This is a genomic window from Rhodococcus sp. ACT016, from assembly GCF_050477185.1.
In the GTDB taxonomy this organism is placed as follows: domain Bacteria; phylum Actinomycetota; class Actinomycetes; order Mycobacteriales; family Mycobacteriaceae; genus Prescottella.
On record NZ_JBEAET010000001.1, the window covers coordinates 4,271,540 to 5,194,285 of the forward strand.

At 68.2% G+C, this 922,746-nt stretch carries 812 protein-coding genes, 2 tRNA genes and 8 pseudogenes (2 of these 822 only partly in view); 360 read left to right on the plus strand and 462 right to left on the minus strand.

The features are described from left to right. Positions 1-12,657 carry the 5' portion of an amino acid adenylation domain-containing protein gene (locus ACQ5DX_RS19680; RefSeq protein WP_430334165.1) on the minus strand. 6,333 nt of this gene lie to the left of the window's left edge, so 12,657 of the gene's 18,990 nt are visible here — the first part of the coding sequence; the start codon lies at positions 12,655-12,657; its stop codon lies beyond the left edge, outside the window. 86 nt (positions 12,658-12,743) lie between these two features. Here ACQ5DX_RS19680 and ACQ5DX_RS19685 point away from each other — a divergent pair, with 86 nt between their 5' ends. The 3 genes from ACQ5DX_RS19685 to ACQ5DX_RS19695 all read left to right on the plus strand — a co-directional run bounded on the left by ACQ5DX_RS19685 (position 12,744) and on the right by ACQ5DX_RS19695 (position 16,836). Further along, positions 12,744-14,477 (plus strand): DUF4012 domain-containing protein, encoded by a 1,734-nt coding sequence (locus ACQ5DX_RS19685; protein ID WP_430334166.1) that lies wholly within the window; start codon positions 12,744-12,746, stop codon positions 14,475-14,477. Positions 14,478-14,904: 427 nt separating this feature from the next. Continuing rightward, complete coding sequence (locus tag ACQ5DX_RS19690) at positions 14,905-15,930, plus strand: O-antigen ligase family protein (RefSeq protein ID WP_430334167.1); 1,026 nt, start codon at positions 14,905-14,907, stop codon at positions 15,928-15,930. 27 nt (positions 15,931-15,957) lie between these two features. Then, on the plus strand, positions 15,958-16,836 hold the full coding sequence (locus ACQ5DX_RS19695) for a glycosyltransferase family 2 protein (protein WP_430334168.1): 879 nt from the start codon (positions 15,958-15,960) through the stop codon (positions 16,834-16,836). A gap of 12 nt (positions 16,837-16,848) precedes the next feature. Here the strand turns inward: ACQ5DX_RS19695 and ACQ5DX_RS19700 are convergent, their stop codons facing one another. From ACQ5DX_RS19700 to dcd, 8 genes are all read right to left on the minus strand, one after another. Continuing rightward, entirely contained in the window at positions 16,849-18,363 is a 1,515-nt protein-coding gene (locus tag ACQ5DX_RS19700; protein WP_430334169.1) for a lipopolysaccharide biosynthesis protein, read from the minus strand. Next, positions 18,360-19,136 carry a hypothetical protein gene (locus ACQ5DX_RS19705; RefSeq protein WP_430334170.1) on the minus strand — a complete coding sequence of 259 codons (777 nt, stop codon included), beginning with the start codon at positions 19,134-19,136 and terminating at the stop codon, positions 18,360-18,362. Before ACQ5DX_RS19705 ends, ACQ5DX_RS19700 begins: the two co-directional genes overlap by 4 nt. Before the next feature lie 311 nt (positions 19,137-19,447). Continuing rightward, positions 19,448-20,533 (minus strand): polysaccharide pyruvyl transferase family protein, encoded by a 1,086-nt coding sequence (locus ACQ5DX_RS19710; RefSeq protein ID WP_430334171.1) that lies wholly within the window; start codon positions 20,531-20,533, stop codon positions 19,448-19,450. Beyond that, complete coding sequence (locus ACQ5DX_RS19715; RefSeq protein WP_430335751.1) at positions 20,530-21,396, minus strand: glycosyltransferase family 4 protein; 867 nt, start codon at positions 21,394-21,396, stop codon at positions 20,530-20,532. Before ACQ5DX_RS19715 ends, ACQ5DX_RS19710 begins: the two co-directional genes overlap by 4 nt. 161 nt (positions 21,397-21,557) lie before the next feature. After that, positions 21,558-22,625 (minus strand): glycosyltransferase family 4 protein, encoded by a 1,068-nt coding sequence (locus tag ACQ5DX_RS19720; RefSeq protein ID WP_430335752.1) that lies wholly within the window; start codon positions 22,623-22,625, stop codon positions 21,558-21,560. A 76-nt stretch (positions 22,626-22,701) separates the two neighbouring features. After that, positions 22,702-24,030 carry a UDP-glucose dehydrogenase family protein gene (locus ACQ5DX_RS19725; protein ID WP_430334172.1) on the minus strand — a complete coding sequence of 443 codons (1,329 nt, stop codon included), beginning with the start codon at positions 24,028-24,030 and terminating at the stop codon, positions 22,702-22,704. A 107-nt stretch (positions 24,031-24,137) separates the two neighbouring features. Then, positions 24,138-25,691: a sugar transferase gene (locus ACQ5DX_RS19730; protein WP_430334173.1), complete on the minus strand. Its 1,554-nt coding sequence runs from the start codon at positions 25,689-25,691 to the stop codon at positions 24,138-24,140. Between the two features lie 732 nt (positions 25,692-26,423). After that, on the minus strand, positions 26,424-27,011 hold the full coding sequence (dcd, locus tag ACQ5DX_RS19735) for a dCTP deaminase (protein ID WP_430334174.1): 588 nt from the start codon (positions 27,009-27,011) through the stop codon (positions 26,424-26,426). Positions 27,012-27,149: 138 nt separating this feature from the next. On the opposite strand from dcd, the gene ACQ5DX_RS19740 reads away from it, so the two are divergent. Next, positions 27,150-27,223 (plus strand) — tRNA-Gly (locus ACQ5DX_RS19740). 235 nt (positions 27,224-27,458) lie between these two features. Here the strand turns inward: ACQ5DX_RS19740 and ACQ5DX_RS19745 are convergent. The 5 genes from ACQ5DX_RS19745 to ACQ5DX_RS19765 all read right to left on the minus strand — a co-directional run bounded on the left by ACQ5DX_RS19745 (position 27,459) and on the right by ACQ5DX_RS19765 (position 34,228). Beyond that, the gene (locus ACQ5DX_RS19745; RefSeq protein WP_430334175.1) at positions 27,459-27,836 is read right to left on the minus strand and encodes a hypothetical protein; all 378 of its coding nucleotides are present in this window, start codon (positions 27,834-27,836) and stop codon (positions 27,459-27,461) included. Between the two features lie 630 nt (positions 27,837-28,466). Further along, the gene (locus ACQ5DX_RS19750; protein ID WP_430334176.1) at positions 28,467-29,618 is read right to left on the minus strand and encodes an MFS transporter; all 1,152 of its coding nucleotides are present in this window, start codon (positions 29,616-29,618) and stop codon (positions 28,467-28,469) included. 37 nt (positions 29,619-29,655) lie between these two features. Continuing rightward, positions 29,656-31,278, minus strand: a complete 1,623-nt coding sequence (locus ACQ5DX_RS19755) for a long-chain fatty acid--CoA ligase (RefSeq protein ID WP_430334177.1) — start codon at positions 31,276-31,278, stop codon at positions 29,656-29,658. A 106-nt stretch (positions 31,279-31,384) separates the two neighbouring features. After that, positions 31,385-32,791 carry an MFS transporter gene (locus ACQ5DX_RS19760; RefSeq protein ID WP_430334178.1) on the minus strand — a complete coding sequence of 469 codons (1,407 nt, stop codon included), beginning with the start codon at positions 32,789-32,791 and terminating at the stop codon, positions 31,385-31,387. A gap of 27 nt (positions 32,792-32,818) precedes the next feature. Beyond that, a complete protein-coding gene (locus ACQ5DX_RS19765) occupies positions 32,819-34,228 on the minus strand; it encodes an amidase (RefSeq protein WP_430334179.1) in 1,410 nt (469 codons plus the stop codon). 47 nt (positions 34,229-34,275) lie between these two features. On the opposite strand from ACQ5DX_RS19765, the gene ACQ5DX_RS19770 reads away from it, so the two are divergent. From ACQ5DX_RS19770 to ACQ5DX_RS19800, 7 genes are all read left to right on the plus strand, one after another. Next, positions 34,276-34,914, plus strand: coding sequence for a TetR/AcrR family transcriptional regulator (locus ACQ5DX_RS19770; RefSeq protein ID WP_430334180.1), 639 nt, complete (start codon positions 34,276-34,278; stop codon positions 34,912-34,914). Beyond that, positions 34,911-35,780 carry an alpha/beta fold hydrolase gene (locus tag ACQ5DX_RS19775; RefSeq protein ID WP_430334181.1) on the plus strand — a complete coding sequence of 290 codons (870 nt, stop codon included), beginning with the start codon at positions 34,911-34,913 and terminating at the stop codon, positions 35,778-35,780. The genes ACQ5DX_RS19770 and ACQ5DX_RS19775 overlap by 4 nt, the downstream gene beginning before the upstream one ends. Continuing rightward, positions 35,777-37,129, plus strand: a complete 1,353-nt coding sequence (locus tag ACQ5DX_RS19780) for an L-serine ammonia-lyase (protein WP_430334182.1) — start codon at positions 35,777-35,779, stop codon at positions 37,127-37,129. Before ACQ5DX_RS19775 ends, ACQ5DX_RS19780 begins: the two co-directional genes overlap by 4 nt. Before the next feature lie 1,127 nt (positions 37,130-38,256). Then, a complete protein-coding gene (locus ACQ5DX_RS19785; protein WP_430334183.1) occupies positions 38,257-38,508 on the plus strand; it encodes a hypothetical protein in 252 nt (83 codons plus the stop codon). Further along, the gene (locus ACQ5DX_RS19790) at positions 38,505-39,347 is read left to right on the plus strand and encodes an alpha/beta fold hydrolase (protein ID WP_430334184.1); all 843 of its coding nucleotides are present in this window, start codon (positions 38,505-38,507) and stop codon (positions 39,345-39,347) included. Before ACQ5DX_RS19785 ends, ACQ5DX_RS19790 begins: the two co-directional genes overlap by 4 nt. 410 nt (positions 39,348-39,757) lie before the next feature. Continuing rightward, entirely contained in the window at positions 39,758-40,561 is an 804-nt protein-coding gene (locus ACQ5DX_RS19795) for a CPBP family intramembrane glutamic endopeptidase (protein ID WP_430334185.1), read from the plus strand. A gap of 58 nt (positions 40,562-40,619) precedes the next feature. After that, positions 40,620-41,672, plus strand: a complete 1,053-nt coding sequence (locus tag ACQ5DX_RS19800) for an iron-siderophore ABC transporter substrate-binding protein (RefSeq protein WP_430334186.1) — start codon at positions 40,620-40,622, stop codon at positions 41,670-41,672. An 18-nt stretch (positions 41,673-41,690) separates the two neighbouring features. On the opposite strand, the gene ACQ5DX_RS19805 is transcribed toward ACQ5DX_RS19800, so the two are convergent. Both ACQ5DX_RS19805 and ACQ5DX_RS19810 read right to left on the minus strand, forming a co-directional pair. Further along, on the minus strand, positions 41,691-43,253 hold the full coding sequence (locus tag ACQ5DX_RS19805) for a LuxR C-terminal-related transcriptional regulator (protein ID WP_430334187.1): 1,563 nt from the start codon (positions 43,251-43,253) through the stop codon (positions 41,691-41,693). Positions 43,254-43,340: 87 nt separating this feature from the next. Further along, positions 43,341-44,828: a LuxR C-terminal-related transcriptional regulator gene (locus tag ACQ5DX_RS19810; protein WP_430334188.1), complete on the minus strand. Its 1,488-nt coding sequence runs from the start codon at positions 44,826-44,828 to the stop codon at positions 43,341-43,343. Positions 44,829-45,100: 272 nt separating this feature from the next. Here ACQ5DX_RS19810 and ACQ5DX_RS19815 point away from each other — a divergent pair, with 272 nt between their 5' ends. After that, positions 45,101-47,878, plus strand: coding sequence for a LuxR C-terminal-related transcriptional regulator (locus tag ACQ5DX_RS19815; protein ID WP_430334189.1), 2,778 nt, complete (start codon positions 45,101-45,103; stop codon positions 47,876-47,878). A 132-nt stretch (positions 47,879-48,010) separates the two neighbouring features. Here ACQ5DX_RS19815 and ACQ5DX_RS19820 read toward each other — a convergent pair whose 3' ends face one another. Next, the gene (locus tag ACQ5DX_RS19820) at positions 48,011-48,457 is read right to left on the minus strand and encodes a MarR family winged helix-turn-helix transcriptional regulator (RefSeq protein ID WP_430334190.1); all 447 of its coding nucleotides are present in this window, start codon (positions 48,455-48,457) and stop codon (positions 48,011-48,013) included. A gap of 107 nt (positions 48,458-48,564) precedes the next feature. Here ACQ5DX_RS19820 and ACQ5DX_RS19825 point away from each other — a divergent pair, with 107 nt between their 5' ends. From ACQ5DX_RS19825 to ACQ5DX_RS19840, 4 genes are all read left to right on the plus strand, one after another. Then, entirely contained in the window at positions 48,565-49,638 is a 1,074-nt protein-coding gene (locus tag ACQ5DX_RS19825; RefSeq protein WP_430334191.1) for a substrate-binding domain-containing protein, read from the plus strand. Positions 49,639-49,721: 83 nt separating this feature from the next. Continuing rightward, positions 49,722-50,357 (plus strand): AmiS/UreI family transporter, encoded by a 636-nt coding sequence (locus ACQ5DX_RS19830; RefSeq protein ID WP_430334192.1) that lies wholly within the window; start codon positions 49,722-49,724, stop codon positions 50,355-50,357. Between the two features lie 39 nt (positions 50,358-50,396). Continuing rightward, positions 50,397-51,434 (plus strand): aliphatic amidase, encoded by a 1,038-nt coding sequence (locus tag ACQ5DX_RS19835; protein ID WP_430334193.1) that lies wholly within the window; start codon positions 50,397-50,399, stop codon positions 51,432-51,434. 14 nt (positions 51,435-51,448) lie between these two features. Further along, positions 51,449-52,501 carry an AAA family ATPase gene (locus ACQ5DX_RS19840; protein WP_430334194.1) on the plus strand — a complete coding sequence of 351 codons (1,053 nt, stop codon included), beginning with the start codon at positions 51,449-51,451 and terminating at the stop codon, positions 52,499-52,501. Positions 52,502-52,653: 152 nt separating this feature from the next. Here ACQ5DX_RS19840 and ACQ5DX_RS19845 read toward each other — a convergent pair whose 3' ends face one another. Continuing rightward, entirely contained in the window at positions 52,654-53,319 is a 666-nt protein-coding gene (locus ACQ5DX_RS19845) for a hypothetical protein (protein WP_430334195.1), read from the minus strand. A 259-nt stretch (positions 53,320-53,578) separates the two neighbouring features. On the opposite strand from ACQ5DX_RS19845, the gene ACQ5DX_RS19850 reads away from it, so the two are divergent. After that, on the plus strand, positions 53,579-53,956 hold the full coding sequence (locus ACQ5DX_RS19850) for a hypothetical protein (protein ID WP_430334196.1): 378 nt from the start codon (positions 53,579-53,581) through the stop codon (positions 53,954-53,956). 237 nt (positions 53,957-54,193) lie between these two features. Here the strand turns inward: ACQ5DX_RS19850 and ACQ5DX_RS19855 are convergent, their stop codons facing one another. Then, the gene (locus ACQ5DX_RS19855) at positions 54,194-54,556 is read right to left on the minus strand and encodes a hypothetical protein (protein ID WP_430334197.1); all 363 of its coding nucleotides are present in this window, start codon (positions 54,554-54,556) and stop codon (positions 54,194-54,196) included. 40 nt (positions 54,557-54,596) lie between these two features. On the opposite strand from ACQ5DX_RS19855, the gene ACQ5DX_RS19860 reads away from it, so the two are divergent. Beyond that, positions 54,597-56,768 carry a hypothetical protein gene (locus ACQ5DX_RS19860; RefSeq protein WP_430334198.1) on the plus strand — a complete coding sequence of 724 codons (2,172 nt, stop codon included), beginning with the start codon at positions 54,597-54,599 and terminating at the stop codon, positions 56,766-56,768. Between the two features lie 504 nt (positions 56,769-57,272). Beyond that, positions 57,273-58,925: an AMP-binding protein gene (locus ACQ5DX_RS19865; protein WP_430334199.1), complete on the plus strand. Its 1,653-nt coding sequence runs from the start codon at positions 57,273-57,275 to the stop codon at positions 58,923-58,925. Between the two features lie 28 nt (positions 58,926-58,953). On the opposite strand, the gene ACQ5DX_RS19870 is transcribed toward ACQ5DX_RS19865, so the two are convergent. Both ACQ5DX_RS19870 and ACQ5DX_RS19875 read right to left on the minus strand, forming a co-directional pair. Then, positions 58,954-59,574: a DUF1772 domain-containing protein gene (locus ACQ5DX_RS19870; RefSeq protein ID WP_430334200.1), complete on the minus strand. Its 621-nt coding sequence runs from the start codon at positions 59,572-59,574 to the stop codon at positions 58,954-58,956. A 5-nt stretch (positions 59,575-59,579) separates the two neighbouring features. Then, positions 59,580-60,419, minus strand: a complete 840-nt coding sequence (locus ACQ5DX_RS19875) for an NmrA family transcriptional regulator (RefSeq protein ID WP_430334201.1) — start codon at positions 60,417-60,419, stop codon at positions 59,580-59,582. Between the two features lie 120 nt (positions 60,420-60,539). Here ACQ5DX_RS19875 and ACQ5DX_RS19880 point away from each other — a divergent pair, with 120 nt between their 5' ends. Next, on the plus strand, positions 60,540-61,451 hold the full coding sequence (locus ACQ5DX_RS19880; RefSeq protein ID WP_430334202.1) for a LysR family transcriptional regulator: 912 nt from the start codon (positions 60,540-60,542) through the stop codon (positions 61,449-61,451). Positions 61,452-61,462: 11 nt separating this feature from the next. Here ACQ5DX_RS19880 and ACQ5DX_RS19885 read toward each other — a convergent pair whose 3' ends face one another. The 3 genes and pseudogenes from ACQ5DX_RS19885 to ACQ5DX_RS19895 form a co-directional block, all read right to left on the minus strand. Next, positions 61,463-61,783: a hypothetical protein gene (locus ACQ5DX_RS19885; RefSeq protein WP_430334203.1), complete on the minus strand. Its 321-nt coding sequence runs from the start codon at positions 61,781-61,783 to the stop codon at positions 61,463-61,465. 145 nt (positions 61,784-61,928) lie between these two features. Then, positions 61,929-62,774, minus strand: a complete 846-nt coding sequence (locus ACQ5DX_RS19890) for a hypothetical protein (RefSeq protein WP_430334204.1) — start codon at positions 62,772-62,774, stop codon at positions 61,929-61,931. A 138-nt stretch (positions 62,775-62,912) separates the two neighbouring features. Further along, positions 62,913-63,421 (minus strand): annotated as a pseudogene (locus tag ACQ5DX_RS19895) (uracil-DNA glycosylase family protein). A 291-nt stretch (positions 63,422-63,712) separates the two neighbouring features. On the opposite strand from ACQ5DX_RS19895, the gene ACQ5DX_RS19900 reads away from it, so the two are divergent. Then, positions 63,713-64,180 carry an SRPBCC domain-containing protein gene (locus tag ACQ5DX_RS19900; protein ID WP_430334205.1) on the plus strand — a complete coding sequence of 156 codons (468 nt, stop codon included), beginning with the start codon at positions 63,713-63,715 and terminating at the stop codon, positions 64,178-64,180. 171 nt (positions 64,181-64,351) lie between these two features. Beyond that, positions 64,352-66,682 carry an arylsulfatase gene (locus tag ACQ5DX_RS19905; protein ID WP_430334206.1) on the plus strand — a complete coding sequence of 777 codons (2,331 nt, stop codon included), beginning with the start codon at positions 64,352-64,354 and terminating at the stop codon, positions 66,680-66,682. A 455-nt stretch (positions 66,683-67,137) separates the two neighbouring features. Here ACQ5DX_RS19905 and ACQ5DX_RS19910 read toward each other — a convergent pair whose 3' ends face one another. Next, a complete protein-coding gene (locus ACQ5DX_RS19910) occupies positions 67,138-67,530 on the minus strand; it encodes a DUF1801 domain-containing protein (RefSeq protein WP_430334207.1) in 393 nt (130 codons plus the stop codon). Between the two features lie 134 nt (positions 67,531-67,664). Continuing rightward, positions 67,665-68,933 carry a S1 family peptidase gene (locus ACQ5DX_RS19915; RefSeq protein WP_430334208.1) on the minus strand — a complete coding sequence of 423 codons (1,269 nt, stop codon included), beginning with the start codon at positions 68,931-68,933 and terminating at the stop codon, positions 67,665-67,667. A 335-nt stretch (positions 68,934-69,268) separates the two neighbouring features. On the opposite strand from ACQ5DX_RS19915, the gene ACQ5DX_RS19920 reads away from it, so the two are divergent. From ACQ5DX_RS19920 to ACQ5DX_RS19930, 3 genes are all read left to right on the plus strand, one after another. Next, positions 69,269-69,574, plus strand: a complete 306-nt coding sequence (locus ACQ5DX_RS19920) for a hypothetical protein (RefSeq protein WP_430334209.1) — start codon at positions 69,269-69,271, stop codon at positions 69,572-69,574. A 56-nt stretch (positions 69,575-69,630) separates the two neighbouring features. After that, complete coding sequence (locus ACQ5DX_RS19925; protein WP_430334211.1) at positions 69,631-69,798, plus strand: hypothetical protein; 168 nt, start codon at positions 69,631-69,633, stop codon at positions 69,796-69,798. Between the two features lie 374 nt (positions 69,799-70,172). Next, entirely contained in the window at positions 70,173-71,582 is a 1,410-nt protein-coding gene (locus tag ACQ5DX_RS19930) for a WS/DGAT/MGAT family O-acyltransferase (protein ID WP_430334212.1), read from the plus strand. Between the two features lie 15 nt (positions 71,583-71,597). Here ACQ5DX_RS19930 and ACQ5DX_RS19935 read toward each other — a convergent pair whose 3' ends face one another. Continuing rightward, positions 71,598-71,822, minus strand: a complete 225-nt coding sequence (locus tag ACQ5DX_RS19935; RefSeq protein WP_430334213.1) for a hypothetical protein — start codon at positions 71,820-71,822, stop codon at positions 71,598-71,600. Between the two features lie 35 nt (positions 71,823-71,857). Continuing rightward, positions 71,858-72,610, minus strand: a complete 753-nt coding sequence (locus tag ACQ5DX_RS19940; RefSeq protein ID WP_430334214.1) for an HNH endonuclease family protein — start codon at positions 72,608-72,610, stop codon at positions 71,858-71,860. A 168-nt stretch (positions 72,611-72,778) separates the two neighbouring features. Between ACQ5DX_RS19940 and ACQ5DX_RS19945 the strand changes: the two genes are divergently transcribed. Next, complete coding sequence (locus tag ACQ5DX_RS19945; protein ID WP_430334215.1) at positions 72,779-73,723, plus strand: aldo/keto reductase; 945 nt, start codon at positions 72,779-72,781, stop codon at positions 73,721-73,723. Positions 73,724-73,792: 69 nt separating this feature from the next. Here ACQ5DX_RS19945 and ACQ5DX_RS19950 read toward each other — a convergent pair whose 3' ends face one another. Then, positions 73,793-74,809, minus strand: coding sequence for a beta-ketoacyl-ACP synthase III (locus tag ACQ5DX_RS19950; RefSeq protein WP_430334216.1), 1,017 nt, complete (start codon positions 74,807-74,809; stop codon positions 73,793-73,795). 345 nt (positions 74,810-75,154) lie between these two features. Between ACQ5DX_RS19950 and ACQ5DX_RS19955 the strand changes: the two genes are divergently transcribed. The 4 genes from ACQ5DX_RS19955 (at position 75,155) to ACQ5DX_RS19970 (ending at position 79,483) form a co-directional block, all read left to right on the plus strand. Then, positions 75,155-76,285, plus strand: coding sequence for a DUF4185 domain-containing protein (locus ACQ5DX_RS19955; protein WP_430334217.1), 1,131 nt, complete (start codon positions 75,155-75,157; stop codon positions 76,283-76,285). A gap of 134 nt (positions 76,286-76,419) precedes the next feature. Beyond that, complete coding sequence (locus tag ACQ5DX_RS19960) at positions 76,420-76,854, plus strand: nuclear transport factor 2 family protein (RefSeq protein WP_430334218.1); 435 nt, start codon at positions 76,420-76,422, stop codon at positions 76,852-76,854. Positions 76,855-76,924: 70 nt separating this feature from the next. Continuing rightward, positions 76,925-77,542: a class I SAM-dependent methyltransferase gene (locus ACQ5DX_RS19965; RefSeq protein WP_430334219.1), complete on the plus strand. Its 618-nt coding sequence runs from the start codon at positions 76,925-76,927 to the stop codon at positions 77,540-77,542. A gap of 105 nt (positions 77,543-77,647) precedes the next feature. Further along, positions 77,648-79,483 carry an acyl-CoA dehydrogenase gene (locus tag ACQ5DX_RS19970; RefSeq protein WP_430334220.1) on the plus strand — a complete coding sequence of 612 codons (1,836 nt, stop codon included), beginning with the start codon at positions 77,648-77,650 and terminating at the stop codon, positions 79,481-79,483. Positions 79,484-79,508: 25 nt separating this feature from the next. Here the strand turns inward: ACQ5DX_RS19970 and ACQ5DX_RS19975 are convergent, their stop codons facing one another. Next, positions 79,509-80,972: a PLP-dependent aminotransferase family protein gene (locus tag ACQ5DX_RS19975; protein ID WP_430334221.1), complete on the minus strand. Its 1,464-nt coding sequence runs from the start codon at positions 80,970-80,972 to the stop codon at positions 79,509-79,511. 80 nt (positions 80,973-81,052) lie between these two features. On the opposite strand from ACQ5DX_RS19975, the gene ACQ5DX_RS19980 reads away from it, so the two are divergent. From ACQ5DX_RS19980 to ACQ5DX_RS19990, 3 genes are all read left to right on the plus strand, one after another. Next, complete coding sequence (locus ACQ5DX_RS19980) at positions 81,053-81,682, plus strand: pyridoxamine 5'-phosphate oxidase family protein (RefSeq protein WP_430334222.1); 630 nt, start codon at positions 81,053-81,055, stop codon at positions 81,680-81,682. A gap of 104 nt (positions 81,683-81,786) precedes the next feature. Continuing rightward, positions 81,787-82,506, plus strand: coding sequence for a hypothetical protein (locus ACQ5DX_RS19985; protein WP_430334223.1), 720 nt, complete (start codon positions 81,787-81,789; stop codon positions 82,504-82,506). A 2-nt stretch (positions 82,507-82,508) separates the two neighbouring features. Next, positions 82,509-84,401 (plus strand): YhgE/Pip family protein, encoded by a 1,893-nt coding sequence (locus ACQ5DX_RS19990; protein WP_430334224.1) that lies wholly within the window; start codon positions 82,509-82,511, stop codon positions 84,399-84,401. Between the two features lie 19 nt (positions 84,402-84,420). On the opposite strand, the gene ACQ5DX_RS19995 is transcribed toward ACQ5DX_RS19990, so the two are convergent. The 14 genes from ACQ5DX_RS19995 to ACQ5DX_RS20060 all read right to left on the minus strand — a co-directional run bounded on the left by ACQ5DX_RS19995 (position 84,421) and on the right by ACQ5DX_RS20060 (position 100,709). Beyond that, on the minus strand, positions 84,421-85,581 hold the full coding sequence (locus ACQ5DX_RS19995; RefSeq protein WP_430334225.1) for an MBL fold metallo-hydrolase: 1,161 nt from the start codon (positions 85,579-85,581) through the stop codon (positions 84,421-84,423). 62 nt (positions 85,582-85,643) lie between these two features. Continuing rightward, the gene (locus tag ACQ5DX_RS20000; protein WP_430334226.1) at positions 85,644-86,489 is read right to left on the minus strand and encodes a fumarylacetoacetate hydrolase family protein; all 846 of its coding nucleotides are present in this window, start codon (positions 86,487-86,489) and stop codon (positions 85,644-85,646) included. A gap of 68 nt (positions 86,490-86,557) precedes the next feature. Beyond that, positions 86,558-87,751 (minus strand): acyl-CoA dehydrogenase, encoded by a 1,194-nt coding sequence (locus ACQ5DX_RS20005; protein WP_430334227.1) that lies wholly within the window; start codon positions 87,749-87,751, stop codon positions 86,558-86,560. Between the two features lie 50 nt (positions 87,752-87,801). Further along, positions 87,802-88,362: a flavin reductase family protein gene (locus ACQ5DX_RS20010; protein WP_430334228.1), complete on the minus strand. Its 561-nt coding sequence runs from the start codon at positions 88,360-88,362 to the stop codon at positions 87,802-87,804. Between the two features lie 55 nt (positions 88,363-88,417). Further along, positions 88,418-89,872, minus strand: a complete 1,455-nt coding sequence (locus ACQ5DX_RS20015) for a purine-cytosine permease family protein (protein WP_430334229.1) — start codon at positions 89,870-89,872, stop codon at positions 88,418-88,420. Between the two features lie 65 nt (positions 89,873-89,937). Next, positions 89,938-90,339 (minus strand): RidA family protein, encoded by a 402-nt coding sequence (locus tag ACQ5DX_RS20020; RefSeq protein ID WP_430334230.1) that lies wholly within the window; start codon positions 90,337-90,339, stop codon positions 89,938-89,940. Between the two features lie 11 nt (positions 90,340-90,350). Then, positions 90,351-91,904, minus strand: a complete 1,554-nt coding sequence (locus ACQ5DX_RS20025) for an aldehyde dehydrogenase family protein (protein ID WP_430334231.1) — start codon at positions 91,902-91,904, stop codon at positions 90,351-90,353. A 36-nt stretch (positions 91,905-91,940) separates the two neighbouring features. Continuing rightward, a complete protein-coding gene (locus ACQ5DX_RS20030) occupies positions 91,941-92,363 on the minus strand; it encodes a cupin domain-containing protein (protein ID WP_430334232.1) in 423 nt (140 codons plus the stop codon). Positions 92,364-92,368: 5 nt separating this feature from the next. Further along, the gene (locus tag ACQ5DX_RS20035; RefSeq protein WP_430334233.1) at positions 92,369-93,109 is read right to left on the minus strand and encodes a hypothetical protein; all 741 of its coding nucleotides are present in this window, start codon (positions 93,107-93,109) and stop codon (positions 92,369-92,371) included. Then, positions 93,106-94,041 (minus strand): VOC family protein, encoded by a 936-nt coding sequence (locus tag ACQ5DX_RS20040; RefSeq protein ID WP_430334234.1) that lies wholly within the window; start codon positions 94,039-94,041, stop codon positions 93,106-93,108. The genes ACQ5DX_RS20035 and ACQ5DX_RS20040 overlap by 4 nt, the downstream gene beginning before the upstream one ends. Before the next feature lie 36 nt (positions 94,042-94,077). Next, complete coding sequence (locus ACQ5DX_RS20045; protein ID WP_430334235.1) at positions 94,078-95,640, minus strand: 4-hydroxyphenylacetate 3-hydroxylase N-terminal domain-containing protein; 1,563 nt, start codon at positions 95,638-95,640, stop codon at positions 94,078-94,080. Between the two features lie 447 nt (positions 95,641-96,087). Continuing rightward, positions 96,088-96,993 (minus strand): LysR family transcriptional regulator, encoded by a 906-nt coding sequence (locus ACQ5DX_RS20050; RefSeq protein WP_430334236.1) that lies wholly within the window; start codon positions 96,991-96,993, stop codon positions 96,088-96,090. Between the two features lie 105 nt (positions 96,994-97,098). Next, positions 97,099-99,093, minus strand: a complete 1,995-nt coding sequence (locus ACQ5DX_RS20055; RefSeq protein WP_430334237.1) for a VanW family protein — start codon at positions 99,091-99,093, stop codon at positions 97,099-97,101. A 278-nt stretch (positions 99,094-99,371) separates the two neighbouring features. Beyond that, positions 99,372-100,709 carry an acetyl-CoA C-acetyltransferase gene (locus tag ACQ5DX_RS20060; protein WP_430334238.1) on the minus strand — a complete coding sequence of 446 codons (1,338 nt, stop codon included), beginning with the start codon at positions 100,707-100,709 and terminating at the stop codon, positions 99,372-99,374. A 170-nt stretch (positions 100,710-100,879) separates the two neighbouring features. Between ACQ5DX_RS20060 and ACQ5DX_RS20065 the strand changes: the two genes are divergently transcribed. Both ACQ5DX_RS20065 and ACQ5DX_RS20070 read left to right on the plus strand, forming a co-directional pair. Further along, positions 100,880-102,226: a 3-oxoacyl-ACP reductase gene (locus tag ACQ5DX_RS20065; protein WP_430334239.1), complete on the plus strand. Its 1,347-nt coding sequence runs from the start codon at positions 100,880-100,882 to the stop codon at positions 102,224-102,226. Beyond that, a complete protein-coding gene (locus ACQ5DX_RS20070; protein ID WP_430334240.1) occupies positions 102,226-103,098 on the plus strand; it encodes a MaoC/PaaZ C-terminal domain-containing protein in 873 nt (290 codons plus the stop codon). The genes ACQ5DX_RS20065 and ACQ5DX_RS20070 overlap by 1 nt, the downstream gene beginning before the upstream one ends. Before the next feature lie 46 nt (positions 103,099-103,144). Here ACQ5DX_RS20070 and ACQ5DX_RS20075 read toward each other — a convergent pair whose 3' ends face one another. Together ACQ5DX_RS20075 and ACQ5DX_RS20080 are read right to left on the minus strand one after the other, a co-directional pair. Beyond that, complete coding sequence (locus tag ACQ5DX_RS20075) at positions 103,145-103,459, minus strand: MerR family transcriptional regulator (RefSeq protein ID WP_430334241.1); 315 nt, start codon at positions 103,457-103,459, stop codon at positions 103,145-103,147. A 191-nt stretch (positions 103,460-103,650) separates the two neighbouring features. Then, the gene (locus ACQ5DX_RS20080; protein ID WP_430335753.1) at positions 103,651-104,025 is read right to left on the minus strand and encodes a hypothetical protein; all 375 of its coding nucleotides are present in this window, start codon (positions 104,023-104,025) and stop codon (positions 103,651-103,653) included. A 410-nt stretch (positions 104,026-104,435) separates the two neighbouring features. On the opposite strand from ACQ5DX_RS20080, the gene ACQ5DX_RS20085 reads away from it, so the two are divergent. Both ACQ5DX_RS20085 and ACQ5DX_RS20090 read left to right on the plus strand, forming a co-directional pair. Further along, the gene (locus tag ACQ5DX_RS20085; RefSeq protein ID WP_430334242.1) at positions 104,436-104,579 is read left to right on the plus strand and encodes a hypothetical protein; all 144 of its coding nucleotides are present in this window, start codon (positions 104,436-104,438) and stop codon (positions 104,577-104,579) included. Between the two features lie 72 nt (positions 104,580-104,651). Further along, complete coding sequence (locus ACQ5DX_RS20090) at positions 104,652-104,948, plus strand: WhiB family transcriptional regulator (RefSeq protein WP_430334243.1); 297 nt, start codon at positions 104,652-104,654, stop codon at positions 104,946-104,948. A gap of 65 nt (positions 104,949-105,013) precedes the next feature. On the opposite strand, the gene ACQ5DX_RS20095 is transcribed toward ACQ5DX_RS20090, so the two are convergent. Together ACQ5DX_RS20095 and ACQ5DX_RS20100 are read right to left on the minus strand one after the other, a co-directional pair. Further along, the gene (locus tag ACQ5DX_RS20095) at positions 105,014-105,610 is read right to left on the minus strand and encodes a TetR/AcrR family transcriptional regulator (RefSeq protein WP_430334244.1); all 597 of its coding nucleotides are present in this window, start codon (positions 105,608-105,610) and stop codon (positions 105,014-105,016) included. Positions 105,611-105,696: 86 nt separating this feature from the next. Beyond that, complete coding sequence (locus ACQ5DX_RS20100; protein ID WP_430334245.1) at positions 105,697-106,878, minus strand: glycoside hydrolase family 3 N-terminal domain-containing protein; 1,182 nt, start codon at positions 106,876-106,878, stop codon at positions 105,697-105,699. A gap of 131 nt (positions 106,879-107,009) precedes the next feature. On the opposite strand from ACQ5DX_RS20100, the gene ACQ5DX_RS20105 reads away from it, so the two are divergent. The 4 genes from ACQ5DX_RS20105 (at position 107,010) to ACQ5DX_RS20120 (ending at position 113,233) form a co-directional block, all read left to right on the plus strand. Beyond that, entirely contained in the window at positions 107,010-107,477 is a 468-nt protein-coding gene (locus ACQ5DX_RS20105; protein ID WP_430334246.1) for a universal stress protein, read from the plus strand. Positions 107,478-107,533: 56 nt separating this feature from the next. Next, positions 107,534-108,673 carry an isochorismate synthase gene (locus ACQ5DX_RS20110; RefSeq protein ID WP_430334247.1) on the plus strand — a complete coding sequence of 380 codons (1,140 nt, stop codon included), beginning with the start codon at positions 107,534-107,536 and terminating at the stop codon, positions 108,671-108,673. Positions 108,674-108,711: 38 nt separating this feature from the next. Next, complete coding sequence (locus ACQ5DX_RS20115) at positions 108,712-108,885, plus strand: DUF2613 domain-containing protein (protein WP_430334248.1); 174 nt, start codon at positions 108,712-108,714, stop codon at positions 108,883-108,885. An 88-nt stretch (positions 108,886-108,973) separates the two neighbouring features. Beyond that, positions 108,974-113,233, plus strand: coding sequence for an alpha-(1->3)-arabinofuranosyltransferase (locus tag ACQ5DX_RS20120; protein ID WP_430335754.1), 4,260 nt, complete (start codon positions 108,974-108,976; stop codon positions 113,231-113,233). Between the two features lie 68 nt (positions 113,234-113,301). Here ACQ5DX_RS20120 and ACQ5DX_RS20125 read toward each other — a convergent pair. Further along, positions 113,302-114,303, minus strand: a pseudogene (locus ACQ5DX_RS20125) (acyltransferase family protein); the annotation flags it as partial. A 205-nt stretch (positions 114,304-114,508) separates the two neighbouring features. On the opposite strand from ACQ5DX_RS20125, the gene ACQ5DX_RS20130 reads away from it, so the two are divergent. Both ACQ5DX_RS20130 and ACQ5DX_RS20135 read left to right on the plus strand, forming a co-directional pair. After that, positions 114,509-115,657, plus strand: coding sequence for a DUF3068 domain-containing protein (locus tag ACQ5DX_RS20130; RefSeq protein WP_430334249.1), 1,149 nt, complete (start codon positions 114,509-114,511; stop codon positions 115,655-115,657). Between the two features lie 107 nt (positions 115,658-115,764). Beyond that, the gene (locus tag ACQ5DX_RS20135) at positions 115,765-116,256 is read left to right on the plus strand and encodes a hypothetical protein (RefSeq protein WP_430334250.1); all 492 of its coding nucleotides are present in this window, start codon (positions 115,765-115,767) and stop codon (positions 116,254-116,256) included. Here ACQ5DX_RS20135 and ACQ5DX_RS20140 read toward each other — a convergent pair. After that, the gene (locus ACQ5DX_RS20140) at positions 116,253-117,464 is read right to left on the minus strand and encodes a polysaccharide biosynthesis protein (RefSeq protein WP_430334251.1); all 1,212 of its coding nucleotides are present in this window, start codon (positions 117,462-117,464) and stop codon (positions 116,253-116,255) included. The two genes, ACQ5DX_RS20135 and ACQ5DX_RS20140, sit on opposite strands and share 4 nt — an antisense overlap. Positions 117,465-117,496: 32 nt before the next feature. On the opposite strand from ACQ5DX_RS20140, the gene ACQ5DX_RS20145 reads away from it, so the two are divergent. Then, entirely contained in the window at positions 117,497-119,248 is a 1,752-nt protein-coding gene (locus tag ACQ5DX_RS20145; protein ID WP_430334252.1) for a hypothetical protein, read from the plus strand. A 60-nt stretch (positions 119,249-119,308) separates the two neighbouring features. Here ACQ5DX_RS20145 and ACQ5DX_RS20150 read toward each other — a convergent pair whose 3' ends face one another. The 7 genes from ACQ5DX_RS20150 to ACQ5DX_RS20180 form a co-directional block, all read right to left on the minus strand. After that, positions 119,309-120,793, minus strand: a complete 1,485-nt coding sequence (locus ACQ5DX_RS20150; protein WP_430334253.1) for a carotenoid oxygenase family protein — start codon at positions 120,791-120,793, stop codon at positions 119,309-119,311. Between the two features lie 50 nt (positions 120,794-120,843). Then, positions 120,844-121,305, minus strand: coding sequence for a PaaI family thioesterase (locus ACQ5DX_RS20155; protein ID WP_430334254.1), 462 nt, complete (start codon positions 121,303-121,305; stop codon positions 120,844-120,846). Positions 121,306-121,308: 3 nt separating this feature from the next. Further along, the gene (locus tag ACQ5DX_RS20160) at positions 121,309-123,048 is read right to left on the minus strand and encodes a class I adenylate-forming enzyme family protein (protein WP_430334255.1); all 1,740 of its coding nucleotides are present in this window, start codon (positions 123,046-123,048) and stop codon (positions 121,309-121,311) included. Positions 123,049-123,091: 43 nt separating this feature from the next. Beyond that, positions 123,092-124,288: a thiolase family protein gene (locus ACQ5DX_RS20165; protein WP_430334256.1), complete on the minus strand. Its 1,197-nt coding sequence runs from the start codon at positions 124,286-124,288 to the stop codon at positions 123,092-123,094. A 5-nt stretch (positions 124,289-124,293) separates the two neighbouring features. Continuing rightward, positions 124,294-125,952 (minus strand): aldehyde dehydrogenase family protein, encoded by a 1,659-nt coding sequence (locus ACQ5DX_RS20170; protein WP_430334257.1) that lies wholly within the window; start codon positions 125,950-125,952, stop codon positions 124,294-124,296. A 205-nt stretch (positions 125,953-126,157) separates the two neighbouring features. After that, positions 126,158-127,072: a winged helix-turn-helix transcriptional regulator gene (locus ACQ5DX_RS20175; RefSeq protein ID WP_430334258.1), complete on the minus strand. Its 915-nt coding sequence runs from the start codon at positions 127,070-127,072 to the stop codon at positions 126,158-126,160. Positions 127,073-127,126: 54 nt separating this feature from the next. Further along, positions 127,127-128,320 carry a thiolase family protein gene (locus ACQ5DX_RS20180; protein WP_430334259.1) on the minus strand — a complete coding sequence of 398 codons (1,194 nt, stop codon included), beginning with the start codon at positions 128,318-128,320 and terminating at the stop codon, positions 127,127-127,129. Positions 128,321-128,415: 95 nt separating this feature from the next. Between ACQ5DX_RS20180 and ACQ5DX_RS20185 the strand changes: the two genes are divergently transcribed. Together ACQ5DX_RS20185 and ACQ5DX_RS20190 are read left to right on the plus strand one after the other, a co-directional pair. After that, positions 128,416-129,966, plus strand: a complete 1,551-nt coding sequence (locus ACQ5DX_RS20185; RefSeq protein WP_430334260.1) for a class I adenylate-forming enzyme family protein — start codon at positions 128,416-128,418, stop codon at positions 129,964-129,966. Positions 129,967-130,000: 34 nt separating this feature from the next. Then, on the plus strand, positions 130,001-130,975 hold the full coding sequence (locus ACQ5DX_RS20190; protein ID WP_430334261.1) for an NAD(P)H-dependent flavin oxidoreductase: 975 nt from the start codon (positions 130,001-130,003) through the stop codon (positions 130,973-130,975). A gap of 10 nt (positions 130,976-130,985) precedes the next feature. On the opposite strand, the gene ACQ5DX_RS20195 is transcribed toward ACQ5DX_RS20190, so the two are convergent. After that, positions 130,986-132,224, minus strand: coding sequence for a glycosyltransferase family 4 protein (locus tag ACQ5DX_RS20195; protein ID WP_430334262.1), 1,239 nt, complete (start codon positions 132,222-132,224; stop codon positions 130,986-130,988). Positions 132,225-132,409: 185 nt separating this feature from the next. On the opposite strand from ACQ5DX_RS20195, the gene ACQ5DX_RS20200 reads away from it, so the two are divergent. After that, positions 132,410-133,165, plus strand: a complete 756-nt coding sequence (locus ACQ5DX_RS20200; protein ID WP_430335755.1) for a class I SAM-dependent methyltransferase — start codon at positions 132,410-132,412, stop codon at positions 133,163-133,165. 19 nt (positions 133,166-133,184) lie between these two features. Here ACQ5DX_RS20200 and ACQ5DX_RS20205 read toward each other — a convergent pair whose 3' ends face one another. Next, complete coding sequence (locus ACQ5DX_RS20205) at positions 133,185-134,123, minus strand: GlxA family transcriptional regulator (protein ID WP_430334263.1); 939 nt, start codon at positions 134,121-134,123, stop codon at positions 133,185-133,187. Between the two features lie 286 nt (positions 134,124-134,409). On the opposite strand from ACQ5DX_RS20205, the gene ACQ5DX_RS20210 reads away from it, so the two are divergent. From ACQ5DX_RS20210 to ACQ5DX_RS20235, 6 genes are all read left to right on the plus strand, one after another. Further along, positions 134,410-134,904 carry a hypothetical protein gene (locus tag ACQ5DX_RS20210; protein ID WP_430334264.1) on the plus strand — a complete coding sequence of 165 codons (495 nt, stop codon included), beginning with the start codon at positions 134,410-134,412 and terminating at the stop codon, positions 134,902-134,904. A gap of 2 nt (positions 134,905-134,906) precedes the next feature. Further along, entirely contained in the window at positions 134,907-135,173 is a 267-nt protein-coding gene (locus ACQ5DX_RS20215; RefSeq protein ID WP_430334265.1) for a hypothetical protein, read from the plus strand. Between the two features lie 54 nt (positions 135,174-135,227). Then, positions 135,228-136,115 carry an ROK family protein gene (locus tag ACQ5DX_RS20220; RefSeq protein WP_430334266.1) on the plus strand — a complete coding sequence of 296 codons (888 nt, stop codon included), beginning with the start codon at positions 135,228-135,230 and terminating at the stop codon, positions 136,113-136,115. 86 nt (positions 136,116-136,201) lie between these two features. Further along, a complete protein-coding gene (locus ACQ5DX_RS20225) occupies positions 136,202-137,650 on the plus strand; it encodes an aldehyde dehydrogenase (RefSeq protein WP_430334267.1) in 1,449 nt (482 codons plus the stop codon). A gap of 98 nt (positions 137,651-137,748) precedes the next feature. After that, a complete protein-coding gene (locus tag ACQ5DX_RS20230) occupies positions 137,749-138,708 on the plus strand; it encodes a cation diffusion facilitator family transporter (RefSeq protein WP_430334268.1) in 960 nt (319 codons plus the stop codon). A 118-nt stretch (positions 138,709-138,826) separates the two neighbouring features. Further along, the gene (locus ACQ5DX_RS20235; RefSeq protein WP_430334269.1) at positions 138,827-140,836 is read left to right on the plus strand and encodes an APC family permease; all 2,010 of its coding nucleotides are present in this window, start codon (positions 138,827-138,829) and stop codon (positions 140,834-140,836) included. Here the strand turns inward: ACQ5DX_RS20235 and ACQ5DX_RS20240 are convergent. The 7 genes from ACQ5DX_RS20240 to ACQ5DX_RS20270 form a co-directional block, all read right to left on the minus strand. Further along, positions 140,797-141,651 carry an SDR family oxidoreductase gene (locus ACQ5DX_RS20240; protein ID WP_430334270.1) on the minus strand — a complete coding sequence of 285 codons (855 nt, stop codon included), beginning with the start codon at positions 141,649-141,651 and terminating at the stop codon, positions 140,797-140,799. The genes ACQ5DX_RS20235 and ACQ5DX_RS20240 overlap by 40 nt on opposite strands. A gap of 163 nt (positions 141,652-141,814) precedes the next feature. Further along, positions 141,815-142,393: a serine O-acetyltransferase EpsC gene (gene epsC / locus ACQ5DX_RS20245; protein ID WP_430334271.1), complete on the minus strand. Its 579-nt coding sequence runs from the start codon at positions 142,391-142,393 to the stop codon at positions 141,815-141,817. 5 nt (positions 142,394-142,398) lie between these two features. After that, positions 142,399-143,331 (minus strand): cysteine synthase A, encoded by a 933-nt coding sequence (gene cysK / locus ACQ5DX_RS20250; RefSeq protein ID WP_430334272.1) that lies wholly within the window; start codon positions 143,329-143,331, stop codon positions 142,399-142,401. A gap of 226 nt (positions 143,332-143,557) precedes the next feature. Continuing rightward, on the minus strand, positions 143,558-145,387 hold the full coding sequence (locus ACQ5DX_RS20255) for a phosphoenolpyruvate carboxykinase (GTP) (RefSeq protein WP_430334273.1): 1,830 nt from the start codon (positions 145,385-145,387) through the stop codon (positions 143,558-143,560). 294 nt (positions 145,388-145,681) lie between these two features. Beyond that, positions 145,682-145,987: a DUF6802 family protein gene (locus ACQ5DX_RS20260; protein ID WP_430334274.1), complete on the minus strand. Its 306-nt coding sequence runs from the start codon at positions 145,985-145,987 to the stop codon at positions 145,682-145,684. A 32-nt stretch (positions 145,988-146,019) separates the two neighbouring features. Continuing rightward, on the minus strand, positions 146,020-147,444 hold the full coding sequence (locus tag ACQ5DX_RS20265) for a hypothetical protein (protein ID WP_430334275.1): 1,425 nt from the start codon (positions 147,442-147,444) through the stop codon (positions 146,020-146,022). Then, on the minus strand, positions 147,441-148,154 hold the full coding sequence (locus tag ACQ5DX_RS20270) for a hypothetical protein (RefSeq protein WP_430334276.1): 714 nt from the start codon (positions 148,152-148,154) through the stop codon (positions 147,441-147,443). Before ACQ5DX_RS20270 ends, ACQ5DX_RS20265 begins: the two co-directional genes overlap by 4 nt. A gap of 210 nt (positions 148,155-148,364) precedes the next feature. Between ACQ5DX_RS20270 and trmB the strand changes: the two genes are divergently transcribed. The 3 genes from trmB to ACQ5DX_RS20285 are packed head-to-tail and all read left to right on the plus strand — an operon-like array spanning position 148,365 to position 152,619. Next, positions 148,365-149,150 carry a tRNA (guanosine(46)-N7)-methyltransferase TrmB gene (gene trmB, locus ACQ5DX_RS20275; protein ID WP_430335756.1) on the plus strand — a complete coding sequence of 262 codons (786 nt, stop codon included), beginning with the start codon at positions 148,365-148,367 and terminating at the stop codon, positions 149,148-149,150. After that, the gene (locus ACQ5DX_RS20280) at positions 149,147-149,839 is read left to right on the plus strand and encodes an NYN domain-containing protein (protein WP_430334277.1); all 693 of its coding nucleotides are present in this window, start codon (positions 149,147-149,149) and stop codon (positions 149,837-149,839) included. The genes trmB and ACQ5DX_RS20280 overlap by 4 nt, the downstream gene beginning before the upstream one ends. Positions 149,840-149,850: 11 nt before the next feature. Continuing rightward, positions 149,851-152,619 (plus strand): MMPL family transporter, encoded by a 2,769-nt coding sequence (locus ACQ5DX_RS20285; RefSeq protein WP_430334278.1) that lies wholly within the window; start codon positions 149,851-149,853, stop codon positions 152,617-152,619. Between the two features lie 3 nt (positions 152,620-152,622). Here the strand turns inward: ACQ5DX_RS20285 and ACQ5DX_RS20290 are convergent, their stop codons facing one another. Together ACQ5DX_RS20290 and ACQ5DX_RS20295 are read right to left on the minus strand one after the other, a co-directional pair. Beyond that, positions 152,623-153,324: a DUF1707 SHOCT-like domain-containing protein gene (locus ACQ5DX_RS20290; protein ID WP_430334279.1), complete on the minus strand. Its 702-nt coding sequence runs from the start codon at positions 153,322-153,324 to the stop codon at positions 152,623-152,625. 15 nt (positions 153,325-153,339) lie between these two features. Next, complete coding sequence (locus ACQ5DX_RS20295; protein ID WP_430335757.1) at positions 153,340-154,482, minus strand: AI-2E family transporter; 1,143 nt, start codon at positions 154,480-154,482, stop codon at positions 153,340-153,342. Positions 154,483-154,745: 263 nt separating this feature from the next. Here ACQ5DX_RS20295 and ACQ5DX_RS20300 point away from each other — a divergent pair, with 263 nt between their 5' ends. Next, the gene (locus ACQ5DX_RS20300; protein ID WP_430335758.1) at positions 154,746-156,203 is read left to right on the plus strand and encodes an adenylate/guanylate cyclase domain-containing protein; all 1,458 of its coding nucleotides are present in this window, start codon (positions 154,746-154,748) and stop codon (positions 156,201-156,203) included. Between the two features lie 28 nt (positions 156,204-156,231). After that, positions 156,232-157,410, plus strand: coding sequence for a lysylphosphatidylglycerol synthase transmembrane domain-containing protein (locus tag ACQ5DX_RS20305; protein ID WP_430334280.1), 1,179 nt, complete (start codon positions 156,232-156,234; stop codon positions 157,408-157,410). Positions 157,411-157,422: 12 nt separating this feature from the next. Here ACQ5DX_RS20305 and ACQ5DX_RS20310 read toward each other — a convergent pair whose 3' ends face one another. After that, on the minus strand, positions 157,423-158,106 hold the full coding sequence (locus ACQ5DX_RS20310) for a FadR/GntR family transcriptional regulator (protein ID WP_430334281.1): 684 nt from the start codon (positions 158,104-158,106) through the stop codon (positions 157,423-157,425). A 166-nt stretch (positions 158,107-158,272) separates the two neighbouring features. Between ACQ5DX_RS20310 and ACQ5DX_RS20315 the strand changes: the two genes are divergently transcribed. Next, the gene (locus tag ACQ5DX_RS20315; protein ID WP_430334282.1) at positions 158,273-159,979 is read left to right on the plus strand and encodes a 2-isopropylmalate synthase; all 1,707 of its coding nucleotides are present in this window, start codon (positions 158,273-158,275) and stop codon (positions 159,977-159,979) included. A gap of 61 nt (positions 159,980-160,040) precedes the next feature. On the opposite strand, the gene ACQ5DX_RS20320 is transcribed toward ACQ5DX_RS20315, so the two are convergent. Continuing rightward, the gene (locus tag ACQ5DX_RS20320; RefSeq protein WP_430334283.1) at positions 160,041-160,652 is read right to left on the minus strand and encodes a hypothetical protein; all 612 of its coding nucleotides are present in this window, start codon (positions 160,650-160,652) and stop codon (positions 160,041-160,043) included. Between the two features lie 307 nt (positions 160,653-160,959). Here ACQ5DX_RS20320 and ACQ5DX_RS20325 point away from each other — a divergent pair, with 307 nt between their 5' ends. Beyond that, entirely contained in the window at positions 160,960-161,514 is a 555-nt protein-coding gene (locus ACQ5DX_RS20325) for a YceI family protein (RefSeq protein WP_430334284.1), read from the plus strand. Between the two features lie 63 nt (positions 161,515-161,577). Here ACQ5DX_RS20325 and ACQ5DX_RS20330 read toward each other — a convergent pair whose 3' ends face one another. Beyond that, entirely contained in the window at positions 161,578-163,752 is a 2,175-nt protein-coding gene (locus tag ACQ5DX_RS20330) for a phosphocholine-specific phospholipase C (protein ID WP_430334285.1), read from the minus strand. 170 nt (positions 163,753-163,922) lie between these two features. Here ACQ5DX_RS20330 and ACQ5DX_RS20335 point away from each other — a divergent pair, with 170 nt between their 5' ends. The 3 genes from ACQ5DX_RS20335 to ACQ5DX_RS20345 all read left to right on the plus strand — a co-directional run bounded on the left by ACQ5DX_RS20335 (position 163,923) and on the right by ACQ5DX_RS20345 (position 166,405). Beyond that, positions 163,923-164,354, plus strand: a complete 432-nt coding sequence (locus ACQ5DX_RS20335) for a DoxX family protein (RefSeq protein ID WP_430334286.1) — start codon at positions 163,923-163,925, stop codon at positions 164,352-164,354. A gap of 122 nt (positions 164,355-164,476) precedes the next feature. After that, positions 164,477-164,854, plus strand: a complete 378-nt coding sequence (locus ACQ5DX_RS20340; RefSeq protein WP_430334287.1) for a DUF3054 domain-containing protein — start codon at positions 164,477-164,479, stop codon at positions 164,852-164,854. A 78-nt stretch (positions 164,855-164,932) separates the two neighbouring features. Further along, the gene (locus tag ACQ5DX_RS20345) at positions 164,933-166,405 is read left to right on the plus strand and encodes a peptide MFS transporter (RefSeq protein ID WP_430334288.1); all 1,473 of its coding nucleotides are present in this window, start codon (positions 164,933-164,935) and stop codon (positions 166,403-166,405) included. 2 nt (positions 166,406-166,407) lie between these two features. Here ACQ5DX_RS20345 and ACQ5DX_RS20350 read toward each other — a convergent pair whose 3' ends face one another. After that, positions 166,408-166,977 (minus strand): TetR/AcrR family transcriptional regulator, encoded by a 570-nt coding sequence (locus ACQ5DX_RS20350; protein ID WP_430334289.1) that lies wholly within the window; start codon positions 166,975-166,977, stop codon positions 166,408-166,410. Positions 166,978-167,071: 94 nt separating this feature from the next. Between ACQ5DX_RS20350 and ACQ5DX_RS20355 the strand changes: the two genes are divergently transcribed. Next, a complete protein-coding gene (locus ACQ5DX_RS20355; protein ID WP_430334290.1) occupies positions 167,072-168,286 on the plus strand; it encodes an MFS transporter in 1,215 nt (404 codons plus the stop codon). Here ACQ5DX_RS20355 and ACQ5DX_RS20360 read toward each other — a convergent pair. From ACQ5DX_RS20360 to ACQ5DX_RS20375, 4 genes are all read right to left on the minus strand, one after another. Then, positions 168,239-168,838 carry a histidine phosphatase family protein gene (locus tag ACQ5DX_RS20360; RefSeq protein ID WP_430334291.1) on the minus strand — a complete coding sequence of 200 codons (600 nt, stop codon included), beginning with the start codon at positions 168,836-168,838 and terminating at the stop codon, positions 168,239-168,241. The two genes, ACQ5DX_RS20355 and ACQ5DX_RS20360, sit on opposite strands and share 48 nt — an antisense overlap. Before the next feature lie 128 nt (positions 168,839-168,966). Beyond that, positions 168,967-169,704, minus strand: a complete 738-nt coding sequence (locus ACQ5DX_RS20365; protein WP_430334292.1) for an SDR family NAD(P)-dependent oxidoreductase — start codon at positions 169,702-169,704, stop codon at positions 168,967-168,969. Next, complete coding sequence (locus ACQ5DX_RS20370; RefSeq protein WP_430334293.1) at positions 169,701-170,732, minus strand: phosphotransferase family protein; 1,032 nt, start codon at positions 170,730-170,732, stop codon at positions 169,701-169,703. Before ACQ5DX_RS20370 ends, ACQ5DX_RS20365 begins: the two co-directional genes overlap by 4 nt. Beyond that, positions 170,729-171,943: an acyl-CoA dehydrogenase family protein gene (locus tag ACQ5DX_RS20375; protein ID WP_430334294.1), complete on the minus strand. Its 1,215-nt coding sequence runs from the start codon at positions 171,941-171,943 to the stop codon at positions 170,729-170,731. Before ACQ5DX_RS20375 ends, ACQ5DX_RS20370 begins: the two co-directional genes overlap by 4 nt. Before the next feature lie 209 nt (positions 171,944-172,152). Here ACQ5DX_RS20375 and ACQ5DX_RS20380 point away from each other — a divergent pair, with 209 nt between their 5' ends. Then, positions 172,153-173,211: a M48 family metallopeptidase gene (locus ACQ5DX_RS20380; protein ID WP_430334295.1), complete on the plus strand. Its 1,059-nt coding sequence runs from the start codon at positions 172,153-172,155 to the stop codon at positions 173,209-173,211. A 12-nt stretch (positions 173,212-173,223) separates the two neighbouring features. On the opposite strand, the gene ACQ5DX_RS20385 is transcribed toward ACQ5DX_RS20380, so the two are convergent. Beyond that, positions 173,224-173,835 (minus strand): TetR/AcrR family transcriptional regulator, encoded by a 612-nt coding sequence (locus ACQ5DX_RS20385; protein WP_430334296.1) that lies wholly within the window; start codon positions 173,833-173,835, stop codon positions 173,224-173,226. A gap of 145 nt (positions 173,836-173,980) precedes the next feature. On the opposite strand from ACQ5DX_RS20385, the gene ACQ5DX_RS20390 reads away from it, so the two are divergent. After that, complete coding sequence (locus ACQ5DX_RS20390) at positions 173,981-174,907, plus strand: VOC family protein (protein WP_430334297.1); 927 nt, start codon at positions 173,981-173,983, stop codon at positions 174,905-174,907. A gap of 16 nt (positions 174,908-174,923) precedes the next feature. On the opposite strand, the gene ACQ5DX_RS20395 is transcribed toward ACQ5DX_RS20390, so the two are convergent. The 4 genes from ACQ5DX_RS20395 to ACQ5DX_RS20410 all read right to left on the minus strand — a co-directional run bounded on the left by ACQ5DX_RS20395 (position 174,924) and on the right by ACQ5DX_RS20410 (position 180,090). After that, a complete protein-coding gene (locus ACQ5DX_RS20395; RefSeq protein WP_430334298.1) occupies positions 174,924-175,388 on the minus strand; it encodes a MarR family winged helix-turn-helix transcriptional regulator in 465 nt (154 codons plus the stop codon). Between the two features lie 48 nt (positions 175,389-175,436). Further along, positions 175,437-177,119: an NTF2-like N-terminal transpeptidase domain-containing protein gene (locus ACQ5DX_RS20400; protein WP_430334299.1), complete on the minus strand. Its 1,683-nt coding sequence runs from the start codon at positions 177,117-177,119 to the stop codon at positions 175,437-175,439. A gap of 133 nt (positions 177,120-177,252) precedes the next feature. Next, entirely contained in the window at positions 177,253-179,001 is a 1,749-nt protein-coding gene (locus ACQ5DX_RS20405) for a penicillin-binding transpeptidase domain-containing protein (protein ID WP_430334300.1), read from the minus strand. 60 nt (positions 179,002-179,061) lie between these two features. Next, positions 179,062-180,090 carry a beta-ketoacyl-ACP synthase III gene (locus ACQ5DX_RS20410; RefSeq protein ID WP_430334301.1) on the minus strand — a complete coding sequence of 343 codons (1,029 nt, stop codon included), beginning with the start codon at positions 180,088-180,090 and terminating at the stop codon, positions 179,062-179,064. Positions 180,091-180,177: 87 nt separating this feature from the next. Here ACQ5DX_RS20410 and ACQ5DX_RS20415 point away from each other — a divergent pair, with 87 nt between their 5' ends. Then, on the plus strand, positions 180,178-180,759 hold the full coding sequence (locus ACQ5DX_RS20415) for a TetR/AcrR family transcriptional regulator (protein WP_430334302.1): 582 nt from the start codon (positions 180,178-180,180) through the stop codon (positions 180,757-180,759). A 128-nt stretch (positions 180,760-180,887) separates the two neighbouring features. Beyond that, entirely contained in the window at positions 180,888-181,442 is a 555-nt protein-coding gene (locus ACQ5DX_RS20420; RefSeq protein ID WP_430334303.1) for a hypothetical protein, read from the plus strand. A 51-nt stretch (positions 181,443-181,493) separates the two neighbouring features. On the opposite strand, the gene ACQ5DX_RS20425 is transcribed toward ACQ5DX_RS20420, so the two are convergent. Beyond that, positions 181,494-181,988, minus strand: coding sequence for a beta-class carbonic anhydrase (locus ACQ5DX_RS20425; RefSeq protein WP_430334304.1), 495 nt, complete (start codon positions 181,986-181,988; stop codon positions 181,494-181,496). 260 nt (positions 181,989-182,248) lie between these two features. Between ACQ5DX_RS20425 and ACQ5DX_RS20430 the strand changes: the two genes are divergently transcribed. The 6 genes from ACQ5DX_RS20430 (at position 182,249) to ACQ5DX_RS20455 (ending at position 187,059) form a co-directional block, all read left to right on the plus strand. Then, complete coding sequence (locus ACQ5DX_RS20430; RefSeq protein WP_430334305.1) at positions 182,249-183,859, plus strand: ABC-F family ATP-binding cassette domain-containing protein; 1,611 nt, start codon at positions 182,249-182,251, stop codon at positions 183,857-183,859. A 261-nt stretch (positions 183,860-184,120) separates the two neighbouring features. Continuing rightward, a complete protein-coding gene (locus tag ACQ5DX_RS20435; RefSeq protein WP_430334306.1) occupies positions 184,121-184,363 on the plus strand; it encodes a hypothetical protein in 243 nt (80 codons plus the stop codon). Between the two features lie 136 nt (positions 184,364-184,499). Further along, positions 184,500-185,186 carry an energy-coupling factor ABC transporter permease gene (locus tag ACQ5DX_RS20440; protein ID WP_430335759.1) on the plus strand — a complete coding sequence of 229 codons (687 nt, stop codon included), beginning with the start codon at positions 184,500-184,502 and terminating at the stop codon, positions 185,184-185,186. After that, positions 185,183-185,527, plus strand: coding sequence for a PDGLE domain-containing protein (locus ACQ5DX_RS20445; protein ID WP_430334307.1), 345 nt, complete (start codon positions 185,183-185,185; stop codon positions 185,525-185,527). Before ACQ5DX_RS20440 ends, ACQ5DX_RS20445 begins: the two co-directional genes overlap by 4 nt. 1 nt (position 185,528) lies before the next feature. After that, positions 185,529-186,287 carry a cobalt ECF transporter T component CbiQ gene (gene cbiQ, locus ACQ5DX_RS20450; protein ID WP_430334308.1) on the plus strand — a complete coding sequence of 253 codons (759 nt, stop codon included), beginning with the start codon at positions 185,529-185,531 and terminating at the stop codon, positions 186,285-186,287. A gap of 1 nt (position 186,288) precedes the next feature. After that, on the plus strand, positions 186,289-187,059 hold the full coding sequence (locus tag ACQ5DX_RS20455) for an energy-coupling factor ABC transporter ATP-binding protein (protein WP_430334309.1): 771 nt from the start codon (positions 186,289-186,291) through the stop codon (positions 187,057-187,059). On the opposite strand, the gene ACQ5DX_RS20460 is transcribed toward ACQ5DX_RS20455, so the two are convergent. The 19 genes from ACQ5DX_RS20460 to ACQ5DX_RS20550 all read right to left on the minus strand — a co-directional run bounded on the left by ACQ5DX_RS20460 (position 187,010) and on the right by ACQ5DX_RS20550 (position 203,420). After that, entirely contained in the window at positions 187,010-187,810 is an 801-nt protein-coding gene (locus tag ACQ5DX_RS20460) for a DUF6390 family protein (protein ID WP_430334310.1), read from the minus strand. The genes ACQ5DX_RS20455 and ACQ5DX_RS20460 overlap by 50 nt on opposite strands. After that, entirely contained in the window at positions 187,807-188,937 is a 1,131-nt protein-coding gene (gene hypD, locus ACQ5DX_RS20465) for a hydrogenase formation protein HypD (protein ID WP_430334311.1), read from the minus strand. The genes ACQ5DX_RS20460 and hypD overlap by 4 nt, the downstream gene beginning before the upstream one ends. Positions 188,938-188,962: 25 nt before the next feature. Further along, positions 188,963-189,235 (minus strand): HypC/HybG/HupF family hydrogenase formation chaperone, encoded by a 273-nt coding sequence (locus tag ACQ5DX_RS20470; protein ID WP_430334312.1) that lies wholly within the window; start codon positions 189,233-189,235, stop codon positions 188,963-188,965. A 23-nt stretch (positions 189,236-189,258) separates the two neighbouring features. Further along, a complete protein-coding gene (gene hypE, locus ACQ5DX_RS20475) occupies positions 189,259-190,350 on the minus strand; it encodes a hydrogenase expression/formation protein HypE (protein ID WP_430334313.1) in 1,092 nt (363 codons plus the stop codon). 3 nt (positions 190,351-190,353) lie between these two features. Next, entirely contained in the window at positions 190,354-191,049 is a 696-nt protein-coding gene (locus ACQ5DX_RS20480) for a D-sedoheptulose-7-phosphate isomerase (protein WP_430334314.1), read from the minus strand. Next, positions 191,046-191,798, minus strand: coding sequence for a HypC/HybG/HupF family hydrogenase formation chaperone (locus tag ACQ5DX_RS20485; RefSeq protein ID WP_430334315.1), 753 nt, complete (start codon positions 191,796-191,798; stop codon positions 191,046-191,048). The genes ACQ5DX_RS20480 and ACQ5DX_RS20485 overlap by 4 nt, the downstream gene beginning before the upstream one ends. Next, positions 191,795-194,161 (minus strand): carbamoyltransferase HypF, encoded by a 2,367-nt coding sequence (gene hypF, locus ACQ5DX_RS20490; protein ID WP_430334316.1) that lies wholly within the window; start codon positions 194,159-194,161, stop codon positions 191,795-191,797. Before hypF ends, ACQ5DX_RS20485 begins: the two co-directional genes overlap by 4 nt. Next, positions 194,158-194,424 carry a HypC/HybG/HupF family hydrogenase formation chaperone gene (locus tag ACQ5DX_RS20495; protein WP_430334317.1) on the minus strand — a complete coding sequence of 89 codons (267 nt, stop codon included), beginning with the start codon at positions 194,422-194,424 and terminating at the stop codon, positions 194,158-194,160. Before ACQ5DX_RS20495 ends, hypF begins: the two co-directional genes overlap by 4 nt. Before the next feature lie 3 nt (positions 194,425-194,427). Then, positions 194,428-194,955 (minus strand): hydrogenase maturation protease, encoded by a 528-nt coding sequence (locus tag ACQ5DX_RS20500; RefSeq protein WP_430334318.1) that lies wholly within the window; start codon positions 194,953-194,955, stop codon positions 194,428-194,430. A gap of 4 nt (positions 194,956-194,959) precedes the next feature. After that, positions 194,960-195,079, minus strand: coding sequence for a DUF6893 family small protein (locus ACQ5DX_RS20505; RefSeq protein ID WP_430334319.1), 120 nt, complete (start codon positions 195,077-195,079; stop codon positions 194,960-194,962). Then, positions 195,076-196,509: a hypothetical protein gene (locus tag ACQ5DX_RS20510; RefSeq protein WP_430334320.1), complete on the minus strand. Its 1,434-nt coding sequence runs from the start codon at positions 196,507-196,509 to the stop codon at positions 195,076-195,078. Before ACQ5DX_RS20510 ends, ACQ5DX_RS20505 begins: the two co-directional genes overlap by 4 nt. After that, entirely contained in the window at positions 196,506-197,156 is a 651-nt protein-coding gene (locus ACQ5DX_RS20515) for a DUF6084 family protein (RefSeq protein ID WP_430334321.1), read from the minus strand. Before ACQ5DX_RS20515 ends, ACQ5DX_RS20510 begins: the two co-directional genes overlap by 4 nt. Continuing rightward, positions 197,153-197,830: a DUF5947 family protein gene (locus tag ACQ5DX_RS20520; RefSeq protein ID WP_430334323.1), complete on the minus strand. Its 678-nt coding sequence runs from the start codon at positions 197,828-197,830 to the stop codon at positions 197,153-197,155. Before ACQ5DX_RS20520 ends, ACQ5DX_RS20515 begins: the two co-directional genes overlap by 4 nt. After that, complete coding sequence (locus tag ACQ5DX_RS20525) at positions 197,827-198,765, minus strand: NifU family protein (RefSeq protein ID WP_430334324.1); 939 nt, start codon at positions 198,763-198,765, stop codon at positions 197,827-197,829. Before ACQ5DX_RS20525 ends, ACQ5DX_RS20520 begins: the two co-directional genes overlap by 4 nt. Positions 198,766-198,773: 8 nt before the next feature. Continuing rightward, positions 198,774-200,567, minus strand: coding sequence for a nickel-dependent hydrogenase large subunit (locus ACQ5DX_RS20530; protein WP_430334325.1), 1,794 nt, complete (start codon positions 200,565-200,567; stop codon positions 198,774-198,776). Positions 200,568-200,613: 46 nt separating this feature from the next. Continuing rightward, complete coding sequence (locus ACQ5DX_RS20535; RefSeq protein WP_430334326.1) at positions 200,614-201,699, minus strand: hydrogenase expression protein HypE; 1,086 nt, start codon at positions 201,697-201,699, stop codon at positions 200,614-200,616. A 119-nt stretch (positions 201,700-201,818) separates the two neighbouring features. Then, the gene (gene hypB, locus ACQ5DX_RS20540) at positions 201,819-202,643 is read right to left on the minus strand and encodes a hydrogenase nickel incorporation protein HypB (protein ID WP_430334327.1); all 825 of its coding nucleotides are present in this window, start codon (positions 202,641-202,643) and stop codon (positions 201,819-201,821) included. A 2-nt stretch (positions 202,644-202,645) separates the two neighbouring features. Beyond that, on the minus strand, positions 202,646-202,975 hold the full coding sequence (gene hypA, locus ACQ5DX_RS20545) for a hydrogenase maturation nickel metallochaperone HypA (protein ID WP_430335760.1): 330 nt from the start codon (positions 202,973-202,975) through the stop codon (positions 202,646-202,648). A gap of 85 nt (positions 202,976-203,060) precedes the next feature. Then, the gene (locus tag ACQ5DX_RS20550; protein ID WP_430334328.1) at positions 203,061-203,420 is read right to left on the minus strand and encodes an ArsR/SmtB family transcription factor; all 360 of its coding nucleotides are present in this window, start codon (positions 203,418-203,420) and stop codon (positions 203,061-203,063) included. An 81-nt stretch (positions 203,421-203,501) separates the two neighbouring features. Here ACQ5DX_RS20550 and ACQ5DX_RS20555 point away from each other — a divergent pair, with 81 nt between their 5' ends. Next, entirely contained in the window at positions 203,502-204,290 is a 789-nt protein-coding gene (locus tag ACQ5DX_RS20555) for an alpha/beta fold hydrolase (RefSeq protein ID WP_430334329.1), read from the plus strand. Positions 204,291-204,353: 63 nt separating this feature from the next. Here ACQ5DX_RS20555 and hutC read toward each other — a convergent pair whose 3' ends face one another. Further along, positions 204,354-205,109: a histidine utilization repressor gene (gene hutC / locus ACQ5DX_RS20560; RefSeq protein WP_430334330.1), complete on the minus strand. Its 756-nt coding sequence runs from the start codon at positions 205,107-205,109 to the stop codon at positions 204,354-204,356. A gap of 60 nt (positions 205,110-205,169) precedes the next feature. Beyond that, entirely contained in the window at positions 205,170-205,280 is a 111-nt protein-coding gene (locus ACQ5DX_RS20565) for a hypothetical protein (protein ID WP_430335761.1), read from the minus strand. Between ACQ5DX_RS20565 and ACQ5DX_RS20570 the strand changes: the two genes are divergently transcribed. The 9 genes from ACQ5DX_RS20570 to ACQ5DX_RS20610 all read left to right on the plus strand — a co-directional run bounded on the left by ACQ5DX_RS20570 (position 205,230) and on the right by ACQ5DX_RS20610 (position 216,187). Further along, positions 205,230-205,568, plus strand: coding sequence for a hypothetical protein (locus ACQ5DX_RS20570; RefSeq protein WP_430335819.1), 339 nt, complete (start codon positions 205,230-205,232; stop codon positions 205,566-205,568). The genes ACQ5DX_RS20565 and ACQ5DX_RS20570 overlap by 51 nt on opposite strands. A gap of 850 nt (positions 205,569-206,418) precedes the next feature. Next, complete coding sequence (locus ACQ5DX_RS20575) at positions 206,419-206,640, plus strand: hypothetical protein (protein WP_430334331.1); 222 nt, start codon at positions 206,419-206,421, stop codon at positions 206,638-206,640. A 355-nt stretch (positions 206,641-206,995) separates the two neighbouring features. Then, positions 206,996-208,441 (plus strand): aromatic amino acid ammonia-lyase, encoded by a 1,446-nt coding sequence (locus ACQ5DX_RS20580; protein WP_430334332.1) that lies wholly within the window; start codon positions 206,996-206,998, stop codon positions 208,439-208,441. Further along, on the plus strand, positions 208,441-209,769 hold the full coding sequence (locus ACQ5DX_RS20585; protein ID WP_430334333.1) for an MFS transporter: 1,329 nt from the start codon (positions 208,441-208,443) through the stop codon (positions 209,767-209,769). The genes ACQ5DX_RS20580 and ACQ5DX_RS20585 overlap by 1 nt, the downstream gene beginning before the upstream one ends. Beyond that, positions 209,733-210,347 (plus strand): LysR family transcriptional regulator, encoded by a 615-nt coding sequence (locus tag ACQ5DX_RS20590; RefSeq protein ID WP_430334334.1) that lies wholly within the window; start codon positions 209,733-209,735, stop codon positions 210,345-210,347. Before ACQ5DX_RS20585 ends, ACQ5DX_RS20590 begins: the two co-directional genes overlap by 37 nt. An 876-nt stretch (positions 210,348-211,223) precedes the next feature. Then, positions 211,224-212,141 carry a HalD/BesD family halogenase gene (locus ACQ5DX_RS20595; RefSeq protein WP_430334335.1) on the plus strand — a complete coding sequence of 306 codons (918 nt, stop codon included), beginning with the start codon at positions 211,224-211,226 and terminating at the stop codon, positions 212,139-212,141. A 162-nt stretch (positions 212,142-212,303) separates the two neighbouring features. After that, positions 212,304-213,749, plus strand: coding sequence for an aromatic amino acid ammonia-lyase (locus tag ACQ5DX_RS20600; RefSeq protein WP_430334336.1), 1,446 nt, complete (start codon positions 212,304-212,306; stop codon positions 213,747-213,749). Position 213,750: 1 nt separating this feature from the next. After that, positions 213,751-215,079 carry an MFS transporter gene (locus ACQ5DX_RS20605; protein ID WP_430334337.1) on the plus strand — a complete coding sequence of 443 codons (1,329 nt, stop codon included), beginning with the start codon at positions 213,751-213,753 and terminating at the stop codon, positions 215,077-215,079. A gap of 184 nt (positions 215,080-215,263) precedes the next feature. Then, on the plus strand, positions 215,264-216,187 hold the full coding sequence (locus ACQ5DX_RS20610) for a LysR family transcriptional regulator (RefSeq protein WP_430334338.1): 924 nt from the start codon (positions 215,264-215,266) through the stop codon (positions 216,185-216,187). Positions 216,188-216,202: 15 nt separating this feature from the next. On the opposite strand, the gene ACQ5DX_RS20615 is transcribed toward ACQ5DX_RS20610, so the two are convergent. From ACQ5DX_RS20615 to ACQ5DX_RS20630, 4 genes and pseudogenes are all read right to left on the minus strand, one after another. Further along, positions 216,203-216,832 (minus strand): MBL fold metallo-hydrolase, encoded by a 630-nt coding sequence (locus ACQ5DX_RS20615; RefSeq protein WP_430334339.1) that lies wholly within the window; start codon positions 216,830-216,832, stop codon positions 216,203-216,205. Positions 216,833-217,054: 222 nt separating this feature from the next. Further along, complete coding sequence (locus tag ACQ5DX_RS20620) at positions 217,055-217,231, minus strand: hypothetical protein (protein WP_430335820.1); 177 nt, start codon at positions 217,229-217,231, stop codon at positions 217,055-217,057. A 24-nt stretch (positions 217,232-217,255) separates the two neighbouring features. Then, positions 217,256-217,951: pseudogene (locus ACQ5DX_RS20625) on the minus strand (HpcH/HpaI aldolase/citrate lyase family protein); the annotation flags it as partial. A 71-nt stretch (positions 217,952-218,022) separates the two neighbouring features. Then, positions 218,023-221,430 (minus strand): NAD-glutamate dehydrogenase domain-containing protein, encoded by a 3,408-nt coding sequence (locus ACQ5DX_RS20630; protein WP_430334340.1) that lies wholly within the window; start codon positions 221,428-221,430, stop codon positions 218,023-218,025. A 262-nt stretch (positions 221,431-221,692) separates the two neighbouring features. On the opposite strand from ACQ5DX_RS20630, the gene hutU reads away from it, so the two are divergent. The 11 genes from hutU to hutG all read left to right on the plus strand — a co-directional run bounded on the left by hutU (position 221,693) and on the right by hutG (position 235,712). Continuing rightward, positions 221,693-223,369, plus strand: coding sequence for a urocanate hydratase (gene hutU / locus ACQ5DX_RS20635; RefSeq protein WP_430334341.1), 1,677 nt, complete (start codon positions 221,693-221,695; stop codon positions 223,367-223,369). 267 nt (positions 223,370-223,636) lie between these two features. Beyond that, positions 223,637-224,800, plus strand: coding sequence for an acyl-CoA dehydrogenase family protein (locus tag ACQ5DX_RS20640; protein ID WP_430334342.1), 1,164 nt, complete (start codon positions 223,637-223,639; stop codon positions 224,798-224,800). Positions 224,801-224,814: 14 nt separating this feature from the next. Beyond that, positions 224,815-225,969 (plus strand): CaiB/BaiF CoA transferase family protein, encoded by a 1,155-nt coding sequence (locus ACQ5DX_RS20645; protein WP_430334343.1) that lies wholly within the window; start codon positions 224,815-224,817, stop codon positions 225,967-225,969. Between the two features lie 50 nt (positions 225,970-226,019). Beyond that, on the plus strand, positions 226,020-226,685 hold the full coding sequence (locus ACQ5DX_RS20650) for an IclR family transcriptional regulator (RefSeq protein WP_430334344.1): 666 nt from the start codon (positions 226,020-226,022) through the stop codon (positions 226,683-226,685). A gap of 208 nt (positions 226,686-226,893) precedes the next feature. Continuing rightward, positions 226,894-227,682, plus strand: a complete 789-nt coding sequence (locus ACQ5DX_RS20655; protein ID WP_430334345.1) for an IclR family transcriptional regulator — start codon at positions 226,894-226,896, stop codon at positions 227,680-227,682. 149 nt (positions 227,683-227,831) lie between these two features. Continuing rightward, positions 227,832-229,391 (plus strand): histidine ammonia-lyase, encoded by a 1,560-nt coding sequence (gene hutH, locus ACQ5DX_RS20660; protein WP_430334346.1) that lies wholly within the window; start codon positions 227,832-227,834, stop codon positions 229,389-229,391. Further along, positions 229,388-230,455, plus strand: coding sequence for a histidinol-phosphate transaminase (locus ACQ5DX_RS20665; protein ID WP_430334347.1), 1,068 nt, complete (start codon positions 229,388-229,390; stop codon positions 230,453-230,455). Before hutH ends, ACQ5DX_RS20665 begins: the two co-directional genes overlap by 4 nt. A 38-nt stretch (positions 230,456-230,493) precedes the next feature. Next, positions 230,494-231,858: an FAD-binding oxidoreductase gene (locus ACQ5DX_RS20670; protein WP_430334348.1), complete on the plus strand. Its 1,365-nt coding sequence runs from the start codon at positions 230,494-230,496 to the stop codon at positions 231,856-231,858. Positions 231,859-232,040: 182 nt separating this feature from the next. Beyond that, positions 232,041-233,480, plus strand: a complete 1,440-nt coding sequence (locus ACQ5DX_RS20675; protein ID WP_430334349.1) for a purine-cytosine permease family protein — start codon at positions 232,041-232,043, stop codon at positions 233,478-233,480. 50 nt (positions 233,481-233,530) lie between these two features. After that, positions 233,531-234,724: an imidazolonepropionase gene (hutI, locus tag ACQ5DX_RS20680; RefSeq protein ID WP_430334350.1), complete on the plus strand. Its 1,194-nt coding sequence runs from the start codon at positions 233,531-233,533 to the stop codon at positions 234,722-234,724. A gap of 22 nt (positions 234,725-234,746) precedes the next feature. After that, the gene (hutG, locus tag ACQ5DX_RS20685) at positions 234,747-235,712 is read left to right on the plus strand and encodes a formimidoylglutamase (RefSeq protein ID WP_430334351.1); all 966 of its coding nucleotides are present in this window, start codon (positions 234,747-234,749) and stop codon (positions 235,710-235,712) included. Positions 235,713-235,721: 9 nt separating this feature from the next. Here the strand turns inward: hutG and ACQ5DX_RS20690 are convergent, their stop codons facing one another. Next, complete coding sequence (locus tag ACQ5DX_RS20690; RefSeq protein WP_430334352.1) at positions 235,722-237,269, minus strand: FAD-dependent monooxygenase; 1,548 nt, start codon at positions 237,267-237,269, stop codon at positions 235,722-235,724. Positions 237,270-237,361: 92 nt separating this feature from the next. On the opposite strand from ACQ5DX_RS20690, the gene ACQ5DX_RS20695 reads away from it, so the two are divergent. Further along, positions 237,362-237,928 carry a CGNR zinc finger domain-containing protein gene (locus ACQ5DX_RS20695; RefSeq protein ID WP_430334353.1) on the plus strand — a complete coding sequence of 189 codons (567 nt, stop codon included), beginning with the start codon at positions 237,362-237,364 and terminating at the stop codon, positions 237,926-237,928. A gap of 30 nt (positions 237,929-237,958) precedes the next feature. On the opposite strand, the gene ACQ5DX_RS20700 is transcribed toward ACQ5DX_RS20695, so the two are convergent. Genes ACQ5DX_RS20700 through ACQ5DX_RS20710 form a run of 3 tightly spaced genes read right to left on the minus strand, consistent with a single transcriptional unit; the run spans position 237,959 to position 240,581 of the window. Further along, complete coding sequence (locus ACQ5DX_RS20700; protein ID WP_430334354.1) at positions 237,959-238,675, minus strand: maleylpyruvate isomerase family mycothiol-dependent enzyme; 717 nt, start codon at positions 238,673-238,675, stop codon at positions 237,959-237,961. 8 nt (positions 238,676-238,683) lie between these two features. Next, positions 238,684-239,505, minus strand: a complete 822-nt coding sequence (locus ACQ5DX_RS20705) for a fumarylacetoacetate hydrolase family protein (RefSeq protein WP_430334355.1) — start codon at positions 239,503-239,505, stop codon at positions 238,684-238,686. A 5-nt stretch (positions 239,506-239,510) separates the two neighbouring features. Further along, positions 239,511-240,581 carry a cupin domain-containing protein gene (locus tag ACQ5DX_RS20710; RefSeq protein WP_430334356.1) on the minus strand — a complete coding sequence of 357 codons (1,071 nt, stop codon included), beginning with the start codon at positions 240,579-240,581 and terminating at the stop codon, positions 239,511-239,513. Between the two features lie 235 nt (positions 240,582-240,816). Between ACQ5DX_RS20710 and ACQ5DX_RS20715 the strand changes: the two genes are divergently transcribed. Genes ACQ5DX_RS20715 through ACQ5DX_RS20725 form a run of 3 tightly spaced genes read left to right on the plus strand, consistent with a single transcriptional unit; the run spans position 240,817 to position 244,022 of the window. Next, positions 240,817-241,950 carry an LLM class flavin-dependent oxidoreductase gene (locus ACQ5DX_RS20715; RefSeq protein WP_430334357.1) on the plus strand — a complete coding sequence of 378 codons (1,134 nt, stop codon included), beginning with the start codon at positions 240,817-240,819 and terminating at the stop codon, positions 241,948-241,950. 18 nt (positions 241,951-241,968) lie between these two features. Then, positions 241,969-242,565: an NADPH-dependent FMN reductase gene (locus tag ACQ5DX_RS20720; RefSeq protein ID WP_430334358.1), complete on the plus strand. Its 597-nt coding sequence runs from the start codon at positions 241,969-241,971 to the stop codon at positions 242,563-242,565. Continuing rightward, a complete protein-coding gene (locus ACQ5DX_RS20725; protein WP_430334359.1) occupies positions 242,562-244,022 on the plus strand; it encodes an aldehyde dehydrogenase family protein in 1,461 nt (486 codons plus the stop codon). Before ACQ5DX_RS20720 ends, ACQ5DX_RS20725 begins: the two co-directional genes overlap by 4 nt. 100 nt (positions 244,023-244,122) lie before the next feature. Here ACQ5DX_RS20725 and ACQ5DX_RS20730 read toward each other — a convergent pair whose 3' ends face one another. The 4 genes and pseudogenes from ACQ5DX_RS20730 to ACQ5DX_RS20745 all read right to left on the minus strand — a co-directional run bounded on the left by ACQ5DX_RS20730 (position 244,123) and on the right by ACQ5DX_RS20745 (position 247,039). Then, entirely contained in the window at positions 244,123-245,124 is a 1,002-nt protein-coding gene (locus ACQ5DX_RS20730) for an AraC family transcriptional regulator (protein ID WP_430334360.1), read from the minus strand. Between the two features lie 187 nt (positions 245,125-245,311). Next, positions 245,312-245,581, minus strand: a pseudogene (locus tag ACQ5DX_RS20735) (RNA polymerase subunit sigma-24); the annotation flags it as partial. Between the two features lie 35 nt (positions 245,582-245,616). Then, positions 245,617-246,024 (minus strand): YciI family protein, encoded by a 408-nt coding sequence (locus tag ACQ5DX_RS20740; RefSeq protein ID WP_430334361.1) that lies wholly within the window; start codon positions 246,022-246,024, stop codon positions 245,617-245,619. A gap of 175 nt (positions 246,025-246,199) precedes the next feature. Further along, positions 246,200-247,039, minus strand: coding sequence for an IclR family transcriptional regulator (locus ACQ5DX_RS20745; RefSeq protein WP_430334362.1), 840 nt, complete (start codon positions 247,037-247,039; stop codon positions 246,200-246,202). Positions 247,040-247,156: 117 nt separating this feature from the next. Here ACQ5DX_RS20745 and ACQ5DX_RS20750 point away from each other — a divergent pair, with 117 nt between their 5' ends. Further along, the gene (locus tag ACQ5DX_RS20750) at positions 247,157-248,368 is read left to right on the plus strand and encodes an FAD-dependent monooxygenase (protein WP_430334363.1); all 1,212 of its coding nucleotides are present in this window, start codon (positions 247,157-247,159) and stop codon (positions 248,366-248,368) included. Here the strand turns inward: ACQ5DX_RS20750 and ACQ5DX_RS20755 are convergent. Beyond that, positions 248,329-249,714, minus strand: coding sequence for an FAD-dependent oxidoreductase (locus tag ACQ5DX_RS20755; protein ID WP_430334364.1), 1,386 nt, complete (start codon positions 249,712-249,714; stop codon positions 248,329-248,331). The genes ACQ5DX_RS20750 and ACQ5DX_RS20755 overlap by 40 nt on opposite strands. Before the next feature lie 30 nt (positions 249,715-249,744). Then, positions 249,745-250,068, minus strand: a complete 324-nt coding sequence (gene fdxA, locus ACQ5DX_RS20760) for a ferredoxin (RefSeq protein ID WP_430334365.1) — start codon at positions 250,066-250,068, stop codon at positions 249,745-249,747. 286 nt (positions 250,069-250,354) lie between these two features. On the opposite strand from fdxA, the gene ACQ5DX_RS20765 reads away from it, so the two are divergent. Continuing rightward, positions 250,355-251,755 (plus strand): FAD-binding oxidoreductase, encoded by a 1,401-nt coding sequence (locus ACQ5DX_RS20765; protein WP_430334366.1) that lies wholly within the window; start codon positions 250,355-250,357, stop codon positions 251,753-251,755. Positions 251,756-251,840: 85 nt separating this feature from the next. Here ACQ5DX_RS20765 and ACQ5DX_RS20770 read toward each other — a convergent pair whose 3' ends face one another. From ACQ5DX_RS20770 to ACQ5DX_RS20780, 3 genes are read right to left on the minus strand one after another with little or no spacing between them, the layout of a single operon-like run. Then, positions 251,841-252,680 (minus strand): alpha/beta fold hydrolase, encoded by an 840-nt coding sequence (locus ACQ5DX_RS20770; RefSeq protein ID WP_430334367.1) that lies wholly within the window; start codon positions 252,678-252,680, stop codon positions 251,841-251,843. 40 nt (positions 252,681-252,720) lie between these two features. Further along, on the minus strand, positions 252,721-253,620 hold the full coding sequence (locus tag ACQ5DX_RS20775; RefSeq protein WP_430334368.1) for a VOC family protein: 900 nt from the start codon (positions 253,618-253,620) through the stop codon (positions 252,721-252,723). 22 nt (positions 253,621-253,642) lie between these two features. After that, positions 253,643-255,187, minus strand: coding sequence for a bifunctional 3-(3-hydroxy-phenyl)propionate/3-hydroxycinnamic acid hydroxylase (locus tag ACQ5DX_RS20780; protein WP_430334369.1), 1,545 nt, complete (start codon positions 255,185-255,187; stop codon positions 253,643-253,645). 220 nt (positions 255,188-255,407) lie between these two features. On the opposite strand from ACQ5DX_RS20780, the gene ACQ5DX_RS20785 reads away from it, so the two are divergent. Beyond that, on the plus strand, positions 255,408-256,091 hold the full coding sequence (locus ACQ5DX_RS20785; protein ID WP_430334370.1) for a TetR/AcrR family transcriptional regulator: 684 nt from the start codon (positions 255,408-255,410) through the stop codon (positions 256,089-256,091). Between the two features lie 4 nt (positions 256,092-256,095). Here the strand turns inward: ACQ5DX_RS20785 and ACQ5DX_RS20790 are convergent, their stop codons facing one another. Beyond that, positions 256,096-257,130, minus strand: a complete 1,035-nt coding sequence (locus tag ACQ5DX_RS20790) for an Lrp/AsnC family transcriptional regulator (RefSeq protein WP_430334371.1) — start codon at positions 257,128-257,130, stop codon at positions 256,096-256,098. A 98-nt stretch (positions 257,131-257,228) separates the two neighbouring features. Here ACQ5DX_RS20790 and ACQ5DX_RS20795 point away from each other — a divergent pair, with 98 nt between their 5' ends. Then, positions 257,229-258,440 carry a M20 metallopeptidase family protein gene (locus ACQ5DX_RS20795; RefSeq protein ID WP_430334372.1) on the plus strand — a complete coding sequence of 404 codons (1,212 nt, stop codon included), beginning with the start codon at positions 257,229-257,231 and terminating at the stop codon, positions 258,438-258,440. Positions 258,441-258,522: 82 nt separating this feature from the next. Here ACQ5DX_RS20795 and ACQ5DX_RS20800 read toward each other — a convergent pair whose 3' ends face one another. The 3 genes from ACQ5DX_RS20800 to ACQ5DX_RS20810 all read right to left on the minus strand — a co-directional run bounded on the left by ACQ5DX_RS20800 (position 258,523) and on the right by ACQ5DX_RS20810 (position 261,205). Further along, positions 258,523-259,203, minus strand: a complete 681-nt coding sequence (locus ACQ5DX_RS20800; protein WP_430334373.1) for a TetR/AcrR family transcriptional regulator — start codon at positions 259,201-259,203, stop codon at positions 258,523-258,525. 119 nt (positions 259,204-259,322) lie between these two features. Then, positions 259,323-260,423 (minus strand): CaiB/BaiF CoA transferase family protein, encoded by a 1,101-nt coding sequence (locus ACQ5DX_RS20805; protein WP_430334374.1) that lies wholly within the window; start codon positions 260,421-260,423, stop codon positions 259,323-259,325. Next, positions 260,420-261,205 carry an enoyl-CoA hydratase gene (locus ACQ5DX_RS20810; RefSeq protein ID WP_430334375.1) on the minus strand — a complete coding sequence of 262 codons (786 nt, stop codon included), beginning with the start codon at positions 261,203-261,205 and terminating at the stop codon, positions 260,420-260,422. The genes ACQ5DX_RS20805 and ACQ5DX_RS20810 overlap by 4 nt, the downstream gene beginning before the upstream one ends. A 228-nt stretch (positions 261,206-261,433) precedes the next feature. Between ACQ5DX_RS20810 and ACQ5DX_RS20815 the strand changes: the two genes are divergently transcribed. The 5 genes from ACQ5DX_RS20815 (at position 261,434) to ACQ5DX_RS20835 (ending at position 267,143) form a co-directional block, all read left to right on the plus strand. After that, complete coding sequence (locus ACQ5DX_RS20815; RefSeq protein ID WP_430334376.1) at positions 261,434-262,234, plus strand: crotonase/enoyl-CoA hydratase family protein; 801 nt, start codon at positions 261,434-261,436, stop codon at positions 262,232-262,234. Positions 262,235-262,295: 61 nt separating this feature from the next. After that, positions 262,296-263,489 (plus strand): thiolase family protein, encoded by a 1,194-nt coding sequence (locus ACQ5DX_RS20820; RefSeq protein ID WP_430334377.1) that lies wholly within the window; start codon positions 262,296-262,298, stop codon positions 263,487-263,489. Positions 263,490-263,517: 28 nt separating this feature from the next. Further along, positions 263,518-264,279, plus strand: coding sequence for a 3-hydroxyacyl-CoA dehydrogenase (locus ACQ5DX_RS20825; protein ID WP_430334378.1), 762 nt, complete (start codon positions 263,518-263,520; stop codon positions 264,277-264,279). Between the two features lie 113 nt (positions 264,280-264,392). After that, positions 264,393-265,550, plus strand: coding sequence for an acyl-CoA dehydrogenase family protein (locus ACQ5DX_RS20830; RefSeq protein WP_430334379.1), 1,158 nt, complete (start codon positions 264,393-264,395; stop codon positions 265,548-265,550). Positions 265,551-265,622: 72 nt separating this feature from the next. Next, positions 265,623-267,143, plus strand: a complete 1,521-nt coding sequence (locus tag ACQ5DX_RS20835; RefSeq protein WP_430334380.1) for an acyl-CoA synthetase — start codon at positions 265,623-265,625, stop codon at positions 267,141-267,143. Between the two features lie 59 nt (positions 267,144-267,202). On the opposite strand, the gene ACQ5DX_RS20840 is transcribed toward ACQ5DX_RS20835, so the two are convergent. From ACQ5DX_RS20840 to ACQ5DX_RS20855, 4 genes are all read right to left on the minus strand, one after another. Continuing rightward, positions 267,203-267,877, minus strand: coding sequence for a TetR/AcrR family transcriptional regulator (locus tag ACQ5DX_RS20840; RefSeq protein ID WP_430334381.1), 675 nt, complete (start codon positions 267,875-267,877; stop codon positions 267,203-267,205). A gap of 111 nt (positions 267,878-267,988) precedes the next feature. After that, the gene (locus ACQ5DX_RS20845; RefSeq protein ID WP_430334382.1) at positions 267,989-269,371 is read right to left on the minus strand and encodes a phosphotransferase family protein; all 1,383 of its coding nucleotides are present in this window, start codon (positions 269,369-269,371) and stop codon (positions 267,989-267,991) included. Beyond that, positions 269,362-270,546, minus strand: a complete 1,185-nt coding sequence (locus ACQ5DX_RS20850) for an acyl-CoA dehydrogenase family protein (RefSeq protein WP_430334383.1) — start codon at positions 270,544-270,546, stop codon at positions 269,362-269,364. Before ACQ5DX_RS20850 ends, ACQ5DX_RS20845 begins: the two co-directional genes overlap by 10 nt. Continuing rightward, positions 270,543-270,932 carry a nuclear transport factor 2 family protein gene (locus ACQ5DX_RS20855; protein ID WP_430334384.1) on the minus strand — a complete coding sequence of 130 codons (390 nt, stop codon included), beginning with the start codon at positions 270,930-270,932 and terminating at the stop codon, positions 270,543-270,545. The genes ACQ5DX_RS20850 and ACQ5DX_RS20855 overlap by 4 nt, the downstream gene beginning before the upstream one ends. 189 nt (positions 270,933-271,121) lie before the next feature. Between ACQ5DX_RS20855 and ACQ5DX_RS20860 the strand changes: the two genes are divergently transcribed. Genes ACQ5DX_RS20860 through ACQ5DX_RS20870 form a run of 3 tightly spaced genes read left to right on the plus strand, consistent with a single transcriptional unit; the run spans position 271,122 to position 272,704 of the window. Then, entirely contained in the window at positions 271,122-271,688 is a 567-nt protein-coding gene (locus ACQ5DX_RS20860; RefSeq protein WP_430334385.1) for a VOC family protein, read from the plus strand. A gap of 20 nt (positions 271,689-271,708) precedes the next feature. Further along, positions 271,709-272,347, plus strand: a complete 639-nt coding sequence (locus ACQ5DX_RS20865; protein WP_430334386.1) for a carboxymuconolactone decarboxylase family protein — start codon at positions 271,709-271,711, stop codon at positions 272,345-272,347. 60 nt (positions 272,348-272,407) lie between these two features. Continuing rightward, positions 272,408-272,704: a putative quinol monooxygenase gene (locus ACQ5DX_RS20870; RefSeq protein WP_430334387.1), complete on the plus strand. Its 297-nt coding sequence runs from the start codon at positions 272,408-272,410 to the stop codon at positions 272,702-272,704. Between the two features lie 120 nt (positions 272,705-272,824). On the opposite strand, the gene ACQ5DX_RS20875 is transcribed toward ACQ5DX_RS20870, so the two are convergent. From ACQ5DX_RS20875 to ACQ5DX_RS20905, 7 genes are all read right to left on the minus strand, one after another. After that, positions 272,825-273,889, minus strand: coding sequence for a branched-chain amino acid ABC transporter permease (locus ACQ5DX_RS20875; RefSeq protein ID WP_430334388.1), 1,065 nt, complete (start codon positions 273,887-273,889; stop codon positions 272,825-272,827). Next, positions 273,886-274,770, minus strand: a complete 885-nt coding sequence (locus tag ACQ5DX_RS20880; protein WP_430334389.1) for a branched-chain amino acid ABC transporter permease — start codon at positions 274,768-274,770, stop codon at positions 273,886-273,888. Before ACQ5DX_RS20880 ends, ACQ5DX_RS20875 begins: the two co-directional genes overlap by 4 nt. Positions 274,771-274,787: 17 nt before the next feature. After that, positions 274,788-275,495 carry an ABC transporter ATP-binding protein gene (locus ACQ5DX_RS20885; protein ID WP_430334390.1) on the minus strand — a complete coding sequence of 236 codons (708 nt, stop codon included), beginning with the start codon at positions 275,493-275,495 and terminating at the stop codon, positions 274,788-274,790. Further along, positions 275,492-276,268, minus strand: coding sequence for an ABC transporter ATP-binding protein (locus ACQ5DX_RS20890; protein WP_430334391.1), 777 nt, complete (start codon positions 276,266-276,268; stop codon positions 275,492-275,494). Before ACQ5DX_RS20890 ends, ACQ5DX_RS20885 begins: the two co-directional genes overlap by 4 nt. Positions 276,269-276,273: 5 nt before the next feature. Then, on the minus strand, positions 276,274-277,509 hold the full coding sequence (locus ACQ5DX_RS20895) for an ABC transporter substrate-binding protein (RefSeq protein ID WP_430334392.1): 1,236 nt from the start codon (positions 277,507-277,509) through the stop codon (positions 276,274-276,276). An 87-nt stretch (positions 277,510-277,596) separates the two neighbouring features. After that, positions 277,597-277,767 (minus strand): hypothetical protein, encoded by a 171-nt coding sequence (locus ACQ5DX_RS20900; RefSeq protein ID WP_430334393.1) that lies wholly within the window; start codon positions 277,765-277,767, stop codon positions 277,597-277,599. Between the two features lie 379 nt (positions 277,768-278,146). After that, on the minus strand, positions 278,147-279,361 hold the full coding sequence (locus ACQ5DX_RS20905) for a CaiB/BaiF CoA transferase family protein (protein WP_430334394.1): 1,215 nt from the start codon (positions 279,359-279,361) through the stop codon (positions 278,147-278,149). Positions 279,362-279,492: 131 nt separating this feature from the next. Between ACQ5DX_RS20905 and ACQ5DX_RS20910 the strand changes: the two genes are divergently transcribed. Then, positions 279,493-280,266, plus strand: coding sequence for a GntR family transcriptional regulator (locus ACQ5DX_RS20910; RefSeq protein WP_430334395.1), 774 nt, complete (start codon positions 279,493-279,495; stop codon positions 280,264-280,266). On the opposite strand, the gene ACQ5DX_RS20915 is transcribed toward ACQ5DX_RS20910, so the two are convergent. Further along, positions 280,192-281,076 (minus strand): hydroxymethylglutaryl-CoA lyase, encoded by an 885-nt coding sequence (locus tag ACQ5DX_RS20915; protein WP_430334396.1) that lies wholly within the window; start codon positions 281,074-281,076, stop codon positions 280,192-280,194. The genes ACQ5DX_RS20910 and ACQ5DX_RS20915 overlap by 75 nt on opposite strands. Before the next feature lie 574 nt (positions 281,077-281,650). Here ACQ5DX_RS20915 and ACQ5DX_RS20920 point away from each other — a divergent pair. Beyond that, on the plus strand, positions 281,651-283,186 hold the full coding sequence (locus ACQ5DX_RS20920; protein ID WP_430334397.1) for a class I adenylate-forming enzyme family protein: 1,536 nt from the start codon (positions 281,651-281,653) through the stop codon (positions 283,184-283,186). Between the two features lie 37 nt (positions 283,187-283,223). After that, entirely contained in the window at positions 283,224-284,162 is a 939-nt protein-coding gene (locus ACQ5DX_RS20925; RefSeq protein WP_430334398.1) for an SMP-30/gluconolactonase/LRE family protein, read from the plus strand. A 643-nt stretch (positions 284,163-284,805) separates the two neighbouring features. On the opposite strand, the gene ACQ5DX_RS20930 is transcribed toward ACQ5DX_RS20925, so the two are convergent. After that, positions 284,806-286,050 (minus strand): acyl-CoA dehydrogenase family protein, encoded by a 1,245-nt coding sequence (locus tag ACQ5DX_RS20930; protein WP_430334399.1) that lies wholly within the window; start codon positions 286,048-286,050, stop codon positions 284,806-284,808. A 168-nt stretch (positions 286,051-286,218) separates the two neighbouring features. Between ACQ5DX_RS20930 and ACQ5DX_RS20935 the strand changes: the two genes are divergently transcribed. Both ACQ5DX_RS20935 and ACQ5DX_RS20940 read left to right on the plus strand, forming a co-directional pair. After that, a complete protein-coding gene (locus tag ACQ5DX_RS20935) occupies positions 286,219-286,704 on the plus strand; it encodes a MarR family winged helix-turn-helix transcriptional regulator (RefSeq protein WP_430334400.1) in 486 nt (161 codons plus the stop codon). A 34-nt stretch (positions 286,705-286,738) separates the two neighbouring features. Beyond that, positions 286,739-287,134: a DUF5313 family protein gene (locus ACQ5DX_RS20940; RefSeq protein WP_430334401.1), complete on the plus strand. Its 396-nt coding sequence runs from the start codon at positions 286,739-286,741 to the stop codon at positions 287,132-287,134. Positions 287,135-287,144: 10 nt separating this feature from the next. Here the strand turns inward: ACQ5DX_RS20940 and ACQ5DX_RS20945 are convergent, their stop codons facing one another. Then, the gene (locus ACQ5DX_RS20945; protein WP_430334402.1) at positions 287,145-288,380 is read right to left on the minus strand and encodes a PucR family transcriptional regulator; all 1,236 of its coding nucleotides are present in this window, start codon (positions 288,378-288,380) and stop codon (positions 287,145-287,147) included. Positions 288,381-289,258: 878 nt separating this feature from the next. Between ACQ5DX_RS20945 and ACQ5DX_RS20950 the strand changes: the two genes are divergently transcribed. Genes ACQ5DX_RS20950 through ACQ5DX_RS20960 form a run of 3 tightly spaced genes read left to right on the plus strand, consistent with a single transcriptional unit; the run spans position 289,259 to position 291,488 of the window. Continuing rightward, the gene (locus tag ACQ5DX_RS20950; protein WP_430334403.1) at positions 289,259-289,441 is read left to right on the plus strand and encodes a CopG family transcriptional regulator; all 183 of its coding nucleotides are present in this window, start codon (positions 289,259-289,261) and stop codon (positions 289,439-289,441) included. Then, positions 289,441-289,794 carry a VOC family protein gene (locus ACQ5DX_RS20955; RefSeq protein ID WP_430334404.1) on the plus strand — a complete coding sequence of 118 codons (354 nt, stop codon included), beginning with the start codon at positions 289,441-289,443 and terminating at the stop codon, positions 289,792-289,794. Before ACQ5DX_RS20950 ends, ACQ5DX_RS20955 begins: the two co-directional genes overlap by 1 nt. Before the next feature lie 29 nt (positions 289,795-289,823). Further along, positions 289,824-291,488, plus strand: coding sequence for an MFS transporter (locus ACQ5DX_RS20960; RefSeq protein ID WP_430334405.1), 1,665 nt, complete (start codon positions 289,824-289,826; stop codon positions 291,486-291,488). 248 nt (positions 291,489-291,736) lie between these two features. Here ACQ5DX_RS20960 and ACQ5DX_RS20965 read toward each other — a convergent pair whose 3' ends face one another. The 4 genes from ACQ5DX_RS20965 to ACQ5DX_RS20980 all read right to left on the minus strand — a co-directional run bounded on the left by ACQ5DX_RS20965 (position 291,737) and on the right by ACQ5DX_RS20980 (position 295,287). Continuing rightward, positions 291,737-292,999 carry an RNA polymerase sigma factor gene (locus ACQ5DX_RS20965; RefSeq protein WP_430334406.1) on the minus strand — a complete coding sequence of 421 codons (1,263 nt, stop codon included), beginning with the start codon at positions 292,997-292,999 and terminating at the stop codon, positions 291,737-291,739. A 6-nt stretch (positions 293,000-293,005) separates the two neighbouring features. Then, positions 293,006-293,350: a YciI family protein gene (locus ACQ5DX_RS20970; RefSeq protein ID WP_430334407.1), complete on the minus strand. Its 345-nt coding sequence runs from the start codon at positions 293,348-293,350 to the stop codon at positions 293,006-293,008. 108 nt (positions 293,351-293,458) lie between these two features. After that, positions 293,459-294,436: an alpha/beta fold hydrolase gene (locus ACQ5DX_RS20975; RefSeq protein ID WP_430334408.1), complete on the minus strand. Its 978-nt coding sequence runs from the start codon at positions 294,434-294,436 to the stop codon at positions 293,459-293,461. A gap of 14 nt (positions 294,437-294,450) precedes the next feature. Continuing rightward, a complete protein-coding gene (locus tag ACQ5DX_RS20980; protein ID WP_430334409.1) occupies positions 294,451-295,287 on the minus strand; it encodes a lysophospholipase in 837 nt (278 codons plus the stop codon). Positions 295,288-295,381: 94 nt separating this feature from the next. Between ACQ5DX_RS20980 and ACQ5DX_RS20985 the strand changes: the two genes are divergently transcribed. Next, on the plus strand, positions 295,382-296,002 hold the full coding sequence (locus ACQ5DX_RS20985) for an FHA domain-containing protein (protein ID WP_430334410.1): 621 nt from the start codon (positions 295,382-295,384) through the stop codon (positions 296,000-296,002). Between the two features lie 4 nt (positions 296,003-296,006). Here ACQ5DX_RS20985 and shbA read toward each other — a convergent pair whose 3' ends face one another. Next, a complete protein-coding gene (gene shbA, locus ACQ5DX_RS20990; protein WP_430335762.1) occupies positions 296,007-296,624 on the minus strand; it encodes an RNA polymerase sigma factor ShbA in 618 nt (205 codons plus the stop codon). A gap of 151 nt (positions 296,625-296,775) precedes the next feature. Here shbA and ACQ5DX_RS20995 point away from each other — a divergent pair, with 151 nt between their 5' ends. Then, positions 296,776-297,765, plus strand: a complete 990-nt coding sequence (locus tag ACQ5DX_RS20995; protein ID WP_430334411.1) for a sigma-70 family RNA polymerase sigma factor — start codon at positions 296,776-296,778, stop codon at positions 297,763-297,765. 12 nt (positions 297,766-297,777) lie between these two features. Here the strand turns inward: ACQ5DX_RS20995 and ACQ5DX_RS21000 are convergent, their stop codons facing one another. Together ACQ5DX_RS21000 and ACQ5DX_RS21005 are read right to left on the minus strand one after the other, a co-directional pair. Continuing rightward, positions 297,778-298,182 (minus strand): VOC family protein, encoded by a 405-nt coding sequence (locus ACQ5DX_RS21000; RefSeq protein WP_430334412.1) that lies wholly within the window; start codon positions 298,180-298,182, stop codon positions 297,778-297,780. A 91-nt stretch (positions 298,183-298,273) separates the two neighbouring features. Further along, complete coding sequence (locus ACQ5DX_RS21005) at positions 298,274-298,996, minus strand: SDR family NAD(P)-dependent oxidoreductase (RefSeq protein WP_430334413.1); 723 nt, start codon at positions 298,994-298,996, stop codon at positions 298,274-298,276. Between the two features lie 126 nt (positions 298,997-299,122). On the opposite strand from ACQ5DX_RS21005, the gene ACQ5DX_RS21010 reads away from it, so the two are divergent. Then, positions 299,123-299,368 carry a hypothetical protein gene (locus tag ACQ5DX_RS21010; RefSeq protein ID WP_430334414.1) on the plus strand — a complete coding sequence of 82 codons (246 nt, stop codon included), beginning with the start codon at positions 299,123-299,125 and terminating at the stop codon, positions 299,366-299,368. Between the two features lie 21 nt (positions 299,369-299,389). Here ACQ5DX_RS21010 and ACQ5DX_RS21015 read toward each other — a convergent pair whose 3' ends face one another. Then, positions 299,390-299,677, minus strand: a complete 288-nt coding sequence (locus ACQ5DX_RS21015) for a hypothetical protein (protein WP_430334415.1) — start codon at positions 299,675-299,677, stop codon at positions 299,390-299,392. A 279-nt stretch (positions 299,678-299,956) separates the two neighbouring features. Between ACQ5DX_RS21015 and ACQ5DX_RS21020 the strand changes: the two genes are divergently transcribed. After that, on the plus strand, positions 299,957-300,835 hold the full coding sequence (locus ACQ5DX_RS21020) for an alpha/beta fold hydrolase (protein ID WP_430334416.1): 879 nt from the start codon (positions 299,957-299,959) through the stop codon (positions 300,833-300,835). 25 nt (positions 300,836-300,860) lie between these two features. Here ACQ5DX_RS21020 and ACQ5DX_RS21025 read toward each other — a convergent pair whose 3' ends face one another. Next, entirely contained in the window at positions 300,861-302,516 is a 1,656-nt protein-coding gene (locus ACQ5DX_RS21025) for a class I adenylate-forming enzyme family protein (RefSeq protein WP_430334417.1), read from the minus strand. A 151-nt stretch (positions 302,517-302,667) separates the two neighbouring features. On the opposite strand from ACQ5DX_RS21025, the gene ACQ5DX_RS21030 reads away from it, so the two are divergent. Then, entirely contained in the window at positions 302,668-303,486 is an 819-nt protein-coding gene (locus tag ACQ5DX_RS21030) for a FadR/GntR family transcriptional regulator (protein WP_430334418.1), read from the plus strand. Between the two features lie 46 nt (positions 303,487-303,532). Here ACQ5DX_RS21030 and ACQ5DX_RS21035 read toward each other — a convergent pair whose 3' ends face one another. The 6 genes from ACQ5DX_RS21035 to ACQ5DX_RS21060 all read right to left on the minus strand — a co-directional run bounded on the left by ACQ5DX_RS21035 (position 303,533) and on the right by ACQ5DX_RS21060 (position 308,901). Then, positions 303,533-304,783: an amidohydrolase family protein gene (locus ACQ5DX_RS21035; RefSeq protein WP_430334419.1), complete on the minus strand. Its 1,251-nt coding sequence runs from the start codon at positions 304,781-304,783 to the stop codon at positions 303,533-303,535. Positions 304,784-304,865: 82 nt separating this feature from the next. After that, entirely contained in the window at positions 304,866-305,609 is a 744-nt protein-coding gene (locus ACQ5DX_RS21040; RefSeq protein WP_430335763.1) for a class II aldolase/adducin family protein, read from the minus strand. Positions 305,610-305,851: 242 nt separating this feature from the next. After that, a complete protein-coding gene (locus ACQ5DX_RS21045; RefSeq protein ID WP_430334420.1) occupies positions 305,852-306,439 on the minus strand; it encodes an HD domain-containing protein in 588 nt (195 codons plus the stop codon). Positions 306,440-306,560: 121 nt separating this feature from the next. Then, positions 306,561-307,520, minus strand: coding sequence for an LLM class flavin-dependent oxidoreductase (locus tag ACQ5DX_RS21050; RefSeq protein WP_430334421.1), 960 nt, complete (start codon positions 307,518-307,520; stop codon positions 306,561-306,563). Between the two features lie 61 nt (positions 307,521-307,581). Further along, entirely contained in the window at positions 307,582-308,295 is a 714-nt protein-coding gene (locus ACQ5DX_RS21055; RefSeq protein WP_430334422.1) for a TetR/AcrR family transcriptional regulator, read from the minus strand. 9 nt (positions 308,296-308,304) lie between these two features. Next, positions 308,305-308,901: an HD domain-containing protein gene (locus tag ACQ5DX_RS21060; RefSeq protein ID WP_430334423.1), complete on the minus strand. Its 597-nt coding sequence runs from the start codon at positions 308,899-308,901 to the stop codon at positions 308,305-308,307. A 238-nt stretch (positions 308,902-309,139) separates the two neighbouring features. Here ACQ5DX_RS21060 and ACQ5DX_RS21065 point away from each other — a divergent pair, with 238 nt between their 5' ends. From ACQ5DX_RS21065 to ACQ5DX_RS21100, 8 genes are all read left to right on the plus strand, one after another. Then, on the plus strand, positions 309,140-310,531 hold the full coding sequence (locus tag ACQ5DX_RS21065; RefSeq protein ID WP_430334424.1) for an MFS transporter: 1,392 nt from the start codon (positions 309,140-309,142) through the stop codon (positions 310,529-310,531). Positions 310,532-310,743: 212 nt separating this feature from the next. Next, a complete protein-coding gene (locus tag ACQ5DX_RS21070; RefSeq protein WP_430334425.1) occupies positions 310,744-313,236 on the plus strand; it encodes a LuxR C-terminal-related transcriptional regulator in 2,493 nt (830 codons plus the stop codon). A 102-nt stretch (positions 313,237-313,338) separates the two neighbouring features. Then, positions 313,339-314,304 carry a pirin family protein gene (locus tag ACQ5DX_RS21075; protein ID WP_430334426.1) on the plus strand — a complete coding sequence of 322 codons (966 nt, stop codon included), beginning with the start codon at positions 313,339-313,341 and terminating at the stop codon, positions 314,302-314,304. A gap of 214 nt (positions 314,305-314,518) precedes the next feature. Then, positions 314,519-315,283 (plus strand): pirin family protein, encoded by a 765-nt coding sequence (locus ACQ5DX_RS21080; RefSeq protein WP_430334427.1) that lies wholly within the window; start codon positions 314,519-314,521, stop codon positions 315,281-315,283. A gap of 45 nt (positions 315,284-315,328) precedes the next feature. Further along, on the plus strand, positions 315,329-316,264 hold the full coding sequence (locus ACQ5DX_RS21085; RefSeq protein ID WP_430334428.1) for a hotdog domain-containing protein: 936 nt from the start codon (positions 315,329-315,331) through the stop codon (positions 316,262-316,264). A 15-nt stretch (positions 316,265-316,279) separates the two neighbouring features. Continuing rightward, the gene (locus tag ACQ5DX_RS21090) at positions 316,280-317,212 is read left to right on the plus strand and encodes a PaaI family thioesterase (RefSeq protein WP_430334429.1); all 933 of its coding nucleotides are present in this window, start codon (positions 316,280-316,282) and stop codon (positions 317,210-317,212) included. 102 nt (positions 317,213-317,314) lie between these two features. Continuing rightward, entirely contained in the window at positions 317,315-318,331 is a 1,017-nt protein-coding gene (locus ACQ5DX_RS21095) for a protocatechuate dioxygenase (RefSeq protein ID WP_430334430.1), read from the plus strand. A gap of 117 nt (positions 318,332-318,448) precedes the next feature. Beyond that, positions 318,449-320,407, plus strand: coding sequence for a M13 family metallopeptidase (locus tag ACQ5DX_RS21100; RefSeq protein ID WP_430334431.1), 1,959 nt, complete (start codon positions 318,449-318,451; stop codon positions 320,405-320,407). Positions 320,408-320,443: 36 nt separating this feature from the next. Here ACQ5DX_RS21100 and ACQ5DX_RS21105 read toward each other — a convergent pair whose 3' ends face one another. The 16 genes from ACQ5DX_RS21105 to ACQ5DX_RS21180 all read right to left on the minus strand — a co-directional run bounded on the left by ACQ5DX_RS21105 (position 320,444) and on the right by ACQ5DX_RS21180 (position 336,546). Beyond that, complete coding sequence (locus ACQ5DX_RS21105) at positions 320,444-321,478, minus strand: type IV toxin-antitoxin system AbiEi family antitoxin domain-containing protein (protein ID WP_430334432.1); 1,035 nt, start codon at positions 321,476-321,478, stop codon at positions 320,444-320,446. A gap of 119 nt (positions 321,479-321,597) precedes the next feature. Next, positions 321,598-321,924 (minus strand): YnfA family protein, encoded by a 327-nt coding sequence (locus ACQ5DX_RS21110; RefSeq protein WP_430334433.1) that lies wholly within the window; start codon positions 321,922-321,924, stop codon positions 321,598-321,600. Between the two features lie 22 nt (positions 321,925-321,946). After that, complete coding sequence (locus ACQ5DX_RS21115) at positions 321,947-323,041, minus strand: ABC transporter ATP-binding protein (RefSeq protein WP_430334434.1); 1,095 nt, start codon at positions 323,039-323,041, stop codon at positions 321,947-321,949. A gap of 21 nt (positions 323,042-323,062) precedes the next feature. Further along, positions 323,063-324,394: an ABC transporter substrate-binding protein gene (locus tag ACQ5DX_RS21120; RefSeq protein ID WP_430334435.1), complete on the minus strand. Its 1,332-nt coding sequence runs from the start codon at positions 324,392-324,394 to the stop codon at positions 323,063-323,065. A gap of 34 nt (positions 324,395-324,428) precedes the next feature. Beyond that, positions 324,429-325,283 (minus strand): carbohydrate ABC transporter permease, encoded by an 855-nt coding sequence (locus tag ACQ5DX_RS21125; protein WP_430335764.1) that lies wholly within the window; start codon positions 325,281-325,283, stop codon positions 324,429-324,431. A gap of 44 nt (positions 325,284-325,327) precedes the next feature. Continuing rightward, a complete protein-coding gene (locus ACQ5DX_RS21130; RefSeq protein WP_430334436.1) occupies positions 325,328-326,260 on the minus strand; it encodes a carbohydrate ABC transporter permease in 933 nt (310 codons plus the stop codon). A gap of 141 nt (positions 326,261-326,401) precedes the next feature. Continuing rightward, a complete protein-coding gene (locus tag ACQ5DX_RS21135; protein WP_430334437.1) occupies positions 326,402-327,406 on the minus strand; it encodes a L,D-transpeptidase in 1,005 nt (334 codons plus the stop codon). 111 nt (positions 327,407-327,517) lie between these two features. Then, positions 327,518-329,203 carry an FAD-dependent oxidoreductase gene (locus tag ACQ5DX_RS21140; RefSeq protein WP_430334438.1) on the minus strand — a complete coding sequence of 562 codons (1,686 nt, stop codon included), beginning with the start codon at positions 329,201-329,203 and terminating at the stop codon, positions 327,518-327,520. Between the two features lie 126 nt (positions 329,204-329,329). Then, complete coding sequence (locus ACQ5DX_RS21145; protein ID WP_430334439.1) at positions 329,330-329,536, minus strand: dodecin; 207 nt, start codon at positions 329,534-329,536, stop codon at positions 329,330-329,332. Between the two features lie 13 nt (positions 329,537-329,549). Next, a complete protein-coding gene (locus ACQ5DX_RS21150; protein ID WP_430334440.1) occupies positions 329,550-330,791 on the minus strand; it encodes a serine hydrolase domain-containing protein in 1,242 nt (413 codons plus the stop codon). Between the two features lie 128 nt (positions 330,792-330,919). Further along, on the minus strand, positions 330,920-331,966 hold the full coding sequence (gene ligD / locus ACQ5DX_RS21155) for a non-homologous end-joining DNA ligase (RefSeq protein ID WP_430334441.1): 1,047 nt from the start codon (positions 331,964-331,966) through the stop codon (positions 330,920-330,922). A 3-nt stretch (positions 331,967-331,969) separates the two neighbouring features. Beyond that, positions 331,970-333,043: an ATP-dependent DNA ligase gene (locus ACQ5DX_RS21160; RefSeq protein WP_430334442.1), complete on the minus strand. Its 1,074-nt coding sequence runs from the start codon at positions 333,041-333,043 to the stop codon at positions 331,970-331,972. A gap of 83 nt (positions 333,044-333,126) precedes the next feature. Then, entirely contained in the window at positions 333,127-333,654 is a 528-nt protein-coding gene (locus ACQ5DX_RS21165) for an OsmC family protein (RefSeq protein ID WP_430334443.1), read from the minus strand. Between the two features lie 223 nt (positions 333,655-333,877). Further along, positions 333,878-335,026: a magnesium and cobalt transport protein CorA gene (locus ACQ5DX_RS21170; RefSeq protein WP_430334444.1), complete on the minus strand. Its 1,149-nt coding sequence runs from the start codon at positions 335,024-335,026 to the stop codon at positions 333,878-333,880. A 240-nt stretch (positions 335,027-335,266) separates the two neighbouring features. Beyond that, entirely contained in the window at positions 335,267-335,794 is a 528-nt protein-coding gene (locus ACQ5DX_RS21175) for a gamma carbonic anhydrase family protein (RefSeq protein ID WP_430334445.1), read from the minus strand. Positions 335,795-335,838: 44 nt separating this feature from the next. Further along, positions 335,839-336,546, minus strand: coding sequence for a FadR/GntR family transcriptional regulator (locus tag ACQ5DX_RS21180; RefSeq protein WP_430334446.1), 708 nt, complete (start codon positions 336,544-336,546; stop codon positions 335,839-335,841). 75 nt (positions 336,547-336,621) lie between these two features. Between ACQ5DX_RS21180 and ACQ5DX_RS21185 the strand changes: the two genes are divergently transcribed. After that, positions 336,622-337,893 carry an MFS transporter gene (locus ACQ5DX_RS21185; RefSeq protein ID WP_430334447.1) on the plus strand — a complete coding sequence of 424 codons (1,272 nt, stop codon included), beginning with the start codon at positions 336,622-336,624 and terminating at the stop codon, positions 337,891-337,893. Here ACQ5DX_RS21185 and ACQ5DX_RS21190 read toward each other — a convergent pair. After that, positions 337,883-338,734 carry a response regulator transcription factor gene (locus tag ACQ5DX_RS21190; protein ID WP_430334448.1) on the minus strand — a complete coding sequence of 284 codons (852 nt, stop codon included), beginning with the start codon at positions 338,732-338,734 and terminating at the stop codon, positions 337,883-337,885. The two genes, ACQ5DX_RS21185 and ACQ5DX_RS21190, sit on opposite strands and share 11 nt — an antisense overlap. A 154-nt stretch (positions 338,735-338,888) precedes the next feature. On the opposite strand from ACQ5DX_RS21190, the gene ACQ5DX_RS21195 reads away from it, so the two are divergent. Beyond that, a complete protein-coding gene (locus ACQ5DX_RS21195) occupies positions 338,889-340,499 on the plus strand; it encodes an AMP-binding protein (RefSeq protein ID WP_430334449.1) in 1,611 nt (536 codons plus the stop codon). On the opposite strand, the gene ACQ5DX_RS21200 is transcribed toward ACQ5DX_RS21195, so the two are convergent. From ACQ5DX_RS21200 to ACQ5DX_RS21210, 3 genes are all read right to left on the minus strand, one after another. After that, positions 340,482-341,378, minus strand: a complete 897-nt coding sequence (locus ACQ5DX_RS21200; protein ID WP_430334450.1) for an MBL fold metallo-hydrolase — start codon at positions 341,376-341,378, stop codon at positions 340,482-340,484. The two genes, ACQ5DX_RS21195 and ACQ5DX_RS21200, sit on opposite strands and share 18 nt — an antisense overlap. Positions 341,379-341,465: 87 nt before the next feature. Beyond that, complete coding sequence (locus ACQ5DX_RS21205) at positions 341,466-341,942, minus strand: hypothetical protein (RefSeq protein ID WP_430334451.1); 477 nt, start codon at positions 341,940-341,942, stop codon at positions 341,466-341,468. Positions 341,943-342,001: 59 nt separating this feature from the next. Further along, positions 342,002-366,484: a non-ribosomal peptide synthase/polyketide synthase gene (locus ACQ5DX_RS21210; RefSeq protein ID WP_430334452.1), complete on the minus strand. Its 24,483-nt coding sequence runs from the start codon at positions 366,482-366,484 to the stop codon at positions 342,002-342,004. Positions 366,485-366,709: 225 nt separating this feature from the next. Here ACQ5DX_RS21210 and ACQ5DX_RS21215 point away from each other — a divergent pair, with 225 nt between their 5' ends. From ACQ5DX_RS21215 to ACQ5DX_RS21230, 4 genes are all read left to right on the plus strand, one after another. Then, a complete protein-coding gene (locus ACQ5DX_RS21215) occupies positions 366,710-367,432 on the plus strand; it encodes a TetR family transcriptional regulator (RefSeq protein WP_430334453.1) in 723 nt (240 codons plus the stop codon). 238 nt (positions 367,433-367,670) lie between these two features. Then, positions 367,671-368,828 (plus strand): acyl-CoA dehydrogenase, encoded by a 1,158-nt coding sequence (locus ACQ5DX_RS21220; protein WP_430334454.1) that lies wholly within the window; start codon positions 367,671-367,673, stop codon positions 368,826-368,828. A 167-nt stretch (positions 368,829-368,995) separates the two neighbouring features. After that, a complete protein-coding gene (locus tag ACQ5DX_RS21225) occupies positions 368,996-369,166 on the plus strand; it encodes a hypothetical protein (RefSeq protein ID WP_430334455.1) in 171 nt (56 codons plus the stop codon). 149 nt (positions 369,167-369,315) lie between these two features. Further along, complete coding sequence (locus tag ACQ5DX_RS21230) at positions 369,316-370,164, plus strand: 3-hydroxybutyryl-CoA dehydrogenase (protein WP_430334456.1); 849 nt, start codon at positions 369,316-369,318, stop codon at positions 370,162-370,164. Positions 370,165-370,314: 150 nt separating this feature from the next. On the opposite strand, the gene ACQ5DX_RS21235 is transcribed toward ACQ5DX_RS21230, so the two are convergent. From ACQ5DX_RS21235 to ACQ5DX_RS21260, 6 genes are all read right to left on the minus strand, one after another. Further along, positions 370,315-370,452 carry a hypothetical protein gene (locus ACQ5DX_RS21235; RefSeq protein WP_430334457.1) on the minus strand — a complete coding sequence of 46 codons (138 nt, stop codon included), beginning with the start codon at positions 370,450-370,452 and terminating at the stop codon, positions 370,315-370,317. A gap of 217 nt (positions 370,453-370,669) precedes the next feature. Then, positions 370,670-371,344 (minus strand): hypothetical protein, encoded by a 675-nt coding sequence (locus ACQ5DX_RS21240; protein ID WP_430334458.1) that lies wholly within the window; start codon positions 371,342-371,344, stop codon positions 370,670-370,672. A gap of 146 nt (positions 371,345-371,490) precedes the next feature. After that, positions 371,491-371,712 carry a hypothetical protein gene (locus ACQ5DX_RS21245; RefSeq protein WP_430334459.1) on the minus strand — a complete coding sequence of 74 codons (222 nt, stop codon included), beginning with the start codon at positions 371,710-371,712 and terminating at the stop codon, positions 371,491-371,493. 2 nt (positions 371,713-371,714) lie between these two features. Continuing rightward, on the minus strand, positions 371,715-372,863 hold the full coding sequence (locus ACQ5DX_RS21250; RefSeq protein WP_430334460.1) for a Rieske 2Fe-2S domain-containing protein: 1,149 nt from the start codon (positions 372,861-372,863) through the stop codon (positions 371,715-371,717). Between the two features lie 130 nt (positions 372,864-372,993). Next, positions 372,994-373,818 (minus strand): RsiV family protein, encoded by an 825-nt coding sequence (locus tag ACQ5DX_RS21255; RefSeq protein WP_430334461.1) that lies wholly within the window; start codon positions 373,816-373,818, stop codon positions 372,994-372,996. A 66-nt stretch (positions 373,819-373,884) separates the two neighbouring features. Then, a complete protein-coding gene (locus tag ACQ5DX_RS21260; protein ID WP_430335765.1) occupies positions 373,885-374,388 on the minus strand; it encodes a hypothetical protein in 504 nt (167 codons plus the stop codon). Between the two features lie 160 nt (positions 374,389-374,548). Here ACQ5DX_RS21260 and ACQ5DX_RS21265 point away from each other — a divergent pair, with 160 nt between their 5' ends. Then, positions 374,549-376,012: an MFS transporter gene (locus tag ACQ5DX_RS21265; protein WP_430334462.1), complete on the plus strand. Its 1,464-nt coding sequence runs from the start codon at positions 374,549-374,551 to the stop codon at positions 376,010-376,012. 7 nt (positions 376,013-376,019) lie between these two features. Here ACQ5DX_RS21265 and ACQ5DX_RS21270 read toward each other — a convergent pair whose 3' ends face one another. From ACQ5DX_RS21270 to ACQ5DX_RS21305, 8 genes are all read right to left on the minus strand, one after another. Then, positions 376,020-377,444: an amidase gene (locus tag ACQ5DX_RS21270; RefSeq protein WP_430334463.1), complete on the minus strand. Its 1,425-nt coding sequence runs from the start codon at positions 377,442-377,444 to the stop codon at positions 376,020-376,022. 94 nt (positions 377,445-377,538) lie between these two features. Next, the gene (locus ACQ5DX_RS21275) at positions 377,539-378,528 is read right to left on the minus strand and encodes an ABC transporter ATP-binding protein (protein ID WP_430334464.1); all 990 of its coding nucleotides are present in this window, start codon (positions 378,526-378,528) and stop codon (positions 377,539-377,541) included. Then, positions 378,528-379,595 carry an ABC transporter ATP-binding protein gene (locus ACQ5DX_RS21280; RefSeq protein ID WP_430330764.1) on the minus strand — a complete coding sequence of 356 codons (1,068 nt, stop codon included), beginning with the start codon at positions 379,593-379,595 and terminating at the stop codon, positions 378,528-378,530. The genes ACQ5DX_RS21275 and ACQ5DX_RS21280 overlap by 1 nt, the downstream gene beginning before the upstream one ends. Next, a complete protein-coding gene (locus ACQ5DX_RS21285) occupies positions 379,592-380,698 on the minus strand; it encodes an ABC transporter permease (protein WP_430330765.1) in 1,107 nt (368 codons plus the stop codon). The genes ACQ5DX_RS21280 and ACQ5DX_RS21285 overlap by 4 nt, the downstream gene beginning before the upstream one ends. Further along, complete coding sequence (locus ACQ5DX_RS21290; RefSeq protein ID WP_430330766.1) at positions 380,691-381,644, minus strand: ABC transporter permease; 954 nt, start codon at positions 381,642-381,644, stop codon at positions 380,691-380,693. Before ACQ5DX_RS21290 ends, ACQ5DX_RS21285 begins: the two co-directional genes overlap by 8 nt. A gap of 65 nt (positions 381,645-381,709) precedes the next feature. After that, positions 381,710-383,320: an ABC transporter substrate-binding protein gene (locus ACQ5DX_RS21295; protein ID WP_430334465.1), complete on the minus strand. Its 1,611-nt coding sequence runs from the start codon at positions 383,318-383,320 to the stop codon at positions 381,710-381,712. Then, positions 383,317-385,020, minus strand: a complete 1,704-nt coding sequence (locus ACQ5DX_RS21300) for an amidohydrolase (protein ID WP_430334466.1) — start codon at positions 385,018-385,020, stop codon at positions 383,317-383,319. Before ACQ5DX_RS21300 ends, ACQ5DX_RS21295 begins: the two co-directional genes overlap by 4 nt. Positions 385,021-385,162: 142 nt before the next feature. Beyond that, a complete protein-coding gene (locus ACQ5DX_RS21305; protein WP_430334467.1) occupies positions 385,163-385,873 on the minus strand; it encodes a GntR family transcriptional regulator in 711 nt (236 codons plus the stop codon). A gap of 532 nt (positions 385,874-386,405) precedes the next feature. Between ACQ5DX_RS21305 and ACQ5DX_RS21310 the strand changes: the two genes are divergently transcribed. Beyond that, entirely contained in the window at positions 386,406-388,010 is a 1,605-nt protein-coding gene (locus ACQ5DX_RS21310; protein WP_430334468.1) for an ABC transporter substrate-binding protein, read from the plus strand. A 72-nt stretch (positions 388,011-388,082) separates the two neighbouring features. Here the strand turns inward: ACQ5DX_RS21310 and ACQ5DX_RS21315 are convergent, their stop codons facing one another. The 3 genes from ACQ5DX_RS21315 to ACQ5DX_RS21325 all read right to left on the minus strand — a co-directional run bounded on the left by ACQ5DX_RS21315 (position 388,083) and on the right by ACQ5DX_RS21325 (position 391,532). Continuing rightward, positions 388,083-389,810 (minus strand): N-acyl-D-amino-acid deacylase family protein, encoded by a 1,728-nt coding sequence (locus tag ACQ5DX_RS21315; RefSeq protein WP_430334469.1) that lies wholly within the window; start codon positions 389,808-389,810, stop codon positions 388,083-388,085. After that, positions 389,803-390,783 (minus strand): alpha/beta hydrolase, encoded by a 981-nt coding sequence (locus ACQ5DX_RS21320; protein ID WP_430334470.1) that lies wholly within the window; start codon positions 390,781-390,783, stop codon positions 389,803-389,805. The genes ACQ5DX_RS21315 and ACQ5DX_RS21320 overlap by 8 nt, the downstream gene beginning before the upstream one ends. A gap of 122 nt (positions 390,784-390,905) precedes the next feature. Next, a complete protein-coding gene (locus ACQ5DX_RS21325; protein WP_430334471.1) occupies positions 390,906-391,532 on the minus strand; it encodes a TetR/AcrR family transcriptional regulator in 627 nt (208 codons plus the stop codon). Positions 391,533-391,627: 95 nt separating this feature from the next. On the opposite strand from ACQ5DX_RS21325, the gene ACQ5DX_RS21330 reads away from it, so the two are divergent. After that, a complete protein-coding gene (locus ACQ5DX_RS21330) occupies positions 391,628-393,262 on the plus strand; it encodes a flavin-containing monooxygenase (RefSeq protein WP_430334472.1) in 1,635 nt (544 codons plus the stop codon). A gap of 118 nt (positions 393,263-393,380) precedes the next feature. After that, positions 393,381-395,087: a dihydroxy-acid dehydratase gene (gene ilvD / locus ACQ5DX_RS21335; protein ID WP_430334473.1), complete on the plus strand. Its 1,707-nt coding sequence runs from the start codon at positions 393,381-393,383 to the stop codon at positions 395,085-395,087. A 28-nt stretch (positions 395,088-395,115) separates the two neighbouring features. Here the strand turns inward: ilvD and ACQ5DX_RS21340 are convergent, their stop codons facing one another. Together ACQ5DX_RS21340 and ACQ5DX_RS21345 are read right to left on the minus strand one after the other, a co-directional pair. Beyond that, positions 395,116-395,772 (minus strand): serine protease, encoded by a 657-nt coding sequence (locus ACQ5DX_RS21340; RefSeq protein WP_430334474.1) that lies wholly within the window; start codon positions 395,770-395,772, stop codon positions 395,116-395,118. 184 nt (positions 395,773-395,956) lie between these two features. Beyond that, positions 395,957-396,730: a DUF6319 family protein gene (locus ACQ5DX_RS21345; protein ID WP_430334475.1), complete on the minus strand. Its 774-nt coding sequence runs from the start codon at positions 396,728-396,730 to the stop codon at positions 395,957-395,959. A 160-nt stretch (positions 396,731-396,890) separates the two neighbouring features. On the opposite strand from ACQ5DX_RS21345, the gene ACQ5DX_RS21350 reads away from it, so the two are divergent. Beyond that, a complete protein-coding gene (locus tag ACQ5DX_RS21350; RefSeq protein ID WP_430334476.1) occupies positions 396,891-397,958 on the plus strand; it encodes an adenylate/guanylate cyclase domain-containing protein in 1,068 nt (355 codons plus the stop codon). A gap of 148 nt (positions 397,959-398,106) precedes the next feature. On the opposite strand, the gene ACQ5DX_RS21355 is transcribed toward ACQ5DX_RS21350, so the two are convergent. Next, positions 398,107-398,829, minus strand: coding sequence for a TetR/AcrR family transcriptional regulator (locus ACQ5DX_RS21355; protein ID WP_430334477.1), 723 nt, complete (start codon positions 398,827-398,829; stop codon positions 398,107-398,109). Positions 398,830-398,902: 73 nt separating this feature from the next. Between ACQ5DX_RS21355 and ACQ5DX_RS21360 the strand changes: the two genes are divergently transcribed. Continuing rightward, on the plus strand, positions 398,903-400,468 hold the full coding sequence (locus ACQ5DX_RS21360) for an MFS transporter (protein WP_430334478.1): 1,566 nt from the start codon (positions 398,903-398,905) through the stop codon (positions 400,466-400,468). 54 nt (positions 400,469-400,522) lie between these two features. Here ACQ5DX_RS21360 and ACQ5DX_RS21365 read toward each other — a convergent pair whose 3' ends face one another. Continuing rightward, entirely contained in the window at positions 400,523-401,857 is a 1,335-nt protein-coding gene (locus tag ACQ5DX_RS21365; protein WP_430334479.1) for an MFS transporter, read from the minus strand. A gap of 71 nt (positions 401,858-401,928) precedes the next feature. Between ACQ5DX_RS21365 and ACQ5DX_RS21370 the strand changes: the two genes are divergently transcribed. Beyond that, positions 401,929-402,903, plus strand: coding sequence for a GlxA family transcriptional regulator (locus ACQ5DX_RS21370; protein ID WP_430334480.1), 975 nt, complete (start codon positions 401,929-401,931; stop codon positions 402,901-402,903). Here ACQ5DX_RS21370 and ACQ5DX_RS21375 read toward each other — a convergent pair. The 14 genes from ACQ5DX_RS21375 to ACQ5DX_RS21440 all read right to left on the minus strand — a co-directional run bounded on the left by ACQ5DX_RS21375 (position 402,831) and on the right by ACQ5DX_RS21440 (position 417,681). Continuing rightward, entirely contained in the window at positions 402,831-403,769 is a 939-nt protein-coding gene (locus ACQ5DX_RS21375) for an ATP-binding cassette domain-containing protein (protein ID WP_430334481.1), read from the minus strand. The genes ACQ5DX_RS21370 and ACQ5DX_RS21375 overlap by 73 nt on opposite strands. After that, on the minus strand, positions 403,766-404,821 hold the full coding sequence (locus tag ACQ5DX_RS21380) for an ABC transporter ATP-binding protein (RefSeq protein ID WP_430334482.1): 1,056 nt from the start codon (positions 404,819-404,821) through the stop codon (positions 403,766-403,768). Before ACQ5DX_RS21380 ends, ACQ5DX_RS21375 begins: the two co-directional genes overlap by 4 nt. Further along, on the minus strand, positions 404,808-405,695 hold the full coding sequence (locus tag ACQ5DX_RS21385) for an ABC transporter permease (protein WP_430334483.1): 888 nt from the start codon (positions 405,693-405,695) through the stop codon (positions 404,808-404,810). Before ACQ5DX_RS21385 ends, ACQ5DX_RS21380 begins: the two co-directional genes overlap by 14 nt. Further along, positions 405,692-406,633: an ABC transporter permease gene (locus ACQ5DX_RS21390; protein WP_430334484.1), complete on the minus strand. Its 942-nt coding sequence runs from the start codon at positions 406,631-406,633 to the stop codon at positions 405,692-405,694. The genes ACQ5DX_RS21385 and ACQ5DX_RS21390 overlap by 4 nt, the downstream gene beginning before the upstream one ends. Positions 406,634-406,677: 44 nt before the next feature. Further along, the gene (locus ACQ5DX_RS21395; RefSeq protein ID WP_430334485.1) at positions 406,678-408,249 is read right to left on the minus strand and encodes an ABC transporter substrate-binding protein; all 1,572 of its coding nucleotides are present in this window, start codon (positions 408,247-408,249) and stop codon (positions 406,678-406,680) included. Positions 408,250-408,608: 359 nt separating this feature from the next. Further along, positions 408,609-410,255: a class I adenylate-forming enzyme family protein gene (locus ACQ5DX_RS21400; RefSeq protein WP_430334486.1), complete on the minus strand. Its 1,647-nt coding sequence runs from the start codon at positions 410,253-410,255 to the stop codon at positions 408,609-408,611. A 52-nt stretch (positions 410,256-410,307) separates the two neighbouring features. Then, positions 410,308-411,132 (minus strand): SDR family NAD(P)-dependent oxidoreductase, encoded by an 825-nt coding sequence (locus tag ACQ5DX_RS21405; protein ID WP_430334487.1) that lies wholly within the window; start codon positions 411,130-411,132, stop codon positions 410,308-410,310. Then, a complete protein-coding gene (locus ACQ5DX_RS21410; protein ID WP_430334488.1) occupies positions 411,132-412,280 on the minus strand; it encodes a steroid 3-ketoacyl-CoA thiolase in 1,149 nt (382 codons plus the stop codon). Before ACQ5DX_RS21410 ends, ACQ5DX_RS21405 begins: the two co-directional genes overlap by 1 nt. Positions 412,281-412,362: 82 nt before the next feature. After that, on the minus strand, positions 412,363-413,583 hold the full coding sequence (locus ACQ5DX_RS21415) for an alpha-hydroxy acid oxidase (RefSeq protein ID WP_430334489.1): 1,221 nt from the start codon (positions 413,581-413,583) through the stop codon (positions 412,363-412,365). Continuing rightward, a complete protein-coding gene (locus ACQ5DX_RS21420) occupies positions 413,580-414,488 on the minus strand; it encodes an NAD(P)-dependent oxidoreductase (protein WP_430334490.1) in 909 nt (302 codons plus the stop codon). The genes ACQ5DX_RS21415 and ACQ5DX_RS21420 overlap by 4 nt, the downstream gene beginning before the upstream one ends. Continuing rightward, positions 414,485-414,796: a galactose-1-phosphate uridylyltransferase gene (locus ACQ5DX_RS21425; protein ID WP_430334491.1), complete on the minus strand. Its 312-nt coding sequence runs from the start codon at positions 414,794-414,796 to the stop codon at positions 414,485-414,487. The genes ACQ5DX_RS21420 and ACQ5DX_RS21425 overlap by 4 nt, the downstream gene beginning before the upstream one ends. Then, the gene (locus ACQ5DX_RS21430) at positions 414,793-415,548 is read right to left on the minus strand and encodes a class II aldolase/adducin family protein (protein ID WP_430334492.1); all 756 of its coding nucleotides are present in this window, start codon (positions 415,546-415,548) and stop codon (positions 414,793-414,795) included. The genes ACQ5DX_RS21425 and ACQ5DX_RS21430 overlap by 4 nt, the downstream gene beginning before the upstream one ends. Positions 415,549-415,593: 45 nt before the next feature. After that, a complete protein-coding gene (locus ACQ5DX_RS21435) occupies positions 415,594-416,466 on the minus strand; it encodes an alpha/beta fold hydrolase (RefSeq protein ID WP_430334493.1) in 873 nt (290 codons plus the stop codon). A gap of 9 nt (positions 416,467-416,475) precedes the next feature. Then, positions 416,476-417,681, minus strand: a complete 1,206-nt coding sequence (locus tag ACQ5DX_RS21440; protein WP_430334494.1) for an amidohydrolase family protein — start codon at positions 417,679-417,681, stop codon at positions 416,476-416,478. Positions 417,682-417,786: 105 nt separating this feature from the next. On the opposite strand from ACQ5DX_RS21440, the gene ACQ5DX_RS21445 reads away from it, so the two are divergent. The 7 genes from ACQ5DX_RS21445 to ACQ5DX_RS21475 all read left to right on the plus strand — a co-directional run bounded on the left by ACQ5DX_RS21445 (position 417,787) and on the right by ACQ5DX_RS21475 (position 426,882). Beyond that, positions 417,787-418,521 (plus strand): IclR family transcriptional regulator, encoded by a 735-nt coding sequence (locus tag ACQ5DX_RS21445; RefSeq protein ID WP_430334495.1) that lies wholly within the window; start codon positions 417,787-417,789, stop codon positions 418,519-418,521. A 131-nt stretch (positions 418,522-418,652) separates the two neighbouring features. After that, positions 418,653-419,570 (plus strand): AurF N-oxygenase family protein, encoded by a 918-nt coding sequence (locus tag ACQ5DX_RS21450; protein WP_430334496.1) that lies wholly within the window; start codon positions 418,653-418,655, stop codon positions 419,568-419,570. A gap of 487 nt (positions 419,571-420,057) precedes the next feature. Next, positions 420,058-420,849: an enoyl-CoA hydratase/isomerase family protein gene (locus ACQ5DX_RS21455; RefSeq protein WP_430334497.1), complete on the plus strand. Its 792-nt coding sequence runs from the start codon at positions 420,058-420,060 to the stop codon at positions 420,847-420,849. A gap of 41 nt (positions 420,850-420,890) precedes the next feature. Then, positions 420,891-421,871, plus strand: a complete 981-nt coding sequence (locus ACQ5DX_RS21460) for an ABC transporter substrate-binding protein (RefSeq protein WP_430334498.1) — start codon at positions 420,891-420,893, stop codon at positions 421,869-421,871. A 124-nt stretch (positions 421,872-421,995) separates the two neighbouring features. After that, entirely contained in the window at positions 421,996-424,329 is a 2,334-nt protein-coding gene (locus ACQ5DX_RS21465; protein WP_430334499.1) for a CoA transferase, read from the plus strand. A gap of 65 nt (positions 424,330-424,394) precedes the next feature. Beyond that, positions 424,395-425,342: a quinone oxidoreductase family protein gene (locus ACQ5DX_RS21470; RefSeq protein ID WP_430334500.1), complete on the plus strand. Its 948-nt coding sequence runs from the start codon at positions 424,395-424,397 to the stop codon at positions 425,340-425,342. A 34-nt stretch (positions 425,343-425,376) separates the two neighbouring features. After that, positions 425,377-426,882 carry an AMP-binding protein gene (locus ACQ5DX_RS21475; protein ID WP_430335766.1) on the plus strand — a complete coding sequence of 502 codons (1,506 nt, stop codon included), beginning with the start codon at positions 425,377-425,379 and terminating at the stop codon, positions 426,880-426,882. A 41-nt stretch (positions 426,883-426,923) separates the two neighbouring features. Here ACQ5DX_RS21475 and ACQ5DX_RS21480 read toward each other — a convergent pair whose 3' ends face one another. The 16 genes from ACQ5DX_RS21480 to ACQ5DX_RS21555 all read right to left on the minus strand — a co-directional run bounded on the left by ACQ5DX_RS21480 (position 426,924) and on the right by ACQ5DX_RS21555 (position 441,429). Continuing rightward, positions 426,924-427,589: a DUF6891 domain-containing protein gene (locus tag ACQ5DX_RS21480; RefSeq protein ID WP_430334501.1), complete on the minus strand. Its 666-nt coding sequence runs from the start codon at positions 427,587-427,589 to the stop codon at positions 426,924-426,926. A gap of 146 nt (positions 427,590-427,735) precedes the next feature. Next, positions 427,736-428,626 (minus strand): IclR family transcriptional regulator, encoded by an 891-nt coding sequence (locus tag ACQ5DX_RS21485; RefSeq protein WP_430334502.1) that lies wholly within the window; start codon positions 428,624-428,626, stop codon positions 427,736-427,738. 140 nt (positions 428,627-428,766) lie between these two features. Then, the gene (locus ACQ5DX_RS21490) at positions 428,767-429,618 is read right to left on the minus strand and encodes an alpha/beta fold hydrolase (protein ID WP_430334503.1); all 852 of its coding nucleotides are present in this window, start codon (positions 429,616-429,618) and stop codon (positions 428,767-428,769) included. Continuing rightward, the gene (locus ACQ5DX_RS21495; RefSeq protein WP_430334504.1) at positions 429,618-429,938 is read right to left on the minus strand and encodes a DUF362 domain-containing protein; all 321 of its coding nucleotides are present in this window, start codon (positions 429,936-429,938) and stop codon (positions 429,618-429,620) included. The genes ACQ5DX_RS21490 and ACQ5DX_RS21495 overlap by 1 nt, the downstream gene beginning before the upstream one ends. A 3-nt stretch (positions 429,939-429,941) precedes the next feature. Continuing rightward, a complete protein-coding gene (locus ACQ5DX_RS21500) occupies positions 429,942-430,946 on the minus strand; it encodes an NAD(P)/FAD-dependent oxidoreductase (protein ID WP_430334505.1) in 1,005 nt (334 codons plus the stop codon). 161 nt (positions 430,947-431,107) lie between these two features. After that, complete coding sequence (locus ACQ5DX_RS21505; RefSeq protein ID WP_430334506.1) at positions 431,108-431,890, minus strand: class II aldolase/adducin family protein; 783 nt, start codon at positions 431,888-431,890, stop codon at positions 431,108-431,110. A 36-nt stretch (positions 431,891-431,926) separates the two neighbouring features. Beyond that, a complete protein-coding gene (locus tag ACQ5DX_RS21510; protein WP_430334507.1) occupies positions 431,927-432,760 on the minus strand; it encodes an ABC transporter permease in 834 nt (277 codons plus the stop codon). Beyond that, positions 432,757-433,563: an ABC transporter ATP-binding protein gene (locus ACQ5DX_RS21515; RefSeq protein WP_430334508.1), complete on the minus strand. Its 807-nt coding sequence runs from the start codon at positions 433,561-433,563 to the stop codon at positions 432,757-432,759. Before ACQ5DX_RS21515 ends, ACQ5DX_RS21510 begins: the two co-directional genes overlap by 4 nt. Then, a complete protein-coding gene (locus ACQ5DX_RS21520) occupies positions 433,560-434,540 on the minus strand; it encodes an ABC transporter substrate-binding protein (protein ID WP_430334509.1) in 981 nt (326 codons plus the stop codon). Before ACQ5DX_RS21520 ends, ACQ5DX_RS21515 begins: the two co-directional genes overlap by 4 nt. Positions 434,541-434,766: 226 nt before the next feature. Next, positions 434,767-435,714: a 2-hydroxyacid dehydrogenase gene (locus ACQ5DX_RS21525; protein WP_430334510.1), complete on the minus strand. Its 948-nt coding sequence runs from the start codon at positions 435,712-435,714 to the stop codon at positions 434,767-434,769. A gap of 81 nt (positions 435,715-435,795) precedes the next feature. Next, positions 435,796-436,668, minus strand: a complete 873-nt coding sequence (locus ACQ5DX_RS21530) for an alpha/beta fold hydrolase (RefSeq protein ID WP_430334511.1) — start codon at positions 436,666-436,668, stop codon at positions 435,796-435,798. Between the two features lie 35 nt (positions 436,669-436,703). Then, entirely contained in the window at positions 436,704-437,657 is a 954-nt protein-coding gene (locus tag ACQ5DX_RS21535) for a catechol 1,2-dioxygenase (RefSeq protein ID WP_430334512.1), read from the minus strand. Beyond that, the gene (locus ACQ5DX_RS21540; RefSeq protein ID WP_430334513.1) at positions 437,657-439,027 is read right to left on the minus strand and encodes a M20 family metallopeptidase; all 1,371 of its coding nucleotides are present in this window, start codon (positions 439,025-439,027) and stop codon (positions 437,657-437,659) included. Before ACQ5DX_RS21540 ends, ACQ5DX_RS21535 begins: the two co-directional genes overlap by 1 nt. A gap of 124 nt (positions 439,028-439,151) precedes the next feature. Next, a complete protein-coding gene (locus tag ACQ5DX_RS21545) occupies positions 439,152-440,447 on the minus strand; it encodes an aromatic ring-hydroxylating oxygenase subunit alpha (RefSeq protein WP_430334514.1) in 1,296 nt (431 codons plus the stop codon). 80 nt (positions 440,448-440,527) lie between these two features. Beyond that, entirely contained in the window at positions 440,528-440,947 is a 420-nt protein-coding gene (locus tag ACQ5DX_RS21550) for an acyl dehydratase (protein WP_430334515.1), read from the minus strand. Continuing rightward, on the minus strand, positions 440,944-441,429 hold the full coding sequence (locus ACQ5DX_RS21555; protein WP_430334516.1) for a hypothetical protein: 486 nt from the start codon (positions 441,427-441,429) through the stop codon (positions 440,944-440,946). The genes ACQ5DX_RS21550 and ACQ5DX_RS21555 overlap by 4 nt, the downstream gene beginning before the upstream one ends. Before the next feature lie 102 nt (positions 441,430-441,531). Between ACQ5DX_RS21555 and ACQ5DX_RS21560 the strand changes: the two genes are divergently transcribed. Both ACQ5DX_RS21560 and ACQ5DX_RS21565 read left to right on the plus strand, forming a co-directional pair. After that, positions 441,532-442,383, plus strand: coding sequence for an alpha/beta fold hydrolase (locus ACQ5DX_RS21560; RefSeq protein WP_430334517.1), 852 nt, complete (start codon positions 441,532-441,534; stop codon positions 442,381-442,383). Continuing rightward, positions 442,380-443,636 (plus strand): multidrug effflux MFS transporter, encoded by a 1,257-nt coding sequence (locus ACQ5DX_RS21565; protein WP_430334518.1) that lies wholly within the window; start codon positions 442,380-442,382, stop codon positions 443,634-443,636. The genes ACQ5DX_RS21560 and ACQ5DX_RS21565 overlap by 4 nt, the downstream gene beginning before the upstream one ends. Here ACQ5DX_RS21565 and ACQ5DX_RS21570 read toward each other — a convergent pair. The 3 genes from ACQ5DX_RS21570 to ACQ5DX_RS21580 all read right to left on the minus strand — a co-directional run bounded on the left by ACQ5DX_RS21570 (position 443,599) and on the right by ACQ5DX_RS21580 (position 446,191). After that, positions 443,599-444,345 (minus strand): IclR family transcriptional regulator, encoded by a 747-nt coding sequence (locus ACQ5DX_RS21570; RefSeq protein ID WP_430334519.1) that lies wholly within the window; start codon positions 444,343-444,345, stop codon positions 443,599-443,601. The genes ACQ5DX_RS21565 and ACQ5DX_RS21570 overlap by 38 nt on opposite strands. Before the next feature lie 113 nt (positions 444,346-444,458). Further along, on the minus strand, positions 444,459-445,418 hold the full coding sequence (locus ACQ5DX_RS21575) for a 2-hydroxyacid dehydrogenase (protein ID WP_430334520.1): 960 nt from the start codon (positions 445,416-445,418) through the stop codon (positions 444,459-444,461). Between the two features lie 11 nt (positions 445,419-445,429). Beyond that, complete coding sequence (locus ACQ5DX_RS21580) at positions 445,430-446,191, minus strand: SDR family NAD(P)-dependent oxidoreductase (protein WP_430334521.1); 762 nt, start codon at positions 446,189-446,191, stop codon at positions 445,430-445,432. A gap of 181 nt (positions 446,192-446,372) precedes the next feature. Here ACQ5DX_RS21580 and ACQ5DX_RS21585 point away from each other — a divergent pair, with 181 nt between their 5' ends. Beyond that, positions 446,373-447,149, plus strand: a complete 777-nt coding sequence (locus ACQ5DX_RS21585; RefSeq protein ID WP_430334522.1) for an SDR family oxidoreductase — start codon at positions 446,373-446,375, stop codon at positions 447,147-447,149. 123 nt (positions 447,150-447,272) lie between these two features. Here ACQ5DX_RS21585 and ACQ5DX_RS21590 read toward each other — a convergent pair whose 3' ends face one another. From ACQ5DX_RS21590 to ACQ5DX_RS21625, 8 genes are all read right to left on the minus strand, one after another. Then, positions 447,273-448,088, minus strand: a complete 816-nt coding sequence (locus ACQ5DX_RS21590) for a MaoC/PaaZ C-terminal domain-containing protein (protein WP_430334523.1) — start codon at positions 448,086-448,088, stop codon at positions 447,273-447,275. A 41-nt stretch (positions 448,089-448,129) separates the two neighbouring features. Continuing rightward, a complete protein-coding gene (locus ACQ5DX_RS21595; protein ID WP_430334524.1) occupies positions 448,130-449,308 on the minus strand; it encodes a lipid-transfer protein in 1,179 nt (392 codons plus the stop codon). Beyond that, entirely contained in the window at positions 449,308-449,754 is a 447-nt protein-coding gene (locus ACQ5DX_RS21600; protein WP_430334525.1) for a MaoC family dehydratase, read from the minus strand. The genes ACQ5DX_RS21595 and ACQ5DX_RS21600 overlap by 1 nt, the downstream gene beginning before the upstream one ends. Next, the gene (locus ACQ5DX_RS21605; protein WP_430334526.1) at positions 449,751-450,863 is read right to left on the minus strand and encodes an acyl-CoA dehydrogenase family protein; all 1,113 of its coding nucleotides are present in this window, start codon (positions 450,861-450,863) and stop codon (positions 449,751-449,753) included. Before ACQ5DX_RS21605 ends, ACQ5DX_RS21600 begins: the two co-directional genes overlap by 4 nt. Continuing rightward, positions 450,863-451,870 (minus strand): bifunctional MaoC family dehydratase N-terminal/OB-fold nucleic acid binding domain-containing protein, encoded by a 1,008-nt coding sequence (locus ACQ5DX_RS21610; protein ID WP_430334527.1) that lies wholly within the window; start codon positions 451,868-451,870, stop codon positions 450,863-450,865. Before ACQ5DX_RS21610 ends, ACQ5DX_RS21605 begins: the two co-directional genes overlap by 1 nt. Continuing rightward, positions 451,867-453,033, minus strand: a complete 1,167-nt coding sequence (locus ACQ5DX_RS21615) for an acyl-CoA dehydrogenase family protein (protein ID WP_430334528.1) — start codon at positions 453,031-453,033, stop codon at positions 451,867-451,869. The genes ACQ5DX_RS21610 and ACQ5DX_RS21615 overlap by 4 nt, the downstream gene beginning before the upstream one ends. A 231-nt stretch (positions 453,034-453,264) precedes the next feature. Then, a complete protein-coding gene (locus ACQ5DX_RS21620; protein ID WP_430334529.1) occupies positions 453,265-454,110 on the minus strand; it encodes an SDR family NAD(P)-dependent oxidoreductase in 846 nt (281 codons plus the stop codon). Between the two features lies 1 nt (position 454,111). Continuing rightward, positions 454,112-455,752 carry an AMP-binding protein gene (locus ACQ5DX_RS21625; protein ID WP_430335767.1) on the minus strand — a complete coding sequence of 547 codons (1,641 nt, stop codon included), beginning with the start codon at positions 455,750-455,752 and terminating at the stop codon, positions 454,112-454,114. Between the two features lie 366 nt (positions 455,753-456,118). Between ACQ5DX_RS21625 and ACQ5DX_RS21630 the strand changes: the two genes are divergently transcribed. From ACQ5DX_RS21630 to ACQ5DX_RS21650, 5 genes are all read left to right on the plus strand, one after another. After that, positions 456,119-457,783 carry a class I adenylate-forming enzyme family protein gene (locus ACQ5DX_RS21630; protein WP_430334530.1) on the plus strand — a complete coding sequence of 555 codons (1,665 nt, stop codon included), beginning with the start codon at positions 456,119-456,121 and terminating at the stop codon, positions 457,781-457,783. Beyond that, positions 457,783-458,265: a nuclear transport factor 2 family protein gene (locus ACQ5DX_RS21635; RefSeq protein ID WP_430334531.1), complete on the plus strand. Its 483-nt coding sequence runs from the start codon at positions 457,783-457,785 to the stop codon at positions 458,263-458,265. Before ACQ5DX_RS21630 ends, ACQ5DX_RS21635 begins: the two co-directional genes overlap by 1 nt. A gap of 175 nt (positions 458,266-458,440) precedes the next feature. Beyond that, complete coding sequence (locus tag ACQ5DX_RS21640; protein ID WP_430334532.1) at positions 458,441-459,364, plus strand: TIGR03619 family F420-dependent LLM class oxidoreductase; 924 nt, start codon at positions 458,441-458,443, stop codon at positions 459,362-459,364. A 5-nt stretch (positions 459,365-459,369) separates the two neighbouring features. Then, positions 459,370-459,885 carry a nuclear transport factor 2 family protein gene (locus ACQ5DX_RS21645; protein ID WP_430334533.1) on the plus strand — a complete coding sequence of 172 codons (516 nt, stop codon included), beginning with the start codon at positions 459,370-459,372 and terminating at the stop codon, positions 459,883-459,885. A 31-nt stretch (positions 459,886-459,916) separates the two neighbouring features. Next, positions 459,917-460,645 carry a helix-turn-helix domain-containing protein gene (locus tag ACQ5DX_RS21650; protein WP_430334534.1) on the plus strand — a complete coding sequence of 243 codons (729 nt, stop codon included), beginning with the start codon at positions 459,917-459,919 and terminating at the stop codon, positions 460,643-460,645. On the opposite strand, the gene ACQ5DX_RS21655 is transcribed toward ACQ5DX_RS21650, so the two are convergent. Beyond that, positions 460,582-460,971 (minus strand): VOC family protein, encoded by a 390-nt coding sequence (locus tag ACQ5DX_RS21655; protein ID WP_430334535.1) that lies wholly within the window; start codon positions 460,969-460,971, stop codon positions 460,582-460,584. The two genes, ACQ5DX_RS21650 and ACQ5DX_RS21655, sit on opposite strands and share 64 nt — an antisense overlap. Before the next feature lie 251 nt (positions 460,972-461,222). On the opposite strand from ACQ5DX_RS21655, the gene ACQ5DX_RS21660 reads away from it, so the two are divergent. Further along, positions 461,223-462,059: a hypothetical protein gene (locus ACQ5DX_RS21660; protein ID WP_430334536.1), complete on the plus strand. Its 837-nt coding sequence runs from the start codon at positions 461,223-461,225 to the stop codon at positions 462,057-462,059. A gap of 118 nt (positions 462,060-462,177) precedes the next feature. Continuing rightward, positions 462,178-462,567, plus strand: a complete 390-nt coding sequence (locus ACQ5DX_RS21665) for a hypothetical protein (protein WP_430334537.1) — start codon at positions 462,178-462,180, stop codon at positions 462,565-462,567. A 30-nt stretch (positions 462,568-462,597) separates the two neighbouring features. Here ACQ5DX_RS21665 and ACQ5DX_RS21670 read toward each other — a convergent pair whose 3' ends face one another. From ACQ5DX_RS21670 to ACQ5DX_RS21700, 7 genes are all read right to left on the minus strand, one after another. Then, entirely contained in the window at positions 462,598-463,386 is a 789-nt protein-coding gene (locus tag ACQ5DX_RS21670; protein ID WP_430334538.1) for an SDR family NAD(P)-dependent oxidoreductase, read from the minus strand. A gap of 82 nt (positions 463,387-463,468) precedes the next feature. Next, a complete protein-coding gene (locus ACQ5DX_RS21675; protein ID WP_430334539.1) occupies positions 463,469-464,119 on the minus strand; it encodes a PaaI family thioesterase in 651 nt (216 codons plus the stop codon). Continuing rightward, on the minus strand, positions 464,116-464,988 hold the full coding sequence (locus ACQ5DX_RS21680) for a MaoC/PaaZ C-terminal domain-containing protein (RefSeq protein WP_430334540.1): 873 nt from the start codon (positions 464,986-464,988) through the stop codon (positions 464,116-464,118). Before ACQ5DX_RS21680 ends, ACQ5DX_RS21675 begins: the two co-directional genes overlap by 4 nt. Continuing rightward, the gene (locus ACQ5DX_RS21685; RefSeq protein ID WP_430334541.1) at positions 464,988-466,196 is read right to left on the minus strand and encodes a lipid-transfer protein; all 1,209 of its coding nucleotides are present in this window, start codon (positions 466,194-466,196) and stop codon (positions 464,988-464,990) included. Before ACQ5DX_RS21685 ends, ACQ5DX_RS21680 begins: the two co-directional genes overlap by 1 nt. An 11-nt stretch (positions 466,197-466,207) precedes the next feature. Next, on the minus strand, positions 466,208-468,394 hold the full coding sequence (locus ACQ5DX_RS21690; protein ID WP_430334542.1) for an acyl-CoA dehydrogenase: 2,187 nt from the start codon (positions 468,392-468,394) through the stop codon (positions 466,208-466,210). Positions 468,395-468,496: 102 nt separating this feature from the next. Next, on the minus strand, positions 468,497-469,660 hold the full coding sequence (locus tag ACQ5DX_RS21695; RefSeq protein ID WP_430334543.1) for a steroid 3-ketoacyl-CoA thiolase: 1,164 nt from the start codon (positions 469,658-469,660) through the stop codon (positions 468,497-468,499). A gap of 297 nt (positions 469,661-469,957) precedes the next feature. Then, positions 469,958-470,593, minus strand: a complete 636-nt coding sequence (locus tag ACQ5DX_RS21700; protein WP_430334544.1) for a TetR family transcriptional regulator — start codon at positions 470,591-470,593, stop codon at positions 469,958-469,960. Positions 470,594-470,782: 189 nt separating this feature from the next. Here ACQ5DX_RS21700 and ACQ5DX_RS21705 point away from each other — a divergent pair, with 189 nt between their 5' ends. Beyond that, on the plus strand, positions 470,783-472,327 hold the full coding sequence (locus tag ACQ5DX_RS21705; RefSeq protein WP_430334545.1) for an FAD-dependent oxidoreductase: 1,545 nt from the start codon (positions 470,783-470,785) through the stop codon (positions 472,325-472,327). 26 nt (positions 472,328-472,353) lie between these two features. On the opposite strand, the gene hsaA is transcribed toward ACQ5DX_RS21705, so the two are convergent. Beyond that, on the minus strand, positions 472,354-473,520 hold the full coding sequence (gene hsaA, locus ACQ5DX_RS21710) for a 3-hydroxy-9,10-secoandrosta-1,3,5(10)-triene-9,17-dione monooxygenase oxygenase subunit (RefSeq protein WP_430334546.1): 1,167 nt from the start codon (positions 473,518-473,520) through the stop codon (positions 472,354-472,356). A 304-nt stretch (positions 473,521-473,824) separates the two neighbouring features. On the opposite strand from hsaA, the gene ACQ5DX_RS21715 reads away from it, so the two are divergent. The 5 genes from ACQ5DX_RS21715 (at position 473,825) to ACQ5DX_RS21735 (ending at position 477,810) form a co-directional block, all read left to right on the plus strand. Further along, positions 473,825-474,982, plus strand: a complete 1,158-nt coding sequence (locus ACQ5DX_RS21715; protein ID WP_430334547.1) for a Rieske 2Fe-2S domain-containing protein — start codon at positions 473,825-473,827, stop codon at positions 474,980-474,982. Next, on the plus strand, positions 474,963-475,226 hold the full coding sequence (locus ACQ5DX_RS21720; protein WP_430335768.1) for a hypothetical protein: 264 nt from the start codon (positions 474,963-474,965) through the stop codon (positions 475,224-475,226). Before ACQ5DX_RS21715 ends, ACQ5DX_RS21720 begins: the two co-directional genes overlap by 20 nt. 28 nt (positions 475,227-475,254) lie before the next feature. After that, entirely contained in the window at positions 475,255-476,043 is a 789-nt protein-coding gene (locus tag ACQ5DX_RS21725; RefSeq protein ID WP_430334548.1) for an SDR family NAD(P)-dependent oxidoreductase, read from the plus strand. An 83-nt stretch (positions 476,044-476,126) separates the two neighbouring features. Continuing rightward, on the plus strand, positions 476,127-477,032 hold the full coding sequence (locus ACQ5DX_RS21730; RefSeq protein WP_430334549.1) for a nuclear transport factor 2 family protein: 906 nt from the start codon (positions 476,127-476,129) through the stop codon (positions 477,030-477,032). Positions 477,033-477,231: 199 nt separating this feature from the next. Then, positions 477,232-477,810 carry a TetR/AcrR family transcriptional regulator gene (locus ACQ5DX_RS21735; RefSeq protein WP_430334550.1) on the plus strand — a complete coding sequence of 193 codons (579 nt, stop codon included), beginning with the start codon at positions 477,232-477,234 and terminating at the stop codon, positions 477,808-477,810. A 66-nt stretch (positions 477,811-477,876) separates the two neighbouring features. Here ACQ5DX_RS21735 and ACQ5DX_RS21740 read toward each other — a convergent pair whose 3' ends face one another. The 11 genes from ACQ5DX_RS21740 to ACQ5DX_RS21790 form a co-directional block, all read right to left on the minus strand. Then, on the minus strand, positions 477,877-479,721 hold the full coding sequence (locus tag ACQ5DX_RS21740) for a sigma-54-dependent Fis family transcriptional regulator (RefSeq protein ID WP_430334551.1): 1,845 nt from the start codon (positions 479,719-479,721) through the stop codon (positions 477,877-477,879). Between the two features lie 460 nt (positions 479,722-480,181). Continuing rightward, on the minus strand, positions 480,182-481,882 hold the full coding sequence (locus tag ACQ5DX_RS21745; protein ID WP_430334552.1) for a class I adenylate-forming enzyme family protein: 1,701 nt from the start codon (positions 481,880-481,882) through the stop codon (positions 480,182-480,184). A gap of 138 nt (positions 481,883-482,020) precedes the next feature. Further along, complete coding sequence (locus tag ACQ5DX_RS21750; RefSeq protein ID WP_430334553.1) at positions 482,021-482,470, minus strand: Zn-ribbon domain-containing OB-fold protein; 450 nt, start codon at positions 482,468-482,470, stop codon at positions 482,021-482,023. Positions 482,471-482,481: 11 nt separating this feature from the next. Beyond that, entirely contained in the window at positions 482,482-483,660 is a 1,179-nt protein-coding gene (locus tag ACQ5DX_RS21755; RefSeq protein WP_430334554.1) for a thiolase C-terminal domain-containing protein, read from the minus strand. Between the two features lie 71 nt (positions 483,661-483,731). Further along, on the minus strand, positions 483,732-484,229 hold the full coding sequence (locus ACQ5DX_RS21760; protein WP_430334555.1) for a MaoC/PaaZ C-terminal domain-containing protein: 498 nt from the start codon (positions 484,227-484,229) through the stop codon (positions 483,732-483,734). A gap of 73 nt (positions 484,230-484,302) precedes the next feature. Next, a complete protein-coding gene (locus ACQ5DX_RS21765) occupies positions 484,303-485,463 on the minus strand; it encodes an acyl-CoA dehydrogenase family protein (RefSeq protein ID WP_430334556.1) in 1,161 nt (386 codons plus the stop codon). Between the two features lie 110 nt (positions 485,464-485,573). Continuing rightward, entirely contained in the window at positions 485,574-487,160 is a 1,587-nt protein-coding gene (locus tag ACQ5DX_RS21770) for a solute symporter family protein (RefSeq protein ID WP_430334557.1), read from the minus strand. Continuing rightward, positions 487,153-487,443, minus strand: a complete 291-nt coding sequence (locus ACQ5DX_RS21775; protein WP_430334558.1) for a DUF485 domain-containing protein — start codon at positions 487,441-487,443, stop codon at positions 487,153-487,155. Before ACQ5DX_RS21775 ends, ACQ5DX_RS21770 begins: the two co-directional genes overlap by 8 nt. Positions 487,444-488,016: 573 nt before the next feature. Further along, positions 488,017-489,645, minus strand: a complete 1,629-nt coding sequence (locus ACQ5DX_RS21780; RefSeq protein WP_430334559.1) for a flavin-containing monooxygenase — start codon at positions 489,643-489,645, stop codon at positions 488,017-488,019. A 51-nt stretch (positions 489,646-489,696) separates the two neighbouring features. Next, the gene (locus ACQ5DX_RS21785) at positions 489,697-490,593 is read right to left on the minus strand and encodes an alpha/beta hydrolase (protein ID WP_430334560.1); all 897 of its coding nucleotides are present in this window, start codon (positions 490,591-490,593) and stop codon (positions 489,697-489,699) included. A gap of 209 nt (positions 490,594-490,802) precedes the next feature. Further along, a complete protein-coding gene (locus ACQ5DX_RS21790) occupies positions 490,803-492,176 on the minus strand; it encodes an NAD-dependent succinate-semialdehyde dehydrogenase (protein WP_430334561.1) in 1,374 nt (457 codons plus the stop codon). 244 nt (positions 492,177-492,420) lie between these two features. Here ACQ5DX_RS21790 and ACQ5DX_RS21795 point away from each other — a divergent pair, with 244 nt between their 5' ends. Beyond that, positions 492,421-493,488: an alcohol dehydrogenase gene (locus ACQ5DX_RS21795; protein ID WP_430334562.1), complete on the plus strand. Its 1,068-nt coding sequence runs from the start codon at positions 492,421-492,423 to the stop codon at positions 493,486-493,488. Positions 493,489-493,569: 81 nt separating this feature from the next. On the opposite strand, the gene ACQ5DX_RS21800 is transcribed toward ACQ5DX_RS21795, so the two are convergent. Then, positions 493,570-494,472 (minus strand): LysR family transcriptional regulator, encoded by a 903-nt coding sequence (locus ACQ5DX_RS21800; protein ID WP_430334563.1) that lies wholly within the window; start codon positions 494,470-494,472, stop codon positions 493,570-493,572. Positions 494,473-494,561: 89 nt separating this feature from the next. Here ACQ5DX_RS21800 and ACQ5DX_RS21805 point away from each other — a divergent pair, with 89 nt between their 5' ends. The 5 genes from ACQ5DX_RS21805 to ACQ5DX_RS21825 are packed head-to-tail and all read left to right on the plus strand — an operon-like array spanning position 494,562 to position 499,451. After that, positions 494,562-495,737 (plus strand): acyl-CoA dehydrogenase family protein, encoded by a 1,176-nt coding sequence (locus tag ACQ5DX_RS21805; protein WP_430334564.1) that lies wholly within the window; start codon positions 494,562-494,564, stop codon positions 495,735-495,737. Beyond that, on the plus strand, positions 495,734-496,948 hold the full coding sequence (locus ACQ5DX_RS21810; RefSeq protein ID WP_430334565.1) for a CaiB/BaiF CoA transferase family protein: 1,215 nt from the start codon (positions 495,734-495,736) through the stop codon (positions 496,946-496,948). The genes ACQ5DX_RS21805 and ACQ5DX_RS21810 overlap by 4 nt, the downstream gene beginning before the upstream one ends. A 29-nt stretch (positions 496,949-496,977) precedes the next feature. Beyond that, positions 496,978-497,706 (plus strand): 3-oxoacyl-ACP reductase FabG, encoded by a 729-nt coding sequence (fabG, locus tag ACQ5DX_RS21815; RefSeq protein ID WP_430334566.1) that lies wholly within the window; start codon positions 496,978-496,980, stop codon positions 497,704-497,706. 26 nt (positions 497,707-497,732) lie between these two features. After that, positions 497,733-498,191 carry a MaoC family dehydratase gene (locus tag ACQ5DX_RS21820; RefSeq protein WP_430334567.1) on the plus strand — a complete coding sequence of 153 codons (459 nt, stop codon included), beginning with the start codon at positions 497,733-497,735 and terminating at the stop codon, positions 498,189-498,191. A 48-nt stretch (positions 498,192-498,239) separates the two neighbouring features. Continuing rightward, the gene (locus ACQ5DX_RS21825) at positions 498,240-499,451 is read left to right on the plus strand and encodes an acetyl-CoA C-acetyltransferase (RefSeq protein WP_430334568.1); all 1,212 of its coding nucleotides are present in this window, start codon (positions 498,240-498,242) and stop codon (positions 499,449-499,451) included. Positions 499,452-499,461: 10 nt separating this feature from the next. Here the strand turns inward: ACQ5DX_RS21825 and ACQ5DX_RS21830 are convergent, their stop codons facing one another. Next, positions 499,462-500,277, minus strand: coding sequence for a DUF72 domain-containing protein (locus ACQ5DX_RS21830; protein WP_430334569.1), 816 nt, complete (start codon positions 500,275-500,277; stop codon positions 499,462-499,464). Positions 500,278-500,391: 114 nt separating this feature from the next. Between ACQ5DX_RS21830 and ACQ5DX_RS21835 the strand changes: the two genes are divergently transcribed. Beyond that, on the plus strand, positions 500,392-501,603 hold the full coding sequence (locus ACQ5DX_RS21835) for an alpha/beta hydrolase (protein WP_430334570.1): 1,212 nt from the start codon (positions 500,392-500,394) through the stop codon (positions 501,601-501,603). Positions 501,604-501,693: 90 nt separating this feature from the next. Here the strand turns inward: ACQ5DX_RS21835 and bphC are convergent, their stop codons facing one another. The 4 genes from bphC to ACQ5DX_RS21855 form a co-directional block, all read right to left on the minus strand. Then, complete coding sequence (gene bphC, locus ACQ5DX_RS21840; RefSeq protein WP_430334571.1) at positions 501,694-502,599, minus strand: biphenyl-2,3-diol 1,2-dioxygenase; 906 nt, start codon at positions 502,597-502,599, stop codon at positions 501,694-501,696. Between the two features lie 40 nt (positions 502,600-502,639). Beyond that, positions 502,640-503,812, minus strand: a complete 1,173-nt coding sequence (locus ACQ5DX_RS21845; RefSeq protein ID WP_430334572.1) for a hydroxylase — start codon at positions 503,810-503,812, stop codon at positions 502,640-502,642. A gap of 443 nt (positions 503,813-504,255) precedes the next feature. Continuing rightward, positions 504,256-505,944 carry an FAD-binding protein gene (locus ACQ5DX_RS21850; RefSeq protein ID WP_430334573.1) on the minus strand — a complete coding sequence of 563 codons (1,689 nt, stop codon included), beginning with the start codon at positions 505,942-505,944 and terminating at the stop codon, positions 504,256-504,258. Between the two features lie 11 nt (positions 505,945-505,955). Continuing rightward, complete coding sequence (locus ACQ5DX_RS21855; protein ID WP_430334574.1) at positions 505,956-506,822, minus strand: alpha/beta fold hydrolase; 867 nt, start codon at positions 506,820-506,822, stop codon at positions 505,956-505,958. 285 nt (positions 506,823-507,107) lie between these two features. Here ACQ5DX_RS21855 and ACQ5DX_RS21860 point away from each other — a divergent pair, with 285 nt between their 5' ends. Next, entirely contained in the window at positions 507,108-507,635 is a 528-nt protein-coding gene (locus ACQ5DX_RS21860; RefSeq protein ID WP_430334575.1) for a flavin reductase family protein, read from the plus strand. Positions 507,636-507,720: 85 nt separating this feature from the next. On the opposite strand, the gene ACQ5DX_RS21865 is transcribed toward ACQ5DX_RS21860, so the two are convergent. After that, positions 507,721-508,614 (minus strand): IclR family transcriptional regulator, encoded by an 894-nt coding sequence (locus ACQ5DX_RS21865; RefSeq protein WP_430334576.1) that lies wholly within the window; start codon positions 508,612-508,614, stop codon positions 507,721-507,723. Positions 508,615-508,900: 286 nt separating this feature from the next. Here ACQ5DX_RS21865 and ACQ5DX_RS21870 point away from each other — a divergent pair, with 286 nt between their 5' ends. Together ACQ5DX_RS21870 and ACQ5DX_RS21875 are read left to right on the plus strand one after the other, a co-directional pair. After that, positions 508,901-509,782, plus strand: coding sequence for a TIGR03619 family F420-dependent LLM class oxidoreductase (locus tag ACQ5DX_RS21870; RefSeq protein WP_430334577.1), 882 nt, complete (start codon positions 508,901-508,903; stop codon positions 509,780-509,782). A gap of 52 nt (positions 509,783-509,834) precedes the next feature. Next, the gene (locus ACQ5DX_RS21875) at positions 509,835-510,332 is read left to right on the plus strand and encodes a nuclear transport factor 2 family protein (RefSeq protein WP_430334578.1); all 498 of its coding nucleotides are present in this window, start codon (positions 509,835-509,837) and stop codon (positions 510,330-510,332) included. A 69-nt stretch (positions 510,333-510,401) separates the two neighbouring features. On the opposite strand, the gene ACQ5DX_RS21880 is transcribed toward ACQ5DX_RS21875, so the two are convergent. Further along, positions 510,402-512,015: an acyl-CoA synthetase gene (locus ACQ5DX_RS21880; protein WP_430334579.1), complete on the minus strand. Its 1,614-nt coding sequence runs from the start codon at positions 512,013-512,015 to the stop codon at positions 510,402-510,404. Between the two features lie 282 nt (positions 512,016-512,297). Between ACQ5DX_RS21880 and ACQ5DX_RS21885 the strand changes: the two genes are divergently transcribed. From ACQ5DX_RS21885 to ACQ5DX_RS21900, 4 genes are all read left to right on the plus strand, one after another. Continuing rightward, complete coding sequence (locus ACQ5DX_RS21885; protein WP_430334580.1) at positions 512,298-513,239, plus strand: 3-oxoacyl-ACP reductase; 942 nt, start codon at positions 512,298-512,300, stop codon at positions 513,237-513,239. A gap of 17 nt (positions 513,240-513,256) precedes the next feature. Then, the gene (locus tag ACQ5DX_RS21890; protein WP_430334581.1) at positions 513,257-514,009 is read left to right on the plus strand and encodes an SDR family NAD(P)-dependent oxidoreductase; all 753 of its coding nucleotides are present in this window, start codon (positions 513,257-513,259) and stop codon (positions 514,007-514,009) included. A 134-nt stretch (positions 514,010-514,143) separates the two neighbouring features. Beyond that, positions 514,144-515,799, plus strand: coding sequence for a GMC family oxidoreductase N-terminal domain-containing protein (locus tag ACQ5DX_RS21895; RefSeq protein ID WP_430334582.1), 1,656 nt, complete (start codon positions 514,144-514,146; stop codon positions 515,797-515,799). A 107-nt stretch (positions 515,800-515,906) separates the two neighbouring features. Next, positions 515,907-516,686, plus strand: a complete 780-nt coding sequence (locus ACQ5DX_RS21900; RefSeq protein ID WP_430334583.1) for a VOC family protein — start codon at positions 515,907-515,909, stop codon at positions 516,684-516,686. 18 nt (positions 516,687-516,704) lie between these two features. Here the strand turns inward: ACQ5DX_RS21900 and ACQ5DX_RS21905 are convergent, their stop codons facing one another. Next, complete coding sequence (locus tag ACQ5DX_RS21905) at positions 516,705-517,571, minus strand: amidohydrolase family protein (protein ID WP_430335769.1); 867 nt, start codon at positions 517,569-517,571, stop codon at positions 516,705-516,707. Positions 517,572-517,784: 213 nt separating this feature from the next. On the opposite strand from ACQ5DX_RS21905, the gene ACQ5DX_RS21910 reads away from it, so the two are divergent. Then, on the plus strand, positions 517,785-518,924 hold the full coding sequence (locus ACQ5DX_RS21910; protein WP_430334584.1) for a 12-oxophytodienoate reductase: 1,140 nt from the start codon (positions 517,785-517,787) through the stop codon (positions 518,922-518,924). Between the two features lie 131 nt (positions 518,925-519,055). Beyond that, complete coding sequence (locus tag ACQ5DX_RS21915) at positions 519,056-519,496, plus strand: hypothetical protein (protein WP_430334585.1); 441 nt, start codon at positions 519,056-519,058, stop codon at positions 519,494-519,496. A gap of 4 nt (positions 519,497-519,500) precedes the next feature. Here ACQ5DX_RS21915 and ACQ5DX_RS21920 read toward each other — a convergent pair whose 3' ends face one another. Then, positions 519,501-520,052 carry a ribonuclease H family protein gene (locus ACQ5DX_RS21920; protein WP_430334586.1) on the minus strand — a complete coding sequence of 184 codons (552 nt, stop codon included), beginning with the start codon at positions 520,050-520,052 and terminating at the stop codon, positions 519,501-519,503. 73 nt (positions 520,053-520,125) lie between these two features. Here ACQ5DX_RS21920 and ACQ5DX_RS21925 point away from each other — a divergent pair, with 73 nt between their 5' ends. Next, on the plus strand, positions 520,126-521,058 hold the full coding sequence (locus ACQ5DX_RS21925; RefSeq protein ID WP_430334587.1) for a DNA-3-methyladenine glycosylase family protein: 933 nt from the start codon (positions 520,126-520,128) through the stop codon (positions 521,056-521,058). Between the two features lie 83 nt (positions 521,059-521,141). On the opposite strand, the gene ACQ5DX_RS21930 is transcribed toward ACQ5DX_RS21925, so the two are convergent. The 3 genes from ACQ5DX_RS21930 to ACQ5DX_RS21940 are packed head-to-tail and all read right to left on the minus strand — an operon-like array spanning position 521,142 to position 524,135. Continuing rightward, positions 521,142-521,939, minus strand: coding sequence for an SDR family NAD(P)-dependent oxidoreductase (locus ACQ5DX_RS21930; protein ID WP_430334588.1), 798 nt, complete (start codon positions 521,937-521,939; stop codon positions 521,142-521,144). Next, positions 521,932-522,972 carry a 2,3-butanediol dehydrogenase gene (locus ACQ5DX_RS21935; RefSeq protein ID WP_430334589.1) on the minus strand — a complete coding sequence of 347 codons (1,041 nt, stop codon included), beginning with the start codon at positions 522,970-522,972 and terminating at the stop codon, positions 521,932-521,934. Before ACQ5DX_RS21935 ends, ACQ5DX_RS21930 begins: the two co-directional genes overlap by 8 nt. Beyond that, positions 522,969-524,135, minus strand: a complete 1,167-nt coding sequence (locus ACQ5DX_RS21940; RefSeq protein ID WP_430334590.1) for an LLM class flavin-dependent oxidoreductase — start codon at positions 524,133-524,135, stop codon at positions 522,969-522,971. The genes ACQ5DX_RS21935 and ACQ5DX_RS21940 overlap by 4 nt, the downstream gene beginning before the upstream one ends. Positions 524,136-524,279: 144 nt before the next feature. Here ACQ5DX_RS21940 and ACQ5DX_RS21945 point away from each other — a divergent pair, with 144 nt between their 5' ends. Beyond that, positions 524,280-525,047, plus strand: a complete 768-nt coding sequence (locus ACQ5DX_RS21945; protein ID WP_430334591.1) for a response regulator transcription factor — start codon at positions 524,280-524,282, stop codon at positions 525,045-525,047. Here the strand turns inward: ACQ5DX_RS21945 and ACQ5DX_RS21950 are convergent. Further along, entirely contained in the window at positions 525,020-525,781 is a 762-nt protein-coding gene (locus ACQ5DX_RS21950) for an SDR family oxidoreductase (RefSeq protein ID WP_430334592.1), read from the minus strand. The two genes, ACQ5DX_RS21945 and ACQ5DX_RS21950, sit on opposite strands and share 28 nt — an antisense overlap. Positions 525,782-525,837: 56 nt before the next feature. Next, positions 525,838-526,287, minus strand: coding sequence for a hypothetical protein (locus tag ACQ5DX_RS21955; RefSeq protein ID WP_430334593.1), 450 nt, complete (start codon positions 526,285-526,287; stop codon positions 525,838-525,840). Positions 526,288-526,536: 249 nt separating this feature from the next. On the opposite strand from ACQ5DX_RS21955, the gene ACQ5DX_RS21960 reads away from it, so the two are divergent. The 6 genes and pseudogenes from ACQ5DX_RS21960 to ACQ5DX_RS21985 all read left to right on the plus strand — a co-directional run bounded on the left by ACQ5DX_RS21960 (position 526,537) and on the right by ACQ5DX_RS21985 (position 531,819). After that, positions 526,537-527,973: a coniferyl aldehyde dehydrogenase gene (locus ACQ5DX_RS21960; RefSeq protein WP_430334594.1), complete on the plus strand. Its 1,437-nt coding sequence runs from the start codon at positions 526,537-526,539 to the stop codon at positions 527,971-527,973. 67 nt (positions 527,974-528,040) lie between these two features. Then, on the plus strand, positions 528,041-528,493 hold the full coding sequence (locus ACQ5DX_RS21965; protein ID WP_430334595.1) for a nuclear transport factor 2 family protein: 453 nt from the start codon (positions 528,041-528,043) through the stop codon (positions 528,491-528,493). Positions 528,494-528,689: 196 nt separating this feature from the next. Then, positions 528,690-529,439, plus strand: coding sequence for an SDR family NAD(P)-dependent oxidoreductase (locus ACQ5DX_RS21970; RefSeq protein WP_430334596.1), 750 nt, complete (start codon positions 528,690-528,692; stop codon positions 529,437-529,439). A gap of 119 nt (positions 529,440-529,558) precedes the next feature. Beyond that, positions 529,559-530,054: pseudogene (locus tag ACQ5DX_RS21975) on the plus strand (nuclear transport factor 2 family protein). Positions 530,055-530,149: 95 nt separating this feature from the next. Beyond that, the gene (locus ACQ5DX_RS21980; RefSeq protein WP_430334597.1) at positions 530,150-530,674 is read left to right on the plus strand and encodes a nuclear transport factor 2 family protein; all 525 of its coding nucleotides are present in this window, start codon (positions 530,150-530,152) and stop codon (positions 530,672-530,674) included. A 17-nt stretch (positions 530,675-530,691) separates the two neighbouring features. Then, positions 530,692-531,819 carry a 12-oxophytodienoate reductase gene (locus ACQ5DX_RS21985; RefSeq protein ID WP_430335770.1) on the plus strand — a complete coding sequence of 376 codons (1,128 nt, stop codon included), beginning with the start codon at positions 530,692-530,694 and terminating at the stop codon, positions 531,817-531,819. 78 nt (positions 531,820-531,897) lie between these two features. Here the strand turns inward: ACQ5DX_RS21985 and ACQ5DX_RS21990 are convergent, their stop codons facing one another. The 5 genes from ACQ5DX_RS21990 to ACQ5DX_RS22010 all read right to left on the minus strand — a co-directional run bounded on the left by ACQ5DX_RS21990 (position 531,898) and on the right by ACQ5DX_RS22010 (position 536,805). Next, on the minus strand, positions 531,898-532,695 hold the full coding sequence (locus tag ACQ5DX_RS21990; protein ID WP_430334598.1) for an IclR family transcriptional regulator: 798 nt from the start codon (positions 532,693-532,695) through the stop codon (positions 531,898-531,900). A 114-nt stretch (positions 532,696-532,809) separates the two neighbouring features. Beyond that, on the minus strand, positions 532,810-533,847 hold the full coding sequence (locus ACQ5DX_RS21995; RefSeq protein ID WP_430334599.1) for an NAD(P)-dependent alcohol dehydrogenase: 1,038 nt from the start codon (positions 533,845-533,847) through the stop codon (positions 532,810-532,812). Beyond that, entirely contained in the window at positions 533,825-534,766 is a 942-nt protein-coding gene (locus tag ACQ5DX_RS22000) for an alpha/beta hydrolase (protein WP_430335771.1), read from the minus strand. The genes ACQ5DX_RS21995 and ACQ5DX_RS22000 overlap by 23 nt, the downstream gene beginning before the upstream one ends. A gap of 11 nt (positions 534,767-534,777) precedes the next feature. Beyond that, on the minus strand, positions 534,778-535,416 hold the full coding sequence (locus ACQ5DX_RS22005; RefSeq protein WP_430334600.1) for a TetR/AcrR family transcriptional regulator: 639 nt from the start codon (positions 535,414-535,416) through the stop codon (positions 534,778-534,780). A 39-nt stretch (positions 535,417-535,455) separates the two neighbouring features. Next, positions 535,456-536,805 (minus strand): flavin-containing monooxygenase, encoded by a 1,350-nt coding sequence (locus ACQ5DX_RS22010; RefSeq protein ID WP_430335772.1) that lies wholly within the window; start codon positions 536,803-536,805, stop codon positions 535,456-535,458. 276 nt (positions 536,806-537,081) lie between these two features. On the opposite strand from ACQ5DX_RS22010, the gene ACQ5DX_RS22015 reads away from it, so the two are divergent. Continuing rightward, entirely contained in the window at positions 537,082-537,909 is an 828-nt protein-coding gene (locus ACQ5DX_RS22015) for an SDR family oxidoreductase (RefSeq protein WP_430334601.1), read from the plus strand. A 16-nt stretch (positions 537,910-537,925) separates the two neighbouring features. Then, a complete protein-coding gene (locus ACQ5DX_RS22020) occupies positions 537,926-539,296 on the plus strand; it encodes an aldehyde dehydrogenase family protein (RefSeq protein WP_430334602.1) in 1,371 nt (456 codons plus the stop codon). A 62-nt stretch (positions 539,297-539,358) separates the two neighbouring features. Here the strand turns inward: ACQ5DX_RS22020 and ACQ5DX_RS22025 are convergent, their stop codons facing one another. The 5 genes from ACQ5DX_RS22025 to ACQ5DX_RS22045 form a co-directional block, all read right to left on the minus strand. Beyond that, the gene (locus tag ACQ5DX_RS22025) at positions 539,359-540,459 is read right to left on the minus strand and encodes a DUF7064 domain-containing protein (protein ID WP_430334603.1); all 1,101 of its coding nucleotides are present in this window, start codon (positions 540,457-540,459) and stop codon (positions 539,359-539,361) included. A 4-nt stretch (positions 540,460-540,463) separates the two neighbouring features. After that, on the minus strand, positions 540,464-541,609 hold the full coding sequence (locus ACQ5DX_RS22030; protein WP_430334604.1) for a phosphotransferase family protein: 1,146 nt from the start codon (positions 541,607-541,609) through the stop codon (positions 540,464-540,466). Between the two features lie 329 nt (positions 541,610-541,938). Next, a complete protein-coding gene (locus ACQ5DX_RS22035; protein ID WP_430335773.1) occupies positions 541,939-542,385 on the minus strand; it encodes a pyridoxamine 5'-phosphate oxidase family protein in 447 nt (148 codons plus the stop codon). 80 nt (positions 542,386-542,465) lie between these two features. Then, positions 542,466-543,215: an enoyl-CoA hydratase-related protein gene (locus ACQ5DX_RS22040; protein WP_430334605.1), complete on the minus strand. Its 750-nt coding sequence runs from the start codon at positions 543,213-543,215 to the stop codon at positions 542,466-542,468. A gap of 22 nt (positions 543,216-543,237) precedes the next feature. Continuing rightward, positions 543,238-544,404 carry a hypothetical protein gene (locus ACQ5DX_RS22045; RefSeq protein ID WP_430334606.1) on the minus strand — a complete coding sequence of 389 codons (1,167 nt, stop codon included), beginning with the start codon at positions 544,402-544,404 and terminating at the stop codon, positions 543,238-543,240. Positions 544,405-544,794: 390 nt separating this feature from the next. Here ACQ5DX_RS22045 and ACQ5DX_RS22050 point away from each other — a divergent pair, with 390 nt between their 5' ends. Beyond that, a complete protein-coding gene (locus ACQ5DX_RS22050; protein WP_430334607.1) occupies positions 544,795-545,406 on the plus strand; it encodes a TetR/AcrR family transcriptional regulator in 612 nt (203 codons plus the stop codon). Positions 545,407-545,514: 108 nt separating this feature from the next. Then, a complete protein-coding gene (locus tag ACQ5DX_RS22055) occupies positions 545,515-546,186 on the plus strand; it encodes a TetR/AcrR family transcriptional regulator (RefSeq protein ID WP_430334608.1) in 672 nt (223 codons plus the stop codon). Here the strand turns inward: ACQ5DX_RS22055 and ACQ5DX_RS22060 are convergent. The 6 genes from ACQ5DX_RS22060 to ACQ5DX_RS22085 all read right to left on the minus strand — a co-directional run bounded on the left by ACQ5DX_RS22060 (position 546,183) and on the right by ACQ5DX_RS22085 (position 551,764). Then, complete coding sequence (locus ACQ5DX_RS22060; protein ID WP_430334609.1) at positions 546,183-546,833, minus strand: CoA transferase subunit B; 651 nt, start codon at positions 546,831-546,833, stop codon at positions 546,183-546,185. The two genes, ACQ5DX_RS22055 and ACQ5DX_RS22060, sit on opposite strands and share 4 nt — an antisense overlap. After that, on the minus strand, positions 546,830-547,576 hold the full coding sequence (locus ACQ5DX_RS22065; RefSeq protein ID WP_430334610.1) for a CoA transferase subunit A: 747 nt from the start codon (positions 547,574-547,576) through the stop codon (positions 546,830-546,832). Before ACQ5DX_RS22065 ends, ACQ5DX_RS22060 begins: the two co-directional genes overlap by 4 nt. Beyond that, positions 547,573-548,757 carry a fumarylacetoacetase gene (gene fahA, locus ACQ5DX_RS22070; RefSeq protein ID WP_430334611.1) on the minus strand — a complete coding sequence of 395 codons (1,185 nt, stop codon included), beginning with the start codon at positions 548,755-548,757 and terminating at the stop codon, positions 547,573-547,575. Before fahA ends, ACQ5DX_RS22065 begins: the two co-directional genes overlap by 4 nt. Beyond that, positions 548,754-549,677 carry a hypothetical protein gene (locus ACQ5DX_RS22075; RefSeq protein WP_430334612.1) on the minus strand — a complete coding sequence of 308 codons (924 nt, stop codon included), beginning with the start codon at positions 549,675-549,677 and terminating at the stop codon, positions 548,754-548,756. The genes fahA and ACQ5DX_RS22075 overlap by 4 nt, the downstream gene beginning before the upstream one ends. Beyond that, the gene (locus ACQ5DX_RS22080; protein WP_430334613.1) at positions 549,674-550,873 is read right to left on the minus strand and encodes a homogentisate 1,2-dioxygenase; all 1,200 of its coding nucleotides are present in this window, start codon (positions 550,871-550,873) and stop codon (positions 549,674-549,676) included. Before ACQ5DX_RS22080 ends, ACQ5DX_RS22075 begins: the two co-directional genes overlap by 4 nt. Positions 550,874-551,200: 327 nt before the next feature. Then, the gene (locus ACQ5DX_RS22085) at positions 551,201-551,764 is read right to left on the minus strand and encodes a MarR family winged helix-turn-helix transcriptional regulator (protein ID WP_430334614.1); all 564 of its coding nucleotides are present in this window, start codon (positions 551,762-551,764) and stop codon (positions 551,201-551,203) included. Positions 551,765-551,996: 232 nt separating this feature from the next. Between ACQ5DX_RS22085 and ACQ5DX_RS22090 the strand changes: the two genes are divergently transcribed. The 4 genes from ACQ5DX_RS22090 (at position 551,997) to ACQ5DX_RS22105 (ending at position 557,452) form a co-directional block, all read left to right on the plus strand. Further along, the gene (locus ACQ5DX_RS22090) at positions 551,997-552,680 is read left to right on the plus strand and encodes an IclR family transcriptional regulator (protein WP_430334615.1); all 684 of its coding nucleotides are present in this window, start codon (positions 551,997-551,999) and stop codon (positions 552,678-552,680) included. Between the two features lie 238 nt (positions 552,681-552,918). Then, entirely contained in the window at positions 552,919-555,225 is a 2,307-nt protein-coding gene (locus tag ACQ5DX_RS22095; protein WP_430334616.1) for a cytochrome P450/oxidoreductase, read from the plus strand. 44 nt (positions 555,226-555,269) lie between these two features. Next, positions 555,270-556,619: an MFS transporter gene (locus tag ACQ5DX_RS22100; RefSeq protein WP_430334617.1), complete on the plus strand. Its 1,350-nt coding sequence runs from the start codon at positions 555,270-555,272 to the stop codon at positions 556,617-556,619. 71 nt (positions 556,620-556,690) lie between these two features. Then, positions 556,691-557,452: an alpha/beta fold hydrolase gene (locus ACQ5DX_RS22105; RefSeq protein WP_430334618.1), complete on the plus strand. Its 762-nt coding sequence runs from the start codon at positions 556,691-556,693 to the stop codon at positions 557,450-557,452. Between the two features lie 88 nt (positions 557,453-557,540). On the opposite strand, the gene ACQ5DX_RS22110 is transcribed toward ACQ5DX_RS22105, so the two are convergent. The 8 genes from ACQ5DX_RS22110 to ACQ5DX_RS22145 form a co-directional block, all read right to left on the minus strand. Next, positions 557,541-559,109 (minus strand): flotillin family protein, encoded by a 1,569-nt coding sequence (locus ACQ5DX_RS22110; protein WP_430334619.1) that lies wholly within the window; start codon positions 559,107-559,109, stop codon positions 557,541-557,543. A 9-nt stretch (positions 559,110-559,118) separates the two neighbouring features. After that, a complete protein-coding gene (locus tag ACQ5DX_RS22115; RefSeq protein ID WP_430334620.1) occupies positions 559,119-559,661 on the minus strand; it encodes an NfeD family protein in 543 nt (180 codons plus the stop codon). Positions 559,662-559,818: 157 nt separating this feature from the next. Further along, complete coding sequence (locus ACQ5DX_RS22120; RefSeq protein WP_430334621.1) at positions 559,819-560,307, minus strand: nuclear transport factor 2 family protein; 489 nt, start codon at positions 560,305-560,307, stop codon at positions 559,819-559,821. A gap of 66 nt (positions 560,308-560,373) precedes the next feature. Then, entirely contained in the window at positions 560,374-561,663 is a 1,290-nt protein-coding gene (locus ACQ5DX_RS22125; RefSeq protein WP_430334622.1) for an MFS transporter, read from the minus strand. 108 nt (positions 561,664-561,771) lie between these two features. Next, a complete protein-coding gene (locus tag ACQ5DX_RS22130) occupies positions 561,772-563,241 on the minus strand; it encodes an FAD-dependent oxidoreductase (protein ID WP_430334623.1) in 1,470 nt (489 codons plus the stop codon). Beyond that, positions 563,238-564,023 (minus strand): SDR family NAD(P)-dependent oxidoreductase, encoded by a 786-nt coding sequence (locus ACQ5DX_RS22135; protein ID WP_430334624.1) that lies wholly within the window; start codon positions 564,021-564,023, stop codon positions 563,238-563,240. The genes ACQ5DX_RS22130 and ACQ5DX_RS22135 overlap by 4 nt, the downstream gene beginning before the upstream one ends. Then, the gene (locus ACQ5DX_RS22140) at positions 564,016-564,852 is read right to left on the minus strand and encodes an SDR family NAD(P)-dependent oxidoreductase (protein WP_430334625.1); all 837 of its coding nucleotides are present in this window, start codon (positions 564,850-564,852) and stop codon (positions 564,016-564,018) included. The genes ACQ5DX_RS22135 and ACQ5DX_RS22140 overlap by 8 nt, the downstream gene beginning before the upstream one ends. Positions 564,853-564,934: 82 nt before the next feature. Beyond that, complete coding sequence (locus ACQ5DX_RS22145; protein WP_430334626.1) at positions 564,935-565,390, minus strand: nuclear transport factor 2 family protein; 456 nt, start codon at positions 565,388-565,390, stop codon at positions 564,935-564,937. Positions 565,391-565,527: 137 nt separating this feature from the next. Between ACQ5DX_RS22145 and ACQ5DX_RS22150 the strand changes: the two genes are divergently transcribed. Next, positions 565,528-566,268, plus strand: coding sequence for an IclR family transcriptional regulator (locus ACQ5DX_RS22150; RefSeq protein ID WP_430334627.1), 741 nt, complete (start codon positions 565,528-565,530; stop codon positions 566,266-566,268). 63 nt (positions 566,269-566,331) lie between these two features. Here ACQ5DX_RS22150 and ACQ5DX_RS22155 read toward each other — a convergent pair whose 3' ends face one another. The 6 genes from ACQ5DX_RS22155 to ACQ5DX_RS22180 all read right to left on the minus strand — a co-directional run bounded on the left by ACQ5DX_RS22155 (position 566,332) and on the right by ACQ5DX_RS22180 (position 573,029). Further along, a complete protein-coding gene (locus ACQ5DX_RS22155; RefSeq protein ID WP_258558112.1) occupies positions 566,332-566,460 on the minus strand; it encodes a hypothetical protein in 129 nt (42 codons plus the stop codon). A gap of 253 nt (positions 566,461-566,713) precedes the next feature. Further along, positions 566,714-567,160, minus strand: coding sequence for a molybdopterin-dependent oxidoreductase (locus ACQ5DX_RS22160; RefSeq protein WP_430334628.1), 447 nt, complete (start codon positions 567,158-567,160; stop codon positions 566,714-566,716). 211 nt (positions 567,161-567,371) lie between these two features. Continuing rightward, the gene (locus ACQ5DX_RS22165) at positions 567,372-568,604 is read right to left on the minus strand and encodes a CynX/NimT family MFS transporter (RefSeq protein ID WP_430334629.1); all 1,233 of its coding nucleotides are present in this window, start codon (positions 568,602-568,604) and stop codon (positions 567,372-567,374) included. Beyond that, complete coding sequence (locus tag ACQ5DX_RS22170) at positions 568,597-570,513, minus strand: FAD-dependent monooxygenase (protein ID WP_430334630.1); 1,917 nt, start codon at positions 570,511-570,513, stop codon at positions 568,597-568,599. Before ACQ5DX_RS22170 ends, ACQ5DX_RS22165 begins: the two co-directional genes overlap by 8 nt. Positions 570,514-570,515: 2 nt before the next feature. Continuing rightward, on the minus strand, positions 570,516-571,841 hold the full coding sequence (locus ACQ5DX_RS22175; protein WP_430334631.1) for an MFS transporter: 1,326 nt from the start codon (positions 571,839-571,841) through the stop codon (positions 570,516-570,518). Positions 571,842-572,102: 261 nt separating this feature from the next. Beyond that, positions 572,103-573,029 carry a LysR substrate-binding domain-containing protein gene (locus ACQ5DX_RS22180; protein WP_430334632.1) on the minus strand — a complete coding sequence of 309 codons (927 nt, stop codon included), beginning with the start codon at positions 573,027-573,029 and terminating at the stop codon, positions 572,103-572,105. 87 nt (positions 573,030-573,116) lie between these two features. On the opposite strand from ACQ5DX_RS22180, the gene ACQ5DX_RS22185 reads away from it, so the two are divergent. Further along, positions 573,117-574,655 carry a bifunctional 3'-5' exonuclease/DNA polymerase gene (locus tag ACQ5DX_RS22185; protein ID WP_430334633.1) on the plus strand — a complete coding sequence of 513 codons (1,539 nt, stop codon included), beginning with the start codon at positions 573,117-573,119 and terminating at the stop codon, positions 574,653-574,655. Between the two features lie 16 nt (positions 574,656-574,671). On the opposite strand, the gene ACQ5DX_RS22190 is transcribed toward ACQ5DX_RS22185, so the two are convergent. After that, positions 574,672-575,928 carry a hemolysin family protein gene (locus ACQ5DX_RS22190; protein WP_430335774.1) on the minus strand — a complete coding sequence of 419 codons (1,257 nt, stop codon included), beginning with the start codon at positions 575,926-575,928 and terminating at the stop codon, positions 574,672-574,674. Positions 575,929-576,181: 253 nt separating this feature from the next. Here ACQ5DX_RS22190 and ligD (ACQ5DX_RS22195) point away from each other — a divergent pair, with 253 nt between their 5' ends. Both ligD (ACQ5DX_RS22195) and ACQ5DX_RS22200 read left to right on the plus strand, forming a co-directional pair. After that, entirely contained in the window at positions 576,182-577,168 is a 987-nt protein-coding gene (gene ligD / locus ACQ5DX_RS22195) for a non-homologous end-joining DNA ligase (protein WP_430334634.1), read from the plus strand. 80 nt (positions 577,169-577,248) lie between these two features. Beyond that, positions 577,249-579,477: an MMPL family transporter gene (locus tag ACQ5DX_RS22200; protein ID WP_430334635.1), complete on the plus strand. Its 2,229-nt coding sequence runs from the start codon at positions 577,249-577,251 to the stop codon at positions 579,475-579,477. 4 nt (positions 579,478-579,481) lie between these two features. Here the strand turns inward: ACQ5DX_RS22200 and ACQ5DX_RS22205 are convergent, their stop codons facing one another. Beyond that, positions 579,482-580,003, minus strand: coding sequence for a MaoC/PaaZ C-terminal domain-containing protein (locus ACQ5DX_RS22205; protein WP_430334636.1), 522 nt, complete (start codon positions 580,001-580,003; stop codon positions 579,482-579,484). 276 nt (positions 580,004-580,279) lie between these two features. On the opposite strand from ACQ5DX_RS22205, the gene ACQ5DX_RS22210 reads away from it, so the two are divergent. From ACQ5DX_RS22210 to ACQ5DX_RS22225, 4 genes are all read left to right on the plus strand, one after another. Next, positions 580,280-581,731, plus strand: a complete 1,452-nt coding sequence (locus ACQ5DX_RS22210; protein ID WP_430334637.1) for a catalase — start codon at positions 580,280-580,282, stop codon at positions 581,729-581,731. Positions 581,732-581,862: 131 nt separating this feature from the next. After that, the gene (locus ACQ5DX_RS22215) at positions 581,863-582,162 is read left to right on the plus strand and encodes a hypothetical protein (RefSeq protein WP_430334638.1); all 300 of its coding nucleotides are present in this window, start codon (positions 581,863-581,865) and stop codon (positions 582,160-582,162) included. Between the two features lie 58 nt (positions 582,163-582,220). Beyond that, positions 582,221-583,255: a hypothetical protein gene (locus ACQ5DX_RS22220; RefSeq protein ID WP_430334639.1), complete on the plus strand. Its 1,035-nt coding sequence runs from the start codon at positions 582,221-582,223 to the stop codon at positions 583,253-583,255. Continuing rightward, positions 583,252-584,649: a PQQ-binding-like beta-propeller repeat protein gene (locus ACQ5DX_RS22225; protein WP_430334640.1), complete on the plus strand. Its 1,398-nt coding sequence runs from the start codon at positions 583,252-583,254 to the stop codon at positions 584,647-584,649. Before ACQ5DX_RS22220 ends, ACQ5DX_RS22225 begins: the two co-directional genes overlap by 4 nt. A 19-nt stretch (positions 584,650-584,668) precedes the next feature. Here ACQ5DX_RS22225 and ACQ5DX_RS22230 read toward each other — a convergent pair whose 3' ends face one another. The 15 genes and pseudogenes from ACQ5DX_RS22230 to ACQ5DX_RS22300 form a co-directional block, all read right to left on the minus strand. Next, a complete protein-coding gene (locus tag ACQ5DX_RS22230; protein ID WP_430334641.1) occupies positions 584,669-585,535 on the minus strand; it encodes a DNA-3-methyladenine glycosylase family protein in 867 nt (288 codons plus the stop codon). 37 nt (positions 585,536-585,572) lie between these two features. Beyond that, the gene (locus tag ACQ5DX_RS22235; RefSeq protein ID WP_430334642.1) at positions 585,573-585,959 is read right to left on the minus strand and encodes a HicB family toxin-antitoxin system; all 387 of its coding nucleotides are present in this window, start codon (positions 585,957-585,959) and stop codon (positions 585,573-585,575) included. Then, positions 585,956-586,102, minus strand: a pseudogene (locus tag ACQ5DX_RS22240) (type II toxin-antitoxin system HicA family toxin); the annotation flags it as partial. The pseudogene ACQ5DX_RS22240 and the gene ACQ5DX_RS22235, both read right to left, overlap by 4 nt. A 49-nt stretch (positions 586,103-586,151) precedes the next feature. Then, on the minus strand, positions 586,152-586,817 hold the full coding sequence (locus ACQ5DX_RS22245; RefSeq protein ID WP_430334643.1) for an alpha-ketoglutarate-dependent dioxygenase AlkB family protein: 666 nt from the start codon (positions 586,815-586,817) through the stop codon (positions 586,152-586,154). Beyond that, a complete protein-coding gene (locus ACQ5DX_RS22250) occupies positions 586,818-587,081 on the minus strand; it encodes a metal-binding protein (RefSeq protein WP_430334644.1) in 264 nt (87 codons plus the stop codon). It abuts the gene before it with no gap. Between the two features lie 7 nt (positions 587,082-587,088). Then, complete coding sequence (locus ACQ5DX_RS22255; protein WP_430334645.1) at positions 587,089-587,802, minus strand: 2OG-Fe(II) oxygenase; 714 nt, start codon at positions 587,800-587,802, stop codon at positions 587,089-587,091. Then, positions 587,799-588,386, minus strand: a complete 588-nt coding sequence (locus ACQ5DX_RS22260; RefSeq protein WP_430334646.1) for a methylated-DNA--[protein]-cysteine S-methyltransferase — start codon at positions 588,384-588,386, stop codon at positions 587,799-587,801. The genes ACQ5DX_RS22255 and ACQ5DX_RS22260 overlap by 4 nt, the downstream gene beginning before the upstream one ends. After that, a complete protein-coding gene (locus ACQ5DX_RS22265; protein WP_430334647.1) occupies positions 588,383-588,889 on the minus strand; it encodes an RNA polymerase sigma factor in 507 nt (168 codons plus the stop codon). The genes ACQ5DX_RS22260 and ACQ5DX_RS22265 overlap by 4 nt, the downstream gene beginning before the upstream one ends. Positions 588,890-588,935: 46 nt before the next feature. After that, a complete protein-coding gene (locus ACQ5DX_RS22270) occupies positions 588,936-589,439 on the minus strand; it encodes a methylated-DNA--[protein]-cysteine S-methyltransferase (RefSeq protein WP_430334648.1) in 504 nt (167 codons plus the stop codon). Positions 589,440-589,513: 74 nt separating this feature from the next. Further along, positions 589,514-590,305, minus strand: coding sequence for a polysaccharide deacetylase family protein (locus ACQ5DX_RS22275; RefSeq protein ID WP_430334649.1), 792 nt, complete (start codon positions 590,303-590,305; stop codon positions 589,514-589,516). A gap of 38 nt (positions 590,306-590,343) precedes the next feature. After that, positions 590,344-590,859 (minus strand): Lrp/AsnC family transcriptional regulator, encoded by a 516-nt coding sequence (locus ACQ5DX_RS22280; protein WP_430334650.1) that lies wholly within the window; start codon positions 590,857-590,859, stop codon positions 590,344-590,346. Positions 590,860-590,872: 13 nt separating this feature from the next. After that, a complete protein-coding gene (locus ACQ5DX_RS22285; RefSeq protein WP_430334651.1) occupies positions 590,873-591,724 on the minus strand; it encodes a universal stress protein in 852 nt (283 codons plus the stop codon). Positions 591,725-591,838: 114 nt separating this feature from the next. Further along, entirely contained in the window at positions 591,839-593,299 is a 1,461-nt protein-coding gene (locus ACQ5DX_RS22290; protein WP_430334652.1) for a wax ester/triacylglycerol synthase domain-containing protein, read from the minus strand. An 891-nt stretch (positions 593,300-594,190) separates the two neighbouring features. Then, positions 594,191-594,322 carry a hypothetical protein gene (locus tag ACQ5DX_RS22295; RefSeq protein ID WP_430334653.1) on the minus strand — a complete coding sequence of 44 codons (132 nt, stop codon included), beginning with the start codon at positions 594,320-594,322 and terminating at the stop codon, positions 594,191-594,193. 1,013 nt (positions 594,323-595,335) lie between these two features. Further along, positions 595,336-595,806: a hypothetical protein gene (locus tag ACQ5DX_RS22300; RefSeq protein WP_430334654.1), complete on the minus strand. Its 471-nt coding sequence runs from the start codon at positions 595,804-595,806 to the stop codon at positions 595,336-595,338. Between the two features lie 761 nt (positions 595,807-596,567). Between ACQ5DX_RS22300 and hppD the strand changes: the two genes are divergently transcribed. Further along, positions 596,568-597,743, plus strand: coding sequence for a 4-hydroxyphenylpyruvate dioxygenase (gene hppD, locus ACQ5DX_RS22305; protein ID WP_430334655.1), 1,176 nt, complete (start codon positions 596,568-596,570; stop codon positions 597,741-597,743). Between the two features lie 68 nt (positions 597,744-597,811). Here hppD and ACQ5DX_RS22310 read toward each other — a convergent pair whose 3' ends face one another. Continuing rightward, on the minus strand, positions 597,812-598,624 hold the full coding sequence (locus ACQ5DX_RS22310; RefSeq protein ID WP_430334656.1) for a mycofactocin-coupled SDR family oxidoreductase: 813 nt from the start codon (positions 598,622-598,624) through the stop codon (positions 597,812-597,814). Positions 598,625-598,788: 164 nt separating this feature from the next. Here ACQ5DX_RS22310 and ACQ5DX_RS22315 point away from each other — a divergent pair. From ACQ5DX_RS22315 to ACQ5DX_RS22330, 4 genes are all read left to right on the plus strand, one after another. Continuing rightward, positions 598,789-598,862 (plus strand) — tRNA-Met (locus ACQ5DX_RS22315). 176 nt (positions 598,863-599,038) lie between these two features. Continuing rightward, entirely contained in the window at positions 599,039-599,512 is a 474-nt protein-coding gene (locus ACQ5DX_RS22320; protein WP_430334657.1) for a DUF309 domain-containing protein, read from the plus strand. Positions 599,513-599,529: 17 nt separating this feature from the next. Beyond that, positions 599,530-600,174, plus strand: coding sequence for an LON peptidase substrate-binding domain-containing protein (locus ACQ5DX_RS22325; protein WP_430334658.1), 645 nt, complete (start codon positions 599,530-599,532; stop codon positions 600,172-600,174). A gap of 63 nt (positions 600,175-600,237) precedes the next feature. After that, entirely contained in the window at positions 600,238-600,684 is a 447-nt protein-coding gene (locus tag ACQ5DX_RS22330) for an SRPBCC family protein (RefSeq protein WP_430334659.1), read from the plus strand. Positions 600,685-600,690: 6 nt separating this feature from the next. Here the strand turns inward: ACQ5DX_RS22330 and ACQ5DX_RS22335 are convergent, their stop codons facing one another. Together ACQ5DX_RS22335 and ACQ5DX_RS22340 are read right to left on the minus strand one after the other, a co-directional pair. Next, positions 600,691-601,665, minus strand: a complete 975-nt coding sequence (locus ACQ5DX_RS22335; protein ID WP_430334660.1) for an alpha/beta hydrolase — start codon at positions 601,663-601,665, stop codon at positions 600,691-600,693. A gap of 92 nt (positions 601,666-601,757) precedes the next feature. Next, the gene (locus tag ACQ5DX_RS22340) at positions 601,758-602,396 is read right to left on the minus strand and encodes a TetR/AcrR family transcriptional regulator (RefSeq protein WP_430334661.1); all 639 of its coding nucleotides are present in this window, start codon (positions 602,394-602,396) and stop codon (positions 601,758-601,760) included. Between the two features lie 349 nt (positions 602,397-602,745). Here ACQ5DX_RS22340 and ACQ5DX_RS22345 point away from each other — a divergent pair, with 349 nt between their 5' ends. Next, on the plus strand, positions 602,746-603,741 hold the full coding sequence (locus ACQ5DX_RS22345; protein WP_430334662.1) for a tyrosine-protein phosphatase: 996 nt from the start codon (positions 602,746-602,748) through the stop codon (positions 603,739-603,741). 61 nt (positions 603,742-603,802) lie between these two features. Here ACQ5DX_RS22345 and ACQ5DX_RS22350 read toward each other — a convergent pair whose 3' ends face one another. Continuing rightward, a complete protein-coding gene (locus ACQ5DX_RS22350) occupies positions 603,803-604,948 on the minus strand; it encodes an alkaline phosphatase family protein (RefSeq protein WP_430334663.1) in 1,146 nt (381 codons plus the stop codon). 118 nt (positions 604,949-605,066) lie between these two features. Between ACQ5DX_RS22350 and ACQ5DX_RS22355 the strand changes: the two genes are divergently transcribed. The 8 genes from ACQ5DX_RS22355 to ACQ5DX_RS22390 all read left to right on the plus strand — a co-directional run bounded on the left by ACQ5DX_RS22355 (position 605,067) and on the right by ACQ5DX_RS22390 (position 612,771). Then, positions 605,067-606,074 (plus strand): NAD(P)H-dependent glycerol-3-phosphate dehydrogenase, encoded by a 1,008-nt coding sequence (locus ACQ5DX_RS22355; protein ID WP_430334664.1) that lies wholly within the window; start codon positions 605,067-605,069, stop codon positions 606,072-606,074. A 98-nt stretch (positions 606,075-606,172) separates the two neighbouring features. Further along, complete coding sequence (locus ACQ5DX_RS22360) at positions 606,173-607,642, plus strand: flavin-containing monooxygenase (RefSeq protein ID WP_430334665.1); 1,470 nt, start codon at positions 606,173-606,175, stop codon at positions 607,640-607,642. Positions 607,643-607,704: 62 nt separating this feature from the next. Then, positions 607,705-608,946 carry a zinc metallochaperone AztD gene (gene aztD / locus ACQ5DX_RS22365; protein WP_430334666.1) on the plus strand — a complete coding sequence of 414 codons (1,242 nt, stop codon included), beginning with the start codon at positions 607,705-607,707 and terminating at the stop codon, positions 608,944-608,946. 163 nt (positions 608,947-609,109) lie between these two features. Further along, entirely contained in the window at positions 609,110-609,589 is a 480-nt protein-coding gene (locus tag ACQ5DX_RS22370) for an alpha-isopropylmalate synthase regulatory domain-containing protein (RefSeq protein WP_430334667.1), read from the plus strand. Between the two features lie 126 nt (positions 609,590-609,715). Next, the gene (locus tag ACQ5DX_RS22375) at positions 609,716-610,108 is read left to right on the plus strand and encodes a hypothetical protein (RefSeq protein ID WP_430334668.1); all 393 of its coding nucleotides are present in this window, start codon (positions 609,716-609,718) and stop codon (positions 610,106-610,108) included. Between the two features lie 73 nt (positions 610,109-610,181). Beyond that, positions 610,182-610,574, plus strand: a complete 393-nt coding sequence (locus ACQ5DX_RS22380; RefSeq protein ID WP_430334669.1) for a hypothetical protein — start codon at positions 610,182-610,184, stop codon at positions 610,572-610,574. A gap of 254 nt (positions 610,575-610,828) precedes the next feature. Next, on the plus strand, positions 610,829-612,019 hold the full coding sequence (locus ACQ5DX_RS22385) for a glycosyltransferase 87 family protein (RefSeq protein WP_430334670.1): 1,191 nt from the start codon (positions 610,829-610,831) through the stop codon (positions 612,017-612,019). 137 nt (positions 612,020-612,156) lie between these two features. After that, complete coding sequence (locus ACQ5DX_RS22390) at positions 612,157-612,771, plus strand: lipocalin family protein (protein WP_430334671.1); 615 nt, start codon at positions 612,157-612,159, stop codon at positions 612,769-612,771. Between the two features lie 46 nt (positions 612,772-612,817). On the opposite strand, the gene ACQ5DX_RS22395 is transcribed toward ACQ5DX_RS22390, so the two are convergent. Next, a complete protein-coding gene (locus ACQ5DX_RS22395; protein ID WP_430334672.1) occupies positions 612,818-613,453 on the minus strand; it encodes a TetR/AcrR family transcriptional regulator in 636 nt (211 codons plus the stop codon). Positions 613,454-613,797: 344 nt separating this feature from the next. Here ACQ5DX_RS22395 and ACQ5DX_RS22400 point away from each other — a divergent pair, with 344 nt between their 5' ends. From ACQ5DX_RS22400 to ACQ5DX_RS22410, 3 genes are all read left to right on the plus strand, one after another. Further along, on the plus strand, positions 613,798-614,991 hold the full coding sequence (locus ACQ5DX_RS22400) for an LLM class flavin-dependent oxidoreductase (RefSeq protein ID WP_430334673.1): 1,194 nt from the start codon (positions 613,798-613,800) through the stop codon (positions 614,989-614,991). Then, the gene (locus ACQ5DX_RS22405) at positions 614,988-616,067 is read left to right on the plus strand and encodes an alcohol dehydrogenase catalytic domain-containing protein (RefSeq protein ID WP_430334674.1); all 1,080 of its coding nucleotides are present in this window, start codon (positions 614,988-614,990) and stop codon (positions 616,065-616,067) included. The genes ACQ5DX_RS22400 and ACQ5DX_RS22405 overlap by 4 nt, the downstream gene beginning before the upstream one ends. 72 nt (positions 616,068-616,139) lie before the next feature. After that, positions 616,140-617,765 (plus strand): purple acid phosphatase family protein, encoded by a 1,626-nt coding sequence (locus ACQ5DX_RS22410; protein WP_430334675.1) that lies wholly within the window; start codon positions 616,140-616,142, stop codon positions 617,763-617,765. A 17-nt stretch (positions 617,766-617,782) separates the two neighbouring features. On the opposite strand, the gene ACQ5DX_RS22415 is transcribed toward ACQ5DX_RS22410, so the two are convergent. Next, complete coding sequence (locus tag ACQ5DX_RS22415) at positions 617,783-619,264, minus strand: SDR family oxidoreductase (protein ID WP_430334676.1); 1,482 nt, start codon at positions 619,262-619,264, stop codon at positions 617,783-617,785. Between the two features lie 24 nt (positions 619,265-619,288). Between ACQ5DX_RS22415 and ACQ5DX_RS22420 the strand changes: the two genes are divergently transcribed. Then, positions 619,289-619,942 carry an alpha/beta hydrolase family protein gene (locus ACQ5DX_RS22420; protein ID WP_430334677.1) on the plus strand — a complete coding sequence of 218 codons (654 nt, stop codon included), beginning with the start codon at positions 619,289-619,291 and terminating at the stop codon, positions 619,940-619,942. Here ACQ5DX_RS22420 and ACQ5DX_RS22425 read toward each other — a convergent pair. Next, positions 619,932-621,398: a DUF4185 domain-containing protein gene (locus tag ACQ5DX_RS22425; protein WP_430334678.1), complete on the minus strand. Its 1,467-nt coding sequence runs from the start codon at positions 621,396-621,398 to the stop codon at positions 619,932-619,934. The genes ACQ5DX_RS22420 and ACQ5DX_RS22425 overlap by 11 nt on opposite strands. 113 nt (positions 621,399-621,511) lie before the next feature. Further along, positions 621,512-622,345, minus strand: coding sequence for a mycofactocin-coupled SDR family oxidoreductase (locus ACQ5DX_RS22430; protein ID WP_430334679.1), 834 nt, complete (start codon positions 622,343-622,345; stop codon positions 621,512-621,514). 185 nt (positions 622,346-622,530) lie between these two features. Between ACQ5DX_RS22430 and ACQ5DX_RS22435 the strand changes: the two genes are divergently transcribed. After that, a complete protein-coding gene (locus ACQ5DX_RS22435) occupies positions 622,531-623,649 on the plus strand; it encodes a hypothetical protein (RefSeq protein ID WP_430334680.1) in 1,119 nt (372 codons plus the stop codon). A 13-nt stretch (positions 623,650-623,662) separates the two neighbouring features. On the opposite strand, the gene ACQ5DX_RS22440 is transcribed toward ACQ5DX_RS22435, so the two are convergent. Continuing rightward, positions 623,663-624,412 carry a Clp protease N-terminal domain-containing protein gene (locus ACQ5DX_RS22440; protein ID WP_430334681.1) on the minus strand — a complete coding sequence of 250 codons (750 nt, stop codon included), beginning with the start codon at positions 624,410-624,412 and terminating at the stop codon, positions 623,663-623,665. A 123-nt stretch (positions 624,413-624,535) separates the two neighbouring features. Between ACQ5DX_RS22440 and ACQ5DX_RS22445 the strand changes: the two genes are divergently transcribed. Further along, entirely contained in the window at positions 624,536-625,390 is an 855-nt protein-coding gene (locus ACQ5DX_RS22445) for an LLM class flavin-dependent oxidoreductase (protein WP_430334682.1), read from the plus strand. A gap of 31 nt (positions 625,391-625,421) precedes the next feature. On the opposite strand, the gene ACQ5DX_RS22450 is transcribed toward ACQ5DX_RS22445, so the two are convergent. The 6 genes from ACQ5DX_RS22450 to ACQ5DX_RS22475 form a co-directional block, all read right to left on the minus strand. Then, entirely contained in the window at positions 625,422-626,408 is a 987-nt protein-coding gene (locus ACQ5DX_RS22450; protein ID WP_430334683.1) for a glycine betaine ABC transporter substrate-binding protein, read from the minus strand. A 1-nt stretch (position 626,409) separates the two neighbouring features. Continuing rightward, a complete protein-coding gene (locus ACQ5DX_RS22455; protein ID WP_430334684.1) occupies positions 626,410-627,171 on the minus strand; it encodes an ABC transporter permease in 762 nt (253 codons plus the stop codon). After that, on the minus strand, positions 627,168-628,394 hold the full coding sequence (locus ACQ5DX_RS22460; RefSeq protein ID WP_430334685.1) for an ABC transporter ATP-binding protein: 1,227 nt from the start codon (positions 628,392-628,394) through the stop codon (positions 627,168-627,170). Before ACQ5DX_RS22460 ends, ACQ5DX_RS22455 begins: the two co-directional genes overlap by 4 nt. After that, entirely contained in the window at positions 628,387-629,043 is a 657-nt protein-coding gene (locus ACQ5DX_RS22465; RefSeq protein WP_430334686.1) for an ABC transporter permease, read from the minus strand. The genes ACQ5DX_RS22460 and ACQ5DX_RS22465 overlap by 8 nt, the downstream gene beginning before the upstream one ends. Before the next feature lie 180 nt (positions 629,044-629,223). Continuing rightward, positions 629,224-629,616: an RNHCP domain-containing protein gene (locus ACQ5DX_RS22470; RefSeq protein ID WP_430334687.1), complete on the minus strand. Its 393-nt coding sequence runs from the start codon at positions 629,614-629,616 to the stop codon at positions 629,224-629,226. Between the two features lie 19 nt (positions 629,617-629,635). After that, the gene (locus ACQ5DX_RS22475) at positions 629,636-629,971 is read right to left on the minus strand and encodes an RNHCP domain-containing protein (protein WP_430334688.1); all 336 of its coding nucleotides are present in this window, start codon (positions 629,969-629,971) and stop codon (positions 629,636-629,638) included. Between the two features lie 422 nt (positions 629,972-630,393). Between ACQ5DX_RS22475 and ACQ5DX_RS22480 the strand changes: the two genes are divergently transcribed. The 3 genes from ACQ5DX_RS22480 to ACQ5DX_RS22490 are packed head-to-tail and all read left to right on the plus strand — an operon-like array spanning position 630,394 to position 631,656. Continuing rightward, positions 630,394-630,858 (plus strand): SRPBCC family protein, encoded by a 465-nt coding sequence (locus tag ACQ5DX_RS22480; protein ID WP_430334689.1) that lies wholly within the window; start codon positions 630,394-630,396, stop codon positions 630,856-630,858. After that, entirely contained in the window at positions 630,855-631,193 is a 339-nt protein-coding gene (locus ACQ5DX_RS22485) for an ArsR/SmtB family transcription factor (protein ID WP_430334690.1), read from the plus strand. Before ACQ5DX_RS22480 ends, ACQ5DX_RS22485 begins: the two co-directional genes overlap by 4 nt. A 19-nt stretch (positions 631,194-631,212) precedes the next feature. Then, a complete protein-coding gene (locus tag ACQ5DX_RS22490) occupies positions 631,213-631,656 on the plus strand; it encodes an SRPBCC family protein (RefSeq protein ID WP_430334691.1) in 444 nt (147 codons plus the stop codon). Here the strand turns inward: ACQ5DX_RS22490 and ACQ5DX_RS22495 are convergent. After that, the gene (locus tag ACQ5DX_RS22495) at positions 631,653-632,243 is read right to left on the minus strand and encodes a TetR/AcrR family transcriptional regulator (RefSeq protein ID WP_430334692.1); all 591 of its coding nucleotides are present in this window, start codon (positions 632,241-632,243) and stop codon (positions 631,653-631,655) included. The genes ACQ5DX_RS22490 and ACQ5DX_RS22495 overlap by 4 nt on opposite strands. A 115-nt stretch (positions 632,244-632,358) precedes the next feature. Here ACQ5DX_RS22495 and ACQ5DX_RS22500 point away from each other — a divergent pair, with 115 nt between their 5' ends. From ACQ5DX_RS22500 to ACQ5DX_RS22520, 5 genes are all read left to right on the plus strand, one after another. Further along, on the plus strand, positions 632,359-633,162 hold the full coding sequence (locus ACQ5DX_RS22500) for an enoyl-CoA hydratase/isomerase family protein (RefSeq protein ID WP_430334693.1): 804 nt from the start codon (positions 632,359-632,361) through the stop codon (positions 633,160-633,162). A gap of 33 nt (positions 633,163-633,195) precedes the next feature. Further along, positions 633,196-633,966: an SDR family NAD(P)-dependent oxidoreductase gene (locus ACQ5DX_RS22505; protein ID WP_430334694.1), complete on the plus strand. Its 771-nt coding sequence runs from the start codon at positions 633,196-633,198 to the stop codon at positions 633,964-633,966. 113 nt (positions 633,967-634,079) lie between these two features. After that, positions 634,080-634,868 (plus strand): SDR family NAD(P)-dependent oxidoreductase, encoded by a 789-nt coding sequence (locus ACQ5DX_RS22510; RefSeq protein WP_430334695.1) that lies wholly within the window; start codon positions 634,080-634,082, stop codon positions 634,866-634,868. 46 nt (positions 634,869-634,914) lie between these two features. Continuing rightward, on the plus strand, positions 634,915-636,228 hold the full coding sequence (locus ACQ5DX_RS22515) for an MFS transporter (protein WP_430334696.1): 1,314 nt from the start codon (positions 634,915-634,917) through the stop codon (positions 636,226-636,228). Between the two features lie 63 nt (positions 636,229-636,291). After that, complete coding sequence (locus tag ACQ5DX_RS22520; protein WP_430334697.1) at positions 636,292-637,581, plus strand: LCP family protein; 1,290 nt, start codon at positions 636,292-636,294, stop codon at positions 637,579-637,581. A gap of 9 nt (positions 637,582-637,590) precedes the next feature. Here the strand turns inward: ACQ5DX_RS22520 and ACQ5DX_RS22525 are convergent, their stop codons facing one another. From ACQ5DX_RS22525 to ACQ5DX_RS22535, 3 genes are read right to left on the minus strand one after another with little or no spacing between them, the layout of a single operon-like run. Beyond that, positions 637,591-638,334, minus strand: a complete 744-nt coding sequence (locus ACQ5DX_RS22525) for an MgtC/SapB family protein (RefSeq protein WP_430334698.1) — start codon at positions 638,332-638,334, stop codon at positions 637,591-637,593. Between the two features lie 55 nt (positions 638,335-638,389). Then, positions 638,390-639,319: an NADP-dependent oxidoreductase gene (locus tag ACQ5DX_RS22530; protein WP_430334699.1), complete on the minus strand. Its 930-nt coding sequence runs from the start codon at positions 639,317-639,319 to the stop codon at positions 638,390-638,392. 53 nt (positions 639,320-639,372) lie between these two features. Continuing rightward, entirely contained in the window at positions 639,373-640,524 is a 1,152-nt protein-coding gene (locus ACQ5DX_RS22535) for a Rieske 2Fe-2S domain-containing protein (RefSeq protein ID WP_430334700.1), read from the minus strand. Positions 640,525-640,801: 277 nt separating this feature from the next. Here ACQ5DX_RS22535 and ACQ5DX_RS22540 point away from each other — a divergent pair, with 277 nt between their 5' ends. After that, the gene (locus tag ACQ5DX_RS22540; protein ID WP_430334701.1) at positions 640,802-641,614 is read left to right on the plus strand and encodes an alpha/beta fold hydrolase; all 813 of its coding nucleotides are present in this window, start codon (positions 640,802-640,804) and stop codon (positions 641,612-641,614) included. Between the two features lie 166 nt (positions 641,615-641,780). After that, complete coding sequence (locus ACQ5DX_RS22545) at positions 641,781-642,152, plus strand: hypothetical protein (protein ID WP_430334702.1); 372 nt, start codon at positions 641,781-641,783, stop codon at positions 642,150-642,152. A gap of 31 nt (positions 642,153-642,183) precedes the next feature. On the opposite strand, the gene ACQ5DX_RS22550 is transcribed toward ACQ5DX_RS22545, so the two are convergent. Continuing rightward, a complete protein-coding gene (locus ACQ5DX_RS22550) occupies positions 642,184-643,086 on the minus strand; it encodes a D-alanyl-D-alanine carboxypeptidase family protein (RefSeq protein WP_430334703.1) in 903 nt (300 codons plus the stop codon). Between the two features lie 111 nt (positions 643,087-643,197). On the opposite strand from ACQ5DX_RS22550, the gene ACQ5DX_RS22555 reads away from it, so the two are divergent. From ACQ5DX_RS22555 to ACQ5DX_RS22565, 3 genes are read left to right on the plus strand one after another with little or no spacing between them, the layout of a single operon-like run. Beyond that, positions 643,198-643,884, plus strand: a complete 687-nt coding sequence (locus tag ACQ5DX_RS22555) for a response regulator (protein WP_430334704.1) — start codon at positions 643,198-643,200, stop codon at positions 643,882-643,884. After that, positions 643,881-645,293, plus strand: a complete 1,413-nt coding sequence (locus ACQ5DX_RS22560; protein ID WP_430334705.1) for a sensor histidine kinase — start codon at positions 643,881-643,883, stop codon at positions 645,291-645,293. The genes ACQ5DX_RS22555 and ACQ5DX_RS22560 overlap by 4 nt, the downstream gene beginning before the upstream one ends. Next, complete coding sequence (locus ACQ5DX_RS22565; RefSeq protein WP_430334706.1) at positions 645,290-645,481, plus strand: hypothetical protein; 192 nt, start codon at positions 645,290-645,292, stop codon at positions 645,479-645,481. The genes ACQ5DX_RS22560 and ACQ5DX_RS22565 overlap by 4 nt, the downstream gene beginning before the upstream one ends. A gap of 227 nt (positions 645,482-645,708) precedes the next feature. On the opposite strand, the gene ACQ5DX_RS22570 is transcribed toward ACQ5DX_RS22565, so the two are convergent. Next, a complete protein-coding gene (locus ACQ5DX_RS22570; protein ID WP_430334707.1) occupies positions 645,709-646,674 on the minus strand; it encodes a DUF2889 domain-containing protein in 966 nt (321 codons plus the stop codon). Positions 646,675-646,865: 191 nt separating this feature from the next. Between ACQ5DX_RS22570 and ACQ5DX_RS22575 the strand changes: the two genes are divergently transcribed. Together ACQ5DX_RS22575 and ACQ5DX_RS22580 are read left to right on the plus strand one after the other, a co-directional pair. Then, positions 646,866-649,463: a LuxR C-terminal-related transcriptional regulator gene (locus ACQ5DX_RS22575; protein ID WP_430334708.1), complete on the plus strand. Its 2,598-nt coding sequence runs from the start codon at positions 646,866-646,868 to the stop codon at positions 649,461-649,463. Between the two features lie 44 nt (positions 649,464-649,507). Continuing rightward, complete coding sequence (locus ACQ5DX_RS22580; protein ID WP_430334709.1) at positions 649,508-651,133, plus strand: MFS transporter; 1,626 nt, start codon at positions 649,508-649,510, stop codon at positions 651,131-651,133. A gap of 3 nt (positions 651,134-651,136) precedes the next feature. On the opposite strand, the gene ACQ5DX_RS22585 is transcribed toward ACQ5DX_RS22580, so the two are convergent. From ACQ5DX_RS22585 to ACQ5DX_RS22610, 6 genes and pseudogenes are all read right to left on the minus strand, one after another. Further along, positions 651,137-652,060 (minus strand): urease accessory protein UreD, encoded by a 924-nt coding sequence (locus ACQ5DX_RS22585; RefSeq protein ID WP_430334710.1) that lies wholly within the window; start codon positions 652,058-652,060, stop codon positions 651,137-651,139. Beyond that, positions 652,057-652,671, minus strand: coding sequence for an urease accessory protein UreG (gene ureG / locus ACQ5DX_RS22590; protein WP_430334711.1), 615 nt, complete (start codon positions 652,669-652,671; stop codon positions 652,057-652,059). Before ureG ends, ACQ5DX_RS22585 begins: the two co-directional genes overlap by 4 nt. Before the next feature lie 20 nt (positions 652,672-652,691). After that, on the minus strand, positions 652,692-653,381 hold the full coding sequence (locus tag ACQ5DX_RS22595) for an urease accessory protein UreF (protein ID WP_430334712.1): 690 nt from the start codon (positions 653,379-653,381) through the stop codon (positions 652,692-652,694). A gap of 7 nt (positions 653,382-653,388) precedes the next feature. Further along, a pseudogene (gene ureC / locus ACQ5DX_RS22600) lies at positions 653,389-655,561 on the minus strand (urease subunit alpha). A 103-nt stretch (positions 655,562-655,664) separates the two neighbouring features. Continuing rightward, positions 655,665-656,429, minus strand: coding sequence for a sirohydrochlorin chelatase (locus ACQ5DX_RS22605; protein WP_430334713.1), 765 nt, complete (start codon positions 656,427-656,429; stop codon positions 655,665-655,667). A 3-nt stretch (positions 656,430-656,432) separates the two neighbouring features. Further along, positions 656,433-656,738, minus strand: a complete 306-nt coding sequence (locus ACQ5DX_RS22610; protein WP_430334714.1) for an urease subunit gamma — start codon at positions 656,736-656,738, stop codon at positions 656,433-656,435. 343 nt (positions 656,739-657,081) lie between these two features. On the opposite strand from ACQ5DX_RS22610, the gene ACQ5DX_RS22615 reads away from it, so the two are divergent. The 5 genes from ACQ5DX_RS22615 (at position 657,082) to ACQ5DX_RS22635 (ending at position 662,155) form a co-directional block, all read left to right on the plus strand. After that, positions 657,082-658,686: an ABC transporter substrate-binding protein gene (locus tag ACQ5DX_RS22615; protein ID WP_430334715.1), complete on the plus strand. Its 1,605-nt coding sequence runs from the start codon at positions 657,082-657,084 to the stop codon at positions 658,684-658,686. 80 nt (positions 658,687-658,766) lie between these two features. Next, positions 658,767-659,720: an ABC transporter permease gene (locus tag ACQ5DX_RS22620; RefSeq protein WP_430334716.1), complete on the plus strand. Its 954-nt coding sequence runs from the start codon at positions 658,767-658,769 to the stop codon at positions 659,718-659,720. After that, entirely contained in the window at positions 659,713-660,549 is an 837-nt protein-coding gene (locus tag ACQ5DX_RS22625) for an ABC transporter permease (protein WP_430334717.1), read from the plus strand. Before ACQ5DX_RS22620 ends, ACQ5DX_RS22625 begins: the two co-directional genes overlap by 8 nt. Beyond that, on the plus strand, positions 660,546-661,472 hold the full coding sequence (locus tag ACQ5DX_RS22630; RefSeq protein ID WP_430334718.1) for an ABC transporter ATP-binding protein: 927 nt from the start codon (positions 660,546-660,548) through the stop codon (positions 661,470-661,472). The genes ACQ5DX_RS22625 and ACQ5DX_RS22630 overlap by 4 nt, the downstream gene beginning before the upstream one ends. Then, a complete protein-coding gene (locus ACQ5DX_RS22635; protein ID WP_430334719.1) occupies positions 661,469-662,155 on the plus strand; it encodes an ABC transporter ATP-binding protein in 687 nt (228 codons plus the stop codon). The genes ACQ5DX_RS22630 and ACQ5DX_RS22635 overlap by 4 nt, the downstream gene beginning before the upstream one ends. Here ACQ5DX_RS22635 and ACQ5DX_RS22640 read toward each other — a convergent pair. The 3 genes from ACQ5DX_RS22640 to ACQ5DX_RS22650 form a co-directional block, all read right to left on the minus strand. After that, positions 662,116-663,651 carry an acetyl-CoA hydrolase/transferase family protein gene (locus tag ACQ5DX_RS22640; protein WP_430335775.1) on the minus strand — a complete coding sequence of 512 codons (1,536 nt, stop codon included), beginning with the start codon at positions 663,649-663,651 and terminating at the stop codon, positions 662,116-662,118. The genes ACQ5DX_RS22635 and ACQ5DX_RS22640 overlap by 40 nt on opposite strands. 194 nt (positions 663,652-663,845) lie before the next feature. Further along, positions 663,846-664,172, minus strand: coding sequence for a branched-chain amino acid transporter permease (locus tag ACQ5DX_RS22645; RefSeq protein WP_430334720.1), 327 nt, complete (start codon positions 664,170-664,172; stop codon positions 663,846-663,848). Then, the gene (locus tag ACQ5DX_RS22650; RefSeq protein WP_430334721.1) at positions 664,165-664,902 is read right to left on the minus strand and encodes an AzlC family ABC transporter permease; all 738 of its coding nucleotides are present in this window, start codon (positions 664,900-664,902) and stop codon (positions 664,165-664,167) included. The genes ACQ5DX_RS22645 and ACQ5DX_RS22650 overlap by 8 nt, the downstream gene beginning before the upstream one ends. Positions 664,903-664,981: 79 nt before the next feature. Here ACQ5DX_RS22650 and ACQ5DX_RS22655 point away from each other — a divergent pair, with 79 nt between their 5' ends. From ACQ5DX_RS22655 to ACQ5DX_RS22665, 3 genes are all read left to right on the plus strand, one after another. Further along, positions 664,982-665,416: an Lrp/AsnC family transcriptional regulator gene (locus tag ACQ5DX_RS22655; RefSeq protein WP_430334722.1), complete on the plus strand. Its 435-nt coding sequence runs from the start codon at positions 664,982-664,984 to the stop codon at positions 665,414-665,416. 165 nt (positions 665,417-665,581) lie between these two features. Further along, complete coding sequence (locus tag ACQ5DX_RS22660; protein ID WP_430334723.1) at positions 665,582-668,335, plus strand: helix-turn-helix transcriptional regulator; 2,754 nt, start codon at positions 665,582-665,584, stop codon at positions 668,333-668,335. Positions 668,336-668,553: 218 nt separating this feature from the next. Next, positions 668,554-669,471 carry an AraC family transcriptional regulator gene (locus ACQ5DX_RS22665; RefSeq protein ID WP_430334724.1) on the plus strand — a complete coding sequence of 306 codons (918 nt, stop codon included), beginning with the start codon at positions 668,554-668,556 and terminating at the stop codon, positions 669,469-669,471. 478 nt (positions 669,472-669,949) lie between these two features. Here ACQ5DX_RS22665 and ACQ5DX_RS22670 read toward each other — a convergent pair whose 3' ends face one another. Further along, entirely contained in the window at positions 669,950-673,726 is a 3,777-nt protein-coding gene (locus ACQ5DX_RS22670; RefSeq protein WP_430334725.1) for a DUF7507 domain-containing protein, read from the minus strand. A gap of 487 nt (positions 673,727-674,213) precedes the next feature. On the opposite strand from ACQ5DX_RS22670, the gene ACQ5DX_RS22675 reads away from it, so the two are divergent. From ACQ5DX_RS22675 to ACQ5DX_RS22685, 3 genes are all read left to right on the plus strand, one after another. Further along, the gene (locus ACQ5DX_RS22675; protein WP_430334726.1) at positions 674,214-674,870 is read left to right on the plus strand and encodes a class F sortase; all 657 of its coding nucleotides are present in this window, start codon (positions 674,214-674,216) and stop codon (positions 674,868-674,870) included. 499 nt (positions 674,871-675,369) lie between these two features. Further along, entirely contained in the window at positions 675,370-677,616 is a 2,247-nt protein-coding gene (locus ACQ5DX_RS22680) for a LuxR C-terminal-related transcriptional regulator (RefSeq protein ID WP_430334727.1), read from the plus strand. A gap of 390 nt (positions 677,617-678,006) precedes the next feature. Further along, a complete protein-coding gene (locus tag ACQ5DX_RS22685) occupies positions 678,007-678,828 on the plus strand; it encodes a M23 family metallopeptidase (protein ID WP_430334728.1) in 822 nt (273 codons plus the stop codon). On the opposite strand, the gene ACQ5DX_RS22690 is transcribed toward ACQ5DX_RS22685, so the two are convergent. The 4 genes from ACQ5DX_RS22690 to ACQ5DX_RS22705 form a co-directional block, all read right to left on the minus strand. Further along, positions 678,818-680,371, minus strand: coding sequence for an acyl-CoA synthetase (locus ACQ5DX_RS22690; RefSeq protein ID WP_430334729.1), 1,554 nt, complete (start codon positions 680,369-680,371; stop codon positions 678,818-678,820). The genes ACQ5DX_RS22685 and ACQ5DX_RS22690 overlap by 11 nt on opposite strands. 79 nt (positions 680,372-680,450) lie before the next feature. After that, positions 680,451-680,822: a limonene-1,2-epoxide hydrolase family protein gene (locus ACQ5DX_RS22695; RefSeq protein ID WP_430334730.1), complete on the minus strand. Its 372-nt coding sequence runs from the start codon at positions 680,820-680,822 to the stop codon at positions 680,451-680,453. Then, entirely contained in the window at positions 680,819-681,736 is a 918-nt protein-coding gene (locus ACQ5DX_RS22700) for a helix-turn-helix domain-containing protein (protein WP_430334731.1), read from the minus strand. The genes ACQ5DX_RS22695 and ACQ5DX_RS22700 overlap by 4 nt, the downstream gene beginning before the upstream one ends. Next, positions 681,733-682,329, minus strand: coding sequence for a TetR/AcrR family transcriptional regulator (locus tag ACQ5DX_RS22705; protein WP_430334732.1), 597 nt, complete (start codon positions 682,327-682,329; stop codon positions 681,733-681,735). The genes ACQ5DX_RS22700 and ACQ5DX_RS22705 overlap by 4 nt, the downstream gene beginning before the upstream one ends. Positions 682,330-682,526: 197 nt before the next feature. Between ACQ5DX_RS22705 and ACQ5DX_RS22710 the strand changes: the two genes are divergently transcribed. From ACQ5DX_RS22710 to ACQ5DX_RS22745, 8 genes are all read left to right on the plus strand, one after another. Further along, positions 682,527-683,714: a phosphotransferase family protein gene (locus ACQ5DX_RS22710; protein WP_430334733.1), complete on the plus strand. Its 1,188-nt coding sequence runs from the start codon at positions 682,527-682,529 to the stop codon at positions 683,712-683,714. Next, positions 683,714-684,874 carry a hypothetical protein gene (locus ACQ5DX_RS22715; RefSeq protein WP_430335776.1) on the plus strand — a complete coding sequence of 387 codons (1,161 nt, stop codon included), beginning with the start codon at positions 683,714-683,716 and terminating at the stop codon, positions 684,872-684,874. The genes ACQ5DX_RS22710 and ACQ5DX_RS22715 overlap by 1 nt, the downstream gene beginning before the upstream one ends. Before the next feature lie 28 nt (positions 684,875-684,902). Then, a complete protein-coding gene (locus tag ACQ5DX_RS22720) occupies positions 684,903-685,856 on the plus strand; it encodes a tyrosine-protein phosphatase (RefSeq protein WP_430334734.1) in 954 nt (317 codons plus the stop codon). Between the two features lie 116 nt (positions 685,857-685,972). Beyond that, on the plus strand, positions 685,973-686,605 hold the full coding sequence (locus ACQ5DX_RS22725) for a TetR/AcrR family transcriptional regulator (RefSeq protein WP_430334735.1): 633 nt from the start codon (positions 685,973-685,975) through the stop codon (positions 686,603-686,605). Continuing rightward, positions 686,602-687,846, plus strand: coding sequence for a DUF418 domain-containing protein (locus ACQ5DX_RS22730; protein ID WP_430334736.1), 1,245 nt, complete (start codon positions 686,602-686,604; stop codon positions 687,844-687,846). The genes ACQ5DX_RS22725 and ACQ5DX_RS22730 overlap by 4 nt, the downstream gene beginning before the upstream one ends. A gap of 48 nt (positions 687,847-687,894) precedes the next feature. Then, positions 687,895-688,293, plus strand: coding sequence for a VOC family protein (locus tag ACQ5DX_RS22735; protein WP_430334737.1), 399 nt, complete (start codon positions 687,895-687,897; stop codon positions 688,291-688,293). 125 nt (positions 688,294-688,418) lie between these two features. Continuing rightward, a complete protein-coding gene (locus ACQ5DX_RS22740; RefSeq protein ID WP_430334738.1) occupies positions 688,419-689,153 on the plus strand; it encodes a polyprenol monophosphomannose synthase in 735 nt (244 codons plus the stop codon). A gap of 73 nt (positions 689,154-689,226) precedes the next feature. Then, positions 689,227-690,432: an enhanced intracellular survival protein Eis gene (locus ACQ5DX_RS22745; RefSeq protein ID WP_430334739.1), complete on the plus strand. Its 1,206-nt coding sequence runs from the start codon at positions 689,227-689,229 to the stop codon at positions 690,430-690,432. Positions 690,433-690,486: 54 nt separating this feature from the next. Here the strand turns inward: ACQ5DX_RS22745 and ACQ5DX_RS22750 are convergent, their stop codons facing one another. The 3 genes from ACQ5DX_RS22750 to ACQ5DX_RS22760 all read right to left on the minus strand — a co-directional run bounded on the left by ACQ5DX_RS22750 (position 690,487) and on the right by ACQ5DX_RS22760 (position 693,081). Beyond that, positions 690,487-691,995, minus strand: coding sequence for a solute symporter family protein (locus tag ACQ5DX_RS22750; protein ID WP_430334740.1), 1,509 nt, complete (start codon positions 691,993-691,995; stop codon positions 690,487-690,489). 2 nt (positions 691,996-691,997) lie between these two features. After that, positions 691,998-692,387, minus strand: coding sequence for a DUF485 domain-containing protein (locus ACQ5DX_RS22755; protein ID WP_430334741.1), 390 nt, complete (start codon positions 692,385-692,387; stop codon positions 691,998-692,000). A gap of 127 nt (positions 692,388-692,514) precedes the next feature. Continuing rightward, on the minus strand, positions 692,515-693,081 hold the full coding sequence (locus tag ACQ5DX_RS22760; protein ID WP_430334742.1) for a MarR family winged helix-turn-helix transcriptional regulator: 567 nt from the start codon (positions 693,079-693,081) through the stop codon (positions 692,515-692,517). 128 nt (positions 693,082-693,209) lie between these two features. Here ACQ5DX_RS22760 and ACQ5DX_RS22765 point away from each other — a divergent pair, with 128 nt between their 5' ends. Both ACQ5DX_RS22765 and ACQ5DX_RS22770 read left to right on the plus strand, forming a co-directional pair. Further along, positions 693,210-694,172 carry an MBL fold metallo-hydrolase gene (locus tag ACQ5DX_RS22765; protein ID WP_430334743.1) on the plus strand — a complete coding sequence of 321 codons (963 nt, stop codon included), beginning with the start codon at positions 693,210-693,212 and terminating at the stop codon, positions 694,170-694,172. Between the two features lie 27 nt (positions 694,173-694,199). Beyond that, the gene (locus ACQ5DX_RS22770) at positions 694,200-695,831 is read left to right on the plus strand and encodes an FAD-dependent monooxygenase (protein WP_430334744.1); all 1,632 of its coding nucleotides are present in this window, start codon (positions 694,200-694,202) and stop codon (positions 695,829-695,831) included. Position 695,832: 1 nt separating this feature from the next. On the opposite strand, the gene ACQ5DX_RS22775 is transcribed toward ACQ5DX_RS22770, so the two are convergent. Continuing rightward, a complete protein-coding gene (locus tag ACQ5DX_RS22775; RefSeq protein WP_430334745.1) occupies positions 695,833-696,690 on the minus strand; it encodes a LysR family transcriptional regulator in 858 nt (285 codons plus the stop codon). 84 nt (positions 696,691-696,774) lie between these two features. Between ACQ5DX_RS22775 and ACQ5DX_RS22780 the strand changes: the two genes are divergently transcribed. Beyond that, positions 696,775-697,944 carry a YbfB/YjiJ family MFS transporter gene (locus ACQ5DX_RS22780; protein WP_430334746.1) on the plus strand — a complete coding sequence of 390 codons (1,170 nt, stop codon included), beginning with the start codon at positions 696,775-696,777 and terminating at the stop codon, positions 697,942-697,944. Positions 697,945-697,964: 20 nt separating this feature from the next. On the opposite strand, the gene ACQ5DX_RS22785 is transcribed toward ACQ5DX_RS22780, so the two are convergent. Then, complete coding sequence (locus ACQ5DX_RS22785) at positions 697,965-698,837, minus strand: alpha/beta fold hydrolase (protein WP_430334747.1); 873 nt, start codon at positions 698,835-698,837, stop codon at positions 697,965-697,967. 149 nt (positions 698,838-698,986) lie between these two features. Further along, positions 698,987-699,577 (minus strand): TetR/AcrR family transcriptional regulator C-terminal ligand-binding domain-containing protein, encoded by a 591-nt coding sequence (locus ACQ5DX_RS22790; RefSeq protein WP_430334748.1) that lies wholly within the window; start codon positions 699,575-699,577, stop codon positions 698,987-698,989. A gap of 64 nt (positions 699,578-699,641) precedes the next feature. Between ACQ5DX_RS22790 and ACQ5DX_RS22795 the strand changes: the two genes are divergently transcribed. After that, entirely contained in the window at positions 699,642-700,244 is a 603-nt protein-coding gene (locus ACQ5DX_RS22795) for a TIGR00730 family Rossman fold protein (RefSeq protein ID WP_430334749.1), read from the plus strand. After that, positions 700,241-700,687 (plus strand): nucleotide triphosphate diphosphatase NUDT15, encoded by a 447-nt coding sequence (locus ACQ5DX_RS22800; RefSeq protein WP_430334750.1) that lies wholly within the window; start codon positions 700,241-700,243, stop codon positions 700,685-700,687. Before ACQ5DX_RS22795 ends, ACQ5DX_RS22800 begins: the two co-directional genes overlap by 4 nt. On the opposite strand, the gene ACQ5DX_RS22805 is transcribed toward ACQ5DX_RS22800, so the two are convergent. Both ACQ5DX_RS22805 and ACQ5DX_RS22810 read right to left on the minus strand, forming a co-directional pair. Further along, positions 700,674-702,296 carry a long-chain fatty acid--CoA ligase gene (locus ACQ5DX_RS22805; RefSeq protein ID WP_430334751.1) on the minus strand — a complete coding sequence of 541 codons (1,623 nt, stop codon included), beginning with the start codon at positions 702,294-702,296 and terminating at the stop codon, positions 700,674-700,676. The genes ACQ5DX_RS22800 and ACQ5DX_RS22805 overlap by 14 nt on opposite strands. Positions 702,297-702,403: 107 nt before the next feature. Further along, on the minus strand, positions 702,404-703,456 hold the full coding sequence (locus tag ACQ5DX_RS22810; protein ID WP_430334752.1) for an alpha/beta fold hydrolase: 1,053 nt from the start codon (positions 703,454-703,456) through the stop codon (positions 702,404-702,406). A gap of 102 nt (positions 703,457-703,558) precedes the next feature. On the opposite strand from ACQ5DX_RS22810, the gene ACQ5DX_RS22815 reads away from it, so the two are divergent. Next, entirely contained in the window at positions 703,559-704,155 is a 597-nt protein-coding gene (locus ACQ5DX_RS22815; protein ID WP_430334753.1) for a TetR/AcrR family transcriptional regulator, read from the plus strand. A gap of 8 nt (positions 704,156-704,163) precedes the next feature. Here the strand turns inward: ACQ5DX_RS22815 and ACQ5DX_RS22820 are convergent, their stop codons facing one another. Then, on the minus strand, positions 704,164-705,339 hold the full coding sequence (locus tag ACQ5DX_RS22820; RefSeq protein ID WP_430334754.1) for an amidohydrolase family protein: 1,176 nt from the start codon (positions 705,337-705,339) through the stop codon (positions 704,164-704,166). 45 nt (positions 705,340-705,384) lie between these two features. Between ACQ5DX_RS22820 and ACQ5DX_RS22825 the strand changes: the two genes are divergently transcribed. From ACQ5DX_RS22825 to ACQ5DX_RS22840, 4 genes are all read left to right on the plus strand, one after another. Beyond that, complete coding sequence (locus ACQ5DX_RS22825) at positions 705,385-706,758, plus strand: glutamine synthetase family protein (RefSeq protein ID WP_430334755.1); 1,374 nt, start codon at positions 705,385-705,387, stop codon at positions 706,756-706,758. Positions 706,759-707,000: 242 nt separating this feature from the next. Further along, positions 707,001-708,296, plus strand: a complete 1,296-nt coding sequence (gene aspS, locus ACQ5DX_RS22830) for an aspartate--tRNA(Asn) ligase (RefSeq protein ID WP_430334756.1) — start codon at positions 707,001-707,003, stop codon at positions 708,294-708,296. Between the two features lie 63 nt (positions 708,297-708,359). Then, positions 708,360-709,175, plus strand: coding sequence for a MerR family transcriptional regulator (locus ACQ5DX_RS22835; protein WP_430334757.1), 816 nt, complete (start codon positions 708,360-708,362; stop codon positions 709,173-709,175). Then, complete coding sequence (locus tag ACQ5DX_RS22840; protein WP_430334758.1) at positions 709,172-709,723, plus strand: hypothetical protein; 552 nt, start codon at positions 709,172-709,174, stop codon at positions 709,721-709,723. The genes ACQ5DX_RS22835 and ACQ5DX_RS22840 overlap by 4 nt, the downstream gene beginning before the upstream one ends. 21 nt (positions 709,724-709,744) lie before the next feature. Here the strand turns inward: ACQ5DX_RS22840 and ACQ5DX_RS22845 are convergent, their stop codons facing one another. Together ACQ5DX_RS22845 and ACQ5DX_RS22850 are read right to left on the minus strand one after the other, a co-directional pair. Continuing rightward, the gene (locus ACQ5DX_RS22845; protein ID WP_430334759.1) at positions 709,745-710,341 is read right to left on the minus strand and encodes a CHAP domain-containing protein; all 597 of its coding nucleotides are present in this window, start codon (positions 710,339-710,341) and stop codon (positions 709,745-709,747) included. A 70-nt stretch (positions 710,342-710,411) separates the two neighbouring features. Beyond that, positions 710,412-710,828, minus strand: a complete 417-nt coding sequence (locus ACQ5DX_RS22850; RefSeq protein ID WP_430334760.1) for a RidA family protein — start codon at positions 710,826-710,828, stop codon at positions 710,412-710,414. Positions 710,829-711,030: 202 nt separating this feature from the next. Here ACQ5DX_RS22850 and ACQ5DX_RS22855 point away from each other — a divergent pair, with 202 nt between their 5' ends. Then, positions 711,031-712,524, plus strand: coding sequence for a PucR family transcriptional regulator (locus ACQ5DX_RS22855; protein ID WP_430334761.1), 1,494 nt, complete (start codon positions 711,031-711,033; stop codon positions 712,522-712,524). A gap of 143 nt (positions 712,525-712,667) precedes the next feature. On the opposite strand, the gene ACQ5DX_RS22860 is transcribed toward ACQ5DX_RS22855, so the two are convergent. Continuing rightward, positions 712,668-713,282, minus strand: coding sequence for an AMIN-like domain-containing (lipo)protein (locus tag ACQ5DX_RS22860; RefSeq protein ID WP_430334762.1), 615 nt, complete (start codon positions 713,280-713,282; stop codon positions 712,668-712,670). 85 nt (positions 713,283-713,367) lie between these two features. Here ACQ5DX_RS22860 and ACQ5DX_RS22865 point away from each other — a divergent pair, with 85 nt between their 5' ends. Beyond that, a complete protein-coding gene (locus tag ACQ5DX_RS22865; RefSeq protein WP_430334763.1) occupies positions 713,368-713,988 on the plus strand; it encodes a class I SAM-dependent methyltransferase in 621 nt (206 codons plus the stop codon). 10 nt (positions 713,989-713,998) lie between these two features. Here ACQ5DX_RS22865 and helR read toward each other — a convergent pair whose 3' ends face one another. After that, complete coding sequence (gene helR, locus ACQ5DX_RS22870; RefSeq protein ID WP_430334764.1) at positions 713,999-716,188, minus strand: RNA polymerase recycling motor ATPase HelR; 2,190 nt, start codon at positions 716,186-716,188, stop codon at positions 713,999-714,001. 403 nt (positions 716,189-716,591) lie between these two features. Between helR and ACQ5DX_RS22875 the strand changes: the two genes are divergently transcribed. The 3 genes from ACQ5DX_RS22875 to ACQ5DX_RS22885 are packed head-to-tail and all read left to right on the plus strand — an operon-like array spanning position 716,592 to position 718,806. Further along, positions 716,592-717,095 carry a fluoride efflux transporter FluC gene (locus ACQ5DX_RS22875; protein WP_430334765.1) on the plus strand — a complete coding sequence of 168 codons (504 nt, stop codon included), beginning with the start codon at positions 716,592-716,594 and terminating at the stop codon, positions 717,093-717,095. Beyond that, on the plus strand, positions 717,092-717,454 hold the full coding sequence (crcB, locus tag ACQ5DX_RS22880) for a fluoride efflux transporter CrcB (protein WP_430334766.1): 363 nt from the start codon (positions 717,092-717,094) through the stop codon (positions 717,452-717,454). The genes ACQ5DX_RS22875 and crcB overlap by 4 nt, the downstream gene beginning before the upstream one ends. A 50-nt stretch (positions 717,455-717,504) precedes the next feature. Next, complete coding sequence (locus tag ACQ5DX_RS22885) at positions 717,505-718,806, plus strand: DUF222 domain-containing protein (RefSeq protein WP_430334767.1); 1,302 nt, start codon at positions 717,505-717,507, stop codon at positions 718,804-718,806. Between the two features lie 188 nt (positions 718,807-718,994). On the opposite strand, the gene ACQ5DX_RS22890 is transcribed toward ACQ5DX_RS22885, so the two are convergent. After that, positions 718,995-720,983 carry an FAD-dependent oxidoreductase gene (locus ACQ5DX_RS22890; RefSeq protein WP_430334768.1) on the minus strand — a complete coding sequence of 663 codons (1,989 nt, stop codon included), beginning with the start codon at positions 720,981-720,983 and terminating at the stop codon, positions 718,995-718,997. A 339-nt stretch (positions 720,984-721,322) separates the two neighbouring features. Between ACQ5DX_RS22890 and ACQ5DX_RS22895 the strand changes: the two genes are divergently transcribed. The 3 genes from ACQ5DX_RS22895 to ACQ5DX_RS22905 are packed head-to-tail and all read left to right on the plus strand — an operon-like array spanning position 721,323 to position 725,040. After that, complete coding sequence (locus tag ACQ5DX_RS22895) at positions 721,323-722,699, plus strand: MFS transporter (protein ID WP_430334769.1); 1,377 nt, start codon at positions 721,323-721,325, stop codon at positions 722,697-722,699. Positions 722,700-722,752: 53 nt separating this feature from the next. After that, positions 722,753-724,213 (plus strand): NAD-dependent succinate-semialdehyde dehydrogenase, encoded by a 1,461-nt coding sequence (locus tag ACQ5DX_RS22900; protein WP_430334770.1) that lies wholly within the window; start codon positions 722,753-722,755, stop codon positions 724,211-724,213. Then, positions 724,210-725,040: an HpcH/HpaI aldolase/citrate lyase family protein gene (locus ACQ5DX_RS22905; RefSeq protein WP_430334771.1), complete on the plus strand. Its 831-nt coding sequence runs from the start codon at positions 724,210-724,212 to the stop codon at positions 725,038-725,040. Before ACQ5DX_RS22900 ends, ACQ5DX_RS22905 begins: the two co-directional genes overlap by 4 nt. 19 nt (positions 725,041-725,059) lie before the next feature. Here the strand turns inward: ACQ5DX_RS22905 and ACQ5DX_RS22910 are convergent, their stop codons facing one another. The 3 genes from ACQ5DX_RS22910 to ACQ5DX_RS22920 all read right to left on the minus strand — a co-directional run bounded on the left by ACQ5DX_RS22910 (position 725,060) and on the right by ACQ5DX_RS22920 (position 728,077). Beyond that, the gene (locus tag ACQ5DX_RS22910) at positions 725,060-726,745 is read right to left on the minus strand and encodes an alkaline phosphatase D family protein (protein WP_430334772.1); all 1,686 of its coding nucleotides are present in this window, start codon (positions 726,743-726,745) and stop codon (positions 725,060-725,062) included. Positions 726,746-726,866: 121 nt separating this feature from the next. Continuing rightward, the gene (locus tag ACQ5DX_RS22915; RefSeq protein ID WP_430334773.1) at positions 726,867-727,628 is read right to left on the minus strand and encodes an ABC transporter permease; all 762 of its coding nucleotides are present in this window, start codon (positions 727,626-727,628) and stop codon (positions 726,867-726,869) included. Continuing rightward, positions 727,625-728,077: a MerR family transcriptional regulator gene (locus tag ACQ5DX_RS22920; protein ID WP_430334774.1), complete on the minus strand. Its 453-nt coding sequence runs from the start codon at positions 728,075-728,077 to the stop codon at positions 727,625-727,627. The genes ACQ5DX_RS22915 and ACQ5DX_RS22920 overlap by 4 nt, the downstream gene beginning before the upstream one ends. A gap of 75 nt (positions 728,078-728,152) precedes the next feature. Between ACQ5DX_RS22920 and ACQ5DX_RS22925 the strand changes: the two genes are divergently transcribed. Continuing rightward, the gene (locus ACQ5DX_RS22925) at positions 728,153-729,373 is read left to right on the plus strand and encodes an MFS transporter (protein ID WP_430334775.1); all 1,221 of its coding nucleotides are present in this window, start codon (positions 728,153-728,155) and stop codon (positions 729,371-729,373) included. On the opposite strand, the gene ACQ5DX_RS22930 is transcribed toward ACQ5DX_RS22925, so the two are convergent. Next, entirely contained in the window at positions 729,365-729,787 is a 423-nt protein-coding gene (locus ACQ5DX_RS22930; protein WP_430334776.1) for a hypothetical protein, read from the minus strand. The two genes, ACQ5DX_RS22925 and ACQ5DX_RS22930, sit on opposite strands and share 9 nt — an antisense overlap. 103 nt (positions 729,788-729,890) lie before the next feature. Here ACQ5DX_RS22930 and ACQ5DX_RS22935 point away from each other — a divergent pair, with 103 nt between their 5' ends. Next, positions 729,891-730,298: a DNA-binding protein gene (locus ACQ5DX_RS22935; protein ID WP_430334777.1), complete on the plus strand. Its 408-nt coding sequence runs from the start codon at positions 729,891-729,893 to the stop codon at positions 730,296-730,298. Positions 730,299-730,650: 352 nt separating this feature from the next. On the opposite strand, the gene pepN is transcribed toward ACQ5DX_RS22935, so the two are convergent. Then, entirely contained in the window at positions 730,651-733,137 is a 2,487-nt protein-coding gene (gene pepN / locus ACQ5DX_RS22940) for an aminopeptidase N (protein WP_430334778.1), read from the minus strand. A 69-nt stretch (positions 733,138-733,206) separates the two neighbouring features. Here pepN and ACQ5DX_RS22945 point away from each other — a divergent pair, with 69 nt between their 5' ends. The 3 genes from ACQ5DX_RS22945 (at position 733,207) to mihF (ending at position 734,958) form a co-directional block, all read left to right on the plus strand. After that, positions 733,207-733,650 (plus strand): SRPBCC family protein, encoded by a 444-nt coding sequence (locus ACQ5DX_RS22945; protein ID WP_430334779.1) that lies wholly within the window; start codon positions 733,207-733,209, stop codon positions 733,648-733,650. A gap of 83 nt (positions 733,651-733,733) precedes the next feature. Further along, complete coding sequence (locus ACQ5DX_RS22950) at positions 733,734-734,513, plus strand: enoyl-CoA hydratase (RefSeq protein ID WP_430334780.1); 780 nt, start codon at positions 733,734-733,736, stop codon at positions 734,511-734,513. A 130-nt stretch (positions 734,514-734,643) separates the two neighbouring features. Further along, positions 734,644-734,958 carry an integration host factor, actinobacterial type gene (gene mihF / locus ACQ5DX_RS22955; RefSeq protein ID WP_005516808.1) on the plus strand — a complete coding sequence of 105 codons (315 nt, stop codon included), beginning with the start codon at positions 734,644-734,646 and terminating at the stop codon, positions 734,956-734,958. A 162-nt stretch (positions 734,959-735,120) separates the two neighbouring features. Here mihF and ACQ5DX_RS22960 read toward each other — a convergent pair whose 3' ends face one another. After that, positions 735,121-736,002 carry an aminoglycoside phosphotransferase family protein gene (locus ACQ5DX_RS22960; RefSeq protein ID WP_430334781.1) on the minus strand — a complete coding sequence of 294 codons (882 nt, stop codon included), beginning with the start codon at positions 736,000-736,002 and terminating at the stop codon, positions 735,121-735,123. Between the two features lie 36 nt (positions 736,003-736,038). Further along, entirely contained in the window at positions 736,039-736,386 is a 348-nt protein-coding gene (locus ACQ5DX_RS22965) for a UBP-type zinc finger domain-containing protein (RefSeq protein ID WP_430334782.1), read from the minus strand. Between the two features lie 156 nt (positions 736,387-736,542). Here ACQ5DX_RS22965 and ACQ5DX_RS22970 point away from each other — a divergent pair, with 156 nt between their 5' ends. Then, entirely contained in the window at positions 736,543-738,087 is a 1,545-nt protein-coding gene (locus ACQ5DX_RS22970) for a flavin-containing monooxygenase (RefSeq protein WP_430334783.1), read from the plus strand. 10 nt (positions 738,088-738,097) lie between these two features. Here ACQ5DX_RS22970 and ACQ5DX_RS22975 read toward each other — a convergent pair whose 3' ends face one another. The 3 genes from ACQ5DX_RS22975 to ACQ5DX_RS22985 are packed head-to-tail and all read right to left on the minus strand — an operon-like array spanning position 738,098 to position 740,689. Next, positions 738,098-738,790 (minus strand): TIGR00266 family protein, encoded by a 693-nt coding sequence (locus tag ACQ5DX_RS22975; protein WP_430334784.1) that lies wholly within the window; start codon positions 738,788-738,790, stop codon positions 738,098-738,100. Between the two features lie 43 nt (positions 738,791-738,833). Beyond that, entirely contained in the window at positions 738,834-740,018 is a 1,185-nt protein-coding gene (locus ACQ5DX_RS22980; protein ID WP_430334785.1) for a PrsW family intramembrane metalloprotease, read from the minus strand. Then, positions 740,018-740,689, minus strand: coding sequence for a hypothetical protein (locus ACQ5DX_RS22985; RefSeq protein WP_430334786.1), 672 nt, complete (start codon positions 740,687-740,689; stop codon positions 740,018-740,020). The genes ACQ5DX_RS22980 and ACQ5DX_RS22985 overlap by 1 nt, the downstream gene beginning before the upstream one ends. Positions 740,690-740,856: 167 nt before the next feature. Between ACQ5DX_RS22985 and ACQ5DX_RS22990 the strand changes: the two genes are divergently transcribed. From ACQ5DX_RS22990 to ACQ5DX_RS23000, 3 genes and pseudogenes are all read left to right on the plus strand, one after another. Beyond that, a complete protein-coding gene (locus ACQ5DX_RS22990) occupies positions 740,857-743,205 on the plus strand; it encodes a heavy metal translocating P-type ATPase (protein WP_430334787.1) in 2,349 nt (782 codons plus the stop codon). Between the two features lie 571 nt (positions 743,206-743,776). Next, a pseudogene (locus tag ACQ5DX_RS22995) lies at positions 743,777-743,947 on the plus strand (SDR family NAD(P)-dependent oxidoreductase); the annotation flags it as partial. Between the two features lie 38 nt (positions 743,948-743,985). Beyond that, the gene (locus ACQ5DX_RS23000) at positions 743,986-744,231 is read left to right on the plus strand and encodes a hypothetical protein (protein WP_430334788.1); all 246 of its coding nucleotides are present in this window, start codon (positions 743,986-743,988) and stop codon (positions 744,229-744,231) included. Positions 744,232-744,258: 27 nt separating this feature from the next. On the opposite strand, the gene ACQ5DX_RS23005 is transcribed toward ACQ5DX_RS23000, so the two are convergent. Continuing rightward, positions 744,259-746,004: a cutinase family protein gene (locus ACQ5DX_RS23005; protein WP_430334789.1), complete on the minus strand. Its 1,746-nt coding sequence runs from the start codon at positions 746,002-746,004 to the stop codon at positions 744,259-744,261. Between the two features lie 155 nt (positions 746,005-746,159). Between ACQ5DX_RS23005 and car the strand changes: the two genes are divergently transcribed. Next, the gene (gene car / locus ACQ5DX_RS23010) at positions 746,160-749,669 is read left to right on the plus strand and encodes a carboxylic acid reductase (RefSeq protein ID WP_430334790.1); all 3,510 of its coding nucleotides are present in this window, start codon (positions 746,160-746,162) and stop codon (positions 749,667-749,669) included. Between the two features lie 27 nt (positions 749,670-749,696). On the opposite strand, the gene ACQ5DX_RS23015 is transcribed toward car, so the two are convergent. The 3 genes from ACQ5DX_RS23015 to ACQ5DX_RS23025 form a co-directional block, all read right to left on the minus strand. After that, positions 749,697-750,986 carry an RNA polymerase sigma factor gene (locus ACQ5DX_RS23015; RefSeq protein WP_430334791.1) on the minus strand — a complete coding sequence of 430 codons (1,290 nt, stop codon included), beginning with the start codon at positions 750,984-750,986 and terminating at the stop codon, positions 749,697-749,699. 4 nt (positions 750,987-750,990) lie between these two features. Next, a complete protein-coding gene (locus ACQ5DX_RS23020) occupies positions 750,991-751,413 on the minus strand; it encodes a YciI family protein (protein ID WP_430334792.1) in 423 nt (140 codons plus the stop codon). Between the two features lie 86 nt (positions 751,414-751,499). After that, positions 751,500-751,805, minus strand: a complete 306-nt coding sequence (locus tag ACQ5DX_RS23025; RefSeq protein ID WP_430334793.1) for a hypothetical protein — start codon at positions 751,803-751,805, stop codon at positions 751,500-751,502. A gap of 67 nt (positions 751,806-751,872) precedes the next feature. Between ACQ5DX_RS23025 and ACQ5DX_RS23030 the strand changes: the two genes are divergently transcribed. After that, complete coding sequence (locus ACQ5DX_RS23030; RefSeq protein WP_430334794.1) at positions 751,873-752,223, plus strand: TraR/DksA family transcriptional regulator; 351 nt, start codon at positions 751,873-751,875, stop codon at positions 752,221-752,223. Positions 752,224-752,575: 352 nt separating this feature from the next. Here ACQ5DX_RS23030 and ACQ5DX_RS23035 read toward each other — a convergent pair whose 3' ends face one another. Together ACQ5DX_RS23035 and ACQ5DX_RS23040 are read right to left on the minus strand one after the other, a co-directional pair. Beyond that, positions 752,576-755,188 carry a hypothetical protein gene (locus ACQ5DX_RS23035; protein WP_430334795.1) on the minus strand — a complete coding sequence of 871 codons (2,613 nt, stop codon included), beginning with the start codon at positions 755,186-755,188 and terminating at the stop codon, positions 752,576-752,578. Between the two features lie 146 nt (positions 755,189-755,334). Next, positions 755,335-755,661, minus strand: a complete 327-nt coding sequence (locus tag ACQ5DX_RS23040; protein ID WP_430334796.1) for a UBP-type zinc finger domain-containing protein — start codon at positions 755,659-755,661, stop codon at positions 755,335-755,337. Between the two features lie 66 nt (positions 755,662-755,727). Between ACQ5DX_RS23040 and ACQ5DX_RS23045 the strand changes: the two genes are divergently transcribed. The 3 genes from ACQ5DX_RS23045 (at position 755,728) to ACQ5DX_RS23055 (ending at position 759,820) form a co-directional block, all read left to right on the plus strand. After that, the gene (locus tag ACQ5DX_RS23045; protein WP_430334797.1) at positions 755,728-757,326 is read left to right on the plus strand and encodes a Na+/H+ antiporter; all 1,599 of its coding nucleotides are present in this window, start codon (positions 755,728-755,730) and stop codon (positions 757,324-757,326) included. A gap of 45 nt (positions 757,327-757,371) precedes the next feature. Then, complete coding sequence (locus tag ACQ5DX_RS23050; protein ID WP_430334798.1) at positions 757,372-758,289, plus strand: alpha/beta hydrolase; 918 nt, start codon at positions 757,372-757,374, stop codon at positions 758,287-758,289. A 373-nt stretch (positions 758,290-758,662) separates the two neighbouring features. Next, a complete protein-coding gene (locus tag ACQ5DX_RS23055) occupies positions 758,663-759,820 on the plus strand; it encodes an AbrB family transcriptional regulator (protein WP_430334799.1) in 1,158 nt (385 codons plus the stop codon). 50 nt (positions 759,821-759,870) lie between these two features. Here ACQ5DX_RS23055 and ACQ5DX_RS23060 read toward each other — a convergent pair whose 3' ends face one another. Together ACQ5DX_RS23060 and ACQ5DX_RS23065 are read right to left on the minus strand one after the other, a co-directional pair. Beyond that, entirely contained in the window at positions 759,871-760,587 is a 717-nt protein-coding gene (locus ACQ5DX_RS23060; protein WP_430334800.1) for a response regulator, read from the minus strand. Next, entirely contained in the window at positions 760,584-761,909 is a 1,326-nt protein-coding gene (locus ACQ5DX_RS23065; protein ID WP_430334801.1) for a histidine kinase, read from the minus strand. The genes ACQ5DX_RS23060 and ACQ5DX_RS23065 overlap by 4 nt, the downstream gene beginning before the upstream one ends. Positions 761,910-761,996: 87 nt before the next feature. Between ACQ5DX_RS23065 and ACQ5DX_RS23070 the strand changes: the two genes are divergently transcribed. The 6 genes from ACQ5DX_RS23070 to ACQ5DX_RS23095 all read left to right on the plus strand — a co-directional run bounded on the left by ACQ5DX_RS23070 (position 761,997) and on the right by ACQ5DX_RS23095 (position 766,356). Further along, a complete protein-coding gene (locus ACQ5DX_RS23070) occupies positions 761,997-763,190 on the plus strand; it encodes a serine hydrolase domain-containing protein (RefSeq protein WP_430334802.1) in 1,194 nt (397 codons plus the stop codon). Positions 763,191-763,268: 78 nt separating this feature from the next. Then, entirely contained in the window at positions 763,269-763,973 is a 705-nt protein-coding gene (locus ACQ5DX_RS23075; RefSeq protein ID WP_430334803.1) for an SMI1/KNR4 family protein, read from the plus strand. Positions 763,974-764,113: 140 nt separating this feature from the next. Next, on the plus strand, positions 764,114-764,335 hold the full coding sequence (locus tag ACQ5DX_RS23080; protein ID WP_430334804.1) for a TetR family transcriptional regulator: 222 nt from the start codon (positions 764,114-764,116) through the stop codon (positions 764,333-764,335). Between the two features lie 33 nt (positions 764,336-764,368). Continuing rightward, entirely contained in the window at positions 764,369-764,938 is a 570-nt protein-coding gene (locus ACQ5DX_RS23085; protein WP_430334805.1) for a DUF4274 domain-containing protein, read from the plus strand. 10 nt (positions 764,939-764,948) lie between these two features. Then, positions 764,949-765,503 (plus strand): hypothetical protein, encoded by a 555-nt coding sequence (locus tag ACQ5DX_RS23090; RefSeq protein ID WP_430334806.1) that lies wholly within the window; start codon positions 764,949-764,951, stop codon positions 765,501-765,503. Beyond that, the gene (locus ACQ5DX_RS23095) at positions 765,496-766,356 is read left to right on the plus strand and encodes a hypothetical protein (protein ID WP_430334807.1); all 861 of its coding nucleotides are present in this window, start codon (positions 765,496-765,498) and stop codon (positions 766,354-766,356) included. The genes ACQ5DX_RS23090 and ACQ5DX_RS23095 overlap by 8 nt, the downstream gene beginning before the upstream one ends. 153 nt (positions 766,357-766,509) lie before the next feature. Here the strand turns inward: ACQ5DX_RS23095 and ACQ5DX_RS23100 are convergent, their stop codons facing one another. The 3 genes from ACQ5DX_RS23100 to ACQ5DX_RS23110 are packed head-to-tail and all read right to left on the minus strand — an operon-like array spanning position 766,510 to position 770,826. Then, the gene (locus tag ACQ5DX_RS23100; protein WP_430334808.1) at positions 766,510-768,447 is read right to left on the minus strand and encodes a hypothetical protein; all 1,938 of its coding nucleotides are present in this window, start codon (positions 768,445-768,447) and stop codon (positions 766,510-766,512) included. Further along, positions 768,444-770,294, minus strand: coding sequence for an HSP90 family protein (locus ACQ5DX_RS23105; protein WP_430334809.1), 1,851 nt, complete (start codon positions 770,292-770,294; stop codon positions 768,444-768,446). Before ACQ5DX_RS23105 ends, ACQ5DX_RS23100 begins: the two co-directional genes overlap by 4 nt. 46 nt (positions 770,295-770,340) lie before the next feature. Beyond that, positions 770,341-770,826: a YbjN domain-containing protein gene (locus tag ACQ5DX_RS23110; RefSeq protein WP_430334810.1), complete on the minus strand. Its 486-nt coding sequence runs from the start codon at positions 770,824-770,826 to the stop codon at positions 770,341-770,343. Positions 770,827-771,118: 292 nt separating this feature from the next. On the opposite strand from ACQ5DX_RS23110, the gene ACQ5DX_RS23115 reads away from it, so the two are divergent. The 3 genes from ACQ5DX_RS23115 to ACQ5DX_RS23125 all read left to right on the plus strand — a co-directional run bounded on the left by ACQ5DX_RS23115 (position 771,119) and on the right by ACQ5DX_RS23125 (position 773,915). Next, complete coding sequence (locus ACQ5DX_RS23115) at positions 771,119-771,616, plus strand: DinB family protein (RefSeq protein ID WP_430334811.1); 498 nt, start codon at positions 771,119-771,121, stop codon at positions 771,614-771,616. A gap of 353 nt (positions 771,617-771,969) precedes the next feature. Beyond that, complete coding sequence (locus ACQ5DX_RS23120) at positions 771,970-772,881, plus strand: esterase/lipase family protein (protein WP_430334812.1); 912 nt, start codon at positions 771,970-771,972, stop codon at positions 772,879-772,881. 704 nt (positions 772,882-773,585) lie between these two features. Continuing rightward, complete coding sequence (locus ACQ5DX_RS23125; protein WP_430334813.1) at positions 773,586-773,915, plus strand: hypothetical protein; 330 nt, start codon at positions 773,586-773,588, stop codon at positions 773,913-773,915. 241 nt (positions 773,916-774,156) lie between these two features. Here the strand turns inward: ACQ5DX_RS23125 and ACQ5DX_RS23130 are convergent, their stop codons facing one another. After that, a complete protein-coding gene (locus ACQ5DX_RS23130) occupies positions 774,157-774,717 on the minus strand; it encodes a hypothetical protein (RefSeq protein WP_430334814.1) in 561 nt (186 codons plus the stop codon). 768 nt (positions 774,718-775,485) lie between these two features. Here ACQ5DX_RS23130 and ACQ5DX_RS23135 point away from each other — a divergent pair. From ACQ5DX_RS23135 to ACQ5DX_RS23145, 3 genes are all read left to right on the plus strand, one after another. Beyond that, on the plus strand, positions 775,486-775,869 hold the full coding sequence (locus ACQ5DX_RS23135; RefSeq protein ID WP_430335821.1) for a hypothetical protein: 384 nt from the start codon (positions 775,486-775,488) through the stop codon (positions 775,867-775,869). A gap of 426 nt (positions 775,870-776,295) precedes the next feature. Continuing rightward, entirely contained in the window at positions 776,296-776,472 is a 177-nt protein-coding gene (locus tag ACQ5DX_RS23140) for a hypothetical protein (RefSeq protein ID WP_430334815.1), read from the plus strand. A 651-nt stretch (positions 776,473-777,123) separates the two neighbouring features. Beyond that, a complete protein-coding gene (locus ACQ5DX_RS23145; protein WP_430334816.1) occupies positions 777,124-777,597 on the plus strand; it encodes a putative Ig domain-containing protein in 474 nt (157 codons plus the stop codon). A 591-nt stretch (positions 777,598-778,188) separates the two neighbouring features. On the opposite strand, the gene dnaB is transcribed toward ACQ5DX_RS23145, so the two are convergent. From dnaB to rpsF, 5 genes are all read right to left on the minus strand, one after another. Continuing rightward, on the minus strand, positions 778,189-779,577 hold the full coding sequence (gene dnaB / locus ACQ5DX_RS23150) for a replicative DNA helicase (protein WP_430335777.1): 1,389 nt from the start codon (positions 779,575-779,577) through the stop codon (positions 778,189-778,191). A gap of 520 nt (positions 779,578-780,097) precedes the next feature. Beyond that, positions 780,098-780,553, minus strand: coding sequence for a 50S ribosomal protein L9 (gene rplI, locus ACQ5DX_RS23155; RefSeq protein ID WP_430334817.1), 456 nt, complete (start codon positions 780,551-780,553; stop codon positions 780,098-780,100). Between the two features lie 17 nt (positions 780,554-780,570). Then, complete coding sequence (gene rpsR, locus ACQ5DX_RS23160) at positions 780,571-780,813, minus strand: 30S ribosomal protein S18 (RefSeq protein ID WP_127917760.1); 243 nt, start codon at positions 780,811-780,813, stop codon at positions 780,571-780,573. A gap of 39 nt (positions 780,814-780,852) precedes the next feature. Continuing rightward, positions 780,853-781,383 (minus strand): single-stranded DNA-binding protein, encoded by a 531-nt coding sequence (locus tag ACQ5DX_RS23165; RefSeq protein WP_430334818.1) that lies wholly within the window; start codon positions 781,381-781,383, stop codon positions 780,853-780,855. Between the two features lie 92 nt (positions 781,384-781,475). Then, a complete protein-coding gene (rpsF, locus tag ACQ5DX_RS23170; protein ID WP_348603230.1) occupies positions 781,476-781,763 on the minus strand; it encodes a 30S ribosomal protein S6 in 288 nt (95 codons plus the stop codon). Between the two features lie 196 nt (positions 781,764-781,959). On the opposite strand from rpsF, the gene ACQ5DX_RS23175 reads away from it, so the two are divergent. Next, entirely contained in the window at positions 781,960-783,306 is a 1,347-nt protein-coding gene (locus ACQ5DX_RS23175) for a glycosyltransferase 87 family protein (RefSeq protein ID WP_430334819.1), read from the plus strand. Here the strand turns inward: ACQ5DX_RS23175 and ACQ5DX_RS23180 are convergent. Continuing rightward, on the minus strand, positions 783,265-784,887 hold the full coding sequence (locus ACQ5DX_RS23180) for a glycosyltransferase family 87 protein (protein ID WP_430334820.1): 1,623 nt from the start codon (positions 784,885-784,887) through the stop codon (positions 783,265-783,267). The two genes, ACQ5DX_RS23175 and ACQ5DX_RS23180, sit on opposite strands and share 42 nt — an antisense overlap. A 22-nt stretch (positions 784,888-784,909) precedes the next feature. Further along, positions 784,910-787,012 carry a transglycosylase domain-containing protein gene (locus ACQ5DX_RS23185; RefSeq protein ID WP_430334821.1) on the minus strand — a complete coding sequence of 701 codons (2,103 nt, stop codon included), beginning with the start codon at positions 787,010-787,012 and terminating at the stop codon, positions 784,910-784,912. Between ACQ5DX_RS23185 and ACQ5DX_RS23190 the strand changes: the two genes are divergently transcribed. Beyond that, on the plus strand, positions 787,011-787,208 hold the full coding sequence (locus ACQ5DX_RS23190; protein ID WP_430334822.1) for a hypothetical protein: 198 nt from the start codon (positions 787,011-787,013) through the stop codon (positions 787,206-787,208). The two genes, ACQ5DX_RS23185 and ACQ5DX_RS23190, sit on opposite strands and share 2 nt — an antisense overlap. A 392-nt stretch (positions 787,209-787,600) precedes the next feature. Here ACQ5DX_RS23190 and ACQ5DX_RS23195 read toward each other — a convergent pair whose 3' ends face one another. Beyond that, a complete protein-coding gene (locus tag ACQ5DX_RS23195; RefSeq protein ID WP_280763017.1) occupies positions 787,601-788,029 on the minus strand; it encodes a DUF5318 domain-containing protein in 429 nt (142 codons plus the stop codon). 147 nt (positions 788,030-788,176) lie between these two features. Here ACQ5DX_RS23195 and ACQ5DX_RS23200 point away from each other — a divergent pair, with 147 nt between their 5' ends. The 7 genes from ACQ5DX_RS23200 to abc-f all read left to right on the plus strand — a co-directional run bounded on the left by ACQ5DX_RS23200 (position 788,177) and on the right by abc-f (position 795,042). Further along, entirely contained in the window at positions 788,177-789,043 is an 867-nt protein-coding gene (locus ACQ5DX_RS23200; protein WP_430334823.1) for a DUF1707 SHOCT-like domain-containing protein, read from the plus strand. After that, positions 789,043-789,639, plus strand: a complete 597-nt coding sequence (locus ACQ5DX_RS23205; RefSeq protein ID WP_430334824.1) for a DUF1707 SHOCT-like domain-containing protein — start codon at positions 789,043-789,045, stop codon at positions 789,637-789,639. Before ACQ5DX_RS23200 ends, ACQ5DX_RS23205 begins: the two co-directional genes overlap by 1 nt. A 59-nt stretch (positions 789,640-789,698) precedes the next feature. Next, positions 789,699-790,547 carry a DUF1707 SHOCT-like domain-containing protein gene (locus ACQ5DX_RS23210; RefSeq protein ID WP_430334825.1) on the plus strand — a complete coding sequence of 283 codons (849 nt, stop codon included), beginning with the start codon at positions 789,699-789,701 and terminating at the stop codon, positions 790,545-790,547. Between the two features lie 41 nt (positions 790,548-790,588). Continuing rightward, positions 790,589-791,368 (plus strand): DUF1707 SHOCT-like domain-containing protein, encoded by a 780-nt coding sequence (locus ACQ5DX_RS23215; RefSeq protein ID WP_430334826.1) that lies wholly within the window; start codon positions 790,589-790,591, stop codon positions 791,366-791,368. Between the two features lie 106 nt (positions 791,369-791,474). After that, positions 791,475-792,038 carry a PadR family transcriptional regulator gene (locus ACQ5DX_RS23220; RefSeq protein WP_430334827.1) on the plus strand — a complete coding sequence of 188 codons (564 nt, stop codon included), beginning with the start codon at positions 791,475-791,477 and terminating at the stop codon, positions 792,036-792,038. Further along, positions 792,031-793,125 (plus strand): inositol-3-phosphate synthase, encoded by a 1,095-nt coding sequence (locus tag ACQ5DX_RS23225; protein ID WP_430334828.1) that lies wholly within the window; start codon positions 792,031-792,033, stop codon positions 793,123-793,125. Before ACQ5DX_RS23220 ends, ACQ5DX_RS23225 begins: the two co-directional genes overlap by 8 nt. 282 nt (positions 793,126-793,407) lie before the next feature. Beyond that, on the plus strand, positions 793,408-795,042 hold the full coding sequence (gene abc-f, locus ACQ5DX_RS23230) for a ribosomal protection-like ABC-F family protein (protein WP_430334829.1): 1,635 nt from the start codon (positions 793,408-793,410) through the stop codon (positions 795,040-795,042). Positions 795,043-795,061: 19 nt separating this feature from the next. Here abc-f and ACQ5DX_RS23235 read toward each other — a convergent pair whose 3' ends face one another. The 3 genes from ACQ5DX_RS23235 to ACQ5DX_RS23245 form a co-directional block, all read right to left on the minus strand. Then, positions 795,062-795,664 (minus strand): M23 family metallopeptidase, encoded by a 603-nt coding sequence (locus tag ACQ5DX_RS23235; RefSeq protein ID WP_430334830.1) that lies wholly within the window; start codon positions 795,662-795,664, stop codon positions 795,062-795,064. 266 nt (positions 795,665-795,930) lie between these two features. After that, entirely contained in the window at positions 795,931-796,782 is an 852-nt protein-coding gene (locus ACQ5DX_RS23240; RefSeq protein ID WP_430335778.1) for a crotonase/enoyl-CoA hydratase family protein, read from the minus strand. Between the two features lie 217 nt (positions 796,783-796,999). Then, a complete protein-coding gene (locus tag ACQ5DX_RS23245) occupies positions 797,000-797,893 on the minus strand; it encodes a LysR family transcriptional regulator (protein ID WP_430334831.1) in 894 nt (297 codons plus the stop codon). 119 nt (positions 797,894-798,012) lie between these two features. Between ACQ5DX_RS23245 and ACQ5DX_RS23250 the strand changes: the two genes are divergently transcribed. Next, the gene (locus ACQ5DX_RS23250) at positions 798,013-798,921 is read left to right on the plus strand and encodes a LysR family transcriptional regulator (protein ID WP_430334832.1); all 909 of its coding nucleotides are present in this window, start codon (positions 798,013-798,015) and stop codon (positions 798,919-798,921) included. A 119-nt stretch (positions 798,922-799,040) separates the two neighbouring features. Here the strand turns inward: ACQ5DX_RS23250 and ACQ5DX_RS23255 are convergent, their stop codons facing one another. From ACQ5DX_RS23255 to ACQ5DX_RS23310, 12 genes are all read right to left on the minus strand, one after another. Then, entirely contained in the window at positions 799,041-801,098 is a 2,058-nt protein-coding gene (locus ACQ5DX_RS23255; protein WP_430334833.1) for a 3-hydroxyacyl-CoA dehydrogenase NAD-binding domain-containing protein, read from the minus strand. 50 nt (positions 801,099-801,148) lie between these two features. Next, positions 801,149-802,474, minus strand: coding sequence for an MFS transporter (locus ACQ5DX_RS23260; protein ID WP_430334834.1), 1,326 nt, complete (start codon positions 802,472-802,474; stop codon positions 801,149-801,151). Between the two features lie 339 nt (positions 802,475-802,813). Further along, positions 802,814-805,114 carry an acyl-CoA dehydrogenase gene (locus tag ACQ5DX_RS23265; RefSeq protein WP_430334835.1) on the minus strand — a complete coding sequence of 767 codons (2,301 nt, stop codon included), beginning with the start codon at positions 805,112-805,114 and terminating at the stop codon, positions 802,814-802,816. Positions 805,115-805,191: 77 nt separating this feature from the next. After that, positions 805,192-805,851 carry an enoyl-CoA hydratase/isomerase family protein gene (locus ACQ5DX_RS23270; protein ID WP_430334836.1) on the minus strand — a complete coding sequence of 220 codons (660 nt, stop codon included), beginning with the start codon at positions 805,849-805,851 and terminating at the stop codon, positions 805,192-805,194. Positions 805,852-806,127: 276 nt separating this feature from the next. After that, positions 806,128-807,126 carry an NAD(P)H-dependent flavin oxidoreductase gene (locus ACQ5DX_RS23275; protein WP_430334837.1) on the minus strand — a complete coding sequence of 333 codons (999 nt, stop codon included), beginning with the start codon at positions 807,124-807,126 and terminating at the stop codon, positions 806,128-806,130. Positions 807,127-807,140: 14 nt separating this feature from the next. Next, on the minus strand, positions 807,141-808,286 hold the full coding sequence (locus tag ACQ5DX_RS23280) for an acyl-CoA dehydrogenase family protein (RefSeq protein WP_430334838.1): 1,146 nt from the start codon (positions 808,284-808,286) through the stop codon (positions 807,141-807,143). Between the two features lie 28 nt (positions 808,287-808,314). Further along, positions 808,315-809,448 (minus strand): thiolase family protein, encoded by a 1,134-nt coding sequence (locus ACQ5DX_RS23285; protein WP_430334839.1) that lies wholly within the window; start codon positions 809,446-809,448, stop codon positions 808,315-808,317. A gap of 211 nt (positions 809,449-809,659) precedes the next feature. After that, positions 809,660-810,850 (minus strand): CaiB/BaiF CoA transferase family protein, encoded by a 1,191-nt coding sequence (locus tag ACQ5DX_RS23290; protein WP_430334840.1) that lies wholly within the window; start codon positions 810,848-810,850, stop codon positions 809,660-809,662. 163 nt (positions 810,851-811,013) lie between these two features. Further along, a complete protein-coding gene (locus tag ACQ5DX_RS23295) occupies positions 811,014-811,916 on the minus strand; it encodes a LysR family transcriptional regulator (RefSeq protein ID WP_430334841.1) in 903 nt (300 codons plus the stop codon). A 45-nt stretch (positions 811,917-811,961) separates the two neighbouring features. After that, on the minus strand, positions 811,962-812,723 hold the full coding sequence (locus tag ACQ5DX_RS23300) for an SDR family oxidoreductase (protein ID WP_430334842.1): 762 nt from the start codon (positions 812,721-812,723) through the stop codon (positions 811,962-811,964). Beyond that, complete coding sequence (locus tag ACQ5DX_RS23305; RefSeq protein ID WP_430334843.1) at positions 812,720-813,805, minus strand: phosphotransferase family protein; 1,086 nt, start codon at positions 813,803-813,805, stop codon at positions 812,720-812,722. Before ACQ5DX_RS23305 ends, ACQ5DX_RS23300 begins: the two co-directional genes overlap by 4 nt. Then, positions 813,802-815,034: an acyl-CoA dehydrogenase family protein gene (locus tag ACQ5DX_RS23310; protein ID WP_430334844.1), complete on the minus strand. Its 1,233-nt coding sequence runs from the start codon at positions 815,032-815,034 to the stop codon at positions 813,802-813,804. The genes ACQ5DX_RS23305 and ACQ5DX_RS23310 overlap by 4 nt, the downstream gene beginning before the upstream one ends. A 95-nt stretch (positions 815,035-815,129) precedes the next feature. Here ACQ5DX_RS23310 and ACQ5DX_RS23315 point away from each other — a divergent pair, with 95 nt between their 5' ends. Beyond that, entirely contained in the window at positions 815,130-815,726 is a 597-nt protein-coding gene (locus ACQ5DX_RS23315) for a TetR/AcrR family transcriptional regulator (protein WP_430334845.1), read from the plus strand. Here ACQ5DX_RS23315 and ACQ5DX_RS23320 read toward each other — a convergent pair. From ACQ5DX_RS23320 to ACQ5DX_RS23330, 3 genes are all read right to left on the minus strand, one after another. Further along, positions 815,723-817,315 carry a hypothetical protein gene (locus ACQ5DX_RS23320; protein ID WP_430335779.1) on the minus strand — a complete coding sequence of 531 codons (1,593 nt, stop codon included), beginning with the start codon at positions 817,313-817,315 and terminating at the stop codon, positions 815,723-815,725. The two genes, ACQ5DX_RS23315 and ACQ5DX_RS23320, sit on opposite strands and share 4 nt — an antisense overlap. Positions 817,316-817,459: 144 nt before the next feature. Continuing rightward, the gene (locus ACQ5DX_RS23325; protein ID WP_430334846.1) at positions 817,460-819,091 is read right to left on the minus strand and encodes a hypothetical protein; all 1,632 of its coding nucleotides are present in this window, start codon (positions 819,089-819,091) and stop codon (positions 817,460-817,462) included. A gap of 130 nt (positions 819,092-819,221) precedes the next feature. Beyond that, positions 819,222-821,387, minus strand: coding sequence for a transglycosylase domain-containing protein (locus tag ACQ5DX_RS23330; RefSeq protein WP_430334847.1), 2,166 nt, complete (start codon positions 821,385-821,387; stop codon positions 819,222-819,224). Between the two features lie 174 nt (positions 821,388-821,561). Here ACQ5DX_RS23330 and ACQ5DX_RS23335 point away from each other — a divergent pair, with 174 nt between their 5' ends. The 3 genes from ACQ5DX_RS23335 to ACQ5DX_RS23345 are packed head-to-tail and all read left to right on the plus strand — an operon-like array spanning position 821,562 to position 823,887. Then, positions 821,562-821,963, plus strand: coding sequence for a GntR family transcriptional regulator (locus tag ACQ5DX_RS23335; protein ID WP_430334848.1), 402 nt, complete (start codon positions 821,562-821,564; stop codon positions 821,961-821,963). Beyond that, positions 821,960-822,820 carry an ABC transporter ATP-binding protein gene (locus tag ACQ5DX_RS23340; RefSeq protein ID WP_430334849.1) on the plus strand — a complete coding sequence of 287 codons (861 nt, stop codon included), beginning with the start codon at positions 821,960-821,962 and terminating at the stop codon, positions 822,818-822,820. Before ACQ5DX_RS23335 ends, ACQ5DX_RS23340 begins: the two co-directional genes overlap by 4 nt. Further along, on the plus strand, positions 822,817-823,887 hold the full coding sequence (locus ACQ5DX_RS23345) for an ABC transporter permease (protein WP_430334850.1): 1,071 nt from the start codon (positions 822,817-822,819) through the stop codon (positions 823,885-823,887). Before ACQ5DX_RS23340 ends, ACQ5DX_RS23345 begins: the two co-directional genes overlap by 4 nt. 91 nt (positions 823,888-823,978) lie before the next feature. Here ACQ5DX_RS23345 and ACQ5DX_RS23350 read toward each other — a convergent pair whose 3' ends face one another. Next, entirely contained in the window at positions 823,979-826,396 is a 2,418-nt protein-coding gene (locus ACQ5DX_RS23350) for a response regulator transcription factor (RefSeq protein WP_430334851.1), read from the minus strand. 602 nt (positions 826,397-826,998) lie between these two features. Between ACQ5DX_RS23350 and ACQ5DX_RS23355 the strand changes: the two genes are divergently transcribed. From ACQ5DX_RS23355 to ACQ5DX_RS23365, 3 genes are all read left to right on the plus strand, one after another. Next, positions 826,999-827,886, plus strand: a complete 888-nt coding sequence (locus ACQ5DX_RS23355) for a carboxypeptidase-like regulatory domain-containing protein (protein ID WP_430334852.1) — start codon at positions 826,999-827,001, stop codon at positions 827,884-827,886. A gap of 4 nt (positions 827,887-827,890) precedes the next feature. After that, entirely contained in the window at positions 827,891-828,715 is an 825-nt protein-coding gene (locus tag ACQ5DX_RS23360; protein WP_430334853.1) for a hypothetical protein, read from the plus strand. Positions 828,716-829,182: 467 nt separating this feature from the next. Beyond that, positions 829,183-830,685, plus strand: a complete 1,503-nt coding sequence (locus ACQ5DX_RS23365; RefSeq protein ID WP_430335780.1) for an MFS transporter — start codon at positions 829,183-829,185, stop codon at positions 830,683-830,685. A 41-nt stretch (positions 830,686-830,726) separates the two neighbouring features. Here ACQ5DX_RS23365 and ACQ5DX_RS23370 read toward each other — a convergent pair whose 3' ends face one another. The 7 genes from ACQ5DX_RS23370 to ACQ5DX_RS23400 all read right to left on the minus strand — a co-directional run bounded on the left by ACQ5DX_RS23370 (position 830,727) and on the right by ACQ5DX_RS23400 (position 838,752). Then, the gene (locus ACQ5DX_RS23370; protein WP_430334854.1) at positions 830,727-833,030 is read right to left on the minus strand and encodes a transglycosylase domain-containing protein; all 2,304 of its coding nucleotides are present in this window, start codon (positions 833,028-833,030) and stop codon (positions 830,727-830,729) included. A 331-nt stretch (positions 833,031-833,361) separates the two neighbouring features. After that, a complete protein-coding gene (locus ACQ5DX_RS23375) occupies positions 833,362-833,559 on the minus strand; it encodes a hypothetical protein (protein WP_430334855.1) in 198 nt (65 codons plus the stop codon). 1 nt (position 833,560) lies between these two features. Further along, complete coding sequence (locus ACQ5DX_RS23380; RefSeq protein WP_430334856.1) at positions 833,561-834,526, minus strand: carbohydrate ABC transporter permease; 966 nt, start codon at positions 834,524-834,526, stop codon at positions 833,561-833,563. Further along, complete coding sequence (locus ACQ5DX_RS23385; RefSeq protein ID WP_430334857.1) at positions 834,526-835,617, minus strand: carbohydrate ABC transporter permease; 1,092 nt, start codon at positions 835,615-835,617, stop codon at positions 834,526-834,528. The genes ACQ5DX_RS23380 and ACQ5DX_RS23385 overlap by 1 nt, the downstream gene beginning before the upstream one ends. 36 nt (positions 835,618-835,653) lie before the next feature. Continuing rightward, positions 835,654-836,940, minus strand: coding sequence for an ABC transporter substrate-binding protein (locus ACQ5DX_RS23390; RefSeq protein ID WP_430334858.1), 1,287 nt, complete (start codon positions 836,938-836,940; stop codon positions 835,654-835,656). Between the two features lie 134 nt (positions 836,941-837,074). After that, positions 837,075-838,157 (minus strand): ABC transporter ATP-binding protein, encoded by a 1,083-nt coding sequence (locus tag ACQ5DX_RS23395; protein ID WP_430334859.1) that lies wholly within the window; start codon positions 838,155-838,157, stop codon positions 837,075-837,077. A gap of 100 nt (positions 838,158-838,257) precedes the next feature. Continuing rightward, positions 838,258-838,752 (minus strand): nitroreductase family deazaflavin-dependent oxidoreductase, encoded by a 495-nt coding sequence (locus ACQ5DX_RS23400; RefSeq protein WP_430334860.1) that lies wholly within the window; start codon positions 838,750-838,752, stop codon positions 838,258-838,260. Positions 838,753-838,838: 86 nt separating this feature from the next. On the opposite strand from ACQ5DX_RS23400, the gene ACQ5DX_RS23405 reads away from it, so the two are divergent. The 4 genes from ACQ5DX_RS23405 (at position 838,839) to ACQ5DX_RS23420 (ending at position 843,391) form a co-directional block, all read left to right on the plus strand. Continuing rightward, complete coding sequence (locus tag ACQ5DX_RS23405) at positions 838,839-839,633, plus strand: LLM class F420-dependent oxidoreductase (RefSeq protein ID WP_430334861.1); 795 nt, start codon at positions 838,839-838,841, stop codon at positions 839,631-839,633. Positions 839,634-839,648: 15 nt separating this feature from the next. Next, a complete protein-coding gene (locus tag ACQ5DX_RS23410) occupies positions 839,649-841,451 on the plus strand; it encodes an ABC transporter substrate-binding protein/permease (RefSeq protein WP_430334862.1) in 1,803 nt (600 codons plus the stop codon). A gap of 3 nt (positions 841,452-841,454) precedes the next feature. Then, positions 841,455-842,186 carry an amino acid ABC transporter ATP-binding protein gene (locus ACQ5DX_RS23415; protein ID WP_430334863.1) on the plus strand — a complete coding sequence of 244 codons (732 nt, stop codon included), beginning with the start codon at positions 841,455-841,457 and terminating at the stop codon, positions 842,184-842,186. A gap of 119 nt (positions 842,187-842,305) precedes the next feature. Further along, positions 842,306-843,391: a beta-mannosidase gene (locus tag ACQ5DX_RS23420; protein WP_430334864.1), complete on the plus strand. Its 1,086-nt coding sequence runs from the start codon at positions 842,306-842,308 to the stop codon at positions 843,389-843,391. Positions 843,392-843,462: 71 nt separating this feature from the next. Here ACQ5DX_RS23420 and ACQ5DX_RS23425 read toward each other — a convergent pair whose 3' ends face one another. After that, a complete protein-coding gene (locus ACQ5DX_RS23425) occupies positions 843,463-844,797 on the minus strand; it encodes a PLP-dependent aminotransferase family protein (RefSeq protein WP_430334865.1) in 1,335 nt (444 codons plus the stop codon). 178 nt (positions 844,798-844,975) lie between these two features. Here ACQ5DX_RS23425 and ACQ5DX_RS23430 point away from each other — a divergent pair, with 178 nt between their 5' ends. Continuing rightward, positions 844,976-845,374, plus strand: a complete 399-nt coding sequence (locus tag ACQ5DX_RS23430; protein ID WP_430335781.1) for a PaaI family thioesterase — start codon at positions 844,976-844,978, stop codon at positions 845,372-845,374. Positions 845,375-845,385: 11 nt separating this feature from the next. Here the strand turns inward: ACQ5DX_RS23430 and ACQ5DX_RS23435 are convergent, their stop codons facing one another. Beyond that, complete coding sequence (locus tag ACQ5DX_RS23435; RefSeq protein WP_430334866.1) at positions 845,386-846,858, minus strand: glycosyltransferase; 1,473 nt, start codon at positions 846,856-846,858, stop codon at positions 845,386-845,388. Next, complete coding sequence (locus ACQ5DX_RS23440) at positions 846,855-848,423, minus strand: hypothetical protein (RefSeq protein WP_430334867.1); 1,569 nt, start codon at positions 848,421-848,423, stop codon at positions 846,855-846,857. Before ACQ5DX_RS23440 ends, ACQ5DX_RS23435 begins: the two co-directional genes overlap by 4 nt. A gap of 391 nt (positions 848,424-848,814) precedes the next feature. Here ACQ5DX_RS23440 and ACQ5DX_RS23445 point away from each other — a divergent pair, with 391 nt between their 5' ends. Both ACQ5DX_RS23445 and ACQ5DX_RS23450 read left to right on the plus strand, forming a co-directional pair. Continuing rightward, on the plus strand, positions 848,815-850,779 hold the full coding sequence (locus ACQ5DX_RS23445; protein ID WP_430334868.1) for a hypothetical protein: 1,965 nt from the start codon (positions 848,815-848,817) through the stop codon (positions 850,777-850,779). Further along, positions 850,776-852,521: an ABC transporter gene (locus ACQ5DX_RS23450; protein ID WP_430334869.1), complete on the plus strand. Its 1,746-nt coding sequence runs from the start codon at positions 850,776-850,778 to the stop codon at positions 852,519-852,521. The genes ACQ5DX_RS23445 and ACQ5DX_RS23450 overlap by 4 nt, the downstream gene beginning before the upstream one ends. Before the next feature lie 46 nt (positions 852,522-852,567). Here the strand turns inward: ACQ5DX_RS23450 and ACQ5DX_RS23455 are convergent, their stop codons facing one another. From ACQ5DX_RS23455 to ACQ5DX_RS23470, 4 genes are all read right to left on the minus strand, one after another. Then, a complete protein-coding gene (locus tag ACQ5DX_RS23455; protein ID WP_430334870.1) occupies positions 852,568-853,359 on the minus strand; it encodes an SDR family NAD(P)-dependent oxidoreductase in 792 nt (263 codons plus the stop codon). A 17-nt stretch (positions 853,360-853,376) separates the two neighbouring features. Beyond that, positions 853,377-854,111 (minus strand): glycoside hydrolase family 25 protein, encoded by a 735-nt coding sequence (locus ACQ5DX_RS23460; protein WP_430334871.1) that lies wholly within the window; start codon positions 854,109-854,111, stop codon positions 853,377-853,379. Positions 854,112-854,194: 83 nt separating this feature from the next. Next, the gene (gene ggh, locus ACQ5DX_RS23465) at positions 854,195-855,532 is read right to left on the minus strand and encodes a glucosylglycerate hydrolase (RefSeq protein WP_430334872.1); all 1,338 of its coding nucleotides are present in this window, start codon (positions 855,530-855,532) and stop codon (positions 854,195-854,197) included. Positions 855,533-855,548: 16 nt separating this feature from the next. Further along, a complete protein-coding gene (locus ACQ5DX_RS23470) occupies positions 855,549-856,565 on the minus strand; it encodes a PHP domain-containing protein (protein ID WP_430334873.1) in 1,017 nt (338 codons plus the stop codon). 79 nt (positions 856,566-856,644) lie between these two features. Here ACQ5DX_RS23470 and ACQ5DX_RS23475 point away from each other — a divergent pair, with 79 nt between their 5' ends. Beyond that, the gene (locus ACQ5DX_RS23475; protein WP_430334874.1) at positions 856,645-857,328 is read left to right on the plus strand and encodes an SDR family oxidoreductase; all 684 of its coding nucleotides are present in this window, start codon (positions 856,645-856,647) and stop codon (positions 857,326-857,328) included. Between the two features lie 36 nt (positions 857,329-857,364). Here ACQ5DX_RS23475 and ACQ5DX_RS23480 read toward each other — a convergent pair whose 3' ends face one another. From ACQ5DX_RS23480 to ACQ5DX_RS23500, 5 genes are all read right to left on the minus strand, one after another. After that, on the minus strand, positions 857,365-857,922 hold the full coding sequence (locus ACQ5DX_RS23480) for a HutD family protein (RefSeq protein ID WP_430334875.1): 558 nt from the start codon (positions 857,920-857,922) through the stop codon (positions 857,365-857,367). Between the two features lie 98 nt (positions 857,923-858,020). Further along, complete coding sequence (locus tag ACQ5DX_RS23485; protein WP_430334876.1) at positions 858,021-859,622, minus strand: long-chain fatty acid--CoA ligase; 1,602 nt, start codon at positions 859,620-859,622, stop codon at positions 858,021-858,023. Between the two features lie 141 nt (positions 859,623-859,763). Beyond that, positions 859,764-860,819, minus strand: coding sequence for a 3-keto-5-aminohexanoate cleavage protein (locus tag ACQ5DX_RS23490; protein WP_430334877.1), 1,056 nt, complete (start codon positions 860,817-860,819; stop codon positions 859,764-859,766). 56 nt (positions 860,820-860,875) lie between these two features. Further along, complete coding sequence (locus ACQ5DX_RS23495; RefSeq protein WP_430334878.1) at positions 860,876-861,700, minus strand: SDR family NAD(P)-dependent oxidoreductase; 825 nt, start codon at positions 861,698-861,700, stop codon at positions 860,876-860,878. Between the two features lie 70 nt (positions 861,701-861,770). Next, positions 861,771-863,153: an MFS transporter gene (locus tag ACQ5DX_RS23500; protein ID WP_430334879.1), complete on the minus strand. Its 1,383-nt coding sequence runs from the start codon at positions 863,151-863,153 to the stop codon at positions 861,771-861,773. Positions 863,154-863,451: 298 nt separating this feature from the next. On the opposite strand from ACQ5DX_RS23500, the gene ACQ5DX_RS23505 reads away from it, so the two are divergent. Beyond that, on the plus strand, positions 863,452-864,474 hold the full coding sequence (locus ACQ5DX_RS23505; RefSeq protein ID WP_430335782.1) for an AraC family transcriptional regulator: 1,023 nt from the start codon (positions 863,452-863,454) through the stop codon (positions 864,472-864,474). Positions 864,475-864,558: 84 nt separating this feature from the next. Here the strand turns inward: ACQ5DX_RS23505 and ACQ5DX_RS23510 are convergent, their stop codons facing one another. Further along, positions 864,559-864,930 (minus strand): nuclear transport factor 2 family protein, encoded by a 372-nt coding sequence (locus ACQ5DX_RS23510; RefSeq protein ID WP_005516693.1) that lies wholly within the window; start codon positions 864,928-864,930, stop codon positions 864,559-864,561. 151 nt (positions 864,931-865,081) lie between these two features. On the opposite strand from ACQ5DX_RS23510, the gene ACQ5DX_RS23515 reads away from it, so the two are divergent. After that, positions 865,082-866,629, plus strand: a complete 1,548-nt coding sequence (locus ACQ5DX_RS23515) for a lipase family protein (protein ID WP_430334880.1) — start codon at positions 865,082-865,084, stop codon at positions 866,627-866,629. Between the two features lie 79 nt (positions 866,630-866,708). Here the strand turns inward: ACQ5DX_RS23515 and leuS are convergent, their stop codons facing one another. Continuing rightward, positions 866,709-869,549, minus strand: a complete 2,841-nt coding sequence (gene leuS / locus ACQ5DX_RS23520) for a leucine--tRNA ligase (RefSeq protein ID WP_430334881.1) — start codon at positions 869,547-869,549, stop codon at positions 866,709-866,711. 114 nt (positions 869,550-869,663) lie between these two features. On the opposite strand from leuS, the gene ACQ5DX_RS23525 reads away from it, so the two are divergent. Further along, complete coding sequence (locus tag ACQ5DX_RS23525) at positions 869,664-870,059, plus strand: SdpI family protein (RefSeq protein ID WP_430334882.1); 396 nt, start codon at positions 869,664-869,666, stop codon at positions 870,057-870,059. Positions 870,060-870,076: 17 nt separating this feature from the next. Beyond that, the gene (locus tag ACQ5DX_RS23530) at positions 870,077-871,054 is read left to right on the plus strand and encodes a DUF1648 domain-containing protein (protein ID WP_430334883.1); all 978 of its coding nucleotides are present in this window, start codon (positions 870,077-870,079) and stop codon (positions 871,052-871,054) included. A 4-nt stretch (positions 871,055-871,058) separates the two neighbouring features. Here ACQ5DX_RS23530 and ACQ5DX_RS23535 read toward each other — a convergent pair whose 3' ends face one another. Then, positions 871,059-871,901 (minus strand): LysR family transcriptional regulator, encoded by an 843-nt coding sequence (locus ACQ5DX_RS23535; protein WP_430334884.1) that lies wholly within the window; start codon positions 871,899-871,901, stop codon positions 871,059-871,061. Positions 871,902-871,985: 84 nt separating this feature from the next. Here ACQ5DX_RS23535 and ACQ5DX_RS23540 point away from each other — a divergent pair, with 84 nt between their 5' ends. From ACQ5DX_RS23540 to ACQ5DX_RS23550, 3 genes are all read left to right on the plus strand, one after another. Continuing rightward, positions 871,986-872,972, plus strand: coding sequence for a bile acid:sodium symporter family protein (locus ACQ5DX_RS23540; protein ID WP_430334885.1), 987 nt, complete (start codon positions 871,986-871,988; stop codon positions 872,970-872,972). Between the two features lie 148 nt (positions 872,973-873,120). Beyond that, positions 873,121-874,470, plus strand: a complete 1,350-nt coding sequence (locus ACQ5DX_RS23545) for a glutamate decarboxylase (RefSeq protein WP_430334886.1) — start codon at positions 873,121-873,123, stop codon at positions 874,468-874,470. A 100-nt stretch (positions 874,471-874,570) separates the two neighbouring features. After that, complete coding sequence (locus ACQ5DX_RS23550) at positions 874,571-875,545, plus strand: alpha/beta hydrolase (RefSeq protein WP_430334887.1); 975 nt, start codon at positions 874,571-874,573, stop codon at positions 875,543-875,545. 64 nt (positions 875,546-875,609) lie between these two features. On the opposite strand, the gene ACQ5DX_RS23555 is transcribed toward ACQ5DX_RS23550, so the two are convergent. The 4 genes from ACQ5DX_RS23555 to ACQ5DX_RS23570 form a co-directional block, all read right to left on the minus strand. After that, on the minus strand, positions 875,610-876,215 hold the full coding sequence (locus ACQ5DX_RS23555; RefSeq protein ID WP_430334888.1) for a YqgE/AlgH family protein: 606 nt from the start codon (positions 876,213-876,215) through the stop codon (positions 875,610-875,612). 77 nt (positions 876,216-876,292) lie between these two features. Then, positions 876,293-876,553, minus strand: coding sequence for a YgaP family membrane protein (locus ACQ5DX_RS23560; protein ID WP_430334889.1), 261 nt, complete (start codon positions 876,551-876,553; stop codon positions 876,293-876,295). 26 nt (positions 876,554-876,579) lie between these two features. Beyond that, the gene (locus tag ACQ5DX_RS23565; protein WP_430334890.1) at positions 876,580-876,915 is read right to left on the minus strand and encodes a rhodanese-like domain-containing protein; all 336 of its coding nucleotides are present in this window, start codon (positions 876,913-876,915) and stop codon (positions 876,580-876,582) included. Positions 876,916-877,014: 99 nt separating this feature from the next. After that, the gene (locus ACQ5DX_RS23570; RefSeq protein WP_430334891.1) at positions 877,015-877,707 is read right to left on the minus strand and encodes a TetR/AcrR family transcriptional regulator; all 693 of its coding nucleotides are present in this window, start codon (positions 877,705-877,707) and stop codon (positions 877,015-877,017) included. Positions 877,708-877,847: 140 nt separating this feature from the next. Here ACQ5DX_RS23570 and ACQ5DX_RS23575 point away from each other — a divergent pair, with 140 nt between their 5' ends. Beyond that, positions 877,848-878,795, plus strand: a complete 948-nt coding sequence (locus ACQ5DX_RS23575) for an NAD-dependent epimerase/dehydratase family protein (protein WP_430334892.1) — start codon at positions 877,848-877,850, stop codon at positions 878,793-878,795. 9 nt (positions 878,796-878,804) lie between these two features. Further along, complete coding sequence (locus ACQ5DX_RS23580; protein WP_430334893.1) at positions 878,805-880,109, plus strand: MFS transporter; 1,305 nt, start codon at positions 878,805-878,807, stop codon at positions 880,107-880,109. A 4-nt stretch (positions 880,110-880,113) separates the two neighbouring features. On the opposite strand, the gene ACQ5DX_RS23585 is transcribed toward ACQ5DX_RS23580, so the two are convergent. From ACQ5DX_RS23585 to ACQ5DX_RS23625, 9 genes are all read right to left on the minus strand, one after another. Beyond that, the gene (locus ACQ5DX_RS23585) at positions 880,114-880,635 is read right to left on the minus strand and encodes a hypothetical protein (RefSeq protein ID WP_430334894.1); all 522 of its coding nucleotides are present in this window, start codon (positions 880,633-880,635) and stop codon (positions 880,114-880,116) included. Positions 880,636-880,687: 52 nt separating this feature from the next. Beyond that, a complete protein-coding gene (locus ACQ5DX_RS23590; protein WP_430334895.1) occupies positions 880,688-882,445 on the minus strand; it encodes an alpha/beta hydrolase in 1,758 nt (585 codons plus the stop codon). After that, positions 882,442-882,726, minus strand: coding sequence for a hypothetical protein (locus tag ACQ5DX_RS23595; RefSeq protein WP_430334896.1), 285 nt, complete (start codon positions 882,724-882,726; stop codon positions 882,442-882,444). The genes ACQ5DX_RS23590 and ACQ5DX_RS23595 overlap by 4 nt, the downstream gene beginning before the upstream one ends. Positions 882,727-883,163: 437 nt before the next feature. After that, positions 883,164-884,258 (minus strand): sulfate/molybdate ABC transporter ATP-binding protein, encoded by a 1,095-nt coding sequence (locus ACQ5DX_RS23600; RefSeq protein WP_430334897.1) that lies wholly within the window; start codon positions 884,256-884,258, stop codon positions 883,164-883,166. After that, positions 884,255-885,061, minus strand: coding sequence for an ABC transporter permease (locus ACQ5DX_RS23605; protein WP_430334898.1), 807 nt, complete (start codon positions 885,059-885,061; stop codon positions 884,255-884,257). The genes ACQ5DX_RS23600 and ACQ5DX_RS23605 overlap by 4 nt, the downstream gene beginning before the upstream one ends. Then, the gene (gene modA, locus ACQ5DX_RS23610) at positions 885,058-885,837 is read right to left on the minus strand and encodes a molybdate ABC transporter substrate-binding protein (protein WP_430335783.1); all 780 of its coding nucleotides are present in this window, start codon (positions 885,835-885,837) and stop codon (positions 885,058-885,060) included. The genes ACQ5DX_RS23605 and modA overlap by 4 nt, the downstream gene beginning before the upstream one ends. Positions 885,838-885,842: 5 nt before the next feature. Then, positions 885,843-886,250, minus strand: a complete 408-nt coding sequence (locus tag ACQ5DX_RS23615; RefSeq protein ID WP_430334899.1) for a TOBE domain-containing protein — start codon at positions 886,248-886,250, stop codon at positions 885,843-885,845. 88 nt (positions 886,251-886,338) lie between these two features. Beyond that, a complete protein-coding gene (locus ACQ5DX_RS23620; RefSeq protein WP_430334900.1) occupies positions 886,339-887,310 on the minus strand; it encodes a cytochrome c oxidase assembly protein in 972 nt (323 codons plus the stop codon). 40 nt (positions 887,311-887,350) lie between these two features. Beyond that, complete coding sequence (locus tag ACQ5DX_RS23625; RefSeq protein ID WP_430334901.1) at positions 887,351-888,805, minus strand: CCA tRNA nucleotidyltransferase; 1,455 nt, start codon at positions 888,803-888,805, stop codon at positions 887,351-887,353. 113 nt (positions 888,806-888,918) lie between these two features. Here ACQ5DX_RS23625 and ACQ5DX_RS23630 point away from each other — a divergent pair, with 113 nt between their 5' ends. Beyond that, a complete protein-coding gene (locus tag ACQ5DX_RS23630) occupies positions 888,919-889,473 on the plus strand; it encodes an NUDIX hydrolase (protein ID WP_430334902.1) in 555 nt (184 codons plus the stop codon). Next, positions 889,470-891,944, plus strand: a complete 2,475-nt coding sequence (locus ACQ5DX_RS23635; protein ID WP_430334903.1) for a glycoprotein — start codon at positions 889,470-889,472, stop codon at positions 891,942-891,944. Before ACQ5DX_RS23630 ends, ACQ5DX_RS23635 begins: the two co-directional genes overlap by 4 nt. Before the next feature lie 22 nt (positions 891,945-891,966). Here ACQ5DX_RS23635 and ACQ5DX_RS23640 read toward each other — a convergent pair whose 3' ends face one another. Continuing rightward, the gene (locus tag ACQ5DX_RS23640) at positions 891,967-892,299 is read right to left on the minus strand and encodes a hypothetical protein (RefSeq protein WP_430335822.1); all 333 of its coding nucleotides are present in this window, start codon (positions 892,297-892,299) and stop codon (positions 891,967-891,969) included. Positions 892,300-892,321: 22 nt separating this feature from the next. On the opposite strand from ACQ5DX_RS23640, the gene ACQ5DX_RS23645 reads away from it, so the two are divergent. From ACQ5DX_RS23645 to ACQ5DX_RS23655, 3 genes are all read left to right on the plus strand, one after another. Beyond that, entirely contained in the window at positions 892,322-896,071 is a 3,750-nt protein-coding gene (locus ACQ5DX_RS23645) for a murein biosynthesis integral membrane protein MurJ (protein ID WP_430335784.1), read from the plus strand. Positions 896,072-896,129: 58 nt separating this feature from the next. Then, positions 896,130-896,711, plus strand: coding sequence for an RNA polymerase sigma factor SigM (sigM, locus tag ACQ5DX_RS23650; protein WP_430334904.1), 582 nt, complete (start codon positions 896,130-896,132; stop codon positions 896,709-896,711). Between the two features lie 64 nt (positions 896,712-896,775). Further along, on the plus strand, positions 896,776-897,528 hold the full coding sequence (locus ACQ5DX_RS23655) for a hypothetical protein (RefSeq protein WP_430334905.1): 753 nt from the start codon (positions 896,776-896,778) through the stop codon (positions 897,526-897,528). 6 nt (positions 897,529-897,534) lie between these two features. Here the strand turns inward: ACQ5DX_RS23655 and ACQ5DX_RS23660 are convergent, their stop codons facing one another. Further along, positions 897,535-898,164 (minus strand): helix-turn-helix domain-containing protein, encoded by a 630-nt coding sequence (locus ACQ5DX_RS23660; protein ID WP_430334906.1) that lies wholly within the window; start codon positions 898,162-898,164, stop codon positions 897,535-897,537. A gap of 89 nt (positions 898,165-898,253) precedes the next feature. On the opposite strand from ACQ5DX_RS23660, the gene ACQ5DX_RS23665 reads away from it, so the two are divergent. The 8 genes from ACQ5DX_RS23665 (at position 898,254) to ACQ5DX_RS23700 (ending at position 906,059) form a co-directional block, all read left to right on the plus strand. Continuing rightward, entirely contained in the window at positions 898,254-899,261 is a 1,008-nt protein-coding gene (locus ACQ5DX_RS23665) for an NAD-dependent epimerase/dehydratase family protein (RefSeq protein WP_430334907.1), read from the plus strand. Next, complete coding sequence (locus ACQ5DX_RS23670; RefSeq protein WP_430334908.1) at positions 899,258-900,481, plus strand: NADH:flavin oxidoreductase; 1,224 nt, start codon at positions 899,258-899,260, stop codon at positions 900,479-900,481. The genes ACQ5DX_RS23665 and ACQ5DX_RS23670 overlap by 4 nt, the downstream gene beginning before the upstream one ends. Positions 900,482-900,617: 136 nt before the next feature. Continuing rightward, positions 900,618-901,745 (plus strand): ABC transporter permease, encoded by a 1,128-nt coding sequence (locus ACQ5DX_RS23675; protein ID WP_430334909.1) that lies wholly within the window; start codon positions 900,618-900,620, stop codon positions 901,743-901,745. Next, positions 901,742-902,488, plus strand: coding sequence for an ABC transporter ATP-binding protein (locus tag ACQ5DX_RS23680; RefSeq protein ID WP_430334910.1), 747 nt, complete (start codon positions 901,742-901,744; stop codon positions 902,486-902,488). Before ACQ5DX_RS23675 ends, ACQ5DX_RS23680 begins: the two co-directional genes overlap by 4 nt. A gap of 32 nt (positions 902,489-902,520) precedes the next feature. After that, the gene (locus ACQ5DX_RS23685; protein ID WP_430334911.1) at positions 902,521-903,114 is read left to right on the plus strand and encodes a TetR/AcrR family transcriptional regulator; all 594 of its coding nucleotides are present in this window, start codon (positions 902,521-902,523) and stop codon (positions 903,112-903,114) included. Between the two features lie 224 nt (positions 903,115-903,338). Next, positions 903,339-904,328, plus strand: coding sequence for a thioredoxin-disulfide reductase (trxB, locus tag ACQ5DX_RS23690; RefSeq protein ID WP_430334912.1), 990 nt, complete (start codon positions 903,339-903,341; stop codon positions 904,326-904,328). 52 nt (positions 904,329-904,380) lie between these two features. Next, positions 904,381-904,704, plus strand: a complete 324-nt coding sequence (gene trxA / locus ACQ5DX_RS23695) for a thioredoxin (RefSeq protein WP_430334913.1) — start codon at positions 904,381-904,383, stop codon at positions 904,702-904,704. A gap of 152 nt (positions 904,705-904,856) precedes the next feature. Further along, positions 904,857-906,059 carry an N-acetylmuramoyl-L-alanine amidase gene (locus ACQ5DX_RS23700; protein ID WP_430334914.1) on the plus strand — a complete coding sequence of 401 codons (1,203 nt, stop codon included), beginning with the start codon at positions 904,857-904,859 and terminating at the stop codon, positions 906,057-906,059. A 49-nt stretch (positions 906,060-906,108) separates the two neighbouring features. On the opposite strand, the gene ACQ5DX_RS23705 is transcribed toward ACQ5DX_RS23700, so the two are convergent. From ACQ5DX_RS23705 to rsmG (ACQ5DX_RS23720), 4 genes are all read right to left on the minus strand, one after another. Next, positions 906,109-906,807: a GNAT family N-acetyltransferase gene (locus ACQ5DX_RS23705; protein WP_430334915.1), complete on the minus strand. Its 699-nt coding sequence runs from the start codon at positions 906,805-906,807 to the stop codon at positions 906,109-906,111. A 246-nt stretch (positions 906,808-907,053) separates the two neighbouring features. Continuing rightward, positions 907,054-908,202: a ParB/RepB/Spo0J family partition protein gene (locus tag ACQ5DX_RS23710; protein WP_430334916.1), complete on the minus strand. Its 1,149-nt coding sequence runs from the start codon at positions 908,200-908,202 to the stop codon at positions 907,054-907,056. 3 nt (positions 908,203-908,205) lie between these two features. Further along, entirely contained in the window at positions 908,206-909,231 is a 1,026-nt protein-coding gene (locus tag ACQ5DX_RS23715; RefSeq protein ID WP_430334917.1) for a ParA family protein, read from the minus strand. A 70-nt stretch (positions 909,232-909,301) separates the two neighbouring features. Further along, a complete protein-coding gene (gene rsmG, locus ACQ5DX_RS23720; protein ID WP_430334918.1) occupies positions 909,302-909,982 on the minus strand; it encodes a 16S rRNA (guanine(527)-N(7))-methyltransferase RsmG in 681 nt (226 codons plus the stop codon). A 623-nt stretch (positions 909,983-910,605) separates the two neighbouring features. Between rsmG (ACQ5DX_RS23720) and ACQ5DX_RS23725 the strand changes: the two genes are divergently transcribed. Further along, the gene (locus ACQ5DX_RS23725) at positions 910,606-911,559 is read left to right on the plus strand and encodes an esterase/lipase family protein (RefSeq protein WP_430334919.1); all 954 of its coding nucleotides are present in this window, start codon (positions 910,606-910,608) and stop codon (positions 911,557-911,559) included. 58 nt (positions 911,560-911,617) lie between these two features. Here the strand turns inward: ACQ5DX_RS23725 and rsmG (ACQ5DX_RS23730) are convergent, their stop codons facing one another. The 6 genes from rsmG (ACQ5DX_RS23730) to rpmH form a co-directional block, all read right to left on the minus strand. Beyond that, positions 911,618-912,301 (minus strand): 16S rRNA (guanine(527)-N(7))-methyltransferase RsmG, encoded by a 684-nt coding sequence (rsmG, locus tag ACQ5DX_RS23730; protein ID WP_430334920.1) that lies wholly within the window; start codon positions 912,299-912,301, stop codon positions 911,618-911,620. Positions 912,302-912,399: 98 nt separating this feature from the next. Beyond that, positions 912,400-912,963, minus strand: coding sequence for a protein jag (locus ACQ5DX_RS23735; RefSeq protein WP_430334921.1), 564 nt, complete (start codon positions 912,961-912,963; stop codon positions 912,400-912,402). A gap of 21 nt (positions 912,964-912,984) precedes the next feature. Continuing rightward, the gene (gene yidC, locus ACQ5DX_RS23740) at positions 912,985-914,067 is read right to left on the minus strand and encodes a membrane protein insertase YidC (protein WP_430334922.1); all 1,083 of its coding nucleotides are present in this window, start codon (positions 914,065-914,067) and stop codon (positions 912,985-912,987) included. A 75-nt stretch (positions 914,068-914,142) separates the two neighbouring features. Then, positions 914,143-914,481 carry a membrane protein insertion efficiency factor YidD gene (gene yidD, locus ACQ5DX_RS23745; RefSeq protein ID WP_430334923.1) on the minus strand — a complete coding sequence of 113 codons (339 nt, stop codon included), beginning with the start codon at positions 914,479-914,481 and terminating at the stop codon, positions 914,143-914,145. Further along, positions 914,478-914,855, minus strand: a complete 378-nt coding sequence (rnpA, locus tag ACQ5DX_RS23750) for a ribonuclease P protein component (protein ID WP_430334924.1) — start codon at positions 914,853-914,855, stop codon at positions 914,478-914,480. The genes yidD and rnpA overlap by 4 nt, the downstream gene beginning before the upstream one ends. 27 nt (positions 914,856-914,882) lie before the next feature. Then, the gene (gene rpmH, locus ACQ5DX_RS23755; protein WP_005516618.1) at positions 914,883-915,026 is read right to left on the minus strand and encodes a 50S ribosomal protein L34; all 144 of its coding nucleotides are present in this window, start codon (positions 915,024-915,026) and stop codon (positions 914,883-914,885) included. Between the two features lie 685 nt (positions 915,027-915,711). Here rpmH and dnaA point away from each other — a divergent pair. The 6 genes from dnaA to ACQ5DX_RS23785 form a co-directional block, all read left to right on the plus strand. After that, complete coding sequence (gene dnaA / locus ACQ5DX_RS23760) at positions 915,712-917,274, plus strand: chromosomal replication initiator protein DnaA (protein WP_430334925.1); 1,563 nt, start codon at positions 915,712-915,714, stop codon at positions 917,272-917,274. A 547-nt stretch (positions 917,275-917,821) separates the two neighbouring features. Then, the gene (gene dnaN, locus ACQ5DX_RS23765; protein WP_430334926.1) at positions 917,822-919,006 is read left to right on the plus strand and encodes a DNA polymerase III subunit beta; all 1,185 of its coding nucleotides are present in this window, start codon (positions 917,822-917,824) and stop codon (positions 919,004-919,006) included. Between the two features lie 74 nt (positions 919,007-919,080). After that, positions 919,081-919,977 carry a phosphogluconate dehydrogenase (NAD(+)-dependent, decarboxylating) gene (gene gnd / locus ACQ5DX_RS23770; RefSeq protein ID WP_430334927.1) on the plus strand — a complete coding sequence of 299 codons (897 nt, stop codon included), beginning with the start codon at positions 919,081-919,083 and terminating at the stop codon, positions 919,975-919,977. Further along, entirely contained in the window at positions 919,977-921,203 is a 1,227-nt protein-coding gene (recF, locus tag ACQ5DX_RS23775; RefSeq protein WP_430334928.1) for a DNA replication/repair protein RecF, read from the plus strand. Before gnd ends, recF begins: the two co-directional genes overlap by 1 nt. Next, positions 921,200-921,745, plus strand: a complete 546-nt coding sequence (locus ACQ5DX_RS23780; protein WP_430334929.1) for a DUF721 family protein — start codon at positions 921,200-921,202, stop codon at positions 921,743-921,745. The genes recF and ACQ5DX_RS23780 overlap by 4 nt, the downstream gene beginning before the upstream one ends. Positions 921,746-921,859: 114 nt before the next feature. Continuing rightward, positions 921,860-922,746: the 5' portion of a metal-dependent hydrolase gene (locus ACQ5DX_RS23785; RefSeq protein ID WP_430334930.1), read on the plus strand. The gene runs 37 nt beyond the window's last position; the window shows 887 of its 924 coding nt (coding positions 1-887); its start codon is at positions 921,860-921,862; its stop codon lies off the right edge, out of view.

Consider the following 922,746-nt stretch of genomic DNA (forward strand, 5'->3'; position numbering starts at 1 on the left):
GGCGTCCAGCGCGGCCACGTCGAGCGGCCCGCGGAGGATCACCCGGGCGGGCACCTGGTACTCGTCCCCGTGACCGATGCGGCGCTGCGCCCACATCCGGCTCTGCGCGCGGGTCAACGGAATCCGTCCCTCGCGCGCTGTCGCAACAGGACCAACGTCGACGTCCGCCAGCTCACCGGCGTCCAGGATCGCAGCGAGGCGGGCGGCAGTCGGCTCCTCGAACAACAGTCGTAGCGGCACGTCCGACCCGGTGCGTGCCCGCAGTCGCGCGACGACCGTGGTCGCGAGCAGCGAATCTCCGCCCGCGGCGAAGAAGTCGTCCGTGCGGCCGACGGGCACACCCAGCGCCGCAGAGAACACGCCGGCGACGAGTTTCTCCGTCCCGGTGACAGGCTCCGGGCTCGATTCGAGGGAGGGCGCGGGCAGTCGCTCGGCGTCGACCTTTCCGTTGGGAGTCATCGGGATCTGCTCGAGACCGACGATCGACGTCGGGACCATGTAGTTCGGCAGCGCCGCCGCCAGACCCCGACGAAGCTCAGTCGAATCGAGCCCGGCGGGCGTGACGTACGAGACGAGCACGGCTGCACCGGTCGAAACTCGGTGCACGACGGTGGTCGAGTGCGCTACCCCGGCGAGTCCCGCAAGCACAGCGTCGATCTCGGCCGGCTCGATCCGGATGCCACGGATCTTGACTTGGTCGTCGTTGCGTCCTTGGAAGTCAAGGACCTGTCCGGTCGGGCTCTCGACCCACCGCGCCAGGTCTCCGGTGCGGTACCAGCGCCGCCCAGACTCTCCGGCAACGAATCTCGTCGCGGTGAGCACGGGCGCGCCCGCGTAGCCCGCAGCGATCCGATCTCCGGCCAGGTACAACTCCCCCGTGACCCCGGGTGGGACCGGCCGTAGCCGCTCGTCGAGCACCACCACATCAATCCCTCGGGCGGGCTTGCCGATGACGCCGCGGCAAGTGGGTTCGAGTGGGCCGGCGAACGTGGCGAACACCGTCGACTCGGCGGGGCCGTAGCCGTTGAACAGGCGGCACCGCCCACCCCACCGCCGCACCAACTCCGGCGGAACGCGTTCGCCACCGAGCATCAGCACCTCGAGGTGTGGAAGATCGCGTGGTCCCACGGTTGCAAGCACTGACGGCGTCACGCAGGCGTGGGTGATGGCCTGTCGATCGATCAGACCGGCGAGTTCCTCGCCGCCGTACGCGTCGGCCGGCGCAATCACCAATCGAGCGCCCACGGCACCGGCCGTCAGCACCTCCAGCAGTGCCGCATCGAATCCGGGTGAGGCCACGTGGAGGATCCGCGACGTGGGGCCCGCCGCGAATACCTCACTCAGGTCCGAGGCCAGCGGACCGAGTCCCCGAGGGGTCAGGACGACCGCTTTGGGTCGTCCGGTCGTACCCGATGTGAACACGACGTAGGCAGGCTGATCGACACCCACCTCAGGTTGCGGAACGTGGCCGTTGCCGGAGGACGTCGCATCGATCCAGCGGGTCGCGGCCGGTAGTTCCCCAGATCGATCGGCGGCGGTGACGCCTATCTGCGCCCCGGACGCATCGAGCATCGCGGTCACCCGGGCGCCCGGATGCGACGGGTCGATCATCACGGGAGCGGCACCTGTCCGGGCGATGGCCCACACCGCGACGACCGACTCGATCGACCTCGGCAGCACACACGCCACCGGCACACCGGGTCCGGCTCCGTGAACGTGCAACTCCCGTGCCAATCCCTCGGCGCGGACGAGCAACTCGGGATACGTCACGACGTGGTCGCCCGCCACGAGCGCGGGGCCGTCACCGGCGATCCGGGCTCCAGCCGAGAGCAACGACCACAGGGTCGCCGGCCCAGTGGCGCCTCCCGACGCCGGGACGAGCCCCGATCGCTCGCTGCCCGACAGCAGGTCGACGTCCCCGACCAACGCGCCGGGATCGCCTGCCACGGCACCCACGAACGCGACGAAGCGCGCCGCGAACGCCTCGACCGTCGCGTGATCGTAGAGGTCACTGCGGTAGGCGAACTCGAGTTCGAGGTCGGACGGCGTCTCGGTGACCGTAAGTTGCATATCGAACTGGAGGGCGTCCACGGCTGCGGGCTCCGCGGTGACCGCGAGGCCAGGAAGATCGATTCGCATCTCGTTGGGGTGCCGCATCGACAGCGCCACCTGGAACAACGGATGATGCGACGAATCCCGCACCGGAGCGAGCTTCTCGACGATGCTCTCGAACGGGCTGTCCGCGTGAGCGAAGGCCGCGACGTCCCGGGCCCGCACCCGTTCTAGGAAGCCCGCAAAGGACTGGCCGGGATCGACTTCCGTCCGGAGCACCAGCGTGGATGCGAACATTCCGACCACGTCGTCGAAGTCCGGGTTTCCGCGTCCGGCCACCGCCGTGCCGATCACGATGTCCTGCAAACCGTTGTGGCGGTGCAGAACTGAGGCAAGCGCGGCATGCATCACCATGAAGCTCGTCGCCCGATGCCCACGGGCCGTCTCCGCGACTCGCTCCGCGCATTCCGCGCCCAACGACATTCGGACTGCGGCCGCGTGTGTGGAGAGCGAACCGCTGCGTGGACGATCGACCGGAAGGGAGCACTGCTCCGGGATGCCGGCGAGCGTCGTCACCCAGTACGAGAGGTCCGAATCCGGCACCTCCTGCTGCCAGGCCGCATAGTCGATGTACTCGACAGCTGCGGCACCCAACCGTGGTTGTGCCCCTTCGACTCTGGCTCGGTAGGCCTGTTCCAGGTCGCGGAGCATCGGGGCCAGCGACCATTCGTCGGACGCGATGTGGTGGATGACGACGGCGAGGGTGTGGTTCACGGCACCGGTCCGGAAGAGCCTCACCCGAATCGGCGGCGCCGACTCCAGGTCGAAGGGCAGTGCCGCGAACGCCTCGACATGCCCGGAGAGGGAACCGGAAGGCACGACGACCGGGTCGAGATCGATTTCGGGGGCGTCGACAACTCGCTGGACGGGACCATCGATCCCGTTGATGTACACCGTCCTGAGCACCTGATGCCGCTCGAAGACATCACGCAGTGCGCGCCGAAGAGCCGTCTCTGACAGCTCGCCCCGGAGGTGCAGCACGAACGGCAGGTTGTAGGCACCGAACTCAGGGGTGAGGTGCTGGAGGAACCACATGCGACGCTGTGCCGGGGACAGCGGACCCTCGACCCGTGCAGGGGTCGAGGGCCGGGGACCGCTCCGGAGCGTGCCAACGCCCAGCCGCTCCTCCGCGATGCGCGCGAGCTCGGCCACGCCGGCGGCCTCGAACACGTCCCGAACCCCGATGTCCGCTCCGGTGATCGCCGCGAGACGGCCCGCCAGCCTTGCTGCCTGCAAGGAGTTCCCGCCGAGATCGAAGAAGTCGTCGTCACGCCCCACCTGGTGGTCGGCGCCGAGCAGTTCGCGGTACACCTCGGCAACCAGATCCTCGAACGGCCGACCAGGCACGGCAATCTGGTCGGTGCGCCCCTCGAACTCCGATTCCGCGGGAAGCGCTGTGTGGTCGAGTTTGCCGTTGGCGGACATCGGCAGTGCCCCTACCGGGACCACTGCGGCGGGCACCATGTAGTCGGGCAGGGAACGGCGAATCGCGCGCATTACGGCTCGTGGTTCGGGCGGCGTCTCGGCTCCGACGACGAAAGCGACGATCCGGTCGTCCCGGACGACCACCGCGGAGTCTGCAATTCCCGGAATCCGGCCGAGTGCCGCGCGAACCTCACCAGGTTCGAGCCGGTGACCTCGGATCTGGAGCTGCGAATCCGACCTGCCGTGGAACTCGAGGGTCCCGTCGTTACGCAGACGCGCAAGATCGCCTGTGCGATAACGTACCCCGCCGCCCTGCGCAGCAACGAATCGTCCTGCAGTCAATCCCCGTTGCCTGCGGTAGCCACGGGCGACCTGCGTGCCGGCGATGTAGATCTCCCCGACCACACCCCGCGGCACCGGACGGAGCGCGCGGTCGAGCAACTCGACCCGCAGACCGGGCAGCGGAACTCCGATCACGCTGCGACCGTCGGGCGCGGAGTCTACTTCGGCCCACGTGGCGTGGACGGTGGTCTCGGTGATGCCGAACATGTTGATCGCCCGGATGTCGGGGTGCCTGCGCAGCCAGCCCCGGACCCCGTCGACTTCCAGAGCCTCGCCGCCGAAGATCAACAGGCGCAGCGCCAGTTCAGCGGGATCGTCCTCGACCTCCACGAGCTGGCCGAACGCTGTCGGTGTCTGGTTGAGGACAGTCACCCGTTCGCGAACGAGGAGCGCACGGAACTCGCGCGGGCTACGGGCCACGAGATGGTCCACCACGACGATGCGGCCACCGGTGGTGAGGGGTCCCCACATCTCCCATACCGAGAAGTCGAAGGCGGGAGAGTGGAACATCGTCCAGACGTCCGTCGGGCCGAAGCCGAATCCGGCGTACGAATTCGCCAGTAGGGCCAGTACGTTCGCATGCGAAACCGCCACGCCCTTGGGGCTTCCGGTCGAGCCGCTGGTGTAGATCACGTACGCGGTCTGGTCCGCGCGAATCGGTATGCTTGTCGTCTCGCATGGTTCGAGCTCTCCCCCGGCCGATTCGACCGTCATCGAGCGCACCGGGCTCTCGAATCCCGGTTCGCACAGAACCAGCTCCGCCCGCGCGTCGAGAATCAGGCGGCTCAGGCGATCGCCTGGCTGCATGAGATCGAGCGGCAGATACGCCGCCCCCGCCCGAACCACCGCCAACATCGCCACGATCAGATCCGACGAGCGGGGCAGTGCCACCGCGACAACGTCCTCCGCGCCCACTCGCGCGGCGACGAGCTTACGGGCGAGCTGGGCCGACCGGGCGTCGAGATCGGCGTAGGTGAGATGCTCGTCGCCGGCGACGACGGCCACGGCCTCGGGAAACTCGGCGGCTCGTTGGGCGAACAGCTCCCCCAGTGAGTTCGCGGCGATCGTGACCCCTGACGGGGCAACCATCCCGGCCTCGCGGAGCTCTGCACGGGAACCTGCGGGCGCGGCCGGCGACAGGTCGATCGCACCCGCATCGACTGTCGGATCGTCGGCTACTACCTCGAGAACTCGGAGCAACCACGACGCCCAGCGGACCACCGTCTCGTGATCGAACAGGTCACGAGCGTAGGTGACGGCTCCGTCGAGGCCGCCCGCTTCGGCCAGGCCCGACGCGCGTTCCCGAAGCGTCACTTCTATATCGAAACGCGACCGCCCACTGTGTAGTTCACGAGGTCGGACCTGCAGGCCCGGCAGTGACAGCACATCGGGAACGAAGCTCTCGTACGCAAGCATCACCTGGAAGAGCGGATGATGCGCGGTCGTGCGCCGAGGCATCAGGTCGGCGACGACGTCGTCGAACGGAAGCTCCGCGTGGGCGAAGGCTTCGAGATCGACGCGGCGGGTGTGGGCGAGCAGATCCACGAAGGACCGCCCCGGAGCTACCTCGGTACGAAGGACGACGGTGCCGACGAACATTCCGACCAGATCGTCGAGACAAGGGTCGGTGCGGCCGGATACCGGTGTCCCGATGCTCACGTCGTCGGAGCCCGCAAGCCTGCTCAACAGCGCGGACAGTGCCGCGTGGAGCACCATGAACAGCGTCGAATCGTATTCTCGGGCAATCTTCCGCAGCGCGGCATGCAGATCTGCCGGGATCGCGAAGCGCACGACCCCGGCCTCCGCGGAGACGCTGTCGGCATGTCGCCGTCGATCGGTCGGCAGTTCCAGCGGCGGCGTCCGTGCGTCGAGCGTCGCTCGCCAGTGCGAGAGATCGCGGTGTGCGCGGCTACCGGGACTCGTGGGGTCGCCGAGCATCGACCGGTGCCACCGCGCGTAATCGGTGAACTCCACCTCCAATGGCGTCCACTGCGGCGCTCGACCCGCGCGACGGGCCTCGAAGGCCTGCGCGAGGTCCCGGGAGAGCGGCCCGATGGAGAGCCCGTCCACGGCGATGTGATGGGCCACCACCGCCAGCGTATGACGGTCCGGCGCGGTGCGGTACAGCCGCAGACGCACCGGCACCTCGGCTGCGAGATCGAAGCCGCCCGAAGCCAGGGACTCCAACTCGGATTCGCACCCGTCAGGGCTCTCGACATACTCCGCGACCTTCACGGACGGCTGCACGACCTGTACGGCACCATCGCCGTTGTCCGGGAACACCGTACGCAGCGTTGCGTGCCGTTCCTGGACGTCGCGAAGAGCCTCGAACAGGGCACCGGTATCCAGGTCTCCCTCGATATCGAGCGCGAACGCAATGTTGTCGCTCCCCGAGCGATCCGTTCGATTCAACAGCCACATTCGCTGCTGGGCAGGTGACAGTGGAACCGGTTCGACCGGATTCGCCGCTTTCAGCTCCGGTCGCGCCCCTTCCTCGCGATCGGACAGCGCCGCCGCGAGGCGCGCGACCGTCGAGTGCTCGAAGACGTCTCGAACATCGACTCGCACGCCGAGAGCCACGCCGATCCTCGAGGAGAACCTGCTCGCCGAGAGCGAATCTCCACCGTTTGCGAAGAAATCGGTCTCACGGCTCACGCCCTCGACCGTGAGGACCTCTCTCATCACGCCACCGACGATCTCTTCGAGCGCGCCTCTGAACACCGATTCCGACGACGGGGCACCGGGGTGCGGCAACGCCGACCGATCGACCTTTCCGGCCGCGGTCAGCGGGACACTGCCGAGGACGTGAACGGGGCCCGGCACCATGTGGCGGGGCAGGCGGTCCATCGCGTACCGACGCAGCCGCTCGGTGTCGATGGGCGCGGAGCCGTGAACGTACGCGACGACGACTCCCTCGTGTACGACGACGACCGCCGTGTCGACGTGGTGGTGGGATGTCAGCACCGCTTCGATCTCGCCGAGTTCGACACGCATCCCACGAATCTGGATCTGGCGGTCGGCACGCCCGACGAACTCGAGTTGCCCGTCGCGGCGACGACGGACGAGGTCGCCGGTTCGGTACATCCGGCCCGGCCCGAACACCGAGGCGACGAAGCGTCCCGCAGTCTGCCCGGGCCGTCCGAGATAGCCACGGGCAAGCGCAGGACCGGCGAGGTACAACTCGCCGACCACACCCACCGCGACAGGGCGCAGTCTGCTGTCCAGCACCGCCGTTGTCATGCCGTCGATCGGACGCCCGATCGACACGACTCCACGGTCGTCGAGTGGACCAGCGATGGTCGCGACGACGGTGGCCTCGGTGGGACCGTACAGATTGAGCAGGGTGCGGCCCGGCGCCCAACGCGCAGCCAACTCCGACGTCCACGCTTCACCACCGAGTCCGAGCACGCGTAGACGGTCGAGCCCCTCCGGTACCACGCGGGTCGCGATCGCCGGAGTAGTGAACCAATGAGTGATCCGTTGCGCAGCGAGAATCTCGGCCAGTTCGTCGATACCGGAGGCGTCCGCCGGTGCCACGACCATTGTCGCCCCAGTGCCCAGCACCAGCAGGTACTCGAGGACCGAGGCGTCGAATATCGTTGACGCGCTGTGCAGAATCCGTGATTCCGTGGTCACACCGAACGCGCGCCCGAGGGCGGAGGCGAGCGGCAACAACCCCCGGTGCGTGACGACCACGCCCTTGGGCTCGCCGGTGGACCCGGACGTGTAGATCACGTACGCCGGATGGTCCGGACTCGGGAGCACGAACCGTGACGTGCCGTTCGCCGCCCGGTGGGCCGTGCGCGCGCTGGGATCGATCCTGATGATTCCCGGCGGCAGCGTGGCGGTTGGACCGGCCACGACGAAACGGGCGCCGACGTCGGTCAGGATCGCGGCAACCCGTTGCGAGGGCTGAGTCGGGTCCACCGGGACGAAGGCCGCACCGGTCTTTGCCACCGCCAGTACCGTGGTGAGCGAATCGGCCGACCGCGGCAGGAGGATTCCGACGAAGTCCTCCGGCCCGACGCCGAGATCACCGAGATATCCGGCCAGGCCGTCGGCCGCCTCGTGCACGTCGACGGGATCGCCGGCCGCGTCGCAGATTCGCGTTGGTTCGCGAATGATCTCCGGCAGGGTCGCGACGCCGGGGTGCTCCGGTCCACTGTCGATCGATCCGGAGGGGAGCAGATCGGCGATCCTGGCGGACGGGTCGACGACCACCGAATCGATTACGGCACGTAGCAACTCGGACCAGCCCAGAACCGTCTCACGATCCAGAGTGCTCGAGTCGTAGGTGAAGCGCAGATCCATTCCGGTGTCGGATGCGTCGCAGATTGCGATCTCGAGATCGAATCGTGCGTCCGTTCCGGTGAGTTCACGACCGTGGAAGGTCAGATTCGGCAGTACGACAACTGGGGCATCGAAGTTCTCGTGAGTGAGCACCGCTTGGAAAGGAATGCTCGCACCGAGGTGGTCCTGCACCACGTCGAACGGAGTTCCGCTGTGGACGAGCGCCTCGATGTCGTCCGCACGAACGGCATCGAGCAGTCTGTCGAAGGGTTCCCGCGGATCCACCCGTGCACGCAGCACGACAGTGCCGACGAACATTCCGACCAACGCATCCAGGGTGGGATCGTTGCGCCCCGAGTCGACCGTTGCGACGACCGTGTCGCAGGAGCCTGTAACGGCGGACAGGAACACCGCCACCGCTGCGTGCACGATCATGAAGATCGTGGCGTCGTGCTCCCGCGCGATCCGGTGGAGCGCGTTGCGCGCATCGGGTCCGAGAGCGAGAGTCACGCGTTCGGCGGAACCTGTATGCAGGCGGTGGGTCCGATCCAGGGGAAGCGCCGGAACATCCTCGGCACCGTCCAGTACCGAGGTCCAATAGGCAAGATCCTCGTCCTGGACCCCGGAGTCGAGCACCGCGTAGTGCCACTGTGCGTAGTCGTCGTACTCGACCCGCAGCGGGGACCACCGTGGAGCTTCGTCAGCCGACCGCGCCCGGTACGCGGACACGAGATCGTCCACGAGTGGGACGAATGACAGACCGTCGAGTGCGACGTGATGAGCCACGGCCACCAGGACATGGTGATCGTCGTCGAACCGCTGGAGTCTGAATCGGATCGGCGCATCCGACGACAGCGAGAACGCGAGGGAGGCGAATTCCACAGCATCACTGTTCGACTCGTCGACCGAACTGACGTCGATGACGGCCGGCGGAGTGAATGCATCGTCGATCGGCAAGACGATCCGCTGCGGTCCGTCGACACCGTCGCGGATCACAGTCCGCAGCGGGGAATGCCGGACCATTACGTCCCGCAGGGCCGAGACCAGCGCGCCCGCCGACAGTGTTCCGCGAAGTTCCACCGTGAACGGCAGGTGATAGGCGGTACTCCCGGGCCGAGTGTGGGAGTACAGCCACAGCCGCTTCTGTGCCGGTGCAACCTCGACAGACGACACTCCCCGACGAACGAGCGCAGGACGCTCGGCCACGCCGAGTAGCATTCCCGCCAACCCCGCCACGGTCCGCTGTTCGAACACGTCCTTGACCGTGATGCGACGCGCGGTGGCGGCCGAGATACGCGCAGCGAGCTGGGACGCGCCGAGCGAGTTCCCTCCGGCCTCGAAGAAGTCCGCAGTCGCCGCCCGCAGGACGATGCCGAGCACCTCGCCCATGGCATCGGCGATAATCGCCTCGAGCGGGCCGTGAACCGCACGCTGGCCGGCGTCGTCGAGGGGCGGCACGATCCCGGCCAGCACTGCCCGGTCGATCTTGCCGCTAGACGTCAGTGGCAGGGATTCGAGGATCACGATCCGTTCGGGGACGAGGTATCGAGGAAGCCGCTCGGCCAGCCACTCCCTCAGCTGCCTCGGGGACGGATACCCGCCGCACACGTACGACACCAATCGGCCGTCGACGAAGATCGTCGCGACGCCGTCCACGTCGGGGTGTTCCGCGAGCGCGGCCTCCACCTCTCCCGGCTCGACGCGGATGCCGCGGATCTGGATCTGATCGTCGGCCCGTCCCACGAACTCGAGCTGTGTGTCCGCGCCCCACCGGACCAGATCTCCTGTGCGGTACATCCTCCCGCTTCCGAATACGGAAGCGACGAACCGTTCGGCAGTCTGTCCCGGTCGGCCGCCGTAACCGCGCGCGAGCGACGGGCCGATGACGTAGAGCTCGCCCACGATTCCCGGCGGCACCACCCGCAGTCGGTCGTCCAGGACCACGAGTGCGGTGCCGTCGACAGGGTGCCCGATGGGGACCGACCTCGCCTCCGCGAGTCGTTCGGTATCCAGCGGCGTGCTCACAGCGGCCAACACAGTGGTCTCGGTGGGACCATAGGCGTTGACCATCGTCCGCTCCGCCGCCCACCGGCGCGCTACGGGAACCGGAAGTGCCTCACCACCGGCGTCGAGCATACGCAACTCCGGCAGACTCTCCGAGGAGGTAGCGGCGAGGACCGCGGGTGAGGAGACCACATGGGTAACAGACTCCGAGTACAGGAGCCTCGCGAGTGGCTCGCCTGCAAAGGTATTCGCGTCCGCCACAACCAGCACCGCACCCGAGTCCGCTGCCAGGAGAACCTCCTGGATAGCTGCGTCGAAGACCGGTGACGACATGTGGAGGACGCGAGAATCCGCTGTGGACCCGTATTGCCGCCGCAGCGTCGAGACCAGTCCGGCGATGCCCCGATGGGACACTACGACGGGCTTCGGTCGACCAGTCGACCCCGACGTGTGCACGATCCACGCCGGATTGTCCGGGCGCAACGGCCGCGTCCGATCGGCGTCCGTGACCGGAGCTGTGTCCCAACCTTCCGCATGGAGATCGATCCAGAATACGTTGTGCGGCAGCGAGAATCTCCCGTCGGCCACGGCGACTGCCACACCCTCGAGATGTTCCGCAAGTCGTAGCGGCGGCAGATCCGGGTCGATCGGTACGTAGGCGGCCCCGGTCTTCGCGACCGCCCACAGGGCGACGACGGAATCGAGGGATCGGGGAAGCACGACGGCCACCGCGGACTCGGGGCCGCATCCGAGGGAGATGAGCCGGCGGGCGAGGGCGGACGATCGGCTGTCGAGTTCTCGGTAAGTGAGTTCGGTAGTCCGGTGGCGCACCGCGACACCGTCACCACGGGCGTGGCGAGCCAGGACGTCCGGCAGTAGAGAGACATCGGCGTCGATCCGAGAGCCGTGAGCCGGAGCGACCTCCCTGTCCTCTCCGGGAAGTCCGATCGGCAGGTCGCTGACCCGACGGTGCGGCGAGGAATGGAAGGTCTCCAGGAAGGCGAGGAACCGCCGGTGGTGCAACCGCAGCGAGTCCTCCGTGTAGCGCGACGGATTGGCTTCGAGGTCGATGCGCGTTCCGCGAGCCACGGCCCCCGAGTACACCGTCAGAGACAGGTCGTCGACGGGACCGGTGGAGAGAATGTGCAGTTCCCCGACCACATCACCGAACGTCAGTTGCTGCGGGAACTGCATGATGTTGACGACCGGGCCGAAGACCCCGCCGACCCCCGTCCGAGCCTCCCGGTCGGGCATCGCCGCGAGCATCTCGTCGTACCGGAAGCGTTGGTGCCGCAGCGCTCCGGTCATCTCCAACTGCACACGGTGCACCAAGTCGGCAGCAGTGTCGTCGGATTCGATTTTCACCCGCAACGGAACCACGTTCGACATCGATCCCGCCGAGCGCCGCAGGACCGCCGTCGTACGTGCCGACACCGGAAGACTGAGTACGACGTCGTCCGTACTCGTCGCCCTGGCAATGTATGCGGCGAAGGCCGCCACGATGGCCGGCACCTCGGGCAGCGGCCCGGACCGCTGTTCGACGCGCGCGTTTACAAGGGCCTCCGGAAGCATCCCCAGCGACCGCCGTGCCGGCGTCGCGAGCGGGCCGACGCGGTCCGCGAGCGACACCGCCGCCGGTAGCGAGTCGAGCCGTGCACGCCAGTATTCACGGTCGACTTCCTCACGCCGACTACCCGAATAGGCTTCGACCACTCTCCACAGCTCTTCCACAGGGGCGCAATTGCTTTGCGGAGGTTCCACTCCGCTTACCGTCGCGGTGTAGAGCTCGGAGATGCGCTTCGTCAACACCTGTGCCGCCGAACCGTCCATCACAATGTGATGGGCGAAGCAATGCAGATAGTGCCGATCGTCATCGAGCCGGATCAGGGTCATCTCCGCAAGCCGGTCGACGAACGGGTCGATCGGTCGCGTAGTCCGTTCGGTCATCCACGCGATTGCCGCGCTGTGCGGGTCCTCGGCACCGCTGAGGTCGAGGAATCTGGGCGCATCATCCATGTCGAGGATTGGTGCCTGATGCGGCCGACCATCGACATCGACGAGAACGACCGCGCCGGACTCGATGTCGCGGGCCGCGCGATCACACGCCGCGAGAAACGCCTCCGGGTCGATCCGACCACGTAGATCCAGATACTGCGCGACCGTCAGCGCTGTATCAGGAGCAAGCTGTTGAGCGAACAGGAGCGCACTCTGTGACGGCGCGAGCGGAAACAAACGCAAGCGCGCAACACCCCCTTGTCCTCGACAGGTATCCCGACAGCCCCACCGGATGCGAATCTCGCACCTCGACAGAACCCACCCAACCCAACCTGCCTGAATCAGGTAGGAATAACTTACTGTGCGACTGCACCATTCACCACTTGAACACGTGATCAATTGCGAGTTCGGGTTAGCCTGCCCGAGGCACACCGACGAAGGGGGTCCATCGCGTGGAGCAGACCGAATCCGAAAACACACCCGCGACACCCGAAACCGAGTCGAACACCCCGGTTCGGACGCGACGGCGCAGAACCTCTCAACCTGCGGCAACGCGACGGAAGCGGCGCCGCCGCATGGCAATCGGCAGCGCCTGCGCGGCCGTGGCCGTAGGGGCTTTCGGGTGCTATCTCGCGTACGAGGCGTCCCAGGTGAAGTTGAACCTTGAACGAGCCGCGGACTTCGCAGCCATCACGAAAGATGCCCTACTGGTGGGTAACTCGGACGCTGCGACCCGGTCTGCCGCCGATGCGGACAGGTACGCGGGCCTGGCTCAGGACGCCACCCACTCGATCGGCTGGCGCGTGGCCGGCGCGATTCCGGGATTGGGCAACCCTTTCGCCACGACGCGGCAGATTTCCGACGTGGTTCGCGGTCTCACATCCGACGTTCTCCCGTCGGCTGTGCAGACCGGATCGGCGATGGCGCCCAATCAGTTGATCCTCGACGGTGCACGGATCAATCTTCAGGCTCTGCGTGAGGCCGCTCCGACCCTCTCGGACACAGCGATCACCGCGTCCGCATTGGCGGCGGACGCCATGAACATCGGCGGTACCTACCTCGGCCCGGTCGACGACGCCCGCCTGAAACTCCAGGAGCAGACGGCCGAACTGTCCACGCTCCTCACCAACGTCTCGACCGCAGCGGAGATCGCCCCGGCCATGCTCGGTGCCGACGGACCGCGCAGCTACTTCGTCGGCTTCCAGACCAACGCGGAGGCCCGCGGAACCGGCGGGTTGCTGGGCGGATTCGCCGAGATGCACGCGGCTGACGGAACTGTTCGGGTCGACGAGCTCGCCAGCAACCGAGAACTGTCGGTCCAGGGAAAGCAACCCCTCGACCTGGGCGCCGACTTCGAGCGGCAGTACGGGCACAGCCGCCCCACACAGGACTTCCGCAACAGCAATGTGAGTTCCCACTTCCCCTACGCCGCCCAGATCTGGCGCTCGCTGTGGGCCCAGGAATCCGGCGTGCAGGTCGACGGCGTGATCGGGACCGATCCCGTTGCGCTGAGTTACATACTCGATGCGATCGGACCGGTGACCATGCCCGACGGCGAGAAGGTCACGGCTCAAAATGTCGTGGAGCTGACGGAATCGACTGCATACTCGCGTTTCGCGGACAACAACACCGCCCGGAAGCGCTATCTCCAGACGGTGGCCTCCAAGGTGGTCGAACGTATGACAGGCAAGATCGCCAAACCTCAGGCTCTGCTGGAAGTACTCGGAAAGGCTGCGAACGAGGGGCGGATTGCGGTCTGGAGTTCCGTCCCTGCCGAGCAGGCGGTGCTCGCTCGAACAGCTCTCGGGCATACCGTCCCGGACGACGACGCGCCCTACGCCGGCGTAGTCGTGAACAACCTGGGCGGCAACAAACTCGACTACTACCTCGAACGCGGTATCGACTACACGGCCGACAGCTGTGCAGGCGACACCCGACAGTCCAGGGTCACCGTCCGTCTCACCAACAGCCTTCCGAACGGTGACTACACCCAGTACGTCGCAGGGATGTTCGACAACCCGATGGGAGCACCGGTCGGCACGAATCTCACCAACCTGTCCCTCGTCGCGACGCACGGCAGCAAGCTCGACAAGGTGACGGTCGACGGCAAACCCGCCTTCGCGTTCACAGGAGCGGAACTCGGACACCCGGTTTTCGACGTTCAAGTTCCCGTACATCAAGGGAAGAAAGTCGAAGTCGTGTTCGAGCTGACCGAGCCCTCCAGCTCCGGGGCGCCGCGGGTGCCCGTGCAGCCGCTGGTCGACGATGCCGTCGTCACAATGGACGTCCCAACATGCCACGCTCCCTGATGACTTCCGGAGCGGATCATCGAACCTCGACTCACAGGGACAGCGGACGTCGGCAGACCTACCAAACAGGCTGCGACCCTTCGCATAATCGGAGCATCGACGTCGTCTCCCGCCATGTGGCATTCGTCCGGGAGCGATACGATGCTCGAACGACGCGGCGTCGTCCGCGCTGCTCGAATCTGTCGGGGGATCCATGACAACAGCGACCGCAGACACCGTCACGCGCACTCGCGGCAAGACAACACCCGGTACGGCCCTTGGAGGTGCATTGTGGATCGCGATCATCGCGATCGTTCCGATCCACCGACTCCTGATGGTCTACGGAAGCGCCCAGCTGCCGTACCTGATTCTCACGGTGATCGTCGCGTGCGCCTTGCTCGGTCGAATGCGGATTCCGCCGGCCGCAGGCGTGTGGATCTTCGCACTCGTGTCGATCCCGCTGGCCTCTGTCATCGCCGGAAGTTCGTCGAGCGTTCTGTCGAGCACCTACGTAGGAATCAAACTCGGACTCCTGGTAGGCCTGACCCCGTTCATCATCCGTTACTATGCCGTTGAGCGTGAATCCTTCATGCGAAGCTCGATCGTCGGCTTCCTCACGGTTCAATCGATCTCCGCGGCGGTCGGCATCGTGCAGCTCACCGGCGCGTCCGTGGCAGGCCTTCGCGCCAACTCCGGCCGAGCAAACGGACTGGCCATCCATCCCAACGTGCTGGGTATCATGGCGGCCATCGCGATCCTTGTCGCCTTCGATCTCGTCCACAAGACCACGGGCAGAAACCGCACGCTCGCCTGGGCGGTGATCGTGCTCAACGTGGCCGCACTGATCGGCAGCGGCAGCCTGAGTTCGATGCTGTCCCTGGCTGCGGGCGCCGTCGTCCTCCTCGTTGCAACGCGTGCCACGACGAAGACCGTCCTCCGGGTATGCGCCGCCGTCGTGATGTGCAGCGCTCTGGCTCTTGCACTCGGCTACGACCCGAGCGTCGCGATCGATCCGGTCGAGGGCAGAGTGAACACCGTCCTCGGAGTGTCGAACGACGGTGTCGCATCCCTGTCGATTCGCGAGAGCACTTACAATTTCGCGATCGACCACATCCGGGCAGATCCCCTGATCGGTGTGGGCATGGATTCCATGCACGAAGGCACCTTCAATGGCCTGACTGTCGTGCACAACTACCTTCTACGATCGTGGTACCAGGGCGGAATCCTTCTCTTTGCCACGTTCGTGATCATCTCGGTCGCCATGCTCGGACTTGTAGGCCGGTCCCTCGCCACGTCTCGCAACGGACTTCAATCCGCCGTCATCGCCGCCGTCATCGCATTCGGCCTCACATCGGCCTTCTACGACCAGCAGCAGTATTGGCTTCCGCTGCTGTTCGCGGTCGCCGTCACGAACCTTCCCGCGGCGAGAACCGCTACATCAGAGAGCAATACAAGTCTCGCAACCTCCGAATAAATGGAACTCCAAGGAAGAAATCCGATCATGAGCGATATCCGCCCGCCGTCAGACCTCACTGTCATCATCCCGGCCTTCCGCGCCGAAAGCACGATCGAGCGGGCGGTCGGATCGGCACTCGCAGCCGGGGCCGGAACGGTGATCGTCGTCGACGACGGTTCCGACGACGACACGGGGGCCCGTGCCGAGTCCGCCGGTGCCGTCTGCATCCGCCAGGAGAACTCCGGGGCCGCGAAAGCACGCGCGAACGGTGCCGAGCATGCCACGAGCAAGTACTTGATCTTCCTCGACTCGGACGACGAGCTCATCTCCACTGCGGTGCAGCACTCGGTCCAGATCCTCGAGGAGAACCCCTCGCTCGCGGTTTCCGCCGGCACCGTAATCGGAGTGACCGACGGCGGAACGGAACGACCGTTCCCCGTCCGGTACAGTCCGGTGGACACGGAGTCGTTGCTGGTCAACGGATTCGGACCCTGGCCTCCGTGTGCTGCCGTGGTGCGACGCGAATCCTACGTCCAGTCGAAGTCCGCCCCGCCCGCCGCACTCACCCCGCGATTCGCGGAAGATTACGAACTCCTCATCCGACTGTCCCTCGTGGGTGGTATCGCCGTGCGAGACGAGGCGTCGTGCCGCTACAGCCTCGCCGGAGGGAAGTCCGTGCGGTCGGCAACTTCCGCCATCGAGGCGAAGGAGCAGATTCGGGATCACTATGCCCGTCACCTGGGCATCGAGATCGACCGCATGTCCGACCGACGGATCAGAATGGCCGCCTCCGCGCGGCGGGCGCGCGCAGAATGGGCGTCCGGGAACAGGGTGGCCACGGCAGCGCGGTTGGGTGAGTGGTTTCTCGCCGACCCGGTCTACGCAAGCCGAAAGCTGCTGTCCAAGCCCTGGTCTCGGAACTGATACGCCACGCGACTAGCGCGCCGGAACCGTCCGCTTGACGAGAACCTTCTGCACCGCTCCGGCGCCGGTGCGGAAGGTCTCGCGCGCAAACCCCGACGAAAGCCAGAGAAGCGCGAAGTAGACACCCATCAGGGCCAATCCGATTCCGATTGCGGCCACCGGGCTCGGAACCACCAGGACCGCAGCCTGTCCGATCAATCCGACCGGGACCGCGAACAGTACGATTCCCTTCAGGCCGGCGCGGAACAGCCCACCCATCTCTGTTCCCGTCGCGCGTCCGCACCACCAGTACGAGATCATCCAGTTGATGCCGTACCCCACCGAGTGACCGACGGCCACTCCGAGCGCACCCCACGGCAGTCCGGCCAGCATCGACACGATGATCAGCGGTTGGGAAACCAGATAGAACCGGAACTGCGCACCGGTGGCCCCTTTCGCCAGGAAGACCCAGAAGGTCACTTGGTTGAGGGCCCGGAAGATGCCGCCGACCGTCAGGGCCTGGAATATCGGCACCATCGGTCCCCAGGCATCACCGAACACGATATTCACGATGGGTTCCGCCAGGCCGAACAGGATGCCGTATCCGACCCCGAGCACCACTCCGCCCATCAACTGGCCGGTCTTCAGAAAGGAATTGAACCTCTCCCGCTGATCCGCGACCCGCGTGAGGATCGGAACCGCAACCCGGGTGAGCGGTGCCGATATCTGGTTGATGGGTACCATCAACAGTTGGTACGCGCGACTGTACATTCCGAGTTCGGCCGGCCCCCAGAAGTATCCGAGGGAGAGATTGTCCACATTCCGTGTGAAGTAGGCGATTCCTTGAGTGCCGAACAGCCCGATCCCGAAGGACAACAGGCTTCGAACCGATCCATTTCTATTCGGCAGCCCGGGTATCCATCTCGCCGCGGCCATCGCCAGGATCAGACCCGACGCCGCAGTTACCAACTGCTGGCAGACGAGTGCCCAGTAGTCGGCGTTCACGCAGAGTACGTAGCCGACGGCCGACGCCAGGCCCACTATCACCGGAAGCGTATCCACGAGTGCGAGCATCTTGAAGTCGAGACGACGGTTCAACTCGGCACGAAACTGCGTAGCCGCACCGTTGAGTAGGAAGACCGCCGATGTCCACCTGACGATGTCGGTGAGGGCATCATCCGAGAACACGGACGAAACTAGCGGCGCAACAGCGTACGTGATCAACGCCAGTAGAAGACCGAGCGCTGTGTTGATCCAGAACAGGTTCGACTGCTGGGCCTTCGAGAGGTCCTTCTCGCGCGCGGCGGCCGTCGACAGACCGAAGTCCCGCGCCAGTTCGCCGAAAGCGACCAGAGACGCGACGATGGCGACGAGCCCGAAGTCCTCCGGGCTCAACATTCGCGCGAGCACGACTGTGCCCGAGAACATTACGATGATCCGCACCAGCTGCCCGGCGATCGTGTACGACGCGCCTCGGGCAGCGGCGGACGCCAGCGGAGCAGACTCGTCCGGGCGGTCGTCGACTGCGTCCTTCGGTCCCGCCGTCATCTCGCGCAGCCGACCATCTCTCGGCCGACCGAGTCCAGCCGTATGCGTGCACTATCCACCGCTTCGATCAGACTGTGGCGCATGGAGTCCATGTCAGCGCCAGTCAATGCGTCGTAATCCTTCGGAGGACGTCCTTCTCCTCCCCCAGGCCATCCCAGGCCCACGGTATCGAAGTGAAGCCGAACCTTTCCCTTCGATGTCTCGACCCAGCCGAGCGGCAGTGCGCCCTCGGTGGCCCCGACGATGAGTCCGTGGAGCCTGTCGCCAACCACCAGTGCACTCTCGGCGTAGATTCTCCGCACCTCGGTCTCGCGCGCCCAATGATCGCCGTCGACCCAAGCGGACACCGAACCGCCGATCTCGCCGGCCAACCAGTCAGCCATCGCCGCGTCGCGACGCACCTGGACCACGACGATCGGTGCAAGACCGTGCAGGTCGGCGGTCGCCTTGATCCATGAGATCCATTCGGCGGAAGGACGTTCGCGATCCCCGCGGATCACGACGGCCAGCAACGAACGATCGCCCCTCGGCTTCCACTCGCTGGTTGCGGTGCCGAGCGCAAATGCCCAATCGGGTGCCACGCCGCCGGCAGCGGCGACAACGGATCGAGATTCGCTGTCCCTGAACCGCACGTACTCGCAGAGACTCGCGACCAGTACGTACGGCCACGCCAAGAGCTTCCGTCCGCCCTGCCGCGGCACACCCGCCCCGACCCAGACTCCCTTGCCACCGCGGATTCGGGTCCACAGGATGAGCACCGCGAGCGTGAGCATTCGCAGTGCCCCCTTCCGGGACACCGGGACCTCCCCAGCGTTCACTGCCACCACGGTCGGCCTGGTCAGGCCCGAGCGCAGCGCAGCCGAATACCATTCGGCGTAACTCCGAAATGTTCGCTCCGACGCCGACAGTCCCAAGCCGGCGAGAAACTCGCCGCTTGCTCGTCCCGTCCACGGGTGCACATCGCCGTACTCCCGCAGGCTCGCGATGTACGCACGCCGTAGTAGGGAGTCTCCGATGTTCTCGTCTTGACCGGTGGCCCAGACGAATACACTCGGGCGCGAGATCCCCGACTCGTGTCCCCCGCTCATCCCAGCGCCGTCATCTCGAAGCCGTCGGGCCGCGCGCCACTCCTCGCCAGTTCGCGAATATCGTTCACGAGCGCGTCGCGCCCCACGCTGGCGGATTCCAGCGCGCGCTGCTGCCGCTGACGGTAGTCGTCCCGTACCTCCGGATCCGAGATCAATTCGTCGATCTGTCTGAGGATCCGCTCGGGCTCGAACATATTGACGTTGTGGACATAGTCCGAGATCCCCAGGTCCTCGAACGCCCCGAAACCCTTGCGCTCGTATGCCAGGTGAATCACGAAATGACCTGCACGCAGGGCCATCAGGGCAGCGTGCAGGCGTACGGCGACAACGACGCGGGTCTCGGAACCGGGGGCCATCAGCTCGCTGCGAGTGAGGATCCGCGTCGCGCCGATCGAGTTCATGGCGGCGCGATCGTCGTTGCCGCCCGTCTCGCTCTGAACGTAACCCTCGAAGGTGCCGATCTGTCGGCAGAGATCGAGGACGAGTGGAGGCACGACACCACGCACCGGCCGCGCGCTCACGACCGGAACGGGCGCCGGCGGCGAATCTCCGAGTTCGGCATCGGCACCGAGGATCGCGAGATCGGAAGCGCGTACCGCGCCGTACGGACCGTACTCGGCGAGGCTTCGGTCGTCGCGTACGTAGAACCGCCGGACCTTGCTGACGCCCTGTCCGATCATCTTGTACGTGAACGACTTCGCCGGTCCCACGCTCTGGGGAAGGTAGACGGTCGGTGTCGACGTTCGCGCGGCTGCCAGAAGCTGCGGGCCGTGGACCAGCGCCATCTTGGCGGCCTCTTCCAGGTATCCCGCGCGTAGGTAGCCGCCGCCGACGCCGACGACCAGGTCGAGATCGTCGAGCCCGCGCAACAGGTTGAGGTAGGCGCGGTCGTAGCCGCGCTTTCCAGGCGCCGAGTTGACGGTGGTGATTCCGAGGTACTCGAACGTCTCCGGATGCGACGCCGCAAGGACGAACTCGACGTCGCTTCCCAACGCCTCACGGACGATCTCGAGTGATTCCTCGACCAGCAGTCCGTCTCCGGCATTCGATGCGCTGTAGCCGTGAAGCAGAGCAACCTTCACTTGTCCACCACCGATCTGTAGACCTCGACATGTGCTTCGACGCTCTTGTCCCACGAGAAGGTCGCGGCCCACGTTCGCCCACGATCTGGGGCGCTCGTCTGCCACTCGTCGTCAGCTAGTGCATCCCGAACCGCGGCAGCGATCGAATCGCGATCGATGTCCGCGGTGACCATCGCCGGTCCCGCAACCTCACGGAGGGCTCCGCGCTGCGAGGTGACGACCGGAGCTCCCGCCGCCATTGCTTCGAGCACTGGGAACCCGAACCCCTCGTATTTACTCGGGAACACGAAGGCGGTGCAGGCCTGCATCAAAGCGATCTTGTCGTCCTCCGAGATGAAGCCGAGGTAGCGAACGGTGCGGCTGGCATTGATCGCCGCCATCGATTCTTCCGCGTCCCAGGCTGGCTTTCCTGCGATCAGCAACGGAAGTCCCGCGTCCGCCAGCGGCCCGCACGACATGGCCTCGACCAGTTCCACCAGGTTCTTGCGTGGTTCGATGTTGCCCACGTAGAGGAGGAATTCGGAGGGCACCTTCCCGCGAATCTCCTCCGACAGCGTCCGCGGCCGTGCGAACTTCGCACAGTCGATTCCGTGAAGGATCACCGAGATCGACTCCCGGTCCACACCGAAGACATCGGCGATGTCGTCGGCGCTGGACTCCGAGACCGTGATGACCCGGTCCGTTCGGCTGATCGCCGCACCAACCCGTGCGCGCCAAACCCGTTCGGCGTTGGGCTTGCGTACACCCTCGACCCACTTGCTTGCCACGCCGTGAACCGTCACGACCGAAGGAGAACGGGTCGAGATCAGAGGCCCCGTGTCCGCCACGTAGTGGAGAACCTGGTCGCGGACCGGGCGCGCCAATGCTTGAGCCGTCTCGAGAGCAAGCGTCCCGACGGGATTGTCCACATATCGCATCGACGAGACTTCGATACCTCGGTCACGTAGCCCCGAAGCCAGTGTGCGTGCGTACGTGGTATTTCCACCGACATGCCGCTCGAGTATGCGGCCGGGCATGAGAACCTTCATGCTGCCTCCTCCGGAGAGACTAGGTACAAGTGCGTGAGAGCCCGACCCTGGACACTCGACGAATGGATGTCGAGTGACCGCGCCGCGGTCCGCTGGACCGACGCTCGATAGTCCGCATCGTGCGCGAAACGCAGGACACTTCTCGCTGCGTCCTCGGCACCGCAGCCCGCGGACGCGAATCCAAGCCCGTCGAGTGTTGCGATCTTCCGGGTGAGCACAGGAGTTCCGAGCGAAACTGCCTCGAGCAGCGTCATCGGTGCGCCTTCCCAACGAGCAGGATGAAAGTAGAGATCCGCCTCTGCCATTCGCGCGAGCGCCTCGCCGTTCGACAGCCACCCGGTAACCGATACGCCGGCATCGATCAATTCCTGCTTGAGAGACGCTTCACCATCGCCGATCCACGTCCACTCGACCGACGGATCTTCGACACGCTCGACGACGCGTGCAAGGAAAGACGGGTCCTTCTGCGCCGAAATCCGCCCGACTGTCACCACGCGCGTCCGTGCCGACTTCTGCTTCTCGCAGGTCGGAACGGACAGCGACGTTTCACCGGCAACGTTCGGCAGGTACGTCACGGCAGCGCGACCTGAGACCAGACGGGCCGCGGTAGCGGCTTCGTGTGGGCTGATGGCGGCAATCGTGTGCGGACCGCGACTGAGGAGGTATTCCGTGCCGAGATAGCCCGCACGGACGAGCGGACTGATGTCGCCTCGAAGAAATGAATAGGAATGCGGCGTGTACACCACCTTCACTCCGGGAAAGCTGAATACCCGAAGAGCCCCTGCAAAGCTCGAATGCAGGTGCACCACCTTCGGCTGCTTCTCTCGGATCACTCGCCGTGCCGAGGAGATGAACTTCGCCATCGATCCCTCGAGTCGAGTGATCTCGACGTCCGGGAGCTCGCCGACGTCATGTGCCTGCCGCATTCGCACGACCAGTTCGTGACGAAATCCTGGCGAGTTCTCGATATACCGGCTGATGGCGGTCTGGACGCCACCGCCATAGGCCTCTGACACGTGCAGTACATCCGGTCGGCTCTGTGTGCGCTGACGTTCGATCTGCATGGTGGTCACTTCCCTCGGTCCGGCTCGGGCCACACCTCGGCACCAGCGGACCCGGAGTCGAGCTGCCGATGCGACGTCAGCATCGACCCATACCCCGGTAGGCCCACCCGGCGTCGCGCCACTCGTCCGGCCGCATGCAGTTTCGGCCGTCGATGATGCTCTGCTGGCGTACCCGCGCAGCCAACTTCGCCGGCCGCATCTCACGGAACTCCTCCCACTCCGTGAGGACGAGCACGACGTCTGCCCCTTCGACCGCCTCGGCCACGCTGGTCGCGTATCCGAGGGTCGGGAAGAGCCGACGGGAGTTATCCATCGCCTTGGGGTCGTACACAGTCACGGTCGCGCCCTGAAGCTGGATCTGCCCGGCGACGTTGAGGGCCGGCGAGTCACGCACGTCGTCCGATTCGGGCTTGAAGGCCGCACCCAAGACCGCGACCCGCGTACCGAGAAGCGTTCCCCCACAGGCTTCCCGAGCCATCTCGACCATGCGGGCGCGGCGGCGCATGTTGATGGCGTCCACCTCGCGCAGGAACGTCAGCGCCTGATCCGCGCCGAGTTCACCGGCCCGGGCCATGAAGGCACGGATGTCCTTCGGCAGGCAACCGCCCCCGAATCCCACACCCGCGTTCAGAAACCGACGACCGATCCGGGCGTCGTGACCGATCGCGTCCGCCAGCGTCGTGACGTCTGCGCCCGCCGCCTCGCAGACCTCGGCCATCGCGTTGATGAACGAGATCTTCGTGGCCAGAAAGGCATTCGCAGAGGTCTTCACCAGCTCCGCGGTCGCGAGATCGGTGACCAGGAAGGGGATCTCCTCTTCCAGGAGACGCGCGTAGACCTCACGGGCCACCTCCTCGGCACGCCCAGGCCGATCGCGATCCACACCGAGCACGAGGCGATCCGGATGCAAGGTGTCTTGGACCGCGAAGCCCTCCCTCAGGAACTCCGGGTTCCAGGCGACTTCGAGGTCGTCACTGGCCGGCGCGAGTGCCCGCGCCCGCGCCCCCAGGCGCTCGGCGGTACCCACCGGAACGGTCGACTTGCCGAAGATCACTGCCGGCCGGGTGAGAAGCGGTGCGAGCCGCTCGATCACCGCGTCGACGTACGTCAGGTCCGCGGCGAACTCGCCCTTCTTCTGGGGAGTGCCGACGCCGATGAAATGGATGTCCGCGAACTCCGCGGCCTCCTCGTAGGACGACGTGAAGCGAAGCCGGCCCGCGGCGATGTTGCGCTGCAGGACCTCATCGAGGCCGGGTTCGTAGAACGGAACCTCACCGGCAGCAAGCTTGGCGAGCTTCGACTCATCGACGTCCACGCCCAGAACCTGGTGGCCGAGCTCCGCCATGCACGCGGCGTGTGTCGCGCCCAGGTATCCGGTACCGAATACCGCAATGGATGAACTCATTGATCTGCCTCATCTTCGAAACTCGGGGTCGCCGAACTCCCGCACCGACGGGTGCAGGTTGTCATGCGTCGTATGGATCAGGTGGTCGACGTCGCGGTGCGCGACGGTCAGTAGGCTCCGCTGCCGGCGGTGACGGCGCGGACGGTCTTGCCGACGATGAGGATGTCCTGCATCATCGACCAGTTCTCGACGTACGAAAGGTCAAGTCGCACAGTCTCGTCCCACGAGAGGTCGCTGCGACCACTGACCTGCCAGAGGCCGGTGAGACCGGGCTTGACCAGCATGCGTCGCCGGACGGTGCCGTCGTACGCCTCGACCTCGCGTCGCAGCGGCGGACGCGGGCCGACCACGCTCATCTCACGCCGCAGGACGTTCACGAACTGCGGCAACTCGTCGAGGCTGTACTTGCGCAGGAACTTCCCGACCGGAGTGATGCGGGGGTCGTCCTTCATCTTGAACAGGACGCCCGCGCCTTCGTTCTGACCGAGCAGCGCGGCGACCTGCTTGTCGGCGCCGTCGACCATGGTGCGGAACTTGAGCATCGGGAACGGCTTGCCGTTGATACCGATTCGCTCGGACTTGTAGAGGACCGAGCCCTTGCTGGTCGCCTTGACCGCGATCGCGGCCACGAGCATCACCGGCGACACCGCGATGAGGGCGGCGAGCGCGAAGCACGTGTCGAAGGCCGTCTTCCCGAAGCGCTTCGCACCGTGGTAGCGCGGCTTCTCGACATGGATGAGGGGGAATCCGGCCACCGGGCGCATCACCAGACGCGGGCCGGCGACGTCCACGACACCCGGCGCGACGACGAGATCGACGTTGTGGGGTTCGAGATCCCAGACGAGGCCGCGAATTCCGTCGTGTCCCAGCTGCTCCGTCGCGGTCACGACCACCGTGTCTGCGCCGCAGGCGCCGAGGGCGCCGATCACGTCGTACTCGTTTCCGAGGACCGGGATCTCGCGTCCGTCGACCACGACGTGCTCGTCCTCGCGGTAGCCGTATCCCGGCAGGCAGACACCGACGACGCGGTAGCCGGACGCCGAGTCGCGCTCGAAGTTGCGGGTCATCGTCAGCACCGACTGACGGTTTCCCACCACGAGCACCGAGGTGTGGCAGTCGCCCTTGGCGCGTCGGTACGTGACGACCTTGCGCATCACCCACCGACCGGCGAGCAGTCCGACGAGGCCGAGCGGGAAGGCGATTGCGAGATAGCCGCGGGCGATCTCCGCACGGAGGAGCAGGCCGAGGATCGCAATGAGCCCGAACAGCTGGAACGTCGCGGTGACGATCCGGCGGTACTCCTCTGCGCCGGCACCGATCACACGCGTCGAACGAGTCCGGTGGATCGCGAGCATGGCGAGCCACAGGCCCCCCAGGGCGACCGACATCATCGTGTAGCTGAATCCGGAGATGCCGGCACTGACAGCCTCCGGCGTGGTGCCGAACCGGGCTATCTGAGCGGCAGCCACGGCACCCGCCACCACCACGGAATCGATGATCCGCAGTCGGCTCACATAGCAGTGCTGCCAAAGGCTACGCGAATTGTTTTGCAGAGAAGCTTCATTCACCACCCGAAGCGGAGGGACACCCTCTCCCTCGTCCGCTTCCGCACCTGTTTCCAGGTAACGCGAAGCCGTCACGCCTTCACCTCCATCGACCATTCACATGACATGACCCCCGACGGGTCGATCTGTGTCTAGCGCGAACTGCGGTACTCGAGACCGAATACCGCCGTCCGTGTCACCTGCCTCAGTCCCCTCGGCCCGGCGCACGAAGGCGACGACACCGGCTCGCGTTCGCGATTACGTTCTGCGGGATCCTCCATCCCGCAGAAGCTTTCGCTCACCCCCGAGTCAGATGCGCTTCGGGCCTCGAACCTCGATGCCCTCCGCTGTACGAAATCGTTCTAGCACGAGGCAATGCTCGCCAAAAGTTGAAACGGGACTCCGAAAGAGTTGGGCGTTCGTCCGATTCACCCACTCCGGGATTTGAACGAGCGTCCACGACGACGGCCCGACGGGGCCAAAGGCCCAACCCGAAAATAGCGGGGAGAACACCCTTTTAACGGTCATCGGTACTCCCGTACTACTCTCGGGTAACCGAGTGGACCTGCGGAGACCATGAACGGCGGACGGTCGATTCCTCCGGTTTTTCACCCCGGATCGACGCCGCGAGACACGTCCGCGCCCTACCGCCCCACCCCGGAGGGGTCAACGGCACGTACTGAATCGATGCACACAGGCAGCGCAAACCGGAAGTCGCGACGATTGTCAATGTGATGCAAAACACACGTGAGAGCTGTCGGGGTACCACCGGCATGGGCCGCGAGCTGGCCTTATATGAATCTTCAACTAGCCCGTCATCGAGAATTGACGAGGGCCGTCACACGCCGGTCAGCGCGCCCGAGAGCTGGGATGCGTCGCGAAGTTCAGGTACGCCCGCGACGGCGTCGGCCCGCGCTGCCCCTGGTACTTCGAGCCGACGGCCGTGCTGCCGTAGGGGTTCTCGGCCGCGCTGGTGAGCCGCAGCAGACACAGCTGGCCGATCTTCATCCCCGGCCACAGCGTGATGGGAAGGTTGGCAACGTTCGAGAGTTCGAGCGTGATGTGGCCGCTGAATCCCGGATCGATGAATCCGGCAGTGGAGTGAGTCAGGAGCCCGAGACGTCCGAGGCTCGACTTGCCTTCGAGTCGGCCGGCGAGGTCGTCGGGCAGGCTGCACACCTCGAGCGTCGACCCGAGGACGAACTCACCGGGATGGAGTACGAACGGCTCGCCGGCCACTGGCTCGACCAGCGACGTCAGCTCATCCTGGCGGAGCGCCGGGTCGATATGGGTGTACTTGGTGTTGTCGAAGACGCGAAACAGACTGTCGAGTCGAACGTCCACGCTGGAGGGCTGCACCGTCTCCGGATCGAACGGGTCGATACCCAGGCGTCCGGAGGAAATCTCGGCACGGATGTCACGATCTGAGAGCAGCACAGCAAGAGGCTACCGGTGAGGACATTGTGACCGGCGCGGACCTCGACGAAAGCGCTACGCGACACGGTCTCGGGCGCCCTCGGACACACGATCGATGCCTTCTGCTACAGTTGCCGCTTGCAGGCATTAGCCCTGCTTGCCGATGTAGTTCAATGGTAGAACATCAGCTTCCCAAGCTGAATACGCGGGTTCGATTCCCGTCATCGGCTCCACAGGGTGTTCACCCATTCATGCCCGTTGTATTCACCTATTGGGACGGCAACGCGGTCTCTGCAGTGCCATCGGTGATTGCCGGCCTATATCTCGTCTCACGCGTCAGGTTCGGCCGCTCTCGGCCTGACAATTGTGGTGGTATCCGAGCCGATGACGCCCTTCTTCTGCCGTGTTTCGTGGAGTGGACGAGGGAGGCTCGGCGAGATCCGTGGATTTCGCTGGCGGGGCGGGCGGCTATCTGCCACGCATCACATCGACCGTTGCGGCGGGGGCGACGCGACACACACGCACTGACCGGCGAGGTGTGCGGGCGGTGCGGGCTGGTTCGGGTTCGCCGAGGTACCGGCCCCACGGATCCGGATGTCCGCGTTTGCTGTGCCAGTCGTGGAGGATGAGCAGGTTCAGTGCCGCGAGCGTGAATCCGGTGAGAAGTGTGTACCGGCGGATACCGAAGCCTCGAAAGTACCCCCGATGCACGGCGATCCGGTTGGCTTTCAGTTCGGCGAACAGGCTCTCGATGCCGACCCGGCGGAAGTACGAGGCTTCCCATGCAAGGCTGCCGTGTTGGAACGGCATGCGCCGATCCGGAAAGTCCTCGTCGGTCAGAGTCACCGTGGTGCCGCATCCACACGGATCGCCACGCCTGCATGAGGTGGTCGGCTTCGTGTGGGAGGCGCGCATCGAGATGGGGTTGTTGACGCATCGAACACGCACCGGAGGAACCGCGGGGCCTCGGTAGCGACGTGTCCCGTCGGGTTGCCGAGCTTCGTGAGGGACGAACGCGTAGGCCTGACGCGCGTTGTGGCGGCGATCGACCCGGGCACGCTCTGCAGGGTTCATGTCGTGGGAGATCGTGTCAATCCGAGCAGGGGTGACAAGTTCAGCCTCACGCTATAGCGGGCCCGTCGGCCTCGGCAGCTCCCGTGGCGCCAGTCGACCTATCGCGGCGGCGGCTCGTTGTCGTGCCCGCCCGCCTCGCTCGCGCGCTCTCCGCTTCTCTGGTCTCGGTCTGTGGTCTAGCAGACCTTCTCGTCCACCGACCGTCCCCCAACCCTGCCGCGACCGCGTATCACCCAAACCCGGCTCGAACGACGCTGCCGGGTGCAACGCGCTGCTGCTCGGGCAACGACCTTCGTGCACACACGACACTGCTCCCCGGAAATCGGAACTGAGTTCTTCAGTCCACCTTCCGGGGAGCAGTTCAATGAAGGAGCCCGGCGGCTGCCCCGGGTTGAGGATCGGTCAGTGCATCCCGACTGCGCCCTCGGCGGGCAGGTCGCCCTTCTTGGCGCGGACCAGGACCATCACCAGCGGGCTGATAGCCAGGACGAGAGCACCCGCCCAGCCGAACGCGTGCACGTAGCCCGATACCTCGGTGCCGAATACCCAGTCCATGACCTTGTCGGCGAAGTCCTGGGCGGGCTGCGGCATCGCGGCGATCTGCTCGGGCGTCAGCGGCGTAGCGTTCGATAGGTCCGACGGGATGGCGTCGGCCGGGAAGCCGGGCGGCGGCGTGGGTGCCGGGTTGTCGGCCTGGAACGAGTCCTTGGCCGACGCGTACACCGTGGTGAACAGCGCGGTGCCGAGCGCTCCGCCGACCTGCATCGCCGCGTTCGCCAGGGCGCTGGCGGCGCCGGCGTCGTGGTTAGGGACGCGCAGCAGTGCCAGATTCTGCATCGGCACCATCAGCAGGCCTAGTCCGAAGCCGAACGTCGCCAAGCCCGGGAACACGTGCGTCCAGTAGGAGGTGTCCACCCCGATCTGGGTCAGGAGGAACAGGCCGGTGGCCGCGAAAATCGGGCCGACGACCATCAGCGGCTTAGGTCCGATCCGGGTGCTGAGCTGTGCCGCGATGCCCGATGCCACCACGACGAAGCACGCCATCGGCAAGGCTCCGACGCCCGACATGACCGGGCTCAGACCCATCACGATCTGCAGATAGAAGGTGAGATACAGGGAGCCTCCGAGCAGCGCCGCACCCACCAGTGCCGATCCGATGAACGCGGCGCCCCGGTCGCGATGCCACGGAATACTGAGCGGCAGAAGAGGATTGGTGGTGCGCTTCTCCACGAGGACGAACGCAGCCAGGGAGAGCAGGCCGATGCCGATGAAGAGCAGCGTCTGCGTTTCGAGCCACCCGTGCTCGGCCTTGGTGAAGCCGTACACCAGCGACCCCAGCCCGATTGCGGCCAGGACGGTGCCGGGCAGGTCGTAGCTGGTGTCGTCGTGTGCCTTGGTCTCCTTGACGATCGGCAGCGTCACCGCGATCGCGAAGATTGCGACGGGGACGTTCACCAGCAGGCACCAGCGTGGCGAGCCCGACCAAGTATGCCGATCGCCCGCGCCCAAGGAACCGTTCGCCAGTTTCCCGCAGCGGGCATAGCTTGTTGGCATCACCGAGCATCGTTCCTGTGTCGCAAGGCTCTTCGCGTCACAACCGGGTGATGTCGAGGTTCCCGTCGTGGAAGTCGGCGCGTAGCCGCTTCTTGTCGAACTTGCCGACGCTGGTCTTGGGGACCTCCCCGATCACCGCCCAGTTCTCCGGCAGCTGCCACTTGGCGACCTTGTCGGCCAAGAAGTCCCGCACCTGATCGAGGGTGGTGTCGCTGCCCTCCCGCAGCACCACCGCGACCAGCGGACGCTCGTCCCACTTCTCGTCCGGGATACCGATCACCGCGGCCTCCGCGACCGCCGGATGCCCCATCACCGCATTCTCGAGATCCACCGACGAGATCCACTCGCCACCCGACTTGATGATGTCCTTCGTCCGATCCGACAGACTCAGGTAACCGTCCGGCGTGATCGACCCGACGTCACCGGTGCGCAGCCAACCGTCACGGAACTTGTCCGGCGCCTCGACCCCGTAATACGACGACGTGATCCACGGCCCGCGGACCTCGAGCTCACCGATACTGACGCCGTCGTGCGGCACCCGGTTACCGTCGTCGTCGATCAACCGCGCCTCCACCGACGCCGGGAACCGGCCCTGCATGTACCGGTAACGCCACCGGTCCTCTCCGGTGGAATCGGCCGGCGGACGCCCCACCGACCCGACCGGGGACGTCTCGGTCATGCCCCACGCGTGCAGGACGGAGACCTGGTGCTCGTTCTCGAACGCGTGCATCAGGGCCGGCGGGACCGCCGCGCCACCGATGAGGACCTCGCGCATCGACGAGATGTCCTGCGGATGCTGCTCGAGATGCAGGTGCAGACCCTGCCAGATCGTCGGCACCGCCGCCGCGAACGTCGGACGCTCCGACGCGATCAACTCCGCCAACGGCGCCGGCTGCAGGAACCGGTCCGGCATGATCAACGACGCACCGATCATGAACGCCGCATACGGCAGACCCCACGACATCGCATGGAACTGCGGCACCACCGCCAACGCCCGATCACCCTGCGCCAGGTTCGGGCCATCACTCATGCACACCTGCATCGAGTGCAGGTAGATCGAACGATGCGAGTACACAACACCTTTCGGATCACCCGTGGTGCCCGACGTGTAACACATCGCCGCCGCGGAGCGCTCGTCGAGTTCGGGCCAGTCGAACTCGGTCGGCAGATCCGCGATCAGACCCTCATAGCTGTGCACCTGCACGCCCTCGGGCGCCTCGAGCCCCGCCGTCGAGTCGCCGGTGACGATCACATGCTCGACGGTCTTCATCTGCGCCAACTGCGGGGCCAGCAGCGGGATCAGCGTCGCATCGACGATGACCACCCGATCCTCGGCATGGTTGGCCACGTGGATCAGCTGCTCGGGGAACAGGCGGATGTTCAGGGTGTGCAGCACCGCGCCCATCGACGGCACCGCCAGATACGCCTCGAGGTGTTCGGCGTTGTTCCACATGAACGTCGCGACCCGGTCGTCACCGGTGACACCGAGACCACGCAGCGCGTGTGCCAACTGCGCACACCGGCGACCGACCTCCGCATACGTACGACGCCGCGGACCGGACTCGGTCCAGGTGACCACCTCGGCGTCCGCATGGACGGTACTCCCGTGCCGCAGCAACTGCGCAATCGACAGCGACAGGTCATTCATCGTGCTCAACATTGATACTCCTGATCGGGTTGGGGGTCGGACGGGCTCCGGCTGGACGTCGATCCGTGTCACAGCGGCGACTCCTAGAATTCGAGGGCCAGTTCGAGTCGACTCGAGTTCAGTGGGACTCCCCGCGAGGCATGAGGGCTGTCACGACCAGTCCCACCACCGCCACGGCAGCTGCAATCGCGAAGGCGTAGGAAAACGCCGCGTGCTCCGGATAGCCCTGAATCTGTTCGGTTCCGGCCAGAATTCCGGCCGCAATCTGAGTGCCGACAGCCGCACCGAGCGAGCGCGCGATGGTTGCTATCGCCGTCGTCACTCCTACGCGCTCCTCCGCGGCGCTGTTCGCGGCGACGACGAATACTGCCGTCGACGCGGCGGCTATTCCGACGCCGGCGAGGATCAGCGCGAGGACGATCTGCCACAACTGTGTCGACACTGCTCCCAGCGCGGCGCTGGCACCCAACATCCCGACACCGACGGCAGCCACCGGGGTGGTTCCCCGCGACTTCGTGAGAATCCCCGAGATCACCGACGCAGCTATCGCTGCCCCGTATCCGACGCACAGGAGAAGTCCGATGGTGGTCGTTGAGGCTCCTAATCCGAATCCGCTCTCAGCCGGCGCGGCGAGTTGCTGGGGAATCAGGTACACCACTGCGCCGTAGGTGAATCCGAAGACCACACCCACCGCCACTGCGGTCCACATGGGCCGAAGTGTCATCATGGACAGATCGACCATCGGATCGGTGGTGCGGCGCTGATACCGGGCCCACAGCATGAGCACGGCCAGAGTGATTAGTGCGAGCGCGAGGGCGGGTGGGGCCATCCACCCCTTGCTCGAGGCACTCGAGAGCCAAGCGGTCATGGTCAGGAGCCCGGCTGCCAATCCCAGCGCGCCCAACCAATCGACGCGTCCTCCTGCGGCCTGTGTCACGCTCTTCGGCGTCACGACGGAGAAGGCGAGGGTTCCGAGCAGCACCAGTCCGGTGGGTACCGCGTACATCGCCGAGCGTGAGAGCTTGTCTGCCATCGGTCCGGCCAGCACCACACCGAGTGCTCCTCCGCCCACCACGACAGCGCCGAGAAACCCGGTCGCGGTTTTGACTCGATCGGGGGTCAGCGTAGTGCGGAGCACGACAAAACTGACCGGTAAGAGTCCGAGTCCGAATCCTTGTAGGAACTGTCCGGCGACGAAGAGCGGAAACACGTTGGCGAGGGCCGACAGTGAACCGCCGAATACCACGACTACGGTGAGCCAGATCAATGTGGGGCGGGCTCCGTAGATGTCTGCGATGCGCCCGGCGATGGGGGTGATCAGTACCGTGCTCAATGTCAGGGCGACAGAGGCGAGCGCACCCACATCCGCATCGACACCGAACTCCCTCTGCACCAGAGGAAGTGCAGGAACGATAATGCTCTCCAATGCGGCAACTGCGGCAATGAGAAGGGTGAGGCTTGCGATCCGCGCTGAGGAATGCGCTTCGGCGGCGGTTGCGGCAGCCTGGTTGGTGGCAGTGGACACGGGCGGACTCTTTCGTCGTAGGGGAAGTCAGCGAAACGTGTAGCGCGACACCCACGGCATGGCGGATTCGAGCTGGGCAGAGATGGCGAGAAGGGCTGCATCGCAACCCCATCGGGCCGAGATCATGACCCCGATCGGGATGCCCTCTGGAGTCCATCCGAGCGGCAGACTGATCGAGGGAAACCCCGTCGCGTTCGCAATGATGGTGTTGCCGGTGAAGGTGGTCATCGCGGCGAGTTCTGCAGCAGGATCCTCGTCGTTGCGGAGTGCACCGATCCGCACAGGCGGCGTGGTGACGGTCGATGTCACCACAAAGTCGGCGTCGGCGTAGGCCATTGCCCAGTGGCGGGCTCGCGCCTGTACGACGCCTACCTTCGCTGCGAACTCACCAGCGTCGGTATCGCGGGCGAGTCCACGAAGGTGGCGCACAATCGGCCGGAGTCGATCCTCCGCACCGTCCGACACGGGCTTCGTGCCGGCGAGCGCGGAGAACATGGCGGTGAATGCGCCGGTGAGCTCCAGATCGACGGCTTGCGCTCGTTCGAAAACACGGTGCCCCAGAGTTTCCAAGACAGTGCCGACCTCCAGGATCGCCGCAACGACCTCCGGGTGCACCTCTCCACCGGAGACTGAGCCCGGGGCCACTGCGATGCGCTGCGGCGGCAGCGAGTCCGCTTGCAGGACAGCTGTCTCGAAACCCTCCGTCCGGGACGGGTGTACCGTACCCGCCCCGACGTTCGAGGCCATGACATCGAGCAGAGCCGCAGTGTCTCGCACCGTTCGCGCCATCGGCCCCTTGCTGGTCAGTCCCATTCCGTCGTTCGCGGTGGGTCCCACAGTGATCAGTCCGCGACTCGGCTTGAGGCCGACCACGCCGCAGGCCGCCGCCGGGGAGCGAAGCGAACCTGCGGTGTCGCTTCCCTGAGCGAGGGGTACCAGCGCCGCGCCCACCGATGCACCTGCGCCGCCGCTGCTTCCGGCTGCGCTGAGGGTTGGGTCGAACGGGCTGCGTGCCGGCGGGGCCACCTCCGGCTCGGTGTAGCAGGCTGCGCCGAACTCGGGCACCGTCGTCTTGCCGATATCGATCAGTCCGGCACCGCGGATGACCTGGACGATCTCGTCGTCGCGGTCGGGGATCCAGTCCCGATACAGCACGGAACCGTAGGTGGTGCGGATTCCGCGGGTGGCTTCGAGGTCTTTGATCGACACCGGGACACCGAAGAGGCGCGGCAGATCTCGAACGTCCGACATGAGCACTTCCTGAGCGAGGCGTGCTCGGTCCAGGGCTTGGTCGGGCGCCACCGTGGTGAAGGCGCCGACATCGTCGTGGAGTTGCGCGCGATCGAGAAAGTGCTGCGCGACTTCGGGTATGGGTGCTTCGCGCCGACGGATCGTTTCGGCGAGTTCGACGGCGGACAGTTCGTGCAGTTGGGTCACGGGAGGACACCTTGTCATTTCGTTACGCGTATCGATATAGTTGGGGAATGGTAGTCGAATCGGGTCACAATGCAAGAGCGGGACGACCGAAGGCGGCGAGCGCGGCGCAGATTCTCGAGGCCGCCGCACAGATCGCGGACGACGACGGACTCGAGGCAGTGTCGTTGCGCGCCATCGCCGATCGGCTGGGGACCTCGCCGATGTCGGTGCATAGAACCACCGGCGGCATCGATGCGCTGCGCCGCGAATTGGTCGCAGCGCTGGTAGGCGAGGCCATCGACGCCATCGACTGGCCAACGGGCTGGAGCGAGATGTGCTGGACCTTCGCTCGCGCGTTGCGCGACCTGCTGATGCGTCATCCACTGGTACTCGAAGCCCACCGTCAGTCCGCTCTCGAGGCTCCGGGCGCGGACGACATCGCGCACCGGATGGTCCGGGCGTTACGGGATGCGGGGCTCTGCGAGGAAGAGGCCGTGTACGCGTACGCCACGCTGCACGACTTCGTCACCGGCCACGTCTCGATCAGACTCGGGCGCGGTGACTTCGAGTCGACTACGACGCCCGCCGAGCGACGTGCCGCCTCGGTATTCGTCGACCATCACGACTACGACCGGCGCTTCGAGACAGGAATCTCGTTGCTGATGAGCGGAATTGGCGCAGCACTCGCCCAGCAGGTTCACTCATGACGATACTTCCCGAGACACATGTGATCGTCGATGCCACCGGCCGTCGTATCGCCTGGTGCGAGTACGGCGACCCGAACGGGCGGATCGCGATCGCCGCCCACGGGACGCCCGGCAGCCGCTACCAGGGAATCCCCTTGCACGAGTCCGCCGCCGCATCCGGTTGGCGGCTGATATTTCCCGATCGGCCCGGATACGGGCAGACGTCACCTCTGGCCGGGGCAACGACGCCTGACCCGGGATTTCACGCATGGGACAATGACGCGCTGGCCATCCTCGACCATCTGGGTGTCGGCAAGGCCGCGCTCGTCGGCTTCTCCGGAGGCGGCGGTTACGCACTCGCCCTGGCTGCACGGTGTCCCGCACGCGTCGATCGACTGGTGCTCGCCTGCGCGATGGTCCCTGGAACGCCCCGACAGAGCCTGCGCCAAAGGATCCGCCTGGTCTCGGTGCTCTATGCGGCGGCACGGTGGGCACCCCGGATCGCGGGTGCGATGCTGGCTGGAACCTGCATATTCGCTCACACCCGAAGCAACTCGGTCTCGGCGTGGCCGGCGGCCGACCAGGCTGTCATGAACGATCCAGTCGCAAAGGCCAACGCCGAACTCGACGGCGGCGAGGCCAAGGCTCAGGGCACTGCCGCCGCCGTGGCCGACCTACGTCGCTACGACCACGACCTGCCGGAGCCCCTCGAGTCGATCACTGTACCCACGGTGTTCCTACACGGCAGCGCCGACGGGAACGTACCGATCGACGTCGCACAGCGCGCACACCGCAGGATCCCCGGTTCCGCACTCGAGGTGATCCCCGGCGCCGGGCACCTATTCCTCGTCCACGATCCGGAACCATTGATGCGAGCACTCCAATGACGCGGATCGGTGTGTTCGATCTCTTCACCGTCGGTATCGGACCGTCCAGTTCGCACACCGTCGGGCCGATGCGGGCGGCGCGCGACTTCGCGCTGGCAGTCTCGGCGTGCCGCGCCGACCGCGCGATCACCTCGCTCCACGTGGATGTCTATGGCTCGCTCGCCGCGACCGGACAGGGGCACAACACGTTCGGTGCGATTCTGCTCGGACTGGAGGGAAACGATCCTGAGCGCATCGAACCCGACTATGCGCGCCGACGGGTCCAGGAGATCGAGGCGGGCGCTGCCATGCGCCTGGCGGGCACAGCCCTGAACTTCACGTCGCGGGACTTGCAGTTGCATCCGCTGCTTGTCCGCGGTGCGCACGCCAACGAACTCAGATTTCGGGTGTCCTTCGACAGTGGCGCCGGAGTCGACGAGACGTATTACTCGGTCGGCGGCGGGTTCATCGAGAAGAGTGGTTCGCCAGCACTTCCGGGTAGTCACGCAGAGGAACCGTTCCCATTCGACTCCGCCGCCGAGTTGTTGGCCCACTGCACGGAATCGGGGCTCTCCATCGCGGAGATCATGCTCGCGAACGAGAAGAGTCAGCGGTCCACAGCCGAGGTGCGGTCCGGAGTCCTCGGTCTCTGGACCACGATGCGCGAGTGCATCGACGCCGGATTCCGCGCCACCGGGTTTCTTCCGGGCGGATTGCAGGTGCCGCGCCGGGCGGCCGGGATCGTTACCGGTCTGCGTGATTCCGGCCAGACCAGTGAGTTGGAATGGGCGACCGCGGCGGCGATGGCCGTGAACGAGGAGAACGCTGCCGGTGGTCGCGTTGTCACCGCGCCCACCAACGGTGCCGCGGGAATCATTCCCGCTGTGCTGTTCTCGGCGCTGCGCGCCAATCATGGTCGCGGCGATGACGCCAGTGCGGTCATCGAGTTTCTTCTCACCGCCACGGCAATCGGGACGTTGTACAAGAAGCGTGCCTCGATCTCGGGCGCGGATCTGGGCTGTCAGGGCGAGGTCGGCTCGGCTTGTTCGATGGCCGCCGCCGGATATGCGGCGCTGTCCGGGGGCACGCCTGAGCAGATCGAAAATGCCGCGGAAATCGGAATGGAGCACAATTTGGGGCTTACCTGCGACCCCGTTGGTGGACTGGTGCAGATTCCGTGCATCGAGCGCAACGGGATGGGCGCCGTTACCGCGATTCATGCCGCGCGGGTGGCACTGCACGGCAATGGAAGCCATCACGTCTCACTCGACGCCGTGATCGAGACGATGCGGATTACCGGTGCGGACATGGACGCCAAGTATCGGGAGACCTCGCGCGGCGGTTTGGCGGTGACAGTGGCGCAGTGCTGAGCCGGGCACTGCGAACGCAGGGATCATCCGGTAAACGGACGGCGGTTGTCTTTCACACCGGCCACACCGCCACCGCCCGAGAACTCGCCGAACACGTCCGCGCCCGCCACCGCCGACCACAGGCAAGACGCTCGATCCCGATCAGCTGCGCGCGTTGACGATGCGGGCACGTTGGTCTCAAACGTCGGAGTGGGTGTGGTCTACCGATGTCATCGCTGGAAAGGTTGGGCGCGGAATCACGTGCCACACTGGCGCGATGAACAGGATCGCATTCGCAGCGATATCCGTGCTCGAACAGCCCAAAGTAAAACTCACACCAGGCCTGTCCGACAGCGAAATCCACTCGGTACGTGATTGATTCGGTTTCGAGTTCGCCCAGGACCACCTCGATCTACTGGCCGCAACGATGCCGGTGGGCGATCGATGGCCCGACTGGCGCGACGGCGACGATTCTGAACTGCAACGGATGCTCAACTGGCCGATCGATGGCTTCGTATGGGACGCCCTCAATCAGGAGCCGCCCTTCTGGCCGCCGTCTTGGGGTACGCGACCGAAGAATGCTCAGGAGGTTGAGCGCACCGTGCGAACCAATCTCGCTGAGCGGCCGGTGCCGATTTACGGGCACCGGTATAAGCCTGCTGCCCCAGCCCCGCTGGGGCAGCAGTGTTCTCGGCGTACCAGACACCGACGGCATCTACTACGGCCCCGATCTGGTCGAGTACCTCAGGGACGAACTCGGTATCGGGGCTGCACCGAGGGACACCTGGTCGATTCGGAGTAAGGTGCCGTTCTGGTCGCGATTCGTTGAGTCAGCGAACCACGCTGAGTCCATCTGACCGACCGATGTCGTGGACTCACCAGCCGCGGCCCATCCGCAGCAACTGGAACTCATCCAGATTTGTGTGATCTGGAGCCATCGCTAAGTGTGATCACCGACTGGTCAACCTATCCATCCCGTTGCAGCCCACCACGCTCCGCCATGAGTGAACGCCCCTCATCCATCCCCTCCCGCGCGCATCCACAACCACATCCGACGTGCCGTCTCGCGCGTAGTGCCATCGAGCCGCATCCGCCGCACGCTTCCGCGTCAGCGATGAATTTCGGCGGCGGATCGGGTCTGCCTTGGCATGACTCCAATTGTTGCCGACATCTCGGTCTCTCTCGACGGCTTTGTCACCGGGCCCGACCCCAGCCCGGACAACGGTCTGGGCACCGGTGATGAGGCCATGCACACGTGGGCACTTTCCGGCTACCCCGACGACCGCCGGGTCCTGCGAGAGGGGACCAACCGCTCGGGCGCCGTCGTCCTCGGCCGCGACCTCCAGCTCGACATCGACCGCGACGCACCTGACCTACAACGTCTTCGGGTGATCCGATGACCACTTTCGACGCCAAAGGGATCGTCTTGGGCATCGAGTCGTTCGGCGACGACGACGCGCCACTCGTTCTGCTCGCGGGCGGAACGACGATGCTCTCCTGGCCAGATGCTCTGTGCGAGCGCCTCGCCGCCGGCGGGCGCCGTGTGGTGCGCTACGACCTGCGCGATAGCGGCGAGTCGACGACGACGGATCCGGAGGCGCCCGCTTACACCCTCCGCGGCCTCGCCGCCGACGCGGCGGCCCTTGCTGACGCGCTGGGCGGCGGGCCTGTACACCTCGCGGGAATCGGCGTCGGCGGGATGGTCGCCCAGGTGGCCGTGCTCGACCATCCGGGCGTCTTCTCGGCGCTCACCCTGGTCGGCACCCGCCCGGTTGCCCCTGGCCCGCCCGACGATGACCTCCCCGACCATGACCCGGTGACGATGAGCCGACTGTTCGCCCGCGCGATGCCCGACTGGACCGACCGCGAGGCGGTCGCGGAGTTCGCCGCCGCCGGCGCGGCGATCTTCGGCGACAACCCCGCCGCCGCGCGCGCAATCGCTGCGCGCATCTGGGACCGCACGCCCGGCACCGCACCCCCGGTCCAAATGGCCAACCAGATTGGCATGGTGTTTTCCAGGCTCGACTGCCAACCCCGCTGGCGCGAGCGCCTGCCCGAGATCGAGGTCCCCACGCTCGTCGTCCACGGCCGCCACAACCGGTTCTTCCCCATCGGCAACGGCCAGGCGATCGCGCGCGAGATCCCCAGGGCACGGTTGCTCGTCCTCGAGGACGCCGCCACTGCGATCCCCGATGCGGCGATCCGCGAGGTCACCGAGGCGATGCTCACGCTCGGATAGAGGACGGCGGGTGCCGCGCGGGCCCGACCCCCACGCACCAGTGGACGTCGGAGACTCGATCCGGCCGCGGCCCGCGATCGGCACGATTCCAACACGAGGCTATCTCGGATGCTTCGCTCGGTCCATATCCCGCAACCTCGGCTCTGCAGCCAGGAGCCGTGGCCGGTCATACCAATCTCTCCCCGACACTCGTGTCTCCCTCCCCCGATGCTCGTGCTTCTCAGCGTGTCCTCGCCATAGGAAAGGCGCGCGACAGCGACGACTGCAGCGCGCCGGTCCGCGCGAGATGAGTCGCGGAAGCCGACGCGGTTGCGCCGGCGGACTCGGTGCGGCATACCCCCTGGGTACGAGGAACGGTTGATACCGCGGGTTGATGTGTGTCCGGGGGGCGCCACGCGAGCCTCTTCTGTATGACCTCCCGACCGCCCCGGATGTGGGCGAAGACAACGGTGTACGTGCTCGTAGCCTTCCTTGCCGGGGGCATCCTCGTCGCCACGCAGTCCGCGACAGGCCCCGATCCGGACCTACTCGAATTGGTGCAGTTCGCACCCACGGTCGCGGTCGCGGTGGTCCTGCTGGCTTGGCGGGGCCGCTGGGTTGCACCGCTCGAGGCGAGTCTGAGGCGGCCCGACGCGACGCTGGCAGCCACCGCCGCCGGATCGGTGCTGGTGGTCTTGGCCTTGCCCGCTGTGGTGTTGGTTGCTCTCGGCGGCAGCGTCAGCGTCTCCGCGGTGCACGCCGGTTCGGCGCCAATCGGACTGCTCGTCCTCGCACAGTGTGTCGGCGCCTGCGGTGAAGAGATTGGATGGCGCGGATTCCTGCAGCCCTACCTGCGGAGCAAGTACTCCGTACTGGTCACCGGCGTCATGGTCGGGACCGTCTGGGGAGTGTGGCACGTACAGATCTTCGCGGCCGGGGTCGCGTATGCGGTCGGCTTCCTACTGTCGACGATCGCCATGTCGGTGCTCCTGGCGGTCCTCCTGGACCCTTTCCGCAGCGGGAACCTGCTCATCGCCACCATGTTTCATGCCGCAGTCAATCTGGGGCTGATGGCGTTCGGTGATACCGGCGGCCGAGAGCCGTTGCTCTGGACGTTGATGGCGGTCGGCGCGGCGTGCTGCGCAGCGGCGATCGCGGCGGTCAGGAAGGTTCGAGGTCCCGCAGGTTCAGCGGCGCGTCGACTACCTGCGGAGCCCGAGCGCGCTGGTTCCTGAAACCCACCACGCCCGCCGCGTCGGCAGCACGAGCTGCGGACCGCGCACGGTACTGTGTATGCCGCGCTCAGCACGTGCACTCGGGACTGGCGGCGCAATGAGAGACAAAGGGTTTCAGGTGATGTGCGTGTCCACTCAGCGCCGATTCGCGCGGCTGGTATCGGCGTTCGCGTGTGCGGGGGTGCTGATCTCTGCTGTAGCGTGTGGCACCGCTTCCGGCCCCACGGTGATCGCCGATCGCTCTCCCGTCGTCATCGAGCACGGCATGGGGTCGACGGTGTTCGGTGATGTTCCCAAACGCATCGTCGCGCTATCGGGATCATGGGCGGATAGTCTGCTCGCGCTGGGTATCCAACCGGTGGGTGTCGGCACGTTGACCGGATTTGGTCCCGCAGATGGGAAGCTCTCGTGGCAAGGTGACTACGACGCGCAGGTTGTAGCGTTGTCGCTCGTTGGTGCTCCTGATTACGAGGCGATCGCCGCGCTGGATCCAGATCTGATTCTCGCGGACTATTCGGCGAATACCCCCGCGGTCTACCAGAAGCTGAGTGAGATCGCTCCCACCGTCGCCCAGTTGAAGGCTGGAGATTTCGTCTCGCCGTGGCGCGATCAGGTCCGGGTCCTCGGCCGTGTCGTCGGGCTGGAGCACCGTGCCGAGTCACTGGTTGCTGAGACCGAGGCCGACATCGCGGCCGTGCGTGAGACCTTCCCGGCGGCGGCTGGAAAAACGTTCGCGATCGCAACGGTCGGGGGTCCCTCTGTCGGTGTTGTCGGAAGTGAATCAGATGCCGCAGCAACGCTGTTGGGTGAGCTCGGCCTGCGGTTGGACCCTGCAGTGATCGAGTTGGGAAAGGGCAGGAGCCGGCTGACCGTCTCGTACGAGCAGGCACGGCCGGCGCTGTCGGCGGATGTGTTGCTGGTTCGATCGAGCCGTGGAGAGGAGTCGCTCGAGGCGATGATCCCGGGTTGGGACGGCCTGCCCGCGGTCCGTTCAGGTACCGCGGTCATGGTGGACCGCCCGTTGTCGGGCGCGATCAGTGACCCGAGCGTCCTCAACATCGACCTTCTGCTCGACTCGATTCGTCCTGCCTTGGAGAAGCTCGCTGCCTGATCTACAACTATCGACGCTCTACAGCAGTCGCAGTGCCATCGCAGCTCGCACCGCGTCGGTCTTGTTGTGCACAGCGAGTTTTCGGAACAGCGACTGAACCTGCGTTTTCACGGTGTTCTGGGAGACGAACAGCTTCGCGGCCGTCTCCGCCCCGCTCAGGCCCTCGGCGAGTGCGGACAGCACCACCAGTTCCCGATCGCTGAGCGCGACGACCGGCACCGTGTCGGGTAGTACCTGGGTTGCATGAGCGTATTCGTTCCAGCGATGGGGCAATGTCGCGCCGGCTTCGGTGAGCACGTTCAGAGCACCAGGCGGCACCATCGCGAGCGGTCGTACCGTGCCGACGGATTCGGCCAACGCCGTTGCGCGGCGCCAGGTGGCTATTGCGTCATCCGGTCGCCCCACTTGCAGGCAGGCCACCGCCGCGATCAACAGGCCGTCGACGCGTGCACGCAGGTCGAGGCTGCCGCCTGTGCTGACCCGCGTTGCCTCGGCAAGGGCCGTCTCCGGGTCCCCGGTCAGCAAGGCGAGACGTGCCCGCGCAACGGATAGCAGTGGATGCTCGCCGGAATGCCGACGCAGCACCATCTGTGCGACATTGCCTCGGCCGAGTGCGCACAGCAGGTCCACCTCGACGGAGGTGAGCAGCGATCCCGCCTCCGAATCAGGTGTGCGCCATCGGTTGAAGGTCGGCGCGAAGCGGTCGATCAGGTCGATTCCGCGCTGGGGTTCGCCCGACAGCAGGAAACACTGACAGCGTGCGAAGAGGATGTACGCCCACATCTCGTCCCGGTCCCGCAGTTCATCGATCAGCACGTCCAAGTCCGCGGCCGCGCTGTCCACGTCAAGGTTCTCGAGCGATATCAGCGCCTTGGCCACGAGTCCTGTTACCCGGATCATCTTCTCCAGGCGGCCTTCCGACGGCTGCGTCGCCTCCCATTTCCCGATCCACTCGCGGGCATCGCCGAGTTGACCGGCAAGCGCACAGTTGAGCGCAAGACTTCCCGCCGAGTTCCGCGCTACGAAACCGAGACCGACCGCTTCGGCGCCCGAGTAAGCGCGCTGGAATACGGTGTTCGCCCCTCGTCGGCGCCCGGCCAGTTGGCAGGTGATGGCCCACTGCAGTCGTAACACCGGTAGCGCGGCAGCTACGACGTCGGGCTGGACCGAGCCGGCGACCAGAGCGGCCTGTTCGAGTCGCTCGGCGAAGTCGGCCCCACTGGCCATGTCTCCCGCGAACCGCAGTAGCGACGCCTGTACTGTCCCGATAGCGAGTGTCTCGATGACATCGGGACGCCTGGCCATTTCAGCCAGGTCGTTCGGATCTGTCGAAAGTCCGCTGGTGAACCGTCCGCTGGTGCCGTGTCCGATGAACATCTCCCGAGCGGCGCGTAGGAGCGGGTCAGCCTCCACGACCGACATGGGAAATGCGAGAAGAACACTCCGGAAGTCTTCGAGGTGCGACGCGACCATCTCCGTCCAGTTGAGCCGGAGAATCGACGTCGCCTCATCCCAGGCCTCGTTGTCGATTGCCGAACGCACCGCGACCAGATACCGCTCCGAACTCTTGTCAGCCGTCATCCCGAGATCCCTTCCTGGTGCATACCCGATCCGTATTCATCCAGTCGCACATCAAGATCAGCGGCAGTTCGGATGCACGACCCGACCTCACAGCAACTTCAATTCCGTTGCAGCCCTGATCGCTTCATCGCGAGAATGGACGCCGAGTTTGCGGAACAACGAGTTGATCTGCGCCTTCACGGTGTGCGGAGACACACCCAGCTTGGCTGCGATTTCGAACCTGGTGAGATCATCGGTCAACTCGGCCAACACGACCCGTTCGCGCTCTGTCAACTTCACAACGTTCACCCTGTCAGGCAAGACGGGCGACATCGATCGACTGCGCCCCCAGCTCTTCGGAAGAGCGGCACCGATGTCGGCCAACAAGTCCACATACCCTTGCGGCAGTAGCGCAAACGGCCGGACCATACCGGTGGTGTCGGCGAAGGTGGTGGCCCGCCGCCACGAGGCGATCGCGTCATCGGCCCGATCGATCTGCGCGTACGCCGCCGCTTCCATCACCAACGCCTCCAACTGGATACGTGGCGTACTGGTGTTGTGGAAGGTAGCGCGCGCACATCCAAGGAGCGTTGCCGCCGGATCTCCGCTGAGCAGGGCAACGCGGGCGCGTACAACCGTCAGCAGTGGATGGCTATCCGGATGGAGGCTCAATGCGGTCAGCGCGGCGTCTCCTCGGCCGAGAGCGCATTGTAAATCAGCAGTGGCACATGCCAGTAACGTGTCCGCAGCGGAGCTCGGAGTTTGCCTGCGCTCCCAACGCGCGCCGGATCGATCGAGGTAGCTGAGTCCTCGCGCCGGGCTTCCAGAGAGCACTGCGTACTGGATGTGGGCGAACGACGCGTACGCCCACAGCTCTTCGTTGTCATGCAGCTCCCCCAGCTCGTCGAGGACCTGTGCGGCCGATGCAAGGTCGAGCTCTTCCAGAGCGATCAATGCTCGGGCTACGAGGGCGGATGCACGGATCGTCTGTTCGAACGGTTCAGCCCCCGGTGGCGTCCGATCCCGCTTCACGAGCCATTCTCGGGCTGTGCTGAGTTCGCCGGCGAAGGCATAGTTCAGAGCAAGACTCCCTGCACAGTTCCGCACGACGACGTCCAGTCCCAGAGCTTCGGCACCGTAGCAAGAGCGCCGGAAGATGGTGTTCGATATGGCGGTTCTGTAGGCGAGCTGGCAGCTGATGGCCCACTGCAATCGCAGTGGCGGCAGCATGGTCGCGACGGCATCGGGCTGGTACCGCAGCGCGTCCATTGCGACTTGTTCGAGCTGGGCGGCGATGTCCGCGGCCTCGCGCGTTCGTCCTGCAAGCCGCAGCCGCGCGCACTCCACTGTGCTGATGGAAAGTCGATCGGCGACGTCGGGTGCCCGCCCCCACTCTGCGCGCCCGTCTGCATCAGTGGGGATGGTGTCCACCAGTTGGGCCGCTGCGGTGCCGCGAACGATGAGGGGCTCCGCAACCGGGCCAGGCGACGCGTGTCGGAGAACTTCTCTCGCGCCGTCCCAGTCACGGCGGTCAATCGCGGAACGCAGCGCCTGCACGCCCGGCACAACCGGTCGTTCGGGGTGGCGGCTCGTCAACGCACTTCTCTCCATGAAAACCGGTCCCGCACTGCGCTGCGCGACACACACGCGCCCGCATCCGCAAGAGCGTCACCGCTATTTCACCCCCAAAATTAACCCATGACAGGTAGCGGCCGCACGGTGGATAACTTGGCCCCGCAAGTCGGGAAGCTGAGGAGTGCGTGTTGGTCGTCGGGGCTGATGAGCGCGCCCATCGTAGGGCGCAGGTGTTCCACGAGATCGAACGGGGCATCGAGGAGGCGTGCGCAGGGTCCGGTTCGCCTGTTCTGATGACGGGACCGACGCCGTCCGGGGGATTCCGCGGCCGGGCGGCGGAGCCGATCTCCACCCTTCGCCAGGTTCAGGATGCGTTCGAGGCGGCCGAGCTCGGTCTGGGGTCCGCGTTGGTGGTGACCGGGCCTGCCGGGTCGGGGCGTACGCGTCTGCTGGGTGAGTTGGTCGTCACTTCGTCGTTCGAGACGGTCTCGATCGGCGGTGCGTCGAACGTGTCCGAGTACGTCGATTACAGCTTGATGGCGATGCTGGGCCGGTCGGGTCGGTTGCGCGACGGCGGCGGGCGGGCGGCGGGGTTCGAGATCGGCGAGTCCACGGTGGCGGCCCGGGCCGAGCAGTTGCTCGATGTGATCGCGCGGCACGCGGACCATCAGGGGCCGTTGGCGATCCTGGTCGACGATGCCGACCGGATGGCGCAGGGTTGCCAACAGCTGCTCGCGTATGTGGGGCGGCGGCTGGCGAATCATCGGGTCGTGCTGTTGCTGGTCAGTGGTGTCGAGCCGCCGGAGCCGTTCCTGTCGTTGCCGCAGGTTGCGGTGCCCCCGTTGGGGTATGCCGCCGCGTCGGCGCTGATGGCCGAGGCGCTCGGGACGGTTCCGGCGCCGGCGCTGGTCGACGAGTTGCACCGCATCTCGCGCGGCAAACCGGGGGTGTTGCTGGAGCTGTGTGAGACGGTCACCGACGGGCAGATCGCGGGGATCGAGTCGATCCGCTATCCGATCGTGGTCGGTGGCTCGCGTGCGTCGCGGTGGACCGAGATCGACGACCGGTCGACCGAGAGTCAGCGGACGCTGCTGGCGCTGCTGGCGGTGGCGAAGTCGGTACCGGTGCCGGATCTGCTCGAGGTGGCGACGAACGCGGACAGCGCCGACCCCGGGCGCGAGCTGGACGGGTTGCTGTCGTTGCGGCAGGTGGAGCGGGTCGGGGACCGGGTTCGGATCGGCAACCTGCTGGACCGGTGGGCCGTGTACGGGGCCGCCACTTCTGCGCGCCGGTCGCTCGCGCACACCCTGGTCGACGAGCGCGGGTATCAGCGCGAGCTCGGGGGCGGACGTGGCGGCGACGCGGACGCTTCGGTGCTGCGGCCGATCGACCCGGGCCTCGGGGTGGAGCAGGTCCTGGCGACCGCCGAGGCGTTGGTCCGTGAGTCGTCGTGCGCGCTGGCGCTGTCGGTTCTGCGTGAGGCGATCGCGGTGTCGGCGGGCGCGAGTGCGAGCACGCTGCGGTTGGCTGCTGCGAGGCTTGCGCTGGACATGGGATTCCGGAGCGATGCGGAGAGTCTCGCGGACGAGGTGGTGTGGTCGGATGCGTGCGTGCGCGACCGTGCCGCAGCCGAACTCGTCAAGGTCGAGGCGCGTTATCTCGCCGATCGACCCATCAACGTCGAGTCGGTCGTCGAGTCCGTGCGTGAGCTGGCCGAGGTGGACCCGGACGGCGCCGTCGAATTGGCAGGACGCGCGATCCTCTATCAGCTCGAGCAGGACCAGTTCTACGGCGTGCGCGAGCTGTACGGGTTGGCAGAGCGCGCCCAAGCCCGCCACTCCGGCTGTTCCCGTGGGGCGTTCACGCTGGCACGGATCAACTTGGCGTTGGTACAAGACGACGTGGGTGAGGCGCAGGCCCTGCACGATCAGGCGGATGGCGTTGACCCGTTCTCGCGGCGCAGTTTCAGGGAGGTCGTCGCCTCGGCGATGGTCCTCACCCGGCTGGGGCGGGTCGAGGAGGCCCGTGGGCGGATCGAACGCGCCTCTGCCAAAACACATCCGGCGCCATCACCGCTCGATCGGGTATACCTACTCACGGCACAGGTCGACTGCGAGATTGTGGCGGGGAACCCGGTCGGGGCAGGGCGTCTCTGGGAACAGGCCGACGCGATCTTCTCGTCTCACACTCACCTGCGAATGCTGCGGCTCGCTCAGCGCGTGGAGATCCTAGGGCCACAGGGACGGTTCGACGAGGCCGAACAGATTGCGGCACAAGTATTCTGCGATCGTTCTTCCGGAACGGTCGACAGCCTCCAGGCGAGACTTCGCGGCGCTCTCGGCGAAATGGCGCTGATGCAAGGGGATGCTGAGCGGGCGATCGCCCTGCTCGAGCAGAGCATCGACCACGTCGACCGCCATGCCTGCATCTGGAAGACGAAACGGTACGTCGACCTCATCGAGGCGCTCGTGCTTGCCGGCGATCTGCGGGCCGCCACCCGCATGCTGGACGTGACGACCGGGCGGTTGCAGCAGCGCACCCGCACGACTCTGACGTCGGCGATCCTGGCACGGGGACGGCTGCTGGTCGCCGAAATCACCGACGCCCGTGAGTTGGTCGAGCTGGCGCTGGGTTCCCGGGAAGACAAGGTTCCCGCGCTCGAGCGGGCTCGTTCCCTGGCGATCTATGCCGACCGGCTGCGGGAGAACGGCAAGGTGGCCCAGAGCCGTCAGCGGGCGCGGACGGCCTTCGCGCTGTTCGAACGCATCGGCGCCGACGGATGGATCCGGGGCGGTCGTTGGTCCACCCGCACGAGCATGCAGGCCGCGGCGCCCCCGATGTCCGGTGATCCTCGACTCTGGGCGCTGACCGACATCGAGCGGCGGGTGGTCCAACTCGTGGTGCAGGGCATGCGCAACCGTGAGATCGCCGCGCAACTGTACGTCTCGCTGCGCACGGTGGAAAAGCACCTCACCAGCACCTACCGCAAACTCGACATCCGTTCGCGCGCCGAACTCTTCGCGTTGATCAAGAGCGAGCAGCCGGCGATTGCCGCGAGCATCCCTGCGTGAGGTTCGAATCCCCGATGGGGATTGCGCCGGGCCGGAGCTACGTGGGCTACGCGCAGATGTCCAGCGTGGCGTGGAGAGCCTTCTACCTGTTGTCTGCCGGTCAGGTCGGCGGCAAGGTGGCGTCGATGCCCGTCAGGTGTCGAGTCGACCCGCGAGCAAGGTCGCCAGGTTGCCGACCAGGTCGGCGGATCCGGAGCCGGGAAGATCACCGAGCCATACCCGCTCGGCGTCGCGGACGGTCGCCGCCAGGCGCGCGTGCAACTGCCGGCCCCGCGCACTGGGATGCACGCGCACCTTGCGCCGGTCGTCGGCGTCGACCTCGCGGTAGACGGCGGCGATCGACACCAGGCGGTCGACGACTCGGGTCAGCGTCGGGGCCGGTATCCGCGTGCGATCGCGCAGGTCCGCCATGGTCGCGCCCGGGCACTCGGCGAGCGTGTCGAGCACCAGGTAGTGGTCGACGTTGAGGTTGTCCGCGGCGAGCGCGTCGTCCGCCGCCTGCGCCGCGACCCTCGCCGTTCGGAGGAGCGCGACGGTCACCGAGACGTCGTCCACCGCGAAGGCACTGTTGTCCGACACGACCCACTCCCGAGCTGTTGCGCAGTTCACACTCCACCAGCAATACTTTCAAATGAAATGATAGCCCACGCGCAGCACACCGCCTGCGACGCCGCGGAGATGTCGACGTGAGCGTCGCGCTCGACCGCGCCCGCGCCGCGCAGTGGCGGGTCGCGATGGTGGTACCGCTCCAGGGGCCCGCGGGCCTGTTCGGACCGTCGTGCGAGGCGATCGGCGAACTGGCGGCGCGCGACATCAACAGCGCGGGCGGCGTCCTCGGGCGGGAGGCGGCCATCCACGTCGTGGACGGCGGTACGCACCCGGACGTGATCGCCGCCGAGGTGAACCGACTGGTGTCGACGGGCGCGATCGACGCGGTCAGCGGATGGCACATCTCGTCGGTGCGCCATGCGCTCGCGCCGGTCGTGACCGGCCGCGTCCCGTACTCCTACACCTCGCTGTACGAGGGCGGCGAGACGCGCAGCGGCATCTTCTGCTGCGGGGAGACGCCGCGTCAGCAGATCGCTCCGGCGTTGAAGTGGTTGCGCGACAACGTCGGCGCCCGACGATGGTTCGTCGTCGGCGACGACTACGTATGGCCGCACGGATCCCTCGGCGCGGTTCGCGCGTATGCCCACGAGCTCGATCTGCGGATCGTGGGCGAGTCGTTCGTCGACCTCGGCCGCGGCAACATGAGCCGTGTCGTCGACTCCGTCGCGGCGTCGGAGTGCGACGGAGTCCTGATGCTCCTGGTGGGGCAGGACGCCGTCGACTTCAACCGGGCCTTCGCGCGCCGAGGACTGGACGAGCGCATCCTCCGGTTCAGCCCGCTGATGGAGGAGAACATGCTGCTCGCCAGCGGCCCGCGCGCGACGCGGAACCTCTTCGTGGCGGCCGCGTACTTCCGCTCGCTCGTCGACGCCGACTCGATGGATCTCGTCGGCCGCTACGTGGCCCTGCACGGGGCGGCGGCGCCGCCGCTCAACAACGCCGCGGAGTCCTGCTACGAGGGCATCCAGACGCTCGCGAACCTCATTCATCGCGCGGGAACCACTTCACCGGACGCACTCGACGTCGTCGTCGACGGCACCGCCTACGACGGCCCGCGCGGAACCGTCGAGTTCCGAAACCGGGTGGCGCGACAGCGCATTCACCTCGCCGTCGCGAACGGGTTCGACTTCGACGTCGTCACCACACTCTGATCACTCCCCCCTCTTGACACTGTGGCGCACGCCACTTACTTTCATTTGAAATTATTCCATTTGAAAGTGATTCGAGGTGTCCGATGGGCAGTGTCGGTCTGCTCTACGTGGGTGCGGTCCTGTTCGTGAACGGGTTGATGCTCCTCGGTGCGGTGCCACCGAAGTCGGCGGCGATCCTGAACCTGTTCGTCGGCGCACTCCAGTGCGCGATTCCGACGGCGATGCTGATCCAGGCCGACGGGGACGCCGGGACGATCCTGGCCGCGTCCGGCCTGTACCTGTTCGGTTTCACGTACCTGTACGTCGGGATCGGGAACCTGGCGGGACTCGACCCGCGCGGCGTCGGCTGGTTCTCGGCCTTCGTCGCCGCCGCCGCGGTCGTCTACAGCCTCGTGTCGTTCACCGTCGTCGACGACCCCGTGTTCGGCGTCATCTGGCTCGCCTGGGCCGGGCTGTGGACCCTGTTCTTCCTGGTCCTCGGCACCGGCCGGGAGGACCTCACCCGCTTCACCGGCTGGACGGCACTGCTGCTCAGCCAACCCACCTGCACCCTGCCCGCCTTCCTGGCGCTCACCGGCAACCTCCCGACCTCCCCCGGAGCCGCCGCACTCTGGGCAGCCGGCCTGACAGTGCTCGTCGCGATCGCCGCGGCCCTGGGCCTGCCGGCGGCCAGGCGTCGGGTGTCCTTCGATACCGAACTCAGCTCCGCTTCCCACTAGCCCTGCCCCACAACGAAATCAACGAGAGGAACGAAGAACATGCGACACGGAGACATTTCCTCGAGCAACGACACCGTCGGAGTCGCGGTGGTCAACTACAAGATGCCCCGCCTGCACGACAAGGCGGGCGTCCTCGAAAACGCGCGGCGGATCGCCGACATGATGATCGGCATGAAGTCGGGTCTGCCCGGACTCGATCTGGTCGTGTTCCCCGAGTACTCCACGCAGGGGATCATGTACGACGAACAGGAGATGTACGACACGGCCGCAACGATTCCCGGCGACGAGACCGCCATCTTCTCGGCCGCGTGCCGCGAGGCCGACACGTGGGGCGTCTTCTCGATCACCGGCGAACAGCACGAGGACCATCCGAACAAGCCGCCGTACAACACCCTGATCCTCGTCGACAACAGGGGCGAGATCGTGCAGAAGTACCGGAAGATCCTGCCGTGGTGCCCGATCGAGGGCTGGTACCCGGGCGACACGACGCACGTCACCGAAGGTCCGAAGGGTCTGAAGATCTCGCTCATCGTGTGCGACGACGGCAACTACCCCGAGATCTGGCGGGACTGCGCAATGAAGGGCGCCGAGCTGATCGTCCGCTGCCAGGGGTACATGTACCCGGCGAAGGACCAGCAGGTCCTCATGTCCAAGGCAATGGCATGGGCGAACAACTGCTACGTCGCGGTGGCGAACGCCGCCGGATTCGACGGCGTCTACTCGTATTTCGGGCACTCGGCGATCATCGGATTCGACGGACGCACCCTCGGCGAGACCGGTGAGGAGGAGTACGGCATCCAGTACGCCCAGCTGTCGGTCTCCGCCATCCGCGACGCCCGTGAGAACGACCAGTCGCAGAACCATCTGTTCAAACTGCTGCACCGCGGCTACTCGGGAATCCACGCCGCCGGCGACGGCGACAAAGGCGTGGCCGACTGCCCCTTCGAGTTCTACAAGCTCTGGGTCACCGACGCCGAGAAGGCCCGGGAACGGGTCGAGTCGATCACGAGAGACACTGTGGGTGTGGCGGATTGCCGGGTCGGCGCCCTTCCCGTCGAGCAGACCTCCGAGGCCTGACGAGGAGGTTCACCGTGCCCTATCTGACGGACATGTTCCACGAGCAGAACCGGGTGCCCACGGAACTCGGCGGACCGCCGGCACCACGTCCCGCCGGCGCGTTCGATCCCACCGCACTCACCGACCGGCTGAATGCGCGGATCATGGGACAGCGCAACGCTGTCGACGCGGTCGTGCGTGCAGTGTCGGTGGCCTCGGTGGGCGCGAACGAGCCCTCGCGCCCGCTCGCGAACATCCTGCTCGCCGGGCCTACCGGTGTCGGCAAGACCGAACTGGTGCGACAAGTCGCCGCCGAGTTACGGTCCGGACCGGACAACATGTGCCGTATCGACATGAACGCGCTCGCGCAGGAGCACTATGCGGCATCCTTCTCCGGCGCTCCCCCGGGCTACGCGGGTAGCAAGGAATCGTTCACACTGTTCGACCGCGGTGCCGTCGAAGGCGACCCCTACACACCCGGCATCGTCCTGTTCGACGAGGTGGAGAAGGCCGACACGACCGTCCTGCGGGCACTGCTGCAGATCCTCGACCACGGGGAGCTGCGACTGGCCAACGGGCAACAGACGATCTCGTTCCGCAACAGCTATGTGTTCCTGACGTCGAATCTCGGTTCGGCCGAACTGGCGGCACGACTCCGGACTCCGTGGGCGCGGCTGGCCCACCGGTCCGGGTGGGCCGAGCGACGATGGGACGGCGAGACTGTCGTGCGGCGCGCAATCGAGCGGTTCTTCGATCCCGAGTTCTTCAATCGTCTCGACGAAACCGTCGTGATGAACGGGTTCGACGATCGGACCGCCCGGGAGGTGACCGGGCTCGAGATCGACGTCGTCACCCGCCGGCTGGCTCGTCGGTCCGTCAGCGTCGACGTCGGCCCGGACGTCGTCGCGCTGCTCTGCACACAGGGTTTCGACCCGGCCTACGGGGCCCGCGGGCTCCGGCGCACAGTTCGCACGGTACTGACCGATCCGGTCGCTGCAGCGGTACTCGAGCACCGCCCGGTGGGGACGGAACCCCTCGCACTGTCCACGCGAGTGGTCGACGGCCGAGTTCGGGTCACCTGCGCGTGATGGATCGCCTGCTGCGGTATCGGTGAACCTCGCGATCGGCAACGGGCGTCGGCCCGGTCCCATCCGCTGAACCGGATGGGACCGGGTCTCGGGACGGGTTGACCCTCGGCGGCTCGTACGACGAAAGCGACTGCGGTGGCCGCGCACAAGAATCAGGTGTCAGCACCCCCGCCCGCTCCCCAGAGATGTTCTGCGTAGGGCGGGCATGTCTCTTCGTCGTCGAGGTTGTCGATCACGTGTGCGAGTTCCGGGTGGCCGTTGAGCGCGGAGAGGGTCATGAGCAGGTAGCGGACATCGCGCTCGTCCCGATGTGGAATCGCGGCGATCTCGGCGGCGATCCTTCGCGCCTCGACGAGCGCCTCAGCATAGTGCTCGAGGCCGGCGTCCTCGGACGAAACGGCGGCGACTGTCGCCTGCCACATGTCGGGGGTGGAATCACTCACGATGAGCCCGAGCACGGTGACGTGTTCGAGTCGCTTGTCGGCGCTCACGCGCCGCGCGATGCTGACGAGATACGGAAAGGCAGCGACAGCGGCCGGCCAGGTGGTGCCTTCCGAAACGAGTGCGGGCCACTGCTCTGTGAAGAGTTCGACGTCCAGAGGATCCTCATGCAGTGCGCGCAACCAGTCGGGCACCCACGCAGCATCGCCGTCTCTGGTCGACAGTTCCTTCCAACGCGGATCGTCCAGGGGAAACACCCCTGTCGCGGAGACATCGGGACGCCAGAGAGATTCGCTACTTGGCTGCATCACAAATCCATTGTGAGGCAAAGACAGTGTGGCCGTCTCGTCACTCTGGCTCGATGCATCGGGAGACACGCCCTAGCGCCGACAAGAAGATCCAGATCCTCACCTGCGCAGCAGGATCCGTGCGTGCCGAGGCCTGCGTAATGAAAACAGCACATCGTGCGATGCTGGGAGTATGAGAACTTCACATCGATTTGCTTCGGCCGCGGCTGCAGGACTCATGGGCGCTGCAATGGCCGTTGCGGCGCCGGGCGTGGCCAGCGCCGCTGATCCTTGTCAGCTCGGGTGGTCGAATGTCGGACCACGAACGTGCGCTACGACAGACGTCGGCATGGCCCCGGTGTGGACGCTGGGCAATGGCATCTGCGCCGGCATGCTGACCGCCTCCGGGAACGCGTTCGACGGGCCGCTGTGGGAGTACTCCGCCGCCCGGGGTGCTGTCCACTCCGTCGAACTGCGAATCTCGCAAGGCTTCTCACCACTGGGCGAGTGGGCGTCGACCGCCCTGGCCTGTGACGTCACTGCGATCATCGATTGGCAGAACCTCGACACCGGCCAGAGCGGCACCGAGAGTCGGTACATCCCGGCGAGCAACACGAGCACCCAGCCGATGTACGTGTATGTGGGTACGGGCCCGGGTCGGGTTCGGCTCACCATGCGCACCGACCACCCGAGCATTCCCGTTTCGACGGAAGTGGTCGTCCCCTGACGTCACGGCGCCCGCGGTGGGGGCCGCACTCTCGACGGCCGTTCGGCGGTCATCGGACGTGAGGCTGCTGCACGATCGGGTGACCGAACGTGTCACCTGATCGGGCAGCAGCCCCGAGGGATCCAGATTTGTGTGTTCAGGAGTCCCCCGCGCTCACCTGAAGTGTCCGTCGGGATTCACCCATCGACACCCGTCGACACCACGAACGATCGCATCACCCGCACAGCTGATGGCGGGTTAGGTGTCATAGTCTCCGTCGTCCCATGGGGCATAGAAGGCCATGTAGTCACCCGGTTCGACCGTGACATTCCAGTACCACTCGTGGTCGTCCTCCGAATCCGGTCCGTTAAGGATCAATCCGAACTCACACCCGTGCGCGGTGACGGAGAACGGGGCGACGGTGATGTCGCGGAACGAGACGGGTTGGATCTCCAAAAGCAGACGCACGCACTTCCTCACGGAGACAAGCGTGTTCCTCGATGCACGGGACACGCTTCTGCTCAGTTCCTCGACGGCAACGCCGGAAAGTACGGTCGGTGCAACCCGCCCGTCCGCCCGCCCACCTGCCCGGACGGTGATGGCAGACTCCTTGGCGACCACCGACCCCTCACACAGCTGCCAGGCACTGGAGGAGACCCCCATGGACAGCGTGCACTGGCACACCCACATCGCCGAGGTCGATTGGCCGGCGCTGGAGCATGCATACGGCGATGCGAGCAATGTTCCCGGCTGGATCGAGGGGCTGGCCGGCGCGGCGACAGTCGAGGAGTCGCTGCACGAACTGTGGGCGGCGGTGTTGCATCAGGGAACCCTCTACGACTCGACCGCGCCGGCGATGGCGTCGATCGCGTCACTACTCGGCGCACGACAAACCGCCGATGCGGAGAACACGGCGTGGTTGCTGCTGATGTTCGCCGACGCAGTGCGCGGCTATGAACAGGTCGAGCTGGACGACGCCGAGACGGCCGGCCTCGTCCGGTCGGCCCGAGACTCGTTGACCGGGATCGCTGCGCTCGTACGACCACTGATCGCCGACGAAGGCCCGGAGGCCGCGGCCGCAGCACTGCTGCAGGCCGAGGCGCGGCCGGCCGATTCCGCTGCCCTCGATACGCTCGCGGCGCGGGCGAGCGCCCGCCCGGCGGGGCAGGTCGAGCAGGCGTGTGTCGCCGCGCTCACGACGCTCGGTGTCGATGTTTCGGCGGCGCTTGCCGACGGGGATCCCGACCTGGTGATGGCCGCGACGCTCGCGCGGATCGCGGCCGGGGGCACTGACACCGCCGACCTCGACGCGCTGGTGGCGGGCTGGGAAGGCGCCGTCGAGGTGGCGCCGCGCATCGCGTTCGGTGTCGCAAACCTCCCGGAGTGGTTGAGCGAGGTCAACCCCGAGGCGTCGGCTCACGTACTGGCCGCGCTGCCGACGCCGGACGAGACGACGATCTCAGGGCTGGTCGATGTCGTCGTCGGTTCCCGGAGCAACGCTCCGGCCGCGATCCGCCGACTGCTTGCACTTGCGGCGCTGCCTGAAGCCATGCCGGAGGCGATGATCGCGGCGCTCCGGCAGTGCCCGCCGACGCCCGAGGTCTGCGATTCGCTCGTCGCCCTCGCCGAACGGGTCACTGCCGGTGGCACATCCGCCATCGGGTCGAGCACCTTCGACACGGATGCTCGCGCGGATTCCGCCTTCGCGCTGCTGCGGGCCGGCGACGGACGGTGGGCTCGCCCCATGGCCCAGGTCCTCCTCACTAACCCCGCCGCACGCGGTCTCATGGTTGCCACGTCCGCGTCGGGGCGTTCCGCGCTCGGCTACGCGCTCGTGCGCGAGCACGCCCCGTCCGCCACCATGCTCATCGCCGGTCTCCGGCAGGCGCTGCGGCAGCAGCCTCCGGCCGATCCGTCCCGTGACGGCGCCGGACACCTCGTCGACCTGCTCGCCACCTGGCCTGCCGAGGTCGCCGCTGACGCGTTGCCCGAGGTTCGGGAGCTGCTCGCGGTCGCGCCGAGGCAGGCCGCCGCCGCGCTCGCGGCGTGGGACGACACCGCCAGCATCGACCGCATCCGCGAGGTCAGCGTCACCGGTGACGCGACCGTGCTGCTCGCTCTCGCACGGTTGACGAAGGACCCGGACGACTTCCATCGCGTGCTCGACGCCGACCTCGAGTACCAGGAGTCGGAGGTGCTCGCGCACTGGGCCGACCGCACCTACCCGCGCTTCCTCGACTGGTGCCGCAGCCTCGTCGGTAAGAAGCCCGCAACAAGCGACTACCAGCGAAGTGACCAGATCACCGCGCTACGCATCCTCGCGGCGGTCGACTCGGGCGAGGCTGCAACCGGCTGGCCTGTGCTGCGCAGCATCATCGACGCCGGTCGCGGCCCGATCGAGGAGGCCCTCGGACTCGCACTCGATTGGCGCGCTCGGCAGTTGCTCCCGCCCGCGACGCGCACCGACTTCGAAGCGCTGCTCGCCGACCTCGTCGTCACCGACCGCAAGGACTACAACGGCCCGATCGTCAAGACCAGCGCCGCCGCCGCGATCGCCCTCCTCGACGCCGGGCTGCCGCTGCCCGACGCTGCCGCACGAATCGTCAAGGTCGTCGCGGGTGCCTCGACCGACCGGTGGGCGCGCGACCTCGGCTTCCGGCTCGCCGAACGGCTTGCGGCAGCACCGGCAACGGTTCGTCACGCGGTCGCGACGAAACTCCACTCTCTCGTCGACCGCGACGAGCGCTTCGACTCCACCGGCGACATCGCTGTCGAGGACGAACACGCCCTTGCCCACCTGCGCCGGATCCTGCACGACCTGGAGGCCGCATGAGTCCCCGGTGCTCGACCGCCAGCTGTTAACGCACACAGGGATTCACGCTCGTTCGTCGGCTCTGACGAACCGTCGCACCTCCATCGGCCGAGTCGTTCTTCGACCGGAGCTGTGTGACACCGTGGTCCCGGCGAGACGCTGTTCGAGCATGTCCCAGGTGCGATCGGGGTCGATGACGGGCACGGGGGTGCCTCCTGCCTTCGGAAGGAGTTGGGTCGAATCACATGGTGGCGCAAGGCACATCCCGTCTCATCCGACGCACGTCGACCGTTTGTGTCGGTTCTGCCGCCGCACGTCGGATGCTCAGGACCCCGGTCCCGACCCGGGGGTGGTGACGCCGCCGTGCTGCGATGGACGTACCGGCCGATCGCCGGGATACGTTCGTCGGGCGCCGGGCAGGGAAGTTTCGACATGCGTCGGGTGTGTCACATCGCCTTCCTGGAGCAGGATTCGACAACTGCGAACCCCGCTCGACCAGCATGCCCACCCACGGAGGTGCCTCTGATGACCGGAATGTCGACGCTCGACTCATCGACCAGCTACACGTCGGGAACGTGGGATGCGCCGATGCTGGGCGACACGATCGGTGACAACTTCGATCGGACGGTCGCCGCGCACGGCGACCGGGATGCGTTGATCGATCGGGGCTCGGGACGCCGGTGGACCTACCGCGAGCTGGCCGCCGACGTGGACGCGGTCGCGGCCGGACTGCTCGGCATCGGGATCGGGAAGGGCGATCGGGTCGGGATCTGGGCACCGAACTGCGCGGAGTGGACGATGGTGCAGTACGCGACGGCGAAGATCGGCGCGATCCTGGTCAACATCAACCCCGCCTACCGGTCCCACGAGCTGCAGTACGTGTTGAACCAGGCCGGCATCCGGATGCTGATCGCGGCACCGTCGTTCAAGACGTCCGACTACGGCGCCATGATCGAGCAGGTGCGGCCGGAGTGCGCCGCGCTCGAGCACGTCGTGCTGCTCGGCGACGCGGAGTGGGACGAGCTCTTCGAGAACGGGCGCCGGGCCCTCGGCGACGGCCGTGACGTGCTTGCCCGAGCGCAGGCCACGCTCTCCGCCGACGACCCGATCAACATCCAGTACACCTCGGGGACAACGGGATTCCCGAAGGGTGCGACGCTCAGTCACCACAACATCCTCAACAACGGCTATTTCGTCGGCGAGTTGTGCGGGTACACCGAGCAGGACCGGGTGTGTATCCCGGTGCCGTTCTACCACTGCTTCGGGATGGTGATGGGCAACCTCGCCTGCACCAGCCACGGGGCCGCGATGGTGATTCCAGGTCTATCGTTCGACCCTTCCGCGACGTTGGCGGCGGTGCAGGCCGAACGCTGCACGTCGCTGTACGGGGTGCCGACGATGTTCATCGCCGAACTCGCCGACCCGAACTTCGACACCTACGACCTGTCGAGCCTGCGGACCGGGATCATGGCCGGCTCGCCGTGCCCGGTGGAGGTGATGAAACAGGTCATCGAGCGGATGGGCATGGCCGAGGTGTCCATCTGTTACGGCATGACCGAGACCTCGCCGGTGTCGCTGCAGACCCGCCGCGACGACACCATCGACCAACGCGTGTCCACGGTGGGCCGCGTCGGCCCGCATCTCGAGGTGAAGATCGTCGACCCCGCGACCGGGTTGACGGTGCCGCGCGGCGAACCCGGTGAGTTGTGCACCCGCGGGTACTCGGTGATGCTCGGCTACTGGGACAACCCGGACAAGACCGCCGAGGCGATCGACTCCGCGCGGTGGATGCACACCGGCGACATCGGGGTGATGGACACCGACGGCTACGTCGCGATCACCGGCCGGATCAAGGACATGGTGATCCGCGGTGGTGAGAACGTCTACCCACGCGAGATCGAGGAATTCCTCTACACCCACCCCGACGTCCTCGACGCCCAGGTGATCGGCGTCCCCGACCCGAAGTACGGGGAGGAACTGATGGTGTGGATCCGGATGCGCGAGGGCGCAGCGCCCCTCGACGCCGCGTCGTTGCGCGCGTTCTGCACCGGAAAGCTGGCCCACTACAAGATCCCCCGCTACGTCCACCTCGTGGACGAGTTCCCCATGACCGTCACCGGCAAGATCCGCAAGATCGAGATGCGGGAGCAGTCGATCGAACTGATCGAACAGAGCTAGAGAGAATCCTGCCCCCGTGAGGGCACGCCTACCGGCGAGGCACGCCCCAGCTCTGTCCCCCGGAATAGATCGGGTCCCAGTTCTGCTGCGCCCCAACGCCTTGGACGGCGCGGGCACTCTCGGAGTGGCCGCTGTCCAAGGGCGGTGTCGACGTCGCGGCCGCGCGTCCGTGCAACACGAGCGCGTAGGCGAGAGCGGCGAAGGCCACCGTGGTGACAACCGCGCGCACGATGTTCCAGGTCACCCACCGGGATTCGAAGTGCGCGCGCACGACAGCGGGATCCGTGAGGTGTTCGCCGGCCCGGGCGAGCTCGTCGTTGAGGGGCACGTTGACGGTGCCGGTGATCACGAACATGGCCAGGTAGAGCACGAGTGCGGCGATGATCCAGGGCAGTATGCCGTTCCCGGATCGCAGGTGCAGTAGCAGTGCCGCCACGGTGAGCAGGAGCCCACCGACGAAGCAGAACATGAACCAGCCGTTGAGGATCGCCACGTTGATCTTCTGCATCGCCTCGACGAAGGTGTGGTCGTCGGAGCGGCCGAGCCCCGGCATGACCGCGTAGGCGAAGCCCGCGAACAGTCCGGCCACGAGCCCACTGGTGAGGCACGCGCCGAACAGCGAAATCGACTGGAGAAGTTTGATGTTCATGCCGGTCACCCCACGTTCCAGATGCCGGTGCCGGCGGTGCGGACGGCGAAGTTGGTGAAGTCGACCGGAGATCGGCCCAGTGCACGCTGGACGCCGTCGCCCGGCGTCGCGTTGCGACCGTCGAGGACCGTGGTGAACAGGTACATCAGCAACTCGACCACGTCGCCCGGAACCTGCTCGGCAGCCAGTGCGGCCGCGTAGTCCGCGGCGGGCACCTGGACGTAGTCGATCTCGCGTCCTGCGGCGTCGCCGATGGCGGCGACCGCCTCGGAGAAGGTGAGCGCCCGGGGGCCGGTCAGTTCGTAGACCTCGCCGACGTGTCCCGGCTGAGTGAGTGCCGCGACCGCGACGTCGGCGATGTCGTCCGCGTCGACGAACGGCTCGGGAACGTCGCCGGCCGGCAGCAACACCCGGCCACCGAGAATCGGGTCCAAAAGGTAGCTCTCGCTGAAGTTCTGACTGAACCAACTCGAGCGCAGAATCGTCGCATCTGCGCCCGAATCCGTCAGCGCCTTCTCACAGGTGCGGGCCTCGATCTCGCCTCGACCGGAGAGCAGCACCAGACGTCGCGCGCCGCGATCCACCGCCAGTTCGGCGAAGGAGGCGATCGCCGCGGCCGCGCCGGGCGCGGCAAGGTCCGGGTAGTACGAGACGTAAACAGCTTTCATGCCGTCGAGCGCGGGCTCCCAGGTCTGTGGATCGTCCCAATCGAACGGAACCCCGCCCGCGCGAGTTCCGATACGTACGGGCAGGTCCAGCGCGGTCAGTCGTTGTGCGACGCGGCGACCCGTCTTGCCGGTGCCGCCGAGGACGAGTGTCGGTGAAGTCCGGTTGTGTGCGGTCATGTCGTGCTCCCTGTTGCTCGAAATTTGTCGTCCCATCCACGATCGGCCGGGGCCACCGAGCGAACAATGGCTGTTCACGCAAGGATCGTTAACCTGTGGGTGGACGAACGGAGGCTCTGCATGGAGCGGCGTGACATCGAGATATTCCTGACGCTGGCCGAGGAGTTGCATTTCGGCCGCACCGCCGAGCGCTTGCACGTGTCCACGGCGCGGGTCAGTCAGACCGTCAAGACGCTCGAGCGCCGCATCGGGACCTCGCTGTTCGAACGGACCAGCCGACGGGTGGTGCTGACTCCTGTCGGTCGACGGCTCGAGGAGGATCTGCGGCCGGCGTACCGGCAGATCCTCGAGGGAATCGCCAGGGCGATCGCGGCCGGGCGAGGACTCGACGGCGTGCTGCGGGTGGGCTTCGTCGGCACCGCGATCGGCCAGCTCGTACTCGAGATCGCGAACGTCTTCCACGCACGCCACCCCGGCTGCCGCGTGCAGATCCGGGAGAGCCGCTACAGCGACGGCGTGGGGCTGCTGGCGGCCGACGAGGTCGACGTCCTCGTCGCCGCAGCCGACACCACGAACGTCCGTGACCTGGACCAGAGCCCCGTGCTGCTGCGCGAGCCGTCCGTCCTCGCGGTCTCCGCTCGGCACCCGCTCGCGCGTCGCGAATCAGTAGCCCTCGACGACCTTGCTCAGGCAAAGGTGTTGCGCCCCCGCGGCTTCCCCGACGAGGTGGACGAGGCTGCGGTACCGCGGACGACGCCGGGCGGCGCGATGATCGAGCGCGGCCCCGACTTCGGCACGGTGCAGGAGATGCTGGCCCTCGTCGGCGCCGGCCAGGGCGTGTTCCCGGTGCCCACCCACGCAGCCCGGTACGACTCGCGACCGGACGTGGTCTACCTGCCCATCCGGGACGGCCTTCCCTTCGAATGGCGGTTGATCTGGCGAACCGCCGCCACCACGAACCGGATCCGAGCCTTCTCCGAGGCCGCCCAGCAGTACCTGACCGCCGGACGTAACCCACTGCTGGAGAAGTGATCCGGGTTCAGTCACCCATCACTGCGTCCGGTCCTCTTGCTTGCCGCCACAATTCGCGCTTCCGCGAACCGGGCCATGACTCGCTCGGTCATCTCCGGCCATGGAGGTCGCCGTAGGACGGCAAGGCTGCCGATCACCGCCGCCGCGAAACCCGTACATACGCCGATCAACGCGTGCCGGCCGGTGTCGACCACCGGCGTCCACGTTGTTCCGTCAGCTCTGATTGTGTAGATGCCGACCGGGTGCTCGGGCCGACGCCCCCATCCATTCCGTGACACGGTGACGATCGTGATGTCGTCACTTACCTGGTAGGGCTCACCGAATACCAACAATCGCACCCTCCTCGTCGGAGGTGATCAGTCTAGTGTTCGGGCCGAGCGCTCGTGTCGAAACAAGCTTGCCACCGTCGAGCACCGGGTCACATCTCGCAGTGGTCGTCGCGAAAATTTCTGGTGCGCAGATAGTCTCGCGCTACCCTCAGCCCGCGACCAGTTCCGAGATGATGAAGAAGAGTAGCGTCCCGCAAATAAGCCAGTTGGAGGTGGCGTGCGCCGCAGCCGCCGTCGATACCGCGGGCGCCCGGAGCGCGGCTCGCTGCGCGCGGGAGCGGCGGGTCTCCTCGTCGGTGCCCTCCTCCCAGTCCAGGCGACGTTGCATGTTGCGTGCTCGAACCTCGGCCCGGACCATCTGGACGCGGTCCCATTCACTCGGGTCGTAGGGTGCGCCGACCGGTAGCGGAGGACAGGCCTCCTCGGCGGGAGGCGGCACGTCCCGCAGCGCATCGATCTCCGAACGGTGACGTCGCACCGCACGCAGGTACACCCATTCGAAGTAGAACCCGCTGATCACGAGAGCAATCCCCGCCGCCACCGGAATACCCATCGTCAGATGAATCAGCCCGAAGGTGACCTGCTTCCGGATCCGACGACCAGCGGTCCACCCTTCGGCACCGGCCCGGAAGATTCGCTCCTCGTCATGAGCGAGTAGCGGTACCAGAAGCGCCAAGCCGAGTGGGACGGCGACCGCCAGCAGCGTCCAGCCGATACCGTCCTTGCCCGTCTGCCCCAGCGAGATGTTGCCGGTTCCGCCGAGGGCAACCCACCAGCCGAACCTCGTGAACGGCGCGACGACGGTCAGTGCCCAGAAGGTGGTGGCCACCAGTGTGAGCTGAACGATCGCCGCCGGCACCATCCACCAGCGGATCGCTCGCACGGTGGCCAGATATTCGGCGCGGCGCACGGTGCTGCGGGTCAACTGCCGCACCGACAACACCATCGATGTGACGACCGCCAACAGAACGATCGCGGAAACGATGTCCCCCACGTGCGCCTCGTACCTCCCACATGTGCGCTGAAATCCCCGACGATCGGACTCTGCCGTTCCGTCGGGGGACGACCGTCGCACACGGCACCGACAAACCGGTCTGGGCGAGGGAAGGAAGCAAGATCCGGTGGGGCGCCCCTACCCGGCGTCGTGCACAGCGCCGGCCGCCGTCCGGAGATCTGCGACCAGCGCCGCGAATGCGTCGTGGCGGTCCTCCTCGGGACCTCGCAGTACCGCCGACGGATGGATCGTTGCGTACACCGCCGGGTTCAGTCCGGACGCGACGTCGTCGTCGAATCGCAACGCCTCCCCGCGATGCGCGGTGACGCGGAAGGAAGGGCCGAGCAGCGACTGCGCGGCCGTGGCACCGAGACAGAGCACCACAGTGGGGCGAACCGCCTCGATCTCGGCGATCAGCCACGGACGGCAGGCCACCACCTCGGTACGGCCGGGCTTCTGGTGGATCCGCCGCTTCCCTCGTTCCGCCCTGACGAACTTGAAGTGCTTGACCGCGTTCGTGACGTATATACGTCGGCGGACGCGGAGCCTGCCCCGAACACGGTCTTCGTCGCGGCGCGGTACAGGCCACACCCGTGGCAATCGCCGGCCGCTTCACGTAACTGCTGGACACTGGTCGACGCCGGCACGAACCTTTGTGCACCGGTCGCGTCACGGGCGGTCTTCCGGTCCGCCGGGACCCCACCGGTGCCGCGTCCGTGCGGGTCCGTGCCGCTACGTTCTGTACTCACCGTCGAAGAGTTCCCGGGCACTGCCGCCGAGAAACCGCTCTCGCCGAGAAATCGATGCAACGGCGGTGCACGCAGCCGGGAATACGCGCGGCCGAGGCTGTCCCACCTGAAAGCTACCCTTTCGGACAAACAACCCTCGCCCCGCGTCGACGTGATCACAGCGGGCGGGGCCGATCGCTGGGGGCAGTCATGGGCTACGCATCGTTCACCAACTGGCGACGCCTGGAGGGGGACCCGAACCTCATCTGGCACGCCTTCACCCACCCGTCCGAGACTGCGCAGTACGAGGAACACAAGACGGAGACCGTGCTCGGGCCGGACTTTGCGATGGCCGCCGGAGACTGCTGGGACAGCAAGCACGGCGAGGAATGCGACTTGGACGTCGTCCGGTGGACCATCACCCGGCACGTGCCGAACGAAGTGTTCGAGTTCACCGGCAAGCAGCGGGGGATCCGACAGAACGTGATGCTCACGATGGAACCCGCGGACTGCGGCCACATCGTGACCGAGACCATTCACTTCCGCCCGGCGTTCGACGGCAAGTTGGGTACACAACTACTGTCCTGGCTACTGCTGGCCACCGGGCTGCTGGCCAAACTCGGCGACGACCGCGGCGAGAATCTCGATCTGCTCGAAGCGCATATTGCGGCCACGTAGCTACCCACGGGCTACGCGCCTGGCCCGCGGTGGGCGCCGACATGTCGAATTCACCCGTGGCGGGTGAACTCGACAGTATCCCCTTCATCCATCGAACCTGCCGGAGTATCTTCGCGTTGGACTAGACGCGAGATCCCTTGAGAGACAGGGATCGCCGACAGAGGGAGCGGGATGACCACCAACCAATTCGGCGCCGAGCAGATTCCAGGTGGCGAGACGCTCCCGTTCCCACCGACACCGTCGGGGAGCATAGCGGGCCGCACCATGCAGGAGTCGGTGTACAACCCGCGCCCGAAGGCCCGGCACCTTCCGGAAGATGCACCGAACATCCTCGTCGTCCTCATCGACGATGCAGGTCCCGGCCTGCCGAGCGCATTCGGCGGCGAGGTGAACACCCCGACGCTCGAACGGACGCTCGGCGAGGGCGTCAGCTACAACCGCTTCCACACCACCGCGATGTGCTCGCCGACCCGCGCTTCGCTGCTGACCGGGCGCAACCATCACCGCGTCGGCAACGGGCAGATCGCCGAACTCGCCAACGACTGGGACGGCTACTCCGGCCACATCCCCAAGTCGAGCGCTACCGGCGCCGAGGTCCTGCGCCAGTACGGCTACACCACCGCCGCGTTCGGCAAGTGGCACAACACCCCGGCCGAGGAGACCACCGCCGCCGGCCCGTACGACAACTGGCCCACCGGTGTCGGTTTCGACTACTTCTACGGCTTCCTCGCCGGCGAGGCCTCCCAGTACGAGCCGAACCTGGTCCGCAACACCACCGTCGTGCTGCCGCCGAAGACGCCCGAGGAGGGCTACCACCTCAGCGAGGACCTCGCCGACGACGCGATCGGCTGGCTGCGCCGGCACAAGGCGCTCGACGCCGATCGACCGTTCTTCATGTACTGGGCCAGCGGCTGCATGCACGGACCGCACCACATCATGAAGGAGTGGGCGGACCGCTACGCCGGCAAGTTCGACGACGGCTGGGACGCCTACCGCGAGCGGGTCTTCGAGCGGGCCAAGGACAAGGGGTGGATCCCGCAGGACGCCGAACTGACCGACCGCGACCCCACGATGCCGGCGTGGGACGACATCCCGGACGACGAGAAGCCGTTCCAGCGGCGTCTGATGGAGGTCGCCGCCGGGTTCGCCGAACACTGCGACGTCCAGGTCGGGCGGCTGATCGACGAGCTCGACGATCTCGGCTACCGGGACAACACCCTCGTCCTCTACATCTGGGGCGACAACGGCTCGTCGGGTGAGGGCCAGGAGGGCACCATCAGTGAGCTCCTCGCCCAGAACGGCATTCCCACCACCACCGCGCAGCACATCGCTGCACTCGAGGAACTCGGCGGGCTCGACGTGCTCGGCTCCCCGAAGACCGACAACATGTACCACGCCGGGTGGGCGTGGGCGGGCAGCACGCCGTACAAGGGCATGAAGCTGCTCGCCTCCCACCTCGGCGGCACCCGCAACCCGATGGTCGCCCGGTGGCCCGAGAAGATCACCCCGGATCCGACGCCGCGCACCCAGTTCCTGCACTGCAACGACCTGGTGCCGACCTTCTACGACATCGTCGGCATCACCCCGCCGCGGACCGTGAACGGGATCCCGCAGGACCCGATCGACGGCGCCAGCTTCGCCCCCACCCTGGTCGACCGGGATGCGAAGGCCGGCAAGCTGACCCAGTACTTCGAGATCATGGGTAGCCGTTCGATCTACCACGATGGCTGGATGGCGTCGGCGTTCGGCCCGCGCGCACCGTGGTTGAAGGGCGTACCCGGCGGCATCCGCGACTGGAGCCCCGACGACGACACCTGGGAGCTCTACAACCTCGACGAGGACTGGACCCAGAACCGCGACCTCGCCGAGCAGCATCCCGAGAAACTCGCCCAGCTGCGCGAACTGTTCGCGATCGAGGCCGCCAAGAACAAGGTCCTGCCCGTTGGCGGTGGGCTCTGGGTGGTCGCAATTCATCCCGAACAGCGCATCACCACCCCCTACACCAGTTGGGAATTCACCAGCGACGTCGTCCGGATGCCCGAGTTCTGTGCGCCCGCACTGGGCAACAAGAACAACTGGGTCACCATCGAGCTGACGGTTCCCGACGCGGCGAGCGGAGTGCTCTATGCCCTCGGCGGCAACGGCGGCGGTCTGACGTGCTTCATCGACGACGGCTACCTGTGCTACGAGTACAACCTGTTCATCCTGATGCGGACCAAGATGCGCTCTACCGCACCGGTATCCCCCGGCAAGCACACCATCGAGGTGCTCACCGAATATGCCGAGGCGCGTCCCGGCGGCCCGCTGAACGTGACCATGAGCGTCGACGGGCAGGTGGTGGCCAAGACGGCCGTGCCGGTCAGCGCGCCGCTGCTGTTCACCGCCAACGACTGCCTCGATATCGGAACCTGCCTCGGCTCCCCCGTCTCCCTCGACTACTACGACCGAGCACCGTTCCCGTTCAACGGGTCCATCGACAAGGTGACAGTCGAGTACACCTGAGTGCCGCGGTTGGCGTGAGGCGCCGGCTCACCCACAGTCACGGCACGTCATCGACCACACCGAACAGCGCAACATCCCGGACCTGTGTCGAGTTCGCCCGACTCGGGTCCGGGATGTTGTCCGATACGGCTCGGCGTCAGCCGAACGCGGCTACTGCGCCGATCAGGCCCAGAATCGCACCGACGCCACCGATGATGGTTCCGACGCCGCTGACGATCGGCTGAATCTTCTTCAGCATTGCAAGATCTGCTTCAGACGAGCCCATGTTCTCTCCCCGACTTCATTGGACACCCACCGGCGTTTGCGGCGGCTCAAAGTGCCGCCCGACCTTCCGTCGAGGCGGCAAAAAGTGACACTAATCCACTCTGTGCCTTCTGTCGCATCGAAATTCGGGCACGCCACGCACCGGGTCCACCGACGACGCGACCCGCGGTCGCGGGCGGGGACGCACGGGACTAGGACATATTCAGCGCCACGGCGGCGCGAACGAGGGCCATGAACGCCTCTTCGTCGATCTCGTCGCCCTCGTGGAAGTCGATGGCGCGCCTGGTGTTGCCTTCGAGGCTCGAATTGAAGAGACCCGCGGGATCGTCCAACGAGGCACCCTTGGCGAAGGTGACCTTCACGACCTTCTTGTACGTCTCACCGGTGCAGATCATTCCGGCGCGATACCAGACCGGAACCCCTCGCCACTTCCACTCCTCGGTCACGTCGGGCTCGGCCTGCTGGACGAGACCCCGTATCCGGGACAGCATCTCGCCTCGCCAGTCCCCCAACTCCCGGATCCTCTCGTCGATCAGCCGAGAGGGGGATTCCGCGTCATTCGAGCCACTGTTCTTGTTCGTCATGTGTGTCGGTCGCTCTCTCGAGGGTTGTCGGCGCTCGCCCGTGATTCGAGTATCTCCGCCGACCACCTCGATTTCATCGCAATTCCAAGCGTGTCGGGAGCGTCCGGCTCATGCTCAGCGTGCGTTTCCGGCGACTACGACCCAGTCGAGCCGAGGCTGCCGAGCGGGCTCGTGCCGCCGACCATCGACTCGGGTGTCTCGCACAACCCGGCCGGATGCGAGGCGGTGCGCAGGCCGACACCCGGACCCGCCGGACACGACGACCCGTTCACGTGGGAGAGGATGGCGCGCACCGGGATGCCGAAGCTCATCGTCCCGCCCGGGGCGGCAGCCGCACGCGCACAGTCCGCGGCGTCGGCGACGTTGGATCCGCTGGTGATGCCCAGAGCGAGCGTGCCGGTGACGATCGCGCCGCCGCTGTCGCCGGCGAGGGTGCACGCGCTGTCCGTGAACCCGCGCACGCTCCAACTCTCGCCGCCGTCCCCGAACAGATCCGTGGTGAAGTCGGAGTCGAGCACCTTCCCGCACGTGTAGCCGGACGTTTGACCCGACTTGCACACGGGCGCACCGACGACGGGCACCGCCGTACCGGTCACAGTGAGAACGCCGGTGGGTCCGCCGCGCACCTCGGGCCGGCCGAGACCGGCGGCAGCGGCCTCCGGCGTCAGCCTGATCACCGAGTAGTCGAGTCCCCCGCCCGAGGGGCCGATGCCGGACGCACCGAAGTCGCCGACCCGGGGACTGGTGCGGATACTGGTGGGAGTCGGCGCGTACACCGATGCCGCGTTCGCCGTTCCCGTCGTCGCCCTGCTCGGATCGCAATGACCGGCGCTGAGCACCAGTGGCGTCCCAGCTCTGTCCGCCGCGGTGAACCCGAACGAGCACACCAGAAGGGGCTGCGCCGTGGCCAGCGGACCGGTGGCGGCGATGTATGCATCCCCACCGATGGGGTCGGTACCGGATGCCACATGGAACTGCGGCGTCGTCGGCGGCGCATCCGACAGCCGCTTCTGTTGGGCCAGTGCACCTTCCATGCCGTCGAGCGGGGTCGACACGACCTCGGCGCGATAGCCGGCCGCGGCGACGCGGGCGGCGGCAGCCGGTGACCCGACCGCAACGATGGGGGTGCCGTCGTCGCCGAGCCACGCGCCGCCGAAACCGCCGGGGTCGACGCGGCGCATGTCGCTTGCATACCCCGCCACCTGCTGCGCCGCATCGGCGCGGGCGAGATACTCCTCCGGAGTCAGGTGCAGGTCGCGCTCGATGGCCGCGACCAGGTCCGCGGGGAGTCGGTCTGCCGGTGACGGAGCCGGTTGCGCCTGCACGACGCCGGTCGCCGACAACGCCGCGAGCGCAACACTGGTACCGATGATTGCGGCGCAGCGCGCCAGCCGAATACGCATATCGCCCCTCTGCCGGTTGCCGTCCGGTTCGTCACCGCACCTACGGTGCGCGACACCCGTAACCGTGCGGGTAGAAGAAAAGATACGGCAAACGAACTGGTCCGTACCTCGGTTCCGGCTACTCGACGCCCTCTCGATGCGGCCGCCGGACTGTCAACGCGACGGTTCGCGCTCCGGAACACTTGACCGGTGCAGTGCCGCCTGAGCGAGCGCTCAGCGACTCGGCGCTCTACCATTCCGAGAGCCTCGCGATCGGCGAGGTCGTCGTCGGGCGAGCATCCAAACGGTGCTCGAACGGGTACTTGTACCGCCAAAAGTCGCGAACAGGGAGTCTCATGAACCACGAACTCGGAGATCAGGCGACCGTCACGGCCATCACGGGCGATGTCGTGTTCATCGGCAGTTCCACCGCCCTGGACGAGGCCGGCGAGCTGGCGCGGGCGTTCGGCCACGGCCGAAGCGATGTCGTGCGGGGAGATCTCGCCTACGCGGTGGTCGACGACGACGTCCTCGACGGCATCTGCACCGCCGCCGAGGCAGGACTGTTGGTTCAGGTCCGTGCCCTCGAGGTGACCGTTCTGACCGTCAACGACGCACGCACCCTCTTCCGCGTCGCCCCGGAGCCCATCTCGCTGGCGTGATCCGACTTCAGCCCAACCTTGGCCTATTCACAGGGTGCGGTGCTAAAAAAGTAGACATGTCATGGTTGTGGATCGCACTGGGGGCGTGGATCGTCGTCGCCCTCGGCGCTGCGCTGCTGATCGGACGCGTTATTCGTCGCGCCGACAGCGAGGAGCTCGGATCCACACTCGACTGGGATCCGGCCGCTCTCGAGACCGAGGACTCCCCGCACCCGCGCGACTGACGCCGACGTGGAGGCTCACGCACCCGATCGGTAGCCCGTGCCCAGGCACCCACATTGCGTGCCGCAGTGCCGCAAATCAGAAGGCGGACAATCCGTTCCCGCCGCGTCGATACCCCCTTCCGGAATGACGCCGAATCCGGCCACCCCCACGACGCCGACTCTCGACGAGCCCTGGCACGGGCCTGGTTCGGCGCGGGCGCTCCGACAACCGGACGAATCGTCCGACACTTCCGGCAAACACCCAAAAAGGCACATTTACCTGGACATTTGACAAGTGGCGCCGTCGGCGTCGATCACGTACAACTGACAGCATTCCGTGATCGACCCCACATTCCGTGCCCGTTCCGGGCGCGACAAACCGAAGGGCGACCCGTATGCCGCTCCCCATGTCACCGGCCGATTCCGTCTTCCTCCACGGTGAGTCCCGGGAGCATCCCATGCATGTCGGCGGATTAGTCCTGCTTCAGCCACCGGACGGTGCCGATGCGCACGACGTCCGCGAGATGCTCGACCAGGCGATCGCGCGCAATCAGGTCACGCCCCTGCTCGGCAAGCGCCCTCGCCGGTCGGTTTCCTCACTCGGACAGTGGAGTTGGGAACCGGACGCCCAATTCGACATCGGCCACCACATCCGGCACGATGCCCTCGCCCAGCCCGGCGGGATGCGCGAGTTGTCCGCGCTGGTGTCACGACTGCACAGCACGCTGCTCGACCGCAACCGCCCCCTCTGGGAGATCCACCTCATCGAGGGACTCGCCAACGGCCACTACGCGGTCTACACCAAGATCCACCACAGCGTCGCCGACGGCGTCAGCGCCATGCGTCTGCTGCGCCGCTCGCTGAGCATCGACTCCGACAAGCGGGACATGCCGGCGCCGTGGGAACCTCGGGGCCACACCGAACGGCCGACCGCCGCGGACGGCGGACTGCTCGATCTCCCCCTGTCCGCCGTGCGCACCGCCGTGGACGTGGTGGGCGAAGCCACCGGACTGGTCCCCGCGGTGGCCGACACAGTGCTGCGTGCCTTCCGCAACCAGGGCGGGCCGGTCTCGTTCGCTGCGCCGCACTCCGTCCTGAACGTGCCGATCACCGGGGCACGCCAATTCGCCGCCCGCAGTTGGTCACTCGACCGATTGCGGCTGGTCGCGAAGTACGCGGACGCCACGATCAACGACGTCGTGCTGGCGATGTGCTCCGGCGCGCTGCGCAGGTACCTCGAGCGCGACGGCGCCCTACCGGACCGGTCGCTGGTCGCGATGGTGCCCGTGTCGCTGCGCGGGGAACGCGAGCAGCCACAGCCGATCAGCGCACCGAACGAGCAGAGCGGCAACCGAATCGGCACCCTCATGTGCAACCTCGGGACCGACCTGACCGACCCGGCCGCGCGACTCGAACGGATCCGCACGTCCATGGTGGAGGGCAAGGCCGCGCTGCGCGGGATGAGCACCGCCCAGATCCTCGCGATGAGCGCACTCGGCTCGGCACCGCTGGCCCTGGACATGCTGCTGGGGCACCACGGGCCGGTGCGCCCGCCCTACAACCTCGTCATCTCCAACGTCCCCGGCCCGAACTCCCCGCTGTACTGGAACGGGGCACGGCTCGAGGCGCTGTATCCGCTGTCGCTCCCGCTCGACGGCCAGGCCCTCAACATCACCTGCACCAGCACCGACAACTCGATCGCGTTCGGCCTCACCGGTTGTCGTCGGGCGGTGCCGCAGCTGGCCCCGATCCTCGACGGTCTCGACGCCGAACTGGACGCACTCGAAACGGCCGTCGGCATCTGAGCACGGCCGGCGCCGTCACGCCTCGAAGGGGATCACGTTGCCGGCCGGGTCCCGGGCCCCGCTGTCCGCCTCGATCGCGTCGGCGAGCTCGGCGACGGTCGCCCACACACGGGGCGGTTCGTCGTCGAGGTTGCCGATGGTCAACCAGGCTTCGGTGCCGCGGTAGCGCACCAGGCCCCGGTAGTCGTCGTCGAGGGTGACATCGAGCGCCCCGGACACCGTCCCTTCCTCTGCGGTCATGACGGCGGCCTGAACGGGGATCGCGACGATGTCGTTTATCCGGAGCCTCCTTGAAGGACACAGGTGTCGACGGCGGTCCGCAGAGCGGCCTGCTCGGCGGGGTCGACGGACAGTCCGTACTTTACCTTCACCTGGAGGTATCGGTCGACGTACGTGCACCGGAACTTCCCGGGCGGCAGGTAATTCGCGGCGTCCTGATCGCCCTTGGACCGGTTGGCCGACGGATCCGCCGCAACGAGGTTGACGGCGTCGTTGGCGATGCGACGGCGCGTGTCCTCGTCCATCGCCGCCGCGCCCGAGCGCCATGCCTCCGCGAGCGCGACGATGTGCTCCGCATCCACCGCCGACGACTCCGTCATCCACTTGTACGGCTTCAGTTCACCGGTCTTGCGGTCGAGGAACCCGTACTCGTCCTGCCATCCCCCGCCCGAACCGACCGTGAGTGCACAGGTTTTCGGGTCCAGCCGTACCGAGCCGACCGCGTCGCGCAGCATCATCACGTCACGCGTGGTGCACCGCCCGTACTGCGCGAAGTCCGCACCGAAGCCGTGTTCGGGCTTGTTCAGGTCCCAGTGCGGGAACTGTTCTCGGCTGTAGCCGGTCATCGGCAGTTCGGGTGCGACGGTGACCTGCGCGAGCAGCCCCGACAACTCCCCCGCCGGGATCGTCCGCGGCGTGGATCCGGGACCCCCGTCATCCGTACCCAACCACTCGTCGACCAGGACGTAGCCAACCGCCATGATCACTGCCAGACACACCGACCCCAACACCGCCAGAAACCGACGCACCGAACCCTCTTCTCTCGCACATACGTTCGCAGCGACGAATCCTATCGGGTCCGAAAAACGCGTCTTACCACACACCGGAACTCGGCCTCGCGGCCGTCACCGTCGCGGGCGTACAGTCCGAAATCGGGCAGATCGTCCGCCCGCTCGAGTGTCAGCGTCAGGAGTTCGATGTCCCCCACCATGCAGTACGCCACGCTTCCCGGAACCGATCTCGTCGTCTCGAAGGTCTCCCTGGGCTGCAACAACTTCGGCTCACGGATCGACGCCGCCGAGTCGCACGCGGTCGTCGACGCCGCGTTCGAGCACGGGATCACGTTCTTCGACACGGCCGACGTCTACTCCACCGGCGAGTCCGAGAAGATCCTGGGCGCCGCACTCGCCGGTCGCCGCGACCAGGCCGTCATCGCAACGAAGTTCGGCGCACCGATGAGTGAGACCGATCGCGGCTCGGCCCCCGACTATGTCCGACGCGCGTGTGACGCCAGCCTGCGACGGCTCGGCGTCGACCACATCGACCTCTACTACCAGCACATGACCGACCCCGACGTCCCGATCGAGGACACCCTGGGCGCGCTCGACGGGCTGGTGCAGGCCGGCAAGGTGCGGCACATCGCGTGCTCGAACAGCTCCGCCCAGCAGATCGCGCACGCGGTCGACACGGCGCGCGAGCGCACGCTGCCGCAGTTCGTGGCCGCACAGATCGAGTGGAACTTGCTCGAGCGCAAGGTCGAGGCCGAGATCGTGCCGACCTGCGCGGAGCGCGGGCTGGCGGTGATTCCGTACTACCCGCTCGCGGCCGGCCTGCTGACCGGGAAGTACCGCAAGGGCAGCGCGTTCCCCGCCGGATCACGCTTCGACAAGTCCGAGTACTTCGCCGCCACCGCGACCGACGACGCCCTGTCCCGAGTCGAGGAGCTGCTGCCCCTGGCGGCCAAGCTCGACCGGCAGCTCTCGGAACTGGCACTCGCCTGGCTCGACGCCCGGCCGCAGATCGCGTCGGTGCTCATCGGCTCGGCGTCCCCCGCCCAGGTGGCCCGCAACGTCAATCATCTGCGCCGTCCGCTCGACGAGGACGAACTGGCGCTGATCGACGCCTTCCTGACCGACAACTGACCGAACGAACGATGACGGGCCCGCTCGCAGCGCGAGCGGGCCCGTCAGTCGACCTAGGTCGGTTCTGCGTCAGTCCTGGGCGAGCGGCGGCAGGGTCACGACCTGGCCGGCGTACGACAGGCCGGCGCCGAAGCCGACCAGCAGCGCCAGCTCGCCCGGCTTCGCCTTGCCGGTGCGGATCACTTCCTCCATCGCCAGCGGAATCGATGCCGCCGACGTGTTGCCCGTCTCGGCGATGTCGTCCGACACCGGAACCGACTCGGGCAGCTTGATCTGGCGCGCGATGACCTCGTTGATGCGGCCGTTCGCCTGGTGCGGAATGAACGCACCCAGATCCTCGAGCGTGACACCGGCCCGCTCGGCGGCCTTCAGCGCGATCTTGCCGACCTCGAAGGCGGCCCAGCGGAAGACGGTCGTGCCCTCCATCTTGATCCACGGACGCTGCGACGGATCCTTCGCGAACGACAGCCAGTCCGGCTCCTGGCGGATCGCATTGGCCTGCGAGCCGTCCGAGCCCCACACGACCGGGCCGATGCCCGGCGTCTCGCTCGGCCCGACCACGACCGCGCCGGCACCGTCACCGAAGATGAACCGCACCGTGCGGTCGGTGGGCTCGGTGCTGTCGGTCATCCGCTCGACGCCGACCACGAGCACGTAGTCCTCCGTGCCGAGCCGGACCATGTCGGACGCGACGGACAGTGCGTAGCAGAAGCCCGCGCAGCCGGCCGTCACGTCGAACGCGGCCGAACCGCCGGTGCCGAGCGCGTCGGCGACCACGGCCGCACAGTGCGGCGTCTGCAACGGGTAGGTGGACGTCGCGATGATGACGGCGCCGATCTGCTCGCCCTTGATGCCGCTGGCCTCGAGCGCCTTGCGACCGGACGCGATGGCCATCGCGAGCACGGACTCGTCGTCGTTGGCGAATCGGCGGTTCTTGATGCCCGAGCGCGTCTGGATCCACTCGTCGGTGGAGTCGATCGTCTGGCAGATCTCGTCGTTGCTCACGACCCGCTCCGGGCGGTAAACCCCCAACCCGAGGATGGCGGACTGCCTGACCTCGGTGGAGTTCGAGATCTGCGCAACCATGTTCGGTCTCCTCTTCAGCAATATCTCGGGGCTCACGCGGCCCCGCCCATCACGACACGGTACTTCGCGAACCGGACCTGCACTATCACTCGGGTATCCCGATCTCACGCCGCGCGCGACACGTCGGCCCGGCCGGATCGGGCGGACACCCGCGACATTTCACCCTCGCCACCGCTCCCGCTTCCAATTCGGGCAATTCCATGAATGGCGACGCCGCAGTTACGTCAATTCCCGGATCCCGGGCTTCGAATTCAATTCCCCTGCTAGCCTGTAACGCGCTCGCACGAATGATCAGACGGTCGAGATCTGGGCATAACACCAGGTAGATCCCGCTATCCACCACAGATGGGGACATCCGTGAGGCTGAACCGAGTGCACTCCGCAGTCGCATCCCTGATATGCGCATCCGCGTCCGTGCTGGCTTTCTCCGCCCCCGCCGGCGCCGACCCGAATTCGGTCAATCCGATTCCCGTTCTCAATGGCACGAACGGATTACCGGCCCTGCACGGTCGAAGTCAGGCCGTGGCGCAGGCGACGGGACTGCTCAGCGCCAACCGCACGCAGGACTACAACGTGCTCGGCACCGACCTCGGCATCATGTGGGACAACGGCAACGGACAGGTCCTGACCGCGTTCGGCGACACGGCCGGGCTCGGCATCCCGAATCTGTTGGTCGGCAGCCTGTGGTCGTGGCGCAGCAACGTCCTCTTCCGCAGCTCCGACCACGACCTCGCCGACGGCATGACCTTCGACAGCACACCCCGCGACATCGTCGGCCAGTCGAAGGAGCTCATACCCAGCCCTAAGATCCCGTTCGTCGAGATCAGCCGCATCCCCACCGCGGGCGTCGCGGCCGACGGCGTGCAGTACATGAGCATGATGTCGGTCAAGGACTGGGGCGACCCCGGCAAGTGGGAGACGAACTACTCGAGCCTGGCGTTCTCCACCGACGACGGCGAGAACTGGACCGAGGCCACCGAGACCCGACGTCCCCCCGTCGCCGGCAACCGCAACTTCCAGATGGGAGCGTTTCTCAAGGCCGACGGCTTCGTCTACCAGTACGGCACCCCGCCCGGCCGCGGCGGACTCGTCTACGTCGCGCGCGTGCCGGAGCAGAAGATCCGCGACCTCGGCGCCTACGAGTACTGGGACGGCGGCAAATGGGTGCCGAAGAACCCCGACGTCGCGGCGCCGATCGTCTTCGGTGGCGTCGGCGAGATCTCGGTGCAGTACAACGACTTCCTGGGCCAGTACCTCATGCTCACGACCGACGACCACAACTCCGTCGTCATGCGCCGCGCGCCCACGCCCACCGGGCCGTGGGGCGCACCCGAGGTCCTCATCGACAGCGGCGAACTCCCCACGATGTACGGCGCGTACATGCACCCGTGGTCGTCGGGCCCCGACCTCTACTTCCTCACCACAGTCCACTCCAACTACAACGTCCTGCTGATGCACACGACGCTGCAGCGCTGACCGCCGGCGGCACACACCCGCTACCGACGTCGCACCCGGTCGTGCACCGAAACGGTGTGCGATCGACGCGAAACGCGTGTGCGACTGCTACCGTCGACCCAAGCAAACGATTGGTTCGGGCGAGTGGAGGCGACGTGGAGCAGCAGAAGAGCACCGACCCGCGCGGCGAGATCCAGGATCTACTGGCCCGGATCGCGCAGCTCGCCGACGACGGCACCGTCGAGGAGTACCTCGAGCACTTCACCGCCGACGCGATCTGGGAGTCGCAGCCCAACCCTGTGACCGGCATGGCCGCCCAGATGCGCCAGGGCGTTGCCGTGATCGAGGAGGGCGTGCGGGAGCGCCGTGCCGGCGGCGTCCAGGGCCCGGGCACGTCGAGCCGACACGTCATCACGACCGTCGCGGTGTCGCTGGACTCGGAGACCGAGGCGTCGTCGACGGCGTACTGGCTGTTCTTCCGGGACACAACCACCGAGCCGCGGCTGGCAGGCGTCGGACGCTACGACGACACGCACCGTTACGAGGACGGACGCTGGAAGCTGGCGCACCGCCGTATCACCGTCGGCTGACGCCCCGCGGGGGATGAACGGTCGCGAGGGCGCCGGGCACGGGACGTGACCCGGCTATACCGTCGTTTCCATGGATGCACAGGACTGGGACGACCGGTATTCGCAGACCGACATGGTGTGGGGGGCGCCGCCGAATCCGGTGGTGGTCGAGTTCGCGACCTCACTACCCGCCGGTCGGGCGCTGGACCTCGCGTGCGGCGAGGGCCGGCACGCACTGTGGCTCGCGACGCGCGGGTGGCAGACGACCGGTGTCGACTTCTCGCCGGTCGCGATCGACAAGGCCCGGCGGGTGGCGGCGCAGGCGCCGCGGTCGGTGCGCGAGCGTCTGACGTACGTCGTGGACGACGTCACGACGGCCGCCGCGCTGGACGATCCGTCCGGCTATGACCTGATTCTCCTGATCTTCGTCCACCTCGATCCGGCACAGCGTCGCACGCTTGTGAGCCGCATCATCGATGCGCTGAAACCCGAGGGAATCCTCATGATCCTCGGGCACGACGCGACCAATCCCACTGAAGGCGTCGGCGGCCCTCAGGACCCCGAAATCCTTTACACGCCCGAGGATTTGAAGGACGATCTGAACGGACGCCTCGACGTGACGGTGGCCGAACGGCGCCATCGGGACGTCGAAGGCGGCACCGCGATCGACGCGCTTCTGGTCGCCCGCAGGCCCGCCCTTGGCAGCTAACTTAATCGCGAGTAACATCGGCTAAGTTACCGGCGAGTAGCTACTTGGGCGGTACTCGACGGAAAGAAAGACCGCACCAACGCAGTGCCACTTCAGGGAGAGAACATGGGCCACTACAAGAGCAACGTCCGCGACCTCGAGTTCAACCTCTTCGAGGTTCTGGGTCTGGACAAGCCGCTGAGCGAGGGCGTGTGGGGGGACCTCGACGCCGACACCGTCAAGGACATGCTGTCCGAGGTCGCGCGCCTGGCCGAGGGCCCGCTCGGTGAGGCCTTCGCCGACGCCGACCGCAACCCGCCGGTGTTCGACCCCGAGACGCACGAGGCGACCCTGCCCGAGTCCTTCAAGAACTCGTTCAAGGCGATGTGGGACGCCGAGTGGTACCGCATGGGCCTGAGCGAGGAGATCGGCGGCGTTCCGGTTCCCCGCGCGGTGGTGTGGGCAATCGCCGAGATGCTGCTGGGCGCGCAGCCGGCCGCGTTCATGTACGCCGCCGGCCCGTCCTTCGCGAACGTGCTCTTCAACAACGGCACCGACGAGCAGAAGCAGTGGGCCGCCACGCTCGTCGAGCGCGGCTGGGGCGCCACGATGGTGCTGACCGAGCCGGATGCCGGCTCCGACGTCGGCGCCGGTCGCACCAAGGCCATCAAGCAGGACGACGGCACGTGGCACATCGAGGGCGTCAAGCGCTTCATCACGTCCGCCACCTCGGACGACCTGTTCGAGAACATCTTCCACCTGGTCCTCGCGCGCCCCGAGGGCGCCGGCCCGGGCACCAAGGGCCTGTCGCTGTTCTTCGTCCCGAAGTTCCACTTCGACTTCGAGAAGAACGAACTCGGCGAGCGCAACGGCGCCTTCGTCACCAACGTCGAGCACAAGATGGGCCTCAAGGCGTCCGCGACGTGTGAGCTCACCTTCGGTGGCCACGGCACCCCGGCCGTCGGCTGGCTGGTCGGCGAGGTCCACAACGGCATCGCGCAGATGTTCGACGTCATCGAGCACGCCCGCATGATGGTCGGCACCAAGGCCATCTCGACCCTGTCGACCGGCTACCTCAACGCGCTCGACTACGCCAAGCAGCGCGTCCAGGGCTCCGACCTCACGCAGATGACGGACAAGACCGCCCCGCGCGTCACCATCACCCACCACCCGGACGTGCGCCGCAGCCTGGCGACGCAGAAGGCGTACGCCGAGGGCATGCGCGCGGTGTACCTGTACACGGCCGCCCACCAGGACGTGGAGATGGCGCAGCTCGTGTCGGGCGCCGACGCGCAGCTCGCACACCGCGTCAACGACCTGCTGCTGCCGATCGTCAAGGGTGTCGGCTCCGAGCGGGCGTACCAGTACCTGACCGAGAGCCTGCAGACGCTCGGCGGCTCGGGCTTCCTGCAGGACTACCCGATCGAGCAGTACATCCGCGACTCGAAGATCGACTCGCTGTACGAGGGCACCACCGCCATCCAGGCGCAGGACTTCTTCTTCCGCAAGATCGCTCGTGACCGCGGTGTCGCGCTGGCCCATGTCGCCGGCGAGATCAAGAAGTTCATCGACAGCGAGGCCGGCAACGGCCGACTCAAGGCCGAGCGCGCCCTGCTCTCGACGGCCCTCGAGGACGTCCAGGCAATGGCCGCGGTTCTCACCGGCCACCTCATGGGCGCCCAGGAGCAGCCCACCGAGCTGTACAAGGTGGGACTGGGTTCGGTCCGCTTCCTGATGTCGGTCGGCGACCTGCTCATCGGCTGGCAGCTGCTGCGCCAGTCGGAGATCGCGCTGAAGGCGCTCGACGAGGGTGCCTCCGGCAAAGACAAGCCCTTCTACGAGGGCAAGGTCGCGACGGCGTCGTTCTTCGCGAAGAACGTCCTGCCCGAGATGACCGCGACCCGCAACATCCTGTCGCACCTCGACAACGACATCATGGAGATGGACGAAGCGGCGTTCTGATTCGCCGTTCGAGCAGTCCGCGAAGCTACTGAAGCGCCCGGCCGGGATGGTTCCCCGGCCGGGCGTTTCGGTGCACGACGTCGGCAACGACGGCCGCGACCTCGTCCGCACGGGTCTCCGGCAGGCGCGCATATCCGCACACCAGCCCGCGCGGGCCGTCGGTATCGGCCAGGAACGAGGACAGCGGCGGCACGGTGACGCCTCGGCCGCGCAACGCGGCGGCGATCGCGGTGTCGTCGCTTCCGTCCGGAAGCCGGAGCACCACGTGCAACCCCGCGTCGACGCCGACCAGCCCGACACCGGCGCAGTGCCGCCGGAGCGCGCCGACCAGAGCCGCTCGCCGGGCCGCGTACGTGCGTGACGCCCTCGCGAGATGCCGAGTGAGGGAGCCCGATTCGATGAACCGGGCCAACGCGAGCCCGCTGACCGTGCAGGCGCTCTCCCCGCTGAGCGCGAGCGCCTCGGTGACCCGATCCCGGAGCGCTCGCGGCGGCAGCAACCAGGCCAGTCGCAGCGCGGGTGTGAGAACCTTCGACGCCGTGCCGACGTAGGCCACGCAGTCGCGCCCGCCGTCCACACTGTGCAGCGCGGGCAGGGCGGACACGTCGTACCGGAACTCGCCGTCGTAGTCGTCCTCGATGAGCAGTGCACCGGATTCGGCGGCCCACGCGACGAGGTCGGCGCGACGGAACACGGGAAGGCGCGCACCGAGCGGATACTGGTGCGCCGGAGTGCAATACACGGCCGCATCGGAGGCGCGCAGCGACGCGGGGTCGAGCCCGTCCGCGTCCACCCCGACGGAACGTGTTCGGGCACCGGACATCTGGAGCGCCCGCCGCGCCTCGACGTAGCCCGGCTCCTCGAACGCGACATCACGCCCCGCGAGCCCGGCGGCCGCGGCAACCGCTCGCAGGGCGGACGCCACGCCCGGCACGACGATCAGGTCGTCCGGATCGGCGACGATCCCACGCGTGCGGCGCAGGTGCCCGGCCAGGGCGAGCCGCAGCTCGGCATGCCCACCCGGCCCCGCCGCGGTGAGCGGAACGGGTGCCGCGGCAGCCACCCGCCAGGCGCGACGCCAGTCGGTGGTCGAGATCAGGTCGGTGTCGGGATGCCCCGGGGTAAGGTCCCACGTCGGAGGTGTCGGCCGCGACGGGCGCGGCGGCACCGCGGGCGACGCCCCGGGAGCGACGTGCGGGGCGGCGCCCGCGGTGGCGGCGGTGTCCGCGCCCGCCGCGATCCGGGTGCCGGACCCCGCCCGCGCGTCGACGTAGCCGGCCGCGCCGAGTTCGTCGTACGCGTCGACCACCGAGGCTCTTGCCACACCGAGTTCCGCCGCCAGGACGCGCGTCGCCGGGAGCACGTCACCCGGCCCCAGCCGGCCCAGCCGGATCTGCTCGACGATCGCCTCCGCGATGCGGTGCCGTAGCGGCGAATCGGTGGCCGGCAGTTGCAGGGTCACGTGGCGGTCGGGAGTGTGGCGGGACACGACGGCCACCATAGTGGTCTACCCATTCGATGCATTTCTGGACCTATTGAACAGTCCGCAAAGCAGGAACCATTCGGCGCATGGATCGAATCAGGAGATATCCCGACCTCGCCGGCGACCAGCGGGCCGACCTCGACGCCGTGCTCGACGCCGCTGCGGTGGGCACACTGGCGACCGTGGTCGACGGACTGCCGTGGGTCGTACCCATGCTCTACGCCCGCGACGGTGACCGAATCGTGCTGCACGGATCCACCGGTGCCGGTGCGCTGCGGCACGTCGCGGCCGGCGCTCCGGCGGCGTTCGCCGTCACGATGCTCGACGGGATCGTGGTGGCAGACACGCTCTTCGACTCGACGGCCAACTATCGATCGGCGGTCGTGCGCGGGAATCTGCGCCAGTTCGGCGGGGACGAGGCGGTGCACGCGCTCGACCTGATGTCCGATTCGCTCGTTCCCGGTCGCAGTGCGGAGGTGCGCACCCACACGAAGAAGGAGCTCGCCGCGACCCTCGCGATGGTCCTGCCCATCGAGCCGGGGTGCTGGACGGTCAAGGTGCGCGACGCACCGCCGCCGGCGCCGACCACGGACTCCGCCGCGTGGGCGGGCGTGGTGCCGCTGCACACCTCGGCCCGCGAGCCGATTCCGGCGCCGTGGGTGGCCGCGGGCACGCCGCCGCCCGAGTCGGTGCGCCGACTCGTCGACGGGCGGTGACAGGCGCACCGCGCGATTCCGTCGTGCACCCGGCACGGAACCGCGCGGTGTGTTTGGCTGGTAGCAGTCGATCCCTGCCACCGAATCTAGGTTGGTGAGCCGCTGTGACCAGCACGGACGAACGCACCGGGTTCCCCGGACACTCCGGACCCGCACTCGCGGTGCGCGCGGAAGGACTGACCCGCACCGGACCCCTCGGCCCGGTGTTCGGCCCGGTGGATCTGCGCATCCCCTTCGGGGGCCTGGCGGTGATCCAGGGGTTAGCCGGGTCCGGCCGCACATCGCTGCTGTTGACCCTGGGCGGCCGGATGAGACCGTCGACGGGACGGCTGAGCGTGCTCGGGCGGACCAAACCGGCGGCGATCCGCGCGGTGTCCGCGATCGCCGGGTTCGCGGGCATCGACAACATCTCGGAGTCGGTGACGGTGCGCGATCTCATCACCGAGCAGATCCGTTGGGATGCAACGTGGTACCTGCTCATCCGCAGGGCCGGGCAGCGTGAGCTCGAGCAGGTGTGCGCCCCCGTGTTCGGGGACCGACCGCTGCCGAAACTGACCGAGTACGTCAGCGACCTCGGGGAACTCGACAACCTTCTGCTGCGTATCGCCGTCGCCAACACGCAAGTTCCCCCGCTGCTGCTGATCGACGACCTGGAACAGGTGCGGGAGGAACACGATCGGGCGCTGCTCGTCCAGCACCTGGCCGCGCTCGGAGCCCGGCAGACGGTGATCGCGTCCGCGGTCAATCCGCTGCCACCGCACTCGCCCGCCCACGAGTTCCATCCGATACCCGCCGGGACGCCGACCGGGGAAGTCGAGGAGTAGCCATGCTCGCAGGGATGTCGCTCGGCACCGAACTCAAGCGGTTCTCCCGCGGACTGATGCCGCGGGTCGCGCTGGTCACCATCGTGCTGATGCCGCTGCTGTACGGCGCGCTGTACCTGTGGGCGTTCTGGGATCCGTTCGCCGCCACGGGCAAGATCCCCGTCGCCCTCGTCAACAGCGACCAGGGCACCGTCGTCGACGGCAAACCACTGAACGCCGGCGCCCAGGTGGCGCAGGGGATGAAGGATTCCGGGGACCTCGACTTCCACGAGGTGACCGCGTACGAGGCGTCGACGGGCGTCGCGTCCGGGCGGTACTACTTCTCGGTGACCCTGCCCGGCGACTTCAGCCAGTCCGTCGCCTCCCCCACCGGACCTGACCCACAGAAGGCACGAATCGTCTTCACCTACAACGACGCCAACAACTACCTCGGCACCATCATCGGGCAGAACGCCGCCCAGCAGATCCTCAACATCGTCGGCGCACAGATCGGCGAGCAGTCGGTGGACCAGGCGCTGGTCGGACTGGGCGCCGCCGGGGACGGGCTACGCAGGGCCGCCGACGGCGCCGGACAACTCTCGACCGGCGCCCAGGCCGTCGACGCCGGCGCACAGCAACTCGCCGGCGGCTCCCGCACCCTCTCCGACGGCCTGTCCACCGCGTACAGCGGGTCGACGGCCCTCGCCGACGGAACGGCCCAGCTGTCCGCGGGCATCGACACCGCGTCCGGCGGAGCGTCCGCGCTCGCCGGTGGGATGGACCAACTCTCGGGTGCGACGGTCGCACTCGGCGACGGTGCCGGACAGCTCAGTGCCGGGGTGAACCAACTCGTCGACCGGGTGGTCGGAACCCTCGGACCCGCGCTCGACGCCGCCACCCTGGCCCAGCTCGGCCAGTTGCGGGACGGCGCACAGCAACTCGCGTTCCAGCTCGGCGACCCGTCGAGCCCCTACCGGTCGGGGATGGCGCAGGCCGTCGCCGGGTCCGGGCAGTTGCGCGACGGGCTGACCCAGCTGCAGTCCGGCGGGCAGCAGGCCGCGTCCGGCGCCCGCGCCCTCGACGACGGCCTGGCCCAGCTCTCCGGTGGCGGCGAGACCCTGGCACAGGGGGCAGGTCAGCTGGCCGCCGGCACCACCCAGTTGAAGGACGGCTCCGGGGAACTCGCGTCGCAGCTGAAGGAGGGCAGCCAGCAAGTGCCGCAGTGGGATCCGCAGCAGCGCGCCGTCGTCGCGCAGACGCTGTCGGCGCCGGTCGCGCTGGACCAGCACCACGACAACCGCGCCAAGACGTTCGGCACGGGATTCGCTCCGTTCTTCCTGCCGCTGGCGCTGTTCGTCGGCGGCATCATCACGTGGATGCTGTTGCGGCCCATCCAGAACAGGCCGATCTCGACGGGCCTCGGCGCGATGCGGGTGGTACTGGCGTCGTACTGGCCGGCGGCGTTGATCGCGATCGCGCAGGTGCTGGTGATGTACGTCGTGGTGCACTTCGGCGTCGGGCTGGTACCGGTCTACGTGTTCGGCACCATCGCGTTCCTGGTTCTGGTCGCCCTCACCTACATGGCACTGATCCAGGCCTTCAACGCGATCTTCGGGCCGGCCGTCGGGCGCGTCGTCACCCTCGCGTTCCTGATGCTGCAGCTGGTGTCCGCGGGCGGGATCTACCCTGTCGAGACCACCGCGAAGCCGTTCCAGGTGCTGCACCCGTTCGACCCGATGACCTATGCCGTCAACGGGTTACGACAGCTCACCGTCGGTGGTATCGATTCCCGGTTGTGGGTGTCGATCGCGGTCCTGCTCGGCCTGCTGCTGGCGTCGCTGGCGGCGAGCGCGCTCTCGGTGCGGCGCGACCGAACGTGGACGCTGATGCGGCTGCACCCGCCGATCGAGGTGTGAGCGGGTGCAGCCGGAGTGGTCAAGCGAGCGCGATACGCTGCAGGTCGTCTCCGACGACCACCTCACCGTCGTAGCCCGCCTGAGCCCACTTCTTCCACTTGTCGGCATCGAGCGGGTTGCCCGCGAGATCGGAGATGTGCGTGAGCACCAGCTTCGAGACGCCCGCCCGCTGCGCGATGGGGCCCACCTTCTGGACCTCGACGTGCGACTGCAGCAGATGGTCCAGGAAGACGGCGGGCGCATCGAAGCCCTCGACACTGATCGCCTCGTGGACGAGCACGTCCGAGCCCTTCGCCAACTCGACGATGTTGTCGGAGTATGTCGTGTCCCCGGAGAAGGTGACCGATCCGTGCCGGGTGTCGAACCGGAACGCGAACGCAGGGAACACCGGGCCGTGCGGGACCAGGATCGCGGTGACCTTCACCCGTTCGTCCTCCATGACGACGAACGGCTTCATCGCCGGTGCGGTGTTGTCGAACGACGCACCGACGTCCGGGATCGCAATCTCGTGGACGTCGGTGAGCGTCCGGATATCGCGGATACCCATGTCGCGCAGGAAGACATTGGTGCTGTAGGCGTAAGCGTCGTGGCACTGGGCGGTGAGCGCCGCAATGCCGGGAGTGGGATCGGCGGGATTGACCGTCGCGGCATCCCCGCCGCCGAACTTCGGGGGTAGGCCGCCGGCCGGGCCGGGGCCGTACACAGGGACAGGGCCGGGCAGCGCGTCTCCTTCCTGGTTCGGCACGCTGCCGCCCAGCAGGAAGAAGTTGTAGTAGTCGGCTATGTGGTCGGCGTGTAGGTGGGTGATGAAGATGCCGGCGAGCGAGCCCAGCGTGAGTCCCGAGCGCACGTACTGGGTGGCGGCCGAGCGGCCGCAGTCGATCACGTACGTGGACCCGTCCACGACCAGCGCGGTCGAGATACCCACCCGCAGCGGGTCGACCGGAGGACCGGCCTTGGTCCCCAGCAACACCAGTTCCAGGGGCGCTCGGTCGCCGGGGGCGACACCTGTCGCGGGTTGCGCTGCCACCTGTGTCGACGAGTCCGACGCGGTTGCGGCGCCGGCACAACCGGCCGTGCCGAGGAGTGCTGCGGCGCCGCCGATCGCCGCCAACATCGATCGGCGGCTGAAACGATGGCCGTCGGCGACGGCTTCATCGGGACCACAGAGCGTGCACATTGGTTCTCCGTAAGTGTGAGGTCGGAAAGGGGTTCGGTGAACGAGAGGACCGGCGGTGGAGCTCAGCTCCGGGAGGCACCGCCGTCGGGTGTGACGATCGCGTTCGACACCACACCGATTCCGTCGATCGCCACCTCGACGACGTCCCCGGCCTTCAGATAGACCTCGGGCGTGCGCGCACGCCCGACACCGCCAGGAGTTCCCGTCAGGATCAGGTCTCCGGGACGCAGGGGAAGCATGGTCGACAGGTAGGAGACCAGGTGCGCCGGCTCGAACAGAAGGTCACTCAGACCGTGCTTCTGCATCGTCTCGCCGTTGACCGTCGTGTGCAGCGTCGCGTTACGCGGATCGAATTCGTCCGGAGTCACCATGACGGGCCCGACCGGCGTCGACCGCGCCCAGATCTTGCCCTGCAGCCACTCGGTGCTCCGATACTGCCACCCGCGCATCGAGATGTCGTCGGCCACGGTGTATCCCGCGATACAGTCGGCGGCCCCGGCCTCGTCGACCTGATACGCGGTGCGGCCGACGACCACCACCAGCTCACCTTCCCAGTCCATCTGGGCGTCGTCGCCGACGTAGTCGACCGAGTCGCCGGGACCGGTAAGGGTGTCGGCGAACTTCGCGAAGACAGTGGGGTACTCGGGCAGTTCGCGACCCATCTCCTCGATATGGCTCCGGAAGTTCAACCCGACACACAGCACCTTGGACGGATCCGGCACCACGGCAGCCAATTCCGCCTCGGACGCCGGCACCTGGGGTCCCTCAGCGGCGGCGGCGATGTCGCGCCAATTCTCCTCGGCGAGAAGGGCGCCCAGGTCCGAGTAGGCACCGATCTCGGTGTACGTATCGCCATCCAGACGGGCGGCCACAGTGGCCCCGCTCCGACGCAGCGTTGCAAGCTTCATATCTGCCCCGTTCTCTTTCAATTCTGAAGGGTGCTGCCAGGTGATCAGCACTTCGGTGGTCGCGGCGGTCAAGCCGCGGGCGACGCCTCGGGGACGACCAGATCGAAGAAGCCCCAGTGCGCCCCCTCCGGCAGCGTCCCCGACAGCATCCGGCCGCACTGCTGGGTCACGATGTGCGCGGAACCACGGTGTTGGGTGCCGGCATGGCTGTCGCGGAAGAACCTCTGCAGCACGCCGTTTCGCATCACCTGTCCGCCGGCGAACCGGTGCACGAGCTGACTGATCTCAAGCGACGTCCGGGTCGCCAGGCCGGCCGCAAGACGGGAAATGGTCTCCTGCTCGTCGTTCAGCTCCACCCCCTGTGCGAGGGTGGCCTCGTTGTCCCGCCACGTCTCCCGCAGCAGCGCCAGCGTGCCCCGGGTGTGAGAGAAGTGACGTGCGTACTCGGCGAAGAACTCACCGCTGGTGACCGGCGCCCCGTCGGCGGGATCCTTGCGCTGGGTCAGGGCCCGCAGCTCGTCGAGCATCCGGCGGGCGACGCCCTGCGCCCACGCTGCCTGCCCCAGGCCGGCGATCAGTGCCGGGCTGAGCCGGTTTACGACGCCGCCGCGCCGCATGTTCTCCCGCCCGACCCGCAGCGCGAACCGGTGCGGCACAAAGACGTCCTCGGCCGAGTAGTCGAGGCTCGCCGTGGCACGCAGGCCCAGCATGTCCCAGTTGTCGTTGACGCGCAGCGCCCACCGCGGCACGAGGCACACCAGCCGCTCGCCGGCCTCCGTCGTAACCGCGAGGTTCACGTGCGTCGCCATCGACAATCCCGGAGCGAACTGCCAGGAACCGGCGATCCGGTAGCCGCCGTCCGCCTCGATCGCCTGTCCGGTGAACGCGGTGCACTGCCCAGCCACCAACGGAAGTGCGCCGTCCGCGAACAGCTCCGCGATGCCATTGTCGCCGAGATACACACCCGCATTGGCGGTTTCGACGGCGAGCGCACGCACCAGCCAGCCGAGCGAGGCGTCGGCGTGCGACAGCCGCTCGATCACGTCGATGATCTCGAGCGTGGTCGCCTCGATTCCGCCCAGTTCGGCGGGCAGCAGGATCCGGAAGACCCCGCTCTCGTGCAGTGCCTGCTGGACAGCAGGTGTGGGGCGCCGCAGGCGCTCACCGTCCTCGGCCTCGTCCTGCAAGAGCGGGTAGATCTCGTCGATGCTCGCCAGTACGGTCGCGATGTCCGCGACCTCGGTGGCGCGTGTGTCGGCCATGCCGTTCATTCCTCTCACTGCAGCAACTACACTCACCCCCATCGCCCCCTTCACCGACCGGCGTCGTCTGCCGCGAGCGAGGTCCACTGGCCGCGGTGGAAGAGCAGCGGCCGCGCCTCCTCCTGCTGCCCGTAGGACAGGACACGCCCGAGGACCAGCACGTGGTCACCGCCGTCGTAGCTCGCCCACGGGGTGCACTGGAAGTAGGCAGCCGAGCCGTTGATCCGCGGGGCCCCGTCGTCGGTGACCCACTCGATCAGGTCCTCCTTCGGCTGACCCGCGAAGTGCAGCGCCGTGTCCAGCTGGGCGTCGGACATGATGTTGATGGCGAAAGGCCGCTCGAGCAGGTAGGTCAGCGCCCGCGACGTACGCTTCATCGACACCAGGACCAGCGACGGATCCAACGACACGGAGGTGAACGAGTTCACCGTCACGCCGTGGTAGGCATCGCCGGACTCGTAGGTCACGACGATGACGCCGGTAGCAAAGCTACCCAGAGCATTTCGCAGCTGACGCGGGTCGCCCAGCGCGGGGGTGGCCTGGTCGGACTCGAGAGTCCGTGCGTCGACGGCGTTCTCGTAGATATCGGCATTCCACATGATATCGGTCATGAAAGCTTACCTTCGGTTTCGATAGTTCTGCGCCGCAGCGGATTCCGATGGACGGCTACCGAGCCTCGTCGAGCACCTCGGCCGTGGCCGCGTATCCGGTTCCCGTTCCCTCGGGAATCACCTTGCGCACCAATGGGTATCCGATCAATGCGGTCGCAAAGCTCACCAGGAATCCGAGCGAATACGTGTCGGTCGCGATGAGGATCGCACCAAGGGCCGCGGTGAGCACGAGCGTGAGGACACCGGCCCAGTTCCACATCTCCACTCGCTGGCCGGGTTCGAACCGCCGGCGCCGCACCAAGTAGAAGTCGGCGATCATGATGCCGCACATCGCCAGCGTCATGCAGCCCAGGTAGGCGAGGTACTCGGTGAACTTGCCGAGAATCCCGCCGCCGATCATCAGCAGCGCGATGATATTGCCGACCACCACCATCACGGCGCGGCCGGGCTTGCGGCCTGTGAGGGCGTCGACCAGGTTCACCAGCGAGAGCGAGCCCGAGTACGCGTTGATCGCCTGGGCCTTCGCCTGCGCGGCGTAGATGGTGAAGAAGCCGAGCCACCCCGCGAAGATGACGAAGAAGGCTCCGGTGTTGCCCATGACGAAGGCACTACCGGCCGCGGCGGCCTCGTCCGGGCTCATGCCTGCGTTGCGGTCCAGCAGGTACTGCACCACCGTCGGCATGCCGCCGATCACGATGAGCGAGCCCAGCACGGTCATGATGATGTTCTGCGTGATCGGTCCCGCCAGCGCCAGGACGGTCACATCACGCTTGGTGCGGCAGTATCGGGCGAAGTCGGTGCTGACCAGTGCGATGGTGCCGGCGGTGGCGCCCATGACGCCGATCGCGGCCTCGAGTTTGGTTCCGAACCCGCCGGGGACGACACCATCGAAGGAGAACACGGCCATCGCAGAGGCGCCGTCCACCACATAGATCTTGAAGACCATGTAGAGCGCGACGAGGATGGTGACGATGGTGAGTATGCCGGTGGCGCGCAGCGCCAGTCGGAGCCCGAAGATTGCCATCCCGATCCATGCAAGGGTGAGCACACCGTAGACGAGGATGCGGACCGGCCACGCGTCCGGCCAGCCGAACATCAGCAGCGTGCCCTCGTACAGGAGCGCGGACTCCATCGCGAGGAACCCGAGAATCATGATCGTGAAGATCGTCGATCCGATCGCCGATCCCCGCAATCCGAAACCGAAGAAGCGCGACGTGATCGTGCTGGACAGGCCGGTCGTCAAAGCCATGTTGCCCAACGCTTTTCCGAGCGCGACGCCCAGGACGGCGACGAGGACGCCGGCGACCAGGCCGGCGCCGAATCCGGCCAGCACGACCGTGAATCCGCCGATCGAGAAGATGACGAGTGCCGTCGCGACACTGATCGTGCTGAGGGACAGGTGAAGACCGCTCTTCCGGTCCTCCGGAGGCACGCTCACCAGAGCGTGGTCCTCGGCGGCCCGGGCGAGCGAGGAATCGATGGACTGGGTGGGGGTGTTCGGTACGGACATGGGTACCTCGAAGGGACGGGCCGCGGGCGGGCGCCGGGTGCAGCGCCCGCCCGCAGACGTGAATGTCAGTCGGTGCTGCAGCCTGCGACCGCGATCGCCTCGATCTCCAGAAGGATCTCGGGCTTGGCGAGGGACGAGACCTCGACCAACGTGCAGGCTGGGAAGTCGCCGGTGAAGAACTCCTTGCGGGCCTCCCACACGGCGGTGTTGTTCGCGATCCGGGTGACGTAGATCGTCATCTTGACGACGTCGTCCATCACGGCGCCCGCCGCCTCGACCAGGTCCTTGATTTTCTGGAAGACCACCTTCGCCTGCTCGTACTCGTCGGCCCCGAGAACCGACTCGCCGTCCTGACCACGAGCAGTCATCCCGGAGATCATCACGAGATCACCGACCCGCAGGCAGTTCGACCACAGGCCCTCGGCGGGCTCGCGAACGGCGTCGGAGTAGAAACGCTGCTTCTTCATCGATGTGCTCCTCAGAGGTCGATCCGGTTGTCCCAGGCGGAGGTTCCGCCCCAGTTGATGCACACGCTCTGGCGGCGCATGAACCCCTTCCAGGCGTCCGAACCGGCGGTGCGACCACCACCGGTCTCCTTCTCGCCGCCGAAGGCCGCGCCCACGTCGGCGCCGGTCGTGCCCATGTTCACGCGCACGATTCCGCAGTCGCTGCCGCGGGCCGACAGGAAGGTCTCGATGTTGGTGAGGTTGGTGCTGTGAATACCCGATGCCAGACCCTGCGCCACCCCGTTGTGGATCTCGATCGCCTCGTCGAGCGTCTCGTACGTCAACACCGAGACGATCGGCACGAACGTCTCCTCCTGCGCGATCTCGAACTCCGGGTGCACCCCGGTGACGATGGCGGGCTCGACGTACAGGCCCGGACGGTCCATCACGTTGCCGCCGTATACGACCTGCGCACCGGCCTCCTGCGCACCGACCAGGACCCGCTTGTAGTCCTCGACGGCCGCCTGGTCGATCAGCGGGCCGACCACGGTGTCCGGGTCGCGTGGATCGCCGACGGCGATCTGGTCGAAGGCCTTCTTCATCAGCTCGACCAACTTGTCGGCGATGCTCGCGTGGGCGATCACGCGCCGAGTACTGGTGCAGCGCTGCCCGGTGGTGCCGACGACACCGAACGTCAATGCCTTCGCGGCCAATTCGAGGTCGGCCGTCTCGTCCACGATGCACCCGTTGTTGCCCGAGCACTCGAGCTGGTAACGGCGGCCCAGGGTGGAGCCGACGATGTTCGCCACTCGCTTGCCGACGCCCGTCGACCCGGTGAACGAGACCATCGCGACACGGGTGTCGGAGACCAGCTTCTCGGCCAGCTCGTTGTCTTCCGGAATGAACAGCGAGAACACGCCTTCGCAGCCCATCTCCCGCGCGGCCTGGTTGACCACGGTCTGGATCGCGATCGCGGTCAGCGGCACCTTGGGGCTCGGCTTCCAGACGACGGTGTTGCCACCGATGACCGACAGGAAACCGTTCTGGGCCCACACCGCGGCCGGGAAGTTGTAGGCGCTGATGACGCCGACCACACCGAGAGGCAGCCACTGGTCGTACATTCGGTGCTCGACGCGCTGCGACTGCTGGGTGGCGCCGTACATCATGCGGGCCTGACCGGCCGCCAGTGTCGCCATGTCGATGCACTCGCGCAGCTCGCCCTTGGCCTCCATCGTCGACTTGCCGGTATCCAGGCAGACGATGCCGGCCAACGCGTCGAGGTTCTCCTCGATCAGCTGGCCGATACGGCGGACGAACTCGCCTCGACGCGGCGGCGGGACCATGCGCCACTTCTTCTGAGTCTCGACCGCGGCGGCCAGTACGTTCTCGAAATCCTTTGCGTTCGAAGCAGCTACGCGTCCGACGATCTCACCGTCCGCCGGACACTGGGCCTCGATGACGGGACGGCCCTCGACCGCACCCCAGCCGGTGGCGTCGGTGTAGGTGCCCGAGTGCACGTCGTCGAGCCCGAAGGCGGCCAAGACCTCCGCGGTGTCGAACAGGGTCTTCTTCGCTTCTGTCATCATTTCTCCAAAATCTCTTCTCGCGCAGTAGCCGAAGCGTCAGTCCTTGGCGAGGAAGTCGCCGATGGTGTCATCGGTGTGGTACTCGGGCTTCTCGTAGTAGTGCGGACCGTCGTAGATCTCGATCAGCACACTGCGTTCGTGCGCCAGCGTGGGACCGTGCGGATGATCCTTCGGGTTCATGTAGAACGACCCGGGGCGCAGTCGCAGACCGGTGTCGGTGTACTCGTAGTCCCCCTCGAGGCAGTACATGAACTGGTTCGACGCGTGGGTGTGCTTGGTCGGGATGGTGCCGCCCTTCTCGTACTCGAGCAGCGCGATACTCGCTCCGGTGTCCGGATTCTTGAAGAGGAAGTACTGGCGGAACCCGTAGTCCGGGTAGTCGATCCAGTCCTCGTCCTTCAGATCCGCCGCGTGCAGGAGAATCTCCAGCGTCTTCATAGTCTCGGGATTGACGTTCATGTGTCTCACTCCAGGTCCGGGCGGACCGCTGCCACCCATTCGTCGTATTCGGCTCGGCTGTCCGGGGTTGCCGGGAAGAGGCCGAAGATGGAGCGGCCGCGGGCGATGTGCAGCGCCGCGAACTCCTCGTACTGCACGGCGTCGAGCGCCTCGTCGGCCACTTCGTCCACCAGATGCCGCGGGATCACGACGACGCCGTCGCGGTCGCCGACCAGGACATCGCCCGGGTAGACCGCGACACCGGCGCAGCCGACCGGTCCGTCGAGCGCCACCGGGTGCAACGCGATCGGCGTCGCCGGCGGCGCGCTACGTCGCTGGTAGCACGGCAGACCCGTGTCGCTGATCGCCGCCGAGTCGCGGTAGCCGCCATCGGTCACGACGCCCGACACCCCGCGGTGGCGCAGTCGCGCCGCCATCATGTCGCCCATCGACGACGCCTCGACCGAACCGAAGGCGTCGATGACCAGGACCGCACCCGGAGGGCACTCCTCGATCGCCCGCCGGTGCATGTTGTCGTCACGACCGTAGTTGGCCATGCTGTCGATGTCCTCGCGAGCGGGGATGAATCGCAGCGTGTATGCCGGCCCCACCAGCTGCTCCTGACCGTCGGTCAACGGTCCGAGCCCGAGCATCATCACGTTCCGGAACCCGTGCCGCAGCAGGACATTGGCCACATTGGCCGAACCCACTCGCAGCAGCTTGGCACGGACGTCGGCGTCCAGCGGCTGAGCCGCGGTGGCCGTCACTGGAAGAACTCCAGCGGAGGCCGGTTGCCCCACTGCGTGGTGTCGCTCGCGGTGCCGTTGAACTTACTCGGACAATGGGTGGCGTCCACCACGTCGCCGTCCGTGTAGTGCTCGATCCGGAACCCGAACGGGTCCTTCCAGTAGTCGAAGATCTGGCTGCCGAGCAGGTGCCGGCCGACGCCCACGTCGAGCTGATAGCCCTGCGCGAGCAGGTAGTCGTGCGAGGACATCACCGCGTCGAGGTCGGTGACCTCGAACGAACTGTGGTGCACCCCTACCCAGTCGGACTGCAGGACCAGCATGAAGTGGTGGTCGACCAACTGGTCACCGAGATCGAGGCGGATGAAGGTGCCCACGATCGGCCCGTCCTGCCCGGGAGGCAGGAAGTAGTCCGAGTGCAGGAAATTGAACCGCTCCTCCAACCACGCCATCGACTCGTCGTGGTTGGTCACGTGCAGGACGAAATGCCCCAAACGCGCGATCGTGCACGGCGCCACCTGCTGCCGGACTGCGGAGCCGACGCGGTTCTTGTCGCGGATGTTGTTGAACTCGAACGGTTCCCGGTCCGCGATCGGCTCGGCCTTCGCGCGCCCCCAGATCGCTCGGATCTCGAAGCCGTCCGGCATGTGCATGACGACCTCGTAGCCGCCGCCCGGCTCCGTGGACGCCCGCACCGGCGACGAGCCCGGCTTGCCGGCCAGCTCGTCGAGATCCGCGCGCGTGGCGACCTCGATCGAGGCGCCGACGAACCGCTGCCTGTCGGCCCTGCGGGTGACGTGGATGTGGTGCTGCGTGCCGGTCCCGCGCATGTAGAGAGTCGTGTCGTCGCTACCGTCGACCCTCGTCATCCCGAAGGCCGTCAGGAACTTCTCCATGACGCCGAGATCGGGCACCTCGTAGGTGACCTGCGCTGCGTCGATTGCTGTGGCCACTGAACCTCCTGTGGCAGTTTCGGATTCGATCGCCCGTCAGGGCTTCAGGATGCTGACGTCGTCGGGACCGACCAGGTCCGGTACGGTCCAACCGTCGAGGTCGTACTCGTCCATTGCCGACTGTGCGAAGTCCTTGCAGTAGCCGAGCAGCCCGCTGCCCATCGCACCGAACAGGTTGGTCTGGCGGGTCACGTCGTTACTGCCGATGTAGTTGATCTCGTACAGCTCGTGGCGCGCACCGAATTCCGTGCCGATCGAATCCCACAGCATCTTCATGACCTTCACGCGCTCCTCGGCGTCGATGCCACCTGTGCCCCGGACGTAGGTGTCGAGGTAGCCGCGAATCTCGGGGGTCTTGAAGTCCTTCGCGTGCGAGTTCAGGTAGATCAGACCGGAGGCCACGACCTGCTCGATGATGTTCTTGATCTTGGGCATCGCCAGCTGGTTCATCACGCGGTACGCGCCCGCGAACTGCTGGTCGGGCTGGATCATCCCGTTCTTCCACGGCACCGCGCTCTTGGCCATAGCGTCGGAGAGCGCCCAGAACGTGTTGCGCCACGCGATCACCTCGCCCAGCTGGGACTTGACGCCGTGGAACTCTCCGGCGCCCGTGACGTCCAGTGCACGGGACAGCATCCCGACGAGGAAGTCCATCTTCACGGCGAAGCGGGTGCAACCGTGCAGCGACGCACGCTCGAGGTAGCCGGAGTGGATGTTGTACTTGTTCGCCTGTTCGAGGTCGTTGTAGATGAACGTGTTCTCCCACGGCACGAAGACGTTGTCCAGCACCAGGATCGCGTCGTTCTCGTCGAGACGGCTCGACAGCGGGTAGTCGAACGGACTACCCAGCGCGGCGGCGCGGTACTCATTGGACGTCCGGCAGATCAGCTTCACGCCGGGCGCGTTCGTGGGGGTGATGAACACCGGGGAGAACGCCGGATCCTGAACCGCGACCTGACCGACGTGACCGACGAACGTGTAGTGGGTCAGCGCCGAACCCGTGGCCACGACCTTCGCGCCGGTGACGTAGAACCCGGCATCGGTTTCCTTGGTGACGCGAATGAAGACGTCCTTGCCGGCGTCGGGGCCCATTCCGCGGTCGACCGGCGGATTCATGATCGCGTGATTGACGTACCAGGTCTTCTCCTGCGCCTTGCGGTACCAGTTCCGCGCGTTGTCCTCGAAACCGCGGTAGAACTCGGCATTCGCGCCGAGCGTGCCGAGGAAGCAGCCCTTGTAGTCGGGCGACCGGCCCATCCAGCCCCACGCGATCTTCTGCCACTCGGCGATCGCGTCCCGCGAGGCCACCTGCTCCTCGACGCTCGACGGCGCCCGGTAGAAGCGGTGCGTGAAGCCGCCCCACTCGGTGGGCGTGGTGAGGACGTCCTTGCGCGCGGGGTCGTGCAGCGCGTCGTACATGCGCGCGATCATCCGAGCGGAGTTGCGGAAGGCGGGATGTTCGGCGACGTTCTCCACTTTCTCGCCGTAGATCCACACCTCGCGCCCGTCGTTCAGGCTCTCCAGGTATTCCTGACCCGTGAATGGGATGTACTCGTTCCCGGCGGCACCGGTCGGCGAAGTCGTGCTCGTATCGGTCATTCTCGGATCCCTTTCTCCTGACAGCGAAGACGGTCACGCCGCCTCTGCGGCGACGGACGCGAAGGATCGAAATACGCCCAGCAGTAAGGGATTTCGAAAGAGATCCACGAAGTCGAACTCGGCTGGGGTTCGATCGCGGACAAGATTGGCACGGGCGCGCCGATCACGGAAGAGCCATGACGAGATCGGATCCGGGATCCGCTGCGCGCGGCGTCACCAGAGCCCCCGCGGCGCCGCCTCACAGTGGCGCGGATCACTCGGCGGCCATGCATCCTGATCAGCAGGTTTAACGGCCACGAAACGCCGTGCGACACCAATGACGTCGATCACAGCGAGTGATGCACATCACACGCAATGGTGCTCACATGATGGGATTCGACTTGATTTTCGACTCACCGGTCTATACACGCCGCCGATGACGGGTACATAGCTTTGCATATAGCTCGCTCAGGAACGGCCGCTCTCGAGGCGAGCACCCACTACTCGGGTTGCCTCGATCCAGCGCTCCATCAGTGGTGTGATTTCGGCTCCTCGCCGCCACAGGAGTGTCGCCTGCATCGGCTCGAGCCACAGCGGAGCATCCTGAAGCGCCACGGCGGCATGGTTTTCCGCCATCCTCTGCGTCGCCGGCGTGACACCGAGTCCCGCAGCGACGAACGGCAACGCGGTCTGCGGAGTGGAGACCTCGAGAATCTCGAAGGTCGGGTCGTTCGACAATGCCGTCTCGACGGTCTCCGGCATCCCGGAGAAGGCGGGCATGCGGCGCGGCAGGATCCACCGACCCCAGCCTCGTCCACCCGAGTGTCGTTCGTCGGCCCGATCTTCCGGAACGGCGAGTTTCAGGTCGATCTTCACGACCGGCTGCCACTCGCAGATGTCCGTCACGAAGTCCGCGAACTGCTCCGGTCCGAAAGGAACACAGCCCATGTCCAGGTCACCATCGCGAAGACCGTGCAGGATCGCCTCGGGTGCGATGTCGATCAGAGTGACTCGCACGCCCGGTGCCTCCTCGAGGAACTCGGCCAGGACGTCGGCAACGATCTCGTTGATCACCATGGGTTCGACCCCGATCCGGAGATCACCGACCACTCCGTCGCCCATCCGAATCAACGTCTCAGCGACCCGGTCCCGCTCGGCCACCAGACGCACTCCATTGGCGAGCAGATAGAGTCCGGCGCTGGTCGGATGGACCCCCTTCGCCGTGCGTTCGAGCAGGCGGACGCCTAGTTCGCGTTCCAGCTTCGCGATCGCCAGGCTCAACGGCGGCTGAGTCATGTTGAGCTTCTTCGCGGCCCGAGACACCGAACCCGCCTCCACGACGGCTTCGAAGTACTCGAGTTGACGGAAATCCATGTCAGCAGTCCTTCGGCGCAGTGGACCCTCAGAGGGTGCTGTCGCACTCTACGTGGCGCCGGACGGACCTCCGCTGGTCGTGTCGCCCGGGCGAGCGGGGGCCCGCTACCGGCCGGGCGACGGTGCCGCGGCGCCGTTCGACGGCGCCGGCTCGTTCGACACGCACTTCACAACCGGCACCGGGTCGTACTTGACCGTCCGGGTGTGGCGCGAGATCTCGCCACCGGAGTCCGCGTCGGTGATGATCCGGGTGTCGCTGACGGTGAATCCCGGTGCGCCGCCGGATGCCACGCAGTGCGGGCCGGCGGGCAGCGTGATCGTGTCCGGCGACGTCTGGTTGGACCGGTTGCCCGTCACCGACTGGACGTCGACGGTCTTGGTGCCCCAGATGCGGACCGTGATGTTCGAACTGGTGCCGATGGTCTGGATCATCACGCCGGTCTTCGCCGGATTCCGGAACTTCAGGTCGATCGCACCCTCGAACACCGTGGCCTCGCGGGCCGCCGGGTAGCGCGAGATGTAGTAGCTGTGCTCGGTGTGGTCGACGTCCTCCATGCCCGCGAAGTACGTGGCGTTGTAGAGGGTGGTCGCCAGCTGGCTGATGCCGCCGCCGACGGCCTTGTCGGGGCGTCCGTTGTTGATGATGCCCGAGTCGACATAGCCCTGCGCCGAGCCGCGCGGACCGGTCTGGGCATCGAACGAGAACGTTTCTCCCGGCTTGACGATGGCGCCGTCGATGGCACTCGCCGCGAGCCGGATGTTGACGCCGGAGGCGTACTCGAAACCACCGGTGGTGAATTCGCCGATCACCTCACGGATGCCGAGCGCCTTGGCACCCTCGGTGGTCAGCGCAGGCTCGGCGGGCTCGTAGACCGCCGGGGTGGTGCGCGCGCCCGGTGCGGCCAGCAGCGCCGGCAGCGGTTCGAGCGTCTTGGGCCACTGCACCATCTCGCCCGTCACCGACGGGACCACCTGCGGCGAGCCGCTCGTGAGGGTGATCTGCGCGTCCTTGGGCTTGATCTCGGTGCTCACCAACTGCGGGGCCAGGATCGCGGTGGCGGCCTCGACATTGTACTGCGGCGACAGCCCGCCGCCGCCGTCCGGCGCGAACGTCAGCACCTTGCCGATCTGGTCGCGCGGCAGCGTCGCGACCGCACCGTCCTTGCCGGTCACCACGACATCGGTCGCGACCGCCGGCGTCGCGACGTCGCGCACCGCGGCGTCGACACCGGCCTGCGTGACCGTGACGTCGACGGTGTCGACCGGCAGGTCCACGGTGGTGCCGAATGCCCACTGGTCGACGAACGTGTCCTCGGCGGCCTCCACGTCGAGGCGCTGCCCCGGCAGCGGCGCGACCGGAACCACCCGGGTGCCCTCGAACACGACGTTGCCCTCCCGCGGGGCACGGTCGGTCGCCTGCTGGACACCACCCATCGCCGACGCCAGAGCCGCGTCGTCGACCGTGGACACCACACCGATCTCGTGGTCGGTGAACAGCGACGCCAGTCGGGTGAAGGGGTTGATCGGCTGCTCGCCCGCCTGCTCGACGGTGGCCGCCCAGTCGATGCCGACACCGGCCTGGGCCGGCACGATCTCGCTGTCGGTGTTGCCGGCACGCACCGGCACCGGACGGTCCACCCGCGAACCGAGCGCGGCCCGCAACGTCTCCTCGGCGGTCGCCGTGCTCTGGCCGCCGATGTCCACCCCGGCGACCGTGACGCCGCGCGGCACCCGATCGGCCGAGACCACCCAGTCCACCGCGTACGCGATCACCCCGACCGCGACGACGCCACCGGCGACGGCGGCGTACTTCACCCACCGACGGTTCGGAGCCGCGTCGGTGGGCGCGGGCTGCGGATCGGGCGCCGGTGCGGCCTCGGGCTCCGGCAGCTGCTGGGGCTCCGGCTGGGGCTCGGACTCGGGCACCGGATCCGGCGTTGTCGCGAACACCTCGGTGGGCGCATCGGATACGGCGTCCTCCTGGGAAGGAACCGGAGGAATATCCGGAACCACCGGCATGATCTCGGTCGGATTCTCATCCGGCACCGGACCGTCCGTGTGGTTTTCCGGGTTCTTGGCGCCGTCGCGCTCGTCGCTCATGAAGTGGGGCTCCTGCCGAATCGACACCGTGCGGGGCCGTTGCGTTGCGTGTTCGTTCCCGTTCAGGGTAGTAGGGCGCTCCGAAACGACCACTCGGGATTCCCGCCCGCGGCACCGCGCACCGCCACGAACGGGCCGGCGAAGTAGAACGGCCCCGTGCCGTTGCCAGGTCGGGGGTCAGGCAACAACACGGGGCCGACTGGGATATCGCCCCTACGCGAGCGGCGTTACATCCACGACTTGCGGACTACCGGGATCGGGGGGTTCCTACCCTCCGATCAGACCTCGACGATCGCGGTGACACCCTGGCCGCCGGCCGCGCAGATCGAGATCAGGCCGCGGCCCGAACCCTTCTCTGCCAGCATCTTCGCGAGCGACGCCACGATCCGACCGCCGGTGGCGGCGAAGGGGTGGCCGGCGGCGAGCGACGAGCCGTTGACGTTGAGCTTGGACCGGTCGATCGCGCCCAGCGCCCCATCCAAGCCCAGGCGCTCCTTGCAGTACTCGTCGGACTCGAACGCCTGCAGCGTCGCGAGGACGACCGACGCGAACGCCTCGTGGAATTCGTAGAAGTCGAAGTCCTGCAGGGTGAGACCGTTGCGCTCCAGCAGGCGCGGGATCGCATACGTCGGGGCCATCAGCAGGCCGTCGCCGCCGTGGATGTAGTCGACGGCCGCGGTCTCGGAGTCCACCAGGTGCGCGAGGACGGGCAGGTTGCGCTCGGCCGCCCACTCATCGGTGGACAGCAGCACCGCGGAGGCACCGTCGGTGAGGGGAGTCGAGTTGCCGGCGGTCATGGTCGCGTCGCCCAGCTTGGTGCCGAACACCGGCTTGAGCTTGGCGAGCTTGTCGACGTCGGAATCGGGACGCAGGTTGTCGTCGCGGGTCAGGCCCAGGAACGGAGTGACCAGGTCGTCGAAGAAGCCGCGGTCGTAGGCGGCCGCCATGTTGCGGTGGCTCGCGGCCGCAAGTTCGTCCTGGTCCTCGCGGCGGACGCCGAATTCCTTGGCGGTGATCGCCGCGTGGTCGCCCATCGACAGTCCGGTGCGGGGCTCGCCGTTGCGCGGGATCTCGATGCCGAGCATCGACGGGCGCACCTGGCCGAGCAGCTTGACGCGGTCCGCGGTGGAGCGGGCCCGGTTCATCGACAGCAGGAACTCGCGCAGTTCGTTGTTCACGCCGATCGGCGCGTCCGACGTGGTGTCCACGCCGCCGCCGACGCCGGCGTCGATGCGGCCGGAGGCGATGGCGTCGCCGACCGCGACGATCGACTGCAGACCCGTGCCGCACGCCTGCTGCAGGTCGTACGCCGGGGTGTAGGGGCTCAGGGCACTGCCGAGCACGCACTCGCGCATGAGGTTGAAGTCGCGGCTGTGCTTGAGCACCGCGCCGCCGACCACCATGCCCAGCCGCTCCCCCTGCAGGCCGAAGCGGCTGACCAGCCCGTCGAGCGTCGCGGTGAACATGTCCTGGTTGGACGCGTGCGCGTACGCCCGGTCCGAACGCGCGAACGGAATGCGGTTACCGCCGACGATGGCGACGGGGCGAAGCTGCCGACCGCCGGACTGCGGTGCGGATGCCGGCTTCTGGTTGCGGTTTCTGGCTCTGCTGGTCACGTCGGTCTCCATGAGAGGTCGCGGGTGTGCATTCGGCTACGGGCACTCGACATTGAACTTACTCCAGAGTAAGTTCAATGTCGATACCGCACCTGGTGTAGCGGGTGCCCCGATCCGGGACATCGCAGACATCCCACGACGATTCGAAACCAGTACAAGGAAGGTGGACCGTGGCAGCCAGCAAGGGCGCTCCCGACCTCTACTCCCAGTTCCTCTCGTCCGCGCCGGGCGCATTCATCGCCAAGCAGGCCGGGCTGCCACAGCCGGAGAAGCTGCGCCGCTACAAGGCCGGTGAGCCCGCCCTCGCCGGCCCGATCCTCGTCGGCGGCAAGGGCCGGTTGGCCGAGCCGATCCGCGCGCTGCTGTCGGACTACCCGGCCGCACAGCCGCACGACGACCGTTACGGCGCGCTGGTGTTCGACGCGACCGGCATCGGCCAGGTCGACGAACTGGTGCAGCTGTTCGAGTTCTTCCAGCCGGTCATCCGCAACCTCGCCTCGTGCGCCCGTGTCGTCGTGCTCGGCACCACCCCGGAACTGACGTCGAGCGTCGACGAGCAGATCGCCCAGCGCGCACTCGAGGGCTTCACGCGCAGCGTCGGCAAGGAGATCAAGCGCGGCTCGACCGCCCAGTTGGTCTACGTCTCCCCCGACGCCGCGACGGGCCTGTCCGGCCTCGAATCGACGCTGCGCTTCCTGCTGTCCGCCAAGTCCGCATTCGTCGACGGTCAGGTCATCCGCGTCGGCGCCGAGGACTCGGTCGCCCCCGCCAGCTGGGACCGCCCGCTCGAGGGCAAGGTCGCGGTCGTCACCGGCGCCGCCCGCGGCATCGGCGCCACCATCGCCGAGGTGCTTTCCCGCGACGGCGCGCACGTCGTGTGCGCCGACATCCCGGCCGCCGGCCAGGCGCTGTCCGAGACCGCCAACAAGGTGGGTGGCACGTCGCTGGCCCTCGACGTCACCGCCCCCGACGCGGCCGACAAGCTGGCCGAGCATCTCACCGAGCGCCACGGCGGCGTCGACATCATCGTGCACAACGCCGGCATCACCCGCGACAAGACGCTCGCGAACATGGATGAGGCCCGCTGGAACAGCGTCCTCGGCGTCAACCTCCTTGCCCCGCAGAAGATCACCGAGGCACTCGTCGCCCAGGGTCTGCTGCGCGAGGGCGGCCGCGTCATCGACGTGTCGTCCATCGCGGGTATCGCCGGCAACCGCGGCCAGACCAACTACGGCACCTCGAAGGCCGGTGTCATCGGCCTGGTCCAGGCCACCGCGCCGGTGCTGGGCGAGAAGAAGATCACCATCAATGCTGTCGCGCCCGGCTTCATCGAGACCGCGATGACCGCCGCCATCCCGTTCGCGACCCGCGAGGTCGGACGCCGAGGGAGCTCGCTGCTGCAGGGTGGTCAGACCGTCGACGTCGCCGAGCTCGTGTCGTACTTCGCGAGCCCCGCGTCCAACGCCGTCACCGGCCAGATCGTCCGGGTGTGCGGCCAGTCCCTGCTGGGCGCGTGATGGCAAGCGGCAAGAGCACTCTCGTGCAGCTGCGCGAGCAGCCCGGAACCCTCGACAACTACGCGCGCGCAGCCCTCGGCGCACTGCCGTTCGTCAAGCCGTCGGGCAAGCGCAGCCTCCCGAAGGAGACGCTGGCGCTGTCCGGTCTGCGCGTGGACCCGGACAACCTGGCGGCGTACGCGAAGGTGTGCGGGCTGCGGTTCGGCGACACACTGCCGGTCACGTACCCGTTCACGCTGGTGTTCCCGACCGTGATGCGGCTGCTCACCTCGCGCGAGTTCCCGTTCCCGGCAATCGGTTCCGTGCACACCGACAACGTGATCGAGCAGCTGCGCCCGATCTCGGTGAGCGAGCCGTTGGACCTGAAGGTCCGCGCCGAGAACCTGCGCGCACACACCAAGGGCACACAGGTGGACCTTGTCAGCGAGATCTCGGTGGGCCGCGAACTCGTGTGGCGTCAGGTCAGCACGTTCCTCAAGATGCACCCGACGGGCGCCCCGAAGGAACCCAAGGCCGAGCACAAGGAGGAGGTGCCTCCGCCGCCCACCCGCACCCTGCGGGCCGACCAGAAGATCATCGGTCGGTACGCGGCGGTGTCGGGCGACCGCAACCCGATCCACGTCTCGTCGCTCGGCGCCAAGGCATTCGGGTTCCCCGGCACCATCGCGCACGGCATGTGGAGCGCCGCGGCCGTGCTGGCGCCGCTCGAGGGTCGCCTATCGGGCGCGGTCACCTACAGCGTGCGGTTCGGCAAGCCGATCGTCCTGCCGGCGACGGTGAACCTGTACGCCGACCGGACCCCGGACGGGTGGGATCTGGCACTGAAGAATCCGAAGAAGGGCTACCCGCACCTCACCGCGACGGTGCGGTAGGACGGGGCCGGGGCGTGGCGGGCGATCCGTCCGCCGCTCCCCGGCGTCAGCTCCCGCGGACCGTCAATTCCTGTCGCAGCCGGACGTTCTCGGCTTCCAGTTCCGACTTGGCGGCCTCGAGTTCGAGGATCTGCCGAATCCCGGTGAGGTTGACACCGGCCTCGACCAACTCGGACACGCGCGCCAACCGGTAGAGGTCGTCCTCGCTGTAGCGTCGCGTGCCGCCGCCGGTGCGCGACGGCGTGATCAGCCCACGACGCTCGTAGAGCCGCAGAGTCTGCGGACCGATCCCAGTCAGCTCGGAGGTGACCGAGATTCCGTAGACTCCGCGGGTGGAGCGGGGCGGAGACTGTTGCGTCATCGTGGCCTTCATATCGCGTCAAGTTCGGTCGCGTGGGGATACGCGCAGAAGACTCGCCCCCACCCGCCGCCCTTGCGGGCGGCCTATCGCGAGCATCTGCCGATGCCTCACGGTATCACCGACACCACATCGAATGTGTGGCGGCAGACGAAGATTCCCTGAATGCCCACCGGTCTGCCGACAACCGCCCGTCAGAAGTCGCCGGGCGAGCTCAGTTCTCCCAGCTTCAGATCGGCGTCGATCCAGTTCCCGGTCCGGCCGAGTTCGGCCATCGCACGGTCGAACGCGTCGACGAGCCACTCGTGCTCGGCCGTGACGAGCAACTCGGCGTCCGTGTCGGCGGAGTCCTGATAGAAGCGCACCACCCAGTGCGAGGCTGCCGTCGTGTCTCCGCTGAGACCTTCGACAGCGTGATCCGTCGCCAGTAGATAGCGGTTGTACTCGAAATCGACGCGGATCGCGTAGCCGCCGCCGGTGTTCACCACGTTCGCAGGGCGGTGGGTCGCTGCAGCGAGCACCGTGAGGGCGTCCGCGTAGCGGTCGGCGTATTCGCGGGTACGGGGCACGTGCAGCTCATCTCTGTCCGGCTCACCCACCGCAGGGTTGCGGCGGCGGGAAGACGACACTACGACTCCGAACAGGAGGACGCCATCGCGTTCCTACCGCAAACGTTACGCGGCAAACACCCCGTCGCCGACCGATCGGGCATTCCTCATCAGTACGGCTCACCAGGGAAGACGCTCAGATAAGCCCGGTAAGCAAATTTATCTGCTTCAACCGACATAGATTTTGTTGTACGGTGCAGTGGTCAAAACTTCCAGATGCAAGCGAAGAAGAGTGAGACGGAGAAGTCAGGCCCGCCGCGTGGCGAGGGTCCGGCCCACTCCACCCCACCGGTCTTCCGAGCTCGAGCGGTGAACCGAGAGGTCTCGCCGACTGCGGGTGGGCCGTATCAGAGAAGAGAGGATGACCACACGTGAGTGCGCATCTTGCGACCGACACCGTCCGTGACGCGGCGACCTGGTCTCTCAGCACCGAGGAACTCAAGCACCGACTCGACAGAATGTTCTCCGGCGTATCGGATCCACGATCCACCGGGCCCGACACCGGCGCCGTCTGACACGTCGACGTGTGCGCCCCGGAGGGCGCCCCGACGCATTCGGCAGCCACGGACATTCACGAGGAGCATTCGATGACCGAAACCCGACCAACCCTCGCACCCCTGGCCAACACCTGGGAATGGCAGCAGCACGGCAACTGCCAGGGCATGAACGAATCCATCTTCTTCCCGCCGACCGGCGAACGCGGCAAGGCCCGGCAGATGCGCGAACGGCGCGCCCAGGCCATCTGCGCGTCGTGCCCGGTGAAGACCACCTGCCTCGAGCACTCGCTCGCCGTGCCGGAACCGTTCGGCGTGTGGGGCGGCATCGGTGAATCCGAGCGCGCGAACATGCTGCGCGGCCGTCGCGGCCGACACCGGGCAGCCTGACCGAGCACGAAAGCGCGGAGGGCCCGGACGTCTCCCGTCCGGGCCCTCCGCGCTCGTCTGTCCGTCTACTTCTTCTTGCCACCCGCCAGGCCGCGCCACGCGAGCTTGTCGAGCAACTCGACGGCCGCATCGACGTCGATCTCGCCGCCGGCCACCCGGTCGGCGACGGCCTCACCGGCCCCCACCAGGGCCACCGCCATGATCGAGAAGTCCGTGCCCGACTCCGGCTCCTTCGTGCTGGATTCGAGCAGCTTGGCCGTCAGTTCGATCAGCCGGTCGCGGCTGCCGCCGACCTGCGACGCGAACGCCTGCTGACCGATCGCCTGCCGGTACAGCACCATCCACGAACTGCGGTTCTGGTCGACGAAGCCCAGGAACCCGGTGAGCGCGGCACGCAGCTGTTCACGCGGCGGCAGAGTGGGATCGCCCGCGGGCGAGATCGCCTCCACGAAGCGCAGCCCCTCGCGGTGGATGCACGCCGCGAACAATTCGTCCTTGGAGCCGTAGTACAGGTACAGCATCGGCTTGGAGATCTTGGCCCTCGCCGCGATCGAGTCCATCGACGCGTCGTGGAACCCGTTGTCGGAGAAAACCTCGACGGCGGCGTCGAGCATCTGCTGCTCGCGCACGGCCCTGGGCAGCCGCTTGGTGCCACCAGCCATAATTCCTCCAACCAGGGGTAAGACTCGCAATCTTACTCGATGGTAAGAAGATCAGCGTTCGACCACCATTGTGACCCAGCCCCGTCTCAGCAGGTCACAGCCCCCTTCGCGCGCGCCATGGTGAGTACCGACTGGTCGACCTGCGACGCGGGCAGCTTGCCCGACTTCACCGCCTGCTCCAGGTGGTCGAGGACCCGCGGGACGTCGTCGGTGGTCAGCCAGAGCGCCGTGGTCACCCCGGACGCCAGCGCCTGCTCCACGGCCTGCGCGATGTCGTACCGGTCGGTGATCGCCTTCATCCCGCTCAGGTCGTCGGTGAAGATCGGACCCGTGAACGGCGGCGCACCGTAACCCGTGCCCTGCCGCAACAACGACACCGCGTCCGGGCTCAGGCTCGCCGGGAGGTTGTCCTTCGTCAGGCCGGGGACGCTCAGGTGTCCGAGCATCACTCCGACCCCGGTGTCGACCAACTCCCGGTACGGCACCAGGTCCTTGGTCTGCAACTGATCCAGCGGCGGCGTGGTCACCGCCCCAGTGTGCGAGTCGCCCGACGCCGAGCCGTGGCCCGGGAAGTGCTTGAGCACCGGCAGGATTCCGGCGTCACGCAGGCCGCGGGCGTATGCGTCCGCGTACGTCGTCACCACCTGCGGGTCGTCGGAGAAGGACCGGTCGCCGATCACCGCGTCGGCCGGCTGGCTGCTCACGTCGACGTCGGGCGCGAAGTTGGCGGTGATCCCGAGGCGATACAGCTGACGTCCCCGCTCGAGGGCCATCTGATAGGTCTGCTCCGGCGTCATGGTCCGCGCGACCTCGCGAGCCGACGGATCCGGCCCGTACAGGTCGTCGATGCGCGAGACCCGGCCGCCCTCCTCGTCGATCGTCACCATCAGCGGCACCGAACTGGCCTCCGCGACCTGGGCGACCCCGCCGCCGGTGAGCATCGAGTCGTCGGTCCAGCTGCCGATGAAGATGCCACCGATCTGCTCCGACTCGACGACGTGCAGCGCGTCCGCGGTGCCGGTGACACCGACGGTGAGCAGCTGCGCCAGCTTCTGCCGCTCGGTGAGCGAGTTCAGGAAAGCGGGCCCGCACACCGCCGAGCCGAACGGGGACGGCGCCTTCGGCGCACTCGACGTCTGCGACACCGGCTGCGACGTCGAGGACGGCGACGGGGACTCGGACGTGGCGGTACCGGTGTCGTTCCCGGACGTACAGCCGACGGCCAGCCCCGCGCACAACGCGACGGCCAACGCATGTCGAATTCGCATATATCCGACGGTAGTCGACATCCGTTCCGGCGATTTCCCGAGCCGAGCGGCACAGGTAATGGCAAGGTAATCTCAAGTACGGAAAGCCGAAGACCACCACAGTCGGTCGACCCGGATTTCAGGAGGTCACAGTGCCTGCAGATCTCATGCTCATCGCCTACGACGGCTCCGACAACGCCAAACGTGCAATCGAATACGCCGGCCGCTTCCTCGCCGCGAATCGCGCCGTGGTGGCCACCGCGTGGGAGCCGATGGTGCGACAGGCCGCCCGCATGTCGGGGCTGTCCGGTGTGATGCAGCCCGAGTGGGTTCCCGACGAGGCATCCGAGGACATCGCGCTGACCGACGCGAAGACGACCAACGACGAGGGCGTGGACATCGCACTGGCCGCGGGACTTAACGCCGAGGGCCGGTGCTGCGAGTCCTCGACCGCGATCTGGGCGACCATCGTCGAGTGCGCCGACGAGTTGAACGCCGACATCATCGTCACCGGCACACGCGGCACCACCGGGCTGCGGTCGCTGTTGCAGTCCAGCGTCGCCGACCACGTCCTGCGGCACAGTCACCGCCCGGTCCTGATCGTTCCGCCGGGCAAGTAGCGGGGTCCAACCTCGAGGCAGCCGCCACCGGTGCCCCGACTATCGTCGGCAGCACCATGGACGGCTTCCTGCTCTCGCGCCCCGATCGCACTCTTCGCACCACCGGGACACGGGATCGATTCGACAATGCGGCCGCGGCGGCGGACGCGCTCGCCGCCGGACGGACCGAACTGATCGTCGGCGCGCTGCCGTTCGACCCGGCCGCTGCGGCCGCGCTCACCGCACCCGAGACCATGTCGTGGACGCCCGGCCCGTGGCGGCCCGTCGCCCCGGCGCCGCTGCCGGCCGTTCGGATCGAGCGGGAGATACCGAGCGCCGCAGAACATGTCCTACGCGTACGCGGGCTCGTCGAGCGCCTCGGGCGCGGCAACCTCGACAAGGTGGTCGCGGCACGGGCGGTGCGACTGGTCGCCGACGCCCCGATCAGCCCCGAGGCGTTGGCCGCGCGCATGATCGTCCGACACGAGGCCGCCAACGGATTCGCGGTCGATCTGACCGCGGCCGGCGACGGCTACATCGGGCACACCCTCGTCGGCGCCAGCCCCGAGATCCTGCTGAGCCGACGCGGCACCACCGTCACGTGCCGGCCGCTCGCCGGATCCGCGCCCCGGCACACCGACGCGGAGGCCGACCGCGCCGAGGGTGAGCGCCTGCTCGCGTCGTCGAAGAACCTCGCCGAACACGCCTTCGTCGTCGACTGGATCCGCGACATCCTGGCGCCGCTGTGCACCGACCTGGAGGTGCCGTCGTCGCCGCAGCTGACCCGCACCGGCGAGTTGTGGCACCTGGCCAGCCCCATCCGCGGCGAACTGCGCAACGCGTCTCTCGGTTCGCTCGAGTTGGCGACCCGACTGCACCCGACACCGGCCGTGTGCGGCACCCCCACCGACCGCGCGCTGGTCACCATCCGCGAGATCGAGGGCGACCGCCGCTTCTACGGCGGCGCCGTCGGCTGGTGCGACGCCGCCGGCGACGGCGACTGGGTGGTCGCGATCCGGTGCGCCGAGATCGACGCCGACGGCACCGCCGCGCTGGCGTGGGCGGGCGGCGGGATCGTGGCCGCGTCCGACCCCGCGGCGGAACTGGACGAGACGACCACGAAACTCGGCACCCTGCTCGGCGCACTCGGCGTGGACTCGCCCGCCGACCACCCGGTAGGTGATACCTTGGCCCCGATATTGCGTACGCACGAGTAGGACGGCGTACCGGCGCCTCAGACCATGGGAGACCCGAGATGGCGAAGTTCCTTGTCCCCGGCATTGCCAGCGCTGTGATCGGTGCAGTCGTCGGTGCCGGTGCCGTGCTCGGAGTCACCGCCGCCGCGCAGGACAACAAGCTTCCCGACATCGACCGCTCCGGCAACGCCAACTCCTCGATCCTGAACCAGGTTGAGTACGGCAGCCGCTGAGCCCGCTCGTATCGCGCGTTCTCGCACCTCCCCCTCGTCCGGTGGTCCCGCCGGAGAGGGGCCTTCCGTCGAACCCTCGACAGAACCACTGACCCGGCGCTGGCTGATCGGCGCCGGGCTCGTTGCGTTGGTCCTGTGCCTGCTGCAGTCGCCCGGCAAGATCGTCGCCGACACCAAATACGACCTCACCGAGAACCCGATCGGGTTCCTCGCCCGCGCCGCCCACCAGTGGAGCAGCGTGGCGCCGCTGGGCCAGGTGCAGAACCAGGCCTACGGCTACTTCTTCCCGCACGGCGCGTTCTTCGCGTTCGGACAGTTGCTGCACGTCCCGCCGTGGATCACCCAACGGCTGTGGTGGGCGCTGCTGATCGTCGCCGGGTTCTGGGGCGTCGTTCGCGTCGCCGAGGCGCTCGGCATCGGCAGCCGCTCGTCCCGCATCATCGCGGCCGTCGCGTTCGCGCTGTCGCCGCGGGTGCTCACCACGATCGGCTCGATCTCGTCCGAGTCGCTGCCCATGATGCTGGCGCCGTGGGTGCTGCTGCCGGTGATCCTGGCGACCTCCCCGAAGTGGCGCGGCGACCGTAGTCTCGGCCGGCTCGCGGCGCAGTCGGCGCTGGCCGTCGCGCTCATGGGCGCGGTCAACGCGGTCGCCACCGCTGCTGCTTGTCTTTTGCCGGTCGCATGGTGGATCGCGCACCGGCCCAACCGGCGCTGGTGGGTGTTCACCGCGTGGTGGATCCCGTGCTTGCTGCTGGCGACGGTGTGGTGGATCGTGCCGCTGCTGCTGCTCGGCCGGGTGAGCCCGCCGTTCCTCGACTACATCGAGTCGTCCGGCGTCACGACGCAGTGGACATCGCTGACCGAGGTGCTGCGCGGCACCGACAGCTGGACACCGTTCGTCTCCCCCGAGCGCGTCGCCGGCACCGTGCTGGTCACGCAGCCCGTCGCGGTCGTCGCGACCGGCCTGATCGCCGCCGCCGGGCTGGCCGGGCTGTGCATGCGGAAGATGCCCGCGAGGGGGCGGCTGACGCTGATCCTGCTGGTCGGCATCGCCGGGCTCGGCGCGGGCTACGTCGGCGAACTGGGGTCCCCGATCGCCGAGCAGGTGCGCGCCTTCCTCGACGGCACCGGCGCCCCGCTGCGCAACGTCCACAAGCTCGAGCCGCTGGTCCGGCTGCCGCTGGTCCTCGGCCTGGCGCACCTGCTCGCGAAGGTGCCGCTGCCCGGATCGGTGCCGCTGCGCCGCTGGCGCGGCGCGTTCGCCCACCCCGAGCGCGAACCGCTGGTCGCGGTCACCACGCTGCTGCTGGTCGCGCTCACCCTCACCACCTCCCTCGCATGGTCCGGCCGGCTCGCCCCGCGCGGCGCCTACGACGAGGTCCCGTCGTACTGGCACGAGACGGCGCAGTGGCTCGCGGACAACGCCGCCGGGTCCGGCACCGGCGCGGACGCCGAACGCGCGCTGGTGGTGCCGGGCGCCCCGTTCGGAGCCCAGGTGTGGGGCCTGACGCGGGACGAGCCGCTGCAGGCCCTCGCCTCCACTCCGTGGGCGGTGCGCGACGCCGTCCCCCTCGTCCCGCCCGGCGCGATCCGCGCGCTCGACTCGGTGCAGCGGCTCATCTCCGACGGCCGCCCCTCCGCCGGTCTCGCCGACACCCTGCTCGGGCAGGGCATCCGCTACGTCGTGGTCCGCAACGACCTCGATCCGGACACGTCCCGGTCGGCGCGCCCGATCCTGGTGCACCAGGCCGTCTCGGGGTCGCCCGGATTCGAGAAGGTGGCGCAGTTCGGCGAGGACATCGCACCCACCAGCGCCGAGAACGTGGTGGTCGACGGCGACCTGCGTCCCGCCTACCCGGCGATCGAGATCTACCGGGTCACCGCCCCGAACGGGGCGACGCCGCCAGCCGGGCCGTACGCGGTGGACCTGGACGCGGTGCCCGTCGTCCAGGGCGGCCCCGAGTCGCTGCAGCGCCTGGCCGAGAACGGCACCGTCACCGGTCCCGCGTTGCTCGCGGCCGACGCGGCCCGTGCCGGCATCGACGCCGGGTCGGTGACCGTCACCGACACCCCCACCGACCGGGAGACCGACTTCGGCCAGGTCGACAACCACAGCTCCGCGCTGCGCAGCCCCGACGACCCCCGCCGCACCTACAACGCCGTCCCCGACTATCCGGTGCCGGACGCACCGCTGGTCGAGGGTGAGTGGTCGGGCGCGACGATCACCGTGTCCAGCTCGGCGTCCGATGCCACCCAGCTCGGCGGCACCGCGCCCGGCAGCGGCCCGGCCGCGACCGTCGACGGCGACCCCGCGACCGCGTGGCTCAGCAACGGGCTCGAGACCGCCCGCGGGCAGTGGCTGCGCGTGGAGCTGGACACCCCGATCACCCGCGGGATGCTGCACCTGACGACCAGCCCGGCCGCGTTCGGGCCGCCCGTGAAGTGGATCCGCATCGAGACGCCCAACGGCTCGACGTCGGTGCGGGTCGACAAGCCCGGCGAGCCCGTCGACGTGTCGCTGCCGTCGGGCACGACACCGTGGATGCGGATCCTCGCGACCCACACCGAGGACGGCTCCCCCGGATTCCAGTTCGGGATCAGCGAGCTGTCGATCGACGACTACTCGTCCGGCACCGCGGTACCGGTGCCGATCGTGCACCGCACCGTCCTGCCACCCACACCAGAGGGTGCCCGGGTGCGCGGCTGGGATCTCGGCCAGGAGCTGCCCGGACGATCGGGCTGCGCCGACGGCCCGGACCGCGTGCACTGCAGCAGCGCGCTCATCCTGCCGCCCGAGGAGCCCGGAACCTTCACCCGCACCCTGTCGGTGCCGGACGCCACCGCCGTCACCCCGCAGCTGACGCTGCGGCCACGCCCCGGCGCGGCCCTCGACGCCCTCGTCACCGACCCCGCGGCCGTCACCGCCCAGGGCGGATCGGACGGCGTCGAACTGCGCGGCACCGCGAGCGCCGCCATCGACGGTGACGTCACGACGTCGTGGACGGCGTCCGCGGAGACCGCCCAGGGCAAGGGCGGACTGCCCACCCTGACCATCAAGCTCCCGCAACCCACGCTGGTCACCGGCCTGCGGTTGACCCCGAGCCCCGGCGCCCTGCCCGCCGCACCGTCGCGGGTGGCGGTCAATCTCGGCAACGGCCCGCAGACCCGCGATCTCGACGACTCGAACGCCGCGGCCCACGCCCCGCAGACCGTCTCGCTCGAACCGCAGGTCACCGACACGATCGTGCTGTCGCTCGTGAAGTGGACCGACGTCCTCGACCGGACCGGGCTCGGCTTCCTGCAACTGCAGCCGGCGGGCCTGTCGGAGGTCGTCGCGCTCGGGACGGACGGACGACCCGTGCCCGGCACCACGACCGAGCCGTCGCGACGCACCGTGACGGTGGGGTGCGACGCCGGCCCCACGGTCGTGATCGGCGGGACGACGGTCCGCATGTCGATCACCGCGACCGCGGAGCAGCTGGCCGCCGGCCGGCCGGTCACCGCGACCCCGTGCACCCCGGACGGTGTCCCGCTGCCGGCGGGCCGTCAGGACGTCGTCGTCGCGCCCGGGGCGGCGTTCACCGTCGACGGCCTACAGCTGAACGCGACCCCGCCGCCCCCGGCGGCCCCCGTCGTCTCCCCCGGCATCGGACGCTGGACCGAGAACCTGCGCGAACTCGACGTGGCCGCGTCCGACACCGACCGGCTGCTGGTGGTGCCCGAGAGCACCAACGTCGGCTGGGTCGCGACCGCGCCGGACGGCACCGAACTGCGGCCTGTCGTGGTCGGCGGGTGGCAGCAGGGGTGGATCGTGCCCGCCGGGACGAGCGGGACGGTGACCCTCGAGTTCCCGTCTGATCGCTGGTACCGCGCCGGGCTCGCGTTCGGGCTGCTGCTGTTGCTCCCGCTCACGCTGCTGGCGCTGGTGCCGCGGCGGCGCACCCCGGACCTCGGGCCGGCGCCCCGCCCGTGGCGGAGCCTCGTGGCCGCGGCCGTCGGGCTCCTGGCCGTCGCGACCGTCGTCGCCGGTCCGGTCGGCGCGCTGGTCACGGTGCTCGTCGCGGCCGGCGCGCTGGGCCTGTCACGCTGGCGCGGCGGCGCGTTCGCGGCCCGGTTCCTGGTCGGCACGGCCGGGGTGTCGGTCGTGATCGCGTCCGTCCTGCTGTCGACCGGTCCGTGGCGGGCCGCCGGCGGCTACGTGGGGCACTCGTTCCTGATTCAGCTGTTCGCGCTGATCGGCGTCGTCTGCGTCGGCGTCGCGGCGCTGCCGCTGTCGCGCTCGCCGATGTGGCGGCGCTTCTCCCAGCGATGGACGGCGCGGCGGGCGGGCTCCTCGACGAGCGCGTAGCTGGCCGACGCCACCGCGATGCTCAGCACCGAGGTGACGGCCAGGACGAACCAGAAGTTGCCGTTGAACGGGACGATGCCGAACATCGGGAACACGATCGTCAGCACCGCGAGATGCCAGATGAACAGGCCGTACGACCACCGTCCCACCGCCAGCGCGACGGGGCTCGCGAGGATGCGGTGCCGATGTCCGGCCAGCACCAGCGGCGCGAGCAGCGCGAAACTCATCACCGCACCGAGGGCGATCTTGGTGGCGTACTGCCACGGCGCGGCCCGCACCAGGCCCTCCGGGCCGGCCAGCCACGTCGTCGACAACCCGAACGCGACCACCGCGATCACCGCCATCCACACCCGCTGCTGGGCCAGGCGGTGCACCCACGTCCCGCCGACCATCGCGAGTTCGGCCAGCAGCATGCCCGCCGCAAACCACGGGATGTAACCGGGCAGCCAGTTGTCGTGGTGGATGCCGTCGGGCGCGGGCACCGGCAGGAACCCCCACACCAGGCTCACCAGTGCGAGACCGAGCAGCGTCGGCACCCGGAACCGGGCCGCCGACCCGCGCATCCGGACCAGCACGAGCGCGATGATCGGCAGCACCAGATAGAACGCCACCTCCACCGACAGCGACCACATCTGTGTGAGCCCCTCGGTGAGCGTGAGCGGCACGAAGACCTGGACCAACGCCAGGTTCGCGGCCCACACCTTCCAACCGCCGCCCGCCGCGGGCAGGAAGGCCAGCACCAGGACCACCAGCACCCAGTACGCGGGCAGGATGCGGGCCGCCCTGTTGAACCAGTACTTGGCGATGGTCGGCGCGCTGCCGAATCCGCGGGCGGCCGCGGCATGCGGGCGCCACAGCAGGAAGCCGGACAGCGCGAAGAAGACGGCCACCGCCAGGTCGAACCGACCCCAGATCCGGCCGATCACCGGATCGCCGGTGGCGCCGGTCTGGAAGGCCACGTGCGTCACCAGGACGCCGAACGCCGCGAACCCGCGCATCCCCTCGAGGGCCGGTACGAACGCCCGGGGATTGCCGACGGGGGCCGGCGTGGCGAGGTGCGAGGTGTTCATCGCCGTCAAGTGTGCCCGGGTCGTTGCAGAACCGAAAGAGCGACGTGAACCATCCCTGACGCACGTGCTGACGCAAACAGGACACCGTGACTGTTAGTGTCTGGGCTCACGTGGTGTCGCAGAAGCTGGGCACCGTGCGACCCGTGCAGCGGTCACGCTGCCGGTGGGGGTATCTCAATTCAAGAGTATTGAGTAAGGAGAGAGCATGGCCGAGCGCTCAGGCCGGAGCCGGATATTTGCGTGCATTCTGGTAGGCCTCGGGACCTTCCTGCTGGCCGTCGCGATCCTCATTCCCGCGTACACCGTCGACAAGCTGAAGAAGACCCCCCTCGATCTCGAGGTCACCACGGTCGCACCCGGCACCGGCGACGTTCTGGACTCCAAGGCGCTGCTCGCGGGCAAGGCCGAGGTCAACACGAACGTGCCGATCGTCGCCCAGCGCTACGTCATCACCGAGCAGCCGTCCGATGCCCAGGTCGTCTCCATCCAGGCCGGCCAGACGGTCCGGCGCACCGACAAGCAGGGCGACACCGGCCTGCTGACGGCGACAGTGGACCGCGTGACCGCGGACCGCGTCAGTTCGATGCCGGTGGAGCCGCCGGTCGGCACCATCCAGACGTCGTCCACGGCGCCCGCCGAGGAGGTCTCGCACACCGGCCTGCAGTACAAGTGGCCGTTCGATGCGGAGAAGAAGAGCTACCCGTACTTCGACCTGAACGTCCGCAAGAGCCAGGACATCAATTTCGTTGAGGAAACCGAGATCAACGGAATGAAGGTCTACCACTACAACCAGGTCATCGAGCCGACCGATCTGTCGAAGGTCGTGGCCGACCCGACCAACAAGCTGACCCTGCCCGCCAAGACGTGGGGTGTGCCCGGCGACGACCAGCCGATCACCATGACCCGCTGGTACACCAACGAGCGTGACGTGTGGGTCGACCCGGTCACCGGCGTCGTCGTCAAGGGCCAGGAGAAGCTGTACCAGTACTACGCCCGTGACAAGGCCAAGCCGGAGGTCACGGTCCTCAAGGTCACGCTGCCGTTCGACGAGAACACCATCGAGTACCAGATCGGCCAGGCCAAGGACGGCCAGGACAAGCTGTCGCTGTTCGGCCGCACCCTGCCGATCGTCGCCGGCATCCTCGGCGTGATCGCGCTGATCGCCGGCATCGTCCTCGGCATCCGCGGCGGTCGCGGCAAGAAGGGCGCCCCCGAGGGCGGCCCGGAGAACCCGCCCAACGGGTCGGGTCAGGCCGAGGACCACGACTGGACGTCGGACAAGACCGAGGAGTTCCCCACGGTCAACCTGAACCAGGACCAGGGCGGGTTCACCGAACCGCCGCGCCAGCAGTAGTCGGCGCTCCCTGACGAACGAGAACCCCCGCACGGATCACCGTGCGGGGGTTCTGTCGTTCGGGCGGGTTGTCCCGGTCCTCGGTGCTTCCGTGCGAGGCTGGGCGCATGCGGCACACGCGCAGTGTCCGGCGGTGGACGTACGGGGTGGCGGCGGCCCCGCTGTTCCTGTTCGCCGTCACGCTCGTCATCGAGGAGATGTCAGGGAATTCTCGCCACCTTCTCCACGACGTCGCCGCCAACTGGATGTTGGCCCTGGCATTCGGATCTGTCGTCTTAGTGCCGGCGATGCTGCTTGCCGGGTACGGCGGATACCTCGTTGCTCAGACCCCACACCGGCCACGATTCGGACGCGTCGTCGCGACTATCGGGCTCGTCGTACTGGCGGCCCCCGGACTACTCGGCGCCGCCGACTTCGTGATCGCTCTGCTCGCCGGTCGCCCGGAGTATCCCGATGACGGCACCTCGTGGGCGCCTCGGCTTGCGACCGCCGGAGAGATCCTCTTCGGCGCGCCCTTCTTGCTGATCAGTGCGGCGAGTGTGTTTGCGCTCCGGGTGGTCTGGTCGGCGAGACCGACGACGGTGACCGTGTCGTCCTAGCTCGCCGCGACGTCGGCGGAGCGGGCGCTGCGCACCGCGAGCAGCGAGGCGGTCGCGGCGGTCACGGTCGCCACGCAGGCCGCGACGGTGATGAACTGACGGACGGTGTCGGCGACGGTGAAGAACAGCGCCGCCTCGACCGCCAGGCCCACCCACGCGACGATCGCGAGGTAGGTGCGCTCGCCGGCGATCGCCGACAGCAGCGCGCCCTGCAGGACCGCGAGCGCGGCACCGTTCCAGGCGAACATCCACAGGATGCCCTGGACGGGCGAGTAGTCGTCGCCGAACAGGATCGGGGCCAGTGGGGCGGCGACGGCGGCGCCCACGACGAGGATCGCGCCGAGCCCCACCAACACACCGAGCGCGGACCGGACCGCCGCCGCGGACTGCTCGGGATTCGCCATCTTGGGATACAGCACGACGCCGATGGCCTGCGGCAGCCAGAACGCGGCCTTGGTGGCGACGGCACCGGCGGCGTACAGGCCGGCGTCGTGCGAGTCGAGCACCGCGCGGGCGATCACCAGGTCCATCGAGGTCAGCGCGATCAGCGCGAGTTGCACCTGCGACGCCCGCAGGACCGTGGCGACACCGATGGTCGTCGCGCCGCCCTCACCGTCGGCGTCGGATGCGCGTCGGCCCGCCATCAGGCGCGCGAGCAACGCCATGGCACCCGTGCCCGCGGCACCCGCGAGCAGCGTCGGGCCGGGCCCGCCGCCCACCGCGAGCACCGCGACGGCGGGCGCCACCTTCGCGATCCCGGCCCCGGCCAGCACGACGCTCAGTTCCGCGAACCGGCCCGCCCCCTGCAGGAGGCCCTGTTCGGTGCCGAGCAGCACCAGCAACGGTGCCGCGACCAGCGCCGCCGCGGTCGCGCCGAGGCTCGTGTCGAGCGCCCACGACATGATCGGGACGAGCACCACGGCGACCACGCCGACGATCGCCGCGCACCGGTACCCGAGCGCCCGCAGCGCCGCCGTCGGCTTGCCGTGGACCACCTCGCGCGCCACGACGGTCTGCAGAGCCAACGCCGGCACCGCGAGCACCAACTGGGCGGCGAGCAGGCTCGCGAACTCGCCGTACCCGGCCGGTCCGAGCCAGCGCAGCGCGGGCAGCGCCAGCAGGTACGCCGCGATGTTCGCTGTCATCGATCCGACGGTCACCATCGTCATCCCGGCGACGGTGGAGCCGGACAGCGATTGGCGTGGCATCCGCCCATGATCGCACCAGTACAGTGCGCGTCATGACGGGACGGCGCACGACACTCACGCGAGCGGTGCCGATCCTGTACAGCCTGGCGTTGACGGTGGCGGTTCTCGGACCGCTGCCGGCCCCCGGCTATCTCTTGATCCGCGACGCCGTGTCCACGCCGCGGTCGTACCTCACCGACTCGGCACTGGGGCTGACGGACGCCGCGGCCCGCGCGGTGCCGCAGGACTGGCTGGTCGCGGTGCTCAGTTCCGTCGTCGACGGCGGGCTGGTGGTGAAGACGATCCTGTTCGCGGCGCTGTGGCTGGCCGGATGGGGTGCGGCCCGCATGATCGCGGTGCTGCTGCCGGGCGCGGGGCTCGGGCCGCAGCTGGTGGCGTCGACGGTGATGCTGTGGAACCCGTACGTGGCCGAGCGGCTGCTGCAGGGGCACTGGAGCCTGCTCACCGGCTACGCGGCGCTGCCGTGGATCGTGTGCGCGGGGACGGCGATCCGGCGCGGGCGCCCGGGCGGCTGGTGGGCGCTGACGCTGTGCCTGGCGGCCGCGGGTCTGACACCGACGGGGGCGCTGCTCGCCGTCGTCGTCGCGGTGGCCGTCCTCGCCGCACCGGGCGGGCGCGGCCCGGTCGTCCCGCGGGTGCTGTGGACAGCGCTGCTGTTCGTGGCGGTGTCGGCGCCGTGGCTCGTCGCGACGCTGGGCTCAGGCGGCGGGACGTCGGATCCGGCGGGGGTCGCCGCGTTCGCTTCCCGCGCCGAGCCGGGGCTCGGGACTGTGGGCAGCGTCGCCGGGCTGGGCGGAATCTGGAACGCCACCGCCGTCCCCGGATCGCGAACGTCGCTGTGGGCGCTGGCCGGAACGCTCCTCCTGCTCGCCGTCGTCGCGTGCGGGCTGCCCGCGCTGTGGCGCCGACGGCGCAACCCGGTGATCGTCGCGCTGGCCGTGCTGGCCCTGGCGGCGGTGCTGCTGCCCGCGCTCGGTGCCACTGGTTGGGGGCTGGCGGTCGGCGAGTGGGCCGTCGCGCACGTGCCGGGTACCGGGCTGCTGCGCGACACCCAGAAGTGGGCGGCGCTCGCGGCGCCGCTGTACGCGCTGGCCGCCGCGGCCGGGGTGCGGTCACTGAGCGCGCCGATCGCGTTGCCCGGCGCGGCCCCGGTCGCGGCGATCGTCGCGGTCGTGCTGGCGCTGCCGGACCTGGTGTGGGGCGTCGGCGGGGCGCTGCGGCCGGTGCAGTACCCGGGGTCGTGGCAGCAGGTGGTCGAGAAGCTCGAAGCGTCACCGGAGTCGGGCGACCTGGCCGTGCTGCCCGCCGGGATGTTCCGCAAGTTCCCCTACAGCGGCGACGTCCCGGTCCTGGACCCGGCGCCACGCATGCTGCCGGTGGACGTGTTGCAGACCGGACAGCTGGTGGTGGGTCAGGCGTCGGCCGTCGGCGGTGAGGGCGCCCGCGCCACCCGCGTCGAACGGCTGCTGCTCGCCGGTGCCGGCCCGCAGGAACTCGCCGACGAGCACGTGCGGTGGGTGCTCGTCGAGCGCACCACCCCCGGGCCGTCGGGTGACTCGCAGCGGACCCTCGACCAGCTCGAGCCGGTGTTCGCGGACGACGAGCTGGCACTGTACCGGGTACCCGGCACCATCCCACCGGACCTCGGCGACGGCCGCGCGCCGGCGCTCGCCGCCCATATTCTCTGGGCCGCGCTGCTGGTCGGCGGCGCGGCCGGGTGGGCGGTCCGGGCCCGCCGGTCCACGACGAAGACCGCCGCCGGCGAGGACCACCCGGTGGGGTGAGACCGGGCACGGGGCCCCACCCCACCGGACGGCCTGCGCGACAACGCGTTCGGGCCGGTGTCAGTCCGCCTGCGACTGGGCGAGTTGATCGCTGCGCACCCAACACGCATGGAATCCCGACGGGACGCGCTGCGGCAGCAGTACCCGCGCGATCGGTCCCGCCGCCACCGCCTCGGCGTCGAAGATCGCGATCTCGCCGCGGTCCTCCACCTCGTCGTTGACGAAGCAGACGAGGTAGCCGTCGGTCTCCCCGGTCGAACCGTCGCGCGGGGCGAACGGCGCCTCGGCACCCCACCGTCCGGCACCGAACTTGTGTTCCTCCTTGGTCCCGGTCAGGGAGTCGAACCGCACCAGCCCGTCGAACAGCAGCGTCGGCTCGTTGCCGAGGCTCATGTTGTACGAGTACCGGTGCGACTGGCCCATGATCCGCGAATCGACGCTGGGGAATTCGATGTTGGCGTCGTCGAGCTCGGTCTCGGTGGTGGTTCCGGTGCGCAGGTTGAACCGGTACCGGTACAGCTGCGCATCGAGCCGCATGTAGGCGAGCATGTTCGACAGCGGCGACGCGAACGTCGTCTGGTGCTGGGGATTCTTCACCCGGCACACGTCCATGACGATCTCGTCGCCCTGCTCCCACGAGTTCACGACGTGGTAGATGTAGCAGGGTTTCGCGTCGAACCACCGCACGTCGGCGCTGTTGCCGTGACGCGGGATCACCGCGAACCGTGCGGGAAGCTCACGGTCGTAGTAGATCCGGTACTTGCCCGCCCGGCGGGCGTCGTGGTCCTGGACCAGCGGCAGGTCCATCAGGACCGAGTAGTTCTCGGTGATGGCGATGTCGTGCGGAAGCCGCGGACCGGGCAGGTCGATCCGGGTGAGGTGCGTCTGCCGGCCGTCCGGGCCGATGATGCCGTAACGGAGGAAGTCCTGATCGGGCCCGTAGTCGAACCAGATCAGCTCACCGGTGGCCTCGTCGACCTTGGGGTGCGCCATCATGTCGCCCGAGAAGGTACCCAGAAAATCCTGCGCACCAATTGTTTCCAGCGAAAGCGGGTCGACCGAGTACGGAGTTCCGCACAGATACCACGTGGCCAGGACCTGGCCTCGATGGAAGATCACATCGGTGTTGGCGGAGTCCTTGATCCCCAGCCCGTGCCCGTTGCCCCACGGATTGTCCTTCGGGTTCTCCATCAGCCCCGTCCACAGGGACCGACCCGCCTCGGACTCCTCGTGGAACGCGCGGGTGCGGACGTACCGATTGCGGTACCGGACCTTGCCGTTCTCGAAGTGCGCTGCGTGGATCATCCCGTCGCCGTCGAACATGTGGTAGCGACCGGGTGCGTCGAACTGACGGTTCGGGCCGTTGCGGAGGTAGACGCCGTTGAGGTCCTTGGGGATCTCGCCGATCACCGGCAGATCGTCGAGCGTCAGTTCGTCCCGAACCGGGGCGAACACGCCGAGGAGGTACGGATTCTCGTCGCCCCCGTCGGCCGCGCGAGCGACGGCGATCGGTTCGCCGTTCGCGGATGACTGTGTGCGGCTCATCGTGGATTCCTTTCGTCGACAATGAGATCGAAGAGTGTGCGCCGACAGGCTCAGGGGTAGAGCACCATCTGCGTGCAGCGGAAGAGCGCAATCGTGCGCGCCTGGTCGTCTCGCACGGTCGCGTCCCAGAGCTGTGTGCGTCGGCCCGAATGGATCCGCGTGGCCGTCGCCGTGACCACGCCCGACCGTGCGGTGCCCAGGTAGTTGGTCTTCAACTCGACCGTGGTGAATCCCGACGCGTCGGCGGGCAGCGCCAGTCGCGCGCCGACGCCGCTGACCGTGTCGGCGAGCGCGACGACGGTTGCTGCATGCAGATATCCGTTGGGCGCGAGCAACTCCTCCCGGACAGTCAGGTCCCCGACCACCTCGTCGGCGGACGCGGCCAGGATCCGCATGCCGAGCAGCCCCGGTAGTCGGCCGTCGAGCATGGCGGTCAGCTCCTCGGCGAGGGGTCGACCGGTTCCGCTGGGCGTCGCGCGCGGGACGCCGACCGGTGTCGTATCGGCTGCCATGCTTCAGCCGATCTTCTCGATCTCGACGCGCAGGTCGCGGCGCAGCAATTTGCCGACGGGATTGCGCGGGAGGTCACCGACAGTCACGAGCCGCTCCGGCAGCTTGAAGGACGCGACGTCCTTGGCCCGGAGGAACTCCACGAGATCGGCAAGTTCGAGGTCCTCCCCCGCCACGGGTACGACGACGGCACAGCACTTCTCGCCGAGGATCTCGTCGTCGTAGCCGATGACGGCGACGTCGGCGACGGCGGGATGGTCGACGAGGATCCCCTCGATCTCGGCCGGCGCGATGTTCATTCCGCCGCGGATGATGATTTCCTTGCTCCGGTCGACGAACTTGAGGTATTCGCCGTTCTCTCCGCACAATTCGAAGATGTCGCCGCTGCAGAGATAGCCGTCCTCGTCGAACGGGCTCGATGCCGCGGTCCCGGGCAGGTACCCTGCGAACACCGTCGGCCCCTTCAACCGGAGTTCGCCCCGGTCACCGATACGAGTGACCGGACGACCGGTCGCCAGATCGACGAGGCGCACCGAGGTCCGTTCGGCCACCGACGTGGCCCAGGACTTCCCCTCCGCTCCGTAGTTCGGCAGATACTCCGCGCGGATCAGGGGATCCGGGGTGTCCGACGGCGCACCGAGCAGGCACACGCCCTCGTTCGACCCGAAGAAGTTGAGGACCTCGACGCCCAGCAGGTACTGCCAGTCACGGACCACGCCCGGCGGCAGCGGCGCCCCACCCGACCCGACCCGCCACAGCGACGAAAGGTCGTGCGCCGCACGCAGTCCCTCGTTCTGCAGCAGCATCCCGAGAATCGCGGGCGGCATGCTCGTGTGAGTGACCCGATGGCGCTGGATCTGGTCGAGGTACACCGCCAGGTCGAGCGGGTGATGGTGCACGAGGTGCCCGCCGCCGATCAGCCACGGCAGCAGCGACGTCGCGAACCCTGCCATGTTGACCATCGGGAAGGGGTTCATCATGACCGAGTCGGTGTCGGTCTCGAGTCCGTCCTGGACGGCGTAACCGATCGCGAGCCAGTCGGCGTGACAACGGGGTACACCCTTCGGTGCCGCCTCGGTGCCACTGGTCCAGCAGATGGTGATGCAATCGTTGACGGACCGGGGCAATGCGGCGCAGTGGCTCCGAACCGCCGCCACCGCCTCGACCGAGGCCGCATCCCCGTCGAGCGGAATCGTTCCGGGCGTGCTGGGTGGTCCGAACGTGAACACCGAACGTAGCGAGGGAAGTTCGGTGGCGAGGGTCAGCGCCTCCTGGGACGGCGTCCGGTCGTGGAGGCTGTTGACGGTGATCACCGCGACCGCCTCCGCCGACTCGACGATCCGGCCGAGCTCGTGTCGACGGTACGACGCCGGCATCGGCGCCGCGATCGCGCCGATCCGCCACAGCGCGAGGTAGGTGGCGGTCAGTGCGGCGGAGTTGGGCATGAGCACCGCGACCACGTCTCCGGGCGCGACACCCGCGCCGTGCAACTTGGCGGCGATGTCGTCGATCCGGGCGTCGAGTTCACGCCAGCTCAGTTCTTCCGGCTCGATTCCGGCCAGCGCCGACAGGTTGGTCGGATCGGTCAGCGCGACGGCGTCGCCCCGAGCGATCACGTTGTCGTCGAAGAGTTCCAGCACGGTCTCGGGACGCCACCACCCACGCTCGAGGTAGTCGCGAACACGGTGGTCGGGGTGGCACGAACGTAACGGCTCGGCGGCGAGCCGTCCCGGGGAGGCAGTCATGGTGTCCTTTCGTCGGACAGGCAGGAGGGGTGCGGAGGGGGAATCAGCGGAGTCGCCGGACGACGACGGCGGCACCGAGGCCGAGTGCCGCGGGAATGGTCACCAGCGCGTACTCGCCGTCGATCCGGGTGAGCTGGTCCAGCGCGTTGGTGAGCAGCACACCGCCGCCCGCGCCGAGCGGGTGTCCGGTGGCGATCGCTCCCCCGACCGGGTTGACCCGGGCCGGGTCCAGCCCGAGTTCGCGGATCATCACCAGCGCGGAGGCGGCGAACGATTCGTTCGCCTCGACCACGTCGAGCTGCTCGATGCCGATGCCCGCCTTGTCGAGTGCACGACGGGCCGCCACGACCGAGGCCGTCAGCAGTGGCGAGCGGACGGCCGTCTGAGCGACGCCGACCACCTCCGCGAACGGCTCGCGGCCGAGTTGTCCTGCCGCCGCGGCGGAACCGAGGACGGCCACGGCAGCGCCGTCGGCCAGCTGTGGCGCGGTGGCGGCGGTGTGCAGGCCACCGTCGGGCCGGACCGCCGCGGGAAGGCGATCCGCCACCCGGCCCCACGACGGGTCGTCACCGAACAGCGGCGACAGCTCGCCGAGCGCGTCCAGCGTGATGTCGGCTCGCGGCCCCTCGTCCGATTCGAGGATCACGGCCGCACCCGACCGGACGGGCACCACCGAGAACGATGTCGGTGCCGCGGCGGCGCGACGGTGGGAGGTGACGGCGTACTCGTCGAGATCGCTTCGGGAGAAACCGTACTCGGCCGCGGTGAGGTCGGCCGAGACCCCGATCGTCACGTAACCCGTCCGATCCCCCAGTTCGTCGTCGACGACGAAGCCCGGCTTGTCGGAGAGCATCGGCACGCGGGACATCGACTCGACGCCGCCGGCCACGACGACATCGGCGATGCCGGAAGCCACCTTGGCGGCTGCGGTTTCGATCGCGTCGAGTCCCGAGCAGCACAGCCGCGACACGACGCCGGCGCCGACATCGTCCGGCCACCCGGCCCACAGCGCGGCCGCGCGGGCGACATTGCCGCCCTGGTCGCCGACGGCGGTGCTGGTGCCGATGACGATGTCGTCGACGGCCCCGGCCGGGAGGCCGCGGTCGCTCAGCGCCGACAGCAGCTGGGCGACCAGGTCGTAGGCCGGTACGTCGGCGAGGGTGCCGCCCTGCCGTCGGACGCGGGCCTTCGGGGTGCGGACCGCGTCGTAGACGAACACACGGGATGCAAACTGCGACATGGCGTTCACGCCTCGACCTGGCGGCGGTCCTGAACCATGCGGAATCGGCCGGCGACGAACGACTCGTCGGTCAGGGTGGCGTTGCCCGCGGGGTTCAGCCCCGTGACGTGGTAGTCGCTGTAGGCGGCGGCGTACTGCATCGGCATCGACGACACCAGGTTCACCGACAGCGACGCCCCGGCGTCCGCATAGGCGTCGGCCACCGCGTCCACTGCGGCGTCGTCGGTGCTGTACAGGTAGGAGCTGATCGCGCCGTGGCTGCGGATGGTCGCGGTCGCGTGTTCCACCGCGGACTCGCGGTCGGCGCAATCGATGACGAAGGCCACCGGGCCGAACTGCTCGCCGGCCGGGAGCGCGTCGCCCCGGCGCGGATCCACCCGGATCAGCAGCGGCGTCACGACCCGTGCCTGGGGATGGTCCGGATGCTCGTACGGCGCTGCCCGGCGGATGAGCGTCCCGTCGGCCTCGGCCCGGTCCGCGAGCGCGTCGATCGACTGCAGCGTCGCGTCGGACTGCAGGGCACCGCACACGGCCGCGGCGCGACGAGGCGCCGTGGCGATGTCCTCGATCGCCGACGTCAGGGCGGCCACGACCTCGTCGCGCGAGACCACTCCGGCGTCCGTCCGCACCCCGCCGTCCGGGATGTAGATGTTCTGCGGTGTCGTGCACATCTGCCCGCTGAACAGCGACAGACCACCTGCCAGTGTGCGCATCGTGGCCGACAGATCGCCGACCGAGTCGAGGATGACCGTGTTGACACCGGCCGTCTCGGTGAACACCAGGGCGTCCTGGACGTTGCGTTCGAGCCACGTCCCGAAGGTGGGGCTCCCGGTGAAGTCGACGATGCGCACCGCCGGATCCGTGGCGAGCCGCGCCGCGACCGGGTCGTCGGTCGTGTCGACGACGAGCTGGACGGAGTCGGCCGGCAGACCCGCCTCGGTCAGCACCTCCCGGATCACGCCCACGGCCAGCGCGGTCGCCAGCACCGAACGCGGGTGCGGCTTTACGAGCACCGGATTTCCGGTCGCGAGGTTCGCGAGGATCGCCGGGTATGCGTTCCACGCGGGGAAGGACGCACACGCGACGACGAGTGCGGTGCCGAGCGGGCGCGGACGGAAACGCTTGCGCAGCTTCACCTCGGACCTGCCGAACGTCTGCTGCCACTCGACCGACTCGGGCACCCGGTTCATGGCCGCCCACGCCATCGCGACGGCCTCGAGCCCCCGGTCCAGCGCGTTGGTGCCGCTTCCGCTGCAGGCCATGCCGAGGCTCTGCCCCGTGGTGTGGGACGTGGCTGCCGCGAATTCGTCCCCGCGCCGGTGGATTCGGTGCAACGCCTCTAGGCACACGCCCACCCGGCTCTCGATTCCGGCGTCACGCAGAGCGGCCGCCGCACCGGCGGCGCCGGCCAGCGCCTCGTCCGCGGACGGGGCACTGTAGCCGACGTCGAGGGCCTTGCCGGTGTACGGCGACACCTCGTCGGCCGTGATCACCGTCCGGGTGGACGACGAAAGCTGCAGGGTCGCACCGTCGTAGGCGCCGACGAAAGCGTCGGCCTGCTCCACATCGGGAGGGGTGATGGGCGCGTACCCGGTCCACGCGGCGCGGGTGCGGTTGGCTTCGGCCGCAGCCTTCAGCAGGTCGAGGTGTGCATCGAAGAACATCGGGTGCTCGTTCCTGTCAACGGTGGAAATTGCGAATCACGTATGACGGAGGCCGATCTCCGGGCGGCTGGATCGTCCGAGACGTTCACTCCAAATCACTACGGTTATTGAAGTGAACCAAGCCACACAGGGATTGTCAACGGGCACCCGATAAGGCGAGACCGGACGGGAGGGTGATCGAGCGTGGGATCGCGACAGGAGGCGGCTACGCCTCGAAGAGCACCGAGGTTCGCTCCAGAACGGCGTCGCAGCCGCGGCATCGCAGCGACGGCTCCAGCCAGGACCCGCAGTCCACGTGGCGGAGCTTCGGTCCCAGCTCGGGAACCTCGGGATGAGCGAGATGCGTCCACTTCAGCAGGAACGCGAAGATCGAGAACAGGCCCCGGCCGCGCGGGGTGAGCACGTACTCGCGGCCGCTTCCGGACTCGCTGCGGGTGAGGATCTGTGCCGCGGTCAGCCTCGCGAGCCGCTCGGTGAGTGTCGTCGGCGAGATCTTCAGAATCGTCTGGAACTCGCTGAAGCGCCGGACCCCCGACAACGCCAGCCCGGTGACCAGGGCGCTCCAGCGATCGCCGATCGCCTCCATGACCTCGGTGAACTGCAGGTCGGCTCGGCTCATCGGGGGTGAGTTCCGCTTCGACCGCCGGCGCCCGCTGCGCGCCGCGAGCACGAGCGACTCGGGGTCCATCTCGAGCCGGGCGTCACGCGGGCCGACGATGCGGTCGCAGTTCCCACACACCAGCGCGGGCGGGCCCCGGTGCCCGCAGTCGACGTGCACCATCTCCGGCTGCAGCGCCCCGTGCGGCGACCACTCGCGCTGCCAGGACCACACGCTGACCAGGAAATCCCACGTCGCCAACCCGAGATCGGTCAGCAGGTAGTCGTGGCGGTCGCCGCCGTGGGTCTGCGGGTGCCGCTCCATCAGACCCGCGTCGACCAGCGCGTTCAGGCGCGCGGTGAGGATGGCGGGCGGTGCACCGGTGCGGTCGATCCACTGACTGAATCGCCGCACATGGTCGACGAAAGCCTCCCGCAACACGGCCACGGTGAGGCGATCACCGAGCAGGTCGATCGTCTGCGCCACCGGACTGGGAGACTCCTCGGCCGAGGCATCGACCACGTCATCCACCTCCCAGGAATCGTCGACGGCAGCTACCGCCGGCGAATCGCCACGTCAGGCCTCCAACACAATAGCGATGCCCTGCCCCACCCCGATGCATGCGGCCGCGATACCGATCCCTCCGCCGAGCCTGCGCAGGTGGCGCAGGCAATCGACCACGATCCGGGCGGCGGACGCGCCCAGCGGGTGCCCCATCGCGATGGCGCCGCCGAAGGGGTTGACCCGCTCGACGGGAAGGCCCGGAAGCTCGCGCAGGCACGACAGGACCATCGCCGCGAAGGCTTCGTTCAGTTCGAGGACGCGGACGTCGGCGAGGCTGCGACCGGCGCGGTCGAGCGCCTTGCCGATCGCCGCGACCGGGGCCAGCGCGAACTTGTCCGGCTCGACGCCGACCACCGCCGACGAGAGCACCCGCCCGAGCGGTTCGACGCCCAGCTCGTCTGCGACCGCGCCGGTCGCCACCAGGGCCGCCACCGCGCCGTCGCTGATCGGCGAGGAGTTCCCCGCGGTCACACTGCCGCCGTCCGAGAACGCGGGCCGCAGCGCGGCCAGGGACTCCGGCGTCGCCACCCGGATCGGTTCGTCCCGGTCCAGGTTCGCCAGCGGGGCAACGAATCCCGTGTGGACACCGTCGTCCCAGGCCCGAACGGCGAGCGTATGGGATCGCAGCGCCCACTCGTCCTGCTCGCGGCGACCGATCCCCATCGACTCCGCGACCAGTTCGGCGGACCTGCCGAGCGTCTCGACCCACGGTGCCGGGAAGCGCGGATTGGTCATGCGCCACCCGACGGTGGTGGACATCAGCTCGAGCGACCGGGGGAACGCGGTGTCCACCGGCGGCAGCACGTAGGGCGCCCGGCTCATGCTCTCGGATCCGCCCGCGATCGCGACATCCGCGTCACCTGCGGCGATACGTCGCACGGCGGACAGCATCGCCTCCGCGCCGGAACCGCACAGGCGGTTCACCGTGACCCCGGGGATCGTGTGCGGAAGCCCCGCGAGCAGCACCGCCATCCGCGCGACGTTCCGGTTGTCCTCCCCCGCACCGTTCGCGTTTCCCCACACGACGTCGTCGATCCGTGCCGGATCGAGTTCGGGGTGCCGCGCGACCAGGTCCGCGATCGGCAGCGCGGCCAGGTCGTCGGCGCGGATCCCGGAGAGGGCGCCGCGCGACGCCCCGAACGGTGTGCGGACGGCGTCGATCACCCACGGCGTCCGTCGATCCGCCTCGGAAGTGCCTCGTCCCATCGCGTCCTCCGTCTCTCGCGCGCCGACGCCGCCTGTTGCGGAAACCCGGCCCGCCGTTGTCTACTTCAATAACTGTAGCGAATCGAAGGAGCGTTATGTCTATCGCTGACGTGGTGCGCGCGGTCGCCGATCGATACGGGCCCCGGATCGCACTCGAGGACGGCTCGGGATCGCGCACGTTCGCCGATCTCGCCGACCGGGTGCACCGCCTCGCCGCCGGCCTGGCCGACCGCGGCCTCCCCCCGGGCGCGACCGTGCTGGTACTGCTCCCGAACTCCGTCGAGGCCGTCGAGGTCGATCTGGCGCTCGCGGTCGGCGGATTCGTCCGCGTGGCACTCAATCCCCGGGTCGGGCACAGGGATTGGGACCGGATCGTGCACGACGCCCGCCCCTCGGCCGTGATCTTCGACAGCCACGTCGACGGCGCGACGGAGTTCGTCGGTCGGCTGCCCGGACTGCTCGCCTTCGAGGTCGCGGGGGCGGGCGCGCCGTCCCTGGACGAGATCGCCGCACACGCCCCTGCCGCCGACCTGCCTGCTCCGGACCCGGAATCGCTGTGCGCGCTGCACTACTCGTCGGGGACCACCGGTGTGCCGAAGGGGGCCCGCCGCACGCACGCGAACCGGCTGGCCTCACTGCGCGCGATGCGGGAACACGTGCTCGACGGCACCCTCGACGGCGACGAACCCGCGGTCTTCCTGCACGCCGGACCGATCATCCACACCAGCGGCCTGTTCGTGCTGCCGTTCCTCGAGGCCGGCGGGCGGCAGGTGCTGCTCGACCATCCCCGTCCGGATGACCTGCTCGACGCCGTCGCGACCCACTCCGCGACGCACACCGCGCTGGTGCCCACCGTCGTCGCCCGACTGCTGGACTTCGACGACGCCCGCCTCTCGGTGATGCGGCGGCTGCGGGTGCTCGCCTACGCGGGCGCGCCGATGCCCGTCGAGCACATCCGGCAGGCCTACCACCGCATCACGCCGAATCTGTTGCAGTACTACGGAATGGTCGAGGCCATACCGCCTCTCACGGTGCTGAACGCCGCGGATCATCGCCGAGGGGTGGTCGAGAACGCCGACGTCCTCGGCTCGGTGGGGCGGGCCTGCCCACAGGTGCGCGTCGAGTTCCGCCGAGACGGCACCGTCGTCGCCGACGGCGAGGTCGGCGAACTGGTCGTCGCCGGCCCCGCCGTGAGCCCCGGGTACCACAATGCCGACGCGCGAACGGATCTCGGCAAGAGCCACGCCGACGGACACCTCTACTCGGGGGACCTCGGCTACCGGGCACCCGACGGCTACATCCACCTGACCGGACGCTCCAAGGACATGATCATCACCGGCGGATACAACGTGTACCCGAGGGAGGTCGAGGAGGCCCTCGCCGGTATCCCCGGCGTCGCCGACGTCGTCGTCGCCGGGCTGCCCGATCCGCTGTGGGGCCAACGGATCGTGGCCGGGTACACGACGTCGCCCGGCTCGTCCGTCGACGACCACGACGTGCTGGCCGAGGGCCGACTGCGCCTGCCGGACTTCAAGCGCCCCAAGGTGGTACACCGAATGGATGCACTTCCCCTGACCCCGCTGGGCAAGGTCGACCGCGCGGCCGCCGCGCGACTGCTCGACGCTCTTGCCGTCGACTTTCCGTGACCGATCACCACCCCACTTCCGAACCGAGGACACCATGACCGATTTCCTGAATGCCCTCCGCCTGCCCGTCGTCGCGGCACCGATGTTCCTGGTCTCCGGGCCGGAACTCGTGTCCGCGGCCTGCACCGCCGGCGTCGTCGGCTCGTTCCCCACCCAGAACTGCCGCACCGTCGAGGATCTCGATACCTGGATGGGTTCGATCACCGATACCCTCCGCGCGGCCGAGGGCGCGGCCGTGCCCGTGGCACCCTGGGCCGCGAACCTCGTGACGCACTCCAGCAACGCCCGCCTCGCCGACGACCTGCGACTGATCGAGGAGTACAAGCCGCAGATCGTCATCACCGCGCTGGGGTCGCCCAAGCCGGTGATGGAGGTCGTCAAGGGCTACGGCGGCACCGTCATCGCCGACGTCGTCAACATGCGTCTCGCGCACAAGGCCGCCGAGGCCGGGGTCGACGGGATGGCCTGTGTGTCCGCCGGCGCGGGTGGACACACCGGTCAGCTGTCGCCGTTCGCGTTCATCTCGGCGGTCCGCGAGTTCTTCGACGGGAAGATCATCGTGGGTGGCGGGATCTCCGACGGCCACGGTGTCGCCGGCGCCGTCACCGCGGGCGCGGACCTCGTCTACATGGGCACCCGGTTCCTGGCGGCCGAGGAGAGCATGGCCCCGACCGCCTACAAGCAGATGATCGTCGACCACGGGCCCGACGATCTCGTGGTCAGCTCGGCCATCACCGGTACGCCCGCGTCGTGGCTCAAGCCCAGCCTGGTGGCCTGCGGGTTCGATCCCGACAACCTGGAGCCGACCGCGGGCGAGAAGAACTACACCGCCGGCGCCACCTCGATGAAGCGCTGGAAGGACGTCTGGGCCGCCGGTCAGGGACTCCAGACCATCCGCGCGATCGAACCGGTCGCCGAGATCGTCGACCGCATCGAGAGCGAATACGTTGCGGCGCTCCGCCGTTCGAGCGCAAAGATGCCGTCCGCGACGGCGGCGCCCACCCGCTGACGAGGACGGGTCAGGCGTCCTGGAGCCCCGCCGACGCAGTCGGCGTGGCTCCGCTGCCGGCGATGAGCCCCGACACGTGCCGTCCCGCGGCCGACGACGCGAGCACCGCGTACACCCCGTCCGCGGTCTGCTCCCACGAGAACTCCAGGGCCCGCAGCCGCGCCTTGCGGCCGAGGTCGGCGCGTAGCTCGGCGTCGAGCAGCAGCGTTTCGACGGCCGTGGCCAACGCGGGGACGGCGCCGCCCCGGTCCGGGGTGGCGTCGTCCGAGGGCCCGCCGACGAGCAGGCCGGTGACGCCGTCGATGATCGAGTCCGTGAGGCCCTTGGAGCTGCGGTAGCCGACGGTCGGCACCCCGTGCTGGGCGGCCTCGATCACCGCGAGTCCCCAACCCTCCTTGCGCGACGGCATGACATGCACCCACGACCGCGCCAGCAGTTCGTGCTTGCGTTCCTCGGAAACGTGCCGGTGGAAGGTGACGGCGTCGGCGATGCCGAGTGCGTGGGCGCGCTCGCGCAGGTTCTGTTCCCACCAGCCGCCGCCGATGACGTCGAGATGCAGCTCCGGGATGGTCGCGCGCAGTTGCGCGACGACCGCCAGGGCGTCCTCGATCTGCTTGTGCGGCACCAGCCGCGACAGCACACACACGCTCGGGTGCGCGGTGCGGGTGTGGTCGCCGCCGGGCGCGACGCCGGCGGGGATCGCGTCGGCGCCGTTGCGGACCACCGCGATTCGTTCCCGCTGGACGCCCAGGTCGGTGAGCTCGTCGGCGGACGGCAGCGACACCGTCAGGTACTGGCTCTCGCGGTGCACGCGCGGGGAGAGCCACGACTCGATCCACCAGCCGACCCGGCCCATGAGCCGACCCGCGACCGGCCACTGCTCGCGGTGACAGTGGTGGACCAGGACGGTCACCGGCGCACCGGCGACGAGCCGGGAGAAGAAGGGGATGCCATTCTGGGTGTCGACGACGGCGTCGGGCCGCAGTCCGGCGAGCGGGCCGAGCCCGAACCGTCCGGCGAGGATCGCGCCGAGCGCGCGCGGGTACACCGTCAGCCGGCCACCGCCGCGACTGATCCGGACGCCGTCGATCGTCTCCTCGCTCGGCGCACCGGGGTAGCCGGCCGTGCGGAGGGTGACCTTGATGCCGCGGCGGGCCAATCCGGCGCCGACCTCCTCGAGGTACCGCTCGCTGCCACCGCCCTGGGGATGCCCGGTGTCGCGCCAGCACAGCAGGAGAACCTCTCGCACTTACGTGCCCCCTCACTGGCTCGGCTCGGACGGTCGCCTGCGACACACCTTATCGGCTGGACGCGGGCTGCCCTACCGTCAAGTAGCGGAAACCGGCGAACGGGATCGCCTTATGTCCGATCGCTAAGGTTCGTCCCGTGACTCGCGCCCGACGACCCCGCGTCATTCCCACCCGACCGGCCCATGTGGCCCGGTACTTCGCCCGCCGCGCGACGCTGAAACGCTCGTTCGGGCTGCTCAGCGACTTCCGGTACGAGCAGACCGACCCGGACCTGTTCTACGGCGCCCTCGCCCGGGACTCGGTGGAACTGATCGGAGACCTCCACCGCGGGCTCACCGACACCGACCTGACCGGCACGACGGTGCTCGACGTCGGCGGCGGACCCGGCTACTTCGCCGACGCGTTCGGGAAGGCGGGCGCCCGGTACGTCCCCGTCGAGCCGGACCCGTCGGAGATGCACGCGGCCGGGCTGAGTGCCGGCGACTCGATCCGTGGTTCCGGGCTGGCGCTGCCGATCCGCACCGACGCGGTCGACGTGTGCTTCTCGTCCAACGTCGCCGAGCACGTCGCGCAGCCGTGGGTGATGGCCGAGGAGATGCTGCGGGTGACCAAGCCCGGCGGGCTGATGGTGCTCTCGTACACGCTGTGGTGGGGACCGTTCGGCGGGCACGAGACCGGGCCGTGGCACTACCTCGGCGGCGAGTACGCCGCCCGGCGCTACAGGCGCAAGCAGGGCAAGGAACCCAAGAACCGGTTCGGCGTCTCGCTGTTCGACATCGGCGCGAAGGACGGCCTGCAGTGGGCGAAGACGCAGACCAGCGGCGACGTGCTGGCGGCCTTCCCCCGCTACCACCCGCGCTGGGCGTGGTGGATGGTGAAGATCCCGGTGCTGCGCGAGCTGCTGGTCAGCAACCTGGTGCTGGTCGTTCGCAAGCGTTGAGGGGCCGCGTGCCGACGGCTCACGCGAACGAGCGACGGTACATCTGGGGGCTCACACCGACCGTCTTCTTGAACCGGTCCCGGAACGTCGTCGCCGAGCCGAAGCCGACCTGGGCCCCGATCCGCTCGACGGAGTGATCGGTCGACTCCAGCAGGTGCTGGGCCTGGCGGACGCGGGCTCGATGGAGCCACTGCATCGGCGTCACCCCGGTCTGCTCCCGGAACCGGCGGATCAGCGTCCGCTTGCTGGTCCGGGCGTGCGCGGCGATGTCGTCGAGGGTGAGGTTGCGTCCCAGATTCTCCTGCAGCCAGCCGAGCAGCGGCTCGAACGTGGCGCCGCGCGGTGCGGGGGTGTGGTCGTGGACGATGAACTGCGCCTGCCCGCCCTCCCGCTCGAGCGGCATCACCGACAACCGGGCGGTGTCGGCCGCGACGGCCGATCCGTAGTCGCGGCGGATCATGTGCAGGCACAGGTCCAGGCCCGCGGCCGCGCCGGCCGACGTGAGGAACTGGCCGTTGTCGACGTACAGCACGTCCGGGTCGACGGTGAGCGACGGATGGGCGGCCGCCAGCTGCGCGGCCGCGATCCAGTGCGTCGTCACGCGCAGCCCGTCGAGCAGTCCGGTGGCGGCGAACGGAAAGGCGCCCGTACAGATCGACGCGATCCGGGTGCCCTGCTCGGCGGCCGCGATCAGCGCCTTCCGGACGTCGTCCTCGAGCGCCGCCGTCGGATCCGCGGCTCCGGGCAGCACGATCGTGTCGGCGTCCGCGAGGGCGTCGAGCCCCCACTCGGCGCGGAGCGTGAAGTGTCCGGCGTCGACCTCGTGGCGGGGGACACATACCCGGACCTGGTAGCCGGGGCGTCCGTCGGGCAGACGAGTTCGCCCGAACGCGTCGAGCGGCGTGGACAGATCGAACGGAATCACCCCGTCCAGCGCCAGGACAGCGACAGTGAGCATGGCGTGAAGATACCCATCCGCGCTCTCCGTGCCGCCGCCGATCCCGCCGCAAGTACCGCCGCCCACCTGTGGTGGATCGCCCAACGAGCGCGATGGCACTAATCCGTTGAAAGGTGGCACTCGCGCCACTGGGACGGCCGTTCGATCCTGCATACCGTCGAACCGGCCGGGAACGCCTCCGGCCGTCCGTTCGGCTGCGAAGGAATCTCGTGCACCCCCATTCCCCGTCCCCCCACCCCGATCGACTCTGCGCGGCCACGTCCGTCGCGAACGTGGAGTCGATCCGGTGACGAAGCTCTTCCTCTCCCTCCACGTGCTCGCGGTCATCGTCGCGATCGGTCCGGTGACCGTCGCCGCCAGCATGTTCGCGCCCGCCCTGCGCCGCGCCCAGGCCGATCCGTCCAGCGAGCGCGACCTTGCGAATGTCGCTCTGCTGCACCGCATCTGCCGTGTCTACGCCGGCGTGGGAATCGCTGTCCCGATGTTCGGGTTCGCGACCGCCGGCAGCCTGGGGGTGCTCGGCAGCGGGTGGCTCGTCGCATCGATCGTGCTGACCGGTGCGGCCGCCGCGGTTCTGGTGCTGCTGGTCCTGCCGGCGCAGGACCGGGCGCTCTCCGACCTCACGGCTGCGGCCGGCGTTTCGGACGCCGGCGCCACCGCACCGGGAATCGCCACGCGGGCGGCGGGCCGCCTTGCCATGCACACCGGAATCTTCAACCTGCTGTGGGCGACGGTCACCGTCCTGATGATCGTCCGGCCCGGATCCACGACGGGAGCCTGACGGTGGATCTGCGATACCTGCGCATCGCCGCGCACGTCGAGCTGGCGTCGCTGATCGTCATGCTGGTCAACCTCGCCACGCTGCACCTGAAGCCGATCTCGTCCCTCCTCGGCCCCACCCACGGCGTCGCCTATCTCGCCGTGTTCGTCCTGGTCTGGCGGTGCGGACGGGCGACGGCCGGAATCAGGTGCGCCGCACTCGTTCCCGGCGTGGGCGGCCTCGTCGCACTGCGACTTCTCGAGCGTCGCGCCGGCCCGGTGTCGGCATAGCGGACACACCGCCGAGCCGGTTCCGGCGCCCGTCCCGGCAACTAATCTCGAACCATGACCGCACTCGCGCTCGACGTCGGCGGCACCAAGTTGGCGGCGGCGCTCGTCGGCGCGGACGGGCGGCCGCAGGATCCGGTGACAATGCCGACGCCCCCGGCCGACGTGTGGCACGCGTGCGCATCGCTGCTGCGGAAGGCCGCCGGCGACGCGACGGTGACGGCGGTCGGGATCGCGTCGGCCGGGCCGGTGGACACCCCCGCGGGCGCGGTCGCGCCGGTCAACATCCGTGAGTGGCGTGGCGGCTTCCCGATCGTCGACGCGGTGCGCGGCCTGTTCCCGGCGGCGGGGATCCGGCTGGCGCTGGACGGCGCGGCCGCCGCGTACGCCGAGCACCGGCTGGGTGTGGGCCGCGGCACCCCCGATTTCCTGGGTGTCGTGGTGTCGACCGGAGTGGGCGGCGGGGTGATCCGCGGCGGCATCATCGCCGGTGGGCGGACCGGCAACGCCGGACACATCGGGCACATGGTGGTCCCGGGTGGCGACGAGCGCTGCGGGTGCGGCGCCGTCGGATGCCTCGAGACCGTCGCCAGCGGACCGGCGGCGCTGCGCTGGGCCCGGGCCAACGGGTGGATCGGCGCCACGGGTGCCGACCTGGCCGTCGACGCCGGGCTCGGCGAGCCCACCGCCGCCGCGGCGCTCGCCCGGGCCGGAACCGCACTCGGGCGGGCGTTCGCCTCGGCGGCGGCGCTGCTCGACGTCGACCTCGTCGTGGTAGGCGGCGGTTTCGCGCAGGCCGGGCCCGCGCTGTGGGATCCGATGACCGCGGCGGCGGCGAACAGCGCCCGGCTGCCGTTCCTGCGCGAACTGCGGCTCGCCCCCGCCGAACTCGGCGTCCTGGGCACGCTCACCGGTGCCGGACTCCTCACGATCGACGGCCTCTGACCGACCGATCGGACCTCGCCTATTCCAACTAGCTGTAACGTGTTCTAGTGTGACCCAGGGCACTCCACAAGAGCGAGGATGAACTGATGACCGACTACGACAAACTCTTCATCGGCGGCCGATGGGTCGCGCCGGCGACCGACCAGCGGCTGGAGGTGTTCTCCCCCGCAACCGAGGAGCGCGTCGGCAGTGTTCCCGTCGCGGCACCGGCCGACATCGACGCCGCCGTCGCCGCGGCGCGCGCCGCCCTCGACTCCGGCGCCTGGGCCGAGACCACGCCCGCGCAGCGCGGCGAGATCCTCGCCAAGGTCGCGAAGCTGATCGAGGAGCGCAGCGCCGAGCTGGTCTCCATGCTCTCCGCCGAGATGGGCGCACCGGCGTCCGGCGTCGAGACCATGCAGAAGATCATGTCGCTGGCGACGCTGAACTACTACGCCGGCCTCGCAAACGAGTTCGCGTGGGAGGAGACCCGCACCGGCGCGTTCGGCCAGACCAACGTCTACCGCGAGCCGGTCGGTGTCGTCGGCGCCGTCATCGCGTGGAACGTCCCGCTGTTCCTCGCCGTGAACAAGCTGGCCCCGGCCCTGCTCGCGGGCTGCACCGTGGTGCTCAAGCCGGCACCGGAGACCCCGATCAACGCGAACATGCTCGCCGAGATCTTCACCGAGGCCGGCCTGCCCGAGGGCGTGCTGTCGATCGTGCCGGGCGGCGCCGAGACCGGCGAGTACCTCGTCTCGCACCCCGACATCGACAAGGTCACCTTCACCGGCAGCACCGCCGTCGGCCGCAAGATCGGCGCCATCGCGGCCGAGCAGCTCAAGCGCTGCTCGCTCGAGCTGGGCGGCAAGTCGGCCGCGATCCTGCTCGAGGACATGGACGTCCCGTCCACCATGCCGATGCTGGTCATGTCGGGCCTGATGAACTCCGGCCAGGCGTGTGTCGGCCAGACCCGCATCCTCGCGCCGCGTTCGCGCTACGACGAGATCCTCGAGGCCATGGTGCAGTTCGCCGGGTTCATGCCAGTCGGCATGCCGGACGACCCGGCCGCGCAGCTCGGCCCGCTCATCACCGAGAAGCAGCGCGACAAGGTCCTCGGCTACATCGAGAAGGGCAAGGCCGAAGGCGCCCGCGTCGTCCTCGGCGGCGGCACCCCGGCCGGCCTCGAGAAGGGCTGGTTCGTCGAGCCGACCATCTTCGCCGACGTCGACAACTCGATGACGATCGCCCGCGAGGAGATCTTCGGCCCCGTCCTGTCGGTGATCCCCTACGACACCGTCGACGAGGCCATCAAGATCGCCAACGACTCGGACTACGGCCTGGCCGGTTCGGTGTACACCACCGACATCGATAAGGGCATCGAGATCGCCAAGCAGATCCGCACCGGCACGTACGCCATCAACTGGTACGCATTCGATCCGGGCGCGCCGTTCGGCGGCTACAAGAACTCCGGCATCGGCCGCGAGAGCGGCCCGGAGGGTCTCGAGGCGTACCTCGAGCTCAAGTCCGTCCTGATGCCGCCCGGCTACACCGGCTAGACATCACCGAACCCCGTCAGGCGCGGCCCCGATCGTTTCGGGGCCGCGCCTGACGCGTTCGTCCGGCATACCGGCCCCTGCCCGCCTAGCCTGAATCGATGGCGACCTCTCCGACCACCCGTGCGGAGTCCGGCGGCGAGAGCACCCTCACGGTCGTGGTGGCGTTCGCCGCGAATGCCCTGATCGCGCTTGCGAAATCGGTGGCGGCCGTGCTCACCGGGTCGGCGTCGATGGTCGCCGAGGCCACCCACTCCTGGGCCGATACCGGCAACGAGATCCTGTTGCTGGTCGCCGACCGCCGGGCCCGCAAGTCGCCCGATCGCGCCCACCCGCTCGGGTTCGGGCGCGAGGCGTACATCTGGTCGCTGTTCGCGGCGCTCGGCCTGTTCGCGGTCGGTGCCGGGGTGTCCGTCACACACGGCATCCAGGAACTCGCGCATCCGCAGCCCGCGAGTGACTTCGGTGTCGCCTATGTGGTCCTCGCCATCGCGTTCGTCCTCGAGGCGATCTCGTTCCGGCAGGCGTTCAAGCAGCTGCGCGGCGAGGCGAGCGCCGCGCACCGCGACGTCCTCGAGCATGCGCTGCTGACGTCCGATCCGACCGTCCGGGCCGTGTTCGCCGAGGACGCGGCAGCGCTGATCGGCCTGGTCATCGCGTTCGCCGGTGTCCTGGCGCACCAGCTCACCGGGTCGCCGGTCCCCGACGCGATCGGGTCCATCGCGGTCGGCATCCTGCTCGGCGTCATCGCGCTCGTCCTGCTGGACCGCAACCGCCGCTTCCTCGTCGGCGAACCCGGCACCCCGGAGCTGCAATCGCAGACGATCGCGAAACTCCTGTCCTACGACGAGATCGAGCGGGTCACGTACCTGCGCATGGAGTTCCTCGGCCCGCACCAGGTGTACCTGGTGGCCAGCGTCGATCTGGTCGGCGACTACGCCGAGTCCCGCACGGCGCACACGCTTCGAGCCCTCGAGGACCGGATCACCGGCGAGACGGCCGCGGTCCGGAAGACGGTGCTGACTCTGTCGACGGCGGACGAACCGAGCCTGACGAACTGATTCGGCTGCCGGTCCCGGCAACGACGAGTAGAACTGGAGGGAGCGTCCGCCGACCCGCTCTGGAGCATCTGTGGACCCTCACACCAGTTCTGCTTCCCGGGATGTCGCGAGCCGCGACGTGTTCGAGGCTCCCCTGCCCGAGAGGCTCGGCTACCGGATCAAGTGCCGGCTCCTCGGGCCGCCGCTCACGACCGCGCGCCTGCACCAGGAACGGCTGTCGAAGACGACCGCGCTGGGCGTGCTGTCGCCCGACTGCATCTCGTCGTCCGCGTACGGCCCCGAGCAGGTGCTGATCGAGCTTCTCCCGTACGCCGCGCTCGCGGCGTTCACCCTGTTGCTGCCGATCACCGGCGTCATCCTCGTCATCCTGCTGCTGCTGACGCTGTCGTACCGGCAGGTCGTGATGCTCTACACCCGCGCGGGCGGCTCGTACGTCGTCGCGCGGGACAACTTCGGTCCCAAGATCGCGCAGATCGCCGCCGTCGCGCTGCTGATCGACTACGTGGTGACCGTCGCGGTGCAGTCGGCCGCCGGCACGGTGGCGGTGGTGTCGGCGATCCCGGCGCTGGGCCCGTACAGCCTCGAGATCACCGTCGGGGCGGTGCTGCTGCTCGCGTACGGCAACCTGCGGGGGCTGAAGGAGGCGGGGCGCGCGTTCGCGTTCCCGATGTACTTCTTCGCCGGATCGATCGGCGTCGTGATCGTCGTCGGGGTGGTCAAGGCGCTGCTCGGCAGCCTCGACCGGATCGACCCGGCCACCCTCGACGGCACCGTCCCGATCGCGCACGGAGACGGCCTGGTGATGGGTGCGACGGTCCTGGTGATCCTGCGCGCGTTCGCCAACGGCGGCACCTCACTGACCGGGCTCGAGGCGATCAGCAACGGCGTCAGCGCGTTCAAGAAACCCGAGGGCCCCAACGCCCGACGGGCGCTGGTGATCATGGCGTCCATCCTGGCGTTCCTCGTCAGCGGCGTCTCCCTGCTCGCCCACCTGACCCACGCGACGCCGTACGCGGCCGGCTACCCGTCGGTGATCAGCCAGGAGGCCCGGATCGTCTTCGGCTCGGGCACCGTCGGCGACGTCCTGTTCGTCGTCGTGCAGACCGCGACGGCGCTGATCCTGTTCACCGGCGCCAACACCAGCTTCAACGGCTTCCCGTTCCTCGCAAGCTTCGTCGCCGACGACGCCTTCCTGCCCCGCCAGCTCCGCCGCCGCGGACATCGGTTGGTGTTCTCCAACGCGATCATCGTGCTCACCGCGGTCGCGATCGTCCTGCTCGTCGCCACCGACGCCAGGGTCAACTCGCTGGTGCCGTTCTACGCGATCGGGGTCTTCACCGGATTCACGATGGCCGGCCTCGGGATGGCCCGGCATCACCAGAAGGCGCGCGGTCGGCACTGGCGCCGCAACATGGCCCTCAACCTGGCGGCCGGGACGACGTCGGCGATCGTGGTGGCGATCTTCGCGATCGCGAAGTTCACCGAGGGCGCCTGGGTTGTCGTGCTCGTCTTCCCGACGCTCGTCGTAGTGCTGATCCGGCTCAACCGCGAATACCGCGACGAAGCCGCCGAACTGCGCGAACTCGGCGACGCCGAAGCCGATTCGGAGGCCGTGTACTCGAACCACATCGTCATCGTCATGGTCGACGCGTACGACCTCGCCACGATCGAGGCCCTCCGGTACGGCCGCAGCCTGCGCCCCAGCGAGTTACGGGCCGTGCACTTCGTCCTCGACAACGCCCGCGCCGCGATTCTCAAACGCCAATGGGAGGCCAGCGATCTCGAGGTGCCCTTGGAGTTGATCGAGTGCCCGGACCGCCGGATCGGGCACTCGACGCTGGAACTGATCGCCCGCGCCGCCGCCCCGCGGACCGAGATCAGCGTCCTGCTCCCCCGCCGCATCTACGGGTCGATCCTCGGCCGACTCCTGCACGACCGCACCGCCGACCGCATCGCCAAGACCATCAGCCACGTCCCGCACGCCGTCGCGATCATCATCCCCTTCGACGCCTCCACTCGCCGGGGCGTACTGGAGGGGCCGGTCCCGCCGCCCGCTCGCGGACGCGGCGGACGGGCACCGTCAGCCGGTCACCGGTTGCCGGGATACCGCAGGAACCGCCAGGCGTAGGGCACGAGTCGGGAGATCGGCACCGGCCGCGGCCAGACATCGGGACGGAAGTACGCGTCCGATCCGCCGTCGACGAAAACGACGCTCCCGCAGAGGAAGTCCGCCGAATCGGAGAGCATGAACACGACCCAGTCGCCGAGCTGACCCGCGTCACCGAAGCCGCCGACCGGAACCGGGAAGCGTCGCACCGTCTTGGCCTCGAGCGGTGTCGCGAGCTGCTTCTCGAGCAGCGGCGTCATGATGGCACCCGGGGCGAGGACGTTCAGCCGGATTCCGGCACCGGCCCACTCCGGCGTGGTGGCGTGGCGGCGGACCCAACGGGTCACGGCGAGCTTCGATCCCGCGTACATGATCGGTGCGGCCCCCTTCCCGAACAGCCTCACCGACCGCACCGCCTTGTCCACGTCGCCGGACAGGAAGGCCTTGATCGTGCGCGTCGGTACCGCAGGTGTCGTCGTCGTCGAATTACTACCGAACACAACCACTTTGGCCTTGCCCGACGTCGCGAGCGCCGCACGCCATCCGTCGAGCAGCTCGACAACGCCCAGGTAGTTCACCGCACCGATCAGGGGCAGCCGCTCCGCGCCGGGCGTAGGGCCCACACCCGCGGCGAGCACCGCACCGTCGAGCGCGCCGCCGGCCTGCGACAGCACCTCCCGCACGGCGTGTCGACGCCCGTCCGCCGTGGACAGGTCCGCGACCACCTCCGCGCCCTGGAGATCGACACCGATGACGGTGTGCCCCGCCGCCGTCAGCTTCTCCACGACCGCCCGGCCCATGCCCGACGCCGAACCCGTGACCGCATAGACACCCATGAACACCCTCCCCATCGGCGGCCGACCGGCACCGAGGACCATCCTCGCCAGACCCGCCAAATCCGACACACTACGCCGGGGCACCGGCCAACGCCTACGAAAGCTGAAGGGTCCCTTCGCACGCCGTCAGCGTGTGAAGGGACCCTTCAGCCGAAGAATCGACTCAGATGTACATCGCCGGATCGATGTACGACGTCGGATCAACCAGTTGCTCGTGCTGCTTCCGTGGCCGCACCGACGCCGGGATGCCGGTCGCGATGTGGTCGGCCGGGACGTCGCGGGTGACCACGGCGTTGGCGCCGATCGCGACGTCGTCGCCGATCACGAGCGGTCCGAGGACCTTCGCGCCGGCGCCGATCGTGACACCGTTGCCGATCGTCGGGTGCCGCTTGGCCTTCGCGAGCGAGCGGCCACCGAGCGTGACGCCGTGGTAGATCATCACGTCGTCGCCGATCTCGGCGGTCTCCCCGATCACGACACCCATGCCGTGGTCGATGAAGAAGCGCCGACCGATCGTGGCGCCGGGGTGGATCTCGACGCCGGTGAGAAACCGGGTGAACTGTGCCAGCACTCGGGCCGGCCCGCGCAGCGCCGGCTTGGCCCACATCCGGTGCGCGATCCGGTGCGACCAGATGGCGTGCAGGCCCGAGTACACAACGGCATTCTCGACGTTGCTGCGCGCGGCCGGATCCTGGCCTCTTGCTGCCTGGAGATCCTCCCGGATCGTGCGCAGGACACTCACAACGCTCAGCCTCGAATGTGCTCGAAGAGCGGGGTCGAGATGTAGCGCTCACCGAAGTCGGGGACGACGACGACGATCGTCTTGCCGGCGTTCTCGGGACGCTTGGCCAGCTCGAGTGCGCCCCACACGTTCGCGCCGGCCGAGATGCCGCCGAGGATGCCCTCGTCGGTGCCGAGGCTGCGGGCGACGCGGATGGCGTCCTCGAACTCGACGTCGATGATCTCGTCGTAGATCTCGCGATCGAGGACCTCGGGCACGAAGTTCGCGCCGATGCCCTGGATCTTGTGCGGTCCGGGCTGGCCGCCGTTGAGGATCGGCGAATCGGCCGGCTCGACGCCGACGATCGTGACCTCGGGCTTGTACTTGCGTAGCGTGCGGCCGGTGCCGGTCAGCGTGCCGCCGGTGCCGATGCCGGCGACGAAGATGTCGACGTTGCCGTCGGTGTCGGCCCAGATCTCCTCGCCGGTGGTGCGCGCGTGGATCTCCGGGTTGGCGGCGTTCGCGAACTGGCGCGCCAGGACCGCGTTCTCGGTCTGCGCGACGAGCTCCTCGGCCTTCTTCACCGCACCGGCCATGCCCTCGGCGCCCGGGGTCAGGACGATCTCGGCGCCGAAGGCGCGCAGCATGACGCGACGCTCGGTGGACATCGTCTCCGGCATCGTGAGGATGACCTTGTAGCCGCGAGCGGCGCCGACCATGGCGAGCGCGATGCCGGTGTTGCCCGACGTGCCCTCGACGATGGTGCCGCCCGGCTTCAGCTCACCGGACAGCTCGGCGGCGTCGATGATCGCGACACCGATGCGGTCCTTGACGCTGTTGGCCGGGTTGTAGAACTCGAGCTTCGCCACCACCTGGGCGCCGAGGCCCTCGGTCAGCCGGTTCAGGCGCACCAGCGGGGTGCGTCCGACCAGTTCGGTGACGTTGTTGTAGATCCCCATGCCGGATCCTCCTCGTGGCCACGTCGGGCAGCCAGGTCGATGTCAGGTTGGTGCTATTGCACCATCCCGTCGTGAACAGCACAGAGCCGGGTCCACAGACGTACGAACGTATACGCACGTCGACGCAATTGTGGCTGCATCGTCCTCCACGATCACCCCTGAAACGACAAATGTCACATCGGTTCAGTCCAACTGAACCGATGTGACATTCGGCCGAAAGCGGGGATCAGCCCAGGCGCTGCTTCAGAGCCTCGAACTCGTCGCGGACACCCGAGGGCACCTTCTCGCCGAGGAACTCGAGCCACTCCTCGATCAGCGGGATCTCGGCCTTCCACTCCTCGACATCGACGGTCAGCGCCTCGTCGACGTCGGCCTGCTCGACATCGAGACCGTCGAGCGTGAGGTCAGCGGCGGTCGGGACGTAGCCGATCGGGGTGCTGACGGCGTCGGCCTTGTGCTCGATGCGGTCGACGATCCACTTGAGCACGCGGGAGTTCTCGCCGAAGCCGGGCCACAGGAAGCGGCCGTCCTCGCCACGGCGGAACCAGTTCACGTAGAAGATCTTGGGGAGCTTCTCCGAGTCGGCGTTCTTGCCGAGGTTGATCCAGTGGTTCAGGTAGTCGCCGGCGTTGTAGCCGAGGAACGGCAGCATCGCCATCGGGTCGCGGCGGACGGCGCCGACCTTGCCCTCGGCAGCGGCGGTCTGCTCGGACGACAGCGTCGCACCGAGGAAGGTGCCGTGCTGCCAGTCGAAGGACTCGCTGACCAGCGGAACCGTGGTCTTGCGGCGGCCACCGAACAGGATCGCCGAGATCGGCACACCCTGCGGGTCGTCCCACTCGGGGGCCAGGATCGGGCACTGCGACATCGGGGTGCAGTACCGCGAGTTCGGATGGGCGGCGTTGGTGCCGGACTCGGGGGTCCAGTCGTTGCCCTTCCAGTCGATCAGATGAGCCGGGGTGTCCTCGAGACCCTCCCACCACACGTCACCGTCGTCGGTCAGGCCGACGTTGGTGTACAGGGTGTTGCCCGCCTCGACCGTCTTCATGGCGTTCGGGTTGGAGCCGTGGTTGGTGCCCGGCGCGACGCCGAAGAAACCGAACTCCGGGTTGACCGCGTACAGGCGGCCGTCCTCACCGAAACGCATCCACGCGATGTCGTCGCCGAGGGTCTCGGCGCGCCAGCCGGGAATGGTCGGCTGGATCATCGCGAGGTTGGTCTTGCCACACGCCGACGGGAACGCGGCCGCGACGTAGTAGTTCTTGTTCTCCGGCGAGATCAGCTTGAGGATGAGCATGTGCTCGGCCAGCCAGCCCTCGTCGTGGGCCATCGCCGACGCGATGCGCAGCGAGTAGCACTTCTTGCCGAGCAGGGCATTTCCGCCGTAGCCGGAGCCGTAGCTCCAGATCTCACGGGTCTCGGGGAAGTGGGTGATGTACTTGGTGTCGTTGCACGGCCACGGGACGTCGGCCTGGCCCTCGGCGAGCGGCGCGCCCACGGAGTGCAGGGCCTTCACGAACGGGCGGTCGGTGCCCAGCTTCTCGAGCGCGGCCTTGCCCATGCGGGTCATGATGCGCATGGAGACGACGACGTACTCGGAGTCGGTGATCTCGACGCCCAGCTTCGGGTCGTCGGCGCCGAGGGGGCCCATGCAGAACGGCACCACGTACATGGTGCGACCGCGCATGCTGCCGCGGTACAGGTCGGTCATGAGGGCCCGCATCTCGGCCGGGGCCATCCAGTTGTTGGTCGGGCCGGCATCGATCTGCTTCTCGGAGCAGATGTAGGTACGGGACTCGACGCGCGCGACGTCCGACGGATCCGAGTTGCCGAGGAACGAGTTCGGCTTCTTCTCCTCGTTCAGGCGGGTGAACGTCCCGGCCTCGACGAGCTGATCGGTCAGGCGCTCCCACTCCTCGTCGGAGCCGTCGGCGAAGACGACCCGGTCGGGCTGGGTCAGCTCGGCAACCTCGCGAACCCAGGCGAGCAGCTCGGAGTGCTCAGTGGGGGGCGTGCCGTCAGTTCCGTTCAGACCGGGAATGGTCGCTGAGGTCATCAAACTCTCCTGGGGTGGGGCCGGGAACCGAAACGACCAGTTCAGCCCCGCAAGCGACGCGGGGCTGACAGGTTGATCCGATTTCCCCCTCTCGGCGGGGTGCAGCCCGCCCACTCCGTCTGCCGCCCGCGTACGTCACCGCAGACAACGAACGAAGGACACGGGGTGCCGGGTGTCCTAGCTATAGAGGTTAACGCCGCGGGTCGTTCCGGGGGGAACCGGGTGCAGTCGGTTAGGTCACAGGAACGATTCAGACCGCCCTGATCGTCGGCCGTGCGGACGGACCTCGGATTTCTACCGATCCAGACCGCCCTCGTCGACGCGTTCCCACCGTTCCCGGCCGTCGGCGTCGCGGTGGAACTCCCAGGCCGAATACTCGCCGTCCGCGTCGACGATCGTCAGGTGGTCGGCGTCCCCGTCACCGTCGGTGTCGGTCGCGACGATCAACGCGTCGTCCACCTCGAACGACTGGGTGTCGAGAAGTCCGTCGCCGTCGATGTCGAACGTGGCGCTCGTCAGGCTCAGTGCTCCCGATTCCGCGCCGAACCTGTCGGGATCGATGTCCGGCCGGTCGGCCGTCAACTCTTCGGTGGTGATCATGGCGTCTCCCGCCGGTAGCCGTGCAACTGTCGTCAGGGAGTTGGACGCGCGGCCGCGCCGCCCGGTTCCATCGAGTTGTCGAGGTCGTCGAGCACCATGGCCAGCACCGCCCGGTCCCGCTCGCACGACGCGACGCGGCCGCTGCGTTCGGACGCGAGCCGACGCGCCTCGGCGTCGATGCCGGCCAGTTCCTCGTCCACCGTGAGAGCGGCGGCCCGGCTGTCCGCGATGACGGCGGCGCTCACCTCGGCCTCGGTCTCGAGGACGCGCCCCAGGACCCGCTGCTCGAGCTGCGACCGCAGGTGGGCGGTGGCGTCCGACGCCCACTGCCGCAGGTGTGCGCGTTCGGCGACGAGGCGCCGCGCCCCCGCGAGCCACCACGCCGCCGCCCCGCCGAGCGTCAGCGCGATCGGGATGGTGGCGATGTCGAGCGCCGGCACCATCGCGATCGGAGCGACCGCGAGCCGACCGAGGCCCACTCCCGCCGACGCGCCCACGATCACCATCATCCGGTCCTCGACGCCGCGGTGGCGCGGCTCGGGACCCGGCAGCGGATCACGCGGGGCGGGGCCCGCCGACCCATGATCGGACACCCCGGCCCGGTCGACGAGGTCCGCAAGCCGCCGAGCGACCACCCCGTCCAGGTCGGTCGCCGCACGGTCCGCCAGCTCATCCATCCGGCCGGGCAGCGCGGGCAGGTCCCGGCGTCCGGCCCGGTCGATGTCGGCGCGCACGGCAGCGGAGACGGAGCGGACGAGGGTGCCCGCCGTGTGCAGCAGGTCGACGCGGGCCCGCTGGACGTCGCCGCGCAGCTGGGCCAGCCGTTCCGCCCGCCCGCCGTCCCGCATCGCCACGAGGCGGGCCTTGCGTGCCCGCAACTCGGCAGTGGCGGCGTCGCTGCCCTCTCGCGTCGCGCGGGCGGTCTCGCCGATCCGGAGGCAGGTCCGTTCCACCAGGGAGTGCGCCGCGCGGCGGGCGTTGTGATCCGCGACCGTGTCGGGATGCGCGGCGAGCGCCGCGCGCACCGCCACCGACAGGTCCTCGGGCTCGAGGACGACGCGGGCGTCGGCGAAGCGCGCCGAGTGTGCTCGTAGGAGCACCTCGTCCCGCCTGCGCACCGCGTCCCGGTCGACGTGCGCACCGACCGCGGCGAGCGCGAACACCACGCGCTCGACGGCCGCCGTGGCCGCATCCAGCGCGGCCAGTTCGTCGCGTCCGAGCACCGAGGCGCCGTCGAGCACCATCACCACGACGGCCGCCCCGCCGGGTGCATCGGTCAGCGGATCGAGCGGCGCCAGGGCGTCGAGCACGGACGTCGCGTCGATTCCGCGCACCGCCACGACATGCGCGCCTGCCACCGCGGGTGGTCGGGTCCGCCACGCGCGCAGGCCCTCCGGGTCCCACCGTTCGACGATCCGTTGCGCGTCCGGCGGAAACTCCGGCAGGTCGGGAGTCACCGCGCGTCCACGGGCACGTCCGGAAGGCTGCGGAGATGCAGCCGTCGACGGGCCAGATCGCCCCGCCGCCGATCGGCGACACCGTCGCCGCGGGCCTCGGCCGCGAGCGCCGCGAGTCGTACCGCCTCGTCGCTGCGCAGATAACTCTCGAGAACGTCCCGATCGGTCCCGCGCGCCGCGGCCTCCGCCACCGTCGCCAGCACGGTCCGGGCACGCCGGGCTCGAGCGATCCGGACGCGGGCCGCGACGGCCGCGGTCGCGGCGCTCACCCCGTCCGGGGTCCCGCGCCCGGGTGCCCGGGCCACGAGCGGCAGGGTCGGCACTGCCGTCTCCGTCTCGCATTCGGTGGCGATCCGCAGCGCCACCGCCCACGACGTCAGCAGGTCTGCCTTGTTGAGCAGTGCGACCGTCCCGCCGTGCGACGTCCGCCGCAGCGCGGCGACGTCGGGGGTGCGCGGCGCCCCGGACAGCACGTAGACGACGACGTCCCCGTCGAGTACCGGATCGGCGGCGCCCGGTGCGTCCACCGGCGTCGTCTCGATCACGTCGCCGAACCCCGCGCGTTCGAGGACCTCGACGACTGTGGTGCGTCCGACGCCTGCGCGGCCGGCGACCTGGATCCGGATCGGCGCGGTCGCCTCGCCCAGCGCCTCCCGGGCCGCACCACCGATGTCTGCGGCGATGCTGCCGAGCAGCTCGTATCCGCTCACGACTGTGTTCCCCCTGCGTTCCCCCTGCCGACCGGCGACGCCGATTCTGTCAGTGCGCCGAACAGGAGATCAAGAGCACGTCGAGACCCCGGAGCGGGCCCGCGGGCCGCCACGACCAGGTAGAACACCGGAAACTGGACAGTCGGAAACCCGAAATCCGACCAAAGCGTCCATACTATCCGCCGACCGAGTCGGCCTGCACTCGCGGACATACGTGACAATGGTGCGGTGAACCACGCCGATCAGGACGCACCCGAGACCCCGCGCGAGCCCTCGCCCGCCGACACCGAGGCAGAGCAGCCGACCGGCGCCGAGAAGGGTTCGCGCCTGTATCCGCGGGTGACCAGTTTCCGTTCCCGCCGCGGTTCCCTCACCGAACCGCAGCAAGGCGCGTGGGACCGGATGTGGCCGAAGATCGGCCAGGACGTCGGCGACGACCTGATCGACACCACTGCGTGGTTCGAGCGCGACGCCCCGCTGATCATCGAGATCGGCTCCGGCACCGGCACCGCGACGGCCGCGATGGCGAAGGCCGAACCGCATGTGAACCTCATCGCGGTCGAGGTCTACCGCCCCGGTCTGGCGCAGCTGTTGCAGCTCGTCGAGCGAAACGAACTCACGAACGTGCGCGTGCTGCGCGGCGACGCTGTCGAGGTGCTCGAGCACATGGTGGCTCCCGAGTCCCTGACCGGTGTCCGCGTGTTCTTCCCGGATCCGTGGCCGAAGGCCCGACACCACAAGCGTCGGCTGCTGCAGGGGCCGACGTTCGCACTGATCGCGAGCCGGCTGAAGCCGGGCGGCGTCCTGCACGTCGCCACCGATCACGCCGAGTACGCCGAGGCGATCCGCGAGGCCGGCGACGCCGAGCCGCTGCTCACCGAGCTGGACTGGGAGTCGCCGATGACGCACGAGCGACCCGTGACGAAGTTCGAGGACAAGGCGCACAAGGTCGGAAGCAGCATCACAGAACTCATCTGGGGGAAGATCAAGTCATGAGTCTCAGCGAAGACACGCCCAAGACCGGGCTTGCGGACGGTTCCCTCGCCGACAACGGGCGGGACGTCCCTCGGCACAAGCGGGTACTGCTGGTCTGGGATGCACCGAACCTCGACATGGGGCTCGGCGCCATCCTGGGCGGGCGGCCGACGGCCGCGTACCGGCCGCGGTTCGATGCGCTGGGCCGCTGGCTGCTCGCGCGCACCGCGGAGCTTTCCGCGACCGAGACCGCGACACTCGAGCCCGAGGCGACGGTGTTCACCAACATCGCCCCCGGTAGCGCCGACGTCGTCCGCCCGTGGGTGGAGGCCCTCCGCAACGTGGGCTTCGCGGTGTTCGCCAAGCCCAAGGTGGAGGAGGACAGCGACGTCGATTCCGACATGCTCCACCACATCGAGCTTCGGCGTGGTGAGGGTCTGGCCGGCGTCATGGTCGCCTCGGCCGACGGGCAGGCGTTCCGTGAGCCGCTGGAGGCCATCGCGGCAGCCGGCGTGCCGGTGCAGGTTCTCGGGTTCCGCGAGCACGCCAGCTGGGCGGTCTCGTCCGACATCCTGGAGTTCGTCGACCTCGAGGACATCCCCGGCGTCTTCCGTGAGCCGCTGCCACGGGTGAGCCTCGAGTCCCTGCCCGACGAGGGTGCCTGGTTGCAGCCGTTCCGCCCACTGTCCGCCCTGCTCGTCGGGCGCTGAGGAGTCGATACGTGTTCGCTCGCTGGGGAGATCTCGTCTATCGGGCCCGCTTCACCGTCATCGCGGTGATGGTGGCCGGACTGTTGGCGCTGGGCGCCTACGGTTCCGGCCTCGGGCCACACCTCAGTCAGAGCGGTTGGGACGACCCTGGTTCGGAGTCGGTGGCGGCGGCCAAGCTCGCCGACGGCACGTTCGGCCGCGACACCCAGGGCGACGTCGTCGCGATGTACACCGCGCCCGAGGGCAAGACCGTCGACGACCCGGCGTTCGGCGCGAAGGTGTCCGACAGCCTGCAACGGCTGTTGGCCGAGCACCCCGACCAGGTCGCGAAGGTCAACGGCAGCTACTTCTCGCTGCCGAACGCCCCGCGGGTGGCCTCGCTGGCGAGTAAGGACAAGACCCACGCGATCGCGAGCATCGCGCTCCAGGGCGACAACGACACCGCGATCACGAACAACTTCCGGGAGATCCGGGACGCGTTCGCCATCGACGGAGTCGAGGTGCAGCTCGCCGGCATGCAGCCGGTGGCCAGCGCGATCAACGACACGATGGCCGACGACCTGCATCGCATGGAGCTCATCGCGATCCCGGCGGTCGGCGTGCTGCTGTTCTTCGTCTTCGGCGGCGTCATCGCCGCGGCGCTGCCACTGATCGTCGGCGGCCTGACGATCCTCGGCGCCAACGGCATCGTGCGCATCTTCACGCACTTCACCGACGTCAACTCGTTCGTCGCCTCGGTAGTCTCGCTGATCGGTTTGGGTCTGGCGATCGACTACGGCCTGTTCATCGTGAGCCGCTTCCGCGAGGAACTCGGCGACGGCTACGACACCCGCGCCGCGGTGCGCCGCAGCATCATGACCGCCGGCCGCACGGTGCTGTTCTCCTCGACCATGATCGCGGTCAGCCTCGGCGGCCTGATCCTGTTCCCCCAGGGCTTCCTCAAGTCCGTCGCCTACGGCGCGATCGCGACGGTGCTGCTCGCGGCGTTCACCTCGGTGACGGTGCTGCCGGCCATCCTCAGCATCCTGGGCCGACGCATCGACAAGTTCGGACTCAAACGGTTCGGCCAGATCAAGTCGACCGAGGAGATCGAATCGAGCATCTGGGGCCGCCTCACCCGCTGGGTGATGCGCAACCCACTCAAGGTCACGATCCCCATCGTCGTCGGCCTGCTGCTGCTCATCCTCCCGATCACCGGCATCAAGTTCGGCGGCATCAACGAGGACTACCTCCCGCCGGACAACCCGACCCGCGTCGCGCAGGAACAGTTCGACGAACTGTTCCCCGGTAACCGCACCGAGCCGGTCAAGCTGGTCGTCAGCGGCGCCGAGGGCGCCCAGGTGGGCCAGATCATCAAGACCGCGAACGAGGCCCCCGGCCTGGTCGAGAAGTTCACGATCACCGGCCCCGCGAAGGACGGCGTCCAGGTCGTCAAGGCCGGCCTGGTCGATCGCAACGACTCCGCCGCGACCATCGACTACCTGCGCGCGATGGACGTCCCCGACGGCGTCCAGGTCCTCGTCGGCGGCACCCCCGCGATCGAACAGGACAGCATCAGCGCCCTGCTCGACAACCTGCCGCTCATGATCGTCTCGGTCCTGGCGGTGACGACGCTGCTGATGTTCCTGGCATTCGGCTCGATCGTGCTACCGATCAAGGCCGTGCTGATGAGCGCGCTCGGCCTGGGCGCGACGCTCGGCATCCTCACGTGGATCTTCATCGACGGACACGGCTCGAGCCTGCTGAACTTCACCCCGGGACCGATCACGTCACCGGTGCTGGTGTTGATCGTCGCCATCATCTACGGCCTGTCGATCGACTACGAGGTGTTCCTGCTCTCCCGCATGGTCGAGGCCCGCTCGCAGGGCGCCAGCACCACCGAGGCCATCCGGATCGGCACCGCCCACACCGGACGGATCATCACCGCGGCCGCTCTGATCCTGATCGTCGTCACCGGCGCGTTCGGATTCTCCGAACTGGTGATGATGAAGTACATCGCCTACGGCATGATCGCGGCCCTGATCATCGACGCGACGCTGATCCGCATGTTCCTCGTGCCCGCGGTCATGAAGCTCCTCGGCGACGACTGCTGGTGGGCACCGGCATGGATGAAGCGCATCCAGCAGAAGGTCGGACTCGGCGAGCCGATCCTCGACGACGAACTGCGGGCCGCGGAGGTGCCTGTGCTGGCGGCCGTGACCGGTGTCGCCGCATCGCCGACGGCGCCGCCCCCGGCGATGCCGATGCCTGCTCGCCCGTCGGAGCCGCTGACGCAGCCGATCCCTCGGATCTCGACGGCGCCTCGCGCCCGCTCGGCCGCGCCGGCCGCGCCTGCACCTGCACCCGCACCCGCACCCGCACCCGCACCCGAGCCGACGCACACCGCGCCGACGGTCGAGGCACCCAGGAACGCAGCGCCCAGAAACGACGCGCCGAGGAACCCGGCACCCAGACCGAACCCGGCACCGGCACCGGCGACCGAACCGTGGCCCCGCCCGCAGCTGTCCGGCTCGGACGAGGAAGAAGTGGCGTGGCTTGCGGCGCTGCGCGCGCCGAACACCGGCGCGATCCCGACCCTTCGGCCTGCACCGGAACCGGAGGCCGAACCGGCACCGGAGCCGCTCGAGCCCGAGAGCCCTGCCGGACACGGCACCGCGACGGAGACGTCCGATACGGACACCGGTCGGCACCACCGGGTCGACGGTGTCGCTGTGAGCGTCAGCGAACTCCTCGCCCGGCACAAGCGCGGCGGGCAGGCCGACGCCCGGGTCGAGGACTGATCGTCAGCTGCCGAGCATCCGGCGCAGGGTCGTCCCGAACGGGTACCGGGCGGTGATCGACCCGAAGCGCACGCGGCCGCGGACGACGAGGTGCAGCGGGCCGTAGGGCGGACCGGTGCGCACCTTGTTCGATACGGAGCCGCCGACGGAGTCCACGTCGTTGAGGTCCGCCGTCGCTTCCGGCGGGAGCACGAGCGTCACCGATCCGCAGTAGTCGTCGATGGTCAGGTGGACCACCTGGCTCTGCATGACGGCCTCGGTGAAGTCGAGCGTCGAGCTGCCCACGCGGGTGTCGAGGATCAGCGCCGGCGGGACGTGCCAGCGCCCCTTGCGGGTGATCGTCGACATGCGCCCACGGATGACGAGGGGCTGCTGCGTCGGGTGACCACCGGCGGCGGGCACCCCGACCGGGGGCGTCGCGACCGTCGGCGTCCCGACGACGGCACCGGGCGGAGAGGGCACGCCACTGGGCGGGGCGGGCACGACGCTCGGGTGCGCGACGTTCGTGTAGGCGGGATCCATCTGCATGCCCGGCAGATCCACGAGGACGGCGTTTAGTTCACCTCGAGTCTTCGCGGCGAGCGCGGTGTCCATTCGTTCGGTGAACTCGCCGAGCGAGAGCATCCCCTGCCCCACCGCTCGCTGGAGCAGTCGCCCCACGTGTTCGCGTTCGGCATCGGACACCCGCAGATCTCTCGCCTCCATGCGGGCAAGGATAAGTCAGTCGCGGTGCGAAGCGTTTCCGGCACCGTCGGGCTCGTCGGGCTCGTCGGGCGTGGAGGGGAACATCGGGACGGACGGGTCGACGTTGGAGAGGGACTCGTACACCTCTTCCTGATCCTGCGCGCACAGCGACCGGACGGCGGTGTTGAGGAACGCGACGATGGGCACCGCCAGCAGTCCACCGACGATGCCGGCGAGCACGATGCCGGTGGTGATCGCGAGCACCACCGCGAGCGGGTGCAGGCGGACCGCGCGGCCCAGCAGCAGCGGCTGCAGCACGTGGCCTTCCAGCTGCATGATGCCGATGATGATGCCGAGCACGATGAGCGCGGTCAGCAGGCCCTTCGTCACGAGTGCGACGAGGACCGCGAGGAACCCCGTCACGAAGGCACCGACGATGGGGATGAACGCGCCGATGAAGACGAGCGACGCGAGCGGCAGGGCCAGCGGGACGCCGAGGATCGCGAGGCCGGCGCCGATGCCGATCGCGTCGGCCGCGGCCACCGCGACGGTGGCGCGGGTGTAGCCGACGAGCGAACTGAAGCCCTGCCGGCCGGCCAGCCGGACCCGGGCCCGCGACTGCTTCGGGACGATGCGCGTCACGAATTCCCAGACCTGGTCCCCGCCGTACAGGAAGAAGACGAGGGTGAACAGCGTCAGGAAGGCTCCGGCGAAGATCTCGCCGACGACGGTGGCCGTGGTCAGTGCCCCGCTGGTCAGCGCCTCCTGGTTGGACTGCAGGGCCTTGACGACGTTGTCCCCGGCGTGCCGGATCTGGTCTTCGCTGAAGTGCAGTGGTCCTTCGGTGAGCCAGTTCTGTGCCGTGTTGACGCTGGCGGTGAACTGATCGGTGAGCCCGGGGATGCCCTTGACGAACTGTTCCACGACGAACGAGAGGACTGCGCCGACGATCCCGATCGTGCCGACGACAGCGATGATCACCGCGGCCGATCGCGGCACTCCGCGCCGGTGCATCCAGTTGACGCTGGGCATGAGGAACGCAGCGAGCAGCAGTGCCAGCGCGACGGGGATGACGACGGTGTCGAGCTTCGCGACGATGTATCCGAGCGCGAGCAGTCCAGCGAAGAGGACGAGCAGGCGCCACGTCCAGGCGGCGCCGACGCGCACCAGCGCGTGCACCGACGCCGATGCGGGCCGCTCGGGCGTGCTTCCCGAGACCGCCGACTTCTGCGTTTCCGCCGGTGCGGGAGCGTCCCCCGGTTCGTTGTCGCCCACCGCGCGAGCCTAACGGCGCGGGGACTATCCGCGGCGGAGAAACGGCCGCCCGGCGCGGCAAGAGTGTGCGCTGCCGAGCTGCGAAGCATGTCCCGCTAAATTATGAGGTCGTGTGGGCATCCTACCGAGCAGTGGCGCTGACGATTCGCAGTCGTTGGCCCCTCTATATGCTCTCGATGCTCGGGGCGAACCTGCTCGGCGCCGTGCTGGTGTTCGCCTTCGTCCGCTACGGCATCCCGATTCCGGAGTCGGCGGCCATCATCAACGACCACGTTCGCAACTTCGCCGTCTTCAGCGTGTATCTCATCTTCGCCGGTGTCGTCAGCCTCACCGCGGCGGCGATGATGCTGCGGTCGGTGATCCGCTGGCAGTTGCGGGGCGGTCCACCGACCCGCGCCGAGCAGATGGCCGCGCTGCACGCGCCGTTGCGGCAGGCCATCGTGCATCTGGTCCTGTGGTTCCTCGGCGGCGTGATCTTCGTACTGCTCACGGTCGAGGAGATGCCGGAACTCTCCATCGCCGTCGTCGTCACCGTCGGCATGGCGGCCACCACGACGTTCGGGTTCACCTACATGCTCGGCGAGCGGATCCTGCGTCCGGTGGCGGCGCAGGCCCTCAGTGAGGGCCAGTTCGACCGGACGATGGCGCCCGGCGTCGGCACCCGGATGGCGATGACGTGGGGCCTGGGCACGCTGATGCCGGTCATCGGCATCATCCTGTTGTGCGTCACGCAGTTGACCACCGACCTCGAGTTCTCGCCCAGCGCGCTGGCGTGGGCGATCCTGCTGCTGTCGATCATGGCGATCGGGCAGGCGTTCGCGCTGTCGATGCTGACCGCGAGCCAGATCTCGGATCCGATCCGGCAGCTGCGACGCGCGATCGAGCGGGCGCAGCGCGGCGAGACGGACGTGCGCGTCGAGGTGTTCGACGGCTCGGAGATCGGTCGCCTGCAGGTCGGCTTCAACCGGATGATGCGCGAATCCGACGAGCGCAAGCTGCTGCGCGAGCTGTTCGGTCAGCATGTCGGCGAGGACGTCGCCCGACGGGCCCTGCAGTTCGGCACCGAGCTCGGCGGTGAGACCCGATTCGTCGCGGTCCTGTTCGTCGACATGGTCGGCTCGACGGGCGCGGCGGCGGAGCGCCCGCCGGGTGAGGTCGTCGAGTTGCTCAACGAGTTCTTCCGGGTGGTCGTCGACGTCGTCGACCGCCATCACGGCTTCGTCAACAAGTTCATGGGCGACGCGGCGCTCGCGATCTTCGGTGCGCCCCTGGACCGCCCGGACGCGCCGACGGCCGCGCTGGCCGCGGCGCGGGAGCTGCGTTTCGCGCTCAACGAGATCACCGGCCTCGACATCGGCATCGGCGTGTCGGCGGGTCTCGCGGTGGCGGGCAACATCGGCGCGGCCGAGCGCTTCGAGTACACCGTCATCGGCGACCCGGTGAACGAGGCGTCGCGTCTGACCGAGCTCGCGAAGCTGCGCCCGAGCCGGGTGCTGGCGTCGACGAGCGCGTTGTACTTCGCCGACGACGAGGAACAGGCGCACTGGGAGTTGGGTGAGCAGGTGCAGTTGCGGGGCCGGCGGCGCAACACTCACCTCGCGTGGCCCGTGTTGTATCCGGAGTGACGTGAACAATCTTGGTTACCCTGGGCTCGTGGCACAGCCGGAGCCCGACCCGCGAGGCGGCTACCCAGATCGCCCACGCGGTCGCTTCTGGTGGCTCAAGTGGGTCGCTGGTGCGCTGCTGGTCACGCTGCTGGTGGGCGAGGGCGTCTACCTGTGGCCTCGCCTGCACGAGTCGTGGCTGGCGCTGACGGAGATCCATTGGGGCTGGTTGGCGCTGTGCATCGTCGCGCAGGCGATGTCGTTGAGCGGCTACAGCCGGGTCCAGAAGCAGTTGCTGCACGCGGGTGGCGTGGACGTGAGTCAGCGCAAGTCGCTGTCGGTGATCTACGGGTCGACGGCCATGGCGCTGACGTTGCCGGCCGGTCAGGTGTTCTCGACGGCCTTCACCTATCGGGAGACGCGCCGCTGGGGCGCGACGCCGGTGGTGGCGTCGTGGCAGCTCGCGATCTCGGGGGTGATCGCCGCCGCGGGACTGGCCGTGATCGGCATGACCGGGGCGCTGCTGGTGGGCGGATCGGTGAGCCCGTTCACGCTGCTGTTCTCGGTGGCCGGGTTGGTCGCCCTGATGTATGCCGGGCGCTACGTGTCGGCGCATCCGGAGTCGATCGAGGGTGCCGCGCGCTGGGTGCTGACCCGCGTGAATCGGATGCTGCGCAAGCCGCCGGAGACCGGGATGAACGCGGTGCGCACCACGATCGAGCAGCTCGACTCGGTCCAGCTGGGCAAGCGCGACGCCGCGCTGTCGCTGTGGTGGTCGGCGGTGCACCGGGTCGCGGACGTGGTCTGTCTGGGCGCGGCGTGCTTCGCGGTCGGGGCCGATCCGGTGCTCGCGGGCGTGCTCATCGCGTTCGCGGCGGGCAAGGCGGTCGCGACGATCCCGGGCGCGCCGGGCGGGCTGGTGTACGTGGACGCGACGTTGATCGCGGCGCTCACGACGGCCGCGAGCATCAGTGCGTCGCAGGCGGTGGCGGCCGCGTTCGTCTACCGCGGGGTGAGCTTCATCCTGGTCGCGATCGTCGGCTGGATCGTCTTCGCGTTCCTCTTCCGAGGTCGACAGCACGTCGACCTCGAGTACGACGTCGAGCTCGAGCGGCGCGAGACGACGGCCCTGCAGGAGCGCCGCACCGTCGCCGACGCGGTCGACGTCCGGCTCGAGGTCGAACCGCTCGAGGTCGAACCGCAGCAGCGGCCACCGTCGCCGGAGTGATCGCAGCGGCCGTCACGCCAGGTCGGCGGCCATCGCCTCGAGGTGCGCGCGGCTGATGCGGGCCGCCAGCTCGATGTCGCCGGCGGCGATCGCATCCACCAGCGCGGCGTGTTCGTCCGAGTTCGGTTCGGTGTCGCGGTCCCGCAGCCCGAGCAGGCCGATCATCTCGACCATCGCGTCGGCGACACGGGGGACGAACGTCTCGAACAGCTCGGACAGGACGGGGTTGTGGGCGGCCGCGACGATCGACCGGTGGACCGCCGCGTCGGCCTCGACGAACGCCCGGTCGGATGCGGCGGCTGCGGCTGCACGCAGATCGAGGGCACGACGCATCGCGGCGACGTCGGCGTCGGTGGCTCGTTGGGCGGCGAGCCGCGCGGCCTCGATCTCGATCGCGGCGCGGACCTCGACGACGGCGGCGATGGCCTCGCGCTGCAGCACGGCCTCCCAGCCGTCGGTTTCCGGTTCGGTGCGTTCGACGAACACCCCGGCGCCCTGCCGCGCGCGCAGCATTCCCTGCCCCGCGAGCATCCGCAGCGCCTCGCGGACCGTCGACCGTCCGATGCCCAGTTCGGCGGCGAGGGTCGTCTCTCCCGGGAGTTTGGCCCCGACTTCCCACTCCCCCGCCGCGAGCCGCCGTCGTAGCTGGTCGGCGGCCTGATCGGCCAGCAGGTTCCGGCTGAGCGCGGCAGTCAATCGATCTCCTCAGGTTGTCAGACAAGTTGTTTTCCTCTAGCTTAGCCACCATGACGTTCCGCGGACTGCTTCTCGGTCGCCGCGGCGGGGCCTGACCGGACCGGCACCCCGCCGCGGGGTTCCGCCGCGCCGGTCGACCGTTTCGATCCGCACAGGAGCCTTCCTCATGATCTGGAATCGTCAGCGTCCGTCGTCCATGCCCAGCCACCGCTACCGCCCGCACTTCGACCGGGTCGAGGTCCCACCGACCGAGCGCATCTGGCCCACCGCTCACACCACCACCGCCCCACTGTGGGTGCCGGTGGATCTGCGCGACGGCAACCAGGCCCTCGCCGAGCCGATGGATCCCGCACGCAAGCGCAGGTTCTTCGAACTGATGATCGGCATGGGCTACAAGGAGATCGAGGTCGGCTACCCGTCGGCCAGCCAGACGGACTTCGACTTCGTCCGCGACCTCGCCGAGCACGACCTCGTGCCCGACGACGTCACCATCGTCGTGTTCACGGCGGCCCGAACCGATCTCATCGAGCGCACGTTCGAGTCGGTCCGCGGCCTGCCGAACGTCGTGCTGCACATGTACACCGCGACGGCACCGACGTGGCGCAACGTCGTGCTGGGCCACGACCGGGATGCGCTGCACCGCTTGATCTTCGACGCTGCCCAGGACGTCGCCCGTGGCGGCGACGCCCAGCCCGGGGTGCGCTTCGAGTTCTCCCCCGAGGTGTTCAACCTGACCGAGCCGGACTACGTGCTGCAGGTGTGCGACAGCCTCACCGAGCTGTGGGACGCCTCGCCGGATCGCCCGGTGATCCACAATCTGCCTGCGACGGTGGAGATCTCGACGCCCAACGTGTACGCGGACCAGATCGAGTACATGCACCGCCACCTGGCGCGCCGCGAATCGGTGATCCTGTCGGTGCATCCGCACAACGATCGCGGCACGGGCGTCGCGTGCGCCGAACTGGCGGTGCTGGCCGGCGCGCAGCGCGTTGAGGGCTGCCTGTTCGGCAACGGCGAGCGCACCGGCAACGTCGACCTGGTGACGCTCGGACTCAACCTGCACGCGCAGGGCGTGGACCCGATGATCGACTTCTCGGACATCGACGAGGTCAAGCGAACGGTGGAGTACTGCAACAGGATCGACGTGCACGACCGGCACCCGTACGGCGGCGACCTGGTGTACACCGCCTTCTCGGGGACGCACCAGGACGCGATCAAGAAGGGCTTCGCCCACCACTACGCGCGGGCCGAGGCCGCGGGAGTCGATCCCGGCCAGGCGCCGTGGGACGTGCCGTACCTGCCGATCGACCCCCGTGACGTCGGACGCGACTACGAGGCGGTCATCCGCGTGAACAGCCAGTCCGGCAAGGGCGGCATCGCATACCTGCTGCAGGAGGGATACGGCCTCGACCTGCCGCGGCCGCTGCAGATCGACTTCGCCCGGCGGGTTCAGCGCGCCACCGACGACAGCGGTGCCGAGATCACCGGCGAGCAGCTGTGGGAACTGCTCATGTCGCAGTACGGGTTCGAGGGCAAGCTGGGACAGTGGTCGGTCGAACACCTCGACGACGGCGACCACCTGCGCGTGCAGGCCGACATCGGCGGCGGCGCGATCGCCGGTGCGGCAACGGGCAGCGGGCCGGTCGAGGCGCTCACCAAGGTCCTGGCCGACCACGGCCATTCGGTCGAGGTCCTCAGCCTCGTGCAGCAGTCCGTGGGGGCGGGTAGCGCCGGGCGGGCCGCGACGTTCGCGCTGTGCCGCAGCGGTGGCGTCGAGCGTTGGGGCGTCGGGCACGACCAGTCGGTGACGGCGTCGGCGCTGCGGGCGGTGCTGGCGGCGGCCGCCGGGACGGCGGCGTCACAGCCGGAGTGATCGATCGGGCGCCGACCGAAATGCGGCTCACGCGAGCACGTTTCGGTCGGCGCCACGCGGATCAGCTGATGGCTGCGGACAGCATGCTGCTGCCGGCACCGCTCTTCAGCAGGTCGGCGATGATGGTGCTACCGCCCTCCATGCCGATCGTGGTGCTGCCGAGATCCAGGGCCTGGCCGAGGCTGCCGACACCACCGGGGAAGAAGACGACCTGGTAGCTGTAGGACAGGACCTGGTCCTGGGCCGCGGCGTCGAAGCACGCGCCGACGACGGCGTACGCGCCGGGCGTGATCGGCTTGAGCAGACCGGGGTTGAAGCCGTCGACGGTGGCGGTGGTGCTGTCCGCCGTCGGCGACGCGGCCGACGTCGCGTTTCCGATGTAGTAGACCTTGTTCACGAGGTCACCGAAACCGGGCCACTGGTCCGTCGGCGTCACCGCGAGGGGCAGCGCATCGGTCGCACCGAGAACGATGGGCAGGCAGAGCACACCCTCACCGGCGCCCTGCGTCACCGTCATGTCGATGGCGTCGCCGTCGACATGGGCAGAGATCTTCGGGGCGGGCACTGCGGCGGCGGGTTCAGCGGACGCGACGCCCGGCAGCACCAGGGCGAGGGTTCCGGTCACAGCGGCAGCGGCGGTGGCGCAACGGGCAATGGTGATCTTCTTCGACAACGGCTTCTCCTACCTCTAAATGGCACGGCTCACCACAACTCCGCCCGACCCGAGATCCGTGCCGGCAGAAGCGAACATGCGGCAGCTCGTAAGCGCACATGACGGACAAAACAACCGAACAGCGCGAACGTACCACGGCAACTTACCGAACAGTAGGAACCTTTCCCGCTGGCCGGACCGACGGCGGGATCGATGCGGAAAGGCTGGAGTGTGATCGGCATCACGTCCGCTTGCGGAATGCCTCACCCGGTGCCACCGTTGAAGCTACAGTCTTTGAAGTTTCAACTACTTACTCCGAGGAGTGCTCATGACCACCGCCACCACCGCCCTTCCGAACCTGACCGCCGGCACCTGGGCCATCGACCCCACCCACTCGACGGTCGGCTTCGTCGTCCGGCACCTCGTGGTGAGCAAGGTCCGCGGCACGTTCAACGATTTCACCGGCGCGATCACGGTCGCCGAGGACGGCACCCCGTCCGTGCGGGCCGAGATCCAGGTCTCGTCCATCGACACCAACAACGAGCAGCGTGACGGCCACATCAAGTCGGCCGACTTCTTCGACGTCGAGCAGTTCCCGACGGCCAAGTTCGTCTCCACGGCGACGCGTCCGGCCGGCTCGAACTACGTGATCGAGGGCGAGTTCACGCTGCACGGCGTGACCAAGCCGGTCGAGCTCGCGCTCGAGTTCCTGGGCGTCAACCCGGGCATGGGCAACGGCCCGGTCGCCGGCTTCGAGGCCACCACCACCATCAACCGCAAGGACTTCGGCATCAGCATCGAGATGCCGCTCGAGGGTGGCGGCGCCGTCGTCGGCGACAAGATCACCATCAACCTGGAGATCGAGGCCGGCCTCCAGGCCTGATCCACCCCCACCGACAACGCACCCGCTGCGGCTACCTCCCCCGCCCGCAGCGGGTGCGTTCGTTCATGACCCGAGACTTCCCGTCGGCAGCGACAGCGATCCGATCCCGGATGGCTGCGGCGGCTGGGGCAGTAGCGTCAGGTCCCCCGTAGCGGCCACCTCGACCGACCGCTGGCTCACGCTCTCGGCACCGTTCTCGATGTGCCCCATCCACCGGCGCCGGAACGTCGGATCCTCGCCGAGCGTGAGCATCGCGTCGTACCAACCCTGCTGCGACGACACCGTCCACGTTCGCTCGGCGCCGGCCGCGAGCGACGCGGAGTCGCCGGACAACTCGACCGTGACCGCACCGGCGCCGCGGTTGGACACCCGCACCCGCACCGTCCTACCGGCCGCGTCGACCGTCGTGCCCACCTGAACCGCAGCTCCGGGACCGGTCGCCGATCCCGCGAACTCCCGCCGGAAACCGTTGGGGCCGAGCATCGTCATGTCGTAGCGCTCCCCCGGCACCGGGACCGTGTCGGCCTGATCGCCGCGCACGTCGTAGTGCCGCGGCAGCTCGAACTCCCCCGCGTACGGGTACAGCGCCAGGTGGGCGCTCTCGGCGCCCGCATTGCGCATCCGCACCGACAGCTTCCGAGCGGTGGCGTCGAAGTCGACGTCGGCGTCGGGCTGATACGGCAGCGCCCGCGCGGGACGGGTTCCGCTCTCCTGCATCGGCATCCGCTGCTGGTCCGGCGGCGCCGGCTTCCACCGCGGGGTGAGTGGCGGCGCCGGCGGCGGCGCGGTGAGCGACGGCCGCGAGCGCGGATTCGCGAAGTCGAACACCGACGTCAGATCGCCCGCGACGGTACGACGCCACCCGCTGATCTCCGGCTGGGTGAAGCCGAACCGCTCCTCCAGGAACTGGGTGACCGACGTGTGGTCGAACACCTGCGAGCACACGTACCCACCGACGGTCCACGGCGAGACCACCGTCATCGGCACCCGCGGGCCGAGGCCGAGTGGCTTGTCACCGACGTACTCGTCGACGACGCCCCGCGGCGGCAGCGGCGGCGGCACGTGGTCGAAGTAGCCGTCGTTCTCGTCGAAGTTGAGGAAAATCGCTGTCTTCGACCAGGTTTCGGGATCGGAGGCGACAACGTCCAGGATCTTGTAGACCAGCGTCGCGCTCGCCGCCGGCGACGACACCATCGGGTGCTCGGAGTCGGCCCCGGACGGGACGATGTACGAGACCTGCGGCAGCGTCCGTGCTTCGACGTCGGCGCGGAACGCGTCGGCGAGCGTGCCGGGCCGCTCACGGCGCAGCGCCCGGTCGTACAGCCGCCGATCGGCGGCGTCGAGTCGCGCGACGCCCTCGTCGAGGCACCGCAGGATCGTGTCCTGGATGCCGGTGGGCAGCAACGGTAGCGCCGCATACAGCGCGGCGAGCGTGGGGAACTGGTACGGCACCAGCACCGGGTGTCCGAGCAGCGCGTGCACGATCTGCTTGAACCGGACGAAGTATTCGAGGTTGTTGTCGGTGAAGTTGTCCCACTCCTGGTAGGCCCGCCAGCTCACACCGGCCGTCTCGAGCCGCTCGGGCACCGTGGTCCACGTGTACCCGCCGTGCCACGGCATGTACGCGTCGTTGGTGACCGCGCGCGAGCCGTCCGCCTCGAACCCGGTGTAGCCGGTGAACCAGTAGTTACGGTTGGGGGACGTCGAAGTGGGCACCGAGCAGTGGTAGGCGTCGCACACCGTGAACGACTCGGCGAGCTCGAACTGGAACGGGATGTCCTGCCGGTCGTAGTGCGCCATCGTCGCGGCCGTCTTGGCCGGGATCCAGCCGTCGTGCCAGCCGCCCGCGACCGCGGCCTGCCCGCCGACCCACTCGTGATCGAGCGCATCGACGTTCTGGGTGTCCATCCGTTGCGCGCTCGCCGCGTCCCGGATCGGGTACGGCACGACGACCGATTCCCGGTCCGGCTGCTCGTAGACGGTGCGGCCGGTGCGGAGCCGCAACGCGTTCGGATCGCCGAAGCCGCGCACCCCGCGCAGCGTGCCGAAGTAGTGGTCGAACGCCCGGTTCTCCTGCATCAGCAGCACCACGTGCTCGATCGAGTCCAGGCCGCCGGGCGGCACCGGGGCGGCGAGGGCGGCCTGCAGCGACGGTGGCAGCAGCGAGCCGACGGCGGCGGCGCCGACGGCGCCCGCACCCAACGCCATGAACCGGCGGCGAGACATCTCGAACGTCACTGGACCTCCCGGGCACGCGAATCGGACGCAGTCGCCGGAGGCTATCGAAGAGACGCGCTGTTCGGAGGCGAATTCGCCTGATCGACGATGAGTTTCGAGCGGCGGGCCGGTCTGTACCGCAAAAGGCTCCGCGCATCGGGCGGGGAGCGGCCAGAGGAACGGAGCGCGCCATGGCCACCGCAGTCCCCCACACCCACACCAGCCCGACTACCGCCACCGTGTCGTCGCGGGCCCGACTCGTCGGGCTCGTCGTCACCGGCTTGGTGGTGGCGTTCCTGATGTTCGACGCCGGCATCCACCTCGCGAACATCCAACCGGTCCGCGATTCGATGGCCGAGTACGGCTTCCCCGACTACGCGCCCTACATCATGGGTGTGGTGATGCTCGTGTGCCTGGCGCTGTACCTGGTGCCGGTCACGTCGATTCTCGGCGCGGTGCTGCTCACCGGGTACCTGGGCGGGGCGGTCGCGTGCAACATCCTCACCGAGCAGCCGCTGCTGTCGACGATCCTGTCCCCCGTGTACGCGGGAATCTTCGTGTGGGGCGGGCTGTACCTGCGCGACGCCCGGGTCCGCGCGATCATGCCGCTCGTGCGCGACTGACCCGGCGGACCGACCGCCCCTCGCCGCCCCGGTCGTCCGGGGCGGCGGGGGCGGCGGGGGCGTCGACGTGCCACGGACCGGCCCAGGCAGCGGGCGACAGCGTGCGGCATAGGCTGGTCGTCGTGAAGAAGTACCTGCTCGCCGCCGTCGTCGACATCCTCCTGATCCTTGCGTTCGCCGCGGCGGGCAGGAGCAGCCACGAGGAGGCCGCCAGCATCGGAGGTCTGCTGACCACGGCGTGGCCGTTCCTCACCGGTCTCGCGGCCGGTTGGCTCATCACGTTCGGGCTCTACCGCGACAAGTTCGACCCGCTGCGGGCCGTCCCGACAGGTGTCGTCGTGTGGGTCTCGGCGCTGGTGTTCGGAATGCTGATCCGGGTGCTCGTCGGCCAGGGCACCGCGTTCTCCTTTATCCTGGTCGCGGCGTCGTTCCTCGCCCTGTTCCTCATCGGATGGCGGGCGTTGTATCAGACCCTGCGGTCGCGTCGGCCTCTCGCCTGACGTTCCCACTTCCTATCGCTACACCTGCGGCGGGCTGCTGCCCGCCGTCTGCTCGACACGACAGTCCCCGGAGTACCCATGAGTTCGCGAGTCGAACAACTGCCCTCTGCCCCCTCTTCCGACCGAGGCTTCCTCGGGCAGCCGTTCGCGCTGGCGAACCTGTTCGGCGTGGAGATGTGGGAACGCTTCTCGTTCTACGGCATGCAGGGCATCCTGCTGTACTACCTGTATTACACGGTGGCCGACGGCGGATTGGGGCTCGACAAGGCCTCGGCCGCCAGCATCGTCGGCGCGTACGGCGGCACCGTCTACCTGTCGACCATCGTCGGCGCGTGGGTCGCGGACCGACTGCTCGGTTCCGAGCGCACCCTCTTCTACAGCGCCTGCCTGATCATGCTGGGGCACATCAGCCTCGCGCTGATGCCCGGTCTGGCCGGGGTGGGCATCGGTCTGATCATGATCGCGTTCGGCAGCGGCGGGTTGAAGGCGAACGCCACCTCGCTGGTCGGTGACCTGTACGCACCGGACGACGAGCGGCGCGACGCGGGCTTCTCGATCTTCTACATGGGCATCAACCTGGGCGGCCTGCTCGGCCCCCTGCTCACCGGGTGGGCGCAGAAGAACTGGGGCTTCCACGTGGGCTTCGGCCTGGCCGCGGTCGGTATGGCGCTGGGCCTGATCCAGTACACCCTGGGTCGCGGCCGCCTCAACGGGGTCGGCTCGCGCGTGCCCAACCCGCTGCCCGCCGCCGACCGACCTCGGATGATGGTGTCGGCTGCCGTCGCCGTCGTCGTGGTCGCCGCACTGGCACTGACCGGGGTGATCACCGCCGACCATCTGTCCACGATCGTCGTCACGCTCACGGTCGTCGCCGCGATCGCGTATTTCGCGGTCATCCTCACCAGCCGCCGGATCACCGCGCAGGAGCGCAGCCGGGTGTTCGCGTTCATCCCGATGTTCATCGCGAGCGCCGTCTTCTGGTCGTTGTTCCAGCAGCAGTTCACCACCGTCGCGATCTACGCCGACGAGCGCCTCGACCGCAACCTTTTCGGGTGGGACTTCCCGCCGACGTGGGTGCAGTCGATCGAGCCGGTGTTCGTCATCATCTTCGCCGGCGTGTTCGCGGCCGTGTGGACCAAGCTCGGCCCGCGGCAGCCGTCGTCACCGATGAAGTTCGCGCTCGGCACTGGCATCATGGGCCTCGCGTTCCTGTGCTTCATCCCGATGTCCGGCGGCGGCGCCAACAGCGCCCCGCTGCTCGGCCTCGCCGGGATCCTGCTGATGTTCACGTTCGCCGAGCTGCTGCTGTCGCCGGTGGGTCTGTCACTGTCGACCAAGCTGGCGCCGGCCGCCTTCCACACCCAGATGGTCGCGCTGTTCTTCCTGTCGATCGCGCTCGGGTCCAGCCTTGCGGGCACGCTGTCGGGCCACTACAGCCCGGACCACGAGGTGCCGTACTTCGCGACCGTCGGCCTGGCCTCGATCGGCGTCGGCGTCGTGCTCGCGGTGGTGTCGCCGTGGATCCGCAAGCTCATGCGCGGGGTGAACTGACCTCACGCGGTGTCGGCCAACGCCTGGGCGACGAGCACGTCGATGTGCCGGACGACCCGGTCGAGGTGGTCCACGCGACCACGCAGCCCGTCGTGGACCACCGCGCCTTCGAGGAGTAGGAAGGCGATCTCGGTCAGTTGATCCGGGTCGTCGACCCCCGACTCGGCGAGATCGGCCCGGAGCAGTTCCGTCACCTCGTCCTTGCGGGCGAGGATGCTCGTGTAGAGCTCCGGGCGACCGTGCAACTCCGCGGCGGCGTTCAGTAGGCCACACCCCCGAAAGTCGGCGCCGATGGCCTCGACGTGATCGAGGTACGAACGAGGGACGCTCGCGGCGATGTCCGCGGGCGTTTCCGCGGCGGCGCGGCGCGCATCGTAGAGCCCCCGCCACGTGTCGAAGCGGTGCTGGAGGTACTCGGCGATCACGTCGTCCTTGGACGCGAAGTTCTTGTACAGCGACATCCGAGCCACGCCCGCCTCGTCGGTCAGCGTGTTGATGCCGGTCGCGCCTATGCCGTCGCGGTAGAAGCGCTTCTGCGCGACGGCCAAGATCCGGTCGTGTGCGATCCCCACTGGAGAACTCCCTGCTCTCGGCACGATCTGGTGAATAGGTAGACTAGTCTACCTATTCATTCGCGCCAGGGTCTCGACCCGAGGGAGGATCCTCGTGATTCCTGCTGCCGCCGCTCACCACGACACGGCCCCCATCTCGCCGCTCCGGGCGATCACGACACTGGGCGGCGGACTCGTCTTCGTCCTGATGGGGAGCACGCTGACGACGCCGATCTTCGAGCTGTATCGGCAGCAGTTCTCACTGACCGGCGTGTGGATCACCACCATCTTCGCGGCGTACGTCGTCGGGGTGCTCGCCACCCTCATCGTGGCCGGACGACTCTCGAGGCACCTGACAGGCAGAGCGACGGCAGTCGCCGCGGCGATGCTGTCCATCGCGGCGACCGTCGTCTTCGCCACCGCCGGCGGTGTGACGACGATCGGCGTCGCGCGGGTACTGAGTGGCGTGAGCGTCGGCCTGTGCACCGGAACATTGACCGCGATGCTGAAGGACACCCTCCCCTCCCGGCAGGCCGCGGTGGTCTCGTCGGTGAGTATCGCCACCGGCCTCGCGTCCGGACCACTGCTCGCCCAGGCCGCGATCGCGTGGCTACCGGACCCGGCCCACACCGCCTACTGGCTCTACCTTCCGCTTCCGATCGCCGCGTCGTTGTTGTTCGCAACCCATCCGGGGCCCACTCGGGTCCGCACCGCGCCGCCCTCGAAGCCGTCCACGGAACCTCTTGCACGCCAACGGGTCGCGCTGTCGACCGCGACACTGTGCTGTGCCTACGCTCTCAACGGGTACTACCTCGCACTCGTTCCGACCCTGATGCAGCGCAACCTCGCGTCCGGCACCCTGGTCGCGTCGCTCGCGGTGTCGATCCTGCTGGCAACCTCTGCCGTCGGGCAGACCCTCACACGCAGTCGGCCGCACGCCACGATGGAGCGCGCAGGGCTGGCCTGTCTCGCGACAGGCGCGCTCGCCGCCACCGCGGCCGTCGTCGGCGCATCCGCCCTCGGATTCCTCGGCGCGACAGTCGCTCTCGGCGTCGGGCACGGACTGACCACGTCGAGCAGCCTGACGGCACTGCACGCCGCCGTGCCACCGAACCGGTCAGCGGAGATCATCGCGGGATACTTCGCGTGCGGCTACCTCGCCAGCGCCGTGCCCATCCTCGGCGTCGGCTGGCTCGGCGACCGATTCGGGCTCACGTCCGCGGCCGGTGCGTTCTTCGGCATCGTCACGCTTCTTGCCGTCGGATGCCGGATCGCGCTCCGATCAGCGGACCGTCAGGTCGCGGACGTGCCCGGTCTCGTTGACGGATGAAACACGACGAACACCATTGCGCGAGACGAGAACCCGGGTGACCGAGACGTACTCCAGCGGAAACGTCAACGGGCGCGGCAGTTCGAGGATCTGCTGCAGGACGATGTTCACGACGCCGCCGTGGGCGACGACCACGACGGTGTCCTCGTGCCGCGCCTGCGCCACCACGTCCTCGAACGCGCCGAGGACCCTGCTCCGAAAGCTGTTCTCGTCGACGAAGTCCGGCAGGAAGCCGGCGCGGATGCGCGCGAAGGTCTCCGGCATCCGCTCCTTGGCCTCGTGGATCGGGATGTAACTGCCCTCGTGCCGGTCGTACTCAGCGAACCCTTCGTTCACCTCGAGTGCGATTCCCGTCGATTCGACGAGCGGCCCGGCCGTCTCGACGGCTCTGCGCATGGGACTCGTGACCACGCGGGCGACACGGACGTCGGCGAGGGCTCCCGGAAGGCGCCGAGCCTGGCGATGCCCGAACTCGGTGAGTCCGGGATCAGCCGAGCCCTCCGTCACCGAGACGCTCTCCGGCAGTGCGTGTCGAACAAGGATCAACTGCACGATCGATCACCCGGCGCACTGGCGCGCCTACACCTTTCACTACGCACGACGGTTGGGGTATGAGCGTACGGCCGAATGTCACATGCGTTCAGTTGGACTGAACGTATGTGACATTCGGCCACAGCACGTCAGGCCACGTAGCCCGACACACCCGCCCGGCTGAGGACGAGCTTGGACAGCACCGCCCGGTTCGACAACCGCATCACCACGTCGACGAGTTCGACGATGTCGTTCACGGTCAGCATCGACTCGGCGGGGATGGAGTCCTTGGTCCAGTCGGACATGTCGGTGTCGACATAGGCCGGGGCGATGGCCGTCGCGGCGATCCCGTTGCCGGACTGCTCGGCATTGAAGGTCTCCACGAGGGAGATCAGCGCGGCCTTCGTGGCGCCGTACACCGCGAGGTTCGCCTCCGCGTACACCCCGGTGATCGACGACACCGCAACCACTTTCGCGCCGTTGTCCGGGTTGTCCGCGGCACCCTTGCGCAGCAGCGGCAGCGACGCCTGCAGCAGCGCGAAGGGCGCGGTCAGGTTCACCGCCACGGTCTTGTCGAACCGCCGCATCGGGTACTCCCCCACCGCGCCCGCGGAACCGACGCCGGCGTTGAGGACGAGCGCGCGCATGGATCCGAACCGGTCCGCGTGTGCGGCGGCGATCGTCTCGGCGGTGTCGGGGGCGGCCATGTCGGCGGAGACCGCGACCACGTCGGGTGCGCCGGCGCGACGCAGGTCCGCGGCGACGCCCTCGAGCCGCGACGCGTCCCGTGCGGTCACGGTGAGGGCGTAGCCCTGCGCCGCGAGCCGGTGCGCGATGCCCAGGCCGATGCCGCGGGACGCGCCCGTGATCAGTGCACTGTTCGTCATCGTGTTCCCTCTCCCATTGCGGCCAGACCGGCGGCGACGAGCGGCGGTACCGCCTCGTACGCCTGCGCGAATCCGTCTCCCGTGGTGGCACCCTCGCGGTGGCGGTGCGTGATGCCCTCGGCGATCACGGCGAGCTTGAAGTTCGCCAGGCCCAGGTAGAAGCCCCAGTGATCGAGGCTCCGGCCGGTCACGGTGGCGTACCGCTGCGCCATCTCGTCGGGCGACGGCAGCCGGGTGCTCGTCCAGGCCGCGGGCTCGCCGAGGATGACGTCCAGCGCGGGATGCCGGTAGACGCACATCTGTGCCAGGTCGGTGAGCGGGTCGCCGAGCGTCGACATCTCCCAGTCGACCACCGCGACGACCCGGCCGGGGTCGTCGGAGGCGACGAGGGTGTTGTCGATCCGGTAGTCGCCGTGCACGATCGCCGCGTGCGAGGTGGCCGGGATCGACTCCGCGAGCAGGGCGTGCAGGCGCTCGAGGTCGCGCAGTTCACGGGTCTTGACGCGCTCCCACTGGCGCGCCCACAGCGACACCTGGCGGGACACGTACCCGTCGGGTCGGCCGAACGCCTCGAGCCCCACCTCGCGGTGGTCGACGGCGTGCAGCGCGGCCAGGACGCGCACCAACTCGTCCACGCACGAGTCGATCTCGACGTCCGTGAGCCGGTCGAGGTCGTCGACGGTGCGGATCACCCGGCCGTCCACGAACCCGGTGACCGCGAACGGCGCGCCCATCACGGACTCGTCGTCGCACAGCGCGACTGTGGGCGCCACCGGGACCGGCGAGTCCTGCAGCGCGGCACACACCCGGAACTCGCGGGCGACGTCGTGCGCCGACGGCGTCAGACCGGCGGTCGGAGGTCGGCGCAGCACCCACTGCGAGGCGTCGTCGAACACCTTGAAGGTGAGGTTGGACTTGCCGCCGGAGATCAGTTCGGCCCGCAGCTCTCCCCGGGTGGGGACTCCGGCACCATCGAAGAAGCGTTGCAGCGCAGCCAGGTCCAGCCCGTCGAGGCGTGCGGTCGTCACGACTTGCCCTCCTCGCGTGCCGCGCGCTTGGCCTTGCCGACGACGCGCTTGGCCAGCGCCCAGCGGTGCACCTCGGACGGACCGTCGTACACCCGGAAGGGGCGCACCTCGCGGGACAGGCGTGCGAGCGGCAGGTCACCGGAAACGCCCATGCCGCCGCACATCTGGATCGACCGGTCGACGATCCGGAAGATCGCCTCGGAACCGAACGCCTTCGCGATGGACGTCGAGTCCGATCCGCTCTCGCCCTGGTCCAGTTCCCAGCACGCGCGGGTCAGCAGCGCGCGGGTGGCCGCGATGTCGATCTCGTTGTCGGCGACCATCTTCTGCACCATGCCCAGGTCACCGAGCCGCGACCCGAAACCGTCGCGTCGGGCGACGTACTCGACCGCGACGTCGTGGCCGCGGCAAGCCGCACCGAGCCACCGCATCACGTGCGTCATGCGGGCGGGCCCCAGCCGGACCTGCGCATACGCGAAACCCTCGTCGACTGCGCCGAGCACCGCGTCGTCGGGCACGAACAGGTCCTCGAAGAACACCTCGCAGTGGCCGCCGATCATGGCCCGGTCGAGGGTCTCGATGTGCCTGCCCACCCGGATGCCGGGTGCCGACGCCGGCGCGAGGAACATCGTCGCCCCGCCGCGGTCGCCCGGCGCACCGGACGTGCGGGCCATGATGATGAAGAACCCGGCACCGTCGGCTCCGGTGATGAACCACTTGTGGCCGTTGATCTTCCAGCCACCGGGCGCCTTCTCGGCGCGGGTCGTGAGCGCGGAGGGATCCGATCCTGCGCCCGGCGCGGGCTCGGTCATCGCGAACGCGGAACGTACCTCGCCGCGCGCGAGCGGGGCCAGGAACTGTTCCTTCTGGGCCGGGCTCGCGACGTGCGCGAGCAAGTGCACGTTGCCTTCGTCCGGTGCCGCGATGTTCAGCGCGGTCGGGCCGAACAGCGAGTAGCCAGCGGCCTCGAACACCGGGGAGCGATCGCTCATGTCCAGGCCGAGGCCCCCGAACTCGACGGGCGCGTGCGGCGCCAGCAGTCCCCTGCTCGCAGCCTCCGCCTGGAGTTCCTTGCGCACCCCGTCGCCGCCGGCCGCCGTGATGTCACCGGCGTGCTCGTCCTCGATCGGCAGGACTACGTCCCGCACGAACTCCCGGGTGCGCTCGACGAGGTTCTCCACCTCGGGCGAGTACGACAGATTCACGGCCACGTCATACCTCCACGTCTCCCGACCGAACGATCGCTCGGTCGCAGGTACCGTCGCACAGTCGAGGCGATAGGTCAAGGCCCGGACGCCCGCACGAGGCCGCGAGCCGGCCGAGATTCAGACATTGGAAACCAATCGGTCGCTATCATTGTTTGGGGCGGGCCCTCCACACACCCGTCGCCGACGAACACTGTCTTCGACAAGGAGCCGACGTGACCACCAGTCCCGATCGCACGCGGGTCGAGTTCCCCGGGATCAGCTCTCGCGCATGGGAACACCCCGCCGACCGGGCTGCACTGGTGACCCTGCGGTCGCTCAAGGGGTTCGACACCATCCTGCGGACCCTGTCGGGGCTGCTGCGGGAGCGCCAGCACCGGCTGATGTACCTGGCCACTTCGATCCGCGTCGACGAACGCCAGTTCCCGGATCTCGACGAACTCCGTCGAGACTGCGTCCGGATCCTCGGCGCCGACGAGACACCCGAGCTGTTCGTCCTGCAGTCGCCCGCGGTCAACTCGTTCACGATCGGGATGGACAAGCCGTTCATCGTCGTGACGACCGGGTTGCTGGACATCATGAACTACGAGGAGCAGCGCTTCATCGTCGGCCACGAACTCGGCCACGCCCTGTCCGGGCACGCGGTGTACCGCACGATCCTGCTGCACCTGATGCGGCTGGCCGGAACCATCGGCTGGGTGCCGGTCGGCGGGTGGGCACTTCGCGGGATCATCGCGGGGCTGATGGAGTGGCAGCGCAAGTCCGAGCTGTCCGCCGACCGCGCGGGATTGCTGTGCGGCCAGGACGTCCACACCGCACTTCGCGTGCAGATGAAGCTTGCCGGAGGTTCACGGGTCAGCGAGATCGACCCGGACGCGTTCCTCGCGCAGGCCGCCGAGTACGACGCGAGCGGCGACCTGCGCGACGGCGTGCTCAAGCTCCTCAACGTCGAACTCATGTCGCATCCGTTCTCGGTGTTGCGGGCGGCGGAGTTGAAGCGCTGGGTCGACGGCGGCGAGTACGCGCGCGTGCTGCGCGGCGAGTACCCGCATCGCGCGACCGACGACGAGGCCAGCATTCGCGACGAGTTCCGCAACGCGGCAAAGACTTACAAGGACAATTTCGACCAGTCGGACGATCCGCTGATCCGCACACTGCGCGACGTCGGAGGCGGACTCGGTGACGCCGTCGGCGCAGTCGGCCAGGGCGTGGGCGACGTCGCGGCCGACATCAAGGACCGTTTCACCCACTGGCGCAGAAGCTCCCAGAACTGACGGCTCGCGCGCTCAGCCCGCGCCGACGGATCCTCGGGCGACCTCGAGGTAGCGCTCCACCAACTCGTCGGGTGTCAGCGGCCCATCGGGGCGGTACCACGTTGCCACCGCGACACACATCGTGGTGACGGCGCGGCTCGCGTCGCCCGGATACGGTGTGCGGAAGGATCCGTCGTCCACTCCGGACTCCACGATCGCGTCGAGGATCCGCTGCTGCTCGTCACGCATGCCGACGTACTCCGCACGGATCTCCGGCTCCATGCTGCGCATCTCGGTCGAGGCGACGAACGCCTGCTCGCGCCGGAACATGTGGAACCGCAGCAGCGATTCGACGACGGCGTCGAACTGTTCGCGCGGCGACGGCCCGGCCTCGGCGAGCGCGCGTCGGCTGCGGTCGAGCAGGTCGGCCATGATGACCCGAGTGATCCCCACCAGCAGCGCTTGCTTCGACGGGTAGTGGTGGTAGAGCCCGGGCACCGACAGTCCGGCCCGCGCGGCGATCTCTCGAATCGACGCGCCCTCGTACCCGCGCTCGGCGAACAGTTCGAGCGCCGCCGTGAGCGGACCCGGCAGCGCCGCCGCCTCGTAATGCCGCCACGAGCCAGGTACAGAGTCCGATGTCATACCCACACCGTATTCACGTGGTCGCACGAACACGCCGAGCCACCCTCACCACCTCACGAAATAAATAGTAGGTCTTGCCAATGATTGGCATACGTGTGTAATTTCTCGAACCATCACTTCGCTACAGCGCACGGGGAGGCCGACGATGATCCAGGAACTGTCGTACATCGGAATCGCATCACCGAGATTCGAGGACTGGCGGGCCTACGGCCCCACCCAACTGGGCGCGATGCCGGCCGACGACGGACCCGACGGCGCAGTCCGTCTCGCGGTCGACGACGTCGACTACCGCATCGCCATCCATCCCGGCGATCACGACGAGTTCCGCTACGCGGGTTGGGGATTGGCGAACGAGACGGACCTGCGCCAGTATGCCGCGCACCTCCGGGCCAACGGCGTCGACGTCCACGAGGGCGACGACGCGCTCGTGGCCGAGCGTCAGGTGGCCGAACTGGTGTGGTTCGAGGACCCGTGGGGCATCCGGCACGAGCTGAGCTGGGGCAAACTCGCCACGCCGCTCTCCTTCGTCCCCGGTCGCCCGATGCGCGGCGGCTTCGTCACCGGCGACCAGGGGCTCGGGCACGTCGTGTTCCAGGTCCCGGATCTCGACGAGGCCAACCGCTTCTACGTCGACATCCTCGGATTCCGGCTGTCGGACCGGATCTCGACCGACCGCTACACCGTGCGCTTCTACCACGTCAACGGACGCCACCACTCGCTCGCGCTCAGCGAACTGCCCGGATTCGTCGGCTTCAATCACCTGATGCTCGAGGTCGCACACATGGACGATCTCGGAACCGCGATGGACCTCGTCCACGAGACCGGCACCGAGGTCATGCAGACGCTGGGCCGGCACACCAACGACCTCATGACGTCGATCTACATCGACACCCCGTCGGGAATGCAGATCGAGTACGGCCACGGCGGACTGGTGGTCGACGACCTCAGCTGGGTGGCGCGCACCTACGACCGGCCGAGCTACTGGGGGCATCGCCGGCCGGCCCGGACCCGGTCACGCGTTCCCGGCATCGTCCGACCGGTGGGGTCGACGCCGGCGCCCGCCGGCGTCTGACACGCGTCGCCAGGCGTCAGTCGCCACAGCCCGCCGGCGAGTCGAGGGCGGAGATCGCAGCGGTGGCCTCCGCCAGCAGGGCCCGACGCTCCCGCGGCATCGCCCCGAAGACGGCGGACTCGACGTCGTCCAGCGCACGGTCGGCCGCGACCAGGAGTTCGCGTCCCTCGTCGGTGATCGACACGATCTGCCGGCGACGATCCTCCGGGTCGCGGTTCCGTTCGACGTAACGAGCCTTCTGCAGCGCGTCGAGGTAGGCGACGATGTCCCCCGGATCGAGCACCACCCGCGCCGCGAGGGCCTTCTGGTGGCACGGACCGAGTTCGTTCAAGGTGCTGAGAATCGCGTGTTGGTTGGGGAGCAACCCCACCTCGGAGAGCTTCTCGGCGTAGAACTGCCGAACCTTCCACGCGGCCTTGACGAACACGTACCCGAGCCTGTCGCCGAGCGGCGGGGTGTCGGAGTCGTGAGCGGAAGGCATGGAGCGAGTATAGGGAGGACGGCTCGCTCACCTGCCGCGGCGATCCGCTCACCGCTCGACCGGCTTGGCCATCTCCCTCATCAGCAGGTCGGTCATCTTGAGCGCCCGGTCGCCGCCGTCCGCGTCGGCCACGAACACCGCGAACGCGAGGTCACCGCGGGCGCCGAAGAACCAGCGATCGGTGTCGTTGCCCGACGCGATCCCCATGAGATCGGGGTACTGCTTGAGGAACGACGCCGGCCCCTTCTGGACGTTGTCGCGCATCGCGGTTCGCAGCTGGTCGGTGACGTTCGCCGGGAGCGCGTCCTCGACGTCCTTCGCCGTGGCCTGCTGGCCCTCGACGATCATCGGCATCGGGGCACTCCCGCGGGCCACGGACGCCGCCACCATAGCGAGCCCGAACGGGCTCACCTGCGACTCGGTGCCGTTCTTCGACTTCATCACCTGGTCCACCCCGGACTGCGACGACGTCAGCACCGCGGTCTCCGGATCGAGTCCCGGCATCTCGTAGTGCAGTCCGAGACCGAGCTGCCGTCCGGCGCGCTCGAGTTGGTCGTCGCTGACCTTGCCCGGTTCGACGCCCGCCTGCGTCGCCGCGGCCTGGCGCACCAGATCGAGGGAGTTGCCGGCCGGATACAACCCGGTGAAAGCCACCGGCCCCTGTTCGATCGACTGATTGTTCTGGGCCGCAACCACAACCGCTCCGGTCGACGGCCGGATCGCGACGATCGCGGCCGGGGTGCCGACACTGACGACGGCGTTCTCGGCGGCCAACTGCAGATTCGAGTCGAGAGTGGCCTTGATGTCCGGTCCGGGCGGACCCTGGTAGCCCACCTGCTGCTGCATCCCGCCGTCCGGTTCGACGACGTTGACGGCCCAGCCGGAGGTGGCATCTCGGTTCATCTGCCACACGGTGCGCAGCGGATCGAGCAGGGGCGTGACGATCCGCCGGTCGGTCGTGATGAGCTTGGGCTGCTTGTCGACCACGACGCCGGGGATGCCGGTCAGGTTCTTCTCCAGGTATTGGTAGTCCTGGTCACGCAGCAGGACCGCGACCACCTTCTCCCCCGGCTTCGCGGCGAGCTCCTGCCGCATCGAGTCGCCGGTCACGAGAGGGGCAACGGGCTCGAGGGCCTTCGCGAGGCGGTCGGTGCTGGCGACCGGATCGGGCATCGACGCCGGGTCGAGGGTCACGGCGTTGATCGTCTGCTCCGCCATCAGGGGGTTACCCGCGCCGTCGATCACCCGAGGCGGAGCCGCATCGGTACGGTCGTACCGAACCGTCCGACCGTGGCCGAGCTCCGGCGCCAGGAGGGTGGGGTCCCAGGACACGCGCCAGCCCACCGACAGCTTCTTGACGCCGCCGTCGACGTAGTAGCTCCAGTCCTTCCCCTCGCCGAAGTTCCATGCGGCGTCGACGGTGAAGAACCCGGAATCGCCGTTCAGTTCCACGAACTGGGCGAGGGTCCACTGAGAATCCTTGGCGTCGAGCCCATCGAACATCTGCTGGATGGATTCCTGGGCCGCATTGGGATACGACGTGAGGGCGGCGGCAGCCTCGGCGTCCCGATCGTTGAGGGCTTCGACGAACCCGTTGACGACCGATTGTGCACTCGCATCAGACTTTTGACCCACACAGGACACGAGCGCGGCCGCCAGCACCGCCACGAGGACGAGCGGCAGGGCAATCGCACAGCTACGCCGGACGCGGGGCGACGCTCGGAAACCCATGGCCACAATCCTCCCGTTTGTCACATGCGTAACAAGCACGGATCGCCTACGAAGAAGTCACGATTGCGCCACCGGCGCGCGTTTTCGATACCTCCCCGTTACCACGCGAGCCCGACTCGGGGGTTGCGCGGACCTACCGCAGGAAACGACCGGCAGCGTCCAGCGCGGGTCCCGAACTGTCCGCTCCCGCAACGAAAACCGCGAAAGCAAGATCCCCGTCGATGCCCACGAACCATCCGTGTGAGTCTGTGCCATCACCGTACTCCGCGGTGCCCGTCTTGCCCGCAAGGTTCGGCAGATCGGCGAGAATCTTCGCGGTCCCGTCCGTTACCGTTTCGCGCATCATCGCGCGCAGGTCGTCGTCCACGTCCCGAGGCGCCGGGGCGACGGTGCGGTCCGCGGTGCCGGGTCGGCCGACGACCATCGTCGGCGCCGGCGTGGCACCGTTGGCGATGGACGCCGCGACGAGCGCCATCCCGAACGGCGAGGCAGTCACCGCGCCCTGGCCGATCGCCGACTCGACCCGGGCCGCGGGTGTCTCTGCGGGAGGGACTGCTCCGGTGACCGTCGTCAGCCCCGGCGTCACGTAGTCCAGGCCGAGACCGAATTGAGCGGCGGCCTGCGGCAGCGCGTCGGCGGGCAGCGAGACGGCGAGGCGGGCCATCGTCGTGTTGCACGAGTGCGCGAACGCGGTGTGCAGGGGCACCGGCCCGAGGTCGAAGTTGTCGTCGTTGGGGATCTGCCGACCTTCGACGTTCTCGGTGCCCGGGCACGGCAGCACGGTGTCGGGTGTGACGTTCCCGGCCTGCAGCGCCGCCGACGTCGTCACCGTCTTGAACGTCGATCCGGGCGGATACAGGCCGGTGAGCGCGATCGCGCCCTGAGCGTCGGCGGGGGCGTTCTGGGCGACGGCGAGGACCGCGCCGGTCGACGGGCGCAGCGCCACGATCGCCGCCGGCTGCGGGATGCCCGCGAGCGCGTTCTCGGCCGCCGTCTGCAGCTTCGGGTCGAGCGTGGTGTCGATGTTCGGGGCGGGGGTCCCGTCCTGTCCGGCGAGTCGGCGCACGCTTCCGTCCGACCCCACCATCTGCACCGCCCACCCGGCCGACGCGTCCTGTCCCTCCTGCCAGAGATTCGCGAGGTCGGCGAACACCGGCGACGACAACGCCTTGTCCACGGTGAGCAGCCGGGTCTGGTCCACCAGTTCCACGCCCGGGATCGCCGCCAGCTGCCCGCGGATGGGCGCAATGTCGGATTCGCGCAATGCGATTGCCGTGACGGGCTTGCCGTCGGCCTTCGCGAGGTCGCCGCGAAGCGAGTCGACGGTGATCGTCGGGACGATCGGCGTCAGCAGCGGCGCCACCGCGTTCGCGTCCGCCGAGGGCTGCAGGTTCACCAGCGTGACCACCTGCTGCGTCATGATCGGCTGACCGTCGCTCGCCCGCACCTGCGGCGGCTTCCCCGTCGTCGGGGTGAACCGCACCGTCGAGTCCGCGTCGAGCCCCGGTACCAGCAATGCGGGATCCCACGAAAGCCGTTGCTCACCCGAGACGTTCACCACCTTGCCTTCGGTGGAGTAGTGCCATTCCTTCCCGTCGCCGAGGTCCCAGTCCGCGTCGAGGGTGAACGAATCGCCGCCCTGCGCGACGGTGAAACTGCGCCCCTGCGCGGCGAGACCGTCGAACATCGCGGTGATCGCGGCCGACGCGGCGGCCGGGTCCGTCGTCAGGTCCGCGGCCGCCTGGGCGTCGCCGTTCGCGAGGGCGTCGGCGAACCGCTGCTCGGGCGACGGGTCGTCGCCTCCACATCCGGCCAGCACCAGAGCGGACGCGGTGACCAGGGCGATCAGATTCGTACGGGACACGAGACGCGGCGCAGCCATGCCGTCGATGATGCCCCAGAAACCGACGTCGGGGGTGGCAGCGCTACCGCGCCCGGCGGCTCAGCTGATCGCCGGTAGCCGGACAACCTGGCCGGCGTAGGCCAATCCGGCACCGAAGCCGAGCAGCAGCGCGGTGTCACCGGGCTTCGCACCGCCCGACCTGAGGAGTTGTTCCATCGCCATCGGGATCGACGCCGCGCTGGTGTTGCCCGTCTCGACGATGTCGCGGGCCACCGCGACGGTGTCGGGCAGCCCGAGGGTCCGGATCAGGGCGTCGGTGATGCGGCTGTTGGCCTGGTGCGGCACGAAGGCGTCCAGGTCGTCGGCCGTGATTCCGGATTTGTCGAGAGCATCACGGCACGCCTTCTCCAGGAACGTCACCGCCCAACGGAACACGGCCTGACCGTTCATCCGGATGTACGGTCGTTCCGCTTCCGCGCCCTTCTCCTGCACCTCGGCGAAGTACTGCTGGAAGTCCTTGTCCTGCTTGATCGCCGCGGTCTGGCTGCCGTCCGATCCCCAGGCGACGGGACCGATGCCCTCTTCCTCGGCGGGACCCACCACGACCGCGCCGGCACCGTCGGCGAAGATGAATGCGCAGGTCCGGTCGGTCTGATCGAGGAGATCGGACAGTCGTTCCACACCGATCACCAGGACGTGCCGCGCCTGCCCGGCGCGGACGAGGCTCGCGGCGTTGCCCAGCGCGTAGCAGAAGCCGGCGCAGCCGGCGGAAATGTCGTACGCGGGGGTGTCCTGCATGCCGAGTTCGGTGGCCACCACCGCCCCCGCCGACGGCCCCAGCACCATCTGCGAGGACGTGGCCAGCACGACGGCGTCGATCTGGTCTGCCGCGAGACCCGCGGCGGCGAGCGCGTCGCGGGAGGCCGCGACGCTCATCCCGACGATGGTCTCGTCCGGTTCGGCCCAGCGACGGGCGGTGATACCCGAACGGGTCCGGATCCACTCGTCGGACGACTCGATCCGGTCGACGATCTCGGCGTTGGGCACGACGCGGCGGGGCCGGTACGCCCCGAGACCCAGGAGGGCTGCGTGGGCGATGGGACTGGCGGTGGCGATGGGGGCGGGCACGGCATCCTCTCCATGTGAACCGATCGGTTCACATGGACTAGATCTAACCTGAACCGATCGGTCCACACAAGCCCGGAAGGAACCCGCATGACCTCCCCACGACCGCGAGCTCGACTACTCACGAGCACGATCGCCGTGGTGCAGGAATACGGAGTGCATGCCGCCGGCCTGACCGAGCTGCTCAAACGCAGCAATACGTCGCGCAACTCCCTGTATCAACACTTCCCGGCCGGCAAGGGCCAACTCGTCGAAACCGCGGCCCGGATCGTGTCGCGCGTGGTGCATTCGCACCTGGCCGTCATGGCGGACAAGCTCGCGAGCGCGCCATCGGTGGCGCAGTGGCTGGACGAGCTCTTCGCGTTCTGGCTCGAACCGCTGGAGTCCAGCGAGTATCGCCTGGGTTCGTTCATGATGGCGGCGGCACTGGACGAATCGGACCCGGCGGTGCAGGCCGCCGCCGGCCAGGCGTTCGACGACTGGACCACCCGGCTCGCGACCGGCATGGAGGCGGCCGGAATCGAGGGATCCACCGCCCGCTCCACGGCGGGGGTGCTGCTGTCCGTGATCGAGGGCGCCATCGTGCAGAGCCGTGCAGTCGAGTCGAGCCGGCCGTTCGCCGACGCGCACGCCCAACTCGGTCTCCTGCTGGAGCATCACCTCGCCCGCTGACGCGTCCCCGAGCCGCGCGGCGCCCATCTCGGAAGGTCGTGGAAACAGACCCGTTCGCCGGTGGCGCTCGTCCGCGAACGGAGTAATCATGTAATCAGTGCAAGCAGATCGACCCGAGGAGGACGATCATGAGAAGAGCACACGGATTCGGACGACCCGGCGGCTGGCAGCAGGCCGATGTTCCCGACGCCTCGGATGCCGCGGACTGGTTCGCGGGCAGACTTCCCGACGATTGGTTCACCGGTCCCGCCACCGTCGAGGTGGACCGCGAGGAGATCGTCGTGACGGGCGAACTACCACCGGTCGAGGTCGGCGAGGGCGAGGACTCCGAGGCGGCAGCCGCGGGGCGCGTCGCGAGGTTCCGAGAATCCACCAGACCCGAACGCATGCAGATCGCCGACGAGGCCGAGGACCGCTACGGGCGAAAGGTCGCGTGGAGCGTCACGATCGGTGACCGGCGAATCCTGTTCACCCACCTCGCCGTTCCGGTGATGACGAGGCTGCGTCAGCCCGAACGCAAGGTTCTCGACACCCTCGTCGACGCGGGTGTGGCACGCTCCCGCTCCGACGCGTTGAAGTGGACCGTGAAGCTGGCCGGTCAGCACACCGAGGAATGGCTCGCGGAACTACGCGAGGCGATGCGCAAGGTCGACGACCTCAGAACGGAGGGACCACAGATCTAGCGGGGCCCCGGATCTAGCGGACCCCGGATCCTCGACCGGACCCGACCGAGGTCACTCCAGCGTGACCTCGGTCAGCCGACCGGTGGCGACGTCGAACACGAAGCCGCGCAACGACTCCGTGAGTGTGACGAACGGGCTCGCGGCGACGCGGCGCAGCGACTGCCGGACGTCCTCTTCGACGTTCGGGAACGACTCGGCGGACCACGCGGGCTTGATGCCGGTCTCGTCCTGGATGGCGCGTTTGAACTCGTCGTCGGTGAATGTCAGCATGCCGCAGTCGGTGTGGTGGATGAGGATGATCTCGCGCGTGCCCAGCAACCGCTGGCTGATCGCGAGGGATCGGATCTCGTCGTCGGTGACGACACCGCCCGCGTTGCGGATCACGTGCGCCTCGCCCGGGCCGAGCCCAAGAATGCGATAGACATCCAGCCGCGCGTCCATGCACGCGACGACGGCGACGTGCCTGCTCGGCGGCAGCGGCAGCGGGCCTGAGAAGCTCTCGGCGTAGCGCTTGTTGTTCTCGAGGTATTCGTCGGTGACCGTCATCGGTGTCTCCCGGTTCCGTCGGGCCCGGCGCCCGTACCCTGTTCCATGATCGTCGCGGCGACGGGAGCGCGGAACCCTTCCGCGCCCCTCGAGCGGAATAAACGGGTTGCGTACCGGTTGAACCGGTCATACCGTGGTCGACGTCAGTGTTTCCGATCGATAGGACAGAGCCCTTGCTCCTGTAGAGGTGATCCCGCGCCAGAGCGCGGCGTGTGCAGTGGCACGCGTCTGCGCACCGCACGCAACCTCTCGGAGCATCCATGGCACATTCCTCCACCTCTGTCTCCCTGTCCGATCTCACCTATTCGTGGCCCGACGGGACCCCGGTCGTCGACGGTCTCGACGCCGTGATCTGCTCGGGCCGAACCGGTCTGGTGGGCCTCAACGGCGCAGGCAAGTCGACGCTGCTGAAGCTGATCGCCGGCCACCTGCCGCCGTCCCGCGGTTCCGTCACCACTCACGGCACCGTCGCGTACCTGCCGCAGGACCTGACTCTCGACCCGAACGTCCGGGTCGACACGGTTCTGGGGATCGCCGACATTCGACAAGCATTGGCGCGCATCGAGTCCGGCACGGCCGCCGACACCGACTTCGACACGGTCGGCTCGGCGTGGGACATCGAGGAGCGGGCGGTGTCGACGCTGCACCGGCTGGGTCTGCGACACATCGTCCCCGACGCTTCCGGTTTGGACCGCACGGTGGGCGAATTGTCCGGCGGTGAAACGACATTGCTCGGTCTCACCGCACAGCTACTCGCCGAGCCCGACGTTCTGCTGCTCGACGAGCCGACCAACAACCTGGACCGCGACAGTCGAACGCTGCTCAGCGACGCGGTCCGACAGTTCCCGGGCACCGTCCTCGTCGTGAGCCACGACCGGGACCTGCTCGACACGATGGAGTCGATCGCCGAACTTCGCGACGGGCGCCTGCGCATGTTCGGCGGCAACTTCGGTGAGTACCAGCGCGCGGTCGAGGCCGAGCAGGAAACGGCGCGGGCCGCGGTGCGGGACGCCCGCAGCGACGTCCGCAAGCAGAGCCGCGAGCTCGTCGAGGCGCAGACCAAGATCGATCGACGAGAGCGCTACGGGCGCAAGATGTACGAGAACAAGCGTGAACCCAAGATCGTGATGGGGCTGCGCAAGCGCGCCGCCCAGGAGTCGGCAGGCAAGCTGCGCGGCAACCACATCGAGAAGCTCGGGGATGCGAAGCGCGCGCTGTCCGAGGCCCAGGATCTGGTACGTGACGACCGCGAGATCCGCATCGACCTGCCCGACACCGCGGTGTTCCCCGGCCAGCAGGTGATCGTCCTGCCGGAAACGCGCCTGCGCAGCGGTCAGACGCTCGAGCTCACCGTCACCGGCCCCGAGCGCATCGCGCTCAGCGGACGCAACGGGATCGGCAAGACGACACTGCTGCACGAGATCGCCCGACACGGCGCGAAAGTGCCGTTCGCGCTGCTCCCCCAGCGGCTCGACATCTTCGACGACGCCAAGTCGGTGGCGGAGAACGTCGCGGCGGCCGCGCCGCACGCCTCGGCGGAGACGATCCGCGCGGGACTGGCGCGGTTCCTGTTCCGCGGGGCGGACGCCGACGCCGCGGTATCGACGCTGTCCGGTGGCGAGCGCCTGCGAGCCGCACTGGCGATGCTCCTGGCCGCGGACCCGCCACCGCGCCTGCTCATGCTCGACGAGCCGACCAACAACCTCGATCTCCCGAGCCTCGCGCACCTGGTCCAGGCACTGAACGGTTTTCGCGGCGCGCTGATCGTGGTCAGCCACGACCAGCAGTTCCTGCGCGACATCGGCATCACGCGGGAACTGTCGGTCGACGAGTCGGGGCTCACCGAATCGTCGGTGGAACCCGCCGAGTGACGGCGCGACGGTATGAGCTTCGTCTCTTTCGGCGGGCCGATTCGCGGCCGCTCTGCATACGTGTGGCCCGCGGCTCCAGAGCAGAAGGTCCCGGGTCGGTGTCACAGCAACCCCACGCGACACATCCGGACACCACTTGCGATTCATGAGCTTCGGCAACGAATTCGGCTGCGTCACAGGGTGTTGCAGAAGCCGTTACGGTGGTTGCCGAGCAAGGCGAATGCCGCGCTCGGCAACCACTTCGACCCTCGAAAGTCGCTCATGATCGACACGAAGAACCACGACTCCTCGGAACTCGGTGACGTGGTGGTCCAGCCGGCCGAACCTGCACTCCCCAGCGAACACGCCAAACGCGCGGCCCTGATCGTGTGCGCGGTACTGATGGCCGTCGGTCCGGCGGCCCTCGCACTGTGGCTGGGCGTACGGATGGTCGAGACCGGTCGGGTACTGCTGCTGACCGTGGCGGCCCTCGCGGCCGCGTGCCTCCTGCTGCGCCCCCGCTGATAGGAGCGGGAACGGCTGTCGAACCGGATCATTCCGGAAAGCCTGTTCAGCTGTTCAGATGTCCCGATAGACTTGGCGACTACCATTCCCCGGCTCTCGGGAGGCCAGCGTGGCAGTCGAAACCGATGTCGTCGCAATGCACATGAGCGACGGGATCATCAGCGCCCCCGCCTCGGTCCTGTTCTGGGCCGTCGCGGTCGTCGGCATCGGCATCGCAATCTGGCGCGCCGGAACCGAACTCGACGAGCGGACCGCGCCCATGGCCGGTCTGGTCGCCGCGTTCGTGTTCGCGGTGCAGATGATCAACTTTCCGATCCTGCCGGGCGTCAGCGGACATCTCCTCGGTGGCGCCCTCGCCGCGATCCTCGTCGGCCCGTACACGGGCGCGCTGTGCATCGCGATCGTGCTGACCGTCCAGTCCCTGTTGTTCGCCGACGGCGGCCTCACCGCGCTGGGCGCGAACATCACCAACATGGCGCTGGTCGGGACCGCAGCCGGGTACGCCGTCGCTGTCGCGCTGCGCCCGCTGCTCGCCCACCGCGGGGACGGCGGGATCGGCGTGCTGGCGTTCGTGTCCGCCTGGTGCGCAACCGTTCTCGCCGCGTCGATGTTCGTCGTGGAGTACGCGATCGGCGGATCCGCGGTCACCTCGCTGCACACGGTCGCGGCCTACATGCTCGGCACCCACGCCCTCATCGGCGTCGGGGAGGGCATCATCACCGCGTTCACGGTCGTCGCGGTCGCGCGGGCCCGGCCCGACCTGGTGTACCTGCTGCGCTCGCAACCGGCGCGGTCGAAACGCGAGGGAGTGGCGTCGATATGAGCACCTCCTCGCGCAGACGATCGTGGTTCCTCGTCGGATTCGCGGTCGCGGCCCTGCTGATCGCCGGTGTCCTGTCGTACTTCGCCAGTTCCAGCCCGGACGGCCTCGACTCCACGACGCTGCGCGGATGCGAGGTCGTGAAAACCGAAACCGGCGAACAGCTCGACGGCAGTTGCATAGCCCAGGGCGCCACCGACCACCACCTGTCGTCGTCGCCGTTCGCCGGCTACTCGATCCACGGCGACGGGGCACTCACCGGCGTCGCGGGGATCCTCGGCGTGATCGCGGTCTTCGTGGTGGCCGGCCTGCTGTTCCGCCTGATCGCGCGTCGGAGGCCGTGAGGTGTCGGGGTCGCACACGCACCCGCTGTACCTCGAAGGCGCATCGCCCGTGCACAACCTGCCCACCGAGGTGAAGATCGTCGCCGCCTTCGTCGGGGTCTTCGCGATCGTCGCGACGTCACGAGAAGCCTTCTGGGCGTTCGTGACATACCTCGCGATCCTGGTGGTGGTGTGGCGGATCGCCGGGATCTCGGTGCGGTGGCTCGCGCCGCGCATGCTGATCGAGGCGCCCTTCGTCGTGCTCGCCGTGCTGCTGCCGTTCGCGGAGGGCGGCGACCGGGTGACGGTCCTGGGCCTGTCGCTGTCCGTTCCGGGTCTGCTCGCGGCGTGGAACATCCTGGTCAAGGGCACCCTGGGTGTCCTGGTCTCGTTGACGCTCGCGGCCACCACCCCGATGCGGGCCCTGCCGGCGGGGCTGTCCCGCCTGCACCTGCCCGGTGTGGTCGTCACGGTCGCGACGCTCATGGTCCGCTACGTGAATCTCCTTGCCGGAGAGATCGACCGGATGCGTATCGCCCGTATCTCCCGCGGCGACGACCCGCGTGCCCTGCACCAGGTCGGCGCCGCCGCCCGTGGGGTGGGCGGGACGTTCCTGCGCGCGTACGAGCGCGGCGAACGCGTGCACCTGGCGATGCTCTCGCGGGGGTTCACCGGGACGGTCCCGCTGTCCACGGCGCCCGCTCGAGGTCGCGACTGGTCGATGGCGCTGGCGCCCGCCGTGTGCGCGGTGGCGGTCGCGACTACGGCATGGGTGGTGTGAGATGAGTTCTCCCGCGATCGAGACCACCGGGCTCGTCTTCGAATATCCCGACGGCCGAAGAGCACTCGACGGCATCGACCTCGCGATCGCACCCGGCGAACGCGTCGCGGTCCTGGGCCCCAACGGCGCCGGCAAGACCACCCTGATCCTCCAGCTCAACGCCGTACTCACCGCGACCGCGGGGTCGGTCCGGATAAGCGGCCTCGCGGTCGACCGGAGGAACCTGCGCGAGATCCGCCGCAGGGTGGGCGTGGTGTTCCAGGACCCCGACGACCAGTTGTTCATGCCCACCGTCGCCGAGGATGTCGCGTTCGGGCCCGCCAACTTCGGGGTCCGCGGTGCGGAACTCGAACGACGCGTGACCGACGCGCTCGAGCAGGTCGGGATGGCCGAGCACGCCCACCGCAGCGCCGGTCACCTCTCGGGTGGCCAGCGCCGACGCGTCGCACTCGCGACGGTCCTGGCGTGCCGGCCCGACGTGCTCGTGCTCGACGAGCCGTCGACCAATCTGGACCCCGTCGCCCGTCGCGAACTCGCGGAGGTGCTCACCCGCCTGGAGACCACCCTGATCCTGGTCACGCACGACCTGCCGTACGCCGCGCAGCTCTGCCGGCGCGCGGTGATCCTCGACGAGGGCCGATTGGTGGCGGACGACCGGATCGACCGGGTCCTGACCGACGCCGACCTGTTGGCCACGCACCGGCTCGAACTGCCGTGGGGGTTCACGCTTCCCGGAGTGGATCGGCTGTCGGATCCGTCACGGGACCGGTGAACTCGGCGGCGAGTCGCGGATTGGTCTGCCTCAGTTGCCAATCGGTCCAGTACTCGAGGCTGCCCGCCTGGTCCGCGTCGAGCCGTTCGCACACCAGGTCCCAGTGCACGGCCACCCGATCGCCCACCCGCAGCTCCGGCACGAACGGACCGGTGGCCGTGCGCCGGCGGGCGGGTCGGTCCTCGAGCGGCCCCAACGTCAGCTTCGCACCGTCGAACTGCAGCCCCCGCGAGCGCACCACCGCGGCATCCGGCCGCAACTCCACGACGACGCCGTTGCGGATGCGGCACGAGTCCAGGACGTGCAGTGGTTGCGGCATCCCCGAGCCGAGCAGTCGCGTCCACGGATAGACGCCGAACACGTGGAACGCGTGGGTGGGTGCGACCTCGGACAGCAGGTCGTCGGTGAGGTACTTCCAGTAGTGGCCCGCGCGTGCGCCCAGGCGGCCGAGCAGTTCCCGGCCGAACCGTTCGCGGTCCACCGCCGCCGTCAACTCGTTGCCGGTCCAGTAACCACGCACGACGCGCTCGTCGAGGACGTCGTCCACCCCGGACAACTCGGCCAGCAACTCCTGGTACGGCCACGCGCCACTGAACTGCCGTGCGGCAGAATCCACCCCACCGACGTCCGCCCCCTCGCCCCCGCAGGCAACCTTCTCGAGGACCGCAGCCCCGACCGGACCGCAGTACCCGAGCGCGTTGGGCGCGTACGCGTACCGCGCGAACAGGCTGCGGCCGGACCGGCCACTCACTCGGGTCTCCGCCCGACCAGCAGCGCGGTCTCGCGGTGCAACCGTCCGAAGTTGTAGTAGGCGGCGCACGCGCCCTCCGGTGAGACCATGCACGTGCCGATCGGGGTCTCGGGCGTGCAGGCGGTGCCGAACACCTTGCACTCCCACGGCTTGATCACCCCCTTGAGTACCTCACCGCACTGGCACGCCTTGGGGTCGGCCACCCGCACGCCGGGCATCGAGAAGCGCTCCTCGGCGTCGAACTCGACGTAGTCCGGGTGGATCCTCAATGCGCTCTGCGAGATGAAACCGAGCCCGCGCCATTCGAAATGCGGCCGAAGCGCGAAGGTTTCGCTCATCAGCTTCAGCGCCTGCATGTTGCCCTCCGGTCGCACCACCCGGATGTACTGGTTCTCCACCTCACAGCGTCCCTCGCGGATCTGCTGCAACAGCATGTGCACCGACGCGAGGATGTCGAGCGGTTCGAACCCCGCCACCACCATCGGCTTCCCGTACACCTCGGGGACGAACCGGTACGGCCGCAACCCCACCACGGTGGACACGTGGCCGGGCCCGAGGAACCCGTCGAGTCGCAGGTCCGGGGACTCGAGGATCGCCTTGATCGGCGGCACGATCGTCACGTGGTTGCAGAAGATGCTGAAGTTCGTCACGCCCATCTGCCGCGCGCGGACCAGCGTCACCGCGGTCGACGGGGCGGTGGTCTCGAAGCCGACCGCGAAGAACACCACCTGCTTGTCCGGGTTGTCCAGGGCGATCTTGAGCGCGTCGAGCGGCGAATACACGAATCGCACATCCGCGCCACGGGCTTTCGCCTCGATGAGGTTGCCGTGGGATCCGGGCACGCGCATCATGTCGCCGAACGTCGTGAAGACGACGTCGGGCTGTTCGGCGAGGTACATCGCGTCGTCGACACGGCCCATCGGGATCACGCACACCGGGCAGCCCGGTCCGTGCACGAGTTCCACGGACGGCGGCAGCAGGTGTTCGATGCCGTGCCGGTAGATGGTGTGGGTGTGCCCGCCGCACACCTCCATGAATTTGAACTCGTCGTCGCCGGCGAGTTCGGTGATCGACCGGACCAGCGCCCGGGCCGCCGCCGGGTCACGGAATTCGTCCACGAATTTCATGCTGCAACCTCCTTGTGCCGCCGCCTCAGTTGATGCGCGAGGAATGGAACGCGTCGATCTCGTTCTCGTAGTCGGCGCCCATCTTCTGAACCTGGTCGAGCGTGAGCGCGGCCTCGGCCTCGTCGATCTTCGCCATCGCGAAGCCCACGTGGACCAGGACCCAGTCGCCCACCACGAGACCGTCGTCGGCGAGCAGACGCACGCTGATGGTCCGTTGGACGCCGTTGACGTCCACCTTGGCCAGATGCTGCTCGGCGTCGACCATCCGCACCACCTGACCGGGAATGCCCAGACACATGACCTCTCCTCCTCTCGCGCTCGTCAACAGATGCGTGGCAGCGGGTCTCCCACCAGCATGTCCACGATCCGACTACCGCCGAACGCGGTGCGCAGCGCCACGACGCCCTCCGGTTCGGCCAGCACCTCCCCCACGACCGCCGCGCGCTCGCCGCCCGGGCTACCGCGCAGCGCCGCGAGCGCGGCGTCGGCCTCGTCGGCGGCCACCACCGCGACGAACTTGCCCTCGTTCGCGACGTACAGCGGGTCGATGCCCAGTAGGTCGCACGCGCCGGCGACCTGCGGCAGCACCGGCAGCGACTCCTCGTCGAGGACGACGGCACACCCGGCCGATTGGGCCAGTTCGTTGCATACCGTGCCGACCCCGCCCCTGGTCGCGTCACGCATCCAGCGGGTCGACGGTGCCGCGTCCAGCAGCGCATGCACGAGTCCGTTGATCGGCGCGGTGTCGGAACGGATGTCCGCCTCTATCGCCAGTTCGCCGCGCGCGAGCATCACGGCCATGCCGTGCTCGCCGATCGTCCCGGACAGGAGCACGCGGTCGCCGGGCCGGACGTACTCCGGCCCGAGTCGCGTGGTGACCGGCAGCGCCCCCACGCCCGCGGTGCAGATGTACACGCCGTCCGCGGCGCCCTTGCCGACCACCTTGGTGTCGCCGGTCACCACGTGCACGCCGGCCTGCGCGGCGGAATCCGCGATGTCCTGGACGATCTCGCGCAGCAGCGCGATCTCGAACCCCTCCTCGATGACGAAGGCGGCCGATAGCCACAGCGGCCGCGCACCCGTGACCGCGAGATCGTTGACGGTGCCGTGCACCGCGAGGTTCCCGATCGACCCGCCGGGGAATTGCAGGGGCTGGACCACGAACGAGTCGGTCGAGAAGGCGATCTGCTCGCCCGCCGGCAGGGTGAGCGCGGCCGCGTCCCCGAGCTGCTCGAGCTGCGGATTGCGCAGCGCCTCCACGAACACCGAATCGACCAGCGCCGCCGACGATTTCCCACCCGCCCCGTGGGCGAGCGTGACGACCTCCTCGAGGAGCCGGGGCCTGCGCTTGCGGAACGACGCGATGCGGTCGAGGACGCGGTCCTCCCGTTCGGCGGCCGTCGTGGGTTCCATGGGCTAGCCCTCCTGCCTCGGTGCCGGGGTCGTGCCCGGCCGGTTCATGTGCTCCTGGGCGGCACTCCAGAGTCGGTAACCGACCAGTGCGTGGCTCTCCTGGATACGGTGGATGCTCTGCGACCGGATCGTGAAGCAGTAGTCCAGGTCGTCGCTCACCGCCATCCGGCCGCCCTCGTGCCCGGCGAAGCCGATCGTGAGCAGCCCGCGTCGCCGTGCTTCCGTGAGCGCGATCATCAGGTCGTCGGAGTTCCCGGACGTCGACAGCGCGATCGCGATGTCGTGCGGGCCCGCGTGGGCGATGATCTGCCGCGAGAAGATCAGGTCGAAGCCGACGTCGTTGCCGAGCGCCGTCACCACGGCCTGGTCGGCGGCGAGCGACCACGCCGCGACGGGCCGCCCGCGGGCGGGACGGCTGAACAGCGACGCGAGGGTGGCGGCGTCGGTGGAACTGCCGCCGTTGCCGAACGTGTACAGCCGCCCGCCCTGCGCGAACCGCTCCGCCATCCGTCGACCGGCCTCCTCGATCCCGGGGCCCCACTCGGCCGTCGAGTCCCGCTGCAGCCGAGCACTTTCGGCCGCCTTGCCGCGTGCCGAGTCGGCGAGGTCGTCGAGCAGAGCCTCGGCACCCTCCTCGTGGGCGTCGATGAACGGGTACAGGAAGTCCGTTCCCTCGGGGACGGGAGTCGCGTCGGTCATCGCGGTACCTCCTCGCGCGGATCGATTCGGGTGATCGCGGCACCACCGTGGACGAGCAGCAGGTCGCCGGCTTCGACGTCACCGACGATCGTGATGTCGACCCGTTCCTCGCCCGTCGCCGTACGGACGAGCACACCGTCGATCGGATTCGACGACACCAGAACCACTTCCGCCAGTCGTCCCTCGTCGCTGCACGTGACGCACGCGTCGTCGGCGCAGTCGGCGCCCGCCTCGGCGGGTGCCTGCAGCAGCCCGGGGTGCTCGAAGCAGACGTGCGTGAGTTCCCACAGCAGGTGATACATCAGCACGAACCGTCCGGTCGCCGGAATCATCGGATCGTCCGAGTCCACCCACAGGATGTGGGTCGCCGCACCGGGTCCGGGCCGCGGGCCCGAGCCGATCCAGATCGTGTCCGCGCCCCACGCCGGCGCGCGCCGCATGATGTCCCGCACCTGCGGCTGGTCGGCCGACGCCACCGCCAGGACCACGTCGCCCGGCCGGGTCGCGACGCGGCACTGCGCCACCGGGTCCGGTTCGACGAGCGAGACCGACGGTAGGGCCCGCTTCCCCATGATCACCGGGTGGACGAACTCGACCGCCACGTGGTGCGCGTGCGGTTCCCACTGGGGCGAAACCACCCACAGGGTGGCGCCGGCTTGGAATCGCCGAGCCAGGGCCAACGCCGCGGCCGCCAGGTCCGCGGACAACTCCCGGTCGATCAGTTCGACCGTCGCATCACTCGTCGTCATGGTTGCACCTCGTCGATCGCATCGGTCCGTGCGCGACGCGCCAGCGTCGCCAGTCCCAGTGCCGCCTGGCCCAACGACAGCCCGCCGTCGTTGGCCGGCACCGCGTGATGGGTGAGCACCCGCAGGCCCTCGGTCTCGAGACGAACGCGGACGAGCGCGGTCAGCAGGCGGTTCTGGAACACCCCACCGGTCAGACCCACCGCCTCGACTCCCGTGCGCCGCGTGATATCGACCGCCAGGCTCGCCGTGGCCGCCGCGAGCGCACAGTGGAATCCGAAGGCCAACTCCGGCGCCGGGACTCCCGCGCGAACACCCGCTACGAGCCCTCCCAGCAGCTCCGCGAGCCTCAGCTCGCCGCCCTCGCTCTGCATCTCCACCGCCGCGGGCGTGCGGGCGGTGCGGGCCAGGGCCTCGAGTTCCACCGCGGCCTGCGCCTCGTAACTGATCCTGTGTCGCACGCCGAGCATCGACGCGACACCGTCGAAGAGCCGGCCGACGCTCGTCGTCCGGACGCAGCCCAGTCCGGAGTCGAGTTGCGCCGCAACCAGTGCGCGTTCGTTCGATGCCATCGCCTGCAGGCACGGCAGTTCCTCGGCGGCAGGGGTGTCCAGGCCCACCTCGTGCAACAGCGCCAACGCCACGCGAGCCGGGTTCCGCACCGCGACGTCGCCGCCGGGCAGCAGGAACGGCTGCAGGTGTCCCACCCGCTCGGCGTCGAGGAGATCCGGCCCGACCAGCAACATCTCCCCGCCCCACACGGTGCGGTCGCAGCCGTAGCCGGTGCCGTCGTACGCGATGCCCAGCAGCGGTGTGCCGTTGATGCGATGCTCGGCCATCAGCGCCGCGACGTGGGCGTGGTGGTGCTGGACGGTGCTCAGATCGACGCCCTCACGCGCACTGAACTCTTCCGCCCAGTTCCGGGTCGAGTACCCCGGATGTTCGTCCGCAACAATCAGTTCCGGCCGCACGTCGTGCAGGGCCGACAGCTGGGCGACGGAGGTGTCGAACGCGCGTCGGCTCTCGAGGCTGCCCATGTCGCCGAGGTGGCCGGAGCAGAAGGCGAAGTCCTGCCGCGTGAGGCAGAACGTGTTCTTCACCTCGGCGCCCACCGCGAGCACCGTCGGGCCGGGGCCGTCCAGCATCACGGGCACCGGCACGTACCCGCGCGAGCGTCGGATCGGCGACGGAGCACCGTCGACCACCGTGAGAACCGAGTCCTCGCACGGCACGGCGATGTCGCGGTCGTGCATCAGGAACACGTCCGCGATACCGGACAGGCGTTCGCGCGCATCGTCGTTGTCGAAGCACAGCGGCTCACCGGCCAGGTTGCCCGACGTCATCACCAGCACCCGCGGCGGCCGGACGGCGCTGCCCGGCACCGGCGCGAACAGCAGGTGGTGGAGCGGCGAGTAGGGCAGCATGATCCCGAGTTCGTCGAGTCCCGGCGCGACCTCGACCACCACGTCCGACCGGGTCTTGCTGCGCAGCAGCACGATCGGGCGCGCCGCACTGCCCAGCACGTCGGCCTCCGCCGCCCCGACGTCGCACACCCGGCGCGCGGTGTCCAGGTCCGCGGCCATCACCGCGAAGGGTTTCGCCGGACGCTGCTTGCGCGCCCGCAGCCGCCGGACCGCCTCGGGATCGGTTGCATCGCACGCCAGATGAAATCCGCCGATGCCCTTGACTGCGACGATGCCGCCCGACGCGATCTCGCGCTGCACCCGTTCGAGAACGGCGTCGTCGCCGTCGATCCGGCGACCGGCCTCCGCGAAGATCCGGGGCCCGCAGTCGGGGCAGCAGATCGGCTGCGCGTGGTAGCGCCGGTCGGTGGGGTCGGTGTACTCGCGTGCGCACCGCTCGCACATCGGGAACCGCGCCATCGTGGTGGCCGGCCGGTCGTACGGCAGGTCGGTGACGACCGTGAACCGGGGTCCGCAGTTGGTGCAGTTCACGAACGGGTGCCGGTAGCGGCGGTCGGCGGGATCGGCCATCTCCCGCGCACAGTCGGCGCAGATCCCGACGTCGGGCGGGACGAGGGTCCGCGCACCCGGGGTGTGCAGGCTCGGCGCGATCCGGAACGCGACGTCGCCGCGGGGCTCCGACGGTTCGACGGTCACGTCCACCACCACCGCGAGCGGCGGCGCGTCGCGGCGCAGCGCGATCGCGAACTCCGCCAGCGCATCCGGCCGACCCTCGACCTCGATGAACACGCACACCTCGTCGTTGCCGCAGTGCCCGGTCAGTCCCAGCCTCTCGGCCAGTCGGGCGACGAACGGCCGGTAGCCGACGCCCTGCACCACGCCGCGGACGGTCAACCGGTGCCGCTCGGTTGCGGCCCGGTCGGTGAACGCCTCGGTCGTCACGGCGCCCCGTCTCCGCCGTCGCGCGGCTCACGCGGGCGGCCCATCAACTCCAGGCCGGCCATCGCCCGTTCGGCGCCTTCCCGGTCGACGCGCTCCACCGCGAAACCCATGTGGATCACCACCCAGTCGCCCGGACCGAGCGCGATGTCCTCGAGCATCCCGACGTTGACCTTGCGTTCCCGCCCCTCGACGTCGACGAGTGCGAGTTGACCGCCGTAGCCGTCGAGCATGCGGACCACCTGCCCCGGGATTCCCAGACACATCGCTCAGTCCTCCATTCCGTCGACCCGACCACCCACCACGGCCGACGAACCGAACTCGGACACCACCGCCCGCACCTCGCCGACGGCGACGTCCACCGCGGCGGCCACCGGTGCGGACAGCCCGATCCCCTCGTCGACGCACCCCGCCTGACAGCCGACGACGACGGTCCGCGGCAAGCGCCCGCCGAGCGCGGCCAGGCTCGCGAACACCGCACCCGGATCCATGCCGTGCGCGTCGAGTTGCGGAAGCGCTCCGGGACGGTGCCCGTCGACCTCGAACACGCGGATCCGGCCCGGGTGACCGCGGTCCGGGACCGCGTCGACCAGGATCAACACGTCCCAGCCGTCGAGCAGGTCGTAGGCCAGGTGCATGCCGCCGATGCCGTAGTCGACCGCGCGGACGCCGTCGGGCAGCGGCCTGGATGCCAACGCGCGCAGTACCTCCGGGCCGAAGCCGTCGTCGCCGAGGAAGATGTTCCCGATTCCGGCGACCAGGATCCTCGGCGACGGCTCGGGCGCCGCGGGCGGCATCGCGTCACATCCGGCGCATGCGTAGGTAGCGCTGCATGTCCGGGATCGACCGCACCCCGATCCATACACCCGCCGCGGCGACCGCCGCGAACACCACCGTGGACACCATTCCGATTGCCCTCATGACCGATTCTCCTCTCGCTCGTTCGCCGGATCGGACTGCGAATCGAGTGGTTCCACTTCGTCGGGCGCGAAGTACAGGTAGCGGCCGTACCAGTCGTGCAGTTCGGCGGCGGGATCGTCGAGGACGACGACGCCCACGTGTGTGCGGCCGTCGACGTCGGCGTGCACGGTGGCGACGCGTGCGACCTTCCCGGCGAGGAACAGGTCCTGTGCGTCCGCGCGCCGAGACGGCCGCAGGCGCACCAGGCTGCCCTTCGCGATCCGTACGCCGTCGACGAGAACGCCGTCGGCCTCCGGCCGAACGCTGGTGTCGGCGGCCGGATCCCACCAGGGCACGTCGTCGGGCAGCTCGGGAACGAGCCCGCCGGGGGTGGTGAACGTCGGGGGTACGGGCATTCCGGTCTCGACGGCGCGCGGGTCGCGGAGCGCACCGTGCAACCGCTGCATGTCCGCCGGCGACATGGTGTCGCAGCGGTCGATGATCTGCGCCGCCAACGGATCGGTGGCACGGGCCTGCGCCTTCTCCTCGTCCGTCAGCGTCATCACCCGCAGGGTGAGGATCTCGTCGATCTCGGTGGCGTCGAACAGGTCTCCGCCGCTCTCCTCGGCGGTGCGGGGATGGTCGTAGAGGATGATCGGCGACGCCAGCACGACGTCGCTCGTGCCCGCCGCACCCTGGTCCCCGGCCAGGACCGGGTAGCAGCGATGCTGCCGGCACCCGGCCGCGGCCGCCGCGAACCGGTCGGGTGGCTCGAGCAGCGACACGAAGCGCGCGTCGCGCGCCCCGAGCAGCAGGTGTGCGCCGATGAGCGAGTGGCGAATCGCCGTGTCCTTCGGCGGTGTTCCCGGCGACGCGACACCGTCGAGGTCGGTCTCGTTGCGCACGTCGACGCGCAGCCGCACGGCGTCGTCCACCCGGGAGGCGCTCAGTTCGACCCTGCCGCGCAACGGGAATCGTGTCCGCACCAGACGACCGGACGGCCCGAGATCCTCGACGTCCACGCCGCCCGGCACCCGGACGTCGCGGCCGACCGTGTCGAGCAGTTCGGTCACTCCGAACGCGCCGAGCGGGACCTCCACCGCCACGGCCTCGTCCCAGCTCACCCACGTCCGTCCGGCGGCGGCCAGCTCCGGCACCGCCTCGTAGCCGCGACCGTCGGTGCGGGCCGCCTCGGCGGTCCGCACCTGCAACTGCAGGAACCGCAGCACCGGCTCGACCACGCCCTCGTCGCGGTCGAGCAGGCACTCGACTCGCATCGCCGGATCCTCCCCTACGTCCCGGTCGGCGGCACCGTCCGGCCCGAGAACTCCGAACTGCCAGCGCGAGTGGTTCTTCCGCGAGGTGGAGCGGTACGGGTACAGCAGATAGCCCTCGTAGAGGACGGCGTCGGCCACCGCCCGCAGCCGGGCCAGATCGTCGAGTCCGGTCACGTCGTCACCTCCCCCGCCGCGTCGAGCAGCTCGGTCACGGCCTGGTCGATGCCCGGCAGCCCGCGGGCGGCCTTGAAGCGCATCAGGGCGGCGATGGTGTCGTGGTCCAGGCGCAGCCATCCGGTCGACGGAAAGTTCTGCCGCACCGTCTCGCGCCACACGTCGACGGGCAGGTCGAACTGTGCCTCGCGGTCCCACGGCACCTGCTCGACGCCGAAGCCCTTGGTCCCCTTCGTGAACACCGTCCCGCTGAACAGGAAGCTGAGCGGCACCGTGCCGTCCGCGCCGGCCTCCAACGCGTGCAGGTACTTCGACGCCGTCACCTCGAAGTCGTACGTGCACGGCATCACCAGTTCGGTCACGCACTCGCCGGTGAACCCCGGCACCGTCGCCGTGGCATGCAGCCACGGGAACGTGGAAAGGGTCGACGCCCACCGCTCGCGGGGTCCGAACAGGTCCAGCAGTCCCGCCTCCTCGGCGTCCGAGTAGCGGCGGCGGCGCGGTTCGATCCGGATCTGGCACCGCAGGGCGAGCGCATGCACGGCGGCGCCCGTCGACTCGGCGATCCGGATGCGCGCAATCAGGTTGGGGGTGACAGCGAACGGTTCGGGGCCGACGGAGAGCACGGAGAAGTCGAGTGCCGTCACGACGCACCTCCGGACGGTTCGTGTACCGGCACGCTGCGCTGCTCGACGCGTTCGAAGAAGGCGTCGAGTTCGCGGCGCGCGTCCTGCCCGCCGTCGAACCCGCGCCAGCAGCGCCGCAGTCGACCCACCAGTTCGTAGCAGGCGTCGATCGGCAGGAGGTGGCATTCGGCGCCGGCGGGACCGGTCTTCGGCACCCGGATCAGCAGCGCCTCGACGTCCGCGACGACGGTGTCGAGCGCCGGGTTGGAGTCGACCACCGATTTCCACGCCTCGATGGACAGTTCGGACTCGGTCGCGCCGGCGGGTCCGGGATAGAAGGCGACCGTGCGGCCCTGCTGGGAGTTCTGGAAGAAGAAGGCGAGCCCCACCGGAATCTCGAGCCCGTCCCACTGCCCGAGCCCCAGTCGGAAGTCCGGGAACGACAGGTACCGATCCGGGACCGCGCGGTACTTCAGTTCCGCACCGGGTTCGGCGAACAGCAGGTAGCACGGTCGGCACACGCACATCAGTTGCCGCCCGGCGAGGTTCACCACGTGCGGATGCTCGTCGGCGATCGGCACGGCACACATCTCGCACCGCTCCCCGGTCATCGGCTGCGGGCGGTCGGCCGCGATACGCCGAAGCACCCCCAGCGCGGGACCGGTGGGGGTGCCTCGCTCCGCGGGCCCCGTCACCCGGTCACCGCCGTGGGTACCGCCACCGAGAGGACGCCGTCACGCACCAGCACCGGCAGCGGGTCGAGATGCTCCCCCGACGTCTCCACCCCGGCCCCGGCCCGGCGGACGTCGTAGTGGGCGCGGCAGGTGGGGCAGCGCACGACCGCGTCGCCGACCGCGCCGCCGGCCCGACGTTGCATCACCGTCCCGGCCATGGAGTTCCCGCACGCGGGGCACCGGTCACGGTAGGCGAACACCTCGTCGCCGAGCCGGCACACCAGCATCGTGAGGCCGCCGAGCGTGAACCCGCCCACCTCGTCCGGCGCCAGATCCGCGAATTCGGGTGCGGCCATCCATGTTCCGGGATGCTGCTCCGGGTCGCGCACGTGCGACATCAGCGAATCCACGCTGAACACGCCCGGTGTGGCCGCGGCAGGCTCGCCGGGATCGGTCTCCACCTCGATCGCGGTGGTCTCGGGTGCCGCGGCCTGCACGGCGCCCTCCACCGCGAGTTGCAGCGTCACCGAGGACGACGGGCACCCGTGGCAGCTGCCGAGCAACCGCAGCCGCACGACACCGTCGTCCGACACCTCGACCAGTTCGACGTCGCCGCCGTGCGACCCCAGGTAGGGGCGGACGTCGTCGAGGGCCTTCCGCACCCGGGTCTCGACGTCGTGCGGGTGCAGCCCGCTCACCAGCAGCACGCTCGACACCAGTTCGTCGCGCGCGAGTTCATCGACCAGGCCCGGCGTGCGCGCGGCGGCAGCCAGAATCCGCTCGAGGGCCTCACCGTAGAGATCGACCACCTCGCGGACCAGTTGCTCGGCCCGCTCCCGGGCCACCGGTCCCCCGGCCGAGGCGGAGTCGAGTAGCGCCTCGATCCGATCGCCGGCTCCCCGCCAGCGATCGGATTCGTGCGTCTCGTGTCGCGTCTCGTCGTGTATCGACGCCATCTGCCACCTCACTCCCCGGTCATGGACTGTGTGGGCGAGTGGAGCTTCTCGATCGTCTTGCCGTCTCCGAGGTACATGTGGACGCCGCACGGCAGGCAGGGATCGAAACTGCGGACCGTGCGCATGATGTCGATGCCCTTGAAGTCGTCGCGGTCGTTCTCCTCGTAGATGTGCAGATCCGTCACCGCATCCTCGTACGGACCCGGAACCCCTTCGGCATCACGGGGACTCGCGTTCCACGGCGTCGGCGGGTACGGGTGGTAGTTCGCGATCTTGCCGTCCCGGATCACCATGTGGTGCGAGAGCACGCCCCGCACCGCCTCGGTGAAGCCGCACCCGATGCCCTCGTCCGGGACCTCGAACGGCTCCCACGTCTTGGTCCGTCCCGCATTGATCTCGACGAGCGCCTTGCGCGCGAAGTGCAGCGCCATCGCCGCCGCGTACGCCTGGAAGTACGTGCGCGCACGGTTGCGCTCGATCGTGTTGCTCCACGGCGGGATCTTCCACTCGAGACTGGCGGGCCCTTTGAGCGCCGTCTTCGGGAAGTCGATCTTGACGCTGTGGCCGGTCGCCTTCACCTCGTCGGTCTCGACGAGGCCGGCGAGCGCGGTCGACCACATGCGGGCCAGCGCCCCGCCACCGGTGTCGAGGGCCAGATTGTCCTTGCCGTCGAACCACCGCGGCGACATCACCCAGCTGTACTTGTCCTCGAGGTCGCGTTTCTGCGGTTTCGGGTTGGTGTGCTGGTTCCACGGGTGACGCCGGTCCACCGGGTTGCCCAGCGGGTCGGTGGTCACGAACATCTCCTGATCGGACCAGTCGTCGTAGTACGACGAGCCGAGCATGATCCGGATGCCGAGGTTGATGTCCACCAGGTCCGTCGTCACCAGCTTGTTGTCGACGACGACGCCGGGCGTGACGAACATCTTCCGGCCCCAGTCCGTCATGTCCTTGTACTGGAAGTTGCACGCTTCCGGGTCCTGGAACGTGCCCCAGCAGCCCAGCATCACTCGCCGCTCGCCGACGTGCTCGTAGCCGGGCAACGCCTCGTAGAAGAAGTCGAAGAGGTCGTCGTGCATGGGGACGACCTTCTTCATGAACTCGATGTAGCGCATCAACCGCGTCGTGTAGTCGGTGATCAGCTCAACCGTCGCGACGGTGCCGACACCACCCGGGTAGAGCGTCGACGGGTGGACGTGCCGCCCCTCCATGAGGCAGAACATCTCGCGGGTGAGGCGACTGACCTGCAGTGCCTCGCGGTAGAAGTCGCCGGTGAACGGGTTGAGCGCCCGCATGATGTCGGCAATCGTCTTGTATCCGTGAGCGTCCGCGTGCGGTGCCGCGGACTTCTCCGCCTGGGCGAGGACGCCCGGATTGGTCTCCGAGACCATCTTCTCGCAGTAGTCGACGGCGACCAGGTTCTCCTGGAAGATGTTGTGGTCGAACATGTATTCGGCGGCCTCGCCGAGGTTCATGAGCCACTCACCCAGGTGCGGCGGCTTGACCCCGTAGGCCATGTTCTGCGTGTAACACGAGCACGTCGCGTGGTTGTCTCCGCAGATGCCGCAGATGCGACTGGTGATGAAGTGGGCGTCGCGCGGATCCTTGCCCCTCATGAAGAGCGAGTAGCCACGGAAGATCGACGACGTGCTGTGGCATTCTGCGACCGTCTTGTTCTTGAAGTCGACCTTGGTATAGATCCCGAGGCTGCCGACGATGCGGGTGATGGGGTCCCAGGACATCTCGACGAGGCCCTTGTCGTCGGCTGCCCCCCGTTTCGGCTCGGGCACTGTGGAAGTCATCGAGAAGCCTCTCTACTCTCGGCAATCGCCTGTCGTCGTTCTCGCGCTACCAGGTACGCACGGCGCCCGTCCTCAGTAGGCGCCCGGGCACACGCCAGCTGGGTTCCTTGTCGAGCGTCCGGCCCGTGATTCCGCGCAGTGTGCGGATCATCGTTCCGTACACCTCGACCGCTGTGCTCGAAAGTTTGCCGCCGGGGGGTTCGTCCATGAACGGCATGAACTTGTCGGGGAATCCGGGCATGGTGCAGCCGATACAGATGCCGCCGACATTGGGGCATCCACCGAGCCCGCTCATCCAGCCCCGTTTGGGCACATTGCATTTCACGACGGGACCCCAGCAACCGAGTTTGACGATGCACTTGGGTGAGCCGTACTCGGTAGCGAAGTCGGCCTGCTCGTAGTAGCCCGCGCGGTCGCAGCCCTCGTGCACGGTCTGCCCGAACAGCCACTGCGGTCGGAGCATTTCGTCGAGTGGGATCATCGGCGCCTGCTCGGTCACCTGGTAGAGCAGATATGTCAGGGTCTCCGAGAGATTGTCCGGCTGGATCGGACAGCCGGGCACGCACACGATCGGCAGGCCGGCCTTGGACTTCCAGTCCCACCCGAGATAATCGGGCACGCCCATCGCGCCGGTCGGATTGCCGGCCATCGCGTGAATGCCGCCGTACGTTGCGCACGTGCCGGCCGCGACAACAGCAATTGCCTTGGGCGCCAACCGATCCAACCATTCACTCGTCGTGACGGGCTGTCCGGTCTCCGGATTGCTACCGAACCCACACCAGTAGCCCTCGTCGTGCAGCTTCTCGTTCGGGATCGATCCCTCGACCACCAGAACGAAAGGCTCGAGCTCGCCCCGGTCGGCTTTCCAGAACCACTCGAGGAAGTCGTCGGCGCCGCCCGCGGGACCACACTCGAAGTCGATCAACGGCCAGTGCACCGCAACCTTCGGCAGTCCCGGAAGAGCGCCCAGCGCGATCTCCTCCACACTCGGCTGAGTCGCCGCGGTCAACGAAACCGAATCGCCGTCGCAACTGAGTCCCGCGTTGATCCACAGGACGTGAATGACACCTTCGTCGGTCTCGTCAGATTTGGCGTGTTCCGCCTTCTTCGCAGCTTTCGTCGGTGTCGACATAGCAGCCACTCCCCGGGGCTCCAACGCCCCTGCGTCACCGGAGTCGACCCTCGGCCCACTTGCGTGACGCCCACTCACAATTAAGGCGCGACAGCGGTGGGTCTGTCAACGCTCGACGATCACCCCGCGGGCCGCTCATCGAGCCACCGATACCATTCCTCGAGCCCTTCCCCGCTGGTCGCGGACAGATTGATCACGCGCACACCAGGATTCACCGATCGCGCGTTGCGTTCACACGCTTCGGTCTCGAAGTCCACATACGGGAGGAGATCGGTCTTGTTGACGACGACGAGATCGGCCACCGCGAAGATGTGCGGGTACTTGAGCGGCTTGTCGTCCCCTTCGGTCACCGATATAAGGACAACCTTACCTTGCTCGCCGAGGTCGAACAGCGCCGGGCACACCAGGTTTCCGACGTTCTCCACAAACACGAGCGAGTCGTCCATAGGGCTCAGCGCATCGAGCGCACCACGCATCATCTCGGCGTCGAGATGGCATCCTGAACCCGTATTCACCTGCACCACAGAACATCCCGTCGCCTTGATCCGATCGGCGTCGAGCAGCGTCTCCTGGTCTCCCTCGATCACCGACACCGGACTCGACGCCTGCAGCTCCCGCACGGTCCGCTCGAGCAGCGTCGTCTTGCCCGATCCGGGCGAACTCATCAGGTTGAACGCCCGGACCCCGCGCGCAGCCAGCCACGACCGGTTCTCCGCCGCCAACCTGTCGTTCTTGTCCAGAATCCGCTGTTCGAGCGTCACGGTCTCGGTCGACACGGGCGCGTGGTCATGCGTGTGACCGTGGCCGTGGCCGTGGCCGTGCGCGTGATCATGACCGTGACTGTGTTCGTGTTCGTGTTCGTGCTGCTGCGGCGCGTCCGCCGGCACACTGATCCGAGTTCCGGCCGGCTCGTCGACCTTGCCGCATCCACACGTCGCGCACATGCTCAACCCACTTCCATCGACATGATCCGTAGTTCACGGCCCGAGACGACCTCGACGTCGGCGCTGCCGCACGGGCACAGCAACACCAGGTCGTACAGGGGAAAGTCCTCGCCACAGCTGCGACAGTGCGCTTGTCCGGGTGGCTCCTCGATATCGAGACGGGCGCCCTCCGCGACCGTCCCCTCGGTCACCAACTCGAAACAGAACTGCATCGCGTCGGGAACCACCGCGCACAGCCGGCCCACCTGCAGTCGAATGCTGTGCACACTGCGTCCGGCGGCGTGTTCGCAGACCGCGTCGACGACGCTCTGAGTGATCGCCATTTCGTGCATCACGTGTCTCCGTTCGGACGAAGACCTCCGGATCACACGATAGGACGCACCCGCAACGGGAAACAGGGGATTGCGCGAAGTGCCGTCAGCTCACGTCGTGCTCGTGGAAATGGGTCGCGCCGATCGTGTGCAACAGTTCGTGCACCGTGTCGTCGACCAATCGGTAGCGCACGGTACGCCCCGTCCGTTCGGCCGCCACCCAACCCTGCTGCCTCAGCAGCCGCAGCGCGTGCGACACCGCGGTCCCGGTCATGCCCAGCGCCGCCGCCAGATCTGTGACGCAGATGTCGGGTGCGTGGTGCAGGCACAGCAGCAGCCGCAGGCGATTCGGGTCCGACAGCAGTTCGAAACGATTCGCCCACCCGGCGATGTCCGGCGCGACGAGCGCCTGTGCGGCTCGCCGGACGTGGTCCGGATCGATGGCCGGGGTCGGGGTCTGGGACACGGCACCAGTCTAGGTCCGCAGTCGAGGCGAACCCGCCGAATCGGTACCCGCCCCGGAGCGTCCTACCGTGTAGGGGTGGTCATGCAGCAGGCAATCAACCCCGTCGACGGTGTCGGCATCGCGTATCGGGTGATCGGCGACGGGCCGCCGCTGGTGCTGGCGCACGGAACCGCGCTGTCGAGCGCGATCTGGCGCGCGTTCGGCTACGTCAAGGCGCTGCGCGACGAATTCCAGTTGATCCTGCCCGACATGCGCGGTCACGGCCGCAGCGACACCCCGCACGATCCGGCGTCGTACGCGATGGATCTCGTGGTCGGCGACATCCTGGCGGTGCTCGACACCCTGGGCCACGAACGCGCTCACTACCTGGGCTACTCGTTCGGCGGCCGGGTCGGGCTCTCGCTGGCGGTGGCCGCGCCCGAGCGCCTACGAACCCTCACCGTCGGCGGCGGCAGCAGCCGTCCGCAGGCGGGTTCGTTCGACAAATTGTTCTTTCCGGGATGCATCGACGTCCTCGACCACCAGGGCATGACGGCATTCCTGGACCAGTGGAACGCTCACCGGCCGTGGCCGCTCGATCCGGCGACGCGGGCCGCGTTCGATGCGAACGACACCCGTGCGCTGGTCGCCTACCTGCGCCGGTCCGAGGCCGAGCCCGGCGTGCCCGACGCGGAACTCGAGGCCCTCGACGTTCCGACGATGCTGTTCGTGGGGTCGGAGGACCGCCCACGCTTCTCGGACACGCAGAAGCTCGCGACGCTCATCCCCGGATCCCGGCTCGCGCTCATCCCCGGCTCCGACCACGCCACCACCGTCGCGGCATCACCCGAGGTGCTCGCGGTGGTGCGGCCGTTCCTCGAGGAGCACTGAGCGTTCCGAAGGATCCCTCCCGGGCTGCGGGAGGGATCCTTCGGGACTCACTCGACTGAGCGCTCAGCGGCTGAAGGCACCCTCGAGCCGGTTGCGCGAACCCGGGTGGATCAGGCGCGCTGCGCTCACCAGTCCGCGCTCGGACCAGGTTCGACGCCGGATCAGCAGGCACGGTTCGCCGCGGTCGATCCGGAGCAGGCGGCACTCCTCCGGGCTCGCGAGGACGGCCTCGACGACGTGTTCACCACGCACGAGCGGTGCGACACGGGTGAGGTAGTCGTTGGGCGTGATCGTGGTGAAGTCCTGGTCGAGGTAATCGGGCGCCTCGGACGGGTTCACCAGACGATCCTCCACCTGGATCGGCTTGTCGTCCTCGTAGTGCACGAGGACGGAGTGAAACACCCTGGCACCGACCGCATCCCGGAGGAAAGCCTGCGAATGGTCGGTGTCCTCCTCGCGAACGAAGATCACCTCGGTGCGATGCCGGTGGCCCCGCTCCTGGATCTCGTCGGCGATGTTCTTGACCTCGAACAGCGGCGATGCCGTCTTGGTGCTGGCGACGAACGTGCCCACGCCCATCATCCGGACGATCAGCCCGTCGCTCGTCAACTCACGCAAGGCGCGATTGATCGTCATCCGCGACAAGCCCAGGGCGTTGACGAACTGGTTCTCGGAGGGCAACTGGTCACCTTCCGACCAACGGCCCGAACGAATCTGCTCCGCCACCAGCTTCTTGACCCGTTCGTAGGCGGGCACGGACTCGCCGCCGGCCTCGCCGAACAGCGCGGCGAGTTCCGCGTCGACGTCTACAACTGCCATCCGCTGCCCCTGCTCCTCGAAAAGTCCTGCCGGCCCGTTCGTCGACTCGGCCCACGAAGTCTACCGACCAGTGACCTCCGCCCCTACGGCGAGCGGTTGCGAATCGAAATTGAGGCAGACATGCCGGTGACCGAACACCCCGACAAGGCGAATGTACTTGCTGCACAACATTCCGTCACCGAGGACGTCGCCGCACATGTCACCGATGCCGACCGTCCGCACTACCTGCCGGCCGGTCCCCGCGAATCGCTTGGCGCGACCGACCCCGGGTCTTCGACGATCGAGGGCCTCGACACGATGCCATCCGCGCCGCGTCCGCCCAGCGCCTGCGCCGACGGCGACGGCGACGGCGACGCCGCGGACAGAAACAATAGTCGCCGTAACCAATGCGGCCTTGCGGCGGATGATGCGCCTCTCGGCATGGATCACGCATCATCCGTGCGAAAGGGAAATGAATAACATCAGAGCTCGCGGCAATCGCCTTCTATGCGGTTGCAATTACACTCCCGGAAACTCAACTGGGATCCGCTGACCGATTTCATCACACGGCGCTGGAAATGCCCAGTTTCTACCGTTACGACGACGCGCTGAGCACGTGCGCCGTGGTCCTGCTCGAGAGAGGTTACGAACTAGGCCGGCATTTCGAACAACGTAACCGCGCGACAGCATGGAAGGGCCCGGAGGCAAACGGGCGCAACCATGCCTCCGACTCCTCCGCGCCTCATCCAGATGGACGAAAAAGCGTGTCCATTTCCCGCGCTGATACCCCGAAAATATTGTGGCGCAACAACCTTCCCCGAATACTTCGCGCAGGGAGGTGCGCTCGACTCCGCCGTCGGCAGACGGGCTGCGGGCGGCGCGCAGGCGCTCGGCGGTATCGTGCACAGCGACCGCGGATCGCGATCGCCACCTGCGCCGAACGCGCCTACCAGCGACGTCCGACCGGGCCCGGCAAGTTGACCCCGTCGAATACGAGACCAGCATGACCACACCAGCCGCTCAGGCTGCGCAACCGAACCTGCAACCCGATCGTGCAACCGGTCCGTTCAGCTCGGCACCGCGATCGGATATCGAACGACATCCGGCTCGTAGTCGGATCCACGCGGAACGTGGGCCCGCCTGCGCCGAAGGTCGGCCAGGAGACGCCCCCCTTGACATCCGCTTGTATAGACCGGAATATACAAGCCGCAGTCAGGGGACGTGAGCCGCCGCACACCAGCTACGGACACCGGATGCGGACGGCAACGGAGGCGCTCGACAGTCGCGTACCGCAAGAGCGCCCTCACCGCCCGATCACTAGGAGCACCCGATGGACATCACCGCACCAGGCAACGAGGCCCGCCCGATCAGCGCCCCGGCGAGCGTGGTGCGTGCGAACTCCGACCTCGTGTGCGACGGCGCCAACTGGGAGCAGTTCCGCGAGCCCGAGGCCAAGCGCCGGATGCTCCGCCCCGCCGGTAGGGGATGCGGGCGCTTCCAGATACTCCGACCCCGGAATCGGGGAACCACGAGGCTGTGGCAAAGCGGCTGAACGAGTCGCGCTCCGATGTGATCACCCGGCACGACGAACCGGGCACCCTCAGTTTCTGCCGTGGCCGGTACCCCGTGCATCACGCCACTCCGGCGGCAGGCGGGAAGACACGGGCAGTGCAGTTCTCGCCTATTCCGAAAAGCCGGACGACAAGCTGAACAGCATCATCCAGAACCTGTTCTACGGACGCACAACGTAATTGCGCGACCGCGCAAGGCGCCGGAGCATGCGCGCGAGTCGGGCAACCACGCCTCCGCCCCCTTCGTTTCTCAACGACATGATCGCGCCAGAGTCTGCAGTGCTTCTGAATTGATCAAGTCGACATGGCGAACACAGACGAAAAAGGGAATCTCCAGTGCACGACATCAAAGTAGGCCAAAATCTGACCGGCAAAGATCTGACAGCTCTCGCGGCAAGTTCCATGAGCCCATTCGAGGTGGACGCGGTCTCCCTGGATCTCATGGAACGCTCGTGGAAGACGGCGACGAGCGCAGCCGCACGACGGCAAGTCTACGGTCGGACGACTGGCGTCGGAGCCAACCGCGAGGTGCAGATCGACCAGGCACTCGAGCAGGATCTCCGGCTGCTGCGCAGCCATGCGACGGGTGCCGGTCCCTATCTCTCCCATGACTCCGTCCGCGCCGCGATGATCGTGAGATTGAATCAGTTGTCGGCCGGCGGCTCGGGCATGCACCCGGACATCGCCGAGGCGATGTCGAAGTCGCTCAGCCACGACGACCTGCCACGGGTCCACGCCTCGAGCGCTATCGGAACCGCGGATCTCAGCCAGTTCGCCGAGATCGCGCTGGGCCTCATGGGCGAGGCGGACCTCGAGAGCGGGCGACGGGACGCGCTCTGGCGCCCCCATCCGGGCGATGCTCTGGCGCTCATCTCGACGAATGCCATGGGCGTCGCCCGCGGTATCGCCGCGTCCCAGGCGATGGAGCGCTACATCGTGCACTACTCGGCTGTCGCCGCGTTGTCACTGATAGCGACTGGTGGCGCGACCGAGGCGTTCGACGAGTTCGTCCATGCATCGCGCCCGCAACCACACCAAGCATCGACCGCCGCGAGGATCCGGGCTCTCGTCGGGGACCATCAGTGGACCCCGCGGCGGGTACAGGATTCGTACGGGTTCCGGGCTCTACCGCAGGTTCTCGGCCCCGCGCAGCATGCCCTCGAATCCTATTCGGCAGCACTGGATATCGAACTGAACTCGGCAGCCGAGAATCCGCTGGTGAGTGTCGATCGGAACGACGTCTTCCACAATGCGAACTTCCATGCGCAAGCTCTCGCACTCGCGTGCGACCACAGCAAACTCGCCCTCTTCGGCGTCGCGAATCTCTCGACTCGCCGGCTGGCGAACCTCACCGAGCCTGCGTTCACGGGCCTGGATCCGTTTCTCTCGGTCGGCCCGGCCGGTAGCAGCGGGGTCATGTTGCTCGAGTACATCGCGGCAGCATCCCTGGCGAGGTCGCGGAACTCGGCGGCCCCGGCGACGCTCGGAACAGTCACGATCTCACGCGGTACCGAGGACCACGCGAGCTTCCATTCGCAAGCTGTCGAACAGATGCAGGACTGCATTCATGCGGCAAACGAGATCCTCGGGTGCGAACTCATCGCCGCGGTGAGGGCACTTCGTATCCTCGACGTTTCACTCGATCCCGAGACTCCGCTCGGTACTTACCTCCAGAGCGTGTCGAGCGTTCTCGATCCGAACAGCCTCGACCGCCCACTCACCCAAGACCTCGAGAGCGCTATCGACTTCCTCACGCAGTCTCATGGACTGAAAGGCATTTGATGTCCGAAAACTCAGTGATCACCGAACCCAGCGACAAGGCCACCAAACCAGTCGCGCTCGACCAGATTCCGTTCAGCCGATTTCACGCCAAGATCACCGCGATGACATTCGGCGCCAACTTCTCCGACGGATACACGCTCGGAATCATCGGCGCGATCCTGCCCACGATCAGCACCCAGCTCGGACTCTCCTCGTTCTGGGAAGGGATGGTCGCGAGCTCCGCACTGATCGGCCTGTTCCTCGGAAGCATGATCCTGGGCAGAGTCGGAGACATCATCGGGCGGCAACGCCTCTACGTCCTCAACTTCGTGCTGATCGCGGCGGTGTCGTTGATGCAGCTGTGGACGCCGAACGTGCTGGTGCTGTTCATCATGCGCGTTCTCATCGGTTTCGGACTGGGTGCCGACTACGCCGTCGGGCCCACCCTGATGTCAGAGTTCGCGCCGCGCAAGCACCGCGGGGCCATGCTCGCCTCGCTCACCGTCGCGTGGACCGTCGGCTACGTCGCCGCCAATGTGATCGCGACGTATCTCAACACCGGCGACGACTCGTGGCGCTGGCTCCTGGCGAGCGGCGCGATCCCCGCGCTGATCGTCCTGGTCGTCCGAATCGGCACACCCGAGTCGCCCGGATGGCTGATCAGCAAGGGTCGGGTCGAGGAAGCAAAAGCGATCGTCCGCCGCTGCTTCGGGGTGGAATTGGACACCAGCACGGTCGCGCCGGAAGAGGAACACACCGCGTACAAGGCACTCTTCAGCCCGGCCATCCGGACGCGCACCTGGTTCGCAGTTCTCTTCTACAGCGCGCTCGTGCTCCCCTATTTCGCGATCTACACGTTCGTTCCCACGATCCTGTCCGGGCTCAATTTCGAGGATGCGGACCTCCAGTCCCTGATTCTCAACATCTTCCTCCTCATCGGAGGAATCGCCGGAATCTGGTTCGTCGCGAAGATGCCGCGGCGCTCGTTCACCATCGTGTCCTTCGGTGTCCTCGCCGTCTCCCTCGTGGCATTGGGTGCGCTGAGCAACATGTCGGCCATGGCGATGATGATTCCCTTCGTCATCTACACATTCGTGATGTCGGCCGCGTCGAACATCACGCAGGTGTATCCCGCCGAACTCTTCCCCACGAGCCTCCGGGCCTCCGGCGTCGGATTGGCCAACGGGCTCAGCCGAATCGCCTCGGCCATCGGCACCTTCATCCTTCCTGTCAGCCTGACGAACTGGGGAATCTCCGCCACGATGTACTGGCTCGCCGGGGTACTGCTGCTCGGCATGCTGATCTCGATCCGATGGGCGCCCGAAACCGGATCCAAGCACCTGGTTTGATCGATTGGACGCTTGAATACAGGTGCCGCACTCCGCGATCCGCACGGAGTGCGGCACCTGTTGCTGATGGGAAGCGGTCCGGTCCAGTCTCGCTGAGACGCCGGTCGGTTGCTTTCGCCTCGGCCGAGGCGGGTTGGACGGGTTCGTTCACGGCCGCTGCCACCGCACTCGGGTACACCCAATCCGCGATCAGTCAGCAGATAAAGAAGCTCGAGTCCGTGGTGGGGCGACGTCTGGTCGATCGCCCCACCACCACCCTCCAGACGGTCACATTGACCGATGAGGGAAAGATCCTGTTGGAACACGCGAAAGCGATCCAGGCACGGCTCGACACAGCGTGGGCCGACGTCCACGCGTTGTCCGAGGGAGCCGTCGGAACGCTCCGCGTCGGCAGTTACGAGAGCGTCGGCGCCAAGATCCTCCCGCACGCCCTCGAGCTGTTCAAGGAAATATGGCCACGGATAGACGTCGTGCTCGAGGAGTACGACGTCTATCCGTCTTCAGGGGACAGATGGCGGATAGCTGGATCCGACCTTCATGGTCTTCCCTCGGAGGCCAGGTCCCTTCGAATCCGCTGAACTGCTTGTCGATCCGTATGTTCTGGTAGTTCCTGAAGGTGCCCGATCGCATACAGAAGGCTCCGCGGGATCCATGACATGGCCGTGCACAACGCCGGTCGGCAACGAGCAGAAGCCACAATCGGCGAGCTGATCATCGCCCCGATTTCAAGCACTCCGCTCGACGAATCGATCTGCAAGCGAATGCGATGCGTGGCCAAGTGCGACGCAGCCACCGCCTCCGGAGTGGACACGCGTGCCGAACGGAAGCCCCGCAGGGCTTCGCCAACCAAGGTGGGGACACTACCAGGCTGGTAAGAGCGGACAGTGCGGATACCTGCTTCCCCTGGGCCGAGGAAAACGAGGGCGGGGTGCGGGTGCGGGATCCATGCTGTCCGGTGTCAGCACGGGTACCGGTGCAATGCCAACGCGAGCCGGCCAGCGGACTGCCGAAACAGCCTGGCGTTCCTAGTCATCGACTCATCGACTCCCAGCTCCTCCGAAGTTGTCAGTACAGTATTTCCGGGCATGGTCCAGGATCACCTCGGCCGCACGCAGACGCGGAAGATAGCTTCCGTCAATACAATCGGTGCGGTTGACGAGCAGTTCCCAGGCACGCCGCGCTTCTTCCACGCTGGGCGCGCAAACTCGATGTTGATCCTTCGAATGTGTTCCGGCTTCGCACAGAGCATGCTGCCTCCCCCATTTGCCACGGATGTGCCTGCCGCACAACGTCCCGTCACCGAAGACGACGCCGCGGGGTCACCGGCCACTCGATCACCGGCGGCCTCGTCACGGTGCCACCCGCGCCGAGATTCGACTTCACCTCCTCGACGTCGAGGAAAGCACCATTCGGAGTAATCGTCGAGACATTCGGCATCTGCATAAGCAGAAATAATGACCTCCATCATTAATGCGAGCTTGCCGCAGGTGATGCGCGTCACCCAGCATGGATCGGGCATGATCCGTACGAAAGGCAGATTAATGACTTCAGAGCTGTCGTCGGTCGCATTTGATGCGACTGCAATTGCAGAGATTATCGACCTGGATCGCTACCCGATCCATCGCCTGGATTCCGAGGAAGGTCGCCGACTGGTCGAGCGTTGCCAAGACGATCTGCGGAGTCGCGGCGCATGCCAGCTTCACGGATTCATTCGACCGGATGCCGTCGAATCTCTGGTCGCCGAGGCCCTTGCCAAGGCAGGAGATGCGTACCGTACCGACGACACGCACAATGTGTACTTCGAGGAGATTCCCGCGGATGCAGCGGCGGACGACCCGCGAGGAATGCTTCAGCATTCCTCGAAGCTCACGATCGCGTGGGACGAGATCGCCGAGAACTCGGCGCTGCGAACGGTCTACAACTGGAATCAGCTGACCGACTTCATCGGACAGGCGTTGGAAATGCCCAGCTTCTACCGATACGACGACTCGCTGGGTGCATGCTCCGTGGCCCTGTTCGAGAAGGGCGACGAATTGGGCTGGCACTTCGATCGATCCCACTTCGCGGTGACCCTGATGCTTCAGCCCACCGACGAGGGCGGGGAGTACGAGTACTTCCATATGCTCCGATCCCCGGAATCGGAGAACTACGAGGGGGTGGCGGAGCGACTGAACGGGTCTCGATCCGGCGTGATCACCCTGCAGAACGAACCGGGCACGCTCAGCTTCTTCCGCGGCCGGTACTCCATGCATCGCGTCACCCCGGTGGCGGGCGAGAAGACACGAGTCAATGCAGTTCTCGCCTATTCGGAAAAGTCGGACGACAAGCTGAACAGCATCACCCAGAAGCTCTTCTACGGACGCACAACGTAATTGTTCGGCAGCGCAAGGGGGCCCGGGGGCGAGCTCGATTTGATCGAGCAAAATGCCTCCGGCCCCCTTCGTTTCTCATCGACATGATCGCGCCGGAGCCTGCAGTTCCTTGGAATTGATCGAGTCGGCACGACGAACACGGACGAGAACAAGGAATCTCCAGTGCACGACATCAACGTAGGTCAAAATCTGGCCGGAAGAGATCTGGCAGCTCTCACGGCCAACTTTACGAATCCATTCGAATTGGATGCGGTCTCCGTCGATCTCATGGAACGATCGTGGAAGACGGCGACGAGTGCATCCAGACGTCGACAGGTATACGGCCGGACGACCGGAGTCGGAGCCAACCGCGAGGTACAGATCGACCACGCACCCGACCAGGATCTCCGGCTTCTGCGCAGCCATGCAACGGGTGCCGGTCCCTATCTCTCCCATGACTCCGTCCGCGCCGCGATGATCGTGAGATTGAATCAGTTGTCGGCCGGCGGCTCGGGCATGCACCCGGACATCGTCGAGGCGATGTCGAAGTCGCTCAGCCACGACGACCTGCCACGGGTCCACGCCTCGAGTGCTATCGGAACCGGGGATCTCAGTCAGTTCGCCGAGATCGCGCTGGGGCTCATGGGTGAGGCCGACCTCGAGAGCGGTCGCCGGGACCCGCTCTGGCGACCCCGTCCCGGCGACGCACTGCCGTTCATCTCGACAAATGCCATGGGCATTGCCCGCGGCATGGCGGCATGCAGCGCGATGGAGCGCTACATCGGCCATTACGAGGCCGTCGCCTCGCTGTCGCTGATCGCGACCCACGGCTCGACCGAGCCGTTCGACGAGTTCGTCCATGCAGCGCGCCCGCAGCCACATCAAGCGTCGACCGCAGCAAGGATCCGGACTCTCGTGGCGGAGCACCAGTGGACCCCCCGGCGGGTACAGGATTCGTACGGGTTCCGAGCCATTCCGCAAGTCCTCGGCCCCGCCAAGCACGCCCTCGAATCCTATTCGGCATCACTGGATATCGAATCGAAATCGGCGGCGGAGAACCCGGTGGTGAGTGTCGATCGGGACGACGTCTTCCACAACGCGAACTTTCATGCGCAAGCTCTCGCACTCGCATGCGACCACAGCAAACTCGCACTGTTCGGCGTCGCGAACCTGTCGATTCGTCGACTGGCGAACCTCACCGAGCCTGCGTTCACGGGCCTGGATCCGTTTCTGTCGGTCGGGCCGGCCGGGAGCAGCGGGGTGATGCTGCTCGAGTACGTCGCGGCAGCATCCCTGGCGAGGTCTCGGAACTCGGCGAGCCCGGCGACGCTCGGAACGGTCACGATCTCGCGCGGAACCGAGGATCACGCGAGTTTCCATTCGCAAGCTGTCGAACAGTTGCAGGACTGCATTCAGTCTGCACACGAGATGCTCGCGTGCGAACTCATCGCCGCGGTGCGGGCACTTCGAATCCTCGATGTTTCACTCGACTCGGACACTCCGCTCGGCGCCTACCTCCAGAGAGCTTCGAGCGTTCTCGATCCGAACAGCCTCGATCGGCCGCTCAGCTCGGACCACACGAATGCGGTCGCCTTCCTCAACCAGTCTCATGGACCGAAAGGCCTTTGACATGTCCGAGAACTCCGTGATCACCGAATCCGGTGACAAGCCCGTTGAACCAACCGCGCTCGACCAACTGCCTTTCAGTCGATTTCACGCCAAGATCACGGCGATGACGCTCGGCGCCAACTTCTCCGACGGCTACGCCCTGGGAATCATCGGCGCAATCCTGCCCACCATCAGCGTGCAACTCGGCCTCTCCTCGTTCTGGGAAGGGATGATCGCCAGTTCGGCGCTGATCGGTCTCTTCTTCGGGAGCCTGATCCTGGGAAGAGTCGGAGACATAATCGGCCGGCAGCGCGTCTACGTGCTCAACTTCGCGCTCATCGCAGCGGTGTCGTTGATGCAGCTGTGGACTCCGAACGTGATGGCGCTGTTCGTTCTTCGCGTTCTCATCGGTTTCGGCCTGGGAGCCGACTATGCAGTCGGCCCCACGCTGATGTCGGAGTTCGCGCCACGTAGGCAGCGCGGGGCCATGCTCGCGTCGCTCACTGTGGCGTGGACCGTCGGATACGTTGCCGCCAATGTGATCGCGACCTATGCCAATACCGGTGACGACTCGTGGCGCTGGCTCCTGGCGAGCGGTGCGATCCCCGCAGTGATCGTGCTGGTCGTTCGAATCGGTACGCCGGAATCGCCGGGATGGCTGATCAGCAAGGGGCGGGTGGACGAAGCACGCGCAATCGTGCGCCGCTGCTTCGGAGTGGAGTTGGATACGAGTGCGTATATGCAGGAAGGGGAATCGGTCGGGTACAAGGAACTCTTCAGCCGGGGAAACCGGGTGCGCACCTGGTTCGGCATCCTCTTCTTCAGCGCGCTCGTTCTCCCCTACTTCGCGATCTACACGTTCGTTCCCACGATCCTGTCCAACCTCAATGTCGAGAATGCCGATCTCCAGTACCTGATTCTCAATCTCTTCCTCCTCATCGGAGGAATCGCCGGAATCTGGTTCGTCGCGAAGATGCCGCGGCGCTCGTTCACCATCGTGTCCTTCGGCGTGCTCGCTGTTTCACTCGCAGCATTGGGCGCGCTCAGCAACATGTCGGTCGCGGCGATGATGATTCCGTTCGTCATCTACACGTTCGTGATGTCGGCCGCGTCGAACATCACGCAGGTCTACCCTCCCGAGCTCTTCCCCACGAGCCTCCGGGCCTCCGGCGTCGGATTGCTCAACGGGCTGAGCCGAATCGCCTCGGCTGCCGGCACCTTCGCTCTCCCTCTCAGCCTGACGAACTGGGGAATCTCCACCACGATGTACTGGCTTGCAGGGGTGCTGCTGCTCGGCATGCTGATCTCGATCCGATGGGCGCCCGAGACCAGATCACAGAACCTGGTCTGAGCGGTTCACCGGCCCAGGCGTAGTTCGAGACGAAGAAGCTGGATACAGTTGTCGCACTCCGCGATCCGCGCAGAGTGCGGCACCTGTTGCTGATGTGACGTCAGTTCAGTGCAGCCTCGCCGAAGCGCCGGGCGGTTGCCATTACCCGGAGGGCCCCGCGGTTCGAGTCGAATAGGATCAATTCATGAGTAGGCCACCGTGGACGTCGATCGAGTTTCGACACTTCCTCGCCTTGGCCGAGGTGGGTCGGACGGGTTCGTTCACGGCCGCTGCCACCGCACTCGGGTACACCCAATCCGCGATCAGTCAGCAGATAAAGAAGCTCGAGTCCGTGGTGGGGCGACGTCTGGTCGATCGCCCCACCACCACCCTCCAGACGGTCACATTGACCGATGAGGGAAAGATCCTGTTGGAACACGCGAAAGCGATCCAGGCACGGCTCGACACAGCGTGGGCCGACGTCCACGCGTTGTCCGAGGGAGCCGTCGGAACGCTCCGCGTCGGCAGTTACGAGAGCGTCGGCGCCAAGATCCTCCCGCACGCCCTCAAGCTGTTCAAGGAAATATGGCCACGGATAGACGTCGTGCTCGAGGAGTACGACGACGACGAGATCCTTCTCCAGGAGGTCGAGGGCGGAGAGCTGGATCTGACCTTCATGGTCTTCCCCCTGACGCCGGGCCCATTCGAATCCGCTGAACTGCTTGTCGATCCGTACGTTCTCGTGGTTCCCGAAAACTCGTCGATCGGGACCGGGGACGCCCCGATGCAACTCGACCGGATATCCGACCTCCCCCTGATCGCATACGGACAGCTACGTGGCATCCATGACATCGCCGCGCGACTCGGCCGGCCCAGCCTGAATGATCAAGTGGTCTTTCGCAGCAACGACAACGGCACGATCATGGGAATGGTTGCCGAGGGGTTGGGCGCTGCAGTCATGCCGAGACTGTCGGTCGACCTCAACCAGTCCGGATTCCGGATCGTCGACTTGATCCGGGTGAGTCCCAGGATCATCGGGATCGCCTGGCATCGAGGTCGCCGGATCACGCCGGTCATGCAGTCGTTCATCTCGGCGGCAAAGAGCAGCGCGGGTCTGCTCGCAACCTAGGGACGCTCGTCGACCTCACGCACTGCGCTCGACGAATCGATCTGCCGGCGAATGCAATACGTGGCCGAGCGCGAAGCGGCCACCGTGCCCGGGGTGGACACGCGTGCCGAACGGAAGGCCCCGCAGGGCCTCGTCGACCGGCGTGAGGACTCGACGGCGACTTCTCCCGTCGTCCGGCCGGCGCTGCTCGAGGGCATCACCGGTGAGCAAGGCGCCCGGACGCGGGACGTACAGGGAGACCGCCCCAGCCGTCGGGGCAGGAGTGTGCAACACCTGGATCTCTTCGCCGGCCACCGCAATTCGCTGTCCGTCGTCGAGCCGCCAGTAACGGTGGTCGCCGTGGAACCTCTTCCACAGGCCATGGTCGGCCGGATGCAGCAGAACCGGGGCGTACAAGCCGTATGCCACATCGACGGCCGCGGCGAAGTGGGAAGGGCTCCCGTGTGTGCAGATCACCGCGACTACCACTCGGTCGCCCACGGCGGCAGCGATCCTCTCCGGCCCTCCGGCCGCATCGACGACGACCACCTCCGTGTCGTCACCGACCAACCAGCAATTCGTTGCGGCCGGCTTCACGGGAGTGATTCGGCACCGCTCCGAAGACCCGGTGACGACGACCTGCTCGACTCGAAATGTACCGCTCATCGAACCTCATGCGTAGTGTCCGCCAACTCGTCTCGAGGACGAACGTTCACGTGCGTCGCTCACTACGAGGCTAGTCAGGAGCGGGCGGCGTGGGGACTGGTCGAGCGGAGAGGCGAACCTGGCCAAACGGGCAGGAGATCAGGCGGGGGCGCGAATGCAGTTCGTCCCCGTCCCAGACCTGGAACGGGGACGAACATGGTTGTGTGCCTTGTTATCGGCTCCCTACACCCCGGCTCCTTCGAGGATGCCGATGTGGTATTTCCGGGCGCGATCGAGGATCGCCTCTGCCGCGCGCAGACGCGGAAGATAGCTTCCGTCGATGCTGTCGGTGCGGTTGGCGAGGAGATCTCTGGCCTGCTGCACTTCCTCCGCGCTGGGCGCGAACTCGGTGTTGATCATCCGAATGTGGTGCGGCTTCACACAGAGCATGCCGCCCATCCCAGTCGCCACGGAACGGCGGCAGTAGTTGCGAAGTCCGTCCGTGTCGGATGCGAGGGACGGTCCGTCGATCGGAGCGGGGAGCCCGGCCGATCGGCTGGCCAGGACGAGGTGAGCACGCGCGCCCATGACCGTTGCGGAGTCGTCCGTCGCCGCCGTGTCGTGACGGAAGTCGCCACTGCCGAACGCCAAGCGGGTCAACGAGTTCGCACGCGCGATCGATACGGCGTTCAGAACCCCGGTCGCAGACTCGATCAGAGCGATGAGACCTCCGTGGAAGTCGCCGAGCCCTGCCGAGGTCGCATCGATCTCGGCAGGGTCCTCGGCCTTCGCCAGTACGACCCCGAGAATCCCCGGGCATCGGGCCGCGAAGTCGACGTCGACTTGCCAATCCGCGGTGGTAGCCGGATTTACACGGATCCAGGCCTCCCCACCCCTCGACGCCCAGCTGTGAATCTCGTCGCGCGCACGTGGCCTGTCCTGGCTGGCTACACCGTCTTCGAGATCGAAAACGAGAGCGTCAGGGCCGTCCCCCGGAACCCTGGCTTCGAATTCGTGCGTGCGGGTTCCGGGCACCAGCAGCCACGAACGCGCGTCACGTGGAGCAACCCCTCCGGCGGACCCGATGGTATTGCGGGAATTCACGGTAGTGATGACCTTTCCATTGTGGATGGGGGACATGTCAGCTCGATCTGGGTGTCGATTGCATCGGTGGACGAACCGCCGGGGAGACGTGGCAGTGGTCGATCAGCTCATCCGACCATCCGTCGCAGTTGGCGGGACGCGACGGACAGCGCCGCCAGGTCCTGTCGGCCGGACGCGGCGATCTCCGCGAGCGCCTCGCGGGCCCTGCGCAGACGGGACTCGTTGCGCTCCTGCCAATCCGCGATCATCCGTTCGGTGTCGTCACCGGGCACCGCCTGCGCGAGGACGTCCAGAGTGAGGGCGCGGACGCTGTCGTACAGCTCGTCGCGGAGCGCCAGGCGCGCGAGCGCATCCCAGCGACCCTCCTTGGGCAGCTCGGAGACCCCGTTGAGCAGCGGGACGAGCCCCACCCGCTCGCACAGACTGAAGTAGAGCTCACCGGCGACGTCCGTGTCGCACTCGGCCAACTCCGCGATCTCGACGACGTCGAGCAGACCGAACCGATCGAGCGCCAGTTCGACGTCCTGAACGAGGTCCTCGGGTGCGCCCCGCTCCGCGACCGCGCGGGTGCGGTCCCGGAGGTTGGTGCGGTCGGCGCCCACCAGCCACTCTTCGAGGTGCGCGGACGCGTCCTCGATCCGGTCCCGGAACCGCGCGATCTCCGCTCCCACCGCGAGCGGCTGCGGCCGACGGTGCAGCATCCACCGCGACGCCCGGTCGAGCAACCGCCGCGTCACCGAGACCAGTTCGTCGGCGACGGCGCTCGGAACATCGGCTGCCGCGATCTTCGACCACAGGTCGGGGAGCCCGAACACCTCGCTGACCACACTGAACGCCCGGACGGCGTCATCGGGAGTGGCACCCGCCTCCTCTGCGAGACGGAAGACGTAGCTGATGCTGCCACGGTCGACGACTCCGTTGGTCAACGCCGTCGCGACGATCTCGCGGCGCAGCGGATGCCGGTCGATGGCGTCGACGTGATCGCGCTGCAGGGGCTGCGGGAAGTACTCGCGCAGGATCGGCAGGAACACGTCGTGGTCGACCAGGTCGCCGGCCAGCAGAGCGCCCTTGAGCTCGAGCTTCACGTGCGCCATCAGCGTCGCCAGTTCCGGCGCCGACAGCCCCGCCCCGGACCGGCCCAGCGCCGCGATCGCCTTGCGATCGGGCAGCACCTCGAGCCGGCGATCCAGCGCACCGGCCGCCTCGAGCGCCGCGATCTGGCGTCCGTGTACCTCCAGCATCGAGGGTGCGGCGGCGATCGCCGTACCGATCAATTCGTTCTGGGAGACGTTGTCCGCCAACACCAGTGCGGCGACCTCGTCGGTCATTTCGGCGAGGAGCTGTGGCCGCTCCTGTGCGTCGAGGGCACCCGCGCCGACCAGGTCGTCGACCAGGATCTTGATGTTGACCTCGTGGTCGGAGCAGTCCACGCCCGCCGAGTTGTCGAGCGCGTCGGTACCCACGCGTCCTCCCGCACGAGCGAACTCGATGCGCGCCGCCTGCGTGAAGCCGAGGTTGCCGCCCTCGCCGACGACACGTGCACGTAGATCGCACCCATCCACGCGCACAACGTCGTTCGTCTTGTCTCCGGCGTCGGCGTGCGATTCGGTCGAGGCCTTGACGTAGGTGCCGATGCCGCCGTTCCACAGCAGATCCACCGGTGCGCTGAGGATCGCCCGGATCAGTTCGGGCGGCGTCATTTCCGTGACGTCCGCGTCGAGCCCGAGGACGCGGCGGACCGAATCGCTGATCGGGACGGACTTGGCACCGCGCTCCCACACGCCGCCGCCGGGTCCGATGAGCGACCGGTCGTAGTCGGCCCACGAGGATCGCGGCAGCGCGAACAGTCGCTCCCGCTCCGCGTAGGACCGTGCGGGATCGGGATCCGGATCGAGGAAGACGTGCCGGTGGTCGAATGCCGCGACCAGTCGAATGTGCTTGCTGCACAGCATTCCGTTGCCGAAGACGTCGCCGCTCATGTCGCCGATGCCGACCGCCGTGAAGTCCTCTCGCTGGCAGTCGACCCCCAGCTCGCGGAAGCGGCGCTTCACGCTCTCCCACGCGCCGCGCGCGGTGATGCCCATCGCCTTGTGGTCGTATCCCACCGAACCGCCGGACGCGAAGGCGTCACCCAGCCAGAAGTCGTACTCGGCCGCGACCGCGTTCGCGATGTCGGAGAACGAGGCGGTGCCCTTGTCGGCGGCCACCACGAGGTAGGTGTCGTCGCCGTCGTGGCGGACGATGCCCGGCGCCGGGACGACCGTCCCTGTGCCCCGGTCGATGTTGTCCGTCAGGTCGAGCAGGCCGCTGATGAACGTGCGGTAGCCGGCGACACCGGCGTCCCGCAGGGCCGCGCGGTCGGACTCGGCATCTCCCGTCGGCACGGGCGGACGGCGAAGCACGAAGCCGCCCTTGGCGCCGACCGGCACGATCACCGCGTTCTTGACCGCCTGGGCCTTGACCAGGCCCAGCACCTCGGTGCGGAAGTCCTCGCGACGGTCCGACCAGCGCAGGCCGCCGCGCGCGACGGACCCGAACCGCATGTGCACGCCCGCGACCTCGGGCGAGTACACGAAGATCTCGTGCCGGGGTCGCGGCTCGGGCAGCTCATCGATGCTGCGCGAATCGAGTTTCAGCGCAAGCGAATCGCGCACAGGGGTGACGAAATGGTTCGTGCGCACGGTGTTGCGGACGGCACCGAGGAGAGCACGGAAGATTCGGTCCTCGTCGAGCCCGGACACCTGCTCGATCGACGCCGACACCGCTGCGGCAGCCGTCTCACCGCCGTCACCCGGCGCCACGGACGGGTCGAATCGCGCCGTGAAGCACGCGACGAGGCCGGCTGCGATCGCCGGGTAGCGGCACATCACGTCGGCGACATACGCACTGCTGTAAGGCAATCCACCCTGCCGCAGGAACTCGGAGTACGCGCGCAACACCGAGACGTCGCGCCACTGCAGCCCCGCCCGGGCCACCAACTCGTTGAGTCGGTCCGCCTCGGCGGCACCCGCCCACAGCGCCTCGACCGCCGCGCCGAAGCGGCGCGCGAAGTCGTCGAACCCGCCTTCCGGGGCGATGGGGTACCGGACCGTGAATTCGTACACCCAGCACGGCAGGTCCGTCGGCGTGGCCAGCGCGTAGGGCCGCTCGTCGAGCACCTCGACGCCGAGGCTCTGCAGCAGTGGCATGAGGTCGCCGAGCGACGCCGGTCGCCCGCCGACGTACAGGGACAGCCGGTGGGTCCCGCGCGCCGTCGCGTCGGGGACGATCCGGACCCCGACGCCGCCGTCGGCGAGCCCCGCGAGGATGTCGAGGTCGATGCGCGCCCGGACGGGGCTGATGTCCTGCTTGTACCCGGAGGGGAGGCCGGAGACGAATCGCGCGAGATGCTCACGCGTTCCGGGGTCCGCATCGGCGAGCACACGCTCGTCCCAACTGCGGAAGACTCGGGCGAGAGCGTCGTCGATCTCGCGGGGGTTCGGCATCGGATCGGTCTGGGTGGGGACGGTGTTCATCTGGGAACCTTCCGCCGGGTGCCACGCTGCACTCGGCTGGTCGTCGTGTCCGTTTCAACTGGTCGGATTTCTCGTGACGAGGGGCGGTTCTGCCGGATGCCCCTTGACACGAGCTTGTATAGACAGGAATATACAAGTCATAGTTGCAGAACGTGAGCCAGCGCACAACACCTACGACAGACCGGATTCGGACGACAACGGAGTCGCTCGACAGCCGCAAATCGCAGCAGCGCCCTCACCGCCCGATCGCTAGGAGTACCCGATGGACATCACCTCACCCGGCCACGAGGCCCGCCCGGTCAGCGCACCCCGCGGCTCCGAGCTGAACACCCTCGGGTGGCAGCAGGAGGGCGCGCTGCGCATGCTCATGAACAACCTCGACCCCGAGGTTGCCGAGCACCCCGACAACCTGGTCGTCTACGGCGGCACCGGCCGCGCAGCCCGCAGCTGGGCCGCGTTCGACGCCATGGTCGCCACCCTCAAGACCCTGAAGAACGACGAGACCATGCTGGTGCAGTCCGGCAAGCCGGTCGGCGTCTTCCGCACCAACGAGTGGGCGCCGCGCGTGCTGCTCGCGAACTCCAACCTCGTCGGCGACTGGGCCAACTGGGAGCAGTTCCGCAAGCTCGAGGCCGAGGGCCTCATGATGTACGGCCAGATGACGGCCGGTTCCTGGATCTACATCGGCACGCAGGGCATCCTGCAGGGCACCTACGAGACCTTCGGCGCGATCGCCCGTAAGCGCTTCGACGGCACCCTCGCCGGCACCATCACCCTCACCGCCGGCATGGGCGGCATGGGTGGCGCGCAGCCGCTGGCCGTCACCATGAACGACGGTGTCGCGATCTGCGTCGACTGCGACGTCACCCGCATCGACCGCCGCATCGCCCACAAGTACCTCGACACCAAGGCCGACAGCATCGAGCACGCGCTGCAGCTGGCCACCGAGGCCCGCGACGCCCGCAAGCCGCTGTCGATCGGCCTGGTCGGCAACGCCGCCGAGATCTTCCCGGCCCTGCTGGAGATGGACGCCCCCATCGACATCGTCACCGACCAGACGTCGGCGCACGATCCGCTGTCCTACCTGCCGCTCGGCGTCGACTTCGCCGACATGAAGGCGCTGGCCGAGAAGGATCCGGCCCAGTTCACCGAGGACTCCCGCAAGTCGATGGCCGCGCACGTCGAGGCGATGGTCGGCTTCATGGACAAGGGCGCCGAGGTCTTCGACTACGGCAACTCCATCCGCGACGAGGCCCGCAAGGCCGGCTACGACCGCGCGTTCGCGTTCCCCGGCTTCGTCCCGGCCTACATCCGCCCGCTGTTCGAGGAGGGCCTCGGCCCGTTCCGCTGGGCCGCGCTGTCCGGCGACCCCAAGGACATCGCCGCGACCGACAAGGCGATCCTCGAGCTCTTCCCCGAGAACGAGCACCTCAAGCGCTGGATCGAGATGGCCGGCGAGAAGGTCGCCTTCGAGGGCCTGCCCGCCCGCATCTGCTGGCTCGGCTACGGCGAGCGCCACAAGGCCGGCCTGAAGTTCAACGAGATGGTCGCCAACGGCGAGCTCTCCGCCCCGATCGCCATCGGCCGTGACCACCTCGACTCAGGCTCCGTCGCCTCGCCGTACCGCGAGACCGAGGCGATGAAGGACGGCTCGGACATGATCGCCGACTGGCCGCTGCTCAACGCCCTCGTCAACACCGCGTCCGGCGCCTCCTGGGTGTCGATCCACCACGGTGGCGGCGTCGGCATGGGCCGCTCGATCCACGCCGGCCAGGTGTGCATCGCCGACGGCACCGAGCTGGCCGCGAAGAAGATCGAGGCCGTGCTCACCAACGACCCGGGCATGGGCGTCATCCGCCACGCCGACGCGGGCTACGAGCACGCCATCGAGACCGCGCGTGAGCGCGGCGTGCGCATCCCGATGTCCGAGAACGACTGATCTCTACACCTGAACACGGCTCACGACGACCAGCGTGAGCCCGAACCGACGACACTGACGTCGGCTCCTTCACGAGCGGCAACGCGCAGGACGATCCCCCCTGCGCGTTGCCGCTCGTCGTCGTTTCCGGGTCCGGGAACGACGCACGAACCGCCCCTGGACAAATGACGCGGTCTGATGCGATAGTCATCGCATGCCACTAGATGGCAATCGACTTCCACTAGATGAAATCTAGCGATTCCCCCTCTCGTTCCCCAGGAGTTACCCGTGACCGCTCAGACCCTCGACGACGCCATCGACCTGTCCGAATTCCGCAGCACCGTGCGCGCTTTCGCAAACGCGGAGATCCTTCCCGGTGCAGCGGAGCGCGACGAGTCCAAGGAGTTCCCCGCGAAGCTGATGCGCCGCCTCGCCGAGCAGGACCTGATGGGCATCTCCGTCCCGGAGGAGTTCGGCGGTCTCGGCCTGTCGACGCGCGCCCAGCTCGTCGCCATCGAGGAGGTCGCGCGCGCCGACGCCGCCCTCGCGTCGATCTACACCGCCCACTACCTGGGCCTCGAGCCGATCCTCGTCGGCGGCACCGAGGAGCAGAAAAAGCGCTGGCTGCCCGGACTGGCCTCCGGTGAGGTCCTCGCCGGCTTCGCACTCACCGAGCCCGACGCAGGCTCGGACATCGCCTCGATGCGCACGGTGGCGCGCCGCGAGGACGACGGCTGGCACCTGTCCGGCTCCAAGACCTTCATCTCCAACGCCCGCGAGGCCGACCTGGTCGTGCTGTTCGCCAAGACCGACCCGTCCGCCGGCTTCCGCGGCATCACCGCCTTCGCGGTCCCGAAGGGCACGCCCGGCATCAGCTACTCCGAGCCGCAGGACAAGATGGGCATCCGCTCGGCGCCCACCTACACCGTCTACCTCGACGACGTGGTGCTCCCGCACGACGCCGTGATCGGCACCGAGGGCCGCGGCGGCAACATCGCGCTCACCGCCCTCAACCGCGCGCGCATCGACGTCGCCGCGATGGCCAACGGAATCGCGCTGCGCGCTTGGGAACTCGGACGCGAGTACGCCTCCGAGCGCAAGCAGTTCGGCCACCCGATCGCCGAGTTCCAGGCCATCCAGCTGCTGCTGGGTGAGTGCGACGCCAAGCTGGTGTCGTCGCGGGTGACCGCCGACTGGGCCTCGGACGTCAAGGACGCCGGACAGGACCTGCGTCGCGCCGCGTCGATCTCGAAGTTCGTCGCGACCGAGGCCTGCTTCTCGATCGTCGACAATGTCGTCCAGATCCACGGCGGCGCCGGCTTCATGCGCGAGTCCGAGATCGAGCGTCTCTACCGCGACTGCCGGATCCTGCGGATCTTCGAGGGCACGTCGCAGATCCAGCTGCTCACCATCGCGGGCAACGCCCCGTCGATCCGCTCCACCGAGTACTGAGAGGCGAGGCACCGATGACCACCCCCACACTCCCCCCGCTCGACGGAATCCGCGTCGTCGACCTGTCCCGCGTCCTCGCGGGACCGTTCTGCACCGCCCTGCTCGCCGACGCCGGCGCCGACGTCGTGAAGGTCGAGTCGAAGGCCGGTGAGGATTCTCGCCACCTCGGCCCGTTCCGCGACGGCGAGAGCATCTACTTCAACGTCCTCAACCGCGGCAAGCGCTCGATCGCGCTCGACCTGAAGGATCCCGAGGACCGAGAGTCGTTGCTGCAGTTGATCGCCGACGCGGACGTCGTCGTCGAGAACTTCCGCCCCGGCGTCACCACTCGGCTGGGCATCGACTACGAGGCGGCCCGGGCCCGCAACCCGAAGATCGTCTACGCGTCGATCTCCGGCTTCGGCCAGAAGGGCCCGATGGCGGGCGCCGCGGCCTACGACCTGGTGGTGCAGGCCCTGTCCGGCGTCATGAGCATCACCGGCACCGAGGAGTCCGGCCCGACCCGACTGGGCGAGTCGTTCGGCGACACCGTCGCCGGCCTGTTCGCGGCGTGGGGCATCAGCACCGCGCTGCTGGCCGCCCGCACCACCGGTCAGGGCCAGCACCTGGACGTCGCGATGTTCGACAGCATGCTCGCGATGCTGCCCACCGCGCACAGCCAGCTCCAGGCGTCCGGCGAGACCCCCAAGCGCGTGGGCAACCGGCACCCCGTGTCGACGCCGTTCGACACCTACCGCGCCGACGACGGCCTGTTCGTGCTCGCCATCGCCAGCGAGAAGGGCTTCCAGACGCTGGCCCGCACCATGGATCGGGAAGAACTGCTCGCCGATCCCCGGTTCGCGGACGACACCCTGCGGACCGAGAACGAGCCCGCCCTGCGCAAGGAGATCGAGGCGTGGGCCGCCGGCCGCACCGTCGCGCAGGTCCTCGACCTGCTGGACGCGGCGGGACTGGCCGGCTCGGAGGTGTGGAACGTCGAGCAGGCGCTCGGTTCGGAGCAGGCCGGATACCGCGGCGTCGTCGAGTCGTTCGAGCACCCGGCGGCCGGTACCGTGTCGTACGTCCGCCAGCCCGTCGTCTTCGGCGACAGCGCGCGTCCGGCGGTGCGGCGCAGCCCGCTGCTCGACGAGCATCACGACGAGATTCTCGGCGAGGCGCGCTCGCGATAGATTCAGCACGCTCGGCCGATCGGTCGACACCCTCGGCATGGGAGAGAAGCATGGCCCCCGGTGACGTGACACGCAGTGTCAGTCGCACCTTCGAACTGCTCGGCGCGATCATCGAGCACGGCGGGCTGACTCTCGCCGATGCCGCGAAGACCACCGATCTGGCGACGAGCACGGCGCTGCGGCTGATCCGCAGCCTCGAGCAGACCGAGTTCGTCCTCCGCGGCGAGGACAACGTCTACCGCGTCGGTCCACGCCTGTTGCAGATCGGCGCGAAGGCCATCGCGGACAACCAGCTGCTCCTCCGCGCGCAGCCGGCCATGACCGAGATCGCCGAGATCACCCGGGAGTCGACATACCTGTCGGCTCCCGGGCCTCGGGGAACGGCCTTGTACATGGGGCAGATCGAGGGCACCCACGCCATCCGGCACATGGGATGGGTCGGGCAGACGGTGCCACTGCACGGAACCGCGGTGGGCGCGGCCCTGCTCGGCGAGGTGAGCGAACACGGCTACGCCATCGCGCACGACACGATCGAGGACCATTCCACCGGGGTAGCGGCTCCGATCTACGACGCGATCGGCCGGATCGTCGGCGCGCTGAGCGTCGTCGGGCCCACCTTCCGACTCGACGACGACACCTGCGCCCAGCACGGGCAGGTCCTCGTCGAGCGCTGCACGCGGCTGTCGGCCGAACTGGGGCGCACCGTCCCGTCGTAGCGCGCCGCCCGCCGGCCACCGGCCGCGGACCGAATGTGACATCGGTTCAGTTGGACTGACCGAATGTCACATTCGGCCTCTCAGGGCAGTGCCGGAACTGAGAAAGTTTGGTGCCGCGGTCTCGTATCCGAGACAATGACGCGGCACGCCGGTCGGGACAATGACGCGGCACTCCGGCCGGGTGGCCGGGATCGGAAAGGGACGTGGGATGTCGACGAGCCGGGTCAAGTCCGCGGAGCGGGTGCTCGACGTGCTCGACCTGCTCGCCCGCCGGGGCGTGCCCATGGCCGCGACGGAGATCTCGAGTGCGCTGGACCTGCCCAAGAGCACCACGCACCACCTGCTCAACGTGATGCGGGACCGCCGATTCGTCTCCTACTGGCCCGACCAGCGCGCGTGGACGCTCGGCGTGTCCGCGTTCGAGGTGGGGGCGTCGTACATGCGGTCGGGACCCCTGCACCGCGAAGGGCAACGCCACATGGTCGCCCTCACGCAGGCCGCGGACGAGACGTCACACCTGGCGGTCCTGCAGGGGACCGACGTCATCTACCTGGACAAGCGCGAGCCGCTCAAGCCCGGCGTCCGACTGGTGACCGAGGTCGGCACCCGGCTGCCGGCCCACCTGACGGCCGTCGGACGCACGATCCTGGCGCGCCTGGATCCCGAGCAGCTCAGCGCGCTGTACGCCGGCTACACCTGGCCCACGCGTACCGGCGAGGGCCCGGCATCGCTGGACGACCTGCGCGCCCTCCTGCGGGCCGATCGCGAGCTGGGGTACGCGGTGGAACGGGACTCGACCACCAACGGCGTCACGTGCATCGCCGGCCCCGTCGTCACCCGGGACGGCCGCCCGGTCGCCGCGCTGGGCGTCGCCTACCTGACCGGCGCCCGGACCGACGCCGAGACCTCGGAGCTGGCCCAGCTGGTCACCGAGGCCGCCACCCACTTCTCCGACAGCCTCAGCGACCGCATGGTCGAGGCGTCGATGGAGTCCTGAACCGCCCACCCACCGAGCCCCGCCACGGCAATCCCCACCACCCTCTTGTCTTACATACGAGACTATGGTCTCGTATACGAGACCATTTCGCTTTCGCGGCCGCCGCTCCCCCTCCGACGGCCGAACCGTTCACCCCTCCCGGAGCCCCCATGACCCTCACCGCCCAGTCCACCGACGTCGTCGCAGTCGGGCTCGGACCCGTCTCCATCCAGGACGTCGTCGACGTCGCGCGCCACGGCCACGGAGTGCGCCTCACCGACGACGCCCTCGCCGAGATCGCCCGCTCCCGCAGCCGGATCGAGGACCTCGCCGCCGACCCCCGCCCGGTCTACGGCGTCTCCACCGGCTTCGGCGCGCTCGCCACCCGCCACATTCCGCAGGAGATGCGGACCCAGCTGCAACGCAGCCTGGTCCGCTCGCACGCGGCCGGGTCCGGCCCCGAGGTCGAGCGCGAGGTCGTGCGGGCGTTGATGCTGCTGCGCCTGTCCACGCTCGCGACCGGACGCACCGGCGTGCGCCCCGCGGTGGCGAAGGCCTACGCCGACCTGCTCACCGCCGGGATCACGCCGGTGGTCCACGAGTACGGCAGCCTCGGCTGCTCCGGCGACCTCGCCCCGCTCGCCCACGTCGCCCTCGCGGTGACCGGAGAGGGCACCGTCCGCACCGCCGACGGCCGCCTGCTCGACGCCGCCGACGCGCTGGCCGAGCACGGCCTGACACCCGTCGTCCTCGCCGAGAAGGAGGGCCTGGCCCTCATCAACGGCACCGACGGAATGCTCGGCCAGCTCGCGCTCGCCGTCACCGACCTCGACCATCTGCTCAAGCTGGCCGACATCGCGGCCGCCATGAGCGTCGAGGGCTTGCTGGGAACCGACCGTGTGTTCGCCGCCGACCTGCAGGCGCTGCGCCCGCACCCCGGCCAGGCCTCGGCCGCCGCCAACATGTCCCGGATCCTCGCCGGGTCCCCGATCGTCGCGAGCCACGCCGGCCCCGAGGACACCCGCGTCCAGGACGCCTACTCGCTGCGGTGTGCACCGCAGGTGGCCGGTGGCGCGCGCGACACCGTCGAGCACGCCCGCACGGTGGCGCTGCGCGAACTCGCGTCGGCGGTCGACAACCCGGTAGTCACGCACGACGGCCGGGTGGAGTCCAACGGCAACTTCCACGGCGCCCCCGTGGCCTACGTCCTGGACTTCCTCGCGATCGTCGCGGCCGACGTCGCGAGCATCAGCGAGCGCCGCACCGACCGCTTCCTCGACGTCTCCCGCAACCACGGGCTGCCCCCGTTCCTCGCCGACGACCCCGGCGTGGACAGCGGACACATGATCGCCCAGTACACCCAGGCCGCGATCGTTTCCGAACTCAAGCGTCTCGCGGTGCCGTCGAGCGTCGACTCCATTCCGTCCTCGGCGATGCAGGAGGACCACGTCTCGATGGGCTGGTCCGGCGCGCGCAAGCTGCGCCGCGCGGTCGACGGCCTCACCCGGGTTCTCGCCATCGAGATCCTCACCGCGGCGCGGGGAATCGACCTGCGTGCACCACTGCAGCCCGCGCCCGGAACCGGTGCGGTGGTCCGCGCCGTCCGGGAGCGCGTGGCCGGACCGGGCACCGACCGCTTCCTCTCGCCGGAGATCGAGCAGGTGGTCGCGCTGGCGGCGTCGGGCGCGCTTGTGGCCGCCGTCGAGGACGAGATCGGAGCCCTGCAGTGACCCGGCCGATCGCCCTGCCCCGGGCCCGGCCCGAGATCGATGCGCTGCCCACGTATTCGAGGGCGTCGGGCGCGGCGACAGTCCGCTGGCGCGCGTCGAGCAACGAATCCACCATCGCCCCTTCGCCCGCCGTCGTCGAGGCGATCACCCGCGTCGGCGCGCACGGGCACCTGTACCCGACGCTGTTCGCCGACGACCTGGTGGCGGCGCTGGCCGAGCGGCTGTCCGTACCGGCCGACGCGGTGCTCACGGGCGCCGGTTCGCTGGCACTGCTGCAGCAGGTCCTCACAGCGTTCACCGGACCTGGCACCGAGGTGGTGCACGCGTGGCGCAGCTACGAGGCGTACCCGATCCTCATCGGAATCGCCGGTGCCACAGCCGTTCCGGTGCCGCTCGACACGCAGCACCGCCACGACGTCGACGCGATGATCGCGGCGGTGACGCCGCACACCCGCGCCGTCCTCGTGTGCAACCCGAACAATCCGACGGGCACCGAACTCACCGAGCCCGAGGTGCGACGACTACTGGACGGCGTGCCTTCCGACGTCCTGGTGATCCTCGACGAGGCCTATCGCGAGTTCGCCGACGAACGCGTCGACGGCGTGGAGTTGCTGCGCGAGTACCCGAACGTCGTGGTGCTGCGGACGTTCTCGAAGGCGTACGGTCTGGCCGGCCTGCGCGTGGGGTATGCGGTTGCCGACTCGGCCGTCGCCGCTCCGCTGCACGCCGCCGCGCCCCCGTTCGGACTGAGCTCGGTTGCCGAGGCCGCGGCGTGCGCCGCGCTCGCCGACTCCGGGCACACCGACCGGATCGTGGAGTCGGTGCGGGCCGGACGCCGGCACCTGCAATCGGGACTCGCCGCTCGGGGCATCGAAACACCGCCCAGCGGAGGCAACTTCGTGTGGATCCCGGAGAGCGAGCGGGCGACGGCACTCGACGCGGCCTGCGTGGCGCACGGCGTGTCCGTCCGCACGTTCGCCGGCGAAGGCGTGCGGGTGAGCGTCGGCGACCGGGACGCCGAGGACGCGGTGCTCGCCGCCGTCGACGACCTCACCGCCCGCTGATCCACCACGGCTGCCCGACACCACGAAGGAACACCGACATGTCCCTCACCGCACTCGCCGACGCGCTCGGCTCGAGCCGACTCGTCACCGACCCCGACGTCATGGACGCCTACACCCGGGACGAGGCCCATCTGGCGATACCCGGCCGACCCCTCGCCGTGTTGATCGCGGACTCCACCGACGACGTCGCGGCGGCCATGAAATGGGCTACCGCCCATCGTGTTCCGGTGGTTCCCCGCGGCGCCGGCAGCGGACTGGCCGGCGGCGCCACCGCCATCGACGGCTGCCTCGTGGTGTCGACCGCGGCCATGCGCTCGATCGTCGAACTGAACGCCGCGGACCAGCTCGCGGTGGTGCAGGCCGGTGTGGTGAACGCCGACCTCGACCGGGCGGCCGCCGAGCACGGGCTGATGTACGCCCCCGATCCGAGCAGCTATCAGATCTCGACGATCGGCGGGAACATCGCGACCAACGCGGGCGGCCTGCGCTGCGTCAAGTACGGCGTCACCCGGGATTCGGTGCTGGGGCTGGAGGTGGTGCTGGCCGACGGCCGGATCCTGCGGACCGGGCACCGCACCGTCAAGGGCGTCGCCGGGTACGACCTGACCGGCCTGCTGGTCGGTTCCGAGGGCACCCTCGGCATCGTCACCGGCGCGACGGTGCGCCTGCGTCCGCGCCCGCCCCGCGAGCCGGCGACGATCGTCGGCAGCTTCGCGTCGCTGCGCGCGGCCGCCGACGCCGTCGCCGCCGTGGTGCGCGCGGGCATCGGACCGAGCCTGCTCGAACTGATCGACCGCGCCACCCTGGTGGCCATCGACGAGTGGAAGCGCATCGGCCTCGAGTCCGGGACCGCGGCCATGCTCATCGCGCAGGCGGACGGGCCAGACGCCGACGAGGCGGCCGCGGCGATCGAGCGACACTTCATGGACGCCGGGGCCGACTTCGTCGCCCTGTCGCAGGACCCCGCCGAATCGGCCCAGTTGCTCGAGATTCGCCGGCTGGCGTACCCGGCGGCCGAACGCCTCGGACAGTGCCTGGTCGAGGACGTCGGCGTGCCACGGTCGCGGTTGCCCGAGATGGTGGAGTCGATCGAGGAGATCTCGCGCCGTCACGGGGTGACCGTGATGACGGTCGCGCACGCCGGGGACGGCAATGTGCACCCGACGTTCGTGTTCGACCGGCTCGCGGACGGGTCGGTCCCGGACGCCGTCTGGGCGGCCGCGGACGAGGTGTTCCGGCGCGCTCTCGAGCTGGATGGCACCCTTACAGGTGAGCACGGCGTCGGAGTGTTGAAGCGACGCTGGATGGCGCTCGAAGTTGGAGAGGCTGGTTTGGACATCCATCGCGCGGTGAAGGCCGCGTTCGATCCGCTCGGTCTGATGAATCCCGGGAAGGGCTTCTGACCGGCGACCAGGAAAAACAATCCGGACACAAACCCGGATGTTGACAACTTGTATATACAGGCCTATACATTTTCCTCTGACAGCTACGGCGTGACCCAGCGCACAAGCACGAAGAAGGTGGGCATCACCCCCGGAAGTCGGACCGACCACACGGTGCGGTCACCGCAGAAAGAGCAGGCCCCATGACACACGACGGCAGCACATCCGAGGTGCTCCTCGCCCCGGAACGACGCACCATCGACGTCGTCCCCGACGACGAGCGCCACGGCACCCCCCGTAGCCAGTTCACGCTGTGGTTCGGCGCGAACATGCAGATCACAGCCGTCGTCGACGGCGCCCTGGCCGTCGTATTCGGCGCCGACGCACTGTGGGCAATCCTGGGTCTGCTGATCGGCAACGTCTTCGGCGGCGCCGTGATGGCGCTCCACTCGGCACAGGGCCCCCGGATGGGCCTGCCGCAGATGATCTCGAGCCGCGCCCAGTTCGGCGTCAAGGGCGCGGTCATCCCGCTCGTGCTCGTGATCCTGATGTACCTCGGCTTCGCCGCCACCGGCACCGTCCTGGCCGGACAGGCTGTGAACAAGGTGCTCGGTATCGACAACGCCAAGGTCGGCATCGTGATCTTCGGATTGCTCACGGCGTTCGTGGCGGTCACCGGCTACAAGCTGATCCACATCGTCGGCCGCATCGCGACCGTCGTCGGCATCATCGGCTTCACGTACCTGGCCATCCGCCTGTTCCTCGAGTACGACGTCGCGAACTACGTCGGGACCGTCGACTTCGACTTCGTGACCTTCCTGCTGGCCATCTCCCTCGGCGCAGGCTGGCAGCTCACGTTCGGTCCGTACGTGGCCGACTACTCCCGGTACCTGCCCCGCGAGACCAGCGAGCGCACCACGTTCTGGTCCACTTTCCTCGGCAGCGTCGTCGGGTCGCAGTGGTCGATGACCTTCGGCGCCCTCGTCGCCGCTGTCGCGGGTGACGCGTTCCTCGGCAACCAGGTCGGCTTCATGGGCGATCTCGCCGGCCCGGCGATCATCGCGTTCCTGATCTACCTGGTGATCGTGGTCGGCAAGCTGACCGTCAACGTCCTCAACGCGTACGGCGGATTCATGTCGATCCTCACCACCGTCACCGCGTTCGACGGCCGGACGCAGATCTCCACGAAGGCCCGCACGTTCTACATCCTCGGCTTCACCGTCGTCTCGATGTTCATCGCGATCGCGGCCAGCGCGGACTTCCTGGACAACTTCAAGAACTTCGTCCTGGTGCTGCTCATGGTGTTCACGCCGTGGAGTGCGATCAACCTGATCGACTACTACCTGATCTCGAAGGAACGCATCGACATCCCGGCGCTGTACGACCCGAAGGGGCGCTACGGAGCCTGGAACGTCCCGGCCCTGGCCGTCTACGCCGTCGGCGTGCTCGCCCAGATCCCGTTCCTGGCGCAGAAGATGTACACCGGCCCGATCACCGACATGCTCGGCGGCGCGGACATCTCCTGGCTCGTCGGCATCGTGCTCACCGGATTGATCTACTACCCGGTCGCCAAGCGGACGAGCAAGGCCCCCGCCGAAATGATCTACCCCGCCCACACCTCGATGGTCGACAGCCGGGTCTGAGCCCGGTCACAGACCACCGAACCCTCACGACAGTCACCTAGGAGCCACACGTGACCACGACCGGTCCCCGGACCACCGCACTGACGAACATCGGAACCCTCGTCACCAACGACCCCACTCTGGGCGAGGGGGCGCTGGGTGTCCGACACGACGCAGCGGTCGTCTTCGAGGACGGCGTAGTCGCGTGGGTCGGTGACTCCGCGGACGCCCCGGCCGCCGACGCCGGGCACGATCTCGGCGGCCGGGCCGTGCTGCCCGGCTTCGTCGAGAGCCACTCCCACTTGGTGTTCTCCGGCGAGCGGGCCGAGGAGTTCGCGGCCCGCATGTCCGGCGAGAAGTACGCCGCCGGCGGCATCCGCACCACCATCGAGGCCACCCGCGCCGCGACCGACGAGCAGCTCGCCGCCAACGTGCAGCGCCTGCTCGACGAGTCGCTGCGCTCGGGCAGCACCACCGTCGAGATCAAGTCCGGCTACGGCCAGAGCACCCGCGACGAGCTGCGCAGCGTACAGATCGCGAGCCGGTTCACCGACGAGGTCACGCTGCTGGCCGCGCACGTCCCGCCGCCGGAGTACGCCGGCCGCGGCGACGAGTACGTGGCGATGGCGGTCGACGAGATGATCCCGGCGTGCGCCCCGCACGCCAAGTGGATCGACGTGTTCTGCGAGCGCGGCGCGTTCACCCTCGAGCAGTCGCGCGCCGTCCTCACCGCCGGTGTCGCGCACGGCCTGATCCCCCGCGTGCACGGCAACCAACTCGGCGAGGGCCCGGGCGTGCAGCTGGCCGTCGAGATGGGCGCGGCCTCGGTGGACCACGTCACCTACGTCACCGGCGCCGACATCGACGCGCTCGCCGGCAGCGACACCGTCGCGACCTTGCTCCCCGGCGCGGACTTCTCCACCCGCAACCAGTACCCCGGCGCCCGCACGCTGATCGACGCCGGCGTCACTGTGGCGCTCGGCGCCGACTGCAACCCCGGCACCTGCTACACCACCAGCCTGCCGTTCTGCATCGCCATCGCGGTGCGGGACATGCACATGACCCCCGCCGAGGCGGTGTGGGCTGCCACCGCCGGCGGCGCGAAGGCGCTGCGCCGCGACGACGTCGGCAGCCTGCGGATCGGTGCCCGCGCCGATGCGATCGCGCTCGACGCCCCGTCGTACCTGCACCTCGCGTACCGCCCCGGTGTGCCGCTCGTCCGCGAGGTGTTCAAGAACGGCGTTCTCGCGACGTCCACGAACTGATCGACCGAAACAGGGATCTGACATGACCGACCACATCAACGTCGACATCGCACCCCGCCCGTGGTCCGGCCGGACCGACGGCACCGGACCGGAGCACCTCCGCTGGCACCAGGCCGTCACCCCCTACCGCCCGGGCGCCGGGACCGGCACGGTCCTGATCGGGTTCGCGAGCGACGAGGGCGTGCGCCGCAACAAGGGACGCCAGGGCGCGTCCGCCGGCCCCGACGCGCTGCGCAAGGCTCTGTCCTCGATGGCGTTGGAGAACGAGACGACGCTGTCCGACGCGGGCACCGTCGCCGTGACGGGCGACGGGCTCGAGGCCGGCCAGGAGGCGCTCGGCGCCGCCGTGACGACCGCCCTCGACTCGGGACGGCTGCCGGTCGTCCTCGGCGGCGGTCACGAGGTCGCCTACGGCACCTACCTGGGTGTCGCCGGATCGCAACTGCGACAGCAGCATCCGCGTCTCGGCATCCTCAACCTCGATGCGCACTTCGACCTGCGCTCCGACGTGGTGCCGAGCTCGGGCACGCCGTTCCGGCAGATCGCCGAGGCCGAGGAGTCTGCGGGCACGAGCCACCGCTACGACGTGATCGGCATCAGCCAGCCGAGCAACACCAACACGTTGTTCGAGACCGCGCACCGGCTCGGCGTGCGGTACCTGCTCGACGAGCACTGCGGCGTGGCCGATCGGGACCGCGTCGACGAGTTCGTCACCGATTTCCTCGACGACGTCGACATCGTCTACCTGACGATCGACCTCGACGTCCTGCCGGCCGCCGTCGCTCCCGGTGTCAGCGCACCCGCGGCCTACGGCGTGCCGCTGGAGATCATCCAGCGGGTGTGCGATCAGGTCAGCGTGAGCGGCAAGCTGGCCGTCGTCGACGTCGCCGAGCTCAACCCGTCCATCGACGTGGACAACCGGACGGCCCGGACCGCCGCGCGGCTGATCCACCGCATCGTCTCCGGGCACGTGTCGCCGACGCGCTGATCACCGGGCTCACCCGAGCAGCGACGCCAGTGCCGCCGCCAGGGCGGCGCCGGAGCCGGAGTCCTCGGCGCGCCAGGCGATGTGCCCGTCGGGTCGCACCAGCACGGCGCCGGTATCCGCGAGCCCGCACAGGCGCCGGAGCCGGTCCCACGTCTCGCCGGACGCGGCCTGCCCCGTCAGAACGGACGCGGTGATCGGAAGGCCCTGTCGGGCAGCATCGTCGACACGGTCGCGCCACTGCTCGCCTGCCGTGGGGCCGTGGAGCAGAGTGAACCCGGTGCCGATCAGGTCGAGGGTCGAGCGCGAACCGGTCATCCGCACGTGCGGAAGTCGATGCCCCGGCAGGCCCGACGGGGTGTAGCCGCCGGTGTCGATCGACGATCCTGCGTGTTCGGCGGCGTCGACGACGGCCTCCGACCGGTACCGCGCGGTCAGGAGCAGTTCGTCGTCGATGCGGTACCCGCCGCGGGCGCAGGCATTGCCGAGTGCGACGTCGATGACCTGCCGGGCGATGGGCCTGCGCTCGGCCTCGTAGGTGTCGAGCAGCCCGTCACCGGCGTGCCCGGACAGGACGGCGGCAAGTTTCCACGCCAGGTTGTCGGCGTCGCCGATACCGACGTTCATCCCGTGCCCACCGGTCGGCGGAACGGCATGGGCCGCGTCACCGGCCAGGAACACGCGCCGGTGCCGGTACGCGGCGGCCAGTGCGGCGTCCATCCGCCACACCGATGTGTCGACGACCGATACGTCGAGGTCATCGACACCGGCGGCGGCACGGACGATCTCGCCCCACCGGGACTCCTCGAACACCGTCGGATCCTCGGTCTCGGGATCGTAGGGGTACTGATAGATCCAGTGGGTGTCGTTGTCGATCGCCATGAACCCGCCCCGGCCGGGCGGGGTGAGGAAGTAGGAGGCGCTGACCCGGTCGGCGACGAGTGCACCCAACGGTGCGCGGAACCGGACGCTGACGTAGTGCCCCAGCCCCGTGTCGCCGTCCATCCGGATCCCGCACTGCGCCCGGACGGTACTCCTGGATCCGTCGCAGCCGACGAGGTAGTCGGCCTCGATGCTCGACCGCGCGCCGGTACTCGAGTCGCGCAGGTCGGCCGACACACCGGCCCGATCCTCGGTGAACGAGGCGACCTCGGAACCGAATCGAATTGCGCCCCCGGCGAGTTCGCTCGCCTCCTCGAACAGGATCGCCTCGAGGACGTCCTGCGAGCAGATCACCCCGGGCGCGGGAGTGACCTCCCGGCCGTCGGCACCCGGATCGACGGTGGCGCGCACGAAATCGGGTGCGGTCAGAGTCGTTCCGCAGTACATCGACACGTGTTCGGGAGGCAATCCGGCCGACCGCACCCGATCCTCGAGCCCCACCCGGCGTAGCACTTCCATCGACCGGGCCGAGATCCCACGGGCCTTCGGGTGCACCGACGTGCGCGGACGCTTCTCCACCAACGTATTCTCGATCCCGTTGCGGGAGAGCATAATCGACAGCACGAGCCCGACCGGCCCACCTCCGACGATGACGACCCCACTCGTTCGATGTCGCATTCACACCCTCCCTCCGCCAGGTCCACACGAACCCGGAACACTCCGACCCTGTAACGCTAACTCGCTCGAATTTACGTTACAGTGACCGGTAGTTGTCTACCCGTTTTCCGGAGGAGCTGATGGTGGATCTGCGCGGCGACAATCCTCGCGGCCTGCGGTTCGTCGTCGACGTCGCGAACGCGTACCGCAACGACTCGACGCTCCCGATCGACGCCTTCCAGGAGCTCGTCGACCGACATACCGCACCCGGCACCGCCCTACCGAGCCGCGGCGATGCCGCCGAACTCCATGCTGCGATCGACGACATCGTCGGGATTCTCGCCGCCCAGGAACCCGATGCGGCAGCACGGCGGATCAATGCCACGTTGAACCGGTATCCGGCCCACCCGCACCTCGTCCAACTCCCCGGGCGCCCCTGGTCGATGCACCTGCGCTCCGACACGACGAACCGCGCGCAGTGGTTTGCGTCGACTGCCGCGTTCGCGCTCGGGCTGTGGCTGAGCGAGAAGGGCTCGTGCGCGTGGGGCACGTGCGAGGCGCCCGGGTGCGACGACTTCTTCATCGACTCCGGGCGCCGGGCTCCGCAGCGCTACTGCACACCTCGGTGCGCGACCCGAGCCCGCGTCGCGAACCATCGCCTCAAACACTCGGCCGGCTGACCGCGCTGCCGGGGCGGCAGGAACGGCCGGTCACAGCCAGCGCGGCGGTTCCAGGTCCGAGCCCGCGCTCAACCCGATCGCCCCGCGGCCCGACGCCCATCGGACGACGGACGCGAGTGGGCCCACGACGGTGTCCGTGGGCGGCGCATCCTCCTGCACCACGACCAACCGTCGCTCGTCCACCTCGAGGGCCAACCCCGCACCCTCGCCCTTGCGGCGCCACACGCCGACGATGTCGTCGAGCAGGGAGTCGAGCACCACCTCCGGGATGTCCTCGAACCGGCCACCGTTGCCTAGGTCCACGGCGTGGATCCACACCTCACGGCTGCGCATCCACGCCGTCTCCGACGCCGGCACCATCCGCCCCTGCGCGGTCCGGACCTGTGCCGTCCAGGCCGGGTCCGGGAGGATGCGCCACTTCTCGTCGAGCTGGGCCGCCGTGTGGGTGAACAGGTTTCGCAACGATCCAGGGCTGAGGGTCGCGCCTTCGTCGATCTCCCGGGCCCGCTGCTCCATGGACTCGTACATCGGCGTCTCGATGCCGGTCGCCGCCCAGTCCAGGATCCGGCACAACGCGGCGGCGTTGTAGCCGACGTGCGCAATCAGCTTCCGCCTGGCCCACCCCGCGAGCAGGCTCGGGCCGTCGAAATCCGCGTCCGACAGCACCGCCAGCCGCTGCGCGAAGTACGCGGTTCCTTCGCGCGCGATGTCCAGGCGCTCGCCCAGATCCAGATCGTTGAAGGCCACGAGCACTCCTACTCGACGATGGTCTTGTTGCGCACCGAGCCGAGTCCCTCGATGCTCACCTCGACGGTATCCCCGTCACCGATGTAGCGCGCGGGCTTGCGCGCATGTCCGACGCCGCCGGTGGTGCCGGTGATGATGACGTCACCGGGCTGGAGCGTGACGATGTGGGAGATGTAGTCCACCAGCTTGGCGGGCGTGAACACCAGGTCGTCGGTGGTGGCCGACTGCATGACCTCGCCCTCGAGCCGGGTCTCGATGCGGGTACCGAGCTTGTAATCGGTGTCGAGGACCGGGCCGAAGCCGCTGGTCTTCTCGAACGTCTTGCCCTGATCCCACTGCAGGGTGCGGTACTGGTAGTCGCGCATCGTGTAGTCGTTGATCACCGAGTAGCCGGCGATGTAGGCGTCCGCGTCGGCCTCGGACACCCGGTACGCCTGCTCGCCGATGACGACGGCCAGCTCTGCTTCCCAGTCGAGCTGCGACGCCGCGTAGGCGGGCACGATCACGTCGTCGTACGGACCCGTGAGCGCTTCCTTGAACTTCGAGAACAGCGTCGGGTACTCGGGGAGTTCGCGGCCCATCTCCTTGATGTGGGTGCCGTAGTTCAGGCCCACGCACACGATCTTCCCGGGGTTCGGCACCACCGGCGCGTAGTCGGCGTACGCGAGGTCGACGACCGCTCCCGACGCCTTCTCGGCGACGGTCCTCCAGTCCGGGTCGTTCAGCAGTGCCGACAGGTCCGCGTACCCGTCGATGGCGGTGGCGGAGGTGTCGGAATCGACGCGGACGGCCGCGGTTCCGTCGCCGCGACGAAGAGTGGCGAGACGCATGAGGGTCAGACTCCTTCGGAGATATGAGTGCGATGAAACTGCAGACGCTCCACGATCGGCGCGTCCGAGAAGGCGAAAAGATCTATACCGCCGTCGGTTTCGAGGGACCACGGCACCCACGACGGGACGACGATCATGTCGCCCTTCGCGACGACGTGAGCCTGATCGCCGAGCAGGAAGCGGCCCTCGCCCTCGAACACCTGGAACACCGTCGAGCCGACGTCCCGGCGGGTGCGGGTCGACGCGCCGGGACGCAGGCGGTGGAACTCGGCCCGGATCGTCGGCATCACGTCCCCACCCGTGGTCGGGTTGGTGTACCGAACGGCGGCATGCCCGGGTTCGGAGGTTGCCGGGTAGCCCTCCGCCTCGAGCGCGAGCTGTTCCCTCAGTGCGGCGTCGGTGTGCTCCCACCGGTAGCACGCGATCGGGGAACTCGTCTGTGCGCCGACCCCGACCAGTGGCCGCAGACCCGGGTGCGCCCAGAGCCGTTCCGAGCGTGAAACATCCGGTGTCGACGTATCGGTCACGCCGTCGGATCCGAACTCGAAGAACCCGGTGTCGGTGTAGTTCACGAACGGGATGTCCAACCCGTCGATCCACGCCATCGGGTGATCGGTCTCGTTGTGGTGACCGTGGAAGGCCCAGCCGGGTGTCAGCAGGAAGTCGCCGCGACGCATCGCGACCGGGTCGCCGTTGACGACGGTCCACACGCCCTCACCCTCGACGACGAACCGGAAGGCGTTCTGCGAGTGGCGGTGCTCCGGTGCGGTCTCGCGCGGGCCCAGGTACTGGATCGCCGCCCACAAGGTGGGCGTCACGTACGGCACCCCGCCGAGACCCGGATTCGCCAGCGCGATGGCGCGACGCTCGCCGCCGCGCCCGACCGGGACCAGATCGCCGGCGCGCTGAGCCAACGGGTACAGCGTGGACCACTTCCACACGAATGGAACGGCTTTCGACTTCGGTGCCATCGGCATGAGGTCGCCCAGCTGCGTCCACAGCGGGTTGAGGTTCTCGGTGGCGAAATCGGCGTACAGCTGATCCAGCTCGGGTTCGTGGGCTTCGGCGGCAGTCATGGACTCTCCTCGTGAGCACTCGCGTGCGACGTCCGCCCCAACGTACGTAGGCGCACCGGCGCAGGCCCACGCAATTCTGCTGTGCGGAACTTGCGCCGGTTTCTGCGCAAACCGGCCTGCGTGGCTGCGCTTCGCGCATAGTTCCGGCGCGATTCGCCTGCCTACCGTGCCTGCACACCGACGCCGACCGACCCGGAGAACGGCCGGTGCCCCGCCCCTTGCAGAGGAGAACGACATGTCCACCCCGACGATGAGCTACGACGAACTGCTAGAGGCCCGCCGCGCGAGCGGTGTCGCGATGTTCAACGACAACCGGATGAAGCTCGGCATCTTCGGCTCGAACGTCAGCCACGGGCTGATGGCCACGCACGCGGAGACCACCTACGAACTGACGTGGGACCACGGCAAGAAGATCGCCCAGCTCGCCGACCGTCTCGGCTTCGAGGCGATGCTCCCCGTCGCCCGCTACCGGGGCATGGGTGGCGAGACGAACTTCAACGGCTCCAATTACGAGACCCACGCGTGGGCGGCCGGTATCGCCGAGGCCACCGAGAACATCATGGTGTTCACCACGATTCACGTCCCCACCAAACACCCGATCGTGGCCGCCAAGGAGTCGGTGACCGTCGACCACATCTCCGGTGGACGGCACGGACTGAACATGACCATGGGCTGGTACAAGGCCGAGATGGAGATGTTCGGCGGCACCCAGCGCGAGCACGACGTCCGCTACCGCTACGGCTCGGAGTGGATCGAGGTCGTCAAGCGCATGTGGACCGAGGGTGAGGGCGTGAACTTCACCGGCGAGTTCTTCGAGATCAAGGACGCGTTCTCCTCGCCCAAGCCGATCCAGCAGCCGTACCCGGTGCTGGTGAACGCCGGCAACTCGCCCGCCGGACTCGAATTCTGCGCTCGGGAATGCGATTTCAACTTCATCGCGTTCTCCGACCCCGCGGAGGCGAAGGACACCGCGTCGCGGGTGCGCGGCATCGCCCAGGAGCAGGGCAGCGACCTGGGAATCCTCAGCTACGGCAACATCATCTGCCGCGACACCGAGAAGGAGACCAAGCAGCTTCTCGACCACATCCTCGAACAGGGCGACTGGGACGTCGCCCGCCAGGTGTCCGGCGGACTGGGCTCCGAGAGCGGCTCCTTCGACAAGATCAAGGCCATGCAGGAGCGGTTCATCCTCGGCTACGGCGGCTACCCGCTCATCGGAACCCCGGAGCAGATCGTCGACCAGCTCCTCGAGCTGGAGCAGGCCGGCGTCGGCGGCATGATGGTCGGCTTCCTCGACTACGTCCAGGAACTCGAGTACTTCGGGGAGCGCGTGCTGCCGCTCATGCGCGAAGCCGGCCTGCGCCAGTGACGCGGAAGTGGTTGTGACATGAAACTTCTCACTGTCTACGGGAGTCCGACACCACCGGGCAAGCTCACTCGCGCACTCGGCCTGATCGAGGACGACGTGCGGGGGCGGCATCCGGGTTGGATCGTCGACCGGTTGATCCCTGAACCCACCGCGGATCCCGTCGTCGCGCTCTGGGGCGACGACGCCGTCGACCGCGTGTGTGCCGCGGACGCGGTGGTGCTCGCCTCCCCGGTGTTCCGCGGGTCGTTCACCGGCACGCTGAAACTGCTCGTCGACGCCCTGCCCAACGAGGCCCTGCGCAACAAACCCGTCGGGATCCTCACCGTGGCGGCCGCCCCGCACCACTTCCTCTCCGCGGAGCGGCACCTGCGCGACGTCCTGGCCTGGTTCGGTGCCCTCACCGCCCCCAACGGCGCGTTCTTCGTCGACCGCACGTTCGCCTCCGACGACGTTCCGGCCGACGCCCGTGCGGACCTGCGCGAGTTCGTCGAACAGGTCACCGTGCTGGCCGAGCGCCTCCCCGGGCACCACTTCGGGCCCGACCCCCTCCACGTGCGATTCACCCGGTCGAGCGCGTCCAGCGCAGCGACCCCGGCGACAAGGAAGACGACATGACCACCATCGAGTCGGCGCTGCGAGCCGATACGGCCCGAAACTACATCGGCGGACGCTGGGTGCCGTCGAGCACCACCGGAACGTCGTACTCGCCGGCGACCGGTGAACCCCTCGGCACCTACTACGAGGCCGACGGCGAGCAGGTGCGCGAGGCCATCCGGATCGCCAAGGACACCTTCGCCACGCACGCGTGGCGACGCGACCGGCACCTGCGCGCCAAGGTGCTCGAGGAAATGGCCGACCGGATCGAGGCGGCGTCCGGCGAACTCGCGATGCTCCTGGCCCGCGAGAACGGAAAGATCCTGCCGGAGGCCGACTTCGAGCTCAGCCTCACGCCGTCGAAGCTGCGGTACTACGCCGCGCAGGCCCTCACCGATTCGGGTCGGGGTGGCCGGGTGCGCGACGGCGTGTACTCGATGCTGCTGTCCGAACCGATCGGTGTCGCGGGCGTGATCGTGCCGTGGAACTCGCCGGTCGTGCTGTCGGTTCGGTCGTTCGCGCCCGCTCTCGCCGCCGGCTGCACCGTCGTGATGAAGATGGCGGCGCAGACGGCGCTCGTGAACGCCCGCCTGGCCGAACTACTGGCCGACTGCCCGTCCCTGCCCCAAGGCGTGCTCAACATCTTCACCGAGTCCGGCAGCGACGGCGCGAAACTGCTCGTGTCGTCGCCGGACGTGAACGCCGTGAGCTACACCGGCAGCACGGCGGTGGGCCGACAGATCATGGCGGCCGGCGGCGCCACCCTCAAGCGACTGTCCCTCGAACTCGGCGGCAAGACACCGATGATCGTGTTCGACGACGCGGACGTGGATGCGGCGGTCGGGACCATCGTCGCCGGTGTCACCACGTTCACCGGACAGTTCTGCATGACGGGCAGTCGGATCCTGGTGCAGCGGTCCATCGCCGACCGGGTCCGGGAGGCGCTCGTCCAAGCCTTCGGTCGCGTGAACGTGGGCCCGGGCGACCTGGACACCTCCCACATGGGGCCGATGATCGACGTCGCCTCCCGAAACCGCCTCGAAGCACTGCTCGCCGAGCACGTCGGCGACGCGGAGGTCCTCGTGCGCGGCGGGCGTCCCGACGATCCGGCGCTCGCGCAGGGCGCCTACTTCCGCCCCGCACTGCTGGCGGTCGACGACGTGAATTCGCCGCTCGTGCAACGCGAACTGTTCGGCCCGGTCGCGACGTTCGAGGTCTTCGACACCGAGGACGACGCCGTCCGGATGGCCAACGCCACCGAGTACGGACTCGCGGCATCGGTGTGGACCCGCGACGGCGCACGCGGGCTGCGCATGGCCGACGCGCTGGACGCGGGCACCGTCTGGACCAACGGATGGGCCGTCGTGGTCGACCAGTTCGAGGAGGGCGGCTACAAGCAGAGCGGTCTCGGGCGCCTCAACGGCCACCGCGCCCTCGAGGAGTTCCAGGAGTACAAGCACGTGGTTCAGGTGATCTGAGCCGGCACGGGTGGGGGCGTCGACACACCGGACGACGCCCCCACCGCCGCCGTCTCACGAGCGGCACCGCCGCAGTCTCACGAGCGGCACCGCCGCAGTCTCACGAGCGGCACCGCCGCAGTGTCTCCGACGGGGACTCCCCGTACACCTCCCGATACAGCGACGAGAACCGGCCGAGGTTGTAGAACCCCCACGCCGCGGCCACGTCGGTGACCGTGACCTCGCCGGACGACGGGTGCAGCAGATCGTCCCGGACACCGCGCAGGCGAACGTCCCGGATGTACTGGATCGGCGTGCGATCGAGGTGCCGCACGAACTGGTTCTGGAGCGTGCGGGCGCTGATGCCCGCCACGGCCGTCAGATCCGCCAGCGTCGGCAACGCCCGGGCGTGGTCGTGCACATGATCGAGGGCGCGCTGCAACGCGTCGGGAACGGTCTGCCGGGACGGCTGGTCGAGGAGTTCGCGGTGCGGTCCACCCGCGGCCATGACGAGATTCGTCAGCGTCAACGATTCCAGGTGCCGCCGAGAATTGTCGTATCGGGTGAGAATGCCCTCTTCGTCCCATTCCGAACGCATGAATTCGACACATCGAAGCAAACCCCTGCCCGCATTCGAATTCAGATCGACGACGAGGTCGAAATCGACGGGTGCAGCGATTCGGGTCTGCGTCAGATTCTCCAGATGACTCTCCAGATCCGGCCGCGGCACCCGCAGTGCGAATTGCGCGGTGTCCGAATCCCACTCGATCTTCTGCACGTGATGCGGCACCAGAATCGCCGCGCCCGCCATCGCGGTGGTCTCACCACGCACCGAATCGCCGCGCGAGACGCGACTTCCACCGAAGAGGGTGATGTTCACGTGATACCAGTGCTCACTGGGTGGAAGCGTAATGAGCGCTCCCACACCATAAGTCAGATAACCTAGGGTGAGGGCACCGTTCTGCACGGCGTTCAGGCGCGCATCGAGACGACTCGCTCCCCGAGGTTCGAGAACGTGTGGTTCGTATACCTCCGAAACGACTGCCTGGGCGAGGTCGACGTCGTCCGTGTGTAATCGCCCGTGCTGACGCAGTGGCTCGAATGCCGAGGGTGGCAGGGGCATTCCGACCTCCACGAGAAGGGTTCCGAATCAGGGATTCCCGACAATCCCCGGCATTGTCGTCGATAGTAGCCACGAGACCCGCTCAGATCGACCCCCTCGACATTCGCACGCACCGATACCGCCCCGATTTCCCGGCGTTTCCGCGGCGGTCGAACGCGGATGTCCCACACGGATTCCGGCCGACCGGTCAGCGACGCCCGCGGGAGTTGAGCCGGGCGGCCTGGCGCGTCAGGTGGTCGCGCTCGGCGATGTTGGTCGCCTGTCGGGCGGCGTCGGCGTACAGCCGGGCCGCCGTGTCCAGGTCGTCGGCGCGCTCGTGCAGATGCGCGGCCACCGCGGCGTGACGCGGCAGCGAGTCGTCCAACTCGGCGAGCGCCGCCAGGCCCGCGTGCGGCCCGTCGGCCTCGCCGACGGCCACCGCGCGATTGAGCCGGACGATCGGGGTGTCGGTCAGGCGCGGGCTCCGGAGCAGGGCGTCGTCCATCGACGAGGTCACTCCGTGACGGTGGGCGGCGCGGTCAGGAACGGGCACAACTCGAGCCACTCGTGGATCGGCCTCCCACCCGCGCCCGGAGCGGCCGACAGTTCCCCGGCAAGTTCGAGGGCGCGCTCGTGGCTGTCGACGTCGATCACCATCCAGCCGGCGATGAGGTCCTTGGTCTCGGCGAACGGTCCGTCCGTGACCGGCGGGCGGCCCTCGCCGTCGTACCGGACCCACATCCCCTCGGGGTCGAGCGCCTGCGCGTCGACGAACTCACCGGTTCCCTCGAGTCGGTCCGCGAAGTCCTGCATGTACTTCACGTGGGCCGAGATCTCCTCCGGCGTCCACTGGTCCATGGGCACGTCATTGGCCGGAACCGGGGCGCCGCGGTAGTGCTCGAGCAACAGGTACTTGGCCATCGTTGTTCTCCTCGGTGCTGGTGCGACCCATTCTGGTCGCATTCACTGCAGGGAGGGAGCCGGTGATCGATTCTCGACATGGCCCACGAGAATTTCTCGAATCTCGTGCAGCCGGGTGCGTCGACCCGGGCCGATGCGCGGCGACCGGGATTCCTCTACGCAGAAACTCGGCACCTCAGCCGACGTGTGCGATCTCGACCTGGACGTCGCGGACGGTGGCGCGTAGTTGCGCGATCAGGCGGCCGTCGAGGTGCTGGCGATAGCGCGTGGTGGGCACCGCCGCAGTCAGTGCCGCGATCGCTTCCCGCCGGCCGTTGCGCAGTGCGACACCGAACGCGGCGACACCGGCCTCGGTCTGCTCGACGTTCACGGCGAAACCGACCGCGCGCGCCGCCTCGAGTTCGGCGTGGAAGGCGTCGAACTCGTCCGGCGCCAGTCGGCGATCCACGTCGAAGTCGGGCGACGACGGCCGGTCGGGGTGCGGCTCGTCGGCGGGGCGGAGGTATAGCTGTTCGAGGGTCTGCCGCGGCAACTCCGCCAGCAGAATCCTGCCCCCGGCCGTGCGTTCCGCCGGCAACACCTGGCCTTGCCGGTCGCCTACCCGCAGCATCGATTCCGATTCGGCGGAGTACAGGAAGCGAACCTGAGAGCCGACGCGGATCACCACGTTGATCGTCTCACCCGTCGACGTCGCCAGGGCATCCACGTGGGGCCGGCAGATGTCGGCGAGTTCGCGAGTCCACCCCTGCTGGGCCGGACCGACGCCCATGGCCGGGCCCGGGTGGTAGCGGCGCTTCTCGTCCTGGACCGCGAACCCGCGATACACCAGCATGGCGAGCAGGCGGTGCGCGGTGGACGGCGCCGTACCGAGTTCCTCGGCGGCATCTTTGAGACGGAGCGCACCGACGTCGCGCAGCATCTGGAGCAGGCGCAGAGCGTTGTCGACCGAGTCGAGCGCGTACGAGGGCCGGGTGATCGTCTTCGCCGCCTTCTTCCCCGGCGAGTTGTTCCGCATGACAGAACTCTATTGCCTGCACATCGTCGCGCACACGAGGGTCTGACTCAGAGGCCGCGAACAGCCACCAGTCCGGTCGCGGTGCATTTCGAACCGATCTCGATCTCAAGGAGTGTCATGTCCGCGTTGAAGGACACGCACGTCATCATCGCCGGCGGCGGCATCGGCGGCGCTGCGAATGCCCTCGCCCTCGCCCGCCGCGGCGCACAGGTCACGCTCTTCGAGCGGGCGTCCGAGTTCGGCGAGGTCGGCGCGGGCCTCCAGATTGGACCGCACGGTTCGCGAATTCTGAAGGAGTGGGGCATCTTCGACGAGGTGGTGGCCAAGGGCGTGCTGCCGAAGAATCTCGTCTTCCGGGACGCCGTGACCGCCGAGGTGCTCACCAAGGTCGACCTCGGCCGCGAATACCAGCAGCACTACGGGGGCGTCTACTTCGTGGTGCACCGCTCGGACCTGCACACCATCCTCGTTTCCGCCGCTCGGCGGGCAGGCGCGAACCTGATCACCGATGCCGACGTCGTCGACGCCGTCACCGAGGGCGACCACGTCCACGTCACGCTCGCCGACGGCACCGTCCATACCGGTGACGCGCTGCTGGGCATGGACGGTCTGCACTCGACGCTGCGCCGAAAGATCCACGACGACAAGCCGGTCGGCTCGGGATACGTCGCGTTCCGCGGCACCGTGCCGATGGAGGAGGTGCCGTTCGCGGACGAGATCGAGGACGTCGTCGGCTACATCGGCCCGCGCTGCCACTTCATCCAGTACCCGCTGCGCGGTGGTTCCATGCTGAACCAGGTGGCAGTGTTCCAGTCCCCCGCCTTCCTCCGCGGCGAGGAGATGTGGGGCAGCCCCGAGGAACTCGCGCGCGCCTACGACCACTGCCACGAATCCGTGCGCAAGGCTCTCGGCTACCTGTGGACCGACAAGTGGTGGCCCATGTTCGACCGCGAACCGGTCGAGAACTGGGTCGACGGGCGCATGATCCTCCTCGGTGACGCGGCGCATCCACCGCTGCAGTACCTCGCCTCCGGCGCCGTCATGGCACTCGAGGACGCCAAGTGCCTGTCCGACTACGCGGCCGACGACCTGCGGGGCGACGACGCGCATTGGCCGACGATCCTGCGTGATGTCAACGCCGAGCGGGCACCTCGATGCAACCGCATCCTCACCGTCGGACGGATGTGGGGCGATCTGTGGCATCTCGACGGCGCCGGACGCGAGGCCCGCAACGAGCTGTTCCGAATCCGCGACACGTCCAGCTACAAGTACACCGACTGGCTGTGGGGCTACGACTCGAACCGCAACCGCGTCGGCGCTCCGGCGTAGGACCGGTCGGCGATGGCGGTCAGTTCGTCTCGCCCGACGATCTTGACGCGTTCTCGACCCTGTGCGTCGCCGAGCTCCCTTTCGGCGGAATCGATCCGGAGCCAGCCGGCCCAGCCCGTCGGCCGAACGCCCCTGTCCTGCAGCAGCCTGTCGGCGGCCCGCCTTCCCGTGCGTGCGCGAGAGCCCGCGACGGTCCGCTCGAGCAGGGTCTCGACGGTCTGTCGTGCATCGGATTTCGTCGATCCGATCAACCCCACAGGGCCCCGCTTGATCCACCCCGTGGTGTAGAGCCCGGGAACGTGGTTGCCGTCGCCGTCGACCACGGCCCCCTCGATGTGCGGGACGGTTCTGGTCCCGTGATCGAACGGGACGCCGGCCAAGGGTGTGCTCGCGTACCCGATCGCGCGATAGACCGCCTGCACTTCGTGCTCGACGAACACGCCCGACCCGGATACGTGTCCGTACCCGTCCGGGACCATGATCTCGGTGCGCAGCCCGTCGACGGAATCGGCGCCGACGACAGCCGCCGGGGCCTGGTGGAAGTGCAGGTGTACCCGCCGCGACGCCGTGCGCCGGCTCGTGGGGACGCGCGCCCACTCCCGCATGGTTTCCACGACATGGCGAACCGGAGTGAACTGCCGTGTCATCCGGTCGAGATGTGGATCGGGTTCGAGATCAGCGGGATTCACGACTATGTCGACGTCGTACTGGTTGCCGAGTTCGCGCAGTTCGATCGGCGAGAAGCGGACGTCGGCGGGGCCGCGGCGGGAGAACAGATGCACGTCACGGATCGGGTTGGCCGCGAGTCCCTCGTACACGTTGTCGGAAACGTCGGTGTCCGACAACGTGTGCGCGTGTTTGACAAGCATGCGGGTCACGTCCAGGGCCACGTTGCCTGCACCGACGACCGCCACCGACTCGGCGTGCAGTGGCCACGCGGTCGACGCGTCGGGATGACCGTCGTACCAGGAGACGAAGTCCGCGGCGCCGAACGATCCCGGCAGGTGAATGCCGGGAATATCCAGCGGTGCGTCCCGCAACGCGCCGGTGGCGATGACGACGGCGTCGTACGAGTCGCGCAGTTCGGCGACGGTGATGTCGGCACCCACTTCGACGTTGCAGAGCACTCGGATGGTGCTGCCGTCGAGCACGACGTGAAGAGAGTCGATGATCTTCTTGATCTTCGGATGATCGGGCGAAACGCCGTACCTGACCAGCCCGTAGGGAACGGGTAGCCGCTCGAACAGGTCGATCTGTGTTCCCGGCGCAAGCTGGGAGAGGATGTCGCACGTGTGAATTCCGGCCGGTCCGGCTCCGACGACGGCGACCTGCAATGGCAACGTCATAGCGTCGATCTCCTGGATGTTCGGGGGCGCTCATTCGGTCGCCTGCGGCCGGACCGCCGCTACGACGGGGTGGTCGCGGCCGATCGGACCGGTCCGGGACCCACCTCCCGGCGAGCCGAGTTCATCGAAGAACTCGACGTTCGCGGTGTAGTAGGCGGCGAAATCACGTGGTAGATCGTCTTCGTAGTAGATCGCCTCGACCGGGCAGACCGGTTCGCACGCACCGCAATCCACGCATTCGTCGGGATGGATGTAGAGCATCCGATCGCCTTCGTAGATGCAGTCGACAGGGCACTCCTCGATACACGCCTTGTCCTTGATGTCCACACACGGCAGCGCGATCACATACGTCATGCGCACGAGGCTAAAACCTCAACTGGGGTTGAGCTCAAATCGGCGCCGAGTCGGCAGGCGACATCGACGGCAGCATCGATTCGACGTGAACACGAAAACCCCTGCTAAGCCGTGCAATACATGGAGCTCGAGCGCCGAGCACGGCACACCTGTGACCGAGAGCCAGCGGCGCCACCGACCGGACACACCCCTCGCTCCCGCACCCGCGCAGAGCGGTCGCCTATCCCAGTGACATACGACACATGTGCTCGAAAATTCCACTGCCCCTCGGGATATCGTGGCCGGCATGCTTGACAGCGAAACTCTGAACTCACTCGCACAACGACTCTCACCCGGCGCCGTCCTCACCGATCCCGACCTGCTCGAGTCCTACCGCCAGGATTGGAGTTTCGACCCGGACGCCGGGACGCCGGCCGCGGTCGTACGTGCCGCCGACACGGCGGACGTCCAGGAAGTACTCAGGTTCGCCGTCGAGAACGGCGTTCCGGTCGTTCCCCGAGGCGCAGGCACCAGCGTGGTCGGCGGATCCACCGCCATCGACGGGGCCATCACCCTCAGCCTGGAGCGGATGAGCGCGATCACCGTCGACCGTGCATCACGGACGGCGGTCGTCGGGCCGGGAGCCGTCACCGTCGACGTCAAGTCGGCCGCCGCAGCAGCCGGGTTGTTCTACCCACCGGACCCGTCGTCGTTCGAGATCTGTTCGATCGGCGGCAATGTGGCGACCAACGCAGGCGGTCCCTGTTGCACGAAATACGGCGTGACGAGCGACTACGTCCTGGGCATGACGGTTGTTCTCGCCGACGGTTCGGCCGTCGAACTCGGCGGGACCCGCGTGAAAGACTCCCCTGGATTGGCGTTGGCGAAGCTCTTCGTAGGGAGCGAAGGAACGCTCGGAGTGATCACCAGCATCACCCTTCGGCTCGTTCCCCAGCCGGCCGCACCTCACACACTGGTGGCGTACTTCCCGCACATGTCCGATGCAGCTGCCGCGTCGCAGGACATCACGGCTGCTCTCAGACCGTCTCAGCTCGAGATCATGGACAACGCCGCCGTCAATGTGGCCGAGGATTTCCTCAGAATGGATCTCGATCGGACGGCAGGCGCGCTGCTGATTGCTCGCTCCGACGCCGGCGCCGCCGCCGAGAGCGAGTTGAGCGCGATGCAGCGGATGTGCGAAAGCAGGGGTGCCACAGCTGTTTTTGCAACCGACGACCGGTTCGAGGGCGAACTGTTCGACCGCCCGCGTCACGCGATCTACGAGGCATTGGAGAAGGTCGGTGCGCTGATCAGCGACGACGTGGCGGTGCCGGTTCAGCGCCTCTCGGAGCTGACGGACGGCCTGGCAGCGATCGCGGAGCGGCACCGGACGACCATCGTCAGCTGCACACATGCCGCAGACGAGCTGACCCACCCTGTCCTGAGCTACCCGCATGGCGACGAGTCGGCCGCCACCGCCGCAGCAGCGGCGCGAGGGGAGATTCATGAACTCGTCGCTGCACTCGGCGGCACTGTTCCCACCGAGTACGGCGTCGGACGTCGGAAGCGAGCCGTTCTGGCCGCCGGCCTGTCCCCGGAACTCCTCGCCCTGAACCGTCGTATCAAGCAGGCGGTCGACCCGACCAACATCCTCAACCCGAAAGTCCTGATTTCTTCACTGGACGAACCTCCCCAGCGCGTCGGTTGAACCGTTGCGGCGCCGCACGGCCGAGCGGATCGACCTGCGCGGCGCCGCCGGCGGTTGAGCGGAATGAGCGCGGATACGCTCGGTGTCAGTTGTTCGCGATGAAGTCCGTTACCAGGCGGTTGAATTCGTCGGGATGCTCGATCATCGCCCAGTGGCCACAGTGGTTGAGGATCACGAGGCGGGAGTCGGGGATGAGCGCGAGCAGCACAAGCGAGTGCTCGTAGGAGACGACCCGGTCGTCACGACCGTGGATCAGCAGGGTCGGCACGTCGACCTTCGGCAGGTCCTCGAGTCGCACCCACTTGGGGATCGGGGCCCCCTTCGGCAGGCCCGCCAGGTAGTTCTCGAGGTGCTCGGGGCGCGCCAGCGCGGCGTCCGAGCGGGCGGCCAACAGTTCCGGCGTCGCGAACTGCTTGTCGTAGACCATGATCTCGATCAGCTTGCCCATGGCCTCCGGCGTCGGATTGCGGTACGCCTCGATCAGCACCTTGAGACCTTCGCTCGGCCCGTCGCCGGGGGCGAACAGCTTGGGACCGGGCGTGGGCGGCCCCATGGTGACGAGGTGCGAGATCCGGTCCGGGTGTTCGGTGGCGAACCGCATCGACGTCGCACCGCCCATCGAGTTCCCCACGAAGGCAGCCTTCTCGATGCCGAGCGCGTCCATGAACTGCAGGGCCGTATCGACGTGATCGAGGCGATCGACGGTGGCGGCGTCCGACTGGCCCCAGCCGGGCATGTCCACCGCGTACACGTGGAAGTGTCGGGCGAGCGCCTCGATGTTCCCGGAGAAGTTGCTCCATCCGGTAGCGCCGGGACCGCTGCCGTGCAGCAGGATCACCGGATGGCCGCTGCCGGCCTCCTCGTAGTGCAGCTTCCAATCGCGGGTGCGGACCGTGCGGCTGGTATCGGACTGGGTGAGTGACATCGTTGTGTTCCTTTGCGTACGAGTGTGTCTCGAAGAGACGTCAGGACTGCAGGAGATCGGCGACGACCTGCGGCGCGCGGTGGCCCCAGGTGTCGAGCTTGTCCAGATGCTTGATCTCCCAGGTGGCGTCGTCGATGATCAGTCCGCCCCAGCCATATTCGATGTTGAATCCCGACGGCGTGCGGACGTAGAAGCTGAACATCTCGTCGTTGGGGTGCATGCCCAGCGTCATCTCGAACGGCTGCTTCGCATCCATGCAGCGGTCGTAGGCCAGGCCCACGTCGTTGATGTCCCCGACCTCGATCATGAAGTGGTGCATGCGCTTGGGGAACGGCATGTCCGCCCACGCCACCGAGTGGTGCCGGCCGTTGCAGTGCGTGAACACGGCGTCCGCATACACGCCCGGCGCCACCTGCTCCTTGATGAAGTCGGTGATCTTGAAGCCGAGGATGCCGTACCAGTCGAGGATCGTCTCCCGATCGCCTCGTTCCATGAGGAACTCGTGCCCGGCACCGCCGTCACCGGTGACGAAGCGCGAGAACAGCTTTTCGGATCGGAACGGGGTGTCGGCGTCGGCCAGACCCACGATCAGCTCCACGCGGTTGCCGACCGGGTCGGTCGTGACGACGATCCGATCGACCTTGCGGGCCGCGGCGAGATCCGCACCGCCCTCGACGACCTCGGTCCCGGCCGCGCGCAGCCCGCCGACGATCTCGTCCAGATCCGTCTCGGTCGCGCACGCGAATCCGGTGAACGCCAGGTCGTCCGCGTCGCCACGGACGATGATCCACCGGTGTGCCTTGGAGTCCATACGGAGGAAGAGGGCGTCGTCGGATCGGTCGGCCAGTTGCATGCCCATCAGATCGACGCCGAAGCGCTCCCAGGCGTCGAGATCGCTGGCCTCGACACCGATGTAGGCGAGTTCGGTCACGCTGGTCATCAGTGGTTCTCCTTCGTTGGGATCAGGCGGGGACGCCGAGTCCGCTGACGTCGGCGGCGGCGACGAACTTGTCGGGGCGGACGGCGACGGCGCGGGCACCGAACCTGCGCAGCCAGGGGCCGAGGACCTCGTCGAGGTCGACCAATTCGTCGGGGCCCTGAGTGTGCTTGTCCTGCGGGCGGACTGCGATGTAGCGCGCACCGAGCGCGTCCCATGCGGCCTTCTCCTGCGGACTCAGCAGCGACGCCGGGTCGACGTCGTCACCCAGGAGCACGAAGCCATCACCGAGCAGGTCGTCCAGACGAGCGATCACTCCTCGGGTGTCGCCGACCTCGGGCTGCGGCACCATCCGGCCGACGATGCTCGACTCGTCGATCGGACCGCGCAACCACCCCGCGACCAGGAAGGGCGGCGCGATCAGCGGCGGCTCCGGCGGGTTCTCGGGGCCCTCGGGCGGGGTCGCGAGGTCGGCCTGCTCCTCTTCCGACAGCTCCTGCTTGATGATTCGGCCCAGCTCGACCGCCAGATTCGTGTACATCGCGGCGTTGGGGCGGCGCTCCGCCTCGTACGTGTCGAGGAAGCTCTCGTCGAGCTCCCCCTTGATGACGCCCGCCAACTTCCAGCCGATGTCGTAGGCGTCGCGCATCCCGGTCTGCATCCCGGCCCCGGCCCACGGCGGCATGAGATGCGCCGCGTCGCCGACCAGGAAGGTTCGACCCACACGCCAGGTGTCGGCCATGCGGGTGTGATGCCGGTAGAAGGCGTGCTGGTGGATCTCGACGTCGTCCTCGGTGACACCGAGCGCGTTGAGCAGCGGCCACACCTGCTCGTTCGTGGCGAAAGCCGCCTCGCTCTCCCCTGGCTGAAGGGGCAGTTCCCACCGGTGGTTGCCCTGCGAGAGCGAGATGTCGACCACGGGACGCTTCTTGTCCGACCAGAACGTGAGCAGGTTGCGGTCGGGCCACCACCGCTTGACGCGGCAGTCGATGACGATCCACATCACGTCGATCGTGTCGCCGAGCAGTTCGACACCCAGCTGACCCCGGGTGGGGCTGCTGCCGCCGTCGCACCCCAGCACGTAACGCACACGCGTGGAGGAGGTTTCGCCGGTCGCGGTGTCCTTCGCGGTCACCGTGACGCCGGCGTCGTCCTGCTCGAGAGCGACCATCTCCGACCCGTACCGGACGTCGAGGAGTCGGTCGTACCTGGCCGCGCACTCGCGCAGCTTCGCTTCCATGGTCGGCTGGTAGATGTTGAAGAACCGCGGCTTGATGCCCAGCGTCGACGGCGGATGGTCGATGCGGAGCAGTTCGACACCGTCGTAGGTCTGCCAGCGCAGCGCACGTTGCGGGTCCATGTCCTTCTTGACGGCCTCGTCCACGCCGAGGTTCTGGAAGATGCGCATCGTCCAGTCGTTGACAGTGACGGCCCGCGCGCGCTGGTAGATGTCGCGGTCGCGCTCGAACGCGACGGCGGAGATGCCGTGCTTGGCCAGCGTGAGCGCCGCGATGACGCCGCTCGGGCCGTAGCCGACGATCGCGACGTCGGCGTCGTACTTCTCGTTCATGAGCAGGGCTTTCGTGTGTTCGACCGCAGCGCGTGCGGTGCGGATTCGGATGTGAGTTCCCGGGACCGAGCGGTCCGTGCCGCCCTCCCGCAAGCCATGTTTTGGAACGATCGTTCCGTCCAATAGTGAGCAGCGTAACAGCGCCGCGAGAGCTGTCAAGAAGCAATTCGGGAGCCCGGCGCCCGGCGGGGAGAAACGCGGCGCGACCTACACTGGCGGGATGGAGAACGCCGCACCGAGTGGAAACCGACGAGGTCGGCGCTCACGCCAGGAGATCCTCGACGTCGCCGCCCGGGTCATGTCCGCGCGCGGATACGCGGGGACATCGATGTCGGTTCTGGTCAAGGAGACAGGCCTGCCCCGCAGCGCCTTCTACTACCACTTCGAGTCGAAGGCCGGCCTGCTGTCCGAGGTGATGGCCCGGGGCGCCCGGGCATTCTTCGACGCGATGCGCGCAGCGCACCGGAACCCACCGACGGGCGGCTCACCGCGCGAGCGCCTGGGCTGGTACCTGCAGCAGACGGGTGAGGTCTCCGTTCACCACGAGGAGTTCCTGCGCCTGATGCTCGTCCTGGTGATGAGCAACGAGGCGGCCGAAGCCGCCGAGGCGATGCGGACCGTCATCGACGTACGGACCGAGGGCCGCGAACTGATGCGGGACATGATCCACTCGGCGTTCGCGGTCGAGGGGGACGACATCGCGACCGCCGTTGCCGACGAACTCGCACACTTCGGCATGGCCGGCTTCGACGGCGCCTTTGTCTCCCGGCAGACGAAGGACGGAAAATCGATGGCCGAGTTCATGAGTCAACTCACCGATGCGCTCGCTGCCATCGGCGAGGCGCGGGTCGTCACACTTCGGGCGCAGGCGGGCACCGGAAGTACGCCGGCTCCCGCCGTCTGAGCGGCTACCCCTCCCCCGCGACCGGATCCGACCAGATGTCCATCGGCACACTCGCGATACTGCGACCGCGCTCGTCGAGGATGCGGCCCATGCGTTTGAAGTACCGCAGCGCCACGGTGCGGTCGAGGATCGTGAGGGTCGGCACGATCTGCCGCATGTGCTGCTCGGTGCGGTGGACGTCCTCGAGGGAGCGGACCCAGACGGAGAAGTAGAAGTTGGCGGGCGCCCCGGTGAGCACGAGACACGCACGCGTCTCCGGCAACGCGACGAGTCGACGGGCGACGTCGTCGCACTCGTCGACCGGGACGTGCGCCCACATCGACACCGACACCGGCCACCCGGACAGCGGCTGCGCGACGTCGCAGCGCAGCAGCACCGCGCTCCGGTCCAGCAATGCGTTCAGTCGGCGCCGGGCGGTGCTGACGCTGCAGTCGAGTTCGGCGGCGATCTCGGTGAGGGAGGCGCGACCGTCACGGAAGAGCGCGGCGATCATCCTGCGGTCGGTGGCGTCGAGCGGCCGCGACGACGACCGGCGCCGGCCGGGTGCCCCCAGGTGGCCGCGCTGGTCCGCATCGAGCGCGCGTAGTTGCCAGTCACCGCCCAGCGCGTACGGTCGGATCACGAGATGCGGTCTGGTCGAGCGGATTCCGGGCAGCTTCTCGATGCGCAGCACCATCCGCGACAGTGCCCCCAGGTCGGACACACTCACCGTCAGCAGGAGGTCACGCGAGCCGCTCGTGTGCTCGACGGTGAGCACGTGCGGTCGGCGGGACAGGGTCTCGGCGGTCGCCTGCGTCTCCCCGGCCACGCACTCTATCTCGACCAGCGCCGCGGTCTGCGGCCCCGCCGGGTGCGCCGTCACCCAGGCCGAGCCCGCTTCCGCCAGCCGATTCCACCGCCGCGACGCGGTCACCGGATCCACGCCGAGCGCGCCGCCCACCTTCGACCACGAGGCGCGAGGGTCGAACTGGAGCACGTTGATCAGACTCAGGTCGATCTCGTCGAGACCGTCAAATTCCTGAACATCAAGTTCGTTCACGACAAGATCCTGCAATTCGGCCGGGTGTGATGCACGTCGTGTGCATCATGCCTGAACCCGCTGCACACTGGGCACCGCCGAACCGAGAGGAGACTTTGGTGTCGCTCACCGAGGACGCACGCGAACTGCACGACTATCTGGTCCGGCTCCGCCGCGAGCTCCACACCGAACCCGAAGTGGGCCTGCACCTTCCGCGGACCCAGGAGCGGGTTCTCGCGGCGCTGGACGGGTTGCCGCTCGAGATCACCACGGGCTCCGCACTCACCTCCGTCACGGCGGTCCTCAGGGGATCCCGGCCCGGCCCGACGGTGCTGCTCCGCGGCGACATGGATGCCCTCCCCGTCGGCGAACGCGCGAGCATCGACTACGCCTCACGGATCCCCGGGCAGATGCACGCGTGCGGGCACGACCTCCACACGTCGATGCTGGCCGGCGCCGCCCACCTGCTGTCCGCACGACGCGAGCACCTCGCCGGCGACGTCGTGTTCATGTTCCAACCCGGCGAGGAGGGATACGACGGCGCCGGCCTGATGCTGCAGGAAGGCGTGCTCGAGGCGTCGGGGTCCCGCCCGGTTGCCGCGTACGGTCTGCACGTGAGTGCGTCCGGGGCGCCCGGCGGCGTGTTCGTCACCCGGAAGGGCCCGCTGATGGCCGCGAGTGACGTTGCGACGGTGCGGGTGCTGGGCCGGGGCGGCCACGGGTCGTCACCCCACGCGGCCCTCGACCCTATTCCCGCGGCGTGCGAGATGGTGACGGCCCTGCAGACGTTCGCGACCCGCACGTTCGCCCCGTTCGACCCGGTCGTGCTCACGGTGGGCGCGTTCCACTCAGGCACCGCGGCGAATGTCATTCCCGACGACGCCCGCTTCGACATCACGGTGCGTACCTTCTCCCCCGAGAGCCAGGCGAAGGTCCGGGCCGGCATCACCCGGGTGTGCCGGGGAATCGCTGCCGCGCACGGGCTCGAGGTGGACGTCGACTACGACGAGCAGTACCCGGTGACCGTCAACGACGACACCGAGACGGAGTTCGTGGCCGACGTCGTCGCCGAGGTCCACGGTCCGGAGCGGTTCGCGTGGCAGCCGCAGCCGGCGGCCGCGTCCGAGGACTTCTCGCGGGTGCTGAACGAGATTCCGGGCGCGTTCGTGTTCCTCGGCGCGTGCCCCGCGGACCGCGATCCGGCGGCGGCCGCGTTCAATCACTCGCCGCTCGCAGAGTTCGACGACTCCGTCCTCGGCGACGGCGCCGCGCTCTACAGCGAACTCACGCTCCGCCGCCTCGCCCGGACCCGAGCGGACGAGGCAGCCTGATCACCGACCAGGGACGCGTATCAGGTCTCGACGAGGACGTCGCCGAGTCCCAGCGTTCGGCGGTGAAGGGTCGGCACGCCGCCTAGTAGGCGCGCCGTGCCGACCCCGAGCTCCGGGGCATGTCCGGTACCCGGGTCGCACCGACCATCTTCAGGGCGATGTTGACATACTTCTGGGCAACCACCTCCGGGCTGTGCATGCCCTCGGCGTGATACCAGCGCGGAATCACTTGGCACATACCGAGAACCGCGCGGGTGGTCTCGGCGGGATCCTCCACGTCGAACTCCTCGGCCGAGTTTCCGTCACGCACGATGTCGAGGACCAAGCCCTCGACGCCCTTCCGCACCGCGCGGTACCGCTCCCAGTTCTCCGGGCCGAGGTACCGCGCCTCGCCCTCGAGGGCTGCCAGCCGCGCTCGGTTCGTCATCTGCAGCACGATCGTGAAGATCACGTTCGCCAACCGCTGCACCGGATCACCGTCACCGGCGGCGTTCGCAGCTAGTGCCCGCGACCGCAGGTCACTGATGGACAGTTCGAGGAGCGCGATGAGCAGCCCCTCCTTGCTCTGATGGTGGTAGTACAGCGAGGGGACGGTGACCCCTACCCGACGGGCGATCTCCCGTACGGAGGCTCCGTGAAAGCCCGACTCGTAGAACGCGTCCAGCGCCGCCGACAGGATCGGGGTCAGTTCCAACCGCTCGACACTGCGCCAGTCGGTCGGACCATCGGCCCCTTCGCCCACGCCTGTCGACAACTTCGTCACCTGACCCCACACCTATCGTTCACGTTTGCTGACGGTCCGAGACTACTCGGACTCGAATCGGCCTCCCGCCGACTCGTGTCCGAGAGGACAGCGCTCCAGCCACATGCCGTAGCGGATCATCACTGCCCCAACCATTCCCGCAACACCTCGGCGCTATCCGCGCCAACCGGACGTGGCGGGGTCGGCAGCTCGGGCACACTCCGCGAGAACCTCGGTGCCGGCGCCGCCTGCGTGACGCCGTCCACTTCGAGGAGGGTTCCCCTCTCGCGCAGGTAGGAGTCCCCGGCGACCTCGTCGAACGACTGCACCGGCGTCACGCACGCATCCGTGCCGTCGAACACCGCCGCCCAGTGATCTCGGTCCTCGGAGCCGAACACTTCGGTGAACCGTTCCCTGAGCGCCGGCCACCCCGAGCGGTCGTTCTGATCCGGTAGGTCCTCGTCGGTCAGTCCAAGTCCGTCGAGCAACGCGGCGTAGAACGGCGGCTCGATCGCACCGACCGCGACGGCCCTCCCGTCTGCACAGGCATACGTGTCGTAGAACGGCGCACCGCCGTCGAGCAGATTCGCCCCGGCACTCGACGACCATTGACCGAAACCTCGCATGGCCCACATCATCTGGGACAGCACACTCACGCCGTCGAGCATGTTCGCGTCGATCACCTGGCCGAGACCCGATCGCTGCCGCTCGAACAGCGCCGACAGGATGCCCACCAACAGGAACATCGATCCGCCACCGAAATCGCCCACGAGATTCAACGGCGGCACGGGCCGCTCGCCCGGCCGGCCGATCGCATTGAGCGCGCCGGTCAACGAGATGTAGTTGATGTCGTGACCCGCCCGCGCAGCCATGGGCCCGCTCTGTCCCCACCCCGTCATCCGGGCGTAGACCAGTCCCGGATTGACCGCGGCGCAGTCGTCGGGCCCGAGCCCGAGGCGCTCGGCCACCCCGGGTCGGTAGCCCTCGATGAGCACGTCGGCTTTCGCGATCAGACGCAGCACCATGTCACGGTCGGCACCGTCCTTCAGATTGGCGGCCACCGAACGCCGGTTGCGCAGCATGTGATCCGGGTTTCCGTTCAGTACGTCGACGGCGGTCGAACCAGGCCGCTCGATTCGAACGACGTCGGCGCCGAGGTCGCCGAGGATCATCGCGGCATGCGGCCCTGGACCGATACCGGCGAGTTCGATCACCTTCAGTCCGTCGAGAGGCCCGGTCACGCGAAGCTCCCGAACCGCGCGGCGCGCTTGCCCTGGAACGCGTCGACGCCCTCCGCGAAGTCGGGTGTGGCGAGCAACGCGAGTTGCCCGGCCCGCTCCCGCGCGAAGGCCGAATCGAGCTGACCGAGCGTCGCGTCGTTGATCGCGTCCTTCGTCCTTCGGAAGGCGTCAGCGGGACCGACCGCGAGGCTCCGTGCGAGGGATTCGACCTCCATGTCGAAATCGTTGTCTGCGTAGACCTTCGCGATGAGTCCTTCCCGGAGAGCCTCGACGGCCCCGAGGCGCTCCGCCAACAGCGCCATCGTCATTGCACGAGCCCGTCCCACCGATGCCGCAACCAGCGCCGTGGCACCGCCGTCCGGCATGAGGCCGATCCTGGTGAAGGCCAACAGGAAGTAACTTGATTCGGAAGCAACGGTCAGGTCGCAGGCGAGCGCCAGCGATACTCCGACTCCCACGGCGGGGCCCTGGACGGCTCCGATCACCGGCCGCGGAAAACCGCGGATCTTCTCGACCACCCGATTGGCCGCATCGATCGTTTCGGCCGACGGCGCCGCAGACAGATCCAGTCCCGCGAGGTCGGCCCCGGTGCAGAACGCGCGTCCGGCGCCCGACAGCACGGCGACCCGCACATCCGGATCGACGGAATGATCCTCGAACGCGTCCGCAATCGCGTCCAGCGTCTCGACCCGGACCGCGTTCAAGCTCGCAGGGCGGTCGATGGTGACGCGCAGGACACCGTTCTCGACGGTGCTGACGACACCCCGTTCGGTCGTTGTCACAGTGAGTTCCTTCGGTTGCTCGGTTGCGGAATCAAGGCCACTTCGGAGGTAGCGGCACGAGCCGCGATCGGTCGCACCGGCGTGCCGCGGGCGACGCCGGTGGAGCCTCACCATGCTTACCAGGTCGACTTAACGTGCGCTAGATAGCGCATGCCATTGACCTGCACTGCCTGCGGTGGTAGCAATTTAGCGATCGTTAAATAAGTATGACTTTCCCCAAGGAGCCCCATGGCCGACGAGCCGATCACCGCCGAGCCCGCCGCGCTCTACGAGCGTCGAGGCGCCGTCGCGATCATCACCCTCAACCGCCCGCGCGCACTGAACGCGGTGAACGCTGCGCTCTCGACCGCGGTCGGCAGCCTGCTCGAGCGGGCCGACGCAGACGACGAGGTGTGGGTCATCGTCCTCACCGGCGCCGGGCGTGCCTTCTGCGCCGGCGCAGACCTCAAGGCCCTCGGCAGCGGCGCATCCCTCGATGCCGACGACCATCCGGAGTGGGGGTTCGCCGGTTACGCGCAGCATTGGGTGAGCAAGCCGACGATCGCCGCGGTCAATGGATTTGCCCTCGGCGGCGGCACGGAACTGGTCCTCGCCTCCGACCTGGCCGTCGTCGACGAGCAGGCACAGCTGGGTCTACCCGAGGTCAAGCGCGGACTGTTCGCCGCTGCAGGCGGCGTGATCCGCCTGCAGCAGCAGATCCCCCGCAAGGTCGCTCTCGAACTCGCGCTCACCGGCGAACCCATCACAGCCGTCGACGGCCTGAAGCTCGGCCTGGTCAACCGTGTCGCGCCCGCGGGGACTTCCCTCGAGGTGGCCCTCGAACTCGCCGAGAGCATCGCTGCGAATGCGCCGCTGGCCGTTCGTGAGTCGAAGTCGATGATCCACCGCACGGCCTCCACTTCGGACTGGGACCAGCACGCGTGGGACCAGAACGCCAAAGTCATGGAGATCGTCTTCACCAGCCAGGACGCGCAGGAGGGCCCGGCGGCGTTCGCCGAGAAGCGCCCACCGGTCTGGCAAGGCCGCTGACCCCACGACATCGCCGTCGGCGGCACCAACCACCCGCGACCACCACCCGAAAGGTATTCCCATGACGAACGCTGTCATCATCGACGCCGTCCGCCTCGCATCCGGCAGGGGCAAACCGGGCGGCGCACTCTCCGGCACTCATCCGGTCGAAATGCTTGCCAAGGTTCTCCGCGCGCTCGTCGAGCGCAACGATCTCGATCCCGCCATGGTCGACGACGTCATCGGCGGCTGCGTCCAGCAGGTCGGCGAGCAGGCGCTCAACATCTCCCGGACCGCGCTGCTCTCGGCCGGTTTCCCCGACTCCGTGCCGGCCACCACCCTCGACCGGCAGTGTGGATCGAGCCAGCAGGCAGCCCACTTCGCTGCGCAGGGCGTCATGGCCGGCGCCTACGACATCGTCATCGCATGCGGCGTCGAATCGATGAGCCGGATCCCCATGGGCACCTCCTCCATCGGACAGGACACGGCGGGACCGGGCATCGCCGCCCGGTACCCGGAAGGCCTTATTCACCAGGGCATTTCGGCTGAGCTGATTGCCGCGAAGTGGAATCTCGACCGTGAGGCTCTCGACGCGTACTCTGCCGAGTCGCACCGGCGCGCCGCCGCCGCGATGGAATCCGGGTTCTTCGACGCCGAGATCGTGCCGATCACCGTCACCACCGGAACCGGCGACGTGATCGAGCACACCACAGACGAGACCGTCCGCGCCGCCACGACGGCCGAGGGCCTGGCCGGACTGAAGCCGTCGTTCCGCACCGACGCATTCGCGCAGCGATTCCCCGAAGCCCAATGGCATGTAACACCCGGCAATTCGTCGCCGCTGACCGACGGCGCCTCCGCCGTGCTGATCATGAGCGAAGCCACCGCGAACAAGGTGGGCCTGACCCCGCGGGCGCGCTTCCACTCGTTCGCGGTGACCGGTGACGACCCGATGTACATGCTCACTGCGCCGATCCCGGCCACTCACAAGGTTCTCGCCAAGGCAGGACTCGGCATCGACGACATCGACGCCTACGAGGTCAACGAGGCCTTCGCCCCCGTTCCGTTGATGTGGGCGCACGAGTTCGGTGCCGACCCCGTCAAGCTCAACCCCCGTGGCGGCGCGATCGCTCTCGGTCACGCCCTCGGATCGTCCGGCACCCGCCTGCTCACGACACTCGTGAACCACCTCGAAGCCACCGGCGGACGCTACGGCCTCCAGACCATGTGCGAGGGCGCCGGCATGGCGAACGCCACCATCATCGAACGACTTTGAAACACAAGCACATCCGGAAGGAATCCGCATGAACGTCAACGACAGCGTCGCACTCGTCACCGGCGGCGCCTCGGGCCTCGGCCTGGCCACCGTCAAGGCCCTCCACGAGCAGGGCGCCAGCGTGGTCATCCTCGACCTGCCGTCGTCGAACGGCGAGGCCATCGCCAAGGACCTCGGCGACCGCGCCCGCTTCGCCGCCGGCGACGTGACCGACGAGGCCTCGGTCACCGCAGCCCTCGACCTGGCCGAGTCCCTCGGCCCGCTGCGCGTCGCCGTCAACTGCGCCGGCATCGGCAACGCCATCAAAACCGTCGGCCGCAGCGGCGCGTTCCCGCTCGCCGACTTCACGAAGATCATCAACGTCAACCTCGTCGGCACGTTCAACGTGATCCGCCTGGCGGCCGAGCGGATCGCGAAGACCGACCCGATCGACGGCGAACGCGGCGTCATCGTCAACACCGCCTCCGTGGCCGCATTCGACGGCCAGATCGGCCAGGCCGCCTACTCCGCCTCCAAGGGCGGCGTCGTCGGCATGACGCTCCCGATCGCCCGCGACCTCGCGTCGCTGCTGATCCGTGTCGTCACCATTGCTCCGGGCCTGTTCAAGACTCCGCTCCTCGGCTCACTGCCCGAGGCCGCACAGGCGTCCCTCGGCCAGCAGGTTCCGCACCCGTCGCGCCTGGGCGACCCCGCCGAGTACGGCGCGCTGGCCGCGCACATCGTCTCCAACCCCATGCTCAACGGCGAGGTCATCCGCCTCGACGGCGCCATCCGCATGGCACCGCGCTGATCATCCCGCAGTGAGAGCGGGTACGAACCGCTGGACCGCCGTCGCCCCTGCGCGGGTCGGGTGCCCGATCGCACCCGACCCGCGTGACCGTCGAGCCTGAAACAGAGAAACCGATGCAACGTAAGCACTTCGAAGCCGACCACGAGGACTACCGCGCAACCGTCCGGGAGTTCCTCGCCCGTGAGATCGAACCCCACTACCCCACGTGGGAGGAGGATCGGCTCATCGATCGATCCGCGTGGCTCGCAGCCGGCCACCACGGCATCGTCGGGCTCAGCGTGCCCGAGGAGTGGGGTGGCGCCGGTGTGAACGACTATCGGTTCCGGCAGGTCGTCTTCGACGAGATCGCCAGGACGGGTACGACTTCGTTCGGCGCCGGCCTGAGCGTGCACGACGACATCGTGATCCCCTACATCGTGCATCTCGGCACCGACGAGCAGAAGGCCCGCTGGCTGCCGCGCATGGCCGACGGTCATCGGATCGGCGCGATCGCGATGACCGAACCCGGCGCCGGATCGGACCTCCAAGGCGTTCGGACCACCGCTGTGCGGGATGGTGACGAGTGGGTGATCAACGGTCAGAAAACCTTCATCACCAATGGAATCCACGCCGATCTCGTGATCGTCGTGTGCCGAACCGACCTCGAGGCAGGATCGAAGGGCTACTCCCTGATCGTCGTCGAGCGGGACGCTCCCGGATTCAGCCGTGGTCGCAAGCTCCACAAGGTCGGGTTGGCCGCTCAGGACACCGCCGAGTTGGTCTTCGAAGATGTGCGAGTTCCGGCCGACAACCTGCTCGGCACGGAGGGAAGGGGATTCGTTCACCTGATGGAGAACCTTCCGCTCGAGCGGATCTCCATCGCGGTGTCAGCGATTGCCGCGGCCCGCGCCGCCTACGAGTGGACCAAGACCTACGCGTTCGAGCGAAAGGCGTTCGGAAAGCCGATCGGGGATCTCCAGAACACCCGATTCGCTCTCGCCGAAATGCGTACGGAGATCGAGGTCACCGAATCACACATCGACCGAGCCATTCTCGCGCTGAACGCCGGTGAGCTCACTGCCGTAGACGCTTCTATGAGCAAGTGGTGGGCGACCGAGCTCCAGAAACGGGTGGTCGACCGCTGTGTGCAGTTGCACGGCGGCTACGGATACATGATGGAGTACCCGATCGGCCGCGCCTACGTCGACAGCAGGATCCAGACCATCTACGGCGGCACCACCGAGATCATGAAGGAAATCATCGGTCGGGACATCGCCTCCGAGTTCCGGTGACACGAACAACCCGATCACATCGACGGGCCGCATCAAGGCCTCGGACGTCGACCTACCAGGAAAGTGACTGTGATGTTCCCTGGGATACATAGTGCCGTCACCCCGGACAAAGCGGCGGTGATTGTCGCCTCCACCGGAGCCGAAATCACCTACGCCGAGTTGGAGGTGCGGTCCGCACGTTTCGCGAGATGGATGTTCGACGCCGGACTGCGACGTGGCGACCACATTGCAGTCCTGACCGACAACGATCCGACGATCTTCGAACTGTACTGGGGTGCATTGCGTTCCGGACTCTACATAACGGTCGTAAACCATCACGGAACCGTCGATGACCTCGCCTACGTGATCACTGACTCGGGAGCCAGGGTGCTGGTCGCATCGGCCGCGTTGGCCGGGCTCGCCGAAGATCTGGCCGGGCGCGTGCCGCCCACCTGTCGACGCTTGGCATTCGGCGGGCCCGTCGCCGGCTACGAATTGTACGAAGACACAATGAGTGGTGTGTCTTCGCAGCCGCTGGCCGAGCAGCCCCGTGGATCCGACATGGCGTACTCGTCCGGGACGACTGGTCGACCGAAAGGCATCAAGTCGCCGCTGCCGGACCGTCAGATTCACGAGGCACCGGCCGATGCGCTCGCCGTGCTCGTCGAGGCACAATTCGGGTTCGGACCCGACACCGTCTATCTTTCTCCGGCCCCGATCTACCATGCGGCACCACTGCGGTACAGCGCGGCAACCCAGGCTCTCGGCGGCACCGTCGTACTGATGGACCGGTTCGAGGCCGAGAAGGCGCTCGCAACGATCGATCGTTACGCGGTTACCCACTCGCAATGGGTTCCCACGCACTTCATCCGAATGCTCAAGCTGCCGGAGCAAACTCGCGAACGATACGATCTGAGCTCGCTGCATGTGGCGTTGCACGCGGCCGCGCCGTGCCCGATCGAAGTCAAGCAGGCAATGCTCGACTGGTGGGGCGATGTGCTGTACGAGTACTACAGCTGTTCGGAAAACAACGGGTCCACCCTGATCAACAGCGAGGAATGGCGTCGTAAGCCAGGCAGCGTCGGTCGCGACGGCTTGCAGGGCATCGCTCACATCTGTGGCGACGACGGCCGGGAACTCGGACCACACGAGGTTGGACTGATCTACTTCCAACGCGACGACTGGTACTTCGAGTACCACGGAGACCCGGAGAAGACCGCCGACGCCCGACATCCTGACCATCCGACGTGGACCACGGTCGGCGATGTCGGATACCTCGACGAGGACCGCTATCTGTACCTCACCGACCGCGCGACGTTCATGATCATCTCCGGCGGGGTCAACATCTACCCCCAGCAGGTCGAGAATTGCCTCAGCATGCATCCCGCGATCTTGGATGTCGCGGTGATCGGAGTGCCGGATCCCGAGATGGGACAGGCCGTGCGGGCCGTCGTGCAGCTGATGCCTGGCATGTCGCCGTCGGACGACCTGGCGCACAACATCATCGACTTCGCCCGTGACCGGTTGGCCCACTACACGTGTCCACGTTCCGTGCAGTTCGTCGACAACCTGCCGCGGACCGAGACCGGAAAGCTCGCGAAACACCGGCTGTAGAAGTCGGCGGCTCCGGTAGTCCACCAGGGCTGCCGGAGCCTTCGGTTCTGCAGTAGAAGTCAGTCTGACGAATCGGATTTCCGACGGATGGGCTCAACATCTCCGAGGTCGAACCCGAGGGCGCCGATGCACATCTGATCCAGCGTCTCGAGGAGACTCTCCTCATTCGCCTCGTCGCCTTGGACAAGCCACAGATACAGCGTGTGGTCGACCATCGCGGCCATGGCGCGCGCGGCCATCACAGGATCGAGGGACTCTCGGACCTGCCCCTGTTCCTGCCAACGAGCGATAGCACGGGCCGATCGATCGATCAGCTTTCGTCGATGCTCGTGGCGTAGCGCGCGGAATTCGTCGTTGAAGGTCGCGACCTGCTCCACGATGGCCATCAACTTCGCATTGCGCCGATATGCCTGGTAATACGAGCGATTGGAGGCGATCAACCGCTCCGCCGGCGACAGGTCGGGATCGAGCGGTTCACGGCGGTGCACATCTTCGAACAGTCGCGTGCTCAACTCCTCGAACACGTCTTCCTTCGACTCGAAATACCGGTAGAAGGTCCCGTACGAGACACCGGCTTCCTGCGCGATCTGCTCGACGCGGGTATCGAGAAAACCGACCTCCTCGAAGACCTTCCGCGCCGCATCCAGCAGTCCGTCCCGGGTCTTTCTGCCACGCGCCGTCAGTGCGTCGACGGACGGCGGCGAGGATGGCGTGTTGGCCGATGACTTGCTCACTCGAACGAGTGTCGCAACAACCTGACATGACTGTCAAGTCATGTCAGGTTGTCGGGCCGAACAGCAATGATGACACGAACGCGACCCCGGTTGCAGCGATCCGATCCGGAGTCAGTTCCGTGACGGGTCGAGCAGGTGACGGGGGTTGGCGACGCTCAGCCGGGCGACGACCGCGCTCGACATCGTCCGACGGACGGTTGCGTCCGCATACGACAACGTCCCCGCGCGAATCCGACCGGCGAGATCGGCCTCGGACACGCAACCCAGGCCGGCGAGCAGATCCTGCAGCCGGCCGGTGTGGTCTTCGGCGGCGAGCTCCCGTCCCGCCATGCCCAGCAGGTTGACGCAGATGCGCAGCAGGTATCGCTCCCGCTCGTTGGCGTCGGCCAGCGCGGGGGCCACCTCGTCACGGAGGGTGCCGGTGACCAATGCCAAGATTTCCGAGATGCTGGGCCGATCGTGCAGGGACGGCGCCGGCGGCACCGTGTCCTGCTTCGGATAGACATCGTCGAGCAGGCCGAGAATCAGCAGCAGGTCGTACTCCGACTCGCAGACTCGGCGTCCGATGGCAGCCAATTCGATCGAGTGTTCGGCGCCGCCGAGGTGCCGTTGCGCCTGGAACCGGCTCAGCACCAACCACCTCAACGTTCCGAAAACTTCCCACCAGTGCAGTTCGGTATCGGACGGCCTGCTGCCCGTCGCCCGCTCGTAACCGTCGAGCAAATGATCACGGGTGCCGATCCCAGCGACGGGCAACTGCGCGCCGAACCGCCACGCGCGCACGCAGAGCCAACCGAGGTCCTCGATCGGATCGCCGAGGTGCGCGAGTTCCCAGTCCAGGACGCCGCGGATCCCGGTGCCGTCGACCAGGACGTTGCCGAGCCGGAAGTCACCGTGCACCAGCGCGTCCGGACGCTTGGGGGGCGTGTGCTCACGGAGCCACCGGAGCCCGGCCTCGACCGCGGGGCGGGGATCGTCCAGGTCCCGGTACACGGCCTCGATCGCGTCCAATGGGTCGCGCGCGTCGAGCATCCCCAGAGTGCCGATGTCCGCCTTGTGGATCTGCCCGAGGACGAATCCCATGTCCGCGGCCAGATGCGTGCGCACCTCACTGAACTCTCTGTCCCGCTGCAACTTACGCGGAATCGACTCGCCGTCGACCTTGTCCATCAGCAGATACGGCGCCTCGATGCCCGGCGCGGTGTCCCCGGAGGCCAGCACGGCCGGTACCGGCACCCCCGCCGCGGAGGCGGCCCGCAAGCAGGCCGCTTCCGCACGCATCCGGTCGGCGTCGCCGTGCCCGGGTGGGTCACGGCGCAGCACGACCTCCAGCGTCCGTCCGTCCGGGTCGCGAGCGTCGGCCGCCCACACCTGACGGCTCGCCCCGCCGGTCAACTGCCGCGGCTCCCCGACGCTCATTTCACTACCCCACGCGTCGCTCAGAACGCCGCGGATCCCGTCACCGAGCGGACCGGGGGTGTCAATCACAGCCATGGTGCGGCACCGGGATCGCGCAGCAATCGACGTGCGGTCGACATGCGATGCACCTCGTCGGGACCGTCGTAGATCCGGGCATAGCGGGCCTGGCGGTACATCCGCTCGAGCGGGGTGTCGGCGGTCAGCCCGAGCGCGCCGTGCACCTGGATGGCCCGGTCGACGACGTCGTGCAGCATCCGGGCACCCCAGAACTTCACCAGACCGATCCGGACGCGGGCGTCCTCGCCGGCGTCCATCGCGCGGGCCGCGTCCAGGGTCATCAGACGCGCCGCATGGATCTGCGCCGCGGATTCCGCAATGTACCGGTGGATTTCGCCCTTCTCCGCGAGCAGCGACCCGTGCACGTAGCGGGTGTTCGCACGCTCGCACATCAGCTCGTACGCGCGCTGCGCCTGACCGAGCCAGCGCATGCAGTGGAAGATCCGGCCGGGTCCGAGCCGGTCCTGGGCAACGACGAATCCCTTGCCGCGTTCGCCGAGCAGGTTGGCCGACGGCACGCGGACGTCGGTGAGGCGAACCTCGTAGTGATCACTCGGATCGTGTCCCATCGTCGGGATCGAACGGACGATCTCGAATCCAGGAGCGTCGGTCGGCACGATGATCGCGCTGATCCGGGAGTGCCGCGGCGTGGAGTCGGGCTCGGTGCGCGCGAATACGGAGCAGTACCCGGCGTCCGCGACACCCGTGGTGAACCACTTGAGCCCGTTGATGACCCAGGTGTCGCCGTCGAGTTCCGCGCGGGTCTCGATCAGCGTGGGGTCGGAGCCCGCTGTCTCGGGCTCGGTGAGACCGACCGACGGCAGGAACTCCCCCGCGACGATCGGCGGGATCCAACGCCGCTTCTGCTCCTCGGTCCCGTGCTTGTAGAGCATCAGCGTGTCCTGCATGGACACCGAACCGACGGCCAACTGACCGAACTCGGATCGGCCGATGACCTCGTTGAGGTAGACGAAGTCGAGGAACGGAACTCCCCCACCGCCCACGTCCGCGGGATGCCCGAGTGCCCACAGGCCGAGTTCCTTTGCCCGCGAACGCAGTTGTTCGAGGGTCTTGCGGGCGGTCTCGTCCTCTTTCGCGAGGACAGGTTCGGACGGAATCACCTCGTCGTCGATGAACGCACGCATCCGCGCACACAGATCGGCGATGCGGCCTTCGGGATGGTTCACAGTCATGGGTGCCTCCTAGCGGCAGCGGCAACCTCGCGCAGGGGTCGGGTGGCCGCAGAGTCGACGTATTCGTCGATGCGACAGATCCGGCCGTCGACGACACGGACGAACAAGCTGGCCGGCACCTCCAGCGGACCGTATCCGGCGAGCGTGCCGCGCACGACGTGCTGTTGCGCAAATCCGTCGGGCAGAGCGTGGCGACGGATGTCTTCGTAGCGGAAGTTCTCGAGAGTCCTGGAGAGCCAGCGCAGTACGCGGAGATTCTCCGCGACCGTCTGCTCCTCCCCGTCGTCGTTGTGCCAGATGCGCGCGTCCGGCGAATACAGTTCGGCGAGTGTCACCGCGTCGCCGCTGCTGACGGCGGCGAAGAAGCGGTCTGCGAGGTCGTTCATACGAAAATGCCTCTCCTCACGGCAATTGCACGGGAGCAGCGTCCGGGTCGAGACGGCTCCTCTGCCGACCGACGCGGAGTGCACTGTTGACAGATGACTTGCCCACGGAGAAACTATCCAAGAAGGTGACATGACTGTCAAGTCAGATTTCTGCCTCATTCTCACGCCATCGCTCACGAAAGGACCGCCGTGAACGCCACCAACCCGAAGTTCGAATTCCGCGGGATCAACCACCTCGCACTAGTCTGCGCGGACATGAAGCGCACCATCGACTTCTACTCGGGCACCCTGGGTATGCCGCTCGTCAAGACCCTCGAACTGCCCGGCAATCTCGGACAGCACTTCTTCTTCGATTGCGGGGGCGGCAACACGATCGCGTTCTTCTGGCTGGCGGACTCCCCGGACGCGGCACCCGGAATCGCTGCCCCGAAGGGCCTGCCCGACCAGGGTGAACTCGCCAGCGCCGTCGGCTCGATGAATCACGTTGCATTCGCCGTGCCGCCGGAGAAGTTCGACGACTACCGCGCGCGACTCGAAGCCGACGGCGTCGCGCTCAGCCGTGTCCTCAACCACGACGACAGCCCGGCCGGCGTGTCGCGAGAGGTTCATCCCGGCACCTTCGTTCGGTCGTTCTACTTCCAGGACCCCGACGGAGTGCTACTCGAGTTCGCCTGTTGGACACGCGACTTCACCGAAGCCGACGTTTGTCACGAACCCAAGACGGCCGCCGACCGTCGTGTACCCAGCACCTCCTGACAGCCTGAAAGGAACCATCCATGCCCCGACTTCGTGAGGTCCCCCGCGCCGAGGTGACCGACGAGAAGATCCTGTTCTTCTACGACCGACTCTTCGGCCCCGACAAGGACCCCGCCGTCGACCACGGCACCATCCACGCCACCCCGGGCGACTGGTGGACGGTCTTCGCGCAGTCCCCCGACGTGTTCCGCCACGCGGTGCGCGGATTCGCCCTCTACCGCAACGCCGCCCTCGCCCCCCTGCTCCGCGAACTCGGCCAGGCCCGCGCCGGATACGCCCGCGGCAGCCAGTTCGTCTTCTCACAGCACTGCAAGCAGATGCGCTCGCTCGGCATGGCCGAGGAGAAGATCGCAGCGCTTCCGCACTGGCAGATCAGCGACCAGTTCTCCGAACTCGAACGCGCCGTCCTGGCCTACACCGACGCCCTCGTCCTCGACGGTGGCCGTGTCGCCGACGAGGTGTTCGACGCTCTCAAAGCGCACCTGCCCGACCAGCAGATCATGGAACTGACCTACATCACCTGCATGTACGACATGCACGCCACGATCTGCCGAGCGCTACGCCTCGAGTTCGACGACCGCCCCGAACCCGTCGAGGAAGTCCGAGTGCCCGAAGGAGTCGTCGTCGCCGACCTGTCCGCCGACCTGTCCGGGGAGTGACGGGCTCCCGTCTATCGAACACGCGGACAGCATCTTTCGCCCTGTTATCGAGGAGTGGACATGGAAGTAGTCGCAGTCCTGGAACTGAGCTTCAAGCCGGAATCATTGGACACCGCGCGTGAGGTCATGCGTCGGGTACTCGAGGAAACACGGGCATTCCCTGGCTGCCTGCGGGTGACCTCGGTCGTCGACTCCGAGGACCCGACCCTCTGGCGCTTCGTGGAGACCTGGCAATCGGCCGAGCACGATGCCGAATATCGCAGGTACCGCGCCGGCGAGGGCGCCATCGCGGATCTCGGTCCGCTACTTTCCGGGGCACCGTCGCTCGCGAGAGGCACCGTCGACCCGCGGCTGTGATCGAACCGGGACCGTACGTCCGAGCTGAGTAGGGCTGAACGAAGAAGGTCTCCTGTCGTGAAGTGGAGTTACTGAATGTCCACGACACGACAGGAGACCTTTTGCAGTTCCGCGACCCGGTCAGGGGGTGGTGAGCAACTCCCGGGGATCCTGCTGAACTGCGCTCGTCGTCCGGGCGTCCCTGCGCCGACCCGGGATTCGGGACACCACCGGCCCCAGTATCCATCGGACGACGCTGATCAGCCCGTACGGAAGCACGAAGATGAACAGGATCAACGCGCCTCCGTAGGTCATGCCCGCGGCGGACTGGTTGATCTCGGCGGTCCACTGCGGGACGTACACGACGAAGAACGCACCGAACACGACGCCGGGCACAGTGCCGAGTCCGCCGATCACGATCATCGTGATGAACGCGATCGCGAGCGGCAACCCGAATGCCTCCGGGCCGACGTACTGGACCACCCAGCTGTAGAGCACGCCGCCGACACCGGCAAGTGCGGCACTGAGCGCGAACACCGTCGTCTTGGTCCGAGTGGCGGGCACACCGAGAGTGGTTGCGACCGCCTCGTAGTCACGGATCGCGATCAACGAGCGGCCGATCCGTCCGGTGGAGAGCCTGCGCACCACCAGATACGCGACGAGGGCCACCACCAGGCACAGGTAGTACACCCACTGGTCCCGCTCGAGCCCCGTGGAAGCCGGCGCGTCGGCTTCGGAGATGTTTATGCCCGCCTGACCGTCGGTGACGTGTTCGAAGCGCTTGATCACCGCGGGCGTCACCAGCGCGAGTCCCAATGTGGCGAGCGCCAACTGGAGTCCATGGAGCCGCAGAGCCGGCAACCCGAAGAGGTATCCGACGACATAACAAACGACGAACGAGAGCGGAATCAGGACCGGATACGGAACACCGTGGTTCTGGATCAGGACCGCGCTCAGATACGCGCCGACAGCGAAGAAGAATCCGTGACCGAGCGAGATCTGGCCGGTGTTGCCGGTCAATAGGTTCAGCCCCAGCCCGACCACGACGTACACCATCACCATCGAGCGATCGAAATTCACGTACGGCGCCGATACCAGCGGTGCCACTGCGGCAATCACAACCACGGCTACGACCGTGACGCGCGACAGCCACAACGGCGCATCGAGTTCGGCCCGCGGCCGGCGAAGCAGTTCGAGAATTCTCATACCCGCGCCACCTTCCTGGCGCCGAACAGTCCCTCGGGCTTGAACAGCAGCACCCCGAGAATCAGAACCAAGGCGACAGCCTGCTTGAAGTCGTGGCCGATCCACGAAATGTAAGTACCGGCAAGATTTTCCGCAACGCCGACACACAGACCTCCGACCAGCGCGCCGACGGGACTGTCCAATCCGCCGAGCACCGCGGCTGCGAAGGCGTAGATCAGCGACGCGACGAGCATGTTCGGCTGGAGGAACAGCTGCGGCGCGGCCAGTGACGCAGCGAGCGCCCCGATCGCCGCGGCCAGTCCCCAGCCGATCATCAACATCCGGCCGACCGGCACACCGATCAACTGCGCGGAGTCCGGGTTACCGGCAGCAGCACGCATCGCCAGACCGACCTTCGTTCGCTGGAAGAGGACGAACAGCAGGGCCGCGACCACGACGACCGCACCGACGATCACCAGCGACTGACGCGAGATCGCGACCGGACCGAGGGTGATCACCGGACCGGACACCATCGACGGGAACTCCTTGCTCTGCACACCCCAGATCCAGCCGGCCGCACTGTTGAGCACCAGCATCAGCCCGAGCGTGATGATGACGAGCGGCATGTGATTCGGCGATGAAGCGAGCGGCCGGATCAGCACCCGTTCGGTTGCCGCACCGCCGAGGAACGCGACCACCATCGCACCGAGGATCGCAAGGTACAGCGGGGCGCCCCACTGGTGGAACTGCCACGCGAAGAAGGCCGAGAACATGGCCATCTCGCCCTGGGCGAAGTTCACGATCCCGGAAGCCCGGTAGACCAGGACGATGCTCAACGCGAAGGCGCCGTATAGCGCGCCCCACGTCAGACCGTCGACCAACTGTTGAAGAAACACCTGCATGACCAAAACTCCTGTGCTCAGTAGCCGAGGTACGCGCGCCGTACCGACTCGTCGTCCGCGAGGTCGGCGGCGGGGCGCTGGGCGACGACCCGACCGGCGTCGACGAGCACCGCGGACGATCCGATCTCGAGGGCCAAATGCGCGTTCTGCTCGACGACGAGAATCGTTGTCCCCGTTTCCTGGTTGATCCTGCCCAGGGCTCGAAACACCTCCTGGGTGATTCGCGGTGCCAGGCCGAGGGACGGCTCGTCGAGGAGCAGCAGGCGCGGGCCGGCGACGAGGGCGCGGGCGATCGCCAGCATCTGCTGTTCACCGCCGCTGAGCCCGGCCGCCAGTTGCCGGCGCCGCTCCTGCAACCGCGGGAAGAAGTCGTACCACTGCTCGATCGCCCGCTCGGTGGCCGCGGACGACGTGGTGTATCCACCGATCCGCAGGTTCTCCTCCACCGTCAGGTCCCCGAACGTGCCGCGCCCCTGGGGGACGTGGGCCACGCCCAGCCGCGCGATCCGGTCGGTGCGGCGGCCGGTGATGTCGCGGCCGTCGAAGGTGATGCGGCCGCTGGTGCGCACCAACCCGCAGATCGACCGCAGAATCGTCGTCTTGCCGGCACCGTTCGCCCCGAGCACCACCGTCACCTCGCCGTCCGGCACCTCGAAGTCGATGCCGTGCAGCACTTCCGCACTCCCGTACCGGGCATGCAGCCCTTCGACACTCAGCAGGGTCATGCCGCACCTCCCAGGTAGGCCTCGACGACTTCTGGATGGGCGGCGACTTCGGCCGGTGCCCCCTCGGTGACCTTCTGCCCGAAGTTCAGCACGACGACCCGGTCCGAGATCGACATCACCATCGCCATGTGGTGCTCGACCAGCAGAACCGAGAACCCCCGCTCGTCGCGGAGTGTCCGGACGGTGTCGGCGAGCTCGAGGACCTCCTCGTGGATCAGGCCGTTCGCCGGTTCGTCGAGCATCAGAAGTTGCGGGCGTTGCATCAACGCCCGCGCCAGTTCGATTCGCTTCAACGTGCCGTACGGCAGATTGCCGGCGGGTTCGCGCCCGACGTGCGCGAGATTCATCGACTCGAGCAGGGTCCACGCCTCCTCCCGTTCCCGCCGCTCCTCGCGCCGGGTGAGCGGCAGTCCCAGCGCCGTTTCCAGAAATCCGGACCGGGTACGCGAGTACGCGCCGGTGAGCACGTTCTCCACCACCGACATCGTCGGAAACAACCCGATGTTCTGGAACGTCCTGGCGATACCGACGTCGGCGACGGCGTCCGCCGAGAGCGACAGCAGATCGTTGTCCCCGAACGTGATCCGGCCCGAATCCGGCTGGTACAGCCGGCTGATGCAGTTGAAAAGAGTGGTCTTCCCCGCACCGTTCGGCCCGATCAGACCGACGATCCGACCGGGCTCGATAGTGAACGACGGCCCGTCCAGCGCGACGACGCCACCGAACCGGAGTCGGACGTCCTCCACCCGCAGCGCGGGCACGTCGGACGACACCGCCGTCACCCCTCGGCGCTGCGCGTGACCACAGCGTCGTAATGCCAGGCGCCGCCACGGAAGGTCATCGGGGCCATCGACGTGATCGCGTAGGGGTAGTCCGGAGTGGTGTCGAAGGTGACACCCTCGATGGACAGGTCCGTGGTCACGCCCCGCAGATTCTGGACGGCGTCGAGCAGATCGGCGCGAGTACATCCCTTCATCTGCTCGAGCGAGGTGACCAGCAACTGGGCGGTGTTGTATCCGGTCGCCGCGATGGTGTCGGTGCTCTTGATCTTGCCCGAGTTCCGTTCGGCGAAGGCACGCCACTTCTGCACACCCGGCTTGGCGTCGTGATCCTTGCTGCTGACGTCGTAGATCCAATAGAAAGAGTGGACGCCCTCTGCCGCGTCGAGCCCGGCCGGAGCGAGCACGAAGTTCGTGTCGGTGGCGCCCGAGTAGATGTAAGTGTCCGGCTTCCAGCTCAATTCGTGTGCCTTCTTGAGGGACTGCGTCACGAAGCTGGCCGTCGCGAAGTTGACGAACACGTCCGCACCGGAGTTTGCGAGGTTGACCACCTGCGAGTCCACCGACGGCGTCGTCTGCTCGTACGACTGCTGGGCCACGATCTGCACTCCGCTGCCCGTCAGCGCGGACTTCAGTGCATCGAGGCTGCCGTTGCCGAGGCTGTCGTTCGGGTACAGGACCGCGATCTTCGCCTGCGGATGATCCCGGATGATCTGCTTCGCACGCTCCGACACCTCCCACCCGGTCTGCGGATTCACCGCACCGGCGACGACGGGCCGCTGGTCGATCTTGGCAAGCAGCTCGTCGGTGCCGGTCATCGGGAACACGAGCGGGACGTTCTTCTGCGTCAGATAGTCCACGACAGCGAGCGTCGAGGCAGTACCGATCAGATTCTGGATCGCGAACACCTGCTGTTGTTCGACGAGCGTCCGGACGTTGCCGACCGTACGCGCCGGGTCGTATCCGTCGTCCATCGCGGTGTACACGATCTTGCGGGTCTTGCCGTCACCCATCGCAACTCCGCCGGCCGCATTGATCTCGTCGAACAACGCGGATGCCGCCGTCGCCTGCGGTCCGGCGACCGACTGCATGAGGCTGGTGCCGAACCGGATCTCGGTGTCGGTGATGCCCGGGTCGCAGTCGCCCGCGGCGGCGGTCGTCTCGCGGCCGGAACAGGCGGTGAGGGCGGCGGTAGCGCACAGGGCGGTCAGGCCCACGGCTAGGGTACGTTTCATGGTCGCTCCGTTGGTTGGGATGTGATATCGGCCAGAAATAGTTGGCGGCCAACCGTTTCCGGTATGGCGAAGCAGCGGCGACTGCCGTCACCGCCGCCTGGCGCGCAGCGTCAGACGCGCGACGAAGAGATCCGAGCGCTCAGGTTCTTGCGCGAGCAGTGATCGGCGATGTAGCTGACCGGCATTCAGGTACTCCTTCGACCAGTGGGTATGAGCTGGAACGTGATTGACCGCCAGCGCGCTGGACTGCTGGGGCATGCGACTCCGCAGGCGCGCAATGGCAACGGAGAAGAAGCAGTGGAGGTAAAGGGATCGTGACGTGATAGTCATGTCATTTTCAGCAAATTGTGATCGCCGACACCGGGACTGTCAACCCCCGGCGGACGAACCCGCCCTCTACGACTCCGCACGAAGTAGCGCCAGGACGACGCTGGACTATCCGATTACGTTGGCGTTCAACGTCAAAGCAAAGAATGACAACGACAGGACCCGATCTCCCACCCCCGAGGTGGAGCCCCCCGGACAGACCAGTGGGCCCCACATAATCGTGTGGGGCCCACTGGAGGTCCAGTACCGCTTCGCAGCCTGTGCTCGAATGCGCTGAGGCGGTGGCGACACCGCCGATCGGAACTGGACGTCAGCGAGCCTCCTGAACAGCGACGCCCGTCGACTGCAGGTCTGCCCAACGGCTGTCGTCGATTCCCGCGAGCGTGGCGAGAACTTCGCGGGTGTGCTCACCGAGGCCGGGCCCGGGAACAGGTTCCGCCGGCCGGGACCGCGAGAACTTGGGCACGACGCCGGTAGCGGGCACCTCCACACCGAACTGGTTGACGAGGCGCACCACCATGTCCCGCGCGGCGTAGTGCGGGTCGGTGAGCATGTCTGGGGCGGTGTAGATTCGGCCGGCAGGAACGCCGCCGGCCTCCATGGTCTTCAACAGTGCGTCGGCACTCATCGTCCCCGTCCAAGCACTGATGATGGCGTCGATCTCGGCCATGTTCTCTCCTCGCGGCCCGTGCTCGGCGAACCTTGGGTCATCGGCCAGTTCCGGTCTACCCATCGCGGCACAGAGCCGGCGGAAGACGGTGTCGGCGTTTGCCGCAATGATCACCTCCGCGCCGTCGGACGTGGGATACACATTCGACGGGGCCACTCGGGGCAGCACGGATCCGGTACGCCCACGGGTGACTCCACCGATCTCGTGGTCGGCCATCGTCGATTCCATCAGGGCGGCCACCGCCTCGTAAATCGCAACGTCCACTTCCTGACCCCGGCCGCTGGCCGACCGCTCGTGGACCGCCGCGAGTGTCCCGATCACGGCGAACAGGGCCGCCAGGGAGTCACCGAGGCTGATGCCGGTGCGAGTGGGGGGCAGTTCGGGATTACCCGTCGTGTGCCGGATGCCGCCCATCGCCTCGCCGACGCTGCCGAAACCGGCGTCCGTCGAGCGTGGCCCGTTCTGACCAAACCCCGAGACGTGAACGAGAATGATTCGCGGGTTGATCGCGGAGAGGGCCGCGTAGTCGAGGCCCCACTTCGCGAGCGTGCCGGGCCTGAAGTTCTCGAGGACGATGTCAGCTTCAGCGACCAGCTTGCGAATCAGCTCCCGGCCATCAGGCTGACGCAAGTCGATCGCGACCGACTTCTTGTTCCGCGCGATGGAAGGCCACCACAGGCTCTCACCGTCGACCGTGACTCCCCACCGCCGCATCGAGTCGCCGGAGCCGGGCGCCTCGATCTTGAGCACCTCGGCCCCGTAATCGCCCAACAACTGCCCCGCGAAGGGGCCGGCGATGAAACTTCCCAGTTCGAGCACACGCAAGCCGCTGAGCGGACCAAGAGATGTAGCCATAGCGAAATTGTACACAATCATGCCCTGTTTGGGATGGAATCCCGGACAATTCCCTGGTTCTGCATACAACTATCGAGGATCATGCGGGATAGGCTTGCCGGGAATCGACCCCACACACGACAAGAGGCAGAGTGTCAACCACACCGCAGGCACCAGGGCAGGTCGCCTATTCGCAGATTCGTCAGGCAATCGTCGAGGGTCGGTACCGCCCCGGTCAGCGTCTGATCGAACAACGGATCGCCGAGGAGTTCTCGCTCTCGCGCACCCCCGTGCGAGAGGCTCTGCGACGACTCGAGGCCGAAGGGCTCGTGCTCAGCGAACCGAACCGGGGTGCAGTGGTACGAACCCTGTCGATGGCCGATGTGTCGGACCTGTATGGCCTTCGAGCCCGACTGGAGGCGTACGCCGCCGAGCTTGCGGCAGAACGCATCGACCCCACCACGCGGGAACTACTCGATGCAGGGATCGAGGCATTCGCCCGTGCCTTGACCCTCACACCCGAGGACGCCGTCGAACGTGTCCGAGCCGTGGACACGGCAAACAGTCAGATCCACCGCGCAATCGTGGCCGCCGCCAAGCACGAGCGTCTGAGCCGCCTGCTCGAGCGAACCACCGACGTCCCGTTGGTCTTCCAGGCCTTCCGTCAGTACGACCGCGCCCAGACCGAGCGCTCCCATCTGTTCCACCAGCTGATCCGCGACGCGATCGTCACTGGTGATGGCCGCCGGGCGTCCGCGCTGATGCACGAGCACGTTCTTCAGGGCCGCGACGTGCTTCTCGCCCACCTCGAAGCAACCAGCAGCGACGAGGTGGACGAGCTGTTCGGCGTGTCAGCCCGGGAAACCCCCGGCACGGGCGAGCTGACCGGGAACCGGAACACCGAGCACCCCGCCGAGCCAGTCTGACGCCTCGATCAGCTCGGGCAGCCGGGCACCCGACTCGATGCCGCTCCGGTCGAGGAGATAGACCAGATCCTCGGTCGCGATGTTGCCGGTGGCATCCGGGGCGAAGGGGCAGCCTCCGATCCCACCGATCGAGGAATCCAGCACGGTCACCCCCGCGTCGACTGCGGCAACCGCGTTCGCGTAACCGGTATTGCGAGTGTTGTGGAAGTGACAACGCAGCCGAACGCCGGGCGCGGCGGCAGCGGTCCCCGCGACGAGGCGAGCAACCTGGGCCGGCACGCCCACTCCGATGGTGTCGGCCAGCGCGATCTCGTCGACACCGAACTCGGCCACCGTTCCGGCCAGCGCAATTACCGCAGACTCGGAAACCTCCCCCTCGAACGGACAGCCGAATGCAGTGGCGATAGTGACCGACACCCCGACGCCGGCAGCGCGGGCGTCGTCGACAAGATCGCGCACAGTTCCCACCGAGTCCGCGACCGACATGCGCTGGTTGCGCAGACTGAAGGTCTCGGACGCCACGACGACACAGTTGACCTCATTCACGCCCGCTGCCACGGCGCGGTCGAAGCCGCGCCGATTGAGCACGAGGCCGCTGTAGGACACATCGGCGCGGCGTGGCACCCCGGCCATGACGGCCTCGGCGTCAGCCATCTGCGGCACCGCACGAGGGTGCACGAAGCTGGTCGCCTCGATGCGCCGCAGCCCGGACGCGATCGCGCGCTCGATCAGTGCAATCTTGTGTGCCGTCGAAACGTGCACCGCCTCGTTCTGGAGCCCGTCACGGGGGCTCACCTCGACGATCTCCACAGCCTCGTTCCTTCCTCTACGACGAGGTCGCAGCGAACTACGACACGATCGACATCATTGTATACAAACTGAGCGTCCTAGATTGCCGGCGAAACGCACTGCGCGAAGACTGCCGACCCCGCATCGAGCCTTCCCCTCCTGGAGCGAGATCGCCATCCGGCACGGTGATCACACCCCGCAATCGGTCGGGCAACTTCACGACATCGCACCGCGACGGAGGCCCTCGACCTCCGACGGGCGGGCACTCTCCAGGCGGAGAGGTATGTCAAGTAACATGCAGTGCTGCAATACTATTGACGCAAACGATGTAGGTGCGCCAAGCCGCATCCGCGACCCGACGACCACCTCGCCGCGGCGGCGTCCGGCAACTTCTCGTCCCCGGGCACGGATCTTCACGCAGCGCGGACCGGCCACCCCGCCGCGAGGCGCAGCGGGCCCGCAATTCCATACAATCGTTCAACCATTAACCCGGTTCACTCAACCAGTTTCCGGCGGGCACTTGTGATCTGCGGCACTTCCCCGCTAGATTGTGTGCAATCCAAGCCGGTCGGCCTCGTACTCACTGGAGCCATACATGCTTTTCAGCGACCTTCTGCGGCGTAACGCCGCTCGTTTCCCCCACCGGACCGCACTCGCAATGGCCGACGGATCCGACGCCCGGACGTACACCGAGCTCTACCAACGCTCCCTGCGCCTGGCGAACGGCTTGAGCGGTCTCGCGGATCCCGGCGACCGAGTGGCCCTGCTGTCCGAGAACAACCTGGAATACGTCGAGGCCTACTACGGCGTCCCCGCCGCCGGGATGGTTCTGACTCTGCTCAACTATCGGCTGCACCCCAAGGAATGGGTCTGGATCCTCAACGACTCGGGGGCCCGTGTGCTGATCGTGGACTCGAAGTACCTCGAGGCCATCGCCGACTATCGCTCCGAACTTACAAGCGTCGAACACATCATCGTGATCGGTGGGGAGGCTACGGCCTTCACGGCCTACGAGCACCTCCTCCAGCCCGCATCGACGATTGCTCCTCGACTGGCGATCAGCGACGACGACGACGCCTGGCTCCTGTACACCAGCGGAACGACGGGCAAGCCCAAGGGAGCTCGGCTGACCCACCGCAACCTCAACACTGCGCTGATCCAGTCTGCAATCGCGTACGACCCGAGGCCGGACACCTGCTTCCTCAACGCAATGCCCCTCTGCCATATCGCCGGCTACCTGACCCCGCTGCACCAGTTTCAGGGCGGATCGGTGTTGATGATGTCGGGCTGGGACCCCGAGCATTGGATGCGGTTGGTTCAGGAACACCGCGTGACCAGCGGCGGGTTCGCTCCGACCATGATGCAGATGCTGCTGACGCACCCGAAGATCGACGACTACGACCTCACCAGCCTGGAGTGGATGGGCTACGGAGCGTCGAAGATTCCCGCAGATGTTCTGCGCCACACCATCGATCGATTCGGTCCGGTCGTATACGCGGGGATGGGCATGACCGAGCTCGGGGGCAACATGCTCACGCTCGACAAGGCCGCGCACGTCCGTGCCGCGCGAGGCGAGGAGCATCTCCTCGACGCCGTTGGTAAGCCGATGTCCCTGGTCGATGTACGTGTCGTCGATCCGTTCGGAAACGACTGTGCGATAGGTGAGGTCGGCGAGATCGTCGTTCAGGGTGATCAGGTGACGAAGGGTTACTTCGGCAACGCCGAGGCGAACGCGCAGGCATTCGACGGTGGCTGGTTCCACACCGGGGACTTGGCGCATCGAGACGAGGAGGGCTTCCTCTACATCGTCGATCGCGCCAAGGACATGATCATTTCCGGTGGGGAGAACGTGTACTCCAGCGAGGTCGAGAACGCGATCTACACCAACCCCGATGTTCTCGAAGCCGCCGTCATCGGAACTCCCGACGAAAAGTGGGGCGAGCTCGTCACTGCCGTCGTCGTCCGCAAGCCCGGCACCGAGCTGACCGCCGACGACGTCGTCACCAGTTGCCGGTCGCAACTCGCCGCCTTCAAGCAGCCCCGCAAGGTCATCTTCGTCGATGAAATGCCCCAAACCGTCAGCGGCAAGATCCGCAAGAACGTCCTGCGAGATCAGTTCGCATCCAACTGACAACACATTCCATGGCGCACCAACCGAGGAGAACCCGATGTCTTTCAACGTAGTTACCACCGGACTGAAGTTTCCTGAGGGACCGGTAGCTCTGCCCAACGGAGACGTGCTGGTCGTCGAATTGCACCGCGGCACGCTCACGCGGGTGTCCCCCGACGGCACCAACACGGTGGTCGCGGAACTCGGCGGCGGCCCCAACGGTGCCGCGATCGGTCCCGACGGCCGCGCGTACGTCGCCAACTGCGGTGGTATGCACGCGTTCGAGGTCAATGGCTACGTTTTCGCCGGCGGCACCCCCGAGGACTACACGGGAGGCAGCATCCAAGCCGTCGACCTCGAGACCGGCGAGGTCGAGACGCTCTACACCGAGTGCGACGGCGTCCAGCTCCGCGGCCCCAACGACATCGTTTTCGACGCACACGGCGGCTTCTACTTCACCGACCACGGCAAGAGCAACGGCCTGACCAGCGATCGCGGCCGCGTCTACTACGGCGCGATCGACGGTTCCGCCATCCAGCTGGTCGCTGCAGACATGAACAACCCCAACGGAATCGGACTCTCGCCCGACGGCACTCGGCTCTACGTCAGTGAGACCTATTCGGCGCGCGTCTGGTGGTGGGAGGTCGTCGGACCGGGTGAGATCAGCGGCGGCCGTGATCTCGCCGGCTCCGGCGGTGGCAACTTCCTCTACGGATCACCCGACTTCCGCTACTTCGACTCGCTGGGCGTCGAGGCCGACGGCAACATCTGTGTCGCATCGCTTTCCACACCGGGCATCTGCGTGATCAGCCCGAACGGTGAGCTGGTCGAGGTCGTCGACATCGACGCCGACGGCGACCCGGGCATCACGAATATCTGCTGGGGCGGGCCGAACATGCGAACGGCGTACGTGACCGCGTCGAGCACGGGCAAGGTTCTCCGATTCGATTGGCCCCGAGCCGGTCTGGTGCTCAACCATCAATCAGCCATGGTGTGACGGGACCATAGCCGGAAATACTCCGCCACCGATCTCGCGATCCACGCTCTACAACTACTTCGACAACAAGAGAGAGATCCTCGAAGTACTACTGCAGGACTTCATGGAACGCGTGCTCGGGGATACGGACGATTCTGCGCCCCTCTCCGAGTACTCCGAGGAGACGTTGCGATCGGCTGTGGGAGTGTTCTGGCGTACCTATACCGACTTCCTACCCGAACTGGTCGGCGTCACGCACGCAGCCACGGTGGACCCGGAATTCGTCGAGGTATGGATGCGGATGCGCGAGGTGGGTGTCCGCAACATCTCCAAGCTGGCCATGGCGATGCAAGCGCAAAATCGTCTGGACCCCGAGCTCGATCCGTATGTCGTCGCATCCGCACTGTCGTCGATGCTCGAACACAGTTGCTACTTGTGGCTGAGCACGAACGCACAGGGCGCGGGGCGGCCGGCATCCGACGAGCAGGCGATCGACACCATCAGCCACCTGTGGTCACGGTCCCTCGGGATCACCGACCAACCGCCCACGCGACCGGCCCGAGTAGTCCCTCCGTCCGCATCGACGAGAGCCGCAGCAGCGGGCGGCGGGCGGACACGAGCCGCGCTCCGGTCCGCGCGCCACGCACGCGGACCGGAGCGGGGATCACTTGGCCAGCAGACCCTTCGCGATGTGGGTCACCTGGATCTCGTTGGAGCCGGCGTAGATCATGAGCGACTTGGCGTCACGCGCGAGCTGCTCCACCTTGTACTCGGCCATGTAGCCGTTGCCACCGAACAGCTGGACGGCCTCCATCGCGACCTCGGTCGCGGCGCGCGACGAGTACAGCTTCATCGCCGACGCCTCGGCGAGCGTCACCTTGTTACCCGCCGCGGTGCGCTCGATCGCGTTGAACACCATGTTCTGCACGTTCAGGCGCGCGACCTCCATCTCGGCCAGCTTGAGCTGGATGAGCTGGAACTGCGCGATCTCCTTGCCCCACAGCTTGCGGTTCTTCGCGTAGTCGATGCACAGCCGCTGGCACTCGTTGATGATGCCCAGCGCGAGCGACGCGATGCCGATGCGCTCGGCCGCGAACGACTCCTTGGCGCTCTCCTTGCCGTCACCCTTGGCCGGGTTCTCGGTCTCGCCGAGTAGACGGTCCTTGGTGATCCGGACGTTGTCGAAGAACAGTTCGCCGGTGGGCGAGGAGTTCATGCCCATCTTCTTGAACGGCGCGCTCTGAGTGAAGCCCTCCATGCCCTTGTCGAGCACGAAGCCGAGCACCTTGCGGTCGCGACGGTCGACCGATGCGTCGCCCTCGTCGAGCTTGGCGTAGACGATCGTGACGTCGGCGTACGGGCCGTTCGTGATGAACGTCTTCTGCCCGTTGAGGATGTAGTCCTCACCGTCGCGGCGGACGTACGACTTCATGCCGCCGAACGCGTCCGAACCGGAGTCGGGCTCGGTGATCGCCCACGCGCCCACCTTCTCCATGGTCACGAGCTCGGGCAGCCAGCGCTTCTTCTGCGCCAGGCTGCCGCGGCTGCGCAGCGTGCCGACGGTGAGGCCGAGGCTCACGCCCATCGACGCGACCAGACCCAGGCTCACGCCCGCGAGTTCGCTGTTGAGGATCACGCCCATGCTGCCGGCGCCGCTGAAGCCGCCGCCCTTCTCGCCCGACACGGGGACGGTCTCGCCGCGCTCCTTCGCCTCCTCCTTCGCGAAGGCCTTCTCGAGGGCCTCGCGGGCCATCTCGTCCATGCCGAAGGTGGCGTACATCTTGCGGATGATCTCGAACGGCGGCAGCTCACCACTCTCGAGCTTGTCGACGTGGGGCTTGACCTCCTTGTCGATGAAACCGCGAAGGGCATCCCGGAACATCAGGTCGGTGTCGGACCACTCGTACATGTCGTGAACTCCAGTCGGTGCGCTCGAAGTGGGCGGCCAGCGGAACAGGCCGGGCCGCCGCGTGGCGACCATCACATCCAGACATATAGAACGCGTTCTCATTTGTCCACCCGGACGTCTCGATCACATTTAGTTAGTGCACGACTTAATCGTGTATGATTCATTCCCATGACCAGCACCACCGCAGAACAGGACATCGACTGGGGCGACGTCGACCCCCTGGCACTCGACCGCCAGGTGTGCTTCGCGCTCGCGGTGGCCAACCGGGCGGTACTCGCGGTCTACCGCCCACTCCTCGAGCCCATGGGACTGACACACCCCCAGTACCTCGTGATGCTCGCCCTTTGGGGGGACGCACCGATGTCGGTCAAGGAGATCGGGCAGGCCCTCCAACTCGACTCACCCACCCTCTCGCCGCTCCTCAAGCGGCTCGAGTCGAGCGGGCTGATCACCCGCACCCGCAGCAGCTCCGACGAACGCCAGTTGATCGTTGAGCTGACCGACGCCGGGAAGGCCCTGCGCACCCAGGCCGAACGCATCCCCGGCGCCGTCGTGCAACGCCTCGGCGTGAGCCTCGACGAGCTCGAAGAACTCCACTCCGTCCTCACCCGCGTCAACGCCGCCGCCCTGCGCGCCGGCGCCCTGCACGAGTGAACCGCCCCTCCAGACAGGAACAGGTACACAGGACATGACCAGCACCAAGAAGGTCCTCCGCCGCCCCAATCCCCTGCAGTGGATCAGGTACGCCTGCGGCGCCAAGCTCCCCGATTCGATGCAGGAATGGGTCCGTAACGACCTCATCGGCGACTGGGCGGTGCCCCGGCACATGATCCGCAGCATGGTGCCGTTCATCCCGATCTTCGCGGCGTTCTTCCTGTTCCCCGGCCCGGTGTGGCTGCGCGGCTCGATGGTCCTCCTGGGGCTGTTCCTCGCGCTGTTCTATTCGGCCGCCTACATGGAGCAGAACCGCAGTCGCCGGCTCGAGAAGCACGGACTGCCACCGGACCTCGAGAACCCGAAGAAGATCGCCCGCTACAACGCCGAAAAGGCCGCGTACGAGAAGGCACATCCGCACACGATCTAGACCGGTCGGATCACCGGGCCCGGCCCGGATCCCAGCCGCCGGCCCGACGGGCGTCGAGTGCCGAACCGAGCGCCATGATGCCCTCGTAGCAGCTCGGATCGATGCCCGCCAGATCCCGGATCCGGCCCAGTCGGTTGTTCACCGTGTTCGGGTGGACGTCGAGGGCCCGCGCCGTCCGCCCACGGTCGAGGTCGTGGTGCAGGTACGCGTCGAGGGTCTCGACGAGTTCCGGGAACGGGTCGAGCGGCAGCAGCCAGTCCGCCAGGTACTGCTGCCCCTCGGTCGGCCGGGACAACTGGAACGGCAACGCCAGGTCCTTGAGCTGGTACACCGCGGGGTCACGGCCGAGCCGCCGCGCCAACGTCAGCAACTCACCCGCGAGCCGCGCCGAATCGGACAACCGAGCGCGGACAACCGGTTCGGTCACGGTCGCGGTCACCGGACCGTCGACCACAGCCGAAATCCACTCGACGAGGACGACCGCGCGGCGGTACCAGTCGACGTCGCCGCCGACCTTGTGTGGCACCAGCAACGTGCCGCCGTCCGGGTCGAGGATGCCGAGAATCGGCGGCGGACCGTGCCGCTCGAGCACTCGATCCATCCGCGTGTCCGCCGTCCACCGTGTGGCCGGATCACGTTGCTCATCAACGCGATACAACGCGACTACCGAGTACTCCTCGGCCAGCTCGATCCCGCACCAGCGGGCGGTCGGATCGGCATCTTGCCCGGCCAGCAGCAGCCGCGCCAGCAGTTCCTTCGACGGCTTCTCCTCGCCGTCCAACGCCACTCGCTCGCCCTCGTACGATTCGACCACCGCGGACGTGACAGCCTCCTGCAGACGCAGAATGGCCGCGGCGATCTCCACCAGCCCAGCCGCTCGCTCGCCCGCCGCGGTCGCGCGGCACTCGTCGAGAAGCACCCGGCCGAATCGGTGCCAGTTGCGCAGCACTGCAACCAACGGCGCCCCGTCCATCGCCGCCTGGACGGCACCCTCGCGGATCGGACGCAGCTCGTCCGCAGTGAATGTCCGGTTCTCCCGGATCGCTCGTGCAGCGATCTCGAAGAACCGACGAGTGCTGTGCCGCAACAATTCCGGATGCGGAGTGGCGGGCACACCCCGCGCGCCCGCGCGCACCCGGACATTCCGGCCGTGAGCCAACGAGTCGAACTCGGCGTCGAGTCGATCCAGGATTGCGATGACCGCGGCGCTGGCTTCCGGACTGTGCCGGTCGTCTTCCGACGGCATGAGCCGAACGATACGCCGTCGGGTCGTCGACCCACGACCGATTGCGGCGCCCGGTGGTCCCACCCTTCCGCTGGATTCGAGGATTCTGCGAAGAACATCGCAATTGTGTTCAGTTTGTGCGGGTGACGTCACTGAGCAATCGAGCTCGAGCGCTGCTGATCGCGGTCGCGCTCTCGACGGAAAACACGACGGCAGCAACGTCGGCGCACGCCGCGGCGCCGCCGGAATGCGGCGGCTGGCAGGTCGAGACCCTAGCGCAGGGGCTGGAGCAGCTCGAGAACTCGAACCCGACGGCAACGGTGGGTTCGATCTATCCGGAGATTCGAAGGTCTACCAGGTCGACGCCACAGGGCAGATCCAAACGGTGCTCGACGATTTGGCCGCCCCGGGTGGCCTGCAGCTCTCGGATTCGACCCTGTTCTTCCTCACGCGGCAGGACGGGAAACTGTGGCAGTTGGACACGGCAACGGGCCAGCTGACGTCGTCGACTTTCCTCGCCGGCAATGGACTACTGCGCCTGCCCGACGGTGACCTGCTGACAACGTGTGTGGGGACGGAGGGAGGACCGTCGAAGGGGTTGTCCCGCTACTTCCACGATCATCGCCTCGGGCCTCCCGGGCGGGTGGACCGGGCCGAGTTCGGTGCGTATCGGCCCGAACGGCGAAGGATCGGCCCTCTACGTCACCGCCTTCGACGGAGCCCTGCGCCGCCTGGTACCTCCTGTCGGCGTGGAGCTTTCCCCGGTACGGAGCAACTGACACAGAACTGTCTTCTCGTGGACAGGAGGAGTCGACGACCGGTGCACACACAGCCATATACCGGGGCGCAATGTGCGAACTTGACTCCCGGCTAGGTTGTTAGTTTGCTAGCATGCTTGCATGGCTGTCGGTGAGGTGAAGCAGTTCAACGTGTATCTCCCGGTCGAGTTGATCAGGAGGGTCAAGCACCGTGCCGTCGAGGCGGAGTTGTCGTTGTCGGCGCTGGTGGCGGAGGCGCTGACCAGCTATCTCGGGGCGGCCGAGTTCAGCGCAGTGGACGAACCATCGAATCAGGAGAAGTAATGGCTACCAATGGGATCGAAGCGGTGTTCGTGGCGACTCACAATTGGGGCAGGACGGCGAAGTTCTTCCTCTCCCTCGGGTTCGAATTGTCCTCGGAGGGTGACGGGTCCGGGGTGTTTCGCAACGGTGACGGCGCGTACGTAGTCGTCGCCGAGGTCCCCGAGGGCAGCGAAACCGGAATTCAGATCGCCTTGTCAGTGCCTGATGCACACGGTTTCGAGCCGGCTTCTCCGGTAGAGGTGGTCTCCGGCTTCGAGAACACCCACTACGGGACCGCCGAGATGACGATTCGGGACCCGGATGGTCGTCTGTGGAGCCTGCAGGCGCCTCCCCTCGACGCACGCGATCACTGACCCGCTCGCACGCAAGGGAGTAGCCCACAATGCCTCGGCTGCAAGGCAACCCGTGGCTCGTGCTGGTCACTCTCAGCCTCGGATTCTTCATGACCTTGTTGGACATCACCGTGGTCAACGTCGCACTTCCGAGCATGAGTGACGACCTCGAGGCGTCGCTCGACGAGATGCTGTGGGTGATCAACCTATACATCTTGGTGCTGGCCTCGTTGTTGATCGTGTCAGGCCGTCTCGGCGATGTCCTGGGGTTTCGCACCATGTTTGTCGGTGGCATCATCGTCTTCACCGCGGCATCGGTGGCGTGTGCACTGGCGCAGGACCCGACACAGCTCATCGTCGCTCGCGGTGCGCAAGGCCTCGGGGCTGCTGCCTTGGTGCCCCAGACCATGACGTTGATCATGGCCACGTTCCCGCCGGACAGGCGCGGTTCGGCATTGGGAGTGTGGGGTGCGGTGGCTGGTTTGGCGACCATCGCCGGCCCCACTCTCGGTGGACTGCTGATCGACGCGGCGGGGTGGCGTTCGATCTTTATCCTCAATGTTCCGATCGGCACGGTCGTGATCATGCTGGCCGTGTGGCTGATACCGCCCGACGCTCGCCGCAGTACATCGCGCGGCCTGGATCTGCCTGGTGTCGGTCTCGCCGCGGTGACACTGTTCTGTTTCGCATTCGCCCTCACCGAGGGGCAGCGACTTCAATGGAACGGCGCCGTCGTCGGCCTTCTCGCCGCATCCGTGTTCTTGTCGCTGATGTTTCTGCTTCATCAGCGCCGCCGACAACTCCGAGATCCCTTGGTGCCGTTCGCCTTGTTCCGGGACCGTAGTTTCGCCGTCTCGAGCTTCGTGTCCGCGTCGGTACAGGTCGGCATGCTCGGATTGTTCCTACCGGTGATGATCTTTCTCCAGTCGGCACTTGCGTTCAGTCCACTCGTAGCGGGATTGACGATGGCACCGGCGATGGTCGCCTCGGCGGTGCTCTCACCGTTCGCCGGCGGATGGTCGGACCGCATCGGCGGCAGATGGATCATCACGTCCGGGCTTGCGCTCTTCGCATGGGGCCTGGTGTGGTTGGCGGTGGTGCTCGACGTCGACCGCAGTTGGGCTGATCTGCAGCCACCCCTGATCACCATGGGGCTGGGGATCGGGTGCGTCATGGGTCCGATGATGTCCGAAGCGATGCGCAACGTCCCGCCCGAAATGGCCGGAGCCGCATCGGGCGTCCTCAACACGATTCGCCAGATCGGCACAATCGTCGGCAGCGCGGCGGTGGGGGCGCTGATGCAGAATCGGCTGGCCCGGTCGCTACACGAGAACGCCACCCAGCAGGCCGTCGACCTTCCCTCGAACATCCGGGAGGAGTTCGTCACGCGTCTCGACGGGCACGCCCCGACCGCGTCGGCTGGCACCGCGAGCGAGGGTTCGATCGCTCTGCCCCTGCCGCCGGGAGCGCCGAACACTATCGTCGAGCGATTCGAAGCCGCGGCCGCACATGCGCTCGACCTCGCGTATGTCCAGGCGGTCGGCCCTACCCTCGTACTCCCCGCCGCGGTCGTCGCGGCCGCCGCGGTCGCCTGCCTGCTGATCCCGCGCCGCGAGGAAGCGTCGAATTCGACACGGCCGCAATTGAACGCCGGGACCTCGCCAGAAAGTCCGACGCCCGAGATGCAGACTGACTCGAACACCAGTTCAGGCTGAGCTCGTGTCATGAATCTGGGAGGGACTCAGTAACTGCGGTGTCGCAGCGACTGCGCTGCGCCCTGATGGCGTGCACACTCCGCGTCGCAGCCTTGGCCGAAATCAGTGAGCGCGCAGTCCCGTTCGATATCCTCGGGTTCCGCGGTGTCAAACGCTGGCTGGCGCCGAACACCCTGCTGGAGTCGGTAGACCCGCACCGGAAACCCATCGCATCGCACAACCGCGCCGGACCACGCGCGGCGTAGCCCCTACCCCTGCGTCTCGCCGAGCCTGCGCCGCAGGTATTCGCGCTCGGGTTCGGTGCCGGCCAGATCGAGCGCGCGTCGGTACGCCTCCGCAGCCTCCGGTAGTCGCCCGAGGCGGATCAGCAGTTCCGCGCGCGCCGCCGCATAGGGGTGATGCGAGCGCAGGCGTGGCTCGTCGGCCAAGTCGTCGAGCAAGGCGAGTCCCGCCTCGGGGCCGTCACGCATCGCGACCGCAACCGCGCGATTGAGCATCACGACCGGTGACGGCACGATCCCCAGCAGGACGTCGTACAGGGCCACGATCTGCGGCCAATCGGTGCTCGCGACGTCGTCGGCCTCGTCGTGCAGCGCGGCGATCGCCCCCTGGACGCCATAGGGTCCGGGCGGGCCGCCCGTGAGCGCGACCACCACCAGGGCGCTGCCCTCCTCGATCATGGCGTGGTCCCAGCGGGTGCGGTCCTGCTCCTCGAGCAACACCAGGTCGCCACCCGGCCCGGTGCGGGTATCGCGGCGGGCGTGGACGAGCAGCATCAACGCCAACAGGCCCGCCACCTCACGCTGGTCCGGCAGCAGTCGGTACAGGACGCGCGTCAACCGGATCGCCTCGTCCGCGACGTCGATGCGCTGCAGGCGCGGTCCCCCGCTGGCGGCGTAGCCCTCGGTGAAGATCGAGTACAGCACCTGCAGCACGCCCGGCAGGCGCTGCGGGAGTTCGTCCCGTCCGGGCACCCGGAACGGTATCCGGTTCGACCGAATTCGATTCTTGGCCCGAACTATTCGCTTCGCCATCGTCGCCGGCGGCACCAGGAAGGCCCGTGCCACCTCGGGTGTCGTGAGGCCGGCGAGGCAGCGCAACGTCAGCGCGGTGCGATCCTCGGCGGGCAGCGCCGGGTGCGCACAGGTGAAGAACAACTGCAGTCGCTCGTCGGGCAACTCGTCACCCACGTCCGCCGGTGGGACGGGATCGGCGCGATCCGCCTCCACCTGCAGCACCGCGATTCTCGCCGCGAGCGCCTGATCCCGACGCAACCGGTCGACGGCCCGACGCCGGGCCGTGGTCAACAGCCAGGCGCCGGGCTTGGACGGCACACCGTCCACCGGCCAGTGCCGGAGCGCCGACTCGATCGCCTCCGACGTGACCTCCTCGGCCAGGTCCAGATCGCCGAAGCGGCTCACCAGGGCGGCGAGCAGGCGGCCGCGTTCCTCCCGGAAGACCGCCTCGACGGAGGCCTCCGCGCCGGTCCCGCGACCGCTCGCCCGGCCCATCGGTCGTCAGTTGCCGAAGTCGGCGATGGGGCGGACCACGATCCGGCCCGGGCCGCGCGATCCGGGACACCTGGTTGCCCAATCGAGCGCGACGTCGAGATCGGGGACGTCGATGACGTAGAACCCGCCGAGGACCTCACGGGTCTCGGCGAACGGCCCGTCGGTGGTGATAGCGCGATCGCCGCCCGGCCCCACCTGCACACTGGTGGCGCTGGTCAGGTCGGCCAACGACTCACCCGAGACGTAGATCCCGGCATCCTTGACCTGCTTGTCGTAGACCATCCAGTCCTCGGGGGTGCACCCGTTGTCCGGGTTGACGGAGTCTGCGTTGATGAGCAGCAGATACTTCATGATCGGTTCCTCCTCGGGAGGTTCTCGTTGTTGCGGTACACCATGACGACGAACGAGGAGGCCGCGGATGGACAGGCCCGCCGAGATTCCTTCCCGCGGGCCGTGCCGTCAGTCGAGTCCGCGCAGGAACTCGAGCATCGCGGCGTTGACCTGCTCGGCCGCCTCCATCTGAACGAAATGCCCGACGTCCGGGATCACGTGGGTGGAGCGCAGTCCGGGCACCATCGAGGCCATCGTCTCGAACGGGTTCTCGCCCATCATCTCGAGCACCGGATCCTTCGAACCGGCGATGAACGTCGTGGGCACCGTGATCGGACGGTTGTGGAGTTCCTCGTTCTGCTCCCACACGTAGTCGTCGGCGCGGTACCAGTTCAGCCCACCCGTGAACCCGGTGCGCGTGAACTCGTCCACGTAGTAGTCGAACTCGTCCCGGCTCAGCCACGGCCACGGCAGCGCCGGCGGCTCCGGCAACACGTCGAGGTAGCCGTTGCCCCCGGACGGGAAGTCCCAGCAGTCGAGGTACCGGTTGGCGCCGCTGAGGGCGTGGAAGATCTTGGCCAGGAACTCCCGCGGATGCTCGCCCAGTTCCCGGTCGGCGGGGCCGTACTCCTGGAAGTAGTGCAGATGCACGAAATGCTGCGACGCGAGGTACCGGAAGCCGATCGTCGGCTGGATCGGCTGACGCGGCATCCGCGGGACGCTCAGCTGCATCAGCGCACGCACCCGGCCCGGCGCCCAGTTCGGCAGATCCCACACCAGCTGCGCACCGAAGTCGTGGCCCGCGAACACCGCCTGTTCGATGCCGAGCGCGTCGAGAAGGCCCACCATGTCGTCGACGGTGTGCCGGCGGTCGTACTCCCGTGGATCCGACGGCACGTCGGTGCGGCCGTATCCGCGCATGTCGGGAGCGATCACCCGGTAGCCGGCGGCGGACAGCGCCGACAGCTGGTGTCGCCAGCTGTACCAGAGCCCGGGGAAACCGTGGCACAACACGATCGGGTCGCCGGCGCCGCGCTCGGCGATGTGCATGTCGATGTCGCCGACGTGCACGGTCCGGTGGGTGAGTGTGGTTGCAGGATCGGTCATTCCGGGAGATTACGTCACCCGAGACGTGGACGGAGCCAATCCACGAGGTCGTCGAGGACCTTCTCCTGTTCGGGTTCGTTGAACACCTCATGGAACAGCCCGTCGTACGTCTTCAACGTCAGATCCTTCGACCCGGCCCGCTCGGCGATCATCCGGCTGCCGGACACGTCGGCCAGGTGGTCGTCGGTGCCGTGCAGAACCAGGAGAGGCATGGTAAGCGACGGCAGTCGGGCCGGGAAGCTCTCGGCCGCGGTGATCATCCCGCGCGCGATGCCCGCCTTGACCTTTCCGTGATAGACCAGCGGGTCGGACTCGTACGCGGCGACCACCGCGGGATCCCGGGACACCGCCTTCGCGTCGAGGGTCTCCACGGGGACACCGGGCGCGAACCGGCCGATGATCTTGCCGATCTCGATCACGATCCGGGGCTTGTTGGTGGCGACGTCGACCGCCGGCGCCGACACGATCAGGCCTGCGAGCTCGTCCGGGTGGTCCAGGGCGTAGGACAGCGCGATCGCGCCGCCCATGCTGTGCCCGAGGAGGAACCGCTCCAGCCCCGGGTTCTCGCCGATCGCGATTTCCGACAGGTGGTGCAGGTCGTCGAGGAATTCGGACCAGTCGCGCAGTTCGATGCGCTCGCCGCCCGAGCGACCGTGCCCGCGATGATCCGGCGCGTACACCACCAGTCCGAGCCCGACGAGGCGCTCGACGACGTGGTCGTACCGACGGGCGTGCTCACCCAAGCCGTGCGCGAGCAGCAGGATGCCGGTCGGCGCGCCGTCCGGTCGCCACACGTCGTAGACGATGCGGGTGCCGTGCACCCCGGTGAATTGCGACTCTGTGTGCTGCACGAACGCGAGTCTAGGTCGATCGACGCCGACGTGTGGGCGCTTGTCAGCACGATTAGCCGGCGGCACGATGAAAGTGTCCCTGACAGGAGCCGCGATGAGTACCACGGATGCCCCCTTCCTGCGGTACACCGACCAGACGGGGTGCCCACGAGAGCTGACGCTGACCGTCGACACGCCGCGGGTGACCGTGGGCCGCTCGCCGGACGCCGATGTCGCGCTCGTGTCGGACCCGGAGGTCTCCCGACTGCACGCCACGATCGAGTGGATCGGCACCTACTGGACCATCGTCGACGACGGCCTCTCCCGTAACGGCACCTTCGTCAACGGCGAACGGATCGCGGGCCGACGGCGCTTACACAACGGCGACAGCATTCGGATCGGCAGTTCCGCGTTCGTGTTCCGCGATCTGTCCGGCCAGGGCGGCGAGCCCACGCGGATCGCGGCCGACCTGCCGACGGTGCGTTCGCTGACGCCCACGCAACGCTCGATCCTCGTCGCCCTGTGCCGGCCCTACAAACACAATGCGACGTTCGCGAACCCCGCGTCGAACCAGCAGATCGCCGACGAGGTGTTCCTCAGCGTCGACGCGGTCAAGACGCATCTGCGGACGCTGTTCGCGAAGTTCGGCGTCGAGAAGCTCCCCCAAAACCAGAAGCGACTGCGCCTGGTCGAGAAGGCGCTGCACAGCGGGGTGATCACCGAACACGACCTGTGAGCACTCAGGCCGCGGGTGCCGACTCCGATCGCAGCCGCGTCCGAAGTCGGCCGAGCGCGCGATGCTGCGCGATCCGGATGGCACCGGGTGTGGTGCCGAGCGCCTGCGCGGTCTCCGCCGCGGACATCCCCCACACCAGCCGCATCACCACGATCTCGCGGTACCGCGGGGGCAGGGTCGCGACGAGTTCCTTGGCCAGTTCCTCGGACTCGACCTCGATCGCCCGCTCCTCGGGGCCCGCGTCCGGGCAGGCCAGCTCACCGGCGTCCTCGAGCGGTGCGCACGTCCGGGCGGCAGCGCGGCGAGCGTCAGCCACCTTGTGCGCGGCGATCGCGTACACATAGGTCAGGAACGACGAACCGTGGTCGCTGAAGCGCGGAAGCGCGGTCATCAGCGCCACGCACACCTCGTGGGCGACGTCCTCGGCCACCGACTGCAGCGCGCAACGCCCCAGCCGGGCGAAGCAGTAGCGTCGCACCAGCGGATAGAGCACGGCGACGACCCGTTCACGAGCCTCGCGGTCGCCGGCGACGGCGCGTGGCACCCACTCGCCCAGCACCTCCCTGGCGCGGGCGGCCGACAGCTCGCCGATTCGTGTTGCCGTGCAGACATTCCCGTACATGTCGGTCTCCTCACCGGGGGGCGCGGTCGGCCGTCCCACGTCTTCGATCCTCGGCTGGAACCGGACACCCCGACAGGCACCCTCGGGTGGGAGTCGCCCACCCCACTCGGGCTCCCTGCGCTTGTCGGGGGGCGCCGCTAGTGTGCGGGACATGACCGTAGGCCAGAGCCTGGACGACGAATTCCTCACGGCGGCAGATCCTTACCGTCGCGAACTACTTGCGCACTGCTACCGGATGACCGGATCGATCCACGACGCCGAGGACCTGCTGCAGGAGACCATGGTGCGCGCGTGGCGCGGTTACCGGAAGTTCGACGGCCGCGCGTCGGTCCGCACATGGTTGCACCGGATCGCGACCAACACGTGCCTGACCGCGCTCGAGAGCCGCGCCCGCCGGCCGCTGCCGACCGGCCTGGGTGCGCCGAGCTCCGATCCGTCCGACGAGCTGGTCGAACGCCGCGAGGTGCCGTGGCTCGAGCCGATCCCGGATTCGATGGTGTGGGGCGATTCCGGCTGGGGTGCGGACGATCCCGCAACCGTCGTCGGAGCCCGCGAATCGGTGCGCCTCGCGTTCGTCGCGGCCCTGCAGCACCTGTCGGCACGGCAGCGTGCCGTTCTGGTCCTGCGCGACGTGCTGCAGTGGAAGGCCGCCGAGGTCGCCGAGGCGCTCGGCACCACGACCGCCGCGGTCAACAGCCTGCTCCAGCGTGCCCGGGCCCAACTTGCCGAGGCGACACCGAACCCGGACGCGCTCGTCGAACCCGAGTCGAGCGACGCCCGCGAGCTGCTGCAGCGGTATGTCGACGGGTTCGAGAAGTACGACATCGACGGGCTCGTCGAGTTGTTCACGCAGGACGCGATCTGGGAGATGCCGCCGTTCGTCGGCTGGTACGTCGGCGGCGCCGACATCGCCCGTCTCGTCAAGGAGAAGTGCCCGTCGGACGGCCCGGACGACATGCGCCTGCTGCCGGCGTCGGCGAACGGCCAGCCCGCACTCGGCCTGTACATGCGTGGCGAGGACGGCGTCCACCGCCCGTTCCAACTGCACGTACTCGACATCACCGAGCGCGGGGTCGCGCACGTCACGTGCTTCTTCGACACCGACCTGTTCGCCAGGTTCGGCCTGCCCGAGCGCCTCTGACCGGCGCGGCGGTCACTGCCCGGCGGCAGCCGGGTCCATCCACATGACCTCCCACACGTGGTTGTCGAGGTCACGGAACGAGCGGCCGTACATGAAGCCGTGGTCCTGCGGGTCCATCCACTTGGTGCCGCCAGCCGCGATCGCGGCGTCGACCAACGAGTCGACGCCCTCGCGGCTGTCGGCGGAGATGCAGTTGAGCACCTCGCGGCTGGCGGTGGTGTCGCAGATGTCGTCCTTGATGAAGTCCCGGAACCGGTCCTTCTCGAGCAGCATGATCCATGCCGAGTCGTTGATTGCCATGCAGGCGGTGTTCTCGTCGCAGAACTGATCGTTGAACTCGAAGCCGAGGCCGGCGAAGAACGCACGGGTCACGGCGACGTTCTCGACCGGCATGTTGACGAAGAGCAGACGGGACATGAGTTCTCCTGATTCGAGGTGACGGTGGCTGCGTGGACCGGGATCTCCGGAACCTCGCACCGATACAGACCACCGCCGTCGCGAAAACTCATCACACGCGTTGCGCTGCCCCGACCTCGACGCGATCCTTGCCCGCGAACAGGCCCTCGAGCCCCTGCTGCGCCACGTCCTCGGGGTCGGCCTTCGGCCCACGGGCGATCTTCGTGTTCTCCATGCCGGCGCGATCGAAGAAGTCGGTGTCGGTGATGCCGGGCATCAGCGTCGTTATCGAGACCCCGGTGTCGGCGAGTTCGTCGCGGATCGTCGCCGCGAACGAGTGCACGAATGCCTCGGACGCCGCGTAGGTGGCGAACAGCGTCCCGGGCAGGGCGGCCGTCGAGGACGACGTGAACAGAACCCGTCCGTGGCCGCGATCGACCATCGGTGGCAGGACGTATTTCGCGAGCCGGACCGTCGCGGTGACGTTGAGGGCGATCACGCGCAGGTCGGCGTCGATCGGGATCCGGTCGAAGCGTCCGTACGCCCCGACGCCGGCGTTGAGTGCGGCGACCTCGATGGGGCGCTCCAACGCGTCGAGGGACCGGCGCACCTCGGCCAGCCCGACATTGGTCGCCAGGTCCGCCTCGATCGCGTGGGCGGTGATCCCCTGGGGAGCGAACTCGGCGGCCACGGGACGGACCGCATCGTCGTCGGCCACCAGCACGAGGTCGTAGCGGCGGGCCGCGAGCCCGCGGGCCAACTCGTACCCGATACCGGTCGAGGCACCGGTCACCAGTGCCAGCCCTCGCGTCCCGTTCGTTTCGCTGTCGTTCATCCGACGCCTCCTCCGATCCGACTACCGCCCCGAGTTCCCCGCGCGGCGGGCCGCGAAACCAGACTGGTGCGCGGCCTCGTGCCGAACGGGGTAGGCACGCGGACCGTCCGGTGGTGTCATGGATTCATGAGTGAGGACAAGCGACACTTCGTGGCGAGCCGACTCGACGGAATCATCCACACGCTCGAACTGAATGCACCGACAGCGGACGAGTCGTCGCCGGTGCCCACCTCGGAAGGGTTCACCGGTTCACTCGCCGAAGCGCAGCGGCACCGCGCCGAACTCGAGTCCGCGACACCCGCGCGCATCGACGAGATCGCGGCGGGCTACCCGGAGATCGAACACGACTGGGCGCAGCGGCAGCCGACGTGACCGACCGGCCCGCCCGGGCCGTCAGTGACCGAACGGGTACAGCACGCCTGCGGCATCGAGTCGCTTGACCCGACGGTGCTCGTGGAGCACCAGCATGGTTCCCAGCGCGAGGCTCAGCGTGCAGATGGACCCTGCGATCCACGCCCAGCCCACGAAGCCGTAGCCCGCCGCGACCAGGGTCATGCCGAGGGTCACGATCGCGACCGCGATCAGGCCGTAGCCGGGCCAGTTGCGGGTGTCCTCGATGGCCTCGCCCGGGTGCTCCCGCGCGACGGTGGCCGGTTCGCGTGCATCGTCGAAGTAGTTCACAAAAGCCTCCCGGTGCCAGTTCCGTTTGTGCTCTCGTCGTACTGCGGTCGACGCGTCACCGGCGCAAGAACCGGCGGCGGCCTCTCCGGCGATTGTCCTCCCGCTGTACCCGATCGCGCACGGATGCCGGCAAACGCGTCCAGCCACCCGAGGTGGTGAAACCGTCACCCTCGGGGATTCGCGGTCACTCCCGGGGGCGCTGGCCGCCGGACCCGGCCGAGACGAGATTGATGTGTGCGGGTCAACCGCAGATCCTCGGCTCGACCTCGGGAGGGCGCCATGAACACCACTCTCCGCGCCGATCCGCACGGCCGTCGGCGGATGGTCGACACCGACGACGGCGTCACGCTGGCCGTCCGCGAGTTCGGCGACACCGATGCTCCGCTGACCGCCGTGTTCGTGCACGGGCACTGCCTGCACACCCATTCGTGGGCGCGGGTGCGTTCCCATCTGGCCCGGGAGTGGGGCGCGGGCGTCCGGATGGTGTTCTACGACCACCGCGGCCACGGCGAATCCGGCAGCGCGCCGGCCCACACGTACACGATCGACCAGTTGGGCCACGACCTGGACGCCGTGATCCGCGCGGTGGCGCCGACCGGGCCCGTCGTCCTGGTCGGCCACTCGATGGGCGGCATGGCCGCACTGGCCTACGTCCGGCAGCATCCGGACGACGTCGGGTCGCGCATCGTCGGCGTCGGATTGCTGGCGACGGCCGTCAGCGACATCACCCGATCGGGTCTGTGCCGAATCCTGCGGCACCCACTGGTCTCGGCGCTCGGGTTGGGCGTCGAGCGGATGCCCCGGCTGGCCCAGCACCTGGCTTCGATGGCACTGGACAACCGGACGTCGGTCGTCACGATGTACGGGTTCCTGCGCTCGCTCGCCGGGGTCGACGAATCCCGCTCGCTCTCCGCGCTCGGCAACATCCCGTCGCTCGTGCTCGGCGGCACCGCCGATCTGCTGACGCCGTTCGAGCACTCCGTCGCGATCGCGGCCACCCTCCCGACGGCCGAACTGGTGCGGCTGCACGACGCCGGCCACTCGGTGATTCTCGACCAGGCCGCGGAGGTAGCGCACGCGGTGGTCCGGCTCGTCACCCGAGCCGAACTCCACTACGCGGCCGGCTCCTCCGCCATGTCCCTCCCGATGGCCGGGTGAATGCCGGGCGCGGTCTCGACGGGCGTCACGACGCACCGGCCCGGGCCGTCGCATCGACAACCGATTCGATTGCAAGAGCGCGTATGTCACCCTTCGCGAGCTTGCCGCCGGAGGAGCGCGGCAGCTCGTCGACGACCACCAGGTGCTCGGGGTACAGCTCCTTCGAGACGCCGCGTGCGGCCAGGTGTCCGGTGAGCTCCTCGAGCGTGACGCACTGCCCCGGTCGAAGGCTGACCACCGCGCAGACGCGCTCGCCGAACACCGGATCCGGCACCGCCACCACACCGGCCAGGTCCACCGCCGGATGGGTCTCGACCTCCTGCTCCACCTGCGGCGCCGAGATGTTCTTGCCGCCGCGGATGATGATGTCGGATGTGCGCCCCACCGGGGTCAGATAGTCGTCCTCGATCGTCACCAGATCGCCCATCAGCATCCACCCGTCCTGCGTGTACAACTCGGCGTTGGCGGCGTCGTCGTCGTAGTACCCCGCACAGGTCAGCGGGCCCCGACCGCCCGGCTGGCCGGGACCTCCGGTCTCGGTCACGTCCCGGCCCTCGCTGTCGAACAGCCGCACCTGCATCGCCGGGATGAGCCGGCCGGATGTCCCGAGGCGCCGCGCACTCGGGTCGCCGACACGGGTGACGCTGAACGCGCCACTCTCGTTCGATCCGAAGAACTGCAGAACGGAAGCACCCGTGCGGGATTCGAACTCGGCGGCCCGATCGGCAGGTACTGCCTCACCGCCGGTGAACATCACCCGCAGCGACGACAGGTCCAACTCCTCCGCGAGCGGCGAGTTGAGCAGCATCCGGAACTGCGTGCTGACACAGCACAAGACCGTCACCTTCTCCCGCTCGATCATCCGAATCATTCTCTCCACATCGAACTTCGGCAGTACCACGGTGGGTGCACCGAGCATCGCGGGCGCATAGTGCGACGTCCACAGACCGAAACCGAACGGCGCCGGCACCGCCCCGAAGAACACCTCGTTGTCACCCAGCTCACCCGCACCGATGGCCAGGCGACTGAATGCCATCCATCGATTGTCGAACTGCGTCACGCACTTCGGGAGTCCGGTCGTTCCCGACGTCGAGTTGAGCATGCACAGATCGTTCGGACCGAGACTGCGGGACGTCACATCGACCAGTCCGGCGCGGCCCGGATCGATCGAAACAGACTCATTGCCACGCACATCGGCGATCCGGTCCACACCGCCGCCGGAGACCACCACGTGGAAGTCCAACGGGGCGCCGCGCTCGCGCAGCTCCTGCACCAGCACGGTCGATGAGCGACCGCCCAGTTCGTCCACGGTGATCAGCGTCCGCGCGCCCGTCTTCCGGACCAGGTGGGCGATCTCCCGGTCACCGGCCCGCGCTCCGATGCCCACCGCGACGACGCCCGCCCGGGCCGCCGCGATCAACGCGGCATGGACGAGAAACGTGTCGGGCAGCTGGACGGCCACACGGTCGCCCTCGGGAACGCCCAGCGCGACCAGCGCGGCCGCGATGTCATCCGCAACGGAATCATATGCAGCCCAGGACGTTCGGACAGTCGGAGTGATGAAGGCGTCACCGGCCGGGTTCGTCCGGGCCTGTCTGCGCAGCAGCTCGTGCAACGGCTCGGTTCCCCACCACCCGGAATCCACGTACTGCCGGGTGGTCGCGGCGTCGATCAGGCTCATCTGTGTTTCTCCTTCTGCGAGCACTTCCGCCGTACGAGGCCGAGGCCACACTCGACGGGCACGTGCCCCCTCTACCAACTTCGCTAAAATTCAAAACTTGACGTGACGGATCCGAAGCGGAGACCGTCGGCAACCGGAAGGATGTGACGCGGTGTCCGAGCAGGGAGCGGACCGGAAGCCCCGAGCGGCCGAACCGAGCGGTGTCCGCCCGCGCCGCCTGGCCGAGATGGTCGCGGACCAGATCCGCGAGCGCATCCTCCGTGGCGACCTCGCCGAGGGCGACCTGTTGCCGAAGGAAGCCGAACTGCGCGAGCAGTACCCCGTCAACGTCCAGTCGCTCCGTGAGGCGATGCGCATCCTCGAGGCCGAGGGGCTGGTGCAGGTGCGGCGCGGCAACCGGGGCGGAGCAGTGGTGCACCGCCCCACCCCGGGCAACGTCGCCTACAGCCTCTCGATGGTCCTCGCCATGTCCGGCACCGACATCGACGACGTGGGCCGCGCGCTCGACGAGGTGGAGCCCATGTGCGCCGCTCTGTGCGCCGAGCGCAAGGACCGCGCCACCGAGGTGGTCCCGGTTCTGCGCGCCCTCCACGAAGAGTCGCTGCGCAAGGTCGACGACTTGGTGGCGGCGACCACGTTGTCGCGACGCTTCCACGAGGCCGTGGTCCAACTGTGCGGCAACCGGTCGCTGATCGTGCTCGCCGGCGCCCTCGAGTCCCTGTGGTCGAGCCACGTCACGGACTGGGCCAACGAGCGGGCCGATCCCGAGGCGATCCCCCAGACCGAGCGGAGGCAGGCCCTGGCCGTCCACGGCCAGATCCTGCAGTGCATCGAGGACGGCGACGCCGCCTCCGCCCGGGTGATCGCGGCGCGTCACCTCCGGGACGTGCAGACGTACCCGCACGACCCCGCACGACCCCACGTCCCCCTCGACCCGGCCGTCGCCCGGGATCGCCTCTTCTTCGGCTGACCGCCGACCGGGCCCGCACCGACAGCCGGGCCCGGACGGGCATCGGTCAGAAGCTGTTCGGATCGTCGATCACGCTCTGCGGCACCGGATGTCGGTACAACTTGGAGGCGTTCTCCCACGTGATCTTGCGCAGCTCGTCGGCAGAGAGCCCCTTCATGGACTCGTTGACGACCTCCATGGTGCGCGGCCACAGGCTGTCGCTGTGCGGGTAGTCCTCCTCGAGCAGGATGTGGTCGATGCCGATCCGGTCGCGCAGCGCCATCGTCGACGGATCCTCGACCGCGCAGAACCAGAAGTTCCGCTTGAGCACGTCCGCCGGCGAGATGTCGATGCCGTCCCATGTGCCGTACATCGACGAGTACGTCGTCATGTGATCCAGACGGTCGAGCAGCGCAGGCACCCAACCGATTCCGCCCTCGGACATCACGATCTTGATATTCGGGAACCGTACCGGGATCTTCGAGAACAGCCAGTCGACGGTCGCGAACATCGCGTAACCGAAGAACAGCGTGCCGGCAACGTCCGGCGGCGCGTCCTCGGACGTGCTCGGCGACGTGCTCGACGACCCGATGTGCAGGTTGATGACCGTCCCGGTCTCCTCGCACGCCCGCATGATCGGGTCCCAGTGCCCCGAGTGCACCGACGGCAGACCCAGCGCGTGCGGGCCCTCCGAGAACGTCACCGCCTTGAAGCCGCGCTCGGCGTTGCGGTAGATTTCCTGCGCGCCGATCTCCGGGTCCAGGAAGTACGGAATCTGGCAGGGGATGATGCGATCCGGGTACGGGCCGGCCCACTCCTCGAGGTGCCAGTCGTTGTAGGCGCGCGTCGCGGCGAGCGCCAACTCCTGGTCGTTCGTGCTCAGCTGCAGACGCTGGCCGGCGAAGCCGGGCAGGAACGACGGAAAGTTCAGGGACGCATACACACCCGATAGGTTCATGTCCTTGATGCGATGGTGGATGTCCCACGATCCGCGGCGCATGTCCTCGAAACGCTGCGGGTCGAAGCCCCACTCGTCGACCGGACGACCGACAACGGCGTTGAAGCCGACGTTGGGGATCTCCTTGCCGTCGTACACCCAGATGTCCGCGCCGTCGCGATGGATCACCTTGGGAGCCCGGTCGGCGAACTTCGCGGGCAGACGGCCCTCGAAGGTGTCCTTGGGTTCGACGATGTGGTCGTCGACCGAGATGAACGGGAAGGGCCGGTGCGCCTTCTCCGGTTCGGGCAGGAACGTGACCTTGCCCTTGACATTGGTCGTGAAGTCGGTGTTGTGGATCAGCTCGTCGAGATTGGCCATCTCGCACACTCCTCGGGTGCTCGGTTGACTGCGGATCCGGTTGCACTGCAGGCGAAGCCGGAACGCAATGGGGTGGATGTACTCAGTTCAGGACGTCGGGCTCGGTGCGCAGGAGCTTCCGAACGGCTCCGGCCCAGTAGACGCCGGCAGCGCGCTCGACGAGCGCCTTCTGCATCGCTACGCGGATGCTCTTCTCGATCGGCAAGGGGTCCCTGCCGAGCAGGAGGATGTCGTAGGCCAGTCGACAGAACCGATCGATCGACGCCGCGCGGTAGACCGCGAGTTCGATCGTGTCGGCGGTCGTGATGATGCCGTGGCTGGCGAGGATGACGTTGTTGCGGTCACCGATCTTGTCGGCGAGGTCCCTGCCCAGGTCGGCGTCGCTGACCTCGCCGCTGTACTCGTGGACGAGCGACAGGTCGTCGTCGTAGAGGCTGCCGGTCTGGTGCGCGATCATCGGCAGCACGCCCACCGCGGCCAACAGCGTCACGTAGTACGGGTGATTGTGGATGACCACGCGCGCGTCCGGGCGGCGTCGGTGCAGTTCGGTGTGGATGTGATAGGCGGGAGTGACGTCCCATTTGCCCTCGATCACCTTGCCGTCGGCGTCGACCCGGCACACATCGGAGGCCGAGACCTCCTCCCACCACAGCCCCCACGGGTTGATCAGAAGGCTGTCGTCGTCACGATCGGCCCACGTGATGTGGCCGGCCATGTTCTCGCTGAAACCGTCGTGCGCCAGGGTCCGGAAGGCACACGCGAGCTTCTGCTCGTTGGTGAGCTCGACGCCGATCGGCGGGGTGACACTCGGTTGCCAGACGTCCATCGAGTCCGATTCTCGTTCTTCGGATTTCGTGGACCCTTCGATTGCGGTCACGGCGCCTCCTTGCGTCGAGAGTGAGCCACATCGGGAACTGTTCAGACTCTAACTTACAAAAGATAGCAATGTAAGCCCCGTCTCACTGAGAGGTACCGATTCGCCGAATCGACCCCGAAACGACGAAGCGCTCGCCCCCGAACGGGTGGCGAGCGCTTGTGCCGAAACGCTTTTCGCGGTCGACGACCGGCTCAGTCGGTACCGAATCCACTGGCCGGACGCGTGAACACCTCCCGCACCAGCGGAACGAAGGTGTCGATCGGCAGGGTGTCGTAGTTCGGATCGAAGGACACCTGGTCCCATTCCGCGCAGAAGTGTGCGCACGTGTCGAAGTACGGGCTGTTCTGGTAACGATCGCGCGCATTGACGTCCAGGCCCAGGCGATCCCAGTAGTGGTAGCCCTGGAACACGCCGTGGTGCTTGACCACCCAGGTCGCCTCGGCGTCCAGGTACGGGGCGACGATCGCGGCGGCCAGTTCGGAATGGTTGGCCGGCGCGATGGCGTCCCCCACGTCGTGCATCAGGGCGGCGACCACGAGATCCGTTCGCGCGCCTTCCCGCAACGCGCGGGTGGCGGTCTGCAGGGAGTGCTCGTATCGGTCGACCTGATAGCCCAGCGTGGGACCCTTCAAGGCCTCGAGCATCTCGATCATCGTCTCCGGCAGTCGATCATTGAGAAAGAGTTTCGACTCCGCGACGATCAACGCTATGTCCTCGACCGTCGATTCGTCCATCCGTGTGAAGCCGACCTGTCGCCCGCTCGACGCATCGATAGTCATCACTCACGTCCCTTCCGTTGCGATCCCTCCGAGGCGGACCAGACCCGCCCTGAACCTCAAATCTTTATATAAAAAGGGCGGGTTGCGGGCAAGGGCTCGTCCCGGTGGGCAAAACACCGGGCTACCCGCGCAGGAGCGGGGCCACCTTCGTGAACAGCAGCTCCAGGTGCCGATCGACGAGCCGATCGGGCATCCCACCCAGACTCGCCCACAGATAGACGTGCTCGACGGGCATCCCCTCCGTACGGCGGCGGATCTCGGCAGCGGCATCGTCCGCGGTCAGCACCGTGAGCCCGGGAACCGATCCGGTCCGGTCGAGAGTCGAACGCAGCTCCTCCTCGGCGTCGGCAGCGCTCGTGGTCCCGCCGCGTTCGCGCTGGTAGCTCGCGACCTGGTGAGCCAGGTACGGCAGGAGTTCGCGTGTCGTGCGGTCCGGGTCGTCCGCGACGACGATGTCCATGACACCACCCGTCCGCGCGCCCGCGGCGTCGTGACCGCCCTCCTCGAGCCCCGCGAAGTACGGCGCCATCAGGGCCCGGTCCAGTGTGAGCAGCCCGGCCCCGAGCCGTCCCGCCCGCGCGGCACCGCGCGGGCCCTGGTAGCCGAGCCACATCGGCAGCGGCCGCTGCACCGGCCCCGGAGTGACCCCGCCGTCCGTCAACAACGCCCGTACCTTGGCGAACACCGAGTCCGTCACCGCGTACCGTCGGGCATGATCCGAGCCGAAAGCGTCGAACTCCCGTGCGGCCCAACCGGCTCCCATGCCGAGTTCGAGGCGGCCGTTCGACACCAGGTCCACGATCGCGGCCTCCTCGGCGATGTGCACCCGGTGCCGGTGCGGCGCGACGAGCACCGCGGTACCGATCCGTATCCGCTCGGTTCGCGCCGCGATCGCGGCAGCGAGGGTCAGGGGCTGCGGAAGGTATCCGTCGTCGAAGAAGTGATGCTCGGTCATCCACACCGAATCGGCGCCCAGCGACTCGGCCCACACGACTCGGTCCAGCATCTGCCGATAATGATCGGCCCACGGCCTGCGCCACGGCGCCGGGTTGCGCATGTCGAGGAACATTCCGAGTTTCATGTGCGGGAAGGCCTTTCACGTGGGCGAACATCGGGCCGGGAGACGTGTCGACGGGGAATGATCACACGGACGCCCGTCTCAGCTCGTCCACCTCGCCGCGCAGCGCCAGGATCTCGACGCGCAGATGTTCGAGTTCGACAGCGGCCACCGGGCCGCCGCCGGTCGGCGCCGGAGCGGGCACGGGCGACGCGCCCGGACGAGCCGTGATGCCGTCGACCAGCAGTGCGACGAGAATCCGGGCGGTGACCGCGTGATCCGTATCGACAGTGTCGCGATGCCGGCGCGCGGCCGTCCACACGATCTCCCGAAGCAGTTGCCGGAGCCGTTCGGGCGGGAGATCCGCACGGAATCCCCCGTCGGCGACTCCGCGGTCGATGATCCGCGCCCAGACGTCCTCGACCTCACGCGTGCGCGCGTCGATCTGCGCGAATCCGGGCTGAGAAGACAGGTTCGCGAACTCCCTGGTGTGGATCTCCGATGCGTGCGGGTGCCGGACCGCGACCCGCAGCGACACGTGGACCAGATCGTCGAGTTGATCGTGACCGTCTGCCTGCCAGCGAATTTCGCTCGAATAGCTGTTCATCAGGTCGTCCAGGAAGGCGACGAGGATCTCGGCGACCAGCTCGTCCTTGGAACCGAAGTGGTGGTACAGGCTCCCCGAGTGGAGACCGACCGCGTCCGCGATGTCGCGGACCGTGGTGCCGCCGACACCACGAGTCGAGAAGAGGAGGGCGGCGTGCGACAGGATCTCGTCCCGCCGGCCGGCCGAGCGCATACGACCCCCTTACCCGTGTTCGGCGAGGTTCGGATCTCCCCACACCTTCGGTGGTCTCGCGAACACCTCCTCGAGCATCGGCATGAAGAACTCGAGGGGCTCGGATTCGTAGTCCGGGTCGAACGACTCCTGGTCCCACGCCGCGCAGAAGTGCGCGCAGGTCTCGAAATACGGTGAGTCGCGGTACCGCTCGCGGCTGTCACTCGGGATGCCGAGCTTGTCGCCGTAGTGGTGGGTCTGGAACACGCCGTGGTGCTTGACGACCCAGACGGCCTCGTCGTCGAGCACCGGCCGGAGGATCGCCGCCGCCACCTCACTGTGGTTGTCCGGGCACAGGTCGTCGCCGATGTCGTGAAGCAGTGCCGCCACCACGAGATCGACCCGCGCCCCCTCCCGCTGGGCACGCGTGGCCGACTGCAACGAGTGCTCGTAGCGGTCGACCCGATAGCCGAACGTGTAGCCCTTCATCGATTCCAACAGCCGCACAACGGTTTCGAGCCAGTGGTCTCGCCGGTGGGCGGCCGCCTCGTCGCGGATCAGTTCCATCTCGGCAACGGTCGCGTCGTCCATCCTCGTGAAATCGACGGTCCTCGGCGCATCGGCCATGTCAGCTCCCAAGATCCATGCAATGTGTCGCAGGTAACAGTACGTCGCCCGAGGCCAATACTCAATCGGTCGATTGGGAATTCCCAATCGACCGATTGACACCCGCGCATCGGTGCCCGAATATGTCTGCACATCACGCTCGAGTTCCCGGGAGCACGCCGGCAGCACAGACCCGGCCGCTCGCCCCGCACATCTTCGAATCAGCTCCTCCCCGCACGCAGCATCAGAAGGAGAGTTCATGACATCGTCAGCGCCGTCGGCCGGCACCTCCGACACACCGGACGCCCCGGGCCCGCTGTCCACCACCCGATCCGTCCGCGGCAAGGCCCGAATGATCCTGGCGGTCAACATGGGCAACGCGTTGGAGTGGTTCGACTGGACCGTGTTCGCGATCTTCGCGGTCTACTTCTCGAACAAGTTCTTCCACTCGGCGAACGAGGTGTCGAACCTCCTGTCCACCATGGCCGTGTTCGCAGTCGGGTTCGTGATGCGCCCGCTCGGCGGCCTGTTCTTCGGTCTCGTTGCGGATCGCCGCGGCCGAAAGTTCGTGATGGTGCTGACGATGACGCTGGTCGCGGCGTCGAGCGTCCTCATCGCGATCGCACCGACGTACGAGCAGATCGGCGCGTTCGCATCGCTGTGGCTGCTGCTCGTGCGGTGCCTGCAGGGCGTCGCGCACGGCGGTGAGCAGGGCGGCTCCTACACCTACATCGCCGAGGTCGCGCGTCCGGACAACCGTGCGCTGTGGGGTAGCACGGTGATCATGTCGACGGTCGGCGGTACGGTGCTCGCCACGCTGCTCGGCGCCGTGATGCGCAGCGCCGTCGACTCTTCGACGATGTCGGACTGGGGATGGCGCGTCCCCTTCCTGATCGGCGGACTGCTCGGATTCTTCGCCCTGTACCTGCGTCGCGGACTCGAGGAGTCCACCGCCTTCTCCGAAAACTCCACGGCGACCGCCGAAACCGCCACCGAGTCGTCGGCGCGCGTCGCCCTGCGCGACATCTGGGCACAGCGCAAGTCCATCCTCCGCGTCGTGATCCTCGTCGGCGGCACCTCGGTGTTCTCCTACACCTGGTCGGTCAACGCCCCCGCCTACGCCATCAGCTTCCACGACGTCGACGACCGGCTGGCGATGTGGGCCGGCGTGTTCGCGAACATCGTCTTCATAGTCGCGCTGCCACTCGCCGCACTACTCGCCGACCGCATCGGCCGGCGCATCAACAACATCGTGTGGGGAATCGGGGTCGCGCTGTTGGCCTTCCCGCTCTCGGGCATGCTCGACAGCTCGGCCGTCACCCTCGCGACCGCGATGTCGCTCGCACTGATCCTGCAATCGTTCGCCGCGAGCACCCAGGTGGCCTGGTTCGCAGAACTGTTCGCCACCAAGTCCCGCGCCGCCGGCACCGGCATCGCCGTGTCGCTCGCCGCCGCGATCTTCGGCGGCACGGCGCCATACCTGAACTCGTGGCTGACTTCTCGCGGAACGCCCGATTTGTTCACGTGGTACGTCATCGCCCTCGGCCTGTCCGTCGCGGTCGCCGCCTTCTTCACCCGGGAGACCAAGGGCGCCGCCCTCACCGGCGGGACCGCCGATACGGCCCAGCAGGCGGTGCCGGGCCGCCCGTAGCGGGGTCCGCGAATCGTCCTCCACGACCTGCGCGTTGTGACACACTGTGCTGTCCGTGCGCGTGGCCCTCCCGGGCCGCGTGCACGGTCAGGGTTTCGCGGGGGTGTACCGCGGTGCACCGACGGTGTCGGTGGGTCTGGGGAGTGTGGTTTTTGGAGCCTGAATCGGGGACTGGAAGGCGTGAGCGCCGGAGTGCTCACGCCCACCGGACGTTGCTCGACCGGCCGAGGCTGTTCGCACTGCTGTCGGAGCTGCCCGCACTGACGGTGGTCCGCGGGCCGGCCGACGCCGGCAAGACGAGCCTCGTGACGACGTGGATCACGTCACCGCAGGCGCCGCCCGGACCGGTCGTGACGATGGGCTCGCCCACATCGTCCACGACCCCGGACGACTACTGGGCCGAGGTCTCGCGACGAATCGACGCCGCCCTCGGGTCGTCCGAGACAACATCCGACCCGGTGACCCTCGTCCTCGACGACGTCGATCGGCTCGACGACCCGACGACGGAGGCCCGCATCCTCGAACTCCTGGACGGTCACGGGCGCCTGCACGCGGTGGTGACCACCCGCAGCACCCGCGTCTTCGGCGATGCCGACCTACTCGACGTCGATCACGTCACGATCTCCCCCACCGACCTGCTGATGACACCCGACGAATCCCGCGCGGTGCTCCTCGAGCGCGGCGTCGCGCTGCCCCAGCGGCTGATGGGGACGGTGCAGGCTGCAACGGGCGGTTTCCCGCCGTTGGTGCAGACCGCGGTGGCCGTCGCGCGATCCTTCGCCTCCGACTACGCGCAGAACCGGGAACTGGCCCGACACGCACTCGAGCGGGCGATCGATCGCTACGTCGAACGGGAGATCCTGCGCGATCCGGCCCTCGCCGATCTCCGGGACTTCATGCTCACGATCGCAGCCGCGCGGACCGTCACCACCCCCGTGGCCGAGATGCTGACCGACGAGCGGGCACCGCAACGCCTCCGGGAACTCGAGGCGGCGGGCGTGCTGGTCCGGTCGCCGTGGCCCAAGGACGACGAGTGGCGGTACCCCGCGCCGATCCGCGACTCATTGATGCGCATCGTGCGCCACGCGGCTCCGGACGGACCTCTTCAGGCCTCGAGCGACCTGGCCCGGTGGTTCCTCGACCGCGGTGACCCGGCCGCTGCACTGGCACATGCGGTCGACGCGCGCGACTGGGACCTGGCGGTCGTGATCATCAAGGCCGACTGGGTGCAGCTGATGTCCCGGCACTTCCACCTCGTCCGCGAGACCCTGATCACGCTGCCCGAGGAAGCGGCCGCGGGCGACATGTCGATCAGGGCCGGACGAGAACTGTTCCTGCGGTTCGGATCCGACGCCACCCATATCGCCGACCCGGTGCCGCTCGAGACCGCCGGCGACAATCCCCCGAGCACCGCGGAGCTGGCCGACGCCCTGGCGGTCGGCAGTGTTCAATCACTGATCCTGAGGGTCTCGGGTAACTTCGCACAGGCATCCCGGATGAGCGTCCGAATGTCGGAGCTCGGCGAGCGCGCTCTCCACACGGCGCCGACCGAGGTCGGACCCTTTCTGCCGCTGCTGCGCCTGCAATGGGGTATCACGCACCAGCTGCGCGGCGACATCGCGCGGGCATCGACCGAATTCCGGCGCGCGTACAACAGCAGTCGGCCGATCGGAATCGACTTCGTCGCCCGCAGTGCGGCCGGTGGGCTGGCGCTGAACTACGCCCTCACCGGCGAACTGACGCACGCCGAGTCCTGGCTCGACCGGGAACGCCGGCAGGAGGACGCCGCCTGGGGCACTCCGACGATCCGCGTCAGTGGACTGGTCGCGTCCGCCTTGGTCGCGATCGACCGCATGGAACCGGCCCGCGCCGAACAGGCCCTCACGGAGCTGGGCAATCTCCCCGACGACGAGGAGCTGTGGGCGTTCGCCCTGTATGCCCACTGCCAGTTGGCCCTCGTCAGCCGGCACGCCGAGATGGGCCTCGACCGGATGCACCGCGCGGTCGCGGTCTACGACCGTTGGTTCACCCCCGAGTCCGTCGCCGCGCAGTTGCTCGCGGCGACCGAGGCCGATCTGCACTTGGCCCTGGGCCGGGGCAACGAGACGTGGACGGCGCTCGAGAAGGCGCGCGGACGCGGCCCCTGGACGACGATCGCCCACGCGCGGATGGAGCTGGCGAGCGGCCAACCCGCCGCGGCGCTCGCGGACTGTGCGCAGCCGGCGATCGCGGACTGCCCGTACCCACGCATCCGCCTCGAATCCGCGCTGATCCAAGCGGCCGCAAACGTGGATCTGACACACCACGCCCGGGCACAGACGATGCTGCGACGCGCCATCGCGCTGTTCGAGCAGACCGGGACGGTCCGCCCCTTCGCATCGATGCCCGCCGCACAGATCGCCCAGCTGTCGGAGCTGGGGATCGCGCTGCCCGACGCCTGGCTGGCCGCGGCACCGGGTGCCGACGACGCGGTGTTCCCGGACCGGGTCCAACTGGTCGACATCAGCGACCGCGAGTCGGCGGTGCTGGTCGCCCTCATGTCGACGCCCTCGATCGCGGAGATCGCGGGCCGGCTGTTCGTGTCGCAGAACACCGTCAAGTCCCAGCTCCGCAGCCTGTACCGCAAGCTCGGCGTCCATTCCCGCGCCGAGGCGCTCCTGACCGCGGCGCGCCTGGGTCTGATCGGTTCGGGGCCCGAGTCCTAGCGTCCGTCGACGTCCGGCCGGGGCGGGAATAGTTCCGTCCGCGATGCGTTGAGCTACGGTGAACTAGTTGAATCCTCAACTAAGAGATCTCAGGAGTTCCCCATGCCTGCCGTGACCGTCGACAACATCCTCGCGCTGCCGCGCCTCGAGGCCGCGGACCCGTCCGCGGTGGACAGGCCGGTGCTCGGGGTGGTCACCGCCCCCGTCGGCTACGAGGGCGAGGGATTCCCCGTCCGTCGCGCCTTCGCCGGCATCGATCTCGCCCACCTCGACCCGTTCATCCACATGGACCAGATGGGCGAGGTGAACTACGCGCCCGGTGAGCCGAAGGGCACCCCGTGGCACCCGCACCGCGGCTTCGAGACCGTGACCTACATGATCGACGGGATCATGGAGCACCAGGACTCCAACGGCGGCGGCGGCATCATCGGCGGCGGCGACACCCAGTGGATGACCGCCGGCGGCGGCATCCTGCACATCGAAGCCCCGCCGGAGCACCTCGTGATGAGCGGCGGCCTCTTCCACGGCGTCCAGCTGTGGGTCAACCTGCCCAAGAGCAACAAGATGGCCGCGCCGCGCTACCAGGACATCACCGGCAGCAAGGTCGCGCTGGTGTCGAGCCCGGACGGCGGCGCGCTGGTCCGCGTGATCGCCGGCGAGATCGGCGGCCACCAGGGGCCCGGGTCGACCTACACCCCGATCGCGCTGTCGCACACGACCGTCGCACCGGGTGCGAGCGTGACGCTGCCGTGGAACCGCGACTTCAACGCGCTGGTCTACGTGCTCGCCGGTGACGGTTTCGTCGGCGCGGATCGTCGACCGATCTCGTCCGGCCAGACGGCGGTGTTCGGCCGGGGCGACTCGATCACGATCACGGCCGCCGACGTCCAGGACTCGCGCACCGAGTCGCTCGAGGTGTTCGTCCTCGGCGGACAGCCGATCCGCGAGCCCGTCGCGATGGCCGGCCCGTTCGTCATGAACACCAAGGCCGAGGTCCTGCAGGCGTTCGAGGACTACGAGGCCGGGCGCCTGGGCTCGATCCCCGCCGCCCACGAGTCCCTCGACTGACACCAATCCCGTTGCTGGACAATCGATCACCTGGGTCGGTCGACCGACCGCCAGGTGATCGCGTCCGACACTCGTCCGTGAACACTCCGAGACCGAACCGACACCACTGATTCGGCGCCGACGGGTCCCACTTCGTACGCTGTGACTCGACAGCGCGAAATGCGTCGAATGCACTTGGGAAGCCCCACGCGCGACTGTCACCGAGGAGGACCGCATGCCAGCTCTCACCACGCCCCACATCGACGTCCACCGTGCGGGTGACCGTATGAAGACCCGCATCCCGTGGCTGGACTCGAAGCACTCGTTCTCGTTCGGTCACCACTACGACCCGGACAACACCCATCACGGGTTGCTGCTGGTCAACAACGACGACATCGTCGAGCCCGGACAGGGCTTCGACACCCATCCCCACAAGGACATGGAGATCGTGACCTGGGTGATGCGGGGGTCACTGGTGCACCAGGACTCCATCGGCCACTCCGGAATCATCTATCCGGGTCTCGCCCAGCGGATGAGCGCGGGCACCGGCATCCTGCACTCGGAGAAGAACGACTCGTGGCGGTTGCAGGGCGACGAGCACACCGATCCCGTCCACTTCATCCAGATGTGGGTGGTCCCGGACGAGGCCGGCATCACCCCCGGCTACGAGCAGCTCGAGATCGACGCCGAACTGCTGACCGGCGGGCTGGTTCCCGTCGCGTCCGGCATGCCGCAACACCGGGACCACGCCGCGATCCGCATCAAGAACAAGTACGCGTCGCTGCACGCCGCCCGCCTGCAGCCGGGCCAACCGGTGCGCATCCCCGAGGCTCCGTTCGTGCACGTCTTCGTCGCACAGGGCACCGCGGAGATGGAGGGCGTCGGGACGCTGTACGAGGGCGATGCGGTCCGTATCAGCGCGTCGGGCGGCCAGACCGTCACCACCGAGACCGGTGCCGAGATCCTGGTGTGGGAGATGCACGCGCGTCTCGGCGGATGAGATCCGAGCCGCAGCGACCGCGTTCCGCCTGCTAGCCAGGAGGGCATGAATTCCGTAACGGTCGCACCGCGCGGCATCGACCCGCTGAACACCGTGATGGGTGTCCGCACCCTCTGGATGAATGCGGCGGGCGCCAGCTTCGAGCAGTCCGTCGGCCCACGGTTCCACGACCACCGCGGGCTGACGACGCTCGGGTCGGTGGGTGTGGTGGCCGACGACGCCGTCGCCGGCGCGTTCTACGTGTCCGCACCGGAGGGCAGTCGCACGGTGGTCTCCCAACTCGTCGTGACCGCGGCGGCGCCGTTGCCGACGGCCGGCACCGTCACCGCGGCGGCATCGACAGCTCATCTCGACCTCGCGACCGGCACCGGCGTCACGCACGGCGAGATCCGCGACGCGCAGGCCCGGGTCGCGGCGGTGCTTCACGCCCGCAGCTTCATCGTCTCGCGGCCGACCCGAACCGAACTGCACTACGGCCCGGCCGCGGAACTGGTGGTCCCGGAGCCGGAGGAAGTCACACCCGTCGACGAGCTCGCGGCGATGCCCGGCCTGGCGATCGTCGAGGGCATCGCGTCGGGCCGGGTGCACCGCGGTCCGCTGGCCGGGCTGACCGAACTCACCGTCGCGACCGTGGCCCGCGGCACGATCAGCGGCCTGATGACGCCGCGCACCTGGATGAGCAACGCCGTCGGCACCGTGCAGGGCGGCGTACTGCTGTCGGTGGCCGACCTCGCGGCCGGGCTCGTCGCGCAGACGCTCACCGAGCCGGGCACCACGTTCCGGACGCTCGACGCCCACCTCGACCTCGTCCGGTCCCCCGCCGTCGACGGCCCGCCCATCCTGGTGGAGGCGGACGTCGTCCGCGCCGGACGACGTCTCGCGCTGATCGAGACGCGGCTGTCGACGCCGGACGGGCACCTGCTGGTTTCCGCGCGCGCGAGCGCTCAGCTGGGACAGCCGTCCGGCCACCCCGGACGCTAGTGGTACACAAGACCGATGACCACGACAGCCCCGGACGTCCCGGACCTGAGCACCGCACCCGAAAGCCGCGACCGGCTCAACCTGTTCATGGGCGTCGAGGCGCGCGAGGTGCGGCCCGGGCACCTCGTGCTCGCGCAGCCGGTCGGTCCCCGCTTCCACGACCACCGCGGCCAGACGATCCTCGGTTCGGTCGGCGTGCTCGCCGACGCGTGCCCCGGCGGCGCGCTGGGCAATTCGATACCGTCCGGCGCCGGCATGGTGCTGTCGCAGATCTCGGCGACGCTGGCGGCGCCGCTGCCGGCCCATGGACTGGTCGCCTCGACCGGTGACGTCGTCACGCTCGACGTCGACTCCGGCATCGGTCTCGCGGCCGGCGCGATGCACGACGGCGACGGAAACACGGTGGCGGTCCTGCAGTCCCGCGGTGTCTTCGTCACGCGGCCTCGCGCGAACGCGGACGCGGTCTTCAGCGGCGAACGCCTCCCCGTGCCCGCCCCCGAACCGTGCGCGGCACCGGACGAACTGGCGGGACGCACCGGCCTGGACGTCGTCGACGCCATCGCGTCCGAGCAGATCGCGCGCGGCCCCCTCGCCGGGCTGCTCGACATTCGCCTCACCGACATCGAGCGGGGCAGTCTCACGGCGACGTTCGCGCCGCGGGACTGGATGAGCAACTACCTGGGGTCGATCCAGGGCGGCGTCCTGATCACCGCGGCCGACCTCGTCAACGGCCTTGTCGCACAGACTCTCACCGCGGCCGACCAGCAGTACCGGATCCTGGACCTGCGCATCGACTTCGTCCGATCCCCCGCTACCGACGGCCCCGACATCCGGGCGGAGGCGGAGGTCGTCCGCGCCGGACGCCGGCTCGCGCTCATCGAGTCGCGGCTGCTCGACGGGTCCGGACAGGTGCTGATCCGCGCGGCCGCGAGCGCACAGCTGTTCTGATCCGGTTGCCTCACAGGCGATTCACAGCCGACGTCCAGGATCGCACAAGCCGGTGTACGCACGATGGTTCTACGAATCACTCGCTGCACGGAAGGATGTCGCGTGAACAAGGACGTGGAACTGAGCCGGCTGCGGATCAGCCGACGACGGGCACTCGCACTGGGCGGAACGGTCGGGCTGAGCGGGCTGATCGCGGCGTGCAGCAACGGCGGTGGCGGCAGCTCCGCGACCACGACGACGGCCGCCGCCGGCACCACGACGGCCGCCGCCACCGGAACCGTCGACGAGCAGCTGCTGGCGTTGCTCGACCAGGCACCGCGGTGTGTCATGGCGGTCGAGGAGACGCAGGGGCCGTACTGGTTCGACGTCGACTCCATCCGCAGCGACATCCGTGAGGACCGGCCCGGGCTCGAGTTGGACCTCGCGATGCGCGTGCAGGACCTGACGAACTGCTCCGCCGACGGCAGCGCAACCGGTGTCGCCAACGCGGTCGTCGAGATCTGGCACTGCGACGCGGGCGGCGTGTACTCGGGCTTCGAGTCCGGTTCCGTGGCCGCCAACCAGGGCGGCGGCATGGGCGGGCCCGACGGCAGCATGGGCGGCCCCGGTGGCGCCATGGGCCAACCGCCGCAGGGCGGACCCCCGGGCGGACCGGGTGGTCAGCCCCCGCAGGGAGGCCCCGGTGGCGAGCCCCCGCAGGGTGGCCCCGGCGGTATGGGCGCCATGAGCGGTTCGGGTGAGACGTCGAACGGTTCGTACAGCGTCGGCGACCAGGAGGCCGCGACCACCGACGACGGCACCTACCTGCGCGGTGCGCAGACCACCGACGCGAACGGCATCGTGCGGTTCACGACGATCTTCCCCGGCTGGTACACGGGCCGCACCGTGCACATCCACCTCAAGGTCCACGTCGACAAGAAGACCGTGCTCACCACACAGTTGTTCTTCGACGACGCCCTCAACGACGAGATCTTCTCGACCATCTCGCCGTACACCGACCACACAGGTCGCGACACCCGCAACGACACCGACGGCATCTTCGACAAGGCCGGCCTGATGGTCACGTCGCGGCAGTCGGACCGCATGCTGGCCGCGATCAATCTCGGCGTCGACGTCTGACCCCTGCCTCCGGCCGAATGTCACATACGTCTACTTGGAGTGAACGTATGTGACATTCGGCCATCGGGGTTCGGCTGGACCGGGCAGCGGCGGCGGAGTCGGTGTAAAGATGGAGCGATGACGACTGCGCAGCATTCCGGCATCGACCTCACCTATCTCGACGCGGGCACGCGCCCGCAGGACGACCTGTTCGTGCACGTCAACGGCAAGTGGCTCGACGAGTACGAGATCCCGGCCGACCGCGCGGTGGACGGCGCGTTCCGCACGCTCTACGACAAGGCCGAAGAGGACGTCAAGACGCTCATCCAGGAGGCGTCCGAGTCCGGCGCGGCACACGGCACGGACGCGCAGAAGATCGGCGATCTGTACTCGAGCTTCATGGACGCCGACGCGGTCGAGGCGGCCGGGCTCGCCCCCATCGCCGAGGAACTGTCGTCGGTCGCGAACGCGTCGGATCTCAACGAGCTGGCCGGGATCATGGGACGCCTGCAGCGCACCGGCGTCGGCGACGCCGTCGGCCAGTACGTCGACACCGACGCCAAGAACTCGGCGCGCTACCTGGTGCACTTCACGCAGTCCGGCATCGGCCTGCCCGACGAGTCGTACTACCGCGAGGACAACTACGCGGAGGTTCGCGAGGCCTATGTCGCGCACATCCGGAAGATGTTCGAGCTGGCCGGGATCGGGTACGACGCGCAGCGCGTGTTCGACCTCGAGACCGCGATCGCCGCAGGCCACTGGGACGTCGTCAAGCGCCGCGACGCGGAGCTGAGCTACAACCTGGTGACGCTGGACGACCTGCAGTCGCGGCACGGCGGATTCGACTGGGCCGCCTGGATTTCCGGCCTCCAGGCCACCTCCGAGCAGCTCGCCGAGATCGTGGTGCGCCAGCCGAGCTTCGTCGAGTCGTTCACCGAGCTGTGGACCTCGCGCCCGATCGAGGACTGGAAGGCGTGGGCCACGTGGCGGATCCTGCACTCGCGGGCGCCGTACCTGACCGAGGCGATCGTCGCCGAGGACTTCGCGTTCTACGGCAAGACCCTCAGCGGCACCGAGGAGAACCGCGAGCGCTGGAAGCGCGGTGTCTCGCTCGTGCAGGACCTCCTGGGCGAGGCGGTCGGCAAGCTGTACGTCGACCGGCATTTCCCGCCGGAGTCCAAGGCCCGCATGCAGGTTCTGGTCGCGAATCTGCAGGAGGCGTACCGCCGCAACATCTCCGACCTCGAGTGGATGAGCCCCGAGACCCGGCAGGCGGCGCTGGCGAAGCTCGAGAAGTTCACGCCGAAGATCGGCTACCCGGACAAGTGGCGGGACTACTCGGCCGTCGAGATCGACCCGGCCGACCTGGTGGCCAACTACCGCAGCGGGTACGCCGCCGAGCACGACCGCGACATCGCCAAGCTCGGCGGCCCGGTGGACCGCGACGAGTGGTTCATGACCCCGCAGACCGTCAACGCCTACTACAACCCGGGCATGAACGAGATCGTCTTCCCAGCAGCGATTCTGCAGCCGCCGTTCTTCGACGCCGAGGCCGACGACGCCGCCAACTACGGCGGCATCGGCGCGGTGATCGGCCACGAGATCGGCCACGGCTTCGACGACCAGGGCGCCAAGTACGACGGCGACGGCAACATGATCGACTGGTGGACCGACGACGACCGCACCGAGTTCGGCAAGCGCACCAAGGCACTGATCGAGCAATACAACGACTTCGAGCCCAAGGACCTGCCGGGACATCACGTCAACGGCGAGTTCACGATCGGCGAGAACATCGGCGACCTGGGCGGCCTGTCGATCGCGTTGGAGGCGTACCGCATCGCGATCGAGGGCGCCGACGCTCCGGTGCTCGACGAACTTACCGGTCTGCAGCGGGTGTTCTTCGGCTGGGCTCAGGTGTGGCGCACGAAGGCGCGCAAGGAAGAAGCGATCCGACGCCTCGCCGTCGATCCGCACTCGCCGCCGGAGTTCCGTTGCAACGGCGTGATCCGCAACCTCGACAGCTTCCACGAGGCGTTCGGGGTCGAACCGGGTGACGCCCTGTACCTGGAGCCGGAGAAGCGCGTCAAGATCTGGTAGGCGCTTCGCGCCCGTGCGCCTTTTCGGTAGCGACTCCTACCGAAAAGGCACACAGGCGCGACAGCGCCCCGCGCTGTCGCGCCTCCAGCCTTCGCGGGTGAGGACGGACTCGACCTCGCGGGCAACGACGCACGGCATGCCGCCGACCTCGTCCATCCCGTACACCAGTCGCGGGCGACCGGCGAGTTCGGCGGCGTTGTCGCGTCGCCGGTCCCGGAACTGAACCTCCCGCATCGAGTGCGCCCAGCGGCCGTCGAGCCGAACGATCAGCGGCACACCGCACTCGGAATAGTCGACGTCCTCGTAAAGTGTGCGCCCGTCCACGATCACCGGGCCCTGACGGTGCGCCGGCGGTAATCCGTGCGCCTGTTCGACGTCGACTGCGTAGTGGTACTCGAGCACCGATTGCACACCATCAGCGAGGAGCGTCACCGCACTGTCGAGTGCACGACGGTAGCGGCGAGGGCGCCGCTCAATCATCCGTTGCTGAATGTCCGCCAACCGGATTCGGGCGTTGGTGACGGTCGAAATCAGCGAAACGTAGGCCAGTCGTGCAGTCGGCTCAGCGATCGCGACGTCCAGGGCAGTGTCAGCCTTCGACGTCCTCGGGTGCGCCGTCTCGACGCCGATGTGCCGGTGCGCGCGGGACCGATGCACGACGACTCCTGGGTGTAGGAGCGAGCCTGGCCGAACGACGGGGTGTGCGGACGCTCGTGCGGGCAGTGTCTTCGTCGCCGTCTGCGGCCGGGACGACTTGCCGTACGGCACCGTCACGTGCACCGCTGCGGTCTCGTCGACCCGGAACATCCCCCACTCCTCGGCAGCGGTCCGATGGCTGAGCATCGCATGGTCACCGCCGTAGAGGAGCGCCGCGGAGAGCGTCATCTCGCGGGTCAGCGGCCCGTTCGTCACGGCATAGACGCCTCGGAGGACGCGCCGCCAGCGTCCCGTGTCCAGTAAGTGCCGGACATGCCCACGGCCGTAGCCCAGGACTGCGACTTGAGGCTGCGTAACCATCCCGCACTGGTCGTCCACGAGTTGCTGGAGGTCGGATCGCTCGGATGCTGTCATGACCGGAGCGTGCGCGGTGATCACGACAAGATCCGCCCCCGGTCGAGAAGTTGTCCACAGGCCCGTGCGCCTTTTCGGTAGGACCCGCTACCAAAAAGACGCACGGGCGGCGAAGCCGCCTACCGCGCGTACATGATCACGCCCACGCCGCACAGGCAGATCAGCGCGCCGATGATGTCGTAGCGGTCGGGCCGGAAGCCGTCCATCACGACCGCCCACAGCAGCGAACCCGCCACGAACACACCGCCGTACGCGGCCAGGATGCGCCCGAAGTTGGCGTCCGGTTGCATCGTCGCGACCAGGCCGTAGATCCCGAGCGCGATCATCCCGGCACCGACCCACAGCCACCCGCGTTGTTCGCGCACGCCCTGCCACACGAGCCAGGCTCCGCCGATCTCGAACAGCGCGGCCAGGACGAACAGCAGGATCGAGCGAGTCACCGTCATGGCACGGATTATGCGCGAGGGGTCACCGCAGCCGCGTGTCCGAGTACGCCGAGAAGAACCGGACCTCGTCGAGCTTGGGCAGCAGGTGCAGACGCTCCCCGGGACGCACCGACACCTTCCGGTCGACACGAATGACCACCCGGCCACCCCGGCTGGTCCACGTGTCGTCCGAGGGATCGGCCTTGACCGCGTGGACGAACGACTCGGCACCGAGTTCTTCGAACAGTTCGGCGACGACCGTGAGCGCACCCTTCCGCCACTCCCCCACGACAGTCCACGACTCCGGGCGCACCCCGACCACGACGCGTTCCTCCCGGCGCGCCGACGCCGGCAGGGGTACCCGTAGCGCGCCCAGCACCGCGGTCGCCCCCTCCACGCGCGCTTCGAGCAGGCTCATCCCGGGTGAACCGATGAAGCCCGCGACGAAGGTGTTGACCGGATCGTCGTACAGCTCGCGCGGGCGGGCGATCTGCTGCAGCCGGCCGTCGCGCATCACCGCGACCCGATCGCCCATGGTCATCGCTTCCACCTGGTCGTGCGTGACGTAGACGGTGGTGGTGCCCAATCGCCGTTGCAGCCCGGAAATCTGGGCGCGCGTGCTCACCCGGAGCTTCGCATCCAGATTCGACAGCGGCTCGTCCATACAGAACACCGCCGGATGGCGGACGATCGCCCGCCCCATCGCGACACGCTGCCGCTGCCCGCCGGACAGCTTGGCGGGCTTGCGGCCCAGCAGCGGTTCGAGCTCGAGCATCCGAGCCGCCTCGAGGACCCGCGCGGTGCGTTCGGTCTTGTTCACACCGGCGTTGCGCAACGCGAATCCCATGTTCTCGGCCACCGTCATGTTCGGGTACAGCGCATAGCTCTGGAAGACCATGGCCACGTCGCGCGCCTTCGGCGGCAGCCCCGTGACGTCCGCGCCGCCGATGCGGATGTGACCCGTCTCGACGGATTCGAGTCCGGCGAGCATCCGTAGGCTCGTCGACTTCCCACACCCGGACGGTCCGACGAGGACGACGAATTCGCCGTCGGCGATATCGAGGTCGAGCCGGTCGACGGCCGGTCGCTCACCGCCCGGGTAGCGGTGGGTGACCGACGAGAACTGCACGTGTGTCATGGTTTTCCTTCTCCGGTGCTACTACTGCGGCAGCTTCGGGGCGATCTGCCGGTCGATCGTCTGCTGCAACTGGCTCGCGACGGACGCGAACGTGGACTTCACGTCCGCGTTCTGCAGCGCGATCTGCTCGAGTCCGGTGCCGATCACCTGGTCGCCACCGGGCACGAACACGCGTGCATAGTCCTGCGACCGGGTGTGCGCCAACTGTTCGACGGCGGTGCGCGAGTTCGGATTCGCGTCCAGGAACGCCTTCATCGACGGCTCGTCGACCGACGACTTGCGCACCGGCATGTAGCCGACGTTCTGCGAGAAGTAGGCCGTGTTCTCGGTGTTGGTGATGAAGTCGATGAACTTCAGCGCGTTCTTCTTCCGGTCGTCGGAGATACGCGCCGGGATCGCGAGTCCGGCGCCACCGGTGGGGCAGCCGGGCCGGCCGTCGGACGCGGGTAGGAAGGCCGTGCCGAAGTCGAACGTCGCGGTCTTCTTGATCCCCGACAGGTCGCCGGTGGACGCGATCGTCGACGCCAGGATGCCGGCCGCGAACTCGTTCGCGATGTCGCTCGACACCGCTGCATACTTCTTGGTGAAGACCATGTCGCGCAGGAAGTTTCCGGCCTCGATCGTCCGTGGATCGTCGAACTTCAGCGTCCACTGGTCGGAGTACGCGCCACCGAAGGTCCAGATCGGGCCCTCGTAGGTCCAGCCCAGGTAGTTCTTGGCGTCACCCCAGCCGTGCGCGAGCTTGCCGCTGCCGACCACGCGCTGCAGTTCCGGGCCCCACTGGTCGAATTCCTGCCACGTCGCCGGTCCCCGGTCGGGCAGGCCGGCCTGCGACCAGATCTGCTTGTTGTAGTAGAAGATCGGCGTCGAGCGGGCGTACGGGAGGGCGTAGTGCTTGCCCTGGAACAGGTAGTCGGCGAGCAGCGAGTCGACGTAGTCGGACGCGTTCACCCCCACCTCGCCGAACATCGGGTCGAGGGGCTCGATGGCGCCGGTCAGCGCGTAGTTGAACCACCAGACATCGGACAGCACAACCACATCCGGCAGCGCACCGCCCGAGAGGGCGGCGTTGAACTTCTGCGACACCTCCTCGTAGTTCTTGCCGCCGTCGACCAGGTCGACCTTCAGGTCCGGGTACTTCGCCTCGAAACGCTTGATCAGTTCCCGCTCGACGTCCTGGGACTTGCCGGGGTGGTTGGACCAGAACGTGATCGTGTTCGATCCGCCCGAACTCGATGTACTCGACCCCGAGGAACCGGAACCAGATCCCGAGCCCGCGCACGCGGTGAGCGCGGCCCCGGCCGCGAGCGCCCCGGTGAGACCGAGGAAACCACGACGGTTGATGTGTGCCATTTCTACAGTGCCTTTCGCATGGTCCGTGATGTCGTCAGCCCTTGACCGCACCGGAGGTGAGGCCCTTGATCATGTGTCGTTGCAGCAGAAGGAAGATCACGAGAATCGGCAGCATGGCCAGCACCGTGGCGGCCATGACCGGGCCCCAGTTGGTGAGCCCGTCGTTGTTCTGGAGTTGGGTCAGCCCGATCGGCAGTGGCGCCACCGAGGCGTCGTCCGACATGAGGAACGGCCAGAGGTACTCGTTCCACTCGTTGACGACCGTGATGATCGCGAAGGCCACCATCGTCGGCCCCGAGACCGGCAGCACCACCCGCCACAGCAGCCGGAAGTGCCCCGCACCGTCCATCCGCGCCGCCTCGATGATCTCGGACGGGATGGACAGGAAGTGGTTGCGCATCAGGAACGTCCCGAAGGCGACACCGGCGAGGGGAACGATGATGCCCTGGAAGGTGTTCCGCCACCCCCACTCGGCGACCAGCGCGTAGTTCGAGATCACCGTGATCTGGTTGGGCACCATGAGCGCCGCGATGATGGTCAGGAACACCACGTTCTTGCCCGGGAACCGGAGGAACACCAGCCCGTACGCGCTGAGGACACCGAGCACGAACTTGATCGCGGCCAGCGCGGTCGTGATGATCACCGAGTTGCGCAGGAACGTCGTGAACGGCACCGACATGAGCGCCTCGTGGTAGTTCTCCGGGTGGAAGGTACTGGGCCACCACGTGGCCGGCTGGGTGTAGATGTCGGGCCGTTCCTTGAACGAGGTCATCACGATCCAGAACAGCGGTAGCGCGACCACTACGAGGGCCGTCGCCATGGCCGCATACCCGAGCACGGTCAGTGCGCGTTCGCGGCGACGTCGTGCGCGGGCTTCCGGCGCGAGGATCTCCGTCGGCAGCGACGGTGCGAACGTCTGCTCCTCGACCGCGGTCACGACTGCTCCCCCCGATCCATAACGCGCACCTGGTAGACGGTGACGGCGAGCAGGACCAGGAACATGATCGTCGCGACCGTCGCGCCGTAGCCGGCCCGGAAGTTGCGGAACGACTCGTTGTAGACCTGGTAGACCATCGTGGTCGTCCCGGTACCCAGCGGGCCGCCACGTGTCATCACGTTGATGATGTCGAACACCTGGAGCGAATTGAGCATCACCGTGATCGACAGGAAGAAAGTGGTGGGCCGCAACTGCGGCAACAGGACTCGACGGAACCGCGTCCATCGGCTGGCGCCGTCGATCTCGGCGGCCTCGGACAGCTCCGGGCGCAGCCCCTGCAACGCGGCCAGGTAGATGACGAACGTGTAGCCGAGGTTCTTCCACATGTACGTGGCCGTCACCATGAACAGCGCCCAGCGTGGATCCTGGTAGAAGTCGGGCACCGACGTGATGCCGACACGGTGCAGGAGGTCCTGGACGAGGCCGAACTTGGGATCGAAGACGAACTGGAAGGCGACCCCGATCGCGGCACCCGAGATCACGAAGGGCGCGAAGATCGCCGAGCGAACGAGATTGCGCCCCAAGAGCTTGCGATCGAGCAGCAGCGCGAGCGCCAACCCGAGCACCATGGAGCCGACGACGGTCGCCAGGGTGAAGACGACTGTGTTGGTGACGATCTGCCAGGTGTCGTCGCGGCTCCACCATTCCCGGTAGTTCTCGAACCCGATGTAGGTGGCGACCGGATCCGCGATGTTCCAGTCGAAGAACGAGAGCCGGATGTTGTCCACGAGCGGTCGGTACGTGAACACGGCGAGCAGCACCAGGTTGGGCCCCACCAACAGGGCGAAGAGCGCGTAGTCGCGCCACGGGCGGCCGAGCAGTCCGCCGCCGGACGGCTGCGGGAGTGTTCTCTCCGGACTCGATGTCACCGCAGCAGTCTCACCGGCGACGGCGAATATCGGGTGAATGCACGCGGCACTCGACCTGAACGTCTCTGGTCGATGTTCCCGGATACGAAAAAGGCTCTGCACAAGCCGTTCTCGTGCAGAGCCTTCGTCGTCAGACCACGGTCAGCGGTTCCAGTCCCCCAGCCCGTCTGCGCCGCTGAGGATTCCGCCGGAAGTGTTCTGGACGATCACCGGGTCACCCTTCGTGGCGTTCTCGTAGAACCACTTGCCGTCCTCGGTGCTGACGTTGAGGCAGCCGTGGCTGACGTTGGTGTGGCCCTGGTCCGCGACCGACCACGGGGCGGCGTGGACGAAGATGCCGCTGTACGAGATGCGCGTCGCGTACTCGACGTACGTCCGGTAGCCCTCGGGGTCGTCGATCGGCACGCCGTACGTCGACGAGTCCATGTACATGTCGCGGTACTTCTCGCCCACGATGTACGTCCCGTTGGGGGTCTCGTGGTCCGGCTTGCCGAGCGACGTCGGCATCGTCTTGACCACCTCGCCGTTGCGGAAGACGGTGATCTGCTTGGTGCTGTCGTCGGCGTACGTCACGAGCGCGTCGCCGATCGAGAACGTCGAGTGCGAGTCACCGGCGTCGACCGTCACCTGGGTGTGCGCCGGCCAGAACTCGTCGGGCTTCCACCGGACCTGCTGGTCGTTGATCCAGTAGAAGCTCCCCGTAACGGGCGGGTCGGTGGTGACGCGGATGGCGCGCTCGGCGACGGCACGATCCCCGATCGGCTCGTTGAAGCCGACGATGATCGGCTGTGCGACGCCCACCACCTCGCCCGGCGCCGGGTTCAGCGAGGGGGCCGTGAAGTTGGCCGGACCGATCGGTGCGAGTGCGGGCGCCACCGATCCGGCCGGCAGCGCGGCCTGGAGCTGCGGCGGCAACTCGAATCCCGGCGGGAGCTGCACCGGCGGCGGCGTCGGCAACTGGAAGCCGGCCGGAAGCTGCAACTGCGGCGTCGGCACCTGGATATCCGCGCTGCCCGGAAACAGCGGCGCGGCCTGCGCCGGGGCGGTGAGGACCGCACCGGCGGCGGTGGCGCCGGCCACCAGCGCTGCGGTGCGGGTGAACCACCGGCGGACCCGGGTGGTGGTGGCGGTCGATGTGTCGGTCAAGTGCGTACCCCTTCCTACGCGGGTGCCCACCAGTCGTGGGCGAGCTGCCCCCTTTGTCCCATTAGACAGACTGGGCAGCCGACCGACAACCTCGAACCGCTGTGACGTGCGTCAGCCCGCTTCGCCGCGCGCCGCCTCGAGCATCGCCGCGATATCGACGATCTTGGTGCGCAGACGCCCGTCCTCCGCGCCGAGCACGCGCTCCTTCTTGTCGATGCGCTGCCAGCCCTGGAAGTCGATGGTGTCGGGCTGACGCTCACCGATCAGCTGCGCGAGATGCTCGCCGTCGTGGCCGGGCTGCGTGAGCAGGCCGTTCGCGAAGTCGGACAGCAGCAGGTCCACAGTGGCCGCGGAGCAGTGCTTGTTGGTGCCGATGACACCGCTCGGTCCGCGCTTGATCCAGCCGGCGACGTAGACGCCCGGGATCGGGGAACCGGTCTCGGGGTCGAAGACGCGGCCGTTCTCGTTCGGGATGACGCCGCGGCGGTCGTCGAACGGCAGATCGGCGACGGGCACGCCCTTGTAGCCGATCGAACGCAGCACCAGACCGGTCTCGAGGGTCTCGGTCCGATCGGTCGGGCGGGCGCTCAGCTTGCCCGCATCGTCGGCGACGAGTTCGTTACGGACCAGTCGGATCCCCTCGACACGATCGTCACCGAGGACCTCCTCGGGCGATGCGAGGTAGCGCAGCACGATCCGCTTGCGACCGTCGGCGGCCGTCCGCTTCGCGAACTCTTCGACCTGACGGACCTTGAGCTTCTCGGACGGCTCGGAGTCCGGACCGTCGATCCACGCGCGGCTGGCCGAGTCGAGGATCACCTCGTCGGGGTCGACGACGATGTCGACGTCGGCCATCTGGCCGAGCGCGATCAGCTCGGGGTTGGTGTACGCGGCCTGCGCAGGCCCACGACGTCCGACGATCACGACCTCGCGGATGTTGCTGTGGCGCAGCGCCTCGACAGCGTGCTGGGCGATGTCGGTCTTGGCGAGCTCGTCGGGGTCGGTGACGAGGATGCGGGCGACGTCGAGCGCGACGTTGCCGTTGCCGACGATGACGGCGCGCTCACCCGAGAGGTCGAACGTGCGCTCCGCATAGTCGGGGTGGCCGTTGTACCAGGCCACGAACTCGGTGGCGGCGTGCGAGCCGGGCAGGTCCTCGCCGGGGACACCGAGGTGCCGGTCGCTGGCGGCGCCGACCGCGTAGATGACCGCGTGGTGGTGCTGGAGCAACTCGTCGTGGCTGACGTGCCGGCCGACCTCGACGTTGAAGTGGCACTGCACGGAGCGCTTGCTCAGCGCCGAGCGGAAGACGTCGGCCACGCCCTTGGTGCCGGGGTGGTCGGGCGCGACGCCGGCACGGACCAGTCCGTACGGCGTGGGGAGGCGGTCGAACATGTCGACCTCGACGCGCGGACGCGACGTGAGTTCGATCGCGGCGTAGCACGCGGCGGGCCCGGATCCGACGATCGCGACGCGCAGCGTGCCGAGGTCGGCGCTGAGCGAACGCGGCTCGGCCAACTCGGGCCAGTCGGGGCCGATCGGGTGCTTGTCGAAGTAGGCGGCGTTGATCTCGGAGTAGACCGCGTGGGCCTCGCTCAGTTCGTTGTCGCCGAAGATCGCGTCGACCGGGCACTCGTCCACGCACGCGCCGCAGTCGATGCACGTCTGCGGATCGATGTAGAGCATCTCCGTGGTTGCAAACTCCGGCTCGTCCGGCGTCGGATGAATGCAGTTGACGGGACAAACGTCCACGCACGAGGCATCATTGCAGCACGCCTGCGTAATCACATAAGCCACAGTTCTTCCCTACCTGTGAGTACCCGACCGAGACTGTCGTTCTCGGACAGACTATAACGTGTTCCAGTTTTGGTCGAGGTTCCGTGCACAAGGGGACTTTCGGCCCATGCTGTCCGCGGCACCGACCTAGTCGAGCCGGAACCCGACCTCGAGCGTCACCTGGGTGTGCGCGACAGTTCCATTCTCGATGTGGCCGCGGGTCTCGACCACCTCGAACCAGTCGAGATTGCGCATCGTCTCGCTCGCTCGACTGATCGCGTTGGCGATCGCGGCGTCGACACCCTCGGTCGACGACCCGACGACCTTGATCACCCGGTAGACGTGGTTGCTCATCGGAAGACCTCCCTCACGAATGCACGATCTCCTGTGCCTCGGCACCGAGCCGAGCCAGCCTCAGGTCACCGAGTGCGGTGACGGCATTGCCGAGTCGGTTGGTCACGAACGCGAGCGCGAGGCCGGTCTCCGGATCGGCGTACGCGCCGGATCCCCCCACCCCGTAGTGGCCGAGCCCGCGGGCGGGCTGGACGCGGCTGGCCAGGATCGGCGGGTGGTAGCCGAGACGCCACCCGAGCTTGATGCCCAGCACGTAGTCGCGGTCGCGGGTCTGCACCGCGCCCATCTGCTCGAGGGTCTCCGGCTGCAGGAACCGGGTGCCGTCGATGACGCCGCCGTTCGCGATCGCGGCGTACATGCGCGCCAGGGACCGGGCGCTGAACACGCCGTTCCACCCGGGCATCACCGCGTCGTGGACCGCGGGATTGCGGACGAGTTCGTCGAACCCGTCGGGCATCGCGGCCTCCGCGAGCCCACGTAGCGGCCCCATGTGGGCGAGCATCGCGGAAGTGAACCGCCAGTCGAGTCCGCCGGGGTTGATGTGCGGGAACAGCTTCGCGATCCGCGACTTCTGGTCGGCCGGCACCTGGTACCAGAACTCGTCCGCGCCGAGCGGCTCGGCGATCTCCTCGCGAACGATCTGCGTGAACGGCTTGCCGGTGGCGCGCGACATCGTCTCGGCGACCAGCCAGCCGTACGTGACGGCGTGGTAGCCGGGGCCGCGCCGCCGGCGCGGATCGGGCGCCGCCGCCGCGAGGGCTTCGATCACGGTGTCGTAGTCGAGGAGCCCGAGCCGGCCCGGCACGAGACCGCGAACCTTGTGCAGACCGGTGCGATGGGTCAGCATGTCGCGGATCGTGATCGATTCCTTGCCGGCGGCCGCGAACTCGGGCCAATACGTGGCGACCGGGGCGTCGTAGTCGACGATGCCGCGCTCGGCCAGGCGGTGCGTGACGGTGCTCGCCACCCCCTTGCCGGTCGAGAACGACAGCGCGACCGTGTCGCCGTTCCAGCGGCGCTCGCGGTCCGCGTACCCGGCCCAGATGTCGAGGACCTTCTCGCCGTGCACGTACGCGACCAGCGCGCCGCCGCCGTTGTGCGGATACCGGTACATGGAGAAGAACCGGTCCGCGAGCCTAAGGAACCGCGGATCGACCAGCATCTCCGTGCGCGCCGCCGGAACCGCCGGCGCGCACGGCACCCGTTCCGGGGCGGCAACCTGCGACGCACTTCCATGATCGACCTGAATGGTCATGGCGGCCTCCGATCCCGCTCCCCACACCATTGTGATTGGCGCAGCCTAAGGCCGGAAGGGGCTGCCGCGGAGCGAAACAGACATACGCGATGAGTCAGACCTGAATCCGACCTGGTCAAGCGACCGACTCAGGTCTCCTTCCGGTCGCGGTCGCGACTCGGCTGCACGCGTTTCGGCTCGCCGGGCATCTTCGGGTAGTTCGGTGGATACGGCAGATCACCCAGGCCGGCGGCAAGATCCCGCTCGGCCATCTCGAGCAGGCCGTCGAGCGAGTGGGCGACGTCGTCGAGGGCCGCCATCGGGTCACCGCGACCCACGAGCAGGGCCGGGACCGTCGCGATCGTGAAGTCGTCCGGCTCGACGGACTCGAGTTCCGCCCAGGTCACCGGCGTCGAGACGGTCGCGATCGGGGTCCGCCGGGCCGAGTAGGCCGACGCGATGGTCTTGTCGCGCGCATTCTGGTTGAAGTCGAGGAAGATGCGCTTGCCGCGTTCCTCCTTCCACCACTTGGTCGTGGCCCGGTCGCCGCTGCGCCGCTCGACCTCGCGGCACAGTGCGATCCCGGCGCGACGCACCTCGACGAAGTCCCACCGCTGCTCGATCCGGATGTAGACGTGCAGGCCGCGTCCGCCCGACGTCTTCGGGAAACCGATCAGCCCCAGTTCGTCGAGCAGCGGATGCAGGACGTCGAGCGCGACGCGGCGGGCGTCGTCGAAGTCGGTGCCGGGCTGCGGGTCGAGGTCGATCCGCAGTTCGTCGGGGTGGTCGACGTCGGGGCACCGGACGGCCCACGGGTGGAAGGTGACTGTGCCCAGGTTCGCGGCCCACACGATGTCGGCGGCGCTGCGCACCCGCAGCACGTCGGCGGTGCGGCCCGAAGGGAACGTGACCTCGCACGCCCCGACATGCTCGGGCCGTTTGGCCGGCACCCGCTTCTGGTAGATCTCCTCGCCCTCGACGCCCTCGGGGAACCGCTGGATGTGTGTCGGGCGGTCGCGCAGCGCCCGCAGCAGCTGCCCGCCGGTGGCGACCTTGCGGTAGTACTCCACGAGATCGCGCTTGGTGCCACCCTCGGCACCGAGCCGCGGGTAATAGATCTTGTCCGGGTTGGACAGCCGCACGGCGACACCGTCGACGTCGAGTTCCTCTGCCGGAGAACGCTTGGTGGCCGCCATGATTCAGTGCTCTCCCGTCAGGACGTCGGCAAGGTCGTAGCGCAGGGGGACCTCGAGCTGGTCGAAGGTGCACGACTCCGGGACCCGGTCGGGTCGCCACCGCAGGAACCGCGCGGCGTGCCGGAACCGGACGCCCGCCTGGCTGCCGCGCTCGCCGAGCCCGCCCTCCATCTGGTCGTACGCCACCTCGAGTACGCGTTCGGGCCGCAGCGGGACCCAGGTGCGGTCGGCGCTCGCCCGCCACCGCGTGGGCTCCCCCTCGGCGACCACGTCGTCGCCCACGCGCAGCGGTTCGAGCTCGGCCAGCAGTTCGACACGGCGTTTCGCAGTGAACGCCGACGCTCCCCCGACCATGTGCAGTTCGCCGTCGTCGTACAGCCCCAACAGGATCGAGCCGATGCCCGGCTGGCTCTTGTGCGGGCGGTACCCGATCGCGACGACGTCGGCGGTGCGGGAGTGCTTGACCTTCACCATCTCCCGCTTGTTCGGCAGGTAGTGGCCGTCGAGCCGTTTGGCGACGACTCCGTCGAGGCCGGCGCCCTCGAACGTCTCGAACCAGCGTTCGGCGACCTCGGCTTCGAGCGTGGCGGCGGTGACGTGACAGGAGGGCCCGCCACCGACGGCGCCGAGCAGCGCCTCCCGCCGCTCCGAGAAGGGCCGCGCCGTGAAGTCGTCGTCGCCGAGCGCCAGCAGGTCGAAGCCGATGAACTGGGCCGGAGTCTGCTCGGCGAGCAACCGCACCCGGCTGTCGGCCGGGTGGATGCGCTCGGACAGCGAACCCCAGTCCAGCCGGGTCCGGCCGCCGATCTCGCGCGGCACCACCAGTTCGCCGTCGACGACGCAGCGCGGCGGCAGTTCGGCGCGCACCGCGTCGACCATCTCGGGGAAGTACCGCGCCAGGTCCTTGCCGCCCCGCGAGCCGAACACCACGTCGTCGCCGTCCCGGAACACGATGGCGCGGAATCCGTCCCACTTGGGCTCGTACGACCACACCGGCTCACCGGCCGGCTGCTCGGGCACCCCGGACGCGGCCTTGGCCAGCATGGGTTGCAGCGGCGGCACGATCGGCAGATCCACGGGGTCCATAGTGGCACCCGGGCACCGAATTCGCGCCTCTTCGGCGCTGCCCGCGCGTCCCGCGGGCAGCGCCGAAGGTTCGATCAGGCGTTCGCGTCGGGGGTCTCGAGCACCGAGACGACCGGCGTCGGGTTCCGCGTGAGGTCCAGCACCGGGCAGTGCGTCTCGGCCGCCGCGTGCAGTTCCAGGTAGCGCTCGCGCGACTCCGGTCCGGTCACCGTCACGACCACCCGGACCTCGCCGAATCCGGGGCGGACGGAGTCGTCGAATCCGAAGAAGCCGCGCACGTCGAGGTCGCCCTCGGCGCGAGCCTTGATGTCATCGACCCGGATGCCGAGGCGCTCGGCCCAGAAGCGATACGTCACCACGTGGCACGACAGCAGCGAGGCCAGGTAGTACTCGACCGGATTGGGGGCGGTGTTCTCGCCGCCGAGGGCCGGCGGCTCGTCCACCTCGACGGAGTACTTGCCGAGCCTGACGGTGCTGGCAACGGCGTCGTGGGCCTGCGCCGAGCCGCGGAAGACGACGTGCGCCTTGGTGGGGTCCTCGGAGACGGCGTCGCCGGTGGCGGCGACGATCGCGGAGAGATGCGTGACTGCTGCAGTGGTCATGGGAGATACCGGTCCTGTCGTGTGCGTCGCCGGGCGCGCGAGGGCGCCGCAGCGAGAATGGTTGTCGTGCGAATCGGGGTCGGTCAGGACCGCGGACAACCGGACGTGCACACGAGCGCGAAATCGACATGGCGGCGCCGCGTCAGCAGCACGCCGGAGTCGATCGCGCGCAGGTCGGTCACAGTGGTGACTGTAACCGGCCGATCAACTCCGGTGCCACCCGCTACAACCAGCCGCGCTTCTTGAAGATCGTGTAGAGGCTGAAGCAGGTCAGGAACATCAGCATCAGTGCGAAGGGGTAGCCGCCCGCCCAGTGCAGCTCGGGCATGTTGTCGAAGTTCATGCCATAGACGGTGCCGATGAGGGTGGGTGCGAACAGGATTGCAGCCCAGGACGAGACCTTCTTGATCTCCTCGTTCTGGGCGTAGCTCGCGTGGGTGAGGTTGCGCATCTCCTCGTTCTGCGCCTGGGACACCAGGGTCGCATTGACGGTGAGAATGTTGCCGAGCAGCTCACGGAATCCGTCGACCCGCTCCACGACTGTGGTGGCGTGGTCGGTGACGTCGCGCAGGTACTTCTGCAGTTCCTCGTCGGTCTTGTACTTGTCGAAGCCCGCTGAGAGCGCCTTGAGCATGGCGAGCAGCGGCTTGGTGGCGCGCTGGAACTCGACGACCTCGCGGGAGAGTTCGTAGATGCGCCGCGACACCATCGGGTCGCCGCTGAACACCTCGGTCTCGATCTCGTCGATGTCGTTCTGCAGGCCCGCGACGACCGGCGCGTAGCCGTCGACGACGGCGTCGAGGATCGCGTAGAGCACCGCCTCCGGGCCGAGCTTGAGGAGTTCGGGGTCGCTCTCCATCCGCGTTCGAACGTTCGACAGGTCCGGTGACTCGCTGTGCCGGACCGTGAGAACGAACGTCGGACCGCAGAAGATGTGCAGCTCACCGAAGTCGACCGACTCCGACTCGTCGAGATAGCGGGCAGCGCGGAGCACGACGAACAGCGTGTCGCCGTAGCGCTCGAGCTTGGGTCGCTGGTGTGCCACGATCGCGTCCTCGACGGCAAGCTCGTGGAGATCGAATTGCTTTGCCGCGGCATGCAGTTGCGCGTCATCGGGCCGGTACAGGCCGATCCATGCCATCGACGAGGCGTCCGGCAGGCTCTCGAGCGCCTCGGCGAGCGTCGCGGGCGAGGCGATGCGTCGGCCGTCGCGGTAGACGGCACTGTTCACCACACTCGACTCGACCACGCTGCGCGGCGCGGGCGGAGCCGGGTGACGCGGAGCCATCGAGTGCTCCGGCGAGACCACGTCGTCGGCGGTCCCGGCGGCGCGCCGGGGCAGGATCGAGCGGATGGGGCGCTTCTCACGCATGGCGAACACGGCTTTCGGGAAGGTCCGCGGCCGGCAACAGACGCTGCGGTCGTGCGGACACCAGTCGAACACCACCCAGTCCGGATGGTGTGGATTGTCCTAGTTCAGCTGGTACTCGGAGGTTGGCTACTCATTGCTAGCCCCACCTCCTCTTCCTCGAATCCCGCGACCGCGCGGGCGAAGTTCGACACGAACGACGACACCCTACTCCGACAGCGCGGGGGGCGACAACCGCAGCCGTCAGTCGATGCGCTCCATCTCGGACCGGTAGCGCGCCGCGTTGGCGACGTAGGTCGCGACACCGCGTCGAATCCCGTCGGCGAACGCGTCCGGATTCGGGTGCGGCACAACGGTTGCCGGAGCACCGAGCGCGCGCGAACGGGGCGGGACGACGGTCCCCTCGGTCAGCAGCGCCGTCGCGCCGACGAGGCTGCCTGTGCCCACCACCACTCGCTGCAGGCTCGTCGACATCGACCCGATCAGGCACCCGTCCTCGACGACCGCGCCCTCGATGTGCGCGTTGTGGCCGACGACGCACTCGGCCCCGACAACCGTGGGCCAGTCCCGTGACGTGTGCAGGACGGTGCCGTCCTGGATCGACGTCCGCGCGCCCACGCTGATGGTCCCGTAGTCGGCCCGCAGCACCGCCGACGGCCAGATCGACGCCTCAGCACCGATGGTGACGGCGCCCACGACCACGGCATCGGGGTGCACGAAGGCGGTGGGATGGATGTCGGGAACGAGGTCACCGAGACGGTAGATTGCCACGCGGAGAACACCTTTCGACCACGGAATGTACTTCTCGGGAATTCTTACCCGGACTGCGACGAGCCCTCGGCATCGGCCCGGCGTTCGTGCACCCCGGAGACGAACAGATCCAGGTGGCCGCACGTGCCCTGCGTCGCGAGCGATTCGTCTCCCCGCTCGATCCCGTCGACGACGTGTCGGTGGTGCGCCGCCCCGAGTTCCGGCTCGTGGACGCCCTCGGTGAAGTCGTACGTGGCCCGCAACGGTTCGGAGATGCCGGCGAACAGTTCGTCGAGGACCGGATTGTGGGCGGCGGCCACGACCGCGACGTGGAACGCGAGATCGGCGTCGGCGAACGCCGCGCCGTCCCCGTCGCGCCCGGTCTCGTTGCGCAGATCCAGCGCCTCACGCAGGCGACGGACGTCGTCGTCGGTGCGGCGGACACACGCGAGTCGCACAGCCTCGAGTTCGAGGGCCCGTCGCACCTCGTAGACGTGCAGCATCTCCGAGACGGCGACCTGCCGGGTGAGGAGTCCACCGATGTCGGTGCGGGCGCGCACGAAGGTGCCCGCGCCGCGTCGGATCTCGAGGATTCCGGTCGAGGTGAGGCACTTGACGGCCTCCCGGAGGGTGTTCCGCCCGACGCCGAGCAGCTCCATCAGTTCCGGCTCGATGGGAATGCGTTCGCCCACCGCCCAGTCACCCGAGGCGATCCGGGCGCGCATCCAGTCCAGCGCCTGCTGATACGCCGATTCCTTCTGCACCACCGTCACGCGTTCATCCTCACACGACCTGCCGTTACCCACCCGCACCAGGCTACATGGGACGTCCTACGTAGGATGTACCTCGTGCGCCCGACCCTGACCCGACCGCGACCAGCTTCCGATCACGTCGTCCGCGGCACCGAACCGCCCGCCCGGCGCTGGCCGGCCCGGCATTTCCACGGCATCGGGTACGTGCTGACGATCCTGCTGTTGGGCACGAACATGCCGACGGCGCTGTACGGCGTCTACCGCTCGGAATTCGGGTTCAGCCCGGTCACGCAGACGGCGATCTTCGCGGTGTACGCGGCGGCCCTGGTGCCGACGCTCTTCCTGTTCGGCCCGCTCTCGGACCGGATCGGACGACGCCCGATCCTGATGGCTGCACTCCTCGCGGGCGTCGTCGGCGCGGCCGTCCTCGCGGCGGCTCATTCGACCGCGTGGTTGTTCGCCGGACGGATCCTTCAGGGAATCTCGGTGGGCGCCTGCTCCGCCGCCGGGACCGCGGCGCTGCTCGAGCACGTCCCGGCGCGCAACCCGGTCCGCGCGGCACGGGCCGCGACCGCGAGCACCGCGTTGGGCGCGGCGCTGGGGCCGCTGTTCGCGGGCGCCGTCGCGGAGTACCTCCCGTATCCGACGGTGCTCCCCTACGCACTGTTCGCGGTGGCCCTCCTCCCGGGCGTCGTCGCGATGATCCTGCTGCCGAAACCGACCGGCGCGACGCGGACCACCGGTGGCCGCCTGATCGAACTGCCCCGCATCCCCCGCGACATCCGCAGGGTGTTCCTGCTGGCGACGTTCCCGTCCGCGGTCGCCTGGGCGGCCGTCGGGCTGTTCCAGTCGGTGGTGCCGTCGTGGATCTCGGAGATGCTCGGTGTCTCGAACCTGTTGATCGGCGCCGGGACGGCGGCACTGGTGATGTCGTGTTCGGTGGTGACCCAGCTGAGCATGCGCGGGCTGGATCCGGTTGTCGCGCAGCGGATCGGACTCGGCTCGATGTTCGCCGGGATGGTCGGCGTGTTCGTCGTCGACCGGGTGCGCAGTCTGCCGTTGCTGTTCGTCGTGGCCGTCGCCGTCGGCGTCGGGCACGGCTTCGCGTTCGCGGGCGGCATGCAGCGAGTCGGCACCGCGATCGCGACCCGAGCACGCGATGCCGGCGGCGCCGTGCTCGCCGCCTTCTTCACGCTCACCTACGTCGGAACGGGTGTGCCGGCCGTCGCGGCCGGACTCCTCATGACCTATCAGGGAACGTCGGCCGCGATCGCCGAGTTCGCGGCGGCGACCGCGCTGGCCTGCCTGATCGCGCTGGTGCTCAATACGACCCGACGAGCTCGAACCTCGGACATCGTCAGGGAATGAGTCCCTGCCGGCGCGCCTCGACCACCGCCTCGTGTCGGCTGTGGGCCTCGAGCTTGGTCATGATGTTGCGCATGTAGCTCTTGATCGTGTCGACCCGCAGCCCGAGTCGCTCGGCGATCTCGGCGTTGCGGCAGCCGAGCGAGACGTGCACGAGCACCTCGAACTCGCGGGCCGACAGCGACACCTTCGCCGGCGTCGACGCGCCGGTGGTCAGGCCGCGCAGCTTCCGCCCGACCGCCTCGACCTCGGCGGTGAGGTCCGCGTCGTCGAGCCGGTCGGCGATCGAACGCAACGCGAGATAGCTTTCGACGATCCCCTCCGCCACCCGCGGATCCCGGGGAGCAGCGGGTTCGGTGCGCGCGTTCTCGATCATCACGATCCGGCGGTCCACCTCGTCCCGGACCTCGATCTCGTGGGCGAGCTTGCGCGCGGAGCGCATCACGGCCTCCGCGACGACATCGCCGATGGGCAGGTTCGCCCGCAGCCCGCCGTACACCGCCGCCCGCGTCTTCCCGCGCACCACGACCGGGGCGGCGAGGAGCGACTCGATCCCCTCGCTCGCGACCTCGTGGTCGTAGTCGTGCGTGATGTGTCGCGAGTTCGCATAGTCCTGGACGGCGCCGGGACGCTGTTCGGCCATCACCCGACCACCGAGCCCGCACGCGGTGTCGATCACGAGGTCCCGCAGCATCGTGCCGCGGGTGCCGACGAAGCCGGACAACCGCAGGCTGGGCCCGTCGACCATGCCCCCGAACAGCACCGGCACCGACGTGCTGGTGCGCAGATGTCGCAGTTCCGCGCGGATCGCGTCGTCGTCGCTGGGTCTCAGGGTGTCGGTCATCTGTTCGTTCGATGCATCGGGCCGGATCGTCACGGGTCGGGGGCACCCACCGCGGGTACCCACTTCAGAGGGTAGCGGGCGCTCGCGCGTGACCCATAGCGTCGACTGCGACGGAATGTAACGCCCGTCACGTGCACTCACCACGGAGGTACTCGTGTCCCAACTGTCCGCCTCGGCGAACCACACCCCGCTCAGCCCGCTGCGTTTCCTGGACCGCTCGGCGGCGGTGTTCCCCGACAAGACGGCGATCATCCACGGGGACCGCCGCTACACCTACCGCGAGTTCGCGGACGAGGTGGCGCAGCTCGCGCGGGTACTGCGGGACCGCATCGAGCCCGGCGACCGGATCGCGTACCTGTGCCCCAACACCCCCGAGATGCTGATGGCGCACTTCGCGGTCCCGCTCGCCGGCGGCGTGCTGGTGGCACTCAACTCGCGCCTGGTCGGTCCCGAACTCGAGTACATCCTCGACCATGCGGGCGTGAAGATCCTCTTCGTGGACTCCGAGTTGGTCGACTCGGTGCGCACCGTGCGGGAGAACGTCGGCTCCGTCGCGGAGATCATCGAGGTGCCGGACTCGACGATTCCGCGCCCCGACGTCCCCGCCGGTGTGGTCACCGGCGTCTACGACGAGTTCCTGCGCAGCCGGGACGGGCTCGACGAGGAGCCACTGCACTGGGGTGTGGACGACGAGCAGCAGGTGATCGCCATCAACTACACCTCCGGCACCACCGGAAAGCCCAAGGGGGTCATGTACACCCACCGCGGCGCGTACCTGAACTCGCTCGGCGAGACCTTCCACAACGGGTTCGACGGCACCACCAAGTACCTGTGGACGCTCCCGATGTTCCACTGCAACGGCTGGTGCACCCCGTGGGCCGTGACCGCGGCCGCCGGCACCCACGTGTGCCTGCGGGCCGTGCGCGCCGACGCGGTCTGGGACGCGATCGACGATCTCGATATCACGAATCTGTGTGGCGCCCCGGCGGTCTGCACGACCATCGCCGGCGCCGACCGGGCCCACCCCGTCGATTCGCTGCGCATCACGACCGCCGGCGCTCCCCCGTCGCCGACCGTCATCGGCCAGCTCGAGGCGCTCGGCATCACCGTCGTGCACGTGTACGGGCTCACCGAGGTGTACGGGCCGTACACGATCTGTGAGTACCAGGAGTCGTGGAACGACCGCACCCCCGAGGAGCGCGCCGCACTGATCTCCCGTCAGGGCGTGGGCATGCTGCAGGCCGAGAACGCGCGCGTCGTCGACGAGAACATGGCCGACGTGCCCGCCGACGGCCGGACGATGGGCGAGATCGTCCTGCGCGGCAACAACGTCATGCTCGGGTACTTCCGCGATCCGGAGGCCACCGCGCAGGCGTTCGCGGGCGGCTGGTTCCACACCGGCGACCTGGGTGTGATGCACGCCGACGGCTACATCCAGCTCAAGGACCGCGCCAAGGACATCATCATCTCGGGCGGCGAGAACATCTCGACGGTCGAGGTGGAGCAGGCGATCATCTCCCATCCCGCGGTCCTCGACGTCGCGGTCGTCGGTGTGCCGCACGAGAAGTGGGGTGAGCGCCCGAAGGCGTTCGTCATCGTCAAGCCCGGCATGTCGGTGACCGCCGAGGAGATCGTCGCGCACACGCGCTCACTCCTGGCCGGGTTCAAGGTGCCCGACGAGGTCGTCTTCCCCCTCGACCTGCCGCGCACCCCGACCGGCAAGGTGCTCAAGTTCGAACTGCGGCGCTCACAGCCAACCGGCTGACACGATCCGGCCGACGTCGCCTTCGGGGTGTTCGCGCACGCTGTAGAGCGCGCTCGCTCCGGCCCACAGCACCGTTCGCCCCAGATAGTCGGGGTACCGCTCGATCATCGCGTCGAAGAAGTCGACGGCGGTGGGCCGGGTCTGCAGCATCTCGTCGGCGACGTCGAGGTATCGCCGCGTGCCCGCGATGGTGCGCTCGGCATCGTCGTCGAGGTCCCGGTTCTGGTGTCCGCACACGATTCGCCGGGGCTCCAACGCCTCGACCTTCTCGATCGCGCCCCGCCAGGGCCCGAACCCGCCGACGACCGCGCCTTCCCCGAGGTACTGGTGGACGCCGTTGTAGATCACATCGCCGGCGACGACGAGCCCGAGGTCGGGGACGTTCAGGACGCTGGTGTCGTCGGTGCCGGAATGGCCGACCTCGACGATCTCCAGATCGTGTCCCTCGAGAGTGAAGCGGTTACCCGGCAACGTCTCCGCCGTTACGGAGGTCGGCGGGATGTTCGGGTACACCTTGTCCCACAGCTGCGGCCGGGACGCGATGTTGGCGTGCATCTGCTCGATGGTTCCCGCGGTGGCGACGACACGCGCGCCGAACCGTCGTGCCAGTATTTCGGCGGCGAACCAGTGATCGCCGTGGCCGTGGGTGATGAAGATGTCCGTGACGTTCCGACTCTTCCCCTCGACCCAATCGCCGAGCGCCCGAGCATGATCCGTCGTGAATCCGGGATCGGTGAGAACCGCGTCCTCGGCACCGTAGACGAGGGTGGCGGCGACGGGAGAGAACCTCTTGGGCTCACCGTTGGGAAGTAGCCCGTTGTTCTGCGCGGGTGCGTCGTTGACGAAGACGTCGTAGCCGAGCCGGCCGGTCGAGTTCATGGTCGCACATGCCTTTCCGTCGGGGCACAGCTCGTACGGACTGCGCCCCGGTTGCGGTCGAACGGGTGTTGCAATTCATCGAGACGCTCAGTTCTCCGCTCGAGGTGAGGGGCCCGTACCGCCGGTATTCTGGGCTTCGACCGCCTTCACGCTCTTCACGAACGACTTTCGCAGGACACCCTTTCCGACGCTACCGAGAACGGCACCGAGAAACCGCCCCCGAAAGTTCTTCCCCTCGCGAACCACGACGGCGTCCACTTCGGTCGTTCCGTCGGGCATCGGGGTGAGCGAGTAGACGTCGCCGGAGGCGCCGCCCCAGATGTTGGAGTCGGTGGTCGTCATGACCACGCGGTGCGGATCGGACCAGTCGTAGTGCAGGCGCTCCCAGATTCCGCTCGAGCCCTCCGTGACGTCGGCGTCGGTGGTGCCCTGATGGTGCACGACGAGGTAGTCGTCGGTGCTGTTGCCGAACACCTTCGAGCGACCGGGACCGAAGTCGACGAGAGCGGCCAGGTACTGCTCGGGGGTCGAGGTCGTCTTCTGCTTGAAATGGATGGTGGACATTGCGGTTCCCCTTGATCCTCGTGAGGGCGGGTTCTGTCGATGTACCGTCGGCCCGCAGGTCACCCGCCTCTGGCGAGGTACGCGGCGAGCACGGGCCCGATCACCGCGAGGGAGTCGGGCTCGACCATGTCGTTGTGATCGCAGTCGACGGGACACTCGTCGATGCCGCCGGTGACGATCCGCCGCCACTCCTGCGGCGACCGGCGCTCCCCGTCCCGGTCACCGGCCGCGGGGAACGCCAGCAGGTTGCCGTCGAAAACCTCCGGGACGAAGCGGTGCACCAGCAGCCGCGAGTTCGCGTAGCCCTCGTTGATGCGCTCGAGGTGCTCGGCGGTGATGCCGTCCGGTATCCCGAAGTGGTCGTTGAACATTCGGGCCGCGGTCTCGTAGGTGAGATCCTGTGCGGTGGCCACGTCGAGCCCCAGCCCGCGCAGTAGCTCCACCAGGTCGAGGCGGTCCAGCAGCGGAGCGGAGCCGTCGTCGGGGTAGGCGTCCATGACCGCGAGCGTCCCGACCGCGAGCCCGCGACGCTGCAACTCGACCGCCATCGCATGTGCGAGGACCCCGCCGAGTGACCAGCCGAGCAGGTCGTAGGGCCCGCCGGGCGCGGCCGCGACCATCTCGTCGACGTACCGGGCGGCCAGGTCCTCGATCGAGGAGTGCCGCGATCCGCCGGCGATCGCCGGCAACTGCAGCCCGAACACCGGACGGTCCGCGGGCAGATATCGCAGCAGTCCGCCGTAACCCCACGACAGTCCGATCCCGGGGTGGACGCAGAACAGCGGTCGGCCCGAGCCACTCGCGCGCAGCGTGATCCGCGTAGCCAGGGCCTCGTCGATCCCGGCGGGCGCGACCGCGGTGATCCGTCCGGCCAGCCCGGCCGGTGTCGGATCGAGGAAGAGCGCCTGCAGCGGGACGGTCGAGCCGAGCCGCGTCCGCAGATCGGCCACCACCCTGGTCGCCGACAGCGACGTTCCACCGAGGTCGAAGAAGCTGTCGTCCACCCCGACCCGTCCGACGCCCAGCACGTCGGTGAACGACTGCACCACCGCCGACTCGACCGGGCCGTCGGGGTCGCGGGACACCGCGGACGCGGACGACAGGAATGCCGGTTCGGGCAGCGCGTCGCGGTCCAGCTTGCCGGTCGGGGTCAGTGGGATGCGGTCCAGGACGGTGACGGACGCGGGCACCATGTACGCCGGGAGGGTCCGCGCGACGGCGCGACGAAGGTCGTCGGAGCGAACGCCGGCGTCGTCGGTACGGACGTACGAGCAGAGCAGCATGTTGCCGGCCGGGCCGGGTCGCGCGAGGGTCACGGAGAACCCGACGTCCGGCTGCGCGGTGAGCACCGCGTCGATCTCCCCCGGTTCGATCCGGAACCCGCGCACCTTGACCTGGAAGTCGCTTCGGCCGATGTACTCGATCGTTCCGTCCGACCGCCAGCGCACCAGATCTCCTGTGCGGTAGAGCCGTTCGCCGGGGCGGCCCCACGGGTTCGCGACGAAGCTGGACGCGGTGAGGCCCGGGCGGCCGTGGTATCCCCGCGCCAGCGCCGGTCCCGCGATGTAGAGCTCGCCGACCACGCCGCGGGGCACGGGATGCAGGCACGCGTCCAGCACCAGTTCGGTGACGCCGCGGATCGGGCCGCCGAAGGTGACCGGCTCGCCGGGGCGCATCGGGGCGCTGATGTTGGCCATGATGGTCGTCTCGGTGGGGCCGTACGCGTTGAGCATCGTGCGCCCGGGCGCCCAGCGCGCCGCCAGCTCGGGCGGACACGGCTCCCCGGCGACGACGAGTGTCCGCAGCGAGTCCTGGCCCACCGGGTCCACCGACGCGAGCGTGGTCGGCGTCACGAATCCGTGTGTCACCCGGTTCGTTTCGAGCAGCGAGCCCAGCTCGGTACCGCCGTAGACGCCGGTGGGGACGACGACCATCGTGGCGCCGGCGCTGAGCGCCATCACGGTTTCGAAGACCGCGGCATCGAAGCTGGGCGACGCGAAGTGCAGGGTCCGGGCACCGGGGACCACCGCCAGGTGGTCACGTTCCTCGATGGCGAGATTCGCGAGCCCACGGTGGGTCAGCACGACGCCCTTGGGGGTTCCGGTCGAACCCGACGTGTAGATCAGGTATGCGGGGTGGTCCGCGTGCACGGGGCCGATCAGATCCGCGGCGGTCACCGGGGCGGACGACAGGGCGTCGATCGCGGCGGCCGTCGCGGGCTCGTCGAGCACCGTCCAGTCGACCGCGTCGGGCAGCCTCTCGCGGCACCCCCGGGCCGTCACACCCAGCGCCGCACCGGAATCGGTGAGCATCAGCGTGATCCGCGCCGACGGATAGTCTGGGTCGACGGGCACGAACGCCGCTCCGGTCTTGGCGACCGCCCACAGCGCCAGCACCGAGTCCGGCGAGCGGGACAGACCGAGCGCCACGTACGTTTCGGGCCCCGCCCCCAGTCCGATCAGGTAGCGCGCCAGCCTGTTCGAGTGCGCATCGAGTGCGCCGTAGGCCGTCGGGGTGCCGTCGTACGTGACGGCCACCGCGGCGGGATCGCGCGCTGCCGCCGATGCGAGCAGATCGGTCAGCATCACCGGTGCCGCCTCCGGCCCGCCCCGCGCCGGAGCGAGTCCGGTCAGTTCACCGGCGGCGAGGATCTCGAGATCACCGACGGCCCGCTCGGGGTCGACGAGCGCGGACTCGAGGATCCGCACGAAGCGCTCCGCGAAGCCGCGCACGGTCTCCGGATCGAACAGGTCGGTCGCGAAGGCGATTTCGCCGGCGATGCCGGCGGATGCACCGGCCTCGTCGAACTGCTCCGTGACGACGACCTCGAGATCCCCCTTGATCATCTCGGCACCCGCCGACATGCCTTCCAGGCTCAATCCCGGCAGCGCGAGCCGGGTGCCGACGCCGTCCTGGAACTCGAGGGCCACCTGGAACAGCGGCGAGTACGCGGTAGATCGGGCGGGGGCGAGTTCCTCCACCACCCGCTCGAACGGCACGTCGGCATGACCGAAGGCACCCAGATCGATCTCCCGCACCAGATCCACCAACTGCGCGAACGACTGCCGTGCATCGATCCTCGTGCGCAGTGCCAGGGTGCCGACGAACATGCCGACGAGGTTGTCGAGGATGCGCTCGCCACGGCCGGCGATCGGCGTCCCGATGACGATGTCGTCGGTGTCGCCGAGGCGGCTGAGCACGACCGCGAGACCCGCGTGGATCGCCATGAACAGGCTCGCAGCGCGACCGCGGGCGAACAACTGGAGTCGACGGTGCAGGTCCGCGTCGATCATGAACTCGACCCGCCCGCCGCGGAACGACTGTTGGATCGGGCGCGGCCGGTCCGTGGGCAGCCCCAACAGGTCCGGCGCGCCGGACAGCGTCCGGGTCCAGTACGCGAGCTGTCGCGCCAACAGCGACCGCGGGTCGTCGGCATCACCGAGCAGGTCCCGCTGCCACAGGGTGTAGTCGGCGTACTGCACCGGCAATGCCGCCCAGTCCGGGCGATGCCCGGCGGCCCGGGCCGCGTACGCGCGCATCAGGTCCGTCGCGAGCGGCCCCGCGGAGTATCCGTCGATCAGGATATGGTGGGCGACGAGCACCAGGACGTGGGTGTCCGGGTCGATCGCGAACAGTTCCCCTCGTACCGGAACCTCTTCGGTCACATCGAATCCGGTGGTCGCGACGGCACGTACGCGGTCGCGCAGCTCGGACTCCGCGACGGGGATCGGTTGAAGGACGATTCCGGGGCCCGCGGATGCGCGGACGTCCTGCACCGGTCCGGCGTCACCGATCGGGAACGCGGTACGCAACGCCTCGTGCCGGTCGATGACGTCGAGCACCGCGGCGGCGAGAGCTGCCGTGTCCAGGGCACCACCGAGTCGGATCACCATCGGCACGTTGTATGCCGCGGAGGACGGGTCGTACTGGTTGATGAACCACATCCGTTGCTGCGCCGCCGACAGCGGCACCCGGGCCGGGCGCTCGGCAGGCTCGAGGACGGGCCGACCGGACGGCCCGGCGCCCTCGTGCTCGATCCGCTCGGCCAGCGCGACAGCGGTGGGTGCCTCGAACAACGCGCGCACCCCGAGATCGATGCCGAGGGCCTCACCCAGCCGGGCGACGGCGCGGGTCGCGGACAGCGAGTTGCCGCCCAGATCGAAGAAGTTGTCGGCGGCACCCACCCGGTCGGCACCGAGGACGTCGGCGAAGACCTCCGTCACAGCCTCCTCCACCGGGTTCGTCGGCGCCCGGAAGACCGTTGGCGCTGTGCCGAATTCAGGCTCGGGCAGCGCGCGTCGATCGAGCTTGCCGACCGGTGTCAGCGGGATGGTGTCGATCACCTCGACGGCCGCGGGCACCATGTACTCGGGGAGAAGTTCCGCCAGCCGCGCGCGGAGGCCGTCGACGGTGACGGTGCACCCCGGGGCCGCAGCGACGTAGCTGACGAGCACCGTGTCACCGCCCGGTCCGCGCCGCCCCAGTGTGGCCGCGAAGCGCACGTCGGGGTGCGAGGTGAGTACGGCGTCGATCTCCCCGAGCTCTATCCGGAATCCACGGATCTTGACCTGGAAGTCGCTGCGGCCCCGGTACCCGAGCCTGCCGTCGGGGGTCCACGCGCCGACGTCGCCAGTGCGGTACATGCGTTCACCGGGCCCGCCGAAGGGGTTCGCGACGAACCGCGCGGCAGTCAGTCCGGGGCGCCGGTGGTAGCCGCGGGCGAGCCCCGGTCCCGAGATGTACACGTCACCCTCGACGTCGGCCGGCACCGGCTGCAGGCGGCCGTCCAGCACCGTCTCGGCGATACCCGGGATCGGCCCGCCCATCGTCAGACACGGCTGCCCGGTGTACTCCTCGATGTTGACGACGATGGTGGTCTCGGTGGGCCCGTACACGTTCAGCACGCGGCACTGCGTCAGCCAGTCGGTGGCGAGTTCCTGTTGCCACGACTCGCCGCCGATCAGCACGCACTCGAGGTCGTCGAGGCCCGAGGGGTCGACCGACGCGAGCGCGGCGGGGGTGATGAAGGCGTGCGTCACCCGCTGCTTACGCAGGACCGCAGTCAGTTCGGTGCCGCCGTAGACGGTGCGCGGAACGAGCACCATCGTCGCGGCGGCCGCGAAGCACAGCAGGTACTCGAGGAGCGAGACGTCGAAGCTGGGGGACGAGAAGTGCAGGGTCCGCGCGTCGGCGGTGACGCCGCTGCGCGCCCGCTGGACGTCCGCGTAGTTGGCGAGCCCGCGATGGGTGACCGTGACCGCCTTGGGGCGCCCCGTGGAACCCGAGGTGTAGATCAGGTACGCGGGGTGGTCAATGCGGATCGGGGCGGTGCGGTCGCGATCGGTCACCGGGGCCGACGACCGTGCCTCGCAGGCGCGCACGAAGTCGAGGTCGTCGAGCACCAGCCAGCGCACCCGGTCGGGCAACCGGGACCGGTGCGCGCGTGTGGTGACGCCGATGTCGGCGCCGCAGTCGTCGAGCATGTTCGTGACCCGCTCGGGTGGGTAGTCCGGGTCGACCGGGACGAACGCGGCCCCGGTCCGGGCCACCGCCCACACGGTGAGGACCGATTCGACCGAACGTGGAATACCTAGTACCACTGTAGATTCCGGACCGATGCCCAGACCGGCGAGCTGCCGCGCCAGCCGGTTGGACCGGCCGTCGAGTTCTCCGTAGGTCACCTCCCGCCCGTCACCGATGAGCGCGAGGGCCTCGGGATCCCGTGCCGCGGCGGCGTCGAATATCGAGGCGAGTGTGCGCGGCGCCGACCCGGGACACGTACCGACCGGGGCGAATTCGCGTCGCTCGGTGTCGGTGAGGAGGTCGAGCCCGGCGAGGCGGCGGTCCGGCTCGTCGGCAAAGGCGCGCAGAACCCGCAGCAGGCGCTCGGCGATGTCGGCGACCCACGGCTGCTCGAGCAGATCGGGACGGAACTTCATCGTCACCCGCAACCGGTCGGTGGCGGACGCGACGACACTGAGCGGGTAGTGCGCGGAGTCGCGGGCCTCGACACCCGCGATCCGGAAACCGTCCACCTCCGTGCCCGCGCTGCCACGAGCCGGGTACGACTCGAAAACGGTCAGCGTGTCGAACACCGCGCCCGGCCCGGCGGCCCGCTGGATGTCGACGAGCCCCACGTAGTGGTGGTCGAGCAGTGCCGTCTGTTCGGCTTGGACCCGGTCGAGCAGTTCGCCCAGAGTCTCGTAGGGATTCAGGCGAATCCGCACCGGAACGGTGTTGATGAACAGGCCGACGGCGGTCTCGACGCCGGGGAGGTCCGGCGGGCGCCCGGAGACGGTCGCGCCGAACACGACGTCGTCGCGACCCGTCAACAGTCCCAGCACGATCCCCCACGCCGACTGCACGAGGGTGCTCAGCGTGACGCCCCGGTCCCGGCTCAGGTCGCGCAGCCGATCGGTCGCTTCGGCGTCGAGCCGGTAGGTCAGATCGCGGGACTCGGTGTACCGGTCCGTCGTCGCCAACTCGGTCGTGATCAGCGTGGGATCGTCTGCCCCGGCAACGGCGTCCGTCCAGGCCCGCAACGCGGCAGCCTCGTCCCGGGCCGTGAGCCACCGCAGATAGCGGCGGTACGAGACCACCGGCGGCAATCCGGACGTGTCGCCGTCGGTGGCATACAGCGTGAACAGTTCCTCGAGCAGCAGCGGTGTCGACCAGCCGTCGAACAGCACGTGATGACTGGTGAACACCAGTCGGCCCACTCCGCCGAGCATGTGCACCAGCATGATTCGTACCAACGGCGCGTGCGCGACGTCGAACGGTGTCGCGCGGTCCGCGTCCAGCAATCCGGTGAAACGCGCGTCCGCGTCGGGCTCGCCGAGTCCGTCGAGGTCCACCTCGCTCCACGGCAGGTCCACCACGTCCTGCACCACCTGCACGATCTCGCCGCCCGCTCCGTGGGCGAAGGCCACGCGTAGGTTCGGGTGCCGGTCGAGCAGTGTCCGTCCGGCCCGCCGCAACCGCGCCACGTCCACCGTGCCGTCGAGTGTCAGGATCAGCTGCACCAGGTAGGCGTCGGCGGCGCCCTGCTCGGCCGCCGACAGTTCCGCGTGGAACAGCATGCCGCGCTGCGTCGGCGAGAGCGGCCACACGTCGCGCAGGCCGGGGTACCGGTGTTCCAGGCGGTCGATCGCCGGCTGGTCGAACCCGACCAGGTCCAGGTCCGACGGCGTCAGCCCGCCCGCGTCGGGAGTGCCCGCGTGTTCGACGAGCGCCTCGGCGGCACGAATCCACCACTGCGCCAGCCGCTCCACCTCGCCGGAGGTGAGGATCCCGCGCGGGTAGTCCCACGTGGCAGCGATCCGCGGTCCGTCCGGTCCGGGCACGGTGGCGGCGTTGACGTCGATCACCGCGGGCGCCGCCAGGTCGGGTGCGACCACCCCCCGCAGCCCGGAATCGTCCACGGGAAGCCATGTTCCGCCCGCGCTCGCCTCCGCGCCGCCGTCGAACCGGCCGAGGTAGTTGAAGCTGACCTCCGGGAGCGGCCGGGCAGCCAGCTCGGGCCGCGTGTCGTCGTTCAGATAGCGGAGCAGCCCGAATCCGATGCCGTGGTCGGGGATCGACCGCAGCGTCTCCTTGACGGTCTTGGTCACCGTGCCGGCGGGTGCGGCGCCGGACAGCGCGGAGTCGACGTCGATGCCCGACAGGTCGAACCGCACGGGATACAGCGATGTGAACCAGCCGACGGTGCGGGTCAGGTCGGCGCCGGGTAGCACCTGGTCCTCCCGGCCGTGCCCCTCCAGCGCGACCGACATGGTGTCGACGTCGACGCCGCGTTCGCGACGCCACCGCACCACCGCGAGCGCCAGCGCCGCCAGCAGGCCGTCGTCGACGGAGCCGTGGAAGACACGGGGGACGGTCGTGGTGAGCCCGCGGGTGACCGCGGCCGGAAGCTCGACCTCGACCCGGTCGGCGGTGGCGCCGACGTCGACCCGTGGATCCAGTCGGCGCGCACCGAGGCACGGCCCCGCCGGATCGGTCATGGACCGCCACAGCCCGAGTTCGCCGTCCCGGTCCCGGGCCGCGGACGCGAGCCCGTCCGCCCACGTCCGCATCGACGTGCCGACCGGTTCGAGTGCCGGGTCCTCCCCCGCGCCGGCCCGGGTGCACGCGGCGGCGAGGTCCGGGACCAGGATCCGCCAGGACACCCCGTCGATCGCCAGGTGGTGGGCGACGACCAGCAGCCGAGCGCCGTCGGACGCGGTGAACCACACGAGCTGGATCATGCTGCCGGAGAACGGGTCCAGCCGGTCCGCGGCCGCGTCCAGTGCGCCGCGCGCAAGCCGGGTGAAGTCCGGGCCGTGCACCGACGCGACCGGGAGCGACCGCACGAGGGACCCGGCGTCGACCGCACCGGGAGGCCGCACCGTCACCCGCCAGCCGGTGCGGGAGCGCTCGTCGCGGCGCAGCAGCGCCCGCAGCATGTCGTGGCGGTCGAGCACCGCAGCGGCACCCGCGGCCAGGGCCGTGGGATCGAGGTCGGGTGGCACGTCCAGCAGCACCGACTGCGCGTATCGGCCGAAGTCGCCGGAGCGCTCCGCGAGCCAGCTGACGATGGGGGTCGTCACGACGTCGCCGACACCGCCGCCCGGCAGTTCCGGCAGCGGTTCGACGCCGTGCCGGTCGACTCGGGTGGCCACGTCGGCGAGCCGGGCGACGGTGCGGCACTCGAACACGTCGCGCGGGGTGATCGCCACCCCGGCGGTCTTCGCGCGCGAGACCACCTGGATGGACATGATCGAGTCGCCGCCGAGCCCGAAGAACGAGTCGTCGACCCCCACCGTCGGGGCGCCGAGCACGTCCGCGAACAGATCGGCGAGGATGCGCTCGACGTCGGTCGCGGGCGGGCGGCCCTGCCCGCCGACGACCCGCGGGTCCGGCAGTGCGGCGCGGTCGATCTTGCCGTTCGGGGTCAGGGGAAACTCCGCGAGCACCGTCACGGCGGACGGCACCATGTACGACGGCAACCGTTGCGCGGCCGTCGCGGTCACGGTCTCGGCGGTGACCGACGCTCCCCTCGCCGGGACGACGTACCCGAGCAGGCGGGACGCGCCGGCGGATTCTTCGCGGGCGAGCACCACCGCCGATTCGATGCCCGGCACCGCGACCAGCACGGCCTCCACCTCGCCCGGCTCCACCCGGAAGCCCCGCACCTGCACCTGGAAGTCCGTGCGCCCCAGGTACTCGAGGTCGCCGGTCCCGGTCCACCGGACCCGGTCTCCCGAACGGTACATCCGCTGCGACGGGGCGAACGGATCGGCCACGAACCGCGACGCCGTCAGGTCCGGCCGGTACCGGTAGCCCCGCGCCACCTGCGGGCCCGACACGTACAGCTCGCCCACGACGCCCACCGGCACCGGGTGCAGTCGATCGTCGAGGACCCGCAGACCGATCCCGGGGAGCGTCGCACCGATCACCGAGCCCGCGGTCCGGGCGGCACCGACCTCGGCGGCGGTGATCCGGTGCCACGTGACGTGCACGCACGTCTCGGTGATTCCGAACATGTTGATCAGCTGGGGGCGGTCGTCGCCGCGGCGGTCCACCCAGTCGGCCAGCCGCGCCGCGTCGAGCGCCTCGCCGCCGAACACCACCCGGCGCAGCGGAAGATCGCGTCCGGCCCCGGCGTCGGCTCGGGCCAGTTGGTAGAACGCCGAGGGCGTCTGGCTGAGCAGCGTCACCGACTCGGAGCACAGCAGGTTCAGCAGATCGTCCGGCGACCGCGCGGTGTCGTGGTCGACGACCACGACGCGTCCACCGAATCCGATGGCGCCCCAAACTTCCCAGACCGCGAAGTCGAACGCGTAGGAGTGGAACATCGTCCACACGTCGGTGTGGTCGAAGCCGAGGACGTCCCGGGCACCGGTCAGCAGGGTCACGACGTTGCGGTGGGTGACGACGACGCCCTTGGGTCGCCCGGTCGATCCGGACGTGTAGATCACGTAGGCCGCCGAGTCGGGGCGTAGTGGGCGGGTGCGCTCGGCGTCGGTGACGGGCCCCGCCGGGCATACGCTGATCCGCGCGCGGACGTCCGGCGCATCGAGTCGGACCACCGGAACGTCCTCGGGCAGGGCGGCATCCGTGATCCGGTCGGCCGAGGCGCCGTCGGTCAGGACGCACACCGCCCGCGCATCCTCGACGACGAGACCGATGCGTTCGAGTGGGTAACTCGGGTCCACCGGCAGGTAGGCCGCACCGGCCCGGACGATCCCCACCAGGGTGGTGACCAGGTCCACCGACCGCGCCATCGCGACGGCCACCACCGACTCCTCGCCGATACCGCGGTCGATCAGCCAGCGCGCCAACCGGTTCGATCGCTCGTCGAGGTCCCGGTAGGTAATCCGGACGTCACCGCCGACGACCGCCACGGCGCCGGGTGCCGTGGCCGCCGCGGCGGCGAACAGGTCGGTCAGGGTGCCGCCGACGGCCACCGGTTCCGCGGACGTGACGCGCTGCTCGGTCAACTCGATGTCGCCCACCGGAATCGACGGATCGGACGCGACGGCCGCGAGCAGCCGGGACAGCATGGTGGCCAGCGCGGCCACGGTCGTGTCGTCGAACACGTCGGTCGCGAAGGCGATCTCACCGGACAGTCCGTTCGGCGCACCGGATTCGTCGGCCGACTCGCCGATCCCGAACTGCAGGTCGAACTTCGCCTCCCCGGTGTCGACATCGAGGGACTCGACCGTGAGCCCCGGCAGCGGACCCCGGGGCGCTTCGACGTTCCGGTACTCGAGCAGCACCTGGAACAGCGGGGCGTAGGACGTGTTGCGGGCGGCGCCGGAGCGGACGATCAGTCGCTCGAACGGCAGGTCCGCGTGCGCGAACGCGTCGACGTCGACCCCGCGGACGTGGTCGAGGACGCTCGTGAACGGGGCGGCCGGATCGATCTCGGTGCGGAGGGCGAGCGTGTTCACGAACATGCCGACGACGTCGTCCAGTTCGGCCTCACCGCGCCCGGCCACCGGTGTGCCCACCACTATGTCGCGGTCCTGTCCGATCCGGGACAGCAGCACCGCCAGGGCCGCGTGCACCACCATGAAGATGGTCGAATCATGCCGGCCGGCAAGCGAGGCCAGCGCCCGGCGCACGTCTTCGCCCACCCGGAGCGGCACGCGTCCACCGCGGGTCGACCGCCGGACGCCTCGTGGACGATCGAGCGGCAGCGTCGTCACCGGCGGCGCGCCGGCCAACCGGTCGAGCCAGTACGACTCCTCGCGGGCGAGCCGCGACGACGGATCGGCGGGATCGCCGAGGGCCTGCCGCTGCCACAGCGCATAGTCGGCGTACTGCACACGGAGGGGAGCCCAGTCGGGCGCGCGGCCCGCGGCCCGCGCCGCGTAGGCGGTCGCGACGTCGCGGGCGAGCGGGCCGATCGAGAAGCCGTCGGCGACAATGTGATGGACCACCAGCACCAGCACGTGGACGTCGGTTTCGAGCCGCAGGACCCGCACCCGCACCGGGACTTCCCGGGCGACGTCGAATCCTGCGGTGATCAGTTCGGCGATCCGGGCGTCGAGGTCGGCGGACCGCACGGGTTCCGGCGCGAGGTCGCCCACGACGTCGTCCACCGGGACGGTCACCTGGGACGGGCCCGAAGGAGACGACGGGAACACCGTCCGCAACGACTCCTGCCGCCGCACCACGTCGACGAGCGCGGCGCGCAGTGCCGCGGCGTCGAGCGTCCCCGTCAGGCGCAGCACCATCGGGACGTTGTAGGTGGCCGATGCGGGCTCGAACTGGTCGATGAACCACATCCGCTCCTGTGCCCACGACAGCGGTATTCGTTCCGGTCGCACCGCGGCCCCCGGCCGTGCCGCAACCTCGCCGCGCGTCCGGCCCGCCCGGGCCGCGAGTCGCCCCGCGGTCCCGCACTCGAACAGGTCGTGCACGTCGATCCGCACACCGAGCGCGCGGTTGATCCGCGCGACCGCCCGCGTCGCGCTCAGCGAGTTCCCGCCGAGCTCGAAGAAGTTGTCGTCCACCCCCACCCGTCGGGCGCCGATGACATCCGCGAACACCGCCGCCACCCGTTCCTCGGCGGGCGTGCTCGGGGCCCGGAATCTCGGTGCCGTCGACGCGAAATCGGGCTCGGGCAGCGCGTCGCGGTCGAGCTTCCCGACCGGGGTGAGCGGGAGGTCGTCGAGGACCACGATCGTGTTCGGCAGCATGTGGGCGGGCAGCCGCCGGGCCGCGAACTCGGTGAGCTCCGCGCTGTCCACGCCGCGGTCGCCGGACAGCACCACGTACGACACGAGCAGCGGGTCGCCGCCCGCACGGCGCCGCCGGGCGACGGTGACGGCGTGGGCCACCGCCGGGTGCTCCACCAGCACGGCCTCGATCTCTCCGAGCTCGATCCGGAAGCCCCGCACCTTCATCTGGAAGTCGGTGCGCCCCAGATAGTCCAGCGCACCGTCGGGCCGTCTGCGCACGATGTCGCCGGTGCGGTACATGCGTTCCCCGGGCGCCCCGACGGGACAGGCCACGAAACTTCCGGAGGTCAGGGCCGGCCGCCGATGGTAGCCACGGGCGGTGCCGATGCCCGCCACGTACAACTCGCCGGGTACCCCCGCAGGGACGGGACGCAGGAAGGCGTCGAGCACCGACAGGTTCGTTCCCCGGACCGGGGTTCCGATCGGAATGTCCGCACCGGGCACGAGCGGTGCGCTGATCGTGGTGAGCACGGTCGACTCCGTCGGCCCGTAGCCGTCGAGCATGGTGCGGCCCGGCGCCCAGGCCGCGACGAGTTCCGTCCCGACGGCGTCGCCGGCGACCACGAGGACCGCCAGCGCGTCGAGGCGTTCCGGTTCGACGGTGGCGAGCGCCGCGGGGGTGATGCAGGCGTGCGTGATCCGCTCGGCGGCCAACAATTCGGCCAGCGGCGTCCCGCCGAACACGTCCGGCGGCGCGACGACGAGAGTGGCCCCGGCCGCGCCCGCCTGCAGCAACTCGAGCAGCGCGACGTCGAAGCTCGGGGAGCAGATATGCAGACACCGCGCCGAACTCGGGACGGGGTAGCGGCTGTGCTGCTCGTCCAGCAGGCTCGCCAGGCCGCGGTGGGTGACGGCCACGCCCTTGGGTCGTCCCGTCGAGCCCGACGTGTAGATCAGGTACGCGACGTCGTCGACGCGCACGGGCCGGGTCCGGTCGCGGTCGGTGACCGTGGCCCCGGACACCGCGCCGTCGCCGGCACCCAGGTCGCCCGGCACCAGCCAGCAAACCGTGTCCGGCAGGGCGGTCCGAGCCGATGCCGACGTCACGCCGACGGTTGCCCCGGAGTCGGCCAGCATGTGCTCGATCCGCTCGCGCGGATAGGTGGGATCGACGGGGACGAACGCCGCACCTGTCTTCGCGACCGCCCACACCGCGAGCACCGATGCCGCCGAGCGGGGCAGCGCACACGCCACGACGTCGCCCGGTCCGGTGCCCGCACCGATCAGCAACCGTGCGAGCCGGTTCGACCGCTCGTCTAGGTCCCGGTACGTCAGGCGTGCGTCGGACGCCTCGACGGCGAGGCCACCCGGATTCGATGCGGCGCCGGCGCGCAGGATCTGCGGGAGCAGCCGCGGCCGCGACGGGTCGGCGCCGCGCACGACGGCGGCCGCACGCTCGGACGCCGACAGCAGATCGACGTCCGCGATCGGTCGTTCGTCGTCGATCATCTGGACGAGCGCGAATTGCAGTCGCTGCCCGAGCGATTCGACCCGGGCGGCGTCGAAGGCACCGGTTCGGTACTTCAACGTCACGTGCAGGCGGTCGGCGAGCCCGGCCATCAGGGTCAAGGGGTAGTGCGTGGCGTCGTGCCCGCGCACCGCGACCACGGAGAGCCCCGCAACATCCGTGCCGGTCTCCAGCGCGGATCGGTCCACCGGGTAGGACTCGAACACTGTCAGGGTGTCGAACACCGCGCCGGGACCGACCGCCTGCTGGATGTCCACGAGACCGGTGTGGTGATGGTCCATGAGTTCCGTCTGCTCGCGCTGCACGCGTTGCAGCAACTCCCCCACGGTTTCACGTGGATCCAACCGGACCCGCACCGGCAGGGTGTTGATGAAGAGCCCGATCGCCGACTCGATTCCCGGTACGTCCGGGGGCCGGCCCGACACGGTCGCCCCGAACACGACATCCGTTCGCCCGGTGAGCACTCCGAGGACCAACGCCCACGCCACCTGGACGACGGTGTTGGGGGTGACACCATGGCCGTGGGCGACGCGGGTCAGCGCCGTGGTGGCGGGTTGACTCAGAGCCAGTTCCACGGTGCGCGATTCGCCGCCGCGCTCCGCCGCGTCCGGCGCGGCGAGCAGCGTCGCATCCTCGACGCCGGCAAGCGAGCGACCCCAGGCCGCGAGGGCGGCGTCGCGGTCGCGGGTCGCCAGCCATGCCAGGTAGTCGCGGTAGTCGCCGGCCGGAGGCAGGGCGCTCGCGTCGCACCCGGTCGCGTACAGCGTCAGGAGTCGTTGCAGCAGAAGCGGTGTCGACCAGCCGTCGAGCAGGATGTGATGATGCGTCAGCAGCAGCCGATACGATCCGCGTCCGACGTGCACCAGCGTGAAACGCAGCAGCGGTGCCTGGTCCATCACGAAGGGCACGCCCTGGTCGTCGGCGAGTAGGTCCTCCCACCGACGCTCGACGCCGTCCGGCTCGTCGCCCGACAGGTCCACCTCGCGCCACGGCACCGACACGTCCGACTCGATCACCTGCAGCGTCGCGCCGTCGACGTCGTCGACGAAGCAGGCACGAAGGTTGGGATGGCGGTCGAGCAGCGTTCGACCCGCGTCCCGCAGCCGGTCTCGGATCGGTTCGCCCCGCAGCTCGATCACGAGCTGGACCACGTACGCGTCCGCCGTGTCCGCGGCCAGGTGCGCGTGGAACAGCAGTCCCGCCTGCAGCGGGCTCACCGGCCACACGTCCACCACACCGCGTCGGCCCGCCTCGAGCACGTCGATCCCGTGCTGGTCGAGGCGGACGAGATGCAGGTCCGACGGTGTCAGCCCGCCGGCGTCGGGCGTGCCCGCGTATACCGCCAGTCCGCGCAGCGCGCCCAGCCACAGGTCCGCGAGCCGGGAGACGTCGGCGCGGTCGAGCACCCCGGTCGGATAAGTCCACGACGCCTGCAGCACCGCACCGTCGGGCGCGGCGCCCACCCCCGCGGAGATGTCGACCGCGGCGGTCACCGGCATGTCCGGGTCCTGGGTGCCCCCGAGCCCGCCGGCCGACACCGGCATCCACGGAACGGATTCCGCGCGGTCGCCGTCCGGGCCGGCGAGACGGCCGAGATAGTTCAGAACGATCTGCGGCGAGGTGCACAGCCGACGTCCCTCGTCGCCGTCGAGTTCGGTGAGCAGTCCGTACCCGATGCCGTGATCGGGGACCGCCCGCAGGTGTTCCTTGACGCGCTTGACGGCGGCGCCCGCGGCGGGCCCACCGGCGTAGGCGTCGTCGACGTCGATCCCCGAAAGATCGGGCCGCACCGGGTGGATCGTGGTGAACCAGCCCACCGTCCGGCTCAGGTCGGCTCCCGCGACGGCACCTTCCTCGCGACCGTGCTGCTCGATCCCGAGCAGCGCGGGACCGTCGTCGCGGCCGCGTTCGGCACCCCACCGCGAAAGCGCCATCGCGAGCGCGGTGAGCAGGACGTCCTGGGCGCTGCCGTGGATCGCGGCGGGAAGATCCGTGAGCAGTGCCGCCGTGTCGGCGGCCGGCACGGCGATCCGAATCACGTCCGTCGTCGCGTACACGTCCCGCTCCGGGTCGAGCGCACGGCGGCCGACCGGTGCGTCGGTCGTGGCGACAATGTTCTCCCACAACGACTTTTCGGCGGTCCTGGCCGGGACGGCGTCATGGAGGGCGTACGCCCACCTCCGCATCGACGTGCCGACCGGATCCAGCACGGGACGCCGGCCCTCGGCGGCCTGCGCCCACGCCGCGGCGAGATCGGGCACGATCACCCGCCACGACACCCCGTCGACCACGGTGTGGTGGATGACGATCAGCAGACGGCCGGTGCCGCGCGGTCCGTCGAACCACACGAGTCGAACCATCCGGCCCACCGCGGGATCCAGTCGGTCGGCCGCCGCATCCAGCTGCGCGGCCGCGCACGTGTCGAACCTCTCGTCGAAGCCGCGCACCGCACAGCGGGTGAGTACGTCGCGGGCGTCGACGGCGCCGACCGGGAGAACCTCCATCCGCCAGCCGGATTCGTCGCCCACGAGCCGGGCCCGCAGCATGTCGTGCCGGTCCAGAACCGCCCGCGCCGCATCCACGAGATCCTGCTCCCGGAGATCGTGCGGGAGGTTCAGCAGCACCGACTGTGCGAAACGATCGATCCGTCCTTCCGCGCGGCGCAGCAGCCACGAGAGGATCGGTGTCCGCGGAACCTCCCCCACGCCACCGTCGGCGAACTCCGGAAGCTTCTCGGCCGCTTCCTCGTTCGAGACCGCAACCGCGGCCAGACCAGCGACGGTGCGACGGTCGAACACCTCTCGCGGCGTCACGGACACCCCGGCCGTCTTCGCCCGCGCGACCAGTTGGATCGACATGATGCTGTCGCCGCCCAGGTCGAAGAACGAATCGTCGACGCCCACCGTCTCGCGCCCCAGTACATCCGCGAACACGCGGGCCAGCGTCCGCTCGACGTCGGTGGCCGGCGACCGACTCCGCGAAATCTCGGTGCCGAACTCCGGTTCCGGTAGCCGCCCGCGATCGATCTTGCCGTGCACCGTCACCGGCATCCGGGAGAGCACCGTGATGTGGGACGGCACCATGTACGACGGCAGCCGGGTCGCGGCGGCGGCGTGCAGGTCCGCGGTGTCGACGTCGGCGCCGGCGGCCGGGACGACGTAGGCGACCAAGCGGTCGCCGATCCGGCCCACGTGGCGGACGTCGACCACGGCGTGCCCGACGTCCGGGTGCTGCGTCAGCACCGCCTCGATCTCGCCGAGTTCGATCCGGTACCCGTGGAGCTTGATCTGTCGGTCGCCGCGCCCGAGATACTCCAGCGTCCCGATGTCGCTCCACCGCACCCGGTCACCCGTGCGGTACATGCACTCGCCGGTCCCGCTGGGGTCGGCCACGAACCGGGCCGCGGTCAGCGACGGCCGACGGTGGTAGCCGCGGGCCAGCCCGGGACCCGCGAGGTACAACTCGCCGGGCGTACCGACCGGAACGGGCCGAAGCCGGTCGTCGAGCACCAACGCGTGGAAACCGCGGATCGGGCCGCCGATCGGCGCGGCGGTCCCGGGCGCCAGCGGGGCGCTGGTCGTCCCGATGACGGTGGTCTCGGTCGGCCCGTACGCGTTGAGCATCACGCGGCCGGGCGCCCAGCGATCGACGACGTCGGGTGGCAACGCCTCGCCGGCCGCGAGCACGCACCCGAGATGGTCGAGGCCTCCGGAATCGTCGCCGTCCGACGCCGTCGGGGTCATGGCCAGCGCGGTCGGCGTCATGACGCAGTGCGTCACCCGCTCGGACGACAGCAGATCGCGCAACTCCTCGCCGCCGTACACGGCGGGTGGGGCGATCACCATCGTCGCGCCCGCCCCGACCGCGAGCAGAAGTTCGAGCACGGACACGTCGAAGCTGGGCGACGTGACCTGGAGGACGCGGGACTCCGGGGTGGGCCGGCAGCGCTCGTGTAGATCCGCCGCGAAACTCGCGAGCCCCCGATGGGTGACGGCGACGCCCTTGGGGATGCCGGTGGATCCGGAAGTGTAGATGAGGTAGGCGACGTGCTCCGGGTGCAGGGGCGCCGCCCGTTCGGCGTCCCGGATCGGTCGATCGGACAACCCTGCATCGGAACGGTTCTCGTCGAGCACCCACCACGGAATGCCGTCGGGGAAGGAACCGCGGGACGCCCCGCTGGTGAGGCCCAGCGCGGCACCGGAGTCGCCGAGCATCAGCTCGATCCGGTCGGGTGGGTGGGCCGGGTCCACCGGCACGAACGCCGCACCCGCCTTCGCCGCCGCCCACAGTCCCACCAGGAGTTCGGGGCACCGCGCCATGCCCAGCGCCACCACCGATCCGGGGCCGATGCCCGCACCGATCATCCTGCGGGCCAGCCTGTTCGACGACCGATCGAGTTCGCCGTAGGTGATGTCCGCGCCGTCGTAGCGGATCGCGGGCCGCGCCGGATCCGCTCGCGCGGCGCCAGCCAGCAGTTCGGCGAGCGTGCGCGGCGCGATCACCGGATCGCCCCGAACCGGGAACAGTGCCGCCCGCTCGGTCGGGTCCAGGACGTCGACGTCGGCCACGAGGGTGTCGGGCGACGCCGTCGCCGCCTGCAGGATCCGCACGAAGCGTCCGGCGAACCGTCGGATGGATTCCGCCTCGAACAGATCGGTCGCGAAGATCAACCCGGCGGACATCCCGGCGGGCGCACCGTCGTCGTCGAATTCCTCGGCCACGCTCAGCTGCAGGTCGAAATCGACCGCTCCGCCCGCTCGCTCGAGCGGTTGCACCCGCAGACCGGGCAGATCGAGACCCGGATGCGTGACGGTGCGGAACTCGAGCATCACCTGGAACAGCGGCGAATGGGCCGTCGACCGGGGCGGATCCACCGCCTCGACGACCCGCTCGAACGAGACGTCGGCGTGCATGAAGGCGCCCAGGTCGGCGTCCCGGACCCTGTCCAGCAGACCCGCGAACGAGCACCCGGACACGTCGCAGCGCAGCACCAGCGTGTTGACGAACATGCCGACCATGTCGTCGAGCACCGCCGATCCGCGACCCGCGATCGGGGTGCCGACGGCGATGTCGTCGCTGCCGGCGAGCCGCGACAGCAGCACCGCGAGCGCCGCATGCACCACCATGAACACGCTCACGCCGCGCTCGCGGGCGAGGCGGACGACGCGCCGGTGCAGGTCGGCGGGAACCTCGAACTCGACGCGGTCGCCGCGCTGCGAGCGCACGTCGGGGCGCGGATGGTCCACGGGCAGGGCGAGCACGTCGGGCAAGTCCGCCAGTGCCTCGGTCCAGTAGGCGAGCTGGCGGGCCGACGGGGAGTTCGGGTCCGTCGCCTCGCCCAGCCAATCGTTCTGCCACAGTGCGTAATCCGCGTACTGGACGTCGAGCGTCGGCCACACCGGCGGCGTGGCGTCGTGCCTGGCGGTGTACGCGGCCGCGAGATCACGTGCCAGCGGGGTGAGCGAGAACCCGTCGGCCAGGATGTGATGGAGGACGATCGTCAGAACGTGCTCGGTGGCGGAGGTCCGGAACAGGACCGCCCGCAACGGGATCCGCTCCGTCACGTCGAACCCCTCGGCCATCAGCGCGTGCGCGCGGCGTCGCAGGTCGTCCTCGTTCTCGACGTCGACGACCTCGACGACGGTGTCCACCGACCCGACCGGCAGGATCTGCTGCCGCGGGCCGTGGTCGTCGAGCGGGTAGGTCGTGCGCAGCGATTCGTGCCGCGCCGCGACGTCCGCGACCGCGGCGAGCAGGGCCGGCTCGTCGAGTGCTCCGAACAACCGCAGCGATACGGTGATGTTGTATGCCGGTGAGGCGGTGTCGAACTGGTTGATGAACCAGATGCGTTGCTGTGCAGGAGACAGCGGAACGCGCTCGGGCCGCGGTCGCGCCACCAGCGGGGGTCGTGCGGCGCCGGCGGTCTCGGTGGCGCGCCGCGCGAGGCCCGACACCGTGGGCTCGTCGAACACGTCCCGGACGCCGAGCCCGACACCGAGGACGTCACCGATCCTCGCGGCCAGTTGCGCCGCGACGAGCGAGTTGCCACCGAGCGCGAAGAAGTCCGCGTCGGCGCCGACGCGCTCGATGCCGAGCAGTTCGCCGACGGTGGCGGCCACCGCCTCCTCGATCGGGGTGGCGGGTGCCTCGATCGGCCGATCCCCGGCCTCCGGTAACGGCAGCGCGGCGCGGTCGAGTTTGCCGTGGACGGTGGTCGGCAGCCGGTCGAGGACGACGATCGCCGACGGCACCATGTAGCTCGGAAGAATCTGCGCCGCTGCGTCCTTCACGAAGTCCGGATCGACGCTCCGGGACACGGGCACCACGTAGCCGAGGATCCGGGTGCCGGCCGGCCCCTCGTCGGCGATCGCGACGGCCGACGCCACCCCCGGCGCCGCGGTCAACGCCGACTCCACCTCCCCCAGCTCCACCCGGTAACCGCGGACCTGCACCTGGAAGTCGGACCGTCCCGCGAACCGGAGTGTCCCGTCGGCCGTCCAGGTGCCGAGGTCCCCGGTCCGGTACATCCGGCCGCCGGGGTCGAAGGGGTCGGCCACAAACCGGGCGGAGGTGAGCCCGGGTCGGTCGAGGTACCCGCGCGACAACTGCGCGCCGGAGACGTACAGCTCGCCCGTCACGCCGGGCGGCACCGGGTGCAGCCGGGGGTCGAGGACCCGCACCGCGAGCCCCGGCAGCGGGGTGCCGATCGACCCGGCCCGAGCCGGGTCGTTCGCGGCCGGGACCAGCCGGTCGTACGTGACGTGGACGCACGTCTCCGTGATGCCGTACATGTTCGTCAATCGCGGCGACGAGGGTGGGTGCCGCGCGAACCACGTGGACAGGTGCGCGGGATCCAGTGCCTCGCCGCCGAAGACGATGTGCCGCAGCGCCGTCGGTCCGCTGTCGCCGACATTCTCGGTGTCCTCTGCGGCCTGTCGGTCGGCCTCGGCCAGTTGTCGGAAGGCACTCGGGGTCTGGTCGAGGACCGTCACCCGTTCGCTGCGCAGCAGCCGGAGGAAGTCCCGGGGGGATCGCGCCGTGTCGTGGTCGACCATCACGACCGTGCCACCGTGCAGCAGGCATCCCCACAGCTCCCACACCGCGAAGTCGAAGGCGTACGAGTGGAACATCGTCCACACGTCTGTTGCGTCGAACCCGAACAGCGGCGCTGCCCGCTCGAGCAGCGTGGTGACGCTGCGGTGCGGCACCGCGACACCCTTGGGGCGCCCGGTCGATCCGGACGTGTAGATGACGTAGGCGATCGCATCGGGTTGCAGATACGGCCGATCCGCGCCGGTCACCGGGCCCGGCGATCGCGTGGCGACGTCGGCCCCCACCACCGGGTCGTCGAGGTCCACCACCGGAACCGGGTGCGCCACCGGGGCCAACCGCCGCGCGCCGATTGCGTCGGCGAGCACGCACGCGGGCGCCGAATCATCGAGCACGAAGGCGATCCGCTCGTCGGGGTAGTCCACGTCGACCGGGACGTACGCGGCGCCGGCGCCGACCACCCCGGCGAGCACCACCGGCAGGTTCACCGACCGGGACATCGCGACCGCGACCCGGTCCTCCGCCCCGATGCCGCGGTCGATCAGCCACCGCGACAACCGGTTCGATCGTTCGGCGAGCGTGCGATACGTGATCCGCTCGGGCCCGGCGACCACGGCGGTCGCATCGGGATGCACCGCCGATGCCCGGGCCAGCCGGTCCGGCAGCGTGGCAGCCACTCCGACCCGGTCGGCCCGGCGGGCCGACAGTGCACGTTCCGGATCGTCGGTGACCCTGACGTCCCCGACGACGGCGTCCCCGCTCGCAGCGACGGTCGTCAGGACCCTGACGAACCGCTCGACGAAGCGGGCGACCGTGTCCCGGTCGAACAGGTCGGTAGCGAAGCGCATGGCCGCCGTCAGGCCGGCCGGCGCGCCCGACTCGTCGACCCGCTCGCGCACGCTCAGCTGCAGCTCGAACTTCGCGACGGCCGAATCCACCTCGGTCACGTCGGCGTCCAGGCCCGGCAGTTCCACCGAGTCGGCCTCGGTGTTCTGCAACTCGAGCAGCACCTGGACGAGAGGCAGGTGCGCGGGCGAGCGCTCGGTTGCCAGCTCCTCGACGAGCCGTTCGAACGGCAATTCGGCGTTGGCGAGCGCCTCGAGATCGATCTCCCGCACGTGGTCGAGCAGATCGATGAACGAGACCCCCGGATCGACCTCGGTACGCAGGACCAGCGTGTTGACGAACATGCCCACCAGGTCGTCCAGTTCGGGCGTCGCACGCCCGGCCACCGGGGTGCCGATCGCGATGTCTCGACCGGCTCCGAGCCGGGACAGCAGCACGGCGAAAGCGGTGTGCAGCAACATGAACAACGTGCAGTCACGCGCACGGGCGAGACCGACCAGACGACGGTGGACGTCGGGGGCGACGACGAACGGGACCGCGTCCCCGGCCGGGGACATCACGGGCGGACGCGGGCGGTCGAGAGGGAGCGTGACGACCGGCGGCAGGTCGGCCAATCGCGTGGTCCAGTAGTGCAATCCGCGGGCGGCGACCGAGTCGGCGTCGTCCGGGTCGCCGAGCATCTCCGCCTGCCACAGTGCGTAGTCCGCGTACTGCAGCGGCAGCGGATCCCATCGGGGCGCCGAGCCGTCGCGGCGCGCGGCGTACGCGACCATCACGTCGCGTGCGAGCGGCACCATGGATTGTCCGTCCGCGGCGATGTGGTGCGCGACGACGGCGAGCACGTGCTCGCCGGGTGCGGTTCGGAAGAGCTTGATGCGCAGGGGAAGCTGCTCACGCACGTCGAATCCCACCGCGGTCTCGGCACGCACCGCGTCCCACAGATCGCTCCGGTCGACGTCGACCGGCCGGAGATCCGGCACGGCGTCGCCGGCGGGGACGATCACCTGACGCGGTCCGTCGGCGTCACACGGGAAGATCGTCCGCAGTGTCTCGTGCCGCTCGACGACGTCGGCGAGCGCCGCCTGCAGCGCGTCCGGATCGAGCCGCCCGGTCAGCGTCACCGCGAAGGGGATGTTGTAGACCGGTGACGCCGTGTCGAGTTGGTCGACGAACCACATGCGTTGCTGCGCCGCCGACAGCGGCAACCGGCCGGGGCGGTCGCGTCGTGTGGGTGCGGGTGGACCGGCGGCGCGCGCCGAGGTTCCGTCTTCGCCGATCGCCGACGCGACGTACCCCGCCAGCCGGCGCACGGTGGGCAGCTCGAACAGGTGGCGCACGGTCAGCGCCACGTGCAGCGTGGTGTTCAGCCGGGCCACGACCTTGGTCGCCACGAGGGAGTCGCCGCCCAGGTCGAAGAAGCTGTCCTGGGGGCCGACCCGACGGCCGGTGGCGAGGACGGCCGCGAACGTGTCGGCGATCGCCCGCTCGATCTCGGACTCCTGCTCCGACGGCGCGGCCGCGGAGCGGGCTCCGTCGACTCCCCCGGACACGGGCGTCTCTCCGACCGTGACCGACTCGGCCTCCGCCGCCACGTGTGGGCTCGGCGGCGAGGCGGCCGCGCGCAGGTCGGCCAGCGGCGTCTGCGGATCGGCGGCGACGAACTCCTCGAGCAGGTTGACGAACAGCCGGTGGAAGGCCCGCTGCTCGCCCGCACCGTACCGGTGCGGATTCGCCCGGAAATCGACGAACGTCTGTGCCGGCGTTCCGGATTGGTAGACATTGACCAGCAGGTCGTCGACCGGACCGGACGTGAGGATGCGGAACTCGGTCCGGAGGTCGCCCATCACGATCTCCGGATGGAAGAACATCACGTTCACGATCGGCGCCGACGGCTCCGCGCCGATGTCACGCAGGATGTCGGCGCGGCTGCAGCGCTGATGTCGCAGCGCGGCAACGAGTTCGAGCTGAACTCTGTCCGACAGCCCGGCGACGGTGTCGTCGCCGCCGACCTCCACGGGCAGCGGGAGGAGATTGACGGTCATTCCGCCGGAGCGGCGTAGCAGCGCCGTGGTTCGGGCCGAGACCGGGATGTTCACCAGCGCGTCCCGCCGGCCCGTCATCCGGCTCAGGTAGCACGCGAACGCGGCGATGATCCGCGCGGCCGCCGATGCCCCCGTCGCCTCCTGCCCCTCCGCCCGCTCAAGTGCACGGACCGTCCGGGCCGAGAGTGCCCCGCTCGCGAGTCGGCTCTCGGCGACCGGGGGCGCCGTCGACTCCGTCAGCGCGATTCCCCGCACGTCGGAAAGCGTTTCCGCCCAATACTGCCGGTCTGCCTGGTGGCGGCTGGACCCGCGGTATCGATCGTCGATGTCGAGAAGCGCGCGCAGGTCGACCGCACCCGGAGGATCGGGCTCGCGTCCCGCGAGCGCCGCGGTGTAGAGGTCGGCAATGCGGTAGAGCATGGTCGCGGCCCCGAAACCGTCGAGTGCGATGTGGTGACTTCGGCTGTACCACAGGAAATGTCGATCACCGATCTGGAGTATCGCGGTCTCGACCAGCCGGTCGACGGACAGATCGATCGGGGTCGCCATCTCACGCCGCATCCACTCCTGCGCGGCACCGACCGGGTCGCGCTCGGCGCGCAGATCCATGAGTCTGATCGAAGTGTCGCGTGCTGGATCGACGTATTGCTGCGGCTCGCCGCCGACCGTGACGACCCGCAGAAACGGCGACTGGAACTCACCGGCCGCACGGACGTTCGCGGCGCGCAGGAGGTCGATGTCGAGGGGACCATCGATCTCGACGTACTGCGCTATGAAGAGCGGGACGTCGGGCAGGAGTTGCTGCGCGAACCACAGGGCACGCTGTGCCTCCGACAGCGGGAATCTGGATCCGGTCGATTCGGCAATGCGAGATTCGGGACGACGTTCCGATGGTTCTGCGGAGTCCACGTATCGCCCCCAGAGAGGTCGGGTTCGCCGGACTTGTCCAGTGCGGCAGCTCGCACCACCGTCGTCGGGCGAACACTCCCTGAGGCGGAAGCCGTCCACGACGGGCAGCGCCTATGTGTGAGTATCCGCTCACCGCGCAATACGGTCCAGATCGGCAGGTCAGACGAGCGGGACGGATCGGTCGGGCGAACAGAGCGACACCGGAGAGTGTGGATACTGGCACCCATGAGTGAGCGCGCCGAGGGCACCGGACCCGACAACAACGGCGATACCGCGGACTTCCGGGTCCACGTGGCGAACCAGGCCATCCGGCTGTTCGCCGAGCACGGCTACGAGGCGACGACCGTCGATCAGGTCGCGGCCGCCGCCGGTGTCTCGCGGCGCACGTTCTTCCGGCAGTTCCGGTCCAAGGAGGACGTGATCTTCGCCGATCACGAATCGCTGCTCGAGCAGGCGTCGGCGTACCTCGCGACCACCACCGAGGATCCGTGGGTGGCGGTGTGCGAGGCCGCCCGGCTCGTGTTCGATCGGTTCCGGGAGAACCGCGAGCTGTCCGTGCGCCGGTACCAGGTGGTCCAGCGGGTGCCGGCGCTGCGTGAGCGCGAGCTGGTGACCGGGCACCGTTACGAACGTCTGTTCACCGACTACCTGCGCGGTGCGGTTCCGTCGGCGAAACCGCTGGACGTCGTCGGTTTCGCGGCGTCGGTGACGGCGTGCCACAACTACCTGCTGCGGGCGATGATCCGTGGCGACGACGCCGCGACCCCCGCCGAACTGCAGCGGACCCTCGCGGAGCTGCGGCGCAAGTTCGTGTCCGCGACCGCGGGTTCGGTCGCCGCCCCCACCTCGTCCGACGGGACCGCGGTGACGGTTGTGACGTACCCGGCGGGGACGCCGGCGGAGGAGGTGGCGCGGCGCGTGCGCCAGCAGCTCGAGGCGACGGAGTGACCGACCCGGGTACCCATCCCTTGACTGGCACTAAGTGCCATGGTTCACTGGGGCCATTCGTGGATCTACGTGCGCGATCGGACACGAACACCAGGAACGATCCGGCGCGCATGCCACAGCACGACGAACAGCCGTGGCACTGAGTGCCCCAGGACACACAGCACCGCTCGCTGCCGCTCGCTGCCAGCAGACCGTTCACGAACAACCGACCGTCCTGCACACCCGAGGAGCGTCCCCCATGGCCGGCAACCCCGATTTCCCCCTCTTCCAGCTGAACGAGGAGCACGACGAGCTGCGGGCCGCGATCCGCGCTCTCTCCGAGAAGGAGATCGCGCCCCACGCGAAGGAAGTCGACGAGCAGGCGCGCTTCCCCGAAGAAGCTCTGCAGGCTCTCGTCGCATCGGGATTCAACGCCATCCACGTTCCCGACGCCTACGACGGCCAGGGTGCCGACTCCGTCGCGGCGTGCATCGTGATCGAGGAAGTCGCCCGCGTCTGTGGCTCGTCGTCGCTGATCCCCGCCGTCAACAAGCTCGGCACCATGGGCCTGATCCTCAAGGGTTCCGAGGACCTCAAGAAGCAGGTGCTCCCCGAGATCGCGGCCGGTGCGATGGCGTCGTACGCCCTGTCCGAGCGTGAGGCCGGCTCCGACGCCGCCAGCATGCGTACCCGCGCCAAGGCCGACGGCGACGACTGGATCCTCAACGGCTCCAAGTGCTGGATCACCAACGGCGGCAAGTCGACCTGGTACACGGTCATGGCCGTGACCGACCCCGACAAGGGTGCCAACGGCATCTCCGCCTTCATGGTCCACAAGGACGACGAGGGCTTCGTCGTCGGCCCGCTCGAGCACAAGCTGGGCATCAAGGGCTCGCCGACCGCCGAGCTGTACTTCGAGAACTGCCGCATCCCGGGTGACCGCATCATCGGCGAGCCCGGCACCGGCTTCAAGACCGCGCTCGAGACCCTCGACCACACCCGTCCCACGATCGGTGCGCAGGCACTCGGTCTGGCGCAGGGCGCCTTCGACGCGGCCCTCGCCTACACCAAGGACCGCAAGCAGTTCGGCAAGTCGATCGCCGACTTCCAGAACACCCAGTTCATGCTCGCCGACATGGCCATGAAGATCGAGTCCGCGCGGCTGATGGTCTACACCGCGGCCGCCCGCGCCGAGCGTGGCGAGAAGAACCTCGGTTTCATCTCGGCCGCCGCGAAGTGCCTGGCCTCGGACGTCGCGATGGAGGTCACCACCAACGCCGTCCAGCTGTTCGGTGGCGCCGGCTACACCACCGACTTCCCGGTCGAGCGCATGATGCGCGACGCCAAGATCACGCAGATCTACGAGGGCACCAACCAGATCCAGCGTCTGGTGATGTCACGCGCACTGCTCAAGTGACGCACAGTTCTGCTGCGACGGTTCCCCAGCCTGCGGTCCTCGACGTTCAATGAGGGTGCGGCACACACGGTGCCGCGGTGATCGAAAGCAGGAATCGAACGGGGACTGCCGCGAGGGCAGTTCGTTCGGGGGCCGGTGCCGTGACCGACGCAGAGGAGTTGGTACACATGGGATCGATCAGCGTTCTCGGTGAGATGGTGCAGGTGTTGGCCCAGTTGATGGCCCTCATGGGCGGTCAGGGCAACGGCGGCGGAGGCCTCGGTGGTGGTCTCGGTGGCGGTCAGGGCGGCCTCGGCGGCGGTCTCGGCGGCCTCGGGGGCGGCAGCCTCGGCAGCTGACCTTTCGACGACACCCGCTTGTACCCGGTACCCCGGCGTCGGAGCTTCCGACGCCGGGGTGACCGATGTGAGGCGCCCGATAGCAGAATGACCCTTGACAGCATGTCGCCCGCCCGGCGACGTGAAGAGACGACAGTGGAGATTCGACTGTGGAGCTAGTTGGTGTGATCGGTGGCGGCACGATGGGTGCCGGCATCGCCGAGGTGTGTGCCAAGGCCGGAAGCGACGTCCTGGTCCTCGAGACCAAGCAGGAGTTCGCCGACGCCGCCCAGGCGCGCATCGCTAACTCGATCAGCAAGGGCGTCGCCCGCGGCAAGATCACCCAGGAGGAGGCGGACGCCGCCATCGGCAGAGTCCGGGTGACGCTCGACATCAACGAGTTCGCGGACCGCGACCTCGTCATCGAGGCCGCTCCCGAGATCGAGGCCCTCAAGGCCGACATCTTCGGCAAGCTCGACAAGATCGTGAAGCCGTCCGGCATCCTGGCGACCAACACGTCGTCGATCCCGGTCATCAAGATCGCGAACGCGACCGAGCGTCCGTCGCAGGTCGTCGGCGTCCACTTCTTCAACCCGGTGCCGGTCATGCCGCTGGTGGAGATCGTGGTCAGCCTGGTCACCTCTGAAGAAACTGTAGCAACGGTGACGAATTACGCGCGGAACACGCTCGGCAAGAAGGCCGTCCGCGCCGGTGACCGCGCAGGCTTCATCGTCAACGCGCTGCTCATCCCGTACCTGTGCGACGCAGTCCGCATGCTCGAGTCGGGCTACGCCACCGCCGAGGACATCGACGAGGCCATGAAGGGCGGCTGCGGCTACCCGATGGGCCCGCTGACGCTGCTCGACACCGTCGGCCTGGACGTCGCGCTCGCCGCGGCCGAGTCGATGTACGCCGAGTTCGGTCAGCCCAACTACGCGCCGCCGGCACTGCTCCGCCGCAAGGTGGATGCCGGACATCTCGGCAAGAAGGTCGGCCAGGGCTTCTACAGCTACAAGTAGGCAACAGCTCGAACCACAGCGAGCGCCCCATCGTCTCTCGGGAGATGATGGGGCGCTGGTTGTTTCAAGACTTCCGCCGAGGCCCACGGAGCCACCTCCGGCCCGCATCCCCCCGAGTGGGGAAGCGGGCCGGAGGCGTTCGGACGAATGTCAGGCGGCGGGGAACAGGGCGCCCAGCGCTCCGATCACTGCCAGGACCGCACCGATGCCACCGATGATGGTGCCGACGCCACTGACAACCGGCTGGATCTGCTTGAGCAGGGCGAGATCTGCGGCGGAAGAACCCATGTCGAAACTCCTCGAGTGAGTGTGTGTACGCACATTGCGCGTGGGGTGTGTTGCACGACGCCCACGAGACTACGTAGAGGCGCCGCGCAGAGACTCTGCGAGACAGTCAATTTCACTTCCGACCTGCTCGAATCTCCGTGAGCAATATTCACGTGACCTGGCAACGATCCCGGAACGATCGGGTGTCGAACAGGCGAACAGAAGCGGTCGAATCGGGTCAGCCGACCGAAAGCGAGCGCAATGCCCGGACAATTCCCGAGAGTGGGATCTGTTTGTCCGAGAAGTCGTAGTTGCGGACGCGCCCGTTCCCCAGGTTGAAGTAGACGCCCGCCTGACCGATCTCCGGAGGAACCGGCGCTGCCTTGCACGCGTCACCGACGATGCACGGGTACTCGGCGAACAGAGCCGCGATCCGCTCGACGTTCGACCGCGAGATCCGGAACCCCGGATCGATCAGCGATTCCAGCTCCACCTGGAAGTATGCGACGCCGGCGTCGACGAGCCGGTCCAGATGCTCCCGGCTGTCGAGCAGGGAGACATCGTCCTTCAGGATGAAGAAGCCGTTCGCGATCTTCGGGACGGTCAGTCGTCGCAGGAGGTCCAGTTGCCTCTCGACCTCCGAGACCTTCGCCGAATCCGCGGACGTGAACTCGAAGTAGGCGGGTCGGAGCGTCTCGACGGCGTCGACGACGCGATCCGGCGAACACCCCGCTGACGCGTCGACATACAGCGACGTTCGCGGACCGACCGCCTCCTGCAGCGCGGCGAACGTATCCGCGTCGACCACCCGCCGGTCGGTCGCCGCCGGGTCCCCCAGGCAGATACCCACGAGGTCGACGTCGCGCAGCTTCTCCGCCTCCGCGGGCGAGACGACCTGGTTCACCTTGATCACAACAATCTCCTACATGCGCGCCAACCCCTCGGATGGTAGGCGGACGGTGATCCCGATCCCGGACGGAACGTCGGCAAACGAGACGGAGGTCCCCGCGCTCGTCGATCGAGCGCGGGGACCTCCGCGGAATGCCGTCGAACCGGGTCTCACTCGTCGAGGACGGTGATCCGCCCTTCGACAGCGGCACGGGCGATCGAATCCTGCATCGCCTGACAACTACGCGTGCGCGCCGTCGGATCCGACATCCCCTCCCCCAGCTCCTGGCACGCCGCCCGCGCCTCGGCCGTCCACTGGACCGTGGTGTGCTGCCAGCTGTTCTTGGTGACCAGCACCCGGCACCCGCAACGGTCGCACTCGACGGGTTCCATGGCTACGCCTGCTCCACAGCGGCGCGGCGGGCCAGGTTGTCGGCGACCTCGGCCTTCCATGCCTCTACCGGCTTGGTGGTGTCGAGTTCGAACTCGAAGCGGTCCACCATGTCCGGGGTGACGTCGGCGACGTCGACGTAGAACTGCTCGTACCAGCGGCGCAGCTGGTAGACGGGGCCGTCCTCGTTGGTCAGCAGCGGGTTCTCGATGCGGGTCTTGTTCTTCCAGATCTCGATGTCCTGCTCGAACCCGACACCGATGTAGCCGATCATCGCGTCCACCAGCTGGTCCGCGATCTCGGCCGGGACCTGCTCGGTCTTCTTTACCGAGATGCCGTACTGAAGCACGAACCGGTTCGGGGAGATCGGGTAGTGGCAGTTGATCAGCACGGACTCGACGTCGTACTTGTCGTAGTGGTAGACGAGGTCGTCGATCATGAACGACGGCCCGTGGTACGCGGCGACGGACGTGTTGCCGACGAGCTTGGGCACGTCCGGGTCGGTCCACTCGGTGATGTCCTCGCGGCCGACGCCCTTCTGTTCCTGGATCGCCACGTGACCCTCGAAGATGTTCTTGAAGTACGTGGGGAACGAGTAGTGCACGTAGAAGAAGTGCGCCATGTCCACGACGTTGTCGACGATCTCGCGGCAGTTGGTGTCGATGACCAGCGACTTCCACTGCCAGTCGGTCCACTCGGCGTCCACGGTGCGGATCGCCGGGATCGCCACCTCCGGCGGCGGCGGGTTGCCCTCGGGGTCGTTCCACACGAACAGCAGCTCGTCCTGCTCCATCGTCTTCCACGCGCGGGTCTTCGCGATCGGGGGAACACGGCGGGCGTAGGGGATGTCGGTACAGCGACCGTTGCCGCCCCACCGCCAGTCGTGGAACGGGCAGGCGACCGAGTCACCCTTGACGGTGCCCTGGCTCAGGTCGCCGCCCATGTGCCGGCAGTACGCGTCGAGCACCTTCAGGGCGCCCTTGCTGTCGGCGAACACGACCAGCTTGGTACCGAACGCCTCGACGGAGTGCGGCTTGCCGTCCCGGAATTCCTGCGCCAGTCCGAGGCAGTGCCAGCCCCGTGCGAAACGAGCGGGAGGCGTGCCCTGGTCGATGATGCGGATCTCGTCGGTGTCGGCATCCACGGAGGTCATGGTCAATCCTTTCGTTCCACGGAGCCGCATACGGGCTGTGCAGTGCTCCGCTCGACTTTCCAATCTCCTGTCGGTCGAGCCCAGGTTCCAGAGGTTCTCCCGGTGACCGGTCACCCGCCGGCCACGCCGGTCAGCTCGACACCACCCCGAGGAGGTCGGGTGCCACGACGTCGGAGAGTCGGTCCCACGGGACCGTCACCACGACCAGGCCGATCGCGTGCGGTCCGACCTGGTAGTCGGTGAAGTGGATCTCCATTCCCGCCGGGGTTGCGACCCAGTTGGCGAAGTTCTCCCGCTTCGGCTCGATGCCCTCGCGCTCGAACTCCGGCCCGGCGGCGGTGTCGGGCAGCAGGCGTGCGGATTCCTCGGACAGCCTGTTCAGACCGGCCTGTAGGTCGGGGAACAGGCGGTCGAGCGTGATCGGTTGCGCGTCGTCGGCGTCGACCACCACCGTCGCCACCAGCGGTGACGGGTGCGCGCCCGGCGGATCGGCGTTCCACGACGTGACGAGAAGTCCGCTGACGACCCGGGAACCGATGTGCACCACCGCGGATCGGTCGGTGGACTCGAGCGAGAACCGCTGCCCCGGCCAACCGTCGATCTGGTCCTGCAACGCCGCTCGCATCGACTCGTCGAACTCCGCCGTGACGGCCGGATCCCCTCCCTCGACCTGCGGCACCAGGACGTCGTAACGGACTCGGCCGTTGTCACCCGAGATTCGCACAGTCGTTGCGGTGTAACCGGTTTCGTTCCCGGAGAAGGCCACGGAGGTCGCTGAGGTCGCCGCGGTGCTCGACAGAGCCGACATCGCCGTCGGCGCCGCCGACACCGTGACCTCCAGCGACTCCGGCTTGCTGCCGGTGGTGCCGGTGGTGCCGGAGCATCCCGCCACGGCGAGCAGGATCCCGGCCGTCAACGTCGTGACCACTCCCCGGACGATCGGAGTATTCGCCATCGCCCCATCATCGCGCTCGGCGCCGGCGGCGGCACGGCAACGCCGGGAAGAGAATCGACTCGTTGCTCAGACGCAGGCCGGCGACGTCAGTCCCGCCACGCTGACGATCCCGCACGCGCTCTCCTGAGACAGCTTCCACACTCCGTCCTCGGCGACGAAGTTGACGATGCTCTCGGGCGCCGGCTGGCCGTCGAGTGTCATGACGACGGTCGCCGCCACCGCGCCGTCCCCGAGGTCGGTCACGTCCGTGACCTGAGCGGAGACCTTGTTGGCCTTCGCCGCCGCGACCACCTGGTCGATCAGCTGGGGATCCGCATCCGCGCCCTGGACGAGCGTGACCTTCTCGGCGGACGGGACGGTCTCGTCGAACGCCCGCAGCAGGCTGGCATTGAGCTCGGCGGTCGTCGGCACCGGGATCGGCGGCTGCGACGGCGCCACCGTGGTGGTCGTGCTCTTCGGAGGAGCCGGCGGGTCCCCACCATCCGAGCACGCGGTCGACGCCAGCCCCGCGCCGCACACCATCACGATCGCCGCCATCCGCAGTTTCGCCCCACCACGCATCGAGAACATGTTGCTCCATTCGTCCTGTTCTTCCTCGGTCGATGCAGGGTAGGTGGGCAGGATGCGCCCGCGTGCGGTGTCGGGCGGTGCGGCGCCCAACTCTTACCGTCTCCTCACGATTCCCGACTCGACCTTCCTGCGCGGTCCCACCGCGAGCACCATCGATTACATGAGCGCTCCGAAGCTCCACCTGAAGTCGGCGCGGGGTCGCTGGGTCGTGACCGCGACCGTTCTCGGCTCGTCGCTCGCGATGCTCGACGGCACCGTCGTCAACGTGGCGCTGCCGCGCATCGCCGAGGACCTCGGCGCCGAGGTGTCCGGGGCCCAATGGGTGCTCAGCGGTTACACCCTCACCCTCGCGTCGCTGATCCTGCTCGGCGGGGCGCTCGGCGACCGTCTGGGACGACGGCGCGTATTCGTCTGGGGAACAATATGGTTCGCAGTCGCATCGGGACTGTGCGCGCTGGCGCCCGACGTGATCACACTCGTCGCCGCCCGCCTGCTGCAGGGAGTCGGGGCGGCACTGCTGACGCCCGGGAGCCTGGCGATCATCTCCGCCTCGTTCGACGACGACGACCAGGGCGCCGCGATCGGCCTGTGGTCCGGGCTCGGCGGCGTGGCCGCGGCCGTCGGCCCACTGCTCGGCGGCTGGCTGGTCGAGGTCGCGGGCTGGCGGTCGGTGTTCCTCATCAATCTGCCGCTCGCCGTCGCCGTCGTGTGGGTGTCGGCCCGGCACGTGCCCGAGACCCGGGACCCGCACCCACCGGAGCGGCTCGACCTGCCCGGGGCGGTGCTCGCGGCCGCGGCGCTGGCCGCAGTGACGTACGGGCTGATCGAACAGACCGCGTGGGTGGCGGTCGTCGGTGTCGTGCTGATGGGCGCCTTCGTGGTGGTCGAACGGCGCTCGCGGTACGCCCTCGTGCCCAGTTCACTGTTCGCGTCGCGCGTGTTCGTGGCCGCCAACCTGGTGACCCTCGCGGTATACGCGGCGCTCGGCGGCGTGTTCTTCCTGCTGCTGCTCCAACTCCAGATCGTGTCCGGGTACTCGCCGCTGGCAGCCGGAATCTCGTCGCTGCCGATCACGATCCTGATGCTGCTGCTGTCCTCGCGGGCCGGGCGCTGGGCGCAGGTACACGGGCCACGGATCCCGATGACCCTCGGCCCGCTGCTCGGTGCCGCCGGGCTACTGCTGATGCTGAGGATCGGACCCCACGCGTCGTATCCGACGCAGGTCCTGCCCGCCGTCGTGGTGTTCGGACTCGGCCTGTCGGCACTGGTCGCACCGCTGACCACGGCCGTGCTCGGGTCGGTGTCGTCGGACCAGGCCGGGATTGCATCGGGCGTCAACAACGCGGTCGCCCGGACCAGTCAGCTGCTCGCGGTCGCCGCGCTGCCCGCACTGGCCGGAATCGGCGCCGACGCCCTCGCCGACCCCGCGGCGTTCGCCACCGGTTTCCGGATCGCGATGCTCATCTGCGCCGGCCTGCTCGTGGCCGGAGCGGTGATCTCCGCGGTGATGATTCCCCGGCACACCGCGGCCGAGGTCCCGACCGAGGAGGAGGCGGGTGAGAACGTCGCATGCCAACCGCACTGCGACGTCACGGCACCCGCCGTCCAACCGCCCACCCGATGACGCGTGTTCAGTCCGCCACGGCGGGCCATGCGATCGATGTGCTCCACGGGTACGCGGCCTCGAGCTGCGACGCGACCCGGATCAACAGATCCTCGCGGCCGTGGCCGGCGACGAGCTGCGCACCCAACGGCATTCCGGACGAATCCTTGCCCAACGGAAGGGAAATCGCCGGCTGCCCACCGCTGTTGAACGGCGATGTCAGCGCACCGTAGATGCCGGCATGCTTCCATATGGCCTCGAGATTCATCGCGTCGAGCAGGCCCAGCGGCGGTGTGGGAGCACCGAGCGTCGGCGTCAGCAACAGGTCGTACTCGGTGAAGAAGCGGCCGATCTCGCGGGCGGTCAGCTCGAGTGCCGTGTAGGCGGCAGCCAGGTCGGTGACGGACTGCGACTTGCAGCGCTCGTACTGGACGCGCGCCATCGTCTCGAGGTCGTCGTCGCGCAACTCCCGGCCCAGTTCGGCCAGACGCTGGTCGATCTCCACCGCCATCGGCGCGGACATCAGATACTGCATCGCCGCACCGAGGGCCTCGGGGTGGAAGACGGGGGCGGCCGTCTCGACGTGATGCCCCAGCTTCTCGAGCATGACGCCGACGTTCGACGCGACTGCCGCACAGTCCGGGTGGACCGACTCGCCACCGGGCATGGTGGTGGTGATCCCGATGCGAAGCTTGCCGGGATCGGCGCCCACTTCCGCGACGTACGGGCGCACCGACGGCGCGATGCCGAACGGTGCACCGACGGCGGGACCCGACGTGAGGTCGAGCAGCAGCGCGCTGTCCCTGACACTGCGGGTCACGGCGTGCTCCACGGACATCGGCCCGGCGAGCGGCGACCCCGACGGCATCCGACCGCGCGACGGCTTGAGACCAACGAGGCCGTTCGCGGAGGCCGGGATTCGGATCGAGCCGCCGCCGTCACTGGCGTGTGCGGCGGGCGTGATCCCCACCGCCACCGCCGCAGCCGAACCACCCGACGAACCGCCCACCCCGTGCGTGAGTCGCCGCGGATTGCGCGTCGGCCCGAACAGGACCGGTTCGGTGCTCGCGTTCTGGCCGAACTCGGGTGTGTTGGTCTTGCCGATGATCACGAGTCCGGCTCGGCGGTAACGCGCCACCAACTCGGTGTCCTGCTCCGCGACCCGCCCGGCGAACAGGCGCGAACCGTTCGACGTCGGCATTCCCGCCACATCGGCGTGAAGATCCTTGATCAGGAAAGGGATTCCACGCAGCGGACCGTCCGGCAGCCCGGCGTCCACCTCGGCGAGCGCCTCCTCGGCGCGGTCGGCAACGACCGCGTTCACGGTGGAGTTGCGCTCCTCGAGACGCCGCAGCGCGAACTCCACCACCTCCCGCGCCGACACGTCACCGCGGTCGATCGAGGCGGCCAGCCCGGTCATGTCCTGATCGTCGAACAAACTCTCCATCGACATACCTGTTCCTCCCACTCCCGCGTTCTGCGCACTTATCGCTCTCCGAGACCCGGAGTTTTCGCGACAAGTGCGCAAAACGCGAGAGATGAATGTGTCAGACGTTGTGGCAGGCCACGTAATGGTTTTCGTCGACCTCGCGCAGCAGTGGTTCCTCGGCGGCGCAGCGGTCGGTGGCCAGTGGGCAGCGGGTGCGGAATCGGCAACCGGACGGCGGGTCGAGTGGGGAGGGTAGGTCGCCCTCGATCTGCGGGGTCTCGTCCGCTTCTCCTCGGTGCACGTCGGGGTCGGGGATCGAGGCCAGCAGCAGCCGCGAATACGGGTGCCGGGCTTGGCGTTCCATGTCGTCGCTGGGCGCGATCTCGCACACCTTGCCCAGGTACATCACCATCACCCGGTCGCTGATGTTCTTGACCACCGCCATGTTGTGGGCGATGAAGATCATCGTGAGCTCGAACTCGGTCTTGGTCTGCTCGAGCAGGTTCAGGATCTGGGCCTGCACCGACACGTCGAGACTCGAGACGGGTTCGTCGCAGATGAGGACCTTCGGCTTGAGCATCATCGCCCGCGCGATGCAGACTCGCTGACACTGGCCGCCGGAGAGCTCTCCCGGCAGCCGCTCCCACACCATGTCCGGGTCCAGGCCGACGGCCTGCAGCAACTCCCGCCCCATCTGATCGAGGCGTTCGGTGTTCCGCTGGCCCCACATGCGCGGGCCCTCGGTGACCAGGTGCTTGACCTTGCGTCGCGGATTGAGCGACGAGATCGGGTCCTGCATGATCATCTGCATCTGTGCCCGAATCTTCCGCAGCGCAGACGGACTCAACGTCGTCAGTTCGACACCGTCGATCGCCACGCTGCCCGACTTCGGCGCCGGCAACTGCAGCACGGCCCGCCCGGCGGTGGACTTGCCGCAGCCGGATTCACCGACGATGCCGAGGGTTTCACCGGGCAGCAGGTCGAAGCTGATGTCCGACACAGCATGCACCGTCTGGCCGCGCCCGGCCGGGAACTCGACGACGAGGTTCTCGACCGCGAGCACGGGCCCCTCGTCCCTGCGCAGGTGCGCAACTCCACTTCCGGCCATCAGATGCTCTCCACTTCCAGCTCACGATCATCGGCCCCCGCAGCGACCGGCATTCCGAGGTCGGCGACGCCGTCCAACGGGAAATGGCAGGCCACCTCGTGCGGGTGGCGAGCGCCGACGGTGTCCGCGGACGCCGTCAGGGTCGGCACGACCTCCCGGCACGTGGGCTGCGCATACTTGCAGCGGGACGCGAACGCACACCCCCGCGGTGGCTTCGTCATGTCCGGCAGACCACCGTCGATGGACTCGAGCCGGGTGTGCGGCGGCTGCTCGAGCCGCGGCACCGCCGCCAGCAGCGCCTCGGTATAGGGGTGGCGGGGGCTGGCGAACAGCTGCCGGGTCGGCGCGGTCTCCACGATCCGGCCCGCATACATCACGGCGACCCGATCGGTCTGTCCGGCAACGACTCCGAGGTCGTGGCTGACGAGGATGCCGGCCATGCCCATCTCGGTGCGCAGCGAGTCGAGGAGCTCGAGGATCTGCTTCTGCACCGTCACGTCCAGGGCGGTGGTGGGCTCGTCCGCGATGGTCAGCTTGGGATCGCACGCGAGTGCCATCGCGATCACCACCCGCTGACGCATACCACCGGACAGCTCGTGCGGGTACTGGTCGATCCGCCGCGTCGGCTCCGGGATGCGGACCTTGCGCAGTAGTTCGATCGCGCGTTCGCGGGCCGCGGTCTTGTCCAACCCCAGATGCGCGCGCAGCGATTCGGTGAGGTGGGTGCCGATCCGCTTGAACGGGTTCAGTGCCGACATCGGGTCCTGGAACACCATCGCGATGTCCTTGCCCCACACCTGCTGCTGCTCCTTGCGGGTCAGCGCCTGCATGTCCCGGCCCATGAACCGGATCTCCCCGGTCACCGTGGTGCCGCCACCGCCCGACACCAGACCCATGATCGTCTGTCCCAGAACCGATTTACCGGACCCGGACTCACCGACCAGACCCAGGGTTTCGCCGGCGTCGAGCTCGAGCGACACCTGCTCGACCGCGCGGAGTTGCCCCCGCTTGGTGCGGAACCTCGTGGACACGCCGTCCACCGTCAGGAGTGGATTGTTGCTGCTCACAGTTTCACCTCCCGGGTGCCGCCGGTGCGCTTCTGGGCCTTCTCGCCGACCATGTTGAACGAGAACACCGTCAGGAACAGGAACAGGCCGGGTACCAGCACGATGTACGGGTGCTGCTCGAAGACGTTGCCCTGGCCCTCGGAGATCATGTTTCCCCACGTCGGGGACGGCTGTTGGATACCCAGTCCGAGGAAGCTCAGCGACGCCTCCGCGACGATCATCACCGAGATCATCACCATGCCCAGCGATGCCAGTGGCAGCGCGACGTTGGGCGCGATCTCCCGCAGCATCACCCGCCACTTGGTGGCACCCATAGCCCGTGCGGCAAGGACGAATTCACGTTGCGAGAACACGAGCGTGTTGGCCCTGGCGATGCGGACCATACTGGGTATCGCCAGGATGGCCAGTGCGAGTGAAATGTTGCGGAGGTTCGGCTCGAGCACCGAGGCCAGCGCGATCAGCAGGATCAACGCGGGCACGGCGAGCAGCGAGTTGGTCAGCACGCCGATGACCCGATCGATCTTGCCGCCGAAGTAGCCGGCCAGGATGCCGATCGCGCCACCCACGATCATGCCGATCAGCACGGCCGCCACCGCCACGATCAGCGAGGACCGCGCACCGTAGATCGACCGCGCGAGCATGTCGAGACCGAAGTTGTTGGTGCCCAGCGGGTGCGACGAGAACAGGCTCGGCGACGCGTAGCTCTTCGCGCTGAGGGTTTTCGTGGTGTCCTCGTGCTCGGCCAGCGGCAGCAACGGCGCGAGGATCGCCGCCGCGATCAACACCGTCAACCACACACAGGACAGGATGAACGTCAGGTCGAAATCGGATCCGAACCGCGCCAACCCGATTCGCCGCACACCCATGTAGAGCGCGATCAGGCCGATCAGGAAGATCACGACCCGCGCCCCCATCACCAGCATCGGCGCCAGCCCGATACCGGCCGCGATCACACCCACCACGGTGAGGATCGCGCCCACGCGGTACAGGTTTCGACGCTCGGCCGCATCGGTGGGATCGACAATGGTCTCCGGATCCGACTCGTCCAGCACCCGGCCCGTGATGGCCGGCATCTCGATGTCGTCGGTAGTGGTCTCAGACATGGGCTCGTCGGCTCCTTGGGTCGAGGTATCCGTAGGAGATGTCGATGACACCGTTGGCGACGACGTAGATCACGGCGATCACCAGCACCGCACCCTGCACCATCGGCATGTCACCCTGCTGCGCCGCCCGCACGACCAACGAACCCATCCCCGGCAGCGAGAACAACGTCTCGACGATCACGGTGCTACCGATCATCGAACCGAGCACGATGCCCAGCATCGTGATCAACGAGAACGACGACGGCCGCAACGCATCACTGAACAGCAACCGCCCGTTCGACATGCCCTTCGCCTTCGCGACCAGGATGAAGTTCTCCTTCAGCGTCATCACCAGATCACTGCGCAGGATCCGCGTGAACATCGCCATCTCCAACAAACTGATCGCGATCGCCGGCAGGATCGCGTGATACAGGTTCTGCCCCAAGCTGTCCGAGATCCGCACCCACTGCGAACGCGGGAACCACCCCAGATAGTTGACCATCACCATGATCAGCAGCAGACCCGACAGAAAACTCGGGATCGACAGCACCGCGAACGTGCCCGCCCCGATCGTGCGATCGATCCAACCACCCTGGTGCCGAGCCGAGTACATCGCCAACGGCACCGCGACGACGATCGCGATGAACAAGCCCATCACCGCCAACTGCAGACTCACCGGAAGCGCCGCGCTGATGCTGTCGGTCACCGGCCCCTGCGGCGGAACCATCGAGTTACCCAGATCGCCGTGCAACGCACCCGACAACCAGTGCCAGTACCGCGTCAGGAAGGGATCGTCGAGCCCCATCTCGGCGCGCACCCGCGCATAATCCTCGGGCGCATGCCCCTCACCGAGTATCGCAACCGACGGATCGCCCGGAATGAACGATACGAGGGCGAAAGTGCCGAGACTGACGATGAAGAGCACGACGACCAGCTCGATCAACTTGTCGATCACTGTTCGCGTCATCGCATCATCGCCTCCTTTCTGTGCTCATGGGGCGTCCCAATCTGAGTTTCGTGGCGGATCCGGATCTAGGACGCGGAATCGGAAGCGAGCCAGGCGCTTCCGAACAGCATGATCCCGTCCGCGCTGGGGGTGATTCCGTGCGCATCCTTGGTCCACGGGATGAAGTACTTACCGGCGTTCACAACGACCACCGGTGCGGTGTCGTTCACGACGGTCTGGATGTCCTCGAGGACCTTGCGGCGGTCGTCGTCGCTCGGCGCGGTCTGCAGCTTGCCGAGCAGCGCGTCCATCTCGGGATTCTTGTAGCCGAGGACGTTCGACGTCGACTCGCTGTAGAAGTTGCCGTACATGCGCACGAACGGGGACTCCTCGAGAATGTTGAATCCCGCGTAGCCGATGTCGTAGTCGTGCTGCACGTACATCGTCTTCACCAGATCGTTGATGCTCGTCGTGTAGACGATGTCGACGGTGAAGCCGACGGCCTGCAGCATCGACTGGAACGCGAGCGCGCTCTGCTGCGTCGCGGGATCGTTGAGTCCGACGTAGGTGAGCTTGCCGTCGTAGCCGTCGGCCTTGGCCTCGGCGAGGTACTTCTTCGCGGCCTCCGGGTCGTAGCCCGTACCCGCGACGTCGCCGTGCCACTTCGACCAGGACTGGAACATGTCGCTGCTCGGCATGCCGAAGCCGCCCTCGACCCGCTGGTTGAACGTCTCCGGGTTGAACGCTGCCACGATCGCCTTGCGCACCCGCTCGTCGGATGCCGCCCGGCCCTCACGCTGGTTGATGTTGCCGACACCGCCCATATCGACGGTGTAGACGTAGCCGACGTCACCGGCCTCGAGTGCGTTGTGCACCACCTCGGCTCCGCGCAGGTACGCCGCCTGCACCCCACCGGTGTGCAGCGCGTCGAGCTTGGCCTGCTCGCTCACGATCGCCGGGAACCGGAGCTTGTCGAGGTGCGGCTTGCCGCTCCAGTAGCCCGGATTCGCGGCGAGGACCAACTCGTCCTGCGAGGCGAACTTCTCGACGGTGAACGGGCCGGCCCCCACCGCCGCGAACTTGCCCGACGCCATCGACGACGGGGCCACGATCATGCCCGGGCCGGTGGTGAACAGGATCGGGAACTCGTTCCACGGCTGCTTCAGCGTGAACACGACCGTCGCCGGATCCGGCGAGGCGACGTCGGCAACCGACGCCTTCCACACCTGCGTGTGGGTGCCCTTCTTCTCGAGGTAGTGGTTGATGCTCCACTGCACCGCCGCCGCGTCGACAGGGGTGCCGTCGCTGAACTTCGCGCCCTCACGCAACGTCAACGTCCAGACGGTGTTGTCCCCGTCGGCCGTCAGCGACTTCGCCAACTGCGGCTGGTACTGCTTCGACTCCGGGTCGTAGCGCATCAACAGGTCGTAGATCGCCGCCATCTCGCTGCCACCGGTCGCGCCGCCGTCCTGCCGATCCGCCGGATCGAGGCTACTCACACCGTTGTACGTCGCATAGGACAGCGTGCCGCCCGAGGTCGGCTCGCCCCCATCGGACTGGTCACCGACCAGCCCCGTCGTGACCTCCGATGCATCTGTCGCCGAACCGGATCCGCCCGCGCACCCGGCCAACAACATCGTGGCGGTGGCCAGCGCGGTGAACACCGTGCCGGCCCGCACCAGTGACGATCGCTTCATTCGACCCTTCCTTCCCCAGATCCGTCGATTGCCGAGCCGAGGTCACGGTCGGCCGCGTACACGACACGGTCGCCGACGACGGTCGCGAGAACTGCGATGTCCTTGATCGTCGACGGATCACAGGCGAGGGGATCGTTCGCAAGAACGACGAAGTCCGCCAACAGACCTGGTGCGATCGCGCCCTTCACGGACTCTTCGGCACCGAGGCGTGCGGCCGAGCTCGTGTACCCCGCCACTGCAGTTTCGGCGTCGATCCGCTGCTCCGGCCCGAGTACCTGCCCGCCACGCGTGACGCGGTTGACCGCCGTGTGGATGGTGAACAACGGATCGACGGGCGTGACCGGGTTGTCGCAGTGCAGCGCGAACTGCAGGTTCGCCGCGGCGATCGACGCGAGCGGACTGATTCTGCTGCCGCGCTCCGGACCGAGGAATCGGTCCCGGTGCCGGTCACCCCAGTAGTAGACATGGTTCACGAATACCGATGCCGCGACACCGAGTTCACGCATCCGCGCGATCTGGTCCTCGCGCAAGGTCTGGACATGTTCCAGGCGGTGCTGAAGGCCGGGCTGTGCCAGGCCGGCACCCCCTGAAGCCGACCTCGCCTTCTCGATCGCATCGAGCGCGACGTCGATGGCGCGGTCACCGTTGGTGTGGATCGCCACTTGCTGCCCCGCGGCATGGCATCGAGCCACCATCTCGTCGAGATCGCCGGGCGAGATCGCCATGTCACCGCAGTGGCAACCACCCAGGTCGTGATACGGCTCGGACAGCGCACCCGTGTGCAGCTGAATCGATCCGTCCGAGATCAGTTTCACGCCACCGATACTCAGGATGTCGTCGTCCTGGCTGGCGGCGGCGTCTCCGACCGCGAATCCGTCGAGCATGCCGAAGCCCGCGTACAGACGACCCCGGAGCTGCAGCTCGCCCGAGGCGTGCAGTCGCCGGTACGAGTCCACCATCACGGGGGTGACGAACATGTCGTGGAAGCTCGTGACGCCTACCGATGCCATCCGTGCCAGTGCGCGGCGCAGCGAATCGTCGAGTTCGTCGGCCGCGGGCATCGTCTCACTCGGATCGACGACCAGCCGCATGGCCGGGATCTCGCGAAACTCCCCCGTGGGGCGTCCCGCGGCATCTCGGACGATCACACCACCTTCGGGATCCGCCGTGTCACCATCGATTCCCTTGGCCTCCAGGACGAACGAATTGACGTACACGCCGTGGCCGGACAGGTGCCGCACGACGATCGGACGGGTCGTGTCGGCGCAATCGAGATCGGCCGCGGTCAGTCCACGGTCGTCGGCGACGAGACTGTCGTCGAATCCCGAGGCGCGGACCGCCTCCCCGGGTGCGGAGCCGGCCGCACGCGCGGCCAGCGCTCCGATGAGCGTCTCGATGTCGGGGCATGACTCCACGCCGGCGTCCACATCGACACCGCTCGCACCCGACATGTGCGGATGGACATGGGTTTCGATGAATCCGGGGAGCACCACCCGACCGTCCAGATCGACCGATGCGGTCGCCGGACCCGCGAGGGCTGCGATCTCCGCATCGGATCCGACCGCGACGAAGCGCCCGTCGCGCACCGCGAAGGCGGTGGCGCGACCTGTTTCCGCCATGGTCTGCACGACGCCGCCGAGGTAGACCCGGTCGGGACGCCGCCCGTCCACGATCGAACTGGCTGCCGGACTGTCGAGCACTCGTACCCTCCTGAGATGTGGATCACAACGCGTTTCGAAGAGGCTAGCTCACAATAGAATTCATGTCAGTATTCGAGGCGAAGGTACTGCCGAGTAGCTTTTCGGCAGGCCCATCGGCTCCGCTGACGAACTCGCCGCAACCTCAGATCGGCGCGATCGACGACCCGACCGACGTGGCGATGCGATACCGGCCGGCGGGGTGCGTGTGCACCCCCACCGCCTCTAGCACATCGTGCGAGTTGAAGTGCCGATGGACGATTACCAATGCCGCACTACCTATTTCGACACCGAGTGCATCGGCGATCGCGGGCGGCACCGCCTCCGCGGCGGCCTCCTGTTCGATGCGCTGACGCACGAGGTTGACGATGTCGAACCGTCCCGTGAGCAGCATTCGCCGATGAGGAAGGTCGGCTTTCAGGTAGAGCTCACTCCAGCCGACCGGCGGGATGGACGATCCGCGCAGCTCACGTGCACCCGACACGCAATACCACTCGGAGCCCACCGGCACACTCATACGTTCCGCCAAATCGATGTCTGCCACAACGATATTGGTCTCCGGATCCCGGATCCACGTACTCTGCACGAAGGCCAGCATCTCGGCCCGGCTGGTGACGAACGCCCGGTAACCGTCGACCAGCGAAGGCGCGGCGACCGTGGTGCCCGCACCTCGCCGTCGACTGATCATTCCCGCGTCTTCGAGATGTTTCAGCGCCTGCCGCACCGTGCCTCGAGCGAGTGACCGACTCTCGCACAGTTCGAGCTCGGTGGGCAGCCGGTCTCCGACCCGGAACTCTCCCGCCTTGATCCGCGCGATCAGTTCCTGAGCGAGGATCACGTGCTGCGGGTCCGTCACGGCACGGGGGCTCTCCGCACGTCGCCGGAGACGGGTAACGCACGCAGTACCTGGTACATGGAGCGAACCCTCCCGCCTCGGTGCCGGTCGTCGCCGCGTCCACAGATGCCGCCCGAAAAGGCGATGACCTGCAAATACGGGACAAGGAACTTTGTCTATACAAACCCGCGTCCCGACAATCTAGGATGCATTTCTCAATTCCACAAGCGTTTCGCCCGAATTGACCCCTGTCAACTGTTCGACAGCCCGGAGCGCGCCTCACGAGGCGGCGTCGACCCCGCGGTCTGTGCAGCCGAATATCTCTGCAACAGTGCAGAATCACCGAATCGTCCAAGTCCTTGTGGACAGCAGATGCGCCAGTTAGAGTCCGTGACGCAACGGTCCGATCGGCGGCGAACGCCGTGGCCGTCAGCACTCGGCGACCGGGCGCTCTGCCCTGTCGGGGCCCGAGAAATCAACTCGATCAGGCAGACGCGCAATTCAGCCCGTACCGACAGCGCGGGCGTCACCCCCGAACCGTGGAGGTTGCTTCATGAGTAAGTATTCGAAAAGGGTCGGCCGAATGCTGGCGATGGTGGCGGTCGGCGCTGTCGCCCTCGCCGGCTGCGCCAGCGCAGAAGGCGACAGCGAGAACGGGTCGTCCGGCACGACGACGACGGCCTACGGCATTGTCGGCGACCAGGGCGACGGCGGCACCCCGGTCAAGGGCGGGACGCTGAGCTTCGCGTCGTACGCTCCGGTCACCAGTCTGGACCCGGCGGTGACGCAGCCCGCCGGCGCGACGGGCGGCACGGAGATGGCGGCGGTCTACGACGTCCTGATGCGCTACGACACCGAGTCCCAGAGCTTCCAGCCGCAGCTGGCAAAGTCGTTCGAGGAGAGCGCCGATCACCTGACGTGGACCCTGAAGCTCCGGGACGGTGTGACGTTCAGCGACGGCTCCCCGCTGAACGCGGACGCCGTGGTGGCGAGCATCAACCGGTACAACCAGCGTCGCGGCGCCAACTCGCAGGTGTACACCCAGATGGTGGCGAGTACCGCGGCGCAGGACCCGTCCACGGTCGTCTTCACCCTGAAGCAGCCGTGGCGGACGTTCCCCGCCATGCTGGCCTACGGGCACGGCATGATCGTCGCGCCGGCTTCCCAGCAGGGTGACAAGTTCACCCCGATCGGAGCCGGCCCGTTCACGGTGACCAGCCTGCAGCCGCAGCAGGAACTCCAGCTGAAGGCTCGCCCCGACTACTGGGGCGGCGCCCCGAACCTCGACGGACTGAAGTTCGTCGCCATCGCCGGCGAACAGCCCAAGATCGATGCCTTGAAGACCAACGGCATCGACATGATCTACCTCCGCAACGCCGAGACCGTGAACACCGCCAAGGCGGAGTTCCCCGGCTACATCGAAACCACGAGCATGTCGATGGTCGGCCAGCTCAACGGTGCACCCGGTCGCCCGGCCGCAGATCCCCGTGTCCGCCAGGCGATCGCCTACACGGTCGATCCCGAGGTGCTGAACCAGCGCGTACGCAGCGGCGAGGGCATGCCCGGCACCGACATGTTCCAGCCTTGGTCCGAGTGGTTCGGTGACACCACCGGCATCAGCCCCGACGCCGCCAAGGCCAAGGAACTGCTCGATCAGGCCAAGGCCGACGGCTACAACGGCAAGATCACCTACGTCGGCGTCAACGACCCCGACGCGCAGCAGCTGGCGCTCGCCGTCCAGGCCCAGATGAACGCCATCGGCTTCGACGTCTCCCTGGAGACCACCAGCAGCATCACGGACATGGTCAAGCGGCTCTACATCGACCGCAACTACGACATGAGCTATGGCGCATACAGCATCTCGGACGTCGCACCCGAGATCCGACTGTTCAGCTCGCTGTCCAGCACGTCGACGAACAACATCCTGAGCTACAAGAGCCCGCAGATGGACGAGTTGCTCAGCAAGGTGCTCTCCGCCCCGGACGACACCGCCAAGCGCGCCGCGATCGTCGACATCCAGAAGCTCGTCAACACCGATCAGCCGTTCCTCGCGTGGGGCGCCGGCACCAACTACGTCGCGTGGTCCGACAACGTGTACCGGGCCAACCCGACCGTCGACGGAATCATCCTCTTCGACAAGGCATTCAAGAAGAACTGACCCGACCCGACCACGTGGGAAGTCCCCGTCACTCGAGGAGTGACGGGGACTTCTCCGTTGGGCGCCTGGAGATCAGACGGTCCCGGCAGGAGCGGGCTGCGCGCCCCGGACCAGGCGGCCCGGCAGGGCACCGGTGTGCTCGCCGTTCTCGAACACCACCTCGCCGGCCACGACGGTCGCGACGTATCCGGTCGCGGTCTGCATCAGGCGCCGACCGCCGGTCGGCAGGTCGTACAGCACCTCCGGGTGGTCCGCCTGGAGCCTGTCGAAGTCGATCACGTTCAGGTCGGCCCGGTAGCCTGCGCGCAACCGGCCACGATCGAGCAACCCGACCACGGCGGCCGTGTCGACGGTGTGACGCTTGATCAGCCACTCAACCGGGAATCGTCCGTCTCCCTGGCGGTCCCGACCCCAGTGGGTCAGCAGCGTGGTGGGGAAGCTGGCGTCGCAGATGGCCCCGCAGTGCGCGCCGCCGTCGCCGAGCGCCGGCACGGTGTCGGTGCGCGTGAGCATCTCCCGAACAGCGTCGAGATTGCCCGCCGAGTAGTTGAGCATCGGGAAGTACAGCAGGCCACGACCTCCCTGCTGCATCATCGCGTCGTACGCGACCTCGGTGGGGCCGACTCCAGACCGCGCAGCCATGGCGGCGACGGAGTCGTCCGGCCCCGGTTCGTAGTTCGGCGGATCGCCGAGCAGATAGACCTGGTCGAACCGGGTCGAGAGTCGCTCGACGAATTCACTGTCCGTCTCGGGCTTCTCGGCGAGGATCGCGGCCCGCACCTCCGGTCGACGCAGTTGCTCCACCCGCTCCGCCGGAGCCAGGTCCGCGAGGGCCTGGTAGCTGGGGTACGCCATGAACGGATGCCAGCTCAGCTCCCAGCCGAGCATCACACCGACCGCACGCGGCGCCACCTGGCCGGTGATCGGAATGTTCTGCCGGGCCGAGACTTCCGCGAGCCCGTCGAGCAGGCTGCGCCACTTGTCGGGCGCCCGGTCGCTCTGCACCACCGACACCGACATCGGTCGCTGCGCGGCCTCCACGATCGCGCTGACGAACTCCATCTCCTCCGGTTCGTCCATGAAGTCGGAGATGAAGTCGATGACGCCGGCGCCGGCCTTCGCGAGGCCGCGCGCCATCCCGGTCAGCTCCTCCCGCGACGCGGTCAGGCTCGGCGTCGGCGAGCCGTCCGACGCCTTGTGCACAGCCGAGCGCGACGTGGACCAGCCCAGAGCGCCGGCCTCGACCGCCTCGGCGACGAGGTCGCACATGCGCTCCATCTCGTCCTCGGTCGGCCGCGCCAGGTGGTCGCCGCCGCGCCGACCCATCACGTAGGTGCGCAGGGCGCCGTGCGGCAGCTGTGCCGCGAAATCGATCGCATGCGGGGTGTCGATCGCGTCGAGGTATTCGGGGAACGTCTCCCAATTCCACGCCATGCCCTCGGCCAGAACGGTTCCCGGGATGTCCTCGACACCCTCCATCAGGCTGATCAACCAATCGCGCTGGTCGTGCTGGACGGGTGCGAATCCGACGCCGCAGTTGCCCATGACGACGGTCGTGACACCGTGCAGCGACGACGGGGTCAGCAGCGGATCCCACGTCACCTGCCCGTCGTAGTGCGTGTGGATGTCCACGAATCCCGGAGTGACGAGCTTGCCCGCGGCGTCTATCTCGCGACGCCCCGCCTCGGTCACCTCCCCCACCACCGTGATGCGGCCGTCGACGACGGCGACGTCGGCCGTACGCGGCGGGGAGCCGGTTCCGTCGACCACGAGACCACCCCGGATCACCAGGTCATGCATGTGCGCCTCCCGTATTCGAATTCGTCTGTGCATCAGCCTCTTCGAGAAGCCTCGCCGTGGCTGTCGCGATCTCCGCAACCGCAGCCGCCGCCGCGGTCGAGACCGCGGTGAACTGCAGGAAGCCGTGCGGCAGCGTGGGGTACTTCAGCAGTTCGACCGGTACCCCGCTCGCGGCCAGCCGCTCGGCGTACTCGAGTCCCTCGTCGAGCAGTGGGTCGTGACCGCCGACGACCACGACGGCGGGCGGCAGGCCGGACAGGTCTGCAGCCTGGATCGGGGCGAGGAGCGGCGACGTCCGCTCGGTGGCGTCGGGGCAGTAGTGGTCGAGGAACCACTGCATCTCCCGCGCGCCGAGGAAAGTTCCGGAGTTGGCGGCATAGGAGTCGCGGCTCAGGTCGGCGTCGACCACCGGGTAGACGAGCACCTGGCCGACCAGTTCGATCCGATCGTCGTCCCGCACCAGCCGGGTGCACACCGCGGCCAGATTGCCTCCGGCGCTGTCGCCCGTGACCACGATGCGCGGGTCCAGTCCCTCGGATCCGGCTGCCACCCAACCCAACACGGTCGCCGCGTCGTCGACGGCGGCAGGGAACCGGGCCTCCGGGGCGAGCCGGTAGTCCACGCTGACGACCGCGGCCCCGGACCGGTCGGCGACGGTCCGGCAGATCGCGTCCGCATAGTCGAGATCGCCGGTGACCCAACCACCTCCGTGGAAGTGGACGACGGTACCCACGGGCTTGGACACGATCGGACGGTAGATCCGCACCGTCACGTGCTCACCGACGGAGTGCGTCGTGACGGTGTCGACCTCGGGTCCCGCCGCACACGGCTGGAGCGCCCCGCGAATCCGTTGCCGCGCACCGTCCGGATCGAGTTCGACCATCGGCGGCAACCCGGATCCCGCCACCGCGTCGGCAACCGCCTGCAGGGCGGGGTCCAGTTCTGCTCTGATTTCCTCCACACCACTTGTCATGAACTAGAATCTAACTCTAGTCTTTCGGTATGACAACGGTCACATTCGGTGCGGCGCTCTGGCGGGCCAGGCCCGGACTTCGCTTGCGAGTCTTGATGTCTCGCGTTCGGCGCGTGGCCTTCTCAGTCCCCCGCGCCCGACGCGAAGACCATGTCCACCGTGCGATCGAGGAGGCGATGAACCTCCGCGACGTCCTGCCGGCCCAGCCCGAACAGGATCAGTTCGTGCGTCAGGACCGCGGTCACGATGGCGACGATGTCCGACGCGTCCCCCTCCGGCAGGTCGAACAACTGCTCCCGGTACGACGCGAGTGCCTGCGTCGAGAACTCGGCGAACAACGCGCACACGACCGGGTCGGTGGAGTGGCGCAGCACGTTCTGCAGACGCAGGTAGGTCGGGTGCTCCTCGAACCGGTGGACCGAGTGGTGCAGGCGGATCCGGATCCGCTCGGCCGGAGGCAGTTCCGGGTCGGGCGCACCCTGATGCTTGATCGGATCGCTCGCCGACCAGTCCTGGAGCACCGCCGCGTAGAGCTGTTCCTTGGACGCGAAGTACCGGTAGACGGTGCCGAGAGCAACACCCGAACGATCGGCGACGTCCCGGATCTGGATGCGCTCGAAGTCGTCCGCCACCAGCAACTCACCGGCCGCGTCGATGATGCGCTGGCGCCGCTCCCGCTGTCCCCTCGGCAGCGACGCCGGGTCGAGCAGCACCGGCCTGTCCGACCGGCCCGGATCGCCTGCACCCACGCTCGTCTGCCTCCCGTCGCACCCGCCCGACCGGCGGGATACCTGCACTGATGCTACTGGCACCCCCCTCCCCCACCACGAAACGAGGTCACTCCATGCCGAACACCGCATCGCCCGAGCCCACCTACGACGTGGTCGTCGTGGGGGCCGGATTCGCCGGCCTGTACACGCTGCACAGCCTGCGGCAGCGCGGGGTGTCCGTGCGGTTGTTCGAGGCGGGCGACGGCGTCGGCGGCACCTGGTACTGGAATCGCTACCCGGGGGCGCGCTGCGACGTCGACAGCGCCGACTACTCGTACTCGTTCGACGATGCACTCCAGCAGGAATGGGAGTGGACCGAACGCTACCCCGCGCAGCCGGAGATCCTGCGCTACCTCGAGCACGTCACCGACCGGTTCGGGCTGCGCGAGGACATCACGTTCGGCACCCGCGTGACGTCGGCGCATTTCGACGATGAGTCCGGGCTCTGGACGATCGGCACCGACGGCGGCGACGGCCGAACCGACACCGTCACCGCACGCTGGACCGTCATGGCGACCGGACCGCTCTCGGCCGCACGCCTCCCCGACATCGACGGCCGCGACACCTTCGCGGGCGAGGTCCACCACACCGCGCACTGGCCGGCGAACGGCGTCGACTTCACGGGCAAGCGGATCGGCGTCATCGGCACCGGCTCGTCGGGCGTGCAGGCGATCCCGGTGATCGCGGACGAGGCCGCGCAGCTGACGGTGTTCCAACGCACCGCGGGATTCGTCATCCCGGCCCGCAACCGGCCCCTCGATCCCGGGGAACTCGCCGAGATCAAGGCGGACTACCCCGCCCGTCGACAGCTGCAGCGGGAATCGCACGGCGGCTGGATCCTCCCGGCGCCGGTCGGGCTGGCACTCGAGACGGCACCGGAGGTTCAGGTCAAGGAGTACGAAACACGGTGGGCTGCAGGCGGGCTCGCCTTCCAGACCACGTTCGGCGACATCATGATGGACGCCAGGGCGAACGAAACCGCCGCGGAGTTCGTGCGCTCCAAGATCCGCGAGACGGTCACCGACCCCGCCACCGCGGAAGCCCTGTGCCCCCAGGGCTATCCGCTGGGCACCAAGCGCGTGTGCATCGGCACCGACTACTACGAGACCTACAACCGGGACAACGTCGACCTCGTCGACCTGCGCGCGACCCCGATCGAGCGGATCGTCCCCGAGGGCATCCGCACCGAGGCCGGTCTCCACGAACTCGACATGATCGTCTACGCCACCGGGTTCGACGCGATGACCGGCGCGCTGGGCGCGATCGACATCCGTGGCCGCGGCGGCGTCACGCTCCGCGAGACGTGGGAGGCGGGGCCGCGGACCTACCTCGGTGTCGCGGTCGCCGGGTTCCCCAACCTGTTCGTCCTGGCGGGGCCCGGCAGCCCGTCGGTGCTCTCGAACGTGGTCGTCTCGATCGAACAGCACGTCGAATGGGTGATCGGCTACCTCGACCACATGCGCAGCACCGGCAGCCGCTACGCCGAGGCGACCGCCGAGGCGCAGGACCAGTGGGTCGAGCACGTCACGACCATCGCCGAGCCGAGCCTCTACATGCGGGCCGACTCGTGGTACCTCGGCGCCACCGTGCCGGGTAAACCGCGCATCTTCATGCCGTATCTCGGCGGTGTCGGCACCTACCGCAACCTGTGCGCACAGATCGCGGCCGACGGCTACCGCGGCTTCACCACGACCGCCGAACCGGCCTGACGACGGTCCGTGCCGGGCGGGACGTCTCCTTCGCCGGAGACGTCCCGCCGCGTCCGGCGCGGTGGTTACATGGACCAGAGCACGCCATCCGTGACGATCGATCGTTGGGAGCAGCGCCGTGACCACCTCGCAGAACACACCGGACATCAAGCCGCGCAGTCGAGACGTCACCGACGGGCTCGAGAAGACCGCCGCCCGCGGAATGCTGCGGGCGGTCGGCATGGGCGACGACGACTGGGACAAGCCGCAGATCGGCATCGGGTCGTCGTGGAACGAGATCACCCCGTGCAACCTGTCTCTCGACCGACTGGCCGACGCGTGCAAGGACGGAGTGTTCGCCGCCGGCGGCTATCCGCTCGAGTTCGGCACCATCTCCGTCTCCGACGGCATCTCGATGGGGCACGAGGGCATGCACTTCTCGCTCGTGTCCCGGGAGGTGATCGCCGACAGCGTCGAGACGGTGATGCAGGCCGAACGGCTCGACGGTTCGGTGCTGCTCGCGGGGTGTGACAAGTCGCTACCCGGGATGCTCATGGCGGCCGCGCGACTGAACCTGGCCAACGTCTTCCTGTACGCCGGATCGATCCTCCCGGGTATCGCGAAACTGTCCGACGGCACCGAGAAGGAAGTCACGATCATCGACGCGTTCGAGGCGGTCGGCGCCTGTTCGCGCGGACTTATGAGCCGCGAGGACGTCGACGCGATCGAACGCGCCATCTGCCCGGGTGAGGGCGCGTGCGGCGGCATGTACACCGCGAACACGATGGCGTGCGCCGCCGAGGCGCTGGGGATGTCGCTGCCCGGCAGCGCTGCTCCCCCTGCCACCGACCGGCGCCGCGACGGATTCGCCCGCCGCAGCGGGCAGGCGGTGGTGGAGTTGCTGCGGCGGGGCATCACCACCGCCGACATCCTCACCAAGGAGGCGTTCGAGAACGCGATCGCCGTCGTCATGGCGTTCGGCGGGTCCACCAATGCGGTGCTGCACCTGCTGGCGATCGCGCACGAGGCCGAGGTGCCGCTCACCCTCGACGACTTCGCCCGCGTGGGCGCGCGGGTCCCGCACCTCGCGGACGTCAAACCGTTCGGTCGTCACGTCATGATCGACGTGGACCGCATCGGCGGTGTACCGGTCATCATGAAGTCGCTGCTCGATGCCGGCCTGCTGCACGGCGACTGCCTCACCGTCACTGGGCGCACACTCGCCGAGAACCTGGCCGAGATCGCGCCGCCCGACCCGGACGGGAAGGTGTTGCGCGCGCTGACGTCCCCGATCCATCCGACCGGTGGCATCACGATCCTGAAGGGGTCACTCGCACCGGGTGGCGCGGTGGTGAAGTCCGCCGGGTTCGACTCGTCCGTGTTCGAGGGCACCGCACGGGTTTTCGATCGCGAACGCGCCGCGATGGATGCGCTCGAGGACGGCACCGTCACCGCCGGCGACGTCGTGGTGATCCGCTACGAGGGCCCCAAGGGCGGACCGGGCATGCGCGAGATGCTGGCGATCACCGCCGCGATCAAGGGGGCCGGGCTCGGCAAGGACGTGCTGCTGTTGACCGACGGCCGATTCTCCGGCGGGACCACCGGCCTGTGCGTCGGCCACGTCGCGCCCGAAGCGGTGGACGCCGGACCGATCGCGTTCGTCCGCGACGGCGACCGGATCCGGCTCGACGTCGCGAACGGTGTCCTCGATCTCCTGGTCGACGAAAAGGAGCTCGCCACCCGCCGCAGCGGATGGGAGCCCCTGCCGCCGCGCTACACGCGCGGAGTCCTGGCCAAGTACATCAAGCTCGTCGGGTCTGCCTCCGACGGCGCCGTGTGCGGTTGAACGGTCACCGACGCCGTCGGGGGCCGGGTCAGATCGGCTGGTAGCCGGCCCCCACCCCGCCGGTCGCGTTGATGTTGTCGATGATCGCCGTCATGTTCGTGCCCAGTTCCGGGCCGAGACACGCCACACCGAGGTAGGCGTTCACCATCGCGACCAGTGTCGTACCGACGACGACCGGCGACCCGGAGTCGCCCTCGATGACGCACATCTGGGTCCACGTCTCCTGCGACTGCAGCACGTCGCCGTAGACGACACCGCACGTGTGCCCGGTGGTGCGCCCCTGCTTGCAGGCGACCGCCGGGAACTGCGCCGGCTTTCCGATGTCGGTGATGGTGACCTGTCCGATGGTGTTCACCGGCGTGACCTTCGCAGGATCGAACTCGATGACCGCGTAGTCGTAGTCGTGATTGGACACCGCGAACCGGCCGACCACGCCGGCGTCGGGGACGGCCTCGGGGACGACCGTCGCGCCCACGTCACCGCAGTGCCCGGCTGTGATGCCGACGAGTCTGCCGGCGTTGTCGTGCCCGATGGTGGTGAGCGTGCACTCGTACATGTTGTCGATCACGATGCCGGAGCCGCCACCCATGACCGCTTTCGGCGGCGCTGCGGTGGCAGTCCCGATCCCGAGTGTGGCGGCGATGACTGCCAATGCCGCCAAGATCAAGGAAAGTCGCTTGAGCATGTCGCCCTCCGGTTGGCCTACGAACGTGCCGTTCGGTCGATCACCGCCCACATGCCTGCGCATCTCGGCTTGCCTGCACTCCTCGACGCTCACACGCTCGAGGTGGCGGGACACTCATCGGCAACCCTCCCACTCGGAAGTCAGCCCACGGGCAGCCTTGATCCGATCGTCACCGAATCGCCGACTAGGACGTGGCGCCCAGCGCTTCGAGTGCCCGGCGCGCGTCCTCGAGTTCCTTCGACAATGCGGCAATTCGCTCCTCCGCAGCCACTCGAGCAGCGGAAATGACCGATTGGACCGCCTCCAGCGCACCGGGCTCGCCGAGCTCGCGCATGGCGCGATCGACCGCGTCCGGACTGACCGGAACGGCCTTGCTCGGGCGCTTGGCGCCGTGCGTGACGGTGACCGTCCACTCGTTCTCCGGGCCGGCGTGGATCGTGACGCTCACCCCGCCCTGCGGCTTCTTCGCGCGGCGCTGCGCCGACGCGGGTGCAGGCGCGGTAGCCGGGGTCGGCGTCGAGACCGCGGTCGGTACCGCGGTGGCAGGCGGTTGCGGGGCGGCCGGAGGCTTCGGAGCAGCCGTCGGGGAAGCCACCGGGGCGGGGGCGGGGGTCGGCGCGGCGGGCCGCGGCGCGGGCTTGCGCGGAGCCGGTGTCGGCGCTGCGGACCGGGTGGGCTTGGCCCGTTCGACCGGCTCGGGCGCCTTACGCGTCATGCGCAGTTCCTCGGCTTCGAACGGGAGCTCGTCATTGACACCCTTGGGGCTGATGACCACGGTGTTCCCTTCCACCGAAACGACTTTCGCCGAGCAACCCGCCTCGATCCCGAGGCTCGGGGTGGCCTCGCGCAGGTACACGGTGGCGCGCTTGCCCTCCGACACGGCCGAGGCCAGCGTCTCGAGGTTCTCCGCGGTGAGGTGCTCCGGGGTCGACACTCCGGAACGGCTGCGGGGCGGCATGATGGGGGTTCCTCCTGAATACCTACGGAAACTTCGTGCGTCGGCTACCTTTCCACAATCCTCCGACAGCCCCCGAGGGCCTCGACGCGGTAGAAACATCCCAGAGAAACCGACCCGATGGTCCATCCCGGGCGGCCGACACGAAATTTGGGAGCGTGCCGTGGAACTGTCCGAGCATCTGGACCCGGCCGTGCTCGGCCTCATCCAGTCCGAAGTCGAGCAGACGCTCCTCGGCGGGCCGCGCCGCTACACCCGCGAGCAGGTCGCCGATCTCGCCGGAGTCCCCCTCGAACGGGCACAACGCCTGTGGGTGTCGATGGGCTTCGCGATCGACGCGGACCCGGACGCCGTCATGTTCACCGACGGCGACGCCGCGGCACTGCGGGCGCTCGTTTCATTCGTCGACGGCGGTGCGCTCGCCGCGGACGCCGCGGTCGCGGCCACCCGCGCCCTGGGTCAGTCGATGTCGCGGCTGGCGGAGTGGCAGGTTGCGGTGCTCAACGCGCATCTGGCGGACGAGTTGGCGGCCGCGCACAGCGGCTCGGATGCCATGGACCGGGACGCGATGGACGAGGAGTCGCTGCGCGCCGCCGTCGGGACCCTCACCTCGCAACTGCTGCCCACGGTCGAGGCGCTCCAGTCGTACGTGTGGCGGCGGCACCTCGCCGCGGCCACCGCGCGTCGGGCGGGCAGCGTCGGCGAGGACACCGCCCACCGGACACTCGCCGTCGGCTTCGCCGACATGGTCGGGTACACGAGCCTGACCCGGCGGATCCGCGTCGACGAGCTGAGCTCACTGCTCGAGGAATTCGAATCACGCACGACGGCCGTCATCGCGCAGGGCGGTGGATGGGTGATCAAGAACGTCGGCGACGAGGTGATGTTCGCGGCCGAGCACGCCGCGGACGCCGCGCGGATAGCCCTGGCACTGCAGGACACGACACGCACCGATCCGGGGCTACCCGATCTGCGGGTGGGGCTCGCGCTGGGTCCCGTGCTGGTGCGCTTCGGTGACCTGTTCGGCGCGGTGGTGAACATCGCCGCCCGCCTGACCACGGCGGCCCGACCCGGGACCGTGCTGGTCGACGCGGACCTCGCTGCGGCCCTGCGGAAGGAGACCGCGCGGGACGGCGGGATGGAGCTCAGATCGCTGCGCCCGCTCCGGGTCCGTGGCTACAACCGACTGCGTGCATTCGTGTTGCGGCCCGGACCCGGGACGGGCGACTGACGGCTCAGCTGCCGTTCGGCAGGCTGCCCTGCGGAATCTGGTAGCCGCTGCTTCCGGCCGATCCCGTGCCCAGCACGGACAGCATCCAATTGAGCGCGTTGGTGATCATCGTGTGCCCCCTCCTCGTGACAACGCTCCGTCCCCCGACTCAGGCCACCGTACCGTCGGTCTCCACCGGTGTCCGGCCTTCGACCGTCTCTCCCGGGGTCCCGGCCCGTTCGGCGGACCGGGCCGCGAGGAAGTCGTCGACAATCCGGACGCAGGCGTCGGGGCCGAGCGGCGCCAGCGTCGCGAGCCGGGTGAACACGAGCGGCCCGACCAGTTGCGCGAGTGCGAGGTCGTAGTCGAAGTCGCCCAGCCTGGCCCTCGCCTCGTCGGTGCCGAGCACCCGGTCGAACGCCGCCCGGTACTGCACGACGACGTGCTCACGCAGCGATCTGAGCTCGGGCCGGTCGCGGCCGCTCCGATCGCCGGACCCGACGAGGTCCGACGCGCTCGAGTAGTCGTCGAGGGCGGGCCCCATCCCCAGCCAGCACAGCGCGGTGACGTGCATAGGGGCTTCCTCGATCACCCGCGCCTGGACGGTGAGCAACTCGATCAGCTGGTCCCGCAGGTCACCCGACACGGACACCTCAGGGGCCGGCGTCACGAGCTTCCCGAACGCCGCGGCCACCAACTCCGTTCCGCTGTCGAAGTGTCGATACAGCGTCGCGCGAGCCACCTTCGCCAGCTTGGTGACGGCGTCGATCGTGACGGCCTCGGTGCCGCCCTTCGCGAGCAGGGTCGTCGCGGCGTCGAGCAGCCGTGCCCGCGATCGCGCCTTCCGGGGGTCCTGCTCGGCGGCCGCCCCTGTCAGGTTCTCCGTACCCATCCGCCACCACCTCTTGTGGAACCTTCAGTTCCCCTACGATACTGACAGTCTTGTTTCCTACCCGGGAGGCCTCATGGCTGGAAGACAGACCGGAAACATCGACCGGATGACCTGGGGCCAGATCTGGACTCTCACCGTATCCTGCGCCGCGGTCGCGCTGGTCGTGGCCGCGATGGCCGCGCTCAACACCGCGCTCGCCGACCTCGCACGTGACACCGGCGCCACGCAATCACAGCTGACCTGGATCGTCGACGGCTACACGCTGGCGCTCGCGTGCCTGCTGCTGCCGTCCGGCGCGCTCGGGGATCGCTACGGCCGACGCGGGGTGCTGGTGTTCGGCCTGCTGTTGTTCGGGCTCGCCGCGGCCGCGCCGATCGTTCTCGACACGCCGGCGTGGATCATCGCCGCCCGCGCCGTCGCCGGGGTGGGCGCCGCGTTCGTCATGCCGGCGACGCTGTCGATCCTCACCGCGAGCTTCCCTCCCACGCAACGCGCCAAGGCCGTCGGCATCTGGTCGGGAGTGGCCGGCTCGGGCGGCATCGCCGGTCTGATCGGTTCCGGCCTGCTGCTCGAGAAGTGGTCGTGGCACGCGATCTTCATCGGACTGGCGGCGGTGTCGGCCGTGCTCTTCGTGCTCGCCTTCACCATCCCGTCCTCGCGCGACGAGCACTCGTACGCCTTCGACGTCCGCGGCGCGGTGCTGAGCGCCACCGCCATCGGGCTGTTCGTACTCGGCATCATCGAAGCCCCGCAACGCGGTTGGCTGGACCCGTGGGTGCTCGCCGCGATCGTCGGCGGCCTGGCCGCGGGCGCGGTGTTCGCGGTCGCCGAGACCCGCACCGAGCATCCGCTCCTCGACGTCCGCCTGTTCCGCAACCGCACCTTCGGGGTCGGCGCGGCGTCGCTGACGGTCCAGTTCCTCGCGACCTTCGGCCTGTTCTTCCTCATCGTCCAGCACCTGCAGCTCGTGCTGGGGTACTCGCCGCTGCAGTCCGCGCTGGCACTCGCGCCGATCGCGGTGGTGGTCCTCGCGCTGTCGATGGCGGCGCCGTGGCTGATTCCGCTGGCGGGCCTACGGGTGCTCACCTTCGTCGGCCTCGCCGTGATCGGAGTCTCGCTCCTGTTCCTCGGCCAGCTCGGCGCCGACAGCTCGTACCGCGACGTCGCGGTGCCCCTGGTGATCGCCGCCGTCGGGCTCGGCCTGTGCACCGCTCCGGCGACCACCGCGATCGTGCAGAACACCCCGACCGCGAAGCAGGGAGTCGCGTCGGCCGTCAACGACGCCACCCGCGAGATCGGCGCCGCGATCGGTGTCGCGCTCGCCGGCAGCGTGCTCGCGGCCGGCTACGGACGGCACATCCAGCCCGCGGTCGACGCGGTCCCCGAACCTGCCAAGCAACCCGTCGGAGACTCGCTCGCGGCGGCCCTCGAGGTGTCGAAACTGGCGGGGCCGCAAGGGCAGCAGCTGGCCGAGTTCGCGAAGGAGTCGTTCCTGCAGGGAATGCAGGAGGCGTCGATGGTGCTCGCCGGCGTCATGCTCGTCACCGCGGTCGTCCTCGGCGCCTGGGCCCCCGGTGGGCGCGGTATCACCGCGCTCACCGAAGAACCCGGCGCCGAGGAGCTCGCCGACATCGACTGACGGACCGGGCATCAAGGTACGGACCGGTTCCCGCCCGGACCTGCTTCGATCGGACTAGTGCGCGCCCGGGCCGGGCGCACACGTAACCGCGTCGGGGGCCGCGGACCTGCCGACGATCGCGAGCGACATGACGGCGGCGATGGCGCACAGCGCCCCGGCGATGAAGAACGCGGCGTCGTAGCCGCCGAACCGGTCGCGCACCAGACCAGCGAGGAAGGCGACGACGCCCGCGCCGATCTGGTGCGATGCCAGGACCCAGCCGAAGACGATCGGCGAGTCGGCACCGAAGTACTTGCGGCACAGGGCAACCGTCGGCGGCACGGTCGCGACCCAGTCGAGTCCGTAGAAGATGATGAAGGCGATCATCGGGGGGTGCACCGTCTCGGCGAACAGGATCGGCAGGAACACGAGGGAAACGCCGCGCAGCAGGTAGTAGGTGCCGAGCAGCTTGCGAGCGTCGAAGCGGTCGGTGAACCAGCCGGACGCGATGGTGCCGACGACGTCGAAGATGCCGATCACGGCCAGGAGGCCGGCCGCGGCTGTCGTCGGCATTCCGTGGTCGTGGGCGGCGGGAACGAAGTGGGTGCCGACGAGTCCATTGGTGCTGGCGCCGCAGATCGCGAACGTCCCGGCAAGCAGCCAGAACACTCGGGTCCGCGCCGCCGTGGCGAGCACCGTCAGTGCCCGGCCGGCCGCGCCGCCGCGCGCGGGTGTCGCGGCGGGTGCGGTAGGGACGTATCCGGGCCCGGCGCCGTACGGCACCGTCCCGGCCTCGGCCGGCGTGTTCCGCAAGCAGAGGAGCACGAGAGGTACGACGGCAAGCGCAGCGAACGCGACAGTGAGCGCGACAGCCCGCCAGGTGTAGTGCTCGGAGACCATCGCCAGGATCGGCAGGAACACCAGCTGCCCGGCCGCACCGCCGGCCGTGAGGATGCCTGTGACGAGACCGCGCCGGGCCACGAACCACCGGTCGACGACGGTCGCGACGAACGCAAGCGCCATCGAGCCGGTTCCCAGTCCGACGAGGACTCCCCACAGCAGCACCAACTGCCATTGCGTCGTCATGAAAACGGTGAGCCCGCTGCCGGCTGCGACCAGCAGCAGCGCCGACGCCACGACCCGCCGCATCCCGAACCGCTCCATCAGCGCCGCGGCGAACGGGGACGTGAGGCCGTACAGAACGAGGTTGATCGACACCGCCGACGAGATGCTCGCGCGTGACCAGCCGAAATCCTCGTGCAGCGGGTCGATCAGGATGGACGGCGCCGCCCGGAAGCCGGCCGCGCCGACCAGCGCGAGGAACGCCACCGTCGCAACTACCCATGCATAGTGCGGGCGGCGCCGCGGCGGCCGCTCCGACGGTCGATCGGTCGCGATCTGGGAAATCATGACGGCAAGTCTGTACGGCGTCGTTACGGAGCAACAGTGGCTGGAATGACAATATGTGAAAGAATCCGGCCATGAACGGAAGGCATCGCGTGGTGGTCCTTGCGCTGGACGGAGTGATCCCGTTCGAGCTGGGCATTCCCGCCCGCGTCTTCGGTGGAGCCCAAGATGCTGCCGGGGAGCCGCTGTACGAGGTGCTGACCTGCACCGTGGACGGCCGTCCGGTGCGGTCGGACGCCGACTTCACGGTCCTCATCGACCACGGACCGGAGTTGCTCGCCACTGCGGACACGGTGGTGATCCCGGCGACGTACAGCCTCGGCCCCGCATACGAGGACGGACATCTGCCCGCGAATCTCGAACGCGCCCTGGCGCGTGTTCCTCCGGGCGCGCGGTACGTGTCCATCTGTACCGGGTCGTACATCCTTGCCGCCGCCGGCCTGCTCGACGGGCTGCGGGCCACCACTCACTGGCGCAACGCCGAACACTTCCAGCGCGTGTACCCGAAGGTCGTCGTCGATGCGAACGTACTGTTCGTCGACGAGGGACAGATCCTCACCTCGGCGGGTGTGGCGTCCGGCCTGGACCTCTGCCTGCACATCGTGCGGCGCGACCATGGCTCCGATGTCGCCAACAGGGTGGCCCGACGATGTGTGGTGCCGCCGTGGCGAGACGGCGGACAGGCGCAGTACATCGAGCGGCCCGTCCCGGCGAGCACGTCGGAATCCACAGCGGCAACCCGGGACTGGGCCCTGACTCGTTTGGGCGAGCCGTTGCCGATATCCCGGTTGGCGGAGCACGCCAACATGAGCGTGAGGACATTCACCAGGCGCTTCGGCGAGGAGGTCGGGACCACCCCGAACCGGTGGCTGATCGCCCGTCGTGTGGACCGCGCGCGAGAGCTCCTCGAGACCGACGACCTCTCGATCGATGCGGTCGCCCGCGAAGTGGGCTTCGGAACCGGCGCCTCGCTGCGTCAGCACATGGGCGCGACTCTCGGGGTGGCACCGTCGGTGTACCGCAGGACCTTTCGCGGACAGCCGGCCTGACGGCAGAACGGCGACCTGGGTGACGCGCCGAGTCGATGGCGGACGTCGACCGACCCGGTCAGGGCTGTCTGGCGGCGCGCGGGACGGGGATCGGGATGGCGTCGAGGAGCGTTCGGGTGTAGTCCTCGCGGGGGGGCGTGGTAGATCTCGTCGACCGTTCCGGACTCGACGACCTCACCGGACCTCATCACCAGCACCCGGTCGGCGATCACCTCGATGAGTGCGAGGTCGTGGCAGACGAACAGGTACGCGAGACCGAGTTCCTCCTGCAGATCCCGGAGCAGGTTGAGCACCTGGGCGCGGACCGAGACATCCAGGGCGGCAACGGGTTCGTCGCACACGATCATCTTCGGTTCCAGCGTGAGGGCGCGGGCGATCGCGACACGTTGGAGCTGTCCGCCGGACAGTTCGGCCGGATAGCGTCCGAGATAGCGGGAACCGATCCCGACCTTGTCCAACAATTCCTCCGCCCGCCGCCGACGGGCGGCCCGATCGAGGTCGGTGTGCACGATCAGCGGTTCGACGACGGCGTCGGCCACGGTCATCCGCGGGTCGAGCGAAGAGTGCGGATCCTGGAAGATCATCTGCATGCCGCGCCGCATCTCGCGCAGCCGTGCGGGTTTCGCGGCGAGAACGTCCTCGCCGTCGAAGACGACCGTTCCGGAGTCGGGTTCGATCAATCGGAGCACCATCCGCCCGACCGTCGACTTGCCGGCACCGGATTCGCCGACGACGGCGAGGCATTCGCCGGCGTCGAGGGTGAACGAGACGTCCCGCACGGCATGGGTCCAGCCGGTGCGGCGGCCCAGGAAGTCGCGGCGGGTGGAGAACGACTTGGTCAGATTCGTGACCTCGAGCAGGCTCATGGCGCGTCCACTCCTCGCAGTTGCAGATCGGTCACGCGCAGGCAGCGCGCGGCGCGACCGGGTGTCGTCTCGGCCAACGCCGGGTGCGCGGCGTCGCACAGACCGGCCCGGACGTGGGTGCAGCGGTCGTGGAAGTGGCAGCCCGCGGGCCATTCCCCGGCGGCGGGGATGCGTCCGGGGATGGCGGTCAGTCGACGGTCGGCACTGGTGCCGGGGCGGGGGATCGATGCGAGCAGCCCCGACGTGTACGGGTGCTGCGGACGGAAGAACACGTCCTCGGCGCGTCCGTCCTCGACGACCTCGCCGGCGTACATGACCACCACCCGCTCGCACAGTTCCGCGACCACACCGAGGTCGTGGGTGACGAACAGCAGCGACACACCGGTCTGCTCCTGCAGGTCCCGCAACAGTTGCAGGATCGTCTCCTGCACCGTGACATCGAGCGCGGTGGTCGGCTCGTCCGCGATGAGCAGGCGAGGGTTGCACGCCATGACCATCGCGATCATCACCCGCTGGCACATGCCACCGCTGAAGGCGTACGGATACTCGCGGACCCGCTCGGCCGCGCGTGGGATCTGCACCAGTTCGAGCATCTCGACCGCGCGTGCCATCGCGGCCTTGCGGTCGAGACCGAGATGTCTGCGAACCGATTCCGCGATCTGATCGCCCACCGTGTAGGCCGGGTTGAGGCTGCGGATGGGCTGCTGGAAGATCATCCCCATTCCGGTGCCGCGCAGTGCCCGCCACTGCTTGGCCGGCAGCTGCGTCAGGTCTCTACCGTCGAATTCGACACTGCCGCCGGCGATCCGGCCGCCGGTGTCACCCGTCAACCCCATCACCGCGAGCGACGACACGGTCTTGCCGGATCCGGATTCGCCCACCAGGGCGACCGATTCGCCCGCCGCGACGTCGAACGACACGTCCTGCACGGCGGTCACCCAGTCCTTGCGGCCGGCGCGGAACTGCACCGTCAGGTCCCGCACCCGCAGCAGCGGACTGCCGGGCACGACATCGGGGCCGTCCGCGCGGACGAGCGTGTCAGTTGCTGCCATTGCGACTCCTCGTGAGAGCGCGGCGAACACCGTCGCCGAGGTAGGTGAAGGCCAGCACGGTCAGGAAGATCATCACGCCCGGCGGCCACACCAGGTACGGGGCCAGCTGCATGTTCGACGCGGCGGTGCTGAGCATCGATCCCCAACTCGCGGCCGGCGGCTTGGCACCGAGTCCGAGGAAGCTCAGGCTCGCCTCCGCAGCGACGGCGGTACCGAGGGACACCGAGATGACGAGCACGATCGGGGGCATCACGTTCGGCAGGATGTGCCGAACGATGGTCCGGGACGTCGTGCAGCCCAACGCTACCGACGCCTCGATGTAGGTATCGCCGCGCACGTCCAGCGTCGAGGCCCGCGCCACTCGGAAGAAGCGCGGGGCCATCACCAGACCGACCGCGAGCATCGCATTGGTGATGCCCGACCCGAGCACGGCGACGATCGTGATGGCCAGCACCAGCGACGGTGCGCTCATGAGCGCGTCCATGGTGCGCGTGAGCACGGTGTCCAGCCAACCGCTGCGGTAACCGGCGAGCACTCCCAGCGGCAGACCGAGGACCAGCGCCAACGCCACCGCCTGCAGCGACGCCTGCAGCGAGATACGGGCGCCGTAGATCAACCGGCTCAGCACATCCCGGCCGTAGTCGTCCGTGCCCAACCAGTGCGTCGACGACGGCGGTTGCAGACGGTTGACCACGTCCTGGGCGTAGGGATCGTACGGCGCCAGCAGTGGTGCGAGCACCGCCATCACGATCAGCAGCAGCACGAACGCTCCGGCGATCACCGTCACCGGCCGCCGCCGCACGAACCCCCACACCCGCCCGGCAGCACCCGGGGCGGGGACGGCCAGGACCTCGGCACTCGATGTCGTTGTCATGCGCGCACCTTCGGGTTGAAGTAGCCGTACGAGATGTCGACCAGCAGATTGACGATCACGACCACGCACGTGGTGAACAGGACGAACCCGAGCAGCACCGGAATGTCGTGGTTCTGCACGCTGTTGACCGCGAGCGACCCCATACCCGGCATGCTGTAGATGATCTCGATGGTCACCGCACCGCCGAGGACCTCCGCGACGCGGAACCCGAGCACCGTCACCACGGGAATGCACGCATTCTTCAGGCCGTGCTTGAGCACCACACTGGCCTGCCCCAGCCCGCGGGCCTTCGCGTTGAGGATGTAATCGCTGCCCATCACCTGCCCCAGCGACGAGCGCAACTGCAACGTCACCTCCGCCGCCGGCAGCAACGCCAACGCCACACCCGGCAGCACCAGGTGCTGGAACCAGGGCACCACCCCGTCCGAGAGCGGGACGTACCCGAACGCCGGGAAGATCTGGTTGGACACCGCGAACAGCGACACCAGCACCAGGCCGAACCAGAACGCCGGGATCGCGATCGCGATCGACGCGATCACGTTGATCGCGCGATCGACCACACCGCCCGGACGCAGGGACCCCAGCACCCCCAAGATCACGCCGATCACCACTGCCAGGACCATCGCGAACCCGACCAGCGACAACGTCGTCGCCATCCGCCGGAACAGCAGCTCGGCCACCGACTGATCCGACAGCAGCGAGACGCCCAGGTCACCGTGGAGCACCGAGCCCACCCAGTCCAGGTACCGCACGAACACGTTCTGATCCAGGTGCAGCGTGGCCCGCAACTGCTCGAGCCGCTCCGGTGACGGGTCCTCCCCCGCGAGGATCACCGCCGGGTCCCCCGGAGCGAGATCGATCAACAAGAAGATCAACAACGGCACGATCAACAGCAGCGGAATCGCCGCCAGCAACCGTCGGCCGGCATAACGCAGCATCGTCAGCCCCTAGAGTCTCGGCAGGTGTCGGTGTCCAGGTGGAACTACTTGGTCATTCCCACGTGCCGGACGTCGAAGATCCCGAGGTTGACCCACGGCATGTCCTCGGTGCCCACGACCTTCGTGGTGGAGACGGTGGCGTTGGTCTGGTTGCAGATCGGGACGAACATCGCCTCCTTCAGCGTCAGATCCCAGATCTGGTTGTACAGCGGCGCCCGTTCCTCCTCCGACAGAGTCGGATTCGCGGCCTTCGCCGCGAGCTCCTTGATCTGTGCGTTGCCGTTGGCCAGGCCGTAGGAGCCGTTCAGGAAGTAGTTCACCGTCTCGGCCGGATCGACCTTGGGGCTGAAGCTGTTGGCGACCATCGACTGGAAGTCACCGGCGATGTAGCGCGGCTCGTTCTGCGTGTTGGGGACCGGGTTGAGTTCGGCGTCGATCCCCGCCTGCGACAGCGTGGACTGGATGACGTTCGCCGGCTTCTCGGTGTTGGTGCCCGCCGCGAAGGTCAACGTGACCTTCGCACCGCCCGCGGCCTGCACCAGGCTCTTCGCCTTCTCGAGGTCGAACTGATACGGGTACTGGTACGACTCGTCCGCGGACCAGCTACCGGCCGGGTACAGCTGACGGTTCGGGGTGCAGGTGTCGGAGAACAGCGCGCCGATCGCGGCCGGATCGATGGCCGACGCCACCGCCTGCCGGATCTCGGGCTTGGCGAGATCGCCCTGGGGACGCATGTAGAGGCCGAGCACGTTGCGGAAGGGCACCTCGGTGACGTCGAACGTGCCGCTCTTGGACAGTGACGCCGCCTCGACCACCTCGTTGGCCGAGCTGACCCAGCTCAGATCGGTGGCTCCGGTCTTGATCCCGTTCAGGCGAGTGCTCGCGTCCGCGACCCACTTGAACTCGATGCCCGCGACCTTGCCGGCCTCCGGATCCCAGTTGGTGCCCTCGGCGCGCGCCAGCGTGACCGACTCCTCGGGAACGTAGGCGGTGACGACGTAGGCTCCCGAGCCGGCCTGGCCCGGATTGTTGCGCAGGTCCGCACCTGCGGCAATGGCTTTGGGGCTGACCATCATTCCGACGTTGGAGCTGAACACCCCGGGGAGCTCCACACCGGTACCCGGTGCCAGCTGCAGGCGAACGGTGTGGTCGTCCACGACCTCGACGTTCGTGATGTTCTTCAGCGCAGCGACGACCGTGCTGCCCTCCATCGTCTTGCCACGCTGGATGTTCGCGGCCACGGCCGCGGCGTCGAACGGCGCACCGTCGTGGAACGTGACACCCTCACGGAGCTTCAGTTCGAGATACGAACCGTCCGGGGCGAACTCCCACGACTCGGCGAGTCCGGGCTGCAGGTCTCCCTCCCCGTCCACCACCGTCAGACGATCGAACACCGGTGTGAGATAACCCCATCCACCGTAACTGGTCTGGAGATGGGGATCGAGGTTGCGGGTCGGCGCGCTCGCCGTGACACGCAGGACGGCCGTGGAGTCGAGCTCGCCGGAGGCGCCCGACGTCGTCGACGAAGACGCACCGCCACCGCACGCCGCCAGGACTGCGGCGGCCGCCGCCAATGCCGCGAGATTCCTCGACCCGCGGATCCACTTCTCCCTCATTGATGTCCTCCTGCATGTCCACGACGAACCGAGCTGTGCCGATCGGGGGTAGACGGTGTGTGCTTGTCGGGGGTCACGCTGTCCGCAGCGAACGGGACAGCACTCCACTGCGGTACAGACGTCGGGCACGGTCGCCCGACACGCTGTGGCTGATTGAGCGCACGACGGACGTCGACGAAACGATCTCCCGCCGTGGCGGAACCGACCATAGCAGCTCATCGTTGAAAATGTGAGACGTATCTCACTGCCGTATAAGCACTTTCAGTAAACGACACCATCTGATGAACGACAGCTCACGGGCACGACGACGAGGGCGCTGCACCGGCAGCGCCCTCTGCGGGGACGGAGGAGATCCTGGGCTACTCGGCCACGAGCACCACCTCTTGCCGCTTCACCTTTCCGGTCGCGTTTCTCGGGAGTTCGGTGGTCGTGAGTGTCCAGCGCGTCGGAACCTTGTACCGCGCAATGCGTTCGGACATGAAGACGCTGAGCTCGTCCGCGGTCACGGCGCAGTCGTCCGATACGACGACCACGGCACACACCTCTTCCCCGAGGTCCGGGTGCTCGACGCCGAGCACGATGCACTCTCGCACCGCCGGATGCTCGTCGAGGACGTCCTCGACCTCTGCCGGGTAGACGTTCTCACCGCCGCGGAGAATGAGATCGGAACGGCGACTGCTGATCCGGAGGTGGCCGTCCGCCATGGTGCCCAGGTCACCGGTCCGCATCCAGCCGGTGGCGTCGATGGTCGCCGCGGTCGCCTCCGGGTTGTTCCAGTAGCCGAGCATCACGAGTGGACCGCGTACGTAGATCTCACCCTCGACGCCGTCCGGCACCGGCCGTCCGTCCTCGTCCCGCACCTCGACACGCATCGTCGGCACCGCGGTTCCGACGGTGTCGGGCCGTGCGGCCAGGTCCGCGGCCGTCGCGAGAGTCGCCGCCGAAGACGACTCGGTGAGGCCGTACGTGGTCCCGAGGGATCGTCCGGCCACCGGTAGCGTCCGGCGGAGCCGCTCCTTCAGCGCGGCGGACGACGGCGCCGAGCTGACCGAGATCGTCTGCAGCGACGAGAGATCGTAGGCGGAGAGGTCACCGTGCTCGACGAGCCGGCTGACCATGGTCGGGACGGCGCCCCAGTTGGTGAGCCGCTCGCGCTCGACGAGTCGCAGCACTCGGTCGATGTCGAACCGGCCGGTCGTGATCACCGCGGTGTCGCCGAACGCGAGGCGGGGAACCGCGAGGTTGTGCAGGGCCGCGATGTGGAAGAGCGGCGTGGCCAGGAGAAACCGTCGTGTGCCCGGTACCCGACCCAATTCGGTCGCCAATGCATCGTTGAAGCGGTGGAAGTCCACTGCGGCCACCATGTTCCGCTGCGAGTGCGTGGCTCCCTTGGGTCGACCGGTCGTCCCGCTGGTGAACAGGATGACCGCGGGATCCTCCTCGTCCACGTCGGACACCGGCAACTCCGCGCCCGGCCGCGCCGTCGAGAGCGCCGGAATGTCGTCCTCGGTCGACAGGACCGGAACGTCCACCTCCCCGAGCAACTCCCGGCGCGGCGCATCGGCCACGATCAGGTGCGGTTCGGAAAGCTCGACACCGTAGGCGATCTCACGGGCCGACCACAGCGAGTTCATGCCCACGGTGACGGCACCGAGCGCCGTCGCAGCCCAGAAGGTCATGATCCATTCGGCGTTGTTGGCGGACAGGATCGCGACCCGGTCGCCCTTGCCGATGCCGTATCGGGAACGCATCTCGTGCGCGAGCGACGCGACCCGCTCGAGATGCTCAGCGAACGTCAACCGGAGGTCGTCACACACCAGGTACTCGGCGTCACCGTAGCGCGCGGAGTCCACCAGCAACTGATGCAGGGACCGGCACCTGTCGCGGAACACCGGCATCGCGGCCCCGCGCACCTGCTCCTCGACGATCTCGAAAGCCGCACCCGGCGCGGTCAGTCGCGCGATGGCTTCCGTACGCGCATCCGGCGCTCGACGAAGGTCGGACATCACAACACCTTTCCGAGGAGGGATCGGTCGGGGCCGGGTTCGCCGGCCCCGATCAACGAACGGTCAACTGGCCACCGTCGACGTTCCAGGACTGGCCACTCACCCATGCAGCCTGGTCGCTGGCCAGAAACACTGCAGCCCAGGCGACCTCACGGGGGTTACCGGCACGCTGCAGCGGAATGTTGGCCTCGACGTACCGCTGCCACACGTCGGCGGGCCAGTCGTCGAGCCGGCTCGTGGAGGTGACGCCCGGACACAGGGCGTTCACCCGGATGCCCGACGGCCCGAGTTCCTTGGCCATCGACGACGTCAGCGACTGCACCGCGGCCTTCGATGCGGCGTAGGCGGCGGTGTTCGCACCACCGAGCTTGCCGCCGATCGAGGAGATGTTGACGATGCTTCCGCCCTCACCCCGCTCGACCATCGCCCGCGCGAAGGCGCGGCTCATCAGGAAGGTTCCCCGCAGGTTCACCCGGAGCACCCGATCCCAGACGTCGACGCCGAGCTCGGTGACGGGAACACGGTCACCACCGCGCGCGGCCGCCGCGTTGTTGACGAGGACGTCCACGCCGCCGTACTCGTCGCGCACCCGGGTCAGCAGTGTGTCCACCGACTCTTCGTCGGCGACGTCCGTGACGACGGCGGTCGCCCGCCGGCCGAGCGCGCGGATCTCGTCGGCGACGGACTCGATGTCACGCCAGCCAGCCGTCTTCTCCTCGTCGGTGAAGCGGTCCGGGGCCCGGCCGGTGCCGGTCACGACGACGTCACAGCCGGCACGGGCGAGTTCGACCGCGATCTCCCGGCCGATCGAGCGCATCCGCCCGGCGCCGGTGACCACCGCGACCTTCCCGTCGAGACCGGTGAGCTGCGCGGGCATCAGATGCGCTCGACGATCGCTCCGGTCGCCATCGCTCCGCCCGCGCACACCGCGACGAGTGCGCGTTCGCCGTCACGGCGCTCGAGCTCGTCGATCACGGCACCGATCAGCCGGACGCCCGACGAACCGACGGGGTGGCCCAGCGCGATCGCCCCGCCGCCCACGTTCAGGCGGTCCTCGTCGATGCCGTGCACGGCCGCCATCGACATCGGCACGGCGGCGAATGCCTCGTTGACCTCGAACAGATCGATGTCCTTGACGGACAGCCCCGTCCGCTCGAGCAGGTACTCGGTGGCTTGGACGGGGCCGTCGAGCAGGAAGTGCGTCTCCGCACCGATGAGGCACTGCGCGACGATCCGGGCCCGCGGGCGCAGACCGAGGTCGCGGGCGCGGGCCTCGTCCATGAGCACCGCGGCCGCGGCGCCGTCGGAGATCTGCGACGACGTGCCGGCGGTGTGCAGGCCGCCCTCGAGGACGGGCTTCAGGCGCGCGAGCGCCTCCATCGACGTCTCCCGCAGGCCCTGGTCGCGGGACACCACGGTGGGGGCCGCGCCGTCCGCGCCGGGCGCCTTCACCGGGATGATCGCCCGGTCGAATCGACCGTCCGCCCACGCCTGCGCGGCACGCTGCTGCGACCGCAGTCCGAACGCGTCGAGGTCCTCGCGCGTGAATCCGCGTCGACGCGCGATGCGGTCGGCGCCGTCGAACTGGGCGGGGATGTCCACACTCCAGTCCGCCGGCTTGGGGCTGCCGAAGTCGCCGCTGATGTTGGACAGCAGGGGAACTCGGGACATCGCCTCGACGCCGCACGCCATGCCCGCGTCGATGACGCCGGCGGCGATCTGGGCGGCGATCAGGTGTACCGACTGCTGGCCCGAGCCGCACTGGGCGTCGATGGTCGTCACGCCCGTCCGCTCCGGCAGGCCCGCGTGCAGCCACGCGTTGCGGTTGACGTTCGACGCCTGCTCCCCCGCCTGGGTGACGCAGCCGCCGATCACCTGCTCGATGAGCTTCGGGTCGAGATCCAGGCGCTCGAGAATGCCCGACTGGACCGCGCCCAGCAGTTCCGCGGCGTGCAGGCCGGACAGCCAGCCGCCGCGTCGACCGATCGGCGACCTCGCCGCGTCCACGATCACCGGGTTACCCATTGCAGTCCTCCTCGAACAGCGCGACCATTTCTGGAATGTGATTCTTGATACAGAGATCGACGCCACGGAGTCCGGGCCAGTCTCACTGGGTGGTAACTGGTGCCATCGAAATCTCGTTCTGGTGATTCCCCGACACCGGACGCACGTGCGACCGGTCGAGATCCCGGATGTCGCGCACCCCGAGGAGGGTCAGGCCCCGCTCGATCTCCGTCCGCAGGATCGTGAGCACCTGCTCGACGCCGCGGTCACCGGCCACCGCCATCCCGTACAGACACGGCCGGCCGATCAGCACCGCGTCGGCGCCGAGCGCGAGCGCCTTGATCACGTCGGTACCGCGCCGGATGCCGCCGTCGAGGAGCACCTCGGCCCGTCCCGCCACGGCGTCCGCCACGGCCGGCAGCGCCGACACCGACGGCACGCAGCCGTCCAACTGGCGACCGCCGTGATTGGAGACGACGACGCCGTCGACGCCGAGATCCACCGCCCGGACCGCGTCCTCCGCGCGCAGCACACCCTTGATGTAGAGCCGGCCCTTCCAGTTGTCCCGCATCCACGCCAGGTCGTCCCAGTTCAGGCGGGACTGGACGAGATGACGCTCCTGGACCTCGATCGACGCGAGCGCGGCGGTGACGCCGTCACCGGACGCGAGATTGCGACCGCCGATCCGCTTGTGCCGCACCACGTCGTACGCCCACCGGGGGTGCCGCGAGACGTCGAGCAGCCGCCGCGGCGTCAGTACGGGCGGCACTCCCATGCCCGCGCGCTTCTCGCCCTCCCGGTTGCCGACCGTCGGTACGTCCACCGTCACGAACAGGGAGCGGAAGCCGGCGTCCCACGCACGCCGCATGAGGGCAGCGGCCACCCCGCCCGAGCCGGGGTACAGCTGGAAGGCGTGCCGCTCACCGGCCGCGTCGGCGATCTCCTCCACCGACCACGTGGACGCCGTGCTGACGACACAGCGCGTTCCCACGCGCTCCGCCGCGCGGATCGCGTCGAGGTCGCCGCTCCACCGGGTGAGCCCGTTGAAGCCGGTGGGCGCGGTCAGGACCGGCATCGAGACCGGCATCCCGCCCACCTCGACGGCGAGATCGTGCGTGTCGTGACCGGCGAGGACGCTCGGAACCAGCCACCAGTCGTCGAACGCCGACCGGTTTCCGGCGACGGTCCGCAGGTCGTCGGCGCCGCCCTCGATGTACGCCCGCACCATGCGCGGCAACCGTCGGTGAGCCGCGTGGCGGTAGTCCTCGATGCTGAGGAGCTCACCGGAAGCCCTCCAGCGCCAGTCGAATCCGAATGCTCTCACGGCGACACCACCGTCCGGGACTCGTCGACGTACGCGGCGATCTTGCGGGCGGCCGCCGCCCAGCACCGGTCGCGCACGTCGGCGGTGATGCCCGCCGCGTGCGGTGTCACGACCACCCCCGGCGCCGACCACAGGTCGTGATCGGCGGGCAGCGGTTCGGGATCGGTGACGTCGAGGATCGCGTACACGCGCCGCTCCCGAACCACCGCGAGCAGGGCCGCCGTGTCCACCAGCTCTCCCCGTCCTGCATTGACCAGCACCGCACCGTCCTTCATCGTCGCGAGAAACTCCGCATCCACCAGGCGCACCGTCGTGTCGTCGAGCGGCAGCGCCAGGATCACCGCGTCCTGGTCACCGAGTTCCGCCCTGGCCTGTGCGTGGTCCACCACCCCGGTGCGCGTCGTGCGCCCGACCAGGGTGACCGTACAGCCGAACGGTTCGAGCCGTCGGCGCAGGTTCTCGCCGATGTCGCCCGCCCCGAACACGAGTACCCTTTTGCCGCATAGCGTTCCGGTCGGATGCGCCTCCCAGCGCCTCTCCTGTTGTTTGGTCCGGTAGCCCGCGAGATCCCGCACGTGGGCGAGCAGTTGCGCGACGGCCCACTCGGCCACCGCGCCGCCGTGGGCGCGGTCCGCGTTCGACACCCGCACCCCGTCCGGCACGACGTCGGCCCAGCGTTCGATCCCCGAACTGAACAGCTGCACCATCCGCAGCCGCGGCAACTGCGCGAACAGGTGACCGGCGTCCGCCGGATCGAGTCGGTGCGCCACCAGAACCTCTGCCTCGCGGGCGATGTCCGGCAGCCGTCGTCCTTCCGGGTCGTACACGACGGAACGAACGTCGGGCACCCCCGCGAGGGCCGACACTCCGCGCTCCTCGGGAACGAGAACCACGATCGGAGTCATCGTGCGGTCTCCACCCCCTCCGATCGCCGGGCGGCCACCCAGGCGAGGATGTCGGCCGGCCAGATCGGTCGCGACTGGCGGCGATAGTGATCCCACGTCGCCTCGAGAACCTCGGATTCGGTGCAGCCGGACAACAATTCGGACCAGTAGTACTCGTCGAGCCGCTCACCGGGTGGCCGCCGTTCGATTCCGGAGATGATCCGGATGACCTCGCGGCACGTGAAGATGTCCGCGGCGCGGTCCGCCGAGGCGGGACGGCGCGGGGTCCGGCCCGACTCCGCCTCGACGGGAATGGACGTCACGCTCATCGCTGCCGCGACAGGATCTTCTGCGCGAGCGGCGGCTCTGCGCGCAACGCCGCGCGCACCGCCGCTTCCCAGAAGCCGTGGTAGCCGTTGCCGTCGTTCTTCAGCTGCCGATCGAGCCACCAGTCCGGCAACGACGTCTTGTCCGGACCGCCTGCGACGCGCACCATCCACGCGTTCTTGCACCGCTGCTCGAGTGCGACGGCGCGGAGGTAGACCGCGCGGGCGGTGTCGGCGATGACGAATACGCCGTGCCCGCCCAGCAGCGCCCGATCCGCATCACCGATCGCGCGGACCGCCTTCTCCGCCGCCTCCATGCTGTTGACGGCGCCGTCGTACTCGTCGACCAGGACCAGTTCGCCGCCGCCCAGGCTCGAGCTCTGGTCGTATGCGGGCGGCACCTCCTTGATGTCGCCCCACACCGTGCCGTACTCGGAGTGGTTGTGCAGCGCCCACACCACCTCCGGTCGGGCGTTGTGCAACGCCAGGTGCAGCGGGATCCCCAGCGGAACCGGCCAGTCACCCTCGATCAGGTTGCCCTGCAGATCGATTCGGAGGATGTCCTCGGGGCACATCTCCTCCCACGTCAGCAGCCACGGATTGCACAGCAGGGTGCCGTCGCCGAGGTTGTAGGTGATGTGGCCGGCCAGGTGGTCGCGGTATCCCTCGTTCCAGAGGGTGCGACCGAGCATGACGATCTCTTCCCGGGGATCGAGCTCCGGAATCAGGTTGTCCGCGGTGGGTGTGAAATTCATCGAAGTATCTCCTCTCGGTTCCGGGGCACGGCCCCGGATGGGCACTCAGTCGAGTCCGCCGCGCCGCCACGGCTCGAAGAACTCTGCGATTGCACGTGCGACGTCGTCGGGAGAGTCGTCGATGAAGAAGTGCCCTCCCGGAATCGTTCCTCCGGTGACGTTGTGCGCAAATCGCTTCCAGACGTTCAGGGGGTGCTCACGTCGGGTGAGCGGCCCGCGGTCGCCCCACAGGACGAGCACCGGGCAGGCGATCCGACGACCGGCGTCCAGCGCGTCGTGCTCGAGGTCGACGGACGCACCGGCCCGGTAGTCCTCGCACGTCCCGTGGACCACCGCCGGATCGCGGAAATAGCTCTTGTAGTGCTCGACGTCGTCGTCGGACATCGAGGTGTCCGCGCCACCGGCCAGGCCGAGGACGTTGTCCATCCACGCATCCGGATTGCCGTCGATGAGCTGCTCGGCCAGTCGGTGCGGCCGGATCAGGAAGAACCAGTGGAAGTACATCGTCGCCAGCTGCCGGTCGGTGGTCGCGTAGACCTCCGAGGTGGGCAGGATGTCGAGCAGCGCGGCCTGGACGACCTTCTCGGGATGATCCAGGCACATGCGATGCACCACCCGCGCACCCCGGTCGTGGCCGGCGACCGCAAATCTCTCGAAGCCCAACCTGCGCATGACTTCTACCTGGTCGCCGGCCATCACCCGTTTGGAGTACGCCGCGTGGGTGTCGTCGCCCACCGGCTTGCCGCTGTCGCCGTAACCGCGCAGATCCGTGGTCACGACCGTGAAGCGGTCGGCGAGGTCGTCGGCGACCTGCTCCCAGACGCGCCGGGTCTGCGGATAGCCGTGCAGGAGCAACAACGGCGGACCCGAGCCCACCACCCGAGTGGCTATCTCCACTCCGCCCACGTCGACGAGCAACGACTCTCCTCAGCCTCGGGGAAGGACGATCTCGGGCAGCGGGTGGCGGTACAGCTTGGCGGCGTTCTCGCTGCACATCATCCGCAGCTCGTGCGCGGGGATGTCGCCCCAGTACTTCTCGATGACGCTCTGGGTGTGCGGCCACGTGCCGTCGCCGTGCGGGTAGTCGGTCTCGAGCATGATGTGGTCGACGCCGATGACGTCGCGCAGCGCGATCGTCGACGGATCGTCGAGGGTGCAGAACCAGAAGTTCCGTCGCAGGACGTCCGCCGGCCGCTCGTCCCAGCCGAGGCCGTAGCCGGAGCGGTCGATGATGTTGTCGAGCCGGTCGATCAGCATCGGAACCCAGCCGATGCCACCCTCACTCATCGCAATCTTCATGGTCGGGTGCCGCACGGGGTAGCCCGACCACAGCCACTCGCTGCACGCTCCGAGCGACAGCTGACCGAACATGGTGGCGCCCAACTGGAGTCCCGGAGCGCCCTGCGGGTACTGGTACATGCCCGAGCTGCCGACGTGCAGCGAGATGACGGTGTCGGTGTCGACGCACGCCTGGATGATCGGGTCCCAGTGGTCGCGATCCCACAGCGACGGCAGACCGATCGCGTGCGGACGCTCGGGGAACGTCACCGAGGTGAATCCACGATCCGCATTGCGCTCGATCTCCTTGACCGCCTCGATCGGATCGGTGAGATACGTGATGCCACCGGGGATGACGCGCGTCGGGTACTCGAGGTACCACTCGTTGTAGATCCAGTCGTTCCACGCCCGCACCGCGGCGATGCCGACCTCCTTGTCGGAGGCGTGCGCGAACACGCGACCGCAGAAGCCGGTGATCTGCGACGGGAAGTTCAGCATCGCCCAGATGCCACCGAGGTCCATGTCTCTGACGCGCGCATGGATGTCGTAGCAGCCGGGACGCATCTGGTCGAAGCGGAACGGCTCGTACTTGACGGACTCCTTCCGTCGTCCCGCGACCGCATTCATGCCCACCTGGCTGTAGATGTTGCCGTCGAACTCCCAGACCTGCGAACCGTCGTCGCCCTCGAGAATCCTCGGCCCCCGGTCCTTGAGCGAGGCGGGCATCCACGTCTCGAACAGGTGGGCCGGCTCGACCACGTGGTCGTCCACGGAGATGACCGTGTACTTGACCTCGGCCTGCTCGGGCTCGGGGTTGAAGAGTTCGGGATCGAGTTCCTGATTGACAGCCGTCACGGCACGCTCCTTAGAGAAGCCACGTGGGGGCCGCTTCGCGAGGGCCCTTGCCACGGGACGTATCACTATGTGATAGTAAGTATCACTTGCAAATACACACTAGGAGTGATCGACATCTCAGTCAAGACATTGGGCACCCTCGCGCGCGGTCTGCGAGTCGTCGAGGCGATCGCCGAGCACCAGCCGATCGGACTGACCGACCTCTCCCGCGTGCTCGACGAGGACAAGAGCGCACTGCAGCGCACGCTTGCGACGCTGCACGACGCGGGATGGATTCGCCCGCTTCCCGATTCGCCGCCGAGGTGGGAGGTGTCGGTCAAGCCGCTGGTCGTGGCGGGACGCGCACTGACGTCGTCGCCGTTGCCCGCCCGCGCCCGGCCACTGCTCGGCTCCCTGCGCGACGCGACGGGCGAGACCGCGCACCTCGCACTCGTCGACCAGTCGACGATCGCCGTCGTGGACGTCGCGGAGGGGAAACAGATCGTCCGCACCGCGCTCCAGGTCGGCCAGGTCCATCCGCCGGAGACCAGCGCGGCGGGGCGCGCGATCTGCGCGCAACTCGCCCCCGACACCCGCGCGGCGCTGGCATCCGACCCGGCGGCGCTCCTCACCGACGACGAGTACACGCAGATCCGCACCCGCGGTTGGTCACTGTGCGAGGGCGCCGTCCAGCCCGGATCGACGAGCATCGGCGCGGCCGTCCTCGACTCGAGCGGAAACCCGATCGGCGCCGTGATCGTGAGCGGTCCGGACACGCGACTCACGCCGGATCGGTACGCCGAGATCGGGGCGCTCGTTCGCGACACGGCCGCCGAACTCGGAGGTGGTCGGCAGCACTGACCGGTGCCGACGCACCGCAACTCCCCATTGCCATCGTGACAATGCCCATTGTATGGTTCAGCTAACAGTTACCAGCAGTCACACACAGATGGCTCGCCGCGACAGCGGCCGTGACCGAACGAGGGGAAGTCATGACCACTGCGACTCCGTCGACTCGCACAGCTCCGCCGGTGTCCGACCGCGAGGAGACCGCGCGGCGACTGCTGGCCTCCTCGGCGCGCAAGTCGTACGACCCGATGGTCGAGGTCGACTGGGAGGCACCGGTGCCCACCGACAAGTTCGGCCTCACCCCCGAGTGGAGCACGCTGTACGGCACCGCGCTGTGGGACGAGCTGAGCGACGAGCAGAAGATCGAACTCACCAAGCACGAGGCCGCCAGCGTCTCGAGCGTCGGCCTGTGGTTCGAGATCCTGCTCATGCAGATGCTGCTGCGCGACGTCTACGGCCGCGACAAGCACTCGCGCCACGTACAGTTCGCGCTCACCGAGGTGGCCGACGAGTGCCGCCACTCGGTGATGTTCGCGCGCGCCGGCGAGAAGTTCGGGATGCCCGACTACGGCCCGATCACGTTCATCCACAAGGCCGGCCGGCTGTGGGGCGGCCTGTTCCGCGGCGCCAACGCGTACGCCAGCGTGATGGCGGCCGAGGAAATCCTCGACATGATGCAGCGCGACTTCATGAAGGACGAGCGCGTCCAGCCGATCACCCGGACAGTCAGCAAGATCCACGTCCTCGAGGAGGCCCGGCACATCCGGTTCGCGCGCGAGGAGGTCGCGCGCCGACTGCAGGGCGCATCCCGCGGCCGACGGGCATTCGAACGCGTCAGCACCGCCGTCACGGTCTACTTCGTCATGAAGAGCATGATCCATCCGGACGTCTACACCAACGCCGGCATCGACCGCGATCGCGCGCTCGACGTGGCACGCACCAACAAGCACCACCACGACATGATCCGCACGTCGGGCTCGAAGCTCATGAGCTTCCTCGACGGAGTCGGCCTCGTCGGCGGTCCGTCCAAGGTGCTGTACAAGAGGGTCCACCTGCTCTGACGGCAGGGTCACGGCGTGAGTGCGCGGTGTGCGATCAGGGGTCTCGCACACCGCGCATTCGCGTTTCTCGAGGCCTCGCCGCCGTCCGCCACCGCGTGACATCTCCGAAACAGCTGTGCTCCGGACGCTTTCGCCCGGAGCACAGCCAGAATCAGGGAGCGTCGAAACGCTACACCGGAGGATTCACCGGGCTGCCGCCGGAACCGCTGATGTCGAAACCGGACGAGCCGGCGGAGAAGGCCAGGTTGAGGATGATGGTGAAAAGGTCGTTTGTACTGAACACTTCGACACCTCTTGTCTGTCGGTAGAACAGGAACCGATTCGTACGGTTCGCACGCTATCAGCGTGCGGCAGAGACTGCTTGGTACCGACAGGGGCCCGGTTCGCCCACCGGACCGCCGTCCGTGCCCACCGCATCACCTGCCGTCGATACTCGGCTCCTCTCAACGGGTTCACCGGACCCGACTCCCCGAGATCTGGAGCCGCCATGACGACCGAAAGCCCACCCGCGACGCAGTGTGTCGACGTGACCGTCTCGAACGGCGTCGCCACCGTCACGATCGATCGGCCGCCGGCCAACGCATTCGATCCCGCCCTGATCGCCGAGCTGCTCGCGGTGCTGCCGCCGTTGGCGGCCGACCCCGACGTCCGCTGCCTCGTCGTGCGCGGCACCGGTCGATTCTTCGTCGCGGGAGCCGACATCCGGGTCATGCGCGCGCTCACCGAGGACACCCAGCGCGCGATGCGGCCGTGGATCGAGGTGCAGAAGCTGCTGGAGACCGCGCCGAAACCCGTTGTCGCAGCACTGAACGGCCACGCCCTCGGCGGCGGCGCCGAGCTCTCCCTCGCCTGCGACGTACGTGTGATGACCGCGTCGGCAACCATCGGTTTCCCCGAGATGGGGCTCGGGCTCTTCCCCGGCGCCGGCGGCAGCCAGCGACTCCCCCGGCTGCTCGGGACCCATCGCGCGAAGCTGCTGATGATCCAGGGGGCCCGGCTGTCGGCCGCGGAAGCGCTGCGCATCGGACTGGTCGACGAGATCGTGCCGGACGACGAATTCGATTCCCGCACAGCCGAGCTCGCGGCCGATCTGGCCGCGAAGCCGACCCGGACCATCGGCCTGCTCAAGCGGATCGTCGAGGAGGGGCGCACGCTCTCCCTCGACGAGGCCCTCGACCTCGAGTTCGCGGCCGTCCTCGAACTGATCCGCACCGACGACACCGCCGAGGGGCTGCAGGCCTTCCTCGACAAGCGGGCGCCGTCGTTCACCGGCCGCTGAGTCCGCGCGCCCACCACTCCACTCCGTCCGAAGGACACCCCATGACATCCAGATTCCGGCGCCGCGCAGTCGCCGCCGTCGCGGCACTGGCCGCGGTCACCGTCGCCGCCACCGCGTGCTCGCGACCCGCCTCCGAGTCCGCTTCCTCGTCCCCCGACGGCCTCGTCCGCATCTCGGTCGGCGTCGATCCCTCCTACGCACCGTTCTTCGTCGCCGAGAAGGAGGGCCTGTTCGAGGCAGCGGGCCTCAACGTGCAGATCATCCAGACCGAGGGCGGCGCCGCGGGCGCGCAGAACGTCGTCGCCGGCACCTCTGAGATGTCCGGCAACGCCGACTCGACCGCCGTGACGGTGATGGCCGCCAATCCGAGCCTGCGCGCGCTCGGCGTCTACGAGGAGTCCGACCGCTACTTCCAGGTAGTCCTCCGGTCGGGTGTCACGCCCCAGACGATCAAGACGATGGGCGTGTTCCCCGGCATCGGCCTCTACTTCACGCACGCGTACCTGCGCAGTCTCGGCCTCGACCCCGCCGCCGTGAAGCTGGTGAGCACCAGCCCGCCCGAGCAGCCGGCCCTCCTCGCCCGCGGTGACATCGACGGCTTCATCTCGTTCGACCCGTGGGTCGCGCAGGCCGTCGCGACCGGCGGACGTGTCGTCGGCACCAGCGGCGACTTCGGCGCCCGGTACTCGCAGTGGCTGCTCACCTCGGAGTCGTGGCTGTCCGCGAACGAGGAACTGGCGGCGCGGGTCTTCGGCGTCGTCGCCGACGCGGCCGCGATCGTGAACTCCGACCCCGATCGTGCGGCCGCCGCAATCTCTTCGGCGATCCAGATGGATCCGGCGGAGGCGAAGCGCACCGTGACCCAGATCGATTTCGTGGGACGGGACTTCACCGCCGACGACGCGGCCCGCGCCGACGATCTGGTCACGTTCTTCCGCGACCAGGGCAAGATCACCGGCACCGTCGACACCGACACGGTGATGCTGCACGGGTGGGTCACCGAGCACGCGAAGAACGAATGACGGCCCCGTTCTGCTGACCGGACCGCCCCGGTTCGGTCAGCAGAACGGAACCGTTTCCTCGCGCCCGTGGCCGCCATAGGGTCGGCGCACTCACCGAAAACCCGCGTCACCGATCGGAGCAGCCGTGGACGAATCCGCAATCCGGGTAGTCGAACTGTCGAGCCCGTTCACCCGCTTCGCCGGACGCATCCTCGTGGGCCTCGGCTACGACGTCGTCCTGGTCGAGTCCCCCGACGGGGACGCCACCCGACGCGAGTTCGGCGGGCACGCCTTCGCCCACTGGCACGCCGGGAAGAAGTCCGTCGTCCTCGATCTCGAATCGGAGGCCGGGCGCCGCGATCTCGCGCGACTGGTCGCCGCGTCGGACATCTTCCTCGACGGCAGCGCACCGGGCGCCGAACCCGCCGCGGTGCAGGGTGGTTCCACCGTCCACGTCCGGGTGACGCCGTTCGGTACCGACGGGCCGCGCAGCGATTGGGCGGCAACCGATCTCACCGTCGCCGCACTCGGTGGCATGCTGGCGCAGGTCGGCGACCCGGACGGTCCGCCCCTGCTGCTGCCCCAGGGCCAGGCCGAGCAGTTGGCCGGAGTCAACGCCGCGATCGCGGCGCTCCTGGGCCTGCGGGCGCGCCGGCGAGGCCCGGTTCCGGTCGTCGACGTCTCCGCGCAGGAATGCGTTGCCGCGAGCCTCGAGGCCGGGACGCTCGCCTACCTGCACGAGGACCGGGTGCCGCCGCGGCCCGGACGCGTGCACCCGCTGGTGCCGCACGGGTTGTTCCGAGCCGCCGACGGCTATCTCGGCGGCGGGCTGGGCGGCAGCCCGCGCATGTGGGACGCGCTGCTGGCCTGGCTCGTCGAGGAGGGCGCGGCCGACGACCTCGCCGATCCCCGCTGGAGTGATCCGGTGGAACGAAAGCGGCACCAGGACCACATCTTCGAGGTGGTGCAGCGCTTCCTCGACAAGTGGACCAAGGAGGAGTTCGCGGTCGCGGCGCAGTCCCGCAAGCTCCCGTGGTCGGCCGTCGACCGCCCGGACGAGCTGCTCGTCAACCCGCAACTGAACGACCGCGACTTCTTCGTCGACGTGGTCTCGCGCGACGGCGTGACGCGCGACCTGGGCTTCGGTTTCGCGTTTCCGGAAGGCACCCGGGTGCGGGATCTCGCCGTGGCCGACGTCGGCGAGCACCAAGCGCTGCTCGATCGGGCGGCTGTTCCGGATCCTGGACTGCCCGAAGCGGATTCGACAGGGCTTTCCCTCGACGGCATCCGCGTCCTCGACCTGACGTGGGTGTTGGCCGGACCGTACTGCACCCGCATCCTCGCCGACCACGGCGCCGACGTCGTCAAGGTCGAGTCGCTGGGTCGTCCGGACCCGACGCGGTTCGCGCCGTTCATGCACCTGTCCCGCGGGCCGCACGACGATCCCGACACCAGCGGGTACTTCAACGACGTCAACCGCAACAAGCGCAGCATCACCCTCGACACGCGCTCGCCCGCCGGGCTCGAGGTCCTGGCCGACCTGATCGCGCAGAGCGACGTCGTCGTCGAGAACTTCAGCTCCTCCGTCATGGAGAAGATGGGCTTCGGGTACGAGCGACTGCGTGAACTGCGCCCCGACATCGTGTACGTCTCGATGTCCGGCATGGGCCACACCGGCCCGCGCAGCGGCTGGGTGTCGTACGCCGACATCGTCTCCGCGGCAACCGGGTTGACCGCCCTGACGGGATGGGACGCGGACCGGGTGGTCGGCGTCATCTACGGCCACGGCGACATCGTGGCGGGTCTGCAGGCCGCGACCGCCGTCCTCGCCGCGCTCGAGTACCGCGACCGCACCGGCCGCGGTCAGCACGTCGACCTGTCGCAGTTGGAGGCGATGGCCTCGCACATGGGCACCAGCGTCGTGCAGGCGACGGGCACCGGGCGGTTCCCCACCCCGATCGGCAATGCCCATCCCACGATGTCGCCGCACGGTGTCTTCCGGTGCCTCGGCGCCGACCGCTGGTGCGCGATCGCGGTTCGCGACGAGACCGACTGGCGTCACCTGTGCGAGGTGCTCCGACGTCCGGACTGGGCCGACCGCTTCGGGACCGCACACGCGCGCCGCGAACACGAGACCGAGATCGCCGACGCGATCGCGGCGTGGGCTGCGCCGCTGCCGGCCGAGACCGCCGCCGAGATCCTCCAGGCCGCCGGTGTCCCCGCCGGCGCCGTCCAGAACGGCCGCGACCTGGTCGAGAGCGACCCGCACCTGCGGGCCCGCGGCTACTACGTTCCCGGCGACCATCCGAAGGTCGGCCGGTTCCTGCACGAGGGCGCACCCGTGCGCGTGGGCGCGCCGGTGGCCGTCCGGCGCGCGGCACCGCTGCTCGGCGCCGACACCGACGACGTCCTGCGCGACGTCGCCGGATACCCGCCCGAGACCATCGCCCGCCTGCGCGCCGACGGCGTCCTGACCTGACCCGACCTGATTCCACGGTCCACCTCGACCGCCCCCACTGCTCGAAAGATCCAGAAGGAGAACACATGCGCGCCGCCCGGCTCCACAGTTTCGGACAGGCTCCCGTGATCGACGAGGTCGACGTCCCCACCCGGGAGCCCGGTCAGACCCTGGTCCGCATCGATGCGGCCGCTCTCGGCCACCTCGACATGACGGTGGCGAGCGGGAACTTCGACGTCCGCCCTCAGCTGCCGCACATCGGCGGCACCGACGGCGCCGGCACCGTCGTCGAGTCGGACACCTTCGAGCCGGGCGCCCGGGTCCTGGTGCGCGGCAGCGGGATCGGGCTGTTCAAGAACGGCTGCTGGGCCGAGTACGTGGTGGCCGCGGACAAGGCGTTCACGCCGTTCGATTCGGGGCTCGACCCCGCGGTGGCGGCGACCTTCCTGCTCCCCAGCACCACCGGATACGTGGCCGTCCACGACGTCGCCGACGTCCGGGTGGGTGAGCGGGTGATCGTGTCCGGGGCGTCCGGCGCGGTGGGGTCGATGGCCGCACAGTTCGCGCTGCTGGCCGGGGCATCCGAGGTCATCGGCGTGGTGCCCCGCGAGGACCAGGTCGCGCTGTTGCCCGAGGGAGTCCGGCCGATCGTCGGCCGCGGTGCGGAGGTGGCCGACGCCCTCGGCCCCGACCCCGTCGCGGAGGTGCTGATCGACACCCTGGGCGGGGACGCGCTGCCGCACCTGCTCGCGCGTGTCGTGCCGGGCGGGCGGGCCGCCCTGATCGGCTACACCCTCGGCACCCAGCTCACGATCGACCTGCCGAACTGGCTCCTGAGCGACGTTGCGATCTTGCCGGTCAACATGATTCGCAAGACCGCCCGGCAGGCCGAGCTGGCACCGGACATGATCGCCCGGCTCGTCGCCGGGGACATCCGCCTCGCTGTCCAGCAGTTCCCGCTCGACGACATCGCCGACGCGCTGCAGCTGATGCGCGAGGGCAAGGTCGCCGGACGTGCCGTCGTCGTGCCGTGACACCGTGACCGGCCCGCTGCCGCTGCCGGATCCCATGACGATCCCGGCGCTACTGGTCGACCGCGCGATTCGGCGCGGCGGTCACACCGCGCTGCGAGTCGAGGACGTGCGGTTGACCTACCGGCAGCTCGCGGATCGGGCGGCCGCGACGGCCGGATCGCTGGCGGGCCGCGGTGTCCGGCGCGGAGACCGGGTGGCCGCGATGTCGGCGAACCGCCTGGAGCTGCTGGACCTGATCCTCGGCTGCAGTTGGCTCGGCGCCGTCGCGGTACCCCTCAACACGGCTCTCCGGGGCGATGCCCTGACCCACGTCCTCGCGGTGTCGGGCGCGCAGCGGCTGCTCGTGGAACCGGAGTACGCCCCACGCATCGAGGCCGCGGGCTTCCGGGGCCAGCTATGGACTGTCGGCACCGAGTCTGCGCCGCAGCCGGATTCGGCGCCCGTCCGACCCGCAGCGGGCATCTCGGCGCTCGACCCGGCGGCGGTGCTGTTCACCTCCGGCACCACCGGGCTGCCGAAGGGGGTGCTCTGCCCCCACGCCCAGTTCCTCTGGTGGGGCCGGGGTGTGGGCGCGTCGCTGGACCTGGACGCGGACGACGTCCTCTACAACGGGTTGCCCCTGTTCCACACCAACGCGATCAACGCGTTCTTCCAGTCCGTGGTGGCGGGCGGCACCTTCGTTCTGGGACAGCACTTCTCGGTGCGCGAGTACTGGCACCGGGTGGCCGACGCGGACGCGACGGTCGTGTACCTGCTTGGCGCCATGGTCGCGATGCTCGCCGGGCGGCCGCCGGCACCGGCAGATCGGGCGCACCGGGCCACCCGCGCGCTGTCCCCCGCAACCCCCGAACGACTGTGGCAGCCGTTCCGCGACCGGTTCGGCGTCGAGCTGATCGACGGATTCGGCACCACCGAGACCAATCTCGTGCTCGGCACCGCGCCGGGAGCGCGGCGCGCGGGCTACCTCGGCACGATCATGCCCGGGTACGACGCGCTCGTCGTCGAGCCGACCGGCAACCCCGTTCCGGACGGCACCCCGGGCGAGCTGCTGGTGCGCACCGAGCTCGACGGCGCCTTCGCGCTCGGCTACCTCGGCGACGCTCCCCCGTCGGCCGGCGCGTGGTTGGGCACCGGCGATCGGGTGGTCCGCGAGCCCGACGGCTGGTTCCGGTTCGTCGATCGGATCAAGGACGTCATTCGACGGCGCGGCGAGAACATCTCGTCTGCCGAGGTCGAAGACGTCCTCGGACAACATCCCGCTGTGGCGCAGGCGGCGGTGTTCCCCGTTCCCTCCGAACTGGCCGAGGACGAGGTGATGGTGACCGTGGTCCCGCGACCGGGCCAGCGCGTCGATCCCGCCGAACTGCGCCGGTTCGCCGAGCCCCACCTCGCCTACTTCGCGCTGCCCCGCTACGTCGACGTCGTCGATGTCCTGCCGCTCACGGAGACCGGCAAGGTGCGCAAGGCGGAACTGCGCGAGCGCGGCGTCGGGCCGACCACGTGGGACGCCGAAGCGGCCGGCATCGCTCCCGCCCGCTGACGTCCGCCCGGGCCGGGACGTGACGTCTCCGCAGCAGCGCGCTACGCCTCGATCGGGGCGTACCAGTCGGCGTTCTCGAGCAGCACGCGCGTACCCAGGTCCCGGTTCCATTCCGGCTCGATACCGTGCCGCCGTAGGACGGGGAACACCTCGGCCTCGAGCAGGCGCGTCACGTCGGCCGCGTAAAATTCTTCCTTCGCGTCTTCGCTGAGCGCGTCGTAGGCGGCCTGGTCGAATGTCTCGGGCGGAAACGCGCCGAAGCCGACGTAGGTCGACCCGTCCTCGACGAGACGGTCGGTGTCCTGCTGGTGGAAGTACACGTAGCCCTTCCAGTGGCGGCTGTCGTCACGCTCTTCCCAGATCTCACCGGACGCACAGCTGCCGCAGCAGGAGAAGTCCGCGCGAGCGACCACGCCGTTGGCATTGAGCTCCTCGAACGCGGCGATCGTGCGGGACGTGTACGTCCCGATCTCCGCCTGCTGACGCAGCCGGGCCGTGCGGAGCGCGACGAACGCCGCCTCGAGCTGCTCGTCGGTGAGGTCGTAGTCGTCGCCGTAGAGGTCGACGAAGTCGTCGACGTCGTCGCGGCCGGTGATCAGCAGAGCCCAGATCTGCTGGGTGAGCTCGGCGCGGTCGTCCTCGTCGAGGGGCAGGTCGGGCAGAATGGCGTAGGGCGGGAACGTGTTCGGGTTGGACAACGCGCTCACGGCGCCACCTCCAGATAGCTGACGGAACCAGGCACATCGCCCGGCGGCCACGACAGTACCCAGCTCCCACGACAGCTCCGTGCCGTCGTCGGGAACTCGTCGACGCGGTGGACGTAGCGCCGAAATGCATCACATCACTTCGCCGGTCACTTGCCGCAGCCGTTGAACGAACACATGGTGGGGCTGCACGCCATCGCGTGACCGGCGTCGGCCGGCGAGTGCGTGCACTTCATCGCGTGCAGGGCCCGGCTGATGCCCACACCTGCGGTGCGCAGGGCCCCGGTCACGCGGCTGACGTTGAGGCGAACCGTGGGACCCGTGACGGACAGCGCGCCGGCGATGGTCGTGGGGCCGCTGAAGACGGGGACCGCGACACTCATGTACCCGAGCCGGGTCTCCTCGACCTCCACTGCCAACTGCTCCTTGCGCATCCGCTCGAGCTGCTGCCGCAGCACCGACACGGACATCGTCGTGCGTGCGGTGAGGGCGGTGAAGCCCTGCTCGACGACCTCGTCGAACACCGACTGCGGTGAGAACGCCAGGATCATCTTTCCGGTCGCCGTGCAGTACAGCGGCAGGCGGCCGGCGACGCGGGACTGCTGGTTGAGGCCGCGGTGGCCGATGATCTTCTCGATGTAGAGGACGTCGATGCCGTCCCGCACCGCGAAGTGGACGGTCTCCTGCGTCGCGAGCAGCAGGTCCTCCATGTACGGCAGCGCCGCGTCACGCAGGATCCGCTGGCGCGGCACCAGCTGCCCAAGCTCGAACAGGCGCAGGCCCAGACGGTACTTCGTGCCCGCACGCTCGAGCAGGCCCCACTCGACCAGCTCTCCGGCGAGCCGATGCACCGTGGCCTTGGCGACCCGACTGCGCCGCGTCAGCTCGGTGAGGGACAGGTCGCTGTGGTCGTTGTCGAAGGCGTCGAGGATCGATCGGGCCTTCCCGAGCACCGACGACATCTCACCGCCCTGTCCCTGCGCCGACTGGATCGGCACCACCGAACCGAGATCGACCGATCGCTGCATCGCTGTCGTCACTGCGGCCTCCTGGCACTCTGCGGGACTCGCTCCGACTCGGGCTCCCGAGCGGCTCAGCCCTTTCGGTGCCAGTGACGCTAGGGACCAAAGTCCCGAGACGCACGTCACACGTTCCGCCCAGCGGACCGGTTTCACAGTGTTTACAAATGCCCCGTCGGTGGGGTGTCCGCAGTCACTGCAACGGCGCCGGTGTTCACATTCGCCAGGAACTCGCACACCGCTGCCGCGACGCGGTCCGCGTGCCGTTCGACGAGCGCCACGGTTCCGTCCTCGATTACGACCTCCGTCACCGTCGGCGCGCCCCTCAGGTGGGCGCGCAGCTTCGGCAGGTTGGGCATCGAGAACGGGTCGGCGCCTGCGCCGATCAGCAGCACCGGTGCCGTGACGGCCCCGACCCTGTCCTCCATGCGGTACCGGCCGCACGCGCGGTGGCCCTCGGCCGGGTCCACACCGAAGGCGAGCGCGTCGCGCAGGAACCGGTCCAGCAAGTCGGTGACCGGCTCCGGATAGTAGGGCCGCCGCAGGTCCCACAGTGTCTGCAGGTGGGCGCCGTCGGCGCTTCGGTCGGCGCAGTCCACCCCACCCGCACCCGAATGGCCGGCTCGATACTCCGCGTCCGCCCACGGGCACGACGACAGCACGACGGCGTCGATCCGCCCCTCGTCCGCGGCCGCCATCTCGAGCGCCACCGCGGCGCCGGTGTGGTGCCCCAGGACGGTGGCCCGCTCGATCCCCAGCGCGTCGAGCAGTTCCCACGCGCCGCGCGCGAACGCCTCGATGGTCTGCGGCGCGGGCAGTGTGGCGCTCGCCCCGAATCCGACCATGTCCATCGCGATCACCCGGAAGTTGCTCGCCAGCAGAGGAATCAGTTCCCGGAACTCGTCCCACGACCGCGGGGTCTGGTGCAGTAGCAGGATCACCGGGCCCCGGCCCTGCTCGGCGTAGTGCAGCTGACCGAACGACGTGTCGGCGTAGCCGAACCGCACGCCCATCAGTACGCCGCCACCATCGGGGTGTCGACGCCGATCACGTCGATCTTGGCCGCCCCGCCCGGGTTGCCCACCGGCTCGGCCCGGGTCGGCAGGATCTCGAGGAAGAACCGCTTGGCGTCCTCCTTGAACTGCGGGTCGGCCTTGCGATCGACGGCGATCGCCTCGACCGGGCACGCGAGTTCACATGCGCCGCAGTCGATGCACTCGTTCGGGTTGATGTAGAGCTTGCGCTCCCCCTCGTAGATGCAGTCGACCGGGCACTCCTCCATGCAGGACCGGTCCATGTAGTCGATGCATGCCTCGCCGATGACGAATGCCATTGTTCAGCCCTCCTGTTCGGTGGAATGTCCGGGGAAGATCTCGGCATCCGGGTCGATCGCCGCGGCGGCGTTGTTGACCGCGGTTGCGGCCTCGCCGAAGCCGACCGCGATGAGCCGAACCTTGCCGGGGTAGTCGGTGATGTCGCCGGCCGCGTACACGCGCGGAACCGCGGTCTCCATACGGGTGTTCACGACGATGTGGCGAGAGTCGATCTCGAGGCCCCATTCCGTCATCGGACCGAGGTCGGCGGTGAATCCGAGTGCGGCGATGACGGACTGGGCCGGCAACGTGCTGGTGCTCTTCTCGAGCTTGTGTGCGACGTCGACTTCCGAGATCCAGCCGTTGCCGCGGACGGCGGCGATGTCGGCGTTGACGATCATCCGCACGCTGCTCTCGCGCACCTTCGTGACGGTGGCCGCGTGGGCCCGGAACTTGTCGCGGCGGTGCACCAGCGTGACCGACGACGCGATCGGCTCGAGGTGAACCGCCCAGTCGAACGCGCTGTCGCCGCCGCCGACGATCACGACGTCCTTGCCGGCGTGCGCCGAGAGGTCCGGCACGAAGTAGCTCAGGCCGCGCCCGTGGAAGTCGAGCCCCTTGGCGAGCGGCCGGGGCGTGAAAGTGCCGATGCCGCCGGTGATGATCACAGCACCGGCGGTGACGGTGCGTCGCGAGCTCGTTCCGACGACGACGCGGCCGTCCGCATCGTGCGTCAGCGTCTGTGCCTGCTCGCCCAGCAGGTACTGCGGGTCGTACGGCGCGGCCTGCCGCAGGAGGCCGTCGATCAGATCGCGACCCTTGACCGACGGGAAGCCCGCGATGTCGAGGATGGCCTTCTCCGGGTACATCGCACTCACCTGACCGCCGGGTTCGGACAGCGCGTCCAGCACAGCCACCCGCAGGCCCCGGAATCCGGCGTAGTACGCGCCGTAGAGGCCCGCCGGGCCGGCGCCGATGATCAGGATGTCGACCTCGAGTGCGGTCGAGACGTTGGACGAAGCGTTCATGTCGACAACGCTAATAATGCTGGCGCCCTTGACATATGAAACCGGTCCGGTCAGTAGACTGCGTTCGCCCCCGGACCGCCGGGTCCACGCACGCCGAAAGGCGGGCCCACCGGCGAAGGGGAGGTCTGCCGGTGGGCCCGCCGTCAGCGGGTGCCGCGGGGTCAGCCGAAGATGTCCGGCTCCTCCGCGGCGATCTTCTGGATGATCGTCGAGTACGCGAACCAGCCGACCTTCTCGGTGCCGACGGCCTCGTACGTCTGCGTGGCGACGTCGTGTTGCAGCGCAACGGGATCGCCCGCGGCCCGCGCGGCCAGCTCGGCCTGCATCGACCGCTCCATCGACACGTACCACCACACGGCGCTCTCGACCGAGGTGCCGACCGTCAGGTGTCCGTGGTTGGTGAGAACCACCGCCTTGTTGGGCCCGAGTGCGGCCGCGATGCGCAGTCCTTCCTCCTCGTCGAGCGCGACACCGTGGTACTCGTCGTAGATCGAGTGATCCTCGTAGAAGGCACACGCGTCCTGCGTGATCGGGCTGAGTAGCCGGTGCAGCGACGAGAACGCCTTGCCCTGCAGTCCGTGGGCGTGGACGGCACCCACGACGTCCGGGCGCGCCTCGTGGATCTTGGAGTGGATGACGAACGCGGCGCGGTTGAGCGGCCCGTCGCCCGACAGGATGGTGCCGTCGGAGTCGACGTGCAGCAGCTCGTCCGGGGTGACGCGGGAGAAGTGCCGGCCGAACGGCGCCGTCCAGAACGTGTCGGGACGCTCCGGGTCGCGGGCGGTGATGTGTCCCGAGATGCCCTCGTCGAGGCCGAAGCGCGACAGGATCCGGTAGCCGCCGATCACCGCGACCTTGCGACGCCGCCGCTCGGTCTCGACGTCGTCCGACTCGGGCCGTCCGGGGATACCGGCCAACTCGGCGATGGTGGGTGCGTGTGTCATTGCGTCCTTTCGGGTTCGACGGATGGAAGAACGGATCTACTTGACGCCGTACCGGGCGAGGTACCGCGTGGAGAGCAGGCGCAGTATCCGGTCGAACAGGAAGCCCATGATGCCCAGCACGATGATGCCCACGAACGTCCAGTCGATGCGGCCGTAGTTGCGGGCCTGCCAGATCATGGAGCCGATGCCGTGGTCGGCGGCGACGATCTCGGCGGAGACGATCGTCAGAAAGCTGTTGCCCATCGCGAGGCGGGCGCCGGTGACGATGCCGGGCACCGACGACGGCAGCACCACCGTCTTCATGATCTGCAGCTTGCCCGCACCGAGATTCGTCGCTGCCTGCAGCTTGTTGTCACTGATCGCGACGGTCGCGGCGATCGTGCTGACGGTGACGATGAAGACGGAGGTGTAGAAGATCAGCACGACCTTGGAGGTCTCGCCGATGCCGAACCACACGACCGCGAGCGTCACGAACGCGATGGGCGGGATGAAGCGGAAGAACTCGATGTAGGGGTCGAGGAGCTGACGCACGATGTTCACGCGGCCCATGAGGATGCCGATCGGCGCACCGATCACCACGCCCAGGCTCCAGCCGATCAGGATGCGCTGCGCGGACGCCCAGATCGACGTCCACAGCACCCCGCTCTCGGCCAGTTCGGTTGCGGCCTTCCAGACTTCGGCCGGAGAAGCAATGGTGGTGGGCCCGTACCACCAGGCCAGGAACGACCACACGGCCAGGCCGATCACGGCGGACGCGATCCACAGGAGAGCGGTGCGGACGGCGGCGCCGGACGCCCCCGCACTCCGGCGACGGGCGCGTTGCGTGCGGGCGGCACGCACGGTGGCGGGTGTGTCGGCCACGGCGGTCATAGCTCCTCCTCGATGCCCTGGTTGCGCAGCGACGCCACGACCTCGGCGCGGATGTCGTCGCGCAGTTGCTCGTACAGATCGATCACCGCGTGATCGGCGCGGTCACGCGGTCGCGGGGCGTGCACCTCGTAGATGCTCTTGATGCGCGCCTTCGGGCCCGCGGACATGACCACGATGCGGTCCGCCAGGGTCAGGGCCTCGTCGATGTCGTGGGTGACGAAGACGACGGTGCATCCGGTGTGGCGCCAGATCTTGTCGAGTTCGGTCTGCAGCACCTGACGGGTCTGGGCATCGAGGGCACCGAACGGCTCGTCCATCAGCACGAGCGACGGCTGGTTGGCGAGCACGCGCGCGATCTGCACGCGCTGACGCATACCGCCGGAAAGCTGTGCCGGGAACTTGTCGCCCGCGTGCGGCAGACCGACCATCGCCAGGTACTCGGCGGCGATCCGCGCCTGGGACGCCTTGTCCGCGCCGTGCATCCGCGGCCCGTACGCCACGTTCTGACTGACGGTCATCCACTCGAAGAGCGCCTCCGAGCTCTGGAAGACCATGCCCGCGTGCGGGTTGCTCCCGTAGACCTCGTCGCCGTCGCAGACGATCTCACCCGCGGACGGCTTCACGAAGCCCGCCATCGCCGAGAGCAGGGTCGACTTGCCGCAGCCACTCGGGCCGAGCAGGCAGACGAACTCGCCCGGCCGGACGTCGAGGTCGATACCCGAGACGATCTCGGCGGCACCGAAACTGATACCGAGGTCGCGGACGTCGATGGGGACGCCCTTGATGGTGGTTGTCGCTGTCACTGCTTGTCCTCCTGGTACCAATCGAGCAGCATCGCCGAGGTGAGGTCGGGCTGCTCGGAGAGAACGCCGATCTTCTTGTAGAAGTCGACGATCGACTGTGCGGACTCCACGTCCTTGTCGGTGAGATTCTCGACACCGAAATCGATTTCGCCGACGGCGGTGATGGTCTGGTCCTCGGCGACGTTGACGGCCTTCTTGGTCGCGACCGCCGCCGTCTGGGGATCGGCTTCGACGCGCTCGCTCGCCTCGGCGAGGACCTTCGCGATCTTGCGCGCGGTGTCCTCGTTCTTTTCCAGCCACGGCGCCGTGGTGATGGCCCAGTGGTGGTAGAACCAGTCGTAGTCACCGGTGACCGCGACGACGTGCCCGCTGCCCTGGGACAGCGCGGTGGCCGGCCACGGCTCCCACAGCACGTAACCGTCGATGTCGCCGCGGCTCAGCAGCGCCGGCATGTCGGTCGGTGTGGCCGTGATCATTTCGACTGCGCCCGGGGCGATTCCGTTGGCCTCGAGGTACTTGTCGGTCGAGATCTGGCTCAGTCCCGGCACGATGCCCATCTTCTTGATGCCGGCCGCCGAGTCGACCCCGTTGCGGAGCACCACCTTGATGTAGTCGCCGGACACCTCGTACGAGTACATCGCCCGCAGCGAGGGATTCTGCCGCAGTTGCGCGATCGTGGTGGTGTCCGAGCTTCCCGCCACCTGGACCTGGCCGGTGGCCAGCGCGTCCACGGCCTCGCCGCCGCGTCCGAACTGGACCAGCTGGACGTCGAGCCCCTCGTCCGCGAACATCCCTTCCTGATCGGCGACGAAGAACGGGGCGTAGGACGCGTCGATGCCCACCGCGATCCGGAGGGGGCCGCCGCCGGTGTCGGCCGTGCTCTGGGTGGCCGGGCGGCTGCACGCCCCCGCGGCGACGGTGAGAACAAGTGCTGCTGATGCAAGGGTCACCTTGCCGAATGTCGATCGCCAGGCCATGTGTGCACACCTTCGTTCTGTGATCTGCGCCGCATTTGCGGGGTCGTGGTGAAGAAACCTAACGGCGGCGAATCGCGACGAGAACGAACGCGGTCCACCGTGCGGACCGGGCCGGAGAACTTACGTGGGCGCAACATCCGAACATGCCGCAGCACACGATCGGAAGCGCGCGAGAAACATGCTGACCTGTGACGACCGGCCGCACGAGAACCTCCGGAGGCTCCGGTCAGAGCGTCCAGTGGGGCTCACGCCCGTTGCACACGCGTCCCACGTTGCGTGCCGTCATCGCATAGATTCGCTCGCGCGCGGTGGCGCTGCCGCCGGCGACGTGCGGACTGAGCAGGACGCGATCGAGCCGGAGCAGATCGCTGTCCGGCGCCAGCGGTTCGTCGTCGAAGACGTCCAACGCGGCGCCACCCAACCACCCCGTCCGCAGTGCCGCCGTCAGCGCGGTCGTCTCGACGACCGGTCCGCGGGCGACGTTCACGACGATCGCGCCCTCGGGCAACCGCGCGAGTTCACGCTCACCGACCAGTCCGCGGGTCGCCGCCGTCAGCGGCACCGCGAGCACGAGGACGTCGGACACGGCGAGCAGGTCGTCGAGTGCGAGGTACCGGGCGGACGCGTCGGCTTGCGGACGTTGCGCGGTGTACGCGACGTCGCAGCCGAATGCCCCGAACAGTGCGGCGCAGCGCCTGCCGATGTCACCGAATCCGACGATTCCGACGCGTCGATCGCCGAGGTCGCGGCAGCCGTGTTCCAGGATCCGGTCCTGCGGCCACTGCCCCTCGCGGATGCGGTCGTGGGCCCATCCCATCGAGCGGCTGAGGCTCGCGGAAGCGACCACGGCCCATTCCGCGACCGAGGCCGCGTTCGCGCCGGGGGTGTTGGCAACGGACACCCCGGCCCGCCGCCACGCGTCGACGTCGATCCAGTTGACGCCGACACCCGGCTGCTGGACGAGCCGCACATGACCGCCGATCGCGGCTTCCGCTGTGCCCAGGGGCAGTTCACCGCTCCAGTCGCCCACGACGATGTCAGCGGCGGGGAGCAGCGCGCGCAGCTCGGCCCGGGTGCGGGCGACCGGCCGCACGATCTCGACGTGTGGCGCCGCGTCGCGCAGGCGTCGCCCCAGGGCGTCCTGGTCGTCCGGCGCCAACAGCAGTATCCGCATCACGAACCGTCCTCTCGAAGCGTGAAGCCGGCCACGCAGGACGCGTGGCCGGCTTCACGGACTGGGTTGTGGGAAGGCGGCTCAGGCGACGCTCTTCGCCTGCGCCGACGCCTTCGCCAGGAACTCGAGGCTCAGCGGGTTGTACAGCGCCGCCTGCTCGTGCTGCGGCCAGTGCCCGCACTCCGGGTACAGCTGCAGCTGCGCGCCGGGGATGTCCTCGGCCATCTTCTTGGCCTCCGGTACGTCACCGAACGGGTTCTCGTGACCCCACACCACCAGCGTGGGCGCCTGGATGCGGGCGAGGCGATCCGGACGCAGCAGGTTGCGCTGGCGAGTCTCCATGTCCTGCAGCGAGAGCAGGTTGTGGATGTTCGCGACGAAGTCCGGCTGGTGGTAGATCCGGTGCCGCGCCTCGACGAGTTCCTCGGTGGCGTCGACGGGGTCGTGCATGAGCAGCCGCAGCCGCGCCCGGGTGAGCTCGACGTCGTCGCTCTGCACCGCCTTGGTCGTCGAGGTGCGGATGCGCTCCATGATCTCCGGATTCGCGACGGTGCCGCCGGCCGCGAGCAGCTGCAGCGACAGCACCCGCTCGGGCTGCTCGCTCGCCAGGTGCGCCGCGACCCAACCGCCGAGCGACTCGCCCACCAGATGGACCTTGTCCAGTCCGACGGCGTCGAGGTAGTTCACGAGATGCTCGACGTAGCGCGGAATCTCGTACGGGTAGTCCGGCTTTCCGGTGTAGCCGTGGCCGAGCATGTCGATCGCGTGGCACTCGTACTGCGCGGCGTGCACCGCGATGTTCCGGGCGAACGCCTCGAGGTGACCACTGGTGCCGTGCAGGAACACCACCGCTTCATCACCGGATCCTGCCTGCAGCGATCGGGTGGGAATGCCCGCGGCGTCGACGGTCTTCACCGCGAAGTCGATGCCGGCCAGTTCGTTCCAGATTGTCATGAGCGTGTCCTTTGCAGAAGAGATCGGAGTGAAGGTCAGTGCGCCGCCGGCGCCGCGGCAGGGTCCAGGACCACGACGCCCATTCCGGTGAGCCATTCCGGAATCGCCTCGTAGGCAAGACGTTCTGCGGGTATGTAGTCCATGATGGCGGCCATCATCAGCCACGTGCGCAGTTCCTGGGCGCCGTTGCCCGCCTCGGTCTCGATGTCCGCGCTGGTGTAGCGCGCCAGCTCGTCGGCCTTGCCCACCGCGAACAGGTCGAGGATCCGGTCGTCGAACTCGGGCGAGATCGCAGCCTCGGCGGCACGGATGATCTGCCGTCGGCGCACGTCGTAGTCGGACCAGTTCTGGCGGCCGTCGAGCCAGGCCTGGACCATGAAGTCCTCGTCCTCGCCGTGCGGGTCGCGCCAGTCCGGCCACGGCAGGCGGTGCGACAGCCCGCCCGAGGCGATGACGGCCACCCGGGTGTCCGCGGGGTACGACGCGATCGCGTCACGCAGCGCGAGAGCGAGTCCCTCGCACCGCTCGAACGTCGGTAGCGGCGGCGCGAAGACGTTGACGACCAGCGGCACGATCGGCACGTCGAGTCCCGCCAGCAGGTACTGGATGGCGTGCGACTGACCGTGGTCGATCTGCAGGCGGGCCGAAAAGGCCAGGTCGAACTTCCCGCTCCCCACCACCTCGTCGGCCAGATGCCGCGCGAAGTCGACGTCGACGTTCTGCGGCCCCTTCGGCGTACCCGACTCCCCGCTGGCGTTGCACTCGCCGACGCCCAGAGTGAACGGCGGGATGAGATCGAGCCAGAACCCACGGAAGTGGTTGGAGCCGAGCAGGATCACCACGTCGGGCTGGGCGGCCGCGATGCGGTCGCGTGCGGCCCCCAGGGCGTCGCGGAAGCGTTCCGCCTCGGCCTTGTGCGTCGTCTCCTCCCAGTGGGTGTTCATGAGGGTGCTGTGCGATGCACCGACCCCCAGCACCAGTTTCGCCATCAGTCGATCCCCACTTCCTCGAGTGACCGGGTGGCGGTGTCGACGGCGACCCGGATCAGGTAGCGCGTGAGGCGTTCCGCCTCGCGCAGGTCCACGGTGTTCATGCCCATCGCGAAGTCGACCTCGAACGGCGCGTCCACGACCTTCGGCATCCCGACCCGCACCGTCGGGATGCCCCGGCCGCGCAGGATGTTGGCGTCGGTCGCGCCGCTGGCGTCGCGGGCCTCGCGGTGCGGTCCGCCCTCGAAGGCCTCCCACGCGTCGATGGCGCTGCGGCACAGCCACATCTGCTCGTCCGACGCCTCTCCCGGGATCGCCAGGATCTGCTCGATGTCGATCCGTGCGTCGAGGTCGACGGAGATCGCCCGCACGGCCTCGGCCAGTTCACGTTTGGCCGCCGTCGGCGTGGTCCGCGGACTCAGCCGCAGATCCACCATCATCCGCACCTGGCCCGGGGTGAAGGACGCGGTGCGCTCCCAGCCGCCGCGGATGTTCGCGACCATGCCCTGCGGGAACACCAGACCGTCCCGGTGCCGGTTCGAGTACTCGGGGAACCAGTCCTCGAGGCGCTGCGCGACCGCCCCGGCCAGCGCGACCGGGTTTCGGTAGGGCAGGCGGTGTCGGGAGCCGACGTAGGTGTGGCTGCCGTGCACGGTGATCTCGAACCACGCGAGCCCGACCTCCTCCCACGACACCGTCCACCCCGGTTTGGCGATGAGCGCGAAGTCGGCCCACACCCCCTGTTCGAGGAGGAACGAACAGCCCACGCCCTGACCCGTGTTGCGCCGGGAATTACCGACGCCCGGACGGGCATTGGTGGGCATGCCGCCAGCCCCGAAGCCCGCGAGCAGGTCGCCGGTGAGCGGGATGTCCGCCGCGCGGATCGCCTCGACGGCCGCGATCACGCATGCCGCGTGCCCCTTCGGGTTCGACGCCCCGAGTCCGATCACGTAGCCGCCGTCGACGACGGCGCGGGCGCGCAGGTCGGGGCGCAGCGTCTCCGCGGCCCACGGCACGTCCTCCTCCGCATTGCCGCTCGTGACGGTGTCGATCGGCGCGTACAGCAGCAGGTCGGGGCCGGTGCCGCCGCCGCGTACCCGGGCCCACGAATTCGCCTGCCGATCGTCGAGGTACATCGTGTGCGCCTCGACGCCCGCGTCGGAGAGAGTGTCGGCGATGTGTCGGGCGAGTGGCGCCTCGTCGCCGGTGGGGCTGACGATGTCGACCAGTCCCACGACGAGGTCCCGCAGCCGACCCTGATCCACGTGCGCCCACGCCCGCTCCGTCCAGCGCCTGCGGGTCTCGTCGAGGCCCGCGAGCGGGTCGCGGAGACCACCCGGGCGGACGGACGCGGCGGCGTCCGCGGTCACGAGTTGACCTGGTGTACCTGGGTGTTGCTGCGTGCGGCGATCATCCGCCAGGCCACCGGCGCACCGGCGGCCAGGAGGGCGCCGAACGTCACGCTGACGAGAGTCTTGAGCATCGTCTTCTCCTCTAGTCGGAAGCGGCCGGGGTTCGGGGTGCCGCTGCGGCACCGTCCGATTCGGCGGTGGGGGTGGCGCGACGTCGCTCGCGTACCGGACGCGCCGGCGGCGCCGGAGTGTGCGCCACCGCGGCGGCGATCTTCTCCGTGTACTCCTCCTCCGCGAGATTGCGCCACGCGGTGAGCGAGATGTCGGGGCGGTACAACTTCTCCGGGGGTGCGTCCGTCACGCGGACCATCCACTCGTCCTGGCCCGAGAACTGGCCGTGGAACAGCCAGCGGATCGCACCGAGGTACTTGGCGTAGAAGCCGAGCTTCTTCACACCGGTCACGAAGTTGACCATGAGTCCCACGTACTGGTGGTTGTCCTCGTCGACCGGGACGTAGAACTCGTAGTGGATGAAGTTCGGGTACGCGATGCGCAGCACGCCGGGCATCGACAGCGACGCGAAGCCCGGGAACTTCTGGGCCTCGATCACCGGGTTGACCTTCAGACCCGCGCCGACGTTTCCGATCTGCGAGATCTGGGTCTCGTCGGGCTTCTTCTTCCACCAGCGCTTGTTCGACCACTTGCCGACGCCCGGGAAGTCCGCCTCCCAGTACACCTCCTCCTGCACGCGGTAGAGCCACCGGCCCTCGGGCACGATGCTGGTGATGTTCCACGTGGGCATCGGCTTGAACAGGCGCCACAACGCGGTGCGGTGCAGGTACTTGGCGTGCCCCTCGTCGAACCCGTTCTCGCACGCAAATCGCCAGTTGCCACCGCGCGGTTGGATGCGACCGCCGACGATGCCCTCGTTCTCGACCAGCTCGCGGGGCAGCTGTTCGTCGATCGGGGGCGCGGGCTCGTCCGCGATGGGGATGTACACCCACACCAGACCGAGCCGCTCCTCGACGGAGTACGTCCGGACGGAGAGCTTGCCGCAGATCTTCGAGTCGGGTCCGTCGGTGATGACGGCGGCGAGCTTGCCATCGGTCAGCCGGAACGTCCAGCCGTGGTACGGGCAGCTGACGGTGCCCGGGAACTGCTGGTCACCCTCCGACAGCGGGACCCCACGGTGCGGGCAACGGTCGTGCAGCGCATAGGCTTTGCCGCTGTCACGGATGATCGCGAGCTTCTCGCCGCAGATCGTGTAGCTCTTGGGATCCTTGGTGATGTGGCCGGACCACGTCACCGGGTACCAGTAGCCCCGGTAGCCGCTGCCGGCCTCGTTGTATCGGGGCCACGCCGTCCAGTCCTGCCGACCGGCCGCGCGCGGCCTCTCCGGGAGCGCCTGCGTGGCGTCCGGCGCCTCGACACCAGTCATGTGAAGTCCTCTCGACACGAGATCTTTTGGTACGCAGATCTTCCGACGACTCGGTCGCCCTTCCAACGGATCCGGTTCGCTCAGCAGACCGGGTTCACCGGCGGGACCACAGTGGCCTCACCGACGGCGCACACCGTGCCGTCGGCGGACCGCTCCTCGAGGTCGAGGACAACCCGGCCGCCGCGGATCTCGCGCACCGATCCGGTCACGGTCAGGGTGGTTCCCACGTACGCGGGCGCACGGTTGCGCCAGCCGACCGACGACACCGCGTCCGGATCGCCGGCGTATCGCGCCGCGGCGCGGAAGAACAGCGTGCCGTGCAACTGCGCCATCACGACCCGGTCCGCAAGCCCTTCGGTGTGCGCGTACGCGGTGTCGTAGTGGATGCGGTGCGCGTTGTGCGTGGCGGCCCCGAACCGCAACACCCGCACCGGGTCCGTTTGCAGGACAACGGGTTCGATCTCGTCACCGACCGCGTGCACTTTCGGCTGTCCGCTCATCGGACGATGAACCTCTCCGTGACGGTCGCCAGGGCACCGGCCGCGGACGCGCGGTAGGTCTTGACGACGGTGATCAACAGGAAGCGCGCGTCGCTCCGCCCCTTCCACTCGACGCGGTCGACCGTGCGATCGACATCGATGTGTTCGCCGAGCGGCGGGCCCCGGTGGAATTCGATGTCCTGCCCGCCCGCCATCAGCCGGACGTCGAGACCCGACGTTCCCGGCACCTCGTCGGCGAACATCCCGTCGGGGCGGTAGACGTCGTCGTCGGCACCGCTGGGCCCGCGGAGGAGGCTGGGCACGTACAGGGGATGCACCGCGAAGTCCGGGCGATCCGGTTCGAGGTAGCGGGGATCGTCTTCGGCGCACGCGCGCGCGAAGGCGACCGTCTCGTCGGGACGGATCGACCCGAGATCCCGGTGTTCGCGGGTGCCGATCGTCGCCGACACCCGCTCGTGGACGGTGTCCAGTGGAGTGCTCATGCGGCGACGCTAGGGGCGGCACCACCTGCGCGGCCACAGACCGGGACCACCAGACGGACCGCAATCCTTTTCGCCCGCGAGGCGATCGGGTCAGGTATGCACATGACGAATCGACCGAACAGCTTGTACGCCACCGCAGCCGGCGTGAAGTTCCACTACCACGACCTCGGCGAGGGCGCGCCCACGATCTTCCTGCACGGCGGCGGACCCGGCTGCACCGCGTGGTCCGACTTCGGCCCCGTCGCGCCCCTGTTCGCGCAGGACCGCCGCGCGATCCTCGTCGACATCCTGCAGTACGGGCTGTCCGACAAGTGCACGATCACCGGTCCGATGTGGGACTTCCACGCCGCCAAGGTGGTGGCCCTGCTCGACGAGCTCGGCATCGACCGCGCCGACTTCGTGTGCAACTCGTGGGGCGGCACCATCGCCCTGAACCTGGCGGCCAAGTACCCGGACCGGGTGCGCTCGCTGGTGATCACGGGCAGCATGCCGGTCTTCTACGGTCCGCTCGCGCCGCTGCCCGAGGACGGTCGGCGGGGGCGCAACGCCCGCGACGTCTACTACGGCGGCGAGGGGCCGACGCGCGAGAAGATGCGTCAGCTCATCACCAAGCTCGAGTGGTACGACGGCGAGCGCCTGCCCGAGGAGACCCTCGACATGCGCTACGAGCAGAGCCTCGACCCCGACGAGATGGCCCTCGCCGCGGCGTCGGACAACCCGCGCGGCGACTGGCAGGACCTCACCGCCGAGCTCGGAATGATCCAGGCGCCGGTGCTTTTCGCGTGGGGCATGCACGACGCGTTCCTCACCCCCGACTACCCGCTCATGCTGGCCCGGATGATCGAGCACGGCCACCTGTACGTGATGGACAAGGCGTCGCATCACCTGCAGGAGGAGCGGCCGCACGACTACTACACCGTGGTGACCGGGTTCCTGAACCAGCAGCATCCGTGACAGCCGACGCGCCCGCCGACACGACCAGCGAGGACGTTCGTGTCGCCGCGCCCGAGGGCGGGAGCCGGATCCGACTGGTCGTGATCCTCGGACTGCTCACCGCCCTCGGGCCGTTCACGGTGGACATGTACCTCCCGGCGCTGCCCGCGATCACCGAGGACTTCCTGACGTCGGACGCGGCCGTACAGCTCACGCTCACCGGGACCCTGCTCGGTCTGGCCCTGGGCCAGTTGGTGATCGGTCCGCTCTCCGACGTCTTCGGACGTCGGCGCCCCCTCGTCATCGGCACCTCGCTGCACGTCGCGGCGTCCCTGGCCTGCTGGTTCGCGCCGTCGATCGCGGTGCTCGGCGCGCTGCGCGCGCTGCAGGGCCTCGGCGCCGCGGCGACCGGCGTGATCGCGATGGCCGTCGTCCGCGATCTGTTCGACGGCCGCGACGCCGCCGTCGTCATGTCGCGGCTGATGCTCGTCATGGGTGTGGCCCCGATCCTGGCGCCGTCGATCGGCGGCGTCCTGCTGACGGCGGTCTCGTGGCATGGGGTGTTCCTCGTGCTCGCCGCGCTCGGGCTCGTCATGATGCTGCTCGGCGGCATCGCGATGCCCGAGACGCTGCCTCCGTCGGCCAGGGTCGGCCGGGGCATCGCACCGGTGCTCCGCACGTACGCGACACTCGCTCGCGACGGACACTTCATGGTGCTCGTGCTGGTGTGCGGGCTGGGCCGGGCCGTGCTCTGGGCCTACATCGCCGGTTCGTCGTTCGTGATGCAGGAGCAGTTCGAGCTGGCACCCGGCGTCTACGGCTTCGCGTTCGCCGCGGGTGCCGTCGTGCTGATCGGCGCGTCCCAGCTCAACGTCGTGCTGCTGAACCGCTGGACGCCGCTGGGAATATGTCTGTCGTCGCTCGCCGCGAGCACCGTGGTCGGCGTCGTCGCGATCGCCCTCGCCGCGACCGGGACCGGCGGGTTCCTCGGCTTCGCGCTGCCCGTTCTGGCTTTGCTGTGCGCCACGGGGTTCGTGATGCCGAACGCCCCGGCGCTGGCCCTGTCGCGCCACGGCGAGGCCGCGGGCACCGCGTCGGCGCTGGTGGGATTCGCGCAGTTCGGAGCGGCGGCCGTCATCGCGCCGATCGTCGGGCTGCTGGGGAACACGTCGTCGGCCATCGCGGTCGCGATGACCGGGTCGGCGGTGTTCGCGCTGCTCGCCCTCGGGACGATCGTCAGGCCGTCCGCGCGATCTCGTACAGCGCGCGGCTGACACCCTGACCCGCGGTCTGCAGTGGTCCCGAGATCCGTGCGACGTTCATCCGGGCCGTGCTCGTGGAGACGCTGATCGCCCCCGCGACGGTGGATCCCCCGGAGAAGATCGGGACCGCCGCGCTGGCCGTCCCGAGGCGGACCTCCTCGGCCTCGACCGACATCGCTTCGCTGCGGGCACGCTCGAGCTGCCGGCGGAGCATCGCCGCCGACCCCACCGTGCGATGCGTGAACTTGGCGATGCCCCGCGCGACGACCTGGTCGAACACGCAGGTCGGCGCGAAGGCGAGCAGCACCTTGCCGGTGGCGGTGACCTCGAGGGGCAGTCGGCCGGCGATGCGGGACGGCAGGTCCACCGAGCCGTGCCCGGTGATCTTGTCGATGTACAGCACGTCGAGGCCGTCACGGATCGCCAGGTGCACCGTCTCCCGGGTGATCGCGTGCAGTTCCTGCAGGAACGGGAGCGCGGCGTCGCGCAGGATCCGCTGGGTCGGGACGAGTTGCCCCAGTTCGAACAGTCTCAGCCCCAGCCGGTAGTCGGTGCCCACTCGTTCGAGCAACCCCAGTTCGACCATCTCGGCCGCGAGCCGGTGCACCGTGGCCTTGGCGACCCCACTGCGCCGCGAGAGTTCGGTGAGCGACAGCGATCCCGACTCGGCATCGAAGGACTCCAGCAGCAGGCGCACCTTGCCCAGCAGCGATGTCATCATCAGGTGCCTCCTACGATCGCCGTCCCGTTCAGCGGGACCGGTTCGCAGAGCCTACCCAGAATCGGTCAAATGTTCGTTTCAATACCAGCGGCCGCGGAAGTACCGCGGGCGGGTCAGCCGACCGTCCACAGCGGAGCCTCGCCGCGGCACACCCGCGCCACGTTGTCGGCCGTCATCTCGAACATCCGGGCCAAGGCCGTCGAACTGCCGCCCGCGATGTGTGGACTCAGCAGCACGTTGTCGAGGCCGAACAGCGGACTGTCCGCCTCGAGCGGTTCGCGGGCGAAGACGTCCAGCGCCGCGCCGGCCACCGCTCCGGACCGGATCGCGTCGGCGACCGCGACCTCGTCGACCACCGGTCCACGAGCCACGTTGATCACCAACGCCTCCCGAGGCAGCAACGCCAGTTCGCGGGCGCCGATCAGGCCCCGCGTCTCGGCCGTGAGCGGAGCCGCCACCACCACGACGTCCGATTCCGCGAGGAGATCGTCGAGCGCGAGGTGACGCAGCGCGGAGTTCTGGATCGGGCGCCGGGAGGTGTACGCGACCTCGCACCCGAACGCCTGGAAAAGCGCCGCGCAGCGCCGGTTGATGTCGCCGAACCCGACCAGCCCGACTCGCCGCTCGCCCAGGTCGCGGCAGTCCCGCTGCCGGATCGACGTCTGCGGCCACCGCCCGGACCGCATCTCGGCGTCCGCCCACCCGATCGAACGGCACAGGTTCGCGGCGGCCGCCACCGCCCACTCGGCGACCGACGCCGCATTCCCGCCGGGCGTGTTCGCCACCGGGACACCGACTTCCGACCACGCATCGACGTCGATGTAGGCGATACCGACGCCGGGCTGCTGGATCAGACGCAGATGCCCACCCAGCGCGGCCTCGGCCGCACCGAGGGGCAACTGCCCGCTCCAGTCCGCCACGACGATGTCGACCTCGGGCAGCAGTGCCCGCACCGCCGAGGCAGTGCGGGCGCCCGGACGGACGATGGATCCGACTTCGACGGCGTCGCGCACCGCCCGTTCGATCGCCGGATCCGCGGTGAGCACCAGGATCCGGTTCCGGTCGATGCCCACGTCCATTGCCGTCAGCCCCAGCGGGACTGGCCACCGTCGAGCGGGATGGTGGCACCGCTGAGATAGCCGGCGTCGCTGCTGACCAGGAACACGACAGCGCGGCCGATGTCGCTCTCGGGATCGCCGATGCGGCGCAACGGGATTCCGGCCTTGAACTCCTCGGCCTCCTCGGGGTACTCGTTGATCCACCACTCGAGTGCGGGCGAGAGAGCGTGCGGTGCAATCGCGTTGACGCGAATACCGTCCACACCCCATTCGCACGCGGCGGCGCGGGTCAGTGCGCGCATGCCCTCCTTGGTCGCGGCGTACGCGCCGTAGTTGCTCGCATCCCATCGGACCGCGGCCGACGTCACGAGATTGATGATCGACCCGCCGCCACGCTCCTTCATCGACGGGTAGCACGCCCGCATGAGGCGCAGCGTCGCGAGCGGCCCGGTCGCGAACGAACGCTCGAAGTCCTCGTCGGTGACGGACAACAGCGGCCCGGGCTTGCAGTCGTTGGCGTTGTTCACCAGGATGTCGACCCCGCCGAAATGCTCGACGGTGCGCGCGACGACGGCATCGATGTCGTCGGCGCTGCTGACGTCGCAGGGGACGGCTAACGCCTTGCCCCCGTAGGCCTCGATCTGCTCGACCGTCGTGACCAGCTTCGACTCGGTCCGGCCGGAGACGGCGATCGACGCGCCCTCCTTGGCCAACGCGTGCGCGATGCCCTGACCGATACCCTGACCGGCGCCCGTGATGAGCGCGATCTTGCCGTCGAGATTGCCCATGTGTACTCGCTCTCGAAGTCTCGTGAACTGGGAAGACCTGGTGTGACAGACCTCCAGTCGACTATTCTCAACCAAGCATTTGCTTGAGCGTGGTGTTTTCGCGAAATTGGTGACGAAAACTTCTGGGCACCAGGGATCCTCGTGGCGTCCGGCGCTCCGACACGACAGAAAGGCAGTTCGCATGAACTACCCCAACCCGATCGACTTCTCCGGTCGCGCAGTGGTCGTCACCGGCGGCACCAAGGGCATCGGCTTCGCCATCGCCGAGCACTTCCTGCAGGCGGGAGCCGACGTGCTGGTGTGCGCCCGCAACGAGCCCGAGGCCCTGCCGACCGTGGACGGCCGCAGCGCCGCCTTCCGAGCGGTGGACGTCCGCGATCCCGCCGATGCGACCGCCCTGATGCAGGATGCCGTCGACCGTTTCGGGCGCCTGGATGTGCTGGTCAACAATGCCGGCGGCTCCCCCGACGCCGACGCGGCCACCGTGTCGCCGCGCTTCGTCGAGAAGATCGTCGCACTCAACCTGCTGGCGCCGGCCTACATGGCGCAGGCCGCGAATCTCGTGATGCGCGAACAGGAGACGGGTGGTGCCATTGTGAACATCGGCAGCGTTTCGGCGCACCAGCCGCAGCCGGGCACCGCGGCCTACACCGCAGCGAAGGCCGGGCTCCTCGGCCTCACCAAGGCACTCGCGCTCGAATGGGCGCCGAAGGTGCGCGTCAACCACATCACCACGGGCCTGATCCGTACCGAGGCGGCGGCGTCGGTCTACGGCGAGGACGGCGGCGCCGCGGTCACCCGCACCCTCCCGATGGAGCGCATGGCGGTGCCGTCGGACATCGCGAAGGCGTGCCTGTTCCTGGGCAGCGACCTGTCGTCGTACGTGAACGGCGCCGACCTGGCGGTCCACGGCGGCGGCGAGTACCCGGCGCGCTACATGGCGACGCAGGTCAGCTGAGCCCGAAATGAAAACAGCTGCGGGAGCGCGATTGTGTCGAGCGCTCCCGCAGCTGAAGTTCGGCCGAATGTCACACACGTTCAGTTGGACTGAACGCGTGTGACATTCGGTCTGCGGAGGGGGTTACTTGGCGAAGGCCACGTAGCCGCCGGAGATGGCCGGCTTGCCCTCACGGACGAGTTCGAACGACAGACCCGCGGCGTCGCCCCAGCCCTTCAGCTCCGCGGTGTCACCGGGGAACATCGGAGCGGCGAAGCGGCCCTGCAACTCGGTCAGGTCGGCCGGATGCACGCCGAGTTCCTTGGCGAGCGGCAGCGTCGATGCGGCGAGCGTGCACAGGCCGTGCATGATCGGACGCGGCTGGCCGATGCCGGCGGCGGCCGCCGGATCGATGTGGATGTGATGGCGGTCGCCGGTGAGCCGGTACAGCGCGGCCACGTTCAGCGCGGTCTCGAGCTCGGCCGTCACGTTGGCCTCGCCCTCCGGCGCCGGCGGCTTGGACGGGCCGCGCTCGCCACCGAATCCGCCTGCGCCGGGCGCGAACAGGGACCAGGTCGCCACGAAGTACTCGCACTCGACCTTGACCTCGAACACCGCCGCGGCGCCCTTGTCCCAGACCTCGCCGACGCTGGCCTTGAGCGTGACCTCACCGCTGCGGGGCAGCGGCGCGAGCACCTTCAGCTCCTGCGAGCCGTGCAGCGCGGTCTTCATGTCGAAGGCACCGCGCTGCCCCAGCTCGTCGGGGGCCCACTGGGCCAGGGTCAGCGCGAACGTCGGCAGCACACGCAGCCGGTCCTCCATGACGAGGTCCAGGTCGGCGGCCTTCGCACCCACGGCGAGCGCGTAGAGGATCGCGTCGCGCTCGTCGTAGCTCACCGTGCGGGTGCCGAGGTCGACCCCACGCCAGGCGCCGGCCGGCTTCTGCTCCACTGCCGTCATTCTTAGTCCTTCCAGGGCTTCTTGTATCGGCTACTGCCGGGTCAGGCGGCGCCGAGAATCAGGCCGCTGGTGGGAACCGCGGTTCCCGCCGTGACGAGCACGTTCTCGACACCCTCGGGCTGGTTGGTGGACGTCCCACGCACCAACCGGACCGCCTCCGCGATGCCGTTGACGCCGTGCAGGTACGCCTCACCGACCTGACCGCCGTGCGTGTTGCTCGGCAGCCGTCCACCGATCTCCAGATTGCCCTCGCGGATGAAGTCCTTGGCCTCGCCGGGACGGCAGAAACCAAGTTCCTCGAGCTGCGGGAGCACCAGAGGAGTGAAGTGGTCGTAGAGGATCGCCGCATTGATGTCGTCCGGCGTCAGACCGGCCTGCGCGTAGAGCTGGCGGCCGACCAGACCCATCTCCGGGATGCCGGTGATGTCGGGACGGTAGTAGCTCGTCATCATGTGCTGGTCCTTGCCGGAACCCTGCGCGGCACCCTTGATGATCGCGGGCTTGTTGCGCAGAGTCTTGGCGCGCTCGGCCGAGACGATGACGAGGGCCTGGCCGCCGTCGGTCTCCTGGCAGCAGTCGAGCAGGTGCAGCGGCTCGGCGATCCATCGGGAGTTCTGATGGTCCTCGAGCGTGATCGGCTTGCCGTAGAACCACGCGGCGGGGTTGTTCGCGGCGTGCTTGCGCGCCACGACTGCAACCCGACCGAAATCCTCACTCGTGGCACCGTACTGGTGCATGTACCGCCGAGCGAACATCGCGACCCACTGGGCGGGAGTCGCCAGTCCCTGCGGGGTCAGCCACGCGTAGGCTGCGCGGTCAGCGGTCGAGTCCATCGGGCGGTCGTGCTGGCCCAGGCCGAAGCGCATACCGGAGCGTTCGTTGAACGCACGGTAGACCACCACGACGTCGGCGACGCCGGTCGCGACGGCCATCGCTGCCTGCTGCACCGACGCGCATGCCGCGCCGCCGCCGTAGCCGATCCGGGAGAAGAACTTGAGCTCCCCCAGCCCGCAGTTGCGGGCGACGAGGATCTCGCCGTTGGTCTCCATCGTGAAGGTGGTCAGACCGTCGACCTCGGACGGTTCGATACCGGCGTCGGCGAGCGCGGCGGTGACCGCCTCGCACGCGAGCTGCAGCTCGGAACGGCCGGACTTCTTCGAGAACTCGGTGGCGCCGATGCCGACGATCGCGGCGGCACCCGAGAGCGGGCTGACTGCCATCAGGCGTCCTTCCCTTCGCTAGCGGCCGGGTAGGCGACGGTGACGGTGCCGGACAGGTGGTTGCCGAGGCTGTTCGCGCCCACGACCTTCACCTCGACGAGGCCGTTCTCCTTGGAGACCACCTCGCCCGTCATCGTCATGGTGTCGCCCGGGTAGTTCGGGGCACCGAGGCGGATCTTCACGCGGCGCACCGTCGCGAACGGTCCTGCCCAGTCGGTCACGAACCGCCCCGCCAGCCCGTTGCTGGTCAGGATGTTCATGAACACGTCCTTCGACCCGCGCTCGCGCGCCAGCTCCGGATCGTGGTGCACGTCCTGGAAGTCACGCGTCGCGATCGCGGTGGACACGATCAGGGTGCGGGTCAGCGGGATCGCCAGTTCGGGGAGCGCCTCGCCGACCGTGATGTCGTCGTAGCTGCGGCCCGTCAACTCGATCGTGGTGGTCATCCGACCACCTCGACACCGGCGGCGAGCTGCGCACCGAGGCGCGCGAGATCGGACGCCGAACCACCGAGGGTGGCGCCGATCTGCTTGCCCCACAGCAGGTGCCGGTGCACCGGGTAGTCGGTGTCGACACCCATGCCGCCGTGGAGGTGCGTGGTGCGGTGCACGATGCGCTGGCCGCCGTCGGTGGCCCACCACTTCGCGACCAGGACCGAGGTGCCGGCGTCCGTGCCGTCGACGAGGTTCTGGGCGGCCTGCCAGAGGGTCACGCTCATCGCCTGCAGGTCGATGTAGCAGTCGGCGAGCTGGTGGTTGACGGCCTGGAAAGTCGCGAGCGGGCGCCCGAACTGCTGGCGGCCGTTGAGGTACGTGACGGCCTGCTGGACCGCACCCGAGCCGACACCGAGCTGGATCGCGGCGAGAGCGAGCTCGACGCGGCCCTGCAGCCACTGCGCGGTGGTGCCGTCCGCGGGGCCGAGCAGCTCCGCGGGAGCCGACTCGAAGGTGACGTTGCCGCAGATCTCCCAGTTGGTGGACTGCGTCTGCTCCACCGAGACACCGGCGGCGGCGAGATCGACGACGAACAGCGCCGCACCGGTCGGCGTGGTCGCCGAGACGATCGCGCGGTCCGCGACGTGGGTGATCGGGACGACGGCCTTGGCGCCGGTCAGAGTCCACTGGCCGCCGGCCTCGGTGGCGGTGGTCTGCGGGTCGCCCTCCACGTACGGACCGAACTCCTCCAGACCGATCGTCAGGAAGCTGCTGCCCTCGGCGACACCCGGGACCAGCGCGGTGCGCTGCGCGTCGGTGCCGAACTCGGCGACCGCGAGGGCCGCGAGGGCCGACTGCCAGATCGGCACGGGCGCGACGTGGCGGCCCTGCTGCTCGAGCAGCACGTACAGCTCGGGCAGGCCCATGCCGCCGCCGCCGAGATCCTCGGGCAGTGCGATGCCGAGCAGGCCCGTGTTCGCGAGTTCGCGCCACAGATCGCGGTCGATGCGCTCGTCGCTCAGTTCGACCTGCTTGACGCGGTCGATGTCGGCCTTGCTGGTGAAGACCTCGTCGGCTAGGTTGCGAATCGCCTCTTGCTCTTCGCTGAAGTTGAAGTCCATCAGGAGTCCTCCCGTGCGGCCGGCCGGAACGCGGGCAGCGTCAGATCCGGGTCGGCGTCGATCCAGTCCAGTTCCACCGGCATGTCGATCTCGACGTCCTCCGGCGCGATGCCGGTCATGTTCGCGATCAGGCGGGTGCCCTCTTCGAGTTCGACCGTCGCCACGATGAGCGGGTACTCGAATCCGGGGATCTGCGGGTGGTGGTTGACGACGAAGCTGTAGACGGTGCCACGGCCCGAGGCGTCGACGGTGTCCCAGTCGAGCGACTGGCACGCACCGCACATCGGTCCCGTGGGGTGGCGCAGCACGCCGCAGTTGGTGCAACGCTGGATGACCAGACGGTGCTCCTTGGCGGCCTCGAACCAGAAGGCGTTGTCGACGTTGAGCGCCGGACGCGGACGCAGGCCCGGGATCGGTCCCGACGACTTCTCTGCCTTCTCCGCCGGCTTCTCGGCGACCTTCTCGCTGCCCTTCGGCTTGAACCGCAGGGTCCGCCAGCGCTGCGTTGCGACGACCTCGTCGTCACCACTGTGTCCATTCGCGGCACCGCCGCGGCGGTAGGTCTTGAGCGTCGTGACGAAGTGGCCGGTACCGAGGCCCGTCTTCTTCTCCTCGGAGATGTCCTCGATCACCTCGGTGAGCGAAACCCGGTCGCCGGGGCGCAGTTCCACGAAGAACTCGAAATCCGAGTCGGTCGCGACGACGGACGTGAAGCCCTCGTCGTCGAGCGTGGCGATCAGATCGGTCCACACCTGCGACGGATCGTTGTTGGCCATCTTGTCGTTGAAGGTGCGCATCGTCCACACCTGCGCCATGAGCGCGGGTGCGACGGCGCCGTCCCGACCGGTGGCGCGGGCGGCCTCGGCGTCGAGGTAGATCGGGCTGGTGTCGCCCATCGTCTCGACCCAGTGGCGGATCATCGGGGTGTTGACCTCGTCCGGACCCCACGTCGTAGGCGTCAGGACCTGACCCTCGAATGCCTTGAGCTTGGTGAGGAATTCGCTCACTTGACCCTCTTCTCACGCGCGAGGCCCAGGCCCATCGTGCCGACCATGTCGCGCAGGACCTCGTTGACGCCGCCGCCGAACGTGTTGACCATGCCCTGGCGGGAGATCTGCTCGATCTGGCCGGCCAGCAGCGCGCCCGGGGATTCGGGGCGGATGCGGCCCGCGGCGCCGAGGATGCCGAGCAGCGTGCGGTACACGTCGATGTGGGTCTCGGTGCCGTACGCCTTGGTGGCGCCGGCGTCCGCACCGGAGAGCGTGTCTGCCGCGACGGCGGCCGTCATCTTCCAGTTCAGCAGGCGCATCGCCTCGAGCTTCGCGTGCGTGCGCGCGAATTCCTGCTGCACCCACGGGATCTCGATGGCACCGTTCTCCTTGGCCCAGTCCAGGACCTGGTGCCACAGGCCGTAGGTGCGGCCGCCGATCGCGGCGAGGCCGATGCGCTCGTGGTTGAGCTGCGCGGCGATCAGCTGCCAGCCACCGTTGACCTGCCCGATGACGTCCTTCTGCGGAATCCGGATGCCGCTGTAGTACGTCGAGGTGACCATGAGGCCGCCGACGGTCGGGATCGGCGACCACGAGAAGCCCGGGTCGTCGGTGGGGACCACCAGGATCGAGATGCCCTTGTGCTTGGGGGCCTCCGGATCGGTGCGGCACGCGAGCCACACGTAGTCGGCGGTGTTGGCGCCGGACGTGAAGATCTTGTTGCCGTCGACGACGAAGTCCTCGCCGTCGGCGACCGCGCGGGTCTTGAGCGACGCAAGGTCGGTGCCGGCCTCGGGCTCGGTGTAGCCGATCGCGAAGACGATGTCGCCCGCCAGGATGCCCGGCAGGAAGCGTTCCTTCTGCTCCTCGGTGCCGTACTTCATCAGCGTCGGGCCGACGGTGTTGACCGTGACGAACGGGAACGGCAGACCGGCGCGCTGCACCTCGTCGAAGAACACGAACTGCTCCTCGATGGAGCGGCCCTGTCCGCCGTACTCCTTGGGCCAGCCGATGCCCAGCCAGCCATCCTTGCCGAGCAGCTTGACGACCTCGCGGAAGTACTGGCCGCCCACGCCCTCCTCGCCGGCTTTGCGGCGCTTCTCCTCGGGCAACAGCGCCGCGAAGTACGCACGCAGCTCCTTGCGGAGCGCGAGCTGTTCGGGGGATTCCCTCAAATCCATCGTTAATTCTCCCTAACAACAAACGACTGACAATCGACGCCATCGAACAAAGCAGACAGCCGCCTCGGGTGACGACTGTCTGCCTGCGTTGTTTCCGGACGCTAGCCAGCGTGCCGACCTGCCGGGGCGCACGTCTCGCCCAGCGGGAATCGTCCGGACCCGAATTCGATCAGACCAGCCCACGACGTTCCGATCAAGCCCTGATCTCGTCGGATCCGGACGATCCGACCGTCAGTTCGCGGTCCGATCCACCAAATCACTCACCAGCTTGGGCGCCCAGACCACCCGGCCGAGGAAGCGCTCGGCCTCCGGTGCGGTCGCGAGCCACACCGCGGCGTCGGCCGGAACCGTCGCCGGAACCGAGTCGAACCCGGCGTCCTCGATCTTCTCGGTGCCACCGCGGGCCTTGCCGGACTCGGTGACGACGAAGCCGGGGCTGAGGTTGAACGCGCGGATGCCGCGGCCCCGGTACTCGGCGTTGACCGCACCGGCGAGCCGCCCGAACGACGCCTTGGAGGCGGCGTACGCCACGCCCCAGCCACCCTCCCCGGGCGCGGCCGGCGGATCGGTGGTCGCCGACCCGGACACGAGATCGACGATCACCCCGTCGCCGTTCTCGACCATCGACGGCAGCACCCGCTGGATCAGCGCGAGCTGGTTCAGGTAGTTGCCGCGCACCATGACCTCGGCGTCGTCGAGGCGAAGGTCGAGGATGCGCTCCATGTGACCGGCCGTCTGCGCGTAGGCGTTGTTGACGAGGACGTCGATTCGACCGCACACGCGCAGCACCTCGTCGGCCGCACCGACCACCGATTCCACGTCGAGCAGGTCCATCTGGATCGGCATCGCCCGGACACCGAGCGACTCGATCTCGGCGGCCGTCGTCTCGAGGCTGCCGGGCACCGCGATGAGCGCGTCACCCTCCGCGCGGGTGCGGGGCGTGACGGCCCCCTCCCCTTCGCGGACGGTGCGCGCCGTGATCGCGACGTCGAAACCCTTGCGCGCGAACGCGAGAGCGATCTCGCGCCCGATTCCGCGGCTCGCGCCCGTGACGAGGGCGACCTTGCGGGTCGTCATCTCACACGCCCAGGAAACGCTGGCGGCCGAACGACACGAACTCGGCCTCGAGCGCGGCCTTGTCCTCGTCGGTCATCTGCTTGTAGACCGGCTCGCCGCGACCCTCCCAGCGGTACACGGGCTCGTCGGTGCGCCACAGCTCGGCCTGCAACTCGCGCTTGAGGACCTTGTTGGAGCCGGTGATCGGCAGGTTGGTGGACACCCGCACGAAGCGGGGGGTCGCCTTGGTGCCGAGATCGTCCTGGCCGGCCAGGTATTCGGCGAACTTGACGGCGTCGAAGCCGTCGAGCGACTCGACCTCGATCGCGGCCATCACCTGGTCGCCCGAGCGCGAGTCCGGGATCGCGTACACACCCGTCGCAATGACCTCGGGGTGACGACGGAGCACGCGCTCGATCATCAGCGCCGACGTGTTCTCGCCGTCGACGCGGATCCAGTCACCCTTGCGGCCGGCGAAGTAGATGAAGCCCGCCTCGTCGATGTAGCCGAGGTCGCCGGTCCAGTACCAGCCGTGCTTGATGCGGTCGGCGTCGGCGGCGTCGTTCTTGTAGTAGCCCTCGAACGCGCGCGCACCCTCCTTGTTGATCATCTCGCCGATGGCCTCGTCCGGGTTCAGCACCCGTCCGTGCTCGTCGAGGATCGCGTGCACGCACTCCTCGCGCGTCTCCGGGTTCACGATGGCGATGCCGGCGTGCGCGGGACGACCGAGCGCGGCCTCCGGCGCCTCCGGGTCGAGCTTGACCGAGCCGGCGCCCTCCGACGATCCGTAACCCTCGAACAGTTCGGCCCCGAACCGGCGCACGAACTCGACCTTGTCCTCGGGCGACGCCTCGGTGCCGAAGCCGCGCTCGAGCTTGTTGTCCTTGTCGTCGGGCTGCTCGGGCGTCGCCATCAGGTAGGCCAGGGCCTTGCCGACGTACGTGAAGAACGTGGCGCCGAAGAACTTCACGTCGGGCAGGAAGCCGGACGCGGAGAACTTGCGTGCCTCGGGCAGGCAGACGGTGGCGCCGTTCGCGAGCGCCGGAGCCCACAGCGCCATGAGCGCGTTGCCGTGGAACAGCGGCATGGGGCAGTAGTCGACGTCGTCGCGCTTGTGGCCGTACTTCTTGGTGTTGGCGTACGCCAGCCGCGACAGGCGCCCCTGACTGCACTTGACGCCCTTGGACATTCCGGTGGTGCCGGACGTGAACAGCAGCAGGAACAGGCTGAACTCGTCGATGCCGTCGGTCATAGCCGGCTCGACGCGGTGGGCGTCGATCCGCTCCCGGTAGTCGGGGGCGTCGACGAGGATGAACCGATCCTCGGCCAGGCCGAGATCGAGACCCTTCAGCTTCTCCATGCCGGCGGCGTCCGTGACGATCAGCTGGCAGTCGACGTAACGGATCTCGGCCTCGAGCTCGGCGGCACCGCGGGTCGGGTTGATGCCGACGATCGTCGCGCCCGTCAGGGCGGCGCCACCGAGCCAGAACAGGAACTCCGGCACATTCTCGAGCAGGACGCCGATGTGGAACGGCCCGTCGACACGGAGCGACCGGGCCAGGTCACCGCACGCGGCGCTCTCGCGGACGACCTCGTCCCACGTCCAGTCCTGCTCGCGGGTGCGGAGACCGAGGTGCTCGTCGCCGACGCGATCGAGCAGCATCTCGGCAATCGTGGTGCGTTCCAACTCATTCTCTCCTGTCGAGGCGCCGGTGGGCGCGGTCCAAATGACTGTCCGAAGTTCCGGCATGGTGACCGGAACCGAGGTTCACACAGTGAAACCGACCATGCGGTTGTACTGCATGGTCCGTCCCACCCCTCGGGCAGCGTTCTTCGGCGAAAAGTAGCCCTGGGCTGTCGCGCGGATCACCGTTAGTCTCGCTGAGTGGTAACTCCCCCCGCAGAAGCTTCGCGACGTGAGAAATTGCGGTGAGAAACCCGTCACATCCCACGTTCCGAGGTCGGGACCTGGGCGTTCACCAGCAGCTGGTGACAGGAATGACACTGTGACATGGATGAAAGGTCACTCATGACTGCCCCCGCAGATCCGCAACTGCTCCTGGATCAGGTCATGTCCCGTCTCACCGGCTCCGGCGGACCGTTCGAGATCGTCGAGGAAGAGGTCCTCGGCACCCGCATGCCGGTGATGAAGAACCGGAACAAGGCCGTAGGCGATCTGCTGGCCGAGTCCGTCAAGTGGGGCGACCGCGACTACCTCGTCACCGAGGATCGCCGGGTGTCCTACACGCAGCACGCCGCCGACGCCTACGCGCTGGCAGCGGCCCTGCAGGAGCGGTACGGCGTGTCGAAGGGCGACCGTGTCGCGATTCTCGCCGCCAACACCCCCGAGTGGGTCACCTCGTTCTGGGCGACGCAGGCGCTCGGCGCCATCACCGTCGGGCTCAACGGATGGTGGGTTCCCCGCGAGATCGAGTTCGGCCTGCAGCACAGCACGCCCAAGGTCCTGATCGTCGACGCCAAGCGCGCGGCCGGCCTCACCGACGTCGACACCACCGGCGTCACGGTGCTGACGATGGAGGAGGATCTCCCCCGACTGTTCGCCGAGTTCGCCGGCGCGAACCGCCCCGCCGTCGAGGTGGACGAGGACGATCCGTCCGTCATCCTCTTCACGTCCGGAACGAGCGGTCGCCCCAAGGGCGCGCTGCACTCGCACCGCAACCTGCTGGCCGTCGTCGACTACCACCGCTACAACGGCGCGATCATGGCTGCGTTCACGGGCAAGCCGTTCGATCCGAACGTGCCGACCCACATGCGCGACCTGCTCACCTCCCCGCTGTTCCACATCGCGAGCCTGCACAACTTGGCGGTACCGCGCCTCGCGATGGGCGGCGCACTGGTCATCAACCAGGGCTCGTTCGACGTCGACAGGATCCTCAGCCTCATCGAGCGCGAGCGGGTGACCAACTGGGGTGCCGTCCCGACGATGGCCTCGCGCCTGCTCGAGCACGGCAACCTCGACAAGTACGACCTGTCGTCGCTGACGGCGTTCTCGCTCGCGTCGGCGCCGTCGTCGGTCGCGTTCAAAGACCGTCTGCGTGAACAGGTTCCGTTTGCCCGCAACGCGCTCGTCGACAGCTACGGGCTCACCGAGTGCAGCACCGCGATCGCCGTGGCCACCTCGGCCGAACTCGAGGAGTACCCGGGCACGCTGGGCCGCCCGATCATCATGGTGAGCATGGAGATCCGCGACCCGTTCGGCGAGTGGCTGCCCGACGGCATGGAGGGCGAGGTGTGCGTGCGCAGCCCGTTCGTCATGCTCGGCTACTGGAACGACCCCGACGCGACGGCAAACTCGATCACCTCGGACCGCTGGCTGCGCACCGGCGACTACGGCGTCGTCGAGAACGGGCGCCTGCGCCTCACCGGACGTCGCTCGGACCTGATCCTGCGCGGCGGCGAGAACGTCTACCCGACGGAGATCGAGCAGACCCTCGACGAGCACCCGGCGGTGCAGGAGTGCGCGGTCATCGGCTCCCCGCACCCCGACCTGGGCCAGGAGGTCTCTGCCGTGGTCGTGGTGGTCCCCGGCGAGACCGTCACCGAGGAGGAACTGCGGGAGTTCGCGGCCGAGCGCCTGTCGTACTTCAAGGTGCCCACGAAGTGGCGCATCACCAGCGATCTGTTGCCGCGCAACGCGACCGGCAAGATGGTCCGCCGAGAGATCCACGTCTGATGGCCGCCTGGACGGTCGAACGCCTCGGTGCCGTCGAGACGATCCGCGACCTCTCCCACCTCTACACGCACCTGATCGACGAGGCGCGGTTGGAGGAGGTCGCGGATCTGTTCGCGCACGCGGTGTACGGGCAGTGCGACGGTGCCGGGACGCCGCTGGGGCCGGTGCGGGACTCCGACCCCGCCGGCGTGCTGGACGCGTGCCGCAGCTTCATCCAGATGCACGGCACACCGCCGCGGCCGCGGACCAAGCACGTCGTCACCAACCTCCGGGTCGATGTCGCCGACGACTGCCGCACCGCCACGTCCCACTCGTACTTCACGGTGCTCCAGGCCACGGAAAACCTTCCTCTGCAGCCGATCCTGGCGGGGCGCTATTTCGACGCCTTCGCCGTCCGCGACGGTGAGTGGGTGTTCACGCAGCGACTCACCTGCATCGATCTGGTCGGGAACCTCAGCGAGCACGCCCAGCGCGCCCTGTGAGAATCGTGCCCCTCCAGTCGATCTCGATGAGGAAGTATCCGTGTACACAGCTGTAGCCCTGCTCGACGTGCGGGCTCCGGGCGTGGCCGACATGTCCAAGACCATTCAGTTCGTGGTCGACGAGCTCACGACGACAAGCGGGCTGCCGAACGCGTAGCCGCAGAACAGGAGCACCATGCAGGTCGGTCTGAACATTCTCGGAGCCGAGAACCTCTACGCCGGACGGATCCGCCCGGTGCTCGACCTGGCCGCGGCGGCGGACCGCGCGGGTGTCGACATGATCTCCACCGGGGATCACATCGGCTTCAACGCGGCCGCCCACGCGGACAGGGTTCGCACACACAACTTCCCGTTCCCGATCGACCACGACTGGTACGAGCCGCTGTCGTTGCTGTCGTCCGTCGCCGCCGTCACGGAGCGGGCACTGCTCAACGTGTCCGTCCTCATCGCGACGGTGCGGCCGCCGGTGCTGCTGGCCAAGCAGATCGCCACCCTGGACCGACTGTCCGACGGCCGGGCCGCGATCGGCATGGGTGTCGGCTGGCAGGAGGCCGAGTACACGGCCACCAACATGCCGTTCGATGCCCGGTTCGGCCGCATGGAGGACACGGTGCGCGCGTGCCGCGAGCTGTGGACCGAGGCTCCGGCCACCTTCCGAGGCCGCGAATACTCGTTCGAGGACTTCCACGCCCGGCCGTTCCCGGTCCAGGACCGGGTGCCGGTGATCTTCGGATTCGGCCCGAGCCGGCGCAACTTCGAGCGCATCGCCCGCGTCGCCGACGGGTGGACGGTCAATCCCGCTGACATGCAGACCTTCTCGGACAGCGTCGCTCTCCTCCGTGACACCTTCGAGGCGCACGGTCGCGACCCGCACTCCCCGATCGTGCAGGTGTCGGTGTCGCCGCAACGCCGCGCCGACGGCACCGTCGACCTCGACGCCACCGCCGACAAGACCCTGGCGTGGCATGCGGCCGGCGCAACCGTCGCAGTGTTCCGACCCGCAACTTTCTGCACAGTGGGAGAAGAGGTTCAGGAGTTGATCGACTGGGCGGTAGGACTGAAGGCCGAGATCGAGAACACTGCGGAGGCGAGACGATGACGACGGTGGACAGAGAGACGGCGATCGCCGAACTGCTCGACAAGCAGGCCATCTACGAAGTGGTCATGCGCTACTGCCGCGGCATCGACCGCCTCGACTTCGATCTGGTGCGCGACGCGTACCACCCCGACGCGATCGACCACCACACCGGATTCGACGGCGACGTGGACGATTTCATCACCTGGGTGGAGCCGAAGCTGCGGGCGATCGGCGGCACGATGCACCACATCGGCAACCACCTCGTCGAACTGCACGGCGATTTCGCGATCAGCGAGTCGTACTCCACTGCGGCGCACTGGGGCGGCGGCGAGGGCATCGGCATGGTCAACTTCACGAGCGGCTGCCGCTACGTGGACCACATGGAACGCCGCGACGGCAAGTGGGCCATCGCCGAGCGCTGGGCGGTCCGCGAATGGACCCGCTCCGACGCCGGCCGGCTCACCCTGCCGGAGGGCGACGGCCCGCGCGGCCGCCGCGACGGCACCGACCCGCTCGACGCCCTGCGCACCCGGCTGGGCTGAGCCTGTCACCACCGCGTGCTGTACTGGCGCCGTGCACCGCGAGCACCCGTCACCGGTCGTCCCCGGCGCAACCGTGTGGCACACCGTCCGCACCACCGACGGTGAAGTGCTGCCCGACGGTTGCATGGACCTGGTGTGGCGGGACGGCGATGTGGTGATCGCGGGGCCGGACACCCGGCCGTTCACGGTCACCGCATCGCCCGTTCCCGGCGTCGGACTGCGGTTCCCACCCGGGCTTCTCCCGCACCTGCTGGGCGTCCCGGCCTCCGAGCTGCGCAACCTCCGGGTTCCGCTCGCCGACGTCGTCGGCCACCGCGGCGCCGCAGCCCTCACCGGCCTGGACCCCGCCGACGCGGCGGACGCCTTCGAGACGTTCGGCCGATCGCGCCTGGCCGAGTTCGGGGCCGCGGACCGGACCGTGACGGCGGCGGCGCACCTGCTCGGGACGGGCGCGCCGGTCGCCGACGTCGCCATCGCCGCGGGGCTGTCCGCCCGGTCACTGCACCGGTTGTCGACCCGCAGTTTCGGGTACGGGCCGAAGACCCTGTCCGGCATCCTCCGCCTGCAGCGGGCGCAGGATCTGGCGGTGTGCGGTGTCCCGTCCGCCGTGGTGGCGGCCTTGTGCGGCTACGTGGACCAGGCGCACCTCATCCGCGAGTCCCGACGCATCACGGGCCGCCCGTTCGGGGAGTTACGTCAGGCCGGCAGCGGCGCAAACAGGTCCACCCCGTTGCCGTCGGGATCTGCCACCGTCGCATAGCGCTGCCCCCACGGGGCGTCGAACGGCTCGACCTCGCCGTGTCCGGCCAAGGCGAGCCGCGCCCACACCTCGTCCACCTGCGCCGGACTTTCGCACTCGAACGCGAGCGAGACGCGGGAGTCGCCGGTGGGCGGGGTGTACGGGCCGCCGAACGACTCCACCACCTCGACGGTGTCCCACATCAGGCGCACTGCCCCGGCAACCACCTCGACGTGCGGCTGCGACTCGGCGTCGGCGGGGATGTCGAGGCCGAGCAGACGATAGAAGCGCAGGGACGCTGCAAGATCCGTGGTCACCAAACCGATTGCGTTCAACTGAGGAATCATGCGACCAGGTTAGGCGGCGGCCACGGTCCCGCGATTGGATTTTTCGGACAGTCGGCGATCGCGGGCAGTGGCCTGCACACCTACTTGCCGCGCTGGAACACGTCCGACACGAACCGATTTCGTCGACGGCTCAGGCGGTATCGACACCGATCGGACGAACGGGCCACTCGAGGGCAATCCCGGCGTTTCACACAGAGAAATCCCTGATCGTGGTGTCTCATGAGTGCACATCGACAGGGAGGGAATCGTCCATGACACAGCAGGATTCGAACACATCGATGTCGCCGGTACGGTCGACACGTGGCCGGTACGCACGCATGACGGTGGCCGCAGCTGCTGCGGCGGCGGCGATGGTGGCGGCCGCTCCGGCCGTCGCGGGGGCTGAACCGATCGAGGAGGCGGTGGCCGCCCCCGAGGCACCGACGCTGACCACGGCGGTGGACGGAAACGACCTCACCATCACGCTCACCGACCCGAACACGAGCCAGCGGTTGACGACGTGCACTGCCGCGCTCGTCAGCGTCGACAAGGCCATCCCGCTGCTGCCGGACCTCGCGGCCGGCACGCTCCCGCCGCTCAGCGAGATCGATCGCTCGGTGTTCGCGTGGGGTCCGTCGCTGACGACGACCAACGCACTCAACAGGGAACGCACGTACGAGGTGGCGGACGTGCCCACCGGCATCTACGTCACTCTGGGGTTCTGCACCAACCTCGGTGGAGTCGCGGCGGACTACGCGCCCACCTTCATCGGCCCCACCCTGGGGATCGGTTCCGCCGTGATCACGCTCGGCAGCACCGTGATCGACACTCCGGGCGCCGTCTCCGCAATCCTCCAACTGCTCGGCATCGACACCGGAAGCCTGGGCAGCTCAGACAGTCTCGGAAGTTCGGCGGGCAGCCTCGGCAGCGCCGACGGCAGCCTCGGCAGCTCGACCGGCAGCCTCGGTAGCGCCGACGGCAGCCTCGGCAGTTCCACCGGCAGCCTCGGGAGTTCCACCGGCAGCCACGGCAGCTCGAGGGGCAGCCTGGGGAGCTCCGAAGCGACCGGCAGCGGGAGCGGCAGCGGGAGCGGCAGCCTCGGGAGCTGAGGTTCCCCGAGGGTTTCCCTCGGAACAAACAATCGGAGCGAATCCGCCCGTTCTCACCACCGGCGGCCCCCTCGTCGTGTTCTATACGTCCAAAACATCGACAGAAGGAGCAGGAATCATGGTGGTGAAGGACCCGACAGCACGGCAGTCCCCGACGAACCGATCGCGTGTGCGAACGGTTCTCGGGACTGTCGTGCTGGCCGCAGGAACGGCGGCGGCGCTGACCGCCTTTGCGCCGGGCACTGCCGGCGCAGATACGCTGCTGCCCGAGCCGACCCCGCTCGGCTCGCTCGGCTCGCTCTCCGGCGGGATGCAAACGCTCGTCGGCCAGTTCGGCTCCCTCGGCACCGGAGGCCTGGGCAGCGTGCAGATCATCATCGGCGGTCAGCCCGTGACCGGCAGCCTCGGCAGCCTGGGTCTGGGCAGCTCCAGCGGCAGCCTCGGCAGCACGTCCACGGGCAGTTTCGGCAGCTCCTACGGCAGCGTCCTCGATTCCCCCAGCACCTGATCGGGCCGGTTCGTCACCGGCAACGTCCGCTCAGTCGACCTGCGGCGCCCATTGCACACCGTTGATGTGGCCGCCACCGTCGACGAACAGCGTGTTGCCGGTGACGTAGCGCGAATCGTCGCTCGCGAGGAATACGGCGACCGGGCCGATGTCGTCGAGCGGATCGCCGATGCGGCCCATCGGATTGGCCTCCGCCATCGACGCGGCCATCTGCGGGTTGGCCTCCTTGACCCGCCGGTATGCCTCGCTCTGCGCACCCGGGCAGATCACGTTGCAGCACACCTGTTTCGGCGCCCACTCGCGGGCCGCGGTGCGGGTCAGCGTCCGGAGCGCCTCCTTGGCGGCGTTGTAGTGCACCGAGTACATGTGCGCGTTCACGCCGTTGAGGGAGCACAGGTTGATCACCCGACCGGTGCCGCGCTTCTCGAGCTCCGGCAGGGCACGCTCCATCCCCCAGAACGCCGCCATCACGGCCATGTCGAAGCCGCCGCGCAACTGCTCGTCGGTCATGTTCTCGAACCGGGCGAATCCCGAACTGCGCCAGGCGTTGTTGACCAGGATGTCGAGCCGCCCGAACTGCTCCACCGCACCGTCGACCATGGCATGCACCTGGTCCTTGTCGGTGACGTCGGTCTGCTGGAACTCGGCCTTGACGCCCCACTCGTCGCGCAGCCACTGCGCGGTCGATTCACCTGCGGCCGGATCGATCTCGGCCACCAGTACATTCGCACCCTCACGGGCGAACGCACCCGCGATTCCCCGCCCGATGCCCATCCCGGCACCGGTGACGATCGCAACCCTGTCGTCGAGCTTTCCCACAACGATCCCCTCTCACTGGAAGAGCCGAAGGGCCCCTTCACGCGCGGACAGCGCACGAAGGGACCCTCAGCCGAGTAGACAGCTACCGCGGACGCGGCACCGACGCGTCGATGAACAGTCCCTCCACCGACACGCACACCTCACCGGCGGCGTTCTTGATGTCGCCGACGGTGTGAATCTTGCGACCGTCCACCGAGATCTGCTTGCCGGTGACGGTCAACTGCTCGAACAGCGGCGTCGGCTTGTGGTACCGCACGTTGAGCTGCGCGGTCATGCCGGCCTTGCCACCCCACGCGTTCGCGACACCGAGCACGTGATCGAGGATGAGCGACGAGACGCCACCGTGCACGCACCCGGGCGGGCCCTGGTACGGCAGCGTCAGCGTGACGACACCCTGCACCGAACCGTCGTCGAGACCCTCGAGCACGAGCGGCGGCGCGATCGCGTTCTCGGGCCCGGTGATCGGGTCGTGCCGGGTGACGCCCTCACCGCTCCACATGTCGATCATCCGCTCGGCCACCTCGGGAGCGTGCTCCTCGAGATGGTCGGCGATGCTGTTCAGTTCCTCCGCGACCCGGTCCAGATTCGCGTTGCCGCGGTCCGTGCGCAGCATCGCGTCGATCACCCGGCGCGCCGCGGCGGTCGCGCGATCGACCGGCGCATCCTGCGGCGCCGACGTCAGGACCGTGCGGTGCGGATGGCTGTGGACCGTCGGGTGGTCACCGACCTTCACGAACGAACCTCCATGGTCGCGTGGGTCAGCACCGGCTGGCCGTCGCGCTCGGGGCACGTCGCCAGCAGTGTGAGCGTGTCGCCGTCCTGCCACACCGAGGTCTCGATGGTCTCGCCCGGGTAGATCGAGCCCGCGAAGCGCACCGAGTAGCTCTGCACGCGCGTGGGATCGCCACCGAGCAGGCCGTCGACGACGGCCTTGCAGACCACGCCGTAGGACGCGAGCCCGTGCAGGATGGGGCGGTCGAAACCGGCCATCTGCGCGAACGCCGGATCGGCGTGCAGCGGGTTCATGTCGGCGCTGAGCCGGTACACGAGCGCCTGCTGGGTGCTGGTCGGCGAGACCAGCACCTTGTCGGCCTCGCGCTCGGGCACCGAGTTGGTGACCTCCGGTCCGGCGTCGCCACCGAACCCGCCCTCGCCCCGTGCCCAGATCTGCATGCCGGTGGTCCACAACGGGTTTCCGTCGAGATCGGTCGCCGACTGCTCGAGCACGATGACCGCGGCCTTGCCCTTGTCCCACACGTCGGCGACGCGCGAGGAGATGCGAGCGGAACCGGTGGTCGGGATCGGTGCGTGCAGCGTCAATGCCTGACCGCCGTGCAGGATCTTGCGCAGGTCGATGTCGATGCCGGGCATGTTCATGCCGGCCGGCTTCAGGTTGCCGGCCGAGATGCCCTGGCCCGCGACCATCGCGAACGTCGGCAGGACCCGCAGGCCCTTCTCGTACACCCAGCCGAGCTCGGCAGGGTCGAGCGAGTTCACGCCGGCGCCGAGGCCGAGGTGGTACAGCAGGACGTCACGCTCGGTCCAGTTGGCCTCGCGCACAGTCGGTTCGGCCGACAGAGCGGCTTTCACATCGATGGGCATTACGACTCCTTGGAGATGGTCCCGGCCCGGTACAGCGTGACGACGCACGCGCCACCGAGGCCGAGGTTGTGCTGCAGACCCACGCGGGCACCGTCGACCTGGCGGGCGTCGGCCTGACCGCGCAGCTGCCACGTCAGCTCGGCGCACTGCGCCAGGCCGGTCGCGCCGAGCGGATGACCCTTCGAGATCAGCCCGCCGGACGGGTTGACCACGACCTTGCCGCCGTACGTGGTGGCGCCGGACTCGACGAGCTTGCCACCCGCACCCGGCTCACACAGGCCCAGGCCCTCGTACGTGATGATCTCGTTGATCGCGAAGCAGTCGTGCAACTCGATGACATCGACGTCGTCGATCGTCAGACCCGACTCGGCGAACACCTGCGCGGCGGCGGCCTGCGTCATCGGGGCGCCGACCACGTCGATCATCGACTGGTCTGCGAATGCCTCCGCGGTGTCGGTGGTGAGCGCCTGCGCGACGATCTCGACGGCCTGGTCCTCGAGCCCGTGCTCGCGCACGAACCGCTCGCTGACGACCACCGCGGCGCCGGCGCCGTCCGACGTCGGCGAGCACTGCGACCGCGTGAGCGGCGCGTGGATCATCCTGTCGTCCAACACCTGCTGCAGCGTGTACTCGTCACGGAACTGCGCGTAGGGGTTGTTCACCGAGTGCTTGTGGTTCTTCACCGCGACGGACGCGATCTGCTCGGCGGTGGTGCCGTAGCGCTCCATGTGCTCGAGCGCGGCGTTGCCGAACAGTTGTGCGGTCATGGGGCCGTTGCCCCACTCGTACTTCGCGGTCATCACCTTCAGGTGGTCGTCGAGGGTGGTGACCTTGGGCATCGTGCCGTCGCCGACGAGCGACTTCTTGGTCATCTTCTCGAAGCCCACCGCGAGAGCGACGTCGACGATGCCGCCCTGCACCCACTCGCGGGCCATCATGAGGGCCGACGAGCCGGTGGAGCAGTTGTTGTTGACGTTGACGATCGGAATACCGGTCAGTCCCGTCTCGTAGAGCGCACGCTGACCGGCGGTCGACGGCTGGAAAACGTAGCCGACCGCCGCACGCTGCACCTGGTCGTACGAGATGCCGGCGTCGGCGAGCGCGGTGCCCACCGCCTCGGTCACCATGTCCGGGTACTCCCAGTCACGAGACTCGATCTTCTCGAACTTGGTCATGCCCACGCCGATGACGAACGTGCGATTACTCATACTGGTCGAACTCACTTTCCGGGTTCTGGGTCGCGCGGCAGACCGAGGATCCGCTCGCCGATGATGTTGAGCTGCACATTGGTGGTACCACCTGCGATCGACATGCACTGCGAGTTCAGGAACATTTGGGTGGCCGAACGGCGATGCTGGTCACCGAGCAGCGCCTTCGGGCCCGCCCAGTCCATCGCGACCTCCCACACCTGCTGGATGTGTTCGACGCCCAGGAGTTTCGCGATCGAGGACTCCGCGCCGGGCTGCGCGCCGGTGAGCGATCGCAGCGTCGTACGCAGGCCCATCAGGCCACCGGACTGCGCGTCGCACAGCACCTTGCCCAGAACGGTCATTTGTTCGTCGTCGAGGCCACCGGGGATCTCGCGGGCCAGATCCAGCAACGCCTCGCCGCCCGAACCGAGGGACGAATCGTGCGACAGCGAGACGCGCTCGTTCGCGAGCGTGGTGCGGGCCAGCTTCCAACCGTCGCCGGGCTCACCGACCAGGCACTCGTCGGGGACGAACACGTCGTCCAGGAACACCTCGTTGAACAGCGCCTCACCGGTGATCTCGCGCAGCGGGCGGATGTCGAGTCCGCTGTTCTTGATGTCGATCAGGAAGTACGACAGCCCCTTGTGCTTCGGCACGTCGGCGTCGGTGCGGGCCAGGCAGATGCCCCAGTCGGCCTCGCGGGCCATCGACGTCCACACCTTCTGGCCGTTGAGCTTCCAGCCGCCGTCGACCTTGGTGGCCTTGGTGGACAGGCCCGCCAGGTCGGAGCCGGCGCCGGGCTCCGAGAACAGCTGGCACCACACGAAGTCGCCGCGCAGCGACTGCGGCAGGAACCGCTCGACTTGCTCGGCGTTGCCGTGCGCGATGAGCGTCGGGACGACCCAGTTGCCGATGATCATGTCGTGCGGAACGAGCTCGGTGCTGCGGAGCTCCTCGGCGATCACCAGCTGGGTGACGGCGTCGGCGCCCTTACCCCACGGAGCGGGCAGATGCGGTGCGGTGTAGCCCTTCTCGGCCAGGTACGCCTTCTGCTCGGCGCCCTGGAGCGCCTTCGCGGGCTCGAGCTCGGCGCGGATGTCGGCACGGATCTGCTCGGCCTCCGGCGGCAGATCGATGCTCAGGACGCGGCGCGCGCCGTCGAGCGTCAGCTGCGCGACCCGGCGCTTCCACGACGCCGTGGAGCCCAGCAGGATGCGCAGCGACTGTGCGCGGCGCATGTACAGGTGCGCGTCGTGCTCCCACGTGAAACCGATGCCGCCGAGGACCTGAATGCAGTCCCGAGTCACCTGGAATCCCGACTCGACGGCGACCGCACCGGCCACCGCGGCCGCGAGCGACGCCTCGTCCGTGCTCACGTCGTCGCCCAGCGCGCGGGCCGCGTCCCACGCGGTGACGCGGGCCTGCTCGGTGAGGCTGAACATGCGGGCGGCCTTGTGCTTGACGCCCTGGAACTGGCCGATGACGCGGCCGAACTGCTGACGCACCCGCGCGTAGTCGGCGGCCGTGGTGGTGGCCCAGTCCGCCAGACCCGACGCCTCGGCCGCGAACAGCGTGGCGGCGATGTCGCGGATGCGCTGCGAATCCAGCGCCAGCACATCGCCGTCCGCCAGCTCGAGCCCGTCGACGGTCACCTCGGCGTTGCGGCGGACCACGTCGTGGCTCGGCAGTTCGGTGACGTCGAGACGATTGCGGTCCACGACGACGAACGCGAGCGCGCCGGCGTCGTCCGCCGCCAGCAGGAACACGTCGCCCACCTGGCCGCCCAGGATGAAGCTCGACGTGCCCGACAGCGTGGTCTTGCCGCCGTCGCGCACCAGCTTCAGCCCACCCGGCTGCAGCGACACCGCGCCGAACAGGGTGCCGTCGGCCAGGCCCTCGAGCTCGGCCGTGCGGCCCGCCTCGTTCAGGACGGTGGAGACGACCGCGGTCGGCAGGAACGGACCGGGCACCATGGCGCGGCCCAGTTCCTCGGTGACGATCGCCAGTTCGACGAGGCCGTAGCCCGCGCCGCCGAACTCCTCCGGCAGGTGCAGCCCCAGCATGCCCAGCTCGGCGAACGATCCCCAGTACGCGGGACGGGTCTCGGCCTTGGCCTCGACCGCCTCGCGGATCACCGTCGGCGTCGCGTGGCGGGCGGCCCAGCCACGCACGGAATCGCGGAGTTCGCGGTCTTCGTCACTCAAACCAATGGTCATCGAAAAGTCCTCGGGGATAGATGAAATACGACAGGCGCTTCGCACCCGTGCGCCTTTTCGGTAGCCGGGACCACCAGAAAGGCGCACGGGCGGCGGAGCCGCCTAGATGCGCTCGATGATCGTGGCGGTCGACAGCGCGCCGCCCGCGCACATCGTGACGAGTGCCGTCGAGCGGTCCGAGCGCTCGAGCTCGTGCAGGGCCGTGGTGATCAGGCGCGAGCCGGTCGATCCGACGGGGTGGCCGAGCGCGATGGCGCCGCCGTTGACGTTGACCTTGCTCATGTCGGCGTCGAGGACCTGCGCCCACGACAGCACGACCGAGGCGAACGCCTCGTTGATCTCGACGATGTCGATGTCGCCCAACGACATTCCGGCCTTGCCCAGCACGTGCCGGGTGGAGTCGATGGGGCCGTCGAGGTGGAAGTACGGGTCGGCGCCGACCATGCCGGACGACACGATGCGGGCACGCGGACGCAGGCCCAGCGCCTTCGCCTTGTCCTCGCTCATCAGCAGCACCGCGGCGGCGCCGTCGCTGATCTGCGACGACGATCCGGCGGTGTGGATGCCGCCGTCCATGACCGGCTTGAGGGCGGCCAGGCCCTCGGCGGTGGTCTCGCGCAGGCCGCCGTCACGCGTCACGGTCGCGATCTCGCCGGTCGGCTCGCCTTCCTTCGTCACGACCGGGGCCTCGACGGGCACGATCTCACGGTCGAACCGGCCCTCGGCCCACGCCTGCGCCGCGCGACGCTGCGACTCGAGACCGAACGCGTCGGTGTCGTCGCGCTTGATGCCACGGTTGGCCGCGATGCGCTCGGCCGAGGTGAACTGGTCGCCCATGTCGACGGTCCAGTCCTCGGGGAACGGGATGCCGGTGCCCGGCGCCAGCGCCTGCCCCAGGAACACCCGGCTCATCGACTCGACACCACACCCGATGCCGGCGTCGATCTGCCCCGACGCGATCAGACCGGCCACCATGTGCACCGCCTGCTGCGACGACCCGCACGCGCAGTCGATGGTGGTGGCCGCGGTCGTGTACGGCAGACCCGCGTGCAGCCACGCGTTGCGCGCGACGTTGTTGGACTGCTCGCCGGCCTGCGTCACGACGCCACCGACGATCTGGCCGATCTCCTCGGGAGCGATCCCGGCGCGATCGAGCACGGCACGCTGCGCGGCGCCCAGCAGGGTGGCCGGGTGAAGGCCCGCGAGGGCGCCGCGACGGCGGCCGATCGGGGTGCGGGCGGCCTCGACGATGACGACGTTGGTCATGTACAGCTCCTCTGGGGTGCAGCGAGTACGTAGCGAGTACGTGTGAATCCACGAGCTGCCGGGAACTGCAACTCGTTCATTTCTGGAATGTATTCTACTTTCACTGTCAGGGCAATGGACGCGCGGGAACTGGGCCGCATCGAGGGTGAACGACACCCCGCGACGCGTTGGCGCCGAACAGTCAGCTGTCTCGAACCGCCGCGAGCCCGCCGGCTGCGACGTCCCCGACGTGCACAACCCGACGACGAATCCGGCCCCGCAGGAGAACCTGCGGGGCCGGATTGAAATTCATTTCAGTTACGCCGTGCCGGCGGACTGCGGAATCGCATTCGACAGGTCGGCCAGCAGCAGTCGGCAGGCGGTGCGCAGATCCTCCTCGGCATCCGGGACGGAGATCCGCCCGTTCAGGCACGACTGGATGATCCCGAACCACGCCGAGACCAGTAAACGAACCAGAACCGAGTCGTTCTCGGTGACCTGCTCGAGCCCGGCCGCCTCGAACAGCACGTCGCGGAACTGCCGGTCCACGCGCGCCACGTCGGGGATCGCGGTGACCTTGGCCGTGCTCGTCGACTGGATCATCGCGTTCGCCAGCAGCGGTCGACGCAGGAGCGCCCGGGTGGCCCGGAGCAGGGTCTCGAAGATCTCGTCCTGCGGGGTCGGCGCCGGCTGCGCCCGCCGCGCGAACCCCTCGCCCATCTGGTCGATCTGGTCGACCATCACCGCGACGAACAGATGCGTCTTGGACGGGAAGTAGCGGTAGAGAGTGCCGATCGCGACGCCCGCGAGCTTCGCGACCTCGTGCATCTGGACTCGCTCGAGCTCCTTCTCGGCGCCCAGCTGAGCCGCCGCGTCGAGCATGCGCGTGAATCGCGCCCGCTGCTCGGCCGAACTCGGTTCGGCGGCGTCCCGCGCCTCGGCGACTCTCGGCACCGTCGACCCCTACTCTCTCTTGCGTCCATCCGTGCGCCGCCGCGCGGACGCACACTGGAATGCTCCCACCCGACGTCAAATCGGGCCACGAACCATCGCACGTTTCCGCTCAGTGGGAGTCCGGCTGTCCCGGAACAAGCACCTGCGATTGCGTTCACATCGAACCCGAAATCGATGGAGGACACAACCATGCAGGATTGGACTACCGAGTGCGACGTCGTCGTGGTCGGCTCCGGCGGCGGCGCGCTGACCGGCGCATACACCGCCGCGGCGCAGGGGCTGAACACGATCGTCCTGGAGAAGACCGAGCTGTTCGGCGGCACCTCCTCGTACTCCGGAGCGTCCATCTGGTTGCCGGGCACCCAGGTGCAGGAGCGCGCCGGGCTGCAGGACTCGACCGAGAACGCCCGCACCTACCTGCGCAACCTGCTCGGCGACGCGGAGAGCGAGCGCCAGGACGCGTACGTCGACACCGCCCCGGCTGTCGTGGCGCTGCTCGAGAAGGACCCGAACATCGAGTTCGAGTACCGCGCCTTCCCCGACTACTACAAGGCCGAGGGCCGGATGGACGCGGGCCGCTCGATCAATCCGCTCGACCTCGACCCCGCCGACATCGGTGACCTCGCCGACAAGGTCCGCCCCGAGCTGGACCAGGACCGCACCGGCCAGGGCCACGCCCCCGGCAAGCTCATCGGTGGACGCGCGCTGATCGGACGCCTCCTCGCCGCCGTGCAGGGCACCGGCAACGCCGAGCTGCGCACCGGCACCGAACTGAAGGAACTGGTCGTCGAGGACGGCCGCGTCGTCGGCGTCGTGGCCGAGGCGAACGGCGAGCAGATCCTGATCAAGGCGCGCCGCGGCGTGCTGATGGCCGCCGGCGGCATCGAGGGCAACGCCGAGATGCGCGAGCAGGCGGGCACCCCGGGCAACGCCGCCTGGAGCATGGGGCCGTTCGGCGCCAACACCGGCGACGCGATCGCGGCCGGTGTCGCGGTCGGCGGCGCCACGGCGCTGCTGGACCAGGCGTGGTTCTGCCCGGGCGTCGAGCAGCCGGACGGCTCCGCGGCGTTCATGGTCGGTGTCCGCGGCGGTGTGCTGGTCGACGCGCAGGGCGAGCGCTACCTGAACGAGTCGCTGCCGTACGACCAGTTCGGCCGGGCGATGGACGCCCACGACAAGGCGACCGGTGGCGAGCGCACCATTCCGTCGTACCTGATCTTCGACTCGCGCGAGGGCGGCGGGCTGCCGGCGATCTGCATCCCGAACACCGCGCCCGCCAAGCATCTCGACGCCGGCACCTGGGTGCAGGCGGACACGCTCGAGGCCCTGGCGGAGCAGACCGGCATCCCGGCGGACGCGCTGCGCGCGACCGTCGAGCAGTTCAACGACTACGCCAAGCACGGCGTCGACGAGCAGTTCCACCGCGGCGAGGACCCGTACGACGCATTCTTCTGCCCGCCGAACGGCGGCCCCAACGCGGCGCTGACCGCGATCGAGAACGGCCCGTTCTACGCCGCGAGGATCGTGCTGAGCGACCTCGGCACCAAGGGCGGCCTGGTCACCGACGCGGACGCCCGCGTGCTGACCGCGGACGGCACCCCGGTCGAGGGCCTGTACGCGGCCGGCAACACCGGCGCCTCGGTCAGCGGCGCGTTCTACCCCGGTCCCGGCGTGCCGCTGGGCACCGCGATGGTGTTCTCGTACCGCGCCGTCCAGCACATCCTCGGTAACTGATCGACGCGTCGAGGACGGCCCGGTCGCTAGACCAGGTTGTCCTCGACCGGCAGCCCGAACGCGCCCCGCCCGTACATGGCGAGGGCGCGTTCGGCGTCGTTGGCCACGTGCACGCTGCCCGCGTGCGCGTCGCGCCACGCCCGCTCGATCGGGTTGCCGCGGTTGAGCGAGTTGCCGCCCGCCGTCTTGAACAGCAGGTCGATGGCCTCGAGGGCGCGCTCGGTGCCGCGAACCTGGTCGCGTCGCACCCGCAGTCGCTTGCTCATCGGCAGCGGCTCCCCGGCCTCGGCCAGTTCGACCAGCTCCCGGATGTTGCGGTCCATCTGCAGGATGGCGGCATCGATCTCGGACGACGCCCGCGCCACCGCGACCTGCGCGAACTGGTCCTCGGCGAAGCGTCCGCCGCCGAGGCTGAGCCGCACCCGGTCGCGCATCGCCGACAGGTAGGTCTCGTAGCAGCCCGCGACGGCACCGATGACCGGGGCGGCGACGGTGCTCGTGAAGATCGCGGCGAACGGCAGCTTGAACAACGGGCCGGTGTTGACCTTGTGCCCCGGCGCCCGCAGCTGCGCCACCTCGTAGTTGCGGATCGTCCGGTACTCCGGGACGAAGACCTTGGTCACCGTGATCTCGTTACTCGCCGTGCCCCGCAATCCGACGACGTCCCACACGTCGTTGATGCGGTAGTCGGTGCGCGGCACGACGACGGTCATGAAGTCGACCGGACGCCCCTCCGCACCGACGACCAGTGCACCGAGCAGTGCCCACGACGCGTGGTCGCACCCGGACGAGAAGCGCCAGGTACCCGTCAGCTCGTAGCCGCCCTCCACCGGAATCAGTTCTCCGACAGGCGCATACGCCGACGACACGAGCACCGAGGTGTCCTGCCCCCACACCTCGTCCTGCGCACGGACGTCGAACAGACCCAGGTGCCACGGATGCACGCCGAGCACCGCCGTGACCCACCCCGTCGAACCGCAGGCGCCCGAGATCGCGCGAACCACCTCGTAGAAGTCGACCGGATTGCTCTCGAGCCCTCCGTACCGGGCGGGCTGAAGCATGCGGAACACGCCGGCCGCGCTCAGGTCCTGGATCGATTGATCGGATACACGACGGGAGTCGTCGACGGTCTGTGCACGTTCGGCGATGGCCGGCAGTAACTCACGAACCGACCGCAGAACCTCGTGGGCCATGTGGTGCTCCTTCGCGGCCCCGGGCCGGGCCGCATGTCGGGATTGGGGGGTACCCGCATGGTAGGGCCGGATTCGACAAACCCGTCCTGCGGGAGTCCCCTTCGTCCGATTCCCGGTGGCCCCCGGGCTTCGGCCGCCCATGGTCCCGCCCAGTGGGACTGCGGAAATCCGGGTGATTGGTGTCACCTAGCGTGGCCGTCAATGCCACAGGTGCATCCTCTCCCGGAGACGCTCACCCGCGGCCAGCGCTCGACTTTCGAACGCGCCAGAAACTCGAACTGCTTTCCCTGAAAGGACGGACGAAGTGACCATCGACAAGTCCGAAGAAATCGAAGTCCGCGAGATCGTCGCCGGTAGCGCCCCCACCCGCTTCGCCCGCGGCTGGCACTGCCTGGGCCTGTCCGAGTCCTTCAAGGACGGCAAGCCGCACTCGGTCCACGCCTTCGGCACCAAGTTGGTCGTCTTCGCCGACAGCAAGGGCGAGCTGAACATTCTCGACGCCTACTGCCGCCACATGGGCGGTGACCTGAGCCAGGGCGAGATCAAGGGCGATTCGGTCGCGTGTCCGTTCCACGACTGGCGCTGGAACGGCAAGGGCCGCTGCACCGACATCCCCTACGCCCGCCGCGTCCCCCCGGTCGCCAAGACCCGCGCCTGGCACACCCTCGACCAGGACGGCATGCTCTTCGTCTGGCACGACCCCGAGGGCAAGGCGCCGGGCGACGAGGACATGTACATCCCGCGCATTGCCGGCGCGACGAGCGACGAGTGGACCGACTGGGTCTGGTACACCACCGAGGTCGACACCAACTGCCGCGAGATCGTCGACAACATCGTCGACATGGCGCACTTCTTCTACGTGCACTACTCGTTCCCCACGTTCTTCAAGAACGTCTTCGAGGGTCAGGTCGCGAGCCAGTTCATGCGCGGTGAGGCCCGCACCGACATGCGTCCGCACGCGGCCGGTGTCCCGCAGATGCTCGGCAGCCGCTCCGACGCCTCGTACTTCGGCCCGTCGTTCATGATCGACGACCTGGCCTACGAGTACGAGGGCTACGACGTCGAGTCGATCCTCATCAACTGCCACTACCCGGTCTCGCCGGACAAGTTCGTGCTGATGTACGGCATGATCGTGAAGAAGTCCGAGGCCCTCGGCGACAAGGCGCTCGAGACCGCGCAGAAGTTCGGCGACTTCATCGCCAAGGGCTTCGAGCAGGACATCGCGATCTGGAAGAACAAGACCCGGATCGAGAACCCGCTGCTGTGCGAGGAGGACGGCCCGGTCTACCAGCTGCGTCGCTGGTACGACCAGTTCTACGTCGACCGCGCCGATGTCTCGGCGGAGATGACCGACCGTTTCGAGCACGAGATGGACACCACGAAGGCCGTCGCATCGTGGCGCCTGGTGGTCGAGGACAACCTCGAGAAGAAGGCGCGTGAGCGTGCAGCCGCTGGAGTGTGACCGCTGCGGGGCGTGTGTGCTGGTCCAGAAGCACAGCTGGGAGCACACCGCCGTCCAGTGGAACGAGGCTGCCCAGGAGGCGTGCCTCGAGATCCACGAGTGGGTGGGCCGTGAAGGCCGGCCCGGCGCACCGGTGATGCGATGCGAGTCGTTGAGTGCGGCGATCCAGGTCGCTGCGCTCGACGGCCGCCTCTCGATCACCAACGAGGAGCCAGTTCCCACCCCGCAGGTCGTCGACCACTGAGTCGCACCGAAGACGAGAAGGACCTTTCATGATCGACAAGAACCAGTACGGCCCGTGGGTCGTCATCGCGGGCGGCTCCGAGGGCGTCGGTGCCGCCTTTGCCGACGAGCTCAGCCGCGCCGGACTCAACCTCGTGCTGATCGCCCGCAAGCCGGGCCCGCTCGAGGAGACCGCGGAGAAGGTCCGCGCCAACGGCGTCGAGGTGCGCACGCTGTCGCTCGACCTGCTGGCCGACGACGCGCTCGACCAGATCCGCAAGGTCACCGACGACGTCGAGGTGGGCCTGCTCATCTTCAACGCCGGCGCCAACAGCTACGGACACGAGTTCGTGACGGGTGACCTGAACGGATTCAACGGCGTCATCAACCTCAACATCACCAAGCAGCTCGAGCTGTCGCACCACTTCGGCGCGAAGATGAAGGACCGCGGCCGCGGCGGCATCATGCTGCTCGGCTCGTTGGCCGGCTACATGGGCTCCGAGCACCAGAGCATCTACGCGTCCTCGAAGGCGTTCAGCCGGGTCTTCGCGGAGAGCCTGTGGCTCGAGCTGGCGCCGTACAACGTCCACGTCGTGGAGCTGATCCTGGGCGTCACCCGCACGCCCGCAATGGTCCGTGCCGGCCTCAACTTCGACATCCCGGGCATGATCGTCCAGGAGCCCGAGGACGCGGCGCGGGAGGGCCTCGAGCACCTCACCGACGGCCCCGTCTGGGTCGCCGGCGGCAACTACGCGGCCGCCGAGAAGCGCAGCGGCTTCCCCCGCGACAAGATGGTCAAGGGCGCAGCCGAGGCGATGCGCAAGCTGCTGAACCGCTAGAACTTCAGATCGATCAGCTGTGGCTGCGACCGAAAGGTCGCAGCCACAGTCGTATTCGCACCACAGCCACGAAAGGAACACCGATGACTCTCGAGATCCTGCTGGCCGAACGTGAGATCGCCCGCGGCGTCACCCGCTTCGCGCGCGCGATGGACGAACGGGACTGGCCGGTGCTGCATGCGATCATGCTGCCCGACGCCACCGCCGACCTGGGGACCGGAATCCTGCACGGCCCGGGCGAGGTGGAGGCCGCGATCCGCTCGTTCCTCGACGACTGCGGACCCACCCAGCACCTGTTGGGCAACATGCTGATCGACGTCGACCTGGACGCCGGCACCGCCATCAGCAGGACGTACGTGTCGGATCTGCACCTCGGTGTCGGGGATCTGCAGGGCCTGAGCTTCTCGACCCTGGGTGACTACCACGACGAGTGGCAGCTGACCGACGACGTGTGGCGAATGAGCCACCGCACCAAGCACATGCGCGGCACGCAGGGCGAGATCGAGGTCCTCGGCGCAGGTCCCGGAGACTGGGACGCCGGCAGCTCGCCGGCGAACCCGCGCACCGCGGCCGCGGCCGCGGCCGCGGACATCGAGGCGATCAAGGCCCTCAAGGCCCGCTACTTCCGGCTCATGGACACCAAGGACTGGAACGGGCTCGCCGCCGTGTTCACCGCCGACGTCGAGATCGACATGACCGAAACCGGCGGCGGGATCACCCGTTCCGTCGAGGAATACATGCCGTTCCTCCGCGCGAGCATCGAGAACGTCGCCACCGTTCACCACGGACACACGCCCGAGATCACCCTCACCTCCCCCACCACCGCCACCGGCGTGTGGGCGATGGAGGACATGCTCTGGTGGCCCGACGGTGCGGCACTGCGCAGCCTGCACGGCTACGGGCACTACGTCGAGGAGTACCGCAAGACCGACGACAGTTGGCGGATCGGCTCGATGCGCTTGAGCCGGTTGCGGACCGACACCGAGTGAGCGGGGCCTGCTGACTCGAAGGTCAGGTGTCGTCGGGCGACGGCCTGGAACGCTCCTACGGATCTTGGGCCTATGCCCCGGTAACCACTAACGTACGATCGTTTCAGACGCCGTCGGCCGAACTTGCTTCCATGCCGTCCAGTGCAAATGCCGTCCAGTACACCGGAAGGACACAGTGGCTCGGGTAACGAGGGGTGGAATGCGCACCAATGCCGCCATCCGCGAGGCTGCGGTCCGCCTGTTCTACGCCCATGGATACGAAGCCACTTCGCTACGCACCATTGCCAGCGACGTCGGCATCCAGGTCGGCAGCCTCTACAACCACATCAGCAGCAAAGAAGAACTGCTCGCCGAAATCATGTTGTCCGTCATGGACGAACTCCTCGACTCGGCGAACGCCGTACTGGACGGCACCGAGGGCGGAGCAGTGGACCGATTCAAAGCGGTTGTCGACTTCCACATTCGGTACCACGCCGAGCATGCGCGAGAGGTATTCATCGGCAACTCCGAACTGCGTTCACTCGGCGGTGACGACCTGGAGAAGGTTCTCGCGAAGCGTGTCGAGTACGAGCAGTTGCTCCGAAAGCTCGTCAAAGATCTGGAGAAGGAGACCGGCGCAGACATCCTGGACGTCAAACTGCAGGTCTATTCGATCCTGGCCCAGGGAGCGCACGTCTCATCGTGGTACAAGTCGAGGGGGCCCAAGTCTCTCGACGATACTGTCAGCACCTACATCGCCATGGCACTGCGGCAACTCGGCGTCGATCCCAACTCCTGACCCAGCCCTGCCACCCGAAAGTGATGGGCAGGCCGAATTCGGAGCCAGCCGTGGCTCCGAGCGCGCTCACGCGTCTATGCGTAGGGCGCGCATCTTTCGATACAACGTCGTTCGGCCGATGCCCAGTGCTTCGGCGGCCTTGCTCCGATTGCCGCCGTACTGCTCGAGGGCCCGGAGTATGGCATCGCGCTCGGCACTTTCGATCATGGTCCATCGTTGCCGAGATCCAGCCTGCCGAATGTTGGTGGGAAGGTCGGCAGGTTGCACGATCCGTCCGGGCATGCGCCGTGCAAGGAGCTCGACAGTGCAGCGCAACTCCGCGAGATTGCCGGGCCAAGGCGATCTGATCAACAGTTGCTGCGCCTCCGACGAGAACCGCGTATTGCGTTCGGGGCCAGCCATTCCCACCAGGATTGCCTTGGCAAAAGCGGGGATGTGCTCAGCGATCTCTCGGAGGGCGGGCAGCCGAACGGCCGTACCCAGTTGACTGGCCAGTGCGCTCACGTGCTCGGGCGCATCGTCGATGTCGACGGTTGCAACGAGCGGCACGCTGGTGCTCGATCGGCGGGCGAGCGCCTTGACCCGGTTGACGTCGGCAGGCTCGAGATCCTGTAAGTGCCGCAGGACGACAGCACGGCCGGTGTCGAGGGCCTCCACTGCCGCAACCAACCGGGCCTGCCCCTCGCCAGGCATCCACATCGCGACGTCGAGCACGAGTGGGTCGCTCTGACCGAAGTGAGTACGCAGGAAGGCCAGGGCGGTGTGTAGCTTTCCAGTGCACGTTCCGCCGACGAGAGCCAGACGCTCCCGATGACGGGCGACTTGCGAGAGTTGCTCGTCGATTTCAGGCACCGGATGGACAGGACGCGACGGATGGGAGCCGGCCGGCGAAATTCTGGTGCGTGGAGTCTTCGACCGTAGTCGAGGTGTCCTTGTGCTGCTGTCTTTTTCGGGCAGGATGCGGATCGTGTACGCAGAACCGGTTTCGGGGCCACCCTCGACTGCCTCGATCTCTGCATCGTGCCAACCCGATGACAGCGGCACCCGTGTCCGGTGCACTCCGCTGATCGGAGCGTGCTCATTGAGGTAGATCCACAGCATCGCGTGGGATTCGGGGTTCAGGTATGACAGCCCGGCAGTGTTGGCGAATACGGTCCGCTCGTTGACGACAACCACCGGATCTCGTTTGGTCCGGTCCGCACGCAGATAGGACTGGATGAGGGCTCGTTCGTGGCCGCCGAGCATCGCGTTGAGATTGCTCTCGATCTGCCTTCCGACATCAACGGTGACCGCGTGCATCAGCGGGTTGGCGTCCTCGGTCTTGGAAGCGATCGAGAACACCCCGAGCAAACGGCCGGTGAAGGGTTCGAAAACCGGTGTGCCCGAACAGGTGAGCGGCGCCAGCGTCTCGTTGAAATGCTCATTGCCCTGGACCAGGAGGGGACGGCGTTCGGCGAGGACTGTTCCGAGGCCGTTCGTCCCGATCGCCCTCTCGGAGAAGTCGAATCCCTCGACCGCGGATACCTTGTCGAGCTGGGTACGCTGGCGCGGCTCGTCAGCCTTGCGGATCAGTATGTTCCCCGTGTCATCGCAGAGGAACATAGCCACCGGAACGTCGGACATGTGCTCGGCAAGCCGCGAGAGCACGGGTACTGCCGCCTCCTGAAGAGCGGAACCGGCGACGATCCCGCCCTGGTACGGCGCCGGCGTCAGTCGGGCAGGCACCGATTCCCCGACACACCGCCGCCAGCTCCGGTCTATGACCTCACGTACGCCCGACTGCCGCACCGACGCGTCGAGCAGCCCCTTGGCGAGCAGCTCCTCTTTCGCGCGAAGAACACGGCCCTGGTCAATCTGACCCTGGCTGAACAGAATGCCTCCGGGGGGATTCCCATCACTACAACTGCCCATTGATCGCCCTTCGACTACGAACAATCCTCCGCCGCCACGTTTCGTCGCGTTCGACCGACGCTCCTGCCTACCGACAGCCGAGCAACATCACCGGTTCCACGCGACAAACGAACGCTCGCTCGCCTGAAAGTACCCCTGCCAGTTCGCCTGCGCAAGGACTTTGGATACAAGACGATGCGCTGCCATCCGGCGCCACGCCGATACGGTCGTGCGTGGACCGAAGACGTCGGGAGTGGCCCGCTCGCCGGCGAGTCCGGCTACACAACGTCGGCCGAGCCTGCACGTTCCGTCCCCTCCGCCGAACGTGCATCGCGTTTCGCCATGCAGAGACAAGGCTTCCCGCACAGCATCGCTCTGCATGGCGGGCGTTCTCCCCCGATGGGAGAACGCCCGCCATGAAACCGGATAGCGCAAGTATCGTTCAATTTCCTTGTAGCACAAGCGCCATCATGTGCGAATCTCAACCGATACCGGTAGCAGTACCGTCCTTCACCAGCTCGACGAGACGGTACTTCTGAATCTTTCCTGTCGGCGTCGTAGGCAACTCGTCGGCTTCCATGAACACAACCTTCTTGGGCACCTTGAACTTGGCGAGGCCGAGGCGGCAGGGTTCCAGAATCTCTTCTACAGACAGCTCGACACCAGGCTCGGTCACAACCACTGCACAGCCGGCTTCGCCCCAGAACTCGTCCGGTATGCCGATGGCGAAGGCCTGGCTCACCCCCGGAATCTTGGTAATGAGCTCTTCGACCTCCTTCGGCATGATCAATTCGCCACCGCTCTTGTACAGTTCCTTCGCGCGACCGGTGAGCACGACTCGACCGCTAGCATCGACGCGAGCGATGTCACCGGTATGCAGCCAGCCCTCTCGCACAACCTTCGAGGTCTCTTCCGGCTTCTCCCAGTACCCGACCGTCACTGAAGCTGATGAGACGAGAAGTTCACCTGTCGTTCCGGCGGGGAGCAGTTCGCCAGTGACCGGGTCGGCTGTGGCGACGTGGAAGAGCTGCCCCCTCTCGTCGGCTGCCGGTCCAGCGAGCTTGGGGGCACCCACTGTCGTCGAATGGACATCAATGGGATCTTCTGGGTGGGTCATGGTGCAACTGGCGCTCGTCTCCGTCATTCCCCACGCGGTGACGATGTAGGGGTTCCCCAGCAGCTCCTTCGTTCTCTCCCACACCCATGCCGGCGCCGCTGCCGACGCCGACATCACCGAAACGAGCGACGACAAATCATGGGCAGTCCGCCGGGCGGCTTCCAGAATCGCCACCATCATCGTGGGCACCGCAAGGATCTCGGTCGCTTCGAACCGTTCGATGCCGGCGAGATAGTCCTCCGCGTCGAACTTCACCCGCGGAACGATCGAACCGCCGACCCACATGGGTGCGAGAACGCCTTCGGTATAGGCGAACGTGTGATACAAGGGCAGCGAGAACAGTGTCTTCCACCCTTCTCCCATGCCACGAGTCAGCGCCGAAGCGAATGAACTACGCAACATCCCGTCGTGAGTGTTGAGAACACCCTTCGGGCTGCCAGTCGTACCCGAGGTATAGAACATGTCGCTGAGGTCCTGGGGAGAGACCTCCGGAAATACAGCGCGCGGACCTGCACTGCGGCCACTGGTCGCGAGATCCTCGAGCGTCCTGGCCCCGGAACGCACCGGTGCGCCAGTCCGAAAGACCACCACCTCGCGCAAGTCTGGAAATGCCGTCTGCCGGCCCTCGGACCATCCGGGGGCGATGGCATCGAGCATCGACAAGTAATCGATTCCCGAGAACTCGGACATCGTCACCAGAACGTTGGTCCGAGATTGTCCGAGCACATACTCGAGCTCGGTCTCGCGGTAGAGAAAGTTCAGAGGAACGGCAATCGCGCCCACACGCGAAACCGCGATCCGCAGCGGGAGATATTCAGGGAAGTTCGCCAACAGGAACGAGACCCGGTCACCGTGCGACACACCTAGCTCGACCAGCCCTCGCGCCAGATCCAGCGATTCTCGTCTGACGTGATCGTAGGACAGTTCCACGCCGTCGGAAATCAGAACGGGCCGGTCGCCGAACTGCTCGCACAGCTTGTCGAACCACTGATGCAGCGTCAGCGGATCCCAGGATGGCACCCTGTTCAATAACTCCGAGCGTCGATCCTGCAGCGACTTGGACACAACAATTCTCCTCATTCGGGCGGTATGGAAGCGTCAAAAACGCGGCGAGCATGTGAACGTTCAGGATTTGAGCTCACAAAAAAGGGGGTCATCCAGTTTTCGGGCGTACGCACGAGACGAGTTCACCCTGCGATCCACTCAGCGAATATGTCGCCAGGCGATCGAACCGCTGCCATCGCCAAGGCCGTCGAAAACGACTTCCATTCGCTGGCCGCATTCAAGACTGTCCGGATCCGAGTCCACGAACCGCCCGATAATCCTGACACCCTCGGCCAGTTCGACCACGACGACGCCGTACGGGACAGAGTCGGTGAACGCCGGATGGAATGCTCGATACATGATCGAATAGGTGTACACCTCACCTTCATGAGGCATGTCGGCAGGAACGAACGAAGAACCTTGGCACGCACCGCAAATTTCACGCGGCGGCCACTGAAGGGTGTTGCAATCATCGCACTGGCGAACAGTGATCCGGCGCTCGCTCAACCCTCGGAAATAGTCTTCGTACAGTGGGCTGTCCGGCATCAGAGGAGCCGCCACGCCGACGTCGATCATGGAATCAACCACTTCTTGTACCTTCTTTGACATCTGATTCAAACCTAATTGTGTAGAATCACTACTGATCCGTCGCTGAAATCTCCGAATCCGGTCACGAGGCCGATGTGAGCTCCTTCGACTTGAGCTTCACCAGCCTCGCCGCGCAACTGTGACACCGCCTCGACGACGTGATTCATTCCGAGGACATGAGCTTGGGAATGAAGCCCGCCATGCGTGTTGATCGGCAGGTCGCCACCGAGCCCTATTCGTCCATTGGCGACGAAATCCGGGGATTCCCCGCGCCCGCAGAATCCCATCTCTTCGAGCTGCCTGAGGACGATGAAGGTGAAGCAATCGTAAATCTCGGCGAAGTCGATTTCGTGGTGACCGACGCCGGCCATCTCGAAGGCTCGTCCGGATGCCTTGGTAATCCCCATATTCAGGATGTCGGGGCGACTGGACAGATCATCGGGCGAGTCGGCGTGCCCTTCCGCTCCGCCGGCGATTGCGATTGCCCTGGCTCCAATCGCTCGAGCCTCCTCCGCCGACACAACCAGAACCGCCGCCGCACCATCGGTCTCCAGGCAGATGTCGAAGAGGTGAAACGGCTTGACAGGCATTGGGGACGCCCAGTACTGCTCGCTGGTGAGTTCGCGACCGCGCATATAAGCCTTGGCATTGAGGTGAGCATGCTTCCGAGTCGTGAGCGCTACGGTCTCCATTGCGCGAGGATCCGCCTTGGTCTCATAGAACCACCGGTTGGCGTGGAGGCTGTACCACTGCATCGGCGCAAGTAGGCCAACCGGATTCTCCAAGTTGTTTCGGATCTCGGGGCCCGGCACGTTGCCGACTCCGCCGGGCGACTGATCGGTGGAACTGAGCCGATTGGATGTCGAGTAGAAGTTGTGACCGGTCGCCACGATCACGCGGCGAGCAAGTCCTGCCGCCACTGCGCCGGCTGCCTGAACGATGGCTGCGACGGGCGATGCGCCACCCATGTGAACGTGTGAGTGAAAACGCAGATCCTTTATTCCGAGCGCGGCGATGAAGTCCTCATTTGTGGGAGTGTCCTTCCACGCCAGCACCACGCCGTCGACCGTCGACGTATCGATTCCTGCGTCTCGGCAGGCAGCGATCGACGCCTCGAGAATTAGTTGCCGTTCCGTCTTTATCGTTCCCCGAACATACTCTGTTTCACCGACCCCGGCAATGTACGCCCGATCCGTTATTGTGCCAGCCATGCCTCTAAACGTCCTTCTCTTTGATCCTGGAAATCGCACCAGATCCGAAACAACCGACGATCGAAAATCGTTCAGTCTGCAGTCACTGGGCGACAGCGAATCATGAGGCTGGTCTTGAAAACCATCACCGGCTCACTCCTCTGGTTGAACATGGTATAAGCGAACGTCCATATTCCCTGGCCGCCCTTCTTCGACAGTCGAGCGTCGATCAGTTCGGCCTCGGGATGCAGAGTGTCGCCGATCAGAACGGGGCGCAGTGCGCGCACCTCGTCCATTCCGAGAAAGGCCACCACGTTGTTGAAGTACCCGGTCTGAGTGGTCAGTCCGAGAGCGAGAGCGAGCGTCAGCGGTCCGTGCGCGATACGCTCACCGAACTGAGTTCCTGATGCGTATTCGTCGTCGAGATGCAGCGAGACGATGTCGCCGGTCAGCCCGGCCCACTGGATCAGATGTGCATCGGTGATGGTCATTCCGGAGCCGCGGAGTACGTCTCCGGACTGAAGATCCTCCCACCAGAAGTCTGGACCCCTGAATTGTCGGACAGATGATTCGACATTGTTGATTGTCATAGGGAACCCCTTGAAGTTCGTAGATGGTCATCACGCCTGGCGATTTGCGCGAATTCCGCGGCGCCCTGCGGCATTAGTAGGATCTGGGCAGGCCCAGGCTCGTCTGCGCCACGAAATTGAGCACCATTTCACGACTCACGGGCGCCGTGCGCATGAGCCGGGCCGTGAACCAGAGCTCCGCAAGACCGTATTCCTTGGAGAGCCCGTTTCCGCCATGGACCTGGATCGCTTGGTCGAGCGCCTTCAGCGACGCCTCCGCCGCCGCGAACTTCGCAATATTTGCGGACTCGCCGGCTTCCTCGCCAGAATCGAACAGGGCAGCGCTCCGATAAGTGGCAAGTCGGGCAAGTTCCACCGCGATATGCGCTTCCGCGAGCGGGTGCGAGATGCCCTGGTGCGCTCCGATCGGCTGCGACCAAACCTGCCGCTCCTGTGCGTAGCGCTGAGCCTTGGAAATTGCGTATCGACCAATTCCCGAGCTCAGCGCGGCAGCCGTGATCCGTTCCGGATTGAGGCCGGAGAAGACCTGCCGAAGACCATTACCTGCGGTTCCGATGATGGCAGCGCCGTCGACCTGCACATTATCCATGAAGACAGTGAATTGCTTGTCCGTCGACGTGAGCACGGTATCCAGTGGCTGCAGGACCAAACCCGGGGCATCGGTCGGCACAATGAACAGCGACAACCGCGGTCGATTGCCCTCGGTCATTTCGGCATCTCGTGCTACAACAAGGATCGCCTCAGCCTCGTCAGCCGCCGAGATGTAGTACTTGCTTCCGCTGATCGCCCAACCGCCGTCGTTGCGGCGTGCAGTCGTGGAGACGTTGTGGCTGTTGGAGCCCGAATTCGGCTCAGTCAGACCGAAAGCCATACGTCGCTGCCCGGATGCCAACCCCGACAGCCACTCCGACTTCTGCTCCTGCGCGCTGTGCGCCTTGATGATGCATGCGCAGATGGCAGACGAGATGATCGGCAGAAGCATCGGAATACCGTTGGCGGCCAGCTCCTCGATCACCACGACCAACTCGGTGAGGCCCGCACCGCCGCCTCCGAACTCTTCCGGAATGTGTGCCCCCAGGAGCCCGGCCTCACCAAGTTCGCGCCACAGCTCCTCAGGTTTCCCACCCGAACGAGCAAGGTTGAGATAGTACTCGGGCCCATATTTCGCGGCAATCTTCGCGACCGATTCCCGAATGAGCTGATGCTCTGCCGAATCGAATACTAGACCGGTCATTTTACGCGTCTCCTCGACCGTTGATTGTTTGTTTCAAAATATTGGCGGTCTCGAGCCGGAATCCTCTGGCTTCGAATCAGACCTCGGCCGTTTCCCGACCCCGCAGCACCTCAATGCGCAAGTGTCTCAGTGGTATTCAAACCGGCACCGGTGATCGCTCGTACCTGTAGCTCATCGAACTTCTCGTCGTCTGATCTTTCACGGCTGATCAGGCTTCCGACAACGCACCCGATGAATCCGGCCGGCACCGAGAACAGAATCGGGAACGCCAGCGGGAACGGGGCCGTGGTCGACAGCGAATCGGACAGCAGCGGAGCAAGACTCGGCCAGACGAGAGGCCCGGTGAGAATCAGCGCGAGGGACGTGATCAGGCCGGACAATGCGCCTACGACCGCACCGAGGGTACGCATGCGCCGCCACAGCAGAGTCATCATGAGCACCGGAAAGTTTGCGCTGGCCGCGGTAGTGGTGGCGAGCGTCGCCAGGAAGGTGACGTTCTGGGCGCCGCCGATGACAAGCGTGATCCCTACGGTGACGATGACCAACGCCACCGCTGCGATGCGTCCGACCGTCATCTCTTCTTTTTCGGGTCGGTGGAACGTCTTCGCCCAGAGATCATGTGCGATCGCGCTCGACCCGCTGAGCACCAGTCCGGCGGATACCGCGAGCAGGGTCGCGATCGAGACTGCCACAACGAGCGCAAGCAACAGGTCCGCCATGAAACCGTCACCGCCACCGAGCCACACGGTGAGCGATGGCAAGGCCAGGTTTCCGCCCTTTCCGGCGGCTGCTTCGCCCTCTTGACCGAGCGCTGCACGAGCGGCGAGACCGAGGAAGGCGATGAGGACGTTGAATCCGCCGATCAGGCTGATGGCCCAGACCGCCGACTTGCGCGCCTGCACAGCGTCGGGAACCGTGAAGAACCGCATCAGAACGTGCGGCAGACCGACAGCAGACAAGGTCACTGCCACCGCCATCGACACGATGTTCCAGGCACCACCGAACGAGTTGCCGCTGGACAGGTAGCGGTCACCGTATCCGCTCTGGTGGACGGCCTGCTCAACGACTGCGAGAGGGTTGGGGTCGATGCGAATGAGCACGAGGACCACCAGCAGCGCTACAACGGCCATGAGGCAGAGGGCTTTGATGATCTGCAACCAGGTGGTGGCAAGCATGCCGCCGAAGAGGACGTAGCTGAGCATCAGTACTGCCGCGACCACCACGCCCCACGAGAAGTCGATGCCGGCCAAGGCCTCCATGAGGACGCCACCTGCCACCATCTGGGCCAGGAGGTAGAAGACGCAGATGAACAGCGTGGAGATCGCGGACACCACACGCACAGGGCCGGAGTTCAATCGGGTGGCCAAAGCGTCCGCGAAGGTGAACCGCCCGAGGTTGCGCAGCTTCTCGGCGATGAGGAAGAGCACCATCAGGAAGATGCCACACGCGAAGACGGCGTAGATGATGCCATCCATCCCATACATGTAGGCCAGGCCGGCGTAGCCGAGCAGGGAGGCCGACGAAAGGAAGTCACCGGCGATAGCGATACCGTTCTTACGGCCGGAGATCCCCCCGCCGGCAGTCCAGAATTCGGCCGAGGTGCGGGTGCGGCGCGAAGCGAAGTACGTGGCCACGAAGGTTGTGGCCAGCAACAGCACACTGACCACGACAGCCGTGGTGTTGAAACCATCAGACATGTTCGACCTCATCCTCGACAGGTTCGCCGCCGGCGAACGTAAGCGCTTCTGCTGCAAGCGCGTCCCACTTCCTGGCACGACGTACGTACCAGGCGCTCAGCACCATGACGACGACGACGTAGAACAGCGCGAGGATCAGTCCGACGCTCAGTCCCGGGACGGGTCGCTGCGCGGTCAGGCCGGGCGCGAAAGCGGTGACGCCCAGTAGCGAACAGAAGAAGACCGCGAAGATCGGCCAGGCACAGAGGAAGAAGCTGCGGCGGTCTCGGCGTAGGCGGAGCATCGATGGACTGCTCCAGAGTCGACTCCAGTCGACGGTGGGCTCGTTAGGAAGCACCAATGGTTCACCTCTTGTGTCACGTTCTTGGGAAGGTTCTGAGATGGCACAGAGGACCGCTTCTTCGTGTGCACTGGGGCAACTCGGCGGGACCTCGTGTGGGGAACGCTGGCGACTCCAACGATCGCATCGCCGGTGTAGCGGTCGTCACATACGTTAGACGAACGGTCGTACGTTTGTCTATGGGTGTCCCGATATGGTTGGTAGGTGAATCTCTTTGCGATAGAGGACTTTTACGCTACGGAGCGTCTTGTCAGCGCGGCCCGTAGCTCGAAGGATGCTTGCGCTGCTCGAGAACCGCGCAACCGCGAAGATTGACCCGGGAAGTCGTGACAGGTGTAGAGATCGACCACGAATGGGATCTATCATCCGATCACTTCGGTTCTTGCGAAACCTACACAACCGCACGGTATTTGAGTTCGTGCGAATCGATCGTCGACGCCGAGCGCATTCACCTCGGCCGGCCACCGGAAACAACCCGATGGCCGGCCGAGCCGCCCGGCGGCGAGTGAGTCCTCGTCAGGCCTGCTGTACGAGTGCTTCGGTCCGCATGTCGAAGCCTTCGTAGCCGTTCGCGGCAACCTCTGCGAGCGTGGTGCGATAGTTGCCCAGTCCAGCGAGGTAGAACATCACCGTGTTGGTCTTACCGGGGATGTTCGCACCGAAGATCCACGACTGAGCCTTGGGGAACAGCGTTACGTCGGCGATTTCTCGACACGTCTGCGTCCAGGCATCTTCTGCTTCCCGGGTGGGTTCGACCGTGAGTACCGTTCCGCTCTCTGCATTGCCGATCAGATCGGCGATCCACTCGACCTGAGCCTCGATGCTCGGCGGCAGGTTGGTGAACGGACCATTGGGTCCGAGAATCATGAACATGTTGGGGAAGCCGGTAGTCGAGACCCCGAGGTAGCTGGTGGGTCCACCCTGCCAGTGCGCGTTGATCGACTCCCCTGCGCGGCCACGGATGTCCATACGGGTGTAGTTGCCGTCGACGGCATCGAAGCCGGTTGCGAACACCAGCACGTCGAGTTCGTGCTCGACCCCGTCCTCGGTCCGGATACCCTTGGGCGTCATTTCCACGATCGGCGTTTCCTTGACGGAAACGAGCGAGACGTTGTTGCGATTGAACGTCGCATAGTAGCCGGAGTCGCAGATAGGGCGCTTCGCGTACAGGTCGGTCGGCGTCAGCTTCCGGGCGGTCTCGGGATCATCGACGATCTCGGTGATCTTGCTTCGGATGAACTCTGCGGCAGCCGCATTCGCGGCCGGGTCGGTCGCGACATCGCAGAAGGTGCCGAACATGAATCGGAATCCGCCGCCGATGTCCCACGATTCCTGGAACACCTTCCGGCGTTCCTCCTCGGACACGCTCATCGCGGGGACGCTGCTCTCCTTGAATCCGAACGCGACCGACGAAGAACGGAGATCGTCCCAGATCTTGTCGTAGTTGGCCTTGAGGGCCTCCACGACCTCGCCGGCTAGCGCCCCATTGCCTGCCGGGACGCTGTACTGCGGTGACCGCTGGAACACCGTCAGGTGTTCGACCTGCGGCGCGAGTGCGGTGATGAGTTGGATTCCGGTGGAACCGGTTCCGATCACGCCGACCCGCTTGCCGGTGAAGTCGTGGCGCTCGGGCCATGCTCCGGAGTGGTACAGCTCGCCTTCGAACAAGTCCCTGCCCTTGATGTTCGGCAGGTTCGTCGCCGACAGTAGCCCTAGTGCCGTGACAAGGTACTTCGCCGTGAACGTCTCACCGGTGTCGGTACCGACGCGCCATACACCGCACGCCTCGTCGAAGTGTGCGGATTCGATGCCGGTGTTCAGCTGGATGTGCGGGGCCAGGTCGTACCGGTCGACGACGCCTTCCAGATACGCCAGAATCTCCGGCTGCCTCAGGTACCGGGTCTTCCACTCCGATTCCTGTAACAGTTCCTTGTCGAAGGAATAGCGATACACGAATCCTTCGGTGTCGGACAGCGCACCGGGGTACCGGTTCCAATACCAAGTCCCGCCGACACCTCCCGCCCTGTCGAAGGCGCGGGCCGAGAGCCCGAGTTCGTTGCGGAGCTTGTGCAGCATGTAGATGCCGCCGAATCCGGCGCCGATGACGATGGCGTCATAGTCGCTCCGGACGTCTGGGTCAGTCATGGGTGTAACTCCTTGCGGTGCGGAGAGCGGAAGGCGTGACCAGGCAGAGGGTCAGTTGCGGTACCACTCGGCAATACGGTTGATTTCCTCGTCGGCCTCGGGCGCACGGCCGGCCAGGAAGGGAAAGACGTGCTGCATTCCCTCGACGACCGACAGCATGACGTCGACGCCTGCTGCCGTCGCCCGGTCGGCAAGCCGAGTGGCGTTGTCGAGCAGCGCTTCGATGGAACCGGCGTTGATGTACAGGCGCGGGAAGTCCGCGAAGTCTGCGTAGAGGGGGTTTGCCAAGGGTTCGTCGGGTCGCACGGAATCGCCGAGAACACCGGCGATCATCCCTTCGAGCAGGGGCACGGTGATCAGGGCATCGGTATCGTTGTTCGAGGCAAGGGTTTCGCCCTTGTTCTCCATGTCGAGCCACGGTGAGAAGGCGATGACCTGTCCCGGCACAGGACGGCCCAGCTTTCGCAGCGCAAGCGGAATACTCACAGCGAGATTTCCGCCGGCCGAGTCACCGATGGTCGTGATGTCGCCGGGATCGATCCCCGCATCGACGAGCGCTTCGAACACGGCCACGCCGTCCTCGACCTGAGCCGGGTGGGGGTGCTCCGGTGCGCGCCGATAGTCGAGAACGAAAGCTGTTGCGCCAAGGGTTTTGGCGACGTGCCCAGCGAGCTTACGATGGCTCGACGCAGACCCCACCGAGAATCCGCCACCGTGGGTGTACAGCAGGACCTTGGATCGGTCGGCACCGACCGGCAACGCCCAGATACCAGGAACACCACCGATGACGTCTTCCTTGTAGGTGACCTCCTCAGGCTCCCGGGTCGGCTGGTGCCACTCGTCGAAAATGCTGCGGAACAGCCGAGTCGTCAGATCCGGTGTGCTGTTGAGGATCTGATCCCAGTCGGCGTAGAGATCCCGGAGGAAGTCCGATTCCGGTGAGCTCACCTTCGACGGGATCTCGGAACTGATCGACATGTCGATTTCTCCTGTTCGATTCTTCGGGGCGCTTCTCGGGCCGGATCGGCGAGAAGCGCTTGGGCTGCACTCACTGTGCGCCCGGATTGGTGCGCGTAGTTGTTCCGATCTGAAACGCCGATCGGCGCATTGCATTGCGGGACTGCATCAGTCGCCGAACGACGACCTCGAACTGCACTTCAGAGCACGGTCCTGATCAGCTTCTTGTTGGAGAACTCGTCGAACCCGTACCGGCCGAGCTCGCGTCCGATGCCCGAGCGCTTGACACCCCCGAACGGCAGATCCGGGGCGCTCTTGCTGGTGCCGTTGATCCAGGCCATGCCCACCTCGAGTCGTTCGGCGACACGACGGCCCTGTTCGGGGTCGGAAGTGAAGATCGCGGCACCGAGACCGAAGGCGGACTTGTTGGCCAGAGCGACCGCCTCCTCCTCCGACGCGACGCGGTAGACCACCGCGACGGGCCCGAACAACTCCTCGCTGTAGGCGCGCATCTCCGGGGTCACATCAACCAGCACCGTCGCGTCATAGAACGCACCCGACGGGCCGCCCCGACGCCCGCCCGTCACCAGTCGCGCGCCCTTGGCGACCGCGTCCTCCACCTGCTCGGCGATCTCGTCGACCGCTCCGGATGAGGACAGCGGCCCGAACGCCGTCGCCGGATCGGACGGATCGCCGGGCACCACCCGGCCCATCGCCTCCGTGAACGCGTCGAGGAACCTCTCGTAGACGTCGTCGACCACAATGAATCGCTTCGACGCCGTGCAAGCCTGCCCCCCGTTGGTCATCCGGTTGCTGACCGCCGCCGCAACGGTGGCATCCAGGTCGGAGTCGTCGAGCACCAGGAACGGGTCGGATCCGCCGAGTTCGAGAACGACCTTCTTCATGTGCCGGCCCGCGATCTCGCCGACCGCCGACCCGGCTCGCTCGGACCCCGTCAGTGATACACCCTGAATCCGCGGATCGGCGATCATCTTTGCCACCTGCGCGTTGTCGGCAAAGACGTTGACGTACACGCCTTCGGGTGATCCGGCCTCAGCAAACAGCGCTTCGATCACCAGCGCTGCCTGCGGACAGTTGGAGGCATGCTTGATCATCACCGTGTTGCCGAGCATCAGGTTCGGCGCGGCGAACCGCACTACCTGATAGTAGGGATAGTTCCACGGCATGATCCCCACGAGCGGACCGATCGGTTCCGTCCGCACCACCGCCGTACCGCCGCCGGCGATTCGCAGTACCTCCTCCTCCAGGAAGGTCTCGCCGTTCTCGGCATAGTAGTCAAAGATGTTGGCGCACAACGCCACCTCACCGCGGGCCTGGGCGATCGGCTTGCCCATCTCCATGGTCACGATCGAGGCGAGCTCGTCGGTACGTTCACGCCACACCTTCGCCACGGCGCGGAGCGTGTCGGAACGCTCCTGCAGCGACGTCGCACGCCACTGCCGGTACGCCGCATCGGAACTGGCTACCGCAGCGGCGATCTCGTCGTCGGTCGCTCGAGCGAACTCGCGCAGGCACTCACCGGTCACAGGATTCGTGGTGACGTAGTTACTCATCAGTTCCTCGATTCACTCATGCACTTGGCCACCGCCAGCAGCGCCTCGGGCGTGCTGACCGCTCTACATTCGGCCACTGGTGACCGCGTTGGTTGTTCCGAAGTGGAACAACCGAGGGCGCGGGCCGTCGACCACCATGGGGTGACATTCCGACCGTCCGACGTCCCGGCCAACGGATTCCACTGCAGGTCCGCGCGTTGCACACGCGGGGCACGTCCGGGTCGCACACTCGAAGGAGCGAGAGATGCGTGCATTCGCTATTGCCGAAGAAGGTTCATCTGTCACGGAGCTCGACCTGCCGACACCCCGGCCGATGGGCGACGAGGTGCTGTTGAAGGTGATCCGTTCCGGGGTCTGTCATACCGACACGCATCTGCGTGAGGGCGGGTACGACCTGGGAAGCCGAGGCAAGATGCGCTTGACCGACCGCGGGATCCGCTATCCACTCGTCATGGGTCACGAGGTGGTCGGTGTGGTCGAGCAGGTCGGAGACAACGTCCGCGGGGTCGAGGTCGGCAACGTGCGACTCGTATACCCCTGGATCGGCTGCGGGAAATGCCACCACTGCCTGGCAGACCGGGACAACTATTGCCCGAACGGACAGAATCTCGGGGTGGGACGGCCCGGTGGATACGCCGACCACATCGTAGTTCCCGATGCGAAGTACCTGATCGATATCACCGGGCTCGACACATCGTGGGCGGCCACCCTTGCGTGCTCGGGGTTGACGGCCTACAGCGCAGTCAACAAGGTCCTCCCTCTACCGGCCGAGGAGCCGATTGTCGTCATCGGCGCCGGCGGGGTCGGCCTCACCGCCATCGCCACCCTGAAGGCACTAGGCCACGAAGAAATCTGTGCCGTCGACGTATCCGAACAGAATCTGCAGATCGCTGTCGAGCTGGGTGCCACCAAGACTGTCCAATCGAGTAAGTCCGTGGCCAAGCAGATTGTCGAAGCATGTGGTGGCCCGGTCACTGCAGTCATCGATTTCGTCAACAATGGCGATACCGGAGCCGCGGCCTTCGACTCGCTGCGCAAGGGCGGAAAGCTGGTGCAGGTCGGCCTGTTCGGCGGCGAGCTCCTGGTGCCAACCGCACTGATGGCGCTGAAGATGCTAGAGCTCAGCGGAAGCTTCGTCGGAACACTCGGAGAGCTTCGCGCGCTCGTTGATCTGACGAAAGCTGGTGCACTGCCCACTATTCCGATCCTCGAGCACGACCTGGACGCACCCTCGGTCAACGCAGCGCTGGACAGGCTTGTACAGGGAGGCGTGCCTGGAAGGATCGTGCTCCGGGATCGCCCTTCCGCGTAGAAGCCGTCGGAATCCGGAAGAACCTCCGGTCGGGGTGGCTGTGGCCTACATCCGGCCGGAGGTTCTTGTGTGTCGCCCCTGTCAGGAGCCCGCGACGTCGTCCCCGAACCCGCTCACCACGGAGAGCACGGCGTGGAGTGCGGGATTGGCGTCCTCCCGCCGCCACGCGACCCGTAGATCGACATCGGGTGTGGTCTCGTCGAGAGCAACGAACACGACGTGGGGGTCGGTCACGTTCTGCGCCACGGACGCCAGCGTCAGATGGCAACCGACCTCGGCGCTGACAAGCGCCAACGCCGTCTGTGTGTCCGGAGCTACCTGGACGACATCAGCAACAAACCCTTTGGTGTGAGCAAGAAGTCGGAGTCGATCGGGAAGAACCGCACCCTCGTGTGGCGGAAGCGACACGAAACACTCGTCGGCGAACTGCGCAATCGCTGCTCGGCGAGCAGCCGCCAGGGAATGAGTGGCAGGCAACGCCACCACGAGGGAATCCCGCATCACCACCTCCGCCGAAACGTCGGCAGGAATGACATCCCAACGCCCCAAGGCGAGATCCGTGTCTCCCTGGACGAGTCGTTTCATCGCCGGCTGGGCAAAATTCTGGCTGGACAATTCGAGCTGGATCCCCGGTCGTTGGGACCGAACCACTCTCGCGAGCCTGGCGACCAGGCGGTGAGTCGACACGCCGGCGAAGGCTATTCGGACCAGGCCGACCTCTCCACCGTCGGCAGCGCGCACCGCTGCCTCGGCGCGGCGTACTGCCGCGAGAACCTCCTTGGCCGGACCGACGAGCGCTTCACCGCTCGCTGTGAGCTTCACCGACCGAGTGCTTCGTTCGAAAAGCACTGTCCCGAGCTCGCGTTCGAGTTGCTTGATCGTTCGACTGAGCGGCGGCTGTGCAACATGCAACTTCTCCGCGGCGCGCCGGAAATGCAGCTCCTCGGCTACCGCCAGGAAGGACCGCAGTTCGTCCACATCCACACTCGCACCTCCACTAATACAGACCTGGTATCACAGCATCTCACATTAGGTATTGGACTGATCATAATATGCTGAGCGATAGTGATCCCATGGACACCAATCCCGACGTTCCCGATGACGTCTTCGCCGAGATCCTCAAGCAGGTCCGCGGATTCGTGCGCGGTGTGGTGGTGCCGCGCGAGCGGGAAATCGCCGACACCAACGCGATCCCCGACGACATCCGCAACATAGCCAAAGAGATGGGCCTGTTCGGCTACGCGATCCCGCAGCAGTGGGGCGGCCTCGGGCTCGACCTCGCCCAAGATGTCGAGCTGGCAATGGAACTCGGCTACACGGCGTTGTCGCTACGCTCCATGTTCGGTACCAACAACGGAATCGCCGGCCAGGTTCTGGTCGGGTTCGGCACCGACGACCAGAAGGCCCGATGGCTCGACGAAATCGCCTCTGGCGACGTGGTCGCCTCCTTCGCTCTGACCGAGCCCGGCGCCGGATCGAACCCCGCAGGGCTGCGCACGAAGGCCGTGCGCGAGGGAGACGACTGGATCATCGACGGGGAGAAGCGATTCATTACCAATGCTCCCCTGGCGAACCTGTTCGTGGTGTTCGCGCGGACCCGCCCTGCCGACTCCAGCGGCACAGGCATCGCGGTGTTCCTCGTGCCCGCAAACGCACCGGGGGTCTCGGTCGGAAACAAGGACCACAAGATGGGTCAGGAAGGTTCCTGGACGGCGGACGTCCACTTCAGCGACGTACGGGTGCCCGCATCCGCCCTCGTCGGCGGCAGCGAGGACGTCGGATATCGGGCAGCGATGACCTCGCTCGCCCGGGGTCGTGTGCACATCGCCGCCCTGGCGGTCGGGCAGGCGCAACGCGCACTCGACGAGTCCGTCACCTGTGCCGCGACCATGACGCAGGGAGGGACGCCGATCGGGAACTTCCAGTTGGTGCAGGCAATGCTCGCAGACCAGCAGACCGGGGTGATGGCCGGCCGCGCCCTGGTACGCGACGCAGCCGCGAAGTGGGTGTCGGGTGAGGACCGGAGAATCGCCCCGTCGGTCGCGAAGCTGTACTGCACGGAGATGGTCGGCAAGGTTGCCGATCTGGCGGTACAGGTGCACGGCGGGAGCGGCTACATGCGGGAGACTGCGGTCGAGCGGATCTACCGCGACGTCCGATTGCTGCGACTGTACGAGGGCACCAGTGAGATCCAGCGCCTGATCATCGGCGGCGGGCTCGTCCGATCCGCGCAGCGGACAGTCCGATGACCCTCCCGCTCGACGGCGTTACCGTCGTCGCTCTCGAACAAGCGGTGGCCGCACCCCTCGCCACGCGTCACCTCGCCGATCTCGGCGCCCGAGTCGTCAAGGTCGAGCGGGTGGACGGCGGGGACCTGGCGCGGGGCTACGATCACGTGGTCCACGGCACCGGGGCACACTTCGTGTGGCTCAACCGGGGCAAAGAGTCTCTCGCAGTCGATCTCAAGAGCAGCGCCGGCCGCGACGCCGTCCGCCGACTCGTCGACCAGGCGGACGTCTTCGTACAGAACCTCGCTCCTGGAGCAGCAGAACGGCTAGGGTTCGGAGCCCGAGAACTGCGATCGAACCATCCCGAACTGATCGTGGTGAACCTGTCGGGATTCGGAAGCGGTGGACCACTGGAACAGCGCAAGGCCTACGACATGCTGATCCAAGCGGAAGCCGGCCTGATCTCGATCACCGGCACTCCTGAAACCGCTGTGAAGACCGGTATTCCGTGCGCGGACATCGCCTCGGGCGTGTATTGCGCACAGTCGATCCTGGCCGCACTGCTACGCCGCTGGCGTAGCGGCGAAGGCGCCACCATCGAGGTCTCGATGCTCGAGGCCACGGTGGAATGGATGGGGCACGCGATGTACACGCAGATGCACACCGGAAGCCAGCCGCCGCGTATGGGGTTGAGCCACAGCTCGATTGCGCCATACGATGCGTTCCCGACCAGCGACGGCCAAGTGTTGATCGGTATTCAGACCGACCGGGGGTGGCGCGCACTGGTCACCGACGTGCTCGGGATGCCCGAACTCGCCGACGATCCCCGATTTGCCACCAATATGCAGCGGGTCCAGCACCGATCCGAATGCGACGCAATTGTCGCGTCGGGCACCGTCCAGTGGTCCACCGCCGACTTGGATGCAAAGCTCGCCGCCGCGGGAATCCCCGCTGCGCAGATCAAGAAACTCGATCAGGTCGTCGATCACCCGCAACTGCGCGCGCGTGACCGCTGGCGAACGATCGGAACCGAACACGCCGACGTCGACGCCTTGCTCCCGCCGGCAACTTTCACGGATGTCGAAGCGCGGATGGGAGATGTGCCAGCGCTCGGCCAGCACACTTGCGCGCTGCTGGTCGAATCCGGACTGGACACAGATGCCACCAACGCCCTGATCGGTCGCGGCGACGCACTCCAGGCCGAGAACTACCAAACGGTACAGAACCGCTGACCCGCCCACGTTACCGGAGGAGAGTACACATGTTGACAGGCCGCACTGCCGTGATTACCGGAGGCGCACAGGGCATCGGGCTCGCGATTGCGCACACCTTCGCAAGTCACGGTGCTCGGATCGTGATCGGTGATCTGGATGGAGCGAAAGCGAAGGAAGCTGCCGAAGGTATGGGCTCCGAAGCCCTGGGTGTCCAATGCGACGTCACGTCCTCGAGCGATGTTTCGCGCCTGCTGCACACGGCGACCGACTCGTTCGGATCGCTCGACATCATGGTCAACAATGCGGGTATCACGCGTGATGCGACCATGCGCAAGATGACGGAAGAGCAGTTCGACGACGTCATCCGTGTCCATCTTCGCGGCTGCTGGAACGGCACGCGGCAGGCCGCGGCGATCATGCGGGAATCCGGCGGCGGATCGATCATCAATCTGTCGTCGATCTCCGGAAAGGTCGGCTTCATCGGGCAGACGAACTACTCGGCCGCCAAGGCGGGCATCGTCGGGCTGACCAAGGCAGCTGCCAAGGAGGTCGCGCACTTGGGAGTGCGGATCAATGCCATTCAGCCCGGTCTCATCCGGACTGCAATGACCGAGGCGATGCCCCAGAAAGCGTGGGATCAGAAGATGGCCGAGATCCCGATGCAGCGTGCAGGCGAGCCGGCGGAGGTGGCGTCGGTCGCGCTCTTCTATGCGTCCGACATGTCCTCGTACATGACCGGCACTGTCGCTGAAGTGACCGGCGGCCGTCACATCTGACAGATCCATACAGGAGTCGAAACAGTATGTCCCCCCGAATTTTCGACAGCGTCGAGATGATCCGCCGCGCGCTCGGAGAGCAGCTCGGTCCGAGCGCCTGGGTCACTATCGATCAGGACCGTGTCGACCTGTTCGCCGACGCAACAAGCGATCATCAGTGGATCCATTGCGATTCCGAACGCGCAGCCTCGGGACCGTACGGCACTACGATCGCGCACGGTTATCTGACGCTGTCGCTGCTGCCGGCCTTCGCCGTCGAGCTCTACACGATCATGGTCGGATCGGCACGAGTGAATTACGGCAGCAACAAGGTTCGCTATCCGGCACCAGTGCGGGTCGGAAGCCGGATCCGCGCAAGCGCCACGCTCGTGGAGTGCCGCGAGGAGTCCGCGGGCATCTTCATGACGGTGCGATACGTCATCGAGATCGAGGGCGGTGGCAAGCCTGCGTTGATCGCCGAGACCGTCACCCTGATCGTGCCGTGACCGTCGCGCACACCCGGACACAATCGCCTTCTCACCAAGGAAACAGACATGCCTGACGCAGTCATCTGCGAACCCCTCCGCACCCCCGTCGGCCGCTTCGGTGGCGTCTTCCGGGACATCGCCCCCGAAGACCTCGCCGCCACCGTCATCACCGAACTCGTCTCCCGCACCGGCATTTCCGGATCCGACATCGACGACGTCATCCTCGGCCAGGCCTCCCCCGGCGGCGAAGCCCCCGCCATCGGCCGCATCGCCGCCCTCAACGCCGGCCTCGGCATCGACGTCCCCGGCCTCCAGGTCGACCGCCGCTGCGGCTCCGGCCTGCAGGCCATTATCCAGGCCGTCATGCAGGTCCAGTCCGGCGGCAGCGACCTCGTCCTCGCCGGCGGCGTCGAGTCCATGAGCCAAGCCGAGTTCTACGCCACCGGAATGCGATACGGCGTCCGCGGCGAATCCCTCACCCTCAACGACCGACTCGCCCGCGCCCGCGTCACCGCCGGCGGCCGCAACTACCCGGTACCCGGCGGCATGATCGAGACCGCCGAGAACCTGCGCGCCGAATTCTCCATCAGCCGCGAGGACCAGGACACACTCGCCGTCCAATCCCACCAACGCGCCGTCGCCGCACAGCGCAGCGGCATCTTCGCGCAGGAGATCGTCCCGGTCACCGTCCCACAGCGCAAAGCCGACCCACTGATCGTCGACACCGACGAACATCCCCGCGCCGACACCAACCTCGAATCCCTCGCCAAGCTCCGCCCGATCCGCGGCAAGGTCGACCCCGAATCCACCGTCACCGCCGGCAACGCCAGCGGCCAGAACGACGGCGCCGCCATCGCGATCGTCACCACACCCGAGAAGGCGAAGGCCCTCGGCCTGCGCCCACTCGCCCGGCTCGCCAGCTGGGCCGTGGCCGGCGTCCCGCCCCGCACGATGGGCATCGGCCCCGTGCCGTCGACCGAGAAGGCCCTCGCCCGACTCGATCTCACACTCGCCGACATGGACGTCATCGAACTCAACGAGGCCTTCGCCGCCCAGGCCCTCGCCGTGACCCGCACCTGGGGCCTCGAACCCGACGACGCGCGCCTGAACCCCAACGGTTCCGGCATCTCCCTCGGCCACCCCGTCGGCGCGACCGGCGCCCGCATCCTCGCCACACTGCTGCGCGAGATGGACCGCCGCGAGGCCCGCTACGGCCTCGAAACCATGTGCATCGGCGGCGGCCAAGGCCTGGCCGCAGTGTTCGAACGCATCGCGTGATCCAGCCGTCTCATCCGAGACGACTGAGCAAGGCCATCGCGTCGAACGGCGCGTAGCCCTTGATGTCGTTGTCGAAGTAGACGAAGGCGTCCAGCCCGGCGTCTGTCCAGTCGCGCACCTTGGCGGCCCAGTCGTCCAGCGCGACGTCGGTGTACCCGCTCGCGTACAGCTCGGCGTCGCCGTGCAGGCGCGCGTACGCGAAGTCGGCGCAGCGTTGGTCGATGCGCGGGTACCGGCCGGCGGTGTCGGCGAGGACCAGCGCGACACCGTGCTCGCGCGCGATCGCGACGACGTCGGGCACGGCGAAGCTGGGGTGCCGTACCTCGAGCGCGTGCCGGATCGGACGTTCAGTGTCCGTCGCGGCGAGGACGCGGTCGTCGGGCAGCTTGTCGTCGCGGCGCTCGGCGAGAGCGACGGCGGCCGTGGTGGTCCGCGGCAGCTGCGTCAGGAAGGTGTCGAGGCGGCCGGCGTCGAACTGCATGTTCGGCGGCAGCTGCCACAGGATCGGGCCGAGCTTGTCGCGCAGCCCCAGCACGCCGGACGCGAAGAAGTTCGCGAGCGGGGTCTCGACGTCGAGGAGCCTGCGCACGTGGGTGATGTAACGACCGCCCTTGACCGCGAACACGAATCCGTCGGGCGTCTCGTCGCGCCACTTCGCGAAGCTCGACGGCTTCTGCAGCGCGTAGAAGGAGCCGTTGATCTCGATCGACGTCAGGTGCTCGGCGGCGTACCGCAACTCGTCGCGGTGCACGAGTCCGGCCGGGTAGAACCCGCCCCGCCACCCCGGGTACACCCAGCCCGAGATGCCCACCCGGACGTCCGCCATGCCGCCGCAGTGTAGTCCCGCTCGTCCCGCGATTCCGGCAACTCGGGAATGCCCGTCAGGGGGTCAGGGTACGGTCAGGTCGCTCGATCCAAGACTGTAGGGGGGATTTTCTCCATGTGGGGTTCATATCCAAGACGTGCTGCGCGACGCCGAGTGCGGCGGGGGCTACTCGGCGCGTCGCTCGCGGCGCTGGTTGCGCTGCCGCTCGCCGGCGAGGCGGTGGCCGCGCCCGGAAGTACCGGGAGCACTGGGAGCACCGGGAGCACCGGGAGCACCGGGAGCACCGGGAGCACCGGAAGCCTCGGTAGCGCCGCCAGCGGCTCGAGCGGCAGCGCAGCCGCCAGCTCCGACAACGGCAGCGTGACCGCCGGGTCCGTGATTCCCGGCCCGCTCCAGAACGAGCATCCGCCGCTGCCGCCGCTGCGCGACGACATCACGACCGCGGCGATCACCGGCGAGAAGCAGAAGTCGGAACAGTTCGTCCGGTTCACCGTCGCCTCGCCGGCGCTGCGCCGCGAGGTCGGCGTGGAAGTCCTCCTGCCCAAGGACAACTCGGTGCCGCGCCCGTCGATCTACGCGCTCGAGGGCGTCGACGCCGGCGAGGACACCAGCGGATGGGTCACGATGGGCGGGGCCCCGCAGTTCTTCGCGGACAAGAACGTCAACGTCGTGATGATCAATGGCGGTGTGTCGGGGCTGTACACCGACTGGGACCGGATCGATTCGAATGTCGGACTGCACAAGTGGGAAACCTTCCTCACCGAGGAACTACCCCCGCTGCTCGACGCCCGACTGCACACGAACGGCGTCAAGTCGCTGCTCGGGATCTCGATGGGCTCGCAGGGCGCGATGATGCTCGCGCACCGGCATCCCGGGATGTACCGCGGCATCGCGGTGTTCAGCGGTTGCTACTCGACCACCGACGACCTGGGCCGGCTCACCGTGCAGTCGACCGTGTCGTCGCGCGGCGGCGACATCGCCAACCTGTGGGGTGAGGTCGGCGGACCCGAGTGGGCCGCACACGACACGGTCCGCAACGCCGAGGCACTGCGCGGCATGGACATCTACGTCTCGGTGGGGTCGGGTGTGCCCGGCCAGTACGAGGATCCGGCGGCGTCCGACTGGTTCGACCGGGTGTTCATCGGTGGCCCCATGGAGGTCGCGGCCAACGCCTGCACCCGCGAACTCGACGCTCGACTCGACAAGCTGAAGATCCCGGCCACCGTCGACTACGAACCCGTCGGCATCCACGGCTGGTACTACTGGCGCGACCGGCTGCCGAAGGCGTGGCCGACGCTCGCGCATTCGCTGGGCCTGCCCGTCTGACGACGCGAGTCGCGACGACACACGAGAAAGGGCCCCGCACGGACGAATCCGTGCGGGGCCCTTTCTCGTAGAGCATCACCTACCGGGCGATCACGCCTTCGGGATGAAAGCCTTCAGCGGCTCCGAGGCCGACCAGTCATGGCCCCAGTAGCTGTCCGCCGTAATTTCCTCGGCGGTGTAGAAGGTCTCGTCGACCAGCATGCCCTCGGTGCCGAACTCGAGATCCCAGCCTCCGGGTGCGCGCACGTAGAACGACACCATCTTGTCGTTCGTGTGGCGGCCCAGGGTCGAGGAGATCGTGAAGCCGAGCTTGGCGACGCGGTCCAGTGCCTGACCGACGGCGTCGAGGGTGTCGACCTCCGTCATCAGGTGAACCAGGCCGGGCTCGTCCGTCGGCGGCGCCGGGCACAGCGCGAGGCTGTGGTGACGCTGGTTGACGCCGAGGAAGCGGACGCGCGAGACGCCGTCCTGGAGCCGGATGGCGCCGCGCGGGAGGAAGCCGAGCACCTCGGTGTAGAAGGCGTACGACTCGGCGAACTTCGGAGTCGGCAGCACGACGTGGCCGAGGCCCTGCGCGCCGGTGACCCACTGGCCACCGAACGGCGTCACGACCGGGCTGTGGTCCAGCACCGGGCCGAAGAAGACCTCGACGCGGGTGCCGGCCGGGTCGTCGAACGCGATGACCTTCTCGGCGTCGCGGTAGTCCGCCTCCTCGAGGGAGAGCTCCTCGACCGCGATGCCGGCCTTCTCGACAGCCTCACGAACGCGCTGGAGGGCGAACTGGTCGCGCACCTCCCAGCCGATCGCGAGAGCCTTGTCGGACTCGCCCGGCAGGACGATCAGGCGTGCACGCCGCTCGTCGACCCGCAGGTACAGGCCGTCCGGATCCGGGCCGCTGCCGACCGACATACCGAGGCCGTCGACGACGAGTTCGCGCCAACGAGCAATGTCCTGGGTCTGGATCCTGAGGTATCCGAGACCCCGAATTTCCGTCATATCAATCCGTCCCTGAGTGAGGAATTCAGATGGGTTCGAACTAGATCATCGAACGGTGGATGCCCTGCGGCTCACCACCGAGCTGGGTCAGTGCCGACGCGTGGTTGATCGAGCCGGGCACGTGGATCGCGTGGGTCAGGCCGACGTGCGCGTCACGCCAGAAGCGCTGCAGCGGCAGCGTCACCTTCATCGCACCGCCGCCGGCGCGAGCGAAGATCTCGTCGAGGGCGCTCACGGCACGCCACGCGGCGTTGGTCTGGGTGCGGCGACCGACCGCGCGCTCCTCGAAGGTGACCTCCTGGCCCTTCTCGGTCTTGTCCCAGAAGCGATCGACGGTCTCGAGGATCGACACGCGCGCGGCGTTGATCTCGTCGGCGGCCTGACCGATGGCGTAGAGGACGTAGGGGTCCTCCTTGATCGGGACACCGGTGACCGCGACGCGCTCCTTCTGCGCGGCGATGTACAGGGCCAGACCGCCCTCGCACATGCCGATCAGCGACGAGGAGATGCCCAGCGGGAAGATGCACGAGAACGGGAACTTGTACAGCGTCTCGTCGCGGCCCGCGTGACGCCAGCCGTTGCCCTGCAGAACGATGTCGGAGTCGATCGTGCGGTACTCGGGGATGAAGGCGTCCTTGACGGTGAAGTCCTTCGAGCCGGTGCCGCGCAGGCCGACGACGTTCCAGCTGTCGTGGTCGACGGTGTAGTCCTCCTTGGGGACCAGCACGTGCAGAACCTGGCCGGTCGGGACACCCTTCTGGTCACCGACCAGAGCACCGATCATGACCCACTTGCAGTGGTCGTTGCCGGTGGAGAACGACCAGCGGCCGTTCAGGATGTAGCCACCGTCGACCGGCACCGCGATACCCATGGGGGCGTACGGCGACGCGATCCAGGTGTCGACGTCCTCGCCCCAGACCTCCTGCTGCGCCTTGGGATCGAAGAAAGCCATCTCCCACGGGTGCACACCGACGATGCCGGAGACCCAGCCGGTGGAGCCGTCGACGGCGCCCAGGGCCATGGCCGTCTCGGCGAACTCGCGCGGGTGGGACTCGAGGCCGCCGAACTCCTTCGGCTGCAGCATCCGGATGACGCCGGCGTCGCGAACACGCTTGGCGTTTCCATCCGACAGGCGCATGAGCTTCTCGCCCTCGATGCCACCCTCGCGGATCTCGTCCGCGAACTGCATGATGTTGTCCAAAACCTGACCCATAGCTATCAGCTCTCTCTCTTCGATCCCACGGCGACGCGGGTCAATTCTTAGCGGAAGACCGACCGCAATCTAGGGGAATCGGTCTTCCTGTCCTCCGGCAAGCTCGGGCGACCGGCCTCGACGGGAATCTCGGTTCGGATGCGCCATGACGCTTGGCATGCGCGGCGGCATGCTCGAGGAAGCTCGGGTGGACACCGGCGACGAGTGCGTCGACCGGGGTGCCCTTCGTGCCCGCACCGGTGCAGCGGGTGGTGCCTGCGAACATGGCGCCCTCCTGGTGCGGTCGGGGTCAGCGCCTGTCGAGTGCGCTGATCGTGTGTTTCGAACGGTCCCAGGTACGGGGCCCGAGAACAAAACATCTCCCGCTCAGCGGGACTGGGATTCGGGCACGTCAGAGCCTGTTTCCCAGTCCCGCTGAGTGGTCATTCGGGAACCTTTCCGGACTACTTCGCGCCCGGGGCCGACAGTCGGTCCGCGGCGGCGTCGGCGGCGTCGTTCGCAGCCACGTAACCGAAGACCATCGAGGGGCCGATGGTGGCGCCGGCACCGGCGTACTCGTTGCCCATGACGGACGCGGAGGTGTTACCGGTCGCGTACAGGCCGTCGATGACCGACCCGTCCTCGCGCAGCACGCGCGCCTCGGCGTCGGTCACCAGACCGCCCTTGGTGCCGAGGTCGCCGGCCTCGATGCGGACGGCGTAGAACGGACCCTTGACGATCTCGTCCATGGCCGCGTTCTTCATCGTCGGGTCGCCGTAGTACTGGTCGTACACGCTGTCGCCGCGGCCGAACTCCTCGTCCTTGCCGGTGCGGGCGTAGCCGTTGAACCGGTCGACGGTCTCGAGCAGGTTCTGCGGCGGGACACCGATCTTCTCGGCCAGCTCGCTCAGCGAGTTCGCCTTGTGCACGATGCCCTGGTCGTAGAACCCCTGCGGGAACGGTGCACCGGGCAGGACCTGCGCGAACGGGTACCGCGCGCGGGCCTTGCTGTCCATGATGAAGTAGGCCGGAACGTGGCCGCCCTCGATCTGGTCGTGCACGAAGTTCACGTACGGTGCCGACTCGTTGGTGAAGCGCTTGCCGTCCTGGTTGACGATGACCGACGGCGGGATGGACCGCTCGGACACCAGCGGGATGACCGCGCCCATCGGGTGCTTGACCGACGGCATCCACCACGCGTCGTCCATGAGATCGACGGCCGCACCCAGCTTCTGGCCGGCGACGATGCCGTCACCGACGTTCTCGCGGGCACCGGCGCTGATGTTCTCGACGCCGTTCTCGGGCAGGTACTTCGCGCGCATCTCGTTGTTGTGGTCGAAGCCGCCGGAGGCGAGCAGGACGCCCTTGCGGGCGCCCACGCGCAGCAGCTTGCCGTCCTTCTCGACGGTGGCGCCGATGACGACACCCTTGTCGTCGACGATGAGGTCCTTCATCGAGGACTTCAGCCACAGCGGCACGCCGGCGTCCTTGAGCGCCATGCGCATACGGGCGACGAGCGCGCGGCCACCGGTGGACATGTGACGACGGCGGATCATGTTCGACGACACCCGCCACGCCGCGACCAGGGATGCCCGACGGCCGGCCCACGTGCGCTTGACCATCGCCAGGTCGTGGTAGTCCTTCGAGGTGACCCACAGGCCCAGCGGGCCCTTGAGGCTGTTCGGCCGCTGGTACTTCTCGTCCTCACCGAGCGTGCGGGTGTCGAACGGCGTGCACTCGATGGTGCGGCCGAGGGGGCGTCCGCCCTCCTCCTCGGGGTGGTAGTCGGCGTAGCCCTTGACCCAGTAGAACTTGATGTGCGGGCTGCGCTCGAGCAGTTCCATCAGCTTCGGGCCGTTGTCGACGTACGCATCGAGACGGTCGGCCGGAACCTTGCCGTCGGTGATGATGTCGAGGTAGCGACGGATCGACTCCCGCGAGTCCCGGGGTGCGCCGCTGCGCAGCAGCACCGGGGCGTTGGGGATCCAGATGCCGCCGCCGGAGATCGCGGTCGAACCGCCGAAGGTCTTGCCCTTGTCGACGATCAGCGCCGACATCCCGCGGTCCGCCGCGGTGATGCCGGCGGCCATGCCGCCGCCACCGCTGCCGACGATCAGGAAGTCGACGACGGTGTCGAAATTGTTCTCAGTCATGTTCGGTCAGATCACTTCCGGTCGCGCAGGAGGAAGGAGAGCACTGCCGAGACCCACGCGTCGCGCGCCTCGATCATGGTCCAGTGGCCGCAGTTCGGGAACACGTGGAACTCGGCGTTCGGGATGTCGCGCATCGGCAGCAGGCCCATGTCGACGGGGCTCACGCGGTCGTCGCGACCCCAGGTGAGCAGGGTGGGGGCCTTGATCTTGCCGAACTGGGCCCAGTACGGCGTGCCGTCGGCCTGCGCGTTGGCCGCAGCCATCGCGGCGAAGGCCTTGCTGCTGTACATGCGGCGGGCGATCTCGAGCGTCTTCGGCTCGGTCGCGAGCTCCCAGCGCTCCTCGATGAGCTGATCGGTCACGATGGCGGGGTTGTAGACCATCGAGTGCAGCCAGCGGATCAGGCTCTCGCGGGTCGGGTTGTCCGTGAACTCCATCAGCAGCTTGATGCCCTCGCCCGGGTTGGACGAGAGGACGTTCTTGCCCATGCCGCCGATCGAGACCAGCTTGTTGACGCGCTCGGGCTGCGCGATCGCGATGCGGGTGGCCACCACGCCGCCCATCGAGTTGCCGATCATGTCGACCGCGCCGAGGCCCAGCCCGTCGAGGAAGACCGGCACCGCGTTGACCGCCTCGACCATCGGGTGGCCGTCGCACGGATCGGACACGCCGAAGCCGGGGAACTCGAGGACGTAGCAGGTGAAGTGCTCCGCGAAGTCGGCGAGAACGCCGCGGTAGTTACGCCATCCCGTGACGCCCGGGCCGGAGCCGTGCAGCAGAAGCAGCGGCGGGCCGTCACCGGCCTGGTGGTACCGAAGCACACCCTGGTCGGTGTTCAGTTCCTTCAGCGTTCCTTCGTAGCTCAGCTCAGTAGTCATCGTCGCCTCTGTTTGTCGCAATGTCATCCGGGTCACAGCCCATACGGGCGGAAGGGTGCCAGCCTGCGTCCTTCGCGGCCAGATCCCATCCCGATCAGCGAGACCCTGGGCCCCACCAACCGCACCCACGGCGTGCGGTTCCGCTGATCGAGACAGCAGTTCAGGGCCGGGATCGTGCGGTCATACGCTCGCAAACATCGACTTCGGCAGCTTCGGCATCACGTGTGCCGACCACTCAAAGCCCGACTGTGCCGATCATTCGTTCCACGAACAGGAGGTGGCCGCATGACCGCTGAGACGATTGCACCCCACAGCACGATGAGCGCCGGTGCTCCGACACCGGACGCGATGCGCCGCGTCATGGGCCAGTTCGCGACCGGTGTGACGATCGTGACCGGGTTGGACGACGACGGCCCGGTCGGGTTCGCGTGCCAGTCGTTCGCTTCCGTGTCGCTCGAGCCGCCGCTGATCCTGATCTGCGCCGACCACCGCGGGCGCGCCTGGCCGCGCATCCGCGAGACGGGCCGCTTCTGCGTCAACGTCCTGCACGAGGAGCAGTCCGACCTGTGCTCGCGCTTCGGCTCCAGCAAGGGCCGCAAGTACGACGACCTCGAGTGGGAGCTGTCCCGCTGGAACACCCCGTCGCTGCCGGGTGTCCTGATGCGCGTCCACGCGGAGGTGCACGACGTGCACGTCGCCGGCGACCACGACGTCATCATCGGCCGGGTGCTCGAACTCGACACCGTGTGCGAGGAGCGTCCCATGCTGTTCTTCCGCGGCAAGTTCGGCATCGAGGCGCCGGCCCTGAGCTGAGCCCCCAGCGGCGACGAGCGACGACGAGCGGGAACCGAGAGCGTGCTCTCGGTTCCCGCTCGTCTGTTCGGCTATCGGGTCGCAGTCAGATCCACTGCCCGCTCTGGATGGACAGCAGTCGGTCCATCGCGTCCGCGGACCAGGTGTCCACGGGGGCGGCGTGCGCGCGCCGGCCACGGCGCGGTGCACCGAGTTCGGGGTAGAGGGTGCGCGAGACCTCGCGGGCGGCATCGACGACGAGCGGCGCGACGCGCTCGAGCTGGGCGGTGCGGGCGTCGCCGCACAGCGAGATGCCGGCGACCGGGCCCTCGTGGCCACGGACCGCGACGCCGACGCACGCGACACCACGCACGGACTCGCCGCGCTCGAAGGCTAGGCCTCGACGCTGGCGGATCCGGTTGAGCTCCTGGTGCAGTGTCGGGATGTCGGTGATCGTGCGATCGGTGCAGCGGCTCAGCCGCTCCTCGTAGAGGCTGTCGACGCGCTCGGGATCCAGCCACGCGAGCATCGACTTGCCACCGGCCGTCGAGTACGCGGGCCCGCGACCGCCGACCCGCGACGGCAGCGTCGACGCGAACCGCCCGCCGACCTTGTCGAGGTAGACGCTCTCGCTCCCGTCCAGGACGGCGAGGTGCACGACCATGCCGGTCTGCATGTGCAGTTCGTGCAGCAACGGCGCTGCCGCGGCACGGATCTCGCTGTGTCCGCCGTCGCCGCCGCCGAGCCCGAGGGCACGACGGCCGAGGCAGTACCCGAACGACGCGTGCTCGACCCAGCTCAGGCGGACCAGCTGGTCGAGGATGCGGTGCACCGTCGAACGGGGCAGCTGCGTACGGCAGGCCACCTCCTCGAGGGTCAGCCGCGAAGCGCGGCCGTCGAATGCGTCGAGGATCAGAGTCATCCGTTCGACCATGGACGGCGGCAGCTCACGGCGCGGGGCCTCGGGCGCGACAGCCTCACCGGAATCGACGACAGTCATCGACACCTCCAAACAACATCCGCGCCCCTGGTCAGAGGGGCGAGCGGGCGCAAAACTGAAATTAATTCTGACAGGCTAGCAGGTGTGTCCCGCTGGACGGGACTATTTGCCGGTCGTTTGTTCGTCAGAACCGGACATCGCCATCATGACGTGACCCGCGCCACTCCGCACACCGACGTGGAACAGCGCCGAGGAGACTCCCGGTGACCGGAAACGCCGCAGCGGCCACCGCTGCGGCGGAGTAGAACGAAGCGATACCGGCCGACCCAGCAACGGAGCCCCTGGCATGCACATCGGAATCGTCTCCCCCGTCGTGGTGCTACACCCCGACGCCCACTCGGAGTGGGAGCGCGACGCCGGCATCGCCGAACTGGCCCAGGTGGCCGAGGCCGCCGACCGGCTCGGTTTCCACCACCTGACCTGCAGCGAACACGTCGCCGTGCCGGTCGAGGTGGCCCGGGTCCGGGGCGGCACCTACTGGGATCCGCTGGCGACGTTCGGCTACCTCGCCGCCCGCACCACCCGGATCCGCCTGGCCACCCAGGTCCTCGTCCTCGGCTACCACCACCCGCTCGAGATCGCCAAGCGCTACGGCACGCTCGACGTCGTGAGCGGCGGCCGACTGGTCCTCGGTCTCGGCGTCGGGACGCTGCGGGAGGAGTTCGACCTGCTGGACGCGTCCTTCGAGGACCGCGGCGCCCGCGCCGACGACGCCCTCGCCGCGCTCCGTGCCGCGCTGTCCCGGGACCTGCCCGAGTACGCCGGTACCTATTACGAATTCCAGGACCTCCTCGTCGAACCGCGCGCCGTCCAGGACCGTGTTCCACTGTGGATCGGCGGACGCACGATGCGGTCCCTGCGGCGCGCCGTCGAGCACGGCGACGGCTGGGTGCCGTTCGGCCTGGGCGTGAACGAGCTGGGCTCGATGCTCGGCAAGGTCGACGTCCCCGCGGGCTTCGAGGTCGTGCTCAGCGCCGGCGCTCCCCTCGATCCGATCGGCGGCCGCGACCGCGCGGCACGCGCCCTCGACCGTCGGCGGGCCGCCGGCGCCACCATCGCCAGCGCGGCCGTCGCGGCGACCGACGCGGCGCACTACTGCGATCAGCTCGCAGCCCTGCACGACCTGGGTGTCGAACTCGGCCTCGAGTTCGAGCCCACGCAGGGCTGACCACCCCTCCCCACAAGCACATCCACAGCGGGACAACACCAAAGGAGATCCGATGACCGACATCGCGACCGATACCGCCGCGCTCGTCCAGTCCCTCGTCGAGCGGGTTCAACTGCTCGAGGACAAGCTCGCGATCCAGGAACTCATCACCGCCTACGGTCCCGCCGTGGACGCCGGCGAGGCCGAGAAGGTCGGCGCCCTGTGGGCCGAGGATGCGGTGTACGACATCGACATCCGCAACATGAACGGCCGCGCCGAGATCATGGAGATGGTTCGCACCAGCCCGCACCAGGACTACATCAAGAACGGTTGCGGGCACCTGCTCGACCCGGTCAACATCGTGGTCGACGGCGACACCGCGGTCGCAACGTGCCACTCGCAGCTGCTGCTGCGCAACCAGGACGAGGATTCGTTCCGGGTGTGGCGTGTGACGGCCAACCGCTTCGACCTGAAGAAGATCGACGGCGTGTGGCAGATCCAGCGCCGCACCTCGCGCGTGCTCGACGGCCGCCCCGAGGCGCCCGCACTGCTCGGCCGCGCCGGCAGCTGATCGACCGGTAGAACGTCGAACGGCCTGCCCCTCGCGTGAGGGGCAGGCCGTTCGGGTGTTCCACGCTCGTCAGCCGGCGGCTTCGAGCGTCGCCTTGGCCCAGCGGTAGTCGGCCTTGCCCGCAGGCGACCGGACGACCTCGGGGACCACCACGAGGGTGCGCGGCACCTTGTAGCCGGCGACCTTGGTCCGGCAGTGCGCGACCACCTCGTCCTCGTCGAGATCGACACCGTCGCGGGCCGAGATGACCGCCGACACGCGCTGCCCGTACGTGGGATCCGGGATGCCGGCGACGAGCGCGTCGAGGACGTCGGGATGGCTCTTGAGCGCCTCCTCGACCTCCTCCGCGTACACCTTCTCGCCGCCGGTGTTGATGCACGACGATCCACGGCCGAGCACGACGATGGTTCCGTCGGCCTCGACGCGCGCGAGGTCACCGAGCACGGACAGCCGCACGCCGTCGACGACCGGGAACGTCGCCGCGGTCTTCTCGGGGTCGCCGAAGTAGCCGAGCGGCACGTGTCCGGCGCGCGCGAGGTAGCCGACGTTGTCCGAGCCGGGCTCGATCGTCGAGAAGTCGGTGTCGACCACGCGCGCCTTCGGCGACGGCGGCATCCGCAGGAGGCCGTCCTCGTCCTTCTTGAGTTCGCCGTCGTTGCCGGACTCCGACGAGCCGAACGCGTCGCGCAGGTAGACGTTGGGCAGCAGCTTGTTGAGCTTCTCGCGGACACTGGCGGACCACAGCGCGCCGCCGGAACCGATGATCCACAGCGTGCTCAGGTCGAACCGCTCACCGTGCTCCTCGATCGCGTCGGCGAGGGGACGGGCGATCGCGTCGCCGACCACCATCACCGTGTTGATCTTGTGCTGGTCGACCAGCTCGAGCGCCTCGACCGGGTCGTACTTGGACATGAGGACCTGCTTGGAACCCATGAACATGCAGGTGAACAGCGAGTACGACGCCGCGCCGTGCATCAGCGGCGCGGTGACCAGGTAGGTCATCGCGAACTGGTTCGCGGCCGCGGCGGCACCGAGCTCGGCGGGCGAGAGGATGGGATCGCCGCCCATGATGGCGCCGCCGGCGAGTGCCGCGTGGTAGAAGTCCTCGTGTCGCCACATCACGCCCTTGGGCATGCCGGTGGTTCCACCCGTGTAGATCACGTACAGGTCGTCGGCGCTGCGCTCCGGGAAGTCCCGCTCGGGCGACTGGGCGGCGGCGGCCTTGTGGTAGTCGGCGACCGAAACACCCGCGACGGCAGCAGCTTCCGAGAGGGCCGGGCCGGCCGCCTCGCCGATGAGCACGATGCGCTTCAGATCGGGGCACTTGGGCAGCACCTCGGCGATGACGTCGCTGAACTCGCCGTCGGCGACCACCGTGGCGAGGTGGGCGTCGTTGTAGAGGTAGGTCAGTTCGGCGTCGACGTAGCGGAAGTTGACGTTGACCGGAACGGCGCGAATCTTGAGGCAGCCCAGGAGCGCTTCGACGAACTCGAGACTGTTGCGCGCATGCAGACCGACGTGGTCACCCGGCTGCACACCCTCGGCCGCCAGGTGGTGGGCGATGCGGTTCGCGTTTGCGTCGAACTCGGCGAACGTCCGCGATTCGGTTCCGGAGACCAGCGCGATCTTGTCCGGGACGGCATCGATCACGGCTTCGGTCAGATCGGCGAGATTGAGTGTCATAGCTGGCCCTTCAGGTGAAACGCACAACGAGCAAGAGTGCGTTCTACCACAATCCCCGCCCACATGTGCCTGGCATCACAAACCAAGCGAGTAGAACACATTTCTAGTTTCGGATCAATAGTCCTGCGAAGGGATTTCGGGGCTCGGCCGGCCGAACGGGGGCGGGCCACCTCATCACCGGTGACGCGACTCGGCGCCGGCGACGGAAACGGCACAGACTCTTGTGCCAAAACTAGAATGAATACTAGTTTGAAAGAGCACACGGAAGGTAAGGAGCCTGACATGGTGGATTCTCTGAGCTTGGCCGGCAAGACGGCCATCGTCACCGGCGCGGGAGCGGGTCTCGGACGCGCCGAGGCGCTCGCGCTCGCCGAGGCCGGCGCGGCGGTCGTCGTCAACGACATGGGCGCGGCCGCGCACGACGTCGTCGACGAGATCAAGGCCGCCGGTGGCCAGGCGCTGGCGATCACCGGCGACGTCTCGGACTGGTCGCTCGGCGGACGGATGATCGAGGAGGCCGTCGCCAACTTCGGCTCGATGGACATCCTGGTCAACAACGCGGGCATCCTGCGCGACAAGATGATCTTCAACCTGTCGGAGTCCGACTGGGACGACGTCATCCGCGTGCACCTCAAGGGCCACGCCGCGACGTCGCACGCGGCGGCCGTCCACTGGCGCCAGGCGAGCAAGGACGCCGGCGGCCCGATCTACGGCCGCGTCGTCAACACCTCCTCCGAGGCCTTCCTGTTCGGTTCCGCCGGACAGCCGAACTACTCCGCCGCCAAGGCCGGCATCACCGCGCTGACGCTGTCGACCGCGGCCGGACTGTCCCGCTACGGCGTGCGCGCCAACGCGATCTGCCCCCGCGCCCGGACGGCCATGACCGCCGAGGCCTTCGGCACCGAGAACAACACCGGCGCGCAGGGTCTCGACCCGCTGGCACCGGAGCGCGTCGGCACGCTGGTCCGCTACCTCGCGTCGCCCGCGTCGGACGAGATCAACGGCCAGGTGTTCGTGGTGTACGGCAAGATGGTTGCACTCATGGCCGCCCCGAAGGTCGAGAACCGTTTCGACGCAGCCGGTTCCGAGTTCTCCATCGAGGAGCTGGCCGGTCAGCTCACGCCGTACTTCTCGGGCCGCGGACCGTACGAGACCTACGCGGCGTACAGCGTCGCCGGTCTCGAGAAGATCGCACTCGCCACCGGCGCCCCCGCCGAAGTCTGATCCGGACGGGATCGGACATGAGGCTGGAAGGAAAGGTCGCGATCGTCACCGGCGGTGCCGGTGGCATCGGCCGTGCGATCACCAGGGTGTTCTCCCGTGAGGGCGCGAAGGTGCTGTTCGTCGACATCGACAACGAGCAGGGACACGCACTCGAGCATGAGATCGCGAACGCCGGCGGCGAGGCGAAGTTCCTCAATGTCGATATCGCGCAGAAGGAATCGGCGGAAGCCATCCGCGACGCGGCGGTCGCCGCGTTCGGCCGCATCGACGTGCTGGTGAACAACGCGCACGCGTCGCGGCAGGCTCCGCTGCTCGAGCAGACGCAGGAGATGTTCGACCTCTCGTTCGGCACGGGCTTCTACCCCACGGTGCACCTGATGCAGGCGTGCTACCCGCAGTTGAAGGAGTCGCAGGGCTCGATCATCAACTTCGGGTCCAGCTCGGGGCTCGAGGGCATGCCGACGCAGACGTCGTACGCGGCCGCCAAGGAGGCCATCCGCGGCGTCAGCCGCGTGGCCGCCAACGAGTGGGCCGCGGATCAGATCCGCGTGAACGTCCTGTGCCCGTTCGCGGCGACCGAGGGCGTCGTGGCGTGGCAGAAGGCATTTCCGGAGCGTGCCGCCGCGAGCGTCGCGAAGGTGCCGCTGCAGCGGATCGGTGATCCGGAGACGGACATCGCCCCGGTCGCGCTGTTCCTCGCGAGCGACGACTCGAAGTACATGACGGGCCAGACCCTCATGGCGGACGGCGGCAGCCTCAAACTGCGCTGATCACCGTTCCGCGGAATATGTCCGAGGCGTTCCAATTTTCCGGTACCACCTCGTAACCTCCCCTGTCGGCGGTATAAACCCTGGCAGCCTGCAGTGACGCAGGTCACCAATCTAACCGCCGACAGAGGAGTTCCATGACCGACAGCCGGGCTTACCCAGCCTCCGCGTCTCGGGGATCTACGCATGTCTCGCGCCGCCGCTTCCTTGCCGGGGCAGGAGTGGCCGCCGGAGCAGTGATGCTCTCGTCGATGTCCACCTCCGCCTCCGCCACCCCCCGCCGCGCGCTCGCCGACGGCGACCGCGTGCCGGCGCTCGTCATCGGCAGCGGATACGGCGGCGCCGTCGCCGCCCTCCGACTGACGCAGGCCGGAATCCCCACGCAGATCGTCGAGATGGGCCGTAGCTGGGACACCCCCGGCGCCGACGGCAAGATCTTCTGCGGGATGCTCAACGCCGACAAGCGCTCGATGTGGTTGTCCAACAGCACGGATCAGCCGGTGAGCAACTTCATGGGCTTCGGGATCAACAAGAGCATCGACCGGTACGTCGGCGTCCTCGACTCCGAGCGGTTCTCGGGCATCAAGGTCTACCAGGGTCGCGGCGTCGGTGGCGGTTCGCTCGTCAACGGCGGCATGGCGGTCACCCCCAAGCGCACCTGGTTCGAGGAGATCCTCCCGTCGGTCGACTCGAACGAGATGTACAACACGTACTTCCCGCGCGCGAACACCGGTCTCGGTGTCAACAACATCGACCAGGCCTGGTTCGAGTCGACGCCGTGGTACCAGTTCGCGCGCACGGGCCGCAAGACCGCCCAACGGTCCGGATTCTCAACGACTTTCGTGCCGAACGTCTACGACTTCGACTACATGAAGAAGGAAGCCGCGGGTCAGGTCACGAAGTCCGGCCTGGGCGGCGAGGTCATCTACGGCAACAACGCCGGCAAGAAGTCGCTCGACAAGACCTACCTCGCGCAGGCGGCGGCCACCGGCAAGCTCACCATCACCACCCTGCACCGCGTCACCAAGGTCGCACCGGCGTCCGGCACGGGCTACAGCGTGACGATGGAGCAGATCGACGAGCAGGGCAACGTCATCGCCACCAAGGTCGTCACCGCCGACCGGGTGTTCTTCGCAGCAGGCAGCGTCGGCACCAGCAAGCTGCTCGTGTCCATGAAGGCGCAGGGCTTCCTGCCCAACCTGCCTGCGCAGGTCGGTGAGGGCTGGGGCAACAACGGCAACATCATGGTCGGCCGCGCGAACCACATGTGGGACGCGACCGGATCGCAGCAGGCCACGATCCCCACGATGGGCATCGACAACTGGGCGGATCCGACCGCGCCGATCTTCGCCGAGATCGCTCCGCTCCCGGCCGGTCTCGAGACGTACGTCAGCCTGTACCTGGCGATCACGAAGAACCCGGAACGTGCCCGGTTCCAGTTCAATTCGGGCACCGGCAAGGTCGATCTCACCTGGACCCAGTCGCAGAACCAGACGGGCATCAACATGGCCAAGAAGGTCTTCGACAAGATCAACCAGAAGGAAGGCACGATCTACCGGACGGACCTGTTCGGCGTGTACAAGACGTGGGGCGACGACTTCACGTACCACCCGCTGGGTGGCTGCGTGCTGAACAAGGCGACCGACAACTACGGCCGTCTGCCCGGGTACCCGGGTCTGTACGTGGTCGACGGAGCGCTGGTCCCGGGCAACACCGGCGTCAACCCGTTCGTCACCATCACGGCACTGGCCGAACGGAACATGGAGAAGGTCATCGCCACCGACTTCGTGTGACGGTCACGCCCGCGTTCCCGTCGCTGCGAGCGGCGGGAACGCGGGTGGCGCGGACCGTTCTGCGATAGCCTGGCCACGTGCTCGACGGTGCATGAGAGGACATCCCGATGTCTCGACACTCGAGTTATGTGCAAGGCACGCCCAGCTGGGTGGATCTGCAAACCCCGGACCAGGCGGCGGCCAAGGATTTCTACACGACCCTGTTCGGGTGGTCGTACGACGACCAGCCCATGATGGAGGGCCTCGTCTACTCCATCGCGAGGGTGCGGGGCGAGCAGGTCGCCGCCATCGCACCGGAGCCGGCCGGTTCGTCGCCCGCCGTCGCCAGGTGGAACACCTTCCTCGCAGTCGACGACGTCGACGCGTCGGCAGCCGAGGTCGAACCCGCGGGCGGAAACCTGGTCCTCCCGGCGTTCGACGTCGGGCAGGCGGGGAGGATGGCCGTCGTGGCCGACCCCACCGGGGCCGAAGTGGTCCTGTGGCAGGCCCGCGACCACATCGGCGCGACGCTGGTCAACGAGACGGGGACGCTGATCTGGAACGAACTCGTCACCGATCGCCCGGACAGCGCGCTCGCGTTCTATCGAACCGTCGTTGGTCTCGGGTCGGCCGCGATGCCGATCCCGGGATCCGGCGACTACACCGTGCTGCAGGTGAACGGCGACGGCGTGGGCGGCTGCGTGCCGCCGCCGCGCCCCGACGTCCCCAACCACTGGCACGTCTACTTCTGCGTCGAGAACGTCGACGCCACCGTCGCGCAGGCCGTCGAGGCGGGCGGGGCGCTGATGGCCGACCCGTTCGACATGCCGTCCGTCGGCCGCATGGCGGTACTGGCCGATCCGCAGGGCGCCGTGTTCAGCGTGATGCAGCCCGAAGCGGCGTCCTGATCCGGTTCCCGGGATCCGTCAGGAGAGGTCGAAGACCCGGGTGGCGTTGCCGTACGCGACCGCACGCACCCAGTCGTCGCCGAGGTCGAATCGTTCGAGCGCCTCGAGTGCGTCGAGGTACGAGTACGGGATGTTGGGGTAGTCGCTGCCGAACAGGATGCGGTCACCCAGGTCGGACAGGCGCTGCACCACCTCGCGCGGGAACGGCGTGACCGCCTCGGTGAAATCGGTGAACGCCATCGTGGTGTCGAGCAGCACGTTCGGGTACCGGTCGGCGAGGTCGAGGAACTCCACGTACTCCGGCATGCCCATGTGGGCGATGATCAGCGCGAGCCTCGGGTATCTGGCCAGCAACGCGTCGATCCGATCCGGCCCGGTGAACCGGCCCGGCGCGGGCCCGGATCCGCAGTGGATGACGATCGGGGTCCCGCTGTCCTCGAACAGGCCCCACACGGGGTCGAGCAGCGGATCGTTCGGGTCGTACTCGCCGACCTGGATGTGGGACTTGAAGACCCGGGCGCCGGCGTCGAGGGCCGCGGTCACGTAGCCGGACGCCGATTCCTCCGGGTAGAACGTCGCGGTGTGCAGGCAGTCGGGGGTGCGGGCGGCGAACTCGGCCGACCACTGGTTGAGCCACGCGGCCATGTCCGGCTTGTGCGGGTACAGCATGGAGGTGAATCGGCTGACCCCGAACGCGCGCAGCTGCTCGACCCGCGCATCCTCCTCGGTCCGGTACCGGATGGGCCAGTGCCGGCCGACGAGCGGCCCCGCGGAATCGAAGTAGGCCCACACCTTGTCCATCACGCTCTTCGGCATGAAATGGGTGTGCACGTCGATCAGCGCCGGCAGCCCCAGCCGCTCCCGGAACGCGACCACGCCCGCCACGTCCGACGCCGGATCCTGGTCAGCCCGTCCCGCCGATTCGCACACCGTCGACTCCTCTCGCCACACGACGTTCCGGTTCCCCGGACATCTCCCCAGACCCTAGTCGTGGCGCGTTTGCGCTCAGTGAGACCTCGGTTTGACGGGCTCGGAAACGCCCTGGAACGCTACCTAGCAATTGCTTGGTTTACGACGATCTCGAGAAGGCACTCCTCTATGACCTCTACATCTCCCCTGTTCCAGCCACTGAAGGTGCGCTCACTCGAACTGGCGAACCGCATCGTGATGTCGCCGATGACGCGGTCCTACTCGATCGACGGCATCCCCGGGGACGATGTGGCCGGCTACTACCGCCGCCGCGCCGAAGGCGGCACCGGCCTGATCGTGACCGAGGGCGTCGCGATCGAGCACCCGACGGCGGTCGACAACTCGCGGGTCCCGCACATGTTCGGCGAACAGGCCCTCGCGGGCTGGCGCAAGGTCGTCGACGGTGTCCACGAGGCCGGCGGCAAGATCATTCCGCAGTTGTGGCACGTCGGCCCGCTGTGGGGCGCGATGAGCAAGGTCGATCCGGCGCTCGAGCCGATGCGCCCGTCCGGCGAGTGGGGCCCGCTGGGCACCACGTCGTACCCGGAGTCGTACACCTCGTGGGTCCAGGAGCCCACCGAGGCGATGACCGAGCAGGACATCCAGGACGTCATCGCGGCGTTCGCGCGCGCGGCCCGCAATGCGATCGACGCCGGCTTCGACGGTGTCGCGCTGCACGGCGGCCACGGCTACCTGCTGGACTCGTTCCTGTGGGCGGGCACCAACAAGCGCGACGACGAGTGGGGTGGCGATCTCGAGCGCCGCACCCGCTTCCCCGTCGCCGTCGTGAGGGCCATCCGCGCCGAGATCGGCGAGGACTACCCGATCTTCTACCGCTTCTCGCAGCACAAGCAGCAGAACTACACCGCGCGCATCGCCGAGACCCCCGAGGAGCTGAAGGTCGTCCTCGGCGCGCTGGTCGACGCGGGTGTCGACGTCCTCGACGCCAGCATCCGCCGCTTCGACATCCCGGCGTTCGAGGGCAGCGACCTGTCGCTGGCCGGTTGGGCCAAGGAGGTCACCGGGGCGATCACGATGGCCGTCGGCAGCGTCGGCATCGGAAAGTCCCTGCGCGACAGCCGCATCGAGGGCTCCGCGCCGGTCGTCGACAACATCCCCGAGCTCGAGAAGCGCATCGGTGGCGGCGAGTTCGATCTCATCGCGATCGGCCGCCTGCACCTGGCGGACCCGGCACTGGCCTCGCGCCTGCGCGCCGGCGAGGCGCTCCCCGAGTTCGTCCGTGACGTCCACGAGGGCTCGCTGACGTAGATTGCTGCACGACGAGCGGGCAGCCCGCTCGGTGTTCCACCCGGTCGCCGCGACTCCTTCCCGGAGGGGTCGCGGCGACCGGGTCGTCTGTGGGGCACTGCACCGCGGACCTACTCGAAGAAGGCAGATCCTTGACGAAGTACGACGACGCCGACTGGCACTACGGCGGCACCTTTCCCGACGACCTGCCCAACGAGGCGGGCGGCACCCACATCGGCATGTTCGTGGCGTGGTGCATGCTGGCCGGTTTCGCGAGCGAGGACATCGCCGACGAGCTCGAGCCGCTCGAGTCTCGGGAGACGACACCCGGCGCGTTCCTGATGGACGTGCTCGACGAGAAGTTCGTCAGCGACGACCTCACCGCCGACGGCAACGCCTTCGCGGTCGCGTACTACGCGGGCGAGAACGACGACTCCCGGTACGTCGACGACTACCTCGCCGAGTTCGACACGACCGCGGAGGAGATCTACCGGGTCGAGGACACGTGGGACGTGTACGACCGCATCGCGGACCGGATCGGCGACCGGTTCCATGCGTGGGTGGAGGCCGGGCGGCCGCTCTACCTCGCCTGACGCCTCAGAAGAGCGTGAGCAGCGGCTCCGGTTCCGGAACGGGCGCCGGGGCCGGGGCCGGGGCCGGCGGCGGGGTGTCCGACGGCCGCGCCCCGAGCCCGCGCCACGGCCGCGCCTTCTCCGGCGTGTTCGCGACCGCGCGTGCGGCCTCGCCGGCCAGCTTGTCCGCGATTTCGTTGAAATGGTTGCCCACGTGCCCACGGACCCAGCGGAAGCGGACCGGCCCGGACCGTTCGGTGATCGCGCGGTCGATGTCCTGCACCAGTGCGAGGTTCTTCACCGGACCGCCCGACGCGGTCTTCCATCCCTTGCGCTTCCAGCCCGGCAGCCACTCGGAGGCGCACTTGATGGCGTACTGGGAGTCGGACTCGATGAGCAGCGGCTCGGGTCCGGGGTGCGCCACGATGGCCTCGACGAGCGCCCACAGTTCCGCTATCTGGTTGGTGCCGGAGACGTCACCGCCCGACCGGCTGGGACCCTCGTGATCGACCCACGCCCACCCGATGGCGCCACCGGGGTTCTTCAGACACGAACCGTCGGTACTCACGATGATCATGACTTCGGACAATACGTGTCGCGAGTTGTACGCGCCGGTCAGGTCCCCGTGACGTGGCGATAGGCTGCCCACGATGACCGGTACGGCCCCGATGGTGCAGTTCGAGATGGTCACGAAGCGTCCAGTGGACCTCTCGTCGACCCTGTCTCCGCTGCGCCACGGGCGCTTCGATCCGTGCCACCGCGCCGACGTCGACGGCACCGTCTGGCGCACGTCGCTGCTGCCGTCCGGGGCGGTCACCTACCGGCTGCGTCAGCTGGGCCCGTCCGTCGTCGACGCTCGGGCGTGGGGCCCGGGGGCCGACGAGTTCGGCGGCTGTCTCCCGGGTCTGCTCGGCGAGCACGACGCCGAACGGGCCGCGACGTTCGCGCCCGAACACCCCAAGCTGGCCGACGCACACCGCCGCTTCCCGAATCTGCGGATCGTGCGTACCGGACGCGTCATGGAGTCGCTCGTGCCGGCGATCCTCGAGCAGCGTGTCCACACCGTCGCCGCGCACGCGTCGTGGCGACAGCTCGTGTCGAAGTTCGGTACCCCCGCGCCGGGGCCCGCCCCCGACGGCATGCGGGTTCCGCCGAGCGCCGAGGCGTGGCGGCGGATCCCGTCGTGGGAGTTCCACCGCGCCAACGTCGATCCCCGGCGCGCGCAGACGGTCGTCGCCTGCGCCCGCGTCGCGGATCGACTCGAGGAGACCGTCGACCTGGACCGCGACGCCGCGCACCGCCGGTTGCGGGCCGTCCCCGGTGTGGGCGCGTGGACGGCGGCGGAGGTCGCGCAGCGCGCACTCGGCGACGCCGACGCCCTGTCGGTGGGCGACTTCCACCTCGCGGCGATCGTCGGGTGGAGCCTGCTCGGCCGGCCCCTCGACGACGGCGGCATGGTCGAGTACCTCGCCGACCTGCGCCCGCACCGCTACCGCGCGATCCGCCTGCTCGAGGTGAGCGGTCAGGCCCGCAAGCCCAAGTTCGGGCCGCGGACGCCGATCGTCGACCACACCTGGCACTGAGCCTGAGCGCCCACTCCCCGGCCCGGTCGGCGGAAACCCGCGTGTGACCGGAAGGAATGGGCGCTCAGGCTCGATCGACCGCCTTACCCGCCGAGCTTGGTGAAGTCCGGGTAGTTGGAGATCTCCCAGCCACCGTCGACCATGAGGCTGGTCCCGGTGATGTAGCTGGCGTCGTCGCTCGCCAAGTACAGGCACGGCGCGGCGATCTCGTCGGGGGTCGCGGGCCGGCCCATCGGGATGCGCTCGACGAACATGTCCAGCAGCGGCTCGTAGCCCATCACCGCCGCCACCAGCGGGGTGTCGACGAGGCCCGGCATCACCGTGTTGACCCGGATCCCGTGGCGTGCGAGCTCGACCGCCGCGTTCTTGCCGAACATCTCGACGCCGGCCTTGCCGGTCGCGTACGGGCTGCCGCCGATGACCGGCACGCGCCCGTTGAGCGACGCGACGTTGACGATGGCGCCGCCCCGGCCGCCGGTCACCATGTGCCGGGCCTCGTGCTTGGTGCAGAGGAACACACCCTTCTGCACGAGGTCGACGGTGAAGTCCCAGTCGGCTTCCTCGAGGTCGAGGATCTGTCCGCCCTTCTGGGAACCGGCGACGTTGAAGGCCATGTCGAGGCCGCCGAAGCGCTCGGTCGCCACGGCGACGGCCGCGGCGACCGCGTCCTCGCTCGTGACGTCGGCCGGGGCGCCGACGAACTTCTCGCCGAGCTCCTTCTCCATGACGGTGAGCGCGTCGGCCGCGACGTCGATGCCCACGACTGACGCGCCCTCCCCGACCAGTCGCGTCGCGACGGCCGCACCGATCCCGGACCCCGCTCCCGTGACCACCGCCACCTTGCCGTCGAAGCGGGCCCCCAGCGATTGCGTTTCAGACATCTGCCACCTCCACCAGTACCTTCATGCGACGCCCCTCGGACACCGCCTGCACACCCTCGACCACGTCCGCGAGCGGGACGCGTTCCACCCATCCGTCGAGCGGATAGGCACCGTCCGCCATCCGATCGATGACGGTGCGGAACTCCTTGCGCGAGTAAGCCAGCGACGACATCAGCCGCATCTCGCCGAACATCATCAGATACGTGTGCAGCGGCACCTCCTCCTTGTAGGTCGCCAGCAGGACCACCGCCCCACGAGGCCGCACCGCCACGAGCGCGGTCAGCACCGCGGCCCCCACGCCGGCGCACTCGAACACGACGTCCGCGCCCGCCCCGTCGGTGCGCTCACGCACCGCGGCAACGGTATCCGCGTTGGGGTCGAGCACGTCGAATCCCAGTCCGGCCGCGATCGCGCGTCGGGTCTCGGACGGCTCGCTGAGCACGATCCGATCCACTCCCCCGGCGCGCAGGTTCAGCGCCGTCGCGATCCCGATCGGACCGGCGCCGAGGACCAGCGCCGACTGTCCCGGCTGCACGCCGGACAGTTCGACGGCATGCAGCGCGACGGCCAGCGGTTCCACCACCGCGGCCTGCTCGAGGGACACCGCCTCGGGCAGCACGTGCACGCTCTCGGCGGGCACGGCGGTGTACTCGGACAGCCCGCCACCGTCCGCGTTGATGCCGTGGAAGGCGATCACCTCGCACAGGTGCTCGTGCCCGTCCTGGCATCGGGCGCACGTGCCGCACCGGTAGGTGGGCTGCACCGCGACCCGGTCGCCGACGGCGATGTCGGTGACGCCGGCTCCGATGGCGCGGACCACTCCGGAGAACTCGTGTCCGAGGATCTGCGGGCCGCACGCCCCGGTCAGCGGGTGCGGGTGCTCGGAGACGCCGAAGGAGTGGACCAGGCCGAGGTCGGATCCGCAGATCCCGTTGAACGCCACGCCGATCAGGACGTCGCCGTCACGCAGCGTGGGCTCCGGCACGTCCTCGATCCGGAGGTCCTCGACGCCGTGCAGGACCGCGGCCCTCATGCCTTGGCCGCCAGTTCGTCCTCGTACTTCTTCGTCATGTGCGCGATCGCCGCGTGCTGCGCCTCGTTGTGGCCCTCGCGGACCTTGCCGGCGCGGGTCGCCGCATCGAACAGCGGCTGCGACTGCCCCTGGAAGTGCGGGGCGACCTGCTGCGCGATCAACTCGAACGAGCGTCGGGTCGCGGCCGGGTTGGCCCAGTCGGTGCCCATGATCAGCATCGAGCCGAAGCCGCCGGACTGGTCGATGAGCTTCTGGATCAGCTCGCGCGCCTGCGCGGGGGTGCCGATGATGCCCATGCCCGAATGGTTCATGTACTGGATCATCTGATCCATGGATGCCCCACCGGAGCCGAAGTGCGGGAAGGCCGCGACCTTGCCGAAGTAGTCGATCCACTCGCCGAGGCCGAACCGCACGTCCTGCTGGGCCTGCTCCTCGGTCTCGGCAATGTGCATGGGGCACACCAGCCGCCACTGGTTGCGATCCACAGTGGTCCCGAATTCGGCGGCCCGCTCCTCCATGATTCCGAAGTGGTGGCCGAGGGCATCGAAGCCTTCGGGGGTGAGGGTCGCGCCGATCGACAGCAGGCCCAGTCCGTGCTTGCCGGCCAGCCGCGGTCCGGTGGGCGAGGCCACGCCGGCGACGACGATGTCGAACATCGGATGCGAGTAGGGCCGCATCTGCAGCTGGGCGTCGACCAGGTTGTGCGTCTTGGTCTTCGCAGTCACGCGCTCACCGTTCAGCAGCCGCATCACGATGTCGAGGTTGTCGTCGAGCAGTTCGCGACACTCGGTGGGGTTGAGTCCGATCATCGACGAGTCGGTGGGCAGCGAACCCGGGCCGACGCCCAGCATCACACGGCCGCGGGTGAGGTGGTCGAGCAGCACCATCCGGTCCGCGGCCCACAACGGGTTGTGATAGCTCAGTGAGGTGACGCCGGTGCCGAGCTTGATGCGCTTGGTGCGTTCGGCCGCCGCCGCGATGAAGATCTCGGGGCTGCCGATGATCTCGCTGCCGGCCGAGTGGTGTTCGCCGATCCACACCTCGTCGAAGTCGAGGCGGTCGAGATGCTCCACCAACTCGAGGTCGCGCTGCAACGCGACGGTCGGATTCTGACCTGCTGCATGATGGGGTGCGACGAACGCACCGAACCGTAGCCTGCCCATGCGTGTACTCCTCGGGAAATCGCTGAAACGCAGTCGACCCCGACGCTAGAATTCCTTCCACCTGGGCGACAGTGCACTTTGGTGGACAGTTCCCTGAACCGCTACGGGACATGCCGTTTCGACAGGATGGGTGGTGAACCGAATTTGACCGACGTCTCGTTGCGCACCACCGACTACGAGCGTGTGTTCGAGGTGCTCGACCGGTGCGCCGACGTGCGGACGGTCCCGGAGTTCCGGACCCGGATCGTCACCGCGATGACCGACGTCTTCCCCGTGCGGGTCGCGACGTGCTTCGTCGGCAGCAACTACGCCAGTCAGTTCGCCGACCCCGAGGCGACGTTCGCCGGCGGTGAGGCCTGGGAACGCAAACGGTCCGTCTATCAGAAGGACTGGGCCCGCTTCGACGTCTTCGGCACACCGGAGGCGCGGCGGCGATTGGAGACGCGGCGAGTCGCGTCGCTGAGCGAGCTGCACGACCTACCGGAGGCGTCGGCGGTGTACGTCCGCGACTACCTGGACGCGTGCCGCATACGCTCGGTCAATGCCATGTGCCTCGACCTTCCGGGGCAGGCCCGGGCCCTCGTGGGGCTGTTCGACAACGACGAGCATGCGCTCGGCGCGCGGGACCTCACGGCGCTGCAGCTGCTGGCTCGGCAGCTGTCGGTGCTCACCCGCAGCCTCGACGCGGCGCCGCGGCGCGATCTGCTCGCGCCCCTCACCGACCGGCAGCGGGACGTGGCGCGACTGGTGGCCGACGGGCTCAGCAACGCCGCGATCGCACGTCGGCTCACCCTCACCGAGGACACCGTCAAGAAGTACGTCAGCCGCATTCTCGCGGCCACCGGGTGCGCGTCACGCACCCAGCTCGCCGTCGACGTGCAGCGTCAGGCCTTCGGTCCGCCCGCCACGTAGATCACCTGTCCCGATACGAATCCCGCACCCTCGCTGATCAGGAACGACGCGGTGTGCGCGATGTCGTCGGGCACCCCGACGCGGCGCACCGGGGTCTCGGCCGCGACACCTGCCATGAAGTCCTCGAACGAGACGCCGAGCCGCTCCGCCGTCGCCGCCGTCATCTCGGTCGCGATGAAGCCCGGCGCGATCGCGTTGGCGGTGACCCCGAACGGGCCCAGTTCGAGCGCGAGCGTCTTCGTCAGCCCCTGCATCCCGGCCTTCGCGGCCGAGTAGTTCACCTGCCCGCGGTTGCCGAGCGCGGAGGTGCTGGACAGGTTGACGATCCGCCCCCACTTCTGTTCCACCATGTGCTTCTGCACCGCCCGCGTGAGCAGGAAGGCGCCGCGCAGGTGCACGTTCATCACCGCGTCCCAGTCGTCGACGCCCATCTTGAACAGCAGGTTGTCCCGGGTGATCCCGGCGTTGTTGACGACGACAGTGGGGGCTCCGAGTTCGTCGGCGATCCGGGCGACCGCGGCCTCGACGCCGACCTCGTCGGACACGTCGGCGCCGACCGCGAGCGCCCGCCCGCCGGCGGCGCGGATCGCGGTGACGGTGTCGGTGCACGCCGATTCGTCGAGATCGAGGACCGCGACGGCGAGCCCGTCCGAGGCGAGGCGCTTCGCGATCGCGGCGCCGATGCCGCGCGCCGCTCCCGAGACCACCGCTACCCGCTGATTGCCGTCCGTCATCGTCGTTCCCTCAGCTCGCCGCTGCAGTCGTCCGAGAGGCTACGCGGAGATCGCCGTCAGGACAGCGAGACCGGGACGATGGTGGCGACGATCCGGTCGATCGCACCGTCCTGGAAGTCGAACGTCTCGACGATCTCGACGGTCATCAGGCGCTGCCCGGCGATGCCCGCGTCCAGGAGGTAGCGGGTGTGCACGGTGTCGCCGCTCTCGGTCATCGTCAGGTCGCGCACGCCCTGGATCACGCGGTACTGGATGCCGTGGTTCAGATCGTTCGTCAACTGCGGCCCGTTGTACCCGGTCTTCAGGCCGGCCTCGACGCGCGTCGCGTCGGGAGTGAACCGAACGGCACTGGCGTCGTGGTCGACGAGGGCGTCGATGTAGGCACGCGCCATCGCCTCGTTCGGGGTGTCGGCGGGGTTGGGGGCCGCCGATGCGACGACGGGCGCGGCAACCGCGACGGCGGTCGCGGCGAGCAGGGACAGCATCGAGGTCTTGGCGATTCGCATGCCGCATCGTAGCTAGAACGCGTTCCACTCACCGGCAGAATCGTCGACGGTGGCGAAGGTCCCGGCGGGGCGGAGGCTCGCGACCTCCCGATTCCCGTACCTCTTATCGGGACCGGCACCACTCTCCGGGGCCGTCCGGCCCTTTCCGCGGCCGCTGCCGAAAAGCACTCCCGATCAACGAGACGATCTGCTGTTACCGCCGACACAGCTCGTTAGCGTCGTGACATCGGCAACGACAGGAGTTACCCCATGAGCACGGACAGCGCGACGATCGCCCGCCTCCCCCAGATCCTCGAGGCCCAGAAACGTGCTGCGTCCGAACAGGGGATCTCCTCGGCGGAGACGCGCCGTGACCGACTGCAGCGGATGATCGATCTGCTCGTGCGCTATCACAAGCCGCTGACCGAGGCCATCGACGCCGATTTCGGCGGACGACTGGTCGCGTTCTCGATCATGAACGACATCCTCGGGTCGATCACCTCGCTCAAGCACACCCGCGACTCGTTCGAGTCGTGGATGGAGAACGAGGAGCGGCCACCGTACCCGCCGTACGACCAACTGGGCGCGAAGGCGTACATCCAGTACCAGCCCAAGGGTTCGGTCGGCATCATCGGTACGTGGAACGCCCCGCTGTTCACGCTGCTGAGCCCGCTGGCGTGCGCGCTGGGCGCCGGCAACCGCGCGATCCTCAAGCCTTCGGAGGTGGTTCCGCAGACCGCGCAGGTTCTCGCCGATGCCGTCGCGGACATGTTCGATCCTTCCGAGGTCGCGGTCGTGACCGGCGGACCCGAGGTGGCCGACGCCTTCACCTCGCTGCCCTTCGACCACCTCGTCTTCACCGGTAGCACCGAGGTCGGCAAGCTGGTGATGGCGAACGCCGCGAAGAACCTCGTGCCGGTCACGCTCGAACTGGGCGGCAAGTCCCCCACGATCGTGGGCCGCAGCGCGGACATCGACGGCGCCGCGAACAAGATCGCGATCGCGAAGGCCACCAACTCCGGCCAGCTCTGCGTCTCCCCCGACGTCGTCTACGTTCCGCGCGAGCAGCTCGACAGCTTCGTCGGCGCACTCGAGAAGTCGTACGCGGCCCTGCTCCCGACCGTCACCGACAACCCGGATGTGGTTGCGATCGTGAGTGATCGGCACCTCGCCCGCGTCGAGTCGCTCGTTGCCGACGCCCGCGACCGAGGCGCCCTCATCGTCGCCACCCCGGTCGACGAGACAGCTGCGGTCGACGGCGAGCGCAAGCGCCCGCTGCGCCTGGTGGTCTCGCCGCCAGCCGACTCGAAGATCATGCAGGAGGAGATCTTCGGGCCCGCGATCATCCTGCTCCCCTACGACCAGACCGAAGAGGTCATCGCGGACATCAACAGCAGACCGAAGCCGCTGGCGCTCTACTACTTCGGAACCGACCCGGCCGAGCAGGAGGCGGTGCTCTCCCGCACCTACTCGGGCGGCGTGACCGTCAACGACATCATGATGCACCCGGGCATGAACGACGCGCCGTTCGGCGGCGTCGGCGCATCCGGCATGGGGCACTATCACGGACGGGAGGGATTCCTCGAATTCAGCCATGCCCGCACGATTTTCGAGGCTCCCGCGCACGACCCCCGCGCCGAGTGGGGAACCCTGCCGCCGTACGACGACGGCTTCCTCGCGGCCATGGAGGCTCAGGTCGTTCCGTAACCACGGTTCTGCCGATCAGTGAGAAGTCTTCCCGCCGATGCCTGCATCGGCGGGAAGAATGCCGTTCATGACCAGTGAACTCGCCGACCGCCTCGCCCTCTCGGACCTCGTCGCACAGTATGCGATCGCCGTGGATCGCCGGGACGAGCCCGACCTCGCCGCCCTCTTCACCGCCGACGCCCAGCTGGTGCAGCCCGCCGGGCTGGTCCGCCGCGGCAAGGAGCCGGTCCTCAGCGGCGCCGAGGCGATCGCGGCGGGCGTGCTCGGCGCCGTCGCGCACCTGCACTCGACCCGGCACGTGGTGAACCAGCAGATCGTCGATGCGGCGGGCGACAGCGCGCGCGGCGAGGTCTACTGCGAGGCCCACCACGTGTACGCCGCCGAAGGCGGACACCGCGACTACGTCGTGGCGATCCGGTACCTGGACGAGTACCGCCGGGAGGCCGACGCCTGGCGCATCGCCCGCCGCGAACTGTTCGTCGACTTCACCTACGACCGTGGAGTCGATCTGCTCGGGTGACCCGGTCTGTGCAGCTCAGAGACATTTTTACTGAGCGGAACAGCCCTTCACCGATGCCCTCACCGCGCCCTATAGTCCGACCCGACAGTGTTCGGCAGGAGAGCGCCTGCTCCCACCGCGACGACGAGCACCGATCGACGCACGCGGCAGCGTGACCGACAGTCCGGCAAACCTTCTCGACGAAAGGAACGGAAGCATGGGTGTGGAGTTCGAAGGACGGGTGGCCCTGGTCACCGGCGGCGGGTCCGGCATGGGTGCGGCGTGTGCACGGGCGTTGGCGGACGGCGGGGCCCGGGTGCTGGTCGTCGACGTGGACGGCGCACGCGCGAAGGAGACCGCCGCGCAGATCGGCACCGCGGCAGAGGCGTTCACCGCCGACATCTCCCGTCCCGACGACGCCGAGACGATGGTCGAGGCGGCGGTCCAGCGCTTCGGCGGGCTGCACATCGCGGTGAACGCCGCCGGCGTCAGCCAGACGCCGTTCGCACCCCTCGCCGAACTCGACGTCGAGTCGTGGCGACGGGTCATGTCGATCAACCTCGACGGCATGTTCTTCTGCATGAAGGCGCAGATCCCCGCCATCCTCGAGGCCGGCGGAGGCGCGATCGTGAACTTCGCATCGACGATGAGCGTGGTCGGCAGCCCGTCGGGAATCGGCGCGTACGCCGCATCCAAGCACGGCGTCGTGGGACTGACCCGGGCCGCCGCCCTCGAGTACGCACCGAAGGGTCTGCGTATCAACGCGATCGGTCCCGGAATCATCGAGACACCCATGACCGGCGTGTGGGACGACGACAAGAAGGCCGACCAGATCGCCAAGCATCCGATCGGCCGCTTCGGTCGGCCCGAGGAGGTCGCCGCGCTCGCCGCGTTCCTGGCCTCGCCCGCAGCCGGGTTCATCACCGGCGCCTATTACCCCGTCGACGGCGGCTACACCGCGATGTGACCGAGATTCCGGAAGGGCTTCCGCTCTGCGGAATTCTCCACTGTTCCGGTGCCCTTCCGGCTATGCTCGGCCCCGATCAATTGCTTGTTCGATGATGTAGTCGACCGGAGGTTGAACCGATGAGCGGTGCAGTCGAATCCACGCAGACGGAGTCCGTGACCCTCTCCCCCGAGGAGCAACTGCTCGCGATCGAGGAGATCCAGCGACTGTTCGCGGCACGCCTGCGCGTCATGGACACCAAGCAGTGGGACCAGTACGGGCCCCTGCACACCGACGACGTCGTCAGCGAGTCGTGGGGCGCCGGCCAGCCAGGTGGTCGGACCCACCGCACTCGCCGCGGCCATCCGGAACACCCTCGACGGCAATGTCTTCGTGACAACGGTGCACCACGGTCACACCCCGGAGATCACCCTCACCTCCGACACCACGGCCACCGGCATCTGGGCCATGGAGGACGAACTGTGGTGGACCAACGGCGACGCCGAGGAACACCTCCACGGCTACGGCCACTACCACGAGAAGTACCGGAAGGTGGAGGGCAAGTGGCTCATCAGCTACCGGACCCTGACCCGCCTGCGCGAAGACCACACGCCGAACTTCTACGACTACCGCTGATCCGCCGGGCCGGCGCGCTGGTCACGCCGAGCCCGACATCACTCGATCATTCGCTTGATCGAGTGCCCGAACCGATTCGACAGAGAGGTCCAGCCATGGGTGAGCCCACCGGTGCATTGACTCTGAGCCCGACAGAGCAACTGCTCGCGATCGAGGAGATCAAGAAGGTGTTCTCCGCGCGCCTGCGCGTCATGGACACCAAGCAGTGGGACCAGTACGGGCCCCTGCACACCGAGGACGTCGTCACCGAGACGTGGGGCGGGCTGCCCGGCGACAAGCAGCCGACGTCGGAGGGACAGTCCAACCGTGCCTCCGGGCGCGAGCATCTCACCAACTCGATCCGCGGCATGCTCGGATCCTCGACGCACGTGACCACGGCGCATCACGCCCACACCCCGGAGATCACCCTCACCTCCGACACCACGGCCGCCGGCATCTGGGCCATGGAGGACGAACTGTGGTGGACCAACGGCGACGTCGAGGAGCACCTCCACGGCTACGGCCACTACCACGAGGAGTACCGGAAGGTGGAGGGCAAGTGGCTCATCAGCTACCGCAAGCTCACCCGCCTGCGTGAGACCCACACCCCCAACTTCTTCGACTACATGGGAGCTCTGTGACCGCCGCGGCCACGGACATGTCCGCGCTCTTCGAGCCGCTGACGATCCGGTCCCTCGAGCTGAGGAACCGGATCGCGATGTCGCCCATGACGCGCCACGGCTCGCCCGGCGGTGTCCCCACCGACGAGGTCGTCGCGTACTACCGACGTCGCGCGGAGGGCGGGACCGGCCTGATCGTCACCGAGGGCACCGCGATCGAGCACCCGTCGGCGGTCGACGCGGACACCGTCCCGGTGATGTACGGCGAAGCGGCCCTGGCGGGTTGGCGCAAGGTGGTAGACGCAGTCCACGCGGCGGGCGGCAAGATCGTCCCGCAGCTCTGGCACGTCGGCCCGCTGTTCGGCGCGATGGGACCGGTCGGTGACGTCACGCCGATGCGCCCGTCGGGTCACTGGGGCAGCGTCGGCAACACGATGTACTCCGACGAGTACGTCGAGCAGATGCGGCCCGTCACCGCCGCGATGACCGCGCAGGACATCGCGGACGTGATCGCGGCCTACGCGGCCGCGGCCCGCAACGCGATCGACGTCGGATTCGACGGCATCGCACTACACGGCGGGCACGGCTACCTCCTCGACGCGTTCCTGTGGGAGGCGTCCAACCAGCGCGACGACGAGTGGGGCGGAGACCTGCAGCGGCGCACGCGATTCCCCGCCGAAGTGGTCAAGGCGATCCGCCGCGAGATCGGCGACGACTACCCGATCATCTTCCGGTTCTCGCAGCACAAGCAGCAGGACTTCGCGTCGAAGATCGCGCAGACGCCCGAGGAACTCGGGGTGATCCTGAACGCGCTGGTGGATGCCGGAGTCGACATCCTCGACGCGAGCATCCGCCGCTTCTACGCGCCCGCGTTCGAGGGCAGCGACCTGTCGCTGGCCGGCTGGGCCAAGAAGGTCACCGGCGCCACCGTCATGGCCGTCGGCAGCGTCGGCCTCGACAGCGCGCTCAACGAGCAGGTCATCGTCGGGTTGCCGCAGATGTCGAACAACCTCCCGGACCTGATGCGCCGCATGGACGAGGGCGAGTTCGACCTGGTCGCGATCGGGCGTCTCCACATGGCGGATCCGGCGATCGCGCAGCGTCTGCGCGACGGCGATCCGATGCCGGAGTTCGACCGCAAGCTCCACGAGGGCCGTCTGTACTGACGACCCCCGAACGGGAGTTCACGGCACGCCGGCGAATGCGTGTCGTGAACTCCCGTTCGCATTCGCGGTACCGCGGCATCAGGGGTTCGAACCGGCCAGATAGGGATGCACCTTCCGCGAAATCTCTTGTGCTGCAGCGACGACGACTGGCGCGACGCATTCGAGCTGCGCAATGCGGGTGTCTCCGCACAGCGAGATGGCGGCGATCGGCCCATCGTGACCGCGAACTGCGACGCCCACGCATGCGACACCGTGCACCGACTCGCCCCGTTCGAACGCGAGACCACGAGATCGCCGGATGCGATCGAGCTCCTGATGCAGTGTCGAGATATCCGTGATCGTACGATCGGTGCAGCAGCTCAGGCCCTTTTCGTACAGCCGATCTACGTGCTTCGGGTCGAGCCCAGCCAGTATCGACTTGCCGCCCGCAGTCGCGTGCGCCGGACAGCGACCGCCGACGCGCGACGGCAGTGTCCTCGCGAATCGGCCGCCCACCTTGTCGAGGTAGACGGTGTCCGTCCCGTCGAGCACCACGAGATGCACGACCATGCCGGTCTGGATCTTCAGATCATGAAGCACGGGCGCAGCCGCGAAGCGGATCTCGCGATGGACGATGCCGCCCAAGCTCAGGGCTCGGCTACCCAGACGGTAACCGACCGCTGAGTGCTCGACCCAGTTCATGCCGGCCAACTGGCTGAGTATGCGATGGACCGTCGAGCGAGGCAGCTGCGTTCGGTACGCCAGTTCCGCTGCGGTCAGTGGCGAGGCGTAGTTGCGAAACTCGTCGAGTATCAGGGTCGTCCGCGCGATCATCGACGACGGGAGTTCATCGCCGACCGCGGTAGCGAGGGCGCGATCCGAACGGACAACTGCCATTGACATCTCCACGTACTTGCTGGATTGGGTTCCCTCGTCGTCCCCTGCAGCCCCGTGTACGGGCCGAATGTCACATGCGTCCAATCAGACTGAACGCATGTGACATTCGGTCGCCTAGCTCGCGCCGGGAACGAGGATCGCCCGGCCCTTGATCTTCCCGGCCTCCAGGGCGTCGAAGGCCGCGACGGCGTCCTCGAGCGGGAACGTCTCGGCCTCGATCGTCACGAGCCCGCGCCGCGCGAGGTCGATCACCGCACGCTGGTCCGCGCGGGTGCCGGCGTAGCTGGTGCGCACGGTCGCGCCCCACGGCAGCGCGAAGCCCGTCCAGTCGAACTTGCCGCCGCCCAGGCCGAGCACGCGCAGGGCGCCGTCGCGTCCGATGACCTGGGTGGCGATGTCGACGGTCGCCTGCACACCGACGCAGTCGAAGACCGCGTCGACGCCGATCCCGTCGGTCAGTTCGAGGATCTTCTCGACGCACGACGGGTCGCTGGCGAAGGCGTGGTCGGCGCCCAGCGTGGTGGCCAGCTCGAGCTTCTCCGCCGCCGAGTCCACCGCGATGATGCGGGTCGCCGACGTCGCCGCCAGGATCTGGACCGCGGTGTGTCCGAGGCCGCCGATTCCGATCACCACCGCCGTCGTACCCGGCCCGAGCCGGTCGCGGGCACCCTCGATCGCGTGATAGGTGGTCAGACCGGCATCGGCCAAGGGACCGGCGGTGACCGGGTCGAGATCGCCGAGCGGCTCGACGAACCGCGCGTCGACCTTCATGTACTCGGCCATGCCACCGTTCGCCGCGAGCCCCGGGCACAGGGGCATACCCTGTCGGCCCATCGACCGCTCGCAGGAGTTCTCGCGCCCCTGAACGCAGGCCCGGCACGTCCCGCAACTCCACACCAGGAAGACGAGGACGGAGTCACCGACCGCGAAGGACTCGACCCCGTCACCGAGAGCGGCGATCCGCCCGGCGGTTTCGTGCCCGAGCGTCATGGGCGGGGGGATCATCGTCATCGGCGAGTGCCGCATGTGGATGTCCGAGTGGCACAGTCCGGACCCGGCCACCTCGATCAGTACCTCGCCGGGACCGATCTCGGGAATCTCGGTGTCGACGACGGCGATTCGACCGTAATCAACTAGCTGCAACGCGCGCATCTGCGTCCTCCTCGATCGACGTGACGGCGGCGGCACCGAGATGCCTGCGCAGGAAAGCGATCTGATGCTCGAGTGCCCGGTCGAACCACGGCTTGCCGGGGTAGACGTCGAAGTGGTCGCACGGGTAGTGGCGCACCTCGGCCCGCCCGCGTTCCGCCGCCTTGGCCGCCGCGTGCGGGGGCGCGCTGCGGTCGAGGTCGCCGATCTGCACCAGCAGCGGTGCGGTCACCTTGTCCGCGACCGTCACCGGTCGGTACGAGCCGATCTCCAGGAAGGACCGCGCGGTGACCTCGTTCCGCCAGCTCGGGCCGGCGATGGACAGGTAGTCCTCGTAGATCCCGGGCAGCGCGAGCGCCGCCACCTCACCCGGACGTGCGGTGAGCGGAATCGTGACGCCGACGCCCCCGCGGGCCGCCGACATCTTGTCGCGGACCGCCGCGAACGAGCTCTTCGCGAGGTGTCCGGGGTGGTACTGACGCATCGACGCCATCGACGCGGCGCGGGCATCCGCCGCCGGCGTCAGCGAGATCAACGCGGCCAGGCGCGGATCGCTCGCCCCGAGGCTGAACACGTGGCCGCCCGACAGCGACACGCCCCAGGCGACGACGCGGTCGGGGTCGACGCCGTCGAGTTCACGGGCCACCGCGATGGCGGAGGCGTAGTCCTCGAGCTGGCCGCTGATCGAAATTGTCTGCCGCACTTGACCACCGCTGCGACCGAAGCCGCGGTAGTCGAACGCGAGGACGTCGAGGCCGGCGGCCGCCAGTCCCTCGGCGAACCCTTCGAGCCCGGAGTCGACGGTTCCGCCGAATCCGTGGGCCATCACGACGCACGGCCGTCCGGCCGCGGTTCGGAAGGCGTCACCCTCGCCCCGGTAGTGCCAGGCCGAGCAGGTGGTCCCCTGGACGGGGAAGTCCACATCGGTACGTGTCACTGTTTGCTCCCATAGATTGTGTTGAGCCACACCGCAACAAGAGCCTCGCGGGCCGCAGCGGGGGTCAGTGCCCCCGCCCCGCCTCGCGACAGACTCTCGACGGCGCGATCGTTCATGTCGAGTAGAACCACGGCGAGCGCCCGGCTGTCCGGTCCGTCGATCGCACGCCCGGACGCTCGTTCGGCATCGATCACCGACGCCACCGGGTCGACGTAGCTGAACCGGTCGTAATCCCACATCTCGCGCACCGCAGGATCGGATTCCCGTGCGTCACGCAGGGCCCGGTACAGGTTGGGGTGACGCTCCCAGGTCGCGATCACCTCCGAGATCAGGCGCTCGATCATCTCCCTCGGACTGCCTACCCGCTCGAGGTAGTCACGGGCGCCCTCTTGCATCTCGCGGTAGACGGTCCGGGACAGCGCCGCGACGGCCTTGGCCTTGTTGTCGAAGTAGAAGTAGAACGCCGACCGCGTGACCCCTGCGGCCCGAGAGATGTCACTGATGCTGATCTCGTCGAGGCTGCGATCCTCGAGCAGTCTTTCGACTGCTTCGAGGATCGCCGCCCGGCGCTCCTCCCCCTTGTTCGCCCTCCGGGTGCGACCTTCGACGGTGGGCTCGGGGCGGCGACTGCTCATGTATCGGCTTTCGGATCGGCTACGGCGTACGGGTCCTCATCATGCCGGGACGCCCGCGAATCGAACCGGACCGTCCCTGCGCACCCGGGCGAGCCCGGCGGGCAACTCCTTGGTCCGCATCTCGTGTTCGTAGATGTAGTAGTCCACCTGCTGGGTGTGCCGGGGGCGGTTGTTGAAGTGCCCCACGAAACGCCCCTCGTCCTCCTTGATGATGCGGTTCATCTCGTCGGCCGACGGCGGCCGGTAGGTGCCGGCCAGGTACGCGGCGAGCGTGCGGGACTGGCACTCGACGAACGGGAACAACGTCGGCGCCGACTGGGCGAAGCCGACGAATGCCAGATCGTCGAATCCGGGCTTGAACATGCGCTTGTACAGCGGGAAGTTGTTGCCGGGCGCGCTCAGGAAGTCCTCGTCGAAGAACGGGAACGTGATGTTGTAGCCGGTCGCATAGATGATGACGTCGAAGTCCTGGCTGGTGCCATCGACGAAGTGCACCGTCTCGCCGTCGAGTCGCTCGATGTTCGGCCGCGCGTTCAGGTCGCCCGAACCCAGGCGGATGTACAGCTCCTGCGACTGCGTGGGATGCGCCTCGCCGAAGTGGTGGTCGGGCTTGGGCAACCCGAACTTCTCCGGGCGACCCGACAGGAAGATCGGGCCCCGTCGGCCCATCCGACGCTGCCACGACAGCGGGATCTGCGGGATCGTCTGGATCAGGGTGTCGGCCGGGACGCCGAACGCGTACTTGGGCACCACCCAGGCGCCCGAGCGAGTCGACAGCGTGACCTTGTTCCGCAGCGTCCGGTGCGACAGTTCCACCGCGATGTCCGCGGCGCTGTTGCCGAGGCCGACGATGAGGATTCGCTTGTCCCGCAGATGCAGCGGCGTCTCGGGATCGATGTACGCGTGGGAGTGGATCGACTCCCCGGTGAACTCGCCCGGAAAGTCCGGGAGCCGCGGGTCCCAGTGGTGTCCGTTCCCGACGACGAGGAAGTCGAAACGACGGGTCTCGCCATCCTGGGTCAGGATCTCCCACCCGCCACCGGGCAGTCGCTCCGCATGCTCGACGCCGTTCCGGAAACTGATCCGGTCGAGCAGCCCGAACGCCTCGGCGTAGTCGTCGAGATACCGCTTGATGTCGGTGTGGTGCGGGAAGTCCGGGAGTTCCTGCGGAATCGGGAAGTCCTTGAAGGACAGCCGGGTCTTCGACGTGTCGATGTGCAGCGAGCGGTAGGCGCTCGAATGTCCGTTCGGATTCCCGAACGCCCAGTTGCCGCCGATCCGGTCGGAACTCTCGAAGCACTCGTAGGGGATGTCGTAGTCGGTGAGCATCTTGCCGGCGGTCAGACCGCTGATCCCGGCTCCGATGATGCACGTCACGGGTTTCGCCATCATGCTCCGTTCGATGTGAATTACGGGGTGGGCGCTGCTCCGAAGCCGCCCACAACAAGTTCAGTGAGGTACTTCACAAGGTAGGCAGAAAATTGACACGCGTCAATAGTGGCGAGATCGACTGTCCCGCTGAAGAAATCTCTTTCCGCCGGAGCGCGGGAGTGTTACAGTTCACACACCAATTCTTAGACTTGAGTCTAAGAATTGAGGATCACTGCTCGGCGTGCACGGTCGCCCGGCGCCGGCACGCGCCCCCAATCCGCAAGGAGTCATCGCATGCCCGACTTCTCCGGCAAGAAGGTTGTCGTCACCGGATGTTCCTCCGGCATCGGCGCCGCTGCCGTCACCAAGCTCGCCGCCCAGGGCGCCACCGTCGTCGGTGTCGACCGAGCGCCGAGTTCCGATCCCGCGATCGCGCAGATGATCGTCGGGGACCTCTCGTCGCACGACGGGGTGCGTGCGATCGCGGACCGGATCGACGGCCCGATCGACGTCCTGATCAACAACGCCGGGGTCGCCGCGACGTTGCCGTGGCGAACGGTGCTGTCCATCAACGCACTTGCCCCGCGCGACCTCACGCGGGCGCTCATGCCCAAGTTCGGTCCCGAACCGGTCGTGGTGACCACCGCGTCGCAGGCCGGATTCAGGTGGCAGCAGAACTTCGCGCGGCTGAACGCCTTCCTCGCGATCGACGACTGGGATGCCGCGCTGGACTCGCTCGCGGACTTCCCCGACATCGAAGCCGTTTGCTACAACCTGTCCAAGGAAGCGGCAATCATCAACTCCGGCAACCTCGCTGTCGACGGCAAGCACATCGGGCTGCGCTCGAACTCCGTCTCCCCGGGCACCGTCGGAACACCGCTCCTGAAGGACTTCACGGCCACTATGGGCGAGGAGATGATCGGCGGCGCCGCGACGTGGGCCGGACGGCACGCCCACCCCGAGGAGATCGCCGACGCGCTGCTGTTCCTCGCGTCGTCCGAGTCGACGTGGATCAGCGGTGCCGACGTCCCGGTCGACGGCGGATTCGGCGCGCTCGTGTTCCGCTCCTACATCGCTCCCGCCATGGCCGCGATGGCCGACGCCGCCGCCACGGCCCAGTAACGAGGTGAACCAGAACATGCCCGACACAACCGAATTGATCTCGGTCGACCCCGCCACGCTCGCCGAGGTGGGGCGCACCCCCGTCACCACTCTCGCCGAACTCGATGCCCGCATCGAGCGCGCCCACGACGCGTTCGCCACCTGGCGAACCGACCGCGCCTACCGCCAGGGCCTGCTGGCGGCGTGTTCGTACGAACTGATGCGCAAGACTCCCGAGATCGTGCCGCTGCTCAGCATGGAACAGGGCAAGACCGCAGAGGATGCGGGCGGTGAGGTGTGGATCTCGGCAAAGTGCTTCGCCCACAACGCCCGCGTGAGCTGGGACGACGCCACCGACGGCCCCGAGGCGGCCGGCCGGGTGGCGCGAATCGAGCACCGGCCGCTCGGCGCCGTGGCGGCGATCGTGCCGTGGAACTTCCCGATCTTCCTGATGGTCGCGAAGATCGCGCCCGCGCTCGCAGCGGGTAACACGGTCATCGTCAAGCCCGCCGAATCGGTGTCGCTGGTGGTCGGCAAGGTTGTGGAGATCCTGAAGACGATCCTCCCGGACGGCGTCATCGACATCGTCTACGGCGGTCCCGACGTCGGGAAGGCGCTCGTCGAGCACCGCAAGATCAGGAAGGTCTCGTTCACCGGGTCCACCGGTGTCGGCAAGCAGATCATGCGCCAGGCCGCCGACACCGTCACGCCCGTGACGCTGGAGTTGGGCGGCAACGACCCGGCGATCGTCCTCGACGACGCCGACATCGACTACGTCGCAACCTTCCTCGCCAAGAGCGCCTTCTTCAACTCCGGGCAGATGTGCATCGCCCCCAAGCGCGCCTACGTCCCGGCCGACAAGGTGGACCGCTTCTGCGAGGTCTTCGCGGCCGCCATGGAGACCCTGCCGGTCGGGTATGGGCTGGCCCCCGGAACCAAGGTGGGCCCGCTGCACAACAAGGCGCAGCTCGACTTCGTGCAGGGCCTGCTCGACAAAGCCGTAACCGGCGGCGCCACCATCGTCAAGGGCGGCGGACGCGGAACCGACCTGCCGGGCTACTTCCTCGAGCCGACCCTGGTCCGCGACGTGGACGACACCGCGGAGATCGTCTCGCTCGAGCAGTTCGGTCCCGTCTTCCCCGTCGTCGCGTACACCGACGTCGACGACGTGCTCGCCACGCTCGACGAGCAGGACTTCGGTCTCGGCGCCTCCGTCTGGGGCAGCGTCGACAAGGCCGAGCAGGTCGCCGACCGGATCGACGCCGGCCAGGTGTGGATCAACCAGCACAACGCCCTCGAGGTCGAGCTCCCCTTCGGTGGCGTCAAGTCCAGCGGATTCGGCCGCGAAGGCGGCAACGCGGGTGTCGAGGACTTCCTCGAGACCCGTGTGATCAGCATCCGGCGCTGACCGGGCGCACGAAACAGGGGCGGGGCGGTGATCACATCACCGCCCCGCCCCTTCGAAAACTCCTACGGCGCCATGTCGACCCAGCCGACGAACCCCGAGGGATCGTGACGGCCCATGACGGCGTGCTCGAACATGCCCCAGCCCACCTGGCCGTCGATGGTTGCCTTGGCGACGTGGTCGATGGTGCTGTAGGGCAGCCTGCCGAGGAACTCCGCGCTCGTGGTGTCGAACCTCGAGGACGACGACCAGTTCTCGCCGCGCCATTCACCGTGCGTCCAGTCGGGGTCGCCGCCGTAGCCGGCGCCGTGACTGAGCGAGATGAAGCCGAGGTTCTCGATGTCCACCACGAGAGGCTCGCCCGACGGCGTGGTCAGGTGAATTCGTGCGCTCTCCGGATGACGCGTGCCACTGCGGTAGACGATCTCGACCCGCGGCCACCCGAGCTGCTCGACGCGGCCGTCGGCGAAGACGCGGGTGGCGTGGCTCAGGGTCCGGTGTCCGTCCTCGGACTCCTGGACGATCACCATGAGCGCGAAGTCGTCGAACCGCAGCGGAACGTAGACCCAGTAGTGGCCGCCCCGAGCCTCGTAGGTCATCCGTCCCTGCGGATCCGGCTCACCGACCGGACGGATGCCCCAGGAGCGGTCGCGGGTGCCCATCCACGTCTGCGGATCCACGGCGAAGTCCTGCCCGTGCACCGACAGGGTGCCCGACCAGCTTCCGACCTGCGCAAAGCGCGACGCGTCGAGGATCGGCCGCGGTCCGGACATCAGGATGTGCGCTTCCTCGAGCACCGCGGGGAACGACCCGTCCCACGTGATGTCGCACGAGAGTTCCTCGTGTTCGCAGATCAGCCGGATCTTCTGCAGCGGCTCGATGACCTCGAGGCGATACCCGCCGACCTTGCTCTCCATCGAGCGCTCTTCCAGCGCATCCGAGAACCGAACCGCGACCTGCGTGTCGCCGTGGCGCACCGTGACGAAGGCGTCGGTGACACCCAGGTTCGGGTAGACGCCGGAACCGGAGATCAGGTACACGTCGCCGGTGCGGTCGTGCGCGTTGAAATAGTTGCGGTCGTAGAAGTTCCGGTCAGTGGAGGCCACCCGCGCCATCGACAGCGGCGACTGGTGGACCGGATACTCGTCGAGCAGAACCGGCTTCATTACTTCACTTCTCCCATTCGTAGGTTCCGTCGATCAGCTGCGCGAGCATGCGATGATGCATCACGTACTCGTCGGGGTTCCGGGGAGTCTCGACCTCCCCGAAGTGGATTCGCCTGCGCTCGATCTGCGACATGACGATTCCGTGCCGCAGTGCGGCGTACACGAGGTAGAAGTCGAGATCGCGTACCTCGACTCCGGCCGCCGCCTCGTACTGCGCGACCACGTCGGACCGGGTGAACATCTCGGGCAGGCCTGGCATCGAGAACTGCTCGGCCAGGTCCTGGAACTGGCGGTGGAAGAACAGGAACCAGCCCAGGTCGAGCTCACGAGGAGCGAGCACCGCCGACTCCCAGTCGAGCACCGCGGCCGGCGACGTCCCGTCGTACATGATGTTGCCGATCCGCGAATCGCCCCAGGACAGCACGTCGGGTGACGGCTCGGCGGGCCAGTGCGCCTCGAGCCAGTCGAATGCGCGCTCGAGCACCGGGATGCGCAGGCCGTCGTCTCGCCGCGTCCATTCGTAGTACGCGCGCTCGTTCTCGAAGTGGCGGCGCAGGTTCGACCCACCGGACGGCGCCGCCAACGACGGCACCTTCGCGGCCGGATCCTCGATCGCGTGCACCTGTGCGAGCACTCGGACGCTGTTCTCCTGCACGGCTTCCCGCCCCGACGAGTCGAGTTCGTACAGCCAGCCGCCGAAGACGTACGGCGGGTTGTCCACCGGGACGGCACCGCTGACCCGCTCCATCACGAGGAAGGGGTTACCCAGCGGCCCCGCCGAGTTCTCGACCCACCAGACGTGCGGAACCGGCACCTCACTGTGCTCGCGGACCGCGCTCATGACGTCGAACTGACGCTGGAGGTCGTATCCCGGGAACACCGGGAACGCAGTGGCCTCGGGGGCGAGGCGTGCCACCAGCTGAACGGTGTTCGGGACGCCCTCCGCGGTCCAGTCGAGATCGAAGAGTACGGAGACGCTGGACATTCCGGAGTGTCCGGGGCGGGTGAGGTTGTAGACGCGCGGCGCCGAATCGGCACCCAGGCGGTCGCCGAGCCATCCCGTCAACCGCTCCCGCAGGTCCTCCAGGTCGGTCTCCGTTGTGGTGATGTTCGCTTCCACACCATCCGGCATCACGCTCTCGGCGGTCATGCCAGTACCTCCAGTTCTTTCGACGAAGTGAGTCCGAGTGCCGCTCCACGGCGATCTCACGGCGGACTGCGTCGGGCCGTGGAGAAAGTCGAATCGGAACAGGAGACCGAATCGGGATCTCCTGTCGGGCAGACACTCTCGATCCGCGGTCACACTCCGGATCCGAGAGAAGTACAGCAGCCACGGACGGCCGATGTCAACGGAATCGGCGAAGAGATTGGAGTCGGGTTCTAGTCCACGAATCGAGGCTTCGCGCAGCAACGGCGACTGGCCGGGTCACCACCGTGACCCGGCCTCGCCTCGTCCGTATTCGCTTGCGGCAGAGCCCTCTAGCGCGACCACTGCTGCAGTGCAGCGTTCTTCCTGAAGTCCCAGCTGACCACCTCGTCGGCCTTGATCCGCAGCCAGGCGTGGCCGCCGTCGGCGATGAAGTGGTCACCGCCCATGTACTTGCGCGCGAACAGCAGCTCCGCCTCGGCCACCAGCTCGTCGGGTGTCGAGGTGCGCGGCACCTCGCCTACGACCTCGACGGCACCGCTGATCTCGACGCCACGGAGCTCGTGGAACTGCTCACCGGCGTCGATCACGACGGCGATCCGCGGATCCCTCCGCAGATCGGACCAGCGCTTGCTCTTCACGATCGAGTTGAGCCACAGGCATTCGCCGTCCCAGACGAACCACAGCGGGGCCACGTGCGGGCGTCCGTCGCCGGCCGTCGTCGCGACACGACACGTGCGCTCGGCCGCGAGGAACTCGTCAACCTCCTCGCGGCTCATCGCGATCGCCCTGCCTCTGCGTTGCGCCAACTTCCCTGCTCCTCTCCGAAGTTCCTACAGTCCCGGCGGCCGTGGACGACCTAGCGGCCATGCCAGACCGGTTCGCGTCGTTGCGCGAAAGCTTCTATGCCCGTCCGGAAATCGTCCGAGCCGAGCACCACCCGTAACGCATCGGCGGTGGCCTCCCACCCGCGTGCATCGTCACCCGCGGTGAGGGCATCGAGAGCGCGCAGACTCTCGCGGACCGACACCGGCGATGCCTCGCACACCTCGAGCGCCATCTTCACGGCCCCGTCGAGCGCCCTCCCCGACTCGGTGACCTCGTTGACCACACCGAGCGCGAATGCCCGCTCGGCCGACAGCGTGCGACCGGTGATCAACAGCTCGCGAGCCACGTTGATCGGCAGTGCGCGCGGGGCCCGGAAGAGCGCACCCGAACTGGCGACCAGACCTCGGCGCGCTTCGGGCAGGCCGAATTCGGCCGTCCGCGCTGCCACCACGAGATCGCACGCCAGCGCGATCTCGAACCCGCCGCCGAGCGCATACCCCTCCACCGCGGCGATCAGCGGCTTGACCCGCTTGCGCCGGATGATCCCGTACTCCCCACCACGGGGCATGCGCAGGTCGGCGCGTTCGCGAATGTCCGTGCCGGCGGAGAACACTCGCTCGGTTCCCGTCACCACACCGACCCACAACTCGTCGTCGTCGTCGAGGAGGTCGAACGCCTCCTCCAGGCCCTCGGCCGTCTCTCGATCGATCGCGTTACGGCGTTCCTCGCGTTCGATCCGAACCACGAGGACACGGCCGTTCCGCTCGTACCGCACCGTCATCGAACCGCCTCCGATCTCGCCGTCAGGACGTCGCGTCGTCGGGCAGACCCAGCTCGGGCCACACGCCGCCGACCCAGGTCTGCAGATTGCCCCAGCCGGTCGCACCGGTCTCGACGTCGCGGACACGGATCACGCAGTCCCGGAACTGGTTGAGCTTCTCCACACTCTCGGGCGTGGAGGTGTCGGCGTAGTAGCTGCCGTCGATGTGGAGCTCGCCCTTCCACGACCCCCCTCGGTCTCCGTTCGGCCGCAGGTAGTGCCCGGCGCCCAGGTGGAATCCGGTGTCGGACACCGGCTCCGCCTCGAGGACCCGTACTCGGCCGTCGGCCATGGTGAGGTCGAACGTCCCGCCGAGGAACCGCCTGTTGCGCGGATCGAAGGTGACCTTCGGCTCGATGTCGGTGATCAGCTCGCGCGGCCGGTCCGCGTACTCGAAGCCGCCCTGGGCCAGCTTGTGCAGGTAGCCGGGCCCCTCGTAACGCAGCAGGTACTGATGGAAGGCGTAGTCGGAGCCGTCGGGGTGCTCGAAATACAGCGGGTTCCACACCGCGAAGATGCGCGGCGTGTGGCGCTCGGTGGGATCGGGTGCGATGTCCTGGATGTCGTCACCGACCCCGGGGCGCACGCCCCACGAGTGGTCGCGGGTCATGATCCAGTCTTCCGGACCGACCTCGATCCGCTTGCCCTCGACCTCGATCCAGCCGCTCGCGACGACACCGGTCTGGTGGTACCGGATCTGGTCCGCGTTGCGGCGGTAACCGGTGATGTTCCGGCGGTCCTCCCGCTCCTCCGCGACACACGGCACGGTCCCCTGGAGTACGAGGTCGAACGCGACGGGTTGGACGTCGTTGGGATCGAGCACCGCCCGAATCAGCCTCAGCGGTTCGATGATCTCGTAACGAATGGGGCCGACGTCCACGGAGTCCGGGTCGGACGACAGTTCGCGACCGGCCCGCACGGTCCACTGCTCGGTACCGCGCGCCACACCGGCGTACGCGTCGATGACGTTGCGGTTGATGTACTTGCCGAAGCCGAACCCGATCTGCAGCGACCCGTCCTTGGCCGCCGCCATCAGACAGACCTTCTCGGTCCACGAGTAGTCGGTCTGCGACACCGTCGCGAAGGTCTCCACGATCTGGTGGTTGAAGTACTCGTCGGCCGCCACGAGTGGCCCGATCGATCCGCCCACTACCGCCTCCTCTCGAGGTCGAGTTCCGGCGTCCGTGCCGAATCCCTCTCCAGCACGGAAGAACTCACCGGATCCTTCCGATTTTTAGACTTGGAGGCTAAAGATAGACGCTAGTCTAGATTTTTGGAACAGGTTCGAGATTTCTTTTTCGACATCGCCGCCGGACGGCCCCGGATCTCGCACCGCCCGACCGACCCGACCAGTCAGGATTCCCGCGCAGATGACAATTCCAACAGGTGATCGACATCGCCCTCTCCCTACTCGGTGGGCGTCCGGTCTACCACTACAATTTCCTGGGCGCGACGCGGTACGCCGTCGCGCCCGAGGGGGCGATTCCGGCAGGCCGGCAACAGTTGGCACGCCGCGCGGGTCGGGAGAGATCTGGAGAGCATGAGCAAGCCCACGACAGTCGGCCGCCGCGAACGGAACAAGCAGCAGACGCGCGGACGGTTACTCGACGCTGCCAGCGAGTTGTTCGCGGCGCGGGGTGTCGTGGGCACGACCGTCGAGGACATCGCGGACCGGGCCGGGGTGTCCCGCGCCACCTTCTTCAACTATTTCCCCAGCAAGGACGAGTTGCTCTCGGCTCTGCACCTCCGCCATATGGATTCGATGGCGCGCGTGATCGACGACCTGCTCGCGCAGGACCTGACCACAGCGGACCGGATCATCGGGCTCTTCGACGACTTCGTGCGGGCGACGGAGGAGCCTCCCGGATACCTGCGCGCGGTGACGGGCGAACTCGAGCGGGACCTGTCGTCGCCCGAGATCAGCGTCGAGCGCACCGAACGTTTCAACGACGAGCTCCTCCGGATCCTGGGGCCGGGGATCGAACGCGGCGAGGTCCGCACGGACTACCCGCCGCGGTTCCTCGCTCAGATGGTCGCAGCCGTCTACGTCTCGACCATCCGCTACTGGCGCCAGGATCCGCAGTACGACCTCGCGGACGGTTTCGGGAAGGCGGCGCGGTACGCGGCCGAGAGTGTCGCGCCACGCCGGTGATGTCCAATTCGTGAGCTTTTGCCTCAATCGAACCTTCCGACGGGTAGGTTTTGTTTCTGTCGGGACTGGTTCGGTCGGAATGTAGAGGTGTGAAACGCGGGGGCGGCCATGACGGACGAGCGGGAGATCATCAGTCGGCGCGAGGAACGCAAGCGCCGGACACGCGAGCGATTGCTCGACGCCGGGCGCACGCTGTTCTCGGAACGAGGATTCGATCAGACGACCATCGACGACATCGTCGCGGCTGCACACGTCTCGCGTGGCACGTTCTTCAACTACTTCGACAACAAGGACGCCGTCCTCGCTGCGCTGCACCGGGTCCACATGGACAAGCTGCCCGCGATCATCGACGACCTGCTGGCGCGGGAGCTCACCACCGCAGAGCGGATCCAGGCCCTCTTCGACGACGTCGTGGACGCCGCGGTCACTCTCGAGAAGTACTTCAGGGCGACAACCCGGGAACTCGACCGCGACCTCGCGACACCCGCGATCAGCGCCGCCCGCACCGAGCGATTCATCGTCGCGTTCGGACGGGTACTCGAGGCCGGCGTGGCCCGCGGCGAGGTGCGCGTGGACTACCCGCTGCGTTTCCTGTCGCAGATGGTGACCGCCGTGTACGTGACGACGATCCGGTACTGGCGTCAGGACACGGTGTTCGACATGGAACTCGAATTCGAGCGAGCCGCAGCGTTCATCGCCGAGGCGATCGCGCCGCCGGAAAATGGAGACCCGTCCGGCCCGAAGGGGGGGTCCGGACCGGACGGGGGTTCGGAAGGTTAGGCGGCCTCGTCGGACAGGTCGACGACCAGTTCGGCACCGGTCGCGGCCGTGATCTCCTCGACGGTGACGTCGGGCGCGAGTTCACGCAGCACCAGTCCACCGTCGGTGACATCGATGACGCCCAGGTTGGTGATGATGCGCTGCACCACCGCCTTACCGGTCAACGGCAGCGAGCACTGCTCGACGATCTTCGCGCCGCCATCACGATCGGTGTGTTCCATCACCACGATCACCCGGCGGGCACCGTGCACCAGATCCATCGCCCCGCCCATACCCTTGACCATCTTGCCCGGCACCATCCAGTTCGCGAGATCCCCGCCTCGCGAGACCTGCATGCCACCGAGAACCGCGGTGTCGATGTGCCCACCGCGAATCATGCCGAACGACAACGCCGAATCGAAGAACGCCGCACCCGGGTTCACCGTCACCGTCTCCTTACCGGCGTTGATGAGGTCGGGATCGACCGCATCGTCCGTCGGGTAGGGGCCGGTGCCCAGGATGCCGTTCTCGGAGTGCAGCACCACCTTGACGCCCTCCGACAGGTAGTTCGGGATCAAGGTCGGCAGCCCGATCCCCAGGTTGACGTACTCGCCGTCGATCATCTCGGCCGCCGCCCGCGCGGCCATCTGCTCACGTGACCAGCTCATGCCGACACCGTCCGCTTCTCGATTCGCTTGTCCTGAACACCCGTGTGCACCACACGCTGGACGAACACACCCGGCAGATGCACCTGCCCCGGATCGATCTCGCCCGGCTCCACCAGCTTCTCGACCTGCGCGATCGTCACCCGCCCGGCCATCGCGGCCAGCGGGTTGAAGTTCATCGCGGTCTTGTTGAACACGAGATTGCCCTCGGTGTCACCGATCTCGGCGTGAACGAGCGCGAAGTCCGCGACGATCGACTCCTCGAGCACGAACGTCTTGCCGCCGAACTCGCGGGTCTCCTTCGGCGGCGACGCGACCGCGACCGACCCGTCCGGGTTGTAGCGCCACGGCAGACCACCCTCGGACACCGGGGTGCCGACACCGGCCGGCGTGTAGAACGCCGGGATCCCGGCCCCACCCGCCCGCATCCGCTCCGCGAGCGTGCCCTGCGGCGTCAACTCCACCTCGAGCTCACCGGAGAGGTACTGGCGCGCGAACTCCTTGTTCTCACCCACGTACGACGCGGTGACACGTCGGATCTGCCCGGCCGACAGCAGGATCCCCAGACCCCACTCGTCGACACCGCAGTTGTTGGAGAACACCTCGAGCCCCGACACACCCCGCTCGGCCAACGCGCCGATCAACTCGGTCGGAATACCGCACAGACCGAAACCACCGACCGTCAGCGACGACCCGTCGACGATGTCCGCGACGGCCTCCGCTGCGGATGCGAAAACCTTGCTCATCGCGCATCACCGGTGGCGGGCAGGATGCGGGCACGGACCTCGCCGAAGCCGATGCGGCAGCCGTTCGCGCCGGGCGCGGTGGCGGAGATCGAGATCTCGTCGCCGTCCAGGATGAAGGTGCGCTCCTCGCCGGCAACCGTGACCGGTTCGGCACCACCCCAGGTCAATTCGATGAAGGCGCCTCGTTGAGCCTTCTCGGGACCCGAGATGGTGCCGGAGCCGAAGAGGTCACCCGTGCTCGCGGCCGCACCGTTGACGGTGGTGTGCGCCAGCATCTGCGCGGGCGACCAGTACATCTGGGCGTAGGGCGGACGGGACACGACGTCGCCGTTCCACTCGACCTCGAGATCGATGTCCAGGCCCCACTTCTCCTCACCCTGCAGGTACGGGAGCGGGGTCGGATCCTGCACGGGGGTGTCGACGCGGGCGGCCTCGAGCGCCAGCAGCGGAACGACCCATGCGGAGATGGACGTCGCGAAGCTCTTGCCGAGGTTCGGGCCCAGCGGGACGTACTCCCAGGCCTGGATGTCGCGTGCCGACCAGTCGTTGAGGATCACGGCGCCGAAGCAGTGCTCCGCGAACTGGTCCGGGGTGATCGAGGAACCCATCGGCGAACCGACGCCGACGATGAAGCCCATCTCGGCCTCGATGTCGAGGCGGACCGACGGACCGAACGACGGCGCCGCGTCGGCCGGGGCCTTGCGCTGGCCGCACGGGCGGACGATGTCGGTGCCCGAGACGACGACGGTGCTCGACCGGCCGTGGTAGCCGACTGGCAGGTGCTTCCAGTTCGGCATCAGCGCAGCCGAATCCGGGCGGAACAGACGGCCGAGGTTGGTCGCGTGGTTCTCCGACGCGTAGAAGTCGACGTAGTCCGCGACCGCGATGGGCAGGTGCATCGTGACGTCGTCGACGGCGAAGACCGCGTCGTCGGCGATCTCGCCGGACACCAGTTCGGTGATCTGTGCGCGCACCGCCACCCAACGGTCGCAGCCCTGGGCCATGAACGCATTGAGCGTCGGCTGGGCGAAGACGTCATCGCCCAGTGCCTTGGCGAGATCGACGACGCTGTCGCCGACGCGCACGCCGACCCGCGGGCCCGCATCGGCGGTCGAGAACACACCGTAGGGCAGGTTGTCGATACCGAACAGGGAATCGGCAGGAATCGAGATGACGGTCATGCGCGGGATCCTTCGTCGATCGAGTTGAAATCCACCGAACCCGTAGGCGCGGAGGGCCCGGTGGATGCTTGGGGCACCAGTCCGAGGCCGACCAGTTCGGTCAGCGGATCGGTGATGCTGCAGGTGCCGAAGGATAGGAAGTTCGCGCGCAGCGCGTCCACCTCTTCGGCCGACAACCCGTTCAGTCGGGCTGCCAGATTCTCTCCGTCGCGGTCCGCCAGCGTCGACGCGATCTCGTCGACGCTCGCGCCGCCCGCGGCCCGGTGAGCCGCGAGCATGACGTTGAGGAAGCCGTGCTGTTCGAATCCCGTGTCGGGGTCCGTGTTCCGCACCGCGTGGTGCAGCCCGGCGGTCGCCTTGAACCGCACACCCCCACCGACGACGGTGTGGATCGCGGCGGCCAGTTCGGCCTCGTCCGGGTACGCGGCGGCGAAGACGCCGCCGGTCCGGAACTTCGCCGCGTAGGCGGTTCCGGCGAGTCGGGCCAGGATCTCGGGACGACGGTCGTCGCGCGGGACCTCGACGAAGATGTCGACTCCCGGTGCAGCCGACGCGATCTCGTCCAGCGCGGCGAACAGCGCGTCCGGGCTCTGGCCCTCGGCAACGGCGATCTCCATCGCGACCAGCTTGACGCCGTCGATCGCACGCAGCTGCTCGAGCGCCGCCGGAACGGCGTCGGTACCGCCGGGGACGGTCAGGCTCAGCTCGAGCACACCGTCCTGATCGGCAGCCTTCTCGCCGAGGATCGCGGGCAGCTCACCCAGGCGCGGCGCCGGGAACACGAACGGCCCCACCAGCGCGGCGTGGTCGCTGCGCTCGTGCGCGAGGTGCGCGGGCACGGCGGCGTCCATCGGCGCGTTCCCCGGAGGGAACAGCGCCGCGTCGTCGCACAGACCCGTCAGCAGCGGAGAGATGGTCACTTGTTCGGCCCCCGTCCGGACCAGGACCACGCGTACGCCTGGTCCTCGCACGCCAGCGCGCCCTCACCGAGCTCGAGCGGGCGGAAGGTGTCGACCATGACGGCCAGCTCGTCGAAGAACTCGACGCCGATGCTGCGCTCGTACGCGCCCGGCTGCGGGCCGTGGGCGTGGCCGCCGGGGTGGATCGAGATCGAGCCCTGGCCGATGCCCGAACCCTTGCGGGCCTCGTAGTCGCCACCGCAGTAGAACATGATCTCGTCGGAGTCCACGTTCGAGTGGTAGTACGGCACCGGGATCGACAGCGGGTGGTAATCGACCTTGCGGGGCACGAAGTTGCAGATGACGAAGTTGTTGCCCTCGAACGCCTGGTGCGCCGGCGGCGGCTGGTGCACGCGGCCCGTGATGGGCTCGTAGTCGGAGATGTTGAAGGTGTACGGGTACAGGCAGCCGTCCCAGCCGACGACGTCGAACGGGTGGTTCGGGTACACCATGCGGGTGCCGACGATCGCGCCACCGGCACGGTGCTTGACCAGGACCTCGACGTCGGTGCCCTCGGCGACCAGCGGCTCGGCGGGGCCGTGCAGGTCCCGCTCGCAGAACGGCGCGTGCTCGAGGAACTGGCCGAACTTCGACAGGTAGCGCTTGGGCGGAACGATGTGGCTGTTCGCCTCGATTGCGTACGCGCGCAACGGCTCCGATCCCTGCGGCACCCAACGGTGGGTGGTCGACATCGGGATCAGGACGTAGTCGCCCTGACGTGCGTGCAGCGCACCGAAGACGGTCTCGACGATCGCCTCGCCCGACTCGACGTAGACCATCTCGTCACCGAGCGAGTTGCGGTACAGCGGCGACTCCTTGGCGGACACCACGTACGAGATGCGCACGTCGGCGTTGCCGAGGATCAGTCGGCGGCCGGTGACGACGTCGGTCTCGGCCCACGACTCCTCTGGGAAGAGGTCGTGGAGCTTGAGGTGCCGCGGCTTGAGCGGGTGGTTCGGGGTGGTGGTCTGGTCGCGCAGCTCCCACACGGTTGCGTCGACGATGGCCGACGGGATGTGGCGGTGGTACAGCAGCGACGAGTCGGAGGAGAAGCCCTCCTCGCCCATCAGCTCCTCGAAGTAGAGCTGGCCATCTTCGTCCCGGTGCTGGGTGTGACGCTTCGGCGGAATGTTGCCGAGCTGTCGGTAGAACGCCATGACCGGCCTCCTGATGTGGTCGCGCCCGCTGACTGCCGGGCTGTGGTCGTCACCGTCGGCGGAACTGCAGCGCGCCCGTGGTCGTCACGGCCCGCCGGCCCCTCTCCGAGGTTAGTAAACAGATTAACTAGTTTCGGTACGTGAGCGCAACCACACGAGCGGTCTCGTCTCCCCGTGTTTCGCGCACTTGTCGCGCCACTCCCCCTCCCCACCCCGCGCTTTGCGCACTTGCCGCGCAGGTAGCCGTCCCGGGAGCGCTGAAAGTGCGCAGAACGCGACGGAAGAGAGGAGGCGCCGAGGGGGCGAACGGGCCCGAGGCCCGGTGGGTCAGTTGCGTCCGCGGACGTCGAACTGGCTGCGGTTGGTGATCAGCTTGTCGAGCAGCATGACGAGAATGTGCTGCTCAGCCTCGGTGAGCACGCTCGCCCACGCATACTCGCGCTCGTTGTGCTCCCGGTAGGTGGCGGCCATCTCCGCCCGCCCCTTCTCGGTGAGCGACAGCTGCACCGAACGCCCGTCGTGCTCGTCGGGCGTGCGCTCGACGAGGCCGGCCGCCTCCAGCGTCTTCGTCAGGTTGGACACGGCCGCGCGGCTCATACCGGTGAGCTTGGCGGCGCTCTTCGGCTCGATCGGGCCGGCCAGCCAGGTCACGAACAGCAACCGGAATGCCGACCACGACAGCCCACGGGGCCGGTGCACGGACGACTCCAGGTCGTAGGTGACCACGTTCGCGGCCCGGTTCAGAGTCAGCAGGACCTGCGTGGCCAGCTGGTGCGTGGACCCGAACTCGGTGCTCAGTCGCCGATTGGCGAGGTCGATGAACGACCAGAAGTCGAGCGAGCCGGGTGTTTCCGACCCCTCGACCACGCTGCGCCCTTCGTCCCCGCTCATGCGGCCAACCCTATCGCGGCTGGTAGTGGATGCGCGCAGCGTGGACGGTCCCGGATAACTCACGCAAATAGTATATGTGTGAACTATTTCTCCAATGCCCGATCACGGTCCGTCGGCCGTGCCCGCTCGCCTCGGCGAACACTGCGCCCCAACGGGTTACCGCTCCACCTGGGAAAGTCTGTACAAAGGATTCCAACCGACAGACCGGCGACTACCCACGAACAGGACGCACATGAGCACGCTGCAGACGCTCGACCGTGGGCTGCGCGCGCTCGACCTCGTCGCGCAGTCGCCCGCCGGCATCTCGGTGGCCGACCTGGCCAAGGAACTCGATGTGCACCGGGCCATCTGCTACCGCATTGTCGCCACCCTCGAGGAGCACTCCCTCGTCACCCGCACCGCCGACGGCCGGATCCGGCTGGGCGTCGCGGCGGCCGTGCTCGCGTCCAGGTTCGAACCGCAGTTCGCGAGCGACGTCCAGCCCGCGCTGCACGCACTGGCCGACGAGACCCGCGCGACGGCGTTCGTCTCCGCAGCTCAGGGGCAGAACTGCGTGGTGATCATGGTTGCCGAACCCGAGGGCACGCTGCTGCGGGTCGGCTACCGCGTGGGCAGTAGCCATCCGCTCGACCGCGGCGCCGCCGGCATCGCGATCCTCGCGCTGCGCCCGGAAACACCCGGCGACTCCGACGCGGTCCGTCAGGCCCGCGCCGACGGCTACAGCCTCACCCGCGGACAGCTCGAGCACGGCGCGGTCGGCATCGCGTCGGGCATCGCGCTGCCGCAGGGCGTCGGCTCGAGCGCGGGCCTCGAACGCAGCGTCGGCGTGGTCGCGATCGACGGCCTCGACACCGATCAGGCAGCGAACGCGGTGAAGCGCACCGCCCGCGAGATCGAGCGCCTCATCAGCATCTGACGCTTCCCCGCGTCCACGCCGCACCACCTCCCCTTCCCGACCCCTCTCCCCCTCGGGCGTTGCGAATCGAGCCGTCACGGCCATCGCAGAACAGACCGCCCGCTCCGTTACAGCGTCGGCACTTGACCCCGAATGTGACCGCACTTACTCTGTCCGAAGTTCGCTCACCGCTACAGGTTGTGCGTTATTAGTAACTCCGCAGTTCAGAGCGAGTTTCAAACCAACGGAGATTCAAGTCATGAGCGCGTGCCCGATCGATCACAAGGCCCTGCAGACCACGGGCTGCCCGGTTTCCGCGAATGCCGCCGCCTTCGATCCCTTCACCGGTCCGTACCAGGTGGACCCCGCGTCGTCGCTGCGCTGGTCGCGCGACGAGGAGCCGGTGTTCTACAGCCCCGAACTGGGCTACTGGGTGGTCACCCGGTACGAGGACGTCAAGGCCGTCTTCCGCGACAACATCCTGTTCTCGCCGTCGATCGCGCTCGAGAAGATCACCCCGGTCTCGGACGAGGCGACGGCGACGCTCGCCAAGTACGACTACGCGATGTCGCGCACGCTGGTGAACGAGGACGAGCCCGCACACATGCCGCGCCGCCGCGTCCTGATGGACCCGTTCACCCCCAAGGAACTGGTCCACCACGAGCCGATGGTCCGCCGCCTCACCCGCGAGTACGTCGACCGGTTCGTCGAGACCGGCCGGGCCGACCTCGTCGACGAGATGCTGTGGGAGGTCCCGCTCACCGTCGCCCTGCACTTCCTCGGCGTGCCCGAGGAGGACATGGACGAGCTGCGCAGCTACTCGATTGCACACACCGTCAACACGTGGGGGCGGCCCGCGGTCGAGGAGCAGGTCGCGGTCGCCGACGCGGTCGGCAAGTTCTGGCAGTACGCCGGCCAGGTGCTCGACAAGATGCGCAAGGATCCGTCCGGGCACGGCTGGATGCCGTTCGGAATCCGCATGCAGCAGGAGCAGCCCGACGTCGTCACCGACTCGTACCTGCACTCGATGATGATGGCGGGAATCGTTGCGGCACACGAGACCACGGCCAACGCGTCCGCGAACGCCTTCCGCCTGCTGCTCGAGAACCGCAGTGTGTGGGAGGAGATCGTCGCCGATCCGAGCCTGATCCCGAACGCCGTCGAGGAGTGCCTGCGCCACTCCGGTTCGGTCGCGGCCTGGCGCCGCCTGGTCACCGACGACACCACCATCGGCGGCATCAACATCCCCGCGGGTTCGAAGCTGCTGATCGTCACGTCGTCCGCGAACCATGACGAGCGCCACTTCGACAACGCCGACGACTTCGACATCCGCCGCGAGAACTCGAGCGACCACCTCACGTTCGGCTACGGCAGCCACCAGTGCATGGGTAAGAACCTGGCCCGCATGGAGATGCAGATCTTCCTCGAGGAGTTCACCAAGCGTCTCCCGCACATGGAGCTGGCCCCCGACCAGAAGTTCACTTACCTGCCCAACACGTCGTTCCGCGGGCCGGACCACGTTCTGGTGCAGTGGGATCCGGCGAAGAACCCGGAACGCGCCGACCCGTCGATCCTCGACGATCGTCAGCCGGTGAAGATCGGCGAGCCGTCCAAGACCAACATCTCGCGCACCGTCTCGGTCGACGCCATCACCCCGGCCGCCGACGGCGTCGTGCGGGTGCGGCTGTCGGATCCGTCGGGCAAGCCGCTACCGAAGTGGACGCCCGGCTCGCACGTGGACGTCGAACTGGGCGACCTGTCGCGCCAGTACTCGCTGTGCAGCAACCCGAACGACCTGTCGCACTACGAGATCGCGGTGCTCGAGGAGCCCGAGAGCCGCGGCGGATCGCGCTACGTGCACCGCACCCTGCAGGCCGGCGACACCCTGAAGATGCGCGGCCCGCGCAACCACTTCAAGCTCGACCCGGACGCGGAGCGCTACATCTTCGTGGCGGGCGGCATCGGCATCACCCCGGTCATCGCGATGGCCGACCATGCCAAGGCCACCGGCAAGGAATACGAAATCCACTACTGCGGACGCGATGTCGCGACGATGGCGCTGCTCGACCGGCTGACGGCCGACCACGGTGGCAGGGTCGAGATCCACTCGAGCGCCGCGGGTGACCGCCTCGACATCCCGGCCCTGCTCGCGACGCCGGCACCCGGCGCCCAGATCTACTCGTGCGGCCCGGAGCGGCTGCTCGCCGCGCTCGAGGAGGCCACCGCGCACTGGCCCGAGGACTCGCTGCACGTCGAGCACTTCACCTCGAACCTAGCCACGCTCGACCCGGCCAACGAGCACGCGTTCGAGGTCGAGCTGCGCGACTCCGGCCTGACCATCCAGGTGGCGGCCGACCAGACGGTGCTCGACGCCCTGCGCGCGTCGAACATCGACATCCAGAGCGACTGCGAGGAGGGGCTGTGCGGATCGTGCGAAGCCCCCGTCCTCGACGGTGAGGTAGACCACCGGGACATGGTGCTCACCAAAACCGAACGGGCTCAGAACAAGTCGATGATGACCTGCTGCTCCCGCGCATGCGGCAAGAAAATCAGCCTCGCACTCTGATCCCCCCTCCCCCAGAATCTCTCCAGCACCCGAAAGGATCCGTCATGGGATCTCCGACCGTCACCGGGGCCGCCGTGCCGCCGGGTTCGGCCACCACCGATCAGCCCCCGAAGTCCAGCTTCAAGCGCGTCCTCACCGGCAGCATGGCCGGCGCCGTGCTCGAGTGGTACGACTTCGCGATCTACGGCATCCTCGCGGCGACCGTCCTGGGCCCGCTGTTCTTCCCCGGTGACGACGGCGTCGCGAAGCTGCTGCTGGCGCTGGCCACGCAGGGCCTCGGCTTCATCGCCCGCCCGCTGGGCGGCATCGTGTTCGGCCACCTCGGCGACAAGTTCGGCCGCAAGCCGATGCTCGTCACGACATTCATCCTGCTGGGCACCGCGACGGCCGCGATCGGCCTGCTGCCGACGTACGACCAGATCGGCATCTGGGCCACAGTCGCTTTGGTCGTGCTGCGCATGATCCAGGGCTTCGCACTCGGCGGCGAGTTCGGTGCCGCGGTGCTGCTGGTCAGCGAATACGGCGAGCCGAAGAAGCGCGGCTTCTGGGCGTCGTGGCCGCAGGCCGGTGCCCCGATGGGCACGGTGCTGGCGACCGTCATCGTGTCGGTTCTCGGCTTCTTCCTCAGCGACGACGCGTTCGACCAGTGGGGCTGGCGTGTGGCCTTCCTGTTCGCGATCCCGCTGCTGATCGTCGGCTTCTGGGTGCGCCGCGGCGTCGAGGAGTCCCCGGTCTTCAAGGCCGCGCAAGAGCAGGCCGCGAAGGCTCCGGCGGCACAGGAACGTTCGAGCATCCTCGAGGCGCTGTCGCGGCCGCGCGCCGTGCTCACCGGCCTCGGCATGCGCCTGGGCGAGAACATCGCGTTCTACGTCTACACCGTGTTCGTCATCGCGTACGCCACCACGTACTTCGACTTCCACCGCGGCGACATCATCCTGGCCGTGACGTTCGCGTCGCTGTTCCAGTTCGTCGGCATGATCGGCGGCGGCGCGTGGTCCGACCGCGTGGGCCGCAAGAAGGCGATGCTCGTGCCCGCGATCATCCTCGTGGTGTGGGCGCCGGTGTTCTTCTGGCTGGTCCAGCTCGAGAGCCTGCCGATGCTGTGGCTCGGCGTGTGCGTGGGCGCGTTCTTCCACGGCATGCTGGCCGGCCCGGAGGCCGCGTGGATCACCGAGCTGTTCCCGACCCGCTACCGCTACGCCGGTTCGTCGCTGGTGTTCCAGGGCTCGTCGATCATCGCCGGTGCGCCGGCCCCGTTCATCGCGGTCTGGCTGATCGAGAACTTCGGTGTCGGTATGGTTGTCGGCTACCTGGTGGTCACGATGGCGATCACGGTGATCGCGCTCGCGTTCAGCCGGGAGACCAAGGGCGTGAATCTCGACGACGTCGCATGAGCTGAAGGGTCCCTTCATGCGCTGTCAGCGTGTGAAGGGACCCTTCAGCCGACTAGGCAAGGAGAACTCGAATGGCAATCGCGCACAAGATCGTCGGTAGCGGTCCGATCAAGGTGATCGCGCTGCACGGCTGGTTCGGCACCTCGGAGGGCTGGGGCCTGCTGCCCGAACTGGTCGACCCAGACGCCTACACCTACGCCCTGATCGACTACCGCGGCTACGGCGCCCGCAAGGACGAGGCCGGCGAGTACACGCTCGAGGAGATCTCGGCGGACACCCTCGCCCTCGCCGACGAGCTCGGCTGGGACCGCTTCGCCCTCGTCGGTCACTCGATGGGCGGCGCCGCGGCGCTGCGCGTATTCGCCGACGCACCCGAGCGGGTGACCGCGGTGATCGGCATCAGCCCGGTGCCGGCGTCGGGTGTCCCGTTCGACCCGGACAGCGACGCGCTGTTCACCGGCGCCGAGAACGAGGACGGCAACCGCTACGCGATCCTCGACTTCACGACCGGCAACCGCCAGTCGGCGTACTGGTTGCGGCAGATGACGCAGTTCTCGGTGGACCACTCGGTTCGCCCGGCGTTCGGCGCCTACCTGCGCTCCTGGGCGGGAGCCGATTTCGTCGCCGACCTGCCGGGCACGTCCGTTCCGGTGAAGGTGATCGTCGGCGAGCACGATCCGGCGCTCGGAGCGGAGACGATGAAGGCCACGTGGATGGAGCAGCTGCCGCAGTGCGAGCTCGACGTCCTCGCCAACGCCGGGCACTACGCGATGTTCGAGGCCCCGGTCGCGATGATGACCAGCATCGAGAAGGCGCTCTCCCCGCTGCAGTGAACAACCGGAAAACCACGGCCCGCCCCACGCTTTCGGTGGGGCGGGCCGTTTCGGTTGCGGCCGGTCACTGACCGGTCGGCTTACCCGCTCAGTTGCTGCTCGCACTCGCGGACGTCAGCGCCGCCTCGGCGACGTCGGTGGTGGTCGGCGCAGCCTTCTCTGGATGCTGCCCAATCGAATTGAGCATGCCGGTGATGTCGACGCCGGAGGATTCGAGGGTCTCGATCACTCCCGCGATCGTCGACGGGCTGATGCCGAGGAGCGAGCCGACGCTGCCGGAGACGCCGTCCGCGCCGCCGACGATCGAGATCCGGTCGATCTCGCCCACCGGCTTCGCTGCCGCGTCGGTCGCCTCGACGAGCGCCTTCAGGACGTCGGGGAGCATCAGCATCTGGGCAGCGGCCGGCGTGTAGGCGTTGAGCGCCTCGGCCACCTTCCGCTTGCCATCGGCCTCCGCCTCGAGCCGGGCACGCAGACCGTCCGCCTCGGCCTGCTGCTCGGCGCGCAGCGCCTCGGCGGCGACCGTGCGGCCCTCCGCCTCGGCTGCCAGCCGGGCCTTGATGCCGTCGGCCTCGGCCTGCTGCTCGGTGCGCACGGCGTCGGCGGCGAGCTTGCGGGCATCGGCGGCGGCTTCACCCGAGCGTCGTGCGGACTCGGCGGCGGCTTCGGCGCGGAGGATCGCGGCCGTCTTCTCGCCCTCGGCGCGGGCGATGGCGGCCTGACGCTCGGCCTCGGCGGGGGCGATGACGTCCGCCTCGAGCGCGGCCTTGGCCTGCTCGGCGCGCCGCTGATCGACCTCGATTCGGGCCTCCACCTGCGCGGCCTCGGCCTTCTCCTGCGCGATCTTGACCGCCTTCTCCGCGGTCGCCCGGGCCAGCGGGCCGGCCTGGTCGGCCTCGGCGTTCTCCGCCTCGGTGCGGGCGCGCAGCTTCGCCAGCTCGACGTCCCGGGCCTGGTTGGCGGCGGCGATCGCGGTGTCGGCCTCGGCCTGCGCGACGGCGCCTTCCTGCCGGGCCTTCGCGGACTGGATCTGGGCGTCGCGGTCCGCGTTCGCGGTGCCGATGGCCGCGTCACGCTTGACCTCGGCGATGCGGCGCTGACCGAGAGACTCGAGGTAGCCGTTGTGGTCGCTGATTCCGGCGATCTTGAGAACGTCGACTTCCATGCCGATGCGGGAGAGGTCGCCGCCGGCTTCGTCGACGACGCTGCGTGCGAGGGTCTCGCGGTTCGAGTTCAGATCCTCGACGGTCATGGTGGCGGTGATGCCACGGAGCGATCCGGCGAGGATGTCGTTGATCTGTCGGCGGAGTTCGTCGAGGTCGGAGGTCAGGAACCGCTGGACGGCGGTCTGGACGGCCTCGTCGGCCGAGCCGATACGCACCAGGCCGACGGCCTCGACGTTCACCGGGACGCCGTCGTTGGAGAGGGCGTTCTGCAGATCGATCTTCACGTTGAACGGCTCGAGCGACATGATGTCGACGCGCTCGATGCCCGGGATCTTGAAGCGGGCGCCGCCGCGCACCACCTTCGGGGTGCCGCGGCCGGTGAAGACTGCGACCTCGTTCGGGGGCACCTTGATGTAGTTGCGGATGTAGATGAAGGGCAGTCCGATGAAGACCACCAGGGCAGCCACGACGGCGCCCACGATTGCGACCATGAGTTTCCCTCAGTTCGTTTCGGGCAGTGCGGAATCCGATGTGGAGTCGGTGATCGCGACGACGTGAACGTTGTCGTCGTCGACGTCGCCGATGTAGACGGCGGTGTTCACGGGCAGCGGTGCCGGTTCGGCGGAGACGGCGCGCGCACGGACCCGGCTTCCCTCGACGTCGGTGAAGGTGATCTCGCCCCACTGGCCGGGTTCGATGGCGATGGTGACGGTGCCGGTCAGGCCGATGTAGCTGTGCCGTCCGATGTGGGAATTGGACTGCTGTCGTAGCAGGTAGGGAAGGAGGACACCGCGGGTGACGAAGACCAGGACGATCGCGCACCCGGCGGCCGCGATCCCCGCGACGCCACCACTACCGCCCGCCAGGAGTGTCGCGCTTCCGCCGAGGCCGACGCCGAACAGTGCTGTGGCGGCGGTTGTCAGACTCAGGAACGGCAACCCCTCCACCGCGTCGCCGCTGTCGGATCCGGCGTCGCCGACGACGATCGTCCCGACGAGGCCCACGAGACCCATTGCAAGACATGCAAGAAAGAAGATCGTCACTATCGCCCTCCCCCGGACAGTAGATTTGCCGTCGACCATATCGCAGGTGTTGTCGCGACTGTTCAGGGCGTCGAGGCGGCGCGCACACGACAGCGCCGGCACCCCTGCGGAAGGGGTGCCGGCGCTGTTGTCTCCGCAGACCCGGAAGTGTTGCCGGTCAGGGCTTCCCGGTGAAGACCGGGTCCTCGAAGGACCGACGGGATCGGACCCAGGAGGGGGCCAGGCCGTCGACGATCTCGTCGGTCACGGACTCGTCGAACACGACGATGCGGTCCGCGATGCGCCACTCGCCGTCGCGGCGCTCGAAGCGGTCGACGTAGCGACACTTGATGGTGGCCCGCGACTGCGGACCGCCGGGCACCGCGGGCGCCTGCCGCAGGTAGCACAGGCAGTACGACTCCACGTTCGCCGTGTCGCCGTCCAAGTCGATCAGCACGTTGGTGATGTAGTGCAGCGACGAGTCGATCGTGGCGTGCCGGGACTTCATGTCCTCGATCAGCCCGTCCACGGTGCCGACGTAGCCGCCGTGGTTGTCGATCGCGTCGGGGAAGTAGCAGTCCGCCACGCGGTCGAAGTCCTTGCGGTCCACCGCCCGTGCGTAGCGGTAGAGGACCTCGGTGATGTCCTGCTTGTCGTTGAGCGACATGTGCGTCTCCTGTCGAACGAACGGGGCCCCGCCGGTGTCGCCACCGGCGGGGCCTGACGAGCCGTACTAGTCGGCGCGGAGCTCGATGCCCTTGGTCTCCTTGACGAAGAACACCGCGATGAGGGTGAGCAGCGCGCAGAACACGAAGTAGCCGGCCGGCGCGAGCCGGTTGCCCGTGACGTCGATCAGCCACGTCGCGATGAACGGCGCCGTGCCACCGAGCGCCATGTTGGTGATGTTGTTGCCCAGCGCGAGACCGCTGTAGCGGACCGACGCCTTGAGCATCTCGACGTACGTCACGTACGACGCACCGTTGACCACCGAGACCGTGATGAACAGCACCGACTGGCCGACGACCGCCTGCCAGATGCTGCCACCGGCCATGAGCATGAACATCGGGATGCCCAGCACGACAGCCGCGATACTGCCGATGAGCAGCACGGGCTTGCGGCCGTAGCGGTCGGCCAGGTAGCCCGCGATCGGCAGCGTGATGACACCGAGGACCAGTGCCAGCGACGTGGACAGGAACGCGACGGTGGATGACTGGCCGCCGGCCTTCTGCAGGTAGGTCGCCGCGTACACCGAGGCGATGTAGTAGCCGCCGGTGATGAGCGCACCCAGGAAGATGATCTTCACGAGCGAGCTGCCGGAGGTGGTGAGCAGCTCCTTGACGGGAACCTTCGCGGTCTCACCCTTGTCCTCGAGCTCCTTGAACTGCGGGGTGTCCTCCATGTGGTTCCGGATCCAGATGCCGACCACGCCGATGACGACACTGAGCAGGAACGGAATTCGCCACGCCCACGACATGATCTGGTCGTGCGTGAACACCGAGGTGAGCGCCAGCGCGGTCAGCGACGCGACGAGCGAGCCGATGTAGGTACCCGAGTTGACCATCGAGGTCTGGAAGGCGCGCCACTTGGCCGGAGCGGACTCCGACACGAACGCGTTGGCACCGCCCAGTTCGCCACCGGCCGCAAAGCCCTGCAGGCAGCGGGCCAGCACCAGGATCGCCGTGGCCCACACGCCGAGCGTGACGTAGGTGGGCATCATGCCCATCGCCGCCGTCGCGACGACCATCAGCAGGATCGTCCAGGACAGGGCGTTCTTGCGGCCGTACTTGTCGCCGATGTGGCCGAAGAAGATGCCACCCGGCACGCGCAGGAAGAACGCGACCGCGAACGTCGCGAACGTGCCCAGCAGCGCGGCGGTGTCGTTCTCCGAGACGAAGAACAGCGACGCGATGATGGTCGCCATGTAGCCGTAGATACCGAAGTCGTAGTACTCGACGACGGTACCGACGATGGCCGCACGCACCACCTTGACGGTGGACTGCTTCGGCTGGGTCTCTGTCTGCACGGGATCCGGTCCTCGGGCGGGCTCGGGGTTACGAACCGCGGGCTCCACAGTGTCGTTCGTTGGCATGAATGGTCCTTTGTAAGAGTCTGGTGTGCAACACGCTCGGTGTCAGATTCCTGCAGTTGTCATTGCCGTCGACGTGGGAGACACGGTCGACTCGCCGCGAGCGGTGCGCGCAGCGTTGATTCCGGCGATCCGGCCCATCGTGAGGGCGTTCGCCACGGCGTTGCCGCCGCCCACGTACCGGAGGCCGAGGATTCCGGCCCCGGCTTCTCCGGCCGCGAACAGTCCGTTGACCGGACGTCCGGTCCGATCGAGAACTGATGCGTTGCTGTCGATCTCGACGCCCGCGTGTGTGCACACGAGCTCGGCGGGCAGCAATCGCGCGGCGTAGAACGGACCCTGATCGATCGGGTCCGGGTTGGCGGTGGAACCCTTGTTCGCGAGGGTGCGATGACGCAGGAAGTCGTCGTCGACACCGTTCGGGAGTTGATCGTTCCACCGCGCGACGGCCGCCTCGAGGGAGTCGACCGGCACACCCATCGCTTCGGCGAGTTCCGCGAGAGAATCGGCCCGAAGCGTCCGCCCGGAGTCCGCCTCTTCGAGAACCCGCTCCGAAGCCCAATCAGTATACCCGCCAGGAAGATTCACGCGAGCCTTTTCGTCGAACACGACCCAGGCCCCGCCGCGCTGCGCGTCGATGATGCCGGTCGAAACGGCGTACGACGCGTCCTCGTCCATGAAGCGACGGCCGGCGCCGTTGACGTAGATCCGCGACTTCGGCGGGAAGCCCGACTGCCAGTGGTGGTAGCGCTGAAAGTACACCGTCGGCAGCGTCAGGCCCCAGCCCTCACCGGTGACGGCCGCGTCGACCTGCTCACCGAAGGCCAGGTGATCGCCCTGGCTGCCCGGCGCCGCCACCACGAAGCGCGAGTCGCCGCCCCGGTTGGCGAACGGATACAGCTGGTCCACCAACTCCTTGTTCTGTGCGAAACCGCCGCTCGCGATGACGACCGACGACGCCCGGACCTCGATGTCGTCGGCGACGACGCCGACAACGCGGCCGTCCTCGACGATCAGCGACTGCACGCGCGTGTTCATGACCACCTCGACGCCCTGGTCGCGGCGTGCCTTGTCGAGCACCTGGACCAGGCCGTAGCCCTGATCCTTGGGCACGTGCCCGCGCCAGACGTCCTCGACACCCGCCTGAGCCAGACCCGGCATGTGGGCGTTGGCCGACTCCCGGGCGGGGATCTCCACGCCCAGGCCGATGAGCCATTCGAGCGTCGGGCCGGCGTTCTCGCAGAACGTACGGACCAGACCGGGCTTGAGAATCCAGTGGTTGAGGTCCATGTAGTGCTGGAAGAACTTCTCGGCCGAGTCCTCGATGCCGAGGTCGCGCTGGACGCTGGTGTCGGCGGCGGTGAACAGGCCCGCCGACAGCTGCGTCGAGCCGCCCAGTTCGGTCTGCGACTCGAACAGCAGCACCGACGCGCCCTGCTCGGCCGCGGACACCGCCGCGGCGAGTCCCGCTCCGCCGCCGCCGATGACGACGACGTCCCAGTTGTCTTCACTCATGAGAGGACACCTCCCGTCTCGGCGAGGATGCGGTGGTACAGCCCGTTGGACACCAGGCCGCCGTCGACCGTCACCTCGCTGCCGTTCATGTACGTGGATCGGTCGGACAGCAGGAACAGCACCGCGTTCGTGATCTCGTCGACGGTGCCCATGCGTCCGGCCGGAATGCTTTCCAGCGAGGCCTTGACGAAGGCGTCCGCTCCCCCGACGAGAGCGGTGCCGACCAGCCCGGGATGAACGGAGTTCACCCGGATGCCCCACTGCGCGAACTGTCCGGCCGCCGACTTCGACAGCCCCGTCAGGCCCCACTTGCTCGACGCGTACGCCGGCGAGAAGTACCCGACCTGGCCGGAGATCGACGAGATGTTCACGATCGATCCGCCCCCGCTCTCCCTCATCAACGGAGCGGCGGCCTTCATCCCGTAGAACGGCCCGAACAGGTTGATCCGCATGGTCAGCTCCCAGACGTCGTCCGGGGTGTCCATGAATTCGCGTCGGCGACTGATGCCGGCATTGTTGACCAGACCACCGAGTTCGCCCTTGGTGGAACGGATCTCGTCGATCACGCGCGTCCAGGCCGCGGAGTCGGCGACGTCGAGGTGGTGCGCCGACGCGCTGCCCCCGGCGGCCTCGATCTCGGCCGTCACCGCGGACGTGTCCGCGACGTCGGCGACGCACACGTGCACACCCTGCGCGGCCAGCGCCTTGGCGTGGTTGGCGCCCATGCCGGCGGCGGCGCCGGTGACCAGGACGACGTTCGGGTAGGAAATCGACTCAGACATGGCGCGAACCACCGTCGACGGCGATGGAGTGGCCGGTGACGTAGCGGGCGCTGTCCGAGAGCAGGAACAGCAGCGGCCCGAAGACCTCCTCGGGCGAGCCGAGGCGGTGCAGCGGCACCACGTCCAGCGCGTGCTCGAGGGCGGCGGGATCCTCGCGGACCCAGCGGGTCATCTCGGTGTCGATGTAGCCGGGTGCGATCGCGTTGACGCGAATCCCCTTGTCGCCCAGTTCCACTGCCAGCGACTCGGTGAGGTGCGCGACGGCGGCCTTGGACGTGCAGTACGCGCCGCGGCCCCGGCGGATGCGCAGAGCCGACACCGACGACATGTTCACGATCGCGCCGCCGGGCGCCATGTGGCGGGCCGCGGCCTGCGAACCGAACAGCACACCCTCGACGTTGACGTCGAGGACGGCGGCGATCTGCTCGGGCGAAATCTCCTGGACCAGCGCGAATGGGAAGATGCCGGCGTTGTTGATCCAGAAGTCGATGCGGCCGAACTCCTTCAGCGCGGTCTGCGCCACCGCCTCGTGCTCGTCGGCCTTGGTGACGTCGATGCGGGCACCGACGACGCGGCCGGGCGTCTCGGCGAGCGAGTTCGCGGCGAGCGCGTCGTTGATCTCCTGCGCGGTGGCGGTCATCTGCTCTTCGTTGATGTCCGCACCGACGACGTTCACCCCGCGCGTCGCGAGACCGGCCGCGAAGGCCGCGCCCATGCCGCGGGCGGCGCCGGTGACGACGGCGACCTTGCCGGCCATCTCCGGGTACAACGCGGTCATCAGCGACGCGTCGGTGCGGCCGGGGTTCTGGGTATCAGCGTTTTCGGTCATGATCGGGGTGTTCCTCCAAAGACAATGTTCTGCAAAAGATTCGAGGCACTCGTACGCCGAGGCCTCGACGGAAGGGGCGCGGTCAGGCCGGTCGGTTCTGATCGTCGCGGCGGACGGTGCGTTGCGCGATGCGCCACTGCCCGTCCTCTCGCACCACGCGGTCGGTGACGGTGGTGAACCGCACGAGGCGGGAGTCCCCGCCGATCCGGGTCGCGATGATCTGCAGGTAGGCGCGGACCTCGAGTTCGTCGTCGCCACGGGATTCGACGGCGATGTTGGTGAGCACGTGCCGATGCGACTCTCCGGCGGCCGACGCGTTCATGAAGAACCCGCGGGCGAACTCGGTGAGCGCGTCGGCGCCCACCACCGGGGCGGGGTAGCTGAGCGAGTGGAACTCGCCGTCCGCGGTGAAGGTGGCCGCCCACTCCACCGCCGAGCCCTCGTCGATGAGGTGGCTCTGGCGGCCGTAGAGCTGGTGGATCTCCACGAACGCTGCCGCGTCGATGTCGGCAGCACCCTTGATGCCGGTCCCGGTCATGAAACGAACTCCTCGGTCACTCTCGGCGCATCCCGATCGGGATTGCACCACCTCGCCATGTGTGCGATAATCGAACGCATAGTGCGATTAAGATGAAGCGTAGGTGTCTCGCCTCACATGAGTCAAGGGAGGGATCCATGACATCGGTCGGTTCCGATGAACGAACGAACGAAAGTCCTGGGAGAACGGGCGGAGTCCAGCTCGATTCGCGAATGTCGAAGACGCTGCACAACGGCCTCGAGATTCTCGAGTTGCTGACTCACCACAAGTACGGGCTGACGATCACCGAGATTGCCGAGGGCATCGGCGTACACCGCACGGTCGCGGACCGCCTCGTGCGCACGCTCGAGGCGCACCGGCTGTGTCGACGCACCGAGAACAAGCGCATCCTGCTGGGCGCGGGGCTCGTCACGCTCGCCGGCTCGGTGGAGCAGGACCTGCGCGAACTCGCGCGGCCGATCCTCGAGGAACTCGCGGATTCCGTGGAGGCGACCGCACACCTCGCGGTCCGGGAGGGCGAGGACTCCGTCCGCGCGCTCATGGTCATCGAACCGCGGAACTCGCGGGCGCACGTCGGCTTCAACGCCGGTCAGATCGACCCGATCAACCGCGGATCTGCGGGACTGGCGATGCTCGCGGCGCTACCGCCGCGGGAGGGCGAACGACCCGAGGTCACCCGCGCCCGTGAGCGCGGGTTCGCGGTGACGTCCGGGGAGGTGACCCACTCGGTCACCGGTATCTCGGCCGCCCTGCCGAATCGTCGTCCGTCCGACCTCGTCAGTATCGGTGTCTCGGTGTTCGACTCGTCCGAGGAGCAGAAGCTGGGCGAGGCCGTCATGGCCGCGGCGCGCCGCCTGGGCGCGCTGCTGCTGCGCTGACGCCTCGTGCCCCCAACCATCGCAGGGATGGTTGGGGGCACAGAGTCGTGCTTGCGATCGGCCTCAGCTGAAGGCGGCCAGCGCGCCGACCAGGCCGAGGATCGCGCCGATGCCACCGATGACGGTGCCGATGCCACTCACGACCGGCTGAATCTGCTTGATCAGGGCGAGGTCTGCGTCAGAAGAACCCATAGTCATGCTCCTTGTGATGTGTGTCGGCCGACAGGTCGACATGTATGACGACCTGATCCCTCTGTGCGACCGCTGATGGATGGGGAGAGGGGAATGTCGGCGCACGGTGCAGTTCCGTGACGCCGCCTGACTCACTGTTCGTGGGCCAGCTGTGCCGTCCCGCGATCTCGATACCGAGCACCGCGAGCGGCGTGGGAACTGTAGCCCGGCGCGGCATACCGGTCAAACGAACAGTCCTGCAATGCAAATGGATTCACGAACCCTCATGGCTTTGCGTAGCGAGATCCACGACGCGCAGGTCTGTCAACTCGCTGACGTACCGGCCTCCCTTGATGTCACCGGGCACTACCAGCCGTGGGGCGTCGAGCGGGTGTCCGTCCTCCGTGTAGGCCACCAGAATCGGAGTGGCCCCGAACTTCGGGGACAGTTCACCCCACGACACGGCAGCGCGGTAACCGTCTGCCCCGGTGGCCAATACCGCGAAGGACAGCTCGGGGTTCTTCGGACCCGACGGGGTTCGAAGCTTCGCGTCGTCGAGGATGTCGGTGAGCGCTGCGCCGTCATAGCTGTGCGATTGAGTGCCCGCGGCGCTCTCGAACTGCACCGCCTGCACCTGGGCCGGGTAGGCGCGCAACCGATCCCCGGACAGTGTCAGCGGGTTGTCGACGGCACCGTCGACGCGGACCGACCCCGCAGGCACGGGTGCCGCGGTGCCCACGGAAGTTTCGGCCGAAGCCGGCGCAACGTCCTCGTCAGCGGAGGAACTCGCGCACGCTTGCGCGAACACCACGGGAATCACAACCAGCAGGCAGGTGGCAAACAATCGCAGTCGCGGCATGCGTGCCACCATAGATCAGCATCAGCGGATGAATATAGTGTTCTGCTCCGATTCTGCGGATATAGCCCTGTCTCTACGTCCGGATCCGGCGATCCCGAGTTCGCAAGGTGAGCCCGGCCGCGAGGCATACCGCGGCGATAGTGCTCAGCACGAGCGGACTCATCGACCAGCCACCGACGTGTGTGGCGACGGCCGCGACCGACGGCGGGCCCACGATCGAGCCGACGTTCGACATCTGCACCACCAGTCCGTTGACCGGACCCATCTCGCGTGGTCCGCGGGCGACGGACGGCACGGCCGCGAACACCGCCGCCGGCAGGTGACCACCGAACAGCGCGAACAACACTGCGGCGCAATATGACAGCGCGAACGGTGCCCAGCCCGCGTACACGACGACCGCGGCCAGGCCCATCGACGCCGCGGCCACCGCGATCAGCGTGCCGGGACGCACGCCGCGATGCAGCAGCACGCCGGCGCTGACGTTGCCGACGATGTTGCCGAAGACCACCAAGGCCGTGAGCACCGCCGCGGAGGTGTCCGCCCATCCCCCGGCGGCGTACATCGTGGGCAGGAATCCGATGACCGCGAGGTACTGCAGCGAGTAGGAGCCGAACGCGACGGCCAGCAGCACCGCTGCCGAGTTGCGCCAGACGGGAGCAGGTTTCACGCCGTCGGCAGCCACGGACGGGGAGACGGCCGGAACTCGAGGCACCACCTCGACCACCAGGACCGCGCAGGCGAGCAACAATCCGGCATTGACCGCCCACAGGCCGCGCCACCCGATCGCCGCGATCACCCACGGGCCTAGGAGGATCACCACGAACTGCCCGAGCGGCATGTAGATCCCCCACAGCCCGAGCGCGAGACGGCGATGCCGCTCCCCGGCGGCGGCCGTGATGATGGCGGGCGCCGACACCGCCACCCCCATGAAGCCGAGCCCCTCGAGGATCCGGGAGACGAGCAGGACCGGCGACCCGGGGCTCACGGCACCCAGCCCAGCGCCCACGGCGAGTACGCCCAGGGCGAGGGCGAGCATCCGACGCCGGCCCCACCGGTCGACGAATCCGCCTGCGACGCTGCCCAACAGTGCGCCCACGAACGTGTACGACGAGAGCAGCACACCGGACGCGGTCAGGCTCATGCCGAGGTCGTCGCGCACCGTCGGCAACGCGACGATGACCTTGCCGACCTGGCTGGCGGCCAGCACGCCGGCGAGCAGCGCGACCGCGACGACACCCCACGCAGACGCGACCGGGGCCGCCGGCGTCTGCTGTGCGGCCCCGGTCGCGGAGACGGGCTCAGCCACCGATGGTGGCGTCCGCGTTCTTGTCGGCAGGGACGGTGAGCGTCGGGTCGGCGGCGGCCGCGATGGCCTCCTCGAACTCCCGCTGTCCCAGCTGCGAGCCGAGCACCAGCGCCAGGCGGGCCAGGAAGCCCTCGCGGTCGTTCTCGGCGACCTGGTCGAGCGCGTCGGACAGACCCATCCACACGTTCTCGCGGCGCAGTTCGGCTGGATCGATCACCGGGCCGCTGTCGACGGCGGCCGACGCGCCGGCCGGGGCGTCGCCCAGGCTCAGGTGGCGGACCACCTCGTCGATGCTGCCGACACCGTCGATGCGGCACAGCAGCAGTCCGTCGGGGCGGATCACGAACACCTCGCCGTCGCGGGCGCCGAGCGCGGCCGCGACACCACCGTCGGCGTCGAGCACGACCGCGACGGACGCGTCGGACGTGTCACTGCCGATCAGGATGGCGCGCACCGACTCCGGCGCCAGCGCACCGGCGAGGGTGGCGGTCGCGGCGGCCAGCGCGGCGGCGTCGACGTTCACGCCGAGCACCGCGAAACCGGTGCCGCGCAACACGTTGAGCGAGGTCTCGGTGCCGTCGTGCGTCACCACGCAACGGTCCTCGACGGGGTCGCCCGACGCGACACCGGAGACGTCCGCCGGGGTGGGCCACGTGAGCGGTGAGATCCGCGCGTTGGTGGCGCTGGACTGGCGCGGGTTGATCAGGTGGCTGAACTCGGGGCGGGTCACCGACAGCGCCAGGATCGCGTCGCGCGTGGTCAGGTAGCCGTGGCTGCCGGGCGACATGATCAGCGTGCTCTTGCCCGCGTTCGCGACGTTCTGCCGCCACGCGTCGTGGCGCTCCACCGAGTACGCCTGCAGCAGTTCCTCGCCCGCGTTGCCGTGGATGACGGCGGCCAGCTGCCACGCGAGGGTCTCGGCGTCCTCCATGCCCGAGTTCAGGCCGCGCACACCGAAGATCGGCACCAGGTGGGCCGCGTCGCCGGCGAACAGGATGCGGCCGTGCGTGAAGTCTTCGAGCGCGAGCGCGCGGGCGCTGTAGAAGCCGTGCCACTCGAGCGTCCACGGCAGATCGTTCTGCAGCCACTCCAGGTGCCGCGTGATGCGGTCCCGGATGCGGTCCTCCTGCGTCTCGAGCTCGGCGTCCTCCGACGCGTCGAGCTGGTAGTCGATGCGCCAGATGTCACGCGGCTGCTTGTGCATGATGATCGTCGAGCCGGGGTTGCTCGGCGGATCGAACCAGACCATCCGCTCGGCGGGCAGCTCCGACTCCCAGTGGATGTCGGCGATGACGTAGCGGCCGTCGTAGTTGTTGCCCTGCATGCGGATTCCGGCCAGCTCGCGCATCCGGCTGCGGCCGCCGTCGGCGGCCACGACCCAGCGGGCCCGCAGGTGCCGCTTGCCTGCGGCGGTGTCGATCTCGAGGGTGACCTCGTCGTCGGCGCGCAGCACACCGGCGATGCTCGCCGACCAGTGCAGCGTGATGAGCGGGTTCGCCTCGATCGTGTCGACCATGATCTGCTCGAACTCCGACTGGGAGACGTTGATCATGGGCGGGCGGGCGTCGTGCTCGGCGTTGCGCATCTGGAAGTGCAGCACCTGCTGGTCGCGGTAGAAGCTGCGGCCACCGACCCACGGCAGCACGATCTTCTCGAGCTCGGCGCCGAAGCCGAGGCGGGCGGCCGCCTCGAGGCTGTGCCGGGAGATGCAGATCGCGCGGCTGCCGAACGAAACCTGGTCAGCCGCTTCGAGGATGGTGACGGGGATGCCGCGCTGCGCGAGGCCGAGCGCGACGGCCATGCCGACCGGGCCGGCACCGACGACGACGACCGGCAGGGTCTCGTCGGCGGGGGTCATGGACTCGAAGTTCGACGCCGGGTACTTCGGAGGCTGGTAGTAGGTCGACATGATCAGACCGCTTCCTGCTCGATCGGACGGGAGGACTTGGTACCGGGCACCTTCAGCACGAGGATGCTGGCGAGGCTGATCAGCGCGATCAGCACGAAGTAGCCGGTGATCGCGAGCGACGTGTCGAAGCTCGCGTACAGCGCGGTGGCGATGATCGGGGCGAGGCCGCCGCCGAGGATGGCGCCGATCTGGTAGCCGAGCGAGGCACCCGAGTAGCGGATCGCCGGGGGGAACAGCTCCGCGAACAGTGCGGACTGCGGGCCGGCGCAGCAGCCGAGGGTGAAGCCGAGGCCGATCATCGCGACGGCCATGACGGGCAGCACGGCGGTGTCCATGAGCGGGAAGAACACGGCGGCGGCGATCACCAGTGCGATCGAGCTGCGGACGTAGACGGTGCGGCGGCCGATGCTGTCGGACTTCCACGCGCTGAACGCCATGCCGGCCATCCAGAACGGGCACGAGCCGATCAGCAGGAACAGCATCGTGGTCTTGCTGAAGCCGAGTTCCTTCTCGCCGTACTTGAGGACGTAGACCATGTACGCGTACGCGATGCCGTTGGTGGCGATGAACGTGCCGCCGGCGAGCAGGACCGTCTTCCAGTGCTTGGTGAGGACCTCGAGGATCGGCAGCTTCGCGGGCTGCGCCCGGTCCTTGGTCTGCTGGAATTCGTCGCTCTCCTGGAGGCCGAGGCGGATCCACATCGCGACCAGCACCAGGACGGCGCTGAGCAGGAACGGGATGCGCCAACCCCATGCCTTGAACGTCTCGTCGCTCATGAAGGCGGTCAGCGGCAGGTAGACGAGGTTCGCGACGAGCACACCGGCGGGGACGCCGATCTGCGGGGCCGCACCGTAGAGGCCCTTACGGCCCTCGGGGGCGTTCTCGGTGGCGACGAGCACCGCGCCACCCCATTCGCCGCCCACGCCGAGGCCCTGGATGAAGCGCAGCGTCACCAGCAGGATCGGGGCGAAGACGCCGATCGCGTCGTAGTTGGGGAGCACACCGATGCCGACGGTGGCGACACCCATGAGCAGCAGCGAGATGACGAGCATCGACTTGCGGCCGACGAGGTCACCGAAGTGGCCCATGACGATGCCACCGATGGGACGCGCGATGAACCCGACGGCGAGGGTCGCGAACGAGGCCAGCGTGCCGGCCAGGTCCGACGAACCCGGGAAGAACTGGTGACCGAGGACCAGCGCGGCGGCGGTGCCGTAGATGAAGAAGTCGTACCACTCGATCGCGGTGCCGACGAAGCTGCCGAGCGCGGCCTGTCGGGCCTTGCGGTGCAACTCCTGCGGCGGAGCCGCGGCCATGGTTGCCGTCATGGTTCGGGTGCCTTTCAACTCTGGAATCGCGCAGGGACGAAGCCCACCTGCACGCGCGCCGACAAAGCGGCCTGCAAGCATCTTGACCTGGATCACATCGCGTGAAAAGCGCAAGAAAGAGGGGTAGATGCGCAGAAATCCTGAGGATAGGACTGCGCGGGAGCGGCATCGACCGGACGGCGGACGGCTACAGCGAATCCTGCCCCGGCGGGGCGCCGTTGTCGCGTGGAACGTCGCCGGGTGTGACGACCGTGACACGGATCAGAAGGGCGTGCCGCCGCCGTCCGCCGCGAACTCCACGAACGCGCGGGCCGCACGACTGAGCAGCGCGTCCTGCGACCACACCAACAGGATGTCGACCTCCGGGACGGGCGGGTCCACCTCGGGTCGGACGGCGACGCCGAGCCCCTCGTAGGTGACGTCGAGATGCGGGCGTTGGATCAGCAGGGTCCAGCCGAACCCGCGACCGACCAGCGCGCGCGCCGTCTCGAAGTTCTTGGGCCGGAATCGGATCTGCGGCGTGAACCCGGCCTGGCTGCACATCTGCAGTGCGTGGAACGAACTGGGTGGGGCGTCGAGCAGCACCATTGGCTCGTCCGCGAGTTCGGCCAGCTCGACGACGGGGGCGTCGGCCAGGCGGTGGTCTGCGGGCAACAGGATCGCCGGCTGGCGGGTGTCCATGCGGGCGCGTCGCAACTCGGGCGACAGGTCGAGGTCGTAGACGATCGCGAGGTCCAGTTCCCCCGACATCAGACGCTGCTCGAGCCGGTCCTGGGTGTCCTCGACGAAGTCGACCGTCACGCCCGGGTGCAGTTGGTTGAACTCGTACAGCAGCCGCGGCAGCAGGGTCGGCCCGAGCGACGAGTAGCAGCCGATGGCGAGCGGTCCGGTGAGCGCACCCGCGGAGCCGGATGCCTCGGACGCCAGGTCTCCGGCCTGCTCGAGCAGTGCCTTCGCGCGGATCAGCACCCGCTCGCCGGTGGGGGTGAGCTGGACGCCGTGGGCCCGGCGGCGCACGCACAGCTGCGACTTGAGTCCACGTTCGAGTTCGGTGATCGCGAGCGACACCGCGGACTGGGAGACGTGCAGGCGTTCGGCGGCGGCGCGGATGGTGCCGGTTTCGGCGACGGCGACGAACACGAACAGCTGCCGCATCGTGTAGGCCGGCGGTCTCGCCGAGCTGACCATGATCGACCTCCTGGAAACTCGGAACCGATCTTTCCATTCTTTCCGGGGCTCTCCGACCTGTCGGTGCCGTCGCGCACACTGGTCGGCGTGAGAACGGTGCTGGTACCCGACAGCGACGGTGCCACGCTGGTCCGGACCGACGAGTCCGGTATCGCAATCGACGCGCCGCGCCGGGTCGTCGACGTCCCGGCCGCCGTCCGGGAGATCGAGGCCGCCGAGCACCCCCGCTGGGTGTTCGAGGACGCCGCGCGGGTGTCCCCACCGCTGCTGGCGGCGGGTGTCCGGGTGGGACGCTGTCACGACCTGCGGCTCACCGGCGCCCTGCTCGACATGCGCGGCGGCCGGTTCACCCCGGTTCCCGAGCTGCCGGTCGACGACCGCCCCGGGCTGTTCGACGCGGTGCCGTCCACCGCCCCCGACGTGGTCGTCGAACGGCATCGCCGCCAACTCGCGGCCATCGCGGACGATCCGCGTCTGCGCCTGCTCGTCGCCGCCGAGTCGGCGGGCGGGCTGGCGGCCGCCGAGATGGCGCACGACGGGCTGCCGTTCTCCACGGACGCGCACCTGGCGCTGCTCGCGGACGCCCTCGGCCCGCGCACCCCCGACCACGTGCCTCCCGCCCGGCTGAGGGAGGTCGCTGACGAGGTCTCGGCGGCGTTCGGCCGTCCGGTCAATCCGGCGTCGCAGCCGGAGGTGGTGGCGGCGTTCGGCCGCGAGGGCATCGAATTGGGCTCCACCCGCAAGTACCTGCTGCGCGAGATCGACCACCCGGCCGTCGAGCCGCTGCTGCGCTACCGCGACCTGGCGAAGCTGCACAGCACCAACGGGTGGGCGTGGCTCGACACGTGGGTGCGCGGCAACCGCTTCCGGCCGGTGTACGTGCCCGGCGGGGTGGTGTCGGGGCGGTGGGCCAGCCGCGGCGGCGGCGCGCTGCAGATCCCGAAGGCGTTGCGCTCGAGCGTGATCGCCGATGCCGGGCACACGTTCGTGATCGCCGACGCCGGCCAGCTCGAACCGCGGATCCTCGCGGCGATGTCCGCCGATCCGCGGATGACGGCCGCCGCCGGGGCCGACGACCTGTACGCACTGGTCGCGGCGGAGGCGTTCGGCGGCGACCGCGACAAGGCCAAGGTCGCGATCCTGGGTGTCCTCTACGGGGCCACCGCCGGCGAGGCCCGTGCCCTGTTGACCATGCTGCGCAAGCGTTTTCCGGTGGCCGTGCAGCTGGTCGAGGACGCCGCGCGCGCCGGTGAACGCGGCGAGGTGGTGCACTCGTGGCTGGGCCGGGCCTGCCCACCGCCGTCGGACTCGTGGTGGTCGAACGGGGACGCGCACGCCCGCGGCAGGTTCACCCGCAACTTCGTCGTGCAGGCCACCGCCGCCGAGTGGGCGCTGTGCCTGCTCGCGGACCTGCGCCGACGTCTGGCCGCCTCCCCCGACGACGGCGAACTGGTCTTCTTCCAGCACGACGAGGTGGTGGTGCACACCCGCCGCCCCGACGCCGCCACCGCGCACGTGCTCGCGGCCGCGCAGGCCGCGACGCGACTGCTGTTTGCGGACACCGACGTCCGCTTCCCGATGGATGTCGGTGTCCGCCGGTGCTACGCGGAACCCGAATCCGCATAGCGGCCGCCGGCGCCGGTCATCGAGCCGGCTCCGGCGGATCCGCCGTGGTCGGGGCCAGGCTCAGCGCCGCGATCCGGCGCCCGTCGAGCGTCTCGACGGTGAGCCGCCACCCGTCGATGTCCACGTGGTCGCCGACCCGCGGCAGACGCTCGAGTCCGCGCATCACGAATCCGGCCATCGTCTCGTACGGTCCGTCGGGAACCGTTGCCCCGGTCTCCTTCTCGAAGTCCTCGACGAGGAGCATCCCGTCGATCTCGCGGCCCCCGTCGCCGTCTCCGGCGGACGTCGGCGCCGGCAGTGGGTCGAACTCGTCGCGGATCTCACCGACGAGTTCCTCGACGATGTCCTCGAGTGTCGCGATGCCGGCCGTGCCCCCGTACTCGTCGACGACGAGAAGGATCTGCTCGTTGCCGCGCCGCATCAGCGACAGCGCCTCCAGCGCGGGTATGGATCCGGGCAGCCGCAGGATCGGTCGGCACAGCTTGCCGACGGCGGGCGTCCGGTCGAGGTCGGCGAGCAGGAGATCCCGAAGATGGACGAACCCGACGATGTCGTCGAGCGAGGTTCCCACCACCGGGTAGCGACTGTGGCCCAGCCCGAGCGCCTCGCCTCGCGCCCGCCGGACGGGGGTGCCGGCGTTCAGGAAGTCCACCTCGGTGCGTGGTCGCATCACCTCGACCAGGGTCCGTTGTCCCACGTCGAACACCTCGGCGAGCACGCGGCGCTCCTCGTCCGCGATGCCGCCGTGCCCGAGGACGAGCTCCTGCAACTCGGCGGGGGTGATCTCCTCGCTCGTGCGCGACGGGTCCCCGCCGAGAGCACGGACGAGCAGATTGGTCGAGGCCGACAGGAACCAGATCACGGGGCGGACGACGGTCGCGAAACGGTCCAGCGGCGGCGCCGTCACCAGCGCCACTCCGGAGGAGTTCTGCAACCCGATGCGTTTGGGGACGAGTTCCCCGAGGACCAACGACAGATAGGCGATGACGAGGGTCGTGCCGATCAGGGCGACGGTGTCCGACGCGGTGGCCGAGAGACCCCAATCCCGCAGCGTCGGGGCGACGGTCGGTGCGATGGTCGACGCCCCGTACGCGGCGGAGAAGAGTCCGGCCACCGTGACGCCGATCTGGACCGAGGAGAGGAAGCGGTTCGGGTTACGGGCCAGGCCGGCCGCCCGCGCACCGCGACGGCTGCGCTGTTCGAGCGCCCGGAGCTGACCTTCGCGCAGCGAGACCAGCGCGATCTCCGTCGCGGCGAACACGCCGCCGACCATGATGAACACCACGACGAGGGCGGCGTCGAACAACGTGTCGCCGTTCACGGCGGACACCGCCGATAGGTCGATCGGTGGCGGTCCATCGTCCTCTCACCTCGCCGGGACGCGCCCGCGCCCACACCTCGAGACTATCCCCGACGGCACGGGAACGTTTTCTCCACCCGGGGTCGGCCGACATCCGTATCGTCGGCATCGAGTCTCCACCTCATCGCTGGATCGGAAACGGCCACAACGCTATCGGAGGCGAATCATGACGCTTGACGGAAAGGTCGCGATCGTGACATCCGCGAAGCCGATGCTGGCCACCCTCGGTCGGCCGCCGGCCGGGGACAGGTGGGCGTTCGAGATGAAATGGGACGGTCAGCGCATCATCGCGTCGGTCGCCGCCGGAGCATGCCGACTCTTCAGCCGAAACGGGATCGACGCCTCCGACACGTATCCGGAACTCGGCGAACCCCTCGTCCGCCTGCTCGCCGGACGCGAGGCGGTCCTCGACGGTGAGGTGGTCGCGCTCGATACCGACGGCCGACCCTCCTTCTCCCGCCTGCAGCATCGGATGCACGTGCTGCGGCCCACCGCCACGCTGCGCCGTAGCACCCCGGTCACCTTCTACGTATTCGATATCCTTGCGCTGGAAGGCCATTCGACGACATCCGAGACATATCTCCGGCGACGGGAACTGCTCGGCGAACTCGGTCTGGATGCACCGGAGGTGCGCGTGCCACCGCACTGGGTCGACGTCGACGGCAGCCGGATGCTCGACCTGGCGCGGGAGCACCACCTCGAGGGCGTCGTCGCCAAGCGCGTCGACTCGCCGTACCGGCCGGGTATCCGCTCGCCCGACTGGATCAAGACGCCGCTGCGGAAGAACACCGAGGTGGTGGTCGCCGGGTGGGTTCCCGGGACCGGCACGGCGCGCGGGGGCGTCGGATCGCTGCTTCTCGCGGCCCACGACGACGACGGGCGGCTGGTCTACATCGGCCACGTCGGTACCGGATTCACCGGCGCGAGCAGGCGTGCGCTGCTGGAGAAGCTCGAGCCTCTCGAACGTCCGACCAGTCCGCTCGACGCGGCTCCGCCCGCGCGCGAATCACGCGACGCGCGTTGGGTGGAACCGCTGCTCGTCGGCGACGTCGAATACCGCGAATACGCCGGCGGCGGCCTGCGGCATCCCAGTTGGAAGGGCCTGCGCGACGACAAGTCGCCGGGCGAAGTGGACCTACCGGGTCGTCACTGATCGCCTTACCCCGGCGGCCGTCGCGTGTTGTACTGGTCTGCATTGGTTGCCCACCACGACGGCGTACGAGGAGCGCACCAATGACACGAGTGGAGTCCACCGACGGCACGCCAGCGGGCACGGTCGCCCGCGTCACCCGCGGCTGGCCGGTGTTCACCGTCGTCGCGTTGGCGGTCGTCGCGTTCTTCCTCGGCGGAATCGGCGGTTCGTTCCAGAGCAAGCTCACCGAGGTCCAGAAGAACGACAACGCGTCCTATCTGTCGGCGTCGGCGGAATCGACGATCGTCGCGAACGAGACCGCGAAGTTCGTGAACGTGGAGACGATTCCGGGCGCGGTCGTGTTCCACCGCGACGGCGGGCTGACGGACGCGGACAAGGCTGCGATCGACAGCGCGCGCGTCTCGATGGCATCGGTCCAGGGCGTCGACGCGTCCGGCGTCACCCCCACCCAGTACTCGACCGACGGCACCACCGCGTCGGTGTACGTGCCGTTGATCGCCAAGGAGGACGGGACCAGCGTCGTCGGCCCGGACCTCGCGGCCGCCGAACAGAACGTCATCGATGCCGCCCGGAATGCCGTCAGCCCCGATCTCCAAGTGCTCCCGGCCGGCCCGGGCGGCCTGCTGGTCGCGTTCATCGACGCGTTCGAGGGTCTCGACTCCACCCTGATCGCGGTCGCGCTGCTCGTGGTGATCACGATCCTGCTCGTGGTGTACCGCTCGCCGGTGCTGTGGTTCTTCCCGCTGTTCTCGGCGCTGCTGGCGCTGGGGCTGTCGTCGATGATCATCTACCTGCTCGCCGACCACGAGGTCCTCACGCTCACCGGGCAGAGTCAGGGCATCCTGTTCGTCCTCGTGATCGGCGCGGGCACCGATTACGCGCTGCTGCTGATCTCCCGGTACCGGGAGGAACTGCACTTCCACGACAATCGCTTCGACGCAATGATCAAGGCCTGGAAGGAATCCGCGCCGGCCATCACCGCGTCCGCGGTGACCGTCGTGCTCGGCCTGCTGTGCCTGGGCTTCTCGGAGCTGAACTCGAACAAGAGCCTGGGCCCGGTCGCGGCGATCGGGATCGCGTGCACCTACCTGGTGATGATGACGTTCCTACCGGTCGCGCTGTCCGCGGTCGGCCGGTGGGTGTTCTGGCCCCGCAGGCCCCGCGTCGACGGTGCGACAGACATTGCGACACACGGGTTGTGGGGCCGGATCGCCGACGTCGTGGGCCGCCGCGACCGGCCCGCGTGGATCGCCGCCACCGCGCTGCTGGTGGGGCTGTTCGCGGTGGGCATCGGCAGTCTGCAGACCGACGGGCTGACCGCCACCGAGAACTTCACCAACGAACCCGAGGCGATCCGCGGTCAGGCGCTGTACGACGCGAACTTCGACCAGGGTGCCGGGGCCCCGGCCGTCATCACCGCGAACGCATCCAGCACCGACGCGGTGATCAGGGCGGCGAGCGGGGTCGAGGGCGTGCGGCAGGGCCCGGGGTCGGTGTGCGTGCAGGTCGACATCGCGAAGGTCAAGGCACTGCTGCAGAACTCCGGCGGTGCCGCGCCGCAGCAGCTGCCGCCGGGCTGCCCGCCGGCACTGCTCAACGTGGCGCCGATCGACGGCCGCACGGTGATCAATGCGGCGCTTGCCGATTCGTACGATTCGCCCGCGGCGCTGCAGACTGTGGAGCGCCTGCGGGACACGCTGCACGCGTTGCCGGGCGCCGACGCCCAGGTGGGCGGCAGTTCCGCCGCGACCCTCGACCTGCACACCGCGGCGGTGCACGACCGGAACCTGATCATCCCGATCGTCCTGGTCGTGATCTTCGTGGTGCTCGCGGTGCTGCTGCGCGCGCTGCTCACACCGCTGATCCTGATCGCGACGGTGGTGCTGAGTTTCGCGGCGACGCTGGGGGTGTGCGGGTTCTTCTTCACCCACGTCTTCCACTTCGCGGGCGCGGACCAGGCGTTTCCGTTGTACGCGTTCGTGTTCCTGGTCGCGTTGGGAATCGACTACAACATCTTCCTGATGACCCGGGTGCGAGAGGAGACACAGACGCACGGCACGCGTACCGGTGTGCTGCGCGGGCTCGCGGTCACGGGCGGGGTGATCACGTCCGCGGGCGTCGTGCTGGCGGGCACGTTCGCCGTGCTGGGCGTGCTGCCACTGGTGTTCCTCGCCGAGGTGGGCTTCGCCGTCGCCTTCGGTGTCCTGCTCGACACGATCATCGTCCGCAGCGTGCTGGTGCCGGCGCTCTCGCACGACATCGGCAAGCCGATCTGGTGGCCGTCGAAACTCGCGCGGGCGAAGGACTGAGCGGTCAGTAGTCGGCGTCCGGGGCGCCACCCCGCTTGTAGATCAACATCGTTCGCTCGAAGGTCATCACGACGTCGCCGCGCTGATTGCGGCCGGTGGTCTCGACGGTGACGATGCCCTGCGTCGGCCGGCTCTGCGATTCCCGCTTGGACAGCACCCGCGATTCGGCGTACAGGGTGTCGCCGGCGAACACCGGGGCGGTGGCGCGTACCCGGTCCCAGCCGAGGTTCGCCACCACCTTCGCGCTCACGGTCCGAACGCTCATCCCGGTGAGGATCGCGACGGTGAGCGTCGAATCGACCAGCAGGCGGCCCCATTCGGTCCGTTCCGCGTACGCCGCGTCGAAGTGCACCGGCTGAGTGTTCATGGTCAACAACGTCATCCAGATGTTGTCGGTGTCGGTGATGGTGCGCCCCGGCCGGTGCTCGAACACGTCGCCGGGCACGAAGTCCTCGTAGTACAGGCCGGACGTCTCGCGGTAGCGGTGCGGCGCCACCTCGCGGTAGGCGGGAAGGGGCTCGTCCACGAGTGGGCTCCTCTCGACGAGGCGATCGCCTCCAGCGTCGCACATCGGTTGACGGATCGGCCGGGAAGTGGTCGGCTGGTAAGTGATGGATGGCGCGCTCGGTACGCGCCGCGCCGGAGTGCGGGGAGAGCAAGTGGCCACCGCACGAGGAGGGTTGCGCGTCGCGCCCCGAGCGGGGCACTCCACCGATGATGCTCTGCAGCCCAACACTTTCGGAGCATCGTCTTCATCGCAGTCTCTACTGCACGGACACGTGACTCGTAGGGAAGGAATGAGATGGCGAACTACACCACCGACGACTCCGGTATCCCGGTACCCAGCGACCAACACTCACTGACCGTCGGACCCGACGGGCCGATCCTGCTCCAGGACTACTACCTGATCGAGAAGATGGCCCAGTTCAACCGTGAGCGGGTGCCGGAACGGCAGCCACATGCCAAGGGCGGTGGCGCGTTCGGCACGTTCGAGGTCACCAACGACGTGAGCGCCTACACCAAGGCGGATCTCTTCCAGCCCGGCAAGAGAACGGAGATGCTGGCCCGGTTCTCCACAGTGGCCGGCGAGCGGGGCAGCCCGGACACGTGGCGTGACCCGCGCGGGTTCGCCCTGAAGTTCTACACCGAGCAGGGCAACTTCGACATGGTCGGCAACAACACCCCGGTCTTCTTCATGCGCGATCCGATGAAGTTCCAGGACTTCATCCGCTCGCAGAAGCGCCGCGCCGACAACAATCTGCGCGACAACGACATGCAGTGGGACTTCTGGACGCTCTCCCCCGAGTCGGCGCACCAGGTGACGTGGCTGATGGGTGACCGCGGCATCCCCCGCTCGTGGCGGCACATGAACGGCTATTCGAGCCACACCTACATGTGGGTGAACGCGCAGGGCGAACGGTTCTGGGTGAAGTACCACTTCAAGACCGACCAGGGCATCGAATTCCTCACGCAGGCCGAGGGCGACCGGATGGCCGCGACGGACACCGACTGCCACATGCGGGACCTGTGGCAGGCGATCGAGCGGGGCGAGTACCCGACCTGGTCGCTGAAGATGCAGATCATGCCGTACGAGGAGGCGAAGACCTACCGGTTCAATCCGTTCGACCTGACGAAGGTGTGGCCGCACGGCGACTACCCGCTGATCGACGTCGGCACCATGAAGCTCGATCGCAACCCGACCGACTACCACTGCGAGATCGAGCAGGCAGCGTTCGAGCCCAGCAACTCGGTGCCCGGCACCGGGCCGAGCCCGGACAAGATGCTGCTGGGCCGGTGGTTCTCGTACCCGGATGCGCACCGCTACCGGATCGGCTCCAATTACAAGGAGATTCCGGTCAATTCGCCGCACGCGGCACCGCTGGGCTCGTACACCAAGGACGGGCAGATGCGGCACCACAACCGCGGCGACCCGGTGTACGTGCCGAACTCGAAGGGCGGCCCGCACGCCGACGTCGCGGTGTCCGGCGAATCCCCCGGCTGGTACGCCGACGGCGAGATGGTGCACCAGGCGTACACGCTCCGCAAGGACGACGACGACTGGGGCCAGGCCGGCACGATGGTGCGCAAGGTGCTCGACGACGCGGCCCGAGACCGGTTGGTGTCCAACATCGTCGGCCATCTGCTGAACGGGGTGACCGAGCCGGTGCTGGTGCGCGCCTTCGAATACTGGCGCAACGTCGACAAGACCATCGGCGACCGCGTCGAGGAGGGGGTGCGCGCGAAGCAGGGCTAGAAGGATCCGAAGGCCGCCGGGCACTTCATCCCGACGTGCGCGTCGGCACAGGAGAAGCCTTGATGTCCGATTGATCCCGAACCCGTGATAGACAGCTTCCTTGGGGAGGCTGTCTATCACGGGGAGGAACATTGGTCGACGACAACAATGCGGGGACGTCTCGTATGGGGTCCCGCGCGGTGGCGGCGTGGACGTTCGGGCTGTCGGTGGTGTCGATCGTGGCCGCGGGCGTGGTGGTCGCGGGCTTCCTGCACAGTCCCGAACCCGAACTGACGACGGCGCTGCCGACGACCACTCCCACCACCGCCCCCATCCGAGCAGCCCGAGTTCTCGTACGTCACTCCTTCGGCGACGTACCCGACACAGATCCCCGGCTGCGACGTCGTCGAGCCACCGGGCACGAGCGAGTGGACCGCGTACGCGGTAGATAACGACTTCGGCTACGACAACCCCCACTACCCGTGGTTCTCCGGGCCCAAGGCCGGTGCGATGTCGCAGTCGCTTCAGGCGGCCTTGCCGAGCGGTGTCGAGGTGGCGTTCGCTTCGCCGAGTCAGTCGCTGTTCTTCCAACCGATCATGGGCGGCGGCCCATCGCAGGAGGACGGATCCGACTTCGACGGCGACACGAACGCCACCGCGACGGTGCTGCGGGACGGCAAGCGCGGCTCGCTCTGGGTGTCGATCCGGCAGAGCACCGACCCGATCCCGCCGTGCGTCGCCGGTTATCTAGACGCCCGCCGCATGCTCGCGGACGGAACCGTCGTCGACGTCGTCGACACCTGGTCCGAAACCAACGGGGTGCGCACACTGTCGCGCAGCGCTCACGCGTACGTGCCGGACGGCACCCGCGTCTCGGCCAACTCCACCGACGCCACGTTCTCCGGCAGCACGGAGACGAACAGCGGGACCGTGCCGCTGACCGTCGACGAATTGGCCTCGGTCGTGGCCGCACCCGGCCTGCGCGTGTCGACGCCCGTCCCGCCCGGCACCGACGCGCCACCGGAGTCGTGTTATTCGCCGGTCGAGGAGGGTTCGGGTCCCGCGATCGACCACGCCACGGCGGAACGACTCGACGTGGTGCTCGCCTCGCTGCCGCTCGACGGGATCACGCTCGATCGTCGACTTGGCGCGCTGTGGCCCGCGTCGTCCGACAACGGTGCGGTGTGCCAGACGGCTCGGGTCACGACGCCCGGGCAGGAGGCGACCCTCGACATCGCGATCGCCGGTGGGCAGGAGCTGCCGTCGACCCAAGCTCCGCCCGAGACCGGCGGTACAGGCGACCGCACCACAGTCCGGCAGAGCCCCGACGGGACCGTGGTCGAACACAGCGAGAACAGCTTCGCCTCGATCGGCGTGCGCGCCGGCTCGGAGCCGAAGTTCACCACGAGGCGCGCGGTCACCGTCACCCACCCGTCGGGAACCCTCGTCCGGGTGATCTCCTCGGCGGATTCGCCGGCCGCGCCACTGTCGTTCGAACAGCTCGACGCGGTCGCGCTCGCCCCCGGTCTGGAGGTGGCACCGTGAACCGGGAGATCCGCAACCTGCTCGTGGCCGCCGCCGTGGCGATCGTGACCGTCACCAGCGCCGTCGTGACGGTCGTGCAGGCGGGAGGCGACGGCACCCGCAAGATCACCGGTACCAGCGACGCCGCGCCGGGGCTGGGCTGGTCGGTGGATGCGGCCGCCACCTATGGACGGGCTTTCGCGGAGTTCCGTGACCCACGGTCGGGAAGCGAATTCGACTGGGGTGATCCCGGTTTCGTGATCTCCGGCGACGTCGTCGTCACCATGATCGGCGTCTCGCACGGCGAGATGAACCTTCAGGACGCCACGATGTTCGGGATCGACGCCGTCGGCGGCGAGGTGCGCTGGCAGAGCCCGGCCGACGACCTCGCGGGCTGCGCGTCGACACCGGTGGATGGCCGCCTCGTGTGCTTCACGTCGCCGCTGGTTGAGGAACCGGCACTCGTCGGCTTCGATCTCGACACCGGTGAGATCACCCGAACACCCACGGAATGGATGGTTTTCGCGATCGCCGCCGACGGCGACCGTCTCTATGTCGCAGAGGGCGACATCGAGGACGACGACGTCCGCCTCCACGCCGGAACCCTCGCCGATCCGGACGCGCAGTGGTCACAGCCGTTCGTGATGGGGTCCGTCTGGGAGGACGACCTGACGGACGTGCTGGACGTGTCGCACGGTCAGGGGGTGTTCACCCTCGGTGCGGATGTCGCCGGGTTCGACCTCGACAGCGGTCGGCCGACCTGGACCACGAGGCTGGAGGGATGCTCACGGGTCGCGCCGAGCGACGGTGGTGTGCTCGTTCGCTTCCGCACCGAGTGCGACGGCCATCGGATCACCGGTTCCGATGTCATCGACCGTGGCGGACGGACGATCGTCTCCGTCGATGGCGAAGTTGCACAGAGTCTTTCATTCGACGCACCGGCTGACGAGAGTATTCCACTGCTGGTCGGCGACGGCGCGTACGACCGCCGAACCGGGGACCTGCGGTGGACCAGCCCGGACCTGATCTCCCCTCGCGAACCCGACGAGTACAACGCGAGCACCGCGCTGGGCACCGCGGTCGCGGTCGTCGGAGACGTCGTCCTTCTGCGCGACTACTCGGCGAAGACCACGACCGCACTGGATCTGCGCACCGGAGATCGATTGTGGCACCGCGACGACGAATCGTTCCGCACCGTCGGGGCACTGGACGGGCAACTTGTGTTGACGGTCGGCGACGGAATCCGGGCCGTCGATGCGAGGACCGGCGAGTCGCCTTGGGATGCATCGTTCCTGGCGATCAATGACGATCCCGATACCCTCTCCTCGAACGGCATGCTGGCCACCTCGGATCCGGGACGCTACGTCTACGCCTCGGCCCGGACGATGATCGGGTTGCGTCCGCTGCCACGTTAGGCACAGGTGTCCTGGCGCCTCACAGGAACGCCTGACCCGTCCACAGGTGGAACAGGGCGTAGGCCCGCCACGGCCGCCACGGCTCCGATGCCGTGGCGGCCTCGCGTGCGGTCTTCACGCCGAGCGCGCGGCGCAGCACCAGGTCGCCGGACGGGTAGGCGTCGCGGTCGCCGAGCACCCGCACGGCGAGGTAGTCCGCCGTCCACGGCCCGATGCCGGGGAGCGCGAGCAGCCGCCGCCGGAATTCCTCCGGGTCGGCGTCCGGACCGAGGTGCAGTTCGTCCGCGGCGGCCTCCGCGAGCGCCTGCACGGTGCGGGCGCGGGCGCCGGTGAGGCCGACCGTCTTCTGGACTATGAGGGGATCGAGACCCGCCAGGGTTTCGGGCGCGGGGAACGTCACGAGATCGTCGATACCGGTCGGCTTTCCGAATGCCGACACGAGACGGGATCCGAACGTCCGTGCCGCCGACAGCGACACCTGCTGTCCGAGCACCGTCAGCACCGCGGTCTCGAAACCGTCGACCGATCCGAGGACGCGGAGCCCCGGCCGGGCCGCGACGTGATCCGCCAGCATCGCGTGTTTCGACAGCGCCGCGTCGACGGTGTCCGGGTCGGCGTCGAGGTCGAGCCAGCGGCGCACCAGCGATTCGACGCACGGGACGTCGTCCCGGTGCGACGCGCGGACGGTCGCCGTCACGTGGTCCGAGCCGGCGAACCGCACGCTCACCAACGCCGCCCCGTGCGGGGCCGGGACGACGCGGGTGTGGGTGCCGCTCTCCGAGTCGTGGCGTTCGAGTCCGTCGACGGCGTGCGCGGCGAGGGCACCGAGCATCGGCGCGGTCGTGAACGGGGGACGGAAGGGCAGGCGGAGGGTCACCGCTTTCATCGTTTGTTCTCCAGTCCTGTGGGCCGCCGTGATGCCCTCAGCTGTTCACGAGCTGACTGACTCGCTGATACGACAGGCCGAGCAAAGCGCCGATGTCCCGCACAGGGATGTTCGCTGCCGCGAGTTCCCGGGCGAGGCGCTGAGAGTCCGCGAGCGCGCGAGCCTCAGCAGCTTCCGCCTCCATGCGGACGGCCTTGATCTCCGCCGCTCGGCGTGCAAGGTCCTCCCCACTCTCGTCAAGCTGAACGTGCACGTTGACAGCCACGTCGCCGAGCGTCGCCCCGGTCTCCAGCGCGATTAGCTCACGTGCCATCTCCTCCACCTCGGAGAGGCGTCGAGCCTGCGTGAGGCCGTCGATCGCGGGCACTCCGACCATCCACCAGCGACCGTCCCTGGTGACGGTCACGTCGTAGTTCTTGCTCATTTCGCTACCTCCTCGAGAGCCCGGAGCACCTTGCGGTACACGCCAGGCGAGATGGTCCGGTGACCATCCGGCACGCTGACCTGGACCTCCCCGTCGGACGATACCCACATCGTGTGAGAGCCCACCGTCCGAACAGGAGAGAATCCCGCGGCCCGTGCGGCTTCGCCACTGACGTGCGATCGCCCTGGACCGTCATCGCTTGTCCTCCAAACCTGTGACGCGCAACGTGATGTTGAGCCGCCCCGACGTCAACCCGCACTCCGGGTCAGCGCTACCCGGAAATACCTTCGGCACACCGTGATACGCGAACCGCGACGGGCCGCCGAAGACGAACAGGTCGCCCGACCCGAGCTCGACGTCGGTGTACGGCTTGCCGCGGGTGTCGGGGTTGCCGAACCGGAAGGTGCACGTGTCGCCGATGCTCAGCGACACCACCGGTGCGTCCCTCCGCTCCTCCTGGTCGCGGTGCATGCCCATCCGGGCGGTGTCGTCGTAGAAGTTGATCAGCGCCGCGTCGGGGTCGTACGACGCGGCGGCATCGGGATCACCGTAGGCGTCGGCGACGGCTCGTTTCCCCAACTGCGCCAGCCACTCCGGCACGGGCAGCACCCGCCCGCCACCGGCGTCGTCGGCGATGCGGCTGTAGCGGTACGGCTGCCAGTGCCACCCGAGGCAGACGGTCTGCACCGACATCGCATGACCCGTGGGCAGCCGGGCGGCCCGCATCGGTACCGGACCGCGCGCCCACACGCGGCAGGCCGCCACCAGGCGACGCTGATCCGCGAGGTCGAGCCAGTCGGGGACCAGCACGGCGCCGGGGGCGACCTTGCGGCGGGGTCGGGGCAGGAGCGTCGACATCTACCGTCTCCCCTTCCCGTGCTGCAACTTCCACGCGTCGTACTTCTCCCGCAGGCACACCGCGCACGGCCGGTAGCCGGCGGCGATCGCGGTGTCCTCGTCGGCGAAGAAGACGCGCTGCGTCACGTAGCCGCCGCGGGCGATGGCGCGGGCGGCGCCGGGGCAGTCGAGCGTGCCGTAGATCCGGTCCTTCCGGTGTCCGCCGAGCGTGCCGGGCGTGCCGCTCTCGTACGGTTTTCCGTCCCTACCGATCAACGTGTACATCGCCCGCTCACTCCGCATCGTGCAGGACGAGTCCGAGGGTGCGCCGGGTGCCTCTTCGCACCGTGCTGACGCCGTGCCGCATCGGCGCCGCGGACCAACCTCGCACCGACTGCACCGGGCGCTCGTTCGTGGTGAAGACGAACGCGTGTCCCTGCCGCAGCACGGTCGCGGTGCCCCGGGACTGCGCGCGGGCCCGCTGCTCGACCAGCAGGAACTCGCCGCCCTCGTGGTCCACGCCCGGCTCGTCCAGACCGATCACCACCTGCAGCGGAAACACCAACTCGCCGTAGAGGTCTCGATGCAGCGCGTTCCAGTCGTCCGGCCCGTACCGCAGGATCAGTGGGGTGGGCCGCACCTGACCGGCCTCGTGGCACATCGTGAGCCACTCGTCGAGGGTGTCCGGCCACGGCGCCGGCCGGCCCAGCCGCCACGCCCACTCCCGCGCCACGGGTAGCAGTTTCACGTAGAACCGGGCCCGCATCTCGGCGATCGAGGGCGGCAACGGGTAGTCGAAGTACCGGTACCGGCCGGCGCCGTAGTTGTGCCGCGCCATCTCGACCGTCGACCGGAACAGCGCGTCGTCGTCGAAAAGCTCGGCGAGCGCCCGGCATTCGTCGGGTTCGAGTAGCGGGCGCGCGCTCTGGGCGCCGCCGAATCGGTCGAGTTCGTCGAGCAGCGGCGTCCAGTCGAGGGCGTCGACGCGGTCCGCGAGCGCAGTCACGCCGCCTCCAACGTGAGCAGCGCGCGCTTGGTGTCGGCGCCGCCCGCGTACCGGCCCATGCTGCCGTCGCTGCGCACCACCCGGTGGCATGGCACGAACAGCGGCAGCGGGTTGGTGGCGCACGCCGTGCCGACGGCACGGACCGCACGGGGACTGCCGGACGCCTCGGCCACCTCCGCGTAGCTGACGGTGGTGCCGTACGCGATGTCGGGCAGGCGGGTGAGGACGGTGCGCCGGAATCCGCGCGACAGCCGCAGGTCGAGCGGCACGTCGAAGCGGGTGCGCCGGTGCGCGAAGTACTCGTCGAGCTGGCGGGCGGCGCTGTCGAGCCGGGCCGGCGCCTCGAGGATGCGGGGGCTGACCTGCTGGGCAAGCATCGCCAGCACGGCGTCGTGGTCCTCGCTCGGATAGGCGACGCGGACGAGTCCGACGTCGGTGGCGGCGAGCAGCAGCCGCCCGACGGGGGTGTCGACGGAGCGGTACGCGAGGTCGAGCAGCCCGTCGCGGTCGGCGGCGGCGATCAGGCGGGCGTGCAGGCGGCTCAGCTCCGAGGGGTCCACGCTCGGGGTGGGGATGACGCTCATCGGATGGCTCCTTCCTGTGCGAATGAGTCGGTGTCGGCCGGGTAGGTGCGGCGGAGCCGGGCGATGCCGTCAGCGGCGGCGCGGCGGGCCGCGTCGGTGCTGTTGCCGAGGATCGCCGCGACCTCCGCGTACGGCAGTCCGGCCAGGTGGTGGTAGACGACCGCGGCCCGCTGGGTGAACGTCAGGTCGGCGAGCGCGTCCCACAGTTCGTGGTTCCACGTGCCCGGCAGGTCCCGCGCCGAGGCCCGGTCGGGCAGCTCGTCAGTGGGGACCGGCGTCCGCTGCCGCACCCGGTGCACGTCGACGGCCTTGCGGTGCGCGATGGTCACCAGCCATGCCTCGACGTTGGCGCCCGGCGCCAGCTCGGGGTACGCCCGCAGCGCCGCCAGGAATGTCTCGGACCAGGCGTCGTCGGCGTCGATGGGGCCGAGCAGCGCGCGGCACACCCGCAGCACCACCGGCCCGTGCTCGGCGACGATGTTCTCGAACGGTTTCAGTCCCACACCGGGTAGACGCTCCGGGGCGCCGGAACGTGAGGTCCGATCGTCGTCAGAACAGCCCATCCTGGATTCCCACCGAGCTCGGGCTCTCCAGATCCAGCAGGAACCGCTTGCGCTCGAGCCCGCCGGCGTAGCCGGTGAGCGAGCCGTCGCTGCCGACCACGCGGTGGCACGGCACGATGATGCCGATCGGGTTCCGGCCGTTCGCCGCGGCCACCGCGCGGATCGCGGCCGGGTTGCCGAGGTGCTCCGCGAGCTGCAGGTACGACAAGGTTTCGCCGTACGGGATGGTCCGCAGCGCCGCCCACACCCGCTGCTGGAACTCGGTGCCCCGCGGCGCCAGCGGCACCGTGAACTCGGTGCGCTCGCCCGCGAAGTACTCGGCGAGCTGCGCGGTCACGTCGTCGAATCCCTCGTCGACGTGCGGACCGAACCGGTCGCTGTCGGGCAGGTGCCGCTGCAGGTGCATGTACAGCCCGCACAGCCCGTCTGGGGTGCGGACCAGCGTCAGCGGCCCGACCGGCGATTCGACGACGGTGTGTACGGCATCCACGTCCTCGATCCTCCCAGCCGGCACCGACAACCCGCGCGCGGCCGGGCGACGCGACCCCGGAACGGGTGGTCCGTTCAGTGCTGGGGAGTGACGAACGCGTCGCCCAGCGTCACCATCGACAGGTTCCGTTCACGGATGATGTCGACGAACTGTCCGTAGACGTGGGTGACCGGCGGGTGGTTGGCGTGCCCGATCACGATCGCCTGGGCGACGAAGTACTTGCGGGCGCACTCGAGCAGGTACTGCTCGGTGATCACGCCCGAATCGGACAGCGAGCCGGCCCACAGGACGGGCACGGTGTAGCCGTGGTCGGCCGCGATCCGGTCGACGGTGACGTTGCGGTACCCGTACGGTGGCCGGTAGTACGGCGTCCCGTCGACACCGAAAGTGTTGCGCAGGAACGTCTTGGTGCTGTCGAACTGGGATGCGGCGGCGCCGGCCGACAGTTTCGTCAGGTCGGGGTGGTCCCAGGTGTGGTTGCCGAGCTGGATCTGTCCGCTCTCGACGAGCGGGCGCAGCGCCCCCTTGTGGGTGGTCCACGAGTCGTAGACGGCGGTGACGAAGAACGTGAACCGGGCACCGGTGTCCTTCGCGAACTGGATGTAGGCGGCGACGACGGCCGGGTCGGCGCCGTCGTCGACGGTGAGCGCCAGGTTGTTGCCGGGACCGGGAATGGCGGTGAGGGGGCCGGGTGGGACGGGGACACGTGCCGACGCCGGTGGCGGGCCGGGCAGCGACGGTGTCGGCGGGCGCGCAGGCTGCGCGGGCGGTCCGGATTGGGAGGTGGCGGATCCGTCGGTGGTGCAGCCGACCGTCAGCGACACCGCGCCGGCGGCCAAGGCGGCGAGGAACGCTCGTCTGTTCACGCCGCGCAGTGTAGGGACCGGCTGCTGCCGATGTTCGGTCACGTCCGACGCCCGGGTGAATTATCGTGATCTTGCGGGCGAACGGATTTCGCGATCAGCGGCAGCGTCCGGAATGACACGATTTCGGACAGCACCACCACCGACACCGATCGCGCGACCGTCACCGAGTGGTGCAGGTCGATGAGCAGGGCCTGCAGGTCGTCGTGGGACGCCGCGGCGACCCGGCACAGCACGTCGCCGACGCCGGTGGTCGCCCACGCCTGGACCACCTCGGGGTAGTCCTCGAGTTCCTTGGTGAGCTGGTCCAGCGAGCCCTGCGCGATTTCCAGCGTGACGAACGCCTGGACGGGGTATCCGGCTGTGCGCAAGTCGATCTCGGGGCCGTAGCCGGTGACGATGCCGGCCTGTTCGAGTCGGCGCAACCGGGCCTGCACGGTGGCGCGCGCGACGCCGGCCCTACGCGAGAGTTCGAGTATCCCGATCCGCGGTTCGGCGCGCAGCCGGGCGATGAGGTCGACGTCGAGCGCGTCGAGTCGGTGCGCACCGCGGTCCACGGCCGTGCACCGGTCAGGGGGTGACGCGGGATCGGGCGATGATCACCGGACATTGCGCGTGGTAGAGCAGCGACTGGCTGGTGGAGCCGAGCAGGGCAGCCTCGAACCCGCCGAGGCCGCGGGTGCCGACCACGATCGAGCGAGCGGTGGCGCTGAGCGACACCAGGTGCCTGGTGGGCCCGGCCTCCGCGATGACAGTCTCGACCTGCACGGCCGGGAACTTCGCCCCCCACGTCGCGATCAGTCGGTCGATCCGGGCGCGGGCCTCTTCGTCGGCCTCCTTGCTGCCGCGGCGGCGGCGCGCGTGGATGGCCATCACCTCGGCGTGCCGGATGGACGCCTCCTGCATCGCGGTTCCGACGACGATGTCGGCGCTGTCGGAGTGGTCGACGCCGGCGATGACCGGCCCGGACGTGGGTGGGGCGGCGCTGCCGTCGGCGCCGCGGACGACCGCGACGGTGCACTTGGCGTGGTGTGCGAGCGACATCGCCGTCGAGCCGAGCACCATGCGGGTGAAGAACCCGGTGCCGACGGATCCGACTACCAGCAGGCTCGCGTTCTCCGACAGATCCACGAACGCCCGGTTGACGCGACCACGCAGCAGCTCGAGCTCGACGTCGACGGTGTAGTCCTCGACGGTGGCCGCCTCCCGTGCCGCTTTCAGCGAGCTGCGCCCGAACGCCTCTTCTTCCTCGAGGTCGTCGGCGACGAACGGGAAGTCGTTCTCGGTGTCGATGACGTGCACAAGCTTGAGCGGCGCCTTGCGGGCGTGTGCCTCGACGGCGGCCCACTTCACCGCGTGGATTGCGGCGTCGGATCCGTCGACGCCCACGATCACCGGCCTGGCCTCGTTCGCTGGTGACATCGTCCACTCCGATCGCCTCGTGTGGTGCGGCACGTTCGATATCAGACTAGCGGCGAAGCCCGGCGGGTGGCGCGAGCTTGAACAGCCAGGTTGTGCCGCGCGCAGCGGATCCAGTCAGGAGGCGATCTCGTCGGACGGAGTCTGTTTCGTCGCGCCCGCCGCGGCCTCCTCGAGTTCGGCGAGACTCGCGCGAATCAGGTCGAGGTAGTGGTCCAGGTCGGGCATCGTCGCCGAGTCGGCGACCACTGTCAGCATCAGGCTGCCGTCCGCGGTCGTCACGACGAAGTGGCGCAGGCCGTCTCCATCGACAGGCGGTTGGGCCCCGATCACCGCCACGGCCGGTGCGCCGTTGAGCGTGAAGCCCTCGATCGAGAAGGGCATGTTGCTCACCATCGTGTGCTGATACCGGGGGCGGCTGAGGTCGTGGGTGTTCTTCTTGCGCGAGTATGCGATCAGCCTCAGCAGGGGTGGCGGCGCTGCCTCGACCACGGCCGCGAGGCGGCGGGACGCGAGGTGGGAGGTGCGGGACTTCTCGGACTTCGACGACTGGGCGATGCGCGCCAGCCGATCGAGTGGGTTCGGGACGTCGGTGTGCATGTCGACGACCATGACCGCCAGACGGTTCGCCGACTCCCATTCCTCCACCTTGCGCATGGATCGCGGCACCATCGCCGCCAGGGACCCCTTGTGCGGTTCGCCCTTCTCTGCCAGGTACCGCGCGAGGGCACCGCCGACCACGGCGAGCAGGGCATCATTGACGGTGGCCCCCGGAACCATATCTCTGATTCGTCGAATCACACTCGTGGACAGGGTTATCTGCGCCATCGATCCTGATCCGCTCGCCTTGCCGTTGAAGCGGATAGCGGGCCGCTCATGAAGGCTCTCGGCCCACTCGCCGTCCTCTTTCGCCTCGTTCACGGCCCGGCTGGCTGCACGGTTGCCGGGAACTTCCTTGGCGAACCGGAGTAGCTGTCGGGGGAGACCCAACACCGACTTCATGAACATCCGCCCGTGCAAGAACGGCACGGCGCGTTCGACGCCGGCCGGCCGCACGTTGTCCGAGAAGATGTTCTGGGCCAGTTCCAGGACCGCCAGTCCGTCGCCCGCGCTGTGGTGGGCTTTGAGCACCACAGCCGTCAGCCGGCCGGGTAGATCGTCGAGTCCTTCCACGCCAGCGAAGAAGTGCAGTTCCCACGGCGGGCAGGTGAGGTCCATCCGCATGGTCAGCAGTGCGTCGAGGTGTTGTTGCAGTGGGGCCCAGCCGGATGCGGTGATCGCGGTGACCCGCACGTGGTCGCGGACGTCGAAGTCCGGGGCGGGCGCCCAGTGCGGGTGCTCGAGGCCCAGCGGTACGCGCCGGATGGTGTGCGTGAACATGCGGTGGTGGCCGAGTCGCGCGGTGGCCCACTCGACCGCCTCATCTTGCGAGAACTCGGCGTCCGGGTGCCGCGAGGTGTCGAAGAGGTACACGGCAAGCAGATGGCCCAGGTGTCCGTCGTACTCGTTGTAGACGAAATCGGCGTCGCGCGGATCCAAAAGTTCGATTCCTGAGGCGAGCTGCTGAGACGCATGCATGAATCACTCCGTACGGCGCACCGGCCACACGGAGCGGCCCGCCAAACACCTATGCGCCACATTCATAATGTTGCGAAGTCGAGGTTCCCCTCCGCTGGAGCGCAAAGGAACCTCGACTTCACACACGGACAGACTGCCAATCACTCAGATTTTGCGTAGAGATCCAGAAACGATGACTCATTACACTCGAGTCGATCACTTAACGGGCGGATCCTTGATGAACTTGCTTCCAGTGGCCGTCAGGTCGAGCACCATACCCACCCATCGGATCATCTTATCCACATAAAGCTGCAGCATCTCAACACCTTCCTCTAGACGATGGACTGGACAGAGGATGCCTCCAGGCACTCCTCGGACACGCTCACCAAACAGATAGGGCGGTCAGATACTTGGCGAGAGTGTTCACCAGATCGACAGATCCGAACTTCACGATGTCGGAACTGTAGGTGAATGATAGATCGAACATGTTCTTCCCTTTCTTATGACAGGCCGCCGACGGAGCCGAGGGCCGCCTGGATGCTGCTGTTCGAAACAGCCGAACCTGCCGGCCACAGGGCGATGACATCGCCGATAGTCTTGAACAGTGCGTTAGACAGGTCCTGCAGAGGTGCAAGCACTGGTATCAACGATCCCACGTCAACGCTCGTAATCAGGTTTACGAGACTGCCGGTATCCACTACGATTCACTCTCCTCAGAATTGCTGAAGCCTGGAATGAAGGGTCTAGAACATATTGGGGACTACCGATGCAGCACTCGGCATGAATAGAACCATCCCGATGATCTGCTTCACAATATCCCCGTACGGCGGCTCGAACATTTTGGCGATCGATCCGAAATCCATCGTCTACTCCTGTCGTCAGAATAGTTTTGGAGGTTGCTCGCGGCCGCCGTCAGCTGAGTCCGATGGCCTGGACAAGCGAGCCTGTAGCGCCGTCAATACCCGGCATGAACGATCCGGTGTACACGTTGTTCACCAGATCTTGCAGCAACTTTGCTGTCGCATCCAAGAACATCACGCTCATGCGAAATCCCACCCTCTCATCGTTGTTAGATCCATTCCTCGAACATCTGCACGGCGCCACCCCCGCCTTCCACGCAGAGCGATATCAAGCAGCACATAGAACACTCTGGAAGTCCTCACGCCGGGCCCCCGATTGCCCCACCCTGACATCCCTTGCGGCCGTGATGGCACTGAAGGTAACGCAAGCTGGTCCAATTTGTGCAGCTTTTCGACAACAACCTTTCAAAATACTACGAGCGTTGTCCCCTTTGCCTCGATCGCTACCACCCAAGAGGGCCCGTTACCAAGCGTTTCCGCGCAGCTAAACCCCGCTGCGGTCGCACCGAAATGCGCCAGTCTCGAGCCCGTCGGCGATAGAATTGGCGGATTGGAATAATTGCACTGGAGTACAATTTTGAACAATTAACTGTGCGAGGCGAGCGACGGGCCGGGTACCCGATCAACCCTCGCAGCACGCCGGCTCCCAGCGGCCAATCCTCGCTCGGCACCGCCTGGTCCGAACGCCGCCGACACGCACTCTGGTCGCACAGCTCCGCGGTAGGACCGGCTGCTGGTATGCACAATCCCGGAGCGGTCAGACCAGGTCGAAGTCGGGACGACCAATGGCAGCGGGCGCTAGACCGTTCTGATTCGACCCGTAACATCGTCGGATCCAGCTATCAACCATTCAAACGCTAGTAGCCGCGCCCCGGGCCCGACGGTCGACGCCACGATCGAGAAGCCGCGCCGCCAAAGTATGTGGTTCGGCCGCCGCGCCGCCGGCTCTTTCCTCAACACCAACCGGGCCCACGGCCGCGACATTGGGCTGCGCCACTACTGCCGACCGTCGTGCACGTAATCCCCGGGAGGTCGGCCTGGTGGGCTTGTTCGCCATCCGCGGAGAGAAATGAACCAAGTTTGGCCGGCAACGCCGACAGGCCTCGAGTGCACCACCGAAGTGACTCACTCGAGGCCTGTCCTTCATCAGGAGCAAATCGCGGCACCGTCAGGCGTCGCCACTCGCTGATGCAAGGCTTAGGTGGTTGCGAAGTGGAACTGGTAAGCCTTCGAGCTCAGCAACCCGCCATACTGATGGGCGAGGAATACTCCGGTGTCGATCTTGGTCTGACCACCACTTGTCGCCCACGGGTTTGAACTCGGGGGATTGATCGTGTGGCCCGCCGGCAGCGAGGTGGCTGTAAGCACCACGTACCCCCCAGCAAGGACGGTCGACTTCAACGTTCCGGACGTGTCAGTGATGCAGTACCCGCCCGTAGCATTCGTATTCGAAGCCTGAGTCGTCTTCGCGATGTCGTTCTTGTCGTACACCGTCGCGGAGACGGTAGCGCCCTGGAGAGCCGTCGCGGTCGACGGCGGGGCGCCGTTCTCGACCCAGGTTCCCGCGTAAACATTCCCGCAGAGGGTATTGTCCGCCGCCGGAATCGCGTTGACGGGCGCGACTGCCTGGGCGGTACCGGCGAACCCGAGAGCGGCAGCCGCAGCCATCGCAGCTGCACCGACCCCAATCCTTGTACGACTCATATTTCCAAGACCTCCGTGATGTGCAGTCAAGTGGATCTTCTTCCCTTGATTGCACGTGCGGGTTGGGCGTAGTCGCCCGGCTTGCACCCCGGTTGAAGGCTGATCCAGGAACCACCTTGTGAGGAGCGCCGTGGACCAGGTTCAGACACTAAGCGACCCAAATGCGTCTTCACTTGAAATTGAAGAAGATTGCGGAATCCACGAGGAGCGCGCAACTCACGACTTCGTTAACAAAGACCCGAAATAGGGCCAAGATTGAACTGCAGTGCAATTACGATCAAAATACTGGACATTTGTTCCATTCGATAAAAAGGTGGTGCAAGTCAGCGGGCGCCTGGGTCTTTCGCGAAGACGAGTCGCTCTACTCGGCACTCATCGTTGGGGGGAGTTTTAGCGAAGTCACACCCTTTCAGGCTTCACAAACTCGACGGGAGAAGCCCGTTCACTCCGCCGTGACGGCAGAGGTACTAGTTCGCGGTAGTTGCAGACCGCGCAAGAGTCCGGACGCTTACGACGACCAGCGCAGAGGCAGGCAATAGGGCCCGACAGCCTGCCCTCGATCGAACGCCTCGCTCACGACGTACCGTCCTGCTACTGCACAAATTGACCAGCCCAACGGCCCTTCGACGGTGCCGATTGTCCACTCTGGACAGCGGAATCAGCCGATATTGCCGGCGCGGATGCCCCGCGGTGTGATCGAAGGGCGCCGTCACGGAGGTCCGCTCATGACCGTCGAACAGTCCCTCGGCCGCCTCGACGACGAGGCGCTGCGCCAGCTCCTCGGGCTCGTCGAACACGATCCGTCCGCGGATCCGTTCCCCGTCGTCGGCTGGGACGCGATCGTTTGGGTAGTGGGCAACGCGACACAGGCCGCGGCCTACTACCGCACCGTGTTCGGCATGGACCTCGAGGCGTACTCGGGCCCCGAGACCGGCAACCGCGATCACCGCGCCTTCGTATTGCGCAGCGGCGCCGTGAGATTCGTGCTCACCGGTGGCGTCGACCCGTCCAGCCCCCTCCACGACCATCACCGCCTGCACGGCGACGGCGTCTACGACGTCGCACTCGAGGTCACCGACGTCGACCGCTGCATCGCACACGCACGCAGCCAGGGGGCGCGGATACTCGTCGAACCACACGACGTCACCGACGAGCACGGCACCGTCCGCACCGCGTCCATCGCCGCCTACGGCGAGACCCGGCACACGCTCGTCGACCGCTCCCGCTACACGGGCCCGTACCTGCCCGGATATGTTGCGCGCACAGTCACTTCGGGATCGACACAGCAGGTGATCCAGGCGCTCGACCACGTGGTCGGCAACGTCGAACTCGGGAAGATGAACGAGTGGGTGGACTTCTACCACCGCGTCATGGGGTTCACCGACCTCGCCGAGTTCGTGGGCGACGACATCGCCACCCAGTACTCGGCGCTGATGAGCAAGGTGGTCGCGAACGGCAACCACCGCATCAAGATCCCTCTCAACGAGCCGGCGGTGGGCCGCAAGCGGTCCCAGATCGACGAGTTCCTCGAGTTCTATCGCGGCCCCGGATCACAGCACCTCGCGCTCGCGACGTCGGACATCCTCGATGCGGTGGACCGGCTGACCGCGTCGGGCGTCGAGTTCCTGCCGACACCGGCGTCCTACTACGAGGATCCGGCGCTACGCGCGCGCATCGGCGAGGTGCGGGTCCCGATCGAGGAGCTCGAGCGGCGCGGCATCCTCGTCGACCGCGACGAGGACGGCTACCTGCTGCAGATCTTCACCACACCGATCGGGGACCGTCCCACGGTGTTCTTCGAACTGATCGAGCGGCACGGCTCGCTCGGGTTCGGCAAGGGCAACTTCCAGGCCCTGTTCCTCGCGATCGAACGCGAGCAGGAGCGGCGCGGCAACCTGTAGGCGCTTCGCGCCCGTGCGCCTTTTCGGTAGCTGGGGGCACCGAGAACGCGCACGGGCGGCGCGGCCGCCTAGATGGACGTGATGCCCAGATCCAGCACCATCTGCGACCCGGTGACGGTGCGCGACTGGTCGCTGGCCAGGTAGAGCACGGCCTCGGAGACGTCGTCGACGCTGCACTTGCTCAGCCCGGCGAGCGGCCACTTGTAGTTGTCGAGGTAACGCGGGTACTGCGCCAGGATCTTGCCGACGTTGGCGTCCTGGCCCATCGGGGTGTCCACCGCACCGGGGTGGATGGAATTGACGCGAATACCGAACTCGCCCAACTCGATCGCCGCGGTCTTCGTCAGCCCCACCAGACCGTGCTTGGCGGAGGTGTAGTTGGACGTGCCCGGGCTGGCCTTGATGCCGGCCGCCGAGCTCACGACGATGATCGAGCCGCCGCGGCCGCCGTCGATCATCGCGGGCACCGCCGCCTTGAGGGTGCGCCAAACACCGTTGAGGTTGATGTCGATCATCGTGGTCCACTGCTCCTCGGGCATCTCCCAGAAGCGGTTCCACGTGGAGATGCCGGCGTTGGCGACCACGACGTCGAGGCGGCCGAAGCGCTCCACACCGGCGTCGACGGCGGCCTGCAGCGCCGCCTGATCGCGGACGTCGCCGATCGCGGTGACGATCTCACGGCCCTCGGCGCGCACCAGACGGGCGGTCTCCTCGAGATCCTCGGGCGTCGCCGCCGGGTAGCCGACGTCGTCGGACACCGCCGCGCAGATGTCGAGCGCGATGATGTCCGCGCCCTCACGCGCGAACCGCACCGCGTGGTTGCGCCCCTGTCCGCGCGCCGCGCCTGTGATGAAGGCAACCTTGTTCTCGAGCAGTGCCATGCGAACCCCTCCGGATCCCTCGTCGTGCAGTATCTCCGCAGATTAGGGCAGTGATTGAGCCTGTTCGGGCGCACTTTCCAGTGACCGGGACCACAGACGATTCGACCCCGGAATCAGGGGGTGGTCAAAGCACCCCGAAACGTCGTGTAAGCTGAAATTACCGACGCGGGGTGGAGCAGCTCGGTAGCTCGCTGGGCTCATAACCCAGAGGTCGCAGGTTCAAATCCTGTCCCCGCTACAAATGAAAGACCCGGTATCGCACCTGCGATACCGGGTCTTTTTCTTTGCGCGGGTTCCGGCGCTGCGCGCGAATTGACCTCCCGCGCCCGCGATCGCGCGCGCAGCAGACGAATCTGCGCGCGGCGGCCCGGCAGGCCCTCCCCCGACACCCCCATCGGCGACTACATTTCTTCTATGGCCGACCGCGATCGGGACACCCTCGGCAAACCGCGCAACGCCCGACCCCGGGACCGTCTGGGCCGGCCGCTCGAGTGGGGCGAGGAGGGGTTTCCGACGATGCCCGACGACCTGGACCTGGATCCGAACGAGGCGATCACCGAGGCGCAGCGCCTCCTCGACCACGAACTGCCGTTCCACGCGCACGAGGTGCTCGAATCGGCGTGGAAGAAGGCGCCGCACGAGGAGCGGGGGTTGTGGCAGGGCCTGGCCCAGCTCGCCGTCGCGGTCACCCACCAGATGCGCGGCAACCCGGCCGGCGCGGTGTCGCTGCTGCGGCAGGGCCGACACCGCATCGTCCCGTTCGAGGACAATCCCCCGCACGCCCTCGACATCACCGGCCTGGTCGCGTGGGCCGACCACCTGATCGTCGAACTCGACCGCGACACCCCGCCCGAAACTGTGCCGGTTCCCCGCCTACGGATGCCCTGATGAGTGATCCTGGTCAAATGACCGTTATGCCGATGTTCCCCCTCGGCTCGGCGCTGCTGCCCGGGGAACGGCTCCCGCTGCACGTGTTCGAGCCGCGCTACCAGGCGCTGGTACGCGACTGCCTCACCGCGACCGAGGGCCCCGTGTTCGGCACCGTCCTCATCGCCCGCGGCCACGAGGTGGGCGGCGGCGACATCCGGAACGACGTCGGCACCGCGGTGCGCATCGTCTCCCACGTCGGGATCGGCGACGGCCGATGGGCGTTGGACTGCGTCGGCCAGGAGCGGATCCGGGTGCGGCACTGGCTCGGCGACGATCCGTACCCGCGCGCGGAGGTCGAACCATGGCCGGTGGGCGGCGCGGGGCGCATCTCCGACCACCAACTCCAGCACCTCACCGACAAGATCACCGAGCTGTACATCGTGCTGACCCGCATCCGGGAACTGCGGGAGGATCCGCCGCCCGCGCCGCCCCGGCTGTTCGACGTGCTCGAGCAGCCCGGCGACCACCTGTACGCGCTCGCGTCGTGGGTGCCGATGGGCGCGGCCGACAAGTTCGCGGTCCTAATCGCGGAGACCGCGGACGACCGCCACCGGGCCGTGGCGAACGCGATCGACAACGCCCGCGAGATCGCCGAATTCCGACTTTCGGGACGTCGGTGACGGGGGTCACATTCGGCGTGTACTAACGTCCGATCTCCGGGAAGCTCAGGGGAGGGAGAACGCATGATCCACGTTCGACACAAGGCCGTCGCGGTGGTTCCGGTCGATCTGGCGTTCGCACACATCGACGACTACCGGAACGTGCCCGACTGGATGTTCGGCATCACCCGGTTCGACCCGATCGGCGACCTCGACCAGGGCCTGGGCGCGCAGTACGACGCGGCGATGCAGATCGGCCCCAAGACGATGAAGTCGACGGTCGAGGTCACCGAGTGGGAGCAGGACCGCATCATCACGCTGTCGTCGGTCGCCGGCTTCGGCAACCGGTCCAGCTGGATGTTCGCCCCGCTCGGCGGCGACCGCACCGAGCTGTCCGTCGACTTCGGCTACGAGCTGCCCGGCGGGCTGGCGGGGCGCGCGCTCGGCAAGCTGATCGAGCCGTTCGTCGTCACTGCAATCCGGCAGACCGAGGCCAACCTGCGCAAGCAGATCGAGGCGCTGGGCCTGTAGCGGCGCTCAGGCCGAGTGCCGGCCGCGGTATCCCAGTGCGCGGCGGACGAAGTCGAGGCTGAACGCGATCGTCATCGACGCCTCGTTCAGGACCGTGCCGAACACCGGGTAGGCGTGGATCTGCCCGCTCCACACGTGCGTCTCGACGGCCTGCCCGGCGTCCTCGAGCAGCCCGGTCATCGCCTCGACGTCGGGGCGCATCAGCTCGTACTGCGCGACGCTGAAGAACGCCGGCGGGTACAGGTGCGGGTCGGCCTCGATGGGTGAGTCCGCGCCGACGATCGGTTCGGGCCCGCCCGCCCACTGCTCCTTCAGGTTCTCCACCTGGCTCATCGGCAGGTAGGCGTCGCGGCGCATGAAGTCCGGGTCGTGCTTCTCGAGCGCCAGGTTGAGCAGCGGCGAGTAGCCGATCACCGCGGCCGGGGTCACCATGCCGCGCGTGGCGGCCAGCTCGGCCACCTTCATCGCGAGGTAGCCGCCGGCCGAGTCACCGGCCAGGATGATCTTCGTCGGATCGTCGCACTTGCCGAGCAGGTCGGTATAGGCGGCCATCGCGTCGTGGATCGACGTGCCGATGCCGCCGTACGGCAGCTGCCGGTACTCGACCGAGATCACCGGAACCCCCGACCGCGCGGCCAGCACCGCGCACAGGCTGCGGTGAGTGGCCAAGCCGCAGAACACGAATGCGCCGCCGTGGAAATAGAGGATGGTCGCGCCGGCCAACGAGTCCGCCGCCTGGCGGTGGTGGGTGACCCGTTCGCTCGGCACCCCGCCGAGCGTCATGGGCTCGACGACGACCCCCTTCGGCCGCGGCAGCCGGTCCACAACCTTCTCGATGCGTGCGAGCGCCGCGATCCCGCGAGGCGTCACCGGCCACGCCGCGAACAACGGTTTGACGAAGATTCGGACGAACCAGAACACCAACCACGCCCGCAGGCTCACCTTCCAGTGCCTGATGATCGTCGTCTCGCGCGTACGCATACTGCCCCCAGTCGTCTTCCGCACAGGGATGGCCTGGTCCACCCCGTCCGCCACCCTAGAGTCCGACACCGCGCGGCGCAGCGACTCGCTCGTCACACCTGCGGAACCGGTACCCGATCGCTCGACGTCGTCGACCCCGCGGGCATGACACCGTTGAGCACGATGTCGACGAGCGTCGACGCCAGCCGCTCCTGGTCCTGGACGTCGCGCGACGACTGCGCGAAGATCGCGGCGCCGGCGATGACGTCGAGCAGCGTGTCGAGGTCGACGCCGGCGCGCAGTTCGCCCGCAGCGACGGCAGCAGACAGCCGCCGCCCGAGTTGCTCACGGATCACCTCGAGCTGGTCGGTGACCAGCGCCTTGCGCAGTTCCGGGTCACTGCGGCCCTCGCTCATCAGCCCCGGCACCGCCTCGCGCGCGGCCGCATCGCCGAACAGCGCGACCGCGCCGTACGTCAGTCGGCTGATCTCCTCGGCGATCTCGACGTCGTCGGACACCTCCTCCGACTCCATCACCGGATACACCGCGTCGTGCACGATGTGCGCCTTGGACGGCCAGCGCCGATAGATCGCGGGCCGACCCACACCGGCGCGGGTGGCGATCGCGTCGATCGTGGTCCCGGCGTACCCGTTCTCGATCAGCAGTTCCCTCGCCGCCCGCAGGACGGCCTCGTCGATCGCAGGATCTCGTTGCGGCCCAAGCCGATGCTGCGCCTGCCGCTTCCTGGACATTTCACCGAACCCCTTGCGTTGCGTTGTGACGGCCGTTACATTGTGTAACGGCATAGTCGTTACAGGTTGTATCGACTGGAGCGTACCGCGCCCCGTCGACACTCCGGGAAGTGGAACGAACGACTTCCGCTCATGCTGTGCTGCAACGCTTTTCAACGCCAGAGAGGCCACGCGCCTCCTCCGACCGCCCACGTGGCGCTATGAGTTCCGAGTGCACGACCGACGATCAGGACCGACGCCAGGCCTGCGGCGGGGCGTCGACCCCGGCCTGGCCGCAAGCATCGGCCCCTGTGACCGCTACGGCTTCGCCGACGTCGCTCCCTCGAACGCCACCACGAAAGGAAGCCCCATGAAGGCTGGAGCCAGCCCGTTACGCGTGCGAACCACCCGGTCCGCCACCGCCCTGCTCCTCGCCGGAGGAATATTCCTCTCCGGCAACACGATCGCCTCGGCACTCGACCTCGGTTCGCTCGGCACCGGTTCGCTCGGCTCGCTCGAGACCGGTTCGCTCGGCTCGCTCGAGACGGGTTCGCTGGGCTCGCTCGGCACGGGATCCACCGAGACACCGCTGGACCCCACTGCGAAGCTGGCCACGATCACCAACTTCCGTGACGTCGCCGGAAACGACGGCCTCGGATACGCCAACACGAGCGGTCGCCACCTGAAGCGCGGTGTCATCTACCGCTCGAACGCGCTGTCGTCCGCCGGCGAGGCCGACCTCGCGACGCTGTCGTCGCTCGACGTCACGCACATCTACGACCTTCGGGGCCCGACCGAGATCGCCAATCCGTTCGTCGGCGGCCCCGACAAGCTCCCGGCGGGGGCCGACTACAAGAACATCCCGATCGAGTTCGGCGACCTGGTCACGCTGGCGCAGACGATCCCGTCGCCCGAAGCGGGTCGGCAGTTCATGATCGACGCCAACCGCAGCTTCGTCACCGACCCGGCCCGGCGCGCGGGCTTCACGCAGGTACTCACCGACATCGCGAACAGCGACGGACCGGTGATCTTCCACTGCAGCGCCGGCAAGGACCGCACCGGCTGGGTGGCCGCGATCCTGCAGACCCTGGCGGGCGCGTCCCCGGTGACGGTCATGGACGACTACCTGCTCAGCAACGAGTACCTGGCCGCGACGAATGCCGCCACGCTCGCCCAGATCCGGGGCGCGCTCGGTGAGCAGGTCGCTCTCAACCTCCAGCCCGTCCTCGATGTTGACAAGAGCTACCTCGAGGCCGGACTCGCGCAGATGCGCACCAGCTACGGCAGCCTGAACGGGTACCTCACCAAGGGCCTCGGCCTCGACAACACGACCATCGCGAAGCTGGCACTCAAGCTCACCGCATGAGCCACCCCCGCAATGGGGTCCGGACGGTCACGAACAATCGTGGCCGTCCGGACCACGCTCGTCACACCTGCAGGAGTGGCACCAGCAGTTCGTCGTCGGTGAGTGCGCCGTGCTGGCCGGCGAGCCGCGACATCCGCGGCTCCACCTCGGTGCGGACCACGACCGTCCCGCCGTGGGCGATCGCCACCACGTTCCCGATACGACGCAACGCGGCGGGCGTCGGATCCGGCCCCAGGAGCCCGGCCGCCACGACGTCGTCACGGGTCCCGACCCACGCCCGGTCCGCGAGCACCTCGCGCCACCGGTCCAGCACCGCGGCGGCGCGGCCGGGCTCGGCGTGGGCGTACCGGCAGCGGGCCTCCCCGGTGAGCGCCGCGACACCGTCCGACAGGTCGGGGGTGGTGTCGAAGTCGATCCGGTGCGCCGGGTCGACGACGGCCATGCCGTGGTCGGCGGTCACCACCAGGTGGACGTCGGGTCCGAGCCGGGCGACGAGGTCCTCGACGAAGCGGTCGACGATCGTCAACTGCGCCACCCACCCCTCGGTTCCGGGCCCGTACACGTGCCCGAGGGTGTCCATCTGGCTCAGGTAGCAGTAGACGAGGGTCCGCTCGCCGGCCGTCGCGGCGTGCACGGTCGAGTGCAGCAGGTCGCCGTACGCGACGGTGCCGACGAATCGGGCACCGCGCAGCGTCGCGCGGGTCAGCCCGCTGCCCGCGAACTCGCGCGGCAGCACCGTCGTCGCGACCACGCCCGCGGCAGTGGCACGTTCGAAGACGGTGGGGGACGGCTGGATCCGCTCCGGCACCACCCGCGCCGACGCGTCGCGCCGATCCCCGACCCGCTGCCACCGCAGCCAGTTGAACGGCCCGCCCGCCTCGGTGACGTCGGAGACGTAGCCGGTGATGCCGTGCCGGCCCGACGGCAGCCCGGTGCCGAACGACGCGAGGGACGTCGCGGTGGTGGTGGGGAATCCAGCCCGGATCGGACGTGCCTCGACGCCGTTGAGGAACGGTGCGGCGTCGACGTTGCGGCGCAGCAGGTTCCAGCCGAGGCCGTCGATCAGCAGCACCACCGTCCGCTCGGTCTCCGACAGCCCCAGCCGGTTGTGTTCGCCCGGGACGCCCGACGACGCGAGCACCGACGGCAGCACGTCCGCGAGCGTGGGCTCGGCGTACACGTCGTGCAGCGGAAGGTCGTCCGACACGTAACCGACTGTAGGCGCGCACCGCCGCCGAGTTCGGGGAATCGGCACCGGGAACCCGCCGGGAGTGCCAACCTGAACGCATGAGCCCCCACGACGTCCGCGCACGAGGTGATCGCTGATGGCCCGACCAGTCCGCGTGGTGGTGCTCGGCTCCGGGTCGTGGGGCACGACGGTGGCCGGGCTCGCGTCCCACAACACGCCGACGCTGCTGTGGGCGCGGCGCACCGACACCGCCGACGAGATCAACACCGTGCACCGCAACTCGCAGTACCTCGGCGACCACGCCCTGCCGTATGGCCTGCGCGCGACGTCCGACATCGTGGAGGCCGCGAACGAGGCCGACGTGCTGGTGGTGGGGGTGCCGTCGCACGCGATCCGCAGCACGCTCAGCCTAATCTCCAACGAGGTGCGCGCCTGGGTGCCGGTGCTGTCGCTCGCGAAGGGCCTCGAGCCCGGCACCCGGCAGCGGCCCACCGAGGTGATCTCCGAATGCCTGCCGGGCCACCCGGTGGGGCTGCTGGCCGGACCGAACATCGCCAGCGAGATCGCCGACGGCCTCGCCGCCGCGGCCGTGGTGGCCACGCAGGACGAGGATGTCGCGACCGCGCTGCAACCGCTGTTCGCCTCCAAGGTCTTCCGCGTGTACCGCAACACCGACGTGCTCGGCTGCGAACTCGGCGGCGTGCTCAAGAACATCGTCGCGATCGCGTCGGGCATGGCCGACGGTCTCGGCGTCGGCGACAACACCCGCGCGATGGTGCTCGCCCGCGGGCTCGCCGAGATGACCCGCCTGGGCGAGGCGATGGGCGCGAACCCGCGCACGTTCGCGGGGCTCACCGGCGTGGGCGACCTGATCGCCACCTGCATGAGCCCGGCGTCGCGCAACCGGCGCGTCGGCGAGGCCATCGCCCGCGGGCTCACAGTCGACCAGGCGGTGGAGGAACTCGGGCAGGTCGCCGAGGGCGTCAAGACCGCGCCGACGGTGATGGAACTGGCCCGCGACTACGACGTCCCGATGCCCATCGCCGCCGAGGTGGAGGCCGTCGTGGCCGGCCGCCACACGCCTGCCGAGGCCTACCGTGGCCTGCGGAAAGTCCAGCCGGGCGGCGAGGACGAGGTGGCGTGACCCGCCCGACCGATTTGTCTTGAACACCGTTCAAGTTGCACACTGCTGACGTCAGGCGGCGAGGGAGGCGCTGCGCAGATCTCGAGGCAGGAAGCAGTGTGTCCCAGCAGGTACGTCACACCCGGGTGCTCGTCGTGGGCGCCGGATTCGCCGGACTCGGGATGGCGCTCGAGCTGGCCCGCCGCGGCGAGCGCGACTTCCTGATCCTGGAGAAGGCCGACGCCGTCGGCGGCACGTGGCGACAGAACGTCTACCCCGGCTGCGCGTGCGACGTTCCGTCGGTGCTGTACTCGTACTCCTTTGCCCCCAAAAAGGATTGGTCCGGCTCGCACGCCGCGCAGCCCGAGATCCTGGGCTACCTGGACGAGCTCACCCGGCGTCACGGCCTCGGCGACCACATCGAGTTCGGCACCGAGGTGGCCGGCGCGCGCTGGGACGAGACCGATTGCCGCTGGCATGTTTTCGACCGGACCGGGCGCGAGTTCGTGGCGCAGTACCTGGTGGTCGCGTCGGGCGCGCTCAACGTGCCGCGCATCCCCCGCATCGCCGGCGCCGAGACCTTCGCCGGTCAGTCCGTGCACTCGGCGGCGTGGCACGACGACGTGGACGTGACCGGCAAGCGCGTGGCGGTGATCGGCACCGGCGCCAGTGCGGTGCAGGTGGCGCCCCGGATCGCCCGCGACGCCGCGAGCCTGCACGTGTTCCAGCGGACCCCCGCATGGGTGCTGCCGCGCCGTCAGCTCCGGGCGGCGGTGGCCATCAGCCGCCGGAGTGCGCTGGCGCGCAAGGCCTTCCGTGCGGCCGCCTACTGGAGTGCGGAATCCCTGGCCGTCGGACTGAGCCGGTACCCGCGACTGCTCGGGGTCACCGAGGTGCGCGCCCGCCGGCACCTGCGCCGGCAGGTCCCCGATGCCGATCTGCGCGCGGCCCTGACCCCCGACTACCGGATCGGCTGCAAGCGGATCCTGCGCTCCAACGACTTCTACCCGGCGCTGAGCCGGGAGAACACGTCCCTCGTCACCGACGCGATCACCGAGATCCGCCCCGACGGCGTCGTCACCGCCGACGGCACCCACCGCGAGGTGGACGTCATCGTCTACGCGACCGGGTTCCGGGTCGCCGGGGCGCTGAACCGCATGCACCTGGTGGGCCGCGACGGCGTGAGCCTGCTCGAGCGCTGGCAGTGCGGCGGCGTCCGCACCCACCTGGGCATCACCGTGTCGGGCCTGCCCAACGCGTTTTTCCTCTCCGGCCCCAACACCGGGCTGGGACACAACTCGGTGATCGTCATGATCGAGGCGCAGATCGCATACGCGCTCGACGCGATGCGCCTGGCCGACGCCAGCGGCGCCGACGCCCTCGACGTCCGCGCCGACGCCCAGGAGGCGTTCGATTCGCTGCTGCGGGAACGCCTCTCGCGCGGCGTGTGGAGCACGGGCGGCTGCGCCAGCTGGTACCTCGACGCGCGCGGGTCCAATCACGCGTTGTGGCCGGGCTCGTCGTGGCGGTACCGGCGCCGCACCCGGCGGGTGGATGCGAGCGATTTCGACCTGCTGCACGCCGCGTGACATGCACAGATGCATATTTTCGCCTTTGACAATCATTTTCACTAGGCGATAGACCTTGCGGCATGATCCGCATCGACCCCACTCCCCGACGCCTCACCCTCGCCGCGTCCGTCGCGACGTGCGCGGCCCTGCTCGCCGGCTGCTCGAGCACCGACGACAGCACGGCGATCGAGACCGCGACCCCCTCAGCAAAGCCCTCCCAGGTGCGGGCCGCGACCCCACGCCTGGCCCTCACCTACGACGGCGGCATCCTCGTGCTCGACGCCGAAACCCTCTCGGTGGTAGGCGAATCCGAACTGGACGGTTTCAACCGCATCAACCCGGCCGGCGACGAGCGGCACGTGATCGTCTCCACCGAGGACGGCTTCCGCGTGCTCGACACCGGCACGTGGTCGGAGGCGCACGGCGACCACGCCCACCACTACACCGCCGCGCCCGCCCTCACCGACATCGCCTTCGACGCCGACAAGCCGGGCCACGTGGTGCGGCACGCCGGACGCACCGTGCTGTTCGACGACGGCACCGGCCGCGTCGCATCGTTCGACCCCACCACCCTCGAGGACGGCGCCCCGCGGACGTCGACGTTCACCACCCCCGTCGCGCACCACGGCGTCGCGGTCGAGCTGGCCGACGGCCGCCTGATCACCACGCTCGGCGACGAGAAGACGCGCACCGGCATCGTCGTCTACGACGCGGCCCGCACCGAGATCGCCCGCAGCGAGCAGTGCCCGGGCGTGCACGGCGAGGCCGTCGCGGCCGACGAGACCGTCGTGTTCGGCTGCCAGGACGGCCTGCTGATCTACCGGGACGGCGCGATCACCAAGGTCACCAGCCCCGACCCGTACGGGCGGATCGGCAACCAGGCCGGCTTCGAGGACTCCCCCGTGGTGCTCGGCGACTACAAGAGCGACCCGGACGCCGAGCTCGAGCGGCCGCAGCGGGTGTCGCTCACCGACACCACGACCGGCGAGCTGCGCCTGGTCGACCTCGGCACCAGCTACACCTTCCGGTCCCTGGGCCGCGGACCGTTCGGCGAGGCCCTGATCCTCGGCACCGACGGCGCGCTGCACGTGATCGACCCGGCGACCGGCGCGGTGATCCGCCGCGTGCCCGTCATCGACCCGTGGACCGAGCCGGAGCAGTGGCAGTCGCCGCGGCCGGCACTGTTCGTGCAGGGCTTCACCGCGTACGTCACCGACCCCGCCACCGATCGGGTCCACGCCGTCGACATCGAAAACGGCCAGGTCACGGCCACCGCGAAGCTGCCGCACACCCCGGACGAGATCACCGGCGTCCGCGGTTGAGGGTTGCGTGTACCGAGGAGTCGCGCTTAGACTCCTCGGTCATGCAGCGCATCGAGGTAGTAGTTCACCGCCGTAGCGGGGTCTGAATCGGACCGACCCCTCGCTGCGGGTCGTTGAGCTATTCACCGTCGGTCCTTCCTTCACTTCAGGAAGACCTCGAAAAATGCGCACCTCCCAGGCTCTCGCCACCACCACCGCTTCGTTCTCCGACGATCCGTTCTCCCGCCGTTTCGGCTCCCAGCTGCCGCGCGACATGCGCGCCCAGGCCCAGGGCCTGAGCTGGACGGAGTTCACCCAGCGCTTCAGCCCCACCGGCGGCCCGATCCGCCTCGGCAGCTGGGCCACCACCGGGCAGGCCGCCGGGCGCAACACCTACACCGCGACCCTCGGCCTCGGCGACACCATCACCTCGGCGACCGCCACGGCCACCGGCCCCATCGCCGCGCTCACCTCGATGCTGTACGACGCCGGCTTCCAGATCGAGATCCTCTCGTTCCACCAGCAGCGCACGTCCGCCGGCACCGCCACGTTCATTCTGTGCGACCACGCCGGCGAGCGCCGCTGGGCCATGGCCATCGGCGACGACTGCATCTCGTCGTCGCTCGACGCGATCATCGCGGGCGCCAACCTGCTGCACCGCTGAGAGAGCTTGGTCTGCTTCCCCTTCCGCCGGGCGGCGTGCGTCGCCGCGGAAGCCTGACGCGTAATGTTTCACGCGCTACGACAGACATACCTACTGTCCGTTACTTTTACCGGGGGGTAGATCTGCATGAAGCGCTCAATTCTCATTCGGGCCGGCGCACTGGCAATCGGGCTCATGGCACTGGGCTCGGGCGTGGCCCACGCCGAGGATGCTTGGCCGGTCGATCCAGGTCTAGGCGGCATCGGCGCCCCGGTCGACAGGACGGGCTACGTGCTGATGCCCGATCAGCCCGAGTTCTGGAATCCCGCAATCGGCATTGCCCGTGTCATCTCCCCCTACGGGAGAACCACCAAGATCGTGTGCACCGGATACCGCGTCGACACCTCATGCTGGCAGGCCGATCGGGACGGAAACCCGCACGAGCTCAAAGAACTCTTCAACACGACCGTTTTCGGGTCCCTCGCAACGACACCTGCGACAGCCATCTTCATCTACCCAGGGATGATCCCCGGCTCGTAGCCAGACAACCCGGCAATCCAGGGGAAGGCCCCTGTGACCACATGGGAGCCTCCATCTTTCGAGGGGGAACTGAATGAAGCGCTCAATCCTCGTCCGAGCCTGCGCACTGGCCATCGGACTCATGGCACTGGGCTCGGGCGTTGCGAACGCTCAGGACGCCTGGCCGGTCGATCCGTGGCCGGACAGTCCCAGCCGCCCCGTCGACGCCACGCACTATGTGCTGATGCCCGATCAGCTCGAGTTCTGGAATCCGATGGTCAACACGACCCGTGTCATCTCCCCGTTCGGGAGAACCACGAAGATCGTGTGCATGGGGTACCGCTATGACAGCGAGTGCTGGCAGGCCGATCGGGACGGAAACCCACACAAGCTCGAGATCGTGTCCTCCACGGGTGCCTTCGGGTCCCTCGCGCCGACACCTCCCTCATTCGTCTTCGCCTATCCGGGGATGATCCCCGGCTCGTAGCCGGGCACCGGGTATCTCTGGACGGAAAGCCTCGCTTCATCATTGGGCCTTCCGTCCCGCAATTCGGGTAACGCACTCCCATCCGTTAGCTTTGCTTAGCTTCGATTTCAAACGGGGGAACGTTCAGGATGAGTCTGTCCAGTGCGCGCAAAGATCGCCGAGTTCTGCGGGTCTCGGATCATGAAGTGGGGGATGCACAGGGGAATGATCTGTCGACTGCGAGATGGCCACGGCTGGCGGCCCTTTCGCTGGCAATGATCGTCGCAACCGTTCTGCTGTTCACGACGGTCGATCCATGGATGCCGGACACAGGGCTGTTCATGGGAGGCTTCGATCTCGATGTGTACCGGGACGGTGCCCGGCATGCGATGGCGGGCCTACCGCTCTACACAGAGCCGGTGATCCACGGCCTGCTCTATACGTACACACCGTTCTCGACCGTGCTGTTCGTTCCGCTCGGACTGCTCCCGAGTGGGACAGACAAGTACATCTGGATGGGGTTCAACGTCGCGCTGCTCGCCGCGATCATCGCGTTGTGCTGGCGAATGCTCCACTACCGCATCACCGGTCGCGTCGTCGCTGTCTCGGTCTTGCTCGCGAGCGGATGCATGTTCCTCGAACCGGTGCGCACGACACTGTTCTTCGGTCAGATCAACCTGGTCCTGATGGCCCTGGCGCTCTGGGACGCCTCGCGCGGTGAGCAGAGCCGCTTGAAGGGCGTCGGCGTGGGGATCGCCGCGGGAATCAAGCTCACCCCGGCCTACTTCGTCCTCTACTACCTGGCACTCCGGCAGTGGCGGGCCGCAGCCGTCGCGGTCGCGACGATCGCCGCGACGGTCGGCGTGAGTTGGGCTGTGCTCCCCGAGGATTCGTGGCAGTACTGGAGCGAGACGTTCTTCGACTCCACCCGCATCGCCGACGAGAGTCACGCCGCGAATCAGTCGCTGCGCGGTGTCCTCGCCCGCAGCATCGGCGGGCCGGCGCCCACGTGGCTGTGGCTCGTGCTTGTCGCGGTGGTGGTCTCGGTGAGCATGTGGGTGGCGGCCCGGCTCCACCGCAACGGCGAGACACTGCTCTCGATCACCGTCGCCGGTCTCACCTCGTCGGTGGTGTCGCCGTTCTCCTGGAGCCACCACTGGGTGTGGTTCGTGCCGCTCTTCGTGTACCTCGCGCATCGCGCCCTGACGAATTCGTGGTGGTGGCTCGCAATGGTCGCGCTCTTCGCCGCCGCGGGGTCGTGGTCCTACCGGTGGCCCGACGGCCGAGTTGTGGTCGGCCTCTATCTCTTCCGACCGGTTTGGGTTCCCTGGGACGTTCTCGTGAACCTCTACATCGTGGCGTACGTTGCCATCCTGAGCGGTACGGCCGTCATCGCTTTTCGCAGATCACCGACGACGAGCAAGACCTCTCCGTCTTCGGTCCCCAGCCTTCCCGTGGCAGCGTGAATCCGCGCCGGCGATGCTCGACGCGATCATCGCCGGCGTCAACCTGGTGCATCGCTGTTGATCTTCCGTGTCCATTCGTTGACGGGAGCGGCACAGAATACTGGGTGACTGCTCGTGTCGACGCTGGAAGGATCACCATGCGTGCCACCCGGAAGCTCACCGTCGGCCTGATCGCCGCTGCAGCCGTGACGGCTGTCGCCGTCCCCGCCGCCGCCCTGCCGCCCGGTTCGGATGATCCGTGGCAGCCGCTCCCCCCGATCCCGTCGTTGAACATCGCGCGGTACGTCGGCACCTGGCACCAGCTGGCGGCGGTCCCGCAGCCCTTCAACATCGACTGCGCCCGCGACACCCGGGCCACGTACGCGGTGATCGACGCGTCGAACATCAGCGTGGACAACACGTGTACCACCTGGGCGGGCGGCACCGACCGCGTCGTCGGCAACGGCCGGGTCAACGATCCGGTGACGAATGCCCAACTGCACGTGAGCTTCCCGTCCGTGCCGATGCAGGGGTCGCCCGACGGCCCGACCAACTACGTGGTCACCTACCTCGCCGACGACTATTCGTGGGCGCTGGTCGGCGATCCGGCCCGCGTCTCCGGCTTCGTGCTCTCGCGCACCCCCGCCGTGAGCGATGCCGGCTGGCGGCAGATCCGCAGCGTCGTCGAGGCCCGCGGCTACAACTCATGCCTGCTGCTCACGTCACCCAACACGGACGGACGCTCGGACATCACCCCGCTCTGCGCGATCTGAACAGGTCACGGTGGAGCGCGGTCGCGTTTCGGCCGGCATGGCGCCCTCAGCCGAACAGGAGGCCGACACCACCGATCAGGAACACGACCTGATCCTCGTAGAAGGCCATCAGCCGATCCTCGGCCGGACCTGAATCCCTCGGACCCCAGTCGTCAGCCCGGCTGAGCGCCTGCAGAAATCCCATCAGCGCAACCGCCCACCGCGCATCCAACCGAGCGGCATCGGTGTCCGGGAACGTCCGCCGAACCTGCGTGAGCAACCGATCCCGCAGGTGCTGCTCCGCGGTGTCCAGCGCGGGGTGCCCCTGGGGAGCTATCTGGGTGACGATCTTCAACCAGCGCATGCCGCGGGTGCGGTGGCGCAGCAGCAGGTCCCGATAGGGGTCGGTGACCGCCCGAACGAGCGATTCGACGCTCGGGGGTTGCGGAGCCGCAGCGAGAGCGTCGACGTTGGCTCGGATCCGGTCACGCACCGCGGCGCCCATGTCGAGCAGGACGGCGGCGAGCAGGTCGTCCTTCGTCCCGAAGTGATAGTGCACCGAGGAGGGACCCAGACCCGCCGCCGCATTCACGGCACGGAGCGAGACCGCATCCACTCCGTCGGCGGCGAAGAGGCGCTCGGCCGTCTTCACCAGGCGCGCACGGGTCGCGTCACCCTGCCGATTCTGCTTGGGGACCGTCATGGAACGAGCTTGGCAGCCGTGTGCGCCCCTCCCCCATCGAGGGGCACACACGCGGCCGGTCCGGACGTCGAGCCCACAGGACCCGGCCCCGCCGGGCACCTTCCGATCACGCACCTCCCGCGGTGTTCAGGGACGGTCACGACACCACCATCTATTGGATCAGTCGATCCAGTTGATCTCACATAGGATCGATGGTGTCAACACCAAAATCCATATACAGGAAGGTCTTACATACCGAACTAGTCTTCCGGTACTTCAACCTTTTTAGATCAGTTGATCCATGCTAGACATGTCGACCAAGACGAGTGAGACAGCTCACTTCCGTGTCGACAGGAGATGTCAACGTGTGGTCCCCATCGTCAATTCGCTTCGGCGCCTTCCTCGCCCCCTACCATCCGCTCGACGCCGATCCCGCCCTGCAACTCCGGCGCGATATCGACCTGATGCAGCACCTCGATCACCTCGGGTTCGAAGAGGCCTGGATGGGTGAGCACCATTCGACCGGCGCCGAGATCGTGCCCGCGCCGGACGTGTTCATCGCGGCCGCCGCCGAGCGGACCGAGCGCATCCGGTTCGGCACTGGCGTGACGTCGCTGCCCTACCACCACCCGCTCATCACCGTCGACCGCATCACCCAACTCGATCTGCAGACCCGCGGCCGGCTCATCTTCGGCACCGGTCCGGGCAAGATCCCCCTCGACGCACACATGATGGGGATCAACCCGTCCGACCAGCGTCGCCGCCAGGGGGAGGCACTCGAGGCCATCCTCGCGCTGCTCCGCGGCGAGGTTGTCGACATGGAGACCGACTGGTTCACGTTGCGTGACGCTCGCGCACAGCTGCCCACGTACGACCCCGCCGGCATCGAGACCGTGACGGCCTCGACGATTTCTCCCAACGGCTCGGTTCTCGCGGGTACCCATGGGCTCTCGCTGCTCTCGCTCGCCGCGAGTTCACCCAGCGGATTCGACGCCTTGGACTGCAACTGGGATGTGTACGAAAAGGTCTCGGCCGAGCGCGGACACCGTGCGGACCGGTCCACGTGGCGCGTCGTCAATCCGATGTTCCTGGCCGAGACACGGGCCGAGGCCGAACGTGCCGTGAGTCGACGGATCGGGTCGATGGCCGCCTACGTGAACCGGCAGACCGGGCAGAACCCGGCATGGTCCGATACCCCGGCCGGCGTCATCGACCAGTGGCGGAACGACACGCTCGGCGAGTTCGGCCAGGCCATCATCGGCACGCCCGCCGACGCTATCGCGCAGATCGAGCGGCTCATCGAGAAGACCGGCGGGTTCGGCACGTTCCTGATCCTGCACGTCGACATGGCGAACTGGGAGGACACCAAGCGCAGCTACGAATTGTTCGCATCCGAGGTGGTCCCCCACTTCCGGAAGCGGAACGTCGGCCGCGAGGCGAGCCTGCAGTTCGCCGAGGACAATCGCGACTACCTGATCGGCGGACTGGTCGGCGCGATCACCAAGGCGCACACCGACTACTACGGCCGGCCCGCCGAGACGGAAGGCGTACGAGCATGAGGGGCGCGCAACTCCACCAGGGAACGTTCACGGTGACCGAGGTGGCCGACGCACCACCTCTGGCACCGCACCAGATCCGCATCGCCGTCGTCGCCTGCGGAATCTGCGGCAGCGACCTGAGCATGTCGAAGGATCCGTGCCGCTTCGTGGACGTGGCGCGGGGCGGCGGCTACCCGCTGGCCACGTTCGATCCGGACCGCCCCGTCGTCCTCGGGCACGAGTACGCCGGCATTGTCTCCGAGACAGGCTCGGCGGTGGACGATTTCGCGGTCGGCGACCGGGTGGCGGGGATCGGCCTGGCGACGGACACCAGCACCGGGATCCCGACGATCATCGGCTACTCCAACGAGTACCACGGAGCATTCGGAGACCACGTCGTGGTCGACTCCTACTGGGTCCGTAAGGTTCCCGACAATCTGTCGCTCGAGCACGCCACCCTGGCGGAACCGCTCCACGTCGGTGAGATGCACGTGCAACAGTCCGGCCTCACGTCGGCCGATTCGGCGCTCGTCATCGGTTGCGGGACGATCGGACTCGGCGCCATCGTCGCCGCGAAGGCTCACGGGGCACAGATCGTCATCGCGTCGGAGCCGTCTCCGAAGCGTCGCGAACTCGCGAAGAAGATGGGCGCCGACATCGTCGTCGACCCGACAGAGCAGGACCCGATCGAAGTGTGGAACCGGATGGTCGCCGAGGGAAGCACCCTCGTCGGACAGGCCGCCGACGGCATCCTGATCGCCTACGAATGCAGCGGCCGGGCAGGGATTCTGGGAGATCTGCTGCACACGATGCCGTTCAACTCCCGGATTCAAGTCCTGGCCGCGCCGTTCGCGGACGAGACGATCATTCCCGTCGTCGGACAGTTCCGACGGATCTCGATCAACTTCGGGCACGGGCCGTACGAGAACGCCTACGACATCACCCTGCAACGCCTGGCCGACGGCGAGATCGACGCCGAGGCGATCATCACCGGCCGCGTCGGTCTCGACGGAGTCGCGGACGCCTTCACCGCGCTGCGTGCTCCCGACGAGCACGTCAAGATCCTCGTCCTTCCGGGCACGCAGACGGACAGCTGACGGGCGAGCCTCGGGCGAAGCGCTCGCCCGAGGCTCGCCCCACGCACGACACACCAGAAAGGCACACACGACGTGGAACTCACGCGAAGATCTGCTCTCCTCGGTGGTGCGGCATCCCTCGGCGCCGGCCTGCTCACCGGTCTCGCTCCCCGCGCCCACGCCGCGGGGAGTCTGTCGCCCGGCTTCTGGCACCGCACCGGATCCGTCGGCGCCCCCAGCGTGACCGGACTGCACCTGCAGTTCGGTGCGGACGCCTCACGCGAAATGGTCGTTTCGTGGATCACGCCGACCGCAGTCGAGAAGCCTCGTGTCGAGTTCGGCACGCTGGCCGGGGGACCGGGCCGGACGGTCGCCGCCGAGACGACGCGGTACCGGGACGGCGTGGACGGCGGCGAGCTGTTCGCACACCACGCCCGGCTGGACAAGTTGTCCCCGGGAACGGAGTACGTCTACTACGCCACGCACAACGGCGCCACCCCCGATTCGGGAGTGTTCACGACCGGCCCCAGGGGACGACAACCGTTCACCTTCACGAGTTTCGGCGATCAGGGCACCGTCAACCTCCGCCAACCGAAGACGTTTCCGCCGGGAACGCCCGGCGCCAACGGCCCGTACCCGGTCTACACCAGCAGCAACGTCGGCAGTCAGGCGTCGGCGGACATCGTGCAGGCGATCGAACGGGTGGCGCCCCTGTTCAACCTCGTGAACGGCGACCTCAGCTATGCCGCGATCGGCGCCTACTTCGGCCAGCCCCGGACACCGACGTGGTCGGACTGGTTCATCGGCAACAGCCGTTCCGCTCGCTTCCGCCCCTGGATGCCCTGCCCCGGCAACCACGAGAACGAAAAGGGCAACGGCGAATTCGGCTTCGCGGCCTACCAGAACACCTTCGCGCTGCCGTCGAACGGGACCGATCCGGCGCTCCGGGGTCTGTGGTACTCGTTCACCGCCGGATCCGTGCGCATCATCAGCCTCAGCAACGACGACGTTGCGATCCAGGACGCCGGCGACACCTACATTCGTGGTTACTCGCACGGCGCCCAGGAACGGTGGCTCGAGGCGGAACTGAAAGCGGCCCGCGCAGACCAGAACATCGACTGGATCGTCGTGTGCATGCACCAGACCATGATTTCGAGCGCACGCTCGAGCAACGGCAGCGATCTCGGTGTCCGCCAGGCATGGGGGCCGCTGTTCGATCGGTACGGTGTGGATCTGGTCGTGTGCGGGCACGAGCATCACTACGAACGCTCGCACCCGGTCCGGGGCGCCGCCGGAAACGACACCGCCACCCCGCAACCGACGTCGACACGTCAGGACGTGGTCGACACCGACCTCGGCACCGTCCACATGGTGATCGGCGGCGGCGGCAACTTCGCCACCTCCGAGGGCGACCTCTTCGAACGTCCCGAGGCGCGGGTCATCGTGGCGCGCAGCGACCAGGACAGCCCCATCCTCCCCGGCCACAAGGACTCGATCTGGCTCCACGAGGACGCCCCCTGGGCGTCGGTCCAGGACCGCGAGAACGGTCACGGGTTCGCGGCGTTCGACGTCGATCCGGGCACCCGCCCGGGCGGCAAGACACGCATGACGGTCACCTACTACACGTTCGACGGTCCGTTCGCCGACCTCCGGCCCGTCGACCAGTTCGTGCTCGAACGCACCCGCAGCGACGGCAACCGGCGCGGTAGCGGTAGCTGACCGGACCGGAAGGTATGTCACCCGGCCGCGGCGTACTCGCGCGCCGCGGCCCCGGTGATGTTGGTGAGCATTCCCTTGAAGATGATGCCGTGGAACGGCACGAGCGAATACCAGTAAAGCCGTCCGGCAAGCCCTTTCGGGAAGAAGATGGCCCGCTGGTCCAGGTGCGAGCGGTACGGTCCGTCCGGGTGCACCCGCCATTCGAGCCACGCGCCGCCCGGCGTGCGCATCTCGGCCCGCAACCGCAGCAGCGAGCCGCGGTCGATCTCCTCCACCCGCCAGAAGTCCAGCGGGTCACCGGTGTTGAGCCGACGGGCGTCCCGACGGCCGCGGGCGAGCCCGACACCGCCGACGAGGCGGTCGAGCCATCCGCGGATCACCCATGCGAGAGGGAAGGAATACCAACCGTTCTCGCCGCCGATGCTCTCGACAACGCGCCACAGCGTGTCCGCGTCGGCGTCACAACCGGCACTGCGCTCGTCGGTGTAGACGGCCTCCCCCGCCCAGTCGGGATCGGAGGGCAACGGATCCGACGGCGTCCCCACCGGCGACGCACTGGCCCAATTGGTCTCCACCTCGCCGTTGCGGATCCGCCGCAGCGCCCACCGGATGGCCTGGCGGTACGAGATCAGCCCCTGCGCGGGTGGCGCGATGACGGCGTCGATGTCGTGGTCGGCGACGACGGCGTCATCGTGGAGCGATTCGATCAGCGCCCGCCCCAGCGAACCAGGGATGGGTGTCACCAGTCCGATCCACAGCCCCGCAAGGCGCGGCGTAAGCACCGGAAGCACCAGCACGCGGCGGCGGCGCAAACCCGCGACCTCGGCGTACACCTTCATAATGTCGCCGTACGTGAGAACGTCGGGGCCGCCGATGTCGTAGGCACGACTGCGGGGCAGCGGGGCGTCGGCCGCCTTCACCAGGTAGTACAGGACGTCGCGTACCGCGATGGGTTGAATGCGGTTGTCGACCCATTTCGGGGTGGTCATCACCGGCAGCCGATTGGTCAGGTGCCGGATCATCTCGAACGACGCCGAGCCCGACCCGATCACGACCCCGGCCTGCAGGACCATCGTCGGCACCCCCGAGTTCATCAGGATGTGGCCCACCTGTGCCCGTGAACGCATGTGCAGCGACAGATCGACGTTCTCCGGATGCAGGCCGCCGAGATAGACGAAACGTCCCACCCCGTTGTCCCGGGCCGCGGCAGCCATGTTGGACGCCTCGACTCGTTCGGTCTCGACGAACTCGGACGTCCCGCCCATCGAGTGGATGAGGTAGTAGACGACGTCGATACCGGCGGTCGCGGCCCGCAGGGAGTCCGGATCGCCCAGATCGCCGCGCGCGATTTCGACTCCGCGCGCCCACGGGATGTCGCGCACCTTCTCGGGAGAGCGCACCAGAACCCGCACATCGTGACCGGCAGCCAGCAGACGCGGGGCGAGGCGTCCACCGATGTATCCGGTAGCGCCGGTGACCAGCACCCGTAGCCGCTGCACCACTCAACGGTAACCTCGATGTTCATGAGTGCGCAGGGCGAACCGTTCGACATCGACACCGACGGCGTGCAGGGCTACCTGCACCGGCCGGACGGCGACGCGCTGGGCAAACTCGTCCTCGCCCACGGCGCCGGCGGCGACTGCAATGCAAAGCTGTTGCAGGCCATGGCGTCCGGATTCGCGGACCGCGGCTTGCTGGTGTTGCGCTACAACCTGCCGTTCCGGCAGCGGCGGGCGTCGGGCCCGCCGAACCGGGCCCACGCCGGGGAGGACCGGGACGGCATCGTCGCCGCCGCCGAGGCGATCCGCGGCCTCGCCGACGGCCCGATGATCCTGGCCGGTCACTCGTACGGCGGACGCCAGTCGACGATGCTGGCCGCCGAACGTCCCGACGTCGCCGACGGCCTGGTGCTGCTGTCGTATCCGCTGCATTCGCCGGGCAAGCCGGAGAAGCAGCGCACCGAGCACCTACCGGACCTGCGGACGCCGTCGCTGTTCGTGCACGGCGACCGCGACCCGTTCGGCACCCCCGACGAGATGCGCACCGCGCTCGACCTGATCCCGGCCGAGCACCCGCTGATCCTGATCGAGGGCGGCCGGCACGGCCTCGACCCCGACCGCGCCGACGTCGTCGCCCGCACCGTCGACGCTGCCGCCGAGCTGTTCGCTATTCGTTGATCCGGGCCCGCATCAGGAAGACGTTGTAGTCCGACCACGTCGAGATCGTGAAGTACAGGTCGTTGCCGCGCGACCACGGGTGGATGAAGCCGCCGTACAGCTCCGGGTAGTCGAACACCGACACCGTCGGCGCGCCGTCCGACCACTCGCCCTGCGGCGAATTCGATTCCCGCAGAACGATCGCCGCCTTCGCGGTGTCGAGGTACGACATCTGCCACTTGTCGGTGGACTCGTCGTAGCGCACCGAGAGCTCCGCGACCGGCCCGTGCACGACCGGCGTGGCCGCGGTGTACCCACCGACGGGCGTCCAGCTGCCGTCCTGCCAGTACTGGTACGCGGACTTGTTCAGCACCTGGTCCTTGGGCACCCGCGCCAGGCCCACCGCCGCGAGCCGGGTGTTGGGGGTGCCGAACATGTACACGTAGTCCCCGGCCGGCACCATCGCCGCCACCTGAAAATTGGTGACCCCGAAGATGTTGTCCCACTGGGCATACGGGTCCTTGATCCACGTGGAACCGCCGTCGTCGGAGTAGGCGATGCCGCCGTGGTTGGTCCACCAGGTGCCCGGGATGCTGTTCCACGTGCGGATCGACATGTAGCTCATGTACTGCCGGTCGCCGACCGCGAACCCGGACGTCGGGATGGTGGTGATCTCGACGTTGTCCATCTTGCGGCTGCTCAGCAGTTCGGCGGCGTGGCACCGGCTGTCCTGCACCATCGAGTCGAAACTCATTCCGTCCGAGAGGTTCCGGTCGGTGCTGATCGCGAGCACGTTGCTGCGCCAGTCGTCACCCTGCCCACCCGGCGGATGGAAGCCCCTACCGATCGTGTCGCCGAAGGCGATCGCGATCTGCCCCGGCGCGCTCTCCCACATGATGCCCAGATCGGTGCCCTGGACCTGCCAGCGCTTGTCCGTCCGGTTCACCGAGCCCGCCCCGGTGAGCTTGGCGATCCGGTCCACCTTCCCGATCCGCGGCGTCGGCGGCGCCGGGGTGCGCGGCGCCGCCTCGACGCCCGGGTCCGCCGGATCCGGCGGCGGGGGCAGCGGGCCGGGATCCGGTCCCGGGATCGGGATGCCGAAGTTGAACGGCGCGGGCTTGAGCCCGATCTGCGGGATCTTCAGGTCGGTGGACAGCGACGACGGCGGCGGCAACTCGTCCGTCAGGTCCGGGCACGGGTCGGTGCACGGGTCGGCCGGGAGCGGGCCGGAGGCGATCCGGGTGGTCGGCGGCTCCGGCGCCGGGAACGGGACCGTCGTGATCACCGGATAGGGGACCGGGATCTCGAGGCGTTCGGGGATGATCGGCTCGAGCTGGTGGGAGACCTCCGCCATGCAGGGCCCGGTGCCCGGTGCGCCGTTCGGCAGCGGCTCGGCCGCCGCGACCCCGGTAGTGCCCGCCACCGCGGCGGAGCCGAGCAGCGCCACCGCTGCCAGCGCCGTGAGCCTGGTCGACATGGATCCCCCGATCCGTTCGTGATCGTCATCCGACAGGCGCGAACGCGCCTGTGTCCGAACGGAACATAACACCAAGATCATCGACGGGCGTCCGGCGACGCCGGGCGCCGGGATCACGGCATGAGCGCCGAAGTGCCGGCACCGACGTCCAGCGACGTCCCGGTCACGTACCGGGACTGCTCCGACACGAGATAGAGCACCGCGTGCGAGATGTCCTCCGGCGCCATCCACGGCACCCGCATCGGCGTGATCGAGGCGTACCTCGACTCGACGGTCTCCCGCGTCGGGTGCTCGATGTCGGGAGCGAACAGTCCGTAGAACGCCTCGTTGTGGACCATCGGGGTGTCCACCGAGCCCGGGCACACCGCGTTGACGGTGATCCCGTACCGGGCGAGTTCCAGGGCCAGGGTCTTCACGAGCCCGATCACGCCCCACTTGGCGGCCACGTAGTGCGCCAGGTTCGGGGTGCCCATGTGCCCGCCCATCGACGACGTCGCGACAATGCGTCCGTACCCCTGTTCGATCATGTGCGGAGCCACCGCGCGCAGGGTCTTGAAGACGCCCGTCAGGTTGGTGTCGACCACCGCGTCCCACATCTCGTCGGTGAGTTCCCACGTCTTCGCGAACGCGCACACACCGGCGTTCGCGATGCAGATGTCGATCTTGCCGAGTTCGGTGATCGCGGTCGCGACGGCCGCGTCCACCGCCGCGCCGTCGCGCACGTCCACCACCGCGGTGCGGCACCGGACGCCCAGCGCCTCGACCATCCGCCGGGTCTCGTCGAGTTCGTCCGCGGTCGCCAGCGGGTACGGCACCGTCGCGACGTCGGCGCAGATGTCGATGCCGAAGATGTCGGCACCCTCCGCGGCGAGGGCGAGCGCGTGCGCCCGGCCCTGCCCGCGCGCCGCGCCGGTCACGAACGCCGTCCTGCCTTCGAGCTGTCCCATATCTCCTCCAAGTCTCAACTGCCCCAGATCATTACCGATCGAGTACGAACGTGGTCCAGGTCGTCTTCCAACAAGCGGGAAAAATCGCCCCGGCGCCGACAGCGCGGAGGGCGCCGCGCAAACCCCTGCCGAGACGTGACCTCCTGGGTACGCTGAAAAGCGACCAACTATCGGGAGGTCGAGGAATGCTCTACAGCGATATTCCGAGTCATGCCGAGATCCGACGGCTCGCCGGGGTGGAGGGTCAAACCTGCATCTCGATCTACACGCCCACCGAGGACGACATTAAGGATCCGGGCAAGAGCCGAATCGAGTTCACCAACCAGGTCAAGTCCGCACTCGAACAGGTCGACGATCCGAAGGAACGTGTGACGTTCGAGCAGGCATTCGACGACCTGATCGACGACGAGGCGTTCTGGCGCTACCAGGCACGCTCCCTCGTCGTGCTCGCCACGCCGGACCGACTACGACGCTATCGGCTGCCCAATCGACTCGGATCGTCCGTCATCGTCAGCGACCGCTTCTACATCAAGCCGCTGTTGCGGACGGTGACCTTTCCGCAGACAGCGTTCGTCCTGGCCCTCGCCGAGGGTTCGGTGCGCTTGATCGAGGTCACGGCCGATCAGCCACCGTCGAAGATCGACGTTCCCGGCCTGCCCTCGGATGCCGCCAGCTACGCGGGCGTGTCGTCGCTCGGGCGCACGGCCCCGGGCCGGGTGCACGGTCGGGTGCAGGGCGACGAGGGCCGCAAGCTCCGCGTCCACGAGTACGTCCGCGCCGTGGACCACGCGCTCCGGAGCGTGCTCACCGGCAGGGACATCCCGCTGATCCTCGCGGCCGCGGAACCGACAGCCTCGCAGTACCGCTCGGTGAACAACTACCACAAGCTGCTCGACGAGGGCATCTCCGGCAATCCGGAGGAAATGACCGACGGCCAGATCGCCGAGGTCACGCGGACCGTGCTCGACAGCTACTACGCGCAGCAGCTGGCCGATACCCGCAAGCAGTTCGACGACCTCCGTTCGAAGGGCCGGGCGCAGGTCGAGATCTCGGACGTGGCCCGGTCGGCCACCTTCGGTCGGATCGAAACGCTGATGGTCGACATCGAAGGCGTCGTGCCGGGCACGATCGACCCCGATACCGGAAAGGTCATGCTGGCCGAGCTGGACGGCAACCACTCGTACGGTGTGGTCGACGAGATCGCCCGGCGGTCGCTGCTCACCGGCGCGCGGGTCCTCGCACTCCGGACCGGCGACGTCCCCGACGAGGTGCCGGCCGCGGCCATCCTGAGGTTCGCCGAATGACCGTCGCGGAGAACTACTTCTCCTCCTGCTGCTGCTGAGCGGCGAGGAACACGGACAGGGTTTCGACGACGTAGGTGTCGGCGGCCGACTTGTCGAAGCCGAGTTCGGACAGAACTCCCGCTCCGTGCTCCTGTTCGAGCAGCGCCAGCAGCATGTGCTCGGTGCCGATGTAGTTGTGCCCCAGCCGGAGCGCTTCACGGAACGTCAGCTCGAGGGCCTTCCGGGCGCCCGCGTCGAACGGAATGAGGTCGGGCAGCTGGTCGACCTTCGGCGGCAGTACCGTCAGCACGGCCCGCCGCACCGTGTCGACGTCCAAATCCTGCGCGGCAAGCATTTTCACCGCGAGCGACTCCGGATCGGTCAGCACGCCGAGTACCAGGTGCTCGGGCGCGATCTGATCGTTGCCCGCGGCCCGGGCTGCATTCTGCGCCGCCATCACCGCGTTGCGTGCGCGGGGAGTGAACCTGCTGAAGCCCTGATCGGCGTCGAGATCGGACGGCTCGCCCGGCCCCTTGGGCACGAAACGTTTCTGCGCCGCCTGCTTGGTGACACCCATGCTGCGACCGATGTCGGTCCACGATGCGCCGGAGCGCCGCGCCTGGTCCACGAAGTGCCCGATCAGATGGTCGGCGATGTCACCGAGGTGTTCGGCGGTCAGCACCGCGTCGGTCAACTGTTCGAGTGCGTCGGTGTGGACCTTCTTGATCGCGTCGATCAGATCGTCGAGTCGGACAGGATTCGTCATGGGCACCGGATTCGTCATACGACAACCGTAGGTTGACGATCGGCGAGCGTCAACCCCAGGTTGTCGATCTTTTCCAGGCGCGAGCCGACGCGCCTGCCCCTATCGTTGAGACAGGAGCGTCGGCCCTCGAAGGAGTTCGCAATGCCCGACTACGGCAACGAGATCCGATTCGGCTGGTTTCTCGTCCCGGACGCACACTCACCCCAGGCGGCGCTCGACACCGCGGCCGTCCTCGACCGGGCCGGCTTCGACCTGGTCGGGATCCAGGACCACCCGTACCAGCGCGGGTTCCTCGACGCCTGGACGCTGCTGTCCGCGATCGCGGCCCGCACCGAACAGCTGTCGGTGTTCCCCGACGTCGCGAGCCTGCCTCTGCGCCCGCCGGCGGTGCTCGCCAAGTCGGCGGCCAGCCTCGATCTCCTCTCCGGCGGCCGCGTCGAGCTGGGTCTGGGCGCCGGCGCGATGTGGGATGCGATCGCCGCTATGGGCGGCCCGCGCCGGACCCCCGGCGAGTCGGTGCAGGCACTGCGGGAGGCGGTCGCGGTGATCCGGCTGATGTGGAGCGGAGAACGGTCCATTCGGTTCGACGGCGACTTCTACTCCGTGAACGGCGTCCACCCGGGACCCGTACCGGCGCACCCGATCGGCGTCTGGATCGGCGGCTACAAGCCGCGCATGCTCCATCTGGTCGGCGAGATCGGCGACGGCTGGCTCCCCTCGCTCGGATACATCGACGACGACGGAATCGCCACGGCCAGTGCGACCATCGACGCCGCCGCCACCGCGGCGGGGCGGGACCCGTCGAGCATCCGGCGGATCCTCAACGTCGGGGGCGACATTCCGCTCGACGACCTCCCCCGGCGCCTCTCTTCCCTCGCGCTCGACCACGGCATCGACACCTTCATCCTCGGCGGGCACCCCACCGACGAATCGCTGACCTACCTCGCGCAGGAGGTCCTCCCGCGCGTGCGCGACGGCGTCGCCGGCGGCCGTTGAGGGGCGCGCCCACCACGACACCCGCGATCCGTCACGTCTTCGTGGTGACGAACCCCTGATCGACCAGCCATTGCCGCGCCACCGCCGCGGGGTCCTTGCCCTCGACGTCCACCTGACGGTTCAGTTCGGTGATCGCCTCGTTCGTCAGGACCGCCGAGATCGGCGCCATGACCTCCGCGACCTGCGGGTGGTCCCGCGCGAAATCGTCGCGCATGGTGAGGGCCGGGTTGTACTTCGGGAAGAACTGGCGGTCGTCCTCGAGCACCACGAGGTCCAGCGCCGCGATCCGACCGTCGGTCGTGAACACCTCACCGAACTTGCACTGGCTCCCGTCGGCGGTGGCCTGATAGATGATGCCGGTCTGCAGGACTCGGCGTTCCACCCGGCCCGGGTCGAACCCGTAGGCGGCGGCCATGCCGGGGAAGCCGTCCTGCCGGACGTTGAACTCGGTCTCGACGCACGTCGTCGCGGCCCCCGGGTCACGCTGCACCAGTGCGGCGTAGTCGGACAGCGTGCGCACCCCGGTCGCGTCCGCGGTCTTCCGGCTGGTCGCCAGCGCGTACGTGTTGTTCATCGGCGCCGGATCGGTCCACACCATGCCGTTGCGCTCGAGATCCTCGTCCCGGACCGCCTCGAACTGCGCGCGCGAATCGGGGATCGGCTGCTCGTGCCCCAGATAGTTGACCCAGCCGGTACCGGTGTACTCGTAGCTCACGTCGATCTGCCCGGCCAACTGTGCGTCGCGGGTGCTGTTGGATCCCTGGATGTTGGTGAGGTCGCGGACGTCGGCGCCGGCCGCGGACAGCGCGAACTCGATGATGTAACCGAGGATCACCTGCTCCGTGAAGTCCTTGGAACCGACCGTGATTCGGACACCCTCGAGTTCCGACACCGGCTGGATGCTGCCGGGTCCCACCTTCAGCGGAACCGCGCCGCCGGATTCGAGCCCGCACCCGACCAACAGCGTCGCGGCAAGCGCGAGCACACCGCCCGCGAGCGCACGTCGTTTCACACCCATGTCAACGCAGCCCCTTCGGACCGAGGTAGGTCTCGGCGAGCGCACCGACCCAGTCGACCAGCAGCGCCAGCGCGACGGCGAGCACCGCGCCGACCACCAGGGTCACGTTGTCGCGCAGCTTGTATCCGGTGTCGATGAGGATGCCGAGCCCGCCCGCACTCACCAGGAAGCACAGCGTCGCGGTCCCCACCGCGAGCACGAGCGACGTGCGCAGTCCCGCCAGGATGTACGGAACCGCCAGCGGGAACTCGACCCGGCGCAGGACCGTCAACGCCGACATCCCCTGTCCGCGGCCCGCGTCGACGAGCGCCCGATCGACCTCCTGGTAGCCGAGGATCGTGTTGCGCAGCACCGGCAGCAGCGAATAGAACGCGATCGGCAGCACCCCGATCCAGAATCCCGTCGTCCGAGTCGCCAGGTAGAACAGCACCAGCAGACCGATCGCCGGCGCCGACGCCCCGATGTTGGCGATGCCGACGAAAATCGGTGTCAGGAAAGTGAATCCGGGACGGGTCAGCAGTGTGCCGAGCGGAACGGCCAACGCGAGCACGATCAGGACCACGACCACCGTGATGAGCACGTGCTGCCAGGTCAGCGTCGCGATGTTGGCTACGTTGATGCTCGCCTTCTGCGTGGCCGTGAGGTCCCGGGTGAACGCCCAGCCCAGCACTCCACCGACGAGGACGAGCACCAGCAGCGGCTGGACGAGCAGCCGCAGGTGTTCGGACCGTGCCTCGGCTTCCGGTGCTGTCTGCGTGGTCATTTCGACGGTTCCTCCGAGACGTCGATCGATTCGGCCGACGGGAGAGCGTCCTCGACGTGATCGTCGGCGTGTTCCTCCCGGACCTCCTGCAACGCGTGGACGAGCGTGTCGATCGTCACGAGTCCGAGATACTCGCCGCGGCGGCCGGTCACCGCGGCGGACGCACTGGCCTGCACCAGCAGCGCCTCGAGGGCGTCCTGCAGCGTCGAACTCGCCGAGACATTCTCACCGACCGGATCACCGACGTCCTCGAGCGATACCGCCGACGCCAGATGCTCCGGCGACACCCACCGCACCGGCCGGTCGCGGTGGTCGAGGATCACGCCCCAGTGCGCATCCCGCTCGACGAGTTCGCGGCGCAGGTCCGCGACGGACCCGTCCCGATATGCGGTGGGGCACTGCGACAGTTCGATGTCGCTCACCCGGGCCAGCGTGAGCTGTTTGAGCGACGCGTCGGCGCCGATGAAGCCGGCGACCATGTCGTTCGCGGGATTCGCGAGGATCGCCTCCGGGGTGTCGTACTGCATGATGTGGGACTGGCTGCCCAGCACCGCGATTCGATCGCCCAGCTTGACCGCCTCGTTGAAGTCGTGGGTGACGAACACGATGGTCTTGCCGAGTTCCGACTGCAACCGCATCAACTCGTCCTGCAGCAGGCCGCGCGTGATCGGGTCGACCGCACCGAACGGTTCGTCCATGAGGAGCACCGGCGGATCCGCGGCGAGGGCGCGGGCCACCCCGACCCGCTGCTGCTGCCCGCCCGACAACTGCCGGGGGTACCGGTCCCGGTAGGTGTCCGGGTCCAGACCGACGAGGTCGAGCATCTCGTCGACCCGGTCGACGGTGCGCTTCTTGTCCCACCCGACCAGCCCCGGAACCGTCGCGACGTTCTTGGCGACGGAGAGGTGCGGAAACAGACCGGCCTGCTGGATCGAGTAGCCGATGCCGCGACGCAGCCGGTCCGGGTCGATGGAGTGCGTGTCGCGCCCGGCGATGGTGATCTTGCCGGACGTCGGTTCGATGAGGCGGTTGATCATGCGCATCGTGGTGGTCTTGCCGCAGCCCGAGGGGCCGACGAACACGACGGTCTCACCGGCAGGAATGGTCATCGAGACGTGGTCGACCGCCGGGTCGGCCTGCCCGGGATACTGCTTGACCACGTCGTCGAGCACGATCTCGACGCCCTTACCAGTGCGTTCTTCGGCGGGTAGCAGATCAGTCACGAATCCCCCTGGAGGTGGTGAGGCGCCCGAGGAGGACCAGCAGTCCGTCGAGGACGAGCGCAAGGATGACGATGAGAACGGTGCCGGTGAGCGCCTGCGGCACGGCCGTCGGGCTGCCCACGCGCGAGAGGCCGGAGAAGATCAGGTTGCCCAGGCCGGGCCCCTTCGCGTACGCGGCGATCGCGAGGATGCCCATGAGCATCTGGGTGCTCACCCGGATACCGGCCAGGATCGACGGCCAGGCCAGCGGCAACTCGATCCGCCCCAGCACGTGCAGCCGACCCATACCGACACCCTTCGCGGCATCGGTGATCGCCGGATCGACCGAGGCCAAGCCGATGATCGTGTTCCGGATGATCGGCAGCAGCGCGTACAGCACCAGGGCTGTCACGGTGGGTGCGACACCCAGGCCGAGAATCGGGATGAGCAGGCCCAACAGCGCGAACGACGGCAACGTCAGGATCGTGCTGGCGAGGCCCGTCGCGACCGCCGATCCGATCGGGCTGCGGTACACGGCGATCCCGATCGCCACCGCGATCACACCGGCGATGATCACCGACTGCACGACGGCACTGACGTGCAGGTACGAGTCCGTGAGCAACTGCTGTCGTCGCTCGGACACAAAATTCCACAAGGTCTGGAAATCCAACCCAGAACCTCCCTCCAGCCGCGACCAGGCCCGCGAAAGGCCCGTCCACTCATGCAGACGGGCCTTCCACGGGCCGCGCGGCACTGCGCTTGCCTTCAACCCTGCCCCGAAACGCCGAATTCTGCACGGCAATCGGCCGGGCGCGTCGGCGTCGCACCCGGGGCTACCTGGACAAACGGGTCAGCGAATCCGGTCCAGACTCGACAACGGTCGCACCGCGATGCGCACCAGCGCGAGCGGATTGTCGTCACCCGCGGCACGGTTGGCGCCCATCGCGCCGCACGCGGTGCACCGGTGGATGATCATCCACTCGCCACCGCCGCGCACCGAGATCGAGATCGGATCCATCCGGCCCCCGCAGGACGACGCACGGTCACCGGGGAGGTCCCGATCCACGTGCCTGCTGCACAGGCATGTCGGACAGTGATTGCGGTGCGCGGTACCGGGCGCCCACATCGAAACGTCCAATCCGCAACCGAGACAACGAAACGACGTCCCGCGGCGCGCGGGACCGTCCCGGTGGGCGGGTTTGGCGCGCTGCGGACGCTCGACTCGGCCATTCCTGCGTGACATGTCGATCACCCCCGCCGCGTCAGAGTTGCGCGAGGTGCTCGAGCGGGAACGGCGGCTGCGCCAACGGTTTCACCGCGATGCGGATCAACAGGAGTTGGTTGTCGTCCTCGGCGACCGGTCCGGCCTCGAGGTGGTCGCAACCGGTGCACCGGTGGATCAGCATCCACTCGCCGTCGCGCAGGACGGCCACAGCGATCGGATGCGTGCGGGCACCACACGGCCGGTGCCTGCCGGCCAGGCAGTTGGGGCAGTGCATCCGCAACTCTCCGCTCGGCGCGGCTTCGGACACGGTCAGTCCGCAACGGATGCACGTGAAGGTGGACAGGTGTGAAATTGGTGTGCCACTACGGGACACGGGAGTTCTCCTCTGTGAGATCGATTGGGCGGCAAGGCTTGCCGAGCGCGATCGATCCCGCGGAAGACTCACACCGGACAGACGATCCGATGTCGGGTACGGATCACCGGCGCGAGCGGTTCGCGGGATCGCGAAGAAGCTCGGCGGCTGTCCGGGGCATAGTTCACCACTTCCATATGCGTCGGTTCCGGCTCGGGGCCGGATTCGCCGAACCATAGGCGGGCCCGCGGCCGGCGCGCAACCGAATTACCGCGCCGCGCTGATGCCGTCGAGCACAGGTCGGACCAGGCAGTCGACGCGAACAGCGAATCGCGAGAGGTCATACGCGACGATGCACAAGAATGCGCAATAAAAGGTTGCGCATGGGTCCTGGAGCCGATAGCGTGATGCGCAACCAAACGTTGCGATAGAGGGGAGCCGACGTGGAGTACGGACGAATCGAGCGCTCTGTATACGTCGAAGCCACGCCGGACGTGGTCTACGAGGTCGTCAGCAGTCCCGAGCACTTGAAGGAGTGGTGGCCCGACGAGGTCGTCGACCTGGAACCGATCCCCGGCTCCGTCGGCGAGCTCGTGTGGGGCGACAGGACCTCGCCCGACGGGCACGTCGCCCGGATCACGGTGGTCGACGCCCAGCCACCCCGATTGTTCTCCTTCCGCTGGGCTCATCTCACCGACGGGACGGCCCCCGTCAACTCCCTGCTGGTGACGTTCGAGCTCGCCCCCACCGGAGCGGGCACGACCCTCCGGATGACGGAAACCGGGTTCCGCGAGATGGGTTGGGAGGTCGCCGTTCTCGAGGAGCAGTACAACGCGCACGTCGAGGGGTGGGCCCGGCATCTGCCGCGCCTCGCCGAGTACGTCAGCCGACTGGGTGCCGACCGATGAATTCCGTTGTCGACGACGGCCTCTGGTCCGCGATCGGGGACCCGACACGGCGACGGATGCTCGACCTGCTGCTCGCGGACGGCGAGGGGACCGCGACCACGCTCAGTGAGCAGCTGCCCGTGACCCGTCAAGCTGTCGCGAAGCACCTCGGCGTTCTCGACCGGGTCGGTTTGGTGCACGCGACACCCGTGGGCCGGGAGAGGCTCTACCGGGTCGACGACGCACAACTCGCCCGCGCGGTGGCGCAGCTCAATGCCGTCGGGGCGACGTGGGACGCCAGGCTCCAGCGCATCAAGCGGATCGCAGAAGCAATCCAACGCAACAGTCCAAAGTGATAAGAGGGAGGAATTCGAGATGGTCGACATTCTGCACAGGGTCGGGATCAAGTCGTCCTCGGTCGACGACGTCTACGCGGCGTTGACGACGGTCGAAGGTCTTGCCGGCTGGTGGACCAGCGACACCGACGGAGACCCGAACATCGGAGGGACACTCCGGTTCCGCTTCGGAGAAGGCGGATTCGACATGAAGGTGACAGACCTCCAGCCCGCGAGACGAGTGGCGTGGGAGGTGATCGCGGGGCCCGAGGAATGGGTCGGCACCCGGGTGGTGTGGGACCTCCGACGCGACGGCGACTACACGGTCGTCCTCTTGTCGCACGAAGGATGGAAGGAGCCGGTGGAATTCATGCACCACTGCAGCACCAAATGGGCGCTCTTCCTGATGAGCCTGAAATCGATGGTCGAAACCGGCACGGGCGCACCGGATCCCCGAGACGTCAAGATCGACAACTGGAACTAGGCGCTGATGCCGTCGAGTACCAGTCGGACCAGGTAGTCGACGAGATCGGCTTCGCTCCAGTCGGGCCGGGTGAGGGTCAGCGTCGTGAGCGCTCCGCGCATCGTGTCAAGCACGAGGGCGCCGTCCGCGTCCGGCCTGATCTCGCCGGCCTCGATCGCCCGGCCGAATACCTCGTCGTATCTCGCCCGGACGGGCGCGATGAACCGGCGTTCGGCCTCGTCCTGGAGCGCGGGATCGGCGACCATGTCGGCGATCAGGCCCGGCATCCCGCGTCGATACTCCGGCAGCGAATGGAGCGCGACCATGTCGCGCACCATCGCGGTGAAGGTGACGGCGAACGGCGCACCGTCCGGAACGTTGCGCGCCGACAACGGCTCCCGCCGGAACAGCGCCTCCTGCACGAGCGCCGCCTTCGATCCCCACCACTGGTAGAGCAGCGGACGCCCCACGCCGGCGCGTCGCGCGACCGCGGCGAGAGTCACCGCCTCGTAGCCGTCCTCGATCAACAACTCGGTGGTGGCGACGAGGACCGCGCGATGGCGTTCCGGGTCGCGCGGACGCCCACGCCCGCTTGCACTCTCGGTCATGCGCCGTTCTCCTGTCGAACTCACCCCTGGGGTCCTGACAAATTAGCTTACATCGTGTAATCCTGTTAACGGCCCGTCCGACTCGGCGCCCCCTGGAACGATGCGGAGCTTTCCTATGCCCTTGATCGAACTCATCCGGCCGACCGCGTCCGTCGCCGTGCTGACCCTCAACAATCCCGAGCGCCTCAACGCCCTCAGCTTCGCCCTCGTCGAGGAACTGCACGACGCGCTGTCCGCGGTCGAGTACGACTACTCCTGCCGCGTCCTGGTGCTCACCGGCGCCGGACGCGGATTCTGCGCCGGCCTCGACCTCAAGGACGAGCAGCGGATCGCACCCACCGCAATCGGCATGAGCCCGCCGGCCGCGTCGATGCGGACGCAGGAGTACATCGCCTCACTCGTCCCCCGACTCCAGCGCCTGCCGCAGACCGTGATCGCCGCCGTCAACGGGCCCGCGTTCGGCGGCGGCCTCGCGCTCGCCGCCGCGTCCGACATCCGGATCGCCGCCGACTCCGCGACGTTCGGCGCCCAGACGATCAAGATCGGCATCTCGGGCTGCGACATCGGCATCAGCTACACGCTGCCCCGGATCATCGGTGGCGGCCGCGCCACCGAACTGATCACCACGGCCCGCGTGTTCGACGCCGCCGAGGCCGAGCGGATCGGGTTCGTCACCCGGCTCGTGCCCGCCGACGATCTGCTCGACTCCGCGTTGGAGCTCGCCGAAACACTGTGCGCGCACAGCCCCTTCGCACTCGAGATGACGAAGCAGGTGCTGATCGCCAACGCCGACGCCGCCAGTCTCGACCAGGCGATCGCGCTCGAGAACCGTACTCAGATCCTGGCCGGCACCGGCGGCGAGTTCACCGAGGCCGTAACGGCGTTCGCCGAGCGTCGCGCACCGTCCTGGGTCGACTGACCCGCCCGATCACCGTAGGAAGGACCGTCCATCGTGAACCGTGAAAAGCTCGGCACCCTGTTCGACCTCACCGGCCGCACCGCGGTCGTGACCGGCGGCACCCGCGGCATCGGCCTGGCGATCGCCGAGGGCTTCGCGGCCGCCGGCGCCGACGTCGTCGTCGCCAGCCGCAAGGCCGACGCGTGCACCGAGGCCGCCCGACACCTGCAGGAGCTCGGCGGCAATGCGATCGGAATTCCCACGCACATGGGCGAACTCGACGACCTGACCGCACTGGCGGAGGGCGCCGCGGCCGAGTTCGGCGGTATTGACATCCTCGTCAACGCCGCCGCGAATCCGCTCACCCTGCCGCTCGGCGAGTTCACGCCGGACGCGTGGACCAAGTCGTACGACGTGAATCTGCGCGGACCGGTCTTCCTGACCCAGGCTGCACTCCCCTACCTCGAGGCCAGCGACCACGCCGCCGTCATCAACGTCATCTCGGTGGGCGCGTTCATGTTCTCGCCGAAGGTCGCGATGTACGCGGCCGGCAAGAACGCGCTGCTGTCGTACACGCGCTCCATGGCCGCCGAGTTCGCGCCGCGCGGGATCCGGGTCAATGCCCTCGCGCCCGGCTCGGTCGACACCCACATGGTCCGCAACAATCCGCCGGAGGCGATCGCGGCGATGCGACAGATGTCGTTGCAGCAGCGCATCGCGGATCCGGACGAGATGGTCGGCCCCGCACTGCTGCTCGCCTCCGATGCGGGCAGCTACATCACAGGGCAGGTGGTCATCGCCGACGGCGGATCGGTGGTCCACTGACGCCGATGTGACGCATGCCACTGAGCGAGAACGGCGCTTCCCTTCGTCCCGTAATCAGGCCATTGTCCGGTGCAGGCCGGACCGTCCGGCCCGCAACGGATTTCGGAGGACGAATGGCACGGCTCGACGGCAAGGTCGCGATCATCACCGGAGCGGCGCAGGGCATGGGCGCGGCGACCGCCCGGTTGTTCGTCGCGGAAGGTGCACGCGTGGCGCTCGGCGACGTCCTGGAGGAGAGGGGGCATGCCCTCGCCGAAGAGCTGGGCGACGCCGCCTTCTTCGCCCCGCTGGACGTCAGCAGCGAGGACTCGTGGACGGCGTTCACCGCGCAGACCGTCGAACGGTTCGGCGCGATCGACATCCTGGTCAACAACGCCGGCGTCATGCACTGGGCGCCGATCGAAGACATCGACGTCGCGAAGACCGAACGCCTGCTCGACGTCAACGTCCTCGGAAACCTGCTGGGCGCCAAGGCCGTCGTGCCGACCATGAAGAGCGCGGGCCGGGGCGTGATCGTCAACATCTCGTCGGTCGACGGCCTGCGCGGTGTCAACGGGCTGGCCGCGTACACCGCCAGCAAGTGGGCGGTGCGCGGACTGACCAAGGCGCTCGCGTACGAGCTCGGCCCCGCCGGCATCCGGGTGTGCTCGGTGCATCCGGGCGGCGTCGACACCACGCTCGGCAACCCCGGCGGCCTGCGCGGCGACGAACTGCAGAGCAAGTACGTGGGCGTGCCGCTGCAGCGGATCGGCGAATCCGAGGACATCGCCCGCGCCACGCTGTTCGTCGCGAGCGACGAGGCGTCGTACATCTCGGGCGCCGAACTGGCCGTCGACGGCGGCTGGTCGGCCGGCACCTACTACCCGGGACTGCCCGGCACCCCGGCTGCGCTGCTCCCCTGACGGACCGGTGGCGGTCGCCGACCCGGCGACCGCCACAATGTACGCCGTGAGTTCCGAGATCGCCCCGCCCCGTTCCACCACCGGTTCGACCCCCACCGGGCGCGGCGCTCGGATCCATCCGGCGTGGCTCGCGGCCGCCGTCGCATTCCTGGCGCTGGTCGGTGCGGCCAGTTTCCGGGCGGCCCCGTCCGTGCTCATCGATCCGCTGCACAACGACTTCGGGTGGTCGCGCGCGAGCATCTCGGCCGCGGTGTCGGTCAATCTGGTGCTGTACGGACTGACCGCCCCGTTCGCCGCCGCGCTGATGGAACGGTTCGGTATGCGCCGCATCGTGGCGTCGGCGCTGGCGCTCGTGTCCCTGGGCAGTGGGCTCACCGTCTTCATGACCACCACGTGGCAACTGGTGCTGCTGTGGGGTGTGCTGGTGGGCCTCGGCACCGGATCGATGGCGCTCGCGTTCGTGGCGACGGTGACCGATCGGTGGTTCGTTGCTCGCCGCGGGCTGGTCACCGGCGTCCTCACCGCGGGCGGCGCCGCCGGACAGTTGGTGTTCCTCCCGGTCCTCGCCATGCTGGCGGAGCGCTACGACTGGCGGACGGTGTCCCTCACCGTGGCCCTCGCCGCGCTCGCGGTGGTGCCGCTGGTGCTGCTGTTCCTCCGCAACCGTCCCGAGGACGTCGGGAGCACGCCGTACGGCGCCCCCGCCGACTACGTCCGTCCGCCCACGCCGGAGGCCCCGGGCGGCGCGGTCGGTCGCGCGCTCGGCGTGCTGTGGTCGGCCGCGCGGACCCGCGTGTTCTGGTTGCTGGCGGGCACGTTCGCGATCTGTGGCGCCAGCACCAACGGACTGGTCGGCACGCATTTCGTGCCGGCGGCACACGACCACGGCATGCCGACGACCGCTGCGGCGGGCCTGCTGGCGGTGATCGGCCTCTTCGACCTGGTGGGCACGATCGCGTCGGGGTGGTTCACCGACCGGTTCGACTCCCGCAAGCTGCTGGGGATCTACTACCTGCTGCGCGGCCTGTCGCTGATGGTGCTGCCGCTGCTGTTCGCCGAGACCGTGCACCCACCGATGATCGCGTTCATCATCTTCTACGGCCTCGACTGGGTCGCAACCGTGCCGCCGACGGTCGCACTGTGCCGCAAGCACTTCGGCGCCGACGGTCCGATCGTCTTCGGCTGGGTACTGGCGTCGCACCAGATCGGCGCGGGCCTGGTGGCCTTCCTCGCCGGACTGGTCCGTGACCGGTTCGGCGGGTACGACGCGGCGTTCTTCGTGGCCGGCGGGCTGTGCGCGATCGCCGCGGTGATGTCGCTAGCGATCGCGAAGTCGACGGCGCCCAGCCAGCCCGACTGAGCTTGACCCACATGTGACCTGCTTCTTCCGGCGGCGTGCAGGGCGCCCGGCTATGTTGGGGCAGTGCGCTCGGATCGGGATGACACCGCCGACGAGCTTCGATCACACCGCCGCCGCAGGGCGGTCACGGCCCTGCGCATCGCGACCGCCACGGTGGCGGTCGCAGTGCTGGTGATGACCGGGCTGGGATGGGCGGCCCACCAGCAGTTGACGTCCGGACTCATCCGGTCCGGGGCCCTCGACGTGCTGACCGGAGGCGCCCGGAAGTCGGAACACGGCGATTCGAACATTCTGCTCATCGGCCTCGACAGCCGAAAGGACATGCACGGCAACGACCTACCGCCGGAGTTCGTCACCGACGAGCTGCACGCCGGCGACAGCGACGTCGGCGGCTACAACACCAACACCCTGATCCTGCTGCACGTGCCGGGCGACGGCAGTAGAGCGACGGCGGCCGCGATCCCGCGCGACGACTACGTCGAGGTCCCGGGCTACGGCAAACGCAAGATCAAGGAGGCGTACAGCCTGGCGAAGGCCGACGCCGACTCCGAGCTCGAGGCGCAGGGGGTGACCGATCCGGCCGAGCGTGAACAGAAGGCCCGCGACGCCGGGCGCCGCTCGACACTCAAGACGGTCCAGAACCTGCTGCACGTCCCGATCGACCACTTCGCCGAGGTCAACCTGGTCGGCTTCTACGACATCGCCAAGGCCCTCGGTCCGCTCGAGGTGTGCCTGAACGCCGCGGTCGACGACCCGTACTCCGGCGCCCACTTCCCGGCCGGACGGCAGTCCCTGGATCCGTCGCAGGCACTGTCGTTCGTGCGGCAGCGGCACGGCCTCGACAACGGCGACCTGGACCGCACCCGCAGGCAACAGGCATTCCTCACCGCCGTGATCCACAATCTCGACTCGGCCGGCGTGTTCGGCAGTGTCGCCAAGATGCGCGGCCTGTTCGACACGGTGAAGAGCGATGTCGTCGTCGACGACGATCTCGATCCGGTCGCCTTCGCCACCCACGCACGCAATCTGACGCGGGGTGAGCTCGACTTCTACACCCTGCCGGTCGAGGGTTACGAGACCATCGACGGCCAGGCGGTCAACATCATCGACACCAACCGATTGCGTACCGAGGTGACCCGGTTGTTCGCGGGCGAGGGCCCGGCACCGACGACGACCACCACAACCACAACCACCACGACAACGACGCCCACGGCCACGTCGTCGAGGACCCCGCACTCGGGCTCGCACACCTACACGTCGACCACCACCGACACGAGCACACCGCTCGAGGCGCCGCCGCCGGAGGAGCCCGTGGCGGCCGACGACACGAACGGAATTCCGTGTGTCGACTGACGACCGGCCCTACTCGTCGAACTCGTCGAACTCGTCCGTTTCGTCGACCTCGTCGCGGCGTCCGGCCGTGACCTCGACGACGCCGTCTATCGCTGCGAGCCGATTCGCCAATCCGGCCAACCCACCACGGCCCTCCACATCCATCGTGAGGCGCACCGTGCCGTCCCGCTCGGATCTGCTCGTATCCACATGCGTGACGGCGTAATTCATCTCGGTTGCCGCCTGGAGGATCTGCCGCAGCAGGCCGCGGCCGTCCAGATAGCGGAGCCGGATCGGCTCACGCCGTACGCGACTTCCGGGCACCCTCCGGAGAATCGGCGGGTAGGCGTACACGACGACGAAGTACGCGACGGTGACGGCGGCGGCGAGCCCGGGCAGTGCAGCACCGCACGCGGCACCCACGGCTGCGCTGATCCAGACGGCCGCGGCCGTGGTGAGTCCCCGGACGGCGTCCCGACGTACGAAAATGATTCCGGCACCGATAAATCCGATTCCGGACACGATCTGCGCGGCAACTCGGGAGGGGTCGAGAACCACGGTTTGCGGATCGAGCACATCGCCGAAACCGAACTTGCTGATCAGAACGAACAGCGCCGAACCGAGGCCGACGATCGCGTAGGTCCGGATCCCCGCACTCTTGCGCCGGAATTCGCGTTCCAGACCGATCGCGGAACAGAGGACGAGCGCGTACCCGAGCGCGAGGAACTGCGCCCACCCCTGACCGGTCGTCTGCCCCCACCAGATGGAGTCCACCGACTCCATTGTGGCACCGACCGCAGCACTCGGGTCGATGCCTGGACGGGAGAAACTACGGCAGCAGGACGAACTTCCCGCGCGCGTGCGGTTCGCGGAGGGCGCGATGCGCCGCGGCCGCCTCGACGAGCGGGAATCGGGTGCCGACCACCACGTCCAGGCCGCCGTGACCGGCCATGTCGACCAGGATCGGGCGCGCCTCGCGGCGGATCCGGGCGCTGTTCTCGTTTCCGGCCCCGATCGCCTGGAACCCGTCGCGGGCCGCCCGCTCGAACGCGACGATCGTGACGATGCGGTCGAGGTCGACGCCCAGCGCGATCGAGTCGTCGATGACGTCGTCGGTGCCGACGGTGTCGATCACCGCGTCGACGCCGTCCGGGGCGATCGCCCGGATCCGCTCCGGCAGTCCGGGGCCCGGAGTCACCGGCGCCGCACCGAGAGTGCGCAGAAAGTCGTGGTGCTTGTCCCACGCGACACCGAGCACGATCGCGCCTCGTGCCACGGCGAGTTGCACTGCCAGTTCCCCGACCCCACCGGCGGCGCCCTGGATGACGACCACGTCGCCCTCCCCCACCCGGGTCACGGTCAGGGCGTCGACGGCGGTGCCACCCGCGACCAGCAGACAGGCCGCGGATTCCCACGACACGGATTCCGGTTTGGGCAGAACGTCGCTCGCCGAGACGAGTACGCGCTCGGCGTAGGCGCCGCTGCCCGCGTAGACGAGCACCTCCTCGCCGACCCGGACGTCCGTGACGCCGTCCCCGACGGCAACGACGACACCCGCCCCCTCGACGCCGGGGCGGACGGGCAGGCGCGTGGGATCGCGGCCGAACTCGCCGCTGTAGAGCTTGTAATCGATGGGGTTGACGCCGATCGCGCGCATATCCACGACAACCTGGTCGGAACGGGCGGCCGGGAGGTCCTCGTCGATCACCTCGAGGACCTCCGGCCCACCGTATGCCTTGGCCACAACGGTTTTCGCCATGACCGGTCAACCGCGGAGCCCCCTTCGATATTCCCCGCGGTCGGGTTCGATCGCTAGTTCGAAGCTGCGATCTCGGCTGCGCGGCGCTCCATGTTCTCGGCAACCTCCCGCTTCCAGGCCGCCACCGGCTTGGAGGTGTCCATCTCGAACTCGAAGCGGGCCACCATGTCCGGCGTGATGTCGGCGACGTCCACGTAGAACTGTTCGTACCAGCGGCGCAGCTGGTAGACCGGGCCGTCCTCCTCGCACAGCAGCGGGTTCTCGATCCGGGTCTTGTTCTTCCAGATCGCGACGTCCTGCTCGAAACCGATCGTGATGTACGACGCCATGGTCTGCGCGAGATCCTGGGCCTTCTCGCCCTGGATCTCGTCGCTCTGCTTGACCTTGATGCCGTACATGAGGACGAACTTGTTCGGCGTGATCGGGTAGTGGCAGTTGATCAGGATCGAGTCGATCGAGAAGTCCGGGTAGTGGTAGGTGAGCTCGTCGATCATGAAGGACGGGCCGTAGTACGACGCCACCGAGTCGTTACCGGTCGCGGCGGGCTGCTTACTGGTGGCCCGAACCATGTCGTCGCGGCCGACACCCTCGTAGTACTGCGTGGCGATGTGGCCCTCGAAGATGTTCTTGAACTTGATCGGGAAGCCGTAGTGCACGTAGAAGAAGTGCGCCATGTCGACGACGTTGTCGATGATCTCGCGGCAGTTGGTGTCGATGGTGATCTGCTTCCAGACCCAGTCGGTCCACTCCTCGCCGGGCTGGCTCATCTCCGGGATGGTGACCTCCGCCGGCGGCGGGTTGCCCTCCGGGTCGTGCCAGATGAACAGCAGGCCGTCCTTCTCCATCGTGGTCCAGGCGCGGGTGCGGGCCAGCGGCGGAACGCGGCGGGCGTAAGGAATGTCCGTGCACTTGCCCTTGCCGTTCCAGCGCCAGTCGTGGAACGGGCAGGCAACCGAATCGCCCTTGATCTCGCCCTGGCTCAGGTCGCCGCCCATGTGCCGGCAGTACGCGTCGAGCACCTGCAGATCGCCGCTGCTGTCGGCGAAGACGACCAGCTTGGTGCCGAATGCATGCACCGAATGTGGCTTCCCGTCGCGGAGTTCACGTGTCAGGCCCACGCAGTGCCAACCGCGTGCGAATCGCGCCGGCGCCTCACCGGCGTCGATCATCCGAACTTCCTCGTTGTCCGTCTCCATCGTCGTCATGACCGCTCCCCGAATCCTTCCAGTGAAAAAGTCCGATTAATCGGATCAACCATTCGTTTGATGATGTGTTCTGCTTCACACTGGAACACGTGTCAGCCGAGGGTGACACGAATCTCACTCAACGGGACCGAATCGGACCGTTTGTCCTCGATTGGTGACCAAAGTCCATATCGTTACGTGCTCGCTGCGGCGATTGTCGGCCGCCGACGCCGCCCGAGAGGGCATGGTGAAAAACGCGCGCTGGGTACCCGTTCCACGATCCGGAAGGACGCGAACCATGCCCGACACCCCACCTGTCATGTTCATCCACGGACTCTGGTTGGCCGCGTCGTCCTGGGACCCGTGGCGAGTGAAATTCGGGGCCGCCGGATTCCCGACGGTGGCACCCACGTGGCCCGGCGAGACGCGCAGCATCGCGGACACCCGGGCGCACGGCGAGGACCAGGCCGGCAACGGCATCGAGGAAGTCACCGCGCACTTCGCGGAGGCGATGGCGCCACTCGGCCGCAAGCCGATCGTGATCGGTCACTCGTTCGGCGGCCTGATCGCCCAGAAACTCCTCGCCGCCGACGTCGCCGCGGCCGCCGTCGCGATCGATCCCGCGCAGATCCAGGGCGTCAAAGCGCTGCCGTTCGCGCAGCTGCGGTCGTCGTTCCCCGTGCTCGGCAACCCCGCGAACGCCAAGCGCAGCGTGACCCTCACCCCGGATGCCTTCGCGTACGGCTTCGGCAACGCCCTCGACCGCAGCGAGTCCGACGCGCTGTACGAACACTGGGCCATTCCGTCCCCGGGCCGCCCGCTGTTCCAGGCCGCGTTCGCGAACCTCCTGCCCGGGTCGCCGGCGCACGTCGAGACGAACGTCGAACGGGGCCCGCTGCTGATCCTCGGCGGCGGCCGGGACCACACCGTGCCCGAGTCGGTGAGCCGCTCGGCGCACCACCGGTACCACAAGGCGCACACGGACAACGACTACGTCGTGTTCGCCGACCGTGGGCACTCGCTGACCGTCGACCACGGCTGGCCCGAGGTCGCCGACACGGTCCTCGAATGGTTGGCGGAGAAGGGGTTCGGCGCTCCGATCCACCTATAACCGGCATCTGACCGGCATCGGCCCGCCCCGGGTCGACGGTCCACAGGCGACTCACATGTTCGTCGCAGGGTCTGCTCGAGGTGCGGGAATCTACTGGAACGTGCAGCACCGACCGGTGCCGATCGAGATCACGACATGGCCCTGGGCCACGGAAGGATCGAAGAAGATGAGCACGTTCACACAGAAGTCACGCCGCGTCGCGGCTGGGGTGGCGATCGCAGGAGTCCTCGTCGCGGTTCCCGCAATGATCGTCGTCGCGCCCGCGCTCGCGGATCCACTGCCGCAGTCGAACGCGGCCGATCAGACCTGGCAGCACGACGGGGGCCAGGGAGGAAACCAGAACTGGAGCGGCCACCACCGGGGCCACCACCGCGACGGCCAGCAGGGTCAGCAGGGCAATCAGTGGCAGGACCCCGGCCAGTACAACCAGTGGCAACAGGGACAGAACGGCCAGAACCAGGGGCTGTTCGGCGGCAACCCGCTCGGGAACCTCGGCGGGCTGGGCAGCCTCGGCAACACCGGAGGCCTCGGCAGCTAGAGCAGTCGGCCACTGACCTCGCGGCGCGCGGTCAACTCGCGGCGGACTCGATCTCGTCGAGCAGGCGGGACGCCCGGTCGATGGCGTCGTCGGCCGAGCGTCCTTCGCCCTGCACGGCCCCCACCACGAGGCGGCCGGCGGCACCGACCTTCGCCGCGAACAGGAACACCCCACCCGCCTCGTCGGTCGTGCCCGTCTTGAGGCCCACCACACCCGGGCGGCCGAGAAGCCAGTTCGTGTTGCGGACCACGCCGACGCCCGGCAGCACCGCCTCCTCACGCGCGACGATCTCGGCGACTACCGGATTCCGGAGGGCCGCCGCCGCGAGCACCGTCAGATCCCGCGCGGTGCTCTTCGTCGTCGGCGAGAACCCGCTGGCGTCTGTCCCCACCGTCGTCGAGGTCATCCCGAGCGACCGGACCAGCGCGTTCGCCGCCGTCCGGTAGTCGTCGAGCGAACCGAACGCCCACACCGCGAGGGTGTCCGCGAGATTGTTCGCCGACGGCAGCAGCATGCCGACGAGCATCTCGTACTCCGTGAACTCCTGACCGGCACCCAACGCGACCGCGGAACCGCCCCGCGCGGCGTACTCGCGGTAGCGGTCGGCGTCGACCTCGGTCATCGTCAGCGTCGGTCCGTCCTCGCCGCGCGCCAACGGCATCCTCTCAAGCACGGTGAGGGCGGCGATGACCTTCGCGGTGCTCGCGGTGGGCCGCGGTCGTTGCTCCCCCGCCCCACCCACCCGGATCTCCCCGCCCGCGTCGTCGACGAAGCTGTAGGCGGTCGTGGCGCCGTGCCGGAACAGGCTGACCGGACCGTCGGACCCCGGGCGCGACATCACGTCGACGAACCACAATGTGGCCCCCACCAGCACGATCACGGCGGCGATGGGGGTGGCGACGCCCGTACGGATTCCCCTACGAAGGTTCTGCATGGCGTCCACCGTCGCGTCCGCGTGTCCGGATGCTGTGGGCGTTTTGTCACCGTTCTGCTACAAGGTGTGGCGCCGATTGTGCCGAGGCCCGCAATCGGGAGGATGAGCGCCATGACTGCGGTGCTGCTGATCGAGGACGACGACAACCTGCGCGACGCGCTGAGCCTCGCGCTGCACCGCTACGGGCATGCGGTGACGACCGCGGCCGACGGCGGGGCCGGCCTCACGGCGCTCGCGGACGAGGCGGCCGACATCGTCGTGCTGGACGTCATGCTGCCCGACGTGGACGGGTTCGAGGTGTGCCGCCGGATCCGCGCCCGCAGCACCGTGCCGATCATCATGCTCACCGCGCGCGGCGAGGACGTCGACGTCGTGTCCGGGCTCGAGACCGGCGCCGACGACTACGTCGTCAAACCCGTGCAACCCCGCATCCTCGACGCCCGGATCAAGGCGGTGCTGCGGCGCGCCGCGGCGGTGGCCGTCCAGCCCGCCGGTCGCGAGGTGCACGGCGACCTCGTCATCGACCGCGACGCCCTGACGATCACCGAGGGCACCCGGCAGCCCGAACTCACCCGCACCGAATGGCAACTGCTGCTGGCTCTCTCGGAGCGACCCGGCCAGGTGTTCTCGCGCGAGCAACTGCTCGAGCGGGTGTGGGGCTTCGACCACCTGGGCGGATCGCGTCTGGTCGACGCGTGCGTGCAGCGTCTGCGCGCCAAGCTCGAGAAGGAGCCGTCGACTCCCCGCTACGTGCAGACGGTCCGCGGCTTCGGCTACCGGTTCGGACCGCTCGCATGAGGTTTCGACCACCGGGACTGCAGACCCGGCTCACGGCGCTCGTCGCGGCGGTCGCGCTGGTCGCGGCGGTGGTGACGTCCGCCGCGGTGTATCTGCAGGCGCGCGCCAACATCTTCTCGACCGCACAGAACCAGATCCTGAGTGGGTTCGCCGAGACCCTCGATTCGGCGGCACCCTGGTTCGGGCTCTACCCCACGAGCCGGGACCTGAGCGAGTTCTCCGGCATCGGGGACGCGAGCGCCGCGTGGTCGGGCAGTATCCGCACCGACACGTGGCCCCGCAGCCTTCCCGAACCGCCGCCGGAACTGCTGGCACGCCTCGAGAAGTCGGTTCTTCCGGTCTTCCAGCGTGTCGACGGCGGCAGCGCCCCGCTCTTCTACGTCGCCGGCCGCGTCGGCGGAAACGACGCGCCGCAAGCAGCGCCCACGTACGTCACCGCCGTGTTCGTCCTCGGGGAGGCGCAATCGCAGGTCGATTCCCTCGAGCGCCGGGCGGCGGCGGTCGCCGTGGTCGTCTCGGCCCTGGCCGCACTGACCGGGCTGTGGACGGCGCGTCGACTGGTGCTGCCGCTGCGCCGACTCAACGCCGCCGCCGCGGCCCTGGTCCCCGGCCGGCCCCGCCGGGAACTCACGGTCGGCGCCGGCCACGAACTGGCCGAACTGGTCACGACGTTCAACCGTTCCGCGGCCGAACTCGACCGCACCGTCGCCGATCTCGCCGCCAAGGAGGCCAATGCACGGCGGTTCGTGGCCGACGTCTTCCACGAACTCCGCACACCACTCGCCGCGCTGGTCGCGGTCGCCGAAGTGCTCGAGGAGGACGCCGACTCGATGGCGCCCGACACGGCGCGGGCGGCCCGCATCGTGAGCCGCGGCGCCGAGCGGCTATCCCGGCTCACCGAGGACGTCATCGAGATCTCACGTTTCGACACCGGCCGGGCCGATCTGGTCATCGAGCCACACGATCTGGTCGAGGTGGTCCGGGAGTCGTTGCAGACCCGCGGTTTCGACTCCCGAGTGCACCTCGCGGCGGAGGGCGCGGTCCCGTGCCCGGTGGACCGGCGCCGCATCGACATCGTGGCCGGAAACCTCGTGGCCAACGCGTTGGCCCACGGGAGCCTTCCCGTGGAGGTCGCCGTGCGCGCCGACGGCGACGACGCGGTGATCGCCGTGACCGACCACGGCGCCCCCATCCCGGCGGACGTCCGGGCGCACCTGTTCGAGCGGTTCTTCAAGGCCGACGCGTCGCGGGGCCGGACCGACGGCAGCGGAATCGGTCTCTCGCTCGCCGAGGAGAACGTGGTGCTGCACGGCGGAACGATCTCCGTGACATCGGGTTCCACGGGAAACACCTTCACGGTCCGATTGCCCCGCGCTGGACGCGTCGCGACAGCGGATCGGCCGGGTTGACCGGCGGGCGTCAGCTACCCACGAACCACGACCCCAGCGAACCGAGGTCGATCGTCACCGCCGAATCCGTGCAGGACGAGCCGAAGGTTGCCGACGACACCGGTGACGACATGGCGGATCCGGATCCCGACAACATGGAGCCTGACGACGCGGATCCGGTAGCGCTGCAATCAGGTTCCGGACCCTGATCGAGCGGGGCGGCGATCACCCACAGTCCCGCAACCGCCAACGCAGGGCCCGCCAATCCGGACACGAGCCTGCCTCTTCTCCCGATCACCACGCGCAATCCCTCCCGACGAATCCGATTCGACGACGGCGGGGAGCCCGGCCTGTTGCACCGATATCGTCCCGCCCAGCCCCCGCATCATGGCGCGAGCAGCACCCCGAATGTCGAGTATTGGACGAATTCCCAGTCTCAGTGCGTGACGCTTCGCAGCAAATCGTTGAGGTGGGTGCATGTCTCCACGCCCCGGAAACCGCCTCGCACCTGCTCCTCGACGTCGCGAAGTGCCGTCCCGACCAGCCGGCCGGCACTGGCCACTGCGCCCGGGCAGTCGGACCACGGCAGCACCCGCGGCGTCGCGACCGCTTCCCGGATCACCCCGGTCCCCTCGTCGGCGACCACCGACAGTTCGTACTCGTGGATCACGGTCTCGACGCCGTCGGCCCGACCGTAGGTGTCGCGGAACATCGCGTCGATGCGGATCGCGCCGTCCTCGATCCAGCGGTCGATGCGTCGACGGCGGCGCATCGAGTGGATGGCGAGCGGGCCCGGCGAACGCCCGAAGGCGTCGTGGACGGGCGGCGCAACCGGCCCGTCGGCGACGGGGCTCCGGCCGCGCACCGCGATGGTCGTGATCAACGCCCCAACCTCGGCGTAGCCCGCGCACTGGTCACCGACGGGAACGTATCCGGTCCCGACGGCGCCGGTGTCACCATGCAACTCCCGGGCCGCGGATACCGCGTGACCGGAGATCAACGTGCCCATCGGAACGTCGTCGAGCAGCAGCGCCAGCGGCGACGACACGTGCGCGGCAACGTCCGCGACGCGCCCACGGAACCCGGCGATCGCGGAGTGCCCGACGAGCGCGGCGAGCTCCGGCACCACCGGCGAGGTCTCGACAGTGGTCAGGGTGCGTCCACCGTGATAGTCCACCGTGGCGCGCAGCGCGACGGCTTCACGGACCGACGGCCAGCGATGTGCATCGATCGCGAAGTCCCACGCGCGTCCGTGGAGTGCGACCATACCGCCGACACCGTCCGGCCGGTCGATGTCGAGGCATGTGATGCGCCGGACGGAACTCGGATGTACGGGCGGCGAATCGATCCGCGGCTCGCGCACCGCGCCGTGCAACTCCGGATCCGGCACACGCTCGCTCATGCCGCCGACGGTGCCCCAGCGACAGTCGGGGCGGCAAGGGAGGGTCTCACCCGGCGGGATCCGCATGCCACGAGGAGGTGCGAAACCGTAGTTTGCAATGATCGAGATCGAATAGGTTGATCGAGCGATGATCCGCCCGCCGTTCCCGTGAGGCGGACTCAACCATGACCAAACCGGGGGGGTGGTATTTGATGACACGGCGAGAAGACCGCGGCTCGAGCCCTGTGCCGAGCCGTAATGCCGCGTGGGCACCGCCGCGCAAGCGGCTGCTGGCCCAGCTGGATCGGAACTCGCCGATCACCGTCATCCGCGCACCCCGCGGATACGGCAAGACCGAACTGGTCATGTCCTGGCTGGAGGCGACGCGATCGGACTTCCGCGCCGTGCTGTGGATTCCGACTCCCGAAGCCGGCACGAATTCGGAGGTCTATTGGAAGATCGTGTCCGATCGAATACGGACCTCGGGCATCCTTGCCGGAGAACCGATTCCGGGCACGCCTTCCGACTCGGACGCCGAGGCGGTCCGCGAGTGCCTCGCGCGCAGCGGCGCACCGGTGCTGCTGGTGCTCGAACGCATCGACCTGGTCGACGACGAGCGGATCGAGGAGGCGATCCTGCACCTCCTCGACCGCTGCCACAACGTGAACATCGTTGCCACGGCGTGTGGTCGGTCACTGTTCGGTGATCCGATCCTGATGGAGCCCACGCACGAACTCATCCTCGCGAGTGACCTGCTGTACACCCAGGCGGAAGCCGAGGAGCTCTTCGCGCACGCCGAAATCAACCTCAAGCCTGGCGAATTGGAATACATTCTCGATCGCGTCTCGGCCCTGCCGGTCCTGATGCGGAGCGCGGTCGTCGTCGCCAAGAGCCTTCCGGGCGTCCCCGATCGCCGCGAACTGCTCTCGCACCGGCTCGACACCGCGATCGATCGGTTCGTGCAATCGTCTGTCCTCCAACATCCTTCGATTGACGCCGATCCCGATTTCGTAATCGGGGTGGCGGCCGCGCGGACCATCACGCCCGACGTCGCGCGCCTGCTCACCGGCGCCGAGGACGCCGCGCAACGCCTCGCCGCTCTCGAAACCGCCGGAATCGTCAATCATTGCGAGACTTCGACGGACGATGCGTGGGAGCTCGCGCCCGCGGTTCGGGAACGCCTCCTCGCCCTCCAGGAGCGAAACGGGCTCACGCCCGCACGCCGACTGACCGCTCTAGCTCGCAACGCGGCAGACCGTGGTGACGTCGCCGAAGCCCTGTCGTACTCGATCGAGGCACGCAACTGGGAACTCTCGATCGAGCTGCTCGAGGCGCACTGGGTCCGGCTCGTGGGCAGTCATTTCGGCCTCCTGCGGTCGGCACTGCGCGAATTGCCGGCGGATCTGGTCGAGTCGCGTCCGGCCATCAAGGCCGGGCGGGATCTGTTCGTCCTCCTCGGCGCCCATCCGACGATCCCGGCCGACGCGCTGCCGCAGGAGCCGGCGGCGCTCGAGAAGCTCGGGGCCACCGACGAGGCGAGGGACGCCCTCGCCATCGGCTGTATTCAGTCGCTCATGCTCCGCCTGGCGGGCGAGCACGATCGGGCCGCCGAGATGACCCGACGCCTGGCGCACCTGGTTCGCGGTGCGCTCGAGTCGCGTCCCGACGACGTCGGCCCCCAACTGCCGGTGATGCGTCTGCAGTGGGGCATCACCTACCAGCTCGCCGGCGCCTTCGCCGAGTCGGCGGTGGAGCTGCGACTGGCCCACCGGGGGGCGCTGGGACAGCGGGTCGACTTCGTGGCCCGCAACGCCGCCGGCAACTCGGCGATGAACTGGGCCGTCATCGGCGAGCCGCGACGGACCGAGGAGTGGCTCGAGCTCGAGGACGCGCACCCGGACCCGGACGGCTGGCTCGAACCCATGGTCAAGGTGGGCGGGTTGGTCGCGCGGACTCTCGTCGCTCTCGACCGCCTCGACTTCGCCGCCGCCGGACGCTCGCTCGACGAGCTGGGGGAAGCGTCGGAGCGCGAGGAGCTGTGGCCGTACATCACGTTCGCGCACTGCCGGTACGCGCTCGCGACCGGGCAGGCGTACACGGGCATGGCGGTCCTGCAGCGGGCCGTCACGTCCCACTCGGCCGCGATCCGCAACGGTTCCGCGATCGCCCGGCTCATGACGTCGCTCGAGATCGATCTGCGGCTGGCGCTCGGCGAGGGCAACCGGGCGCTGGCGACACTCGACGCGCAGGCCGTCGAAGCTCCCCTCGTCGTCGCCACGGCCGCGCGCGTGCACCTGCTCACCGGCACGCCCGCGACCGCGCTGGCGCTGTGCCGCAAGTGCGACTGGTTCAGCCACCCGTTCACCCGCACCCAGCTCGAGGTCCTGCTCATCGAGGCGGCCGCCCACCGCGCGCTAGGTGAGAAGGCCGCGGCGGCACGGGCGTGGGCGCACGCCGGGGCCATCGCCGACCGCACCGGCCTCCTCGGCACGCTCGCGACCGTCCCAAGGGATCTGATCGCCGGACTCGACGCCGCGGCGCCCCTCCCCTCGCAGGCGGCGGCAGCGTTCCTCGCGTCCGACGCGCCCGAGATCTACCCTGCCGCAGTGCATCACGTCGAACTGACCGAGCGCGAGCATGCGGTGCTGGTCGAACTGGCGCAGGGACTGTCGACCCTCGAGATCGCGCGAAAGTTGTTCGTGTCCACCAACACCGTCAAGAGTCAGCTGCGTTCGCTCTACCGCAAGATCGGCGCGCATTCGAGGGACGAGGCACTCGAGATCGCGTACCGCACCGGATTGATCGACTGAGCCGATACGCCCCGGCCGACGCCCCGGTCCTGCTTCAATCAGGTATGCAGGCCGACACCGAGTCACGGGCCGCGGCGGCACGGCCGACGATCGTCCTGGCGACGCTGTCCGCCGGACAGTTCCTGATGACACTCGACAGTTCGGTGATGAACGTGTCGATGGCGCAGGTCGCGTCCGATCTGGGCACGACCATCACCGGCATCCAGACCGCGATCACGCTGTACACACTCGTGATGGCGACCCTGATGATCACCGGCGGCAAGATCGGGAGCATCATCGGACGGCGGCGGGCGTTCGCCGTCGGGCTGGTGATCTACGGCGCGGGTTCGCTCACCACCGCATTGGCGCCGAACCTGGGGGTTCTGCTGATCGGATGGTCGCTCCTCGAAGGGATCGGCGCCGCTCTGATCATGCCCGCGATCGTTGCGCTCGTGGCGGCCAACTTTCCACCGGAGAGACGTTCGAGCGCCTACGGATTGATCGCCGCCTCCGGCGCGATAGCGGTGGCCGCGGGTCCGCTCATCGGCGGGGCGGTCACGACCTTCGCGTCGTGGCGGTACGTCTTCGCGGGCGAGGTGGTCCTGGTGCTGGTGATCCTGCCGGTGCTCCGCAGGATCGAGGACGCCACGCCGACCCGCGTGCGAATCGACATCGTCGGCTCGGTGCTGTCGGTGCTCGGGCTGGGCCTCGTGGTGTACGGCGTGCTCCGATCCGGCGAGTGGGGGTGGCTGCACAGCCGGGCCGGTGGACCGGAGGTCCTGGGGCTGTCGCCGGTGATCTGGCTGGTCCTCGGCGGGCTGCTGGTGGTCTACGCCCTCACCCGGTGGGAGGCCTACCTGACGCGCCGCGGCCGGGACCCGCTGCTCGACATCCGACTGCTCGGGAACCGGCAACTGTCCGGTGGGCTGACGATGTTCTTCGCGCAGTTCATGATTCAAGCGGGAGTCTTCTTCACCGTTCCGCTGTTCCTGTCGGTCGTGCTCGAACTGAGCGCGCTGCAGACCGGCGTGCGACTGCTGCCGCTGTCGGTGGCGCTACTGGCGGCCGCGGTGGGTATTCCCAAGTTGTGGCCGCACGCGATGCCGCGGCGCGTGGTCCGCCTCGGGCTGGCGTCGATGACCGCCGGTATCGGCATCCTCGCTGCCGGCATGGATCCCGGCGCCAACGCCGGTGTCGTCGCAATCCCAATGCTGTTGATGGGGCTCGGACTCGGGGCGCTCTCGTCACAGCTCGGCGCGGTCACGGTCTCCGCGGTGCCGGACTCCCGCAGCGCCGAGGTCGGCGGGCTGCAGAACACCGCCACCAATCTCGGGGCGTCGCTCGGCACGGCCCTGATCGGGTCGGTGCTGATCGCGACGCTCAGCGCATCGATCGTCGCCGGCATTCAGGATGATCCCCGCATTCCACCGTCTGTGCAGGAACAGGCGACGGTCGAACTCGCCAGCGGCGTGCCGTTCCTCAGCGACACCCAACTCGACACGGCTCTCGCCGACGCGAAGGTGGATCCGCCGGTCGCCGACGCGGTGGTCGCGGCCAACTCCGACGCCCGGCTCGAGGCCCTGCAGGCCGCCCTCGCGCTGGCGGCGCTGCTGGCCGTCGGCGCGCTGTTCTTCAGCGGGCGGATTCCGCGCACCGCCGTCGGCGAGCGGGACGAGGGTTCCGACGGCTGACCGTCAGGTCCGCCGGATGTGTGGGGCCGCCACCCCGATCAGCAGTCGACGGGCCGCGTCCCACGCCGCGCGGACGACCGCGCCGACCGACTCGGTGTCCGGCCCGAGCACCCGCACCCAGGCGCCGCAGTCGTCCGGAAGGATGCTGACGCCGGCCCGGATGCCCTCGGCCGCAGCGTCGATCGCACCGTGCAGCGCGTCGGCGAGGGCGCTTGCCGACGCCAGCGACGAGATCACGTACAGGGTTCCCACGACGTCGTGGTCGCCGAACACGGCGGGACCGGTCACCCCGCCGTCCGCGGGCAGCAACCGGATGGTGTCGACCGCGAGCAGGGTTCCGTCGGGGCGCGAGATCTCGAGGTCGGAGGCGAACACGTCGTACCGGTGCCGCTCGTCGCGCGCCAACCGACCCGCCAGGACAGTCTCACCGAGGACGACGGTGGCCGTCGGGTCGACGGTCACCGCGGTGCGCTGGTGCAGGCGCGCACCGGCGAACGGAATGAGGGGCTCGGGCAGGTACTCGACGAACGCTCCCGCGCCCGCCCGCAACGACACGATCTGCGTCGCGTAGTCGGTGTCCATCCGCTGCACCTTCGTCGACGCCTGCGTCGTCAGGTGCACCGAAGTACCCGGACCGCAGTCGAATTCGAAACGCATGCGGTCCCCCTGCACCAGTCCACCACCAGTGGACATCAGGTACACGACGGGCAGGTCCGGCCGCTGCGGATCGACGTACAGCGGACGCATGATCTGCAGCGGCGGCCGCTGCCGCCGGTGCCCGATCTCCGTCCGCTCGCCGACCAGGACGAACTCGAGTTCGAGGACACCGTCCTTGCCGGGGCTGCCGGGCGGCAGGGTCTCGGGCGTGCCCGCGTACCCGACCACGATGTCCGGCACGTCCCAGCCGTCGTGTCCGCGTCCGGTCACGGCTGTTTCCTGTAGGTGTCGAGGAAGTCCGCGATCTCCGTGAGCCCCTGGCCCGCCAGGCAATTGGTCAACTGCACCGGACGCCCGTTGCGCACCCGGTAGGCGTCGGACTCCATCACCGTGACGTCAGCGCGAACGTACTGGGCGATGTCGATCTTGTTGATCACCAACAGATCCGACTCGGTGATACCGGGACCGCGCTTGCGGGGCATCTTCTCGCCCTCCGCGGTGTCGAGGACGAACAGGAACAGGTCCACCAGGACCGGACTGAAGGTCAGCGTCAGATTGTCCCCACCCGACTCGTAGAGCAGGGTGTCGACGTCCGGGAACTGTTCCAGCAGTTCGGCACCCGCCGCCAGGTTCATCGTCGGATCATCGCGGACGGCGGTGTGCGGGCAGGCCCCGGTCTCGACGCCCACGACGCGTGCGGGATCGAGGATGCCGTCGAGGGTGCGCCGGACGTGCTCGGCGTCCTCCTGGGTGTAGATGTCGTTGGTGATCACTGCCGGGCTGTGCCCGCGCGCGGTCAGCACCGGAACCAGCGCCTCGATCAGCGCGGTCTTGCCGGACCCCACGGGTCCGCCGATTCCGACCCTGAGAACGTCGGTCATGTCATCTCCTTCCTCTGGTGTCAGCTGACGAACAGGCGGGCGTCGGCCCGCTCGTGTCCGGCCGACATCACGTCGGCGACGGGCGTGCACCCGCCGAGGTCGTTCAGTTCGCGGCGCAGCGCCGACGCGGTGACCTCCTCGATCACCGGTGCGGCGGCGGCGAGGATGCGTTGCGCGCGTATATGATCGGTGAGCCGCAGGCGCAGCGCGGCGCCGACCAGGCTCGCCGAGAACGCGAACAGGTCACCGGCCACGGCCTGCGCGACGTCCACGCCGCACGCCGCCGCGACCACCCCGGTCACCACCGGCTGGGTGCCGGGAGTCCGCTTGGCGGCCACGTCCTCCGCGAATCGGTCGATGCCGGCGCACTCGAACGTCTGCCGCGCCACCGACAGCATCTGCTGTCCGGTGCGGGTGCAGGCCCGTCGCAGTTCCCGATTGAGTTTGGTGGCGTGCAGGCGTCGATCGACGCGGTGGAGCAACTCGCGGTCGTCGCCGCGGGCGGCCCGGTGCGCGAGGGCCACCGCCGTCGCGTCCGCGGGACCGACCGAGTGCCGCAGCAGGTCCGCCAGTAGGTCCGGGAGGGTCTCGGCGGTCACGGCTCCGGCCTGGGCGTACCCCTCGAGGCCGTGCGAGAGCGTGTAGAAGCCCGCCGGGAACGCCGAGTCGGTGAGCTGCAGCGTCACGAGGAGGGCGGCGACATCGGTCATGTCGGCCTCACATCACGTAGTACAGCTGGGTGAGCGGAAGACGTTGCGCCGGTGCGATCGTCACGGTCTTCCCGTCCGCGCGGACGTGGTAGGTGTCGGGGTCGACGGTGATGTGCGGGGTGGCGGTGTTGCGGACCATGTCCTTCTTGCCGACCGAGCGACAGCCACGGACGGCGACCACCGGGCTCTGCAGGCCCAGCTTCTCGGGCACACCGGCGTCGAGCGCCGCCTGCGACACGAACGTCAGGCGCGTCGCCCGCATCGCGGCGCCCAGCGCGCCGTACATCGGGCGGTACCGCACCGGCTGCGGCGTCGAGATCGAGCCGTTGGGGTCGCCCATCAGCGACCAGCAGATCAGCCCGCCCTTGATGACGAGGTTCGGCTTGGCGCCGAACGAGTGGACGGGCCACAGCACGATGTCGGCCAGCTTGCCGGGCTCGAGCGAGCCGACGTGGTCGGCGACGCCCGCCGCGAGCGCCGGGTTGATCGTCGTCTTCGCGACGTACCGCAGCACGCGGTGGTTGTCGTTGTGGGACGTCCCGTCGGGCGCGGTGTCCTCGGGCAGCGGGCCCCGCTGGTCCTTGCAGTGGTACGCGGTCTGGATCGCCCGGGTCCACGTCTCGCCGACCCGGCCCATCGCCTGCGAGTCGGACGAGAAGATCGAGATGACGCCGTCGTCGTGCAGCACCGTCTCGGCCGCGATGGTCTCGGCGCGCACCCGCGAGTCGGCGAACGAGACGTCCTCCGGGATGTCGTGGCGCAGGTGGTGGCACACCATCACCATGTCGAGCAGTTCGTCGACCGAGTTGATCGTGTACGGAAGCGTCGGATTGGTCGACGCCGGAAGCACGTTCGGTTCCCCGGCGATGCGCAGGATGTCCGGGGCGTGCCCGCCGCCGGCCCCCTCGGTGTGGAAGGTGTGGATCGTCCGGCCGCCGATCGCGGCGAGCGTGTCCTCGTAGAAGCCCGACTCGTTGAGGGTGTCGGCGTGGATCGCGATCTGGATGTCCATGTCGTCGGCGACGCGCAGTGCCGCGTCGATCGTCGCGGGTGTCGCGCCCCAGTCCTCGTGGATCTTGATCCCGCACAGCCCGGCCGCCACCTGCTCGGCCATCGCCGCCGGCCAGCGACGTCGCCTTCCCCAGCAGCCCGACGTTCACCGGCAGTTCGTCGACGGCCTGCAGCATCCGGCCGATGTGCCACGGCCCCGGCGTGCAGGTGGTGCCCTTGCTGCCGTCGGCCGGGCCGGTGCCGCCGCCGATCATCGTGGTGACGCCGTTGCTGAGCGCCTCCTCGACTTGCTGCGGCGCCAGGAAGTGGACGTGGGTGTCGACGGCACCGGCGGTCGCGACCAGGTGCTCGCCCGAGATCACCTCGGTGCCCGGACCGATCACCAGGTCGGGGTCCACACCGTCCTGGGTGCGCGGATTGCCGGCCTTGCCGATCCCGACGATGCGGCCCGCCCGGACGCCGAGGTCGCCCTTGACGACCCCCAGCACGCCGTCGAGCACCACGACATTGGTGATCACCAGGTCGAGCGCACCGGACGCGGCCGTCGCGGTGGGATCCTGGGCCATCCCGTCCCGGATCGCCTTGCCGCCGCCGTACACGGCCTCGTCGCCGAAGGCGCCGACGTTGCAGTCCCGCTCGACCTCGACCACGAGGTTGGTGTCGGCGAGCGTGAAGCGGTCGCCGACCGACGGACCGAACAGGTCGACGTACGTGCGGCGCGGCAGCACCGCCGGCTCGGGGCACGGACGGTCGTCGGCGCCGACGCGATCCGATTCATCCGGGGCGGAGAGGAATCCACGTTCGACGGCGCGCTCGAACGCCCGGTCGCGGACGCCCGCGTCGTCGAGAGCCACGACGTCGTCGCCGCCGCCGTGGACCAGCCCGGCAAAGCCCGCCATCTCACGGCTGCCACCGACCTCGCACAGCGTCACGGTGCGGGTGTCGCCCGGTTCGAAGCGGACCGCGGTGCCCGACGCGATGTCCAGATGCATCCCGTACGCGGCGGCGCGGTCGAAGCGCAGCACCCGGTTCACCTCGAAGAAGTGGTAGTGCGATCCCACCTGCACGGCGCGGTCACCGAGGTTCGCCACGGTCACCACGACTCGGCGGCGCCCCGCGTTGAGGGGCACCGGCTCGTCGGCGTACAGGTACTTCGCTCCCTCCGTCATGTGGTGTCGCGTCCTCTCCGGCGGTCACGCCCGCCGCTGCAGTACGAATGAAGAAGTCGACTCCCGGAGTGCTCCGGGAGTCGGTGTGGTGTGCTCGGCCCGTCTAGTGCCGGTGGCCGTGACCGTGGCCATGGCCTTCGCCCGGCTCGTGGCTGTGGGCGAAGCCGTGACCGTGCTCGGCGTCGAGCCCGTCGTCGATCCCGTCGTGTCCGTGGCTCAGCCGGTGCAGGGTCTCGGACACCCGCGCCGCGACGACCCCTCGCAGCGCCGCGTCGCCCAACAGCGGTCCGCCGTCGACGACGTCGTCCTGCACCGTGGGTGGGCACGCACCGAGCCACGCCGGGAGGACGGTGATCCGGTCGGCGCCCAGCCGACGGCACCGTTCGATGCCCTCGTCGAGGTCGGGATCGCCGCCCAGCAGGGCCACCTCCACCAGACCGGCTGGCCCGAATTGCCGCACCAGGCGGGCGATTCGGAACAGTTCGGCGTCCTCGAAGGGACCGCCCGTCGGCGCGGTGACGAGCAATGCGTCCGTCGATGCCGCCACGGCACGGCCGCGCAGCCACCCAACCAGGTGGTCTGTTGCCCCCAGGGGTGGTGAGAGTGCCAACGGCGCCGAGGGCGTCGAATTCGGTTCCCTGCGAGACCAACTCAGGGCTCGGGCAGCATCCGCGATCAGGCCGGGGTCACGGCCGAGCGTCATCGGCACCACGCAGACCGGATCGGACGACACCGCCCGCACGGTCTCGATCGCCTCCGTCAGGGCACGCCCACCTGCGACGACGGTCCAGGTGGCGTCGAGCGACCGCAGGTACCCGGGGTCGGGACACTCGTGCCCGCACACGAGGATCACGTTCGCGGCGACCATGACTCACCCACCGATCGGATCGTGGCACGACACGAGCTTGGTGCCGTCGACGAAGGTGGCCTCCACCTGGACCAGTTGGGTCATGTCGCGCACGCCGAGCATCACATCGTCTCTGGTGAGGACCTGTCGCCCTATCTCCATGCACTCGGCGACGGTGCGTCCGTCGCGGGCGCCCTCGACGATGGCCTCGCTGATGAGTGCGACGGCCTCGCCGTGGTTGAGTTTCAGCCCTCGATCACGTCGACGTCGCGCGACGTCGGCCACGACGTGGATGTACAGCTTGTCCATTTCGCGGGGACTGAGGTTCATGGCGGGCACTGTCCGTTCTCATCCCGAGGGATGTCTCGTTGGTGGGTGCCGCGAACCAGGAGGAGCGAGCGGGACGATCCGGTCGCGAGCGCGTGCAGCAGCTTCGGTTCCTGGAATCTAGCGGCGCCCAACATCTTACAGATTTTCGCCGAGCTATCAAAGGCGGCCCATCTTGCGGGAAATGCCTGTTGAGAGGGGGTGCCCGTCACCGCACCGCAGTCGGAATGTGGCCGTACCGAGTCGAATTCGACGTTCCGACTTGCGCGCGGCTGCTACCTTCTCATCTGAACAGCCATTCAGATGTCGGCTTCGTTCTTCTCCACACCCGTCCTCTGGGAGGACCATGAAACTCGTTCCAGCTCTTTCTCTTTTCTCACTCGTACCGATCGTCCTGGTTGCGTGCACCGCGCCGGACACATCGCCGAGCGGCGACGACACCGCCCTGGTCCTCGCCGACGGCTACGAACTGGGCAACTACAACCCGGTGGCCGGCTTCGGCGAAGCGGGCGAGGCCAAGGTCTACGACGGGCTTCTCCGGCTCACCGGTGGCCAGGACACCGGCATCCCGACACTCGAGCCCGCGCTCGCGGCGGAGATGCCGGTACCCGACGCCGACGCGACCGTGTGGACCGTCAAGGTCCGCGACGGCGTCCGGTTCACGGACGGCACCGCGTTCGGCCCCGAGGACGTCGTCGCGACGTACCGCGCGATCCTCGACCCGGCGTCGGCGTCGCCGCTGGCCACGTCGTACGACATGCTCGAGTCGGTGGAGGCCACCGGCCCCGACACCGTCGAGTTCCGGCTCGCGTACCCGTACGCGCCGTGGCCGACCAAGCTGCTCCTCGGCATCGCCCCGTCCGAACGACTGACCGGCGGCCCGGCCGAGCGGTCGCCGCTCAACAGTCAGCCGGTGGGCACCGGCCCGTACAGGCTGGTGTCGCTGCGACCCGACCAGGCGGTGTACGCGGCGAACGAGGACTACTGGGACGGCGCCCCGCAGGTGAAGAAGCTCACCGTGGTCTACATGCCCGACGACAACGCCCGGGCCCAGCGGATGGCGGCGGGCGAGCTCGACGGCGCGAACGTCCCACCGCTCCTGGCGAACACGTTTGCCGACCGCGCCGGATACGAGGTGGTCGCCAACACGTCGGCCGACTGGCGCGGCGTCACGCTGCCCGCCGGTAATCCAGTCACCGCCGACCCGGCGATGCGGATGGCGCTCAATCTCGCGGTGGATCGCGGGGCGATGGTCGCGAACATCCTCGGCGGCCACGGCCGGGCGGCATACACCCCGGTGCCCGAGGTCTACGGCGACGCCTACGAGGCGTCCGCCACCTTCCCGTTCGATCGCGTGCGCGCCGAGCACCTCCTCCGCGACGCCGGCTGGGTGCCCGGCGCCGACGGCGTCCGCAGCAAGGACGGCGTCCGCGCCGAGTTCACCGTCATGTACTTCCCGCAGGACACGCTCCGCCGGGACCTGGCGCAGGCGTTCGCGTCCGACACGTCCAGGATCGGCGTGCGGGTGAACGTCGAGGCCGTGGACCGCGGCGTGTTCCCTGGGCAGCTCACCACCCGGGCCGGACTGCTCGGCGGCGGCGACCTGCCGTACGACCCGGACACCCAGCTGTACTCGACACTGCACTCGTCGTACGCGCAGCCCGGCGTGGGCAGCGGCTACGACAACGCGTCCGGCTACGTGAACCCGGAGATCGACCGGGCCCTCGACGACGCGCGCCGCAGCATCGACCCCGCGGGCCGCGCCGCCGACTACCGGGCGGTGCAGACCGGGTACGTCGCCGACCCCGGCTACGTGATGCTGGTGTTCCTCGACCACACGTACGTGATGCGCGACGGCGGCTGGACCGGGTCGACGCCGATCCTCGAGCCGCACAGCCACGGCGTGGCCTGGGGCCCGTGGTGGAACCTGCGGGACTGGGCCCGCCCGTGACGGCGACGTCCGCCCCACCGGAGACCGCCGTCGCCGCACCGCGGCGCGGTCCTCGGACCCGCCGCCGCGAGGTGGCCCGAATGGCACTGCGCCGGGCCGCTTTCGCGGTGCCGCTGCTCGTGGCGGTGTCGGCGGCGCTGTTCGCGCTCGCGTCGCGGTCACCGTTCGATCCGCTCGCCGGCTACCTCGGCGACCGGTACACGACCACCAGCGACGCCGACCGCGCCCGCCTCGCCGACGAACTGGGTCTGCACGACCCGTGGTGGGCGACCTACGGGCACTGGGTGCGTGGGCTGCTCTCCGGCGACCTCGGGACCTCCCGCAGCTTCGGGCAGCCCGTCGCGGCGGTGATCGCCCAACGTCTGCCGTGGACGCTGTTGCTGACGTGCCTCGGCCTCGGTCTGGCGATCGCGCTCTCGTTCGTGCTCGGGGTGTGGTCGGGTGCGCGGCCGGGCGGGCTGCTGGACCGGGTGGTGGCGCCGCTCGCCGCCGTCGTGCAGGCCACGCCGCCGTTCGTGCTCTCGCTCGGCGCGGTCGCGGTGTTCGCGCTGTCGCTGGGCTGGCTGCCCGTCGCGGGACTCACCGACGCGGGCGCCGATCCGTCGCTCGGGCAGGTAGCCGAGCACCTCGTGCTGCCCGTGACGGTGCTCGCGGTGTCGCAGGTGCCGTGGCTGACGATGTCGGTGCGGCAGTCGGCGCGCGACGCGATCGGGTCGGACGCCGTCCGCGGCGCCCGGGCCCGCGGGATCCCGGAACGGACGATCCTGCTGCGCCACGTCGTCCCGGTGGCGCTGGGGCCGTTCGCGACCGTGATCGGCCTGCGCCTGCCCGAGATCATCGTGGGCGCGGCGATCGTCGAGGAGGTGTTCTCGTGGCCCGGGATCGCCGGCGCCGTGGTCACGTCCGCGCGCGAACTCGACTTCCCGCTGCTGGCGGCGCTCACCGTCGGCACCACACTGATCGTGCTGATCGGGTCGCTGCTCGCCGATGTCGCGCTGACGCTGCTCGATCCGCGGGTGAGCGCCGATGGGTAGGCTTGCGCGCCTCGACCGCCGACTGTTCGTGTCGACGGCCGTGCTCGCCGCGATCGTCGCGTACGCACTTCTCGTGCCGTGGCTCGCCGGGGTCGACGATCGGCTCACCGACTTCGCCGACGCGCGGCTGGCCCCGAGCGCCGAGCACTGGTTCGGCACCGACAACGCCGGACGCGACCTGTTCGTCCGGGTGGCCGCCGGACTGCGGGTCTCGCTGCTGATCGCCGCGGTGTGCGCCGTCGCCTCCACCGTCCTGGGCACCGGGATCGGTGTGGCCGCCGCAACTTTCGGTGGTTGGACCGACCGGATCGTGATGCGCGTGGTCGACGGCGTCAACGCGCTCCCCCACCTGCTGCTGGGCATCGTGATCGTGGCGCTGTTCCGGGGCAGCATCCCGGCGATCGTCGCGTCGATCGCACTGACCCACTGGACGCAGGTGGCGCGCATCGCCCGCTCCGAGGTCCTCGGGGTGCGGGGCCGCGAGTACGTCGACGCCGCGCACCTCGCGGGCGCGGGACGACGGCACGTCATGCGGCACCATCTGGCACCGGCGGCGGCCGGCCAGGCCCTGGTCGCGGTGGGGCTACTCCTCCCGCACGCCGTCTGGCACGAGACGACACTGTCGTTCCTCGGCCTCGGCCTGCCACCGCACCAACCGTCACTGGGAACGCTTCTGCAGGAAGCACGTTCGACGCTCCTTCTCGGCGGGTGGTGGACGCTGGCGTTCCCGTCGCTGCTGTTGATCGCCGCCACGCTCGCGGTCGCCGGGATCGGCGCGGCGCTGCGCGACCGGATCAACCCACCGATCCTGGAGAGGACGCCGCGATGACCGCCGCACTCACCGTCGACGCGCTCACGGTCCGGATCCCGGTCCGGGCCGGCACCGTGCACGCCGCCACCGACGTCGGGCTGACCCTTGAAACCGGGCGCACGCATGCCCTGGTCGGCGAATCCGGTTGCGGGAAGTCGATAGTGGCGTCCGCCCTTTGCGGGTTGCTGCCGTCGAACGCGCAGGTGTCGGGCTCGATCCGGTTGACGTCCGGCGCCGATCCGGTGGAGATCGTGGGTGCCCCCGAGCGCGTGCTGCGCACCGTGCGCGGCCGGCGGATCGCCCTGGTCCCCCAGTCGGCCGCGACCTACCTGACGCCGGTCCGCACGGTCGGTGCACAGCTGGACGAGACCCTCCTTCATCTCGAAAGCCGTTACGGCATCGACGAACTCCTCGACCGTGTCGGCCTGAACGCTAGCTGCCGGGACTTGTATCCGCACCAGCTGTCCGGCGGGATGGCACAGCGGGCCGCGGTCGCGTTCGCGCTGGCCGGGGACCCGGAGGTGATCGCGGCGGACGAGCCGACGTCCAGCCTGGATCCGGCGCTCACCGAACGGATCCTCACGCTGTTGGACGGCTGCGCGGAGGCGGGCGCCGCGGTCCTCCTGATCACCCACGACATCGCCGCGGTCACCGGGCACGCCGACACCGTGTCGGTGATGTATGCCGGACGGATCCTCGAATCCGGTCCGGCCGCAGCCGTTCTCGACGATCCCTGGCACGACTACACCAAGGACCTAGTGGCCGCCCTGCCCCGCAACGGCCTGCGCCCGCTGCCGGGCTCGCCCCCGGAACTGACCGACCTGCCCGACGACTGCGTCTATCACCTGCGCCGACCCGACACCGCCTTCTCGGGCGGCCCGACGCACCTGCTCCGCACTGGGGACCGCGTGGTGCGCACCCGCGTGGGAGGTCGGCCGTGAGCCTGGCAGCCGAGGGCATCCACACCGGTCACGATCACGGCATCCCGGTCCTCGACGGTGTGGGACTGGAGATTCCGCGCGGCCGGGCCATCGGATTGACCGGCCCGTCGGGTGCGGGCAAGACCACGCTCGCGCGGGTGTGCGCGCTGCTGCACCGCCCGTGGTCGGGCCGGGTCAGCGTCGACGGCGTCGAGGTGTCGCGCCGCGCCGACGCGCCGACGGAGACCCGGCGGGCGATCGCGATGCTGTTCCAGTCGCCGCGCCAGTCGACGTCGCCGCGCCTGACGCTCGAGCGGATCGTCACCGAACCGCTGCTCGTGTCCCGGGTGCCCCGGGCCGAGCGGGCCGCCGTCGTCCGCGACGCCGCCGCGCGGGTGGGCCTCACCACCGATCTACTGGGGCGGCGCCCCCACCAGGTGAGCGACGGGCAGCTGCAACGAGCCTGTCTTGCAAGGGCTCTGGTGCAGCGTCCGCGTTACCTGATCTGCGACGAGATGACCGCGATGCTCGACCCGGCGACCACCGCGTCCCTCGTGGCGGTACTGCGCGAGGCGGTGCGCTCCGGGCTGGGCATACTCGCGGTCAGCCACGACCGCGCGCTGCTGGACGTGTGGGCCGACGACGTCGTCGAACTGCCGGACCGTCAGTTGCGCAGCATCGAACCCGTCTCTTCGAACCGCTGATGGAACGAGAGGGATTCGCCCAGCAGGTGCGGGGTGTGCCCGGCCGACGGCGACCGCTCGGCCCGGTCGACGTAGTCGAGCAGCATCGCCCGGTACTCCGGGTGCGCGCACTTGTCGATGACGACGCGAGACCGCTTGCGCGGCGACAGCCCTCGCAGATCTGCGAGCCCCTGCTCGGTGACGAGCACCTGGACGTCGTGCTCGGTGTGGTCGACGTGCGGGACCATCGGCACGATCGACGAGATCGCCCCACCCTTCGCGGTGGACGGGCTCAGGAACATCGACAGGTAGCCGTTGCGCGCGAAGTCGCCGGAGCCGCCGATGCCGTTCATGATCTTGGTGCCCATGACATGCGTCGAGTTCACGTTGCCGTAGATGTCGGCCTCGAGCATGCCGTTCATCGCGATGATGCCGAGGCGCCGGACGATCTCCGGATGGTTGCTGATCTCCTGCGGGCGCAGCACGATGTGCTTGCGGTAGAAGTCGATATTCGACACCAGTTCGTCGATGCCGGCGTCCGAGAGCGCCAGTGACGTCGCGGACGCGTACCGCACGGTGCCGTGCTTGATGAGGTGCAGCATCCCGTCCTGGATCACCTCGGAGAAGCAGGTCAGCCCCTTGTGCGGGCCGGCGTCGAGGCCCTGCAGCACCGCGTTCGCCACGTTGCCGATGCCCGACTGCAGCGGCAGCAGGCCGTCGGCGGGGAGCCGACCCTTCGCGACCTCGTGCTCGAAGAAGTCGATCACGTGCGCGGCGATGGCCTGACTGATCTCGTCGGGCGCCGCGAGCGGGCTGGCGCTGTCGCGCGTGTCGGTCTCGACGACGGCGACCACCTTGTTCGGGTCGACCCTCAGGGTGGGCTGGCCGATGCGGTCCTCGACCGAGGTGAGCTGGATCGGCTTGCGGTACGGCGGCAGCGCGGTGCCGTAGTAGATGTCGTGGATGCCGGCCATCCCCTCGGGCACCCACGAGTTGACCTCGAGGATGACCCTGTCGGCCACGTCGAGCCACGTCTTGTTGTTGCCGATCGACGCCGACGGGATCAGCTCGCCGGCCTCGGTGATGCCGGCGACCTCGACCACCGCGACGTCGACGTTGCCGTAGTAGCCCTCCCACACCTGCTGTGCGACGTGCGAGAGGTGGATGTCGACGTAGTCCATCCGGCCGCTGTTGATGTTGCGGCGGGCGGTCGGCTCCGACTGGTAGGGCATGCGCAGCGAGATGCCGTCGACCTCCGCCAGCAGCCGCTCGGTGCCGGTGGACACCGAGGCGCCCGTCAGGAGGTTGATGGTGAAGTTCGCCCCGGCACCGCGGACCGCGTGGATGCGCTCGGCGAGCGCGGGGATGATCGCCTTGGGCGTCCCGGCGCTGGCGAAGCCGCTGATCGCGACGGTGTCGTGCGGGTGGATGAACTCGACGGCCGCCGCGGCGGAGGTCACCTTGTTCCGGAACACCGAGCTGCGGATACGGGTCGATCCCGGGGTGGGGTTCGACAGCGATCCGGCTTCATCCACGTGCGACGTCACAGTGACAAGGCTAACGCTCGACACGCCGGTGAAGTTGCGTCCACAAACAAACGAAATGCCTCTGACATGCGGGTTCCGTCACAGAATCGACGATTGCGGATCGGTGACGGGCCCGGAATGTGCGACGAGCGCGCCGATCACCGCGACGAACTGCGTACTCCAGCTCAGCCGAACACCCAATTCTGGAGAACCACGTATGCGGCGGTGCCGCCCACGATGCTCAGCAGGGCGTGCGAGCGCCACAGGTGCAGGCCGACCGTGACCGCGAGCGCGGTGCCGGCGGGCACGAGCGACGCGGGCGCGAACGTCACGTCGCGCAGGGTGTAGACGGCGAGGATCAGCATGATCCCCACCGGCATGTGCGCGCCCAGGTAGTGCACCAGCGTCGACGAGCGCAGCGGTGCGATCACCGCGAACGGCACCGCCCGCAGCGCGAACGTCACCGCCATGATCACGGCCAGCGCGGCGAGGATGTATCTCAGATCAGGCATGCGCTGACCTCCCGTGGCGGTGCAGGAGGAACCGGACGAGGAGTGCGCCGACGAACAGACCCATCGCGACCACCAGCATCTGGTCGCGCGCCACCACGAGCGCGACCAGTGCGCTCAGCAGCGCGAGGATCGGCGTCGGGATGTCCCGGCGGGCACGGAAGGCGTCGACGGCCAGCACCACGAACAGCGCGGTCAGCGCGAAGTCGAGCCCGGTCAGCTGCATCGGGAGCGCGCTGCCGAACAGGGCGCCGGTCACGCCGCCGAGCACCCAGTACAGCTGGCAGAACACCTGGATGAACAGGATGCGCCGACTGCTCAGCGACTCCGGGTCCTTGGCCGCCGCGACGGCGTACGCCTCGTCGGTGAGCGCGTACATGCTGTAGACCCGCGCGGCGCGTCCCCGCACCCGGTGCAGCGGGAAGGACAGCGCGTAGAACACGTGCCGGAAGTTCACCAGCAACGTCGTCATCGCGATCGACGCGAGCGGGGTCACGGCCAGCACGAGCCCGATCGCCAGGAACTCGAGCGAGCCCGCGTAGATCATCAGGGAGAAGATCGGCGCCCACCACCAGTGGAAGCCGGACTGGACCAGCAGCAGACCGAACGCCAGGCCGAGCGGGAAGAGCCCGAAGCCCACCGATACCGTGTCGCGGGCCGCGGCCCGGAGATCCGACCGACGCGACGCGGCGGGCGGGGCGTCGAGGCCCTGATCGGTAAACGCACTGGTCACGCGGCAATAATAGTGCTGAACGAGAAGCATTTGATTGCCGGATATTGCCTCCGAGGACCATCCGGCGCAATATTCTGCTGTGGATGATCTGGATCGCGCAATATTACGCGAGCTGCGGGCCAACGCCCGACTCACCAATGCCGAACTGGCCGACCGGGTCGGCCTGACCCCGTCGCCCTGCCTGCGGCGGGTCCGCCGCCTCGAAGCCGACGGGGTGATCGTCGGCTATCACGCCGTCGTGGACCCGGACGCCGTCGGGCGCGGCTGCGAGGTGATCGTCAACGCCGAGATCGTCTCGCAGGACCGCAAGACCGTCGAGGAGTTCGAGACCGAGGTGGGCTCCTTCGACGAGGTGGTCGAATTCCGGCGGATGATCGGCCTCCCGGACTACTTCATCCGCGTCGCCGTCCCCGACCTCAACGCGTTCGAGGTCTTCCTGCGCACCAAGCTCATGGAGCAGCCGGCGATCTCGAAGATCGAATCGCACCTGACGATGAAGAAGCTGAAGGGCTGAGCAAGATACAGGAATCACGTCGGCCGGTTTCAACAAATGCCAACTCGAGTTCTCGAGTCGGGCATTTCACCCTGATTCCACCCCTCCTCGGTCCGCAGCGACCGAAGTTATGTAACTAACTTTGTACCTATCGGCACTGTCGGGGTAGCTGAGGAGTACAGGAAAATGGTTATCGACACCGGGGCGCGTGCCCATGGCCGAGCACACGCTTCTCATCAGTTCGGACGAGGGCTCGACAACGCCCGCTCCGGCTCAGGATCGGCATTGGTTCTGACAGGTACCAGGCAGTCCGGGCGCACCCATCTGCTCGACGAGGTATGTCGGATGCACGAGGGCCGGACCATCTTCCTCACCGGTCTACGCGAATCCGATCTCTCACCCCTGGCGGTGTTTCACCCGCTTTTCACCCGCATCGGGATAGACGAGAACACCCTCATCCGTGCGGTTCCCGAAAACCGCAGATCGGCCACAGATGATGTCGGGGCAATCATCGGCGACCGGGTGCTGTCGGCCCTCGAATCCTTCGATGCGGGCGAACACGCGCTGCTCATCGCCGTTGACGACGCCGATGTCCTGCCGCCTTCGTGTATCGCGGTCCTCGGCTACGTGGCTCGACGCCTCGCAAAAACAAGGGTGTTCCTCGTCCTCGTCTCCGGGACCGGGGTCGACCCGCGCCTTCAGCCGCTCCCTCAGTTGCCGATGTACACGATGACGCTCGCGGAGTCGCGTGCTCTGATCAAGTCGGTCACCGGTGAAGAGCCGCCGCTGTCCACGCTTTTCGAGCTACACCGTATAGGCCACGGCAACCCTGTCGATGTCCGGGAGCTGTGTGAGCAGCTGACAACCGATCAGCTGACCGGACTTGCAGCACTCCCCGAACCGGCCGTGGTGGCGGATTCTCGCACCGCCCGGTGGCGCGATGTCGTGTCGAACCTGACCGCTGCCCAACGAACCGCACTCACTGTTCTGTCGATAGTGCGAACCGTGGAACCCGGCCACCTGATCCAAGCGCTCCGTTCGGAATTCGATTCAGGCAGCGATTTCGACACCGAGCTCGCCGCACTGGTGAGCGCGGGCCACGTCGAATCGATTCGTCACGTAGTGCAGGTACGAAACCACCTCGACCGCGCTGCGATCTATACGATTGCCGCGCCGAAGCTGCGCAGCGACTGCCACCGCATTGTCGAGGCGCACTCGCTGCTCGGGGAGCGGCCCGCTCTGGCAACCGCGAATCGGGCCTTCACGGCTGATCCGATCGTCGTACCCATCAACGAAATGATCCGCCGAACAGACGAACTGGCATTGAACGGTGAAGCGTCACTGGCTGTCCAAGTACTCCGCACAGCTCTCGACACGTCGGACGCGGTCCGGCGATCCCGTCTGGCGGCGCATGCCCTCCGAATTGTGACCGGATGGGGGTTCTTCGCCGACGCCGCTCAGTTCACCCGCTATATCGAGCCGCAACTGCTGCCGCCGGGTGAGGCTGCCGAGGCCACGGTCGCCCAGCTACTCCTCAACTACCTGCAGGATGAAGCGTTCGACGAGGTGAGCGCTCGGAACATCGTGGATGCGCTCACGTCTCGATGCCCGGACTCTGCGTCCAGGCTCGCCGGCGTCGTGGGCTACCTCCACGTGTGTCGAAACGACACCGAAGAGGCCCGTCGCGTGCTGGCCGCCGTCGACAGGATATGTGGTTCGGAATCAGGTCCAGTGCACGCGGTGTCGCTCGCAATGGCTCATCTCGCGGTCGTCGACGGCACACCAGAGCCTGCAGACCGACAGCTGTCGTCGCGTGTGGCCAAGGTCCGCGAGAAGGACTGCTTCGCAGAATCCGTGATGTCGACGCACATGCTCCAGAAACTCGGTCGCCACCACGACGCGATGAACGATCTCGAACGCCTCTCGACGAAAGCTATCTCCCCTGTAGAACGCGCGATCGTGATGGCACTGCGCGTAGACGGCGAACTTTTCGCCGGAAGCATCGACGCAGCCCGAGCACTGTGGGACGAAGCCGAAACCCTGGTACCGGCCGAGAACTGTCTCCCTTCTCTGCGCCTGTCCCAGCGCATCCAGATCCTCGGGCTCATAGGGCGGTTTCAGGAAGTCGATGAGCTCGCGGACCGCATTCACGCAACCCCGTTCTCACGCGCGTACCGCACCAACGAGTCTCGGCTGTTGTGGGCATTGGGACAGATCGCGCTGATGCGCGGCGACTACGTATCCTCCATCTCACTGTTGGAGCAGAGCATCGATGCGTTCGACACGGTCGGAGGATGCTGGCAGCTGCAGCGGCATGTGGATCTGATCGAAGCGTTTGTGCGTTCGGGCCAGCCGGAGATGGGCGATAAGGTACTGCGCACGCTCGGGGCGCGTCTGGGCGCTCGACAATCGCCCAGCACAAAGGCGACCTTCGCACGCGGTGAACTGCTCGTCGCCAAGTCACCGGACGAAGCGCGCATGGCACTGTCACGGGCACTCGGACCTCGAACCGCCCCTGCCCCCACACTCGAGCGCGCACGGGCACATGCAATCTATGCCGATCGTCTGAGGGACGAATCCGAGAACATCTCTCATCAGCACCCACTACGCACGGCACACGCGCTGTTCACCCGCATCGGCGCCCTCGGCTGGGCCGACGCGGTGGGGGCAAGTTCGGCGACCGACGAATCAACCGACCTACGTCTCGATCAGCTGACCGAGCAAGAGAATCAAATCGTCGAGCTGGCCCTTCAGGGTCTCCGGAACCGTGACATCGCGCGGCGGATGTTCCTCGCGCAGCGCACGGTCGAGAAGCGACTCACTGCCGTGTTCCGGAAGCTCGGAGTTCGCTCTCGAGCCGAGCTGTTCGCCTTCGTAGCGCCGGAGGATCAGGCCGGATCCGGCGCCGCACCTCTCGCACCTCACCAGCAGATCAGCTGAGGGTCGGAGAAGCTGCGCGTACCAGGTGTGCGGGCACCGTGCGGTAACGCGCACGATGCCCGCACCGGACAGCGGAGTCGACCCCGCATTCATAAGGTCGACGCATAACCACCGTGCAGGGGAGCGCGGCGCCGTGGAGGATTGACCTGTCCGTGGCCTGAACGCTCCCGAGCGGCGTCGTGAAGATCGAAACGCGTGGCAAGCAAGGGAAGTAACGGATGATCTCCGAGTGGAGCCTCGAAGGCTACGAGGGGCTGCGTCAGGTCCGAAAGCACACGCGGGTGGAGACACCCCACCCTGAGGAGTTCTACGTGCGCGGGGTAACTGTGCCGATGGCGACAGTGACTGTCAGTCGAGTGACGCTGTCCCCCCACCGTCAGGTAGGAACTGGCTGCATCACAACTGAATACGCCTCGATGTGCGTAGTTCTCAGCGGCGCGGTAACCCTGCGCACTGATTCGGGTCCGGAACATTTGCACCGGGGCCAGGTGTACTCACCGCACCGTACTCCCGGCGATTGGCTGGATGTGGCCACGCCTGCGCAACTCGTCATCGTCAACCCGCGCCAGGTCGCTCCAGATCGACAACCGCCGCCTGCCGAGAGGAACGGCTTCGACAGCTGGCACATGGCTGAGCCGTCACTCTTGCTGTTCGAGTCCCTGTGTGACTGGTTGTGCGCGGCATCGCCGGAAGCACCGACAGATTCGATCGACGCTGCCGGCACGACCCTGTTGACGCTCCTCGGCCATCCGGACAACACAGGCGGACAGGAGCTTCGCGGATCAGCACCCTCCGCCGTGTACGAGGAGGCAATGCGCATCGTCGATGCGGAGTTCCGCGACCCCCACCTCAACGCACCGTCGCTCGCCAAGCGTCTGCGAGTATCGCTCCGGACGCTTCACCGCGCCTTCGAATCTCGTGCGATGTCGATCTCCAAAGAGATCCGTCGACGACGGATCGAGCATGCGGAGATACTCCTTCGGAACCCGCGCTACTCGTCCATGCCGGTCTCCGAGATCGCGAGGATCTCAGGAGCCCCTTCCATCGCGTATCTGCGAATGGCCATCAAGGAGAAGCACGACGTCAGCCCGACGCAGCTTCGCGAAATGTCGATGGTCGGTGTCCCGAGCGCCTAGCTGGTCGGTCCCAGCATCAGCACCGAGCTCCGTTGTGCCCGACTGATCGTTCGGCAACGCTTCGGCCGGTGCAGTATCCAATCGCGCCAGATGGCGGCGTCCAGAACCACCCTGACGTAGCCGATGGCGCTTCTGGTCGTCTGACTCGTGCAATGAACACTTCGATAACACTCGACCCGATACGGTTGAGGATCGCTCTCGATGAATGTCACCAACACCGGTATTCGATCCGTTCGCCCACACCGATCCGAGGCACCGACGATCGTCCATCGAGGCATTGGCTTCCGGCGCGCCTGTTGCAGAATTCGATTCGTGGGCACATCCTCCCGCCACATCACTCCGGCCCGCAGCGGTAGATGATGCCTTGGGCAAGCCCTCCTATGAGGTCGGACATTTCGCATGTGTGATGCGTAAAGGACGGGCCGTAGCTGTTGCTACGGCCCGTCCCTTGCATGTGTCTACGTCAATCGGACGTCAGTTACCCATTCCGTCGACGCCGGAGAATGACACCACCGACAGCGAGTGCGGCCACCAGGACCACACCACCAGCGGCGAGCAAACCGGTGTTCATACCGGACTCACCCGCGCCGGCACCGGAATCGATTCGAGCGCCCTGCGCCGAATTGGTTCCGGGCTTTCCGTTTCCGGACTGGGAGTTTCCGTTGCCGGTGCTCTGGCCGGCCGGGCTACCACCGTTACCGTTACCGGTTCCGTTGCCGCCATTGCCAGTTCCATTGCCTCCGTTGCCGTTGCCGTTGCCCGGCTGCTCAGGCTTCTCGGCGGGTGTACCCGTCGAACCGGTGGACGAGCCCTGCGAACCGGTGGACGAGCCGGCCGATCCGGTCGGCAGATCCACCGAACCACCTAGGTCCAGCGAACCCAAGCCCAGTGAACCCAGCGCAAGCGAACCCAGGGCGAGCGAGCCCGTGCCCGGGATGCTGCCGGTGAAGCCCTTCTTCTTGATGGTCTTCTCCGACGGCGCGCTCTCGATCGGATCACCCGAGACGGTTTTACCCGTCGCGACAGCCGCATCCGTGACGGCGCCGAACTTCACGTCCGCCTCCGACACCGTGTACTCCGCGGTGCACTCCATCGATTCGCCCGGCGCCAACGACGTCTGCGGGCACGAGATCGCGCTCAGGTTGTCGTCGGATGCCGGAGCCTCCTGCTTGTCGGTCACCGACACGTCCGTGGCGGTCACGTTGCCGGTGTTGGTCACCGAGAACTTGTACGGAATCTTCTGACCCGCCTTGGTGATCTCCGTCGCCGTCGACGACTTCACCACCGACAGATCCGGATTCGCACCCGACGTCTCGATCTCCTTACCCGACTCCGGGCTCGTGACCGAACCGCCCTGCGGATCCGTACCCGACGCGGTCGCCGCATCGGCGATCTTGCCGTGATCGAAGTCGGCCTGGCTCACCGTGTACTCCGCGGTGCAGTCCATCGACGCACCCGGCGCCAACGACGTCTGCGGGCAGCTGATCGCGCTCATGTTCGCAGCGTCCGCCGGAGCGGTCTGCGTGTCCGTGATCGTGATGCCCGACATCGTCACGTTGCCGGTGTTGATCACCGAGAACGTGTACGGCACCTTCTGACCGACCTCGCTGATCGCCGCCGTTGTCGACGACTTCACCACCGTCAGAGCCGGATTCGTACCCGACGTCTCGATCTCCTTGCCCGACTCCGGGCTCTTCACCTCACCGCCCTGCGGATCCGCGCCCGACGCAGTAGCCGCATCGGAGATCTTGCCGTGATCGTAATCGGCCTGGCTCACCGTGTACTCCGCGGTGCACGTCATCGACTTACCCGGTGCCAGCGACGTCTCCGGGCAGGAGACGGGGCTCATGTTCGCCGCATCTGCCGGCGCAACCTGAGTGTCGGTGACGGTGATGTTCTTCATCGTGACGTTGCCGGTGTTGGTCACCTCGAACGAGTACGGCACCTTCTGACCCGCACCAGTGATCTCCGTCGTCGACGACGACTTCACCACCGACAGAGCCGGATCAGCACCGGAGGCGGTGATCTCCTTGTCCGACGGCGTCGAATCGACCGGCTGGTCCTTCGGATCCTTACCGGACGCCATCGCGGAGTCCTTGATCGACCCGTGGTCGAAGTCGGCCTGGCTCACCGTGTACTCCGCGGTGCACGTCATCGACCTACCCGGCGCCAACTCCGTCCCCGGGCACGACACCGGGCTCATGTTCGCGGAATCCGCGGGCGCAACTTGCGTGTCGGTGACCGCGATGTCCTTGACCGTCACGTTGCCGGTGTTGGTCACCTCGAACGAGAACGGCACCTTCTGACCGACCTGAGTGATCGCGGTCGCGGTCGACGACTTCACGACCGTCAGACCACCCTCGGCTCCGGTCACGCCGACCTCTAGACCCGACTCCGGGCTGTCGACCGGATCACCCTGGGGGTTCTTGCCCGTGGCCTTCGCAATGTCGGTGATCTTGCCGTGGTCGAAGTCGACCTGCGAGACGGTGTACTCCGCGGTGCACGTCATCGACTTACCAGGCGCCACAGAGGTATCCGGGCAGCTGACCGGGCTCAGGTTCTGGTCATCGGCCGGCGCAACCTGCGCGTCGACCACGTTCACGTCGGAGACCGTCACGTTGCCGGTGTTCTTCACCTCGAACGTGTAGGGCACCTTCTGGCCGACCTCGGTGATCTCGGTGGCGGTCGACGACTTCACCACCGTCAGCGCCGAATCGGCACCCGTCGCCGGGATCTGCTTCTCCGACGGCGGCGAATCCACAGGATTGCCGGTCTCGGTCTTCCCGGTCGCCTTCGCCGAGTCCTTGACCGACCCGTGGTCGAAATCAGCCTGCGAGACGGTGTATTCGGCGCTGCACGTCATCGACTTACCCGGCGCCAAATCGGTGGCCGGGCAGCTGACCGGGCTGAGGTTCGCGTCGTCAGCCGGTGCAACCTGCGTGTCGGACACCACGATGTCCTTGACCGGCGTCTTCCCGGTGTTCGTCACCTCGAAGGTGTACGGGATCTTCTGGCCCACCTCGGTGACGTCCGTCGCCGTCGACGACTTCACCACCGACAACCCGCCGATCAGACCGGTGTTCGTCACCGTGCACTTGTAGTCGTGCGGATCGGTCACCGTCAGCGTCCACGGACCGGTGCCCGACGTCCCCACCGGCTGACCCGTCGTCACATCCGTGCACGAGATCGCCGGCGAGTAGTCGGCCATCGTGCTCGACGACCCCGCCGCCAACGCATCGGTGATCGTGTACGTGGCGCCCTGGGACACCGGCCAGTCCGTCGTGGACACCGAGGTTCCCGTGCCCGACGTCGTCGCCGACGTCAGCGTGGTGCCACCGGCATTGTTGAGCCCGACCGTGAACTGATCCGCCGTCTGAACACGACCGTCGACCGTCTTCGACACCGTCACAGTCGGAATCGCAGCCGTCGCGCACCGCGCACCGTCGTTACCGCCTGAAGCCGGACCAGTCGCCAAGAGGTTCCCGGTCTTCGTCTTCGGATCGACTCGGAAGATCCGGCCAGTGACGTTGTCCGAACCGTAGAGGTAGCCCTTCGCATCCGCATACAGGGCACCGAAAGCTGTAGCACTGTCCAGCCCTGTGATTGCGCCGAGATCCGACATTGCGTGCGTGGACATGTCAAACTTCCACAAATGGTGGTCGTTGGCGATCCCGTAGAGGGCTCTGCCAATCGCGGTCCAGTCGGCGAGTTGGACCCCGGCGGGCAGAGTGCCCGATGCGAGGACCTTGCCATACGTGGGCGATCCCGGTGCGTAGTCGATCTCGTACCACGGCGAGTTGTTCGAGGAGCTTGTCGCCCAGTAGTGGCCCGCAGCGTCGACGTCACCGGTGTTGAAGAACGAAGGGTTTGGTATTCCGGCAGGAAGCGGAAGTTCAGTCTCGGAGAGGTCGCTCCCGATACGGACTGGAACGTACTTCTCCAAGTCCCACCCGTAGATGTAGTTGTCGAGCACGTTGTAACCCACACCATTGAGCACCCGCGTGGTGCTTCCCATCAATGACGTAGCACCGGTCGCCAGGTCCACCTTGGTGACCGTCTTCGATCCGTCGCCGGGCGCCTGGAACAGGTACCCGTAGGCGTCACACGTGAACGTCGGCTGCGGCGCGGCCGCGGCCGTCGGCGCGGCCAACCCCGCCGTGAAAGCCGTCAGTGACAACAACAGCGACGACGTGAGAGCCGTGGCCTTCGCGGCGCGCCGAAGAGCGCCTGACCGTTTGCGTATGCGACTGGACAATCCAACTCCTTTCGAGGCTGTGAATTTTGCATCCCGATGAGTGTTCGAGCCTCAGGAGAGCCGGATTCGCGTGAAACACGCTGTCCCCCCGGTGAGTCCAAGCAGGATTTCTCATCGTCTTGTGTGATGCGTGTGCCGCCCCGACTCGCGGCACAGCACGACCACGACGCTAACTGCCCGAAATGCACCACTCCCGCCGTGGCGCGAAATGACGTGCACCTGGCGCAAAAGTGCACGTTTGTACTACAGCGACTTGAGCGAAAACGAAATATGTTGCCCCCGCCTGCCATTGGGATAGACCGTTACCCCATGGCGCAAATCTGCAGACCCCTGGCGCTAAAATACACTTGCGCAATCGAGCACCAAATACTCTAATTCCCAACGCGCCCGCGGTGTTCTAGAGTTTTCACGGCGTGATACTCAGGCGGTCTCGCCGCCGAAACGGCCCCCGCGCACGGGTCGAGCCGAGAGCAAACGGGGGGGATCGATGGGCAGACACAGGCACGTGAGCCGCGCCGGCAATCGACTCCTGGCCCTAGCCCTTTTCGTACTTCTCGCCGCCGGCGGCGGATTGATCTACGCCGCGATCGGCGCGGCCGGCAAACCGCTCACCGCACCCATCCCCGACGCCCCGTTCGGCGTCGGCGCGGCCGCGGACCCGAACACCGAGTGGGCACCGCCGCCCACCGACCTCGGTCCCAACACCCTGGCCATCCCGGACCTCGATATCCGCACGGAGGTCGTCGCCACCGGGATCGGATCCAGGGGCGGCATGGTGCTCCCCGAACCGTCCAAGGTGTCGCACCTCGACAACGGCGTGGAGTACGGCGCGCCCGAGGGAACCAATCTGGTCGCCGGCCATGTCGATGACGGTGACCGCACCCACGGTGCGATGTGGGCCCTCCACCAAATCAAGCCGGGAACACCGATCTACGCCACCGACGACACCGGTCACATGTGGACCTACCGCACGACCAGCCTCGAGCTGCACGACAAGGGCGCGTTGCCGATCGAGTTCTTCGCAACCACCGGAGCACCCCGGCTCGTGCTGGTGACATGTGGCGGTGAGACCGTACCCGACCCATACCTGCCGTCCGGGTTCACCTACAAGGACAACGTCGTCGTCACCGCCGATCCCATCTGATCGAGCGCGGCCGGCACGGCAGGTTACAAACAAGACACGGAACAGTCGGTTCGACCTGTCGCCGAACAGGTCCGATAATTAACACGCCTTTCGGACGCCCTACCGCTTCGACAGGCTGCCAGAAACTGCTTCGCGGCCCGGGCACCAGGTCCGCACAGTTCGAAGGGTATCGATGGTCACCGAAGGCTTCCGGGTGTCCGAACGCGCGCCCGAGTGGGTTCCTCCACCTGCGCGGCTCCTGTCGCGCCTTGGCAGGAACTGCCCGCTCGTCGTGGTCCGGGCGCCGCGCGGTTTCGGGAAGTCGACGTTGGTTACAGATTGGACCCAATCGGGATCGAGTGCGGGATACGTCGCGGTCGGGATTCCGCCGCCGGACGATCCAATCGACTCGGACCGCTACTGGGAGCTCGTCGCGACCCGACTTGTCGCGGCAGGCGCCATCGGTCCTGAAAGGGTGCGCCCGGTCCGGTCATGGGCGGATACGGTCCGGCACGGCCTCATGAAGGCGTCCGCGCCAGTCCGGCTTGCACTCGAACGTGTCGACTTGGTCGATGCGTCGGACCTCGAGCGGGAGATCCTGGATCTCGTCGACGCATGTCACCACGTGGACGTCGTCGTGACGATGACCGGTCGACCGATCTTCACCGACCCGCTCCTGCTGGACCCGACACACGACCTACTCGACGGCGACAGTTTGATCTTCACTGGTGATGACATACGAGAGTTGTTCCGCACCTGCTCGATCGACTTGAAGAAGGAAGAGGTCGAGATCATCCGGCAATTGACCGGTGGCCAATCCTCTCTCATGCCGGTGGCTCTGCGGATTTCGGCCGAACTCCCTGTGCTCCCCCACCGACTACAACTCCTCGAACGCTATCTCGCCGAGGCTGTCACGGCCGAGGTCCGCACAACGATTCTCGCTGCACCCGAGATCGCGCCGCACCGTCAGTTTCTACTGTCGATATCGACAGCGCGCACCGTCTCCGCCGAAGTTGCCACTTTCCTCGGTGCTGGTCCGGACTCGACAGCGCAACTAACCGCACTCGAGAACGCCGGTGTCGTGGAGCATCTCGCGACAACACCGAAGGGAGACACCTGGCGCCTTGCGCCGGCCGTGCGCACCGCTCTTCTCGAGGCACGGCGTGAGGCCGGCACCGATCCCGAGGCGGACCTGTCCCTCCTTGCGCGATTTCACCTCGACCGTGACGAACGAGCTGCGGCACTCGGATGTGCCGCCGAAGCGTACAACTGGTCCGTCGTAGTGCCTCTGCTCACGGACCACTGGTACGACCTTCTCGGGTCCGACATGACGGCGGTACGCGAGGTGATGCTCAAACTTCCTGAATCCGTGACCGCCACGCATCCGCGGTTCCGCGAGCGTCGAGAAGTGTTGCAGGGACTGGATAGCGCCGCGTTCGGAAGCCTGCCGGCGACGAAACACCATCGACCGCTCGATGAGACCGGCACCATCCGCGCCGGGTCACATCGGGCGATCATGCTCCGCCTGGCCGGCGAGTACAGCAGCGCCACACAGCTCACGCGGCGGATCGGGACGATTCTCGACCGAGCGCTCGCAGGCCGACCAGCGGCGGAATTGACCTACGGCCTGGCCTTCATGCGATTGCAGCGAGGGCTGACGTACCAACTCGACGGAAACATCACCGCATCCGTCGCGGAACTCCAGCGCGCGTACCGGCTCGGGTCTGTGCAAGGGATCGACTTCATTGCCCGGAATTCGGCTCACAACATCGCACTCAACTGGGCGTTCGTCGGCGAGCCCCAGAGAGCTCGAGAATGGCTCGCACACGAGCGAGACGGATCGTCGACCGACACGATGACCGAGCGGCTCATCGAGGTCGGCCGACATGTAGCAACGGCACTCGTTTCGCTGGACACCCTCGACTTCGACACGGCACGCACTGCGCTGGGCAAGTTGCGGCGCCTTCCGCCGGTGATAGAACTGTGGCCGTACATCGTGTACGCACGCTGCCGGTACGCCATTGCGTGCGCGGATCCGCGCATCGGTCTGCGCGCGCTCGAACAGTTCGCCGAACAGCGAGCCAGGGCACGCGGAGGCTTCGTCACCTCACTGATCGACGCCGTCGAGATCGAGGTGCACCTCGCCAACGGACGGGGTTGGCGTGCCGTCCAGCTCGCGGAGTCGACGTCGAACACCACCCCCTGGACGGTGGTGGCGAAAGCGCGCGCACTGTTCGTCACCGGCGACCACGACGCTGCGATCGACACCTGCCGTCGTTACGACTGGTTCAGCGGCCCGTACACCCGCCCGCACCTCGAGGCACACGTCGTCGAGGCCGCAGCGCTGTACTCCACCGGCAACGAGACAGCCGCCGTCCAGTCGTGGACCCGGGCGTGCGCGATCGCGGCCCGCACCGAGATCAGCGGTGTATTCGCCACCGTCCCCAGCCGCGTCGTCGCCGCACTCCACGCCCTCACCGACGAGTCGTCCTACCTCGTCACCGAGTTCCTGGCGTCCGGGCGCACCGATCACTACCCGTCGACCGTCTCGCTGCCCACGCTGACGGAACGCGAGGAACAGGTGCTTGCCAGCCTCACCCAAGGCCTCAGCTCGCGCCAGATCGCGGAAGCTCTCACCATCACGCCGGCCACCGTCAAGGGTCACCGCAAAACCCTGTACCGCAAACTCGGCGTGCACAGCGAAGCAGAGGCGGTGGACGCCGGCCGCAGGCTGGGCATCGTGACCGAGCCCGAGACCCATCCGTGAGATTGCGGTCACGCCCCGTTCCGTCGACCGCAACGGTTCGGGCCGGCCTCCACCAGCAGGAGACATACCGGTCCGTACTGCTATTTCACAGTGACGTAATTCCACGGAGGAGAGCCGACCCCCGGACGTCCCGACCTCAACGAACACCCTTTCGCAGAGGCGTCCGACCGGTCGGAATCAGTCAGGCTGCCCGCTTCGGAAACGTCCGATTGGCGGAGTAAATGACCTTGACCTGCGCGTTTGCTCTCAACCGGTCGGTTTCTTACATCTTCAAGGTAAAGATTCGGTCACGGTGGACTAGTCGATATCACTTTGTTACTTTGCCGTGACGAAAGATCCGAGGTTGCCGTCCCAAGGGACCAACCAGAGACCACAAATGAGGTACCCACTGTGGCCGATAACCACAGCACGCTTAGTTCCGCACACCAGACTGCCACGACCGCCCACGGTCGCCGCTCCGCGAAGGTCGCGGTGGTCGCCGCCGCCACCGGCGCACTGCTCGCAGGAAGCGTGCAGATCGGCGCCGCCACCGCGTCCGCGGCGCCCCTGCGCCTGCCGGATGTCGGCAACATCCAGCTCCAGCTGCCGGCCGGCCAGTTCCTGCCCGGCGTCAACATCCCGGCCCTCTCCGACACCGCGCAGCAGGCGTGGACCCCGCCCTCGGCCGATCGGTGGACACCCGCACCCAAGCTGGTCGCACCGGCACCCGCACCCGCACCGCAGGCGGCACCGATGCCCGCGCCCCTACCCGCCCCGGCGCCGGAGGCCGCACCGGCCCCCGCACCGATGCCGGAACCGGTGATCGCACCGCCGCCGCGCCCGCTGTTCGTCCAGCCCGTGTCGGGCTTCCTCACCTCCAGCTACGGTCCGCGCTGGGGTACGCACCACAACGGCATCGATATCGGCGCCAACCTCGGCACGCCGATCTTCTCGGCCGCGGACGGCGTCGTCATCAACGCCGGCCCCGCGTCCGGCTTCGGCCAGTGGGTCCGCGTCCAGCACGACGACGGCGCCATCACCGTGTACGGCCATGTCGACACCTACATCGTGAGCGTCGGCGAGCGGGTGCTTGCCGGTGAGCAGATCGCCACGGTCGGCAACCGCGGCCAGTCCACCGGCCCGCACCTCCACTTCGAAGTCTGGGATCCGGACGGCTACCAGGTCGATCCGCAGATCTGGCTGCCCGAGCACGGAGTCGGCCTCACCTGGTAGGAACTCCCACCGCACCGGAGTCGCCGCGCAGTTCGCGCTTGAGGAGCTTGCCGCTCTGATTGCGCGGCAGCGCGGTGACGAAGCGAATTCGCTTGGGCACCTTGAAGGGTGCGATGTGCTGCCGGGCGTGCTCGATGAGTACGTCGGCGGTGATCGCGTCCGAGTCGGCGTCGTCGCGCAGTACGACGACCGCCGTCACCGCCTCGATCCACTTGTCGTCCGGAACGCCGATCACGGCCACCTCCGCCACCGCGGGATGCGTGTAGAGGGCGTCCTCCACCTCACGAGACGCGACCAGGATGCCACCGGTGTTGATCACGTCCTTGATGCGGTCCACGACCGTGATGTACCCCGCCGAATCGCGGGTCACCATGTCGCCGGAATGGAACCAGCCGTCCCGGAACGCCTCCGCGGTGGCCTCGGGATTGTCCCAATACCCTTGGCACAGTTGCGGAGAGCGGTACAGGACCTCGCCCGACTCGCCGTCGGGCACGTCGTTACCGTCGGCGTCCACCACCCTGGTCTCGACGAAGAACACCGGCCGCCCGCACGACGACGGACGCTCGGCGTGTTCCTCCGGTCCGAGCACGGTCGCGAGCGGTCCGATCTCCGACTGCCCGAAACAGTTGTAGAAGCCGAGGTCCGGGTAGCGCTCGCGGAGACGGTTCAGCACGGTGACCGGCATGATCGACGCACCGTACTGTGCCTTCTTCAGCGACGAAAGATCGCGGGTCTCCAGGTCCGGATGCCCGGCGAGCGGGACCCACACCGTCGGCGCCAGGAACAGCGAGCCGATGCGGTCGGCCTCGATGCGACGCAGGATCTCGGGAATGTCCGGCGTCTGCATCAGGTGCACGGTCGCGCCCACCGACAGGTAGGGAAGCATGAACACGTGCATCCCCGCCGAGTGGTAGAGCGGCATGCAGATCAGCGGATTGTCGTTGGCGTTCAGCCCGAGCGCGATCACCGACGACACGTACTCGTGAACGAGTGCACCGTGGGTCATCATGGCGCCCTTGGGCTTCGACGTCGTCCCCGACGTGTAGAGGAGCTGGACGAGATCGCCGCTCGACGCGCCGCAGGCCAACGGCGGAACGTCACCGGCCCCTGCGTGGTCGAGCAGCGAGCCGGAGGTGTCGCGCAGCGGGACCACGTGCTCGACGTGGAGATCCGTGCGCACCGATTCGAGGTTGGCGCCCAGCGCGGGGTCCACGAGCACCGCCCGAGTTCCGGACTGCGCCAGCAGGTAGTGCAGTTCGCCGCCGGTCAGCGCGTAGTTCACCGGCACGTGGACCAGGCCGGCGCGGGCGCAGGCCAGGAAGCCGATGACGTAGGCGTCGGAGTTGACACCGTACCCCGCCACCCGGTCGCCGGACGCGAGCCCGAGTCCGAGCAGGTGTCCGGCGGCGCGGGTGACGGCGTCGTCGAGTTCGCGGTACGTCCAGGTCCTGTCGCCGAATACCAGAGCAGTGCGATCGGGTTGTCTTGCGGCGGCCCGACGGAGCACTCCGTCGACGGTGTCGATGCGCGGGTCCTCACTCATGTGACGCAGGTTATAGGACGTCCAACTATTGCGTAAGGGCTTTCTTTCCGCGAACGGGTTGTGTAGCTTCGCGCGACGTTCAGCCGCCGAAGGCTGCGGTGATCGCGCCCATGTCGAAATAGTCCCGCCAGGCAGCGATCTTGCCGTCGACCACCTCGAACACGCCCATCACCGGCAGCGGGGTCTCCTTGCCGAGCCCACGCAGCACGTCGGTGCGCTCGTTCATCACGACGCCGTCGTGCTCCACCTGCCGGTGGATGCGGAAGTCGATGCCGTCGAACGTGCCCAGAAAGCCCTCGAGGAACTCCCGGATGGCATCGCGACCCTTGACGGGTTCCATCGGAATGTTGTGGTACACCGCATCTTCGGTGAAGTAGCTCGCGAGGACGGCGGGGTCGGGATCGGCCCACAAACCACAGAACTCCGTGACCAGGTCCGCGGCAGCGCTCATGTGTTCACTCCTGTTCTCGTATCCAGTTCCCGAGCAGTTCGGGTCAACTGTTCGATGTAGTGTGCCCGCTCCTCGCGGGAAGCGGACGACTTCAGCGGCCCGATCTGCAACTCCCACACCGCACGGCCGGCGGCGTCGAACACCGGGGCTACCAGGTAGCTGATCGGAAGCGCTTCGTCGCCTGCCAGATCACTTGCGTTGTAAGGTCGTCCGCTGATTCCGGCGAGCAGTGTCCGCACCCGCTCGCGCAGCGCGTGACGGGTGGGATCCTCGGCAAGGTGTTCGACCACCTCGGCCAGGACGTCGAGCATGCCGGGATCGGCCGCGGCGATCCCCCACACCCCGACGCCGGTCGACTGGATGCAGTGCAGTGCCGCGGCCAACTCGGGACGCCGCTCGGGCGCAGCCGTCCCGAGCCACGCCCGCTGACGCGCCTGGTCCGTGAACGCGATCACCGCGGCCCCGGCCGGGGCGCGCAACGGCACCGTCCAGCCCGTCGCGATGCCCGCCGGCAGCCGGCCCCGACCCGGGTCCACCGCCAGGAAGGTGAGGTCGTTGGAGGTGACCACCGCCAACCCCGCGCCGCAGTCCACCTGCGCCGACAGCCGGGCGAGCGCGTCGTCGAGACCCGGGAGCACCCCCATGGTGCGACGCGCGGCGGCCCCGGGGCCGATCAGTCCCGGGCCGAGCCGATACGCCAGATCGATCTCGCGGCGCACCCACCCGCGGGCGTCGAGGGCGCCGAGAATCGCGGCCACCGTCGACCGGCTGAGCCGCAGCGTGTCCGCCACCTGCGCGATGGTGCACGGCGCGCCGCGAGCGGCCAGTAGTTCCACCACCGAGACGACCCGATCGGTCGGCGGCGACACCGCACCACCCCGCGCGCGCTCCAGGCTTCCCCCGCCCTCGCTCACCGCGGCAGCAGACCGTGCAGCAGCAGGTCGACGAGCGTCGACGAGAGCCGCTCCTGATCCTGGACGTCCCGCGCCGACTGCGCGAAGATCGAGGCGCCGGCGATGATGTCGAGCAGGGTGTCGGGGTCGACACCTTCGCGCACTTCGCCGGATTCGACCCCCCGGGCGATCCGCTCACCGAGTTGCTCGCGGATCACCTCGATCTGGTCCGTGACCAACGTCTGCCGCAGTTCCGGGTCACTGCGACCCTCGCTCATCAGCCCCGGCACGGCCTCGCGCGCGGCCGCATCGCCGAAGAGCGCGACCGCGCCGAACGTCAGCCGGGCGATCTCCTCGGCGATCTCGAGGTCGTCGGACACGTTCTCGGACTCCATCACCGGGTACACCGCGTCGTGCACGATGTGCGCCTTCGACGGCCAGCGCCGATAGATGGCGGGCCGCCCCACACCGGCGCGGGTCGCGATCGCGTCGATCGAGGTGCCGGCGTATCCGTTCTCGACCAACAGCTCCCGCGTCGCCCGCAGGACAGCCTCGTCGATCGCGGGATTTCGCTGCGGCCCGAGGCGGTGCTGGATCTGCCGCTTCCTGGGCATCGAAGTGACCCCTTGCGTCGAAGTGTGATGGTCGTTACATTGTGTCACGTCATAGACGATACGCAATGTATCGACTAGCGCCTGAGCGCCCCAGGGAATGCAAGACGGGGCCGCCACCAGAACTCGCTGTACCCGCTGTGCCGCACCGAATTTCAACGCACGCGAGGCTGCGCGCCTCCGACCGTCGAAAGGTCGTCATGAGTTCCGATAAGACAACCGGGGATCAGGATTTCTCCGAGGTTGCCCGGCCCGTCGCCTCCCGCACCGACCCCGCCGAACTCGCCTCCCGCCTGCAGACCTGGCTCACGACCCGGCTGCCCGCCGGGGCGGATCCCGAGGTCACCGACGTGCAGGTGCCGGCCGCGAACGGGATGTCCAACGAGACGATCTTGTTCGATGCCCTGTGGCACGAGGACGGCGAGCGTCGGCACCACTACCTGGTGGCGCGCATCGCGCCCGCGCCGTCGGGGGTGCCGATCTTCCCGTCCTACGACCTGGACCAGCAGTACCAGGTGATCAAGGCCGTCGGCGCGCACTCGGCGGTCCCCGTGCCGCGCGTGTACTGGTCCGAGACGTCCCCCGAGGCGCTCGGCGGCGAGTTCTTCGTGATGGAACGGCTCGACGGGCAGGTCCCGCCGGACGTGATGCCCTACAACTTCGGCTCCTGGCTCTCCGAGGGCTCGCCCGAGGACCGTCGGCGTCTGCAGGATGCATCGGTGCGGGTGCTCGCCGACCTGCACGCGATACCCGCACCCGCACAGCTATTTCCGAGCCTGTCTCCCGAACCGGGAGCCGACGCCGTCACCGCCGACGCCGCCCTGCGCGCTCACGTGGACGGACAGCGCCGCTTCTACGAGTGGGCGGTCGAGACCGGTCCGCGCTCACCGTTGATCGAGCGCGGCCTCGACTGGCTCGACGAGCACTGGCCCACCGTCACCGGCCCGGCCGTGCTGTGCTGGGGCGACTCGCGGATCGGCAACATAATCTACCGCGACTTCGAACCCGTCGCGGTCCTCGACTGGGAGATGGCGACCCTCGGCCCGCGCGAACTCGACCTGGGCTGGATGATCTTCATCCACCGCTTCTTCGAAGACCTCGCGGGCGTGGCCGGCGTGGCCGGTCTGCCGGACTTCCTGCGCCGCGACGACGTCGCCGACACCTACCGCGAACTCACCGGCCATGGCGCCACCGATCTCGACTTCTACACGATGTACGCGGCCCTGCGGCACGCGATCATCATGTTCCGCGTCCAGAGTCGCGCCGTGGCGTTCGGGCAGGCCGAGGCGCCCGCCGACCCGGACGACATGATCCTGCACCGCAAGACCGTCGAGGAGATGCTCGACGGCACCTACTGGGCCCGCGTCGCCGGGCAGGAGGTCGCGTGATGCTCTCCCCCATGGACGACTTCCCGGTCCACCAGATCGCCGAACCGATCCGGCACGTCGGCACCTCCGACCGCAACTTCTACGACCGCTACTACTTCAACTGCCACCCCGGCCTCGACTACGACGGCGAACCGCTGTTCCTCATCATCGGGCTCGGCCAGTACCCGAATCTCGGTGTGACGGACGGCTTCGCGGTCCTGCGCCGCGGCGACGACCACATCGTGGCCCGCGCGTCGAAGGCGCTCGGCTCCGACCGCATGGACGTCACCGTCGGCCCGCTGCGCATCGAGGTCCTCGAGGGCCTGCACCGGTTGCGGGTGGTACTCGAACCCACCCCCGAGGCGCCGGACCTGTCGTTCGACCTGGTCTTCGAGTCCGATGTCCCGGCGTCGTTGGAGGCCAGGCACTTCCACCGCCAGCTCGAACGAGTCACCTTCGACACCCAGCGCTTCGTGCAGACCGGCCGCTGGAGCGGAAGCCTCACCGTCGACGGTGAGACCATCGCGGTCACCCCCGACACCTGGCGCGGCAACCGCGACCGCTCCTGGGGTGTGCGACCCGTCGGCGAGGCCGAACCACCCGGGCGCCGGGCGGACCCCGCCCTCGCGAGCGAGCAGAACTTCTTCTGGATCTACACGATCATGCAGTTCGACGACTTCTCCATCGTCGCGATCATGCAGGAAGACCGCCACGGCCGCCGGATCATCGAGGACGCCACCCGCGTGTGGACGGATCGCACGCGCGAACCGGAGTGGCTCGGCCGGCCCGAGCACGAACTGTCGTTCGTGCCCGGCACCCGCGAGGTCGCGTACGGAACCCTCGAGTTCCACCGCCCCGGCGGCTACGGCAAGCCCGACGAGATCCTCACCGTCGCTTGCGAACCGGTCCTGCCCCACTACCTCGGCGTGGGCACCGGTTACGGACTGGAACAGGACTGGCGGCACGGCATGTGGCAGGGCGAACTGGTCGTGCAGGGTCTGCGCGAGAAGGTCGCCGACATCGAGCCGTGGAAGAAGTTGTTCTGCCCGGTCGACAACCTCGCCCGCTTCACCCTCACCGAGGACGGCGAGACCCACGTCGGCTCCGGCCTGTTCGAGGTCGGAATCATCGGCCCCTGCGACCGCTACGGATTCACCGGCGCCGCAGACGTCGCTCCCTGAAACACCACCACAACGAAAGGAATTCGACATGAAGGTTGGTTCCAGCCCGTTACGCAGGCGGACGGTCCGGTCCGCCACTGCCGTGCTCATCGCCGGAGGAATGTTCCTCTCCGGCACCACGATCGCCTCCGCACTGGACCCGGGCCAGCTGCCGATCCCCGAGGGGGCCCTGGGATCCCTCGGCACCGCCTCGTCGGACATTCACCTGGATCCGACACCGCGCCTCGCCACCATCACGAACTTCCGTGACGTCGCAGGAAGCGAGGGCGGCGGTTACGAGGGCCTCGCCAGCCGCCACCTCAAGCGCGGTGTGATCTACCGTTCCAACGCGCTGTCGTCGGCCAGCGACGAGGACCTCGCGACCCTGTCGTCGCTGAACATCACCCACATCTACGACCTGCGGGGCCCCACCGAGATCGCCAACCCGCTGGTCGGCGGCCCCGACAAGCTTCCGGCGGGGGCCGACTACAAGAACTTCCCGATCGAATTCGGCGACCTGGTCACGCTCGCCCAGACGATCCAGTCGCCCGAGCAGGGTCAGCAGTTCATGGTGGACGCCAACCGCAGCTTCGTTTCCGATGCGACGAAGCGCGCGGGATTCAAGCAGCTGCTGACCGAGATCGCCAACAGCGACGGCCCGGTGGTCTTCCACTGCAGCGCCGGTAAGGACCGCACCGGCTGGATCGCCGCGCTCCTGCTGACGATCGCCGGGGTTCCCGAGCAGACCGTCTTCGACGACTACCTGCTCAGCAACGAGTACCTGGCCGATACGAACGCGGCCACGCTCGCGCAGATCCGGGGCGCCCTCGGCGACCAGGTGGCGCTGAACCTCGAGCCCGTCCTCAACGTCGACAAGAGCTACCTCCAGGCCGCGTTCGACCAGATGCGCGCCGACTACGGCGGCCCGATCGCCTACCTCGCCGACGGCATCGGCCTCGAGCAGATGACGATCGCAAAGCTTGCGCGCAAGCTCGTGTTCTGACGCTTGCCCGCAATGCACCCGGGCGGTCCTGACCCCGACCAGGACCGCCCGGGTGTTCTTCTGTGTGTACCCCGATCCCCGTGTTGCCCTCGGCGAGCACTCGAGTTATTAATTAAGTGACCACTCAATCAATGATCGGGGTGCACGTGCGAACCGTCGACGAATCGGCACGCGAGGCCAAGAGGACCGAACTGCTCGACGCCGCGGCGCGGTGCTTCGCCGAACGCGGCTACCACGCCACGCGCACTGCGGACATCTGCGCGCTGGCCGGCATGAGTTCCGGGAACCTCTTCCACTACTTCCCGACCAAGCAGGCGGTGTTGCTGGCACTGATCGAACGTGACGGCACCGAGACCGCGACGGCGGTCGCGGAACTCGCGGCGGCCGAGGACCCCTTCGGTGCGCTGCTGTCGCTGCTCGACGACGTCTGCCGTCTCGCGGCAGACGACACGTATTCCGGCCTGGCGCTGGAGATCTCGGCGCTGGCGCACCGCGACGACGACGTCGCCGTGCGGTTCGAGGCCAACGACGCGAGTTTCCGCAAGGGGCTCGAGGATCTGCTCGAACGCGCCGCGGCCGCCGGACAACTCGACACCGATCTGACTGTCGAGGACGCGGCGACCTGGATCGCCGCGCTCGTCGACGGCATGTTCGCCCGCGTCGCGGCCGACCCGACCTTCCGACCCGAGGCGCAGTCCGCGGTGCTTCGCCGCATCGTCAGCCAGCTCCTCCGGGGCACGGACTCATGACCGATACGACCTCGCGGGCACCGGAGCGCGGCCGCCGGCTGCAGAACGTCGACGCGCTGCGCGGATTCGCCCTGTTCGGCATCCTGGCGGTCAACATCTGGGCGTTCGCCGACCCGTACTACGCGTCGACGGCGACCAATCCCGGCTTCGATTCCGGGGTCGACCACGCCGTGCGCTTCGTGGTGTCGCTGCTGTTCGAGACCAAGTTCTATCTGCTGTTCTCGTTCCTGTTCGGCTACAGCTTCACCCTGCAGATGGCGGCCGCGGAGCGGGCCGGACGCGGGTTCGTTCCGCGAATGTTGCGCCGACAGGGCGGGCTGCTGGCCATCGGACTGCTGCACGGCGCCGCCCTCTACTACGGCGAGATCCTCTCGATGTACGCGGTGCTCGGGCTGGTCCTGCTGGCCTGCCGCAACATCTCGCCGACGACGGCCGTGCGGCTGGGGGCGGCGCTGATCGTGGCGTCGTCTGCGGGGTGGATGCTCCTCGGCCTCGCGCAGCTCGTGGCCGGCGATGTCACCGGCTCGGCCGCGTCCGACGCGGCCCACAAGCTCTCGGCGTTCCGGGGCGACGCGGCCGCAACGCTCGGCTTCCACGCGGGGCACCTCGCGGACACGCTCGGCGCCCTGTGGGTGCTGCAGGCGCCGAGTGCGATGGCGATGTTCTTCTTCGGCTTCGCGGCCGGCCGGCTGAGGGTGTTCGCACATCCCGAGCGGTACCGCGACGCCATGCGGCGCACGGTGGTGATCGGCCTGCCGATCGGACTGATCGGTGCCGCCGCGTATGCCCTCGCCGCGGCGTACGCACCGGGCGGCGGGCTGGAGACGGTGGCGTTCGGATTCGGGCAGCTGACGGCGCCGGCCGTGACCGCGTCGTACGTGATCATCGCGCTGTTGCTGTTCCGGACCGCCGTCGGCGGCCGCGTGGAGACGGCGCTGGCGCCGATGGGCAAGACCGCGCTGACGAACTACCTGCTGCAGTCGTTCGTGCTCGGTGTGCTGTTCACCGGCTACGGCCTCGGCCTGGTCGATCGGTTGCCGCCGCTCGCGGTGATCGCCGTCGTGCCGGTCGTGTTCGCCGTCCAGATGGCCGCCAGCCGCCGCTGGCTGGCGAGGCATCCGTACGGCCCGGCCGAGTGGGTCCTGCGGGCGGTGACCCTCGCCGATCTGCCGCCGTGGCGGTCTCCGCGAACCGCTCCGGCGCGCAGCGATCGACGGTACGGTCGAGATCGCGAAGAGTAGTTCCACGTCTACCGCTCGACAGGTACCGGACGACCCCAGGAGCAACCCATGGTCTCTCGCCTCAATCCCTACATCAGCTTCGCCGGCAACGCCCGCGAGGCGATGGAGTTCTACAAGAGCGTCTTCGGCGGCACCCTGAACATGAGCACGTTCGGCGAGTTCGGTTCGCCCGAGGACGGCGACAAGATCATGCACGCGATGCTCGAGACCGACAGCGGTTTCACGATCATGGGCGCGGACACCCCTCCCGGAATGGAACGCACGGTCGGCACCGACATGTCGGTGAGCCTCAGTGGCGACGACGCCGTCGAACTCCGCGGCTACTGGGACAAGCTCTCGGCGTCGGGCACCGTCCACATGCCGCTCGAGAAGCAGATGTGGGGCGACATCTTCGGATCCTGCGCCGACCAGTTCGGCGTGGCGTGGATGGTGAACATCGCCGGGTGAGACACAGAACACGGCCTGAACGCCGCCTGAACACCCCGAAACCCCAGGTAAGTTGCCTTCGATTGCATTCATGACCACACTCGCTCTTGCCGGAGACGACACCGTGTGATCACCAGGAAGGCACCATGAACACCAGCTCGCCGAAGACGACCGTGGTTGTACCCACGTACAACGAACGCGATAATCTACCGAAACTGGTCGAGCGGCTGGCGGCATTGGAGGTACCCAACCTGCAGTTGCTGGTGGTCGATGACAACTCCCCCGACGGCACCGGCGAGGTCGCGGAGAAGCTCGCAATCGACTCACAGCTGCCGATCCGGGTTCTGCATCGCACCGTCAAGGACGGCCTCGGCCGCGCGTACGTCGCCGGCATGACCCGCGCGCTCGAGGACGGCGCCGACATCGTCATCCAGATGGACGCCGACCTCTCGCATCCCGCCGAGGTCATCCCCGCGATGATCAGCACGCTCACCACGACCGATGCCGCCGTCGTTCTCGGCTCCCGGTACGTCCCGGGTGGCGCGGTCGCGAGCGACTGGCCGTGGCATCGCAAGGCGCTGTCGGCGTGGGCCAACTTCTACGTCAACGCGATCCTGCGGCTCGGGGTGAAGGACGCGACGGCCGGGTTCAAGGCGTGGCACGCGCGCACGCTCGAGGCGATCGACGTCGCGTCGATCCACAGCAACGGCTACTCGTTCCAGGTGGAGATGAACTACCGCACCACCAGTCGCGGCATGCGGATCGCGGAGGTTCCGATCCGGTTCGAGGAGCGGATCGAGGGCGTGTCGAAGATGAGCCTCGCCGTCCAGCTCGAGTCGGCCCTGGTGCCGTGGAAGCTGCGGTTCGGCAGAAAGCGCTGAGCCGCACCGTCGTCGAGCGCCGGCCCGAATAATCGCGGGCGTTTTGCGCGGAATGCTGCCACCATCGGTGGCCATGACGTCCGCAGCAGACATCCGCATCCGTGCCGCGACCGAGAGCGATTGGCCGGCGATCGAACTTCTCGACTCGGTGGCATTCGGCTACCACCCCGTCCCCGAGGAGCGGACACTCGCGAAAGCGTTGATGCGGGTCGAGGACATGGTGCTCGCGACGGACGACGGCCATCCGGTCGGGCTGGCGGCGCACCTGCCGCTCGAAGTCACCGTCCCCGGTGGCCAACAGTTGCCGACGCGCGGAGTCTCCTGGGTATCCGTGGCGCCGACGCATCGCCGCCGAGGCGTGCTGCGTGCGATGTTCGGGCATCTGCATCAGCAGATCGCCGCCACCGGCGTGCCCCTGTCCGCGCTGACCGCGAGCGACGCCGGCATCTACGGCCGGTTCGGATACGGCCCGGCCACGGTTGCGGCCGACGTGACGCTCGACCGCCGATTCGCGCGGTTCCGGGGCGACGCTCCGGACCCGGGTGGGGTCCGCCTGGCCGACGCGACATCCGCCGCACGGCACCTCCCGGAGGTCTACGATCGCTGGCGACGGATCGCGCCGGGAGCGCAGGCGCGACCGAAACCTCACTGGGACTTCACGTTTGCCGACCCGGAGGGCAATCGGCAGGGCGGGTCGGCCCTGTTCTTCCTGCTCCACGCCGACGGGTACGCGATGTTCCGACGACGCGGCGAGGACGGTCAGCGGACAGCGGTCGTCGAGGAACTCGTGGCCGCGACGGACGGCGCGCACGCGGCGCTGTGGCGCGCACTGTGCGGACTCGACCTGATGGACCACGTGGAGGCCAGCGTGCACGCCGCCGATCCGCTGCGCCTGATGCTCACCGACTCTCGCCTGGTGCGCACCACCCGGGTCGCCGACGACCTGTGGCTGCGGATCATGGACGTTCCCGCGGCGCTGGAGGCCCGAACGTACGCCGCCGACCTCGACACGGTCATCGAGGTCCGCGACCCGTACCTCGACGCCGGAGGCACGTTCGCGTTGACGGTGCGTGACGGACACGCGCAGTGCCGACGGACCGATACAGCACCCCGCATCGCACTCGACCTGGACGTGTTGGGAAGCGTGTACCTCGGGGACCACCGGATCCGCCCGTTCGCCGCTGCAGGACGGGTGCGGGCGGCGTCGGATCGCGATCTGGCCCAGTTCGATTCGGCGTTCGCCTCGGACCGTCCGGCCGTGCTCGGTTGGGGATTCTGACACGACGACGAAGCCCCCGCCGCAAAGGCGGCGGGGGCTGTCCGGTGGCGTCGGTCAGCGACCGATGAGGGCGCGGCGCTCGATCTCGGCGAAGTCCGCACCGGCGGCGTCCGGCCGCGACCGGCCCACCAACGAACCGACGTACGCGAACAGGAAGCCCGCGGGCACCGACACCAGGGCCGGGATGGTGAGCGGGAAGATCGCGTCGACCCCGTGGATCAGGCCGGTGGGGCCGAGGATGTTCGGGCTGATCGCGACCAGGCCGAGGCTGACGACGAGTCCACCGACCAACGCCCACGTGGCACCGACCCGGTTGAAGCCCTTCCAGTAGATGCTCAGCAGCAGCACCGGCAGGCTCGTGCTGGCCGCGACCGCGAACGCGACGTTGGCGAGGAAGCCCAGGTTGAAACCCTTGGCGCCCAGCGCCAGGAACATCGCGACGATCGCGATGCCGAGCAGCGAGAGCCGGGCAACCTTCAATTGCTTTTCCGCCGTGGCGTTTCCGTTCTTGATGACGTGCGTGTAAAGGTCGTGTGCGAAGGCGCCGGAAGTGGCGATCGCGACGCCGGCGAGCACCGCGAGGATCGTCGCGAGCGTGATGCCGATGATCACCGCCTCGAGGACCGGACCGCCGAGTTCGCGGGCCAACTGAACCACCGCGAGGTTGCCCTGCGGGTGCGCCTTCGAGATCTCGTCCTTCCCGATCGCGCGGAGCGCGCCGTAGCCGATGAACGGCAGCACCAGGTAGAAGATACTGAAGATCCACAGCGCCACGACACCGGACTTGCGGGCGGCCCGCGCATCCTTGACGGTGAGGAACCGGACCATGACGTGTGGCAGGCCCATCACGCCGAGCGCGAGCGCCAGCTGCTGCGAGATGATGTCGAACGTCTTGGTGGTGGACTGCGGGTGCGACGACGCGACCGCGTCCGGAACCGCGTCGACCACGTGGAACGGGCTGGGGCCGTACTTCATCAGCACCAGGAACAGGATCAGCGCGGTGCCGCCGAGCAGCAGGCCCGTCTTGAGCACCTGCACCCACGTGGTGGCGAGCATGCCGCCGAACATCGTGTAGACGACCATGAGCAGGCCCAGCACCACGACGGCCACCCAGAACTTGATGCCGAGCAGCGCCTGCACCAGCAGGCCGGCGCCGACGAACTGGATGACCATGTACATCGCCGAGATGACGATCGTGGTGACGGCGAGGCACGCGCGCAGTCCCCGTCCGTCGAAGCGGGCAGCGACGGCGTCGGCGAGGGTGAAGCGGCCGAGGTTGCGCAGCGGCTCGGCGATGATCAGCAGCACCAGCAGGTAGGCCAGCGGGACCGCGGTCGCCAGGTAGAAGCCGTTGAAGCCGGACAGCGCGATGAGGCCGGTGATGCCGAGGAACGACGCCGCCGAGACGTAGTCACCCGAGATGGCGAGACCGTTGCCGATCGGGCCGACCTGCCCCTCGGCCACGTAGTGCGAGTCGGTGGAGGTGTTGCGCTTGGCGGCGAGGTACGTGATCGCGAGCGTGACGCCGATGATGGCGACGACGATGGTGACACTCAAACCCATTGTCACTCACCTCCTTTCGGGAGATCGAGCTCGGCGAGGTGGGCGTCGATGAGCCCGTCCATGCGGCGCGCCCAACGGACGTAGAACTGCGCGACGACGAGGATCCCGACGAAGACCCCGAAGCCGGCCCAGTAGGCCAGGCCGAGGCCGGCGAACCGACCGGACAGCACGGTGGTCGAGGTCGTCAGGACGATGTAGCCCATGAAGACGATCAGCAGCACCGCGGCGGAGACGAGCGAGACGCGACGGCGGCGCCGCGCGATTTCGAGAATCGCGTCGAGGCCGGAATCGGGGGATAACGGGTCCGGCGAAGCCGGGGAGTCTGGGCGCGCGGCATCGGCCGGCGACAGGCCAAGCGACATGGTCACCTCGGGGTGTGAACGGGAAGGCATGTAGTCAATGCTTTGACAACTGTGTGGTGGGCCTACCGTAGGTGAGGGCAGTCACAATGCGCAAGGACTCGGCCACCCGCCGCCGAGAACTGGCGATGGGTGGCCGAGAACGGACCTTCCGGTCGAGTCAGTCCCGGGTGTGGAGCTCCCCCGACGACGCGGTCGCCAGCTTCTCGAGCAGACCGATCAGGATCGTGCGCTCGGGCTTGGTGAGCGCACTGGCCCACACCTGCTCGCGCCGGTTGTGCTCGGCGTACGTGGCGGTGATGGCCTCGATGCCGGCGTCGGTCAGCCGCAACTCGACCGCGCGGCGGTCCACTTCCGACCTCCGACGCGTCACGTAGCCGTCCCGTTCGAGGGTGTTGACCAGCGCGGAGACCGCCGCACGGCTCATCCCGGACAGCTTCGCGACCCGCTTGGCCTCGCTCGGGCCGGCCAGCCACAGCATGAACAGCACACGGAAGCCCGGCCAGCTCCACCCGCCAGGCCGGTGCACGGTTGACTCGAGGTCGTAGACCAGCGCACTGGCAACGCGGGTCAGCTCCAGGACCAGCTTCATCGACACCGGGTCGACCTCGGGCATCGTTCGAGTCGTCTTGCGCACCGCGAAGTCGACGAACGACAGGAAGTCGAGGTCGTCGATGTTCTCGCGGTCGTCGCGGCTCGTGTCGTGCACACGGTCGGCATTGGTCATGCCGGACAGATTAGAGCCCGAACCCGGGATTTTCGGTCCGAATTTGGTCAAAGGCTTGCATATCTGGTGTGACTCCGCTTACCTTGTCCACATAATCAATCAAAGCTTTGACTATTTGAGGTGATCTCATGGCCACACTGTCCTTCGCTTCCTCCGCCGACCTCGGGGAGAAGGAACAGACCCTGGAGGTCCTCGCCGACGGCGTCTACGCGCTCACGGCGGAGGGCGATCCGAACCTGGGCGCGATCGAGGGCGAGGACTTCCTCGTCTGCTTCGAGGCGCTCGCGACACCGGTCGCCGGGCAGGACTGGCTCGCGAAGCTGCGTCAGCACACCGACAAGCCCGTGCGCTACCTGGTGCTCTCGCACTACCACGCGGTGCGTGTGCTCGGGGCGTCCGCATTCGACGCGGAGATCATCGTCGCGCACGACAACACCCGCAAGCTGATCGCCGAACGCGGCCAGGAGGACTGGGCGTCCGAGTTCGGCCGCATGCCGCGCCTGGCGAAGGGCGCCGACTCGGTGCCCGGCCTCACCTGGCCCACCCTGACGTTCTCCGACCAGCTGACCATCGACCTCGGCGGCGACCGTGGCGACCTCGTGCTCCAGCACCTCGGCCGCGGCCACACCGAGGGCGACATCGTCGCGTGGCTGCCGCAGCAGAAGATCCTCTTCGCCGGCGACCTGGTCGAGGCGCAGGCCGCGCTGTACACCGGCGACGCCTTCCACCGCGACTGGGCCGCAGGCACTCTCGACCGCATCAAGGCCCTCGGCGCCGAGGCGCTGATCGGCGGGCGCGGCGCCGTGAGCCGCGGCCGCGACGAGGTGGACGCCGCGATCGAGCAGACCCGCCACTTCCTGAACGTGATGCTCACCGAGGTCGGTGCGGTCCAGCAGCGCGGCGGCACCCTCAAGGAGGCGTTCGAGGCCACCCACGCCGCGCTGTTCGAGCGCTACGGCCACTGGCCGATCTTCGAGCACTGCCTGCCGTTCGACGTCTCCCGCGTGTGGGACGAGCTGTCGGGCATCGAGCGTCCGGTGATCTGGACCGCCGAGCGCGACCGCGAGGTCTGGGCCCAGCTGCAGGGCTGAGTCGGGCAGGTATCAGGAGGATTCACGATGGGCGTCAACCACATTCACACCGGAACCGTCGCCGTGATCGGCAACGGTCCGGTCGGCCAGACCACGGCCCTGCTGCTCGCCCGGTGGGGCGTGCGGGTGGTCCTGCTCGACGGTCGGGCCGAGCGGGACCCGATCGGTTCCAAGGCCATCTGCCAGCAGCGGGACGTGCTCGAGGTGTGGGCCGCGATCGGCGTCGGGGAACAGATCGCGGCCGAGGGGGTCACGTGGGACACCGCGCGCACCTTCCACCGCGACCACGAGCTGTTCTCGCAGCAGTTCGTCGACCACGGCCAGTCACCGTTCCCGCCCTTCGTCAACGTCTCCCAGGCCCGTACCGAGGAACTGCTCGACGACGCCATCGCCCAGCAGCCGCTCATCGACGTGCGGTGGGGCCATGCGGTGGAGCGCATCGACCAGGACGCGTCCGGGGTCCGCCTCGAATGCACGACGGCCACCGGCACGGTGACGGTGGCCGCCGACTACGCCGTGCTGGCCACCGGCTCGCGCAGCAGCGAACTGCGTCGTCAGCTCGGCGTGGGGTTCCCCGGCCGATCGTTCGACGACAAGTTCCTCATCTGCGACATCCAGGCCGACATCCCCGGCTGGGCCAGCGAGCGGCGCTTCTACTTCGACCCCGAGTGGAACCCGGGCCGACAGGTGCTCATCCATCCGTGTCCGGACTCGACGTTCCGCATCGACTGGCAGGTGCCGGGCGACTACGACCTCGACACCGAGGCCGAGAGCGGCGCGCTGGACACCCGGATCCGCCAGATCATCGGCGACACCCCGTACCGGATCGTGTGGAAGTCGGTGTACCGCTTCCACGCTCGGCTCGCCGACCGCATGCGGGTGGGCCGGGTGCTGCTGGCCGGTGACTGCGCGCACATCGTGTCCCCGTTCGGCGCGCGCGGCCTGAACTCCGGCGTCGGCGACGCCGAGAACGCCGCGTGGAAGCTGGCGTTCGTGCTGCGCGGCTGGGCCGATCCGTCGCTGCTCGAGACGTACGACCTCGAGCGCCGCGCGGCCGCCGCGGAGAACCTGGAGGTCACATCCGCGACGATGGACTTCCTCGTCCCCCAGACCGACGAGCAGCACGCCCGTCGCAAGGCCGTCCTCGACGCGGCGGCGTCCGATCCTGCCGCGCGCGCCGGAGTGGATTCGGGGCGGTTGGCGGAACCGTTCTGGTACGTCGACTCGCCGCTGACGACGTCGGATGCCCGGCGTCCGTTCGCCGGCCGTCCGGACCGGGGTGTCTCACCCGTCCCGGTTCCGGGCGTGCTGGTCCCGGACGTGCCGGCGACCGTGCGGGGTCAGAGTTGCGCCCGACTCCGGGAGATCGCCCGGCACGGTGTGCTGCTGCTCCACGGCTCCGCCGTGGATCCGGCCGAGATCCGACGGATCGCCCTGGCCGCGACGAGTGCGCCCATCCGGCTCCATGCGTTGGCCGACGTCGACACCAGCGGACTGCTCACGGCCGCAACGAAAGCCGAGCCGAACGAGGTGTGGGTCGTCCGCCCGGACGCGCACATCGCCGCGGTGGTCGACGGCGGTGATCCCGGGGCACTCGCGGGCGCGTTGCGCCGGGCCGTCGGCGCCGACGTGACCGTGGGCGAGCGACGGGTCGGCTGAGTCAGCCCCGGGCGCGGTGGGCCTCGACGAGTGCGCAGTCGCGCAGGACCCGCATCAGCGGTGTCACGCGGCTCGCGACGTAGACGAGACTCACCGCGTTGGGTGTCGCGTCGACGATGTCGACGAACCTGACGTTGTGGTGCTGGACGCGACGACGCGCGGCCACCGGTACCGCTCCGATGCCCCGGTCGGCCGCGACGAGCTCGAGCCATTCGTCGAAGTTGGTACAGGACACGATCTCTCGACTCGGATCGGGTTCGGTCCACGACTCGGCGCGAGTCGTCCCGGTCAGGGTGTTGACCACGAGCGGATACGTTCCCAGTTCGGCCCACGTGACAGAGTCCCGCTTCGCGAGGGGTGAGCGGGCACTGACCGCGGCGACCCGAGGCTCGGTGAACAGGTGATGCACCGCCAAGGCCCTGCCGCGGACCTCCCCGCGCATCACGACCGCGTCGACGACGCCGTCTCGCAGCGCGCTCACCGGATCGTCGCACCGCTGCAACAGCACCCGCGCGCCGGAACGTTCCTCGCACGCGGCGATCGTGTCGTGCGCCCACTGATCGGGCAGGAGCCAACTGAATCCGAGGCGAACCGTCCGGTTGGCCTGTGCCGATGCGATGGCGGCATCCAGGTCACCCAGGACGATTCGAATGCGTTCGGCGAGCGCCCGCCCGTCTTCGGTCGGCTTCACCGACCGCGACGTCCGCTCCAGCAGCCGGGTCTCGAGCGTCGCCTCGAGTTGCTGGATCGTACGGGTCAGCGCGGGCTGGGTGATGTTCAACCGCCCGGCGGCGGCCGTGAAGGTCCCGGCATCGATCACTGCGACCAGCGCCCGCAGATGCCGCAGCTCCACATTCATAACCACCAAGCATAAATGCGGACGAAAGGGCATTTCCGCGGAACCTCCGGCCCGCATACCTTCGAGGCGACGAAGGGAGTCGATGTGAGTGCGCCAGTGCGGATCGAAATCGGAGCAGCGGCCCGGCCTGCCCGCGTGACGGTGGTACGCGCCGCCGCCGGACTCGCCGCCGCCATGGGCGTCGGCCGATTCGTCTACACCCCACTGCTCCCGCTGATGCAGGAACAGACCGGGGTCTCGCACTCCGATACCGCGCTGGTCGCGACCGCCAACTACCTCGGCTACTTCCTGGGCGCGATCGCGTTGGCCGTGTATCCGGCGGGGGCACGCTCACGCGCGCTCTTCCGCGCATCGATCCTCGCGTTGATCGCGAGCGAACTCGTCATGATCACCGGTACGGAAGTGCGCCTGTGGCTGGCCGCACGCGTCGTGGCCGGCGTCGCGAGTGCCGCGGTCTTCGTGTACTGCGCCACCGCGGTGGTCGGGCACCCGTCCGCGGGCGTGACGTTCACCGGCGTCGGGGTCGGCATCGCGACCTCGGGCATTCTCGTCGTGGTACTGGGGCCGATCGTGTCGTGGAGCGCGCTGTGGGTCGTCGCGGCGGTGATCACGGCCGGCTACGCCGCGATCGCGTGGAGTCTGCCGCCGGGATCGCTGCCCCCGATTCACGACGGACCTCGGGCCCGCAGGGCGCCGTCGGTGCGCTGGTGGACACTCGGCGGCAGCTACTTCCTGGAGGGCCTGGGCTACATCATCCTCGGCACATTCCTGGTCGCGGCCGTCTCGGTCGGCGACGCGGACTGGACGGGACCCGCGGCATGGGTGGTGGTCGGGCTGGCCGCAGTCCCCTCCCCGCTGCTGTGGGCGTGGGCACTGCGCTGCTGGTCGGCCGAATCGCTTCTCGCGTTGGCACTCCTGTTGCAGGCCGTCTCCGCGCTCCTGCCCGCGCTGGTCTCCGGTCCGGCAGCAGCGCTGATCGCCTCGGTCCTGTTCGGCGGGACATTCATGGGCATCACCCTGCTGGCCATGGATTCCGCTCTCGGGCTCGGGATTCCGCGGGCGGCAGCGGCATTGACCGCGATCTACGGGCTCGGCCAGATCCTCGGACCGCTCGTCGTGGCGCCGATGCTGGGGGACGGCTTCCGGTCGGCGTTCGTGTGCGCCGCAGTCGTGCTCGCAGCTGCCGCCCTCCTGGCCCTCGCCACCCGCCGTGGCCGAATGTCACACCGGTTCAGTTCAACTGAACGGATGTGACATTCGGCCAGAGGGGCGCGCTAGACCGCGGTGCGGTCGAGGAAGTCGGCGATCAGCGGAGCGATCCGGCGCAGGTGGGTCTCGAGAGCGAAATGCCCGGTGTCGAACAGGTGGAGTTCGGCGTGCGGCACATCGTTCAGGTAGGCCTGCGCCCCGGCCGCGGAGAAGAACGGATCGTGACGCCCCCAGACGATGAGCGTGGGCGGCGTATGTGCGCGCAGCCAACTCTGCCAGCCGTCGTACCGCTCGACGTTGGAGTGATAGTCGAAGAGCAGCGCTGCCTGCGCTTCCTTCCGCCCTGTAAGATCGAGGAAGTGTTGGTCGAGGGTCCAACTGTCGGGGTCGAGCAATTCGGTGTCCGTAACCCCGGTCTCGTACTGGCTGCGCGTTGCGGATGCGGTCAGAAATTCACTGACAGTGTCTGCGGCACCGGGCATCTCGGGCCGCAGACCGACGAGGTGACGGAGCGCGTCGCCCAGCCCCTCGTCGTAGGCATTCCCGTTCTGCACGATCAGCCCCGAAATCCACTCGGGGTGTCGTTCGGCGATCCTGAAGCCGACCGGTGCACCGAAGTCGAAGACGTACATCGCGAACCGGTCCAGACCTGCCCGCTGGACGAAACCCTCGACGACATCGGCGAGTCGATCGAACGAGAAGTCGAACCGATCCGGCGCCTCGGTGTAGCCGGAGCCCGGATAGTCCGGAGCGATCAACCGGTAGCGCGCGCCCAGGACGTCGATGAGTCGACGATACTGGTGCGACGCGGACGGAAAGCCGTGCAGCAGTAACAGCACGGGCGCATCGACGCGTTCGGGCCGGGACTCCCGGTAGAAGACTCGGACGCCGTCGACGTCCATACTGCGGCGAAGTACACGAGCGCTCGCGTCGACCACGACCAACTCCTCATATCGCGATTGATGCACTGCAGCCTAGCAACGAAACGCGACGCCGACAGGGTCGCCGCGGTTGCGATTCGGCTGCGCGCCTATTGATTTCGCCGACCGTTTCGGCCGTTCGGAGAGGTTGAGCCGATTCGATGGCGTCACCGGCGCCGGTCCCCCGCCGCCGGGAGCAGGAGGTCGACGACCCGTGCGGCCGTGTCGGCGTCGACGCGGCCGCCGGTCACCACCTGGCGGTAGAACACCGCGCCCGCGAGGGTGTCCATGAACAGGTCGGCGTCGAGGTCGGCCGGCAGGTCACCCCGCGCCACTCCCCGCTCGATCACCGCCGCACAGTTGGCGCGACGTTCGGCGAGGAACGCGACCCGGAAGGCGTCGAGCCCCTCGGGTGTCGAGGCCAGATCGCTGATGAGCGCGGGCATCGCGGTGCCGAGCGGCGTACCCGTGAAGTTGCGCACCGTGCCGGCCAGCCACTCCACGAGGTCGGCGCGGGTGCTGCCGGTGTCCGGGACGGGTCCGGTGTCCATCAGTGTCGCGAGGGCGTCGGCGACCAGTTCGGGCTTGCCGGACCACCAGCGGTACAGCGTGGTCTTGTGCACCCCGCTGGCCTCCGCGATGCGTTCGACCGTCAGTTGTGTGTACGACGTCGCGGCCAGCTCGTCGACGACGGTCTGCAGCACGAGGTCTCGCTTACGGGGGCCGCCGCGTCGCGGCTCGGCGCTGGATACCGGCATGCGCGCACTCTGCCACGGGGTAAAGTGCAACGCAACGTTGCGTCGCATTCGAGGATTGGACGGCATGAGGATCACCGCGTTCATGGGATCGGCCACCGGCCACGATCCCGCCCACCTGCAGACGGCGACGACCTTCGGCCGCGACCTGGCCGCGGCCGGGATCGCCCTGGTCTACGGCGGTGGCCGGGTCGGACTGATGGGCGCCGTGGCCGATGCGGTGGTCGCGGGCGGCGGGGAGACCATCGGCGTGATCCCGCAACATCTCGCCGACAAGGAGATCGCGCACCCGGGGTTGACGACCCTCGAGGTGGTCGAGTCGATGCACGTCCGCAAACAGCGGATGGCCGAGCTCGCGGACGCCTTCGTGGTCCTGCCGGGCGGCGCCGGCACGCTCGACGAGTTCTTCGAGATCTGGACCTGGCAGCAGCTGGGGCTGCACACCAAGCCGGTGTTCCTGCTCGATGCCGGCGGTTTCTGGCAGCCGCTCGTCGCGCTGATCGACCACCTCGTCGACGCCGGGTTCGTCGGCGCGCACCAGCGCGCCGCGCTGCGGATCGTCGACGATCTCGACGCGGTGCGCGCCGCGACGTCGAACTGGCTTCCCCCGGCGCCCAAGTGGACGACCGGTCGGGAGCCGTCGAACGGCGCCGGCCTCGAGCGGGCATGAGTTCCCCGCGGCCCGTCGTCGGCGTCGGCATCGTCGTCGAACGCACCGACGGACGAATCCTGCTGGGCCGCCGCGTGAAACCGGACGAACCGGTGACGTGGTGCCTGCCCGGAGGTCACCTCGAGGCCGGGGAGACCATCGAGCAGGCGGCCCGGCGGGAGTGCTTCGAGGAGTCCGGGATCGACGACCCGACCGAGGTGGCGGCGTTCACCGCCGTGGTCGACACCGGATCCAGTCGCGGCGGTGTCGTGTTCGGTGTGCACGCGCGCAGCGCCGGAGTACCGACGGGACCCGGTGAGCCGCAGATCTTTCCGGAATGGGTGTGGGCCGACCCGGCGGACCTGCCACGCCCGCTCTTTCCCGCGAGCGACGCGCTGCTGCGCGCATGGACCGGGGCGGCACCCGATCCGGCGTGGCAGGTCCTGCGCGTCACAACCGGGTGACGTCGAGGTTCCCGTCGTGGAAGTCGGCGCGTAGCCGCTTCTTGTCGAACTTGCCGACGCTGGTCTTGGGCACCTCCCCGATCACCGCCCAGTTCTCCGGCAGCTGCCACTTGGCGACCTTGTCGGCCAAAAAGTCCCGCACCTGATCGAGGGTGGTGTCACTACCCTCCCGCAGCACCACCGCGACCAGCGGCCGCTCGTCCCACTTCTCGTCCGGGATACCGATCACCGCGGCCTCCGCGACCGCCGGATGCCCCATCACCGCATTCTCGAGATCCACCGACGAGATCCACTCGCCACCCGACTTGATGATGTCCTTCGTCCGGTCCGACAGACTCAGGTAACCGTCCGGCGTGATCGATCCGACGTCACCGGTGCGCAGCCAACCGTCACGGAACTTGTCCGGGGCGTCCACGCCGTAGTACGACGACGTGATCCACGGCCCACGCACCTCGAGCTCACCGATACTGACGCCGTCGTGCGGCACCCGGTTACCGTCGTCGTCGATCAACCGCGCCTCCACCGACGCGGGGAACCGGCCCTGCATGTACCGGTAACGCCACCGGTCCTCTCCGGTGGAATCGGCCGGCGGACGACCCACCGACCCGACCGGGGACGTCTCGGTCATGCCCCACGCGTGCAGGACGGAGACCTGGTGCTCGTTCTCGAACGCGTGCATCAGGGCCGGCGGGACCGCCGCGCCACCGATGAGGACCTCGCGCATCGACGAGATGTCCTGCGGATGCTGCTCGAGATGCAGGTGCAGACCCTGCCAGATCGTCGGCACCGCCGCCGCGAACGTCGGACGCTCGGACGCGATCAGCTCGGCCAACGGCGCGGGCTGCAGGAACCGGTCCGGCATGATCAGCGACGCACCGATCATGAACGCCGCATACGGCAGACCCCACGACATCGCATGGAACTGCGGCACCACCGCCAACGCCCGATCACCCTGCGCCAGGTTCGGGCCATCACTCATGCACACCTGCATCGAGTGCAGGTAGATCGAACGATGCGAGTAGACAACACCTTTCGGATCACCCGTGGTGCCCGACGTGTAACACATCGCCGCCGCGGAGCGCTCGTCGAGTTCGGGCCAGTCGAACTCGGTCGGCAGATCCGCGATCAGACCCTCATAGCTGTGCACCTGCACGCCCTCGGGGGCCTCGAGCCCCGCCGTCGAGTCGCCGGTGACGATCACATGCTCGACGGTCTTCATCTGCGCCAACTGCGGGGCCAGCAGCGGGATCAGCGTCGCATCGACGATGACCACCCGATCCTCGGCATGGTTGGCCACGTGGATCAGCTGCTCGGGGAACAGGCGGATGTTCAGGGTGTGCAGCACCGCGCCCATCGACGGCACCGCCAGATACGCCTCGAGGTGTTCGGTGTTGTTCCACATGAACGTCGCGACCCGGTCGTCACCGGTGACACCGAGACCACGCAGCGCGTGTGCCAACTGCGCACACCGGCGACCGACCTCCGCATACGTACGACGCCGCGGACCGGACTCGGTCCAGGTGACCACCTCGGCGTCCGCATGGACGGTACTCCCGTGCCGAAGCAACTGCGCGACGGAAAGAGGTAAATCATTCATCGTACTCAACATGGGCTGCTCCTGGCTCGATGCGCGCCGGTGTGGCGTGCATGTCGTGGGTGAAACTACGCCACGAAAGAGACGTGGGTCACTCATCCCCCCGCTTCCGGCGTTTCGGACTAATCGGTCTGCCGGGTCAACCATGCGGTCATCAACGGAATGAGCTCCGGCAATTTGGTCACGGCGCAGTGCCCGGCGTCGGGGATCACGTGCACCTCGATGTTCGGGCGCCCCTCGAACACGAGCGTGTCGGCGAGCGGAACGTGGACGTCGTCGGCGCCGTTGATGACGAGCATCGGCGCGTTGCCGTGGCGCTGCAGCAGCTCGCCACGATCGAAGACCCGGGCCGCCTCGATTGTTCGCTCGTTCGTCGGCGGAGCATCGAAACCGAATGCGTTGCCGAGAATGTCGGACATCCCGTAGAGCAAACGGTCCAGATTCGCCCGCTCGAATGCGGCGCGAACCGGAGCACCGATGTTGACCGCCGCATCGACGGCGCCGGTCAGCGCGGATCGGACCGCGAAGTTACCGCCGAAGGACACTCCCAGGTGCGCCACACGCCCGTTGCCGAGAGTGCGAGCCGTCGCGATCAATCCGTCGATCACTTCGTCCGCGAATTCGTCCAGCGGGACCGGAGATTCACCGGTTCCGGGCTGATCGAACGCGAGAACCGTGAGTCCGGCGTCGCGGGCGAACGCAACCGCGAGCGGATGCATGTCCATCTTCCAGCCGTCGACTCCGCCGCTGAACAGCAGAACAGGTGCGCCCGCGTACGGCCGGCCGCCGGAGAGCAGGTGCACCGGCACCCGGACGTCACCACCGCGATACGGCAGGGCGAGGATCCGACGTTCGAACTCGACCCCGAACTCCGGTGCCGCCGCGATGTACTGGGCAACCTGGTTCTGCAGGGCCTGTCGTCGCGATCCGTTGGCGAGTACGGGGAACTTGGCAATGCCGTACACCATCGCCGACAGCAGATGATCGCCCGCGGCAGCGTATTTCGCCGCCAGTCGCGACCACTCGAACGTCCAGCCGCCCGGCGCGTCGGCCCACATGGAGTCGATCGAGCCGCGCAGTTCGTCGAGGTCCTTCGGCGGCAGCCCGAAGCTCAGGAACTGCCCCGTGCGCTCCTCGAGGAGCGCGTGATGATCGACCGGGAATTCGTACGGCATGAAGCCTCCTCGATAACGTCACAAACGCAACTCGTCGTTGCGTTAATGAGTGAAGCACGCCGCCCTCACTAACGCAACGGTCAGTTGCGATACAGTTCCGAGGTGAGTTCCCCCTCCCAGCGCCCCGGTGGTCGCAGCGCCCGCGTCCGCGAGGCCGTCTTCGAGGCCGTACTGTCCGAGCTGGCCGAGCGTGGGTTCGCCGCGATGACGGTCGAGGACGTGGCGGCGCGCTCCGGTGTACACAAGACGACGATCTACCGCCGCTGGGGAACGTTGTCGCAGCTCGTCGCAGAGGCCGTGGTCGACATGTCCGAGACCACGGTCCCGATCCCCGACACCGGCTCGCTCGAGTCCGATCTGCGTGCGGTGGCCCGGTCGATCGTCGCCCTCGTCACCGACAGCAGGGGACGAGCCCTGGTCGCGGCTCTGTTCTCGGACGCCGTGCGCACCCCGGAGATTGCCGAGTTCAAACGCGACTTCTACGCCACCCGATACGCGCTCGCCGACGTCGTCGTCCAACGCGGAGTCCAGCGCGGGGAGATCCCCGCCGACGTATCGCCCGCGGACCTGCTCGCCGCCGTCGCGGCGCCGATCTACTACCGACTTCTCGTTGCGGACATGCCCGTCGACGCCGCTGTGGGTGATCGGGCCGCTGCCAGCGCTGTCGCCGCCGCTCGCGCGGGTGCGCTCAGCGGCTGAGCCGGGCGTCAGGAATCGAGCCGGTACGCGCGATGCGCGTTGTCCGCGGCGATCATCCGGGTCACCCGATCAGCATCGGAGAGCGACCAATGATTCTGCCCCACTTCGTGTTCGACCAGAGCGGTCAGCGCCGTCCGGAACCGGACCGCAGCGACATGGAACAGCTCCGGGAGGCCGCAACCGTCCGTGGAGAAGAGCACCGACCCGAACGGCGCCAGTTCCAGCAACTCCGCCAGGATGCGCGTCGCTCCCCCACCGCCGACGTTCTGCAGTGCGAGCCCGACATCGACGAACACGTGATCGAACACCTGCGCCAGATATCCGGCGTGCCGGTGGAACGGGTAGCTGTGCAGCAGCATGATCGGCACCCCGCGCCCCGCCGTGGCCCGCAGCAGCGGCGTGAGGAGCAGCGGATCCCCGTGGGCGAGATCGGCATCGGCGTCGCCGTATCCGACGTGGAACTGGATCGGCAGGCCGAGATCGACGGCGGTCCAGAGCAGGAACCGGATCAGGGTCTCGTCGGTCAGTCGCGCCGGTGCGCCGGCGACGATCTCCGACGCCCACCGCACGGCGGCGGTGAAGACCGCGGCGTCGGACGGGCGTTCGGGTGCCAGGTCGAGCCCAACCCGGTACGCCGCAACGGATTTGAAGGCGATCGCGGTGCGGGACGCATCGGCCAGACGGTTGCGGCACGTGTCGGCGAACGTGCCGGCCCCGCGCACGGCGATGACCTCCTCGGCGATCGGCTCGAGCCGGACCACCTCGTGCGCCCGTGCCCCGGTGTACGCCGCGAGCTCGTCCGGGCGCGTCAACCGATCAGGCAGAAAGCCTGTGTCCACGAGGAATTCCGATATCCCGGTCGCCCCGAGCAGGCGCCGGGTCACCTCGTCGGTGCCGAGTTCGGCACGCCTTTCGAGGTATTCGTCGGGATCGACGTGTGGTGGGAGGTCGAGGATCGGTGCGCACAGTCGGCGCACCGCGAATCCCACCTGGGTGTCGAAGAGGGTGCCGTGCCAACGTCCCGGACCGGCAGCCTCGCACAGCAGCGACTCGAACGCCGTCCGGTCGAGGGTCTCACGCACGACGCCGTGACAGTGGTGGTCGACGAGGGGCAGTGCCTCGACCACCTCCGCAGTCGCGTCGTCGCCCGAGTGCCGCGGCGTATCGTCTGGGAATGGCGCCACGCCTGCCATTCTGCCGCTGACCGGCCCCGGTGCGAGGGAGATGCGATGGATCGGCACGAACGCGAAGGTCGGGCGCTCGAGGCCGCGCGGCTGACCCGGGAACTCGCCGAGCGCGGGGTGGTCGCCGTCGCCCTGCCGTGGGTCGACAACAGCGGCGTGGTGCGAGCGAAGTCCGTCCCGATCGACCGACTCGAACACGCCGCCGCGTGGGGCGTGGGGGCGTCGCCGGTGTTCGACGCGTTCACCCCGGACGACACCATCGTCGCCGGACGCTACGCCGGCGGGCCCGTCGGCGATCTGCGGCTGATCCCGGACCTGACGCGGTTGACGGAGCTCGCCGCGCAGCCGGGCTGGGCGTGGGCGCCGGTCGACCGCTACACGCAGGGCGGGGACCTGCACCCGCAGGATGCCCGGGGTGTCGTGCGCCGGGCCGTCGCGCATCTCGCCGAGGAGAGGCTGACGGCGAAGGCCGCGATCGAGATCGAATGGGTCGTCGGCCGGGACGGCGACGACTTCGCGCCCGCGACCCGGGGGCCCGCCTACGGGTACACGCGGGTGGTCGAGAAGTCGGACTACCTGGTCGAGTTGCTCACGGCGCTGCGGCACCAAGGCGTCCGGGTGGAGCAGATCCATCCCGAGTACGCGCCGGGGCAGTTCGAGCTGTCGGTGACGGCCGAGGACCCGCTCGGCGCGGCCGACACGTCGGTGCTCGTCCGAGAGACCATCCGCGCGGTGACCGACCGACACGGGATGCGGGTGTCCTTCTCCCCCATGGTGATCGCGGGCGGCACCGGGAGCGGCGGCCACATCCACCTGTCGCTGTGGCGGGACGGCCGAAACCTGCACAGCGGCGGCGACGGCCCGTGCGGGCTGTCGGCGACCGCGGGCGCGTTCGCCGCGGGCATCCTCGAACACCTGCCGGGGCTGCTCGCGGTGGGAGCGGCGTCCGTCGCGAGCTACCTGCGGCTGGTTCCGGGCGCGTGGTCGGCGCCGTTCCAGGCCTGCGGACACGAAAACCGGGAAACGGCACTGCGTTTGGTCACCGGCAGCGCCGGCGAGGAGGAGCGGGCCGCCAACCTCGAGGTGAAGGTGCTCGACCTGTCGGCCAACCCCTACCTGTGCGTGGCCGGGCTGCTGTTCGCCGGCCTGGCCGGCGTGCGCGCGGGCGCGACACTCTCGGGACTGGTGGACGTCGACCCCAACTCGTTGAGCCAAGACGATCGGGACCGACTCGGAATCGCCCGGCTGCCAGCCTCACTCACGGATGCCACCGACGCGTTCGAGGCCGACGCGATGCTCACCGACGCGTTCGGAACCGAACTGGCGGCGACCATCGTCGACGTCCGTCGCGCCGAGATCGCGCGGTTCGCCGCCGCCACGGACGAGGAGATCGCCGCGGGACTGCGGTGGGCGTTCTGACGCGAGTACAGCTCTGCGTTCGGCGCACCTTCACGAAATACCTCGTGACGGAATCGGCCTCGTCCGTTACAGTCGAAGTGCGGCTGTGACGAGCGTGACGAACTCCGAGCCGCGTCGGCCGGTCACCGATCACGAACTCGACCATCTAGAGGCAGCTGGGATTCGGCTGCGAAGGTGTGGTGGCACCGCGACAGACCCGATCGCCCACACCTCCCGGGGAACACAACCAGGAGGTGAAAAAGATGCCACGCAGTCTCGCTGCCACCCTCGCAGGACAGAGCCCGACCGTCGCCGCAGACGTAACCGTCGAGGGTTGGATACATCGTCGACGGGAACTCTCGACCGTCACGTTCGTCGTTCTTCGCGACCGGACCGGCTTCGTTCAGTTGGTGGTGACTAAACCCGAAGCGCGAGAGTATGTCTCGACACTCACTGAAGAGACGGTGGTGCGCGCCCATGGGGGTGTGGCGGCGAACCCGAAGGCTCCAGGCGGTGTCGAGATCGTCGATCCGACCATCGAACTACTGAGCGCTCCGGCTCAGCTGCCGCCAGTCGAACTCTGGCGGCCGACCCTCTCGGCGAAGCTGCCCACGCTGCTCGACCATGCGGCTCTGACGTGGCGCCATCCCACGCGTCGGGCGGTGTGGAGAATTGCGGCAGCCTCGATGGCGGGATTCCGCAGTTTCCTGGACTCGGCCGGATTCACCGAGGTGTCGACACCGAAGATCGTCGATCAATCGACCGAGTCCGGAGCCAACGTGTTCGGCCTCGACTTCTTCGGCACCACTGCATATCTCGCGCAGTCGCCCCAGCTCTACAAGCAGATGCTCGTCGGTGTCTTCGAACGGGTCTACGAGGTCGGTCCGGTCTTTCGCGCCGAGCCGCACGACACCACTCGGCACCTTTCCGAGTACGTTTCGCTCGACGCCGAGTTCGGGTTCATCGACAACCACCGAAACGTGCTGTCGATGCTGCGGGACACGCTGGCCGCCATGACCACGCACATCCGGACCGCAGAGTCCGACGCTCTCGAGGCGGCGGGTGCTGCCCTTCCGGTCGTTCCCGACGAGATACCGGTAGTGCACTTCCGCAAGGCGCTGGAGATCGTGGGCGCCCCGGCCGACGAGCCCGACCTCGCACCCGAGCACGAACGCGCGCTGGGCAGGTGGGGACGCGAACAGTTCGGGTCCGACTTTCTCGCCGTCGAGGGGTATCCGGCCGCCAAGCGGCCGTTCTACACGCACGGGGAACCGGGCGATCCGAGGTGGACCAACTCCTTCGACCTTCTCTTCCGCGGAATCGAACTCGTCACGGGTGGCCAGCGATTGCACAACCACGCCGACTACGTCGCTGCGCTGCGCGCCCGCGGCGAGGAACCCTCGGCGTACCCGTCGTACCTGGAGGCGATGTCGCACGGCATGCCGCCGCACGGCGGATTCGCGATCGGTCTCGAACGCTGGGTGTCGCGCCTGCTCGGCGCCGAGAACGTCCGATACGCGACGCTCTTTCCGAGAGATGTACGCCGATTGCGCCCGTGAGCGATCGAGGTCGGTCGGGTCGGGACTTGACCATGACGCAGCGTCATAGTTGATGCTGACGATATGCGTATCAGCGACATGGCCCAGGCGGCCGGCACCACACCGCGCACGATCCGCCACTACCACCGGCTCGGCCTGCTCGACGAGCCCCGGCGGCTGGCGAACGGGTATCGCGAGTACGACATGGCCGACCTCGTGCGGTTGATGCGGGTGCGCTGGCTCGCCGGGGCCGGCGTGCCGCTGGGCTCGGTGGCGTCGATCGTGGCCGCGACGACCGACACCGCGGCGGCAGACGACCTCGAGGCCGACCTCACCGCGTTGATCGACACCATCGACGCCGAGCGCCGCGTTCTCGACGCGAAGCGTGCGCGACTGCAGCAGATGCTCGACGCCCACCGCTGCGGCCGACCGGTGTCGCCGTTGCCGCCGGATCTCGCGACGGCGCTCGCCGACCTTGTTGCGGCCGAGGACGATCCGACGGTGCGGTCCGAGTTCGAACGCGAACGAGACGCCTGGGAACTCGTTGCGATCTCCGGGGCGGCCCCGGAAGAGTTGTTCGAATCCGCGACGCGCCTGCTGTCCGACCCCGACGCGCGGGAGCGGATGGTGACGCTCTATCGCCGATTCGCCGCGCTTCGCGGATCCGATCCCGAACGGTCCGCCTCCGAGGTCGAAACCCTCTCCGAGGCAATCACGGACGCCATGCGAGCCGTCTTCCTCGAGTCCGGCCTGCTGGAACAGTGGCAGTCCGAGGTCCACGTCGACCACAACTCCGTCATGCCGATGACCGAGCTGGTCCCCGACCCCGCGCAGGCAGCGGTCGTCCTCCGGGTGATGCAGCGACTCGATCTCGTTCCGCAGACGGAGGTGCCCTCGTGATCCGGTCGCTGTGGTTGTGGTGCCGCGGTCGCATCGACGGTGCCGGGGAGGGCGTGTCGACGTTCGGGTACACCGCGGGCACGCTGGCGGTGCCGGTCGCCTTCCTAGTCGCGAGCATCGTCGAGGCCGTCGCGCTGCACCTGCTCGTGCCCTGGCAGTGGCTGCGCGTGGTGCTGCTCGTGCTCACCGCGGCTTCGCTTGTCGCGGGGGCCTGCTGGTTCGCGGCCCGCGCCGTCCATCCGCACCTCGTCACGGCCGAGAAGCTGACGCTGCGATCCGGCCGGGACACGATCCTGGTCGTCGACCGCAATCGAATCGTGCGCGCCGTTCCCACCCGACGGTTCGATCACACCACGGCCGGGATCCACGACGACCGGTTCTACCTGCCCGGTCCAGACGGCACCGTGATCGACATCGACTTCGACGCGCCCGTCTACGTCGGGAACGGTGCACGGGTCGGGTCGCCTCGTCCGGCGACGGTCACCGGCGTGAGCCTGCACGTGGACGCGCCGAGGGATCTGTGCGCCCGACTGAGCATGCGGGACTGACGAACACATCCGTCCGCGAGGTCAGGAATCGAGCCGCCCGAACCCGACGACGGCGCCGTCCGACTGCCAGTCGAGGCCGTGGACCCGGATCCTGCCGAGTTCGTTGCCGCCGACGGTGGTGGCGGTGTCTCCGTCGACTGCGACCACGAAGTTGGTGTGCTGACCGAGCCGGAATTCGTTGTTGTAAAGCACCACGTCCCCGACCTTGGGGGTGTAGCCGTTGCCCGACGGCTCGAACCGGCCCTGGGATTCGTAGTACTCCTGCAGCGTGTAGACGCCCGGGATGCGCCACGATCCGGAGTTAGGGTTCGCGAACGGCTCACCGGCCTCGTTCATGATCCAGCTGACGAAGTTGGCGCACCACGGTTCCTTCGCGCCCTCGGAGTAGAAGGTGCCCGGCCGTTGCTCGCCGTGCTCGGCCTCGAGCAGGTCGACCACCTTGGCCTGGGTCGGCGTGAGTGCCGTGTGGTCCACGTCAGGGAACGACGCCGTGTCCCACGGGAGATACCGCGCCGGCACCCACAACAACACGGCACCCGCCGCCACCACCAACACCGCGACCACAGCAGCGATCCAGACGGCGAAGCGGCGACGACGGGCGTCGGGTTGTGCGCTCATGCCCTCGAATGTAGCCGGAAACGAGACGGTGATCGGGTGGCTTCACCTCGGGCAGCGCAGATCAGGGGCGTCAGTCGACGACGACACGCTTTCCGTCGACGACGGCGATCGCGTCCATCTCGATGAGCATGCCCTCGACGAGCAAGCCCGAGGAGATCGCGATCGACGCGGGCCACGGGGACCGCAGAAACTCAGGGCGCACCTGCTTGAACAGTTCGTAATGCTCGATGTTCGGGACGTGCACCGACATCTTCACGATCGACTCGAGGCCGACACCGTGCGAGCGCAGCGCGAGTTCGATGTTGCGGAACGTCTGACGGGCCTGCTCGACGAAGCCGCCCTCCACCAGGTTGCCGTCGTCGTCGAAACCGCCGATGCCCGCGGTGTAGACGAAATCGCCGACCTTGACGACCTGGCTGTACTCAGCGGTCTTCGCCCACGTGAACGGCGCCTCGCGGACCTCGATCACCTTGGTTTCGTTCGACATCGACTCTCCCTTCGATATTCGGCAGCGATCGGGACGACTCTCGAAATCGCCACTACCGCAACGGGAAACGACGATTCGCTGCCAACCTCGAGGGTGTCACACCCGACCCCGACATGCGCACGTACTGCCGTACGGACTTACCCGAGATCGACGTACTGCCGTATAGTGCAGTCCTCACTCACGAACGTCGGTAGGAAGCACAGTGTCCGAGTTGACCGTCGGCGATCTCGTCGCCATGCGCCAGTTGGGTTGTCAGACGATCGCCGGCAGCGGCGGCTTGGACCGACCGGTCGTGTGGGCGCACTCCTGCGAGCTCGACGATCCGTGGAACTGGGTGGCCACCGACGAACTGCTCATGACCACCGGCATGTGCATCCCCTCCGACGAGGCCGGTCAGGTCGAGATGGTCCGCCAACTCCACAAGGCGGGGATCGCCGGCATGGCGATCGGCGACGACCTCAAGGCCCCGCCGCTCACCGACGCGATGCTCGACACCGCGAACACGCTCGACCTGCCGGTCCTGACCGTCTCGCACTCCACCCCGTTCTCGGCGATCGGGCGCACTGTCGGCGTCGCGACGCAGAGCGAACAGATCACCCGCATCGCCCGTTTGAGCCGGCTCTACGAGGTCGCGCGGTCCGCGACTCTCGCCGACTCGTCGCTGCTCGACCGGCTCTCCGCCGAACTGGGCCACCGACTGCACGTCATCGACGTCGAGTTCGGCACCGAGGTGCTCGGTCGGCAGGGTCACGTGCCCACCGACACCGTCCGCGCGCTGTGCCAGCGGGTCGGCGGCAAGCTCGACCGTCTGCCCGCGCGGCAGGCGATCACGGTGGGCGACGAGTTGGTCGCGACCGCGTTCGCGCTGTCGACGCACCGCAAGTGCATGCTCGTCGTCGACGGCGCCTCCGACATCGACATGGACGCGTTCGGCCTGCTGCACGCGCAGAGCCTGATCGGCATCGAGGTCGAACGCGCCACCCGCGAACGCGAACGCGACGACGCCGCCGGCGCACTGCTGTTCCAGCAGATCGTCGACGGCTCCCTCGGCTCCGACGCCGCACAGCCCCGCCTCGAGCAGAGCGGGCTGGCCGACCGCGAATGGATCGTGATCGCCTTCGACGCCCAGCACCTACGGGCGGCCCGGATCAATCTCGGCGACAGCGCCTTCCCGAATCTCTCGTCCGCCGTCGGGGAGGAGGGCTACGTGATGGCCGACGCCGGCAACATGAGCGAGGCCGTCGAACTGCTCACCGGACGCATTCCGCACCTCGGGATCTCGGCGCCCACGTCCACCATCCAGCGCCTGCCCGACAGCGTCCGGCAGGCACGCTGGGCACTGCAGGCGGCACGCGCCGACGGCAGCGCGGTCGCCGAGTACTCGACGGCGTCCCCGCTGTTCCTGCCCCGCACCCTCAGCGAGGCGACCTTCGCGGCACGCGCGGTGCTGGGCGACCTGATGGACCACGACGCCGCCAACCAGTCCCAGCTCGTCGAGACCCTCGACGCTTTCCTGACCCTCGACCGCAGTTGGTCCGCGACCGCCGAGAAACTCATGATCCATCGGCAGACACTGGCATACCGGCTCAAGCGGATCGAGACGATCACCGGGCGCAGTACCAAGAGTTCCGCGGACATCTCGACGTTCTGGATGGCGCTGATAGCGTTGCGGATCAGTCGGGGCGGAACCGAATAGACGGCCCTCTCGGCCTCGTCCGGATCGCGGCCGCCCTCGAATTCGTGGATCCGCTCCGCGGCCGCCAGCAGTGGCTTCTCTGCATCCGGGTCACCGTTGCCCGCCGAGTTCGCGAAATTACCTAGTAAGCAACGATATTCGCTTCACTCGCGCCGAAACTCCAGGACCAGCTGGGCCGGATCCTCGACCGTGACGACCTCGAACGGTGCCGGCCCGCCGCGAAGACCGATGAAGGCCTGCGTGATTCCCCCTACCTCTCGGCTGTCGGGCACCAGGAAGAGCTGGGTCAGTCGAGAGTCGTCGGGTCCCGCCATCGGCGCGGCTGCCGAGTAGAGATTCCCTGCCGGCTGTGCGGTGCCCATGATGTCGACCTGCAGGATCGACTGCCCGGAGAGGAGGATCGTCGGACCACCGCCGTACGGAACGGCCTCGGCGACGTAGCCCGCCCTCCAGAAGGGAAGTCCCGTACCGGTGAGCAGAAAGGTGACCCGCTCGGCGCCGGTGTCGGCATCGACCTCGATACGCACATCGTCGACGGCGACCCGGGGCTCAACCTCGTCCGGGGGAGGCAGCTCGGTGACCGGCGCGAGCGTGCGCGGCGACGGGGGCGTCGGGCCGATCTGCATCCGGCCCGTGCGATCGGCCGGTGTGGAGGTGGCCGGCGCACCGGACGTCGAATCCGTCTGCGGTAACGACGAATCACCACTGCAACCGGCGAGTGCGAGCACGCTCGCCACCCCTACGATCACCAATTTCACCGTCGACACGACTCCCCCTACCCGATGGACTTTCCCCCGCGTGGACTCTACGTGCAACACACACCGATCTGGGATACTTCGCGGCATGGATCAGCCCGGCTACGACGCCCTCGCGAATCTCTACGCCGAGACGTTTCCCGGCCCGTACCTGACCCCACTCGAACGCCACGCCGTCGCGGCATTCGCGGACCTCGTGATCGAGAGCGATTGCACGGGGGTCGTGTTGGACGTCGGATGCGGAACCGGGCATGTCGCAGCCGACCTGTCCGAGAGAGGCCTCGATGTCCTCGGCATCGACCCGAGTGTCGAGATGCTCGGGATCGCCCGGCGCAACTACCCGCTCATCAGGTTCGTCCACGGTGACGCCCACCTCGACGGTCCGGAACTGGCCGACGTGCCGGTCCGCGCCGTCGTGGCGAGGTTCAGCCTGATCCATCTCCCTCCGGTCGAAGTGTCTGCAGCGCTGCAGCACTGGGCCGGCCGCCTCGTCCCGGGCGCTCCGGTGCTGGTCGCCGGTCAGAGCACCGACGTCGCCGGTGACGTCGCCGAGTTCGATCATGCCGTGGCGCCGGCGTGGCGCTGGCACCCCGACCGCCTCGCCGAAGCCCTGGCCGAGGCGGGCTTCGACGAGGTGTGGCGGACGATCAGCCGACCGGACGCGGACCACCGATTCCCCGAAGTGCACATGGTCGCGCGTCGGCGGTGACGCTCCGCGATCAGGCGCGGTGCGCGGTCTCGGCGAGTCCGGACAGCGACGACGGCAGCGGTCCCCGATGCAGCACACCGAGACGCTGCGTGGCTCGGGTGAGCGCAACGTAGAGCTCGGCCGCGCCGCGGGGACCGTCGGCGAGGATCCGCTCGGGGTCGACGATGAGGACGGCGTCGTACTCCAGGCCCTTGGTGGCCGACGCCGGCACCGTGCCCGCCACACCCGGCGGTCCGATCACGACGCTCGTGCCCTCGCGGCCGGCTTCACCACGGACGAATTCCTCGATCGCGGACGGCAGTTCGACGTCGTCGACCAGCCGGGACCAGGGCTGGACACCGCACGCCCGGACGGATTCGGGAGCCCGGACGTCGGGTGCGAACTCCGCGAGCAGTGCGGCCGCGACGGTCATGATCTCGGCGGGCGTGCGGTAGTTCACCGACAGCGGCCGGTACTCCCAGCGACCCGGCACGTACGGTTCGAGCATCGCGCCCCACGACATCGCACCCGCCGCCGACCGTCGCTGCGCGAGATCACCGACCACGGTGAACGACTTGCTCGGGCAGCGCCGCATCAGCACCCGCCAGTCCATCGCCGACAGTTCCTGGGCCTCGTCGACCACGATGTGCCGGTAGGTCCAGTCCCGGTCTGCGGCGGCACGTTCGGCGAGATCACGCGTATCGCGCTCGACGAAGCGCTCGGCGAGGCCCTCGGCATCCAACACGTCGGTCGCGAACAGACGGAGCTCGTCGTCCTCCATGTGATCCGCGCGGCTGACGAGGCTGTTCAGCACATTCTCGGCATACTCGGTCCGCGCCTTCCGTTCGAGCTCGACGGTCGGGTCCGGGCGCTTGTCGGGGCCCAACAGGTCGATCAGTTCGTCGAGCAGCGGCACGTCCGACACCGTCCAGGCGTCACCGTCGGTACGCAGCAAAGCCTCATCGGCGCCGGCGGCCGCCAACCGTTCGGGCGATGTGTACAGCTGCGCCAGAAGAGTTTCCGGAGTCAGGATCGGCCACAGCGCGTCGAGCACCGCGGTGAAGTTCGCATCCTGTGCGAGCTCTTCGACCAGCTCGGTCCGCATCTGCTCCCACGCCGTGCGATCCGAACGCGACAACCAGCCCTTACCGATCCGGCCGATCGCCCGTTCCGTGAGCACGTACGTGACGATCTCGCGGAACACCGAGCGGGCCTCGTTGTGTGGGCGTCGGCTCGCACGCGCCTCCTCCCGTGCCCATTCGGCCGCCTCGGCGTCGATCTGCAATGCGACACCGGACAATTCGATCGGGAACGGTTTCTCGGGCAGTCCCTGCCGATCGGCGACGGCCGCGGCGAGCACGTCGAGCATCTGCAGCGAACCCTTCAGCCGCGCCGCATCCGGGGCGTCCTCCGCCGTGACGTGCAGGCCGGGCAGCAGATCGCCGGTGGTCGTGAACACGACGTTCGTCTCGCCGAGCGACGGGAGAACGCGGTCGATGTGCTTCAGAAACGCTGCATTGGGCCCGACCACGAGCACCCCGTGACGTTCCATCTGCTCGCGCTGCGTGTAGAGCAGGTACGCGACGCGGTGCAGTGCGACGACGGTCTTCCCGGTACCGGGCCCGCCCTCGATCACCAAGACGCCCGAATGGTCGAGCCGGATGATCGCGTCCTGCTCCGCCTGGATGGTCGCCACGATGTCCCGCATGCCGTCACCGCGCGGCGCGTTGACGGCGGCCAGCAGGGCCGAATCGCTCCGAGTGTCCGGGTCGTCCCCACCGGGGCGGCCCAGGACCTCGTCGGTGAACTCGACCACCTGGCGGCCACGACTGTGGAACTGCCGACGTCGACGCATGTTCTCCGGGCTGGCAGCGGTGGCCACGTAGAACGGACGCGCGGCGGGCGCCCGCCAGTCGAGGAGGAGTGGGTGGAACTCATTTTCCTCGTCGAATATGCCGATCCGCCCGATGTACGAGCGCTCGCCCGAGACCGCGTCCAACCGACCGAAGCACAGCCCGTGGTCGGCCACATCCAACCGCTGCATCTCCCGCGCCAGCGTCCGCACCTCGACCTCACGATCCACGAGTGTCCCGCCGTTGCCCAGCAACGCCGCGCTGTGCCGGGCCTTCACTCGCGCGCGCTCGGCGTCGAGTCGCTCGTAAAGACCGTCCACGTAATCCTTCTCGGCCTGCAGTTCGTCTTCGTATCGTCGAGCTGACACTTGCCCCTCACTTTCCCCGGGCTTCGCGATTCCGGCGCCACGGGTTCCAACTCAGGTCAGCGATTCTGCGGCATGACCGGGGCCTTGCCGCAAGCCCCCCAGTCGGCTATATGTTGGATGTGGAAAAGAAGTCGTTTCCCCTTTCCACATCCCGCCCAACTCGGCACTCCTCCTCGCCGGCGCATGCGCATGGTCGAACTCGGTCACCACAGTGGGGATTCCGGCTGGTGCGGGCGCGGTGACACCGGCCACCACCGGTTCCTGTGCCGCCGATGGATCGGTTAGCCTGAATCGAATGCGGCGGTGGGGCTCGCCGTTCCGGACAAGCCGTCCGGGTAACCGTGGGTGACCACCAACAGTCCCTACCCCAGTGATGTTGTGCTGCCTGGAGTAGGAGACACCGATGACCCGCCACTTAATTCCGGCATTTCGTGCCGAACCGATCGATCCCGACATCGACCTGCACGAACCCGAGCAGCGCCGCGAGCTGTCCCGCACGCACGGAGCGGTGCTGGCCGTGATCTGTGTCGGTGGCGCGATCGGCGCGCTGGCGCGGTACGGGTTCATCCAGGCGTGGCCCACGCCGCCTGGGCAGTTTCCGTGGGCGGTATTCATGATCAACGTGGTCGGAAGCTTCCTCATCGGCGTCCTCGTGGTCGCCGTCACCGAGGTCTGGACTACGCATCCGCTGGTGCGGCCGTTCCTCGGTGTCGGGATTCTCGGCGGCTTCACCACCTTCTCCACCTACGCCGACGGCGTCCGCGAACTGCTGGCCCCGGGCACGGTCGCGGTAGGGTTCGCCTACCTGGCCGGCACACTGCTGGGCGCCCTGCTGGCCACTCTGGCCGCTGTTCGCCTGACCCGGGCGGCGTGCCGGGTCGGGCGTCTTCAGGAGGTGGAGGCATGAGCGCGGCGCTGGTCGTCGCGGGCGCGGTGATCGGTGCACCACTGCGTTACCTCACCGACCGGGCCGTGCAGTCGCGTCACGACAGCGTGTTCCCTTGGGGCACATTGCTGATCAACATCACAGGCTGTCTGGTGCTCGGTTGCGTGACTGCAGCGGCACCGTCGACGGCGTGGATGGCGTTCGCCGGTACTGGATTCTGCGGAACCCTCACCACATTCAGCACCTTCAGCTACGAGAATGTCCGACTCACAGAGGAAGGCGACTACCTCTACGCCGCGCTCAACATCGTCGTCAGTGTCATCGCCGGGCTCGGCGCGGCGCTGCTGGGCTACACCGCCGTCGCGGCCCTCACCGCCTGACGCACGAGAGCACGATTGACTCGAACATCAGTTCGAACTGGATTGGTGTCATGAATCCGGGGGGACTCAACCAAACGGGCATCGCAGCTACCACACTGCGCCGCGATGACGCGCGCACCCTCCCCGAATCCGACCTCCTCGCAGCCACTCTGGACATCTCCCGCGAGATCGAACGCCTCGAAGCCCTCCGCGTCGCAGCGGTCGCCGAAATCAGTGAGCGCGCAGTCTCGTTCGACACCCTCGGATTCCGCAGCGTCAAACTCTGGCTGGCATCGAACACCCTGCTGGAGGTGCCGGCCGCCGCACGGATCCTCGCACTGGGGACAGCGCTGCGCCACCAACCCGAGATCGCCGACGCCTTCAACGCCGGACGGATCTCCGCCGACCACGCCGCACTCATCACCAAGTTCTGCGAAACACCGCCCCGCGGCATGCCCGACGAGGCCCTCGGCTCCTGCCGAAAACTGTTAGTGGACACCGCCACCGAGCCCACAGCCACCACCATGACCATCCGCACCTGCATCTCCCGACTCGAGCGGATCTTCGAATCCGACGACCTACCCGCCGGCGAAGACACCGACCGCAACGAATTCCACGCCTCCAAGACCCTGAACGGACGCATCGCGGTCAAAGGCGACTTCGACGCCGTCGCCGGCGAAATGCTCCTCACCGCACTCTCGTCGCTCACCAAGCCCCGCACACCCATCGACGGCCCCGCCGACACCCGCACACCCGCGCGGCGCCGCGCCGACGCCTTCACCGAGATCCTCCGCCACTACCTCGACTCCTGCGCCGCACCCGTCGAAGGCGGCGAACGACCCCACCTCTTCCTCCACGTCAACGCGCGCGACCTCGCCCACACGGAAACCGACCACCACAAGGTCGGCGAAGACGGGCAAGCAGATCTGTTCGGCAACAACGATATTGCCCACCTCCCCCACATGGGGCCGCTGACCATCGGCGTCGCCCGCCGCCTCGCCTGCGACTGCCACCTCACCCCCATCGTCATGGACGACGGCATCCCACTGAACCTGGGCCGCACCACCCGCACCGTCTCCAAGAAACAACGCCGCGCCCTCATCGCCCGCGACCACGGCTGCGCCTTCCCCGGCTGCGACGCCCCGCCCGCCCACTGCGAAGGCCACCACGTGAAACATTGGGCCGACGGCGGCCCCACCGACCTCGACAACCTCGTCCTGCTCTGCCGGTACCACCACCGGCTGCTCCACCACTCGCACTGGGAGGTGCAGATCGGCACCGACCGACAACCGTGGTTCACCCCACCCACATCGGTAGACCCACGCCGGAAACCCATCGCATCGCATAACCGCGCCGGACCACGCGCGGCCTGAACAGCGCTGTAGCCGACACCCAGGAGGGTGCCGGCTACAGCGGGGTGCGCGGAGGGAATGTTACGAGTCGGTCCAGGTCACCCACCGCGACGTTCTTCGTTGATCAGGACAGCGTGTCGATCGGGACAGCCTGTCGATCGGGACAGCCTGTCGATCGGGAAAGCTGTTGTTAAGGAAAGGTTTCGGGATCAGATCCTGCTAGCCACCCGCAGACCCTCGAGCGTGGCCTCCTCGACGGTGCGCGGAGCCTGGCAGTCGCCGATCGCGTACAGCTCGACTGCGGTGTCCTTCAGCTCGGCCTTCAGCTGGTGGAACAGCGTGTCCTCCTGCCTGTGACCCAGGCACAGCACCAGTGCCGCAACATCTTCGGCGATCACCGGCTGCGAGGTCAGAGTGTTCTGCAGGTAGACGGTGTCGTCGTCGGCGCCGTACAGCCGCACGTTCGTCATGATGTCGACGCCGGCCTCGTACACGGCACCGAGCATCACGTTGCGGGTGTACTGCTGGATGGTCTCGCCGGGCGCGTAGCCGTCGACCGCGAGCGTCACCTTGCGGCCGCCGCTGCGGGCGATCATCTCGGCGACACCGAGACCGATCCAGTCACACCGCCAGTCGGCGACCACGATCCGCCCCTTGGGCAGATCGGCGCCATTCGACTTGATGACATCCCACGACTCGAACACCGGCAGCGCGTCGTCCAGCTCGAGCGGCGGACGGTACGGCGTGGCACCGGTCGCGACGATCACGACGTCCGGGTTCACCTCCCGCACCAGTGCCGCGTCGACCTGTACGCGGGTGCGGACCTCCACCCCGTAGTGTTCGATCTCCGACAACAAATTCGTGACGGCGCCACCGAATTCGGCGCGGTGCGGCAGCCGCTCGGCCAGCAGCACCTGGCCGCCGACGCGGCCGGCCGCCTCGTAGATCGTGACGCGGTGTCCGCGCTGCGCGGCGATCGCGGCCGCCTTCATACCGGCCGGCCCGCCGCCGACGATCATCACATTCTTCGACTCGGCCGCGGGAACGGTGCGCCCGAACTGGATCTCGCGTCCGGTCTCGGGACGCTGGATGCACGAGATCGGGTAGCCCATGTGGAAGTGACCGATGCACGCCTGGTTGCAGGCGATGCAGGCGCGGATCTGCTCGGTGCGCTGCGTGTTCGCCTTGGCCGGCAACTCGGGATCGCAGATCAGCGCGCGGGTCATCGCGCACGCATCCGCCTGACCGGACGCGAGGACGATCTCGGCCTCGTGCGGCTGGTTGATGCGTCCGGCGACCAGCACGGGCACCGAGATTTCCTTCTTGATCCTGGCGGCCGATGGCGCGGTGTACATCGCCTCGTAGTGCATGGGCGGGACGATGTGGGTCGAACCTCCGGTGCTGGCCGACGTGCCCTCGGTGACGTTGAGGTAGTCGACGAAGCCGTCAGTGTCGAGTGCCCTGCAGAGCGCAATCGTGTCACTCTCGTCGGTGGCGTCATAGGTGTTCTCGTCGGCCGAAAGGCGCACGCCCACCACGAAATCCGGTCCGACGGCCTCGCGAACCACCTGCGCCGTCTCGCGCAGCATGCGCATGCGGTTCTCGAGGCTCCCGCCGTACTGATCCTCGCGCACATTGAGATTCGGATTGAGGAACTGCGCAGGCAGGTAGCCGTGGCTCGCGACGATCTCGACGCCGTCGAGGCCGGCCCGCTGCAGCCGGACGGCGCCCTCGGCATACCCGGTGATGATCTCCTGCAGCAGCTCGACGCTCACGGCCTGCGGCATGACGTGGAAGCGTTCGTTCGGCACGGCGGAGGGGGCGAGCGCGACGGGCAGCGCGCCGTCCTCGGATTCCATGATCTCGCGGCCCGGATGGAAGATCTGAGAAACGAGCTTGCAGCCGTGCTCGTGCACCGCCTCGGCGACACGGCGGTAGCCGGGGATGCAGCTGTCGTCGGTGATCATCAGGACGTGCGAGGTGTAGCGCGCGGTCTCGTGGATGCCGGCTACCTGCATGACGATCATGCCGGCGCCTCCCTCGGCTCGCGCCCGGTGGTACGCGACCAGCTGGTCGGTAACCTCGCCGTCGTGCACCATCACGGTGTCGTGCCCGGACGAGAAGATCCGGTTCTTCAGCGTCATCCCACCGATTTCGAGGGGGCTGAACAACGACGGAAACTCGATCGCGGTCGACATGGGGGACCTCTCTGGGGCGTACTGCTTTGATCTGGCGCCTCGACTGTTCCACAGGAACCCGCAGTAGACACTCGTACTGATGTCTGCAGTTTCCGCACATCCCTGTACTCGAGTACATGGGTCGCGACCCAACTTCCACACCACCGGCACCACTGACCACGACGGCCCGGCGGGCCGCATCAGCAGATCGACACCTTCGTACTGATGGATAGGATCGAATTCGAGTTACGTCCTGTCGTACAGTTCACACCCGCCTGAGGTTCTCCTAGTGTTTCGAGCAACCAGTTCCGCGTTCGTCCACCTCCTGGCCGCGGCTGCGACACTTCGAGGACACTCCCAATGAAAACTTTTGACGTCATGGACGAGGCGCCCACGTCGCGCTTCCACCGGAAATTGTTGGTCGCCTGCTGCGGCGGTCCGTTCCTGGACGGCTTCGTGCTCAGCATCATCGGCGTGGCACTGGTCGGCATCAAGGCCGACCTGACGCCGTCGAGCGCCGAGGTCGGCCTCATCGGCGCCGCCTCGCTGATCGGCATCTTCTTCGGCGCGACCCTCTTCGGCGCCCTCACCGACCGCATCGGCCGCGAGAAGATGTACGCCCTGGACCTGACCGTGCTGGTCGTCTCGTGCGCACTGTGCGTCTTCGTGCAGGAGGCGTGGCAGCTGATCGCGCTCAGGTTCATCATCGGCCTGGCCATCGGCGCCGACTATCCGATCGCGACGTCGCTGCTCACCGAGTTCACCCCGACCAAGAAGCGCGGCTTCATGATCGGTCTCACCGGCCTGAGCTGGTCGGTGGGTGCCGGTTTCGCGTACATCGTCGGCGCCGTGTTCGTCGGTGTCGCCGGCGGCCACGAGCATTGGCGCTGGCTGCTGGGCACCGCCGCCGTCCTCGGCGTGATCGTCGTCCTCGCCCGCCGCGGCATCCCCGAGTCGCCACGTTGGCTGCTGAACAAGGGCCGCGCGAAGGAGGCCGAGGAAGTCATCCTCAGTGTCTACGGCAAGAAGCTCGACCTGACCGAAGAGGCTGCGGCCGTGACCGATTCCCCGTCTATGGGCGCGTCGTTCAAGGCCATCGTCCGCGGCGGCTACCTCAAGCGGACCGTCATGTGCGGCACCCTGTACTTCGCCCAGATCACCCCGCAGTACGCGATGCTCACGTTCCTGCCGGTGATCCTGGCCGGCTTCGCGATCTCCGACGCCGGGTCCGCCGGGCTGGTCGTCGAGACCGTCATCATCCTGCTGTTCGCGGTCGGTTCGATCCCGGCGCTGCGCTGGGTCGAGACGATCGGCCGACGCAAGATGTCGATCATCCCGTTCGCGGTGATGGCCCTGCCCCTGCTGCTGCTGTGGCTCGTCCCGGACGGCCCGGTGTGGATGGTCGTGGTCGCGTTCTGCGCCTACGCCTTCGCCTCCGGCGGCCCGAGCATCCTCGAGTGGATCTACCCGAACGAGTTGTTCCCGACCGAGATCCGCGCCACCGCGGTCGGCGTCGCCGTCGGCATCAGCCGCATCGGTGCCGCCACCGGCACCTACCTGCTGCCGATCAGCATCGACCACTTCGGCATCGGCGCCACGATGGGCTTCGGTGCGCTGCTCACCCTGGTCGGCTTCGCGGTCTGCTACGCGTGGGCCCCGGAAACCGCCGGGCGCTCGCTCGAGGAAACCGCCTCGGTGGCGTCGACCCGCGCCCGGATCGCCACCACCGTCGACTGACGACCGCGACCGCATCGCGCCCCTCCACAGGTTCTCACCCGAAAGTTGACTCGATGACCACCCTCACCACCAGCGCCGGCATCGTCGACGCCGTTCCCACGAACCTGTGGCTCGGCGGCGTGCAGACCCCCGCCGAGAACGGTGCGACCTTCCCCGTGCGCAACCCCGCGACCGGCGAAGTCCTCACCCACGTCGCCGACGCGACCCCGGCCGACGGACTCCGGGCGCTCGATCTCGCAGTGGGAGTGCAGCGGGAGTGGGCGGCGACCCCGCCGCGCGATCGGGCCGAGATCCTGCGTGCCGCCTTCGAGTTGGTGCGACGGCGTGCCGAGGACTTCGCCACCGTCATGACCCTGGAGATGGGCAAGGCGATCGGCGAGGCGCGCGGCGAGGTCGCGTACGGCGCCGAGTACCTGCGCTGGTTCAGCGAGGAGGCCGTCCGCGTCGGCGGACGGTTCGGATCCGCGCCGGGTGGCAACGGGCGCATCCTCGTGACCAAGGTGCCGGTCGGGCCGGTCCTGGCGATCACGCCGTGGAACTTCCCTCTGGCCATGGGAACCCGCAAGATCGCACCCGCCCTCGCGGCCGGTTGCACGATCATCGTCAAACCGGCCGAGGAGACGCCGCTGACGATGCTGCTGCTCGGCGAGGTGTTCGCCGAGGCCGGTCTGCCGGAGGGCGTGCTGTCGATCCTGCCTACGTCGCAGGCGTCCGCGCTGTCCGGGCCGTTGATGGGCGATCCGAGACTGAGGAAGGTCACCTTCACCGGCTCCACGCCGGTCGGAAAGTTGTTGGTACGCAACTCCGCCGATCAGCTTCTGCGCACGTCGATGGAACTCGGCGGCAACGCCCCGTTCGTGGTGTTCGATGACGCCGACGTCGACGCCGCGGTGGACGGCGCGATGGCCGCGAAGATGCGCAACGGCGGGCAGGCGTGCACGGCCGCCAACCGCTTCTACGTGTCGAACGCCGTCGTCGAGGAGTTCACCGACAAACTGACCGCGCGCATCGCCGCGCTGCGCACCGGTCCGGGAGTGGACCCGAACACCGACATCGGGCCGCTGGTCAACGCGGACCAGCGGGACATGGTCGCGGGCCTGGTACGTGACGCCGTCGACCGCGGCGCGCGGGTGCGCACCGGCGGCTTCGCACCCGAGGGAGCCGGCCACTTCTACTCCCCCACGGTGCTCGACCGGATCCCCGACGATGCACGCGTACTGCGGGAGGAGATCTTCGGCCCGATCGCCGTCGTCGTCGGCTTCGACACCGAGGAGGAAGGCATCGCGGCCGCCAACGCGACCGAATACGGCCTGGCGTCGTACTTCTACACCCGCGATCTCGACCGCGCGATGCGCATCGCCGCCGCGCTGGACACGGGCATGGTCGCCGTCAACCGCGGCATCCTCTCCGACGCGGCGGCGCCGTTCGGTGGCGTCAAGCACTCGGGCTTCGGTCGTGAGGGCGGAACCGAGGGCATCGAGGAATACCTCGAAACCAAGTACATCGCGCTGTGACAGCGGCGGAGCATGCGACGGCGAGTACCGCGATCGCACGGTCCTGGCTCCTGGCCGCGGCCGTGGGCACCGACAGGCTGAGCGCCGCCGCCGCCGCGAAACCCGACTGCCTGATCGTCGACCTCGAGGACGGGGTCCCGTTCGCCCGCAAGGTCGAAGCGCGGGAAATCGCCCGGGAGTGGCTGCGCAGCAACCGATCCTGGGTGCGGATCAGTGACGTCACGTCGGAGCAGCATCTGCTCGACGTCGACGCGGTCCGGGGCGCGTCCGGGCTGCTCGGCGTGGTGCTCGCCAAGGCCGAGTCGGCGCAGGACGTGCTCCGCACGGCCCGGCTGCTGCCCGGTCTGCCGATCGTGCCGATGATCGAGTCGGCCCGCGCCCTCACTCGCGCGGTGGAGATCGCCGACGCGGAACCGGCGGTCCGACTCGCGTTCGGTGTAGGCGACTTCCGCCACGACACCGGCATCGCGGACACCGCCGTCGCGCTCACCCACGCCCGCTCGCAGCTGGTGGTCGCCAGTCGGGCCGCCGGACTACCCGGCCCGATCGACGGCCCCAGCGCGGGACCGGATTCGGTGCGTGCCGACACCCGGTTCGCCGCCGAACTCGGCATGACCGGAAAGCTCGCGGTGCGCCCGTCCGACACGGCGGTCGTCAACGACGCCCTGACACCGTCTGCCGACGACATCGCCGCCGCGACCGCGACGATCGACCGGCTCGGCGAGCACGGCGAACGTGTGGTCTCGGGTGCAGACATGCCGCGCCTGGCGGGCGCGAAGACGCTGCTGCACCGCGCCCGCCAGTTCGGCATCCCGGTCGGGGACTGAGCCGTCAGGCGCGCGCCGCTCACGCCCCCGGGCGGTAGCCGGCGGGATCGAGCGGGCCGGACACCGGGTGCGCCTGCTGGGTGCCGTCGGCGACCCGGTAGCTCGCCGCGTGCCGCACGGTTCCACGCGGATCCGTGGGATCGCTGACGAAGAACCAGTCCATCTGCGCCCCTTGCTTGTTCATCTCGAACACGCCGTAGCCGTGGGAGTCGAGTTCGACGTATCGGACGTGCCGGTTGAACGCCTTGAACGCCTCCTCGGCGGCAATGGTCGCGGTGCGCGGCGGCACACCCAGCGAGTCGTCGATGTTGGGGGACGTCACCGACGGCACCACGAACTCGGTGCCGACCGTTCCGGCACCGGGATAGTTCGCAGCATCCACCGGCAGGTCGCACGCCCACGACGTGTGGATGTCACCGGTGAGGAAGACGGCGTTGCGTACCCCGTTCGCGGTGATCGCGTCGAACAGACGACGCCGGTCCGCGGTGTAGCCGTCCCACTGATCGGTGTTGTACGGGATGCCCGCGTCGGGGACACCGATCATGTCGGTGATCGCCCCCATGGTGCGATGGTCGAGCGGCGGGAACACGCACGGCGTGATCATCACCGGGTTGCCGACGATCTTCCACTGCGTCGACGACGTGACGATGCCACTGGTGAGCCAATCCATTTGCGCGCGACCGGTGATGGTTCGGTCGGGGGAGTCGACGTTTCGCCATCCGGCGCCCGCGGTCGCCTGCTCGTCGCGGTAGGTACGCAGGTCGAGCATCGAGAGTTCGGCCAGATTGCCGAACCGGAAACGCCGGTACAGCGGGGTGTCCGGGCCGAAGCCGTCGACCCGCACCGGCATCCACTCGAAGTAGGCCCGCGCCGACGCCGCCTTGCGGGCACCCCAGTCGCCCTCGGTGGCGGGATCGTGGTTCTCGGCGCCGCCGTCGTACGAGTTGTCGGCCGATTCGTGGTCGTCCCACGTCGCGATGAACGGCACCTTCGCGTGCAGCGACATGAGATCGGGGTCGGTCTTGTACTGCGCGTGGCGGATCCGATAGTCGGCGAGCGAGACGATCTCGTGCGCCGGATCGTGCAGACGGACGGAACCGCCCCGCGCCCCGTACTCGCCGCGACCGTACTCGTAGATGTAGTCACCGAGGTGCAGGACGGCGTCGAGATCGTCGCGCTCGGCCAGGAACCGGTACGACGCGAAGTAGCCGGCCTCCCAGTTGGAGCACGAGACAACACCGAACCGCAGCCGTCCGAGGTCCGCGTCGGTGGCCGGTGCGGTGCGCGTGCGTCCGACCGGCGACGCCTGCCCGAGCGCCGCGAACCGGTAGTGGTAGCCGGTGCCGGGGCGCAACCCGGTGACATCGACCTTGACGGTGTGGTCGGTCTCGGGCCCCGCGTTCACGGCGCCGTCGCGGACGACATGCGCGAAGTCCGGGTCGGTGGCCACCTGCCAGGTCACCGGAACCGTCGGCCCCACACCCGAACCCGGCAGCGCGTCGGCTGCCGGAGTGATCCGGGTCCAGATGATCACGCGGTCGGGGAGCGGATCACCGGACGCCACACCGTGGACGAATCCGGGTGCCGGTACGCCCGCCGACGCGCGGCCCGCGGCCGCGACGGCAACACCGGCACCCGCCAGTACGACCGAGCCGCGCAGGAGTCCCCGCCGGCTCACCACTCCGGAAATGCTGTTCTCGAACACCACTGGATCACAACGAATCTCGGACGCTCGTTCAACTCGGATCGGGAGATGTACCGAGTTGTTCATCGATTGTTCCGTCCACGTTCCATGCAGCGACAGGAGCGGCGACGATTCCGGCGGATCACCTCATCGGGCGCGACCCTCGCCGGTGCACGACGCCGCGGGCGACCAGTTCGATGGCGACCGCCACCGCACACGTCTGCGCCAGCAGCACGCCGACGAGCACCAGGATCTGCACCGCTCCCGCCTGGACGGCCGAGCCGGTGGCCAGCAGCACGCCGACGAATGCGCCCGGAAGAGTCACCAGGCCCACCGTCCGCGTCTGATCGAGCCCGGGCAGCAGGGCGTCGGAGGCGGACGGCCCGACCACCTCCATGTGCGCGTCCCGCACGCTGAATCCGAGGCTCAGGCCGGCCTCCACCTCGCCGCGCCGCAGGTCGATCGCGTCGAGACCGCGCTTGGCGGCGAGGGCCGTCGCGGTCATCGCGTTGCCGAGCATGATGCCCCCGATCGGCACGAGCGCCACCCCCTGCAACGGCACCACCCCACTGATCAGCATCAGCGGAAGGACGACGCCGACGCCGCATCCCAGCGCCACCGCGAGCCACGCCGCGGACCGCCCGGCCCGCGCACGGCGGCCGGCGGTGACCGCGGCCGCCACGAACATCACGGCCAGAACCAGCAACGACGACCACAGGTGCGCGAGCGCCGCGGCCAGGATCAGCGATATCGCCGCCAACTGCAGCGCGCCACGGGCCGCGGCCCACGGCGCGGTGAGCGGGTTGCCGAGCCCGGCGAAGCGGTACACGACGGCCGCGCACCCGACCATGACCACGCACAGGACGAACAGCGCGAGGCCGGGGTTCGCGAGCGAGCTGGTCACGGGTCGGTGGCCTTCGGCAGGAAGTCGTCCGCGAAATCCTCGCCGGAGAGGGCCGCGTCGACACGGGCCCGGATATAACCCCCGGTCATCGGGCAGTCGCGCGCCCGGTCGGTACGGCAGCCGAGCATGTGCTCGAGCACCGCGACCGCCCTGGACAGGTTGCTGATGCGCTCACGCATCCGGGCAGCCTGGTCCTCGATCAACCGGCTGCGGTCCGCCACCGTGTCCGATTCGACGATCGCCTGTGTATCGGTGAGCGACAGCATGCCGTCCTCGTGCCACAGCTGGATGTAGGCGAGCCGCCCCAGGTCGTCGCGGCTGTAATAGCGGACCCGACCGCGACGCTCGGACGCCTCGATGAGACCGCGTTCCTCGTAGTACCGCAGCGCCGGCACGGACAGGCCGAAGGCCCGCGCGACGTCGGAAATCGAGAAGAGGTCGTCGGGCATGCGACACCTCCGACTTGCGCTCAAGCCCACTTGAGTGTGGACGCTGTGAGCCTACTCCTCGGAAAGGAACGCTCAGTGCAGCCTCTGCAGACCGGTGCCGCACCGGCGGCAACCTCCCGGGCAGGTGTCGGCACCTCGACGGTGCTGCTCGTTGCCGGTTTCGTCCTGATCAGCGCGAACACCCGCGTGGCTTTCGGCCAGATCGGCCCGCTGGCCCCGGTCGCCGGGTTCGACGCGTCCACCGTGACGCTGCTCGGACTGATCCCGCCGCTGGTCATGGGACTCTTCGCGCCACTCGCCGTCCTCGCCCGCAGACACCTCGGCGAGGAGCGCGCCCTGTTCGCCGCCAGTGCCTTGCTCCTCGCCGGGGCGCTGGTCCGGATGGCAGGGATGCCCGGATTGATCGTCGGCACCGTCGTCGTCAGCGTTGCGACCGCGGTGGTGAACGTGCTCGTTCCGGTGTTCGTGCGCAAGCGATTCGCGCCAGAGCGGACAGGCGTGATGATGGGCGTCTACGCGATGTCGATGGGCGCCGGATCGGCCGTGATCGCGGCGCTGATGATCCCGGTGTGGCGAGCGTCGGGCGAATCCTGGCCACCGGCAATCGGACTCGCCGTGATTCCTGCCGTCCTGGCGCTCGCCGGCACGGTCCCGCAACTGCGGCACGCGCCCCAGCCCGACGCCCACGCGGCGACGTCGGATCATGACCGGCCGCGGGTGCTGCGCACGTGGACGGCGTGGAGTCTGACGGTCTTCTTCGGCATCCAGACGCTGCTGTTCTACGCGACGCTCGCGTGGCTGCCCTCGATCCTGGTCGCTGCCGGGGTCTCGAACGGGACCGCGGGAAACATGCAGGCGCTGTTCATCGTCGGCGTCGCCGCGGGTGGGCTGGTGGCGCCGATCCTCGCTGCCGCGAGCGTCGACCAGCGCCCTCACATCCTGGCGATCGTCGCCGTGTGCGCCGCGGGCTTCGCGGGCCTGCTGATCGCACCCGGCACGGCCCCCGTCGCGTGGGCGTTGATCCTCGGTGTCGGACTCGGCGCCGGTCAGGCCGTCGCAGGTGTGCTGTACGCCCGGCGCGGGCGCACGCCCGACCACGTGGCCGTGCTGTCGACCGTGGCCCAGACGGGCGGCTACCTCATCGCGGCCACCGGCCCGATCCTCGCGTCGTGGCTGCACGGCCGCACCGGATCGTGGACCGTCCCGCTCGGGGCATTCCTCACCCTGCTCGCCGTCAATGCAGTGGCGAGCATGCGGGCGGGATACGACCGGGCGGGACGAGCGGTGTCAGGGTAGGACGAAACAGGCAGGGCCCAGGGGAATCCCCGTGCCGACCTGAACGGTGACGTCCGGGCCACCCGCTGAGGTCTGGTACGCCATGATCCGATGGCCTCCGGTGGCATGCGGGATCCACGCGACGGTGGCCGTGCCGTCGATAACCCGGGCGAGATGTCCCGGCAGAACCGTCGAGGCCGTCTGGAAATCGTAGAAGGACACCGGTGCGGGATTGTCGACTGCCGCAGTGAGCGCGTAGATGCAGTTGGTGCCGAACCGCTGCTCGAATCCCCCGTCCGGGGTCCATGTGTAGCTCAAGCCGGGGTTCGCATCGACCCGGGTGACATCGGCTGCGGCGGTGGGCACTCCCAGCCCGAGGGCGGTGAAGCCCGTCACGGAGAGGACGACACCGACCGACCGTTTCGTTAGGTTCATGCCCCTTGCATCGCATTGTGCGGCGGCCCGCATTACAGGACATGAACACTTCGTTGAGAACATATTGATTGACAACAAGATGTTCACTTGGAACCCTGGAGGCATGTCCGACGAGCAATTCACTCCCCCCAACCCCAGCCGCGAGCGCGCACACCGCGAGTACGCCGGACTGTTCCGGATCGCCGAACGGCACGGCGCCACACCCGAACAACGCGCGAGGCAGTCCCACCCCGAGATGCTCGACCCCCTGGGCGCGATTCGCATCGTCGCCGCGATCGCCGGTGGTGTGCACACACCGGATGCCGGGGAACCGGAGATCGACGACGCCGACATCACCGCCGCGCTCGGCCTGATCCCCAAGGCGCGGGCCGAGATGGACCAACTCGAGGCGCTACTCCTGGGCATCGCCCGGCAGCGCGGAATGACGTGGCAGGAGATCGCTTTCGGCCTGGGCCTGGGCAGCACCCAGGCGGCGCGACAGCGGTACGACCGACTGGTGAAGCGCACCTGACTCCGACATGGTTCGGGCCCGAAGCCCACAGCGGCTTCGGGCCCGAACGTGCGCTGGCGCTGCGCTGCTCAGATGAACAAGGCAGCGACGCCGGCGACACCGGCGACCAGTCCGATGACCGTCGAGATCAGCGTCGCGCCTGCTGCAACCTTGCCGAGATCCGCTGCGGAAGAACCCATTTGATACCCCTTACTCCCTTGAAGCGATGCTTCTCCTGGATCGCCGTTGTCGGCGCCACTGCATATCTAACGGACCGGACGACCGTGTTCCAAGGGGTCATCCACGGAATCGGCCAGCCCTTACAGAAAAGAAACGCGGAGTGCGGCGTACGTAAAAACAGCGACACCCGGCGTTAACAAGCGGCCCCGCGCACCCGCAAGTCACGGGCCAGGTGATCGCGCTGCTCGAGCACCAAACGACGCAATGCGGCCGGAACATCCGGGTTTGCCGACAACCACGAGTCCACCGCATCGAGGGAGTCCGACGCCGGGAAGAGTCCGAGCACGATCCGGCGAGCGATCTCGATGCTGCGTTGCGCCCACACCGTGCTGATCGCCGTGAAGTAGGCGTCGTCGTACCCGGCGATCAGGTCGCGCCGCTCACCCGCCCGGAATCCGGCGATGACGGCATCGAGGTGGTCGTTGCTGAGCGCCGTGTCCTCGAGCGCCGACGTCCAGGCCCGCGCCTTGACCCCCGCGTCGGGGCGGGCCGCGAGGGCGCGCAGGTGGGCCGTGCGACCGGACGCCGTGTCGTCACGCGCCAGTTCCACGTCCAGCGCGTCCGGATCGGCGTGCCCCGTCGCGGACAGCGCCGTCCACAGCGCCCACCGCAGGTCCGGATCCAACGGCAGCCCGTCCGGCGCCGGCCGGTCGCCATCGAGGATCGCCCGGATGTCGGCGGCGTGGTGGTCATCGACCACCGCCGCGGACGCGGCCGCGCGGGCCCAGGCCAGCTGGCCACCCGAACCGGGGTCGGCGTCGTGTGTTGCCGCCCAGCACGTCTCGAGCCACTCCCGACGCCGGCGGTCCCGGCTGTCGACGGGTAGGTAGTGCCCGATCGCGAACGACGCGTTCGCCAGGACCGCGGTCAGGAGCGCAGTGTTGGCCTCCGCCGGCGCGAAGGCGCGGGCCATCGCCAGATACCGCTCGGGGTCGAGGTCGCCGTCACGGGTGGCGTTCCACAGCGCCGACCAGATCAGGCCGCGGGCCAACGGGTCCACGACCCGGTCCAGCGAGCGTTCCACCGTCTCGAGCGACCCGGCGTCGAGTCGCACCTTCGCGTACGTGAGGTCGCCGTCGTTGAGCAGGCGCAGGGGAGCCGCGGACAGTTCGACGGGCGTGCGCTCCGCGACCACGTCCAACTCCACCCGGTCCCGCCGAACGAGGTTACCGGCGTCGTCGACGTCGTAGAGTCCTACCGCCAGCCGGTGTGGGCGCGGATCGGTCTGGACGATCTCGTATCCCCCGCCGGCCTCGAGGCTCAGCGTCGACACCCCGGTGGTCTGCAGCCAGGCCTGCGCCCACGCAGCCAGGTCCCGCCCCGACGCCGCCGACAGTTCGGTCAACAGGTCGGCGAGAGTGGTGTTACCGAAGGCATGTTCGCGGAAGTATCGGCGCGCGCCCTCGAAGAACGCCTCCCGCCCGACGTAGGCGACCAGTTGCTTGAGGACGCTCGCGCCCTTCGCGTAGGTGATGCCGTCGAAGTTGAGCTTGGCGGCCTCGAGGTCGACGATGTCGGCCACGATCGGATGCGTCGTCGGCAGCTGATCCTGCGAATATGCCCACGCCTTACGACGATTCGCGAACGCGACCCACGCGTCGACCCATTCGGTGGCCTCGGCGCTCGCGAGGGCACCCATGTAGTCGGCGAAGGACTCCTTGAGCCACAGATCGTCCCACCACACCATCGTCACGAGATCGCCGAACCACATGTGCGCCATCTCGTGGAGGATCGTGTTCGCCCGCGCCTCGTACTGCGCGGCCGTCGCCGCGCCGCGGAAGACGTACGCCTCGGTGAAGGTGACGCAGCCGGGATTCTCCATCGCACCCAGGTTGTACTCGGGCACGAACACCTGGTCGTACTTGCCCCAGGGGTACGGGTATTCGAAGTGCTCGGCGAAGAAGTCGAGGCCCTGCTTCGTCACCTCGAAGATGGTGTCGGCGTCCAGGTACCGCGCGAGCGACGCCCGGCACAACACTCCCAGCGGCACCTCGAGATCGCCTCGGTTCCAGACGGATTCGACGTGGTGGTACGGACCGGCGACGATCGCGGTGATGTACGTGGAGATTGGCAGGGTGGGCGAGAACTCCACCGCCTGACGCTCCCCGTCGTCCTCGACCACCGCAGCGGGCCGGTTCGACACCACCTCCCACCCGGTGGGTGCGGTGACCGCGAACGTGAACGGCGCCTTCATGTCCGGCTGTTCGAAGCAGGCGAACACCCGGCGCGCGTCCGACGGCTCGTACTGCGTGTAGAGGTAGGTCTGACCGTCGACCGGGTCGTGGAACCGGTGCAGCCCCTCGCCGGACCGGCTGTACTCGCCGACGGCGCTCACCACGACCGTGTTCGACCGCCGCAACCCGTGCAGCGGGACGCGCGCGCCGTCGTACTCGACGTCGACGAACTGACCGTTGACGATCACGGACCGGATCTCGAGTCCGATGAAGTCGAGCCAGGTCTCTGCGACGGTCGCGTCGAACTCCACCGTCGTGGTGGTCAGGAATCCAGCCTCGGACTGGTCCGGCGCGGCCGACACGTCGAGTTCGACGCGGTAGGAGCGGACGGTCACCGCCGCGGATCGCGCGGCGGTCTCGGCACGGGTCAGGTTCGCGATACTCACACCCCGATCCTGCCAGCCGCGAGTAGAGTCCGAATGATCTCCGGTCAACCACACCGAACGGGGTTCGCCATGTCAGGACTTTTCGAAGGCACGACGGTGGTCGATCGTCCCATCGACGAGGTTTTCCAGTTTCTCGCGGCCGGCACCAATGACCCCAAGTTCAGTCCGCGGGTGCAGAAGATCGTCCAGAAGACCCCGGGTCCGCCCGGCGTCGGAACCGTCTTCGCCAGCACCGTCAAGGATGCCGGAATGACCACCGAGCGCGAATTCGAGATCACCGAGTTCGACGCACCGCGCCGCATCCGGTGGGCCGAGCGGTCGAAGAACATCGTGACGGCGGTCGAGGGCGGATACGACCTGGAGGCGTCCGGCAACGGCGCGACGAAGGTGACGATCTTCAACGTGCTGGCGGGACACGGGATCGGCAAGCTCGTCGCACCGCTCGCGCTGCGTGCCGCGCGAAAGGACGCCCCGGCGTTCGCGTTACGGATCAAGTCGGCGATCGAGGGCTGATCGACCTCGATCCTTCCCTGTCGCCGGACGGCGGCTGCCGCCGTAGCATCGGGGGCAGCCGAACGATCGTGGGAAGGTACGCCATGGACACACCCGTCAGGACCGAGATCGACCCCGCGGCAGGCGTCGCCACCGTCGTCCTGGGTCGCCCCGATCAACGGAACCCGCTGTCCGTCAACATGATGCGCGGCGTGACCGCGGCGCTGCGGACATTCGCCGACGACGAATCGGTGCGGGTGGTGGTGATCGCCGCGGACGGTCCGGCGTTCTCGGCCGGGCACGACCTGTCGGAGATGATCGACCGCGACATCGAGGACGAGCGAGTGATCTTCGAGGTGTGCACCGAGATGATGGACACGGTCCAGGAGATCCCGCAGCCGGTGATCGCCGCCGTCCAGGGCCCGGCGATCGCCGCGGGATGCCAGCTGGCCGCATCGTGCGACCTGGTGGTGGCGTCGTCGAACGCCGTCTTCGGGACGCCGGGGGTGCGGATCGGATTGTTCTGCTCCACCCCGATGGTCGCGCTCAGCCGCTCGGTCGGACGCAAGCGCGCGATGCAGATGCTGCTCACCGGCGAGACCATCGACGCCGCCACCGCCGCCGAGTGGGGGCTGGTCAATATCGTTGCGCCGCCGTACCAACTGGACGCTCGTGTACATGAGTTGGCGGCGCGGATCGCCGAGGCCAGCCCGCTCACGCTGGCGATCGGCAAGCAGGCCTTCTACCGGCAGATCGACCTCCCGCAGGACGAGGCGTACGAGCTGATGACCGAGACGATGGCAACCAACGCCGTCACCTTCGACGCCCAGGAAGGAATGAGTGCCTTCCTCGAGAAGCGAAAGCCGTTGTGGAAGGGCAAATGAGACGATCCCGGGGAAGCAAGCTCGACACGCGGGGCGCAGTTGACGCGCGCGCGGGCGCTTCCCGTTCTAGCCTGAGGTTCATCCCAGCCTGACGTTTCATTCCGGGTACCCGCGAGAGAGAGGCACATCCATGGCATTGCCCACCTTGACCCCCGAACAGCGCGCCGCCGCCCTCGAGAAGGCTGCCGCGTCCCGCAAGGCGCGGTCCGAACTGAGAGAAGGTCTCAAGTCGGGCAAGCTCACCCTCGTGGAAGTGCTCGACAAGGCGGACACCGACGAACTGGTCGGTAAGACGAAGGTGCTGTACCTGCTCGAATCCCTGCCGAAGGTCGGCAAGATCAAGGCACGCGACATCGCCGAATCCGTCGGCATCGCCGAGACCCGTCGCGTCTCCGGCCTCGGCGCCCGTCAGCGCGCCGACCTGATCGCCAAGCTCAGCAGCTGACCACCCTCAGCGCGAACGCAGCGACCCGCACCCGACGGTGCGGGTCGCTGCGTGTCCACCGCCGTCAGGCTCGCACCACTCCGGCGACCGGGGCGTAGTCACACCAAAAGCCCGGCAGATGCCGCAATTCGCACAATTCGCCTGAACGTGACGGGACGTAGTTCAGGCCAACAGAATCCGTGCGATCACGACCTGCTCCCGGTCCAGGCGCCGTGCGCCGTCCTCGATGTCCCACAGACCGTTCTGCAGGATCCGTCCCAGGGTCCAGGCACGGGCGCGGTCCCGGTCCAGTTCGAGCACCTCGGTCATGAGGTCGAACCGCCAGCGGATCTCGTCGGGTGCGAAACGATTGGTCAAGGCGGGCAGCAGTTCGAATCCCGGGTCGCCGGCGAGCGGCTTGGGATCGATCGCGAGCCACGGCTCTCGCTCCGATGCGAGGACGTTGTCGTAGTGCAGATCCCAGTGCAGCAACCGGTTGCCGGACGCGCTCGCCACCTCTCGCACCGCCGCCGTGCAATCGGCGAGCACCCGCCGATCCTCCGGATCCTGCAGGCGACCGGATGCGGCCGGGGTGTCGTCCAGCATGGCGGCGGCAACGTCCCCGAGTCGGCGCATGCCCTCCGGCGCGGTGTGCGCGGTCAGCCGGGCCAGTAGTTCCGCGAGGGTCTGTACCGCGACGCGGGAGTCGACGACGCTCGACAGGTGCCGGGAGGAGTCGAGCCGCTCGAGGAGCATCGCGCCGGTGTCGTCGTCGTGCGAGAGCAGGCGCACGGCGCCGGAGCCGTCCCAGGCCCGCAGCGCCGCCGCCTCGCCGATCGTCTCCTCGTCCACCGCCTGCAGCTTCAGGACGGCCTCGTCGCCGCGGCGATCACGAACGGGCAGCACCAGCGCGGACCACCCGTGCATCGGCGCTCCGGTCGGGGTGAGGTTCCACCGTTCGAGCATCACGTCGACGAGCCGGGGAAGAGCGTCGACGAACGCGCGGCCGGCCGCACCGCCGTGCTTGTGCTGCATGGCCACGAGCGCGGCGGGTACCTCGATCATGTCCCGACCGTATCCGGTGGCGCTCAGTGCAGCAGCTCAGTGCAGCCGATCCGCCCAGTCGGCGGGAACCCGCTCGGCCGGGCCGGGTGTCGTCTGGTCGATCGGATGGTGTTGCGGGGGTGCCAGTTCCGGCCCCTCGGCAAAGTCCTGGGTGCGGTAGTCCCAGAACCACTCCTCGCCGGGTTCGAAGCTGCGGATGATCGGATGCCCGGTCGCCGCGGCGTGCGCGCTCGCATGCCGGCCGGGGGACGAGTCGCAGCAGCCGATGTGGCCGCACGCAGCACAGCGGCGCAGGTGGAACCACCACCCGCCCGCCACGTCGCACTCGGTGCACCCGGCGCCACTCGGCGGTGCGCTCGGATCGATGTCGGACGTCTCGTTCACGGGTACCTCCTCGACCGGTAGGCGTCCTGCGGGCCCGGTCCCATTGTTCCGCGCCCCGACGCTGTCCGGACGCCTGTTCGAAGTTGTCGCGCCATCGACGCCCGTCGGGATACCGTGCAGTACAGAAGTGGTTCACCCCGTACCCCGGAGGATGCGATGAGCCCCGAGCACCCCGCCGGTTCGACCGGACCCGGACCGGCCGGACCCGAGCACGTCGACGTCCTCCTCGTCGGCGCCGGCCTGTCCGGGATCGGGGTGGCGGCTCGCCTGCGCCGCAAACACCCCGACCGGTCGCTACTGCTCCTCGAGGCCCGCGCCTCGTCCGGCGGCACGTGGGACCTGTTCCGCTACCCGGGGATCCGCTCAGACTCCGACGTCCAGACCTACGGGTACGACTTCAAGCCGTGGCGGGGCCGCAAGGCACTGGCACCGGCCGGCGACATCCTCGACTACATCCGCGAGACCGCCCGCGAGTACGACATCGAACGGCGCATCCGTTACAACCACAAGGTGATTCGTGCGGATTGGTCGCCGGCCGATGCGCGGTGGACGGTCACGGCCCGACTCGGGGACAGCGGCGACACGGTGACGTACACGGCGAACTGGTTCTTCTGCGCCAGTGGGTACTACAACTACGACGGGGGCTACAGCCCCCAATTTCCGGGCGGCGACCGGTTCCACGGCCTGATCGTGCACCCCCAGCAGTGGCCCGAGGACCTGGACTACGCGGGCAAACGCGTGGTCGTCATCGGCTCCGGTGCCACCGCCGTCACGCTCATTCCGGCGATGGCCGACGCCACCGCACACGTCACGATGCTCCAACGGTCGCCGTCGTACGTCATCCCGCTGCCCGCTGAGGATGCGCTTGCCGGCGTCTTCCGGCGCGTCCTCGGCGACGAACGCGGCTATCGGCTCACCCGGAAGAAGAACATCGCGCAGAACGTCTGGATCTACAAGCTCTGTCAGCGCTTTCCCCGCCAGGCGCGCGCGGTCATCCGCCGGTTGAACAAGCGACTGCTCCCGCCCGGCTTCGACGTCGACACGCACTTCAACCCCCGGTACGACCCGTGGGACCAGCGCCTGTGCGTCGTGCCCGGCGGCGACCTGTTCAAGACCATCCGGAACGGGAAGGCGTCGGTCGTCACCGAGACCATCGACACCTTCACCGAGACGGGGATCGCCCTCGCGTCCGGCAGGCACCTCGACGCCGACATCATCATCACCGCGACCGGCCTCGATCTCCTTGCCCTGGGCGGCATCGAACTCCGGGTCGACGGCGAACCCGTCGACATCACGAAACGACTGGCGTTCAAGGGCACGATGCTCTCCGACATCCCCAACTTCTCGTTCGCGGTCGGGTACACCAACGCCCCGTGGACACTGAAGGTAGACCTCGTCGCCGACTACCTGTGCCGCCTGTTCACCGAGATGGACCGCCGCGGCGCGGCCGTCGCGGTCGCCGAGAACCACCGGCCCGACATGCAGACCCGGCCGCTGCTCGACTTCGCCGCCGGATACGTCCAGCGGTCCCTGGACCTGTGGCCGCAGGCCGGCACCGAGGACCCGTGGAACCTGCAGATGGACTACTACAAGGACGTCGTCGTGCTGCGGGACACCCCGGTCGACGACGGGACGCTGACGTTCTCGCGGGCCGAGCCGACGTCGGCGAAGTCGGGCGGCGACCTCGTCAGCCCGGACTGACCTGCCCGGCTCAGCTGTTGCTGCTGCTACTGCCGTTGTTCGACGGCATCCTCGCACGCAGCCAGTCCACCAGGTCCGTCGTGCTCCGGGTCTGCATCCACACGCGGCCCGGTCCGGTGAACTCGGTGACAATGCCCTCGCCGCCGAGGATCATCGACTTCCATCCGCCGGCCTTGCGGATGCGGTACTCGACGGTCTCGTCGAACGCGACCACATGACCGGTGTCGAGGGTGATCGTCTCGCCGGGTGCAAGCGTGACCGGGCGGATGGCGCCGTAGCTGGACAGCAGGATCTCGCCGTTTCCGCTGCACCGCAACAGAACCAGCCCGGCCCCGCTGAAGAAGCCCTTGCTGCCACCCCATTTGGAGTCGACGTCGACGGTCGGGTCCGACGCGATCCAGCAGCCGGACTGGACCAGCAGCGCCGTCCCGCCGTCGACGGTCGTCTCGACGATGTCACCCGGGAGCGCACCGGCGACGGCCACCACACCGCCGCTCTCGCTGCTGAAGTCGTTGACGAAGAAGCTGGATCCGCCCAGGGAACGCCGGAGACCTTTCATGAATCCGCCGCGGGTGGACGTGGTGATCGCGACGTCGCCCCGCATCATCGCCATCGCCCCGGCCTCGACGCGGACGGACCCTCCGGCGGGAATGCTGATCTCGGCGAACGCGAACGACGGGCCGCAGCTGATCTCGGTTTTCATGGATTCCTTCCAAGCTCGGTACGCCCCGGTGGGGGCCTGGTGGTCAGACGACCGGGGACGGTACCCCGGCACGGATACGGGCAACCTCGTTGCGCGCGAACTCCACCCGATCGGTGTCGGCGCCGTGCGCGGTCGCGAGTTCGTCGGCGAGGTCGAAGGCCGCGTCGAGCACGTATCCGCGCCGTTTACGTTCCCCGCGGTCGGCACCGGACTTCCGGAACCTCCTGCGCGCCTTGCGGTCCCCGCTGATCGCCTGCAGTTCCTCCGCGGTGAGGACACCACGCGCGACCTCGGGCGACATGATGTCGTGCATGAACCGCCGCTCACGGGACACCGTCATCGTGAACACGCGGGACACCAGGACGAGCGCGACGACGATGATGGCCACCGGCAGCAGGATGAGCAGCAACGTGTTGCCACCGGAGATCGCGCCCATCGAGTCCCACAGGCCGTGCAGGAGCATCGCACTCGCAATCAGTGCGAGCCCACGACCCACTCGGCGCGGTTCCGCGGGCCGACCCAGCAGGTACACCAGGCCGGCGCAGAACACCGCGCTGTAGAGGATGTGCGCGGCGACCCCCACCAGCATCCGCAGGACGATCGTGCCCATCGCGGCGCCCACCTGGTTCGCGCCGAACTGCGAACCGGCCGACGTCATCGCGTACGCGATGTCCTCGATGATCTGGAAGCCGAGGCCGATGAAGGCACCCAGGATGAAACCGTCGAACGCGGTCCGGATCAGCCTGGGCGCCATCGCGATCAGCAGCACCAGGCCGGCCCCCTTCGCGATCTCCTCGGTGAAGGGCGCCGCGAGACCCGCACCCCAGTCGAACGACCAAGCCTGGCTGATCCCCTTCGCGTACAGCGTGCGGATCGCGTCGTTGGCGTGCGCCGCCATCGCCCACGTCGCGGCGAAGCCACCCCACATGAACGCCACGACCATGAGCTTGGCAGGCTGTCGCGCGTACCGGTCGATGTGCTGGGTGAACCACCAGAACACCGCGCCGTAGAGGGCGAACAGGACGACCGAGACGGTGATCGCCTCGGCGTAGGCGTCGTATCGACTCATCAGTGTGGAGACGAATGTGGCCACCCCGGACACGACCAGCAGGAGGTAACCCCAGAACGCGAGGTTGCGCGGTTGGTAGAAGGCGTAGGACCGGCTCCAGCCGGAGTCCTGGATCGCTGCCGCACGCCGGGCCTCGAGTTCCGTTGCGGTACCGGACATCAGCTGTTGCCTCCGTTCGCGTGTTCGATGCTCGAGACCATCGCGGCGACCTCGGCCGCGGGATTGTCCGTGACATCGGGTGGGCCGTAGGCGACGACCTCGACACCGAGACCGTCGAAGACGAAGGCCGCAATCGTGCCGTCCGAGCGGTTTCCCTGGAACCGCGACGCGACTCCGCGGGCACCGCTCGCGGTGGTGATGTCCGTGGGCTCGCCGGTGAAGTGGTACCCCGCGCTGCCTTTCAGCTCGGAGGTGGTGGTCCGGATCTGCTCGAGCAGCGCGGCCGCGTCGCCCTCGAACGGCGCCGCCCGGATGGTGAACGAGACGTCGCCGTCGACGACGGTCGCGGAGTCCGGGTACTCCCCGCTGACCGGGCGATGACCGGCCCGCACACCGTCGGTGATGCCCCATCCGGCGGCCGGGACGAACGTCACCCCACCCCGGACTTCGACGACGTCGCCGGCCACCACCTTGTCGTCGTACGGAACCGCTTCGTTGATCAACGGGAGCACGCTGCCCATCAACAACGCCAACGCCAGCACGACCAGTGCCGGCGCGATCGTCCGCCGGTCGAGGCCGAGCCACCGGCGGTCGACCGGAACCCACCGGTCACCGGGATCGAACGGTTCCGGGGCCACCGATCCACCCTGGCTCAGATCCGTGTCCGTCATACAGCCTCCCCGTCACCCAGGTCGATCGGTTACCCAGAACGTAACGCCCGATTTGTCTTCCGGCACGTCGAACGACCCGGACGCGCCGGGGCGCGCGGCAGATCGGAAATCCACCGACGCCGGGCGCGGTACCGTCGAGTCGTACCCCCCGGGGAGAGGGAAGCGTCATGGTGAACGCGCCACCCGATGCACGGTCCCGGCGACGCGCTCTGCTGCGCCGCCTGAAGGAACCCGCCCTGTTGGTGGTCACGCTCGTGGCACTCGTCGCCGGCGGGATCGCGTGGCTCGCGGACGCGGACACCGTCGCCGACGCGTGGTGGATCGCCGGGACCGTCGTCGCGATCGTGCCCGCGACCTGGTGGGTGGTCGACGCGCTCCGCCGGCGGCGCGTCGGCGTCGACCTCATCGCCGTCCTGTCGCTGATCGGCACCCTGTTGGTGGGCGAGTACCTCGCCGGGGCCCTCATCGCCGTCATGCTCGCCACCGGACAGGCGCTCGACGCGGCCGCCGAGCGCCGCGCGACCAAGGATCTGCGGGCGCTGCTCGACCACGCCCCACGCACCGCCCGCCGGCGCGTCGGCGACGACGTGGACACCGTTCCGCTCGACGACGTCGTGGCCGGCGACGCCCTCGTCGTCGGCCCGGGCGAGGTGGTGCCCGTCGACGGCTGGGTAACGTCGGAGTCGGCCGTGCTGGACGAATCCGTCCTCACCGGTGAGCCGTTGGCCGTGCAGCGCCGGCGCGGCGAGGCCGTCAGGAGTGGAATCGTCAACGCCGGCAGCGCCTTCGAGATGGAGGCCCGCACCACCGCCGAAGAGAGCACGTATGCCGGCATCGTGCGGTTGGCGCGCGATGCCGCTGCCGAGAGCGCGCCGGTCGTGCGCGTCGCGGACCGCATCGCGGCCTGGTTCCTGCCCCTCGCGCTCGCCGTGGCCGGTGCCGCTTGGCTTTTCAGCGGATCGGCGACGCGCGCCGTGGCCGTGCTCGTCGTCGCGACGCCGTGCCCGTTGCTGTTGGCTGCACCGGTCGCGATCGTGTCCGGACTCTCCCGCGCCTCACGCCTGGGCGTCGTGATCCGCAGCGGCGGCGCGCTCGAGAACCTCGGCCACGCAACGACCTTGGTGATGGACAAGACGGGCACCCTGACCACCGGACGTCCCACCGGAACCGACGTGCTCACCGCACCCGACGCCGACGCCACCGCGGTGCTGCGGCTGGCCGCGTCGGCGGACCAGCTGTCCCCGCACGTGCTGGCCGACGCGATCGTCCAGGAAGCCAAGATGCGGGGCCTCGCACTGTCGCTGCCGACCGCCGTGGACGAGGAGGCCGGCACCGGCGTCACCGCGACCGTCGAGGGCCACCGCGTCTCCGTCGGCACCCTCTCCCTGCCGGCGGACGCCCCCGCCTGGGCACGCACCGCCCACGGGCGGGCCGCGCTCGACGGCGCCGCCGTCGCGTGGGTCACCGTCGACGGCACCATTGCCGGGGCGATCCTGCTGGTCGACCCGGTCCGCCGCGACGCGTCCCGCACCCTCCGTCGCCTCCGGTCGGCCGGGCTGAACCGACTGGTGATGCTCACCGGGGACCGGCGCGAGCCCGCCGAGGAGATCGGGTCCGTCCTCGGCCTGGACGACGTCCGCGCCGAACAGACCCCCGCGGACAAGGTGGCGGGCGTCCGCGCCGAACGCGAGCGGGCGGTCACCGTGATGGTCGGTGACGGCGTCAACGACGCGCCCGCGCTGGCGGCCGCGACCGTCGGCGTCGCGATGGGCGCCCGCGGCTCGACGGCGACGTCGGAAGCGGCGGACGTCGTGCTGACCACCGACCGACTCGACCACCTGGCCGACGCGATGGCGATCGCGCGACGCTCCCGCCGGATCGCGGTGCAGAGCGCCACCGTCGGTATGGGTCTGTCGCTGGTGGCCATGGGTTTCGCGGCGTTCGGGCTGCTGCCGCCCGCGGCGGGCGCGCTGTTGCAGGAGGGGATCGACGTCGCGGTGATCCTCAATGCACTGCGCGCCCTGCGTGGCGACCGGGCGGAGGAGATCCCGCTCCCGGAGCACACCGAGGCGATGCTGCACCGGTTCTCCGCCGAGCACGACGAGTTGCGCGACCAGCTCTCGATCCTGCGGGACACCGCGGATCTCCTCGTGACCGGTGACCGCGCCGCCGCGCACACCGCGCTGCGCCGCGTCGACTCGTTCCTGTTCGACACCCTGCTGCCGCACGAGGAGGCCGAGGACCGCGAGCTGTACCCGGCGCTGGCGACGCCGCTGGGCACCGTCGAGGCCACCGCGACGATGAGCCGCATGCACGCCGAGATCGATCGGCTGGCCCGACGGCTGCGCACCCACCTCGCCCGGGCCGACACCGCCGGCGGGATCGCCGCCGACCAGGTCGACGACCTGCTCGCGTGCCTGTACGGGCTGCACGCGCTGCTGCGCCTGCATTTCGTGCAGGAGGAGGAAAACTATTTCACTCTCGCGCCCGAATCGGACTCCACACCGAACGCCTGACACTCCGATGGGGGGACCCCACGGCGACCCCCGTCCCAGGACGGGGTAAATCCCCCTACAACCCCGCCGGGAACCCAATTAACGTTCGGATTGCTGGCCGGCCCGTTCGGTCGGCAACCGCGGCCCCCGGACCCCCGACCTGGTGGACCGCGGCCGGGCGGTGGCGCCGGGCCCCTTCCGACGCCACCGCCCGGGCCTCCACTCCCTGCCTGCGACACGCCGTGGTTGTTGCCCGGTCATCGACCCGTGTCCTACAGTGCACTCGCGCGCCCCTCCGGGTCTCCTGCAGCCTCGTCGACGTCGGGTCTGCTTGTAGCGCAATGACGAGACAGACCGGTTCGGCGTCCCCCGACCACGCAGCTCTCCGCGATCGGTGACGGCGTCTCCTCACTCGGCTCGGCCACTACCGCGGGTTTCCGCGCGTGTCGGGCCGTTCGGCCACCGGGTGATCGGTCCGAACCCCCGACGCGGACCGGTCGCCCGGTGGTCATTTCCACCTCGCGAAAGACGTTCCCGGGCATGACGATCACGTTCCGGAATGTGCACGCGACCTCCGGTTCTGGTAGTCAGGATGGTGCAGTGGAGTAGGACGAAGGGAAGTTCGTTGGGGTACTTCGATCGTCGCGTCGTCGCCGTCACCGGCGCGGGGACCGGCATCGGCCGCGAGTTGGCGGTCCAGCTGGCACGCTCGGGGGCCTCCCTGGCCCTGTCCGGCAATGTCGAAGGGCCGCTGGTGGAAACGGCGGAGCGCTGACGCTGATCAAGTAGCGCAATCAACCGATGCCGGGCATCGCGTGGGGAAACGCTGTCGGCGAACCCGAACCGGCCATTCATCCCGACGACCTGTCGCTCGCGAAATCGATGGTGCAGGAGCTGGCGTATCGCAACGTCGAGGGTGTGATCCGTGTCCGGGGCCTGGACGGCAGCTGGAAGCCCCTGTATTTGTCGGTGGCGCTCATGGTGTTCGACGAATCCACTCACGGCGGGCTGGTGACAGTCAGAGAGGCCCCGACCGCTCGACAGTGAGCGGCCGGGGCCTGCGCTCGATCAGCGCTATCGACTGGGCGTCGGCGCGACGGTCGTCGTCGGCACCGCGGTGGTGGTAGCCCTTGCGGTCGCGGTGGACGAATCCGCCTGGGGCGACGTCGTCTCCGGAGCGACCGGTGCATCCGTCGTCGTCACGGCGTCCTCCGGCGTCGTCGCGGCGGCCGGCGCCTCGGGGGTCGACGCTGCGACATCGGTGGGCGGGACAGTCCCCGCTGCCGCGTCGGTAGCGGGCTGCGACGTCGGATCGGCGGACGGTGCGGCCGATGCCGCCTGGGCCGACGACGACGCGGGCGACGGCGCGTCCGAGGACGAGGTGACCTCGCTCAACGCGGCGGACAGTTCGGCCGAGCTGAGCTTCGCCTTCGGATCCACCTTCTGACCGTTCTGGGCCTGCTTCGCCAGGTACGTCAGCCATGCGGCGGCGTAGTCGGCGGAGGTCAGCGGCTTGCCGGTCGCCGGATCGGCGTCGCGCCAGTAGTCGAAGTGGTGCCCGACGTCGCGGGCCAGCGTCAGCTGGTACGGATCGCTCATGATCACCGGGATGGTGTTCTGGTTCGTCACGATGAGGCCGATGATCTCCTTGAACAGCTTCTGCGGCAGGTACGCGAGCGGCGACATCTTGTCCGTCGAGATCGAATCCGCTTCACCCGAAACGGGACTCGTTCCCGGCTCGGTCGTCGGTGTCGTGGTCGGAGTCGTGGTCGGAGTCGTGGTGGGACCGGTGTACGACGGATCCGACACCTGCAGCAGCACGTCCAGGAACGTCTGGTCGCTCTTCATCCAGTCGGGCTGCGAATTGATCTCCGCGAACGCGTTGAGCGCGATACGGGAAAGGACCGTCGCGACGTCCATGCCGGTCGCCAGGGTCAACTGCTCGCGCTCGAGCGCGTCGATGTTCAGCTGCCGGCCCACGTTGACCACCAGTTGCAGCAGCGAAATGTTCTGCGGTGCAGCACAGGTGAGGTCTCCGTCCGAGCAGAACGACGCCACCCGGCCGGCGAGCGCCCCGAAATCGGAGCCGCCGGTGTCCGGCAGCGCGCCCTGTCCGGGGATCGGGTTCTTGCCGTTCTGGTACTTCAGGTCGAAGCCGTCCGGGTTGGTGAACGGGTTCTTCGCACCCGGGAACGGGCCCTGGCCGTCGGCGCGGCCGGCGTCGGCGAGGATGACGACACCGACGACGTCGGCCGGATCCACGAGCCCGTACTTGCCGTCGGCGTCCGCCTCCTGGTGGCCGACGTTCATCGCGACGCGGCGGGCGACGTCGGCGCCCTCGCTGTATCCGACGATCGCGAACTTGGTGTCCGGGCACGACGTCCGGATCGCCCGGATCACCGATTCGGCGTTCGCCACCCCGGTGTTCACCGAGTCCTCGTAGCTCGACATGTCGGCCGGGTAGGAGATGTACATCGCGGCGTACGAACCCGGCCCGACGGCCTTCAGCGGCGCGCTCGAGGCCTGGTCGATCCACGTGCTGACGTAGTCGTCGGCCGACGCCGCGGGCAGTTCCTTGCCGTTGGCGTCGACGAGCATCTTCGTGGTGCCCGGGCGCGGTGTGTCACCGCGCCCGGCGATCGAGAGGGTCACCATGTCGTGGCAGTCGGCGGTGGACGCCGTCAGCTCGGTGTCGATGGTGCGCGGCGGAGCCGACCACAGCGCCCAGGTCAGAGCCACCAGCAGCGCCACCCCCAGCGCGGCCGGGGTGAGCACCCCCGCCGTCACCCGATGCCGCGCGAAGAAACCGCGAATAGTCATGTCCACTCCCCAAACCCGACCACACGGATGACGAGCGGACGACCCCCGTACCGCGCGTCTTGTCAGGATTGACGTCGGGGGATGGATCGGACGCGTTACATCGAGCGCCCCGACGGCCACCGAGTCGGGAGCATAATGGCTGCGGGAGGACAGTCATGACTACGGAGACTTCCCGCGATGAACGATTTGTCGGGCGCGTCCAAGACCTGTACGCCACCGATCCGCAGTTCCGGGCGGCGGCCCCGTCGTACGAAGTGACGGTAGCCGCGCACAAACCCGGTCTGCCGCTGACTGCGGTGGTCGACACCTACCTCGACGGGTACGGCGACCGTCCGGCGCTCGGGCAGCGCGCCCACTCACTGACGCGCGACCGGACCGGGCACACCACCACGACGTTGCTGCCCCGCTTCGAGACCATCACCTACCGGGAACTGCACGACCGTGTCTCGGCACTGACCCGGGCGTGGCGCACCGCCGCCGGACTCGACCCCGGCGACTTCGTGGCGGTGCTGGGCTTCACCAGCGTCGACTACGCGGTGATCTACCTGACGTGCCTGCACCTGGGTGCCGTGTTCGTCCCGTTGCAGAGCAGCGCGACGGCCGGCCAGCTGGCACCGATCGTGGCCGAGACGGCACCGCGGATCCTCGCCGCCGGAATCGACTCGATCGACACCGCCGTCGAGGTCGCGACCGCCGCGCCGTCGATCGAACGGCTGGTGATCTTCGACTACGACGACGGCGACGACAACCAACGCGAGCGCTACGAGTCCGCACGGGTCCGGCTCGCCGACACGGGCCGCACGGTCGAGGTCGGGCGCCTGTCCCTCGACCTCGTCACCGGCCGCGCCCTCGCCGACGTGCCGGTCTTCGTCGCCGACGCGGGGGAGGATCCGCTGGCGTCGCTGATCTACACGTCGGGCAGCACCGGTACCCCGAAAGGGGCTATGTACACCGCGGACATGATGACGCGCCTGTGGCTGCGCCCGTCCGGTCCGACCGAGGACGTCGACGCCCGCCTGCCCGCGATCCACCTGCAGTACATGCCGCTCAGCCACGTATTCGGGCTCGGCTGGCTCATCACCACGCTGGCCTCCGGCGGCACCGGCTACTTCGCCGCCAAGAGCGACATGTCGACGCTGTTCGACGACATCTCCCTCATCCGACCCACCGCACTGAACCTGGTTCCGCGGGTGTGCGACATGATCTTTCAGCGGTACCGCGGCGCGATGGACCGTCGCCACGACGGCGACGCCGCAGCCGACGAGGTGAAGACCGAACTGCGCGAGGACATCCTGGGTGGGCGGGTGCTCGCCGCCCTGTGCGGAAGCGCCCCACTGTCGGACGAGATGCGCGATTTCGTCGAATCCACCCTCGACGTCCCGGTCGCCGACGGCTACGGCTCGACCGAGACGAGCGGTGGCGTGATGCGCAACGGCACCATCATGCGCCCGCCCGTCACGGACTACAAACTCGTCGACGTTCCCGACCTCGAGTACCGCACCACCGACCGTCCGCACCCGCGCGGCGAGCTGTTGGTCAAGTCCGCCAACCTGATTCCCGGATACTTCAAGCATCCCGAGATGTCGGCCGAGATCTTCGACGAGGACGGCTTCTACCGCACCGGCGACATCATGGAGGAGGTCGCCCCCGACCATCTCGTCTACCTCGACCGCCGGAACAACGTCATCAAGCTCTCCCAGGGCGAGTTCGTCGCGGTGTCGCAACTCGAGGCCGTCTACGCGACCTGCCCGCACGTGCGGCAGATCTTCCTGTACGGCAGCAGCGAACGCTCGTTCCTGCTCGCGGTGATCGTGCCGAATCCCGATGCGGCGGGCGACGGTGACCTGCACGCCCTGATCGCCGAGGAACTGCGCCAGGTCGCGGACCACGAAGCGCTGAACCCGTACGAGATCCCGCGCGACTTCCTGCTGGAAACCGAATCCTTCACCCGCGCCAACGGACTGCTGTCGGGGGTCGGCAAGTTGCTGCGCCCGGCGCTGAAGGCCCGCTACAGGGACCGGCTCGAGCGCATGTACGCCGACATCGCCGAGGGGCAGGACGCCGACCTGGATCGCCTACGGTCCGACGCCGACCGTCTCCCCACCTCCGAGACGGTGCGCCGCGCCGCGGCCGCCACGCTCGGGTTGCCGGTGTCGTCGGAGCTCCCCGACGACGCGAGATTCGTCGACCTGGGCGGTGATTCGCTCTCGGCGTTCTCCTTCGCGACCCTGCTCGGGCAGGTGTTCCAGGTAGACGTTCCGGTGCAGACCATCGTCAGCCCCACCGCCAACCTCGCATCCATCGCGAATTACCTGGACCGCGAACGTCGTTCGGCGTCGACCCGCCCCACGTTCGCTTCCGTCCACGGGCGGGACGCCGACGTCGCCCGGGCCGTCGACCTCGACCTGGGCAAGTTCATCGACACCGCGACGCTGGCCGCCGCACCCACGCTCCCGGCACCGACCGGTGCCGCGCACACCGTCCTCATGACCGGCGCCACCGGATACCTCGGGCGCTTCCTGTGCCTGTCGTGGCTCGAGCGGCTCGCACGCAGCGGTGGCACGCTGATCTGCATTGCCCGCGGTGCGGACGCGGACTCCGCGCGCCGACGTATCGAGGATGCGATCGACAGCGGCGACGCCGAACTGTCGCAACACTTCCGCGAGCTGGCCGATCGACATCTCGAGGTGCTCGCCGGCGATCTGGCCGACGCCGACATGGGCCTCGACCGGGCGACGTGGGAACGCCTGGCCGACTCGACGGACCTGATCGTGCACTGCGCCGCGCTGGTGAACCACGTGCTGCCGTACAGCCAACTGTTCGGCCCCAACGTGGTCGGGACTGCCGAGATCGTCAGACTCGCGCTGACGACGCGACTGAAGCCGGTCAACTACATCTCGACGGTCGCGGTGGCGGCGCTGCCCGGCGGCGGCTCGATGGGGGAGGACGAGGACGTCCGGCAGGCCAGCCCGCTTCGCCCGCTGGACGATTCGTACGCCAACGGGTACGCGACCAGCAAGTGGGCGGGCGAGGTGCTGCTGCGCGACGCCCACGACCTGTGCGGGCTGCCGGTGGCGGTGTTCCGCTCCGACATGATCCTCGCGCACACCCGCTACGCCGGCCAGCTCAACGTGCCCGACATGTTCACCCGCCTGCTGCTGAGCATCGTGGCCACCGGCATCGCGCCGCGCTCGTTCTACCGACTCGACGCCGACGGCAACCGGCAGCGGGCACACTACGACGGGCTGCCGGCCGACTTCACCGCCGAGGCCGTCACCACGCTCGGTGCCGCCGCGACGTCGGGCTACCACACGTTCAACGTGCTCAACACGCACGACGACGACATCTCGCTGGACCGGTTCGTGGACTGGCTGATCGAGTCGGGTCACCACATCGAACGGATCGACGACTACGACGAATGGCTCGACCGCTTCCGCACGGCCGTCGCGGCGCTACCGGACGAGCAGCGACAGCACTCCGTCCTGCCGCTGCTCGACGCGTATGCGTCCCCCGCGCCGCCGACGTCGGGCACGCCGATGTCGACGGAGAGGTTCCGCGCGGCGGTGCGATCCGCCGGCATCGGCGACACCTCGGACGTACCGCACGTGACGGCGCCGCTGATCGACAAGTACATCGCCGACCTGCGCGGTCTGAATCTGCTCTGACTCGGCGAAATCAGCGCCGTCACTGTTCTATTCGCTGGACGGCAGCGCCGCGGCCCGGTCGATCAGCATCTTCCGTTCCCGTTCGTTCCCGGTCAGCCGGGCCGCCGCCTCGAACTCGACCCGCGCCTCCGCCGGCCGGCCGGCACGTACGAGCAGTTCCGCCCGGGTGGCCGGCAGCAGCCGGTACCCGGCCAGTCGCCCGTCCGCGACGAGTCCGTCGACGATCGCGAGCGCCGCATCGGGTCCGGTCGCCATCGCGACGGCCACCGCGCGGTTGAGGTCGACGACCGGCGACGGCGCGAGCCGGCCCAGCGCCTCGTACAGCACGACGATCCGGTCCCAGTCGGTGTCGTCGACGGACGCCGCGACCGCGTGGCACTCCGCGATCGCCGCCTGCAGCGCGTAGGCGCCGCGACCGCGGCCGAGTGCGTCGGCGCGGGCCAGCGCAGCGCGTCCGCGCACGATCGCGCCACGGTCCCACCGTCGTCGATCCTGGTCGGCGAGCAGCACCGGGTCACCGTTCGCGTCGAGGCGGGCCGGGAAGCGGGCCGCCGTGAGTTCCATCAGCGCCACCAGGCCGTGCACCTCCGGTTCGCCGGGCACCAGTTCGGCGAGCGCACGGCCCAACCGCAGGGCCTCCCGGCTGAGGTCGGGCCGCATCCAGTCCTCGCCCGCACTGGCCGAATGTCCCTCGTTGAAAACGAGATACAGCACCCCGAGAACGGCACCGAGGCGGGCGCCGAACTCGGAGCGCTCGGGCACCGCGAACGGCACCTTGGCCGCGGCGAGGGTCTTCTTGGCCCGCACGATCCGCTGCTGCACGGTCGACGTCGACACCAGGAAAGCGCGCGCGATCTCCTCGCTCGACAGACCGCCCACCGCTTTCAGCGTGAGCGCGACCCGCCCCTCCCGCGACAGCACCGGATGGCAGGACACGAACACCAGGCGGAGCACGTCGTCGTCGATACTGTCCGGATCCCAAGGCAATTCGTCGCTCGCCTCGTCCACCTCGAGGTCGCGGGCGATGGCCGCCAGGCGGTCGTCGTAGCGCTCCTGCCGGCGCCAGCCGTCGATCGCCTTGCGTTTCGCGACGGCCGTCAGCCAGGCGCCGGGGTTGGCCGGCACCCCCTTCTCTGGCCACTGTGCCAGTGCGTCGGCGAGCGCCTCCTGCGCGAGATCCTCGGCGAGGCCGAAGTCGCCGACGATCCGCGTGAGCGTCGCGACGATACGGGCCGACTCGATCCGCCACACGGCCGCGACCGAGCGCCGCGCGGACTCCAGCGGGTCCACACGGCGCTCCGTCGACGCGTCGGGCATCCGATCAGGCCTTGCGTCCCTCGAGTTCCTCGCGCCAACCCTCTTCCTTCTCGATCCACTCGTTGTCCTGCGGGAAGTCCTCGGGGCCCGTCACCCGGCGCACCTCGAGCTTCGTTCCCGGTCCGAGCGGAGCCCGCTTGGCCCACTCGGCAGCCTCCTCCTTGGACGCGACCTCGAGAATCCAGAATCCGTTGAACAGTTCCTTCGTCTCGCCGTACGGCCCGTCGGTCACGAGCGGCGTCTCGCTGGAGAAATCGACGACGAAGCCCTCCTGGGCGTCCGAGAGACCCTCACCGGCGAGCAGCACCCCGGCCTTCACCATGGACTCGTTGTACTTGCCCATGTCCTCGATGATCTGCTCGAAAGGGATGTCCTTCGACGCCTCGACCGCCTCGTCGGTCACGCGCATGATCAGCATGTACTTCATATGTCCGCTCCTTCGTCCGGGTCGCGAATCGACCCTCTCATCCACTACGTCGAACGGGAAGACGGCGGATCGACAAGATCCGAGAATTAGTTTTCGGGACCCTGTTCGGCCAGCGTGACGCGCATCAGTTCGGTCCGCGCGACCGCCCGGTCTCGTTCGTCGGTGAGGGCCAGGCGACGCTCGTCGGCCATGTAGCCGTCCATCGCTTCCTGCGACTCGAAGCTGAACATCTGGATCTCGAGCAGCTGATCGTCGGCGCCGTCGGTCCGAGCGCGCTGCAGGACCCGACCACGGTGTTCGGGGACCAACGCCAGCACCTTGTCCTCGTACGCGATCAACGCGTCCTCCCGGCCCGGACGAGCCCACAGCAGCACGCACAGCGATATCGGCATGCCCGGCAGGGTAGCCGGGCATCGGACGGCTCGGAAGGATCACGCGTCCGGCGTTGTTGACGCGGGCATGAGCACGCCCGACCATCACGCGCACATCGCCGGGGAACGGCTCGATGCCGAGCGACGCATCGCCGCCCTGCAGCGGCGTTTCGACGCGATCGTCGAGGGGTCCGAGTTGACGACCGACGACGACGAGCACGATCCGGAGGGGTCGACCATCGCCTTCGAACGCGCGCAGGTGACGGCGCTCCTGGCCGACGCGCGGCGCGAGGTCGAGGAACTGGACGCGGCCCTCCGACGCGTCGAGGACGGCACTTATGGCATCTGCATGTACTGCGGAAACTCGATCGCCGAGGCCCGCCTCGACGCGCTGCCCGCGGCGCGCACGTGCATCGAGTGTTCCAGCCGTCGGCGGTGATCGGCGCAGCCGATCAGGTCCTCCGGTTTCGTAGGCTGCACACCATGTCCAACGCATTCCTGACGCCAGTGGGCCCGGAGCTCGCGATGCCGACCGCTGGTGCCTCGTCCGCGCGGGAAAGACGTTTGTGTCCGTCGAACTCACCGACCTGACCGCGGGAGGATCGCACGTTTCCCGCACCCGCGGTGGGCATCTCGGGCTCTCGATCGGGGCCGGACAGGACGGCTGTGCCGTCTACTGGGTGGACCCGTGGCGGCTCGGATCGACGGATTGTGCGCGAGCTACGACTGGTCTTCGGGCGCGGTGCGCCTGTGGCGGGTCCGGTGGTGTGAGATTCAGATCCTCGGCCCCATCACTGCCGTGCACGCTTGGCGTCGCGGGCTGACGTCTTCGCGGCGCTCGTGATCCTCCGGAGTTCGTCGCGGGCGAATCCGAGATGGTGCGCGGATCGCATCCAGGCGAAGAGGTCCGCTGCCGCACGATGCTGTCCCAGCTGCGTGTAGCAGGCGGCCAGGTCGAACGCGGACTTACGGCCACGTTCGACGACCTCGGCATCCGGGTAGGCGCCGGCGATGTCCAGGATCGCGCGGTGGGCCTGGGCCGCCTCGGATATGCGGCCGAGGCCGGTGAGCAGTAACGCCTTGTTGCGCAGCACCTTTGCGCGGCGGAGTCGGCGCGCCGACGAGTCGACGGACAGGTCGTGGAGCGCGAGAACCTGGTCGTACGAGGCGATCGCCGCGAACGGATCGCCCAGTTCGTCGACCAGGACGGCGCGGTTGTAGGCGGCAACTTCGCGCGCGTTCACCACGTCGCCGTCGGTCGATCCATGGGCGAGCCGGTCGAGCGACTCGTAGGCCTCGATCGCGGCACGCGCCTCGCCGAGTCGGCCGAGCGCGATGCCGAGCCTCAGCTGGGCGCGCGCGTTGACCCGATACGCGCGAGTGTCGAGATCGGGCCGGCGCAGCGCCGCACTGCGCGCTACGGCGACGAGCTCCTCCCACCGCCCGGCGTCGAGCAGCAGGCCGCCCAGGACGTCCAACGCGGCGAGCCCGATCATGACGACGTTCGCGTCGACGTCCGCGCCGGCCTCGGCGGCGATCTGCCGCAGCAGCGTTTCGGCGTCCCCGCGTCGCCCCTCGTCGACCGCCCGGTCGGCCTCGCTCAACCGTTCGCGAAGATCGCGGTACCGGCTCTCTCCGACCACGGTCGGCGCACCCGTGAGGGGAGTGGAGATCGCGAGGATTCGTTGATTCTCGGTCGCGAGTGCGACGACGTCGCGGACGCTCGGGTCGTCGCTCTCGCCGTGCACGGCGACCAGCCCCTGCAACAGGGTTGTCGCCACCCGCGGTTCGCCGCGCTCCGCCGACCGTGTCGCCTGGACCAGGCGTCGCCGCGCGTCGAGGCGGCGGACGCGGATGTCCGGGTCGTCGGCGAACAGATCAGCGAATTGATCGAGGGCGCCGTCGGTTTCGTCGGGACCCAGGTCGGGAGACTGCCACAGGGAGAACAGCGAGTTCGCCGACCACACGCGCACGTCGGCATCGGTGTCGCGGGCGTAGCGATCCACCGTCTCGGCGACCACGCGGCGAGACTCGATCGGCCTGCCCGCCTCCCGCAGGAGCCGTCCTCGCCAATACAGTGCCTGGGCCATCGCGGCCGGGACCCCGGCAACTCCGGTGGCGGACGAATAGCGGTGCGGCATCCGCTCGAGCACGTGCAGGGCGTCGTCGCGGCGTCCGATGTCAGCGAGGCGCAGTGCCCGGTCGACCATCGCCAGGGCGAGCGGCACGACGAGGCGGCCATCGGACTCGTGCGCAGCAAAGCGCGCGTCGAGCTGCTCGTACAGCCGCACGGCACCCGCGGGATCACCGAGACCCGCGGTAATCTCGGCGAGCCGTGACGCCACGCGGACCCGGGCGGCCGCCGTGGCCGGGCTCGTGTCGGCGGCGAACGCATTGTCGGTGTGCGCGAGGAGAAGTCGATCCGCTGCCGTACCCGCGTCCGCGTCCGCGGGGGTGCGCCTGAGCACCCACCACAGGATCGCGTCACGCGCATCCGCGGACTCGCAGGAGACGTACCGATCCACCAGTGCGGTCACGTATCCGACTGCGACGCTCTCGTGTTCGGCCTCGGTCAGTCGCTCGAGCACCTCGTCGAGATGCCGGGCCTGTGCGGTGACCGCCGCGAATTCGAGTACGGCGACGGACAGATCCACGACGCGCAGGCCGTGGGCGATGGCCTCCGTCGGCGGTACCCCGCGGGCGATCTCGTCGTCGACGAGGCGGAGCGACGCGGCGTGCAGGAGCTCCCGCGCCGATGGGAGCGACTCGGCCTCGGCAACGACCCGGCGCATCAGCGTGAGCGCGAGCTGTTGGTCATCTCCTGTGTCGTAACGGATCTGGGCCGCGTGAAAGAGCGCAGCGATGCGCAGGTGTCGCAGCCGCTCGTCGGTTTCGTCGGTGAGGGTGAGCGCCAGCATCTCGAGTCCAGCCGCGACGCGACCGCGATCCTGTCCGAGGTACTTGCGCAGCGTCTCTGCCGTGTACACGGCCTCCGCTCGCGCCTGCCGCACGCCGAGCGGCTGCGCGTCCCCGACGTACCGCGCCGCGAACGACTCCGCCGCCCGCAACACGTCGACCAGTACAACTGCATCCTCGTGCGCGTGGTCGTGGATCCACTCGATCGCGTCGAGCTCGGCGAACGCCCGGGCCTCGCGTACGACGTCTGCGTCGAATCCGGCCGTGAGTTCGACCATCCTCGCGAGGCGTCGCTCGATGGCTTCACGCGGTTCGGACGGGGCCTCCAACCGGACGAGCATCCCCGTCGCCTGGGCGATGGCTACCGCTTCCCCGTCGTCGACGGCGGGCCCTTGCGCGTCCAGCGCGGGCGTCAGGATCGCGCGCGCCTGTTCCGCATCACCCGCGGCAAGCAACTCGCCCGCGCGACGCACTACGTCACGAACCATCTTCGAACCTTTCCGCGCAGCTCACCGTCGATGTGGTCGCCGGGTTCACGACGTCGGGCCCGCCGGGCGAGCTCTTCCGTCTCAGCCCGTTGATCGTAGGGGCGAATCGGTGCGCGGATGGCCGTACCCGAGCGACAGGCGCGGTGTCAGCCCATCTCGGCGTGGCGGTAGCACCAACGCCACGTCTCGCCCGGCTCGTGCGATCGCATCACGGGGTGCCCCGTCTGCTCGAAATGCCCGGTCGCGTGACGGTGGGGGCTCGAGTCGCAGCATCCGACGTGACCACAGGTGAGGCAGATCCGCAGGTGCGCCCAGTTCTCTTCGCCGAGCGCCGCGCATTCCTCGCAGACGCCGGGCGTGCGCGGCTCGGGATCCCGCCCCGTGGCCGCCGCCAGTTCGTCGCAAGGCCCTGCGACCGGACCCGGGGATTCGGCTCGGATGCGGTCGACCGCGCGTCGGAGAGCTCTCTTCATCACCTCCCATCCTGCATGCTGCAGGGGGCGATATCCACACATCCGACCGCTGGACGGAGGACCGCCGTGAACGTGGCCCTGCTCGCTGTCGCGGTAGCGGCACTGCTCACCGCTGCGCTCGCGCGGCGCTTCAACTGGTCGGCGCCGCTGCTGCTGGTCCCGGTCGGACTGATCGGGTCCCAGATTCCGGGGCTCCCCGACACCGCGCTCGATCCCGATCTCGTGCTGTTCGCGGTACTACCACCGTTGCTCTACTCGGCCGCACTGGACAGTTCCTCGCTTGCGATGCGCCGCAATGCCCGCGCAATCGGGCTGCTCGCGGTCGGACTGCCGCTGGCCACCACCGCGGTCGTCGGGGTGGTCGCGTACCTCACCATTCCCCAGTTTCCCCTCGCCGCCGCGTTGGTGCTGGGTGCGGTCGTGGCTCCGCCGGATGCGGTGTCCGCCAGCGCGATCGGACGGCGCCTCGGCCTGCCCCGGCGGATCATGACGCTGCTCGGCGGCGAGAGCCTGCTCAACGACGCGACGGCGCTCACTGCGTATCGGGTCGCACTGGCCGCGGCGATCGGCACCGGCGCGACCCTGCTCGAGGGGGTGCGCACCTTCCTCACTGCCGCGGTCGGCGGCACGCTGATCGGCATCGGGGTGGGAATCGTTGTCGCCGCGATACGTTCGCGGCTCGCGGATCCGGTGATGGAGAGCGCGATCGGGCTCCTGGTCCCCTTCGTCACGTACCTGGCCGCCGAGGACCTGCACAGTTCCGGGGTGATCGCGGTTGTCGTCGCCGGCCTGTATCTCGGCCAACGGTCGACTCGCGCCGGCTACGCGACCCGCTTGCAGGACACCGCGGTATGGAAGGCCGTCGACGTCGTCCTCGAATCGTTCGTCTTCCTGCTGATCGGGTTGCAATTGCCGAGCGTCGTGCAGGCGCTCCACGGCCGGAGTGTGTCCGGTGTCGTCGGCGCCTCGGTCGCCGTGATCGTCACAGTGATCGCGGTCCGACTGCTGTGGGTCTACCCAGCGACGTATCTGCCCCGGCTGCTGTCTGCTCGGATTCGCGAACGGGAGCCGGCGCCGCGCCTCCGGGCGGTGTTCGTGGTCGCGTGGTCCGGCATGCGCGGTGTGGTCTCGCTGGCCGCGGCCTTCGCGATTCCGCTCACCGTCAGTTCGGGTGCCCCCTTCCCCGGGCGCGAGATGATTCTGTTCATCACCTTCACGGTCGTGGTCGCAACCCTTCTCCTGCACGGGTTGACGCTGCCGTGGCTGATCACCCACCTGGGGGTCGACAACGAGGAAGAACGCCGCAAGGATGCGGTGTCGCTGGCCGCTGCGCAGGACAAGGCCGCACGGGCGGCAACGGAGGTGCTCGACGACCTGGTCGCGAACGCCGCCGGGGATCCCACCGCCGTCCGTGAGCGGGCCGCGGAGATCCTGCGCACGTGGAGCGAGCACCGCGCCCATGCCGCGTGGGAACGGCTCGGTCGCAGTGAGGTCGAGTTGGGCGAGAGCCCGTCCGCCGCGTTCCGCGCACTGCGCCTGCAGATGCTGGATACGGAACGAGAAGTCTTCATCACCGAGCGTGACACCGGACGAATAGACGACGAGATCTTGCGACAGGTGCTGCGCGAGCTCGATCTCGAGGAGGCAACGCTCAACCGCGAGTAGGACCGGCTAGCGTCGTATCGAGACCCCGGACTATGAGGAGGACGTGTGCGGTTCGCGCTGGACGATTTGGTGGCTGACGTACCCCCCGAACAGCTCGACGAGGCCCGCGGCTTCTACGCGACGAGGCCGGCCGGACAGGGCCCCAGCACGTTCGAGGAGTTACAGGAGGTACGGGCGAGCCGGTCGACTCCTCCGCCCGCTGATCCACCGGCGATCGAAGAGATGATCGAATCGGTGGGAGTGCTTGTGCCGGTGAGGATCTTCACTCCCACCGCCGGCCGGGCACGGGGCGTCTACCTGGACATCCACGGTGGCGGCTTCTACATGGACTCCGCGGCGCGAGACGATGTGCGGAACCGCACGCTCGCGGATGCTCTCCACATCGCCGTCGTCAGCGTCGACTACCGGCTCGCACCCGAGCACCCGTGGCCGGCCGCACCCGACGACTGTGAAGCGGCGGCCCTCTGGCTCGTCGAACACGCCGATGCCCGCTTCGGATCGTCCCGACTGGCGATCGGGGGGCGATCGGCGGGAGCGTCACTCGCTGCGACAACCCTGCTCCGACTGAGGGATCGAGGAGTGGTCGACGGGTTCACCGGCGCCGCACTGCAATTCGGCACCTACGACCTGAGCGCGCAGACTCCGGCCGGACGTCGGATCGCTGACGAGTACTTCATCCGGGCCTACGTCGGCCATGTGGACGACCGCACCGCTCCGGACATCTCTCCTGTCTACGGCGACCTCCACGGCCTTCCACCGGCGCTGCTGGTCGTCGGGCGCAACGACGTGTTGTTGGAGGACAACCTCGCGATGGCGGCTGGACTTTCCGCCGCCGGCAACGACGTCGAGCTGCGGATCTACCCCGAGTCACCCCACGGGTTCACGGGTCACCCCACAACGATGGCCCGGACGGCGCTCACGGGCGTCAACTCATGGCTGCTCGAGCGGCTCACCCACCCGTAGATCGTTCGCCGCAAATCGGCTGAGGGTTCCGGATCCAGCTGTGGGTTCCGGATCTACTTGTCCACGCGTACTGCCACTTTCAAGATCTTCTACGGCATTTGTTCGCCCGAGACTTCACGCGAAGACGGGTTGTCGGTTGGGCACGCCTCGATCACGATTCGGGTCTCGACATCATGGCCGTCGCGGTGGGAAGCTGGGTCTCTGTCAGCGGCCCGGCAGTTGTCCGGGCGGGACGGGCATCCGCGGCGTCACCGCCGCGATTCCCGCCGCGGATGCTGCGCGCTGACCCGGCTGCAGGCCGGCGTGATCGGTGACGGCCGTTCGTCGACGATTTCCCGGCACCGGCAGACGTGGACATCTTCAGGAAAACGCCGTGCAATTCCACACCCCCACAGCGAACGACGTCGCTCGCCGATCCGCCGTGCGCCGTTCGCGGGCAGCGATGCGCCTCGCGCCGTGGGTGGCACTGGTCGCCGGGTGCTACTTGCTCGCCGAGGCGGGCGAACGACTCGGGGTTCCCGCTGCACAGCTGATCTGCTCGCTGGCCGTCGGCGCAGCGCTCGCGCTGAGCGGTCTCGTCCGCCGGCCGTTCCCGAAACCCGCGTGGTCCGCTGCACAGGCGCTGATCGGAGTGTTGATGGGCAGCTACCTGTCCGGGCAGGCCCTGGCGGCGGTCGCTCCCCGCGCACTCGCCCTCAGCGCCGCGACGCTGCTCACGATTGCGATCTGCACCGCCATCGCCCTCGCGTTGGCCAGGATGTCACGGGTCAGCACGACCGAGGCGGTGTTGGCGATGGCTCCGGGCGGTTCGGCGGCGATCATCTCCACGGCGGCCGAGCACGGCGCCGACAGCCGGACCGTGGCGGCCGCGCAGTACCTGCGGGTCGCGTTGGTCGCCCTCGCCGCGCCGCTGGTGGTCACGGCCGTCGGCGGCGGGGCAGAAGGGGTACCGGCGGCCGACCTGGGGTCCCCGCGAGCCAGCGGAATACTGACCGCCTCGCCGGGACTGTGGCCGGTGGTGGTGCTGGCGGCGGTCTGTGTGGTCGGCGCGATCGCCGGACGTTGGATGAAGCTGCCGTCTGCGCTGCTGCTGGGCCCGCTCCTCGTGTCGATGCTGCTCACCCTGACCGGCGTGGCACACGGCTTCGCGCCCGCCGGTCCGCTGCGTGATGTGGCGCTGGTGATCGTCGGACTCGAGGTGGGGTTGCGGTTCACCCGCGCCACGATCAGTCACCTCGGACGACTCCTACCGGAACTGTTGCTGTGCATCTCGGGAGTGTGCGTGCTGTGCGCGGGCATCGCCTGGGGGCTCGGGCGCGTGATCGGCATACCGTTCGTCGACGCCTACCTGGCTACGACCCCGGGCGGCATCAACGCGGTCCTGGCCACGACCGCCACCACCAGTACCGACGTGCCACTGGTGTCCACCGTGCAGAGTCTGCGGCTGGTGATCGTGATCCTCACCGTGCCGCTGCTGCTGCGCTGGCTGACGCACCGAGGCAGCAATCACGCGCCATCCGCCGGGGCGTGAGGTCTCCTATGGGCAGTCGGCCGCCCAGCCGTGAGCACGCTCGGGCCGCGTCAACCGGCGAACCCCGGAACCACCAGACCGGACTCGTACGCGATCACCACCGCGTGGGTCCGGTTCTGCGCGCCGAGCTTGGTGAGCACGTTCCCGACGTGTGTCTTCACCGTCTCCAGGCTCACGATGAACGACTCGGCGATCTCCGCATTCGACAGGCCGGTGGCCATCAACCGCAGCACCTCTTCCTCCCGCCCGGTCAGCGCCGCCTTGGGGAACGCCTCGGCGGAGCCCAACGGGCGGGCGGCGACCATCCGGCGCAGCGCCGCCGGGAAAAGGACGGCTTCGCCCGCCGCCACCACGCGCACCGCCTCCGCGATCTGCGGGACCGGAAGCCGCTTGAGTACGAACCCGCTGGCCCCCGCGCTGAGTGCGGCGGTGACGTAGCCGTCGTTCTCGAAGGTGGTGATCACCACGACCTTCGGCGGTTCGGCCGACTCGGCCAGCAGGTGACGGGTGGCCTCGATCCCGTTGCGGCGCGGCATCCGCACATCCATCAGGACCACGTCCGGTCGCAGTCGCCGCGCGTGCTCGACCGCCTCGACGCCGTCGGCGGCCTCTCCGACCACCGCGATCCCCGGCTGCGCCGCGAGCAGCGTTCGCAGACCGCTTCGGGTCACCGCGTCGTCGTCCGCGATCAGCAGTGTGACGGGGGTGCCGGCGGGGCCGGCGGTGGCAGCTCGGTTCGCGTCGGAACTCGCGCCAGAGCCGATCATGCCGACAACCGTACCGGCAGCCTGACCGCCAATCGCCAGTGCTGCGGCCCGTCCGGGCCGGCCTCGATCTCGCCGTGCAGCAGCCGGACGCGCTCGGCAAGGCCGGGCAGGCCGTGCCCCGACGTCGGGAAAGCGCCCGGTCCCGTGCCGACACCCGTCCCCGCCCCGGTCCGGTTGACCACACTGAGCTCGAGGCCGTCCGGCACGGTTGCCACCCGGACCTCGATCGGACCGCCCGCCCCGTGCCGCAGCGCGTTCGTCAGCCCCTCCTGCAGGATCCGGTACGCCGCCCGGGAGGGCGTCCCCTGGACCTGCGCCGGCTCGCCCGACAACGTCAGCTCCACCACCGCACCGGCGTGCCGCAACCGGTCGAGGAGCTCGGGCAGATCGGCCAGGGTCCGGGGCGGCGCTGTCCCCAGATTCTCCTCGCGCAGCACGCCCAGCACGTAGTCCAGATCCTCCAACGCGGACCGGGCCGACTCCTCGATGCTGCGCATGGCAGCCCGTGCCGCCACGGGGTCGGCGGCGAGCACCTCGCCCGCCACCGCCGCCTGGATCGTGGTCGCCGTCAGCGTGTGCCCGATCGAATCGTGCAACTCGTGGGCCAGTCGGTTGCGTTCGGCCAGCAGCATCTCCCGCTCGGACGCCAGCGCGAGCCGCTCGGCCGACGACGGGCCCAGCAGCCTCGGCGCGAGCCACCGCAGGGCGCTCGTCACCACCGCGCACACAGCCACCGCAAGCAACACGCAGCCGAGCGCCGCCGCCCAGGTCCACCAACCCCCCTCCGCCTGGACCGACCAGCCGAACAGATTCACCCTCGCGTCGACGCCGAGCGGAAGGGCGACGCCGGCGACGATCAGCAGACCGCTCACCAGCGCTCCCGTCCAACCCAGGGCCACGTGCAGGAGCAGCCAGAGCGGGGTCCGCCAGCGGTCGGTGCCGGGCGTACCGGCGGCCGGCTCGGTAGCGAGCGCACTCGGGGGCCGGCGCGGGGCCACCGGATCCGGCAACGGAACCGCCAGCAGCCGACGGGTGACCACGATCAGCGCCCGCCGCGTGGTGCGGGCGAGCCCGGTCACGCCTATCAATACCGCCCAGACCAGCAGGGTCAGAAGGACCTGCACTTCATAAGGAGAGGATGGCCACGCCAGCGCCGGCAGCATCGCGAACGGCAGCAGTGGAAGGCTCGCCAACGCGCCCAAACAGGCGAGCAGCATGCCCGAATACGTGGAGCCGCGCAGCAGCGGCCGGAGTGCGCTCATCATGATTCGACCAGTATTGCCGGGCAGCTCGTCGGCGGCCTCCCCCGAACGGGGGAGCATTTTTTCCCGCCTTCCAGCGATGCGCACTCGAGGCCCCGGAAGTCAGGATCGTGTCCTGACCAAGCGATTCACAAGGAGTTTCGACTGATGCGTACTCAGATCCGGCAGGGCCTCCGTTCCTCGACCCCGCAACATGTCGGCAAGCGCCGGGCCGTGTCGGCCGCGGCCGCGGTGGCCTTCAGCGTGATGACACTGGGCGCCCTCGCCCCGCCCGCCGCCCTCGCCTCCGGTTCCGCCGGATCCACCGATACCGCGCCGGACGCCGTAGCGCAGGCCCTCGACACGCTGGTGCGCGAAGACGGCCTGCCCGCCGCGCTGGCGAGCGTCCAGGACCGGAACGGCCGCACCCGCACCTACGCCGCGGGAGTCGGTGACCTGGCCACCGGATCGAAGGTGCCCGACGACGGCCAGGTGCGGATCGGCAGCAACACCAAGACGTTCACGGCGGTCGTGGTCATGCAGTTGGTCGCCGAAGGGAAGGTCGGCCTCGATGCCTCCGTCGACACCTACCTGCCCGGACTCGTCCGAGGAGAAGGGATCGATGGGCGCAACATCACCGTCCGCCAGCTCCTCCAGCACACCAGCGGACTCCCCGAGTACGGCAACTACATCGACGACGACGAGGTCAGGTACCGGTACGCCGAGCCCCGGGACCTGCTCGACATCGCGCTCCAGCACCCGGCCGAGGCGGCCCCCGGGACGGCCTGGGGGTACAGCAACACGAACTACATCCTGGCCGGCCTGATCGTCCAGAAGGTCACCGGCAGGCCCCTCGCCGAGGAGATCGACCGGCGCATCATCGAGCCAATCGGACTACACCACACCTACTTCCCCGACCCGGGTGACATGACCATCCGGGAGCCGCACCCCCAGGGCTACCACAGCAACCCGACGGACAGCCCGCTGCGTGAATTCACGGAGATGGACCCGTCGTGGGGATGGGCCGCAGGCCAGTTGATCTCCACCAACTCCGACCTCAACCGGTTCTTCGGCGCGCTGCTCGGCGGCCGCCTGCTGCCAGCGGCCCAGCTTGCCGAGATGCGCACCACCGTCCCCGTCGACGGGTCCTCCGGACTCGGTTACGGACTCGGACTCACCAGCAGGCCGCTGTCGTGTGGCGGCGTCTACTGGGGTCACGGCGGCGACATCTCCGGGTTCGAGACCCGGGGCGGCGTCACCGACGACGGCCGCGCCGCCGACGTCGCAGTGACCAGCATCCCGTCGACCGATGCGGCCGCGCAGCACGTGCTGGACGCTGTGGACACCGCCCTGTGCGACTGAGGCACGGTCGGCAGCGACCGTCAGGCGCCGAATGCCCTGCGAGGCAACGACCTGCGTCGCATCCGTCAGGATGTGAGGATGGAACACGCGCCAACGCACGCGGACCGGATCGCTAAGATCCTGACCGGACTCGACCGGCTACGAGCAGCCGATCTGAGAACCACTGTGGTTTCGCTCGGCGACCGGGAGGTCATCGGCTACACATGCCGCATCCACGGGGCAGTCGTGCACCGCTACGAGCACGCTGCGCCCGCGGACCCGGACGTGGTCGCGGCATTCGAGAACCGCCTCCGCGTCGGCCTACCGACCGACTACCGCGAGTGGATCACGCGGGTGGGCGACGGCGGCGCCGGACCGATGCTCGGGCTGTTCCCGCTGGCGCACGAGGCCGAGGACGCCGCGATCGACTACGCCGCGGATTTCCGCTTCACCGCCGAGCGCCCCTGCGCGCCCGCCGCCGAGGACGCCGAGTTCCAGTGGTCGGAGAACATCGATCGAATCCACCGCGGTGCGACCTTCCTCGCGAACGAGGGAGACGGCATGTACGACCTCCTGATCCTGCGCGGTCCGGCCGCGGGGCAGGTGTGGTGGCACAGCTACGAGCACGCCGCCGCTCTGCCGGCGCTCCACCCTGACACCCGCGAGCCGCTGACATTCCTCGACTGGTACGAACTCTGGCTCGTCCGCGCCCTCGACCCGGACCTCGATCAGGTGGGGACGTTCGCCGAGTTCGTCGACCACCGCACGAACGACCCGAAGCGGTCTGGGCGCAGCCGAGACTAGCGGGACTTGCGGAGACACCGGCGGCGACCTATGGGTCAGCGGCGCAGGGCTTTTCGACGTCGATCCATGCCATCCCGGAGGATCGTGACCAATCGCCCGGGCCTTTCAGGACCCCCGAGTTCCCTTACACTGGGCCGGCAATGAAGATCACTGGGGGAGCGACCGGTCGTCCGAGGGCCGGCGCGATCGACGAGTCGCTTGTCGTTGCATTCGAGGAGCTGATCGCCGAGAATCCGCTGCGCGAGTTCAGCGTGCGGGCGCTCGTCGCGCGGGCGGGCACCACACCGGATGCGTTCTACCGTCGATATGCATCGCTCGGCACCTCGCCAACTTCAACCCCGCGATCGTGCGGGTTGTGTTGAATCCGACCCTGCTCCCACTGGGAAAGGTGAACTATGAGAGTTGATTTCGAAGAGTTGGAGCTCCGCCTGATGCGCGAGTTCCTGGACGGCGCGTCCGCCACCGAGTGGCTGGCGACGGCACTGACGATGAACTACGACGGCAAGTCCGACCTGATCGCGTGGATGGCCGCACATCCGCGGCTCGACAGGGCCACCGCAACCGCCCTGTACTGGCACTTGCAGCCCGGCTACTACCAGAGGTTCCGCAGCGAGGCCGATGTCCCGGCAGTCAATCGCGCAGGATGGACGAACCTGCACGCGCTGCAGGACCGGGTCTGTTCCGGTGCCGTGCTCGCGGCGGGCGCAACGTTCGACCCGTCGAACGATCTCTCGACGCCGACCGGGAACCCGAAGCACCCAGGGGAGGACTGGACAGCGGAAGCGCTGGGCGCACAGGACGATCCGGGATGGCTGATACCTCCGGCGATGTTCGAGTCCGTCACCGGAGACGACGTCGACATCCGCGGATACGTGGAGTCCAACGGATGGGCCGAGGGGATGCCGCCCGCTGTACTCGATGAACTCGAAACTGCATGGCGGGCCGAAGATGAGGACGACGAATGAAGGTGATGCGATGACCGGCGTGAGTAGCTACGAGGAGGTCGAGAACTTCGTCCGCGAGCGCGCAGCCCACGCTACGGTCCAGGCGCAGATCGAGTTCGGGATCACGGTCACGCGGGAGCTCCTCACAGCGGATGGCGTGGCAGCGGCCGCGGCAGCAGAGCTGACGGAGGCCGGGGCACGCGCCGTGAGCGCGGCGGCCGACGGAGCGAGTACGGCGTCTGCCGAACAACTTCGGGCTTGGATCGTGGAGATCGACGAGGGCGATCTGTCGGACGGCGACATGGATCCGGATCTCCTGCGCGCGATCACCGCGCTCGAGGCGTGGGCCGCTTACCTGGAGCAGCGATCGTCGGAGTGGATCGCCGCACTCGGCATCGCTCTGCTCGAGCAGGCGGACTTCCAGGCGAGTGGGGCTCCGTTGGACGACTTCCTCGCGCCGCCGGAGACTCGGCAGGCGTTCGAGAGGATTCGTGCCACGTTGTCAGGTCGCGCGCTCGACCACACTGCACTTGCACTGGTCGAGGAGTACATCGATGGGGCTCGGACAAGGATCGGAAATGAGTGACGTGGGGCGCGATCAGGCATGGCGGGACGAGCTGATCCGCCTGGGCGGCAGCATCCATCAGGACGAGGCGGGGACGCTGAGCGATGAGGAGGACGCCGTCCAGCAGGCAGGCATCGATCGGTACCTCGCGATGCTCGACGCCCTCGACGGGCGGGTCGTCGACGCGGAAACCATCGAGGCGATCCTGTGGTCGTTGCACCCGCTCGACGACTTCGGCATCTACGAGGCCGCCTACGGCGTTCTCTTGCAGGTCGATCCGGTAGCGGGTGGAGCCACCACCGCCCGGGTGCTGCCGAACTGGCTGGAGTCGCGTGGCAATCACGACAGCATCCGCACCGGCTCGATGCTCGTCACCGGAAGCGAGGACGCGAGCCGCGCGTTCCTCACGGTGGCCGATACCTGGGGCGATGCGCAGCGCGCGCTCGTGCGCCGAACCCTCGGTCACTGGGTCCGTGAGGACGAGGAGTGGGAACCGATCCACGAGGCACTCGGCGGCACGAACACGACGCCGGTGCTCGATCCGATCCCGGACGACTGGCCCGAGGACTGGAGATCCGCCGCCGACGCGTTCCGTGAGAGCGGTCGCGTCGACCGCGCCTGGACGAACGAGAAGGACTTCCCGAGCAATTTCGACCGCGTGTTCGCGCTCATGGAGCTCGGCCACGGCCCGCGCTGGCGGGAGGTGCCCAACTTCCTCAACGCGCTACTCATGCGCCGGAGGAACGAACTCCCGCAGTTCATCGACGCGCTCGCCGCGCTCCCCGACGAGCGCCGCGAACGCATCGTCACGGCCGTCGACGCCGCGCGCCCGGACACCGCCGAGTACCTGCGCGGGCTCTTGCCACGACTCTGACTGTGCTGCAACAGCAGCTGTGGTTCCTGATCTACTTGCCCGATCAACCTGGGTGTTTCAAGATCTTCCACGACAGACGTCCCCGAGATTCCGCGCGAAGACGTCCTGTTCCACCGCTACCCAGTACATCCGGACGATGACGACACTCAGGAGTCAACGTGTGAGCTGTGCAGTGACCTGGTCGGCTCGGTCGGCCTGACCACTGGCGCGCAGGAGTTCGATGAGTTCTCCGGCGGCCTCGGTGCGTTCGTCGCGTTTGCCCACGGCGGTGAAGCCCTCGAAGGCCGATTCCAGCGCCCAGAGCGCGGCGTCGGTTTCGCCGGCGGCGCGTTGCACTCTGCCGGCGAGCCAGAAGGCGTGCGCGGCGTCGACGACCAGGCCGAGGCGGGCGAACTCCTCGCCCGCCTGCATGGCTTCGGCGGCGGGGTTGGTGGCTTCGAGTTCAGCCGGGATCTGCCCGGCCGGGGCGCCCGCGAGTGTGCGGGCGAGCGTGTCGCGCACCGTCGCGACGGTGTGTCCCCGTTCGGTGCGTCGCCGCTCGGCGAGTTCCTCGGTGAGGGCGGAGGTATCGAGCGGCTGATCGGCCCGGGTGAGCAGCGCGGCCAGCGACGTGAGGAGTTCACCGACGGCATCCATTCGAGCGGCGAGCGGCGCCCATGCGGTGAGGACGGCCGCGGTGACGCCCTCCGGTGCTCCGCCGGCTACGAGACGGGGAATCGCCGCGCCGAAGCTCTCGTGCGCGACCTCTTCGTCACCCGACTCTGCCGCGCACTGGGCGGCTTCGGCGAAGGCGAGCCCGGCGCGCTCGAGGAGTCCCAATGCTTCGAATTCGGTTGCGGCGGACAGATACTCCGCGCGTGCAGCTCTGTAGTCCCGTCGCACGGCGAGGGCCTCGGCACGCGCGTACCGTTCATCGCCCGAGGCCTCGACACCCTCGACGCCCTCGACGCCCTCGTCGACTGCGGCCGCCGAGGCGGCACCCGCAGGTGTGGCGGGGGTGGAGGACGATGCTTCGCTCTCGAGATCGAGCGGACGATCCGTGCGTGTCGCGGCGAGGGCCCGGGCGATGAGATCGGCGTAGTAGGGGGTGCCGTTGCGGGCGTCGAACCGCGCGGCAAGCTCATCGGCCTGCCCGCGCACCCACGCGTGCAGAGCGGCGACAGTGCGGCGCTCCGGCTCACGCAAGCCGGTGGCGGCATCGCCCTGGTCGAGGTTGGCCGAGAGCCCCGCCAGCACACCGATGAGGAAATACAGACGCTTCAGCGGCGAGGGAGCCTGGTCGAGGAGCGCAACGTCGTCGTTGCGCAGAACACGCAACGCGCGTTCGAGATGTCCACCGCGGGCGAGCATTTCGAAGCTCTGGCCGCGCGACGACGCGAGTTCCCGGTTGCTCACGTCGAGTGAAGCGAGGGCACGACGATGCTGGTCCAGCGCGAGTTCCGGATCGCCGGTGAGCAGCGCCGAGAGTGCGACGGCGTGGTGGGTAATGGTCGGCTCGAGGTTGCAGCTGTCGTCCTGCGTCAAGCCGAGCGCGACGGCCTCCTCGTGGCGGCCGGTCTCGGTGAAGAACTGCACCTGCCGTCCGATGGTGCAGGCGCGGCAGTCCTCGAACTCGTCACGCAGCCCGGTGATCCAGGCCAGCCGCTCGGCCTCGGCATCCGGATGGCCGGTGTGCCAGGCCCAGCGGAAGCGGCTCATGCGCACCGAGGACAGGCCGTGCCCGGCGATCTCGTACCGTCGCTCCATGTCGTCGAGGAACGCGGCGCCCTGCTCGGCCGTGATCTGCGGGTAGTGCGGGAGGTCGGTGGCGACCCACTTGAACTCCCAGAACAGGTTGTGTTCGTCCTGGCCGTCGAACAGCTCGGGGCTCTCGTCCCAGAGCCGCAGCAGCCGCGCGAACACAACGAACGACTTCGCGCCCTCCCCGGCATAGGTGTACGCCTCGACCAGGTCGAGCAGCGATTCCGCGAACAGTTCCCGGGGCCCTTCCGCCTCGATTCTGCGGGTCAGCGCTTCGGCGGCGGCGATGCGGGCGACTCCGTACGGCATCTGGCTGATGTCGCGGAGCTCGCGGGCAGCAGGGGTGTTCATGGGGTGTCCTCCTGTCGGGGATGGTCTGATTCGAGCGAGGCCGGGCGGAGTGAGGCGTCGAGCAGCACGCCGAGCGCGTCGGAGAGCGCGGCAGATTCCGCGGACCGGAGTCCTTCGCCGGCGAGCATGACGGCGGCGAGGTAGACGGACCGCAAGCCGGCCGTGAACACCTCTCCGTGCGGGGCGGCCAGGAGGCGCCGTGCAACCGGCGCGTCGTCGTTGAGGACGAGAGTGCGGGTGCGGGCCGGGCTGTCGTCCGCGAAAGAGTCGAGCAGCCCGCCCCACAGATCGGGTGACGCGGCGCGTTCCCGGTCGCGTTCACGCCGGTGCTCGGACTCCGAGTCGCGCAACAGGATCGCGGGCACGGTGTCCGGCGAGAAGGTGCGCACGATCACGTCGCAGTCGTCGGCCGCGAGCAGGTCGCGCGCGTCCGCGACCGCCGCGGCGAGCTCCATTTCGCGGGCGACACCCGGCACCCCGAGCACCTGCACCAGGTCGGAACTCTGCAACTCCCGTGCTCGCCAGCCACGACGCTGGGCGAGGCGTTGCATGATGTCGGCGTCGTAGACGTAGCCCGCGTTGACCACGACGAGGCCCTGCGCGCGGGCGACGGTCGCAACCCTCCGGTAGGCCTCGGTGGTGGTCGTGTAGACGATCTCACCATCGCGGGCCGCCTCGGCGAGGGTCAGAGGTCGGTCCGTCGTCTCGAACGGCAGCACTCTCGCTACGAGATCGAGCACATCGGTGTCGGTCAGCGCGAGCGCGCGCAGCGCGAGGTGATGGATCTCGAGCACGGAACGCGCAAGTGCGCTCGGTTCACTCAGCGTGTCGACGGCCCACCGTTTGATCTGCTCACCGAGTGCCTCGCGCACTCCGAGCAGTGCGTCGTCGTCATGGATCTGTTCGCGCGACGCCGTCGGTGAGAGCGTGCTCGTGTCGAGCACGGCCCGGGTGAAGAACGCCCACTCCGGGAGCACGTTGTCGACACGTGGGCCGAGCAGCATCCGCTTGGTGTAGACGCGATGCTGGCCGGAACCCGGCGAAACCGCTTGCGGCAGCACGAAAGCGACCCCGGACACCCCGGCGACGGGAAGGTCGAGATCGATGTGCGCGAGCGGTGTGAACCCGAACGTCCGCTCGCAGTACTCGGCGAGTGCCCGTTCCCGTGCGGTGCGTGTCGGGTGCGTGACGCGCCACGGCAGCTCGGGCTGTGTGATGCGCCGCCACATCGGAGAAGATCCGGCGACCGGCACCTGTACAGCCACGTCGAAGGGGAGCAGCGAACCGTACTCCTCTGCGAGCGAGAGCACGGTGTCGTTCGCGAGCCAGTGTTCGGCGTCCCGGCGAGCGGTCAGCCGCACCGACGTGCCCACCGGCGCATCGGGATCGGTATCCTCGCTCACCTCGAAGGTGCCGTCCGCGCACCCGATCCAGCGGATCGCCGGCGCATCGCGCCGCGCGGTCCGCGACCGCACCTCGATGCGGTCGGCGACCATGAACGCCGAGAGCAGGCCGATGCCGAACTGCCCGATGAACTCGGTCCGCCCGAGCCCCAGCGTCGGGTCGCGCTTCGAGGACCGTCCGATGGTTGCGAGCAGTTCCGCGGCTTCTCCGGCTGTGAGACCTGTGCCCGTATCCATGACCTCGAGAGTCGGCCGCCCGCTCGCGTCGGTGCCGGTGCGCAGCCGGATCGTCGCCTCCGCGGTGGGGTCGAATTCTCGCCGCGCGGTGACGGCGTCGACCGCGTTCTGGACCAACTCGCGCAGGAACACCTGCGGACCGGAGTAGAGATGCCGGGAGAGCAGGTCGACCATACCTGCGAGATCGACTTGGAAACGATCGGACACGAGGCTCCTGAGGTGTCGAGACGGAATCTACGAGCAGTGTGGGCCGTTACTCCTCCTCAGGCCGGTACTGCTCCCACACCTCCGGGAACGTCTCGTTCAGATGCTCGAAGAACGTCATGCCCGTGTTGATGGCGCAGACGAGATGCTGCATGAGCTGGTCGTCGCTCAAACCGTGCTCGTAGTCGACATTGAGTTCGGCGTTCAGACGCACCTTGCCCTCGTCGTCGCGCTCGATATAGGTCTTCGGCCACAGCTTCTCGGAGTTCCACGCGTTGCAGACCTCGAGAGCCCGGACGTAGTCGGAATCGTCGAGCTTGCCCCGCCAGAAACCGCGGACACACAACAACTCTCCGCTGCCACCGTTGACGAAGAAGAAGAAAGATCCATACTCCCAAGTGCCGACGATGTCACCGTCGACGTCGGCACTGTACGACCAACCCGCCCGCTCCAGTGCTGCCTTGATCCGGTCCTGCGAGAGCGGTACCAGGCCGCTCCCGAGGCCTGGTACCGCGTCCTTCGTGAAAAACCCCATAGTGTGCCCCTCTGATCGGTATGACTGTCAGTCGCACGAGCAGTTGTAGCTCGAGCTACCGACACTCGCGCATCCGGCACCGCGATAGCGGTAACCGCCTCGAGCTTCGGCCTGCTCGCGGTCATGAAATCGGGGTCACCGCATCGGGCCCGAGACCGCTGCCGTTCCCACTCGCGCGGCGTTGCGCCGCTCCAGCCCGACGACATGTGCTGTCTGCCTTGGAGACTGATCACGGCGTGGCGTCCTCATCGATATCGAACCGTCGGCCCGTACTACCGACGACAATGCGGAGGTGACCGAAACATGCGACCAGTGCGGGTTCTCCTACGTCCTCAGTGAAGCCGCGATCGCTGCCGAGAGCATCCAGGATCGTGTCACCGAGGTCGTAGCAATCTTGCGAGACGTCGATATCGACCTGAGATCCCGACGGCAGCCCGAGGTGTGGTCGCCGCTCGAGTACGGATGCCACCTGAGGGACGTCCTGCTCGTGCAGCGCGAACGAGTGCTCGCCGCTCGCCGTACGGACCGACCCGACTGCTCACCCATGGGTCGCGACGAGCGGGTACTGCACGACGGATATGCCGAGCAGCGGCCGGGCGATGTAGCCCGACAGCTCGCGGACGCTGCACAGATGTTCGGCAACGTCCTGAGCCGATTGGATGAGGACGACTGGAACCGCACACTCGTCTACCACTACTCGGAAGCCTGTGAGAGGTCCCTGCGCTGGGTCGCAGTGCACACGGTGCACGAGACACAGCACCACCTCCTCGACATCCGCCGCCAGGTGTGACCACGCGCGGTACGGCTACCTCGTGATCAGCGTGAGCGGCGACCGCTGGTACATGCACTATTTCCCGGCGGAGGGTGACCCCGGCGCGTTCGTCGCGGGAGATCAGCCGGAGGCGCCGGGAACACGGCGGCGGCCGTGTGGCCCACACGCGCGGGACACATTTCGAACATACCGCTCGAAACACTCGAAATCAGCTAGCACTCATCATAATTCGTTGATCACTTCACACGATCCGAAATCCGCCACTACCGGTGCTCGGAGCCCCATTTCGGAAGTCAGTCGAGGACGGACCCTGCTACGGTCCAATGACCAAACGGCCTGTCGCTATTCGCCGAAGAGGGGAGTACCGCAGAATGGGAATACCTAGACGACTGTTCGCCGCCTCAACCGTCGCCGTGGCGATGGGCTTGTCGACGATATCGGGTGTCGCCGCGGACGCCCAGACGCAATACCCAGTCCCCTACGGATACCTGGCCGGCCTGACCGCGCAGCTGACCCACCCCGGTCAGGCACCCCCCGGCGCCGACGACTGGACCTGCCGGCCTACCCCCGCACATCCGAATCCGGTTGTGCTCCTTCACGGCTTCGCTTCGACCGACACCTTGACGTGGCAGACGGTTTCGCCTCTGCTCGCAAACGAGGGGTACTGCGTATTCAGCACGACGATCGGCAAGACCGCCTTCGGGGACAGCGGAGGGTTTGCGAGCGTGCCGGACACCGCGAACGAGGTCAGCGACTACATCGAGCGGGTCCGAGCGGCCACCGGAGCCGCCAAGGTCGACATTGTCGCGCACTCCGCGAGTGGCGCGACCGCGTTCTACTACCTCACCAATCTCGGTGGTGCCGGCCGGGTCGGCAATCTCGTCACCCTGGGTACGCCGTTCCACGGATCCGACCTCGATGGCAGTGCCATCGCGCTGCGTGTGCCAGGCGTGAATGACGCACTCGCGGCGGTCTGCGCACAGTGCAGTCAACTCGCAGCCGGATCGCCATTTCTGTCAGTGCTCAACCCTGATCCGAACCGGGTACCGGCGGTGCACTTCACCGCGGTCGTGTCCCGATATGACGAAGTCGCCACCCCTTTCACCACAGGGCTGCTCGCCGACGCACCGAACGTCCACAACATCGTTCTGCAGGACCCATGCCCCGGCGACACTTCCGAGCATCTGCAATTGCCGTCCGACCCCGCCGCCGTGGACCAGATCCTCCATGCCCTCGACCCAGTGCGTGCCGCGAGCTGCTCCGGATCTCCGTCGGTTCCATAATGAGGATGCTTTCGGGTGGCTACGACCCGCTCAGCGATGTCGGACACCGGGAGTTCACCTTCGACGCCGAGGTACGCACAGCCTTTCGCGGAAGCACAAGATGGCCCGCCGAGCCCTGATCCACCAGCGTTGATTCGGATCTGATTCTCGCCGGATTCTCTCGAACGGGTTGCGCCAGGCCGGTTCCCGATACCAGTGAGTCGGCAGATGCAGGGTCGAACAGCCGAGCAGCAGCTGTAGGTTCCGGATCCACTTGTCCGAGCCACCTTGGACTTTCGAGATCTTCCACGACACTTGTCCACGAAATTCCGCGCGAAGATGTCCTTTTCCACAGCTGGGATCCGAGTCGATGCCAGATCATCGCGGCCACGCTTACTCTCAGTCTTCGCCGTCACCGTTCCGCAAGCCCAAAACCCACCGTGGCGGACGCCGCCAGGCACTCGGTGCCAGGTTCCTGCCGCCCCATTCGGGTCTCAGGCAGCCCTGCGATTGGCGCAAACACGCCGGCCTCCGGCTTATGTGGCGTGGCGCGCGTACTCGAACCGACGTTCCCCCGAGCTAGGGGTGTTCGATCGATCCGCCTGCACAGTCCCCTGACTCGGAGGGGCACAGATCCCTGACTGCACGGCTCAGAGGAGTCCTGTTTGACGATCTGAATGGAGCGCTCACTTCTCGTCCGAGCCGGCGCACTGGCCATCGGACTCATGACACTCGGCTCGGGCATCGCCAACGCCCAGGACGCCTGGCCAGTCGATCCGGGCGAGGGTAACGCCGTTCGTCCGGAGAACGCGACGAACTACGTGCTGATGCCTGACCAGCCCGAGTTCTGGAATCCGACGGTCAACATGACCCGCGTCGTCTCCCCGTACGGGCGAACCACCAAGATCGTCTGCACCGGCTATCGCGTCGATACCTCATGCTGGCAGGCCGATCCGGCAGGAAACCCACACAAGCTCAACCTCGTCTTCAGCATGGGAGCCTTCGGCTCCCTCGCTTCGAACCCCGCGTCGAACGCTTCATCTACCCGGGAATGATTCCCGGCGCATAGGCGACGACTACCCGGCATCTTGCGACGAAGGCCCCCACGGACTGCCATGGGGGCCTTCCTCGTTCGGGCCGCGGAGATGTCCTGTCATGTAGGTCCATAGTCAAACAGGACACCTCTCGAATGCCTGCGGAGTACCTCAGGCTTGGTTCCACATCTCCGTACCGATCGGTGCGCTTTGATTCCCGCCGAAACCGGCTCGCTCCCGCGGGTCGCGGCCGAGAGGGGAACTAGGCCCCGATCAGTTCTTTGGCGGCCGACACGGCGGCCGGACCGTCCAGAGACGGCATGTCATCCCACTGCCCACCGGTGATCGTCACCTTGACATCGGGAGTCTCGACCGTCGTGACGATCACCCCGGCGACGGCCGTCGTCACCGGGAGGGTGTAGGCGACGCCACCGGTCTTCTCGAGTTCGGCGTCCGGAAGGACGACGAGCTGGCCGGCCTCGAGGTCCCGCACGGCCGAGACCTCTCCGGTCCCGGGCTCGATCAGGACCTCGACGACACGGATCTCGCTCAGATCCGTGGCGCCGTCGGGGATCTCCCAGTTGCACAGCACGCCGTACTCGTCGACCGCGTTCGACGGACTCTCCTGCAGCCCAGCGATGTACGGTGCGACCGCAGGGGCAACGTCGCTGCAGCTCGCGAATCGCGCCAGCGCGTTCGCTCCCGAGGCGCTTACCGCGTCCTCCTGGGCGACCGCGGTCCCTTCGGCCCGGGCGTCCTGGGCCGCTTTATCGGTGTCGTCGGAACCGCAGGCACTGACTGCTGCGGCGAGAAGAAGCGCCACAGAAACAAACCGAGCATTTCGGATCATGTGGGCAATCTATCAAGGTGGTCGGTCGACCGAGAGCGCCGATCGCGGGTCATCGTCGGATCATCGCTGCTGGAACGAGGGGTGTTCGGGCAGCTTCGAGCAACCGGGAAAGCGGTGATCGCACTCGCTGCCACACATCGCGTACTGCTGCGGGCTGCCACACACGTGATGATCGAAGTCCGTCCGCTCGCCAAAATAGCTGCCGTCGTCCCACCACTCGTGATGTCCGCACTCCGCGCATGTCAGCTCGTTCTTCATGCCTCATGGATCGCCGACGCCTCTGCGGCCCTGGTTGACCGGGCCGCACTAACGATCGAGGGAGAAAGCGCAGGGATGACGGCCGCACTGACAACATAGTGGTCGGCCCACAATCCGGCCTGCTCAGCGATCGTCATACAGGACACCCTGGCGCTGCGTCGAAAGCGGCACGCGACTGAGCGACGACAATGCGGACGACGCAGCCGGAAGGGGACGGGATGAAGGAGAGTCGTCGGACGATCCTGACTACTGATCGACTGAGGATCGACGGCTGTGGAGTTCGGCGGGAAGTGGGGTTGGCCCGATCTCACGCACCAAATGAATGAGCTAACTCAGGTGGGAACCTAGAGCTCGACGACCACACCCATATTCCATCTTGCCGAAGGAGAACACGCGGCCGGGTCGCTGGCCCTGGACGCCTTCCACCCCGGCCGCAGCGACATCGACATCGTCCTGCTCTGCCGCGGCCCCGACGGCCCAGCCATGGCATTCCGGCAGACCCATCGACCCGCGGACCGCCCGGCGGCCAACGGGACGTTCTGGTACGGACTGGACCGCAGCATCCTGCACCAAAGCGGCCGGGTGTTGACGGGACCGCCGGCCTCAGAGGCCTTCGCCGAGCTACCACCGGAGGAGCTACAGAGCCTACTGGTCGACTCGCTGCACTGGTGGATGGCGCTGCCCAGCCAGGCCGACGACCAACCTGCAGCCGGAGCCGATGACGCGGTCCTGGGGGCCTGCCGCGCGCTGGTCCGGCATCGCTACGGGAGGTGGCTGTCCAAAGTCGACGCCGGCCGCCAGCTACTCAGGGCCGGCTACCAGCCGGTCGAGACGATCGAGCAGTCCATCGCAGCACGCTCCGGTTAGCCCCGACCCTCAGGCCGGCAAGCACGGACTTTCCAGGAAGGCGTTCTGCACGAGCTCTTGGCTGCGACCTAACGGCCCGCATGACCATCGCCATACAGGACACGCACAGCCCCGGCCGAAAGGGGATCCGCCGCTTGCCGACCGAGCGCCGGAAGCCCCTCAGCTCTGGAACAACCGCGGCGCCAGGCACGTCCGTTCCGGCCCACCGGTCCACGACGACCTCGTCGAACGAAACTTCACCGCCGATGAGCGGAATCGATTGTGGCTCACACTTTTGCCGGAGCCCTGGGGGTGTAGCGGACTACACCATTAATCGGGGGGACTGCTCTAATGCGTGCGCCCAAGCACACGAGCAGAGTGGACGACGTAAGGGCAGCCCCCAGACCAAGGCTGCCGATCACTGTTCAGCACAGGAGGCACCACCCTATGAAGGCCACGCTCTGGATTCTGCTCGTCATCGCTCTCTGCGCGACCGTCTACTTCACCAACTTCTCCGACCTCAGCGGAAACACCGCGATCATCAGCCGGGCGGTGTCAGCCATGGTCGCCGCCGCCGCCGGAGTCGGCCTGTGGCTGATACGCGGCGAGAAGGACGCCTCCTAACGGCCTCAATAGAACTCGCCGCTGGCATTCGTTCTCCGGAACCACATCTCGCGCACTGCCCTGGCTCCCAAACGCAGACCAGCTGAACATCGCCGGCACATGCCTGTCCAGGGTGCATCAGCGCCATCGTCACGCCCCTTGTACTTCGTCCGCCCTCCCGCCCCTCTTGGCTTCGTCCGATTCGCGATCGCATTGCTGCGGCCGGCAATGCCCGCGACGAACTCCACGCGATTCCCTGCACGGCAGGAGATGCCGCACAGCGGTGTTGATCGCGCAGAAGCCATCCGCCGAAATCTTCGCTGACCGCAATTGGTTTCCGTGGGCGGCAGGCCGACGGGTACCGGCCTAGCGGCCGCTGACTTCGGCAGGAAGTCACACCGTTCGGCGTGCGACGTTTCCAGAGTCCACCCACAGCCTGAGGTCGATCTGGCTGCGCCGGTTGGCGGTTCGAGCGGGGACGCAGACCTGGGCGAGCCAGCGGCCATCAGCGACGCGGAGCCAACAGCACAAGGTCGCGGGCATCTGGGATTCGAGTTGGACGCCTCCGGATCTCTCGCCTATTCACCGTTGTTGCGGCGAGGTAGCGCTCTACGACGGATGGAGACCACTTGATTCGGATCCCACGTGCATCAGTGGAGCACCCCTGTTCCTTTGATTGATCAGGGCGGACCCGGCACCCCGCACGTAGACAACGACCACGGCTCCCCGGTCCGGTTCGAGGTGGCTGCGGGCGGTGTCGTTCTGGGCGACGGCGACGGCGGCTACACCGCGATCGCTGCCGGCGCCGCACATTCCCTCGCGCTGGATGCGCGGACGGCACCGACCCCGTCGGGCACTGCGCCCGTCGGGTTCGTCCGCAATCCCTACAGCCACACCTTCACGGTCACCGGGAACCCGGCCCCCACCGTGACCGTCACCGCCGGCGCACTGCCCGACGGCCTGACCCTCTCCGCGGACGGGGTCCTGTCCGGAACCCCCACCACCGGTGGACGGTTCGAGTTCACCCTCACCGCATCGAACGGCGTCGGCGCCGACGCGGTCCTGCCTGTCGCCGTCGCCATCGAAAGCATCTCGACCGGGCCAATGCCAATCGGCAGCCTCGGCTCCCTGACCTGGACCTCCTGACCCACCACCGTGTGAACCAGGCTTGTGGCCGCCACCCACCAGGGTGGCGGCCACACGCCTTTTGCGCCGATACGACGCGGTACTGCACGCACTACTCGATCGCGGCTTCCCACAGCGAGGGGGCTGCGACCTGACCACTCACGTCCACCCCACGCGGGCCCGCCACTTCCAGCGATCAGAACCGCGCCATCTATCTCTGAAGATCACAGGCGCAAAGCTGCCCAATTGGGGTGTCCTGTTTGACGATCGCCTACCGGAGCAGGACTTCAGCGGACGAGTCGTTCGATCGACATCCTCGTCAAGCTGTTACGCCCAGTCCTGGTTACCCGTCCTGCTCGCTGATCCCGCAAGGGTTCCCTATCCAAGACCCATTTCGGCCCGGCGCCGAGTTCGTTGCCAGGTCCAATGAACACACTTGACCGGTCGGGCCTGCGAGGCCGAGGTCGCCACGCAGCCCCTTCTTCCTGACACTCAGTGCCTACGCCCGTTCCCGAAACGCGACCAGAATGGACATATAGGCTGGAATCATGACAAGTGCGGGATATGTAGGCCCGGAAAAGGACATCTAGATCCGGACCTACAGCAGAGCGCCTACCCCCGCGCCATGTCCACGAACCGCGAGTAGTGCAACTGGTGGGCGACGGTGATGGTGGCCGTCGGACCGCCACGGTGCTTGCCGAGGATGATGTCGGCCTCGCCGCCGCGCGGGTCGTCCCGCTCGAAGGCGTCGGGGCGGTGCAGCAGCATGACCATGTCGGCGTCCTGCTCGAGCGAGCCGGACTCGCGGAGGTCGGAAACCTGGGGGCGCTTGTCCGTTCGCTGCTCGGGACCACGGTTGAGCTGACAGATCGCGATCACCGGAACCTCGAGTTCCTTCGCGAGCAGCTTGAGGCTTCGCGAGAACTCCGAGACTTCCTGCTGCCGGGACTCGACCTTCTTGCCCGACGACATCAGCTGCAGGTAGTCGATCACGATCAGCCGGATGTTGTGCTTCTGCTTGAGCCGGCGCGCCTTCGCGCGGATCTCCATCATCGTCAGGTTGGGGGAGTCGTCGATGAACAGCGGAGCCTCGCTGATCTCGCTCATCCGCCGCGCCAGACGCGTCCAGTCGTCGTCGGACATCTTGCCCGAGCGCATGTCCGAGAGCTTGATCTTCGCCTCCGCCGACAGCAGACGCATCACGATCTCGGTCTTGCTCATTTCGAGCGAGAAGATGACGCTGGCCATGCCGTGCTTGATGGAGCACGAACGCATGAAATCCATTCCGATCGTCGACTTGCCCACGCCGGGACGTGCCGCGACGATGATCATCTGACCTGCATGAAGGCCGTTGGTGATCTCGTCGAGCTCGCTGAATCCGGTGGGTACGCCGAGGGAGATGCCGCCGCGGCTGGCGATGGAGTCGATCTCGTCCATCGTGGGCTGCAGCAGCTCCTCGAGCGGCATGAAGTCCTCGGTGGTGCGACGCTCGGTGACCTCGAAAATTTCGGCCTGCGCGCGGTCGACCACCTCGGCGACGTCCTGGCCGTCGGAACCGGCGTAGCCGTACTGGACGATGCGGGTGCCCGCGTCGACGAGGCGACGCAGGACCGACTTCTCGGCCACGATCTCGGCGTAGTAGGCGGCGTTCGCGGCGGTGGGCACCGTCTGGGTCAGTGTCACCAGGTACGGAGCGCCGCCGATGCGACGCAGCTCGCCGCGCCGGTCGAGTTCCGCGGACACCGTGACCGGGTCGGCCGGCTCGCCGCGGCTGTAGAGGTCGAGGATCGCGTCGTACACCGACTGGTGGGCTGGGCGGTAGAAGTCGCCCGGCCGCAGCACCTCGAGGACGTCGGCGATGGCGTCCTTGCTCAGCAGCATGCCTCCGAGCACCGACTGCTCCGCGACCATGTCGTGCGGGGGCTGCCGACCGAACTCCTCGCTCGGCTCCTCCGGGGGTCCCGGGTACTCGGAATGACCACGATCATCTACAACCGCCAACGTGACCGCCTTCTCCGCAACCAGCTCCGGACGCCGTCCCGCGCGCTGCCGATGACCGGCGCGAATGGCGTCTTTCACACTCTTTGTACCCGTGTGCCCCGACAAAACTGCGCCGCCTCGCGGGCGGGTCGGGAGACACGCTCGCGACGACGTTAGGGGTCCGACAACCCGCCCACCAAACCCGCCTGTGTACACAGCTGTGGATGAATTGGGGAGGCGCCTGGTCGAGGTGTTAACCGGCCGGGAAAAATTGGGGATAACCTGGGGACAGATGAATATCACACTGAACAAATCACAGGTAGACGGGCGTTTTTCGTTTCACACCCCTGTGGATGAAAACTCGCGCGGCGTGTCGTTCGGGTTGACAGGGCGGGCGTGTTGGGTAAACACCGCCCCAACCAGGGTATGCCCCAGGTCACAAAACTGGCACTCAGTGGCGAATCTATCCACAGCCTCCCGCAGCAACGCAAAAGGCCCCGCGGACACGAAGTCCGCGGGGCCCTTCGACCGAACGCGTCGACTAGGCGGCGACGACGTTCAGGTGGAACTTGGCGGCAACCTCGGGGTGCAGGTTGACCACGATCTGGTGCTTGCCGGTGCTCTTGATGTGAGCCTTCGGCAGCTCCAGGCTGCGCTTGTCGACGACCGGGCCGCCAGCAGCCTTGATGGCGCCTGCAACGTCGGCCGCGGTGACGGAACCGAACAGCTTGCCCGAGTCACCGGCGGTCTTCACCGACAGCGACACACCCTCGAGACCCTCGATGGCAGCCTTGAGCTCCTTGGCGTGATCGAGACCACGGACCGCGCGCGCCTCCTGGGCGCGACGGATGCCCTCGACCTGCTTCTCGGCGCCACGGGTGGCGACGATGGCGAGGCCGCGGGGGAGCAGGTAGTTACGGCCGTAGCCGTCCTTGACCTCAACGGTGTCGCCAGGCGCACCGAGGTTGTCCACGTCAGCGGTGAGAATCAGCTTCATGTCGTCCCTCCCTTTCCTCAGCGGGCCGTCGAGACGTAAGGCAGCAGGGCCACCTCACGCGAGTTCTTCACGGCAACGGCGATGTCGCGCTGGTGCTGGACGCAGTTGCCGGTGACACGGCGGGCGCGGATCTTGCCGCGGTCGCTGACGTACTTACGCAGCAGCGTCGTGTCCTTGTAATCGATCTGCGTGTTCTTTTCCTTGCAGAACGTGCAGACCTTCTTCTTCATAACCTTGTCGCGCAGCGGCGGCTTCGGCATGTCTATCTCCGTTTTCTGGATGTTCCGATCGGGTACGGATCAGAACGGCGGTTCGTCGTCCACGCCCTGGGAGGAGCCTCCGAAGGAGCCCGCCTGCGGCGCGCTGCCCCACGGATCGTCTCCGCCCTGGCTGTAGTTGGACGCCGGACGTCCGCCGCCGGATCCGCCGGAAGAACCACCGAAGCCACCACCGCCACCGCCTCCGCGGTTGGCCTTGTTGACCTTGGCAGTGGCGTAGCGGAGCGAGGGGCCGATCTCGTCGACCTCGAGCTCCACGACCGTGCGCTTCTCGCCCTCACGGGTCTCGTAGGAGCGCTGCTTGAGCCGTCCGCTCACGATCACTCGCGAGCCGCGAGTCAAGCTCTCTGCAACGTTCTCCGCAGCCTCACGCCAGATGTTGCAGCGCAAGAACAGCGCTTCGCCGTCCTTCCACTCGTTCGTCTGACGGTCGAAGGTGCGGGGCGTGGACGCGACGGTGAAGTTCGCGACCGCGGCACCCGCGGGGGTGAAACGAAGCTCGGGGTCAGCCGTCAGGTTTCCGATGACGGTGATTACGGTGTCGCCTGCCATGTGGTTCCTCCTGCTGTGTGTGGAGTTCCTGTTGGTCCAGAGCCTAGGTGCTGGTACTGACGCCCAGTTTCCGTGCCTGGATCAGACGGGAATCACTTGCCGTGGCGCAGGACCTTGGTACGAAGCACCGACTCGTTCAGACCCAGCTGACGGTCGAGCTCCTTGACGGTGGCCGGCTCGGCGGTGATGTCGATGACCGCGTAGATGCCTTCAGCGTTCTTGGCGATCTCGAACGCGAGACGACGCTTGCCCCACACATCGACCTTGTCGACATTGCCGCCGTCCTTACGGACGACATTGAGGAACGTATCCAGCGACGGGGCGACAGTGCGCTCGTCCAGGCTGGGGTCGAGGATGACCATCAATTCGTAATGACGCATAAGACCTCATCACCTCCTATGGACTGTGAAACGGCCACGGACTGTCCGTGGCAGGAGGGTCGTTGCGTCAGCAACCTTTGCAGGGTACACGAGTGGCCTGTGACCTGCGAAATTGATCTGCACGCCCGCCCGCGGGGGCGGTCACCGGGTCCCGCTGATCCGACGGAAACCCCCGAATCGCCATAGGCTGGACCACATGCGGGCGGAGGCGGGCTTCCGAGCCGGAACCATGGTCACGATCATGACCGCCTGCCTGCTCGTGCTCGTGCTCGCCTACCTCGACAAGGCGCGCTGCACCGGCCCACCGTTCACCGTGGACGGGCGCAGCCTGATCTTCTACCGGATCAAGGACAGCGACGTCTGCTACTCCGACATCCAGTTCCTGTGGTTGGACCGCGGCATCGACCAGCACCTGTTCCCGTACACCGGGGGCATCACCCCGGACGGCCTGCTCGTCCCCGGCACCGTCGAATACCCGGTGCTGAGCGGCATGTTGATGTGGCTCGGCGCTCTCGGCGCGCACACCGATGCCGCCTTCCTGCTGCACTCGGCGCTGCTGCTGGCACCGTTCGGGCTGCTCACGGCGTGGTTGCTCGGCCGGCTGGCGGGCCGACCGGCTCTGCTGTGGGCGGCCACACCGCCGCTGCTGCTGTACGCGTTCCACAACTGGGAACTGCCCGTGGTCGCGACATCGGTGGCCGCGATCGCGGTGATGGCGTCGGACCGGTGGTCAGTGCGCACCCGCGGAACGCTGGCAGCCGTCCTACTCGGGGTCGGGTTCTGCCTCAAGCTCTATCCCGGCCTGTTCGTGCTTCCGCTCGCGCTGTACGTCCTCACCGCCGGACGAGGGCGCGGACGTTTCGACGTCCGCGGCGCCGCAACGGTGATCGCGGCCGCCGCCGGGACGGTCGCGGCGATCAACCTGCCGTTCGTGATCGCCGACTACGACGGGTGGCGCGCGTCGTTCGCGTTCCAACTGAAGCGGCAGGCGGACATGTCCAGCAACAGCATCTGGTACTGGGGACTGCGGCCGTTGATGGGCGGCGGGTTGCGGGGCACCGAGGCGTACCACCATCTCGTCGGCATCCTCTCGCCGATGGTCCTGTTCGTCGCGCTCGGTCTCGCACTGTGGTTGGGCTGGAAGCGATTCGAACGCCAGGGCGTCTACCCGTGGATCGGCGTCAGCGGTGCGATGCTGTGCGCGTTCATGCTGCTGCACAAGGTGCATTCGCCGCAGTACACCCTGTGGCTGCTCCCGTTCTTCGTCCTGCTGCGGGTGCCGTGGTCCCTCGTCGGCGCCTACCTCGCGGCCGATCTCGCACTGGGCATCGGCGTGTTCCGCTGGTTCGACGCCCTCACCCGATCCGACGCCGCGACCGCCGAGTTCTTCGTCAAGCTCGGCGTGTGGAGCCAGGCGGCGCTGCTGGTGGTGTTCTTCTTCGTGCTGCTGCGGGCACCGGCGCGTCGCGCCGCGCGCGAACCCGACACGGTGCCGCAGGCGTCAGCGTCCGACGCTCGACTCCTCGTGGGGCGCACCGGCTGACGTCAGGACCGGCACGCGCGGCCGCAGCCACGCGGGCAGCCATCGCGGTGGCGCGTCTTCGGCCTGGTCGAGGACGCCGCCGGCGGGGTCGTCGATGAAGCCGAACCGGACCAGATCCTCGGACGGCCGGTAGATCTGGCGCAGGACCAGGGCGCACAGCACGACGACGGCGAGGTCCCGGATCACGACGGCCCCGGTGAACCACTGCTCGGGCAGGCCCTTGTTGGCGACGCCCAGGTAGTACATCATCCGCGGCACCCACACGAGGGCGTCGATCGTCATCCACGCCAACAGGATCCGGCGGTGGGGCAGGGCCAGGACCGCGAGCGGCACCAGCCACAGCGAGTACTGCGGACTCCACACCTTGTTGGTGAGCAGGAATCCGGCGACCAGCAGGAAGCACAGTTGCGCCACGCGCGGGCGCCGCTGTGCGGTCAGCGCGACGTACCCGATGCCGACGCAGACGGCGACGAACAGCAACAGCGACACCGCGTTCAGCACACTCGGCGACTCACCGGGCGCGAGCGGCCCGTCGAACCCGGCCCAACTGGTGAACGACGTGATCACGTTGTAGATCGAGTCGGGGTCGGCGCCGCGGTCGGAGTTGAGCCGGAAGAATTCCGCCCAGCCACGCGGAAACAGCAGCGCGATCGGCAGATTCACCACCAGCCACGCTCCCAGGGCGGCGAGCGCGGTGTGCCACCACTCCCGCAGCTTCCCGGCCCGCAGGCACAGCACCAGCAGCGGGCCGAGCAGCAGCAGCGGATACAGCTTCGCGGCGCCGCCGAGCCCGAGCAGGACACCGGCGAGCACCGGACGTTTACGCGCCCAGGCGAGGAGGCCGCCGGCCGCGAACGCGGTCGCGAGCGGATCGAAGTTGGTGAAAGCGTGCACGATTACCAGCGGGGAGCACGCGACCAGCGCGGCGTCCCATATCCGTCTCCCGGCCAGCAGCGCGCTCGCCCACACCGTCACCAGCCAGGCCACGGCCAGACCGAGCGCGACCACGTTGAAGTAGATCGCCACCTGCAGGCCGCCGGGCAGCCACGGCGTCGCGTGCCACGCCTTCGCCACCACCATCGAGCCGTACTGGTAGAGCCCCGACAGCACCGGGTACTCCATGTAGCGGCGCTGCACGGAACCGTCGGACCGCGACTCCTCCCACCACTTCTTGTACGGGAAGGCACCCTCGTCGAGGTGCTCGGCGCCGTAGAGCGGGACGGTGTCCGAATAACACATCGCGACGTACTGGCGGTTGCCGCCCCAGTCCAGCCCGAGTGCACCGTTGGCGCCCACCGGGCCCTGCTGGATGCAGCCCGCCTTGCTGAACCAGCCGAAGCTCAGGAACACCACGGCCAACAGCAGGATCACCCGCATCGGCGTGAAAAACCGGGTGCGGCCGATCAGCGCGTGCCGACCGACGGGACCGCCGATCGTCGACGTCAGCCGTGCGGTGAGCGGATCCGTGTGGCCCGGCACGTCCCGCCAGTCCGCGGACCGGCGATCGGCGGCGAGCGGTGCCGGTGACACCAGCTCGACGCCGTCGCGGGTTTCTGTGCTACCCGTTGTGTTGTCGGCCACTCCGCGAGGCTACCGGGAACGGCTAACCGGCGGGCACCGGCTGCAGAGGCTGCCGCACCTGGCCCTGCGGGACCCGACCGGCCTCCGGCTGCTGCTCCTCCGTCGTCGTCGATTCCGGTGACTGCGTCGGCGTCGACTGGGTGGTCTTGCCCGGGGCGACACCCGGAATCGGGATGTTGACGCCGGGGAAGATCTCCACATTGCTCGTGGTGATCTCGAGCGGCGGGGGAGTGGTCGTCGGCTGCGAGGAGGTCGACGTCGGCGCCGAGGACGTCTTCGGCGCGGCCGGTGCCGAGTACTCCGGCACACCGGCCTGGCCGCCGATCGGATCCGGCGTCGGGAACTTCTCGACGTCGGTGCCCTTCAGCGCACCGTCCATCGTCCCCTTCCAGATGTCCGACGGCAGACCCGATCCGTAGATCATTCCGCCCCAGCTGTTCTCCAGCGGCAGTCCCTGCTCGGTACCGACCCACACCGCCGTCGACAGCGACGGGGTGAACCCGACCATCCAGGCGTCCTTGTTGGAGCCGGTGTCGCCGAGCTGCGCCGTACCGGTCTTCGAGGCCGACGGGCGTCCCCCGGCCAGCCCGTGCCCGCGCGAGTATGCGGCGATCGGGGTCATGGCGGCGGTGGTGTTGTCCGCGACGGCGGCGTCGATACGGTCCTCACCGACCGGCGTGCCACGGTCGAGCAGAACGGTGCCGTCGGAGGTGACGACCTTCTGCACGAAGTACGGCTTGTGGTACACGCCCGACGCGGCCAGCGTCGCATACGCGGACGCCATGTCCAGCGGACGCGACTGGTACTGACCGAGCACGATGCCGTTGTTGGGGCCGACGCCGCCCGGCTCGGTGAGCGACGCACCGACGCCGGGGATGTCCTCGGGGATGCCTGCCTTGTGGGCCATGTCGGCGATGGCCTGCGGGCCGTCGTCCATCTGCAGCATCTGCCGGTAGAAGCTCGTGTTGAGCGACCGCTTGAGTGCCTCGGCGATGGTGCACGTGCCGCAGGACTCGCCCTCGACGTTGCCGATCGAGATGCCGTTGACGGTGAGCGGGCTGCTGTCGTACATCTGCGACAGCGGGATGCCCTGGTCCAGCGCGGCGGCGAGACCGAACACCTTGAACGACGAGCCGGTCTGTAGGCCGGCCTGCGCGAAGTCGTAGCCGGTTCCGTCGGCTCCGCCGTAGTAGGCGCGGACGGCGCCGGTGTGCGGATCGACGGACACGACCGCGGTCCGCAGGTCGGACGGCTCACCGTCCATGTACTTCTCGACCGAGTCGAGGGCGGCCTGCTGCGCCTGCGGGTCGATCGTCGTGGTGATCTGCAGGCCCTCGGTGTTGAGGTCCTGCTCGCTGATGCCCGACGCCGACAACTCCTGCAGCACCTGCTGCTTGATCAGCCCCTCCGGGCCGCCGCCGCCGTTGTCCTTGTCGACCTCGGTGAGCGGAACGACCGGCGGGAACTGCATCGCGGCGCGGTCGGTGGCGCTGAGCGTGCCGCTGTCGACCATGCCGTCGAGGACGTAGTTCCACCGCGTCTGGGCGCCGGTCGGGTTGGTCTCGGGATCCAGGCCGGACGGCTGCTGGATGATCGCCGCCAGCATGGCGCCCTGGGCGACGGTCAGCTCCTCGACCGGCTTGCCGTAGTACGCCTCGGAGGCGGCGGCGATGCCGTACGCGCCGCGACCGAAGTAGATGGTGTTGAGGTAGGCGGCGAGGATCTCGTCCTTGGACCACTGACGGGCCATCTTCGACGAGATCACCAGTTCCTTCATCTTGCGGGTGAGCGAGCGCTCGGAGCCGACCAGCGCGTTCTTGACGTACTGCTGCGTGATTGTCGAACCACCGCCGGCGCTGTCGCGGCCGAGCACGTTGTCACGCGCTGCGCGGGCGAAGCCGCTCACCGAGAAGCCGGGGTTGGTGTAGAACTGCCGGTCCTCCGCCGCGATCACGGCGTTGCGCACGTGCTCCGGGATCTGATCGATCGAGACCTCGGTCCGGTTGCCCTCCGGCGGCACGACGCGGGTGATCTCCGTCGTCCCGTCCGACGCCAGGATCGTCGCGACCTGATTGGACTTCATGTCGCCGGGCTTCGGGACGTCCGCGACCACGTACGCGAGCATGAACGCCAGCATCGGCACGATCAGGCCCGCTGCGACGACCGCGTACGCGGTGCGGCGGGCGATCTTCCACCGGCTGGACTTCGCGTTCTTCTTCGGCGGCTTCGGCGGCTCGCCGCCGGATCCACCACCGGGCTTCCGCGCGGTGGGCGGCGGGCCGACCGGCGGCCGGCCACCCGGTCCACGTCCCCCGCCCTGAGCCGGACGCGCGCCGCCCTGAGCGGGACGGCCACCCTGCGGGGGGCGACCCCCCTGTCCCTGCGGCGGACGACCCCCCTGCCCCTGCGGCGGACGGCCACCCTGCGGCGGGCGACCCCCCTGTCCCTGCGGCGGACGAGCGCCTTGGCCGGGTCCGGGGCGGCCGACCGGCGGCGGGCCGGGGTTGCGGCGAGGAGCCGGGCCACCCATGGGACGGCCGGGCTGCTGCCCGGCCGGTCGTCCACTCTGCTGGGGCCCGCTGGGCCGGCGTGGTCCGTTGGGACGGCCACCCTGCGGGTTGTTGGGGGAACTCACGTACGAATCTCCAGTAGTCGGGTGACTGCGGGCAGTCCTCGGTGACGTCGTGCTGTGGGCACAGCTGTCGGCTTCCTACTACTCACTCGCGGTGCGGCGGCGGGGAGAGCGAGTCGAGGAGGATCTCCTCGGCCGCTTCGGCGCCGGCACCGCACCGAGTACGTAGGACTGGACCAGATGGTTCCAGCTGCATGTGCGGCACACCTCGACCACGTGCACCGAGAATTCCTCCTCGGTTGCGGCCAGACGAACCAGTTCCTCGGGTGTCCGCGCCGAGCCCGAAACCGGGCCCAGTTTGTCACCGAACACCCAGGACACGATGGTCAACTCTTCCTTGCGGCAGATCGGGCACATGACCTCGCTGCGGCGGCCGTGGAACTTCGCCGCGCGCAGCAGGTACGGGCTCGCATCGCAGACCTCGCTCACGCCGGTCCGCCCCGAGTAGACCTCGGCGAGCAGGGACCGGCGCTGCAGCGCGTAGTCCACGACCTGCCGCTGTATCCGCACGGAGACCAGAGTACGTGCGTCGGCCGCCGGCGGGGTGCGGTGGGAGTATGCGCACGTGGGGACCGACACAAGGTCTTGACAGGTCGCAACTGGATCGGTTCGGATGTGGCGCCGCAACATTCCGAACGGTTTCCTAGGATCACGAACGTGTCCGAGCAGGCTTCCTCCAGTACTCGCGCGCGCGACATCGATCGTGCCCAGACGTGCGGGCTCCTCGACGCCGGCTACGGCGAAGGACAGCTCGACCCGACCGAATACGAGTCCCGCACCAACGCGGCGATGAAGGCCAAGACACTCGGCGAACTCGACGCCCTCGTCTCGGACCTGCAGATTCCCGCGCACCTCGTCGAGACCGCACTCCGGTCCGCGACTGCAGGCCGACGGCCGCGTCGCGGTCCGGTGATCGCCGCGGCCGTCGCGGCTATCGCGATCGTGATCGGGGCGGTGTTCTTCGTCACCCGTGGCGACGACGAGGCCGGTCGGACGGCCGCGGCGCCGGAAGTCGTTGCCGCTGCGGAGGAACCCGCGCCGCTGCCGGCACCGATTCCGGGCGAGCCCGACGCGATCGTGATCGATCCGATCGACACGACCACCGTCGAGGGGATCCGGGCTTTCATCGACCGGTACCGCGTCAAGTTCGGGGACACCGTGGTCGATCGCGCCATCTTCTACCCCGATCGTGTGGATGTGACGCGTGCGGTCGACGGGGCTCCGCATCTGTACCAGCGATACATCTTCATGAACGGGTTCAAACCGTCGATGACGCCCAGTCCACGCGCCGATCCCCGGTCGATAGATCTCGCGGCGATCGATCTCGACCGGCTCGCGGCCAACCTCGCCGCGGCACCGGATCGGGTACAGCTTTCGACCGGCGGGATCAGCGACGTCGATGTCCGCAGCACCGGTGGAGAGCTCGAGTTGGTCATCGGCGTCGACAGTCCCGACAAGCGATCCGGCAGTGTGCACACGACACTCGGGGGCGACGAGATCTCCGTCCGAATTGCGGACAAGTGATGACGCCGACCGTAGGCCGAAGCATGCGGTGGATCGCCGCTCTGGGCACCGCGGCCGTGCTCGCGGTGGGCGGAGCCGTCGTCGTGGCGCGGTCGGGCGACGACGCGCCTTCCGCCGCCGCCGTCCGTGCAGAATCGGCCGACCTGCTGACACTGACCGAGATGACACGCCTGTTCGACACCCTCGAGCGCAAGCTCGGCAGCCTGGAGGTCGACAAACTGCTCGTGTACCCCGAGCACGCCCAGATCGAACGCCCTGTCCCGGGAAAGCCCGGCCGGAGCGAGGGGTACAGCTACAAGATCGACTCCGGGAGTCCCAGTTTCAAGGGACCTGACGACGATGGAACCCGCACGCCCACCGTTCCGGTCGACCTCGCGGAACTTCGGCCGAGCCTGCCCAAGCTGATCGGCTTGGTCCGGGGGATCGAGCAGAGCGTCGCAGTACCGAATCCGGACTCGGTCTACCTGCGGATCCTGCGCGACGACGACATACCGATCGTCGAGATCCTGGCGTCCAATCAGGACATCGCCGCCTTCGGGTCGCTGATCATGGATTTCGACGGCGAGATCCTGGAAGTCCGCAGAGCCGACCGGTAGGTACCTCACAACCGGACGTGGTTACACAACATTCCGAACGGTTTCCTAGGATCACCGACGTGTCCGCCCCCGTCTCCGCCAAAGCTCGCGCGCGCGACATCGATCGCGCCCAGACGTGCGGGCTCCTCGACGCCGGATACGCCGAGGGGCAGCTCGACCCGACCGAATACGAGTCCCGCACCGCCACCGCGATGAAGGCCAAGACGCTCGGGGAGCTCGACGCGCTGGTCTCGGACCTGCAGATTCCCGAACATCTCGTCGAGGCCGCACGGGACTCCGCCCCGGCACCACGCGGGCGCGTTCCCGGACGCGTCGTGGCCGCCGGTGTCGTCGCGGCCGTGGCGGTCGTCGGAACGGTCGTGTTCACGACCCGAGGTCACGACGCGGCACCCGAGACGGTCGTCGCGGCCGAACCGGTTTCGGCGCCCGTCGCGCCCGGCGAGCCGCAGTCGATCGTGATCGAACCGCTCGATCCGCGCTCTCCCGAGGCGATCCGTGACTTCCTGCGTCAGTACGAGCAGAAGTTCGGCGATCTGCGCGTGGACGAGGTGAGGTTCTATCCGACCTACGTGTACTTCACCCGGATGCTGGACGACCAACCGCTCCGCGCGCAGAGTTGGAGCTTCCGCGGCGGCTTCACCACGTCGGGGTCGCCCAGTTCGCGCACCTCCGACACCACGGTCGATCTCGCGGCCCTCGACGTCGACCGGCTCGCCGAGGTGGTCGCGACAGGTCCGAATCGGGTCGGGGTGCCGGCGGGATCGGTGAACTACATCGTCGCGCGTCCCGATTCGACCGACGAAGGTCTGGTCACCGTGTTGTTCGAGGACAAGGACAAGCGAAGCGGAATGGTGGACACGCGCTTGGACGGCTCGATCGTCGAGATCTACCCGGCCGGCGGGCGATGACCGTGCCGAACAATCGGCGATCTCCAACCCCGACTTTGCGGTTGCGCGCCCGCGACGTCGACCGCGCCGCGGTGCGTGACGTCCTCGACGCGGCGTATTCCGACGGCCAGCTCACCGAGGCGGAGCACCGGAATCGGACCGAGGCGACCAGGTCGGCGCGGACGCTCGCCGACCTCGATCGACTCGTGCGGGACCTGCAGGTGCCTGCGGATCTGCGGGATGCCATGCCGACACCGCCACACTCGCGGGACACCCGCTGGGCCGTCGCGCTCTCGGCCGCCGTGGTCCTCGTGTGCGGAATCGTGGTGGTCACGTCGGCCCGGGACAACGGCGAACCGGCCGCCGCCTCGAGTGCGAGCGCGTCCGAGTTGAGCACCGCGGCGGGTTTCGGGCGGATGCTCGACGAGATCCACCGGGAACTGGGCGATTCACAGGTCGACCAGCTGACCGTCTACCCCGAGTACGCGACGTTCTCCCGCCAGGTACCCGGCAAACCAGGCCTGTCGCAGAGGTACCAGTACAAGGTCGAAAAGGGACAGGCCCAGCTCACGGACAACGGGACGTCGTCCAATCGCACCGAGGGCGTGCCCGTCGACCTCGCGGAGCTGCGTCCGAACGTCCCGCGGGTGATCGGGCTGCTCCACGGCGCCGATCGCACGCTTCGCGTGGACGACCCGACCCGGATCTTCATGGACGCGAAGCGCGGCGATGACGGGCCGGTCGTGGGCATCCACTTGTGGAACGAGGGCGCGGGTACGCAGGGCTTTCTGACGGTCGGGTTCGACGGCACCGTCCGCAGCATCTACCGAGCCGACCAGTAGGTCTCCCACCAGCAGTTTCGCGAAACAGTGTGCCCGTATATATCGGTGCGATATAGTTGGTAATCGCATCTATCGGTTATGTTCGGGACACTCAGGGGGTGTGATCATGCTCGAGCTGGCAATTCTCGGGCTGCTCCTCGAGTCACCCATGCACGGCTACGAGCTGCGCAAGCGGCTCACCGGCCTGCTCGGAGCTTTCCGCGCCTTTTCCTACGGCTCGCTGTACCCGACGCTGCGTCGCATGCAGGCGGACGGGTTGATCGCCGAGGACGAGAGCGAGGACGGCACCGTCAAGCGCCGGGCGCGCCGCGTGTACGAGCTGACCCCCGCCGGCAAGAAGCGTTTCTCCGAGCTGGTGGCGGACACGGGGCCCCAGAACTACACCGACGACGGGTTCGGCGTGCACCTCGCCTTCTTCAGCCGCACCCCCGCAGAAGCGCGGATGCGAATCCTCGAAGGCAGGCGACGTCAGGTCGAGGAGCGCCGGGAAGGCCTCCGCGACGCCATCGGGCGGGCTACCGGGTCACTCGACCTCTACACCCGCCAGCTCCACCAGCTCGGTCTCGAGTCGAGTGAACGCGAAGTGCGGTGGCTGAACGAGCTGATCGCCGCCGAACAATCATCAATAGCAGCACCCAAGAAGAAAGAAGGAGAACCCGACCATGGGTGAGAACAGCACTGCGGTGCGCGTAGCCATTGTGGGCGTGGGTAACTGTGCCTCGTCCCTGGTCCAGGGCGTGCAGTACTACAAGGACGCGGACGAGAACTCCACCGTCCCCGGCCTGATGCACGTCAAGTTCGGCCAGTACCACGTCCGCGACGTCCAGTTCGTCGCCGCCTTCGACGTCGACGCCAAGAAGGTCGGGTTCGACCTCTCCGAGGCGATCAACGCCAGCGAGAACAACACCATCAAGATCGCCGACGTCCCGCCGCTGGACGTCCCGGTCCAGCGCGGCCCGACGCTCGACGGCATCGGCAAGTACTACGCGCAGACCATCGAGGTCTCCGACGCCGAGCCCGTCGACGTCGTCAAGGCGCTGAAGGACGCGCAGGTCGACGTCCTCGTGTCCTACCTGCCGGTGGGCTCGGAGGAGGCCGACAAGTTCTACGCGCAGTGCTGCATCGACGCCGGTGTCGCGTTCGTCAACGCCCTGCCCGTCTTCATCGCGTCCGATCCGGAGTGGGCCGAGAAGTTCCGCGCGGCCGGTGTCCCGATCGTCGGCGACGACATCAAGTCGCAGGTCGGCGCCACCATCACCCACCGCGTGATGGCGAAGCTGTTCGAGGACCGCGGCGTGGTGCTGGACCGCACCTACCAGCTCAACGTCGGCGGCAACATGGACTTCAAGAACATGCTCGAGCGCGAGCGCCTGGAGTCCAAGAAGGTCTCGAAGACGCAGGCCGTGACCTCCAACCTGAACGGCCCGCTGGCCGGCAAGGTCCACGACCGCAACGTCCACATCGGTCCCTCGGACTATGTGGAGTGGCTCGACGACCGCAAGTGGGCGTACGTCCGCCTCGAGGGCCGCGCGTTCGGTGACGCCCCGCTGAACCTGGAGTACAAGCTCGAGGTCTGGGACTCCCCGAACTCGGCCGGCATCATCATCGACGCGATCCGCGCCGCGAAGATCGCCAAGGACCGCGGCCTGGGCGGCCCGATCCTGCCGGCGTCGGCGTACCTGATGAAGTCCCCGCCGGTCCAGATGGCCGACGACAAGGCTCGCGCCGAGCTCGAGGCCTTCATCATCGAGGCCTGAGTCTCCGCGTAAACCTCCTGTGGCGGTGGTCGATTCGTTCGACCACCGCCACAGGCGTCTTCGGACACAGCCGTGCCGAATATTCACTGGGCCACCGAAGTCTTCGGTGCTACGGTGACTTTCGTGGGCACTCTGAATCACTAGATCGGGACGCCGCGTCGAGCATGCTCCGCGGCGGGTCCTGAGCGCGCATCCCTTCCGCCCGATTCGTTCGGGTCGATTGCGCGAGGGCACCTTTCCCCGATCTGCCCGGATCTCTTCCGGGTCGCAAGGAGCACGCCCATGTCTGTTCCACAGCTCACCCTTCGTGCCGCCTCGAAGCGCTACCGCGACCACATCGTCCTCGACGGTGTGGACCTGTCGATCGCGCCGGGCGAGAAGGTCGGTGTCGTCGGCGACAACGGATCCGGCAAGTCCACCCTGCTGGCCCTCATCGCCGGTCGCACACGTCCCGACAACGGGGACGTCCACGTCGTCGCGCCCGGCGGCATCGCGTACGCCGCGCAGTCACTGGATCTGCCCGGCGGTACGACCGTCCAGCACGCGATACACCATGTCCTCCACGATCTTCGGGCTCTGGAGTCGCAGATCCGTGACGTGGAGCAGCGGATGATGCACACGACATCCGCCGAACTGGATTCACTGCTCGACGAATACGGATACCTCACAAGCGTTTTCGAGAGCATGGAGGGATACACCGTCGCGGAGCGCGTCGACGCCGGACTGCACGCGCTCGGGTTGCCACACGTCGACCGGTCGCGGCGCCTCGACACGCTCTCCGGCGGGGAACAGGCCCGGTTGGCGCTCGCAGCGAGCCTGGCGTCGAAGGCCGAACTGCTCCTCCTCGACGAGCCGACCAACGACCTCGACGACGCGGCCGTGGCGTGGCTGGAAGAACGTCTGCTCGAGCACCGCGGCACCGTGGTGGCGGTGACCCACGATCGCGCCTTCCTGGCGCGCCTCACCCGGGTGATCCTCGAGGTGGCCGAGTGCGGTGTGCGCCGCTACGGCGACGGCTACGACAGGTACCTCGTCGCGAAGGCCGCCGAGCGCAGACGACGGTTGCTGGAGTACGAGAGCTGGAGGTTCGAACTCGATCGGAGCAAACGTCTCGTCGAGTCGAATGTCTCACGGCTCGAATCGATCCCGCGCAAACAGGAGAAGGCGGGATTCGGGCACGGAGCGTTCCGGGCGCGCGGACGCGATCACGGTGCGATGGGGCGGATCCGCAACGCCAAGGAGCGGATCGAAAGCCTCACGCGCGACCCGGTGGCGCCGCCACCGGAACCGTTGCGGTTCACGCCGTCACTGTCGCCGACGGCCGCCGGTGCGCCCGACGGACCGCTCGTGCAACTGCGGGACGTGCGCGTCGGGTCGCGGCCGGTGATCCCGGACCTGGAGGTGCGGCCCGGGGATCGCCTGCTGGTGACCGGCCCGAACGGAGCCGGGAAGAGCACGCTGCTCCAGGTGATCGCCGGCGAGATCGTCCCCGACAGCGGCGAGGTGCGCGCGCCGGCGAGGGTGGGACACCTGCGGCAGACCGTCCGGACGTGGCCCGATGCGATGACGCTCCTCGCGGCCTACGCCGACGAGCGCCGCGACTACCCGGCCGACGCCGCGGCCGAACTGCTCTCGCTCGGTCTGTTCCATCCCGACGACCTGAACCGGCCGCTCATGGAACTGTCGTGCGGTCAACGGCGGCGGCTCGAGGTGGCGCTGCTCGCAACCTCCGGTGCCGACCTGTTGCTGCTGGACGAGCCGACGAACCACCTGTCACCGGCGCTCGTCGAGGAACTCGAGGAGGCCCTCGACGCGTTCGCCGGCACCGTCGTCGTCGTCACCCACGACCGGCGGATGCGGCAACGCTTCGCCGGTGATCACCTGGCGCTGCGACCCCCGCCATCGCCGCGCCGGTGACCCTCGGTGGTGAGGCGAATCACCAGGTCGGGGAGACGCCGTTGTTCTGCAACCAGGCCTGCGGGTCGACCTGGCTACCGCTGGGATCCCAGACCTCGAAGTGCAGGTGCGGACCGGTCGACTGGCCGCGGTTGCCGACCGTCGCGATCTGCTGACCGGCAGCGACGTGCTGGCCGACGCTGACGATGTAGGTGTCGACGTGGCCGTACACGGTGATGGTGCCGTCACTGGCCTGCACGCGCACCCACTGCCCGAAGCCGGAGGCCGGGCCGGCCGAGATCACGGAGCCGGCGGTGGCCGAGTAGATCGGGGTGCCGAGGTTGGCGCCGATGTCGATGCCGTTGTGGTGACTGCCCCAGCGCGGACCGTAGCTCGACGTGAGCACACCGGAAACCGGCTGCACCACAGAAGAGTTCGACCACAACGTGTGGGCGGACCCGATGGTCTGGGAGAGCTGCGGGGCCGCCGACGCGGTGGCCACGCCGAGTTGCGTCCCGCCGACGAGGAGGGATCCGGCGATGGCGGCCAGTGCCGCCGTCTTCAGCGATCGCCGGCGGACGCCGGACTTCGACGAAGCGATATTGCGAGTGGAATGGTGTGATGAATGGTGGTGCTTGCCCACGGGTGTTACCTCATTTGTGTCTTGCTCATCGGCCCGAGGAGTTGCTCCATTTGGGGCCCGTCACAAAAGAGTAACGAAGCTATATCGATCCGTCGAGTGTTATCGCATTTTTATCTCGGTCACATATAAACCGACCGGTTTCGCAAACTCTCAGGTCAGGCCACTTTCATCGGCAAACTAACGACTACGGGAATTTCGGATCACGCCATTTGCGCGACCACCGACAGCGGCAATACGTTCGTCGCGACGGACAGCGCCGGCCTCGGCTAGGCGTACCGGGGAGGCTGCCAACCGGGGAAGATCTCGGGCATGTCCGAGCCGACGGTTCGAGTGAAGTGGGGCGGGCGCTTCTGCAGGAAGGACGTGACTCCTTCGTATGCGTCGCTGCTCGAGCCTTGGGCGCGCAATCCACGCGATTCTGCGATGTGCGCCTCCATCGGATGGGCAGCGCTGAGCATTCGCCACACCAGTTGACGAGTCAGCGCCATCGAAACGGGCGCCGTCTCATCGATGATCTGGGCGGCAAGCGCCCGTGCGGCGCCCAGCAGCTCATCGGGCGGATAGACCGCGCGTAGCAGTCCGGCGTCCCTTGCCTCCTCTGCCTTGAACAGCCTTCCCGTGTAGAGCCATTCCAGCGCGCGATCCACGCCGACCACGCGCGGCAGGAACCAACTCGAACAACTCTCCGGGACGATTCCGCGGCGAGTGAACGGGAACGCGAACTTTGCAGTCTCGGACGCAAGCCTGATGTCCATCGGCAGGAGCATCGTCGCGCCGACGCCGACCGCGGGGCCGTTGATCGCCGCGATCACCGGCTTCATCGAGTCGTAGATGCGCAGCGTCATCTCGCCGCCACCGTCCCGGGGGACGTTGCCTTCGTCGTCAATCGGTACGTCGAAACGTGAACCGCCCTCGGACAAGTCGGCACCGGCGCAGAAAGCCCTACCCGAACCGGTCACGATGACCGCGCGAACCTCGTCACTGTCGTCCGTGTGATCGAAGGCCCTGATGATCTCGTCCTTCATCTCGATGGAGCACGCGTTGAGCCGATCCGGACGGTCCAGCGTGATCGTGGCGATGCCGTCGGCGATATCGAGGCGGATGGTCTCGAACTGCATAGGTGAACCTTTCCCTGGGATTGCGCGATGCCTGCACGGATGTCCGGTAACGAAGCAAGGCCGCTCCAAGCCGAACTCCTTCGGGCGCATGCCCTTCACCGTCGACGATGGGGCATCTCGAGTCAAAGATCAGTTTCCACCTGGAGCGATCGGTTCCAGGAATACCAGCCTTCCGGCCGCTGCCCGACATTCACCGGCAGCCTGCTCCGTTCGGCGATCAGGTGTCCTCGAAGCGCTCGCTCGACGCCGTCACGAACGTGACGAACGCGAGGGCGGCCGGCGACAGCGGACCCGTGCGGAACACGAGGCCGAAGTCGCGACCCAGCTCAGGCTCCGTTCGTACCACCTGCAGGCCGCGGCGCTCGGCGTGTCGCGCTTCCGGCTCAGTGAGGAAGGCCGCGCCGGCACCCGCCGCGACCAGAAGATGCACGTTGTGCTCGTGCTCGACCTCGACCACCACGTGCGGAGTGAAACCGTGCTGCACACAGACTCTTTCGAGCTCGTCGCGAACCACCGACCCCCTGGCGCCGGCCACCAGCGGCAGCTCGGCGAGAGACTCGATCGGGAACGTGGCAGCAGGTGTCCGGTCGAATCCTGCCGGGAGACCGAGGAGCAGCCGGCGACGCCCGAGCAGGTGCGTCGCCAACTTCGATTCGTCGAGCGGCAGATAGTCGATACCCACCTCGCACCTGGCGGATCTCAGGACTGTCGACGAGTCGGCGTTCGGGCCGGGATCCACCACGTTGATCCGAATGCCCGGGTGCAGTAGCCGAAACCGTGCGACAAGAGACGTCAGCGGGTCCACCGCCAGATCCGACGGACAGGCAAGATCGAGCCAGCCCCGTTCGAGGGCGACAAGCCCCCGTACAGTCTCGTCGACACGCCGGGAGGACTGCACCACTTGGCGCGCAGGGCCCACCAATGCCGCTCCCGCTGGGGTCAGCTCCATCCCCCGTGGCACACGCCGGAAAAGTGCAGTCCCGAGTTCCGCCTCCAGCGCCCGAAGCGATTGCGACAATGCAGGCTGGGCCACATACAGGATCTCCGCAGCCCTTGTGACGCTGCCGTTGTCGACCACGGCCAAGAAGTAACGCAGCTGACGTGAGTCCACAACCGAACCCTATACAACCTTCCGTGCGCGATAAGCTGACAGCCTGGAATGGAGATCCCGGCGTATCCCGACCGGAGTCGAGGGTGCCGGGCGTGAGCCGTGGCGGCGGTGAGGTGAATGTGGAATTCCGACAAGCCGAACATTTTCTCGCAGTGATCGAGCACGGCAGTCTCGTTCGCGCCTCGGCGGCGCTCCACCTCGCGCAGCCGTCGCTGTCACAGTCCATCCAGACCTTGGAGCGCGATCTGGGAGCCCCCCTCTTTCACCGAGTAGGCCGAGGCCTGGTTCCGACGGCGGTGGGAGCGGCGCTGGTCGCGCCCGCTCGTCAGCTGCTGAGAGATGTGGCCACTGCGCAGGCTTCCGTCGCCGAGTTCTCCGGTCTCCACGGCGGGCATGTCGACATCGGCACCACCGCAGGCCTTTACGAGTCACGAGTTCCCGCGCTGGTCGGGGACCTCAGGCGGACCTACCGGTCGGTGACTGTGCGGATCCGCGAGTACAGCTCGGAGGGGGCCGTTGCAGCCGCTGTTCGCGACGGCAGCGTCGAGTTGGGGTTCGGATTCGTCGACCCGCAGACCGACAACCACGATCTCGACACCCACCCGCTCGGAAGCGAGGAACTGTGCATCGCGCTGCCGCGGCGCGTCGCGGAGCAGCTCCCCGATCCGCTGCCGTTCGAGCAGGTTCCCGATCTCCCGGTGATTGCGGTGACCGGTGGGGCGCAGGGGCGCGTCGCGGTCGAAGGCGCCCTCCGTCGTTCCTCCCGACGCACAACTCTCGGTGTGGTCACCGAGCATCGACAGGTGACCGTCCCGCTCGTCGCGGCCGGTGCGGGAATGGCCTGGACGTCACGAGCGGTTGTCGACAACATCGACGCCTCCGAGGTGGTGGCGCGATCAATGGAGCCGCCGCTGGTCCTCGGAGTTGCGGTCATGCATCGGCCCGGCATGCTGTCGCCGGCCGCTCGTGCCCTCCTCGAGGCAGCACTGCGGGGCGTCGATCACGGTGGTGCCGAAAGCAACTCGTGAGCTCCGCTGCTGTCGGGCAGCGGATCGAGGATTCTGTGTCCGCGATGGCGGACGGGTCCTCCGTGCGGGTCCGAGGGTGCCTCGCATCTGCTGTCGGAAGACCCGTCCGCGGCGGCCGGCTAGTTGAACGTGTTTCCGGCCCTCGCCAGTTTCACCAACAGTGGTGCGGGTTCCGTGCCGGCGTCACGAAGGGCCTCTTCCACCACTGCGAGGCCGATCGTGTCCGCGTAATACATCGGACCCCCGCGGTAGCGCGGAAAGCCGTATCCCGCGATGTACACCACGTCGACGTCGGAAGCACGGAGGGCAATCCCCTCCGCGAGAATCCTCGCGCCTTCGTCGACGAGGGCGAAAACCAACCGTTGCACGATCTCTTCAGCTGAGAACGATTGCGGCCGAATACCGTTCCGGCGATAGTACGAATCGAGCAGATCCGCCACGACCGGGCTGGGAATCGCATCACGCCGGCCGGCCTCGTAGTCGTACCAGCCCGCGCCCGTCTTCTGCCCGAACCTGCCCATCTCGCAGAGCCTGTCGGCAATCTCGTTCCGTCGAAGGTCGGGGTTTTCGAGATACTGTCGCTTCCTGACCGCCCACCCGATATCGCCGCCGCTGAGGTCGCTGGCTCGATAGGGACCCATCGCATAACCGAACTGCTCGACGGCCGAATCGATCTGCTCCGGCGACGCACCCAGCTCCAGCAGATCGTCGGCTGCCCGGCGGTACCGCAGCAGCATTCGGTTACCGATGAACCCGTCGCACACGCCGGCGACCACCGGAACCTTTCCGATACGCCGCGCGACGGCCAAAGCCGTCGCCAGAACCTCGTCCGACACCCGCTTCGGTCGAACGATTTCCAGCAGGGACATGACATTCGCCGGGCTGAAGAAGTGCAACCCCACCACATCGGACGGCCGGCGGGTGAACTCGGCGATCGCGTCGAGATCGAGGGTCGAGGTATTGGAGGCCAGGATCGCGCCGGGCTTCATCACGTCATCGAGCTTGGTGAACACCGTGCGCTTGACATCCATGTCCTCGAACACCGCCTCGATCGCGAGGTCGCACTCCGAGAGATCGGCGTAGTCGAGGGTCGTCTCGAGCAGCCCCATCCGCTCTACGGACGCGGCGTACGCCAGTCTTCCCTTCTCTACTTGCGATTCGTAGTTGCGGCGAATCGTGCCCACACCCCGCAACAGCGCCTCTCGGGACGATTCCAACAGCGCGACCGGGATTCCGGCATTCAAGAAGTTCATCGCGATCCCGGCGCCCATCGTGCCGGCCCCGACGACAGCAACCTTGTTCACGGTTCGCACACTCGTGTCGTTCGGCATCCCCGGGACGTTCTGAGCGGCCCGTTCGGCGAAGAACGCGTGTCGGAGTCCCGCCGACTGACCGTCGTCGACCAACTGCAGGAAGGCGGCGCGCTCGGCCCCCAACCCGTCGGCGAAGGGCCCACGCGCCTTCTCCACGAGATCCAGGGCAACCAGGGGAGCGCGGAGTCCCCGGCCTCGCTTTGCGAGAACTGAACGCAGTGGCGCGAGATCCTCGTCCTCATCGACGGCGAGGTCGCGGATACGGCGGGGCGGAACCGACGGATCCAACCGTTCCGCGAACTGTATTGCAGCGCTTTCGACGTCGGCGTCCACAACCAGGTCGAGAAGCTTCTGCCCGTCACATTCCGCCAGTGACCCGGCGGTTCGGGGCGCACCATCGGTGATCATGTCGGCGGCGGCGCGGAGGCCGAGGACCCGGGGTAGCCGCTGCGTGCCCCCGGCACCCGGCACGAGGCCGAGCTTCACTTCCGGGAGCGCAATCCGGGCCGTCGCCACGGCGACACGATAGTGAGCGCCCAACGCGAGCTCTAGGCCTCCGCCGAAGCAGACTCCGCCGATGGCGGCGACTACCGGCTTGGACGAGTCTTCGAGGGCTTCGATCAGGGTACGAAGCGACGGCTCGGCCAACGCATCAGGTGTTCCGAACTCGGTGATGTCGGCACCCGCCGAGAAGAGCTTTCCGTTGCCCGTCAACACGATCGAATCGACCTGGGGCGCGTCGAGGGCACGGGTGAAGTCCCGAAGAACTCCTTGTCGCGCAGCGAGGGCGAGACCGTTCACGGGCGGATGGTCGAGGGAGATGACCGCGACGCTACCCGCGACTCTGTAATGGGTCGACAACATGAAACCTTTCGACTGTGGAGATGTGATCGAACCGAACCGGCGAGGTGCGGTCAGGAGCCGTCGCCTCGGTCCTTCTCGGACGTGTCCGGCGCACGCCGACTCGAAGCGGCGTAGAGCTCGGTGTCCTCGACAGACCCGTCCGCGTCGGTGAGCGCGTCGATGCTGGCGATCCGCGCTCGATCGCGTTCGGGGTTGATGGTCAGGAACATCACCACTGCCCCCACCAGCGTGAGTACGCCGAGGAGCTGGAAGGCGGAGGTATAGCCCTCGACGGGGGTGGGCGCCGCGTCCACGAGGTACCCGGTGAGCCAGGGAGCGATGATCCCCGAGGACTGGAACAGGGCGACGAAAACCCCGAGCGTGGAGGCGACCTGACGTTCCGGACTGATGTGGGTGATGGCGACGAACATGAGCGGAAGAATGGCGACACCGACTCCGTAGCCGGTGACCAGCAGCGCCACGACAGCCCACGCCGGCTGGACGAAGGGAATCAGGGCCAGGCAGGCGCCACACAGAAGCAGAGCCGCCACCGACACCATTCCCCGCGAAGCCCGAACCGTCATTCCTCGCACCGAGAGACGATCGGTGACGAAGGAACAGAGCAACATCGCTCCCATACTGGTGACGCTGGGCAGGGCGAACAGGAGACCCGAATTGATGCGGCTGTACCCGAGCCCCTCCTCGAAATAGGAAGGCAGCCAGGTCAGGACGACCGTGACCATGCCGTAGATCGCGAAGAGGCCGAGCACCCCACCCCAGAATGTGGGCAGCGCCGCGATTCGCAGAATGCTCACCCGTTTGATCTTCGCCGGATCGCTTTCCTTGGCACGCTCGCGCGCACTGTTCACCGAATAGGGTCCGTCTTTACCGACGAAGAACCAGACGGCCGCCCAGACGACACCGACGATCATCATGGTGAAGAAGGCCGATTTCCACCCGAACGCCGCGACGGCGACCGTCAGGACCGGCACCACGAGAATTTTGGCGACCGAGGAACCGGACGAGACGACAGCAGAGGGGAACCCTCGCCTGCTCTTGGGAAACCAGCCGAATACCGCGACGTTGACAAGCGAAGCGGCCGGCCCCTCCGCAGCGCCCAGGAGAATACGGCTGGCGATCAGCGCTCCGAAAGTGCCGACCAGCAGAATTGGTATCTGCACGAGGGACCAGAGAAGCGCCATCACCAACAGAACCCAGACGATCTTTACCCGGTCCGCGATGAAGCCGCCCAGGAGACCGGTGACGACGAACAGAACGTAGAACACGCTCCCGAGCAATCCGATATCCGCGTTGGACAGTCCCAGGTCCTCTGCCATGGGGCGGGCCACGACGCCCAGGACCGCCTTGTCCGCGAAGTTGATCGTGTGCAGGACCATGACGAGAAGCGTGATGCTCCACGCAGTTCGCGCCGTCCAGGTGCTCGGGGACGTCGACGGCCCCGAAGATGCCGCTGGGTCGCCCGTCGAATTCCGTCTGTCAGTGATGCTCATGCGGCACTCCCGCCTGATCGATTGTGACTGTGCTCATACCAGTCAATTCAAATGGCGCGCATCACAGAGGACAAATATCGGCGGCCTATTGCAATGATAGGCTGCCGATATGCCTCGAGCCAGTCGTTCGACATATTTGCCGAGGCGGTTGGCCACGAACCACGAAAATGGTGCCGAAAGAAATTCATCGAGGCTGTCAATCCGCGCCCGAAACAGTCCGATCGACTACTTCGGAAGCCCAAGGAGGCGCTCACCGATGATGTTTCGCTGAATCTGATTGGACCCGCGCGCGATACGACGGCCGCGACTTTCCAGGAATACCCGTTGCAGGGAATCCAGCTCGTACCCGTTTCCCTCAGGTCGATTCAGGGCCGAGGCGCCGATAAGCTCGAGTGCCGTCGAGCCGAATTCGCAGTGATACTCCGACCAATTGACCTTGTCGATTGCCAGCAAATCCTCGACGTTCTCTCCCTCGACAATGCGGGCGCTGATGACGGCTCCGACGGAGCGCATCAACTCGACCTCGATGGCGAGGTCTGCCAATCGCTGACGGACACCGGTGTCACCTAGCCGACCATTCTCGTCGAGCCGCTGTATCAGCGTTCCCAGTTCATGGCGGTAGCCGACGTACTGCGTCGCGGCCTTGCCTGCCCGTTCGGCACCCAGCGTGGTCATCGCAACCGCCCACCCGTTGCCCAGTCCGCCGACGACGTTGCTCAACGGCGCACGGGCGTCGGTGATCTTCTCTTGCGCGAAGCCGCGGTCACCCGACGCCATTCGAATGGGTTCGACCTCGAAGCCGTTGTCCGCCATCGGAACGAGTACGAACGAGATGCCGCGATGCTTCGGCGCGTCCCGGTCCGTGCGGCACAGGAGGAACATCATGTTCGCTCGATCGGCGTTGCTGGTCCAGATCTTGTCACCGCGAATCCGCAACACGTCGTCCTCGACGGTGCCGATGGCGCGCAGGGACGCCAGGTCGGACCCGCTTTCGGGCTCGGAGAATCCCTGGCACCAGGTGTCCTCGCCCGAGAGGATGCGGGGCAGGAATCGGCGCTTCTGGTCCGCGGTCCCGTGAGCCAACAGCGACGGCGCCAGCAACATTTCGCCCATGCCCAGTTGCGGGCGTCGGAGTCCTGCGCGCGCGAACTCCTCCTCCACGACGAGGATCTCGGCCGGCGACAACTCTCGGCCGCCGTACTCCTCGGGCCACGACAGACACAGCCAGCGACCCTTCCGCAGCAGATCGATCCAATGCGCCTCCGCGGAGGTCTCACGGTGAGCGAACGGTTCCTGCGCATACTCGAGCGGTGCGCCCTGGGATCGATTGTCCGCCAACCATGTGCGCACCTCATTCCGCAGTTGCGTGAGCGACTCCGGTTCGCCGGTGTGCACCTGCGACTCGGGAGTCGCACCGCCGTCGAGAACGGAGGAGATCATTCGTTCCCGGTGCCACGTGGAAGTGCCGAACAGAAGCTGGTCGGTCTTCGCCCGCTTCAGATGGACATGGGCCTCGTGCTCCCACGTGAACCCGATCGCGCCGTGGAGCTGGATCGTCTCTCCGGCGATCTGCAGGTATCGTTCGGACCCCGCGACGCTCAGGAGGCTCGCCTGCATCGCCAGATTCGGCATGTGGTCGTCCGCGGCCGCTGCCGCGACGTCGACAGCGGCGGCTATCGGTTCGAGTACGCGGACCAGATCCGCCAGTCCATGCTTCACCGCCTGGTTCGTCCCTACCGGCCGACCGAACTGGTGACGAGTCTTCGCGTAGTCGATCGTCAACTCCAGGCACCGGCGAGCTCCGCCGACGCGTTCGGCCGCCTGCACGACGAGCGCCTTGTCGAGGGCCCGCGACAGGGCCTCGAAAGCGTCCCCAGGGCCGCTCACCCGTCGTGCAACCGCATCACTGAATGTCATCGTGCTCAGCGGACGCGTCAGGTCCAGCGAGGGCTGTCGGCGGCATGCGAAGTCCGCATCCGAAGGATCCACGACGAAGAGCCCGAGCCCGTCCTCGGCTCGGGCGGCAACGACGACGGTGTCGGCGCTGTGGCCGAAGATCACATGATGGGCCGAACCCTCGAGTCGCCAGGTGCCGTCGTCGAGACGCGCACGCACCGGCTCCGCGCCGGCGCGAATCCATCCGTCGCGGTCGGCGAAGGCAAGACACCCGAGACGGGTCCCTGCGGCCAGGCCCGGCATCAGGTCCAGAGCGTCCTCGCCCTCGACGCACTCCACCAGCGCGAGCGTGGTGAGCACCGAGCTCGCGAAGAAGGGGCTGCATGTCGCGAAGCGACCGAGTTCCTCCGCCACCACCACGACGTCCCGGATGCCCGCGCCCGCGCCACCGTACTGCTCCTCGACAAGCAGCCCTTGGAGTTCGAGTTGTTCTGCCATCGTCGCCCACACCTGAGGGCGATACCCGAGTTCGGTGTCCTGGACGGCCAGCATTTCGGCCGCGTCACTCGTCCGCGACAGATAGTCGCGGACCGCGGCACGAAGTGCACGGTGTTCCGCGGTTGTCGTCATAGCCATTCGGTAGCCCTTCGCAATTCTTTACAACACGAGATCTATGGGGGGATTCGAGACCGGGTCACGGCCCCAAGTCATTTCGGCGGTGGACCGGGCGTCAGAGCGGACCGCTTCATCGCACTCGCAGCGCCTGCGGGATAGCCGGCGATCTTCTCCGCCAGCACCGTCGCCCGGTCCAGAACCTGCCCGTCCGGCACCATCGAGTAGGCGAGGTTGCGGCGTAGAAGATCCGGGCCGTACTGGCGCTCACACCCCAGCGTGAGTTGCAGCGCCTGGTTCGGGTCGTACTTGGCCAGCAGCCACCGCAGATTGTTGGGGGCAGCGATGCCCATCCGGGCCTCACTGATCTCGAGAAACGACTTCTCCCCGACCACGAGTAGGTCGCACGCGAGCGCAATGGCCGCGGCGCCGTTCACGGCAGCTCGTTCGAGCGCGCCCACCAGGGGCTTCCGGAGTTGCGTCAAGCCGGTGTGCAGATCGGCAATCGCCGCTGAGATCGCGGGCTGATCCGCCTGTATCTCGGCGAGATCCACCCCGGAGCTGAAACAACCGCCGGCCCCGTACAGCAACACCGCCGTGACGGAGTCGTCCCGCTGCGCCTCCACGATTGCTCCGGCGAGCTGGGTCACGATGGGGAGGGTCAAGGCGTTCCTCCGCTCGGGACGGTTCAATTCGATGTCCAGTCGGCCACTTTCGTGGCGCCGGACACGCACGTCACCCCGCCATGTGCTCATCGTGCACGCCCGCGAGATGGGGCGGGTGTACCGGCACGGACGGGTCGGGCGACGACGTCGCCCGGGAAAAGGGCCACGTGCCGATGCCCTGTCGATGCTGCCATCATCATGTACCTCGAGAATCCCGAGAAGGGTGGCCGGCCGATCCGTCGGCATCGGCAGGCCACCCAGTCTCACTGCTTGGAGCGCAGCCCCGCGGCGAGTTCGCAAGCCCCGCATACACGGAATCTGACGATCGCGCCGCCGGGCGCGCGGTCGAACTTCGGAGCGTTCGGATCAGGAGTCGACGAGGGCCGGCGTGCTGCGATCGCACAGCGCGGCGAGGCGTCCCTGGATCAGTTCCGTGGCCTCACCGACCATTCGATCGACGAGCTCCGCGACGGTCGGAATGTCGTGAATCAAGCCCTGCGACAGGCCCACCGACCAGATACCGGCATCGGGATCGCCCAACTCGTACACCCGCCGACCGCGTGCACCGGACACCAGACCGCGAACGTCCTCGAACGCTGCACCGGCGGCCAGCAGACCGACGACCTCACGGCTGACGGTGTTGCTGGCGACGCGAGCGGTGTTGCGCAGGGGCCGGAAGATGAGTTCGGTGTCGAGCTCGGAGGCGTCGACGATCTCCTGCTTGATCGTGTCGTGGATCGGTGCCTCCGCGGTGCACATGAACCGGGTGCCCATGTTGACGCCGTCCGCACCCAACGCCAGGGCCGCCGCGAGCCCGTGTCCGTCGGCGAAGCCGCCCGACGCGATGAAGGGGACACCCAGGGCACGTGCCGCGAGGGGAATCAAGACGAGCCCGGGAACGTCGTCCTCGCCGGGATGACCCGCGCACTCGAAGCCGTCGATGCTCAACGCGTGAACGCCCAGTGCCTGCGCCTTGAGCGCGTGGCGCACACTCGTGCACTTGTGGAGCACCTTCACGTCGGCCGCGAGGAACGCCGGCATGTGCGGCGCCGGACTGTTGCCCGCGGTCTCGACGATCTTCACACCGGACTCGATGATGACGTCGCGATACTCGGCATAGGGCGGTGGCGTGATCGACGGCAGCATCGTCAGATTGACGCCGAACGGCCGATCCGTCATCTCCCGGCAGCGCGCGATCTCGGCCGCGAGATGCTCCGGCGTGGGTTGCGTCAGCGCGGTGATGAACCCGAGAGCACCTGCGTTCGCCACTGCGGCAACGAGTTCGGCGCGACCTACCCACTGCATTCCGCCTTGGACGATCGGGTGCTCCACGCCGAACATTTCGGTGAATCGTGTCTTGATCATGGTCTTCCTTACCCCTACAGACCGAGCGACTTACTGATGATCGACTTACATACTTCGGTGGTACCCGCGAAGATTCGGGTGACTCGGGCGTCGGCGTACATCCGCGAGATCTGGTACTCCGACATGAAGCCGTAGCCCCCGTGCAGCTGCAGACAACGATCGACGACCCTGGACAGCAGCTCGGTGGTGAAGACCTTCACCTTCGCCGCGTCAGCCGGGGTGAGCACGCCGTCGTCCAGTTCCTCCAGCGCGCGGTCCACCATCGTCCGCCCCGCCTCGATCTCGATGGCACAGGAAGCCAGTTCGAACTTGGTGTTCTGGAAGCTGCCGATGGTGGTGCCGAACGCGCGGCGCTCCTTCACATACTCGACTGTCAGAGCCAGCGCCGTCTCTGCGCACGCCTGTGCGTTCAGCGCCGTGGACAGCCGTTCCTGCGGGAGGTTGAAGCCGAGATACCCGAACGCCTTGCCCTCCTCGCCGAGCACGTTCTCCGCCGGGACTCGGACATTCTCGAACGACAATTCGGCCGTGTCCTGGGCCTTCAGGCCCATCTTCTCCAGGTTCCGCCCACGTTCGAACCCGGGCGTGCCGTCCTCGACGACCAACAGCGTCAGGCCGTCTCGGCGATCCTGCCCCTTCGCGGTGCGTGCCACGACCACGACCAGGTCGCAATTGATTCCACCGGTGATGAACGTCTTGGCGCCGTTGAGTACATAGGTGTCGCCGTCACGCCTCGCGGTGGTGGCCATGCCCGCGAGGTCGGAACCGGTACCGGGCTCGGTCATCGCGATCGAACCCACGATCCTGCCCTCGGCCATACCCGGCAGCCACCGCTCGCGTTGGGCGTCCGTCGCGTACTCGAGGAAGTAGGGGAGCACCACATTCGTCTGGAGAGCGAGTCCACCCAGACTCGCACCGGAACGCGCAAGTTCCTCGGCGACCACGGCATTGAACTTGAAACTCTTCAGACCGGCCCCGCCGTACTCCTCGGGAATCTGGAGTCCGGGAATGCCGATTTCTCCGGCCCTGCGAAACACGGCCTTGTCGACCTTGCCCGCCTCCGCCCACTCGGCGAAGTTGGGCTGTACCTCCTTGACGAGGAAGTCGCGGACCACCTTTCGGAACGCTTCGTGATCTTCGTTGTAGATGGTTCTCTTCACGTTTGTCCGACTTTCTGTATCGCGACCGTCAGAGCAGCTCGAGAATGGTGGCGTTCGCCATGCCGCCACCTTCACACATCGTCTGCAGTCCGAACCGAATGTTGTTGTCCCGCATGTGGTTGATCAGGCGCGTCGTCAACACGGCGCCGGACGCACCGAGCGGATGTCCGAGAGCGATGGCGCCTCCCAGCGGGTTCACCAAGGCCGGGTCGGCGCCCGTCTCGGCAAGCCAGGCCAGTGGAACCGGCGCAAATGCCTCGTTGACCTCGAAGGCGCCGATGTCGGCGATCGTCAGGCCCGCGCGCTCGAGCACCTTCGCAGTTGCCGGAATGGGCGCGGTCAGCATCATCACGGGATCGTCGCCTGCGGTGACTGCGGTGTGGATCCGCACGATCGGCTTCAGACCCAGCTTCCGCGCCTCCTCACTCGTCATGACCAACAGGGCGCCCGCCCCGTCCGAGATCTGTGAGGCGTTGCCGGCGTGGATGACTCCGTCCGCCTTGAAGGGCGTCTTCAGGCTCGCAAGGGCGTCGGCGGTGGTACCGATCCGGATGCCCTCGTCCACCGACGCTGCGCCCGGCACCGGGATGATCTGCGACTCGAAGGCGCCGGACTTCGCTGCTCGCGCAGCCCTCTCATGCGAACGTGCCGCGTACTCGTCGACCTGACGACGGGAGAGGTTCCACTTCTCCGCGATCATCTCGGCCCCGAGACCCTGATTGAAGGAGTCCACCTCGAAGCGGCCCAGGACCGTCTGCCCGAAGGGAAAACCGGATTGCCGGCTGGTGCCCATGGGAACCCGCGACATCGACTCGACACCGCCCGCGACCGCGACGTCGTACTGCCCGGCGATCACTCCGGCGGCGGCGAAGTGCAGTGCCTGCTGACTCGACCCGCACTGACGGTCGACGGTCGTCGCGGGGACCGACACCGGCCACCCTGCCGCGAGTACTCCGCTCCGGCCGATGTTGTTGGCCTGATCTCCGACCTGGCCCACGCATCCCCACACGACGTCGTCGACGACGCTCGGGTCGATCCCGGTGCGTTCGGGTAGGGCCCTGAGTACATGAGCGGAGAGGTCCGCAGGGTGCACTCCTGCCAGAGAACCGTTGCGCTTCCCGATGGGTGTTCGTACCGCATCGACGATGACTGCGTCCCGCACTGCTAGCTCCTTTGCGCTGCTTGATTCGTCTCAGCGTCAAACCAATCAGGTCCACACGTGCCGGACAAAGACGTAAGTGTGATGCATTCCATCGGATGGGGTTATGGACCGCGAGACGACTCGGCCACACTGTCTCGCATGAGGTCAAGTCGCCGGATCGCCAACTACGAGAACATGATCGAACTGTCTCTACGGGTCCACCTCCGGCCGATCAGCCCTCGCGTCGCAGGACACCGTCCTGCTCGAGTGAATTCATTTCCGCGGCACTGTATCCGGCCTCGACGCCGACGGCGACCGAGTGCTCGCCCAGACGCGGGACGCGGCGCACACTTCGGTCGGAGTCTTCGCCCAGTCGGAAGGGAAGCCGGACGACGTCGAAGGAGGAGCCGTCGAAATGTTCTCCGCTCGTGAACATCTCACCCGCAATCACGTCCTCCGACTCGCGCACCTGGTCGTAGCTGCGGACCGCGCCGACGACGAGGCCGTTGGTCGAAAGCAGCTGCACGCATTCCTCACTCGTGCGACCACCGAGCGCGCTGGACAGCTCCCGGAGGAGTTCGTCACGGTGAGCCACGCGCGCTTCGTTGTCGACGAACCGCGGGTCGGTGGCGAGTTCCGGACGGCCGAGCACCTGGCACAGGCGCGGCCAGTGATGTGCCGAGTAGCCGGACAGGACGATGTGACCGTCCGCCGTCTCGATCAGGTCGGCGGCGGGTGCGACGCCCGGCTGCGCGTTCCCACGCCGGTGCGGTGCCGTCCCCGTGATCGAGTGGCCGGTCCAGTCGGCGGACTGAAGATGCAGCGCAACCTCGAGCAGGGACACCTCGACCGTTGCGACCCTCCCGAACCGTTCCCGGTCGAGGAGCGCGGCAAGGACCGCTTCCGTAAGGACATGAGCCGCAGCGGCGTCCACGATCGTCGTACCCACCTTCAGCGGGGGCCCGTCCGCAGTACCCGTGATGGACATCAGCCCACTCTCGGCCTGCGCCGCGATGTCCAGACCGGGACGGTTGCGTGAGGGCCCGCGGAGTCCGAACCCACTGACCGTCGCATAGATGATGCGCGGGTTCAGCTCCCTGGCCCGATCCGGTCCGAGCCCGAGCGCCGCCATCGCGCCGGGGCGCATGTTCTGAATGAGCACATCCGCACTGGATATCAAGCGTTCCGCGAGTTCGAGACCACGCGCGTCCTTCAGATCTACTGCAATCGAACGCTTTCCACGGTTGTAGGTGCGGAGAATGGCCTCGCCGAACGACGTCCCCGTGCGAACCCAGTCACCCTGCAGCGGTTCCACCTTGATCACGTCGGCACCGAGGTCGACCAGCGACTGAGATGCGCCGGGCGCGGCGACGAACTGACCGAAGTCGAGTACACGGATTCCCTCGAGTGGGCTGTGAATCATGATCGTCCGATCTCTCAACGAAGGGGTGCGAGAAGGCAAGTGCGGCACGCTTCGCGCGTGTGCAACTCCGCCGTGAGCCGGTGCAGACGCGGCGCGCGGGCGCTCCTCGGTTCTACGACCCTACGATCGATCGGTCCATAGGTATAGGCCTATTTGACCGATACTAAGTATCGGAACTCCTTATAACTGTGCTCTTGGCCTCACGTACCAGTGCCACAAACGAACTGGCCGCGGGCGACAGATCTTCCGAGCGGAAGTAGAAGGCATGAGCGGTCGGAATTTCTGCCTCCAGCGGCCTGACGACAGCGCCCAGTTGCCTGGCGATGTCCGCCTCGGCGCCGTGCAGGATGGTTCCGCCGACACCGGCGAGAATCAGGGGTATCAACATGTGCCGGTGTGCGGTTTCGAGTACCGGCACGACACTCCCCAGCCCCCGCTCCGCGAGCAGCCGGTTCAGATGTGAGCGTCCGATCGCACCCGGGAACAACGCCGCGATGAGATCGTGGGTCACCAACTCGTCGAGCCGGACGGGACGCTCCGCGAGGGGGGTACCCGGAGGGAACACCGCGACCAGTGGGCGTTCTCCGAGTGGGATCTCCTGGAAGCCGGTCGCCGCCGGCGGATGCTCCGCAAGGAGCAACTCGATCTCGCCTCTCGCCAGCGCGTCGAAACCACGGGCCCCCGGGTGCACACTGCGAATGCGGATGGTCACGCCCGGGTGCAGCGCTCGATGGTGCTTGACCAGGTCGACCAGCGGGTCGACCGCGAGGTTCACGGCACTGCCGATGTCGAGTTCACCCGACTGCAGCTCGGAGATCTCCTTGATCGCCCAGTGTGCGGCATCCATGGCGCGCAGCGCCGCCCGCGCCGGGCCGACGAGCGCCCGACCACTCGAGGTGGCGCTCATGCCACGTCCGCGTGTGAACAGGGTGCAGTCCAGCTCCCGCTCGAGTTCCTGGATCGTCTGTGAGACCGATGGTTGGCTCAAGCCGAGTCGTCGCGCGGCAGCCGATATCGACCCCTCGTCCACGACGGCGAGAAAATGCAGGAGATGGCGCCTGTCCATAGAGAAGGTTTACATCTTCCGCTCAGGTCGTTTCCAGTGAGAGGTCTACGCCATCTTCGCGACCACCGACAGCGGCAACACCTTCATCGCGACGGACAGCGGCGCCCACGGCCACGTCGGGACGTATGCCTTCTTCGGTTCCTTCTCGATCGCGGCGGCCAGGGCCCGACAGCCCGTCTCGGTGTCGACGATGAACGGCACCTTCTTCACCTTCTCGTTGATCTCCGAGCGGATGAATCCGGGGAAGATGGTGCTGACGTCGATGCCGGTCTTCGCCAGGTCGGCGCGCATACCCTCGCCGAGCGCCGCCACCCCGGCCTTGGACGCCGCGTAGGTGGTCAGATTGCGCGGCATGCCCCGCATCGCACTCACCGACGAGATCAGCACCACGTGTCCGGCGTTCCGCGGCCGGAACAGCTCGAGCGCCGCCTCGCTCTGCGCGAGCGCACCGAGGAAGTTGGTGCGGGCCGTCGCTGCGTTGGCGCGAAAGTAGCCGGTGCCCAACGGCTGTCCCTTGCCGAGCCCGGCATTGACGATCACCCGGTCGAGTCCGCCGAGCTCCTCGTCGAATTCGGAGAAGACGCGGAACACGTCGTCGTGGACGTCGACGTCGAGCCCCCGGATCGCGACGGTGATCTGCGGGTGTGCCGCCAGCAGTTCGTCGCGCAGTTCCTCGAGCCGCTCGGTGCGGCGGGCGGCCAAGGCGAGGTTGCGTCCCCGCGCGGCGAACTCGCGGGCCATGCCACGCCCGAGACCCGAGCTGGCGCCCGTGATGAGAATGTTCCTGCGCGTGGTGCGGCTGCTCACTTGTCGTCCTCCGTCGTACCGTCGATCAGTTCGTTGCAGCGGGTGTCGAGATAGCCCACGGCGATCCAGAAGTGCTCGAACGCCGGGTTGGTGGTCTGGCCGTGGTGGTAGCGGTAATAGATCTGCTGCGCGATCACCGCCAGGCGGAACAGGCCGAACACCTCGTAGAAGCGCCAGTTGTCGATCGGCAGACCCGTGCGCTCGCCGTAGTATTCGACGATCTCACGGCGGGTGAGCATGCCCGGCAGGTCCGACGGCTGCCGCTTGGTGGCCTGCAGCATCGGGTGGTCGTCGGCCTGGACCCAGTACGCCAGGCTCGACCCGAGATCCATGAGCGGGTCGCCGATCGTCGCGAGCTCCCAGTCCAGGACCGCTCGCGGGCGCAGGTCGTCCCCGAGGACGACGTTGTCGAGCCGGAAGTCGCCGTGGATCACGGCCGACGCGACGTCGGCCGGTTGGTGGTCGGCGAGCCACTTCGTCACCCGCGCGAAGTCCGGCACGTTGTCGGTACGGGCGGCCGCGTAGCGCTTGGTCCAGCCCGCGACCTGACGGGCGACATAGCCTGTGCCGCGGCCGAACTCGTCGAGGCCCGACGCGGCGGCGTCGACGGTGTGCAATTCGATCAGCAGGTCGATCACCCGCAGGCACAGCTCCCGCGTGTTCGCGGGCGTGAGCCCGAGGTGGGCCGGGGGATCGGCGCGCAGGATCGCGCCCTCGACGCGTTCCATGACGTAGAAGTCGCTGCCCAGCACCGCCGGATCGGTGCACAGCCCCACCATCGTCGGCACGTGCGGGTACACCGGTGCGAGCTGCGACTGGATGCGGAACTCGCGGACCATGTCGTGCCCGGACGCCGGCTTCGCCCCGGCCGGGGGCCGGCGCAACACCAGGTCACGGTCGGGGTACCGCAGCAGGTACGTCAGGTTGGACGCGCCGCCGGCGAACTGCCGCACGTCGGGAACGGCGTCGAAATCTCCGGACGTGTTCTCGCGCAGCCACTTCGATACCGCATCGACGTCGAAGGCGTCCTCGTCACGGACGGTGCGCGCGTTGTCCGGCAGCCCTGGCGTCTTCGGGGTCACTGGTACTTCCCCAACTCGAAGCGGGCCACCAGGCCCTGGTGCACCTCGTCGGGTCCGTCGGCCAGGCGCAGCGCCCGCGCGGCCGTCCACGCGCCGGCGAGCGGGAAGTCGTCGGACAGTCCGCCGCCGCCGTGGATCTGGATCGCGAAGTCGATCACCTGCTGCGCCACGCGCGGTGCGGCGACCTTGATCTCCGACACCGCGGACCGGGCCCCCGCGATGCCCTGGGTGTCGAGCAGCCACGCGGTGTTGAGCACGAGCAGCCGCAGCTGGTTGATCGCGATGCGGGCGTCGGCGACGCGCTCACGGTTGCCGCCCAGGTTGATCAGCGGCTTGCCGAACGCGACGCGCTCGGTGCCGCGGCGGATCGCGAGTTCGAGCGCGGCCTCCGCGAGCCCGACCAGCCGCATGCAGTGGTGCACCCGGCCGGGACCGAGCCGGCCCTGCGCGATCTCGAACCCCCGGCCCGGCCCCGCGATGATCGCGTCCAGCGGCAGCCGGACGTTCGTGAACGACACCTCGCCGTGGCCACCGGGTTCGTCGTAGAAGCCCATGGTCGAGAGCATCCGCTCGACCTTCACCCCGGGGGTGTCGATCGGCACGAGGACCATCGAATGTCGTTGATACTTGTGTGCTTCCGGGTCGCTGAGACCCATGAAGATCAGGATCTTACAGTCCGGGCTGCCGATCCCGGTGCTCCACCACTTACGGCCGTTCAGCACCACCTCGTCACCCTCGACGACGGCGGTGGCGGCCATGTTGGTGGCGTCGGACGACGCGACGTCGGGCTCGGTCATGCAGAACGCGGAGCGGATCTCGCCGTCCAGCAACGGCTTCAGCCAACGCTCCTTCTGCACGGCGCTGCCGTAGTGGTAGAGCACCTCCATGTTGCCGGTGTCCGGGGCGTCGCAGTTGAAAACCGCGGAGACGAAGGGCGAGCGGCCCATCTCCTCGGCCAGCGGCGCGTAGTCGACGTTACTCAGGCCGGCCCCCAGTTCGGCGTCGGGCAGGAAGAGGTTCCACAGGCCCTGCGCACGGGCCTTGGCCTGCAATCCGCGGAACTCGTCGGACACCTGCCACATCGCGGCGCCGGGGACGTCGGCGCGCTGCGCGAACGGCGCCGCCCGCTCGGCCCGCAGGCGCGCCTCGACCGGGGCGACCTCGGTCGCGATGAACTCGCGCAAGCGGTCGAGGTACTCCTTCGACCGGGCGCTCTGGGCGAAATCCATGCCAGCCTCCGTGGCGTCGACGACTAACTGAGCATTGCTCAGTTAAGCTAAACGTAGACTTGCCCTGTAATCAAGATCCTGGACGGTGTCATCTCGTGTCGACCGAAACCGCAGCCCCCGAGCCGGCGACCACACGGCGGCGACTCCCACCGGAGGAGCGCAAGCGGCAACTCGTCGCGATCGGCCTGCAGGAACTCGTGACGACCCCGATCCATGCGCTGTCGATCGACCGCGTGGCCGAGAGGGCGGGCATCTCCCGCGGCCTGCTGTTCCGGTACTTCCCGACCAAGCAGGACTACTACGTCGCGGTCGTGGGCGCGGCCGCCCGGCGCCTGCTGCGCGCCGCGGTCGCGGACCCCGACGACGCGTCAGGCGAGCCGCTGCGCGCCGTCGTGCACGCGTTCGTCTCGTTCATCGACCGGCACGGCGACAACTACCAGTCGTTCTTCCACGGCGGCTTCGGCGCCGACCCGCAGATCCGGGAGATCCGCGAGCACATGAAGAACACCATGGTCGACCGCACGCTCGCGGCCACCGCCACCGAACCGACTGCCGTCACACGAATACTGTTGCGCGCGTGGTGGTCGATGGTCGAGAGCCTCGCGATCGACCGCACCACCGACCCGGTCTTCACAGTCGACGAGGTCGTCGACCGGGCGATCGATGCGCTACCGATCCCGCACGGGCGCTAGCGGACCACCAGATCGGTGTCGGTGGCACTCAAGCTGATCGGCGCAATCCGCTTGCCGCGCATCCAGTCCCGAACGAACCCGTCGAGCACGGGATCGGTGCCCCGCGCGTCGAACGCCGACTGCGGTACCTCGATCGCGCCGACGAGGTGCCGCGGCTGCGAATCGAGCCCTGCGCCGCGCGGCGCGAACCGCAGGCCGTCGGCGGTGTGCACTATCACCGGGAACTCGGTGCCGTCCGGCGCGGTCACGGTGGCGTAGCGGGTGGTCGCGACGGGGTCGAAGCCGTCGATCGAGAGGCGGTAGCCCGACGGGCCCGCGTGGAGGCCGACCTGGTCGAGCAGGCGCGGATCGAGGATCGAGTACGGCAGCACGCTGTCCACCAGCACCTGGCCGTCGACCCATGCGTCGCGCGACGGCAACGTCGTCGAGAGGTTCCACGGCGCGGACGGCGCCAGCGTGTCCGCGGACCGGTCGTACGACGAGTTCTCGAGCGGTGTGCCGGGCAGATCGGCGCCGGTCGCGGTGAACTCCCAGGTCGGCGCGTTCAGGTGCTTGTGCCAGAACCCTGCGACGCCCCCGCGGCGGCCCGCGACCCGCAGTTCGCGCGCGTCCGGACCGATCCCGGTGGAGTGCACGCTGATAGCCGAGGTGATCTCACCGGGGATCTTGGGTTGGTGCACCCAGTCCTGGGCGGGCAACTGGACGGCCGCGTAGCCCTTGAACCACGACTCGAAGGCCGAGTTGGGCGCCGTCGGCTTGCCGGCCTGGTCGTCCCAGCTGTAGCGGAAGAAGATCGAGTCCGATCCGGAACCGTCGAAATCGAAGTTCCGCGTGTACATGTCGCCGTACTTGTTCGTCACGAACGTCGTCGACGCGGACGACGACAGCGCGATCGAGCGGAAGCGGCCACCGACCGGGCCGCCGATCTCGTAGCTGTCGTCGTTCGGCAGCCACGGGTCGGCGTACGTGATGCGGCTGCCGTCGCCGGTGAGCGAGGGCACCATGGTCATCTTGGCCAGGCCGTAGTAGTGCAGGCGGCCGGCGACGTCCGCGTAGGTGTGGTTGTCCCACGGCGATGCGACGCTGAGCGCCCACTGCCCGGCCGCCCCGCCGAGCAACCTCTTGCCGCCGCCGGTCCAGATCGGGGCACCGAACGCCGACGTCCAGTTCCACGTGAGCGGAGCCTGGGACGCGTTGTCCATCGTGTAGATCCAGCCGTCGGCGTCGATGGCGGCCAGTTCGTCGTCGTCTGCCGAGATGCCGACGAGCCGGTTGCGAAGACATTCCGGCAGCGGTGCGTACCGCCACGGCTCGGCGTTGCCGCCGGTCCACACCCGCGGCCGGGTCAGCAGCGCGCCGTCGACCAGGGAGAAGTCCCAGAACTTGTTGAACTGCGTTGTCTGCGTGCGCAACTCGACCGACGACGGCGCGTTGCGGCCGACGAAGACGGGGAGGTTGGCGAGTCCGTCGCGCGCGCCCATCGACGGCAGTCCCGGGGGCAACTGCGCGGTGCCGAACGGCACGCACGACGCCGGGCCCGACGTGGGGTCCGCACCGGCCGACGGTGCCGTCGTGAGCAGACCCGTCACCACGGCCGCGCACACCAGCGGGGCGCCGAATCGAGACAGGGACAGCTTGCGGCGGACACGATCACTCACGTCCCCGTAATCCCGACATCCGGACCAGTCGTTACATTTCAGACAAAAGTGTGATGGGGGTCATGTCGGTGCAGGTCAACGGATCACGAGATCCACGTCCGTCGCGCTCAGGGTGATCGGCGCAATCCGCTTGTCGCGCATCCAATCCCGCGTGAAGGCGTCGAGGGCGGGATCGTCGGCGCGCGCATCGAACGCCGCGTCCGGGATCTCGATCGCGCCCACGAGATGCCTTGGCTGTGAATCCAATCCGGCGCCGTGCGGCGCGAACCGCAGGCCGTCGGCGGTGTGCACGAGCACCGGGATCGTCGCGCCGCCCGGCGTCGTCACCGTGGCCGCGCGCGTGGTCGCGACGGGGTCGAAGTGGTCGATCGACAGCGAGTACCCGGACGGACCGGCGTGCATCCCGATCTGGTCGAGCAGGCGCGGGTCGACCACCGAGTAGGGGAGACCCATGTCCATGAGGAACTGTCCGTCGACCACGGTGTCCCGGGCGGGCAGTGACGCGGAAAGATGCCACGGCGCAGGCGGTGCCAACGTCTCGCCCGACCGGTCGTGCGGCGAGTTCTCGAGCGGTGTCCCCGGCAGGTCGGCTCCCGTCGTGGTGAAGTCCCAGGCCGGCGCGTTCAGGTCCTTGTGCCAGAACCCGGTGGCACCGTCCCGGCTGCCGGCCACCCGCAACTCGCGCGCATCGGGCCCCACCCCGGTCGAGTGCACGCTGATCGCCGACGTGATCTCACCGGGGATCTTGGGCTGGTGCACCCAGTCCTGCGCGGGCAGCCGGATCGCCGCATAGTCCCGATTCAGATACTCCGCGAACAGGTTCGGTGCGGTGGGTTTGCCAGCCTGATCGTCCCAGGAGTATCGGAAGAACACCGAGTCGGAGCCGGCGGCGTCGAAATCGAAGTTGCGGGTGAACATGTCGCCGTACTGGTTCGTCACGAACGTCGTCGACCCGGCGGACGACAGCGCCACCGAACGGAACCGGCCACCGAGCGGGCCCCCGATCTCGTAGCTGTCGTCGTTCGGCAGCCACGGGTCCGCGTAGGTGATGCGGCTGCCGTTGCCGGTGAGCGAGGGCACCATCGTCATCTTGCCCAGTCCGACGTGGTGAATGCGCCCGTCGGCGTCGACGTAGGTCTGGTTGTCCCACGGGGAGGACACACTCAGCGCCCAGGTCCCCGGCGCCTGCCCGGCAACACGCTGCCCGTCCCCGAGCCACAGCGGCGCGCCGTACGCCGACGTCCAGTTCCACAGCATCGGCGCGTGAGCCACGTTGTCCAACGTGTAGATCCACCCGTCGCCGTCCACGGCGACGAGTTCGTCGTCGTCCACCGAAATACCCACCAGCAGTCCGCGCAGGCACTCCGGCAGCGGCGCATACCGCCACGGCTCGGAATTCTCGCCGCCCCACGCTCGCGGCCGGGTCAACAGCGCACCGTCGACCAGCGCGAAGTCCCAGAACTCGTTGAACTGAGTGGTCTGGGTGCGCAGCTCGACCGACGCGGGTGCGTCGTCACCGGCGAACTGGGGCAACATCGCCAGTCCGTCGCGCGCACCCGTCGCCGGCGACCCCGGGGGGAGCTGTGCCGTTCCGAACGGGACGCAGGACGCCGGCCGCGACGCGGTGTCGGCGCCGGCCACCGACGCGGACGCCAACAGACCGGCCACCGCCACCGCGCAGGCCAGCGGCGCGCGTAGACGAGACACCGACACCACACGACGCACAGGATCCGACACGCCCACGAGTAGACCGTCCCCTCGTCGAATCTTCAATCAGCGATGCGCCACGTCCGCCACCGGACATGACCCACATCACTCCCGGGGGCGGGCCTCCGGATCACCCGGGCAGGGTGATCTTCACGCCCGGCAGGATCTCGATGACACGCCCACCCGGTGGCGGCGAGGGCAGGCCCGGCACCGGTACCTCGATGGGCGGCACGCCCGGTACCTGAACGTTCACCGACGCGCCGGGCGAGTTGGTAGCCGGACCCGAGCCGGTCCCGGAACCGACGCCCGTGTACGCGGGCACACCGGCCTGGCCACCGATCGGATCCGGCCACGGGAACTTCTCGACCGGGGCGTCCTCGAGCGCACCGTCCATCGTCTTCTTCCAGATGTCGGCCGGCAGCCCCGAGCCGTACACCAGCCCGCCCCAGCTGTTCTCGATCGCCTTCGCGTCGGCCGTGCCGACCCACACCGCCGTGGACAGCTGTGGCGTGTAGCCGACCATCCACGCATCCTTGTTCTTTCCGGTGTCGCCGAGCTGCGCGGTGCCGGTCTTCGACGCGGAAGGGCGTCCGCCGACCAACCCGTGTCCGCGCGAGTACGCCGCGATCGGCAGCATCGCCTGCGTGACGTTGTCGGCGACGGCGGCATCGAGCCGCCGCTCGCCCTCCGGTGCCGGACGGTCGAGCAGCACGACGCCGTCCGCCGTCACCACCTTCTGCACGAAGTACGGCTGGTGATAGATGCCCGACGCCGCCAGCGTGGCGTACGCCGACGCCATGTCGATCGGCCGGGTCAGATACTGGCCCAGCACGATTCCGTTCTCCGGCGCTCCGCCCTCCTGGGTGAGCGTCGGATACTGCCACCCGGGCACCGTCTCGGGGATACCGGCCTCGTGAGCGGCGTCGGCGATCTTCTGCGCGCCGTCGTCCAGCCCCAGCGTCAGCCGGTAGAAGCTGGTGTTGAGCGACCGCTTGAGTGCCTCGGCGATGGTGCACTTGCCGCACGATTCGCCCTCGACGTTGTTGATCGTCACGCCGTAGATGGAGAGCGGCGAGCTGTCGTACGTCTGGGACAGCGGGATGTCCTGCTGCAGCGCGGCAACCAGGCCGAACACCTTGAACGACGACCCGGTCTGCAGGCCGGCCTGCGCGAAGTCGAAGCCCTTGCCGTCGGCGCCACCGTAATAGGCGCGCACCGCACCGGACTTCGGGTCGACGGAGACCACGGCGGTGCGCAGGTTCTCGGGTTCGCCCTCGAACGTGTCGGCAACCGCGTCGATCGCGGCCTGCTGCGCCCGCGGGTCGATCGTCGTGGTGATCTGCAGGCCCTCGGTGTTGAGGTCCTGCTCGCTCACCCCGGACGCCGCGAGTTCACGCAGCACCTGGGTGCGGATCAGGCCCTCGGGCCCGGGAGCTTCGCCCGAATCCGCGGCCGGGGCGGCCGGGAGCACGGCCGGGAACTCGATGGCGGCGCGCTCGGCAGACGGCAACGTCGACATCGACACCATGCCGTCGAGCACGTAATTCCAGCGCGCCTCGAGCGCTTCGGGATTCGTGACGGGGTCCAGACCCGACGGGCTCTGGATCACCGCGGCGAGCACGGCGCCCTCGGCCACCGTCAGGTCGGCGAGCGGCTTGCCGAAGTACGCGTTGGACGCGGCCGCGATGCCGTACGCGCCGCGACCGAAGTAGATGGTGTTGAGGTAGGCGGCGAGGATCTCGTCCTTGGACCACTGACGGGCCATCTTCGACGAGATCACCAACTCCTTCATCTTGCGGGTGATCGACCGCTCCGACCCCACGAGCGTGTTCTTCACGTACTGCTGCGTGATTGTCGAACCACCGCCGGCGCTGTCGCGGCCGAGCACGTTGTCACGGGCAGCGCGGGCGAACCCGGAGACCGAGAAGCCGGGGTTGGTGTAGAAGTCGCGGTCCTCCGCGGACAGGACGGCGTTGCGCACCTGCACGGGGATCTGATCGATCGAGACCTCGGTCCGGTTGCCCTCCGGCGGCACGATTCGGGCGATCTCGGTCGTCCCGTCGGCGGCAAGGATCGTCGACACCTGGTTGGTCTTCATGTCGCCCGGATGCGGCACGTCCGCGTTCTTGTACGCGATACCGAAGGCGACAAGCGGCGTGGCGATCAGCAGGACCAGCACGCACAGACTCACGTAGAGGGCGATCCGGAGACCCTTGCGGCGGGGTTTGCGACGCTCCGTCTTCGGCTTCGTCGCGGCCTTGCGCCTTTCGGCGCCGCCGGTGTTGGTTGAATTCACAATGAACTTCCGTCCCAATCAGTACACTCGTCCGGATTTTCGCACTGCCCAGTGCCTTCAGGCCGCATTTGGCGCGACACGCAGCGACCCCCCAAAGCTCCCGAACAGGTTGACATCGGACACCGACACAGTGCAACCTCTATTTCACTATTGTTGTAGTGAAATGGAGATTCGATGGTGGAGTTCCACATCAACCGTCGATCCGGGATCCCCGCCTACGTCCAGCTGGTCCTCCAGGTGAAGCAGGCACTGCGCCTGGGAGATCTGAAGCCGGGCGACCAGCTGCCGACCGCGAAGGAAGTGGTCGCGGCCGTGACGGTCAACCCCAACACGGTCCTCAAGGCGTATCGGGAGCTCGAGAACGAAGGCCTGGTGGAGGCCCGCCCGGGATTGGGCACCTTCGTGACCCAGTCACTGCTCAAACCCGGGATGGCGGAACGCAACGCACTGCAGGCGGCACTGGCCGACTGGGCGCGTCAAGGCGCCGCCGCGGGGCTCGACCGGTCGGACCTCGAGGCCCTCGTGGCGGCGGCATTGGACAGCGAATTCGGTGAGGACGCAGGAGAGTTCACATGAGTGAGGCAGACAGCGCGCTGACGGTGCGCGACGTACACAAGAGGTTCCGCCGCACGGATGCACTGCGGGGCTGCTCGTTCGATGTCGAGCGCGGCAGCATCACCGCGCTGGTCGGCGCCAACGGGGCCGGCAAGTCCACCCTCATGTCGATCGCCGTCGGCCTACTCGAACCCGACGCCGGAGAGGTGACGGTGCTGGGACGTCGCCCCGGCCGAAACGGGATCGTGCCCGGACTCGCCTACGTCGCCCAGCACAAGCCGCTGTACCGCGGGTTCACGGTCGCCGACACCCTCCTGTTCGGCGAGAAGTCGAACACCCAGTGGGACAACGACTATGCGACCTCTTTGGTGACCGATGCCGGGATCCCGCTGTCGGCGCGCGTGAAGACGCTCTCGCCCGGACACCGCACCCGCATCGCGCTAGCGCTGGCACTGGGCCGCCGTCCCGAAGTGCTCCTGCTCGACGAGCCACTGGCCGAACTCGATCCGCTGGCACGACGATCCGTCGTCCGCACGCTCATGGAAGACGCCGCCGAGCGCGGCACCACCATCGTGCTGTCGTCTCACGTCCTGTCGGAGGTGGCCGAGATCGCCGATCACCTGGTGATCCTCGGATCCGGCCAGGCCCGGCTGACCGGGGGGCTCGACGACCTGCTCGACGGGCACTACCTGCTGACCGGCACATCCGACCCGACCGACGTCGTCGGCCGCACCGGCACGGTCGTCGAGTCGCGGCAGCGCACGCACGTCGTGCGTGGTCCCCGTCCCGCGCCCGGCGACGGCTGGCGCGTGGAGGCGCCCAACCTCGACGACGTCGTCCTGGCCTACCTGACCACCATCGACGAAGAGGCAGCATGATCTGGGTTACCTGGCGGCAGCATCGAACGACGATCCTGACCGCGGTCGGCGGGATCCTGGCACTGACGTTCGTGGCGCTCATCTGCGGACTGATCGTTCGGAACTCCAATACTGCAGCGTCGTTCGGCAGCCTGTTCGGGTGCAGTCTGGACGACGACCCGGCAGCATGCTGGGCTGCATCCACACTGACCCTCGTCAGCCTCGTCACCGTGATGCTGCCCGTAGTGCTCGGTGTACTCGTCGGAGTCACCGTCTTCTCCCGCGATATCGAGCGCGGCTGCCATGTCCTGGGCCTGAGCCAGGACGTCAGCCGCACGCGCTGGTACTGGATGCGAGTGTTGGTCGTCTTCGGTCCCGTCACCGTCGCGATGGTGATCCTCGGATCGGTTCTCGAATGGACTCTCATCCGCTTGGAGTCGACGAACCTTGCCTACGGCTACAGCCGGTTCGCCGGCGGTCACTCCCGGTTGACCTTCCCCCTGTTCCAGTCCTCAGGAATCGTCGCGGGGGCGTACACCCTCCTGGCCCTGATCCTCGGTAGCTGCCTCGCGCTGCTGCTTCGCAACACACTCGGGGCGATGGCGGTGACGGTGATCGCGATGGCGACGGTGCTTGTCGGATTCCAGGTCGGGGCCCGTCCGCACTACGCGGAGGCGGTCGTCGACAGGCACGCGATGGACTCGAGCACCGGACGCTACGTGTCGTACGAGCCCTCGAACGACCGATTCACATCGTGGGTTCTCAGCTCGGGCCTCGTCGACGCCAACGGGAAGACCGCCCGGATCGACTACGCCACGTGCGATCTGACCTACTCCTCCTATGAGGAGGACGATCGTCCCGACGAGACCCGGGCCGACTACGACTCGCGGATGGACGCCCTCTGGGCCGAACAGAATCGCCAGTACATCGAGTGCCTACGCGCGCAGGGCGCCGACCACTACGAGGTCCGCTACCACTCCGACAGCCTGTTCCGCCGCTTCCAGGCGACGGAAGCAGCTCTGGCTCTTGCCCTGTCGGCTCTGCTGTTGATTCCGTCGCTGTGGGCGCTGCGCAGGCTGCGTCCCTGACTCATCGATCCTCGTTCACCTGTCGAAACGCTCGACACCGGTCACTCCGGTGCCGAGCGTTTCGCTGTCGGATCGGCGCGGCCGTGGATCGTCACCCGAGTCGCCGGGCTCGCCGCCCGGAAGTTGGTGTCGGCGGTGTTCCCTCGCCCGCCCTCGGGCGGGGGAACGCCGTGAGGTCGGGAAGTGCCGGTAGCCGTTCGGTGCTGTCCTCGTCGAAGTACCCGAGGCTGCGCGCCGCGGCGACAGCATCACCTCGAGTGTGAACGCCGAGCTTGCCGTAGAGCGTCCGAAGATGGGATTTCACGGTGGGGGTGGCGAGGAGGAGTGCGTCGGCGATCTCGCCTGCAGTCAGACCATGATGCAGCCCGTTCAACACGGCGCGTTCGCGATCGGTGAGCTCGGGGAAATGGATCTCGGACGGATAGTGCGGTGGCGCATGTTCGGCAGGGAAGGAGATGCCGGTGTCGGTAGTCAAGGCACTGACGGATGCAGGTGGGACCCCGGAGAGTGGGCTGACGCATCCCGTTCGGTGAGCGATCTCGCAGGCGCGAGCCCACGCGCGGTGAGCGACGCGCGACTTGCCTGTTTGGAGCGACGCGACGGCTTCGATGACGAGAGCATCGGCGTTGGAGCGTGCGTAAGGGCTGGCGAGCCAATCGTATTCGTGGCACACGGCGATCGCGGTGCGAGGCCGCCCGGTGAGCAGATAGGCGCGGGCCGTGGCGACGGTGTCCCACGGATACGTGCATGCCACCGTCTTGGCGAGCTTCATTGCGCGGCGGCCGTCACCGAGGGCGAGGTGGACCTCGAGTTCACTGGCGTCGACGAGCGACCTGACGAACTCGCCGTTCACGCGACTGCGCTCGGAAGCGAACTCGGACAGCGCGACCAGACCCACGGACGGGTTGTGGACGGCGATCGCATGGCGGCAGCGCGCGTACAGCAGGAAGGGCCAGAGTTCCACCACGGGTGGCAACGTGCCGAGCTCCTCCAGCACGGTCCCGGCCTGCGTGGTGTCGCCGATATCGAGGGCTGTGAGCGTGCGCGCGACCAGCCCGCCGATGCGTGTGAGCCCGTCCGCCCAGGCATCGGCGGCGGCGTGACGTTTCTCGACTTCGAGCCACTCGTGGGCACGCGCAGTCTCGCCGGCCAATGCCCAGGAGAGGGCGGCGTTGCCGGCGGCGTTGCGGGCGATGTAGTCCTGGCCGAGTGCCTCGCCGAGTCGGTAGGCGGCGCGCAGTTCCGAGACGGCGCGGGGGAACTGGCCGGCGAGTTGGTGGGTCAACGCCCACTGCATTCGCAGGAAAGGGACCCGGTCGCCCAAGTCCGGTGCGGGCTCGGCGAGCACCTCGATGGCGGCTCGCCTGAGTCCGAGTGCCATGTCGGCGGCCTTGTCGTAGTGACCGGAGAATCGCAGCGTCATGGCCTGGTGGGTCGCGAGCCACAACTCCGGGTGCGTCGAGGGCGGTGACGGGATGTCGGGTGGATCGATGTGGGCACCGCGCGCTGGGGCACCACTCAGCAGAGCGACCAACTCCTTGGCTGCATTGGTTCGTGGACGGGTCGCGAGGATGCGATCGGGAACGGCCCGCAGGACCCGACCGAGCAGGGCGAGGTCCGTTCCCACCAACGTCGCGCGATGGGTGTCGATGATGGAAGCGGCCAAGGCCCACTGGTCCGCCTCGGATGCGCACCGGAGGGCGTTCGCAGGTTCGCCGCGGGTGAGGTAGTGATGAGCGAGGAGAGTCAGTCGCGCCTGGGTATGTAGGCCTCGAGCGGATTGGCGTGCGAGCAGCACGTTGCGTCCGGCCGGCGGCAGGATCCAGGTGTCGCCGTACTCGGTGTCGGAGTAGTCCAGAATGCCGGCGTTCTCGAGCGTTTCGAGGACCTGCGGTGCATCCGATTCGTTGTCGAGAAACTGAGCGGTGGTCGTCGTCAGGACGTGGGCTGTTGCCACCTTCGTGAGGAACGAACGATGCGTGACGGCGGCGGGCGCCGAGAGGAGGGTGGTCTCGACGTGGGCCGCGATCGCATCCCGGAGTCGATCCGCGAGAAGCCGCTGCCGTCGAGGGATGGCGGGGAGGCTACCGGCGACCGCGAGGGCGATGCCGGTCAGCGCCGGCAGTCCCCCCGTGGCGGTGTGGAGACTCTCGGCTTCGCCGGGCCGCAGGCCGATCCCGGCCTTCTCGGCCAACTCGCGCACGTCGTCGGGGGTGTGGCGCAGGACATTGCCGTCGATGAGGTCGTGCACCGGATCGAGATCGGTGCGGTGGCGGAAGAGTGTCCGGCCGGAAAGCGTGACCACGACATCGATCAGTGGGCACACATCGACGGTGTGGAGGATCGTCCGATCGACGCCCTCGTCGGCGATCCGTTCCAGACGTGAGATCGCCAGCCTGACGGGGCGCCGGGCGTGCATGAGTTGCCGACGCAGGTCCGTGGCCGCCGATCCGTCGGAGACGACGGCGTGCGGATCGATCACACCGGCGGCCTTCAGGCCCCTCGCCACCTCGAGCCACACCCTCTCGGACCCCCAACCGGGCTCGGGTGAAACGCACACCCCGACAGCATCGTTCGTCGTACATGATCTGGCCCACCGGAACGCGAGAGCTTCCTTGCCGAACCCACGGGGACCACGAAGGACGGTGAGGGGAACGCTCGGACGGATCACTGTCAACAGTCGGCTCGGCGGGGTGACCGAAGTCTGATCGCGGTCGCTACTGAGGCCGATCATGAGAGTCCTTCGAAATGAAAATGCAAGTGCGGCGACAACTGTCACGACTGCGATCTGGCACGGATCGACTCCTATCCATCCAGTCGAGGTGGTGTGCACGCAACTCGGTGTGACGAACCCGCAGCAACTTCACCCCCGATTCATCCGTTTCGTCCCCTATTCACCCCCCGCCTCACCCCTTCTGGCGGGACCGACCTGGTCGGTGGCGATTCGATGGAGTACGGCAGTGTTTCGCACCGGGATCTCCGCAGGTAACTGGGGGGTCGGGGTCCTCGGGCAGTCTCGAAGGAAGTGTCTTGAGGTCTCTACAGTCAACACGTCGTCGCGGAACTGTCGTCGCCGCATCGATTGCCACCGTTGGCGCAACAACGACGCTGGTGCTCAACAATTTCGGTGCCGACGGCACCGAAATCGCGGCGGCGGCGTCTTCGAATCCGATGCCGGCCGTCACACTCACCCAGATGGACGGCACACCGCCGTTCGATCTCGGCGACGGCGCCGGCGACGACTCAGGTTCGTCGAACGGCATCGTCCGATCCGGTGACGAGGTGACGTTCATCGTCGACATCGACCCCGGAACCACCGGAATCGCCGACGCCACAGTTACTCTCCCGCTCTGGCGAGGGCTCGCGCTCGAATCGACCCCAGCGTTCTGCGGGCCGGGGTCGGGGCTCGCCCAGGCCGAGGTGATGAGTGTCCTGACCTGCACGCTGGGTGATCTCGCACCGCACCGACAGACCACCCGAGCAGTCACCGTCACCGCCTCGTCGGCACCCGGCACCGTGATCGACACGTCGGCGACCCTGACCGGCACGGCGCCGATCATGCTCGTCACCTCGAACACGACACGTCTCGAATTCGCACGCCGCCCCGACGGTTGCGACCCCGGCCCGGCCGAGGCTGCACTCGACCCGGCCATCCGCCCGACTTCGAACCCGGTCCGCGCGACAGGACAGATCTCGGACGTCGTGCGCGACGAGACCGGCACCCCCATCCCCGGCGCAATCGTGACGCTCTCCGGCGAAGACCGGTGTGGCAACCTGGTCGAACGTCAGATCAGCGCCAGCGAGAGCGGCTGGTTCGCCTTCGTCGGACTCGTGGCCGGCCGCTACCGCGTAACCGCGTCGAACCCCGCCCCCGATTCCGTCCCACCGCTTCGGTCGACCTCGGTGGCCGTCGCGCTGTCGGATGCGAACATGATGGCCTCGGCGCTCGACCTGCGGCTCCCGGCCGACGACGGCTCCACCGGCGACACCTTCCGGTGACCTCGTGCGGGAATCGATCGGCATCGTGGTCGATGCCACCTCAGTCCATGCCGTCTTGCTCGACGCACACGCACCGGAGTTCGGACCGATCGACCGACGTAGCGACACGTCGATCTTCGACGTCGGATTCGACTCGGTAGTCGAGGCCGCCACCGTCATGATTCGTCGAGCCCGGCACATCGGCCTGGGCCCGCGGATCACGGGTGTCGTCTCGCCGGACACGAAGATCTCGTCAGCGCTCGCGGCCACGCTCCACCCTCACGGCACCGGAATCGTCACCCTCGTCAGCGTGACCGACGCGCGGATCGCCTACATCCAGTCGATGCCGGAACTGCAGGACACCCGTACCGCCATCGTCTTCACCGCCGAGGGTGAGGACGTCCTGGCCATGTCCATCGATCTGCGGACCCGCGGGGTCCATCACGCGTATCGGTATCCCGCCACGTACATCGGCAACGAGGCGGCCGAAGCCATCCTCGACGAGCTCTCGCGGGGTCTCCCGTGGGGGCGAAAGACGCTCGTGACCCTCGGGATCGGCGCCGTCCTCAAGAATCGCCTCGCAAATCTCGCGGGCGACCGACGGATCGACACCGTCTCGCCGTTCGACGCGCGATGGACCCTCGCGATCGGCGCGTCCATAGTGGCCGCCGAACAGTCGGTCGTCCGCGTAGAGGTGCCCGGACCGAGGCCCCGTCGACGCGGCGACTCGCCCCGGTCGGCGCCGGACCGGCATTCCCACCGAGCGCGATCGGGTCGGAAGCGGACGCACAGCGTCTGGTCCATCGTCAACCGATCGGCACGCGAACGCCGCATCGGAGACCGCTCGTGACGTGACGCGCCGGCTCGCCGAGACGCCACGCCGCGGACGTCGACGCAGCACTGCCCCTGCACCCCGGATTCGGGTGCAGGGGCATTTTTCGTAGCAGCGCGCCGGGTATCCGGGATCTACGCGGCGTGGATCGCACGCCGACGGGACGATCCGGGCAATTCGCCCAAGCGGGACACGACCTACCGTCGAGTAGCCAAATCCGCACGCCGTGAAGCGAATTCGTTAGGTAGGGCACCGATCCGACTGCTGCCACGAAGTGTCCCACTGAACGGGCATGTGACTGGCGTCACTGTTTGGACGCCAGTGTGATGTGAGGGCACCGTCAGCCGGCCGAGGGTGCCACGGTGGTCGTGGTCGCACGTCCATCTGCTCCGAAGATCCCCCAGTGGCCCGAAAATAATTGGGCCGCTTTCTTATTGGCATCTGAAAGGATTCCACGGATGGTCACCACCCAGTCAGACGGCGAGATGTCGCCGCCCGTCGACCCGACGGTTGGCACCCGAGAGGGGGGTTGGACGCCTCGACTCGTCCTCTCTCTGGCCTCGCTCGTGTTGCTACTCGAAGTACTCTCCGTCAGCTACCAGATGGTTTCGACGGCTCTGCCGGAGATCGCAGGGCACTACCAGACCACCCAGGGTGCCTGGATGCTGACGTCGTTCCTGCTGGTGGGCGCCGTGGCCGCACCCCTTCTCGGCAAGTTGGCCGACATGTACGGCAAGCGCCTGATGCTGCTGTTCTGCGTCGTGGTGTCCATCGTCGGCTCGTTCGTCTCCGCGATCGCACCGAGCTACGGCGTCATGATCGCCGGCCGTGCGATGGCCGGCCTGATGGTTCCGACGCTGTTCCTCAGCTACTCGCTCATCCGTGACGTCTTCCCGAAGAAGTCGGTGGCGCTCGCCGTCAGCATCGCGACCAGCGGCATGGGCCTCATCGCGGTTCCCGCGCCGTTCCTGACGGGCTGGCTGCTCGACAACTGGGGTTTCCGCAGCATCTTCTGGTTCTTCGTGATCTGCCTGGTCGTCATCGGCGCTCTCATCATCCTCACGACCGAGGAATCGAATCTGCGGACGCCGGCTCGCCTCGATTTCGTCGGCGCACTGTTCCTCGGCGCCGGTGTCGCCGGCGTGCTCGTCGCCGTCAGCTTCGGCCCGACCTGGGGCTGGAAGTCCGGCTCGACCCTGGCCTTCCTGATCGGTGGCCTGGTCCTGCTGGCAGCGTGGATCGTGTCCGCGCGGATGCTGCGTGAGCCGCTCATCGACCTCGACGTCCTCGGCCGTCGTCCCATCCTGCTGACCACGCTCGGCGCAGGCCTGGTCTACGGCTGTAGCGCCATCTTCACGATCCTGCTCCCGATGATGGTGATGACCCCGGAGATCCTGGGCCTCGGCTACGGATTCGGTGTCGACGCAGAAGGTTTCGCACTGTTCAACGCGCCGATCGGCCTGATGGTGGTCATCGGTGGCCTCATCGTCGGCATGCTGGTCGGACGCAACGTCCGCCCGCGGCCGCTGATGGTCATCGGCCTGGTGCTCATGGCTATCGCTTTCGCGCTCGTGGCGAACGTCCACGACTCCAAGCCGTCGCTGATCCTGTTCGCCGGCATCTTCGGCCTCGGTATGGGCATGGGCTACGCGGCCATCCCGAACCTGCTCATCGAGGCCGTCCCGCCGCAGCTTCAGGCCAGCACTGCGTCGGTCGTCGCCCTGTCCCAGTCGATCTTCCCCGCGATCCTGCCGGTCATCGTGTTCACCGTGATGAACAACTCGCACATCGCACCGATCCCGCCGGAGATGACGGGCGGCTACACGTTCTACCTCGAGTCGGGCTTCCAGGTGGCGTTCATGATCGGTGCGGTCGTCGCGGTCGTCGGTGCCGTCGTCGCCCTGCTGCTGCCCCGTCGCATCGAGCAGGTACAGGTTCCGGGCGACGCAGACAACGCAGCCGACACCGTGTTCGTCGGTGGCCACTGATCACCCTGCCGATCGCGAGTTCTCCACTCGCCGAATCGGACTCAACCAGGTAGGGGGATGGTGACACCCGGGAGGATCTGAATCCCCGGCGCCGGCGGAGGAGCCGGCGCCGGGGGTGGGGGAGCGGGAGCAGGCGCCTGTGGAGTGGGGACAGGTGCCTGCTGCTGTTGTGGCACAGGGGCATTCCACTGCTGTTGCGGTGGAATGCTCTGCCGCCCAGGGACGGACTCCTCCTCCGCCGGAGGCTGCGTCCGGGCCGGAGGAGCCGACCACTGCGAGTCGTCCTGATACGACTGCATCGACCGCTGCCGGGTCGGCGCCTGGTCGCTGTAGCCCGGTTCGGTGGTGCCGACCGACGAGTTCCCGGTCGACGAGCTGCCGTTCGACGAGCTGCCCGACGACTGCCCCCGCGACTGCTGTCCGCCGGGTTGCTGCGGAGTCGGGAACTGCTCGTCGGCGGTACCGGCCAGTGCGCCGTCCATCGTCTCCTTCCAGATGTCCGACGGCAGCCCGGATCCGTATATCGCTCCACCCCAACTGGTCTCGATGGGCTTACCCTCCGCTGTCCCCACCCACACCGCGGTGGACAGTGACGGCGTGAACCCGACCATCCAGGCGTCCTTGTTCTCGCCGGTGTCACCCAGCTGCGCGGTACCGGTCTTCGCGGCTGACGCCCGTCCACCGGCGAGGCCGTGGTTCCGCGAGTACGCCGCGATGGGGACCATCGCCTGCGTGACGGTGTCCGCGACGGCCGGGTCGATCCGCTGCTCGCCGTCGGACGATTTGCGTTCGAACAGCACCCGGCCGTCCGCGTCGACCACCTTCTGGACAAAGAACGGCGGATGGAACTTCCCCGACGCCGCGAGCGTCCCGTACGCCGACGCCATGTCGATGGGTCGAGTCTGATACTGGCCCAACACGATTCCCGTCTCCGGGGGACCCCCGAACTGGGTGAGGCTCTCGTAGTCGATCCCCGGGATCTGCTTGGGGATGCCGGCCTGATGGGCGGCGTCGGCGATCTTCTGCGCGCCGTTCTCCATCGAGAGCGTCAGCCGGTAGTAGCTGGTGTTGAGCGAGCGTTTGAGCGCCTCCGTGAGGCTGCACGTCCCGCAGGTCTCGCCCTCGACGTTCTTGATGGTCAGGTCGCCGACGGTCAGCGGCGCGCTGCTGAACTGCGTCGTCAGCGGCACCTTGTCCTCGAGCGCCGCCACCGCCGCGAACACCTTGAACGACGAACCCGTCTGCAACCCCGCCTGCGCGAAGTCGAAGCCCCCGCCCTCCGTCCCGCCGTAGTACGCCCGCACCGCCCCCGACCTGGGGTCGATCGACACCACCGCCGCGCGCAGTTGGTCCGGCTGCTTGACGAGGGTCCGGTTCACGGCGTCCACCGCGGACTGCTGCGCCTTGGCATCGATCGTCGTGGTGATCTGCAAGCCCCCGGTGTCGAGGTCGCGCCGGCTGATTCCGATCGCCGAGAGCTCCTGGGCCACCTGCGTCCGGATCAGCCCCTCCGGCCCCGGCGGGACGTCGGACGACGGCGCCACCGGCAGCACCGCCGGGAACTCGGTGGTCGCGCGTTCGGACGCGGCGAGCACCCCCATCTCGACCATGCCGTCGAGCACGTAGTTCCATCGCGCCCGGAGCCCGTCCGGGTCGGTGGCGGGATCGAGCGCCGACGGACGCTGGATCACCGCGGCCAGCACAGCACCCTCCGCGAGCGTCAACTGGTCGACGGGCTTGTCGAAGAAGGCATGCGACGCCTGGGCGATGCCGTATGCGTTGCGGCCGAAGTAGATCGTGTTGAGGTAGGCGCCGAGGATCTCGTCCTTGGACCACTGGCGCGCCATCTTCGCCGACGCCACGAGTTCGCGGGCCTTGCGGACCACGTTCCGGTCGGTGCCCACCAGCGCGTTCTTGACGTACTGCTGCGTGATCGTCGAGCCGCCGCCGGCGCTCTCGCGACCCAGCACGTTGTCCCGGCCGGCCCGCACGAACCCCGAGATCGAGTACCCGGGATTGGAGTAGAAGTCGCGGTCCTCCGCCGACAGCACCGCGTTACGGACGTAGCCGGGGACCTGGTCGAGCGGTACCTCGGTGCGGTTGCCCTCCGGTGGCACCACCTTCGTGACCACCGTCGAACCGTCCGACGCGAGGATCGTGGCCACCTGATTGGGGCGCATCTCGTCGGGGCTCGGGACATCCGTCAGCAGGTACGCCGCCACGAACAGGACGATCGGGACGATCGCCATGAGCGCGACGATCCGCAGGACCGTGCGGCGTCGGGATCGGTGTCGACGCTCGGGCTGTGACGGGTTCTCGGGCTTCGTGCTGCTCGTGGGGTTCACGCGCGCAACTTCCGGTCCGCAGGCGGCGATTCAACCGGACCCCAACCGGGGTCAGTCGAATCCGGTCGTCCCTCGATAGTCGCACTTCGTCGCCGGTCAGGCACGTCTATCGCGGGAGGAGCGGAGACGGATCGGACATACCCGACGCCGCCTCACCCCCGCGTTTTGCGCACTTGACGCACCTCCACGCGCCGATTCGTCGCGGCAAGTGCGCAAAACGCGGTCGAGATCGGACCGAACTTCTAGTGCTGCCGCTCCGGTTCTGGTCATGCCGCTCCGGCAATGGGCGCAGCGGCGTGACCGAAAGCGGAGCGGCAGGGGAGCCAGGCGGTCAGCTCCGCCGGTGCAGCACGATCGCTCCGCCGAGCAGCACGACGCAGCCGAGCAGGATCAGCGACGCCGTCACGGACGGCTCGCCGCGCACGATCGGGACGACCGCCGCGATGAACGACATGAACGTGAAGAACCCGAGAATGCCGATGAGCATCTCGAGGGACTGGCGTCCCCGCGACGGCCTGCCGGACGCCATGTCAGCTCTTCACGCCGCCCGCGGTCAGGCCGGAGACGATGCGACGCTGGAACAGCAGCACCATGATCACCAGCGGGATCGTCACGATCGTGCCGGCGGCCATGATCGCCGCGTACGGCTGCTCCCACGCGTTCGCGCCGGCGAACCGGGCGATCGCCACGGTGACGGGTTCGGTCTTCTCGGTCGACAGCAGACTCGCGAGCATGAACTCGTTCCACGTCGCGATGAACGCGAGGATCGCGGTGGTGAACAGCGCCGGCGCGGCCAGCGGCAGGATCACCAGGCGGAACGCCTGGAACCGGCTCGCACCGTCGATCCGGGCGGCCTCCTCGAGTTCCCACGGCAGGTCCGCCAGGAACGACGTGAGCGTGTAGATGGTGAGCGGCAGCACGAACGAGATGTTCGGAATGATCAGCGCCTGGTACTGGCCGATCCAGCCGAAGTCACCGAACAACTGGAACAGCGGCGTCATCAGCGCGACTGTCGGGAACATCGACGCGCCCAAGATGATGCCGGTGACGACGAACTTGCCGCGGAACTCGATCCGCGCGAGCGCGTACGACGCGAACACGCCCAGCAGCAGGCCGACGGCCGTCGTCACCACGCCGATGATGAGGCTGTTGACGATCGCGCCGAGGAAGTCGTTGCCCTTGTCCGTCGCCAGCGCGGCCCGGAAGTTGTCGAGCGTCAGGTACGTCGGCCACGGCGTGGTGTCGAAGGTGTGGTCGACCTGGCGGAACGCGGTGACGACCATCCAGTAGAACGGCGCCAGACCCCAGATGAGGATGATCGCTACACCGAGGTAGGTGCGCGCGGCCTTCCCGCGGTCGGTGCGACGACGGCGGTACGGCGTAGCGGAGGCGACCGATTCGGCCTGCGACTCGGCGACGGCCACCGACGCCGGCGTCGACGCCTCCCAGACGACGTCGTGATCGTCGAGGTCTTCGGGCTTGCTGTGGCGACCCATCAGTGTTTCGCCCCCTTCCGCTGCTCGTCCTGGGTGCGCACCGCGTTGGCGCCGAGGAACTTCACCATCACGAACGCGACGGCGAAGATCAGCAGGAAGACCAGGGTCGACAACGCCGATGCGCTCTGGAAGTGCCCCTGCCGAATGTCGGCCATCACCAGGATCGACAGCGTCGCGTTCGGGGTGGCACCGGACGTGCCGGACAGGATCGCGGGCAGGTCGTACATGCGCAGCACGTCGAGCGTGCGGAACAGCACCGCGACCATGAGCGCGGGCTTCACCAGCGGCAACGTGATCTTGGTGAACCGCTGCCAGGCTGTGGCGCCGTCGACCTTGGCGGCCTCGTAGACGTCCTGCGGAATCATCTGCAGGCCCGCGAGGATCAGCAGCGCCATGAACGGCGTCGTCTTCCACACGTCGGCGATGATGACCGCGAACCGCGATGCCCACGGATCGGTGGTCCACGCGATCGAGGTGCCGAGCAACTTATTGGCGATGCCGTTCTCGGCGAAGATGAAGAACCACAGCTTGGCGGTGACCGCCGTGGGAATGGCCCACGGGATCAGCACGCTCGCGCGGAGCAGGGACCGGCCCCAGAACGTCTTGCCCATGATGGTGGCCATCCACAGACCGAGAATCACCTCGATCGTCACGGTCACGACGGCGAAGAACAGGGTGACGCCGAGCGCGGGCCAGAAGTCGTGCGCGAGGGTGCCGGGCGGGCAGGAACCGGCGCCGGCACCGCAGTCCTGCACCAGCCACTGCAGGTAGTGCTTGAACCCGGCGAACCCGCCCTGGACGAAGCGTCCGGTGACGGGATCGACGTGCTTGTTCTCCTGGAAGGACAGGATCACCGCGCGAATCACGGGGTACACGATGACGACGGCCAGGATCGCCATTGTCGGTGCGATCAGCCAGATCGGACGAAAGTCGCGCTTACGCGGCGCGGGCGCCGGGAGTTCGTCGTCGTGACCCGTGCGCCCGGACTCGGGCGCCTCGCGCTCGGAAGCGCGACCGCCGTGGTCGGAGTCGTCGACTCCGACCACGGCGCGGGCCTCGTCTGCTCGCCTCAGCTCAGCAGAGTCAGCCATCGTGCGTTACCTGATCTCTCGTGATCGAACGGGTGCCTACTGGTTCGCGGCGGTGATCGCTGCGGCCATATCGGTGGCCGCCTTGTCGACGGTCGCCGCACCGGTGAGCGCCGAGTTGGCGTTGTCCTGGATGGCCTTCGAGACCTGCGTGTAGTTCGGGGTGACCGGACGCGGCTTCGCGTTCTCGAGGGCCGCCTTCAGCGCGGGCAGGTACGGGTACTTCGCCTGCAGGGCCGGGTCGTCGTAGACCGACTTCAGGACCGGCGGGAACGACGCGTCCGCGAACGACATCTGATTCTCGTCGTTCTGGACGAAGGCGATGAAGTCACGCGCGGTCGCCTTGTTCTTGGAGAACACGTTGATGCCGTTGTTGTAGCCACCGAGGGTCGATGCACCCGCGCCGTTCGGGCCGACGATCGGCGCGACGCCGACGTTGCCCTTCACCTTGGAGCCGTCCTTCTGCGCGTTGTCCCACATGTACGGCCAGTTGTAGGCGTACATGGATTCGCCGCCGACGAACGCGAGGGCGGTCTCCTCCTCGGTGAAGCCGGTAGCGCGCTTGGCGATGGTGCCGCCCTGGTAGGCGTCGACCAGCGCCTGCAGGCCGGCCTCGGCCTGCGGCGAGGTGACCTCGGGGGTCTTGCCGTCGGCGCCGACGACCGAACCGCCCCACGAGTTGATGAACTGCGTGGTGTTGACCGTCAGGCCCTCGTACTGCTTGAGCTGGGTGACCATGCAGTCCTGGACGCCCTTGTCCTTGGCGACCGCGCAGCTGTCGGTGAGCGCCTTCCAGTCCGCCGGCGCCTGTGGCGTCAGGTCGGTGCGGTAGTACAGCAGCTGCGCGTTGGTGTTCTGCGGGCCCGCGACCAGCTGGCCGCGGTAGGTGGCGGTCTCGACCGTCGACGGCAGCAGGTTCGCGGTGTCGATGGCCAGCGGACCCTCGAGCGGCTGCAGCCAGCCGTTCGCGGCGAAACCGGCGGTCCAGACGACGTCGAGTGCCATCACGTCGTAGTCGGCGTTGCCGGCCTGCAGCGACTGCTCCAACTTGTTGCGCTGGTCGTCCGCCTCACCGGGCAGCTCCTTGAGCGAGACCTGCTCGTCCGGGTGGGTGGCGTTCCACTTGGCGATCACCGGCTGCAGCTTGTCGGTGTCGTTCTTGCCCATCGCGAACGAGATCGCGCCGCGGCCGTCGAGGTTCTGCGTGGCGGCGTCGGAGGCGCTGGCGCCGCTCCCGCTGTCATCACTCGAGCAACCGGCGAGCGCGAGCAGCGCGACGGCCGAGGCCGCGACCGCAACCCGCGAACGCGTATTGAAAGAACGCATGGTCCACCTTTCAGATAGACGTATCCGGTCCCCCGCGGACATCAGCTCCACCGGACCGAGGCATATGTCGCCGCTCACTCTCGCACGAACCGGTACGGAATTCGGTCATTACCCCCGGACTGGATCGGTCATGGTCACCCGACGCGTCGGCCGTCGGTGACCGAGAACAGGTGCACTTCGGCAGGGTCGACGTGGAGGTTGATCCGCTCGCCGCGATGCGGGGGGTGGCGCCAGTCGGCGCGTGCGACCAGATGATGCTCGCCCGGCCCACCCAGACCGGTGCGTCCGTAGACGAAGGCGTCCGCGCCGAGCTCCTCGACGACGTCGACGTCCATCGGGATGCCCGCATGACCGCCGGCCGACTCGAGGTGCTCCGGACGGATACCGACGACGACCTGGCCCTCGGGGATCTCCGCGATGGTTTCACGGGAAACCGGGATCACCGAGTCGCCCAGGACGACACCGCCGTCGGTGACCGGCAGGGTCAGCATGTTCATCGACGGCGAGCCCATGAATCCGGCGACGAACTGGTTGACCGGCCGGGTGTAGAGCTCACGCGGCGAGGCGCACTGCTGGAGGATGCCGTCCTTGAGGACCGCGACCCGGTCACCCATGGTCATGGCCTCGACCTGGTCGTGCGTGACGTAGACGGTGGTGGTGCCCAGCCGCCGCTGCAGCTGCGCGATCTGGGTGCGGGTCTGCACGCGCAGCTTCGCGTCGAGGTTCGACAGCGGCTCGTCCATCAGGAACACCTGCGGATGCCGCACGATCGCGCGCCCCATCGCCACGCGCTGCCGCTGGCCGCCGGACAGCGCCTTGGGCTTGCGCTCCAGGTACGGCTCGAGGTCGAGCATCTTCGCCGCCTCCAGCACGCGACTCTTGATCTCGTCCTTGGGCGTCTTGGCGAGCTTGAGCGCGAAGCCCATGTTCTCGGCCACCGACATGTGCGGGTACAGCGCGTAGTTCTGGAACACCATCGCGATGTCGCGTTCCTTGGGTTCCTGAGCGGTGACGTCACGGTCGCCGATGAGGATGCGGCCGTCGTACACCTCCTCGAGACCCGCGAGCATGCGCAGCGACGTGGACTTGCCGCAGCCCGACGGGCCGACGAGGACGAGGAATTCACCGTCCTCGATGTGGAGGTCCAGCTTGTCGACCGCGGGGGTCGTCGCGCCCGGGAACAGGCACGTGGTCTTGTCGAATGTCACCGAAGCCATGTGGAACGGTCCCTTCACCGGCAGGAACGTGCCGGACGATCCGAGTCAGGGTGCACGGGCGTGCGGGGCACAGCATAGGCGTAGGCGGGGCCGCGAACCATCAACCGGTTACGGGCCGTAGCCGCACGAAATGGATGTTCTCGCCGGCCGCGCGGAACTCGGACTCGCTGCCGTCGACCTCGAAGCCCATCGTGGAGCACAACCGCACGCCGAGCTTGGGGTGGACGCTGCCGTAGTGCGCCATCAGGTCGCCACCGGCGTCGGCGTCCAGGAACTCCGCCTCGACGGCAGATCTGCGCCGCCCCACCTCGACCCGTGCCCGGGGGTGCGCCTTCAGGTTCCGGTACCAGTCCGACGTCGTCCCGAAGCCGGCCGCGACGATGTAACCGTCCGGCGCGCCGCGGCCGACCTCGTCGTGGTCGACCACCTCGAGAACCACCTGCCGGGTCTTGCCGCTGCGCCGGCCGACGTGTTCGAGGAGTACGAAGCGGTGGCCGAGCAACACACCGAGATGCCACCGGTAGAGCGTGATGGGCATGCGGAAGAACCGGCGCTTCCAGCCGGTGGGCGGGCTCGGGCGCTGCGTGATCCGCACGCCTCCAGTGTGCGCCTCCAACCGCGTGCGGCGGGCCCGACGCGGGGCTACCGTGAGATGCGAGTCCCGGCGCGAAGGAGTCCCACATGACCCGCCCCGTGCGTATCGGCCTGCAACTGCAGCCCCAGCACGCCCCCGATTACGGCAAGATCCGCGACGCCGTGATGCGCGCAGAGGAGGCCGGCGCCGACGTCGTCTTCAACTGGGATCACTTCTTCCCGCTGTACGGCGATCAGGAGGGCGCGCACTTCGAGTGCTGGACGATGCTCGGGGCGTGGGCCGAGCAGACCGAGCGCGTGGAGATCGGTGCGCTGGTGAGCTGCGCGGGCTACCGCAACCCGGATCTGCTGGCCGACATGGCCCGCACCGTCGACCACATCAGCGGCGGGCGGCTGATCCTCGGCATCGGCGCCGGCTGGTTCGAGAAGGACTACGACGCATACGGCTACGAGTTCGGCACCCCCGGATCACGGATCAAGCTGCTGGGGGAGTACCTGCCGCGCATCATCTCCCGGCTGGACAAGCTGAATCCGGCTCCGACACGGCACATTCCACTTCTCATCGGCGGTAGCGGCGAGAAGAAGACCCTGCGGCTGGTCGCGGAGTACGCCGACATCTGGCACGGCTTCGGCGAACGCGACGAGTTCGTCCGCAAGTCCGCGATCCTCGGCGAGCACTGCGGCGACGTGCAGCGCGACCCGCACGAGATCGAGCGCTCGACGTGGTGGCCGGGCGCCGAACTCGCGCCGGCGTACGTCGACGCCGGCGTCACCCTGTTCACGGCGAACACCAGCGGACCCGACTACGACCTCACCACGTTGCGTGAGGCGGTCGCGTGGCGCGACGAACACACACCACCGCAACTCGACGGTCTCGCCTAGACCCGGACCACCCCGATGACCGCCGCCGCTTCCCGAATCCGAGCGGCAGCGGTGCTGCTGGTGGTCCTCCTCCCGGTACTCGTGCTCGCGGCGTGCTCGTCGGGACGGAACTCGTCGGGGACCACCGACCTGTGCGCCCCGCCCGGCGTCGACAGCGCCACCGCGCTGCCCGCCAATCTCGACACCGGCGCCGCGACGGCCGCGGAGGACAAGTACACAACCCCGGACACGCTGCCGGTCAGCGGAATCGACGTGTCGAAGCTGCGCCTCACCAAGCCCGGCACGCTCACGGTCGGGACCCTGTCGGACGCGCCGCCGAGCATCTGCGTCAACTCGCACAACGTCTTCACCGGGTTCGACAACGAACTGCTGCGGGCGGTCGCCGCGAAGCTGGGTCTGCAGGTGGAGTTCATCGGCACCGATTTCGCGGGACTGCTCGCGCAGGTGGCGGGGCATCGCTTCGACGTCGGGTCGTCGTCGATCACCACCACCGACGCCCGACGCGACCTGGTCGGCTTCACCAACGGCTACGACTTCGGGTACTTCGCACTCGTGGTGCCGAACGGCAGTGCGATCAAGGGCTTCTCGGACCTGAACTCGTCCGTCCGCATCGGTGTCGTCCAGGGCACCGTGCAGGACGACTACGTGGTCAACACCCTCGGCCTGAACCCCGTGAAGTTCCCCGACTACAACACCGCGTACGCGAACCTCAAGACCGGACAGATCGACGCGTGGGTGGCACCGTCGCAGCAGGCGCAGGGCGCGATCGCCCCCGGCGATCCGGCGTCGATCGTGCAGAACACGTTCAGCCTCAACAACTACGTGGGATGGGCGGTCGCGAAGGACAACCAACCGCTGATCGACGCGCTCAACTCCGGACTCGACGCGGTGATCGCCGACGGGACGTGGGCGCGGCTGTACTCGGACTGGGTGCCGCGGGAGGTGCCCGCGGGATGGAAGCCCGGCAGCAGGGCCGCCCCCGAACCCGAACTGCCGGACTTCGCGGCCATCGCCGCGCAGCATGCAGCGACAGCGGAACCGTCCACCGTGCAACCGAAGTCGACGCTGCAGCAACTCGGGGCGACCTTCTTCGACTGGGAGCTGTACAAGCGAGCCTTCCCGGACCTGCTGCGCACCGGCCTGCCGAACACGCTGATCCTGGCGCTGTCGTCGGGCATCGCGGGCACGGTGATCGGGATGCTGCTCGCGGTCGCCGGGATCTCCCGGACCCGGTGGCTGCGCTGGCCGGCAAGGGTCTACACCGACATCTTCCGCGGCCTGCCCGCGGTGGTGATCATCCTGCTGGTCGGCCTCGGCGTCGGACCGGTCGTCAAGGGGCTGACCGGCAGCAACCCGTATTGGCTCGGCGCCGCCGCGCTGGCACTGCTGGCGGCCGCGTACATCGGCGAGATCTTCCGCTCGGGCATCCAGAGCGTCGAACCCGGACAGATGGAAGCCGCACGGGCACTGGGCTTCTCGTACCGAAGGTCGATGACGCTGGTGGTGATCCCGCAGGGTGTGCGCCGGGTGCTGCCGGCCCTGATGAACCAGTTCATCTCGCTCATCAAGGACTCGTCGCTGATCTACTTCCTGGGTCTGCTCGTCACGCAGCGCGAACTGTTCGCCGTCGGCCGAGACCTCAACGCGCAGACCGGCAACCTGTCGCCACTCGTCGCGGCCGGCCTGTTCTACCTGGCGCTGACCATCCCGCTGACGCACCTGGTGAACTACATCGACCATCGCCTGCGGACCGGCCGCGCCGACACGTCGGGCACGCTCGACGACCTCGAGCAGGCGATCGTCGTGGAAGGGGGCTGACGCATGCCCGATTCCGTCTCGCTCACCGGCACCGGACTGCACCTCGCGTTCGGCACCAATCGCGTCCTGCGCGGGGTGGACCTGCACGTCGACGCCGGCAAGACCGTCACGGTGATCGGTCCGTCGGGATCCGGGAAGTCGACCCTGCTGCGGGTGCTCAACCGCCTGCACGAACCCGACGCCGGCGACGTCCTGCTCGACGGCCGCTCGGTGCTGCACGACAACCCCGACCGGCTGCGTCAGCGGATCGGCTTGGTGTTCCAGCACTTCAACCTGTTCCCGCACCGCACCGTCGCCGACAACATCGCCCTCGGCCCGCGCAAGCTCCGGAAGATGTCGAAGGACGCGGCCCGCCGCCTCGCGCTCGAACAGCTCGAGTTGGTGGGCCTGGCGCACAAGGCCGACACCCGGCCGGGGAATCTGTCTGGCGGTCAGCAACAGCGCGTCGCGATTGCCCGCGCGCTGGCGATGAAGCCGCAGGTGATGTTCTTCGACGAGGCGACGTCGGCGCTCGATCCCGAACTTGTGAAGGGCGTGCTGGCACTGATGACCGACCTCGCGAAGGGCGGGATGACGATGGTGGTGGTGACGCACGAGATGGGATTCGCGCGATCGGTCTCGGACACCGTCGTGTTCATGGATCGCGGCACCGTGGTGGAAGCGGGTGTACCCGAGCAAATGTTCGACAGCCCCGAAACCCCGCGACTACAGACCTTCCTGTCCGAAGTTCTCTAGAGTTGTTGCCCGGATGGGTCCCAACGTCGTGGATCGTCGGGGAGATGCAATCGATCCATCCCGCGGCCACGCCTTTACGAAGCGAGGCAGTTCTGAAACGCACACCGAGATTGAGATGGATGCTGATAGCGCTGCTGTCAGTGGTGACAATGGCCAGCTGCGGAGCCGGACTGCCGCAGAAGGCACAGGTGCCGGGGCGGGTCGAGGCCGCCTCGGACGGCCTGTACCTGGACGGGCAGAAGTGGTGGCCGGCCGGCTTCAACGCCTATCAACTGTCGACGAACTGGGCGATCAACCGGGGCTGCGGCGGCATGGTCGACCTGCCGACCTACTTCGAATCCCTGCCGCCGCACTCGCTGACGCGCTTCGACGCGTTCCAGGAGCTGGCGATCAACAAGTTCACCGGCGAACTGGACTTCACCGCGATGGACGCCGTCTTCGCGGAGGCCGAGCGCACCGATCAGATGATCGTCCCGGTGCTCTCCGCACAGGACGGCGCCTGCGAGAGCGAGCAGTTCAAGGACCGCTCGTGGTACGTGGGCGGCTGGAAGACCGACGATCAGAACGGCACCCGCCTGACATTCGAGCAGTGGGTCCAGACCGCCGTGCATCGGTGGAAGGACTCCCCGGCGGTCGCGGCGTGGGAGTTGGTGGGCGAACCGGATCCCGGTGAGTGCGTGAACGGGAACTGCGACTGGTGGGTGCGCACGTGCCCACCCGATGCCGCACAGGTGCTCCGCGACTTCATGGAGGAGGCCGGTGCCGAGATCAAGGCGATCGCGCCGAAGCACCTGATCACGGCGGGACTGATCGGCGGCGGCCAATGCGGCACCGGCGGCGACGACTACCAGTACGTGACCGAGTCGGACAACGTCGATTTCGTGCAGTACCACGACTACGGCGCCGACGGCATCCCGCTGCCGGGCGACCAGTGGAACGGTCTGGCCCGTCGGATCGACCAGACCGAGGCGGCCGGAAAGCCGTTACTGGTGGCAGAGATCGGTGAGAACGCCGGCTCGTGCAAGACGCTGCCGGCACGGGCGTCGAGCATCGGACAGAAGATCACCGGTCAACGGGCTGCCGGGACCGCAGGTGCGCTGCTGTGGGCGTTCGTCCCGGATCCGCGAACGAGCGAGTGCACCATGGACATCGGCCTCGACGATCCGCTGCTCCCGCTCATGGCCGGGTTCAACACCCTCGGCTGAGCCCTTCACGATGTGCGCACTTGTCGGTGCCCGGCGAGGCCGAGGAACACCGACAGGTGCGCACATCGAGGTCAGGTCGGAAGCGTGACGATCGTGTCCGCGACCGAGTCGAGGACGGCCCCGAGCGCGCCGATGTCCGGCGTGCCCAGCGCGACCCGGATCGCGTGCGGCACGTACCGGGTGGTCGCGAACGCGTCGGCCGTCGACACCAGGATGCCGTTCTCGGCGAGCGTATTCGCGACCCGCCCCATGCGCAGTTCCGGATCGAGTCGGATCCAGACGAAGTACGACGACGGGTGCGCGAGCATGTCCAGATCCGCGAACGATGCGCGCGCAATCGCCTGTCGGGCAACCGCATCCACCCGCCGCTCGGTCTCGAGGCGATCCACGACACCGTCGCGGATCCATTCGGTCGCCAGTGTGGTCATGATGCCCGGCATGCCCCAGGACGACGCCCGCAGGCACTCGACCACCCGATCGGTGCCATCCGGCGGGGTGACGACGTAGCCGAACCGCAGGCCGGTCGCCACGCTCTTGGACAAGCCCGACACGTAGTACGACCGCTCCGGGGCGAGCGAGGTGATCGGCGGCGGCGCATCGGCGGCGAGGAACGCGTACGTGCCGTCCTCGACGATCGCGCAGTCGTGCGCACGCGCGATGGAAGCCAACCGCTCCCGGTCGGCCGCGTCGAGCACCCACCCGAGCGGGTTGTGCATCGTCGGAATCGTGTAGATGGCCCGGACCGTTCTTGTCCGGCAGAGCCTTTCGAAGGCCGCCAGGTCCGGCCCGGCGCCGTCGGCCGGTATCGGCGCCAGCTCCAGCGAATGCTCGCGGGCGAGCATCCTCAGCCCCGGGTAGGTGAGAGCGTCGGCGGCGACGACGTCCCCGGGCGCAGTGACCGCACCGAACACGACGTCGAGCCCCTGCTGTGCCCCGCCCACGAGGACGACCCGCTCGGGTTCGGCCACGATTCCGCGGCGGGCGAGGTGGTCGGCCACCACGGCCCGCTCGTGTCGGCGACCACCCGGAGGCTGTTGGTAGAGCAGCGATTCCAGGTTCCCCGACGTCGACAGGTCCCGCAGCGAGCGTCGCAGCAGATCGACCTGCTCGGACGCGAGCGGCTGGTTGAACGACAGATCGGCGGCCAGGACGGAGCGGGGTATCCGGGCGACACCCGCGCCCGACGGCACCGGCAGGTCCCGAACGAACGTGCCGCGCCCGGGTTCCCCGACGACCAGGCCGAGCGACGCCAGTTCGGCATACACCCGGGTCGCGGTCGCCAGCGCCACACCGTGCCGGCGGGCGAAGGCTCGGTGCGTGGGCAGGCGGGTACCGGGCGGCAGCTGGCCGGCTCGGATCCGGGCGGCAACGGACTCCGCGAGGCGCCGGTAACTGGGGGCGTTCACCGGAATCGTATCCAGGACAATTTCTGGATTGTCATACCTGGCGACGCTACCGTCCGCGTACAGCTTCCACCAGGACGAAGGACGGACAGGGACCGCGATGACCGAGACGACGTTGCCCGTACTCGATTACCTCGAACGTCAGGTGGCCGGGACGCTCGCCGTCACCGACCGAACCCACATGCGCTATCCGACGGCGATCTCGCAACTGCTGAACATCGCTGTCGTCGACGTCGGTGCGGGTGCCGCGACGGTGCGCATTCGTACCGATCCCGCACTCCACGGCAACCAGCAGGGCACCGTGCACGGTGGGCTGCTGTGCGAACTCGCGGATGCCGCGATCGGCACCGCCCATTCGACGGTCGTCGAACCCGGACAGTCCTTCACGAGCATCGATCTGAAAGCGACGTTCCTGCGCCCGGTGTGGGCGGACGTGCTCACGGCGTCGGCGCGCGTCACGCATGCGGGCCGCACGATCAGCCACTACTCCTGTGAGATCACCCGAGGCGACGGCAAACCGGTGGCGACGGTCACCAGCACCGTGATGACGCTGACCGGCGAACGCGCCGCGGGCCGCTGACTCGGCTCACCTCACTGACCGGCGGACGCGTCGGACGTCCCCAGTCCGTGGAAGGTCTTCTCCCAGTAAGACGGATTGCGGAGCAACTGCCAACACCCCTTGGCGGCCGCGATGCTCATCATCAGCCAGTAGATCGGCACGGTGACGCACGCCAGCAGCAGGTGCGAGTTGCCGCTCTCACGGCAGCCGACGATATTCATGTAGATCGCGGCCGCGTTGCCGAACACCAGCGAGATCAGCGCACCGTAGTAGATGTACGGCGGGAACACGTCCGCCACGATCAGCGGCTGCCCGAGCAGCCACGTGAACGTGATGAACCAGAACACCAGATTCAGACACGCGATGATGGGCGTGCCCGCGAGCAGCAGCGTGAACCGGATGAAGCTGAGCGCACCGAGCGACCGCCACGCTTCGAGCGGCCGTCGGGTGTGCACCAGCCACGACTGCAGATACCCCTTGTACCAACGGGATCGCTGCCGAATCCAGTTGATCGGGTCGCTGTTGGCCTCCTCGATCGTCGTCGAGTCCAGCACGGCCGTCGAGTAGCCGGACGCCGCGATCCGCACGCCCAGGTCGGCGTCCTCGGTGACGTTGTGCGGATCCCAGGCGCCGATCTCGTCGAGCACCCAGCGCTGCAGGTGATTCGACGTGCCGCCCAACGGGATCGGCGATCGCGTCTTCATCAGGCCGGGCAGCAGGAAGTTGAACCACACCGCGTACTCGGCGGTGAACCAGCCGGTGAGCAGATTCTGGCGGCCGTTGTCGTACGCGAGCTTGGCCTGGACACACGCGACGTCGTCGGGCTGCCGGGCGAACGCGGCGACGACGCGGCGCAGCTGCAGCGGATCCGGCTTGTCCTCGGCGTCGTAGATGGTGACGATCTCGCCGGTCGCGAAGTGCAGACCGTAGTTGCACGCCTTGGGTTTGGTGCGCGGCTGCGCGGCCGGCACCAGCACCACCGTCACGATCTCGCCGCCCGGCACCGAGATCGCGTCCCTCGCGGCCTCGACGGTCCGGTGATCGTCCTCCTCGAGCAACAGCAGCACCTGCAGCTTCTCGCGCGGGTATTCGAGCGCGGTCATGCCCGCGACGAGGTCGTAGATCACCTCGGTCTCGTCGTAGGCGGGCACGAGGATCGTGTACGCGGGCAACTCGTCGTCGGGGATGGCCCGCGCCTCGTCGTCGGAGACGGTGACGATGGCGTCCCGGTCGAGCCCGCGGGCAAAGATGATCAACCGGTCGATCATGGTCGCGACGTAAGCGAGCGTGCACACCGCGATGAGCACCGTGAAGGTGCCGATCGGGAAGAAGACCGCACACCCCACGACGACCAGCGCCAGCGCGAGGGCGAGATTGCGCTGCCACGACACGAAGGCGACGGCGGCCGACGCGAGCGGATGCCGCTCACGCAGGCCGTCGACCGCGTCGTTCAGCGCGGCGGCCTTGAACTCGTCGGTGACGGACACCGAACGGTCGACGCTCATGCCTCGTCCGCCTTCCACTGCGCGTCCACCAGTTGGGCCCCCACGACCCCGAGCATGTCGCGATCCTTGTACTCGGAGTTGTCGTCGACGGTGACCGCGTTGCCGCGGATCAGGACGTTGAACGTGTTGGTGACGTCGGACGCCATCGACGGCGTGGGCCGCGGGAAGATCGCGTCCGGGCGGTGGTCGTCGACGGTGACGAGGTTGACCCGCTGGCTCACGTCACCGCGCGTCCACGTGAACGACAGCAGGCTCCATGTGAGCAGCGCCTGCTCGTCGACGATCGTCGACAGCTCGCCCTGCACCCCGTGCCCGAGGTCGACGGGGACGGTGGGGCTGCGGCGGGCGTCTTCGAGACGGTAGAGCGTGTCCGTCGGGTAGACGGTGAGCGTCGCGGGGCGATGGGTGTCGAGCGTGTCGATGACGACGCGTCGGGGCCGCGACTTCGAGTCCCAGTCGGGGTTGCCCTCGTCCGCGACGATCGTCTGCCGGGTCAGGATCGCGCGCCGGCCGAAGAACCGGTCGGCCCAATCGAATTCCTCGGCGTTCTCCTGCGTCCAGCCGTCGGGCACGACCAATTGCGCTGCGGCACCGGGCGGGCCGTCCGCGATGACCGTGGCCGGCGGGTCGGGCAGCGGGATGAGCGACAGGACGAAGGCGACCGCCACGACGACCAGTCCCGACCGGACCAGGCCGGTGCGCACCGCGGTGGGGCGCTGCGGTGCGACCGAGTACGCCGCGCGACGGTCGGTGAAGTAGTACCCGTACTGCAGGTACATGCCGATGCCGACGGTCACCGCGGCCACCGCCGCGGGAACGAACTGCAACACCGGTCGGGGGGCATCCGGGAAGACGAACCAGATGAGGAGCAGCACCGCAAGTCCGACAGCAATGGTCGCCGCCGCACCGATGACACCGCGCTGACGCGTCCGACCGACCGCGATTGCGGTGGCGGTCGCCGCGAGGACGGTCACCACCACGCTCACGTGTTGCGACTGGCCGCCCAGCATCACCACGACCATGCGGTAGGGGAGGGGGGCGATGAGAACCAGCATCAGCCACACCGGCCAGAACCGGCCGACGGGTCGGAGCCCGAACAGCAGGACGGCGGCGCCGACGACGAAAAGCAACCACGACAGCAGATCGATCCGCAGGAGGCTGAACTGCTCCTCGTACCGGGGCAGCAGCAACCACTGGACGGCCACCGAGACGGCGAGGGCGATCCCGCCGACGAGGCTGTCGATCTGGCGATCGTGGATGGGCAGTTCGTCGGCGCGACGCCGGGCGATACCGATCGCGGCGACGCCGGCGAGGAACGGCATGACCAGGACGTAACCGAGGAAGTCGCCGCCGCGCAGGTCGTCGACGGTGCGGACCACCGACGGCCAGAAGGCGGCCAACGAGCAACCGGCGATGACCAGCCACCGCACGAGGATCGAAGCGCTGGTGAACGACGCTGCCACCGAACGCTTCCCACGAGCGTCGGGCGGGCGCGGCGCGGGATGGGCGGCGGCAGCGACGTCGCCGGGCGAGGAGGTGCCGACGCCAGGCATGGCATGCGTCATTGTCGATTTCCTCCCCGCGCACTCGAACGGATGTGCTGTCGTGACGATTTCGCGATCGGTGAGTGCCGCGGTCCGTACCGGCTCGTTTCCTACTCCATACTGACTCATCTCCTCCGCGATCGAAGTGTTACCCGGAGTGACGGGTGTCGCTTGGTGAGCAACCTCTCCGAATCACATATATGAGATTTCAACATTTGAACCTTTGTTTGGTTGGACTACATGGTTAGATTGGACGCGAGCGAAGGTGAGCGCTATCGCCGGTCCGTCGGACCACTGCGGCGCACAAAGAGTTTCAGGGTTTCGGGTGCCACTTCCTTCGTTCAGCCGACCGTCGTCGATTCGCTCGACCGGATGCGGCAAGTACAACGACGGACCGATCTGGGGAGAACACATGGCAGGAATCGGGGCGCACCGCCGCGCGCCGCGTCGACGCACGCTCGCAACTCTCGTCACGGGCACGCTCGCGGCGGTCGCCGTTCTCCTCCCGGGGGTGGGCGCGGCGTCGGCTCAGGACGCGGTCGACTCGACCGACGTTACCGGACAGTCAGTTCCGTTTGCCGAACTCGGACGCCCCGTAGACATCCCGTTCCCGTCGGATGCGGCGCCCGTGACGGTGACGCTTCCGGTCCCGGACGGACTGCAGGCGCAGAGGCTCACCGGAACACTCAGCACCCCAACAGACTTCCGGCAGGGTTGGCTCGAGGTGCGCTCCGAGGGCCGGGTGGTGCAACGCGTCGACATCCCCGCGGCCGCCGAAGCCGGGATCCCGCTGTCGGTGCCGCTCGACGCGCTGACCGTGGCCGACCGCTCGGTCACCCTCACGATCACGAGCCACTACATCCCGATCGACGAGCGCTGCTACGACCGCAGTCAGTTCGCACCGCTGACGCTGCGCGACGCCGCGGTGACCTACGACGGAGTCGAGAAGCAGCCGACGTCCCCGGCGGAGTTCCTCCCGCCGATCCTCCGCAAACTCACGATCTATGTGGCCGACGCGTCTTCCGCAGTCGACCAGAATGCCGCCCTCACGCTGAGCACCGCCGTCGTCAACCACTACGGCAGCCAGCCGACCCGCGTCGACGTGGCCGAACTTCCCGCGCCCGACGCCGTGCCGGACGTGGCCCCCGCGCTGTTCGAGCGCAGCATCGTCGTCGGTGGCGCTACCGAGACCGGGATCGGACTACAGAGCACGCCTGCCGGTGCCCCGGTCCTCCGGATCACCGGGAACGAGAACGCGCTGTCGTCGCAGGTGGATCTCTTCGTCGCCAACCTCGACGGCTACGCGGCCGCCAGCCGCGCGATCGCGGCACCGGACGTCCGGGTCCCCGAGGTGGCGCAGGACGTGGTGACGCTCGAGCAGCTGAAGATCGGATCGCTGACGGCGTCCGGGCTCAATCACATCGAGGTGCCGATCGAGGTCAACCAGACCCAGCTCGGCCGGCCGATCCGGGACCTCTCGGCCCACCTGTTCGGCACCTACGTCCCGCTGCCGCAGTCACGCAGCGGCATCCTCACCGTCGGCCTCGGCGGAACGCAGCTGGCGAGCGCACCGCTCGACGCGTCCGGGAAGTTCGACGTCCAGGTGAACGTGCCGAACAACCTGCTGTCCCGGTTCATGACGCTCACGGTGGCGCTCGACGTCACCGGCGACTTCCAGTGCGGCACGAGCGACGCGTCGTCGCTCACCGTCGATCCGCGCAGCACCGTCTCGTCGAAGCTCGCAGCGCCGCCGCTGCCCGGCGGCTTCGCATCGCTCCCGCAGACCCTGCTGCCCACCGTCGACGTCGGCCTGGGCGACAACGCCCTCGGCGATCTGCGACGCGCCAACCAGCTGCTGATCCAGATGCAGCGCATCAGCTACCTCCCGCTCCAGCCGCGGGTGCGGCCGCTGACCGAGGCGGCCACCGGCACCCTGCCGGCGATCCTCGTCGCGGCCGACGGCAACCTGCCGCAGTCGGTCCGGCAGCCGCTGGAGTCGGCCGACCCGGCACTGCTGGCGCTGCAGGGGGTGACGGGATCGACGCCGTACGGCGCGTTGCAGGTGGTCGAGCAGGGCAATCGCAGCATCGTCCTCGCGACGTCCACCGGCGAGCCCCACGATCTCGACGCGCTGCTCGGCTGGCTGGACGCCGATCCGTCGCAGTTCCCGCGGCTCACCGGTGACGTGCTGATCGGCCCGCGTGATGCCCGACCGTTCACGATCGGCGTGCACGTCACCGACATCGCCGCGCAGGCCGACGCCGAGGACGATTCCGGCATCGGCGTCGGGACGATCGTCGCGATCGTGGCCGGGACGGCGGTCCTCGCCGTGGTCGTGGTCGGCACGACGCTGTGGCTGCGCCGGCGCCGGACGTGACGGCGACGACGGCTCTGCGTTCGGCGCCCCAGCCCGGTGGCGCCGAACGCGCCGCCGCGCCGCACGCCGAGAAGCGCCGCAAGCCGTGGGCGCTGTACGGGGTCCTGTTCGCCGCCTACCTCGCGGTGGGCGTGTGGATGAACCTCGGCGTGGGTTTCATCTTCACCGACTCGCTCTCGCGCGTCGCGGCGGTCTCGGGCGTGCTGCTGAGCCGCGATCCGCACCTCGCCGCGATCGGGTTCGTCTTCACCCCGCTGACCGCCTTCGCGCAGTTGCCGCTCGGGTTCCTCGGGCACTGGTGGCCCGAACTGCTCCGCTGGAATCTCACCGCGGTGGTGATGTCGGCCGCCTTCATGGCCGGCGCCGTCGTCCAGATCCGTGGGATCGCGCGCGACCGTGGATGTTCGACGGTTCTGGTCGTGGTGCTGACCGCGCTGTTCGCGCTCAATCCGATGATCGTCATGTACGCGGCCAACGGCATGAGCGAGGCACCGTTCGTGTTCTTCGTGTGCTGGGCGGTGCGGCGTCTGATGCGGTGGATGCGCAGCGACGGCGTGCACGACCTCATCGCCGCGGGCATCGCGCTGGCGCTGGCGTATCTCACGCGGTACGACGCGATCGCCCCGATGCTCGTCGCGGGAGCGCTCGTCGGCCTGGTCACCGCGGTCCGGCACCGTCCCACCGCGCAGTCGGCACGAGGCGATCGTTGGTGGGCGGCCGCGGTCGACGTCTCACTGGTCGTCGGCCCCGGAGTCGCGGCGTTCGCGGCCTGGTCGTTCACGAGCTGGCTGATCACCGGCACTGTGTTCCAACAGTTCTCGTCGGTGTATGGCAACAGCGCGATCCTCGAACAGTCCGGGGGCGGCAGCACCACCACCGCGGTCGACCGGGCGGTGTTCTCACTGACCGAGATGGCGGTGCTGGGCCCGGCGGTCCCGCTGCTGCTGATCGTCGCCGCGGTACTCGCGTACCGCCGGCGGGACGCCGAGATCCTGGTGCCGTTCACGGTTTTCGGTGCCGTCCTCGGTACGCAGTCGCTGCTGTACCTGATGGATTCGACGTTTCCGTTCCTGCGCTTCTACATCACGATCATCCCCTTTGCGTTCGTGCTCGTGGTGCTGCTCGCACAGAGCCGGGCGCCCGTGATCTCGCACCGCCCAGGGCATTTCGCGCCGGAACCCCGACCGGTCCCGCCGTATCCGGGACCGTCGCCGCTCGTCGCGCTCGCCGTGTGTCTGCTCGTCGGATCGACCGCCGTCACGACCGTCGCGATGGGCAACGCGCGGCTCGCGGCCCTCGAACACTCCATCGCGAGCGCGATCGTGCCAGGCCGGCAGGACCCCGACGAGCTGGCGATCCTGCGGACGTTCGGCGCCGAGCGACGCATCGCCGACTACCTCGACAGCCTCGACCTCCCGGAGGGCTCGGTCCTCCTCGACACCGTCGAGGGCTTCGCGGTGGTCACGGCGTCGGAGAACCCGAAGCAGTTCGTCGTCACCTCGGATACCGACTTCGCGAAGATCCTCGACGACCCCGCCGGGCACGGCGTGCAGTACATCCTGGCAGTGCCGAATACCAAGCGCGGTGTCGCGGACGCCGTGAACCGCCGCTACCCGACGATGTTCGAGACCGGATCGGGCGGCGTCGGCGCGCTCGTCCTCGAGATGCGCAACGACGGTGGCACCGAGCCCGAGATGTGGCGGCTCTACCGCGTGACGGGCCAGCTCACTCCGGGTGGCTGAGCGGCGGTGAAGCGCGCCGTCGGTGCCGAGACCGTCGTTGTGCTCGCTACGACTGCTCTGCCGCGTGCGCTCCGAGCAGGTCCGCGATGGACGGGTTACGGCGAAGGGTCTGCCCACCGCTCACGTGCAGCACCTGTCCGGTGACGTACCCGGATTCGTCACCGGCCAGCCACGCGGCTACGTTCGCGACGTCCTCGGCGACCCCGACCCGCCCGAGCGGAATCTCCCGCAGGTAGAGCGATCGGATCGGCGGATAGTTCAGGCCGCCGCCCGACATCGGCGCGTCCGCGACTCCACCGGGAGCGATCGAGTTCGCCCGGATGCCCCGCGGACCGTATTCGTTTGCAATGCAACGGATGACGTGATCGATCCCCGCCTTGGTGCCCATGTAGGCGGCATGATTCTCGAACATGATCGACGCGGTCACCGACGAGATCTGGATGATCGAGCCACCGTCGGCCATGTTCGCGACCAGGCGCTGGAAGTACTGGAACGGCCCGGTGAACTGGACGGCCGCCATCTTCTCGAGGTCCTCACGCGTGGTCTCCTCGAACGGCGCCAGTAGGCCCCATCCCGTCGCGTTGACCCCTACGTCGATGCGCCCGAACCTCTCCCGTGCGGCGGCGACGAGCGCATCCAGATCCTGTTCCGACGTGATGTCGCACTGCTGCGCCTGAGCGCCGATGTCACCGGCGACCGCCTCGACCGCGTCCGCACGTCGGCCCGCGACCAACACGGCGGCACCGTCCTCGACGTAGCGGCGGGCGATTGCGTGGCCCACGTTTCCGGGCGCTACGCCGAGCACGATTGCGGTCTTGCCGTTCAACTTCTTCGTCATACGAGCCAGTGTGCCTGTCAGCTGCCGAAGAAGTTGCGTGCGTAGAGGTTGATGTCGCCCATCGCCCCGCTGTAGACGTTCAGGTCGACGTTGCCGTTGACACCCGGGATCCGACCGCTGTCGGTGTACTGCCAGAACGTCCAGGTGGGCCAGCCACCCGGCAGCGGTCCGGGTTCATTGCGACCGTTGTAGTCGGCGATCCACAGCGGGTAGCGGGTGAACTCGTTGGTGTTGGCCATCGCTGTGCGCCAGAAGTTGGGGTAGGTGTAGATGATCGGCGTGCGCCCGGTGAGCGACTGCACCGTGTTGAGGTAGCGGTGCGTCCAGTCGATCAGCTGCGGTGCCGACAGGCCGCCGGTGGCCTCCAGGTCGAGGACGGGCGGCAGCCCACCCAACTGGTTGACCGCGAGCGCTGTCGTGGTGAAGAACGCGGCCTGCGCCTCGGGCGAGGCCGTGGGATCGGCGTAGTGGTAGGCGCCGCGGGCCACGCCCGCGACCCGCATCGAGAGGGAGTCCTGCGCGAAGAACGGGTTGGTGTAGAACAGCCCCTCGGTCGCCTTGACCATCGCGAAGTCGTGCCCGGCCTCATGCACTTGGAACCAGTTGATCGGCGCGCCGGCACCGTGTTGCCACGACGAGACGTCGGGGCCCTGTGGATTCGCGGCCGCGACCGCGGGGGCTGCCACGGTCACCGCCCCCGCCAGGAGCACTGCAGCGACACGGACAAGGGATCGGCACGAGTTACTCGGCATCGCCCGAGACTAAACGACTTCCTCACCGCGCGCGCCGATTTCACAGCAATGTTCATCTTCTCCCAGCCACTTCCCAGCCGAGTTCAGCCGAGCCAGTCGAGCACGGCCGCCGCCGTCCACGACTGCTGCATGCTGCCGAGCGGGCGGCCCGTGAACGGTTCGTAGTACTCCGCGAAGCTGCCGTCGGCGGCCTGGCGCAGCCCCTCCGCCCGCAGTATCGACGACCGTTCGGCCCACCCACGACGCGCGAACGCCCACGAGAACAGCCACGTCATCACCGGCCAGACCGGTCCGCGCCAGTACTCGCGGGGGTGGAAGTCACGGGAGACCGGCGACGTGGACGGCGGAACCGCATACCGCAGATCGGGGTGGCTGCAGAACCGCGGACCCTCGAAGATGTGCAGCAGGTTCCGCTCGACGCGCCTGTCCAGCCCGCCGCACAGCAGGGGAGCGAACATCGCGATCGTGTCGGTGCCGAGGCGCCGTCCGCTGCGGACGTCGAAATCACTTGCGGCACCGGTCCGCTCGTCCGTCGTGGCGATGACGCCCCTGCGGAAGTGATCTGCCCAGTAGTGCAGTTCCCGCACATCGGAGTTGGGGCGAGAATGCTCCTCCCCGATCACGGCGAGCACGTCGCACGCGAGTGCGAAGATCGCGCTGACGAACACGTCCTCGACCGCGAAACTCATCTTGTCGGCGAGCGCGTCGTCGTCGTAGCGGACGCTCTTCATCTCCTCGAGCAGCCACAGATAGCGGTCGTACTCGCCGTTGGTGGGGCGCTGCGAGGTGTCGGTGACGACCGTGACGTCCTCGCGGCGGTACGGCGGGACCGGACCGGGAATCACATTGGCGTAAGCGACATCCCATCGGGGCGAATTGTCCATTCCGGACTCCCACCCGTGGTACAGCGTGATGCGGCCGTTCCCGTCCCGGTCCCGGGCGTGGGCGAGCCACCGGTGCCACCGCATCAGATCCGCCCAGCGGCGGTCGAGGAACTCCTCCGCGGCCGCCCGCGTGCTGCGACCGTGCCGTCGCGCATGGTCGAGGATCCGCTGCACCGCGATCGCGTGCACCGGCGGCTGCGTGATGCCGGAGGTGTCCACCCCGATCGGCGCGTGGTCGGCCAGCTCCCGGCATTCCCAGCGCGACGGACCGGGGAAGTAGCCGTCGACACCGTTCGCGAACACGATGTGCGGGATCATCCCGTTGCTCCACTGCGCCGACAGCAGTGTGTCCAGTTCGGTCACCGCCCGCTCGACGCTCAGCGGCGCCAGCCCCACCGCGACGAACGCCGCGTCCCAGCTCCACATGTGCGGATACAGCCGCGGGGCCGCCGTGGTCATGGTCCCCAGGTCGTTGCCGCGCAACAGATAGGCGGCCCGCGCCGCGAGCTGGGTCGGCGTGAATCCGGGGTCGATCATCGTCCCATTCTGCGACTCACCCCGCGAACGCGCGCGTCCAGGCGAGCAGATCGTCCGCCGGCCAGGTGTTGACGACCCGCTCGACCTCGACACCGCAGCGGATCGCCCGCTCGCAGCCGAGCCCCTGCCAGGCCAGCTGTCCGGGCGCATGGGCGTCGGTGTCGATCGAGAACAGGCAGCCGATGTCCACAGCCAGGTCGATCAGCCGGCTCGGCGGGTCGCGCCGCTCGGGGCGGCTGTTGATCTCGATCGCGACGTCGTGGTCGCGGCACGCCTGGAACACCTTCTCGGCGTCGAACTTCGACTCGGGACGGTTGCCGCGACGGCCCTCGACGAGGCGGCCGGTGCAGTGACCGAGGACGTTCACCCGAGGATTCCGGACCGCTCCGAGCATCCGTCTGGTCATCTCACCCCGATCCGCGCGCAGGTGCGAGTGCACACTGGCGACCACCACGTCCAGTTCGTCGAGAAGCTCCGAATCCTGGTCCAGCGCACCGTCGTCCAGGATATCGACCTCGATGCCGGTGAGGATCCGGAACGGCGCGAGGTCCCGATTCAGGTCGCGCACCACCGCGAGTTGGTCACGCAGGCGCTCGGGGGACAGCCCATTCGCGACCGTCAGCCGCGGAGAGTGATCGGTGAGCGCGCAGTACTCGTGGCCGAGCGCAGCCGCGGTCCGCATCATCTCGTCGATCGGGCTGCCGCCGTCCGACCAGTCCGAGTGCACGTGCAGGTCACCGCGCAGCGCCGGCTGCAGGTCGCCGCCGTACCCGATCGGCTGCGCGGCCTCCCGCAACTCGCGCAGGTACTCGGGCACGCCCCCGGCCACGGCCTGCTCGACGATCGCCGCGGTCTTCGCCCCCACCCCGGGCAGCGCGGTCCACCCGCCGCCCCGCTGACGCGCCTCCCGCTGGCTCTCGGTGAGCCCCGCGACGACGTCCGCGGCCCGGCGGTACGCCTTGACGCGAAACGAGTCGGCGCGGCCGCGCTCGAGCCAGAACGCGACCTCGCGCAGTGCGTCGACCGGATCCATACCTTCATCGTGCACCCGCGGGCGCGAGGTGCGTGCCGATCGAGCGGACCCGGATGATCGTGCGTCTACCCTCGGTTGCATGGCATCCCAGCACCCCACCGCGCTGATCACGGGCGGAAGCCGCGGCCTCGGTGCCGCGATCGCCCGCGAGCTCGCGCCCAGCCACCAGCTGATACTCGGTGGGCGCAGCGCCGAATCGCTCGAGCCGATCGCCGGGGAACTGGCCGCCGCACCCTGGCCTGTCGACCTGACCGACTACGCGGCCGTCGCCGAGGCCGTCGCCGACATCGATCGACTCGACGTGCTGGTGCACAACGCGGGCGTCGCGGAGCTGGCGACCGTCGCCGAGACCTCCGTCGACATGTGGCACCGGACGCTCGACGCCAACGTCGTCGCGGTCGCCGAACTGACCCGCCTGCTGTTGCCCGCGCTGCGGGCGGCCCACGGGCACGTCGTGTTGATCAATTCCGGCTCCGGACTGCGCGCCAACGCCGGATGGGGCGCGTACGCCGCGAGCAAGTTCGCGCTGCGCGCGTTCGGGGACGTCCTACGCCTCGAGGAGCCGATGCTGCGCGTCACCTCGATCCACCCGGGCCGCATCGACACCGACATGCAGCGCGCGATCGTCCGCGCCGAGGGCCGCGAGTACGACGCCGATCAGTTCCTCACCCCGGAGACCGTGGCGCGCGCGGTCCGGCACGCCGTCGAGACGCCCCGGGACGCGCACCCCACCGAGATCGTGCTGCGCCCCGTACCGAGGTAACCGCTCGCTGCCGCCCCGGCCCCGTCGCGGTCGGGGTTACCGGACCGTCGTGATGGTCAGCACCGCGCAGGGATCGGTCATCTCGAAGGCGTCGCCGCACCCGGGCGGGAGCAGCACCGCGTCCTCCGTCACCGGATCGACGAGGACCAGCAGCGCAGCGGGATCGGCGCCCGCGGGCGGCCGACCGATCCGCACCGTCGCCGTCGCCCGGCCTCGCCGCACCATCACGTTCAGCGCCCGAGTGGGCGTTTCCACCCGGCACTGCGGCGCCCACTCGCCCGGAAACGCGAACGTCTCCAGCGGTGCGACGACATGGCGCACCACGTTGGGCGCACCGTCGTCGACCGCCTCCGACCCGAACGGTGCCCCACTCAACTCGATCGGTACCGCACCGATCGGTATGAACCACCGGTCGTATCCGTCGATCACCGAGAAAGTCGATGACGTCGGCTCGTCGGCGATGCTCACCCGCCACAGGTCGGTCTCGGCAACCACCTGGGTAGTGCCCTGGCCGTTGCGCCAGCGCACCGACTCCCGGTCGTCGCGGGTGGTCCGACGCGCCTTTGAGCCCGGCGAGTACGGTTCGGCGTTCACAGTGCCTCCGTTGCGATTGGTCGACCTGAACAGCCTTGTATATACAACCGGCTTCGGTCAACCGGCTCGTCTCGTGGTCCCGGACGACCCGCTCGCGATCATGCGGAGAACTGGTCGCGCAGAGCTATCTTCTTGAACTTTCCGGTGGCGGTTCTCGGGATCGTGGACACGAACTCGAACCGCTCGGGGATCTGCCAGCGTGCGAACTCGCGCGCCAGGTGCTCACGCAGCTGTTCCGGATCCACCGTCACACCGTCACGGAGCGCGAGCACCGCCAACGGACGCTCACCCCACCGCGGATCCGGAACCGCGATCACCGCGGCCTCCGCCACCGCCGGGTGCGCCATGAGATGGTTCTCCAGATCGACCGAGGAAATCCACTCACCGCCCGACTTGACCAGATCCTTGGACCGGTCACAGATCCGGATACTCCCGCGGTGATCGATGCGGACGATGTCCCCCGTCCGGAACCAGCCGTCCTCCGTGAAACTGTCCGCGCCCGTACCGTTGTGATACCCGGCCGCCACCCACGGCCCCCTCACCTCCAACTCACCCATCGCCGCATCGTCCCACTCGATGAACCCGTCCTCCTCGTTGCGCGCACGGATCTCGACGAACGGCATCGCCACACCCTGCCTGGCACGGAATGCGTACCGGTCCTCGGCCGCGCTTTCACGGAGGTCGACGGGGAGCCGGCTGACGGTGCCCAGCGGAGCGGTCTCGGTCATTCCCCACGCCTGCACCACCGTCAGGCCGTGGCGGTCGTAACCCTCGAGCAGGCTCCGCGGCACGGCCGCTCCACCGACGATCAGACGATCGAGACGACCCAGATCCCACCGATCCGGCTCGGCATCGAGCGCGTCGAGCATCGCCATCCACACCGTCGGCACCCCCGCCGTCATGGTGACCCCCTCCGTGGAGATCAGGTCGAGCACACTGACCGGATCCAGGTTCGGCCCCGGCAACACCAGGCGAGCGCCGAGCAGCGCCGCGGCATACGGCAGACCCCACGCGTTCGCGTGGAACATCGGAACAACCGGCAGCAGCGTGTCCTGCGCAGAAACCCCCAACGCATCAGGCAGCGCCGCCGCCAACGAATGGAGAACCAGCGCCCGATGCGAATACACCACACCCTTCGGGCGACCCGTCGTGCCGGACGTGTAACACATTGCGCCGGCGCGACGTTCGTCGATCACCGGCCACTCCATCGGCTCCGACCCACCGATCACAGTTTCGTAGTCGAGCATTCCGTCCGGTACCGGCCCACCGTGGGAGACGACGATCACGTGCTCGAACCGGTGCAGCTCACGGAACCCGTCGAACACCTCGAGCAGCGACTCGTCGACCACGATCACCCGGTCCCGCGCATCCTGCACGATGAACGCGAGCTCGTCGGCGTGCAAACGCGGATTGAGCGTATGCACCACCGCCCCCATCGCCGGAACCGCAAAATACAGCTCGAGATGCTCGGCCTGGTTCCACAACAGCGTCGCCACCCGATCACCGTCCCCGACCCCGAGACCGGCCAACGCGTCGGCCAACCGACGCGCACGCCGAGCACACGCCCCGAGAGTGGAACGGGCGATGCTGCCGTCAGGACGCCGCGAGACGACATCCCTTCCGCTGTAGAACTGTTCGGCACGCTCGACCACCGCCGTCAGCGACAGCGGGTAGTCATCCATCGTCAAGCTGTTGATCACGTAGACACTCCTGGATCGGGATGGGTGGAACTCGACGGCCGGGTCACTCACCGACCGACTCGCGACTGGGTGGACGGACGAATGGGTCAGGCGGGGCGCGAAACTCGGACTCGCGCCCCGCCTGCACGATGTTTCGGTTCGTCAGACGTGCTGGGTGAAGCCGGTCTGCCCCGGCGTCCGGTTCGGCGCGTAGCCGAGCCTGGCCAACGTCTCGTCCGCATCCGCGTACGTCTCACCGATCCGGTAGATGTCGCGGGCTTCCTTCGCCGTGGCCACCTCTCGGCCCAGCTCGTTCGCGACCCGCACCAACTGACGCACCTGCTCGGCCGAAGTGATCTTCGCGCCGCCACGCGGGGCCCACAGGTTGTCCTCGTTACCGCACCGGGTGTGCAGACCCATCGCGATCGCCATCGCATTCACCGGCAACACGCTGCGCATCAACGTCTCGAGCGTCAGGCACGCACCGTCCGGGACCCGCTGGACGAAGTTCATCATGTTGTACGGGTTCGGGCCGTCGAACCCGCCACCGATCGCCACCCACGTCACGTTCAACGGGCCCGTGTACACACCGCGGCGGATCAGCCGCTCCACCGTCTCGAGCTGCGGAATGCTCGACAGCTGGAAGTGCGGCTGGATCCCCGCGGCCTGCAGACGACGCAGGTGCTCCTCGACCCACTCCGGGCCGGCCGGCACCGTCATCTCCCGGTACGTCGCCACCAACTCCGGACGCGCCAACGACGTACCCGCCACATCCTGCGGAGTCATCAACTCGGTGATGTTCATCTGACTCGTGTTGATCGCGATCGTCACCTGATCGGGCTTCGGATCCAGCTCGGCGAGCATGTGGCGGGTGTCGTCGGACAGCCACTTCGCATCCGCCCCATCACCCTCCGGCGCGAACGAGATCGAGCCACCGACCTGCAGGATCATCTCCGGCACCGCCTCACGCAGGCGGCCGAGGAGCTCGTTGAACTTCGACAGGCGCTTGGAGCCCTTGCCATCGAGCTCACGGACGTGGATGTGCAGCACGGTCGCGCCGGCCTCGAAACAGTCCACCGCCTGCTGGACGTGCTCGTCCATCGTCAGCGGCAGGTCTTCGGGGAAGTCCGCGACCTCCCACTCCGGACCATAAGGGGCCACAGTGATGACCAGCTTGTCCTGGTTCTCCGGGAACAACGCATCGTCGTGGAAATGCATGGGTGACTACTCCTGTCGAGGAAATCGTGAAAGTGGTTGGGAATTCAGGGCGGGGCTCAGATGATGACGCCGCCGTTGGGGCTGATGACCTGGCCGACGCAGTAATGGTTCTCGCCGGCGAGGTAGACGGCGAGGGAGGCGTACTCCTCGGGGTTGCCCAGGCGTCCGACCGGGACGATCTGGAACAGGTTGGCCTTCTCCTCCTCGGTGGCGTTGTCGAGGTACGCCTGGAAGGGCGGGGTGAGCACGCCACCGCACGCGATGGCGTTGACGTAGACACCGGCGCCCGCGACGTCGAGCGCGACGGTCTTGGTCAGGCTCGCGACCGCGGCCTTCGCGGCCGAATAGCCGGGGCTGTGCGCGCTCGCGGCGGAGGTGCCGGCGATCGAGGAGATGTTGATGATGCGGCCGTAGCCCTGCGGCTCCATGAACTTCAATGCCTCACGGGTGCAGTAGAACACGCCGTGGACGTTGACGTCCCACCACTTGAGCCAGTCCTCGTCGGTGAGGCTGCTGGTGATCCCCATGGACTGCCGCTCCATGGGAGTGGTGATGTACGCGTAGTGCCGGCTGCGGCGGACCTCGTCCTCAGGCGAGTTCGGCACCCGCGCAGCGTTGTTGACGAGGATGTGGACGGTGCCGAACTGCTCGGCCGCCCGGGCGAACATCTCGACGACCTGCTCCTTGGACGACACGTCGCAGCGCAGGGCCAGGCTCTTGCGTCCCAGGGCCTCGATCTCGGCGGAGACCTCCGCGAGCTTGCCCTCCTGCAGATCGCACAGGACGAGATCGGCGCCCTCCTGGGCCATGGCGAGCGCGATAGCCCGGCCCAAACCCTGTGCGGCTCCGGTCACGACGGCAACTTTGTCGAGTAGCTGCATTCCTTTTCTCCTCTTGGTGTTTCAGTGAGAGTCGGATCCGCACGTAGCGAGTCCGAGGCCGTAGCGGGACCTATGCCGAAGGGCTGGGGGCGAGCACGTCGGTCGGCGTCGCGGACGCCACATGGGAGTTCTTCGACCGCACCGATGCGAGCTTGCGAAGACCCGCCGGGTAGAGCTTCATTCCGGCGACCAGGACAACGATCGACAACACGTTCGCCAGTGGCACCCACTGCAGCGCGCCGAGCAACCCGAGCCGATCGGACAGCATGCCGACCACGACCGGCCCCAGTGCCAGCCCGAAGATGTTGTTCGCCAGGGTGCCGACACCGAAGGCCGACGCGTGTAGCGATGGGTGGGACAGGCTGGCGACGACCGCCGTCGTGGCACCGGAGAACCCTGAGCAGAAGAACGCACCGAGACCGAGGAAGATCAACTGCAGCGGGCCGTTGCTCAGCTGGAAGCCGGCCATCAGTGACACTGTCGCGACAACGGCGTACGCGATAGCCGCGCTCCAGCGACGCTCGGGCCGTCGACGCCCGATCCGGTCGGCGGCAATGCCACAGACCACGGTTCCCGCACCGATCAGCAGGACGAAGACCGACGCCGCGAGACCGGCACGAGACGTGTCCATGTGGTGATAGCGATTGAAGTAGCTGGGAAGCCACGCGAGTAGTACGCCGGAGACGAAGAACTGAAGTCCGGCACCGACGTATGCGCAGTTCAGCGAGGCATTCGTGAACAAGCTCGAGATGGGGGCGCGCCCGCTATCGGACCGTGAACCTGCATCCGTCGACTGATCAGCGGCGTGGCGTGCCAGTCGATTCTCGGTGACGACGATCCGGAAGAGGATGACGAGCGTCATCCCGAACGCGGCCATGATCAAGAACGCTGCACGCCAACCGAGGTGGTCGGCGAGGACGCCACCGAGCGCGACGCCGATGACCGAGCCGAAGAACGCTGCACCGAGGAACGCACCGCTGAGCGATGCATGAAGACGCGGAGCGAACACACCGAGCATGACAGCCAAACCCACGCTGGCGTAAGCGGCCTCGCCGAACCCGATCAGGAATCGAGCGCCGAGCAGTTGCGTGTAGTTGCCCGCAGCGGCACACAGGACGGTTGCCACACTCCACACGACCGCCATGACGGCCACGCTGCGTACTCGACCCCATCGGTCGGCCAGCAGCGACATCGGGAGTGCCAGCAGCCCGACCATGAGGGCAACCACACTCGTCAATGCGGCAAGCTGCGAATCCGATAGGTGCCATTCGGCTTTCAGGACCGGAAAGACCGAACTGAGAACCTGGCGGGACATGTAGTCCGACATCATCAGGCCGAAGATGAGGGCGAATACAGTCCATGGAAAGATCTTGGAACGTCCGCCGCCAGAAGCGGTTTCGTTTCCGGGGGGTTGGTTCTCCGGTTCCATGTGTACTCCTGTTCGTGAGGGCATGACGGGTGCCATGCCGTCAACCACGCCGGTTGGGGAAGACAGACTGCGCGTCCCGAGCGGGATGTGGTGGGCCCGGGGACGCGCTTCAGCACAGACTCCGTTCGCGCCGCGGTGGGCGTCGAGGACGTGGGAGGCTGAGTTGCACAGAGGCACACGGACCGATCCGGCCCGTACATGCTCTTGACAATGTGGACGAATGGAACAAGCTGGGTGACGCACGTCACGCTATACGTTTTGCGACGGGGACGCTTGACCAAACCAGACAATCAGCTTGACATTTTCAGACGGGATGGAGCCGATGGCGAAAGTGGTGCGGGTGCGCAGTTCGGTACTGAACGAGTACGTCGAACTGGCGCAGTCACTGGGGACCGATCCCCACCCGATCATGCGCACGGCGGGCATCGATCCGACCACCCTGGCTCTGGCGACGCCGGATACGTGGCTCTCGGCACGGGCCGTCGACGAGTTGCTCGAGCGGACGGCGGCTGCGACGTCCTGCGAGGACTTCGGAGTGCGGATGGCCGAAGGCAGAAGGGTGTCGAATCTCGGACCGGTAGGACTGGCTGCCAGGGAAGAGCCCGATGTGAGAAGTGCGCTCGAACTCGTGTTACGTCACATGAGGTTGCACAACGAAGCCATCCGGACTCGGCTCGTCGAGGCGAACGGGCTCGCGACACTCCACGTCGAACCCGGGCCAGGAACACAGCTCGGGCGCCAATCGATCGAACTGACCGTGGCGTCGATATCCCGGATAATCGGCAACTTCATTTCGGAAGCCTGGATTCCGCTGTCCACCAGCTTCGTCCACGATGCGCCGTCGACGCTCGACGTTCACCTCCGCATGCTCGGGCCCGACGTCACGTTCAACGGTGACTTCAACGGACTCGTTCTCTATTCGAGAGATCTGGACGGGGCGAACCCGCTGTCGGATCCGCTCTTCCGACCCTACGCAAGGCAGTATCTGGACCTGCTCGCGCCGCCCGAGGACGTCTCCGTCGCCGGCCGCGTGCGCGGCTTGATCGAGGCTCTACTGCCCGGGGGAAGGTGCACCGCAACCCGCATAGCGCGCAGTCTCGGAATGGACCAGCGCACCCTCAATCGGCGCCTCTCCCAGTCCGGCGAGACCTACTCGTCCATCGTCAATTCGGTCCGCATGGAGTTGGCGCGACGGTACATCACACGCGGCGACCGGAGCCTGACCGACATAGCCGGTGAGCTCGGTTTCTCTGACTTGAGTGCCTTCTCGCGCTGGTTCCGTCAGCAATTCGGGGTGAGCCCGACAAAATGGGCAATCCGCCAGCATGACGCCGATGTGTCCTGAGGCAGATTCACCGACGTGCAGATCGCACGCTCCGGGCCGGAATCGCAGATGCCGTGCGATTCCGGCCCGGTAGCGGTCTTCGGACTAGCTGACGATCATGTCCTCCTGCGCCCAGTAGGCGCGGGTGCTGGTGATCTTGGCGTCGTCGTCGAACGTCATGACGTCGATCGGCTCCATGACGTAGGTCTGGCCGCCGACCTTCGACACGGTGCGGAAGTGGAAGGCAGCGCTGTTGCCGGCGACGCGGATCGTCAGCAGTTCGGCGGTCTGGTCCATCGCCTCGATGGCCTTGAAGAAGGCGCGGATCTCCTCGACGCCACGCTTGGGTTCGGTGCCGACCGGATCCTCGACCGTGGCGCCCTCCGCGAACAGCGCGGCCACCTGGTCAGCGCTCTTGCTCTCGAGGGCCTTCATGTACGAGGCGACAGTGTTCTTGATGTCTTCTGCGGATGCCATGCTCGCTGAACCTTTGCTCGTGGAACGAATTTCGGCCGCAGCGTAACCCGCACCACACGCCCGGTACACCGGTCGGTCCCGCCCACCGGACACTCCCGACAATCCACCGAAGCGGCTCGAGCTGCGACAAACCGCTGCTACCGTGCCGCGCATGCCAATCCAGCGCGGGGGAATCTGGGGCCGGGCGGTCGTCACTGCACTCGTGGTGACCGTCGTGGCCGGAAGTGGAATCGCAGGTACGGCCGCTGCGCAGTCGAGCGGAAGTGCTCTGCCGAACACCAGCATCGGGGGACTGGGGTCGACGGGCAGCGCCGGTGGCCAAGGATCGGTCGGCGGCGGGTCGCTGACCGACGGCACAGGGTCGGACGGACCCGGGTCGTTGATCGACGGCACGGGCTCGGACGGCACCGCGTCAGCCGGCACGACGCCCATCACCGGGTCGCTGGGGACCGCGTCGTACGCGCGGTCGGCGTTCGGCTCCTGGATACCCGGCGCGGTCGGCTCGGTCGTGCCGGCACCGGATCTGGCACCTCCTGCACTCGAGACCCTGCGCACGGGCATGCTGCCGTCGCCGATCGGAGATCCGTTCTTCGACGAGTACCCGGCCGGTCTGCCCGGCATGGCGAACGGCCAGGTCATCGAGGTCCGCGACGTGACGCCGATGGCCCGCACGCTACCGATCGGGCCGGTGCGCGAGGTGAAGCAGCTCAAGGTCAAGTCCACCGATGCGACCGGGGCACCGTCATTCGCGACCGCGACCCTCATCATCCCGGCCACGGCGTGGCCCGGTCCGGGACCGCGGCCGGTCCTGGTCAACAACGTGCCGATCAACGGACTCGGACGGGCGTGCACCCCCTCCCACACCATGGCGAACGGGATCACGCCGTCGACGAACTTCCTGGAGTTCCTCCGACCCGTCACGACGAAGGCCGAGGAACGCGGCTACGCGGTGCTCATGCCCGACCACGAGGGCCCGCGGATGGCATACGGGGAACCGTACGAAGCCGGTCACGCGATCCTCGACACCATCCGTGGCGTGCGCAACGAGTTCCCGGCGGAATTCGGCACCAGCAAGCTCGCGATGATGGGCTACTCCGGCGGAGCGATCGCCACGCACGGCGCGGTCAATCTGATCGATTCGTACGCACCGGAACTGCGCCACGACATCGTCGGCGCCGCATTCGGCGGCGTGCCCGCCGACTTCGAGATGCTCGGACGCACCATGAACGGCAACCTCGCCAGTGGGCTGTTCCTCGCGGCGGTGCTGGGGATCTCCCGGGAGCGCACCCAGATCCTGCCGCTGATCAACAGTCTCGGGCAGCAGCTGGGCATGTCGTCCATCAAGGACATGTGCGTGAACAACCTCGCCGTGATGGGCATCCTGAACGCGCCGATCGAGGTGCTCGCGAACGTCAAGGAGGCACTGAATTCTCCTGTCGCGCACGACATCTACGCGATCACGAAGATGGCCGACCTGAAGTCCGGCACCCCGCTCTACATCTACAACGGCGGGCAGGACTTCTGGATCCCGGCACTGGGTGCGCGCAATCTCTACGACCAGCAGTGCGGAAAGGGCGTTCGCGCCGTGTACCGGCAGGTGCCGGGTGAGCACCTGCTCGGCGAGGCCTTCGGCAATCCCGGGGCGTTCGACTGGGTCGATGCCCGCTTCCGCGGGGAACCCGCACCCGACGAGTGCTGACCCCCTGCACCGCGTTCTGCGCACTTATCGCTGAATCCCCTGGAGGTTCAGGACGACAAGTGCGCAGAACGCGGGTGGATCAGAGGACGACGTTCACCATCTTGCCGGGGACGACGATCACCTTGCGGGGATCCTTGCCGTCGAGCAGCGCGACGATCTTCTCGTCCGCCAGGGCGATCTTCTCGATGTCCTCGCGGGCCGCGTCGGTGGCGACGTTGATGCGGCTGCGAACCTTGCCGTTGACCTGGATCGGGTACTCGACGGTGTCCTCGACCAGCCACTTCTCGTCGGCCGCGGGGAACGGACCGTGCGCCAGCGACGCGGTGTGGCCCAGGCGCGACCACAGTTCCTCCGCGAGGTGCGGGGCAACCGGGCCGAGCATCAGTGCGAGCGGCTCCACCGCCGAGCGCGGGGCACCGGCCGGGTACTCCTTGGTGAGGTGGTTGGTGTACTCGATCAGCTTGGCCACCGCGGTGTTGTCGCGCAGCGCCGCGTAGTCCTCGCTGACACCGGCGATCGCCTTGTTCAACGCGCGCAGCGTGTCCTCGGACGGCTCGGCGTCGGTGACACGCAGGTTGCCGGTCTCCTCGTCGACGACGACCCGCCACGCCCGCTGCAGGAAGCGGTGCGCACCGATGACGTCCTTGGTGGCCCACGGCCGCGAGGTGTCCAGCGGACCCATCGCCATCTCGTAGACGCGCAGGGTGTCGGCACCGTACTCGTCGCAGATCTGGTCCGGCGCAACGGAATTCTTGAGGCTCTTGCCCATCTTTCCGTACTCGCGCTTGACCTCGGCGCCCTGGTAGAAGAACTTTCCGTCCTCCTCGGTCACCTCGGCCGCCGGCACGTAGACGCCGCGCTCGTCGGTGTACGCGTACGCCTGGATGTAGCCCTGGTTGTACAGGCGGCGGTACGGCTCGCTGGAGCTGACGTAGCCCAGGTCGAACAGCACCTTGTGCCAGAAGCGCGAGTACAGCAGGTGCAGCACGGCGTGCTCGACACCGCCGACGTACAGGTCGACGCCACCGGGATCGTTGGGGCCGTGGATGTCCGGGCGCGGACCGGTCCAGTAGGCCTCGTTCTCGGGCGCGACGAATTGCTCGCTGCTGGTGGGGTCGATGTAGCGCAGCTGGTACCACGAGCTGCCCGCCCACTGCGGCATCACGTTGGTGTCGCGGCGGTAGTCCTTGAGGCCGTCGCCGAGATCGAGCTCGACGTTGACCCAGTCGGACGCCTTCGCCAGCGGGGGCGAGGGCTCGGAGCTGGCGTCGTTCGGATCGAACGACACCGGCGCGTAGTCCTCGACCTCCGGAAGCTCAACCGGCAGAGCCGATTCCGGCAGCGGATGTGCCACACCCTGCTCGTCGTACACGATCGGGAACGGCTCACCCCAGTAGCGTTGACGCGCGAACAGCCAGTCGCGCAGCTTGTACTGGATGGTGCCCGTCCCGACACCGTCCGCCTCGAGGCGCTCGATGACGGCCTTCTTGGCGTCGGCCACGTTCCGGCCGTCCAAGTACCCGGAGTTCACCAGCGGTCCGTCGCCGGTGAACGCCGACTCGGACAGGTCTCCGCCCTTGATGACCTCGACGATGTCGAGACCGAACGCGGTCGCGAACTCCCAGTCGCGCTGATCGTGGCCGGGGACGGCCATGATCGCGCCGGTGCCGTAGCCGGTCAGCACGTAGTCGGCGATGAACACCGGCAGCTCGTGCCCGTTCACCGGGTTCACGGCGTAGACGCCGAGGAAGACGCCGGTCTTCTCCTTGTTCTCCTGGCGCTCGAGGTCGCTCTTGGCCGCGATCGACGCGCGGTACGCCGCGACGGCCTCGGCCGGGGTGGCCGCGCCGGCGGTCCAGCGCGGGTCGACGCCCTCGGGCCACTCGGCCGCCACCAGCTGATCCACCAGCTCGTGCTCGGGGGCCAGCGTCACGTACGTGGCACCGAACAGGGTGTCCGGGCGGGTGGTGAACACCTCGATGTCGTGGCCGGAGGCGTCGAACTTGACCTGGGCGCCGTGCGAGCGGCCGATCCAGTTGCGCTGCATGGACTTGACCTTCTCGGGCCAGTCCAGGTACTCGAGGTCGTCGACCAGACGGTCGGAGTACGCGGTGATCCGCATCATCCACTGCTGCAGGTGCTTACGGAACACCGGGAAGTTGCCGCGCTCGGATCGACCGTCCGCGGTGACCTCCTCGTTGGCCAGCACCGTGCCCAGACCCGGGCACCAGTTGACCATCGAATCCGAGTGGTACACAAGGCGGTACGAGTCGAGCACCTTGCTGCGCTCGACCCCGTCCAGCGACGCCCAGTCCCGTCCGTCGTCGAGGGTGCGCTCACCCGAGGCGAACTCGGCCTCGAGCTCGGAGATGCGGCGCGCCTTGCCTTGCGCGGTGTCGTACCAGGCGTTGTAGATCTGCAGGAAGATCCACTGCGTCCAGTGGTAGAAGTCGACGTCGGTGGTCGCCACGCTGCGCCGCTCGTCGTGACCGAGGCCCAGGCGTCGGAGCTGACGCTGCATGTTCGCGATGTTCGCCTCGGTCGTGGTGCGCGGATGCGTGCCCGTCTGCACCGCGTACTGCTCGGCCGGCAGACCGAACGCGTCGTAACCGAGGGTGTGCAGGACGTTGTGGCCCTGCATGCGGTGGTAGCGCGCGAAGACGTCGGTGGCGATGTAGCCGAGCGGGTGGCCGACATGCAGGCCCGCGCCCGACGGGTACGGGAACATGTCCTGCACGAACAGCTTGTCAGCGGGCACGTCACCCGCCAGCGAACCCACCGGGTTGGGCGCGTTGAACGTCCCGCGCTCGCTCCACAGGTCCTGCCAGCGCTCCTCGATCCGGCCGGCGAGCTCCGCGGTATAGCGGTGCTGCGGCGTCGAGTCGTCGGGGGATGTGGCTTGCTGAACTGGCTCGGTCACTGTGGTCGCTATCTACTTGGATGACGGGAATTCCGTCAACCAGGGTAAAGCGTGAGCGACCCCAGCGAACACCCAGGAACACCCGCTCCTCATCGAGGGGCTTATCGTGGACGGGTGGTCATCGTCGCTGTCGTGCTGTTCATCGTCGCTGTCGCTCTCGGCGCAGTGGGCATCGCCGGACTGACCGGCCGCCTCGAGCGCAACCGCTGGGCCGGGGTTCGCACCCCCCAATCGCTGCGCGACGACGAGACGTTCGCGCTGGCCAACAAGGTCGCCGCCCCCACCCTGCTGGCCGCGGCCGGTGTCCTCGTGATCGGCGGTGTCGCGGCAATTCTGCTCGACGGCGCCCTCCCGATCGTCGCGGTGATCGTCGCTGTCGTCGCCGCCTTCTTCGTCGCCGGCGCCGGCGGCACCCTCGGTTCCAAGGCCGCGGGTGCGCTGCCCGAGACCAGCGGCTGCGGCACGTCGTGCGGCGCCTGCAGCCTCAAGGGCGCGTGCGAACCGGCCTGACTGGTTGAATCCCGGGTGTGACCACACCCACATCCGGTCCGCGGGTCATCGACCCTGCGGGCGTCATCTTCGGCATCGTCGTCCCGATCCTCGGCGCGGCCGCGGGCGTCGTGCTGACGTACGTCCTCGAACCCCGGCTGCCCGAGCAGATCGCGACCCACTGGTCCGGTAGTTCGCCCGACGGGTTCATGAGCCCCACCTCCAGCGCGTGGTCGATGGCCGCGATCGTGCTGCTCGTCGGCGGCGGCTGCTCGGCGATCGCCGCGCTCGCGCAGGCCCAGCTGATGATGCGCCGGATCATGCTGCTGCTCGGACTGACCGTCGTCGGTCTGATCGTCGCGGTGGAGATCGCGATGATCGTCGGGCAGGTCGACGCGACGGCGACCGATGCCGCCATGCCGGCCGAGGCCCTCGGGCTCGGTCTCGCGCTGGGCGCCGTCGTCGGACTGATCGGCGCGTCGCTGCTGCGCGACTACCGCGTCCGCGCCGTCGCCACCGAGGCGCCGTCGGCGGACCTGCCGCGCGGCGCGGTCGAGTTGCCGATCACCGACCAGGTCGGGATGAGCGTGGGTGGACTCACTGGAACGGCCCTCGCGCTCGCGGCACCCGCGGTGCTGGTGTGCTGGATCGCGGGCGTGTGGTGGCCGCTGGGCCTGTACGTGCCGGTGGTGCTGCTCGCGGTGACCCTGCTGCAGTTCCGGCTCGTCGTCGATACGGACGGGATCCGTGTGCAGAACATGGGCATGTCGGCCATCGAGTACGGCACCGACGAGGTGCTGGGCGCGAAGGTCCGGGAGGTGCGCCCGTTCCAGGACTTCGGCGGCTGGGGGCTGAAGACGAAGGGGCGGGGCAACTACGCCGTGGTCACCCGCACCGGACCGGCCGTCGTGATCACCTTCGCGTGCGGGCACCAGCTGACCGTCACCACGCCGCGGGCCGAGGAGATCGCCGGCGCCCTCAACACCCTCGCGGACCGGCGCCTGGCGCGGTCCTGACCTCTCAGAGCGCGGACGCCCGGATCGCCTCCATGAGCGCCGCCTCGGGGCCGCTGGGCGTGCTGGACCGGCCCAGCAGCACGAACTCGACGTCACCCGGGTCGGGCAGGCCCAGCCGATCGCCGACGGGCCGCAGCTCGGTCGGTAGCAGCGAGTTCGCGTGCACGATCACCCCGAGCCCGGCCAGGACCGCGGCACGCAGCCCCGCCCGGCTGTTGGCCAGGCAGGTGATCCGGCTGGGCAGCCGCGCCGTCTCGAGGGCCCCGAGTGCGCAGGCGCGGGTGATGCTCGGCGGGGGATAGGCCACGAGCGGCACCGGGGTTGCCGGATCCCACTGGGATTCGGTCGTCCCGCCCCACACCAGTCGGTCGCGCCACACCAGTTCGCCGTGCGTCTCGCCGGGCCGCCGCATCACGAACGCCAGATCGAGGTCCCCGGCCCGCAGCTGCGCGTGCACGGCGCGGCTCAGCCCGACGGTGAGCTGCAGGTCGACGAGGGGGTGCGTGCGCCGGAAGTCCCGCAGGATCTGCGGCAGCCCCTTCGCGACCAGGTCCTCCGCCGCGCCGAACCGCAGCCGTCCGGCGAGCGTCGAGCCCTCGAAGTAGCGGCTGGCGCGGTCGTGCGCGTCGAGGATCGAGCGGGCGAAGCCCACCATCGCGGTCCCGTCGGCGGTCAGCTCGACGGTGTGGGTGTCACGGGTGACCAGCACGCGGCCGGCAGCCTTTTCCAGTCGCGCGATGTGCCCGCTGACGGTGGACTGGCGCAGACCCAGCTGCCGCGCGGCGGCCGTGAACCCACCCGCCTGCTCGACGGCAAGGAAGGTCCTGAGGAGAACGGGATCGAACACCCGTCCTGCCTATCACGAAACGTGATCACAGTTAACGGCTTGAACGGCTTTCATGATCGATTTCGTGCCATATACCGTTGACCGGTGAAGTTTCTGAGCAGGTTCTACATCGACGGATTCATCCTGGCCATCGTCGTGGTGGCGATCCTCGGCAGCCTGTTCCCCGCCTCCGGCACCGGCCAGACCGTGCTCGACTGGGCCACCAAGATCGCGATCGGATTCCTGTTCCTGCTCTACGGCGCGCGACTGTCGCCGGCCGAGGCGCTGCAGGGCCTCAAGCACTGGCGCCTGCACTCGGTGGTGTTCGCGTCGACGTTCGTGCTGTTCCCACTGATCGGCCTGGCGCTGCGAATCCTGGTGCCGACCGTGATCACCGACGAGATGTACACCGGCATCCTGTACCTGTGCCTGGTGCCCTCGACGGTGCAGTCGTCGATCGCGTTCACGTCGATCGCGCGCGGCAACGTCGCGGGTGCGATCGTCAGCGCGTCGTTCTCGAACCTGCTGGGCGTGTTCGTCACGCCGCTGCTGGTGATCCTGTTGATGAACACGACCGGTGAGGCGACGGTCGACTTCTCGTCGGTGATCGACATCGTGCTGCAGTTGCTGCTGCCGTTCCTGATCGGACAGTTGATCCGCCCGCTCGTCATCGACTGGCTGCAGAAGTACGCGCAGCCGACCAAGCTCGTCGACCGCGGCTCGATCCTGCTGGTCGTGTACTCGGCGTTCAGCGAGTCGATGAACGAGCACATCTGGAGCACGGTGATGGTGCTCGAGGTCGCCGCGGTGGTCGTGGTGTGCTGCGGCATCCTGGCCGCGGTCCTCGGCGTCACCGCGTTCGCCGGCAGGAAGCTCGGGTTCTCGCTGCCCGACCGCATCGTGATCATCTTCTGCGGCTCCAAGAAGAGCCTGGCGACCGGACTGCCCATGGCGTCGGTGTTGTTCGCCGGGCAACCGGTCGGTCTGATCGTGCTGCCGCTGATGATCTTCCACCAGATCCAGCTGATCGTGTGTGCCGCTCTCGCACAACGATTCGCGAAACGGACAGACCCGGAGCCGATCCCGACCTGACCCGCACCGGTTCGTGGACGCTCCCGCAGCACCTGCGGTTCAATGGACACTGTTCAGGTGTGTCCGACGGACCGCAGGTGTTTCTGCGGAAGTGAATTCGGAGGCGAACGTGAGCAAGGGTCACCCCCATGAGAACCGCAATCGCATCATGCCCGCCTATACGGGCCGACTCGAAACGAATCCCGTTCCCGCCCTGCGCCTGCCCGACGACGCGATGGACTCGCGCGCGGCGTACCGGTTCATCCACGACGAGTTGATGCTCGACGGCAGCTCGCGGCTCAACCTCGCGACGTTCGTGACGACGTGGATGGACCCCGAGGCGGGCGTGCTGATGGCCGAGACGTTCGACAAGAACCTCATCGACAAGGACGAGTATCCGGCCACGTCGGCGATCGAGCAGCGCTGCGTCAACATGGTGGCCGCGCTGTTCAACGCGCCGGGATTGTCCGAGACCGACCCCGATTCGGCGACCGGTGTCTCGACGATCGGCTCGAGCGAGGCCGTCATGCTCGCGGGGCTGGCGATGAAGTGGCGCTGGCGGCAGGCACGCGAGCGGGCCGGTTTGGACGCCTCCAAGCCGAACATGGTGATGGGCAGCAACGTTCAGGTGGTCTGGGAGAAGTTCTGCCGCTACTTCGACGTCGAACCGGTGTACCTGCCGATGGAGCCGGGCCGGTACGTGATCACCACGGAGCAGGTCACTGCGGCGGTGGACGAGAACACGATCGGCGTGGTCGCGATCTTCGGCACCACCTACACCGGCGAACTCGAGCCGGTCGAGGAGATCGCCGCAGCGCTCGACAAGCTCGCGGCGGACGGCGGACCGGACGTCCCGGTGCACGTCGACGCCGCCAGCGGCGGGTTCGTGGTGCCGTTCCTGCATCCGGATCTGGTGTGGGACTTCAGGATTCCACGCGTCGTCTCGATCAACGTGAGCGGCCACAAGTACGGCCTCACCTATCCGGGCATCGGATTCGTGCTCTGGCGCGACTGCGAGCACCTGCCCGAGGAACTGGTGTTCCGGGTGAACTACCTCGGCGGCGACATGCCCACGTTCACACTCAACTTCTCGCGCCCCGGCAACCAGATCGTGGGCCAGTACTACAACTTCCTGCGACTCGGCCGCTCCGGCTACCAGAGCATCATGCAAACCCTGCGGAGCACCGCGATGTGGCTGAGCGCCAAGCTTTCCGATGAAGGTACATTCCGGATGATCAGCGACGGATCAGCCATCCCGGTCATCGCGTTCGAACTCACCGACGAGCCGGACTTCACGGTCTTCGACGTCTCCCACGAACTCCGCGCCCTCGGCTGGCAGGTACCGGCCTACACGATGCCCGCCGACGCGACCGACGTCGCGGTCCTGCGCATCGTGGTCCGCGAGGGCTTCAGCGCCGACCTCGCCCGAATGCTGTTCGACGACGTCGTCGCCGTGTGCACCCACCTGCGCGCGGAGAACGTCGCCATCCACTCGGAGGCCCGGCACTTCGCGCACTGACGCGCCATCACGCCGTTCGAGCGCGATCGACCTCACGGGGCGCGTTTGCTCCCTCTCGTGTCCGGGTAATCGACCGATCCCGCTGCAAAGGAGGTCTCGGATGTCCACGCTGCCCGATCCACCCGAACCCGTACTGGAGCCTGCTGCAAAGGAACTCGCCGAGGCGACGGCTGCGCATCCACGGATATACGAGGTCCCACCGGAGCAGGGCCGCAGGATCCTCGCCGACCTGCAGAGCGGTGCGGAGGTCGAGAAGCCTCCGGTCGACGAGCAGTGGGTGGACGTCGACGCCGGACGGCACGGCACGGTGCGGACCCGCATCCTGCGGCCCGCATGGTCGTCGGGCGACCTGCCGGTGCTGATCTACATCCACGGCGCCGGTTGGGTGTTCGGCGACGAGAACACGCACGATCGGCTCGTGCGGGAGCTCGCGGTCGGCGCCGGTGTCACGGCGGTGTTTCCGGTCTACGACCGCGCGCCGGAAGCGAAGTACCCGGTCCAGATCGAGCAGAACTACGCGGTGGCGCAGTGGGTCGGCAAGTACGGGCGCGAGTGCGGCATGGACCCGTCCCGCATCGCGGTGTGCGGCGACTCGGTCGGCGGGAACATGGCGACGGTGCTGGCCCAGATGGCCGCTGAACGCGGCGACGTGAACCTGCGCGCGCAGGTGCTCCTGTACCCGGTGACGAACGCCGACTTCGACACCGCGTCGTACCTACAGTTCGCGGACGGCTACTACCTCACGCGCGACGGGATGAAGTGGTTCTGGGACCAGTACATCCCCGATCCTGCCGGTCGGCAGGACGCCTATGCCTCCCCGCTCCACGCGCCGCTGGACCGCCTCGCGGCGCTGCCGACCACACTCGTGATCACCGACGAGGCCGACGTCCTGCGCGACGAGGGCGAGGCGTACGCGGCGAAGCTCCGTGCCGTCGGCGTCGACGTCACCGCCGTCCGGGTCACCGGGATGGTGCACGACTTCCTCATGCTCGACAGTCTGCGCGACTGCCATGCGACGGCGGCTGCACGCACCCTCGCGATCGACGCCATCCGGCGCGCGCTCTCGCCCGAATAGCCCCTTGAACGGGGGTTCGAGGGTTGGGGCGGCGGCGTGGTGAGGCGCGGGCGCTAGTTCAGCGCTAGTTCAGGTCGACGTCGATGGGGTGGGTCGCGAGCAGCGCGAGGGGCATGGGCTGGCGCCGGAGCACCTGCCCCCACAGATCCACCCCGGACGGGCTGACGACGTCCGATGCCAACGCGGACAACACGATCCAGTCGTCGTGCTCGATCTCGGAGTCGAGCTGACCGAACGTCCAGCCTGCATAGCCGGCGAAGATCCGCAGCCCCTCGATCAGCGGCGCGATCAGGTCGGGGTCGGCATCGAGATCGATCATGACCACGCGGCCGTCGATCCGGCGCAGACCCTGGACGCCGCTGATGTCGGCGCCGGTGCGCAGCGTCGCCAGGCACAGCGCGGCGTCGCGCGTGACCGGGCCGCCGATGTAGATCGCCTTGGCATCGGATGCGAGGTCCGCCCACTGCGGCAGCACCTCCTGCACGGAGGTGTCGCTGCGGCGATTGATGACGACACCGAGGCTGCCGGCGTCGTTGTGTTCGATCATGTACACGACGGTCCGGCGGAACGTCGGCTCGAACAGTTCGGTCGACGACACCAGCAGGCTGCCGGGCCGCACCGCCGGCTGGGCCGGGGCCGTGCGGTCCTCAGGGTCCTCCGAGTGCGCCACTGGGCCATCATCTCATCGACGGGGCCCGGGCGGGAGATGCGAACCGCGATCGGCCGTGTCGATTCCCTGCCGCGTCGCTAGGCCGCGTCGGCCTCGCTGCGCGACGCGGGCACGGGGCACGCGGCGGCCCGCTGCACGCCGAGCTTCTGCAGGAGCAGGCTCATCGGGCACCAGCCGACGATCCCGTAGAGGACCAGGTTCGCCGACGCGAACGCCGTCAGACCGCGCCACTTGGGCGAGTGCGTGCGGCCGAGCAGCAGGCTCGTGCCGACCACCGAGCCGCCGAGCAGCGGAACGATGCGCTCGATGGTCCAACCGGAATGCTTGGGCAGTGCCATGTCCAGATCTCCTCGTGAGTGTGGTGTCAGGTGGTTATCTCCAGGCCCGCACGCCGCCACGCGTCCATGCCTCCGCGCACGGAGAACGCCTCGGAGCCGGCGCGCGCGAGCACGCGGGCCGCGGTCGCCGACCGGCCACCCGAGCGACAGATCGCGACGACCGGCCGATCGCCGACGGCCTCGGGGCCGCGTTCGATCACCTCGTGCAGCGGCAGGTGAGTCGCACCGGGCGCGTGCCCCGAGTCCCACTCGGGACGGGAGCGCACGTCCAGCAGGACCGCGCCCTTCGCGACGAGTTCCTGAGCCTCGTGGACGTCGACGACGCCGTACGACTTGCGGAAGAACTTCGACAGTAGGGCCACCCTGCTCGCTTTCTCCAGACCCCCGAAAGGGTCGTTCGATCCACACTGTATACCCCGAGGGGTATAGGGGTCGACGTGTCGTCGACCACGCTCGACGGTCTACGCCAGCCCCACCATCTGGTCGAATACCACCAGGTGGTGCTCGAACAGTGCAGCCGGGTCGGCGAAGGTGTCGGCGCCATACTGCCCGAACACCTCGAAATTCACCGCACCGAACAGCGCGGCCCAGGCCAGCACGCCGCGGGCCAGGAGTTCGTCGGGGACCGTCAGGCCCATCTCGGCGCGGATCCGGTCCAGATCGGCGACCAGCCGCGGGTCGATCGGCGTCTCGGGCAGCGCGACCGCGCCCGCCCGGTACGCGGCCTCGATGATGCCGACCATCTCGACGATGACGAGCGTGCCGGGACCGGTCGTGCGCTCGGCCGGCGCGTGGTAGCCGGGCACCGGACTACCGAACAGGAGCGCGTACCGGGAGGGCTCGCGCACGGCCCACTCCCGCACGGCACGCGCGAGCGCGTGCAGCCGACCGCGGTGGTCGTCGGCCGGGCGCTCGGCGACGGCGGCGTCCACCTCCCCGCCCAGCTCGGTGTAGCCGTCGACGACCAGCAGCGTGAGCAGCTCGTCACGGCTCGCGACGTACCGGTACACCGCCGAGGAGACCACCCCGAGATCCCGCGCGACCGCCCGCAGCGACAGCGCCGCGGCGCCGTGGGTGGCGAGGTGCTCGCGTCCGATGCGGGTGATCTCGGCGAGCGTCTGCTCGCGGGCGCGTTCGCGCGGGGTCGTGGCCATGCACCCACCCTGCCCGAGAAACGAGAGCACTGTCAACAAAAGAGAGCACTGCTCTTGACATGCCTCGTCGGCGAGCGCATTGTGAGAACAGAGAGCAGTGCTCTCAGATCTGGAAATCCTCTCGAGAAAGCGAGCACGCCATGTCGAATCTGCAGGTAGTGACCGGGGCGGGACCCGTCGGCTGGACCGTCGCCGAGCAGTTGGCCGACGCCGGCTACGACGTGCGGGTGCTGACCCGCTCGGGCAGCGGGCCGGTCCATCCGCGGATCGAACGCCGGAAGGTCGACGTCTCCGATCCCGCGGCGCTCGCCCCCGCCCTGGACGGCGCCACCGCGGTCTTCCACTGCATCCACGGCTCGGCGTACGACGCCCGCGCGTGGGAGCGTGAACTCCCGGCCGCCGAGCGGATCGTGATGGACGCCGCGCAGCGTGTCGGCGCGGTGGTGGTGTTCCCGGAAAGCCTGTACTCGTACGGCCGCCCCGACGGCCCGATGACCGAGGACAGCCCGCGCGACGCGACCACCGGCAAGCTCGGTGTCCGGACGCGACTGCTCGCCGCCCGGGCCGCGCACCCGGCTCCCACGGTCAGCGTCGTGGCGTCCGACTTCTTCGGACCGCACGTGCTGAACGCGCACGCGGGGGAGCGGATGGTGCCGGCGGTGTTGGACGGGAAGACCATTCGGGTGATGGGTCGCGCCGACGTCGTGCATTCGTTCACCTACGTCCCCGACCTGGCGGCTGCGATGATCGCGGCGGCGCACAACTCCGAACTGTGGAACACGGTGCTGCACGCACCCACCGCGCCCGCGGTGACCCAGCGGCAGATGGTCGAGACCTTCGCCGACGCCGCTCAGGTCCCGATGCCGAAGGTGGGCACGCTGCCGGGCTGGATGCTGCGCGCGGTCGGCGCGGTGCACCGCCCCACGCGGGAACTGGCCGAGACGCTGTACCAGTTCGAGGCGCCCTACGTCATCGACTCGCACCGCAGCGAGCAGTTGCTGGGCCTCGCACCGACCCCGCTGCACGAGGCCGCGACCGAGACCGTCCGGTGGTGGCGGAACGAGTTGGCGGCACGGGCCGACCGATAGGGTCACCGTGTGCGCAGATGGAGTTCGGTTCGGGGGTCGTGGGCGGCCGCCGCGACGACGCTGCGCCACTCCCCGGGCCTCGCGCGGCTCACCGCGGTCCGGTTCGCGAGCCAGTTCGGCGACGGTCTGTTCCAGGCGGCGCTCGGCGGCGCCATCCTGTTCAATCCCGAACGCGAAACCGAACCGCTCGCGATCGCAGCCGGGTTCGCCGTGCTGCTGCTGCCGTACTCGGTGATCGGACCCTTCGCGGGCGCACTGCTCGACCGCTGGGACCGCCGCGCGGTGCTGCTGTGGGCGAACCTGCTGCGCGGCAGCCTCATCCTCGTCATCGCGGCCCTGCTGATCGCCGGCGCGGGGGAGACGCCGCTACTGATCCTGGCGCTCGCCGCGATCGGCGTCAGCCGGTTCGTCCTCGCCGGCGTCTCAGCGTCCCTGCCGCACGTGGTACGCCAGAGTTGGCTGGTACCAACGAATTCCGTACTCGCCACCGCGGGGTCGGTGTTCTCGGCGCTCGGCGCCGGAACCGCCGTGACCATCATCGGGCTGGTGGGGGAGGGCGACCTGGGCTCGGGCGTCGCGGTCGCGGTCGGGGCCGTCGGGTCGGTGATCGCGGCTTGGGCGGTGAGCGGGTTCGCGCTCCGCGCCCTCGGACCGACGGACGTGGAGCCAGGCGCGGCGCAGACGCTCGCGACCGTCACCGCCGTCCTGGCGGGTCTGCGTACCGGTGCGACCGCGGTGTGGGAGTCCCCCGGCGTCACGACGACGATGATCGGAATCGGCGTCCACCGCATCGTGTTCGGCATCAACACGCTCCTGATGGTGCTGATCCTGCGCAACCCGTCGGCCGGATCCTCGTTGCCCGGCGGTTTCGCCGGATTCGGTGTCGCGGTGGGTGCCACCGCCGCCGGCATGCTGCTCGCGGCGCTCGCGACGCCCTGGCTGATTCCGCGCCTGGGACGCTCCCGCACCGTCACCGTCGCGCTGGTGTTCGCCACCGTCGTACAGGCCACGCTCATCGCGTCGCTGTCGCAGCCGCTGCTGCTCGTGGGCGCGTTCCTGCTCGGATTCGCGGGCCAGACCGTCAAGCTCACCGGAGACGCGGCGATGCAGATCGAGATCGACGACGACCGCCGCGGGCAGGTGTTCGCGCTGCAGGACACGGTCTTCAACATCGCGTTCTGCGCCTCCCTGGCCGCCGCCGCCACCGTCGTCGCCCCGGACGGCCGGTCACTCGGCGTGGTCCTCGTCGCCGCCGGGATCTACGCCCTCGGCGTGCTCGGGATCGCGATCAATTCGCGCCGCACCGTCGGCTGACCGCTCACGTCCCGTCCCGGCGCACCGCGTCGAGACGCCCGTCGCCGTCGCTGTCACTGAGCCGCACCGTGAGCCGGTCCGGGTCCTCCTCCGCGACCAGCACCGTGTCGTACCGGCCGTCGCCGCGGGTCGAGATCAGCACCACGTCCGGCGTCCCGTCACCGTCGAAGTCGACGACGGCGTCGTCCACCGCACCGTCACCGTCGTAGTCGACGCTGCGCCGGCCCGACGGCACCGCCGGTGGGGCGGACGGACGGACGTCCCGCTCCACCTCCTGCGCCCAGACGCCGTGGCGGGCCGGGTCCGCGAAGTGGCGGGCCGACGGCTGCCCCGCATCCAGGATGACACGATCGACCACACCGTCTCCGTCGATGTCCCACATGGCGTCGTCGAACAGTCCGTCGCCGTCGAAGTCCAAACGCACCGAATCGAATTCGCTGTCGCCATCCAGATCGAGGTCGGCCTCCGAATCCCACGTGGTGATCGAACCGTCACCGGTGCCGAACCAGTACTCGAGTGATCCCATACCTGTGTGGACGCAGCCCGCCGTGATCCGGTTCCGGCGGCTACCCGGCGGATCAGCGCGCGTCACCGGCGCCCCGGGGGAGCCGGCCGCCGGTGGCCGCGCCGATCACGACCGCATTCGTCGGCAGGTCCGCGACGATCGCTGCCAGGTTGTATCCGCTGGTCCGGAGCCTCCCGTTGTCGCCGGGCCGGGGGTACTCGCTGTGGCCGGACGCACCGTCCCGGGCCACCCCGTCGGGTGTCGTGACGGCATCGGTCGCGAGGTGCGTGAATCCGTCGGTGGTGTGCGGCCCGCCGCCGTACGGTCCCGGGCCGAACCGGTTGAGGTACGCGATCACATCGCCGCCCGCGGTCATCTCGTAGGCGTGCCCGGGACCGAGACCGAGATCGCTCGGCGACTCGACGCCGACCAGGCCCGGCGACCCGTAGACGACCATGTCGTCCACCGGGTGGTAGCCCGGCTCACGCAGCGCCAGGCCCGTGGTGACCGAGCCGTACGAGTGACCGACGGCGGTGACGTGCGGGTCGGATCCCGTGTGCGCGACCCCGAGTCCGTCGTAGAACCGAGCCAGATCACGAGCGCCGGTTCGGGCCCGATCCGCCTGTGCCACAGCGAGTCCCCCCTCGATCCCGTCGACGACGCTGCCCGACATCTGCGGCGCGTCGTAGCCCACCCACGCGATGGTCGCGACCGTCTCGTGTTCGCGTCCGGCGGCGGCCGCCAGCTGAACCTGCACCTCCTGCCGCAGCGCCGTGGCCTCGTCGACCATCGATCCGAGCGAACCGCGCACGGTCGCGTTCAGTCCCGGCGTGGACACCGCGATGTGGTCGGCCGTGTCCGGATCGCCGATCGCGACGGCCGCGTGGAGCTGTTCGCCGGAGCGCGCGTCGAGCAGCAGCAGCTTCCGGCCCGGATCGTCCCCGATCGTGGTGCGGACCGCGTCGAGATCGGCCAGGCGTCGGGCCACGTCCGCGAGGGCGACCCGCGCGAACCGCGCGTCGACACTGTTGAGGCCGGCCGCCCGGCGCACCAGTTCCTGCCTCGCCGTTTCCAGCGCGGCGTGCTCGGTCGCCAACCGGTGGACGTTGGCCCGATGGCGCGCCTCGCTGGGGAGACCATCGCGGTTGCCGACAGCGGCCGGCGACGTCGCGATCATCTCCTGCTGCTGGGCCGGGGTGAGTCCGTCCCACCACCGCCGGTTCTCGGTCGGACTCGCCCGGTCCGGCGGAGGCACCGGGACCGAGCGCGTCCCGAACCATCCGCTGCCGGGATCGCCGGGGCGGGGAAGCCGAGCGAACGCCGTGTCGATCGTCGACGTCGCCCGGCCGTCGGCGGCACCGAGTTCCCCCAGCGCCGTGCGGATGACGGCCCGATGCTGCCGCGCCCGGTGTTCCACCGCCGCCAGCGTGATCATCGCGTTCGTCGTGGACGCCGCCGACACGAACAGTCCGGGCGACGGCGCGACGGCGCCGTCGTCGCCCACGTCGAACGCCTCCGCGCGGGCGGCCGCAACGGCGGCGAGCACAGCGTCTCGCGCGCAGGCTATCTGTGCCGCAGCGGAATTCGCCGCGTCGGCGGCCTCGTGCAGCGCCGACGCTGTCCGCATGCCCACCGCACCGATCTGCGTGGCCCGCACCCGCGCCGTGTCCGCGGCGACGCCGCCCCAGTGGTCGCGCGTCGCATCCGCCGCCCGGGCGAGCCGCCCGACCTCGGCGTCGACGGACTCCGCGACGCTACGCCAACGCACGCCCTGCCCGCACAGCACCTCAGGATTCCACGACTCCGCCTGGGGCACAGTGGGAGTCGTCATCGACCACCGACCGCGCCGAGTGCGTCGGCGGTCGCGGCGTCGCTGCGGGCGTACTCGGCTGCTGCCTGCGCGGCGTTGCCCGACCAGCTGTGCAACTGGTCGGCGACGACGGCGAGAGCCTCGGCCGCGGCCCGGGAGCCCGCGGTACACGCAGACCCCACCTGCGACCCCCACAGCCCGCCGTCCACATCCGGCTTCGCCGCCACGATCACGTCACCGATCGCCGACACCGTCCGCGCGGCCTCGTCGAGCCTCCCCGGATCGACCCACATCTCCGCCATGGCACCCCCTGGTCCGTCTCTCCCCGGTGCCGGACACTACGGCAGGCACAATCCGGCATGCGGCGATCGCGGCCGATCGTCGACCGAGGATCCGAGGGGGAACCACCATGACCGATCGAGCAACGAGGTCGCCGGGCGACGCGCCCGGCGACCTCGCTGACCAGCTGAAACGGTTGGTCCACGCCGCCGCCACCCGCCGCACCCGCGCCGAATCCGCGAGCGGGGCGCTCGCCGTCGAGGTCACCGCCGACGGACTTGTCCACAACTGGCACATCGGTGCGGAACTACGGAGCGGGGATGTGCACAACGTGGTTGCGGCCTTGGTCCGCCTGCAGCACCAGGCGGTCGCCCGAGCGCGGGCCGAACTGGCCGCGGCTACTTCTCGACCCGCTCACCCGCGATCGCGGGTGAGCGGACGGTTCCCGGCCGGGGGGAGGTCACGGCGCCGGATACACCGCCACCTCACTGGCCTTGACGGCGAACCAGACGTCGTCGCCGGCCGCCAGGTCGAGTTCCGCGACGGCGCCGGCGGTGACGTCGGCCATGAGCCCGGGCGAGCCGTCGTGGTGGTCCTCGGCGCGGACTCGGATCGCGTGGCCGTGTCCGTGGCCGTGCCCGCCGACTCCGCTGATCTCGGCGATCCGCACTCGGAACATGTTGCGCGGGCTGCCTTCCGGATGGGCACGGTGGATCGCGACCGCGGCGGGCGCGAACACCGCGACGGCGCGGTCCCCGGGCACGCACTCGTCCTCGGCGATGCCGTGGACCGTGCCCGCGACGGTGTCCAGTCCCTCGGCGCCAACCTTGCCCGACAGCAGGTTGATTCCGGCGATTCGCGCCGCGAAGACACTGCGCGGACGAGACAGCACCCGGCCCACCGGACCCTCCTCGACGATCCGTCCGCCGTCGACCACCACGACCCGGTCGGCGAGCGAAAGCGCGTCCAGCACATCGTGGGTCACGATCATCGCGGTCCGGTCCCCGGTGCGCAGCACCCGGCGCAGCAACGCCCGCACCGCCGGGGCTGTCCCGACGTCGAGAGCCGCCATCGGCTCGTCGAGCAGCAGCAGCCCGGGTTCGGCAGCCAGCGCGCGGGCCACCGCGACCCGCTGGGCCTGACCACCGGACAACTGTCGCGGCCGCCGGTCCGCGAGCGCGGTCGCGTCCACTTCCTCGAGCCACCGCGTCGCCGCCGCGTACGACTCCCGGCGGCCCCGTCCGGCGCTGCGCGGCGCGAACGCGACGTTCTCCCGAACCGTCAGGTGCGGGAACAGCAGCGGTTCCTGCGCCAGCAACCCCACGGACCTCCGGTACGGCTGCACCGCAACACCGCTCGCGGTGTCGGTGAGGACGTGGTCGTCGAGCACGACGCGGCCGTCGTCCGGATTCAGCAGTCCCGCGACGACGTCCAGCAGCGTGGACTTACCCGCTCCGTTGGGTCCCAGGACTGCGAGTACCTCGCCCGGTGCCACCACGAGTTCGACGTCGAGTCCGCGGGACTCCACGCGCGCACGCACCTCGAGGCCGCTCACAGCGCCCCCGCCGCTCGTCGGGTCCGGGCACCGAGGACGATCGCCACCGCCACCGCGACCAGCACCAGCGACAATGCCACCGCCGCCTCCGGGTCGGTCTCACGTTGCAGGTAGATCTCCAACGGCAGCGTGCGGGTCACGCCCTGCAGACTGCCGGCGAACGTCAGGGTGGCGCCGAATTCACCGAGCGCGCGGGCGAAGGCGAGCACCGCGCCGGACACCAGACCCGGCAGCACCAGCGGCACCGTCACCCGGCGCAGCACGGTGGTGGGCCGGGCGCCGAGCGTCGCGGCGACGGCCTCGTAGCGCCGACCGGCGGTCCGCAGGGCCCCCTCGAGGCTGATCACCAGGAACGGCAGCGCCACGAACGTCTGGGCCAGCACCACCGCGGTGGTGGAGAAGGCGATCTGGATGCCCGCGACCTCGAGGTGCCGGCCGATCAGCCCCTTCCGGCCGAACGTGTAGAGCAGGGCCAGTCCGCCGACGACCGGTGGCAGCACCAGCGGCAGCAGCACCAGCGCACGCAACGCCGCCAGGCCCGGGAAGCTGCAGCGTGCCGACACCATTGCCATCGGCACACCCAGCACGACGCAGAGCATCGTGCTGACCGACGCGGTCTTCAGGCTCAGTTCGAGTGCAGCCAAAGAAGATTCGGACGTCACGAGCGCGACGAAGTTGGACCAGTCCACCCCTGCGAGCATCCCGACGAGCGGCAGCACCACCAGCAGGCCGCCCGCGGCCGCGGGCACGTAGATCCAAGCCGGGAGTCCGGCCGGGATCCGCCCCGGCGGCCGCGCGGTCACGGCGTGCCGAATCCGGCGTCGGTGAACACCCGTCGACCCTCCGGCCCGATCACTAGACCGACGAATTGTCCTGCGATCTCCCGATTCTCGGACTTGTTAAGCACCGCGATCGGGTAGGTGTTGACGACCTTCACGGCTTCCGGGAACGGGACCGCGGTGACCTTGCCGTCGGCACCGGCGGCGTCGGTGACGTAGACCAACCCGGCGTCGGCCTGCCCGGTGACGACCTTGCCGAGGACGTCGGTCACCGACGACTCCTCGCTGACGGGGGACAACTGCACCCCGGCCGCGTCCGCGACCCGTCGCGTCGCGGTGCCACACGGCACCTGCGGCGCACAGACGACCACGTGCACGTCCGGCCGGGCGAGATCGGCGAACGAGGTGATGTTCGCCGGATTGCCCGGTGGGACAGCGATCGTCAGCACGTTGGTGGCGAAGTTGATCGGGTCGGTCGCGGTGAGGCCTGCGCCCCGCGCCTTGGTCATGTTCGCCGTGTCCGCGGACGCGAAGATGTCGCCCGATGCGCCCTGGTCCAGCTGGGTGAACAGATCGGACGAGCCGCCGAAGTTGAACACCACCCGCGTCTCGGGGTGCTGGGCCTCGAAGCGACGCCCCAGTTCGGTGAATGTCGAACGCAGCGACGCCGCCGCGAACACCGTGATCGAACGGCCGGACTCGGTGGTGGGCTGGGTGGCGGCGTCGGGCTCGCCGGAACTGCACCCGGCGACCACCGCCGTCGCCAGGACCGCAGCGAGGGCCGCGGCAGCCGTCCGCAGGCGCCTCACGACGGTGTCCCCGGCGTCTCGACGATCACCGTCGTCGCCTTCACCACGGCGGCCGCCACGCTGCCCGGCTCCAGCTTCAACTCCCGCGCGGCCTCCGCGCTCATGAGCGAGACGACCGGGAACGGTCCGCACTGCATCTCCACCTGCGCCATCACGCCGTCGACGACCACCCGGGTCACCAGCCCGACGAACCGGTTGCGGGCCGAACTGCTCACCCCGAGCGGATTCTCGGGCACGCGCGCCGCGTTGTCGCGGGCGAACTCGGCGAGCTGTTTACCATCGACGACCATGCGGCCGGCGTCGTCCTTACGCGCGTCGAGGGTGCCGGCGTCGATCCACCGCCGGACGGTGTCGTCGCTGACGCCGAGCAACTGCGCGGCGTCCCGGATCCGGATGTCTGGCATTCCCGCAGTTTAGAGCCGCAGATGAGGACACATCAAAAATCAGCGACCGCTCGTGCGGAGGAGAAGACTGTCCGAATCGTCCGGTCCGCTATTCGCGCCGAAACCTCTCCTCCAACTGCGGATCGTCTTCCCACCACAACTTCGACGTCGGCGGTGCTGCCTCGGGCGCGACCTCGTCACCGGACTCGTCATCGGCGACGCGTTCGATTGCGTCCAGCTCGGCGTCTATCGCGGCAGCGTTCGCGCGTTCGTCGACGGTGAAGGCCCGCAGCAGCACCAGCAGGAACGGGATCCCGATCAGGTCACCGAGCAGCCACAGGATCCCCGCGCCGATCGACTGGTCGATCCGCGGATCCGGCCCCCACGTCCGCTCGAACTGGCCGTAGTACTCAGCCGCGATCTCTGGCCCCAGCCAGATCACGATGCCGAGGACCCCGTCACCGAGCACCTCGACGATCGTGATGACCAGCGAGATCATCTGCGGATACCGATGCGGGACCGGATCGGTCTGCAGGCGTGAGTAGAAGTACGCGAAGCCGATCACCACCAGCGCCAACCGGGTGAGCTGATCGATCCACGCGTGCTCGAGCACTGCCGGATACCAGGGCGTGAGGTACAGCAGCCACGGCGTGACCAGCATCGCGATCGACGTCGTCGCCGGAAACGTCAAGAATCGCGCGGTGCGACCGGCCAGCAGGGCGTCCACCCGCGCGCGCCCGTCGTCGCCGAGGGCGTCACGCAGCACCGTGACCGGTCTTCCGAGCGCGAGCCCGAACGGTACGACCATGAACAACAGCACGACCTGCAGGGCACGCACCCAGAACAGGGTGTCGGCGTAGACGCCGACGAAACTGACCGCGGCCAGCAGCCACAGAGCGCACCCGAGGACGAGGAAACAGCAGCGGCGGCCCGGGCCGACGCCACCCCCGCGTCGGACCGCCACGGCGTTCGCCCACCAATAGGTGATCCCCACCGTCCCCACCACCAGCAGGGTGGGCACGTCCCACTGCCACGAACTCGCGGCGGTGGAGAGCGTCAACGGAGTCTCGACGAACGCCATCGCACCATTGTGCTCCTGGGCAGGCGGCGTGCCCGCTCGATCAGCCCTTCGGCTGCTCCGCCCACCACCTCAGCAACTCGGCCTCCGCCTCGTCCCGCTCGAGGGGACCGCGGTCGAGGCGCAGCTCCTTGAGGAACTTCCACGCCTTGCCCACCTGCGGGCCCGCCGGGATCCCGAGCAGTTCCATGATCGCGTTGCCGTCGAGATCCGGGCGCACCCGCGCCAGGTCCTCCTGCTCAGCGATCCGCGCGATCCGCACCTCGAGGTCGTCGTACGTGGCCTGCAGCGCGGCGGCGCGGCGCTTGTTGCGGGTGGTGCAGTCGGCGCGGACCAGCTTGTGCAGCCGCGGCAGCAGGTCGCCGGCGTCGGTGACATAACGACGGACCGCCGAATCCGTCCACTGGCCCTTGCCGTAGCCGTGGAACCGCAGGTGCAGGAACACCAGCTGGCCCACATCGTCGACCATCTGCTTGGAGTACTTGAGCGCCCGCATGCGCTTGCGGACCAGCTTGGCGCCGACGACCTCGTGGTGGTGGAAGCTCACGCCGCCGGCCGGCTCGTTGCGCTTGGTGTCCGGCTTGCCGATGTCGTGCAGCAGCGCGGCCCAGCGCAGCACCAGATCCGGGTCGCCGTCCTCGAGGTCGATCGCCTGCTTGAGCACGGTCAGCGAATGCCAGTACACGTCCTTGTGCTGATGGTGCTCGTCGATCTCGAGCTTCATCGCCGGGATCTCGGGGAGCACCCGGTCCGCGAGGCCCGTCTCGCACATGACGTTGATGCCGTCGATCGGGTACTCGCCGAGGATCAGCTTGTCGAGCTCGGTGTGCACCCGCTCGGCGGTGATCCGCTCGATCTGCCCGGACATCTCGACGATCGCCTGCTGCACCCGCGGCGCCAACGTGAAGCCCAGTTGCGAGACGAAGCGGCACGCGCGCAGCATCCGCAGCGGGTCGTCGTTGAAGGAGATCTCCGGGGCGGCGGGGGTGTCGAGGACGCCCGCCAGCAGCGCGTCCATGCCATTCAGCGGGTCCACGAACTCGAACGTGCCGCTGCCGTCGACCCGGACCGCCATCGCGTTGACGGTGAAGTCGCGGCGGACCAGGTCCTCCTCGAGCGTCGTGCCGTACTGCACCTCGGGGTTACGGGTGACACCGTCGTACGTGTCGGTGCGGTAGGTCGTGATCTCGATCTGATCGGCACCCTTGGCCGCGCTGATCGTGCCGAACGCGATGCCGGTGTCCCACTGGTTGTCGGCCCAGCCGCGCAGGATCTGCTGCACCTGCTCGGGGCGGGCGTCGGTGGTGAAGTCGAGATCGGTGCCGAGCCGGGCCAGGACGGCGTCCCGCACACTGCCGCCCACCAGGTACAGCTCGTGCCCGGCGTCGGCGAAACGCGCACCGAGCGGGGTCAGCACATCCGACAGACTGCTCAGGGTTCGGTGCGCACCGTCGAGCAGTCGGGCGCGCCGCTCGGCATCGGGGGTGGGGGCATTCACGTCAGCAAACCTTACCGAGGTCGACAAATAGCGGAATGCGCATGCAGGTGGCCCCTCACCCGCGCGGGCGTGGGAGTCCGGCCGGTCCTGATTTGTCAACTACGATCAATGAGGTGTCCGCCGCCGAACGTGCCAACCGTAACCGCCGCTCCTCGCGGCGGCGCGGCGCGGGCGGCGGATCCGGCACGCCGCACATGCGGACCGTGCGTGAAACCTCCGCCGGGGGACTGGTCGTCGACGGCCTCGGCGGCCCCGAGGACAAGCTGTGTGCCGCCCTGATCGGACGGACCGACCGTCGCGGGCGGCTGCTGTGGTCGCTGCCGAAGGGACACATCGAGCAGGGCGAGACCGCCGAGCAGACCGCGATGCGTGAAGTGGCCGAGGAGACCGGCATCCGCGGTGCCGTCGTCGCGTCCCTCGGCAGCATCGACTACTGGTTCGTCACCGAGGGCCGACGAGTCCACAAGACCGTGCACCACTATCTGATGCGCTCGCTGGGCGGTGAGCTGTCCGACGCCGACATCGAGGTCACCGAGGTGGCCTGGGTGCCCCTGTCGGAACTGGACTCGCGCCTCGCCTACGCCGACGAGCGCAAGCTGGCCGAGATCGCCGGCCAACTGATCGCGGACATGGAACCCTCACGCACCAGGGGGACCGACTCGGAATGACAGTGGCATCGCGTCCGGCATGGCGACGATCCGGTGCCACCGTTCTCTCGGCGCTGACGCTCGTCCTGATGCTGATCAGTGCTGTGCTGATCGGCACCGGCGGCGGTTCCGCGTCCGCGCAGACCACGACGCCGACCGGGACCGGACCCGACGCGGCGACGTCCACCACGCGGGCGCCGGTGACCAAGTCCCGGACCCAACCCGAGTTCCTGAGCCTGCACATCGACGACGTCACGCCGACCACCGTGACGACCACGACCGAGCCCGTCGTCACCGTCACCGGAACCGTCACGAACACCGGCGACCGGACGGTCACCGACATCGGGGTCCGGCTCCAGCGGGCCCCCGCGGTGGACTCGAGCGAGGAGTTGCGCACCTCACTGGAGCTCGATCAGGGCGAGTTCGACACGGTGGGGCCGTTCGTCCCGGTCGCGGACAGCCTCGCGGAGGGGGAGCGGAAGCAGTTCACGCTGTCGCTGCCGCTGCGTTCGCTCACCGGGTCGTCCCTCGACATCACCGAACCCGGGGTCTACCCGCTGCTGGTCAACGTCAACGGCACTCCCGCGTACGGCGGGCAGGCCCGCCTCGACGACGCCCGGTTCCTGCTCCCGGTGCTGGGCCTGCCGCACGCGGCGGGCGCCTCCGACAGCACGCCGCAGGCGTCGGCGTCGGCGTCACCGACGGCCCCGGTTCCCCCGGACACCTCGAACCCGCTCGCGATCACGATGCTGTGGCCGATCGCGGACGCGCCGCAGCTGGCCGCCGGGATCCCGGGATCGCTCAACGAGAAGGTCCGGCTGGTCGACGACGACCTTGCCGGTTCCCTATCGAAGGGGGGACGACTCGACCAACTGCTCGGCGCCGCCGAGATCGCGACCGGCTCCGACATGGACCGCGACCACCGACTCACCGACAGCATGTGCCTGGCCGTCGACCCCGACCTGCTGATCACGGTCAGCAATATGACCCGGGGATACCTGGTGGTCGACGACCCCGCGAATCCGACCGGACCCGCCCACGACGGTGTCGGGCGTGACGCGGCCGCAGCCTGGCTGGAGCGGCTCGAGACGCTCGCCCGGAAGATGTGCATCACCGCGGTGCCGTTCGCGCAGGTCGACCTCGCGGCGCTGAGCCAGGTCGGCGACGACGTCCTGACCCACAGCGCGCTGGAGTCACCGGCCGACATCGTCGACTCCATCCTCGGGGTGACCTCGCTCCGGGACGTGACCTGGCCCGACGCCGGTGTCCTCGACGATGCGTCGGCGAAGATGCTGCACGGGCTCGGCCCCACCACGACGCTGTTGGCGGCGAACGCGGTCGAGTCCACGCCGTCGTACGGAAGGACGGTGACGATCGCGGGTGGCGGCGGCGACGCCGTCGACGCCGCCCTGTTCGATGTCTCCGCGGCCGCCGCGCTGGCCGCGGTCGGCTCCGACCCGCAGACGCCGTCGTACGTGCCCGAACGCGCGCGCTACAACCTCGACCGGGACTCGCGCACGGCCCGCCTGCAGGACGCGTTGGGCGCGGTGACCTGGCTGTCGTTGCAGGGTTCCGGTGGCACCGCCGCCTCGAGCTCCGCCAGTCGCACGTCGGATCGGTCGATGCTGATCGTCCCGCCGCAGCTGTGGTCCGCCGACGGCAACGAGGCCTCCGCGGTCCTGTCGACCGTCGCCACGCTGCTCCGGTCGGGTCTCGCGACCCCCCGCCCTCTCGACAAGGTCGCCGCGGAGCGGCCCGCGACATCCGAGGTGGCCGAACTGGCCTACCCGCAGCGCGCGATCGTCGACGGCACCCCCGAATCGGTCGAGTGGGGCGTCGGGATGCAGAGCCCGCGCATCGACGAGATGAAGCAGGCGCTGGTCGAGGACCCACAGGTGCCGTTGACGCCGACCCGGTTCATGGCCCCGCTGCGTGAGGATCTGCTGCGGGCGATGAGCCTGTCGGGCCGTCGGGACCAGAACACCGCGACGGCCACCGCCGCCGAGCAGGCCGCCCACACACGCGTGAGCGCCGTCGCCCACGCGATCGACGGCATGTACGCGTCGGTGACGATCCTCGCCCCGGGCGGCGTGTACACGCTCGCGTCCGAGCAGAGCCCCCTGCTGATGGTGGCTCGCAACGATCTTCCGGTGGCGATCACCGTGCAACTGCAGGTCGACGCCCCCGAGGGGGTGCGGATCACCGACATCGGGCCACAGCAGCTGCCGCCCCGCGGCAGCCGGTCGCTGCAGGTGCCCGCCGAGATTTCCGACTCGCGCACCATGGTGGTCGATTTCTCATTGACCACCGAAAGCGGCCAGGACCTGGGCGAACAGACCTCCGTCACGGTGCGGTCGAATGCGTACGGGCAAGCTTTGGCGATAATTACCGCGTGTGCTGGTGCACTCCTGCTGTTCCTCGCCGGGCGCCGACTCTGGCACCGGTTCCGCGGCCAGCCGGATCGAGCCGACGAAGGGTATGAACGTCAATGACCGAGAACTCTCCCGGCGAGGGCTATCGGTCGTCGGCGCGGCCGAGCCCACGCGAGCCGGGTCCCTCACAGCCGCAGCGGCCAAGGCCGGCCCGTGACCAGGGGCTCCCGCCGATGCCGCCGGGGTCGCGGCCGCAGAACCCGCCGCGGCCCATGCCGCCGCGGGGCACGCGCCCCGTGCCGCCGGGTGGTCCACGGCCCGTGCCGCCGCCGGGCGCCCCGCGGCCGATGCCACCCAACCCGCCGATGCAGAACCAGCCGCGGCCGCAGAACCCGGGTGGCGCCCGTCCGGTGCCGCCGCGACAGATGCCACCGAACGGTCCGCGGCCGATGCCGCAGGGCGGCCCCCGTCCCATGCCGCAGGCCGGCCCGCGACCGATGCCACCGCGGGTCGGTCCGCCCGGTCCCGTGCCACCCCGCCCGGCACCTGCACCCCAGCGACAGCCGCAGGCGCCGTCGCAGCCGGTGGCCGACAAGGAACCTCAGAAGAAGAGCCTGCTGGCCGCCACGGGATCGATCGCGATCGCGACGCTGATCAGCCGCATGACCGGCTTCCTCAAGCAGCTGCTGCTGCTGACCGCGCTCGGCCCGGCCGTGGCCAGTGCGTTCACCGTCGCCAGCCAGATCCCGAACATGATCTCCGAGCTGGTGCTCGGCGCGGTGCTCACCGCGATCGTCGTGCCGGTGCTGGTCCGGGCGGAACAGGAGGACGAGGATCAGGGCGCCGCCTTCGTCCGAAGACTCTTCACCGCCGCGCTCGCGCTACTGGGCACGGCGACACTGTTCGCGACAGCGGCCGCGCCGCTCCTCACGACGTACGTCTTCCTGCCGAAGGACGGCGAGGTCAACACCGAGCTGACCACGGCACTGGTCTTCCTGCTGCTCCCGGCGGTCCTGTTCTACGGGCTCTCGGCGCTGCTGACGGCGATCCTCAACACCCGGCAGGTGTTCAAACCCGGCGCGTGGGCGCCAGTCCTGAACAACCTGGTGGTGCTCTCCATCCTGGTGGCGTACTGGCTGCTGCCCGGTGAGATCTCGCTCGACCCGGTCAGCATCACCGACCCGCACGTGCTGATCCTCGGCCTCGGCGTGACCGCCGGCGTCGTGACGCAGGCCGTGAGCCTGCTGCCCGCGATCCGCAAGCAGGGCATCTCGCTGCGCCCGCTGTGGGGCCTCGACGACCGTCTCAAGCAGTTCGGCGGCATGGCCGTCGCGATCGTGCTGTACGTGCTCATCAGCCAGCTCGGCATGATGTTCGCGACCCGCGTCTCCGCGCACGCCGACGAGGCCGGTCCGGCGATCTACTCCAACGCGTGGCTGCTGCTGCAGCTGCCGTACGGCGTCCTCGGCGTCACCGTCCTCACCGCGATCATGCCGCGCCTGAGCCGCAACGCGGCCGACGACGACACCCCTGCCGTCGTGGACGACCTGTCGGTCGCGACGCGACTGACGATGATCGCCCTGATTCCGGTGATCACGTTCTTCACGTTCGCCGGCCCCAAGATCGGCCACGCGCTGTACGGCTACGGAAACTTCGGTGCCGGCAACGCCGAACGGCTCGGCGAGGCCGTCAGCTGGTCGGCGTTCACTCTGATCCCGTACTCGCTGGTGCTGATCCACCTGCGCGTGTTCTACGCACGCGAACAGGCGTGGACCCCGACCTGGATCGTCCTCGGCATCACCGGCGTGAAGATCGCCCTGTCGGCGCTCGCCCCGGTGATCTCGTCGGACAGCCAGCAAGTGGTGATCCTGCTCGGTGTCGCGAACGGACTCGCCTACGTGGCGGGCGCATTCATCGGTGGCTTCCTGCTGCACCGCAGCCTGGGTGACCTGAGGATGGCGAACGTCGGCAAGACGGTGTGGGTGGTGCTGCTGTCGTCCGCGGCGGGCGCGGTGGCGATGTTCGCGGCGGACAAGCTGCTCGGCCTCGACCGGTTGTCGGAGTCGTTCGGCGGCATCGGCGCGATGATCCGCGTCGCGATAACCGGCGGGCTGATGCTCGTGGTCACGTTCATCCTGATGTGGCTCGCCAAGGTCCCGGAGATCGTGGCGATCACCGTCGCGGTCCAGCGGAAGATCCCGGGCCTGCGGGTCCGCGCCGCCGCCGAGGCCGACGCGGCACCGCCGAAGGCCGCTGCCGCATTGTCGTACGAGCCTGATACCGAATTGATTCCGGTGATCCGAGACCTCCCGCGTGCCCTCGATAGACCGGATGGTCTCCCGTACCCTGGACGCAGCGAGGCATACGTCGGTGGGGACTACATTCCCGACGAGTTCATAGAAGGAGCACGTGTGAGCGACGACGACGGTGCCGACAAGAAGTCCGGCACGGCGACTGACGTCGAGGACGGCACCACCAAGGTGGCGGATACCGCGGCCGAGGGCGCGACCGACGAACAGTCCGCGACGTCGTCCACTCCGAGCGACACGGACGAAAACGACTCTGCTGCAGCAACTTCCGAGTCGGACAACGCGGAACGAGAGCGTGAACGCGAGCGCCGTCGCCGCCGCGACCTCAACGTCGATACCGGCGTCTTCCCGATCGGCTCGCCGCAGCTGCCCCCGATCCGCGTGACCGGGGCGGTTCCGGAGCCCCGTCGACTGCGCGGGCCGCAGCTGATCCCCGGTGCGTCGGTGGCCGGTGGCCGCTACCGCCTGCTCGCGCCGCACGGCGGCGCCCGCGGGCTCGAGTTCTGGCAGGCACTCGACATCAAGCTCGATCGCGAGGTCGCACTCACGTTCGTCGACGCCGAGCAGCGGGCCGAGGGACCGGCCGCGACGGGCCCCGACGGCCCGCAGGCGATCCTCTCCCGGACCTTGCGCCTGGGTCGGATCAACTCGCCCGGCCTCGCGCGCGTCCTCGACGTCGTGCGCGGCAGCTCGGGCGGCATCGTCGTCGCCGAGTGGACGCCGGGCCGTTCGCTGAAGGAGATGGCCGAGACCGAGCCGTCGCCGATCGGTGCGGCCCGGGCGGTGCGGGCACTCGCGGGGGCCGCGGAGGCAGCCCACCGCGGCGGCAGCGCACTCTCGATCGACGACCCCGACCGGATCCGGATCAGCACCGCCGGCGATGCCGTCCTGGCGTTCCCGGGCACGCTGTCCGACGCCGACCCCGCGGCCGACGTCAAGGGTCTCGGCGCGATGCTCTACGCCCTCATCACGGCGCGATGGCCGCTGGGTGACCCGGACGCCGAGGCGACCGAGGACGACATGCGTCCGGCCGACCGCGACGCGTCGGGCCGGCCCGTCGAACCGCGGTCGGTGCGCCCCGAGGTCCCGTTCGAGATCTCCGCGGTGGCGGTGCGGGCCCTCGGCGGCGACAGCGGCATCCGCGCGGCGGCGACCGTGCAGCACATCCTCGACCAGGCCACGGTCGTGGACCAGAAGACGGACCTCATGCCGGCGCTGCGGCTGGGCCAGCGGGCTCCGGGCAGCGACGGACACGCGCTCGCCGACCCCGAGGCGGTCGCGGCGGAGAAGCAGAAGTCGAACCGCACCCTCGTCGCGCTGGTCTCGCTGGGCGCGCTCACCGTGGTGGTGCTCGCACTGATCGGCTGGTGGCTGGCGAACCTGTTGACGGGCGGTAGTTCCGACGAGCCGTTGACGAACCAGAACCTCGGTCTGACGACGTCGGCGGAGGCGTCCGAGACGGCCGCCGAGCCGTCGCCGGCACCGGCGGCGCCCGCGACGGGACCGGTCAAGCCTGCCGGCGCGGCCGTGTTCTCGCCGCAGGGCACGCCCGACAACGCCGCCAACGCCGGGATGGCGATCGACGGGAACCCGGCGACGGTGTGGAACACCGACGCCTACTTCCAGCCGTTCCCGGCGCTCAAGCCCGGCGTCGGCCTGATGGTGACGCTGCCCGACGCCGCGAAGCTGACGAGCGTGCAGATCACGTCGCCGAGCCCGGGGACGCAGGTGGAGATCCGCACCGCGCCGTCGCCCAACACGACCCTGGACCAGACCCGGGTGATCGGCAACGCGACCCTGCAGAACGGCGTGACGGACATCCCTGTGAAGTCCGACGAGGCCACCAAGAACGTGCTCGTGTGGATCACCGACCTGAGCACGACGGGCGGGAAGAACCAGTCCGGCATCGCCGAGGTGTCGTTCACGGCCGCATCCTGAGCGGTTCGCGCCGGTCCCGAGAGGGACGTCCAGGCAATCGATCGGCTAACATCCGCCGGTGCGAATCTTCAGGGGGGTTGCCAAAGCAGGTCTGTCGGATGCAGAACTCTTGGCAGCGCACGCGTCGGGTGACGGGGGCGCGTTCGCGGAGTTGTTGAGCCGGCACTACGACCATCTTTGGCATGTTGCGAGGAGAACGAGCTACACCGTCGAGGACGCGGCCGACGCGCTGCAGGAGGCGCTGCTGTCCGCGCACCGCACGGCGGGATCGTTCCGGGAGGACGCGGCCGTGCGTAGCTGGCTGCACACGATCGTGGTGAACGCGTGTCTCGACCGGATCCGCCGGAACCGTGTCCGCCCGACGGTGCCGCTGTCGTCGGACGAGACCGTCGATCCGCGCGACGAGCGCGACCACATCGCCGAGCGGGAGACTGCGCTGCTGGTCGACCGGGCGCTGCTGCAGCTGCCGGCCGAGCAGCGGGCCGCGATCGTCGCCGTCGACATGGAGGGTTATTCGGTGGCCGAGGCCGCGCAGCGGCTTGGTGTTCCGGTGGGCACGATCAAGAGCCGTTGTGCCCGCGCGCGCGTGAAGCTGGCATCGCATTTGGAATACTTGCGCGATGTAGGGAACCGATCTTGATCTCCCCGCGTCTGAACAAATTGAAGGCACGACCGTGCCTCGGAACCCGCGGGTAGGAGGTGAAATGGCGGTCCACGACGGCGCAGAGATGCTCGGCCCTCCGTTCTCGGCGGATCTACTCGCCGACTTGCATGCCGGCGTCCTTCCCGTGGATGTGAGTGCCCGACTGTGGCCGCTGGTGCGGCAGGACCCCGACGCGCTCGAGGTTCTGGACGCCCTCGACGCCGTCTCCGCCAGGCTCAGCGAGGCCGGGCATGACCTCACTGTCGAGACCCCGGTACCCCCGGAGATCGCGGCCCGGATCAATTCGGCTCTGGAAATGCAGGATCCGGGTTCGACCGCCACCGTCTCGGCGCTCTCGGACGCCCGGTCCCGGCGACGGATGCGGACGTGGCTGGCAGTCGCGGTCGCGTCGACCGCCGCGGCCGTCGGCCTGGTGTTCGCCGCGATCGACATCGACTCCGGATCGACGTCCTCGGTGCTCGCGACACCCACCGCGAGCGCGCAGGCGACCCCGGTCGCCGACCTCGGCAGCGACCTCGACGGCAACCGGGTGCTCGCACTGGTCGGCGGCGCGAAGGACGGGCCGGACATCGGGCGCCTCGCCGACCCGGACATCCGTGGCGAGTGCCTGCAGGCCAACGGGTTCGCGCCTTCGACGCCGGTACTGGGCGCCCGCGCCGTGCAGTTCCGCGGCGACTATGCGGTGCTGATGCTGGTCGCCGGCCCCCACCCGCCGTCCCTCACCGCACTGGTCGTCGGCACCGACTGCAGCGGCACCACCCCAGGCCTGCTCGCGCAGACCGAAATCGGCTGAGCTCGTTTACTTTTCGCCTTCGGTGGCGGACCTGTCCGCCACCGGCACCAGCAGTTCCCGGATACGCGCCCGCAGTTCGGGCGTGTCGTCGTCCTTGGCGATGAGACTCGAGAACAACGCCGCACCGGACGCCAGCACCAGTATCGCCTTGGCGTCCAAGAGGTCTCGTGCCCGCTGATCGTGAGATGCCGAGCCGTCGGCATCGCCACCGTGGGCGGCGAACAATTCCGCGGCCGGCCCGCTGAACCCCTGCCACAGCGCGGTGCGCAGGTCCTCGTGGTCGCGGAGGGCGGCGAGCAGTCCGGGCGCCGCCTCGCGCACGTCGGGCCGGGAGAACAGCTGCGCGCTGCCGGTGATCACCCAGTCGATCCAGCCGGTGCGATCGGTGCCCTCGAACGGTTCGAGGTCCGGCGTCACACCCAGGAGGGCGTCGAGCACCAGGTGCGCCTTGGACGTCCAGCGCCGCGAGAGCGCCGCGCGACTCACGCCGGCGCGCGCGGCGATCCCGCGCATGCTCAGCTGCTCCCACCCGACCTCCACCAGCATCTCCCTGGTGGTGGCGAGGACGTCGGCGTCGATTCGGGGATCCCTGGGGCGCCCCGTACTGGCGGCGCTACCGGTCACGTGTGCATTCATCGCCTCGAATTGTCTGCCAAGACGGTTCGCTCGCGCCATTCCTTCGGTTACGAGTCCAGTGGTAACTTAACCGGGACCAGGGAGGCAACATGAAGGTCGCGGTAACGGGCGGCACCGGATACCTCGGTGCCCACACCACCCGGGCGCTGCTCGCGGACGGTCACGACATCCGCCTGTTGGTGCATCCGGACGAGTCGGTGTCCGCCCTGCTGCCGCTCTTCGGGTCCGCCGCCGACCGTATCGAGGTCCTGCGCGGCGACATCCGCGCCGCCGACGTCGTGACGGGATTGCTCGCGGGCTGCGACGCCGTCCTGCACGCCGCCGGCGTCGTGGGCACCGACAACCGCCGCGAGACGCTCATGTGGGAGGTCAACACCGCGGCCACCGCCACGCTGCTCACGCGGGCGACCCTGCTGGGCCTGGATCCGATCGTGCACGTCGCCAGCTACAGCGCGCTGTTCCCGCCCCCGGGTCCGGTGATCGGCCCGGACAGTCCCACCGCGCCGGGTCGCAGCGCGTACGGCCGCACCAAGGCGGCCGCCGACCGCATCGCCCGCGCCCTGCAGGATGCGGGCGCCCCGGTGGCCATCACCTATCCGTCGAGCGTCGTCGGCCCCGGGCTGGGCGGCATGCGTGGGGTGACCGCCGGCGGGTGGGCCCCGATGATCGCGGCCGGCGTCGCCCCACGCCTGCGCGGGGGCATGCAGATGATCGACGTGCGCGACGTCGCGGACGTGCACGCCGCCGTGATGCGCCCCGGACGTGGGCCGCGGCGTTACATGTGCGGCGGCGAGCTCATCGAGTTCGACGAGATCGTCGACATCCTCGAACGCGCCTCCGGGCACCGGCTTCGTCGTATCCCGCTGACGCCGAGCGTTTTCCGTGGAATCGGCCGGGTCGCCGACGCGCTGGGCCGGGTCCTGCCGGTGAGCGCCGGGCTCAGCTACGAGGCGGCGTGGCTGCTCACCTCGGCCACGCCGACCGACGACTCGCGGACGCTGTCCGAGCTGGGCCTGACGTGGCGCTCGGCACGCGCGGCCCTGTCCGCCTCGGTGCGCGCCTCCGCGCCGGGGAGCACCGAACCGGTTGCGCCGTGACTCCGGCCGAACCCCGCACCCCGGCCTCAGCGATCTGGGAACCCGCCCGGCTCGGTCCGCTGACCCTGCGCAACCGGATCGTCAAGGCCGCGACGTTCGAGGGCGTGATGCCGCACGGCCGGGTCACCGACGAGTTGGTCGACTTCCACGCCGAAGTGGCGCGCGGGGGAGCGGCGATGACGACGCTCGCGTTCTGCGCGGTCTCGCCCGGTGGACGCGTCCACCGCGACACCCTCGTCCTCGACGACCGGACGGGGCGGGGCCTGCGACGCCTCACCGAGGCCGTGCACGACGGGGGCGCGCTCGCGGCCGCGCAGATCGGACATGCCGGCCTGGTGGCGAACCAGATCTCCAACCGGACGCGGGCCCTCGCGCCCTCCACCCGAATCAGCGCTCCTGCCATGGGTTTGGTGAAGGGTGCCACGGTTCGGCAACTCGACCAGGTGGCCCGCGACTTCGCGGCCGCCGCACGGGTGGCCGTCGGCTCCGGATTCGACGCCGTCGAGGTGCACCTGGGCCACAACTATCTGCTGAGCAGCTTCATGAGCCCGAACCTCAACCGGCGCACCGACTTCTACGGCGGCAGCGTGGCCGCGCGATCCCGGTTCCCACGCCAGGTGCTCGAACGGGTCCGGGCGGCCGTTGGCGACTCCGTCGCGGTCACGGCGAAGTTCAACATGGCGGACGGCGTCCCGCGCGGGCTGTGGCTCGACCAGAGCCTGCGGATCGCCCGGCTGATCCAGGCCGACGGCTGCGTCGACGCACTGCTACTCACCGGTGGCAGCTCGCTGCTCAACGGCATGTACTACTTCCGCGGCGAGGTTCCGCTATCGGAATTCATTGCGGCGCAACCGAAGCTGGTGGGTCTCGGCCTCAAGGCGTACGGTCCGCACATCTTCCCGACCTACCCGTTCGAGGAGGCGTTCTTCCTCCCGTTCGCCCGACAGTTCCGGGAGGCGCTGTCGATTCCGCTGATCCTGTCGGGCGGGGTCAACCGACTCGACACCATCCGCACCGCCCTGGACGAGGGCTTCGAGTTCGTCGGGATGGCGCGTGCCCTGCTGCGCGACCCGTACCTGCCCGAGAAGTTCCGCACCCAGCACGTCGCCGAGGGCATGTGCATCCACTGCAACAAGTGCATGCCCACGATCTACAGCGGGACGCGGTGCGTCGTGCGCGAGGCGATCTGGGAGACGCGCGGACCGGCACCGCGCCCGTAGCCCGGGTCGCCGCGAGACCAGCATCACGCCAGGTTGCCGACACCGTGTTGGTATATTTGCCGACAGGCCGTCGGGAAAAACGGAAGATTCCCCCATCGGCCATTCCGACAGATCACACCGACTAGGAGCCCCAGAAATGTTCCTCGCCCTGCGGGAGCTACGGTTCGCGCGATCCAGATTCGGCCTGATGGGCGGTGTCATCGCCCTCATCTCCGTGCTGATGGTCCTGCTGTCCGGCCTGTCCTCCGGCCTCGTCGAGGACGGCGTCTCGGGCCTGAAGGCCATGCCGGTCGACGGGATCGCATTCAACGAAGGCACCAAGACCGACTCCGCGTTCTCGCGCAGCGTCGTCACCGACGATCAGGTCGACGCCTGGCGCGCGCAGCCCGGCGTCGCCGAGGCCGCGCCCTTCGGCAACATGCTCGTCAACGCCCACAACGAGGACGGCGTGCCGGTCGACTTCGCCCTCTTCGGCGTCCCGGCCGACTCGTTCCTCGCACCCACCGCCGCCCAGGGCACCGGACTGGGCGAGCCGAACGGCATCGTCGTCAGCAAGACCGCCCTGGACGAGGGAGTCGAGCTCGGCGACACCATCACGATCGACCGCCTCGGCACCGAACTGAAGATCGTCGGCGTCACCGACGGCAAGCAGACGTTCGGCCACGTCGACGTCGCGTACCTGCCGATCGACATGTGGCGCCAGCTGCATTCCGGCGTGCGCCCCGGCGAGCCCGTCCCCGACCAGGCGATGACGGAGGCCACCGCGGTCGCGCTGCAGGCCGAGCCGGGTGCCACGCTCGACTACGCCGCCGGTGACGCGGCCGCGAAGACGTCGGCCGTGTCGCTCGAGGACTCGTTCCAGTCGTCTCCGGGCTTCAGCGCCGAAACCATGACGCTGAACCTCATCAAGGTGTTCCTCTACGCCATCTCGGCACTCGTCGTCGGCGCCTTCTTCACCGTGTGGACGATCCAGCGAAAGCACGAGATCGCCGTGATGCGCGCGATGGGCGCCTCCACCGGCTACCTGCTGCGCGACGGCCTGGCGCAGGCGTTCATCCTGCTGCTCGGCTCGGTCGCGGTCGGTGCAGCGGTGGGCTACGGCTTCGGCTCGCTCATCGGCGGGGGAGTTCCGTTCCTTCTCGAACCGGCCGCCGTCGCGGTCGCCGCGGTCCTGCTGACGGTCCTCGGCCTGATCGGCGCCGCGATCGCGATCGTCCGCATCGCCTCGGTCAACCCGTTGAACGCGCTGGGAGGCCAGCGATGAGCGCCCGAAAGGACTCTGCAGTGACCACCGATCCCACTGTGTCGGCTGTGGCATCTTCGGGGACCCGCACCGACACCGCTGCCCTCGAGATCGTCGACGCCGATCTGCGCCTCGGCGACGGCGAACAGACCGTGACCGCGCTCGACGCGGTGAGCCTCACCGTCCGCCCCGGCGAGATGGTGGCGGTCGTCGGCCCGTCGGGCTCCGGCAAGTCGAGCCTGCTGGCCGTCGCCGGCGCGCTCACCACACCCGACTCGGGCAGTGTCCGCGTCGGCGGACACGACCTGCTGGCGATGAAGACCGCACAGGCCGCGAAGTTCCGGCTCGAGCACATCGGGTTCGTGTTCCAGAGCGGCAACCTGATCCCGTCGCTCACCGCGGCCGACCAGCTGCGCCTGGTGTCGCACTTCGGCGCGCGCGGCAAGAAGTACCGCGATCCGATCGCCCTGCTCGAGCAGGTGGGCCTCGGCCACAAGGCCGACCGTCGACCCGACCAGCTCTCCGGTGGCGAGCGCCAGCGGGTGGGCATCGCGCGCGCCCTGGTGTCGGCGCCGTCGCTCCTGCTCGTCGACGAGCCGACCGCCGCCCTCGACCGTGCCCGCAGCCACGAGATCGTGCAGCTGCTCGCGCGGGAGACCCGGGAGTCGCGCGTGGGCACGGTCATGGTGACCCATGACTACGATGTGCTCGACTATTGCGACCGTGTCGTCGAGATGACCGACGGCCGACTCACCCCCCGGTAATCCGGAAGATCCCCAGCGAGCGAGGAGGGCACGTGCCGCGGATCAATGCACCGACAGTCGGTGAGCATCGAGCTGCGCAGCAACGTGCCCTCCTCGACGCCGCCCGGGAGGTCCTCGCCGAGGGGGCCACCGAGATCCCCTCGTTCGGCGAGGTGGCCTCCCGCGCCGGGCTCGCCCGGTCCAGCATGTACCAGTACTTCAAGTCGCGGCAGCACCTGCTCGAGGCGCTGATCGAGGACTCCTTCCCGCGCTGGTCGGCGCAGGTCGCCGCGACGATGGCCGACGCCGACAGCCCCGCCGAACGCGTCCTCGCCTACATCGACGCCAACCTCCGACTGGTCGCCGATGGCGAGCACGCCATCGCGACCGCACTCGCGCAGATCGCGCCCGGCCCGGAACTCGACGCCAAGAGCCGCGCGATGCACGCCGACCTCGTCACCCCGCTGTCCGACGCCCTCGCCGAGTTGGGGGTTCCGGATGTGGCCGCCACGGCCGAGTTGATCAATGCGGTGCTGCACGCCGCCACCCGACAGGTCGAGCGAGGGGAGGACGTCGCGCACGTGCGCCGGACCGCCGCCGACCTCGTCCGGCCCTTCGTCACGGAGTGCGCGACAGGCGCCGACTGACGTTCCCGTCGCCACCGCTCGCGTATGACGCGCTCCACACCCGAGGTTCCACGTGAAACGTTCGACATGGCCGGTCACGTGCGGCACCCCGACCCTGGGAACAACACCATCTAATCTGTTGTTGACCAGACCGACTCCGCGAGCTGCGCCGCCACCGGCGAATTCGTGTGAGCAGCAGTGAACGAACGCACCGCAGGACAGCTGCAGAGGACAGGAAGGCCCGCATGACTACACCGACCACGGTCCGTGACCTCATCATCGTCGGCTCGGGACCGGCCGGATACACGGCCGGCGTGTACGCCGCCCGCGCGGAGCTCGAGCCCCTCCTGTTCGAGGGCACGCAGTTCGGTGGGTCGCTGATGACCACCACCGAGGTCGAGAACTTCCCGGGCTTCCGCGAGGGCATCATGGGCCCGGACCTGATGGACGAGATGCGCGAGCAGGCCAAGCGCTTCGGTGCCGACATCCGCACCGAGGATGTCGAGGAGATCGAGCTGGACGGCCCGGTCAAGAAGGTCGTCGCGAACGGCGAGACCTACTACGCCCGCGCCGTCATCCTGGCGATGGGCGCCGCCGCCCGCTACCTCGGCATCCCCGGCGAGGAGAAGCTCCTCGGCCGCGGCGTCAGCGCGTGCGCGACGTGCGACGGCTTCTTCTTCCGCGACCAGGACATCGTCGTGGTCGGCGGTGGCGACTCCGCGATGGAGGAGGCCACCTTCCTGACCAAGTTCGCCCGCAGCGTCACGCTGGTGCACCGTCGCGAGGAGTTCCGCGCCTCCCGGATCATGCTCGAGCGCGCCAAGGCGAACGAGAAGATCCGTTTCGTCACCAACGCCGCGCCGGTCGAGGTGCTGGGCGAGAACAGCGTCACCGGTCTGGTGATCCGCGACACCGTCACGGGCGAGCAGTCCACGCTCGACGTCACCGGCATGTTCGTCGCGATCGGTCACGATCCGCGCAGCGAGCTGGTCAAGGGTCAGGTGGACCTCGACGCGGCCGGCTACGTGCAGGTGCAGGCGCCGACCACCGCGACCTCGGCCGAGGGTGTCTTCGCCGCCGGCGACCTGGTGGACCACACCTACCGCCAGGCGATCACCGCGGCCGGCACCGGTTGCTCCGCCGCGATCGACGCCGAGCGTTGGCTGGCCGACCAGGGTGACATCACCGAGAACACCCTCGCGGCCGCGGGCGAGGCCGTCACGGTCGACGCCTGACCCGCCCCACCCCACCCGTAAACCCATCCGGTTCAGATCCCAGGAGGATCCCGTGGCGAACACCATCACCATCAACGACGACTCGTTCAAGCAGGACGTTCTGGACTCCGACAAGCCCGTGCTCGTCGACTTCTGGGCCACCTGGTGCGGCCCGTGCAAGATGGTCGCCCCGGTGCTCGAGGAGATCGCCGGCGATCACGCCGACAAGCTCACGGTCGCCAAGCTGGACATCGACCAGAACCCGAACGCGGCCAGCGAGTTCAAGGTCATGTCGATCCCGACGATGATCCTGTTCCAGGGCGGCAAGCCCGTAAAGACGATCGTCGGCGCGAAGGGCAAGGCCGCCCTCCTCAAGGATCTCGCCGAGGTGCTCTGACCCCTCCGCGCTCCGTCCGGTAAGCGCGGATTCCGGCCACAGTGTGACCTGACTGCCACCACAGCCTTGTCACACTGTGGCCGAGTGGATTGCGGATGCGACGGGGCCGTCTGAGAGAATCGATCGACGTCCGCTACGAAAGGCCCGCGAGCATGCAGCTACTCCGTCACGGCGACCACGGCCCCGCCGTCGCCGAGATCCGGGGTACTTTGACCGGCCTGGGATTCCTCCACCACGGTGTGGCCGGGACGAACCGTGAGACCGTCAACGGCTCGCACTGGGTGGCCCCCGACGCCGTGTTCGACCACCATCTCGACTCCGCCGTGCGCGCATTCCAGCAGCAGCGCGGCCTGCTCGTCGACGGCGTCGTCGGCCCGGCGACGTACCGCTCCCTCAAGGAGGCGTCGTACCGGCTCGGTGCCCGCACTCTGATCTACCAGCTGTCCGCCCCGCTGTACGGCGACGACGTCGCCGCCCTCCAGACCCGCCTGCAGGACCTGGGCTTCTACATCGGGCGCGTGGACGGCTATTTCGGCCCGCAGACGCACGAGGCACTGAGCTCGTTCCAGCGCGAGATCGGCATCGCGGCGGACGGCATCTGCGGCCCGGCCACGCTGCGGTCGCTCGAACTGCTCGGTACCCGTGTCTCGGGCGGGTCGCCGCACGCGATCAGCGAGGAAGAACTGGTCCGCCGGTCCGGGCCGCAGCTGAGCGGCAAGCGGATCGTCATCGATCCGGGTCTCGGCGGCGCCGACACCGGCCGGATCGTGCGGACCGGCACCGGTCGGATGAGCGAGGCCGACATCCTGTGGGATCTCGCGAGCCGGCTCGAGGGCCGGATGGCGGCGACGGGCATGGAGACGTTCCTGTCGCGACCCCAGCACGCCAACCCCAGCGAGGCCCAGCGCGCGGAGACGTCCAACGGGTTCGACGCCGACCTGATGATCGCGCTGCGCTGCGACAGCCACTCGAGCCCCGCCGCGAGCGGTGTCGCGAGCTTCCACTTCGGCAACTCGCACGGCTCCACCTCGATGATCGGCCAGATCCTCACGGGCTACATCCAGCGCGAGGTCGTGGCTCGAACTCCGTTGCGGGACTGCAGGACTCATGGTCGCACCTGGGATCTGTTGCGGCTCACCAAGATGCCGACCGTCCAGGTCGACATCGGTTATCTCACAAGCGATTCCGACATCGCGGTGCTCACTGATCCGCGGCAGCGCGACACGATCGCCGAGGCGATCCTCATCGCGGTCAAGCGCCTGTACCTGCTGGGACAGGACGATGCCCCGACGGGGACGTTCACGTTCGCCGAACTGCTCGCCGAGGAACTGGCGGACGCCGACCGCGCCCGCTGACGCCCCGGATCCCGCGCGGCAGTCGGACGGCGCAGGCCCGTAAAGGGCCCTAGTGGGCTCCCACGACGCTTCGTTCGCCGATATCGACCAGGGACAGGGTCGCGACCTCCAGAAGCCGCTCCAGGGCCGCCTCGACGTCCGCCTTCCACAGGTGGTCGCGGTCGAGCTCGAGTCGCAGGCGGGGGAAGCGGTGATGCGGTGCAACGACTTCGAATCCGACGTCCTCGAGGAAGTCGGCACTGATCATGCACTCCTGTGGGGAGCATTCGCGGGCCGCGGTGGCCGAGGGGACTCCGCTGGCTGCGGCGTCGCCGTCCGCGCGGATCCCGAACGCCTCGAGCGCCCGCACACCGCGTCGCACGAGGTCGCCGACCGCGGCCTGGATCAGCGTGGCGCCCAGCCCGTACTCGTCGCCGATGGGCTCGAGACGCATCGTCGTGAGCAGGACCGCGTCGGCGCTGACGGGAGAGGTGGGGAACAGGTCGGCGCGCGGCACCATGCTCGGCGGGGCGTACAGGGCGCAGCCGGCGGGCTTGTCGTCCACGAGGGCCACCTGCCCGCACGATCCCCACTCGAGCATGACCATCGACAGCCACGCTTCCTTCTCGAACTCGGGGTCGTAGAAGCTGGAGAACTCGCGCGAGACGCGGACGGATGCCGGATCCATCTCCCAGAAGACGCACCGCCGGGCGTGGGAGGACAGCTTGTCGAGTCCGTCCAGAGTGAGTGACGTGACGCTAGTCGACACCGTGTACGCCGACCTCCATACCCCCAGCCTCCATGACCACTCGGGGAGTCACACCCGCCTCGACGGAACTATCCCCTCCAGAATAGGGGATAGTTCCGTCCTCAGCGCGGCGGCGGCTGAGTGCCACCGACCGGGCGGCGGGACCGATCGCATTCGGGAGCACCGGAACGCTCCGATCCCGACACCCACACCGATAACGTCACTGTGACGTATTGTCGCGGTTTCCCGCGGCACGTCCCACCGGCGTCAGTTGCCGGACTGCTTCTCCATCATCGTCACGATGCGCTCGAGGTCGTCGACCGAACCGAACTCGACCACGATCTTGCCCTTACGCTTTCCGAGGCTCACCGTCACCCGGGTGTCGAACGAGTTCGACAGACGCTCGGCGACGTCCTGCAGACCCGGCATCTGGATCGGCTTGCGCTTGACTGGTGGGGTAGGGGAGGGGCCCTCGCGGTTGGCGAGCATGACCGCCTCCTCGGTCGCCCGGACCGACATGCCCTCGGCCACGATCCGGGCCGCGAGCACCTCCTGGGCATCCGCGCCCGCCTCGAGCGACAGCAGCGCCCGCGCGTGGCCCGCCGACAGCACACCGGCCGCCACCCGGCGCTGCACCGGGATCGGGAGCTTGAGCAGACGGATCATGTTCGTCACGACGGGCCGGGAGCGTCCGATCCGCGCCGCCAGCTCTTCGTGGGTGACCTCGAACTCCTCGAGCAACTGCTGGTACGCGGCCGCCTCTTCGAGCGGATTGAGCTGGACGCGATGGATGTTCTCCAGCAGCGCGTCGCGCAGCATCGACTCATCGGTGGTCTCGCGGACGATCGCCGGGATCGTCTCCAGCCCGGCGATCTGGCTGGCGCGCCAGCGCCGCTCACCCATGACGAGCTGATACTGCTCGGGTCCGACGCGGCGGACCACGATCGGCTGCATCAGCCCGAACTCGCGGATCGAGTGCACCAGCTCGCCCAACGCCTCCTCGTCGAAGACCGAGCGGGGCTGCTTCGGGTTCGGCTCGATGAGGTGCGGCGCGATCTCGTGGTACACCGCGCCGGTGGGGGAGAGGGGTTCCTCGTCGGTGAGGACCGCCGGCGTCGGGGTCGGCGCGCTCGCGACGACCTCTTCGGTGCCCTTCGCGGCCTTGCTCGGAGCCGTCTTGGCCGGCGTCTTGGCCGCGGCCTTCTTCACGGGCTTCGGCTTGACTGCGGCGCCGGTCTCGGCGGTCTCGGCGGGCTCGACGGCGTCGATCGCCGCCGCGGCCTCGGCGACCGCGGTCGAGGTGCCGATGATGACATCCGCGGCCGCGTTCCCCAGTCCGGGACCGCCGTTCGCGGGACCGGTCGGGATCAGCGCCGCGAGCCCACGGCCGAGTCCGCCCTTGCGTGTCTGCGCCATGCTCTACTGCTCCTGCGTCGTGGTGGACATCCCGCGTGCCGCGAGTTCACGGCCGGCGTCGAGATAGCTCATCGCGCCCCTGGATCCGGGGTCGTAGTCGAGGACGGTCATCCCGTAGCCGGGCGCCTCGGACACCTTCACCGATCGCGGAATCACCGCGCGCAGGACGGCCTCGCCGAAGTGCTTGCGCACCTCCTCGGCCACCTGGTCCGCGAGCTTGGTGCGCGCGTCGTACATCGTCAGGAGGACGGTGGAGACGTGCAGCTCCGGATTCAGATGGGCCTGCACCAGTTCGATGTTGCGCAGCAGCTGCCCGACGCCCTCGAGTGCGTAGTACTCGCACTGGATCGGGATGAGCACCTCCTTCGCCGCGACCATCGCGTTGACCGTGAGCAGTCCCAACGACGGCGGGCAGTCGATGAGGATGAAGTCGGCGTCGATGTCGGAGAGGGCCGCCTCGGAGAGCGCGTTCTTGAGTCGGTTCTCGCGGGCCACCATCGACACGAGTTCGATCTCGGCACCGGCCAGATCGATCGTCGCGGGGATGCAGTAGAGACGCTCGTTGTGCGGGCTCTGCTGGATCGCCTCCTTCGCGGTCACCTCACCGAGAAGCAGTTCGTAGCTCGACGGCGTCCCCGACGTGTGCGGGATGCCGAGCGCGGTGCTCGCGTTGCCCTGCGGATCGAGGTCGACGACCAACACCGTCAGTCCCTGGATCGCCAACGCCGAAGCCAGATTCACCGTCGACGTGGTCTTGCCGACGCCGCCCTTCTGGTTGGCGATGGTGAACACGCGCCGATGCGACGGCTTCGGGAGCGTCACCGAACTCGGGTGCAGAACCTGACTCGCGCGTTGCGCGGCTGCCCCGATCGGGGTGTCCGCGAGGGAGATTCCCCGATAGGGGGAGGAGTGGGCAAAGTCCTGATCTCGACTGCCGTCCGTCGAGTCCGGCGGGGTGACGGTTTCACGTGAAACCGGTTCCCGGGAAACCGTTTCACGTGAAACGGCGGATTCAGCTCCAGCCGACATCTACTGCTCCTTCGCTTGATGACCACTCATGACGCAATTCTCAACCCTCGTGCCCTCGAATGCCCGTAACTCAGCGATGCCGGCGACCGTGTTGAGCAACACGCTCCGCGCTCACCACGATCGTCGGCACCGGCAGTGCCTCTCCACCACACTCGACGACCTCAAGCTTGCCAGCCCCGAGTCGGGCGAGGGAAGCACGGTCCCGGGAGATTTCTTCGGCCGCACTGGAACCCTTCAATGCGAGCATCCGCCCACCCACACGCACCAGGGGCAGCGACCACCGAGCAAGCTTGTCCAACGGAGCGACCGCGCGCGAGGTGACGACATCGGCACCGCCTGCTTCCTTGACGACACCGGGATCCTCGGCGCGCCCGCGTACGACGGTCACGTTCCCGAGCCCGATGTTGTCGACGACCTCCTGCAGGTACACCGACCGACGAAGCAACGGCTCCACCAACGTCACCCGCACATCCGGCCGCGCAATCGCCAACGGAATACCTGGCAAACCCGCCCCCGACCCCACATCCACCACCGACTCACCGGCCCCCACCAACTCACCCAACACCCCACAATTGAGCACATGCCGTACCCACAACCGCGGCACCTCCCTGGGACCGATCAACCCCCGCACCACACCATCGGACGCCAACGACGCGTGATACGCCTCCGCCAACCCCACCCGATCACCGAACACCCGCCCCGCCGCACCGACAACGTCCCACTGCTCATCAACCAGTTCCACGTGAAACATCCTCCCCAACCGACCACCACACCACCAACTCGGGCAGCGTCTTTCGTGTCATCGGTTCGACCGGAGTCCACTCACCGATGGGGGAGGGGAGGGGTGCCCGAGGGGAGGGCGAAACGTGGCGACGGTGGTTCCACGTGAAACATCGCGGGCGACTCCACGCGAGTCCGCGCACCGGAGCGTCCGCGTCGCACCCCCGACCGTCCACGTACGGTCCTCGACGAACGCACCGTCACCGACCGATGGTCGCGGATGGGCGCCGATGTTTCACGTGAATCGTCGGCGGCGCCACCGAGCTTCGGTGTCACCCTCCACAGGTCCGACGCCGCCACCGAACCCACGAAAGCGACTCCGACCCCGCTCGGTGGACGCACAGCCGAGGGCCGCGATCGACTCTCGAACGCTCGTTCCGCCGCCGGCGCCGAGATCGACTGTCACAGTGACGAAATGGCCGAGGGTACCCGGTAGGGCGACGTCACCACACAAACAGCCCACTCCCGACAATTCACGTTTCTCGTTGCGGCACAGCATGTTTCATGTGAAACACCGAAATTTCGAATGTCGATCGGTCCCGACCGCCCTTCCGTACCATTCGGGGCAAGCGAATCGGACGGGGAGGGGAACCGATGAGACACGAACGGTGGAATCGGGGCGGCTGGCGAGTCGCCGTTGGACTGATGGTCGCGTGGGTCGCGGCGGTGCTGTCGCCGGCGACGGGCAACGCCGCGCCGACGTATCTCGTTCCGTACTACCTCTTCGTACAGGACGAGTTCACCAACCCGGGCGGCTCCGCCGCGGGGTCCAACGACTGGTCGTGCCGGCCCAGCGCGGAGCATCCCAACCCCGTCGTGCTCGTGCACGGCACCGGCGCCAATCGCCTCAACATGTGGACCACGTTCGCGCCGCTGCTCGCCAACGAGGGCTACTGCGTCTACGCGCTGACATTCGGCAACTACGCCGATCAGCCCTATCCGGTCAGCGCGATCGGGGGCATGGCGCGCGCGGAAGACAGCGCGGCCCAGATCGGTGACTTCGTGGACGAGGTGCTCGCGGCGACCGGCGCGGCACGGGTGGACATCCTGGGTATCTCGCAGGGATCGGTCGTGCCCAACTACTTCGTCAAGTACCTCGGCGGCGCAGCCAAGGTCGACAAGTACATCTCACTCGGTCCGGCTTGGAACGGCAGTGCACTCACCGGACCGGACGGTGGCGCAACGATTCTCGGTCTCGGCACCGACGACGCCCGTGGCGTGCTGCCATTCTGCCAGGCGTGTCTTCAGTTCCTGCCCGCATCGCAATTCATCGCGAAACTGCACGCCGGTGGCCTGTATGCGCCGGAAGTCACCTACACCAACATCATGACCCGCTACGACGAAGGGATCGTGCCGTACACCAGTGGCTACGTGGAGGGCCCCAACGCGACGAACATCGTGGTCCAGGACGGGTGTTCGCAGGATTACTCGGACCATATCGCGCTCGCGGCGTCCCGCGTCGCGGCCGGCTACGTCCTCAATGCACTCGACCCGGCGCATCCGCGCCCGGTGCCGTGCGTGTTCGTCGCGCCGTTCGTGGGCGGCTGACCGCTCCGCGGCCGGAACGGCGGTGGGGGAGGGGAGGAGTGGCGCTCTCGGGTCCGCGTCAGCGCCGGCCGCGGTGACGGTGATGGGCCACTCGTTCGGCCCTCACCACAATCGTCGGCGTCGGCAACACATCACCACCACACTCGACGACCTCGAGCTTGCCGGCCCCGAGTCGGGCGAGGGAAGCACGGTCCCGGGAAATCTCTTCGGCCGCACTGGAACCCTTCAACGCCAGCATCCGCCCACCCACACGCACCAGGGGCAGCGACCACCGAGCCAACCGCTCCAACGGCGCCACCGCACGCGAGGTCACCACGTCGGCACCCCCCACTTCCTGCACCACCCCCGACTGCTCCGCACGGCCCCGCACCACGGAGACGTTCGACAGCCCCACCGAATCCACGAACTCCTGCAGGTACACCGACCGACGAAGCAACGGCTCCACCAACGTCACCCGCACATCCGGCCGCGCAATCGCCAACGGAATACCTGGCAAACCCGCCCCCGACCCCACATCCACCACCGACTCACCGGCCCCCACCAACTCACCCAACACCCCACAATTGAGCACATGCCGTACCCACAACCGCGGCACCTCCCTGGGACCGATCAACCCCCGCACCACACCATCGGACGCCAACGACGCGTGATACGCCTCCGCCAACCCCACCCGATCACCGAACACCCGCCCCGCCGCACCGACAACGTCCCACTGCTCATCAACCAGTTCCACGTGAAACATCCTCCCCAACCGACCACCACACAACAAGAGAAAAGGCCGCGGGCCCCAGCGGTACGGCTGGGGCCCGCGGCCTTACGCGTCCGGACGGACCCGGCTCGTCAGTCCTTGAGCACGACGACGCGACGGTTCGGCTCGGCGCCCTCGCTCTCGCTGGAGACACCGTCGACCTTCGCGACGGCGTCGTGCACGATCTTGCGCTCGAACGGGGTCATCGGTGCGAGCTCCTCGCGCTCACCGGACGCCGACACGCGCTCGGCGGCGGCCTTTCCGAGGGCGCTGAGCTCGGCCCGACGGCCGGCCCGCCAGCCCGCGACGTCGAGCATCAGACGGCTGCGCACGCCGGTGGTCTGCTGGACGGCCAGACGGGTCAGCTCCTGCAGGGCGTCGAGCACCTCGCCCTTGCGGCCGACCAGCTTCGACAGATCCTTGCCGCCGTCGATGCTCACGACGGCGCGATCACCCTCGACGTCGAGGTCGATGTCGCCGTCGAAGTCCAGGACGTCGAGCAGCTGCTCGAGGTAGTCGCCGGCGATCTCGCCTTCCTCGATCAGATCGTCCTCGGTGTCGGTGTCGGTGTCGGTGTCGGCATTCTGAGTCTCGAGTACCACGTCGGTGCCCTCTCTGTTCTCACCGTCCCGGGCGGTGTCCTGCTCACTGGTCATCGTCGTTCTCTCTTCTGGAGGTCAGCGCCGCTTGCGCTTGTTGCTCTTGGGGCGGTTGGCCGCGGGGCGCGGTTTGGGCTTCGGACGCTGCGTGCCCGAGGCGCCGCTGCTCGTCCCCCCGTCGGCCTCGGACGACTCGGTGGTCGCGTCCTCCTCGGACGTCGACTCGACGACAGGAGTGGACTGTTTGCGAGCGTCCTTCGAGGGCCGCGCACCGGGCTTGGGTGCGTTGTCGGCCCGACGCTCCATCGCGGCCTGCTTCTTGGCGCTCTCCTCCGAGTCGATCTTGCGGAACACGATGTGCTGCTGCGCGTAGGTCCAGATGTTGTTCGACACCCAGTACAGGAGGATGGCGATCATCAGGAACGAGCCACCGACGAGCACGCCGAGCGGGAACACCCACAGCGCGAGCTTGTTCATGATGGCCGACTGCGGGTTGGCGGCCGCGGCGGCGCTCTGGCGCGCGACCGACGCGCGCGCGTTGAAGTGCGTCGCAACAGAGGCGATGAGCATGAGCGGGACGGCGACAGCCGCGATGTTGGCGACCGTGGGGACCGTGCCGTAGGCACCGAAGGACTCGAGCTGTTCTTTCGGCATCGTGATGTAGGACGAGATCGGGGCACCGAACAGGCGGGCGCTGAGGAACGACTGGACGTCGGCCGCGCTGAAGAAGTAGTTCGCGGTGTTCGCGTTGTCCTCGACCGACATCCCGAGTCCGCCGTACCCGGTGCCGGTGCGGTTGAACGAGCGCAGGACGTGGAACAGGCCGATGAACACCGGAGCCTGCAGCAGGACCGGCAGACAGCCCATCACGGGATTGAAGCCGTGTTCCTTCTGCAGCTTCTGCATCTCCAGCGCCATGCGCTGGCGGTCCTTGGCGTACTTCTTCTGCAGCGCCTTGATCTGCGGCTGCAGTTCCTGCATCTGCCGCGTCGTGCGCACCTGCTTGACGAACGGCTTGTAGAGGATGGCGCGAAGCGTGAACACCAGGAACATGACGGACAGCGCCCAGGCGATGCCGTTGTCGGCTCCGAGGAAGAAGCCGAACACCTTGTGCCAGACCCATAGGATCCCGGACACCGGATAGTAAATTATGTTGAGCACGGCTCTAAGCACTCCTCTGTTCGTCCACGTTCAGCACTCCGTGGTGCTTGGCAAGTTCGGGGTGAGCGGTGCGCGTCATTCCCGGCTCACATGGTGGATGTGCCGGCCGCGACGTTCCGGGACCGGATCCCATCCTCCAGGGTGCCAGGGCGCGCACTTGACCAGTCGCACCACGGTGAGCGCCGAACCCTTGATCGCACCGTGCGTGCGCAACGCGTCGACCGCGTACTCGCTGCACGTCGGCGTGAACCGGCACGTCGGCATACGGAGTGGGGACACGTAGGTTCGGTACAGCTCGATAAGAAAGATCAGGACGCGCGCGGGAAGACGTCGCAGCGTCGTCCAGAGGGTGGCCGCGAACGACGAAGAGCGCGGACCGGATTCGGTCCGCGCCTCGTCATGTTCGATGCTCATACCGGATTGCCTTCACCAGCAAGCAGATCCAACTTCCTGAGTACGGATCGCAGCTGTTTGTCGAGTTCCCGGGAACTCGCGGTCGCCGATCCCGGCAACGCGCGGATCACCACGTCGGTATCGACCGGAACGGTGTCGACCAACCCGGCGCAGATATGACGAAACCGGCGAGCGACTCGATGTCGAATCACCGCCGGCCCGACAGCCTTGCTCACGACGAGCCCGAAACGGGGCACGTCGATACTCACCAACGAGTCCGCCGTGTCACGCCCGTGGGCGTGAACGACGAGATCTCGCCGACCCATTCGACGCCCACGACGCACTGTCTCGGAGAAATCCGAGCGTCGGCGCAGGCGATACGGCTCAGGTAACACCCCGAGCTCCCGAGATCAGGTTCGGAATCAGGCGGTGAGCTCGGCGCGGCCCTTACGGCGACGCGCCGAAACGATTGCACGGCCCGCACGGGTCCGCATACGGAGACGGAAGCCGTGAACGCGCGCGCGGCGGCGATTGTTCGGCTGGAACGTCCGCTTGCCCTTGGCCACGGTCAACACTCCTCGAAATTGGATGACGCCGGTCGGCGTCGGTCTACATTGAACGAAACTCAGTGATCACACGGCGGTACCGGGGCGCAGACCTCCGGCCAGCGCGCATCCTCCACCATCGGGTGACTGTTCGAGGGTACTGACAGGCTCGAGTGAGGTCAAACCGGGCCCTGTAGCTCGCGCTTCCCACGACACGCCGCGACAGCGGCATCCTTGCACCAAGGATGCCTCTGTGCGAAGGCGCGTCCGTTTCGCACCGAATCGTGGTGAATCACTGTGAACAAACCTTCCGGTTGTTACCGTCCGTGCATGGCACAGCCGAAGCCGCTTACGCTCGAGTCGCAATGCGGACGTTGCGTGACGCGCGGCAGCGCTCTCCGAGCGAGTCTCGAGAGTTGGGACTGTAAGACAACTAACACCCATGCTCGCGGCCCGAGCCGGCGCAGGTAACAGCCGGCCACGCATCGACCACCGCATTCCACCAGGTGACAGCCTCGAGGATTCCTCACGCAGGGATCCAGAGGCGGTGAGCCCCCACACTCGAGCGTTGTCCACATCTGTGGATAATTGTGTGGAAACACAGATCGGGTGGCATATTCGTTGCCCGGTAAGGGGTCCAGCCTCACCGGGGGAGCTCGACAGAAACACCACGGCGACGGGCCACTCGGCCCTGGGAGGACAGACAGTGAACGACGATCCGAACGCCTTGGCGATTGTCTGGCGCGACGTCGTTGCAGAACTGACCTCCGCCTCCGACGGCGCGGCGTTGACCAAAGCGCAGAAGGCGTGGCTCGCGCTGGTCAAGCCGCTGACGTACGCACAGGGATTCGCCTTGCTGTCGGTGCCGTCACCGCTCGCGCAGGAAGCGATCGAGCGTGACCTGCGGGAACCGATCCTGCGGGCACTCAATCTCCACCTCGGCCAGAAGGTCGAGGGCCTCGGCGTCCGTATCGCCGCACCGGAGGACGTCGACGAACCGGACGAACCCGCCGACGTCGCCTTCGCGGACGCCTCCTACACGGACAGCGCGTTCGGCGACAGCGCGACCACGGTGCGACGTCGCCACCTCGCGATGGGCACCACGGACGTCGCGGCACCGGACCTGGCCGAGCACGAGGAGGTCGACGACGACCGAGAGGCGCTGGCCAGCGTCCACGAGTCGTGGCCGTCGTACTTCACCAAGCCGCCGGCCGGTCCCGCGACCGGTTCGGCCGGCGGTAACAGCCTGAACGCGAAGTACACGTTCGACACATTCGTCATCGGCGCGTCCAACCGGTTCGCGCACGCGGCCGCGGTCGCGATCGCCGAGGCGCCCGCCCGCGCCTACAACCCGCTGTTCATCTGGGGTGCGTCCGGACTCGGCAAGACCCATCTGCTGCACGCCGCCGGCCACTACGCCCAGCGACTGTTCCCCGGGATGCGGGTGAAGTACGTCTCCACCGAGGAGTTCACGAACGACTTCATCAACAGTCTTCGTGACGACCGCAAGGTGGCGTTCAAGCGCCGCTACCGCGAGACCGACATCCTGCTGGTCGACGACATCCAGTTCATCGAGGGCAAGGAAGGTATCCAGGAAGAGTTCTTCCACACCTTCAACACGCTCCACAACGCGAACAAGCAGATCGTGGTGTCGTCGGACCGGCCGCCCAAGCAGTTGGCCACCCTCGAGGAGCGGCTACGCACCCGGTTCGAGTGGGGACTGATCACCGACGTCCAGCCGCCGGAACTCGAGACACGGATCGCAATCCTGTCGAAGAAGGCGCGAATGGACCGCCTGGACGTCCCGCACGACGTCCTCGAGTTGATCGCCAGCCGGATCGAACGCAACATCCGCGAACTCGAGGGGGCCCTGATCCGGGTGACGGCGTTCGCGTCGCTCAACAGGCAGGCGCTCGACCTCAAGCTCGCCGAGGTGGTGCTGCGGGACTTGATGCCCGATTCGGCCGCACTCGAGATCAATGCGTCGACGATCATGGCGGTGACCGCCGAGTACTTCAACACGTCGATCGACGACCTGTGCGGGCCCGGCAAGGCCCGCCCGCTCGCGCAGGCCCGGCAGATCGCCATGTACCTGTGCCGGGAGCTCACCGACCTGTCGCTGCCCAAGATCGGCCAGACGTTCGGCCGCGACCACACCACGGTCATGTACGCGGACAAGAAGATTCGCAAGGAGATGACCGAACGCCGCAAGGTGTACGACCAGGTCCAGGAGCTCACGGCCCGCATCAAGCAGCGCTCGAAGAGCTGACGACCGCCCGTGTCTCGAGACACGGGCAGGCACTCCCGACCACCGACATCCGCACGGACTTCCCGTGCGGATGTCGTGCTTCGGGGGTGACTCGAGACACGAATCCGAAAGAATTAACATCTGTGGATAGGTGTGTGTATAAGGTGTAATCGCTGTGGAGAACTGTTGGACAACTTCGGGGTGTCTCGAGGTGTCCACAACCGCGCCGGATTCGTCCTCGAGTACGTCCTCGAGAAGTCCCCATGCCTCGAGGGCGTGGGACCAGCGGCTTCGGTCGTCCATCCACAGATTCCACAGTGCCTATTACTGTGATTGAAGTCTTCTCGAGAGAAGTTCTTCTAAAACAGGCGTTGTGAACAACCGCGTGGATCGTCCTGTTCACAGCCCGCCTCGAGGTGTCTCGAGGCGCCGGCGTCCGCTTTTCAACACGGCCGGTGAACGCATACGGTGTCCTCTGGCCGCTGTGTCAGACTGCTAGCGCAGCCTTTGCAGCCTTGCGCGCAGCTGCTGCCGTACGTCCGTGCCTACCGAGAGGAACACCCGAGCGATGGAGCTTGGAAGCATGAAGTTTCGCGTTGCTCGGGAGGACTTCGCCGACTCCGTCGCCTGGGTCGCGCGCAGCCTGCCGTCCCGGCCTCCCGTGCCGGTTCTCGGTGGCGTACTGCTGGGCGCCGACGAGCAGGGCCTGACCGTCTCCGGCTTCGACTACGAGGTGTCCGCACAGGTCCGCGTCTCCGCAGAGGTCACCACCACCGGCCAGGTGCTGGTCTCGGGCAAGCTGCTCGCGGACATCACCCGCGCACTGCCCAACAAGCCCGTCGACGTGACCGTCGACGGCACCCGCGTGCTCATCACGTGCGGTAGCGCCAAGTTCTCGCTGCCGACCATGCCCGTCGAGGACTACCCGCAGCTGCCCACGCTGCCGCAGCAGACCGGCTCGCTGCCGGTGGACCTGTTCTCGGAGGCAGTCAGCCAGGTTGCGGTCGCCGCCGGCAAGGACGACACCCTGCCGATGCTCACCGGCATTCGCGTCGAGATCGAGGGCACCAACGTCGTGCTCGCGGCCACCGACCGTTTCCGGCTCGCGGTCCGTCAGCTCGAGTGGATGCCGATCGCCGGCGAGACCTCCGCGGCCGTGCTGGTCCCGGCGAAGACGCTGTCGGAGTCCGCGAAGACTCTGGGCGGCAACACGCTTTCGCCCGTCGAGCTCGCACTGGGCTCGGGGTCGTCGGTGGGTAGCGAGGGCATGCTCGGCATCGTCGCCGACGGCCGTCGCACCACGACGCGTCTGCTCGACGCCGAGTTCCCCAAGTTCCGCCAGCTGCTGCCGGCCGAGCACACCGCGATGGCCACCGTCGAGGTGGCACCGCTGGTCGAGGCGATCAAGCGTGTGGCCCTGGTCGCCGAGCGCGGCGCGCAGGTGCGGCTCGAGTTCAACAGCGAAGGGCTGCTGCTCTCGGCGGGTGGCGACGACGCCGGCCGCGCCGAGGAGTCCCTCGAGGCCGACTTCCAGGGCGAGCCGCTGATCATCGCGTTCAACCCCGGCTACCTCATCGACGGTCTGTCGTCGCTGCACTCGGAGCGGGTGCTGTTCGGCTTCACCACGCCCAGCCGTCCCGCGGTGCTGCGTCCGGCCGGCGAGGAGACGCCCGAGCGCTGCGAGTCCGGCACGTTCCCGGCTCCCCAGAGCGAGTACACCTACCTGCTGATGCCGGTTCGCCTGCCGGGCTGATCCGCGCGTCCGGCCGTCGGCCGAGGCCACTCGGAGCCCCGCTCGAATCACCACTAGTGGAGGGACATCTCACGATGCAGCTCGGACTGGTCGGACTCGGCAGGATGGGTTTCAACATGCGCGCGCGGTTGCGGGCGCACGGCCTCGACGTCGTCGGTTACGACCCGCGTCCGGAGGTCTCGGACGTCGCCTCGCTCGCCGAGCTGGCGTCGGCGCTGCCGGCGCCCCGGATCGTGTGGGTGATGGTGCCGGCCGGGGAGATCACGAAGACCACGATCCAGGAGTTGGCGTCCGTACTCGGCCCCGGCGACCTGGTGATCGACGGCGGGAACTCGCGCTACACCGACGACCGGGCCCACGCCGACCTGCTGGCCGCCGCCGGCATCGGCTATGTGGATTGCGGTGTCTCCGGCGGCATCTGGGGACTCGACGAGGGCTTCGGGCTGATGGTCGGCGGCGCAGACGCCGACGTGCAGCGGGCGATGCCGATCTTCGACGCGTTGCGCCCAGAAGGGGAACGCGCGGGCGGCTTCGTGCACGCCGGACCGGTCGGGGCGGGGCACTACGCCAAGATGGTGCACAACGGTGTCGAGTACGGGCTCATGCAGGCGTACGCCGAGGGCTACGAACTGCTCGACGCCGAGGACCTGATCACCGATGTGCCCGGCGTGCTGCAGGCGTGGACACACGGCACCGTCGTCCGGTCGTGGCTGCTCGAGTTGCTGGTGAAGGCGCTCGCCGACGATCCCGACCTCGCCGAGATCTCCGGGTACACGGAGGACTCCGGCGAGGGACGGTGGACGTTGCAGGAGGCGCTCGACCACGCCGTGCCCGCGCCGGTGATCTCCGCTGCGCTGTTCGCGCGGTTCGCGTCGCGGCAGGACGATTCGCCGGCGATGAAGGCGGTCTCCGCGTTGCGCAACCAGTTCGGCGGGCATGCCGTCCGGCGAACCGGACCGTCGGGAACCTAGTGTTCGTTCGCAAGTTCTCCCTCCGTGACTACCGGTCGTGGGACGCCGTCACGGTGGACCTCACACCCGGCGCCACCGTGTTCGTCGGGCGCAACGGCCACGGCAAGACCAACCTGCTCGAGGCGCTGGGCTACCTGTCGACGCTGTCGTCGCACCGGGTGTCGTCGGACGCGCCGCTGATCCGGGCGGGTGCTGCGCAGGCGTACACGGGTGCGCTCGTGGTCAATCACGGTCGCGAACTGGGCATCGACATCGAGATCAACGACGGAAAGGCCAACCGCGCCCGGATCAATCAGTCCCCGACCCGGCGCCCGCGGGAGATCGTCGGGATCCTGCAGACGGTGCTGTTCGCGCCCGAGGACCTGTCGCTGGTGCGGGGCGACCCAGGGGACCGCCGCAGGTTCCTCGACGAGTTGTCGACCTCGCGGATCCCGCGGATGGCCGCGGTCCGGGCCGACTACGACAAGGTGCTGCGGCAGCGGTCGGCGCTGCTCAAGACCGCGAGCGGTGCGCTGCGACGGGGCGCACGGTCGTCCGACGGAGCGAGTGCCCTTGCGACACTTGATGTCTGGGACGGACACCTGGCGGCCCATGGAGCTCAACTACTCGAGGCCCGACTGCGGCTGGTGCACGACCTGGCCCCGCACCTGGTGACGTCGTACCGGTCGCTGGCGCCCGAGTCGCGGCCGGCGTCGGTGCGGTACCGCAGCAGCCTCGGGACCTCGCTGCCACCCGAATTGCTCGATCCGACAAGGGAACCCGAGCGCGACGACGTCGAACTGCTGGAGGCGAGCTTCCTGCACGAGCTGTCGGTGATGCGCCAGCGGGAGATCGAGCGCGGGGTGTGCCTGGTCGGCCCGCACCGCGACGACCTCGAGCTGTTCCTCGGCGATCAGCCCGCGAAAGGTTTTGCCAGTCACGGAGAATCGTGGTCGTACGCGCTGTCGCTGCGGCTCGGGGCGTTCTTCCTGCTGCGTGCGGACGGCAGCGACCCGGTGCTGATGCTCGACGACGTCTTCGCCGAGCTGGACCGCAAGCGCCGGACCGCGCTGGCGGGCGTCGCCGCCGCGGCCGAGCAGGTGCTCATCACCGCGGCCGTGCCGGAGGACGTCCCCGACGAACTGTCCGCCACCCGTTTCGCGGTGGCGGCCCACGACACCGACCACGGGCGGATCTCGCAGATCACTCCCGTCGGCGGGATAACCACGACGGGAGGCGAGCGGTGACCAGTCCGCAACCGGAGCAGCCCGAGTTGAAGGGCATCGACCTGGCCCGGCGCGCGCTCGAGGAGGCGCGGGCGGCGGCCAAGGCGAAGGGCAAGTCCGTGGGGCAGGGACGCTCGTCACCGCGCACCGGCGGCGTCCGCGCGCTGCGGTCGCGACGCCGATCGTGGTCGGGGTCGGGCCCGGACGAGCGCGACCCGCAGCCGTTCGGTGCGCTGGTCAACGCCGTCGCCAAGCAGCGGGGTTGGTCGTCGCAGGTGTCGGAGGGCACCGTGCTTGGCCGGTGGACCGACGTCGTGGGGCCGGACATCGCGTCGCACGCGCAGCCGACGGGGCTGCGCGACGGTGTGCTGAGCGTGTCGGCGGAGTCGACGGCGTGGGCGACGCAGCTGCGGATGATGCAGGCGCAGATCCTCGCCAAGATCGCCGCCGCGGTGGGCCACGGCGTGGTGAAGTCGCTGCGGATCACCGGACCGACCGCGCCGAGCTGGCGAAAGGGTGACCGGCACATCTCCGGACGGGGGCCGCGGGACACCTACGGCTGACTCCTGGTTTTACCTATAACTGAGTGTTACAGTTACAGCTACTTCGTCGAGTGAACTGGGTCACCATGCCGCCGCGCGGCGGCGGCGACCCCGCCTGAGTAGCTGGGAGCAGTCATGGCGGTCACCTCCGTAGCGCGCACGCCCGCGACCGAGCCGGACCAGCTCGAGCCCGACCACATCCTGTTGCAGGCCCGGAACGTCGAATTCGACTGGGCCGACCTGCCGATGCACTGGATGCCAGGCGATCCGTTCACGACGCACGTGTTCAACGTCCTGCACATGCTGTTGCCGGCCGGTGAGGAGTGGTTCGTCGCCACCTACAAGGAGGCGTTGCCGCTGATCGAGGACGAGAAGCTGCGCGAGGACGTCGTCGGCTTCATCGGTCAGGAGGCGATGCACGCCGGCGCCCACACCGGGGTGCTCGAGCACCTGAAGGCCAACGGGTTGGACCCGACGCCGTACACCGATCAGATGCACTGGGCCTTCGAGAAGCTGCTCGGTCCCAAGCCGCTCGTCGGTCGGCGCGCGCAGAATCACCTCGTCGAACGTCTCGCGATCATCGCGGCCGTCGAGCACATCACCGCGTTCCTCGGTGACTGGGTCCTCAACGCCGACGGGCTGGATCGCGCCGGGATGCACCCGACGATGCTGGACCTGCTGCGCTGGCACGGTGCCGAGGAAGTGGAGCACCGGTGCGTCGCCTACGACGTCATGCGCTATTTCGACAAGCGCGAGTCGCGGCGGATCCGCACCCAGCTGATCGTGACGCCGATGATCGTGTGGCTGTGGGTGCGCGGCACCCGGTTCCTGATGCGCAACGATCCGGAACTGCAGAACTGGTCTCCCAGTCGGCGGCGCCCGCACTTCTCCGACTTCCGGGCCTCCGGACGTCGTGGAACCCTGCCCACCGCAATGGAATTGGGCAAGCGCATGTCGACGTACTTCCGCCGGGACTACCACCCCGGCAAGGAGGGATCGACGGCGCAGGCGGTGGCGTACCT

What these genes read in the sequence shown, in the direction of transcription:
- ACQ5DX_RS19685 (WP_430334166.1), top strand. Translation starts at nt 12,744, where the DNA reads ATGGCAATCGGCAGCGCCTGCGCGGCCGTGGCCGTAGGGGCTTTCGGG.
- ACQ5DX_RS19695 (WP_430334168.1), top strand. Translation starts at nt 15,958, where the DNA reads ATGAGCGATATCCGCCCGCCGTCAGACCTCACTGTCATCATCCCGGCC.
- ACQ5DX_RS19700 (WP_430334169.1), bottom strand. Translation starts at nt 18,363, where the DNA reads ATGACGGCGGGACCGAAGGACGCAGTCGACGACCGCCCGGACGAGTCT.
- ACQ5DX_RS19705 (WP_430334170.1), bottom strand. Translation starts at nt 19,136, where the DNA reads ATGCTCACGCTCGCGGTGCTCATCCTGTGGACCCGAATCCGCGGTGGC.
- ACQ5DX_RS19720 (WP_430335752.1), bottom strand. Translation starts at nt 22,625, where the DNA reads ATGCAGATCGAACGTCAGCGCACACAGAGCCGACCGGATGTACTGCAC.
- ACQ5DX_RS19725 (WP_430334172.1), bottom strand. Translation starts at nt 24,030, where the DNA reads ATGAGTTCATCCATTGCGGTATTCGGTACCGGATACCTGGGCGCGACA.
- ACQ5DX_RS19730 (WP_430334173.1), bottom strand. Translation starts at nt 25,691, where the DNA reads ATGGTCGATGGAGGTGAAGGCGTGACGGCTTCGCGTTACCTGGAAACA.
- ACQ5DX_RS19750 (WP_430334176.1), bottom strand. Translation starts at nt 29,618, where the DNA reads ATGCCAACAAGCTATGCCCGCTGCGGGAAACTGGCGAACGGTTCCTTG.
- ACQ5DX_RS19755 (WP_430334177.1), bottom strand. Translation starts at nt 31,278, where the DNA reads ATGTTGAGCACGATGAATGACCTGTCGCTGTCGATTGCGCAGTTGCTG.
- ACQ5DX_RS19770 (WP_430334180.1), top strand. Translation starts at nt 34,276, where the DNA reads ATGGTAGTCGAATCGGGTCACAATGCAAGAGCGGGACGACCGAAGGCG.
- ACQ5DX_RS19775 (WP_430334181.1), top strand. Translation starts at nt 34,911, where the DNA reads ATGACGATACTTCCCGAGACACATGTGATCGTCGATGCCACCGGCCGT.
- ACQ5DX_RS19780 (WP_430334182.1), top strand. Translation starts at nt 35,777, where the DNA reads ATGACGCGGATCGGTGTGTTCGATCTCTTCACCGTCGGTATCGGACCG.
- ACQ5DX_RS19785 (WP_430334183.1), top strand. Translation starts at nt 38,257, where the DNA reads ATGACTCCAATTGTTGCCGACATCTCGGTCTCTCTCGACGGCTTTGTC.
- ACQ5DX_RS19790 (WP_430334184.1), top strand. Translation starts at nt 38,505, where the DNA reads ATGACCACTTTCGACGCCAAAGGGATCGTCTTGGGCATCGAGTCGTTC.
- ACQ5DX_RS19795 (WP_430334185.1), top strand. Translation starts at nt 39,758, where the DNA reads ATGACCTCCCGACCGCCCCGGATGTGGGCGAAGACAACGGTGTACGTG.
- ACQ5DX_RS19800 (WP_430334186.1), top strand. Translation starts at nt 40,620, where the DNA reads ATGCCGCGCTCAGCACGTGCACTCGGGACTGGCGGCGCAATGAGAGAC.
- ACQ5DX_RS19805 (WP_430334187.1), bottom strand. Translation starts at nt 43,253, where the DNA reads ATGACGGCTGACAAGAGTTCGGAGCGGTATCTGGTCGCGGTGCGTTCG.
- ACQ5DX_RS19815 (WP_430334189.1), top strand. Translation starts at nt 45,101, where the DNA reads ATGACGGGACCGACGCCGTCCGGGGGATTCCGCGGCCGGGCGGCGGAG.
- ACQ5DX_RS19830 (WP_430334192.1), top strand. Translation starts at nt 49,722, where the DNA reads ATGGGCAGTGTCGGTCTGCTCTACGTGGGTGCGGTCCTGTTCGTGAAC.
- ACQ5DX_RS19835 (WP_430334193.1), top strand. Translation starts at nt 50,397, where the DNA reads ATGCGACACGGAGACATTTCCTCGAGCAACGACACCGTCGGAGTCGCG.
- ACQ5DX_RS19850 (WP_430334196.1), top strand. Translation starts at nt 53,579, where the DNA reads ATGGCCCCGGTGTGGACGCTGGGCAATGGCATCTGCGCCGGCATGCTG.
- ACQ5DX_RS19860 (WP_430334198.1), top strand. Translation starts at nt 54,597, where the DNA reads ATGGACAGCGTGCACTGGCACACCCACATCGCCGAGGTCGATTGGCCG.
- ACQ5DX_RS19865 (WP_430334199.1), top strand. Translation starts at nt 57,273, where the DNA reads ATGACCGGAATGTCGACGCTCGACTCATCGACCAGCTACACGTCGGGA.
- ACQ5DX_RS19870 (WP_430334200.1), bottom strand. Translation starts at nt 59,574, where the DNA reads ATGAACATCAAACTTCTCCAGTCGATTTCGCTGTTCGGCGCGTGCCTC.
- ACQ5DX_RS19875 (WP_430334201.1), bottom strand. Translation starts at nt 60,419, where the DNA reads ATGACCGCACACAACCGGACTTCACCGACACTCGTCCTCGGCGGCACC.
- ACQ5DX_RS19880 (WP_430334202.1), top strand. Translation starts at nt 60,540, where the DNA reads ATGGAGCGGCGTGACATCGAGATATTCCTGACGCTGGCCGAGGAGTTG.
- ACQ5DX_RS19900 (WP_430334205.1), top strand. Translation starts at nt 63,713, where the DNA reads ATGGGCTACGCATCGTTCACCAACTGGCGACGCCTGGAGGGGGACCCG.
- ACQ5DX_RS19905 (WP_430334206.1), top strand. Translation starts at nt 64,352, where the DNA reads ATGACCACCAACCAATTCGGCGCCGAGCAGATTCCAGGTGGCGAGACG.
- ACQ5DX_RS19910 (WP_430334207.1), bottom strand. Translation starts at nt 67,530, where the DNA reads ATGACGAACAAGAACAGTGGCTCGAATGACGCGGAATCCCCCTCTCGG.
- ACQ5DX_RS19915 (WP_430334208.1), bottom strand. Translation starts at nt 68,933, where the DNA reads ATGCGTATTCGGCTGGCGCGCTGCGCCGCAATCATCGGTACCAGTGTT.
- ACQ5DX_RS19920 (WP_430334209.1), top strand. Translation starts at nt 69,269, where the DNA reads ATGAACCACGAACTCGGAGATCAGGCGACCGTCACGGCCATCACGGGC.
- ACQ5DX_RS19925 (WP_430334211.1), top strand. Translation starts at nt 69,631, where the DNA reads ATGTCATGGTTGTGGATCGCACTGGGGGCGTGGATCGTCGTCGCCCTC.
- ACQ5DX_RS19930 (WP_430334212.1), top strand. Translation starts at nt 70,173, where the DNA reads ATGCCGCTCCCCATGTCACCGGCCGATTCCGTCTTCCTCCACGGTGAG.
- ACQ5DX_RS19935 (WP_430334213.1), bottom strand. Translation starts at nt 71,822, where the DNA reads ATGACCGCAGAGGAAGGGACGGTGTCCGGGGCGCTCGATGTCACCCTC.
- ACQ5DX_RS19945 (WP_430334215.1), top strand. Translation starts at nt 72,779, where the DNA reads ATGTCCCCCACCATGCAGTACGCCACGCTTCCCGGAACCGATCTCGTC.
- ACQ5DX_RS19950 (WP_430334216.1), bottom strand. Translation starts at nt 74,809, where the DNA reads ATGGTTGCGCAGATCTCGAACTCCACCGAGGTCAGGCAGTCCGCCATC.
- ACQ5DX_RS19955 (WP_430334217.1), top strand. Translation starts at nt 75,155, where the DNA reads ATGGGGACATCCGTGAGGCTGAACCGAGTGCACTCCGCAGTCGCATCC.
- ACQ5DX_RS19965 (WP_430334219.1), top strand. Translation starts at nt 76,925, where the DNA reads ATGGATGCACAGGACTGGGACGACCGGTATTCGCAGACCGACATGGTG.
- ACQ5DX_RS19970 (WP_430334220.1), top strand. Translation starts at nt 77,648, where the DNA reads ATGGGCCACTACAAGAGCAACGTCCGCGACCTCGAGTTCAACCTCTTC.
- ACQ5DX_RS19980 (WP_430334222.1), top strand. Translation starts at nt 81,053, where the DNA reads ATGGATCGAATCAGGAGATATCCCGACCTCGCCGGCGACCAGCGGGCC.
- ACQ5DX_RS19990 (WP_430334224.1), top strand. Translation starts at nt 82,509, where the DNA reads ATGCTCGCAGGGATGTCGCTCGGCACCGAACTCAAGCGGTTCTCCCGC.
- ACQ5DX_RS19995 (WP_430334225.1), bottom strand. Translation starts at nt 85,581, where the DNA reads ATGTGCACGCTCTGTGGTCCCGATGAAGCCGTCGCCGACGGCCATCGT.
- ACQ5DX_RS20000 (WP_430334226.1), bottom strand. Translation starts at nt 86,489, where the DNA reads ATGAAGCTTGCAACGCTGCGTCGGAGCGGGGCCACTGTGGCCGCCCGT.
- ACQ5DX_RS20005 (WP_430334227.1), bottom strand. Translation starts at nt 87,751, where the DNA reads ATGGCCGACACACGCGCCACCGAGGTCGCGGACATCGCGACCGTACTG.
- ACQ5DX_RS20010 (WP_430334228.1), bottom strand. Translation starts at nt 88,362, where the DNA reads ATGACCGATATCATGTGGAATGCCGATATCTACGAGAACGCCGTCGAC.
- ACQ5DX_RS20015 (WP_430334229.1), bottom strand. Translation starts at nt 89,872, where the DNA reads ATGTCCGTACCGAACACCCCCACCCAGTCCATCGATTCCTCGCTCGCC.
- ACQ5DX_RS20020 (WP_430334230.1), bottom strand. Translation starts at nt 90,339, where the DNA reads ATGAAGAAGCAGCGTTTCTACTCCGACGCCGTTCGCGAGCCCGCCGAG.
- ACQ5DX_RS20025 (WP_430334231.1), bottom strand. Translation starts at nt 91,904, where the DNA reads ATGATGACAGAAGCGAAGAAGACCCTGTTCGACACCGCGGAGGTCTTG.
- ACQ5DX_RS20030 (WP_430334232.1), bottom strand. Translation starts at nt 92,363, where the DNA reads ATGAACGTCAATCCCGAGACTATGAAGACGCTGGAGATTCTCCTGCAC.
- ACQ5DX_RS20045 (WP_430334235.1), bottom strand. Translation starts at nt 95,640, where the DNA reads ATGACCGATACGAGCACGACTTCGCCGACCGGTGCCGCCGGGAACGAG.
- ACQ5DX_RS20050 (WP_430334236.1), bottom strand. Translation starts at nt 96,993, where the DNA reads ATGGATTTCCGTCAACTCGAGTACTTCGAAGCCGTCGTGGAGGCGGGT.
- ACQ5DX_RS20055 (WP_430334237.1), bottom strand. Translation starts at nt 99,093, where the DNA reads ATGAGCGACGAGCGCGACGGCGCCAAGAACCCGGAAAACCACACGGAC.
- ACQ5DX_RS20070 (WP_430334240.1), top strand. Translation starts at nt 102,226, where the DNA reads ATGGCAAGCGGCAAGAGCACTCTCGTGCAGCTGCGCGAGCAGCCCGGA.
- ACQ5DX_RS20075 (WP_430334241.1), bottom strand. Translation starts at nt 103,459, where the DNA reads ATGACGCAACAGTCTCCGCCCCGCTCCACCCGCGGAGTCTACGGAATC.
- ACQ5DX_RS20090 (WP_430334243.1), top strand. Translation starts at nt 104,652, where the DNA reads ATGACCGAAACCCGACCAACCCTCGCACCCCTGGCCAACACCTGGGAA.
- ACQ5DX_RS20095 (WP_430334244.1), bottom strand. Translation starts at nt 105,610, where the DNA reads ATGGCTGGTGGCACCAAGCGGCTGCCCAGGGCCGTGCGCGAGCAGCAG.
- ACQ5DX_RS20100 (WP_430334245.1), bottom strand. Translation starts at nt 106,878, where the DNA reads ATGCGAATTCGACATGCGTTGGCCGTCGCGTTGTGCGCGGGGCTGGCC.
- ACQ5DX_RS20110 (WP_430334247.1), top strand. Translation starts at nt 107,534, where the DNA reads ATGGACGGCTTCCTGCTCTCGCGCCCCGATCGCACTCTTCGCACCACC.
- ACQ5DX_RS20115 (WP_430334248.1), top strand. Translation starts at nt 108,712, where the DNA reads ATGGCGAAGTTCCTTGTCCCCGGCATTGCCAGCGCTGTGATCGGTGCA.
- ACQ5DX_RS20130 (WP_430334249.1), top strand. Translation starts at nt 114,509, where the DNA reads ATGGCCGAGCGCTCAGGCCGGAGCCGGATATTTGCGTGCATTCTGGTA.
- ACQ5DX_RS20135 (WP_430334250.1), top strand. Translation starts at nt 115,765, where the DNA reads ATGCGGCACACGCGCAGTGTCCGGCGGTGGACGTACGGGGTGGCGGCG.
- ACQ5DX_RS20140 (WP_430334251.1), bottom strand. Translation starts at nt 117,464, where the DNA reads ATGCCACGCCAATCGCTGTCCGGCTCCACCGTCGCCGGGATGACGATG.
- ACQ5DX_RS20145 (WP_430334252.1), top strand. Translation starts at nt 117,497, where the DNA reads ATGACGGGACGGCGCACGACACTCACGCGAGCGGTGCCGATCCTGTAC.
- ACQ5DX_RS20150 (WP_430334253.1), bottom strand. Translation starts at nt 120,793, where the DNA reads ATGAGCCGCACACAGTCATCCGCGAACGGCGAACCGATCGCCGTCGCT.
- ACQ5DX_RS20155 (WP_430334254.1), bottom strand. Translation starts at nt 121,305, where the DNA reads ATGGCAGCCGATACGACACCGGTCGGCGTCCCGCGCGCGACGCCCAGC.
- ACQ5DX_RS20160 (WP_430334255.1), bottom strand. Translation starts at nt 123,048, where the DNA reads ATGACTGCCTCCCCGGGACGGCTCGCCGCCGAGCCGTTACGTTCGTGC.
- ACQ5DX_RS20165 (WP_430334256.1), bottom strand. Translation starts at nt 124,288, where the DNA reads ATGTCGCAGTTTGCATCCCGTGTGTTCGTCTACGACGCGGTCCGCACC.
- ACQ5DX_RS20170 (WP_430334257.1), bottom strand. Translation starts at nt 125,952, where the DNA reads ATGTTCTTCGATGCACACCTCGACCTGCTGAAGGCTGCGGCCGAAGCC.
- ACQ5DX_RS20180 (WP_430334259.1), bottom strand. Translation starts at nt 128,320, where the DNA reads ATGGGACGAGGCACTTCCGAGGCGGATCGACGGACGCCGTGGGTGATC.
- ACQ5DX_RS20185 (WP_430334260.1), top strand. Translation starts at nt 128,416, where the DNA reads ATGTCTATCGCTGACGTGGTGCGCGCGGTCGCCGATCGATACGGGCCC.
- ACQ5DX_RS20190 (WP_430334261.1), top strand. Translation starts at nt 130,001, where the DNA reads ATGACCGATTTCCTGAATGCCCTCCGCCTGCCCGTCGTCGCGGCACCG.
- ACQ5DX_RS20205 (WP_430334263.1), bottom strand. Translation starts at nt 134,123, where the DNA reads ATGCTCACTGTCGCTGTCCTGGCGCTGGACGGGGTGATTCCGTTCGAT.
- ACQ5DX_RS20220 (WP_430334266.1), top strand. Translation starts at nt 135,228, where the DNA reads ATGACCGCACTCGCGCTCGACGTCGGCGGCACCAAGTTGGCGGCGGCG.
- ACQ5DX_RS20225 (WP_430334267.1), top strand. Translation starts at nt 136,202, where the DNA reads ATGACCGACTACGACAAACTCTTCATCGGCGGCCGATGGGTCGCGCCG.
- ACQ5DX_RS20230 (WP_430334268.1), top strand. Translation starts at nt 137,749, where the DNA reads ATGGCGACCTCTCCGACCACCCGTGCGGAGTCCGGCGGCGAGAGCACC.
- ACQ5DX_RS20240 (WP_430334270.1), bottom strand. Translation starts at nt 141,651, where the DNA reads ATGGGTGTCTATGCGGTCACGGGTTCGGCGTCGGGCATGGGCCGGGCG.
- cysK (WP_430334272.1), bottom strand. Translation starts at nt 143,331, where the DNA reads ATGGGGATCTACAACAACGTCACCGAACTGGTCGGACGCACCCCGCTG.
- ACQ5DX_RS20255 (WP_430334273.1), bottom strand. Translation starts at nt 145,387, where the DNA reads ATGACCTCAGCGACCATTCCCGGTCTGAACGGAACTGACGGCACGCCC.
- ACQ5DX_RS20260 (WP_430334274.1), bottom strand. Translation starts at nt 145,987, where the DNA reads ATGATCACCACCGAAGAGTTGACGGCCGACCGGCCGGACATCGATCCC.
- ACQ5DX_RS20280 (WP_430334277.1), top strand. Translation starts at nt 149,147, where the DNA reads ATGAGTCTCAGCGAAGACACGCCCAAGACCGGGCTTGCGGACGGTTCC.
- ACQ5DX_RS20290 (WP_430334279.1), bottom strand. Translation starts at nt 153,324, where the DNA reads ATGGAGGCGAGAGATCTGCGGGTGTCCGATGCCGAACGCGAACACGTG.
- ACQ5DX_RS20300 (WP_430335758.1), top strand. Translation starts at nt 154,746, where the DNA reads ATGCTCTCGATGCTCGGGGCGAACCTGCTCGGCGCCGTGCTGGTGTTC.
- ACQ5DX_RS20315 (WP_430334282.1), top strand. Translation starts at nt 158,273, where the DNA reads ATGATCTGGAATCGTCAGCGTCCGTCGTCCATGCCCAGCCACCGCTAC.
- ACQ5DX_RS20325 (WP_430334284.1), top strand. Translation starts at nt 160,960, where the DNA reads ATGACCACCGCCACCACCGCCCTTCCGAACCTGACCGCCGGCACCTGG.
- ACQ5DX_RS20335 (WP_430334286.1), top strand. Translation starts at nt 163,923, where the DNA reads ATGGCCACCGCAGTCCCCCACACCCACACCAGCCCGACTACCGCCACC.
- ACQ5DX_RS20345 (WP_430334288.1), top strand. Translation starts at nt 164,933, where the DNA reads ATGAGTTCGCGAGTCGAACAACTGCCCTCTGCCCCCTCTTCCGACCGA.
- ACQ5DX_RS20365 (WP_430334292.1), bottom strand. Translation starts at nt 169,704, where the DNA reads ATGACGAACAGTGCACTGATCACGGGCGCGTCCCGCGGCATCGGCCTG.
- ACQ5DX_RS20385 (WP_430334296.1), bottom strand. Translation starts at nt 173,835, where the DNA reads ATGACATCGGACTCTGTACCTGGCTCGTGGCGGCATTACGAGGCGGCG.
- ACQ5DX_RS20390 (WP_430334297.1), top strand. Translation starts at nt 173,981, where the DNA reads ATGATCCAGGAACTGTCGTACATCGGAATCGCATCACCGAGATTCGAG.
- ACQ5DX_RS20395 (WP_430334298.1), bottom strand. Translation starts at nt 175,388, where the DNA reads ATGCCTTCCGCTCACGACTCCGACACCCCGCCGCTCGGCGACAGGCTC.
- ACQ5DX_RS20400 (WP_430334299.1), bottom strand. Translation starts at nt 177,119, where the DNA reads ATGGGTTTCCGAGCGTCGCCCCGCGTCCGGCGTAGCTGTGCGATTGCC.
- ACQ5DX_RS20405 (WP_430334300.1), bottom strand. Translation starts at nt 179,001, where the DNA reads ATGGCTGCGCCGCGTCTCGTGTCCCGTACGAATCTGATCGCCCTGGTC.
- ACQ5DX_RS20415 (WP_430334302.1), top strand. Translation starts at nt 180,178, where the DNA reads ATGACCTCCCCACGACCGCGAGCTCGACTACTCACGAGCACGATCGCC.
- ACQ5DX_RS20420 (WP_430334303.1), top strand. Translation starts at nt 180,888, where the DNA reads ATGAGAAGAGCACACGGATTCGGACGACCCGGCGGCTGGCAGCAGGCC.
- ACQ5DX_RS20425 (WP_430334304.1), bottom strand. Translation starts at nt 181,988, where the DNA reads ATGACGGTCACCGACGAATACCTCGAGAACAACAAGCGCTACGCCGAG.
- ACQ5DX_RS20430 (WP_430334305.1), top strand. Translation starts at nt 182,249, where the DNA reads ATGGCACATTCCTCCACCTCTGTCTCCCTGTCCGATCTCACCTATTCG.
- ACQ5DX_RS20435 (WP_430334306.1), top strand. Translation starts at nt 184,121, where the DNA reads ATGATCGACACGAAGAACCACGACTCCTCGGAACTCGGTGACGTGGTG.
- ACQ5DX_RS20440 (WP_430335759.1), top strand. Translation starts at nt 184,500, where the DNA reads ATGCACATGAGCGACGGGATCATCAGCGCCCCCGCCTCGGTCCTGTTC.
- ACQ5DX_RS20445 (WP_430334307.1), top strand. Translation starts at nt 185,183, where the DNA reads ATGAGCACCTCCTCGCGCAGACGATCGTGGTTCCTCGTCGGATTCGCG.
- ACQ5DX_RS20455 (WP_430334309.1), top strand. Translation starts at nt 186,289, where the DNA reads ATGAGTTCTCCCGCGATCGAGACCACCGGGCTCGTCTTCGAATATCCC.
- hypD (WP_430334311.1), bottom strand. Translation starts at nt 188,937, where the DNA reads ATGAAATTCGTGGACGAATTCCGTGACCCGGCGGCGGCCCGGGCGCTG.
- ACQ5DX_RS20470 (WP_430334312.1), bottom strand. Translation starts at nt 189,235, where the DNA reads ATGTGTCTGGGCATTCCCGGTCAGGTGGTGCGGATGGTCGACGCCGAG.
- hypE (WP_430334313.1), bottom strand. Translation starts at nt 190,350, where the DNA reads ATGGAACCCACGACGGCCGCCGAACGGGAGGACCGCGTCCTCGACCGC.
- ACQ5DX_RS20480 (WP_430334314.1), bottom strand. Translation starts at nt 191,049, where the DNA reads ATGACCGACGCGACTCCCGTCCCCGAGGGAACGGACTTCCTGTACCCG.
- ACQ5DX_RS20485 (WP_430334315.1), bottom strand. Translation starts at nt 191,798, where the DNA reads ATGACGACGAGTGATGCGACGGTCGAACTGATCGACCGGGAGTTGTCC.
- ACQ5DX_RS20495 (WP_430334317.1), bottom strand. Translation starts at nt 194,424, where the DNA reads ATGTGTCTGGGAATCCCGGGGCAGGTGGTCCGCATGCTCGACGGCTAC.
- ACQ5DX_RS20500 (WP_430334318.1), bottom strand. Translation starts at nt 194,955, where the DNA reads ATGCCGCCCGCGGCGCCCGAGCCGTCGCCGAGGATCCTGGTCGCCGGA.
- ACQ5DX_RS20505 (WP_430334319.1), bottom strand. Translation starts at nt 195,079, where the DNA reads ATGAGGGCAATCGGAATGGTGTCCACGGTGGTGTTCGCGGCGGTCGCC.
- ACQ5DX_RS20525 (WP_430334324.1), bottom strand. Translation starts at nt 198,765, where the DNA reads ATGGCGTCGATACACGACGAGACGCGACACGAGACGCACGAATCCGAT.
- ACQ5DX_RS20530 (WP_430334325.1), bottom strand. Translation starts at nt 200,567, where the DNA reads ATGACTTCCACAGTGCCCGAGCCGAAACGGGGGGCAGCCGACGACAAG.
- ACQ5DX_RS20535 (WP_430334326.1), bottom strand. Translation starts at nt 201,699, where the DNA reads ATGTCGACACCGACGAAAGCTGCGAAGAAGGCGGAACACGCCAAATCT.
- hypB (WP_430334327.1), bottom strand. Translation starts at nt 202,643, where the DNA reads ATGTGCGCGACGTGTGGATGCGGCAAGGTCGACGAGCCGGCCGGAACT.
- hypA (WP_430335760.1), bottom strand. Translation starts at nt 202,975, where the DNA reads ATGCACGAAATGGCGATCACTCAGAGCGTCGTCGACGCGGTCTGCGAA.
- ACQ5DX_RS20555 (WP_430334329.1), top strand. Translation starts at nt 203,502, where the DNA reads ATGCAGCAGGCAATCAACCCCGTCGACGGTGTCGGCATCGCGTATCGG.
- hutC (WP_430334330.1), bottom strand. Translation starts at nt 205,109, where the DNA reads ATGGCAGTTGTAGACGTCGACGCGGAACTCGCCGCGCTGTTCGGCGAG.
- ACQ5DX_RS20570 (WP_430335819.1), top strand. Translation starts at nt 205,230, where the DNA reads ATGCCGGTGACCGAACACCCCGACAAGGCGAATGTACTTGCTGCACAA.
- ACQ5DX_RS20565 (WP_430335761.1), bottom strand. Translation starts at nt 205,280, where the DNA reads ATGTTGTGCAGCAAGTACATTCGCCTTGTCGGGGTGTTCGGTCACCGG.
- ACQ5DX_RS20575 (WP_430334331.1), top strand. Translation starts at nt 206,419, where the DNA reads ATGGACATCACCGCACCAGGCAACGAGGCCCGCCCGATCAGCGCCCCG.
- ACQ5DX_RS20585 (WP_430334333.1), top strand. Translation starts at nt 208,441, where the DNA reads ATGTCCGAAAACTCAGTGATCACCGAACCCAGCGACAAGGCCACCAAA.
- ACQ5DX_RS20590 (WP_430334334.1), top strand. Translation starts at nt 209,733, where the DNA reads ATGGGCGCCCGAAACCGGATCCAAGCACCTGGTTTGATCGATTGGACG.
- ACQ5DX_RS20595 (WP_430334335.1), top strand. Translation starts at nt 211,224, where the DNA reads ATGACCTCCATCATTAATGCGAGCTTGCCGCAGGTGATGCGCGTCACC.
- ACQ5DX_RS20605 (WP_430334337.1), top strand. Translation starts at nt 213,751, where the DNA reads ATGTCCGAGAACTCCGTGATCACCGAATCCGGTGACAAGCCCGTTGAA.
- ACQ5DX_RS20610 (WP_430334338.1), top strand. Translation starts at nt 215,264, where the DNA reads ATGAGTAGGCCACCGTGGACGTCGATCGAGTTTCGACACTTCCTCGCC.
- ACQ5DX_RS20615 (WP_430334339.1), bottom strand. Translation starts at nt 216,832, where the DNA reads ATGAGCGGTACATTTCGAGTCGAGCAGGTCGTCGTCACCGGGTCTTCG.
- ACQ5DX_RS20620 (WP_430335820.1), bottom strand. Translation starts at nt 217,231, where the DNA reads ATGATCAACACCGAGTTCGCGCCCAGCGCGGAGGAAGTGCAGCAGGCC.
- ACQ5DX_RS20630 (WP_430334340.1), bottom strand. Translation starts at nt 221,430, where the DNA reads ATGAACACCGTCCCCACCCAGACCGATCCGATGCCGAACCCCCGCGAG.
- hutU (WP_430334341.1), top strand. Translation starts at nt 221,693, where the DNA reads ATGGACATCACCTCACCCGGCCACGAGGCCCGCCCGGTCAGCGCACCC.
- ACQ5DX_RS20645 (WP_430334343.1), top strand. Translation starts at nt 224,815, where the DNA reads ATGACCACCCCCACACTCCCCCCGCTCGACGGAATCCGCGTCGTCGAC.
- ACQ5DX_RS20650 (WP_430334344.1), top strand. Translation starts at nt 226,020, where the DNA reads ATGGCCCCCGGTGACGTGACACGCAGTGTCAGTCGCACCTTCGAACTG.
- ACQ5DX_RS20655 (WP_430334345.1), top strand. Translation starts at nt 226,894, where the DNA reads ATGTCGACGAGCCGGGTCAAGTCCGCGGAGCGGGTGCTCGACGTGCTC.
- hutH (WP_430334346.1), top strand. Translation starts at nt 227,832, where the DNA reads ATGACCCTCACCGCCCAGTCCACCGACGTCGTCGCAGTCGGGCTCGGA.
- ACQ5DX_RS20670 (WP_430334348.1), top strand. Translation starts at nt 230,494, where the DNA reads ATGTCCCTCACCGCACTCGCCGACGCGCTCGGCTCGAGCCGACTCGTC.
- ACQ5DX_RS20675 (WP_430334349.1), top strand. Translation starts at nt 232,041, where the DNA reads ATGACACACGACGGCAGCACATCCGAGGTGCTCCTCGCCCCGGAACGA.
- hutG (WP_430334351.1), top strand. Translation starts at nt 234,747, where the DNA reads ATGACCGACCACATCAACGTCGACATCGCACCCCGCCCGTGGTCCGGC.
- ACQ5DX_RS20690 (WP_430334352.1), bottom strand. Translation starts at nt 237,269, where the DNA reads ATGCGACATCGAACGAGTGGGGTCGTCATCGTCGGAGGTGGGCCGGTC.
- ACQ5DX_RS20705 (WP_430334355.1), bottom strand. Translation starts at nt 239,505, where the DNA reads ATGCGTCTCGCCACTCTTCGTCGCGGCGACGGAACCGCGGCCGTCCGC.
- ACQ5DX_RS20710 (WP_430334356.1), bottom strand. Translation starts at nt 240,581, where the DNA reads ATGACTGCCGCCGAAGCCCACGAACCCGAGCTGGATCAGCTGTACGCC.
- ACQ5DX_RS20715 (WP_430334357.1), top strand. Translation starts at nt 240,817, where the DNA reads ATGTCCACCCCGACGATGAGCTACGACGAACTGCTAGAGGCCCGCCGC.
- ACQ5DX_RS20720 (WP_430334358.1), top strand. Translation starts at nt 241,969, where the DNA reads ATGAAACTTCTCACTGTCTACGGGAGTCCGACACCACCGGGCAAGCTC.
- ACQ5DX_RS20725 (WP_430334359.1), top strand. Translation starts at nt 242,562, where the DNA reads ATGACCACCATCGAGTCGGCGCTGCGAGCCGATACGGCCCGAAACTAC.
- ACQ5DX_RS20730 (WP_430334360.1), bottom strand. Translation starts at nt 245,124, where the DNA reads ATGCCCCTGCCACCCTCGGCATTCGAGCCACTGCGTCAGCACGGGCGA.
- ACQ5DX_RS20740 (WP_430334361.1), bottom strand. Translation starts at nt 246,024, where the DNA reads ATGGCCAAGTACCTGTTGCTCGAGCACTACCGCGGCGCCCCGGTTCCG.
- ACQ5DX_RS20745 (WP_430334362.1), bottom strand. Translation starts at nt 247,039, where the DNA reads ATGCGGAACAACTCGCCGGGGAAGAAGGCGGCGAAGACGATCACCCGG.
- ACQ5DX_RS20750 (WP_430334363.1), top strand. Translation starts at nt 247,157, where the DNA reads ATGTCCGCGTTGAAGGACACGCACGTCATCATCGCCGGCGGCGGCATC.
- ACQ5DX_RS20755 (WP_430334364.1), bottom strand. Translation starts at nt 249,714, where the DNA reads ATGACGTTGCCATTGCAGGTCGCCGTCGTCGGAGCCGGACCGGCCGGA.
- fdxA (WP_430334365.1), bottom strand. Translation starts at nt 250,068, where the DNA reads ATGACGTATGTGATCGCGCTGCCGTGTGTGGACATCAAGGACAAGGCG.
- ACQ5DX_RS20765 (WP_430334366.1), top strand. Translation starts at nt 250,355, where the DNA reads ATGCTTGACAGCGAAACTCTGAACTCACTCGCACAACGACTCTCACCC.
- ACQ5DX_RS20770 (WP_430334367.1), bottom strand. Translation starts at nt 252,680, where the DNA reads ATGTCACTCACCCAGTCCGATACCAGCCGCACGGTCCGCACCCGCGAT.
- ACQ5DX_RS20775 (WP_430334368.1), bottom strand. Translation starts at nt 253,620, where the DNA reads ATGACCAGCGTGACCGAACTCGCCTACATCGGTGTCGAGGCCAGCGAT.
- ACQ5DX_RS20780 (WP_430334369.1), bottom strand. Translation starts at nt 255,187, where the DNA reads ATGAACGAGAAGTACGACGCCGACGTCGCGATCGTCGGCTACGGCCCG.
- ACQ5DX_RS20785 (WP_430334370.1), top strand. Translation starts at nt 255,408, where the DNA reads ATGGAGAACGCCGCACCGAGTGGAAACCGACGAGGTCGGCGCTCACGC.
- ACQ5DX_RS20815 (WP_430334376.1), top strand. Translation starts at nt 261,434, where the DNA reads ATGGCCGACGAGCCGATCACCGCCGAGCCCGCCGCGCTCTACGAGCGT.
- ACQ5DX_RS20820 (WP_430334377.1), top strand. Translation starts at nt 262,296, where the DNA reads ATGACGAACGCTGTCATCATCGACGCCGTCCGCCTCGCATCCGGCAGG.
- ACQ5DX_RS20825 (WP_430334378.1), top strand. Translation starts at nt 263,518, where the DNA reads ATGAACGTCAACGACAGCGTCGCACTCGTCACCGGCGGCGCCTCGGGC.
- ACQ5DX_RS20830 (WP_430334379.1), top strand. Translation starts at nt 264,393, where the DNA reads ATGCAACGTAAGCACTTCGAAGCCGACCACGAGGACTACCGCGCAACC.
- ACQ5DX_RS20835 (WP_430334380.1), top strand. Translation starts at nt 265,623, where the DNA reads ATGTTCCCTGGGATACATAGTGCCGTCACCCCGGACAAAGCGGCGGTG.
- ACQ5DX_RS20845 (WP_430334382.1), bottom strand. Translation starts at nt 269,371, where the DNA reads ATGGCTGTGATTGACACCCCCGGTCCGCTCGGTGACGGGATCCGCGGC.
- ACQ5DX_RS20850 (WP_430334383.1), bottom strand. Translation starts at nt 270,546, where the DNA reads ATGACTGTGAACCATCCCGAAGGCCGCATCGCCGATCTGTGTGCGCGG.
- ACQ5DX_RS20855 (WP_430334384.1), bottom strand. Translation starts at nt 270,932, where the DNA reads ATGAACGACCTCGCAGACCGCTTCTTCGCCGCCGTCAGCAGCGGCGAC.
- ACQ5DX_RS20865 (WP_430334386.1), top strand. Translation starts at nt 271,709, where the DNA reads ATGCCCCGACTTCGTGAGGTCCCCCGCGCCGAGGTGACCGACGAGAAG.
- ACQ5DX_RS20870 (WP_430334387.1), top strand. Translation starts at nt 272,408, where the DNA reads ATGGAAGTAGTCGCAGTCCTGGAACTGAGCTTCAAGCCGGAATCATTG.
- ACQ5DX_RS20875 (WP_430334388.1), bottom strand. Translation starts at nt 273,889, where the DNA reads ATGAGAATTCTCGAACTGCTTCGCCGGCCGCGGGCCGAACTCGATGCG.
- ACQ5DX_RS20880 (WP_430334389.1), bottom strand. Translation starts at nt 274,770, where the DNA reads ATGCAGGTGTTTCTTCAACAGTTGGTCGACGGTCTGACGTGGGGCGCG.
- ACQ5DX_RS20885 (WP_430334390.1), bottom strand. Translation starts at nt 275,495, where the DNA reads ATGACCCTGCTGAGTGTCGAAGGGCTGCATGCCCGGTACGGGAGTGCG.
- ACQ5DX_RS20895 (WP_430334392.1), bottom strand. Translation starts at nt 277,509, where the DNA reads ATGAAACGTACCCTAGCCGTGGGCCTGACCGCCCTGTGCGCTACCGCC.
- ACQ5DX_RS20900 (WP_430334393.1), bottom strand. Translation starts at nt 277,767, where the DNA reads ATGCCCCAGCAGTCCAGCGCGCTGGCGGTCAATCACGTTCCAGCTCAT.
- ACQ5DX_RS20905 (WP_430334394.1), bottom strand. Translation starts at nt 279,361, where the DNA reads ATGGCTACATCTCTTGGTCCGCTCAGCGGCTTGCGTGTGCTCGAACTG.
- ACQ5DX_RS20920 (WP_430334397.1), top strand. Translation starts at nt 281,651, where the DNA reads ATGCTTTTCAGCGACCTTCTGCGGCGTAACGCCGCTCGTTTCCCCCAC.
- ACQ5DX_RS20925 (WP_430334398.1), top strand. Translation starts at nt 283,224, where the DNA reads ATGTCTTTCAACGTAGTTACCACCGGACTGAAGTTTCCTGAGGGACCG.
- ACQ5DX_RS20930 (WP_430334399.1), bottom strand. Translation starts at nt 286,050, where the DNA reads ATGTACGAGTGGTCCGACACCGACCTGATGTTCCGGGATGCCCTTCGC.
- ACQ5DX_RS20935 (WP_430334400.1), top strand. Translation starts at nt 286,219, where the DNA reads ATGACCAGCACCACCGCAGAACAGGACATCGACTGGGGCGACGTCGAC.
- ACQ5DX_RS20940 (WP_430334401.1), top strand. Translation starts at nt 286,739, where the DNA reads ATGACCAGCACCAAGAAGGTCCTCCGCCGCCCCAATCCCCTGCAGTGG.
- ACQ5DX_RS20945 (WP_430334402.1), bottom strand. Translation starts at nt 288,380, where the DNA reads ATGCCGTCGGAAGACGACCGGCACAGTCCGGAAGCCAGCGCCGCGGTC.
- ACQ5DX_RS20950 (WP_430334403.1), top strand. Translation starts at nt 289,259, where the DNA reads ATGGCTGTCGGTGAGGTGAAGCAGTTCAACGTGTATCTCCCGGTCGAG.
- ACQ5DX_RS20955 (WP_430334404.1), top strand. Translation starts at nt 289,441, where the DNA reads ATGGCTACCAATGGGATCGAAGCGGTGTTCGTGGCGACTCACAATTGG.
- ACQ5DX_RS20960 (WP_430334405.1), top strand. Translation starts at nt 289,824, where the DNA reads ATGCCTCGGCTGCAAGGCAACCCGTGGCTCGTGCTGGTCACTCTCAGC.
- ACQ5DX_RS20965 (WP_430334406.1), bottom strand. Translation starts at nt 292,999, where the DNA reads ATGGGCCGGGCGAGCGGTCGCGGGACCGGCGCGGAGGCCTCCGTCGAG.
- ACQ5DX_RS20970 (WP_430334407.1), bottom strand. Translation starts at nt 293,350, where the DNA reads ATGAAGTATCTGCTGCTCATCAACGCAGACTCCGTCAACCCGGACAAC.
- ACQ5DX_RS20975 (WP_430334408.1), bottom strand. Translation starts at nt 294,436, where the DNA reads ATGACCGATCCTGCAACCACACTCACCCACCGGACCGTGCACGTCGGC.
- ACQ5DX_RS20985 (WP_430334410.1), top strand. Translation starts at nt 295,382, where the DNA reads ATGAGTACCACGGATGCCCCCTTCCTGCGGTACACCGACCAGACGGGG.
- shbA (WP_430335762.1), bottom strand. Translation starts at nt 296,624, where the DNA reads ATGTACGGGAATGTCTGCACGGCAACACGAATCGGCGAGCTGTCGGCC.
- ACQ5DX_RS20995 (WP_430334411.1), top strand. Translation starts at nt 296,776, where the DNA reads ATGACCGTAGGCCAGAGCCTGGACGACGAATTCCTCACGGCGGCAGAT.
- ACQ5DX_RS21000 (WP_430334412.1), bottom strand. Translation starts at nt 298,182, where the DNA reads ATGTCCCGTCTGCTCTTCGTCAACATGCCGGTCGAGAACGTCGCCGTG.
- ACQ5DX_RS21005 (WP_430334413.1), bottom strand. Translation starts at nt 298,996, where the DNA reads ATGAACGACAGCGAAACGAACGGGACGCGAGGGCTGGCACTGGTGACC.
- ACQ5DX_RS21010 (WP_430334414.1), top strand. Translation starts at nt 299,123, where the DNA reads ATGAGTGAGGACAAGCGACACTTCGTGGCGAGCCGACTCGACGGAATC.
- ACQ5DX_RS21020 (WP_430334416.1), top strand. Translation starts at nt 299,957, where the DNA reads ATGAACACCACTCTCCGCGCCGATCCGCACGGCCGTCGGCGGATGGTC.
- ACQ5DX_RS21025 (WP_430334417.1), bottom strand. Translation starts at nt 302,516, where the DNA reads ATGAGCCTGATCGACGCCGCGACCACCCGGCAGTACGTGGATTCCGGG.
- ACQ5DX_RS21035 (WP_430334419.1), bottom strand. Translation starts at nt 304,783, where the DNA reads ATGGCCAATCTCGACGAGCTGATCCACAACACCGACTTCACGACCAAT.
- ACQ5DX_RS21040 (WP_430335763.1), bottom strand. Translation starts at nt 305,609, where the DNA reads ATGGACGTCTGGCAACCGAGTGTCACCCCGCCGATCGGCGTCGAGCTC.
- ACQ5DX_RS21045 (WP_430334420.1), bottom strand. Translation starts at nt 306,439, where the DNA reads ATGACTATCGATGCGTCGAGCGGGCGACAGGTCGGCTTCACACGGATG.
- ACQ5DX_RS21050 (WP_430334421.1), bottom strand. Translation starts at nt 307,520, where the DNA reads ATGAAACTCGGAATGTTCCTCGACATGCGCAACCCGGCGCCGTGGCGC.
- ACQ5DX_RS21055 (WP_430334422.1), bottom strand. Translation starts at nt 308,295, where the DNA reads ATGCGCTCGGCCGGCCGGCGGGACGAGATCCTGTCGCACGCCGCCCTC.
- ACQ5DX_RS21060 (WP_430334423.1), bottom strand. Translation starts at nt 308,901, where the DNA reads ATGGCCGATGCGCCGAGGACCGTCGATTTCACGAGGATGGACGACGCG.
- ACQ5DX_RS21065 (WP_430334424.1), top strand. Translation starts at nt 309,140, where the DNA reads ATGACATCGTCAGCGCCGTCGGCCGGCACCTCCGACACACCGGACGCC.
- ACQ5DX_RS21075 (WP_430334426.1), top strand. Translation starts at nt 313,339, where the DNA reads ATGCCTGCCGTGACCGTCGACAACATCCTCGCGCTGCCGCGCCTCGAG.
- ACQ5DX_RS21080 (WP_430334427.1), top strand. Translation starts at nt 314,519, where the DNA reads ATGCCAGCTCTCACCACGCCCCACATCGACGTCCACCGTGCGGGTGAC.
- ACQ5DX_RS21085 (WP_430334428.1), top strand. Translation starts at nt 315,329, where the DNA reads ATGAATTCCGTAACGGTCGCACCGCGCGGCATCGACCCGCTGAACACC.
- ACQ5DX_RS21090 (WP_430334429.1), top strand. Translation starts at nt 316,280, where the DNA reads ATGACCACGACAGCCCCGGACGTCCCGGACCTGAGCACCGCACCCGAA.
- ACQ5DX_RS21100 (WP_430334431.1), top strand. Translation starts at nt 318,449, where the DNA reads ATGACGACTGCGCAGCATTCCGGCATCGACCTCACCTATCTCGACGCG.
- ACQ5DX_RS21105 (WP_430334432.1), bottom strand. Translation starts at nt 321,478, where the DNA reads ATGACAGCATCCGAGCGATCCGACCTCCAGCAACTCGTGGACGACCAG.
- ACQ5DX_RS21110 (WP_430334433.1), bottom strand. Translation starts at nt 321,924, where the DNA reads ATGACGGTGACTCGCTCGATCCTGCTGTTCGTCCTGGCCGCGCTGTTC.
- ACQ5DX_RS21115 (WP_430334434.1), bottom strand. Translation starts at nt 323,041, where the DNA reads ATGACACACGTGCAGTTCTCGTCGGTCACCCACCGCTACCCGGGCGGT.
- ACQ5DX_RS21120 (WP_430334435.1), bottom strand. Translation starts at nt 324,394, where the DNA reads ATGGCACACATCAACCGTCGTGGTTTCCTCGGTCTCACCGGGGCGCTC.
- ACQ5DX_RS21145 (WP_430334439.1), bottom strand. Translation starts at nt 329,536, where the DNA reads ATGAGCAACCACGTCTACCGGGTGATCAAGGTCGTCGGGTCGTCGACC.
- ACQ5DX_RS21150 (WP_430334440.1), bottom strand. Translation starts at nt 330,791, where the DNA reads ATGACCATTCAGGTCGATCATGGAAGTGCGTCGCAGGTTGCCGCCCCG.
- ligD (WP_430334441.1), bottom strand. Translation starts at nt 331,966, where the DNA reads ATGGCGGCCACCAAGCGTTCTCCGGCAGAGGAACTCGACGTCGACGGT.
- ACQ5DX_RS21165 (WP_430334443.1), bottom strand. Translation starts at nt 333,654, where the DNA reads ATGACCACTGCAGCAGTCACGCATCTCTCCGCGATCGTCGCCGCCACC.
- ACQ5DX_RS21170 (WP_430334444.1), bottom strand. Translation starts at nt 335,026, where the DNA reads ATGCGTGAGAAGCGCCCCATCCGCTCGATCCTGCCCCGGCGCGCCGCC.
- ACQ5DX_RS21190 (WP_430334448.1), bottom strand. Translation starts at nt 338,734, where the DNA reads ATGACCGACACCCTGAGACCCAGCGACGACGACGCGATCCGCGCGGAA.
- ACQ5DX_RS21200 (WP_430334450.1), bottom strand. Translation starts at nt 341,378, where the DNA reads ATGAACTCGACCGGCCGGCTCGGCTACGACGTCTTCGTCAACGACGCA.
- ACQ5DX_RS21205 (WP_430334451.1), bottom strand. Translation starts at nt 341,942, where the DNA reads ATGTCCACCATCCATTTCAAGCAGAAGACGACCTCGACCCCCGAGCAG.
- ACQ5DX_RS21215 (WP_430334453.1), top strand. Translation starts at nt 366,710, where the DNA reads ATGAGTGAGCGCGCCGAGGGCACCGGACCCGACAACAACGGCGATACC.
- ACQ5DX_RS21220 (WP_430334454.1), top strand. Translation starts at nt 367,671, where the DNA reads ATGGCCGGCAACCCCGATTTCCCCCTCTTCCAGCTGAACGAGGAGCAC.
- ACQ5DX_RS21225 (WP_430334455.1), top strand. Translation starts at nt 368,996, where the DNA reads ATGGGATCGATCAGCGTTCTCGGTGAGATGGTGCAGGTGTTGGCCCAG.
- ACQ5DX_RS21235 (WP_430334457.1), bottom strand. Translation starts at nt 370,452, where the DNA reads ATGGGTTCTTCCGCCGCAGATCTCGCCCTGCTCAAGCAGATCCAGCCG.
- ACQ5DX_RS21245 (WP_430334459.1), bottom strand. Translation starts at nt 371,712, where the DNA reads ATGGAACCCGTCGAGTGCGACCGTTGCGGGTGCCGGGTGCTGGTCACC.
- ACQ5DX_RS21250 (WP_430334460.1), bottom strand. Translation starts at nt 372,863, where the DNA reads ATGACCTCCGTGGATGCCGACACCGACGAGATCCGCATCATCGACCAG.
- ACQ5DX_RS21255 (WP_430334461.1), bottom strand. Translation starts at nt 373,818, where the DNA reads ATGGCGAATACTCCGATCGTCCGGGGAGTGGTCACGACGTTGACGGCC.
- ACQ5DX_RS21260 (WP_430335765.1), bottom strand. Translation starts at nt 374,388, where the DNA reads ATGTTCTCGATGCGTGGTGGGGCGAAACTGCGGATGGCGGCGATCGTG.
- ACQ5DX_RS21265 (WP_430334462.1), top strand. Translation starts at nt 374,549, where the DNA reads ATGAGCGCTCCGAAGCTCCACCTGAAGTCGGCGCGGGGTCGCTGGGTC.
- ACQ5DX_RS21270 (WP_430334463.1), bottom strand. Translation starts at nt 377,444, where the DNA reads ATGTCGATGGAGAGTTTGTTCGACGATCAGGACATGACCGGGCTGGCC.
- ACQ5DX_RS21275 (WP_430334464.1), bottom strand. Translation starts at nt 378,528, where the DNA reads ATGGCCGGAAGTGGAGTTGCGCACCTGCGCAGGGACGAGGGGCCCGTG.
- ACQ5DX_RS21285 (WP_430330765.1), bottom strand. Translation starts at nt 380,698, where the DNA reads ATGTCTGAGACCACTACCGACGACATCGAGATGCCGGCCATCACGGGC.
- ACQ5DX_RS21290 (WP_430330766.1), bottom strand. Translation starts at nt 381,644, where the DNA reads ATGACGCGAACAGTGATCGACAAGTTGATCGAGCTGGTCGTCGTGCTC.
- ACQ5DX_RS21295 (WP_430334465.1), bottom strand. Translation starts at nt 383,320, where the DNA reads ATGAAGCGATCGTCACTGGTGCGGGCCGGCACGGTGTTCACCGCGCTG.
- ACQ5DX_RS21310 (WP_430334468.1), top strand. Translation starts at nt 386,406, where the DNA reads ATGAGTAAGTATTCGAAAAGGGTCGGCCGAATGCTGGCGATGGTGGCG.
- ACQ5DX_RS21315 (WP_430334469.1), bottom strand. Translation starts at nt 389,810, where the DNA reads ATGCATGACCTGGTGATCCGGGGTGGTCTCGTGGTCGACGGAACCGGC.
- ACQ5DX_RS21320 (WP_430334470.1), bottom strand. Translation starts at nt 390,783, where the DNA reads ATGACAAGTGGTGTGGAGGAAATCAGAGCAGAACTGGACCCCGCCCTG.
- ACQ5DX_RS21330 (WP_430334472.1), top strand. Translation starts at nt 391,628, where the DNA reads ATGCCGAACACCGCATCGCCCGAGCCCACCTACGACGTGGTCGTCGTG.
- ACQ5DX_RS21340 (WP_430334474.1), bottom strand. Translation starts at nt 395,772, where the DNA reads ATGCTCAAGCGACTTTCCTTGATCTTGGCGGCATTGGCAGTCATCGCC.
- ACQ5DX_RS21345 (WP_430334475.1), bottom strand. Translation starts at nt 396,730, where the DNA reads ATGCCGCCCCGCAGCCGTTCCGGAGTGTCGACCCCGGAGCACCTCACC.
- ACQ5DX_RS21355 (WP_430334477.1), bottom strand. Translation starts at nt 398,829, where the DNA reads ATGGGTACGGAGAACCTGACAGGGGCGGCCGCCGAGCAGGACCCCCGG.
- ACQ5DX_RS21360 (WP_430334478.1), top strand. Translation starts at nt 398,903, where the DNA reads ATGGCTGGAAGACAGACCGGAAACATCGACCGGATGACCTGGGGCCAG.
- ACQ5DX_RS21365 (WP_430334479.1), bottom strand. Translation starts at nt 401,857, where the DNA reads ATGATTTCCCAGATCGCGACCGATCGACCGTCGGAGCGGCCGCCGCGG.
- ACQ5DX_RS21370 (WP_430334480.1), top strand. Translation starts at nt 401,929, where the DNA reads ATGAACGGAAGGCATCGCGTGGTGGTCCTTGCGCTGGACGGAGTGATC.
- ACQ5DX_RS21375 (WP_430334481.1), bottom strand. Translation starts at nt 403,769, where the DNA reads ATGAGCCTGCTCGAGGTCACGAATCTGACCAAGTCGTTCTCCACCCGC.
- ACQ5DX_RS21380 (WP_430334482.1), bottom strand. Translation starts at nt 404,821, where the DNA reads ATGGCAGCAACTGACACGCTCGTCCGCGCGGACGGCCCCGATGTCGTG.
- ACQ5DX_RS21385 (WP_430334483.1), bottom strand. Translation starts at nt 405,695, where the DNA reads ATGACAACGACATCGAGTGCCGAGGTCCTGGCCGTCCCCGCCCCGGGT.
- ACQ5DX_RS21390 (WP_430334484.1), bottom strand. Translation starts at nt 406,633, where the DNA reads ATGCTGCGTTATGCCGGCCGACGGTTGCTGGCGGCGATTCCGCTGCTG.
- ACQ5DX_RS21395 (WP_430334485.1), bottom strand. Translation starts at nt 408,249, where the DNA reads ATGAGGGAGAAGTGGATCCGCGGGTCGAGGAATCTCGCGGCATTGGCG.
- ACQ5DX_RS21400 (WP_430334486.1), bottom strand. Translation starts at nt 410,255, where the DNA reads ATGTCCGACCTTCGTCGAGCGCCGGATGCGCGTACGGAAGCCATCGCG.
- ACQ5DX_RS21405 (WP_430334487.1), bottom strand. Translation starts at nt 411,132, where the DNA reads ATGCCCGCGCAGCTCACCGGTCTCGACGGGAAGGTCGCGGTGGTCACC.
- ACQ5DX_RS21410 (WP_430334488.1), bottom strand. Translation starts at nt 412,280, where the DNA reads ATGGGTAACCCGGTGATCGTGGACGCGGCGAGGTCGCCGATCGGTCGA.
- ACQ5DX_RS21420 (WP_430334490.1), bottom strand. Translation starts at nt 414,488, where the DNA reads ATGACTCCGATCGTGGTTCTCGTTCCCGAGGAGCGCGGAGTGTCGGCC.
- ACQ5DX_RS21425 (WP_430334491.1), bottom strand. Translation starts at nt 414,796, where the DNA reads ATGAGCGTGACGTCCATTCCCGTCGAGGCGGAGTCGGGCCGGACCCCG.
- ACQ5DX_RS21430 (WP_430334492.1), bottom strand. Translation starts at nt 415,548, where the DNA reads ATGAATTTCACACCCACCGCGGACAACCTGATTCCGGAGCTCGATCCC.
- ACQ5DX_RS21450 (WP_430334496.1), top strand. Translation starts at nt 418,653, where the DNA reads ATGACCACTGCGACTCCGTCGACTCGCACAGCTCCGCCGGTGTCCGAC.
- ACQ5DX_RS21455 (WP_430334497.1), top strand. Translation starts at nt 420,058, where the DNA reads ATGACGACCGAAAGCCCACCCGCGACGCAGTGTGTCGACGTGACCGTC.
- ACQ5DX_RS21460 (WP_430334498.1), top strand. Translation starts at nt 420,891, where the DNA reads ATGACATCCAGATTCCGGCGCCGCGCAGTCGCCGCCGTCGCGGCACTG.
- ACQ5DX_RS21470 (WP_430334500.1), top strand. Translation starts at nt 424,395, where the DNA reads ATGCGCGCCGCCCGGCTCCACAGTTTCGGACAGGCTCCCGTGATCGAC.
- ACQ5DX_RS21475 (WP_430335766.1), top strand. Translation starts at nt 425,377, where the DNA reads ATGACGATCCCGGCGCTACTGGTCGACCGCGCGATTCGGCGCGGCGGT.
- ACQ5DX_RS21490 (WP_430334503.1), bottom strand. Translation starts at nt 429,618, where the DNA reads ATGGGCGTGCGGTTCGGCTACGCCGACACGTCGTTCGGTCAGCTGCAC.
- ACQ5DX_RS21495 (WP_430334504.1), bottom strand. Translation starts at nt 429,938, where the DNA reads ATGGCATTCGTCATCGGCGAGGCATGCATCGACTACATGGACCGGTCC.
- ACQ5DX_RS21500 (WP_430334505.1), bottom strand. Translation starts at nt 430,946, where the DNA reads ATGAACGCTTCGTCCAACGTCTCGACCGCACTCGAGGTCGACATCCTG.
- ACQ5DX_RS21505 (WP_430334506.1), bottom strand. Translation starts at nt 431,890, where the DNA reads ATGACACACGCACCCACCATCGCCGAGTTGGCCGGTATCCCCGGACGG.
- ACQ5DX_RS21510 (WP_430334507.1), bottom strand. Translation starts at nt 432,760, where the DNA reads ATGACCGCCGTGGCCGACACACCCGCCACCGTGCGTGCCGCCCGCACG.
- ACQ5DX_RS21520 (WP_430334509.1), bottom strand. Translation starts at nt 434,540, where the DNA reads ATGGCCTGGCGATCGACATTCGGCAAGGTGACCCTTGCATCAGCAGCA.
- ACQ5DX_RS21525 (WP_430334510.1), bottom strand. Translation starts at nt 435,714, where the DNA reads ATGCGGATACTGCTGTTGGCGCCGGACGACCAGGACGCCCTGGGGCGA.
- ACQ5DX_RS21530 (WP_430334511.1), bottom strand. Translation starts at nt 436,668, where the DNA reads ATGACAATCTGGAACGAACTGGCCGGCATCGACTTCGCGGTGAAGACC.
- ACQ5DX_RS21535 (WP_430334512.1), bottom strand. Translation starts at nt 437,657, where the DNA reads ATGGCGAAACTGGTGCTGGGGGTCGGTGCATCGCACAGCACCCTCATG.
- ACQ5DX_RS21545 (WP_430334514.1), bottom strand. Translation starts at nt 440,447, where the DNA reads ATGACTGGTGTCGAGGCGCCGGACGCCACGCAGGCGCTCCCGGAGAGG.
- ACQ5DX_RS21550 (WP_430334515.1), bottom strand. Translation starts at nt 440,947, where the DNA reads ATGAGCGGACAGCCGAAAGTGCACGCGGTCGGTGACGAGATCGAACCC.
- ACQ5DX_RS21555 (WP_430334516.1), bottom strand. Translation starts at nt 441,429, where the DNA reads ATGAGCACTCCACTGGACACCGTCCACGAGCGGGTGTCGGCGACGATC.
- ACQ5DX_RS21560 (WP_430334517.1), top strand. Translation starts at nt 441,532, where the DNA reads ATGACGAATCGACCGAACAGCTTGTACGCCACCGCAGCCGGCGTGAAG.
- ACQ5DX_RS21570 (WP_430334519.1), bottom strand. Translation starts at nt 444,345, where the DNA reads ATGATGACATCGCTGCTGGGCAAGGTGCGCCTGCTGCTGGAGTCCTTC.
- ACQ5DX_RS21580 (WP_430334521.1), bottom strand. Translation starts at nt 446,191, where the DNA reads ATGGGCAATCTCGACGGCAAGATCGCGCTCATCACGGGCGCCGGTCAG.
- ACQ5DX_RS21585 (WP_430334522.1), top strand. Translation starts at nt 446,373, where the DNA reads ATGAACTACCCCAACCCGATCGACTTCTCCGGTCGCGCAGTGGTCGTC.
- ACQ5DX_RS21590 (WP_430334523.1), bottom strand. Translation starts at nt 448,088, where the DNA reads ATGACGGCAGTGGAGCAGAAGCCGGCCGGCGCCTGGCGTGGGGTCGAC.
- ACQ5DX_RS21595 (WP_430334524.1), bottom strand. Translation starts at nt 449,308, where the DNA reads ATGGCAGTCAGCCCGCTCTCGGGTGCCGCCGCGATCGTCGGCATCGGC.
- ACQ5DX_RS21600 (WP_430334525.1), bottom strand. Translation starts at nt 449,754, where the DNA reads ATGACCACCACGATCGAGTTGACGGGCCGCAGCTACGACGACATCACG.
- ACQ5DX_RS21605 (WP_430334526.1), bottom strand. Translation starts at nt 450,863, where the DNA reads ATGGACTTCAACTTCAGCGAAGAGCAAGAGGCGATTCGCAACCTAGCC.
- ACQ5DX_RS21615 (WP_430334528.1), bottom strand. Translation starts at nt 453,033, where the DNA reads ATGGATTTGAGGGAATCCCCCGAACAGCTCGCGCTCCGCAAGGAGCTG.
- ACQ5DX_RS21620 (WP_430334529.1), bottom strand. Translation starts at nt 454,110, where the DNA reads ATGACGACCCGCAAGGTCGCCCTCGTCACGGGCGCGAGCCGCGGAATC.
- ACQ5DX_RS21625 (WP_430335767.1), bottom strand. Translation starts at nt 455,752, where the DNA reads ATGCTGCTCGATCGCGTCGGCGACGAGCACCTCGGTCTCCGCACCCGC.
- ACQ5DX_RS21630 (WP_430334530.1), top strand. Translation starts at nt 456,119, where the DNA reads ATGACTGCCCCCGCAGATCCGCAACTGCTCCTGGATCAGGTCATGTCC.
- ACQ5DX_RS21635 (WP_430334531.1), top strand. Translation starts at nt 457,783, where the DNA reads ATGGCCGCCTGGACGGTCGAACGCCTCGGTGCCGTCGAGACGATCCGC.
- ACQ5DX_RS21640 (WP_430334532.1), top strand. Translation starts at nt 458,441, where the DNA reads ATGCAGGTCGGTCTGAACATTCTCGGAGCCGAGAACCTCTACGCCGGA.
- ACQ5DX_RS21655 (WP_430334535.1), bottom strand. Translation starts at nt 460,971, where the DNA reads ATGATTCCTCAGTTGAACGCAATCGGTTTGGTGACCACGGATCTTGCA.
- ACQ5DX_RS21660 (WP_430334536.1), top strand. Translation starts at nt 461,223, where the DNA reads ATGACACAGCAGGATTCGAACACATCGATGTCGCCGGTACGGTCGACA.
- ACQ5DX_RS21665 (WP_430334537.1), top strand. Translation starts at nt 462,178, where the DNA reads ATGGTGGTGAAGGACCCGACAGCACGGCAGTCCCCGACGAACCGATCG.
- ACQ5DX_RS21680 (WP_430334540.1), bottom strand. Translation starts at nt 464,988, where the DNA reads ATGCCCATCGATGTGAAAGCCGCTCTGTCGGCCGAACCGACTGTGCGC.
- ACQ5DX_RS21685 (WP_430334541.1), bottom strand. Translation starts at nt 466,196, where the DNA reads ATGAGTAATCGCACGTTCGTCATCGGCGTGGGCATGACCAAGTTCGAG.
- ACQ5DX_RS21690 (WP_430334542.1), bottom strand. Translation starts at nt 468,394, where the DNA reads ATGACCATTGGTTTGAGTGACGAAGACCGCGAACTCCGCGATTCCGTG.
- ACQ5DX_RS21695 (WP_430334543.1), bottom strand. Translation starts at nt 469,660, where the DNA reads ATGACCAACGTCGTCATCGTCGAGGCCGCCCGCACCCCGATCGGCCGC.
- ACQ5DX_RS21705 (WP_430334545.1), top strand. Translation starts at nt 470,783, where the DNA reads ATGCAGGATTGGACTACCGAGTGCGACGTCGTCGTGGTCGGCTCCGGC.
- hsaA (WP_430334546.1), bottom strand. Translation starts at nt 473,520, where the DNA reads ATGGCCCACGAGGTTCTGCGGTCGGTTCGTGAGTTACTGCCGGCCATC.
- ACQ5DX_RS21725 (WP_430334548.1), top strand. Translation starts at nt 475,255, where the DNA reads ATGATCGACAAGAACCAGTACGGCCCGTGGGTCGTCATCGCGGGCGGC.
- ACQ5DX_RS21730 (WP_430334549.1), top strand. Translation starts at nt 476,127, where the DNA reads ATGACTCTCGAGATCCTGCTGGCCGAACGTGAGATCGCCCGCGGCGTC.
- ACQ5DX_RS21735 (WP_430334550.1), top strand. Translation starts at nt 477,232, where the DNA reads ATGCGCACCAATGCCGCCATCCGCGAGGCTGCGGTCCGCCTGTTCTAC.
- ACQ5DX_RS21740 (WP_430334551.1), bottom strand. Translation starts at nt 479,721, where the DNA reads ATGGGCAGTTGTAGTGATGGGAATCCCCCCGGAGGCATTCTGTTCAGC.
- ACQ5DX_RS21750 (WP_430334553.1), bottom strand. Translation starts at nt 482,470, where the DNA reads ATGTCAAAGAAGGTACAAGAAGTGGTTGATTCCATGATCGACGTCGGC.
- ACQ5DX_RS21755 (WP_430334554.1), bottom strand. Translation starts at nt 483,660, where the DNA reads ATGGCTGGCACAATAACGGATCGGGCGTACATTGCCGGGGTCGGTGAA.
- ACQ5DX_RS21760 (WP_430334555.1), bottom strand. Translation starts at nt 484,229, where the DNA reads ATGACAATCAACAATGTCGAATCATCTGTCCGACAATTCAGGGGTCCA.
- ACQ5DX_RS21765 (WP_430334556.1), bottom strand. Translation starts at nt 485,463, where the DNA reads ATGACCGGTCTAGTATTCGATTCGGCAGAGCATCAGCTCATTCGGGAA.
- ACQ5DX_RS21770 (WP_430334557.1), bottom strand. Translation starts at nt 487,160, where the DNA reads ATGTCTGATGGTTTCAACACCACGGCTGTCGTGGTCAGTGTGCTGTTG.
- ACQ5DX_RS21775 (WP_430334558.1), bottom strand. Translation starts at nt 487,443, where the DNA reads ATGCTCCGCCTACGCCGAGACCGCCGCAGCTTCTTCCTCTGTGCCTGG.
- ACQ5DX_RS21780 (WP_430334559.1), bottom strand. Translation starts at nt 489,645, where the DNA reads ATGACTGACCCAGACGTCCGGAGCGACTATGACGCCATCGTCATCGGC.
- ACQ5DX_RS21790 (WP_430334561.1), bottom strand. Translation starts at nt 492,176, where the DNA reads ATGAGTAACTACGTCACCACGAATCCTGTGACCGGTGAGTGCCTGCGC.
- ACQ5DX_RS21795 (WP_430334562.1), top strand. Translation starts at nt 492,421, where the DNA reads ATGCGTGCATTCGCTATTGCCGAAGAAGGTTCATCTGTCACGGAGCTC.
- ACQ5DX_RS21805 (WP_430334564.1), top strand. Translation starts at nt 494,562, where the DNA reads ATGGACACCAATCCCGACGTTCCCGATGACGTCTTCGCCGAGATCCTC.
- ACQ5DX_RS21810 (WP_430334565.1), top strand. Translation starts at nt 495,734, where the DNA reads ATGACCCTCCCGCTCGACGGCGTTACCGTCGTCGCTCTCGAACAAGCG.
- fabG (WP_430334566.1), top strand. Translation starts at nt 496,978, where the DNA reads ATGTTGACAGGCCGCACTGCCGTGATTACCGGAGGCGCACAGGGCATC.
- ACQ5DX_RS21820 (WP_430334567.1), top strand. Translation starts at nt 497,733, where the DNA reads ATGTCCCCCCGAATTTTCGACAGCGTCGAGATGATCCGCCGCGCGCTC.
- ACQ5DX_RS21825 (WP_430334568.1), top strand. Translation starts at nt 498,240, where the DNA reads ATGCCTGACGCAGTCATCTGCGAACCCCTCCGCACCCCCGTCGGCCGC.
- ACQ5DX_RS21830 (WP_430334569.1), bottom strand. Translation starts at nt 500,277, where the DNA reads ATGGCGGACGTCCGGGTGGGCATCTCGGGCTGGGTGTACCCGGGGTGG.
- ACQ5DX_RS21835 (WP_430334570.1), top strand. Translation starts at nt 500,392, where the DNA reads ATGTGGGGTTCATATCCAAGACGTGCTGCGCGACGCCGAGTGCGGCGG.
- bphC (WP_430334571.1), bottom strand. Translation starts at nt 502,599, where the DNA reads ATGACGGAAATTCGGGGTCTCGGATACCTCAGGATCCAGACCCAGGAC.
- ACQ5DX_RS21845 (WP_430334572.1), bottom strand. Translation starts at nt 503,812, where the DNA reads ATGGGTCAGGTTTTGGACAACATCATGCAGTTCGCGGACGAGATCCGC.
- ACQ5DX_RS21850 (WP_430334573.1), bottom strand. Translation starts at nt 505,944, where the DNA reads ATGACTGAGAACAATTTCGACACCGTCGTCGACTTCCTGATCGTCGGC.
- ACQ5DX_RS21855 (WP_430334574.1), bottom strand. Translation starts at nt 506,822, where the DNA reads ATGACTACTGAGCTGAGCTACGAAGGAACGCTGAAGGAACTGAACACC.
- ACQ5DX_RS21860 (WP_430334575.1), top strand. Translation starts at nt 507,108, where the DNA reads ATGACCGCTGAGACGATTGCACCCCACAGCACGATGAGCGCCGGTGCT.
- ACQ5DX_RS21865 (WP_430334576.1), bottom strand. Translation starts at nt 508,614, where the DNA reads ATGACTGTCGTCGATTCCGGTGAGGCTGTCGCGCCCGAGGCCCCGCGC.
- ACQ5DX_RS21870 (WP_430334577.1), top strand. Translation starts at nt 508,901, where the DNA reads ATGCACATCGGAATCGTCTCCCCCGTCGTGGTGCTACACCCCGACGCC.
- ACQ5DX_RS21875 (WP_430334578.1), top strand. Translation starts at nt 509,835, where the DNA reads ATGACCGACATCGCGACCGATACCGCCGCGCTCGTCCAGTCCCTCGTC.
- ACQ5DX_RS21880 (WP_430334579.1), bottom strand. Translation starts at nt 512,015, where the DNA reads ATGACACTCAATCTCGCCGATCTGACCGAAGCCGTGATCGATGCCGTC.
- ACQ5DX_RS21885 (WP_430334580.1), top strand. Translation starts at nt 512,298, where the DNA reads ATGGTGGATTCTCTGAGCTTGGCCGGCAAGACGGCCATCGTCACCGGC.
- ACQ5DX_RS21890 (WP_430334581.1), top strand. Translation starts at nt 513,257, where the DNA reads ATGAGGCTGGAAGGAAAGGTCGCGATCGTCACCGGCGGTGCCGGTGGC.
- ACQ5DX_RS21895 (WP_430334582.1), top strand. Translation starts at nt 514,144, where the DNA reads ATGACCGACAGCCGGGCTTACCCAGCCTCCGCGTCTCGGGGATCTACG.
- ACQ5DX_RS21900 (WP_430334583.1), top strand. Translation starts at nt 515,907, where the DNA reads ATGTCTCGACACTCGAGTTATGTGCAAGGCACGCCCAGCTGGGTGGAT.
- ACQ5DX_RS21910 (WP_430334584.1), top strand. Translation starts at nt 517,785, where the DNA reads ATGACCTCTACATCTCCCCTGTTCCAGCCACTGAAGGTGCGCTCACTC.
- ACQ5DX_RS21920 (WP_430334586.1), bottom strand. Translation starts at nt 520,052, where the DNA reads ATGATCATCGTGAGTACCGACGGTTCGTGTCTGAAGAACCCCGGTGGC.
- ACQ5DX_RS21925 (WP_430334587.1), top strand. Translation starts at nt 520,126, where the DNA reads ATGACCGGTACGGCCCCGATGGTGCAGTTCGAGATGGTCACGAAGCGT.
- ACQ5DX_RS21930 (WP_430334588.1), bottom strand. Translation starts at nt 521,939, where the DNA reads ATGTCTGAAACGCAATCGCTGGGGGCCCGCTTCGACGGCAAGGTGGCG.
- ACQ5DX_RS21935 (WP_430334589.1), bottom strand. Translation starts at nt 522,972, where the DNA reads ATGAGGGCCGCGGTCCTGCACGGCGTCGAGGACCTCCGGATCGAGGAC.
- ACQ5DX_RS21940 (WP_430334590.1), bottom strand. Translation starts at nt 524,135, where the DNA reads ATGGGCAGGCTACGGTTCGGTGCGTTCGTCGCACCCCATCATGCAGCA.
- ACQ5DX_RS21950 (WP_430334592.1), bottom strand. Translation starts at nt 525,781, where the DNA reads ATGACGGACGGCAATCAGCGGGTAGCGGTGGTCTCGGGAGCGGCGCGC.
- ACQ5DX_RS21955 (WP_430334593.1), bottom strand. Translation starts at nt 526,287, where the DNA reads ATGCGAATCGCCAAGACCTCGATGCTGTCCCTGCTCGCCGCGACCGCC.
- ACQ5DX_RS21960 (WP_430334594.1), top strand. Translation starts at nt 526,537, where the DNA reads ATGAGCACGGACAGCGCGACGATCGCCCGCCTCCCCCAGATCCTCGAG.
- ACQ5DX_RS21965 (WP_430334595.1), top strand. Translation starts at nt 528,041, where the DNA reads ATGACCAGTGAACTCGCCGACCGCCTCGCCCTCTCGGACCTCGTCGCA.
- ACQ5DX_RS21970 (WP_430334596.1), top strand. Translation starts at nt 528,690, where the DNA reads ATGGGTGTGGAGTTCGAAGGACGGGTGGCCCTGGTCACCGGCGGCGGG.
- ACQ5DX_RS21980 (WP_430334597.1), top strand. Translation starts at nt 530,150, where the DNA reads ATGGGTGAGCCCACCGGTGCATTGACTCTGAGCCCGACAGAGCAACTG.
- ACQ5DX_RS21985 (WP_430335770.1), top strand. Translation starts at nt 530,692, where the DNA reads ATGTCCGCGCTCTTCGAGCCGCTGACGATCCGGTCCCTCGAGCTGAGG.
- ACQ5DX_RS21990 (WP_430334598.1), bottom strand. Translation starts at nt 532,695, where the DNA reads ATGGCAGTTGTCCGTTCGGATCGCGCCCTCGCTACCGCGGTCGGCGAT.
- ACQ5DX_RS21995 (WP_430334599.1), bottom strand. Translation starts at nt 533,847, where the DNA reads ATGCGCGCGTTGCAGCTAGTTGATTACGGTCGAATCGCCGTCGTCGAC.
- ACQ5DX_RS22005 (WP_430334600.1), bottom strand. Translation starts at nt 535,416, where the DNA reads ATGAGCAGTCGCCGCCCCGAGCCCACCGTCGAAGGTCGCACCCGGAGG.
- ACQ5DX_RS22010 (WP_430335772.1), bottom strand. Translation starts at nt 536,805, where the DNA reads ATGGCGAAACCCGTGACGTGCATCATCGGAGCCGGGATCAGCGGTCTG.
- ACQ5DX_RS22015 (WP_430334601.1), top strand. Translation starts at nt 537,082, where the DNA reads ATGCCCGACTTCTCCGGCAAGAAGGTTGTCGTCACCGGATGTTCCTCC.
- ACQ5DX_RS22020 (WP_430334602.1), top strand. Translation starts at nt 537,926, where the DNA reads ATGCCCGACACAACCGAATTGATCTCGGTCGACCCCGCCACGCTCGCC.
- ACQ5DX_RS22025 (WP_430334603.1), bottom strand. Translation starts at nt 540,459, where the DNA reads ATGAAGCCGGTTCTGCTCGACGAGTATCCGGTCCACCAGTCGCCGCTG.
- ACQ5DX_RS22030 (WP_430334604.1), bottom strand. Translation starts at nt 541,609, where the DNA reads ATGACCGCCGAGAGCGTGATGCCGGATGGTGTGGAAGCGAACATCACC.
- ACQ5DX_RS22035 (WP_430335773.1), bottom strand. Translation starts at nt 542,385, where the DNA reads ATGAGCCGCGAGGAGGTTGACGAGTTCCTCGCGGCCGAGCGCACGTGT.
- ACQ5DX_RS22040 (WP_430334605.1), bottom strand. Translation starts at nt 543,215, where the DNA reads ATGACGGTGCGGTACGAGCGGAACGGCCGTGTCCTCGTGGTTCGGATC.
- ACQ5DX_RS22050 (WP_430334607.1), top strand. Translation starts at nt 544,795, where the DNA reads ATGAGCAAGCCCACGACAGTCGGCCGCCGCGAACGGAACAAGCAGCAG.
- ACQ5DX_RS22055 (WP_430334608.1), top strand. Translation starts at nt 545,515, where the DNA reads ATGACGGACGAGCGGGAGATCATCAGTCGGCGCGAGGAACGCAAGCGC.
- ACQ5DX_RS22060 (WP_430334609.1), bottom strand. Translation starts at nt 546,833, where the DNA reads ATGAGCTGGTCACGTGAGCAGATGGCCGCGCGGGCGGCGGCCGAGATG.
- ACQ5DX_RS22065 (WP_430334610.1), bottom strand. Translation starts at nt 547,576, where the DNA reads ATGAGCAAGGTTTTCGCATCCGCAGCGGAGGCCGTCGCGGACATCGTC.
- fahA (WP_430334611.1), bottom strand. Translation starts at nt 548,757, where the DNA reads ATGACCGTCATCTCGATTCCTGCCGATTCCCTGTTCGGTATCGACAAC.
- ACQ5DX_RS22080 (WP_430334613.1), bottom strand. Translation starts at nt 550,873, where the DNA reads ATGGCGTTCTACCGACAGCTCGGCAACATTCCGCCGAAGCGTCACACC.
- ACQ5DX_RS22085 (WP_430334614.1), bottom strand. Translation starts at nt 551,764, where the DNA reads ATGAGCGGGGACGAAGGGCGCAGCGTGGTCGAGGGGTCGGAAACACCC.
- ACQ5DX_RS22090 (WP_430334615.1), top strand. Translation starts at nt 551,997, where the DNA reads ATGAGCACGCTGCAGACGCTCGACCGTGGGCTGCGCGCGCTCGACCTC.
- ACQ5DX_RS22095 (WP_430334616.1), top strand. Translation starts at nt 552,919, where the DNA reads ATGAGCGCGTGCCCGATCGATCACAAGGCCCTGCAGACCACGGGCTGC.
- ACQ5DX_RS22100 (WP_430334617.1), top strand. Translation starts at nt 555,270, where the DNA reads ATGGGATCTCCGACCGTCACCGGGGCCGCCGTGCCGCCGGGTTCGGCC.
- ACQ5DX_RS22105 (WP_430334618.1), top strand. Translation starts at nt 556,691, where the DNA reads ATGGCAATCGCGCACAAGATCGTCGGTAGCGGTCCGATCAAGGTGATC.
- ACQ5DX_RS22110 (WP_430334619.1), bottom strand. Translation starts at nt 559,109, where the DNA reads ATGGTCGCAATCGTGGGCGCCGTCGTGGCTGCCCTGGTGGTCTTCATC.
- ACQ5DX_RS22120 (WP_430334621.1), bottom strand. Translation starts at nt 560,307, where the DNA reads ATGTCGCTCAACGACAAGCAGGACATCACCGAGGTCCTCTACCGCTAC.
- ACQ5DX_RS22130 (WP_430334623.1), bottom strand. Translation starts at nt 563,241, where the DNA reads ATGAGTGAAGACAACTGGGACGTCGTCGTCATCGGCGGCGGCGGAGCG.
- ACQ5DX_RS22135 (WP_430334624.1), bottom strand. Translation starts at nt 564,023, where the DNA reads ATGTCTGAGTCGATTTCCTACCCGAACGTCGTCCTGGTCACCGGCGCC.
- ACQ5DX_RS22140 (WP_430334625.1), bottom strand. Translation starts at nt 564,852, where the DNA reads ATGACCGAAAACGCTGATACCCAGAACCCCGGCCGCACCGACGCGTCG.
- ACQ5DX_RS22145 (WP_430334626.1), bottom strand. Translation starts at nt 565,390, where the DNA reads ATGACCGGGACCGGCATCAAGGGTGCTGCCGACATCGACGCGGCAGCG.
- ACQ5DX_RS22150 (WP_430334627.1), top strand. Translation starts at nt 565,528, where the DNA reads ATGACATCGGTCGGTTCCGATGAACGAACGAACGAAAGTCCTGGGAGA.
- ACQ5DX_RS22155 (WP_258558112.1), bottom strand. Translation starts at nt 566,460, where the DNA reads ATGGGTTCTTCTGACGCAGACCTCGCCCTGATCAAGCAGATTCAGCCG.
- ACQ5DX_RS22170 (WP_430334630.1), bottom strand. Translation starts at nt 570,513, where the DNA reads ATGTCGACCTACTACCAGCCTCCGAAGTACCCGGCGTCGAACTTCGAG.
- ACQ5DX_RS22175 (WP_430334631.1), bottom strand. Translation starts at nt 571,841, where the DNA reads ATGACGGCAACCATGGCCGCGGCTCCGCCGCAGGAGTTGCACCGCAAG.
- ACQ5DX_RS22180 (WP_430334632.1), bottom strand. Translation starts at nt 573,029, where the DNA reads ATGGTCAGCTCGGCGAGACCGCCGGCCTACACGATGCGGCAGCTGTTC.
- ACQ5DX_RS22190 (WP_430335774.1), bottom strand. Translation starts at nt 575,928, where the DNA reads ATGGTCGGCGGCGTGTTCGCCGCGACGGAGATCGCGCTGGTCTCGCTG.
- ligD (WP_430334634.1), top strand. Translation starts at nt 576,182, where the DNA reads ATGACGCTTGACGGAAAGGTCGCGATCGTGACATCCGCGAAGCCGATG.
- ACQ5DX_RS22200 (WP_430334635.1), top strand. Translation starts at nt 577,249, where the DNA reads ATGACACGAGTGGAGTCCACCGACGGCACGCCAGCGGGCACGGTCGCC.
- ACQ5DX_RS22210 (WP_430334637.1), top strand. Translation starts at nt 580,280, where the DNA reads ATGGCGAACTACACCACCGACGACTCCGGTATCCCGGTACCCAGCGAC.
- ACQ5DX_RS22220 (WP_430334639.1), top strand. Translation starts at nt 582,221, where the DNA reads ATGTCGCAGTCGCTTCAGGCGGCCTTGCCGAGCGGTGTCGAGGTGGCG.
- ACQ5DX_RS22230 (WP_430334641.1), bottom strand. Translation starts at nt 585,535, where the DNA reads ATGAAAGCGGTGACCCTCCGCCTGCCCTTCCGTCCCCCGTTCACGACC.
- ACQ5DX_RS22235 (WP_430334642.1), bottom strand. Translation starts at nt 585,959, where the DNA reads ATGAGCAAGAACTACGACGTGACCGTCACCAGGGACGGTCGCTGGTGG.
- ACQ5DX_RS22245 (WP_430334643.1), bottom strand. Translation starts at nt 586,817, where the DNA reads ATGTCGACGCTCCTGCCCCGACCCCGCCGCAAGGTCGCCCCCGGCGCC.
- ACQ5DX_RS22250 (WP_430334644.1), bottom strand. Translation starts at nt 587,081, where the DNA reads ATGTACACGTTGATCGGTAGGGACGGAAAACCGTACGAGAGCGGCACG.
- ACQ5DX_RS22260 (WP_430334646.1), bottom strand. Translation starts at nt 588,386, where the DNA reads ATGAGCGTCATCCCCACCCCGAGCGTGGACCCCTCGGAGCTGAGCCGC.
- ACQ5DX_RS22285 (WP_430334651.1), bottom strand. Translation starts at nt 591,724, where the DNA reads ATGTCACCAGCGAACGAGGCCAGGCCGGTGATCGTGGGCGTCGACGGA.
- ACQ5DX_RS22290 (WP_430334652.1), bottom strand. Translation starts at nt 593,299, where the DNA reads ATGCATGCGTCTCAGCAGCTCGCCTCAGGAATCGAACTTTTGGATCCG.
- ACQ5DX_RS22295 (WP_430334653.1), bottom strand. Translation starts at nt 594,322, where the DNA reads ATGAGCGTGATGTTCTTGGATGCGACAGCAAAGTTGCTGCAAGATCTG.
- ACQ5DX_RS22300 (WP_430334654.1), bottom strand. Translation starts at nt 595,806, where the DNA reads ATGGCTGCGGCTGCCGCTCTCGGGTTCGCCGGTACCGCCCAGGCAGTC.
- hppD (WP_430334655.1), top strand. Translation starts at nt 596,568, where the DNA reads ATGACCGTCGAACAGTCCCTCGGCCGCCTCGACGACGAGGCGCTGCGC.
- ACQ5DX_RS22310 (WP_430334656.1), bottom strand. Translation starts at nt 598,624, where the DNA reads ATGGCACTGCTCGAGAACAAGGTTGCCTTCATCACAGGCGCGGCGCGC.
- ACQ5DX_RS22320 (WP_430334657.1), top strand. Translation starts at nt 599,039, where the DNA reads ATGGCCGACCGCGATCGGGACACCCTCGGCAAACCGCGCAACGCCCGA.
- ACQ5DX_RS22325 (WP_430334658.1), top strand. Translation starts at nt 599,530, where the DNA reads ATGACCGTTATGCCGATGTTCCCCCTCGGCTCGGCGCTGCTGCCCGGG.
- ACQ5DX_RS22330 (WP_430334659.1), top strand. Translation starts at nt 600,238, where the DNA reads ATGATCCACGTTCGACACAAGGCCGTCGCGGTGGTTCCGGTCGATCTG.
- ACQ5DX_RS22335 (WP_430334660.1), bottom strand. Translation starts at nt 601,665, where the DNA reads ATGCGTACGCGCGAGACGACGATCATCAGGCACTGGAAGGTGAGCCTG.
- ACQ5DX_RS22340 (WP_430334661.1), bottom strand. Translation starts at nt 602,396, where the DNA reads ATGTCCAGGAAGCGGCAGGCGCAGCATCGGCTTGGGCCGCAACGAGAT.
- ACQ5DX_RS22345 (WP_430334662.1), top strand. Translation starts at nt 602,746, where the DNA reads ATGAAGGCTGGAGCCAGCCCGTTACGCGTGCGAACCACCCGGTCCGCC.
- ACQ5DX_RS22355 (WP_430334664.1), top strand. Translation starts at nt 605,067, where the DNA reads ATGGCCCGACCAGTCCGCGTGGTGGTGCTCGGCTCCGGGTCGTGGGGC.
- aztD (WP_430334666.1), top strand. Translation starts at nt 607,705, where the DNA reads ATGATCCGCATCGACCCCACTCCCCGACGCCTCACCCTCGCCGCGTCC.
- ACQ5DX_RS22370 (WP_430334667.1), top strand. Translation starts at nt 609,110, where the DNA reads ATGCGCACCTCCCAGGCTCTCGCCACCACCACCGCTTCGTTCTCCGAC.
- ACQ5DX_RS22375 (WP_430334668.1), top strand. Translation starts at nt 609,716, where the DNA reads ATGAAGCGCTCAATTCTCATTCGGGCCGGCGCACTGGCAATCGGGCTC.
- ACQ5DX_RS22380 (WP_430334669.1), top strand. Translation starts at nt 610,182, where the DNA reads ATGAAGCGCTCAATCCTCGTCCGAGCCTGCGCACTGGCCATCGGACTC.
- ACQ5DX_RS22385 (WP_430334670.1), top strand. Translation starts at nt 610,829, where the DNA reads ATGATCGTCGCAACCGTTCTGCTGTTCACGACGGTCGATCCATGGATG.
- ACQ5DX_RS22390 (WP_430334671.1), top strand. Translation starts at nt 612,157, where the DNA reads ATGCGTGCCACCCGGAAGCTCACCGTCGGCCTGATCGCCGCTGCAGCC.
- ACQ5DX_RS22395 (WP_430334672.1), bottom strand. Translation starts at nt 613,453, where the DNA reads ATGACGGTCCCCAAGCAGAATCGGCAGGGTGACGCGACCCGTGCGCGC.
- ACQ5DX_RS22405 (WP_430334674.1), top strand. Translation starts at nt 614,988, where the DNA reads ATGAGGGGCGCGCAACTCCACCAGGGAACGTTCACGGTGACCGAGGTG.
- ACQ5DX_RS22420 (WP_430334677.1), top strand. Translation starts at nt 619,289, where the DNA reads ATGAGTGCGCAGGGCGAACCGTTCGACATCGACACCGACGGCGTGCAG.
- ACQ5DX_RS22425 (WP_430334678.1), bottom strand. Translation starts at nt 621,398, where the DNA reads ATGTCGACCAGGCTCACGGCGCTGGCAGCGGTGGCGCTGCTCGGCTCC.
- ACQ5DX_RS22430 (WP_430334679.1), bottom strand. Translation starts at nt 622,345, where the DNA reads ATGGGACAGCTCGAAGGCAGGACGGCGTTCGTGACCGGCGCGGCGCGC.
- ACQ5DX_RS22435 (WP_430334680.1), top strand. Translation starts at nt 622,531, where the DNA reads ATGCTCTACAGCGATATTCCGAGTCATGCCGAGATCCGACGGCTCGCC.
- ACQ5DX_RS22440 (WP_430334681.1), bottom strand. Translation starts at nt 624,412, where the DNA reads ATGACGAATCCGGTGCCCATGACGAATCCTGTCCGACTCGACGATCTG.
- ACQ5DX_RS22445 (WP_430334682.1), top strand. Translation starts at nt 624,536, where the DNA reads ATGCCCGACTACGGCAACGAGATCCGATTCGGCTGGTTTCTCGTCCCG.
- ACQ5DX_RS22450 (WP_430334683.1), bottom strand. Translation starts at nt 626,408, where the DNA reads ATGGGTGTGAAACGACGTGCGCTCGCGGGCGGTGTGCTCGCGCTTGCC.
- ACQ5DX_RS22455 (WP_430334684.1), bottom strand. Translation starts at nt 627,171, where the DNA reads ATGACCACGCAGACAGCACCGGAAGCCGAGGCACGGTCCGAACACCTG.
- ACQ5DX_RS22470 (WP_430334687.1), bottom strand. Translation starts at nt 629,616, where the DNA reads ATGTCACGCAGGAATGGCCGAGTCGAGCGTCCGCAGCGCGCCAAACCC.
- ACQ5DX_RS22485 (WP_430334690.1), top strand. Translation starts at nt 630,855, where the DNA reads ATGAATTCCGTTGTCGACGACGGCCTCTGGTCCGCGATCGGGGACCCG.
- ACQ5DX_RS22490 (WP_430334691.1), top strand. Translation starts at nt 631,213, where the DNA reads ATGGTCGACATTCTGCACAGGGTCGGGATCAAGTCGTCCTCGGTCGAC.
- ACQ5DX_RS22495 (WP_430334692.1), bottom strand. Translation starts at nt 632,243, where the DNA reads ATGACCGAGAGTGCAAGCGGGCGTGGGCGTCCGCGCGACCCGGAACGC.
- ACQ5DX_RS22500 (WP_430334693.1), top strand. Translation starts at nt 632,359, where the DNA reads ATGCCCTTGATCGAACTCATCCGGCCGACCGCGTCCGTCGCCGTGCTG.
- ACQ5DX_RS22510 (WP_430334695.1), top strand. Translation starts at nt 634,080, where the DNA reads ATGGCACGGCTCGACGGCAAGGTCGCGATCATCACCGGAGCGGCGCAG.
- ACQ5DX_RS22530 (WP_430334699.1), bottom strand. Translation starts at nt 639,319, where the DNA reads ATGGCGAAAACCGTTGTGGCCAAGGCATACGGTGGGCCGGAGGTCCTC.
- ACQ5DX_RS22535 (WP_430334700.1), bottom strand. Translation starts at nt 640,524, where the DNA reads ATGACGACGATGGAGACGGACAACGAGGAAGTTCGGATGATCGACGCC.
- ACQ5DX_RS22540 (WP_430334701.1), top strand. Translation starts at nt 640,802, where the DNA reads ATGCCCGACACCCCACCTGTCATGTTCATCCACGGACTCTGGTTGGCC.
- ACQ5DX_RS22545 (WP_430334702.1), top strand. Translation starts at nt 641,781, where the DNA reads ATGAGCACGTTCACACAGAAGTCACGCCGCGTCGCGGCTGGGGTGGCG.
- ACQ5DX_RS22550 (WP_430334703.1), bottom strand. Translation starts at nt 643,086, where the DNA reads ATGCAGAACCTTCGTAGGGGAATCCGTACGGGCGTCGCCACCCCCATC.
- ACQ5DX_RS22555 (WP_430334704.1), top strand. Translation starts at nt 643,198, where the DNA reads ATGACTGCGGTGCTGCTGATCGAGGACGACGACAACCTGCGCGACGCG.
- ACQ5DX_RS22560 (WP_430334705.1), top strand. Translation starts at nt 643,881, where the DNA reads ATGAGGTTTCGACCACCGGGACTGCAGACCCGGCTCACGGCGCTCGTC.
- ACQ5DX_RS22570 (WP_430334707.1), bottom strand. Translation starts at nt 646,674, where the DNA reads ATGAGCGAGCGTGTGCCGGATCCGGAGTTGCACGGCGCGGTGCGCGAG.
- ACQ5DX_RS22575 (WP_430334708.1), top strand. Translation starts at nt 646,866, where the DNA reads ATGACACGGCGAGAAGACCGCGGCTCGAGCCCTGTGCCGAGCCGTAAT.
- ACQ5DX_RS22580 (WP_430334709.1), top strand. Translation starts at nt 649,508, where the DNA reads ATGCAGGCCGACACCGAGTCACGGGCCGCGGCGGCACGGCCGACGATC.
- ureG (WP_430334711.1), bottom strand. Translation starts at nt 652,671, where the DNA reads ATGACCGACGTTCTCAGGGTCGGAATCGGCGGACCCGTGGGGTCCGGC.
- ACQ5DX_RS22595 (WP_430334712.1), bottom strand. Translation starts at nt 653,381, where the DNA reads ATGACCGATGTCGCCGCCCTCCTCGTGACGCTGCAGCTCACCGACTCG.
- ACQ5DX_RS22605 (WP_430334713.1), bottom strand. Translation starts at nt 656,429, where the DNA reads ATGGTCGCCGCGAACGTGATCCTCGTGTGCGGGCACGAGTGTCCCGAC.
- ACQ5DX_RS22610 (WP_430334714.1), bottom strand. Translation starts at nt 656,738, where the DNA reads ATGAACCTCAGTCCCCGCGAAATGGACAAGCTGTACATCCACGTCGTG.
- ACQ5DX_RS22615 (WP_430334715.1), top strand. Translation starts at nt 657,082, where the DNA reads ATGAAACTCGTTCCAGCTCTTTCTCTTTTCTCACTCGTACCGATCGTC.
- ACQ5DX_RS22620 (WP_430334716.1), top strand. Translation starts at nt 658,767, where the DNA reads ATGGCACTGCGCCGGGCCGCTTTCGCGGTGCCGCTGCTCGTGGCGGTG.
- ACQ5DX_RS22625 (WP_430334717.1), top strand. Translation starts at nt 659,713, where the DNA reads ATGGGTAGGCTTGCGCGCCTCGACCGCCGACTGTTCGTGTCGACGGCC.
- ACQ5DX_RS22630 (WP_430334718.1), top strand. Translation starts at nt 660,546, where the DNA reads ATGACCGCCGCACTCACCGTCGACGCGCTCACGGTCCGGATCCCGGTC.
- ACQ5DX_RS22645 (WP_430334720.1), bottom strand. Translation starts at nt 664,172, where the DNA reads ATGCCTGATCTGAGATACATCCTCGCCGCGCTGGCCGTGATCATGGCG.
- ACQ5DX_RS22660 (WP_430334723.1), top strand. Translation starts at nt 665,582, where the DNA reads ATGGTTATCGACACCGGGGCGCGTGCCCATGGCCGAGCACACGCTTCT.
- ACQ5DX_RS22665 (WP_430334724.1), top strand. Translation starts at nt 668,554, where the DNA reads ATGATCTCCGAGTGGAGCCTCGAAGGCTACGAGGGGCTGCGTCAGGTC.
- ACQ5DX_RS22675 (WP_430334726.1), top strand. Translation starts at nt 674,214, where the DNA reads ATGGGCAGACACAGGCACGTGAGCCGCGCCGGCAATCGACTCCTGGCC.
- ACQ5DX_RS22680 (WP_430334727.1), top strand. Translation starts at nt 675,370, where the DNA reads ATGAAGGCGTCCGCGCCAGTCCGGCTTGCACTCGAACGTGTCGACTTG.
- ACQ5DX_RS22690 (WP_430334729.1), bottom strand. Translation starts at nt 680,371, where the DNA reads ATGAGTGAGGACCCGCGCATCGACACCGTCGACGGAGTGCTCCGTCGG.
- ACQ5DX_RS22695 (WP_430334730.1), bottom strand. Translation starts at nt 680,822, where the DNA reads ATGAGCGCTGCCGCGGACCTGGTCACGGAGTTCTGTGGTTTGTGGGCC.
- ACQ5DX_RS22705 (WP_430334732.1), bottom strand. Translation starts at nt 682,329, where the DNA reads ATGCCCAGGAAGCGGCAGATCCAGCACCGCCTCGGGCCGCAGCGAAAT.
- ACQ5DX_RS22710 (WP_430334733.1), top strand. Translation starts at nt 682,527, where the DNA reads ATGAGTTCCGATAAGACAACCGGGGATCAGGATTTCTCCGAGGTTGCC.
- ACQ5DX_RS22715 (WP_430335776.1), top strand. Translation starts at nt 683,714, where the DNA reads ATGCTCTCCCCCATGGACGACTTCCCGGTCCACCAGATCGCCGAACCG.
- ACQ5DX_RS22720 (WP_430334734.1), top strand. Translation starts at nt 684,903, where the DNA reads ATGAAGGTTGGTTCCAGCCCGTTACGCAGGCGGACGGTCCGGTCCGCC.
- ACQ5DX_RS22730 (WP_430334736.1), top strand. Translation starts at nt 686,602, where the DNA reads ATGACCGATACGACCTCGCGGGCACCGGAGCGCGGCCGCCGGCTGCAG.
- ACQ5DX_RS22735 (WP_430334737.1), top strand. Translation starts at nt 687,895, where the DNA reads ATGGTCTCTCGCCTCAATCCCTACATCAGCTTCGCCGGCAACGCCCGC.
- ACQ5DX_RS22740 (WP_430334738.1), top strand. Translation starts at nt 688,419, where the DNA reads ATGAACACCAGCTCGCCGAAGACGACCGTGGTTGTACCCACGTACAAC.
- ACQ5DX_RS22745 (WP_430334739.1), top strand. Translation starts at nt 689,227, where the DNA reads ATGACGTCCGCAGCAGACATCCGCATCCGTGCCGCGACCGAGAGCGAT.
- ACQ5DX_RS22750 (WP_430334740.1), bottom strand. Translation starts at nt 691,995, where the DNA reads ATGGGTTTGAGTGTCACCATCGTCGTCGCCATCATCGGCGTCACGCTC.
- ACQ5DX_RS22755 (WP_430334741.1), bottom strand. Translation starts at nt 692,387, where the DNA reads ATGCCTTCCCGTTCACACCCCGAGGTGACCATGTCGCTTGGCCTGTCG.
- ACQ5DX_RS22760 (WP_430334742.1), bottom strand. Translation starts at nt 693,081, where the DNA reads ATGACCAATGCCGACCGTGTGCACGACACGAGCCGCGACGACCGCGAG.
- ACQ5DX_RS22765 (WP_430334743.1), top strand. Translation starts at nt 693,210, where the DNA reads ATGGCCACACTGTCCTTCGCTTCCTCCGCCGACCTCGGGGAGAAGGAA.
- ACQ5DX_RS22770 (WP_430334744.1), top strand. Translation starts at nt 694,200, where the DNA reads ATGGGCGTCAACCACATTCACACCGGAACCGTCGCCGTGATCGGCAAC.
- ACQ5DX_RS22775 (WP_430334745.1), bottom strand. Translation starts at nt 696,690, where the DNA reads ATGAATGTGGAGCTGCGGCATCTGCGGGCGCTGGTCGCAGTGATCGAT.
- ACQ5DX_RS22790 (WP_430334748.1), bottom strand. Translation starts at nt 699,577, where the DNA reads ATGCCGGTATCCAGCGCCGAGCCGCGACGCGGCGGCCCCCGTAAGCGA.
- ACQ5DX_RS22795 (WP_430334749.1), top strand. Translation starts at nt 699,642, where the DNA reads ATGAGGATCACCGCGTTCATGGGATCGGCCACCGGCCACGATCCCGCC.
- ACQ5DX_RS22800 (WP_430334750.1), top strand. Translation starts at nt 700,241, where the DNA reads ATGAGTTCCCCGCGGCCCGTCGTCGGCGTCGGCATCGTCGTCGAACGC.
- ACQ5DX_RS22805 (WP_430334751.1), bottom strand. Translation starts at nt 702,296, where the DNA reads ATGTTGAGTACGATGAATGATTTACCTCTTTCCGTCGCGCAGTTGCTT.
- ACQ5DX_RS22810 (WP_430334752.1), bottom strand. Translation starts at nt 703,456, where the DNA reads ATGCCGTACGAATTCCCGGTCGATCATCACGCGCTCCTCGAGGAGCGC.
- ACQ5DX_RS22825 (WP_430334755.1), top strand. Translation starts at nt 705,385, where the DNA reads ATGGATCGGCACGAACGCGAAGGTCGGGCGCTCGAGGCCGCGCGGCTG.
- aspS (WP_430334756.1), top strand. Translation starts at nt 707,001, where the DNA reads ATGCCACGCAGTCTCGCTGCCACCCTCGCAGGACAGAGCCCGACCGTC.
- ACQ5DX_RS22835 (WP_430334757.1), top strand. Translation starts at nt 708,360, where the DNA reads ATGCGTATCAGCGACATGGCCCAGGCGGCCGGCACCACACCGCGCACG.
- ACQ5DX_RS22845 (WP_430334759.1), bottom strand. Translation starts at nt 710,341, where the DNA reads ATGAGCGCACAACCCGACGCCCGTCGTCGCCGCTTCGCCGTCTGGATC.
- ACQ5DX_RS22850 (WP_430334760.1), bottom strand. Translation starts at nt 710,828, where the DNA reads ATGTCGAACGAAACCAAGGTGATCGAGGTCCGCGAGGCGCCGTTCACG.
- ACQ5DX_RS22865 (WP_430334763.1), top strand. Translation starts at nt 713,368, where the DNA reads ATGGATCAGCCCGGCTACGACGCCCTCGCGAATCTCTACGCCGAGACG.
- ACQ5DX_RS22875 (WP_430334765.1), top strand. Translation starts at nt 716,592, where the DNA reads ATGACCCGCCACTTAATTCCGGCATTTCGTGCCGAACCGATCGATCCC.
- crcB (WP_430334766.1), top strand. Translation starts at nt 717,092, where the DNA reads ATGAGCGCGGCGCTGGTCGTCGCGGGCGCGGTGATCGGTGCACCACTG.
- ACQ5DX_RS22885 (WP_430334767.1), top strand. Translation starts at nt 717,505, where the DNA reads ATGAATCCGGGGGGACTCAACCAAACGGGCATCGCAGCTACCACACTG.
- ACQ5DX_RS22890 (WP_430334768.1), bottom strand. Translation starts at nt 720,983, where the DNA reads ATGTCGACCGCGATCGAGTTTCCGTCGTTGTTCAGCCCCCTCGAAATC.
- ACQ5DX_RS22895 (WP_430334769.1), top strand. Translation starts at nt 721,323, where the DNA reads ATGAAAACTTTTGACGTCATGGACGAGGCGCCCACGTCGCGCTTCCAC.
- ACQ5DX_RS22900 (WP_430334770.1), top strand. Translation starts at nt 722,753, where the DNA reads ATGACCACCCTCACCACCAGCGCCGGCATCGTCGACGCCGTTCCCACG.
- ACQ5DX_RS22920 (WP_430334774.1), bottom strand. Translation starts at nt 728,077, where the DNA reads ATGCCCGACGACCTCTTCTCGATTTCCGACGTCGCGCGGGCCTTCGGC.
- ACQ5DX_RS22930 (WP_430334776.1), bottom strand. Translation starts at nt 729,787, where the DNA reads ATGAACCTAACGAAACGGTCGGTCGGTGTCGTCCTCTCCGTGACGGGC.
- ACQ5DX_RS22935 (WP_430334777.1), top strand. Translation starts at nt 729,891, where the DNA reads ATGTCCGACGAGCAATTCACTCCCCCCAACCCCAGCCGCGAGCGCGCA.
- ACQ5DX_RS22945 (WP_430334779.1), top strand. Translation starts at nt 733,207, where the DNA reads ATGTCAGGACTTTTCGAAGGCACGACGGTGGTCGATCGTCCCATCGAC.
- ACQ5DX_RS22950 (WP_430334780.1), top strand. Translation starts at nt 733,734, where the DNA reads ATGGACACACCCGTCAGGACCGAGATCGACCCCGCGGCAGGCGTCGCC.
- mihF (WP_005516808.1), top strand. Translation starts at nt 734,644, where the DNA reads ATGGCATTGCCCACCTTGACCCCCGAACAGCGCGCCGCCGCCCTCGAG.
- ACQ5DX_RS22960 (WP_430334781.1), bottom strand. Translation starts at nt 736,002, where the DNA reads ATGATCGAGGTACCCGCCGCGCTCGTGGCCATGCAGCACAAGCACGGC.
- ACQ5DX_RS22970 (WP_430334783.1), top strand. Translation starts at nt 736,543, where the DNA reads ATGAGCCCCGAGCACCCCGCCGGTTCGACCGGACCCGGACCGGCCGGA.
- ACQ5DX_RS22975 (WP_430334784.1), bottom strand. Translation starts at nt 738,790, where the DNA reads ATGAAAACCGAGATCAGCTGCGGCCCGTCGTTCGCGTTCGCCGAGATC.
- ACQ5DX_RS22980 (WP_430334785.1), bottom strand. Translation starts at nt 740,018, where the DNA reads ATGTCCGGTACCGCAACGGAACTCGAGGCCCGGCGTGCGGCAGCGATC.
- ACQ5DX_RS22985 (WP_430334786.1), bottom strand. Translation starts at nt 740,689, where the DNA reads ATGACGGACACGGATCTGAGCCAGGGTGGATCGGTGGCCCCGGAACCG.
- ACQ5DX_RS22990 (WP_430334787.1), top strand. Translation starts at nt 740,857, where the DNA reads ATGGTGAACGCGCCACCCGATGCACGGTCCCGGCGACGCGCTCTGCTG.
- ACQ5DX_RS23000 (WP_430334788.1), top strand. Translation starts at nt 743,986, where the DNA reads ATGCCGGGCATCGCGTGGGGAAACGCTGTCGGCGAACCCGAACCGGCC.
- ACQ5DX_RS23005 (WP_430334789.1), bottom strand. Translation starts at nt 746,004, where the DNA reads ATGACTATTCGCGGTTTCTTCGCGCGGCATCGGGTGACGGCGGGGGTG.
- car (WP_430334790.1), top strand. Translation starts at nt 746,160, where the DNA reads ATGACTACGGAGACTTCCCGCGATGAACGATTTGTCGGGCGCGTCCAA.
- ACQ5DX_RS23015 (WP_430334791.1), bottom strand. Translation starts at nt 750,986, where the DNA reads ATGCCCGACGCGTCGACGGAGCGCCGTGTGGACCCGCTGGAGTCCGCG.
- ACQ5DX_RS23020 (WP_430334792.1), bottom strand. Translation starts at nt 751,413, where the DNA reads ATGAAGTACATGCTGATCATGCGCGTGACCGACGAGGCGGTCGAGGCG.
- ACQ5DX_RS23025 (WP_430334793.1), bottom strand. Translation starts at nt 751,805, where the DNA reads ATGCCGATATCGCTGTGCGTGCTGCTGTGGGCTCGTCCGGGCCGGGAG.
- ACQ5DX_RS23030 (WP_430334794.1), top strand. Translation starts at nt 751,873, where the DNA reads ATGAGCACGCCCGACCATCACGCGCACATCGCCGGGGAACGGCTCGAT.
- ACQ5DX_RS23035 (WP_430334795.1), bottom strand. Translation starts at nt 755,188, where the DNA reads ATGGTTCGTGACGTAGTGCGTCGCGCGGGCGAGTTGCTTGCCGCGGGT.
- ACQ5DX_RS23040 (WP_430334796.1), bottom strand. Translation starts at nt 755,661, where the DNA reads ATGAAGAGAGCTCTCCGACGCGCGGTCGACCGCATCCGAGCCGAATCC.
- ACQ5DX_RS23060 (WP_430334800.1), bottom strand. Translation starts at nt 760,587, where the DNA reads ATGATCGGCTCTGGCGCGAGTTCCGACGCGAACCGAGCTGCCACCGCC.
- ACQ5DX_RS23065 (WP_430334801.1), bottom strand. Translation starts at nt 761,909, where the DNA reads ATGCTCCCCCGTTCGGGGGAGGCCGCCGACGAGCTGCCCGGCAATACT.
- ACQ5DX_RS23070 (WP_430334802.1), top strand. Translation starts at nt 761,997, where the DNA reads ATGCGTACTCAGATCCGGCAGGGCCTCCGTTCCTCGACCCCGCAACAT.
- ACQ5DX_RS23075 (WP_430334803.1), top strand. Translation starts at nt 763,269, where the DNA reads ATGGAACACGCGCCAACGCACGCGGACCGGATCGCTAAGATCCTGACC.
- ACQ5DX_RS23080 (WP_430334804.1), top strand. Translation starts at nt 764,114, where the DNA reads ATGAAGATCACTGGGGGAGCGACCGGTCGTCCGAGGGCCGGCGCGATC.
- ACQ5DX_RS23085 (WP_430334805.1), top strand. Translation starts at nt 764,369, where the DNA reads ATGAGAGTTGATTTCGAAGAGTTGGAGCTCCGCCTGATGCGCGAGTTC.
- ACQ5DX_RS23090 (WP_430334806.1), top strand. Translation starts at nt 764,949, where the DNA reads ATGACCGGCGTGAGTAGCTACGAGGAGGTCGAGAACTTCGTCCGCGAG.
- ACQ5DX_RS23095 (WP_430334807.1), top strand. Translation starts at nt 765,496, where the DNA reads ATGAGTGACGTGGGGCGCGATCAGGCATGGCGGGACGAGCTGATCCGC.
- ACQ5DX_RS23100 (WP_430334808.1), bottom strand. Translation starts at nt 768,447, where the DNA reads ATGAACACCCCTGCTGCCCGCGAGCTCCGCGACATCAGCCAGATGCCG.
- ACQ5DX_RS23110 (WP_430334810.1), bottom strand. Translation starts at nt 770,826, where the DNA reads ATGGGGTTTTTCACGAAGGACGCGGTACCAGGCCTCGGGAGCGGCCTG.
- ACQ5DX_RS23120 (WP_430334812.1), top strand. Translation starts at nt 771,970, where the DNA reads ATGGGAATACCTAGACGACTGTTCGCCGCCTCAACCGTCGCCGTGGCG.
- ACQ5DX_RS23125 (WP_430334813.1), top strand. Translation starts at nt 773,586, where the DNA reads ATGACACTCGGCTCGGGCATCGCCAACGCCCAGGACGCCTGGCCAGTC.
- ACQ5DX_RS23135 (WP_430335821.1), top strand. Translation starts at nt 775,486, where the DNA reads ATGGCATTCCGGCAGACCCATCGACCCGCGGACCGCCCGGCGGCCAAC.
- ACQ5DX_RS23140 (WP_430334815.1), top strand. Translation starts at nt 776,296, where the DNA reads ATGAAGGCCACGCTCTGGATTCTGCTCGTCATCGCTCTCTGCGCGACC.
- rplI (WP_430334817.1), bottom strand. Translation starts at nt 780,553, where the DNA reads ATGAAGCTGATTCTCACCGCTGACGTGGACAACCTCGGTGCGCCTGGC.
- rpsR (WP_127917760.1), bottom strand. Translation starts at nt 780,813, where the DNA reads ATGCCGAAGCCGCCGCTGCGCGACAAGGTTATGAAGAAGAAGGTCTGC.
- ACQ5DX_RS23165 (WP_430334818.1), bottom strand. Translation starts at nt 781,383, where the DNA reads ATGGCAGGCGACACCGTAATCACCGTCATCGGAAACCTGACGGCTGAC.
- rpsF (WP_348603230.1), bottom strand. Translation starts at nt 781,763, where the DNA reads ATGCGTCATTACGAATTGATGGTCATCCTCGACCCCAGCCTGGACGAG.
- ACQ5DX_RS23175 (WP_430334819.1), top strand. Translation starts at nt 781,960, where the DNA reads ATGCGGGCGGAGGCGGGCTTCCGAGCCGGAACCATGGTCACGATCATG.
- ACQ5DX_RS23190 (WP_430334822.1), top strand. Translation starts at nt 787,011, where the DNA reads ATGAACGCCAGCATCGGCACGATCAGGCCCGCTGCGACGACCGCGTAC.
- ACQ5DX_RS23185 (WP_430334821.1), bottom strand. Translation starts at nt 787,012, where the DNA reads ATGCTCGCGTACGTGGTCGCGGACGTCCCGAAGCCCGGCGACATGAAG.
- ACQ5DX_RS23205 (WP_430334824.1), top strand. Translation starts at nt 789,043, where the DNA reads ATGACGCCGACCGTAGGCCGAAGCATGCGGTGGATCGCCGCTCTGGGC.
- ACQ5DX_RS23220 (WP_430334827.1), top strand. Translation starts at nt 791,475, where the DNA reads ATGCTCGAGCTGGCAATTCTCGGGCTGCTCCTCGAGTCACCCATGCAC.
- ACQ5DX_RS23225 (WP_430334828.1), top strand. Translation starts at nt 792,031, where the DNA reads ATGGGTGAGAACAGCACTGCGGTGCGCGTAGCCATTGTGGGCGTGGGT.
- abc-f (WP_430334829.1), top strand. Translation starts at nt 793,408, where the DNA reads ATGTCTGTTCCACAGCTCACCCTTCGTGCCGCCTCGAAGCGCTACCGC.
- ACQ5DX_RS23240 (WP_430335778.1), bottom strand. Translation starts at nt 796,782, where the DNA reads ATGCAGTTCGAGACCATCCGCCTCGATATCGCCGACGGCATCGCCACG.
- ACQ5DX_RS23255 (WP_430334833.1), bottom strand. Translation starts at nt 801,098, where the DNA reads ATGTTGTCGACCCATTACAGAGTCGCGGGTAGCGTCGCGGTCATCTCC.
- ACQ5DX_RS23260 (WP_430334834.1), bottom strand. Translation starts at nt 802,474, where the DNA reads ATGGTCCTGCACACGATCAACTTCGCGGACAAGGCGGTCCTGGGCGTC.
- ACQ5DX_RS23265 (WP_430334835.1), bottom strand. Translation starts at nt 805,114, where the DNA reads ATGACGACAACCGCGGAACACCGTGCACTTCGTGCCGCGGTCCGCGAC.
- ACQ5DX_RS23270 (WP_430334836.1), bottom strand. Translation starts at nt 805,851, where the DNA reads ATGAGCACATGGCGGGGTGACGTGCGTGTCCGGCGCCACGAAAGTGGC.
- ACQ5DX_RS23275 (WP_430334837.1), bottom strand. Translation starts at nt 807,126, where the DNA reads ATGATCAAGACACGATTCACCGAAATGTTCGGCGTGGAGCACCCGATC.
- ACQ5DX_RS23290 (WP_430334840.1), bottom strand. Translation starts at nt 810,850, where the DNA reads ATGATTCACAGCCCACTCGAGGGAATCCGTGTACTCGACTTCGGTCAG.
- ACQ5DX_RS23295 (WP_430334841.1), bottom strand. Translation starts at nt 811,916, where the DNA reads ATGGACAGGCGCCATCTCCTGCATTTTCTCGCCGTCGTGGACGAGGGG.
- ACQ5DX_RS23310 (WP_430334844.1), bottom strand. Translation starts at nt 815,034, where the DNA reads ATGGATTTCGCCCAGAGCGCCCGGTCGAAGGAGTACCTCGACCGCTTG.
- ACQ5DX_RS23335 (WP_430334848.1), top strand. Translation starts at nt 821,562, where the DNA reads ATGGTGGAGTTCCACATCAACCGTCGATCCGGGATCCCCGCCTACGTC.
- ACQ5DX_RS23340 (WP_430334849.1), top strand. Translation starts at nt 821,960, where the DNA reads ATGAGTGAGGCAGACAGCGCGCTGACGGTGCGCGACGTACACAAGAGG.
- ACQ5DX_RS23345 (WP_430334850.1), top strand. Translation starts at nt 822,817, where the DNA reads ATGATCTGGGTTACCTGGCGGCAGCATCGAACGACGATCCTGACCGCG.
- ACQ5DX_RS23365 (WP_430335780.1), top strand. Translation starts at nt 829,183, where the DNA reads ATGTCGCCGCCCGTCGACCCGACGGTTGGCACCCGAGAGGGGGGTTGG.
- ACQ5DX_RS23375 (WP_430334855.1), bottom strand. Translation starts at nt 833,559, where the DNA reads ATGGCGTCCGGCAGGCCGTCGCGGGGACGCCAGTCCCTCGAGATGCTC.
- ACQ5DX_RS23380 (WP_430334856.1), bottom strand. Translation starts at nt 834,526, where the DNA reads ATGGGTCGCCACAGCAAGCCCGAAGACCTCGACGATCACGACGTCGTC.
- ACQ5DX_RS23385 (WP_430334857.1), bottom strand. Translation starts at nt 835,617, where the DNA reads ATGGCTGACTCTGCTGAGCTGAGGCGAGCAGACGAGGCCCGCGCCGTG.
- ACQ5DX_RS23390 (WP_430334858.1), bottom strand. Translation starts at nt 836,940, where the DNA reads ATGCGTTCTTTCAATACGCGTTCGCGGGTTGCGGTCGCGGCCTCGGCC.
- ACQ5DX_RS23395 (WP_430334859.1), bottom strand. Translation starts at nt 838,157, where the DNA reads ATGGCTTCGGTGACATTCGACAAGACCACGTGCCTGTTCCCGGGCGCG.
- ACQ5DX_RS23405 (WP_430334861.1), top strand. Translation starts at nt 838,839, where the DNA reads ATGACCCGCCCCGTGCGTATCGGCCTGCAACTGCAGCCCCAGCACGCC.
- ACQ5DX_RS23410 (WP_430334862.1), top strand. Translation starts at nt 839,649, where the DNA reads ATGACCGCCGCCGCTTCCCGAATCCGAGCGGCAGCGGTGCTGCTGGTG.
- ACQ5DX_RS23415 (WP_430334863.1), top strand. Translation starts at nt 841,455, where the DNA reads ATGCCCGATTCCGTCTCGCTCACCGGCACCGGACTGCACCTCGCGTTC.
- ACQ5DX_RS23420 (WP_430334864.1), top strand. Translation starts at nt 842,306, where the DNA reads ATGCTGATAGCGCTGCTGTCAGTGGTGACAATGGCCAGCTGCGGAGCC.
- ACQ5DX_RS23430 (WP_430335781.1), top strand. Translation starts at nt 844,976, where the DNA reads ATGCGCTATCCGACGGCGATCTCGCAACTGCTGAACATCGCTGTCGTC.
- ACQ5DX_RS23435 (WP_430334866.1), bottom strand. Translation starts at nt 846,858, where the DNA reads ATGAGCGTCGACCGTTCGGTGTCCGTCACCGACGAGTTCAAGGCCGCC.
- ACQ5DX_RS23440 (WP_430334867.1), bottom strand. Translation starts at nt 848,423, where the DNA reads ATGACGCATGCCATGCCTGGCGTCGGCACCTCCTCGCCCGGCGACGTC.
- ACQ5DX_RS23445 (WP_430334868.1), top strand. Translation starts at nt 848,815, where the DNA reads ATGGCAGGAATCGGGGCGCACCGCCGCGCGCCGCGTCGACGCACGCTC.
- ACQ5DX_RS23455 (WP_430334870.1), bottom strand. Translation starts at nt 853,359, where the DNA reads ATGACGAAGAAGTTGAACGGCAAGACCGCAATCGTGCTCGGCGTAGCG.
- ACQ5DX_RS23460 (WP_430334871.1), bottom strand. Translation starts at nt 854,111, where the DNA reads ATGCCGAGTAACTCGTGCCGATCCCTTGTCCGTGTCGCTGCAGTGCTC.
- ggh (WP_430334872.1), bottom strand. Translation starts at nt 855,532, where the DNA reads ATGATCGACCCCGGATTCACGCCGACCCAGCTCGCGGCGCGGGCCGCC.
- ACQ5DX_RS23470 (WP_430334873.1), bottom strand. Translation starts at nt 856,565, where the DNA reads ATGGATCCGGTCGACGCACTGCGCGAGGTCGCGTTCTGGCTCGAGCGC.
- ACQ5DX_RS23475 (WP_430334874.1), top strand. Translation starts at nt 856,645, where the DNA reads ATGGCATCCCAGCACCCCACCGCGCTGATCACGGGCGGAAGCCGCGGC.
- ACQ5DX_RS23490 (WP_430334877.1), bottom strand. Translation starts at nt 860,819, where the DNA reads ATGCATTTCCACGACGATGCGTTGTTCCCGGAGAACCAGGACAAGCTG.
- ACQ5DX_RS23495 (WP_430334878.1), bottom strand. Translation starts at nt 861,700, where the DNA reads ATGCAGCTACTCGACAAAGTTGCCGTCGTGACCGGAGCCGCACAGGGT.
- ACQ5DX_RS23500 (WP_430334879.1), bottom strand. Translation starts at nt 863,153, where the DNA reads ATGCCCTCACGAACAGGAGTACACATGGAACCGGAGAACCAACCCCCC.
- ACQ5DX_RS23505 (WP_430335782.1), top strand. Translation starts at nt 863,452, where the DNA reads ATGGCGAAAGTGGTGCGGGTGCGCAGTTCGGTACTGAACGAGTACGTC.
- ACQ5DX_RS23510 (WP_005516693.1), bottom strand. Translation starts at nt 864,930, where the DNA reads ATGGCATCCGCAGAAGACATCAAGAACACTGTCGCCTCGTACATGAAG.
- ACQ5DX_RS23515 (WP_430334880.1), top strand. Translation starts at nt 865,082, where the DNA reads ATGCCAATCCAGCGCGGGGGAATCTGGGGCCGGGCGGTCGTCACTGCA.
- ACQ5DX_RS23545 (WP_430334886.1), top strand. Translation starts at nt 873,121, where the DNA reads ATGCCCGCCTATACGGGCCGACTCGAAACGAATCCCGTTCCCGCCCTG.
- ACQ5DX_RS23550 (WP_430334887.1), top strand. Translation starts at nt 874,571, where the DNA reads ATGTCCACGCTGCCCGATCCACCCGAACCCGTACTGGAGCCTGCTGCA.
- ACQ5DX_RS23560 (WP_430334889.1), bottom strand. Translation starts at nt 876,553, where the DNA reads ATGGCACTGCCCAAGCATTCCGGTTGGACCATCGAGCGCATCGTTCCG.
- ACQ5DX_RS23570 (WP_430334891.1), bottom strand. Translation starts at nt 877,707, where the DNA reads ATGGCCACGACCCCGCGCGAACGCGCCCGCGAGCAGACGCTCGCCGAG.
- ACQ5DX_RS23575 (WP_430334892.1), top strand. Translation starts at nt 877,848, where the DNA reads ATGTCGAATCTGCAGGTAGTGACCGGGGCGGGACCCGTCGGCTGGACC.
- ACQ5DX_RS23585 (WP_430334894.1), bottom strand. Translation starts at nt 880,635, where the DNA reads ATGGGATCACTCGAGTACTGGTTCGGCACCGGTGACGGTTCGATCACC.
- ACQ5DX_RS23590 (WP_430334895.1), bottom strand. Translation starts at nt 882,445, where the DNA reads ATGACGACTCCCACTGTGCCCCAGGCGGAGTCGTGGAATCCTGAGGTG.
- ACQ5DX_RS23595 (WP_430334896.1), bottom strand. Translation starts at nt 882,726, where the DNA reads ATGGCGGAGATGTGGGTCGATCCGGGGAGGCTCGACGAGGCCGCGCGG.
- ACQ5DX_RS23615 (WP_430334899.1), bottom strand. Translation starts at nt 886,250, where the DNA reads ATGCCAGACATCCGGATCCGGGACGCCGCGCAGTTGCTCGGCGTCAGC.
- ACQ5DX_RS23620 (WP_430334900.1), bottom strand. Translation starts at nt 887,310, where the DNA reads ATGGCGTTCGTCGAGACTCCGTTGACGCTCTCCACCGCCGCGAGTTCG.
- ACQ5DX_RS23635 (WP_430334903.1), top strand. Translation starts at nt 889,470, where the DNA reads ATGACAGTGGCATCGCGTCCGGCATGGCGACGATCCGGTGCCACCGTT.
- ACQ5DX_RS23640 (WP_430335822.1), bottom strand. Translation starts at nt 892,299, where the DNA reads ATGGGACGGGGGCCGCCCTGCGGCATCGGCCGCGGACCGTTCGGTGGC.
- ACQ5DX_RS23645 (WP_430335784.1), top strand. Translation starts at nt 892,322, where the DNA reads ATGCCACCGCGGGTCGGTCCGCCCGGTCCCGTGCCACCCCGCCCGGCA.
- ACQ5DX_RS23655 (WP_430334905.1), top strand. Translation starts at nt 896,776, where the DNA reads ATGGCGGTCCACGACGGCGCAGAGATGCTCGGCCCTCCGTTCTCGGCG.
- ACQ5DX_RS23660 (WP_430334906.1), bottom strand. Translation starts at nt 898,164, where the DNA reads ATGAATGCACACGTGACCGGTAGCGCCGCCAGTACGGGGCGCCCCAGG.
- ACQ5DX_RS23665 (WP_430334907.1), top strand. Translation starts at nt 898,254, where the DNA reads ATGAAGGTCGCGGTAACGGGCGGCACCGGATACCTCGGTGCCCACACC.
- ACQ5DX_RS23675 (WP_430334909.1), top strand. Translation starts at nt 900,618, where the DNA reads ATGTTCCTCGCCCTGCGGGAGCTACGGTTCGCGCGATCCAGATTCGGC.
- ACQ5DX_RS23680 (WP_430334910.1), top strand. Translation starts at nt 901,742, where the DNA reads ATGAGCGCCCGAAAGGACTCTGCAGTGACCACCGATCCCACTGTGTCG.
- trxB (WP_430334912.1), top strand. Translation starts at nt 903,339, where the DNA reads ATGACTACACCGACCACGGTCCGTGACCTCATCATCGTCGGCTCGGGA.
- ACQ5DX_RS23700 (WP_430334914.1), top strand. Translation starts at nt 904,857, where the DNA reads ATGCAGCTACTCCGTCACGGCGACCACGGCCCCGCCGTCGCCGAGATC.
- ACQ5DX_RS23710 (WP_430334916.1), bottom strand. Translation starts at nt 908,202, where the DNA reads ATGGCGCAGACACGCAAGGGCGGACTCGGCCGTGGGCTCGCGGCGCTG.
- ACQ5DX_RS23715 (WP_430334917.1), bottom strand. Translation starts at nt 909,231, where the DNA reads ATGTCGGCTGGAGCTGAATCCGCCGTTTCACGTGAAACGGTTTCCCGG.
- rsmG (WP_430334918.1), bottom strand. Translation starts at nt 909,982, where the DNA reads ATGTTTCACGTGGAACTGGTTGATGAGCAGTGGGACGTTGTCGGTGCG.
- ACQ5DX_RS23725 (WP_430334919.1), top strand. Translation starts at nt 910,606, where the DNA reads ATGAGACACGAACGGTGGAATCGGGGCGGCTGGCGAGTCGCCGTTGGA.
- rsmG (WP_430334920.1), bottom strand. Translation starts at nt 912,301, where the DNA reads ATGTTTCACGTGGAACTGGTTGATGAGCAGTGGGACGTTGTCGGTGCG.
- ACQ5DX_RS23735 (WP_430334921.1), bottom strand. Translation starts at nt 912,963, where the DNA reads ATGACCAGTGAGCAGGACACCGCCCGGGACGGTGAGAACAGAGAGGGC.
- yidD (WP_430334923.1), bottom strand. Translation starts at nt 914,481, where the DNA reads ATGAGCATCGAACATGACGAGGCGCGGACCGAATCCGGTCCGCGCTCT.
- dnaN (WP_430334926.1), top strand. Translation starts at nt 917,822, where the DNA reads ATGGAGCTTGGAAGCATGAAGTTTCGCGTTGCTCGGGAGGACTTCGCC.
- gnd (WP_430334927.1), top strand. Translation starts at nt 919,081, where the DNA reads ATGCAGCTCGGACTGGTCGGACTCGGCAGGATGGGTTTCAACATGCGC.